The sequence below is a fragment of the Salegentibacter chungangensis genome (assembly GCF_042678405.1).
GTDB lineage: Bacteria > Bacteroidota > Bacteroidia > Flavobacteriales > Flavobacteriaceae > Salegentibacter_A > Salegentibacter_A chungangensis.
The window spans coordinates 1,205,174-2,127,919 of the sequence record NZ_JBHTLI010000001.1 but is presented as its reverse complement, the minus strand read 5'-3'; the positions used below and the strand labels follow the sequence as shown (position 1 = coordinate 2,127,919).

Below are 922,746 nucleotides of genomic sequence, written 5' to 3'. Positions count from 1 at the left end.
AGGAGGTCCTTAAGCACGAAGAGGCTCACGTAAGACAGAGACACTCATTAGACATATTAATAATAGAAGGGCTACAGGTGATTTTTTGGTTTAACCCGCTTTATATCTTGTATAAAAGCGCAATGCAGATGAACCACGAATTCCTGGCAGATAAGGCTGTTGTGGAAAGCAGTGGACATACGTTAGATTACAGCAAATTATTATTCAATTATTCCGCAGGTCGGCATCAGGGCCTGACGAGTTCATTTAATCATTCATTAATCAAAAAACGAATACTTATGATTTCAAAACCATTTTCAAAAAAGAGACTGGCAACAAGACTGAGCCTGTTATTGCCGGTATTGGCGGTTTGCATTTTGCTTTTCAATAACGGAATTACCGCAAAACCCCTGGACAATACTCCTGTGACCGCTGGAATTCACGTAGATCAGCAGGAGCCAAAGGAGTTGACAATAAAGATTGCCGGAGAGCAAATTTGGGTGAACCAAGAAAAGGTTGCTCTTGAAGATTTCAGCAGGGCAATAAACCGGGCAACAAAAGGTATGACCGAAGAAGAACTAAGGGAGTTGAAACTGAACTTTAATGTTCAGCTGAAAGAAGGGGAAGAAGGTCGCAGTTTTCTTCAAAAATTTAACCGGGAATTCCTTGAAACCAGACTTTCGAAGGTACTGGGACAGGATCTTTTTCCACCGGCACCACCAGCTCCACCAATACCAGAAGAAGCCAATGTTCCTGCACCCCCGGCACCGCCTGCACCGGCTCCGAAAGTAAAGGATGTTCCCAGAGCATCAGAAGTGAAGGTTACAAGAAGGATCGAGGTCATTAAGGAATCCGAGGAGAACGGAGCAAAGGAAATGACCGTCGTTAAAATGGGTGAAAATGAAGATGGAGCTTCATTTAAGTCCATCGGGGATGCAAACTTTTACTTTAACGGAGAAAAAGTAAGCAGGCAGGAGGCTGAACGCCTTATGAAAGGTAAGAAGGATATCCGCATAGAGGTGAAGAAAATCGATGACAAAAAAGCGGAAGTGCAAATTCACTCTGACGATTAGTGAACCAAATACAATTACAAAAATCTACCGGAGCGCGTCAGCTTCGGTTTTTTTATGTTTTGGATAGGGGTATGTAATTGCCGAAAGAAGGCTTAATATAGTTCAAAAACACTATAAATTCAGGTTAAATACTGCAATAAACTTCTAAAAAGACTTTAAGTTTTATTTTTAAAAACATACTTTTGTAACGCAAAATTTCAATTAAAATCTATGAGCGTTTTAGTCAATAAAGATTCGAAAATAATCGTGCAGGGTTTTACCGGTAGTGAAGGTACTTTCCATGCAGAGCAAATGATAGAATACGGTACTAATGTTGTGGGTGGAGTTACTCCGGGAAAAGGAGGTTCAAAACACCTAGACAGGCCGGTATTCAACACAGTTTCTGATGCTGTGGAACAGACCGGAGCCGATGTTACTATAATTTTTGTGCCGCCGGCTTTTGCTGCCGATGCAATTATGGAAGCTGCCGATGCCGGAATTAAAGTTATTATTACTATTACTGAAGGTATTCCTGTTGCCGATATGGTAAAGGCTTCAGATTATATAAAAGACAGAGACTGCAGGCTTATCGGGCCAAACTGTCCTGGTGTGATCACTCCCGGAGAGGCTAAAGTTGGTATTATGCCTGGCTTCGTTTTCAAAAAGGGAAAAGTAGGAATCGTTTCTAAGTCTGGAACCCTTACTTATGAAGCGGCCGACCAGGTGGTGAAGCAGGGGCTTGGTATTACTACCGCTATAGGGATTGGTGGTGACCCGATTATTGGAACCACTACCAAAGACGCTGTAGAGCTTTTAATGAACGACGATGAAACCGAATGTATCGTGATGATCGGTGAAATTGGAGGACAACTTGAGGCTGATGCAGCGAAATGGATCAAGGAGAACGGAAACAAGAAACCGGTGGTAGGATTTATTGCTGGTGAAACTGCTCCCGCCGGAAGAACAATGGGCCACGCAGGTGCTATTGTAGGTGGAAGTGAGGATACCGCTCAGGCTAAAAAAGCGATTTTAAAAGAAAATGGAATCACTGTTGTTGATTCTCCTGCAGAAATTGGAAAAACTGTTGCTGAAGTGCTTAAAGCTTTAGTATAAAGAAAATATATTCTTATTAGATCCTTCTGCGATTGTTCTCTTCAGAACAATTTCAGGAGGATTTTTTATTTAGTGCCTTTCAGGGGTTTTGTTATATTTGAATCTGTATAAAAACTAAGTCAATCGAAATATGAAATTATTAGAAGGAAAAAATGCGATTATAACTGGTGGTAGCCGTGGTATCGGGAAGGGTATTGCAAAAGTATTTGCCGAGCAGGGAGCTAATGTAGCTTTCACTTATAATTCTTCAGCTGAAGCTGCTCAGGAGCTGGAAAAGGAATTAAGCGCTCTTGGGGTTAAAGCCAAAGGATATAAGTCTAATGCTGCCGATTTTGAGGAAGCCCAGGAGCTTATAAAAAATGTAGCTGAAGATTTTGGCGCTATCGATATCCTGATAAATAATGCCGGTATCACCAAAGACAACCTTCTGATGAGAATGAGCGAGGAAGATTTCGATAAGGTGATAGAAGTTAACCTGAAATCGATCTTTAATATGACCAAAGCCGTGCAACGTACAATGCTTAAGCAACGTCACGGCAGTATCATTAATATGAGCTCTGTAGTGGGCGTTAAGGGTAACGCCGGTCAGGCTAATTATGCGGCTTCTAAGGCCGGGATAATAGGTTTCTCCAAGTCTATGGCTCTAGAACTGGGATCAAGAAATATCAGGACCAACGTGATCGCTCCTGGTTTTATCGAAACCGAAATGACTGAAAAACTTGACGAAAAAACGGTTGAAGGATGGAGAAATGCCATTCCGCTTAAAAGAGGGGGGAAACCGGAAGATATTGCAAATGCCTGTGTTTTCCTGGGTAGTGATCTTAGCGATTATATTACCGGGCAGGTGATACACGTAGACGGCGGAATGCATACATAATTTCAGACTTCGGAATCTGTTCGAAAAAGTCATAGAAATTTTTCTAACTTTATAGAACTGGTTCTAATCATTTTTGATGTCTGCAATAACAATTTTATATATAGCCCTGGCAGCAATCTTTGCGCTGGGGTTTTCTTTTTTTCAATACCTGTTTAAAATTAAAGGTAAAGGAAGGGATGGCTTTATTCTTTTCTTTCTCCGGTCAGCATCGGTTTTCATCCTTCTTTTGTTGCTCATCAATCCAAAGATAACATCCAGAAGTTTTGAGGTTGAAAAGCCTAATCTTGTGCTTGCAGTAGATAATTCAGCTTCTGTTGCTCACCTCGGGCAGGCTGACAGCCTTTTGAAATATGCTGAAAGGTTAAGGAGTTCGGAGGAGCTCCAGGAGCGATTTAATATCACGAGCATTAATTTTGGGCAGAAGGTTTCTGCCGAAACCAACCCGGAATTCAATGAACCTCAAACCGATATAAATTCTGCACTGGAAAATATAGGGGAGCTTTTTAAGCGGAAGAGTACAGCAGTAATTCTTATGACAGACGGGAATCAGAGCCTGGGCAGGGATTATTCTTACTTTCAAAAGGAACAGAATCAGAGAATATTACCCTTGGTGATCGGGGACACTACCCGGTATGCCGATCTGTACCTCTCAAACCTTAACGTGAACCGTTATGCTTTTCTGAATAATCGCTTTCCTGTAGAAGCTATCGTTAATTATACGGGAGATGAGCCGGTAACTACAAAATTTCAGGTTAAAGCCGGAGAAAGCGTCCTGTACTCGAGAAACCTTGAATTAAGCAAAGAGAATAATTCAGTACTTATAGAAACCACCTTGCCGGCCACAGGATTAGGAGTGCGGACATACCAGGCAGTTTTGACACCCGGAAATTCTGAAAAGAACCTTATTAATAATGCTGAAAAGTTTGCCGTAGAGGTCATAGATGAGCGTACAAATATACTGCTCTTAAGTTCCATAACTCATCCGGATCTGGGTGCTATAAAACAAGCTGTAGAAAGCAATAAGCAGCGTAATCTTGAAATTCGTTATTTAGACAATAAAAAAATTGAACTGAAAGATTATCAATTGGTTGTGATGTATCAACCGAACTTAAACTTTAAGTCTGTTTTAGAACAACTTGAGTCAGATGGGGGCAATGTTTTGCTGGTCACAGGTACACAAACCAACTGGAACTTCGTGAATAACAACTTTGGTATCATTCAGAAAAATTATTCTTCTCAGCCTCAGGAGATCTTTGCTGTAATGAATCCTAATTTCGGGCAATTTCAGTTTGAAGATATTGGCTTTTCCGGTTTTCCGCCACTTGTAGATAAATTTGGGAACTTAAGTGTTAACTCGAATTCTCTTAACAGTTTACTATATCAAAAAATTGAGGGGATGGAAACTCGGCAACCTTTAATTGCTATTGCGGAGAACGGAAACAGGAAAACGGGCTTTTTGTTCGGTGAGAATATCTGGAGGTGGAGGGCTGCTTCCTATTTGGAAACAAAGTCTTTTGAAGAATTTGATGATTTCTTCGGAAAAATTATTCAAAATCTGTCTTCTCAAAAAAAGAGGGAAAGATTAAGCCTGGATTATAAATCCTTCTATTATGGCAATGAAGAAGTAGAACTTACCGCGCAGTATTTCGATGAGAATTATAATTTTGATCCCGGTGCTTCCCTGAGCATCCGTTTTAAAGCTAAGGAATCAGAAGAATATACCGAAGCTCCATTCCTTTTAAGAGAAAACTATTATGAGCTGAAGCCGGGTAACCTTCCCGAAGGGGGTTATGAGTTCACTGTGAGTGTGGAAGGGTCTAATATAAAGCGTTCCGGAACTTTCAGCATCATAGATTTTGACGTAGAGCAACAATTTAATTCGGCAAATCTTCAAAAATTAAAGTTGTTGGCTAACAACAATGAGGAACAGGTATATTACCCGGATAAATTAAATGGTTTGATAACTGAGCTGGTAAATGATGAACACTTTACTCCGGTGCAGAAAAGCCGCGAAAAAAGTGTACCTTTGATCGACTGGTATTATCTGCTATTCCTGCTTGCAGCATTCCTTGCTGCCGAGTGGTTCTTCAGAAAATACAAAGGTTTAATTTAAACTCTAATTATATAATGGATAAATTACCAAAGATTGGACTACCAATACTTATTGTAGTCGTTATTTTAATAATTTTTATTGCTAAATCCACGGTGACTATAAACTCCGGTGAGGCCGGGGTCTTATACAAGACATTTGGCGGAGGGGTTGTTACAGATGAACCTCCTTTAAGTGAAGGTTTTCACCTGGTAGCTCCCTGGAACAGGGTGTTTGTTTACGAGGTCAGACAGCAGTCTATAGACGAAGAAATGAGGGTGCTATCCTCTAACGGTCTGGAGATTAAACTGGATGCTTCGGTATGGTTTCAGCCCTCTTACGAGGACCTTGGAAAACTTCATAAGGAAAAAGGAGATGAGTACATTCGGCGTTTGTTGCAACCGGCAGTAAGGTCGGCGGCAAGAGCCGTAGTTGGCCGATACAATCCGGAACAACTGTACGCCAGTAAAAGAGAAGCGATTCAGAATGAAATTTTTGAAGAAACCCAGATCTTGCTTGAAGAACAATATGTTCAGGTAAACGAGGTACTGGTAAGAGATGTTTCTCTTCCTTCCACAATTAAAGATGCTATCGAAAGGAAACTCAGGCAGGAACAGGAATCCCTGGAATATGAGTTCCGTTTGACCAAAGCCGAACAGGAAGCCGAGCGTCAGCGCATCGATGCTGAAGGTAAGGCGAGAGCTAACAGGATCCTTAGCGAATCTTTGACCGATAAAGTGTTAAAGGAAAAAGGTATCCAGGCAACTGTGGAACTTGCTAAATCGCCCAATGCTAAAACCGTTATAATTGGCTCCGGAGATGCAGGTATGCCAATTATTCTGGGCAATAATTAATTTGACAAATCTTAAATTATTCTAAACCCGTTTTTCAGTTTAAATAATATACTTAGATTTGCCTTTACAAATGAGAACAATTCAATTACATCATCACCATCATATTACTTCCACGCTCAGGCGAGGTAAATGAGGTATGCAGTAATTTTATCATAACTTATTTAAACCCGTTTGAGCTATTCAAACGGGTTTTTTGTTTTTAAGCACCAGGTAAAAAAGAATTTTTTCGGCTAACTTTAAGAAGGTCGACCAAAAAAATAAAAAGATGAAAAAAGAAAAACTGAGGATCGCTATTCAGAAATCGGGGAGATTGAACGAAGATTCTCTGAAGATCCTAAAAGATGCAGGGATTTCTATAGACAATGGTAAGGAACAGCTGAAGGCTACGGCAAGAAATTTTCCGCTGGAGGTGATGTACCTGAGAAATGGGGATATTCCGCAGTATTTAAGAGACGGAGTGGTAGATGTTGCCATTATTGGCGAAAATGTACTTATAGAAAAAGGAAAGGATATCATACAGGGTCAAAAACTGGGTTTCTCTAAATGTCGGGTATCCCTGGCGGTACCAAAATCGGTAAAATATAACGGGATCCGGGACCTTGATGGGAAAAAAATTGCGACATCTTACCCGAATACCGTAAATGAGTTTCTGGAGAAAAAAGGGATCTCTGCTGAACTTCACATCATTAACGGTTCGGTGGAAATAGCTCCTAATATCGGTCTTGCTGACGGTATCTGTGATATAGTGTCCAGCGGCAGCACCCTATTTAAGAACAACCTGAAAGAAGTGGAAGTGATGCTGAAGAGCGAGGCTATTTTGGCGATTTCCCCTAAGATAACCGGGGAACGCCAGGCTATCCTTGACAAATTGCAGTTCAGGATAAAATCGGTCCTGAATGCCCGCACTTCAAAATATATTTTGCTGAATTCTCCCAATGACAAGCTTGAAAAGATCATTGCATTGTTGCCGGGGATGCGAAGCCCAACCGTACTGCCTCTTGCCGAAGAAGGCTGGAGTTCAGTACATACGGTCATCAATGAAGAGCGCTTCTGGGAAGTTATAGATGAGCTCAAGGAAAATGGAGCCGAAGGCATACTGGTAGCTCCTATTGAAAAAATGGTAATTTAAGAATCAGTTCGAGAAAAAAGTTTTAAGATGAAAAAGATATTTAACCCGACAGCATCTGAATGGCCCGAGATTCTGAAAAGACCCACTCAAACAATAGAGGACATTGAAGAGACCGTAACCCAGATCTTTTCTGAAGTAAAGCAGAAAGGGGATGCTGCAGTCGCAAAATATACCGAGTTATTTGATGGGGTGAAACCCATAAATGCCCGGGTAAGTATGGGAGAAGTGGACAACGCGGCCCTGGAAGTAAGCGCTGATCTGAAAAAGGCCATCAAACTGGCCAAGACCAATATCGAAAAGTTTCACGCGGCCCAGAGAACTGCCCGGGTTGAAGTCACAACCTCGAAGGGAGTGAAGTGCTGGCAGGAGAAAAGGCCTATCCAGAAGATAGGATTGTATATTCCCGGAGGAAGTGCTCCTTTATTTTCAACTATCCTTATGCTGGCGGCACCTGCGGCTTTAGCCGGATGTAAGGAGATCGTGCTGTGTACGCCACCGGACAAGGAAGGGAACGTTCATCCCGCAATTTTATATACCGCCCAGCTGTGCGGGATCACAAGTATTTTTAAGATTGGGGGGATCCAGGCCATAGCTGCGATGACCTTCGGGACCGAAAGCGTTCCTAAAGTCTATAAGATCTTCGGCCCCGGGAACCAGTTCGTAACCGTAGCCAAACAACTTGCCACAAGGTTTAGTGTAGCTATAGATATGCCTGCCGGGCCTTCAGAGTTGCTTGTGGTTGCCGATGATTCTGCCAATGCATCTTTTGTCGCTTCTGATCTTCTAAGCCAGGCCGAGCACGGGGCAGACAGTCAGGTGATCCTGGTTTCCGCTTCCAGGGGATTGATGGATGAAGTGGAGAAGGAAATAGAAATTCAGCTTGAAGAGCTTCCGAGAAAGGAAATTGCGAAAAAAGCCATCGCTAATTCAAAGCTTATATACCTCGAAGATCAGGAGGCTGCCCTGGAACTGATAAACGAGTATGCGCCGGAACACTTTATAATTGCCGCGGAAAACGAACAATTTTATTCAGAAGGGATTTACAATGCCGGTTCGGTGTTCATAGGGAATTATACCCCAGAGAGTGCCGGAGATTATGCATCGGGAACCAATCACACTTTGCCTACCAATGCATACGCCAGGCAGTATAGTGGTGTGAACCTGGATAGTTTTATGACGGCTATCACTTTTCAGAAAATAAGCGAAGAGGGGATCAGAGAAATTGGGCCTTCTATAGAGCTTATGGCTGAAGCCGAAGGGCTGCAGGCTCATAAGAATGCCGTTAGCCTTAGGCTTGAAAAACTGAAGCGGAATAAATAAGGGAAAAGAAAAGCTCAAAAATGAATAATTTCGATATAAATAAACTGGTTCGTGAGAACATTGCAGGCCTGAAGCCTTATTCATCGGCAAGGGATGAGTACCAGTCCAATGGTTCTGAAATGGTCTTTCTGGATGCCAATGAAAATCCGTTTCAGACCGATGTGAACCGTTATCCAGATCCGCAACAGCGCACTCTAAAGGCCGAGTTGGCTAATTTAAAGGCTGTGAAGCCTGAAAAACTGCTTCTGGGGAATGGTAGTGATGAAGTACTGGATCTGCTCTTCAGAGCTTTTTGTGAGCCTAAAAAAGATAACATCATTACGCTGCCCCCAACCTACGGGATGTACAAGGTGCTGGCTAACATTAACGATATTGAAAATCGAGAAGTTCTGCTGAATCAGGATTTTGAACCTGATGTTGACGAAATTCTAAGTACAGCAGATAAAAAAACCAAGCTTATCTTTTTGTGCTCTCCCAACAATCCTACGGGAAATTCTTTCGATGCAGACAGGGTGAGGAAGCTGCTTCAGGACTTTAAGGGAATCGTTGTGATTGATGAAGCCTATATTGACTTTTCAGAGAAGGAAAGCTGGCTGAAAAAGATGGAGGAGTATCCAAACCTGGTGGTGACCCAAACCTTATCAAAGGCTTATGGAATGGCCGGGATCAGGTTGGGAGCCTGCTATGCTTCTGAAGAGATCATCAGAATTCTGAACCGGATTAAACCGCCTTATAACGTAAACGAACTAACTCAGCTCAGGGCTCTTAAAAGGGTTCTCGATAAGGATAATGTAAATTTAGAAGTGTCTGATATACTGAATGAAAGAGATTCGTTGTTTAAAGTTTTACTTGAGGTTAAGTTTGTTAAGAAAGTTTATCCGTCAGATGCCAATTTCATCCTTGTAAAGGTTGATGACGCCAACAGGAGATATGAGGAATTATTGAAAGAAGGGATCGTGATCAGGAACAGGACCACTCAGCCGCTTTGTGAGAACACCCTCCGGTTCACCGTAGGAACCCCTGAAGAAAATAAAAGATTAATAGCTTCGCTAAAAAGCATTGAATAGTATGAAAAAAGTATTGTTTATAGACCGTGACGGGACCCTTATTCACGAGCCAGAAGATTACCAGGTAGACAGTCTTGATAAACTGGAATTTTATCCGGAAGCACTCTTTTACCTTAAAAAGATCGCTGAAGAACTGGATTATGAATTCGTGATGGTAACCAATCAGGATGGTTTAGGGACAAAGGCCTATCTCGAGGAAAGCTTCTGGCCTGTTCAGAATTTTATCCTGCGAACTTTCAAAAATGAGGGGGTGGAATTCTCTGATATATTGATGGACCGGAGTTTCCCGGAGGAGAATAGTCCAAACAGGAAACCAAATACCGGACTGCTTGAAGGCAGGTTCCTGAATAATGAGGAGTATGATCTGAAAAATTCCTTTATGATAGGGGACAGGCTTACAGATATTGAATTCGCATACAATTTTGGGGGGAAAGGGATCTTTATAGATACCCACGAGGCTTTAGGAGAAGACGAGATTGAGAATCATAAGAATAAGGTAGAGGAGGCCATTGCATTGAAGACTGACAGCTGGAAGAGGATCTATGAATTCCTGAAGCTCGAGGACCGAACCGCCGAAATTAGCCGTAAAACCAACGAGACCGATATTCATATAGAACTTAACCTCGATGGCACGGGAAGATCAGATATCTCCACGGGTATCAAATTTTTCGACCATATGCTGGACCAGATCGCAAGGCACGGGCAAATGGATCTTGTGGTGCAGGTGAAGGGAGATCTGGAGGTAGATGAACACCACACCATAGAAGATACCGCTATTGCACTTGGAGAGGTGTTCAGTAAAGCTCTAGGGAACAAACTGGGTATCGAGCGTTACGGGTTCTGTCTTCCAATGGATGATTCCCTGGCACAGGTAGCCATCGATTTTGGCGGAAGGAACTGGCTGGTGTGGGAAGCAAGCTTTACCCGGGAAATGGTTGGAAAGATGCCTACAGAGATGTTCTCTCATTTCTTTAAATCTTTTACTGACGGTGCCAGGGCCAATCTGAATATTAAAGCTGAAGGTACTAACGAGCACCATAAGATCGAGGCGATCTTTAAAGCCTTTGCAAAAGCTATCAAGATGGCCGTAAAAAGAGATGCAGAAAAGATGATCCTGCCATCCACAAAAGGAGTGCTGTAGAACAATAAAAGGTTTAGAATGAAAATAGTGATCATTGATTACGGAGCCGGTAATATACAGAGTATAAAATTCGCTATAAAAAGGCTGGGTTATGAGGCTGTTTTAAGCAGTGACCCTGAAGAAATTAGAGCCGCAGATAAGGTGATCTTTCCGGGAGTGGGAGAAGCCAGCAGTGCAATGAAAATGTTGAGGGCTACCTCGCTGGATAGAATTATTCCTGAACTAAAACAACCTGTACTGGGAATATGCCTCGGGATGCAATTGATGTGTGAGCATTCCGAAGAAGGTGATACTACCGGGTTGGGAATTTTTGATGCCCGGGTGGTCAGGTTCGATAATTCGGTCAAGGTACCTCAGATTGGCTGGAACCAGATCTATGATCTGGAATCGGAATTATTCGAAGGCATTCGGGAAAAGGAGTATATATACCTGGTGCACAGCTATTATGTGAAAGAATGTGAAGAGACCATAGCTTCTACTGAGTACGGAGTGGAATATACTTCAGCCATTAAGAAAAATAATTTCTACGGGGTTCAGTTTCACCCCGAGAAAAGCAGTGACGCCGGTGAACGAATATTGGAAAACTTTCTGAAATTATAGAAGCTAAAGAAAAAAGATAAATGAGAATAATACCAGCCATAGATATCATAGAAGGAAAGTGCGTAAGACTTTCAAAGGGCGATTATAATACCAAAAAGATCTATAATGAAAATCCGCTGGAAGTCGCCAGGAGATTTCAGGATCACGGAATAGAACACCTTCATTTGGTTGATCTTGACGGTGCTAAATCCAGGCATATAGTTAATCACGGAATCCTGGAGGAGATCGCGTCAAAGACCGATCTTAAGGTGGATTTTGGTGGCGGGTTGAAATCTGATAAGGATCTCGAGATCGCTTTCGAATGTGGGGCGAGCCAGATCACCGGCGGCAGCATTGCTGTTAAGGATCCCGAAAGGTTTACCTCCTGGATACAGAAATTTGGAGCGGAAAAGATCATCCTTGGTGCCGATGCCAATAATGAAAAGATCGCGGTTAGCGGCTGGCAGGAAGAATCGGAAAAGGAGTTAATTCCTTTCATTAAAGAATACCGGGAAAAAGGCATTGATTATGTGATCTGTACCGATATCTCCAAGGACGGGATGCTTCAGGGACCTGCTTTCGATCTATATAAAAGGATCCTTGAGGAAACAGAAGGCTCTGTGAAGCTAATTGCTTCCGGCGGGATCTCCGAATTCGGGGAATTACCTAAGCTTTCCGAGCTGGGATGCGAAGGAACTATTATCGGGAAAGCCATTTACGAAGGCAGAATTCAGCTCAAAGAGCTGGAGGCTTTTATTCTGAATAACTAAACGAATAAGAATGTTAACAAAACGAATCATACCCTGCCTGGATATTAAGAACGGAAGGACGGTAAAAGGAGTGAATTTTGTAGACCTTCGGGATGCCGGAGACCCGGTAGAACTTGCAGCCAAGTATGCCAGATCCGGTGCTGATGAGCTGGTATTCCTCGATATTTCGGCCACCGAAGAAAGAAGAAAGACCCTGGCCGATCTTGTATTGAGGGTGGCTGAAAAGGTAAATATTCCCTTTACCGTTGGAGGGGGGATCTCTTCTATAGAGGATGTAGACATACTTTTGCAGAACGGTGCAGATAAGGTTTCGGTAAATTCTTCTGCAGTAAAGAATCCGCAACTGATCAATGAGCTTACCCAAAAGTTTGGGAGTCAGTGCATTACAGTGGCCATAGATGCCAAACAGGTAAATGGAAAATGGCTGGTGCATCTTGTGGGTGGTAAGATCCCAACAAAACTCGATCTTTTCGAATGGGCTAAGGAAGTGGAAGAAAGAGGCGCCGGTGAAATTCTTTTTACCTCGATGAATAATGACGGAACCAAAGACGGCTTCGCAAATCTTGCCCTGGCAAAACTTTCGGAAGAGCTGAATATCCCGATAATCGCATCGGGAGGGGCGGGGAATGTTCAGCATTTTGTAGATGCATTTACCGAAGGAAAAGCTGATGCCGCTCTTGCAGCCAGTATTTTTCACTTTAAGGAGATAGAGATCCCGGATCTGAAAGTGGAATTGAAAAAACAGGGAATCCCGGTAAGACTTTAGGCTAAAAAACAAAAAGAAGACATGAATATAGATTTTAATAAAAATAACGACGGACTGGTGCCTGCCATTATTCAGGATGCTGATACTAAAAATGTGCTGATGCTGGGCTATATGAATGAAGAGGCATTCTTAAAGACCAACGAAACGAAAAAGGTTACTTTTTATAGTAGAAGTAAAAAAAGGCTCTGGACTAAAGGTGAGGAAAGCGGTAATTTCCTTCACCTTGTAAATATTAAGAACGATTGTGATAATGATAGCCTGCTGGTAAGTGTAAGGCCACAGGGGCCTGTGTGTCATAAGGGAACCGATACTTGCTGGGCAGAAGATAATGAGCCCAGTTTTGGTTTTCTATCTAACCTGGAAGGAATTATTGCCAAGCGTAAAAGAATGAGCGAGGTGGAGCCCGAATTGCGTGAGGACAAAAAAAGCTACGTGGTGTCCCTGTTCGATGAGGGTATTAATAAAATCGCGCAGAAAGTAGGCGAGGAGGCCGTGGAAACCGTGATCGAGGCCAAGGACGATAATGAAGAACTCTTCCTGAACGAAAGCGCCGATCTCTTATTCCATTACCTGATACTGTTGAAGGCTAAAGGCTATGCGCTTAAGGATGTGGTAAAGGTCCTGGAAGGAAGACATTAAGTTATTCTTCCCAGGACCCAAGTTTTCCTGCTTCGTAATCTATATATGCCTGGTTGATCTCCTCCATAGAATTCATAACAAAAGGACCCCGGGCAACCACGGGTTCTTTGAATGGCTTCGCGTGGCCGAAGATTAAAGTGCTGTCTTCCACGGCTTCTATTTCCAGGTTTTCATCATCATTATCGAATTCTATAAGGTGCCTGTACATTGCCTGTTCCCCATTTACCTTAAGTTCCCCAGATACCACATAGAAGAAAATATTCTCCTCGCCGGAAACCTGAAGTTTCAGGTGGGAACCTTTTTTAAAACGGATGGTCGTGAGATGAATATCAGTAAGGGTATCAAATGCGCCCTTGGTTCCTTTAAATTCTCCCGAAATTACCTGCGCCGTGATATTTCCGGAATCAAGTGTTACCACAGGAATATCCTTTTCCTGCAGACCCTTGTAGCGGGGCTCGGTCATCTTGAACTTTGCAGGCAGGTTGATCCACAGCTGGAGTATTTCAAGGTCTCCACCATCGTTTTTGAACTCTTCTGAAGATACCTCAGCGTGAATGAGTCCGCTTCCGGCAGTCATCCACTGAACACCGCCACGATCTATAACGCTTTTATGTCCTCCTGAATCTTTATGAGCGATATCTCCCTCCAGAATAAAGGTAACGGTTTCCATCCCGCGGTGAGGATGCGGCCCAAAGGGCAGTCCATTATTATTTGGCGGGTACTTCTGTGGCCCGTGATGGTTAAGGAATATAAACGGGTCTATCATCTGCAGGCTTGCAGTGGGCATAGGGGAGTAGGTGATGAGGTCGGCTATGGGGCGATAATCAGCCTGGTGGATTTTCTTTATGGTTCTCATCGCTTTTTGATTATTTTTTATCCTTAATATTTCTGACGTATATCAGTTTAAATTTGGAGTTTTGGTTGGTTCTGGATTCGATCTCAAATTTCCCGATGGAATCGATCATTGGGGTTAATTTTTCAAAACCGTAGTTCCTGGAATCGAAATTAGGCTGCTTCTTCTGAAGTAAGCTCCCCACATCCCCAAGAAATGCCCAGCCGTCTTCATCGGCGACATCAGAAATGGTATGCGCAATAAGCCTGACAACTTTCGGGGTAATTCTGTCCACACTGCTTTTTTTAGGGCTTTTTCCTTTTTTGGAAGCAGCTTCAGTATCCTTATCGTTGTCTTTAAGAATTTCAATATATATAAACCTATCGCAGGCTACTATAAACGGGTCAGGAGTCTTCTTTTCCCCAAGACCAATAACCTTCATTCCGGCTTCCCGGAGTCTTGTGGCCAGTCTTGTGAAATCGCTGTCACTGGACACAATACAGAATCCATCTACCTTGTTTGAATACAGAATATCCATAGCATCGATGATCATAGCCGAGTCGGTAGCGTTCTTCCCCTGGGTGTAACCGTATTGTTGAATAGGATTAATAGCGTTTTCAAGCAGGACATTTTTCCATTTAGCCAGATGTGGCTTGGTCCAGTCTCCATAGATCCTCTTAATGGTAGGGTTCCCATGTTTAGCGATCTCTTCCATCATTTCTTTGATGTAGGCTGAAGGTATATTGTCTCCGTCTATTAATACTGCAAGATTTGTATCCATAAATTGTATTTGGTTGTATGCTATAAAGATAGTTTTTTAAATGCAAAAGGCGGCATCGTGCCGCCTTAAAGGAATATTTCTGATAGGATTAAATTAATAATTGTAACGCAGCAGGGCGTTCATCTTAGAACTTTTTTCCGGCATAAATGCGGAATCCAGCAAGTATACGTTTCCGCCCTGTTGTATGACTTTAGCTGCTGCCCAGTTCATAAGTGAAGTATTGGCTTCATTTTGATGGTCGTCAACATTCACGGCCATTTTATCTTCGTCATAAGACCCCCAGATCTCTTCCCGGTTCTCGAGGAACAGGGTATCTACTTTTCCTTCGTGAATAGCAGGCAGGATCTCGCTCACTGCAGCCGCAGTTTTATTAGTCTGATTAAATTCATTGAATTTGTTGATCTTTGAGCGTTCTTCCTGCTTAAGTATGGGTTCCAGTTGTTCGAGTGCTTTTTGATGCAGTCCAAACATATCAGAATCAGAAGGATTTCCTGAAACCGACTTATCTACAAGATGCTTGTAGGTATTAGCCTGTTTATAAATTGGAAACAGGTAATCCTGACAGGCAACTACAAGGGGAACATTCTCCGCATGAAGAATACTATGCAGGCCTTTATCTATAGCTCTGAAAAACTGGCTTATCTCTTCCTTATGATCCCTTTCACTGCCACCGTGACCGTGAAACTGAGCCTTACCCTGTCCTACCTGCTGGGTTCTGAACTGCAGGTTCTTTTCTTTATAATCGTATCCTACACTGTCCTCCAGCCTGGAAGGAGTAAGGTCTTCTACATAAACTTCCCCAATACTGTACTTAGTGGCTTCATAAAGGGCTACATCGTCCAGCTGTACCGTAAGTAAATAAAACCTCGCATCTTCGGCAAATACCGGAATTAGAGGTTTTATATAGAATTCACGGGAAATATAATGATGGGTTTCAAATTTTACCGGTACGGTATATTTTTCAAAAAAGCTTTCAGAAGTATATACTGCAAGTCCGTCTGACTGGTGTCTCCAGAATTCTTTATCATTTACAAGTTCCAGAACAGGTTTGCCAAGTTTTTCGATCTTTTCAGCAGCTACTCCTTTATTTTCCAGCTCTTGTTTCACCTCTTTCCATTTAGACTTTAGGTGTGTACTGTTCTTTCCTTCTAACACTTCCTTTCCCGCTCTTTCAGTGGGAATAAAGATAGAGACACATAGCTCATTTCTAGCTTGTGATAATTCTTTAAATTCTTCCTGACTTATCAATGCCATAATATTAGTTTTTTGGATTTACATTCGAGATTTTCGGGAGGTGAATCTCGAATTTGAGATTGGTTAATACTGTAGATAAGATAAGCCGATTTGCTCTGAAATCAAAGGGATTTACTCAAGTGTAGTGCTAAATCTTTCTTAATAATTTTAAAGAAGAATAGGGGTGTCAAAGCTCATCGTTTGGCTCGACGTGAATGTGCACATCCACGATCTCCGGGAAATGGTTCAGCAGCTCATCTTTTACCCGGTGGGCGATATCGTGCCCTTTTTTAACACTTAATTCAGGATCTACGCCAATATGAAGATCTACGTGGTAGCTCATCCCCATCTTGCGTACATAGCATTTTTCAGTGTCAGTAACCCCATCAACACCTTCACTGATCTTTCTGATCTCTTTGATCATTTCGTCATACATATGCTCATCCATTACTTCCCCAAGGGCAGGTCTTAGAATAAGATAGGCATTATAAATAATAAAACCGGAAGCCAGTAAAGCAGCCCAGTCGTCGGCTGTTTCATAGCCTTTCCCCATAAAAAGCGCAATAGAGATCCCTATGAATGCCATAAGGGAAGTGATGGCATCGCTGCGGTGGTGCCAGGCGTCTGCCTTTAAGGAAGAACTCTTGGTCTCGTCACTTTTATTAGAGATCTTTCGGTAAAATATCTCTTTGGTAATTATGATCACGGCCAGGACGATAAGCGTATACGGTTTCGGAACCTTGTGAGGGGTCTGTATGTTTTGAATACTTTCATAGGCAATTACCGTAGCTGAGACTACCAGGAACCCCACCACCAGAAAGGTGATTAGGGCTTCGGCCTTTCCGTGGCCATAAGGATGATTCTTATCCGGCGGTTTTGAGGAGTATTTTAATCCGAATAAGACCAGTAAGGAGGCAAAAACATCGGTAGTAGATTCTATAGCGTCAGCAATCAGGGCATAGGAGTTGCCAAAAAATCCCGTAAGGCCCTTTATTATGGCAAGCAGGGCATTACCAAAAATGCTGAAATATGAGGCTTTGATGGCTTCCCGGTTATTCTGATTCATTCGGATTACAGGATTTAGAGCTTGTAAAGTTAATGGGAAAAACCAAGAATCCCAGAAAAACTGAAGCTCTGATTGGTTAAAAGCAGAACCTGCTAATAATCAAAGCAATTCTTTAAGCATTTATGGTATATACAGTAAGTTGGTGTCGCTCCGGGCTTTTACATCAGGTTTAATTCACCAATATTATATTTTTAAAAATTATTCATTACAGATCATTACCACCAGACCACGAATAAACGTTCATATTCTTCATCACCTTTTTTCATCCATACCAGTGGAGCTTTTTTATACTCAAAAAGATCTTTGATCTGTTCTTTTATCTCTTTATAGGAAAACCATTCCCTACCTGAATCCGGGTTTACAGGCCAGTCCTTTTTAACAGGAGTGAAATACTCAAAATCTCCATAATTCTCTTCGCTGAAATCTGAAAACGAGATCCAGTACCCGGCGATACACTGGTTGTTTATGAGCGGGAACTCCAGGCCTGCCAGGTGTTTTGGCACAAATAGATTTGCCTTGAAACATACTTCCTGGCGGATATCAGAGGTATCCAGGTCCATCGCTTTGAGGGCTTCTTTGGTTTCAGGCTTGTAAAGTAAAGGCAGCTGCTTTTGCTTTAACTTCTCGGTTTTCTGAAGCAGGCTGTCCCTTCGGTTAGGGCCTATCCAACGGGCAAGCTCCTCAGGAAAAGTAGGATCATAAACATAGAATTTATAAACAAGCTCTATATGTGAAACTCTTTCCTCTTTTTTATCCCTTACGAGGAAATCGATCTCTCCCAGGGTAATCTTTTCACGACTAATTTGCAGGTTCGCGGTAATGATTTCAAGATCTTCCTGTTGTTGCAGCCCGACCTCAAAAAAACGCTCCACGCGTTTCCCCAGAACACTTCCGGAAATCTTTTCTGAATTAATAGCTGAATAAAACGCCTCCCGGAAGTCTAATACAGGTAAATTGAATTGGCGCAGGCCAAAAAGCCGATCTTCTTTCCAGAGGGAAGGGGTTTTCCAGAAACCCTCAAAACGCTGATGATCTTGGAACATATTCAGATTGTTTTTTATTGATCCTGCTTACTGAGCAGAAATGAGAAAGGGCTCAACACAGGAATATGCATAAATATAACATTAATGATACCCAGAACAGGAATTGCCAGGATCATTCCCATAATTCCCCAGACCATATTTCCCAGGATAACCGCCAGGATTATAAAGAAAGGATGTATATCTACTTTATCTCCCACCACGTAAGGCTCAAGGATATAGCTTTCTATAAACTGAACAAGGCTAAAGGTGATCACTATTCCGATAAGAATGTTAGTATCTCCCTGGGTAAGATAACCTATGCTCATTGCCATTAGAAGCCCAACCAGGTTACCAATAAAGGGGATAAGGCTTAGAAATGCCGAAATAAGGCTGATGATAATGAAGTTTTTGACTCCGGATATTCCCAGGCCTATGCTGTAAAGAACGGCAAGAAAAAGAATAAGGACCAGCCGGCCTTGCAAATAACCCTGGGCCACTTTAGCGGTTTTGGTAATGATATTTTCAACCTTCGAATGGTGATCGTCTGGAAAAAGCCTGAGTATGAATTCCCGGAACATTCTCCGGTAATTAAGCAGGAAGAAGATATATATGAAGGTGAGCAGGTAATTGCTAAAGAAGCTCATTACCTGGTTAATAAGGCTAAGGGCCTGTTTGCCGGTATTGGTCTTTTTGGCTGTTTTATCTGCCAGTTTTTTTCCGCTTTCATAAGACTCCACTTTCTGGCGGGTTAGAGGAGTGTTTTCCGCAATATATTTTTCAGCTTTTTCGATCTTTGGCTTCATTGTGTTCTGGATCTTTTCCCAGTCATCAACAAAACTTTTGACCTGGAAGCCCACTAATCCTGCAAAAACAAGGGAAAGTAAGAACACCAGAAAAGTGCTTAACAGAGAGGCGATGATCCTTTTCATCTTCCATTGTTCCATTTTAGAACAAACAGGTATCATTAAAAGGGCAAGAATCACGGCCATTACAAGAGGAGCAAGGAAAGCCTTTGCTTCAACAAGGCCCATAAATAAAAAGTAAACTCCAATAATTATTGCTGTTACAGGAAAGAGCAGTCTTTTAATTTGATTCATAAATTCGGGATTAGAAAGTTAAGGTATAAAAACTTTGGAAAGGTCCCGAAATTTAGACTATTCTTTAATTTCCTCTTAACAAATAAAGAAGAATGGCTTAAAAATATTTGTGCTTGGGATCTGGTCCCCATTTATTGCTTCCCGCAACACCTTCGGTTAAGGTTAAAATCAGGAACCAAAAACCACCAATTATGGGAATGAGGTTGATAAGACACATCCATCCGCTGTTATCTGTGTCGTGCAATCTTCTTGAGGCAACTGCCAGGCTCGGAATAATGCTGGCTATTGTGTAAACCAGGAACAAGGTTCCAAAGAACCCAGTATAATGAGCTATTATCATATCGAAGGCTATGGCAAGAAGTGTGAAAATGAAATTATAAAAGATAAACATCCAGTATTCCATCCTCCTGGCTCTTCCATTAAAGACTGAATAATTGTTCAATACGTGTAAATACCATTTCATATTGAAAGATGATTTAAAAACTTAACCGGACCCCGGGTTTAGTATTTCCGTGGTCCGGTTAGTAATTTATTGTGCCACTATATTTCCCTGCTCTTCCTTCTCAGCTTTCTTTTCGAACTGAATTCGCAGAGCATCGTAGTTGTCGGCTCTTACGCCAACCAACCCATAAATAGTTTCACCGGGCTTTATTACTTTTCCTGTTATGTCATATTGCATAAGCTCCTTTTTGAAGTTTTTGTTGGCCATAGACGCCCCTAGCAAATTACCGCCTGCAAGTCCGGGTCCAACTATAAGTCCGGCAGGGAAACTATTGGAGGTCACCGTAGAGTTTGTTGTACTTGTAGAAGTCACCTGCATTGGGGTTAGCAATAAGTACAACAGATAATAGACAGGCTGTTGTTTTAACTTGCTAAAAACTTTCTTTGTTTCCATTTGTACAATTTTACTTCCGTTCTCATAGGCTATATTCATATCGCTTCCGAAACGAAGGTCTTCTTTTCCGTTATTGGTGATCTTCACAGCTATGAGTCTTATATCTTTCTTATCTTCCTTTTTGGCATATTTTTTTTCCAATAGATCGTATTTGTACTCCATTGTCACGCCATTTTCAAGATGGTTTGAATTATAGCTCAAAGATTCGGGTTTTATCTTTTGATAGCTGGAAGCGCAACTGCTTAAAAGGATTCCACTTAAAATGGCTAGTGTAAATTTGAATTTTCTCATTTAGATGTTGTTAGGTGTTAAATTAAAATTAGGCCTTCAGTCTTTCCTATTATACGGTGTTGTATCTCTTTTTAAATTTTTCAGACTTAATATTGATGTATACCCCGTAACCGAGTGTTCCAATAATGGCTAGCTTCATAATGAATCCCGAGGCCAGGGTCTCAGGGTCTATAAGAGCATTCAGCAAATAGACCAAAAGGAGTAAAATCAAGGGGATTATGGTGAATACCACCGGGCTTTTTGGGATCAGAAATCCGAAGATCAAAAAGGCAAGTCCGAGAATAAAATTAAGGATGATGTCTATCACCATAAATTGGGGATCGCTCACATTAATAAGAATGAAAAGCATATTTAAACCGGCTAAAACAAAAAGAATATTCCGGCTTCTCTTTATCGCGGTTTCTGAAGTATCAATAATAGATTTTCTGGAAATGAACTTTCCTATATGAAGGGATCGCTCTTCTTCGGTTCCTTTAAAAGGATACTCGCAATTTCCGCAGGTGTCTCTCGTTTCAATTTGTGTGGCCTTACAAGCCGGGCAGATGTTGTTTTCCATAATTCCGGTTTTTAAAATTCTTTTTCTTCTGTCTGGATCTCTACAGCTATTCCGCCGGTATAATCGGCCACGAGATTGTATATCAGGCATCCTATACTCACCATTATAAAACTGATAAGAGCGTAAATAAAGGGAGCGATAAAGAAGAATATACCGCCGGCAAAAGGGAAAAATGGCAGGTCGTGACCACCAAACCCGCCTGCTACCAGGGAAATGATCCCGATGGGAATCATAAAGATTGCCATTACCAAGAAGTAGATAAGAGAAACTGTTTTCGCGGTTTGGATCACGCCGAAGCGTTTTATTTTTTTCATAATTTTAGTTTTAGCTTGGTTACTTTCTTCTTCCGAAGATTCTTAGGAGAAACAGGAATAGGTTGATAAAGTCCAGGTAAAGGCTTAAAGCTCCCAGAACGGCACTTTTCTGTTCCTGTTCTTCAGCTTCAAAACCGGCTTCCCCAATTCTTTTGATCTTTTGCGTGTCGTAGGCTACCAACCCAACAAAGATCAATACCCCTACATAAGTGACTATCCAGTAAAGCATTTCACTTTTTAGAAAGAAGTTGACTATGGAGGCTATGATCAGGCCTATAAGTGCCATAAAAGCCAGGTTTCCAAGCCGGGTAAGGTCGGTTTTGGTGGTGTAGCCATAAATGCTCATAATGGTAAATGTCCCCGCGCATATAAAGAAGGTGGTGGCTATGGATCCTGCCGTATACGCAAGAAAGATCACTGACAGCGTAAGGCCGTTCAGGGCCGAATACAGGAGGAATAGGAGAATAGCCGTTTGCGAGCTTAGTTTGTTAATGGCTCCGCTTATATATCCTACCAAAAGCACCTCGGCGATAAGCAATCCAAAAAATAGGATTTGGTTGCTGACAATGGCATATGCCATTTCCGGGGTGGAGGCAACGGTCCAGGCTACCAGCCCCGTAATGAGCAGGGCCAAAGCCATCCAGTTGTACACTTTGTTAATAAATCCGGCAACATCAGCCTTTATGCTTTCTGAAATTAGAGGTTTTGATTCCATATTGAACGAATTGGGTTAGTCTTATTTTATTTCCCTTTGAATTCTATATCCAACTCCGAAACCTTGTTCTTTCCGTAGTAAAGCTCCAGTACAGGCTCTTTCGCTGAAATTATTACTGAGTATTCCATATCTGCCGTAAATCGGTTTAGCTCGGTAGGGCTATAATAGATCAGGCTTAATTCTGCCTTGTCAGATAATGGTTTTCCTGCAAAATGACCGTGAACCACTTTGGTGAAGTTTACAGGAATCTGGATATTGGTGTATCCTTCAAAATTATAATCCTCAAAACTATCATAGACCTCAGGATCATAATCAGGCAGCCCGTATACAGGTTTCCCGTTTTTGTTAAGGATCTCAGTCTTTAAATAGGATTTCGCAACACCCGTTCTGAAGACCATCAAATTTTTATAGTCATGATAAGAGATCATCCTGTACCGGACCTTGTTGACGGTATCCAGCACCGAAAAGGCGTTGACATCAAAAGGCTGATCGTTCAGGGGATCCACCTTGCAGCGAACAAAGATCTTTGTCAATTGATCACTTTTAAGCTTTGTGGTGCTTCTTAGATTAAAGGTGTCAGACATATCCTTTGCCTTTTTCAGCTTTATACTCAGGCTGTCATTTAGCATCACCTGTGCACTTACAGGCGATGAAGCCAGGAGTATTGAAATCAGTAAGCCTAAGGCCCAACCGGAAATAAGTTTAGATTTTGGTGTGATAATGGTCTCGAACATTTTCTTTGAATTTATTTTGAAACAGCCCGGAGAAAGCTTAGTTCTGAGTTTCTTGATTTTCGGTATTCAAGCCTTGCAGCCAGTCACCAAAAGCCTCGGTTTTTTCTGAGTTTTCATTCAACCATTCCGGAGATTTATCGTTAACCGAAAGACTGATGTAATAGCAGTAAGTTTCCAAATGTTCAGACTTGGCCAGGTCGTGGAAGAAAGGAATATAGAAGTCCCAGTAAAGGCCTGAATTTTCATTATCATCTTTTAATTCTCCTAAGATCTTGAAGACACTTTCGGTATTACTGATAAATAATTCCATTTCAGATTTGCCTTCTTTCTTTTCAATCATGTTGGTTGCTCCAAGCATAGAAAGCATCATGTTGGCCGGCCCGAATTCACCTGAAGACTGCTCCGGATCCAATGAAATATTGATCTGGTTCTCTTTTTCTTCATCCTGGCTGACATTTGCCCCGTACTTGTTTAAAAGCATATTGAATGCGGTAACCGAGCGGTCAGTATTGGGTTCGAGAAACAGAAAGTAGTGAAGGTTCAGTACGCTTTCAGCATTGCGGTTAAGAAGACTCATTATTTCCCCAAGAAGAAAATGGCTGCTGGAATGGTCCGGGTTACTGGCAATTCCCCTTTTCAGGATCGGAATCGCTTTTTCGTACTCTTCCTGTTCGTAGTAGGTGTAGGCAAGATTATATAAAAGAAGGAAATGATCCCCGAATTTTTCTATGCCTTCCTGAAATAAAGAAATGGCTTCATCAGGTTTTCCCAAATAGTCCAGAGAAGAAGCTTTGGTGATATAGGCGGGAAGCAAATGATCCCCGTTCTGTTCAAATACAAGATCGGAATGCTTAATTGCATTTTCATAGTCCTGGTTGTACATATAGGTCATTGCCAGTTCGGTGTGCACAAGGCTGGAATTCGGTTCAATCTCCAGGGCCTTCTTGTAGGTTTCGATCGCTGATTGATAATCTCCCGTGTCGTGAAATTCAATTCCCTTGTTAACAATGCTATCTACTGTTGTTTGGCCAAAAGCCACGGAAATGGCCAGAATGAAGGCCAGGTTTAAAAACTGCTGTTTCATCAGAATAAAGGGGCTTAGACTTCTAAAGACCCGTAGGGAGGAATTCGAGAAGACTGATGTCTAATTTTAATAAGGTAGGGAGATGCTAAAATATAAACTTATTATGATTTAATTAAGAAAAACCAATTAACTTTTTAACATAAAGCTGTTGAAAAGGTCAGTTTATTGCGGATTTTTAATTCTTTTTTAAGAAAATCTAATGCCTGAAATAACTTAGGTTGTTCACAGTCAATTCTTAACTTTGCCCTTAAACTGAAACTCTTGCAGCGCAAACGCTATTTCTACCTGATTAAGATTCAATACCTGGGCTACCGTTTACACGGGTGGCAGAAACAACCGGATGTAAAAACCGTTGAAGGGCTTATCACTAAAACCTTTCGTTGGGTGATGCCCGATGCCAAGATCAAGATCCTGGGGACCAGCCGTACCGATGCAATGGTATCTGCTCAGGAATCTGCCTTCGAACTTTTTAAGGATCACGAACCTCTGGAAGATCCGGAGGAATTCCTTAAAACCTTCAACCTTAATCTGCCCCAGGACATCAGGGCAACCTCTATTCAGGAAGTGGACGCCGCGTTCAATATTATTCAGCATCCAAAGGTTAAGGAGTATGCCTATCTTTTTTCTTATGGAGAAAAGAACCATCCTTTTTGCGCGCCGATGATGGCTAATTTTATGTTCGATCTGGATATCGAAAAAATGAAGGAAGCCGCCAAACTCTTTGAAGGCAGCCACAATTTCATTAATTACTGCGTACGGGTATCTGATAAAAGTAAATTCGAAAGGGAGATCGCAAAATCTGAGATCATTGAAAATACTGAGATAACGGCCAGTTTTTTCCCGGAGAAAAGCTATGTCTTTCACGTACACGGCGAAGGCTTCTTAAGGCACCAGGTAAGACTGATGATGGGAGCGCTTATTCAGGTAGGAAAAGGCGAGTTAAGCCTTAAGGATATCGAAAAAAGCCTGAATCCCGAAAACCGGGAATACCAGATGGATTATATAGTGCCTGCCTCAGGCCTGATCCTTAACAAACTGGGACTTCAGGATTTATAAATTTTAAGCTTCTTTTTTCTCCAGGATCTTAAGAGCAAGTTTTATGGTCTGATAATCTATTGCTTCCTCAAAATGTAGATAATAAGTTTTTAATGATCCCGGTTCATTTAGTTCGGCTTTGGCGTTTTTTACCGCTTGCAGATCTGAGTCTGGCACGAACTTACTGAGATCTATATCTTCCCCGTCATCGTAGAGTTTTACCAGGTGAGAGAAAATTGTGGTGGGTGCGAGTTTGCGTTTTACAGATATTTCTTCCACACTTAGCCCTTCCTTGTACAGCTCACCCGTAACTTTATAGGTCTTTCCTTTTTTAGCCCCTTTCTTTTCCCTTTTCTCCTTACTGAATGCAATGATCTCCTTGATAAAGCGATAGCCGTAATCCTGCATTTTTTGCCGGCCCACCCCGTTTACCTGCATAAATTCCTCATCGCTCATTGGCCGTTCTTTTTCCATTTCTTTAAGCGTGGCGTCATTAAAGATGAGATAAGCCGGAATATCTTCTTCCCGGGCGATCTTCAGCCTTAACTGACGAAGTTTTTCGAACAGGGAGCTGTTGGTCCTGGCGGCTTTCTTTTCAGCCTGTTCCTGGATAGCCTTACGGTCAGGGACATTGGCAAGCTGTACCTTTTCACCTTCAAAAAGTACATTTTTTGCAAGGGGAGTAAGCTGAAGATGGTTCTTTTTATGAAAAGCTATTTCCACATAGCCAAGATTGATAAGCTGAATGATATACTGCTGCCAGTTATGCCACGAAATATCACTACCCACAGCATAGGTTTTCAGGTTCTGATAGTTCCTGCTCAGGACGGCTTCGTTATGAGAACCGCGCAGCACATCGATCACCGTGGTGATAGGTTCAGCGCCTTTTAACCTGTAAATGCAGGAAAGGGCTTTTTGAGCGATGGTGGTTCCGTTGAAGAACTTAGGCGGATTTTTACAGATATCACAGTTCCCGCAGTCTTCCTGTTTTAATTCCCCGAAATAGTTCAAAAGGATCTTTCTCCGGCAGGATAAAGCTTCAGAGTATTGCTTCATCCGGTCAAGTTTTGCCAGCTGCACCTCTTCATTGGCGGCATTTGAAGCAAATTTCTGCAGCTGAACCACATCGGCATAACTGTGAAACAACAGGGTGTCAGAAGGTAGCCCGTCTCTTCCCGCACGCCCTATTTCCTGGTAATACCCCTCCATATTCTTGGGCATATTATAATGGATCACCCAGCGGATATTCGATTTATCGATTCCCATCCCAAAGGCAATGGTAGCGCAAATAATATGGCTATGGTCGTTTATAAAATCGTCCTGAATCCTGATACGTTCATCGTGGCTTAACCCGGCGTGATAGGCCTCAGCTTTAAAGGATTTAGCCTTCAGTTTTGCCGCGAGTTCTTCGGTGGTCTTTCGGCTTAGGCAATAAATGATGCCGCTTTCATTTTTTCGCTGGCCAACGAAATTCGCGATCTGCTCGAACCTTTTGATGCCCGGCCGTACTTCCAGGCTAAGGTTCTTTCGGTCAAAAGAAGCGATGTGTTTCTCCGCTTTTGGAATATTGAGCTGTTTCAGAATATCGGTCCTGGTCGCTTTATCTGCCGTAGCCGTTAAGGCGATCATTGGAGTGGAAGGGAAGCGGTTCTTCAAATAGCCTAGCTGGGTATAGGCCGGACGAAAATCGTGACCCCAGTTGGAAATGCAGTGCGCTTCATCTATCGCAATAAGGCTCACCAGGCCATCGCTAAGAAACCTGTCGATAACCTGCAGGCTTTCAGGAGCTACATATAGAAGTTTAAGTTCGTTCTTTTCGATCTTCTGAAATATGGCTTCCTGATCTGCTACTGCCTGGCTGCTGTTAAGGTATGCCGCCGGGACACCGTTAGCGGTAAGGCCGTCTACCTGGTCTTTCATTAAAGCGATAAGCGGAGAGATCACCAGGGTGACCTGTGGAAGAAGGATAGCCGGAAGCTGATAGCAGATAGATTTACCTCCACCGGTAGGCATAATTACGAGATTGTCTCTGCCTTCAAAAACAGAATTTATGATCTTCTGCTGAAGAGGTCTGAACTTATCGTAACCAAAATATTCCTTAAGGGTGCTTAAAACTTTCGCTTCTTCCATAGCGGCAAAAATAGGGTTTAGAATAGAGAATCTGAAGCCCGCGGAAGTATTAGAAAAAGAAACCCGGCAAATCTCCCGCAGTTAACTTTATAAGCCGCATTTGAGTTACGTTTAACGATAATTATTACTTTTATAAAAATTTCACTCTATGGCGAAACGCAAAAGGTATTCCCGAAAAAGGGCAAAATCTGCCAAAGCCCTCAATCAGGCTCCGGGAACCGTGACTTATGTAGGCCACAAGGAAGCCAGCGAAACCAAGCTGGAGGTAATAGATTATAATGCGGAGAATTATGAGCATTATACCTCAAAAAGCCCTGAAGATGCCTTTAGATTTGAAGAGGAAAATAATATCACCTGGGTCAATATTGACGGACTTTCCAATACTTCGGAAATCGAGAAACTGGGGCAATATTATGAATTGCATCCGCTTATCCTGGAAGACATTGTAAATACCAACCAGCGACCTAAAATTGATGAATACCAGGACTATCTTTTTATAGTAGCCAAAATGCTTTACCATAAAAATAACGGGGAGCTGGAGAATGAACATATAAGCCTGGTCCTTGGAAAAGATTATGTGCTCACCTTCCAGGAATCTGATGGCGATGTGTTTAACGGGGTCAGGGAACGTATCGCGAGGGGTAAAGGGAGGATAAGGACCAATGGTGCAGATTACCTGATGTATGCCTTACTGGATGCCATAATAGATAATTATTTTCTTGTGATCGATGAGATAAGCGATAAGATAGAGCTCCTGGAAGAACAGCTTTTTACCTCGCAGCCAGATGATGATATCACCTTTGAGATCCAGGAACTTAAGCGTACGATATTAAGGATAAGAAGAGCGGTATTCCCATTAAGGGAAGTGGTGAACCGTTTGGATAAGATGGAGCATCCGCTGGTACAGGAAAGGACCAACAGTTATATTCGTGACCTTTACGATCATATAATTCAGATCTCTGAAAATATTGATGTCTATAGGGAAATGATCTGGGGGCTTATGGATATGTATATGACCACCATCAGCAATAAGATGAATGAGGTGATGAAAGTACTTACGATTATGGCTTCCATTTTTATTCCGTTAACTTTTATTGCGGGAATCTACGGGATGAATTTTGAGTACATTCCTGAATTGCAATGGAGATACAGTTACTTTGTGCTTTGGGGTGTTATGATCATCATATTCCTTCTAATGTTATACTATTTTAAACGAAAGAAGTGGCTCTAAATTTATTTCAACAAAAACCTTTAAATGAAATTTCCTAAACTCAGCATTTCAATAATTGGCGCCCTTGTTCTAAGCAGCATTGTTTCCTGTGGCCAGAAAACAAAAAGATCAGAATCAGGAAAAGAAATTGGGACAAAGGCGGTCTATATTGGCACCTATACTAAGAAAGAAGGCCACGTAGACGGAAAGGCAGAAGGAATTTACCTGATGCAGCAAAATTCTGAAACCGGGGCCCTTAAAATTCTGCGAACGGTGGCGGAAGTTGTTAATCCCTCATTTGTAAAAGTCTCACCTGATAATAAGAACCTGTATGCAGTGAGTGAATTAGGTCCGGGAGATGCTGAAAGCGGATTTATTTATTCATTTAGCATTGCCGAAGATAATTCGCTTAAGGAACTCAGTAAACTTCCCACAGGTGCCTTTGCGCCCTGCCATATAGGAATAGATAAAACCGGAAAATATATTTTTGTTTCCAATTATGTTGGGGGAGTGGTAATGATGTATGAAAGAAAGGATGATGGCAGCCTCAAAACACTGCAAAAGATAAGCCTTGAAGGAGATAATTCACACGCACATTCGGTAAGTGTTTCCTCCAATAACAAGCAGGCTTATGTCGCAGACCTTGGGAGTGATAAGATCTGGATCTTTGATCTGGATGAAAAAAAAAATAAACTGGTGCCACACAAGCAGAAATTCGTTGAACTGGAAGAAGGAGCCGGGCCAAGGCACTTCAGCTTTGGTAAGAATAATGAGTATGCCTATTCCATAAATGAGCTGAATAATTCGGTTACGGTTTATAAGATCAGGGAAAATGGAGGGCTTGAAATTATCCAGAACATCTCTTCTTTACCCGCAGATTTTTCCGGAGAAAGCGCAGCGGCCGACATTCATTTACATCCCTCAGGGAAATATCTTTATGTTTCTAACAGGGGGCATAACAGTATAGCTTCTTTTTCGGTTGAAAAGAATTCAGGTAAATTAAGGGCTCTGGAGTATAATTCAACAAAAGGAAAAGCACCAAGAAACTTTGCAATTTCACCTGACGGGAATTATTTATATGCCGCAAACCAGGATTCCGGAAATATTACGACTTATAAAATCGATAATTCCAATGGTACATTAAGGGTACTAGATGAACCTGTAAAAGTCAAAACACCGGTGTGTATAGAATTTGAATAAAAAAAGGGAGCAATTGCTCCCTTTTTTATTTATGATCCTGCTTCTACTTCTTTAATGACGAAAAAACCATCATTGCCCTGTGACTGATACAGGGGCATAAATATTCTGGCATTCCATCTGCTTCGAAGCTCTTCGCCATTCTGCATCGCCAGCAGCTCTCCTTTTTTGATCTCCTGGAAATTCTGGAACCCGGGCTCCATTTTAAATTCACCATTGTCCTTAAGTCCGTGACGGTACTCTATCTCAAAAGTGCGTTGTGTTGGCGCGTTCTTTTCAGAAAACCGGGTCACACATTCAGGATAGGTAGAGAGCTGTTCAATATCCAGGCCTAAACCTTCCTTTAGGGCAAGCCAGATCACTCCTTCGTGGTTTTCTACCGAGCTTTCGCTCTCGTGTTGCCCTGCTTCAAATACAAAACCTGTCATCCCGATGCGGCTAAGGTAATGATCGCAATCTCCGGTAATTATATCACTGAATCCCCGAACAATATAAGTAGGGAAGCGGTGTGCCCATTTATCATTATCATTCACCTCCTGAACCGAAACGTAAGGCAGACTGTCTGAAGAAGTAGTGTGGCAATCTATAAAATACCGCTTCGTGAAGTCTTCTTCGGAATATTCTTTAAGCACCTCAATTATTTCCCACATCTCCTTTTGCTCGTGGGTTTCGGATTTCTTTTGCTTTATGTTCTCTTCGGTCCAGGTTCGGTTAAGGTCTTCATCTATATAGCGAACATTCCTATTCAGGGCTTCCTTATTTCCGGAAACTCCCAGGATAGTACCATTTATTTCAGGTTTGGTTCTCTCAAGTTCAGAAAACACCCTTTCAAGAGCTTTGAGACCGCTTGGCTCATTTCCGTGGATTCCCGCGGTAACAAAGAGTAATGGGCCCTTATTTCCACTGGTATATTTACCAATGATTCTCGGTATCTGTTTATCTGTCTGATTGCTCATAACTAAAAATTTTAGTCCATTGTTGCAAGAACACGATTGGACAACTGCCCGCCGTATTCATTCTTATATTCAACTTTTCTTTCGATTGCCTTTATTACCGTGGAGGTAAAATCAGGCAGACCTATATCTTTAAAATGTTCCATCCCGCCCGGACTTAAAACATTTATTTCGATAAGCTTATCTTTCACGATATCCAGACCAACAAAGAAAAGGCCGTCACGGATCAACTTAGGGGCTGTGAGATCTACGATACGTTGCATTTCCGGAGTTAATTCACTGCTGTCTGCAGTGGCTCCCAATGCAAAATTACTTCTGAATTCGCCCTCACCACTAACTCTTCGGATAATGGCTTGTTTGCCGTCTTTTTCCATAATACGTCCGTTCATTAGCAGAACTCTCACATCACCATCTTTCACGGCAGGCAAAAATTCCTGTGCGATCACATAACCCTTAGAGCTAATGGTCTCAATGATCTGGTTCACATTCTTTTCGTGTTCGTCGATAAGGAATACATCCTGACCTCCAGATCCTTCAAGCGGTTTCAAAACCATTTTCTTATCCATCTTTTCCCAGAACTCAAGGATGTCTTCCTTACTTCTGGTAATTATGGAGTCGGGTTTAATAGATTGCGGCAACTCCTCAAAATAAAGCTTATCGATAAATGCGTGCGACAGGGCATAGGCATCATTCAATACGAGTACTCCCTGTTGCTGCATCATTCGGCCAAAGGCAACTCCGGCTTGTTCTGCCCACTGCCTGCCCGAAGCTTCTTCGGTTGGGTTATTTCTGATAAACAGAACATCCAGACTGGTGGCTTCTATTTTCTTTTTTCTTGCTTTGCTTCCCTGTAATGCTTCAAGGAATTTTTTAGGAGATTTGGTTTTTGTCGATTTTGGAACCCGTGTACTGTTAATGCTAATAGGAGCATCGTGATGAAAATTAAAATCTCCAACGCTCATTACAAAAACTTCGTGACCCCGCGCGTGTGCGGTGGTCATTAAGGCTACTGAGGTTCCGGCCTTTTCTATGGCTATATCATTTAATACAAAACATATTTTCATTGGCGTATCATTTTTGAAAGGGGTAAGCCTTCCCTGATTAGGTTTAATTTATTGGTTACGTTTTCGGTTAATAAATAGCTGGGCCTTAAAGCCCCTGTTTTTAATACTTTTCTATCGGTAAGTTCCCGGATGATCCCTGTGTGCTGTAATGCAAATTTCCCGGCAAGGAGCGGTTCATATTCGCCACCTTCCATAAGATATTCCCTAAGCTGAACAAGACCTTTTAAATAGATAATGTCCTTAAGAAATCCGCCGCCCTGCATAATTCTGGAGGTGATATTGAAAGCACGTTCAGGAGAAAAACCGTATTCAATGCTCAACAACCTGAATATTTGCTGAAAATCGCCACCTTCCATAAGAGCGTGACCGGCGATGACCCTTCCTGCAAGGGTTCTTAACCTGTTCGCAGTAAGTCCGCCTACAAGGTATTCAGACATTACGGCAAGGCCTTCCTGGAGAGGGTCATAATCTGCAAGTCCAACTTTTAACTGGGTAAGCGGTTGCTGACTTCCATTATAGTAGGTGAGCACGTGTGTTCCTACTTCGTGTTGAATAAGCGCTTCAGCTTCGGTCTTATTCATTTTATAGTCTTCAGGAATAAAAAGCTCTCCATTGGAGACCATCATTATATTCACATCCTTTCGGATATGAACCTTGCATTTAAAATTTTCATCCTGTTCCCTGAAATAATCGAACTCCCGCCGTGCCATGCTACTAAAGGCCTTGGAATCTATAAGTTCAGCAGGATTGCTCTCATCTTCCTCCGGAATTTCGCTTAATATATTATCGGCTGCCTCACATAAAGGTTTTTCCACCCCTTTATAAAGCCGCATACTGTTGTAAAAGAAGTTACGCGACCCGCGTTCACTTAGCATGGTGATCTGCTGATCCAGTTCCTCTCGCTTTTCCCTGAATAAATGAGACATTGCAGGATCATCTATTTCTTCGATCTTGAGATTGAAAAGTCGGCGTTTGAGCACATCGGGGTCAATGGGTAACAGACGGTAGTGATAATCCAGTAATTTCTGGTATTTACTTTCCAGGAAAGTGGTTTTCATCTCGTAGATATTGGCCGGGGAGACCAGCCATAGAAAGGAATAAGAACTTTCTATATCTGATAGTTCCTTATCGATCTCGAACACCTTATCCTTTAGGTATTTTCTGCCCAGAGCATGATAACTGGCAACACCGGCAGAGGTCTGTACCCTTATAAAATCGTATAATGATTTATGGATCACACGAATTAGATAATCTCTGAAGCTTCTGAAAAACACTGGATAGAGTTGTCCGGTATCGTCACGGAATATTGGCGGTATTTCCAAACCAACAACCACGGCACCCGATTGTTTCGCTTGTTCAACTTCCATTAAAGCTTTTTCCCCTTCTTTTTGACGGTTTGGGGTGTCTTTGATGTCTGCTTTTAGATAAAGCCCGGAAAAAATCTGGTTTATGTTGTTCAGCTCTTCTTTGAGTATGTTAAAGGTGGTAGGGAGCTTAGATGCCGGCCCCTTAATCCAGAAGGTATCGCTGTTCTCATCTCCGGCATATAACTCCAACAACATGTAGGACTTATATTCGGTAGACAGATGGTCAGCCAGGGCAAAGACAAGTTTTTTATAGCCCTCAAAATCCTTATCTCCAATTACAAGATAGGAGGCTTCACTTATTACCAGCCTTGCGGTGCCGCGATCATTATCCCTGCGGCGGTACAGAACAAGGTAAGGCAGGTTCTTTTCTATATGTAACATCCCTCCGCCGGGCAGACTGCTGCTTACCTCTTTATTTTCTTCAAGGTTTGTTAAGATTTGCTTAATCGATTTTTCAGATAATTCCGATAACTCCAGCATTCTTCTTGAACTTCTGTTTGTCTTTGTTATAAAATTTTAAGGGATCAGTACTGAGAACCAGTGAATTTGAGGTTCTTTATAGCAACTGATATAACTTAAAGTTAGAAAGAAAAGGGAGGCAGAGGGAAGATTCGGACTACTTTGACTTTTATTTAAGAAAGCCGGTCCAACAATTAATAATGTTTTAGGTAATGTGGTGTAAGTCCCGAAGCAATTTTAAGATTATAAAAAATGCCGGGGAAACCTGGAATGAAAACAAAAAAGCCTTCCATATTGGAAGGCTTTCTGTGATCGCGCCAGGATTCGAACCTGGGACCGCCTGCTTAGAAGGCAGGTGCTCTATCCAGCTGAGCTACGCGACCGTTTTTGCGGTTGCAAATATAAACCACTTTTGAAATAAAACAAGGCTTTTTTATGGAAAAAATAAATCAATTTTATTTTTCTGTAATTCCGTGCTGTTTCCGATACCCGGTGAATTTTAGGGGTGAAAATTCATACTTAAACCTAAAATACTAGATTTCCAGACTAATACCGATTAAAAGTCATCACTTCTTTGCTTTTTTCCAAGGGCTTAAATGAGTATCTTTACGTCGGGAAAAAAACTACCTAATCAATATTATTTTTTAAAATGCTCGATTACCCTTTAAAATTCAAACCCATATTAAAAGAAAAAATATGGGGAGGAAATAAATTATCTGAAATCTTACATAAGAACTCTGACCAGGATAACCTGGGAGAGAGCTGGGAGATCTCGGGAGTTCCCGGGAATATTTCAGAAGTTGTGAACGGAAGCCTTAAAGGCAAGAACCTCAATGAACTTATAGAACTCTATAAGGATAAGTTGTTGGGAGAAAAGGTATATCAGGAATTCGGAGCCAATTTCCCGCTGCTCATAAAATTCATAGACGCTAAAACAGCACTGTCTGTACAGCTGCATCCGGATGATGAACTGGCCAAACAGCGACATAATTCTTTCGGGAAGACGGAAATGTGGTATGTTATGCAGGCCGATGAGGATGCAAATATCAATATCGGATTTAAGAAAAGCCTTACCGAGAAGGAATATATAGATCGTCTTGAAGCCGGAGAATTAGTAGATATTCTGAATTTTGAATCTGTAGACAAAGGAGACAGTTTCTTTATAAATACCGGGAAAGTACACGCGATAGGAGCAGGGGTCTTACTCGCTGAAATTCAGCAAACTTCAGATATTACTTACAGGATCTACGACTGGGATCGAAAAGATGCCGATGGTAATTCCAGAGAATTACATACCGCCTTGGCTATAGATGCCATAGATTTTGAAAAGAAGGACGATTATAAGCTGGAATATGAGAAAAGGAAGAACACAGCTTCCAATATTGCAAGCTGCAAGTATTTTACGACCAATTATCTTCCGGTAAGCGGAAGAGTTACCAGAGATTACAGCGATATAGATTCTTTTGTGATCTATATGAGTGTTTCAGGGAATGCAGAGATAAGAATGAACGGGATTACAGAGACTTTAGAACACGGGCATAGTATGCTGATTCCTGCTAAGAATAAGAAAGTCCAGATAAAAAGCGAGAATTGTGAATTGCTTGAGGTTTATATTGAATAACCTTTAATTCAATCAAAAAATAAAGAAGCCCGGATCAATTCCGGGCTTCTTTATTTTTATTCAGGACTTAAGAATGCCTTCAATTTTATCAAGTTCTTCTTGACGAAAATCCAGATTTTGGATAGCTCCAATATTATCTTTTAACTGTGCAGGCCTGCTGACGCCAACTAAAACGGAACTTACTCTCTTATCTTTTAATAACCAGGCGATAGCCATTTGGGCCAGGCTTTGCCCTCTTGACTTGGCAATTTCATTTAAATGCTGAACCTGCCGGACCACTTTCTCTGTGATCTGTGATTTGTCAAGATAACTTCCTTCGGTAGCAGCCCTGGAATCCTCAGGTATTCCGTTTAGGTATTTAGAGCTTAGAATTCCCTGTTCCAAAGGTGAAAAAACAATACTGCCCAAGCCTACTTTTTGAAGGGTGTCCAGTAAGCCGTCTTCAACCCAGCGGTCCATCATATTATAGCGGGGCTGATGTAGAAGAAATGGCGTACCCTGATTTCTAAGGATCTCTGCCGCTTTAGCGGTATCTTCAGCTGAATATTGGGAGATGCCCACATAAAGCGCTTTTCCCTGCCTTACGATCTGGTCCAGCGCTCCCATAGTTTCTTCAAGGGGTGTTTCAGGGTCGGGACGATGATGATAGAAAATATCTACATAGTCAAGCCCCATTCTTTTTAACGACTGGTCAAGGCTGGCAATTAGATATTTTCTTGAACCAAAATTGCCGTAAGGGCCGGGCCACATATCCCAGCCGGCCTTAGTAGAAATGATAAGCTCATCCCTGTATCTTGCAAAATCTTCTTTAAATATTTTACCGAAGTTCTTTTCTGCAGAACCGTATGGAGGTCCGTAATTATTGGCTAGGTCAAAATGTGTTATGCCGTTATCAAATGCCGTTCTTAATATCCCACGTGCATTGGCATAGTCATCATTATCACCGAAGTTATGCCATAATCCGAGCGAGATTAAAGGTAATTTGATGCCGCTTCTGCCGCAGCGCCGATATTCCATTTTTTCATAACGTTCTGTATTGGCCGTATATGCCTTCATAATAATAGTTTTGAGGTTTGATTCAGCAAGCTACTAAAATTTAAAGCTATAAGTAAGTTTTTAAACCTGAGTGCTCCCCAATACTTCCGAACATCCTCAAAAAACAGATATGTATCAAGGCCTATGTTTAGCGTAAAAACATCCCGTTTCCGGTTTGTTATAAACTGAAAGTGAGTTTTAGATCCTGGCTTTTTGAGATAATTTAGGCTCTGTACTAAGTGTGCTAAGAGCAACCTCCACCATATTAGTGAAGCCGGTTTCTCTTTCTTCAGCAGGAAGATGATCTCCTGTTACAAGCGAATCTGAAACAGTAAGTATACTAAGGGCATTTACATTATATTTTGCTGCAATTGTATATAGTCCCGCTGTTTCCATTTCTACACATAAGACCCCGAATTCAGCCCATTTTTTATAAGCCTGAGGGTCATCTTCGTAAAACTCATCAGAGGAAAGCACATTCCCTGCTTTTATTGGGATATTGTTTTCCCTGGCATAGTTGGAAGCTTTCATAAACAGCTCGAAATTGGCAGTAGGAGCATAGTTTGCCTGAAAGAACCTGGAGTTGTTAATTCCCGAAGTAGAAGAGGCTGCCATTGCAAGGACCACATCACGAAGTTCCACTTCCGGCCTGTAGGAACCGGCCGAACCGACCCTGATCAGGTTTTTTACGCCGTAATCGTTTATAAGTTCGTGAATATAGATGAGGGCCGAGGGGATTCCCATCCCTGTTCCCTGAACCGAAACTTTCTGCCCTTTATATGTACCGGTATACCCATACATACCGCGGACCTTGTTATAACATTCTGCATTTTCAAGGAAACTTTCTGCAATCCATTTAGCCCTTAAAGGATCTCCCGGGAGCAATACGGTTTCTGCAATCTGGCCTTTTTCGGCTTCTATATGTACACTCATTTATTCTAGTTTGATGTTACGATCTTAATCCCTGAAGAGGTTCCGAGCCTGTTAGCACCTAATTCAATATAACGCTCTGCTGTTTTACGGTCTTTTATTCCGCCTGAAGCTTTGATGCTCATTTTATCTTCTACCGTATTCTTCATTAGGCTAATGTCTGAATAGGTCGCTCCGGCCGTTCCAAAACCTGTGGATGTTTTCACAAAGTCGGCCCCTGCATTCAGGGAGGCTTTTGAAGCAACAACCTTTTCATCGTCCGTAAGATAACAGGTTTCAATTATTACCTTAAGTACTGCATCTCCTATCGCTTTTTTGATCTGTGAAATTTCCCTTTCCACTTCCTTATAAAGTCCGGCCTTGAGCTTACCGATATTTATCACCATATCGATCTCATCTGCGCCGTCTTCAATACATTGCCTGGCTTCTGCAACTTTTGCCGGTGTACTCATAGCACCAAGTGGAAAGCCAATAACTGAAGCGATTTTTACTTCGGAATCTTTAAGTTCGTCTTTAGCTAATTTTACATAACAACTGTTTACACAAACGGCAAAAAAATTATGCTCTTTGGCTTCAGAGCATAATTTCTTGATTTCTTTAGGGGTGGTAGTTGCTTTTAAAAGAGTATGATCTATATATTTATTTAACTCCATAATTTTTGATTAAATAGGCTTGAACAAAAGTACATAATCCTCGCGTTACCAATTATGACCTTCATCAGCATAAGGGCATTTCCTGAATAAAAATGCATAAGCTGGGATTTAATCATTTTTCATAGGATGGTCTTCATACCAATCCTTGAATTTTTTATCTGTTTTATATTTGTCTGTAAGTATTTTATAAACGGTGAAAACCAAAAGCCCCTGGCCTATACAGGTAAGATAGAATATAATTGGGAATGCCAGGTTTAAAGCAGACATAATGGTGACTGCAACCAAAACAGCCGTTGTAATCCAGAGTAATATGAAAGCAATATTCTTCATTTTTCCAGTTTCTTTAAAATAAGGAATTATTCTATATCCCTATCTTAAAGCTTAGCTAAAACCTGTAAGGTTAATTTCAGAAAAACTTCAGGATTGTAAATTACTTCCCGATGTTGAGAGCTGCTGGCGGGACTAATAACTGGGTTATTTCATAGCTTCCGGTTATTCAATAATGGTTACCTGGGGCCTGCTTTGAACGCCTGCCTCATCCATTACCTTTTTTAGTTCAGGGTCATCCAGCATTTTTTGAATTTTGCCAGGGTCACCAATCCTCCAGATCATGTACACATTATTGGGATCTTCTTTTTGCTGTCCTACAAATATTTCCTGAATACCCGCGCTTTCACGCCTTTTTACATCCTTTTCATAAAAAGGTTTCCAGTTCTTATAATCCTTTACTTTGTGTGATAATATTGCTACTGCCATAATACCGGGTTTAATATTATTAATATCTGACTAAAGGGGGGATAATTATACAGGCTTTAAAGACCTGAAATGAAGTTCAATTAATAAATGTAGAGAATTAATTCTGAAAAAATACAAAGGAGTGAGCCTATAAAGCTGGGGGAAATTAGGTGTTTTCACCATTAATACATTCCATCCTGATGAAGGTTTTCTTCAAGGTATTTAGCTATGGATAAGAGGTTGCAAAGTTCAGCACGACTGAAGTCTTCAGCTTCCCCGAACTTTGTATAGAGCTTTTGGAACCTGCGGCTTAGTTCCAGTGTTTTTAGTGAGACCTGAAAGATCTGCCCGCTGGCATAAAGATTATCAAGTTTTAATTTTAGCTCGTGTATATGCTTCTGCTCAGCACGACTAACTAAAGCTTCAGAATGGTGAACCATCAAAAATAGATTTTTGATGTAGGTGGTTTAGGAAGATCGGGTGGTTAAAAATAAACTTTAAAATGATATAAGCTTCTGAATATCAGAAAAGTTCTGTGAAATGCGGTGAAAAATCGTTAATCTGCTTTAATGGGTTGGAAGCCAGCCCGGTTTTGTACTGTTACATAGCTTAAGATTCTTCAAAATCGATATTGTTTCTTTTGAGGAAGAGGCTTCTAACCACCAGAAAAAAGTAAAGGATCAGGAAAGCACTTCCTATAAAGAAGAAGTAAAAGTAAAGACCATCAGATCCAAACAAACCTAACATGGAAAAAATAGTGAACAAATAGGATATTATAAAAACGAAAAGAACGATATTCCGGTAGGTCCGCATAAGCTTCAATTTTGTTCAATGGTTAGCTTTCATCGATGAACTGCAATAAACGGGCCTTTTCAAAAATAAAGGCTTCAAAGAGCCTTTTAAACGGGAAGTTGTGGAAAGTGGTTACATCTAATCCTTTGTTGAGGATTAAATTCTACATAAAAGGATCTGTTCAACAATTTTTAATATTTTAACAAATCAAGTCAATTTACTTTTGATAAATTATTTATATTTAACTGGTAATCAGTACACTTATCCCTATATACTGAAGCTGGTCACACCTATCCCTAACAAAATATACCCCCGGATTTAGAGCTGATTTATCAGTAGTTAAAATTGTGTTTTCACTCATCATAAATGCGGAAGACTATGGAATCTCAATCCAGAAGAGAAGATTATATACGCGCCGTAATTTTTATTATTAGCGTTCTTTTAATCACTTATATTGCGATCTACCAATAAGGGGCTAAAGGAATCAGCATTGGTTAGTTATGAAATTTTAAAGAGTTTGTGCTCTTTAAAAGCATCGCTGATTATTAAAAACAAAAAAGCCTCGAACTTTTGTTCAAGGCTTTATTTGCGTCGGGGTGGCAGGATTCGAACCTGCGGCCTCCTGCTCCCAAAGCAGGCGCGATAACCGGGCTACGCTACACCCCGAAAAAATGGTTTCACTTAAAAGTGATTCAGCGGAGAGACCGGGATTCGAACCCGGGCATCCAAGAAGGATGACAGCTTAGCAGGCTGCTGCATTACCACTCTGCCACCTCTCCGTTTGTAATGAACTTCGCAATCATTTTTGCGGTTGCAAATGTAACTTTTACTTATAAACTCTGCAAGCCTTTTATTTGTTTTTTCTGCTATTCCAGGTCATTAAAATCCCGTGAATCCTTTAAAAGCTTTGCCTTCAGAAAATTATCTTTAAAGAAAATATTTCCTTTTTTTTAGGCTGGCCTGCTTATTTGATGAGATTGGCTACATTTCCTATGATCCGTTGGTGCTTTTTCACAAAAGGATTGGTTTCATTCCACACGTATCCCGCAAGTACAGAACAAATTTGCCTTTCGATCTCCGGATTCGGATCAGAATAAAAAAAGATGCGTTGCAAATTACCATTATACCACTCCCTGACATATGAAGAGAACACAGCTATCCCTCTTTTTAGGTAATCTGTATATTCCGTTTCCCAGTTTACTGTTTCTTCATTTAACTCTCTTAATGCAAGCTTTGCAGCCAATAATCCCGATTCTGTGGCGAAGGCCACACCTGAGGAAAATATGGGGTCAAGAAACTCTGCACTATTCCCTGTGATGGCGTATCCGTTTCCATATAATCTGGTGACAGCTTTGGCAATGTTCTTAAGTCTTACAGGTTGAAAAAGAAAATCATAATCATTGAAACGTTTCTCGTAATACCTGGTTTGTCCTAACATTTGATAAAACGTTTCGGTAGTATTCGTACCATACTTATCGAACCATTCATTTGGTCCTACAAAACCAAGACTGGAATTGCCGTTTGAAAATGGAATATACCAGAACCAGGTTCGGGTGTCTAAAACCTCAAAACTTATAAGTTCACCTTCCTTTCCTTCCGGCCGCATGGTTTCTGAAATATGAGTGAAGATCGAAGAATGTGCTGAAATTCCAGGTTTGGCTTCAAGCCCCAGCTGTTTGGCAAGTACCCTTCCATTCCCACTGGAATCAATTATAAACCCGGCTTGAATCTCCTGAATCTTCCCCTTCTTATCCTTTATCCTTGAAACAGACTTGTTCCCTTGGAATTCAACACTGGTAACCTCGGTTTCAAAGAGTATTTCTACCCCTTTTCGCTGATTTTCTTTCGCAAGAATATTGTCGAATTCAGCTCTTGGCACCTGCCAGGTCCAGTCCCATCCGTTTCCATACTTATTGCTGAAATCAAATTCTCTTACTCTCCCGTTCTTGATGAATCTTGCCCCATATTTCTTCTGAAACCCGGCATTTTTAAGCGGATTCAGCAGACCTGCCTCCTCAAAATTATCCATACATCTCGGGATGAGACTTTCGCCAATGCTAAACCTCGGAAAGCTGCTTTTTTCAACGACAAGAATGCTAATTCCTTGTTTATTAAGATATCCCGCAGAGACCATTCCCGACGGACCGGCCCCGATTATCAAAATATCAACACTTCTTTTCTTCATAAGCACTGGAAAATCTTAGTCTTTATCCTGGGGTTCAGTTTTAATTAGCGGGTAAATATAGTACATTTGGCAGGAGTTAACCTGGGTACTACCTCACTAAGAGTTCTAAACTTATTATGCTCCAACTTAAAAAAAGCCTGAACCTGGAAGACTTTTTCAGGGTATTGTTCGAAAATAGCCAAATTGAGCTTAATGAAGAAATCCTTTTGGAAATGGAAGAGAGCTTCAGCTTTCTGAAAGAATTTTCTCAAAACAAGATCATTTATGGAGTGAACACCGGCTTTGGGCCAATGGCCCAGTATAAGATAAAAGATAAAGACCGGATTCAGCTTCAATATAACCTGATAAGAAGTCACGCTTCCGGCAGCGGCAAACCAATGGAACCGCTGTATGTAAAAGCATTGATGCTTGCAAGACTCAATACACTTTCCTTGGGGAAATCCGGCGTTCACACTTCCCTGGTGAAAGTGATGAAGCAACTGCTCAATAAGGAGATCACACCGCTTATTTTTGATCACGGTGGGGTTGGTGCTTCAGGAGACCTGGTACAATTAGCGCATTTAGCCCTGGTGTTAATAGGGGAAGGGGAGGTTTTTTATAAGAATGAAAGGAGAAGGACCGCGGAAGTTTTCAGCGAGGAAAAAATAGAGCCTATCAAAATTGAATTACGGGAAGGCCTTGCTCTTATGAACGGAACTTCAGCAATGACGGGGATCGGGATCGTTAATGTGATCTACGCACAGAGACTTTTGGACTGGTCGGTATTCTGCTCTTCAGCCATTAATGAGATAGTTCAGGCTTATGACGATCATCTTTCGGTTGAACTGAATGCGTCCAAATTGCACAGAGGTCAGCAAAAGGTCGCGAAGAGAATGCGCGAGCATCTGAATGACAGTAAACTTACCCGAGACCGTAATGAGCATCTTTATACCGAAAATGCCGATAAGAACACCTATTTCAAAGAGAAAGTGCAGGAGTATTACAGCCTGCGTTGTGTACCTCAGATCCTGGGCCCTGTACAGGATACTATAGAAAATACGGCCAGGATCCTGATCGAGGAGGTGAATTCAGCAAATGATAATCCTATTATAGACACCAAAACCAAACACGTTTATCACGGAGGGAATTTTCACGGAGATTATGTGGCTCTCGAAATGGATAAACTCAAACTGGTTATTACCAAACTTTCAATGCTTGCAGAACGCCAGCTTAATTACCTGCTTAACTCTAAGCTTAATGATATTCTGCCTCCTTTCGTAAATTTGGGCAAATTAGGTCTGAATTTCGGGATGCAGGGGTCACAGTTTACTGCTGTCTCAACTACAGCGGAAAACCAGGGACTTTCCGGTTCTATGTATATTCACAGCATTCCCAACAATAACGATAATCAGGACATTGTGAATATGGGGACTAATGCTGCGAATATGACCAAAACCGTTATAGATAATTCCTTTGAAGTGCTTTCGGTGGAACTGATAACGATTATCCAGGCCCTTCGATACCTGGATATTAATGAAAGTCTTTCTTCAGAAACCCGGTCTAAACTGGAGCTGTTCAATAAGATAATCCCTGAATTTTCTGAAGATATTGCGATGTATCCTCATATTGAATCTGTAAAACAGTTTTTGAAGAAGAACGACGCCTATAAAAACTAGATTATGAAGTATGCTTTAGTTACGGGGGCTTCCCGCGGAATAGGAAGGGCAATTGCGCTTAAGCTGGCAAATGAGCTTAATTATAATATCCTGCTGAATTATAATTCCAATACAAGTGCTGCGGAAGAGACCCTGGCCTTGATCAAGGAGTCCGGACTTAATTGTGAGTTACTTCAGTTTGATGTTGGAGATACTGAAAAAAGCAAAAATATTCTTGAAAGCTGGACGGCAGAACATCCTGATGCGGCAATAGAAGTTATTGTGAACAATGCAGGCATCACCAGAGACGGGTTGTTTATGTGGATGAAACCTGAGGAATGGAATTCGGTGATCAACACTAGTCTTAATGGGTTTTACAATGTTACCCAGCCATTATTGAAGGATATGCTAAGCAAAAGATATGGCAGGATCATCAATATTGTTTCCCTTTCAGGATTAAAAGGGAATCCCGGGCAGGTGAATTATTCGGCGGCCAAGGGAGCCGTTATTTCCGCAACCAAGGCGCTTGCCCAGGAGATAGGGAAGAGAAAGGTCACGGTGAATGCCGTCGCTCCCGGATTTATAAGCTCTGATATGACTGCAGAATTTGATGAAAAGGAACTTAAAAAACTAATTCCCCTCAACAGGTTTGGGGAAGCTGAGGAAGTGGCAGAACTAGTAACTTTCCTGGCTTCAAAAAAGGCAGCGTATATTACCGGAGAAGTGATTAATATCAATGGCGGATTATACTCTTAAAATGGCGAACTGGAAAGGACAATCCCGAGGTACTGTGCTGGGGTTCCGGATCTATGTTTATATCATAAAAAAGTTCGGGCTCTACCCGGCATATTTTGTCCTGGTTTTTGTTGCAGCCTATTTCTTATTATTTGCCTTCACTTCAACAAAGAGTACCTATTACCTGTTTAGAAAGCGACTTGGATATTCAAGGCTTAATGCCGCCTGGAATGTGTACAGGAGTTATTTCACCTTCGGAAGGATCCAGCTGGACCGGGTTGCGATCACTTCGGGAATGAAAGATAAGTACACTTTTGAGTTTGACGGGATGGAATATATAGATGCACTGTTGGAAAAGAAGAGAGGAGGGATCCTGCTTACTGCACATATCGGGAATTTTAATCTTGCCAGGCATTTCTTTGAGGAAAAGCACAGTGATGCCGTGGTGAACCTTGTGATCACCGATTTTGAACACGAACAGATCAAGTCTTATCTGGACTCGGTTACGGGAAAAGCAAAAGTGAGGACCATTGTTATGAAAAAGGACCTTTCCCATATTTTCGAAATGAACAGGGCTCTTCAGAATAATGAATTACTGGTTTTCGCGGCCGACAGGTATCTTAAGGGAGTAAAGACCTATTCTGAAATATTTCTTGGGGAAAAGGTGAAATTCCCGCAGGGACCTTTTAAACTGGCTGCCCGAAATGAGATCCCGGTGCTCTTCGTGCATCTTATGCGGGAAAAGAATTTTCATTATCATTTTTATGCCCGGCCTTTTGAGGCAGAGAATATATCTGCAAAAGAATTATTAAAAGCGTATCTTGAAAATCTTGAGAAAATGCTGAGAAAATACCCGAGACAGTGGTATAATTATTATGATTACTGGAACGATTTCAGCTAAAACCAGCCTATGGCAGAAAACCTATTAAAAGAACCCATTCTTGATCCCGAAGAGATCATAAAATTGATCCCTCAGAAACCTCCATTTGTGATGGTAGACAGCCTTTACGAATATACAGACTTAACAGGGTTAACGGGATTTACCATTCCAGAAGATCATATGATGGTTGATAATGGAGTGTTTAGTGAGCCCGGGCTCATTGAGCATATGGCACAAAGTATGTCCCTTCACCGGGGGTACCAGGGGCGGATATCAGGACTTGATAAGCCTAAAACCGGTTTTATAGGAGCTATAAAGTCGGTAGAGATCATCGCACTGCCCAAGGCAGGTACCAAGCTAAGGACCTATGTGGAGATCCTTCACGAAATTATGAAAGTAACTTTGGTTTCGGCCAGAACTGAAAATGAGAAAGGCGAGACCCTTGCAACTTCAGAAATGAAAACCGTTACTGTAGATTAGTTATGCCTAAAGAACTCCAAAGCCGGATAAAACTCAGGGTTAGGTTTCACGAATGCGATCCCTTGCAAATTGTCTGGCACGGTAATTATTTGAAATATTTTGAGGAAGGCCGGGAAGATTTCGCCAGAAAACACGGAATCTCTTACCTGGATGTAAAAGAAAAAGGATATGCTACGCCGGTTGTAAAATCTCAGTGTGAACATAAACTCCCTTTAATGTACGGAGATGAATTTGTGGTTGAAACCAACTTCATTAATTCTGCCGCTGCAAAGATCATCTTTAGCTATAGGATCTTCAGTGAAGAAAAACTGATCTGTACGGGAGAGACTGTACAGGTTTTTACAGATGAAAAGGGCGAATTAGTGCTGAATAATCCTCCGTTTTTTATAGATTGGAAAAAGAAAATGGATTTGCTTTAAATGAAGAACGTCTATCTGCTTCGGGATGCCATAATTTCACCTATAGGTTTCAATACAAGGGAAAATTTACTTTCCCTGCGTCAGGGAATTTCAGGTTTAAAACTACATAAAGAACCGCAGCAAACCCCTTCGGAATACACCGCAGGGATCATAGAAGATAAGCTTCTGAATGAAAATTTCAGGGAGATAGGAGATCCTGATTCCTATACAAAGCTGGAAAAAATGATGATCCTGGCCGTAGCCGGAATACTTTCGGAGAAAGAAGCTCTTGATTTAGACCAAACAGGGCTTATAATTTCGAGTACCAAAGGGAATATCGATCTCTTGGGTTATGAATCAGGATTTGATAAAAAACGGGTTCTTTTAAGTGAGCTAGGGAAACAAATCAAGGAATTTTTCGGTTTTAAATTGGAGCCGGTAATAGTATCTAATGCCTGTATCTCCGGAGGCTTGGCTCTGTCAGTTGCTAAAAGGCTTATGAATGCCGGTAAATTTCAAAACGCCGTTGTTGTGGCCGGTGACCTGGTTTCAGAATTTGTCCTCTCCGGTTTTAATTCGTTTCAGGCCCTGAGTGAAGGAGCCTGCAAGCCTTTTTCGAAAGACCGAAACGGTATCAGTCTTGGGGAAGCTGCAGCGGGAGTATTGCTCAGTGAAAAAGCAGCGGAAAATAAAGCTAATGTAGCCCTGGTTGCAGAGGCATCTGCCAATGATGCGAATCATATTTCGGGACCTTCAAGAACCGGGGAAGGCTTGTTTAAAAGTATTCAGAATGCATTCAGGTATTCTGGTGTAAAACCCGGACAAATAGATTACCTGTCTGCCCACGGCACGGCTACTCCCTATAATGACGAAATGGAGGCTGTGGCCTTTAATCGTTGTGGATTGGAGAAGACTCCTGTTAACAGTCTTAAAGGATATTACGGGCATACACTTGGTGCATCAGCGCTTATAGAAAGTATTGTCTGTAAACATTCGCTATTGAATGGAGAATTATACCAGTCGTTGAATTTCACAGCATCTGGTGTTTCTAAACCTTTGAATATTATTCAGAATTACAGAAATCAGAACCTGGAATATGCTTTAAAAACTGCATCGGGTTTTGGAGGTAGCAATCTCGCCCTAATCCTTAAAAAAGAGAATAATGGCTAAGGAATTCTTTATATCAGACTGGGTACATATAAGATCAAACCGGATCTTGCGGAATAATGAGGCTGTTCTGGAATCTCCTGAGGAAACGGGAGTAGACGGGTTTTTGAAACAGGCCTATAAAGACTTGCAGATCGGGTTTCCGAAATTCCATAAAATGGACAGGTTATGTAAACTGGGTATTTTGGGCTCTGAAGTTCTGATAGGGAAAGATACACTCTCTCCTGATACGGCAATGGTTCTCTCAAACAAAGCTTCCAGCCTGGATACCGATGTGAATTACAGAAAGTCTATGGAAAGTTTTCCTTCTCCTTCACTTTTTGTTTATACCCTGCCAAATATTGTTTTAGGGGAGATCAGCATCAGGTATAAGCTGCAGAGCGAAAACGTATTTTTTATTTCTGAAAAGTTCGATGCTTCATTAATACAGTTGTATGGCATTTCTTTATTGGAGAACACCAAAACTCCTGAAGTTCTTTGTGGCTGGATAGACTTGCACAATGAGGAATATGATGTATTTTTGTGTCGAATTTCAGAAAAGGGACAACACCATTTTTCTGAAAGGAATCTAAGGAAACTTTACCTACTCGAGAATGACTGACTTACATACCGAATTAAAAAAAAGCATTATTGAACAACTTAACCTGGAAGAAATGCAGGTAAGTGATATTAAAGACGATGAGCCTTTGTTTGGGGACGGCCTTGGGCTTGATTCTATAGATGCCCTCGAGCTCATTGTTCTGCTTGAAAAAGATTACGGAATTAAGCTTACTGACCCAAAACAGGGAAAAGAAATTTTTGTTTCTATAAATCGTATGGCCGAATTTATCGAGAAAAACCGAACGAAATAGGTATGAATAAAGGGGTTGCCGTGACCGGAATGGGGGTTATTTCCTGCATTGGGAATAATGTGGAAGAAAATTATCGTTCCCTTGTTTCCGGAAGACCTGGAATCGGTAAGCCCGAAATACTTAAAAGCATTCATACCCATTTGCCGGTTGGAGAGGTAAAACTCTCCAATGCCGAACTCGCACAATTCTTAGGGCTTAAGGAAGGTCATAGTTTTACACGAGCAGCCTTGTTGGGAGCAATTGCTGCAGGAGAGGCCATTAATAATTCGGGAATCAAAAAACTGGATGGCACAGGAATTATTTCCGGAACCAGCGTAGGCGGTATGGATATGACCGAACACTATTTCAAGGAATTTCCAGAGAGTGAAAAACATTATCGATTTATACAGGCGCAGCACCCGGGTTTCACAACCGGGCAGATAGCAAATTACTTTAAACTGAAAGGTTTTGTAACCACTATTAGTACCGCCTGTTCTTCAGCAGCTAATGCCATCATGCTGGGGGCAAGAATGATAAAAGCCGGCCAGTTGAAGAGGGTAGTGGTTGGCGGTACCGACTGCCTTTCAAAATTTACGCTTAATGGCTTTAATTCTCTTATGATCCTCTCTGAAGCTACCTGCAAACCTTTTGATAAAGATCGCAACGGACTTAATCTGGGGGAAGGTGCGGCTTATCTTGTTCTTGAAGCCGAAGAGCTTATTGAGGGGAAACGCGTCTTGGGTCGGGTTTCCGGATATGCGAACACTAATGATGCATTTCATCAAACCGCCTCTTCCGAAACCGGGGAAGGCGCTTTTCTGGCGATGAAGCAAGCATTAAATAAAGCAGGACTGGTTCCTGGAGAAATCGATTATATTAATTCCCACGGAACAGCTACAGTTAATAATGATCTGTCTGAAAGCCGGGCTTTAGAGAGAATGTTTTCCGGTGACAATTTACCGGATTTTAGTTCGACCAAGGCCTATACCGGGCATTGCCTGGCAGCAGCAGGAGGGCTGGAGGCAGTATTTAGCCTTCTTGGTATGGAAAAGGAACAGGTTTTTCCGAATCTCAATTTTAAAAAACCCATTCCCGAAACCGGATTTGTTCCGGTAACCGAACTTAAACAAAAGAAACTCAATCACATTCTTTCCAATTCTTTTGGTTTTGGAGGAAATTGTTCTTCTTTAATTTTCAGTAAAAATGAAGAATAAGATCTACATACACGGGATGGGGAATATTTCAGCTCAACCTGAAAATGCTGCTTTTTCAGGGACAGTTATGGAATACCGGGAGAATATTATTCCGGCCATAGATGTGGATTATAAACAGTTCATAAAACCTTCAATGTTAAGGCGAATGTCTAAAGCGGTTAAGATGTCACTTGCTGCGGGCCAACTTGCACTGGAGGATGCAGGTCTTGAAAGGCCCGAGATGATTATTACAGGAACTGGTGAAGGCTGTAAGCAGGATACAGAAATTTTTCTGGAACGTCTTCTGGATCAAAATGAAGAGCTTTTAACCCCAACTTCTTTTATACACTCTACGCACAATACAATTGGCGGACAGATCGCCCTGGCATTAAAATGCACCGGTTACAATATGACCTACACACAAAGTTCCTGTTCCATAGAGTCTGCTTTTTTAGACGCTAAACTTCAGTTCCTGGAAGATGATGGAACCGGAAGTATTCTGATCGGGGGAGTGGAGGAAATAGCTGAAAAGACCAGTCGTTTTGGGTTGCTGGATGGGCAGATTAAAAAGGAGAGAACAAGTAATTTAGATCTGCTTAATGCAGGCTCTGAAGGAAGTATAGTTTCGGAAGGGGCACAATTCTTTGCAGTTTCAGGAAAGAAACAGCATAGTACTTATGCAGTGATAAATGATATTCAGATCCATAATTCTCTCGCAGCTGAAGAAACAGAGAGCCGCATAGCTTCATTTTTGAAGGAAAACAATCTTGCTGCCTGTGATCTAGATGCGGTAATGCTGGGCAGGAACGGGGATGCTAAATTCGATCATTACTATAAAGACCTGCAGGAAGGGATGTTTAAGGACAAAGTCCAGCTCGCATTCAAACATCTGAGCGGGGAATACAATACCGCTTCAGGCTATGCAATAAACCTTGTCTGTAAAATGCTAAAATCACAAACCATTCCTGAGGTATTAAAGCTGAATGAAGCAGAGACAGATACACTGAAGCATATTTTGATATATAATCAGTATCTTGGAAAAAACCACGTATTAATTCTTTTAAGTGCCGTTTAGACCATACATCCACGACCTTGTAGGCATAGTGCTGCTCGTCACCGGACTTCTTCTGGTCTATCTTGGAGCAATTCCTCTATGGGTGGTTATTTCGGTCATTTTGTTTTACAGTCTTTTTTTGCTCTTCGTTTCCACCAATGTACGTTTCAATTACTTTGTAAGATCCTTTAACCACAGAAAAGGGATTTCCGAAAGAAAAATAGCCCTTAGTTTTGATGACGGGCCGGTTGAGAACACTCTTAAGGTCCTTGAGATCCTTGATAAATATGAGGTTAAAGCCGGTTTTTTTTGTATTGGCAGCAACATTGAAAAACATCCTGAAATCTTCAGGGAGATCATAAGACGCGGTCACGTTGTTGGGAATCATACCTATTCACATACCAGGATGTTGGGCTTTTTAAGCAGTAAAGCGGTTACAGCCGATATCTTAAAATGCAACGAGGTGGCAGAACGCACAGCTTCGGTTAAAATGAAACTCTTCAGGCCACCTTTCGGGATAGTGAATCCGAAAATAAAAAGAGCACTGGAAGCAACCGGTCACCATTCCATTGGATGGAATATAAGGTCTTTTGATGCAATTTTTAATTCTAAAGATTTAATTTTGAATAGAATTACCCGGAAAATCAATCCTGGAGATGTTATACTTTTACACGATAATATGCTGCATACGCCGGAGATATTGGAACAGTTGTTGCTCTTTTTGCAGAAGAACCGGTATAAGGCGGTAAGGCCCGATAATTTATTTGAAATAGATGCGTATTCTTAAATTTCTTATTTTCTTTATTTCGCTGAATGTGTTTTCTCAACACACGCCGCTCAATGAAGTGGCAGTGAAGGAGTTTAAAGTAAAAACAGCGGAAAAAGCTGCTGCGCTTAAGAGCCTTTCTGGAGACTTTATTCAGTCAAAACATATGGCGATGATAGAGGAAAAAGCCGAGAGTAAGGGTAAATTCTATTACCGGTCGCCTGATATTTTGAAATGGGAGTATGTTACCCCATACGATTACCGTGTCCTTTTTAAGAACGACAAACTTTATCTTAATGATGAGGGTCATAAGAGTGTTACCGACGCCAAATCCAATAAATTAATTGAAAAACTGGCCAAACTTATCTCGGGTAGTGTTAATGGCAAATTACTTGAGGACAACGAAAATTTCAGTACCGAATATTATCGGCATAACGACCAGTTTTTGGTTAAAATGATTCCCAGGGACGAAAACCTCTCTCATATATTCAGGGAGCTTCTGATGGTCTTTGATGAAGATCTTATGGTGAGATCAGTAAAACTGAAGGATGAATCAGGAGATTTCACCAAGATCGAGTTCAAAAACCTCAAGGTAAATCAGCCAATCCCCGATTCGGTATTTCAAAACTAAATTCCTCAGCCTGATATTAAGAGTGGTTAAAAAAGGCTTAGAACCGATAATTCTGTCTATTTTAGTACTGTCAAATCAAAGCCAGGTTAATGTTACTTAAAGATTTTTATTCAGTTCAGGATTCCAAAAAAGAGGGAGATACGTACATTACCAGAATAAAGATCGATAAACATCACAAAGTCTATAAAGGTCATTTTCCCGGCAGACCTGTAACTCCCGGAGTGATCCTGATGCATTTGTTCAGGGAAGAACTGGAAAGGCACACAGCTTCCGTACTTAAATTAGAAAGGGCCACGAACGTAAAATTTATGGCTGTGGTAGACCCAAATCAGGACGAATACCTAACTCTTGAGTCTGAGATAGAGGAATTTGACGGTTTTGTAAAGCTTAAAGGGACAGCTAAGCAAAAGGACAAAACATCCTTAAAGATCAACGCTTTATATCGAAAAGCAGAATAAGCTTTATTTGGCTGTTTTCTTTCTATTGTGATCTGTTTTTAAATCCTATTTTTGCATTCTAAAGAACCTCTGTTTTGAGCAATTCACCTATTTATCAATCTCGTTTCGACAGGCTTAAGTGCTGTATCCTGGTGCCTACCTATAATAATGCAGGTAGTCTGGCCAGTGTTTTGCAGGACCTGTTGTTTTATACAAGCAACCTGATTGTTGTTAACGATGGGTCTACGGATGATACGCTTGATATATTAAAATCATTTCCTCAGCTTTTGGTTCATCATCTGGAGAAGAACAGCGGGAAAGGAGTTGCGCTTAACACTGGTTTCAAAATAGCAGAAAAGGAAGGCTATGATTATGCGATAAGCATAGACTCTGACGGGCAACATTATCCCGATGATCTTGATGTTTTTCTCAGCGAACTCGAAGGCAAAGCCCCGGAAGATAAGGAATTACTGCTTGTTGGAGACCGCAATATGGGACGTGACGGAATTCCGGGAAAAAGCAGTACCGGGAATAAATTCTCAAATTTTTGGTTCCTTGTTGTTACCGGCACCCAATTACACGACACTCAAAGTGGCTACAGGCTTTATCCGCTAAAAGTGGTTAACAGTATCCCTTTATATACCCGAAAATTCGAATATGAAATAGAGATCATAGTTAAGGCAGCCTGGCGACAGGTGAAGGTAAAGAATATTCCTATTAAGGTATTTTATGAAGAAGAGAACAGGGTCACCCATTTCAGGCCATTCTGGGATATTACGCGAATCGTGGTCCTGTATATGTGGTTCGTGCTTGTTAGCTTCCTCTACATCCATCCGCGTGATAAATACAGAGATTTTAAAAAGAAAGGCTTTGCCAGGTTCTGGAAAGAGAATATCATTAAAAGCCAGGAAACCCCACATAAAAAAGCTGCGGCCATAGCACTGGGTGTTTTTGTAGGGATCTCGCCATTTTGGGGTTTGCATACGCTGCTTGTTTTTAGCCTTGCGGCATTGTTCAGGCTTAATAAAGTGGTGGCATTCCTTTTTTCCAACATCAGTATTCCGCCTTTAATTCCTGTGATCATATATGCGAGCTACCAGGCAGGCTCTTTAATTTCGGGAAACGGATTTGACTGGGAGTTACAATTGCAGGATTTCCAGAGCACTTCGGGGGTGTTCACAGGCCTTTGGCAATATATTCTTGGCAGTTTTGCTCTTGCCGGTATTCTTTCCTTTTCTATATGGATTGTGTTTTATTTCTTATTTTCGGTATCTAACCAAAAGCAGGTGATCAAACCTTAGATGTACAGAATTTTCCTAAACCTTTATAAGTTCTTTAAAAAGCACCAGATCCTTGGGTTCTCAATTCTGTTGCTAATTATTGCGCTAACCGGTTTTTCCGCTTCTCAGATCAAACTTGAAGAAGATATCACCAAGCTTATTCCTTCCGGCGAGCGACAGAATGTGATGAAAAGAATTCTTGAGGAAACCGATTTTTCCGACAAGATTATCGTTAGCATCTCGTCAAAATCTGATGACGTCCACCCCGAAAGGCTGAGCTCCTATGCCAGAAAGTTTTTGGATTCTGTAGAGCAACAGCTCCCTGATTATGTACAAGAGGTTGAAGGCCGGGTAGGTGACGAAAGCATAATGGAGGTTTATAATTTTGTTTATGATAACCTGCCATTATTCTTAAATAATGAGGATTACGAGGAGATTTCCCGACGGATCCAGGATGAGGAAATAGAAAAAAGACTTAAAGATGATTATAAAAGTCTGATTTCCCTGCAGGGAATGCTTACCAAAGACTTTATCTACAAGGATCCGCTCTCCATAAACTCACTGGGTCTTGAAAAACTTCAGGAGTTGCAGGTAGGGGACAATTTTGAGCTTTACGATGACTTTGTGATGACCAAAGACCGGAAGCATTTACTGCTTTTTATAAGTCCTGTGTACCCTGCTTCCGAAACTGACAGGAATGAAGATTTTGTAAGATCGCTTAAAAGGATACAGGAGCATTTAAATGAATCTTATAAAAATGTTGAGGGTGACTTTTTTGGCGGAGTGTTATATTCTTTGGCGAATGCAAACCGGATAAAGGATGACATCAGGGTTACCATTGGCATAGCGGTAACTATTCTGTTACTCCTGCTTATCTTCTTCTACCGAAAAATCTATGTCCCGCTCATCCTCTTCATTCCAAGTATAATTGGAGGCTTAACTGCAGTGACAGTTCTTTATTTTTTAAAAGACAGTATTTCTGCTATTTCAGTAGGAATTGGTGCTGTTCTCTTAGGGATAAGCCTGGATTATGCGTTGCACATTCTCACGCATTACCGTAATAATCGCAATATAGAGCAATTATACAAAGAAGTAAGTCTGCCCGTTTTAATGAGTAGTTTTACTACGGCTACTGCATTCTTGTGTCTTTTGTTCGTGAAAAGTGAAGCTTTAAAAGACCTTGGGATTTTTGCAGCGGTAAGTGTTGTAGTGGCTTCAGTTTTTGCACTTGTTCTTATTCCTTTGCTGTATAATGTTTCTGAAGATAAGAAGCTGAAACCTACGTTTCTGGACCGTTTCGCTTCAATACGTTTCTATAAGTTAAGGCCGCTGGTAGTTGCGGTGTTGGCGCTGTTTATAGCCGGGGTCTTCTTCTTTACAAGGGTTGAATTTAACAGTGACATTTCTCAGCTAAATTTTGAACCCAGCCATCTTTCAAAGACCGAGAAAAAGATCAAAGAGATCACGGGAAACAAGGGGAAGGCCGTTTACCTTGTGGCCTATGGGAATACCATAGATGCGGCCCTGCAGCATAACAACTACCTTTATACGAGGTTGAGAGAATTAAAAGAAGCAGATAGTATTAATAGCTTTAGCAGTATTGGTGGGGTGGTGCTTTCTACCAATACTCAAAATTACAAGATTGAGCAATGGGATGATTTCTGGACTTCTGAAAAGAAAGAAGTTCTAAAACAAAAATTGATAGAGAAGTCTGGAGATTATGGTTTCAGGCCGGAAAGCTTCAATTATTTCTACCGGCTGCTTAATAAGGATTTTGATAATATTTTTCTCGAAGATTATCGAAATACGACCAATCTCTACCTGAATGATTTTATTTCTACAAGCCCCGATTTCGCGACGGTAACCACCACGGTAAACCTTCCCGAGGAAAGCTCGGGAGCCTTTGTCGAAGCTTTTAGGGAAAGAGCTGGGATCGTGGCCATTGACCGGAAACAGCTTAACCAGAGTTTTCTGGGTAATCTGAAGGAAGATTTTAACAGGCTTATCGGTTTCTCCATAATAGCGGTTTTTCTCATCCTGCTCATTTTTTACCGGAATATTGAAATTAGCGTTCTCACCCTGCTGCCCATAGGGATAACCTGGGTGATAGCCCTTGGTATAATGGCCATATTCAACATACAGTTCAATATCCTGAATATCATCATATCTACTTTCATATTTGGACTGGGGCTGGATTATAGTATTTTTATAACCAATGCGGCACTAAAGAAATATGAGACGGGTAGAAATGTATTGCCAACTTACCAGACCTCCATTTTAATTTCGGTTATTACAACGCTGCTGGGAATTGGAGCATTGGTTTTTGCGAAACATCCGGCACTAAGGTCGGTTTCGGTGGTGTCGGTTATTGGAGTCTTGTCTGCACTTCTTGTCGCCTTCGTGCTGCAAACAAGAATTTTTAATTTCCTATTCATTAAAAGAGCAGAGCAGGGGCACAGGCCATTCAATATTAAAAAGCCAGATACCTTACTTCGAAAAAAGACCGAACCTTCTGGTGACAGGCTATACCATAAGAGTATAGTTCTGGACAACTATCGCTATAAAAGCGTTTATGAAGAGGTTAGGAAAGACTTTGCAGGCCAGAAAGAACGTTTTCTGAAAGTCTCAAATTTTATAGATAAAAATGATAAGGTACTTCAGACTTCTGCCGGCTACGGACTTCTGCCAGTATACTTGAGCTATAAACATCCTGAAGTGCCCATTACCGCTTTTGAAGCCAATATGGAAAAGCTCCTTATTGCGAAGCAGTGTTTCCGAAGCAGACATCAGCACCTGAAATTCACTGATGAATTTTCTTTGATACCCTCAGACATCAGCGTATTTATAATTCCCGAAGTTCCGGGACCTGAGATTGAGAAAAGTCTGAAAGAAATCATTTCAAAACAAGCCGAAAAAGTGATCATTCTTAATCCGGATATTCCTCACAGATGGCTGCTGGACCTTAATTTTGAGATTAGTTACCGCCAGAACAGAATATTGGTGTTTACCAGGATGAGTTAAATGAAAAGACCTTTTAATTATATAATTCTGATCTTTATTCTGTTGTTCACTTCCTGCGGAATAAAGAGGTCTATGCAGCAAAGGCCCGATATTTCCGGGATAGAAGAAATTGACACTGCAAGGACTAAAATAGGTCAAGATCATTATATTCTTGGAGCAAACAGTCTTCACAAGAATAAGTACGGGGTCTGGGAATTATATGTTGAAGGAAATGCCTTGGAAAGGGGGGTAGCCACCGGAAGTCTTACCCGGGACCTGATCCATAAACAGGAAAATGCCTTTATGGGAAAAATAGAGGAGCTGGTCCCATCTGACTCTTACCGTAATTTCCTTAAAAAAACGGTGTCCTGGTTTAATAGAAAACTCTATCTGCATGTGCCGGAGGAATATAAGCAGGAGATCTACGGCGTTTCCCGGTTTGGCCTTGAGAAATACGATGATTTTGCTCCGGCATATATCAGGATGCTGTATTTTCACGGGGCGCACGATATTGGCCACGCTCTCCAGGACCTGATGCTGGTTGGCTGTACCTCTTTCGCAGCCTGGAACGAACAAACAGAGGACGGACAATTATTGCTGGGTAGGAATTTTGACTTTTACGCTGGTGATAAATTCGCTGAAGATAAGATTGCTGAATTCGTAAATCCTGAAAAAGGTCATAAGTTTATGATGTACACCTGGGGCGGAATGATTGGCACCGTAAGCGGAATGAATGCTAAGGGATTAACCGTAACCATTAACGCAGGGAAATCTAAGATGCCACTTATCGCTAAAACCCCTATCAGTCTTGTGGCCCGGGAAATTTTGCAGTATGCGGGGAATACCGAAGAAGCCATAGCAATAGCCAGGAAAAGAGAGGTATTCGTCTCTGAAGCGATAATGGTAGGGAGCGCAGTTGAGAGAAAAGCAATTCTTATTGAGGTTTCACCTCATAATTTTGGAGTGTATGAGGTTGAAAATTCCAATCGGATGGTATGCAGTAACCATTTTCAGAGTGAAGCTTATTCCGGAGATAAAAGAAATCAGAGAACTATAAAAGAGAGTCATACCGCATACCGTTTTAAGAGAATGCAGCAGCTTCTGGATAATAAGGGACAACTGAATCCTGAGAAAGCTGCGGAAATTCTCAGGAACCGGAAGGGAATTGACGAAAGGCTGATAGGTTATGGAAACGAGAAGGCTATCAATCAATTGCTCGCACATCACGGAATAATCTTTAAACCAGAGGAGAAGAAGGTTTGGGTTTCGGCGAATCCGTATCAGTTAGGAGCTTTTGTTGCCTACGACCTGGATACTGTTTTTAAAGGTTTTGAAGGAGGTCAAGGTCAAAATCCGGTTTTTGATCGGGAGGAAGTAATTCCTGCAGACGATTTTATCTATTCTGACAAATTCAGGGATTATGAGGAATTTCGTAAACTGAGTCAGGAGATTAATACCAATTTGAATAAGGAAGAACCGGTTTCAGAAGAAAAAATCGAGCGTTTAAAAAAACTGAATCCGTATTACTGGAAGGCATATATGATGGCCGGCCGGTATTATTACAATAAGGAAGAATATAAAAAAGCGGTGATCAACTTTAAACAGGCCCGAAAAAGGGAAGTGACTACCTTACCCGATGAACAGTACCTGGATAAAATGATCAGGAAGAGCTACCGCAAAATGCATTAATATGACCGATCTCTATAATTCTGAACCTGAAATAATTAAGAAAAGGCAATGGGAGCTTCTGAAAGAGCAGCTTCATTATGCCGCTGTGCATTCTCCTTTCTATTCCGAATTGCTTTCCGGGAAGAATATCGATCCTGAAAAGGTAAACAGTATTGAAGATTTCAGGAAGATACCAATAACTTCAAAGGAAGACCTGCAAACCCGCAATCAGGAATTCTTTGCAATACCTAAAGAAGAGGTTATAGATTATGTTACCACCTCAGGAACCTTGGGGAAACCGGTCAGTTTTGCTTTAAATGAAGCGGATCTGGAACGTTTGGCTGAAAATGAATACCAGTCATTTAAAACCGTAGGCGTGCAGCCTTCAGATACGGTTCAGATCACCACCACCTTAGACAGACGGTTTATGGCGGGAATGGCCTATTTCCTGGGCTTGCGAAAACTGGGAGCGGGAATTGTCCGTACCGGAAGCGGCCTTCCGCAACTGCAATGGGAATCAATCAAAAGGTTTAAGCCGCAATATATTATTGCCGTGCCTTCCTTTCTTTTGAAAATGATAGCCTACGCCAAAGCGAATGGTATAGATTATAAAAATTCTTCGGTAAAAGCAGCGATCTGTATAGGTGAGCCCTTAAGAAATTTTGATTTTGGCTTAAATGCCCTGGGTAAAAGGATCAATGAACTTTGGGATATAGAGCTATTCTCTACTTATGCCTCTACGGAAATGGCAACGGCGTTTACTGAATGTAGTTTTCATAAAGGCAATCACAGTTTACCGGACCTGATCTTTACAGAGATCCTCGATGAAAGTGGTAATCAGGTAAATCCCGGAGAAACAGGGGAATTAGTAGTAACACCACTACAGACAAAGACAATGCCCCTTTTAAGGTTTGCAACAGGGGATATGCTTACCTATTACCCCGGGAACTGCGCCTGCGGAAGAAACAGCCTCAGGCTAAGTTCGGTTTTAGGTCGAAAAAAACAAATGATCAAACTAAAGGGGACCTCTCTTTACCCTCAGCAGATTATTGAAGCCCTGAATTCCTTTCCTGAGGTGGAAAACTTTGTAATAGAATCACGATTAAACGATTTTGGCACCGACGAGATCACGGTTAAGATTCCTAAAGAACATTCTTCTGAATGTGTAGAGCGTCTGAAAACCCACTTTAAATCGGAATTACAGGTAACCCCTTTTATTGTACAGGTAAGTAAGGAAGTTATAAATGAATTGAAATTCCCAAAAGAAAGCAGGAAACCACAGGTCTTCAGAGATTACCGAAAAGATGCTGTTTAATCCTCTTTAATCTTTTTACAAATCAGCACTATCTTTTCGTTTTTTAGACTGGTAGTAAAGAAAACATACAGCTCACCACCATCCTTAATTCTAAACTTCTTTTTTAGATTTTCTACAGATTCGGGGAAATTCCGTGTGCTTATATTCGCCTTTAAACCTTTAAAGTACTTCTTTAATTCTTTAGGGTTAAAATTCTTTAATTCAGTTATTTTAAATCTTCTTCCAGGAAATTTTTTTAAATCATCAGAAGTGTAAAGATGTGAATGTTGGTGCAATTTGAAGGTGCCCGTTTTAACAGCGAGTTCCTCGAACAACCCGCTTTTCATAATGGCCGGATTAGGCTCATATATATATTTTCCCGGACGGCTGTATTGTGCTTTTTCATTAGATCCTGCACCGGAACCTTCAAAAAATTGAATTTCATTTTTCCTGAAATTTATCGTTTTTAAGGCCGCGGCTTCGGTGTGAGCCTTTTCCAGCAGCCAAAGTAATTCCTTTACCTCATTATTAACCGAAACAATGTGTATTTCCTTTACATTTTTCAGTTCAGCAGTTCCTGCTTTCAGGTCGAGCAGAGGAGAGGTCTTTATCAGGATTTTGTCAGCCTTTTCAAATATTAAATCCATATTACCTGCCACATCGGGAGTGCAGTCAGCAAGCCTGAAAACCTTTCCCCCGTGATTATCACGTCTGGCAGGATCCAGGTAGATCCAGTTAAAAACCCCCTCAGTATTCTTAAGGAATTCCAGTCCGTTTCCTTTGATCACCTCTATATTATTTGCTTTTAACTGCTTAAAGTTATGTTCAGCAAGCTCTGCAAGCTCTTTGTTTAATTCACAATAGAATATCTGATCCATCTTTTTGGAAAAGAAATAGGAATCTATGCCAAAGCCGCCCGTAAGATCGGCCATTTTGGTCCCGCTTACCAGTGAGGCCTTATATTCAGCGGTGACTTCAGAGGATGTTTGCTCCAGATTAAGTTTTGGAGGGTAAATGATATTCCCGGTCTTGAACCAGGTGGGAAGTTTCTTTTCAGCTGTATTCAGCCCGGAGATCTGCTCTGCCAGTTCCTGAGGGCTAACATCAGGATAAGGGCTGCCGGATAGTACAAGCCTGGTAATCTCTGTCTTTCGATTGCTCCGGATAAATTCCTGAACATCGGGATGTAAAAGTGCCTTATTCAAAACAGAAGATTTAAAGGTCCCTGGTAAGTCGCTTTACGATCTTATATTCGCTTAAAGATTCCTTGGCGATCACTTTTAAAGCGGTATAAAAAGGAACAGCCACAACCATTCCTGTGATCCCGAAAAGCAGTCCTGCAATAAGGATGATAAGGAAGATCTCCAGTGGATGCGACCTAACACTGGCTCCAAATATCATCGGTTGAGAGATAAGGTTATCTATCACCTGGCAAATTCCGTATCCCAGCATCACATAAGCCAGTTTTGGTAAAATGATGGTTTGGAAATCGGCTCCAAGGTTACTCGAGATTACAAATAATGCCATCAGGATACCCGCAAACACGGGGCCTAAATAGGGGACCAGATTCAGCGTTGCGCAAATAAAGGCAATAGCTATAGGGTTATTGATCTCAAATACGCTCAGCAAAATGGTGTATAAAATGAACAATACCGTCACCTGCATCGTTAAGCCTACGAAATAGCGGGAAAGCAAAATTTTGATCTTGTTGAAGACCCTCTGGAACTTTTTTTCTTCCCCGTGATTAGCAAAAACAAGGATACTGTTAAGCATTAATTTGCTGTCTTTAAGCAGGAAGAAAGAAATAAACAGGATGGAGAAGACCGCAACAAGCGTAGCTCCAAGTATACCGAAGACATTATTCAGAAACTTTGGAATAATGCTCACATCAAAATTCCGGACAAATTCGCTTCGTTTTAATCCTTCAATGATGTTGATCTCTTCAACGCCCAGATAGGCATTTATCTGGTTATTAAGTTCGTTAAGGTCACTTTTGAAGGCTTCAATATCTATCTGCCCCAGATATTTGCTCTGTTCTATTATTATTGGAACAAAAACAAAAATGATCCCTATAAAAATGGCCAGTACCAGCAGCAGCACAATGATAACCGCGAGCTGATTGGGAATTTTGAGCTTATGTTTCAGGAAGATCACCACTGGCCTCCCAATAAGAGAGATGACTCCCGCAATAGCGATATAAACTAAAACTGACTGGATCTCGTATAGAAAGTAAAGCAGGAGAATGATCCCCAGCACGATTCCTATCGCTCTTAAAAGTCCGTAAGCTATGGATTTCGAATTCACAGGGTAAATATATTATTTCTTATTGAAAGCTAATATGCTTTTTGATATTTCGTATAACGCTATGCCTGTTGCCTGTGCTACATTCATACTGCTGTTGTTTCCGTACATGTTGATATGCAGGGTTTTATGACTGTTTTCTAGGATATCTTCTTCAATACCGAAAGATTCATTCCCAATGACAAGCGCCAGCTTTGAACCGGGTTCATATTCAAAATCTTCCACAGGAATGCTATTCTTGGTAATTTCGAGAGAATAGATCAAATAGCCTGAATCCTTAAAAGATTTAACGGCGTCAAGACTATCTTCGTGGTATTCAAATTCCACATATTCGTGCGTATTTCTTGCCGTTCTTTTTAGCCTGTTGCTTTTCAGGTTTGGCTCATAGCCGCAGAAGACGATCTTCTCTATGTTGAAGGCATCGGCAAGCCTGAAAAGACTCCCAAGGTTAGCTTCCCCGGTGACATTATCTACAATAAGTGTTATGGGTAATTTCCGGGTTTCGAACTTTGACTCGTGGTGTGAGAGCTGTTTCTTCAATTTTCAAAAGCGTATTTAAGGATGTTCGCGCCCATTTTAAGAGCTTTAAGTCTTGTTTCTTCGGGATCGTTATGCACTTCCTGGTTTTCCCAGCCATCGCCAAGGTCACTTTCATAAGTGAAAAGACAGACCAGCCTGTCCTTCACAAAGATCCCAAAGGCCTGTGGGCGCTTGGCATCGTGTTCGTGAATCTTTGGAATTCCGTTAGGGAAATTATAAGCAGTACTGAAAATAGGATGATCTGCCGGCAATTCTTCCAGTTCCTTTTCAGGGAATAGCTTTTTGAGCTCCTTGCGCAGGTATTTTTCCATCCCGTAGTTATCGTCTATATGAAGAAAACCTCCGCTCATAAGATAGTTTCTTAGGTTTTCAACTTCCTGATCACTGAAATAGACGTTCCCGTGTCCCGTCATATGCACGAACGGGTACTGAAAAATATCGGTGCTTCCGGGGCTTACGGTTTCCGGTTTAGGATTTATGGCCGTTTGAATATTAGCATTTGAAAAAGCGATAAGATTAGGCAGGGATGTAGGATTTGCATACCAGTCTCCACCACCCTGATATTTAAGGAGCGCTATTTCCTGAGCAAAAAGACTATGGCTGAAGAGAAAAAATCCCGTCAGAACACACAATCTTAAATATTTGAACAGCTTTCCTTTCATCTAATCAATCTTCGTTCGTAAGGGCCACGGTAGTGCAGGCTACAATTGCAGCGGTTTCAGTCCTTAACCTGCTGTTGCCAAGACTTACCGGTTTCCAGTTATTTTTCAATGCTTTTTCGATCTCTTCAGAAGAAAAATCCCCTTCCGGGCCTATAAGAATAGTGGTTTTACTGCCCGGTTTAATTTCGTTTTTCAGGGACTTCCTTTCCTTGTCTTCTTCGCAATGAGCTATAAATTTAACCGAATCTTTTTCCTGTTGAATGAATTCTGAAAAATTCACAGGTTCATTCAGCTTTGGAAAACTGAAGTGCAGGGATTGTTTCATCGCACTCTGCAAGACCCTTTCAAAGCGATTCAGCTTCACCACTTTGCGCTCGCTGTGATCACAAATTACCGGAGTGATCTCCTGAACGCCGATCTCTGTTGCCTTTTCTAAAAACCATTCAAAACGGTCATTCATCTTTGTAGGCGCAACTGCCATATGTAAATGATAAGGAGGAGCTTTTTCCTTTTCTGCTTCCAGGACTTTGGCGACACATTGTTTGATATCGGCCTGAATTATTTCTGCCTTAAAAAGCACTCCTTTTCCGTTGGTCACATTAAGAATATCACCTTCCTTTTTCCGCAGCACCTTCACGATATGTTTGCTTTCATCCCGGGGGAACAGAATCTGGGTATCCGTTTCTGAAATTTCGGGATTATAAAATAACTGCATAATCTTAAATTTTATATCGTGCCTTTGCCGTAGTTGAAAAATCTGAAAATTCTCCTTTCAGGAATTTATAGTGTCCCACTATAGCAATCATCGCCGCATTATCTGTGGTATATTCAAATTTAGGAATAAAACATTTCCAGCCGTGTTTTTTCTCGGCTTCTTTTAAAGCATTCCTGATCCCCGAATTAGCCGACACACCGCCGCCAATGGCGATTTGTTTGATACCGGTCTCTTTGACGGCTTTTTTCAGTTTATCGGTAAGAATACCTATAATCGTATATTGGATGGAAGCGCAGATATCTTCCAGGTTCTCCTTGATGAAGTCGGGGTTATTCCTGGTTTCTCGTTGAATAAAATACAGTACTGCCGTTTTGAATCCGCTGAAACTAAAGTTCAAACCTTCTACCTTAGGTTTCGGGAATTTAAATGCCTTAGGATTCCCTTTTTGAGCATATTTATCTATCAACGGTCCGCCGGGATAGGGAAGGCCGAGGATCTTTGCGCTTTTATCGAAGGCTTCTCCCACGGCATCATCTATGGTTTCTCCAATCACCTCCATTGCAAAATAGTCAGAAACCTTCACGATCTGGGTATGACCGCCACTAATGGTGAGTCCGATAAAGGGAAATTCAGGCTGATCAAAACCATCTTCCTTAATAAAATGTGCTAAAATGTGGGCCTGCATATGGTTAACCTCAATAAGAGGAATATCCAGCCCCATCGCCAGGGACTTAGCGAAAGAGGTGCCAACGAGCAATGAACCCATTAATCCGGGGCCTCTTGTAAAAGCAATTGCAGATATGTCTTTTTTAACGATATTTGCTTTGGCTATTGCCTGATGGATCACCGGAACGATATTTTGCTGATGGGCCCTGGATGCAAGTTCAGGAACAACACCACCGTATTGTTTATGAACCTCCTGGGTGGCGACAATATTCGATAATATTTTGCCATTATGAAGTACCGCTGCGGCGGTGTCGTCGCAGGAAGATTCAATCCCTAAAATGTAAATATTTTGTGTTGACATTAAGAGTTATTGGGCATAGAATTTGTTAATATTGTGTTACAAAGTTAAAACTTAAAAGCGTATCAAAAAATTCTGGAAAATATTAACTAGAACAGTGGTTGCGCTGGTTTTACTTTTTATCTTGATCCTGATAATCTTCTCTATTCCTGCCGTACAAACATCGGTTGCAAGAAAGTTAACAGACTCCCTTAACCAAAAGAATAACATCAACCTTTCTATTGACAAGGTGAAGATTGGATATTTTGGCAAAGTTAAATTAAATAATGTCTATCTGGAAGATCATCACGGGGATACTTTAATTCACGCCGGTGAACTGAGGTCTTCGCTGTTAAGCCTATCGAGGTTAATGAATAATTCCCCTAATCTTGGGAAAACCGTCATCTGGGACCTTACCTTCAATATGACAAAATACAGGGGAGAGGAGAAGGATAACTTCAGCCTTTTCCTGGATAAGCTAAGAAAGGAGCCATCCGGAGACAGTACCGCCTTTACCCTTAATGTGAGTACGGTAGAGATCCTGAACAGCCATTATAACTATATAGACGAGGAGCTTGAAAACCCTGATGTGGTAGTGCTGGACAGCCTTAACCTTTTGGCTGAAGATCTGAAAATAGCCGGAGGTGAGATTAGTACTGAAATTCAGAAATTAAGCGGATATGAAAAGAGAGGCATTCCCATTGAGAACTTAAGCACCAGGTTTACCTATACCCCCACAAATATGGCACTTAAGGAATTTGTGCTGCAAACCGGGCCGGGAAGTGTGCTTAATGCCGATATTGATTTTACTTACACCCTTGAAGAATTTTCCGATTTTGAGAATAAGGTTAAAATTGATGCTGTTTTCGATCAGTCCACACTTTCGAGCAGTGACCTGAAAGGTTTTTATAATGGCTTCGGAAGGGGAGAATTACTGCATTTCAGTACCGATTTTAGTGGTTACCTCAATGATTTCGATCTAAAAAGCTTTGAACTGGAAGGACTGGACCGGACTTCTGTTTATGGAGAATTCAATGTAAAAGGTGCCTTTTCTGACCAGGGCAAAGATTTTAACCTTATCGGGGATTTTAATGAATTTACGATCAATTATTATGATCTCGTAAATTTTCTTCCGGGGCCGTTAGCGGGAAAACTTCCGAAAGACCTGAGTAAATTTGGAAGTGTACGGATGCAGGGGAACGGGATAGTGACCACCAACTCGGTAGATGCCGATGTGGATATCTCTTCCCAACTGGGTACAGCCAAGGCCGAGATGGTGTTAAAGAATCTTGATAATTCGACAAGATCTACCTATAAAGGGAATCTTATAGTGCACGATTTCAACATTGGACGTCTTGTAGAGAACGAGGCCCTCGGGAAGATCAATTTCGACCTTAATATAGACGGTAGCGGCCTGGACCAGGAAAATTTGGATACCGAGCTAAAAGGCCAGGTTTCACAACTTACCTACAATAACTATACTTATAAGGATATTCGGGTGATCGGGAACCTCAGGAACCCTGTTTTTAATGGGAATATGATCTCTAACGATCCGAATCTCCAGATGGAGTTCAATGGCCTTGCAGACCTGTCTGAAGATATAAATGTTTATGATTTTGAAGCATCGGTACAGTATGCTGATCTAAATGCCTTAAATTTCATTTCCAGGGATAGCATCTCTATTTTCAAGGGAGATGTGATAATGAATATGAAAGGGACTACGGTAGATAATGCTTTTGGAAGGATTATGCTATTAAATACTTCCTACCGCAACCAGAACGACCTTTATTATTTCGACGATTTTAGTATCACTTCAAGCTTTGAAGGCAATGAGCGAACCATTACCGTAAATTCACCCGATGTGATAAGCGGGGAGGTTACCGGAGAATTTAAATTGGCTGAAGTACGCCCCTTGTTCGAAAACTCATTGGGAAGCATTTATACGAACTATAAGCCTTCCACGATCACAAAAAACCAGTATATGGAATTTAACTTCGAGATCTATAATAAGATCGTAGAAGTTTTCTTTCCTAAGATCACCCTGGCGCCAAACACCCTCATAAAAGGAAGGGTAGAGTCTGACGAGTCTGAATTTAAGCTCAGTTTTAAATCACCGCAAATCGACGCTTTCGACAATATGTTTAAAGACGTTAATTTGCAGGTAGACAACACAAACCCCATCTATAACACATTCTTCGAATCTGACAGTGTTGCCACCGATCTGTATAGTTTTTCAGAATTCAGCTTCATCAATGTAACCCAGCGGGATACCCTATTTATTCGTTCAGAATTCCAGGGTGGCAAAGAGAATAATGATGTCTTTAACCTGAACCTGTTTCACACCATTAACAAAGAAAACAAATCTGTGGTGGGAATTCAGAAGTCCGATATCAAATTCAAGGGAAATGAATGGTTCCTGAACAAAGAAGCCAATAAAAGCAACAAGATCATTTTCGATAAGAACTTCAGTGAGATCGTGATCGATTCTTTGGTGATGAGTCATAAGAATGAAGAAATCAGGTTAAGTGGTTCTATGCGGGATACCACATACAAGAATTTTAAAATGGAGTTTGATAATGTGGATATCGGGAAAGTTACACCGGACATTGACAGCCTTGATCTTGCAGGAACCCTCAACGGGAAACTGAACTTACTTCAGGAGAATGGGGCATATTATCCTGCCACCTCTATGAGTATAGATTCCCTTACCATAAACCAGAACTTATTAGGAAAACTCAGGCTTGATGTTGAAGGAAATGAAAATCTTACTAATTATTCTGTAGATGCCACACTTAGGAAAGAAGGTTTTGAGTCCTTGAATGCAGTTGGAAATATAGATGTATCCGGAAATGAACCCACGATAGACCTTGATGTTAAGCTGGACGAACTAAGCCTTGCTGCATTCAGTCCTTTAGGGGGTGATGTGCTTACCGATATGAGAGGTTATGCTACGGGAAGGGCCAAGGTGATGGGTAATTATAAAAACCCTGATTTTTCCGGGCAGTTAGTCCTTGACGACGCGGGCTTAAATATCCCTTATCTTAATGTGGATCTGGACTTTATGGATCAGGCCGTGGTGAACCTTACCAAGCAGAAATTCGTTTTTGATAATATTGGCATCATTGATACCAAGTATAAGACTAAGGGAGTCCTTGACGGGAGCATTTCGCATAGGAATTTCTCTGAATGGATGCTTGATCTGGCTATAACTACCGACAGGATGCTTGTCTTGGATACCGAAGCCGATGAGGATGCCCTGTATTACGGAACTGCCTTTATAAGCGGGGATGCAAGCATTAAAGGTCCTACAGACGAGCTGGTGATAGATGTGAATGCCACCACAGAAAAAGGAACGGTTTTCAAGATCCCGTTAAACGATTCTGAATCTGTTGGTGATAATTCATTTATTCACTTTTTATCGCCTGAAGAAAAGGCCGCAAGAATGGCCGGAAAGGAAATTGAACTCCCGGATGTGAAAGGATTGGAAATGATCTTTGACCTGGATGTCACCAATGATGCTGAAGTTGAAGTAGTGGTAGACCAGACCAGCGGGAGTACCCTAAGGGGGCGCGGTGCCGGGAACTTATTGCTGGAGATAAATACCAATGGTAAATTCAATATGTGGGGTGACTTCGTGGTTTACGAAGGAGTCTACAACTTTAAATATGCCGGTCTGGTTCAGAAAGTTTTTAAGGTGGAATCCGGAGGTAGTATCAACTGGGACGGGAATCCTATGCAGGCCCAGCTTGATGTAAGCGCGATCTATGAACTTAATGCCAATCCTGCTGTTTTACTGGAAAATCCTTCTATAAACCGAAAGATCCCGGTAGAGGTGATCATCAACCTTCAGGGCCAGGTGGCGCAACCGGATATTACTTTCGATATTGAATTTCCTAATGCAAGTTCCGTGGTCCGTTCCGAATTGGAATACCGAATGGATGACCGGGCAAGTAAGGAACTTCAGGCTTTGTTCCTGGTAACACAAGGAGCTTTTTACAGCGAATTCGGACTTAGGCAGAATGCCATTACCGGTACTCTTGCCGAAAGAGCCTCCAGTATCGTGAACGATATCTTTGCTGATGATGACGGAAAGTTCCAGGTTGGGGTAAATTATGTTCAGGGAGACAGAACCCCAGATCAGCAAACCGTGGACCGTTTCGGGCTTACGCTTTCTACCCAGATAAGTGACCGTGTACTTATAAACGGCCAGGTTGGGGTGCCTATTGGCGGAGTGACTGAATCTATCATAATTGGGGATTTGGAGATCGATTTTCTGCTGAATGAGGACGGTACGCTACGCGCAAAGGTGTTTAACCGCGAGAACAATATTCAGTTTATTGGAGAGGAGATCGGCTTTACCCAGGGGATAGGACTTACCTATTCGGTAGACTTTGACACCTTTAAGGAACTGATCAGGAAAATAATGAATACCGAAATCGTAAAAACGGCGGCGGAAGAGGAACAGGAAAAATCTGCCAAGTCACTGGCTCCCGAATATATAAGCTTTCCGGAAGATGTTAAGGTGAAACAATAACCCAAATCACCGTCCTGCAGGTTTGTTATATTTTTTATAAACTTATCAATTAATCAGCCTGCTTCTATCAATAATTTAAAGAGACTTTGTAGCTTTATATAGCTAAATAACTTATATGGAAAATAATCGTATTAAGAAGATTGGCGTAATGACTTCGGGAGGAGATTCTCCCGGGATGAATGCTGCCATAAGAGCAGTGGTTCGTGCCTGCGCCTATTATCATATAAAATGTGTGGGCTTCGCCCGTGGATTTCAGGGAATGATAGACGGTGAATATGAAGAATTGAATGCGAGAAGCGTGAGAAACATCATTAACCTTGGGGGAACATTTCTTAAATCTGCCAGGTCTAAGGATTTCCTTACCAAAGAAGGGCGTGCCAAAGCAGCTGAAAATCTCAAGGAGGCTGAGGTAGATGGAATGATATTAATTGGAGGAGACGGTACCTTTCGTGGCGGAAAAGTATTTAGCAAAGAACACGGCATTCCTGTTATTGGCGTACCGGGAACTATCGATAATGATATCTTTGGAACAAATTTCACCATTGGTTATGACACCGCTTTGAATACGGTTGTTGAGGCTATCGATAAGATAAGGGATACCGCCAGTTCACATAACAGACTGTTCTTCGTTGAAGTTATGGGGCGGGATGCAGGCTTCATTGCTTTGAATAGCGGGATTGGGGCTGGTGCTGAAGAGATCCTGATCCCTGAAGAGAATCTTGGCCTTGAAAGATTGCTTGATTCTCTGGAACGCAGTCGTCGTTCCGGAAAAACCTCCAGTATCGTTGTTGTTTCAGAAGGCGATAAAATCGGGAAGAACGTTTTTGAACTTGCCGAATATGTTAAGGAAAACCTTCCAAGGTATGATGCTAAAGTGACTGTGTTAGGACATATCCAAAGAGGAGGTAGCCCAAGCTGTTTTGACAGGGTCCTGGCCAGCAGACTTTCCATAAAGGCAGTGGAGCTGTTATTGGATGGGAAGCGAGACCAAATGGTTGGAATGCTGAACAATGAAATTGAATCCTGCGACCTGGATAAAGCTTTAAAAAGTAAGCCGGTAATGAATAAGGACCTGCTAAGAATCTCAGATATATTATCTACCTGATCTATGAAAACAATTGCAATAATTGCCCATAACGGAAAGAAGGCCGAAATGGTTCAGTTTCTCAATGAACACAGGCAAACCCTGCAGTCTAAAGAAATAAACCTCATTGCAACGGGTACCACCGGGGCCAAGACCGAAGCTGCCGGTTTTGAGGTTGAAAAATTACTTTCAGGACCTATTGGCGGTGATGCTCAAATTGCAGCCCGGGTAGCCGAAGGGCTTATAGATATGGTGGTCTTCTTCAGGGATCCTTTAGATAAACACCCCCACGAACCCGATATTTTTATGCTGATGAGATTGTGTGATGTACACAATGTTGCGTTGGCAACAAACCCGGCGACGGCAAAGCTTCTTATCCAGGGAATTTAACAGCGATAGCGCTTATCTCAACATTTACGAATTTAGGTAAATTGGCTACTTCTACGGTTTCTCTTGCCGGTGCAGTATCGGCATCAAAATAACTACTGTAAACCTCATTGATCTTAGCGAAGTTGTTCATATCACTGATGAAAATGGAGGTTTTGATCACATTCTCAAAATCCATTTCGGCTTCATTCAAGATAGCTTTGAGGTTCTCCATCACCCTTTTGGTTTCCTGAGCAAGTTCGTTAGTCTCAAGCTCTCCCGTTTCCGGATTTATAGCGATCTGTCCTGATATGTATAAGGTGTTACCGGTCAATATAGCCTGGTTATACGGCCCTATAGGTGCCGGTGCATTCTTTGTTGTGATGATCTTTTTCATAATCTTGGAATTTATTAAAGGTTTCTGTCCGGTTCTCTTCGTTTATCATATTTAATATCACTAAGAACAGAAGACTTAATCCCGATAAAGAAATACCAGGAACGCCTCTGGCTAAACGGAACCCAGTTAAAGCTCATTCGCCACGAATCAAGGTCTCGTTGAAACCGGAGCTGAGTGTAAGTAAAGCCCTTTTCCTTGATGTCAAACCCGGAAGAAGCTCCAACGACCCATTTAGGGGAAAGCTCCACATCTCCTGAGAACATAAGGGAGTGCGAGGTGATCTCATTCTGCCTAGCAGTATTATTGTAGGTCATTGTATAAGACAGCCTGATATCCCACGGAATTTTATAGTTATACCATTCGTTGTCTTCTTTCTTTTCATCGTCACCAAATTTATCCTCATCTTCGTAAAAAGTTCCATCAAGGTCGGTACCCTTCCCAAAGAGGTCATCACGACGCCCACCATTCCTGTAACTCTCATTCTCTATATTATCTTCAGTCTCTTCTCCGTCCTTTTCAAAATCCTTACTCGAAAAGGAATAGCCAAAGCTCACATTCGCGTTGGTAAACCTGAAAAGACTACCGCCATTATTAATGTTAAGCTTATCTATCCTTCGGTTATTGTTGTCCAGGGCATAGATGTCGAGGTTACCCGCGAGGTTAATATCCAGTTTGTTGTCGATGATCGGGATGCTTCCGCGAAGAGCGATAGGAGAGAGGCGAAGTGAATCTCTGGACAGGCTGTAGGAAGTGCTCATACTAAAATTATTCAGCAACTTGATCTTTTTAGGCTCGGTAGCCGTACTGTCTTTTGAGCGCACCTTTGCTTCCAGGGTATTACTGATGTTAAGCCCAATAGAACTTGAAAACAACCTGCCGGGTGCTCCATACAGCGTTCCGTCAAAACGGGAATAATCTACCAGGGCGATATCGTCAGGGTTTGCAGGATCAGGCCTCTCGTAACTATCAAAATACTGATCAAAGCCGGGATTTAAATTATAACTTATGGAAGGTCTCATCACGTGCCTTATAGCCTGTATCTTTTTATCCTTCCCGAAGCTCTTCATCCCGTAAACGGTGGTTCCTATGCTTGAACTGAAACCATAAGTACGGTAAGAATCGAATTCATTTATAGTGTCGGTCACTACCTCATTTGTTCTTTCATCAAAAGACTTTTCAAAGGTCTTTAGCACCCAGGTTTCATTGTAATTGGCGCTTGTGCTGACGCTAAGGTATTTGAATAACTTGAAATTGGTGGAAACCGGAATGGTATGTTGCGCCCCCACATCTGCAGTCTTGAACATTCCCGGTTTGAAAAACAGAGAGTCTGTAGTATTGATCCTGTTCTCGGCCCTGAAATTATACTGAAGGTTGATATTTTCTATGATCCCCTTTTTGGCCCCCACTTTGGGAGCGAAAGGATAGATTCGCGACATACTTGCCTGAATAGTTGGCAGGCTCATATTTATGCTTTGCGTCCTGGTGTTCTGGGAATGCCTTGCAGCGATACTAAGGTTCACCTGCGGGTCTCCTTCAAAGGTCTTGGAATAGGAAACCGAAGAGCTTAAAGTATTGTTCAGGAAGTTAGCGGTGTTGGTTTGATTGACCGATTCCTGATAATAAGTACTACTCCCAAGGTTTACCGAAGCTGAAAATCTGGAACTCGGATTTGCCTTGGAATCCTGGCTGTGAGACCACCTGATATTATAAACCGACCTTTCTGAATAATCCGGAAAGCCACGCTCACTGGTGAGCAGCTTTTCATATCGCAAACTAAGGTTCCCTCTGAATTTATAGCGTTTCGCATAATTCGATTCCATTCTTAGAGCATAGCTCCCGTTGGTATAATAGTCACCCAGCACAAGGAGGTCCGCATAATCGCTGATGGCAAAGTAATACCCCCCGTTCTGAAGGTTGTAGCCGTAGCGGCTGTCTCCAAAAGAGGGAATAATAAAACCCGAGGTCTCTTCTTCGGTTAAAGGGAAATACCCGAAGGGCAGGCCAAGTGGCGTAGGCACATCGGCAATGTACATATTCACCAGTCCTGAAACGATCTTTTTATCCGGAACAAATTTTATTCGTCTTGCATAGAAGTAATATTCAGGGTCTTCTACATCTTTTGAGGTGGTGAACTTCACATTCTTCATAAAATACACCGAATCGTTCTCTCTTTTAGTGACCTCTCCTTTCACGTTGAACTGGGCTTCCTGGGTTCTTGAATTATAGACCAGGGCTCTTTCCGTATCAAAATTAAACCGTATGGAATCGGGTTCTACCGTTCTTTGAGCCTGTGTAAATACAGGTCTTTGAGAATAAGCTCCTGTAGAATCCGGAATTCCGTATGCATAGACTTCATTTTTATTATTATCAATAATAATATGCCCTGCCTGAATGATCATATCCTGGTAGGTGATTTCGGCCTCATTATAGAGATACATTTTATTCTCTTTAGCACTAAGGCGCATATAATCTTTGGCCTTATACTTGACCACATCGGTAATTAGCTGGTTGCCCTGAGGCTTGATGCTGTCCTGGAGGATACTGTCCTGCATCTTAATGGTCTTTGCCAGGGGGAGAGAATCGCCAACATAGACCAGACTGTCACGTTCAGCCTGAACCTCGATACCGGAATCATTATTAATTTCCTGAGCTGTTAGAAACACTGGGCTCAGGAGTATAAAAATGCAGCAAAAAAGTATATTGGGTATATTTGTTTGCAATGCTTTAAGTGCTATTTTTGTACAGAATGGCTTGCTTTTTGCGATTTCAAAAATACATATATTTTTCCGGTTGTTATTTGTGAACCCGGGAAAAATAGTACTTAAAATAAACAGCCCAATCTAGCGTTACGTATTTATGAGAACGAACTTACTTAATCTTTTCGTATTAATTACAATTGTAATCGGCTTTAGCCAAAATGCTTACCCCTGTACAGAACCTCCCAGAGACAGGTTTGTAGTTGTTCTTGATGCCGGCCACGGCGGAAAAGATACCGGTAACATCGGGAACGGATATCGTGAAAAGGATATCGCTTTAAGTATTGTTCTTAAGGTGGGAGCCGAACTGGAAAAACAAGAAGGTGTAGAGGTAGTGTACACCAGGGATTCTGATGTGTTTATTCCGCTTGAAAAAAGAGGGGAGATCGCCAACAATGCCAATGCCGACCTTTTTGTTTCCGTTCATTGCAACGCCCACAGTTCACAGGCCTACGGGACAGAGACTTTTGTGCTTGGTCTTCACAGGAATGAAACCAATTTTGAAGTTGCAAAGCGGGAGAACTCCGTGATCTATCTTGAGGAAAATTATGAGGTTACCTATAGCGATTTCGACATAAATTCGCCTGAATCGTTTATTGGTCTTACCATCATGCAGGAATCCTACCTTGACCAGAGTATTATCCTGGCCGACCTTGTCCAAAAAAAGTTTACCAATAACCTGAAAAGAAAGAACAGGGGGGTGAAACAGGCAGGGTTCATTGTGCTTCACCAAACATATATGCCCAGCGTACTTATTGAGACCGGTTTCCTTACCAACGACCATGAAGGGGCTTTTCTGAACAGTACCAACGGAAGGTCGAAGATAGCAGGCGCTATTACCAGTGCAATTATGGATTACAGTGAATCTATTAACCTTAATACTCTCAGCAACATCTCTGAACATCATCCGGAAGGCAATGCCGGAATTGAACAGAGAAAAGACCCGGTTTATGACGGGGTGACCTTTAAAGTTCAGCTGGCTGCAGGCTCTTCTAAATTGGATACAAAACCTTATAATTTTAAAGGTCTGGAAAACGTAATGAGGGAGAAAGAAGGTAAATTATTTAAATATTACCTTGGAGATACTTCAAACTATATGAAGATTCAGGAGCTACACCAGCGGGCTCAAAAACAGGGATATCCGTCAAGCTATATCGTTGCCTTTAAGGATGGAAGGAAGATTACAGTTAATGAGGCGTTAAAATCTAAGCTTAAATAGGGGCACTTTTCTATTTTTATTTCTAAATTTGTGCATATCCTAAAAAAATAGCTTTTGAAATTTACTAAAGAGGTTAAGACCGCCCTGCTAGCTATAGTTGCTATCCTAATGCTTATTTTCGGTTATAGTTTCCTCAAGGGGAAGAATCTCCTGGAGAACAGCAGGACTTTTTATGCCGTTTATGATGATGTAGAAGGCTTATCACCCTCTTCAGCCGTAACCATTAACGGGCTTAAAGTTGGGCAGGTTACCAATATAGATTTCCTTAACCGGGAAGGTAAACTTCTTGTAACCTTTACCGTAGAGAACGAATTTCCTTTTTCAAAGAACAGTATAGCTGAAGTTTACGGAGGAGGGCTTATTGGCGGGAAATCTCTTGCGGTTATACCTACCTACGATGAAGCAAGTGTGGCTAAATCCGGAGATACGCTGAAGAGTCGAACCGATACCGGGATAATGGAACTGGTGAATGAAAGACTGACCCCTCTTCAGGAAAAACTTGAGAACACCGTGGTTAGTGCCGATTCTCTGCTTAGCTCACTTAATAGGGTGCTTGATGACAGTACCCGTCATAATATTCAAAATACATTTGAAGATCTTAGTGTGACCGTAAGTTCTTTTAAAGGAACCGCAATAGCCCTTGAAGATATCGTTGAGGGCAATCAGCAAAAACTGGACAGAACCTTCACCAATCTCGATGAAATGTCCACTAATTTTAACCAATTTAGCGACACGCTATCCCAGGTGAATCTTAAACAGATGACAACCAATCTTGAGAATGTGATCGCCGATTTTGAACAGGTTTCCAATAAGCTTTCCAGCGGAGAGGGCACGGCAGGAAAACTGCTTAATGACGATAAGGTGTATAATAACCTTGACAGAGCTACAAAACAGCTGGAACAACTTCTGCAAGACATCAAACTGAATCCAAGAAGATATGTTCGTTTCTCTTTATTTGGGAAGAAACCAGCGCCTTATGAACCACCAAAGGATTCTTTAAAATAACCAACTATGCAAATTCTTGCTCAAATTTTATTCTTAGTCGCCCTGGTGGCGGGAATAGCCTTTTTTGTACGTAATGTTCGCAGACTGATCCGTAATATCAAACTCGGAAAAAAGATTGACAGAACAGATCATCCCAAAGAACGTTTCAATAAAATGGCAAGAATTGCGCTTGGCCAGAGCAAAATGGTACGCAAACCCGTGGCAGGTTTTCTTCACGTTATTGTTTACGTAGGTTTTGTGATTATCAATATTGAAGTTCTGGAGATCATTATAGATGGTCTATTTGGCACTCACCGTATCCTGTCTTTTATGGGAGGTTTTTATGATGCACTCATCGCATCTTTTGAAGTATTGGCCTTTCTGGTACTTGTGGGGGTTATTGTTTTCTGGACAAGAAGAAACATTAATAAGATTAAGCGATTCTGGAGTCGTGAAATGAAGGGCTGGCCTAAGAACGACGCTAATTATATACTTTACTTTGAAATGGTCCTTATGGCCCTTTTCCTTACAATGAACGCTGCAGACTATCAGCTTCAGTTGAATGGTGCTGCGCATTATGCACAGGAAGCCGGTATTACAGGTTCTTTTCCTATAAGCCAATTCTTACTGCCGTTAATTGACGGGTTTAGTAACGCTACACTTGTAATTATTGAAAGAGCTGCGTGGTGGCTTCATATTTTAGGGATCCTGTTTTTCCTGAATTACCTGTACTATTCGAAACACCTGCACATTCTGCTGGCATTTCCGAATGTTTACTATTCAAAACTTCAGCCTAAAGGAGAACTTGATAACCTTGAGGCAGTTACTAACGAAGTAAAGTTGATGATGGATCCCGATGCCGATCCGTTTGCGGCTCCCGCTGAAGATGAAGGCGACGAACCGGAAAAATTTGGAGCTTCAGATGTAATGGACCTTAACCAGGTTCAGCTTCTTAATTCCTATACCTGTACCGAGTGCGGCCGCTGTACGGCTGAATGCCCGGCCAACCAGACAGGGAAGAAACTTTCTCCTCGTAAGATAATGATGGATACGCGGGACCGTTTAGAGGAAGTAGGGGAGAACATCAATAAAAACGGCAAATTTGAGGATGACGGTAAGATGCTTCTTGACGATTATATCCAGAGAGAAGAACTTTGGGCCTGTACCACCTGTAACGCCTGCGTGGAGGCCTGCCCTGTGGGAATAGACCCATTATCTATTATTGTTGATATGAGAAGGTATCTGGTAATGGAGCAGAGTGCAGCTCCAAACGAACTGGCCATTGCGATGACCAATATTGAAAACAACGGTGCTCCGTGGCCTTACAACCAGATGGATCGCCTTAACTGGGCAAAAGAGAATTAAAAAACATTTAAGTCTGCCCAAGAGCAGACCTGATAATAAGATTTTTAAACAAAAGTATTATGGCAGAAGCAATCAAGGTTCCAACAATGGCAGAATATATGGCCGAAGGCAAAAAACCTGAAGTTCTATTTTGGGTTGGCTGTGCCGGTAGTTTTGATGATCGCGCCAAAAAGATCACGAAAGCCTTTGTAAAATTATTACACAAAGCCGGTGTGGATTTCGCCGTTTTAGGAACTGAAGAGAGTTGTACCGGAGATCCTGCCAAGAGAGCCGGTAATGAATTCCTTTTTCAGATGCAGGCAGCAACCAATATTGAGGTGCTTAACGGCTACGAAATTGAAAAAGTGGTTACGGCCTGCCCTCATTGCTTTAATACCCTTAAAAATGAATATCCTGCTTTGGGCGGTAATTATGATGTGATGCATCATACCCAGTTCCTGAAATCTCTCCTGAATGAGGGCAAGCTTAAAGTTGAGGGTGGAAAATTCAAAGGGAAAAGAATTACTTTTCACGATCCTTGCTACCTTGGCCGTGCAAACAATGAGTATGAAGCTCCCCGGGACCTGCTTCGCAAACTTGAAGTGGAACTTGTAGAGATGAAGAAATGCAAGCGGGACGGACTTTGTTGTGGTGCCGGAGGAGGACAAATGTTCAAGGAGCCGGAAGCGGGTAATAAAGATGTTAATATCGAACGAACCGAACAGGCTCTGGAAGTAAAACCGGAGGTTATTGCCGCAGGTTGTCCTTTCTGCAATACAATGATGACAGATGGGGTTAAAGGCAAGGATAAGGAGGACGACATTGCTGTTATGGATGTCGCTGAACTTATTGCAAATGCTGAAGATCTTTAACAGCCTCAATTAAAAGTTAAAGCCATTACTATTTTTGAAGCTAAGCCTTAAATAAATTAGCTTTGTAGCAGTTTAATTTAAGCACCTTATGTACGTAGAATTCGATACTTTACCCGATAGTTCAAGGATATGGATCTATCAGGCCAACCGTTCTTTTACCGATGAAGAACTGGTGGAAATAAAAGCCAAATTAGAGCAATTCATAGAACAGTGGACCGCTCACGGTGGCTCCCTGAAAGCTTCCTATGAGATCAGGTATAAACGCTTTATCATCCTTGCCTTAGACCAGGACTTGAATGCAGCTACAGGTTGCTCAATAGATGCTTCCGTTCAGTTTATTCAGAACCTGGAAAAGGAATATGGGGTTGATCTTCTCGATAAGATGAACGTATCTTATAAGCAAGGAGAGTTCGTGGCGTATAAAAGCCTTGCCGATTTCAAGAAGATGGCAAAGAACAAAGCCGTTTCCCCAAAGACCATAGTGTTCAACAACCTGGTAAATAATAAGGGTGAATACCTTGAAGCCTGGGAAGTACCTGCAGCAGAAAGCTGGCATAATCGCTTTATGAATTAATGAAATTAAGAGCAGCCCCTACATCACTCTTTCTTCTTCTAGCCTTTTTTACACTGAACTTATCTGCCCAGGTGGGCCCGCTTACCACACCTGACTTTTCAGCTCAGCAAAAATGGGTGGATAGCCTGTATTCTGAAATGACGCCTAAAGAAAGGATTGGTCAGCTTCTTATGCTAAGCGTAGAATCCGGTGGCCCCGAAAGGTATATTGACAGTGTAAGAAAGAATATCAGGGAAAACCATATTGGCGGAGTCATCTTTTCCAGAGGGACTCCAAAGAAACAAGCCATTCTTACCAATGAATTTCAGGAAATAACTGAAGTGCCCCTGCTTATAGGGATGGACGCAGAATGGGGGCTGGCTATGAGGCTCGATTCAACATTTGCTCTTCCCTGGAATATGAGCCTGGGAGCTATTCAGGATGAATATTTGATTGAAAAGGCTGGCGCAGCAATTTCAAGACACGCTAAAAGGCTGGGGGTGCATATTAATTTTGCACCTGTAGTAGACATCAACACCAATCCCGAGAATCCTATTATCGGGAACAGGTCTTTCGGGGAAACCAAGCAAAATGTAACAAATAAATCGATCGCGTTTTTAAAGGGAATGCAAAGAGAAGGGATCATTGCCGTTGCCAAACATTTTCCCGGGCACGGTGATACTGACAGTGATTCTCATAAAACCCTTCCTTCAGTTTCCTTTTCAGGATCAAGGATAAAGAATATTGAACTTTACCCTTACCGGGAACTAATTGCGCGTGATATATCAGGGGTTATGGCTGCCCATCTTAATGTGCCTGCATTTACAAAAGAAAAAGACCTGCCGTCCTCATTATCGAAACCGGTAATCACAGATTTATTGAAAAAAGACCTTGGTTTTAAAGGTCTTGTTTTTACAGATGCCCTAAATATGAAAGGAGCCTCCAATCATCTGAACAGTGGAGATCTGGAGGTGGAAGCTTTTCTTGCTGGTAATGATGTTCTTTTAATGCCTGAGGATGTACCCGCTGCAGTGGAAAAATTAAATGAGGCCTACCAGGAGAACCTGATTACTGAAGAGAGACTGGAGGCTTCCGTAAAAAAGATCCTTGCTGCGAAATACAAGGCTGGCCTGTATAACCTAAAACCTGTAGATACTTCATTTCTCTATAAAGAACTGAACACGGTTAAGGACAGTGTTCTGTTTGAAGAATTAACCGAAAATGCGATCACCCTTGTTAAGAACAATTCCGGACTTCTTCCCATAAAGGACCTGGATGAACAAAAGATCGCCTATGTTAATTTTGGTGATGCCGAAGGGAGCCCGTTTTTGAATCAGTTAAGGAAGTATGCTAAGGTAGACTGGGTAAGATCTTCGAATTTAGACAGTCTTCTTAACAAGCTTGAAGATTACACCAAAGTGATTATTGGCTTTCATAAACCGGACAGGAGCCCTTGGTCCTCGTACAAATTCTCTGAGAATGAACTCACCTGGATACAGGCCATTGCCAGAAGTAATGAGACTATACTTAGTGTATTCACAAGACCATACGCGTTACTGGATTTAAAGACGACTTCACAATTTGAAGGGATTTTACTGGGATACCAGAACAATCGGGTTGCGCAACAAAAGACAGCCCAGGTAATCTTTGGAGGGATAGAAGCAAAAGGAAAGCTGTCAGTTAGTCTTGGTAACCAGTTTCCTGCCGGTACGGGTTATTTTACCCCTGCTACAAGATTAGCATACGGTTCTCCTGAAAGTGTCGGGCTTAACTCCTATAAACTTAGAAAGATTGATACCATTCTCAGGGAAGCTATAGACGGAAAGATGGCGCCTGGAGTCCAGATGCTGGTCGCAAGGAAAGGAAAGGTCGTTTTTCAGCGGAATGTGGGTTATCACACCTACGAAGAGAAAACCCCGGTTACCGATACTTCGGTTTACGACCTTGCTTCAGTTACAAAGATTCTGGCAACTTTACCGCTTGTGATGCAACAAGTGGAAGAGGGAGTAATAGATTTTGACACCAACCTGGGAGAATTAATTCCCTCTCTAAAAAACTCCAACAAAGAGCATATCAGGCTTCAGGATATGTTAATGCACTATGCCCGCTTTAAGAGCTGGATCCCTTTTTATGTGCCAACTATAGATCCGGTTACAAAAAAGCCATCTCGCCTGTATTATAAGGATTCAGCTACTTCAGAATTTAGCACTAAGGTGGCTGACGAGATGTATATCAGGAACGATATGCAGGATACCATTGTAAGTATTATACGAGATAGTGAGCTTGAAGAACAACTGGAATACAGGTACAGTGATCTTCCTTTTTATCTTTTAAAATATTATCTTGAAAACTATTATGATTCTACCTTGCATAAGCTAACGCAGGAGGAATTTTATAAACCTCTGGGGTCATACCATACCGGATATTTGCCCATAGAACGCTTTTCTCCGGAACAGATAGTGCCAACCGAGATCGATAAATTATGGAGGCGACAAAAAGTGCAGGGTTATGTTCACGACCAGGGAGCTGCAATGCAAGGAGGAATTGGAGGTCACGCAGGTTTGTTCAGTAATGCCAATGATGTGGCTAAAATTATGCAGATGTACCTAAATGGAGGAAGTTATGGGGGCGATGAATTCTTTAAACCTGAAACTATATCTAAGTTCAATACCTGTTACTACTGCGAAGAAGATGTAAGGAGAGGTGTGGGTTTCGACAAACCACAACTCGAAAAGGTTGGCCCTACCTGTGGTTGCGTGTCTATGGCCAGTTTTGGACATAGTGGATTTACAGGGACACTGGTGTGGGCAGATCCTGTTGAAGAAATAGTTTACGTATTTTTGTCTAACCGTACTTTCCCGGATTCCACTAACAGGAAACTTATAAGGGAAGATATTAGGTCGAGAATACAGGAAGTTATATATGAATCTATAGATTTTTAATCTGATGAAAATAGCCATAGTATGTTACCCCACATTTGGAGGTAGCGGGGTTGTTGCTACAGAACTTGGGTTAGCCCTTTCTAAGCGTGGCCACGAAATTCACTTCATTACGTACAAGCAACCCGTAAGATTGGACCAGCTATCCAGCAGTGTGCATTTTCACGAAGTTCACGTTCCGGAATATCCGCTTTTTCATTACCAGCCTTACGAGCTTGCGTTAAGTAGTAAGCTGGTAAATATGGTGAAACTGCACGGGATAGAGGTACTGCACGTGCATTATGCTATTCCGCACGCTTATGCTGGCTATATGGCAAAGAAAATGCTGGAAGAAGAAGGTATTTATCTTCCAATGGTGACCACCCTTCACGGAACCGATATCACCCTGGTGGGCCGCCACCCTTTCTACAAGCCTGCGGTAAACTTTAGCATAAACAACAGTGATTTTGTTACTTCGGTTTCTAAAAGTCTGAAAGATGATACCCTGGATTTCTTTAATATCACAAAAGAAATAGAGGTGATCCCGAACTTTATAGACATCAGTAAATACGACAGGAAATCTTTTACCGATTGTCAGCGGGAAATGATGGCTTCAAAAGATGAAAAGATCATCACTCATATCAGTAATTTCAGGAGAGTTAAGCGTATAGATGATGTGATCAGGATTTTCTTTGAAATTCAGAAGAAGATCAAGGCAAGACTAATGATGGTAGGAGAGGGACCGGAAAAGGAAAGAGCAGAAGATATGGTTGAAGAGCTCGGGATTGAAGACAAAGTATTATTCCTTGGGGAAAGTCACGAAATAGATAAGATCCTGAGTTTTTCAGATCTTTTCCTTCTGCCTTCGGAAAGGGAGAGTTTTGGGCTTTCAGCGCTGGAAGCTATGGTGAATGGAGTGCCTGTTATTTCCACGAATTCCGGCGGACTTCCAGAAGTGAATATTCAGGGAGTTTCAGGGTACATGAGTGATGTAGGAAATGTTGAAGAAATGGCGGCCAACGGGATTTCTATCCTGGAAAACGAAGCAACTCTTCAAACATTTAAGCATAATGCCTACGAGGCAGCACAGCGATTTGATATTAAAGAGATTGTTCCAAAGTACGAGGCTCTTTACGAAAAAGCCTTAAAGCTGGCATAAAAAAAGGGCGGAAATTTTTCCACCCTTTTTCTTTCCTTCTAATTTCTTTAGAACTGGTATCTAAGACCCAAAGCAACGTCCGGAGCAAAATCATTAAGCACCGAATCATCATTATAGAAACCAATTTCTGGTCTCAGGTCCAGAGATAACATCAGCGGGATATCAAAGTTGTATTCGATACCAATATCTCCTGCAACAAAAAGGAAGGTGCTGTCATCCCATCTATCTTTCCATTCAGGATGCACGTCAACACTCCCAATACCACCACCAACACCGGCGTACCAGTTGAATCCGCCATCGATATTCCATACCCATTGATAAAGGCCGGTAAGTTTGAAAGCATCAAAATTATTGTCATTTCTCCATCCAAGGTCCAGCTCAAGCCTGTTGTTGTCACCACCAAGCGCTCGCTGGTAGGAAACTTCAGCTCCAATCCCGTCACCACCACCAAGTCTAAGACCAATGGCATTATCGGCTATCGTTTGGGCTTGCATATTGCTGAAAAATGTAGCTCCTGTAAGGAAGGCAGCTAATAAAAATAACTTTTTCATTTTAGATTCATTTTTAGATTTAGTGTAACAAATTTAGGCGTAAAGTCTATAAGGAAACGCTGTGTCACGCCAATCTATTGTTAATTTTGTTTAAAAATCTGTTAAGCGTATTTGCTGAAATTCCTTAAATTTAGCGGTTCATTATGGAGGAAAAACTTAACCAGCTTAGTCAGGAGATTGAAGGTCAGTTGTTTTACGATAATCTTTGGCGATCTATCTACGCCACCGATGCTTCGGTATACCGGGAATTGCCTTTAGGCGTATGCTACCCAAAGACCAATGAGGATATTAAACGCCTTATTAAATTCGCTACAGATAATAATACTTCACTTATTCCCAGGACAGCCGGGACTTCCCTTGCAGGCCAGTGTGTGGGAGAGGGAATCGTAGTAGATGTTTCCAGGCATTTCACTGACATCATTGATATCGATAAGGAAAAGAAAACCGTAAGGCTGCAACCCGGGGTGATAAGGGACGACCTTAACCGGGTTCTGGAACCTTATGGGCTCTTTTTCGGGCCAAATACATCAACTTCTAACCGATGTATGATAGGAGGAATGGTAGGTAATAATTCGAGCGGAACCACCTCTATTAAATACGGAACCACACGGGATAAACTTATTTCCCTGAAAACTATTCTTAGCGACGGGAGTGAAGCAGAATTCGGAGAGCTTGCAGCGGAAGAGTTTCAGGAAAAACTTAAGCTGGATGGCCTGGAAGGTGATATATATCGAAAACTGAATGAAAAACTTTCTACTGAAGAGAATAAGAAGGAGATCATAAAGAAGTTTCCACCCAGAAGCCTTCACCGCAGAAATACCGGTTATGCTATAGATGAACTGATCTATTCGGAAATTTTTTCAGAAGAAACTTCTGAAAAGCTCAATATCTGCAAACTATTATCCGGAAGTGAAGGGACTTTAGCCTTTACTACTGAGATTGTTCTTCAGCTTGACGACCTGCAACCACCAAAATCGGCAATGGTGGCTGCCCATTTCTCAAGCATAGAGCATTGTATGCAGGCAGTGGTCCCGGTGATGAAACATTCGCTATTCACCTGCGAAATGATGGATAAGACCATTCTTGATTGTACCAAGCAAAGCCTTAAATACAAGGATAATCGATTCTTTATTGAAGGTGACCCCAAGGCTATTTTAATGCTGGAATTAAGGTCTGATGATCAGGAAGACCTGCAGGTGCAAACCAAAAACTTACTTAAAAGCCTTGATGCATCCGACTTATGTTATGCCAGTCCTGTACTGATGGGGGAGCAGATAGAAATGGCTATGGAACTGAGAAAAGCGGGACTCGGCCTTCTTGGGAATATCATTGGCGATAAAAAGGCCGTAGCCTGTATCGAAGATACCGCGGTCGCCTTGCCTTACCTGGCAGACTATATTTCAGAATTTGCCGGGATTATGAAGAATTATGGTCAGGATGCGGTCTATTATGCCCACGCCGGGGCAGGAGAGATCCATTTAAGGCCTATTTTAAATTTAAAGAAGTCTGAAGAAGTAAAGCTCTTTAGAAGTATTACTGAAGATGTAGCCCATTTGGTTAAAAAATATAATGGTTCTATGAGCGGGGAACACGGTGACGGCCGGGTAAGAGCCGAATTCATAGAACTTATGATCGGGAGCCATAACTACAAGATCCTTAAGGATATTAAGCTGGCTTTTGATCCAAAGAATATTTTTAATCCAGGAAAGATCATAGATGCGGCGCCAATGGATACTTCCCTGAGGTATACGCCAGACAGGAGTGAGCCGGAGGTAAAAACCCTGATGGATTTTTCGGATTCCCAGGGTATTTTAAGGCTTGCTGAAAAATGTAACGGTAGCGGGGACTGCAGAAAATCGGCCGAAGCGGGTGGGACGATGTGCCCCAGCTACAGGGCTACTAAAAATGAAAAGGATACCACACGCGCAAGGGCTAATGCTTTAAGGGAATTCCTTACCAATTCAGAAAAACCGAACAGGTTTGATAATGAAGAACTCAAGGAAGTATTTGACCTTTGTATCAGCTGCAAAGGCTGTAAGAGCGAATGCCCTTCTAATGTAGATGTCGCTGCCTTAAAAGCCGAATTTCAATACCAGTACCAAAAGGCCAACGGAGTAACCAGGAGAAGCAAAGCCTTTGCCAATAATACCAAAATGAACAGTATAGCTTCAAAGGCTCCCGGCCTGGCAAACTTCTTCTTTAAGAATTCCGTTACCTCTTCAATTGCTAAGAAAACACTTGGAGTAGCTTCAGAAAGAAGCCTGCCGCAACTGTCTAAACAAACCCTGGAAGCGTATCATAGAAAGAACAGCAGCCGCCTGATGGTTTCCAATCCTATTAAAACCGTCTATTTCTTTAATGATGAATTCACCAACTACCTTGATGCCGAAATAGGAATTGATGCCTTAGAGCTTTTAAGCCAACTTGGCTACCAGGTTGAGTTTGTAAAACATGAAGAAAGTGGCAGAAGCTATATTTCCAAAGGTTTTTTAGATGAAGCTAAAGTTCTTGCCAATAAGAATATTGAAATTTTTAAGGATCTGATCTCCGAAGATACACCTTTAATTGGTCTGGAGCCTTCAGCAATTCTAAGCTTTAGGGATGAATATTTACGCCTTGCTGATAAACCTTCAGAAGCTGAAGAATTAAGCAAGAATTGCTTTATCATAGAGGAATTCCTCAAAAAGGAGATCGCTTTAGGTAATATCCGGGCCTCTTCCTTTTCCACGGAAAAAAGAACTATCAAGGTTCACGGGCACTGCCACCAAAAAGCACTATCCAATACCTCACACACCTTTGAGATCCTAAATCTTCCGGAGAACTTCAAGGTGACCATAATCCCTTCTGGTTGTTGTGGAATGGCAGGTTCCTTTGGGTACGAAAAGGAACATTACGAAGTAAGTATGGCTATTGGAGAACAGAGCCTTTTCCCGGCCGTGAGGAAGGCTCCTGAGGATACCATTATTTCAGCAAACGGAACAAGCTGCAGGCATCAGATATATGACGGGACAAGTAAAATAGCTAAACACCCGGTTAGTATCCTAAGGGAAGCACTTACTTAAAGTTTTGTGAAACCTTTGATGAATTAATACATTTTTTTCTAAAAAAATTATATTAGCCCTCTAATCAAGGTTATTCAATGAACACAGACGATGAGTTTCCCAAGGAATCTATAGATGAAAAAGATTTACGTATACTTGAACTTGAAAGGCAATTAGCCGCTGCTGAAAATAAATTACAGGATTCAGGGAAAAGAATTGAAAAAGACTTTAATATTTGCAATTCTCCGAATGAAGAGCGGCTTAACGAGGAAACACACCGATTACGAGAACTTATATATTCTTCCCCATCACTTATCACATTATTAAAAGGAGAAGATTTTGTTGTGGAGATCGCAAACCAGGCGGTCCTGGACTTTTGGGGTAAAGATAAAAGTATAATTGGAAGGCCTTTGGCAGAAGCCCATCCGGAAGCCAGGGAGCAAGGCTTTGTAGATCTTCTTCAGAAAGTCTACAAAACAGGCAAAGCAGAGCATAGGTACGAAATTCCTGCATATTCCATTAAGGAAGGAAAAAAGGACTTCGTAAATTTCAATTTTGTATATCAGCCTCAGTATAATAAAAGCGGGGAGATAGAAGGGGTGGCAGTAATAGCCAATGAAGTAAGCCCCCAGGCTGAATTTCATAAGAAAATTCAGGAAAGTGAAAAGCGCTATCGCCAGATCTCCGATTTCCTTCCGCATAAAATAACCGTAGGAAAAGCTGAAAGCACCCCTTTTTACTATAATAAAGCCTGGATGGATTTCTCAGGATTAGACCAGGATAAACTAATAGAAAAAAGCTGGATGTCCTTGATTCATCCTGAAGATAAGGAGAAGGTTTTTGCCGCTGTAAATAAAACCAAACAAACCGGAGAGAATTTCGAAAAGGAATTACGCCTACTCGATAAGAACGGAAAATACAAATGGCACCTTTGCAGGGCCAAAGCCGTAAAAGATACTTCAGGCAATATTACTCTTTGGGTAAGCTCAAGTACCGAAATTCAGGAAATAAAAGAGGAAGAATACAGGAAAGAAGCCTTCTTAAAACTTGTTAGTCACGAATTAAAGACTCCGGTGACCTCAATTAAAGGTTATGTGCAGTTGTTGCAGTCTATGATGGAACAACCGGAGACCAAGGATAAAAGTACGCTTCCGCTGAAAACCTATTTCAACAGAATGGAAGACCAGATAGACCGGCTTATAAGGCTGATCTCTGAAATGCTGGATCTTTCCCGCATAGAACAGAATGAACTGGAACTTCAAAAAGAGAAGTTCAGTTTGAATGAACTGGTGGAAAACGTTAAGGAGGATATAGGGTATACCTATAAAGAAGTTAATATCGATATAGACCACAATTTTATATGTGATATAAATGCCGATAAGGACAGGGTTGGACAGGTTTTAATAAACTTTATCACGAATGCGATCAAATATTCTTCAAGTGGTAAGAAAGTAGATATCTTTATCAATGAGAAGTCTTCAGACCTTGTTTCGGTTAGTGTAAAAGATAACGGAATAGGTATTCCGGAGAAAGACCTAAAGAAGATCTTCAGAAGATTTTACAGAGTAGAAGGAAAAAATAAAAACACCTATGCAGGTTTTGGAATTGGGCTGTATCTTTCCAGCCAGATCATTAAGCGGCATAACGGTGAAATAAGTGTGGACAGTAAAGAGGGAGAAGGATCTGAATTCACCTTTACACTACCTTTAAATTAAAAATAAATGGCACGAATCTTAATAGTGGATGATGATGTTTCAATAGGAACTATGTTGAAGGATATCCTTGAATTCAAGGATCACGAAGTGGTCTATTGCCAGAATCCTCTGGAGACAAAAGCGAGGATCCTCGAGCATAATATAGAATTGATACTTTTAGATAAACTGATCTCCGGGGTTGATGGCACTGATGTTTGTATAGAACTTAAAAAAGACGAACAGGTAAAGGATGTCCCGGTAGTAATGATGTCTGCACTTCATAATATTGAAGCTATCTGCAAGGAGGCCGGTGCCGTAGATTTTATATCAAAACCTTTTGATATGGATGCGCTGCTCACTAAAACCGATAAGGTACTTAAAGAACGTAATATTTAAGAGTCCGGGGTCTTGGTTACTTAAAGATCACATTTTAATTATACATTTAATTTAAAGATAGCTCAGGAAGTTTTTGAAATATTCCTAAGAATTTCCGAAAATCCCTTCGGAATATTAGCCCGATATTATTTGAGATTACATTTTCAAATATTGCCTTAAAAAATTACATTTGTTCAAAATCATTGAAATGGCAGGCAATTCCTTCGGAAAACTTTTTAAACTCACTACTTTCGGCGAATCGCACGGAAAAGCAATAGGAGGGATCATAGATGGGTGTCCTGCGGGGCTTGATGTAGATCTGGATAAGATCCAAAATGAACTTAACAGGCGAAAGCCCGGACAATCTGCCATTGTCACTCAAAGAAAAGAACCGGATACTGTAGAATTCCTTTCCGGAGTATTTGAGGGAAGAACCACCGGCACTCCCATTGGTTTCATTATTCAGAATGCCAATCAGAAATCTAAAGATTATTCGCATATAAAGGATACTTACCGTCCTTCTCACGCCGATTACACCTATGATGAAAAATACGGTGTTCGTGATTACAGGGGAGGAGGAAGGTCTTCGGCCCGCGAAACGGCTTGCAGGGTAGTTGCCGGAGCACTTGCCAAGCAATTGCTAAAGAACATTGAGTTCAATGCCTTTACCGCATCTGTTGGTGAGATCGCACTTGACAAACCGAACGAGGAACTCGATTTCAGCCTGATCGAATCTAATGCTGTTCGATGCCCTGATAAAGCGACTGCTGAAGAAATGGAAGCTTACATTAAGGAGATCCGGTCACAGGGAGACACAGTAGGAGGAACCGTGAGATGTGTGATAAGAAATGTTCCCAAAGGTCTCGGAGAACCTGTTTTTGATAAATTGCATGCCGAATTGGGAAAAGCCATGCTCTCTATAAACGCCGTTAAGGGTTTTGAATACGGAAGCGGATTTGAAGGAACCAGGATGAAAGGAAGCGTGCATAACGACCTTTTTAATGAAGACGGCACAACAAAGACCAACTTAAGCGGCGGTATTCAGGGCGGTATATCAAACGGAATGGATATCTACTTCAATGTAGCCTTTAAGCCTGTTGCCACAATTATGCAGAAACAACAGACCATAAACTCTAAAGGCGAAACTGTTGAAATGCGGGGGAAAGGTCGTCACGACCCGTGTGTTGTCCCGAGAGCAGTGCCCATTGTAGAAGCTATGGCCGCACTGGTAATTGCCGATTTTATGCTTCAGAATAAAACCTCAAAAATATAAACCAGAACAAAGAACCGATATGAAAAAACTTGCACTGCATTGGCAGATCTTATTAGGAATGGTTGCCGGAGTTGTATTTGCTCTAATCCTTACTAATTTTAGCTGGGGACCAGATTTTGTTAGCGACTGGGTGAAACCTTTCGGAAATATCTTTATAAATGCCCTTAAACTTATTGCAGTGCCTCTTATTTTAGCTTCTTTGATCAAAGGAATATCAGATCTTAAGGATATTTCCAAATTGTCCAAGATGGGAGTGCGTACCATCGCAACCTATATTATTACAACGGTAATTGCAGTCTCAATAGGCCTGGGTATTGTTAACCTGGTACAACCCGGAGGCAGTATTTCCCAGGAAACCCGTGAAGACCTTATAGCAAGCTATGAAGGAGATGCAACCGGGGTAAAGGCCAATGCCGATAAACAAAGGGAAGCCGGACCTTTACAGGCCCTGGAAGACCTGGTGCCAAGCAATATTTTTTCAGCTGCCAGCGACAACGGGAATATGTTGCAGGTTATCTTCTTCGCTATTTTCTTCGGAATAGGTTTGATCCTGATCCCTGAAAAGACGGCTAAGCCTGTAAAGGACTTTTTTGATGGCTTCAATGAAGTGATCCTCAAACTTATCGATATGATTATGCTGGCTGCGCCCTATGGTGTATTTGCTCTGCTTGCCGCTCTGGTGGTAGAGTCCCCAAGTGCCGATCTATTCGCTGCCCTGGCTATGTATGCGCTAACAGTTCTCGCAGGGCTGGCATTAATGATAGGGGTTTATATTTTACTGGTTTGGATCTTTACCAAGAACAAGCCTTCATTTTTCATAAACGGGATAGCACCGGCTCAATTGCTTGCATTTTCAACAAGCTCCAGTGCTGCCACACTTCCTGTTACTATGGAAAGGGTAGAGGAGCATATGGGGGTTCACAAAGAGGTTACCAGTTTTGTGCTTCCAATTGGAGCAACTATCAATATGGATGGAACCAGCCTTTATCAGGCGGTTGCTGCGGTGTTTATTGCTCAGGCTTTTGGGATCGACCTTAGTCTTGGAGCGCAAATGGGAATTATTGCTACAGCAACCCTTGCGTCTATAGGTTCTGCAGCTGTACCGGGAGCCGGAATGGTTATGCTGGTAATCGTACTTGCGCAGGCTGGAATTCCTGAAGCAGGTCTTGCATTGATCTTTGCCGTAGACCGCCCGCTGGATATGTGCCGTACTACCGTAAATGTTACGGGTGATGCCGCTGTATCCTTAATGGTCGCTAAATCTGTAGATATGATGGGGCCTCCAAACGTAAAAGAATGGGATGATGATTACCATCCGGAATCGGAAACTGTTTCTGAAACAGAAAATGTTTAATCCAGGAACTTCGCCTGAAGTTCAGGGGTAGGGATCATACAACTTTCTTTTTTACCAAACCATTTATAGCGGTTGTTCGCAATAAGGTCATAAACAAGATCCCTGAAACCTTCCGGCAAGATCAATAAGTTCTTTAATAAAGAATACCCGCCCGACAGATTTCTTGAGATTTCGAGGGCGGCTGTAGATTTTTTATAATAAGCTACACCAGGTTCGATCAGGATAATAGAATCCATTATTTCCGGGTTTATTCCTCTTTCTGCGACCAGTTTCTGACCGATCTCACTTTGAAGCGAAGCAAACCTGAAAACATCCTCTTTATCATGTTTTATAATAAAGTTGACAGCCCCGTTGCATAAATTGCAAACACCGTCGAATAATACGATCTTTTTATTATCAGGAATCTCATTCATACCTATTTTTTGTCTTTTTTCATCGCCTGGACAAGTTCAAGCTGATCTAAAGATACTGAAGTTGTGAACATTCCGTAGTTTACGATAGCTTTTCCTTTTTCGATATTATCCAGCGTCCCTACAGATTTACTGTCCTGAAGCCTTACGCGATCCCCTATATTTAGTTTTGCCTTTGGTTTGGCAGCTTCGCGTTTTTCAGCTTCCTGCTCCTTTTTCTTTTCTTCCTTTTTCTTCTTTCGGATCACTTCCACCTTTTTCTCAACTTCTTTCTGTAGCTTCTGTTCTTTGGCTTTTTCAGCTTTCCGTTGTTTCGCAGACTGCTTCTTACGCTTGGAGTTTTCGATCTCAACCAGTTTAAGAAACTCCCCTATAAGTTCTTTTTTCTTCTTATTCTGAAAATATTTCTCACTGATATCATTGATCTTTTGCCCAATATAGATAAGCCTTTGATTGGAGTCGTACATTTCCTGATAGCTTTCCAGTTTTTGCTGGATCCTGGAATTGGTCTCTTCCAGCTTATCTTTTTGTTTGGCAGCTTTTATCTCTTTGTCCTTTAGGGAATCTGTTGTTTTCTGAAGTTTAGAACGCTCCTTCTGTAATTTAGCGATACTTCTGTCAAACCTGATCTTACCGCGCTCTACCTTCTTCTTAGAACGGTTTATAAGACTGTATGGAATTCCGTTCTTCTGAGCAACTTCAAAGGTAAAGGAACTACCGGCTTCCCCAACCCGAAGTTTAAACAAGGGTTCCAGGCTTTGGGAATCAAAAAGCATATTCGCATTGCTCATCTCAGGCAGCTCATTCGCCAGTTTCTTGAGGTTAGCGTAATGTGTGGTGAGTATGCCGAAAGATTCCTTTTCATAAAATACTTCCAGGAAGGTCTCTGCAAGAGCCCCACCCAGTTCAGGATCACTACCGGTACCGAATTCATCTATAAGGAAAAGAGTGCGGTCATCACATTTCCTGAGGAAATAATTCATATTCTTCAGTCTGTAGCTATACGTACTGAGATGATTTTCTATGGACTGATTATCCCCGATATCGGTGAGCACTTTATCGAAAAAGCACATCCTGCTGTATTCGTGTACGGGGATAAGAATCCCGCTCTGAAGCATTATTTGCAACAAGCCTACGGTTTTAAGCGTGATGCTTTTACCTCCGGCATTAGGCCCGGAGATCACAATAATGCGGTTATCGTGACTTAATTCGATGCTTTGGGGATAGGTTTTCTTTCCCTGCTTCTGGTTGGTAAGAAATAAAAGTGGGTGATAAGCCTCTTTTAGCTGAATCTCTTTTTCACTGGTGATTTTGGGTAGTAAACCATTTATCTTTTCGGCGTATTTCGACTTTGCCGCGATCACGTCTATATCGCTTAACAGCTCCTGGTAATCGGCAAGCAATTCCCTGTAAGGTCTTATAAACGAAGTGAGCTCTTTCAGGATACGCTTTATTTCTTCTTTTTCTTCATATTCAAGGTTATTCAGCTCGCGGGTGTATTGAAAGGTAGATTCCGGCTGAATATAAACGATACTTCCGGTTTTTGAATTCCCCAGGATACCGCCTTTCACCTTACGCCTGTGCATAGCTTTAACAGCCAGTACGCGCACATTTTCCACGACACTTTCGCGAATCTCATCAAGATAACCGTAATTATGGTAGCTGGTGAGGGCAGTATTGAAACTTGAATTGATCTTACCCTTTACAAGGTTAATAGACCTTCTAAGGCTTTGCAGAAGGGGAGAGGCATCATCTTTTAATTCCCCGAACCTGTCTATCACCTCGCCGATCTTCTCTGTTATCTCGGTAGTATATTCTACCCTGGAACAGGTCTCGTGTAAAGTGGGATATATTTCCCTGAATTTCTCGAAATATTTGATCTGTGTATTTACGGTTTCTGATAAAAGAGCGATCCTTCTGAAACCCGAAACCTCAAGAATAGTGTCTTCAATATTCAGCATTTTAAGTTCATTCTGAATATTGTCGAAACCGTGATTGGGAATAGGCTGTTCCTGCGTTTTGGAACTCAAATACTCATTGGTCTGGTGAAGCCCGAAAAAGGTCTTTTTATAAGAAGGATAAGGTTTTATTTTTAGGGCCTTTTCCTTTCCGATACCCGTAACGCACAGCTCGCTTATTTGTTCGCGCACAACAGGGAATTCAAGGTCGACAAGGCTTTTATCTGCAATTTTAATCATAGTAATTTTTGCCTACTTTTGAGGTGCTGCAAATTTACTTAATATAATGAAGGTAGAAATACACCCAAGCTGGAAAAAAGAACTGAAGCTTGAATTCGGTAAGGAATACTTTAAAGACCTGGTGGACTTTGTAAAGAATGAATATAGTTATCACACCTGTTTTCCGAAGGGAGACGATATATTTGCAGCTTTTGAATACAGTTCCTTTGAGGACACCAAGGTCGTGATCTTAGGCCAGGACCCTTACCACGGACCGGGCCAGGCACACGGACTCTGCTTTTCTGTAAATGATGGTATTGCTGTCCCGCCATCGCTCGTTAATATTTTCAGGGAAATAAGAGAAGACATTGGGAAACCTGTTCCTAATTCCGGAAATCTTGAACGCTGGGCGAAACAGGGAGTTCTTTTGCTGAATGCAACGTTAACGGTAAGAGCGCATCAGGCAGGTTCTCATCAGAAGAAAGGCTGGGAGCATTTTACCGACAGGGTCATAGAGATCATTTCCGAAAAAAAGGAAAATGTTGTCTTCTTGCTTTGGGGCGGTTATGCCAAAAAAAAGGCCAAAAAGATAGACAGCTCAAAGCATCTGATCTTGACCAGTGGCCATCCTTCTCCATTAAGCGCAAACAGGGGATATTGGTTCGGTAATAAGCATTTCAGCAAAACCAATGAATATCTTAGTAAGCACGGAAAAGAGCCTATAAACTGGTAAAAGAATATTCTACAGCTTGTGAATTAACTTTGAAGAATCTACTTTTTTATGAATTAAGTTCAGTTCCTTTAATTTCTCCTGTACTTTATCAAGCTCCTGGGTGCTTATTTGCTCCTGACTCCAGTTGGTTATCTCCAGCCAATTCTTAATATCTTCAAGCTTTTGCTCATACCTGTCGGCAAGTTTCTCTGCTATCTGGGGAATCTCCTTGAAGTTTTTAGTCTTATTATTAAGCACTTCCAGCATTTTCTTCACCCTGGACGGATTATATTTAAGGACTTCTTCCCGTACCGCTATTACAAAACAAGGCCAGGGGGTAGGGCAATCGGCTACCAGGCGAAAGGTATGATTATCTACTAAAGGTTTGGTAGTGAAATGCTCCCACATAAAGTACTGGGCTTTATCCTGCTTGAGTGCAGCTACAGCTCCATACATATCCTTTACGATTTCGAACTTGAGCTTATCGCGGTCCCAACCCTGATTTTGGGCGTTTACATAGGCCATTAACTGAGAGCCTGAACCTTCCCGGCTGATCGCAGCCTTGGTCCCTTCAAGCTCTTCTATAGATTTATAAGGGGAATCTGCTGCAACGTGAATACCCCATATAAGTGGTGATCCTATATAAACCTGCACAATTTTAGATTTGTTCCCGGCAATAATATCCTTGGTGATGCCTTCGGTCAGAATTACAGCAGCGTCTATTTCATTCTCCCTAAGGGACCTGGTCATCGCTCCGGTGCCATCTGGAAAATCTTTCCAGATTACATTCACATCAGCATCATTGAAGTCGTTTTCCTCAATACACATATGCCAGGGAAGATTAAAATGTTCCGGTACTCCGCCAACTCTTATCGTTTTCATACAGAATGTTTTTCTTTTAGATATTCGTAGATCTCATATTGAGACCTGATCCGCTTTTCAGATGATTTGCGCTCAACATATTTATTGCTTTCAGAAGCATCCTGGATGCGTGCTTTTACATTGTCGTTAAGCTGTATATTCAGGATCTCCTTGAATTCTTTAGCAATATCCTTGTCGTAAATAGGGGAGATCACTTCTATTCTTCTGTCCAGATTCCTGCTCATCCAGTCGGCACTTCCGTAAAATATCTTCTCGTCTCCGCCATTCTCAAATATATAGATCCGGCCGTGTTCCAGAAACCTGTCCACAACACTGGTCACATAAATATTTTCGCTTAGACCTGGAACTCCCGGAATAAGACTCGTAAATCCCCGAATAAGCATCCTGATTTCAACCCCAGCCTGGCTTGCAGAATAAAGAAGCTCTATCATCTCCGGGTCTTCAAGACTATTCATCTTGGCCGTTATTTTAGCTTTCTTTCCGGCTCTGGCATTCTCAATCTCATTATATATGAATTTATTGAATTTTTGCCGGGTCGAAAAAGGCGAGATTAAGAGGTTCTTTTCCCTGGGAATTATCAGTTCGCCTTCAAGCACCTTAAACAAGCGCCTCATTTCTTTAGTAATATCCTTATTCGCGGTAAAAATGGCGTGATCACAATAGATTTTAGAGGTTTCACTGTTAAAGTTACCTGTGCCGATATAGGCGTAGTTCACATAATCATCATTCTCCTTTCGGGTAACAAGCATAATTTTGGAGTGCACTTTAACCTTGGGATAACTATAGATCACATTTGCACCCCTTTTTTCAAATTTACGCCCCCAGATAATGTTGTTTTCTTCATCGAACCTGGCTTTGGCCTCAACAAAAACTGTCACCTCTTTTCCTTTATCAAGGGCCTTTAATAAGGACGTGGTGAGTCTTGACTCATCAGCAACTCTATAGAGAGAGATTTTTATCTCGGTCACCTGGTCGTCATTTGCGGCCTGTTCAATAAAATTCTCTACATAACCGAAAGACATATAGGGAAAATGAACAGACTGATCTTTCTCTGCTATGGTTGCGAAATAATCCTTAGAGTTTTCAAGGATTCGGTGTTTTACGGGGGGCAGCTCTTCAAAATGTAGCTTCGGATTGTTTGTTGGGTCGGGGAAGGCAAAGAAATCTTTAAAATTATGATACTTCCCGCCGGGCATCATATCTATTTTTCCAAGGTTCAGGAGTTTCCTCACCCTTTTCTGAACCTCTTTTGGCATATGTGCATCATACAATAACCTGGTTGGCTGCCCATCGGTTCTTTGTTTTAAGGAATCATAGATCTTTTCAGCCAGCACTCCATTATAAACATCATCGATATAAAGTTCAGCATCTCTGGATAGTTTGACCTCAAAAATGCCCTTAATACTGTTCTGGGGAAATAAATGGTGCAATTCACTTCTTACGATCTCATCCAGGTATGTGATGGAATTTGGCTCTCCGTCACCTTCAAGCATTACAAACCTGCCGCAGTTTTCAACCGGAATATTCACCACTCCAATATGATTCTCATCTGCAAAAGTGACGAGCAGGTAGAGCACAGAATTCTCCAGGAAAAGTTCATTTTCTTTCCTTAGATCTAGAAAAGAAGCATTAAGGTTTTGTTGTACATTTTCTTTAAAATATTTTGTAACAAATTCCTGCTGAGACTTATTAAAATGATCTGAATCTATTATAAGAATATCATTTTCGGCAAGTTCCGGCACGATCTGGTCGTGGTAGATTTGACCGAATTTATCCTGCTGAAGTTTTACCTCTTCAATAATCTGCTTGGTTAGACGATTTGGACGAAGCGCAAGTTTTTTCCTGATGCTTTTCTCCACCCGTTTCATCTGCCTGAGTTGGGAAACCCTGACCCTGAAATACTCATCTAAATTCGAGGAAAATATAGCAAGGAATTTTATCCGCTCATAAAGCGGATTATTCTCCCTGTCTTCTGCTTCTTGTAAAACCCTTTCGTTGAAACTTAACCAGTTAAGGTCGCGGTGCCTTAAGTGTTGTTCGGTAGGTTGCTGCATTGGTTATGCTCGTTTCCTCAAAAATACAAATAAGCCCAAGTTATGCTTTTAATATTCTGTTAAATAAAGCCCTATTCAGCAAGGCGATCCAGACAAAACTGGATCAGCTTTTCTACGGACTTCCCCGGTGCTGAAGCGAATTTTCCTGAAGGCCTGTTGGCCAGAATTATGTTCATCGAAAGCGCTTTATGCCCCAGTAATTTACTCAAAGCATAAATGGCCGAAGTTTCCATTTCGAGATTGGTGATCTTCTTTCCTTCAAATTCAAAGGAACCGAGCTTATCATTCATTTTTTCATCCTGAAGCTGTAGCCTAAGGGCGCGACCCTGAGGTCCGTAAAAACCTATATTGGTAGCTGTGGTTCCCTTAAAGACTTCCGGCTTATGGAATTTTGAAGCAAGATCTTCATCACAACTCACCACATAAGGATAAGATTTCTTGTTATACCAGTTCATATGTTCCGCAAGCGCATCGGCATACCGCGTATTATCAATATCCTTGCTGTCATAAAAATGGAGCACCCCGTCAAAACCAACCGAGTTCTCACTCATAAGAATGGAATCTACAGGAATCTCTTCCTGAATGGAACCTGAAGTCCCGATTCTTATAATTTCGAGGCTGGTAAGTTTATCTTTTATCTGTCTGGTCTCGAAATCTATATTGGCCAGCGCATCCAGTTCATTAAGTACAATATCAATATTATCGGGACCAATTCCCGTAGAAATGACCGTAATCCTCTTTCCCTTGTAAGTACCGGTATGGGTATGAAACTCCCTTTTCTGGATCTTGAATTCAACTTCGTCAAAATAACGGGTAATTTTATCTACTCTTCCGGGATCACCTACGGTAATTACTGTTTCAGCTAAATGTTCGGGTTTCAGGTTAAGGTGGTACACACTGCCATCGGCATTAAGCACCAGTTCTGAAGATTCTAAACTCATCTTATAATTTTAATAATCTGTGGGATTCTGAATCATACAGGAAGGCGTACATCGCGGCTCCTCCAAAGTAATCATCATTCTTTAATTCTCTGTAAAAATTTTTGGTGCCGGCAAGAGCCTGTTCACCTTTTTCGGTTAGTCTTACCACGTCTCCTTTCTGTACATAGAAAGCATTCATTTTTTCGAGCAAACGCTGCATTTGGGTATCACTGTAACCATAATACCCTTGGTATTGAAGGGCATAACCTAATAGCTGATTTTGAGAAGCGATCTTATGCTTTTCGATAAGTTTGAGAACGTTGCGCTCCAGACTGTTTATACCGGTAACACTATTTGGGAACCTTTCTATATGAGCCCTGATGGAACTGGACAGGTATTCAAAATTAGAAGTTTTTTTTATTTGTTGTTTCAGCTGCATAGGATTATTACTGCAGTAGAGCTCCCAGATAAGATTAGCCATCTCAATATCATCAGTATTAAGGCTTATCTTATTTTCAAAATGATTTAAAAGCTGTTTTTGGGAAAGACGGGAAAGAGGCTGCAGTTCCTCCTCATCCTGTAATTTCTTACTGCACACCAGGTACATTGGCACAGCATATTTATTTTCAGTAATAAAACTGATAGCCGCGAGCATATTGATGTGGCAAAAAAGGTCGAATTCAAACCACAGGATTATATGGTCATAATTCCCGGCTTTTTTAAGTTTGCTTAATTCTGAAACGAATTTCTCCTCATAATTTTCAGAAGAAATACCATATGTGCATTTCAGGAATTTTTTTCTTGTCTTTATAAACTCCCGACTTCCAACTTCCTGAAGACAGGGGCCTTCACATAAAAGTTCCCGCCAAACAATAACTTGCCCAGAAAGATCAAGATCTTTCATTTTTCCGGCAAGATCGTCACCGTTTACAATATGTAATGCCTTGTTCTCCATAAATTGAAAAAATAAAAAACGTGCCGGGAGATTAACCTCCGACACGTTTTACCTTATAGCCGTCTTTTTGAAGAAGCTTCATTATTTTCTCGCGGTCATCGCCCTGTATGATGATCTCGCCATCCTTAACAGAACCACCGACCCCGCATTTTTTCTTCAGCTTTTTACCAAGGCTTATCAGGTCTTCTTCAGGCCCGTGATACCCTTTAATAATAGTCACGGTTTTTCCACCCCGACCTTTATTGCTGAAATGTGCTTCAAGTTCCTGATCTTCGGGAGCAAGGGTTTCACTGTCTTCACCCTCAACATATTCGCTTTCATCGAATTCATCGTTGGTAGAAAACACAAAACCTCCAAGATCCTCTAGTCCAAGTTTCTTCTTAGCCATTATTTTACTTTTTTGCCAGTCCTATTTCTACAAGGCGCTGGTGAAGAAATTCGCCCGCCGTAATATCTTCATATTGTTTCGGGTGCTCTTCATCTATACATTCTTCAAGACAATTAAGCGGCATTTCACTTCTTGGGTGCATAAAGAAAGGGATAGAATATCTTGGCTTACCCCATTCTTCCTTAGGCGGGTTAATAACCCTGTGAATGGTTGAACGCAGCTTGTTATTGGTATGCCTTTCCAGCATATCTCCAACATTTATCACAAGCTCATCTTCCTGAGGAATGGCATCTATCCATTCTCCGTCTTTTCTAAGCACCTGTAAACCTCCCGTAGAAGCTCCCATAAGAAGGGTGATCAGGTTAATATCTCCGTGTGCACCTGCTCTTACCGCACCTTTAGGTTCTTCAGTAATTGGGGGGTAGTGGATAGGCCTGAGAATACTGTTCCCGTTGCTGGCCCAGTGATCGAAGTAATTTTCATCAAGGCCAATGTACAGTGCAAGAGCTCTTAATACATAAATTCCGGTTTTTTCAAGCATCCTGTAGGCTTCCATACCTACGTGATTAAAGTCCTTAAGTTCTTCTACCTGTACATTTTCCGGATACTCTTCGGTAAGGTTCGCATCTTCGGCAGGTTCCTGGCCAAAATGCCAGAATTCCTTAAGGTCTCCTTCCTTTTTTCCTTTTGCGTGTTCTTTCCCGAAAGAGATGTACCCGCGCTGCCCGGCAAGTCCTTCTATCTCATATTTTTTCTTAACCTCTAAAGGAAGGTCGAAAAATGTTTTCACTTCTTTGTATAATTCCTCTACCAGCTCATCGCTTAAGAAATGGTTTTTTAGGGCAACAAACCCTATTTCTTCATAGGCCTTTCCTATTTCGTCAACAAATTTCTGCTTGCGTTTTGGGTCTTCCGATAGGAAATCGGCCAAATTAACGCTGGGTATGTTATTCATAGCCATTAGTGATGGATTTAATTTTAGATCAACACGCAAAGGTAAATAAATTTACGCTTTTCACCGAGCGTTTATATTTTTCTTAGCATATAGAATTTTAACTACATTTGGTAAACAAAGCTTAAATCATGAAGACCCAAACCTCCCCAAACACCTCAATTAACTATTCCCGAAGCGGACTAAATGACGACACCCTTCTGGATCTTTACCGATCTATGTTGAAACCCAGACTCATAGAGGAGAAAATGCTCATTCTTTTAAGGCAGGGCAAGATCTCAAAATGGTTTAGCGGGGTAGGCCAGGAGGCTATATCGGTTGGGGTTACCAAAGCGCTGGAGAATGATGAATATATTCTCCCTATGCACAGAAACCTTGGGGTATTTACGAGCAGAGAGGTGCCCCTTCACCGGTTATTTGGACAGTGGCAGGGTAAGGCTTCAGGTTTTACCAAAGGCAGAGACCGTAGCTTTCACTTTGGGACACAAGAATATAAAATTGTGGGGATGATTTCACACCTGGGCCCCCAACTGGGCGTTGCCGATGGGATTGCGCTGGCTCATAAGCTCAGAAATGAAAAGAAACTTACGGCGGTTTTTAGCGGAGAAGGCGGGACCAGCGAAGGAGATTTTCACGAGGCACTCAATGTGGCTTCGGTTTGGGACCTTCCGGTACTATTCTGTATAGAGAATAATGGTTACGGACTTTCCACACCAACATCGGAGCAGTACAGATGCAAAGATCTTGCTGAAAGAGGCCGGGGTTACGGAATGGACGCCCATATTATAGATGGAAATAATATCCTCGAGGTCTTTACAAAGGTTTCGGAAATTGCCGAAAGCATAAGAAAGAATCCGAGGCCCGTACTTCTTGAATTCAAAACCTTCAGGATGCGTGGTCACGAAGAGGCAAGTGGTACAAAATATGTTCCAGACGACTTAATGGAGACCTGGGCAGAAAAAGATCCAATTTCGAATTTCAGAAGCTTCCTTGAAAATGAAGGAATTCTTAAAGAGGAAACGGATGATAATTTCACCAATGAAATAAAAGCCGAGATAGATGAAAACTTAAAGCTGGCCTTTGCTGAAGCAGAGATCACTTCAGACTCAACAAACGAATCAAGTGATTTATTCAAACCGTTTGTTTATCAGGAAATTGTATCCGAAGAAGAATCTACAAATATTCGGTTTATCGATGCTATTTCCCAGGGACTCAGAGAGTCTATGAGGAAACACGACAACCTCATTCTAATGGGGCAGGATATTGCAGATTATGGAGGTGTTTTCAAGATCACCGAAGGATTTACAGATGAGTTTGGCACTGAACGCGTAAGGAATACTCCCATTTGCGAATCGGCCATTGTCGGTGCCGGGATGGGGCTTTCCATTAACGGAATGAAGGCGATGGTTGAGATGCAATTCGGAGATTTTGTAAGTTCCGGATTCAACCCAATTGTCAACTATCTTGCAAAAGTAAATTACCGCTGGAACCAGAATGCCGATGTCGTGATAAGAATGCCCTGTGGTGCCGGGGTGGGAGCAGGGCCATTTCACAGCCAGACCAACGAGGCCTGGTTTACGAAAGTTCCCGGATTAAAAGTGGTCTACCCGGCGTTCCCTTTTGATGCAAAGGGACTTTTAAATACTGCTTTTAATGATCCTAATCCTGTGCTTTTCTTCGAACATAAAGCACTATACCGGAGTATAAGGCAGGATGTGCCTAAGGATTACTATACCCTGCCTTTTGGAGAAGCGTCATTGCTTAAAGAAGGAAACGAAGTTAGTATTATCACCTATGGGGCAGGAGTGCACTGGGCACTGGAAGCTTTGGAAGAATTTGAAAAACCCGATTTTGACTTGATTGACCTTCGAAGTTTACAACCTTTGGATAAGGAAACGATCATCAATTCGGTTAAAAAGACAGGTAAGGCCATTATTCTAACGGAAGACACTCTATTTGGAAGTCTTGCGTCAGAGATATCGGCGCTTATCTCAGAGGAATGCTTTGAGTTTCTGGATGCCCCGGTATTCAGGGTAGGAAGTATGGATACCCCTGTTCCCTTCGCGGCCGCACTGGAAAAACAATTCCTTCCGAAACAACGATTAAGGGACAAACTTAGAGAATTAATAGAATATTAATAAGAAGGGGATTTTATCTTAATATAATTAAGAATCCTTAACAGGATCACTGTTAAAGTATTAATAATCTTTTGTTTGAGCTTTAAAGCTACTGTAATTTAGTTTTAACTAATCACTAAAACTAATATTATGATACGATTAATCGTTATTTTCCTGATTATTGCCCTTGTTGCTGCCATCTTCGGATTTGGTGGCCTTGCTGAAGGATTTGCAGATATAGCAAAGATCATATTCTACATCTTTCTCGTATTGTTGGTAATTTCACTTATCAGTAGATTATTCAGAAGATAATTTTAAATATTCAAAAATAAATCCAATGTGGTACAATGGTTGTTTCCAGGAGTTACATTGGATTTTCCATTTAAAATAAAACCCAATTATGAAGAAAATTTTGATGTTGAGCGCCCTTGTAATTCTAGCAGTTGCTTGTGGCCCCAGTAAAGTAGCAAAAGAAGCGCGAAAAACATTTGACGGAAGCTGGACGTTAACCAGCGTAACCTATCCCCAAAATACGGGACAGTTTAACGTGACTTTATTCAATGATGCAACAGCTTCCTGCTTCGAGAACAGTACCTGGAACTTTATTTCCAATAATAATCGCGGTACCTATCAGGTACAGGGGATGGATTGTTCCAGTGGCAACAGCTACTTCATCTGGTCCATAGATGAAGAGAATACACCCGAAGGCATGTATGATTTTCTGCTAAAACCAACAAATGAAGATTATAAATCCACCACGGGTAACCAGGGATTCAGATTAAATCTAAAAAGCCTTACCGATAACAATATGGTGTGGGAACAAACAGTAAGCCTGGAAGGCGAACCTTTTGTGATAAGAATGAATTTTTCTAAACTTTAAAATTAACAGCTATGAAGACTATAATGAACAGAACCTTTGCCGTATTGATCGCAGCCGGAATGCTATTTGGGTGTGACGCGGTGAAAAATGCCAACAATAAACAAAAAGGTGCCGTAATAGGATCTACCGGTGGTGCCGTGATTGGTGGTGTTATTGGAAACAATACCGGTGACGGAAATACCGCCCTTGGAGCAATTATAGGGGGAGTTGTAGGAGGTGCCGCTGGTGCATATATCGGCGACCGAATGGACAAACAAGCCCAAAAGATTGAGGAAGAAATCCCGGGAGCTGAAGTGGAGCGAGTAGGCGAGGGGATTAACGTTACCTTTGATGAAAGCAGTGGTGTATACTTTGACACAGAAAAGTATAACATTAATGCAAAATCCCAGGAAACCCTGAATAAACTGGCTGATATCTTCAAGGAATACCCAAATTCAAACATTCTTGTTGAAGGCCATACCGACAGCACAGGAAGCGAGAGCTATAACCTGACCCTTTCTAAGAACAGGGCTCAGGCCGTGACTAACTACTTACTAGGTCAGGGACTTAGTGGAGGAAGGTTTGATACCAAATGGTATGGAGAAGCCCAGCCGAAGTATGATAATAGTACGGCAGAAGGTCGTGCTAAGAACAGAAGAGTTGAGCTTGCTATCGTTGCCAACGAGGAGCTTAAAGAAGAAGCTAAGAAAGCAACAGAAGAAAATTAAGCATAAGATTCATTTAAATTTTTAAAAAGTCCCGGCAGTCTTGCCGGGACTTTTTTATGTCTTTAATATGAGGATTCACTGATATAGAAAATGGTTATTGACCTATATTTTTGTAAATTAGGAAGGTACATCTTCGAGAACTGAACAGTCCTGTAGGTAGAATTATTAACCAACCCGGCTTTCTTTTCCCTTAAACCAATCTGTATGGAACAAGAATTTAAAGACTTAAATTACTGGGCACTTATACTTGGCGGAAGCAGTGGCCTGGGGTATGCTTCAGCCAGAAAGCTGGCCAAACACGGGATGAATATTATTGTGATCCACCAGGACAGGCGGAATGAAATTCCAGAAATAGAAGAATCATTTAATGAAATCAGACAGGCTGGCGTACGTCTGGAAAGTTTCAATACCGATGCCGTTCAGAAAGAAAACAGGGGAGAGTTGATCAGGGATATCACCCAAATTTTAGGTACCCGAGGAAAAATAAGAACTATGGTCCACAGTATTTCCAAAGCGAGTCTTAAACCTATAATAGGTGAGGAGCCTACATTGAAAAACGAGGACTTTCAATCTACTATAGACGCTATGGCATTGAGTCTTTATGACTGGACCCAGGCTGTTTTTAAGGCTGAACTGTTTTCAAAAGATGCACGGATACTATCGTTCACCAGTGAAGGAAATAAGAAGGCCTGGGCAAATTATGCCGCGGTCTCAGCTGCAAAGGTGGCAATGGAAGCGATTACCCGTAGCCTGGCTTTAGAACTGGCTCCTTACGGAATCAGAGCGAATTGTATCCAGGCCGGAGTAACTGTTACAAGGTCCTTTCAGCTTATTCCTGAAAATGAAACCCTTAGAGTTCATGCACTTAAACGCAATCCTTTTAAGAGACTCACTGTTCCAAAGGATGTGGCAAATGTGGTCTATCTCTTAAGTAAAGACGAGGCAGGCTGGATCACCGGAAGCATTATTCCCGTGAACGGAGGAGAACATTTGAAATAACCTCCAATCCCCCTTTTTTTAATCACACAGTTTAAAAAAATACAAAATCAGGACTGCGTTAATGATCTGCTAAAAGGCAGTTAAACAGAACCAAATGACTTTGTTCGAGATTTGGTGAATTTGTATCTTGGAATTACTAATTTAAAACCTAGAATAATTATGAAGACCGTTGATAAGATGGAAGTGCTCCACAGCCAAAGTGCTGAATTCATTGAGCAGGGAGAGACCGGGAAATTTCTAAAGTTAATTCCCGATACCTTTATTATAAAAGGAAAGGAAAAAGACGGAGTCTTTAATCAGGGCTATGCCATAAGACACATCAACAGAAGAGATATCCTGTTACTGGATGTCGTGGAAGAATCTACAAAAGATGCTGTAAAAAGACTGGTGAAAGATGGTTATAACATAAAAGGCATTCTTGTAACTTGTGATGATGTAATGAAAGACGCATATGGTGATCTTAAAACCTTATCGGAAGACGCCGGTGGGGCTCCAATCTATGCCCACCCGAGAAATAACTTTAGGGACAGGGCGAAAACCAAGGATATTACCGCCAAAGACCCGGTTCTGAAGGAATTCGGACTTAAGGTAATAGATCTTCCGGGGAACGGAGGGGAATCTGTACTCGTTTACTCTGAATTAAACGATGGAATGCTGTTCACCGGAGAAGATGCTGTTGGATCTCCTTATGACTCAGACCTTAATACCTTTGACCGACCAGAAATGAAAAGACAAAATGACGATTTTGGACTTGCTGAAAGCTGGAGCGCTTTTAAAGAAGAATTCGCTTACCTTTTTCCAAGAAAGGGAAAACCGGGATTCAATATTGAAGAGGGGCATCAGGTAGATATCATAAACCGACTTAGCAAGAGTTAAAAATAACAGGCTGTTGCCAATAAAAAGAAGGGCTGCTTCAGGAATAGTTTTCACATCTTCTCCAATTTGATCCCTCAATCAAATTCCCGTTGATGCCGAAGCTTATTTTTCAAGCGGCTCTCTTTAATTTACTTAGAGGTTATTTCCTTTTCAGCCTCTTTTTCTGCTTCTTCTTCGGCAATTTCATCTTTTTCCTGCACAAGAGGATGGTCAGTAACTCCAAGACCAACTATCAGGATTATATTCGCAATGGTTCCATAAAGCATAGTTACAACTGCCACAAAACCACCACCCAGAACTGAAGCCATTCCCAGACTTATATAGTAAATAATACTATACCAGCTGTTCGGGACGCTTTCAGATTCGGTAATTGGCAGGTTCAGCATTAAAAAAGTAATGATCGCAGCTATGATAAGAATAGTGTCAAACTTGGCTATTTTCAACACATCACGGTAATGCTCCTTATTAAGTGTAGAACTTGCTGCCCGGCTTAAACTGATAAGGGTAAGCATCAGCGCAAGAATAGTTGAGGAACCAAGTATAACGGTGTTACATAACATATTAATACCAGACAGGGAAGAGCCCAGTAGTTCTTTTGCCTGATAACCAGAGAGCTCGCCAAGGATAAAGGTTCCCGTACCCATTACCAGGGTAGAAACTACTCCTCCAACGATTGCACGTTTTACTATTACGTTCATTACAAAATTATTAGTAAGGATTCGGTTAAGTGGTTTAATTTAAAGCTTTAGAAAGGGTTTTAGGTATAAGATATTGTTAAACGCACCTAATAATCCTACGAAATGTGATAATTTAAAGCTTAAAAATAACCAACTATGTCCAAATTAAATGTCACTCAGAAATTAATTAAATCACACTTAATAAAAGGGGAGATGAAACCCGGTACTGAAATAGGCCTTAAGATAGACCAAGCCTTACTACAGGATGCCACCGGTACCCTTGTACAGCTGGAACTGGAAGCGATGGGGCTTACTAAAGCCCAAACCGAAGTTGCTGTGCAGTATGTAGACCATAACCTCTTACAGACAGATTATAAAAATGCCGATGACCACTTATTTCTCTTATCGGCCGCACAAAGATTCGGATTATGGTACAGCCGGCCCGGTAATGGTGTAAGTCACCCGGTACATATGGAACGATTTGGTAAGCCAGGTAAAACCCTTGTGGGTTCTGATAGTCACTCCTGTGCGGCAGGATCTTTAGGAATGCTTGCCATTGGTACAGGAGGGTTGGATGTAGCTGCCGCCATAGCAGGGCAGCCCTATTTCGTTAAAATGCCACAGGTAATGGGAGTAAAGCTTACCGGGAAATTGCCAGACTGGGTGAGTGCCAAAGATGTGATTCTGGAGATGCTACGTCGTCACGATGTTAAAGGCGGGGTTGGCAAAATAATAGAATATTATGGTGATGGGTTAAAGCACCTTAGTGCTATGGACCGCCACGTTATTGCAAATATGGGAGCCGAACTTGGGGCGACCACCACTGTATTCCCCAGTGATAAAGAAACCAAAAGATTCCTGAAATCGCAAAAAAGGGAGGATGACTGGCAGGAGATTCTTGCAGACGAAGGTTGTGAGTATGATCTTCATGATGAGATCGTTCTTGACGAACTTGTACCTCTTATTGCACTGCCTACAAGCCCGGGTAATGTTGTACCTGTAAGAGAAGTGGAAGGAAAGAAAATCAGCCAGGTAGTTATAGGCTCTTCTGCAAACCCCGGCCTGAGGGATTTTTGGGTTGCAGGAGCGATTGTAAAAGATAAAGCCGTAAACAACGATGTTTCTTTTGATGTTAACCCAACCTCAAGACAGATCATTCAGAATATGATAGATAATCGTGCATTTGCCAACCTTATTAAGGCAGGAGCCAGGTTCCATCAATCCGGATGTATGGGATGTATTGGTATGGGACAGGCACCGGCTTCGGGAACAATAAGTTTAAGGACTATGCCTAGAAACTTCCCCGACAGGTCCGGAACAAAAGACGACCAGGTACATCTGTGTAGTCCGGAAACGGCTGCAGCTTCGGCTTTAACCGGAAAGATCACAGACCCCAGGGATATGGAAAAGATCTACGATATGAAGTATCCCAAATTCAAATATCCGGAACTCCATATTATTAAGGAAGATATGCTGGTTGGTCCCCCTGAAGATGGATCGGATGTTAAGCTGGAAAAAGGACCTAATATTAAATCCTTACCATATATAGAGCCGCTACAGGAAAAATACAGTATCCCTGTTTTACTAAAAATGGGAGATAACATTTCTACTGATGAGATCCTGAAAGCCGGAGCAGAAGTACTGCCGTTTAGGAGTAACCTGCCGGAGATCAGTAAATTTGCTTACACCGTGATCGATGAGTCATTTTATGACAGGGCAATGAAGGCTAAAACGGAACATGGCGGTCATGTGGTAGTAGCTAAAGATAACTACGCACAGGGATCAAGCCGTGAGCATGCAGCTATTGCTCCAAAATATCTGGGACAAATGGCTGTTATCGCTAATTCTTACGCAAGAATTGCCTGGCAGAACCTTGTTAATTTTGGGATCGTACCTTTGGAATTCATCGACATTAAAGACTATGACAAGATAGAGCAGGGCGATATTGTAACCATCAAGAACCTGAGAGAAGACATTGAAGCCCGAAATAATATTAAAGTCATCGTTAGAAAAGAGAATGGTGAAAAACACACCTTTGAAACCCGTCATAGTATGAGTGACAGACAGATAAATATACTGTTGAAGGGTGGTATAATCAACGAATTCAAAGAGAGAATTGAGCAAGAGGAGTTAGGTGATTAGGTGATAACTATAACTAATCAGAATATTTTATTAGAAAATAAAAAGCCTTTACAAATTGTAAAGGCTTTTTTGCATTAAACAGAACTAGAATTAGTGCGTGCTCATTTTAGCTTTACGCTTTTCCAGTTGTTTTTCAAGATCTTTTACACTTCTGGCAACGGCTGCTTCAAAAGAATCCTCACTGGATTCAGCAAATACCTCCGGGCCGGGAACACTTAACCTAATGTTGCACATAAAGGCATTGGTATCACGGGCATCTTCCTTTTTAAAGTGTACATCTGCTTTTATTACAAAATCATACTTATTCTCCAGTTTCTCCAGTTTTTTTCGGGTAAAAGCTTCCAAAGCTTCACTTTTTTCTAACTTCACAAATTCAAATATTACGTCCATAAAATTCTATTTTTGATTGTTACCAAGAAAAATATTTCAGCACACTAAGCCAAGCTAATTATAGCTTTGTTGTGAAATATTTATGATTGTTTTTAGAAGAATCCGGCAGGGAAGGGGTCCCCTGTCTTTCACGGTAAATTCGCTCCTATAAAAAGGGCGGGGTTTAAACTAAAACATCAACCTGCAGCTTTACTGGTGTTGTTCAATATTTTGAAGATTCTGTATAAATACCTGGGTGATTTTGGGATGTTTATGGTTAATCTCTATCCTTAAGCTTTCCATAGTTTTTTCAGCCTGGTCCAGAGAAAGCTCATTTGCCAGATCTACATCTATTACCATAAGAATACTATCCGGTCCAAAATGCATAGTTTGTGGTACTGCCCAGTCAGACACATTAATATTCTTCTTTAAAATATTTTCTACTGAAGCAATGACCTCGGGACGTGCGCTTTCGCCAAGCAGGAGGCCTTTACTTTCCCGTGCGAGAAAGGTAGCCACCGAGATAAGAAGTATGCCAATTAGCACAGATGCGGCACCGTCCAGATAAGGATTCTGAAGTTGCTGAGACAGGAATACCCCAAGTAAGGCAATGGCAAGTCCTATTACAGCAGCGGTGTCTTCAATAATCACCGCAAAGGTGGCAGCATCTTTACTTTTAACGATATTGGTGATAATATTGCCCGATTTTTCCCGGGCCTTATTAAAGGTTTTCAATGCCAGGTAGAGCGCTATTCCTTCAAAGACCAAGGCTGCAGATAACACCACATAATTCCAGGTTGGGTCTTCAATAACATGAGGGTCCTGCAATGCATGAACCCCTTCATAAATAGCAAACCCACCACCGAGTGCAAATATAAGAATGCTCACAACAAAACTCCAGAAATACACTTCCTTACCATAACCGAAAGGATGCAGGTCATCAGGCTCCTGTTTAGAACGTTTTATACCTAATAAAAGAAGTAGCCCATTTCCTGTATCTACCAGAGAGTGAATCCCTTCCGCTAGCATTGCGGAACTTCCGGTAAAAAAAGAAGCGGTAAATTTACTTATCGCTATTAATGTATTTGCGCCAATTGCACCGTAAATAGCAATTTTAGAACTTCCAGCCATAAATTATATTTTATATCGAAAAGTACAATAATTAGGTATAACAGCCCCAAAACTATACAGGATTTAGAATTATTTTAATACTCCAGACTCATAAAATGTCGTAGATTAAGCTAAAAGATACTTCAGTTTAACTAAAATCTACGAGATGAGAAGTCTTTCGTTAACAATAATACTTGCCGGTATATTAATAATTACATCTTGCGGTACCGTTAAAACCACCGGGGAATCTGATATAACAAGTTATAGTGAATTAGAGGAAGTTATTGAACATAACCGCTATGAAATTGAAAACCAATGGGCTTCGCCACTGGGAGGAGACAGGGTAGATCTTTTCAGCAACCCCAATTATCTACGGTTCAGGAAAGACAGCGTGGATATTTTCCTGCCTTATTTTGGAGTAAGGCACACCGTGAGCAACTATGGCGATGAGGGCGGAATTAAATATGAAGGTAAAGCAAGAAATTTTCAAATTGACAGATATGAGGATAAGAATAAAATGGTCCTGGAGTTTGAAATTGAAAAAGGAACCGAAAACCTGGATTTCCAAATAACAGTTTTTTCTAATGGCAATACTGTAACTTCGGTAACCAGTTCACAACGAAGCGCGATATCTTACCAGGGTAAACTGAAAGAGCTGACCGCTGATGAGGAAAATAAACAGCAGAAGGGGAAGCATTAATAATTTAAAACGCGCATTCAAAAGCACCGGTCTAGGTAGCTTAGAAATATTCTATTTTACATAATATAAATTATAGTTCAAAAGACATTGTTTCTACTAAGATCTAAACTCTCGATATATTCCGACAAATATCCAAGGAAATATAAATTACGCTATTCTCACGGATTAGAGCTTAAACAGGGAATCAATATTTGATCAATGATGTCCTGTTTCTGAGTGATTAATCTTTTATTAGTTACCGACCATTTCTTTTTGAATATTATTAGGAACCGGCTGGTAATCTGAGAATTTTGCCTTAAAAGTTGCACGACCTTTGGTTAAGGATCTCAGATCTGTCGAAAAACCAAACAATTCTTTTTCGGGGACTATACATTTTAAGATCTGGAAATTTTCTTTGGAATCAATTCCCTGGATGATTGCTCTTCTGGCTTGCAGGTCTGTCATAACATTTCCAACCATTTCTTCAGGTACCTTTACGGTTAATTCCATTGCAGGTTCCAGTAGTTTTGGGTTTGCGTTAAGAAAAGCTTCTTTGAAAGCGTGAGCTCCGGCGATCTTAAATGAAATATCATTAGAGTCTACCGAATGCATTTTTCCGTCATAGACCATAACTCTTACATCCCTTATATAAGAACCGGTCAAAGGACCGTTTTCCATAACTTCCAGGATACCTTTCATAACAGACGGAAGATATCGTGCATCTATAGCACCGCCAACAATGCAATTATAAAACACCAGTTTGCCACCCCAAGCGAGGTCTATTTCATCTTTCCCCCTGATATTATACCCCTGAGGCTCTTCTATTCCTTCAAACCAAGGCTCTATTTTCATATGCACCTGGGCAAACTGGCCTGAGCCTCCGGATTGTTTTTTATGCCTGTAATTGGCTGTAGAAGAACGTTGAATAGTTTCCCTGAAAGAAATCCTGGGTTGTTCAAAATTTGCCTCCACATCATATATGTTCCTCAATGTCCAGTCAATAATAGCCAAATGTAATTCCCCCTGACAGGCCAGTATCATTTGCCTGGCTTCATTAGAGAAAGAGACCACGACAGTTGGATCCTGGCTATGAATCTTTTTGAGAGCTTCATTAAGCTTCTCTTCATCTTTAGTATTTACGGCACTTACCGCTTTCCTCATCCTGGGTTCCGGATAGTTTATGGGTTTTATGCTTATATCGCTACCGGGGCTACATAAGCTGTCATTTGTCTCTGTATGTTTGAGTTTCAAAGTGGAGCCAATATCCCCAAAACTTAGTTTAGAGACCGGTTTTCTGTCATTCCCGTCCATTATAAATAACTGGTTCAGAACTTCAGTTTCTCCGGTTCTGGTATTCTCGAGCTTATCATTTAGTTTTACTTCTCCGCTTTTAACCTTAAAGAAGGTGATCTGCCCTAAGTTTGGCTGATGCACGGTTTTGAACACGAACAAGGCAGTAGGTGCATCTGTTTTCTGAGGAATTTCCTTTCCGTTAAGACTTTGCTCCGGAACCAGGTCTGCAGCTGCCGGAGCTACATTATCTATAAAGCCCATCAGCCGGCCGCTACCCATATCATTTAAAGCCGATACACAAAAGACCGGGAACAGGTCGTGATTTAGCATTCCGGCTTTTATGCCTTTACGCATTTCGTCTTCATTAAGGCTGCCTTTTTCAAAAAACAATTCCATTAATTCTTCATCATTTTCTGCCGCTTTTTCTACCAGTTCATTATGTAGCTGAATTGCTAATTCCTTTTGATCTTCGGGGATCTCCAATTTCTGTGGCTTCCATCCTTCTGCTGAAAATTTATACATTTTCATCTTCAGCACATCTATAATACACTGAGCACCATCCATAATTAACGGATACTGGATCTTGACGGCATTATTCCCCACAAGGCCCTTAATACTTTTAAAGCTTTCCTCAAAATTAGCTGCCGGATGATCTATTTGATTGATCACGAAAAGTCCAGGCTTATGGAACTTATCTATATAGCTCCAAATGATCTCTGTTCCCACTTCAACTCCGTGTTGGGCATTGAGGACCGTAACAATAGTATCTGCAACCCGAATAGAAGAAATGATTTCACCGATAAAGTCATCCAGCCCGGGAGTGTCTATGATATTGATCTTATAGTTACGCCATTCAGTGTGTAATGGGGTTGCAAAAACCGAATTCCCTTTTTCATGTTCAATTTGGTGGTAATCTGAGACCGTATTTTTATTCTCGACAGATCCGCGTCTGTTTATAAGTCCCGCTTCATAAACCATAGTTTCGGCAAGAGTAGTCTTTCCACTATTATGCGCCCCCACAAAGACTACATTCTTAATGTGCTTGTCATCATAAATTTTCATCGGTTCGGATATTGATTAGAATTGTATATTTTAAACCAAGGCAAAATCAGATTTCAATTCGAAGGATCTGAATATAGAAATCACTATCCTTAGGCCTATTAAAGATAGCAATTATGCCTCTAAATGGCTATTGATTATAATCCTGCAGAGAGAAAATTGAGGTTTTTTTCGGGGTTTTATGACGATGGTCATCTCCTGCATTTTAGAGATATAAAAAACGCAGCACTTTTAGCTGCGTTTTCATTTTTTAATCTCAAGTTTTCGAATTATTCGTTTAATTGATATTCAGAACCACCTTTTTGGTCTCAACACCATCGCTTAAGAAGACCTTATACTTTCTGTTTCTTAGTTCAGAATCAGAATAGGTTGAAGAATATTTATTTTTAATCATCGACCAGCCTTCATTATCCTTATAGATTTGTTTCCAGATCTCAATAGGGACTTTTACATCTTTGTAATATTCGTGAGACTTTAAGATCTTTCCTTTTCCGTCATAATAAACAGTACTGTTTCCGTTCTCGGTCTTAAAGTACACCTCGTACCTGTCATTTTCAGGATCATAAAATGAAGCATCGTTAATATCGTAGGAAGCAATAAGCCTCTGAACACCAATCAAGTTAAGTGGTGTTTTGTCATCCTGTATGGCATGTAAATAGTCTGAATTTAAGGTTGAAACCTTTACATCTTCAAGCATCACACGCTCTACATCCAGTCTTTGCGCATAGCCCAGACTGCTAAGGCCTAATAATAAAATACCTAATACTAGAGTTTTCATAATCATTGGATTTTTGGTTAATATTCCGTTCTATTTCACCAATGCCATACAATAAGTCGCCTTACTATACCAGCATCCTGAGCATAAAATTATATCAAAGAAAGAATGCGGGATACCAATTTTGTTCTCAATAATAGCACAAATCATTCAACAAAATGCTTTCAATAAAAAACACGGTCAGCTGTTTGCAGCTTAACCGTGTTTACCTTAATCCTGCTCAGATATTTTCTTAGTCTGCGATGATCATTTTTTCAACAGAATTCCCATTTGCTGTTTCGATTTTACAGATATAAATATTTCCTGCCAGGCTTTCCCGTTTGAATAAAACCTGGTAGATCTCTCCTGCCCTTACCTTTCCGGTAAATGGTGTAGCCACTACTCTACCCATAAAATCGTAAATCCTAAGTACCGCTTCGGTATTGTCTTCAACACTGAATTGTATCCGGGTATAGTCCCCCATAGGGTTAGGAGCAATTTTCAGGGAACTGTATAATTCTGAAAAGCTCTCTTCTTTGGTTGTGAGACTTAAATCAGTTTCACTGGATAAATCCTTGTTTACCAATTCCAAGGGCATTTCACCTACATAAAAAGGACGCATCATCTCGTAGTCTTCGTGAGAAAGAATATGGCAATGCCAGACATAGAATCCTTCTTTATCAAATTTTGCCTTCACCCTGGCCACTTCCCCCGGGTAGACAATAAAGGTATCCTTCCATCCTGCATTTTCAGGAGAAGGAGGCTTAGGCTGACCTAACAACTGAATAGAATTCTCATCTTTTGGTACATATTGCTTTACATTGAATTTCTGGGTATTTATAACCTGAAAATGGACAAGGTGAAGATGAATAGGATGGGCATCTGCAGTTGTATTATAGATCTCCCACTCTTCAACCGCGTTAAGCATAGGGTTTTCCGTTATTTCATCCATATATTCCAGAGGTCCATCTTGTGCAGTTCCCAACATCGGTTTTAAACGTCCATATTCATCTGTGCCTTCAAATAAAACCAGTTTCCTTGTCTCTGTGCTTTCCCCCAGATCATTAATCGGCGAAGGTCTTAAGTTCAGGGGGATCACGCTCGTGTCTGGACCAGCAAGAGCTTTAGTTACTTTAAAAGCCATAATTTGTCCGGTTGTATTAGCTTTTGGAGTATCTCCAAAAGGATATGGAGATCTTGCCGTATTCTTCATTATCAGGGTTTGTCCTGAAACTTGAGGGTCTGAAAAATCTACAATAACATCAAGCCTTTCCCCTGGGCCTATGGTCAGTCTGTTTTGCCTGACAGGGCTGTTAAGCAAACCGCCATCTGATCCAATCTGATAAAAGTTAATGCCCGGCAAAAAGAGTTCGTAAAACCGGGAATCCGAACCATTTAATAATCTCAACCTGTATTTTCTTGGTTCTACTTCAAGATAAGGCCAGGCTTTTCCGTTTACCAGTATAATATTCCCGAACATTTCGGGTAAAACAGTGACATCTGATGGTAATGGCTTTTCCAGTGGGTCTTCAAGTTCATCAATTCCGGAAGGATAAAACAGGTCTCCATTTTCTAAAAACAACCTGTCCTGTATAACCAAAGGAACCTCATACTCACCTGAAGGCAGGTTGAGACTGCTTTCCCAGGCATCTCTCAACAAATAAAATCCTGCAAGCCCTGCATATACATTTAGCCGGGTAACTCCTAATGCGTGATCGTGATACCATAAAGTGGTAGCCTCCTGGTCGTTGGCATATTCATAATTTTCTTTTACAAAATGTTCCCCTTTCTCTTCAAAATAGGGAGTATACCAGGCTTGCGGATGTCCATCACTGGCAACTTCGGTATGCCCTCCGTGCAAATGGGTTACAACTGGTATACCTTTATCTGGGTCTGCCCTATGTAATGTTGGGTCTATAGAGAACAAATGTATTAAAGGAAATCCATCTTTATCGGTCAAATTATTCTCCCACCTTACAGTGATTGGAACATCTTTATAAGCTTCTATGGTAGGTCCGGGATAAGATCCATTATAGCCCCAAACAGTGGTCATTAAAGCTTTTCCTGATTCATCAAACAGTCCAAGATGCTGTTCAAACTGGGTAATGGGAACCTCGTAGTAAGTCTCACCTGAAGTGGGCTGTAATACCTCAGGTATCGGCAATTCATTTACAAATTTAGTTTGTGATAGCGGGTCAAGTAAATTATGTTCCTCGTAAGTTTCATATTCCTGTGCGAACAGGCTTGTCATTGATGGGGAGATTAAAATAAGGAACAGGCTAAAAGAGAATAGTTTTCGTATCATAATTAGAGTTTTAGCAGTTAGACTTAGTGAAAGGAGCAAGTCTAAATTATAATACAACCCCTTGATAAATAATGATATAAATCAATTTATGTTAATTAATTAAGCAAGGACTCCGGTATTAACCAGCAAGCATGCATCATTTTAATTTTCGAGCTAATCAATAAAAAAAGGAACAAGATTTGACCTTGTTCCTTTCTTAAAAATTTGTGTTTAATTTGCATCAGGATTTGTCCAGCTCTTTAAACATTTCTTCAGCTGAAGTGGTGATGTTTTTATAAGCATTCAATACCCATCTGGTAAAGAGAAACAGGAAAATACCCATTACCGGAATATACCAATACCAGGCCGTCGGTTCTAAAAACAGGTCCTTCCCTTTAATTAGTTTAGATGCAACAGGCAGACTGATGAGCATAAAGCCAAAAGCTGCCACTACCGCAAAGCGCTGTATCGTAAAAAAGTGCTGTTTTGCCTTCAGGAATCTAAGTAAACTCTCTTTATAGGTGTTATTTATGAAATCCACGTTCTTCATTTTATAGATGCTTCTTAAAGAAGCTGCGGGAAGCCCGATAAGAAGGATTAAGGACAGTGCTCCGCATAACCTTAGATACCAGGTATCAAATTCATTAAAATTAAAAAGGATGAGGATACCGGCCAAAAAACAAATTCCTGCTCCTATACTCTCAGGGATAGAGATCCCCCCCAGTTTTCTTTGAATTCTTTGCTGTGTCATTTCTTCTATAAGTTTATTGGTTAAAATTTTTTGTTGTTCCAGTTCTTCAGACATCTCACTCCAGAGACCTTTCATTTCTTCAATTTCCATAATTCAGGCTTTTACTTGTTGTCTTAGTTTTTCTTTAATTCTGTTTAAGCGTGTACCCACATTGGTTTTCGAAAAACCAGTGATCCCGGCGATCTCTTCGTAGTTCTTTCCTTCCAGGTATAACAGAATTATGGCTTTTTCAATATCATTTAGTCTTTTTATATGTTCATAGAGCAATTTCAGCTTTTCATCTGAAGCTTTCTCAGATGTTTCCAATCTGTTCAGAAGTTCGCTGTTAATTGGCACCTGCTGTCCCCTCTTCTTCCTTTTATCAAGATAAGTAACCGAAGTATTCAAAGCTACCCTGTAGATCCAGGTGGATAATTTTGAATTCCCTTTGAACGTATCAAAAGATTTCCAGAGCTGGTAAACAATCTCCTGGTAAAGGTCTTTTCTGTCTTCAAGGTTATCGGTGTACATAAAGGTGACCTTGTAAATGATCCCTTCATTCTCTTTAATGGCTTCAGTAAATTCTTGGTTGGCCGGCATCAATTATTAAATATGTTACAACTTATTAGTGCAGGAAGTTCCTAAAAAATCACATATCAGCTTAATTTTTTTACTATCATTTCTATAGCAGCTTTAGTATTACCATATAAAACAAAAAAAGCCACTCTTGGCAGAGTGGCTTTTTAAATTCGGAATAAGTGATTCTTAGTCGATCACTTCAACGTTTACAGCGTTCATTCCTTTTTGTCCTGGCTTAACCTCGAACTGTACTTTGTCGTCTTCACGAATTTCATCGATAAGACCTGACTGGTGTACGAAGATATCTTCGTTTCCATCTGCTGGTTTAATAAAACCAAATCCTTTTGAGCTGTTAAAAAACTTAACTGTTCCTTCTTGCATTACTTTAATTATTAAATATTAATATTATTTGTTACTATTATTTTTTAGTGATTGTATAGTGATCAATCAGTATTGTTTCAGTTTACTGCCACCTCTTTTTTCCCCAGCCAGCGAAGCATTCTTACGTGATCTGCTATTGCTGAACGGAAACTCTTTTTACTATGGTATGGTAAACCGTATTCTTTTGCTGTCTTTGCAACAATATGTGCTATTTTTCTATAATGTATATGGCAAACATTAGGTAACAAATGATGTTCTACCTGGTAATTAAGGCCTCCAATGATCCAAGTAAGAAACCTGTTCCTCGGTGCAAAATTACTCGTGGTTGCCAGCTGATGTGTTGCCCAGTCCCCTTCAATTAATCCGTCCTTATCCGGTGTAGGATAATCGGTTCCCGGCATCACGTGAGCTACCTGAAATACAAGGCTGATTAAAACGCCTGTAATAAAAAGCATACTTAAAAAAGCCAGGATCACGATCCAGGGCGCTAAAGGCACCACTATAATAGGGATGATCAAAGCGTAGGTATAATACAACAACTTCCATCCTGCCAGTTTGGCCAGTTCCTTTTTATATTCGTTTTTCTTTTCCAGAAACCCCATTTTACGGTATCTGATGATCCCGATCCAATCCTTGGCAGTAACCCAGGAAATGGTAGATAATCCGTAAAAGAACCAGACATACAAATGCTGAAATCTGTGTAATTTATTTCTCTTTGCGTGGGGCGAAAACCTTAAAAAGAAAGGAGTGTTTATATCGTCATCGGCTTCTTCTACATTGGTATAGGTGTGATGCAGCACATTATGCTGTATTTTCCAAACCGTTGCATTAGCGCCTATAAGATTAAGGGTATAACTCATTACGCGATTCACTTTCCGGCTTTTTGAATATGAGCCGTGAATGGCATCGTGCATTACTCCCATTCCAATTCCAGCCATTCCAAGACCGCTTAGGATATACAATCCAAAAAGCAACCATACACTGGAAACGATCCCGGTGTTAATGATTATTAGTGGAATACAAAAGAGACTCAACATTACAACCGTCTTAGCGAACATACTTCTGTTTGCATATTTACTAAGATCGTTATTCTTAAAATATGCATTAACTCTGCTTCTAAGGGTTTTTGAAAAATCTGAACCTCTTCTTTTGGAAAATTTGGGATTGTTGATACTACTACTATTTAAGTTCTAAAGCTTTTAGCAGTTCCTGTAGGATTAAAAGGATGGAATTATCTTCTTCTTATTAAATCTTTACCGGTGTTAAATGGTATAGGGCACTGTCTTATTGGAATTTTCATTAAATCCGGAACTAATCTTTTCCGGTATTTTATTCCTAAAATTACTTGTAAAAATGTTTATCGCACTATTGCTATAAAAAATACTGAAGAGAACAAACTAAATGTAAATCTTGGGAGATCAACTAAAGTGAAGAAAACTAAACTATTTAATATGGCGCAAATATAGAGCTATTTAACTCCCTAACCTATTTATCAGACAAAAGATTCATATATTTTATTTAATATCAATCAATTATCCGCTGAAAGTCTTTAGGGATAGCGCTTTAGCTTACTTATTTTTTTATTCTTTATTTACTTAAACAGGTAACACTATTCACTTTTAAAGCAATTTTCTCCTGTGCCAGGGAAATTAATTCTCTGGAAAAGGCAGTTTTTATGTGTATATTAGATGTTTAATCTAAATAACCGTACCGATGTTCAAAAAAGTAATAGTCCTATTAATGTTTGGTCTCTTTCTTGCCGGCTGTAAAAATGAACCTGAACAGGAATCAGAAAATAAAAAAGATACTGCCGCTGTAAGGGAAAACTTTGATGCTCTACTTCAGGATTTCTATGATAAAGGCCTTGCGTTAGATCCTATCAGTGCTACTGTTTCTGGCGATAACCGCTTTAATGATCGTTTCCCAAACAAACTTTCTAAATCTTATAATGATACCCTGAAGAATTACTATAAGACCTATATGGAAAGATTGAAAGAATTTCAGGATGAAGATCTTACTGAAACCCAGCAAATGAGTAAGGACGTTCTTAACTGGGAGTTAGAAATGCATCTTGAGACATTAAATTTCAAAAATCACGAATACTTTCCCATAGACCAGATGTGGTCTGTTAATCTTTTTATGGGACAGCTTGCAAGTGGTATGGGCGCACAGCCTTTTAAAACGGTTGAAGATTATGAGAATTGGCTCAAAAGAGTCGAAGGTTATGTAAAATGGCTGAATACTGCTGAAGAGAAAATGAGGGAAGGTATGGAAGAAGGATATGTCTTGCCAAAATCCCTTATCAATAAAGTGATTCCTCAACTAAAGGCAATGACAGAGCCGGATCTTGAAGAACACCTTTTCTACAAACCGGTAAAGAACTTCCCCTCTAACTTTTCTGAAGAGGACAAAAATCGTTTAAAAGAGCAGTATACCAAAATGATTAAAGAAAAGGTGATCCCGGCATATCAGAATCTTTATAACTTTATGAAGAACGAATATCTGGAAGCGGGAAGAACTACCAGCGGAATTGCTGATATTCCTGATGGAGAGGAATATTATAAGCACCAGATAAAAAAGTATACTACTACAGATCTTACTGCCGAAGAGATCCATCAATTAGGCCTCGATGAAGTTGCGCGTATTTCGGCACAAATGGAAAAAGTAAAGGAACAGGTTGGTTTTAAAGGAAGTCTGAAAGAATTCTTTGAATACGTTAGGAATAATAAGGACCTGATGCCTTATAAACAACCTGATCAGGTTATTGCGCATTTCAATGAGATCTATGACCGGATGAAACCCCAGCTAAATAAACTTTTCGATAAAAAACCTAAAACCGAATTTGAGGTAAGAAGAACTGAAGCCTTCAGGGAAAATTCGGCAAGTGCAGAATATAACCCGGGATCTATAGACGGGACAAGGCCGGGAATATTTTACGTTCCTATTCCAGATGCCACCGCTTACAATATTTATTCAGACGAATCCCTGTTTTTACACGAAGCCATTCCTGGACATCATTATCAGATCTCTCTTACCCAGGAAAACGAGCAGCTCCCTATGTTCAGAAAAACTCTGTGGTACAGTGGTTATGGGGAAGGCTGGGCCCTTTATTCGGAATCTTTAGGGAAAGAATTGGGACTATACACTGACCCATACCAGTATTTTGGGATGCTTGGCGCCGAAATGCATCGTGCCGTTCGTCTTGTAGTGGATACAGGACTTCATTCCAAAGGATGGACACGGGAGGAAGCTATTCAGTATTCCATTGAAAATGAAGCTGAACCAAAGGCTAGCATAGTTTCTGAAATTGAAAGGTATATGGCTAATCCCGGTCAGGCCTTATCTTATAAGATAGGGCAGCTTAAAATTCTTGAACTAAGAGAGAAAGCTAAAAAAGAACTCGGAGATAAGTTCGATATCGCTCAATATCATAATGAAGTCCTGGAAACCGGGTGCATTCCGCTTGAACTGCTGGAAAACAAGATAAACGCCTGGATCGAAAAGCAAAAACAAAGCTGATCTCTTAATTTGATCCAACAAAAAAGCCATCTGGATCCAGATGGCTTTCTTATATTTCGAAATTTCGAAACTAGATCTTCTTTACATTTACGGCGTTAAGCCCTTTCATACCTTGCTCAAGTTCAAAAGACACCTTATCATTTTCCTCGACTTCATCAATAAGTCCGCTCACGTGAACAAAATATTTCTCTCCGGTTTGTTTTCCTAATATAAATCCGAATCCTTTTGAATGATCAAAGTAAGATACTTTTCCTTCAGTATCGGTAATTACTTCTTCCTCTTCCCTGTCTTCTTTCTTAGGCACACCTATCTCAATACTTTCTGCGTCCACTTCAACTTTTTGAGAAGGATCTGGCGGCGTATCGGTAAGGTTTCCATATTCATCTACATAAGCAATCATATCGTCAAAAGAAGCCCCCTTATTGGAGTTCTCTTTACGTTCCTGCTTTTTAAGCTCCTTTTCCTTACGCTTTTTAGCTTTCTTCTTTTCTTTTTCCTTTTTATTTTGTGTTTGTCCGGATCTTGCCATTTTTAGATTTTAATAGGCCACTTTTTTACGGCATTTACTGAGAGACACCGTAGGAGTACTTGGGAATTAATTTTGTGAAAATTGATCTGCCTAATAATCTATCTAGTGAATTCAGGTTAAGCCGACCTTGGTCGCCTGTAATTTCTACAAAGATAAGATATAGATATCAAAATGCCTGATAAAAAAACAAAAGCCTTCAAAAAAGATTTGAAGGCTACATTCAACTAATCACCACTTGGGTTAAAAATGAATGAATTTTGTTAGCGATCTCTGTTTATAACTATCCTGGAGCCATTTTTGTTACTACTAACCATATTTTTAACCGATTTGTACAGCAATTCCGAATCACTGTCTGAACTCACCACAAGGCTATTGAAATCTATATTTGAAAAATCGGCGACTGCACCGTTACTGATGGACAGAACGAAATTATCGGTTTTAGAGAATTCATTATCCATTGTGATCCTGCCTCCTTCACTTAAGGAAACAACTTTAAGTTCAGGCACATATACTTTAACTACCAGGTCTTTAAAACTGATCCCGGCTTCCTTAGAGCTTATAGTTAGATTATCACTGTTAATTACAACCCCTGAATTGGTAACCTTTTTAGACCATTCCTGGCCACCAACTTCCACTTTGATCTTTTCGGCAAGTTCGGTATTACCGGAATATTCGATCTTATAAACATCAGATTTCACAATCTGAATATTTGCATCTACCTCACTTTTTAATGCTTTAAATGCTTCCAAAGAAACTTGTTGTTGTGCAAAAGCAGCTCCGCTGATGAACAGAATCGTAAGAAGAAATAGTTTTTTCATCGTTTTTTGATTTTTGATTGTTCACTTTAAAGACCGATGAAAATTTTAAATGTTACATAAAAAAACCACCGCTTTTAACGGTGGTCACTCTAACATAAATAAAAGTGCTTCGGGTAAATTAATCCATTTAATCATCTTTAGTTGCAAAAGCGTCCAGGGGCTCTTCGAATGCAATATATAAGACACAGGGTCCGTCATTCAGGCATTTGGCCGAGTGTTTCTTTTTAGCCGGACCATATGCAAAAGAGCCTTTCTTAAGTGTTCGCGTTTGTTCACCCTCATAAGTCACTTCCATTGTTCCTGATACCAGGAGCATTCGTTCCGCAGAAGTATGCCAATGTTCCGGGATATCTGAATTAGCCGGAACCTTAAATAGAATATCTGCATTTTGCTTTGCCGGGTCGCCGTGAAGTATGGCAATATTACAGCCTTCCGGCATAAATTCCGGGCAGCCACCCCATTGTAGGTCGGCATCATCTGTATTTACAACTACAGATGATTTATCGCCGGCGTTTTGCGCGTTCATACAAACGAAACTGAATAGAATGGTAATAGCAGCCAGGAAAATCCTTGCATTGTTTAATTTTAATTTAAGGTTCATAATGCTAATTTTAAGGTTGGATATTTTGATTCAATCTGAAGAAATTAGTAGGGTCAAATTTTCTTTTTACTTCCACCAATCTATCGTAGTTATCTTTATAGCTCGCTTTCACCCTATCCTGTCCTTCATCCATCATAAAGTTTGAATAAGCTCCTCCAGCTGAAAACGGATGGAGCCCAGACCAGTAATCCTTACACCAGTCGGTTATCTTTTGTGCATTCGTAGGATTAGGGTCTACCCCTACTATCACCCCGGCATATTTGGCATCCCGATAAGCCCAGGCAGTATCTTTATTCTTTCTTTCTGCTGCTTTTCCGCTTAAAGGATATAAATGCATTTGGGAAAGCGGTGTGGGAATCTCTGAACCGAATTTAAGATGCTCTTTCCTGATTTCAGGACCCAGTTCGTGGAAAAAATCGGCTCGCCAGTACCATTGAAGTCCGGGCGGCATCATTCCGTCAAAAAGTGTCTGAATAGAAGGATAAGGCATTTCGCCTACGTGTTCGAATTCTGGCTTAAGGTCTCTTACAGGTTGAAAAAGCTCATCAAATTCATCAGGATCTCCTGTATAGCACCATATAATGCCGCAAAACTTCCTGTTATGTAGTTCTTCAGGGAAAGGAGGTCCCGGTATCTGCAGGGTAGCAATAAAGCCGTTTAAGTCATTCGGAGCATTATGAATAAAGCGGTCATACCATTCCATCACTTTTTCGGTTTCTTCTATTGGCCACAAGGTAGGTCCGCCGATCACTGTCTTAAGATCGTGAGCTTTAAACTTAAAGGAAGTAACGATCCCGAAGTTTCCTCCCCCTCCTCTGATGGCCCAGAATAAGTCAGGATTCTCATCTTTATTAGCTTTCACAAAGCTTCCGTCAGCAAGTACCATATCTGCTTCCAGGAGATTATCTATGGTTAATCCGAATTTTCTGGTAAGATGACCAACTCCGCCACCAAGGGTAAGACCACCAACCCCCGTGGTAGAAATAATTCCAGCAGGGACCGCAAGCCCAAAAGCGTGGGTAGCGTGATCTACTTCTCCCCAGGTATTACCACCACCTACACGAACTGTTTTCTCATCAGAATTTACATGAATAAACTTTATGCCGGAAAGGTCTATTACCATTCCCTCATCGCAAATCCCAAGTCCTCCCCCGTTATGTCCGCCACCCCTAACGGCTACTTTAAGGTTATTCTCTCTTCCGAAGTTAACTGAATAGATCACATCTGCGGCATCCACACATTTAACTATAAGACCAGGTTTACGGTCAATCATCGCGTTATAAATCTTTCTTGCATTATGATAATTTGCGTGATTAGGAAGAATAACTTCCCCCCTGATTTTGGTCGCCAATTCATCTACAAGATTGGTTTGTAGATCTTTTACTAAATTTTCCATTATGTATCCGGATTTTTGAAATACCAAAAGCAATTGAACATTTGGTACAATCATCATTAAAAGTAAAATGAAAAGGGGGGAAACCTCTGCTGGATTTAAGCCGTAACAGAGTTAGAGAGCATTACCAATTTAAACAAAGATAAGCTTACAGAATATGGGGAATAATACGTACTTAGGTTATTTTTTAACCGGCACCATAAATACAGGGATCTCTGTTTTTTCAAGAACTTTGGAGGCTACCGTTCCCATCAGCAATTTCTCCAGAACCGAATGGCTGTGAGTCCCCATTACAAGGAGGTCGGCTTTCCATTTTTTAGAATAATTAAGGATCTCCCTGGCTGTCTCTCCATCTGCCAGATGAGTGCTTACAGACGGATTGTTAAGATGATCTGCCGCAGTTTTTAAAAAGTCTTCTGCCACCTTACGCATTTCTGCTGCCATACTTAGATCTGTAGTTATCTCATTATAACCTTCATAGCCCATAAAGGTAGGATATTGAATTCCGTAAAAACTTATATCACTAACTACGTGAATAAGACAAACCTGTGACCCCATTGTTTGGGCAAGTTTATATCCTGCTTTTACTACCTGTTCAGAAACAGGGTTATAATCCACTGCTATAAGTACTTTTTTCATCTCTCTTAAAGCTTTACTTCTATTAAAGTTACAAAAACTATGGAGATCTAACCTTCCCGAAAAGAGACTTAAGGCACTGTTATTTTTTTCTTTAGAACCCGTTAAATCGTTTAGAGGTTTCTTGGCTGATGGGTATTTTGTCTCAAACAACCAATCCATGTCAAAGAACCAACTTAAAAAATCCCTCGGATTCTGGGATGTCTTATTGTTTGGAATAGGCGGTATTGTGGGTGCCGGAATTTATGCAATAATTGGAAAGGCAGCCGCCATAAGCGGAAATATGTTATGGCTCAGTTTTGTGATCGCGGCCACCGTGGCGCTATTAACAGGACTAACGTATGCTGAATTTGTAAGCCGGTTTCCGGATGCAGGAGGGAGTTTCGAATATCTTAAACAAGGCTTAGGAAAGAAGACCGCCCTAATCATGTCTATATTTATGACCTTTACGGGTGTGGTAGCAGCGGCGGCAATTGCCATAAGTTTCGCAGACTACCTGGGGCGCTTACTGGAAATTTCCAGCTGGATAGCAATTATTGTCATCATAGGGCTTATGGCTTTCTTCAATATAATAGGCTCCAAATACAGCTCCTATTACAATAGTTTCGCTACTATTGTTACCCTTCTGGGGCTTGCTGTGGTTGTAGGGGGTCAGTGTCCCGGAATTAGGGAATGTAGACCTTCTTGAGTCCAACAACCGTGGTTGGGCCGGGATATTTGCCGGCGGTGCCTTAATCTTTTTCAGTTACGTTGGTTTTGAAGATCTTGTAAAAATGGCTGAGGAAACAAAAAACGCTAAAAAGAATATGCCAAAGGCCGTACTTTTAAGCGGTCTGGCCGTACTGATTATTTATGTTCTCATAGCGGTTTGTGTGGTAAGCGTAATGGAATGGAAGGAACTAGCCAATTCCAACGGGCCTTTGGCAGCCGTTATTGAAAGTAAGCTCGGTTCTATAGGGGCTACTTCCCTTGTAGTAATTGCGCTTTTTGCGACCAGTAAAACAATTCTTAGCAATATTCTGGGAACTTCAAGGCTTTTATATGACGTAGCCAGGGACAGCAAGATAAAATGGCTGGAGAAATTCACTACCATCTCCGGGATAGGACATGCTCCTAATTATGCAATTATAGCCATATCTATAGTCTCGGTTGGCTTCGGACTAATAGGGAATCTGAAAGTAGTGGCCAGTATCAGTAATATTTTCATTTTCATCGTTTTTGGAATGGTGAATGTGGCGTTGCTGAAATTTCGCTATAAAAACAAGACAGATGAATCGGAAAAACCGGTCTTCCGGATCCCTTTAAATGTTCGAAATATTCCTGTTCCCACAGTTCTGGCCCTGGTTACCATTTTAATAATGTTTGGTTTTAATATCTATAACCTGGTTCAGGGTAACGTTTAGAAAAAACTGATTATTATCATTTTAATCCAGCGCAGTTTCTTATTATATTTATACATATATACCTATAAATATCAATGAGTTATGAAGACAACAAGAGAAGCCGCTAAGGAAGATAGCCACAAAACCCTGGTGCATAATTTACAGGAATTACTGGAAAAAAATTATGATGCCGAAAAAGGTTACAAAAAAGCACTTGAACACGTTAAAAACTCTCAATTAAAAACCTTTTTGAAAGATCAGGCGGTTCAAAGAAATCATTTTGCAACCGAATTAGATAAGTATATTCACGAATTGAATGAACATCCAAAAGAACATACCAGCCCTTTATCTAATTTGCACAGATTCTGGATAGATTTTAAGTCCACAATTAGCAAACAAAGTGATAAAGATATACTTGAAGAATGTATACGAGGAGAAAAAGCGAGTTTAAAGGAATATGAAGAAAAACTGAAAAAATATACTTTCCCACCGCATATAAAAGATGTATTAAAAGCTCATATAGCCGAGATTAAGGATACTATTTCGAGTGTAAAAACAATGGAAGACCTATAAACTAAGCTTTTAAAAAAACCTGATTTACTTCAGGTTTTTATTTGTTTTCTTCCCAGGACCTTTCTTTCCTGATAACGATACTTGCTTTGGCTCCCGTAAGCAGGTTCCACCTATTAACCGTGACGGGTTGTCCTTTCTCATCAAAGACCTTTAACTCTGCCGTATTAGGACCTGATTCGCCCTGGTTAAGAGCTTCAAACTCAATATTATTATAGCCGTCTTCCAGATTGACCAGAATAGGAGTATAACCGGCCCCAAGACTTACACTGTGTAAAATAACCTCTCCGTTCAGCAATACCCGCACTTTATCTCCATCAACGTATTCGTGGTCGCGGCAATAAACTTCTACAAATTTCCCGGCTGTTTTGAAATCTCCCAGGTACTGATCATTTTTATATATTGCTTTAGCTTCGCTATCCTTTTTCCATTTTCTTTCTATAAGACTCCCGGCTGTCAGGAGATCGTCATTAGTCTCACGAAAATCTAGTTTTTCAGGTTCCTTTCTTAAGAAATCATTCTCTTCCTCTTCTTCTTTTTCAGGTTTTCTCACCTCTATTTCCGGCAAACCTTCTTCTGCTTCTTTTTCTTCAGGTTCGGCTTTAAGAAGGTCTCCGGTATCTGTAGTTCTAGGGATCTCTATTTGGGCATAGGCTCCGGAAGACAACAGAAAAAAAGCAAAAACAAGTAAGCGTAATTTCATTTCTGATAATTTAAACAGATGGTTGTGCATATTTCAATCAAAAATATGGCCAAAATAGAAAGAAGCTTTTATTTCTCTAAATTTTTATCGAACCTTTCCTTATAGTCCTGTTCGTGTTTTTCATAAGTCTTCCAGAAAGCCGGTGCCTTCTTTCCCCAGAGCTTACTTTCCAGAATATCTAAGTGTGTATGCCAGCCTGCAGCAACCCCTATCAGGGTCTCAGGCTCTTCTCCCAGGCCTTTATGGGTTAAGATCAGAAGTGCATTATCTTCTTTGGGAAGCAATTCAAAACTTACTTCAGAATCTCCGGCCCAGGTATAGCTGAGTTGCTTTGGTGGCTCTACCAGTAAAACCCGGGCCTCCATTGTATCACCATCTTCATACTGGCTGAATTTCTCCGGAACCGGATCTTCCTCATCAGATAGTAAGTTATGCTGAAAATGTAGAGTAAGCTTTCCTCCTGCCCTTTCTTCCAGTTTGCCAGATGCAAGCCATTGTCCGCGTTTTCCAGATTTGGTTAAATATTCCCATAAGTCTTCGGTATTGCCGGGAAGCAAAACTTTAAACTGTAGGGTGCCCGGTGCTATCAGTTTTCCGTGTTTTCCCATAATCATCTATATTTTTATCTCGATAACGTAAGAAACGAGCTCCTCTATCCTCGGTTCTTTCAAGGCACTTAATTTATAAATGTCACAAAAAGCGTATCTTCTTAACTTCATTCCCTTTTTGCCTACCTCGATATAACCGTCTACTACAGCTGTCCTTTCCTGGACAAGAATATTGCTGATGTCCAACTGCATATTTTCCGGAACATCCATTTCGTCAAGTACTTTCCTGAAATTTTTCTTTCCTTTAATTCTGCAATCTCCAACCACGTTCCAGACTATGTTATCGGTCACATGTTCAGTGATAAAATCAGAGTTCCCTTTAGCGAAAGCCTCATTTATTTCCCTCAAAAATTTTTCTGTAGTGCCCATCCCATCTAAGTTTTTGGTTAGTCAATAAAACCGGGGGAGTACTGCTTCTCAGTTATATAAACTTACATTATTTTTTTGAGATAGTCAGTCCTAAATATGGCCTTAATATGTTTGGATTACAGGAGATACATGGGTTATCTTTATTTTTTGAAAAATCAAGCTTTTTAAAAGAACAACTATTTCAGAGACAAAGACTTATGCATATACATCACTTACAGGAAAAGAATAGCATTGCCAACCGCTTTATAGCTCAGTTAAGGGATACCTCCATTCAACAAGACCGAATGCGTTTTAGACGTAATATTGAGCGAATTGGAGAAGTGCTTTCCTTTGAGCTTAGCAAGGAGCTAAACTACCATTCTAAATCTGTAACTACTCCCTTAGGAACGGCTCAAATAAATTTACCGCAGGAAGATATAGTTATTTGTTCAATTCTTAGAGCGGGGCTTCCTTTACATAACGGCATCCTCAACTATTTTGATGAAGCTGAAAATTCCTTTATTTCAGCATACAGACATCATCCGGATAATGATGAAAAATTCGAGATACTGGTAGAGTACCTGGCCTCCCCTTCCCTTGAGGGTAAAACGCTTATCCTGGCAGACCCTATGCTTGCCACGGGAAGATCTTTTGTAAATGTATTGAAGGCCCTGGAATCTATGGGGAGGCCTGAACAAATACATATGGTTTCGGTTATAGGTGCTAAAGAAGGAGTAGAATATGTTTCTGAAAATTTCCCTGAAAACACTCACCTCTGGATCGCCACTATAGACGAAAAACTTAATGAAAGAGGTTATATAGTTCCGGGGCTAGGTGATGCCGGAGACCTGTGTTTCGGGACTAAAAAACAGCACTAGAAAGGATAGCCTATAGCGAAATTAAGCACGGGTTTTTTATAACCGAATTTCCAACGTTCCCCTTCGGCCAAGGAAGGATCGTGAATAGGAGCCGCAAGATCGAACCTTATTACAAAGCTTTGAATATCTATCCGAAGCCCGATGCCGGTTCCTATTCCCAGTTCGTTTATAAAATCTGAACTAAACCGGTCTCCTTCAATATCTTTATTGTCTTTGGTATTCCAAACATTACCGGCATCTATAAAAGCGGCACCCTTCAAATAGGAGTATATAGGAAAACGGTACTCCAGATTTGCTTCCAGTCTTAGATTCCCTGATTGGTCAAAATAGGCACCTGCTTCAGATTCGGGATCATAAGTTCCCGGGCCAAGAGACCTCGTATTAAATGCCCTTATACTGTAGGGCCCGCCGGCATAATATTGTTTTGTAAAGGGCATCACCTCAGAATTCCCATAAGGCAAACCATATCCGGCAAATAACCTTGCTGCGATTAACTGTTCCCTGCCTGTTTTCATATGATAACTGAAATCTGCATCAGCCTTGACATATTGAGCATATTCAAGTCCCAGGAAAGTTTGAGGTTCCTGATCGGAATGCCCGCTTATAAGATCGATAGTATTTCCGGCAATATCCAGAGTGGAATTCAAGAAAAAAGTATGCTTTCTGCTCAGATCACGATGCCCGTAATACGTGAAAGAATAAGTTAGCCCCGCGATGAATTGCTGATCGAAACTGCTCTTTAAATAAGGGTTTTCACTGAGAATAGTGTCGAATTCGTCTGATGTTTTCATCAGGTTCACATAATTAACCGAAATTGGATTTAACTCGTGGGTCACAAACCTGTTGGCGTTCCAGAAGTAACCAAAGTTAGTACCCAGTGAAGCCAATGTAAAAAGTTTGCTTCGGCTTAAATAATTTCCCTCCAGGCCAATCCTGGTCTTTGGGATATCATATTTAAACCAGTTATTCTCAATAGGAACCGGGAAAAGTAATCTCGGGAAAATAAGTTCGGTCTCGAGCCCAAGCTGAAGACTGTTTAACCCGGATTGTTCTGTACCTCCAACCTGTACTTCATAACCCACTTTTCCTGTGATGTTAAGCGTCTCTCCCCCGTGAAAAAGATTTCGGTTAGAAAATGTTAAGGCAAGACTTGGTCCTGCAAAATCGTTAGATTTAGTAACCGCCTGCAATTCGGCCCTTACAGCCCTTTTCTTTAAGGGAGAAAGAAATATATTGGCCTCAAGAATTCCAAGGCTATCGGTCGCAAGCGTATCTATTTCGTCATATCTTATATTGACGAATTTATAAGCCCCAATTGATGCAATACGCCTGCTGGTATTCCTGGAATCGACCGGGTTATAAAACTCCTCTTCATCAATCAAAAGGTATGGCGCAAGTCTCTTTGGTTTAAAAAATACTTCATCCTGGATGAAGTTCTTATTATCGAACCTGGTAGTATCCTTAGGCTGTGAATCATTATTCACTACGTAATTAGGATGAACATTCACCTTACTGATCTTATATGGAATTTGTGCCCTGGAAGGCACATCCTTCTTTAACCTTAGAAAAAGATCGAACTTCTTTTTTTTATATTGGTTGGTATCGGCCTCAAAGATCAGGAAATCGGGGTTAAAATTATAATACCCCCTCTTTTTTAGTTCATTATCAAGACGCTCACGTTCCATTTTAAGACTGGGAAGATCAAATCTCATCCCTTTTTCAATAGGAGTGTCTTTTATCAGGTCTTTTAATTCCTGGTAAACTATAAGTGAATCTGAATCAAGCTGATAAGTTTCCAGTCTGTATGGCTCAGGCAGTTTTGACTTATAATTTACCGAGGCCGTTTTGTTCTTTTCTTTTTCGGTAACAGAGGAACCTACCCGGCTATAGAAAAAACCACGATTCTCGAGCCTGTTAAGAATGAGATCCTCGGTTCGCGGGATGTCTACATCTGAGAGGTACACCGGCTCCTCTCCTATTTTCTTGTTTAAAAACCTATTTATAAAACCAGGTTTCTCGCGCTGCGCCTTATAATGAAAGTATAAACCCGGTCGCATTCCCAAAAATTTAGAGTTTGGTTTGGGTTGCAGCACATTAGTTATCTCCGTACGCACTTCTTCCAATTCCTTAAGACTGGAATCGGCCCGGATCTCGAGATCTGCACCGGTATATAATAATTCCCCTTCAGGAATGAATTTTTTCACACTGCAGGAGTGTATAAGAAACACTCCAAATAAGATAAGGCCTGCCTTTTTGATATTTGCTATTATAAACCTCATTCCTGTTCCCGCTTTTTTTGCCTTTCAGCATTCATCTTCTCTTCCTGCTTTTTCCTTTCTTCTTCAACCATACTTTTCCAAAGTTCCCTGAATTCATTAAACTCCCTGGTAAAGATAAGTGCGATCCCGCTAACGATCACCTGGCCGTCAATTACGTTTTCAAATTCATTTCTTCGAAAACCTTTAAGGCGGAAACGACCATTTTCAGTAAGCAGATATTCAATGCTTACATTCCCTATTATAGGACTGGCTTCTCCGGTATTCCTGTCGGTACCCTGAACATCTACTTCACTACCTACACTTACGATAAGCCGATCGTTTAAGAGTTTTTTCCGGGCTGTAATATCAAGTTGTGTCCTTTGCTGTGGCGATTCTCCCTGGTAGTCGGTATAACTGTCCACCCCAAAGTTCAGCTGCACTCCCGTATCTCCCAGAAGTTTATCTGAAAACATATTCAACTGGTCAGAAAGTGCCTGGTTGATATTGTTCCTGGCTATAGCGGCCGTACCACCCTGGCTACCGTCACTTCCGGGTGAAGGATAAAATCTGTTCAGGACCAGCAAGGAGAAAACCTGCTTATTAAGTTCCTGTTCCTGGTTGTTTAATTGCCTTATCCTTCCATATACCTGGCCTCCTGCACTGCCCTGTTCATCTTCGGGCATATCCAGACCAAAAGAAATTTCAGGTTCCATCAATTCTCCCTCTACATTCAAATACACCAGAAATGGCAATTCCCTTCTGAAGCGATCTGCCACAGAAGCATCGGCGCCGGAAGTCTGAGCAGCCATAAGCGAAGAAGCTGAAGTTTCCACCTTATAAATGGCTCTTACATCAAGGCTTGCGTCAAAAGGATCGCCACTCCAGGTCACGGTACTTCCTTTCGCAATTTCGAACTTCCTTTTCACCAGGTTATACAAGCTCATTTCATAGTGCCCCCCGCTCATCTCATAACGTCCGGTAAGAGAGGTCCTGCCATTTGGATATAAGTTAAAATTAAGATCTCCTTCTCCCTGAACCTGGAAATTATCTCCGGTTTCTTCGTCTATTACTATCCTGAAAATGGCTTCATCTTCCAGAGATAATAGGGCCTCTATATTATACCCGGTAAAAGTCTCCACTTCCTCCTCAGTCTTTGTCAGGATCGCATCAGGATTCTCACGATTAACAAACATCACGATTCCTTCCCTTTGCTGCATAGCAAGTTCAGCTTCGGGAATCACGTAAGTAAGATTCGTATTTGGACCTACATCCAGTTTCATATTGAGGTTAGGCAGGTCCAGATCTCCGGTTAATTTGGCATCAAGATCAAAAGTAGCTGTGCCGTAAAACAGGTCGTTATCCTCTTTTGTGGAATTCAGTGCCTTGAAATCTTCAGCCTTGAAACTAAGGTCGAATTTAGGGTTGAGGTAAGTTTCGGTGAAAATATCACCGTCTACGGTAAAATAATTATTGTTCTCATCCTCTATTCTGAATTTGTCGAAATAGATCCCCGCATTATCCAGCTTCAGGTGCTCATCAGGTAAAATGAATGCCGCATTAAGCATAGCCACATTGAATTTAGCCTGTTTAAAATGAAGTTCTCCATTATATTTCGGCTCAAGCGTAGTGCCGCCAACTTTTATAAGACCGGAGAAACTGCCTGAAGTATTTTTAATGGCTCCGGCCGAAAATCCTTCCAAAGCTTCCATTTCCACCTTCTTAAGGTCGAGTACCAGGTCAAGTTTAGCCGCTGTGGAATCTGCCTGGTAATTTCCGACTAAATCAAGTTCTGCAAGACCTCCCACAGTCTCAAGCTGAAAATCATACATTCCGGCACCTTTTGTTTCTCCCTTTAAATTAAGGATTCCCAGGTCTACACTAAAAAGACTGAATTGATCGACCCTCAGGTCTGCCAGGATCCCGGTTTCGGTAAAAGGTTTCTGAACCACCATTTCTCCGTTTACCCTGCCAGTAGCCAGTTTCCTTTCAGGATTGAGATAAGAAAAAAGACTCGCCAATCCGAAATTCTGCAAATTCAAAGCAATATGGTCTTCTGTAACACCCGGTTTGTCATTCGTTATTTCCAGAACCTGATCATTCCGGCTTAACCTGAAATTATGGAATTCCAGTTTATTATCAGTCAACCGGATTTCATTATTTTCATTTACTGTCCATTCGTTCTTATTTAACCTCAGGCTGTCTGGTCTTAAATGAAACCGGACGAGACCCTCATCCCTTGTAATTTGCCATCTGGCGCTGATAAGGTTATCACCCTGGTAGCCGGCTAGAAAATCAAGGTTCATCTGTTCATCAACAACCTCTCCCTTTATTTTGGTTTCGTGCAAGGCAAGAGGACCAAGGTCTACAGAATTGAAACCAAGGTTGAACTTTAAATTATCCTTTCCTGAGTTAAGATTGAATTTCAGGCTATCGATCTCACCGCCATAATATGTAAGATGTGGTAACTCAACCTGTGCGTCCAGCTGCCGCTCTTTTTCCTTAAAATCGACTTTAAGATTAAGGGTGTCGAAATCTTCCAGGTTAAGTAAAAAGACTTCAGAAAGGATAGGCGACGGGTTAATATTAGCCCTAAGTTTTAAATTGACCGGGACACCTATCGTATCTGTCTTTACTTCCGTAAGATAAGATCTGAAATGGCGATTGAGTGCCTTACTGAAATCTACCGGGCTGGCATTACTTTCAAGATCAAGATAGATCAGCCTGTTGTTGACCTTTAAGGAAGTGGTATCCGGCCTCACAAAAGCTGTAAGATCAAGGTCTCCCAGTAAATAGGACTGCTTATCATAAACCGCGATCCCATCTATAATATTGGAACTCACCTCATATGCTGTTGAATTACCTTTAAAGCTGGCATTAACTTCAGCACCAATCCGGATGTCTCTTTTAGAGATGCCCATTTCCATAAGATTGGCACCTTTAAGATCAATTTTCAGGTCTACGGCCGGGCTCACTGAATCTAATTGCACATAGGCATCTAATACCGCATTAAGACTGGAATCTTTATATTTTGAATTTACTACTCCTTTCCCGTCCTCAATTTCCCCCGATATAATCCAGTCCTTTATGCTGTAATTATTATAGGAAAAAGAAGTTATCCTGCTTTCGAAAGAAGCATCGAGCTTATTGATAGTTTCGCCATTTCCTGAAGCTTTAAGCTCTAGATTTAACTTCCCGAGCTTTTCATTATTAAGCAGCTTTCCAAGATTCGCTTCTTTTAAATTAAGATCGGTATTAAATGTCAAACCGTCTTCAGAGGAAAAACTACCGGTTATTTTTGCATTTCCTTCAGAAGTATTAAGCGAAGAGACGGTTTCAATGTTCGAAGGGCTTCCACTAATATTCCCGGAAAACTTCAGCTCTGCAGGTATACTAATACCCAGTTTTTTTTCTTCAATAAAACTAAGGAGTTCTTTTCGGCGGGTATGCAGTTCAAAACGCGGAACACTGAAATAAAGCTTCTCCGGCTTTGTTACGTTCTTTATATTTCCGCTGGCAGCAAGAGAAGTGGAATTCCCCCAATTCATATTTAATTTTTCAAACCCTATATCAGACAGTTTCCCTTTAGCCTTAAAGTTTCCGAAGACCTTATGTTCACTTAAAGCCCGGACGTATTCATTGTTCTTTAAGGCAGGCTGAAACCTGAAGATATCAGCTATATCAAATGCAAGGTCTGAAATATTGATATCGATACGGGTATCGCCGGGGGATTCTGTAATATTTTGAATTCCCTGATAGCCCAGTTCTAAATCACCGGCGAGCCTGTTTTGATTAACAACTGCTTTAAGATCGGTAAGCCTGAAAAACTCATCTGTGGTTTCAATATTGAACTCTATGTTTTCAGAAGTTATTCCTGACGCTTCCTGGAAGGAGATCGAGTTTATCCTACCTCCCACAGCCTTATTCATCAGGTACAGTCCTTTAGCCTTAAAATTGAGGTCCTTTAATACAATGGCTCCGGGATCAAAACTTCCTTTTACCGGCCTTTTATTATTTTCAAAATAACTTATTCGGTTTTGGTGAAGGTCGATCTCCTTTATATTGACCTTCCACTCCGGCCATTGAAATTGATCTGAATTTGCTTCAGCTTTATCGGCAACCACACTGGTCCTTTTATTATTACGTAACTGTATTTCCGAATTTTTAAGAGTAAAAGATCCAAGATTTATAACCTGCTCCTGAAGATCTATTAAGGACACCTCACTTGAAAAATCATTAATTTCAGTTAAGGCCTTTAAGCTATCGGGCTCAGATTTATAATTGACCTTAACCTGGTCGACCTGCAGGGAGTTTATACTAAGAATCGGCATAGGCAATTGTTCCTCGGGATCAGATTCCGGAAAAGGCCCTGTTTGGGTGAATTTTATACTAGTGTTTGAAATATGGGCATCATCGGCAGAAAATCTCATCTTCTCAAGATCGGTTTCCTTCAATTCCAGCTTTAATTCCCCTATTATAAACTGACTATCTATAGCTCCAGGCTTATCTTTATATGTAACATCGATATTCTTAAGACTTATATCACCAATCCTGATTTTTGTAGAGGAAGAACCAGGATTTTCCCGGGTTGTAGTGGAATCAGAGGACAAGGCTTCAGTAAGAAAACTATAATTGAAGCCCGAAACACTGTCATTCCTTATAATATTTGCTTTTAGCCCTTCCCACTTTAACTCCTCTACCGCAATGGCATTTCCTTTAATTATTGGCCACAAGGGTATATTAGCCTCCATATATTTTGAATACACCAGGGTATCACCTTTTTCATCTTCCAGATAAAGCCCGTTCAGTTCAATATTTCCCGAAAAGGTCACGAATAGCTTCTCCAGTTCAATTTTGGTATTGGTCTTTTCCCGAAGAGAGGATACGAACTTGTCTTTAATGATATTTTGCCCCCAGGGACTTCTAATAAAGAGTATCAACAGCAGCAATAAAATAATGATCCCTGCCAGAGTTCTGGCAAGGACCTTTAGAATTTTAAACAATCTCTTTTTGTACTGCTTCAAAGCTGGTTATTATCTTAGCTGAGTTAGTGAAATTTATAAATACGGAATTTAGGGAAACAAAACGCTCCTTACGTTTAATAAACTTCTGTTAAAATTAAACCTTTCCGTGGTAACCAAAAGGAAAATGTCCCGGCAAATTTGTGGAAATATGATACAGAAACCACCAGTTTTCCACAGTATTCCTACGCTGATCACCTCCTCTTATTTTATTTCCCGAAAAGGATTTGTTTCATTTTTCAGCAAAACAATCTTTGCGCTTAGGTTGCTGTGATTGTGCAACTTGCCCCAATATTCATAGGGATTTAAATTAACAGAGTTCATTACAGAAAGACCTTCTGAACTTGAAATGGCATCATTATAGTACAACTCCTATTGCCCAGCCAAGCAAAAACAACTAATCCTGGGTGGTAACTAAAAAAATTTAAAAATGAGAAAAACAATAGCAATTACTGTATTATCGGCAGCAATGCTAAGTTCATGTGTATCTAAGAAAAAATACGTTGAACTGGAAGGCGAATTAAATGAAACCAGAAGTAACCTTCAAAAAACCCAAGTTGAAAAAGAGGAGATTGAAGAGAAGTATGCTCGTATAGAAGAGCGTGTTGCCGAATACAATGAAAAGATCAATTCACTTAAAGAAGTGAACAACGAAAAGCTGGAGCTTAACGATGTTACGGCAATGTCTAATAACACCAAAGAGAAAATGAGAGCCACCATCGCCAAGATGGACCCTAAAGATCTTGAAGGAGCGGAAACTCTTGAGGACTCTATAGATCTGGCTGTTTCTTACAACCTGAAGAACTCTATTTCTGAAGGTGAAAACGACGAAGATATTGATATTAACGTCGACAAAACAGTTGTAATGATCAATGTTTCTGATAAGCTTCTTTTTGGAAGTGGTAGCTACAGAGTATCTAAAAATGCACAGCCATTGCTTAAGAAGCTGGCAGAAGTAATAAACTCTGAACCTGCTATGGAAGTAATGATTGAAGGTCATACAGACGACCGTACTTTGGTAGAGAGCTCTTACATCCAGGATAACTGGGATCTAAGTGTAAGAAGAGCAACTGCTATTGTTCGTCAGCTACAGGACAAATATGATGTAGACGGATCTAAGCTGATCGCTGCAGGAAGAAGCAGCTACCAGCCTCTAGTTGACAATTCATCTAAAGAAAATATGGCTAAAAACAGAAGAACCCGTATCGTAATTATTCCTAATCTGGATAAATTCTTTGCGATGCTCGATTCTGAAGGATAGTCAGAACCATTCTTAAAGTAAAAAGGGCTGCCAAATGGCGGCCCTTTTTTATTGAACAGGTCTGGCAGTGTCTACTTCTTCTTGGATAGTAAAAAGTAATGATCCAGAGAATATTTGCCGGCTCCGGTAAATAACAGCAGGATAAAACCGGAGCAAAAAAGAAGCGGTAATTCCTGTTTCGCAAAACCATCGGGAACGTGAACTACAAGCGCCGCAACGGCCATTGTCATAATTAAAGGGATAACGGCCAATCGGGTACCAAGACCAAGCATAACCAACACCGAACATAAAAATTCGGCGAGCACAGCAAAGGTGAAAGTGGTTACTTCTCCAACCCCCAAAGGATCGGCAAAACGAATAGGATCGCTCCCAAACATCTTTATAAGTTTTGGGATGCCGTGGGTAAGCATTAAGCCAGAAATTGCTATCCGGAAAAACAACAGCCCGAAATCTACAGAGGCTAAATTCAGGTTCGTTGAATATGTATTTCTCATAAAAATTGATTTTTAGTTGTTGAAATATAGGTTTTTTACACAAAACTCAAATCTTGTCATGTTAAATATTATTAATAATTAAACTATCCTTCAATCCATTTAAAATCGTATCTTATTGGTAATGTGTTTATTACAAATATTCGATGTTTAATCAGTTAATCTCAAGATCAAACAAAAGTGCATTTCATCGATTTTTATGGTCTTTTGTCGATTAGGCAGGATATATTCATTAGTTTTACTCTATGCAATAAAAGTGCTAAGTGAAAAAGGTTTTTTACATACTCATTACTGTTTGTTTTCTGCTTTCCGGAGAAGTATACTCTCAGGCAACGGCAACATTTACTGCTTCGGCTACCATTATCCAACCAATTGGCATTACCACAACTTCCAATATGAATTTCGCCAATATCGATGCCCGTTCCGGAGGAGCGGTTATATTAACGCCTGAAAATACCAGAATTAGCTCTGGCGGGGTTGAACTGGCCGAAGGAGCAAATGTTTCTGCAGCAGAATTTGAGGTTACCGGGGAAGCCGGATATTCTTTCTCTGTAAGCCTTCCGAAAACACATTATGAACTCACCAATGGTTCTGAGACTATGATCCTTAAGGATTTTACCAGCAGCATAACCGAAGGAGGCCAGATCGCTGAAGGCTCAAAAACCATCAGGGTTGGAGCGACCCTCGATATTAATCCCAATCAAACTCCGGGCTATTACACTTCAAAAGGAAGTATGGAGGTTAGTGTAAACTACAACTAGCCAGGCTTCATTCCTATCTTCTCCCTTTCCTCTTCCTCTTTTTACTTCAAACAAATCTTATTTAATGTTAATCTAACAGGAGGTTTGTGCACTTTAACGAATATCTGACGACATCATCGAATAAATTTTGTTCCCATAGGAGGTTTCGCACATATTTGCGCTGAATCTATCAACCCAGAAACCTACAAAAAAATGAAAAAAATTGCCTTTATCTTTATGGCCCTGATCTCAGGAAGTGCGTTTGCACAAAGTGCAACTGCAAATGCAAATGCCGATATCGTTAGCCCTATTTCTATCTCCAAAACCGGAGATCTTAATTTTGGAAAAGTCTCTAATAATGCTGCAGGAACTGTAGTAATTGCTAATGATGGTTCAGCCTCAGGTCTAACTCAAATCGGATCTACTACGCCAACCGCAGCAAGCTTTGAAGTTACAGCTGCAAGCGGATTTGCCTACACCGTAACAACTCCAACTTCTGTTACTTTGTCTAATGGTACTGATAATATCACTGTAGATACTTTTACAGATGATGCAGGTGCTAATCCTTCAGGAACAGGTTCGGCACAAACCGTAAATGTTGGAGCAACTTTAAATGTGGCTTCAGGTCAGGCAACAGGAAATTATACAGGAACATTTGATGTTTCAGTAGCCTACGAATAAAAACATTCTGTCTAAATCATATAAAAACGCCGCCCGTGTGGCGGCGTTTTTTCTTTAAACATTAACCTAATATTACCCTACAATAAAACACGAAATCAGAAATGAAGATTTATCTTTTGATAATTTGTTTCTTTTACGGCCTTCAAGGCTTTTGCCAGGCATCGGCTTCAGCAAGTGTTAATACCAGGGTAAGCGTTATAGACCCCATTAAGATCAATAAGACCCTCGATCTCAATTTCGGAAATGTTATAAGCAGTTACAACCCGGGAAGCCTTATTCTAACTCCCGATGGAACCCGTACCGCAAACGGCGTGCAGATCTCCAGCTCAATGCCCGGAGACGTTAGCCCTGCCGAAGCAATTGTGGTTCACGGTAATAACAGCTACTCCATAAACCTCCCGGACTCCTTTATATTATACAATCAGGACAATCCGAATCAGATATTGATCATAAATCAGTTTGTTGTGGAGCCTACTGCGGGAACTACTGCAGGAACTGATATCCTTAAGATCGGGGCTACCTTAAACCTTGAAGCAAATCAGCTTTCAGGATTTTACACCAATACAGGCGGATTCAACGTCACGGTCTCCTATAATTGATTAAACAGGGATTTGAATTGTTATCCATGTGGTTTTAGTACCTTTGAAGCCAGATAAGTATGAAGTATAAATTATAAGTGCCCCCTTACATGCGAACAAAACTACCTACTACCCCCCTACTAATTTTATCATTTCTAATTTCAGGCCTTGCCGGCTTTGCCCAGGGTGACCTGATGATTATGCCTAAGCGCATCGTTTTTGACGGTTCGCAACGAACGCAGGAAGTGAATCTGGCCAATACGGGAGCCGATACGGCTACCTATGCAATTTCTTTCATTCAGTATAAAATGACCGAAAGCGGGAATTTTGAACAAATAGAAGAACCAGAAGAAGGTCAGCGTTTTGCCACCGATTTTTTAAGGTATTTCCCAAGAAGAGTCAGCCTGGCCCCTAACGAAGCACAGACCGTAAGAATTCAGCTTACCAGAACCGGAAACCTGGAACAAGGTGAATACCGCTCCCATATGTACTTCAGAGCCGTTGAAGAAGAAAAGGCTCTTGGTGCAGAAGAACAAAATGAAGCTGACGGGATCTCCATTAAGATCAATACAGTTTTTGGGATCAGTATCCCGGTTATCATAAGAGAAGGAAAATCAACAACTGAGTTGAGTATAAGTGATGTGGAGTTAAACATTGAAGATCAGCCTATCCTTTCTTTAACGCTGAATCGCAGTGGAAATATGTCGGTTTACGGAGATCTGAAGGTAGAACATATCCTTAACGGGAAAACCACAGAAGTAGGCCTTGTTAAAGGAATATCGGTCTACACCCCTAATACCAGGAGAAACTTTTCTTTTGCGCTGCAAAAGGCTGAAGGAGTCGACCTGAGTACAGGAAAACTAAAGATCACCTATACTTCTGATAAAGACGAAAAACTGGCTGTTACAGACCTCAAACTGGAATAAAATAAATGCCCCGAATCACCCCCCGAAATTCGATGTTATTTTCTGCCTTTTTGGTGGTGATCCTTTTATTTTCAATAGATTCCTATAGTCAGAGTATAGACAACCCGGTAATCAACACCGTCCAGCAATGTGCCGGAACTCAGATGAACATCACCTTTACGGTTACAAATGGAAGTGGTTCAAATGGAGGCGGACCATCCGGTAATGGTGCCGGCGGAACAGGTTCTGCTCCCGGGAGCTCCAATAAATATTTCCTTACCACCACTGAATATATCATCACTTTAATCGATAATAACAATGCTTATTCCACTGAATTATTGAGATATACTCCCGGGGAAGCTCCTGAAGCCTCCGGTGGGGCATCTAAAACCTTCTCAACTTCTGTCAGTCTGCCCAATGATTTGGTTTATAGCAGCACCTACCGGATTTCCGTAACTTCTGTTAATCCTGAGCCCCAGGGCCAAAATTTTGGCACCTCCCTAGAGTTTGAGATCCTTCCCATTATTAAATCGAATACAATTGATGCAGCCCAATTTGGCTGTAACCCATACGTGGCCCAAACATTAAACGGCTCCATACCAACAGGCGGAGACGGCACTTACACTTATAAATGGGAAAGCAGCACCACCGGCCCTTCTACGGGATTCTCTCCCGCTTCCGGCATAACTAATAGTAAGAATTATGACCCAGGGACTCTTTCTCAAACCACCTGGTATAGAAGGATAACAACTTCAGGATCCTGTATAGATTTATCCAATAGCGTGGAAATTAATATTACCAATGATAATGTCTGGATCGGTACGAACGGAACCAACTGGAATGATCCGTCTAACTGGAACTGTAATGCAGTTCCAATTTCAGTAACCAATGTGATCATTCCTTCAGGACTGGTAAATTACCCTGTTCTGAACGCCGGAAATCCAGGGATCGCTAATAATATCAATATAGAAAGTGGTGCTAAGCTTAGTGTTACAGATAATACCCTTGAGCTAAAAGGCTACATTTCCAACAGTGGAAGTTTTGATACCCGCCAAGGAACCATAGCATTCTCAGGAACAACATCTCAAACTATCCCGGCAGGCAGCTTTTTGAATAATAAAATTGAAAACCTGATCTCAAATAATCCGGCAGGGATTGACCTGCAGGGGGAATTGGGCATTTCAGGTTACCTGCTGCCACAAACGGGCATATTTAACACCAATGGCAACCTGACTCTTCTGTCCGATGCAAATCAAACCGCTTTGATAGAGGCTTCGGAAACGGGGAGCGTAAACGGAGAAGTTACGATGCAGCGCTATCTGGACTCCGCATTTGGTTATAAATACTTCAGTTCTCCGTTCACTTCCTTAAACGTAAGTGATTTTGGAAGTTATATAGACTTATCGAATACTTTCCCACAGGTTTACCGTTATGAAGAAAATCGCGAAAAAGATATTAATGGGACCGGTAAAGATGCTTCAGGCTGGCTTCCTCACACAGGGGGGTTAAATATCGGCGAAGGCTATGCTTTTAATTTCGGCGCAAGTTCCTCACCGGTAACCGTGGAATTAACAGGTACCGTAAATGACGGTAGCTACAGTATAGATCTTAGTAATCACGATGGCATTTATACTAAAGGATTCAATCTTGTAGGAAACCCATATCCCTCGCCTATTGACTGGGATGCATCAGGCTGGACCAAGGATAATATAGACGGAGGTATCTATTTTTTTAATGCAAGTACAGATGACCCTTATGGCGGAACTTACACTTCTTATGTGAACGGGGTTCAAAGTGCAGACGGGAAATCATCGAATATTATTCCTTCTATGCAGGGATTCTTCGTGCATGTTAGAGATCCTTCCCCAGGCACGGTTACCACAGGCACTTTGGGAATGACCAATAATGTGAGGGTTATGAATTACAGTCAGCCATTTCTCAGAACCTTTCAAAATGCTCCCGAATCGAAACCTTTAATTCGTTTAAGGGCCGGTTTTGAAGAGCAGGCATCAACGGATGCTGCAGTGGTTTACTTTTCAACTTCAGCTCGCTCAGAATTTGAGCAAGATAAGGATGCTCTGAAATTGATGAATACCGATGTGAACGTTCCAAGTCTTTTCAGTCTGACCTCAGAAAGCAAGCAGGTGTCGATAAACGGGATATCCACTAAGGGAATTTCAGATATAAACCGGATTCCCCTTGGCATTAAGACCGAACGAAGCGGCTGGATAAATATTGAGCTTAGCGAACTTGAGAATATCTCCTCAGGACTTAATATTTATCTGATAGACAACAAAGAAAGGACTGCACATAACCTAAAGAATAACGGATCCTACAATTTCAGGATGGATACCGGAGCCGATGTTTCCAGATTTGAGCTCGTTCTTTCAAAACAGCCTATAACTGACCCGGCTATAGCATTCAATGATGCTTTTAGCGTAGACAACCGTTTTGGCCAGGTAAAGGTCTATTTAAATCTTGAAAATGGGGAAAAGGGCCTTTTAAGAGCAAACAATGTTTCCGGCCAGGTGCTTGATGCCAGAGAGGTTTCGGGCAAACAAAGCATAGAAATCCGGGGAATTCGCAGTTCAGGGATCTATATTATTAGTCTTCAGACAGGAAAGAGAAAGTATTCCAAAAAAATCATAATCAAGAAGTAGATGAAAGGAACAAGCCTATTACCATTATTTGAAAGACATTTTTCGGAAAAGGTGATCTTCTTGCTTTTCCTGATGTTTGGTTTATCCCTGAGCGCTCAAAACAATCCTGAAAATCCGCCACGCCCTTTACGCGTTGAAGTAAGAACGGCCAGAAATTTAAACTTCGGAACATTTACAATTGGCAATAATGGAGGCACTATTTATGTTTCTCCGGTAGCTAATCCTACACGCATCGTGACCGGTGATATCATAGAGCTAAACAGGGAACCGGTTACTTCAGCCATTTTTGATGTTTATGCCAACCCAGGCACCGTTATAAACATAGTTCCTGCATCCAGTGTTTTCACTCTCACAGGAAGTAATGGCCAAACCCTCGAGCTAAGGATTACAGATATGGATTATAGTGAAAACCCTACTTTTATTGCAAAAGGCCCTCACACAATTCCTCAGGAAGTATATATAGGAGGAACACTGAGTGTGAGCAATATCACAACCAATCCGGCAGGGCAATATGCCGGAAACATAACAATTAATTTTATCCAGGAATAAAAGCTATAATGCCACAGATTACCCCCACTTTTTTCTACCTGGCTTATTTATTTCAAAGGAAAATCACCAAATCAGGCTGCTTCTTAATTTTAAGCTTCCTTATTCCCACATTTGGTATAAATGCCCAGGAATATCAGGGATATGATGAATTTCCGGTAGTACTGAATGTTCCAAAATTAGGAACTATAGAATTTCCTGTGGCCATTAAAGGACAGGAGGCATATCTCTCGGTCTCCGACCTTTTTGATTTCCTCAAGATCAAAACCGAAACCGATAATACTTCAGGGATTATCAGTGGTTTCTATGTCAATCCCGAGAACACATACCAGATAGATCCTACAGCAGGAAAAATAATTTATAGAGGGGAAACTTACCCGCTTCCTAAAGAAGACTTCATTAAGACCCCCACGAGCTTCTATCTTAAATCAGATTACTTCGGAAGAATTTTCGGACTTAATACCGATTTCAACTTCAGAAATCTGAGCGTAACGGTAGAGACCGAAGAGGAACTCCCGGTGATCAAACAACAGCGCCTGGACAGAATGCGAAAAAATCTGGATCAGGTTAAGGGAGTTGTAAAGCCCGATACAATAATAGAAAGAAAGTATCCATTTTTAAAAGGAGGAATGCTGGACTGGGGCGTGATTACCACCCAGCAAACAAATGGCCCCGAAGATAACCGGTTAAGTTTAGGCCTTGGGACAATGATTGCAGGTGGTGAAGCCAACGCTCTGCTTAATTATTCTACGAGGGTCCCTTTCACTTCCAGAAATCAGTTCTATCAATGGAAGTACGTTAATAATGACAGTAAAGTCTTTAAGCAGGTAACTGCCGGGAAAATATTCACCAATGCCACTTCTTCCCTCTTTGCCCCTGTGGTGGGAGTCCAGTTAAGCAATACTCCGGTTAGGAACAGAAGGTCTTTCGGAACTTATACTCTGACTGATTTTACTGAACCAAGATGGACTGTGGAGCTTTATGTAAATAATGTACTTATAGATTTTACGCAGGCCGATGCCTCGGGATTTTATTCGTTCGAGGTACCGCTCATGTACGGAAACACCTCGGTAAACCTAAAATTTTATGGCCCCTGGGGAGAAGAAAGGACTGAAGACCGTATGATCAATATTCCTTACAATTTTGTCCCCAAAACTGAACTGGAATATACCTTAAGCGCGGGGATGGTTGAAAATGAAGAGAACGACAGGTTTTCGAGATTCAATCTTAACTATGGGCTTACAAACGGGCTTACTATAGGTGGTGGTGTAGAGTATTTATCTGAAACTGAAAGCGGAGAGTTTATGCCATTTATAAACTCCTCCCTTCGTTTAGCTTCAAGCCTCCTGTTTTCAGGAGAATATATGTATAATGTAAAGGCTGAAGCGCTACTTAGTTATCGCTCACCATCAAATTTACAACTGGATCTTAATTACATCAAATACGATGAAGATCAGACGGCAATCAATTACAACTATCTTGAAGAGCGTAAAATTTCCTTATCTGCACCAATCAGAAGCAAGCATTTTAATGCCTTTTCAAGATTTAGTGTAAACCAGATCATACTCCCTACCACCGAATTTACTACCGCTCAGTTGCTTTTATCTGGCGTGGTTCTTGGAGTAAGCACAAATCTTACTACCTACGCACTATATAACGACAGGGTTGCCAAACCTACCGTTTATACAAGCCTGTCACAAACTTACAGACTGCCAAAGCAATTCCTTTTTTCACCCCAGATTCAGTATGATTTTCGCACGAATAATTTCACAAATCTGGTACTGGAAGTGGAAAGACCGATCTTTGAGAACGGTTTCGTGAATATCGGTTATGAGAATAACTTTATACGTAACGCACATATTTTTGAATTCGGGTTACGATATAATGTGAACTTCGCCCAAACCTCTATGACCTCACGGTTAGGGAACAGAAATTCATCTTTTGTCCAGTCGGCCAGGGGAAGCTTCTTGTTTGATGACAATACCGGCTATATAACGGCAACCAACAGAACCAGCGTCGGTAAAGGTGGAATTACGATCATTCCGTTCCTTGATCTTAACATCAATGGAAAGATGGATCCTATGGAAAAAGGAGTGCCTGGAATGGAGCTTAAAAACACCCTTGGAAGACTCACCTATAATGAGGACGAAACAGTTATCAGAATTACAGATATTCAGCCTTATATAGAAACTGTCCTGGAGATAGACCCTGTAAGTCTGGATAATATCGCGTGGAAGGTGAGAAACCCAAAAATTGCGGTGGAAACGGTTCCTAACCAGTTTAAGGCAATATATGTCCCGATTGAAGCGATGGGAGAAGTTTCGGGAATGATCTTCTTTAAAGAAGACGGGACAACCAAAGGCTTAGGGCGTGTTATCTTAAACATTTTCGATGAAAACGGAAATGAAGTTGCAAGCATCTTAAGTGAAAGTGATGGCTATTTCAATTATCTGGGACTTCCACCGGGTAATTATACAGCGCAAATAGATTCGGGGCAACTTGAAAATCTCGGTTATGAGGCCAGTCCTTCAGAGCTTGAATTCAAGATAGAAATTGATGAATATGGGGATATTGTCGATACCCTGGAATTTGTTCTTGAAGAAAAGAAGCATTAATATTCGATCTTTTTGATCTTAAATTTTCTAAGCTCCTTCCCAATTTGAAATTCGGCGGTCTCCCCTTCCTTTTTTCCGGTAAAAGCCCTTGCAAGCGGTGCAACGAAAGCGATCTTGTTCTTTTTCACATCGGCTTCATCTACCCCCACTATCTGAATAAAATTTTCAGCCTTTTTCCCTGGGCCTAAAACCTCATAGGTGATCTTGGCACCAAAACGCACTTCTTCCTGGTTTTGGTCCTTTGGATCGAGTGCCCTTGCTGAAGCGATCCTTTCCGCCAGCAACTGCATCTTTCCGTCAATTACAGCCTGCACCCTTCTCTTTTCAGTCTCATTCTCAATTTCAAGGTCAGCACGCGCTTTTTCCAGCTCCTCCTTCTCAGCGAGCAGTTCTTTCATCCCGTTAGGAGTTACATAATTAGTGACACCTTCAGGCAATGCAGCCCTGGGCGGTATAATTGGCGCTTCTTCCTGATCTTCTTCCTTTACAAATCCTCTGCTCATCTTTCATTACTTTGGAAAGCTTAAGGTAATTAATTTCGCTGAAGTTTGGAATCTGCAAAACATACAATCCGGATGGATTCCCTTATTTTTGCTGAAATTTCCTGTATGAAACGTCTTCTTGTTATAGGTTATGTATGGCCCGAGCCCGGATCATCTGCTGCCGGAAGCCGGATGATGTTCCTGCTCAATTCCTTTAAAAACAGGGATTATAAGATCTGTTTTGCTACCACAGCCTCAAGAACAGCCTATATGGCCGATCTTGAAAGCCTGGGAATAACCACCAAATCCATCCGGCTCAACGATTCGAGTTTCGATAGGTTTCTTTCTGATTTTAAGCCAGATGTTGTTTTATTTGACAGGTTTATGATGGAAGAACAGTTCGGGTGGAGAGTAGACGATTTTGCTCCCAAGGCTATAAAAGTGCTTGATACCGAAGATCTGCATTTTCTAAGAAAAGCCCGGGAAGAGGCGTGGAAAAAGAAACTTCCGGAAACCAGCCTTATTCTCGATTCTGATCTTACAAAACGGGAAATAGCTTCTATTTACAGGTGTGATCTAAGCCTGATTATTTCAGACTTCGAAATGGACCTCTTAAAGAATCAATTTAATATTCCGTTTAGCATCCTTTTCTATTTTCCGTTTTTAGTTCCTGAAATTAAGGAAACTGAAGATTTACCGAAATTTAAAGAGCGAGGTCACTTCCTGACTATTGGAAATTTTAAACACGAGCCTAACCGCAATTCGGTTCTATATTTAAAAGAAATGATCTGGCCACTTATCAGAAAGGAATTACCGAAAGCAGAGCTGCATATTTACGGAGCTTATGAATCTGCCAAAATTAAAGCCCTGCATCATCCTGCGAGCGGATTCCAAATTAAAGGAAGAGCAGCCGACTCCCGGGAAGTGATGAAGAATGCCAGGATCTGTATTGCGCCATTAAGGTTCGGAGCGGGAATCAAAGGGAAGTTTATAGAAGCCATGCAATGTGGGACCCCAAGTGTCACAACCCCGGTAGGAACCGAAGGTATTGCCTCATCCCGGGAATGGCCGGGAATGGTAAAAACAGAACCTGAAGCTATTGCCAAAGCTGCAGTTGATCTTTATTTAAACGAGAAAAACTGGCAAATGGCGCATAAAAAAGGAGTTGAAATCATCAATGAGCGATTCACCGACAAGGGAATTTCTGGTAACTTCTTCGAAATCCTGGAGTCGGTTAAAGCAAAACTGCAAAGTCACCGAAGAGAGAATTTCACGGGTGCTATGCTTAAGCACCATCAGCACCGCAGCACTTATTTTATGGCCAAATTCATCGAGGAAAAGAATCGCGATAAATAAAATAAAACCGCCGGTTAAAATTGGTCCACCGGCGGTTTTCACTACACAAAAAGGAACAGTATTCAAACCAACCATTCCATCTAAGGAAAAAATAAACTTATACTGCTAGTGCCTTTAAATTAAAAAGCCGTGCGTTTAACTGCCTGAGGGTTTCTATCTTATTATCAGTTGCCACCAACAGTGAAATATTATTACTACTACCGCCGTAGGAGATCATCCTTACCGGGATCTCATTTAAAAGTTCAAACAGCCTGTATGTGCTTTTATCTTCAATTACAGATTCCCCAACAATACAAATAATGCTATGCTCCTTCTCTACCGTAATTTCACCGTAAGCATTAAGCTCCTCAAGTATCAGGTCCAGGTTACGGTTATCATCTATAGTTAACGAAATTGCAATCTCAGAAGTGGTGATCATATCTATCGCAGTTTCATACGTATCAAAGACTTCAAAGATCTTCTTAAGGAATCCGTGAGCCATCAGCATCCGGTTAGAACGAATTTTGATCGCGGTGATCCCGTCTTTAGCAGAAATAGCCTTAAGCCCCCTGTTCTTTAAATCTGAAGAGATGCGTGTTCCAAGGCCTTCAGGAGTAAATGTATTTTTCAGAAAGATAGGAATGTTTTTATCTATAACCGGAGATACGGTTTGCGGATGCAGGATCTTAGCCCCAAAATAGGCCAGTTCGGCTGCCTCTTCAAAAGTAAGGTCAGAGATAGGATGTGTTCCTTCAACATAACGCGGATCATTATTATGAAAACCGTCTATATCTGTCCAGATTTGTATCTCTTCAGCGTTTACAGCCGCCCCTAAAATGGTAGAAGTATAATCGCTTCCACCTCTTTTAAGCGTTCCAATATTGTTATTTCCATCAATTCTTACGAATCCCTGGGTAATATAAATATCGGCTTCGGAAAAATCCTGAATGCTTTTATAAAGCAAAGTACCCACAAGCTCTGTATCCGGATTCTCAAGATTGGATATATGCATAAACTCCTTAGCATCCAGAAGAACGTTCTCCTTTCCTGAAGCCGTCAGAAAATTCGAGAACAGGAAACTTAACATAGTTTCGCCATAAGTAACAATTTCTGAATAAATGCGCTCTGAATATTGGCTCCTGGTAGTGTCCTGCAAATATCCAAGTAACTGGTCCAGGTGCTCCTTTACCGAAGCATTTAGTGAGTGATCAGGAATCAATTCATCTGCCGCAGCGAAATGCCTGTTCCTGAGATCCCCTATTATAGAATCGATCTCAGGATAAGAAGATGTTTTAACAAGCTCGGTGATCTTTACCAGCTCATTGGTAACCCCGGACATTGCAGAGACTACAATCAGTTTCCTGCCTTTCTGCCCCGCAATGATTTTGCTAACATTTCTAATACTTTCCACCGAACCTACAGAGGTTCCGCCAAACTTTAAAACCTTCATCACATTTTATTTAGAGCTGCATAATTAGTTTTAAAGCCTTCTGCAGCAAAAAAAATAATTCATTTTATATACATTTGCACAAAGTGTATAATAATAAACAATGAAAACGATAACTACCTGTGTTCACGATATCTTAAGGCATCAACCATTCCTTGATGATGCTATGGCGCGAGACATCATCAATTACAGCGGCCTGGCGGCAGATATTCAGCCTTTGGTGGAAAAGGAAATGAGAAAGCCAGTTAAGCAAGGCTCTATTATTATGGCTTTAAGGCGGTACGCCCCTAAGCGTACAAAGATCAATATGAAGAATCTCAGAGAGTTAGGTGATATTGTAGTACGATCGGGAATTACGGAGTACACTTTTCTGAATTCCAACAGCATCATTGCCAACAAGGCAAGATTGCTGGAATCTGTAAAAGACCAAAACGGAATCTACCTGAACTATTCAAGCAACTTTCAGGAAACAAATATCCTGGTTTCGTCTACTCTTACCGACCTGGTGGAAGAATGCTTCAGGAGCGAAGTGCGGGTATCGGTTAAAGACGAATTGTCTTCCATAACGATAACCTTACCAAAAAACAGTTCGCAATCTGTAGGTTTGTATTTCTATCTATTCAAATTATTGGCCTATGAAGGAATACCAGTCTTTGAGATGACCTCTACTTCCAACTATTTTACCATTTTTCTTGAGAAAGAATATGTGAACCAGGCTTTTCTCTTGTTCAATGAGATCAAAAAGTAATTTACCAATAATTGAAAAACACCCCTGTTACGGCAATTATTGTGGCTAAAATAATAAGTATCACTAATACATAAAATGTCCCAAATCCGTTTTTTCTGCTCTTCTGAATAATATATTCCTCAGTAGATTCGCAGTTATTATCTCTATTCTGCATTTTGGTTAGTTTTAAGCTTCCTTTTAATTCCAGCGTCAAAACCAATTGTCCTTCTTTATTTAATTGCTATTCCCTTTTTTAGGAAAACCGAACTCTTCTTTAGAAATATGTCCTAAAAATCACTAAAAAACAGTAACCGGGAACCAATTTTACAAGTCTCAACTGTATTTTGAGCAGCTTATAAAATTAGCCAATACTTTATAAAATTATATACCTCAAAAGCGGTATTTATCCGTAAAAAACTGAAAGGCAAAATATTACTACTGATAATCTTTCATTAGGTTACTCCATTTCAGTGTTTTCAGGGTACTAATCAATACTGGATCAATAATTTCAGTATAAACGGATTTTTTAGGAAAGCTGTAGGAATAATAATCCTTTTTCAGAGATTTTTGAAGAATCTCGACCTCGTCTTCCAGCTCCCTCCTTTCGATCTCATATTTAAGAATAGGTTCGTCATACACAAAAAGTGAAGTTTTCTTATCTAACAAGCTCTGGATACCACCGCGAACATCTGTCACCATTGCACCTTCAATATTATATAGCTCTAGAAGTTCTGCAGCACTGGAGCTGGTTACAGTAGAAACCTCAAAACGTCCAAGATCTTCTACTGAATTGATCTCATCGTTCATACTCTTAACAGTCAGAGATGAAGCGATCCCGGCGGTTAAGCTGGAAATCATAATAATAGCCAGGAACATCCAGATAAGACCTACGAGGCGGCCACCAAAAGTTCGCGGGGATTTATCGCCGTAACCTACGGTGGTCATTGTCACAGCACTCCACCAGAACCCCTGTAAAATTCCACGGGCATCCTCCCCAAATTCTTCCTTATTGCTTTTTCTTTCAAAGACCCACACCAAAAAGCCAAAAATAAAGATCACCCCTATTAGCACCAGAACAGCAGAAATAAAGTCCCAACTCCACAATTTTTTTATATAACTCCAGGTCTTAGATTCCTTTCTTTTAGCTACACCCGTATGGGAAATAAAATAAGGCTGGGAAAATTCAAGATACTTCATCCGTTGGTCGGTTACGGTTATCGGATTAATGCTGAAGTCAACTTCTGAATCCTTCACCGCCTTTAAAAGTGCGGCAAGATTCGGATACGTCTTGAAAGTATAATCCAATTCAAGCTTTTCATTGACCAGATTCCAGGAGTCTATACTAAGTCCGGAAAATTTTCCATTGCCTTCCTTCACTACAAAAGGAGGTGTTTCCGTCAACCCAATCACCACCTTGTTACCCCCAGGAATACTGTCCTGATCCTGTGCTGAAAGATTATTAAACCCAAATAAAAGTATGAATAATAGGAATAAGTTGAAATAGGTCTTCATTGGTGTGTTTTCAATAATGAAGGCTAAGTATAAGAAAAAAATAAGATTTAAAGTAAAGCTTTAAGCCCCCTGTTTAATTTTTAGCCAGGCTATCAGGCTCTTTTTCGAAATAAACACAGAGTTTCTTCCGTCCAAAATTCCGGGCTTTCTGGATATCTTCTCCCATATAAATGTCAATCTTATTCTTCCAGCGATAATGCATTTTGTCTTTCACCAAAAACACCCCATCAAAACCCTGGATTTTAACCGGAGTATTATAATCAAGGCCCTTTTCAAGAAGATCTCTGGAAACGGCAATTACCTTGTCACCTGGTTTCAGGGTATCTCCCCAGGCAGTAATATTGGCACCTCCTGCCCCGGTTTGATACGGCACTGAATTATATGCAGAAACCGACACTTCTAATGTATCCCATACCTTATCTGAAGCTTTTAATTTCTTATTACCAAAGTCACAGCTGGTAAAACCAAAGGCAATATATATCAATGAGATAAGTAAAAAAGAGTGAATAATCTTCATATATAACATAAAGTGCCAAATTAAGACAGGCCGCTTGTTTAAACGGCCAATCTTAATTTAAATTGTGATATGTTTTATAAGCTATAGCCTTCGCGGTAATCCCGTTTAATATAACGGTTCGCTTCATCAAGATTAGTGACTCTCATATTTTCTGCATCCCAGATCATCTTAATGTCACGCCCCGGATATTCATAAGAGACCTTCCCGCCAATTTTCTTTTTCTTCTTCCTGATATCTATACCTCTAATGGCAAGATTGGCGATTAAAAGGGTTTCGGTTAGCGGCCCTGCGATCTCGAAGGGCGAGCTGAGTTCTTTATTACCATACCCGGCAATAGCGCCTTCCACCCATTGGCCATAGTGCCCTTCATCGCCACCCGGCACTCTTTCAAACTGCTGCTCCACATTTACCTGTTCTGTCCTGGAAGTAGGCAACAACCTTGGATTTGCTCCATAGGTACCACACATCATTTTTCCTTTGGTTCCTACAAACAGCACTCCATTTCCACCATCACCAAAAGTTTCATTTGGCCCAAGCTCTTCAGGACGCATTGGTTTTATTCCACCATCCATCCAGTGAAGTGTGAGGTCTCCATCGGTCTTTTTGGTTTCAGGGAAGGTCATTATCACGTGGCTTGATGGAGGGCAGCTTTCAGGGAAGTAGCCTCTTTCAAATTCATCTACGTATACACTCCCCACACTGCATTGAACATCTTTAGGATATTTTAGGTCAAGTACGCGATATGGGGCTTCCACAAGGTGGCATCCCATATCTCCAAGGGCGCCGGTACCATAATCCCACCAGCCGCGCCAGTTGAAGGGTACCAGCCCGTCAACATATTCTTTATAGGGAGCCGTTCCCAGCCAAAGATCCCAGTCTAGCTCGGCAGGAACTTTTGCTGAAGCCTTGGGCCACGGAATTCCCTGTGGCCAAACCGGACGGTCTGTCCAGCAATAAACCGTATGAACTTTCCCCAGCAGTCCGGCATTGTACCATTCCATCATCTTTCGCACCCCATCCCCTGAAGCGCCCTGGTTCCCCATCTGGGTAACGATCTTGTATTTTTTGGCAGCTTCTGTAAGTTTCCGGGCTTCATAAATATCATGGGTAAGCGGTTTCTGAACATATACCGGTTTTCCAAGTTCCATTGCAGCCATAGTCTGTACCGCGTGATTGTGATCTGGAGTGGAAACTGAAACAGCATCTATATTTTTAGCCTCCTTATCGAAAAGTTCTCTCCAGTCCTTATAGTATTTGGCTTTTGGAAAACGCGCGATACTTTTTGCAGCACGCCTATCGTCAACGTCACACAAGAATCCTATTTCGGCTTTCCCGGTTTTGGCAAAACTTTGGATATCACTCTGCCCCTTACCTCCTACTCCTATTCCGGCAACCACCAGCCTGTCACTTGGTGCGATATATCCAGGGCCACCTAGAACGTGTCTGGGAACGATCATCATCCCTGTGGTGGCAATAGCAGTACTTTTGATAAAATTTCTTCTTGAGGTTGAGCTAATGGCGTTAGGTTTTTTCATAAGGAAAAAATTAGTAGGAGTTTTGGTTAAGAATTAAAGATATTCAGTTAATCTGAAATTTCCAACTTTAAGCCATCCCACTCTTATTTAATCACTTAAAGCCTAAGGTAATTTTAAAGTATGTTAAGCTTAAGTAAACTAAGACTTTTAATCTCCTCAGGGTTTGTGAGTCAGTTATATAAGTGTACCTTTGCAATCTTAAATGGCTGAATATTAAATAATAGCCTATTTTTTAATTGTAAATAAAAGTTATGAGTCAAGTAAAACAAAACGACACGGTAAAGGTACATTACACAGGAAAATTAGCTGACGGACAGGTATTTGACAGCTCTGTTGAGCGCGGTGAGCCTATAGAATTTACTATGGGACAAGGACAGTTGATCCCTGGTTTTGAAAATGGCCTTATCGATATGGAAGTGAACGAAAAAAAGACCATCAACATACCAAAAGAAGAAGCTTACGGTGAGCCTCGCGAAGAGCTGATCCAGGAGGTTGAAAAATCTCAACTACCGGAAGATCTTAAGCCGGAAGTAGGAATGGGACTTGTATCTAAAAGCCCTGACGGAAGAGAAATGAACCTGGTAGTAAAAGAAGTAAAAGACGAAACTATCGTGGTAGATGCAAATCACCCGCTAGCAGGAAAAGACCTTGTTTTTGATCTTGAAGTTGTAGAGATCAAATAAGTCAGTTTCTTATATAATTTAAAAAGCCCGAAGTTCCCTTCGGGCTTTTTTTATGGACCTGCTCCAATCCGGTCTAAAACGGTTAAGGTTTTTATAATTATTTTCTCTTGTATCTTCTGATGGTTATATTAGAGCAAACGACAAAAAAATCAGAATTATGAAAAGAAAAGCTACCGCTGTCTGGAAAGGCACGATAAAAGAAGGAAAAGGAAATCTTAGCACCCAAAGCGGGGTTCTTGACAATACTCCCTACAACTTTAAAATGCGTTTTGAAGACGAAAAGGGAACCAATCCTGAAGAACTCATTGGAGCAGCACATTCGGGATGCTTCACTATGCAGCTTTCGGCAAATTTAACCGAAGCCGGTTTCGATCCTGAAAAACTGGAAACCAAAGCCGAGATCACCTTTAAAGATGGTACTGTTTCCCAGTCCCACCTGATCTTGAAAGCAAAAGTTTCCGGGATCGAGAAAAGTAAATTCGATGAACTGGTAGAGGACGCCAAGAAGAATTGCCCAATTTCGAGACTTCTGGATACCGAGATCACCCTGACTTCTGAACTGGTGAGCTAACCGGAAAATCTATAATAAATTATTTAAGGCCGTTTTTACGGCCTTTTTTATTGCCCTATTCATTTTATTCCTGGTCACGAACTCCTGATTCACCTCCAGCTCAATGCCCGTATAGTGATCCGGGAACATTCTTCGCAGATAGGTTGTAAATCCATCGGCCTTTCCTAGGTATGGGTAATTGAACCTGATTCTCAGATCAGGTAAATTTTGCTGTAATCGTCTTTTGAATTCTTTCCCGGTTTCTTTTTCATTTTTACGAGAGGGATCATAAAGGATCCCGATATCAGCATTCCGGAGCATTTCGTTAAAGAATGGTGTAAAGCTATGAACAGACAGGTGCAGGACCTGCTCTCCATTTCTAATGAATTCGGAAATTGACTGTTCTACTGAATTTCTATAGGGAAAATAAAAGTTCTTAAGGATCTTTTCCTTCTCCTGCCTTGGTAGATGTTTGGTAAACTCTGAAAACAGGAACGGGTGCTTCAGAGACCTGTTTACTTCTACCAGTAATCTTCCCGTCTTTTGGTACTCACTGTGATCTGAAAGAGGTACGAGTTCCCTGAACAGGTCAAAGGCTCCCGGATCATAGCCCCGGTGCGATTCTAAAACGGAACCGGAATCCATAAAAAGATACCTGTATTCCTTAGGAATGGTATTGAAAGCATGCTCGCAGGTCAGGACCAGTTTCAAGGCTTAAAGAATTTATTCTGTTCAAGACAGTCGGCAAGGTCAAGATAGACTTCTTTAATCCTGCCTTCAGAAGGCTCATCTCCCAAAACTTTCAGAATGCGTGTAGCAAGGCTGCCGTTATTTAAGAGAAATTCGATACTCTCCCTGTGCCGTACAGAAATGTTGGATTTCACCCTTTCATACAGTTTAAACCAGATATCCTTTACAAGAGTTTTCCCTTGGAGATCGAAAACATCCAGAAAGGCCAAATTCTCAATTTGGGCATTTTCAGCATCCTTTACCACAGCATTAAAAATATCAAAAAGATCCTCTTCGTGCCATTGCTTCTGATCTTCAAAAGAGATCAGTTCTTCGCTAACCAGTAATTTCAGGCTTTCGATAATAAGTATAGCTATAGCCAGATCGGCTTTAGGAGCTTCCTGAAGGTCGATCACCCTGATCTCTATGGCATTCCTGTCGAACCTCGCAATAGCTCCCCTGGAGTTAAGGAAATGCTTATCCAGGATATTATCGGTATCATACTTCCGGATCTGCTTTTTAATGGGTTCAAAAATCACTTCAGCATATTCCTTCTTGGTAAAGACCTGCTCGGGGATCACCTTCCCGGTCATTTCAGGGATCTCTTTCTGGTTGGTCTTATAAACTTCCATTCGGGCATCTTTGAAACCCGTCTTCTTCCCTTCAAATAACGGAGAGGAAGCGGCAAGGCCAGGAATAATTGGCAGTAACAGACGAACGGCGGCGTGCAGTTTCCCGAATTCCTCATCTCCCGAAAAAGGCAGGTTGATATGCATACTCTGAACATTGCTCCAGCCGTGCCCGCTACAATCGAATATCCTGTTATACAAGGTATAGATCTCACTATGTTCGTGCTCCCAAAGCTTTGTTTCTGTTTGAGGATGCATTAAAGGATGTGCTGCTGAAGGTAACAAGCGGGAGTCGAACTCCCTCAATAGCTGATTCATTTCGCTGACATTTTCCGCAAACAGGGCATCCAGGTCCTCGATAGCCGAAGTTGGTCCGTTGGTCTTTATTTCAACGACATGAGCAACAAGTTCATTGCTCCATTCTATTTTTCCGTTGCTAACATCAGAGGTGAGAGCACCGTGCTTTTTGGTCAGAAGTTTATCCACAATGGGGTTAACTTTAAAGGTATTGCTGTCAATAAGCATATACTCCAGTTCTATCCCATAAACCTCAAATAAATGATAACTCATAATTATTTCTTTTCAAGCCGGTTTTTTAACGCCGTTAGGATCTCAAGATACACCTGATCTCCGTAATATGCATCTTCCACTCCAAAATCGATGTTCGGGTTGTCGTTTATCTCGATCACCAATGGTTTGCCATTTACCTCTTTTACATCTATCCCGTACAGGCCTTTTCCCATCAGTTTAGCCGATTTCAAGGCTACTTCAAGGATCTTTTCGGGAACATCTTCTATGGGCAAGCAATCTGCATTTCCGTCCATATCGGCTTTCTTTCCTGCATTCCAGTTATAGATCTGCCAATGTCCTTTAGCCATATAATAGCGGCAAGCGTAGAAAGGCTTGTCATCCAGGATCCCAATTCTCCAGTCATATTCTGAAGGGGAAAATTCCTGGGCGATCACCAGTTCCGATTTCTTAAGCATTGCATCCACCAGTTCATAGTACTCTGCTTCATCCTTGGCCTTTTTCACGCCAAAGGAAAATGTGGAATCCGGAGATTTTAGCACCACCGGAAAGCCGATGAGCCCGGGAACCTCCTTTTTATTCCCTTTATGAACAATAAGCGTTTTCGGGGTCGGGATATTCGCGTTCTGAAGAGCTTCAGCCATAAACACCTTATTACAGCATTTCAGAATGGCATCGGGGTAATCCACTATCGCGATATCTTCCTGCTGTGCCTTACGCGAGAACGCATAAGCTTCGTTATTCACTTCGGTGCTCTGGCGAATAAATAGGGCATCAAAAGCCGATAATCTTGAAAGGTCCTTCGGGGAGATCACTTCCACATAAAAATTCATCTTTTCGGCCAGTTCTGTGAATTTCTTAATGGCCTTTGCATTGCTGGGTGGCGCCGGATCATTGGGCTGAACAAGTATGGCAAGATCATATTCGGCAGAATTCGGCCTGGGAGTATCATATCTCTTTTTGGCAAAATACTGTGACGCAAATTCGTGCATGCTTTCCTTATGATCTTCAGGAATTTCAGCCTCAGAGATCGCTTTGATGCTCTTTATATTCCATTTATTAGTATAGTTGAATTTCACCCTTAGAAAAGGAATCTGAAAATGCCTGTGAAACATCGCGCTGAGTTCCCGGTACTTCTGTGCAACATTCTGCCCGAAATAAATACTCAGAGTAAATTCCTGAGACCTGATATTTTTCAGGCTTTTCTGGATAAGGTCATCAAACTCTTCGGAAACGATCTTCACCAGTTTCGGCTCCCGCAGGTCCACGATATTCTTAACAGTGGGAATGGCTAGGTGCCCGCGTGCTTCAGCCAGCAGTGAAACGTAGTAACCTTTAGACTGATAGGAGTAATCCTTACAAAGGTTAAAGATCCTGGCTTTCTTAAGCTGGGAGAATTCCGGATGAGTGAGATAAGACTGCGCTGAAATGATCTCTACATTTTCCAGGCTCATCTTCCAGTTTTCCGGATGGTTAACAACAATATATTTGTTCATTAATATTCTAAAAAATTTATCAAATTTAGTGGAAAAACAAATCCGTTTTAAAAAAATAAATGGCGACTAAAAATTAATCCTTAAATTCCACATTCAATTAAAAAACCTACTAATGAAACGATTAAACCTGATCCCGGCGGCGATCTTATTTATTAGCGCCACGGGGCTTGCCCAGACCGAAAACGATTCTCAACTTTTTGAAAAGGCAAAACAGATTCACGAAAAGGTAATCACCATAGACACCCATAATGATATTAATATAAACAATTTTACTGAAGAAAAGAATTACACGATGGACCTGGATACCCAGGTTAATCTTCCAAAAATGGACGAAGGCGGTCTTGATGTTTCCTGGCTGATCGTCTATACAGGGCAGGATGAACTTACCGATGAAGGTTATAAAGCGGCTTATAAGAACGCGATGCAGAAATTTGAAGCTATTCACAGGCTCACTGAAGAGATCGCTCCTGAAAGAATAAGTCTTGCCACCACCTCTGAGGAGGTAAGAAAGCTTGTAAAAGAAGGTAAAAAGGTGGCGATGATTGGTGTTGAGAATGGATACCCCATTGGGAAAGACATAGAAAATGTTGAGAAATTCTATAATCTGGGAGCACGCTATATGTCTTTATCGCACCAGGGCCACAGCCAATTAAGCGATTCAAATACAGGTGAAGAACACGATGAATGGCTGCATCACGGCCTTAGCGATCTTGGGAAGGAAGTGATAAGGGAAATGAACAGGCTCGGAATGATGATAGATGTTTCGCATCCTTCAAAAGAAGCGATCAAGGAAATGTTCGAGTTGTCTAAAGCCCCGCTAATAGCTTCCCACTCCTCTGCCCGGGGCTTGTGCGATCATAGCCGTAATCTGGATGATGAACTGTTAATGCTCTTTAAGGAACATGGGGGTGTGGTGCAAACGGTAGCATTCAGCGGATATGTAAATACCAAAAAGGATAAAGCATTTGATGATGCTCGTAAGGTCGTTTATGAAAAAACCGCTGAAGAGATGAATATAACCATTTTGCCGGAAGATTCGGTAAAGACACTGAACGAGGAAACGAAAAATAAATATTATTCAGATCTCGATAAAATAGTAACTACCGCTAAACCTGAAATTGAAAAACTTAAAAAAGAGCTCGATCCGGTAAATGTTTCAGATTTTGTAGACCATATAGATTATATGGTAGATCTTATCGGGATAGACCACGTTGGGATAAGCTCAGACTTTGATGGCGGCGGAGGAATCTACGGTTGGGAAGATGCATCAGAAACGCTGAATATCACCATAGAGCTGGTTAAACGAGGCTATACCGAAAAGGAGATCGCCAAGCTATGGGGTGAAAATCTTTTAAGAGTACTGGATGAAGTTCAGGCGGTTGCAGATGAAATTCAGAAATCATAAAAGAAAATCCTTATTATTAAAAAAGCAGGTCTTTCGCCTGCTTTTTTAATTTATTCTAATTGTAGTTCCATCACATTACCGGGGTCCCCGTGGCCTTCATTGGAAATAAACAACCTTCCGTCACTGGTAAAACCAATCCCTTCAGGCTGAGCTATTTTAACAGGGTCAAAAAGGTAAAGATCTCTGGGCTTTCCGTTTTTATCAAGGATAAGAAGTTTTGGCCTGGGACCATCAACAATATAATATTCTCCGGTAGAGGGATGAATACTGATCTCTGACGGACTCATTTTTCGGGTGAGCTGATTCGCCTTCAACCCGGAAAAGACAGAGTCCCTAAGATCGATTTTTATTACCGGTTCGGTTGAAAGTTTATTCAGGCCGAGATCATAAGCATATATATTTTTGAAATTCTCATCATCTTTCTCGGAATCCTTTAGAGTAATAAGAAGACGGTTATTCTTGGTGTCCAGGCTTAAGCCCTCTGTATTTTGCCTTGCTGTTAGCACAGTTTGAATTTCCCTGACCTTACGGGAAGAACTGGCGTAATCCTTCACTTCATATATGGTCCCGTTACTCTTAAGAACATAAGCATCATTCCCGTTTACAGCAAGGCCTTCATAATCCCCATTTCCGCCAAACTCATATTCTTCTTCAATTTCTTCCTTATTCAGGTTATAAATAAAGATAATCCCCTCTTCATCCTGAATACAGGCAAGCCTGTCATCACTGAGCATCACGAAACCGGATATTTCTTCCAGTTCAATTGGAAGGTCCCATTTCTTCAGGATTTTATAGCGCTCCACTTCGGGACCCGTGGTATAGATCATTGAACTTTCGAAAGTGGCGAAAATTATTCCCGCCAGAACACATACTCCCACAACTATTGCAATAGCAACCTTATTCATAACAACCGATCGTAAAGTTAATTTTGATAATCAGGAAAATACTTGTCCTATTTCTCTTTCTAAGGAAGCGGGATTATTACTTACTACCAAATGTTTTATAGAAAATTAACTTTTATGCGAACCATACCAGGATGCTCTGCCTTAGAATGCTATCAAAACAAGGCTTAATCACTGTATTTCAACCGTTTAAAAGTTAAAGATATGTTAATTTAGTACCTTTTTATGCATAGTACTGTAACATACCTAAACTTCAGGCGTCTTTATAATAGAAACCAAAAATTTTAATACGATGAAAACCTTAAGAAACTCAGAATCAGGAATTGTGCAACGCAGATCTTTTATGAATTCACAACCAGGAAACAGCAGAAGCAGCTGGTTAAACAGAAACAGTTTTGTGCTTTAAGAACAAAAAAAACCTTTTAATAAACACCAAAAATTTTAGACAATGAAAACGCTAAGAAATTCAGAATCAGGAATCGTACAACGCAGATCTTTTATGGGTGCAACACCTTCAAACAGCAGAAGTAGCTGGTTAAGCAGAGGAAGATCCACTCTATAAGCCTATAGTTCAACATATAAATTTTTCAGTTATGAGACCATTAGAAACAATAATCCAGAATTTTGGAGCAGCAAAAGAAGGAGGTTTAACCCATAGGAAAGCCTTCTTAAATACCAAGAAGACAGACAGCAGGAGCAGTTGGTATAACCACCGACAATATGCCTGAGAGAACATTCAAATAATTCATTAATCAATAAAACACAACATTATGAAAACCCTTGAAAGCATCATTCAGAACTTCGGAAATACAAAGGAAGGTTTAACCCACAAAAGAAGTTTCCTTCATCAAAACAACTCTTCCTCTCACGGAAACTGGTACAACCGAAGAAGACACGCAGTATAATCAAAAAGCGAATCGTATGTTCACGTCCCCCTAAGCAGCCGGCACTTTGAAAAAGTAGCCGGCTAATTTTTTTATAATTTCTTTCTCTTCTCTTAAAATTCCTTAAAATACACTTAATGCAGAGTCAGGTAAATACAAGTATTTGTTTATTTGTAACACCTAACTTGTGTTATGCTTTCAAAAATCAAAAAGTCGCCTGTCTTCAAAAAGGCCGTAATCATACTTTTAAGTTTAATAGCCTTAGGGTTGTTATTCTTTGCCAGTATATATTTTGGCGCCTGGGGAAAATTACCAACCTCCGTTGAACTTAAAGAGCTGGAACAAAACAAGGCCACACAGGTCCTTGCAAAGGATGGAGAACTTATAGGAAAATTCTATATCTACGACAGGCAGCCAATAAACTACGATCAGTTTCCGGAACACCTTATTGAAGCCTTAATAGCTACCGAAGACGCCCGTTTTTATGAACACGACGGAATAGATAACCGGAGCCTGCTCAGGGTGTTTTTTAAGACCATCCTCCTGCAGGACGAATCTTCAGGTGGCGGGAGCACAATTACCCTTCAGCTTGCCAAAAACCTATACGGCCGTAAAGATTATGGGGCCTTCGGGATCGTAATCAATAAGGTACAGGAAGCCATTATAGCCAAACGCCTGGAAGAGATCTATTCCAAAAAGGAGATCATCACGCTTTATTTTAATACCGTTCCTTTTAGCGACAACACCTTCGGGATAGAAAGTGCTTCAATGAAGTTCTTCAACAAACACACCAAAGACCTAAGCCTTGAAGAGGCCGCTGTACTTGTGGGTATGCTGAAAGCTTCACACTATTACAATCCCCGCATCTTTCCTGAAAGAAGCAGGTTGCGTCGCGATGTGGTGCTCGTCCAGATGGGTAAATATGATTACCTGACTGAAGCTCAAGTGGAAGATGCCAAGAATACCGACCTAATTCTCGATTATAAAAGTTACAGCCACAATAAGGGTCTTGCACCCTACTTCAGGGAACAGGTAAGAAAGGATGTGAGCAAGATCCTGGATACTCTTAAAAATAAAGACGGAAAAAAATACAACATCTACCGGGACGGGCTAATTGTTCAGACCACCCTGGATTATGAAATGCAAAAACTGGCCGAGGAGGCTATGTATGAGCATATGTCTGAATTACAGCAGCAACACGAGAAGTCCTATGGGAAGTACGCCCCTTGGATCAGGAATAAAAAGATCGTGGAAGACGCGGTAAAGAAGACTTCAGCCTATCAAAACCTTCAAAAGGAAGGACTGAGTGAGGCGGAGATAATGAAGGAGCTGAAGAAGACCAGGCCTGTTGAGCTCTTTGACTACGAAGGCACCGAAACCCGGAATGTAAGCGTAATAGACAGTGTAACCCATTACCTGAAATTCCTGAATTCGGGAATGCTTTCGGTAGAACCATCAACCGGAAAGGTAAGAGCCTGGGTAGGCGGAATAGATTTCCGGTATTTCCAGTATGATCACGTTTCCCAAAGTAAAAGACAGGTTGGGTCTACTTTTAAGCCGATAGTCTACACCACTGCCCTGGAACAAGGCATAGAGCCCTGCACTTATTTCTCGGGAAGGGAAGTTACCTATGATGAAGGCTGGACGCCCAGCAATGCCTCTTCGGAAGAAACCGATCCTGATATGAATTATAATATGGAAACGGCCCTCAGCAATTCTATGAACACCATTGCGGTAAAAGTCCTGATGAGGGCAGGAATCAATAACGTAATCCGGCAGGCCCAGGAAATGGGAATCAATTCGGAGCTTCCTGCAGTACCATCCATAGCCCTAGGAACCGCTTCAATAAAACTGGAGGAACTGGCAGAGGCTTACACCAGTTTCGTTAACCAAAGCAGGCCGAGCAAAACATTTTACATCACCAGGATCAAAGATGGAAACGGGAATTTACTGGCAGAATTCGAGCCGCAGGTGAAGTCTGAAAGAGCCTTTTCAGAAACCAACAGGCAGATAATGATAGAAATGCTGAAGTCTACGGTTAATAAAGGAACCGCCGCGAGACTTAGAAGCAGATATGGCCTGCGCAATGATATGGCGGGAAAAACAGGAACCACCCAGGATAATAAGGATGGCTGGTTTGTGGGGATCACCCCAAAGCTGGTTACCGTAACCTGGGTAGGCTCTGACGATCACAGGATTGGTTTCAGGAATACTGCCATTGGCCAGGGTGCAAATTCGGCCTTACCAATCTTTGCCAGGCTGATGCAAAAAATGAATCAGGATGGCAGGTTCAATGAGATCACAGGAGCCAGGTTCCGTTCCCCTTCCACTGAAGTGCGGGAATTAATGGATTGTGAAGCGCAAAAACGCGACGGATTCTTTAAACGCCTTTTTGGAGGTTCTGAAGATAACAGGAAACCCGAAAAGAAAGAAAAGAAAAAGAAGAAAGGCTTCTTCCAGAGACTATTCGGTAAAAAAGACAAAAAGGAGCAAAACTAACGTCTTGCTCCTTCTCTGTACTTTAAAAAGAATTGTTTTTTTAGAATTCTTTATTTATCTGCATTCTTAACTTTCTGGAATAGTCTTCCTCCAGCCAGTCACGGTAGTTCTTTGTACTCTTACTGATACAGTATGAGTATTGTTTGATTCTTGAAGCGATATCGTCCTTGAGCTCTTTGGCAAGGATACGCGCATCAAAAACATCTTCACTGTTCTCCACACACATTTTTACATGTTGCTCCATAGACCACTCTAAAACAGCCTTAGAACGCAGGCCTTTTTTGATCACTTCGTCATAGGCTTCTTCCACATCGAATTCAACATTCTCAGTGTTGCTGAATTGTTCGCGTATCTCGGGAGGCATTACATACTTAAATTCTCTTTCTATCTCTTCATCGCTCAGAAGATTTTCAAAATAGAAATCAGGCGACCTGAAGATCTGTTTCCAGTCTACCGGAGCGCTCCAATGACCAAACCTTGCCAGGTTATTACCAAGATCGATCACCGTGAATTCAGATTTTCCCGGAAGCACCCGCGAACCACGACCTATCATCTGGAAATAAAGGGTTAAAGACTTGGTTGCCCTGTTGAGAATAATGGTATCTACCGTAGGTTCATCGAATCCGGTGGTAAGTATACTCACCGATGTCACGATGGCATCCGGGGTATTCTTAAACCATTTAAGAATATCCTTTCGTTCCTGCTTGCTGGTGGTATTATCCAGATGTCTTACCGGCAGCCCGGCATTTCTAAAGGTCTCATAGACTTCAATAGAAGTATTAATACCGTTATTGAAGATAAGCGTCTTCTTACCTTTAGAACGTTCATAATAAGCATTCAACAGCTTCTCCTGCATCGAAATATTGGAGTAAAGCTCCTCAGAAGATTTCACCGTATAATCCCCGTTCATACCAACTTTCAGGGTGGTTAACCCAACATTATAGCTATAGATGTTTGCCCTTGCCAGGAAACCTTTTTCAATAAGAGAGCCTATGGAGTCCCCCACGATCAGTTCGCGGTAATTATCCTTCATAGGCAATTTGATGTTCGAACTTAAAGGCGTGGCCGTAACCCCAAGAATAAAGCACTTCTCAAAAAACTTAAAAAGCTTCCTGAAAGAATTGTAATGCGCCTCATCTATTATCACCATCCCGATATCCTCAAGATCGAGTTTATCGTCGTGAAGACGATTATTAAGTGTCTCCACCATTGCCACAAAACACATATACTGGTCCTGGTCCGGCAATTCCTTAACCTTACTGTTTATAATCTTGTTACGAACACCGAAATCGGTAAGCATTTTTGAGGTTTGCTTACAAAGTTCGATCCGGTGGGTAAGGATAAGCACCTTTTTCTGGGTACGCTGAATATACTCCCTCACCATTTGGGAAAAGATAACCGTCTTCCCGCCACCTGTAGGCAGCTGATACAAAAGGTTATAGTGCTCGGGGTTCTCCTCGATCACCTTAAATATTTTCTCTATATCTTTTTCCTGGTATCCATAAAGTTGTTTGTCTACTTTCTTTTCTTCTATTCCGAATGTTTCTACCCCCATAGTGTCTTTTAAATCTGCAATTTTGCAAAAATAGCTGATTTCTTAGGTTTGGCGAAATTATTCCGGGAGAAAAGTGAATTTAGAAGCAAATTGATTAAATTTATATTCGCTATAGAAACTAACCAATCTGTAAATAGCACTTAGTTCCTTTATCCATCCCCCCATTTTTATGGCAACCCAATATAACAGGTTTAAAATGATGAATGAAAGGAAACTTAGTAAATACCTGAAAGCATTGCAGGAAAATGAATTGTTCTGTAACCTTTCAACCGAAAAACTTGAAAATTTTTTAGCTGAACTTGAAGAAGAAGTATGGCCAAAATATACCTGCAGTATAAGCAAGAATAAGGCTTTATATAAATTCCATATTATAATTTCAGGAAGGTTGAAGATCTACCAGACAGATCCCGGCACCGGCCGAGAATTCACCCTGTATCTTTTGACAAAAAATGATGCCTTTGACATTCTTTGTCTTTTGGATGAAGTAGAACATCATACCTATTATGAAACCTTGGATGATGTAAAAGTATTATCTATTCCTATCGAAAAGATGCGCCAATGGATAAGGCAGAATCCTGAAATAAACAAACCGCTGTTAAAATATATGGGGAAGCAAATGAGGTCCTTAGAAGAATACGCCTCTAACATCACCCTTATTGATATCTCCACCAGGCTGGCAAAACTCATCCTGAACAACATCAATAACAAATCTCAGAAACTGGAAATGATCAATGATCTTTCCAATGAAGAGCTTGCAAACCTCATTGGTTCTACCCGGGCCGTAGTGAACAGGCATTTACAGGACTTTAAAAGCGACGGAATCATAAGTGTGGGGCGCAAAAAAGTGGAAATCAAAAATCTGCAGCTGTTATTGGATAAAATAGAAAAAAGAGCAGGACAATAAACTAAAGAATACAAAGCTTAAACAAGCGTTAAAGTCTGGAATTCAAGGTTTGTGCTACTTAAGTAGTATTAAATGGATATAATGAGAAGTACCTTTATTGCTTAATCATTTAAATCCATTTGTTATGAAAAAAATCATCCTAATTGTGCTTTTTTTGAGCTTTGTAATTAGCTCGGCACAGGCTCAAAAAGTTGTTCGTTTAGAAGAACTAAAAATGACTTATTCTCCGGAATCTTTAATTTTAGATCCTAATACCAACTCATTAAGTATTGTGGTTTCTGAAAATTATGCCGGCGAATTTGCTGAAAATCCTTTGGTTTTCGTCAGAGAGAATTTTGACATTTACCAGTTCATTGAAGCTAATGCAGATTCAGACTTTATTAGCTATGAGGTAAATTTCAGAACCGGAAAAGGATTTCTGGATGCTGAATATGATAAAGAAGGGAATCTTCTTTCCAGCTATTCCGATTTCAAAAATATAGCCCTACCCTATCAGATGATCGTAGATATAGCGAAGTCTAATCCTGGCTGGCAGATCGTTAAGAACAGGCACGTAGCCATTTCCAATGAATGGGATATCACCAAAGAATATTATAAGGTGAAACTGGCTGACGGAAATAAAAGAAAAAATGTTAAGATCGATCTGGGCCCCAGAAAGTTTAATGAAGGTTTAGCATCTAATTAGTATTTGGCAAACCAAACCTAAAGGGGAGGACTAATCTGAATTACTTCAGATTAGCCCTTTTTTTATTGAAATAAGTCTGATGAAAGGTACCGGTCTCCACGATCACAAACTATACTAACCACAACTCCTTTCTCAAGCTCGTTACACAGCCTTACAGCTGCAGCTGCAGCACCTCCACTACTCATTCCGGCAAAGATACCTTCTTCTCTTGCCAGTCTCTGGCTCATCTTTTTAGCATCTTCTTCACTTACTTCAAGCACGCGATCTACCTTTTCAGGTTTAAATATCTTAGGCAAGTAGGCCTCAGGCCATTTTCTTATCCCCGGTATCCTTGAATTATCTGTTGGCTGAACCCCAACGATCCTGATATCCCGGCTTTTTTCTTTAAGATAGGTGGAAGTGCCCATAATTGTTCCGGTCGTTCCCATTGAGGACACAAAATGTGTGATCTTTTTATGGGTATCATTCCAAATCTCCGGCCCCGTTGTTTTATAATGAGCTTTCCAGTTATCATCATTAGAGAACTGATTGATCATATACATTCCCTCCTTCTTCATCTTGGCTTCAGCATAATCTCTGGATCCTTCAATCCCACCATCGGCATCGGTCAGTGTTACTTTTGCACCGTAAGCCCGCATTGTCTGTACCCTCTCTATGGTAGAGTTTTCGGGCATTACAAGCTCTATATCCAGCTTGAACATCCCGGCGATCATTGCCAGGGCAATCCCGGTATTACCGCTTGTAGCTTCTATAATCTTAGTCTTACTACTGATATCACCTCTTTCCAGAGCGCTTTTTATCATATTATAAGCCGGACGGTCCTTTACGCTTCCTCCAGGATTCTGCCCTTCCAGCTTAAAATATAGCTCAACATTTGGGTTATCAACAAGACTCCGGGCTTTTACAAGCGGAGTGTTTCCAATTAAGCCTAAAATAGATTCGTCTTTATTATTCATTATTATTCTTTTTGATATTGATCTGAGGTTTATGAGAAACCATAGAATTTGCAGGAACCGAAGCGGTTAGCCATACGTTCCCCCCTATCACACTGTTCTCTCCGATTATGGTCTCTCCCCCGAGAATAGTCGCGTTGGCATAAATAGTCACATTCTTTTCTATAGTAGGATGCCTCTTCACACTTCTAAGATTCCGATCTACATAAAGTGCTCCTAGAGTAACACCTTGATAAAGCTTCACATTATCCTTAATAAGTGCTGTTTCCCCTATAACCACTCCCGTTGCGTGATCAATAAAAAATGGAGTGCCGATGGTTGCGCCAGGGTTTATATCTGTTCCCGTAAGACGGTGGGCATATTCTGTCATTAACCGGGGAACAAGCGGAAGTCCGAATTTATAAAGCTCGTGACTAAGCCTGTAAATTGCAATGGCGAAAAATCCAGGATAAGAAAGATAAACTTCTTCTACTGAATTCGCCGCAGGATCATTCTCTGCAATTGCGTTGGCATCGCAATTAAGTTTTTTAAGAATAGCCGGCAAATGCTCCAGATATTTGCCCCAAAGTTCACGGCAGGGTGCATCTGGTTTCCAGCACACCAGATCGGCCAGTTTTTCAAAGTCTGTACCCAGTTCCTTTATATTAGATTCGACTTCAGTATCTTCATCAAATAAGGTACAGAAAAGTTTGTTTGTAAAAGCCTCAGTATCCCTCTTGATCTTCAATTTCAGGTTTGGAAGATTCTTTTGTGCTTTAATCTCTTTTATGATCTTATTCTCATCCATATTACAAGGCTGTAACTTTTATTCAATATCAAAAATAAACATTCTCAAAGCAAATAAGACGGGTATAATCATAAAAGCTTTCAATGCCCATATCGGGAGAATTTTCACCTGAAAATTTAACTAAAATCGCAGTTAAAATTTTCATAAGAACAGGACATACGCGTATCATTTAGCTGTAAATTAGCATATTAACCAAAATCATAAAGAGATGGCACAAGAACGTCAATCACCAAGACAAAGTGATCCCAAAAAACAGCAACCTAAAAAACAGGCTGCTCCAAAAAAGGCACCGGCTAAACAGGCAAAACCTAAGAAATAAAGCTTAGGAATTTTCAGTTCAGCATTATTCAGGCCACCTCTAAAGGGTGGCTTTAATATTTTTACAGAATACATTGATAGCCGAATAAAAAATTTTTTGAACTTCTATCTACGCCGGCCGGTAAGAGATTTTATCTTTGGAAATCAGAATCTGAATTTCGGGATATTGAAAAATTACTACTACTTCTTAAAGGGGAATTTTAAAAAGGTAAGTTTTGGCTGGTTGCTTACTTTTTTATCCAGTTTTGGCCAGACCTTCCTTATTTCTCTCTATGTCCCTGAAATCATTAAGGCCTTTGAGATTAGCGAAGGTAATTTTGGTGCCATTTATGCTGCCTGTACCGTTGCTGCATCAATCATAATGCTTACCGTAGGTCATACCGTAGACCATAAGCCTGTAAAGACGGTAACGGCATTCACCATAATCAGCCTCGCCTTTTCCAGTATTTTACTTGGTATTGCAGAACATATTGCATTTTTATTTATAGCCCTCATAGGGCTAAGACTGGCCGGGCAGGGTTTCCTGAGCCATATAAGTATGAGCATTATCTCCAGGTATTTTGATAAGAACCGGGGAAAAGCCTTAAGCATTTCTTCCCTGGGTTATTCTATGGGTGAAGCAATTTTTCCGATTATCGTTACTTCAATTATTGCTTTTTTTAACTGGCGTATGGCGAGTATCGTGAGCGGAATAGCCCTGTTGCTTTATTTAATAAGATTAAAATTCACCAATCTCTTAGATTTTGACAAACAACTATCTCCTGAAGGCAAACCATCAACCTGGTCCTTACTCAAGGATTATAAAACTGTGATTTTTGACAGGCGCTTCGGAATTATGATGCCTGCCAGTTTTGCATTAGGCTTTACCAATACAGCGATCTTTTTCTACCAATATGTATTTGTGGAAGACAAAGGCTGGTCTCCGCAATTATATGCAACCTTCTTTACAGTTTATGCCATCACCCGTTTCTTTTTCTCCCTTTTTGGAGGAATGTGGGTCGACAGGTTTTCGGCAAAGAAGATCTTCAGATATTATATAATCCCTATCAATATAGGTTTATTACCCTTTGCCTTTATGGACAGCATTACAGGAGCTCTCATCTACCTTATTTTAGCCGGAATTACTACGGGAATGTCAGGCACGGTAAAGACCTCACTGATCGCTGAAATTTACGGGACCAAAAAAATGGGAGCCATAAGAAGTGTCTTTACAATGTTTATGGTGATCAGTACGGCTTTAGGCCCTCTTCTAATCGGGATGCTGATAGATATGAATGTAAGCTTTACTTCTATTATGCTGATAATCTTTGGGGGGATGTTATTGGTAAGCCTGAATTGTCAAAGGATAGGTTCTGTAGATAAAAAGACAATAGAGTAAATCTTTTACGAACATACCCTGAAGCTCTTAATTACAGCTGTTTAGGAAAACATTAGCTGAATTTTAACGCCTATTAGGCTAATCACCTCTAAACTTCCTGATATTTTTAAACTACGAATTATCTGAAGGATCAATTTTATGGCCAACAGCAAATCATCAGGCTCACTAGGCTGGGCTTCGGTCTGGGCCCTGGCTGCAGGTGGTATGGTTGGAGGGGGGATATACACTGCCTTGGGTGTTGTAGTCTCAGTGGCGGGCCAATGGACCTGGCTCAGTTTCTTAATAAGCGGATTAATAGCGGCATCCAGCGCATACTGCTATGTTAGTCTTGCAAATAAGTTCGGAGAAAGCGGAGGTGCTTTCACCTACCTGAGAGAGATCAATAAAAATGGAACTGCAGGAAGTCTGTCCTGGCTACTTTTGCTGGGATATGTACTCACAATGGCCGTTTATGCCTTTGCTTTCGGGCATTATCTTTCCTTTTCCTTTAACGGCGGCCCCTGGGTGACCCGAATTCTTGCTTTAGGAATTATGGCCACATTGATTGGATTAAATCTTGCCGGAGTAAAAAAAACCAAAAAAGTAGAGATTGCCATAGTCAGCTTGAACCTGCTGGCTTTAATAGGCCTGGCAGTATTTGGATTTATGCAATGGGATAGCCTGAAATTAATTTCAGGCCTGGAACCGCGTCCTGTCTGGAGTGCTCCAATTGGTGCCGCCAGCATTTTTATGGCTTACGAAGGCTTTCAGCTGCTTACTTATGAATATAAAGAGATCAGGAAACCAAAGAAAATACTGAAGCCTACCATTATGCTTGCGCTTTTGTTTGTGATCCTTATCTATATTGCTGTTGCTATTGGCGCGGTAATGCTTGCAGGAGCATTAAGCATAATTTCACAAAAGCAGGTGTCTTTATCGGTTGCAGCACAAAATGCCCTTGGTACTCCGGGGCTCATCATAATGACCGTGGCAGCAGTATTCGCTACCGCTGCAGCCATCAACTCTACTTTATTTTCCAGCGCAAATTTATCGAAAAGGGTTGCGGAAGATAAAGAGCTTCCCGGGCTGTTTAGAAAAACCAGGAATGATGTTCCCTACGCAGCCGTAATATTACTAGGTATTCTATCGGCAGTATTAGCCATTATAGGAAAACTATCTTCTTTAGTTGAAGCTGCCAGTTTAATATTTCTGATAACCTTTAGCACCGTTAATATCATTGCGCTTAGATATCTTGATGACTCAAAAAAATGGATTTCATATGTCGGAATCGTTCTTGCTGCGATTATAATTATTATTCTGCTGATAAGACTGGCGACGGTAGCCCCTATTCAATTAGGCATCCTGGCCTTCCTGTCTCTATTCATAATTATTGGCCGTCCTGCAATGGTAAGCAGCTTTTCTTCCAAGAATAAATCTAAACCCGATGAATAAAAACTTAATTATCATCTTACTTATATCCTCTCTTTTTATAAGTTGCTCAGGGAAGACCGGCAAATATGAAAAGAGCAGGATCAGATTTTTTAATGCGACAGAAAGGGAGATCGAATTTAAACTGAGTTCAAATTCAGCCGAAACCATAAATTTCAACACAGCGGCTTTTTCAGATTCCAGCTACCGCCCCCTTCAACCTTCCGTTTATGATCTGGAAATTTGGTCCGGATCTAAGATACTTCTAAAAAGGAAACTTGCACTGGCAAAAGATGAGAAATACACCTTGGTTTTCTACGGAAGGCCACGATTATCAGACACGATGAATCAGGCCAGGTTCTCTTACAAAATGCACAGAGTCTTTGAAGGAGAAGAAAACAATTCAAAGAATGGCTATCTTCCGGGATATAAAGTGTTCTCAGACCAGGTACACCTCAAAAAATCTTATTCAAGAGTAAGGGTGTTAAATGCGGCCAGCGGATTTAGCCCTATAAGTATAAAGTTAGATGAAAATGGAAATAAGAAGAAACTGGTTTCCGGTTTAGCCTATCCAAAACCTATGCAGGGAAAAACCATAAAAGGCGGAAACAGACCCGTGGAACTTTACTTAAGCTCTGCTCCTAACCCGGTTCTCTATAAAAATTACGATTTCAGATCTGGCAGGGTTTATACCATAGTAGTATTCCATAAAGATCAGAAACTGGACTTTAAGATTCTTTCGACTAAAGGAACCTGACCACAGCATTTATTTTCCCGAAAAGCTCTTACTGCATCTGCTCTCCCAGCCTGTCAAAACCGGAAGCATTAAACCAGTGCTGTTCTTCGGCATTTTCAATTATCTTGATCAGCCGTGCCCTGAATTCCGGCAATAAAGAATGCCCTGCGATAAAATTAAAGGCTTCCTCAAAAGACTTATACATACTTTTACAAAAGGCATCAGATATTCTCTCTTTTTCCACACTGTAGCTTTGAGCCACCTCAATATTATAAAGCATAATATCTGCCAGAAGAATAGGATCAAAACCTAATTTCCTGTAGTGTTTGATAATCTTCTGGGCCACAGATCTCCTGGTCTTCGGTTTTCTTTTCCCGGTTGGAAAGTACTCCTTTGCGATCTTTAATTTTGCCTCTTTAACCAGCTTATCCTCTTTAGGATTAAATACGAAATTATAGAACACCCTTACTTCATCAAAACGCTCGTACAAATCTATAATCTGCTCTTCCAGCTGTTCCTTTTCAAGGGAATCAAGATATTTTTTAAGTGCTCTCTTACTCATTTACAAGCTTGTTTATTTAATTAACGGAATTTTACCTGACTGATGATCCTCTCCAGGTCTTCAGAAATATCAAGCAGCCATTGCAACTGACTCTTTACCAGTTGAGCTTCCTGTAGCCGAAGTTCAGTGTCATTATCGATTAAATTTTCCCCGTTTTTTAGTGCAGCCTGTCTTTTAAGAACCAGTTTTTTATATGTTTTCTCCAGGGCCTTAGATGCCTTTATAGTTTTATCCATCCCGGCCTCATCAGGGATGGTTTCATCCCCAAGTATCTTTTCGGCATTTTCAAGATGCTCCGTGATCCGTTCTGTAAAAGCTTCAAAATTTTCGGAAGCCTTGGTGGTTTTATGGTTCCTTATGTAAGTACCAAGAGAGGCCAGTGCAGACAGAAAGGTCTGATTTAGACCAACTAACTCATATAGCTCAGAGGCTTCCTTTTGCCTGGATTTAGGCTCAAGTTTCATACGCTGAAAGGAACCGCTAAGGTTTCCCATTTCCAGAAATGCTTTTTTCCTGGCAAGTTTATAACTGGTTGGCAGCTCTCCCTTTTGGTGATAAAACTGGTCGATTTCCTTTAAGTATTTCCGGTTTGCCGCAATACTGCTTTTTATAACCTCCTTTATTCCCTGGGCTTCCCAGGCCGGCCATAAAAGAATATTTCCCAAACCTGCAAGCCCGGCGCCTACAAGCGTGTCTATAACCCGAAATTTAATGACTTCCAGCACATCTGGCTGTAGCAACGCATAAATAAAAACGATACTCAGGGTGATGAAAATCGCGGCGGTCCTGTAATTACGCTGAATAAGGGAAAAAGCAAGAGTGAGCGAACCCAAACCTAAAATAGCGTAAAGAACGGGGTTTCGGGTAATATAAACTATTCCTATAGCGATCCCTCCTCCAATGAGTGTTCCTATAATCCGTTGCTTGATCCTTTGCTTGGTCAGACCGTAATTGGGGCGCATAATAACCACAATTGTCAACAGGATCCAGTATGCATTTTGAAATGAAAAGATGCTTCCTATGGCAAAACCTATTAAAACAACCAAAGCCAGCCTGAGAGCGTGCCGGAATACGGGAGAGTTGAAATGGAAGTTATCGGAAAGAATATTAAGATCATAATCCTGTGGAGTGATAAACCGGGAAGCTTCCTTCGTTGAAACGAACATTTTTTTATTGGTCTCTATATTAGTGAGTAACCGGTAGATCCCATTGATTTTTTGAATTTGTTTTTCCTGATAGTCCAGTAAATTCTTTAAAAAGAGAATGATCTCCTGATCTTCATTTTTTGAGCTTTCGATCAGTTTGTCAAGACTATTTTGAGCCCTGGAGAGGAATCGGTCGAGCTCTAAGGCAGAAAGTTTAGACTTCTTATCAATGGCAAGCCCCATTTTTTCAAGCTCCTGCCCCATATAAAACGTAAGGTCACTAAAAACCTTAATCTCTTCAGACTTCAGCTTTAGAAATTCATCCATTTTACTGTAATCAACAGGATTAGCCATTGCAAGCTCAAGCATATCTATAAGCTCGATTAATACCAACAGCCGTTTTCTTAAGTAGTTGGAATTTGCAGAATTCTTACCGGGGCTTATTAGTACCGCCCTCAGGCTTTCGTGCTGCGCATTTAGTTCGGTCTGCAACTGGAAAAGCTGCTTTTGCAACTCATCCCTATCTACAACCCTATATAATATCTTAGATCTTATCTTAAGATATTTTCCCGTAAGCTCCATACACTGAGCCAAAAGCTGTTCCGCCTGATGAGAGGGGTAAATGAAATACCAAACCAGGCTAAGTCCCAGGTACCAGGCTCCCCCCAGCATAATAAGCAAACCTTTCTGCCAGATCTCTATAGTAGAAGAAAGTCCGGCAAAACTAAGCACTATAGCCAGTAAACCTGAAAATGTCACCAGGGAAGCTCTGAAGCCAAACACAGAAAGATAGGATATTCCGAAAACAAGGATCCCGATAACGGGGATCAGGAACCAGAGGCTGAAAGCTGCATAACCGGCAAGGATCATTGACACACCCCCAAGTGCAGCGGCAAAGAGCACCCCATATATCTTATGTTTTAGGCTTCCGCTAACATCACTGGGTGAACTGAGAAGACATCCCATTGCAATCGCGGTTCCTACTTCAAAATTCCCAAGTTCAGAAAATATCCAGACAGGAATAGCAATAGCAGTAGTGAGCACCAGTGCCTTTGAAAAATCGGTGCTCCTTAGATACCGAAAAAACTCTTCCTTATATTTCCTGATATAATATTGCATTAAGCGATTGCTGCCTAAGCAAAAATACTTTCTAATTTATACATGGGTGAACTTTCTTCAAAAAGATTAGTTGATGCCGTATTGAATCAAGGACAAGCTAAGCTTTTATTTCCAGATAGAATTAGCACGCATCATTACCCATCGGGTATTATCATCAAGCTTTCTAAGCACCGATAAGTTTAATATCTCAAAATTGATCTCCCCGTCCGGGATTTCGAAATTAGGCTGGAAACTTAAAATCACCATATCACCCTCCACGATATAATCTCCTCTCCAAATAATATCAGAAAGGACGATCTCTACTTCATTGTTTGAAAAAAAATCTACCTGTTGATGGCAGTTTACAAAGAAATCGGGGTCGGGTTGAGCCTTAAGACAGTCCTCTTCGGTTTCAAAATAGCGGTGAACAAAGGTCTTGTCCCTGAATGCATTTTCATCAGGGCCGCTGCTTACACGGGAACAGGAGCTTAAACTAAAGACCAAAGCAAATAGCATCAATAACACCCCCCTCATCTCGTTTTGATTATCAGTTAAACCCATATTAAGTTACTGAATAATCAGGTGCCAATCTAAATTTTAATACTACTATAACAGGGAGGTAAGTTCAAGGCATTTATCGTTAAGACCTAAAATAAACAGTTAACAACAATCATTCACCGGAGGAAGGCTCGATTTAAAAAAGCTGTCAAAAAGCTGCTTGGCTTTATTCCATTTTTCTGGCTCAATGCAATAACACACTCTTGTACCTTCAATTTCTCCTTTTATGAGTCCGGCGTTCTTTAGTTCCTTTAAATGCTGAGAAATGGTAGGCTGGGCAAGCCCGATCTCGGCAACAAGTTCCCCGCATATACAGCTCTCGCTCTTAATTATGTGCTCCAGGATGGCAATACGGGCGGGATGCCCCAGCACCTTAGCTATACCCGCGATCTCATTCTGAGAAGCATTGAATATTTCAGATTTTGTCAGCCCCATTTTGTGTTGAATTTATTATCGCAATATTACAATAAATAATCCCAAAAATAAAGCCGGCACACTACCGGCTTTAAAAAGTGCTTTTATTTTTTTGGTGGTTGAGAAGGTCTTACTTCTATCTTACTTGGTAGAGTCCTAGGATTCATTTTAAGCAGATCTGTTACCAGTTCTCCAATATCCTCACTCTGGATCTTCCAGGCATCCTCTTTATTTGGTGTATGATCATTGAAGTAGGTCGCAACTGATCCTGGCATAATGGTACTTACCTTTATACCTTTATCCCTAAGATCCAGCATTACCGCCTGACTGAATCCGGTTAATCCAAATTTACTGGCATTATAAGCCGCTCCCCCGGCGAAAAAATTGGTGCCCGCAAGACTGGAAATGGTAATAATGTATCCTTTGGATTTTTTCAGGGCATCTACCGTAGATTTAATGCTATAAAACACACCGGTTAAGTTAGTATCTATGGTGTCCTGCCATTGTTGTGGGCTTAGTTCCTCGATAGAACCAAAATGGCCAATCCCTGCATTTGCAACAAGCACATCTATTTGCCCCCACTTATCGGTAACCTCCTGCACAGCTTTCTGCTGACTTTCAAGATTCCGGACATCAGCTTCCAGCCCCAGGGCCTCTCCCTTATTGCTTAACCTTGCAGCAGCCTCTTCAGCATTGGTTTTAGACCTGCTGGTAACAGCCACTTTCATATTCAAATCCAAAAGCGCTTCGGCCACGCCATAACCTATACCTTTACTACCTCCGGTAATAAGAGCTACTTTTCCTTCTAAATTATTCATATCATCAATTTTTTAGAGAATAAAGCTACTAAACCTAACTAAGTACCTGAAATTTCAACAACTAAGATATTGTTAATTCCTGCAGTACATTCTTTGAGAATTTATGTGTTAAATTGTTTCAGAAAACGTTGAAAGGAGTAACTTTGCAAACAGTGAAATTCAGGGTTGCTAAAAATCCCTGAAATAGTTTAACCTGATTAATTTATTAACCTTGGAAAATATAAAAGCACAAAAGTTACTTAATAAAATTCAGCGTGACCTGATGCGCAACGGAATTATCACGAACACCCTTACTGAAGACCTTAAAGATCTTAGGGTTCTTGTGGTAGAAGAAGGTAATCCGCTTCTTGCCAAGGTAATCAGGTTAACTTTTGAGCATATAGAATCTTACAATGACTTCAATATTGCGATTCCCGATGAGGAGCCCATTGAAGATGAGGAGGAAGGTGAGATCGCTGTAGAGAATGAAGATATCAGAGGGCAGGAAAGCCTTGATTATTTGCTATCCCTAATGGCAGACCCAAAGAACAAGGTTAACGAAATTGAACTTAGAGATTATGTAGCTGCTTTTAATACTTACGCTGCAGAAAACTAACCGCTACTTATAGGGCTTCCTTCAACAATATTAAAAGTATACATTAGGCTTTTCTGAGAATCCATATTTCGGAAAGGATCAAAATTGACTTCGTTAATGAAAAAGAAGAATGCGAAATCTAAAAAAAGGAAATCGCGTATTCGCTTGATGCACCAGTATTACAGCTACACAGGGTTTTACAATTTTGTATGGCGTAGTGTGAAGAAAGCGATAATACCTATTATTCTTTTTGTTGCGGCACTTTTTGCTTTAGACAGGTATGTTCTAGACGTGGAAGGAATGCTGGTTACAGTAACCGAAACCTACTCCCCGTTAGGAATTATTACCGTTTTTCTTATTTCTGAATCCTTACTTGGTCTTATCCCCCCGGAGTTATTTATCGCCTGGTCCGGAAAGTCTTCTACCCCTATTTTATTCTTAACTTTTCTTGCCGCTGCATCTTATGTGGGTGGTATCATTTCTTATTATATCGGCAGGGCCATTACCAAGATCGAGGTGGTACACCAGCAAATGGAGGTGAAAATGGCACAACACATTAAGAATACCCGAAAATGGGGCGGTTTCCTTATTGTAGTGGGAGCACTCCTCCCAATACCCTTTGCAATGACCAGTATTGCAGCCGGGATCATTAAATTTCCTTTCCAGAGCTACTTAATGTTCGGCCTGCTTAGATTCCTGAGGTTTTACCTCTACGCCCTGGTTATCTTCGAGATGGTGTAACCACCTACTTTTCTTTAAGAAAGATTAAAAAGAATTAAACTTTTGCCAATTTGACTTAGGGTCTCTTTCATTTCAATTAATTTAGTTTCAACCAACTAATAAATTGATCTTATGAATACCAAGTTAAAGAAAGTGGCCCGTACGGGATACGTGGCCAAAGGTATTGTTTATGGAATCACCGGAGTTCTTACTTTTCTGGCAGCTTTTAATATGGGCGGACAAAAGGCCGGAAAGTTACAGGTTATGGATTTCCTTGAGAAGCAGCCCTTTGGGAATGTCCTTCTTGTGCTTATAGCTATTGGCCTGTTATGCTATGTTGTATGGAGGTTTATCCAGTCTTTCCAGGATCCCGAACATATTGGCGAAGACACCAAGGGAAAGATAAAAAGAGTAGCTTTCTTCATTAGTGGATTAATATACCTGGGAATTGCAGGTTATGCCGTTATGCAACTTCTTAATACCGGATCATCTTCCGGGGGAAGCGGAGGCCCCATGTCTTCAATCTTAACCGGATCAGCCGGGGTTTATATATTTGCTATAATCGGAATTTCACTGGCCGGAACCGCAATTTACCAGATAAGAAGAGCTCTTACAGGCAAATACCTGAAAAATTTCGATTATAAATCTATCTCTGAAGAAAAAAGAAGGAAGACCATCAAGAATACGGGATACCTTGGGCATATAGCCAGAGGCATTATTTTCGGGATTCTTTCTTTCTTCTTTATACGTGCCGCAATACATTCAGATACCAACGATATTAAAAGTACGGCCGATGCTTTTTCATTCCTTCAGGATTCCTCTTACGGGTCCTGGTTAATGGGAATAGTAGCTGCCGGGCTTGTATGCTACGCTATTTACGTATTTATGGTTGCCCGTTACCGAAAGTTTCAAGGGTAACCACAGAAAAAGATCCAACTAATTTTAAACGACTAAAACCAAATAGATATGTCTTTATTAACCATTATTTTAAATATCCTTTTACCACCTTTAGCTGTGTTTATGAAACACGGCTTAGGGGTAACGTTCTTAATAAGTTTACTGCTTACAGCATTAGGCTGGATACCCGGAGTAATCCACGCATTCCTTGTGAACGGAACCCGGTAAACCATAAAAAAGGAGCCTGATGAGGCTCCTTTTTTAATAGCTGTATTTTACGGTATTACACTCTAATTGTCAGATTCTTCCCTGCGCTGAACTTCTTTTTGCCATTTCCAGGCACTCTCCAAGGCCTCATCTAAGCCTAGTTGTGCTTTCCATTTAAGATCTTCGTTTGCCTTTGTAGTATCTGCGTAGGCTGCAGTGATATCTCCTTCTCTCCTGTCAGCGATCCTGTAAGGTAATTTTTGTCCTGTTACCTTTTCGAAAGTCTTGATCACTTCCATCACCGAATTACCCTTTCCGGTACCAAGGTTAAAGATTTCGAAATTAGCTTTTTCCTGACCATTCAGTAACCTTTCCAAAGCAACCACATGAGCCCTGGCAAGGTCCATAACATGAATATAATCCCTTATACAGGTACCATCAGGAGTTGGGTAGTCATCCCCAAAAACCGATAACTCTTCTCGTTTTCCAATAGCGGTTTGGGTAATAAATGGAATCAGATTCTGCGGTGTACCTATTGGCAGCTCCCCGATATCTGCACTGGGGTGTGCTCCTATCGGGTTAAAATACCTCAGTGCAATGGCTTTAAAATCACCCAGCGCTTTACAAGTATCGGCAAGGATCTCTTCCCCTATTTGCTTAGTATTGCCGTAAGGAGACTCTGCTTTCTTAACCGGTGCGTTCTCGCTTATTGGCAATTCATCTGCCTGGCCGTAAACGGTACAGGAAGAACTAAAAATAAAATTAGCACTCCCTTTCTGCTTTAACTCCTGCAGCAAATACACCAGGCTCGAAATATTATTTTCATAGTATAGCAGTGGATTCTCAACACTTTCTCCTACGGCCTTTGAAGCAGCAAAATGAATTACCCCTTCAATGTCGGGATGCTTCTCAAAAAGTTCTTTAACGTGTTGTTTTTCCCTTAAATCCCTATTTTCAAAAACAGGATCCTTTTGAGTGATCTTGGCGATTCCACCTAATACGTCTACAGACGAATTAGAAAGGTTGTCAACAATCACCACATTAAAACCTTTTTCCTGAAGGGCTACCGCTGTATGGGAACCTATGAAACCAAGCCCCCCGGTAACCAATATTTTTGAACTCATTAAAATGTTTATTTTAGACGCAAAATAAGAAAATTCGACTCGTAGAAAGTTAAAGAAACAATAATAATATTCCAGGGTATCCTTTAATGATCCTGCTCCTGGATTTAATGAAACTAATTAGTTTAAAATATTCTATATCACTTATCTTTGCCGCTTAAATGATCGGTTATGTCTATCAACAAAAAAATAAAGGTATTCAAATGGATAAGCATTCTTGAAGGCTTGTCATTTTTAATATTGCTTTTTCTGGCAATGCCACTTAAGTATTTCTTCGATTCTCCGGAAATGGTACGCCAGGTTGGAATGGCTCACGGGATCCTTTTTATAGCCTATGTGCTCGGGGCATTTTTGCTTTATAATGCAATGAATTGGAAATGGAAGGAAATGTTAATAATTTTAGCCTGTTCTTTGGTGCCGTTCGGGCCATTTTATGTTGAAAAACGATACCTGTAGTCTATGGATATTACTGAGGCAATTAAAGACCTTTTCTGCCTGCTTGAAGAAATGCTTCTTTCAAACGGTGTAAATCCAGAAGTTGCCCAATATTTGAACCTTCTGGTAAACATTCTGGTTCTCATATCCGTGATCATAGGTTTAAATTACCTGGTGAAAACCTTTGTTATAGAAGCATTCCGAAGTTTCACCAATAAGACCAAAACAACTTTCGATGATTTTCTGGTTAAGACAAATTTCCCAAAGTATATAGGCCAGGTCCTGCCCTTATTGATACTGTATTATACAGTGCCTATTATCCTGAATGATTTCCCTCTGGCTTTTAAGGTCTTCGACTTTATCTTCGAAATTTATGTTATCCTGCTGGTGGTATGGATCGTGAGAAGTTTTTTAAGAACTTCCAAGAACTACCTTCGCACACTGGAATCTTATAAAGATAAGCCTGTAGAAAGTTATATACAGGTTGTGATGATCGTAGTCTGGTTATTCGCCTTCCTGTTTATTCTAGCTGAAATTACCGGAGAAGAAGTATTGAATTTTATTATCTCTCTTGGTGCGGCTTCGGCGGTGCTGCTATTAATATTCAGGGATACCATTCTTGGTTTTGTAGCTTCTATACAAGTCTCTGTTAACGATATCGTAAGGATTGGAGACTGGATCACCTTTAGTAAATATGGTGCCGACGGAACGGTGACCGAGATCAATCTTGCAACGGTAAGAGTTCAGAACTGGGATAACACTTATACAACTATCCCCACCTATAGCCTTATTTCAGATTCATTCCATAACTGGCGGGGAATGCAGGAGTCTTCCGGAAGAAGGATAAAAAGAGCTGTTCATATTAAACAGAATTCGGTAAAGTTTATTTCCAGGGAAGAGCTTGATGAGCTTAAAAAAATAAGCCTCATAGCGCCTTATCTTGAGAACAGGCAGGAGGATATCGACAAATACAATACTGAAAATAATATTGATAAGTCAATTCTTATCAATGGTCGAAATCAAACCAATCTTGGGGTTTTCCGAAAATACATAGACACCTATCTGCACGAGCATTCTGCCATTCACAAAGAGATGTATATCATTGTCAGGCATCTGGCACCCACAGCCCAGGGTATTCCGCTTGAGGTCCTTTGTTTCAGCAGAGATAAACGTTGGGAAAATTTCGAGTACATTACAGCCGACATTTTCGACCATATTATTGCTGCCGTTCCCTACTTCAAATTGCAGCTGTTCGAATCGCCTTCCGGAGATGACATTTTGCAAATTTCTTCACAAATAAAAGGGGAGAAATAATTTAAAGTTTACCTTTAGCTTTTATCAACCTAATTAAGCCCGGGTGTTTATGAAGTTAAAAAGATTTTTACAGGGGTTCGGAATTATTGCGGTACTCCTCACCCTTGTTCCTCTGATCGCTGCCGATTACTGGTGGATAAGGATGTTTGATTACCCTCATATTCAGCTCACTTTATTAACACTTACGGCTATTTCAGCGTATTTCATAAGATTCGACATTAAACGTTATGAAGATTATGCGTTTATGATCGTTCTGCTGGCTTGTTTCACTTTTCAGTTCTTAAAGATCGCGCCCTACACCCCAATTACGCCTTATGAGATCAACAAGACCAAAAAACAGGCAGATATAAAAATCTTAACGGCAAATGTGCTTCAAAAGAATAAAGAAAAGGATTCCCTGATAAATGAAGTAAAAAAGCATAAACCCGATGTGATCGTTTTCACCGAGACCGATGCCGCCTGGCAGAATGCAATCTCAAAAGGCTTTAAGGAATATCCTTACCGGAGTGAAGCCCCCTTAGACAACACCTACGGAATGCTTGTATATTCAAAACTCCCACTGATAGATCCGGAGGTGAAATATATTGTAGATGACAGTATTCCTTCGGTCCACGCCAAGATAGAATTGAAAAATGGTGAAAAGATCCAGCTGTTTGCCATTCATCCTACGCCTCCAATGCCGCAGCATAATCCGTCTTCTACAGACAGGGATGCGGAAATGATGAAGATCGCTAAATTAACCAGGGAATCTGAATTACCTGTAATTGTGATCGGAGACTTTAATGATGTTGCCTGGTCCTCTACAACCTCCCTGTTTAAAAATGTGGGTGGCCTGTTAGATATCAGGGTTGGTCGTGGTTTCTATAACACTTTTAACGCCAAAAGTTTCCTTATGCGCTGGTCTCTGGACCATATCTTCCTTACTGAAGAGTTCAGGTTAAAAGAAATAGGAACCGGAGGGGAAACAGGATCAGATCACTTTCCTTATTATGCCTCACTGAGTCTTGAACCTGAAAAGGCCGAAGAACAAAAACCTGATTCTCCTTCGCCCGAGCAACTTAAAGATGCCAACGAACAGATAAAGGAAGAGGAAAAAGAAAACAAGGAAAAGCAACAAGAAAAGCGGGAAGAACAACAAAGTTAGCTTTTGTCATTCAGCCTGTCTTTTACGAACTCGACCTTGGTCTTCCCGTGAGGTTTGGGTTTCCCATTCTCATCCAGGGTAACCATAATGATCTTCTCTATACTGATAATGGAAGAACGCGTCATTTTATTCCTTACTTCACATCGCAACTGGATAGATGTGGTCCCGAATTTCAGGACCTCTATTCCAATCTCAATAATATCGCCCTTTTTGGCCGAATTCTGAAAGTTGATCTCACTCATATACTTGGTAACCGTTTTAGGGTTCTCAAGCTGAATGATACTATAAAGAGCACATTCCTCATCTATCCATTCCAAAACGCGCCCCCCGAAAAGGGTTCCGTTAGGGTTAAGGTCCTGCGGTTTTATCCATTTCCTGGTGTGAAATCTCATCTTTTTATTTTAAAATTAGCCATTATAAACCACCTGGTAAAGTTTGCCCGTAAGTTTTGAAAAATTCGAAATTCAGGCCTTTTTAATCTTTAAATTAAAAATAAGAGGCCTTCAAAATTCACAAAATCACAGGTAGCTCTGGGCAGCTTTAATAATTTCTTCATGGTCAAACGCCAGATCCGGAAGATTGTCTATATCAAACCATTTTGCCTCTTTGGCATCATCGCTGGGTTTTAGCTCTTCCTCACAAAAGATTCGGCTTAAGAATGCTACAGATATAGTTCTTCCTCTGGGATCCCTTCCGGGCTTTCCAAAGGCTCTCACCTGCTCCATCACATCTACCTTTACTCCGGTCTCTTCTTTCAGTTCTCTTTTTGCAGCATCTTCCAGATCTTCATCATCTTCTATAAAACCTCCGGGTAAAGCCCAGTGGTCCTGAAAAGGATCATTTTTTCTTTTTATAAGCAATACTTTAAAATCTTTCTCAACATTACAAAGCACTACACTATCTACGGTAACTGCTACTTCCTGCTGTTTCATTACTTTAGGGTTTTTGGAATTTTAATATTTGTTTTAAACTTTTTATTGAACTTCTCTATGAAATAGGCCGACAATAATGGCGAAGCTTCTTCAACATTTTGATGGACAAAAAAATACAATTTCTTCAGGCCAAGTTCCTGCCATTCTTCAAACCTTTCCAGCCAGTCATCCAGCCTGGTATAATCACTTGGATGATTAGCTCCGTTATACCGGATAAAAGCTGTAGAATTAGTCAGCCTCATATGCAGCATATCCCTTCTGCCAGCAGTATCCGTAATGATACTGGATACATTATTGGCAAGCAGAATATCATTAAGCTCCTCCACAACTTTTTCATCATTGAACCAATCCGGGTGCCTGAACTCTGCGGCCAGGGGAATTTCATTGGGCCAATGTTTAAAGAAAGGATCCAGCCTGTCTATAAACTTAGGCATAAAATTCTCCGGCATCTGCAGAAAAACGCTTCCCATTTTATCTTTAAGCGGAAGGATATTCGTCACAAAATCATCTACCAGCCTCTCTGCATCGTTAAGCCGCTTCATATGGCTTATAAGTCGTGGCACCTTTGGGCAAAACTGAAAATTTCCTTCGGCCTTAGAACCCCAGACCTTAAATTGCTCTTCAGGGAACATTCGGTAAAAGGAGGCATTTAGCTCGATAGAATTGAACTGACTTGCATAATAACTGAGCTCATCCTTTGTTCCTCTCGGGTAAAAATTCTTAAGGTCTTTTCTGTTCCATTTAGCACACCCAATTCTGACATCCTCAAGTCCTTTTGCCTTACTTTTTCCGAGAACTTCCCTGGTCTGTTTGTGAGTTGGAGGCAAAGTGAAGTCCACCTGCTCCGGGTGATCAACTTTTCCGAATTTCATAAATAGCTAAGGTTTAACCGACTTAAAATTTATTGAAATATACCGTTTTACAGTTAACGAACTCCCTGATTCCGTGCTCTGAAAGTTCTCGACCATAACCACTTATCTTAGTTCCTCCAAAAGGAAGTCTCGGATCACTTTTTACTAACTCGTTCACGAAAACTGCTCCATCTTCAAATTCAGGAACAAGATTTGCTGCAAACTCGGGATCTTCGGTAAAGATAGATACCCCAAGACCAAAACTTGAAGTGTTCACGAGTTCTACGGCCTCTTTATCTGTTTTAAAAGTAGTGACAGAAATGGCAGGGCCAAAAGTCTCTTCCTCAAATACGGGCATACCTTTTTTGACGCCGGTAATAATAGTTGGTTCAAAATAAGCCTTATCTCGATTACCCCCCAGGATTACCTCTGCCCCCTGCTCTACCGATCTATTCACCTGATCTTCCAGGTCTTCAGCAAGATCTTCCCTGGCAAGTACTCCTATAAAGGTTTCCTCATCTGCAGGATCTCCGCTTTTGAGCTCCCTTACCTGTTTCACGAACTCCTCCATAAACTCATCGGCTATGTTTTCGTGCAATAGCAGGCGTTTTCCGGCAATACAACTTTGCCCTGTATTCTGAAACCTTGCCATAACACAGGTTTTCACACTCTCCTTAATATTTGCATCCTTAAAGATTACCAGAGCATTGCTTCCTCCCAGCTCCAGGACAGATTTCTTTATTTCTTCCCCGGCTACAGAGGCCACCGCACCTCCCGCGGGCTTACTCCCTGTAAGTGTAACAGCCTTCACACGTTTATCTCTTATGACCTCTTCTACCTTTTTACTGCCTATTACAAGGTTTTGAAAGCAGCCTTCAGGAAATCCTGCCCGCTCAAAAACTTTCTGAATATTATTAGCCGAGATCATCACATTGCTGGCGTGCTTCAGAACCCCAATATTACCGGCCATAAGCGCCGGAGCAGCAAACCTGAATACCTGCCAGAAGGGATAGTTCCAGGGCATTACCGCAAGAACAACTCCCAAAGGTTCATAGCTCACATAACTTTTTGCTGCATCGGTCTTTATATTTTCATCGGCCAGGTGTTTCTCTGCATTCTCTGCATAATATTCACAAACCCACGCACATTTTTTAACTTCTGCTATAGCCTGGCTAATGGGTTTTCCCATCTCTGCACTAATATCCTTAGCGTATTCTTCCTTATTTTTTTTCAGCTCTTTTGCCGCGTTCAACATAAGTTTAGCACGCTCTTTGAAGCTTGTTTTTTTCCAGGAAGAAAAACGTGAATTTGCTTTTTCCAAAGCTTCATCAATTTCGGTCTTGGTTAACTCTTTAAATTTTTTAAGCTCTTTTCCTGAATATGGATTTTTAGAAATTATCATTATTAGTGGTTAATTACATTCCTTTTAAATATATAAATAAGTACAGGATTGCCGGGACCGATTAAGACGACTTTAACGTCCCGCCCAATGTTTATAAGTAGTTTACAACTCTAATTGCCAGGCAGGTAAACTCCCTGAGTAATTCATTAAATTTAAGAAACCTTACTCGTTATGAATCCACGTGATCTTCAATTACTAGAAATGAGGCCCGAGATTCCTTCAGCTAAAATCTCGGAGAACATGAGTTTTGATGAGAAATTTCAGAACCAAAGCCTCCGCCCCGTTGTAAAGCTTCAGAACGATCTTCTTATTGAAGTTTTCAAAAATTATGTTGCAAAACATAAGAACGCCTTTTATGAATTAAGCCTGGAGAAACGCTTCAGTTACATTGAAAATGCCATCCAAAAGGATATCAAATTCAGAAATAGCCTGAAAGGAATGATCATTGGCCAGTTTACTATTGAAGAGTATGCACAGTACATCCGGAATTCCTCGGCCCTCAACAAGCGAATGATGAATTTGGTAAAGGAGCGCTTACAGGATAATATACAGCTTTTACAACGCGATATGGCGTATTAAGAGCCCGATAATTATCGTTACGGCAAAACTCATAAGTGTACCAATCAGGACGTACTCCGTTTGCTTACGCGCACCGGTATCAGACTTATCACTAAAGCGCAAAATAGATTTGGCAGCTATAAGGAAACCTATTGCCGAAAAGTTTCCGGTAAGGATAAAGGTGAGTACCAGAACACGCTCAAAGATCCCTATATAACGTCCTGCCGCCTCAAGACTTCCTTCAACATTAGTGCTGTCAAGTTCATAATGCCATCTCTTGGTAGCTTTACCAATAAGAAATCCCACCGGGAAAATCACTAACAGGTATGCGATAGAAATCGCAAGAATTACGGGAGATTTGAATATACTTTCAACAACCGGTAATACCTCACCAAAACCTTTAATAATATAGAGCCAGGCGATAAAGATTACAATTAAATGAAGAGCCTGGTCCAGAAGGAAAATCTTCAGGTTGTCTTTCTTACCCAGTATCTTCCAAAGATCTATAAAGTAATGGCTTATGGAGATCACTAAAGCAACCGGCCAGAACCGGAAGTCCCAGAGAATCAACAAGGTTAAAAGCCCTGCAAGCAAAGAATGGATATAAAGGTATACAGAAGCCGCTTTACTAGCTCTTTTATGATTAACCCATTTTGCGGGCTGTAAAACAAAGTCAGTTAAAATGTGGGCAAGGAGAAGTTGTAATAAGATCAAGCTGCTATTTTCCATTATCAAATTTCTCTGAAATTACTTTTTCATAACGTTCCAGCAAAACTTTTATGGCATCCCATCCTGCCGCTTTCTTACGCTGGTTTACGGCCGACTGGCTTATCTTTAGCAGAGCGGCAATTTCTGTTTCTTTTTTATCTTGTAATAAATAGTAGATTACTTCGGCCGAAGCCGTGCTCCATCTTTCTGTCGTAAGATCAAGAAAAGAAAGGCTTACATTAAATTCCTGGTTTATGTTTTCTTCCGGAGTTTTTAAACGTAATTTCCTGGATTCATATTTCATTTCGTCCAGGGTAAGCCCGGAAAACCTAAAGGCCTGGCCGTTGGATTCTGAAATATTCTTGCGTTCCACTTCAATACTTCCGACCCCTATAGCAATCCGAAGATCTGCTGAGACTGCAGCCGCCCTGCTGGAAGGGCTTTTTTCGTCAGATTCCAGCATATTCACAGCGGTCTTGAGCCTTAGCGCCAGCAAAAGAGCCTCAGAAGGCCTATACACTACGCCCTGCAAACTATCCCCTCTGTAGATCCTGAAATCATTAGGAGCCTGTTCTCCGGCAATCATTTTGAACTCCTGCTTAAGCCTGTTTATGACCAGGTTGAGCATTTCCTCTCCATAATTGGAAGAATCAATTAGATCGGCTGTTATTACGGCTTTCATAATTTCAAATTTAACAAATATAAGTTAAAAACCTAATTTTTAATATATATAAGTATAATAGCTTATATTATATCAAAATAAGTCTAGAGCCTTCATTATAGTAAAGCTAAAAAAGCAGATATTAAATTTTTCCTAAATATTCTTTCAGCTAACATTGCTTACTTAATTTTAGATTAATCAACTAAAAAAGATATCAATGATAAATAATAAGAAAGAACTATTCATCAAATGTGAGGATGCTGTTAATGATAAAATTGACAAGTATGAGAAGGAGCTGGATATGATCCGGGAGTCGATGGAAGCTAATGATGTAAAGACCGATTATGACGAAGACAACAAAGGCCAGTTGCTCAACGATTTTGAAAAATATGCCGCTCGATTAAACGAAGCCAGGGAAATGAAAGAAAAACTGGAAAGTATAGACCGCGAACACTATAGCGAAACTGTAGATTTTGGAAGTGTTGTTGAAACTCAGGATCACTATTACTATGTTTCGGTGCCTGTAGGAGAAGTTGAGCTGGAAGATGGAAGCACCGTATTTACTATTTCTACCGAAGCTCCAATCTATGAGCACTTAAAGGGTAAAAAAGCCGGAGACAGCTTTAGCTTCAACAACAATGAGTTCAAGATTGTAAATGTTCATTAATTATTCCGGATACTCAATACGCAAATGATAGATGTTCTTAAGCTTTCGTTTAAGGATCTTCTTGATAAGCTGAATCTCCTTAAAGGTGATATTCGCGTTTAAGAACTGACCTTCATCCATTTGTTTATTGATAATCTTCTCCACAAAATTATCGATCAGTGCGGAAGTAGGCTCTTTAAGGCTCTTACTCGCCGCCTCTACACTATCACACATCATCAGGATCGCGGTTTCCTTGCTGAAAGGAATGGGACCCGGATAACGAAAATCATCTGAAGGGGCATTCTCATTGGTCTCCTTCTCTTTTTTATAGAAATAATAAACCGTTGTGGTTCCGTGGTGTGTTCTAATGAAATCTATTACCCTGTCGGGAATATTATTCTTCTTGGCGATCTCAATACCCTTAATCACATGATCTATGATGATCTGGGCACTTTCCCGTGGAGAAAGTTCATCGTGAGAGTTCACTGAAGTGGTCTGATTCTCGGTAAAGTAAGTAGGGTTATGCATCTTCCCTATATCGTGAAACAAAGCCCCCACCCTAACCAGCATTGCATTAGCCTTAATCTCGTTGGCTGCGGCTTCCGCCAGATTAGCAACATTAAGAGAGTGGTGAAAGGTCCCCGGGGCCTTTTCTGCAAGTTCCTTTAAAAGTTTTGAATTGGTATCCGAAAGCTCCAATAGCGACATATCTGACACCATTCCGAAAATCTTTTCATAAATATAGATAAGTGGCTGTACAAATAAGGTAGCCAGTCCACCCAGTAAAAAAGTAATAAACACTTCAGCCTTAACATCGGCTATACTTCCTTCCTGGATAATGGTAAATGCAAAATAGGAAATGATATAAACCAAAGTAATCTGCCCCACAGAAATAAAGAGATTAGCTCTTTTATACAATTCCGAAACGGTAAGTATGGTCACTATCCCGGCAATGATCTGAAGGAACATATACTCATAACTGTTAGGCACAATGAAGCCCAGCAACAAAACGGTAATGACGTGTGCAAACAGGCCAAGTCGTGCATCAAAAAACGCCTTAAGACTTAAGGGCAAGATACAGAGAGGCACAACGTACACATAATTAATGTTGAAATTCACAACAATGGTAGTGAGCATCACCATAAATATGATATTGAAGAATATAAAGGTAACCTTCACATTATTCTCAAAAATGGCCGGGCGATATTTCCTGATGAATAAAAGCAGCATCAAAAGCGCCATACATACCAAAGCACTATACCCCAGCAGGATCCAGTTGTAGTTGGATTTACTCCACATTTGGGACTCATATTCGGTCTTCAGAGACCTCAATACATTATATTTATCTCCTTCAACCACTTCCCCTTTGGAAATCACCCTGCTCCCCTGCTCTATACTGCCACGGGTATATGAAATACTGTTTAACTTACTTTCGAGTTCTTTTTGGGTAAGCTCATTATCAAATACTACGTTAGGTTCCAGAGAGTCATAGAACACCTCGAGAAGCTCGGTCCTGAAAGGCATCAGCCCGGAACCTTCGATCCTGGAGTTCAAAAAGCTCCTTATTTCTCCCTGCTTGAGCAGGTTTTTATAGGAAATCTGATAAGCCTCATTTCCTTTACGCAAATAGATAAGCTGGTCGGGCTCCAGCCGGTTATTCTCCTGGAGCAATCCATTCTTGTAAATTTCGTCTATGGTCTGGTTTATAAAGCCGGTGATCTGCGGTTTGAACTGTGAAAGAATAGTATCCGAAAATGTGATGTCGATCTCCTGAAGCGCATCTTCCTTGACCCTTTCCACAACTTCGGCATTAAACTTATAATAAGGGATATGGTTATTCTTGATCGCCTGTTTTTCGGCATTTATCTCTGCATCGGTTTTAAGAATGGCAAAATCGAAAGGCGCATAAAGATTTTCATATTGCCAGGGTTTACCCTTCGGGATCTCGTATTTAAATTTTCCGCCTTTAGGAAGCAGATAAACGATTAATACCGAAGTAAGTATGAATAAAAAAACCTTATAAAAAAGAGCCTGATTTTTATACAGGTTATTTACAAATTTGGCCATAGAAAATTAACTATAAATCAAATGTACTAAATTTTATCCGTCAGCTGTGTTGTCTTGCCAAGTTCCTTATAAAATCACTAAATTCGCAACACAGGAAAAACTAAAACATAAATTATGAATAATGAAGTTGTAATAGTAAGTGCTGCCAGAACCCCAATTGGGAGTTTTTTAGGCGGACTTTCAAGCGTTCCGGCTCCTAAATTGGGATCTATCGCGATAAAAGGAGCCCTGGAAAAAATAAACCTGAAGCCGGAAATGGTGGAAGAAGTACTAATGGGAAATGTTGTTCAGGCCGGTGTGGGCCAGGCTCCTGCAAGACAGGCTGCACTTGGTGCCGGAATTCCTGATACCGTTCCCTGTACCACTGTAAATAAAGTTTGCGCAAGTGGAATGAAAGCGGTGATGCAGGCCGCACAATCAATTATGTTAGGTGACACTTCTATTGTGGTTGCCGGTGGAATGGAAAATATGAGTATGATCCCTCATTATGTGCATATGAGAAAAGGTCAGAAATTTGGTCCTGCGAAACTGGAAGACGGAATGCAGAAGGACGGACTTGTAGATGCCTACGATCATAATGCAATGGGGGTATGTGCCGACCTTTGCGCTACAGAACATAAATTCTCCAGAGAAGACCAGGATGAATTTGCGATAAAGTCTTATGAGCGTTCAGCAAAGGCTTGGGCCGATGGGAAATTCGACAACGAAGTAGTTCCTGTTGAAGTACCACAGCGCAAAGGAGATCCTCTTGTGATCAAGGAAGACGAAGAGTTCAAGAACATAAAAATGGAAAAGATCAAGTCTTTACGTCCTGCTTTCAGTAAAGACGGAACTGTAACGGCTGCAAATGCTTCAACCATTAACGATGGTGCCGGTGCAATGGTATTGATGAGTCGCAAAAAGGCTGAAGAATTAGGCCTTGAGGTTCTTGCCACTATCAAAAGTTTTGCTGATGCGGCACAGGAGCCAAAGTGGTTTACAACCGCTCCTGCTAAAGCATTACCAAAAGCTCTTGAAAAAGCAGGCATCACTAAAGATGATGTGGATTTCTTTGAATTTAATGAAGCTTTCGCTGTGGTTGGTCTTGCCAATATGAAACTTCTCGGGTTAACCGACGAGAATACCAATGTAAACGGAGGTGCAGTTTCCTTAGGACACCCGCTTGGATGCAGTGGAGTTCGCATCCTCATAACACTATTGAGCGTACTGGAGCAAAACAATGCTAAAATTGGAGCAGCCGCTATATGTAATGGTGGTGGTGGTGCCTCAGCAATGGTAATTGAAAGAAATTCATAATATATTCTAGATAATCATTATTGAATGCAATACGGAATTTGCCTCTTAAGCATTGTGCCGCTTCGCTCCCAAGCTTCTGATGAAAGCGAAATGGTTTCACAGATTTTGTATGGAGAACACTTTAAAATTTTAGAAGAACGGGCAAAATGGAGCAGGATTCGTGTTGCATTCGATTCTTATGAGGCCTGGATCAGTAATAAGCAGTTTCAAAAAATTGAAGAAGCCCAATTCAAGCGGTTAAACGAACAAAAACCGCAGTTATCTTCAGACTTGATTGAATACGTAACTGATGAAAACGGGCATTTAATGCCAATTCCCATTGGTTCAGTTCTTAATGCCACAAATCATTTCAAGCACATATTTGAAGGAATAAAGGTAAGCGGAAAGAAACCAAAACCTGAATTGATAAATTCAGCACTACTCTATCTTAACAGCCCATACAGCTGGGGAGGAAAATCCCCGTTCGGGATAGACTGCAGCGGCTTTACGCAAATGGTTTATAAGCTGAACGGCTATAAATTAAAAAGGGACGCCGCTGAGCAGGCAAAGCAAGGAGAAGCATTAAGCTTTATTGAAGAAAGCGAGGCTGGTGACCTGGCCTTCTTTGATGACAAGGAAGGGGTTATCGATCACGTGGGGATTATTATGAATGATAATTATATTATTCACGTAGACGGAAAGGTTAGAATTGACAGGATTGACCATTCCGGGATATTTAATGCCGATCTCAGAAAACACACCCATCAGCTAAGGGTGATCAAAAAGATTATCTAAATTCAACATATCTATTAGATATGAAGCATAAAAAAACCGCTGAAGAAATTCAGCGGTTTTTTTATTTCAGTATTCAACAGGATCTACTGCTCAAGCATAGCCTTCATTTCTTTGGCTTTCTCTGGCATATCAAGTTGACTATAAATATTCATTGCTGTTTGAATAGCATTTATGTTTTGAGGATCTTTCTCAATCACCTTTTCAAGGTAAGGAATTGCTTCTTTATAAATCTCCTTACGCTCTTCCATAAGTTCTTTATAACGCTTATCGTCTTCCTTACTCATTCCAAGACCATTCATCTCGTCAATGATATCTCTTTCTTTAGCAAGGATAGCAACAACGATATTCATTCTTGCCTCGTTCATATCAGGATCAAGCTCTAAAGCTTTTTTGTAATACTCAATTGCCTTTTCTGTTTTACCAAGTTCAGCACTGCTTACTCCAAGGTTGTAATAAAGAGACGGATCGTCTGGAGCTTCTTCTACAAGATCTTCCATAAGTTCTCTATATTTCTCTTTATCTCCCATCTGGTAATACATATTGGCTTCTGCCTGAAGAAGGCCTACATCACCCGGGTTTTCTGCTTTGGCAGACTCCATAGCTGCAATAGCTTTATCGTTTTTCTCCTGGCTTATGTAGATAAGAGCGATATTCTTCGCGATCTCACCTTTTTTAGAAGGAAGCTTTTTATCCTGAGGATCTTTATACTGTCCGCTTTTTACCATAAGGTCTCTTTGATCCTTTGGCATTACTTCTTCCTGCCCGGTCTCTACATTTACTGCAGTGTACTCCATACCAGACCCGTCATAATCCAGGTCTCTAAGCATTTCGTAATAACCTAGAGCAGCATCATAGTTTTGAGCATTAAGTGAGTTGGCAGCGGCGTAATAAAGATAAACGGTATCCTGTTTATTCAACTCGTAGCTGGCATATAGCTTATCTGCCGCTTTTTCATAATTCTCAGTGTTCTGATCTTCCACAGCACTCTGAACAAGGCTGTTCCTTACCTTCATAAGTCCTTCTTCAGCCTCTTCGCTACCCATATCGGCAGCCTTTTGAAATGCTTCAGCAGCGGTTTTAGCATCTTCTACAGATACATTTTTACCGGCTCCTAAATATGCCTGTCCTTTATATAGGTAAAATCTTTCAGTCCATTTATCATTAGCCTCAGAAAGCTTTGGTTCAGCTTTATCAATAAAGGCTTTAGCTTCTGCGTAATTACCGTCCTCTACGGCGTCTTCCGCATCTTTGATCTCATCTTTTTGAGCAAAAGCTGTCATAGTTAGTACTGACAGCGCTACACTTAGAATATTGGTTTTCATGTGTTTTGGTTTATTATTTAATTATTCTTCACTATTATCTGCAATAGTTGTGCCATCGGTGGCATTTCCTGTCGCATCAGGGGTTTCAGCATCCTCCATAGCTTCTACATCATCTTCATCATGCATTACTTTTGCAACAGCGGCAATTGCATCTTTGCCTTTCAGGTTTATAAGTCTAACTCCCTGAGTTGCACGACCCATAACCCGCAGGCTTTCAACCTCCATTCTAATGGCAATACCCGACTTGTTTATGATCATCAGGTCATCATTGTCTGATACATTCTTTATTGCGACAAGATGTCCTGTCTTTTCACTGATAGAAATCGTTTTAACTCCTTTACCACCACGGTTCGTTACACGATAGTCCTCAAGACTGGATCTTTTTCCGTAACCTTTTTCAGAAACTACCAATATGTCAGATTCCTGGTCACTTACGGACACCATTCCTACAACTTCATCATCATCGTCAGCCAGAGTGATACCTCTAACTCCCGAAGCATTTCTACCCATAGGTCTTGTCTTGCCTTCTTCGAACCTAATGGCTTTTCCGCTCTTTACGGCAAGCATCACTTCACTGTTCCCATCGGTTAATTTGGCTTCAAGCAGCTCATCACCTTCTTTAATGGTAATAGCATTAATCCCGTTAGTTCTTGGTCTTGAATATTGCTCCAGAGAAGTCTTTTTCACCTGACCTTTCTTCGTGGCCATAATTACAAAGTGATTGTTGACGTATTCCTCATCTTTGAGGTCCTGGGTACAGATAAATGCCTTCACTCTGTCATCGGGATCTATATTGATAAGGTTTTGAATAGCTCTACCTTTAGAAGCTTTACTTCCTTCAGGAATTTCAAAAACCCTCATCCAGAAACATTTCCCTTTTTGAGTAAAGAAGATCATATACTGGTGGTTGGTTCCGGTGAAAAGATACTCAAGAAAATCTTCGTTTCTTGTGGTAGATCCTTTCTGTCCAACTCCTCCCCTGTTCTGAGTCTTGTATTCGTTAAGGGAAGTCCTTTTAATATATCCGGCGTGAGAAATGGTGATAACCACCCGCTCATCAGGGATCATATCTTCTATGCTAAGGTCACCTCCTGAATATTCGATCACAGATCTTCGTTCGTCACCGAATTTCTCCTTAACCTCAATTAATTCATTCTTTATCACCTCCATTCTTCGCTCTTTACGGGCAAGAATATCCTTAAGGTCTTCAATGGTTTTTAAGATCTCTTCATATTCAGCTCTTAACTTATCCTGCTCCAGGCCGGTAAGTTGTCTAAGTCGCATTTCAACGATAGCGCGCGCCTGAACTTCGGTAAGTTCAAAACGCTCCATCAGCTTCTCCCTTGCTTCTTCAGCATTTCCGGAAGCTCTTATGAGCGCTATTACTTCATCAATATTATCTGAAGCAATGATCAATCCTTCCAATATATGCGCCCTGTCTTCAGCCTTCTTAAGTTCGTATTCGGTACGACGAACCACCACTACGTGACGATGCTCAACAAAGTGATAAATGATATCCTTAAGATTGAGCAATTCCGGTCTTCCGTTAACAAGTGCAATATTATTCACACTAAAAGAAGACTGAAGAGCGGTGTGCTTAAACAAAGTGTTTAATACAATATTAGGGATAGCATCTCTTTTAAGCTGATACACGATCCTCATTCCGTTACGGTCAGATTCATCTCTAATCAGGCTAATCCCTTCAATTTTCTTGTCATTAATAAGGTCGGCCGTCTTTTTGATCATATCGGCCTTATTTACCTGATAAGGGATCTCTGTAACCACAATGCTCTCACGCCCATTAACCTCCTCAAGCTGGGTCTTGGCCCGCATTACGATACGACCTTTCCCGGTTTTAAAGGCTTCACGAACTCCGTCGTAACCATAAATGATTCCTCCGGTTGGAAAGTCAGGAGCTTTAATGTGCTCTATAAGCTCATCTATTTCGATATCGTGATTATCAATATACGCTATAGTCCCGTCTATAACTTCCGAAAGGTTATGCGGCGCCATATTGGTAGCCATACCTACTGCAATACCACTTGCCCCATTCACTAATAAATTAGGAATACGGGTTGGCAATACTACAGGTTCATTAAGAGAGTCATCAAAGTTAAGCTGAGTATCTACAGTTTCTTTATCAATATCTGCAAGCATATCCTCGCTTATCTTACGCATACGAGCCTCCGTATAACGCATTGCTGCAGGACTGTCGCCGTCTACTGAACCAAAGTTACCCTGCCCATCAACAAGCATATATCTCATACTCCATTCCTGGGCCATTCTAACCATGGTGTCATATACTGAAGAATCCCCGTGAGGGTGATACTTACCAAGCACCTCACCCACAATTCTGGCAGACTTCTTATACGCCCTGTTAGAAAGTACTCCAAGTTCATACATTCCAAACAGAACCCTACGGTGTACTGGCTTTAACCCGTCACGAACATCGGGTAATGCACGTGACACAATGACCGACATTGAATAATCAATGTAGGCCGATTTCATTTCGTCTTCAATGTTGATAGGAATTAACTTTTCTCCTTCAGCCATATTAAGTAGTTTATTTTAGTTCAAAAATCTAACGTGCCAATTTACATATTTTATCGGTGTTTCACGCCGCTTTAGTGCCAACTTTTAACAAATTTTATTAACAAATTTTTAGTGGAATTTGGTTAATAAGTTCACTACTTTCCACTTTGATAATTAAAAGTAATTTTGTCAATTAGCTTACGACTCAATAACAGGTACAGTTTTTGAACCATTTGAGTAAAATAAAATTAGAGAGAAAGGAAAATAAAATGGATGATAATTTTTCACCAAGAGTAAAAGATGTTATTGCTTACAGCAAGGAGGAAGCATTGAGATTGGGCCACGACTTTATTGGCACCGAACATCTTATGCTTGGTCTTTTGCGAGATGGAGATGGGAAAGCTATAGATATTTTAAATGCATTAGATATAGATTTAGGTCACTTAAGAAGAAAAGTAGAGATCTTGAGCCCGGCCAATCCTGATACTGCAATGGTTTCTAACGAAAAGAGAAATCTGCACCTTACCCGCCAGGCAGAAAGAGCCTTAAAGACCACTTTCCTGGAAGCTAAACTATTCCAGAGTTCGAACATTAATACCGCACACTTACTATTGTGCATACTTAGAAATGAGAACGATCCTACCACTAAGCTTTTAAATAAGCTCAAGATAGATTATGACGGAGTTAAGGATCAGTTTAAATATATGATTGCTAACGACGATAATGATTATCAGGGACCGACTGCAGAATCTTTCTCAGATGAAGACAGTGCGGCAGACGACCCTACCCGTGATAATCCGTTTAGCGGCAGTGCCGGCCCGGGGAAAACCTCCAAGAAATCAAAGACTCCGGTCTTGGATAATTTCGGAAGGGACCTTACAGCCTTAGCAGAACTGGATAAGCTGGACCCTGTTGTGGGTCGTGAAAAGGAAATCGAAAGGGTTTCACAAATTCTAAGCCGTCGTAAAAAAAACAACCCGCTCCTAATAGGAGAACCGGGGGTTGGTAAATCTGCAATTGCTGAAGGTCTTGCCTTAAGGATCGTAAAACGTAAAGTATCCCGAATTTTATTCGATAAACGGGTGGTTACTTTAGACCTTGCCAGCCTGGTTGCCGGAACAAAATACCGCGGACAGTTCGAAGAGCGTATGAAAGCCGTGATGAATGAGCTCGAAAAGAACGACGACATCATTCTATTTATAGACGAGATACATACTATTGTAGGCGCCGGCGGTGCCACAGGAAGTCTTGACGCAAGTAATATGTTCAAACCTGCACTTGCAAGAGGTGAGATTCAATGTATTGGAGCTACTACTCTGGATGAGTACAGACAGTATATCGAAAAAGATGGTGCCCTGGAAAGAAGATTCCAGAAGGTGATCGTTGAACCTACAACAGTAGAAGAAACCATCGAGATCCTTAATAATATCAAGGACAAATACGAAGACCACCATAACGTGATCTATACTCCTGAGGCTATCGAGGCCTGTGTAAAACTTACCAACAGGTATATGACAGACAGGTTCCTTCCGGATAAAGCCATCGATGCTTTAGATGAAGCGGGCTCCAGGGTTCATATCACTAATATAGATGTCCCTAAAAAGATTATTGAGCTTGAAGCCAAACTTGAAGAAGTAAGAGAAAATAAAAATTCTGTTGTTAAAAAACAGAAATATGAAGAGGCTGCCAAGTTAAGGGATGATGAGAAGAATCTTGAAAAAGAACTTAGCATAGCTCAACAAAAATGGGAAGAAGAATCCAAGAAACACAAGGAAACAGTTTCTGAAGACAGCGTTGCCGACGTGGTCTCTATGATGACAGGTGTCCCTGTAAACCGTATAGCCCAAACCGAAAGTAACAAACTGGTTGAACTACCTAAGAAAATAAAAGGTAAGGTTATCGGGCAGGATAATGCAGTAGGCAAAGTGGTGAAAGCCATTCAAAGAAACCGTGCCGGGCTTAAAGACCCTAATAAACCTATAGGATCCTTTATTTTCCTTGGTCAAACCGGGGTTGGTAAAACCCAGCTGGCAAAGGTACTTGCTAGAGAATTATTTGATAATGATGACGCCTTGATCAGGATAGATATGAGTGAATATATGGAAAAGTTCGCTGTATCTAGATTGATTGGAGCACCTCCGGGATATGTCGGTTACGAAGAAGGTGGGCAACTTACTGAGAAGGTAAGAAGAAAGCCTTACGCCGTGATACTCCTGGATGAAGTTGAAAAAGCTCATCCAGATGTGTTTAACATGCTGCTACAGGTGCTTGATGATGGTTATTTAACAGATAGTCTTGGTCGTAAGATCGACTTCAGGAACACCATAATCATCATGACCTCCAATATCGGGGCCAGAAAACTTAAGGATTTTGGCCAGGGTGTAGGATTTGGTACTGCCTCTCAAAGATCACAGGCCGATGATAATGCAAGGAGTGTTATTGAAAATGCCCTTAAAAAAGCATTTGCACCGGAGTTCCTTAACCGTATTGACGATGTGGTGATCTTCAACTCTCTTGAGCGCGATGATATCCACAAGATCATCGATATTGAGCTTGCAAAACTATTCGAAAGAATTGGCGCTCTTGGTTATGACCTTTCCCTTAGCGATAAGGCTAAAGACTTTATTGCCGATAAAGGTTTTGACAAGCAATACGGAGCAAGACCCTTGAACAGGGCAATTCAGAAATACATTGAAGATGCCCTTGCCGAAGAAATCATCAACTCTAAAGTTGCTGAAGGAGACAAGATCTTTATGGATCTGGATGAAAAGAAAAATGAGCTGACCATAAAGGTGGAAAAAGCTTCAAAAAAAGAAGCTGAATCCGAATGATAAAAATTGAATTCAATAAAAAAAGCTGCCTGATTACGGCAGCTTTTTTTATTTATAACTTTCTGGAAACTCATTAATTATTCAAATACATTCTCTTCCATACCATATGAATCAAGAAATTCTTTTGCTTTTTTAATTAACGGTGCCATCGTCACATCTTCTGCAAGCACCGGCACATCTTCCCGGAAATTACCAAGAAAAGCCTGAAGCATTCCTGAAGATTTTGCAGGCTCTCTAAAATGTATGGCCTGGGAAGCATTGAACAATTCTATAGCCAGAACTGAGTTGACATTCTCTATAATTCGCAAGGTTTTGGTTGCACTATTAGCCCCCATACTTACATGATCTTCCTGCCCATTGGAAGAAACAATGGAATCTACAGATGCAGGAACCGCCAGTTGTTTATTCTGACTAACAATACTGGCCGCGGTATATTGAGGAATCATAAACCCACTATTCAGACCTGGATTTTCTACAAGAAAATTTGGTAACCCACGAAGACCTGATACCAACTGATATGTTCTTCGCTCAGAAATATTCGCCAATTCCGCCATCGCTATCCCAAGGTAATCTAAAGCCAAAGCTAATGGCTGTCCGTGAAAATTTCCTCCGGAAATAATCTTGTCAGCATCAATAAAGATATTCGGATTATCTGTAACCGAATTTATTTCAGTCTTTACGGTTTTTCTTACAAAAGCCAGGGTATCCTTTGTTGCTCCGTGAACCTGGGGCACACACCTAAAAGAATAAGGATCCTGAACATTATCTTTCTCCTGCTCTGCTATCTCACTTCCATCAAGGAATTTCCTGATCCGCTCGGCGGTTTTGATCTGCCCGCGGTGAGGTCTTACCAAATGCACAAGCTCATCGAAGGGGGACATATTGCAATCGAATGCATCCATAGACACAGCACTCACCATATCGGCCATATAAGAAAGTTTATAAGCCTTGATTAACGAATAAACCGCGTGGGCGCTCATAAATTGAGTCCCGTTAAGCAGTGCCAGACCTTCTTTAGACTGAAGCTTGATTGGATCCCAGCCTTTATTTTTCAGGATCTCCGCACCCGATACAACTCCTCCTTCAAAATAAACCTCTCCCTCCCCGATTAGCGGAAGTGCCAGATGCGCTAAAGGCGCCAGGTCTCCTGAAGCTCCAAGAGATCCCTGCTCATAAACCACCGGCAGTATATCTTCATTATAGAAATCGATAAGGCGTTTTACGGTTTGAAGGGCGATTCCTGAATTCCCGTAACTCAAAGACTGAATTTTAAGCAGCAGCATCAGCTTTATCACAGGCTTACTAACCCTTTCTCCCGTCCCGCAGGCGTGAGACTTCACAAGGTTCTCCTGCAACTCGGTAAGTTTCTCTGGAGTAATCTTTACATTACAAAGAGCGCCAAAACCGGTATTGATGCCATAAACAGGCTTACTGCTTTCGGTTATCTTTTTGTTTAAGTACTCTCTTGATTTTTCAATATTCAGTTTGGCCTCATCACTAAGGGCAAGCTTTCTATTTTGAACTAATATTTCCTGGATGTTTTCCAGGTCTAAAATTGCTGAACTTATATAATGAGTTTGATTTTGCATAAGGCTTGAAGAGGATTTATTTTTCGCGCTCAAAAATCCAATTTCCCCCTAAGTATTCCAAATAATATTGACTGTTTTTATGAATAACCCGACTAAAACTATAATTTCTTTTTAAGTCAATAATATTGAACAATTCTTAAAATGAATAGTTTAACACCCCTAAATCAGGGTTTTGAAGGCTCTCCCCATATAGTTGGCAATATCTCCGGAAATCATCCCTTCCGCACCTATATCAGCAGACGCAAGATCGCCCGCTTTTCCGTGAAGATACACCCCAAATCTGGCTGCATTTTCAGGAGAGTATCCCTGACTTAACAAGGCAGTAATAACACCCGAAAGCACATCCCCACTCCCGGCAGTAGCCATCCCGGAATTCCCTGAAATGTTAATGAAGACCTTTTCTCCTGAAAACACAAATGTATAGGCTCCTTTTAGAACGATTATCAGATTGTATTTTTTCACAAAGCTTTTCACTTTATTCACCTTGTCGAAATCATCTTTCCATTCCCCGATAAGCCTTTGCAATTCTTTGGGATGCGGCGTAAGAACAGAATTTTTGGGAACTGACTCCAGTAACTCTTTATTTTCAGACAGAATATTCAACCCGTCGGCATCCACCAGCATCGGTTTTTTTGTTCTTTCAAGCAACCGCCCGAAAGCCTCTTTAGTTACCAAATCTTTCCCCGTTCCCATCCCGAAACAAATGACATCGGGTTCAAGATCGAATTCGATTTCCGACAATTTCTCCTCACCTTCATCAGTGAGTACCATCACCTCAGGTATAGCGGTTTGTGCCGGAATATAACCACATTTCGGAATATAAAGCGTGCATAACCCGGCCCCGCTCTTTAAAGCTGTTTTAGCCGTAAGTATAACACTCCCTATTTTGCCATAACTACCTCCAACGATCAACGTATGTCCAAAATTTCCTTTATGGGTATTCTTTTTTCTCGGCTTGTAAATAGCAGCTGCTTCCAGTCTTCCAGTAATTTCATAGCTGGAGTCCAGGCTTTCAAGGTATTGTTTATCCAGGCCGATATCTATGACCTTAAATTCATTTACGTAGTCCATAGTTTGTGGAAGAAAAAACACCAATTTCGGACCCTGAAATGTAAGGCACAGGTCTGCTTTAATTACCGCATCATTCTCTGAAGGGACCTGATCTGAAAATAATCCCGAAGGCATATCTATCGCTATGGTAAAGGCGCCCGAGTGGTTAATATGATGAACGAGTTTAGCAGGCCAGCCTTTTATCCCGCGATTAAGCCCAATCCCGAAAATGGCATCAATCACAATATCTTCTGCAGAAATCTTTGGAAAATCCTCTTCAGCCTTTAAAACAATAGGTTTAAGCCCCATCTTTTCGAGCTTCTGGTTATTAGCCAAAAAATCATTAGACCTTTTATCGCTGTAATTCACCGCATATACTTGAGCTTTGTGACCGCTATTTTTTAGCAAGCGAGCGATCACCAGCCCATCTCCTCCATTATTACCAATTCCGCAGAAGAGTTTTACCGTCTTGTTTTCGTCCAGAATATTTTCTATTTCATTAAAAGCACGGGTTGCCGCACGTTCCATCAATTCTTCAGAAGTGATCCCCTGATTATCAATGCTAATCTTATCAGCTTTCTGTAATTGCGAAGCGGAAAATATCTTCATTATCTTTCAATTTCAAGTCTTCTCACAAAGATAAAACATATCTTTAGGCCCTGGTTATTTTTGAGGTTTTCTTCACAAAAAGCCTGAATTAATATTGTTTTCTAGCCGAATTCAATAAATTTGCCCAAATTTTAGAAAAAATGAAAGACATTGCCCTGTTAGACAAACATAAATCCCTTAATGCTAAAATAGTACCCTTTGCCGGTTTTCAAATGCCGGTATCTTATGAAGGAGTTAATATCGAGCACCAGACTGTACGCGAGAAACTAGGTGTTTTTGATGTATCCCATATGGGAGAATTTCTTATTTCAGGAGAGCACGCTTTAGAGCTTATACAAAAGATCAGCTCTAATGATGCTTCAAAACTTACAGATGGCAAAGCCCAATACACCTGTATGCCAAATCACGATGGCGGAATTGTAGATGATCTTATTATTTACAGAATGAACGCCGAGAAATATATGCTGGTGGTGAACGCTTCAAATATTGAAAAGGACTGGAACTGGATCGCGCAGCACAACACAATGGATGCCACAATGCGGGATATGTCTGATGAAATGTCTTTACTGGCCATACAGGGGCCTAAGGCGGCCGAAGCTATGCAGACGCTTACAGATGTTGACCTTAAGAATATGAAGTTCTACACTTTTGAGGTCGCTGAATTTGCCGGTGTGGATAAGGTAATCATTTCTGCAACCGGATATACCGGAAGTGGCGGTTTCGAGATCTATTTCAGAAATGAAGATGCAGAGCAGATATGGGACAAAGTAATGGAAGCAGGGGAAGAATTTGGGATCAAGCCTATTGGACTTGCAGCGCGTGATACCCTGAGACTGGAAATGGGGTTTTGTCTTTACGGAAACGATATAGACGAAACCACATCTCCTATTGAAGCAAAGCTTGGCTGGATTACCAAATTCACAAAAGATTTCATTAATTCTGAAGCCTTAAAGAAAGAGAAGGAAGAAGGCCCAAAAAGGAAACTTGTAGCCTTCGAACTTGATGAAAGAGGAATCCCAAGACAGGGATATGAAATTGTTGACGAAAATGGCAAGGTTATTGGCCATGTTACATCGGGCACTATGTCACCATCGTTAGAAAAAGGAATAGGTTTAGGTTATGTTTCTGCAGAGCATGCAGGCTTCGGAAATAAAATATTTATCCAAATACGTAAAAAAGCTGTTCCTGCCACACAGGTGAAATTGCCCTTTTATAAAGGATAATTCATTTGGAAAAGATATTGATTTTAGGAGCTAGCGGCTTTATAGGGAACGCCCTTTATAAAGAGCTATGCTCCTATTTTGATACGCACGGCACCTACCACACCGGAAACCGGGCTTTTGAGCAAAATCACCAGTTTCACCATTATGATCTGGATACTGAAAATATAGATATCCTCCTCTATAACCTAAAGCCCACTGTTATTATTTCTGCCGTTCGCGGAAACTTCAATGCCCAGCTGGCAGCTCATTATTCTATTATAAGTTACATTCTGCACCACGACAGTAAGCTGATATTCATTTCTTCGGCCAATGTATTCGATGCTTTCACTAACTTCCCCTCCTACGAATATGACAAAACCCTGTCGCAAAGTATTTATGGGCGTTTTAAGATAAAAGTTGAAAATGCACTATTAAGACTTCCGAACCACAAGTATAATATTATAAGATTACCAATGGTCTTTGGCAGTGGCTCCCCAAGAATAAAAGAATTAAGACAACTTATAGACCTGGACCAGGCAGTAGAAGTGTTTCCAAATGTCGTTATAAATGTTACCGACATCGAAAAAGTGACTCAACAGATACATTACATCATTAACAGAAAAAAAGAAGGGGTTTTTCATTTAGGAAGTAGAGACCTTGTCCATCAAAAAGACTTTATCGAAGATATCTGTAAAGAACTTGAAATTGAAGCTCCTTTATTCAAGAATGTCTATGACTCCAACAACGACCGGTTCCTGGCGGTTCTGCCCAAAGACAACCTGCTGCCTAAAAACTTACAAATCTCTGTACAGGAAGTAGTAAAGGCTTCAGTGAAGGTATAGGTGTTAATCTTCTCATAAATCTATCTTCTCTTATCTTAGAAGATATTTGTTGCTTAACTTTAAGGTGAAACCTAAAAATCAATTAAAATGGAAAAGTTAAGCGATGATGAAATATACCAAAAACTGGAAGAGCTTAAAGGCTGGAAATATGCCTCTAATGCGATTCACACCTCCTTTCAGTTCGATAATTTTAAAGACGCCTTTACGGTAATGACGCGCATAGCTTTTGAAGCAGAAGCCCACCAACATCACCCGAACTGGGGCAATGTTTACAATGAGTTGGAGATAAGCCTTTCTACTCACGATGCCGGAGGGGTTACCGAAAAGGACTTTAAACTCGCCAATGCGATTGAAGGCATTGTTGAGGCAAAAAACTGATAGCCCGGGTAAATTGAAAAATTTAAGCTTCTGATTGTAAATTCAATTAGAAGCTTTTTTCATATTTTTGCCCGAATTTGCATTAAAACTTACAATGGGAAGAGCATTTGAATTTAGAAAAGCGCGTAAAATGAAACGCTGGTCAGCAATGGCCAAAGCCTTTACCCGCATTGGAAAAGATATTGTAATGGCCGTTAAAGAAGGCGGACCTGATCCTGACACGAACGCTAAACTCAGGGCAGTAATTCAGAACGCGAAAAGCGTTAATATGCCTAAGGATAATATTGAAAGGGCTATTAAACGTGCCAGCGACAAAAGTCAGGGTGATTACAAGATCGTGCTTTTTGAAGGTTACGCTCCCCACGGGATTGCAATACTCGTGGAAACCGCGACCGATAATAACAACAGGACCGTAGCGAATGTTCGCTCTCATTTTAATAAATGTGATGGCAACCTAGGAACCTCAGGTTCGGTGGAATTTATGTTCGACCATACCTGTAATTTCCGCATAAATGCCGAAGGCCTGGATGCTGAAGAACTGGAACTGGAATTCATAGATTACGGTGCCGAAGAGGTTTTTGAAGATGAAGACGGGATCCACATCTATGCTCCTTTTCAAAACTTCGGAGCTATCCAGAAAGAACTTGAGAACAGGAATATCGAGATCATTTCTTCAGGTTTTGAAAGAATCCCTCAGGTCACAAAACAGCTAAATGCCGAGCAGGCTGCAGATGTTGAGAAGCTTTTGGAGAAACTGGAAGAAGATGATGACGTCCAGAATGTATATCATACAATGCAAGAAGCTTCAGAAGAATAGTTTTTAAACTAACTCTTGGATATAAAAAAGCTGCCAACCGGCAGCTTTTCTTTTTTTTGAGATCATTAATATCCTTTCTTAGATATTATTCTCCGGCCTGTCTAGCCACAAACTCACTTAAAGAAACGTAGACATCTCCTGTATCCGCATCCTCATAAATATTGTAGGTTGTAGGGTAATTAGAAGTTTCCTGAAAATACATTGGCTGAGAATAAGCTCCACTAAAGTCCGGGTTAGACTGTAAAACCTCGAGTGTGATCATAGGTTCAATAAAAATAAACTCCCCGTTATAAGTTCCTAGAACCATAATCTCGGTAAATGGCAAATATGAAGGCAAGTCAAGAGGTAACCAGTGTTTTCCCATTTGAGGATACACTGCATCCTCTCCCGGCGGTGCACCATAATCTCCGGGCATATAGCCTTCCGGCGGAAAAAGATTAAAAGCGGCATCGGTACTTGCTGAATACTCGGGTATAGCTAAACGTTCTTCATTGGTTATCATATAGAAGTGAATATCAAAATGTTTCACTAAAAATACGGGTAAATGCCCCGCTGACTGCCAGTTTACCCCCACGTGCTCAAAAGGCGTTAATTCTTTGGCCTTATGATGCAGCGGCAAAACCACGGGTGTATGAGATTCAGGCAGTATCTCCAGGTTATTGAATACCTCACTGGTCATAACCAGCCCTATCTCTACAGGAAAGTCTTCAGAATCCAGACTTATCCACGACCGGATTTTCCCTTCGCCCAGCTGGACCTGCGGACCTTTAAAAACACGTAGTTTTTCATCGTTCTTTCCGGAATACTTAAGATTCAGAGTCTCTACAGACAAGTCTTTAGCGCTTGGATCTTCTGAAAATTGGTCAATTTCATCTGTTTTTGAACAGGATGAAAACAAAGTGCCAAGAAAAATAACCGAGGTATTCAGGTAAAGCATTGATTTTTTCATAATACTTTTATTAGGTTGTTAAACCGGATAAAAGTACCTCGAAGAAAGGACTCTTTTTATAGGTATATTCAAGTATAAAAATTTACGTTTTTTGAATAAAATTCTTTGAAAGGCAGCCTTGCCGCTAATGAAATCAAAATTCTATGTGCATTTTCGAGAATAAAGCCTGTACATAAAAAAGCTGCCAATGGCAGCTTTTTTACTTACTTATACTAAAAGGCATTTTTTAATGCTCTTCCCTGTCGTGTTTGGTAGGCTCTCCCTTTCGGCGTTTACGTTCTTCCCGCAACAGAGAAAGCTCTCTACCCGTCTGCCCCTTTACTGAGGTATTTTCCTGAGCCCTTCTTAAAAGATAAGGCACCACATCCCTAACGGGTCCGAAAGGAAGCAGTTTAGCAGCATTATAACCCTTCTTTGCCAGGTTATAGCTAATATGGTCACTCATCCCGTATAACTGACTGAACCAGATACGCTGATCGTCCTGAGCCAGGTTCTTATCTTCCATAATCTGAAGCGCCAGGTAATTACTAACCTCGTTGTGAGAACCTATAAATACCGAAATATCATCCAGGTTGGCAAGGCAGTAAGACATCACACTGTTAAACTGTACGTCCGTCGCCTCCTTATTTTCACAAATAGGAGTCACATAACCAAGTTTTTTAGCTCTGGCGTTTTCCTTTTCCATATAGGCGCCACGCACGATCTTAGCTCCAACCTTGAAGCCTTCCTTTTTCGCTTTTTCGTGAAGATCCTTAACATACTGAAGTCTGTCCCAACGGTAACATTGGAATGTGTTGAAAATATAAACCCCTTCCTTATTATATTTTTTCATCATCTCTTCCATAAGATCGTCAGCTGCACCCTGCATCCAGCTTTCCTCGGCATCGGCATAAAGACGCACCTTGTGTTTTAGAGCTGTCTCACAAAGTTCTTCCACACGTGCCTTTACACGCTCCCACTCTTCTTTTTCATCATCACTCAGACTGATCTTTTCTGTAAGCTTTTCCCATATTTCAAATCTCCCTATTCCGGTAGGTTTAAAAACGGCGAATGGAAGTTCATTACTTTTTGCAGCAAATTCAATGAGACTCTTCTTTTTCTTAAGAGCAGCATCAAATTCCTCTTCGGTTTTCTTCCCCTCTACCGAGTAGTCAAGAATACTGTGAAGATTTTCGGCATACATCTCTTTCGTGACTGGCTTGCAATCTTCTTCGGTAATTCCGCCGCAAAATTGTTCAAAAATGGTTTTTTTAATTAATCCTTCAACAGGTAAGTGAAGTTTCAGGGAAAGTTTGGTCAGGAAGATACCTGCTGTTACCAAACGCTGTTTGCTCATCATACTAAAGAGGAACATTGCCCTGTCCAATTCAACATTAGATTTAAGCTTAAATGCTGTCTTGGTGTCGTTGAAAATTTTTCTTCTGATCATTGGGGTAATAATTATTGCTTAACAAAGATAACTATTGAAGTTTGATTTTATTCATAATTTCTCCTTATTTTGGGGTCTTTTTAAGAATTTGAAAAACGGCAAAAGCTATGAGTATAACGGCAATCGAGGCCCCTGTATTTTATAATGAAACAGCCTTTAACCGGCTGAATGAATACCTTAAAAAATCTAATCCCTCAAAGATATTTATCCTTGTAGACACCCATACCCATATTCACTGCCTTTCTTCATTTATGGCCTTGCTCCAGAACGAAGCAGAAACCGAGGTTATAGAAATGGAGGCTGGGGAAGAATTCAAGAACCTGGAGACCTGTATGGGAGTCTGGAGCACTCTTTCTGACCTGGATGCCGACCGGAAAAGCCTGATGATAAATCTTGGAGGCGGTGTGGTAACCGATCTTGGAGGATTTGTGGCTTCTACATTTAAGCGAGGGATAAGCTATATAAATGTACCTACCAGCCTGCTTTCTATGGTAGATGCTTCTGTAGGAGGAAAAACCGGTGTAGACCTGGGTTCCCTGAAAAACCAGATTGGAGTGATCAACCAGCCCGAAATGGTACTCATTAACACTTCTTTCCTGATTAGCCTCCCGGGGAATGAAATGAGAAGCGGCTTGGCTGAAATTATGAAACACGGACTCATAAAAAGCAAAGATTACTGGAAAAAGGTAACTTCCTTAGACCAGCTTGGGCTTGAGGACCTGGACGACATCATAGCCGAATCGGTCAGGATAAAAAAAGATATCGTCAGTCAGGATCCCACAGAAAAAGGCCTGAGAAAAACACTTAATTACGGCCACACCCTGGGCCACGCCATAGAGTCTTACTTTCTTAGCCACAAAGACAAGAAGACCCTGCTTCACGGGGAAGCCATTGCTATTGGAATGATCCTGGCCACTTATATTTCCAAAGAACTTAAGGGTTTTCCTGAAAATACACTTAATGAGATAAATTCCTCTATTAAAGATATCTTCGGTAAAGTAGACTTTGAGAGTCCGGATATTGAAAAAATCATCGAGCTGATGAAGTTCGATAAGAAAAATGAACGCGGAAACATCAACTTTGTGCTCCTGGAAGATATCGGTAAACCTGTTATAGACTGTATCGTTCCCAACGAGCTCATAAAAAATGCGTTCGATTTCTATTCAAAACCTTGATTTTTACATAATTAAAAATTACTTTCAATTTATCTTAAGGAAGCCAGCGGTTTTATATTTTTCTTTATAATTGCATAAATCATTCTAAGTATGAAAAGGATAATAGTAGACTACAAAAAACTAACCCCGGAAATTCTTGGCCTTTTGGTAGACAGGTATCCCGATGGTTATGACGATGGCCAGATCATTTCATTTAAAAATGCCAAAAATGAAACTATAGATGCTGTAGAGGTAAAAACAGATGATACCATTTACCTGGTTAAAGTAAGTACCCGCCTGGAAAACACTATGGCTAATTTTGATGAAGATGATTATGACGATTCAGACTACAATGAACCAATCGTAGAGATTCCGGAAAAAGATACTGAAGAGGACGAAGACAAATAATAATCCAGATTTAAACAAAAAAAGGAACGTTTAAAACGTTCCTTTTTTTTGTTTATTCGGTCCTGAACCTTATGCGTGTTGAAGATCGTGCTTCCCTTCCTTGATCTCTTCGATCATCTTGGCATTAAATGCAGGAAGGTCTCCAGGATTTCTACTGGTCACAAAAGCCTCGTCTACAACAACTTCCTTATCTACCCATAAAGCCCCTGCATTTTCCAGGTCCTTTTTTATAGAATTGAAAGAAGTCATCGTTCTGCCTTTCACCACTTCCGCATTAATCAAGGTCCACGCGGCGTGACAAATAGCGCCTACGGGTTTGCTTTGCTTAAAGAAATCTCTTACAAACACAAGCGCTTCATCGCTTCTTCTTAACTTATCAGGATTTATAACACCACCAGGAAGAACCAGTGCGTTATAATCTTTGGCGCTTACCTCGCTCAGGCTATAGTCCACATCATATTCTTTAGACCAGTGGTCGCCATCCCAGGCTTTGATCTTCCCTTTCTCAAGACTAACAATATCCACCTTAAAGCCTTCTTTCTCCATAGCTTCTTTTGGCGATTTCAGTTCGCTTTCTTCGAATCCGTTTGTAGCTAAAATTGCTATTCTCTTTTCCATAATTTTTGCTTTTTTTGGTTTATCCCAAATATAAAAATCAGGCTCCTGAAAGGCTATTAAGGCATTTATAAAAATAAGGGCTTAAGAGTTAAAGCTTTATTAAGTCTTTAATTGCGGAGGTTATTACTGCTCTTCTTCTTTCTTTTTCTCCTCCCAGCCTAAATTGGATTTAAGCTTATCTATTATTTTCTTCTCTTCCTTAAGCTGAAGCTTTTTTTCATTCAATTTCTCTAATTCCTGATAAATGGCCGGCTCGCCGTGTTCATTAGGAACCACTTTTTCATTCTTATATAAAGCGTATTGCTTGGTAAATTCTGCCCCGAAAAACAGAATAAGACAGGTATAGTACACCCACAAAAGAATAAGCACCACAGAAGAAGCTCCGCCATAAACCGAAGCCAGCTCGCTTTGCCCAAGATAAAAGCCGATCAAGAACTCTCCAATCAGGAACAGAACGGTAGTGAGCGCTGCTCCAAAAATGGTGATTCTCCACCTGATCTTAATATCCGGTAACAACTTAAAAATAGCTATAAACAGTGTGGTAAATACCAGGAAGGAAATAGTGAAGTTTGCGGTATCGACCATAAAAGCCGTGATATTGGGCGCATAACTTTGAATCCGGTCACTAACCACACTCAAAGCGGCTGAAATGACCAGGGAAACCAAAAGTAATAGGCCAATAACGAGCACCATACCTAAGGAGATCACCCTATCCAGTAAGAGATGTTTAAAATCAGTCTTTTTTTCAGCAACATTCCAGATATTATTCATAGCCAGCTTCAACTGAAAAAAGACTCCCGTGGCACCGAACAATAATATTCCGGCTCCCAGGATGATCGTCAGGGTAGATTTTTCAGAAAGGGCTACATTGGTGATCATTCCTTCTATAGCCTCAGCGGTCTGAACCCCTATGAGATCACCTATCTCATCGGTGATCCTGCCCTGCACTGCCTCTCTTCCAAAAAAATAACCGGCAATGCTGATAACAATGATTAAAAGACCGGGAAGTGAAAAAAGAGAATAATAGGCAATGGTACCACTACGACCATAAGGTTCATTTTTAGCCCAGCTAAAATATGTTTTTGTCAGAAGCTTCCAGAAAGTCTTTAAAGACTCCATCATCTCAAATACCTTTCCTTAAGAATCTTCAGGTGATGTTTAGTATGCCCGGTAATTATGAATCCTATAGCCGCGGGACTTGCCGGTGCAGCATTCATCGAGCCAATTCGAAGCAACATCTCTTCGCTGAAACTTTTAAAAAGAAGTATGGTAGATTCTCTTACCACTAAAAACTCTGTTTCAAGGTCTTTTAAGCTTCTGTGCTCCGCTTCTGATGCCGGGACATAGGCATCGTGATCAAAGCCCGGCAGAGAGGTCTTATCCTTCCTTGCAATGCTAAGTGCACGATACTGAAAGATACGCTCAACATCTATAAGATGCTGAAGCAATTCCGCTATGCTCCATTTTTCAGGAGCATAGCGGAAAGCCAGCTTATCTTCAGAAAGTTTCTTAAACAACTCCCGGAGCTCTTTCCTATTCTCCTCCAGAAGCTCTGTCAATGATTTGTCTTTGGGAATAAGGTCAATATATCCCTGGTAAAAAACATTGTAATGTGAAGAATCTATCTGATTTAATGTCATTATGCAGAGTTTCTACTTGCGTTAATATTACCGTAAAGAGATCTGGTTACCATTTTCTCATAGACTTCCAGTTTATCCTTCAGGCTATCTCCGCCTTTCTCCAGCTCCTGAACTTTACGTAACGCATGTTGCTGTATAGTCAAGAGTGGTAATACAATACGCTCTCTGGCCTGAATAGAAGCTTTACCTGCAGGCTGATTCTCCATCAGTTCCTGATAACCGGTAACTTTAAGGAGCATCCTGTTGGTGCGCTCGTATTCATCATAAATTATTTGCCAGAATTCACCGAACTCTTCGTCTTCTTTCATATACGCAGTAAGATCGAAGAAAGATTTGGTTAAACTCATCATACTGTTCTCCAGAAGTGTCTTGAAAAAGACCGAATTGTTATACAGATGCTTTACCTTATCAAAATTCCCTTCTTTCTCAAACTTTTCAAGTGCAGTACCCACGCCATAGAAACCGGGAACGTTTTGCTTCAACTGACTCCAGCTTCCTACAAACGGGATTGCCCTAAGATCGGTCAGGTTCAGTTTAGCCGACTTATTTCTGGAGGTGGGACGGCTACCTATATTAGTTTTAGAGTAGTATCTCAACGTACTCATTTTTTCAAGATACGGAATGAACTTAGGGTGTTGCTTAAAGCTCATGTAAGTATTGTAGCTGGATTCAGCAAGCTCGTTCATTGTTGCCCTGTCTTCTTCGCTAAGGATATTCTTACCTTCACTAAAGATCTCATTAGAAACACCGGAACTCAGCAACTGTTCAAGGTTGTATGCGCAGGAGTCTCTTGTCCCGAAATTGGAACTAATGGTCTGCCCCTGTACGGTAAGCTGAATTTCTTCGTTTTCGATTCCCGGGCCTAAAGACGCATAGAACTGGTGAGTTTTACCACCACCACGCGCAGGAGGTCCTCCTCGTCCATCAAAGAAGACGACTTTAATGTCATACTTCCTTGACACTTCGGTCAACATTTCTTTAGCCTTATAAATACTCCAGTTGGCCATCAAATAACCGCCATCTTTAGTACCATCACTAAATCCGAGCATTATGGTTTGCTTATTTCCTCTTCTCTTAAGATGTTCGCTATATACAGGATTAGTATACAGGACCTCCATCACTTTATGTGCTGCCTGGAGATCGGGCACGGTTTCAAACAACGGGATCACATCTACACTCGGCTTTTCCCAGCCACTCATTCTCATAAAGGCAAAAGGCTCAAGCACTCCCTGAACGCTGCCACAATTACTTATAATGTAGCGATTGGCACCGTTCTCTCCGTTTCTTTTCTGGATTTCCTGCATTGCATAAATTGAAGAAATCGTGGCTTTGCCCATTCCTTCATCAAGCTCTTCAGGGTCAAGTTTTGCACTCACTCCCGTAAGAACATCAATTTGCTCATCATCTGACAATTCCCTGTAATTCTTCGGAAGAAGATCAAGGTCTTTTTCAGAGCTGAATTTAACGAGTTCATCAACTACTTCCTCGTGCTTTCCGGAATCCTGTCTTATATCCAGTGTTCCGAAATGATATCCAAAGATGCTTACTTTATTGATAAGGTCATCTACTTCATCAAGAAAAAGAGAATTATGCCTGGTCTTAACTATACCTTTGATCTTATGAAGCTTATCCTTAAAGCCCTTAAGTGATAGTTTAATCTCTCCGGTAGCGGAAACTGCACTTTCATACAGTGCAATCTCAAGTTCACCCATAATCTGATCTACCTCGTCAAAGGTCAGTCTTCTTTTAAGCTTTCTTATATCGCGGTAATAGTTTAACAGGATAGATCTTCTTAACCGCTGTGCTACTTTCAACGTGATCTCGGTAGTAACGAAAGGGTTTCCGTCACGGTCACCCCCGGGCCAAAAACCAAGATTAATCACCTCGTTATTAATCTCTTCCCCATCAAAAATATTATGCTGAATATAATTAAAGATGGTGCTTACGCTCTGGTAGAACACATTCTCGAAATACCAGATGAGACTAACTGCTTCATCGTAAGGTGTAGGCTTCTCCTTTTTAAAGAATGGAGTTTTCCCAAGCTGCGCTAAGAGCTTCTTAATTGCAGTAAGATCGTTCTTTTGAACCGCCTGATCCAGATCTGTAATGATCCCCAGTACCGCTCCCGGGTAGAATTGCGTCGGGTGGGCAGTAAGGGTCGGCCTCACCTTAAATCGCTGGAGGTATTCCCGCAGTTCCGGATTCTTGTTCTTGGCCTCGGCCTCCTCCTTTACATTCCTCAGGGTTCCCCGCCCGTCCATATTATTCACAATAGGAAAAGAGGCATCTTCGATAGCATCAAATAAAACCACCTGCCGTTCTATATACTGTATGAACCTAAAAAGAAGGTTAATTCGCTCCTCTTCTGAAGGGTTTTCCTGATACTTACTGAAGAATGTCTCGATTATTTCAGACGGGTTCTGGTTTTTCTTAAATCCGGCTTCACAAATTTCCTGAAATAAAGGCAACAACGCTCCTGTTTTCCTAACATCGTCAAAAGGTAGGGTCAAGAAGATGCTGTTATAAACCTGGTATTTTGCAAGCACACTGTCATTAAATCTCTCTAGTTTTGGTTCTCTGTGCATAGTTAATGTTGGTTTATTTTAAAGTTATAAAAAAACCCTTTAAACAAAAGAGCTTAAAGGGTTTTTAGTAAAAGTTTAGGATAACTACATCTCTTTAAAAATAGAATGCATAAGACGTTTTTTGTCGTTGATGCTCTCCTCTAAAGAGATCATCGTTTCGGTTCTGTAAACGCCTTCGATATCGTCTAATTGAAATATTATTTCTTTGGCGTGCTGAGTGTTACGAGCTCTCACCTTACAGAATACATTAAACTTGCCTGTGGTTACGTGAGCAACGGTAACGAAGGGAATTTCATTTATGCGCTCCAGCACAAATTTGGTCTGTGAAGTATTTTTAAGAAACACTCCCACATAAGCAATAAATGCATAACCCAGTTTTTTATAATCCAGGGTTAATGAAGACCCGGTGATTATCCCTGCTTCCTCCATCTTCTTAACTCGCACGTGTACCGTGCCGGCAGAAATTAGCAATTTCTTAGCTATATCGGTGAACGGGGTTCTCGTGTTCTCGATAAGCATATCAAGTATCTGATGATCTGTTTCGTCTAATTTAAACTTGGCCATTTTTCAAACTTCTTTATTTATATGAAGTTCAAAATTAATACAAAATCATTGAATTATTGATAGATATTTTGAGAATTATTCACTTTTAACCCCCAAAATCGTATCATTTAAGACTATTTTATTAACTACAACGTTTTCGGTAAGTCTTTTTTCATCCGGCAAACTTATTTTCTTTTTACCACAAACTATTTCCCGATGACCAAATTTTTCAATTTTCAACTCTATCTTTTCCACTATCGGAACAAAATCCACCTTATCTTCTTTCAAAACCTCCTTAAACTGAAGAGCGACATCAAACACACCATTTTCAAGTGCTGCCTCCCGAAGGATCACATCATTGAAAAGCTTTCCATTTTCGGGGATGCTGAAATAAGACTCCCCATTCTCCTTCTTGTAGGAACCCGCTGAAACAGCATTTAAAGCGGAAAAAAGCGCCATAAAAACATATTTCCTGGTAATTTCCCTCTCATAATCCTCCGGATAGTGCCCTGCCTCAAATAGTATGGTAGGCACGCCCTGGGACTGAAACGTATCTCCCGTGCAGTTAATATTAAAAGCATCGTCGTACCTCCCGATCATACCATCCAGAACGCCCTGGAGATCTTTATTAATCACAGACACCACCTGCATACTTTTAAGCCTGTCTGCCGTCACAGTCCTTTCCCTATCTCGTGAGGGGGTTAAAAAGGATAGTGTAGCAGGCTTAGGAGTATTACCAACGTTAAAAATAGTTCGCTGATCATGAAGATTAAGGCAAAAGTCAGGTTTGAACTCGTCAAATTCCGCTCTCAGGACCCTGGTCTCAGGCTCTTTCATCTCTGCCGCATCCCTGTTAAGGTCAACCTGGTTAGCATTTACACGTGTATATCCCTCTGCCCCGTCCGGATTAAGCATAGGAATAATATGTATAGAACATTGACGAAGAATCTCATCTACGAATTCCTCCTTTCCCTTTAAGCGAATAAAAGCGTTCAGCACATCAAAAACGGCCTTAGTGGTCGTAGACTCATTTCCGTGCATCTGAGACCAGGCAAGCAGCTTTATTTTCCCCGAACCGATCTTTATTAGATGTATAGGTTTACCTAAAACAGATTCCCCAATCCGGGACACCTCCGTATGTTTTTTTAAATCTTCAAGTAATGGCTCAAGATGTTTATAAGAAATGTATCTGCCCAAAAGGCGGTCATCTTTCAGGCTTTCATATTGGTCAAATAACGACATCAGTTTTGCTGAGTGATTTTCCATGTTCACAAAAGTAAACATTACAAATTTCACATTTGTAAACAATCTAAAACTACTCATCTGTGTACATTTGTAAACCCCTTGTATACTGCTGTAACATAGAAGCTTGGAAAATATCCTAAGATTTATTTTTAATGTTTTATACTATTGTTTTTCAATTAATTATATATATCTATCTGAAGTTTATGTTTATGACACTAAAGTGTAGTTTACAAATGTAATTTTGATTATACATTGGGTTTGTTTACATTTGTAACAGGTTAAAACCAATACCTGAGTTCACAATGGTAAACACTGAAAAATTCGCCAAAAGGCTGCATAAAATCCTTGATTTTTATGATCTCTCGGCTGCTTCATTCGCTGATAAAATTGAAGTTGGCCGCTCCTCCATTTCTCATATTCTCTCCGGAAGAAATAAGCCAAGTCTGGATTTTGTGATGAAAGTTGTGAAGACTTTTCCTGAAGTGGAACTTTACTGGTTATTGAATGGAAAAGGAAATTTTCCGGAGGAGAGTAAAAATCAGGAACCGGTTCCTTCTCCAAGACCCGCTCAGGAAATCCCTGCCCAAAGAAACTTTCAATCTCCCCCTCCGCAACTTCCCCAGGAGAAAAAAGAAACTACATCGGCGCCTTTTCCTCAAACACAAAGCCTGGGGAAAAATATCAGGAAGATTGTTATTTTTTATGAGGATGGAACATTTGACGCTTTCGAGAATTGAAATTTAAATTGAAAAGGCTTTATTTTGTGCTATGCGAAAAATTCCTTTTCTAATAGCAAGTGTGCTTCTATTAAGCGGCTGTTTTCAACCGGAAAGAAAATGTAAGGATTTCAGGACCGGCACCTTTGAGTTTAAGACTTACCTGAACGGCGAGTTAGTCTCTTCAAAGTTCATCAGGAACGATTCCATAGAAATAGATATTTTCCAGGACGAAACCGATACTTCTTCGGTAAGATGGATCAATGACTGTGAGTATATTTTAAAGAATCTTAATCCTAAGAATATGCAGGAAGAAAAACCGCTGCATATTAAGATCCTTACCACAGATAAGAATGGCTATACTTTTGAATATGGTGTGGTTGGCCAGGACCGCAAGGAGCGCGGATCTGTAACCAAGGTGGAATAATTTCTAATTAAGCCCGGATTTTTCCCTTAGCAATTTATTCTGCTCCTCCATCAGCTCGTTGAGATTGGAAAGTAATTCGATATCCTTGGGAGTAACTTCGGTCTTGTTCTTGGGATCTTCAGCTTTCTTACGGAAACGGTTCATTAGCCGCACTACAATAAAGATCGTAAAGCCTATGATGAGAAAATCCAGCAAGGCTTCTATCAAAGCGCCATAGCCAATAGCGATCTCTTCTATCGCAGGACGCTGTCCTTCTACGGCAGCAATGCCTTCACGAAGTACTATCTTCTTGTCGGCAAACTGAATTCCGTTAGTAAGAAGACTTAAGGGTGGCAGGATCACCTGCTTCACCAGGACATCTACCACTTTATTAAAGGCGGTACCAATTATAATACCCACGGCCATATCGACCATATTCCCTTTAATTGCAAACTCCTTGAATTCCTTAATTAATCCCATTACTCGTCAAATAAAGATCCCTGACTTTCGGAACTGGATTTACCCTTCTTCTCTGTATTCTCGGAATCTTCTACACTTTCTTCATCTACAACTTCAATATCTTCAGCAGGAACTTCCTTTTCTTCTTCATAAGGCAAGGGGTCCAGCAAATTGATTTGTTTAACCTTTTCGGTGGTCAGCTGATTTCCGAGGGCTTTTATTCCTTTAACCGAAATAAACTCTTCAAGGTTGACTTCTTCATTTGGCCGTTGCTCTTTCCCTCTTTGTTTATTGAAGACCACTTCAGCAACAGGCAGATAATCGGTTGAAACCACTTCCAGGTAAGAATTTTCACTTTCGCTGATGAACTTTTCTTCCTTATCAGGATTTTCTATAAGGAAGCGCTTCACGTAATAACGTTCTTTTTCAGCTTCCCAGTAAATAGCCGAAATTGGCTTTTTTGGAGACCATTTTTCTAGAACTATCATCTCATCGTCAAATCTTGTGGTAAGCTCCGGAACTATGGTTTTAGCAATTCCGTCCTGGGTAATGATCAGCAGTCTGTCTTCACCTCTGAATTCCCCTAGCAGCTCTCCCCTGCCATCAACATTAAGTCTCTTCACGGTATCATCAAACCAGATACGGCGTGGCTTCAATGTGGAAACTCCTTCTTCCTTCAACTCAATTCGCTTAACCGAATATTTGGTAACGATATTTCCTTTTACATTTCTTCCTTTTATAAGGATATCGGCAAAATCTACATCGAACTTCACCTTCCTTATACTTCCCACCTGTCTCAGGAACACGCTTACTACTTCAGCCTCTCCATTAGGATTTGAGGTGAAATACAAGACTTTAGAATCTTTTTTGCCCTGAGTGAGGTCATATTCCCTGTCCCGCGTAACCGAAGTCACCGCGAATCGCTTCACATAAGTATTCCCGGCTTTCCCGTCGCGATAGATCATATTATAAATGGTACGCTTATCCTTTTTCTTGAAAATGGCAACGTGAATAATATCTTTCCCAATAAAGGTTTTGGTATCCACCTTGGTGACCATCATTTTACCATCTGCAGTGAAACAGATTACATCGTCTATGTCACTACAATCAGTAACATATTCGTCCTTTTTAAGGGAGGTCCCGATAAAACCTTCTTTACGGTTCACATAAAGTTTGGTATTTCTTATCACCACCTTGGTCGCCTCAATATCATCAAATAAGCGAAGTTCGGTCCTACGGTCCTTATCTGCCCCGTAATCCTTCTTCAGTTTCTTAAAATAATCTACGGCATAATCTACCAGGTGATCCAGATGATGCTTCACCTTGGCGATATCTCCTTCCAGGGCTTCGATCTTTTGTTGAGCCTTATCGATATCGAATTTTGAGATTCTCTTAATGCGGATCTCGGTAAGCCTGATGATGTCCTCTTCAGTCACATCGCGTTTCAGATGTGTGATGTGTGGCTTAAGACCTTCATCTATGGCCTTGATCACTCCTTCCCAGGTTTCTTCTTCCTCTATCTCACGATAGATACGGTTTTCGATAAATATTCTTTCGAGCGAAGAAAAATGCCATTGCTCTTCCAGTTCTTCAAGGGTGATCTCCAGTTCCCTCTTCAGTAAATGAAGCGTATGGTCTGTAGATCTCCTCAATATCTCAGAAACCCCAAGAAACACCGGTTTATTATCTATAATCACACATCCCAGGGGAGAAACCGAATTTTCACAATAGGTAAAAGCATAAAGCGCATCTATGGTCCTGTCGGGCGAAATATTATTCGGAAGATGGATCAGGATCTCAACTTCAGCCGCAGTATTATCTTCGATTTTCTTGATCTTGATCTTTCCCTTGTCATTCGCCTTCAGAATAGAGTCAATAAGACTGGAAGTAGTTGTTCCGAAAGGAATTTCAGTGATTGCCAGTATATTTTTGTCATACTGACTGATCTTAGCCCTTATTCGTACTCTTCCGCCCCTCTTTCCATCATTATAATTGGAAACATCGGCGATTCCGGCGGTAGGAAAATCGGGGTATAAGGTAAATTTCTTTCCCTTAAGGTGCTTTATGGAAGCATCTATAAGTTCATTAAAGTTATGCGGAAGTAACCTTGTACTCAAACCAACTGCAATCCCTTCAGCCCCCTGTGCCAGCAGTAGAGGGAATTTCACAGGCAGGTTTACCGGTTCTTTTTTACGGCCATCGTAAGAAAGCTGCCATTCGGTAAGCTTGGGATTATAAAGAACCTCCAGGGCGAATTTTGACAGCCTGGCCTCAATATAACGCGGGGCCGCAGCACGGTCACCGGTCAAAACATTTCCCCAGTTCCCCTGGGTATCAATAAGTATATCTTTCTGGCCTATCTGCACCATAGCATCTCCTATACTGGCGTCTCCGTGAGGGTGATATTGCATCGTATGTCCCACGATATTAGCCACTTTGTTATAGCGACCATCATCCAGATCTTTCATAGAATGCATAATACGGCGCTGCACGGGCTTGAAACCATCTTCAATTGCCGGCACCGCACGTTCCAATATCACATAAGAAGCATAATCGAGAAACCAGTCTTTATACATCCCGGTTACCCGGATCAACTCTTCCTTGGGCTTTTCAAATTGTTCTTCCTGAGCTCCTTCTTGGTTTTCTTCCATTAGGCAGTTTGGTTATTCTTGGCTACTACATTATTAAGCGAGGCTATAAGGCCTCTCTTTTTCTTTCTGCTTAAAAAAGTAGTGTTAAACGTATACTTTTTATATCCTCGTCTTCTTCTGGAACTTATGTAAATAGTTAAGGACGAATAAATTCCGTAGTTGGTGAACCGGAATTTCGCCAGCTTCCGTTTCGGAAACTCGGCTTTCTTCACCCTGTATTCCATAAATTTTGAAAAGAAGACTCCGTTGTTCTTAAAATTGAGGGTTTCACCGTCACTGTCAAAATCAAAAGACTGACCGATCTTATGTACATAAACCCCGAGTAATAACACCATAATATTAGGCAGGTAATGGCTGAACCCCATTTCCTGTTCCGTATCAGAATTCATTAGCTCGATATTCACAAAGACATTGGTGATAAAGACCGCCACCAGTACGATGTAAATTGAAGGGATTATTTTTATTTCAGATCTGTTGGTAAACCTCATACTCCAAGTTCTTCTACTAAATCGAGTTCAACTTTGAGGTTATCTATAATGAATTCCTGCCTGTCCGGAGTATTCTTGCCCATATAGAAATTGAGCATTTCTTCTATAGATTTATCCTTGTCAAGCATTACCGGGTCAAGGCGAATATCCTCCCCAATAAAATGCTGGAATTCATCAGGTGAAATCTCACCTAAACCTTTAAATCGGGTGATTTCCACCTTGCCTTTTAATTTATTTACCGCCTGCTTTCTTTCCATCTCACTGTAGCAGTAGATAGTCTCCTTTTTATTACGGACTCTGAAAAGCGGAGTTTGTAAAATATAAAGATGGTTTTCCTTGATCAGCTCCGGAAAGAACTGGAGAAAAAAGGTGATAAGCAATAATCTGATGTGCATTCCGTCCACATCGGCATCGGTTGCGATCACAATATTGTTATAACGCAGGTCTTCCATAGACTCTTCAATATTAAGAGCCGCCTGCAACAGGTTGAATTCCTCGTTTTCATAAACAATTTTTTTGCTGAGCCCATAGCTATTCAAAGGTTTCCCCTTTAAACTGAAAACCGCCTGTGTGTTCACATCCCTGGACTTGGTGATCGAACCACTTGCAGAATCACCCTCGGTGATAAACAGGGTGGTTTCCAGGTAACGCTCTTTTTTACTGTCTCCCAAATGAATACGACAATCCCTGAGCTTTTTATTGTGAAGGCTGGCCTTTTTAGCTCTTTCTTTGGCAAGTTTCCTGATCCCTGAAAGATCTTTTCTTTCTCTTTCTGCCTGAAGAATTTTGCGGTGTAACTGTTCGGCAGTTTCAGGATTCTTATGCAGGTAATTGTCAAGGTTGGTCTTTACAAAATCGTTGATGTAAGTTCTCACCGTTGGCAGATCGCCACCCATATCTGTGGAACCAAGTTTGGTCTTGGTCTGGCTTTCAAATACAGGTTCCATTACCTTAATACTAATAGCTGCCACGATAGACTTACGAATATCTGTAGCCTCGTAATTCTTGCCGTAGAATTCCCTTATGGTCTTCACCACAGATTCCCTGAAAGCCGCCAGGTGCGTACCTCCCTGCGAAGTGTTCTGCCCGTTCACAAAAGAATGGTATTCTTCACTATACTGAGACCGGCTATGGGTTAAGGCTACTTCAATATCGTTTCCGCGCATATGAATGATCTGGTATAAGCGATCATCTTCATGTATGCTGTCTCCCAACAGGTCTTTTAAACCGTTTTCAGAATAAAATTTTTCCCCGTTATAAATTATGGTAAGTCCCGGATTCAGATACACATAATTCTTGAGCATTTTCTCGATATACTCATTACGGTATTTGAAGTTTTTGAAGATAACCTCATCCGGAATAAAAGTCACCTTGGTCCCGCGACGTCTTGACGTCTCGTCAAGCTCTTCTTCATTTACCAGGTTTCCCTGCTCAAACTCCGCAGAGCGGGATTTCCCGTCTCTTGTAGACTCTACCCTGAAATAAGACGACAGGGCATTAACCGCTTTGGTACCAACTCCATTAAGTCCAACCGATTTCTTAAACGCCCGGGTATCATACTTACCTCCGGTATTCATTTTTGATACTACGTCCACCACTTTCCCCAAAGGAATTCCACGTCCGTAGTCCCGAACGATCACCCGTTGGTTCTGAACTGAAATTTCGATGGTCTTTCCAGACCCCATTACGAATTCGTCAATGGAGTTGTCTAAGACCTCTTTAAGGAGAATGTAAATTCCGTCATCGTGGCTGGAACCATCACCAAGCTTCCCGATGTACATCCCGGGCCGCATCCTGATATGTTCTTTCCAGTCTAATGACCGGATATTATCTTCGGTATACTTCGTATCCTGGCTCATAAGTAGTAAATGGAGTTTGTCGCTAATATAATATATACCGTGCAAAGTCAAAACCCCGCACGCACAAAGTAATTAACAAAGATTTAGGAACAAATGTTAAAAGAATTGATTTTCATCAAATTTCGATGCAAAAATAAGCTATTACCGGAAATGAAAATTTATGAATTCAGCTTAATTCACCTTAAAAACTATCGGCAGGGAATACATTGTCCCCACGGTTTTACCCCGCTGTTTCCCGGGAAGCATATTCGGTAAGGCATCAGTAACTCTCCTTGCTTCTTCTTCCAGCTTTGGATGCGGAGCCCTTACCCTTATATCGGTGATCTCTCCGTTCTCATCAATTTTAAACTGAACAATAACGCGGTTCACCCCGCTAAGCCCCAGCTGTTTCGCTATGCCAGTATCGAAATTTTTATTTACGAAACCGCTAATCTTTTCTGAAGTACACTTTTTTACAGCCTCTCCCGGTTCAAGACCTTCGCAACCCGGAAATGCCGGCGGTTTTTCTATTACGGCATAAGGCACAAGCACTGATTCATAGCGATTCCCGGCCTCTTCAGACTGTGCTAACACCAGACCTGAATTAAGCAGACAAAAAATAAAGGCTAAACTGCAGGAAAAAATAAAAAAATGCTGTCTCTTTTCTTTTGGGGATGGACTTTCTACATACATCACATTACATTTTTAAGTTAGTTGTAATGTAAAATTAGCCAATCAGGCAGGTCATCGCCATACCCGAAACCCCTAATAAAACGGGTTTATACGTTAAACCTGAAGTGCATCACGTCTCCGTCTTTTACGATATATTCCTTTCCTTCAACGCGCATTTTCCCGGCTTCCTTAACTTTGGCTTCACTGCCGTAGCCTACAAAATCATCGTAAGCGATCACCTCGGCCCTGATGAATCCTTTTTCAAAGTCGGTGTGGATCACTCCCGCTGCCTGGGGAGCTGTAGAACCTACAGGGATAGTCCAGGCTCTCACCTCTTTCTCTCCCGCTGTAAAATAAGTTTGAAGATCAAGAAGGTTGTATGCTCCGCGAATAAGTTTTGCAGATCCCGGTTCATCAAGGCCTATATCCTGAAGGAACATCTGGCGCTCTTCGAAATCGTCAAGTTCTGTAATATCGGCTTCGGTCCCTACGGCAAGCACTAAAACCTCAGCATTCTCATCCTTTACGGCTTCCTTAACCCTTTCTACGTGCTCATTCCCGGTAGCCGCAGCATCTTCATTTACATTGCAAACATACATCACCGGCTTATCGGTAATGAACTGAAGCGGCTTAATGAATTCCTTTCTTTCGTCTTCGGTAAGATCTATAGCGCGGACAGATTTTCCGGCTTCCAGACCTTCCTTCACTTTAAGTAAAGCAGCCTCCTCTTTCTGAGCTTCCTTGTTTCCCGTTTTTGCAGCACGCTTTACCTTATCAAGTTTTTTTTCTGTAGTCTCGAGATCTTTCAGCTGAAGCTCCATGTCTATAGTTTCCTTATCCCTTAGCGGATCTATAGACCCGTCTACGTGCACAATATTATCATTCTCAAAACAACGCAAAACGTGAAGAATGGCATCGGTCTCCCTTATGTTTCCAAGAAACTGGTTCCCAAGACCTTCTCCTTTACTGGCACCTTTAACCAGCCCTGCAATATCCACTATCTCTACTGTGGCCGGGATCACACGCTCCGGATTCACCAATTCTTCCAGTTTTTGAAGTCTGGGATCTGGTACGTTCACAACGCCAATGTTAGGCTCAATTGTACAAAAAGGAAAGTTTGCACTCTGTGCCTTGGCGTTAGACAAACAGTTGAATAAGGTCGATTTCCCAACATTAGGTAATCCTACAATTCCGGCTTTCATATAATATAATTTATTGCAGTGTTTTTGCGGCTGCAAATATAGTTATTAGTTATGAAAACCAAGCCTGAGATCAAGGAATTAAGTAATGCCGAAATAAAGCCTTTTTAAGGGTGATGATCCCTGGACAAAATCTTTCGGTTTCTTCTAAAATAATTCAGCGCTCTTACCAAAGTAAGAACGCTGAACATTCTGGTTGGTCCTTTCTTTTTATTTACTTCCCATTTCCTGTGTAGGCTGAAACTTAGGATGCCCCGCCTGCCAGTAAAAGAAGGAGAAGGTATTGGCGAAATTCTCAAGCCTTTTTGTCTTGGTATCGCCTATCCCGTGTCCGCTTCCAAAATCGGTCAATAATAGAATTGGTTCGTCTGAAGCATTTGCTGCCTGTAACCTGGCCGCAAACTTCGCCGGTTCCCAGGCGCTCACGCGCGGATCGTTCATTCCACCCGTTACAAGGGTTGCAGGATATTTTGTTCCGTCTTCAATATGAAGGTAGGAATCCATCTCCAGCAATCCCTTAAATTCTTCTGGGTCTTTTACTGTCCCGAATTCAGGAGCATTCACTGGTCCGTTTGGTGTTTCTTCCATTCTTACGGTATTCATAGCTCCCACCTGAGGGCTCGCTGCTCCAAAAAGATCTGGTCTTTCGGTGATCGCTCGTCCTACAAAAATTCCACCCGCACTGCCTCCAAAAATGGATAATTTCTCAGAAGAAGTATAACCTTCATCTATCAGGTATTCCGCGGCTGCGATGGCATCTTTCCAGGTATTGGGCTTGTTGAGCTTTTGCCCGGCCCTGTGCCAGTCGTCACCTAATTCGCCGCCTCCTCGAACGTGAGGTACAACAAAAATTCCGTCATATAAGGTGTATGCCAATAACAACGGACTAAAGAACGGACCAATAGTTGCACCATAAGAACCGTAACCATACATCATTACCGGGTTGGAACCGTCCATTTTGATCCCTTTTTTGTGTAATATCGATACAGGCACTTTCACCCCGTCGTGAGAAGTCACCATTACTTCTTTAGCCACCAGATCATCTAATTCCGGGTATTCAGCAGGGGTTGATAAAGGCTGAAATTTAAAGTTATCAGTTGAAGGATCATACATATATCTTTTAGCTGGCGAGGTCCATCCAGAAATGGTAACCCAGACATCACCGAATTTACTTCCCTTAGTGGCTAATGACGCACTACCGGCAGTAAACGGAAGCTCTAACTGCTTTGCATTTTGCTGTCCTTTCGGCTGAAAATATACCTTAGCTTCCACCCCGTTAGATTTCACTACATAAAAAATTCCGTCCCTGGAAATTTCAAAATCATTGATCGGTCCTTCCTCAGGAGAATCAACCAATAATTCAGCATTTTCAAATGCCGGCTTATCAAGCCCGGCCATCATTATTTTGAAATTAGGCGCATTTTTAAAGGTTTTGTAATAAATATGATTTGAAGATAAACTGAAGTCTTCCACTTTATCATCGGCAGAAGTCAGTTGTTTCCAGGAAATATTATTCATATCTCCGGGTTCAGCCATATAAAGTTTAAGGGCTTTATTCACGGTCACCACGAGCCCCAGTAATTTATCGGCATCTTTATCGTAGAAAACCAAAGGAATTTCTTCAGGCTTTATATTAAGATCGGAGTTATTGGCAGATGAAAAAACAACTTTATCCTTAGCCTGCTCATCTCCCAATTTATGTATATAACTTTTTAAGTTCAGCTGCCTGTTCTTATCAGTTAAGTCTGCAGAATTCAGTTTGGTATATACCAGGCTATTATCATCCTTAAGCCAGGACACATAGTCTACAAGGTCGAGCTGATCCTGAAGCCTTTCCCCCTGCCTGTTCAGGATTATCATTTCCCCGTTTTCAGACCCATCCGGCGCAAGAATTATCGCTATTTTCTCTCCTTCGTTATCAGGAAAAAGTCCTAGTATTGAATAAGACCCGTCAGAATCTGATTTATAATTATCGGGCTCGAACAATAGTTTTTCCTCTCCTTCATAGCCTTTACTGTAGTAAAGTTTTCCTTTTTCATCTTCCGGCTTCTGAAGCAAATAATAATAATCATCATTATCGCTCATTTTCAAATTATAGATCCTTGCAGCGGTTCTGCCGTCCAGCTCCCTCATCTTCGCAAGCATTTCCTCTTTCCCGGGTATCTTATTGAGTACGGCTTCAGCATAATTGGTATTCTCCTTCATCCAGTTAATAACCTTAGGATCTTTAAGATCTTCCATATATCGATACGGATCCTCGACCTTAACCCCGTGATATTCATCGGTTACAATTTTTTGAGGTGGCGCATCGGGTTTTGCGATCTTTTGCGCATACAGACCTGTGGACACTAAAAAGGCAATAAAAAAGGCTAACTTTTTCATAATCGAACAGAATTAAATTGGTTATAAAAATTTAAAGCAGCATTGAGTTCAAAGGGATTCGCCTATGCGAAATTTGGGAAGTGGGGAATCGTAAATGGTTTTTTAAAACCTGTATTAATATAATAATCAGGCATTTATAAACAGTTAAGATTTTCCTAAATAATATTCTAAAGCCTTTGGGATAAGGTAACGGTAACCGGCAGGAAAGCTTTGTGAAACCCGGATTCCTTTCTTTTATACTCTTAAAGCATAAATCCTGATCTTCGTCAGTTTTACCTTAATTTAACCTCTGGCTGAATTTCTGTACCTTTAAATAGCCTTAATTTTGCACGCAGAATATTACAACTATGAACAAAGGAATTTATATCGCCACTCTGGAGCCCCACAGTGGTAAATCTATGGTCTCCCTCGGTTTAATGCGGACCCTGCTGGGAAAGACCGTAAAAGTAGGCTACTTCAGGCCAATTATAGATGATGTCCCAAAAGATGAAAGGGACAATCATATAGATACGATAATCAGTTATTTTGATCTCAACCTTCCTTACAAAGATGCTTATGCCTTCACCAGAAGTGAGATCATTCAAAAACGAAATGAAGGTAAATCGGGTGAGATCATTGATACCATCATTCGCAAATACAAAAAACTCGAAGAAGAATATGACTTTGTTCTGGTAGAAGGAAGTGACTTTTCAGGCGAAGGCAGTGTCTTCGAATTCGATGTGAATGTGCTCATCGCCAAGAACCTTGGGATCCCGGTGATTATTATAGCCAGTGGGGAGCATAAAACTTGGGAAGAACATCTCGGGAACCTTCAAATGGCTTATAACGCTTTTGTAGACAGGGATGTGGATGTAATGGCTATGGTTAGCAATAAGATGCAGGAAGAAAACCTGGGTCAGGCCGAGCAAAACATAAGGAAGTTCATCCCGGGCAAAATAGACGTTTTTGCCATTCCTTTAATAGAGACCCTTTCCAATCCAACCATTAAGGAGGTCGTATCTGCTCTTGAAGGCAGGATCCTTTTCGGGCAGGAGTTTTTAAATAACCAGACGGGGAATTTCGGCGTTGGTGCTATGCAATTGCGCAATTATCTTCCAACCCTTAGAAATGAAACCCTGGTGATCACTCCCGGAGACCGGGCCGATATTATTTTAGGTGCGCTGCAGGCAAATATCTCCAGCAATTATCCTCGTATCTCCGGAATTATTCTAACCGGAGGTCTTACTCCCGAAGAGCCTATCATAAAACTTATAGAAGGACTGTCTCAAATTGTTCCTATTATATCGGTGAAAGAAGGAACCTTTCAGGTAACCAATAAAGTAGGTGCCATCAAATCTAATATTTATGCTGATAGTATTCAGAAGATACAGACTACCATCAGTACTTTTGAACGTTATGTGAGTTTTGATCCGTTAGTGGAAAAACTTATCAATTTTGAACCGCACGGCATCACACCGCGTATGTTCCAGTACAGCCTGGTGAAAAAAGCTCAGGAAAGCAAGAAACACATTGTACTTCCAGAAGGTACAGACGAAAGGATCCTTACCGCAGCAGCCAGGCTTATTGCTATGGACCTGGTGAATATCACCCTGCTTGGGGACGAAGAAATAATCAAGAAGAAAGTGATGAATCTTGGGCTTAATCTTGACTTCGACAGGGTGAATATCATCAATCCTACCAAATCTGAACATTTTGAGGATTATGTAAAAACCTTTTACGAATTAAGAAAGCATAAAGGCGCAAATATGGACATTGCCAGAGACTGGATGACCGATGTTTCCTATTTCGGAACGATGATGGTCTATAAAGGACACGCGGATGGAATGGTTTCCGGGGCGGCTCATACCACCCAACATACCATTAGGCCGGCATTACAGTTTATCAAGACCAAACCCGGAGTTTCAGTGGTATCCTCGGTTTTCTTCATGTGTCTTGAAGACAGGGTTTCTGTTTTCGGCGATTGTGCCATCAACCCTAACCCAACTGCCGAAGAGCTTGCAGAGATCACCATTTCTTCCGCAGAAAGCTGTGTCGCCTTCGGAATTGAACCAAAGATCGCGATGCTTTCCTACTCTTCAGGAACTTCCGGAAAAGGAGAAGATGTGGACCGCGTAAGACAGGCCACCGAGATCGTGAAAACAAAACGTCCGGACCTTAAGATCGAGGGGCCAATTCAGTACGACGCGGCGGTAGATATCACCATTGGAAAGAGTAAACTTCCCGATTCTGAGGTGGCGGGACAGGCAAACCTGCTTATTTTCCCCGATCTTAACACCGGGAACAACACCTATAAAGCCGTCCAAAGGGAAACCGGGGCCTTAGCCATAGGACCAATGCTCCAGGGCCTTAACAAACCGGTTAATGACCTTAGCCGCGGATGCACGGTAGACGATGTCTATAACACGGTAATACTAACAGCCATACAGGCGCAAGGAATTTAATTTACAGCAATGAAGAATATATTAGTTATAAACTCAGGGAGTTCTTCCCTTAAGTTCCAATTGATAAAAATGCCGGCCGAGGAAGTACTGGCCTCAGGAATGGTAGAAAGAATAGGGCTTCTGGAAGCGAAACTGCATTATAAGACAGGAGAGCATGCGGTCTCAAAAACTATAGATGCACCAAATCACGAAGTAGCCTTAAAAGAAATCACCAAACTATTGATGGATACTGAAAAAGGGGTGATTGAAGAAGCTTCAGACATTTCTGCGATAGGCCACCGGGTGGTTCACGGCGGAGATACCTTTTCCGATACCATAATTATAGATGATAAGGTAAAATCTGAAATTAAACGTTTGTTTTCCCTGGCCCCCCTGCATAATCCGCCAAACCTGAACGGGATCGAGGTTGCCGAAAGCATTTTCCCCGGTGCGGTCCAGATCGCGGTATTCGACACTGCCTTTCACAGAAGCATTCCTTCAAAAGCCAGTCAGTTTGCCATTCCCGTGAAACTCTCTCAGGATGAAAAAATTCAGTTATACGGCTTTCACGGGACCAGCCATAAATACGTGACCGAAAAAGCAATAAAATATCTTGAAAAGGAAAATTCCAAGCTCATAAGTATCCATTTAGGTAACGGTTGCAGCATCACCGCGGTGGAAAATGGAAAGAGCATAGACCATTCCCTGGGTTTTGGTCCTGTTAACGGACTTATTATGGGTACCCGAAGCGGAGACATAGACCAGTCGGTGATCTTTTATATGATCGAGCACCTGGGCTACACGGCGCAGGAAGTCAGCGATATTCTTCATAATAAAAGTGGAATGCTGGGGCTTACAGGCTATAGCGACCTGAGAGAGATAGAAGATCAGGCGGCTAACGGAAACCGGCAATGTAAGCTCGCGCTGGAAATGAATGCCTATCGGATCAAAAAATATATTGGGGGCTATGCTGCCGCTATGAACGGGCTGGATGCCATTATTTTCACCGCCGGAATTGGGGAGAACAGCAGTGTGATCAGGGAGTTGGTATGCAGGGAAATGGAATTTTTCCGCATAAAACTGGATGCAGAAAAGAACAGCATCCGTTCAAAGGAAATAAGAGAAATAAACCTGCAAGACTCAGAAGTTAAGGTGCTGGTGATCCCTACCAATGAGGAACTGGAGATCGCTAAGCAGAGTTTTGAGCTAATTTCTTAAAAAAAGACCGGCAGGAGTTTATCTAAAAACCGTCAAGCTGAATTTATTTCAGCTCCTCAGAGATCCTGAAACAAGTTCAGAATGACGAAATTAATAAACCTCTGCCGGTTTTTCTGTATTTCTATAGCAGAAAGAACTTCTACTCCACTATATACATCTCGTTAGAAGCCTTGATATATTCCTGAGGATTAAAAGTAGACTCAAAACTATTCCTTACCATGTCCAGTTTTAGTTCGAGCTGAACCATTTCATCTTTCAGGTACTTATCATTCTTATACTTTTCTATAAGTTTCTCATACTTGTTAAGGTTCTCAAGTATTCTGAAAGTAATACTTCCAAAACGAATCTTCAGATTCTGTACCGCCAACATCTGATCGTGATAGGCCTGTTTCCAGTTTTCAGGATTCTTATTTCTTTCTTCAACGATCTTATTTTCGGCTATCTTAGAAATATCCAGTATATACTGCGTACGTTTCTTAGCATCGGTTTCGTTGGTGAACTTCTCCTCGAATTCTTTCACATCTACCCCCAGAATATCCTGTAAATTTTCCTTCAGGGCCTTATTCTGAAGCTCCTTAAGTTCCTCCAGGCTTTTATTGATCGCCACCCACTCTGTTTCTATCAGATCCTTATCGTGAGTGAACTGAGCTACAGTGGTAGTGAGTTTGAGCATTTCCATACTCTCCTTTTTCAGCTCCCTGTCCCTGCGATTCAGCGAATTAATAAACATACTTATTCCGTCAAAAAGACTTCCTGCAAACATCCCTGTAAACGGGGTCCCCTTGGTAAGATCTCCGGTTACATTAAGAATATGGTCTAAAGCCGCCAGCTTCGCATCGTCTTCCTTCTCTTCCTTCATATAATCTTTAAAGGTTCCGAACCACTCCTGGTAACCTTCGTGGTGCATCGGGTTACTCACCCTGTCCAGAGTCGAATAGAACTCCCGGGAAGTATTAAAAAGATTAAGCGGCTTGATCTCACGCTCCATAGATGCGAGGTTCAGCACCGCCGAACTATAATTATATTTATAAACACTTATGGTGTTCTTATCTATTTCCTCCTGACGCTCTTCGAGATATTTCACGCGTTCCAGGAGTTTCTCTACCTTCTCTGAAGCCGAATTTGAATTCTTAATACTCTCATCCAGATTACTGATCTTTGAGTCAATTTCTCTGATCCTGTAATCCAGGCTTTGACTCAATAATGTTCGCTCTCTGTTCAACTCCCGTAACACCTGTTCGGTTACCGACTGGCTGTTTTCAAGCTCCTGTGCCTGTACCGGCAAAACCAGCAGACTGGTAAACAAAAAGAAAACTAATTGTATTTTTTTCATATTCAATTTTTTAAAATCTGATCTTCACACTTAATAACGTCCTGCCGTGGAGCATATTTTATGCCATAATCCTTTAATTTGTAGCCGGGTACAGCTTTATAAAGACAAAGGCTAGGTTTCCACGGGAAAATAAAAAATGCCGAATTTAATAATAAATTCGAAATGCTGATAGCTGTTGCCAAATTCCCCAGTCTTAAAATCCTGAGCACGTAAAAGTAATCTGAGGATGTCTTATTTTCTTCCCAGGCGAAATAATATCGGGAAGCTGATCTCGCCGTAATCCCCATAGGCTTTATAAAGTTCTTCTGAAATCAGGTCCACGGGGTTATGATTCTTTGAATTTTCATAATGTTTTACGGCACTCCAGGTCCTCAGGTAACCAATTAAATGTTCAAAACTCCAGCTCACTTTACTTTCAAATTGCGGAGTACCTATTTCATCGAAGGGAAAAGGAATGCTCTGATATTTCTCATCAAGATACTTTCTTTCGGGGTCCCAGAAGGGCCCGATGATCTCCTTGTAAAATTTAAGGATTACCTCATCGGTCTCTGGATTGGAATTAAATAAAGAATAACCTAAAACAGCAATAAGTCCGCCGGGTTTGAGCAGCCTCTTTACTTCGCCATAGAATTCATCAAAATTGAACCAGTGTATCGCCTGCCCTACAGTGACAAGATCGAAACTCTCATCGGGGAATTTGGTTTTCTCAGCGCTTTGCCTACTATAATAAATATTCGGTTTTGCAACAGCATTTTCCAATTGCCGCCTGCTGATATCGGTAGCCTCTACCCTTTCCATAAATTCCGAGACTGCTTCCGCAACCTGGCCATTTCCCGTTCCGCAGTCCCAGGCCTTTTCTTTATTTCTTAAGTGATTTTCAATAAACCGAAACACTTCAGCGGGATATCCTGGGCGGAATTTTGCATAATCTTCAGATTTAGTTGAAAAATTATCCTTCATAGCGATGCTGTTTCAGCAGGCAAAAGATACCGAAAATGATTGAATTTAATTCCCGCCACAAAAACCGGATTATTGAAGCATCTTCTGTACCAGCCAATTAAACCTTCAAAAATGACCCTTATCATATTTTATGGATAGTAAGCCTTTTAAATTTAGAACATATTAAACCAACTGCGTAAGATGAAAAAGTCTACACTGGATCTTTACCTGATATTACCCGTAAAGAATTTTATCGAAAAACAGACTTCGGTTGGTCTTAGCCTTATCTCTGCAACCATTCTCGCACTTATTATTGCAAATTCTCCTCTAAAAGAACTTTACCACAGCTTTTGGGAACAGGAAATTTACCTGGGTGTTGAAGATTATGAGATCAGCAAAAGCCTCCTCCATTGGATCAACGATGGTTTAATGTCTATGTTCTTTTTCCTGGTCGGTCTGGAACTGAAAAAAGAAGTGCTACATGGCGAACTTTCCAGTGTCAGGAAGGCCATTCTGCCTGTTGCCGCCGCTCTTGGAGGAATGATCTTCCCTGCCCTCATTTTTTGGGCCTTCAATAGTGGCAGTGATGCCATCTCGGGTTGGGGCATCCCAATGGCTACCGATATCGCTTTCGCCCTTGGTATTCTTTACCTTTTAGGAGACCGCGTCCCACTTTCCCTCAAGGTGTTTCTCACAGCCATCGCCATTGCAGATGACCTGGGAGCCGTGCTGGTGATCGCGGTCTTCTATACTTCCGAGATCTCCTTAGACAGTCTGGGGATCGGAGCCTTTTTTCTCTTTGTCCTTATCACCGCTAATTATATTGGTATCAGGAATACCCTTTTCTATGCGATAATGGGAATTGGAGGACTGTGGCTGGCCATATTGCTTTCAGGGGTTCACGCCACTATAGCCGCAGTTCTTGCAGCATTTGCGATCCCAACCAGAAAACGCATCAATACGTCTTTATTCCTTCGGAAGGCAAAACTACTTTCCTATCATATAAAGAGCCAGGTTAAGAAACCTCCGGCCGAAGAAACCCGGAAAGAAGAAGATATCTCGAATACCATTAGCAAATTTTCTTCGCTTACTGAAGATGCCACGGCACCCCTGCAAAGGCTGGAACACAGCCTGTATCCGTTTGTAAGCTTTGTTGTGCTCCCATTATTTGCTTTCGCCAATGCCGGTATCAGTTTTAATACCGACTCTCTGGCATTTCTGCACAGCCCGGTAACCCTGGGAGTTGGGCTGGGGCTCATATTCGGGAAAATATTCGGGGTGATCCTCTTTACCCGCCTTATGGTCTGGACAGGGATCTCAAGCCTGCCCAGAAGGCTTAAATGGAAACATATTCACGGAGCCGGACTTTTAGCTGCCATAGGCTTCACCATGTCTCTCTTTATCACCGATCTTGCTTTTGAAGAAGAAACCTACCTGATACAGGCCAAGATCGGAATCTTTTCAGCTTCCCTTTTGGCCGGCTTGCTAGGCTATTTCTACCTTAAAACACTCAAAAAATAAATGTCTATCAGAAATAAGCTATGAACTAAACCTAATTATAACGCATAGGTTCATAACCTGAATCTGCCAATACCTGACCTGAGTCATATTTTTTCAGTCTCTTATTCCGAATCTTTGGGGCTTAAAATTCAAAGGGGGAAAATGGCTAAATGTTATCACTGTGGTGACCCGTGCAAAAACGGGACAATTACTTTTGATGAAAAATCGTTCTGCTGCAACGGCTGCAAGACGGTTTATGAGATACTGGACGCCAGTGACCTGCAGTACTATTATGACCTTGAAACGTCTCCCGGCATTTCACCGGACAGCACAGAAGGGAAATACGACTTTCTGGACAATAAGGCCATTGAAGAGAAATTACTGGAATTCAGTGATAACAACATCAATATAGTTTCTTTTTTTATCCCTTCAATTCACTGCAGTTCCTGTATCTGGGTCCTGGAAAACCTAAATAAATTACACCCCGCGGTTCAGTCCTCCCAGGTTAATTTCCCGAAGAAGACTATACGCATTAGTTATTCATCAGATAAGCTAAGCCTGAAAGAGCTGGTATATCTACTTTGCAGAATTGGTTACGAGCCCTACATTTCCCTTGACGACTTCGGACCTAAGAAAAGCAAGGTAGACAGAAGTCTTATTTATAAACTGGGAGTGGCAGGTTTTGCATTTGGAAATGTCATGTTCCTTTCCTTTCCCGAATATTTCGAGGTAGATGAATTCTGGCTGGATCAGTTCAAACATGTTTTCAGATGGATGATGTTCTTTTTCTCGTTGCCGGTAGTCTTCTATTCCGGCAGTGATTATTTCATCTCGGCCTATAAAGGCCTAAGGGCAAAATTGCTGAATATTGATGTACCTATTGCCCTTGGGATAAGCGTCCTGTTCATCAGAAGTACCACAGAGATCCTTTTCAACCTTGGCACAGGCTTTTTCGACAGCCTTACCGGCCTGGTATTCTTCTTACTACTGGGTAAATTCTTTCAGCAAAAGACCTATTCATTTTTGTCTTTCGAAAGGGATTACAAATCTTATTTTCCTATAGCAGTAACCCGGCTAAAAAAGGATTCAGAAGAAGAGAAGAGCATTGAAGAACAGGTGCAGGTCTATGAAGTCCAGGCAGGAGATCGTATTCTGATAAGGAATGGCGAACTTATTCCAATTGATGCCGTGCTTATAAGCGGCAATGCTCTTATTGATTACAGCTTCGTGACCGGAGAAGCTGAAGCCGTAAGTAAAGCATCGGGAGAACGGCTTTATGCCGGAGGAAGGCAGCAAGGCGGGCCAATCGAAATAGAAGCCTATAAATCTATAGACCAAAGCTATCTTACGCAGCTTTGGAGTGACGACGTTTTCAGCAAAGAAAAACGCAGCACCTTTCAAACGCTTATCAACCAGATAAGTAAACGGTTTACATTGGGCGTGCTAAGCATTGCTTTTTCAGCCACCCTGTTCTGGCTTATTACCGATCCCGAAAAAGCCCTGAACGTATTTACGGCGGTCCTGATCATCGCCTGCCCCTGTGCCATAGCTTTAGCCTCTCCTTTCACCCTTGGCAACCTGTTACGAATTTTCGGGCGACATAAGCTTTATTTGAAAGAAGCCGGAGTTATTGAGCAGATGGCAAAAATAGACTGCATAGTGTTCGATAAGACCGGTACAATAACAACAGGAAGTAAAACTTCAGTCTCTTACCTGGGTGAAGCTCTTGATAAAGAGGAAGAACAACTCCTAACCAGTAGTCTTAGAGCCTCAAACCACCCGTTAAGTCGCGCTCTTTATGAAATACTGGACAAGAACAACATCAGCACCCTCGATGATTTTGCCGAAACTACCGGAAAAGGGATAGAAGCTAAAGCCAGAGATAAAAGCATAAAGATAGGTTCAGCAGGATTCGTGGAGGGTAAAAACACTTCAATGGCTGAAATTTCGGAAGTCAACAAAACAAGCGTGCACATAAGCAGTAACAATACTTACAAAGGTTGTTACATCTTCAGGAATGAGTACAGAAAAGGGCTGGAAGAGCTCTTCAAAAACCTGAAGGAGAACAGAGAGCTTTACATCCTTTCCGGTGATAATGACGGGGAACGAGAAAGACTAAGCCAGTTGCTGCCAAAAGGCACCGGACTTTTATTCGATCAAAAGCCGGATGACAAGCTGCAGTTCATAAAAAGGCTTCAGAAAGAAGGAAAAACAGTGATGATGGTTGGCGACGGACTTAATGATGCAGGGGCTTTAGCTCAAAGTGACGTCGGCATTTCGGTTTCCGAGAACATAAACGTGTTCTCCCCTGCCTGTGACGGGATTCTTGATGCTTCAAGGTTCCGTGATCTGGACAGCTTTTTTAAAATAAGCCATAAAGGAATGAGCGTCATAAAGTGGAGCTTTTTACTATCGCTCTGTTATAATGTTATAGGCCTTGGTTTTGCCGTTTCAGGCAACCTGATGCCGGTTATAGCTGCAATACTTATGCCTGTAAGTTCTATAAGCATAGTAGTGTTTACAAGCATTAGCACACATTTCATAGGTAAGAGATTAAACAAATAAACATCAAAAGCTGACTCTGGTCATTTTTTAAAGAAAGCCTGGCCAATAAGTTTGCCAGTATATTAAACAAGCATCAAAAATGGACATTATTTACCTGTTATTAGCCTTAAGCGTACTGGTTGCACTGGTATTCTTTTTCGCCTTTATCTTCTCGGTAAAAAAAGGCCAATATGACGATGTATACACACCCTCGGTAAGGATGCTTTTTGACGATGAAATTGTAAAACCTAAACCCAATAAAAAAGAATCCACCACTAAAGAGAAATCAAATTAATTATGGAAGTAGAACAGTTTTATTACGATAATAAGATCGTAAAGAAGTTTACCATTGCGACCTTGTTCTGGGGTATTATCGGAATGTCGGTTGGTCTATTGCTGGCTTTTATGTTTTTATTCCCGGGGCTGACCGAGGGCATATCCTGGCTTAGTTTCGGAAGATTAAGGCCATTGCATACCAACGCAGTAATTTTTGCATTTGTAGGAAATGCGATCTTTGCAGGAGTTTACTACTCTACCCAGCGCTTGCTCAAAGCCAGAATGTTCAGTGACTTTTTAAGTAATCTTAACTTCTGGGGCTGGCAGGCTATTATAGTTGGGGCTGCAATCACTTTACCCTTAGGTTTTACCACTTCTAAAGAATATGCGGAACTGGAATGGCCTTTTGATATTGCCATTGCGGTTATATGGGTGGCCTTTGGGATCAACCTGATAGGAACGATACTTAAAAGGAGACAACGTCACTTATATGTTGCGATCTGGTTCTATCTGGCAACCTTCGTGACCGTAGCTGTACTCCATATCGTAAATAACCTGGAACTTCCGGTTAGTGCACTTAAGAGTTACTCTATTTTTGCAGGAGTACAGGACGCGTTGGTACAGTGGTGGTATGGCCATAATGCCGTAGCATTCTTCCTTACCACACCATTTCTTGGTCTTATGTACTATTTTGTGCCTAAGGCTGCGAACAGGCCGGTATATTCCTATCGTCTCTCTATAGTTCACTTCTGGTCCCTGATCTTCATATATATCTGGGCAGGACCTCACCATCTGCTGTATTCGGCTTTGCCGGATTGGGCACAAAACCTTGGAGTTGCCTTTTCGGTAATGCTGCTTTTCCCTTCCTGGGGAGGAATGATCAACGGACTTTTGACCCTTCGTGGCGCCTGGGATAAGGTGCGAACAGACCCGGTTCTTAAGTTTATGGTGGTTGCTATTACGGGTTACGGAATGGCCACTTTTGAAGGCCCTATGCTTTCCCTTAAGAACGTGAATGCCATAGCTCATTTTAGTGACTGGATCATTGCTCACGTTCACGTAGGAGCGCTTGCCTGGAACGGATTCCTGACCTTCGGAATGGTGTACTGGCTGGTCCCGCGACTTTTCAAAACAAAACTGTATTCTGTTAAACTTGCCAATGCGCATTTCTGGATAGGAACCCTGGGTATTATTATGTATGCTTTGCCTATGTATGTTGCCGGATTCGTACAGGCTTCTATGTGGAAACAGTTCAATCCTGACGGAAGCCTTGTTTACGGTAACTTCCTGGAAACCGTTAGCGAGATCATCCCAATGTACTGGATGAGAGCAATTGGTGGAAGTTTATACATCTTCGGAACATTTATCCTTCTTTATAACATTGTGAAGACCGTGCGCCAGGGATCTCAGGTTGAGGATGAACTTGCCGAGTCTGCACCTCTTCAAAGGGTGACCACGAAACGTATTTCAGGTGAAGCTTACCACACCTGGCTGGAAAGAAGACCGGTTAAATTAACCATTTACGCAACAATTGCTATCCTTATTGGAGGAGCAGTACAAATTATCCCTTCCCTGATGGTAGACGAATATGTTCCTGTGATCTCAAGCGTGAAACCTTATACTCCTCTTGAACTCGAAGGGCGTGATATTTATATAAGAGAAGGCTGTGTTTCCTGTCACTCTCAAATGATTCGCCCTTTCCGAAGTGAAGTGGAACGTTACGGGGAGTATTCAAAATCGGGAGAATACGTTTACGATCACCCTTTCCTTTGGGGAAGTAAACGTACAGGGCCCGACCTGCTAAGGGTTGGAGGTAAATATTCCGACAACTGGCACCTCAACCATATGTACGATCCTCAAAGCACTTCATCAGGCTCTATTATGCCATCTTACAAATGGCTGGTTACCGATGAGCTTGACAAGTCGGATACCGAAGCTAAAATGGAAGCTATGGTTCAGCTTGGTGTTCCTTATACCCAGGAAGAGATTGACCGAGCCCAGGAATGGATGCTCGAACAGGGAACCCAGATCGAAAAGAACCTTTACGCAGATCCCGATTTTGCCGAGACTTACGAAGCCGACAAGAAATATGCGGCCGAAAATGATATGGATTTCGTTGAAATGCGAAACCGTGAGATCGTTGCCCTTATCGCCTACCTGCAAAGGCTGGGAACAGATATCAAGGCAAAAGACAATAACGAAATAACCGAAAACAATTAATCATGTTGAAATTTATTAAAGGTAATCTTGAAAGTATAGATGGGGTACAGGTCTACCCCATCATTTCCCTGCTAATTTTCTTCATCTTTTTCGTGCTGCTGTTCTGGTGGGTGCTCACCGCTCGCAAAACCTATATAAATGAAGTAAGCAATCTTCCGTTAGACGCTAATCAAAACGAAGAATAATTATGAAAAATACATTCTCATATTTAAGAATTATAGGTTTTTTGGCTCTTGCTGCCATTCTTATGGAAATTACGGTAGAAACAGGAGATCAATCTGCCGTCCTGGACTATCCCCTAAGCTGGCTGATTTTAGCAATAGTCCTGGTAATTGCCATAGCAATAGAAGTTTCGGTTTCGAGCCTCAGGAATCTTCTTTATCGCGGACTCACTCCTGAAGCAAGAGCTCAGTTTGATGCGGAAGAAGCTGAAAGGAAAGCCAGTCAGTTTGGATGGCTTAAGAAGCTATATGCCTCCTTACTGAATAAAAAACCTATAGAAAAAGAAGACGAGATCATTCTTGATCATAATTACGACGGCATCAAGGAACTGGATAACGACCTCCCTTCCTGGTGGCTTTACGGATTCTACATCAGTATAGTCTTCGCCGGCATCTATATGGCCAGATACCACATTTTTGACGGGGAATCTCAGAAGGAAGAATTTCAGACCGAAATGGCTCAAGCTAAAGCTGCCGTGGAAGAATACAAGAAAAACGCCCCAGATCTGATCGATGCCAGTTCAGTTGAACTGATCACAGATGCCGGAGAACTGGAAAAAGGAAAAACGATTTTCAACAACAACTGTGCGGCCTGTCACCGTGCGGACGGAGGTGGCGGGATTGGCCCTAACCTTACCGACGAGCACTGGATCCTGGGTGGCGGTATTAGTAATATCTTCAGCACTATTTCTGAAGGCGGACGTGACGGAAAAGGAATGGTTGCCTGGAAATCCAGTTTGAGCCCTTCAGAAATTGCCCAGGTCTCAAGTTACGTGATAAGCCTCCAGGGCACAAATCCTGAAGATGCCAAGGAAGCCCAGGGAGATATCATCTGGACAAAAGAAAAAACTTCAGGAGCCTCTTCTGAAGAAGCTTCGTTGGAGTAATATAAAAATGCCCGGGAGTTTCAGAGTTCAAAAAACTCCCGGTTCAAAACAAAAAGTTGTGGGAAGCACCGATAAAGAAAAATTTAGAGACAGTATTTCTACGGTAGATGACGAAGGAAAAAGAGCCTGGATCTATCCGAAAAAACCATCGGGTAAATTTTACGAATATCGCAAGTATGTAAGCTATTTTTTGCTGGCTATCCTTTTTGCATTTCCGTTCATAAAAATTAACGGAAATCAGCTGATGATGTTCAACATACTGGAAAGGCGTTTCAATATCTTCGGTTTCCCCTTCTGGCCCCAGGACTTCCACCTCTTTGTTTTGATGATGATCATAGGGGTGGTCTTTATCATATTGTTTACCGTAGCCTTTGGAAGGATCTTTTGCGGATGGATCTGCCCTCAGACCATTTTTATGGAGATGGTATTCCGAAGAATAGAATACTGGATAGAAGGCGATCGCGGAAAACAAATTAAGCTTTCCAAACAGGCCTGGAATGCCGAAAAGATAAGAAAGAAAAGCCTGAAATGGAGCATTTTTTTCATCATCTCCTTTCTTATTGCCAATGTCTTCCTGGCATATTTTATAGGGAGCGACAGGTTGGTGAAATATATCACAGATGGCCCGGCAGATCACGCCAGCACCTTTGGATCCCTTCTTATTTTTACTGGGGTATTCTATTTTGTTTTTGCCTGGTTCAGGGAACAGGTGTGTGTAATCGCCTGCCCTTATGGTCGCTTACAGGGCGTGCTGCTGGATACAAAATCTATTGTGGTTGGCTACGATCATAAAAGGGGTGAAAAAGAAAAAGGAAGGGCCAAATTCAGGAAAAATGAAGACAGGGCAGCAACAGGCAAAGGAGATTGTATAGATTGTTTCCAATGCGTGCAGGTATGCCCAACAGGAATCGATATCAGGAACGGGACCCAGTTGGAATGTGTGAACTGTACTGCTTGTATTGATGCCTGCGATAGTATGATGGAGGCCGTGAACCTGCCTAAAGGCCTTATCCGCTATACCAGTGAAGAGAATATAGAAAAGAAGACGAAGTTTAAATTTACCCCGCGCATCAAAGGATATATAGCGGTGTTGGGTATTCTTATCTCGGTATTTACGGGAATGCTCTTCCTGAGAAGCGAAGTTGAAGCAAGAATATTAAGGCTTCCGGGGCAACTCTATGAACATAAAGAGAACAATATTATCAGTAATGTTTACACCTATAAACTGGTAAATAAAACCACACATAATATAGAAAATGTTCATTTTAAACTAATGTCCCACAACGGAAATATCCATCTCGTACAGCAAGGAGCTATTCTTGTTCCGGGGCAGGAACTTACTGAAGGTACGCTCTTTATAGAAATAAACGGCAGTGCCCTCAAGGATGAAAAAGATAAAGTTGAAATAGGCGTTTACAGTGGAGATAATCTGATAGAGACTACCTCTACCACCTTCCTGGGGCCGCGCAGCTATAATTAAAATACAGAATTATGAAAATTAACTGGGGAACAGGACTGGTGATCGGGATGGTGGCTTTTATAAGTTTTATTTTATATCTGGTCATCAACATGCTTACCGATTCCAGATTTGATCACGATCTGGTGACCGAAGACTATTATAAGAAAGAACTCCTTTATCAGCAGGAAATTGATGCCGAGGAAAATGCCTTCAGTTTAGCGGAGAATGTTAGCGACGCCAGAAGTGAGAACGGATGGATAATTACTTTTCCTGAAAATTTGGATCCGGACAAGATAGACGGAAAGGTAAGCCTTTACAGACCATCAGATAAAAGGTTCGATTTTGAGGTACCGGTACAACTTTCAGATTACAGAATGGAGATCCCGAAAGAAAAATTCATTCCGGGTAGATGGAATATCAGTGTGAGCTGGAAGTATGAAGGGAAAGATTACTTGTATAAAAAGGAAATAGTCTTTTAATGTTGCTCTCTGCATTCATATTCGGTCTTCTGGGAAGCTTTCACTGCGTGGGGATGTGTGGGCCAATAGCCTTTGTGCTCCCGGTAGACCGGCATAGTAATTCAAAGAAATTCGTTCAGATATTCATATATCATTTTGGGCGAATTCTTGCTTATGCCATCATCGGCCTGCTTTTCGGACTTCTGGGAAAAGGGCTTTATCTTTTCGGAATGCAGCAGCAGCTATCTGTAGCAGTTGGAATATTAATGATCCTGGCCATTCTGTTGCCACAACGAAGCTTCAATAAGTATAATTTTTCCAAACCTGTTTACAGGATAATATCGAAAGTAAAGAACAGACTTGGAAAGGAACTTAAAAAGAAAACTCCCGATACTTTCTTGAGTGTGGGCTTTCTGAACGGATTCCTCCCCTGCGGCCTGGTATATATGGCCGTATTTGGAGCTTTGGCCAGTGGAAATGCATTTCAGGGAAGCCTGTATATGGTGCTATTTGGAGCAGGGACTATTCCCTTAATGACCACGGCCATTTATCTGGGAAATTTTGTGAGCGGAAAAGTGAGAATAAAGATCAGGAAAAGCATTCCTTATTTCGTAGTGCTTATAGGTTTGTTATTCATACTAAGAGGAATGGGGATCGGGATTCCCTATATTTCTCCAAAGCCCGTTCAACAGGAAATAAGTGCCAATTACAGTTGCCATAAATAATCAAATGAATCTCTAACCATAAAACCACAGGTATGATCTCAAATGCAATCGCTCTCGTAAACTGGGAAATGGGAGCTACAATAATAGGAGTTTTCGGACTGGTTTGTCTGGTCCTTATTATCGTAGTGACAAAAGCCATTTTTAATAATAAAAAATAGTCCCACCCGAAATTAAAAAGGCTTGCCGAATCCTTAATCAGCACTGGACGGAAGATTAAGAAGACCGGCAGGCCTTTTTAAGTATTTTAAATGTTCTTATACGGTCATCGAAAATAACCTGGTTTCAGGCTTTTTTCTTTGCAACAAGAGGTCAAATGCCATACACACGTTTCTAACAAAAGGCCTTCCCAACTCACCAATACTAAGCCCTTCTGCATCTAACTTGAGGATTCCGTCTTTTTCCATTTCTTTCAGACTAATCAGCACTTCAGGAAGTTCAGGGAATTTGAGATCATCTCCCTTCCACGAAGTTTCAAGTTTACACATAAGATTAAGAATATGACGTCTTATAATAAGATCTTCCTCATTTAAAATATGACCCCTGTACACCGGCAGAATTCCTTCAGCAACAAGAGCCTCGTATTCCTGAACACCTTTTACATTTTGTGCAAACCCATACCAGCTGTCACCTATGGCCGAAACACCTAAACCTACCATCACCTGTGTGGTGGAAGACGTATAGCCCATAAAATTTCGATGCAGTTGTTTCTTTTCAACAGATTTGTAAAGAGAATCGGTTTTCAATGCGAAATGGTCCATTCCGATCTCCACATAACCCGCATCTTCCAGCATTTTCTTCCCGGTTTCGTACATCCTTCTTTTTTCTTCAGCTGAAGGAAGATCAGCTTCCTTAAAACCACGCTGGCCATTGCCCTTTATCCAGGGCACGTGCGCATAACTGTAAAAAGCAATCCTGTCCGGCATCAGCTCTTTGGTCTTTTCAATAGTATGAACAATATGCTCTGCTTTCTGAAAAGGAAGCCCAAAAATGATATCATGCCCCACTGAAGTATATCCGGCTTTACGCGCTGCCCCGGTAGCACTTTTAACCTTTTCAAAAGGCTGAATGCGGTGAATGGCCTTTTGAACGGTTTCATTATAATCCTGCACCCCGTAACTTACTCGTCTGAAACCGTATTTCGCCAGAACTTCCAGATGTTCCGGAAGTGTATTATTGGGATGACCTTCAAAGCTGAACTCAAAATCTTCAGCTTTATCGGCTTTCCCGAAGAGCCCGTCAAGCAAAAACTGTAAGCTTTTAACAGAAAAAAAGGTTGGGGTTCCCCCTCCAAAATGCAACTCCTTGATCCTGGGCCGCTCTTTAAAAAGCTTCAGATAGATATCCCATTCCTTTAAAAGGCTTGCCACATACGGCACCTCAACTCCGTGATTCTTGGTGATCCGCTTATTGCAACCGCAAAAGGTGCAAAGACTCTCGCAAAAAGGCAGATGTATATATAAGCTGATGCCCTCCTTAGCATTGCTTTCCTTAAAGCTGCGTGTAAGGCTTTCTTTCCAGGCAACTGCAGTAAAACTCTCATCATCCCAATAAGGTACCGTGGGGTAGCTGGTATATCTTGGCCCGGGCACATTATATTTCCCTATCAATACTGAATTCATAATCAAAATTTTGAGACCAAAAGTAACGGGAGGACTTCAGACTATATATGATAAGAATCAGCTTAGGGAATATTGAAATAAAAAGGCCCGCTGCAAGTGCGGGCCCTTCTAAAAAAACTCAGTAAATAAATCTAACTAATCTATATATAGCTTCTTCGAGAAAATCTCCTCTCCTACCATAAAGCTTACGGTATATTCTCCGGCAGGAACTTCAGAAAAGTCAAGGGTTCTTTTAAAAACCTGTCTCCTGTCTGAACTTACACCTACCACCTCACCATAGGCGTCGGTCACTTCCATAGAGGTTTTTACATTCCTGTTATTATGAAGGAATACTTTTACAAGATCTCCCTCAACTTTAAAAACAGGCTTGAAAACAATATCAGTTTTGTCGCTCACCGTTATCCCGTAAGCGCTTTTTTTCACTTCAGTCCTAAGGACTCCTTCTTTTTTATCCAGTTTCAGGTAGTAAGTACCTTCGGGTAAAAGTTCAAAATCAAACTGCTTACTGAACCTGTCATTAGAAAGCACTTCCTTATAAAGGATATTCCCTTTAAGGTCCTGCAGGCTCACTACGGCTCCCGTAAGGTTGCTATCCAGTTCCACAACAAGGTGCTGTTCTTCACTCACTTTCACATCCCAGTCTTTGGCTGCGTATATATTAAAACTTGTAACCAGTAATAATACAAGGATCAGTGTTCTGCTTACTTTTTTCATAATCTTCAATTTTAAAGGTTAATAACTCCAATTCTCTGAGAATCACACAAGCAAAAGTAAGCCTGAAGTTCTTAGAACGACAGTACTGTATGAACACATTTATGTGCTTTTTTCACATCGGTTATTATTATCACACAACAACGATGTTTATATTGCACATATTTAAGCAAATATCCCACCATCAGGCAGCCATATTTTAAATTACATTTTTATTATCAAAAATGAATTTTTATGAATAATTCAATAAAACCAACCTTCGAAAGTATAGAACCGGCTTTTGGCAGTTCGTTTACCTGTAAATTCTATGACAGGAATAACCAGAACAAAAGCAACAATTTCTGGCATTACCATCCGGAGATCGAGCTGGTGTACGTGAACGGAGGATCTGGAAAACGACAAATAGGAAGTCACGTTTCTTATTACAGAAATGGCGACCTCATCTTAATAGGCTCTAACCTTCCGCATTGCGGCTTTACCGATACCCTTACCAATTATGAACAGGAATCGGTGATCCAGCTTAAACCCGAGTTTTTGGGAGACCGGTTTTTTGATATCCCAGAAATGAAAAACATAAGGGCTCTGCTTGAAAGAGCGAAAATGGGGATTGTCTTTCATAAAGAAAGTAAAAAGAACATCGGGAAGAGGATCGAAAAACTTGAAAGAGAAGACAGTTACGGCCGATTGATAGGATTACTGGAAATCCTGAAGATGCTGGCCGATTCAAATAATTATACCGTCCTTAACGCCCAGGGCTTCATCCTGGAAACCGAATTACAGGACAATAACAGGATAAATGTGATCTTCAATTTCGTAAAAGAAGAATTTAAAAGACCGGTGCCTCTGGAAGAGATCGCCGAAAAGGTTAGTATGACGGTTCCCGCCTTCTGTCGCTATTTTAAAAAGATCACGGGAAAAACTTTTGTTCAGTTTTTAAATGAATATAGACTGGTACATGCGGCTAAGCTGTTACATGAGAAACAGATAAGTATAACCGATGTATGTTTTGAAAGCGGTTTCAATAATTTCAGTCACTTTAACAAACAATTCAAGAGGTTCACGGGAAAATCGCCTTCCACTTACAGGAACGAATTGAAGGCTGTAGTCACCTAATTCTCTTCACAGCGGCCATAAAGGATATTCTGTTCCTTTAATTCTGCTGTTCTGTCCACGGGAATTTCCTGCGGGCTAACACGCCAGGTCCAGTGCTCGCCCTTTCCGGAAGGGACATTCATAATACCGCTCTCTCCAAGACCAATGATATCCTGAAGCGGTACTATAGCCAGCCAGGCAACCGATTTCAGGGCGAGATCCACCATCACTTTATTAACGTTCTTCTTATTAACTTTTAACGAAGTATAATCTTTTAAGTGCTGTTTTTCCTTGTCTGAAGTATGCCTGTACCATCCCTTGCAGGTATTATTATCGTGAGTGCCGGTATACACTACATCTCCTGCAGTATGGTTAAAAGGAAGGTACGGGTTCTCCAGTTTATGCCCCCCGAAAGCAAACTGAAGGACTTTCATTCTCGGGAATTTGAATCTCTCCAGGAGAGTATAAACATCTTCATCCAGCGAACCCAGGTCCTCAGCAATAAATGGCATTTCGGGAAACTCTTTCTTCAGGTTCCTGAAAAAATCGGTGCCTGGGGCTTTTACCCATCTTCCGTGAATCGCTGTCTTCTCCCCGGCATTCACCTCCCAGAATGCCGAAAAAGCCCTGAAATGATCCAGCCGTACCAGGTCAAAAAGAAAGAGATTCTGTTTTAACCTGGCTTTCCACCAACTGTAATCATCTGCTCTCAGGTTTTTCCAGTGGTAAATGGGCGTGCCCCACAACTGTCCTGTATCGCTAAAAATATCGGGGGGAACACCTGATATCTTTTCGGGCTCGCTGTTTTCTGAAAGCTTAAAATACTGCGGATTGGCCCAGCAATCGGCGCTATGGTGATTTACATAGAACGGGATATCCCCGAGCATTTTTACTCCCCTGGAATGAGCATATTCCAGCAGATCTTCCCATTGTTTAAAAAACAGGTACTGAATGAATTTCTCCTTTTCTACAAGTTCCCTTTTTTCAGTTTCCAGCTTCTCTAAATCTTTTTTCTTGCGATCCCGAAATTCTTCCGGCCACGCGGGCCAGTTATCGGAATATTGCTTTCTCAACACCTCGAACAGGGCATAATCATTCAGCCATTCCCGGTGCTTCTCACAAAAAAAGATGAATTCTTTCTTTTGTTCCTGTTTTTGAAGATAAGCACTATAGGCCGCATCCAGTAAATGTTCCTTGTAACGAACTACCGGTTTAAATTTTACTTTTTTATCCTTTATTCCTTTCGGAAGTTTTGCGGTTTTCAGGTCTGCAAGCCCTTCCTTCTCTAAAAGTTCAGGGCTTATCATTAAGGCATTCCCGGCAAACGCAGAATAGGTGCTATAAGGCGAATGGCTGTAAGCTTCCCCGGTGGGATTCAACGGCAAGAGCTGCCACCAGGAATAGCCCGAATCACTTAAAAAGTCCACAAACTTATATGCCTCAGGTCCCAAATCACCGATCCCGAATTTTGAGTGAAGGGAAGTTATATGCAATAATATGCCGCTGCTTCTTTTCGTTTTCATCCTTCAGTCTTTAAAACAACAATGGGGAATTCTTTCAAAAGCTCAGTAACATTTATCCTCTCCCCGAATTCATATATTACTCCGCTCAGGATGTTTTTCCATTTTTTCGGAAATTTCTCTGTTAGTAAAATATAGGTCTCTTCAGGAACAGGAATAAACCCCTTATCATCAAAAACCTTAGTTACTTCCAGGGCCAGAACAACCAGGACCCTTCTTTTTTTATATTTTCTGAAATATGCTATAAATCCATCTGATATCCTTCCCTCTAATTCGACAGGAATATAGTCTCCTTCAAAAAAAAGTTTTGGATCTGCTTTTCTCAACTCTAAAAGTTTATTCAACACATATAATTTGATCTTGCCATTTTGATAATTCCCCTTTAATCCTGATAAAGACAGAGATTTGTTTAGTTTAATTTCAGTCAGGTATTTTTTCCTCAATTCATAATCAACAGCCCTTCGGTTGTCAGGATCTACATAATTAAACTCCCATAATTCGGTGCCCTGGTATACATCCGGAAGCCCGGGAGCCGTAGATTTCAGCACGACCTGCCCCAGGGATTTTAAACATCCATAATAACTGACCTTTTCCATAAACGGATCAAAGGAAGTCCTGAATTCCCTGTTTTCCCAGATGGCTTCAACAAACTCCAGAACCGTCGTTTCATAGGATTCGTCAGGACTGGCCCAGCTGGAATTCACTTTGGTTTCTCTTAAGGCTTTCTGCATATAAGCCTTTGTACGCTCAATAAAGTCCGTTTCTTCCCCAAATGCTTTTACTGCTAAAAGACTTTGATAAAGAAAGTATTCCTCATTAGCATCAGGAATATTTCTTTTTTTCAGAAATCCGTTCAGCTGCTGCCATTCTTTAACTTTTCTGAAAAATTCATCAGGAATTTCACTTAGAACATTCAGGCGCATCCTGGAATCCTCACCCTTCTTGGTATCGTGAGTTGCTGAAGCATTCATCGCCAAAGGAAACCTGTCTAAACGCTGAAACATTTTTTGGTGAAATTCTGTGGTGCTAATACCGAAGCCTTCCGGAGAATCTCCAACCTCATTATGAGAAATAAGCCTGTTATAGATATAGAAGCTGGTATCCTCCACGCCTTTTGCCGCCAATGGCCCGGTAAACTGCTGGCACCTTTGCAGGAAGTAAAGTGATTTATCTTCATCAGCATCAGATTCCCCCAATAAAACAGCCTTAAGCTGCGTAAAAATATCAGTATCTTCAGAAGTATATTTTAATGCTTGGCTAACAGCTTCCTCTATTACCTGTTTTTCATTCTCTTTCAGAGGGAATTGTTGCGGATATATCCTGTAAACCGGAAAACCTGCGAGTATTTCTCCAAGTGCCTTTTTTACTGAATATCCTTCAAAATCATTCTTTTCGAGAAGCTTTCCTGAATCCAGAAGATCGTATAGATTTTGCAACTCTCCATTCATCCGGCTTTCCAGTACAAGCTGCTTCTTTTGAAACACAATTTGCTCATAACCTGATAGTTCCGGCACCAGAGCCTTATAAAATTCTGTAAACTTAGTTTCATTCTTTTTAGCGGTAAGCAACTGATTTACCTGTGCCAGAAACTCGTAACCCGTGCTTCCCTCCACAGGCCACTCTGCCGGAAGCTCCTCGTATTTTTCAAGAATCTTCTCAACAACCAGGTAGGCGTCTTTCCCAAAGTTTTTCCTCAGCCTTTGCAGGTATTCCAGTGGATCGAACAAACCGTCTATATGATCTATCCTTAACCCATTTATCAGTTCTTCCTCTACCAGTTTCTTTATAAAACCGTGGTAATCCTTAAATACCTTTTTGTCCTCCATCCTAAGGCAAATAAGATGGTTTATGGTAAAGAACCTGCGATAATTAATCTCATTTTCGGTGGTTCTCCAATATACAGGGACAAACTTTTGAAGCTGAAGAATTTCCCTTATAGAGTTGTGGGAACTGTTGATCTGAACAAACTTCTTACTTATCTTATGCTTCATTACGGGGTTTTTATCCAGCTCCTCCCATAAACCTGCTTTTAACCTTTGTAACTCCTCAGCAGTTCCTGAAAAAGAGCGGAACTTCTTTTTCCATTCTTTTTCCTCCAGTTCTTCAAAGATCCTTGAATAGGTTTGCAGATTTACCGGGTAGGAATTTTCAAAATATCTAAAGACAAAAGCATTTTCCCCGAAATCTAATTTAATTTGCCCCTTCTTGATCACTTCTTCTTTCAGCTCCCCAAGAAAAGGAGCCATTATTTTGTCTAATTCCTTATAATTCCAGTCAATATCAAAATGCTGATAATAATGAGACTTTACACCAAGCTCTAGAATATCCCGAATCCAGGGATTCGCCGGATCAAAAGCCATATGATTAGGGACTATATCCTGGATCCAGCTCATTTTTTTCTTATCAAGCAATTTTCTAATCTCCCTGAACTCCTCCAGCGTACCTATCTCAGGATTGATCTTAAGCGGGTCTGTATTATCATAGCCGTGAGTGCTTCCTCTTCTGGCTTCAAAAAAAGGGGAGGCATAGATAGTGGAAATCCCGAGTTGCTCCAGATAATCCAGAATTTCCTTCAGTTCCTGAAACCCAAAACCTGAAAATAACTGAAGTCTGTATGTGGCTATCGGCACTTTCACTTCACGACAAGATTTAAGTGATTCGCCAGTTCTTTAAACCCGGAAACCCAGGCCAGAGATTCGGGATTGCCATCTTCGCTGTTGCGGTTAAAAACCGAAAAATGATCAGATTTAATTTGAAATGCGATATTCTGAGCTTCCCATTTATCGGGTTTGATGGAACTTTTACTTATAACTTTAAGCAAATGATTAATCTCAGCGAGAATGGTGAGATTCTCAGGGTGCTGCTTCAGGTCATTTAACAGGGAAGTAAGTTTTTCATTGGTAAGATAATTAAGGGTTACCACGTCAAGTTCAAGTTCCACAAGTTCAGAAGAGTTAAGAATCTTAGTGAATCTTTGGAGGTTAAATGGCTTGTCCTTTAAAATATGGGTGAGTTTCGTGTTCACTGCCATTTCTATGGGCAGTTTAAGGCGGTTAGGGACTTGCAGGTTGATCTCCCTGAAGGTCTGTAACAACGGGTAAGCATTATCATACAACTGTTGCACCGCAGCTTCTGCACTTTTAAGCGTATTCTCGGTCACCTGCTCCATAATTCGCCTTTTCTCATCCCGGAAAAGGTGCCAGAAGGAGTAATTGTGGTTTCCAAAAAAGGCGTCCATCATATTGAAGATCTCATAGATATTTCCCTTTTTGAACAGTTCAGCCGCTTTTTGATGCATCTCTTCCAAAGCCTCAGACCCAAGAAATTTCCTGACTCCCCCAAAAAGATGATGGTCTCCCATATGCAGCACGGCATAGGAAATATCAACGGTTTCCCAGGTAATGTCAGATTTGAACTCTGTCCTGCCTATTACAAGCTTTTGCTTTCCTGCTTCATAATAATAATTCGCCTTAACCGAAGCCTTGAAGTTATAAAGGTTGATCTCTTCCGGAAACTCTTCAAAAAGTGAGGAAACAGCATAGTGTGCTCCAACCCTTATCATATCAATTCGCATTGGCCTCACATAACGATTATAGGCGGTAAGTGCAGTTCCGAATTCCGGAATATTACTGGGTATTTTTTCCAGGAGTTTTACGAAATCTGCCTCATAAACTTTTCCGTTTATTTCATCGGCCAGCTGAATAGCCCTGGTGGCGTAGAAGATATCCTGCATAGATTCAATTCCCGTCACTTCATCAAAGAACCAGCCGCAACTGGTATACATAAGCATACAATGGTATTGCATCTCCAGTAGTTTCAGGACCTTCACCTTATCTTCTTCAGAAAGTTCCTGCTCAAAATTTTCCTTAAGGAATTCAGCTACATTAGTTTCATTTCTATCAAGGATTATCATTATATATTTATCCCTTAGTTCCCAGGCCCGGGAAGAGAAGGCCTCCATTTCCTTCTCATACAGGATTATAAGTTCCTTCCTTATCCAGTCGAAAGTTTCCCTGAGGGGTGCCCTCCATTTCTGGTTCCAGTTTGGCCTTCCCCCGGTACTGCAGCCACAATCTTCCTTCCAGCGGCCGACGCCGTGTGAACAACTCCAGGAGGTATCTTCAAGAATCTGGGCTTCATATTCAGGAGGGAATTTTTCAAGGAATTCTCCATAAACAGTGAGCTTAATATCCTTATCGTTTTCAATTTTATTTAAGCAATAGGAAAGCGCCATTTCTCCAAGGTAGTGGTGGTGACCATAGCTCTCCCCGTCAGTAGCGATATGAACCAGCTGAGTTTCCTGTGAAGAGGTGAACTGCCCGGTAAGCCGTTTCGCAAAATCTTCACCATTATCCAGCAAGCCTTCAAATGCAACTCCCTGTGAGGCCGGACCATCGTAAAAAAACAGGTCAATATATCTGCCTGAAGGAAGGTTACAGCGGTAGGCTTTTCTGGGATTAACTTTTGCATTAGAGGCATCTTTCCATTCCGTATCTCCTATTTTCCTTACCTGTTTTGCCTGATAAGGAGACAGGATGGTGAATTTAATTTCGTACTTGGCAAGGACCTCCAGAACTTCGGTATTGACCGCGGTTTCACCAAGCCACATCCCCTCCGGATATCGTTTAAAACGGGATTCAAAATCCTCTATTCCCCAAATAACCTGGGTTTCCATATCCCGTCGGTTGGCAAGTGGCATAATCAGGTGATTATATGCTTGGGCAAGTGCCGAGCCGTGACCGGAGAATCGTTTCTGACTTTCCTGGTCTGCCCTCAGGATACCCTCATAGGTTTCCGGCGCTTCATTTTCCATCCAGGCAAGGAGAGTTGGTCCTATATTAAAGCTCATCCAGGCATAGTTATTCATAATGGCACTGATCTTAGATTCCGGGTCCAGGATCCTGGAAGAGGTATTACGTACATAGCATTCGGCATTTATCCTGTGGTTCCAGTCGTGGAAAGGATAAGCAGAATCCTGGATCTCAACTTTGTTCAGCCAGGGGTTCTCGCGGGGAGGTTGATAAAAATGGCCGTGTATACAGATATATTTATTATTCATAAGGAACAATTTTAGCAGCTGACAGTTTACGGGTAAAGCCCGGTCCTGCAGCCGGATGATTAAGTCCTGATAGCTCAGGTTTTGTATACCAAAATTGAAGTAGGTGGAAGTTCGAAGTGACTTTCAGCTTTAAAGGCATCAGGAAAAGACAGTGGTCCTTTCCATTTCTTCTCGGCTGAAGCAATGATCTTTTTCCAGGAAGCTGAGTTCCCGGTTGCTGGTATTTTTATAGTTTGGGGAGTACGTTCAAAATTAATGGCCACATATAACTTTTTATCCGGACCATTGGTAGTTAAGTTAAGCAATTTTCGGTCTTCACTGGCCTCTATATTAAAATTTCTGGCATTTAATTCTTTAAAAGCTGCTTCCTTTCTTAGTTTGATGAGATACATATAATACTCAAAAATACAGGCCTTAAACGGGTCTTCTTTAAAATTCCAGTTAAGCCTTGAACGTAAAAAAGTTTCTTCAGCCTGCGGGTCTGGAAAATCCCCTTCCTGTTTCAGAAAATATTTGAATTCTCTTTTCCGGCCTTCCTGGACAGCCCGGATCAACTCTTTATCCCCGTGGCTCACGAAGTACAGGAAAGGATTGGATTCAGCAAATTCCTCGCCCATAAAAAGCATAGGCACATAAGGCGAAACAAGCAGGATTCCTGCAGCGAGTTTTTGTGCTTCAAAAGAAACAAGATCAGAAAGTCTTTCTCCCAGCATCCGGTTCCCTACCTGATCGTGATTTTGCACACAAACCACGAATTTTTCAGGTGCCAGGCCTTCAGGATCAATGCCTACGGTGCGTTTACGGTGTTCTGAATAAATACCGTCATAAACAAAGGCCTGTTTCAAGGCCTTATTAAAACACCAAAGCTTACCAAAATCGGAATAATACCCGTCCTTTTCAGAGGTTAGAAGAGTATGAACGGAATGATGGAAATCGTCTGTCCACTGTCCCTCCAAAGCGTAGCCACCATTGGAATAATTATCGATAGTTCTGCGGTCATTACGGTCACTTTCGGCTATAAGAAAGTATTTTTTACCGGTATCCCGTTCCAGTTCCTTAACCGAATAGCTCAGCTGCCTTAAGAAATGAATAGCACTGCTGTCTATAATCTCGTGTACGGCATCAAGGCGCAACCCGTCAAAATGGAATTCCCCGAGCCACATTTTGGCATTCTGAATAAAGAAATTGCAAACCTCATCAGAATATTCATCGTCAAAATTCATCGCTTGCCCCCAGGGAGTCTCGTATTTTGAGGTGAAATAAGGACCAAAAAGGGAAAGATAATTTCCTTCAGGGCCCATATGGTTATAGACCACATCCAGAATGACCGCGATTCCCTTTTTATGGGCTTCATTTATCAATTCTTTCAGCTGTCCCCTCCCTCCGTAACTTTCCTGGACAGCGAATGGATACACCCCATCATAACCCCAATTCCGGTTACCGGGAAATCTGGCGATAGGCATAATCTCAATACAGTTTATCCCAAGCTCCTTCAGGTGATCCAATTTCTTCTGTATTCCGCTAAAGTTCCCTTCTGTAGAGAAGGTACCGGTATGCAATTCATAAATTATGAGCTGCTCCTGTTTTGGCGGAATCCAGGATTCGTCATCCCAGGAGAATTCTTCAGAAACCACTTCAGACCACGAATGCACTCCGTGAGGTTGCGACCTGGAAGCAGGATCGGGATAGCTTTCCCCGTCAACTTCAATTTTATATAAAGTCCCGGGTTCAATGTTTTTCAGAGTAACTTCCCAATAACCGGCCTTATCCATTTCCGGTGTTATGGGCTTTTCAGAATTCTTAAGAAGGATCCGGATCTTTTCAGCAAAAGGAGCCCAAACCGTAAAGCTACAGCCATCATTAATAAAATGTGGGCCCAAAATCCTTTCCATATCCCTTCTGCTTCAAAGTTTAGATAACCAACCAAATCTATGAATGATAAGTTTTAAGTTTCAATGTTTAATATATTTTTAACTTACAATTAGCACGCAATCATCTAATTTTAAGTGATTTAAACGCCCCCTCTATCACCCTTTTCGCCTTATTATCTCAAGCCTTAAGGCTCGACAACCCTTTAAAATACTAATAACTTGGAAGGTCTTAAAAGAATAGTCATAGAACACGTATACCCTCAAATTGATTGCGGGAAGCATCCGGTAAAACGAATAGTGAACGAACCGATGAAGCTTAGCGCGGATATTTTCGGGGACGGTCACGATAAACTGGAAGCTGTCCTGCTCTACAGAAAACAAAAGAAAAAAGGGGGCAGGGATAAAAAATGGAATGAAATTCCAATGAATTTTGAAGAAAATGATCATTGGACGGCCAGTCTTATTCCTGAAGAAACAGGATATTATGAGTATACCCTGGAGGCTTGGGTAGATCATTACGCAACCTGGCTTTCTGACCTTGAGAAAAAGATGGAAGCCGGACAGGATATAAAACTCCAATTGCTGATAGGAGCCGAACTAATGGAAAAAGCAAAAGAAAGGGCCACTGTTGGCCAGAAAAAGAAACTGGAAAAGTGGATGACATTGCTTAAAGACCCAAAAAGCGAAGGCCGTGCCATCGAGCAGGTTTTTAGCAAAGAAACTGCCGAGATGATGTATAACACCCGGGACAAAAAGATTGCTACCTGGTATGAGAAGGTCCTGATATTAAAGGTGGAAAGAAAAAGAGCGCTCTTTAGTGCCTGGTATGAGTTTTTCCCCAGATCGTCTTCAGAACACAAAGGTAAACACGGAACATTTAAAGACAGTGAAAAGATCTTACCCGAAATTGCCAGGATGGGCTTTAACGTGATCTATCTTCCGCCAATTCATCCCATAGGGCTAAGTCATCGCAAGGGAATAAATAATGCCACGGAAGCCAACCCCGGAGATCCCGGCTCTCCCTGGGCGATCGGTTCTAAAGAAGGAGGGCATAAGGCCATTCATCCGGAACTGGGCAGTCTTGAGGATTTTAAAAGTTTCGTTGAAAAAGCTCACGATCTGGATATGGAAATAGCCCTGGACTTTGCGATACAGTGCTCTCCAGACCATCCCTACGTTAAGGCACACCCGCAATGGTTTAAATGGAGGCCAGACGGGACCGTACAGTATGCAGAGAACCCGCCAAAGAAATATCAGGATGTATTACCGGTAAATTTTGAAACCGAAGACTGGAAAAATCTCTGGGAAGAACTCAAGAGCATTGTAGAATACTGGATAGACAAGGGAATAAAGATCTTTCGGGTAGATAACCCTCACACCAAGTCTTTCGTTTTCTGGAATTGGCTGATCCGGGAGATCAATGAAAAACACGACGGAATCATCTTCCTGGCCGAAGCCTTTACGCGCCCAAGGGTGATGGAAAAACTGGCTAAACTCGGGTTTACCCAGTCCTATACCTATTTCACCTGGAGAAACACCAAAGAAGATTTTATTGAATATCTTACCGAACTTTCAAAATCTGAGCTTCGGGAATATTTCAGGCCGAATTTCTGGCCAAACACCCCCGATATTCTTCCGGTTTCCCTGGAAGACCAGCCGGAATCAGCATTTCTTATCAGGATAGTCCTGGCATCCACGCTTTCTTCAAATTTCGGCATTTATGGGCCGCTTTTCGAATTTAATCTGAATGAAGCCTATCCCGGAAAAGAAGAGTATACCCGTTCTGAAAAATATGAGATCAAGAACTGGGACTGGCACAAGTCTACCAAGACCAAAGAACTCATTACCAGGCTCAACTTGCTTCGCCTTGAAAATCACGCACTCCAGACCACCTGGAATATCGAGTTTTCGGAAACCGACAATAAAATGATCCTTTGTTATTCAAAGATCGACGAAGATTCCGGTAATAAACTGCTGATCGTGGTGAGCCTGGATCCAGATCACAGCCAGTCGGGCTGGGTGAAAATGCCGGTAGACCTGTTCAAGATAAAAAACCCAAATTCCTACAACGTACACGACCTGCTAAATGGTTCAAATTATATGTGGCAAAATGAATGGAATTACGTGGAGTTGCATCCGCAAAGCATTCCTGCCCATATTTTCAGAATTGAAACCTAAACTTAAAAAGCAGATATATGAGTTTCTCCGGAAATATTGATGATCAGATCCACTGGTACAAGGATGCCATTATCTATGAATTACATATAAAAGCATTCTTTGACAGCAATGGGGATGGAATTGGGGATTTTAACGGCCTCCTGCAAAAGCTCGAGTACCTGGAAGACCTCGGGGTAACAGCCATCTGGCTATTGCCTTTCTACCCTTCCCCACTCAAAGATGACGGGTATGATATTTCCGATTACTACAAGATCAATCCCAGTTACGGCGATGTGAAGGTCTTTAAGAAATTTATTAAAGAAGCACATTCCAGGGGATTGAAAGTGATCACAGAGCTTGTAATCAACCATACATCAGATCAGCATCCCTGGTTCCAAAGAGCGAGAAAGGCAGCTCCCGATTCCCCGGAAAGGGATTATTACGTATGGAGCGATGATCCTAAAAAATATAAAGATGCCCGTATCATTTTTACCGATACCGAGCCCTCCAACTGGACCTGGGACCCGGTGGCGAAAGCCTATTTCTGGCACCGGTTCTTTTCGCATCAGCCCGACCTTAATTTCGAGAGCGAACTGGTACAACAGGAGGTCTTTAAGATCCTTGACTTCTGGTGTGAGATGGGTGTTGACGGCTTCCGGCTGGATGCGGTTCCTTACTTATACGAAAGTGATAATACCAATTGTGAAAACCTGCCGGAAACACACGAGTTTCTGAAAAAATTAAGGGCCCACGTAGATAAACATTTTGAGAATAAACTTTTGCTGGCCGAAGCCAATATGTGGCCAGAAGACTCTGCAGCTTATTTTGGCGATGGAGATGAATGTCATATGAACTACCACTTCCCAATTATGCCACGAATGTTTATGGCCATAAAGATGGAAGACCGCTACCCGATAATCGATATTATAGATCAGACCCCGGAAATACCCGATACCTGCCAGTGGGCCATTTTCCTGAGAAATCACGATGAGCTAACCCTGGAAATGGTAACCGATGAGGAACGCGATTATATGTATCGGGTGTACACCAAAGACCCGCAGGCCAAGATCAATGTCGGGATAAGGCACAGGCTGGCACCTCTGCTTGAAAATAACAGGAACAAGATCGAGCTGATGAATATCCTTTTATTTTCTCTCCCCGGAACTCCGGTGATCTATTATGGTGATGAAATTGGAATGGGAGATAACTTCTACCTGGGAGATCGCGATGGGGTAAGAACGCCTATGCAATGGTCTGCCGATCGCAATGCAGGTTTTTCCAATGCCAATCCGCATAAATTGTACTTACCGGTCATTATAGACCCGGAATATAAATATGAGTCTATTAACGTCGAGGCACAGCAAATGAACTCCTCTTCCCTCTTGTGGTGGATGAAGCGCATTATAGGAATGCGGAAAAAGTTCAAGGCTTTCGGAAGAGGAAAGATCAGATTCCTGTCCCCTTCAAATGCAAAAGTGATCGCTTTTATCCGAAGTTATGAGGAGGAAGAAATTCTGATAATCGGCAACCTTTCCAGGTTTCCCCAGTCAGCGGAGCTGGAACTGGAAGATTATGAAGGCTACACTCCGGTAGAAGTTTTCAGCCATAATAAATTCCCAAAGGTGACCGAAGCTCCTTATTTATTTATGATGGCTCCTTATGGCTACTACTGGTTCCTGCTGGAAAAAGAAAAAGAAGCTTACCAGGGGCAGGAACATCCCCCCGTAGTACATCTCCATCAATGGTCAGATCTCCTGGAGAACAAGACCAAAAGCCTGTTGGAGAACAAGGTGCTTCCCGGTTACCTGCAAACCTGTCGTTGGTTTGGAGGCAAATCCCGCGTTGTCCAGAACTTTTCGATCATTAATCATATCAAAATTCCTGTTCCCGATCTGCATTCCTGTCTGATCACCCTTGAAGTAAACTACAACGAAGGCCTTCCGGAAATTTACCAGCTTCCGCTTGCCTATGCTTCGCAAGAAAATGAAGCCTTATATAAGGAAATTCCGCAGAAAGGAATTATAGCCAATGTAAAACTTAACGGAGACGAAGGGGTCTTATTTGACGCTGTATATGCCGAAGCATTCAGAAATCTGCTCCTGAAATTTATCAGGAAAAACAGGAAACTTCCGGGAGAACGCGGAAATATTATTTTCTACCACAGTAAAGGCGGAAAGTTCTCTTCAGATATTGTGCATTCCAAAATCCTGAATGCCGAACAAAGCAATACTTCGCTGATCTTCGAGAACAAATATTTTCTAAAGCTGTATCGTAAACTGGATAATACTATAAATCCAGATCTCGAAATTACCAGGTATCTTTCAGAAAAAACAGATTATAAGAACGCTCCTAAGTTTGTGGGCGCCATAGAATATAACCCTGACCCAAAAAATATTGTGGTGCTGGGAATGATGCAGGACCTGATCCCTAACCAGGGAGATGCCTGGGACTACACAAAGGATTCCCTGAACCAGTTTTTTGAAAATGTCCTGACCAGGCCCAAAGAGATGAAGATAAAATCTCCTAAAGCAGATCTCACCACCCCCATAAAATATCAGGATATGCCAGATTTTATGAAGGACCTGATGGGTATTTTCCCGGAAAGGGTATCACTTTTAGGACAGCGAACTGCAGAAATGCATAAAGCTCTTGCAGCACATCCTGAAGAAAAAGATTTTGAGCACGAGCCATTTTCGCTTCATTATCAGCGTTCCTTATTCTCGTCTCTCCAATCTCTTACAAGAGGATCTTTTCAAAGCCTGCAAAAGAATATTGCAAACCTGCCTGAGGCAATTCAGGAAGAAGCCAGAGAAGTTCTGGAGATGAAGGCAGATATCCTTGATTGCTTCAAACGGGTATTTGACCATAAGATCCCGATTATGAAGATAAGAACGCACGGTGATTATCACCTTGGCCAGGTATTATGGACGGGGAAAGATTTTGTGATCATAGATTTTGAGGGGGAACCGGCCCGTTCCTTTAGTGAAAGGAGATTAAAGAGATCAGCCTTACGGGATGTGGCGGGAATGTTAAGGTCTTTTCACTATGCTGCCTACAGCAGTATGACCACCTCAGAATTCGATCAGCAGAAGAAAGAAAGTAATCTTGAAGATTGGGCAGAATCCTGGTTCTACTACGTTTCCAGGCTTTATTTATTCGGGTATCATAAACACACCAGGAACTGTGACTTTATTCCCGATAATCCGGATGATTTCAAGATCCTGATGGAAACCTTCTTACTTGAAAAAGCGATCTACGAACTGAGTTACGAACTAAACAACCGCCCCGATTGGGTTCTCATTCCGCTTAGGGGTATAAAATCTATAATGGGGAGGTACCGAAATGACTAAAAAAAAGGAAAATAAAAAAACAGAAGCTACCGGAAAAAAAACAAAGACTGAGAATATGCAGTTCCCGAAAGACCCCGGACAAATCAAGGGTTTTGTAAAAAGATCTGAATCTGGGACAGGTCCTGAAAAAAGGAAAAGCGCTCCTTTAAAAACTGCACCAAAGAAAGCGGGAACAGAGGCCTGGATCTCAGAATATGATATTCACCTTTTTAAGGAAGGTAAGCATTATCATTTATACAAAAAGCTGGGTTCCCATCTCAGGACCAAAAACCGAAAAAAAGGAGTGCAGTTTGCCGTATGGGCACCAAATGCCAGTAAGGTCTCCGTAATTGGAAGCTTCAACAACTGGGATAAGACGGCCAACCCAATGACACATCGTTACGACGAATCGGGAATTTGGGAGTGTTTTATTCCGGAAGCGGAAAAAGGCAGTGTTTATAAATATTTGATCAGCTCACGTGATGGATATACAGCCGAAAAAGGTGATCCTTTTGCATTTATGTGGGAAGAACCACCCAAGACAGCATCGATGGTCTGGGACCTTGAGACAAAATGGAAGGATAAGAAATGGCTTAACAAACGAAATAAACAAAAGGGAAAACCTCAGCCGGTTTCGGTTTACGAGCTGCACATCGGGAGCTGGAAAAGAGTTCCCGAAGAAGGGAATCGCTCTCTGACCTATTTGGAGCTTGCCGAGCAATTACCCGAATATATTAAAGAAATGGGGTTTACCCACGTGGAATTTATGCCGGTTATGGAACATCCTTTTTACGGTTCCTGGGGTTACCAGATCACGGGTTATTTCGCGCCATCCAGCAGATATGGTACGCCACAGGACTTTATAAAACTGATAGAGGCCTTACACGAAAATGAAATTGGAGTTATTTTAGACTGGGTTCCCTCCCACTTCCCTTCAGACCTGCACGGACTGCATTACTACGACGGCACTTATCTCTACGAACACGCCGACCCTAAAAAGGGATTCCATCCCGACTGGAAAAGCTATATATTCAACTATGGCCGAAATGAGGTACGTTCTTTTCTGATAAGCAATGCGGTTTTCTGGCTGGATAAATATCATATAGACGGCCTGCGGGTAGATGCCGTGGCTTCTATGCTCTACCTGGACTATTCCCGGGAAGACGGGGAATGGATCCCGAATGAATATGGCGGCAGGGAAAACCTTGAGGCTATAAGTTTCTTAAAGGAATTCAATGAAGTTGCTTACGGGGAATTCCCTGATATTATAACCATTGCGGAAGAGTCTACTGCCTGGCCAATGGTTTCGCGGCCAACCTATCTTGGAGGGCTTGGCTTCGGGATGAAGTGGATGATGGGCTGGATGCACGATACCCTGGAATACTTCAAAAAAGACCCGGTTCACCGCAGGCACCATCAAAATGATATCACCTTCAGCACCACCTATGCTTTTACCGAAAACTTTATGCTTCCTTTATCTCACGACGAGGTAGTCTACGGAAAACAGGCACTGATCAACAAAATGCCCGGAGACGAATGGAATAAATTTGCCAATCTTAGAAGTCTTTATGCCTATATGTATGCCCACCCCGGCACAAAACTGCTCTTTATGGGTGGGGAATTCGGGCAAACTTCCGAATGGGATCACGATTCCAGCCTGGAATGGCACCTATGCCGGTATCCGCTTCATCAACAGATACAGGAAACTTTAAAGACGCTAAATCATATCTATAAGTCCGAACCGGCACTTTATGAGGTCAGTTTTGAACATACGGGTTTTGAATGGATAGATATACACGATGCCGAAAACAGTGTGATCTGTTTTATAAGAAAAGGAAAAAAAGCCGAAGAGAGCCTGGTGGTGATCTGTAATCTCACTCCCGTGCCGAGAGAAAATTACCGGATAGGTATTCCACAAAACAGAGCATGGAAAGAGCTCTTTAATTCCGACCTTGATAAATTTGGCGGAAGTAATACCAGAAACAACAAGTCTTTAATTCCTGAAGATATCCCGGCCCACGGCCAGGAGCAGTCTATAAGCCTTACTTTACCCCCAATGGCGGTGTTGTACCTGAAGTTGGAATAAAGAAACTAAAACAGCTTATTCCTTAGTTTGCATTTGAGGCTTTTCTCCGAGAATTGCCTTAATTTCATCTTTATACAGGATCTCCTTTTCCATCAGTGAGGCTGCAAGGGCATCAAGTTGGTGGCGATGAGAATTAAGAATCATCTTAGTCTTCTCATAAGCCTTATCGATAATAGCCTGCACTTCAATATCTATTTTTTCTGCGGTCTTTTCGCTATAAGGCTTTTGAAGTGCTCCTTCCCGTTTTCCGGTGGAATCATAAAAGCTAATATTGCGCAGTTCATCACTTAACCCATAGTTTACCACCATAGTGTAAGCCTGTTTGGTCACTTTTTCCAGGTCGTCTATAGCATTGGAAGACACCTCCTCAAAAACGATCTCTTCTGAAGCCCGTCCGCCTAAAGCAGAACAAATTGCATCCAGGAATTCAGATTTGGTAATGATCTGGTGTTCTTCCGGCAGGTACCAGGCTGCTCCCAGACTTCTGCCTCGTGGGATTATAGATACCTTAAGCACAGGCTGAGCGTGTTCCAGATACCAGCTTGCGGTAACGTGGCCGGCTTCGTGATAGGCTATCCTTTTCTTCTCGGCAGGAGTTATGATCTTGCTTCGTTTTTCCAAACCTCCGATCACGCGGTCTATGGCATCCATAAAATCCTGCCGGTGAATTGCCTCCTTTTCTCTTTGAGCCGCAATAAGGGCAGCTTCGTTACAGATATTAGCGATGTCGGCCCCTGAAAATCCTGGTGTTTGGGCAGCCAGTAATTCTTCATTCACATCCGGACCAAGTTTTAAAGGCTTCATATGCACCTTAAAAATCGCTTTCCTTTCGGTTAGGTTGGGCAATTCCAGCTGGATATGACGATCGAACCTGCCTGGCCTTAACAAAGCCGGATCGAGAATATCGCCCCTGTTTGTAGCTGCAAGAATGATCACCCTGGTATTGGTATCAAAACCGTCAAGTTCTGCCAATAACTGGTTTAGGGTACTCTCTCTTTCATCATTAGATTGAAAAATGGTGGAGCTGCCTCTTGCCCGGCCAATCGTATCTATCTCATCTATAAAAATTATACTGGGAGCCCTTAATTTGGCCTTGCTGAAAAGGTCTCTTACCCGTGCCGCACCTACGCCCACAAACATTTCAATAAATTCGGAACCCGACAAGGAAAAGAAAGGGACTCCTGCCTCCCCGGCCACTGCCTTAGCCAAAAGGGTTTTTCCCGTTCCCGGGGGACCTAATAGCAGGATTCCCTTAGGTATCTTAGCCCCGAGGCGTTCAAATTTTTCAGGATCTTTCAGAAATTTGACCAGTTCATAGATCTCTTCCTTAGCTTCTTCAAGACCGGCAACATCCTTAAATGTAACCCGGGTTTCGGTTCCCTGTTCCAGTATCCTGGCCTTAGACTGCCCGAATTTAAAGAAGGAAGAATCGGCTCCCTGCATTCTGGCTGAAATTCCCCGCAGCATATAAACCCAGAACAGAATAAGCAGCCCAATAGGTAACAGCCAGGGCAAGATGGTACTTCCCCAGTTTTGTCTCCTGCTATAAGTGACCACAATTTCATTTGCCTCAGGATATTCTTCTCCGGTTCTTTTAAGCTGATCATAGAAAACCTCAACAGCACCTATATTGAAAAAATATGAGGGACCCCGCGCCTGCTCTCTTTCCAAAATACTTTGGGTCTCCTGATCGGCGGCTTTCTTTTCTTCAGTTTTGAGGTATACCTCAACCCACTCATTATTTACCACATCCAGACGATCGACTTTATTCTGTGCTAAAAGTTCCTTTTCAAAGTGATTCCAGCTAATCTGCGGAAGAGAGCTGCTGCTTTGGAAAAACCACATCCAGATAAAAAAGAAAATCATCACAATATAGATCCACCAGAACGTAGATTGTGGCTTTCTGGCCGGGGTTTGTGTTTGTTTTTGCTCTTGTGAATCCATAGCCCCATTTTAAAGAAAAGACGAGATACCCGTACTGAAAGTCCTTTAAGTTCCGATTTTATGCCGAAAGCGGAAATGATAAAAGTCATTCGGAAAGTACCTAAAACAGGAAGATACTTTTCTTAAACCCGAAGTACCTTGGCTCCTCTTATCTTCTGGGTTTTCATCTCCAGAAGCGCCTTATTGGCTTCCTCTAGTTTATATTCCTGAAATTCGGGTTTAATTCGGGCTTCGGCTGCCAGTTTTAAAAAACCCTTTACGTCTTTTGCAGTAACATTGGCCACACTTTTAATCTCTTTTTCCAACCACAGGTCCCGCTGATAGGAAAGCTTTTCCAGATAACCCTTGTCGCTTTCCTCTTTTCTTATGGCGTTAATTACAAGCCTCCCTCCTTTTTCAAGGTTGGAAAGAGCTTCGACCACCGGCTTCCAGGCCGGAGTGGTATCGATTATGGCATCAAGTTTCTCCGGAGACCTGTCGGTGGTGTCACCGGCCCAGGTGGCACCCAGTTCCAGAGCGAACTCCCTGTCAGATTCACTCCTGGCAAAAACGTAGGTTTTCACTTTTGGAAACTGATATCTTAGCATTTTTAAAACCAAATGTGCCGATCCTCCGAAACCGGTAAACCCAAGCCTCTGCCCATCCTTAATTCCGGCCAGACGCACTGACCTGTAACCAATAGCCCCGGCGCATAACATTGGCGCAGCTTCGGCATCACTGAAGAATTCTGGGATCTTATAAACATACTTCTCCTCTGCCACCATAAATTCGGCATAACCTCCATTAGCATCGCGTCCGGTAGCCCTGAAATAATCACATAGGTTCTCATTCCCGGCTTTGCAATATTTGCATATTCCACAGGCAGAAAAGATCCAGGCAACTCCTACCCTGTCACCGGTTTTGAAATTTGAAGCTCCGGGACCATTCCTTTCCACTCTGCCCACTACCTGATGCCCGGGAACTACGGGGAATTTAGGAGGAGCGGTCCTGCCCTCTATCTCATCCAGTTCTGTATGGCAAACCCCGCAAACTGAAACTTTTATCAATACCTGCCCGGGGCCGGGTTCAGGAATTTCAATATTACTGAGTTCCAGCGGCGACCTGTTTTCCTCAAAAGATGAGCTGCGGTGTAATAGCATTGCCTTCATAAACACTTATTTGATCAATTAACCGTTTAATTCCACTATACCATTTCCTGACACTTCAGTCCCTAACTCTGAAGAAAGCTTCTGCATTCGTTTCAGAGTCCAGTCATAATCTTCAGCCCGGGCTTTATTTACCTGCATATTCCTTATCCTTACGGGGATGAGCTTCAGCTTTTTCAACCCGGAGCGGTCTGCTTCAATAATGAAGAAAAAACTCCGGTCATTTCTCAACACGGGGTCCACCACATAATCATCAACAAAGTCACCCGTATCATACATTATAAGGCCCTTATTATAGATCTCTATCCCCTGAAAAATATGCGCGCTGTGGCCGTGAATAATATCTGCCCCAAAGTCTATGATCTTATGAGCGAAGTCCTGAAACTGCCGGGTAGGTTTTACTCTCATGTTCGGGCCCCAGTGGTATGAAACAATAAGAATATCAACCTCCTTCCTTAGGGCAGAAATATCTTTTTTAATCCTTTCAGTATCCCCAACTTCCAGGTAGTTGGTACCCGGGTTGGCACTTGCAATCCAGCCAGGCTCATTATCGGTATAGCCCAACAGGCCAAGTTTTAAATCTTTAACATCAAGAATCAATGGTTCTGTTGCTTCCTTTTTATTCTTCCCGGCCCCAACGTACCTTATTCCGGCCTTATCCAAAACTTCAATTGTTTCTAAAAGGCCTTTTTCAGAAAAATCGAGGATATGATTATTGGCAATTGTGACGGCACCGATCTTTGCGGCGATCAGGGTCTGCACCTTATCGGGCTCTGCTTTAAAATTGAATACTTTGGGAACTCTTTCTTTACTTTCGGTAAGCGTGGTCTCGAGATTAAGAATATTGAGGTCTGTTTTTTTCAGAAAGTCCAAGAGGTCTCCCCAGGGATAGAAATAATTGGTTTCAGAGATCTTAGCATTAACACCTCTCCCCAGCATAGTATCGCCTCCAAAACCTATTGTAATTCCCGTATCCATAATTCAAAACATTAAATTACAGAATTTCAATGCATTACGCACTTTACAGACAATTAAAATTTAGCCAAAACGGAAAATCAGGACATAAAAAAACCGCTGCGCAAAGCAGCGGTTCCAATATATTTAAACGGTAATTAGTCCTCGTGGTGCATAAAGTTTTGTTTCCCGAGTAATTCCTCTTCGGTCTCCACGTGATCTTCATCCGGCACACAGCAGTCTACAGGACACACTGCGGCACACTGAGGTTCCTCGTGGAATCCTTTGCACTCGGTACATTTATCGGGCACTATATAATAGATCTCATCACTAATAGGCTCCTGGGCTTCATTAGCATCTACTTCTTTTCCATTGGGAAGCACTACATTCCCTTCAAGGTCTGTCCCGTCGGCATAACGCCAGTCATCAGCCCCCTCATAAATTGCAGTATTGGGGCATTCCGGTTCACAAGCCCCGCAGTTTATACACTCATCTGTTATTACAATTGCCATAGCTCTTTTTATTTGTAAATTTAAACTGAAAATTAAAACTAATCCACCGCTTTCTTAGGAGTTTGAAAGCGTAAGTTTTATTTTCGCAGATACAAATTTAACGCCAATCGCATTCATAACCAAATATGCAAATGACAATCGAAGACCGCAAATCTCACTTTCTTACACTTGGTAAATTTCTTGGACAATTTGAACTGAAGGACTCGGTGCTGGATGAAAAACTTCCGCACAACGAGAAGTTTTTTACTGAAATGGATCATAAGATAGATTCAGCGGTGCATCATAACGGATGGTTCAACAGGGAAAATGTGGTTTTTTCACTTCAGGAATGGAGCAAAGCCCTGACCCGTGAAAACCTGGACGAGTGGCTTAGCAAATACGAATTCAAAGAAAAGGAACCTAAAACCGTGGCCGTTATAATGGCGGGAAATATCCCGCTTGTAGGTTTCCACGACTTCTTATCTGTTCTAATATCAGGCCACCGGGTGCAGGTTAAACAGTCTTCAAACGATAAACAGTTATTACCCGTAATTGCCGCCTATTTAATGGCCCTGGAACCGGAATTCGAAAAATACATCTCGTTTACCGATGAACAGCTGGATGATTTTGATGCAGTGATCGCAACCGGCAGCAACAATACCGCCAGGTATTTTGAATATTACTTCGGAAATAAACCGAATATCATCAGGAAAAACAGGAATTCTGTAGCCGTACTTACCGGTGAAGAATCCAAAGAACAGCTGGAAGCCTTAGCCGAAGATATCTTCAGGTATTACGGACTTGGCTGCAGGAATGTCTCTAAGCTTTATGTGCCTGAAGGCTACGATTTTGATTCGTTCTTTAAGGCGATGTACGGCTGGAACCCGATCATCAACCAGGCAAAATATGCCAATAACTACGATTATAACAAGGCCGTATACCTGATGAGCGAATTTAAGCTCCTGGAAAACGGGTTTCTTATCCTTAAAGAAGATGGCAGCTTTGGCTCCCCCATCGCCACCCTGTTCTACGAGACTTACAAGGATAAGGATGAGCTGAAAGGCAAACTTGAAGCGCACAAAGATAAATTGCAATGCGTGGTATCCCATAACTTTAAGGAAGATGAAGTGCGCTTTGGAGATACCCAGCATCCAAGGCTTTGGGATTACGCAGATAATGTGGATACTATGGAATTTTTGTTAAATTTATAGTTGCTATAATTATCATTTTAATAACAGGCTGTCCTTCCTGTTTTTAGCATCTTTGTATAAGAAACAACCAATTTTATGAAAAAACACAACTATAGTGCAGGCCCTTGTATATTACCGCAGGAGGTATTTCAGGAGGCCTCACAGGCTATACTGAATTTCAATGACTCCGGATTATCTATCCTGGAAATATCCCACCGCAGCGCCGATTTCGTCTCGGTAATGGAAGAAGCGAGAGAACTGGCCCTTGAACTATTAGGGCTTCAGAACAAGGGCTACAAGGCTCTTTTCCTCCAGGGAGGTGCAAGCATGCAGTTCCTGATGGTCGCTTACAATCTACTGGAGAAAAAAGCGGCATATCTCAATACCGGAACCTGGTCTACCAAGGCCATCAAGGAAGCGAAATTGTTTGGGGAGCTGGATGAAGTAGCTTCCTCTAAAGACAAGAATTTCAACTATATCCCGAAGGGTTACAAAATCCCTTCAGATGCCGATTATTTTCATTGCACCAGTAACAACACAATTTTCGGTACACAGATAAAGGATTTTCCTGAAACGGATATTCCGCTGGTATGTGATATGAGCAGCGATATCTTCTCCAGGGAAATGGATTTCTCAAAATTCGACCTTATTTATGCCGGTGCCCAGAAAAATATGGGGCCTGCGGGAACCACCCTGGTAGTGGTAAAAGAAGATATCCTCGGAAAAGTTAGCCGACAGATCCCGTCAATGATGGATTATAAGGTTCATATTGGTAAAGACAGTATGTTCAATACCCCGGCAGTTTATGCGGTGTATGTTTCTATGCTTACTCTAAGATGGATCAAGGCCAAGGGCGGAATTAAAGCAATGGAGGAGCGAAATGCTGCCAAAGCCAAGCTGTTATACGATGAAATAGACAGGAATTCTATGTTTGAAGGTTATGCCGCTGTTGAAGACCGCTCTCCTATGAACGCGACCTTCAACCTTAAGTCTGACACCCATAAAGAGACTTTTGACAAAATGTGGAAAGAAGCCAATATCAACGGGCTTAACGGGCATAGAAGTGTTGGAGGATACCGCGCTTCTATGTACAATGCACTTCCGCTGGAAAGCGTTCAGGTGCTTGTAGACACAATGAAAGAATTCGAAAAGAAGTCAGGAAAATAAATTTCTGCCTTCCGGAATAGAAAAACACAAAACATATATGAAAGTTTTAGCAAACGATGGTATCTCACAAAGTGGTATCGAAAGCCTGGAAAAAGCAGGATTTGAAGTGATCACTACCAGAGTTGCCCAGGAACAACTGAAGGATTATATCAATAAGAATCATATTGAAGTACTGCTGGTAAGAAGTCCCACTAAAGTAAAGAAAGAACTCATTGATGCCTGCCCAAACCTAAAAGTGATCGGTCGTGGCGGAGTTGGTATGGACAATATAGATGTAGATTATGCCAGAAGCAAAGGCATAAAGGTGATCAACACTCCCGCAGCTTCTTCGAGTTCGGTTGCCGAGCTGGTATTCTCACATCTTTTTGGTGGTGTACGTTACCTGCACGATGCCAACAGAAATATGCCCCTGGAGGGCGAGTCCAGGTTCAAAGACCTTAAGAAGTCTTATGCCAAAGGAATGGAGTTAAGGGGAAAAACCCTTGGTATTATCGGTTTTGGGCGCATTGGTCGTGAAGTGGCCAAGATCGCTTTAGGGGTCGGGATGAAGGTGATTGCCAGTGACAGTAAAGTGGGCGAAGCCAGCATCGATCTTGAGTTCTATAATCACCAGAGCATAAAGATTCCTATTAAGACCGAACCTGTAAGTGAACTTATCAAGCATTCCGATTTTATAAGTCTGCACGTGCCTGCACAGGATAAGCCCGTAATTGGCAAGAAAGAGATAGCTCAAATGAAGGATGGCGTTGGGATCATCAACACTGCCCGTGGCGGAGTTATCGATGAAGAAGCGCTCCTGGAAGCCCTGGAAAGCGGAAAGGTAGCTTTTGCCGGCCTGGATACTTTTGAAGACGAGCCAAAACCCGCTATAAAATTACTGATGAACGAGAAAGTCTCCTTAAGCCCGCATATTGGTGCTTCCACCAATGAAGCCCAGGACAGGATAGGAACTGAACTCGCCGAGCAGATCATCGATATTCTAAAATAAAACCAGGAAGATTAATCTGAAACTCATAAAAATACCCCGATTGCCTTGCCTTCGGGGTATTTTTATAATAAATCTTTAACGCTTGCTTCGGTTAAAAAGTTGTAATTTAAATTTAAGCGGTAAAAGCAAAGTTCACGACTTGCTTCAGGGAAGCTTTAATAAGGTTTCACAGGAAGTTTCCGCAAATGAATATTAAAAAATAAACGACCCCGTTATGAAAAATCTGATATATGTAGCTTTATTAGGGCTTTTAATCTATAGCTGCGGAACTATGCGAGACAGAGACCTGAGGTCTGACGAGATCGCGAATGCCGAGAATGACACGGTGCGTATTGCCAATGATAGTCTGGAGTATGAGATCATTATCATTGAGCCCGGTTTTGACCTTTTCATCAATACCATTGCAAAACCTGAGGGATACTATTCTCAGGAATATCTTGAGAATAAAAATCGATTCCTGGTAAGTGATTACAACAACCGGGTACACCAGCCACAAATTTATAACCCAAATCTTTATGTGCAGGAGATCAACTATGATCCCAGTATAGACTATGGCTATGAGGTGAATTATCTGCTTTATAATTACTTTGTTTACCTGAGCCGGCAGTACAATCAGCGATTTTCTGTCCCGACAAGGATCTAGCAGAAATATTTTATTCTCATAAGCTTTTAATATATTTGCCCCTATGAATAAGTTGAAAGAACGCTGGGGCATAAATTCTAATTGGCAAATTTTAGTGATATTTCTGGTATTCGCCATTACCGGATCTACCGCAACTAAACTTGCTGCTCCAGTATGCAGTTTTATAGGACTTGATCCTGAAAGCACTCACTGGAGCATTTACTGGTTTGCCCGTATAGTTCTTATTTTCCCTTTATATCAGATCCTTTTGGTAAGTTTTGGATGGATCTTTGGCCAGTTCAAGTTTTTCTGGGCCTTCGAAAAGAAAATGTTAGGCAGGCTGGGACTTCACAAAATTCTAAAGCACTAAATGAAAAAGGCTCAGGAAATATTCTTAGTTCTTACAGCGATACTACTGCTCTTACCTTCTGCGGTCAGTTTCTCGCATCTTTTTCTTGGCCACAGTCATAACCTCTGCGACAAGTATGCAGAGCAACATTACCACAAAAAGTCCCTGGATTGCGAGCTTCATAAATTCCAGAAGAATCCGGCATTAGAAATTCAGCTTTCAGCAGTTGAAATTCCAGTCTTTAACGAGCCTAAGCTGGAAATCTACAATCATTATCAATTTTTAAGTGATTACCAAAGGCTGCCCTTTGAACTAAGAGGACCGCCTGCATCTGTATAATTCCAATCTATAATCTATTATACAGAATCTTTAATTACCTATTATGAAATTGATATATACCTGTATGCTGCTGTTAGCGGCATACAGCTCAGCATATTCCCAGAATTCTTTTTCGGGAATTGTAAAAGACCTGGATACAGGCGAACCTATTTTTAGTGCTACGGTTTATTTCCCTCAACTTGAAAAAGGAACAGTAACAGAAATGGATGGTTCCTTCAGTTTATCAAATCTTCCGGAAGGAAAATACAAACTCGTTATCTCAACAGTTGGCTATGCCAGCTTTTCTGAAGAAATCCGGGTTCCTTCAGAAACAAGAAGTTTCAGTCTGAAACCGGCAGCGGTGGAAATGGAGGAAGTGATCATTTCCACTCCCTTTCACCAGCTGCAAAGCGATAATGTGATGAAGGTGGAACGTGAAAATATGAAGGAGCTCAATAAAAAAGGAGCCTTAAACTTATCGGATGGTATTACCCAGATTGCAGGTGTAGAAAGCGTGACTACCGGTGTAGGCATAGGGAAACCGGTAATCAGGGGACTCAGTTCAAACCGTGTACTGGTTTACACCCAGGGAATACGGCTTGAAAATCAGCAATATGGAGATGAACATGGCCTTGGTATAAGTGCCAAAGGGATAGGTAGCATAGAAGTGATAAAAGGCCCCGCTTCCCTACTCTACGGAAGTGATGCCATTGGCGGAGTGCTTTACCTGAACCCTGAAAGTTATGCTTATGCCGGAAAAACAGAAGCTGAAGCCGGCGCTGACTATTTTAGCAACACCAGAGGGTACCAGGCTAGTGCTATGGCTAAGACCTCCGGAAAAAAGCTCAAGTTTTTAACCCGCGGAAGCTATGCTGCGCACAGCGATTATAAGACCGGCAACGACATTAGAGTGACCAATACCCGCTTCAGCGAAAAGGACCTTAAAGCCGGTATTGGGTTTCAGGAATCGAAATATAAAGGTAACCTGAGATATAATTATAACCAAAGCGAGATAGGGATCCCGGAAGAAATCGGCATTCAAAGTACCGATAAGGATGTACTACTTCCCTATCAAAAAATAGACAATCATATTCTGAGCCTTGACAATAGCATCTATTTAAAGAATTCCAGCCTGAATCTTAAACTGGGTTATCAATTCAATAACCGAAAGGAGTTTGAAGAAGAACACGAAGGGGAAGAACATTCAGAAGAAGAACATACCGGGGAAGGACCAGCTCTTGAAATGCACCTTGAAACCTTGAATTATAACCTGCAGTACAACCTCCCGAAAACAGGGAATTTTGAGACGATTCTTGGCTTGCAGGGAATGGAGCAGAACAATAGTAATTTTGGTGAAGAGATACTGATTCCCGATGCCCGGACCAGCGATATAGGTGTTTTTGCAACCACCCACTATCATCTTGAAAATTGGGATCTTCAGGGTGGTTTGAGGTATGATCACAGGAATATTGACAGTGAAGAGTTCGGTGAGGATAATCAAGAACATTTTATACCAGCCGTTAACAGAGACTTCAACAGCCTTAATGGAGCTCTTGGGGTAAAATATCAGTTTGACCGTAAATTAATAACCAGGCTTAACCTGGCAACAGGATTCAGAGCACCAAACCTTTCTGAACTCACTTCCAACGGAGTGCATCACGGAGCAAATCGTTATGAAACCGGAAATACCAACCTGAAAAATGAACAGAACTTCCAGGTCGATCTTTCCGTGGAATGGAGAAACAAACATTTTGAAGCTTCCGTCAATGCTTTTCACAACCAGGTAAACGATTATATTTTCCTGGATCCTACCGGGGAAACAATAGAAAACTCTGAAGTCTTTGAATACACCCAACAGGATGCCAGACTTTATGGTGGTGAGGCCGGGGTACATATTCACCCGCACCCTTTAGACTGGCTGCACCTGGAAAGCAGTTTTGAAATGGTTACAGGAAAGCTGCAAAACGATGAATATTTGCCACTAATTCCGGCAAGCTCACTGACCAATACTTTGAGGGTGGAACTGGAAAATAAAAATGAAAAAATTACTGAAAAGTATGGCTTCCTAAGACTGAAGAATGTCTTTGCCAAAGAGAATATAAGCAGGTTTGAGACCACTACTCCGGCTTATGCTTTACTTTCTGTAGGATTCGGAAGTACTGTTAACCTCTCTTCTTCAAAGATCGACTTCAGTATTAGCGGTACCAACCTGCTGGACAAAGCTTATATCTCCCATCTCTCCAGGTTAAAAAGCGATAACATAGCCAATATAGGCCGAAACATTAAATTTTCCGTTAGCTGGAACCTATAAAAGAAAAAGCTGTCCGGGATCTTACGGACAGCTTTTCATTCAACTAATTAAAATTAAGATCTTTAGTAACTTTCAACCTCAATCACTCTGGCTTTAGGAGCAGGCTCCTTCTTCCATACAAAAGTGTACAGGTACATAAGGGTGAAGGTTGGAATAATATCGGTACCCGGCAGGATCTCTTCAAGGAACACCAGTACAGAAGCTACCTTTCCTTTTTTCCCGGGATACATTTCACTCATTTTTTTCGAGGCATAAGGCGCCCATAATATGTCCAGAAAAGGCCCGACAACGGGAATAGCTACTGTAGCCATACCTACTGCATCATAGACCAGGCTTTTTATGAATAACTTATTTTTTAAAATCTTCATTGGTTGTTTTTCCTTAAAAGATACAAATAAGGTGCCAGACTTCTATTTAAGGTCTGAACTGATGAGTTTCAGAAATTCATTACGGGTTTCATTCTTCTCAAACTGGCCGCGGAACCCTGAAGTTGTAGTTGAACTATTCTGCTTTTGAACTCCCCTCATCATCATACACATATGCTGAGCTTCAATTACCACAGCCACCCCCTGAGGTTTCAGGGTGTTATTGATACATTCTACAATATCATTGGTAAGGCGTTCCTGCACCTGTAACCTCCTGGCAAAAACATCTACTACCCGTGGCAACTTGCTTAAACCAACAATATGGCCATTCGGGATATAAGCAATATGGGCCTTCCCGAAAAAAGGGAGCATATGATGCTCACATAAGGAATAGACCTCTATGTCCTTAACCACCACCATTTCACTGTAGCTCTCCTTGAACATCGCCTTTTTAAGGATCTTATTGGCGTCCATTTTATACCCCTGCGTAAGGAACTGCATAGCCTTTGCTGCCCGCTCCGGAGTTTTTAACACCCCCTCCCGTTCCGGGTCTTCTCCCAGTTCCCGGATGATCTCTCGAAAATCATTTTTAAGGCTGTCGGTGGTCTTGAGATTGTATTCTTCAAAAAATTGATAATGCATTTTATTTCTTCTTGAGTTTATCTGAAAAACTTGTGGTTAACTTTTTGATCTTCGGATCTATGATATACTGACAATAGGGCTGCTGCCGGTGTCTGTTATAAAAATCCTGATGTTCTTCCTCGGCTTTATAAAAATCTGAAGCCGGTTTTATTTCCGTTACTATTTTGTCTTCAAAGACCTTTTTTTCCTCCAGCATCGCTATCACTCTTTCGGTCACTTCCTTCTGCTCCTGAGAATGATAGAATACAGCGCTCCTGTATTGTGTGCCCACATCATTCTGCTGGCGGTTAAGCGTTGTAGGGTTATGTGTCCCGAAAAAGATAAGTAAAAGATCTTCATAACTTACCACTTTCGGATCGAATTTTAACTGAATCGCTTCAGCGTGACCGGTACGCCCGGTTATGATCTCCCGGTAAGGAGGATTTTTTATAAAGCCGCCGGTGAACCCTGAGATCACTTCTTCTACGCCCTCTATCCTTTGAAAAACCGCTTCGGTACACCAAAAACAACCTCCGGCAAAAGTCGCAGTTTCTCTTCTCAGTTCTTCTCCCATCCTTCTCTGTTTATTTTGTTTATCAAATTTAATTATTTTTTAAACAAAACTATGTTTGTTCATTAGTTTTGTTTCAGATTTCAGCAAGTCTTAATAATCTTATGTAACATTGCAGCTATCCGTCTGTCTTTTTAGCAAATCTATTATTAATGTATTTCCAAAAATTAATTTTTGCACTATTTCTTTTAATCTTTTACAATTTTCAGGCCCAAAACAGAGCATTTGAGAATACTCCAAAAAAGTTCTATACCGCCACCAGGATCCAGGAAGCTCCAAAAATAGATGGCATCCTGGAAGATAATGTCTGGAAAAATAAACCTGTGGCTTCCAATTTCGTTATGGTTGAGCCCGGAGACGGCACGCAAATCCCGGAAACTCACAAAACAAATATAAAACTTCTATACACCGATGAAGCCATATATATTGCTGCATACCTTCACGAAAACGAGCCGGAAAAGATTGTTAAACGATTCACCCAAAGGGACAATATAGAGGTTAATGATTTCTTCCTGATAGATATTAATACCTATAATGACGGAGAGAACCAAACCAGGTTCATCGTTACCTCTGCCGGGGCCATAGCCGATGGAAAAAGCATAGGGAACAGCGAAGACTATAGTTACAATGTGGTTTGGGATGCGGCAGTATCACAGGACGAAAAGGGCTGGTATGCTGAGATCAAGATCCCATATGCCGCACTCAGGTTTCCGGATAAGGAGGAGCAACTTTGGGGTATTCAGTTCGCCAGGCAGATCACACACCTTAACGAAACCTATTCCTGGAACTATATAGATAAGTCGGTTGGCAAGATTAGTCAGCACGCAGGTCTGCTAAAAGGATTGAAGAATATCGACCCTCCTGTTCGTCTTAGTCTGTACCCCTATGCATCGGTGAGCACCGATTATTTTAAGAAAACTAGTGAAACACGTTTCAGTGCCGGGATGGACCTGAAATACGGAATTAATGATGCATTTACGCTGGACGCCACCCTTATCCCCGATTTTGGTCAGGCTGCTTTTGATGAAGTAGAACTTAATCTTGGACCGTTTGAACAGACCTTCGGCGAGAACCGGGCATTTTTTACAGAAGGCACCGAATTATTTACCAAGGGTGATCTTTTTTATTCACGCCGGGTGGGAAGTACACCTACCGGTTTCAATGAAGCCCAGAAAGATGTTCTTGAGAATGAAGAGATCATCGAAAATCCGCAGAAAACCGATCTTCTAAATGCACTTAAGATCTCGGGCCGTACCGAAAACAGCCTGGGGATAGGGTTCTTTAACGCGATCACCCGGGAGACCCACGCCAAATACAGGGACACGATTACCGGCGAGATCCGCGAAAAAGTTACCGAACCGCTGTCTAACTATAATATTCTTGTGCTGGATCAGCAATTCAATAAGAACTCCTCCATCAGTCTCATCAATACCAATGTCACCAGAGAAGACAACTTCAGGGACGGGAATGTGACCGGATTCTTATTCGATCTTTACAACAAGAGCAACTCGTTCAATATTTCGGGGCAGGCAAAAATGAGCAACGTAAATAAAAAGCCTGAAAGCCTGACCGGGTTTGCCTCTACTCTGTCTTTTAACCGTACCAAAGGGAATTTCAGGTATGGGGTGACTCACGATTTTGCGAATGAGACTTATGACATTAATGATCTTGGCGTGAATTTTACCAATAACTACAGTAATTTCTTCTGGATGACCTCCTACCAGATCTTTGAGCCTACCGGCGGCTTCAATACCTTTAACCTTCAGGTATACGGAAATCATCAAAGAAGATATAAACCAGATGTTCCCGTTAGAACAGGGGTCGGGACCAGTCTTTTTGCCATCACCTCCAATCGTTTTGCTTTCGGAGGCTTCACAGATATCAACTCCAGGTATAAAGATTTCTTTGAGCCAAGAAAGGACGGCCGGTTCGTGGAATACAATTCAGATATCCTCGGGGAAGTCTGGGTTTCTTCAGATTACAGGGAAAAATTCGCCTATGATGTTCGGGTAGGCTATAAGAGCCTTTTTGGAACCAATGAAGAACGGGTAAAATTAAAGCTGAAGCCAAGATTCAGGTTCAATAATAAGTTCAATATGATCTATTCCTTTAATTACACCAATCATATAAACCGAAACAGTTTTGTTTCCATAGAGGATGAAGATATCATTTTTGGCAACCGGGATATGGAGAGCATTGAAAATTCATTACAGGCTTACTATAACTTTAATACAAAACAGGCCCTAAGCTTAAGTTTCAGAAATTTCTGGTCTACGGCGAGTTTTAGCGATAACGGGTTTAAAAGTTTAAACGAAGATGGCAGCCTTATTTCTACCACCTATGACAACAGTGGTGATAATGATCCTAATGTGAACTTTAATATCTGGAACCTTGACCTTAGTTACCGCTGGCAATTTGCCCCTGGAAGCGAAGCCATCCTGCTTTACAGAAATTCCATTTTCAATCAGGATACGCTAAGCGCTCTTTCCTACAGCGAGAGCCTTGACTATTTATTTGCCCGGCCGGCCAGGCACAATCTGAGCCTGCGCATAGTCTATTATATAGATTATAACAATGTGATGAACATATTCAAAACCTAACTTGGGGATTGTGCCGATTTTAGCTACTTTTCAGCATTCGTAGAAAGAACCGGAATGATAATAGCCAAGAATATTCATAAATACTATGGTGATCTTCACGTTTTGAAGGGAGTAGGTTTACACATTAAGAAAAGCGAAATTGTCTCAATAGTTGGGGCATCGGGAGCCGGGAAGACCACCCTGCTTCAGATCCTGGGAACGCTGGACAGACCGGAAAAGAACAAGGAATCTGAGCTGAAGATAGGTAGCACCAACATCTATGGGCTGTCCTCTAAGGAGCTCTCGAGATTCAGGAACAAGCACATTGGTTTTATATTTCAGTTTCACCAGTTACTACCTGAGTTCACTGCCCTGGAAAATATCTGCATCCCGGCTTTCATCCATAAAACCCCTAAGGCTGAAGCCGAAAAAAGAGCTCACGAATTATTAGGTTTTTTGGGACTGGAACACAGGGCCAACCATAAACCCGGCGAGCTTAGTGGCGGGGAGCAGCAGCGTATTGCAGTGGCAAGGTCTCTCATTAACAATCCTTCGGTGATTTTTGCTGATGAACCTTCGGGAAACCTGGACAGTGAATCGGCTGAAAACCTGCATCGTCTTTTCTTTAATTTAAGAGACGAATTTCAGCAGACCTTCGTTATTGTAACCCATAACGAAGAACTCGCTGATATGGCCGACAGAAAACTGACTATGGTTGACGGAGAAATTGTTTAATACGCAAGGCACAAGAATTTGAAAAAAAGCGAACTAAAATCTTTTTTAGACTTTAAAGCTAAACAATATAATGCTCCGGAATTCATAGATTCTGACCCCGTGCAGATACCTCATCTCTTTAGCCAAAAAGAGGATATTGAGATCTCGGGATTTCTTACGGCGACCATAGCCTGGGGAAACAGAAAAAGTATTCTTAAAAACTCTAACCGGCTGATGGAGATGATGGGCAACAGCCCTTATGATTTTGTGATGAATCATAAGAAAGAGGACCTCGATAACCTGGAAGGATTTGTTCACAGGACTTTTAATGATACAGACCTGAAGTATTTCATTAGATCCCTTCAGAATATTTACCGCAACCACGGGGATATTGAGTCAATTTTTAAGGAATATGCTTTACCAGACTCGCTTCAGCCTGCAATTCACGAATTCAAAAAAATATTCTTCGAACTTCCCCACCCTTCAAGAACCCGCAAACATGTTAGTGATCCGTTAAAAAACTCTGCTGCCAAGCGAATCAATATGTACCTAAGATGGATGGTTAGAAAAGACAATTCAGGAGTGGATTTTGGTATTTGGGAAAGTATAGATCCCTCACAGCTCTCCTGCCCTTTGGATGTGCATTCCGGAAATGTGGCACGAAAGCTTAAACTCCTGAAACGCAAGGCTAACGATGCCAAAGCCCTCGCCGAACTGGACCACTCGCTGAGAAAACTTGACAGGACAGATCCGGTAAAATATGACTTTGCTCTTTTCGGGTTAGGAGTTTTTGAAAAATATTAGCAAATACCACTGAATTTTCAATTTTTTTGTTAACTTAGAGTTAAATCTTCAACAGTTAACCACCTCTAAATTAACAAAACCTTCAGAATGCTACAGCCGGCGGTCCCTTTATATGAAAGAAAAAGGCTTAGGTCTCTTAAAAAGACCTATCTACTGAACACGCCTGCTGAATCCAAATTTGACAGCATTACCAAACTGGCGTCTTACATTTGCAAGACACCTATAGCTCTTATCACACTTGTTGATGACACCAAGCAATGGTTTAAATCTAAGATTGGCACTGAAATTTGTGACACAGACCGCAACATCTCATTTTGTGGCCACGCCATCCTGGAACCTAAAGATTTAATGGAAGTACAGGACACGCGATTAGACCCGCGTTTCAAAAATAATCCACTAACCAGGTCTCAAAAAGATCCTATCTTATTCTATGCCGGGGTGCCTCTGCTGGACAGTGACGGGATGCCCCTGGGAACATTATGCGTTCTGGACACCAAGGTGAACAAGCTTGATAAAGGTCAAAAGGAAGCATTAAAAGACCTTGGAAAACAGGTGGAATCATTGTTTGAACTTCACCGTAAGAATCATCATCTTGAAAAGGCAGAAAAAGAGCTGCACATTCACAATACCCTGCTTAAGAATTTTGCTGCAATGGTCTCTCATGACATCAAAATGCCATTGGCAAATATGGTCATAACCACCGATGTGTTACGCAAAAAATATGCTGCTTTATTAGGAAAAGAAGGAGTTGACTACCTGAAGAACCTTAAGCGCTCAAGCCTAAACCTTAGCAATTATGTGAACGGTATCTTGAGCCACTATGAAAGTGATACCATTTCGGCATCCCTAAAGCAGAAATTCAATCTTAACCATTTACTTGAGGAGATCATAGACCTGTTGAATATTACTGAAGATTGCGAGATAAACCTCCCGGAACAGGATGAAATAATCAAAACAAACAGGGCGGTAATAGAGCAGATATTCCTTAACCTCCTTGGGAATAGTCTGAAATACAACAATAAAGATAAGATCATTATTGATATTGGGTTTAGAAAGACCCGTGATTACTACTATTTCAGCATTAAGGATAACGGGATGGGAATTCCTCTCGAGAAACACAGAGATATCTTTAAACTCTTCACCACCCTCCACACCGCAGACAGGCAGGGGAACAAAGGAAACGGGATTGGTCTTTCTACAGTAAAAAAGCTGGTTAAAAGGCTTAAAGGTAAGATAAGGCTCAACTCAGAAATTGATAAGGGCACCGAATTCCTGTTTTCCATAAAACGCAATTTATCAGAGTAATAGGAGTGAATTAATTAAAATTCTCAAATAATTTTAATTACATTTAGCTTAGAACTACTAGCGCAGCAATGCAAATAAACAAAAAGACGTATCCATATAATGAAAAACTCCGGCAGGCTGCTCTAGCCGAATACGCTATTTTTAAATCGGGGCCAGATAAGGATTATGATGAGCTTACCTACCTGGCCGCGAAATCCGGAGATTTTCCCGTTGCTCATATTAGCGTTGTCACCAGAAAGAAAGTCTGGTACAAATCTGAATACGGCACAGCCATTAAGGAAATTGAAAGGGAGAACTCCTTTTCCAACCTGGCTGTAAAAGCCGGGGAAGAAATCTTCATCCTAGACAGCAATACTCACCCTGAAATTTTTAAAAAGCTGAAACCGCACTACCCTCTAGAGATAAATTTCTATATCGGGATCCCGCTTTTTAATCCACAGAGGCACGCCATTGCCGTTCTATCTGTTTTCGACAGCAAACCAAGAGATCTAGGTGAAACCGAAATAAGGACTCTGAAAGCACTGGCAAACCAGACAATGAACCTTTTGGAGTTCAGAAAACAAAAAAATAAACTGCAGCACGTGCAGCGAAAGCTGAAGCAGAAATACAGAGATCTTGAGAAGTTTGCCAGTCTTGTTTCTCACGACATAAAATCTCCCTTGGCGAACATCATCTCTTTAACCGAACTGCTAAAAGAAGAAAACAAAGGGAAGTTCGATAAGGAAACCGAAGAGTATTTAAAATTCCTTATAGAATCTTCTTATTCCCTGCGGAATTATGTTGATGGAATCTTAAGCTTCTACAGAAGCGACCATATCTTTGAAAAAGATTATGAGAATGTGGACCTTGGGAGGATGTTAAACAATATTGCGAACCTCTATCAGGTGTCTGATGATGTAACGATTAATTACCCGCAATCCGGGACCCTGCATAATGTAAATAAGGCTGCATTAACCCAGGTTTTTATGAACCTGGTAAGCAATGCCCTTAAATACAACAATAGTAAAGAAAGAATGGTCGATATCTGTTTTAAAGAGACAGATCAATATTACCATTTTCACGTACGCGATAACGGCAGCGGAATCCCCAAGGCTAAATCTAAAAAGATCTTTGAACTGTTCACTACCCTGGACACCACAGATCGCGATGGAAATCCCGGCAGCGGAATAGGTCTGGCCACGGTTAAGAAACATATCGAAAATATGCAGGGAGACATAGAGGTTGAATCTGAGCCCGGCCAGGGCAGTACTTTTAAATTCAAAATTAAGCGGCTTTAATACGCTTGTTTTTCTATATTTGATAAACACTTGAAAAAGGCATGCAATTTTTACACCCCGAACTTCTTTATGCCCTCTTTCTTCTTTTAATCCCCATACTTGTTCACCTGTTTAGGTTAAGAAAATTTCAGAAGGAATACTTCACGAACGTAAAATTCCTGAAAAAGATCTCAAGTGAGACAAGAAAAAGTTCTCAGCTTAAAAAATGGCTAATCCTGATTTCGAGGCTATTAATGCTAACGGCCATAATCATTGCTTTTGCCCAGCCTTACCTACCGGCCCAAGGCTCGAATGCAGCGGTTACCCGGAAGCTGATTTACCTGGATAACTCCCAAAGCATGCAATTAAGAGGGCCTAAAGGGGAACTCCTCGCCTCTTCGGTACAAAGCCTGCTGGAGAATATTCCTGAAAACGATAAGCTTAGCCTTATCACAAACGACAAGGAATACTTTAACCTAAGCACATCAGAACTGAGAAAGGAACTCTCTGAATTAGACTACTCCCCTGGTAGTCTGAATTTCGAAGAAATTAAACTGAAAGCAGGCAATTATTTTAAAAATAAAAACTCAGCCAAAAATGAGCTGATCCTCATTTCCGATTTTCAGCAGAACATAAATGTGCCGACACAACAAGATTCCTCTGCCATCAATATCAGTTTTATTCCGCTGAAGCCTGTAAAACCCGAAAACATAAGTATCGATTCAGCCTTTGTTCAAAATAAGAATACAGAAGGAATAGAGATCAAGCTTCTTCTTAAAAGCAATACAGAAATTGAGGATCCGGTTTCAGTATCTTTATATAATAACGAAGATTTACTGACTAAGAACACCGCTGATTTTAACGAAGAAAATGAGGCAGAAACCATTTTTAACTTGAAAAGAGAGGCACTTTCAAATGCCTATTTTGAGATTGAAGATAACGGGCTTATCTATGATAACCTGCTATACTTTAGCCTTAATCAAAACCCCCAAATTCAGGTAAGTGTTATTTCTGATAGTTCGGCAGATTTTCTGCAGCGAATTTTCACTGAACCGGAATTCAGCTTTCATAATTTTAGCCTGCAGCAACTGGATTACAAGGTCCTCAGTTCTTCCAATCTCATCGTGCTTAATGAAATTCCCGAAATAAATTCCGCTCTTAGCCAGAACCTGAAACAGTTCTACAAAAACGGAACTGTAATCTGCCTTATTCCGGCACAAAAGGCACAGCCTAATTCTTATAATCTTTTCCTTAAAGAATTGAACGCCCCCGTTTACGGTGAGGAAACAGAGAGAGAACAGTTAATAACCGGGATCTCCTTTGAGCACCCTTTATTCAACTCTGTTTTCGAAAAACAGATCAGTAATTTCGATTATCCAAAAGTTCAGTCATTTTACCGCGTCTCCCGAAACCAGAATGCAGCTCTTAGCCTGCAGGACGGTTCTCCTTTTCTGCTACAGCGGGATCAGCTTTTTATGTTCGCTGCAGCTCTGAATAGTGAGAATTCAAACTTCAAGCAATCTCCTCTTATCGTTCCCAGTTTCTACAATATGGGACTTGCTGCTTTAAAAAGTCCAAAATTATATTATCAAATTAATGATCGGGACCAAATAGATATCCCGGTCAGTATTGGGCAAGATGAGGTTTTAAGCCTGAAATCTGAAGAAAGCTCTGTAATTCCACAACAGCAATTGTTTCCGGATAAGGTACAGATCTTCACTAATGCCATAGAAACTCCCGGAAACTATAGAGTTATGTACGGAAAGAGTGATCTGGGGAAGCTTAGTTTTAATGAAAAAAGAACAGAAAGCAAGCTGGTGTACACTCATCCTGAAAGCCTGAAAAACATCCGTAATTTTGAATCTATCGATAAATATTTCGAAAATGCAAAAGCATCGGGTCAAACCAAGCCGCTTTGGAAATGGTTTGTTATTTTTGCATTGTTCTTTATGAGCCTTGAAATGCTACTATTAAAATTTTTTAAATGAAGCTACTAATTAAATCAGCCAAAATACTTGACCAGCAGTCAGCTTTTCACAAGCAAACCAAAGATATTCTTATCGAAGATGGGATCATTAAAAGGATCTCTTCAGAAATAAAAGAAAAAGCAGACAGGGAAATCAGAGAGGGAAACCTGCACGTTTCGAGAGGCTGGTTTGACAGCAGTGTAAGTTTTGGAGAGCCGGGGTATGAAGAACGGGAAACCATTGCAAACGGACTTGACACCGCCGCCAAGAGCGGATTTACTTCGGTGGTGCTGAATGCCAGCACCAATCCTGTTATAGACACCAACTCGGCCGTGATCTCCATAAAATCAAAGGCGCTGGATCACGCGGTTAACCTGTTACCCACCGGGGCTCTTACCGTTAAAAGCGAAGGAATTGACCTTGCCGAATTATATGATATGGCCCAGGGCGGAGCCGTAAGCTTCGGGGATTACAAACAGCCGGTAGACAACCCGAACCTTTTGAAACTGGCACTGCAGTATACCCAGAATTTTGGCGGGCTCGTACAATCTTTTCCGCAGGAGAACAAAATAGCAGGAAAAGGCCAGGTGAACGAGCACCACAGCAGCACTTCTTTAGGGCTTAAAGGAATTCCTAATCTGGCTGAAGAGCTTCAGGTGGCACGAGATCTGTTCCTTCTTGAATACACCGGAGGAAAATTACATATTCCAACAATTTCAACCGCCAAAACGGTAGAACTCATAAGGAAGGCTAAGGAACAAGGGCTGGATGTAAGTTGCAGCGTCGCAATCCACAACCTTATCTTTACAGATGATGTTTTAAAGGAATTCGATGCCAATACCAAGGTACAACCACCCTTAAGAACCAAAGAAGACCTTGAAGCTTTAATAGAAGGGCTAAAAGATGGCAGCATAGATATGGTTACCAGTGATCATAATCCCATCGATATTGAGCATAAAAAGGTAGAATTTGAAAATGCTATGTACGGAACGATTGGGCTGGAAACTGCTTTTGGCGCTCTTGGAACCATTTTTTCTGCTGAAGACTGTGCAGAGATCCTAAGTCGGGGGAAAAACCGTTTTGGGCTTAAAGCTTCCACTATCGAAGAAGGAGAACCTGCCGACCTAAGCCTTTTCTCACCAGAAGTGGATTATAAGTTTACTAAAGACCATATTCATTCAACTTCAGAGAACAGTATTTTCCTGGGAAGCAAACTTAAAGGCCGGGCTATTGGAATTATTACTAAAAAAGGCTTTGCCGGTCTTTAGAAAAAACAATATTAATATCTTTGTATATCTGTAATTACAGATTAAACTTCATCAAATGAAAAGCGTTGCAGAAGAGGGAAAAACAGCAGCTATAGTTGCGTATCTCACAGTTATAGGCACCATAATTGCCTACTTTATGAATAATGATACCAAGAACCCGTTTGCCAGCTTCCATATAAGACAGGCTTTCGGGATTCATATTACCTTTTATCTTTTAGGGGTACTTGTAGGAATGTTCGACAGCTGGCTGATCTCTTCCGCGTTTTACGTTTGCATCTTTATTCTCTGGATCTACGGATTTGTAAGTGCGGTCCAGGGGGAACAAAAAGAAGTGCCTCTTGTTGGCGCACAATTTCAAAAATGGTTTAGCACAATAAATTAATGAATACCACCAGTTTATCCCTATATCATAAAGTAAGAGAACCTAAAGTAAAGCTTGATAAGGCGCCTTTACTGATTATGTTTCACGGCTACGGAAGCGATGAGAACGATCTTTTCTCCTTCGCCGGAGAACTACCTGACGAACTTTTCGTGATTTCGGTAAAAGCTCCTTATCCTATGCAGCCTTTCGGAAATGCCTGGTATGCCATACACTGGGATAATACCGACGGAAAATTCAGTGATGATGATCAGGCTATAGAATCAAGAGACAAAATCGCCGATTTTATAGATGAAGCTATAGAAAACTACCCTGTAGACCCTGCAAATGTTACGCTTTTCGGCTTTAGCCAGGGCACCATTCTTAGTTATGCCGTTGCCCTCTCCTACCCTGAGAAGGTTAAAAACGTAGTTGCACTAAGCGGTTATGTAAATAAAGGCATTCTGAAAGAAAATTACGAGAAGAATGATTTCTCACACCTTTCTTTCTACTGCTCACACGGCTCTGCAGACCAGGTGATCCCAGTAGAATGGGCAAGACAAACCAAACCTTTCCTGGACAGCCTGAATATTGAAAATACCTATTCAGAATTTCCTGTAGGCCACGGGGTGGCCCCACAAAATTTCTTTGAGTTAAAGGACTGGCTTGTCAAGCACCTTTAATCTTTCTGATATAAAAAGGATTTTTCAGGAGTAAAGCTTATTTCGCCTTGATCGTCTACCGAGTAGCTAAGAAGAATTTCTCCCCAATAGGTCCCGTCAGTAAAGTCGGCAATAATCCATTTATGGTTTAGCAGCTTGATCTTATTAATACGCATAGGCCCTTCCATTCCTTCAAAGGGAACCAGGTCATTATCTTCATTAGCACGATTGCGGCTTATAATCTCATCTCTCACTTTATTTTTGATCGCCAAAGGGTCCAGCCCCCGGTTTTCAAAATAAGTAAGCGCATCTTCATTAGATTCCAGAGAAAAATACGTTTGATCCTGGGTCTCAGACCTAAGCTCTTCTATTTCGGCCTCCTGTGATTCGCTTCTGTTTTCAAGTTGTTCTATGGTAGCGTCCCTGGCATCAAGTATTCGTTTATCATTAACATAAATAAAGATCACGAACAGAACGGAAAAGATGAGCAGGTAAACCAGTATTTTATTTCGCATAAGTTTAAAGAGTGATTTTCAGGTTATCATAGGCCAGAAATACATTTTCCGGCAGCCTGGCCTCCACTTCGTCGTGAAAACCAAGCAAATGGCTTATATGGGTTAAATAGGCCCTTTTAGGCTTTACTTCTTCAATAAATTCCAAGGCTTCTTCCAGGTTGAAGTGAGAGTGATGAGGTTCAATTCTAAGCGCATTCACCACAAGAACCTCCAGCCCCTCCAGTTTTTCCACTTCTTCCTCTTCTATACTTTTAAGATCTGTCAGGTAGGCAAAATCCTTCATCCTGAACCCGAAAACCTGCAGGCGGTTATGCTTAAAATCTACTGGAAGGATCTTATGCTCCCTGAAGCTGAACTCCTTGTTTTCAATTTGATTCTCAATAACCCCCGGAGCACCGGGATATTTATTCTCAGATGTAAAGATATAATCAAAACGCTTTCTAAGCGATTCAAGCACTCTTTGATGTGCAAAAACCGGTATATCTCCCTGACGGAAGAAAAAAGGCCTGATATCGTCTAATCCGGCAGTATGGTCATTATGTTCGTGAGTGAACAGGATAGCATCCAGGTGCTTTACATTATTGGCAAGCATCTGTGCTCTGAAGTCGGGACCGCAGTCAATTAGAATGTTGCAGCCGTCCCACTCTACCAGAACCGAGACCCGTAATCTTTTATCTTTAGGGTTTTCACTTAAACATACGGGATGTTCGCTTCCTATAACCGGAATTCCTTGAGATGTTCCTGTGCCTAAAAATGTTACTTTCAAAGGGAATTTATTTTGACACAAAAATATATATATTTTTTTGTATACCTCGCCGTTTTAGTACCTTTGATTAAAACAAAAAGGAAATTCATTTAAAAGAAAAATTATGCCAATTACCATAATGGGCGACAAGGAATTTGAAAACGTTCCTTCTATAAAAAGTAAAGCACTTCGCATTAATTTAAATGAAAATATTTATGGTACTTTCTCTGAAATTGGTGCAGGACAGGAGACTGTAAGGAATTTCTTTAGAGCCGGTGGTGCTTCGGGGACTATTGCGAAAGCGATGAGCGCCTACGATAAAGACTTTAGTGATGCTATTTACGGGGTTGAAGATGACAGAAGATATGTGACCGAAGCCCGTTTAAAAAAGATGCTGAGCCACGAGATCAACCTTATTGAAGAGAGAATTTCTCGCGAAAAACATCCAAACAAACTTTTCTTCAGCTACGCCAACACCGTAGCGACCATAGATTTTGCAAAGAAATATAAAGGTCACGGATGGGTAGGGATCAAATATCAGGTAAGACCTGAAGAAGAATACAACGAAATTATTCTTCACGTACGCTTTCATGAGAATGATGCACGTCACCAGCAAAACACTTTAGGGATCCTTGGGGTAAACCTTATATATGGAGCTTACTACAAGTATGATAATCCAAAAAAATTACTGCGTTACCTCTACGATCATATAGACAAAGACCAGATAGAGATCGATACCATCAACTTTTCAGGGCCAAGATTCGAGAAGGTTGATAACCGTTTAATGAGTTTACAGCTGGTTAAAAACGGAATGACCGAGGCCGTAATGTTCGGACCTGACGGAAACAATGTACTACCGGCCAAGATCCTTTATAAAAAGAACATCCTTGCCTTACGTGGTAGCTTTAGACCGGTTACCAAGGTAAATATGGATATGTATGAACGTTCCAAAGAACTTTTCTTCAAAGAAAGCAAAGTAGATAAGGACAATACCGAGGTGATCTTCGAGATTACCCTTTCCAACCTGCGTGCTGAAGGAGAGATCGATGAACGTGACTTTATGGACCGCGCCGAACTTCTTTGTTCCCTGGGCCAGACAGTGATGATCTCCAACTTCCAGGAATATTACAGGGTTGTGGAGTACTTCTCAAGATATTCAAAACAAAGAATGGGGCTTACAATGGGTGTTAACAACCTGATAGATGTATTCGATGAAAAATACTATCGTCACCTGAGTGGCGGGATCCTTGAAGCTTTTGGAAAGTTATTCTTTAAAGACTTAAAGGTTTACCTGTATCCTTTAAAAGATCCGGAAACAGGAGAAGTTACTACAAGCGAGAACCTGAAGGTGCACCCTCGTATGAAAGAACTTTATAAGTTCTTCAAGTACAATGGCCGTGTGGAAGACATCACCGAATTCAATCCAAATATTCTGGATGTTTACTCCCGCGAAATTCTGCAGATGATCCAGGAAGGAAAAGAAGGCTGGGAGGATATGCTTCCTGAGAAGACCACCCAAATGATTAAAGAACACAATCTGTTTAACTACAAAGAGAATAAGAAAAAGGCCCAAACTGAAGCCTGATCATAAATCATTATAAAAAGAAAAAAGCTGTCAGATCTGACAGCTTTTTTTATATCTAGAAATGAAAAAACCTTCTTAATCGACTCTTTCAATTTTTGCTCCAATTGCTCTTAAGCGCTCATCGATATTCTCATATCCCCTGTCTATCTGCTCAATATTATGAATCGTAGAGGTTCCTTTGGCAGAAAGCGCTGCGATAAGCAGGGAGATCCCGGCACGAATATCTGGCGAAGACATCGTGGTAGCCTTCAGCTGAGATTTAAAATCGTGACCAATCACAGTAGCTCTGTGCGGATCACATAGAATGATCTTGGCTCCCATATCTATAAGCTTATCCACAAAGAACAGCCTGCTTTCGAACATTTTCTGATGAATCAAAACACTGCCTCTGGCCTGTGTGGCAATTACAAGAACGATGCTCAGTAGATCCGGAGTGAATCCCGGCCAGGGCGCATCGCTGATATTCATTATAGAGCCATCAATAAAGCTCTGCACTTCATAACCATCGGTATGTGCGGGAATAAAAATATCATCCCCCCTTTGTTCCAGGTGGATCCCAAGTTTTCTGAAAGTAGTCGGAATAAGCCCAAGCATACCCCAGTTCACATTCTTAATGGTGATCTCACTTTGCGTCATCGCCGCAAGGCCAATCCATGAACCAATCTCGATCATATCAGGAAGAATGCGGTGTTCACAATCGCCAAGTTCCTTAACCCCTTCGATCTCAAGGAGGTTGGAACCTACACCTTTGATGTTTGCCCCCATCGAATTCAGCATTTTACAAAGCTGCTGTAAATAAGGTTCACAGGCGGCATTATAAATCGTGGTCTTGCCTTCGGCAAGGACGGCCGCCATCACGATATTGGCTGTGCCGGTAACCGAGGCCTCCTCAAGCAGCATAAAGTCTCCCTTAAGCCCATTAGGAGCCTCTACTCCGTAGAAGCGCTCCTCTTTATTATAGCGAAATTCCGCTCCTAACTTTATAAACCCTTCAAAGTGAGTGTCAAGGCGTCGGCGTCCTATTTTATCGCCTCCCGGCTTAGGAATAAATCCTTTTCCGAAACGCGCAAGCAAAGGGCCTACGATCATAATCGACCCTCTTAAGCCGCTTCCGTCTTTCTTGAACTGGTCACTGCTTAGGTAGTCCAGGTCCAGATCATCGCTTTGAAAAGTGTAACTCCCCTTCCCTGTCTTTTCTACTTTTACCCCTAAATTTCTTAAAAGGTTAATAAGCTTATTCACATCAAGAATATCGGGGATATTGGAAATGCTTACTTTATCTGAGGTTAATAATACGGCACACAGAATTTGCAAGGCTTCATTTTTGGCACCTTGTGGCTGTATTTCTCCACTTAAGCGATGCCCGCCTTCAATCTGAAAAGTTCCCATGTAATAAGATTTTTAGTGGCGTTTACGGCCTTTACGACCAGATTTCTTTGAACTGCCCTTCGTGAATTTTTTCTTGCCCCGTAAAAGGTTTGACGTCTCGGTCAAATCTTCATCGGCATTTTTCAGGTTAATTTCTCCGTCGCTAAGCTCTCTTAAATGCTCAAAGATCACAGCATCTTCAACGGCATCCCTGTTCCAGTTCAGGAAAGATTTCTTCATATGGTTAGCAATGGTATACACCAAAGCCTCTTTTAAAGGACCTTCGTCATAAGTTCTGGCCTCATCTATCATCCGCTTGATGTTATTTCCGTAGAATCGATACTTCGGGAAGTTTTGAGGATAATCTAAAGGATCCGGTCTTTCTGCCAGCATTTCTCTGGAGGGCTTCGGAAAAGGAGAATCGACATCCAGTTTAAAATCGCTAATGATGAACAACTGATCCCAAAGCTTATGTTGGAAATCCGGAACGTCTCTTAAGTGAGGGTTCATATTTCCCATAACCGCAATAATAGACTGGGCTACTTTGTTTCTTTCTTTATCGTCTTCAATAGTAACGGCATGTTCGACCATTTTCTGCAAATGCCTTCCATACTCGGGAATAATCAAATCACTCCTCTCGGAGTTGTATTCTAATGGGTGTGTCAAAATAGAATTTTATAGGGTGATACTTAACTGTAGAAGTTTAATCGTTTGCAAAATAAGAAATATTATCCAAGATTAGTAAAAATTGAAGTCTTTTCTAATCTCCCGGCATTACTATAATGAAATAACCCCCTTAACTTCTGCCGCCACTTCCTTATATTTAAAAATCACAGCATCGGGATTCCTCATTCTAACATTTACAGAAACACTTGTATAATTACCGTTTTTAGACTGCTTGGTCTTTATTACTGCCCCGGTATTATCAAAGATGCTCTCTATCTTTTTGATCTTCTCATCACTGGTAGGCACAATAAATTTATACAGGTATTCTGACGGCCACATACTTGTATCCTGTAGCTGCGCTTTTAATTTAATATAAAACTCCTTAGACTTACTTGCGTCGCTCATAACTTTCTTCTTCATTTATAATTGCAAAGATACATGGAATGAATGCATTTTTATAATCAAATTCAAATGACGAAATTTGCAGCGTGAGTAAGAAAAAAATTGTTATTACCGGTGGTCCCGGAACAGGAAAGTCTTCTATAATCCATAACCTGGAAGCTCAAGGAAATGAATGCCTGCACGAAATCTCCAGACAGGTAACCCTCGAGGCCCAAAAGGAAGGGATTGCACAGTTATTCCTTGAAAAACCCCTGCTCTTTAGTGAAAAGTTACTTGAGGGGCGTATCAGGCAGCATTACGAAGCCGAAGAAAAAACTATAGAACCTATTTTTATAGATCGCGGAATTCCGGATGTGATCGCTTATATGGATTATTTTGAAACCCGGTATACTTCAAAGTTTACCGAAGCCTGTGAAAGGCATAGCTATCACCAGGTCTTCATCCTTCCTCCGTGGAAAGAGATCTATAAAAGCGATAACGAACGTTACGAAACTTTTGAAGAAGCCCTGGCGATTTCCAAATTCCTGAATGAGACCTATAAAAGGTTCGGGTACCAACCTGTAGAAGTCCCAAAAGGCCCTGTGGAAGAAAGAGCTAACTTTATATTAAATAATCTCGATGACTAAATTTGCAGGAAGCCTTACACATACTAAAGAAATACTGGGGTTATGATGAGTTCAGGCCATTACAGTGGCCCATCATTTCAGATCTTTTAGAGAAAAAAGATATTATAGCCCTGCTGCCTACCGGTGGCGGAAAATCTGTTTGCTTCCAGGTTCCTGCCTTACTGCAACCGGGCATCTGTATTGTTGTCTCCCCGCTTATTGCCCTTATGGAAGATCAGGTCTCCTCCCTTCATAAAAACGGCATAAAAGCTATGGCCGTTACAGGAGGTATATCTTATGACGACCTGGATAAAAAACTGGATAACTGCATTTACGGAAATTATAAATTCCTTTACCTCTCCCCGGAAAGGCTTCAGCAGGAACTGGTACAGGAGCGTATCAAACAAATGGATGTAAACCTTATCGCCGTAGATGAAGCCCACTGCATCTCTCAATGGGGACACGACTTCAGGCCTGCATACCGGAATATCAATAAGCTCAAAGAGCTGTTACCGGAAACTCCCCTGGCTGCCCTTACCGCAACCGCCACCCCTGAAGTGGTTAAAGACATCAAAAAGGAACTTGAACTGGAAGGCTCTGTTCTTCACAAGAAGTCCTTTGCACGCCCTAATATTGCTTATAATGTCTTAAAGGCTGAAGACAAATTCTATCGGTTAAGCCGACTTCTAAAAAGCAAATCTGAAACAGCGATCATCTATGTAAGAAGCAGGAAAGCAACTATAGATATAAGTGAACATCTTAATAAAGAAGGTTACAGGGCCCTGGCATTTCACGGCGGGCTCAAAAATGAAGAAAAGTCAAAGAGACTTAATATGTGGCTTGCGAACGAGTCCTATATTATGGTAGCGACCACCGCTTTTGGGATGGGCATAGATAAACCCGATGTGCGGCAGGTGATCCACCTTAACCTACCGGAAAGCCTGGAAAGCTATTTTCAGGAAGCAGGCCGTGCAGGGAGGGATGGAAAACCGGCAGCGGCAAGTATCATTACCAGCACCAGTGATATTCCGGTCTTAAAGAACCAGTTCTTAGCAAGTCTACCCGACGTCAAAGACATTAAACAGGTCTATAGAAAGCTAAATTCTTATTTTCAGATCGCTTTTGGTGAAGGAGAACAAACAACAGAGAATTTTAATTTCTCAGATTTCTGTGAACAGTATTCCTTTAATGCCCTTAAGACATACAACTGCCTCCAGGTATTGGACCGCTGCAGTATTCTTAAACTTTCGCAACAATTTCATAAGAAAACAGAGGTGCAGTTTATTATTTCTTCGGCTCAGCTGGACCATTATTTAAGCAGCCATTCGGCGTACGACGATCTTGTAAAGGCAATGCTGAGGACTTACGGCGGAATCTTAGAAAACAAGACTTCCATCAACCTAAATGCTCTCTGCAAAAAAGCGGGCATTACTGAAGACAAGGCCATAGACATCCTGAAACGTCTTGAAGCAGATGAGATCATAGAGTTCAATTATGCCGCACAGGATACAAGTATCACCTTCCTTGTTCCCAGGGAAGATGAAGCGACAATTAACCCTGTGGCCAGTTACATCAGGCTTCAGTATGACACCAAAACAAGCAAGATTGAAGCAGTGCTAAGTTTTATCGAAAATGAGAAAGAATGTAAAAGTCAGCAATTGCTGAAATATTTCGGAGAAACAGAAACTTCTCCCTGCGGGATCTGTTCGGTTTGTAATAAAGAAAACACCGAAATTAGCAGAAGTGTGATGAACAATATTTATAAAGAGATTGTACTTCTTCTGAAAAAAAGAGAATTAAACTCAAGAGCGCTCACAGAACAAATTGATCTTTACAGAGAGGAGCATATATTAAAGGTATTACAGCTGCTTGTTGAAAGAAAGATCATATTAAGGACACCAACCAACAACTATAAATTACCAGAAAAATGAGAGAATTAAGGATTGTATTTATGGGCACACCCGATTTTGCGGTATTTAGCCTGAAAAAGATTGTGGAAGCCGGATACAATGTGGTTGGCGTGATCACCGCACCCGACAAGCCTGCCGGGAGAGGCCGAAAGCTTCAGCAAAGCGCGGTAAAGAAGTATGCACTGGAAGAGGGCCTGAAGTTAATGCAGCCCAGCAATCTTAAATCTGAGGAATTTCTTGAGGAACTAAAAAGCCTGAACCCGAATTTACAGGTAGTAGTGGCATTCAGAATGCTGCCAAAATCGGTTTGGTCTCTTCCCGAATACGGGACCTTCAATCTACACGCATCCCTCCTGCCCCAGTATCGCGGTGCAGCCCCTATAAACTGGGCACTTATAAACGGGGAAAAGACCACAGGGGTTTCTACTTTCTTGCTGGATGAGAAAATAGATACCGGGGCTATGCTGCTTCAGAAAGAAGTAGAAATCGAGCCGCAAGAAAATGCAGGCCAACTTCACGACAAACTTATGCATACCGGTGCCGGTCTTATTCTGGACACCCTGAAATTAATTGAAAGCGGAAAATCAGAGGCCGTTAAGCAGGAAGAAAGCAAAGAGCTTAGACCGGCCCCAAAACTCAATAAGGACAACACCCGTATAGACTGGCATAAGAGCACAGATAATATCTATAACCTTATAAGAGGCCTCAACCCCTATCCTGCTGCCTGGAGCCTTCTTATAAATGCCTCGAAAGAATTAAAGGTTAAGATCTTTGATATAGAAAAGCAAAAGTCAGAGCACCACTATCCAATAGGTTCTATTACGGTGCAGGACAAAAAACTGAAAGTGGCAACTTCAGACGGATTTATTATCATCAGTTCGATTCAGCTTCCAGGGAAGCGAAAAATGGAAGTAAAAGACCTGTTAAATGGTTTTACCTTTACTCCGGACGCAAAATTCCTGTAAACCCTTATAGACACTGAAACGAGAAAAAATCAATAATTTAAAGCCATACTTATTAACAAAAACCCTAAGTTATTAACAATAATCGGCATTTCCCTTGGTATTACTTGCACGGGCGAGAAATCCATATAAATTTGTAGAGCAATTTAACAGAATGTTTAACCAACAATTTATTTTAAAATTCAAATTATGAACAAAACAGATTTAATCGATGCAATGGCTGAAAACGCCGGGATTTCAAAAGCAGCTGCTAAAAAAGCTCTAGAGTCTTTCTTAGGAAACGTTGAAAAATCTCTTAAAAAGGGAGACCGAGTTTCTCTTGTAGGATTTGGTTCTTGGTCAGTATCTAAAAGAGCTGCTCGTGAAGGAAGAAACCCACAAACCGGAAAAACCATAAAAATTGCTGCTAAAAATGTAGTGAAATTTAAAGCCGGAGCAGATTTACAAAAAGCTGTGAACTAATAATTTGTATTAGTAAAAGATTATGAAGCCTTCCCCCGGGAAGGCTTCTTTTATTCATAAAATTGGCATAATTTTTTGAATTTAAATAAATAATTATTTAGCTTAGTTAAAAACATTGCTGATATGATCGCTTTAAAACCAACCAAAGGTCATCTCTTGGTAGCAGAGCCCTCCATTATCGGAGATGTGGCTTTTAATCGCTCTGTGGTGCTTCTGGCAGATCATTCAGAAAAAGGATCGGTTGGCTTTATCCTGAACAAAGTACTGGACTTCACCCTTACCGACCTTATCCCTGATCTTGAGGCCGATTTCAGAATTTATAATGGCGGTCCCGTAGAACAGGATAATCTTTACTTTATCCACAAGGTGCCTGAGCTTATTCCCGATAGTATAGAGATCGCCAACGGCATCTACTGGGGCGGAAATTTTGAAGCCGTACAGGAACTGATTACCAAAAATCTTATAGACGAAAAACAGATAAGGTTCTTCCTTGGCTATTCGGGCTGGGATGCAGACCAGCTGAATGAGGAGTTAAACTCCCATTCCTGGATCGTCACCACAAATGAGGATAATGACATTATTGAAAGACCTTACAGTTCTTTCTGGAAGGATAAAATGATGCAACTGGGCGGAGAGTATGTTTTATGGTCAAATGCTCCGGAAAATCCTGCCTACAACTAGCCACCCAAACGGGCTTTCACATTCAATTTAGACAGAAGATCTTTCGCCACTTTGGAGGCGAATTCCTTTTTACGGTATTTGCTTACCGGCTGAATACCGGTAATTACATTCGTAATAAAAAGCTCGTCAGCTTTTTGCAGCTCGAAAGGAGAAATAGAAGCTTCTTCAAGACTATAATCATCAATTTTCTCAACGATCCCTAAAAGCTGCTTCCTGGTGATACCGTTCAAAGCACCGTCACTTACCGGCGGAGTTTTGATCACACTGCCTTTTACCAGGAATATATTTCCGTTAAGGGCCTCTACCACGCTTTTCTTTTCGTTTAGAATAAGGCAGTTATTGTATCCGTTTTCAGAAGCGAAAATACTTCCAAGAACATTCACTGCACGATTGTTGGACTTAATACTGGACAAAAGCCCGCTGTTTATATAATGATCTTTAAAAAGTTCAATTTCATAGAAATCGTCGCTTAAAGTATAAAAAGCATCATCCAGCTCCTTTACACTCGCCACGTAACCAATATCCCGGGTTTCCGGAGTGTAATACCCACCTTCTTTACGGAATACGGAAAATTTGACTCTGGCAGGAGAGGTTTCCAGCTCATTGGCCTTTACCAGGGTTATGATCTCTTCTTCAAGAAACTCAGGAGAGAAATTAGCCGGAATCTCCATCCGCATAATACGCATAGAGGCCATTAGCCTGAAATAATGGTCTTCCCAGAACATTATCTTTCCGTTTATCACCCGTATAGTTTCAAAAACCGAATCGCCGTAGGCAAATCCCCTGTTCGAAACCGAAAGGCTGGCCTGACTGTCTTCTAATAAGTTTCCGTTTAAATTGATCATAAAAAAACCCCGTTTATTAACGGGGTCAAAGGTAATGTTTCTCTATAGAATATTAAACTGAACCAAGCACCTGTTTTAGGTCTGATATCATATTTTCCCAAAGCATTTTCCCTTCTTCCACTTCATCTTCATCTTCCGCGAAATCTGTGATCATAATAGACACGTCTTTGGTAATATCATCTACCTGAATCCTGATTTCAAAAAAGTAAGGGGTGTCTTCTTCTGAAAGCCATTTAAATTTTACACGCTCATCGCTTTTCTTGCTAACAAGCTTGGCCTGCTCCTCACTTCCTTCCCAGATAAAGGTGAAAAGTTCACCACGGGAATTCACGTTATCAGCATACCATTCGCTTAAACCTGAGGGTGTTGAAATATATTGATATAATAATGAAGGAGAAGCATGAATGGGAAACTCCATTTCGTACTTGATCTTTTCTTCCATTTGTAGATTTATTAGTTTCGGGCAATATAGATATTAATTGGAAAGATAAAAAGAAAACAAAATAAATATTTTAGAAAATATTGTTTGCGTCAAATCAAATTGTTTTTATATTTGCACCCGCATTTGCAAGCACCGTCAATAGCGCGCAAAGGCAGGCCAAACGCAAGTTTTGAGCCATTTTAGAATGATAAGGCGAGGTAGCTCAGTTGGTTAGAGCGTCGGATTCATAACCCGGAGGTCCCGAGTTCAAATCTCGGTCTCGCTACAAGAAAAAATCCCTTCAAAAATTGAAGGGATTTTTTAATTTACTACAAAAATTGAAGCTTAGCTTCCCTCGAACCCGCAACTGGTCCTGGAGATATTTTCTGCAACTTGAAATTTCCTGCCGCACTTCGTCAACAGCAATATATCTGAACGCTCTTACGATATAAATAAGAAAATTAAGGTAATCCTGAAGAAGTTATCATCGCCCACTCAAGATATTCTGGATACAACAGCAGAAAGCTGCATTAAAGATGGTTAAAACACCCGGCCTGATATCAAAGAGACAGAATATTGAGAAAGGGATAATGAAGACCAGACTTACAACTTACCCGGGTTTAAAAGGTATAGTTCAGGATCACATCAACGTGGAACAAATCTGTCTTATTCAGGAAGAGATTCGGGTTATCAGGAACATCGCCATTTGAGAATTTGGTCACAAACAGTAGTTCCGGTTTTAAGTTTTTAAGTTTTTCAAAATGAAAAAACAGATCAAGGTTAATATGCGTGTAATCAGGCACCGCATATTTATTCAGTTTCGCATTTGCAACAGAAGGCTTCCATTGATGTCCTACACTAAGAATAGTTTGAATTTTTGAAGCGGGGTTATTTAACTGAAACACATCCTCGTAATACATTACCAAAGCGTGATTATCTGCAGTCCCCTCACTTCTTTCCCGCTTTTGAAAACTGAATAGAAACTCCCTTCCCCATTCCCTGGGAAAAATGAACTGGCCGTGAGGAAGGATCCTGTCATAAGCCAGGGAAACAGAAGCCTGATCTTCCGGCCATTTATATTTTAGTTTCATCCCCAATACATCTGAAGAATTTGCCCTGAAATAACTTAAAGAATCTATTTCATTCCCCCCCTCACCTATTTTATTTTGGTGCAGCCATTCCATTTGCAGTTCAAGCCTGGAGGAAACATCAAATTTTGGGTTGAAGTAAACAGAGTTTGAAACATTATCTATATAATAGTCCCAGATCTCAAAATTAAGCCGATCTGTCACTTCTAACTTTACATTAGAGACCACTAGAAAATCTGATTCCGTATTACCCTTATATTGAGACTGACTACCGGACCAATCCCGGCCAACACCATAAGTACCTATACTTTCCCCAATAGGATAAAATTCTCCGGTAGACCTGGGAGCTACCTCATTAAAAATCCCGAATTGAAAATTATTCCTGTTAGAGGGCTTGTACTGATATAAGAATCCCTGGAATAGACTTGGTATCATTCTTCCGTCTTCAGGATTCACCAAGGGAGATTTGATCTTCATTCTCCCCAGGCGAAATTCGTGTTTCTCGAGCCCGTAATTCATATAGAGTTCTCCAAGCAAGAACACAAACTTATTATCAAGGTTCAACCGGTCAAAAAGCCCTTCCTCATACCTGCTCAGTTTTCCCGTCTCGGTATCTGGTATTGTCAAATCCTGAATCCAGGTATTGGTGGAGTTATAACCTGCAAGCCCGAATTCCAGGTTATCATTGAACCTGTACTGATATTTTATTTTACCACCTACGGCCAACGCCCTAAAGTCTTTCAGGGAACCTTTATTAAAGGTATTCATATAATAAGTGCGCAGCTGGCCGGATAGCTTACCGCGCTTACTCTTTTCGGTAGTTTCCTGAGCAAGCGAAGCAAAAGGAGCTAACAATATAAAGAGGACTGTAGGTATAAAGGATCTGATCATTTACTTTTAGTTATTCCGTATTCTTGTTTGTAAAATTTCATAATAGGTTGAAATGGCCCATATTTATGTTGTTCAGGGGAAAACTTATCTGCCCAGGGTCCATACGGAGTTGAAACTGGTTTTAATTTTAAATCTGGATAATCTTTTTCTAAATTTCTCTTTTGTGGCCTGGAGAAGCTATTGATATAGCCCGCTAAATGGTAGGCCTCTTCGTCAGTTAGTTTGGGATTATCCCAGGTCGCCTGACCAAAGGGCATATTCCCTTTAATGAATTGAGCGGCAGTAATAACGCGGTGCATCCCTGCTCCATTATTATAACTATCTTCTCCCCAAAGTGGCGGATATTGATAAGCTTTAGTGCTGTCTGCAAGCTTTTGTCCCTGTCCATTTTCACCATGACATACCGCACATTCCTTAGCAAACAAGGCCTTACCTTTTTCAAGGATTACTGCAACTTCAGGGATCTCAATTTTTGGAAATCCTTTAAATTCTTTTTCACGTTCTTCTGGCATTCCTTCTCCCAGCCATTCCATATAAGACACAATAGATCTCATTTCTTTAGATTCTACCGGAAGCTTTTCACCATTCATACTTCTTTGCATACAACCATTCACTCTGTCTTCTATGGTCCCTTCGCTATTGGACCTTCCCCGAAATTGAGGGAAGCGTTGCACCACTCCTATCCAGGAAGCTGAACCCGCCTGAGTACCGGCATTTAAATGGCAGTTCGCGCAGGCCAGATTGTTCCCGGCATAACGCATACCCGGATTTTCAGCCAAAGGACCTATATGCTTAGAAGTCTCTGCAATTAACTGGTACCCGTATTTTACATCACGCGGCATAAAACCGGAATTCAGCTCGGCCTCGACATCTTTCGGTTTCCAGTTCTCAGCTGAAATTTTATCGCTTTGGAAAAAGTCAGGATTGGAGTTATATAAAAACAAGCCTGCAAAGAGGAAAATTAAAAGGGCGGCGAATGCCGAAAAGAAATAATAAATAGCCCTAACAAAAGCTCTAAAATTATTCATCAGAAGAAAAAATTATAGTGTCTTAGCGAAAAGATGAAGATTAAATTTGAAAAAAAACAAACCTAAAAGAATTGGTGGTCTTTCATTGTAACTTAAGTTACATACCAGAGGATGCGCATCACATATATTTAGCTTTTTAAAAAAATCAACAAATAAAAATGAAGTTTATTAAATTTACGTTGCCAATTTATGCAGTTTTGGCATTAAGCCTATCTGGTTGCAATTTCTCAAAAAACAGTAGTTCGGATCAAAAAAGTGCGGAGGATGAATCCGTAACTATATCTGTACTACATACAAATGACATTCACGGATCTTACATGCCTTTCACCACAACTTTGGATAATTCCACGGCTCAAACCGGGGATGAAACAGACGTTCTGGTAAGATTTGACAGAGAGGGTATAATTGGAGGAATGCCTCGAATGGCCCAGGCTGTAAAATCGATCAGGAGTCAAAAGGGTGAAGAAAGCGTTATATTACTCGACGGCGGCGATACCTTCAGTGATGATCAGTTAAGCAACTTAACAAAAGGAGAAACTGTGATCAGGCTAATGAACCAGCTGAAATATGATATGATGGTACTGGGGAATCACGATTTCGATTATGGACTGGAAAGAACCCGGCAGCTTAACGAGATGGCAAATTTCCCAATGCGTGCGGCAAACATTATAGATGAAAGTACCGGAGAACCTATATTCAATGAAGCTTATACCATTTTAGAAAGAAAAGGTTTAAAAATCGCGATCCTGCCAGTTGGGTACAGGAACACTCCTTTAACGGGAAATCCTAAAAATATAGAAGGCCTAAGATTTGAAAAGGGAGTTGAAATCATTCAAAAGTATCTTCCGGAGCTTAAATCCAAATCTGATGTGATAATTGTACTATCTCATGAAGGTATGGCGGTAGATAAAACTATTGCTGAAAAAGTAGAAGGTATAGACCTGATTATTGGAGCGCATAGTCACGATGTGATAACTCCCCCGGTAAAAATAAATGGAACCTTTGTGGTGCAAGCCCTTTCTGATGGTGCTGTCCTGGGAGAAACAGAATTGATCATCAAAGACAAGGATCTTTCCGGCATCAACACCAATTACCACTTTCTCTGGAATGAAGACTTTGATAAAGATGCCGAAGCAGAAAAGTTAGTTCAGGAGCTTCGTAAACCACATTTATCAAAACTTGAAGAGCAAATTACGACAACGGATACCATAATCGGAAGACAGTACAAATCTGAGAGCCCGTTTGACAAAATGGTAACAACTCTAATGATGGAAAACTTTAATGCGGATGCCTCATTTCTTCCAGGTGTTGGATATGGTATTTCTCTAAAAGGAGATATCACAAGTGAAGATATCTACAAATTATTACCCCATCCGGCTAAAATCGTAACCCTTAAAATGACAGGGGAACAAATAAAGACAACACTGGAGCAGACTGCCACCAACTTAAAACCCAAAAACAAAACAAATATTGTTGGAGGACTTATCCAGTCGTCTGGAATAAATTATAAAATAGATATTACAAAGCCATTAGGACAAAGGGTCACAGATATTATGATAAACGGTCGGGAACTGGAAATGACGCATAATTATAAGGTTGCCACACATTCCGGGATGCTGAACGGCATTCATAACTACGAAGAATTTGGTAAAGGAATGGATATTGAAAAAACCGATATTGTCCTTACCGAGTTTGTAATCCAAAATCTTCGGGACATAAAAAAGCTTCCTTTTCCAAAAAAGATGGGAGAAGTAAAGCTTACCAAATAGATGAAACAGTAAATCTGTGAAAAAATCCCTTCAATTTTTGGAGGGATTTTTTAATTTCAGGGAAAGTATTTCCGTACCTCTTCCGTAAAATCTAAACACCCTATTCCACTGAAAAAATTCCGGAGTGTCCTACTCCTCAATTACTGAAAGAATATTCCCCGAAGGATCCTTAAACCAGGCCACAGAAGGTCTGCCTTCTGCCCTGCTGATCCCCTTCTCATCGGTTTTAATATTCCCGTCGTAATGTTCAAATTTCACTCCCTTTTTCTCTAAGGCCTCTACAGCCTCATAGATATTCTCTACCGGAAAATTAAGTACTGTAAAGCTTGCCGGGGTATGATCTGGTTTAGGATAAATAATAAGCCTGCCGCCGGGCCCCGAAGCTATTTCAAGAAGCCCCATTTTATTCTTAGTTAGTTTCAATCCTAAAACTTCTGTATAAAAATCTTCTGCTTTCTGAAGATCGTTTACAGCAAAACTTGTAAATATCTTGTCTTTAATTATCATAACTACCTGATTTTTATGGTTTATAGAAAGTTACGATAGTACCTGAAGTTTGGAAATAAAAAAATCCCCTCAGTTTTTGAAGGGATCTCCCATTATTAATTTTAAACAATCATTTCTGATCTTCGGCGGCATTCATATTCACATACGAAGAAACACCCCTTATAAAATCATTGGCCATATTATTGACCTGTTTTCGCGCTTCCGCAGTGACCTTCCTCGGATTTCCTTCCAGGTCGAAAAATGACCATTGTGTCTCACTACCATTAAGGGCAAAAGTTGGGGCATCAGGGCTGCTTACCTCCATCAGCTTAACATCGTACCTTATATGCTGGTCCTTAAAAGTAAATGAAACATCAAAAAGAACATCCCATTTATAGACTTCATCATCATTCTCCAGAACAATTCCCTGCGGAACAAACACCCTGTATTGAAGATACTGATTGGTATGGTGTTTCTTCATCGCTTCCTTTGAATTGGCTATAGCTTGTTCAGCCCAGCGCTTTACGGCCATAAACAATTCTGAGTCGGTCTTTCCGGGATACTCCCTGACCACATAATTTTCAAAACCTTCAGGAGATAACTGAAATTTTTCAGCTTCCATTTTTTCCTGGGCCAAAAGTTGAAATGGCACCAATAGTATACAAAGTAGAAATCCTAATTTTTTCATAACATAGATTTTTTGGTATAAGTTTAATATAACAAAATTTACTAACTCCTGTAACACCGGTATATGCGGCGATAATGCGCATATTTTTTTTAAAAAGAAAGTTATAAAGGGCTTAATAGCTCCTCTTAAAATATCCTAAAAGAAAGACTAAATACTTTTGTTTCCTCTCCAGTTTTTATCTTTATAAGATAAAGCTCAATGAACCAAATATGAAAAAGAAACAACTCGGCAGAACAGACCTCCATACTCCTCCGATAATTTTTGGAGGAAATGTATTCGGATGGACACTAAATGAACAGGAGTCCTTTGAAATGCTCGATGAACTGGCAGACCGTGGATTCGATATGATAGACACCGCAGATGTCTATTCCAGATGGGCTGAAGGCAACAAGGGGGGTGAGTCTGAAAGGATAATTGGAAAATGGATGAAAGACCGCGGAGCCAGGGAAAAAGTATGCCTGGCCACCAAAGTGGGTTCCAGTATGCAACAGGGCGGCCCTAAAGATATTTCTAAAGCTCATATCATAAAAGCGGCTGAAGATTCTTTAAAACGTCTCCAGACAGATTATATAGACCTCTACTTCACTCACTGGGATGATAATAAGACTCCCGTAGAAGAAACCCTTGAAGCCTATCAGCTGCTCATAGATCAGGGGAAAGTGAGATACATTGGAGCTTCCAATCTGTCTCCTGAAAGACTCCGGGAATCCCTGGATGCCTCCAGAGAAAAGGGGCTGCCTAAATATGAGGTTTTTCAACCGGAATACAGCCTTATGGAACGCAATAAATTTGAAGGAGAAATAAGGGATATTTGCAAAAAAAATCATTTAGGGGTTACCAGCTACTTTTCCCTTGCCAGCGGTTTTCTAACCGGTAAGTACAAAAGCAAAAGCGATATTGAAGGAAAGCCAAGAGAAATGTTCCTTAAGAATTATTTTGATGAGCGCGGAGAAAAGGTTCTGCAGGCCTTAAGCGGGATCGCAGATAATTATAACATTTCAGAAGCTGCGGTGGCCTTAAGATGGATAATGAATCGACCCGGCATTACCGCACCTATTGCGAGTGCGACCAGGATCAAACATCTGCGGTCCTTCCACCAGGCGATCGACATCAACCTTACCGAAGAGGATATGCAAAAGCTCAATGAAGCCAGTGAATAATCCCCTTCCCGGAAAATAAAAAAGGTCGCAATTTAGCGACCTTTTTTATCATTTACATTAATACTAAATTCTTAGTTACCTAATAGCTGAAGTTAGTTCTTCCAGAGAAAGTTTCTGCTGCTCCCCACTCTTCATATTCTTAAGGGTGTATTTAGCTTCATCCATTTCAGCCTCACCGGCAAGAACTACAAAAGGGATCTCCCTCCTGTTGGCATATTTCATCTGCTTGTTCATCTTAGCCGAATCGGGATATAGCTCAGCAACAACTTCAGAATCTCTTAATTGTCTCACCGCCTTCATTGCATAAAGCGCTTCCTTTTCCCCAAAATTGATAAAAAGTACCTTGGTGTTCTCCGTTACCGTATCGGGAAACAAACCGAGTTCTTCCAGAACCAGGTAGATGCGGTCCAGTCCAAAGGAGATCCCTACCCCGCTCATATCCTTAAGCCCAAAGATACCGGTAAGGTCATCATAACGACCGCCACCGCCAATAGAACCCATTTTTACATTCTCGGGAGCTGAAACCTCTAAGATAGCCCCGGTATAATAGTTAAGTCCGCGGGCAAGAGTTACATCAAGGTCCAGTTTGGCTGTTTTAAGGGGCATTTCGGCAATGGCATTTTGGATGAACTCCAACTCTTCTATTCCGGCCTTTCCAGTCTCAGAAGTTTCGAGTATGGACTTTATTCCTTCAATTTTCTCAGAAAAACTCCCGCTTAAACCAAAAATAGGCTGAATCTTCTCTATAGCCGATTCAGAAATTCCTTTTTCCTGCATTTCCTTTTTCACGCCATCCTCACCTATTTTATCGAGTTTGTCAAGTGCAACCGTAAAGTCTATCAGCTTATCTTTCTCGCCAATAACTTCGGCAAATCCGGAAAGCACCTTCCGGTTGTTTATTTTTATGGTAACCCCTTCCAGCTTCAGGGTATTGAAAACAGCATCGTATAACTGAACAAATTCAACTTCCTGCCATAAAGAATCACTTCCAACCACATCTGCATCACATTGGTAAAATTCCCTGAACCTTCCCTTCTGAGGCCTGTCGGCTCTCCATACAGGCTGGATCTGGTAGCGTTTAAAAGGAAAATCGATCTCGTTCTGGTGCTGCACCACATAACGGGCAAAAGGCACAGTCAGGTCATACCTGAGCGCCTTCTCGCTAATAGAAGAAGTAAGTTTCAGGCTATCTTTCTCTTCATAAGCCTTGGCATCTGCTTTTCTTAGAAAGTCCCCGGAATTCAGGATCTTAAAGATCAGTCGGTCGCCTTCATCTCCATACTTCCCCATTAGGGTATCAGAATTCTCAAAGCTTGGAGTCTCAATAGGCTGAAACCCGAATTTTTTAAATTCACTTTTAATGGTATCGAATATATAGTTCCTTTTTGCCACCTCTGCCGGTGAAAAATCTCTGGTTCCTTTTGGTATGGATGGTTTTTGTGCCATAGGATGCTTATGCCTGTCTGGGTTAGATTTCTTATTAAAATGCCTCGCGGAAAAGCCGCAAAACAGACTGCAAATATCTTAATTTTTAAGCGAACCCAAACAAATTTCAATTTTTAAGTAACATTCGGGAAGGTTTATAGTCTAACTTATGAGCCCGAATAACTTTTTATATGTTTACACTGTTTAAAGAAAACATACGTATCGCTTTTAATTCGATTAAAAGTCAGCTTCTCCGAACCATACTAACCGTTCTTATCATTGCCATAGGCATTACCGCTCTTGTAGGGATACTAAGTGCGGTTACGGCTCTGGAGAATACCATAAGCAGTGATTTTGCATCAATGGGCGCCAATACCTTCAACCTGCAACGCTATGAATTCAACACCCAGAGAAGAGGCGGCGGAGAGCGGGAAAAGATAAATCCTGTAATAAGTTACCGCGAGGTAAAGGAATTCGAAAAGAACTACACTTATCCCTTCACCCAAACAGCTATTTCCTTTACCGGGACGAGCCGGGCAGAAGTGAAATACGAAAGCGAAAAAACAGATCCTGAAGTTTCGGTGCTGGGAGTGAACGAAAATTTCCTGACCAATTCCGGGCTGGATCTTGAGAATGGGAGGGAATTCAATATTTTTGATATCAGGAACAACAATAATGTCGCCATCCTGGGATCAGATTTCGCCAAACAGGAAGGCCTTTTTAAGGGAGCAAATCCTGTGGGAAAAACCATAAGCATACGGGGTGCAAAGTTCCAGGTGATAGGCGTTCTGGAAAGCAAAGGCTCTACTTTTGGAAACAACCAGGATTTGCGAGTTCTAATCCCCATTCAGGTGGCAAGGTCCCTGTTTACACAGCCACAAATAAACTACAACCTTAGCGTAAGGGTGGAAAACAAGGAATATCTTGAAGCAGCGCAGGATGAAGCGATAATCACCTTTAGAAATATCAGGAAATTGAATCCTGTCGAGGAAAACAATTTTGGAATAGAACGTAGTGATGACCTTATTAACCGAATTTTTCAGATCACCAGCTACCTGAATATTGCTGCCTGGATAATTTCCATCATCACCATTTTCGGCTCCTCTATCGCATTAATGAACATTATGCTGGTAAGTGTAACCGAAAGGACGAGGGAAATTGGGGTAAGAAAGGCGCTTGGAGCCAAACGCGGCACCATCGCCACCCAGTTCTTTATGGAAACCGTGATCATTGGCCAGATTGGAGGAATATTGGGGATAATATTGGGGATCCTTATCGGGATAGGGGTATCTTCAGCTGCAGATTTTGATTTTACCACGCCTTGGAAAGCTATGCTATGGGCAACGGGTATCACCATTCTGGTAGCCATTCTTGCCGGTAGTTATCCCGCCGCGAAAGCCGCAAAACAGGATCCTATAGAATCGCTGAGATACGAGTAATCCTATTCCTTCACTACATTTTGAAAGTAGGAATATAGCTCTCCTTTGGTAATATTTGCACCCTGCTGAATAAGTGCAAAAATATCCTTATTACGATCGTCGCTAATAGCTTTCGTGGAGGTGTAAATATTCACATCGTCATCCATCAGGTTTTTCTGAAGCCAGTGATAACCTCCTTTTGTGGTAATATCCACCTCTTCCTTTTCGATCCTTACCGCTATCAAATTTATGGTAGCCGCAGTGATCTGGAATAAGAACATTTGCCTTGGAGAAAAATGTTCCAGGTACTCCACTTTATTGAGCACACCTTCCCAGATAAGATCGCTGAATATATCCAGCTCCTGTTCAGCAACATCAGGTTTATTAACCTTTATGTCTTCCCATTCTTCAGCAGTAATCTTCTGGGTAGCCAGGAAATTGATAAATTCCTGGTGCATTTCATTAAACTGTTCTTTTGTTAATCGGGCGTACTTCATAGCAAATTAAATTACAAGAGATCTTACGACTATCTTCTAAGGATTTTCAAATACAAGGTCTTTTCAAAAAACCTCAATAAATAGAAAAGCCCACTCAGGAAGAGCAGGCTTTATCTTTTCAATAAAATAAATTAAGCTTCAGATACTACATCAAAAGTATAGGTAGTAACTACTTCACGGTGAAAACGCAAAGTTGCTTCATACTGTCCTAAACGCTTGATGTTTCCACCTGCGATGCTGATATATTTCTTCTCGATCTCCACACCTTCTTTAGAAAGTGCTTCAGCCAGGTCTGCATTGGTGATAGAACCGAACAATTTGTCTCCAGCTCCTGCCTTGGCAGTGATCTTGACATCTACATTGTTAAGTTTCTCAGCCTGCTTCTTAGCCTCGTCGATATGTTTTTGTTCTTTATAGGCACGTTGTTTCAGGGTTTCAGCCAATACTTTCTTAGCTGAAGGAGTAGCCAGTTCAGCGAATCCCTGAGGAATTAAAAAGTTTCTGCCGTAACCGTTTTTCACGTTTACCACATCATCTTTAAAGCCTAAATTATCTACGTCTTGTTTTAGTATCAATTCCATAATTGCCTCTTTTTATTTTAATAAATCACCAACGTATGGCATTAATGCCAAATGACGGGCACGTTTCACGGCAACAGCCACTTTTCTCTGATATTTCAAAGAAGTACCTGTTAAACGACGAGGCAATAATTTCCCCTGCTCGTTTACAAAGCTCATTAAGAAATCAGGATCTTTATAATCGATATACTTGATACCTGATCTTTTGAACCTACAGTATTTCTTAGCCTTGGTGGTTTCTATATTAAGAGGAGTAAGATATCTGATCTCCCCGTCTTTTTTTCCTTTCGCTTGTTGTTCAATAGATGTAGCCATACTTATGCTTTTTCTTGTTTTCTATTCCTTCTTTTTTCAGCCCAAGCGACAGCATGCTTATCTAACTTCACGGTTAAATAACGCATCATACGCTCATCTCTTCTGAATGCCAATTCCAAAGGCTCGATAGCCTCACCTGGAGCCTGAAATTCAAATAAGTGATAAAATCCACTCTTCTTGTGCTGGATCGCATAAGCAAGTTTTCTTAGCCCCCAGTCTTCTTTGGAGATCATCTTGGCACCTTTAGAAACAAGAAATTCTTCGTATTTCTTAACTGTTTCCTTTATCTGCTCATCAGATAAAACGGGATTCAAGATGAAAACAGTTTCATAATGATTCATAAAAAATTTTATTTAAATTAAATTGGCTGCAAAAATAGAACTATTATTTCTATTTTCAAAGCCTCATCCCTTCTGTTTTTATTGCGACAAACTTCATTTTTTATCGATGAAATTCAAGTTTATCTTGTATTTATTAAATTTAATCTTTAATATTGTTATTACCTAACCTTATTTACCGTGGAAGAAGTTTTACTCAAGTGTACCGTGGTTGACGATTCAAGCCTGCAGCGCCTTTCGCTGGTAAAGCTTATTAAAGATCACCCAAACCTGAAGCTTGTGGCGGAATATAATAACGCCATCGAGACTAAAAACGGGCTTTTAGATACGGAAACTGATCTTATCTTTCTGGATATTGAAATGCCAATCCTTTCCGGATTCGAACTTTTGGATGACCTTCCCAACAAACCACAGATCATTTTTGTTACGGGCAAGACCAAGTATGCCTTTAAAGCTTTCGATTATGATGCGGTAGATTATATTCACAAACCGGTTACCAAAGAGCGGTTCAATAATGCGGTAACCAAGGCCATTAATTTATACAGACTAAAACACCAGGCTGCTCCTGCCGAAGATGAAGACTTTATTTTTGTAAAGAGCAACCTTAAGAACAGGAAAGTATTTCTTAATAAATTAAAGTACATTCAGGCTCTTGGGGATTACGTGAAATTCGTAACCGAAAAAGATAATTTCGTGGTACTGGCTACAATGAAGTCCTTTGAAGAGCAACTCCCTAGTGACAAATTCTTGCGTATACATAAATCTTATATAGTAAACCTTGATAAAATTGAGCGCTACAATTCCAAGAACATTGAAATCGACAAACAGAAGCTGCCCTTAAGCAGGCATAAGAAAAGTAACCTGGTTGAAGCCCTTAGCGCTAACCAGTAAGATTTAAATCTGACCAACTATAACTATTAAAAAAGGCCGCTAAATGATTTAGCGGCCTTTTTTTACATAGGATCTACATTAACCACTACCCTTACGCTCCTGAACGCAGGAACAGCATTAAAGCTCGTGAGCACCTTATTTACCACTTCTTTTGTTTTCCCTAAAGATTGTTTCTGTGGAATCTTAAGCAGAATATTTTTGTAATATTCATTTCTGATACGCGCAACCGGTGGAAATTCGGGCCCCAGAACATTTTCCCTGAATACATTGGTCAGAGCTTTGGCCAGCCAGGCTGCAGACTCATTCGTTTTACTATAATCCCTGGATTTAATACTGAATTTTATAAGCCGGTAAAAAGGAGGATATTTATAATTGTAACGCTCCTCGATCTGGTCTTTATACATCCCCTTATAATCGTTGGTAGAAACCTGTTGCACAATCTGGTGGTGTGGATTATAACTCTGGATAAGCACTTTCCCCCTCTTTTTTGTTCTTCCGGCTCTTCCGGCTACCTGAAGCATCAGCTGAAAACTCCTTTCGTGGGCTCTAAAATCGGGAAAATTCAGCAGGTTGTCCGCATTCATAATTCCTACCAGTTTCACATTCCGGAAATCAAGCCCTTTACTTAACATTTGTGTCCCTACCAAAATATCTAACTCGTGCTGCTCAAAAGCGGTAATGATCTTTTCATAGGCATATTTACCCCGGGTGGTATCCTGATCCATCCGGCCAATCTTATAATCCGGGAACAAGGCTTTTAATTCAGTTTCAATTTGCTCGGTTCCGAAACCTTTAGTGGAGATGTCGGTACTGTCACAAGCCATACACTTTTGCTGCATCGCGATATGGTACCCGCAATAATGACATCTTAACTGCCTGCTGAAACTGTGATAGGTTAAACTCACATCGCAGTTTGGGCATTGCGGGGAATGTCCGCAGGTATTACACTCCAGGATTGGTGAAAATCCGCGCCTGTTCTGAAAAAGAATCACCTGCTCTTCCTCTTTCAGTGCTGCAGTGATCTCCTGAAGTAAGCTGTCTGAAAAATGCCCGGTCATCTTTTTCTTCTTGTGCTTGGTCTTTATGTCGACGATCTCTATCTCCGGCTCCAGCACATTTCCATAACGGCGATCAAGCTCCACCAGCCCGTATTTATGGTGTTTGGCATTAAAATACGATTCCAGCGAAGGTGTGGCAGAACCAAGCAGGATCTTAGCCTTAAAGAAATTAGCCAGCACCACGGCAGTATCCCTTGCATTATAACGGGGTGCAGGATCAAATTGCTTAAAAGTGGTTTCGTGCTCCTCGTCGGTAATGATAAGTCCCAGATCTGCAAACGGCAGAAAAACTGCAGATCTTGCGCCAAGGACGATTCTCGCCTTTGGATTATTCTGAAGCACGTGGTTGTAGACCTCCACCCTTTCATTTACTGAATACTTGCTGTGAAACACCAGCACCTGATCTCCAAAGTAATTACGAAGCCTTTGAATTAACTGTGTGGTAAGAGCTATTTCCGGAAGCAGATACAATACCTGCTTTCCTTTCGCGATCACTCGCTCAATAAGTTTTATATAAACTTCAGTCTTTCCCGAGGAGGTGATCCCGTGCAGAAGACATACATTTTGTTCCTTAAGGTTTTCCCTGATCTGCTGAAATACCGATTCCTGCAGCTCACTCAGCCTGATCTCCCCTCTTGCCGTTTCTTCCTTGAAAGAAACCCTGTCCACCTCCAGATAATATTCCTCAAGTATGTTTTTATCGATCAGGCTTTTTATCGTTGCTGAAGAAGCCCCGCTTTTTGAAGTAAGGGTCTTCACTTTCAAAGGCTTTTTGCTTTGTGCCTGCAGGTTAAAATAAGTGAGAATGACCTCCCTTTGTTTTGGAGCCCTTCCCAAATCATCCAACAACTGATGCATTGCCTTTTCGGCTGAGAACTCCTCCCGAAGTTTCACAAACCGAACTTTTTTAGGCGTGTACTGTTCATAGATCTCCCTGTCTAAAACTACGGCTTTTTTTGCAACCAGACGGTTCAGTACAGGTAATACCGATTTTTTGTCCAACACCTGCATTACCTCCTGAATCTTCAAAGAAGATTGTCTCTGTAATGCTTCGGTTACAAGATATTCTTCATCATTTAATTCGATTTCTTCCTGGTCAAATCCCGGTGCAAGCTGCACAATATTTTCACTCTCCAAAAGGAATGCCCCGGGAAGAGCGGCCTTTAACACTTCTCCTTCGGCACACATATAGTAAGAGGCAATCCACCTCCACAACTCCAGTTGCGTTTTTGTGACCACCGGACTCTCATCAAGGATCTGGCTAATTGGCTTGGCCTCATAGACCTGTGGAGCATTTTTATGCTTCCCGGCCACGACCGCCGTATATATTTTAGATTTCCCAAAGGGAACCGCAACCCGCATTCCCAACCTGATCACTTCCGACTCTTCAGGAGTAACCTCATAGGTAAAGCGTTTATCTAAGGGCAATGGAAGAATTACATCTATAAAGTGTGGCATTGGTTAGTATTGGTAAGCTTCGGGGTTTATAAATCGATTCTAAATGTAAAAATAAAAACCATTCTTTAGGAAGAATGGTTTTTTAATTAAAATATGATTTGAATGTTTATTTTGCCCTGTCCCAGGTCTTGGTTTTATAGAAGAAGGCTATATAACCTCTTACTTTCAGTTTATCCGGGTTATCTTCATCTACCCATATTTTCCCTTTATATTCTTTTCCTGTTTTAGGGTCGGTAAGCACTCCGTTCACATACTCATCCCCATCCTTCTCAAAGCCCCTGATGAGATTCATCCCTTCTATGGGTTTATCTTTAAGCTCTCCGGTACACTGATCGCATATACGGTCCCTGTCTTCCTCCTTCATAATTCTAACTACTTTGCCGTAAACTTCATCTCCTTTTTTGTAGATATGGATAATGGAGTTCACTTTCCCTTCATCATTGGTCACCTCCCACTTGCCGAACACATCCTGAGACTGTGCCGACATTGAAGACAGCGCAATAAAAAAGATCCAAAACAGGTTATTTTTAACATTCATAATGTAGGGTTTAATCGAGACAGCAGCATTTTAGCTATTGAGCATCGCCTCCTTCAGGTCGTCATCTGCGGGTTTATCTGATAACCAGATCCCAAACAGGGCTTTTTTAAACTCCATTCCATTAATGGTCCCCTGCTCTTTTCCGTTCTTATAAACCACAACACCTTTAGCTGGTAAATATACTATATCAAAAACGTCATCCTTGTTAATTTGTTCTTCAAAGAAGCTTATAAATTTCTTAATTTCAGTAGAAATGGCCGCTGTATTACCGTTGGTAGAATTCTCAAAACCTTCATTCACGGCATCCATCATTTTCTTACTTGTAATTAACTTAGATACGATATGCAGTTTAATTGCCATTGGTTTATTGGCACCCATAATAGCATCAGCATCTGAAGATTTGGAGTCAAGATAAAGTCCACCGGCATACATATCCATCCAGAACTTTTCACGTACTCCGGCCCCGTTAAGGCTAAGTGTGGTCTCCCCGAAGTTTACAGAGTTTGGTAATTGAACACCGGCAACTTCAGTAGTTTGCGCGGAAGCAAATCCGAAGCTGATCACAGCTAATAATAAAAAGACAGTTTTCTTCATTGTAAGTAGTTTTGGTTAAGATTAAAATTATTTAAAGTTCTTTTTCAGTTTTATAAGAGAAGCGTTCAGTTCAAAACCTAAGAGCAATATATTTGAGTTAAGCCAGATATAAACCATCAGGATCAACAGCGCTCCTATGGAACCATAAAGTTCATTATAAGATGAAAAGTTCACAATATACAATTCAAATAAATAAGTTGTAAGCATTATCAACAGGGTCGTAAACAATGCCCCTATCGAAAAAAACCTGGCTTGTCTCGCCTCCTTGGTTCCAAAATAATAAAGCGTAGCCACAGCAATATAGATCAACAGTACAAAAGCCGAATATTTAATAAGTCCTGCCCCAAAACTATCTTTCTTCAACAGCCCTAAGGTATCCAGATCTTCCAGAGCATAGGTTAAATAAACCGCAAGTATCACTGTAACAATCAATAAGAATGCCATAATTAAAGAAACCCCCACTGCAATAATATATTGCCTTATAATTGAACGGTTCGCATTGGTATGATAGGAGAATTCAAAACCGGTAAAAATAGCGTTTACGCCATTGGTCATTAAAAAAATGGAAAGGATAAAAGCGACTGACAGAAGCCCTCCCCTGGGAGTATTGGCGATATCCAGAAATATGTCATTAAAAAATTCAGAAGTATTTGGCGGCAGCAGCGAATCCATAAAAATCAGGAACTGCAGCTGAAAATCATCTATGAACCCGATATAGGGAATTAAGTTAAGCATAAACAGCAAAAACGGGAACAAGGCCATAAAGAAACTAAAGGCAATTGCGCTTGCCCTGGTTGAAAAGGTGCCTTTTATAATCCCGTTAGAATAGATCTCCCATAGATCGTAAAGCGAAAGCCCTTCCATACCCGGCAAGATCAAGCCCTTGGTCTTCTTTTCAAACCAATTGGAAAATTGTTCGATCTTAGTGTAAAGCGCTTTTCTGGGAGCCATATAATTAGACAGCTTTAAGGCTAAGGTCCATATTATACACCGAATGTGTCAGGGCGCCACTTGAGATAAAATCGACCCCGCATTCGGCATATTTTCTGGCTGTATCCAGGGTGATCCCACCGCTTGATTCAGACTGGCATTTCCCACCGATCAATTCCACAGCCTTCCTGGTATCTTCATAATTAAAGTTATCGATCAAGATACGATAAATTCCATCGGACTCAAGAATTTCAGCCACTTCTTCCAGGTCTCGTGCCTCTACAATAATCTTCAGGTCCAGACCTTTCTCGATTAGATAGTTCCTGGTCTTTTCTATAGCCTTTGTGATACCTCCGGCGAAGTCGATATGATTATCCTTCAGCATGATCATATCATAAAGTCCAAATCTATGATTTTCCCCGCCTCCTATCTTTACAGCCCACTTTTCCAGAGCCCTTATCCCGGGAGTGGTTTTTCGGGTGTCAAGGATCCTGGTCTTGGTTCCTTCCAGCTTTTTTGCGAAAGTATTCGTCTTGGTCGCTATGGCACTCATACGCTGCATTGCATTAAGCACCAGGCGCTCTGCCTTTAATATAGATTGCGAAGAGCCCTGAACATACAGCACAATATCACCTTTCTTTACCTGTGACCCGTCTTTTACCAGCACTTCTATGGAAAGCTTAGGATCTACTTTTTCAAAAACCCTTAAAGCAAATTCAACCCCGGCAATTATACCATCATCTTTTACCAGCAGTTTCGCTTTTCCGGTAGCCGATTCAGGAATGCAGGCCAACGAACTGTGATCGCCATCTCCAACATCTTCTCTTAAGGCATTATCAATTATTAGTTCAATTTCTTTTTCAAATTGTGCTTTCGGGATCATTTTCAATACTTATTTTTGTAAATGTAGCAAAGTCTGCGATAAATTCACCTGATGAACATAAAATTACTCTGCATAGGAAAAACCGATAAACAGGAGCTTCAGGACCTAACCGAGGTCTATGTAAAACGGCTTCAGTTCTATACCAAATTCGAAATGGAAATCATCCCCGACCTCAAAAAGGTCAAGAACCTGGATGAAAATCAGCAAAAAACCAAAGAAGGAGAGCTCATTCTCTCGAAGGTCCAGAATTCAGATTTCGTGGTGCTTCTTGATGAGAACGGAAAACAACTGAGCTCGGTGGCTTTTTCTGAATATCTTCAGAAACGTATGAATACCGGCCTTAAGCAACTGGTTTTCGTCATTGGCGGACCTTATGGTTTTTCAGATGAAGTATACAAAAGAGCAGATTCTAAGCTATCTTTATCAAAGATGACCTTTTCCCATCAGATGGTAAGATTGTTTATCACGGAACAGATATACAGAGGATTCACCATCCTTAAAAATGAACCCTATCACCACCAATAATAACTAAATGGAACTAGTATTTGCCACTCATAATAAGAACAAGTTAATAGAGATAAAAGCCCTTTTACCGAGCCACATCAAACTGCTTTCACTGGATGATATTGGTTGTACAGAAGAAATTCCGGAAACCGCCGATACCATAGACGGGAACGCGATCCTAAAAGCTGAGTATGTAAGGCATCGTTATGGTTACGATTGTTTTGCAGACGATACAGGCCTTGAAGTTGAAGCTCTTGCCGGAGCTCCCGGAGTTTACTCGGCCAGATATGCCGGGGATGATAAAGATCCAAAAGAAAATGTAAAGAAGCTTTTAAAGCAAATGAAAGGCAAAGAAAACCGGAACGCGAGGTTCAAAACCGTGATCGCCTTAAACCTTAAGGATAATGAAAACCTGTTTACGGGCATCTGCAAAGGGCGTATCACTACTGAAGAAAGAGGAGAAAACGGATTTGGGTATGATCCTGTTTTTCAGCCGAAAGGCCACCAAAGGACCTTTGCCGAAATGGATCTCAGCGAAAAATCTGAACTAAGCCACAGAGGGAAAGCTTTCAGAGCACTTATTTCATACCTTTCTAAGTAAACCGAACAACTCCTTTGAAGCGCTTCTTACAGACCTGATGCCACCCTGGATTAACTTTCTGATTAAAAGATATTTACGAAAAGTACCGAATAAATTCGTGTTCTTAAATAAAAGCCTATCTTTGCCGCTTGAAAATTCCTCAGGGTGAGGATGTGTTGCTGGAAGTTTAGTTAAGTATGTCGGTTCGCTTCTTATGTAACACTTACATATCATAATCGAATACTTATTACTTTAGAATGAACGCATTCCAAAAACTTGGACTTGACGCAGAAATGCTACAAGCCATTAATGACCTTGGCTTCGAAACTCCAAGCGAAGTACAGGAAAAATCAATCCCAATTTTATTAGAACAGGAAACAGATCTTGTTGCATTAGCCCAAACAGGAACAGGTAAAACTGCAGCTTTTGGTTTCCCAATGCTTCAGAAGATAGATTTCAACAACAGGACCACACAAGGCCTTATTCTGTCTCCTACCCGCGAACTATGTTTGCAGATCACCAATGAAATAAAACAATACGGTAAATACTGTAAAGGACTTAATGCTGTTGCCATTTATGGTGGAGCAAGTATTACTGAACAGGCCAGAGACGTAAAGAGAGGAGCACAGATTCTAGTGGCGACTCCGGGACGTATGAAGGATATGATTAGCCGTGGGTTGGTTGATATCTCGAAGATAGAATATGCCGTGCTGGATGAGGCCGATGAAATGCTGAATATGGGCTTCTTCGAAGACATATCAGCTATTTTATCACATACCCCAAAAGAGAAATCCACCTGGTTATTTTCAGCTACGATGCCAAAAGAGGTGGCGACCATCGCAAAGAAGTTTATGCGTACCCCAGTGGAAATCACAGTGGGATCAAAGAATATGGGAGCCAGTAATGTTTCTCACGAATATTATCTTGTGAATACCAGAGAGCGTTATGCGGCCCTGAAAAGGCTTGCCGATGCTAATCCTGATATATTCTCAGTGATCTTTTGCCGTACCAAAAGAGATACGCAAAAAGTAGCTGAAAAGCTTATTGAAGACGGGTACAGTGCTGCAGCATTACACGGAGACCTTAGCCAGAACCAGCGAGACCTGGTAATGAAGAGTTTCCGCACAAAACAAATCCAGATGCTTGTCGCTACAGATGTTGCTGCAAGAGGGATTGATGTAGACGATATCACCCACGTAATCAACTACCAGTTACCTGATGAGATAGAAACCTATACGCACCGAAGCGGTAGAACCGGGAGAGCCGGAAAAAGCGGAGTTTCTATGGTTATCGTATCAAAAAGTGAGCTGCGAAAGATAAAGACCATTGAACGTATTATTCAGCAATCTTTTGAAAGAAAAGATATACCCGATGGGATGGAGATCTGCAGGGTCCAGCTATTTCACCTTGCCAACGATATTAAGAACACCAAGATCAACCACGAGATCGACCCATACCTTCCGAGTATCAATGAAGTTCTGGAAGGATTCACAAAAGAAGAGCTTATTAAAAAAGTCTTCTCTGTTGAGTTTACCAGGTTCTTCAATTACTACAAGAACGCCCCGGATCTCAACTCGAAATCTGCAACAATACCGGACACCCATTCAGACTCTACAAGATATTTCATCAATGTAGGTGCCAAGGACGGATTCGACTGGATGAGCCTTAAGGATTTCCTTAAAGCAACCCTAAGCCTTGATCGTGACGGGGTTTATAAAGTAGATGTAAAAGGAAGTTTCGCCTTCTTTAATACCGATGCTTCAGAAACCAAAAAAGTACTTGAGATCTTCCAGGACTTCAAATACCAGGGAAGACATATAGATGTAGAAGTGACCAAGGATTCCGGAGGAGGAAAACGCGGCGGTAAAAAAGGTGGCTTCGGTAAAAAGAAAAAATCAGGATTTGGTTCCAAGGACAACAAATCTGGCGGTGGAAAAAGACGCTCCAAAGACTTTACTCCCTCAAAAAAAGGAGGAAAAGGTGGCGGCCGCTCAAATAATATCGAAAATTCTTTAAAAAGAAGACGTTCCAAAAAATAAACTGCCGGGATTGGCTTAAATATTAAAATCTGGCATTGTTTTTTATAAGTATTTTATATTTTAGGCGCGAATTGTTATGAAGAAACTTCTCCTATTTATAATACTTACAACTATTGGTTATATGGGCTATGCCCAGGATAAAATATCGGGAACGGTAATGAACGCCTCGAACGATAATCCCCTGGAAAATGTGCATATAGTCAACTTAAATCAGGTAAAGGGTGCTGTTAGTGACGCCAAAGGTAACTTCGAGTTGCAGGCAAAGGTTAACGACACCCTTTATTTTTCTTACCTGGGCTTCAGGTCCATTAGAGTCAGGGTAACGAACGACTGGCTCAAATACGGCAACGTAAAAGTAAAAATGACCGAATTAGGCATTGCTCTTGAAGAAGTTGTGGTAAAACCTATCACCTTAACCGGTTACCTGGAAATAGATGCCAAGAACATTCCCATCTATGAGAACCACAGGTACAGTATTTCCGGCCTTAACACAAGCTATGAAGGAGGTGAGAATGCACCGGGTGCGGTTTCCAGGGTCTTAGGCTCATTATTTAACCCGGCCGATGTACTGCATAATATCTTTGGTAAGAAACCCAAACAGATGCGGAAACTCAGGCAGATGAAAGAGGATGACGAAATAAGGGAACTTTTAAGAAATAAATTTGATCGTCAGACTTTAATGGCATTGCTACAGATCAATAAAGTGGAGATTGATGAGATCCTTCGCCGTTGTAATTATTCAAAAGACTTTATGAACTCTGCCAACGATCTCCAGATCCTGGACGCAATAAGCGGTTGTTACGAAGAATATAAGGTGTTGCAACGAAATTAAGCCATTGTCCTTTTTTCCAATAAAACTTTAAGATTCTTAAGTCCCTGATCAAAATCCTGCCCCAGCAGTTTCTCAGGACTGTAGAAAAGGCTGATAACACTTAAGGGAAATCCGAGCAGGCCTCTCACTCCCCAGATCATTTTGGTCTTTTCGGGCTCGATCTCTTTAACCCCAATATAGGTGAGTGCGGTAATTTTTATTGGCTTCACAAAAAGCAGCTTGGTTTCCATAACCTTTCCCTGCTTGATCTTCACTATTCTTTGAATACCTTCTCCGGCCTTATTATTTCCCTTCCAGTAAAAAGAAGCTCCCAGTTTCCCATCTTCCCCCTTATATTTCAGGATGGCTTCAGGATCGCGTTGAAACCAGGGCACCCATTTTGACTGAATCTTCAACTGTCTTACAACGCCATACACCTCATCCTTAGACCTGTTGATCACTACAGTTCTGCTCACATCATAATTCTTTTTTGCATACGCGTGCAAAAAAGCGAAGAATGTTATAATTGCAATTACAATGTAAAAAAACAGAGTCATTCCGGTAGTTTTAGGGACTTTAAAAATAGTAAATTAATCAAGACCCCTGAAGCGATGAATAAGTTCTTCGGAGTTTTTTATGGTTTTCTTAGCCCATTTCAGTTTTAACTGAAGTTTTTCTTCTTCTGAAAACTGCCAATTCAAATCACTTTTTCGAAGTCGGGAAGTAAGATGCTGGAGAATAATTGCCGCCGAGACCGAAATATTCAGGCTTTCGGTAAAACCTACCATAGGAATCTTCAGTTTAACATCGGCCTGCTTCATAATCTCTTCTGAAAGACCTTCCTTTTCAGTTCCAAAGAAAAATACCGAAGGCGAAGAAATATCGAATTCTTCAAGGCTACAGGAAGACTCGTGGGGGCTGGTGGCTACAATCTGATAACCGGCTTCCCTAAGTTTCCTAACGCATTCTTCCGAGGTGTTATACCGGTTCACATCAACCCATTTCTGCGCACCCATCGCTATCTCCCTATCGATCCTCTTTGGCTTTCGCTCCTCTATCACGTGCACATTCTGAAGCCCAAAAACATCACAGCTCCTTATTACAGCACTGGTATTATGAAGCTGAAAAACATCCTGCGTGGCCACCGTAAAATGGTCGGTGCGCTGGTCAGCAATTTTTTCAAACAAGCCCTGTCTTCTTGGAGTTAAGAAACCATATAAAAAATTGAGTAATGCCTGATCTTGCATAGGTCAAAAATAAAAAAACCCGGCTTGTTGCCGGGCTTTTTCCTTAAAATATAATCGCAATTATGAATTGGAACCAATATCTCCCTGGGCTACAAGAACATCCAACTGTTCCGCACTCAGGTGAACATTAATATAACCATCATATTCGATAAGACTCTCAAAGTCTATACTTTCACCGTCATCTCCATTGAATTTGGTAACATTGGTTTTGCTCATTCCGCTTGCCCCAACTATAGAGTTAAGCGTAATAGCGATATCTCCCGGAGCTTCTGCCACAGATCCCATATGAATATGTGCAGGGTGCATTCCGTCTGCAGGAGTACCTGTAAGCATAATAGTTACAAGCGTCTCGCCGTTCACTCTTTCACTGAACATTGCAGTTCCCATAATTCCGGCTACATCTTTCGTGCTAAGATCATAAGACTCAGAATTACCTGTAAGCTCATTCTGACCGATATCTCCCTGGGCTACAAGAGTCCCTAAGGCATCGGCGCTTAAGTGAACATTGATATATCCGTCATAATCCAGAACATCTTCATACATAAAAGCCGACCCGTCATCTAGCGCAGCCACATTGGTCCTGCTCATCCCGGTAGTTCCGTTAACCGAATTAAAGGTAAAGGCTATATCTCCACCTTCAGCAGCGGTGTTCGTATGAATGTGTGCAGGGTGCATTCCACCGTCAGGAGTATTCTCCAACATTAGAGTGGCAAGGGCCTCTCCGTTCACCCTTTCCTGAAACATTGCCATCCCGCTGATCCCTTCAGCATCACGTTCTTCCAGCATATAGGTTTTTGATTCACCCGTAAGCATATTTTCACCAATATCCCCTTGTGCAACCAGAGTTCCGAGATCATCGGCACTTAAATGAACATTGATATATCCGTCAAAATTTATAATATCTTCATAGGACACCGATGTCCCGTCATCTAAAGTAGAAAAGGTGGTACTGCTCATTCCCGTAGAACCATCAATAGATTCCAGCGTAAGAGCTATATCCCCGCCTTCTGCCGCGGTGTTGTAATGAATGTGAGCCGGATGCATTCCATCGGAGGTTCCGTCCAATTTTATCTCGATGGTCGTACTATTGTCCTCATTTTCCATTACGGTAGCTGTACCCGAAATGGAAGCGTCTGAAACCGAACTAAGGTTATAGACCATTGTCTCTCCCATAAAATCGGGACCTTCGTTTCCCCCCATATCATCATCGTCTTTGTCACAACTAATGAATGAAAATGGAATTGCCAGTAAGATTGTGGCAAGTAAAATCTTTTTCATAATAATAAGTTTTAAATTAGTAATTGAATTTTGATTCATCTGCTAATATCTACGGGCCAGGCAGCAGCTCGGATTGTTAAGATGTCTTATAATTTTCATAATATTTTGTTAAATGAAAACCATAGTTGTACTTACCGGAGCCGGCATAAGCGCAGAAAGCGGTATAAAGACCTTTAGAGACGCCGATGGTTTATGGGAGGGACACGATGTTATGCAGGTTGCCTCACCCCAGGGATGGGAGCGAGACCCTGAACTGGTCCTGGATTTCTATAATAAGCGCAGGAGACAACTTTTAGAAGTGGAGCCTAACCCCGCTCATTATGCCCTAGCTGAACTCGAAGAATTTTATGAGGTGCAGATCATTACCCAGAATATCGATGACCTGCACGAAAGAGCCGGCAGTACAAGTGTCACCCATCTGCACGGAGAACTCCTGAAAGCCCGCAGCACCTTTGATGAAAAGCTGGTGATGGACTGGAGAAAAGATATCAATATCGGAGATTTCTGTGAATTCAACTATCAGTTAAGACCTCACGTAGTTTGGTTCGGAGAATCAGTTCCATTGTTTGAAAAGGCAATGAGGATCGCTTCCCGGGCAGATATTCTAATTGTAGTGGGCACTTCTATGCAGGTGTATCCCGCGGCCAGCCTTGTAGACTTTTCACCGGCCGGAACACCTGTTTACTTTATAGATCCAAAACCAAACATTGTAGAAAACCGGGAGCTTACAGTTATTCAAGAAAATGCCTCTGAAGGTGTTCCTAAGCTGACAGAAAAATTAAAATCTGAACCGTAGGCTGACCTAATTAAAGTTTTTCTAATGAACATCTCCCTTTATTCAGATTACTAAATAAAAAAAGCCAAATGCTCGAAATTCAGAAATAATAAAATAAATCCATTCGCGAAAACAGAAGCCATAATGCCGGAGACAAAAAGTTTATAAAGAAAACAGAAGAGCGGTTTTTCAGAATGTTTTGAAGCAGTATATTTACTCCTTTAATTTTTTATTGTAAAAACATCATAAAATGACTCCGCTAACTGCAATTTCTCCCATAGACGGGCGCTACCATTCTAAAACCAAAAACCTGGCCTTATATTTTAGTGAAGAGGCCCTTATTAAATACCGGGTTAAAGTTGAAGTAGAATATTTTATAGCGCTGTGTGAATTACCCTTGCCCCAGCTGAAAGAGGTAGACCGGGCCATATTCCCGAAATTAAGGGACCTCTATGAGAATTTCACCAATATAGATGCGAAAGCGATAAAGAAAATTGAAAAAACCACCAATCACGATGTTAAGGCGGTAGAATATTTCCTGAAAGAAGAATTTGAAAAATTGGGACTGGAAAAATCTAAAGAGTTTATTCATTTTGGACTTACCTCCCAGGATATCAATAATACGGCAGTTCCTTTAAGTTTAAAAGACGCTGTAATAAACGATTATTTACCAGCCCTTGAAGAGATTCAGGAAAAACTGAGCGGACTTTCCCAGGATTGGAAAGACATACCGTTACTGGCAAGAACTCACGGGCAGCCGGCTTCTCCAACAAGATTAGGCAAGGAAATTTCCGTATTCACCACCAGAATAAAAGAGCAACTGGAATTATTAAAACAAATTCCTCACGCCGCTAAATTCGGTGGCGCTACAGGTAATTTTAATGCTCACAAAGTGGCCTACCCGGACATCGACTGGAAGGACTTCGGGACCAGGTTTGTGGAAGAGCAGCTTGGCCTGCACCACTCCTTTCCCACTACCCAGATCGAGCATTACGACCATATGGCTGCGCTTTTTGATGCCTTGAAACGCATCAATACCATTCTTATTGATCTGGACCGCGACATCTGGACCTATGTGTCTATGGACTACTTCAAACAGAAGATCAAAAAGGGAGAAGTAGGATCTTCGGCAATGCCTCATAAAGTGAACCCTATAGATTTTGAGAATAGTGAAGGGAACCTTGGGATCGCAAATGCGATTTTTGAACACCTTTCTTCAAAACTTCCCATCAGTCGTTTGCAACGTGATCTTACAGACAGTACGGTTTTAAGGAATATCGGAGTGCCTTTGGGCCATAGTATGATCGGATTCAAATCGACTTTAAAAGGTTTGAACAAATTATTACTGAATGAAGAGAAGCTTAACGCCGACCTTGAAGCCAACTGGGCTGTGGTTGCAGAAGCCATCCAGACCATATTAAGAAGAGAAGGATATAAGAACCCTTATGAAGCCTTAAAAGGCCTCACCAGGACCAATGAAAGGATCAACAAGGAAAGTATTGCCAGTTTTATCGAAACCCTTGAGGTTTCTAAAGAGATAAAGGAAGAACTGAAGGCTATCACCCCTCAAAACTATACCGGGGTCTGAGTCCTGATACATCATTAAAAAAGCCCCGGAAATCCGGGGCTTTTCTTTTTCATAGCATTTTGACTTATTTGCCTTCCTCTTCAGTTTCAATTTCAATCTCTTTCTTTTCTGGATCTTCAGAGGCCTTATCATCATTTACCTTAGAATTTATCATTCCGGCAATACCTTTAATTCCCTTCACGTTAAGATCTCCTTCTTCAAGAGAGCGAATCAGTTTCATAATCTTTGCAGGGTCCATATCCTCACCAAGAACACGGGCAACCCCCACTCCACGAGTATCATCATATCCGAAAACAATAAGCTCGTCTATCGCATCTTCCTTCCCGGTAAAATAAACCTCAGCTTTTTTCCCGTTGGAGCCATACTTCATTAGCAATTGATATTTGTCGTTTTTCAATATGTTCTGAAGTTCTGCCTTTTCAGCTTCAAGTGCTTCCTTTCCTTGTTCTAAAGGAAAAGCTAACACATTCACTTTTTTAACCGATTCCAGGGTTGCACGATGCTCTTCATCTAAAGAGTCGGCATTCGCAAACATACTTGTAGGCATATCTATAGCGATGAACTTACTGTCTTCCTGGTTACTCACATAATACTCCTGAAGACTTGGGTCGTTATTGCAGGCGGCAAAGCTAACTGCAGCGATTGCAAGGATTAAGATTTTAAAGCTTTTCATAATTTAGGATTTATTTTCGATATTTTTTAATTCTTCAGCTCCCGGAACTTTCAAATCAGAAGTAAGTCTTGACAATTGAGACAGATCTATCTGGCCGGTTATACTTAGGATAATAGAGATAGGTTCTCCGTCTTTATTCCCTTCCATAAACATAAACAGTTCGCTCACGTAATTATCATTTTTACCGGGACGTGAATAAAACTTGATATTCTTCCCGTCTTCAGTAACCCTCATTAGCTGCTCCAGAGAACCTCCCTGCAGGTAGCTTTTTACATCGTTAGCCATTTGATTTCTCACCTTAGTGTCTTTGGATGTAAAAACTCTTATCTGGTCCAGGTTTTCAATTAACTTGATATACTGTTTAGCCTCAGGATCGGTGTCACTCAGGTCTACTTTGGCCAGCATCTTGAACATTTTACTGGTCACGATCATCGCATCAACGTCTTTCATATTTTCATATTTCTCGAAAGACTGTGCCGTTGTCATAAAAGGCATTAAGGCGGCGATTACTGCAATTATTAACTTTTTCATGATGTTTGAATTTATTTCTCTTTTATAATCTTATTTGTTGTTTTGCCAAATTCTTTAAGGTATACCAGGTCTTCGGTTCCTTCATTCATATATTCCGAAACCAGCCTCAGGGTCTCCTTTGTTTTCTGATAGGCCATTTCTTCATCGGTAATGGTTCCCAGATCTTCCTGAGACTTTCTCATATCATTATCCTGATATAAGAACAAACCTAATGCCAGTATCACCGTAGCGGCTACTCCACTCCACCAGTAATTCACTTTTCGTCTTTCAGATTTCAGCTCAGGAATATCCGAAAAATGCTGTTGCTTTTGCTGATGGGCATATCCAAATATCGCTCTGTAAACCTGCAGGCGTGGCGGCACCTCCCTGGTTTTAAAGTACTCCCGCAAGGCCTTCTCTTCTGAAAGAGAGGTCTCCGCAGCCTCATACTTTTCTATTAGTTTTTCAATTTCTCGCAATTCCATAATTGTGCTTTTTAGTTAAGCTTTCTCTTATTTTTTTTCTGGCTCTGGATAAGGCCACCCTTATCGCGGTGTGGTTCATATCCATAATTTTGGCGATTTCCTCAAATTCATATTGCTCCACATCTCTTAACTGAAAGATCATCTGCTGTTGTTCCGGTAATTCCTTTAAAATTTTATCTACCCAACTAAGCTCATCCTTTACTTCCAGGGCTCTCTGAGCCGAAATGGAACCACTGTCATAATTTTGATGAACAATTTTAAGGTGACTGTTATGCTTCAGTTTTAACTGATCCAGACAGTAATTTTTGGTCACGGTCATCGCAAATGCCTCAACATTGGCATAATGCTTGAGCTTATCCTTACGATCCCACAATTTCAGGATCACTTCCTGCGTGGCATCTTCCGCCGCCTCTTTAGAGGTAAGCAGTCGCAACGCCAGGCGATACATCTTATCCTTCACAGGATCAATGATTTTAAGGAAGGCTTGTTGTTTCATTTTTGGTTTGGTTGGTTTCATATAACCCTCGTACTCTTACGACGACTATCAAACCTATTTGTTACAATAAAAATTTTTATTTGCTGAAATTGTATTTACTTTTAGAACCTTGAAAAGAAAAATTAACCTATGAAAATGTACAAATTACTAATTCTTTTAATACTCGCCGCAGGGCTTGCAACATCGTGCTCCAAGGATATGGACGATGTGAGAGAGCCTGTAGGAGAGAACCCGGATAATAAAAACCCGGAAGAGGCTAAATTTGTAGTTGAAAACTTCATCTATGAAGCGATGGATATATATTATTTATATGAATCTGAGGTCCCTGAATTAGCCGAAGAAGGTTACTTTGACAGCCAGGCCGACCTGAACCAATTCCTGGGAGGCTTTAACTCTCCGGAGGATCTATATTATAATGGTCTTGTTGCTGATGAATATGATGAATTCAGCTTTATGACCGATGACTATGTATGGCTGGAAAATTATTTCCAGGGTACTACAGGTACTACAGGAATGGAATATGGATGGTACTACTATCCCAATGATAACTCTAAGGTCCTTGGTATTGTGCGTTATGTTATTCCGGGGTCCCCGGCAGATGAAGAAGGGGTTGAAAGAGGGATGATCTTCACAAAGGTAGATGGAGTGCAAATAACTTCGGGTAATCTTGGAACCATACTTGGTGAGCAGTCCTTTAGCCTGAGTCTGGCCACTTTAGACGAAAACGATAATATTAATGAAACCGGGGAAACAGTAGACCTGTTCAAGGAAGAACTTACCGAAAACCCTATTCACATATCAAAGACATTTGATCTTGGAGGCGGGAAAGTAGGCTACCTGATGTACAATGGATTTACCGGACCATTTGACGACGAATTAAATGATGTATTCGGCGAGTTTAAAGCAAACGGAGTAACAGACCTGATCCTTGACCTGAGATATAACGGCGGGGGTGATGTAAGAACCGCGACCGATCTTGCCAGTATGATCACCGGGCAATATGATGGTAAGCTTTTTGCCAAAGAGCAATGGAACAGATATCTCCAGCCATATTTAGAGGAAAATTATCCCCAGTATATCTATAATAACTTTCATACTAACCTGAGAAAAGACAGCTCTTATGGTCTTAATGGTGAAGTGATCAATAGTCTGGAGTTAGAAAATATCTACATAATTGCGACAAGGTCATCAGCTTCTGCCAGTGAGCTTATAATAAATGGTTTGGACCCTTATATTAATGTGGTTCATATTGGGGAAAAAACCAGAGGAAAATTTCAGGCGTCCGTAACACTTTATGATTCTGAAGATTTCAACAGGAAAGATGCAAACCCTAATCACAAATATGCCATCCAACCACTTGTTCTAAAGTCGGTAAATGCTGAAGGTAAATCAGACTATTTTGGAGGACTAGCTCCCGAAATTTCAATAAGCGAAAGCATTAGGAACTTTGGAGAGCTTGGAGATCCTTCTGAGCGATTGCTTTCGAAAGCTCTCGATGCCGTGCAGGGTATCCGAAAAGTGGAGCCGATGGAAGACGAGCTTCATTTAAAACTTCTTGGAGAATCCGGAATGAATGAACCAAGTTACCAGCGAATGTACATTGATAAGCTCCCTCCTGTTAAGAGAAATCAATAACAGGATTCAAATAAATATAAAAACCCCGCTGTTCTGCGGGTTTTTTATTGTTAAAACTGATCTATTCGCTGAAGAAAATTCCGTTGGGATTAATCCCTGTTTTAAAGGAATTAAGCAGGTTCCCGGTGGTGGCATCATAAATATAAAGATCGCCGTCTCCCGTAAAATCTGCATTTGCTGAAGCCGCGAAGATCAGGCCGTCCGCGACCTCAAAACCATAGAGAACAGCTGCTTCCTCCAGGCTCATAAAGGGAGTTTCAGGTAAGGAAGTATCATTCTGGTCAAAACTATATACCTGGGTTCCCAGAGTGTAATAAACAAAAACATCATTCAGTTCTAAATTGGAAGGATGGGCAGTTGCTTCAGCAAATTGAAATTTCTCAGCTATCTCCCCGTTTCCAAGATCCATTCTCAGGATACTTCCCGCAGTTTCCTCCCCGGAATATGCCGGCTTTCCGCTGCAGGCGATCCACAACGAATTCCCGCTAACTTCAAGGGAATTAGGAATCTCCCCTACTTCAACCTGCTTCTCCACTTCATCTGAAGCCGAATTGATCACAGACAATTTATTGCTTATAGAAAACCCTCCCGGGTGTGCCACATAAAGCTTTCCGTTAGCCGAAACGATCTGGTCAGGTCCTTCCGAAACACTTATATTCTTTATGATCTCCAAGTTTTCCGGGTTGATAACGGCAATAAAATCATCATCGGGATTGGTCCCGTCACCCCAATTGGTCACATAAGCCTTTCCGTTGGCAAAGCTTATAAACCGCGGATTCAGCAGGCCGCTGTCAATAGTCCCGATCCTCTCAAAGCTGTTTCGGTCCACCACTTCAATTTTATTCGAAACATTCAGCACTATAAAAGCATAGTCTTCATAGAAACCGATGTCCTGTCCTGTATCTCCTAAGAGTTCCACTTGATTCTCTTCGGTAAAAATATGATGGGTTATGCCGGTCATATCCTCATTTAGAAAGGAAATGCTGCTGTTTCCGGAACCGAAATTCCCTTCATTCAGCACAAAGGCTCCTGAAGCGTAATCTCCTTCCACTTCCGGTTGTGGAATCTCTTCTGAGCTTTCCTTTTCACAGGAAGTGAATGCAAATACAGTGGTCAGGCCGAGGAACAATAATTTTTTGATGTTCATTAATTAGAATTTAAAGGTTAGTGATGAGTTTATTGAGCGTCCGGGCATTGGCCGGGACGGTAAGCTTTGATATTTCTTATCAAACAGGTTGCGCAGTTCCAGCCCTAACTTCAGTTTCTTCTTCACGCCAAAGGCATAAGCCACTCCCAGGTTGGAAATGCTATAACCATCAAGCTTGTAAGCATTGTCGGTAGAGGTATATATAGGGCCGTTATAGAGGAATTGAAAAAATGTGGAAAAATGTTTCAGAGCATACCCCAGCGATGCTGTTGCTTTATGCTTCGGGGTATAGATAAGCTCTTTCCCGAGCTTATCATCCCTAGTCCTGGTATATGCATAGGTAGAATTCAGGCTGAAATGATGTTGCCCGAAATCCTTATCCAGATTTCCGCGAAGCTCGAGCCCGTAGTTGGTAACGCTTTCGGTATTCTGCGGCCGCCAAAGCCCGGAGTTATTGGGCACCCAGCGCAGCAGATCGTCGATCTTCATCAGGTAAACAATAGCGCCAAATTCTGCATTATCAAAATGAAATTTCTGTCCCAGCTCTCCCTGCCAGGAAGTCTCAGGCCTGAGATCGGGATTTCCGCTACCTGCCCAGAACAAATCATTATAAGCAGGGATCCTGTAATTCTTCGAAATACTGAACTTTATGTTATAGAATGAAGTAAGGTCGTAGCCGCCACTTAAAGCAAACAATAAAGGGGATTCATAGCGGTCGCTTAGTTCCTTCCTCAGGCTGGCTTCATAGGAAAATCGATCAAGATCCTGACTGTAAAGAAAGGCCAAAGCCCCTGTATTTCTTTCTCTTTTATCAAAATTACTTCCCTTACCCAGGGTATTGCGGTAATCCAGAATAACGTTAAGCTGAATTCCATTGCCGGCATTATAGTTCAGGTCGTATCTGGAAATGAAGGTTTTAGCATCGCCGAATTCAAAGTTTTCACTATCCCGGTTTTCATAGTATTTATAATGCTCATCGAGATAAGCTAGTTTCAGATCTGAAGTGAATTTGTTGAAAAAACCTTTCCATTCCAGGAGATTTCGGTTATTCACGTCCTGGTATTTACTGTTGGAAGGAGCAGTCAGGGTTCCAGAAAAAGCCCGCTCCCCTTCATAATACATAGTGTGAAACTTCAGAACATTATTTTTATCCAGCCAGTACGCGCTCCCGCCACGGAAGCCCAGGTTGTGAAAATCACCATTTTCATTATACTTTTCGGTCCCGGGATATTTATAGTCATTATCTGAAGTGACCCCGGAAAGACCGGCATAAACGGAAAATTTTTCCGAAGAAAAGCCGGAAGAAAGATCTCCCGAAAGCGTATTGAAACTTCCGTAATTCAGCCTTAATTTATTCCGAAGGCCCTTGCCAAACTCAAAACGGTTGTTCAGGTGAATGCTCCCGCCTATAGCCCCGCTGCCGTAGATCACGCTTCCTCCTCCTGCCCTTACTGCCACATTATCGTAGCCCGAGGTGTTGATCGTATTAAAATCGGTCTGCCCGTTAAACTGAGAGTTGATATTGATCCCGTTCCATACCACCGCTGTCTGGGAAGCCGTAGTCCCTCTGAAAGACGGGGAAGCCACCATCCCATACCCATTCTCCCTGATATATACCGGGGAATTGAATTTAAGCACAGAAGTTAAGAAAGGTTCATTTTCGGTGAGCAAGGAATCTGATAAAACGCTTACCTCCTGTCCCCTGGTGTTCTGGTATAATTTTACATCACTAAGCACCACCTCCTCCAATCGCGTAATACTATCGTTTTGAGAAAAAACAGGCGTTGAGCAGAGCAAGCCGATAAAAAAAATGTAGAATCTTATATTTTTCATGCCTCTTGACCTTTATCCCGAAAGTCCTGGGTTTTAACAGTTACTTTTGGCAGGTCTCCTGGCTCGCGTCTTGCTATTCACCTTCCCATCTTAAAAAAGACAGTGGTTTGAAGAGGTATAACAAGCATTCCGGGTTGCGGAACTAAGCTTACAGTTGCGGGAACAGCTCAGGCTTTACCGAAGTCCAAAAACTTCTCCTGATTCCCTTTTAATCGGCGCGAAAATATTCGCATCCGAACCAAAATTCATTGCGAAAATAAACATTTCAGTTTGTTGAAGCCATAAATTTTCAAATAATCTTACTTTTGAATCATAAAATCTAAGTTTTTGAAAAAAATCATCTTTCTTTTTTCCCTCTTCTGCTTTCTATCCTGTAAAGACCGGGAAAAAAAGCCTGTGGCTTCACCGGACAAAGGTGAATCTGTGAAGATCGAATATGCAAAAGGCTTTAGCATTGAAAATTTTGAGGATTATTCAATACTAAAAGTGAACAGCCCCTGGCCCGAAGCAAAAGAGGCTTTCACCTACCTTTTAGTGCGGAAAAATGTGAAGCTTCCTGCAGGACTGGAGTATGATGAAAAAATTGAAGTCCCGGTAAAAGAACTGGTGGTTACTTCCACCACCCATATTCCTGCCCTTGAAGCTTTGAATGAAGAAAAAGCACTGACAGGCTTCCCTGGACTGGATTATATTTCTTCAGAAAAAACGAGGAAACTGATTAATTCAGGTGAGGTAAAAGAGCTTGGAAAAAACGAGAATATCAACACTGAAGTGCTTATAGACCTTCAGCCCGATGTGGTGGTAGGTTTTGCCATAGACGGGAACAACAAGAGTTTTCAAACTATTAAAAAAACAGGAATTCCGGTAGTCTATAACGGTGACTGGACCGAGGAAACTCCTTTAGGCAAAGCCGAATGGATCAAATTCTTCGGAGCTTTTTTCAATAAAAATGAAGAAGCAAAAGAGATCTTTAACGAAATAAAGTCCTCTTATCAGGAATCTAAAGAACTTGCTAAAACAGCGAAGGAAACCCCTAAAGTCTTAAGCGGGTCTATGTTCAGAGATCAATGGTATATGCCCTATGGAAATTCCTGGCAGGCCCAGTTCATCAAGGATGCCAACGCAGCTTATGTGTATGCTGACACGAAAGGAAACGGCAGTATGTCTCTTTCTTTCGAGAGCGTACTCGCAAAAGCCCAGGCCGTCGACTTCTGGGTAAGTGCCGGGCAATTCACCTCATACTCCCAGCTTTTAAGCGAATCGGAACATTACAGCCAGTTTAAGGCGGTACAGAATAAAAATGTTTATAGCGTGAGTCTGACCAAAGGAGAAACGGGCGGGATCCTCTATTTCGAATTAGGACCGCAGCGCCCTGACCTTGTTCTTAAAGACTTAATTTCTATATTTCATCCGCAATTACTGCCAGATTACGAATCAACTTTCTTTAAAGCCCTGCAGGAATAATGCCCGCAATTAGAAAATATACAGGAATCCTTATCCTCCTATTTATGGCGGTGATCCTGCTTACCTTTATAAATATCGGCCTGGGCTCTGTGGATATCCCAATAAAAGACATTATAGGCTCGGTATTTAATCTTGAGGTTAGCAAAGAGACTTTTCGCTATATCGTGGTCGAATACCGGCTCCCTAAGGCTATTACCGCGATCATAACAGGCTCCGGGCTTGCTGTAAGCGGACTTTTAATGCAAACCCTTTTTCGAAATCCGCTGGCGGGACCTTACGTTTTGGGACTAAGTAGCGGTGCAAGCCTTGGAGTGGCCATCGTCCTGATGGGAGCTACACTTATTGGCGGGAGCTTTGCTGCTCTGCTGCTTTCAAAGTGGAGCATTGTGATCGCTTCAAGTTTGGGAAGCTTACTGGTGTTAATGGCCGTTATGCTGGCCTCCACCAGGTTACGCGATACTATGGCCATTCTAATTATCGGGCTGATGTTCGCCAGTCTTACGGCTGCCGTGGTAAGTGTCCTGGCATACTTTAGTCCGGCTTCAGAGCTTCAGCAGTACGTTTTCTGGTCCTTTGGAAGTCTTGGAGACCTGTCCTGGGAAGAAGTGTCTATACTGGCCGTAATCTGGCTTACAGGGATCCTGTTGGCTATATCCTGTATCAAAAACCTGAACACCCTTCTCTTGGGAGAGCAATATGCTAAAAGCCTTGGGGTAAGTATTCAGAGGAACAGATTGCTGATCATTATCGCCACCAGTTTGCTGGCAGGAAGCATCACTGCCTTTGCAGGGCCTATCGCCTTTGTAGGGCTGGCGGTTCCGCATTTAATCAGGCAGGTGATCCCCATCAACAATCACAGCATTCTGATGCCGGCAGTAATCCTTGGGGGAGCCGCCCTAATGCTTGTTTGCGACATCGCCGCACAAATGCCCGGAAATGAATTCACCCTACCTATAAATGCAATAACTTCGCTTATTGGAGCGCCGGTAGTGATCTGGCTTCTGGTAAGAAAACGTAAATTTCTATTCTGATCTTGAATAAACCCGACTCAAATAGCATCCTGAAAACTGAAGATCTCGACATTGGTTACCACAGCAAAAAAGCTGAAAAGCTTATTGCCGGCAATATTGAGATCGAGGTCAATGAAGGAGAACTGGTAGCCGTGATCGGGATCAATGGTGTGGGCAAGTCTACCCTGCTAAGAACTTTAAGCGGGGTTCAGGAGCCCCTGAGAGGTAAGGTGTTGATAAGGAATACCGAAATCAGGAAGATAGAACCTTTGGAAAAAGCTTCGTTGATAAGCCTTGTCCTAACCGGCCAGCCAATTTCAAAGAATTTAAGTGTTTTTGAGCTTGTCGCTCTAGGCCGGCAGCCATACACTAACTGGATAGGCACCTTAAGCAAGAATGACCTTCGGAAGATCAAAAAATCCCTTGAGATAGTGGATATCGATAACCTCAAGGATAAAAAGTGTTATGAGCTAAGTGACGGACAAATGCAAAAGGTTCTTATTGCAAGGGCGATCGCACAGGACACTCCCCTTGTAATTCTCGATGAACCCACCACTCACCTTGACCTTTACCACAAAGCTTACGTGCTGAAGTTGCTCAAGAAATTAACCAGAAAGACAAAAAAGGCTATTCTTTTTGCATCCCACGAGATAAATCTTGCGATTCAGCTTTGCGACAGGATCATCCTGATGCAGGAAGATAAGGTGCTCACCGGGACCCCAAAAGAACTCCTGGATTCCGGAGCCTTTTCAAGCGTCTTCCCCGAAGGCCTTATAAGGTTCGATAAAGATTCAGCTTCCTTTAAGATCAACCCCGGTAAATAATCCTAGGCTAATTTTAGAACAATTCATTCAAATAAGTATCTTTGGAAAAAGAGCCTTTCCTAAATGACCGACTACCTAAGCTTTCTGATAATTTTCGTTGTAGCCCTCCTGCTTGGCTTCTTCTTTGGAAAACTGATTTCCGGGCTTAAAAACAAGAACAGCACCAGTATCCTTCAGGAGAAAAACAGCCAATTATCTCTTCAAATAGAAGAACTTAAAAATCAGATAAACAGCAATTTAGAAAATTATAAAAATGAATTATCTGAAGTAAAGCTTTCAATGCAAAAGCAGGCCGAAAAGCTTGAAAATGAACGGGAAGAGATCCGCCGGGAAAAGGATTTTCTAAGTACCGAACTCACCAGGAAAAATTCGGAATTTGAAAATCTTCAGCAGCGAAATGAAGAACAAAAAGCCGAGGTGGAAAAACTGCAGGAGAAATTTCAGAAGGAGTTCGAAAACCTCGCCAACAAGATCCTAGACCAGAAATCGGAGAAATTCACCTCGCTTAATAAAGAGAATATTCAGAATATCCTGAATCCGCTCCAGGAGAAAATTCAGCATTTTGAAAAAAGGATCGAAGAAGGGAATAAAGAAAGCATAGACAGGCACGCGAGCCTCAGGCAGCAGATACTTGGGCTGAAAGACCTGAACGAGCAGATGAGCAAGGAAGCCAACAACCTCACCAAAGCTTTGAAGGGTGACACCAAAACCCAGGGGAACTGGGGTGAAATGGTTTTGGAACGGGTGCTCGAACGCAGCGGACTCCAAAAGGACAGCGAATATTTTGTTCAGCAGAACTTTAGCACCACTGAAGGTAAGCGAGTAATGCCCGATGTGATCATCCATCTGCCGGGCGACAAGAAAATGATCGTGGACTCTAAGGTTTCCCTGAATGCCTACGAACGTTACATCAACGAGACCGAAGAAGACGAAAAGAACACGCATTTAAAAAATCACCTGATCTCCGTAAGAAACCGGGTGAGCGAACTAAGCGCGAAGAACTATCACAGCCTTTACCAGATGGAGAGCCCTGATTTTGTGTTGCTTTTCATCCCTATTGAAGCGGCATTTGCATTGGCTTCCAATGAATATCCCAATCTTTATTCAGAAGCTTTTGACAAGAATATCATTATAGTAACCCCTACCACCCTGCTTGCGGTTCTAAAGACCATAGACAGTATGTGGCAGAACGAAAAGCAAAAGCAGAATGCCATAGAGATAGCCACCCAGGCCGGTGCTTTATATGATTCCTTTACCAATCTTACAGACGAATTGCTAAAGGTTGGAAGGCAACTGGGAACGGTTCAGAACACCTATGAAGGGGCGATGAAAAAACTTACAGGTAAAGGCAACCTGATACGCCGGGTTGAAAAACTTAAGAAACTTGGCGCTAAGGCCAGTAAACAAATCGACCAAAAGCTGATCTCCCGGACTGAAGCCCTGGAAGAAAACCTGACCGAGGATGCAGCAACATCAGAAAAAAACGAATAAAATGAAGAAAACACTATTTACCATACTGGGAGTGATATTCCTGCTTTTTTTGGCCTGGTTCGCTTTCGTTTATTTCGTGCCTTATAGTGAAGGAACCCGAAGCGGAGAACTCATTAAATTCAGCCGAAAGGGCGTGATCTCCAAGACCTGGGAAGGTGAAATAAGCCAGGGAATTAGCGGCGCACAAATCTTTCAGTTCTCGGTACTCGATAAAGACCAAAAAGTCATTCAAGACCTTAAGGACAATGAGGGGAACTATGTGAAACTTACCTACAAAGAGCGTTATGCCACATTTTTCTTCTGGGGAGATACAAAGTATTTCATTACCCATGTAGAAGAAGCCGTTTCACCACATTTTAGAAACAGATAGAAAATGACCAAATTCAAAAAAATAGAAGACTCAAGGGTAGTGATCTCTGAACTGATGCTTCCCTCCCATTCGAATTTCAACGGGAAGATACATGGAGGGTACATCCTTTCTTTGCTTGACCAGATCGCTTTTGCCTGTGCCTCCAAACATTCCGGCACTTACTGTGTTACTGCCAGCGTAGACACCGTAGACTTCCTGAAACCCATCGAGATCGGCGAGCTTGTCACAATGAAGGCCTCGGTGAACTATACCGGGAACAGTTCTATGGTGATCGGGATTCGTGTTGAGGCTGAGAATATACAGACCGGCCAAAAGAAACATTGCAACTCTTCCTATTTCACAATGGTTGCGAAAGACAAAGAAGGGAAATCAATGCAGATTCCCGGCCTTATACTGGAAACAGAAGATGATATCAGGCGTTTTGCCAAAAGCATCAAGCGTAACAAAATGAAGTTCAAGAATAAGAAAGAATTCAATGATACCGATTTCGCTTCGGAAGAATACCTGCACATACTCGAAGAACATAAAGTTAAAATAGAACGTACGGATTGAAGTTTAACGGATTCATAAGCGCCCTTTTCCTGGCCATAGTGGTCGCCTATTTTTTACCTCAGGGGACAGAAATTCTCCCCTTGAAAACCATTACGGACATAGGAATTGGCCTTATTTTCTTTTTCTACGGGCTTAAACTCTCCCCTCACGAGTTCCGGGAGGGACTTATGAACTATAAAGTCCACATCCTTGTACAGGCCAGCACATTTGTGCTTTTTCCAATACTGACATTACTTTGCCTTCCCTTCTTTGAAAAAGGCGTAGAATCCCAACTCTGGATCGCGCTATTCTTCCTGGGAACCCTGCCTTCAACGGTTTCCTCATCTATAGTAATGGTTTCACTGGCCAGGGGAAATCTACCTACAGCCATCTTCAACGCAAGTCTCTCAGGGCTTCTGGGGATTGTAATGACGCCTTTATGGCTTAGCTTTTTCCTGAAGAGCACGACCGATTTTCAGTTCCTGGATGTTATTCTCAAATTATGCTGGCAGATCGTTTTTCCTTTGATAATCGGACTGTTACTGCAAAAGATATGGGGGCATTTCGCGAGAAAACACAGCAAAAAACTGGGGCTTTTGGATAAAACCACCATCACACTTATTGTTTACTCCAGTTTCAGCAATTCTTTTACCTCAGGTGTTTTTACCAGTGTAGATCCATTAGACCTGGCGAAACTGGTGATCATAGTCGTAATCCTCTTCTTTTTAGTATACTTCGGGATAGGCGCTTTCTGTAACCTGATGGGCTATAATATTAAAGATAAGATCACTTCCCAGTTCTGCGGAACCAAGAAATCTCTTGTACACGGCTCGGTAATGGTAAAAGTAATTTTTGGTAACAGTGCCAACACAGGTCTGTTACTACTGCCTGTAATGCTGTTCCATTCGCTTCAGTTACTGATCATTGCCTTTTTCGCTGAAAAATATGGTCACCGGGAAGATAATTAAAGGTAAAGAGCGATCTTGGCGATATTGATCGTAAACAACACCCAGCCAATGATAAGCAGTAATCCCCCAACCGGGGTAACAGGTCCCATAAACCGAAACTTTTTTCCTGAAGACGCTCCCAGATTCAGCGCATAGATGCTGAAAGAGAAAAGAAAGGTTCCAATTATAAAAAAGAGCGCCGTCAACTGCTGTGAGAGCACCAGGAACGGAAAACTGATTCCGCAAATGATAAGCATAATGGCGTGATACATCTGGTATTTCACCCCGGTCTCAAAACTTTTAAGCTGATCTGCAGTAAAGCGCTTTTTAAGTGCGTGAGCACCAAAAGCACCAAAAATAACAGCAAGAGTACCATAGATACCGCCAATAATCAAGACTAATTCTTTCATAGTTTTAGGTATTAAAAAAGCCCATTAGGAAACAATTTAACACTTATTTCCCAATGAGCTTAAAAAATTTTGAAAACCACCTACTTACTCAGGTACATTTTTCGTCTTGAATAAAGGTCATAAAATTCATCATCCTTCAGACTGTCAATGAACAAAATACTTTCTCCAGTACTTTTCATCTCAGGCCCCAGCTGCTTATTCACCTTATGGAACTTATCAAAGGAGAATACCGGCTGTTTGATGGCGTATCCATCTAGTTTAGGTTCAAATTTAAAATCTGAAAGCTTCTTTTCTCCCAACATTACCTTGGTAGCATAATTCACATAAGGCTCTCCGTATGCTTTCGCTATAAACGGGACCGTACGGGATGCTCTCGGATTTGCCTCAATGATGTATACTTTATCATCCTTGATGGCAAACTGAATGTTAATAAGCCCTACGGTGTTAAGAGCGAGAGCGATCTTACGAGTGTGATCCTTAATTTGCTCCATTACAAGATCACCAAGATTGAAAGGAGGAAGCAAAGCATTGGAGTCTCCGGAATGAATCCCACAAGGCTCAATATGCTCCATAATTCCTATGATATAAACATCTTCTCCATCGCATATCGCATCTGCCTCGGCTTCAATAGCACCGTCCAGATAGTGATCCAGAAGAAGTTTGTTATTCGGTATTTTTCTAAGAAGATCTACAACGTGTTCTTCCAGCTCGTGTTTATTGATCACGATCTTCATTCCCTGACCTCCTAATACGTACGAAGGCCTTACCAATATTGGAAAATCAAGCTCATCTGCAAGTGTAAGAGCCTCATCGGCAGTTTCGGCCGTACCAAAATCAGGGTAAGGTATATTGTTATCCTGAAGTAATTTAGAGAAACTTCCCCGATCTTCGGCAAGATCAAGAGCCTCATAACTGGTTCCCATAATCTTAATGCCATAACGACTAAGCTTCTCCGCCAATTTAAGAGCGGTTTGTCCACCCAGCTGCACGATAACACCTTCCGGTTTTTCGTGACGAATAATATCGTAAATGTGTTCCCAGAATACCGGCTCGAAATAAAGTTTATCGGCAACATCGAAGTCGGTAGACACGGTTTCAGGGTTACAGTTGATCATTACGGTCTCATAATCACATTCGGCCGCAGCAAGTACTCCGTGCACACAACTGTAATCAAATTCTATCCCCTGGCCTATTCTGTTCGGTCCTGACCCCAGTACTACGATCTTTCTTCTATCACTTACCTTACTTTCATTGGCCACATATTTATTTCCGTCTGCGGTTTCAATATCAGCTTCAAAAGTAGAATAGTAATAAGGAGTTTCAGCCTTGAATTCGGCCGCGCAGGTATCCACAAGTTTATAAACCCGGTTTACACCCAGTTCCTCACGTTTATTATAGACCTCACTTTCCCAGCAATTCAACATATAACCAATCTGCCTGTCGGCAAAGCCTTTCTGCTTAGCTTCCAGCAGCAGGTCTTTAGGCAGGGTGTTTATATCATAAGTGGAGATCTCTGCCTCCAGGGCATAAAGTTCTTCATATTGCTTAAGAAACCACATATCGATCTTGGTGATCTCGTGAATGCGGCTAAGCGGAATCCCCATTTGAATAGCATCATAGATCACAAAAACGCGATCCCAGCTAGGGTAGGTTAATTTCTCAATAATTTCATCATACTTGGTATAGCCTTTACCGTCGGCACCAAGCCCGTTTCTCTTGATCTCAAGCGACTGGGTGGCTTTATGAAGGGCTTCCTGAAAAGATCTCCCGATTCCCATCACTTCTCCTACAGATTTCATCGTAAGTCCAAGAGTGCGGTCAGATCCTTCAAATTTATCGAAGTTCCAACGTGGTATTTTCACGATCACATAATCCAGAGAAGGCTCAAATAAAGCCGAAGTGGATTTGGTGATCTGGTTATCTAATTCGTCAAGATTGTACCCGATAGCAAGTTTAGTAGCCACTTTGGCGATCGGGTAACCGGTTGCTTTAGAGGCCAGTGCCGAAGAACGGGATACACGAGGGTTGATCTCGATAGCGTATACCTCTTCTTTTTCATCCGGGCTTACCGCAAACTGCACGTTACATCCACCGGCAAAGTCACCTATGCTGCGCATCATCTTAATTGCCTGGTCCCTCATCTTCTGGAAAGCCGTGTCACTAAGGGTCATTGCCGGAGCCACGGTAATGGAGTCTCCCGTATGGATCCCCATTGGATCCATATTCTCGATAGTACAGATAATTACAACATTATCGTTCTTATCGCGAAGCAGTTCCAGCTCATATTCTTTCCATCCGAGCAAAGCTTTATCTATAAGCACCTCGTGAATTGGCGATGCTTCCAGCCCATAGGTAAGCATTTCGTCAAAATCTTCGGGATTGTGCACAAAAGATGCACCTCCTCCTCCAAGAGTAAAAGATGCTCTAATCACTAACGGAAAACCGAATTCCTGCGCTACTTCTTTTCCCTGCAGATAAGACGTTACGGTTTTTGCAGGAGCTACAGGAACTCCAATCTTACCCATTAATTGTTTGAATTTTTCACGGTCTTCACAGATATTGATCGCGTCAATATCCACACCTATCAGTTTTACATTAAAATCTTCCCAGATCCCTTTCTCCTCTGCTTCTATACAAAGGTTCAATGCGGTCTGACCTCCCATAGTAGGCAGTACGGCATCTATATTAGGGTGTTTTTTAAGGATCTCTATAATAGATTTCGTGGTAAGAGGCTTAAGATAAACGTGATCGGCCATCGAGGGGTCGGTCATAATCGTTGCCGGGTTAGAGTTGATAAGGATCGTCTCTATCCCGTCTTCTCTTAAGGATCTTAATGATTGGGTTCCGGAGTAGTCAAATTCACAAGCCTGACCTATAACTATAGGTCCAGAGCCTATGATAAGGATACTTTTAAGGTTGTTGTTCTTGGGCATTTTTTCGTATTGTGTTGTTGATAAAAATAAGGAAGCAATTGGATATAAAAAAAGGCGTTACTAAAAAAAGTAACACCTTTATTATTTTAAAACCAATTCCTCATTAGTGTTTATGTCTGTTCTCAGAAGATACCGATAATTTCTTTCTGCCTTTAGCCCTTCTTCTTGCAAGGACTTTTCTGCCGTTAGCACTTGCCATACGCTCCCTGAAGCCGTGCTTATTCTTTCTTTTTCTCTTGGATGGTTGAAACGTTCTTTTCATTTTAAATATCTTTAATCTTCTGTGAAATCGTTTTTATAGCTCTCTGTAAAACTGCGTGCAAATATACAAAGCTTTTTAACTCCTACAAATACTAAATTAAAATAATTTTTAATTGTTTTTATTACCTTTGCCGCCTGCAAAACAAAAGTACCATGTTCAATAAAAATATCAAATTAGTTTTAGCCGCCCTTATCATCGCCTTAGCGATCTGGCAATTTGTAGAAGGTAATATAGGAAACGGGATTATGTACATCCTTCTCTCCCTTATTTTCATCTTCCTTTACTTTAAAAATGAAATGATATTAATGGCCTTCTTGAGGCTGAGAAAACAGGATTTTGACGGCGCCAAAAAATGGCTGGACAAGATCAGGAACCCGGAGACCGCCCTTACCCAGAAACAACAAGGGTATTACTGGTACCTTCACGGGCTTATGGTTTCACAAACCAATATCACGCAGGCCGAAAAATTCTTTAAAAGAGCTATCAAATTAGGGCTTTCTATGGACCAGGACCTTGCAATGGCCAAACTTAACCTTGCCGGGATCGCAATGACCAAACGCCGTAAAAGAGAAGCCACTAACCTGCTGGCTGAAGCCAAGAAGCTTGATAAACACGGGATGCTGAACGACCAGATAAGAATGATGAAGCAGCAGATGAAAAAGATCTAATTTTTTGCAAAATTTGGTTAATTTCTGTGAAGTTAAGAGTTCAAAAACTTTTAACTAATATATAGGTCGTTGAACGATTAATTTTCGAACTAAGGATCCTGAAAACTACCTTCGCGTTTTGAATGCCCCAATCAAAATGCAGTGAGGAAAATAGTACTCCTTTTTATACTTTTTAGCCCTACACTTTTTGCCCAGCAAAAAGAGGACGAACGACTGTATTTTTCTGAAGCTCTCTATAAGCATCTTCCCAAATACGAACAAAAAGCAAAGCAGGCATACCGATACAGAGACTACGAAAGAGCTGAAGAACTTTTCGACTCTTTGGTGAATTTTTCCCTTAGCGGCAGCTATATGAATAACTTCAAATTCAGATCTCTTAAGAAGAAGGAAGTTTCCTTATACGATTTTGAAAAGCCGGTATATCTTATCACTTATGCGTCCTGGTGTATCCCCGGGAAAGGTGAGATCCCGGCCCTGAACAAAATGGCTGAAAAATATCATGATAAGATCGATTTTATCGTCCTGTATTGGGATGACCCTAAGATCGTAAGGAAAAAGGCTAAGGAATTTAGCGACCACATTAACGTGGTTTATGTAGATGAAAGTAAAAACAGCGGAGGATTCGTTGTGAAGCAATTAAAACATTCCTTAGGACTTCCTACCTGCTTCCTTTTAGATAAAGAGAAAAGAATAGAAGACATTAGAAGAAATCCTTCCTCGACTTACGCATCATCTAAAGAAGAATCTTTCAACAGGAATTTCAGAGCCATAGAAGAAGGAATAAGCACTCACCTGATCCCTGACAATGACCGAATGGATCTCGCAGAGAACTCCATTGCCGAATAAATCTTACAGTAAAGGCCCCAGCAATCTACACAGGCTTTCCTTTACTTTTTCTGACATCGATCGCTTTACCCATTCCTCCAGCAGCAATTCTTCGCTTTCCTCAATATCTGCCTTATAGTTCTCACAAAGTTCAGTGGCTACATTTTCATCAAAAACAAAAGCATTAATTTCAAAATTGATCTCGAAGCTGCGATTGTCCAGGTTACAGGTTCCCACGGAAGAAAGCACATCATCCACAATTAGCGTTTTTGCGTGCACCATTCCCTTACAGTAATGATAAACCTTGATCCCGGATTCCAGCAGCATTTGGATAAAGGAATTTGTGGCATATTTAGCGATCACTGAGTCCCCCTTCTGCGGAATAATGATCCGCACATCCACTCCCTGCCTGCTGGCCGTGCAAAGGGCGGTTAAGATCTGATTATTCGGAATAAAATAAGGAGTAGTGATATAAATATATTTTTCGGCGGTGTTTATGGCTGTAAATATAGCCTCCATAATATTTCTCCAGTCGGTATCAGGTCCGCTGGAGGCGATCTGAACAGCAGTGGTCTCATTAAGATTTACCTCAGGAAAATACTCGTCTTTCAGCTCTACCTCCCTGCCACTCACAAAATTAAAATTCAGAAGAAATTGCGCCTGCAAAGATTTTACTGCGTGGCCTCTTATCCTTAAATGCGTATCGCGCCAGTAGAATTTATTCTTTGGATCCTCCTCATAGTTAATAGAATCATCGGTCACATTAACCCCACCCACATAACCTATGCAGCCGTCTATCACGCAGATCTTTCTGTGATTTCTATAATTAAGCTTAGGGGTAAAAGCCGAAAACCAAACCGGCATAAACGGATAGACCTCAATACCGGATGCCTTCATCCGCTTCAGCACATTATTGCTGATAGAACTTCCCACATAATCATAGCTTACCTTAACGGAAACACCCTGTTCTGATTTTTTGCACAAATGCAGGATCAAGCGTTTTCCTATCTGGTCACTATTGAAGGTATAGTATTCAACATGAATATGCTTTTCGGCTTTTTCAATATCCTCGAACAGGAGCTTGAATTTTTTTTCCCCATTGATAAGGATCTTTACGCTGTTCCTTAAAGTGAGTGGTTTAGCCTGGTTATTCTGAAGCAGTCGTACGAGCTTTATCTTTTTCTTGATAGGCCCGTAGGTCATTCTTTCAAGCTCCTCTTCCCCCAGCAGCAGCTTATCTTCCCATTCTTTGATCATTCTGTGGTCATAGACCCTTTTCCGGTTAAAGATCTTGTCTTTCCGGTAGTCCTGAGCAAAGAGATAATAGATAATTATTCCTATAAAAGGGAGGACAATGAGAGCAAAGATCAGGGAAATGGACTTCACCGGCTCGCGGTTCTGCATCACTTCAAATCCGGCAGTAGCAAAGGCTATCAGGTAATTTGCACCAAATAAGATCCACCAGATATGATCCCTGAGAAACTCCATTTATTTTCCCATATTGTAATAACCTTCTTTTGGAATATCTATAAAGTAAGTCTTTCTGGAAGCATTATTTAAATGCGCCTCCCTTAGCCAGGGATTGTGAATCTTCAGGATCTTGTAATTGATGCCAAAATCTTTGGCGAAGTCGGCAAAATCTGAAACAGCAGTATCTACTTTCACCTCGTATGTAGGGATATGATGATACAGATCATCCTGGTCAAAATTGAAGCCGTATTTTTCAGGATGATTCATAATCTCTTTAAGAGCAAGTATTCTGAACATATATCTTCCGGTCTCCTCGCCAAGCAGAAGGTCGTAATAATCATTGACTTTCTGACGTTCCAGCTGTCGTGCAATCCCGGCATTTCCTGCATTGTACGCCGCAGCAGCAAGGGTCCAGGTTCCAAACTTTTCCTTAGCTTTTTTAAGGTAGTTAGCAGCAACCCGTGTAGATTTCTCTATATGATAACGCTCATCTACATTATCATTAATCTCAAGTTTATAATCTTTCCCGGTTCCTTCCATTATCTGCCAGAAACCGATAGCTCTTGCCGGTGAAACCGCCTGGGTAAGACCGCTCTCGATCACCGCAAGGTATTTAAAATCTTCAGGCACCCCTTCCTCTTTCAGAATAGGCTCAATTACAGGAAAATATTTATTAGCACGCTTCATTAGAAGTAAAGCGTTAGACTGCCAGTAAGTATTCACCAGTAACTCCCTGTCTATACGTTCGTGTATATCCGGCTCATCCAAAGGTACTTCCTCTCCTGCAAAGTCCATTTCTTCAGGCACCGGTAAGGCATAGATATTATAATCCTTCACCACATTCTTTTTCTCCTTCTTATCATAGGTCCTGTTTTCGGCATTTTCTGAACCTCCGTCCTGTACTGCATTTATACTTACTGCGCACACCACAAGAAATCCAACAATCATCAAAGCATTCTTTATCATCTTCATAGCATTAAGTTTATTCAATTTGAGTTTTTTTCCTTTTTTTAATCTTTCCTTCCAGAATAATTTCAGGGAGATGTTCATTAAACCACCTGAAACGGTTTATCACCATAACGTGGGTACCTCCTTTTACACGAATGCAATCCCCTATATACCTAAACGGGAAAATCTCGTCTTTATCGCCGTGAATATGAATTATATTTTCCGGCGGTTTATCACAATCCCATAAGACCATATTTTTTATAGCCCAATCGAGATAAACCTTATTCTTTACCGAAAGGTATTTCTTATATAGTTTCGCCCTTTTCTTGGCAAAATCTCCAAAAGCTATCTTTTCAAAGTAATCTACGTAACCGGCAAGTCCTGTTGGGATCATCCTGAAAAACCCCGTAATTGCCGCAAATCGCATTCTCCTTGGAAGTTCATCCCGACACTTTACGCTGGAAATAATAATAAGCCTTTTTAATTTAAGATATTTACTCATTTCCTGAACAACAACCCCGCCAAAGGAAACGCCTATCAACACCGGATTCTCATGTTTAATATGCTTGTTCATTCTTAGAGCATAATCGGTAAGGCTCTCGTCAGGATCCGGAATTATCCATTTTAAATAATGCACCCTAAATTTATCTTCCGGCAGTTTTATATGCTCAAAAATTGCCGGATTAGCAGCCATTCCCGGCATAAAATAAACGTGTATAGGAGATTGATCACCAGTCATTTTAACAAGTATATAACATAAACCCCGTGTCTAAAGCCGTAAATTTACTAATCAAAATTACTGCTATTTTATTGGCTTTCACAATAAGAAAGATTAAAAATAATGGATAAAATCCTTCACCCTGCAAAATCCCGAGGTACTGCTAACTTCGGATGGTTAAACGCCAATTATTCTTTCAGTTTTGCAAATTATTTTAATCCGGACCGGCTTCAGTTTGGCCTGCTACGAGTGCTCAACGACGATTTTGTAGCCGGAGGAACAGGATTCGGAACTCACCCCCATAAGGATATGGAGATCATCACCATTCCCCTTAAAGGCGCCATAAAACACAAGGATTCTATGAATAACTCGGGTACCATCAAGGCCGGAGACGTACAGGTAATGAGCGCGGGGAAAGGGGTTCAACACAGTGAAATGAACGCCAACAGCGACCAGGAACTCAACCTTTTGCAATTATGGATCTTTCCGGACAGGCAAAATGTGGAACCCAGATATGATCAGAAAAACTTTGAAGATAAATTAAAACCTAACAGTTTCACGAATATTGTTGCCCCAGAAAGCGATGATCCCAAGGAAGCTCTCTGGATCCATCAGCAAGCCTATTTGCATTTAGGAGAGTTCGAAGAAGGAAAAAACGCGGCCTATACAATCAGAAAACCGGGACACGGGGTGTATGTATTTATGATTGAAGGTGAAGCAAAAATAGGTGAAGATATTCTAAAGAAACGCGATGCCATAGGTATCTGGAACACCGAAACAATAAATTTCGACCTCATTCAGCCTTCAAAAATCCTGGTCATCGAAGTGCCAATGAACTAAAAACTTAAATATGATGAGTGATGCAGCAGTAAAGATTACGGATAATGAATTTCTAAGGCAGTTCGAAACTACCATAAACGGTGAGTTGGCTACCATAGAATATTCACAACAGGAAAGAAAGATTTTCCTCACCAAGCTCCTTATGCCGGGTTCGGCAGATAACAAGAAAGATACTGAAGCTTTTATAAAAGCCGTGCTCGAGGAAATTAAAGAGAGAAATACCCGGGTAATGCCTACAAGCCCTGATATTGTTAAGTATATGAGGAAACACAAAAACAGGTACAAAGACCTGCTTCCGGTAGGAATAAATATTTAAACAGCTAGCGGCTTATTAACAAACTCAAACCTCACAAGGCCGTCTTCATCTATTTTCTCAAGTTTAATATCCTGAAGGGTATTCACCAAAGAAGGATCCCAGGGAGCTTTAACCTTCACGTAATTCTCGGTAAACCCGTGAATATAGCCAGACTTATTTTCTCCTTCGAAAAGAACCGTACAGGTATTACCCAACTGGCTTTCGTAAAAAGCTCGCCTTTTCTTGGCAGAAAGCCCTCGAAGCATTTTACTTCTTTTCTTACGCACTTTCAGAGGCACAACCCCATCCATTTGTGCTGCCGGAGTATTATCCCTTTCTGAAAAAGTGAATACGTGTAAATAAGAAATATCAAGTTCGTTCAGGAAATTATAGGTTTCAAGGAAATGCTCATCGGTCTCACCCGGGAAACCAACAATTACATCTACCCCAATACAGGCATCGGGCATCACCCTTTTAATTTGCTCAACCCTGTCAACATAGAGCTCGCGCAGATAACGGCGTCGCATCAGCTTAAGGATCTCATTGCTTCCGCTTTGCAGCGGAATATGAAAGTGCGGCACAAAAGTTCTGCTGGCAGCCACAAAATCTATTGTCTCATTCTTCAGTAGATTCGGTTCTATAGAAGATATTCTTAAGCGTTCGATCCCGTTAACTTCGTCCAGGGCTTTTACAAGATCAAGAAAGGTATGCTCATGTTTCTTGTTCCCGAACTCTCCTTTGCCATAATCCCCTATATTAACCCCGGTAAGAACAATCTCTTTTATGCCTTTAGCTGAAATTTCAGCGGCATTGTTCAGGACATTCTCCAGCTTATCGCTCCTGGAAATCCCGCGAGCCAGAGGTATGGTACAATAAGTACATTTATAGTCACAACCATCCTGCACCTTCAGGAAAGCGCGGGTACGGTCTCCAAAGGAATAAGAACCCACATAAAAGTCGGCGTCTTCTATTTCACAGGAATGAATTTCACCAAAATCGTTCTTGGTAAGATCATTAAGATAATCGGTGATCTTGAACTTCTCTGTCGCTCCCAGAACAAGGTCCACCCCGTCTACTGCAGCAAGCTCTTCCGGCTTCAGCTGAGCATAACAACCAATAGCGATCACAAAAGCATCTTCATTAACCTTTTGAGCCTGCTTTACGATTGTTTTAAAGCGCTTATCGGCATTCTCGGTAACCGAGCAGGTATTAATCACATAAATGTCTGCTTCCTCGGTAAAATCTACCCTATCAAAGCCCTCGCTCTTAAAGGAACGGGCGATAGTTGAAGTTTCCGAGAAGTTAAGCTTACAACCTAAAGTATAAAAAGCGACTTTTTTATTATTCATAAACCTGCCAGTTTCATTGATTTTACCGAATCTCTCCGGCCTTATTTTGGGGCTGCAAATATACCAACTTAAATCGTTTTCCTGAAATGATATAAATGAAATTATACAGCCTGGACCTTTGAAAATGAGAAGTCTGTAAAATTCAGTAGTTTTATAAGACCTAAATCTACTGCAATGAGTTTCGGAAGTACCAGAGGTGCCATTGTAAGCCTCAAAAACAACCGGCGTGAGAAAAAATCGAAATTTTCAAAATTCCGAAATTCTACCGGGTCCATCAGTGAAGGCATAAAATCTGAGAAAAGGATTTCAGAAGCAGAGCTGCTAATTTTAAAAACAAAGCTTAATCGCGAACATCAAAAAAGGCAGCTTAAGATCATAACGATCACCACTGCCTTTCTTATAGTATTAGGTGTTTTATTTTACAAGTTTATGTTTTAGCTAGTCTCTTCTCCACTTTTTAGTGTCCTCGAAAACCTGCTCAAGGATGAATTTATCTTCATCAGTAAACTCCTCTCCTCTTCGTTTCATCACTACTTCAGCCACTTCAAAGGCTTTTTGGGTTTTATAGGTGCTCATTCCCGAGCTACCTCCCCAGCTGAAACTGGGCACAAAATTCCGTGGAAATCCGGCTCCGAAAATATTCGCACTCACTCCTACTACGGTACCGGTATTGAACATCGTGTTTATTCCGCATTTACTATGATCTCCCATCATTAACCCGCAAAACTGCAGGCCGGTTTTAGCAAAGCCTTCGGTCTCATAATTCCAGATTCGCACCTCGGCATAATTATTCTTAAGATTGGAGTTATTGGAATCCGCTCCCAGGTTACACCATTCCCCAAGCACCGAGTTCCCGAGATAGCCATCGTGACCTTTATTGGAATTCGCAAACAGCACCGAATTATTGATCTCTCCTCCCCCACGACAATAAGGCCCAAGGGTGGTAGGACCGTATATCTTGGCTCCCATTTTCACCAAAGCACCTTCACATACCGCAAAAGCCCCTCGTATTAAACACCCCTCAAGAACCTTGGCATTTTTGCCGATATAGATTGGCCCGGCAGAAGCATTCAGGGAACAAAATTCCACTTCAGCGCCTTCTTCAATAAATATATTTTCAGGGTTTACAATATAATTGGATTCCGGAATGAGCTGAGATTCCCGACCTTCTGTAAGTAATTTGAAATCGGCTTCAATAGCCTCCCCATTTCTGGAGAAAATATCCCAGGTGTTTTCGATCTGGATCACCTTACCTTCCAGCTCTATATGACGAAAATTATCAAAATCTACTTCTTCATCTTCCCTAACAAAGAAAGCTACAACTTCTTCTTCAAAGAATATGGCTTCCTCAGGTTTCAGAGCTTTTATTTGCTCAAGAAATTCGGGAGATGGCAAGAACGAAGCATTGATCATCACATTTTCTTCCAATTCCACCAACGGCCATTTTCCTGAAAGATAATCTTCAGTGACCGTAGATGTGGTGCTTTCCAAAAGCTTCTCCCATTTTTCACGTATCGTTAAAATACCGACACGAAGATCGGCCACAGGCCTGGTGAAAGTAAAAGGCAAGAGATGGTTCCTGGCCGAACCATCAAATAATATATAATTCATCCGCACTAAATTTAGTGCCTAAAGTTAAGAGTAAAAAAATAACTTAAAAGCGCGAAACTCTAAATTGAAGTTAAATTTACTGCTCTTCAGACTTCAGGCAAACAAAAAAAGCCGTCTTAAACAGACGGCTTGTAAATTTATTTCTAATTCAGAAGAATTACTTCTTCTTGAATTTTGCGTATTTGTTCTTAAACTTATCAATACGACCAGCGCTGTCTACCAGTTTAGTCTGACCAGTGTAGTACGGATGTGATGTTCTGGAAATTTCCAGTTTCACCAAAGGATACTCAGTACCGTCTACTTCTATGGTTTCTTTAGTATTGGCGGTAGACTTTGTTAGGAAGATATCGTCATTAGACATATCTTTAAATGCTACCAATCTATAATTTTCCGGATGGATTCCCTGCTTCATCGCTTTGTACTTTTAATTTTTTCGAGGTGCAAATTTAATTAATTTCCATTTAAATACAAGGTCTAAGTTTAAAAAATATTAAAAATGTAGCCTTGTGTAACGTTTTGCTATATTTGCTTACTAACTGACAAAACTAACCAATCTCTTTTAAAATGGAAAATTCCCCCTCAGTTAAATCAGTAGCATATCCTTATGGATTAATGCTGGCAATCTATTCAATCCTTGTCCTGGTCCTTATCTATTTAATGAATATTGATCAGGAAAACTGGGTTATAGGAACCGTTAATTCTCTTGTCACCATAGTGTTGTATATATTGGCACTGCGTACTTTCAAAAAGAAAAACGGCGGCTTTATGAAGCTAAAAGAGGCCTTGAAAGTAGGCCTTGCCATAGCTGCAATAAGCGGTATTATCTCTGCTGTTTATGCTTATATCCATTATAGTTTTGTTTACCCCGAATTTCTGGATATGATGTATGAAAAATCATACTTAGACATTACCGAAAGAAATATGCCCCAGGCACAAACAGATCAGGCTCTTGAGCTTTCAAAAATGACCCTAAGCCCCTTGTTTTTTGCAACAACAACCCTTATCCTTAACCTATTCTTTGGATTTTTAATTTCCCTGATTGTAGGATTAATAATGAAAAGGGAGAACCCGGCTTATCAATAGCCTAAATAAATTACAGAATGCAAATATCCGTAGTCATCCCCTTGCTCAATGAAGAGCAGTCTCTGGTAGAATTATACAATTGGATCGCGAAAGTCTTGCGGTCCAATTCCTTTTCTTATGAGATCATTTTCATCGACGATGGCAGCACAGACAATTCCTGGAAAACCATAGAATCTCTTGCTGTAAATGACAATGCCGTAAAAGGGATCAAATTCAACCGAAACTACGGAAAATCACAGGCACTGCACGCAGGTTTCCTGAAAGCAAAAGGAGATGTGATCATCACTATGGATGCCGATCTACAGGACAATCCGGAAGAGATCCCGGAGCTTTACCACCTTATAAAAGACAAAGAATACGATCTGGTCTCAGGCTGGAAAAAGAAACGTTATGATGATGTGCTTACCAAAAACCTTCCTTCCAAACTTTTTAACGCAGCAGCAAGAAAAACTTCAGGGGTAAAACTCCACGACTTCAATTGCGGCCTGAAAGCCTATAAAAAAGAAGTAATAAAAAACATTGACGTATACGGGGAAATGCACCGGTACATCCCCGTTTTGGCCAAAAATGCCGGCTTCTCCAGGATCACAGAAAAGGAGGTTCAGCACCAGGCCAGAAAATATGGAAAGACGAAATTTGGTGTGGAAAGATTCATCAACGGCTTCCTGGACTTGATAAGCATCTGGTTCCTTTCAAAATTCGGGCGCAGACCTATGCATCTTTTTGGAGCCTTAGGAGTTCTTATGTTCATCTTCGGGTTCTTTACCGCCGGTTGGGTAGGCTTTTCAAAACTTTATAAAATGTACCATAATGAGCCCAATATCCTGGTAGCCTTAAACCCGTGGTTTTATATTGCCCTAACAGTAATGATCATAGGTTCACAGCTCTTTTTGGCAGGTTTCCTGGGGGAACTCATCCTTCGGTCAAAAAGGGATCAGGAACGCTATCTTATCAACAAAACCACCGATAATTTTTAAGCGCTTTCCGCTTATAATCCTTATTTTTGCGAAGCAAACCTATTAATTATGTCACAGCACAAACCTGAAATTCTGGCTAAGGCCGAAGCCTGGCTTACCGATATTTTTGACGCCGATACCAAGAAAGAGATACAGCATTTAATAGACAACGATCCTAAGGAGCTCGAAGAAAGCTTCTATAAAAATGCAGCCTTTGGAACCGGTGGAATGCGCGGAGTGATGGGAGTTGGCACAAATCGAATAAACCGATATACCCTGGGGCGCAACACTCAGGGGCTTTCAGATTACCTGAAAAAAGAATTTCCGGGAGAGCAGTTAAAAGTGGCTATTGCCTATGACTGCAGAAATAACAGTAAAGAACTTGCACAAACCGTAGCCGATGTATTTTCCGCCAACGGAATAAAGGTCTACTTGTTTTCAGAATTAAGACCTACACCGGAATTATCCTTCGCAGTAAAACATCTGGATTGCCACTGCGGTATTGTGCTTACGGCAAGTCATAATCCGCCGGAATATAATGGTTATAAGGTTTACTGGAAAGACGGCGGACAACTGGTCCCTCCTCACGATGCTAATCTTATCGAGATCATTAACAATCTTGATTACGAGAAAATTAACTTCAGCTCGAACGAGGAACTTATCACTAAAGTAGATACCGATATCGATAAGGTTTTTGCCGAAGCCTCTGTTAGGAACGGAAGCTTTGATACCAAAGATGAAGCCAGAAAAAATCTGAAGGTCATTTTCACCTCTCTGCACGGCACCTCTATCACGATGGTTCCTGAGGTTCTTGAAAAAGCCGGGTTTGAACAGATTCATATCGTAGAAGAGCAAAGAGACCCGGACGGGAATTTCCCAACGGTAAAATCTCCAAACCCTGAAGAGCCAGAAGCTCTTGAAATGGCCCTAAAACTGGCTGAAAAAAAAGATGCCGATATTGTGATAGGCACCGACCCTGATTGTGACCGCCTGGGCGTTGCCGTCAGGGACCTTAACGGGAGGATGATTCTCCTTAACGGCAACCAGACCATGTTGATGATGACGTGGTTCCTCCTGGAGCAATGGAAGAAACAGAACAAACTGGACGGGAACGAATTTGTAGCCTCTACAATCGTTTCGACTCCTATGATGAAGAACATTGTAGAAGCCTATGGAGTAGAGTATTTTGAAGTGCTTACCGGATTTAAATGGATCGCAAAACTAATAAAAGATAAGCCTGAACTTGACTTTATTGGCGGCGGAGAAGAAAGCTTTGGCTTTATGGTTGGAGATTTTGTGCGCGACAAAGATGCTGTAACCTCTACCCTGCTTGCCTGCGAGATTGCAGCTCAAATGAAAGACGAGGGAAGTTCCTTTTATGAGCAATTGCTGAAGCTCTATAAAGATTACGGACTCTACAAAGAAGAGCTGATTTCCTTGGTTAAGAAAGGAATTGAGGGAGAGGCTGAGATAAAGCAAATGCTTATTGACCTCAGGGAAAAGCCCTGGAAAGAGATAGACGGCGAAAAGGTTGTTCTGGTTGAAGATTACCAGAGTTCTGTTTCCAAAAACCTTCAGGATCATACCGAAGAAGCTATAAATATCCCGAAGTCTAATGTGCTGATCTATTATACCGAAAATGGCACAAAGATCGCTGCAAGACCAAGCGGTACAGAGCCTAAAATAAAATTTTACATTAGCGTAAATTCTTCTTTGGATAAAGTGGAAAACTTTGAAAAAGAGAATCAAAAGCTTACAGAAAAAATTGCCCGTATAACGGCAGAACTTGAATTGGGCTAATCGCTCGTTATTTATGACCTATTTCAGAAAAATACTCCAGTTCGCAATTCCCTACAAGAAATACGCGATCTTAAACATTATTTGTAATATTTTCTACGCTGCTTTCAGCACGCTGTCTTTTATAGCACTGATTCCGGTAATTAACGTATTATTCGACAAAAGCAAGAGGGTGAACACAAAACCCGTTTGGGAAGGTTTGGCCGGGCTTAAAGACTATGCCGTAGATTATTTCAACTTCTATGTGAGTCAACGGGTGGCTGAAGACGAAGTTTCAGCTCTTATCTTTATTTGCGGGATCGTGGTGGTTCTTTTCTTTCTGAAAAACCTGTTCGGATACCTCGCAGCGTTTTTCATTACTTTTTTAAGGAACGGGGTGCTCAAGGATGTACGTGATGCGATGTACCGAAAGATACTGGAGCTGCCGGTGTCTTATTTCTCTGAAAAAAGGAAAGGAGATACAATTTCGAGGATCACTGCCGATGTGAATGAAGTCCAGACTTCGTTCCTATCGATCCTGGAACTTATAGTAAGAGAGCCACTTACCATCATTTTCACCATTATCGCGATGCTGATGATGAGTGCAAAACTGACCATTTTCGTGTTCGTATTTTTGCCCGTATCCGGTTTTGTGATCTCCCTTATCGGAAAAAAACTGAAAAAACAATCGAACCAAGCACAGGAGGAGAATGGATATTTTCTGTCCCTGGTTGAAGAAACCCTTTCCAGTCTTAAGATCGTGAAAGGATTTAATGCCGAAAACAAGTTTCAGAAGAGGTTTGAGAAATCTACCAGCCGTTTAAATCATATTCTGAATCAGCTCATAAACAGACAAAACCTAGCCTCTCCTACCAGCGAATTCCTTGGAATCTTTGTAATTGTGATCATTCTTTGGTTTGGCGGGAATATGGTGCTTGTGGAAGGCAGCCTGGATGCAGCCACCTTCATTGCTTTTCTTGGGCTGGCCTATAACATTCTTACACCGGCCAAACAAATCTCAAAAGCATCTTACAGTGTTAAGAAAGGAAATGCAGCAGCCGAAAGGATCCTGCACGTCCTGGAGACCCCTTCAAATCTAATTGATGCTCCAAACGCGATAGATAAGAAGAAGTTTGAAGAAGCCATTGAAGTAGAGAATATCAGTTTTAAATATGAAAAAGAAAAGGTACTTAAGAATTTCAGCATAAAAGTCCCAAAAGGAAAAACAGTTGCACTTGTGGGACAGTCCGGAAGCGGAAAATCCACAATTGCCAACCTGATCACCCGTTTTTACGATGTAAATGAAGGCAACATTAAAATTGACGGTACCGATATTCGCCAGATCTCGAAGTATTCTCTTCGTAACCTGATGGGATTGGTAACCCAGGATTCTATACTTTTTAACGACACTATTAGAAATAATGTGAGCCTCGGAAAGGACAAGGCTACAGACGAAGAAATAATTGAAGCCCTGAAGATCGCCAACGCCTGGGAGTTTGTTAAAGAACTACCTCTTGGTCTGGACACCAATATTGGAGATAGCGGGAATAAACTTAGCGGAGGCCAGAAACAACGTCTTTCTATAGCCAGAGCCGTGCTTAAGAATCCTCCAATTATGATCCTGGACGAAGCGACTTCAGCCCTGGATACCGAAAGCGAAAAGCTGGTACAAAAAGCCTTGGAGAACATGATGAAGAACAGAACTTCTGTTGTGATCGCTCACAGACTATCTACCATTCAGAGCGCCGATAATATTGTGGTGATGCAAAGAGGGGAAATCGTAGAACAAGGCCGCCACGAAGAACTGCTTTCCAAAGGCGGTACCTACCAGAAACTCGTAGAAATGCAGTCTTTCGACTAAATTTAAAAACATCTGAAAACAAAAAAACGGATGATGTTAATCATCCGTTTTAGCGAAAATTATTTCCATCTTGGGGCTAATGGAAATAAACGATTTAAATCATTTTTAGTTTGGGGCAAAAAAAGATTAAATCAAATTATCTTTGATAAAGATACTACAAAATTAAACTTCTCCAAACAAAAAATACCTTTTGACTAAAAAAAAGGTCGTTCATCGGAGCTTAGCCCTCATTCCTACAAGGATTTCTTACAACACTTAAACCTGTAAAATATTCTTCAGCTTTAAACTTTTCTATACCTTTAGCCTCTTACAAACCTAAGAGCTGTATTCAAATCATATTAAGAAGCCGTTGCGGGAATCCGAAAATCTACTCATACAACGCTTAAAAGAGCCGGCCTCCACCCAGGATGCGTTCAGGGAACTTATGTCCCTGTACAAGGAGAGGCTTTACTGGCACATCAGGAATATGGTGAAAGATCACGAAGATTCACACGATGTGCTTCAGAATACTTTTTTCAAGATCTTTAAAAATATTGATCAATTCAAAGGTGATAGTAAACTGTACTCCTGGATGTACCGAATTGCTACGAATGAAGCGATTACTTTTTTAAACAAAAAGGCCAAACGCAACCAGATCACCTCCGAAGAGTTGCAGAATCAGCTTATAGACAATCTGCAAAGCGATGTATTTTTTGAAGGTGACGAGATTCAGCTAAAATTACAGAAAGCTATCGCCAGGCTTCCCTTCAAACAACAGCAGGTGTTTAATATGAAGTATTTTGAGGATCTGAAATATCGCGAAATGTCTGAGATCCTGGAGACCAGTGAAGGAGCCCTGAAGGCGTCCTACCATATTGCGGTAAAGAAAATTCAGGAATATCTAAAAAAGAATTAAACCTTTTAATAATTGTTCAGTCAAAGAACCAAATGAAAAAGAATCATTCAGCATATCATAAAAATCCGGGATTTAAAACCCCTGATAATTATTTTGAGGAGTTTGAAGAAGATTTTCTCGAAATGGTTAATATTGCTGATAGTGCCGGGCTTAATGAGGCTGAAAAATTAAAGTCTCCCGGTTATAGGGTTCCTGAGGATTATTTTGAAAACTTAGACTTCGTTTTTTCAGCTGAGCAAAGGGAAAACGATCCAAAGGTTATTTCTATTTCCACCAAAGAAATCCTCTACTATGTAGCGGGAATAGCTGCGATTTTAATCGCTGTCTTTGGTACGGTAAACCTGGAGGAGGAGCCTGAAAACTCCTGGAACAATGTAGAGGTTTCTGCCCTTGAGAATTATATTGATGAGGCCTATGACGATGGTTATATTGAATTAAGCACTTCAGAAGTTTCTTCTGCGGTTTTTGGGGAAGGCTATACAATAGACCCTACCAATTTCAATGAGCTCGATTCTGATGCTGCACTGGATTATATAGATGAAAATGTTGAAGACCCTGTTTATATTTTAGAATAAAATTGCTATGAAAAAGATTCTTATCTGCCTGCTTATGTTCACACCCCTGCTACAGGCGCAGGCCCAGTCTCGTGAGGAAGACCGGGAAAGGATCAAAGCCCTGAAGACCGCATTTATTACCCAGGAACTTAATCTAAGTAATAAAGTAGCACAAGAGTTCTGGCCTATTTACAACGAATATGAAACCAAACGCAGGGAATTACACCAAAGAGAGCACATAGAGCTAAAAAATATAGAGTGTATTTCTGAAAGCGAAGCTGAAAATATGCTTCAGGAGTATCTCAAAATTGAAAAAGAAGAGTACAGTATTAAAAAGCAGCTTTTCTCTGAACTAAAGGAAATTATTTCGGCTCAGGATATCATTAAACTCCACAAGCTGGAAGATGAGTTCCACAAAAAGCTTATCAAAGAATACCGAGCCCGAAAGGCAGATGAAAAGTAAAAGGAATAAAACTCATTGCGAGTTTTATGTTTAGTTTTTTTGGTTAGTTAGAATGAAAAAATCCGGTTGAAGATAACCGGATTTTTTATTTAAAATGCAACAAGGCTATTCTCCCCTTCCCTGCTGCATAGGCTGTGGAATCATCTATGAATCTTAATGTATAAAAACCTTCTTCAGAAAGTTTATTCCAGGTACTTCCGGAATCCTTGGAATACGATATTCCACTGAAACCTGAAGCAACAAGTTCTGCTGCATTAGAGCCCGGAACATACCTAACCGAGCTTTTATAGCCCGGGTCTTTGTCCTTACCAACAAGCTGCCAGGTCTTCCCCCCGTCTTTGGTCACAGCTTTATTTGCCCTATTTTCCTTTGGCTTTGTATAATCTCCGCCAATTATAAAGCCATTATTTTCATCATAAAAAGCAATACTGTAACCGCCGGTGGTAGCTTCTCCCTGAACCAGCGGAGTTTCGAATACCTCCCAGGTCTTTCCTTTGTCGGGAGAATAGAAAACTCTTGACCTTTTTCCTCCGGAAAGGATCCAGGTATTATCCCCTTTTACAGCTATGTTCGAGTTACTTGCTGCGAATGCTGCTTCCCCTTCTTCGGCTTCAGGCAGTACATCACAGCTAAGTTTTTTCCAGGTTTTTCCCGCATCACGGGTAATGATCACAGATAAACAGTTTTGGGTAGGATCGCCCATCGCTATCCCTTCGGAATCGTTCCAGAAAGCCATAGAGTCATAAAATGCCTTCTCATCATCTTCCTCATAAACAAGCTCCATCTTTCCATTCTCCCCTGTTTTGTATAGAAGTGCCGGGCTTGCCACGCTTAGCATAAAGAAGTCATTGGGAGTACTTGCCACAGCCCTAAATTCAGGTACAAGGGTATCATATTTCTGAACATTGGTTTTCCAGGTATTTGCCTGGCGGTTATAAAGTCCGTAAACCCCTTTATTTCCTGCAAAGGCCAGGTTGTTCCCAATCACTTCGATCGCTCTGATGCTCAGGGTATCGGCTTCCAGGATCGGTTCTACTTCCACCGAACTAAAATATCCAGGCTTTTGAACCTGAGCCTTCCCTTCTTTATTATCTGATTTACAGGCGAAAACCAGTAGTATTGCGAGATAAAATATACGTTTCATAGATAGAATTTGTACCCAAAGATAAATTTTTTCCGCAGTAAAAAAGCTTACCTTTGCAGTCTTAAAATTTATTTATGCGTTTACATCGAAATTTGGTTTTTGCTACTATAGATGCTCTTTCCGAAATTTTCAACGAAGGAAAATATGCCGATAAGGTAATCGAAAAAACCCTGAAAAGGGATAAACGCTGGGGTTCCCGTGACCGCAGTTTTATTGCTGAAACCACTTACGATATTGTAAGGTGGAAAAGGTTATACGCCGAAATTGCCGAAGTAAAAGAACCATTTTCACGCCAGAACCTGTTTCGTCTTTTTGCAGTATGGGCCACTTTAAGAGGTATAAAATTACCCGATTGGAAACAACTGGAGGAAACTCCAACCCGTAGAATCAAAGGGAAGTTTGACAGCCTGAGCAAGATCAGAAAATACCGTGAGTCTATTCCGGATTGGCTGGATGAGACCGGAGTAAAAGAACTTGGGGAAAAGAAATGGGAAAAGGAGATCCACGCCCTTAACGAACAGGCCCCGGTGATCATAAGGACAAATACCTTAAAAACCACTAAAGAGGCACTGCAGAAGCAACTTGCGGACGAAGAAATATTTACCCGTCCCATAAAGAACCATCCTGAGGCATTAGTCCTGGAAGAACGTGCCAATGTCTTCAAAACCCAAGCCTTTAAAGATGGGTTCTTTGAGGTACAGGATGCTTCTTCACAACTGGTTGCCCATTTTCTCGACGTACAACCAGGAATGCGGGTTGTAGACACCTGCGCCGGTGCCGGTGGCAAAACGCTTCACCTGGCCGCCCTTATGGAAAACAAAGGCCAGATCGTTGCACTGGATATCTACGGAAATAAACTGAAAGAATTAAAACGCCGTGCACGTCGTGCCGGCGCTCATAATATTGATCCGCGTGCCATAGATAACAATAAGGTCATTAAAAAGCTTAAAGGCAGTGCCGATCGTGTTCTTATCGATGCCCCTTGTAGCGGACTTGGAGTGCTTAGCCGGAATCCTGATGCAAAGTGGAAACTGCAGCCTGAGTTTATCGAAACTCTGAAGCAAACCCAATCTGAAATTTTAGAACAATACTCTAAAATACTGAAACCGGGAGGAAAAATGGTTTACGCCACCTGCTCGGTCTTACCTTCAGAAAATCAGGACCAGGTGGAAAAATTCCTGAATTCGGAAGCCGGGAAAGATTTCAAAAAGGTAAAAGATGAAAAGATACTTTCTTCTGAAACCGGTTATGACGGATTCTATATGGCATTGCTGGAAAAAAGCAATTAATATAAAGGACTATAAAAAATCAAGAAAAGCGACAGGAAGTTCCTGCCGCTTTTTTGTTTAAAGCCATCCCTTATTTTATGTTTCTATTCTCTGAATAATCTTAAAAATATTCTAAATTTGCGGCTGTACACAACAACACAAAACAACCCGTAATGATCCTTTTCTTCGGAACCCAATCTGCCAAGGTTTATGCTGTAGAAACACACCACGACCTTTCGGCTCAGAATATCAGCAAACTGAACTGGCTTTTCGGAAATACTCAACAACTAAATAAATCTGCGCTGGCAGATTTTTTTGTTGGTCCCCGTGCCGCTATGATCACTCCCTGGAGTACAAATGCCGTTGAGATCACCCAGAATATGGGCATTCCCGGTATTATTCGTATCGAGGAATTTATGAAAGTAGATGAACATTTCCACGATTTCGACCCTATGCTTTCTCAAAAGTATGAAGCTCTGGACCAGGATATTTTTGATATTCACATCAACCCTGAAGCTATTAAGGAGATTGAAGATATTGAAGCCTACAACCAGCAGGAAGGTTTGGCCTTAAATCCTGAAGAAGTTGAATATCTGGAAAATCTTGCCAAAAAATTAGGCCGAAAACTGACCGATTCAGAGGTCTTCGGATTCTCGCAGGTAAATTCTGAGCACTGTCGCCATAAGATCTTCAACGGAACTTTTGTTATTGACGGTGAGGAAAAACCGGCTTCCCTGTTCAAGATGATCAGGAAGACTTCCGAAGAAAATCCTAACGATATCGTTTCGGCTTATAAAGATAATGTGGCCTTTGTAAAAGGACCACGAGTAGAGCAATTTGCTCCAAAAGCTGCCGATATCCCTGATTTTTACAGGACCGTAGATTTTGATTCGGTCATTTCCCTAAAAGCCGAAACCCACAATTTCCCTACCACCGTTGAGCCCTTTAACGGGGCTGCAACAGGGAGCGGCGGGGAGATAAGAGACCGTCTTGCCGGCGGAAAAGGTTCTTTACCTCTTGCCGGGACAGCAGTTTATATGACCTCTTACTCAAGACTTGAAAAAGAAGGCCGTGACTGGGAGAGCGGAATGCAAGAAAGAGACTGGCTTTACCAGACCCCTATGGATATCCTGATTAAAGCTTCTAACGGAGCATCAGATTTCGGGAACAAGTTCGGGCAGCCACTTATTTCTGGCTCCGTCCTGACCTTTGAACATTCTGAACACGAACGTTCTTTAGGCTACGACAAGGTGATTATGCTTGCCGGAGGTGTTGGCTACGGAAAGGCCGATCAGGCTAAAAAAGACATTCCTAAGAAAGGAGATAAAATAGTAGTCCTTGGTGGTGACAACTACCGCATCGGGATGGGCGGTGCCGCGGTTTCTTCGGCAGATACCGGAGAATTCAGCAGCGGGATCGAACTCAATGCCATCCAGCGTTCCAACCCCGAAATGCAGAAACGTGCAGCCAATGCCGTTCGCGGAATGGTGGAAAGCGAAGAAAACCCAATCGTATCCATTCACGATCACGGCGCCGGAGGACACCTTAACTGCTTAAGCGAACTTGTAGAGGAAACCGGCGGAAAGATCGACCTTGATGCACTTCCTGTTGGAGACCCTACCCTTTCAGCAAAAGAAGTGATAGGGAACGAATCCCAAGAACGTATGGGGCTTGTAATTGGCGACAGTAAACTGGAGATCCTGAAAAGAGTTGCCGACAGGGAGAGATCCCCGATGTATGAGGTTGGAGACGTTACCGGAGATCATAAATTCACCTTTGAAGGCAAGAAATCGGGGCAAAAGCCAATGGACCTTGACCTTACCGATATGTTCGGAAGTTCGCCGAAAACGGTGATGAAGGACAATACGGTAAAAAGAGAATATGCCGATCTTCAATATTCATCAGAAAAAATACACGATTACTTAAATCAGTTGCTTCAGCTGGAAGCCGTTGCTTGTAAAGACTGGCTCACGAACAAGGTAGACCGTTGTGTTTCCGGCCGCGTGGCCAAGCAGCAAACCGCAGGTCCGCTACAGCTACCGCTTAACAACTGCGGGGTGATGGCTCTTGATTATAAAGGAAAAGAAGGAGTTGCCACTTCTATTGGCCACTCCCCTGTTTCGGCACTTGTAGATCCTGTTGCAGGATCTAAGAATTCCATTGCAGAATCTCTCTCTAATATTGTATGGGCTCCCCTTGAAAAAGGACTGAAATCCGTTTCACTTTCGGCTAATTGGATGTGGCCTTGTAATAACGAAGGCGAAGATGCCCGTTTATACCAGGCCGTGGAAGGAGTTTCAAATTTTGCCATCGCACTAGGGATCAATGTTCCTACCGGTAAGGATTCGCTTTCTATGAAGCAGCGCTACAAGGATGGCGAAGTGATCTCCCCGGGAACGGTGATCATCTCGGCCGCCGGACATTGTGACGATATCACGAAGGTTGTGGAGCCAGTGTTACAAAAAGACGGTGGAGATATTTACTATATCAACCTATCACAGGACGAATTTAAACTCGGCGGATCTTCTTTTGCCCAGATCCTGAACAAGGTGGGAAGTGAAGTTCCTACTATCAAAGACGATGAGAAATTCGCAGAATCCTTTAACGCGATTCAGGAGCTTATCAAAAAAGACCTGATCCTTGCCGGACACGATGTGGCTTCAGGTGGACTTATAACTTCCCTGCTGGAAATGTGTTTTGCAGATACCGATCTTGGAGCCGATCTTGATCTTTCCGCACTAAAAGAAAAGGATGCTGTAAAACTTCTTTTCAACGAGAACTGTGGAATCATCTTCCAGGCTAAAAATGCTTCAGTTGAAGAACTGCTTTCTGAAAAAGGGATCGAATTCTTCAAAATTGGTAAAGCCATTGAAGGTGACAGCCTGAACATTAAGAATAATGACGACAAGTTCAGTTTTAATATTGCTGAATTAAGAGACACTTGGTATAAGACCTCGTTCCTGCTTGACGAAAGACAAAGCGGAATTGACAAGGCTACCGAGCGTTTCCATAACTATAAGGAACAATCGCTGGAGTTCAGGTTCCCTGAAAACTTTACCGGGAAACTGCCAAAATTGGACGAAAATAAACCAAGAATAAAAGCCGCGATCCTTCGTGAAAAAGGATCGAATTCTGAACGTGAAATGGCGAGGGCGATGTACCTGGCCGGTTTCGACGTAAAGGATGTGCATATGACCGACCTGATAAGCGGGCGCGAAACTCTTGAGGATATCAGTTTTATTGGCACCGTTGGAGGGTTCTCAAATTCTGATGTTCTGGGTAGCGCCAAAGGATGGGCCGGAGCTTTCCTTTATAATGAGAAAGCTAAAACCGCGCTCGATAATTTCTTTAAAAGAGAAGATACCTTATCCCTGGGGGTTTGTAACGGGTGCCAGTTATTTATAGAGCTCGGATTAATAAATCCTGAGCACGAGCAAAAACCGAAAATGCTCCACAATGAATCGCATAAATTTGAATGTAATTTCACATCAATTGAGATCCAGCCTAATAATTCTGTAATGTTATCCAGCCTTGCTGGAAGCAAACTTGGAATCTGGGCAGCACACGGGGAAGGTAAATTCAGCTTTCCTTATGAAGAAGAGCGCTATAATATAGTTGGGAAATATGGTTACGAAGGTTACCCTGCCAACCCTAATGGCTCGCATTATAATACCGCAATGATGACCGATGCCAGCGGCCGTCACCTGGTAACTATGCCTCACCTGGAGCGATCTACCTTCCAGTGGAACTGGGCTTATTATCCTAAAGGAAGAAAAGATGAAGTAACTCCCTGGCTTGAAGCCTTTGTAAATGCAAGAAAGTGGCTGGAGAAAACCCGAAACCAATAAATCCGGATTTTGTTTAAATCTTATTTTTTCAGGAAATTTTTAAGGGATATGAAAATATCCCTTCTTTTTTTTAACATCAATTTGATATAGCCCGCAATTTTGCTATTTTGCGAAGCATATCATAATTCATCTACTTACATGAACGAACCAACACGTCTTTTTGATTTTCCATACTATCAACTTGAAAGATTTCCTCTCGAAAAAGCTCTGGTAACAAAATATAAAGGGAAATGGGAAGCTTTATCTACCCAGCAATATATTGACAAGGCCAATGCCATTAGTCGCGGACTTTTAAGACTTGGTGTACAAACCGATGAAAAGATCGCCGTGATCTCTTCCAGCAACCGTACAGAGTGGAACGTTATGGATATAGGAATCCTGCAGTTAGGTGCAAGAAATGTTCCTATCTATCCTACTATTTCGGTAGAGGATTATGAATATGTTTTAAATCATAGTGAAGCCACCTATTGTTTCGTATCAGACGAGGAAGTACTCGGAAAGCTTAATGAAATTAAACAGAATACAAAGCTTAAGGAGGTTTACAGTTTCGACCAAATTGAAGGCTGTAAGCACTGGTCTGAGATCCTTAAGCTGGGAGAAGATAAAAGCAATCAGGATGAAGTGGAAAAGCTGAAAAAAGCAGTTTCACCACAGGACCTTGCGACACTTATCTACACTTCAGGAACCACAGGAAAACCTAAAGGAGTTATGCTAACTCATGAAAACATTGTAAGCAATGTACTGGGTAGTGCTCCCCGCGTCCCTTTTGAAAGAGGTACCTACGTATCCCTGAGTTTTCTTCCGGTGTGTCATATTTTTGAACGAATGATCCTTTATCTATATCAGTATTATTCGGTTTCCATTCATTTTGCGGAATCCATAGATAAGATCAGTGACAACCTGAAGGAGGTCAAACCACACGTAATTACGGCAGTTCCAAGACTGCTTGAAAAGGTATACGATAAGATCATAGCAAAAGGATCCACACTTGGCGGGATCAAACAGAAATTATTCTACTGGGCCGTGGAACTTGGGCTTGATTATGAACCATACGGGGCCAACGGCTGGTGGTACGAAACAAGACTTAAACTTGCCCGAAAGCTCATTTTCTCAAAATGGAAAGAAGGTCTTGGCGGCAATATAGAATTGATAGTTTCAGGAAGTGCTGCCCTGCAACCAAGACTGGCCAGAGTATTTGCTGCAGCAAACATCCCGGTAATGGAAGGTTACGGTCTTACCGAAACTTCTCCTGTGATCGCGGTGAACGATCAGCGTGACCGTGGCTTTAAGATAGGAACCGTTGGGCGCGTTATAGATAATGTACAGGTTAAGATCGCTGAAGACGGCGAGATCCTTACCAAAGGACCCAATCTTATGAAAGGGTATTATAAGGAACCGGATAAGACCAAAGAAGCTATAAACGGAGACGGATTTTTCCATACCGGGGATATTGGCGAGATAGATAAGGACGGCTTCCTTAAAATCACCGACCGTAAGAAAGAAATGTTCAAGACCTCGGGTGGTAAGTATGTTGCCCCACAGCTTATTGAAAATACGATGAAACAAAGCAGGTTCATTGAGCAGATTATGGTAATTGGAGATGGAGAAAAAATGCCTGCTGCCTTGATTCAGCCTAATTTCGAATTTATTCAGGAATGGGCTCATCGCAAGAAGATTGACCTGGGCAGTGAGAAACCAGAAGATATTGTTTCTAATAAACAGGTAATTGCACGTATTCAGGAAGAAATAGATTTCTACAACCAGAAATTCGGGCGATGGGAACAGATAAAGGCCTTTGAACTTACTCCAGACGTGTGGAGCATAGAAGGCGGACACCTTACTCCTACTATGAAACTGAAGCGACGCAATATTAAAGACAACTACATAGACCTTTATAATAAGATCTATCAACATAATTAATATCTAATCAGATTATTAAGTTATTGTTAAACTCTCCGGAAACGGGGAGTTTTTTTATGCTTTTCGGTTATTTTTAGATGCTTTGATGTGATTATTTAAATTTCTTCTGAATTTATTATGCACGCATAATATTTTTTCCTAAATTTGAGACTCACTCAAACAGAAGATGAAAGATAAGACCATAGATTATGTATTGCGGGCCACCTGGATGGCGGTTTCTAAGATGTATAATGAAGAGGCCGGAAAAGCCGGAAGCACTATGGCTACAGGTTTTGCCCTTTTAAGCATAGACCCTGAAAAGGGTACTCCTTCAACTTCACTGGGACCAAAAATGGGAATGGAAGCCACCAGCCTCTCCCGTATACTAAAAACTATGGAAGAGAAAGGTTTAATAGTAAGAAAGAAAAATCCCAACGACGGGAGAAGCGTTCTTTTGCATCTTACCGATTTTGGGAAAGAAATGAGGGAGTATTCCAAAAAAGTTGTGCTTCGCTTTGATGAGGCCGTAAAGGAATCGGTTTCAGAAGAAGATCTTCACACCTTTATTGAAGTGGCCAATACCATTATGGCCCTGATCGCCGACAAGAAAATTTATAAAGAAGAAATAAAAATTAAATAACCGAATAACCTCACTCCTGTTGGCCGTGAGGTTTTTAAAATAAAAAACACCAAATGAAACGAAGAATCAACAAGGTTGCAGTAATCGGTTCCGGAATTATGGGAAGCGGGATTGCCTGTCACTTCGCCAATATTGGCGTAGAGGTACTTCTGCTGGACATCGTTCCGCGGGAACTGAATGACAAGGAAAAGAAAAAAGGATTGACTCTGGAGGATAAGGAAGTCAGAAACCGCCTGGTGAACGACTCACTTCAGTCGTCTTTAAAATCTAAGCCCTCTCCTATTTACCATAAAGATTTTGCTAAAAGGATCTCTACCGGTAACCTTGAAGATGATATCTCAAAGGTTTCTGAAGCAGACTGGATCATTGAAGTGGTGGTTGAAAGACTGGACATCAAGAAGAAGGTTTTCGATGATCTTGAAAAGCACAGAAAAGAAGGTACTCTTATTACCTCAAATACTTCGGGAATTCCTATCAGCCAGATGAGCGAAGGCCGAAGTGAAGATTTCCGCAAACACTTCTGCGGAACCCACTTTTTTAACCCGCCACGTTACCTGAGATTATTCGAGATCATTCCGGGACCTGACACTTCTGAAGAAGTACTGGACTTTTTCCACTATTATGGAGAGAAATTTCTTGGAAAAAAACCGGTTATCGCAAAAGACACCCCTGCTTTTATAGGAAACAGGATAGGTATCTTTAGTATTATGAGCCTTTTCCATATGGTTAAGGAGATGGGAATGACCATTGAAGAAGTCGATAAACTTACCGGACCGGTAATTGGAAGACAGAAATCGGCTACTTTCAGGACCGTTGATGTTGTTGGACTGGACACGCTTGTTCACGTTGCCAACGGACTACATAAGGGAGTTCCGGACGATGAAGCTCACGATCTTTTTGCCCTGCCGGATTTCATCGATACGATGATGGAAAATGAATGGTTCGGTAGTAAAAGCGGACAAGGATTCTATAAAAAGATCAAGAAAGATGATGGTTCCAGCGAGATCAAATCCCTGGACCTCGATACAATGGAATACCGCGATCGTAAAAGCGCTTCCTTCGCCACCCTTGAGCAGACAAAATCTATAGATAATGTAGAGGATCGCTTCAAGGTTCTTATAAACGGAAAAGACAAGGCCGGGGAATTCTACAGAAAGAACTTCGCCGCGCTTTTCGCATATGTTTCCAACAGGATTCCGGAGATCACAGACGAGCTATACAAGATAGACGATGCGATGAAGGCCGGTTTCGGATGGGAACACGGGCCATTCCAGATATGGGATGCCATAGGCGTTAAAGAAGGAATTGAAATGATGAAGGCTGAAGGGAAAGAGCCTGCAGCCTGGGTAAATGAAATGCTGGAAAGCGGAAGCGATAGTTTCTATACGGTTAAAGAAGGTAATACCTATTATTACAGCATTCCGGATAAAAAACAGGTAAAAGTGCCAGGACAGGATGCATTTATCATCCTGGATAATATTCGTGAATCTAAAGAGGTTTTCAAGAACAGCGGTGTTGTTGTTGAAGATCTTGGAGACGGGATCCTGAACGTGGAGTTCCGCAGTAAGATGAACTCTATTGGAGGAGATGTACTGGACGGGATCAATAAGGCGATTGATATTGCTGAAAAAGACTACAACGGTCTTGTGGTTGCCAACAACGGGAAGAACTTCTCTGTTGGGGCCAATATCGGGATGATCTTTATGATGGCCGTGGAGCAGGAATATGAAGAGCTGAATATGGCTATTAAATACTTCCAGGATACAATGATGCGTATGCGCTACTCCTCTATCCCAACCGTTGCCGCGCCACACGCGATGACCCTTGGAGGTGGTTGTGAGCTTTCACTGCACGCCGACAGGGTTGTGGCAGCTGCCGAAACTTATATGGGACTGGTTGAATTTGGAGTTGGAGTGATCCCCGGTGGTGGTGGTTCTAAGGAAATGACCGTTAGAGCTGCTGATACTTTTCAGAAAGATGATGTAGAGTTAAACCGACTAAGAGAACACTTCCTGACCATTGGTATGGCAAAAGTATCTACTTCAGCCTATGAAGCTTACGATACCAACATCCTTCAGAAAGGAAAAGATATCGTTGTGGTGAACCAGGACCGTCAGCTTGCCATTGCCAAGAAACAGGCAATGCTGATGGCTGAGAACGGATACACCAAGCCAATTCCGCGAACTGATATCAAGGTGCTTGGAAAACAGGCTTTAGGTGCATTCCTTGTAGGAACCGACCAGATGAATGCCGGAAAATACATAAGTGACCACGATAAGAAGATCGCCAATAAACTGGCCTATGTAATGGCCGGAGGTGATCTGTCTGAAGCCTCTTATGTAAGTGAGCAATACCTTCTGGATCTTGAAAGAGAAGCCTTCCTTTCTCTTACCGGGGAAAGAAAAACCCTTGAGAGACTGCAGCATATGCTGAAAAAAGGGAAACCACTACGTAACTAAAATAATTTTTGGGGTGAGTTATTCTCACAGCTAAATTCAAAATTCTAAGAAAATGAAAACAGCATATATAGTAAAAGCATACAGGACTGCCGTAGGGAAAGCTCCCCGCGGAGTGTTCAGATTCAAACGGCCGGATGAGCTTGCCGCAGAGACCATTCAGCATATGATGGGCAAACTGCCGGAATTTGATAAAAAGAGAATAGACGATGTAATTGTTGGAAACGCAATGCCTGAGGCCGAACAGGGACTTAACGTTGGACGCTTCATCTCCCTGATGGGACTTGAAATTAAAGATGTTCCGGGAATGACGGTGAACCGCTACTGTGCTTCAGGACTTGAAACCATTGCAATGGCATCAGCCAAGATCCAGAGCGGGATGGCCGATTGCATTATTGCCGGTGGTACCGAAAGCATGAGCTATATCCCTATGGGTGGTTACAAGCCTGTTCCAGATTACAAACTGGCTAAAGAAGGCCACGAAGATTATTACTGGGGAATGGGGCTCACTGCAGAAGCAGTAGCTCAAAAGTATAAAGTATCTAGAGAAGATCAGGATGAGTTTGCATTCAATTCTCACCAGAAAGCCCTGAAGGCACAGGAAGAGAACCGTTTCCAGGACCAGATCGTACCTATCAAGGTAGAGCAGACCTATGTTGATGCAGATGGCAAGAAACAAACCAAATCTTATACCGTAGATAAAGACGAAGGCCCAAGAAAGGATACTTCCAAAGAAGTACTTGGAAAACTGAGACCTGTCTTTGCCGAAGGCGGAAGCGTTACTGCCGGGAACTCCTCGCAAATGAGTGACGGGGCTGCCTTTGTAATGGTGATGAGCGAAGAAATGGTGAAAGAGCTAAATGTTGAGCCTATTGCAAGACTGGTAAGCTACGCTCCTGTTGGAGTTGAACCACGAATTATGGGAATAGGACCGGTAGAGGCAATCCCAAAAGCCCTTAAACAGGCCGGATTAAAGCAGGACCAGATGGAACTTATTGAGCTGAATGAAGCCTTCGCCTCTCAGTCACTTGCGGTTATGCGAGAACTTGGTCTGGATCAGGACAAAGTGAATGTGAACGGAGGAGCTATCTCTATGGGACACCCGCTTGGATGTACCGGAGCGAAATTATCGGTTCAGATCTTTGACGAAATGCGCAAGCGTAACCTGAAAGATAAATACGCGATGGTAACCATGTGCGTTGGAACCGGACAGGGAGCAGCTGGAGTTTATGAAGTGTTCTAAATTTTAAATGTTGAATTTTATATGGGGGCTCGGTGAAAAAGGAGAATATTATTGCTGATAAAACATTCAGGTTTTCACTGGAAATAATATCTCTTTTTAAAGAACTGAAATCTGAAAATGAATTTATCATTTCCAAACAGTTGTTAAGATCCGGGACAAGTATTGGAGCAAATGTAGAAGAAGCAATTGCAGCGCAGTCCAGGAAGGATTTTATAAATAAAATGTCAATTGCATCTAAAGAAGCCAGGGAAACAAAATACTGGTTAAGATTATTGAGCCACTCTGAGTTAACTGAAATAAATGTTGACTCTCATTTAAACGAGATAGAACATATTATAAACATTATAACTAAAATTATAATAACCACTAAAACTAAAATAACCTGAATTTTAACTGCTTTTAATTCAGCATTTATAATTCGAAATTCAAAATAAAAAATGAGTACAGATACAAAAGAAAAAGATATGCTTCGTGGCGGCCAGTTTTTGGTGAAACAAACCAGCTGTGACGATGTTTTTACTCCTGAAGACCTTAATGAGGAGCAGAAGATGATGAAAGATTCGGTAAAGGAGTTCGTTGACCGCGAGATTTGGCCGAAGAAAGAAGAATTTGAGAAGAAGAACTACGCTCTTACCGAAGAGATAATGAACAAGGCAGCAGAACTTGGGTTCCTTGGCGTTGGTGTACCGGAAGAGTATGACGGGCTTGGAATGGGCTTCGTTTCCACAATGCTGGTATGTGATTATATTTCGGGAGCAACCGGCTCTATAGCCACCGCTTTTGGAGCACATACGGGAATCGGGACACTTCCAATTCTACTATACGGTAGTGAAGAACAAAAGAAAAAGTATGTTCCTAAACTTGCCACCGGGGAATGGTTTGGTGCATACTGCCTTACCGAACCGGGAGCAGGTAGTGATGCCAACTCAGGAAAGACCAAAGCAGTACTTTCTGAAGACGGTAAGCATTACAATATAAGCGGACAAAAAATGTGGATCTCGAATGCAGGCTTCGCTTCTGTATTCATCGTTTTCGCAAGAATTGAAGACGATAAGAATATCACAGGATTTATCGTAGAATACGATAAGGACAATCCAAACGGAATCACCTTTGGTGAGGAAGAGAAAAAGCTGGGTATCCACTCCTCTTCTACCCGCCAGGTATTCTTCAATGATACCAAAGTGCCGGTAGAAAATATGCTTTCTGAACGTGGTAATGGATTTAAGATCGCAATGAATGCTCTTAATGTTGGCCGTATCAAGCTTGCCGCTGCGACCATCGACGCCCAGCGAAGGGTGACCGATGTAGCCGTGAAATATGCCAATGACAGGGTGCAATTCGACACTCCTATCGCGAAATTTGGTGCCATCAAGTCTAAGCTTGCCGAGATGGCTACTTCGGCTTACGTTGGAGAAGCTGCCAATTATCGTGCGGCTAAGAACATTGAAGATCGTATCAGCCTTCGTCAGGAAGGCGGAAACTCTCACGCTGAAGCAGAATTAAAGAGTTTCGAGGAATATGCCATAGAATGTTCTATTCTGAAGGTAGCTTGTTCTGAAGATGTTCAGAACTGTACCGATGAAGGGATACAGATCTTTGGAGGAATGGGCTTCTCTGCCGATACTCCAATGGAATCGGCCTGGCGTGATGCCCGTATCTCAAGGATCTATGAAGGTACTAACGAGATCAACCGTATGCTGGCGGTAGGGATGCTGGTTAAAAAGGCGATGAAAGGACACGTGGACCTTTTAGGGCCAGCCACCAAGGTAGCGGATGAGCTTACCGGAATCCCTTCTATGGAAAAACCGGATTACTCTGAATTATTTGCAGAAGAAAAGGAAATGATTCAGAAGCTTAAAAAAGTATTCCTGATGGTTGCGGGATCTGCGGTTCAAAAATTCGGACCTCAGCTCGAAGAGCACCAGCAATTGCTTCTTGCAGCTGCTGATATCCTGATCGAGATCTATATGGCAGAATCAGGAATCCTGAGAGCCGAGAAGAATGCGAAAAGATTCGGGGAAGATATCCAGAAAGAGCAGATCGCAATGGCGAAATTATACCTGTATCACGCAGTAGACACCATCAACCAGAAGGCGAAAGAAGGAATCGTTTCTTTTGCTGAAGGAGACGAGCAACGAATGATGCTAATGGGACTTAAACGTTTCACCAAGTATCAGAATATGCCAAATATCGTTGAGCTTAGAAACAAGATTGCTGAAAAGCTTACTTCCGAGAACAAGTACTGTTTCTAATATTTTTAATTTTGATTAATAAAAGGCCGGTTCTTTAATTGAACCGGCCTTTTTTTGTTCCCTTTAAATTTTAACATAACCCTAATAAATAAAAGGAAATATTGAATTAATTTTTTAAAATGAAATTCTCCCTTCACTTCATCATCATAATGTTTTTGGCATTCTTCGCTCAGAATGCGCCAGTGTTTGCACAGGAAAAGACCGACGAAAAAGATAGCCTTAAAGATGAATTACCGTCTGAAAACAAACTTGCTCCTGAACATAACCAATACATCGATAACAGTCTTCAGGAATACAACAAAGCCTATTATAAACTTGACAGACTAAATAACCCTAATGGCTTAGCTCCTGAAAGAATCAATCTTCAGACTCCCCAAGCTACACTGGAACATTTTATAGTAAGTTCCAGGAATAAAGATTTTAAAGATGCAGCATATGCATTGAACCTTAACCTGATGCCAAGTAACCTTTCGAGCAAAGAAGTTGAGGATCTGGCAAATAAATTATTCTTTGTACTGGATAAAAGGATCAACATAGACTGGGACGGACTGCCAGACCGCCCGGATGGCCAGATAGACATCAGGACATCAACAAACCAAGCTGTGGCAGGTGTTCCAAGAAGAAGTATAATATTTGGAGAGACTAAATTAAATAACCGGAATATTGTTTTCAGGTTGCAACGTGTTCAATACAAAGACTACGGAGCTTTCTGGTTAATTTCTGCAAACACCGTAGAAAATATAGAAGAACTTTATGAAGTTTACGGTCCCACCTTACTGGACCGGACAATGCCACAATGGTCTCGTGGTAAAATAGGAACGGTTCCTCTATGGAAACCGATCTTAACTATTATTCTAATAATCATCTCTTTTTTACTGGGGAGATTAGTGATCTTCATCCTCAAAAAGATTGCCCGCACTTATAATAAAAGATGGGTTATCGGGCTTAGCGAAAGACTGGGCATTCCCGCCGGCCTGGCAGTAGCCGTATTCTTTTTTTATATAAGCCTGAATAACCTTATATCTTATTCCGGAGCCTTCTCCAGCACCATTTATGCCTTTCTTCTCGCCATAGTAATAGCCTCAGGGACCTGGTTCTTTATGCGAATAATAGATTTCCTGATGAAGTATGTGGCAGAGAATAAAATTGCGAATGCCTTTTCGGAAAACAACGATGAAGCAAAACAGTTATTCACCTATATCTCGGTTGCAAGACGAATTATCACTTTTACAGTAGTAATAATTGGTACAGCCATAATACTTTCACAATTCAAGTCTCTTGAAAAACTCGGGATCTCAATGCTGGCCTCTGCAGGTCTGGCCACCATAGTTCTGGGTATTGCCGCCCAGAATACACTGGGGAATATCATTGCGGGGATTCAGATTGCCCTTACAAAACCTGTGAGAATAGGCGATACGATAATTATAAACGATCGCTGGGGCTATGTTGAAGACATCAGGTTTACCTATATGGTCGTGAGAACCTGGGACCTGAGAAGGCTGATAGTTCCCCTTCAAACCGTAATCTCCGATTCTTTTGAAAACCTTTCCATAACAAGTCAGAATCAGATAAGGGAAATCAGCCTGTATGTAGATTACCGGGTAGATGTAGACAAGCTTCGGAAAAAATATGAGGAACTTTTAGAAGCTTCTGAAGAATGGGATGGTAATAACCCCCCTCTTTTCCAGGTAACCGATATGACCGAAAAATCTCTAAAAATTCGAGCTATATGTAGTGCTAAAGATCCTAATGAGGCCTGGAATCTGCATTGTAAATTAAGGGAAAAGCTTGTGGCTTATATCAACGAACTTGAGGATGGCATTTATTTCTCAAGAACGAGGATAGATGTAAGATCTGATGATGGTATAAAGGAAAGCCCGAAATAATTCTCTTATTTGAGCTGAAAAATCTGCCCGCTTTACGGCGTTTTTCACCTCAACCCTAAAATTCACCGCATCGTTATTGAAAATTGAGCTTTTAGCAACTCATTAATTTTCAATAGTTTTAAGTAATAAAACCAAACATCCCGGTTCTTATGAAATCTTTAAATACCGAAGTTCTCGCCTATTTAATTTCAGGAATTGCAATTCTGGCGTTCACTTTTAGTGTTGTTTTCTTTATCCTGAAAAAGTTGGGTAAAGACCCGGGGAATGTGCTTCCTGTAAATTTTGCTAAAAGAGTAAGGGTACCCCTTCTTATCTTTATCGCTTCACTGTTAATGCAAATAGCAGTAATAGGCAATATCTTCAGATACGACACCACTTCAAAGATCGTAGGGCACCTAAGTATAATTGGGCTTATCCTTAGTATTACCTGGTTCCTGATCAGGATCCTTAAAGTTTTTAAAGCCCGAATGTTGAGAAGGTATGATGTCTCTACAAAAGACAATCTACGGGCAAGAAAGGTATATACCCAGTTTATGGTGCTGGAGAATATCATCATTTTTATCCTGGTCATTCTGGCTTTAGGAATAGCATTAATGAGCTTTGAAAGTATTCGGCCCATTGGCGTTAGCCTGCTAACTTCTGCCGGGATCGCAGGGATCATCATTGGTTTGGCAGCACAAAAAGCCATAGGAACCCTGCTTGCCGGGATCCAGATAGCCATTACGCAGCCAATAAGGCTTGACGATGTGGTGATTGTTGAAGGGGAATGGGGCCGTATTGAAGAAATCACCCTAACTTACGTGATCGTAAAAGTCTGGGACCAGCGAAGGCTTGTTGTACCCACAACCTATTTTATTGAAAACCCATTTCAGAACTGGACCAGGACATCTTCAGATATTCTGGGCACGGTCTATATCTATACCGATTATGAGGTTTCCTTTCAAAAATTAAGGGAAGAACTTACCAGGTTACTGGAGAGCACTCCCCTATGGGATAAACGGGTAAACGTTTTACAGGTTACCGATGCCACCGATAAATCTATCGAGATTAGAGCACTTGTTAGCGCCAAAGATTCCCCAACAGCCTGGGACCTTCGGGTCTTTATCAGGGAGAAACTCTTAGACTTTTTAAAGGAGAATTATCCCGAGAGCCTGCCAAGAACACGCATTAGTATTGAAAATGACAACTCTCCTAAAAATACCTGATCGCACTTTCTTCTGAAGCCATTCCCTTACTGAAATTAGCGGCAGTTTCTATTAATGCCAGGTGCGAATATGCCTGTGGGAAATTCCCCAGTAATCGCTTGGTCTTAAAGTCTATATCTTCGCTAAACAAGCCTAAGTGATTGCTATAAGAAAGCAGCCTGTCGAACATTTTCTTCGCCTTTTCCCGCTCCCCTATTTTAAAGAGGCTGTCAATAAGCCAGAACGTACAGATGGTAAAAGAAGATGAAGGTTCCCCAAAATCATCCTTGTTCTTATAGCGATACATCAACCCGTCTACGCAAAGTTCTCTTTCAGTAGCCTGGACTGTACTTATAAACCTTGGATCTTCAGCTTCAATAAACCCGTAATTCTCCATTAGCAAGGTAGAAGCATCCAGGTCCTTTGAGCCATAGGATTGGGTGTATGCCTGCATCTCTTCATTCCAGCCATTCTTATAGATATCATTGTAGATCTCGGCTCTAAGGGCTTTCCAGTGGGTGTCATTAATTCCGCGTCGCAGGATCTCCCCTATCTTGATAGCCCTGTCTATGGCCACCCAGCAGAGCAATTTGGAGAAAACAAAATGCCTGTCTTCGGTGCGCAGCTCCCAGATCCCTTTATCGGGTTCGTGCCAGTTCTCTTGAACTATCTTAACGATCCCCCGGGTAATAGTCCAAAGTTCCTCACTGTTCTCCAGGGAAGTCTCAAACTGTAGGAATTGCTGATAGATGACCTCCATCAAAATTCCGTAAATATCGTTCTGTTTCTGTATATATGCCGCATTCCCGGTCCTCACAGGATAGGAGTTCTTATACCCATCCAGGTGATCAAGAATATGCTCTGTAAGCTCCTTCTCTCCGTTTATCCCGTACATAATCTGGATCTTCTCATCCTTGTTCGGGATAATATCAATGATAAACTGCAAATAATCCTTCGCCGATTTGGTATGTCCCAGGCCTGCCATTACCTTGATCACCATAGAGGCATCTCTCACCCAGCAAAAACGATAATCCCAGTTCCTCTCTTCGCCTATGGTTTCTGGAAGCGAGGTGGTGGCGGCAGCAAGCACGGCGCCGGATTTTTCAAAGCTAAGCACCTTAAGTACCAGTGCGCTACGCATAATTTGTTCACTGTAATGCGTATAGCGGGTGGTCTTTTCACTCCAGTTCATCCAATAGGTCTTGGTACGCTGAAATTTCAGGTAAGACCGGTCAAGGCTTTGAGGGATAAGTTTTTCGTGATATCCCATCAATAAATACTGATTTCCGGTGAGCGCTATCTCTTTCTGCTCCATTATATCCTGCATTTCAAATGAAGAATAAAGGAAGAGGGAGTCATATTTTCCTTCTTTAGTAAAACTCTTTATGTAATTTCCCTTGTTCTCATTATAGGTCTTTTCACGGCCAAACTCGAGCTTTGGGTCATATTTTACGCGAAGCTTAGGTTCTCCCTTAATATGCCGAAGAAACCTGGCAAGATCTGGCGGGGCATAAAAAGACCCGTCATCGCGCTGATATCTCGGCATAAAATCTATAAGCTGAAATGCATCCTTTCCATTATCGAAAACCGTGCTTACAATATTGGTCTCCCAAAGATACTCCTGGGTGATCTCATAATCGTCACTAACAAGGATCTCAAAACTTCCGCCTTTCTTTTCATCAAGGATCTTTGCAAATACCGCAGAAGAATCAAAATTAGGCAGGCAACACCATTCAATAGCCCCATATTTCGATACAAGTGCCGCTGTTTTACAGTTTCCAATTATCCCGTAATCTAAATTGTCCATATTATCTTAAAGTTCTTTTAAAAGGATGGTGTTGTGAAATCATTTTCGGAAATTTAATAAAAAACAAACTCGCGGCAACAGCATTTAGAATTAATTATGAGTAAAACCATTATAATATCCAACCGATTACCTCTTCAGATTTCACTAGAAAATGACGATTTAAAAGTAAGCCCCAGCGTAGGTGGCCTGGCTACCGGACTAAAATCCTTTCACCGCGACGGAGACAGTATCTGGATTGGATGGACCGGTCTTACCGAAGAGGAAATACCAGAGCACCTGAAAGAAGATGTAAAGGAAAAGGCGAAAGAAGAAGCCTGTATTTCGGTGAATCTTAACCAGGAAGAATTAGACGGTTTCTATTATGGTTTTAGCAATCGTACCATCTGGCCCTTGTTCCATTACTTTATGGAATTTACCGAAGCCGATAAAGAGCACTGGGAAACCTATAAACGGGTGAACCAGAAATATGCCGATATCATTCTTGAGCATTATGAAGATGGAGACCATATTTGGGTTCACGATTACCAGCTGCTGTTGGTGCCCAATATGATAAGGGAACAGCAACCCGATGCCATTATCGGGTTCTTCAACCATATTCCGTTCCCTTCCTATGAAGTTTTCAGAACGCTGCCCTGGAGGGAAGAAGTTCTGAAGGGAATGCTCGGTGCCGACCTTATCGGTTTTCATACCTACGATTATGAAAGACACTTCCTGAGTTCTGTGAGCCGTATTCTTAGACACCAGGTAGATTTTAATGAAGTGGCCCTTCCGGACAGGATCGTGAAAGTAGATTCTTTCCCTATGGGTATAGATTATAATAAATTTGAAAGCGCGGCTCTTAATCATTTCGAGAATACCGCCGAAGAGCAATCTGAACTACAAAGAAGGCTCGACCATCACCTGGAAGCTACGCCAGATGCCAAGCTTATTTTAAGTATAGACCGGCTGGATTATACCAAGGGGATCGCGAACCGCCTTAGAGCCTTCGAATATTTTCTGGACAACTCCCCCCGGTACATCGAGAAAATTCGTTTGGTAATGCTGGCCGTTCCCTCGCGTTCCAATGTGCCTCAATACCAGAGACTAAAAAGAGAGATCGACGAACTTGTAGGCCGTATCAACGGAAAGTTCTCGACGGTTAGCTGGACGCCTATCTGGTACTTCTACAGGTCTATGCCTTTTGAAAATCTTATAGACCTTTATACTTCCTGCGATATCGCCCTGCTAACCCCTATCAGGGACGGGATGAATCTCGTGGCCAAAGAATATGTGGCCACCAGGACCAATCATACCGGAGTGCTTATTTTGAGTGAAATGGCCGGAGCTGCCCAGGAGATGAATGAAGCACTGATTATAAACCCTAATAATTTTGACCAGATAGCCGGAGCCATAGAACAAGCGATCAATATGCCCGAAGAAGAACAGATGCAACGAATGAAAATGCTTCAGAAAAGACTGAAGCGTTACAGCGTAGAGAAATGGGCACAGGACTTTATGAAGACGCTAAGGAATACGAAGGCGAACAGAGATTCCTTTAAATCCATCCGCATTAACAGCGAAGTGAGCGAAACGCTGATGGAAGAGTATAGTAAAGCAAACAGGCGAGTACTCTTCCTCGATTACGACGGCACCCTGGTCAATTTTACTGATAAGCCTGAACATGCAAGTCCCGATGAGGAATTAAAGGAAATGATAAAGACTCTGCATAACCAGGAAGGAACAGACGTGGTTCTTATAAGCGGAAGGGATAAAGACACCCTTGGAGACTGGTGGAAAGAGACAAAGGTAGAACTCATTTCTGAACACGGGGTATGGATGCGCAAATCTGATAAGGACTGGCATCTTGCCGAGAATGTAAGAAGTGACTGGATGGGAGCCGTGAGACCGGTGATCGAGAATTTCGTAGACCGCACCCCGGGAACTTTTATAGAAGAAAAGAATTATTCCCTGGCCTGGCATTTCAGAAAAGCCGACCCTGAATTAGGAGAAATAAGAGCCAATGAGCTTTCTAATGTACTGAAGGAACTTATCTCCAACCACGGCTTAAGTGTACTGGAAGGAAACAAGGTCCTGGAGATCAAGAGCAGCGGTGTGAATAAAGGAAAGGCCTCAAATAAAAAACTGGTAGATACTCAATATGATTTTATTTTCGCCATTGGAGACGACTGGACCGATGAATATATGTTCAGGGAACTACCCGAAGAAGCCTATACCGTAAAAGTTGGGATCAAGAAAACCAGTGCCAGGTTTTACGTGGAAGACACCAAAAGAGTAAGGGAAATTCTGCAGAAATTTATCGAAAACGGATAAGTGTTAAAATCCTTGACATTTCAAGATAAAGTTTAATTCAACCTTAACTACGCATCTATGGCCACAGGCTTAATTCTGAGTACTTTTATACTATAAAAATTTACGAACCAAATTACTAAAACTAGAAGTATGAAATCAGGAAAATTGTTGTTAGGATTACTATCAGGAGCAGCTGCAGGAGCAGCAGTAGGATTACTATTTGCCCCTAAAAAAGGAGCAGATACACGTAGGGCGATTTCACAAACAGGAGATGACTATCTACAGGGTGCTAAAGGTAGGTTCAATGAATTTTCAGATTCCCTAAATCACAAAGTTGAAGCACTAAAATCTAAGACCAAAGCAAACCTTGCTAGTTCAAAATCTAAGGAAAAAGCTCACGAAGCTAAAGCTGAAATTCACAATATGAAAGCCAGCTAATCCATAAAATTGACCATTATTAAAAGTATTAAGCCTTGCTATTTGCAGGGCTTTTTTTATGCCTGATATTGAAATTGTTCTTTCCGTAAAACTTTCAGTAAATTAGGGAGCTCAATTAAACCCCTCAATAATGAACAATACCTATTTCCCATTATTTTTATTTTTCAGCATAATCTTTATTTCCCAACCAGCGGTTTCTCAGGATACAGATCAGAGACTGTACGAAATTATAGACAGGGTCTCGGCGGACAGCATTGAACACGACATTAGAAAACTTGCCGGCTTCGGAACCAGGAACACCTTCAGCGATACTGTTTCAGACATCCGCGGAATTGGTGCTGCCAGAAGATGGATAAAATCTGAATTTGAGGAGATCTCAAAAAACTGCGAATCCTGCCTGGACGTATTTTACCAGAAACAATTTGTAACTACCGAAGAAAGCGAGAGAGTTCCTAAGGACGCCTGGGTAGTTAACGTAGTCGCTGTCCAGAAAGGAACAAAATATCCAGACCGCTATATCATTATGAGCGGAGATATAGATTCCCGTGCCAGTAACACAATGGATTTCACCACTGATGCTCCGGGTGCAAACGATAATGCCAGCGGAATGGCCGGTACGATGGAAGCTGCAAGAGTGCTTTCCAATTACGAATTTGAAAGCAGCATTGTGTATGTGGGGCTTTCAGGAGAAGAACAGGGCCTTTTCGGAGGTCAGGGCCTGGCGAAATATGCTAAGGAAAACAACTGGAATATTATAGGCATTCTGAATAACGATATGATCGGGAATATTGAAGGAGTAGACGGGGTAATAGACAATCGCACATTCAGGATCTTTTCTGAACCCGTGCCTCCTACCGAAACCGAGGAGGAAAGACGTATGCGAAGATATTATGGTGGCGAAGTAGACGGTATTTCACGTCAGCTTGCAAGATATATACATAAGACCACTGAAACCTATATGCCTGAAATGAACCCGATGATGATCTATCGCCTGGACAGGTTTGGGCGCGGAGGTCATCACAGACCCTTCAATGACCTGGGATTTGCCGGAGTAAGAATTATGGAAGCCCACGAAAATTATAACAGGCAACACCAGGATATTAGAACCGAAAATGGCATTAAGTACGGAGATGTTGTAGAAGGCGTGAATTTTGATTACGCCAAAAAACTTACGGCTGTAAACGCCATCAATCTGGCCAGCCTTGCCTGGGCTCCCCCTGCTCCTAAGAATGTTGAGATTGGCGGAGTTGTAGAGCCTTCTGCGAAATTACGCTGGGAGAAAGTTGAGGGCGATATTGCCGGGTATAAGATCTACTGGCGGGAAACAACAGCACCGCAGTGGCAGTATTCAAGGTTCGTAGGAGATGTAAATGAATTCACCCTGGAAGGGATCGTGATAGATAATTACTTTTTCGGGGTTTCGGCTGTTGGAAGGAACGGCCACGAAAGCGTGGTGGTTTTCCCTTCCGGCGTTTTCAGATAGCATTGGAAAAACAAATACTTATAAAAAAAGCCGGAATTAATTCCGGCTTTTTTTAGTCTATCAGGGAAAGCTGTACTCTTTTTTGTTCCAGATCTACACTGAGAACCATAACCTCAACTTCCTGGTTCAGTTTCACAATGCTGTTGACATCACTCACGAACTGATTGGCAAGTTTGGAAATATGCACCAGCCCCCTTTCCTTAATTCCTATATCCACAAAACATCCAAAATTCGTGATATTGTTCACTATTCCGGGTAACCTCATCCCGGGCTTCAGGTCTTCAATAGCTTTTACCGAAGGATCAAATTCAAACTGTTTTAAGGCTTTTCTTGGGTCAGCGCCGGGTTTTTTGAGCTCTTTTACGATGTCCTTAAGACTGATAAGCCCTGTTTGGTCGTCTGTATATTTCTCCAACTCAAGGCTATCGAGGACTGTATCATTTGCGATGAGATCACTGACTTTCAGCCCCTGGTCTTTCGCGATCTTTTTCACCACCGGATAACTTTCAGGATGTACGGCAGAATCGTCCAGTGGGTTTTTTCCATCCTTAATTCTCAGGAAACCGGCCGACTGTTCAAAAGCCTTGGCTCCCAGGCGGGGAACTTTTAGCAATTCCTGCCTGTCCGGAAAATTCCTTTGTTCATTTCGGTATTCCACGATATTCTGTGCCAGCGCAGGCCCGATTCCCGAAACATAAGACAATAGTTCTTTCCCGGCCGTATTAAGGTTCACTCCAATCCGGTTCACGCAACTGGCCACAACCATATCCAGTTTTGCCTTTAGTTTAGTCTGGTCTACCTCGTGCTGGTACTGCCCTACTCCTATGGCTTTCGGGTCTATCTTTACCAGTTCTGAAAGCGGATCGCTTAATCGTCTTCCGATGGAAACAGCCCCACGAACAGTAATATCATATTCGGGAAATTCTTCCCGTGCCACTTTGGAAGCTGAATATACTGAAGCTCCGGCTTCGTTAACAATAAAGACAGCCAGGTCACGATCGAACCTTATATTCTTTATAAAACTTTCGGTTTCACGGGAAGCAGTTCCGTTCCCTATGGCAATCGCCTCAATATCGTAAGCATTTACCAGCGACTTTACTTTTTTCGAAGCCATTGCCACTTCTTTTTGAGGTGGGTGCGGGTAAATAGTCTCGTTGTACAGTAGCTTACCCCTTTCATCCAGACACACCAGCTTACAACCGGACTTAAAGCCGGGATCCAGGGCCAGGATGCGTTTCTCTCCAAGAGGAGCAGCCATTAGTAACTGCTCCAGATTAGCTGCAAACACCCCTATGGCATCATCATCGGCCTTTTCCTTCGCCTCATTCAGGATCTCCGTATCAAAGGACGGCTTTATAAGCCGTTTAAAGGAATCTTCTATGGCAGCGGTGATCACCGGAGCCATAGAACTATGTGGCTGCTTTAAAACTATACCTGAGATGATATCAAAAGCCTTCTGCTTTTCTACTTCCAGTTTAATGCGTAGAAAACCTTCCTTTTCCGCCCTGTGAATGGCCAGGAAACGATGCGAAGCGATCCTTTTTACCGGTTCACTCCAGTCAAAGTACTGTTTATATTTTACGGCTTCCGGCTTTTCTGCTTCGGTTTTAACTTTCTTAGCATTAATAACTGCTGTACTCCTGAACAGCCGGCGTATCTTATTACGCACGGCTCCGTTCTCACTTATCCATTCAGCTATAATATGCTGTGCCCCTTCCAGGGCTGCCTCTGCAGAACTAATCTCTCCTTTTACAAATCGATGGGCGGCCTGTTGGATATTCCCGGAATTCTGGGCCATTATGATCTTGGCCAAAGGTTCCAGTCCTGCCTGACGGGCAGCCTCGGCTTTTGTCTTTCTCTTTTTTTTGAAAGGCAGATAAAGGTCTTCAAGCTGAATTAAGCTTGGTGCAGCCTCAATCTTTGCCTGAAGATCCTCAGTTAGTGCTTCCTGTTCTTTAATAGCCTTCAGGATGCTCTCTTTCCTTTTTTCAAGATCGTTGTAAAGCTTTAGCAGGCCTGAGATCTTTTCGATCTCCGTTTCATCCATATTACCGGTGTGTTCTTTTCGATAACGGGCAATAAAAGGGATGCTCGCATCATCTTTCAGAAGGTCTAGGGTATTTTTAAGGTGTTTTTCCGATGCCCTTATCTGGGGCTTTATAAATTCAAGTAATTGCAATGCTTAATTTTTTGAAATACAAATATACCTTCCGCATAACAGAATACGGAAGCGATAAATTAAAATTCTGATGAACCAGGCTTAAATAATATCTATGGTTTTGGAATGCAGAATGGCTTTTTCGCTATGATTAAAATAACAGGTGGAGACCTCCAGGCTTTCAATGTTCTTAAGCACTTTCTTGATCTTTTTCTTCTTTCCTTTATTGGTTTGCCTGATGTAAACCGCACGCACACTTTTTGGAAAGATCTTGCATATTCTCTCATAGATATATGGATCCTTTTGAGAATCATCACCAATCAGGACATATTTAATATTTGGATAAAATGAAATAATATCCTTGATCTTTTCGAACTTATGGTCGTGGCTTCCTCTTCCCGTAAACAGAAAATCAGAAATCCCGGTCTTGATCTTTTTCAGTTTGATCACTGCCTTCGGAAGGTCGTGAAGCTGTGCAAATTCATTGATAAAATCATATAGGTTCCATTCGCTGCTGGAGACATAAAAAAAGGAATTAAAAGCCTCATCCTTTTCCTGGCCATAGGTGCTCAAAGCCCTGTAATGGGGTACCACATCATCAAAGACCTTGCGTTTATTGATGTTCTTGAGCAACATCACATAAAGCTTTTTAAAGAAATTATCGCTGTGAGAGATCAGGAAAGTATCATCTATATCTGAAATTATCCCGTACCGGCTTTCAAAAGGTTTCAGGACCTCTCCTTTTTCAATAATCCCATAATCCTTCAGCTTGCAAACAATTTCATACTCGTGCCAGCCGCTGGGGAGACTTTCCTTGTAAGGAATACTGAATCGGAAATAGCCGTCATTAAGGGTCTTGGTATGCACTTCCATACCTTTAAAGTTAAGGCTCACCCTAACATTAGGCAGCGGTGAGATCCTAAACATATTTATAATGGAAAAAGCGTGCTTTATTCCCCTACGATCTATGCGGTACTTATCTGGTGCCCAGGATTTAAAAACGTGGCCATAAACTACAAGCTCCTGATCGTTCAAATACCCACGGTATAATTTTAAATCAAGTTTCAAATTATTTTAATTTTCTTCTAAGAATTTATTCGTTCCAAAATAAGTAATTTTGGACATACACTAAAGTTATGGAGAAAATTAAAGGCTTTTTATTGATCGTGAATCCTATTTCGGGAGGAATGAATAAAAAACATTTAATTAATGAGATTGAAGAAGAATTAGACGATGAAAAACATCCTCTTGAGATCTATTACACACAAGGGGTGAACGATAAGGAAAATATTCAAAATCTTATTGAAGATATCAACCCGGGCCGCGTGCTGGTAGCAGGAGGTGACGGAACCATTAAGATCGCTGCCGAAGCCGTTGGGGATCGCGACATTCCCCTGGGAATTATTCCTGCCGGTTCTGCCAACGGGCTTGCAGTTAACCTGGGGCTTCCTAAAAACATACGGGAACAGATACATACCGCTTTAGGCGAGCATTTTATGGAGACAGACATCCTCGATATTAACGGAGAGTCCTGTTTGCATATGAGCGACCTGGGGATCAATGCCGAACTGATCCAGAATTACGAGCACTCTCCTATTAGGGGGAAAGTTGGGTATATGCTGCAGTCTATTCCTACCCTCATAAAAAGCAAATATCCTTTCGAATTTAAAATAGAGACCCAGGAAGGAGTAATCAAAAGAGAAGGGATTTTACTGGCCTTTGCCAACGCCAGCAAATATGGTACGGGCTCTATGGTTAACCCTGAAGGCAAAATGAATGACGGAATCTTCGAGGTGCTTGTCTTTAAACATTTCGATTTCTTCCAGATCCTGAACACACTAAGAGATGATGCCAAACTCGATTCAGATTTTATTGAGATCATCCCAACCAAATGGGCTAAAGTGAGCTGTGAGACCCCGGTAGCATTTCAGATAGATGGAGAATATATGGGAGAATCAAAGAATATTGATGTCAAAATTCTTCCTAAAAAAATAAAGATCGCCGTTCCGGAAAAATAATCTACTTTTCAACCGGTAAAAAGATTTCGGCCCTCCACTCCCTGGAGTTATTATCGATCTTGGGATTATCATAAAAGATTTCCATAGGAAGACCTTCGGTTTTGTAGCCATACTGATCGGCCAGGTACAAAGCATCAAACCAGGCAATATGCGAAAGACGGTAATTTCCGTTAAAAATAAGCTTTAGAGAGCGTTGAGAAGGATACCGTTTAAGTTCCAGGTCCCCCGTTTCCTTAAGGCCTGTTATATCAGCTACAGGGAAACAGAAATCAAAGTCTATCACATCCATTTCCCTGTCCCATTTTGTGATCTTTAAGAACGGAAAGCCTTTAAGCTTAAGATCGTTCGCCAGAAAATAATTTTCTAAACGCGAAATGGTCCCCATCATTTCTCCTGCTTTTTGGGTAAGAGGAATACCCTTGGAAATACTGCAAATACACTCCATCTCGGGAGAATCTTCTAATTCATTCTCCGGGGTAATCCTGTAGGCCGATTGATGTTCATTAAGCTCTTTCTTAAATGCCAGAACATGCTGCTTAATACTATCCAAAAAAGGGCTGTTCTGGAAGGGGTTTACAATATCCCATCGGTTGGCCAGCTGATCCTTTTTTGAAACCAAGTTAAGGGTAAGCGCCGTAATGGTATCATTCACCTTTTCGAGCTCCCATTTAAATTCTATAAATTCAGAACTATCAACCTTAAGCCGCTGCGTCAGGGATTCAAAGGGTTCTTTATCAACGAGCCTGATCTTTTCAGAAGAGCCTGGATTACTAAAGTGCTCCCAGCCTGAAAGTTCATAGAATACCGCACCGGGGCCATATCTGGCGGTCGTCTGGAACTGGTAATCATATTTCTTAATAAACAGATACCAGGTAAGCGCTGATGCTGCAATGACCAGAATAAAAAGAAGGAATTTCCTCATAGGTTATTTGGACGCCAGGTCATCAGAAGATTCGGTCAACTGTAGGTTATTTACTACAAAATGACCTAAGTCCTGACCTTGCTTTAATCCTACCTCAATTGCTGCGCGATAATGAATCCCTCCATAAAGCCTGCTGTTGGCTGCCTCTCTGGAAGCTTCCTTGAACGAATTGAAGTTCCTTACCGGAAGCCCGTAAGCTACTTCGGTATCATCCTTAAAGCTGAAATTATCACCAAAAATGTCGGTAAGGGCTATTGCCGCAGCTCCTGAAACTACCGAATGTCCACTGGTATATTCAGGGAACGGCGGAGTTTGTAATACCGGAGACCAGTTCTCATCTATATATTTATTGATAAGTGTTTCGGGACGTACCAAATTACTGCGGTATTTCTCATCCCAGCAGCTTATAAAACCGTCGGCAATGGCTATGGAAGTTTTAGTATAGGCATATACGGTCTTATCAAAATCTGCATTATCCTTTCTACAGGCAATCTTGGTGATCCCTATCCAGTGCCCGCCCGGAGTTATCTTTTTGGTAGCAAACATCAAATGCCCCTTTTGTGTGGAAACATAAGGGTTACAATCCCAGAATTTAGCGATCTCCAGCTTTTCACTCTTATCCCCTAATTGATTTATCTCACGTTTTACCTCGTAAACTTCCATCAGCTCTTCGTAGAACTTCGAACCCGGTTCCATTGAGAATTCGGGTGGCGGTATAGGTTTAAACTGATTTGCTTTATTAATTACGAACGGCCTGATCTTGCTCCAGTGTGGTTCAATTCCGTCCATATAGGAAGGCGGAGTAGGTTGCCATCTGCTCTCATCATCGGTATAAAGCGAAAACTTAGGCATAGTCCTGGTTTCGGCATAATTATCCTTACTCATCCAGTTCTTAATATGTGCTGCTACTTCAAGACCGTAATCCCTGGACTTCTTAAAGCTTTCAGGGTTTTGCTTTTCCCAGTTCTTAAAAATACTATCCCTGAATTTTCCAAAACGCTCTTCTGAAAAGATCAGCTTTTGACCAATTTCATAGAAAGCCACAACAGAAGCTACCCTTGTATTAAGCCCTGTAGTGTCTTTTGGTTTAGGCACAGGCTTCAATTCCTTAAGCTGGCCAGACAAGGTCTTATATTCAGGATTCCCGGCTCTCATTGCCTCATAAGCCGCAATATTGGAATAGGCATAAATCCTGCTTGCCACAGGAGGAGAAAAGATATCGTGCACCTGAATCTCAGTAAGCTTATCTACGGCCTTATGATAATCTTCAGCCGAAACTTCAATCGGTTTATCGCTTTCACATCCTAAAAGAATGATGAGCATCAAGCTTAAACCAAACATTTTATTCAAAAATCTCATCTCGTAATTTTATTTTATATATAGACGGTTTCTTATCATTTAAAAAGACGATCAGGTATTTATTCCCCGCAATCTCAATAAATTTTATCTCATTCACTGCCTTTCCGGTTAGATCCATTCCATAATCTGAAGAAACTTTTATTTCTTTTTCAGAGAAGATCAATGCTCCCGGAAAAGCTCCAAAAGCCCCGTGATATGGAGTGACTCCAAAGTAGTTGCCACCTAAGACGGCAGTTCCTCCTGAATTATTAATTCCATCTGCCACTAATATAGTATTTATAGGAGCAAATTGTAAATTTTTGTTAAAAGGAATAAAGTTAAAATTCCCGTTCTCGTTCTTAAGATAACCCGATTCCAGGGTGGTTACCTCCATTCTTACTGTGTTTTCAAGCATTTCATTTCCAAAGATTCCTTCCACGTCTTTACCTGCAAATTCCTCATACTTTGGAAACTTCTTCTTTAGGAAATTCATTTGCGAAACCAGTTCATCAAGCCCGGCAAAAGTGTAATATTTCCCGTTGTTTTTCTTAGCCAGGATGGTCTCTGTAGAGCCATTTTGGTCAACATCTCCGTAGTACATTCGCAACGGTGATTTTGGCGATGCCTGAAATTTTGAGTTTGTTCCCCAATTGCCCAACAAATAATCCCTGTCTCCGTCATCATCTATATCAAAAGCTTCTATGTTCTGCCATAAACCTGATAGCTTTTGGATATTTTCTGAAGTGATTTCGTTAAGTATTCCTCTATTGTTTTTAAAGATCTTTGGGGACATCCACTCCCCAACCAGGATAAGTTCGGGGAATCCGTCTTTGTCCATATCATCCCAGGTCACATCGGTGATCATCCCGGGTTTCTTTAATTCGGGATTGGTTGAAATTTCGAATTTTCCGCCGGTATTCTCCAGCAGAAAGGACTCCGGAATTTTACCAAAATTGCCTGCAATGGCATAACCCCCAATAAAAACATCCAGGTCCCCATCCTTATCAAAATCGGCAGGTTTAATTACTCCTGCACTGCTGTAATACTCAGGAAGCTGATTTTTTTTCCATTTCCCACCATCATTAACCCATAAAGCATCTTTCAACACCCCAGATTCACCGTTGTATTCTCCGCCGCCGGTCACGTAAAAAATATCATTCAGTCCGTCTCCGTTAAAATCGGCAATACTAACATCGGTTATCTCCAGGCTTCTGGTCTCTTCCAAAAACTTAAGTTTCGCTTTTCTAAACCCGCTTCCGGTCTGAAAGAAAACTTCAGATTCACTTCCTCTGGAGTTCCCTATGAAAATATCATCGAGACCATCATTATTAATATCCCCCACGGCTGCTGAAGGCATTTTATCTGAGATCCTGTAAGGAATGAGCTTCTGACGGTCAAAATCATTATAGGCATTCTCCCTGTGTTTATAATCAAACCCGGGGATACTGTCTACTTTGGTGAATAGATCACCCCCTTTATTTTTCAAGATTTCTGAAGAATTTTTCTTTGCATCTCCCGAAGGGGACAAAACAAGACTTTGATTGGTCCTGATATCGTACATTTTTTCAGATCGTTGATCAGGCCAGATGATCAATAGCGAATCTACCTTTGAAGTTTTTCCGTAACCAAAATGGATTATAGCCTCACTGGAAGATTGAAATCCTTTGCTTGTAAAAAGCTGTTGGTACTGCAGGGTCCCGTTATGGTAGGAATAAACCTTGGTCCCCAGGGCATCAGGATTAGATCCCTGCTGCTTGAACCTGATTTTAAGATAGTTGGAACCGGGAGAAGCCGAATTTTTATAAATAGCGGCATAAGAATTAAGGTTGTTGGTCACCAGATCCAGATCTCCATCATTATCCAGGTCTCCATAAGCACTGCCATTGGAAGAAGAATTCTCTGCCTTCACCCATTCTCTTGAAGTATCAGTGAACTGAAGGTCCTGTGCGCCTTTAAAAAAATAATTAGGCACCTCTCCCTCAGGCATAATCTTCAGAGCTTCCCTGTCAATAAACTCAGAATTCGGGTTATTTTGAATGATCTGATTATTGGAAATGTATTTGATATAATCTAGATCATTAGGTCTTTTGGCAATTCCGTTAGAAATGAAAAGGTCTTTTTCACCATCCATATCATAATCGCCAAACAGCGCAGACCAGCTCCAGTCGGTAGCTGCGATCCCGCTTAATAAAGCGATCTCCTGAAAGTTTTCTCCGGCATTGTTCAGTTGTAACATATTCCGGCTAAACTGCCTGTGATAGCCGTATTTCATCCTCAGTTCAAGGATCTTAATATCTTCATCCCCCACCGAACTTTTAAGGGCTTTTTCATCTTCCGGGAGCATATCCAGACTTAGCAGGTCAGGATAACCATCGTGGTTGATATCAGCCACATCACTCCCCATAGAAAAGCGACTCACCTGAACCATTTTTTGGTGCAGGGTCTCCCTGAAAGTCCCGTCACCATTATTCATATACAGATAATCATCTTCGTGAAAATCGTTGCTTATGTAGATGTCGGTAAAACCGTCATTATTGAAATCGGCCGTGGCAAGGCCAAGCCCATAGGCGTTCGGGCCTCCAAAGATCCCAGCCTGCTCGCTGACGTCTGTAAATTTCCCGTCGGCAAATTCAAAAAGCTTATCTCCGCTTTTCTCATTGCGTCTTTCCCTGATATCTGCCGGACCGAAGGCGTCTTCGGTATGCACAGCGTGATTCAGTACATAAAGATCCAGGTCTCCGTCATTATCATAATCGAAAAAAGCAGCCGAAGTGCCGTAATTTTCAAGGTCAACCCCATATTCAGAAGCTCTGTCCGTAAAGGTTCCGTCGCCGTTATTAATAAAGAGCTCGTTTTTGCCTTTAAGCCCCTGCACTCCGCTTACCGCCAGCATATAAATGTCCAAAAAGCCATCGGCATTCACATCAGCCATTGTCACCCCGTTACTCCAATCCGCTTTGCCCGCAATACCGGCCTTATCTGAAATATCTTCAAATTTAAGGCCTCCCTTGTTCAGATATAAGCGATTGGATTCCTGGTTAGCTGTAAAAAAAATATCCGGTAAGTCATCGTTATTAATATCGCCAATAGCAACACCTCCCCCATTATAGAAATAGAGATAATCAAGGATATTCATCGAGTCGGTCTCGGTGAGCCTGTTCTGAAAATCCACACCGGTCTTTTCAGGCTTTAGTCGCTCAAACAAATAGGAAGTATGCTCCTCATCTTCCTTTTCCGGCTTCTCTTCAGCACAGGAATTGAAAAGGAGAAGTAAGACAACAGTATAAACGCCCGAAAATCTATTCATTGCGCTTAAATAATTTTGGTTTAGCATCGGTAATTCCTGCAAGCAGGTATTCTCTGCCCTGGCTGTCTTTTAACCATTTTAAGGCTTTTACCTCACCTTCCAGCATCAAGCCTGTTTCAGCTGAATTAGCCACTTTAAATCCTTCTTTCCCGTTAAGAAGAATGGTGCCGAAATTAGCGTCCATTCGGCCGAACTGGGGTTTCAGAGAGTAGTTGTTCCCGGCAATAACAAGATCAGCCTCCCCGTCCTTATTAAAGTCGCCAGAATTGATGCTGCAAATACAGGAAAACTGGGCTGCACCCGGTAAAGCTTTCAGGTCAAAACCTGCATTCCCGTCATTATAGGCTACTATACTTTCAAAATTAGTGATCTCATTTACTTCAGCTTTGTCCAGTACATCAGGACTAAAAAGCTCCTGTATGCTCTTATCGGCATATTCGCTGAATTTCAGGTTTTGCTTCTTAATAGATACGATCTGCCCTGCCAGCTCCCTTTTCGTATGTAAAGGTATGTCCCTGCCATCCACAGATTTGGTGAACACTTGTTCTATAGTTCCATTCAGGTCGAAATCGGCCACGAACATTTTAGCCGGAGCCTCTTTTGAGGCCTGAAAACTGGCATTACGGCCCCGGTTCCCAAATACAAGGTCTGTTTTGCCGTCATTGTTCAGGTCCTTGGCGAAAACGGCATTATACATTCCCGGATATTCTGAAAGTTGATTTTGCTGTAGCCTGAACTTATCACCTTCATTTATAAAGACCTTAGGGCTCATCCATTCCCCTACTAAAGTCAGATCTGGCTTATTGTCCCCGTTCAGATCGGTAAAAACAGCATCGGTCACCATCCCGATATTCCGCATTTCAGGAGCGGCTTCCTTAGTGATATTTTTAAAATGTCCTTTTCCGTTGTTTTCAAGCAAAAGGCTTGAAACCTTAAGACCATAAATTCCGGGAACAGTATACGCGCCCATAAACATATCTATATCCCCGTCATTATCGAAATCTGAAGTTTCAATATTTGAGATATTATTAGGAGAAAAGGCTATCACCTCATAATCGCTGAAATTCATATTCCCCTGATTCATATATACCCGGAGGCCTGTTCTTGCATTTTTAAAGTTCCCCCCGGAAGTGACCAGAAGATCGAGATCGCCATCCCCGTCTATATCTGCAAACTCGGCATCGGTATCTTCAAATTCTTCCCCACCGTTAAATTTAATATTGGTAAGTTTTCCCGGTGTTTTCTGAAGATAGATACGGCCGGAACTTCCAAAGGCCGCTCCCACATAAACATCGTCATTCCCATCTGCATCCAGATCGGCAACGGCAATCGCCGGACCTTCCCGGGACTGCATCTTAGGGATCAGGCCTTCGTAATCGAAATCTACGTGCTGGTCTTCTTCATTTTCCTGAAAATCTACAGCTACTTCTTCAAACCAGGCAAGCTTATCTTTCTCTCCAAGCCTGGCAGGAGTTGAGGCCTCTTCCTGTCTTAATTCCAGCACCTCATTGATTTCGGGGTCGTGTAAAACAGTCATCCTTTTATTGGGATAGACCACTCTTAAAGAATCTATCTTCTTTTTATCACCCAGTCCAATTGTCATTTCATAATCTACTGAAGACTGAAAACCACGGGTAGGGATCAGTTCCTGTCGAATAATCTCGTCCCCAAGGTATATATCCACGATACTTCCAATAGCCTTGGTGTTCCCTGACTCCCCCTCAAGACTTAATTTAATATAGTTCCTTCCTAGCTTTTCGGTATTGTTTCGGTAAACGAAGGCAGGCATATTAAAGTTATTGACCAACAGGTCCAGATCTCCATCATTATCAAGGTCGGCATAAGCCGAACCATTGGAAAAACCAGGATGTCCAAGTCCCCATTCTTCGGTAACCTTCTTAAACGCAAGATCTTTCCCATTCTTGAGGGCATAATTAGGAATAGGCGTGGAAGGCATTTTATTGATCACATTATCGATCTCTTCCTTTTTACCCGTGATACTCATGTTCTGGATGATATCATTGGCGAAGAAATCCATAAAATCGTTATTGGTAAGATCGTGGTAGATCCCGTTACTCACAAAAATATCACGGTAACCGTCATTATCCATATCAAACAACAGAGCTCCCCAACTCCAGTCGGTTTTAGCCACACCGCTATAATGGGCAATTTCAGAAAAGGTCCCGTCGCCGTTATTCAGCTGCAGGGTATTCTGCATATACTGATTATAGAAATCGCGACTTTTCTTAAGCTGATGCAGATCGTAGCGCTCATAATCTCCGGTTTCCTTAAGGCGTTTATCTTCTTCAGGAAGCATATCGGTTACAAAGATCTCCGGACGCCCGTCATTATTAATATCGGCCATATCTGCTCCCATAGAAGACAGGCTCAGGTGCTGCATATATTTCTTGATCTCTTCCTTAAAGGTCCCGTCTCCCTGGTTGATATACAAATAGTCCCTTTCGTAAAAGTCATTGGAAACATAGATATCAGGCATATAATCATTATTAATATCCCCTATGGTTACCCCAAGCCCAAAACCTATCAGGCTACCATAAATACCCGCTTCCTCACTAACATCGGTAAATTTTCCATTGTCATTGCGCATTAGTTTGTCCCCGCCACCTTTAAGGGCATCAGGGATATCCCAGTCTTCACTTCTCACTTCGCGCTTGTTTACGTAACCAAGACTGCTTACCGGAATAAAGCTATTATTCAAGAGATAGGCGTCAAGGTCTCCGTCTCCGTCATAATCAAAAAATGCGGCGTGTGTTCCAAAACCGCTGTCATCAAGATTATATTCTTCGGCCTTCTCGGTAAAGGTGAGATCTCCGTTATTGATAAAAAGTTCATTCTTTTTGTCATCTCCCTCAAGGTTTCCTGCATTACACACGTAAATATCAAGAAGGCCATCGGCATTGATATCGACCATAGTGACCCCGGTAGACCAGGATCTGCTGCCTTCAACTCCGGATTTTGATGTGATATCCTCAAATTTGAAATTTCCTTTATTCAGGTAAAGTTTATTTTTTCCCCGATTGGCAGTAAAATAAACTTCGGGCAAGCCATCATTATTAAGGTCTCCAACTCCTACGCCTCCTCCGTTATAAAAATTCCGATAATTGAAAATATTGAAATCTTTCTCATTTTCAACCTGGTTAATGAAACCGATGCCTGTGGAATCGGAGTTCATTTCGGTGAAAAGAGTATCTTTCTTTTCCTTAATTACCGGCTCCTCTTTATCGCCGGTACAGGAAATTCCCAATAAGACGATGAGAAGTATTATTAGTCTTTTAATCATTTGTTATGGGGTGTTTTACAAACTGTACATTTCCATTATTAATTCCGAAGACAAGATAAGTTTCTCCCCGGACGCTAATTTCATCTATGGCCTTAACGGCTCCTTTTATATAAAGTTCCTTTTCGTTATAGTTCTCAAAATTTCCGTTTCCCGTATTTCTAAGTATTAGCCCGTAACCGGCATCCTGCCTTCCCAACTGGGTATTAATATGATAGTTATTCCCGGCAAGGATCAAATCCTTTAATCCGTCTGAATCAATATCTGTAGCCAGTATGGAGTGAACCGGAGAAAACTGGACTTCAGCGGGCAGGCTCTTCTTTTCGAAATTAAAATTTCCCTTGTTTTCGAAATAAGAGGTTTCAAGACTCATCACTTTCTTCACTTCTGCCTGTTTAATTTTCTCCTCCGAAAAATAATCATCAAAATCTGCCTTTGCGAATTCGGTATAAGATAGAAATGACTTATTAAGCATAGGCAGTTGTTTCGCCAATTCATCTTTTGTGGCTAGCGGGGTTTCCCTTCCCTGGTAAAAATAAGTAAGCACAGGATCGGTCTTTCCATTCTCATCAAAATCCTCCAGGTACAACTGAAGCGGCTCTTGTTTTGAAGCTTTCAGCCTGCTGTTAAGGCCCCAGTTTCCCGCAATGAGGTCCAGGTCTCCATCATTATCAAAATCGGCGATTTCGATGGCATTCCACCAGCCTTCAGTATCTTTAAGCTCTTTTTTCTGAAAACTTCCTTTCCCGTCATTTATCAAAAATGTAACAGGCATATAGTGGCCGGCAAGAATAATATCAGGAAGCTCATCATTGTTAAGATCAGCTATTTTCGCATCGTAGATCATCCCAGCCTCCCTGAGAACCGGTTTTAATTTCTCGTCTTGTTCGAAGTTGCCAGTGGTATCATTCATTAAAATTACAGCCACTTGAGACCTGCCATAACTTCCAAAACCAGAATTGCTGCCTATAAAAATATCAGGATAGCCGTCATTATTAAAGTCTGCGGTCTTACATACCGAAGCATTTATATTCAATTCCGGTAAGCCCGAGCTCTTTTCCAGCTTTCCATTCCGGTTAAGGAACAGATCGGGCCCATTATTATTCCGGTTTCCAGGATCGCTGCCACCGTAAACCACTAAGAGGTCCGGATATCCGTCGGAATCTGCATCAAAAAACACCTGATCTACGGGTTCTTTATTGCCGGAATCCAGGCCGGCCTGCTTTGAAAGCTTCATTTTCCCGGAATTATTCTGCAACCATAACTTTCCGGGTTCAAATTTATCCCCCGAAATATATAGGTCTTCCAGACCATCCCGGTTAAAATCCAGAACAGATAAGGATGGTCCAAGATTGGATTGCGAGTAAGGAATAAGCGGTTCATACAGAAAGTCCTTGAAGGAGTATTCCTTATGCCTTTGAGAAACACCTAATTTCTGAGTGGCAGGTTCCGGAGAGTCATTCTTCCAATCGATCTTTTTCCCGGCATTCTTATACTGAACCGTAATACGCTGATTAGAAGAAAGCCTTTTTAAAGTCTCCATCCTGCCATCCGGCCAGATAATCTGAACAGAATCTACTACTTCCGATTTTCCCAGTCCAAAATGAAGTTCGGGTGGTACAGCCGAAAGAAAACCCCGGGTAGGATAATTTTCCATTGTTTGTACTTCCTGGGCCTGATAAACCTTTACCCGGCCTCCTATTCCAAAAGGATTCTTTTCAGTTCCTTCAAAGGAAATGTTTAGAAAATTCAAACTATCCTGCTGCCTGCTTAAATTCTCATAAACAAAAGCATTTTGATTTACATTATTGGTCACAAGATCCAGGTCGCCGTCATTATCAAGATCTGCATATAAAGCCCCGTTACTGAAAGAGGCCTGCCCCTGAACCCATTCCTCATTCTTCTTCTCAAACTGAAGTCCGCCTTTATTCTTAAAAAAATAATTAAATGTTTTCTTTTCTGGAATCTCTTCAATGATTTTCAGGTCCTGGTCCGTCATTCCCTTACTTAGCCGTTGCTGGATCTTCTCGTTGGCAATAAAGCTTATATAGTCCATATCGTTGGTTGCCCCCAGGATTCCGTTAGAGACAAAAAGATCCTTCAGTCCGTCATTATCAAGATCGGCGAATAATGGGGCCCAGCTCCACTCGGTTGCCGCCACTCCCGAGATCTGACCAATTTCGCTAAAATGCGCATTCCCCCGATTCAGCTGAAGGGCATTCTGCATATATTGTGGAGCATAGCCCTTGTTCAGGTAGTTATGATAGATCTGGTAGGCATAATCGGTTCCCGAAGCCTTATAAGTGGTCAGGTCTTCAGGCAGCATATCGAGGCTGATAATATCCTGATTTCCGTCGTTATTAAAATCTGAAATATCCACTCCCATTGTGTAATGGGAGGTGTGACCAATTCCGCTATCTTCAGCAGAAACCAGGTCCCTGAAAGTCCCGTCCTGTTGGTTTATGTAGAAGTAATCATTTTCAAAGAAATCGTTCCCCACGTAAATATCCGGATACCCGTCATTATTCATATCACCTACGGCCAGTCCCAAACCGTAACCAATCTTACTGCTATAGATCCCGGACGATTGAGATACGTTGGTGAATTTCCCGTTATCATTCCTGTAAAGCCGATCGCCGTAAATGCTGTCGGTCTCCTTTCTCAAACTGCCAACCCCGTAATTGGAATTGGGGTGCACTGAATGGTTCATTAGGAACATATCAAGGTCGCCATCCAGGTCATAATCAAAAAATACCGACTGGGTAGATAGACCTTTAAAATCAAGATTGTACTGTTTTGATTCCTCTTTAAATTTTGGCAAACCTTTTTCAGAAACTCCCTGGTTCACATAAAGCCTGTTATGCCCCTGCAAACTTTTGTAATTCCCAACCTCACAAACATAGATATCCAGCAGGCCATCATTATTGATATCGACAACGGTCACGCCTGTGGACCATCCGGAACTCCCGGAAAAACCAGCTTCTGAAGAGACGTCTTCAAATTTAAGCCTGCCTTTATTCAGGAAAAGCTGATCTTCAGCCTGGTTAGAGGCAAAGTAAAGATCGGTAAGACCATCATTATTGAAATCGGCAGCGGCAACTCCTGCTCCGTTATAGAAATACAGATAGTTCAGGATACTGAGATCTTTTGAAGAAGTGATCCCGTTTTTAAAAGCGATTCCGGACGCTTCAGGTTTCAGAATCTGAAATCTGTAAGAGCCGTCGGATTCCCCCTTCTTACCTTCTTTTTTCTTATCAGAACAGGAAGCAAGAAGCAGCAAAATTAGTAGGGTTTTGAACGCTTTTTTAAGCACGCTTAAGGGTTTGAGAACTTAAATATAAACAAAAGCCCCTCCAATTGGATTGGAAAGGCTTTATAATATGCTAATTCATAAAAATTAATATCCCGGATTCTGAATTAAGTTAGGATTAGTTGATAAGGCTTCCGGCGGAATCGGAAATAACAGATATTGTTCAGAAGACTCCGGCTTTTCATAATGGGCGTCTAAATACGTAGAAAATCGTATCTGGTCATTTCTTCTCCAGCCTTCCCAGTAAAACTCACGGGCTCTTTCATCAAGAATTTCCGGAAGATCTACTGTAGCCAGATCCGAAGTTCCACGGGCTTGTCTGATTTCACTTACCAAAGATTCCGGAGTATCCCCCATAGTAGCGGCACCTCCCCTAAGAATAGCCTCGGCTTTCATAAGAAACACATCGGCATATCTGAAGTGAACATAATCGTTACCCGGAGATCCTAAATTTGTGAAATCCGGCGGATATTTGATCACCCTAATTCCATTAACCTCATTAGAAGCGGTAAGGGAGAAATCTTTTGTAAATGCCAAAGGGTTTCCGTTCCTGTCTTCAAGCGGTGTCCCATCGGCAGCATATTGCTGTCCCAATAGGAACCCGGCGTTCATCCCGGTATTTCCTTCAAAATATGAGGGCGTATAACTTCTCCTCATATCATCGTCCTCATAAAGATCATAGATCTCTGCAAGGGTCACAAAACCATTCCATCCGTCAGGCTGGTTGTTATAGTGAAGAGTCATATGCCATCTGGATTGTGTGTTAGCAGGGTTATTTCCGCGTTCATTTAAACTCACGAAAATATTCTCGGAACTGTCATCACTGTTGGTTGGTGAAAAGTTATCAAAATACATAGTTTCCAGGGTATATTCGCCAGATGCAAGTATTGCATCACAATGCTCGATAACCTTGTTCATATCGGCAGGACTAAAATCGAAAGGTCCTTCAGATGCTGCATTGGTACTTTCTTCGGTAGCCATATACACTGCACGGTTCAAATAAGCCTTAGCCAACAGGAAATGTGCTGCATTCTGAGAAGCCACGCTCGGGTCTCCGGTTGTTGGAAGGTCATTGATCACTGCTTCCAGTTCATCGATCACAAAGTTGATTCCTTCAGCCCTGTTCAGATAAATTGAAGGCGGCTGAGTAAGATCTTCTCCAGGCTCTCTACCCAGCACCAGACCAAAATTATCTGTAAGGTGGAAGGCAAAGAAAGCCCTGATGAACCTTGCTTCTGCCTCCTGCTGCGGAGTTGGATTGAATTCTAAAACCTGGGTTGCTCTAAACACCCCGCTTAACAAGCCGTTGTAGGAGTTCTTAATAAAGTTGTTGGAACTGGTCCAGCTGTGGGTATGCAAATTACGCCATACTCCACCATCATCCCAGTCGGCACCACGGGTAGGCCCCGCCAACTCATCAGATGTATGTTCCTGCAAGGCAAAAATATTATCCTGAGTGTCGAAGACCCTCATCGCCTGATACGCTGCATCAAGTAAAGACTCTGTATCTGCTGTAGCTCTGGCAACATCACTGTCTACCGTATCGTTCAGTTCTTCTTCGAGATTGGTACAACCTACGCTAAAAACGAGGAGAGCTAATATTAATATTATTCTTTTCATACTAATCATTTATTAAAAATTTGCATTAATCCCTACGGTGAAGCTTCTGCTTCTTGGGTAGGCAGTATAATCTATTCCGAAAGACGGCACCCCGTCTACCTCTTTATTCGTATCTACTTCAGGATCGAAACCGTCATATGGAGTGATCACGAATAAATTCTGTCCTGCAACATATAGCCTTAAAGACTTCAGCCAGGTCATAGTATCTTCTTCAGGAACAAAAGTGTACCCAACGGAAGCACTATTCAGTCTTAAATAATCTCCGCTTTGAAGATTTTTGGTAGAAAGGAAAGGACCTCCGTTCTCTGCATCGGCTTCTGAATTAACCTCTTCATAAGTTGCATTGTCGCCATTGGCTACAGCAGCTTTATAAAATAATGCCGCAGCGGTGTTATCGAAAACCTTCTGTCCATATGCCCCGTTCAGGTTAGCACTAAAGTCGAAGTTCTTGTAACGACCGTTAAGGGCTATACCCAAAGTAATATCCGGGTTAGGATTTCCTACAAATGTTCTGTCTGAAGTTCCTCCTGGCCCGTCGAAGTTAGGATTTACGGTTCCATCTCCGTTCACATCTCTGTATATCGGCGCACCGCTTTCATCATATCCCTCAAAAACAGGAAGATAAAAAGTATAAAGCGGCTGATTATCGTACAACAACTGAGCGTTCTGACCGGTTAAACTCCTACCGTTAATCTCCCCGGTAGGGATACCGATCGGGAACTGATTACTAACATTATTGATCTCATTATTAAGGAAGGCCATATTGTAAGACACGTTAAATCCGTAATCCTGAGTATTAATGATATCGGCATTGAAGGAAACTTCAACCCCTTCGTTCACGATCTCAATATCGTCGAAATTCGTATAGAAATCTACGTCTGGCGCCGGTTGAATTGCAGGAAGCCTGAACAACAGGTCGTTCGTTTTCCTGTTAAAGTAATCAATCGAACCGGTAAGACGATCCATAAAGAATCCAAAATCGAAACCAACTCCATACTGTTCTGTAGACTCCCACTGTAAATTAGGGTTTGCTACGTTCACCTGCTGTATTGCAGAACCGTCATCGGTTGGACCAAACTGGGTTTGTGCTGAACCTGCTGGGAATTCCTGGTTACCGGTTATACCCCAACTGGCTCTTAACTTAAGCTCGGATACCACATCTGGCAAGAAACCTTCTTCCACAATTCTCCAGGCAGCACCTACAGAAGGGAAGTAACCATACCTGTTATTGGCACCAAACTTACTGGAACCATCGGCCCTTAAAGTAGCGGTAAGCAGATATTTTTTCAAGTAGTTAAAGTTAACCCTTCCAAAATAAGATTGCAGTTCTGAAGAAGGGTTAAAGTATGCCGTAACCTCAGAAGCCTGGAAAGTAGAGGCGTAACCTATATCCTTGATGTATTTATCCTGATCTCCGATACTGAAATCACGTCCTATCAGTCTGTTCCCTTTTGCCTCAAAAGACTGGTAAGAGTAACCTAATACAGCATCAAGCTCAAGATCTTCGGTTAAATTGGAATTGTAGGATAACGTATGCTCAAATAATTTACTGAAGTTATAAGTGTCTTCATAAGAAGCTACTCCTCTGTCCAAGGTGTTATTGGTATTGAACAAAGATGAAACCGCAGCCCTACGTGTTGACTCACTTCGGTCCAGACCTACATTGAATTTATAATCCAGCTCGTCTGTAATATGTACCGTAGCCGAAAGATTGGCTAATATTCTTGAGGTTTCCGTTTTATCTTCATAGTATTCAAGGAAAGCCAAAGGGTTTCTCTGGTTATCACTTGGCTGATTATAAGTACCATCATCCTTGTAGAAAGGTCTTGTAGGATTCCATCTTAAAGTTGAGAAAAGAAGGTCTCCTTCGGCACCTACGTTATCAGAAATTGCTTCTCCGTCGTCTTTAATATAAGAATAGATCACATTAGACTTAAAAGTCACCACATCTTTAAAAGCCCTTTGCGTTAAATTGATATTCCCTGTATATTTTTCCTGGCCGGTTCCTTTTACGATACCTTCCTGGTCAAGAAAACCAAGTGACATTCTAAAGTTTCCGGTTTCTCCACCAGACCCATAAGAAAAGTCATGTTGCTGAGTAAAAGCGGTACGCAGGATCTCTCCCATTGGATCAAGTCTTGCACCAAGATCCGGATCAGGATTCCCAACATCTGCTGCTATCCCGGGATAGTCTTCAGCCGAGATCAGATCATATTCATTGGCTATGGTTCCAAACTGGAAAGAAGAGTTAAAGCTAATTTGCGGCTTCCCGGTTCTTCCTCCTTTAGTGGTAATAAGAATAACCCCGTTGGCACCACGTGAACCATAGATGGCCGTGGCCGAAGCATCCTTAAGTATATCTATACTCTGAATATCGCTGGAGTTTATGAAACTAAGCGGGTTTCTGGAACTTTGTCGGCCAAAACCTACATCAGAGCCGGCACTCACACCTCCACCGCTAAGTGGCACTCCGTCTACAACAATTAAAGGATCATTCCCTGCTCTAATGGAGGAAGTACCTCTAACCCTTATGTTTGCAGCAGCACCCGGTTCCCCACTGGATCCGGTAATTTGCACCCCTGCTACCCTACCTTGCAATAGCTGGTCGGGAGAAGTATTGACCCCTTTATTAAAATCTTCGGCCTTTACTGAAGAAACCGCTCCGGTTGCATCTTTAACGGTTGTTTGCCCATAACCTATAAGCACCACTTCTTCAAGTTCTGATGCATCAGGGCTCATCGCCACATCTATAGTTTCCCGGCTATCTACCGGAATTTCCTGTGTTACATAACCTATAAAGCTAAAAACCAGGGTTGCATCATTAGGAACATCATTCAAAGTGTAATTCCCGTCGAAATCTGTCGTTGTTCCATTGGTGGTCCCCTTTACCGAGACATTAGCTCCGGGGAGCGGGCCCTGATCATCCGTAACTGTTCCGGATACTGTTTGTGCCTGGGCCATACTGAAGAACAGAAAGCTAACAGCGCACAAAAAAGTTCTGAAAATAGTTTTTTTCATAAAGTTGAATTTTAGTTGGTGATATCCTACAAAAGCTTATCAAATAGCCTTGAAGACTCATAAATATATACAAATATTTGTTAATTAATCAAAAAATGAGCAATTAGAAGCTACGAAAACGTTTTCGTGTTGAGAACTTATCTTCTTTTAGCAATTGTTTAAAATGATTAAAAATAATTCAGGAATTTCAATAATCACATCAATAATTTCCAGACTTCATAGTTCAAAAAGTTAAGCCGGCTTTTTGTGAAGGTAAAATCAAGCACAAAAAAACCGGTAATTTTAAGAAAAACTTAATTACCGGTTTGTGAAATAATGTTCTGATTATAATGACATTGTTTTCCCATTCCCCAATTCAGAGGTTGGGCCGCAGGGAATATATTCTCCGGGAACCGGGTCATACCATAGCACATTTTCTCCTATTTGCTCGCTGGTCTTCCATCCCCATATCCCCATCCCTCTAACATTCTCTAGATAGGAAAAAGCTCCGGCATCTGCATCCATCAACACCTTCGGATCTCTGTCCTGAGGGTCCTGGGTTTCGGTAAGGCGTTTTTTATATACCTCTATTTCTTTATCATTTGCTTTTAAATACTTTCTAACGATCTGCTCATAATTTTCAGCTGTGCCCTCCCCGGCTTCCTTATCGAACTCCTCCTGGAAGGCCCTTGAAAATGCATCTGCTGTTTCAAGAAATTCATTTTGCTTTTCTTTAGAAGCTACTTTATCCATATAGGAGTCTATGAATTTGGCAAGATTGAGATCTTTAGCTCCGGGAGTATCCGTTTTGGGTATGATCACTTCCAGGATCTGCTGAAGTGCAAACCCGTTGGCAGCACTCAAAAAGGTCGGTTGCCAGTTATAGGAAGGCTCATTTTTACAGCTTTGCAATAATCCAAGCGTGGTAGGGCCCACTACAAGAGCTCCGGTCCCTAATCCAATATTCCTTAATGCCTGTCTTCTGTTCATAATTCCGGATTTATGCGTTAGATTTTTTAAAATTTCTGGCCGCGTGATCCACCGCCCTGGCCGTCATCGCCATATAAGTTAAAGACGGGTTCTGGCAGGCCGCAGAGGTCATAAAAGAGCCATCGGTAACATATACATTAGGAACGGCATGTACCTGGTTGTTCCCGTTCAGGACAGAAGTCTTGGGATCACGCCCCATTCTGGCGGTTCCCATTTCGTGGATTCCAAGTCCCGGGGCACCTATATCATCATATCCCTGAACATCCTTGAAACCGGCTTTCTCGAGCATATCTACTGCCTGTTCCACCATATCCTTACGCATCTCCAGCTCATTTTCCTTAAATTCAGCATCAAAGGTTACGGTTGGGAGATCCCATTCGTCTAATTTGTTATAATCCAGGGTCATTTTATTTTCGTGGTAAGGCAGAGTCTCTCCGAAGCCCATCAGCCCCATCGTCCAGCCTCCCGGCTCGCTAATGGCTTTTTTAAGGTCTTCCCCATAACCGGCCTCGGCAATACTTTGCGACCAATCGCCGCGACTTGCTCCACCCTGGTAGCCATAACCACGTTTAAAGCTCAGGTTTTCGTTATCCGAAAGATTTCTGAAACGAGGCAGGTAAATCCCGTTCGGCTTCCTTCCTTTATAATAAGAGTCTTTAAAGCCATCGTATTTTCCTGAAGCGCCGGCTTTAAAATGATGATCCATAATATTATGTCCAAGTTCGCCGCTATCGTTACCCATTCCGTTAGGAAAGCGATCTGATTTTGACTGCATAAGGATACTCGTGGAAGCGATAGCCGAAGCACAGAGGAAGATCACATTAGCCTTATATTCAATTGTCTCCTTGGTGTTCGCATCTATCACCTTTACCCCTGTAGCTTTTTTGGTATCGGGATCGTAGATTACCTGGCTCACTACGGAGTTAGGACGAAGCGTCATATTCCCGGTTCGTTCTGCCGCCGGTAAAGTTGAAGAATTACTGCTAAAGTAACCTCCAAAGGGACAACCTCTAATACACCTGTTCCTGAACTGGCAATTGGTCCTTCCTTCAAATTTTTTATCTCCGGTAATATGCGCCACTCTTCCGGCGGTAAGAACACGGTCTTTGAAGTTTTCGGCCATATTCTTTTTAAGATGGTCTTCAACACAGTTGAGCTCCATCATCGGAAGAAACTTCCCGTCGGGAAGCTGGCTAAGCCCGAGGTTCTCCCCGCTTACGCCTATAAAGGTCTCAACATAATCATACCAGGGAGCAATATCCTTGTACCTGATGGGCCAGTCCACGCCTATCCCCTCTTTCTTGTTTGCTTCAAAATCCAGATCGCTTAACCGGTAGCTGTGACGTCCCCACATGATAGACCTTCCGCCTACGTGATACCCACGCATCCAGTCAAATCTTTTGGTTTCATTATAAGGGTGTTTTATATCGTCAACAAACCAGTGTTTACTGGCTTCATTTACCGTATACCCGGTTCTGTCCTGTTTAAACTGCCTTTTCTTTTCTTCTCTGGTAACCTGACCTTTAAATTTATAATCCCAGGGGTCATCGTTCATAGTAGGATAATCTTCGATGTGCTTTACCATTCTCCCCCGTTCTAAAACAAGGGTCTTGAAGCCTTTTTCACAAAGTTCTTTTGCAGCCCATCCTCCGCTGATTCCAGTACCTACGACGATAGCATCAAAACTTTCATTTTCGTAATAATTACTCACAATTTGTTTGGTGTTTGATAAATTTATAGATCGAACTCCACCAAATATATAAATTTATGCTTATAATTTTAAAGGTTTAAAAAAAAGTATACTTTTAAGTTTCCTAAAAATACTGAGCATTCAGAAGTATTGCTCCTAAAATAAAATCCAGATGAACTTCCTTTCCAAAACCTCTTTTCAAGTCTTATTAATTTGCCTTGGTCTTGGTATCCTCTCCTGCAAAAATCAGCAAAAAGAAGCTGAACCGAAAAAAGCGGCAGCTGAAGAGCAGGTACGAAAAGATCCATTTTTCAAATTGTCTCTTGCCGAATGGTCACTGCACCGGCAGATCTTCGATAAAAAACTGGATCCTATGCATTTTGCTAAAAAAGCCAATGAAATGGGCTTTGAAGGTTTAGAGTATGTTAGTGCCTTTTATCAGGATCACTATAAAAATGCGGAAAACCAGGAAGAAGCATTTCAAAAAATGTTGGATACCCTTAAAGCTGAAAGCGACAAATACAATATCAGAAATGTACTGATTATGGTGGACGAAGAAGGCGACCTGGCCGTTTCTGATGAAACTGAAAGAAATAAGGCAGTAGAAAATCATAAAAAATGGATAGATGCCGCTGAATATCTGGGCGCACATTCTATAAGGGTTAACCTTTTTGGTAGTCCCGAAGCCGAAGAATGGAAAAAGAACGCTGCCGATGCCCTAAAGAAACTGGCAGAATATGCACAGCCTAAAGGAGTGAATGTGCTGGTTGAGAATCACGGCTACCTTTCCTCAAATGCCAAATTGCTTACCGAGGTGATGGAAATGGTAAACATGCCCAACGTCGGGACTCTTCCTGATTTTGGGAATTTCTGCCTTAAACGTGAAGGCGGAGAACGCTGGGAAGCTCAATGCGTTGAGGAATATCCGCGTTATAAAGGTGTTAGGGAGATGATGCCTTACGCCAAAGCCGTAAGTGCAAAATCTTATGATTTTAATAAAGAAGGGGAAGAAACTACCATAGATTATGGCCGGATCCTGGAGATCGTTAAGGAGGCAGGATATGGTGGTTTTATAGGAGTTGAGTATGAAGGAGACAGCCTTTCCGAAGAAAAAGGAATTATGGCCACCAAAGAGTTATTGATTAAAGAAGGCAGCAAATTGAATTAAAATAAACAGAACTAACCAACTATGAGAAACTTAGTACGCTTCCAACTGTCCGTAATGATGTTCCTTGAATTCTTCATCTGGGGCGGATGGTTTGTCACCCTGGGCACTTTCCTGGGCCAAAATCTTGATGCAAGTTCAACCCAAATAGCCTCGGCTTTTTCCACCCAATCCTGGGGAGCTATTATCGCTCCGTTTATAATTGGCCTGATTGCTGACCGGTATTTTAATGCAGAGAAGATCCTGGCGGTTCTTCATATTGTAGGGGCTTTTCTAATGTACCAGATGGCTTATGCCGAAAATTTTACGGCCTTTTATCCCTATGTGCTGGGCTATATGATCGCCTATATGCCTACCCTGGCCCTTGTAAATTCGGTTTCTTTCAACCAGATGAAAGATCCTGCAAAAGAATTCTCTTTTATAAGAGTTTTCGGTACCATAGGCTGGATCGTTTCCGGGCTTGCCATAAGCCTTATTTTTGGCTGGGACTCGGCCGAGGCCATCCAGCAGGGAATGCTGGAAAACACCTTTTTAATGACTGCGGCTGCTTCAGCTTTACTGGGAATTTGGAGTTTCTTTTTACCGGGCACTCCCCCGAAGGCGAAAACAGGAGAAAAGCCTTCACTTTCAGAGATCCTGGGGCTGGATGCCCTGAGCCTTCTAAAAAGCAAGAACTTTCTTATCTTCTTTCTCTCTTCGGTACTCATCAGTATCCCGCTGGCTTTCTATTACCAGAACCTTAGTCCGTTCCTTACTGAAATTGGGGTGGAAAATTCCACCGCTAAAGCGGCTATAGGGCAAGGTTCCGAAGTATTGTTTATGCTGCTTATTCCGGTATTTCTGAAAAGATTCGGGATCAAGCTTACCCTGCTGGTGGGAATGATAGCCTGGGGGGTGAGATACCTGCTTTTCGCTTATGGAAATGCCGATGAGCTGGCTTTTATGCTCATTTTAGGGATCGCGCTTCACGGAGTTTGCTACGATTTCTTCTTCGTTTCAGGCCAGATCTATACCGATTCCAAAGCCGGAGAAAAATTTAAAAGTGCCGCCCAGGGACTCATTACCCTGGCCACCTACGGGGTAGGTATGCTGGTAGGATTCTATGTTGCCGGTATCATTACCGATGCCAACCTTGTTGAAGGCGGACTCCACAACTGGGCAGATATCTGGACTTTCCCAGCCATTTTCGCCCTGATCATTATGGTGCTTTTTGCTATATTCTTCAGAAATGAGAAAATTGAAAAGAAAGACATAGAAATATAAAACATCAAAAGAAAAGATATTATGAGCAGGAAAATTAAACTCGGAATACTTGGAGGCGGCGGCGATTCCCTGATAGGGATACTGCACAGGGTTGCATCTTCCATGTACGACCGTTATGAATTGGTAGGAGGTGTTTTTAACATCGATCTTGACGAGAGTATAAAATTTGCAGAAGAAATAGGTATTGGTACCTCGAGGATCTACAAAGACCTGGACAGCCTTATAGAAGCAGAAAATGCTTTGCCTGAGCACGAAAGGATACAGGTGGTATCGGTACTCACCCCTAACTTCCTGCACTTTCCTATGGCTAAAAAATTGCTGGAGAACAAGTTTCACGTGATCTGTGAAAAGCCAATGACCACTACTTATGAAGAGGCGAAAGAGCTAAGGGAGATTCAGGCGAAGAGCAATAAGGTCTTTGCGGTCACTTATACCTATACCGGTTACCCTATGGTAAGGCAAATGAAGGAGATGATCGCTTCGGGGGCTATCGGAAAAATTCAAAAGATCGATGTTCAGTATTATCAGGGCTGGATAAACCCGATAATCCACGATAAGGAAAAACGTTCCAATACCTGGAGGCTTGATCCGGAAAAATCCGGGATCAGTTGCTGTGTAGGCGATATCGGGACGCACGCCTTCGATATGATAGAGTACGTTAGCGGCCTTCATGTAAAAGAGATCCTTGCCGACCTTAACTATCTTTATAAAGATAACCTGATGGATATTGACGGGACCATACTTTTAAGATTTTCAGAATATGTAAAAGGAGTGCTTCGTTCCAGCCAGATCGCTACCGGAGAAGAGAACAATTTCACCGTAAGTATTTACGGAGACAACGCCGCATTAAAATGGGAGCAGGAAAACCCGAATTATCTTTATATGCTTGAAGACGGAAAGCCTATGCAGGTGCTCAAGCCCGGGCACGAATATAATTCGGCCTTTTCCTTAGCCGGCACCAAGTTGCCACCGGGACATCCCGAAGGTATCTTCGATTCGATGGGTAATATCTACAAAGGCGTGGCCAGGGCCATCAATAATGAGGAGTATCATCCGGGAGAATTCCCTGGGATCTCAGACGGCCTCCGGGGAATGAATTTTATTGAAAAAGCCGTGGACTCCCACAAAAACGGGAATACCTGGGTGAAAATCGACGAAAATTAAAAGCATTTATTATGAAGACTATAAAAGGACCTGCGGTATATCTCGCACAATTTATGGACAATAAAGCTCCTTTCAATTCACTTGAGGGGCTTTGTAAATGGGCCGCCGATCTTGGTTATAAAGGAATACAGATCCCAACCTGGGAGAGTGCTCTGATAGACCTGGAAAGGGCTGCCGACAGCAAGACCTATTGTGATGAGCTAAGAGGAAAAGTAGAATCTTACGGCCTGGTGGTAACAGAACTTTGCACGCATTTGCAGGGGCAGTTGGTAGCCGTACACCCGGCTTACGATACTATGTTCGATAATTTTGCACCAGATGAACTCAAGGGTAAACCAAAGGAAAGAACCGATTGGGCCGTAAAGCAAATGAAGATGGCCGCAAAGGCAAGCCGTCATTTTGGGCTTGACGTCCACGGGACCTTCAGTGGTTCTTTGCTCTGGCATACTCACCATCCCTGGCCGCAACGTCCCGAAGGCCTTGTGGAAATGGGATTTCAGGAACTGGCAAAACGCTGGATGCCTATACTTAACGAGTTCGATGAACAGGGAGTGGATGTTTGTTATGAAGTGCATCCCGGAGAAGACCTGCACGACGGAGTTACTTTCGAGCGGTTTTTAAGTGCCACCAATAATCATAACCGGGTAAATCTTTTATACGATCCCAGCCATTTTGTGCTGCAGCAGCTGGATTATCTTACGTACATAGATCATTATCATGAATATATTAAAATGTTCCACGTTAAGGATGCTGAATTTAACCCTACCGGAAAGAAAGGAACTTTTGGAGGCTATGAAGACTGGGGAGATCGTGCCGGACGTTACAGGCATCCCGGCGACGGGCAGGTAGACTTTAAGACCATTTTCTCCAAACTAACCCAATACGGGTGCGATGTCTGGGCGGTAATGGAATGGGAATGCTGCATAAAATCTCCTGAACAGGGAGCACGTGAAGGAGCACCATTTATTCAAAGCCATATTATCCAGGCTACCGAAAAGAAATTCGATGATTTTGCCGGAAGCGAGATCGATAAGGATAAACTCAAAAAAATATTAGGAATCAACTAAACCAACACAATGAAAAAACTAAGTATTTTAATTTTATCCGGTGTTCTTTTCACTACAAGCTGCAAGGACAATACCGATAAAAAAGAAGAAACCCAGGAAACTAAAGGCGAAGAACAGGTAATGAAAGCTGAAGAACAGCAACAGGAATGGAAAATGCTCTTCAACGGGAAGAATCTTGACCACTGGAAGGCTTATAATTCTGATTCCATATCAGAGCAATGGCAGGTAAAAGACGGAGCTATTGTATTCTCCCCGGCACAAGGCGAGCGTGAAGGCACCGAAAACCTTATCTCGAAAGAAGAATTTTCCAGCTTTGAACTTTCCCTGGAATGGAAAATTTCAGAAGGCGGGAACAGCGGAATTATGTGGGGGGTTCAGGAAGAGGACAAATTTGACGAACCTTACCTCACCGGTCCTGAAATCCAGGTTCTGGATAACGAGAAACATCCGGATGCCAAGAACGGTCCTATCCGCCAGGCAGGTGCCCTGTACGATATGGTAGCCCCAAAAGAAGATGTCACCAAACCGGCCGGAGAATGGAACAAGGAGGTGATCAAAATAGATTACGAAGCCAACAAGGGAACAGTTACCCTTAATGGCACCAAATTGATAGAATTCCCGCTTCACGGTGAAGAATGGGAGAAATTGGTGGCGAACTCGAAGTTTAAAGACTGGGAAGCCTTCGGAAAGAGCAAAAAGGGACATATTGCACTTCAGGATCACGGCGATAAAGTCTGGTACCGAAACATAAAAATAAAGGAACTCGATTAATTTTGAGAAACATTTAAGAGAAGCCGTACAAGTAATCTTGTGCGGCTTTTTTAATTTGGAGCAAATCAATTTTCAGTAATGAGGCATATTTAACCAGATTATGAAAAAGACCAAAGTAGAGTTCAGCAACCCCGAAGGCGAATCCCTCTCAGGGATCATAGAATTACCAACCAATCAAAAGCCGCATAATTTTGTGCTTTTCGCACATTGTTTTACCTGTAACAAGAATTTCTTTGCTCCCACTGCTATAAGCAGGGCTATGGCTTCTGCCGGCTTTGGTGTGCTTAGATTTGATTTCACAGGGCTTGGGGAAAGTGAAGGAGAGTTTGCAGATTCCAATTTTTCAGGAAATATAGAAGACCTGGTGGCAGCTGCAGATTTCCTTGAAAAAGAATATAAGGCGCCTTCCGTATTAATCGGGCATTCCCTTGGTGGTGCCGCTGTACTTTTTGCCGCTGAAAAGATAAAATCGGTAAAAGCGGTAGCCACACTTGCTGCGCCATCAGCTATAGATCACGTCACTAAACTGCTAAAATCTGAAATAAAGAGTATTCAGGAGAAAGGCTCGGCCGAAGTTAATATTGGCGGCAGGCCTTTCAGGATTAAAGAGCAGTTTATAGAAGACATAAAGAGCCACAAACTGGCAGATTATATGGCCAATTTCAACAAGGCACTTTTAATTATGCATTCTCCCCAGGATATGATTGTGAACATAAAGAACGCTGAAGAGCTTTATGTAGCTGCAGAACATCCTAAAAGCTTTATTTCCCTTGAAGGGGCAGATCACCTTTTACAGGACAAGAAAGATGCTGCCTATGCCGGAAAGGTGATTTCGGCCTGGGCCTCCAGATATCTCGATCTGCCAAAGGAAAAGGAGTTAAAAACAGATCACGAGGTTGTGGCTAACTTAGGAAATGAGGGTTATACCACGCAGATAAAAGCCGGAATCCATAATCTTACTGCAGACGAACCTGAGAGCGCCGGAGGAAATGATTATGGCCCTACTCCATACGAATTCCTGTCTTCCGGCCTTGCCGCCTGTACGTCTATGACCATTCAGATGTATGTGAAAAGAAAAGAATGGGACCTTGAGAATGTGGAGACCCACGTCACGTATGAAAAGAAACACGCCGATGACTGTGAGAACTGTGAAGAGGAATCTTCTAAGATAGACACCTTTAATCGTCAAATTAAACTGGAAGGGAATCTGGATGAGAAACAAATAAAAAGAATATTAAACATAGCCAATAAGTGTCCCGTACACCGAACCCTTAGTAGCAAGATAACCATCAACACCTCGCTTCTGGAAGACTAACGGCGAGGTTCTTTGTTAAGCTATCCTTAAAACTTTGGTCACAGTTTTCATTCCGTTTAATTTAGTACTATCAAATTTGAAAACCAATCATAAATTATGAAACGCATTAGTTTATCATTATTTCTCTGTGCATCTCTTGTATTTGTAGGATGTAAGAATGAGAAAAAAGAAAAAGAAGAAAAATCTGTTGAAGAAACAGAGATGAATGCCGATATGCAGGAGCAGGAAGAGCAGGAAATGGCCAAAACAGCCCAGGCTACTCTTCAAGCCAAGAACGACAGCAAGCTTAGCGGTACCGTAACCTTTACCGAAGAAGACGGTGAAGTATCTATGGAAGCTAAGATCTCGGGACTTCCTGAAGGAAAGCACGCCATCCACATTCACGAAAAAGGAGACTGTTCTTCTGCTGACGGAAAATCAGCCGGCGGACACTGGAACCCAACCGGTGAAGATCACGGAAAATGGGGTGCTGAGGAAGGATATCATAAAGGTGATATCGGGAACTTCGAAACCGACGCTGAAGGCAATGCAACCGTGAGTATGTCTACAGACGAATGGTGTATAGGTTGTGATGATGAGAATAAGAACATTGTAGGGAAATCTATCATTGTACACGATGGTGTAGATGACTTTACTTCTCAGCCATCTGGTGCAGCCGGTACCCGTGTAGGTTGCGGAGTGATCGAGAAGCAATAAGCACTTCTTTTACAGAATAATATGAAAGCGGCCCTGAAAAGGCCGCTTTTTTTATGGCCGATTAATTCCTACATTTACTCACACCAATCTAATATTATGCAACAAGACGGTTTGATCCTTGAATTGCAACAGGGAAACGAAAAAGCCTTTGAAAGAATCTACCAGCTTTACTCAGAGAGCACTTACGGTATTATCTTCAGTATCGTGAAAGATGAAGGTATTGCCGAAGAGGTTCTTCAGGATGTTTTTATGAAAATATGGAATAATGCTTCTTCCTATAGCCCAGATAAGGGAAGGTTTTTTACCTGGATCCTGAATATTGCAAGAAATGCTTCTATAGACAAGATCCGGTCCAAAAGCTATAAAAACAAGAAACAAAACCTTAAAGCCGATAATTTCGTAGATATACTGGAACATAAATCGAACTTTTCAGCAACAATTGACGCTATTGGTATCAAGAAGTATATAAACATTCTGGAGCCGGTGTGTAAAAAACTGATCGACTTCCTCTTCTTTAAAGGTTTTACACAAAAGGAAACCGCTGAAGAACTGGGAATGCCATTAGGCACGGTAAAGACAAGAAACAGAGTTTGTATTCAAAAATTAAGAGAGATCGTTGCATAAAATGGACATAGAAAAATACATATCGTCAGGCATACTTGAACTCTACGTATACGGAGCTCTTAGCGAAGAAGAAAGTCGTGAGGTTACTCGTGTGCTGAAAGAATATCCTGAGGTTCGCAAAGAAGTTGAAGAAATAGAAGCGGCGCTTACAAAACTTGCCATATCTACTGCTCCCTACAATCCGGAGCACCTGCTTGCCACTCTAAAAGAAAAATTAAGGAATTCGAATAACAACACTACTGTCACCCATCCCGCCGCGAGTAAAGAAAGAACGCCCTGGTTCTCCTACATTGGCTGGGCGGCAAGTATACTTCTGCTTGTTGGTTTGTTCTTCCTGTTCAATGAGAACAATGAACTGAGGACTTCCCTAAGGGAACAAAAAGTGAAGAACGCAAGAATGGAGCAGCAAATTGCAGATGCCCGCGAAGATGCTGAAAAGACCAAAGAACTGCTTGCAGTATTAAGGGATAAAGAGGTGAACAGGATCCCGCTTAAAGGGCAGAATGTTGCGCCAGAAGCTTATGCGCAGGTATATTGGAACGAAAAGGAGCAAAAGGCCTATATAGATGCTCAAGGGCTGCCTGAACCGCCTCGCGGTAAGGTTTACCAGGTCTGGTCGCTTACTATGCAACCGCTTACTCCAACCAGTATCGGACTTCTTGAAGATTTCGAGAAGGATGAGAATAAGGTCTTCAGTCTGGAAAATGCCAACAAATCGGAAGCATTTGGGATAACCCTGGAGCCGGAAGGCGGAAGCGAAAGCCCGACTATGGATCAGCTATATGTTCTTGGAACCGTAGCTTCGTTATAAAATGGCTAATTCAAACAAATTTAAGCCTGCCCTTTCCGGCAGGCTTTTTTTATTCTCAAAATCTTCTTTAAAAGCGGAAAGGTTTGCCCGAATGGACAAACCTTTCCCTAACCAACCAATAAATCAAAATCCAAATCACTCGATTTGACCAATACAGATCTAATCTGTGATCTCAGGATCTGACTCCTGTATGTTTATATACGAAAGATTTTACAGGAAGGATTTAAAAATCTGATTTTTAACATTTTCAGGAAGGCCAGGGATTAAAATATTTTACGCGTTACCGACTGAGAATATGGGCAATTCGTAAAAATGCTCAGGCTTTAACGGGGGTCCTGAATTTGTATAAAAAACTATATTCTAAAATATGCCGTCACGGGGAAAAACAGGAAATAAAAATTTATGAACCGTGATTTTTTAGAATTGTTTTAAACTATGACTGTGCCTGAAGTTTAAGCTCATTTTAACATTATAAATCCTATCTTGAGGTTTCAACCAATAACCTAAAATATGAACATTTTTGAAGCTTTAAGACAGGAACATGAGATACAGCGTGATTTAGTAGCCAAATTGGTAGAAACCCATGGAGACACGCAGGAGAGAAAGAAGATCTTTGAACAGTTAAAGCACGAACTTAAGATTCACGCAGATGCCGAAGAAAGGCATTTTTATATTCCACTTATCGAGAAAGACCTTACCCAGGAAAAAGCCCGCCATAGCGTTGCAGAACACCACGAAATGGATGAACTGATAGAACAGCTTGAAGACACAGAGATGGATGCCTCTAACTGGCTAAAGATCGCAAAGGATCTAGAACATAAGGTGATCCATCATCTGGATGAAGAAGAACACGAAGTCTTTCAGATGGCAGGGAAGGCACTTACCGATAAACAAAAAGTGTCTCTGGCAGAAGATTACAACAAAGAGATCAAGCAAACCCGCTAATAAAAAAAGCCTGTCAGAACTGACAGGCTTTTTTTATACTTTCTCTTTATCTATTTCCATTTCTTCCTTATAACCTTTAAAAGGCCTGATGATAAGCCTCGCCGCTTTATCAAAATTAATGTAATTATACAACCAGTTAAAGAAGGTCACCAGCCTGTTCCTGAAACCTATTAGGAACCACAGGTGGACGAACATCCAAACAAACCAGGCAAAGAATCCTGCAAATTTCAGTTTGCCGATCTCCACCACTGCCCTGTTTCGCCCAACGGTTGCCATAGTTCCCTTATCAAGGTATTTAAAGGGCTCGAGTTTTTCTCCCCTGATAAGTTTCTTGATGTTCCTGGCAAGATGTTTCCCCTGCTGTATGGCCGGTTGTGCCACCATAGGATGTCCTTTTGGAAAATCTTCGGTTTGCATTAAAGCAATATCCCCAATGGCAAATACATTTTCGTAACCGTTCACCTGGTTAAAAGCATTCACCTCATAACGGTTCGCCTTTTCCACCATTGCAGATGCATTGAGCCCTTCTACCGGCGCTCCGGTAACTCCGGCACTCCAAATAAAGGTTTCGGTCTTAATGGCAAGATCGGTATTGGTCTTTACAAGGTGGCCGTCATAATGCTCCACCATAGTATTAAGGTGAATCTTCACCCCCAGTTCTTCCAGAAATTTATGAGCTTTTTTAGAAGACTCCTCACTCATTGGTGGAAGTACCCTGTCTAACCCCTCCAGTAAATGAATATGCATTTCATTTGGATTAAGGTCGGGATAATCTTTAGGCACGATATGGTTTCGAAGTTCTGCTATAGCTCCGCTAAGTTCTACTCCTGTAGGCCCGGCGCCCACCAGTACAAAGTTCAGCAGGGCCTTTCTTTTTTCGGGATCCTCGGTGATCGTTGCCTGTTCCAGGTTTTCGAGAATAAGGCTCCTTATGTTCAAAGCCTGCGGAACGGTCTTCATCCACATCCCATTATCCTCAATACTGTTATTTCCGAAGAAATTGGTCTTCGAGCCTGTAGCGATCACCAGATAATCATACACCAGGTCTCCAATATTGCTATGAATTATATTTTTTTCAGCTGAAATAGATTTTACTTCCGCCAGGCGGAAAAAACATTTTTTGCTGTCCCGCGTAACCTTCCGCAAAGGATAGGCAATAGAATCAGGTTCCAGCCCCGAAGTCGATACCTGGTACAAAAGCGGTTGAAAGGTATGGTAGTTATGACGGTCAAGGATCACCATTTGTACATCTTCTTTAAGGAGCTTTTTTGCCAGCGACATCCCGGCAAAACCTCCTCCAATAATAACCACTCTTGGTAAATCGGTCCTCGGTATATTCATAGGTTGATTGATTTTACTCAAATTTAATATTTATGCCGGGCTATGTGAAGAAATAAAGACCTATTAACTATTATTTATACTTTTTTGTAACATTGCATCCATTAGCCCTACATATAAGAGCTAACCATCTATTGTGAACAAGGAATTAGAACATCAGTTTGTAACTAACCTGGAGAAACATCAGAATATTGCGCATAAGATCTGCCGGATTTATACCAATGATCAGCACTCGCATAACGATCTGTTTCAGGAGATCACTATCCAGTTATGGAAAGCCTATCCTAAATTCAGAGGTGATGCCAAATTCAGTACCTGGATGTACAGAGTTGCTCTAAATACCGCGATCACACTTTATCGTAAGAAAAAAAGATCTATAAAGACCCAGGACTACGATAGCGTTTCCTTTAAAATGAAAGCGCCGGAATATGATGATGAGACAGAACAACATCTCAAGCTGATGTATGATGCCATAAAGCAACTGAACGATATTGATAAAGCCCTGGTTTTTCTATACCTGGAAGATAAGAACTACAAAGATATTTCCGAAACCCTGGGAATATCTGAAGTAAATGCAAGAGTGAAAATGAACAGGGTGAAAACAAAACTAAAAAGTATTTTAAATCCGTAGGAGAATATGGATGAACTCGATCTATTAAAAAAAGACTGGAAAAAGCAGGAAGCCAGCCTCCCTCACCTTTCCTATGAACAGATCTATAAAATGATCTGGAAAAGATCTTCCTCTATTGTGAAGTGGATCTTTGTGATTAGCATTCTGGAATTTTTATTCTGGACAGTCTTAAACGTCTTGCTGGCCGATAATGAATACTGGGAAGAGATGGAGCGACTGCATCTTAAGGCCTTCACCATTTGGGTATACATTATAAACTATGTGGTGACCTTCTATTTTATTTTCAGGTTCTACAAGAACTACAGGAAGATCTCTTCTACAGATGATGCTTCAACTCTTATGAAGAACATCCTTAAAACCCGCAAAACAGTAAAGTATTATATTGGTTATATCCTGATCTCCACCGGGATCATCACTCTGGTATACAGCTACTATATGCTTTATTATCACGTAATAAACACCCAGGTGAATGAGGCTTCCAAATATGTTTTTGATGCCGGGCAATGGGTAAAATTCATTGGCGGATTTATCCTCTTATTATCGGTATTTCTGGGGCTGATATGGTTCTTCTACCGTATCCTGTACGGGATCCTGCTAAAAAGATTGTACCGCAACTATAAGGAGCTTAAAAAGCTGGAATTAAAATAACACCTACGGAAATAAAAAAGGCTGAAGTTTGTACTTCAGCCTTTTTTTATCTTAATAATCGAACCTTCGTTTCTTATTGAGCTCTTCCATCTCGTTAATCTCTTCATTTGGTATTACCTTTAAAAATGAAGGATGCTGCTCGATGGCGTATTCTATTTTGCTTACAATTTCTTCAACACTCTCGTTATCGTAATCAATGTCTAAGGGTTCTTTAATATGAAAACTCTGAAGGATCCCTCTTTTCTTTATACGAAGCCCTTTCTTATCGAATGACCTTCTGAAACCGTCAATGACTATGGGGATCACTACAGGTTTATACTGCTTTATAATATGGGCAGTTCCTTTCCTGATAGGTTTAAAGGGTTTGGTAGTTCCCTGCGGAAAGGTGATCACCCAGCCATCCTTAAGGGCCTTCCCGATATTCTCGGTGTCTTCGGGGTTAACATTTCGGCTTACCTCCTGCCCTTTCTGTCTCCAGGTCCTTTCAACGCTAACAGCACCTGCATAGGCCATAATCCTAGCCAAGAGTCCTGCTTTCATCGTTTCCTTTGCCGCCACGTAGTAGATATTCAGTTTTGGCTGCCATATATAACCAATGTTTTTTATAGAATCTACTCTCCCGCTAAGGCTGGCATTAAAAACGTGGAACATTGCCGTTACATCGGCAAAATAGGTCTGATGATTAGAAACAAAAAGCACATTGGTGTCAGGCAGGTCCTTTATGATCTCTGAACCTTCTATCTGCAGCTCATTGAACCCCCTATATCTCCTGTGGGTTAAGAGCCCAAAAATCCTGATAAGCCATTTCTTTAAGAATAAAATATGCCCGAATGGATTTCTTTTAAATAAGCCCATTTTTAAGTTTTAGATAAAATCGTTTAGTCGGGTTTCCGGGTTAACCCCCTTTATCCCAAAATTGTGTTAACGGCGGCAAATATAGTAAAAGCTTTTATTTAAAGTATTTTACCCAACATTTCCCTGATCTCATTTAACATCATCCCGGTTGCACCCCAAACAATATGCCCCTCCAGAAGAAATGCGGGAACTTCGATATTCTTGGCATAAGTGGTACTCAGCTTTTGCTGTACCAGGCTTTTCTGGTCCATAAACTGATCCAGGTCTACCTCAATGATCTTCTCCACTTCACTCTCCTGAGGCACCATTATAGGGGTATTTTCCAAAAGTCCCATATAAGGTTGCACCCAAAAATTGCTTGGCGGAATATATAACCTGGTGAGTTTTTTAATCACTTTTATTTCATTGCGAGGCACACCTATTTCCTCTTCGGTCTCTCTTAGAGCAGTATATTTCAGGTTCTTGTCGAAGTCTTCCACCCTGCCACCAGGAAATCCTATCTGGTTAGAATGGACCCCCTGATAGGATTTTCTGAGGATCAGGACCAAATTGGTCTTGAATTCCTTCCCGGGATAGAAAACCGCCATCACACCGGCCTTATTAGGCTTCTTGCTATCAATATCCATATCTTCCAGCTCTCTTATCCTTATCAAGGGCGCTAATTTTTGATGCGCCTGCTCGCCGGGTAGAGCCAGATTTTTTATATTTGGGATTCTATTTTTAAATTCTTGAAAATCCATGTTACGACAGCTATCTCCTGTTTTCTTACTACTACTTCTGGTATGTGCAAGTTGTGAAGATACGCAATCTTCTAAAAAAAATAATACACAAACAGTAACAGATACGACCAAAAGTGTAAAAAAAGAAAAATCTGAAGCCGAAGTAAAACCAAAAAAGACCGAGAAAAAGGAAAAAGAAAAAAGCGTGGATACTATTTTCCCCATTGCCCAGGAAGAACTAATCCCTTTTCTTAAAGCTTACGGCAGGAAAAACCCAGAGAATAAAGTCAGGATCAAGACCAGCTTCGGAAATATTGAGGTAGAGCTTTACAGGGACACCCCTCTTCACCGCGCCAATTTCATAATGCTGGTGAAGGAGAACTATTTCAATGATACCTATTTTCACAGGGTGGCACCGGGATTTGTTATCCAGGGAGGGAATTCAGACAATCAGTCTACGGCAAGCTCCAGGGGAGACATTGGATCATACCTTATCCCCAGTGAGTTTGATGCCGGGCACCGCCATACCTATGGTGCCTTTTCCGCAGCCAAATACAGTGAACAAAACGTTAGTAAGGCCTCCTCTCCTTTCGAGTTCTTTATTGTAATGGACAAAGGGGGCACTCCGCATCTTAACAACGATCATACGGTTTTTGGACGCGTGACCAGCGGAATGGAGGTAGCAGAAAAGATTTCTCAGGTAAAGACCGGTCAGTCTGAATGGCCTATCAACAATGTGCATATGGAAGTTGAAATCATAGACTAATTAACGCTGGGTGTAATAATTGTAATCGCTTATCACCTGCCTGAGAAAGTCTACCGGCCTTTCTTCAACATTCACTTCAAGTAATTCTGAAACCTTCTGTGAAAGGGAAATGATGACCTGATGATTTCCATTTCTCCTGGCCTGCTGAAAAAGGTTTTTGATATTCTGAACATCCTTATCCTTTAGCATCGTTACCTGCGGGTATTTTGGATCGTAATTTTCGGGAATATCAACATTAAGAGTATTCACAAGGCCTATACGGTGTTTTTCAGAGATCACCGTTGTTCCGGCGGCAATATCTCCCAACCGCTGCCCCTTGCCGTTAAGCAAAATGGTCACCACCGCAATTCCCCCACTGGAAAGACTAATATCTATAATCCTCAGCAACCATCGCACCAGGTAATTGGAAAAAGCAGGGCGCGAACCGTCCTTTTTCACAACCCTTATCTGCAGTGCCGCCTTTCCCGGGGTCTGACCGCTCCAGAAGCTTTCCCAAATAAGATAATATAAAAATGAAGGCAGTCCCAGAACCAGGTAATACACCCACATTCCTCCCCCATCGAGCCCCATTCCCCCCATAGTAAGGCCCGCAAGAACAAGGTAAAGGCCAATTATAAAACTATCTATGATAAAGGCCAGGATTCTGTCGCCCACACCCGCTACATTTTGACTAATACTTATATTTTGAGCGGTTTCTATTTGAAAATTATCCATTTAATATGTTTCTTTGAATCTCTAAGCCAGTAACTATGCGTGAGGCCGCTTTTGTTAAGCAAAATAAGGATAAATGGTTAAAATTTGAAAGCCTCCTTCAAAATAATAAAACCCTTGCTCCTAAGGACCTCTCTGCGCTTTATATTGAAGTTAGCGACCACTTAAGTTATGCCCGTACCTTCTACCCTGAAAGCAATACGGTAATCTACCTTAACGGTCTGGCTTCCCAGGCTCATCAAAAAATTTACAGGAACAAAAAGGAACCGGGCAACCGTTTTATCTCCTTTTACCTGAAGGAATTCCCTCTTTTATTCTATTCGTTCAGGAAGCAACTAATGCTTAGTTTTATTATTTTCAGCCTGTTCGTAGGGGTGGGCGTTTTTTCCGCAGCCACAGACGGGGCTTTTGTAAGGTCCATACTTGGTGACAGCTATGTGAATATGACCCTGGAAAATATAGCTAATAACGATCCTATGGCCGTCTACAAAGAAATGGCCTCCAGCGATATGTTCCTGGGCATCACGATAAACAATATAAGAGTTGGACTTTTTGCTTTCACCCTGGGAATCCTTGGCGGTATAGGCACCGCCTTTATCCTCATGCAAAATGCGGTAATGCTGGGTTCTTTTCAGTATTTTTTCTACGACAAAGGGGTGTTCTGGGAGTCAGTGAGGACCATCTGGATACACGGAACCATCGAGATCTCTGTGATTATCGTGGCCGGATGCGCGGGGCTTGTGCTTGGAAAAAGTATTTTATTTCCTCAAACCTATTCCCGTCTAAAGTCTTTTACTATGGGGGTTAAGAACGGATTGAAAATAGTGGTCAGCACCATCCCCTTTTTCATCATAGCCGGATTTCTGGAAGGCTTCGTGACCAGGCTAACCGAGATGCCCGTTTGGCTGTCGGTGCTTATTATCCTGTCGTCCCTTTGTTTGGTGCTTTATTATTATGTTATCTACCCTGCAATCTTACACAAATCTCATTTAAAATCTGCTAATGGCCCAGGAATTCATTCAGTTTAAACGTCAGCGCGAACTTGGCGAAATACTCAGCGCTACCTTTAAATTCTTAAGGGAGAACTATCGTATATTTTTCAAACTTCTGTTCAGGATCGCGGCGCCGGTATTCATACTGCTTTTCGCAGCCCTTACCTATTACAATTATTCCACCCAGGAAATGCCTCTTCAGAATACAATTTTCAACCAGAGGGGAGATTTCATCATATCTTTCGGTGTGCTTATCCTGGCTCTTTTGGTCTATTATGCAATGCTTCACGGCATTGTTTATAACCTAATTAAGTCTTACATAAAAAATAAAGGTCATATAGATGAAGTGGAAGTAGCGGCAGGGGCAAAAGCCGATTTCGGAAAACTGATAGGGTTTGGAGCAATTTCCTGGCTTATGATATTCGCCGGGACTATTCTCTTTGTGATCCCGGGAATTTATCTCAGCGTCCCCTTGAGTATCACCGCTGCTATTCTTGTTTTCAGGAACAAAGGCATTTCTGAAGGAATTAGTGAAAGCTTTAACCTGATAAAAGATAACTGGTGGATGAGTTTCATCACCATCCTCTGCATTTGGCTTATTGTTTACGTAATAAGTTTTGTCTTCCAGCTACCTTTTGTGATCTATATGATGGTAAAGGCATTTACTGTGGTACAACAGGGATCGGCGGCGTCTGGTGATTCTTTTGACTGGGTTTACCTGGCCCTGAGCATTCTTGGCTCCCTTGTTCAGTATATTTTGTACTCCATCATCCCGATATGCCTTGCTTTTCTTTATTTTCATCTGAATGAGAAAAAGAATTTTACGGGTACATATGAAACCATAGAGAATTTAGGGAAACACGACTAATGCGAATTATACTACTGATCATCTTCCTGATTTTACTTCCTGATTCGGCTGTAGCCGGCTCAGACCAGGACAGTATTTTGGCTTCCCGTGCCAGGTATGATACCATCAGTAAGCTCTCCCCTGTCTCCTTTGAAAAATCAAAATTTGAAGAATACAGGAAGTTAAAAGATTTTGAATATCTGAACGAGATCGAACAGGATTCCTCGTGGACCCGCTTCAAAAGGTGGTTCAACCAAAAAATGGAAGACTTCTTTCACTGGCTTTTTGGCGATTATGAAGCTAATGCGTTCCTGATGTTCATCTTTAGTATGCTTCCCTATATCTTCCTGGCAATTCTTCTGGGTTTTATAATCTGGCTGTTTATCAGGCTGAATCCGGGAAGAAGCTTTCTTGAAGAACCCGAAGCTTCTGAGGTTTATATGACTGAAGAAGAAGAGCTCATCCAGTCAAGGGATCTCCCGATGCTTATTCAGGATGCCATTGAAAAAGGTCAATACCGGCTGGCCGTTCGCTATTATTACCTGAAGGTGCTCCAGTCTCTGGACGAACAAAAACTGATTGAGTACCGATTCCAAAAGACCAATGCCGACTACACTTCAGAGATAGGCCAGGAAAATATAAAAGACCAGTTCAAACGGATCACCCGGATCTATGATTTTATCTGGTATGGCGATTTCACTCCCTCTGAAGAGGAGTTCAGAATGGCTGAAAAAGGTTTCAGTAAAATGAATACGCTAATAAACAGGCCGGTATTATGAAGAAGACCTACAAAATAATGTTCAGCGTCTTTCTGATCTTCACCCTGTTGCTCACCTACCTGGAAGCCACAGAACCTGAACCTGTGAACTGGGCCCCAAGCTATACCTCTACCGATAAAATCCCGCTTGGAGCCTATGTCTTTTTTGAAAGCTGGAATGAGACGGGAAGCACAAAGATCGAGCAGGTAAAGATCCCTCCTTACGAATTCCTTACCGGAGCGGAGGAGCCCGAGGGCACCTACTTTTTCCTGAATAACAGCCTGTCTTTCGATAAAGATGAATTCAAACGGCTGTTAAGCTGGATCGAAAAAGGAAATACCGCCTTTATCGCTGCCGACTACTTTGGAGGAAATCTTCTGGACAGCCTTAACATAGAGACTTCGAACTATCTGGATAAAGAGGATTTCAGCTCGCGGCCACAGCTTAATCTCGTGCATCCTGAGTTGAAGCGTGATTCTACCTATAACTTCAAGGAAGATATGCCGGCAAGGTATTTCAGCAACCTGGACAGCCTGGAATATGATCTCCTGGGAACCATAGATTTCAAAGATAATAAGGAAGAAAAGGTCAATTTTATTAGAACGAGATTTGGGAATGGCTATTTATATTTACACACTACCCCGCAGGCATTCAGCAATTATTTTCTGCTCCGGGATAATAACTGGGAGTATTCCCAGAAGGTTCTGGCTTATCTGGACAAAGACCGTAAGCTTTACTGGGACACCTACTACAAATCTGGAAAGACCTACTTCAGCTCCCCGCTTTATGTACTCCTTAACCACAGAGAACTGAAGTGGGCCTATTATATTTTTATCCTGGGCTCGGTATTGTTCATTCTTTTTGAAGGAAAACGAAAGCAACGGGCGATCCCTGTTATTGAACCCTTAAAGAACCAAACTTATGATTACACCGAAACTATTGCAGGCCTTTACCTAGAACAGGGTCGGTATAAAGAGCTCGCGGTAAAAAAAATTGACCTATTTTTAGACTATATCAGGACCAGGTACCGGGTACAAACAGGGGAATTCAAAGAAGAATTTTACCTGCAACTGGCCCAGGCCTCCGGCAACAGCCCGGAGCATACAAAAGAACTCTTTGAAAGAATTCTTAATTTTAAACAGGCAACCAGTATTAGCAGGGAAGAATTTCACGAGCTTTCCCGCGATTTGAACAAATACAAAAAAGCAAGTAATGGATAATCAGGAAGTAGAACCTAAAGAAGAACTTAATTTCAATAACCGGATTCCGCTGGAAGAACTAAGTAATGCGGTGAAGCAGTTAAAGGAACAACTGGCTAAGGTGATCGTTGGCCAGGATGAATTTGTAGAGCTGCTTATCGTCGGGTTGTTATCCAACGGCCACGTCCTTATTGAAGGTGTTCCGGGAATTGCGAAGACCCTTACGGCAAAATTATTTGCCAAAAGTCTGGAAACCAATTTTAGCCGTATCCAGTTCACTCCAGACCTTATGCCCAGCGATGTGCTTGGAACTTCGGTTTTGAATATGAAGAGTTCGGAATTCGAATTTAAGCCGGGTCCCGTGTTCTCCAATATTATCCTTATTGACGAAATAAATCGTTCTCCTGCAAAAACCCAGGCCGCTCTTTTTGAGGTAATGGAAGAAAGACAGGTGACCATAGATGGGAAGGTTCATAAAATGGAAGATCCGTTTATGGTGCTGGCCACTCAAAACCCTATAGAACAGGAAGGAACTTACGCTTTACCTGAGGCCCAGCTGGATCGTTTTCTTTTCAAGATCGAAGTCGACTACCCGAGTCTTGATGATGAAGTGAAGATCCTGCAAACTCATCATCAGCGTAAAGGTGCCCAACCCGATGCTAATATTGAAGCAGTGCTTTCTCCTAAAAATTTGGCCGAACTTAAAAAGCAGATCCACGAGATTATAGTAGAAGAAAAATTGCTGAATTACATCGCGCAGTTAGTGACCAAAACCAGGAACCATCCTCACCTTTACCTTGGAGCTTCCCCAAGAGCTTCCCTGGCGATAATGAATACGTCAAAAGCTTTTGCCGCAATTAACGGAAGGGATTTTGTGACCCCTGAAGATATCCAGAAGTCACTGTACCCGGTGCTGGTGCACCGTATAATCCTCTCCCCCGACAGGGAAATGGAAGGAATGACGGCACGCAATGTTATTGAAATGATCACGCAATCCATAGAAATCCCGAGATAAGAGTGTTTCAGTTTCTCAGATCACTTTACCTGCATCAAAGGCTTTTTACCGCTTTATTTGGTATCGCGGTAGTCTTCCTGTTTTCTTACTGGTTCAGTTTTCTGTATCCTTTTGCCTGGATCCTGTTGCTTTTATTAGGTCTTTTTCTGCTTGCAGATATCGTGAGTCTGTTCCGGAAAGATTTGATCCTCGCAGAGCGCATCCTGCCGGAAAAATTTTCCAATTCAGACCAAAACCCTGTCCAGGTTGAACTTCAGAATATTTCGGGACATAAACTGAAGCTGGAAGTCATAGACGAACTCCCCGTTCAGTTTCAGAAAAGGGATTTCCTAAAGCAGTTTGAAATTTCAGCCAATGCCTCCCATAGTTTTGAATATCTGGTATGTCCGGTAAGCCGCGGGGAATATATTTTCGGGAATTTAAATGTATTTTCTTCCACCCGAATAAGCCTGGCCAAACGAAGAGATACTTTTAACAGCGAACAGATGGTGAAGGTCTACCCTTCCTTTATTCAAATGAAGAAACTGGACTTTCTTGCCATAGATAAAAGGATCTCCCAACCCGGACTTAAGAAAATAAGGCGGATTGGGCATACAATGGAGTTTGAACAAATAAAGGAATATGTAATTGGGGATGACGTACGGACCATTAACTGGAAAGCTACCGCAAAACAGGCCAATTTAATGATGAACCAGTTTCAGGACGAAAGAGCCCAGCCCGTATATTCGGTGATCGATACCGGGCGCGTTATGAAAATGCCATTCAATGGCCTAAGCCTGCTTGATTATGCCATTAACAGCTCCCTTGCCTTTACCAATGTGGCCCTAAAGAAAAAAGATAAGGCCGGGCTTATTAACTTTTCAAATAAGATCGGAACCTTCGTAAAGGCTAGCTCCAAATTCAGTCAGCTCAACAGGATCCTGGAAGGGCTTTATAATACTGACACCCGTTACCAGGACTCTGACTTCAGCCTTTTATATGCAAGCCTGAAAAAGCAACTTAACCAAAGAAGCCTTCTGCTATTATATACCAATTTCGAGCATATTTCGGCATTAAAAAGGCAACTTCCCTACCTCAAGGCCTTGGCTAAAAAGCATGTACTGGTAGTCATCTTTTTCGAAAATACCGAATTGGAAAAGCTTATTAAAGCAAACCCTGAAAGCATAACCGAAAGTGCACACCAAACCATAGCCGAGCAGTTTGCCCAGGATAAGGAGTTAATGGCCAAAGAACTACAAAGGCACGGGATCCAAAGCTTGCTCACCCCTCCTGAAGACCTGAGCATTAATACCATCAATAAATACCTTGAGATCAAGGCCAGGGGCATTCTCTGAAAACGGGAGGCGGCCGGTACCCTCCGAACAAGCCTATGCCCTGTAGCCTCAAACTGGGATACCTGAAAGTCGATCTTGAAGAAGGAAACAAAAAGATCGGGATTTGCTTCTAATACCTGTCCAGTTACAAATAGATAAAACAAAAAAAATCTTAAGCTATAATAGAAAAAACCAATACATTTGTAGCTACAGAATCACACACTTATGACGATTACCCAACTGCACTATGTATTGGCGGTAGCCGAACATAAAAACTTCACAAAGGCTGCCCAAAAAGTATTTGTTACCCAGCCTACGCTGAGTATGCAAATCCAGAAACTGGAAGAGGAACTGGACGTACAGATCTTTGATAGAAGCAAGAAACCCATTCAGCTTACCGAAACAGGTCAGAAGATTGTTCAGCAGGCAAGGAATATTGTAAATGAAAGTGACAGGATCCAGGATATTGTAGACCAGCAAAAAGGTTTTGTAGGAGGTATTTTCAGGCTGGGAGTTATCCCAACCGTGATGCCCACCCTGCTGCCGATGTTTATAAGCAACTTTATCAAAAAATACCCTAAGGTAAAGCTGAAAATAGAAGAACTCCATACCGAAGCGATCATTGAGAAGTTAAAAGAAGGACATCTTGATGCCGCCATAGCCGCTACTCCTTTAGAACTTGAAGGGATCAAAGAAAACGTACTCTACTATGAACCTTTTGTAGGTTACATCCCTTCCAACCACCGCCTGCATAAACAGGACAAAATAGAAGTAAATGACCTCGATATTGACGATATCTTGTTACTGGAAGACGGGCATTGCTTTAAGGACGGAATAATTAACCTTTGCAAGGCTTCCAGGGATTATGATGATGACCATTTTCAGCTGGAAAGCGGAAGTTTTGAGACCCTCATAAAACTGTCGAATGAAGGATTGGGAATGACCCTCCTGCCTTACCTGCATACGCTCGACCTGAAGGAAGAGGAAAAAAAGAACCTGAAAATGTTCAAAGACCCTGTGCCGGCACGGGAAGTAAGCCTTATCTATAACCGAAGTGAACTTAAGATGCAGATCATTGAGGCCCTTAGAAGCACCATTGCAGGTGTCGTGAAAGGAGCCATCACCTTCCAGAACGTAAAGATCATCAGCCCTCTTAACAAAAACAAGAAAGAATTACAGCATTAGTGATTTCCTCCTAAAAATAAAAGAGCGGCCTTTTCAGACCGCTTTCTATTTAAGAATTTAAGTAAATTAAACATTGATTGAGTTCCGGATTTTGCTTCGTTAGCGCAATGATCCAAATCCTTAATTCCTCCACTTCGTGAGGCAGTAATCGTTGAATCGCTTTTTTGACTTCCTTGCAGAACAAAGCAGCATCAAAACTGACCTTATCCAGTACAGTTTTGGTGTATTCAAACATCGCTCTCGCCATAATTTGATACTGGTTTAGTTAATTGTTAGGTTAATTGTAAACGTAGAATTGTTCTATAAGCAGTGAAATTTTGACCTACTAAATATAGTAAAAAATATCCAATTGAAAGACTCAAATTTCATAAAACCGGTGTTTAAAAACGGTTATCCCCGCTTACAATATCTCCTAATCCCCCCAGAATACTGCCTTCTCCTTTATCTTTACCGCCTCCCCTGGGTGCCGCCTGCCATACCCTGCTTGCAAGCCTGCTGAAAGGCAATGACTGGACATAGACCACTCCGGGCCCTGTTAAGGTGGCAAAGAACAATCCCTCCCCACCAAAAAGGGTGTTTTTTATACCACCCACGAATTCTATATCATAATCTATATCCTTGGTAAAACCAATAATGCAGCCGGTGTCAACTTTTAGTTTTTCTCCCGGGGCCAGTTCCTTGCGCGCCATAGTGCCGCCTGCGTGAACAAAGGCCATCCCGTCTCCTTCCACCTTTTGCATAATAAAACCTTCCCCGCCAAAGAACCCGCGGCCAAGTTTACGGCTGAATTCAATGCCGATGGAAACTCCTTTTGCAGCACACAAAAAGGCATCTTTCTGGCAGATGAACTTACCATCAAACCTGGTAAGATCTATAGGGATGATCTTTCCCGGATATGGCGAAGCAAAGCTGATCTTTTTCTTTCCGGACTGGTCATTAGAGAAAATGGTCATAAACAGGCTCTCTCCCGTTAGCAATCTTTTTCCGGCTCCAAGAACTTTCCCGAGGAAACCTTCATTCTGTTTTGAACCGTCCCCGAAAATGGTATCCATCGTAATGCCATTATCCATCATCATAAAATTCCCTGCTTCAGCGATCACGGCTTCCTGTGGGTCCAGCTCCAGCTCTACGAACTGCATCTCTTCCCCGAAGATCTGATAATCTATTTCGTGTGCATTCATAATTTAAGTATGTAATTACAAGTATTAAGCTTCAAGTCTGGCTGAAAGCAATAGAGCACCTAAAGCTTAAAGCCTGCCTATTTTCTTTTTGTCTTCGCCTTTATGGTCCATTCAAATTCAAAGGTAGAGACCTCTTCCCCGGTCTCATTAAGACCGGTGGATTTCATCCAGAAGGTCTGCCCTTCTCCGGTCTCGAGGGTCTTTTCTATTGCCTCAGCTATCTTATGCCCATCATAACAATAGAATTTAATTTTTCCCGTGGCCTTCTTGGTAAAGGCTGCCTTATTTTGAGCAACAAGCATAGAGATCTTTTCTTCGCTCTGTTGGATTCGGGACATTACCAATGCGCCGGTACTAAGTTCAGCCGCCATAGCCTGCACGGCAAAATATAAGGAATTGAAAGGGTTCTGGTTAATCCACTTATGTTTTACACTGGTCACACAGGTAGCCTCATCTATCTTTTTTACCCTGACCCCACATAACCAGGCACTGGGTAATTTCATCATTAAAAAGGCATTAAGTTTTCGCGGGTTAAGCTCCATAGTATCTAAGTTTCTCCTTAAAAGTATTCATTTTTAATAAAACAGAACGGAATTATTTTTCATAATAAAATGTTAAATTTTAGTACTATGTTTTGCAAAATACCTGCTTTTGTATATATATTTGTATAAGAAAATAATAGGTAATGAACTCAGACACTTTACATCAGGATAAAACCATAGCTACTTTAATACACTTATCGGTGTTCACAAAGTACTTTATACCCTTCGGGAATTTCATCATTCCGATGGTATTATGGTTAACAAGAAAGGAGAAGGATTTTGTAGATCAGCACGGAAGAAATGCCATCAACTTCCAGATAAGCCTGTTCCTTTATATTATTCTTCTGGTATGTTTGGGAATTGCAGGGATCATTTTCCTTGGAGCCAAACTAAGCCTGGAGCGTCCTTTTATAATTTCGGAAGAACAGGTTCACCTTGAGAATTTTTCGCAGGCTATGCCTTTTTTAATACTGGTAAGCACTTTCGGGGTTCTCATTCTCGGGCTTTTCATCCTGGAAGTATATGCGGTAATAAGTGCAAGCCTAAAAGCAAGCGAAGGTAAATTATATAAATACCCATTAACCATCAATTTCATCAGTCCGGCAGCGACCGGAAATCATCAATCAAATCATCAATCAGAAAATGAACAGTTTAACAACACACAAAACCAAACGCTATGAAGATTGAAAACACCAAAGCACAGATGCGTAAGGGTGTCCTGGAATACTGCATACTATCGGTCTTAAAAGACGAAGATGCGTATGTAGCGGAGATTCTGGACACGCTAAAAGATGCCAAGTTACTGGTGGTTGAGGGTACCATCTATCCTCTGCTCACCCGGCTTAAGAACGCCGGTCTCCTATCCTATCGTTGGGAAGAGTCCAGTAGTGGCCCGCCAAGGAAATACTACGGACTTACCGAAACCGGAAAGTTATTTCTAAAAGAACTTACCAGTACCTGGGAGGAACTGCAAACCGCTGTAACCATTGTAACCACTCAAAAAAAGAAAAATCATGAATAAGACAGTTAATATAAACCTTGCCGGTATTTTCTTTCATATCGATGAAGATGCATATGCCAAACTGCAACATTATCTGGATACCATTAAACGCGCGTTCACCGATTCTCAGGGACGTGATGAGATCATCTCAGATATTGAAGCCCGTATTGCTGAATTATTCAGTGAAAAGATCAAGGATACCCGTCAGGTTATAAGCATTAAAGAAGTAGAAGAAGTCATCGCCATAATGGGGCAACCCGAAGATTATATGGTAGATGAAGAGATCTTTGAAGACGAACCGGTGCATACCAAGAGCACTTCTAAAACCACAGGAAAACAACTATTCAGAGATACTGAAAACGCTTATGTAGGCGGGGTATCCTCAGGATTAGGTCACTACTTAGGGATCGAAGCCATTTGGGTACGCATCTTATGGATACTGTTAACCATTGGGTCCAGTGGAGCCTTTGTTCTCATCTATCTTGCGCTTTGGATCTTTGTACCCGAAGCTAAAACCACCGCCGATAAACTTGCGATGCGGGGGGAGGAAGTGACCATAAGCAATATCGAAAAAAAGATCCGTGAGGGTTTCGATAATGTAACAGGAAAGATGAAAGATGTAGATTATGAGAAGTATGGCAACCAGGCCAGGAAAGGTGCCGGCTCGGCAGCTACCGCTCTGGGAGACATCATCAGGTTCATAATCAATGTCTTTGTGAAATTCGTGGGAGTACTTTTGCTGCTGGTGGCAGGATCTACTTTAATAGGATTATTCATCGGCCTGTTCTCAATGGGAACCTTCGGAATAATTGAAGCTCCCTGGAGCGATTATATTGAAATGGCCAATAGCGGTGCTCCGCTGTGGGTGATCTCTATCCTGGCATTCTTTGCCGTTGGAATTCCGTTCTTCTTCCTCTTCATCTTAGGACTGAAGATCCTGGTTAGAAAACTGAAGTCTATAGGAACCACAGCGAAAATGGTATTGCTTGGAGTATGGTTGCTTTCGGTAATCGGTTTAAGTATCATTGGGATCCAGCAGGCCACCAACAGGGCATTTGACGGCGAAGCGGTGATCACAGAGAGCCTGCCGGTAAGCCCCCAGGACACACTCTACCTGGAAATGCGTAATAACCCGCTATATTCCAGCAGCGTTTACCATACCAACGATTTCAAGATCAAATATGATGAAAATGACAATAAGGTCCTTTACGGAAACGATATTGACCTGATCGTGAAGTCTACTAAAGATTCTGTGGCAAAGATCGTGGTCTCAAAAACGGCCGAAGGAAAGGATTATAAAGAAGCGCGGGAAAGAGCCGAGAATATCAATTTCGGGATGGCAATGGAAGGGAACAGATTATTCCTGGACGGGTATTATACCTCTCCTGCCTCATTTAAATACAGAGATCAGGAAGTGGAAGTCACCCTCTATTTACCGGAGGGATCCACGCTGTTTACCGACAGGAATACCTCCAGCTTTCACAGGTATTTGGGATACCACGGAAATATCTTTAGAGACGGCCAGGAAGAAAAGTTCCTGAAGATCATAGAAGACGGCACCTCCTGCCCCGATTGTCCTGTAGAGGAAGATGAGGACGAATGGGAAACTGAAGAAGAATTCAACGCCAGATTTGAATCTGACGGGGAAGAGTACAACATCAGGATAAACGAAGAAGGAGTGAAGGTAAATAACAAGGATGTAAAAGTTATAAAATTTGACAGGAACGGAGTGGAGATAAGCGATGAGTTATGAATACTTTAATCAACCTGATACTAGGATTACTGATGTCGGCTATGGCAGACCATCCGGCAGAAGTAAAAAGTGAAACTCCCCCCGAAACGAACAAGACTTCGGTAGAGGTTCAAAAAGAACCCGCTGAAAAGACAGACACCTATGAGTGCTAACCAACCAAACAGCACAAGCCTCCTTCGGGAGGCTTTTTTATATCTTTGCTTCAATAAACCTCTGATTATGAAAAAAATCCTGCTGTTCTTATTCATCTGTATGGCCTCCTTAAACCTTCGTGGCCAGGAAAAAATAAAAGGCAACCGAAATGTGACTTCTGAAAAGATCAATCTCGAGCATTTCTCCTCTATTAGAGTAGATGGCGACTTTGAGGTGGTGATCTCCAGGGATGGAAGATCAAGGCTGGAAGTAATAGCCGATGACAACCTGCATAAGTACATTGAAAAAGAGGTAGTTGATGAAACCCTGCATATTGGCACAAGCCGGGAAATCAGGAAAAGCAAGGCCCTCAGGCTTTTTATAAGCTATGAAGACCGTCTTGAAAAGATACTGGTCTCTGGCGGGACCAAACTTGAATCTTCTGAAGATCTGGCACTGGAGGATTTCAGGCTGGAGACCAAAGGCGATTCCAGGGTCTATCTTACCCTTAAGGCCAACAGCTTTACTCTGATAAACGGAGATAAGGCAAAAGCAGAACTGAACATTACCGCCGGTGAAGTTTATTTTCAGCTGAACCAGTCCAGCGATGTGGAGGCATTGGTAAAAGCACCTGAATTCAAGACCGACATTTATGAAAAAGCTTCCGCAAAGATCGAAGGCGATATTGAAGAATTTGAATTAAGAGCCGATCATTCCACTAAGTTTGACGGGGAAAACCTTATTTGCAAAAATATCAAACTCTTGGCCGAAGGCCGTTCAGATATCAAAATAAATGCAATTGAGACCCTTGAAATTACGGCCAAAGGCAGGAGCAAGACGGCCATTTATAACACTCCGGAAATCGACCTGAAGGAGTTTACAGATGAGGCTACCTTGGAAAAGAAAGAGCCGGACTCCGGCCTGTTCTAAAACAAAAAAGTCCCGGTTTCCGGGACTTTTTCAATTTATGTTTTAAGCTTTTAAGCCGTGATCTCTTCCTCTTTACTCTCCACACTTGCGAGGTAACGCTCGGCGTCAAGAGCGGCCATACAACCGGTACCTGCAGCGGTAACCGCCTGGCGATATTCTTTATCCTGTACATCTCCAGAAGCGAAAACTCCGGGGATGTTCGTCTTCGTAGATTTTCCCTTAGTGATCAGGTAACCGGTATCATCCATCTCCAGCTGATCCTTGAAGATATCGGTATTTGGTTTGTGTCCGATAGCGATGAATAATCCCGTAATTTTAATTTCTTCTTTCTCTCCTGTCTGGTTATTCACCATTCTTAGGCCTTCCACCACCTGGTCTCCAATAACCTCATCTACTTCTGTATTGTATCTTAGGTCAATGTTTTTAGTGTTATCTACCCGGTGCTGCATCGCTTTAGAGGCACGCATTTCGTCACGCCTTACCAGCATAGTCACCTTATTACAGATATTGGCAAGATAAGTAGCTTCTTCGGCAGCGGTGTCTCCACCCCCAACTATAGCTACGTCCTGGCCTTTATAGAAAAATCCGTCACAAACGGCACAGGCAGAAACTCCACCTCCTCTCAGGCGCTGCTCACTAGGCAGTCCTAAATACTTTGCCGTAGCCCCTGTAGAGATAATCACCGATTCCGCTTCTACCCAGGTAGAATTATCGACACAAGCTTTATGGATACCCCCGGGTTCTTTGGAGAATTCCACTTCGGTCACCATTCCCATCCTTACTTCGGTCCCAAAACGCTCGGCCTGTTTCTGCAGGTCCATCATCATCTTTGGCCCGTCTACTCCGTCAGGATAACCGGGAAAGTTATCTACCTCGGTAGTGGTGGTCAACTGACCTCCTGGTTCCATCCCCGTATACATTACAGGTTTTAAATCGGCGCGGGAAGCGTAGATCGCTGCAGTATATCCTGCAGGCCCCGAACCTATGATAAGACATTTAATTCTTTCTGTTTTATCGCTCATATCGGTAATTTAATTTTCTATGTAAAAGTAGGAACTTTCACTAAAAACTTACAGGTTTTGTTATTAAGATTTGTTATTTGTTAATAACCGACAGGTATAGCTTTTCCCCCGAAACCGAAGAAAATTCAGCCCGAATAAAAAAACTTCGGCTAATAAATATACCTTTGTTTTTAATGGAGCTAAGTTTATTCAACATTCTTGATGTCCTGGGAACCATTGCCTTTGCCATTTCTGGAGCACTGGCAGCAATGGAAAGAAGGCTGGATATCTTCGGGGTTTTTATCATTGCCTTTGTTACAGCCATTGGAGGAGGAACGCTAAGGGACACCCTTATTGGATATACTCCGGTCACCTGGATGGAAAACACGATCTATGTATACCTGATAGGATTTGTGACCATACTGGCCATCATCTTCAGAGACAAGATCAACTACCTTAAGAAATCCCTTTTCCTTTTCGATACCATCGGGCTCGGGATCTTTACCATAACCGGGGTGGAAATAGGAATTCAAAACAACCTTGCACCCATCATCACTATTGCTCTCGGGGCAATGACGGCAACCTTTGGCGGGGTGATCAGGGATATTTTATGTAATGAGATCCCGGTGATCTTCCGAAAGGAGATCTATGCCACAGCCTGTCTTCTGGGCGCCCTGGCATTTGTGGTTTTACACGATCTTGGAGTGGAACGGGACATAATCTACCTGGTTACCTCGATTATCGTGATCGGTATCAGGCTGGTGGTGGTAAAGTATCATCTTGTACTCCCGTATTTTTATATCCCTTCTGAAAATGAAGAAAAAGCCGATTAATGCGGCAATTTCTTCCGAAGCAATCCGTAAAGAAAAGTGCCCAGCATCGCACCAACAAATACTACAAGAATCGGCAAATAACCAGCTCCGGCCAGGGTATAAATTGGCCCCGGACAGGCACCTGCAAGGGCCCAGCCTAACCCGAAGATTATTCCGCCATATATATACCGGCTAACCCCTTTCTCTTTATCTGCAATATAAATGGGATCTCCCGAAAATGTCTTCAGCTTCTTTCTTTTTATGATCTGAATCCCTATCACACCAAGCACCAAAGCTGAACCTATGATCCCGTACATATGGAAAGCTTCGAAACGAAACATCTCATAGATCCTGAACCAGGAAGCCGCTTCCGACTTAATCATTACTATTCCGAAAAATATACCTATAAATAAATATGCTAATACTCTCATTATGATAACTCTTTAAAAGATAAATGGAAATAAGATGTGGACCATAAACAATCCTCCTATAAAGAAACCTATCACCGCGATAAGCGATGGCATTTGGAGGTTACTTAATCCCGAAATAGCGTGCCCTGAAGTACAACCTCCGGCATACCTGGCTCCAAAACCTATCAACAATCCGCCGGAAAGCAGGATGATAAGGGATTTTATATCGGTAAGCGCTTCAGTTGCGAAAAGTTTTTCAGGCATATACTCCTGGCCTGCGCTTGCAAAGCCAAGCTCCTTAAGTTTAGCAACGGTGTCAGGATTTATGTCAGCTATCATTTCACCTCCCAGCAAATTCGCGCCTATAAAACCTCCAATCACGGCACCAATTACAACCACAAGGTTCCAGCCATAATCTCTCCATTTTATATCGAAGAAATCAGACTTTTTATCCGCTCCGCAAAGCGTACACATAGTTCTTAGATTAGAAGACATCCCGAATTTCTTCCCGATAAATATCAGTAAGAACATTATTAATGCTATAAGCGGCCCGGAGACATACCAGGGCCAGGGTTCAAAAATCCATTCCATAAACAATTAGTTTTTTAAAGGCCCAAAACTATAAAATATGATGGGCCTTGTAAGCAATTTTGTCGTAATAAAGTCAAAAAATAACATTTAGCTCTCGGCTGAAAGATATGCTTTAAGGTTCCTAACCACTTTTTCAGAAAGCCGTTGATGGGTCTCGGCAGACCAGCCCGCACTTTTAGGATTTGCTATTAGCCTTGAGGAATTTTTTGTTTCTTCAGTGAGGGATGCTCCCCCATCTCCATCAAAAATGGCATAATTCCCATCTTTTTCTAACCATTTTTTAAAAGCGTCCTCCCGGAATGGCAGTCCTAAAGAAGTATTCACAAGGATCTTTCCCTCTCCAAATTGAGCAAATTCCGGCGACTTCAGAATTTCAGTATTCTTGGGAAGGTGTAGTGAAATAATCTCAGATTCCTGTAAAAGCTCGTCTAATCCCAGGTATTTCAGGCCTTTTTCTTCCCATTCCGGCTTCCGGCTGCGGCTGAAGTAATGCAGGTCAGCACCAAAAGGAAGAAGACATTCTGCAAGCATCTGCCCGGTGGTCCCAAGCCCAATGATCCCGATCTTTCTCCCGGTAAGTTCCACAGGCATCTCTTTCCACTGCTGTTCCCCGAACCCGTGAAGCAGTCTCACCAGTTCCGAAATTATGAACTCGATCACTCCGGGATCCCCGTAATCCCGGATTCCGGTAACCGCTATCCCCTGCTCCCTTGCAAAATTCACCGCCACATTCGCCGACTCGTCATCGTAAAGGCTGCAAGCCATCCCTATATACTTCAAATTCGGGCATTGCCTGATGATCTCTTCTCCCAGCTCTGTCCTCCAGGAAACCAATACCGCTTCGGCATCTCCTATCCTGTTGAGGACCTCTTCCTCAGATCCCGGGTAATCTTTATGGTTGTCAACCCCTTGCTCGCTGTATTGCTGCAGTTCCTCAACAGCCCAATCCTTAAGTTTGGTATTATCAACACAAACGATCTTGTTAATTTTCATAAGTTTAATTTACAGAAAAACCGGCCTAAACCGGTTTTTCAATTTTATAATGAGTTCAGAATTCGTCGATTTTCACCAGGAATTCTCAACAGATTTTAATTTCCCTAAAGCGGAATATTCCCGTGTTTTCTCTCAGGTCTTAACACTTTCTTGTTCTCCAGCATACTGAAGCCTTTCAGCAGTTTTCTCCTGGTATCCCGGGGCATAATCACCTCATCGATGAATCCGCGCTGGGCAGCCTCGAAAGGAGTCGCAAACTTTTCAGCATATTCAGCTTCCTTTTCGGCCAGTTTCTTTTCAGAATCTTTGGCTTCACTGATCTCTTTTCTGAATATGATCTCACTGGCACCCTTAGCTCCCATCACCGCAATTTCAGCCGAAGGCCAGGCATAGTTAAGATCTGCGCCAATATGCTTGGAGTTCATCACATCGTAAGCTCCCCCGTAAGCTTTCCTTGTGATCACCGTAACTTTTGGGACTGTCGCCTCACTAAGCGCGTACAGCAGTTTGGCACCGTGAAGAATAATCCCGTTCCACTCCTGGTCGGTTCCCGGAAGGAATCCCGGCACATCTACCAGTACCAGCAACGGAATATTAAAGCAATCACAGAACCTGGTGAATCTCGCGGCCTTTTTAGAGGAGTCCACATCAAGAACTCCTGCAAGGCTCATTGGCTGGTTAGCAACGACCCCAACGCTCCTTCCGCCAAGTCGTGCAAAACCAACAATAATATTGTCGGCATAATCCTTATGTACCTCAAAGAAGGAATCTTCGTCTATAATGCCTTTTATTACCTCGTGCATATCATAAGGCTTATGGGAACTGTCAGGCACAATAGAGTCAAGGCTTTCACGAACCTCGTCTCCCATCTCGTAAGGAAGCTTTTCAGGAGCTTTCTTATTGTTCTGAGGCATATAACTGATGAGCTTCTTCACATCCTCAAGGCAGGCAATATCATTATAGGAAGTTACGTGAGTAACCCCCGATTTTGTGGCGTGGGTACTGGCTCCTCCCAGCTCTTCAGAAGTCACCTCCTCGTTGGTAACGGTTTTTACCACATTGGGGCCGGTAACGAACATATAACTGGTATCCTGTACCATTAGCGTAAAATCGGTCATTGCAGGTGAGTAAACGGCACCCCCGGCACAAGGGCCCATAATAGCTGAAATTTGGGGGATCACCCCGGAAGCCTTTACGTTCCTGTGAAAGATATCGGCGTAACCGCCAAGAGACTTCACACCTTCCTGGATCCTGGCTCCCCCAGAATCATTCAACCCGATCATTGGTGCGCCGGTCTTGACCGCAAGGTCCATCACCTTACATATCTTCTCGGCATGGGTTTCGGAAAGCGAACCTCCAAAAACCGTAAAATCCTGGGCGAACACATATACCACACGGCCGTTGATGGTCCCGTAACCGGTAACCACCCCGTCTCCATAATATTTCTGCTTTTCCATCCCGAAATCTGTGGTACGGTGGGTAACAAGAATGCCTATCTCTTCGAAGGATCCTTCATCCATCAAATAATCTATACGCTCACGGGCGGTAAGCTTTTTCTTTTCGTGTTGCTTGGCAATACGTTTTTCACCACCCCCAAGATGGGCCTGCTTTATTCTTTCGTTTAACTGATCTATATTTTTCTGGCTCATTTTTCTTCTGAATTCTGAGTATGTATTAGTTTTATTCCAAGTCCGCTCTTATTTTCCGTTGGGCAGCCTTAACAGTTTTTGGTCCTTCAGGTATTGCTTCAGCGCGATCACTGCTGCCAGTTCCCGTTCTTCCTGAATGTCTTCCTCCAGCTTTTCAGCCGAGTAATATTTCTTAACGAAATGCGTATCGAAATTCCCGCTTCTGAAGGCCTCATGTTCAAAAACGAATTTTCCGAACGGAAGCGTGGTCATCACGCCCTCGACCTCATAATCGTTGATAGCCTTGATCATCATTGATATGGCCTCTTCCCGGCTCTTCCCGTAAGTGATAAGTTTGGCCAGCATCGGGTCGTAATAGATAGGTACATCCATCCCCTGTTCAAAGCCATTATCGAGACGAATCCCCTCCCCGGAAGGGGTTGCATAACGCACCAGGTTCCCGGTGCTCGGCATAAAGTCTTCCATAGGGTCTTCGGCATACACCCTGAGTTCTACCGCGTGACCATTAATCTTAAGGTCATCCTGCCCGAATTCCAGTTCTTCTCCCCTGGCAACTTTTATCTGCTGCTCCACAAGATCTATCCCGGTAATATATTCGGTTACCGGATGCTCTACCTGCAACCGGGTATTCATCTCCAGAAAATAGAATTTGCGGTTTTCATCAAAAAGGAACTCCACGGTCCCGGCACCTACATAATCACAGGCTTTGGCCACCTTGATCGCGGCTTCTCCCATTTCCTTTCTCAGTTTATCATCGAGCACCACAGATGGAGCTTCTTCCACCACCTTCTGGTGACGCCTCTGGATGCTGCATTCTCTTTCAAAAAGATGAAGCACATTCCCGTGTGTATCGGCAAGCACCTGGATCTCAATATGCCTTGGAGAGGCCACATATTTCTCAATAAATACCGAACCGTCGCCAAAAGCAGACTCGGCCTCGCTAATGGCGCGCTTCATCTGGTCTTCCAGGTCCTTTTCCTTTTCAACGATCCTCATTCCCTTTCCGCCGCCGCCGGCAGAAGCTTTTATAAGAATTGGGAATCCTATATCTCTTGCTATTTTTTTCGCCTTTTCGGTATCGGTGATGGCCTCATCGATCCCGGGAACCATCGGGATATCATATTTCTTGACCGCATCCTTGGCGGCAAGTTTACTTCCCATAATTTCGATAGCCTTGGAGCCCGGACCTATCCAGGTAATGCCGTTCTTTTCAACAGCCTCGGCAAATTGGGCATTCTCACTTAAAAATCCGTAGCCGGGATGTATCCCGTCCACGCCGAGTTCTTTAGCTTTTTCAATGATGCGGTCTCCCACCAGGTAAGATTGATTGGAAGGTGCTTCCCCAATGCAAACGGCCTCATCGGCAAATTTTACGTGAGGGGCATTCCTGTCGGCCGTAGAGAAAACCGCTACGGTCTTAATTCCCATCTTTCTTGCGGTCTTCATTACCCTTAAGGCGATCTCTCCGCGATTGGCAACTAATATTTTCTTCATTTATGCCATTTTTATTGTTTCCCCTGCTGGTTTCAAAGCTGAATTCTTTTCCGTCTGAAATTGCAGGGACAGGTTTTCAGATTATTTTTATTCCATTTCTATCAGCAACTGGCTCTTCTCTACCGTCTGTCCTTTTTTCACTTCCACCAGTTTCACCTTCCCATCGTGAGGAGCGGTAAGGGTGTTTTCCATCTTCATCGCTTCCAGCACGAGCAGGTAGTCTCCTTCTTTCACCTCATCGCCTTCTTTCACGTTCACATCCAGTATGAGCCCCGGCATTGGCGCCTTAATCTCATTAACCAGTTGTGAAGATCCCAGAGACAGTCCCATCTCTTCGATTAAAAGGTCGAGCTCGTTAGAAATATCAACCTCATAATTGTTAGAATTGATCTTTACCGTGTATTTGCGTTTCAGGAAATCTGATTTTAGGATCTCAGCTTTAAAGGATCTGTTGTCCTTTAAAACGTGATAATTTGAAGAGGAGGTCTCCAGTGCATCCAGAGCCTCTATTTGTTCACGGGAGAACTGGAAGTCCTTAGAACCGTTCACCTGAACCTTGTACTTATTTTCCATATTTAGTGGTTTGAGAAAGTAATTTTCAACTTGCCTTGTAAATATAGAAAAATAATAAAGCTTCTTTTGAAGATTCCGCAAAGGAATTAGGTATTTTAACTGCTCCTTAAGAATTTTTCAACGGCAATAAAAAACCCCGAAAGCCTGAACTTTCGGGGTCTTTATACAGTTTATTTTACTGCTGTTATTTGAAGTCTTTTATAGCTTCACTAAGGTCATACACCTTGGCATCCTTAAATTTATTCTCCAGGATACTGCTTCCCGCTGAAGAACGGTAACCTCCGGCACAATGCACCACAATAGGTTTGTCTGATGGCACCTCTCCGGCCTTATCTCTTAATTCATCAAGGGGAATGGTAATAGCGCTGTCAAAGATCTTTCCTTCTTCCACCTCACTATCATTTCTGATATCCACAATAGTGTATTTATCCTTATTGCTCTTGAAATCTTCAAGATCCAGATCGTCTGAAGTTCCTGAAACCTTATCAGATAAAGTGATCACGGCTTTGATCTGTTTTTCGTAACCTATCTTGGCACTACGCTCAAGGATCTCATCGATATCCTCCACGCTGTTCACCACAAGGTAGAACGGCTCTTTTGGCTCGATAATAGCCCCCAGCCAGGTCTCATACTTATCTTTTTCAGATCTCGCCATAATATTGATACTGTTGGCAAGATGACCTTTTTTGTATGCATCCCCGTCACGAACATCTACTACGGTGGTTCCTGCTTCCACTTCTTCAACAAGAAGTTTTACCGGGGTGTTATATTTCGATTTCTGGGCATTATCGGCTCCGTCTTTATTGATATCTACATTGAACCCGAAATAAGAAGGAATAAATGGCTGCCCCTGCAGGATCTCTTCCACAAACTCCTCTTCGGTCTGTTCTTTAAAAGCCCAGTTTCCCTGTCTCTCATTACCAAGCGTGCTTGAGGAAGCATCGCTCATACCTTTTCCGCAAAGCGAACCTGCACCGTGCGCAGGATATACAAGCGCATTATCCGGAAGATCATTGTACTTGGTCTGCATCGTCTTGTACATATCTTTTGCAAGTTCCAGTCTCTTCGCTTTCATATTCCCTGCCTTCTCTCTCAGGTCAGGACGTCCAACATTCCCGATAAATAAGGTATCTCCGGTAAAGAGTGCTGTCTCGTCTCCGTCTTCAGCCACAACAGTAATACTGTCCGGGGAGTGACCCGGCGTATTCAGGGCTTTAAAAGTGACATATCCCATTTTCAGGGAATCTCCTTCGTCAAAAGACTGATGCGGATACTCAGCTCCAACAAGTTTACTTACATAAATAGTGGCTCCCGTCTCCTCGTGAATCTGCATATGGCTACTCACAAAATCGGCGTGCGGGTGAGTTTCAAAAACCGCTACTATTTTCGCATTTTGTTCTTCTGCATATTTGTAATACTGCATCGGGTTACGGCTTGGGTCAACCAGTGCCATCTCCCCTTTACTTACAATCGCATAAGAATAATGTGCTAAAGGATCGTCTTTAAATTGCTTTATAGTCATTGATATCTTTTTTTATAAATAAAATTCTACTTCTGTTCTCTATTTTTCTTTACTTCTGAAGGGAAACAGGACCTGATTCCCAAAGTCTTCAGGAAAATTCTCATCTCCTTCAAAACCAAGTTCAATATTCTTTCCACTCTTGGGCACATAAGCCGTCCCGAACAGGTAATCCCAAAGGCTCAGGCTAAGGCCGAAATTCATTCCGTAGCGATGAGCTTCCGGAAGTTCCTTTGAATGATGCCAGATATGCATTCTGGGGTTGTTAAAAACATAACCCAAAACCCCGTAGCTCCAGCCTACATTGGCGTGGTTTAGATGTCCAACCAGAACGCTGAACATGTGAACCACAAAGAATTCCTGAATCCCAAAACCTATCATCGCCAACGGAATATATTGCACGCTCTTATAAATAATAGTTTCCATAAAATGGAACCTGAACTGAGCGGCAAACCCCATCTCCTTTACACTGTGATGAATTTTATGAAATTCCCACAACCAGGGACGCCTGTGCAGCTGCCGGTGAACGTTCCACTGAATAAAATCGGCGATCACGAACATGATGAGCAACTGGGTCCAGGCCGGCAAATCCTGTATCTTAAAGGCTACGATATTCTCTATTCCAAAGAGCCCTAAAAAGTCATTGAACAATTCTACCCCTAAATTCGACAAGGCGTTATAGCCTATAAGCGAAAAGAGGAAGAAGTTAAAAAATATATAGAAAGTATCCAGCCAAAAACCCTTTCTGAATATCTTCTGGTCTTTTCTCCAGGGCGCAAGGATCTCCAGGAACCAGACCATAAAAGACAACCCGAGCAACCAGTAAAAATAATTGGTCCAGGAAGGGTTGGCGATCTCCTGCAGCAGGTAATTAAAATAACCCGTGAAGGATTCCTGAATTATCTTTAAATACTTCTCCAATACATTTTTAACTTATCGAGCACAAAAATAGGTATTTCCCTTACTTAAGGCAGTAACTTTTGTTACAGATTCGGGTTTCTATGATACCGCTCATATTTGCTGTATAAAATTAAGACTTCCATTGTATTTTCAAAGCCTTAACAAGCCTAAAACCTTATAGTGTTAGAGTGCGTTAAAGTCTATGCCTTTAAAAGCTCTTCTTTTTATTTTTAAAGAAGAACAAAAAAATTGCATTATGAGTAAATTGAAATTGGAACACAAATTCGGCCTTGGCGGGGTAGCCATTGGCAATGGATTTAAAGACCTGAGCGATGTCCAGGCTGAAAAGACATTGGAAGCCGCCTGGGACGCAGGCCTCAGATATTATGACACTTCCCCCTGGTATGGGCTTGGATTAAGTGAAAGGAGGTTTGGCCATTTTCTTCATAACAAGAACCGGGATGAATATGTGCTATCCTCAAAAGTCGGCCGCTTACTCACAGCCACTCAGGGTGAATTGCCGGAAACCATCTGGATCAATCCTTCTCCTTTCAATTATACATACGATTATTCGGCAGAAGCTGCCAGAAGATCTGTTGAAGACAGTTTACAACGGCTTGGCGTCGAGCGGCTGGATTACGTATTTATTCACGATCTGTCTCCGGACCATAACGATGAATATGAAGACGGGGTAACCTGGGAAGACCATTTTGAAGTGGCCAGGAAAGGAGCGATGCCGGAACTGGCCAGAATGAAAAAAGAAGGCCTGATAAAAGGCTGGGGGCTTGGCGTGAACACCATAGAACCCATCCTGAAAACACTTGAAGTTGCTGAACCCGATGTTTTCCTCTCAGCTATACAATATTCCCTGGTAGAACATAAGGAATCCCTTGACCGACTATTTCCTGCCATAGAAAAAAGCGATGCCGCCCTTATAGTGGCCGCTCCCTTTAATGCAGGATTGCTATCTGGGCAGGGACGTTATAATTACAGCGGTACGATGCCTGAGGATATAGATGGGCGGTACAAAGCCATCGTAAAACTGGCCGACAAATATGAGGTAGACCTTGCCGCGGCTTCTATACAGTTCTCTTACGCTCCCGGGGTGGTAGATACGGTGCTGGCCGGAGCAAGCAGACCTGAACAGGTAAGAGAGAATTCCAGGGCTTTTGAAGTGAAGATTCCTTCAGAATTCTGGGCAGAATTAAAAGAAAAGGGCCTCATAGATGAGCGTGCAGAAACTCCGTAAGGAACATGCAATAGCCTATTTACAGCCTCCTGAACGAGGGAGGCTTTTTTAATGTAACAAAAGTTACAAAAGGAACCGTCTTCTTATTTTATATTTGGCCCAATGCAGATTAAGCTCTATCTACCAATATTTTTCCTGCTTATTTTCTCAGGGAAAATTCTGGTGTTAGATTCCGCCCTACAGTTTCTAGCTCCGGAAAGCCCTGAGTATTCTATACAAAAACCACTTTGTGAAAAAAGATGGTCAAAGAGGTCCCCCCAAACCTCTTCTTTACAACAGGAAAAAACTGCTACAAACCTGCTTATAATCCAAAATATTTGCCATCAGAATTTCTGGTTTGAAAAAACGCCTGAAACAGAGATTATTTTTATACCCAATTACAGGGAGTACCAATATTACTCTCCCTCCGTATTAGAGATCTACATCCCAAATATTTACCCGCCTCCAAAGCTGTTACAGACCGTATAAGACTCTGAAACATTCGGGAATATTCCCGGTCAATAAAAACAGCTTTACAAAATGAAATCAACAATTTTAGTAAGGTCCCGTTCTGTGCAGGTATTGCGCATTATGTTAAGCGGAATCTTCCTGGTAGCGAGTTTTAACCACCTGGTTAACCTTGAGAAAACGGTGAACCGCATACACCAGGCAAACTTTAAGGGAATCGCCCTGTTCTTCGGGGACCCTACTTTACTTGTGATCCTCTCGGGCATCGTGATGCTCCTGGCAGGATTCACTTTTCTGATAGGTTTTAAGACCCGCTGGTCAGCAATGGTGCTGGCCGCAGTGCTTATCCCTATCACCCTCACCATACAGGTGGGACAGATCACCACTCTTGGCCCGTTATTCAAGAACATCGCCATTCTGGGTGGCCTGTCATTTTTTATACTAAACGATTTTTCAAATTTTAAAAAAAGTATCATATGAAAACGATCATCTTAAGCAGTTTTGCAATAATCCTTAGCCTTTTCAGCACACAAGCACAGGCCCAGGAAAAACACGAAACAGAAAAACGCAACTATATAGTTCTTACCCGAAAGATTCCACAATTAAAACCCATTATCCTTACGGCCAAGAGCCTTGCAGAAGAAGATGGCCATCATTTTGGGGATTTTCAGGTAGTGGTTTGCGGAAAGACCGTAAGCGGACTTCAGGATAAGGAGAAAATGGCTCCTTACCTGGAAATGGCCGAAGAGGCAGGAGTGCATATAAAGGCCTGCGGATTCTCTCTTAAGAAATTCGAGACAGATCCCGACAAACTCCCTAAGGAGATAGAAGTGGTTAAGAACGGCTTGCTTCATAACTTCAGGCTTCAGAAGAAGGGGTACCTGAGCATTGAACTATAATAGAGTTTGCCCCAACCCAGGGCCCTGTCAGTTTTAAAAACTGACGGGGCCTTTTTTATTATCCTTATTGATTTTCAAAACCAACAAAAACCGATAACTTTGAAAAAAACACATTCACTATGAAATTCAAGCTTTTTGCCCTGTTTGCGATCCTTCTTAGCGCAGCTTCCCTCGCCCAGAATCCGGCGATAGATGTTCAGAAATACGAGTTCAGCCTGGAACTTACCGATGAGAACGATGTGATCTCAGGAATGGCCGGGATAGATTATGAGCTGAAACAGGACACTGACAGCCTTGTCTTCGACCTGGTTAGCCAGAATGAAGATGGCAAAGGAATGAAAGTAGACAGCATTCTGAGCAATGGAAAAAAGCTGCAGTTTGAACAAACAAAGGAAAAATTGAAGATAGTCACTCCCGATTCTTCAGAGGTGACCATCTTTTATCACGGGATCCCGCAGGACGGGCTTATAATAAGCCGGAACAAATACGGAGACCGCACCTTTTTCGGGGATAACTGGCCTAACCGCGCACATCACTGGCTGCCGGTGATCGACCACCCCTCAGACAAGGCTTATGTAGACTTTACGGTGACCGCACCTTCCCACTACCAGGTTGTGGCCAACGGAAGCCTGCTGGAGACCACCAATCTTGACGATAAGGTACTTTACCGCTATAGCAGCAGTGTACCGCTTCCCACAAAAGTAATGGTGATTGGCGTTGCCGAATTCGCAGTGGAACACCTTGAAGAAATAAACGACATCCCGGTTTCCAGCTGGGTCTACCCCGAGAATAAAAAAGAAGGCTTTTACGATTATGCACAGGCGAAGGAAGTGCTTCAGTTCTTTATGGAGAAGGTTGGGCCTTATCCTTACACTAAGCTTGCCAATGTGCAGTCTACCACCAGGTATGGAGGGATGGAAAATGCCAGCAACATCTTCTATTTCGAGAATTCGGTTACAGGAGAACGAACTTCAGAATTCCTTATCGCCCACGAGATCGCGCACCAGTGGTTTGGCGATTCTGCTTCTGAAAGTGACTGGTCTCATTTATGGTTAAGTGAAGGCTTTGCCACCTACCTTACCGATCTCTATGCAGAGCATACCTATGGAAAGGAGAAACTGAAGGAGAAGCTGAAGGAGGAGAAAGCCAAAGTAATAAGCTTCAGCAAAAAAGAAAAGACCCCGGTCATTGACACCACCCGGACTGATTACACCGAACTGCTGAACCCGAATTCCTACCAGAAAGGCGCCTGGTTCCTGCATATGCTTAGACGCAAAGTTGGGGACGAGAACTTTTGGGAAGCCATAAGGAAATACTACAATGACTATAAATTAAGCAATGCGACCACGGACGATCTTCTGGAAGTTTTTGAAGAAGTAAGCGAAGAAGAGCTGGGCAGTTTTTTTGACCAGTGGTTAAGACAGTACGGCCACCCGGTACTTTCCACAAGCTGGGAACACAAGAGTGGAAAAATAAATTTCGAAGTAAAACAGGCTCAAAAGAACAATTTCAGCTTTCCTTTGGAAATAAAGATCAGCTATGCCGATGGTTCTTCAGAAATGAAAACTTTGGAGATCACCAAAAAGCAGGAAAAATTCGAATTAGAATCGGCTAAAAAGTCGGTGAAAATAGAGCTTGACCCTGAAAGCAACCTGTTATACGAAGAAAAATAAGCTGCTGATTCTATTCGTAAAATTCACTGATCTCTCCGAGGCCCTTTCTTCCCATTTTGGGAACATAGGCCTCCTTTGAGGGATATCCCACAGGCAGGAGCAAAAAGGCCCGTTCATTCTTAGGCCTTTCCAGGACTTCGGTCAAAAAGTTCATCGGGCTTGGCGTATGGGTAAGGGTAACCAGCCCGGCATTATGAATGGCCGCGATCAGCATCCCGCAGGCAATGCCTACAGACTCATTCACATAGTAATTATTCTGCTTTTCGCCGTCCGGCCCCAGGTCGTAGGCTTTCTTACAAACCACGATCAGCCAGGGTGCGGTCTCAAGAAAAGCTTTGTTTTCATCAGTCCCGAAGATCTTCAGGTCTTCTTTCCAGCGCTCGCTCATCCGGTTCTCGTAATTCTCCTTCTCCTCTTTTTCCGCCGCCTCCCTGATCTTCGCCTTAAGTTCTGCCGAAGAGACCGCACAAAAGGTCCAGGGTTGCTTATGAGCTCCCGAAGGTGCCGTGCCGGCCGTCCTGATTATATTTTCTATCACCTCCTTAGCCACCGGCTTATCTGAAAACTCCCTTACCGATCGGCGTTTATCCATAAACCGGTAGAATTCCCGGCTGCGGTCCAGCATTTCGGCTGCCTCATAAGATTCAGCCCCGTAAGCTATGTGAGTAAACCCGTTTATAAGGATCTCCTTTTTCATTTTAAGTTTAGTTGAATTCGGCACAATCTTCCGAAGGGGTGTAGACACCAGCCGCCTGCTGATAAACAAGAGTGGCACCAAGATGCCCAACATAGGCCAGGTAACCCGAACCAACGGCAAGAGCAAGTACTATAACAAATTTCATTAGTTTCTTTCCGAAGAAGGAGATGTTGAAAAACCGGAGAATTTCGGCTAAGAGCGTTCCGGTAAATATCCAGGCGGTAAGAATAGCAAGATTTTCGTGATCCTTAAGAACGGTCGGGTCACATAATTCCCGGGAAACGATCCCGTCTGCCAGGTCACCCGTATACACCGCGATCCAGATCCCTGTCACCCCCAGGAGCAAGAGTATGCTCCCTCCGTTTATCCAGGTACTTGTACGAAATCTTAAAGCGATAAGCTTAAACAGAAAAGCGGTGAGCAATAATGCTATCGGAAAATGAACGGACAGAGGATGAAACACCTCTGTCCGCCAAAATTCTGGGATCTGGTCCATAATTATTCCAGGATTTTAACCGAAATAGGATCCAGACGTTTTCCTTTTTTCTCTACCTCAACCTCCACTTTCTGTCCTTCCTGAAGTGCAGAAAACTCTACATTATTACCGTCACGGGTAAGTTCGGTCTTCTCGGTAAAGTAAAGCTCCAGCGTCTTATTATCGGCCGTCTCTACATAGATCTCGGTCTTTTCCGCTTCCACTTCTTTCACCGTCCCTTCATAGGTTCCGGACTCTACCACGTCTGTACTCTCGCCACAGGCAAAGAACAACATAATGGCACTAAATGCTAAGGTCTTAAAAATCTTGTTTTTCATAGGATTGGTTTTTACTGTTTTAAACTCTCTTATGGCCTGTTACCGGCCAATTCCAGCTCCAAATTACTCAAAAGACGGCTTACATCAAAGGGAAAGCAAAAGAATTGCGCTCGCCACTGCCAATTATTCCTCCTTTCTGAAACTGCAGAAGGTGAAATTCTGGATCTTCTCTGAAGGGGTCTTATGGTCTACATTAATGCATTTCAGCATTTTAAAACCTTCCCTGAACAGCCCACTCATTTCTTCCTTTGAATACTGATGAATGAAAAGCCCGCTGCATTTTTCTGGGCCTTTCTCAGAAAAGGTCCCCAGCACCACATAACCTCCGGGCTTCACACCTTTTTTCAGGTTTTCCAGGTAGCTTTCAATTTTAGGTTCCTCGGTCAGGAAATGAAAAGCCGCCCGGTCGTGCCATACATCGTATTGCTCCTCAGGTTGAAATTCCGCAGCATCTGAAACGATCCAGGTCACTTTTCCGGCTTTCTCACCAAGGCGTTGCTTAGCCCGTTCAATGGCCTTTGCGGAAATATCGAGCACCGTAATATTGGTATAGCCTCTTTCCAGCAGATGATCTACCAGGAAGCTGTCGCCTCCACCCACATCTATGATCTTCGCATCTTTCTGAAGCCTGAAACCTTCAATAAAATCGAGGGAGGTTTCAGGGATTGGCTGATACCAGCTTACTTCGGTAAGTTTCTTTTTATCGTACACTTCTTCCCAGTGTTGCTTTCTGTCTTCCATTTCTTAAATTCTATTTTTTGAATATCTGGTTATCACGGTCAAAGACCTTGATCATTTTAAACGACCTCATCAGGTGGAACAATCCCGGTAAAATGATGGCTCCCCCAATTATAAGCGAAATCCCCAGCACCTGTATCACCGAATCGGGGGCCGTCTCGGCCAGCAGGCTCACCTCTTTTCCTGAGGTGATAATCACATACGGGAAATGCGCATAAAGTGCGGCAAAGATCACCAGCATCACCTGGGCTCCCGCCAGATACCTGCTCGCTACCTTATTCTCTTTCTTTATCGCCTTCCAGAGCGGAAAGAGTAAAACTGCCGAAATAAGGATCGACAATACCGATGTCGGATTGAAGATGAAGTCTTTTATGAATTCCACTTCGTTAACATACCCGTAAGCAATAAGCACAAAGCCTATAAACACGAGCAGAACGGTATAGATCTTCGATTTTCGGCTGTACATCTTCCTTACTTCCCCGTCACTTTCCCCAATGAGCAGCGTTGAAGCCATAAAGGCGCAAAGCGCGGCATAGAAAAGACCTACCAGAAGCCCGAAAATATTCAGCCAGGGTGCCATAAAGATCTGGTAAAAGGAATAATTTGAATAATCTTCGGTCATTACAATCTCCCCTCCTATAAGGGCTGCAAAGGACATCCCCAGGAAAACCGGGGTAATAAAGCTGGAGATCCTGAACATCCAGTTATACCAGTTCTGGGACTGGTCTACCACGGCATCATAATGCCTGAAGATAAAGGCCACCCCCCGCATCGTGATCCCTAGAAGCACCAGGGTTAACGGAACATGCAGGTAAATAATGATGATGTTGAAATACACCGGAAAAGCGATCCAGAGGATCACGATAAGGATGATAAGCCAGATATGGTTGGCTTCCCAAATGGGTCCCATCACCCGGTAAATGGTATCCCTGTTGATCTTCTTATTTTCCCTGGAAGAGAAAAGTTCAACGATGCCTGCACCAAAATCGGCGCCTCCCAGTAACACATACAGGAAGAAAGAGAATAGCGTAAAGAAAAGAACTACGTATATCATAACTAATCGTTGTCTGCATTAAGGGCTCTTATCTGGCGGCTCATCAGCCAGGTCACGGTAACGGCCAGGACAAAGTAAACCAAAACGTACATATAAAAGCTGAACTTCATTCCCGGCATTGGGGTCACCGCATCTTCGGTCCTCATAATTCCGTGGATGATCCAGGGTTGTCTACCCACTTCGGTCACCACCCAGCCGGCTTCTATGGCGATAAAGCCAAGAGGGGCCAGCAGCATAAAGAACCACCAGTACCATTTTGAATTGGTCCATTTTTTCTTTTTCAGGCTGAAGAAGAAGAGGAGCCCGGCAAGCATCAGCAGGGTTCCTATCCCCACCATAACCTGGAAGGCATAGTGTACTATGGCCACCGGCGGCAGTTCATCTTCAGGGAAATCGTTAAGCCCTTTCACCTCCGCATCAAAATCGCCAAAAGCCAGAAAAGAAAGGGCCTTTGGAACTTCAATCTTATAGTTCACCTCCTTCTTCTCTTCATCTACGATCCCGCCAATGAACAATGGCGCACCTTTTTCGGTCTCGTAATGCGCCTCCATCGCCGCCAGTTTCACCGGCTGCCGCTCGGCCACATCCTTAGCCGAAAGGTCCCCGCTTATTGGCTGCAGGATCGCGGCTATAGCCCCGAACCACAAGGCCATCTTAAAGGCCTTTTTATGAAGCTCGGGATTCTTTCCCCTGAGGATCTGAAAGGCGTGGATCCCTGCCACCCCGAAGCTGGTGGCCACAAAGGCCGCCAGGGTCATATGCAGAGCTTCGGTGAACCAGGCAGGATTAAGAAATGCTTTCACAGGATCTATATTGGTGAATTCCCCGTTTATGTAATCGAAACCCGACGGCGCGTTCATCCAGCCATTGGCCGAAACCACGAGGATGCCCGAGAGCACCCCGGCAACACCAATAATGATCCCGGTAAACCAATGGAATTTCTCCGGCAGTTTATCCCAGCCGTATAAATAGAAGCCCAGTGCTATCGCCTCCACAAAGAAGGCTGCGCCTTCCAGCGAGAACGGCATCCCGATAATGGGCCCCGCGTGCTTCATAAATTCAGGCCACAGGAGTCCAAGCTCAAAGGAGAGCGCGGTACCCGAGACGGCCCCGGTCACAAAGAAGATGGCCACTCCTTTTTGCCAGGCCTTGGTAAGTTTTAAGTAAACAGGATTTCGGGTATTCAGCCATTTTTTGTGAGAAACCACCATAAAGAAAGGCATTACCATCCCGATACAGGCGAAAATAATATGAAATCCGAGGGTGAAAGCCATCTGCAGACGGGCAAAGTCCAGATTTTCCATTCAGTATTCTATTTTGGGCTACCGCCTGAGAATCAGACGACAGATTACAGCTAATTTTTCCGTTTAAAATTAAGCAAAATAAGACGGACCCCGAGCGGCGTAAATGTTATAATTTCTGTAAAGAAATGGGCCTTTTACAGGGTAAGTTCCTTGTAGATAATATAGATCCCCATTACCAGCACGAACCATCCGAAAGCCTTCTTCAGCTTATGCCCGTTCACGAACTTACTCAAATAGACGCCTAAGAATATCCCGATAACCGAGAGGGCGGTAAAAGCGAGCAAGAACAGCCAGTCAACTTTAAGGTGGCCAAGGTCCCCTAGGAATCCCAGCAGCGAGTTGATCGCAATAATCAGCAGCGAAGTTCCCACGGCCTTTTTCATAGGCAGTCCTGCAAGTATCACAAGAATAGGGATAATAATGAAGCCTCCTCCGGCACCCACCAGCCCGGTAATAAGCCCCGTGAGCAGCCCCAGGGGTATGAGCAGCGCTAAATTCGTTTCTTTTTTCTCTTCCTGGGAAGGTTTGGAAGCCAGTAATTTCTCTTTATCGACGATCATAGAGAACGAAGCTGCCAGCATCAGGATAGCGAAAAAGAGCATAATCCCGATATCCCTGGTAAGGGTGAACCCGTTAAAACTAATGATCTCTTCGGGGATTGCCGGCACGATGAACCTCCTGGTACTGTATACAGAAAGCACGGCAGGGATTGCGAAAGCCAGGGCGGTCTTAAAGCCGACCAGGCCTTTCTGCAGGTTCTTTCCGGCTCCCACCAGGGAAGCCGAACCTACCACGAATAAAGAGTAAGCTGTTGCCGTTACAGGATTTAAGGCCAGCAGGTAGACCATTACAGGTACGGTAAGGATGGAGCCTCCGCCGCCGATCAGGCCTAATACCAACCCGATCATTAATGCGCCTGCATATCCTAGTATTTCCAGTAACTCCATTTAGTGCTTTTTAATTCGCTGCAAAAGTACCGGGTTCATAGAGCTTTTACAGTAACATGAGTTACACTAAAGATCAATGACCTTAATGCTGTTGCGTTGCAGTTCGATCTTCTTATCGATCTCCAGTTTTTTCAGCAGGCGCGAGATCACCACCCTGGAGGTATGAAGGTCGTAAGCGATCTGCTGGTGCGTGATCTGGAGGTTAGGGCTCTGGTTGATCTTCGCCTTATCCTGCAGGTAGCGCATAAGGCGCTCATCCATATTTAAAAAGGCGATGGTATCTATGGTATCCAGCATCTCGGTTAACCGCGTATGATAGCTTTCAAAGACAAAATTCCTCCAGCTTTTATAACGCGAGGTCCACTCTTCCATTTTCTCGATCGGGATCATAATAAGCTTGGTATCGCGTTCGGCTACGGCGCGGATCTCACTTTTGGTCATCCCCAGGCAGCAGGAAAGCGTCATTGCGCAGGTGTCGCCACGTTCCAGGAAATAAAGCAAGAGCTCGTCCCCATCTTTGTCTTCACGCATAATCTTAATGGCCCCTTCCAGCAGGAGCGGCATATTCTTGACGTAATCGCCTATCTCGATGATCTTCTCCCCTTCCTTCACGGTTTTCAGGGTACCGTATTTCGAGATCTCTTCTATGAGTTCATCCTCAAAAACAAAATGGTAAGCTTCTTTAAGTTCCTCTAACATGCGGTGAATTTTTACGGAAAGTAAAATTAAGATTTAAATTGAAATAAGAAACCCTGAAGCAAAGGATTTGTGAAAGGGCGGCTCAGGGCGCTCCAAAGAAAAAGGCTTCAGCCGGTCTTACAAAGCAACCGGCCAAAGCCTTAAGCTATTATTTTTTAAGGACTTTAGTACAGCACCCTGAACTTGATGGTGCCTTCTATGCCCTTCAGCTCCTTGATCACATCGGCATTATATTCCTTGTCGATATCGGTGATCACGTAACCCACGGTCTCGTTGGTCTTAAGGTACTGGCCTACGATATTGATGTCGTGAGCGGCGAGTATCCTGTTGATATGGGCGATGATCCCCGGTTTGTTATGGTGAATATGGATAAGCCTGTGCGCGTTCTCGAGCGTTGGCAGTTGCAGGTTCGGGAAGTTCACCGAGTTGGTGGTGCTCCCCGTATTGATGTATTCTATGATCTTACCCGGCACGAAGTTCCCGATATTCTCCTGGGCTTCCTCGGTGCTTCCGCCAATATGCGGCGTAAGGATAAGGTTAGGCAGGCCTCTAAGCGGCGACTGGAATTCCTCGTTGTTGGTCTTCGGCTCTTTCGGGAACACGTCTACCCCTGCCCCTCTTATGTGGCCGGATTCCATATGTTTCTTCAGCGCGTCTACGTCCACCACCTGCCCGCGGGCAAGGTTCAGGAAAATAGCGCCTTCTTTCATCTGGCTGAATTCCCTGTTGCCTATCAGGTTCCTGTTCTGTTCGCGGCCGTCTACGTGCAGGGTCACGATATCCACTTTCTCGAGCAACTCCTGAAGGCTGTTGCACTTGGTGGCGTTCCCCAAAGCGAGTTTCTCCACCAGGTCGTAATAATACACGTCGAAACCGATGGCTTCAGCCACTACCGAAAGCTGGGCCCCTATGTTCCCGTAGCCCACGATCCCGAGCTTCTTACCACGCACCTCGTTGCTGCCTTTTGCCGATTTGTTCCATTTTCCCTGGTGCATTTCAGAGATACGGTCGGGCAGGTTACGCGTTAAAAGGATGATCTCGCCTATGGCCAGCTCCACCACAGAACGGGTGTTGCTGAAAGGCGCGTTAAAGACCGCCACCCCTCTTTTTAAGCAGGCTTCCAGGTCTATCTGGTTGGTCCCTATACAGAAGGCGCCCACGGCAATAAGCCTGTTGGCATTCTGCAGCACCTTCTCGGTGAGTTGTGTTTTGGAACGTATCCCGAGCACGGAAACGTCCTTTATCTTTTCGGCGAGCTCCTCTTCGTCCAGTGCGCCGGAAACGGTGGTCACGTTGTAGCCCTCATTTTTCATAATGGCCACGGCATCTTCGTGCACGTTCTCCAGCAAGAGCACCTTGATCCTGTTCTTGGGATAGGAAATGGCTTTGTTCATTTTATGAAGGTAAAGGAATTCGTCCAGGCTTGGCGTGATATGGTCGGCTTTTTCAAGGATGTTGTCGCGCTTCACGTTCTCGGTAAAGGCGTAGAACTTATTGGCCAGGCCGGCCGCCTTGATCTCATAATCGGTATAGCCGTCGCCTATCACATACACATCGCCTTTAAGCTCCAGGCGCTTCAGCTGCTCCACCTTCCCGTTGTTGGAAGAAAGCACGTTGTCGTGGTCAAAGCCCACGATATGGCCATTCTCGTCAAAGACAAAGGTATTGGCAAAGACGTTTTCCTCCTTAAGCCCGTATTCCTTCACGATGGGCACGATGAACTCCTTAAAGCCGTTGGAGATGATGTAGATGCGGTCGCGGTTCTCGGTGAAGAAGGTCTCGTTCCTTACAAAGGATACCGAAACGCGGTCTTTCAGGTTCTCGATAAGCGGCTCGAGGTGTACCTCCTGCGCCTCCAGCAGCTCCAGTCTTTTCTGAAGCGACTCGCGGAAAGCCAGGTCGCCCCCCATCCCGCGGTCGGTAAGATCGCGCAGTTCCTGCAGTTTCTCGTCCCTTTTCTCGTGGCCCGCAAGAGAGATCTCGCCCAGCACGTCCAGGGCTTCCACCTGCGTAAAGGTGCTGTCGAAATCTATCACAAAATGTCTGTTATCTCCCATAATTCTTTTAGCTGAAGTTATGCCAAAGCTAAGTCTTTTTGAAGCATTAAAAAACAGCTTTAGGCCACAAAAAAACGCCGATTGGGATATTCTTAAAATATGGGCTTAAAAATTTAAAAAGCTGAATTTTAAGGCTGGTTTTAAACGATTTTATTAGATGAAATCACAGCCGGAAAGAAATTTTATGTGCCGGGCAGGCCGGAATTTTGCGCCTACCCCAAAAAGGGGATTTTTCCCCTTATTAAGAATTGTGAAGGGAAAAGGCTACAATCTCTTAACATAATTTTATAACTTTAGGAGCGCTAAAAATTACGGCTTGTTGTCTCGCAGATTTTAGGCAAGAGCTTAAGGCTTTTGAGCATATAACAAGTTGACTTTAATTTATTGTGAATAAATAGTTTATATTTTTTTTAGCCTTAAACGTTAATCATTAGTAGTTTTACAATAAATCCGAAAAAAATGGAAAAAATTCCAACTGCAAAGATTATTGAGTTTAGAAGAAAGAAGACTGATAGCTCAAAGTTGACTCTTGTCAATAATTTAAAAAAACCACGAGAAAAAAAAGAAAATTCTGATGGTGGAAATTATTGGACTACTTCGATTAGCTCGATTAGCCAATATTACAAAGAGGATGGGCAAGATATTATTTTAGATAAAATAGATGATCTATTAGGTCGACACGATCTGGCAAATGCCAAAATATCCAAAATTATGTATCAAAGAAATATCGAAATACTCCATAATTTTGAAGATTTTGATTTTGATTCTTTTAGACCAAGTTCGAAGATTACATACATATCTAAACCAGTTGATAAATCAGTTATCAATATTTCAGGAGTACCTATTCAAGTTAGGCCACAACACGTTTACACTTATGAAGAAAATAATATTAAAAAAATTGGTGCAATATGGTTTATCGCTAAAAAAGATGGTTTCGAGACAGCAGAAATTGGAATATTTACAGAAGCCTTATTTGAATATTTAGAAATAAATCATTCAAAAGAATATGAAATTGATCCAAATTATTGTATTGCTTTAGATGTTACCAATTTAATTGATGTTAGACAGGATCAAATATTTGAAGGTAGTGTACCATCATTGCTCAATTCCAGTGTAGAAGCAATAAAAAAATTACTTTAGTAAATAAACTACAGCCAACAAAGGTTAACCCAAATTCGCGGTAACCGACAAAATTTGACTAATTTTAGAAACTAACCTGATCCAAAACCCGCGGACAAATCCTAACGGATTAACCCGCTCCACTTGTGTTAACCGAGACAGTTGTAGCCAATTTTAAAAATATAAATGTCTTTACCAAAAAAGCACTACTTAGAAACCAAAAAACTTCTAAAAAAAATTCCAAAGTCAAAAATTTCTAAATGGCTTTTGGAAGAAGGGTATTATCCAGAACCATATGTTGTTCCCCCATCATTCGAAATACAAAAATTTGAATTAAATAATAATCCCTTTTATGAGGTAGATAATTCAGGTGCTCAACCAAAATTTGATCCTGATAGAAATGATCTTGTAAATGTATCATTTCCAAAAACTCAACTAACGAATAGAACCTTTGGGATCATTGCCCCAAAAATATATCACGATTTAGTTTGGTATATAATGAATGAATGGGATTTAGTAATTAAAACCCTATTTCGTTCTACGAATAAAATTTACTCTTATAGTTTTCCTATACCTGTATCCAAAAAGAATGAAGGCGATTTAGGTCATTTACGTGCAGGAAGAATGATCTATGAATTCTTAGAAATGGCAGAAAATGATTTAGTTGCTGAAGCTTATAATTATAAGTACATTCTCAAAACAGATATTAAAAACTTCTATCCTTCGATTTATACTCATAGTATAGCTTGGGCTATTCACACTAAAAAACTTATTAGAACAAAAGGAAATAGAACTAATTACAATAAGTTCTTAGGCCTCAAGTTAGATAGGTTAGTTCAAAATTCTAATGATGGTTGTACTAATGGAATTGCAATAGGTCCTGCGATATCGGATATAATTGCAGAACTTGTATTAAGTGCAGTAGATAACGATACATCTAAAATAATTGATTCAAAGAAAATTGACTTTTTAGGAGTAAGATTTAAAGATGACTATAGATTTCTATGCCATTCAAAGGAAGATGCAAATGTCATCATCAAGACTTTACAAAAACAAATGGCACAGTATAACCTTACTTTGAATGAAAGTAAATCGAATATTGAAGAATTACCAGAAGGGTTATTTCGAGAATGGACTGCAGATTTTCAACCTTTTTCCATTCGCTATCGAAATAAGATTAATTACAAGAAATTTGAAAGTTCGCTAAGAGGCACATTGAAGGTCGATAAAAAACATGAAGGTACTGGAGTCGTTGATAGATTTTTAAGTGAACTCACAACAAACAAAAATGTTTTAAAATTCGATTTCAAAGAAAAAGATTTAGAAAAGGCTATTAGCTTATTACTCTTATTGAAAGAAAGAAGAAATAAATCATTTCCTCAAATCTTAGGAGTTATTGAAAAAATCATTCGGAATAATAAAGGCAAGCCAAAGATTTTAAGTAAGATTAATTCCATTATCAAAAATACTATCAACGAAAAATTGAAAAATATTGAAGAGAATGAATATGATCTAATTTGGCTAATCTATTTTGTGAAATCATTGAATCTATTTCCAATCAAATTTCCCAAAAAAATAAAATCACCACTCATTAAAAGCTTAAAAGCAAATAGAACTGAGTTTTTTAAACCAATTCCACCTGACATAAAATTATTTGTTACCATTAAAAAACCTGGAAAAAACAAGGAATTATTAGATCACTTAGCACTATTTAAGAATAACATTTAAAACTGGCTACTACATCGGTTCATCCCCAACAGGCGACACCGTTAGAAAAAAATAATTAACCTGACCCACAAACCGGGTCTAAACGCTAATAGTACTCCCCTGCTTCACAGCTTATATTAGCCGGGACCGTTAAAAAACAACCAAGCCAAACATGAGAAAATTTTTAAAAGGATTTATAGTCCTGCTTACATTAACTCTAATAAGCTGTTCTAAAGATGACAGTTCAGCCAACATCAAGAACGGATTTTTAGTCGGGAACACTTTTTTTGAAACAGATCAGATCCTGGCAGAAAAATGTTGTACAGTTGGTTCCGGTTTGCAGAAATACTCCATTGATATTTTTACTCTGGACGAAAACAATGCTAATGGGAATGGGTATAATCAATTTGATCATTTAGCCAGCTTCTATTTATATACCGGTGACGAGGAGAACTTACAATTGGTTTCCGGGACCTATACCACTAATAACTCAGCTTATAATTCATTCGTTATCGATGGGCACGATTATATAGAATTCAGGGATAATGCATTAGCTTCTGGTTCACGGGAATTAGCATCTTCTCCAGGCTGGTATAATGACAATACTTTTCAATCCGGAAGTGTTACTATAAATTCAATAACCTCAGAACTGAACGAATATGACGAGTATATAGTCACCCATATAGATCTTGATTACAAGTTCAGGATTGACAATATAAATGTTGTAGGTAATTATAGCGGACCTGTTGAATTGTCTGATCCTACAGATTCCCCATACTAAAAATTTATTAGCTACACCCAGAGTAAATAGCCGAAACCGTTAGAAAGAAAATTATTAACTTGACCCACAAACCAGATCTAAAGCGACAAGGTTGCAGCCCCAAGCTTGCAACTTATAACAGTCGGGATCTTTACGCCCCGTTCAAGCAATAAATTAATAAAGAATGACCAGATTAATTAAAACCACTGAATTAATTATCTTTTTATTCATCAGTTTATGTTCTTTTTCCCAGGAAGATACCGGATGGAAAACAATATTAAATGAAGAGTTCAATAACAATTATAATGGATGGCACACTGAATCGAGTGAATTAAGGTATGCCCAGATATCCAACGGTCAGCTTATCGACAGATTTTCCAATGAAGGCTATGTTCAGGCAAACAGGATTCCAATTGATTTAAACTATTCGAAAGATTACAAAATCTCTTTCTCATTCGCTAACCTAAATGGGGATGCAAGTAAAAAATATCGCGTTTACCATAAAAGAAATAACGGGAAACTTAAAGAAGGCTGGGAAAACAATCCTGTATGGGGCTTTGTATGGGGATTTAAAGATTGGAATAATTATAATACTATCCTGTTTTATAACAGTCGGGAGTATAACACTTATGCCTCAGGAAATTATATATATTCCACTTCGGTAAAAATTTTATATAAATCCGGTGGTGAAACCACCACTCTAAAAGATTGGACAAAATACCAGTACGTTGGTTCAAATGATTTTAGTATTACCATTGAAAAGTACGGCGGTAATTCTGTAAGGATTTACACCGGAGATAATATACTATATGCTTATACAGGTGGTGTATTCCAATGGTATGGTGATAAAATAGGACCTTATATTGGTGCTGGCGCGAAGGTAGCTTTGGATTATGTATTCGTCACTGAAAAGGGTGAACATCCGAACACTTCCTGGAATGAATATTCTTTAAAATCTCACTGGGACGGGAATGGAGCGAATCTAATAGAGGGTATTTATGAGAATTCCGCCAGATCTGAAAACTCGCCAAAGTACAAATTGGGATTAATAAAGGAAGACAATGACTACAGACTGGTTTATTTAGGTGGTGCTGAAAATCCCGGATGGAAAATTGGAGATATAAAAGCTTACTTAACTAAAACTGCTACACCCAACCTTTATAAGGTAAAGTATTTTATGGGTGATAAAACAATTAATGAAGATCTGTATATTAGTTTTGAAAATGGCCTGATGAAAATAATTTGGCCGGACAGACAAGAAAATTTATACATAAAATTATATCCCACCTCAAGTGATAATATTAACTCGATAGGGAGTGAGAAATCTTCGGGAACAGGTTTCGCTTTATCTTCAAATGGATATATAGTTACTAATCATCACGTGACAAATGGAGCTTCGAGTATTAAAGTACGAGGTGTTAAAGGAAATTTCTCGAAAACCTATAAGGCTAAGGTGATTATTGAAGACAAAAATAATGACCTATCGATTATTAAGATTGATGACCCCAGTTTTACAAACCTTGGAATTTTACCTTACACCATAAATAGTGATATAGCCGATGCAGGAAAATCTGTTTATGCTCTTGGATATCCACTAAGGGCGACAATGGGTGATGAAGTAAAACTAACCGATGGAATAATCAGTTCTAAATCGGGATTTCAAGGGGATATAACTTCTTACCAAATAACTGTACCAATTCAACCGGGAAATAGTGGTGGCCCTTTATTCGATTCCAATGGGAGTATTGTTGGGATTATTAATGCTAAACATATTGGAGCGGAAAACGCATCTTACGCAATAAAAACAAGCTATTTAATGAACCTGATTCAGGTAATGAACACAACTCCTAATCTGCCAAAGACGAACACTATTTCAGGCAAAAGTCTATCAGAACAGGTTAAGTATTTGAAAGAATTTATTTATATAATTGAAATAAACTAAAAAAATTGGCATTACAGTGGCTATCACAAATAGTTAGCCGCCTAAGCAAGAAAACAATTAACTAAACCAACAACCCAGGTCTAAGCTCATATAATCTCCCTGCTTCACAGCTTATATTAGCCGGGACCGTTATAACAATTAAAAGCCTGATTACATGAAAAAAATAATCCTTTTTACGTTCCTTCTTATTTCGGCCTTTCAAACAATTAAGGCCCAGGAAAAAGATGAATTCGAATTACTGACCTCCGGGAAGTGGCATCTTGAATATGTGGAAATGGCAGGACAAAAAATGGAACTGCCCGCCGAGATGCAAAAAAATAACTGGGTCATATTTCATCCGGACGGAAAACAGGAAGGTATGGAAGAAGGCCATAAGTATACAGGGAAGTGGGAATATGACAGATCTGAAAAGATCATTCGTACAGACGATCTGGATGGCAGGACCGATCAAAAACTTATCTCGGTAAGCGAAAATAAATTGATTGTTTCGGTAAAGGAACAAGGCGCTGAAATGATAATGGGAATGAGAAAATAGTCCCGCGAAAATGCTGCATCCATACTCCGCAGTTTATATTAGCCGGGAGCGTTAAAAAATTTCAACCAGAGAGCATTCAAAAAGAAAACATAAGATCAAGGTTTTAAAAACATACCCGGTTCTGAGTTTTATAGGTATCACTCTTCTTCTCACTTATGGAGTTGGAATTCCTTTTAATATGTGGATTTCTCAAAATGTGAAATTACCTCAACCACTTGATATTTATGTAGCTCGGTTGGTAACAATACTGTCACCCGGAATCAGTGCCCTGATTTTAATGAGGGCCAATAAAGAAAAGATCGAATTAAAAAGATTCCTTCCTAAAAGAGACCTGAAATATATTTATTTGCTTATACCTCTGCTAAGCTTAGGGATCTCTGTTATCTCAATGATCCTCGCCGGTATTTCAACTGATTTAATACTTGGAGTGCTTCAAAACAATTGGGAACAACTTATTATTCATCTTTTCTTACAAATCCTGATAATCGGGATGGGAGAAGAAACGGGATGGAGAGGCTGGTTATTACCAAATGTGAATAAAAGATATTCTCTGTTAAAAACTATGTTTTTTGTTTTAATGATCTGGACTTTATGGCACTTTCCGATCCTGTTTGAAAGCAGTGAAATTCTGATCCCCTGGTTACTTGTAATCACGGGAGCAACAATAATACTGACCTGGGTCTGGAAAAAATTTGGAAATAATATTTTACTTTTTGCAGTAATACACGGGTCGATAAACTATCCCCAGTTCTTTTGGGACAACCAGGGGAATAAAATTGAAGCTCAGCTCTTAATAAAGAGCTGGGAGGTTTCAGGTTATTTTTACTTTACTATTGGAATTGTTCTTCTTATTTCAATGCATAAAATTCTTCAAACTAAGTACAAACCCCATAGCCCGGGGAACAAGAGTTCGTCGCAAACAGGCAGCAGCCTTATAAAAAATTAAGTATCTTATCCTGCAAATCGGACCTGATTTGGTCCAGGAAGCCCCGGCCCACGTCTTTACGGCCTGTTTAAAGCCAGGTAAGATCGTGTTCAACCGGCGCCTTTTAAACTGATGATATGAAAAAACTTTTATTGCTCCTTATTACGATCTTCCTGCTCTCTGCATGTGCTGACCGGGAAAAACAGGAAAAGAACGGGAAACGGGAGCCGGCCCAGACCGCTGATAAGACCTGGTGGAAAGAAGGCATTCTATACCAGATCTACCCGCAAAGCTTTAAGGATTCGGACGGAGACGGGTTTGGAGATTTTAAGGGAGTGATCCAGAAACTGGATTATATAGACAGCCTGGGGATCACGATGGTATGGATGAATCCCTTTTTCGATTCTCCGCTTGTAGACAATGGCTATGATGTTTCAGATTATCGGGCAATCCATCCCCGTTACGGCAGTATGGAAGATTTTCAGAAGATGCTGGATGGCTTCCACGAAAGGGATATAAAATTCGTGCTGGATGTGGTGGTAAACCATAGCAGCGACCAGCATAAATGGTTCCGGGAGTCGCGTAGTTCCAGGGACAATCCCTACCGCGACTATTACCACTGGTGGCCTGCCGAAAAGGGGGAGCCGCCATACAGGTACAGCCTTTTTGATCCTGAAGGGGCCTGGGAATATGATGAAAAAACCAACGCCTATTACCTGCACACCTTTGCCGAGGAACAACCCGACCTGAACTGGGAAAACCCGAAGGTAAGACAGGAGGTATATGATATTATGAAGTTCTGGGCAGAAAAGGGAGTTGACGGCTTCAGGATGGATGCCTTTCAGTTTGCCAGTAAGGATACCACCTGGCCCGAATTTCCGAAGGGACACGAAAAGGATTTTATCAAGTGGTACGGAATGCGCCCGCAACTGCACGAATATTTAAAAGAAATGAACCGGGAGGTCATTGAAAAATACGATGTTTTTGCCGTGGCAGAGGGTGCCGGAAGTACTTTTAAGGACGCCCATAACCTGGTTGATGCAAACCGCAAGGAACTGCAAATGGCCTATCATTTTGAAAGCGTGGATATGTCCAGGACTCCTGAAGGCTATGAACTCTCGGAATTCAAAGAAGTGTTCAGCCGCTGGGACAGTGCTTTTGCCGAGAAAGGCTGGATAGCCATTTTCCTTTCCAACCACGACAATGCCCGCCTGGTGAACAGGTTCGGGAACCCGGACCCGGAATTCAGAAGGGTCTCAACACAAATGCTCAACAGCTTCATATTAAGTATGCGTGGTACGCCGTACACCTATTATGGAGACGAGATAGGAATGACCAATATCGATATGCCGGATATTGAGGAGTATGTGGATGTAGACGCCATCGGAAAATATAGATCGGCAGTAAAATCAGGAGAGGACCTGGATGAATTTATGCGCGTTCTCAATTACAGCTCCAGGGAAAACGCCCGTACCCCAATGCAATGGAATGACAGCCCCAACGCAGGCTTCACTAAGGGAACGCCCTGGAAAAAAGTAAATGAAAATTACCGGGAGATCAATGTCGCGGCTCAAGATGAAGACCCGAACAGCGTCCTTAATCACTTCAGGAAAATGACGCGGGTAAGAAAGGAAAACCCGGCCCTGGTGTATGGAGCATACCAACTGATCCAGAAGGAACATGCCGAGATCTATGCATTTACCAGGACCTATAAAGGGAAGAAATTGTTGGTGTTATTGAATTTCACCGACCACGAGTCAGGCATCGAGCTTGAGAATTTGAAATTTACTGGCAAGCAGCTGATCAATAACTACAGTACGTTCGACAAGCCGGAAGATGGCATTCGGCTAAAACCTTACCAGGCTGTAATAATAGAAACCGAATAAGGAAATTCCCCTGTAAAAATGGCGTGAATCCATTCCCGAATCTTCGGGACTGGATCCCTGTTCTGCGAACTTCTGTTATGCGAGAGCGTTAACCACAGTTGAAAAGTCACTTTTTAGGAAATTAATTCAACAGCTCATCTAACATAAGCCTGGTCTTATCGAAAGAAGGGCGTGGTGCTTCAGGATCCACGATCTTCCCTTCAGGGTTTATAAGGATAAAGCGCGGAATGGAATTCACCCCGAAGGCATCCATAAAAGCGCTGTCAAAAGACTTATCCGCAAAAAGCTGGATCCCGCCAAGTTGCTTATCGGCTATCATTTGCTTCCAGGTGTCCTTAACGTCTTCCTTATCTACCGAAATGCTGACAAATACGATATTCTTATCGTGATAACGCTTCTCCAGCTCCCTGAGATACGGGATCTGCTTTATACAAGGCGCACACCAGGTGGCCCAAACATCAATGTAAACATATTTCCCTTTCAGATCTTCAAGGCTCACGCTGCCTCCCTTAAAGCTTTCATAATCGAATTCCGGGGATACATCCCCCTTGGCAAGTCCGCTGGCATTTAACACTTCCTGATATCTTTTTTCGGCTGCTTCAATAAAAGGCCGGTGAGTGGTGACCCTTTTAATAAGGTCCAGGTAATCTTTTGCCCGTTTCTCCTTGCTGGAGATCTTTGAATAAAAACCGTTTATCAAACTTATGGCCACCTCCTGAGATTTCACCTTATGCAAAACCTTCAACATAGCATCTACGTCGGGGGCCGCCTCAATACGCTTGCTCCAAACCGAATTCACCAGGTAACGGTAATAGGGCTGCTTCCTGTAATCGTCCTTATTATCTAGATCTACTGCTTTTACAGGCCCGTAAAAACCTGCTGAAGGAGTTACCTCTCCCCCTATATAAAACCTATAACTGGACTTATAATTTTGGATGCTAAGCAGCCTCTCGTATTCCAGGGATTTTAATTCTTCAGCCTTAAAGAAATTCTCGACCTTATAAGTGGATAACAGGTCTGACTGTAAGTTCTTGACCTTTGCTATATTCTCATAATAGGCAGACTCATCGACCTTATAGAAGGCTTCCAGGTCCTTAGTGAGTTCGGCAGCCGTATCTTCTTTTTCAACAAGATAATTATTCCTGATAGAGCCCTGCCCGCTAAAAACCAGGCTGCTTTTAAAGTGGTTGGCATCAAACTTTACACTGAGATCATCCTTGGGATAGAGATAAATGAATGTTGAATTGCGCCCATATTTAAGGAAGTAATAGCCATCCTCTATCCTGACAGACATACTAAAACTGCCGTCAGCATTCAGCTCTGTCGAGACCAGTTCCTGATTATTCAAATGAGTGATCGCTATGGTCTTAACAGAGTGGTTAAGGACTTTTCCGGAGAGTTCTATTTTCCCTGACCTGGCAAAAACTGAAAAACTCAAAAGCAGGCTAAAAAACAAAGTGATTATTTTAGACATAAGGCTGAATTTAGAAAGTAAGAAAGTATTTAAAATTAATAACGGTTAGACTTGCAATATAACAACTTAAGATCACATTTTAAAGCCTGCCTAAAGATCCTGAAACAAACACGGCGGACAAGCTTTCCGGAGGAAACATTTCCCCATATCAATGAACCGGGTCTTACTATGAATCAGGGATCGCAGCCGGGAATCAGCGTATACTATTCTTCAGAGTTTTATCAAAAAGAAGGTTTTTCACTATAAAAAATAGGTGTATTTAACATTTTTTTATAGATTTATCCCAATCAGTAAAAAATCTATAATCTTTTCTTTCCCGGCTATTATTCTTCCCTACAACTGCCGTAAGAGAAAGCAACCTAACATTATAAAAATTTAAACCTCAATGAGAACCTGTTCCCTGATTGCCCTGTTCCTATTCCTAAACTTTAATCCAAACTGTTTTTCCCAATCTATACCCGATACCTTATTTATGAATAATGAAAAGGTGATCTGTGATGTAAAGGAGATCACGGCCGATGCGGTAAAATTCTCTTACCCCGGGGAAGACCTGCTCAACACCGTTTATAAGAACAGGGTAAAAGAGATCATTTTTGATAACGGGAGGGTCCAGACCTTTTCAGCAGGAACCTCTTTAAAAAAGGTAAATAATGTAGACGAGTTTGAAAAGGTGACCGTTACGGCCGTTGAAGGTGAAATAAAAGGACTTTACAAACTGGGAGTTGTCAGCTCCAAAGCCAAGGGAACCACTACCCTCTCTAACCAGGAAAGGGTAAAAGAAAGAGCCTACCGTAAGCTTAAGACCGAAGCCGCGATGATGGGGGCCAATATAATTTACATCACCAACCAGAGAACCGAAGGGAACAAAGCCGGGTATTTTCAAAGTTCTTCAGCCGAGGCCAGTCTCTCGGGCGTGGCATACACCAACAACCTGCCAGATTACGAAGAATTTAAATCTATCCTGGATTCCGGAAAAGAATTCACTACCAGTATCCGTCACAAGATGTGGTCCAGCGCCAGCGAGGTAAAAACAACTAAAAGCGCAAAGGATTTTAAAATCCTTGAGGTGATCAACGATAATGGCATCATTACACTTAAGGCAGAACTGGAAGGTGAAAGCAGGCAAAATAGCTTCAGGCTGGCACATCTTGATAAGGACGGTTTCAGCTTCTATTATGAAGATAAAAGTACTTCGTATAATTATGAGGTCAAGTTTTAAAGAATTATGGCGTGCCTGTATCAGCATTAAAATTAATCAAAAACCGGGTCTATGGTGTTAGCGGTATCCCTGCTACACAGTTTATATTAACCGAGATCGTTAGATATGAATAACAGCCTATTTATTTCAGCTTTAAATGATCCCGGTAAGACCTATCCTAATACAAATCAAAAAACCAAATTTCACTAAACTTATAAAGATGGATTTGAATAAAAAGCTCTTATTAACACTAATCTTCAGCCTTTCGCTAGTAGTTCTTAGTTGCAGTAAACAGGAAAATGACGACGGGCAGCAAGTTATAGAAAAAGAGAAGGAAGTAATTGAAACCGCTAAATTTTCCACCTCAACAGCAAGTGAGATAAAGGCGAATTCCGTTATTATTGAAAGTGAAATTTCAGAAAACGGAGGTGCCGAAGTTACTGAAAGGGGTGTTTGTTGGAGTACAGAAACAAGCCCCACAATTTCTAATGATAAAACTGAAGATGGTACCGGAACAGGCAGTTTTACAAGTAAATTGGAAAACCTCAATTCAAACACCACTTACTACGCACGTGCCTATGCGAAAAATAGTGCCGGGGTGAGCTATGGCAATGAAATTCAATTTAAAACTCTGGAAGAAACCAGTTCAAGCTATGGGATCATTTTAAGAACAACCGATGGCGGAGAGACCTGGAGCAGCATTCGGGTTAACAATATACTCAATTTACACTCTGTTTACTTTTTAAACGAGACTACCGGCTATGCAGTAGGTGACCTTGGAAAAATAATAAAAACGACCGACGGAGGAGAGAGCTGGTCACTGCAGAATACCGGGAGCTACATTCTTTTTGATGTCTTTTTTGCAAATGAGAATACGGGCTACGCCGTAGGAAATCACCACACTATATTAAAAACAGAAGATGGTGGAGCAACCTGGGTACGCCAGGAGTCGGGAACTTACAAAGCCCTGAACTCCGTATATTTTACAGATGAAAATACAGGTGTCATTGTTGGTGAAAGCGGGGTTATTCTAACAACTCAAAATGGAGGTAAGGAATGGAATTTACAGAAGGATCCGTATAAAAAGAACTTATATTCTGTTAAATTCACCTCTAGAACCAAAGGATATGCAGCCTGTCTCGACAAGATTTACCTCACTAGCGACGGAGGTGCTACGTGGGAGTCTATTTTCTATCACCCTTCTATTTTTTATGATCTATTCGCATTTTCCGACGGTCCCATATATGCTGTACAAGCAGAAGCGGTTGGAGGACCAGGGTCTATTTATAAGACTGCAAATTCCGGTTCAGAGTGGGAAGAAATAGCTCCAAATCTTAGCTATAGATTAAAAACGGTCTTCTTCATTAATGAAAATACAGGTTATGTTGCAGGATTTGACGGAGATATCTTTAAAACCACAGATGGAGGCAACAACTGGACTAAACAAGAATCAGGTACCCAATATGCTATTGAATCTATACGCTTTATAAATGAAAGCACCGGAATCGCCGTGGGACATATGAAGTAATTACAAATTAAAGTCAGATGCGGACATCAGAATCGACCCTAATTCCCCCATACAACTATGAGGTTAAATGAAGAGTTAGCTAAAAGTACAGAACAAGAATACGCATCGGGTTTTAGTAAGCAGAAAAGAAATCTATAACATTTTGAAACAGTAAATAAATTATTTCCGGGAATTACAATTAAAAAATCCTTTGATACTAAAAGATATAAGTAAAATTTGAACAACTATTTTGAAGAATTGGAGTAAAAAATATCTCCCCCTACTTCGTGACTTATATTAGCCGGGACCGTTACACAACCTTTAATCACTAATCTATTATGAAAAAAGCACTACTCCTTTTAATCTTACTTATCCCTTTTTTATCCTGCAGTCCTGAGGAGGAAACTACCGGGGGAAATAACCAGCCTAAAAACGGGTTCAACTTTGAAGGGGAATTTTACCCCACCGATTTCGCTTACTTCCGGGATGATAATACCGTAGATGATGAGCCCCAGGAAATTGCCATAGTATTAGGGAATATAGACTTTTTGAAGGACAGCCAGGATTCCGGCGTAAATTTCATCTACCTGGAGGTATTCCAGGCCACCCTGGAAACAGGAACTCTTTCTTCTTTAAACGAATATGGGATCTATTACAATACCGCTTTCAGGGATAGTAAGATAGATGAAGAAACCGGAGAAATGGTGCTGAATGATGACCTGAACGGAGGAAAGGCCAGATCTATCGCTGTGAACATTATAGAGTTCACAGCCTCCAGACTCCATATGGAATTTTCATTTACCCGCGAGGACGGAAAAACGGTAACCGGAACTTATAACGGCACCTACACAGATATGAGTAACTATTAACCACAAGCTTTAAAACCAACATTATGATCAGAAGTTTAAGCTTCCTGTTTTTGATCTTAGCATCAATCCCGGGAATTGCCCAACAGCCTGAATCGGATTATTTAGTAACCAAAGAGAACGACACCATCTTTTGTAAGGTCGTAGGCTTAAAAGGAAAGAAGGTCGAGTTCATTGAAAACGGACAGAGGAAGAGCAAGAAAAAGAATATTTTCAAGTTTTCTGATGTGCACATCTCCGACCTTTCGGTAATCAAAAATCCGCTGGACCTGGAAATAGAGCAACCCGAAAAAGGATATGCCCACGTTTATCTTTACAGGCCCTATGTATATACCGGTTCTGCCTTAGCCTGCAGGGTGGAGTATAACGGGAAAAGGTTTATAAATATTAAGACCAACACCTATTACCTGCATAAGGTAAAAGCCGGGGAAGTTCATAACTACAACTGGAAAGGCTCTAAGAATGATAAACTGGAAATACATGCGGAAGACGGAGAGATCTATTTCATAAGGGGTTCTTTTGCCGCAAGTTTTGAGAACTGGAATACAACTTCAGCAATGCCAACAGTTAGCAACGGAATGAGCATTTTTCTTGACAATCCGAACACGGCAAGATACGCGCTCCTTACTATGAAGAAAGAAAGCCCGAAGTATTAAAAACTAAAATCTGTTTAAATGGATAAAGTCTGGATAATAGCCACAGTTATTTTTTTAGTTATGCTTTTTCTTTTTTGGAAGCTCACCAGCGGTCATTTCAAAGAAGAACTTGGTGAGAAGTCCTGGAATCACTGGAGAACCAGGCTTTATTACTGGCAGGGTACCATATACGCCAGTACCGGGATCACCTTTATGATCCTGTTCCTGCTGAGATGGGCAAATATCCTGAGTTTTTGAGAGCAGAATTTTTAACGGCAAAAGAGCCCCTTTTGCCATTAGTTATATTAGCCAAAACCGTTAGCATTAAATATCCCAATAAAGTTTTCGCTTTCAACAAATTAAATATAAATTTGATAACACTTTACTAACCAATAAAATTCATAATTTATGAAATTAAGACTACTTCTTTTAGCTATAACGCTTTGCCTATTTTCAAGTTGCTCATCAACTAAAACAATAAAATTTACGAATAAAGAACCGGATGTCTACACCACTAATAATTTGAAGGAATTTTTAGATAGGAATAAAAGACCTAAAGTTGTTTTAAGAGTACCTGATGCATCTATAAATACAACCGCACAAGAAAATGTTGATTATTTGTATAATTCAATTGAAAATCAATTACTGTCAAGTGGATTTGTTGTAAGAGACAGACAACTGTTTAATCAGATTATTGGAAATGATAATAACAATATTGATTATGAAAAAATAAAAGAAAAGTCTGATACAGATTTAATTATAGAACTTACCAAGTTAGACCCAAGTATTGTATATAAAACAAATACATACTATGATAAGAAGGATAGAGAAAAAACTGAAACTGAAGGCACTTATGAAAGATATGGAGCTTCTGTAGAGTTTAAAGTAGTCTCTATAGCCAACAATGAATATGCAGGCATGTATAAATTTAATTATACACCTTGCACTGATGGGTGTGTTATATCAAAATCATTTAAGGATATAAGAAAAGAACTAAAAAAACTAAGAAAGAAAGAAGAAGAGCCATACGAAGGAGTAGAAAAGGATGTTTTGGAAGAGTTTATTAAAGATGCTACAAGAAAATTAGTAGCAGAAATGAGGTCATAATCATTCTCAAAAACCATCTAAAAAGTCATTCGGAAGAATGGCTTTTTAGATTAAAGCATTCCAAAGGCTATGGAAAACAATAACGGCTAACTTAAATAGCAGTAAGTTTCTCCCAGAAAGAAAAAAATAAATAACTTAATTCAATAAGTCTTTACTACTAAATGACCTTCCAGCCTTTATTAGCTATAACCGTTATTATAGGTTAAAATGAAAAAAGAAAACCTGATCTTAGAGCCAAGCTTTAACCTGCAGCAGCAGATCATCATCCTGGGAATTTCCCTTATTCCCCTGATGTTTATCATCGCACTTATCGAGGCGAAACTGAACTGGAAGGGTTACCTGACCTTTACCTTCGTGCTCCTGCTCTTTTCTTATTTATTTGCTCTGGCCTTTTCCAAAAAAGGGATGATCAAAAAAGGCAATAAATTATATAAGGCAAAATTCTTCCGGGGCCATACTCTTTTCAGGCAGAAGGTAGACCTGAGCGACCGGCCGGTGGTTTCCATTTTAAAGTTTAAAAAGAGCCAGAAACTGGCATTCTTTTCGGCTGCAAGACCGGACCTGAGCGAATCTTTCAATTCCTTTGAGATCTTCGTCTTAAATGAGAACCATTTCAAAAGAGATTCGGTGATGTACTTTGAAGAGGAAGACAGTGCCAAAAAAGCCGTGGAATTCCTGACCACCGATTTCCCGCTGAGACACGAGGTCTTCAGTCCGAATCTTGCCCGGTAAGGATGAAAACCAAAAAGTTCAGATAGATCAGCAAACGACCTTTCAAAGAAAATAATTAACTTTAAACACAAGCTCCTTTCCTGCCTGATAACTAAAAAGATCACAAGGACTTATAATTAAACTGAGCACTCTAAACCGTATTATGAAGAAAGTGCTATTCCAAGGTCAATTTATATCCTCTTAGTCCCATAATTTATTTTGAACGCAACCAAACCGCAAATTCTGCATCTCAGTATAAAGGATCCTTTATGAGAAAAGCAGTACTATTTCTTTTCAGTCTTGGAATTTTAACTTCCTGCAGCGGCGATGCAGAAAGTCCCGAAGTTAATGAATCCAACTACCTGATCTTTGGACATTTCTATGGCCAGTGTGAGGGAGAGACCTGCGTGGAAACCTTTAAACTGACCGATGAAAAATTATATGAGGATATCATTGACGATCATTCCGGTCAAAACCTTGAGTTCGTGGAATTGGAGAACAGCAGCTTCGAGGAGGTGAAAAACCTGGCAGACTTCTTCCCCGTACAGCTTCTGAACGAGAACGAGCCTGTTATAGGCTGCCCGGACTGTGCAGACGGTGGCGGGTTATTTATTCAGTATTCCATAGACGGAAACCTGAAAAGCTGGAGGATCGACCAGGACAAAGAGAATGTTCCCGGCTACCTGCACGAGTTTATGGATAAGGTGAATGAAAAGATAACCCTGATCAATAATTAATTTCAACAGAAATCCCGGAGCACGGCTCAAGGCCGGAACCTTTCTTCGGAAACTTATGTTTTACGCTGCCGTTATATAAAATAAAGTTATACTCCTATGAAATATATAAGCTGCTACGGGTTCTTACTGGCCTGCCTTTCAGTACTTGTTTTCAACTCCTGTTCTTATACAGATGATGATGTTGCAACTGATGCTATGGCCTATGCCGAGTATATTATCGATAACCAATCGGGTGCCACACTCATTTATTTTGGAGCTTCGGAAATAGAAATTATGCCATCGGAATCAAAAACCATCAACAGCGAAGTTCTTTTGGGGATAAGCACACCCGCTTCCCCTTCGATCGGTTTGGAATCGCTTATCTTATTTCGGGATGATAACGGCAGCCTGGTGACGGCCTTCGAAATGGATCCCGTAACCGATGACCCGTGGACAGAAGAAAATATTTCGGATAACGAATCGAAGTTCACCCTGAGCATCACAGCCGAGATGATCGAATAAAAAGCGGGTTCCGGGAAAAGCTGAAATTGTTGTATTGCTGAGTTTTATCTTCATCTAAGCTTGCCCTATAATTGGCAAAACGAAGTTTGTACAGTGAAATTTGGGTAACCGGTAAAACGGCCATTAACAACATTTATTCACAACTGTGGCGAGCCCATAAGGTGGAATAGAGAACCCAGTAAAAATCGAGCCGCTTTGCCTGCATAGCTTTATAACATATTCGGTTCTTTAACATTTCTTTAGGTAAGTCATAGGTTTTTTGTAATTTATCGGTTATGGATGTAAAAACAGGCAGCCTTTTCATTGCTCTTTTAATTATTCTTTCCAGCTGTTCTATGGGGAACAAAAACTCCGGGGATAAGGATACAGCAGATCAAAAAGACCGGGCTAATGCACCTTATAAAACCTTTAGAGACCTGGAAGCCATTAAAGAAGATGGAGTTCTGCACGCGATAACCATCTATAATTCCACAAGCTATTTTTTGTATAGAGGAATGCCGATGGGCTTTGAATATGAACTCTTATCCCGCCTGGCAAAGGACTTAGACTTAGAGCTGAAGATTACAGTCGCGGCTGATATCGACGACCTGTTTGATATGCTGAACAATGGTAAAGGTGATTTAATTGCCTATGGCTTAACCATCACAGAGTCCAGAAAAGATTTAGTTAGTTTTACAAAAAGTCACTATGTAACCCACCAGGCCTTGGTTCAGCGAATGCCCGCGAACTGGCGATCACTACCCGGCTATAAGATCGACAAGCAGTTAATTTCAAATACTCTGGAGCTAATAAACGATACTGTTTGGGTCAGAGAGAACTCTTCCTATACCCAAAGGCTTAAAAACCTGCAGGAGGAGATTGGTGCTGAAATTCCCATAGAACATATTGAAGGGAATATTACCACAGACGAAATAATCAGGATGGTTGTGGATGGTGAAATTGACAGGACGATTGCTGATTATAATATTGCTGCCGTCAACAAAACCTTCTACCCCATACTGGATATCGATACCAGAATTTCGTTTTCACAACGCATAGCCTGGGCTGTCAGGCAGAATTCTCCTGAATTGCTTAAGGCCATAAACAATTGGATAAGCAGGGAGAAAAAATCTGACGATTACTATGTGATCTACAATAAGTACTTCAAAAACAAGAAGTCTTACAGGCGCAGGATCCAGAGTGACTTTTACAGTAAAAACAGCAATAAGATCAGTAAATACGATGATATCATTAAAAAATATGCATCTGAAATAGGATGGGACTGGCGTTTTCTCTGTTCTCAGGTGTACCAGGAATCAAGGTTTGACCCTAAATCGAAATCCTGGGCGGGTGCAAGAGGACTTATACAATTGATGCCGGCCACGGCAAAGGAAGTTGGTGTGAGCAACAGCTTCAACCCGGAACAAAATATACGCGGTGGGGTAAAGTATTTAGACAGAATAAGGGACAGGTTTAAAACTGTGGAAGATTCAATCCAAAGAGTAAAGTTCACTTTAGCGGCCTTCAACTGTGGTCCGGGTCATGTATTTGATGCTATGCGCCTGGCAGAAAAAAATGGCAAAGACCCGAATATCTGGGATGGGAATGTGGAAGAATATTTACTGAAATTGACGGAAAAGGAATACTACCTGGATGAAGTGGTTAGACACGGATTTGTGAGGGCAACTGAACCTTACAACTATGTAAGGGATATATTTCTACGCTACGAGCACTATAAGAAGTTTATTGAACCCACACCCGCAATTTAAACGGATTTTTGTGGTTACATGGTCTTTAGCTTTAAAAAGTGCTACAGATGGAATCCCTGAAGTTAAGCCTTCATTTCATAACTACCCCAACCCCTATTTTCTCTAATAAATACGGATTATGATCAATGATAAGGATATCATTGGCCTGGCCGAGTTTTTCGAGAATGGCATACAACAGGTCAATATCGGCATAATGCAGCCCGGTGCTGGGTTCGTCTAAAATATAAAGGGCATCGGCAGCCTGGTCCTGCAGCCAGTTCAATAACAATAACCGCTGTTTCTCTCCGGAAGAAAGGGATTGCACGGGCTGTTCCAGGTTAAGATGAGCCAAGCCGATCTCCTCGAGCTGATCCAGGAACCGGAGGCTGTGAGCAGGCATCCCGGGCTGTTCTAACCATTCTTTTAATTCCAGGATATTAAGGGCGAGAACCTCAGCGATATTTTTCGATTCCACCTTATACGTCAATATATCGGCCTGGTAACGCTGTCCCTTACAGACCTCGCATTTTTCAATGGCATTGGCCACGACATCCAGGCTGGTTTCAAGGTAACCCTTGCCCTTACAGTTCGGGCACTGGCTTGTTTTTGTTTTATAGGAAAAATCCCGGGCTTTAAGGCCCGATTGGTTTGCAAAGATCTTACTTATCTCTTTCAGCAGGTCCAGATAAGACACCAACAAGGTATTCGCATGCGATCTCAGCTTCTTAGACTCAAAATAATGCGCTCCTGCATACTTCTTTGGAAAGACTATGCTTTCACAATTTACCGGCCTGCCCGTCTCTATGCTTGGGATCAGGATATCCTTCACCAGGGTGGTCTTCCCGATTCCTGATTTCCCGCTTATGGCAGTAATTCCGCCAACAGGTACTTCCAGAGCTTCTCTTACCAGGCTGTGCCTGGACAGGTTCCTTATGCCGATATGCTCACTGCCTCCTTTCAGCTCTATCGCTTTGGATGGGGTTTTCAAATAAGGATGACAATCGGGCTGCTTCAGAAAATCCTGGGGACTCCCCTGGTAGGTGATATATCCTCCCAGCTTCCCCGCCTGGGGGCCGAGCTGTACCAGCTTGTCGGCCGCCAGAATGATCTCCTTGTTATGCTCGATCACAATAACCGTATTACCCTTTTCAATCAGTTCTTTCAGAATACTGATCAGGTCCGGAATATTATTATTGGATAATCCGGCTGAAGGTTCATCTAAAAGATAGGTGATCCCTTTCAGCGGACTGTTCAACTGTTTGATAAGCGCTACCCGTTGATTCTCCCCGCCGGAAAGAGTAGCAGATTTCCGGTTGAGTTGCAGGTGATCAATATGCAACTGACTGGCTCTTTTAATGGTATTGATCAAATGAGGCTGGATCCTGGAAATGAGCTTTTCATCCACTTCCTCCAGCTTATCATTAGCAGAAAGCCACTCTTCCAGAACATTAAAATCCATAGCTTTTATTTCGTGGATGGATTTTTTTCCGATCTGAAAGGCCAGTCGTTCCGGCTTTAAACCACTTCCCTCACAATGGCTGCATTCCGCAGGTGAGAATAGCGCCTTCAGCTTTTCAATGTTCTTATTTTTCCGCGTTTTATAATATTCCTCCTTTAAATAATGAAAAAGCCCTTTCCACTGCATCTTTACTTCCTGGGTGCCTTCCCTGGTTTTGGTTTTGAATTTCCAGTTGGCTTTCCATACAGTTTCGCCTGCCCCATAAAAAAGGATGTCCTTTTGCGGGTCGGTCAACTCATTGAAAGGCGTTTCAAGGCTGAAGCCATTTGCCGCACCCAATTCCTTAACAATAGCCATATACTGGCTGCCCGGGTGACCATAATAAGCCAGCGCTTTATTGTGCTCAAAGAGTCCGCCGGCTATGCTTTTTTCCTGATCAGCCACGATCTTTCCCAGATCTGGCAGCAATTCCCGGCCTATCCCATCGCAGACGGCACATTTCCCCAGTTCGTGATTGTTGGAAAAATGACTGGCCGATAACTCCTCCCCTTGGTACTGCGCCTTTCGGGAAAAGGCAAAGCGTAAGATCTTCTCTATTCCCGTTTGTTTGGCGATATCCGAACGCTCGGTAAAGCTTTTTTCTTTTCGGGTTACGCAAATCGTGGGGCTAAGTCCTTCAATATGCTCCACTTCAAACTGAAAATTAACCCCCACCCTGGACTGCTGGTAAGATGAAAACTGCCTGGTCATCTCCTGTAATCCGAAGCCGTGCAACGTGTCTATGACCAAAGAAGATTTTCCCGAACCCGAAATTCCGGTAACTACAGATAATTGATGCTTGGGAAGGTCTATGTCCAGGTCTTTAAGATGATGCGTCCGGGCACCTTTAATAGAAATTTTATCCCTGTTCTGCTCTAATGGTTTCCCGGGATCCAGGGCCTGAGATTTCAGTGCATTATCCACGAGCCTGTCACTAGAGGATTTAAAAAGGGGATGATTCTCAAAGCAAACAATGCCTGCTGTTTGTTTTTTGAGCTGGTGTAAGGCTTTTAGCAGCTGTCTCACATTTTGCTGATGCAGGCCAATACTCGGTTCCTCCAGGAGTAAAAGGGTCTTTTTCGATTGTTTAGCGAAATGTTTAGTGAGTTTGATACGTTGCGCTTCTCCCCCGGATAAAGTGTTGGAAGGCTGGCCAAGTTTTATATATCCCAGCCCCAATTGCAGCATCAGGGAAAGGATCCTGGTGAGCTGCTTTTCATCACTAAAAAAATCACAGGCCTCCTCTATGCTTAAGTTATAGATATCGGCAATATTTTTCTCATTCCAATGCACCTGTAGCACCTCAGGCTTAAAGCGCTTACCGTTGCAGCTCGGACAAACCTGGTTAATGGTACCCATCACATTCATAGAAAGGGTGATGACCCCCGCCCCTTCACAGGTTTCACATCTTCCACTTTTATTATTAAAAGAAAAGGCTCCTTTTGACAGTTTCAGGGATTTCGCTTCAGAAGATTTAGCCAGGAGATCACGAATCCTATTTGCCAAGCCGGTATAAGTGGCAGGATTACTCCTGGGCGTTTTACCAATGGGCTGATCTGATACACTAAGCATTTTCAGGTCTTCCTTTTCCACATACAGGGAAAGGGACTCCAGCATTTGTGGAGTTTTTCTGCCCACCGTGATCAATTCCCCCGGTTTAGGCTGAAATGATCCGGCTGAATCTATTTTAACAGCTGCCTCCGGCCCGGAAGATGCTTTTCGTAATTCATCCAGGGTGGGACTGGATAGGTCTTCGGCATTTAAAAAGTCCCGGACAGGTCCGTTGAAGATAACTTCTCCTCCAAAAGTTCCGGCGGCCGGACCTAATTCGACTATCCAATCTGCAGACCGGATGAAATTCAGGTCGTGCTCTACCACCATCACTGTATTTCCACGGCTTATCAGGCGATCGAGGATATTGCGTAAATAGTTTTGGTAATCTTCAGGTAAACCGATGGAAGGCTCATCAAAAACATACAGAATTCCCTGCAGGCTGCTGTTCACCTGTTTGATCAATTTGATGCGCTGCCCATCACCGGAAGAAATATCGGTACTTGCCGTACTTAACCGATAATCTTCCATCCCAAGCCGGATCAGATCATTCAATTGCAAGCCGATCTTATCGACCAGTACTTTTTCCCCGGCGTTAAGGTCACAGCTCCCGAGCCTGTTATATAATTCATTTAAGGGAAGTTCCATCCATTCCTGGAAGTTCAGCCCCTTCCACTTAAATTTCAGGTGTGCAGCTTTGATACGTGCGCCCTTACAATCCGGGCAAATCCTGGAACTCACAAACCTCAGAATGTTCTTATTACGATCCCGCTTTAGAATATCGTTCATAATGGGGAGCATACCTTTATAAAATCCCTCTTCTCGTGGTTTTGCCTTTAGGCCTTCCCATCTTAGGCGGGATTCTATACTATGCTTCCCATAAAACACCTTAATGCGCTCACTTCCGTTTAAGACCACATTCTTTTGTTCTTCGGTGAGATCTTTCCAGGGGATGTCTACGCTAAAGCCGTGTGCCTTGCATACTTTATTCATTTCCTCCATCGTGATCTGCGAGTAAACGATGTAGCCACCGGGCAAAGTTGTGGTAATGGCACCTTCCCTTAAGGTTTTATTCTCATCTCCCACCAGCTTATCAAGGTCTATGTATTCCGCCTCGCCAATTCCGTGACAACGCTCACAAGCCCCTTTTGGATGATTGAAGGAAAAGAGCGATTTGCTCATCGTCTCGGTGCCGGCATAGCGGGCAAATAATATTCTGAAAATAGCAGCAAGCTCCGAAAGGGTTCCGAAAGTGGCATTAATAGACTGAAAACGTTTAGACTGTTCCACCCTTATCACTGGCGGGAGCCCGATTATATCATCCACTTCGGCTGTGGGTATGGATTGGGCGTTTTGCTGGTTATAGGCCGGGAGGCTTTCCAAGAAGTAACGGTATCCTTCATTGGCAATTATATCCATAGCCAGAGATGATTTCCCGGAGCCGGATAAACCCGTCACCACGATCAACTGATTTTCAGGAATATCTACATCTATGTTTTTAAGATTGTTCTGGTGAGCATTGATGATGCGCATAAAGGGCTATGGTTTCTCTTTTAAAAAAATAAAGATAGAAAGATTATTACGGCTGAGAACAGGTTTTTTAAGAAAGCAAACATAAGTTCTAAGGAGATGTAAAATCCGAAATGAACAAGGGTATCAACTGCTAAAACACCTCCTGATATTTGTAAAACGAGCCAGATAGCAGCCACTGCTCCAAAAAAATCACTATCTTCAATAGGTTTTCCAATAATCCTGAAAACATTTAAATGAAACGGGGCTCAACATAGTCTCATTCCTTTTAAAACAAGCCTTTACAAAAATGCCTAATGAAAAAAGAAAAAAACATAGCCCTGGAGTTCGACGAGTTTTCGAAGAATTACACCAGCGATATGATTGGTTGTGTGCCTCATTACACAAAACTGGTTTCAAGCTTTACAGAATATCTGCCGGAGAATTTTAACCCGAAAAGCATTCTTGAACTTGGCTGTGGTAACGGAAATATCACAGCCCAGCTAATTTCCCATTTTCCAAATGCGACTTTCACTCTTGTGGATGCATCTGCCGAAATGCTTGAGCTATGTCGCAAACAATTTAAGGATCACCACGTGGTGTTTTCCAACAGCTATTTTCAGGACTTTCCGTTTAAAGAAGAGACTTATGATCTGATCGTTGCCGGTTTTAGTCTGCATCATCTTACCAATAAAGAGAAGCAAACTGTTTTTAAGCAAATTAATTCCGCTTTAAAAGAAGGCGGGATATTTTCGTATAGTGATCTGATGATAAGCAAAACCAATCCAGATCATCCAAAATTACTGAAACAATGGGGTGATTTTGTAAATGCTCATTTTCCCGATGGTGAAAAGTGGGCCTGGGTAATGGAACACTATGCAGCATACGATAAACCGGCAGATTATACCCTGCAGCTGGAATGGCTTAAAAAAGCCGGGTTCTCCTCTATTCACCTTCCCTTCCAAAAAGGTTTCTGGGTTTATCTCCAGGCAGAAAAATAAACTAAGGATATCAGCCGCAAACGATTTTTCGAAGGGAAAAATTTCCTTTCTTTTTAATATCCATTATTCCATATCTTGTGCTTTCAAATTAAAGGACTAAGTTTCTCTTTTTTTGAATTGCTGAATTTCTTAGCGGAAAGCTAAAAGCAAATTTCTAAGACTATGACCATTATCGTCCCGGCCAAAACTCAAACCGATTTTAAAATAATCGAACACCTCGCAAACCGTATCTGGACTGAGCATTATACTCCAATAATCGGAAAAGACCAGGTAAGCTATATGCTTCAGAAATTTCAGTCGGCCGCGGCCATTGAAGATCAGGTTCAAAACGGAATGGTCTATTATCTCCTGATCTATGAGGATAAAGAGGTAGGGTATTTTTCTTTCAGCAGGCAGGAAGGGGCGCTTTTTTTAAGCAAGATCTATGTTCTAAATTCCCTTAGAGGAAGAGGAATAGGCAGTGCTACAATTTCCTTTTTAGAAAAGCAGGCAAAAAAGCTTGACTTACATAAGATAAAACTGACCGTAAACAGGTTTAATTCGAGTTCTATTAAAGCCTATGAAAAAATGGGCTTTAAGAACGTTGGAACCACTGTACAGGATATTGGCGGTGGTTTTGTTATGGATGATTTTATTTTGGAAAAGCCTGTGAAATGATTATTAAGGGGAACTTTATATTTTTAACAACAAGAAACATTTTCGGAGACACGATAGCCTATTGGTATTTACTTAGCCAATGAGCCCCCTTAGTTTAACATTTAATCCCCTGCTTACGGCAGGCAACTTAAAGAAATAAAATGGAAACCAATTTCTTTGAAGAAGAAGATTTCAAAAACAAAGACTATACTTCAGCCCCGTTAACAAGAGGAGATTACGAAGTTTGTTCCTTCTTTAATTGTAATTTCTCAAGATCTGCCCTTTCGGAAATAAGGTTTATAGAATGTGATTTTAAAGATTGTGACCTAAGCAATGTCCACCTGGCTAAAACGTCCTTTCAGGATTGCAGTTTTGATAATTGTAAAATGATAGGCCTCAACTTTAGTGATTGTGAAAGCTTTGGCTTGTCGATAAAGGTTAAGGATTCTGTTTTAGATCATTCAGTTTTTTATAAGGTTAAAATGCCGAATTTAAAGATCCTGAATTCAAAGCTTCATAACACCGATTTTAGCCTTGGTACATATACAAATTCCGACTTTCGAAACTCCGACCTGTTGAACGCCGTTTTCCAGGATAGCAATCTCGAGGGTTCAGATTTCCGGAATTCTAAAAATTTCTCCATAAACCCGGAACACAATAATATTAAGAGGTGCAAATTCTCACTTTCAGAAATCAATGGGCTGTTACATAAATATGATCTGGTAATTGAGTGATACCCAGAGTCCTGCGGGACATTAAAAGTGGCTACTTTTCAAAAAAATATTTAACTTAAGCAGGAATTCGGAACATCACAGGCAGCGAAGTCAGCCTGGGTGTGCCGGGACTATTTTCAGGAATAAGCTTAAGTAACCTAATAAAAATGAAGTCCAGAAGCCTCTCGGTAATTGCAGGAAGCAGCTATCTCATCATATTTTTTTTGGCCATTTTCGCCAATTTTTTTGTGCTGGAATCGATTCTCGAAAATCCGCTTAAAACCGTCCAGGAAGATCAGCTGCTGGTTAGATTCGGCATCCTTGCCTTTATCTTAACTGTTGTTTTTGATGTTGTGGTCGCCTGGGCCCTTTTTGAACTATATAAAGAACACCCCTTGTCCCGCCTGAGCACCTTTTTCAGAATTATGCACGCGGCCATAATGGGTGTTGGCGTAGCCGCTCTTCCCTTGCTTTTTAGCTTAAACACTCCCCTGGAGATCCTTCAGCAGGTAGAAAATTTTAATACTATATGGCTTACCGGACTCTTCTTTTTTGGAATTCATCTTATCCTGCTCGCAAAAATCTTAGGTAAGCCTAAATGGATTGCAATTTTTCTCATTATTGCCGGCATAATGTATATGGCCGACACCGCGGCACATTTCCTGGTCGCAAATTATGAAGCATATGCACCCCTGTTCCTTGCCCTGGTTGCCGTTCCGAGTATTATTGGAGAAATGTCCTTAACGGTCTGGCTTCTGACAAAAGGCGGCAGGAACAACACCAATTTCACAAACTGATGATAAGGTTTTTTAAAAAAATAAGGCAGGGATTGCTCTTTGAAGGTAAATTCGGCAAATATCTGCTTTATGCCACAGGAGAGATCATCCTGGTCGTTATTGGTATCCTGATCGCCCTTGCTATCAATAATGCCAATCAGAAGCGCAGCATCAGGGAAAAGGAACAAACCTATTTAAAGGGATTAAAGGAAGAGTTTCAAACAAGTAAACTGAAACTGGCTGAACTGGTCAAGGTAAATCAGGCGAATTACAGAGGGGCCAGGCAAATAATCCTCTATATGTCTAATGATGATGAACCTCCAACAGAGGAAGTCTTTTCCCAGTTGATGTATAATACCTTTTCTTTCGATATTTCCTATAATCCTAATAATTCACTTTTAAATGAAATGATAAGTTCCGGAAGTTTAAAAGACATCTCCAATACCGAATTAAGAAATCGTTTAACCAACTGGATCGCAACTATGGAAGATATTTCAAAGCAGGAATACGAGCTGGGGCTTCAAAGAGAAAAGGTCCTGGACATGTTCAGGACAAATGAACAAAGTTTGCGAACCATCTTTGATCTGACAGGCACAAACCGGATGATTGAGCTGCCCAAAGCCGGAAAAAAGAACAGGCTTAGTAATTTAAGCCTGCTTAATTCCACGGAATTTGAGAATAATATCCTGATGTTTATCCTTACCAGCTATGCAACCGAAAAAACGCATTATGAACCTTTAATGGGGCAACTGGATTCCATTCTTGCAATGTTAAACACTGAAATACAGAGGTGAGCAACCGGAATATTTTAAATCGGGGCCAGGCCTGTTTGAATAAGGTTTGCGGCCTGCCATAATTGGCAGCAGGCAGCAACCCGGAATATTTAAGAATGTTATTATTTACTCGTTTTCCTCGTTTTCTAACCTGTAAATAATCTTCTTCATTTGAGCAATTTCCCGTTTCTGCGCCTCAATGATCTCCTTGGCCAGTTTCTGGGCTTCAGGATCCTTGATATCGGCTCTTTTACTCGTCATAATAGCGATGGAGTGATGCGGGATCATAGCTTTCATATACAACACATCCCCAATTGGTTTCTGGGCTCTTACCAGGTAAACAGCACTGGTAAATAGTAAAAGACTGCCAAGGTATATTGCCAGGTTCTTCTTCTTATTACGATACATCCCCAGCATAAGGGAAAGCATAATCACGGCCATTGCCGAAATACCAAGGCAGGTCATATAAAACCTAGTCAGGCTAAAATAGACATGGTCAAACTCATAGGTATTAAGGTACATCGTAATGTACATGGCAATAAACGACAGTAAAAGCATTAAAAAGAACTTGCCGTAGTTTCCTCCTTTATGATCTTTCATTATATATTGGTTTAGGTGGTTAGATTTATTTTTTAGTGATCTTCTTTTCAACTTTCCCACAATCAGGCATTTTATCCCCGAAATAAGGATTTACATCTCTTTCTACATCTGAAAACCAGTAAGCCCCCTTTCCGTCAAAGGCCATAGGGCAGTATTTTTTGTAGATGGTTCCTCCTGCGAGAACATCTTCGAACATACTCCCGGTCTTCTCTGTAAATTCTGCAAAGATCTCCCTCTGCTCTTCTAATTCTGAAGTATTTGAAAGTTTTTCAGCTAAAGATTTCAGCTCCTTTCTTTCCCCTTCAAAACTGGCTGCCATACTTTTGGCCGTTGCAGAGGCCTTTTTGGTATCCTTATTGGCAAGGGCCATTTTGATCTGTAAATAGTTATGGAAAATTTTACCGGTCATCCCATCCTTGAAATCCTGATCTGCAACGTCCGGGACTTTCTTTTTTTCCTTTTTCAACTCTTTAGGGGTATCTATTTTAACCGATTGCTTTTCCTGTCCGAAATTACAAGAAGCCGCAATAGCCCCTGTTAGTAAAGCTATAAATATTCTTTTCATAATTAATTAAATAAAAAGTGAGTGGATAAAAGTACAAGCCATATCTTCAATTTGTATTAAAATAATTTTAAAGTTTAAATTGAAAAGTGTAGAAAGCACAGGGAATATGATAGTTTTTTATCCTGAACATCCCCGAAACCGAAGTCCTGTATTGCCGGTTCAAAAGATTCATTAAGAATTTATTTCAAGCCTAATAGTTAGGTTATGGAATCCGGCAGGACCTTAACTTTCCAGTGGGGCCACCTCCGCTGCCTTAAAGCAGTGTAACATAATTTCCTTTTCTTTGTCTTTACAGAAAAACCACTTATGCCCAGTTCAGGATTGATCCTTCTAATCTTACTAAGCGCGAGCGCGAAGCTTTACTCCCAAATTCCGGATAAACTAAAACACAGTACCTGGGAACAGGAAGGTTATGATCGGGTTTTAGACATAAAGGATTCCACCTATGCCTATTACAACAAAAATGAATTCAGCTGCAGCAGCCTGGTGCAGGGAAATTTTAACGGGCGGTTCAGAATCATTGATGCTGATAGTTCTCATTTGGTTTTAAATCCCGGAGGTATTGTGAATTATCATTTTAGAAAGATTCCGGGCCTTCCGGATACTTGCCTGAAAGAAACCGTACAAAATGAAAAGTCGTTAGTGCTTAATTTTCAATCTTTCTGGCATACTTTCAATCGCAATTATGCTTTTTTTGAAAAAAGAGATCTCGATTGGAAAAAGCTATACAGAGATTACCTCCCAATTGTTGAAGGCTTAGAAACGGAAGCTGAGTTCGCCCTGATTTTAAAAGAGATCGCAGATAAGTTTGATGACGGGCATATAAGACTGGATATTCCAGCCCCTGTGCCAAAGACGCCGAAGACCCCAAAAAAGAGCCATAACAGGCTCTCTAAAGACCAGGTTCTTTCAGGCATTTATACAAATTATCTGGATAGCCTAGGTTCATATAATAACGGGGTGATACGTTGGGGAAGCTTAAAGAACACCGATATCGGCTATATTGCAATTACCGATATGAACGATCTTGCCAATTATGTGCCTGACCGATTCCAGCATTCAAAAAAGTTTGACAGTATTTACAACCGGGGTCAAGACCCGGTACAGCCCCTTGAGTATTTTCAGGATGAAATAGCCGGGGTGCAGCATATAATGCCCAGGATTCTCCGGGACCTCGGGCATTCAGATTCGATTATTGTCGACCTGAGGTTCAACGGAGGCGGGTATGAAACAGTTGCTTTAGAGTTATTGAGCTACTTTGTTTCAGAGGAAAAAGAGATCCTTTCCATAAAGGCGAAAATCGAAACGGCTTCACACCTGCCCAGAAATATTTCTTAAAGCCAAAGTCTTCGGAAGATAAAAAGATCTATTTGCTAATAAGCCCGTTTACAGCAAGTGCAGCGGAAATATTTGCCCTGGGCACGCTTCAATACTCCAATTTTGAACGAATAGGCTCCAGGAGTGCCGGTATATTTTCAGAAATATTATGGAAAAAGCTTCCTAACGGTTGGGAGTACAGTCTGTCTAATGAAGTCTACCGGGATCCCGACGGGCAAAGTTATGAAGGAAAGGGTATTCCCATAGACCGGGATTTAAACTACCCCGAAGAAAGATCAGCATTTTTCAGAGGCTTTTACGAAGAAGAGCGGTTTACTGATCAAGCCTTAGAAATTATAATAACAAGACATTCAAGGCATTAAGAATACTTCGTATAATCATTGGCAGCATTTCAAAGAAAATAATTAACTTCCCCGGCGAATAAGGTCTACGCCATAAGTTCAGATAGAACTGAACTCCCCTACTCCGGCTGCTTGTTTTTAGACAGGACCGTTATATACGATTATTAAGTAAATAAGGATTGCGAGAATAATTCAGCGGCAAGCCGAATCCTGTATTCTAAGAAGAGGTCGGGCTCATAGAATATGATGGGTCCAGGTTCTCTGAAATTAGAAGAATAGCATCCATATACAACTGATTCAGAGCTCAAAAAGCCCCGGAATGACCAAAAAAATAACAACCTACCTCTTTTTACTTTCAAGTATCAGCCTAATTGCAAAAACGGAGATCCGCGGCAGGATCATAGAAAAAGACACCCAGGAGCCTTTAGAGTTTGCAGAGATCATCCTGCAGGAGAAAAAATCCTCAGAACTTATTGGGGTTATGACAGACGAAAACGGCAGATTCAGTATTTCTGCACAACCCGGTAATTACTCCTTAAAGGTCTCCTATGTTGGTCAGATATTATATAGCCAGGATCTGAGTGTTACTGAAACACCCCTTATGCTTGGAAACATCGTCATTGAAAATTCCAATGAACTGGACGAGATCATTGTTGTCGCCAGAAAAAAACTCATCGAGCGGAAGGTGGATCGGCTGGTCTTTAATGTAGGGAATTCATCTAAAGCTTCCCAGGGAGATGCCTTGGCAGTATTGGGAGTGACCCCGGGGGTTCGCGTTCAGAATGATGAAATTTCTATGATCGGGAAAGGGAATATGCAGGTGATGGTAAACAACAGGATCGTCAAGTTATCAGGACTGGATTTGGTAAATTACCTGAGAGCTATCCCTTCAGAAAATATTCAGCGCGTTGAAGTGATCACCACTCCGCCGGCAAAGTACGAGGCTTCCGGTAATAGCGGCCTGCTGAACATCATCCTGAAAAAAGCAAGAAAAGATGCCTGGAGTGCGCAGGTAAAATCTACATATCAGCAACAGCGCTATCCAACCGGTATAATCACCGGTACATTTAACTATCATAAAGATAAATTAAGCCTGGGCACCAGGATATTCTATCTGAATAAGTTAGCCTATCTGGAAAATGAGCTAACCACTTTTTTCCCGGACGGGCGCTGGCAAACCTCCTCTCCAATCAAAATTGATATCTCTGGGCTGGCTGCAAGCCTGGACCTTGGATACCAGATCTCAAAAAACTGGGAAATGGGCGGGCAATACTATTATAACGGCAGCCGGGTGGAAATGAAAGATAAGTCCACTACCAGGGTTTTTGTCTATGACCATAATGAAGTATCAAGATCGCTCCAGACAGAGGGAGTCCTTCCCCAGTTCCCTAAAGTACACACCATTAATTACTATAATAAAATTTCGCTGGACAGCCTGGGAAGGGAGCTCACTTTGAACCTGGATTACTTCACTTATAAGAATTCTGACGAAAAAAACTATGAGGGCGTTGCCATTAATCAGGACCCGTATTCCAAACAGTTTTACCGTTCAAGGAATATTAACGACCAGAAGGTTGAAAACCTGTCGGCAAAGCTGGATATGGAATATCCCCTGGACTGGATAGATCTTGACTTTGGAGGGAAACTTTCCCATTCCACTTCCATAAACGATATCTCCTTCTTTAACAGCGGCCTTGTTGATGAACCTGTAACCGAGATTCCCGTCACAAGGAACGATTTTGAATATCAGGAAGAACTTCAATCCCTATATTTTTCAGCGAACAAAAAGATAAGTGATCAATGGACCGCGCAGTTTGGGATACGAATGGAAAACACCCTGGCTGATGCCCAATCACAGAGCCTGGACCTGGCTGATGAAAATGCTTACACCAACTTTTTCCCTACATTTTATTTGTCATACGATGCCACTGAAAACTCAAACTTTTCCCTGAACTATAGCAAAAGGATTGAACGGCCTACCTATTATGACCTGAATCCGAATATCTATTTTGTTGATCCGTTTCAATCTGTAGAAGGGAATCCGTATCTGGAACCGGCATTTATTGATAATATCGAACTGACCAACACCTATGAAAATTTCGTCACCAAGCTGTATTATACCTATGAAGACAACCTGTTTTCACAGGTACCATTACCCAACAGCACATCAAATGTGATCCGTACAACGGTCAGAAATTTCATAAATACCAGCCGCATCGGAATTTCCGAGAATTACACCTTCGATAAGATTGACTGGTGGAGCAGCAATAACAGCCTTGATATCAATTATTCTGAATCTGAATTTAACCTGGACCGGGAACAGGAAGACCAGACCGGGTTTAACGCTACCATTTCCACAAGTAATGATTTCAGCCTCAATCCTGATAAAACCTTTCTGGCAGGCTTAAACTATTGGTACGAATTTCCCGGCACAGATGGGATATTTGAAACCAGGGCCAGAAGTGCATTATCACTTTCGCTGCAAGCCCTGATGCTGGATAAAAACCTGAATATCACCTTAAGGGGGAATGATGTTTTTAAAACGGCTGTCGCCAGGCGTTCCACTAATGTAAATGGTGTGCTTCAGAAAATAGGCAACTACTATGCTACCAGGTCGCTTGTGCTTTCAGTTAGCTATAAATTTGGCAATAAGAATATTCAGGCAAAAGAGAACAAAACCGGGAATGAAGATGAAAAGAACAGGATATAAACTAATTAAACATCATGATGAAGTCATTCAAGTCAGGTTGAATGACTGAAATATTAAAAAATAATTAATTTCACGGCTAAATTAAAGTTTACCGCAACAGTTCGCCCCCTACTTCTGGAACTTGCATTAGCCGAATGCTAACAAGTAAACCCTCTAAACAAACCCATTATTTATTTTACAGATGAAAAAACAATTACTGATCCTTTTGCTCACAATTTTAAGCATTAACACTTACTCCCAGATTTCTTTCGAAAAGGGATATTTTATCAACAATTCAAATCAAAGAACGGAATGCCAAATTAAAAATGAAGACTGGAGAAACAACCCTACTGAGTTTGAGTACAGGCTTTCAGAAAACAGCAAACCTGAAAAAGCAAGAATTAATTCGGTTAAAGAATTTGGTATATACAATACTTCAAAATATTTTAAACACAGGCTAAGCATTGACAGGTCCAGTGACAAAATAAACGAAATGAGCTATGAGAAAAAACCCCTATTTGAAGAAGATGAGCTTTTCTTAAAAGTATTGGTTGAAGGTAAGGCAAATCTCTATGAATATGTGGAAGGTCCTTTAACAAGGTATTTTTATAACAAAAACAATTCTGATATTGAGCAATTAATCCATAAGAGTTATAAAAATGCTGATGGCGATGTTGCTAAAAATATGAGGTTCCGGCAACAATTATGGAATAACCTGAAATGCCCTCAATTCAAACTGAGTAAAATTGAAGATGTTGATTATAGTCAAACCGATCTGGTTAGATTCTTCACCGAATACAGTAATTGCAATAAGGCTAAGGTTACCACTTTCGAACAAAAAAAAGAAAGGGACTTCTTTAATTTAAGCCTTAGACCTCGTATGAACAGCTCATCTTTAGCACTGCAAAAATCAACATCAGGTTACACCTGGAATATTGACTTTGGGAATAAAACCGGGATTGCCTTTGGAGTGGAAGCAGAATTTATTTTGCCTTTCAATAAAAATAAATGGAGCCTCCTTATTGAGCCTACTTATCAAAATTTTAAATCAGAAAAAACGATAGAGGCTGAAAATGTTTCCGGAGGAAAGCTGAAAACCGAAGTGAATTATAGCTCTATTGAAATTCCACTAAGTCTAAGGCATTATTTCTATTTAAATAATAATTCAAAAATTTTTGCTGATATTTCCTATATCTTCGATTCAAGTTCCTCATCTCAAGTAAAACTTACCAGAGCTGATGACTCTGATCTTAGCACATTTGAACCCTTAGAAATTAAGTCAGGAAAAAGTGTAGCATTTGGAATTGGATATAAATTAAATGATAAATACAGCCTGGAACTCAGGTATCTGACAAGTAGAGATATTTTAACCAATTATTCTCACTGGGATTCAGATTATAAGACCTTATCGGTGATTTTTGGATATTCTATATTTTAAAGATCTCCCGTAAATAGTTCTAAACTTAATTAATGACCTATGGCAATCATTTTAAAGTCAGTAATTACCTGCCCAAAATGCGGACACAAAAAGGAGGAAGAAATGCCGGCAAATGCCTGTGAGTTCTTCTATACCTGTGAAAACTGTAAGCAGATCCTAAAGCCAAAGCCCGGTGACTGCTGCGTTTATTGCTCATACGGAACGGTCCCCTGCCCCCCAATTCAAAAAAATGCCGGTTGCTGCTGAAACAATTTTACGGGCCCGGAAAGTGATTACTTTCAAAGAAAATTATTAAATTCATTCCGGAACCGGATGTAAACCTGAAGACCTTCCCTACCTCCGTCAATTGGTACCCGGCACCGTTAATATTGATAGCAGACTTAAAAATTTTAATTATGAAAAACACAAGACTTATCATCATTCTGCTGGTGGCGGCAATTCTATTACTAATCCCCTTAGTAGCTATGCAGTTTACGGGAGAAGTGAACTGGACATTATCTGATTTTGCAGTAGGCGGGGTGCTTCTTTTCGGCACAGGACTCCTTATGGAATTCATTCTCCGGAAGAACAAGAAAACAAAACAGCGTATCTTATTATGTGCGGCCCTTATAGCGGTCTTTCTTCTTGTTTGGGCAGAACTCGCCGTTGGCGTCCTGGGAACTCCGTTTGCCGGAAGCTAATAGCGCTGCAACAAAGAACATATCGCATTCCACGCCTTGTATATTATCGAACCGATCAATCCTATTGATACGGCAAATATCCCTATGGGAAAAAATAAAAGAGATCCCGGTACATATGCAGAAAACTTAAAATCCTGCTGCCTAAAAAGAAGAACCAAAAGCCTCACTTTCATTTAATGATTATGAAAAGCTCAATTTTAATCACTTAGGTTTACAAAAATTAAATATCTTTAGGCTTCATATATCAAAAACCCCTTCAAAAACCACAAGTCTGCTCCTCCCTACCCTGCAGTTTGTGTTAGCCGGGACCGTGAACCTTATATTTCTAAATACAAACCAACACCCAATCTTTACTTCAATGAAAAGACTTTCAATCCTGTTTTTTGTGCTGCTTGGCCTTAACGCCTATGCACAGGAAGATTACGTGCTTCAGTTAAACGACAGTACTTACAGTATCTCTTTAGATAAGGAATACAGTTTTCCCGTAGACGGAAAAAGCATCAGTTTCAAGATCGTTTCCAAAGACACCCTTAGCTATGAAGATGATTTTTTCAGCTTCAACTATCCGAACGATTTTAAGGTCTCCAAGATGAAGATCGACGAGGGAATGGAACAAGTGATGCTGATGACGGCTGAAGGCTCGGGTATACTTATACAGAAGTACTCTACCATCAATCCAACAATGATGAATGAAATGCTTCTGAATGAAGTGACCAAGGAAAGCCTGAACTACGGCTTTAAAATGACCCGGGAAGATTATACCAGAAAGCTGAAATCAGGCCAGGAACTCGAGGTTTCCAAGGCTATCCTGAGGTATAAGGATGAAGTAAACACCTATGAGATCGCCTCTATTGGCAGGAAAGACGAGGGTATCCTGGTGATGACAATGACAATGGATGAAACCATAAATGAACAGGGCACCAGGATCATCGATATGATGTGGAACAGCCTTGAATACAAATAAAATAACCGATCAATTTCTCAACCCTCTAATTTCACGAAATGAAGAAAATCCTGTTAAGCCTTGCCATTATTCTAAGCATAACCTCTGTTGCGCAGGCTCAGAGTCAAAACACATATGATGCTGCCCTGAAAGAAATGTTTGAACTCAATGGTTCGGAAGAAGCCTACAAAACCGTGATAAGGGAAATGGTAAAAATGCAAAAAGAACAATACAGCAATATTTCAGAGGAGATCTGGGATGATGTAGAAAAAGAATTCCTGAAAACCTCCCTTGACGATCTGGTACAGATGCTCTCTCCGGTTTACAAGAAGTATATGAGCCAGAGTGACCTAGAAGAGATCACCGCTTTTTACAGGACCCCGGCGGGAGAGAAACTTGCCAAAAACACCCCGATGATCCTGCAGGAATCGATGCAGGTAGGCCGCGAATGGGGAAGACAGCTGGGCGAGGATTTCGAAAAGAACCTGAGAGAAAAAGGTTTATTAAATTAAAACAGCCTTCTGTAATTTTCAATAACACCTAATGAATAAGCTTATTTTCTTTTCCCTGTTCCTCCTTTTTTGTGCCAAAGTCACTGCGCAAGACAAGATTACTATTCAAAGTGGAAAATCATACCCTGAAAATCAGCAGGGCATCAGTGAATTCTACTTCGTACATCAGACTTTTGCCGATGCGTTTTATATGACCGATCTGTACAAACAACTCTCTGATGACCAAATGTTCAATATCCTTAATAAAGTTTATCACAGTGTTACGGCAAACAACAAGGTATTAGCAATAATAGAACAAGATAAAGGTCCGGCTGCCAGGCTGGGTTTCCAGATTTTTAAAAATACTGAAATTGGAGATATTCTTGTTCTGGGCACTAATTTCAATTCGAAAAAAAGAATCTTTGAAAAGGAGGTAGATCCAAACCAATCTATCTACAGATGGTATGCTATTAAAAAAAATAAACTTGTATATCGTAAAGATCTCTACTCTAAAGAAGCCGAGGAGAAAGCCCGGAATGAAAATGCATATTCATTAATAGATATGTATCTGTTTGATGATAATTTCGAGAATGACAAACAGGTAAAACACTTAATAGATGAGCTTTTATCCAACACTAATGATGAAGTTGATAAACTTTACGCCTATTGTTGATAAACTTTACGCCTATTTATATTTAGGAGAATACTGGCTCTTTAATGCAGACCTGAAAAAAGCCGAAGAATCAGTTGAAGATTTAGAGGATTTTTTCGAGCAAAGTCAGGGCATCCCAAAGAGATACTCTTTAATGGTCAATATGGCCAAGACAGAATTAGAAATGATGAAGCGCTTTAATTCCAATATGTAATACTTAAAAGAATAAAAAATTATGGGAATATTATCATCTATACTCGGTAATGCCGGGGTTGTAGACAAAGAGAAACTTACTGCCGAATATGCCCAACTTCTTGTTGAAGGCGAAGACATCGAAATAGGCTTTAAACTGGTCAGGGATACTTTCATCTTTACCAACAAGCGACTGATCCTCATCGATAAGCAGGGGCTTACCGGCAGAAAGACCGAATATTTTTCGGTGACCTACCGCAGCATTACCCGTTTTAGTGTGGAAACCGCCGGCACTTTCGACCTGGACGCAGAGCTGAAAATATGGATCTCGGGAGAAGCCCAGCCAAGTATTCAGAAAAGATTCAACAAATCGGTAAACGTCTACGACGTGCAGAAGTTACTGGCGCAATATGTATTGCAATAAACCACAATCGGGAGCTGCAACCATTCCTAACATCGATAAGCCGGTATCCTGATTAAAAAACTAAATATCCAAACGACTTTAAGGAGGCAGTTCTTCCCTACTCAATGCCTGTCACAGTCCACTTCAACCAAATACTGTTCAAAATGAAAAACGACTTACAAAAGATTAATCTTAATATCCTGATAGCAGGTTTTCTTCTTTTTCTTATGAGCTTCTCTGCTCTTTATGCACAATCTAAGGCAGAAAAGATCGAGAAGCTGATGCAAACCTATCACAAATATGGCCAGTTTAACGGCTCTGTGCTGGTTGCTGAGAACGGGAAAGTGATCTATAAAGACGGGCTGGGAATGGCTAATATGGAATGGGATATTCCTAACACGGCCAATACCAAACATCGCCTGGGGTCTATCACTAAGCAATTTACCGCAAGCCTTATCATGCTGCTCGCAGAAGAAGGCAAGCTGGACCAGCAGAAACCGGTGAGCACTTATTTACCGGATTACCCGAAACCAATGGGCGATGAAATTACCATACATCATTTGCTTACCCATACTTCGGGAATTCCTAATTACACTTCTTTCCCGGGTTTTTTCGAGGAAAAAAGCAGGGATCCCTATAAACCCGAAGAATTTGTAGAGACTTTTGCCGATTCCAGTCTTCAGTTTACTCCCGGCGAGAAATTCGCCTATTCCAATTCGGGTTATTTTCTCCTGGGATACATCATCGAAAAGGTGACGGGAAAGCCTTATGAAGAGGTGCTTCAGGAAAAGATCCTCACCCCCCTGGGAATGAAGGATACAGGTTATGATCACCAGGAAACCATCCTGAAGAACAGGGCTTCCGGTTATGAAAAAACCGGCAACGGATACCGGAATGCTCCCTACCTGGATATGAGCATCCCTTATGCTGCAGGATCGCTCTACTCCACTGCCGAAGATCTTTACAAATGGGACCAGGCGCTTTATACCGGGGAGATACTTTCAGAAGCATCAAAGAAAAAGATGTTCACGCCGCAGGTTCCGAACGGAAGCGGTGGTTACGGCTATGGCTGGGGGATGAACTATTCCAAACTTGAAAATTCAAAAGACAGCATTCTCACCATTGGTCACGGTGGCGGAATTAATGGTTTTAACACCAATATCATAAGGGTGCCGGAAGACAGGAACCTTCTTGTATTGCTCAACAATACCGGCGGGGCCAACCTGAGCGATATAGGTGAGAATATTAAGCACATCCTTTATAACGAATCCTACGAACAACCGAAAAAGTCGGTTGCAAAAGAGCTCCTGTCCACCATTGCGGAACAGGGCTTAGAAGCAGCCCTTGCCCGATTCAAGGAATTAAAAAGTGACGATCAATATGCCCTTAGAGAAAATGAAATTAACATTGCCGGCTATCAGTTGCTTAGAACTGGAATGACCAAAGAAGCCATCGCAGTATTCAAGCTCAATGTCGAGGAATTCCCCGAATCAGGAAATGTTTATGACAGTCTGGGAGAAGCCTATATGGAAGACGGAAATATTGAAATGGCAATAAAGAATTATGAAAAATCTGTAGAGATCGATCCCGGCAACAACAACGGGGCGCAGATCCTGAAAGACCTGAAAGCAAAACGAAAATCAAAATAATATTAAGTTATGAATAAACTACTACCGCTGATATACATCCTCGTAAATCTTTTCTTTACGAATGTCCACTCTCAAAAGCTATATAAAGCCGTTGAAAACGGAGATACTCAAAAAGTAAAGAAGTTAATTGAAAAGGGAGCTGATGTTAATGAATATTATAAAAACGGATTATTCCCTTTATGGAGGGCAGCTGCCGACAATAATACTGAAATAGCCCTGATATTACTGGAAAACGGAGCCGATGTCAACCAGGTGAATAAAGTTGAACCGGCAATCGCTTCACCTATAATGTTTCCGAGCCAGGAAGGCTATTTTGAAATGATCAAGCTTTTAGTGGAGCACGGAGCCGATGTTAACTTTAATGGTTTTCACGACTTTACTCCTATCAGGCTGGCTTCTATGCACGGTTATACCGATATTGTAAAGTTTTATGCCGCCAACGGGGCAGAGATAGATTACAAGGCCCAGGACGGAGCAACGCCGTTAGAACACGCTGCCGCTAAAGGACACCTTGAAGTGGTTAAATTCCTTATTGGTGAAGGCGCTAATGTGAACAATATAGATAAAGATGGTGATTTTCCATTGGGAGAGGCCGCAAAACGGGGCTATATGGAGGTAATTGCTGTTTTGATTGAGAACGGTGCCGATCTTGGTTTAAAGAACAATGACAATAAAGACGCTGTTGAACTGGCAAAGGAACGCGGACAAAGAAAAGCAGCAAGCTTCATTGAACAGCATCTTTAAAATTAAAAAGCACTTTATATCGCTATGGAAAAGATCATCATTTTTATAATTCTCAGTTTATTTTCATTCTTCGGAATAGCTCAACAACCGGACCCGGAAGGGACAGACCATTATATTCAGGTTTTTATAAATACAGACGGAGAAATATGGCTGGAGCGCGACCTGGTCAAAATAGATGAGATAAAAAAGCAGGTAGACAAAATTATCCGCCAGATCCCTTTCCGTCCTGACCGAAAACTAATTTTCAGAATATTTGCTGATGAGAACCTATCGTTAGGATTTATTCAGAATGTAGAAAATGAAATGCTAAAGGCTTATTCTGATAATGTGATGAGAGAACGTTACCTTCTGGATAGCCGGCAAATGAATCTCGATGGCCCCGGCTGGCTTCAGAATATTAATTTTAAAGAACTTAAAGCAATTCATTCAGACGGAAGCTAAACTCCTGATTTTAAGCTAACTTTGTGTAAAACCGGAAGTAATGAAAACCAGGACCAAACTTCAGCAGCTGTTCCCTGTCCTTATTTTCTTTTTGCTGTTCAGCTGCGACGAAGAAAAAAGAGAAGCAAGGGCAGTAACAGACAACGCCATTATCCTTGTAGAATATCAAAGTCTGCCGGATAAAGCTGATAAGGCAATGAGTGAGATCACAAAGCTTGTGGAAAAGGCCAGGCAGGAACCACATTTTGTAAAAATCACGATTCACCGTAACCCTAAGGATCCAACCAAGATTTTTCTTTATGAAGAATGGGATAATGAGGCCTATTTCAGAACAACCCATATGGAAACCTCACACATTAAGGAATTTATAGAGAGTTCACAAAATTTCCTCTCGGGTCCTCCAAAGATCTCTTACTGGAGAGTTAAAAAAAGGCTCAGGGCTGAAGAGAAGATGGAATAGCTCAAGGCATCCTGAAATCTTAGGACTTCGTGTTAATTTTGTGTTTCTTTGCAGCCGATTACAAAGCTTTTTCCCAAAACTTACAGGCTTTTACGGAACCTAATAATATGAACATAGAAGAACAGCATATTGCCCCTCCAAGACTCTATTCCAAACGTGTGATTTACACCTTCTCTGTCCTCTTCTCTACCATATTCGGGACAGTGATCCTAATGTCTAACCTGAAAGAAACCGGTAACTTAAAGGCCCGAAATACGGTATTGTTTTTCGGAATTTCCTATACCCTAATTACCCTCCTACTGCCACAATTCATCACAATGACCACCAGTCTAACCATTGTAGCCAATGTACTTGGAGCCGGGATACTTAACGAATATTTCTGGAATAAATACCTGGGGAATGAGATCGAATTCGAAAAGAAAAGCTGGAAAAAACCGGCGATGATCTCCCTTGCCATCACTATCCCCTTTGTACTGGCTTTGGTGTTGGCATAGGGTCGATATGGATTACCGACCCTTATTTATACTTAAAAAATTTCTATAAATCCACTTACAGTTACGCACAACTTACGATAACATTATGGTTATGTTGAGCCTGAGATGTTGAAGTAACCGTGATCTGGTTATTGCTCTTAAGGGTATTGAATTGAGCTGCAGATATGGTCACCTGATGAATATGTTGATCTGTAGAGGCTTCCGAAAGATCATAGGTCTTCTCCACCGCAGCATCAACATCTTCTTTAGAAACGGTAAGCGTATGGCCGTGATTGGAACTTATAGATGCATTTGTTCCATTCTCAAGGCAATTTCCCGATGGTGTTGGATTCGGATTTGGATTTGGACCGTTTGATCCTCCCCCGTCATCAGATCCCGAACATCCAATTAAGCTTACTGCAGGAATTCCTATTAAAATCCCTACAGAAGTCTTCCTGATAAACGATTTCCTGTCCATAATTAGAATATTTAGTGAAACACTTCTTTACTTTATTAATTCGTTCTTTTGGGAAAAAACTGAGCAATGCCTGAAAATTCTTTAACTTTAAGCCTGTTATTTCCCAATAACCATACACAACACAAGTTAAAGTACAGTAGATAATTGGAGGTTCTTTTAAAGTCCGAAATCAGCAAGATGTATTCTATACATTTGATATTCAGAAAAAAGTAACCTTGTGAAGGTACGATTTTTTGTTATGATATTAAACAAAAAGGATTAAATAGATAATGAAGGATATAAAAATCAAAAGACTTTACGATCACAAATCGGCCGACGGAAGCTACCGTATCCTGGTAGATCGTCTCTGGCCAAGAGGGGTTAAAAAAACAGATCTCGAATTTGATGAATGGAATAAAGACCTTGCTCCTTCAACCGAACTCCGCAAACGCTTCAATCACAAACCGGAACTCTTCGAAGGATTCACTAAGGAATACAAGACGGAACTGGAGGCTAAAACCGAAGAGCTTAACAGGATAAGGGAAATAGCAGCCACTAAAGATGTCAGCCTCCTCTACGGATCACGGGATCCGGAAAACAATCACGCCGCAGTATTAAAACAAGTCCTTACCAAAAAATGAAACATCAGCCTATTAAAAGACATGAAGCTCTAAAACCGCTTAGCAGGGAACATCACCAGGGCTTGTTGCTTTGTATGAAAATTCGAAGGGGCATAGAAGCCGGGATAGAACCGGAACGAATTAAAAAATATACCAACTGGTTTTGGATAAACCACCTGGTGCCCCATTTTAGAGAGGAAGAGGCATATATTTTCCCGATCCTCGAAAAGGAAGATGAACTTTTTATTCGTGTTATGGCTGAACATAAAAACCTGAAAGCCCTTTTTGAAGAAAAAAGCCCTGTGGATCAGAACCACCTTTCGCAATTAGCAGACGAGCTTGAAAAACATATCCGTTTCGAAGAACGCATCCTTTTCAATAAAATTCAGGAAAAAGCGAACAAAGAAGAACTGGAGAAAATTGAAAGCCTGCTTAATGCCAATGTTAACGACTGCGGCACCTGGGATGATGAGTTCTGGTTGTGATTAAAAAAAATACCTCGCCGAAAAAACATTTTTCGGCTCTTTGTCCAAAATCAAATAATCCCCCGGCCTTCCCGGAATAAAAAATTCTGAATTAAAATAAATTTTCAGTAATTTAACAAGTGTTTAGATTCCCCAATCTTCCATCGGCTGAAGCTTAATTCTGATCTTGATCATTTCTAACCAATAATAATAAGAATTATGAATACCGTAAATGTATATCTCACCTTTAATGGTGACTGTATGGAAGCCTTCGATTTTTACAAATCGGCGCTTGGAGGAGAATTTTCTAATGTAAGCCGTTTCTCTGAAATGCCCCGGCAGGAAGGTATGCCCGAAATTTCTGAAGAAGAGAAGAACAGGATTATGCATATTGCCCTGCCCATAAGCAAAGAGACCGTACTTATGGGAAGCGATACCGGAGGGGAATGGGCAAAGCACTTCAAAAAAGGTAACAACTTTTCAGTATCTGTTCACACTGATAAAAAAGAGGAATCCGATCGAATTTTTAATGAACTCTCTAAAGATGGTGAAGTGATGATGCCGATGGAAAATACCTTCTGGGGCTCTTATTTTGGGATGTTCACCGACAAGTTTGGGATAAACTGGATGGTAAGTTTTGACCAGGCACACTAAGAATTAACCAATTTTACATTCATTATGGAAACACAAGTACTTAGCTCAAAAGTACCGGTTTGGTTCTGGATTTTAAGCAGCATTCTGCTTCTCTGGAACATTGCCGGGGTGATCTCTTTTTTTGAACATATGGGGATCTCAGAAGAAACACTTCAGGCAATGCCCGAAGGCGAACGGGTTTTTTATGACACCTATCCTGTATGGGCCCTAATTGCTTTTGCACTCGCGGTATTTGGAGGCACCCTGGGTTGTGTAGGCTTGCTTTTAAGGCAAAAATGGGCAAAAGCACTTTTTATAATTTCTCTTATTGGAGTGCTGGTTCAGATGATACACACCTTATTAATCTCCGGTGCAACCGAAACTTATGGCCCGGGGGGAATGATAATGTCCGGAATGATCATCGCGATAGCCATTTTCCTGGTCTGGTTTGCCGGTTACGGAACTCAAAAAGGCTGGCTTAAATAAAGAAGATCAACAATGAAAACACATTTCGACCTTAGTGATCGGGAATTTGAACTTCTTTTTAAAAACGGCAGGCTTGACCCTGCCATTTTTAATCACGAAGCGCACCTGAGGCTCGCCTGGATCCATATAAATAAATATGGATGCAAAACCGCTGCAGATAACATAAACAGGCAGTTACTGATTTATGTAACAAGACTTGGGGCTAGAGATAAATACAACAAAACCCTTACCACCGCTTCCGTGAAAGCTGTGAACCATTTTATGAAAAAGTCCGAAGCCGATAATTTCAGGGGTTTCATTTCAGACTTCCCCAGATTGACAACAGATTTCAGGGAGCTTCTGAGGTCTCATTATAAAACTGACATCTTTAATTCTGAAAAGGCGAAGAAAATATACCTCGAACCGGAGCTTTTGCCTTTTGAATAAGACTCCCTTCCCAAAACCTGGTATTACCAAAACCGAACCAATTCAATTCTTATGAGAATTAGTGAATCTAAAATTCTCTCTAACCTCCAAAAGAAGGAACTTTTCGGGCTTTGGAACAATGAGTATCCAGAGACCCTGAACTTTACGGGTATAGAAGAATTTGAGGATTATCTCCGGGGACTTAAGGATCATTACCATATCTTACTTACCCATCCCCACAAAGGAATCGTGGGCTGGTATTTCGATTTTATCAGGGAAGATAAAAGATGGTTTCTACTTATTCTTGATAGTAACTTCCAGACCCAGGGTTTAGGCAGTAAACTTCTGGATCTTGCCAAAACAAAAAGGCAGGAACTTCACGGCTGGGTGATCCCGGAAAGTAATTTAAAAAAAAGCGACGGCAGGCCGTATGGCTCCCCTATAAGATTTTACAAGAAACAGGGGTTTGATCTCCGGAATAATGAAAGGTTGGAAAAACAAGGTTTCTCTGCCGTAAAAATTGTCTGGCAAAGCTCACCCGGTTTCAGGAACAAGGTTAGATAGTCCACTCTTTATGGTGTTATCTATATCTTCAACCGAATACAATAACCTGGGCCATCTGTGAAGCAGGTCGGTCTCAAAGACCACAGGCATTTCCCTGTCATCCTTTATATAAGTAAGCAGCCTCACGTGAAATTGCCTCGCTTCATCAACATAGTACATCCCGGCAAGGGCAAACAGCTCATTGTCCGGCATACTATGCGTATTACCGTCTATTTCGATGCTATCCACCAAAATCATACACAGCTTTTCCTGATAGTTTAAAAGAACATACCTCAGGTTATTGGGACGTTCAAGAATGGTACCGTCATATGTTTTACCCCAGCTGGCCGAATAGATCCGGTTGGAGTTTTCCCGCGGAACAATATATATATTACCCTTATCTATTCCGTCGAAAGACTTGAAGGGGAAATAGCCTTTATCATTGAAGAATTTGACATCCCTAAAATAATCCTCGATCTCTTCTTTACTCTTTTCTAAGGACAGTTTAACTTTCATAACCGCTTTTTATTAAAGATACAATACTGTTTGCGAATAATTGACCGTAATTCCAATTAATCTGGCCCTAAAACGCAACCTTTCACCAAGTTTGTAATCTTACTACATATACTAAGCAGCATCTAACCCCTTGATTATGAAAAAATTTACTCTTTTCCTGTTCTTAACCTCCCTCTTGAATTCCTGTTCATCCGAATCTGATTGTTGTGCCATTGTAGACACCCTTACCTGGATAAAATATGTAGATGAGGCAGGAAGCAATTTTCTGGCGAAAGAAGGGATAACCGAAGCCGATATTGAAGTCTACCATAAAATAAACGGAGCCTGGGAAGAATATTACGAAGGCAACCTGGATTCTCCCAAGGGCATAGCCCTAACCGAGAGAGAAGGTGAGATATATCTCAGGTTATATCCAAACACCAACACCTCAGAGGCTTCCTATTCAGAAACCAAACTGGTTTTTAAAAATTTTGAAGGAGCTGACCTGATAAAAACGAAGATAGACAGGTCCGGTAATACGACGAGGGTTACCGAGGTTTATTATAACGGAGAATTAAAGTGGCAATCTCAGGAAGATGAAAGGATCTTTGAGGTAATTAAATAGCCCGAAAGCATCCCGAAATACCGGAATCCTGAATTCCTTTAGCAATTAGTATATTTATGTAAAACTATGCGGTCTTTTTTAATAAGACGGCATCAAAAACAACTAACTATGAGGAATTTAGTATTATTAAGTATCTTCCTGATCTCAATTTCAGGCTACGCCCAAAAGGAAGTTCTTTCTCCGGAAATTCAGATAAAAACAGCGGTACTTGCCGCCCCGTCTGATAAACGTGCCGGGGCAATGGTCTATGGCTATGATAGCAGCGGCAATCTAAAGGTGCTCCGCGAAGGGAGCAATAACCTGGTCTGCATTGCCGATAATCCAGAAGAGGATGGCATTAAGGTAGCCTGCTATTCTAAAAAGCTGGAACCTTTTATGGCACGCGGAAGAGCGCTTATTGCCGAGGGAAAATCTGAAATGGAAAAGCGCGACATCCGTGCGAAGGAGGCAAAATCGGGAAAACTGAAAATGCCCGATGCCCCCAGTACGCTGTATATCTATTCAGGTACTGAAGAAAATTACGATAATAACACTGGCGAGCTGAAAGACGGTAAATTCAGGTATGTGGTCTATATTCCTTATGCCACCGCCGAATCTACAGGGCTGCCGCTAAAACCGGAAGCTCCGGGAATGCCCTGGCTTATGGATCCCGGAACTCACAGGGCCCATATTATGATAAGTCCGGTTAGTAATAATTAAGTCAATAAATACAAAAATTTGATATTCAACATCTTATCTTTATAGGAACTTCAGGAAAATTGACCGAAACCCTATTGACCTGAAAAAATAAATCATATTAAAATTATCAATTATGAAAAAACTAGCCTTACCCCTGGTGATGCTCTTACTTTTAAGTTTTAGCACATCCAGTCTGAAATTAACCGATGAAGAGCGGGAAAAAGCCATCAATGAATTGACCGAATCCCGGGAGGAACTTCTAAGCACACTTGATGGGGTGAGCGATGAGCAACTGAACTTTAAACCCGATGAGTCCACCTGGAGTCTTGCTGAGATTACAGAACATCTGGCAATAGCCGAAAATGCTATTTCGGGAATGGTTCAACAAAGCCTTCAGGCCCCCGTAGATGAAGCTTCTCCAAAAGAGGCCAGCGTTACCGATGAACAGATCCTACAGATCATAAGGGATCGCTCTAAAAAAGTAAAAACCCAGGAACCACTGGAGCCAAAAGACAAGTTTGGATCTTTTGAAGAAAGTCTTGAGGCCTTTAAGCAAAAGAGACAGGAAAATATTGATTATGTAAAAACTACGGACGATGACCTAAGGGAGCACTTTACCAAATTACCATTCGGAAGTGTGGATGCCTATCAATTAATTTTGTTTATGTCCGGGCATACCCAGCGTCATATCGCTCAGATGGAAGAAGTTATGGACAATGAAAACTTCCCTGAAGATTAATCAGGTTTATTTCAAATAGAAAAGGCTCCTTAGAACAGGAGCCTTTTTTATTATTCTCAGCGGACTTTTCTGTCGAGCCTTGCCAGGTAAACCCATTTCATATCTCTTGTTTCCAGACCTTTTTCCATATTATTAAGATCGGCTTCGGTAAGACCGGAATCAAAACTCATGGAGTTTATATACTGTTCCATTCCTTTGAACATATTTGCGGTAATATGGGAAGCATACACCTCACTGCCTATTGGGAACAATACCTTCAGCAACTGCCAGTCTCCTTTTGCTCCTTCGTCTACCATCTTTTGATGCAAGGGTTTGAAAATATCGGCTTCGGCCTTTTCATAGGCTTCATTATTACCATCGGTAGCTTTCATCAGGTCTAAAGTGGTAATGGTCCCAAGGTCCATTTCAAACTCATCTTCTGTTTTATCCTGAACCATCAGAAAAAGGCGTACGGCAAGATCGCGGCTCTCTGCAGAGCTATTCATTCTATTCCCTATTTCCTCTTCGCTGAGATCTGGATAAGCCTTTTTGGCACTTTCCATTATTCCGTTTCCGGCCTGCATCATCTTAAGCGGATCATTAAAAACGGTTACGGTAAGATATTGATACCCCTGATTTTCACCTCCCGGCAACAGTGACCAGAGGTCCCAGCCCAGGATGCTTCCGTCGGCAACCCGCTGTTTATGGATCTTTTCCCAAAAGGCTTCGGTTTCGTAATAATCTGCTTCCTGACTGTTGTCTACCTTCATAAACTCAAAGATGAGGAAGGTTCTTTCCTGGGCCATACCGCCAATGCAAAACAGCAGTATCGCAACTAAACTTAATAGTCGTTTCATAATTTTCTGGTGTTGGTTAATAAACTATTCTTTTAAAGATAGCTAATAAATTTCAATACATTGATAACCAATGCCCTACACCGAAACGAGTGTTCTATTTAAAAACAACTAAAAACAAAAAAAGCTGAACCTAAGTTCAGCTTTAAAGTCGGGATGACAGGATTTGAACCTGCGACCCCACGCCCCCCAGGCGTATACGCTACCAGACTGCGCCACATCCCGAATATGCTGTGCAAATTAAGGAGCTTATTTCTAATATTCAAAAGGAATAATTCATTTTTTAAAGCTTCTTCCCCTTAAAAGAAAAATTACTGAAAGTAAAAACGGCTGTAAATTAATTTACAGCCGTTTAAATAAGTCCTGACATGCGTCAATTAATCATCTGTCTCCTCCTCATCATCATCGTCATCCCCATTATGATCTTCTGCTTTCACGAAATTACCTTCTGAATCGAATTTAAGTTCTGTTCCATTATTCAGTGTTACTTCAAAACCTTCATCCTCTTTCTCTGCTTCTATTATCTTATTATCGGGGTAATTCGCAGAAATATAATCTTTAACTGATTGTGGGAGGTCTTCTACCGCAATGTCTTCATCATCTTCATCCTCGTTCTCATTTTCGTCTTCGGCCTGGCCTAAGAAATTACCTTCTGCATCAAAAATAAGTTTTACATCACTATCAAGCTCCACCTTGATATGCCCGTTATTCTCTATTTCAGCTTCTTCCACGGTCTCTCCCTCAAAGTAGGTGTTCAGAAAATCCTTGATTTTCTGCGGAAGTTCCGATGCATCCAAATGATCATCTCCAAAATTATCTTCACCGTCATCATCTACTCCTAAAAAGTTTCCTTCAGCATCAAATATGAGCTCAAGCCCGTTTGACAGTTCCACCTCATAATTATTATTGTCTTCAATTTCAGCTTCCCTAATTACCTGGTCAGGGTAATTGGTCGTGATATAATCCAGTATAGGCTGTGGCAGTGCCGAAGTATTGACGTGGGAATCAGAACTAAAAGCTGTGGCATTAAGATTCACCTCAGGGGAGGAGTTTCCGGCATCATCATCATTAGAGCAGGCGCTTATGGCAATAAAACCAATCCCGGCCAAACTCAAAATCATCAGTTTCTTCATAACAAATACTTATTAGTTAATTTAGGTTTCTTTTGAAACGCTTATTCCGGTCTTCAATTGCCGTCCTCTGAAATTTTATCAAAAATTTATGACTTCTTCTAAAGAGAAAAAAGAACACCCATTTTGTGTACAGGCCGTTTGAACCGACTGCCTTTTTTTCTTCAATTCTAAAGTCGGGGTAAGAATTAACCTATAGTACCCCTTCACAAAACTCTACCAATTCTCCCCCAATTTTAAGCAAATAAAGGTCTTTCCTGAGCTTTCCGGTAACAAAGGTTACTGACCGGTCTCTGTTCTGAAGCTATTTTTGCACCAGAAAATTTAATAAAAGATGAAGAAAACAAAACTCTCTGCAATTCTGTTTCTGTTATTTATCGGGCTGCAGGTAAAGGCACAACAAGTGCAACCTGTTAGCAAGGACACGGTGTTACAAAGCGTGATGGAAAATAACAGGAAATTAAAGATCTCGGAGCAGGAATTCCTGCAGGCCCGGGCAGATTACAGGCAGACCAATGCGGTCTTTCTCCCTAATATAAGCGTTTCCCATACGGGAATGACCACCAATAATCCGCTTATGGCCTTCGGTTCTAAGTTAAACCAGGAAAGGATCACTCAGAGTGATTTTAATCCGGCGCTGCTTAACGATCCCGATCGTATCAACAATTTTGCCACAAAAATCGAGGTAGAGCAACCTTTGGTGAATCTTGACGGTATCTTTAAAAGAAAAGCTGCCGACTCTAAAATGGAAGCTACCCGTCTGAAAGGAGAACGTACAGGGGACTATATGAAGCTGGAGGTTGAAAAAGCCTATATGGAGCTTCAGCTGGCCTATAAAGCGGTAAATGTTTTGGAGAAGGCCCGTGAAGCCGCACTTTCCAATCAGAAAATGGCCAGTGACAGGTATAAGCAGGGCTATCTTCAAAAAGCCGATATCCTTTCAGTGGAAGTTAGGGTGTCTGAAATAAATAACCGACTGCACTACGCAAAAAGCAACCTTGAAAACGCTTCAGATTACCTGGAGTTCTTAATGGGGCAGTCACAGGAAGGGCTCCTGAAACCTACAGATTCCCTGCAGATAAACTCTCTAATGGAGTCTGAAAATACCGGAATTTCGGAAGAACGGTCAGATATCAGGGCTATGGAACTGGCTGCTGAAGCAAGAAAAGAAATGTATAAGGCCGATAAAATGAGTTTTTTGCCAAGATTGAATGCCTTTGGCAGCTATGAGCTTTATGACGACGAAATATTTCAGGGTGATGCAAGCGGCTACCTCGCAGGAGTTTCCCTGAGCTGGGATCTTTTTCAGGGCTCAAAACGCTTTGGAAAAACACAAAAAAGCAAGGCTGAATATGAGCAGGCAAAGCTGGAATATGAGCAATATGTATCAAAGAGCACTATGGAGCTTAACAAAGCGAGAAGAGCTCTTAAAGATGCCGAAAACAAGCTTAACCTGGGCAGGCTTGCTATGGAACAGTCTGAAGAATCCCTAAGGATAAGGACCAACCGTTTTGAAGAAGGACTGGAAAAAACTTCAGACTTACTCTCAGCAGAAGCAAAATACCTGGAAAAGGAACTTGAATACTATCAAACGATTTACGAATACAATTATGCCAAGGCATATTTAGAATTTTTAACCAAAAAATAAGCGATGAAACTGAAATTATATACTCTTTTAATTGCCGGAGCGGCAAGTCTATTTATCAGCTGTGGGGACGACAAGAAGCCTTCACAGGAAAAGAAACCGGCCCTGGCGGTAAAGGTGAATTCACCTGCTTCAGAAAAGGGATCCACCCTAAGCCTTAACGGGAAAATAGAAGCTGTGAACAATGCGAAATTAAGTACCCGGATGATGGGTTATGTAGATCGCATCAATGTGCAGATAGGAGATAAAGTAAAGAAAGGTGAGTTACTTGTATCTATTAATAACTCAGACCTGCAGGCAAAAATTGCCCAGGTAAACGCCAAGATCACCGAAGCACAGGCGGCTTATAATAATGCCGAAAAAGATTATAACAGGTTTAAGAACCTGTTTGAAGAGAACAGTGCTTCCCAAAAGGAACTGGACGATATAACTGCAAACTATGAAATGGCAAAAGCCAGGCTTGAAGCGGCCCGACAGATGAAGAATGAGATCCAGGCACAATTTGCCTATGTGAACATTCGGGCTCCTTTTAGCGGAGTGATCACCAACAAATTTGCGGAAGAAGGCGATATGGCCAATCCGGGAATGCCATTGGTTGCAATGGAAGCACCCGGCGCTTTTGAAGTAAGAGCCACCGTTCCGGAATCTGAGGTTTCTTCAATTAAAGAAGGGACTGAAGTAGATGTTAATGTGAAAACACTGGATAAAACCCTTAAAGGGGTTATTTCAGAGGTAAGTGCTTCAGCCAAGAATACCGGAAGCCAGTATCCCGTAAAGATAAGTCTTGAAGAAACAGGAGATGAGATCAGGTCGGGAATGTATGTGAGTGTGGAGATTCCGGTGGAGCAAAAAACAGCAAGTGCAAGAGTACTTATTCCTTCCTCAGCTGTCGTACACCGTGGTGACCTTACAGGCATATACACCATAAGTTCACAAAACACGGCTCTTCTAAGATGGATAAGATTAGGAAAAACCTATGGAGACCAGGTAGAAGTACTTTCCGGACTTAAGGCTGATGAGGAGTACATTGTAGATGCTGAAGGAAAACTATACAACGGTGCTCCGGTGAGCAAACAATAAGCTGACTCAAAAAATTATAAGAATTTAAAAGCTATACAATGAAAGAAGGATTAGCAGGTAAAATAGCCAAAGGCTTTATCAACTCGAAACTTACGGTACTGCTTATGATCGTCTTTATGGTGGTTGGGGTTTACAGTTCTTTTCTTATTCCAAGAGAAGAAGAACCTCAGATAGACGTGCCTATGGCCGATATCTTTGTAGGATATCCAGGCGCCTCTCCTACCGAGGTCGAGTCCCGGGTGGTCAAGCCATTGGAAAAGATAATATCTAATGTAAAGGGAGTGGAATATGTCTATTCTACTTCTATGAAAGAACAGGGAATGATCATCGTTCAGTTCTATGTAGGAGAAGACATTGAGCGTTCCTACGTGAAACTCTACAACGAATTGATGAAGAGTATGGACAAGCTGCCGCGAAATGTGACGCAGCCTATGGTCAAAACCCGGGCTATAGACGATGTTCCGGTGCTTGGACTCACCCTGTGGAGTGAGAATTATAATGATTATCAGTTAAAACAGATAGCTGAAGAGCTGGACCACGAGATAGAAAAAGTGGAAGATGTTTCGATCACTAAAGTTAAAGGTGGGAGAAACCGTCAGTTACGCGTGGTGCTGGATAAGGCCAAAATGGCATCCAGTGGTGTTGATTTTCTTGGGATAGCCGAAAAGATCAAAGCCAATAATCAGCAGATGTCATCGGGGAAATTCGATAATCAGGACACCGAATTCCTGGTGACTACCGGAAGCTTTCTGGAGTCAAAAGAAGATGTAAAGAACCTTATTATTGGAGTTCAGGATAATCAGCCGGTATACCTTAAACAGGTAGCCACAGTTGTTGACGGGCCCGAACTTCCAAAAGAATATGTAAGCTTCGGCTACGGCCAGGCTAATGAAAAGGCAGGTGAATATAATTCAGAATATCCTGCGGTAACACTATCGGTAGCCAAAAGAAAAGGTGCCGATGCGATGCAGATTGCTGATGTGATCATCGAAAAGGTAGATCACTTAAAGCAGAACCTTATTCCTGATGATGTTCACGTAGAAGTGACAAGGAACTACGGGGAAACCGCTTCCCATAAGGTATCCGAATTACTGATGCACCTTATCGGGGCCATTATTGCGGTAACCATCGTGGTAATGCTGGCAATGGGCTGGCGAGGCGGACTTGTGGTCTTCCTTTCGGTACCTATTACTTTTGCTCTGACGTTGTTGAGCTACTATATGCTCGATTATACGCTGAACAGAATTACCCTTTTTGCCCTGGTATTCGTGACCGGTATCGTGGTGGACGATTCCATTATTATTGCCGAGAATATGCACAGGCACTTCAAATTGCGGCGTTTACCATTTAAACAGGCTGCATTGTATGCCATTAATGAGGTTGGAAACCCGACCATTCTGGCAACCTTTACAGTGATCGCTTCGGTACTGCCAATGGCATTTGTAAGCGGACTGATGGGACCATATATGAGTCCGATGCCGATTGGAGCATCTATTGCGATGATCCTGTCCTTGTTCGTGGCCCTTACCATCACACCATACCTTGGATACCTTTTCCTTAGAGAAAAGGGCAAGAAAGCTGAAAAGGAGGATTCGGAAGAATTAAAGGAGAACGACAACAGCATAGACAATACCTTTATTTACAGGTTATATTCGAAGTTTGAGAAACCCCTGATCGAGAACCCTAAAAAACGATGGATCTTCCTGGGGACAACTATCCTGTTGCTTCTGGCTTCGGTTTCGATGTTCTTTACCAATACCGTAGCAGTAAAGATGCTGCCTTTTGATAATAAGAACGAATTCCAGGTAATTATAGATATGCCTGAAGGCACTACCCTGGAAAGGACCGCAGTGGTCACTAAAGAGATCGGGCAATACCTGTCTCAAAGGCCTGAAGTGGTGAATTACCAGACCTATGTGGGAGCTTCGGCACCTATTACCTTTAACGGACTGGTAAGGCATTATGACCTGCGAGGCTCCAGCAATACGGCCGATATCCAGGTAAACCTGACAAATAAAAGCGACAGAAGTGCGCAGAGTCACGATATCGTGAAATTAATGCGTCCCGATGTTCAGAAAATAGCTGCTAAATATAATGCCAATGTAAAACTCGTGGAAGTTCCACCGGGACCCCCGGTACTTTCTACCATTGTGGCAGAAGTTTACGGACCTGATTACGAAAAGCAGATAGAAGTGGCTTCTGAAGTACAGGATATTCTGAACAATACCGAAGATGTGGTAGATGTGGACTGGATGGTGGAAGCCGATCAGCCTGAATACAAGTTCGAGATCGATAAGGAAAAGGCGATGCTTTATGGAATTGCTCCAAAACAGATAGTCTACACCCTTAATACCGCTCTTGGAGAAAATGCCGTAACCCAGCTTTATGATGAAGATGCTGCCGAGCCTGTGGGAATAGTACTGGCACTGGACGAAAATGAAAAGTCTTCAGTAAACGACATTTCCCAGATCCAGATCCAGTCACAAAACGGACAGATGATCTCTGTTGGGGATCTTGTGAAGGTGAAGGAAGATGTGCGGGAAAAGAACATTTACCGCAAGAACCAGAAACGAGTGGTTTACGTACTGGCCGATATGGCCGGGGAACTTGAGAGTCCGGTTTATGCCATCCTGGGAATGGAAGAGAAGCTCAAGGATATTAAGCTTCCTGAAGGTTATACTATGAATGAGCTGTATATGGAGCAACCTCAGTATGAGGATGACTTTACGGTAAAATGGGATGGAGAATGGCAGATCACCCTGGAGGTTTTCAGAGACCTGGGAATCGCATTCCTTGGTGTGATCATCATCATCTATATCCTGATCGTTGGCTGGTTCCAGAACTTTAAAGCGCCAATCGTGATGATGGTGGCCATTCCGCTTTCCCTTGTGGGTATCGTGCTAGGTCACTGGATAATGGGAGCTTTCTTTACTGCGACTTCCTTTATCGGAATGATTGCCCTGGCGGGTATTATGGTCCGGAACTCGGTGCTCCTCATCGATTTCGTGAACCTGAGGCTGGAAGAAGGAATTCCGCTGAAGCAGGCCGTGATCGAAGCCGGAGCTGTAAGGACCACGCCTATCCTGCTAACCGCAGGTACGGTGGTGATCGGAGCTTTTGTGATCCTCTTTGACCCTATTTTCCAGGGTCTGGCGATCTCGCTTATGGGAGGAACTATTGCTTCTACAGTACTTACACTACTGGTAGTACCACTGGTATATTATATGATCGAAAAGAAAAACCATAAATAAAACCAAAACTACCGGATCTCTGCTTCAGGGATTCGGTAGCTTAAATCCAGTAAAATGATGAAATTATTAATTGTTACCTCGCTTTCCGAATTTCAGAAGGATATCCTGAAACTCTTCAGGGAATCGCATATTGAGGCCTTCAGTACTTCAGAAATAGACGGGTATAAGAATTCACTTGTCGCTACCCAGAGCTGGTTCCCCGGCGAAAAGTCAGGCAACGAATCGGTGATGCTTTTCAGTTTTACCGAAGATGTCAAAATAGACAGCTTCTTTAAGCTTGTAAAAGAATATAACCAACAGCTCGAAACCGATAATCCGGTAAGGGCAATTGTATTACCCATAGAAAGACATATCTAATTAAAAAATCATACAAATGAGAGACAGAATAGTACGCGGCGTGGCAGGAACATTTATTTTAATAAGTCTGCTGCTTGCCATATATGTGAATATTAACTGGCTTTGGTTCACCGCCTTTGTGGGAGCCAATTTGCTTCAGTCTTCCCTCACCAAATGGTGTTTGATGGAAGATATTCTGAAGAAATTCGGAATAAAAAACTAATATAATATAGTTACCGTATTTAAAAAGCGATTCAGAAGAATCGCTTTTTTTATTTCCATATCCCTCGAAAAATGACCGAGGTCATAAAATAGGGAAATCATAGCCTTTAATTTTGTGGAGGCTCAATTAACCCTCTATTTAAAAGACCTGAAAGGCAATATGAACGATAAAAACTTCCCTGCTATTCATTTTGATCGTGTTTCTTCAGAAAACCGATCTCTTCAAAATGAAGTAAAAAAATTAAAGGAAACAAAAAACGCAGTAATCCTGGCCCATTATTATCAGGTGCCGGAGATAAAGCAGGTAGCAGATTTTGTGGGAGATAGTCTCGAACTGGCAAAAAAAGCGGCCCAAAGCGATGCCGATATTATTGTATTTGCCGGGGTCCATTTTATGGCTGAAACAGCAAAGATCCTCAATCCATCTAAAAAAGTACTCCTCCCCGATCTTAAAGCAGGATGTTCACTGGCCGAAAGCTGTGAACCCGCAGCATTTAAAAAGTTCGTGGAGGATCATCCCGGGCATATAGTGGTGACCTATATAAACTGTTCCGCAGAGATAAAAGCTATGAGCGATATAGTATGTACCTCTTCTAATGCAGAAAAGATAATCAGATCGATCCCGGAAGATATCCCCATCATCTTTGCTCCCGACCGAAACCTGGGAAAATACCTGGTAGAAAAGACAGGAAGAGATATGCTTTTATGGGACGGTGCCTGCCTGGTACACGAAGCTTTCTCTATAGATAAGCTACTGGCCCTGCACAAAAAATATCCTTCGGCAAAAATTATCGCCCACCCTGAGTCAGAAAGTCATATTCTAAAAATAGCAAGCTATATAGGCTCTACCTCAGGGATGCTAGACCACGTGACCAAAAGCGATCACAAGACCTTTATTGTGGCAACCGAAGCAGGTATACTTTATGAAATGCAAACTCATTTGCCGCATAAAACACTTATCCCGGCTCCTGCAAAAGAGAATAACAGCTGTGCCTGCAGTGAATGCGCTTATATGAAGATGAACAGCCTCGAAAAACTTTATTCCTGTCTTAATGAGGAAACTCCTGAAATTCGCCTAAAAGAAACACTGATTAAAAAAGCAAGAGGTCCCATAGACCGTATGCTTGCACTATCTAAATAAAATGAAGAAAAAAACTGATGTTCTGATTATAGGATCAGGAATTGCCGGACTTTCATTCGCTTTAAAGATAGCAGAAAAACGTGCTGATCTCCATATAGATATTCTTACAAAAAGTAATAACGAAGCAGGGAGTACCTTCAGGGCACAAGGCGGTATTGCCGTGGTTTCCGATAAGGTGAATGACAGTTTTCAAAAGCATTACCAGGACACCCTGAAAGCCGGAAAAGGTTTATGTAATCCTAAAATAGTTGAAATGGTGGTTTCCCAGGCTCCGGACCGACTACAAGAACTTATAAAATGGGGCGGAAAATTTGATACCTCTGCAGATGGGAGCCTGAATCTTGGCCTTGAAGGCGGTCATTCCCAAAAAAGAATAGTTCACCGGCAGGATTTTACCGGTCGGGAACTGGAACAAACGCTCCTGACGAAAATAGCAGAGTATCCCAACATCAGGATAGAATCCCATCATTTTGTAACAGATCTTTTGCTCAAAGATAATCTCCACGGGCCGGTATGTATAGGTGCTGAAGTCCTTGAACTTAAAACCGGTGAAAAAATAAAGATCAGGTCTAAAGTTACTATGCTGGCCACCGGGGGAAGCGGAAAAATATTTCGAAATACCACCAATCCTTCTGTGGCCACTGCCGATGGTGTGGCAATGGCCTACAGGGCCGGAGCGCGGGTTATAAATATGAATTACATTCAATTTCACCCTACAGCTTTTTATCAGAATGGTCCTAACAGGCTTTTTCTAATTTCGGAAGCTGTAAGAGGCTTTGGTGCTTACCTGGTAAACCGGCAGGGAAAAAGATTCTTATTTGAATATGACAGTCGTGGCGAACTGGCAACCCGGGATATCATTTCAGCAGCTATTCTTTCTGAACTAAAAGAGTCGGGAGAAGATTGTGTATTTTTGGATTGCAGGCATCTGGATCATAAAAAGTTTTCCCAAGAGTTCCCTACCATTGTATCCTATTGCAACCTACAAGGCATAAATCTGCAAACGGGACTTATCCCGGTAACCCCGGCAGCACATTACCAATGCGGAGGTATCAAAACGGACAAATTTGCAAGGACCTCAATTCCCAACCTCTTCGCCTCAGGAGAATGTGCCTGTACGGGACTTCACGGCTCCAACCGTCTTGCTTCTAACTCACTGCTGGAAGCACTTGTATTCTCTCACCAGGCATCAGAATATCTCACTCCCCGTATAGACCGGATAACCTCTATTCCCGAAGCCCAGAATAATACTGATCACAAAATAAAGCTTCCTGAGGATAGCCTTCTTCTACGGTCCTTTAAGCATCAACTAGTGAATCTAATGAGTTATGAGATGGTCTATCAGTCAGGCATCGCTGAAAAAGAAAAAGCCTGGCAACAGCTTCAGGATATAAGAAGTCAGCTGCACAGAATTTCGAAATCTACCGATTGCTCCTCGAATTTTTATGAGGTGAGAAATATGGTATTTGCAGCGATATTGGTTATTGAACACTCCCTGATTGAAAAATCCCGGAAAAAGTTGAAACCCCAGTTACTACAAGGGATAAAATTATAATCAATACAAAATTCTTAAACCGGCATCCATACTTCAGATCTCCTGAAGTATAGATGCCTTTGATCAATTCCAAAGTCCTTGGATATTTTAGAAAACAGCAGTCTTTTCTGAATATCTCCGGAATTACTGAAATATCGAATAAAAAAATACACTATTATTGCATTTTAAACTTAAAACCTTCCAATTTCACAAATGGCTGTAGTAAAGCGTAAAACTGCAAAAAAGATAAGACAGACCCACCGTTACCTGGGAATTTTTATAGGTATTCAATTCCTAATGTGGACCATAAGCGGACTTTACTTCAGCTGGACAGATATTGATGAGATTCACGGGGATCATTTGCGAAAAACCGAAATTAAGAGTCCGGTCTTTCAGGACCTTAAAAGCCCGGACCAACTTAGGCCAGGCCTTGAAATAGAATCCCTTCAGTTAAAGGAGATTGCCGGAAAACCTTATTACTGGGTAAACTCCAACCTGCTTATCAATGCAAAAACCGGTGCCGTAAAAGAAGAGATTTCTAAGGATGATGCCCTTAAAATTGCTGGGCGCATCATGAGAGAAGATCTTAATGTTAAAGGCATAGAGAAAATAAACAATACCGGTAAACACCACGAATACAGAAGTGGGCCCCTGCCGGCCTATGTAATCTCCTATGACAATTCTCAGAACATAAAGGCTTACGTTGCGGCTAAAAACGGGGAATTCCAAACTCTGAGACACCGTGACTGGCGCTGGTTCGATTTTCTTTGGATGACCCATACTATGGATTACGAGGGGCGTGATGACTTCAATAATCTTCTGTTAAGAGCCTTCTCCTTATTGGGGCTTATTACAGTCTTTAGCGGGTTCCTGCTATGGTTCATCTCCTCTCCAAGAATCATTAAATTACATAAACGCCTGAAGAAATAGGAATTCTAATAATAGACTTCCCATTTCCCTATATGCTCAACGCGCTTAAAGTTTTTAAGCAGGTATTGCAGGGAATCGGGCAAAACCGTCTTTTTCCTCTTGACCATCACATTATTCCTTTCGGACATTATGTGGTCGAATCTTTTAGCATCGCCGGGATGGTTAAGGTTGATGAAATTTTCCCTAAAAGCATCATTTTGCTCAAATCTCACCTCCCTTTTGGTATTGAAATTATCATCGTGAACGGTTAGTATTTCTTTGTTCAGATAAAAAGATAACGAAGGCAAAAGGTAATCGTAAACGATCACACGGTTTCTTGAGCTCTCCGGTTTTTCTTTCTGAATGAATGCTGCAACACCCTTGACAGAATTAATAGGTAACGGGTTTTGCGCCGCAAAAAGGTGATACGTAAAAATAAGACCCACGCTGAAGATAAAGCCAAGAGAAAGCAACTTCATCCTGTGATTTTCTCTTAAGAACTTCAGGCTAAGGAATACGGTAATTCCCAGAAACACCAGCACCAATACAGAAAAAACGAGCTTAATATCAAATTCAGGCGTAAGCATAAGATAGATAAGTCCAGCCGCCAGAATCAGGACAAGTGCAAGGTATATTCCCGAAAAGATCTTCAGCATTTTAGGTGGAAGTGCATAAAACATACTACCTCCCAGGATGGCAATGAACGGAAATATAGGAAGTATATACAGGATAAGCTTCGAGGAAAAAAGAGAGAATATCAGGAATAATATCCCGATACATAGCAAAAGTGCAAGTTCAGCAGACCTAGGACGAAAAAAGTTCCTCCTTTTCTTGATGCCACCGGCGATGATAAATGGCAACCACGGTACTCCAACCAAAGGAGCCAATAGAAGATAATACCAGAAAGGCTCTACCCTCTTGAATTTTTCGGCATCTACGCTGCGTTTTATGATCTGGTCCTGAATGAAATAATCCCACAATTCCGGATGGCTGGCGATAACGGCGACAAACCAGGAAGCCGAAATTCCCAGACACAACAGCATCCCCAGAAAATGATGCCTGTTAAATTGGAACTTTTCTTTACGGATTAACTTCCAGCAGATAATAAAAACTAAAGTTGGCAGCAGGATCACAGGCCCCTTGGTAAGAAAGGCGACCCCCAGCAATGCATAAAAGCCATGGTGATACCATAAGGATTTGCCTTCCTTTTTCTTCAGCCAGAAATATACGGCCCACAGGATAAAAGTGGTTAAAAAGGCATCGGTGGTCAGGTTATGTGTAGCGATAAGGCTTATGGGAAATGAAAAATAGATAAGCATCCCGGCAAAGGCCCTTTTAGAGTCTCTGAAAACGGATTCCCCTATTTTATAAATAAAGAATAGTTGTAAAACGAGCGCAATGGCGAGAAAAAATCGTGCCCCGTATTCGTTAAGCCCAAAAATCTTGTAGCCTAAAGCCGCCAAATAATAGGTTACCGGTGGTTTATGAAAATGCTGGATCCCTAACAGCTGCGGATTAAGATAGTCTCCAGTCACTATCATTTCGCGGCCAATCTCGGCGTAACGTGCTTCACTGCTTTCGGTAAGACCCCAACTGCCAAGACCGAGGTTCATAACAATAAAAATAAGAAGCAGGCTCAGGAAAAGTTTTAATTTCATAGGTTAAATCGAATAGTCAATAGTCCGGTTTTCTCCCCATTTCACTTTTCCACTAAACCACACATTTTAGAAAACCAGCTTTAATTCTCCTTTAAAGGACCTGAAATTACAAAATAAACTGCAATCGCCCAGTTCAAAAATTTTATGCTTATTTCCGGCTTCTTTATTTATTCGTTTAAATTTGGTGAAACTTAAAGCCCCGTTATGAGATTTTACCCCCTGCTATTTCTTTTGGCATTTCAGCTAAACCCTTTATCAGCACAGGTAATTGAAGAGACCAATACCGATGAAATCTATGAGGAAGCAGTAGATCTTTATCGAAATGGGGAATTTAATAAAGCCATTAATTATACTCAAAAAGGCCTCGAGCTGGCACCGGGATACCACGATATCAGGGTTCTGCAGATTAGGAATTACTGGGCTTTAAAAAATTATGATCGGGCGGAGAAAGAGTTATTATACCTGATGGAGAATGCGCCGGAATATCCCGGGGTTTTGAAGCTTGTTTACAGGCAAATCTCGTATGAAAAGGGAGATGAAACAATGGAGTTCTTACATTCCGCTTCCAGGGTTTATCCCCGTGACGCTCATTTACAGGCATTAAAGTCGGACTTATTGTTTAAATCCGGAAAGAAGGAACAGGCAAGAGCACTTGCCTTAAAAACTCTGGAGATGAAGCAGGTTTCTTCCGAAGATAAATATTTACTTCAAACGATCTTAAAACGAACCATTAAGGATGAAATTGGTGTTATTTACCAGTACCTTTATTTTAGCGATGAGTACAGCAGGAATGACCCCTGGCACAGCATAAGCGCAGAATATAAGCATAGTTTTAACCGCACAGTGGTATTGGGAAGGGTGAACTACACCGACAGGTCTTATGACAGCGGGAGCCTCTATGAGCTTGAGGCATATCCGGTTTTTAACGACCGGCTTTATGCCTATCTGAATGCCGGAGTTTCAGACGGGAGCATCTTTCCCGATTTCAGAGGAAGCGCTTCTGTTTATTACAATTTTGCCAAAGCCCTGGAAGCCGAAGCCGGAGGACGGCTACTGCATTTTTCTGACAAGGATTTCTTTACCGGGATACTCGGTCTTAGCTTATACACCGGGAACTTCTACCTTAACCTTAGGTCTTTCCTGGGGCCTGAACGTAAAGATGAACTGGTGCAGAACTACCAGTTTAATGTTCGTTATTATTTAAGCACTGCAGATAATTACCTCTTCACAAGGCTGGGTAGCGGAATTTCACCTGACGAACGTACTATTTTCACCCAGGTACAGAACAGGCCCGACCTTAATGTATATTACATCAATGCTGGGATCAATCATACACTAGGGGTGCATCACGTGATACAGCTAACCGGCGGTTATCTCTTTGAGGACATCAATTCAGACCTGAAAGGAAATCAGTTTATTGCCAATATTGCTTATCATTTTCGGTTCTAGTTATCGGAAACATTAAAACCTTTACGCGTCATATCACCCCAACCCGATTTTATTCCGAAGAGCATTTTCCAGTATCCTTTTATTTGTCCGTACACTAAAACCGGATGAAAAAGGAAAGGCTCAAGGTATGCTGCGAGCAAAAGTTCCACTATCTGTTTGGGCTGGGTATAATCATTAAATCTCTTCACATACATAAAGATAGCTGCGGTAGAGAAGATACAACCAAGCAGGTACACAAAAGTAAATAACAGGATGGCGGTAGACCAATTGATCAATCCCAGGATCGTGAAAACAATAATAGCTACAAGGCCGGCAAATTCCACAATAGGTGCTCCAAATTCGAATATCAGCCAGTAAGGGAAATAAATAAAGCCCATATACCGGTATTTAGGATTCAGAAAAACCTTTCTGTGGGAGCTAAGTGTTTCCCATAACCCGCGGGCCCAGCGATCCCGCTGCTTGATAAATATACCATAATCTGAAGGGGCTTCGGTCCAGCACAGCGTTTCCGGCAGGTACACCACTTTATACGGAAGTTTCTGTTCTTCCATATGCATTCTAAGCCTTATACAAAGCTCCAGGTCCTCTCCTACCGTCTTCGCATCAAATCCCCCAACCTCGATCATTCGTTTCCTGGGATACATCCCAAATGCGCCTGACACGAGCAAAAGCCCGTTTACTTCGCTCCAGGCCATTCTTCCCAAGAGAAAAGCCCGCATATATTCCACGACCTGAATGGTAGGCACCAGTTTTTTAGGCAGCCTCAATTCTTTCAGGATCCCGTCCCGGATCAATGAATCGTTTGCAATCCCTATTCCACCTCCACAGGCAACAATTTCCTTGTCATTCTCCTCCAGGTACGGGCGTACCATTTTTAGTAAAGCATCCTGTTCTATGATACAATCGGCATCGGTACACACCACCAGTTCGGTACTTGAAAAATTCACCCCGGCATTAATGGCATCTGCCCTCCCGCCATTGTTCTTGTCAAGAACGGTAAGGTGAGCATATTTTTTATTCCGGCTTTTATAAATATAGTTTACCGATGCCGTAGGAATGGGCTGCGTAATAAAAGTGGCATCTCCCGGCTCCAGTTCAAATTCCCTGATAAGTTTTTCCAGCATATCATCTTTACTCCCGTCATTTACAACGATCAGATCATAATAAGGATACTGGATAGACAACAAGGACTTTACATTCTCAATAATGGTAAGGCCTTCATTATATGCAGGTGCAATAAGGGTCACCGAAGGAATATCTGTAGCACTCACAATATCACTCACCTGCAGAAAATCAGACCTTTTTTTATTGCGGTCGGCAGCGCGTTTTGCAAGAAAGATTCCGGTAAAATAGAAACTTATCAATAAGAGCCCGTAGACAAAAAAACCGAAGTTTAATGCCCAGAACACAAAATCGACCAAAATACCTGGATCCCAATCATTCAGCATATTCAAGAGTTTTTGAATATTGCTCATAATAGAACTCCTGCACAGTCTCTTTGTAACCATTCTCCCATAAGATCTGGGCAGTTTTAAGTTTTATAACATCGTTGGAATCGTGCAGCAGTTTCTTATAGAAAATGAGGTCGATCTCTGAATTGGCCGAAATATAATTAAGTAATTGTCGCTTTTGTGAGGTATTCGGAATCTTTGGAAGAATGTTTTTTATCACCTCAACTTCCGGGTTATTAAGCCTGAAGTTCTGAATACAATAAATCGCAGCCTCCCTAACTTCGTGGTTTTCAGAATCAAGATGCTTCAGGACATAACCTATTTCACTCATAAGCTCATACTTCCTGATAATCCTAATGATCAGTTGGCGGGCAAAATCTTTTTCGGCGCCATAAGACTTACGTAAATAAAAGAGGTTGGGTTCTTTGTAATGGTCGTAAAGCTTTTCAACGATCTTTATCTGTTGCCACAAGGTAACATTTCTCTTCAGGTAAGGAAGAAATCTTAAACTTTCCCAACCCAGAAATACCACCATAGCTATTTGTGCCTCCCTTCTCACGTAGATATTCGGGTGGTTTCGCAGCGGAAAAATTTCCGGCAAGTGTTGGCCCTGATTCATTTCATAAATTTCCCTTATCCCGCTAGCCTTCGCATACCAGCTCTTTTTCTGTAACTTAGTTATAGAAGCTCTGAATGGCGGAATTTGTTTATATAACACCTGGAGCTTGCGGTGATTCTTTCCAAGGATATTTCTCTGCGTCCTAATAAGTAAAAATATAAGGAACTGGACATTGCTTTTTTTACCGGGTTTTATACCGGCAGCCCTGAGTTTACGCTGAATTTCAATAAGATTTATAGGCTTGTTTGGTTCCGGGTAAAGATATCTGCTAACTATATTGGCAAACGTCATTTCAATTTCCTGCAGCTGTTTTCCCCTTTTTCTCCGGTAATAAAGGCTATAGGCAATGCTTCCCCATAGAACAAAAAGTACGGTGAGCGATATCTTTATCACAATTAGGAGTAATTCTTCACTCATAGGCCTCCATCATTGTTTCTATATGCTCAAGATCAAACGGAATCGGAAAGAAGCCGCTCACGCCCTCCATCGCCATAATTTCATCCTGGATGTTCTTCTGTCCCATATTGGTCACAATAACCAGGTTCTTATGAAGGATAATCTCCTGTACCTGCGCCACAAACTCTAAAGGGGCTATGCCTTCGAACAAAATGTCGCAAATAATAAAGTCGAAAGAAGCGGTCTGATCTTCAATATCGAGTTCGTCGAGTGAAGTAATGGCCCTACAGGAATAGCCTCTTGAAAGAATAAGCCTTTCTAGAATTTTAAGCATTATAATATCCTCCTGGATAAGTAAGGCGCTCTTAGTTTCCAAGTAGTTCAGGGTTTAGGGCATCGAAATATAAAAAATATAAACATCTATCGCCCAAATTATTAAGATAAATATGATAATTAAAAAAGCCTGTTCACACCGGTAAACAGGCTTAATTCAGAAAATCGAGATTAAAAAAGAAGCCAAAAAACTAACTAAAGAGTTGTTCTTTTCGCATAAAGGAATTCAAATCGTCAGCCAGTTGGTAGCACTTGCTGACTTTTGGATGATCGCTGCAGTATTTTTTATTGAGATCAAGGGCTTTACAATTAAACCCGGAAAGATCAACTGTTTCAAAATTCTTGTTTACAGCCCGGCATTTCTTATACAAACTATCAACGGTTTTATATCCTGACGGATCGATATCATTCTTCAACAGATAAGCTTTTAAAAAGTTCTCTATTGCAAACTGTGCGTTCTTACACACCAGAAAAGAAACTACATCTTCCTGGGGCCTTTCCAGCTCTTCCTTAGCTTTATCAAGCTTTTTAAGAGCTTCATCTAAAATTCTAATGGCCTTGTTTTCCATAAATCTATATTTAAGAGTTTAAACAATACGCTTTTAGCCAAGTATTCCCTACCAAATTTTTACTTTACGTCTAAAAACGTATTGTTTTTTATTTTTCATCTCCTCTCTTCTACATATCTCTAAATAGTTCCAGTCTTTCCCACTTGGTTTCCACCTCTTCCTGAGCCTGTTTCAACAGAGCCGCTCCGGTTTCTGCACTTTCTTTGGCTACCCTGGTAAAGCGGGTTTCGTTATACATAAACTCCTTAAGAGGAATCTGTGGGGGCTTGGAATCCAGTTTGAATTTCTTGCCTTTAGGTTTTAAAGGATCGAATCTGAACAGTGGCCAGTAACCGGATTCCACTGCTTTCTCTTGCTGGCTGGCTCCGAATTTAAGATCGTAACCGTGTTCACCGCAGTGTGAATAAGCTATAATGATAGAAGGTCCGGGATAAGCTGTGGCTTCTTCAATAGCCTTAAGGGTTTGCAGGTCTTTAGCTCCTATTGCAACCTGTGCCACGTAAACGTTCTGATAAGAAACCGCCTGTAACGCGAGACTTTTCTTAGAAGTTCGTTTTCCTGATACCGCAAATTTAGCACTTGCTCCCAGAGGGGTGGCTTTTGACATTTGCCCTCCGGTATTGGAGTAAACTTCGGTATCCAATACCAGGATATTGATATCCTCTCCCGATGCCAGAACGTGATCTACCCCACCGTAACCTATATCGTAAGCCCAACCGTCACCACCAAGTATCCAAACCGCTTTTTTACGCAGATACTCTGATAGCTCGTTTAGTTTTATGGCTTTTTCATCCTTTATTCCTGAAAGGATCTGCTTAAGCTCCGCTATCTGTCTATGCTTTTCCTTCTTCTGAATTTCATTTTCTTCGGGGTTATTAAGAATAGCATCCACCAGCTCTTTTCCCACATAGCTTTCCAATGATTTCAGCAGGTCTACGGCGATCTCCTGTTTCTTGGTAAGGGCCAGCCTCATCCCGAGGCCAAACTCTGCGTTATCTTCAAACAGGGAGTTTGCCCAGGCAGGACCGTGGCCCATTTCATTTTTCTTATATGGCGTTGTTGGCAGGTTACCTCCGTAAATGGAAGAACATCCTGTAGCATTGGCAATAAGGATACTGTCCCCGTAAAGCTGGGTCAGCATCTTGATATATGGTGTTTCACCACAACCGGAACAGGCTCCCGAGAACTCAAATAAAGGTTCAAGGAATTGAGACCCCTTCACATTGGTAATCTGAAGTTCGGTCCGGTCATAGTAAGGCAGTTTGGTAAAATAATTCCAATTCTGATTTTCTTCTGTGGCCACATCGAGTTTGTTCCTCATATTTATGGCCTTGAAATTCTCTGTCTCTTTGCTTTCAGCAGGACAAACAGCAACACACAGGTCGCATCCGGTACAGTCTTCGGGTGAGACCTGGAGCACATAAGATTCGGTACTGCTGGTAAATGGTCTTCCTTTTGCCGGAACTGCCTTAAGAGAACCGGGAGCATCTGCCAGGTCTTCATTAGGCACAACCTTAGCCCTGATGGCGGCGTGCGGACAAATGGCCACACACTTGTTACACTGGGTACAAAGGTCTTCTCCTTCCCACACAGGAATAAAATCGGCTATACCTCGTTTTTCGTATTGCGTGGTACTGGTAGGGAAGGTACCATCCACAGGGAATGCGCTTACGGGTAACTCATCGCCTTCGCCAGCCAGGATCTTACCTAATACCTCTTTTACGAACGGATCTGCATCTCCTGTCATCATAGGTTTAAAGTCCCTGGTGCTGGTAATTTTTTTAGGGTAATCAACTTTTTGAAGGTATTCAAGAGATTTATCTACCGCGTTAAAGTTCATTTTCACGATCTTATCACCCTTATGCGAATAAGATTTTACGATCGCATCCTTGATCTTCTGGATGGCTTCGTCTTTTGGAAGTACCCCCGAAATTGCAAAGAAACAGGTTTGCAGGACGGTATTGGTCCTTTTGCCCAGTTTCGCGTCGTGTGCCACTTTAGTGGCGTCTACCACATAAAACCGGAGTTCTTTTTCCACGATCTCTTCCTGCATTTTCTGAGGCAGCTCTTCCCATATCTCTTCTTTAGAGAATGGAGAGTTTAACAGGAAAGTTCCGCCGCGTTTGATCTTTTTAAGGATATCATACTTATGGATAAAATTGAACTGATGACAGGCAATGAAATCGGCAGTATTTATAAGGTAACTTGAATAAATGGGCTCCGGGCCAAAGCGCAGGTGTGAGACCGTTTGAGCGCCGGCCTTTTTAGAGTCATAAACAAAATACCCCTGTACGTAATTATCTGTGGTTTCTCCAATGATCTTGATCGAATTCTTGTTGGCACCCACGGTTCCGTCAGATCCCAATCCATAGAACATACAATTGAAGGTGGATTTTTTGGTCTTGAACACCGGGTTGTAAAGCAGGCTCTTAAAGCTTACATCATCATTGATACCTATAGTAAAATGGTTTTTAGGTTTCTCCTTTAAAAGCTCATCAAAGATCCCCTTAACCATAGCCGGATTAAATTCTTTGGAAGAAAGCCCGTAACGCCCACCAATTATTTGTGGCTTAGGCCTGTCGCTTTCACTGAAGGCGGTCACCACATCAAGATATAAAGGTTCCCCGGTACTTCCCGGTTCCTTGGTACGGTCCAGCACCGCAATTTGCCTAACGCTTTCGGGAATTTCATTGATAAAATGGCTGATAGAGAATGGTCTGAAAAGGCGTACCATAAGCACTCCCACTTTCTCGTCAGAATTAAGCAGCGTATCCACTGTTTCCCTTACGGCTCCTTCTCCGGAACCCATTATAATGATCACTCTTTCAGCCTGAGGGTGTCCTATATATTCGAACAACTTATACTTGCGACCGGTATGCTGATAAAATTCGTCCATTACCGACTGAACAATAGCAGGCACTTTTTCATAATGAAGGTTGGCAGCTTCGCGGGCCTGGAAGAAAACATCAGGATTCTGAGAAGTTCCTCGTATTACCGGATTATCGGGATCAAGACTTCGTTTCTTATGAGCCATAATCTTATCTTCAGGCATCATAGCCTTTATCACCTCATCTGGTATCGCATCGATCTTCGAGATCTCGTGGGAGGTTCTGAAGCCATCAAAAATGTTCAGAAAAGGCACACGGGAGCGCAGGGTGGCTACCTGCGAGATCAGGGCGAAGTCCATCGCTTCCTGAACAGATCCTCCAAATAACATGGAAAAACCCGTCTGTCTTGCAGCCATCACATCAGAATGGTCGCCAAAGATAGACAGGGCGTGGGTGGCAATGGTCCTTGCCGCTACGTGAATAACTGTCGGCAGTAATTCCCCGGCTATCTTATACATATTCGGGATCATAAGCAGTAAGCCCTGGGATGCCGTAAATGTGGTGGTTAGAGCACCGGCCTGTAAGGAACCGTGCACGGCACCCGCCGCACCTCCTTCGCTTTGCATTTCCACAATCCTGGGAACATTATTCCAGATATTCTTTTCGCCTTTCGAGCTAAATACGTCTACATGCTCTCCCATTGGAGAAGCCGGAGTAATAGGATAAATAGCACAGACTTCGTTTGTTTTGTGAGCCACTCTTGCAACAGCTTCATTAGCATCGCAAATGAGCTTGGGGAATTTTTCAGCCATTTTGAATCTATTTTATTTTACGTGAGTTTATTCACCATGTAACCAGGCTTTTTTCTCCAGCAATTCTTCTTCAGATTCCCGGTGATTTTCATCAGGCACACAGCAGTCTACAGGACAAACCGAAGCACACTGAGGTTCATCGTGGAATCCCTTGCACTCGGTACACTTGTCGCTCACTATAAAATAGAATTCGTCTGACAGTGGTTCATTTTCGGCATCGGCATCTACTTCTTCCCCCCTTGGGGTGGTCACGCTTCCGCTTAAAGCTGTTTCATCGGAATAAGACCATTCCTGATCGGGTTCATAGATGGCATTGTTTGGACATTCAGAGATACACGCATCACAGTTGATGCACTCGTCGGTGATAATAAGAGACATATCTAAATTGTTTAGTTGAACTTTCAAATAAAATTAGTCAGCAGTACTCGGGATTAATATGACCGTCGTCATATTTCAGTCTTCCTAAAAAATTAATTTCAGGATCTGAACATCAGGCTTATATGACTATGATCATATTTAATACCTAAGAGTAAAATTAAATTTGGTTCAGATACTACAACTATGGGTTGAACCCCACGAGTTCCAAAAAGTCCACTCTTATGATTACACAAGATAAAAACACCCAAGCTGAAGCCCTGGAAGCAGTTGTAATTCGTTTTGTTGGAGACTCCGGAGACGGAATGCAACTAACGGGTACTCAATTTTCAGATACCTCGGCAATGTTTGGGAACGATGTTGCCACTTTCCCCAATTATCCTTCCGAGATCAGGGCTCCCCAGGGAAGCCTTTATGGGGTTTCCGGATTCCAGGTCCATATAGGAAGCGTAGAGGTAAGCACTCCCGGAGACAATGTAGACCTCCTGGTGGCAATGAACCCAGCCGGATTAAAGACCAACCTTTACGCAGTAAAACCGGGCCATACTATTATAGTAGACACCGATTCCTTTACCAAGAAGAACCTGGAAAAGGCTCAATATGAATCTAACCCGCTGGAAGACGGCAGCCTTGAGAATTACAGGGTCGTCCAGGTACAAATGACCTCTCTTACAAAAGAGGCTTTAAAAGAAGTAGAGGGACTGGACAATAAAAGTATTACCCGAAGCAAGAATATGTTTGCTCTGGGGATGGTCTACTGGTTATATAACCGCTCTCCGGAGCATACCATAGAATTCTTCAATAAAAAATTCAAGACCAAACCTCATCTTATAGAAGCCAATACCAAGGTACTGAATGCCGGATACTTCTATGCGGAGACCATAGAACTTATCCCTAATTCCTACAGTATTTCTCCGGCAAAAATGGCCGGCGGTAAATACCGTATAATAATGGGAAATACAGCAACCGCCTGGGGCTTTCTTGCCGCGGCAGAAAAATCGGGGCTGGAACTTTTCTTAGGTTCCTACCCTATCACTCCCGCTACAGATATCCTGCACGAACTGGTAAAGCACAAGCATTTTGGGGTAAAAGCCTTCCAGGCTGAAGACGAGATCGCCGGAATTACTTCGGCAATAGGAGCCTCCTTTGCGGGAGACCTGGCCATAACCACCACTTCAGGACCGGGATTAGCCCTTAAAGGCGAGGCCCTTGGTCTTGCAATGATGGTGGAATTACCTCTTGTAGTAGTGAATGTGCAGCGCGGCGGACCTTCTACAGGATTACCTACCAAAACCGAACAATCTGACCTCTTACAGGCACTTTACGGAAGGAACGGAGAAAGCCCGGTGATCGTGATCGCTGCAAGCACCCCCGCTAACTGCTTCAATTATGCCTACCAGGCCGCTAAACTGGCCCTGGAACATATGACCCCGGTGATACTGCTGACCGATGGATATATCGCAAATGGCTCGGCTCCCTGGAGAATACAGAGCATCAAGGAGATGCCGGAAATTAAAAACCACAGGATGAAAGAAGCCAGGGAAGACTGGCATCCGTATGACAGAGATCCGGAAAGTCTTGCCCGTAACTGGGCAATTCCAGGCACCCCCGGATTGGAACACAGAGTTGGCGGACTTGAAAAAGACCGGGTGACCGGTAATGTTTCCTACGTACCTGAAAACCACGAAATAATGACCTTTACCCGTGCCGAAAAAGTAAAACGGGTAGAGAATTACATTCCCGCAATTATGCCCGAGTTTACCGATACCGGAGATCTTCTTGTGATAGGCTGGGGAGGCACATACGGGGCACTACACACCGCGGTAAAACAACTCTTTGAAGAAGGCCACAGGAATATCGGTTTCGCTCACTTCAACTACATCAATCCTCTTCCCAAAAACACCGAAGAGATGCTGAGAAGGTTTAAAAAGATCGTGGTATGTGAACTCAACAACGGACAGTTCGTAAATGTGTTACGAATGAATTTCAACGGAATAGAATTCCAGCAATTCAACAAAATACAAGGACTTCCTTTTTCAAATTCGGAACTGGTAGAAAAATTTAAAAAACTGGTAAAATAATTATGGAAACAACTGCAACTAAATATACGTACAAAGATTTCGCCAACGACCAGGAGGTGCGATGGTGCCCGGGTTGTGATGACTATGTTATTTTACGATCTGTACAAAAAGCGCTGCCTGAAATGGGAGTGAAGAAGGAAGATGTGGTCTTTATCTCAGGAATTGGCTGTTCTTCCCGCTTCCCGTACTATATGGGAACTTACGGAATGCACGGAATACACGGCCGGGCTCCGGCTATAGCTTCCGGTGTTAAACTCGCTAATCCGGAGCTTAGCGTTTGGGTGATCACCGGTGATGGTGACAGTATGGCCATTGGCGGGAATCACTTTATTCACGTTTTGCGCAGAAATATAGACCTCAACATCATTCTGTTCAACAATGAGATCTACGGTCTTACCAAAGGTCAGTTTAGCCCTACTTCCCTGGTTGGTCAAAAGACCAAATCTTCTCCTTACGGAAACACCCAGCCCCCATTCTCTCCCGGAGAACTGGCCATTGGAGCTCACGGAAGGTTTTTCGCGAGAATATCGGGGAATACCCCTAAGGAAATGACAGATACTTTTATTGAAGCTGAAAAATTCAAAGGTACGTCACTTGTGGAAGTGCTTCAGAACTGCGTGATCTTTAACGATGGCTGTTATTTAAAATACACCGATAAAAATGTTCGTGAAGACCAGCAGCTTTATGTTGAGCACGGTAAACCTATGATCTTCGGAAAAGACCGGAACAAAGGACTGATTCTGAATGGTCTAAAACTAGAGGTAGCCACCATTGGAGAGAACGGGATTACAGAAGAAGATATCCTGGTTCACGATGCCAAAGAAAAAGACCCGACCCTGCACCAGATGCTCGTTAGATTGGAGTACCCTCTGGTAACAGGGATCATAAGAAGTGTTGACGATATCACCCTTGAAGAAAGGGAAAATACACTTACCGAACAGATCAAGGCAAAGTCTGATTTTAAATGTACAGACGACCTTTTCTTTTCCGGTGAAACTTATGAAGTGAAATAGCAGGAATACTGACTTTGATCAGTTCCTGCCTGCCGAAATACTGTTAATTTTATTAACAAATAAAGCCTGAAAAAAATGGGTTCAGAAGCGATAATAGTATTCTTTCTTGCCGGGATAGTTTTAGTAGCCGGCGCGAACTTTCTATCAAAATTAATCTCACCAAAATCTGATAATCCTCAAAAGCGTGAACCCTACGAAAGTGGTATGACCACCATTGGTCCTACCTGGGTACAGTTTAAAGTGGGATATTATCTGTTTGCCATCCTCTTTCTGATCTTCGATGTAGAGGTGGCGTTTTTGGTGCCCTGGGCCGTGGTATTCGGAAAAATTGGAACCGTAGCCCTTTTGGAAATACTCATCTTCCTGGCCATTCTAGGGCTGGGACTGGCTTACGCCTGGAAAAAAGGAGCATTAAAATGGGAGTAAACAACAACAATCAGATTCCTGAAGATTTCCCCGGTAAAGTGTTGCCGGCAGGAAACGGCGCAAATATCGTGGTGACTTCCCTGGACAAGATCATTAACTGGGGGCGTGCCAATTCTCTTTGGTCTCTCTATTTCGGCACGAGTTGTTGTGCCATAGAAATGATGCAGACCGGAGCCGCCCGTCACGATTATTCACGTTTCGGCTTTGAGGTGGCGAGGCCTTCCCCACGGCAGGCCGACCTGATCATAATCGCTGGAACCATCACCAACAAAATGGCACCCGTATTACGCAGGCTTTACGACCAGATGGCCGAACCTAAATACGTGATCGCAATGGGAGCCTGTGCGATCTCCGGCGGTCCCTTCTTCTACAACTCTTATTCGGTTGTAAAGGGAGCAGATCACGTGATCCCGGTAGATGTTTACGTCCCGGGCTGCCCCCCGCGACCCGAAGCACTGCTGGAAGGGATGCTAATGCTTCAGAAAAAAATAAAATCTGAGAACAGGCTTCAGAAAAAGAATCCTGTGGAAGGTTTTGATGAAGGACTTTAATACCGGATGTGATGACCAATCAAGAACTACAAGACCTGATTACCGGCTGGTTTACAAACCCGGAAGCCGTTCAACTGGAATTCAGTGAAGAAGGATCACAATTTCTGAACCTCAGCATTCACCCAGATTATCTCCACGAAACTATGTATTACCTAAAGCTGAACAGGGATACCGGTTTTGATTACCTCTATTGCCTTACCGGCGTGGACTGGGGAAAAGAACTGGAAGTGATCTACCACCTCGAATCTACAGACCACAGGCATAGCCTGGTGGTGAGAGCCAAAACAATTGATCGAGAAGATCCCGAGATCGAATCGGTACAGGATATCTGGCCAACGGCCAATTTCCACGAACGTGAGGTATATGATTTCTTCGGAATAAGGTTCAGAAATCATCCGAATATGAAAAGACTTTTCCTTACGGAAGACTGGGAAGGGTTCCCGCTCCGCAAGGATTATGTAGACGAAGTAAATATGGTTGTTAAATAGAAGGATATGAGCACCACAACAATAAATAACAACTTTAAGTCTGAAGAATACTTCATCAATATGGGGCCTCAGCATCCGGCAACCCACGGGGTGCTCAGACTTTTACTGACCATAGACGGAGAGATCATTAAGAAAGTAGAACCTGACCTGGGATACATTCACCGCTCTATCGAAAAGATGTGCGAAAAGGACAGTTATCAGCAAATAGTTCACCTTACAGACAGGATGGACTATCTCTCCTCCCATATTAACAATGAAGCAGTTTGCCTTGCTGTGGAGAATGCGCTTCAGCTGGAAATCCCGGACCGTGTAAAAGTGATAAGGACCATCCTTGATGAACTTACCCGGATATCATCTCACTGTCTTTGGTGGGGAGTAATGGGAATGGATGTGGGAGCCCTTACCACTTACTTCTATGGATTCAGGGATAGAGAAATGATCAACGATATTTTTGAGGAGACCTGCGGAGCCCGGCTCACAATGAATTACAATATTCCCGGAGGCCTGATGCAGGACATACATCCCAATTTTGTAAAAAGAGTAAAAGAGTTTATCGCCCACTTTAAAACAAAATTACCCGAATACGACCGCCTTTTAACAGGAAATGTAATCTTCCAGAAGAGAACCATAGGTGTTGGAGTGTTAACAAAAGAGGATGCTATTTCCTATGGAGCATCCGGTCCTGTTGGGCGGGCGTCGGGTTATTCCTGCGATGTAAGAAAACACCATCCTTACAGTGCGCTGGACAGGGTGAACTTCAACGAAGTTCTTGCTATGGAAGGTGATTCATTTGCCCGTTACCAGGTAAGGATCCAGGAAATGTGGGAGTCCATTTCCATCATAGAACAATTGATAGATAATATTCCTGAAGGTGATTTTAAAGTTCCCACCAATGCGGTGATCAAACTTCCCAAAGGCGAATATTACCAAAAAGTAGAAACTGCAAGAGGAGAACTTGGAGTGTTTATTATAAGTACCGGAACCAAGAACCCCTACAGGCTGAAGTTCCGCTCCCCGGGATTATCGAATTTGTCCCTGCTCAATCATATTGCCGTAGGTGGCAAGATTGGAGACCTGGTAGCCACTATGGCAACCATAGACATTGTTGTACCTGATATTGACCGCTAAATTATGTGTTATGAATACAGTCCTCAACATAAACAATCTTTTTCTAAGCCTGATCCCTGCTGAGATCACCGGGGTCACTAAAATGGTTATGATCGCTCTTATCTACCTTGGCATCTTTGCCGTACTCGGCCTTTACCTGGTATTACTGGAAAGAAAAGTAGCCGCCTGGTTCCAGTTACGAATGGGACCTAACCGGGTAGGTTACCGCGGATTGCTGCAAACAATGGCTGATGCTCTTAAGCTTCTTTCCAAGGAGCTTACAGGTACGGTAAAAGCCGATAAGTTTCTCTACAACCTTGCTCCATATTTTGTGATCGTGACTTCGCTGATGGCTTTAGGAATATTCCCGTTCACCAAAAACCTTCAGGCCTACGACCTCAATATCGGCCTCTTCTTTCTAATTGCCATCTCTTCCATTGGCGTAATAGGGGTCCTTCTTGGAGGCTGGAGCAGTAATAACAAGTTTTCCCTGATTGGCGCAATGCGAAGCGGGGTACAAACAATAAGCTATGAACTCTCAGTAGGACTATCACTGTTAACGATGGTCCTGCTTACAGGAACCCTTCAGCTTTCAGAGATCGTTGAAGTCCAAAAAGACGGATGGCTGATTGCCCAGGGGCATATCCCGGCAATAATTGCTTTTATGGTTTATATGATAGCCGGTACCGCTGAAACCAATCGCGCCCCCTTCGATATGGTTGAAGCAGAATCTGAATTAGGTGCCGGCTTCCACACTGAATATTCGGGGATGAAATTCGCATATTTCTTCCTTGCCGAGTTCATTAATATGTTCATCATCGCAGCAATAGGAACCACCGTATTCTTTGGCGGCTGGCTTTCCCCTTTCGGAATAACCGAATCTCTTCCGTGGCTGGGTGTCTTCTGGTTCCTGCTTAAAACCTTTTTACTGGTATTCCTGATGATGTGGTTTCGATGGACCTTCCCCAGGCTAAGAGTAGATCAGCTCCTAACCCTGGAATGGAAATACCTGCTCCCCATAAACCTGGTGAACATAGTGATTATGGCAGTGATCGTTTGGCTAAACCTTAGTATTCAATTTTAGAAATTATGAGTTATCTCTCTGATATATATAACGGAATCAAGACCCTGCTCACAGGAATGAGCGTTACCGGGAAATATTTCCTGAATTCCCAAAAAGGTGCCATAACCCAGCAATATCCTGAGAATCGCGAGAGTCTTAAAATGTTCGAACGCTTTCGCGGAGAGGTGGTAATGCCTCACGATGAGAACAATGAGCATAGTTGTACCGGTTGCCAGAAATGTGAACTGGCCTGCCCAAACGGAAGTATAGAGATTATCTGGGACAGGGTGATAGATGATGATACCGGAAAGAAGAAAAAGATCATAGACCAGCATATCTACCATTTTGGAATGTGTACCCAGTGCGGGCTGTGCGTGGATGCCTGCCCCAGTGATGCCATAAAGTGGGCCCAGAATTTCGAAAATTCAGTCTATGACAGGACAAAACTTACCAGAGTTTTAAACAAACCAGGTTCTAAGGTTAGAGCCGGTGTAGAAGAATAAGCATATGGAAAGAATAATATTTTATCTCCTTGCAGCAATAATGATCGTTTTTGCAATTGCTTCGGTAAGCAGTCGCAAAATGCTGAGATCGGTGATCTATCTGCTATTCGTTTTAATAGGAATTGCGGGAGTTTATTTTCTGGCAGACTATAATTTCCTTGCAGCCATTCAGCTAACGGTTTACGCAGGAGGGATCGTCGTTTTGATGATATTCTCGGTACTTCTTGTTCACCATATAGAAATGGAACTGGAAACTGCCCGTCCCTTAAGAAAACTAATGAGTGCTCTTCTTTGCCTGGCAGGACTGGCTATATTCCTTACTACCATCTATTCTTATGATTTTAATACTTCTGCAGTTGCAACCACAACAACCACAGCCCAGATTGGTGAAAAACTGCTGAGCTATGGTCCCGGAGGATTTATCCTGCCTTTTGAAGTAATAAGTGTATTACTTCTGGCGGCAATGATCGGGGCTATAGTGGTAGCCCGGGGAAAAGACAAACCCTGGAGCAAGCCTGAAGTCAAAAAACCAAAGCTCAATGAAGAAATAAAAATTTCTGAACCAACCAGAGAGGAGATCCTTGAAGAAGAGATCCCTCTGTAATAGAATTAAAATGATTTAAAACTATGTCTTAGGACTACTAATAATTAAAAATATGATTCCAGGAATAAGCTTACACGAAATTCTGGCCGTAACATCGGTCCTTTTCTTCATTGGGGTATATGGTTTTATAACCCGAAAGAACCTCATTTCTGTCCTGATCTCGGTAGAACTTATCCTTAACTCTACCGTGGTTAATTTCGTGGTGATCAATAAGTACCTGTATCCCGATATCCTGGAAGGGATGATATTCGCGATTTTCATAATTGCAGTTGCTGCGGCTGAAACAGCCCTGGCAGTTGCCATTATAATCAACCTGTACCGAAAAACAAGCTCTGTAGACATAAAGGAAACCGAAACGATGAAGTATTAAATCTGAGAAACTATGAGCCTAAATTATATCTTCTTGATCCCTGTAGTTCCGCTGATCGTTTTTCTGGTTCTCGGGATCTTCAGCCAAAAAATAAAAGCCGGAATATCAGGTTATATCGGGGTTCTGGGTATCGCTGTTTCCACCCTCCTGTCCTATTTTGCGGCTTGGAAGTACTTTATGGTTGAGGGAAAACTGAACGGGATCTACCAGACCTTTACCGAAAAGACCGTCTGGATTCATTTCACCGAAAACCTGCATATAGATATGGGGATTCTTATAGATCCCATCTCAGTTATGATGCTGGTTGTTGTATCCACCGTTTCTTTAATGGTAAACATCTACAGCAGGGGTTATATGAAAGGGGATGATGGCTATACAAGATTCTTCGCCTATCTGTCTTTGTTTACCTTCTCTATGTATGGACTGGTACTTGCCACCAACCTGTTCCAGATCTATATCTTCTGGGAACTGGTAGGAGTGTCGTCTTTTCTGTTGATAGGTTACTATTACACCAAAACCTCAGCTATTGCAGCGGCCAAGAAAGCCTTCATCGTTACCAGGTTTGCCGATTTCGGATTTCTGATAGGTATATTCATCGTTGGATATTATACCAATACCTTCGATTTTCAGGCTTTAAATGATCCAGAAGGCAGTATTCTGGCCAGCTGGGCTTCCACTTCCTTTATGGGATTATCGGTACTGGCCTGGGCTCTGATCCTCATATTTATGGGTGGCGCCGGAAAATCGGCTATGTTCCCGCTTCATATCTGGCTTCCCGATGCAATGGAAGGACCAACCCCTGTTTCGGCACTTATACACGCCGCTACGATGGTAGTTGCCGGGGTATATCTGGTAGCCCGTTTATTCCCGATGTTCTACATTGTCGAGGACGGATTTGTCCTGGATATCGTGGCCTATGTCGGGGCTTTTTCTGCCCTGTTCGCAGCGATCATTGCGATCACTCAAACAGATATTAAAAGAGTACTGGCGTTCTCTACAATGTCTCAATTGGGTTATATGATGATGGCCCTGGGATTATCCGGCTACAGCGGGCACGAAGGAGTTGGCTTTATGGCTTCTATGTTCCACCTCTTCACCCACGCAATGTTCAAAGCCCTCTTATTCCTTGGTGCAGGTTCTGTGATCCACGCTGTGCATAGTAATCTTTTAAAAGATATGGGCGGATTAAGGAAATATATGCCTGTTACCAATATCACTTTCTTAATTGCTGCTTTAGCCATAGCAGGCGTTCCGCCTTTGGCAGGTTTCTGGAGTAAGGACGAGATCCTTGTGGCAGCTTATGAGAACAACCAGTTCCTTTACTTTATTGGAGTTTTTGTAGCCGGACTTACCGCCTTCTATATCTTCAGGATTTACTTCGGAATTTTTTGGGGAAAAGATACCAGCTACAAACATCCTCCTCACGAATCGCCGGCTTCTATGAGCATTCCTCTAATCATTCTTGCATTTTTAAGCGTGGTTGCCGGGTTAGTTCCATTCAGTGAATTCATTTCAGCCGATAAAGCAGGTTTTGAAACCCATATAGATCTTCTTCTTGCAGTTATAGCTACAGGAGCGGGTGCTATAGGTATACTGATGGCCTGGATGTTCTATAAGAAAGAAAATGACCTGGCATCAAGATTTGCCAATGCATTTGGGGTATTTTACAAATGGACCAGCAGAAAATTTTATTTCGATGAGATCTACCTGTTTATGGCCAGAACCATATTCTTCAAAAACGTAGCTGCTCCCATTGCCCGGTTCGATAAGAAATTTGTAGACGGGACTATGGAAGGAATTGGCAACAAAACAGTGGTCATCTCGGAAAAGATAAAAGGCATACAATCCGGAAAACTTCAGGACTATGCCTTCGGCCTCATTGCGGGCTTTGTAGTGATCGCTTTCGTGTTTATTTATTTATGGACTAACTAATTGAGTATTATGGATATCTTATCACTTTTCGTTATAGTTCCTGTACTGGTGATCCTGGCTTTGGTCTTTTCAAAAGGCCTGAAACAAGCCCGGATGATAGCTATGTGCGGTGGAATCATCCAGCTGGGAATGGCCCTGAACCTCATTTTCGCCTATATAAAGGAAAGAGAGGTGAATAAGGAAATTATGTTATTTACCCGTGACCTGCCCTGGTTTGAACAACTTAACATCCATTACAGCATAGGTGTGGACGGGATTTCGGTGGCCCTTATCACCCTGACTTCCATAGTTGTCCTTGCCGGGGTTTTTATCTCCTGGAAAATAGCAAATCTTCCCAGGGAGTTCTTCGTTTCCCTTATCGTACTTTCAACTGGGGTATATGGTTTCTTTATCTCCCTGGACCTGTTTACGATGTTCGTTTTTTATGAAATAGCGGTGATCCCAATGTACCTGCTTATTGGCATATGGGGTTCAGGTCCTAAGGAATACTCGGCAATGAAACTTACCCTGATGCTGATGGGTGCCTCTGCCGTACTTCTTGTTGGTATCCTGGGAATCTATTTCAATTCAAATGCCGATGGCGGAGCCTTAACTTTCAACATCCTGGAGATCGCAAAGGTGAACATTCCTTTTGAAGCCCAGAAACTGTTCTTCCCAATGACATTTATAGGATTTGCAGTATTGGGGGCCCTGTTCCCTTTCCACACCTGGTCGCCCGATGGACACGCCTCTGCTCCTACCGCCGTGTCTATGCTGCACGCCGGTGTATTGATGAAACTTGGTGGTTACGGTATCTTCAGGGTTGCAATGTATTTGCTCCCCGAAGGAGCCCTGGAATGGTCCTGGTTCTTTATAATTCTCTCAGCTATCGGGGTGATCTACGGAGCCTTTGCTGCCTTAAGACAAACCGACCTGAAATATATAAACGCCTATGCTTCGGTTAGCCACCTGGGGATGGTAAGTTTTGCGCTTTTGATGCTGAACAAAACTGCCTGGAACGGGGCAATTTTACAATCCCTCTCACACGGATTTATGACTGCTCTCTTCTTCGCCCTTATTGGGATGATCTATGGCAGAACACATACCAGGGATATCACCAAGCTGGGAGGACTGCTTAAAGTTATTCCGTTTATCTCGGTGATCTATGTGATCGCCGGCCTGGCGCTTCTTGGGCTCCCCGGCTTCAGTGGATTTGTAGCCGAAATGAACATCTTTATGGGAGCCTTTCTTCACGATGATATGTTCTATCGGGTAGTTACCATTGTTTCGATTTCAGCGATCGTGGTCACAGCGGTCTATGTATTAAGAGTGGTGGGAATAATGCTAATGGGGCCGGTAAAGAATGAAGCATATCTCAACCTGCCCAAAGCCACCTGGTATGAAAAAACGGGAGTTCTGTTACTGCTTATTCCCATAATCGGGATAGGGGTAGCTCCACTCTGGTTGAGCAATATGATCCTGGAAAGCCTTGAACCGTTTATTCAGGGAGTATTATAATATTAAACTTGTACTGAAATGGATTTAAATAGTTTTTTCCTGATGCGCCACGAAATGATCCTGCTGGGAATCATACTCCTCCTGATAGTTGCAGAAATCATCGTTGCTGACAATAAAAAGAGCAGCATTGTAAACCTGGCCTTGTTCCTGTTCGGTATTCATACCCTTGCAGGTTTCTTTCCCCTGCCGGAAAACAGCCTCTTTGGCGGAATGTTTAGAAGCAATAACCTTATCCACTTCTTCAAGAGCGTGCTTAATTTAGGTGTTTTCATTCTGTTGCTTCAGGCGGCCGACTGGATAAAAGAAAAGGTGGTCAGGAATGGCCGAAGTACAGAATTCTTTATTCTTCTGTTTGCTTCTTTGCTGGGTATGTATTTTATGATCTCGGCCGGTGACTTCCTGATGTTCTATATTGGGCTCGAACTTTCTACCTTACCCGTTGCTGCACTGGCTGCTTTTGAAATTATGCAAAGAAAATCGAGTGAAGCGGGAATTAAACTTATACTTTCTGCCGCGCTTGCCTCGGGGGTTTCACTTTTTGGGATATCTATGCTATATGCGACCACCGGGTCAATATATTTTGATCAGATCATTCTGGGTTTAACCGAAACGAATTTGAGTATCCTGGGCTTCGTCCTCTTCTTTACCGGACTGGCATTCAAGATCTCACTGGTTCCTTTCCATTTCTGGACCGCAGATGTTTATGAGGGAGCTCCAATAAGCATCGCCTCCTACCTCTCTGTAATTTCCAAGGGGGCTGCGGTATTCATTTTAATGATCTTATTGTTCAGCGTTCTAAAGCCTCTTATGCATATCTGGGAGAACCTGATCTATGGAATAGCGCTGGCGACCATGTTCACCGGAAACCTGTTTGCGCTGCGCCAGCAAAATATGAAACGTTTCCTGGCTTTCTCTTCGATTGCGCAGGCTGGTTTTATCCTGTTAGGCCTGATCACGGGCACTCAGTTGGGAACTACAACAGTGGTTTATTTCGTGTTGATCTACATCTTTTCCAACCTTGCCGCATTTGGAGTGGTACAGGCTATTTCATTAAAAACCGGAAAAGAGAATATGAGCGATTATGAAGGTCTTTACCGAACCAATCCAAAATTAAGCCTGGTGATGATGCTAGCCCTATTCTCTCTTGCTGGTATTCCTCCCGTGGCCGGATTCTTCGGAAAATTCTTCCTTTTTACCGCTGCGGCCAGTAAAGGCTATTATCTGCTGGTATTCCTTGCGGTAGTGAATGTGACCATCTCCCTGTATTATTACCTGCTGGTGATCAGGGCGATATTCTTAAGAAAAGGAACAGACCCTATTCCCTTCTTTAAGAACAAACTTTATATGAGACTGGGCCTGATCATAACTGTCTTGGGAATATTGATATTAGGACTTTACAGTCCGCTTTACGACTATATTTATCAACTAAGCGCTGCTTTTAAATAAGGAATTATGGCAATAGAAGGAAGACACAGCTTTGGAAGCATTGGAGACACAAGAGTCACTTTTGTAGAAAAGAAAATAGATGAAACCCGTAAAGATTTCCTGAAAGATCTGCTTGAGCATAACGGTTTTGAAGTGATCATAGAAGAAGAAAAGCGTAAAAGCGAGGAAGATCCTCAGCTTTATACCGTTGCCGTTACTGATATGGTTTTTAATCCTGTGATCTGGATCTATGAACGAAAATTAAGGACTTTTGACGGGCATAAAGTAACCGCTGATTACTGGAATCAGAAAAGTGAAGATACCCCTCCACAATATTGGCAAAAAATTTAGGTTTTCTCTTAGGACGGATCCTGTTCATTCAGGTGATTAAGCCTTGCTGGTTTTACTGCGCAGGGCTTTTTTATGCTTTCCGATCAATTAACATCTCCGCCAGTTCCAGGCAGGAGGCGGCAAGAAGATCGGCTTTTCCTGCAAGGGGATATTCGCTTTTTCCTACACGTTTTATAAAAGCGGTCTGCATCCCGTTTCTTTTTGCTCCGGTAATATCCCAGCCGTGGGCAGCCACCATCATCGCTTTTTCTCTACTTATGCCTGTTTTCTGCAACACATAATTATAAGGCCCGGGATGGGGTTTATATTTTCCTGCTTCTTCAACACTTAGGGTCTCTTCAAAATGCATATCAATTTCAGCAAATTTCAGCTGTGCTTCGGCAACATCGGGCTTTCCGTTGGTGAGTGCGATCATCCTGAAACCTGAATCTTTCAACATCTTTAAAGCTGCAGGAACTTCAGGATGAGGCGGTAGCTCCTTAACGAGCGAAAGCACCGACTTCAGTTCGGACTCAGAAACCTCAGCTCCGAATTTTTCGGCGGTCATTTCCAAGGTGGCCAAGGCGATACTGGAGAAATCGTTATAATTTTCGGTTATGCTCTCTACCAGGGAATATTGCAGCAGTGTGGGAAACCAGACTTCAAAAGCAAGCTCATTACCAAATGCCCTGTTGACGGCATCTTTCAACGGCGACATATCCAAAAGGGTCTCGTTAACATCAAAGATCAGCAACTCAGGTTTAGGCTTCATAGGCAATTATATTATTTCTTAAAGTAAACAATTATTGAACTTAACGGGTTTTAAACTTCAGTTAAAGCTTTCAAATAAAACATTTAAACTGATCATTATCAACACCCTGAGTTAAAGTAATCACAAAGTCGATCTTTGGAATCTGAATTTGGATTTATTTAGTGCGGTTTTTCTAAAATTAAATTAAGATGAAAAAGATCGCACTTGCCGTATTAATTTTTTTCTCAATGCTGAGTGTTCAGGCACAAAATTTTGAATACAAGACCGTCACGGTAGTTGAGTCCATAATCCCCAGCGGGGTCGGGCGTTCCAGGATGATAAGTACGGATGAAAACAGAGATTTCAAGGAATTCACCTCCACACGTACCGAAGAAGAGAACGAAAGGAACAAATCTGAACGTGCTGAGATCAGGGTTAAGAACTTTGAAGAAACCAAACTGCTCAATTTCTTTAATATGGGCGGAATTCGTTTTCAGAACATCGCGGCTAACGATGCCGTGGTTACTTCCAAGATCAATTCTTTAGCCGCCGAGGGCTGGGAACTGGTTTTTGTAAATAGCGGCGTAGAGAGCTATGCCAGCGAGGAAGACCCGAACGGGATCTTCATAACACGTTATATTTTTAAACGGGTACTTAACTAAACAATCCTAAATAGAATAAAACGCTCCAAAGGATTCCCGGAGCGTTTTTTTATTCCGGGGGTTTAAGATCTTTAGAGTTTTCGCGGCAGGGAAAATATAAATCTGCTAATGCTATTACCGCTATCTTGAAATTTCTGATTAACTTTTAGGTTTTTAACAGAAATAAAAGAGCATAACAACACGATCTTAACCTCAGCAAAATGAATAAAATCTTCGCCTGGTCCATCAGCGCCGCCTTAGCAGGTTTTTTATTCGGATTTGACACAGTAGTCATTTCCGGAGCCGACAAACAATTACAGGAATTATGGGGCACCTCAGACGCCTTTCACGGTTCGGTCGTGATGGCAATGGCGCTTTGGGGTACCGTGGTAGGAGCGATCTTCGGCGGAATACCCGTAAATAAGATCGGAAGAAAGAACAGTCTACTTGTTATAGGTCTTTTATATTTTATTTCGGCCCTGGGGTCAGCCCTGGCCAATGATCCCATAAGCTTTGCCATCTTCAGGTTTATTGGTGGCCTGGGCGTAGGGGCATCCACCATCGCGGCACCGGCTTATGTGTCTGAAATTGCCCCGGCAAAGGACCGCGGACGCCTGGTTTCTCTTTATCAGTTCAATATCGTTTTAGGTATCCTTATCGCTTTTTTATCAAATTACCTGTTAAGAAATACCGGGGAGCAGCCCTGGAGATGGATGGTGGGAGTTGAAGCCGTGCCGGCATTCATTTATACGATTTTCGTCCTGCTTATCCCTAGAAGTCCGCGCTGGTTGACATCAAAAGGAAGGTTTGCCGAAGCCGAAAAAGTTTTACAGACCATAGAACCCGGAGTGGACATCCGGGAGAAAATAGCTGAGATGAAAAAGCAGGTGGAAACCAAGATCACCGGTGAAAATATCTTGATGAAGAAATACCGGTTCCCGCTTATACTGGCATTTCTTGTTGCATTTTTTAACCAGTTATCGGGAATTAATGCCTTTCTGTATTATGCTCCCAGAATATTTGAATCGGCAGGTCTCGGTGAAAGTACGGCATTGCTCAGCAGTATAGGGATTGGAGTTGTAAACCTCCTGTTTACACTACTAGGTGTATTCTTAATAGACCGATTGGGAAGAAAACAGCTTATGTTCATAGGTTCCATCGGTTATATCATTTCCCTTTCTCTGGTAGCTGCAGCTTTCTTCCTGAACTGGGGAGGGCTTTGGGTTCCTATATTCCTATTCCTCTTTATAGCCGCACACGCGATTGGGCAGGGAGCGGTGATCTGGGTGTTTATTTCAGAAATATTCCCTAACCACCTCAGGGCATCAGGGCAGGCTTTCGGCTCCTCCACCCACTGGGTCCTGGCAGCCATTGTTCCTTCCACCATCCCGTTCCTGTTCTCCACCATCGGGCCGGGATATGTATTCGCCTTTTTCGCCTTTATGATGGTACTTCAGCTGCTGTTTGTGATCTTTATGATGCCCGAAACCAAAGGGAAATCGCTGGAAGAATTAGGAGAGGAGCTGTCCCTGCACGAAGAAATATCCTTTAAAAACCCTTAAGTTGAACATATGAAAAAATTATTCCTAATCTCAATAATCAGCGGATTTACGCTGCTTTCCTGTAAAAACAAAGAAGAAGAACCTCAACAAAAGGATGTTGCTGAAACCAAAATTCAGCAAGATGAAGACTTTCGACCCAATTATCATTTCACCCCCGAAGTAAACTGGATGAACGATCCTAACGGAATGTTCTATATGAATGGGACTTACCACCTTTTCTTCCAGTATTATCCCGACGGAAACAAGTGGGGCCCAATGCACTGGGGGCACGCCACGAGCAAGGATATGGTGGTATGGGAAGAGCAACCCATAGCCCTGAAACCCGATGAAAAGGGATATATCTTTTCCGGCAGTGCGGTGGTGGATAAGAATAATTCTTCAGGCTTTGGGGATGGCAAAACCCCACCTGTAATAGCGATGTTCACCTATCACGATCCTGAAGGAGAAAAGGCCGGCAGGAAAGATTATCAAAGTCAGGCGATTGCCTACAGCCTCGATGAAGGTAAAACCTGGACAAAATATAAAGAGAACCCGGTAATTAAGAACCCGGGCTTAAAAGACTTCCGGGATCCCAAGATTACCTGGGACGAAGCCCATAAACAGTGGCTAATGGTGCTTTCTGCCGATGACCGGACCATTTTCTACACCTCTCAAAACCTGAAGGACTGGCAAAAAGCCTCTGAATTCGGAATGGGACTTGGCGCTCATAACGGCGTATGGGAATGCCCCGATTTCTTTCCGATGAAAGTTGAAGGAAGCAATGAAACCAAATGGGTCCTTATCCAGAGCCTGAATCCAGGCGGTTATAACGGAGGTTCCGGCACCCAGTATTTTGTTGGAGATTTTGATGGTAAGAAGTTCAGTGTGATAAAAGAAATGAAAGACCTGCCGGGAGATCATTCGTACTGGATAGACTACGGGAAAGATAATTATGCCGGGGTTACCTGGTCAAATATTCCGGAAAGTGATGGCAGAAAACTTTTTATGGGCTGGATGTCTAACTGGCTCTATGCCCAGGAAGTGCCTACCGAAACCTGGAGAAGCGCAATGACCATTGCCAGAGAATTAAAACTGAAAAAAGATGAAAAAGCAGGTTATCGTATATTCTCATCTCCGGTAAAAGAGCTTGACAAGTATTTTGGGGAAGCCACCGGAACAAAGAACACTCAGGCTAAAGCAGGGCAAAACATCATTGAGAACAAAGACCTTGATCTTGCAAAAGCAAGAATAGGTTTTTCTATAGATAGCCTGCAGGACAGGACCTATGAGTTTAGCCTGAACAACCCTGAAGGAGACACCTTGAGGTTTGGGTATGACCATACACAGAAACAGTTCTACGTAAACCGAAAGAAATCCGGCATCACTGATTTTGGAGAAAATTTTGCTTCGCCTGTTTCAACAGCTCCCCGAACTTCAGAAGCCGATAATCTTCCGGTAGAGATCTTTCTGGACAAGACTTCGATCGAAATCTTTTATGATAACGGAGAAACGGTGATGACCGAAATATTTTTCCCTACCCGTCCTTATAAAAGTTTTACTGCCGGAAAAGGAGAAGATTTTAGTATAAAGAACCTTAAGACCAGTAAATTTGATATTCCTGAAAACCAGAAATAAAAACTCATAATTTTAATGTCTGAAGAATTAAAAGCCGTCTGTTTTGGCGAGATCCTCTGGGACGTATTTCCCGACAAGGAAAGAATTGGCGGGGCTCCGCTTAATGTGGCCTCAAGACTAAGCAGTCTTGGGATCAACACCGAAATGATCAGTAAAGTGGGAACCGACAAAAAGGGAGAGGAACTTTTCTCCTATCTCCGGGCCAATAAAATAGAAACGAAAAACATCCAAAAAGACCAGCAACTGCCTACCGGAATGGTCAATGTAAATCTTTCCAAAAGTGGGTCGGCTACCTATGACATCGTTTACCCTTCGGCCTGGGACAGGATCGAAGCCTCAGAAGAGATTTTTAAAGCGGTTAAAGCTGCCGATGCTTTTATCTTCGGAAGTCTCGTGTGCCGGGATGAAGTGAGCAGGAACACCCTTTTTGAACTTCTGCCAAAAGCAAAATACAAAATCCTCGATTTCAATTTACGTCCCCCGCACTACAGTAAAGAACTTTTAATGCAGCTTATTCAAAACACCGATTTCATCAAATTCAATGATGACGAATTATTCGAGATCGCTGAAATGCTTGGCTCTCCCTATAATTCGCTGGAGCAAAACCTTCTGTTTATCGCTGAAAACTCCCCGGCCAGAACCATTTGTGTGACCAAGGGCAGACATGGGGCTGTTCTCTTAAGAAACAATAAGCTGTACTATAACAGCGGTTTCAAAATTGAGGTCAGGGATACTGTTGGTGCCGGCGACTCCTTTCTTGCCAGCCTTATTTCAAAACTTCTGAAAAAGGAAGAGCCTCAAAAAGCCCTGGATTATGCGTGTGCTGTTGGTGCTTTGGTTGCTTCCAGGCAAGGTGCGAACCCGGTTCTGGAAACTGAAACCGTGAAAAACTTTATGTTTCCCAATTAAAAATTGAAAAATTTATGCAAGCTTAATTATTTACAAAATTTCTCTAACCCGATAAATAAATTTACCTTCAAAATCTTATCTATAGAAACCTACTATGAATTACCCTATTTTATCCTTTTACAAGACGCTTTTTAAGAGAGCTTTCATTCTTCTTTTCATAATAACTTCTTCCTGCAAAACCCAGGAGCAACCCCGGGAAGCTGAAAAAGAAAGGGGCCTGATCGCTCAAAAAGCGATGGTGGTTTCGGCTCGTGAAGAAGCCTCTCAAATAGGCCTGTCCATTCTCAAAAAAGGAGGCAATGCCTTCGATGCTATGGTGGCGACTGAAATGTCTCTTGCAGTATCCTACCCCTTTGCCGGAAATCTTGGTGGTGGCGGATTTATGGTCTACCGCAAGTCTGACGGCGAATCGGGAAGCCTGGATTACAGAGAGAAAGCACCACTGAAGGCCAGTAAGGATATGTACCTTGATGAAGAGGGCAATGTGATTCCTGACAAAAGTACTTTCGGAGCTATGGCCGTAGGCGTTCCGGGAACGGTAGCCGGAATTTTCGCGGTTCACGAAAAATTCGGGAGCCTGCCTATGAAGGAGATCCTGCAACCGGTTATAGCCCTGGCAAATCGGGGAGTTGTGGTTACCAAAAAACAGGCCGAAACCTTAGCAAAATACCGGGAAAAGATCATAAAGGCCAATAATAAGGATATCCTTTTCGCCAAGGAGTTTAAAGCAGGAGATACCATAAAAAATATTGCACTTGCCCGCACCCTTCAGCGCATTGCCGAAAACGGAAGAAAAGAATTCTATCAGGGTGAAACCGGGAAAATGCTTGTTGATTACCTAAGTGAAAAAGGCGGAATAATAAGTATGGAAGACCTGGCCCAATATAAAACCTTCTGGAGAGATCCCATAAAGGTTGAATATAAAGACCTGGATATCATCTCTATGCCCCCACCTTCAAGTGGTGGAATCGTGTTAGGCCAGATCCTGAAAATGGCAGAACCTTACCCCCTGAAAGACTACGGTCATAACTCGTTGAAGACCATACAGGTTTTAACCGAAGCTGAACGTCGTGCCTATGCCGACAGAAGTTTCTATCTCGGGGATCCTGACTATGTGAACATTCCTACAGATACGCTGCTCAGTGACTCCTATTTGAACGGCCGTATGGATTCTTTCAGCTTCGATAAGGCAACACCTTCCTCTTCTCTTGAACACGGCGAAATTGCGGGGTATGAAAGCAATGAAACTACCCACTATTCTATTGTAGACCAGTTTGGCAACGCTATTGCAGCCACAACAACCCTAAATGGAGCCTACGGATCGAAACTCTATGTAGACGAACTCGGGTTTTTCCTTAATAATGAAATGAACGACTTCAGTATAAAACCAGGTTTCCCCAATATGTTTGGCCTTATTGGTGCCGAAGCGAATTCTATTGAACCCGGAAAGAAAATGCTGAGTTCTATGACGCCAACAATTGTTGAAAAGGGCGATAAACTCTATATGACCCTGGGTTCCCCGGGAGGATCGACCATTATCACCTCGGTATTACAAACAATCCTGAATGTATCTGAATTTGATATGACGATGCAGGAAGCGGTTAATGCTCCAAGATTTCACCATCAATGGCTGCCGGATGAGATCCTGTTTGAGCCAAAAGCTTTTGACGCTGAATTGCTGCAGGAATTAAAGGATAAACGGTATAATATTAATGAATCGAATTCAAGAATTATAGGAAAGGTAGATGCCATCCTGCGCCTGCCTGATGGAAAACTGGAAGGTGGTGCAGACCGAAGGGGTGATGACAGTGCAGCAGGCTTTTAATTATTTAAACCGATAGCTAAAAAAACAGGCCTGAAGTAAACTTCAGGCCTGTTTTTTTAGGGTTTTATGGCAATTAATGGTGATGGCCACCTCCCTGGCCCTTGTTCATTTCTGCCATCAAATAGTAAGCATTATTAAAGGCGAACTCTGTGTCTGAAGGCACCTCTTTAAGGAACCTAACCGCTGTCCATTCCTCCTGGCTGGCTCCAGCTATAATTTCTATCGGCTTAAAGCTCCAGTCCTCCCCTTCTTTTTCTGCTGAAAAGACAAATAGCTTGTCTGCTTTTTTAGCAATGGCCGATTGGGGAAAAGCCTTCACCTGGCTATCTTCCAGGGCAATTCTTCCTCTCACATACATCCCGGGCACAAGATTCCCCTCCCTGTTCTCAATTTCGGCGTGTACGTGAAGCGCTTTTGGATCCCTCTCAAAATTCTTGCTAATCGAAAGGATCCTGGCCGTCATTTCTTTACCTGGTTCTGAAGAAATATTAAAATAGACCATTTGGCCTTCCTCCACTTTTGGCACATCCTTCTCAAAAACCATCAGATCTATATGTACATCTTCTGTGTTGATGATCTCGAACATATTCGCCTGAGACTGGACAAACTGACCGGTTTTGATATTGACCGCCTGTATTGCACCATCTATGGGACTTATTACCGGAATTTGCTGCTGAATATTACCTTTTTCAATGTTTTCAGCATTTAAATTCAGCTGCCTCAGCTGAGCCTTCATTCCCTTTAAATGACCTCTGGCACTTTGCAGTTCAGATTCTGCTTTCTGGAAACTTTCTCCAGAGCCCACGCCTTCTTCGTAAAGTTTTTTCTGTCGGGCATAATCTTTCTCAAGGAAATTAAGGCGATTGGCAGTATTGATATAATCTGTCTGTACCTTAATAATATCGGGGTGGCTGATATAGGCCAATACGGCTCCTCTTTTCACTACATCCCCCTCTATCACCCTGATAGAACTTACATTACCTCCTATTACGGGGGTAACCGTGGCCTCACTTTGTGGCGGCACTTCCAGATGCCCGTTGGCTTCCACAAAGCCACTCATCATTCTCGTAGAAAGTGTATCTACCTTCATCCCCAGGGCTTCAAACTGCTGGGCGCTAAGCATCACTTCGGTAGGAGTGCTTTCAGAAGTCTTTTTTTCAGCCGGTTTATCACCGGATTCTTTCTTGCTTTCTCCGCAGGCCGCGATAAAAAAGAAAAAACTTATCATTAATAGCTTTATAACTCTCATAATCTTATTCTCTGTTTAAGTAAAATTCAATTTCTGCCAGGGCAAACTGATAATTCTTGTAGGCCTCTATGGCTTTGATTTCTGATTGAACCGAATGATCCAGGTTTTGGATCATTTCTGCGTAATCTATGGCTCCTTCATTAAATGCGAGCAAAGTACCGCGCCGGTGTTCCTTTAATAGTGGAAGCACCTCATCCCGGTAAAACTCCCAGGAAGATTTCCATTTTTTATATTGTTGGAGAGTGCTTTGGTATACCGAAGAAAACTGTTGTTCCCGGAAGCGCAATTCTTCTTCAGCCATTTGCCCCTCGATCCTGGCCACTTTCGCATCGGCATATTCCTTTCCTGAAAGTATGGGGATCGAGATCCCTGCCTGGTAATTATAAAACCCGTCGGCACCGTTTACCTCCTGTACGCCATACTGAAGATTGAATTTTGGTAAAAAGTCTGCTTTTTCAGCTTTTAACCTGGCTTCGGCTACATCAAGCTTCTTTTTGGAAATCTCTAATACAGGATGCTCCTGTACAGGAGCTAAAGAAAATTCGGCTTCAGAGATCAATGGAGTCTCCGTTTGCTCAGGAACATCAAATTCCTCTTCTCCCAACCATAAATTGAGTTGCTGAAGGGCTATCTTATAGTCATTGACAACCTGGCCTTTTTCTATCGAAATTTCCCGGATCCGGTTTTTAGCGGCCAACATTTGGAGTCTGGAGATCGCTTCGGTTTCAAACCTCAGGGAAACTGCTTTGTCAAGACGCTTATATAGAGAGTCCAGTTGGCGGTAAAGCAGCAACTTTCTTTTAGCCGCATAGGCTTTCCCCCAGGCCTTCTTTACCTCTCTGCTAACTTCCAGTTCAGACATCTCATAAGACACCGAAGCCAGTGCAACTTGCTTCCTATGTAGGTTGCTTTTTGACGGAATCCCGAGCAGATCTATTTCCTGTTGCTGGAAACCGATCCTGGTATAGATTCCGCCTGTATCCCCAATTTCTTCTCCACTGGTAAAAACCCCGGTTTTCCCAAAGTCCCAGACTTCCTGTCTCCTGGCTCTTTCCCTCTCAAGCTTAAGCTTCTCTTTCTTTAATAAAGGATAATTCTCAAGAGCCAGGGCAACAGCCCGGTCCTTGCTTATTGTTTGAGCCGGCTTGCTGACTTCCTGGGCCTTAAGACTGTTTAAAGAACCTAAGCCTATCAGGAAGACAAGACTGGCAAGTACCTGTTTATTCATTTTGAACTTTGATCTTTTATTCTCTGCCCATCGGTATAGAATTGGCAGGATGAACAGGGTTAATAAAGTTGAAGTAATAAGCCCGCCGATTACAACCGTAGCCAATGGACGTTGCACTTCGGCTCCGGCCGAATTGGAGATCGCCATAGGCAGGAATCCCAGCACATCGGTAAGGGCGGTTAACAGAATTGGCCTTATCCTTCTTTTGGTCCCCAGGCCTATCCTTTTATCTATGTCGCTCACTCCTTCTGCTTTCAGTTCATTAAAACTACTGATAAGGACCAGCCCGTTAAGCACTGCTACACCAAACAGGACTATGAACCCTACTCCGGCAGAAATACTGAAAGGCATTCCGCGTAACCAAAGGGAGTAAACTCCGCCGATGGCGGCTAGAGGAATGGCCATATAGATCATCGTGGTTTGCTTGAAGGATTTTAAGGCAAAATAGATAAGGATAAAAATGAGCAGCAGGGCTATAGGAACTACAATCTGCAGCCGTTTTCTTGCCCTTTCAAAATTTTCAAATGCTCCGCCATACCGTATGTAATAGCCCGGTGGCAGGCTAAGTTCTGCATCCAGTTTTTGCTGAATATCCTCAACCACCGATTTTACATCCCGGTTTCTGATATTCACCCCTACATAAGTACGCCTATTGGTATTATCCCGGCTAATTTGCATAGGCCCCGACTGATAGCTGATGTTGGCTACCTCCTTTAGCGGCACCTGGTCCCCCGAAGGTATACTTATATAAAGATTCTGAACATTTTCTATCCCGGTACGATCTTCGGGCTGGAGGCGAACTACAAGATCAAATCTTTTCTCCCCTTCAAAGATCACCCCGGCTTTACCACCTGCAAAGGCCGATTGTATCTGAGAGTTAAGTTCTTCGATCTGTAATCCGTATTGCGCGATCTTATTCCGGTTATAATCTACGGTAATCTGTGGTAGTCCGGCTGTGGCCTCCACTTTCATATCGGCCACCCCTTCAATATTCCGGATAAGACCTCCCATTTCCTGCGCTTTTGCAGCAAGCAGTTCCAGGTCTTCGCCATATAGTTTCACTGCAATATCTTCCCGTACTCCTGTTAGCAACTCATTGAAACGCATCTCCACAGGCTGGGTAAACTCATAGCTCACCCCGGGAATTATGCTAATGGTCTCTTTAATCCTGGCAATTAATTCATCCTTGGTTTCTGCTGAAGTCCATTCCGATCTATCTTTTAAAATAATGAAACTGTCTCCAATATCCATAGGCATAGGATCTGTCGGGACATCAGAAACACCGAATCTTGTCACCACCTGTTCGATTTCCGGGAATTCCGCAAGCAACATTTTTTCGATTCTTGTAGAAGTCTGAATACCTTCATCAAGCGAACTTCCGGGCTCCAGGATCACGTGGAAAGCAATATCGCCCTCATCAAGCTGGGGTATGAATTCACCTCCCATCCTGGTAAAAAGAAAAACCGCTACGGTAAAAAGGCCAATTGCCAGCCCTAAAATCATCTTGCCTTTGCTCAGGGATCTTTTCAGAAGAGGATCATACTTTCTCTGAAGCCATCCAATGAACTTATCTCCCCAGGAAGTCTTGATCTTTTGGCTTTCCTTCAAAAACAAAGATGATATCATCGGAACATAGGTGAGACAAAGGATCATCGCCCCCAGCATCGCAAAAATAAATGTCAGTGCCATTGGCTTGAACATCTTCCCTTCAACCCCTTCCAGGGCTAATAGCGGAAGAAAAACGATCAGGATGATCAGCTGACCAAAAAACGCTGAATTCATCATCTTCTTTGAAGAGGAAGCCGCAATCTGGTCCTTTTCGCGCTGATCCAGTTTTCGCCTGCCAGACATTTTCCGGTGCAGGATAAAGACCGTACTTTCTACGATGATCACTGCCCCGTCTACGATTATCCCGAAGTCGATGGCACCAAGGCTCATCAGGTTTGCCCAGACATCAAAAATGTTCATCATAATAAAGGCAAACAGCAGGGATAAAGGAATGGTAGATGCCACGATAAGGCCGCCGCGCCAGTTCCCAAGCAACATCACCAGTACAAAAATCACGATTAGTCCGCCTTCCAGCAGATTTCCTTTTACGGTAGAAGTTGTATTCGCAATAAGTTCACTCCTGTCTAAAAATGGCCTTATGCTTACTCCTTCGGGCAGTGATTTCTGGATCTGATCAATGCGATCCTTAACTTTTTCTATAACGTTATTGGAATTTGCTCCTTTCAGCATCATCACCATTCCGCCTACGGTTTCACCTTCGCCATTTTTGGTAAGGGCACCATATCTTACCGCGTTCCCTATCCTTACTTCAGCAACATCTCCAATGGTGATAGGGATTCCATTAGAATTGCTGACCACAATTTTTTCCAGGTCTTCCACGCTTCGCGCCAGGCCTTCGCCCCGAATAAAATTTGCCTGATGGTTCTTCTGGATATACGCGCCTCCGGTATTCTGGTTGTTCATCTCCAGGGCTGAAAATACATCGGAAATGCTTAAGCCTATAGCCCTTAACTCATTGGGGTCTACTGCTACTTCATATTGTTTGATCTTGCCTCCAACTCCGTTCACTTCAACCACTCCCGGCACCATTGCCATTTGCCTGCGCACTATCCAGTCCTGAATGGTCCTTAATTGAGTAGGTGTATATTCATCTTTATAGGCTTCCTCAACTTCCAGAGTGTATTGGTAGATTTCGCCGAGCCCTGTAGAGATTGGCCCCATAGAGGGCTGTCCGAAACCTTCAGGGATTTCCTCTTTTACCTCGTTGAGCTTTTCGGCTACCAGTTGGCGGGGAAGATATGTCCCCATATCATCTTCAAACACAATGGTCACAACAGAAAGACCAAAGCGCGAAATGGAACGTATCTCTTTTACTCCTGGAAGATTCCCCATAGAGATCTCAACGGGATATGTAACAAACTGTTCAATATCTTCGGTCCCAAGGTTAGGTGCCTGGGTGATCACCTGCACCTGGTTATTGGTGATATCGGGTTGCGCATCCACCGGCACTTCTGTCATACTCCAGATCCCGACTCCTATGAGGACCACCGTGAGCAGGCCAACGATAAATTTATTATTGATTGAAAAATCAATGATTTTATTAATCATAAAGAAATGTTTAATTCAGTGTAAATAGAATTTAATCCCAACGATTAGTGGCGCCAGGACATACTTGTGTTATAAACTGAATTAAACCCGGGGAGGCTGAAAGAAAGATCTTGGAATACCTTCCCCAAGCTCATCGCTTTTTTCGGGAAGTGCTTTGGATATTTCCAGACCTATTAATTCCTGCTGGGTATTCTCCAAATTGGTATAATGCACATGACAACAGTGACACTGGCAAAAGGGACTACAATCATCTGTGTGGGAAGTATTATGGCCAGAAGTATCTACTTTATGAAATTCGGCAGTATCAGTTTCAATATTTATTGAGTCTTCACAAGGCATAAAAGTTAGCCCAAGAAAATAAATGGATAATATGGCTGCCAAAAATTTCACTATGCAAATATAGTTTAGAGTTCTTGCAACTCCATTGCAATTGTTGAGGAATTACCTCAAAAAAGTCTTTTTTCTTATACAATTATTTCCATTCTGGTTATAACTCAGGGAGAAATTATCCCATTAATAAGGCACTTCGCTACTACTTCAGTAGTATTTGTGCAACCGCTTTTTTCCAGGATATTCCTTCTGTGGGTTTTAATGGTATGCGGAGAAAGGTTTAATTCTTCCGCGATCTGTTCCGCGTTTAAGCCTCTCGATAATCTCATTACTATTTCTTTTTCCCGCGTTGTAAGAAGCTCTGAAAAATCATTACCATCCTCTTCATTGGTTTTAGGATCAAATTCACCACTGGAAATATCAACATTAAGGTAGGACTCCCCACCATTCATATGAATAAAGGAAACGGTATTGGTGCTCGTCACTTTAAGGTGGGAAACATCTGTCTGAATACAAAAAACATGTTCCGGTGTACCATTTTCTAAAACGCTTAAAGGAAAGGCCTGATATAACATCGTTCTTATCTGTCCGCCCGGATCTTTCATACGATAAGAGAACATATTTTTATAGCTAAGCACCTCTTCCTTATCAAGAAAATTGGTGTAGAAATCACTGATAACCCTGCTTTTGTAATTGATGATCTCAAGTTCTTCCGGGATTACAGATTTCAGCAGGTCTTTGATATCAATATCCGTTATATCCTTATTCACAAACCTCTTCACCGATTCTGAAATATATTCCAGTTCAAAATTGTGAAGATTCACGATATAGAAATAGGAGTTACCCAGAGCGAAAATGGATGCGAATTTTTTAAAATCTTCAGAGATTTCAAAAGGCCGATACTCTTTTACCTGACGGGAATACATCTCCTGCCAGTAATCTGATATTTTTTTGAGATCCTTTTGCATCAAATCCGGAATTTAGGGTGGTAAATATAGGAATTATAAAAAGCCCGAAGAACATGTAATGCCGTTTTCAATTCTTGGCGCGGAAAAACAGGAAATAAAAAAAGCCCCCAGGAAAATCCTGAAGGCATTTATGTCAAACATTTCCTGCATACTCGAAACCGGACCTATATTAATGTTTTATGCCCCAACATAACATTCCAGAAGTTAGGCCCCACCCCCACTTCCTTATAAATCCAAACCAATTACAAGAAATCATTTGGTTGACGATGCTAAGATAGAAACCTGAAAGCAGTCATAAAATACATTTAAAAAGGTAATTTAAAGCATTCCTGGTAGTATTTCGAGCTTCCGGGAAGGTATGAGCGCCAATCTTGGATATTGGCACCACAAAAAAAGCCTCACACTTTCGTGTAAGGCTTGTATTCTGTCGGGGTGGCAGGATTCGAACCTGCGGCCTCCTGCTCCCAAAGCAGGCGCGATAACCGGGCTACGCTACACCCCGAATAGTTATCTTTAACGCGTTAGCGGGTGCAAATATAGCAAAAGTCTTCAGTCTGCAATAGCAGAAGCACATATTTTTTATATCTTAGTTCGTTCTAATTATTTGGCCTTGAAAAAGCCCTGAACCTATTAAATTCATTACCAGTATGAAACGTATTTTACTTGGAGTTAGTGTAGCAATTTTTCTTTCAGCCTGTGGCGAAAATGGCAAAGAGAAAACCGAAGAACAGGCCGCAGTTGTAAAAGACAGTACCCAGGTTAGTCAAACCACTCCGGTGACCATTCCTGAATCTGAACTTACCAAAGCCGAATACAAACACGAAGTTGTTGTTTCGGGACTTCAGATTCCTTGGGGATTTACATTTTTACCCGACGGAAGTATGCTCATTACCGAAAAAAGCGGAGAGCTGATTCACTTTATAAACGGACAAAAACAGCAGGTTTCCGGGGCACCGTCAGTGTATAACCACGGGCAGGGCGGATTCCTTGATGTAGTACTTCATCCGGACTACGAAAATAATGGTTGGATCTATTTTACTTATGCTTCTACCGAAGGTGAAGGCGAAGGCGGAAACACCAGTCTTATAAGAGCCAAACTAAATAATAATCAGCTTACCGATAAAGAAGTGCTTTATAAAGCTACTCCTAATACCACCAAAGGACAACATTTCGGATCCCGTATAGTTTTCGATAAACAGGGTTATTTATATTTCAGTGCCGGAGACAGAGGTGCGCGCGATGTAAATCCGCAGGATATCACGCGTGATAACGGGAAGGTTTATCGCCTGAATGACGATGGAAGCATCCCCTCGGACAATCCGTTTGTTGGAAAAGAGAATGCCGTGGAAGCGATCTACTCCTACGGGCATCGTAATCCTCAAGGAATGTTATTAAACCCTGAAACCGGCGAGGTTTGGGTACACGAACACGGTCCTAAAGGCGGGGATGAAATAAATGTGGTTAAAAAAGGAGCTAACTATGGCTGGCCCGTTGTAACTTACGGAGAGAATTACAGCGGAACTCCTATTACAGATGAAACTTCGAGACCGGAATTCGAGTCTCCTATCTATTACTGGCTGCCTTCTATAGCCCCGAGCGGATTCGCCTATGTTACTTCAGATAAGTATCCTGAACTGAAAGGTGACCTACTGGTTGGTTCACTAAAATTCACCTATCTGGAGCATCTTACACTGGATGGGAAGACGGTAACTGCAAGGGAAAAATTACTGACAGGTATCGGAAGACTGAGAGATGTCAGACAAGGCCCGGATGGCTTTATATACGCAGCGGTTGAAGGAACCGGAATCGTAAAACTACTTCCAAAGCGATAATTAAAACTATGAAAAAACTCCTAAGCCTGGTACTGCTGGTAATCATTATCGGCTGTAAATCTGATAAGAAAGAAAGAAAAGCTGAAGAAAAACCAGCCCCCGTAACCCAACAAGAGGTTCAGTCTCCTCAGGAAAAAAGCATAGCTGAAGGAAAAAAGATATATTCCAAGCTTTGCGCGGCCTGTCATTTACCCGGCGGGAAAGGTATTCCCGGCACCTATCCTCCCCTTGCAGGATCTGACTGGTTAACCGAAAAAAGAAAAGAAAGCATAAGAGCCGTAAAGTACGGACTGGAAGGAGATATTGTTGTGAATGGCAAGAAGTATAATAACCTGATGACACCTATGGGCCTCGATGACCAACAGGTTGCCGATGTAATGAACTATGTGATGAGTTCCTGGGGCAACGAACTTACCGATATGGTCACCCCGCAGGAGGTAGCGAATATAAAAGAGAAAGAATAATTTATTTTTTGGGGCAAATGGTTAAATTTGCCCCAAATTTTTTTCTATGCTTATTATTGGAATTGCCGGGGGCACGGGAAGCGGTAAAACCACCGTGGTGAACCAGATTATTGACGAACTGAAGAATGAAGAAGTAGACGTGATCTCACAGGATTCCTACTATCAGGACACCAGTCACCTTAGTTTTGAAGACCGGAAAAAGATCAATTTTGACCATCCTAAATCCATAGATTTTGACCTGCTGGTTTCCCATTTAAAGGAACTTAAAGCAGGGAACAACATCCAGCAGCCGGTATATTCCTTTAAAGAACACAACCGTACAGCCGAGACTTTAGAGATCGAACCAAGAAAAGTGGTTATCGTTGAAGGCATCCTTATCCTAACCCATCCCGAGATAAGAGAAATGTTCGATATTAAGATCTATGTTCACGCCGATAGTGATGAAAGGCTGATAAGAAGACTGAAAAGGGATATCGCTGAACGCGGCCGGGACCTGGACGAGGTGCTGTGGCGCTATCAGACCACCCTGAAGCCTATGCATCAGCAGTTTATTGAACCCACCAAAGAATTTGCCGATATCATCATCCCTACCAACCGCTACAATACCGTGGCTGTTGATATTGTTCAGACCATTATCAAAGATCGCTTAAGCTAATTTTGTATCTTTAGCCGGTATGAAATTAAAAGAGCTGCGTAAAAAAGCCTGGTTTAGATTTTTCAGCAATAAGTATGTCTTATTGAGCCTGATATTTGCCGGCTGGATGATCTTTCTGGACAGCAATTCCTGGTTCATACACCACGAACTGAACGAGGAGATCAACGAGCTTCAGGACAATAAAAAGTATTACCAGAAAGAAATTTCTAAGGATAAGGCTATCATTAAGCAGCTTAAGGATTCGGTGGAGCTTGAAAAATTCGCCCGCCAAAAATATTATATGAAACGGCCCGAAGAGGATATCTATATTATAGAATACGACAGCATTGATTAAACCTCTTCCGGGACTCAACTTTCATTAAAACCAACTAAGAATGAAGGAGTCATTATTTCAGGAATTTGAAGAAGTTTCTGCAAAACAATGGAAGCAAAAGATACAGTTCGATCTGAAGGGTGCCGATTATAACGAAAAACTGGTCTATAGGTCACTCGACGGTATAGACGTGAAGCCCTTTTATAATGCAGAAGATATTGAGGAACCGGTAAAAACGCCTTCCCCGAAGAACTGGAGCATCTGCGAGAAAATATATGTAGCCTCTGTTGAAAAGAGCAATGAAAAGGCAAAACGCGTCCTTGAAAAAGGAGCCGAAAGTCTTTGGTTCATCATTCCTTCAGAAGATGTTTCCCCCGAAACCCTGTTTGCAGGCCTGGATCTTGAAAACACTGCAATTTACCTGCGATTGGAATTTTTATCTGCAGATTATTTCAAACGTTTGCGCACTTACCTGGAAGGGGAAAACACGAAATTCTATCTGCATACCGATATTATCGGAAACCTGGCACGAACGGGAAACTGGTTCCATAATTTGGAAAAAGACCACGAGCTTCTGGAAGAGATCGTTCAGAATTCCGGCAGATTTCAGTCGGTTATTAGTGTAGATGCCCGTCTATACCAGAATGCGGGAGCTAATATTCCGCAGCAACTGGCTTATTCATTGGCGCACGTGAACGAATACCTGAATCATTTCGACAGTTTTAAGAATACCGACTGGAAAAATGATTTTCTTCCGCAGTTCCTGATCGCCTCGGGTCCTAATTATTTCTTTGAGATCGCCAAGATCAGGGCGCTTCGCTGGTTGTATTCAACTTTAGCTAAAGAGTACCAGCTGCCGGAAACCTGTCATATCCTTGCACAGCCAACAAAGCGAAACAAAACGCTTTACGATTACAACGTGAACTTACTGCGCACCACTACCGAGAGTATGAGCGCAATCCTTGGCGGTGCCGACGCTATTTACAATATTCCTTATGATTCTTTCTATCATAAGAATAACGAATTTGGTGACAGGATAGCCCGCAACCAGTTACTGGTAATGAAGAATGAAGCCTATCTCGATAAGGTTGCCAATGCCGCTGAAGGCGCTTATTATATTGAAAGCCTTACCAAACAGTTCGCTGAAATGGCTCTGGACATCTTCAAGGAGATCGAAAAAGGCGGAGGTTTTATGAAACAACTGAAAGCCGGCGTGATCCAGCATAAGATCAAGGAGAGTGCAACCAGGGAACAGGAGCTTTTCGACAAAGGAGAACTTGTACTTATAGGCACCAACAAATTTGAGAATCCGCAGGATAAGATGGAAAATGAGATAGAGCTCTATCCGTTCCTCAAAAAAGATCCCAGAAAAACTTTAATTGAACCTGTCCTCGAAAGACGTTTAAGCGAAAACCTCGAACAGGAAAGACTTAAACAGGAAAAGGCCGGTTAAACTTAAAGCGAAAAAAATGCAAAGAAAAGATCTTCAACATATAAAACTTTCCGAACCTGAACTTGGCTCCCGCTATAAGGAGGGCGAAGGAAAACTGTTCGAAACTCCCGAAGAAATAGACCTGAAACCTTCCTATTTCAGGGAGGACATAAAAGACCTGAAACACCTCAATTTCGCAGCCGGGATCCCGCCATACCTTCGCGGACCTTACAGCACGATGTATGTGAGCCGTCCCTGGACCATAAGGCAATACGCCGGATTTTCCACTGCGGAAGAAAGCAATGCTTTTTACCGAAGGAACCTGGCGGCAGGCCAGAAAGGACTTTCGGTAGCTTTTGACCTTCCCACCCACAGGGGTTATGACAGTGATCACGAAAGAGTGGTTGGTGATGTCGGGAAAGCCGGGGTGGCCATAGATTCGGTTGAGGATATGAAGATCCTCTTCGACCAGATCCCACTGGATAAAATGTCGGTTTCTATGACGATGAACGGAGCCGTTCTTCCCATAATGGCCTTTTATATAGTAGCCGCGGAAGAACAGGGCGTTTCACCTGAAAAACTTTCAGGAACCATTCAGAATGACATCCTGAAGGAGTTTATGGTACGTAACACCTACATCTACCCTCCTACTCCGTCGATGAAGATCATTTCAGACATATTCGAATACACTTCCCAGAATATGCCGAAATTCAACAGCATCAGTATTTCGGGATATCATATGCAGGAAGCAGGCGCCACCTGCGATATCGAGCTGGCGTATACCCTTGCCGACGGCCTGGAATACATTCGGGAAGGCTTAAAAGCCGGAATGGATATCGACAGTTTCGCACCAAGACTATCCTTCTTCTGGGCCATTGGAATGAACCATTTTATGGAGGTCGCCAAGATGAGGGCCGCGAGAATGCTCTGGGCTAAACTGGTGAAACAGTTCAACCCACAAAACCCGAAATCGCTAAGCTTAAGAACCCACTCGCAAACCAGCGGCTGGAGCCTTACCGAGCAGGATCCCTTCAACAACGTGGCCAGAACCTGTATTGAAGCTGCCGCGGCAGCCTTCGGCGGAACACAGAGCCTACACACCAATGCGCTAGACGAGGCCATTGCCCTGCCAACAGACTTTTCTGCAAGGATCGCCAGGAACACCCAGTTACACCTGCAGCAGGAAACAAAGATCACCAAAACGGTAGATCCCTGGGCCGGTAGTTATTACGTGGAAAAACTCACCGACGAGATCGCCGAAAAAGCCTGGAAGCTCATTGAAGAAGTTGAAGATCTAGGCGGGATGACCAAGGCCATTGAGGAAGGCATCCCGAAAATACGCATAGAGGAAGCCGCCGCCAAAAAGCAGGCAAGAATAGACAGCGAGACCGATATCATTGTAGGAACCAACAAATACCGGCTTGAGAAGGAAGACGAGCTCGTAACGCTTGAAGTAGACAACCAGACCGTTAGAAGACAGCAGGTAGAGAGGCTGAAGAAAATAAGGGCAGAAAGAAATACCGAAAAGGTTGAAAAAGCCCTGGCCGCGCTAACCGAAGCTGCAGAAAAGGAAAAAGGCAACCTTCTTGCCCTGGCTGTAGATGCTGCCAGGGAAAGAGCTTCTTTAGGGGAGATCAGCGATGCTCTTGAAAAGGTCTATGGCAGGTATAAAGCAAAAGTTCAATCCTTTAGCGGAGTATATTCCAAAGAAATGAAAGACAATTCCTCATTTAATAAAGCAAGAGAACTGGCCGATAAGTTCGCCGAACAGGACGGGCGGAGGCCAAGAATAATGATCGCCAAAATGGGTCAGGACGGGCACGACCGTGGTGCCAAGGTGGTGGCTACCGGCTATGCCGACCTTGGTTTCGATGTGGATATAGGTCCGCTCTTCCAGACCCCACAGGAAGCAGCAAAACAGGCCGTTGAGAATGATGTGCATATCCTTGGTGTCTCTTCCTTAGCTGCAGGTCACAAAACCCTTGTACCGCAGGTGATAGAAGAGCTGAAAAAACTTGGGCGTGAAGATATTATGGTGATCGTTGGCGGGGTGATCCCATCCCAGGACTATCAATACTTATTCGATGCCGGAGCCGTTGCCGTCTTTGGTCCCGGAACCAAGATCAGCGATGCCGCCATTCAGCTTCTGGAGATACTGATTGAAGAATAAAAGTTCCAGGCTGTAATAGATAAATTTTTCAGCTGGAAAGAATTAAACTGAAACAACCAATAAAGCTTTTTAAGAAGCTTTCAACTTAAAATATTGAAAATGGATTTTACAAAGAAAATGCTTCGTGACGATGCCCTGGAAGGTAAGAATATAGTGGTAACTGGAGGCGGAAGCGGCCTGGGGAAGGCAATGACCAAATATTTCCTTGAAATAGGAGCCAATGTTGCCATTACCTCAAGAAATATCGAGAAACTTCAGAATACCGCCAAGGAGCTTGAAGAAGCCACAGGCGGAAAATGTTTTGCAGTGCAGTGCGATGTAAGGCATTATGACCAGGTTGAAAAAATGCGGGACGAGGTGATCTCAGAATTCGGAAGCATAGATATACTTCTTAACAATGCGGCCGGGAACTTCATCTCTCCTACCGAAAGGCTAAGCGCCAATGCCTTTGACACCATCATCGATATAGTGCTTAAGGGAAGTAAGAACTGTACGCTCGCCTTCGGGAAACACTGGATCGACAAGAAAGAAACCGATAAGACCATCCTTAATATCGTGACCACTTACGCCTGGACGGGATCGGCCTATGTGGTACCCAGTGCAACCGCCAAAGCCGGGGTACTGGCAATGACCAGATCACTTGCCGTGGAATGGGCTAAATACGGGATCCGTTCCAATGCCATCGCTCCCGGACCATTCCCGACCAAAGGAGCCTGGGACCGCCTGCTACCGGGCGATCTGAAAGAAAAATTCGACCTTTCAAAAAAGGTGCCGCTTAAGCGTGTGGGAGAGCACCAGGAACTGGCAAACCTTGCGGCCTATCTGGTTTCAGATTTTTCAGCTTATATTAACGGAGAAGTGATCACCATAGACGGTGGCGAATGGCTGAAAGGAGCCGGCCAATTCAATCTGCTTGAGGCAATTCCGGAAGAAATGTGGGATCAGCTGGAGGCTATGATCAAAGCTCAGAAAGGAAAATAACAACCGCAATTTTTTAAGATACAATTCTGAATAAACTGTTAACAAATAGATTTTCTAAACCTGTAATAAATTGTATTTTTACCTTTCAAAAATCACAGACATTTAATGGGTAAAATCATTGCTATTGCCAATCAAAAGGGAGGTGTTGGAAAAACAACTACTTCTGTAAACCTTGCAGCTTCACTGGGTGTACTTGAAAAAAAGGTGCTTTTGATTGATGCCGACCCTCAGGCCAATGCCACTTCAGGCCTTGGGATTGATGTTGAAGAAGTAGAACTGGGAACATATCAATTACTGGAACATTCGGTTAAACCCGAAGAGGCTATAATGGAAACCAGCTCCCCTAACCTGGACATAATCCCGGCGCATATAGATCTGGTTGCGATAGAGATTGAACTTGTAGATCAGGAATCGCGGGAGCATATGCTTCAGAAAGCAGTGCTTCCTTTAAAAGATAAATATGATTATATCCTGATTGACTGTGCCCCTTCTCTCGGGCTGCTGACCCTGAACGCCCTTACGGCTTCAGATTCAGTGATCATCCCAATCCAGTGTGAATATTTCGCGCTTGAAGGTTTGGGTAAACTTCTGAACACGATAAAAAGCGTACAGAAGATCCACAACCAGAAACTCGATATCGAAGGCTTGCTGCTTACGATGTACGACTCCAGGTTGAGGCTTTCCAACCAGGTGGTGGAAGAGGTTCAGAAGCATTTTGATGAAATGGTCTTCGATACAATCATCCAGCGAAATGTACGTTTAAGTGAAGCCCCGAGTTATGGTGAAAGCATCATCAATTACGATGCTTCCAGTAAAGGAGCCAGCAATTATTTGAGTCTGGCACATGAAATTATAAAGAAAAATTCTTAGAAGATGGCGAAGGCTACCAAAAAACAAGCTTTAGGACGCGGACTTTCAGCATTGCTGAAGGATCCGCAGAATGATATACAATCTGCGGAAGATAAGAATGCCGATAAACTGGTAGGTCACATTGTTGAGCTGGACCTTGAGGCTATTGAAGTGAATCCTTTCCAGCCAAGGACGAGTTTCAATGAAGATTCGCTTAAAGAATTAGCTTCATCCATAAAAGAATTAGGAGTGATCCAGCCTATTACCGTAAGGAAGCTGGACTTCAATAAATATCAACTGGTATCCGGAGAGCGCCGTTTTCGCGCATCAAAACTGGTAGGCCTGGAAACCATTCCCGCTTACATCAGGATCGCCAACGACCAGGAATCTCTGGAAATGGCATTGGTGGAAAACATCCAGCGCCAGGACCTGGACCCTATAGAGATCTCACTTTCCTACCAACGGCTTATAGACGAGATCAGCCTTACCCAGGAACAACTGAGTGACAGGGTCGGGAAAAATCGTTCCACAATCGCAAACTACCTAAGACTGCTTAAGCTGGACCCGATCATTCAAACAGGAATGCGGGACGGCTTCCTGAGTATGGGCCACGGGCGTGCACTTATTAACGTAGATGACCAGGGACAGCAACTTGAGATCTACGAGAAGATACTTCAGAAATCCCTTTCAGTTCGTGAAACCGAGCAACTGGTAAGGGAGCTTCAGAATGGGGAGAAAGATTCAAAACCCGTGAAGAAAAAACAGGCAGTTCCTAAGACATATAAAAAAGGGGTCAAGGAATTTTCAGAATACCTTGGAGCTAAAGTAGATGTAAAAGTTTCCAAAAAAGGAAGCGGAAAGCTTACTATCCCCTTTTCTTCAGAAGAAGATTTCAACAGGATCAAAAAACTAATTCAAGGTGAAGATTAAATCTTTTTTCTTTACAGGCTTGTTCCTGTTCATTTCTGTTGCTTGTTTCGGTCAGGAAGATTCTCTCACGACGGCTACAGAAGTATCCCGGGACAGCATTGCAAAAGAAAGAGATTACAAACCATATAATCCACTGGCCCCGGCAAAAGCCGCATTCTATTCGGCCATCTTACCCGGGCTTGGCCAGGCCTATAACGGGAGGTACTGGAAAATCCCTATTGCCTACGCCGGTCTTGGAGTGGGTATTTATTTCTACATTAACAATGACAAGGAATACGACCGTTACCGCGATGCTTACAAGGCAAGATTGGCCGGAAAACCGGATGAATTCCAGGGCAGGATTACCGATGACGGATTGATAAGGGCACAGGAATTCTATCAAAGAAACAAAGAGATCTCTTTGCTGGTAACCGCGGGAATTTATATTCTGAACATCGTTGATGCTAACGTAGATGCACATTTACAGCAGTTTAACGTAAATGAAAACCTGTCCTTAAAACCCAGAATGGATTACGACAGGTTAGCCGGAAAGACGAGATACGGACTTTCTTTAAATTATAGTTTTTAGACAGTTTGGGGCAATCGGTACTAATACCGAGTTTAAATTTTAGAACAACGCATTAAAAGACTGAAGATGAAAATTGCACTTTTAGGTTATGGAAGAATGGGGCGAGCGATTGAAGAGATTGCAACTGAGAGAGGCCACAAGATCGTATTAAAAATATCTGAAGACATAGATACTTACGACCTGGATAAATCTGAAATTGATGTTGCCATAGATTTTAGCGTACCCAAGGCGGCATTTAAGAATATCACCACCTGTTTCAAGCACAATATCCCGGTGGTAAGCGGAACCACAGGCTGGCTGAACGATTACGAAAAAGCGGTAAACCTCTGCAAAGAACAGGGGAATTGCGGGTTTATCTATGCCTCCAATTTCAGCATTGGAGTAAACGTATTTTTTGAACTGAATGAAAAACTTGCCTCAATGATGAAATCCCTGGATGAATATTCGGTAGAGATTGAGGAGATACATCACACAAAAAAGCTGGATGCGCCAAGCGGAACCGCAATTACACTCGCCCAGCAAATTATTGCCAAAAACCCGAGATTAAAAGACTGGCAGCTAGACCACCCCGAAAAAAACGAGATCCCTATCTATGCCAAACGTATAGATGATGTACACGGGACACATACGGTTTCTTATAAATCGTCTATAGACGATATTGAGATAATGCACACCGCACATTCCAGAAAGGGATTTGCCAAGGGAGCTGTGATCGCAGCCGAATGGCTTAAGGATAAAAAGGGTGTTTTTACAATGAAAGATGCCCTTTCAGGTATTTTAAATTCATCTGAAGAGTAACAAAACAAAGCTTTCTAATACTCATACAGTACAAAGCATAAAATTATGACATTTACACAATGGTTTCTGTTCTTTTTTCTGGTTCAGTTAATTCACTTTTTAGGAACCTGGAGATTATACATTAAAGCCGGTAGAAAAGCCTGGGAAGCGGCCATCCCTGTTTACAATGCAGTACTCCTTATGAAGATCATCAACCGCCCCTGGTGGTGGGTGATTCTGCTTTTTATACCCATTGTAAACCTGGTAATGTTTCCGGTTATCTGGGTGGAAACCATAAGGAGCTTCGGAAGAAATTCTTCTACAGATACTTTCCTGGTTCTTGTAACTCTTGGCTTCTATACTTATTACATCAATTACGCGACAGATGTTAAGTATATTGAAGACCGGTCCTTAAAACCGAGAACCTCAACCGGAGAGTGGGTGAATTCTATACTTTTTGCGGTGATTGCGGCTACAATTGTCCACACCTACTTTATGCAGCCTTTTACCATTCCTACTTCCTCCCTGGAAAAAACACTTTTGGTAGGAGATTATCTTTTTGTAAGCAAATTCCATTACGGTGCCAGGCTGCCTGAGACGGCTGTAGCCTTTCCAATGGTTCACGATACCATTCCGTTTTTTGGGGTAAAATCCTATCTCAACAAGCCGCAGATCCCTTATATGAGATTACCGGGCTTTGAGGAGGTAGAGCGCAATGATATTGTGGTTTTCAACTGGCCCGTAGATACAGTGAATGCTTTCCACCAATATGGAGACGGGAAGTATTACTTTAAACCCATAGACAAAAAATCGAATTATGTAAAGCGTGCGGTTGGAATGCCAGGTGATTCTCTCCAGATCATTAATGGAAAAATTCACGTTAACAATGAGCCTCTTGTACTCCCCGGCAGAGCGAAACCTCAGTTTTCTTACCGAGGAAAGACAAAAGGCCAGGGGTTTAATCCAAGGTTTTTAGTTGAACGCTACGGAATCACCGACGGGTTTGGCTACAGGCAGGAAGACAACACCTTTTTTATTCCGGCTTTAAGCGAGGAAAACCTGAAGAAGCTGAAAAGCCATCCTAATGTGGCATCCATAGAAAGGGTTATAGACACCTCGACAAGAACCAGTAAATCCATTTTTCCCAACACCGGAAAAATGCCTTGGAATAACGATAATTTTGGCCCTGTTCATATTCCGAAGGAAGGAGAAACAGTAAAACTTACTCCTGAAAGTATGCCGTTTTACCGCAGGATCATTGAGACCTATGAAGGCAGTGAGATGGGAGTGGAAAACGAACTGAGCCTTAGTGGCACGCAGGTACTTCTGAATGGACTGCCTGTTGAGTCCTATACGTTCAAACAGAATTACTACTGGATGATGGGAGATAACCGTCATAACAGTGAAGACAGCCGCTATTGGGGTTACGTACCGGAAAACCATATTGTAGGAAAGCCAGTGTTCATCTGGATGAGCCTGGACCCAAATGCCAGCGGATTTGATAAGATAAGATGGGAAAGAATGTTCACTACTGTTAAAGGTGATGCCCAGCCTGTATCTTACCTGCCTTATTTCCTCATTCTTTTGGTGATTATTTTCGCCTTTAATTATTTCAGAAAACGCCGAAAAAACGCTTAACCAGCTATGGAGAAGATCCTGATGCATCCGGCTTATTTCGGGCCGGTTTCTCAATTTGTAGCCCTTTCAAAAGCCGAAGAAGTAGTCTTTGAAAATGAAGACAACTACCAAAAGCAAACCTACAGGAACCGGATGTACATCTACGATTCCAACGGGAAGTTATTGCTGAATATTCCCATCAAGCACAGGGCAGCCTTAGGATTAGGTAAAAAAGAACACCAGAAATATAAGGAGGTGCAGATCGAAAATGAATTCGACTGGCAAACGCAACATTGGAGAGCCTTAAAAGCCTCTTACCAGACTTCTCCTTTTTTCGAGTTCTATGAAGATGAACTCCATCCAATCTACCATAAGTCATACCGGTTTTTAATGGATTTTAACTATGCCTGCTATGATTTTATAAAAGATGCCCTGCAGCTTGAAAAAGAGGAAAGCAGAACATCTGAATTTATCCTGAAGCCTGAAGGTATCACAGATCTCCGGAAGCTGGTAAATGCCAAGGCAGATCATTATCAAAATTCGGAATATACCCAGGTATTCCAACCCAAGCACGGGTTTATCTCTAACCTGAGTATTCTGGACCTGCTGTTTAACCAGGGGCCTGCAACTTTAGATTATTTGGAAAGCCAGGAATTTCCGGGATTATAAGCCAAGTTTGGCCATTATCGGGTAATGATCGGAGTAATCTACCTTAAAGCGTTTATAGGAATTCACATCGATCTTCTTGTCTATCAGAAGAAAATCTATTCGTAAAGGAAAGTAATTAAGGTTAAAGGTTTGCCCGAAGCCGGTGCCGGCTTCAAGAAAGGCATCGTTAAACTGATCTCCTTCGGTAACCTGATCAAAAATATAGGAGAAGGCTGTATTATTAAAATCCCCAATTACAAGTGTCCGGTAAGGGCTTGCATTTACTTCTTCCATCATCATTTTTGCCTGTTCCTGCTGCATCCCGAAGCCCTGGCCAATACGCCCCAGCAATTTCTTCGAGTCTTCCTTTTGCAGTTCGTCTATCTGAGGCTTTATGTTCAATGACTGGAAATGAACATTAAAAACCCTGATCGTATCTTTCTCCCTTACAATATCGGCATAAATAGCATTGTTATTTCCATCGTGCGGGAAATTCACAGAATACTTTTCAACGATCGGAAACTTTGAGAATATAGCCGAGCCGAATTCCGAACCTTCATCCTTCAGCTTGATATAACTGTAGGGATAATACTCGGCAAGCTGGGTGGCACTTACATAATATTCCTGCACACACAGCACATCGGGCTGCTTTTCCTTAATAAGAGCGGTGATCTTAGACGGAATAGCCTTGTCATCACTCCACTCATAGGCATTGAACATCCTCACATTATAGCTCATTACAGACAATTCATCAGCAGCCCCAAGGCTTTCCCGTGCATCGGAGAACTTATAAAGCGAAGTTACATAGTTAAACCCCAGAAGCAAAACCAGAACAGAAAGCAAGACCTGTCTTTTAAGCTTAATTAGCCAGTAAAGCCCGAACACTGCATTCAGGATGATAAGCACCGGCACACCAAGGCTGAGTACAGAGAGCAACGGAAATGTTTTTGGAGGTACAAATGGCAGTAAATATGAAAGCAGCAATGCGACGGCTGCCAGAGAATTGAGAATAAAAACAAATTTATCGAATAAATTCAGCTTCTTCATCTAATCATCTTTTCCGGCCTGAAAGAGAAAATCCTTTTCGGCTTTGCTCAGACTATCATAACCGCTTTTGCTTATTTTATCAAGAATGGCATCTACCCTTTTCTGCTTTTCATCCTTGTCCATTTTCACAGAAGAACTGCCAGAAGATTTTGTTTTACCGGTCTTCCTGTAAACGGTCTTCATTTTCGCCTTTTTTTCAGTGGGTTTAAAAAGAGCTACAAAACCATCCATCAGGTCCCCGAACCAGGCGCCTATATCGTTCCCTTTTTGAAGCTGGGTCGTGTAGGCATATCCAAGAATGGCACCTCCCAGGTGAGCCAGGTGGCCTCCGGGATTGCTAATTGGGATCTGGATCACATCCAGGGCAACAAAAAATGCGGCGATCCACCAGAACTTAAGGCTCCCTATCAGGGCCAGCCGTACCCTCATATGAGGGATCTGGGTGGCGATACCAACAAGAACCGCCATAACCCCTGCTGAAGCCCCAAGAAGATAGGATCTCCCCGTTCCCTGGAATGCCGGAAACAGGTTATAGCTAAGCATATAGACCAAAGCCCCTACTATAGCACCAAGAAAATAGTAATTGAGCAGGCGTTTAGCTGAAAAATAAGTCAGGAAATAATTCCCCGAAAAATACAGGATCAGCATATTAGAAAGAATATGCCAGATTCCGCTGTGGAGAAAAGAATAGGTTATTATGGACCAGGGTTTGAAAATAAATTCTCCGGGTTCTTTAGGAAAAACGAACCATTGTAAAAGAAAATCGGAAGGCAGCTGAAACAAAAAGGCGATAGTTCTTATGAGAAAGAACAATAGAAATACCAACACATTGATCCCAATGAGCTTCTCCACCACTGTCGCGGTTTGAAACTTATACCTTATTTTATCTGATGCCTTCATTTAATTCCATCGGTTAAACTGGTTTCGCTTCCAGTACCACATCATTATAAATCCAAACAGAGCTCCTCCCACGTGTGCAAAATGGGCAATACCTCCTCCAAATATAGAATATCCGGTCACTCCCGAGAACAGATCCAGAAGAATAAGTCCCGGAATGAAATATTTAGCTTTTACGGGTACAGGTACGAATAGTAAAAATAGCTCAACATTCGGGAACATCATCCCAAAAGCGACAAGAATTCCATAAATAGCTCCTGAAGCCCCAACTGCAGGGGTATTAAAGCTCATATACAGATCCTGCAAGGTATCCCTTGAAACCGAATTAAGAATAGCTGTATTGTACTGGCCTGTTTGCAGGAGTTCCTGGATCCCGTTCATACTCATCCCGGCATTCAGCAGCTCATTTATCCCCGATTCATAGGTGTAAAAATTTACCAGGCTGTGCAACACGGCGGCTCCTAGTCCTGCTGAAAAATAGAAGAAAAGAAATCGCTTTTGCCCCAGCATTTGCTCTATAGGGCTACCAAAAGCCCACAGTGCATACATGTTGAACAGGATATGCATAAAGCCGCCGTGCATAAACATATGCGTCACGACCTGCCAGGCCTGAAAATTTTCGTTCTCAAAGAACCAAAGGGAAAAAAGCTGATAGGCGTAATCGCCTAAAAACTGGCTGCCTACAAAAAAGATGATATTAATAACCAAAAGGACCTTTACGGTCTCGGTAATTCTTCCCATTTACATAAATTTTTTGTCGAGTTCGTCTACCGTAAGCGTCACGAAAACCGATCTGTTGGACGGACTCAAGCTTGGTTCTTTACAAGCAAACAATCGGTTAACGATATGTTGCTGTTCTGTATTGTTCAAAAGTGTACCCGATTTCACCGCCATTCCGTTTGCAAGCGATTTTGCCAGCAGGTCGGTCTGCGAGAAACCATTATCGGGAATATTGTGCTCCATATCTGAAAGCAGGCGCTCAAGAAGCATTCCCACTTCACTTTCAGAAATAAGTGTCGGAATTCCCGTAATTTCAACCGAGTCTTCCTCCAGTTCAGAAAAAACAAAGCCGGTTTGTTCCAGAGATTCTTTGATCTCCTTAATCATTTCCACCTCGTGCTTATTGAACTGAAGCTTTAAAGGAAAAAGCAACTGCTGGCTCACGGCCGCGGTCACGGTGATGTTCTTTAACAACTCCTCGTAAAGAATGCGGGTATGCGCGCGATGCTGGTCTATTACCAGGATCCCGCTCTTCAGGGTACTAACTATATATTTTTTATGAAGCTGGAAGGTCGATTTTTCGGATTCCTCCTCTTTATTCTGAAAAAGACTGCCGGTTACCTCTTCGCTCTCGAATTCTATTTGTTTCAGATCCCCCTGATCCTCAGGCTCATTATCCATCCCGGAATACAGGCTTTCCCAGGCCGCCGATTCCTTTTTGTAACTAGAGGTCGCAGAGGCACCAGATCTGTATGAGTTGGTTTCACTTTGAAAAGGGTTAAAATTCTGGTCCACCTCAATTTTCGGGGTTTCCACCTCCTTATTCTTATACTCATAAGGGGTGTCCAGATTACTGTCCCTTTCAAAATCAAGCACAGGAGCAACGTTAAACTGCCCCAGGCTATGCTTAATGGCACTGCGCAACATTGCATAAAGCGCGTGCTCATCGTCAAACTTAATCTCTGTTTTAGTAGGATGTATATTGATATCTATACTCTTGGGATCAACCTGCAGGAACAGAAAATAACTCGGATAGGTCTTTTCCTTTAGCAGACCTTCAAAAGCCGCATTTACGGCGTGATTAAGATAAGGGCTCTTTATATAACGATCGTTCACAAAGAAGAACTGCTCTCCTCTGCTTTTCTTGGCAAATTCAGGCTTTCCAACAAAGCCCGATATCTTCAGGATATCGGTATCTTCCTCTACAGGAACCAGTTTCTCGTTGGTCTTGCCGCCGAAAATATTGGTAATTCGCTGCCTGTGATTGGTTTTTGGAAGCTGAAAAAGCTCACTCCCGTTATGAAATAAAGAAAAACTGATTTGCGGATGCGCAAGGGCTACCCGCTGAAACTCATCAATGATATGCCGGGTTTCCACATTATCAGACTTCAAAAAATTCCGGCGGGCCGGAATATTGTAAAAAAGGTTCTTTACAGAGATCGAGGTGCCTTTTGGAGCAACACAGGCATCCTGGGAGATGATCTCACTGCCTTCTATTTTTATACTCGTGCCCACCTCCTCATCTTCAGGGCGGGTCTTGAGCTCTACATGGGCGATCGCCGCGATGGAAGCCAGTGCCTCTCCCCTGAAGCCTTTCGTCTTTAAACTGAAAAGATCTTCGGCGGCCTTTATCTTGGAGGTAGCGTGCCGCTCAAAGCTCATCCGGGCATCGGTAAGGCTCATCCCCACCCCATCATCTACGACCTGAACAAGCGTTTTCCCGGCGTCTTTAATGACCACCTGGATCTGTTCAGCCTTCGCATCGATGGCATTTTCAAGAAGTTCCTTTATAACCGAAGCAGGACGCTGTACCACCTCTCCGGCAGCAATCTGGTTAGCTACGTGATCTGGTAAAAGTTGAATTACATCACTCATTTAACGAGGATTCGTGAAGATAGACAAATCAAAATCGATAATCCATAAGAAAATAAGCAGCAGGATGATGATGATAAAGAGCACCCGCTTGTTGATCTCGCGGTTTCCGCGGGTACGGCTGTCTTTTCTTGCCGTGGCCCATTGCGAACCGAAATCTATGGAGTTTGTCGCATCTTTATATTTATGGAATTTGGAATCAAATTCGTAAGGATTACCCGTGTCTTTTCCCTTATAATAACGCGGGGTGTAATTATAGCGGGTATTCCTTTTGGCTTTAAAAAAATTGATTCTCAAAATATGCTGCTTTATATGGAACGTCAAATTTACTCAAAAAGCTTCTAAAAACCGAAGCAAGTGAGCGTTAAATACTAACCGCAAGAATAATGCCGCAGCAATAAAATGGCAGCTCAATACAGTTTAAAAAAGTCTCAGACAGGAATGCCGCTTAAAAGCCGGCGTTCTGGCGAAGTTGTGCCATTTTGATGGCAGCGATGGCAGCTTCGGTTCCTTTATTCCCGTGTTTACCTCCGCTTCGGTCTATGGCCTGCTGCATATTATTATCGGTAAGCACACAAAAGATCACAGGCGTGTCATACTGGATGTTCAGGTCTTTGATCCCCTGGGTCACCCCTTCGCAAACAAAATCGAAGTGTTTGGTTTCTCCCTTGATCACACTTCCTATAACGATGACCGCGTCAAGCATATCGTAGCTCTCCAGCATCTTTTTTGCTCCGTAAACAAGCTCAAAGCTGCCCGGAACATTCCACCGTAAAATTCTGGATTCTTCCACCCCGTTATCCACAAGGGCTTCGTGTGCTCCTTTGTAAAGACCTTCGGTGATCTTGTCGTTCCATTCAGCAACAACAATCCCAAACCGGAACTTCTCCGCGTTTGGGATTGCTGACTTATCGTAATCCGACAGATTGTTACCTTCGGTTGCCATTTATTGATTCATTGCCTGAGCCTGACCAAGGTACACAGGTACCTGCTCGGCCTCGGGAGCATCAGGATATTCATTTTCAATTTTAAGTAAGTATTCTTCAGCATCATCAGCCTCCCCTAATTCGATAGCGGTAATAGCCGCTTTCAAAAGGAATTTTGGAGCTGTGAAAGAGTTTGAACGCATTTCAGCAGCCTTCACATAATAATCTAATGCTTCTTCCGGTTGCTCAAGCTGCATAAAAGCATCACCTATACCTCCTGTTGCAAGTGCAGCAAGAATTTCGTCGTCGCTTTCAAAATCTTCAAGGTAATCTATTGCTTCCTGGTACTTTCCGGTATTAAGGAATGCGAAACCGGCATTGTATTTTGCAAGGTTCCCGGCATCGGTACTGCCGTAGTTCTCAGCGATATCAACAAAACCGTATTTTCCTTCACCCCCGTTAAGAGCTAAAGTATATAACGAATCGCTTTGCGTTCCTGTAGATCTAAGCGCTGCATCAAAATAGTTTTGTGCCTGAGCCATCTCGTTGGCTGCCTCAGCTTCATTAGGCTCCTGGATGAAACGTTCATATCCAAGATATCCTAATACCACTACTACCGCAACCCCTACAATGATGTAGATCAAATTCTGGTTCTCTGCAACCCAGGTTTCGGTTCTCCCCGCACCTTCATCAAGAGTGTTAAAAACTTCAGCTGTTGTTGATTCTTCCTCAGCTACTTTATGCTGTTCTTCTTTATTGGATGGTTTATATCCTCTTTTCTTGTACGTTGCCATAAAAACTGTTTAATGCGTCGCAAAAATATAATATTTATTCAAAATTAAAAGATAATTTATTTGTATTTTTTCAATATTTTCGGGTCATTCGCAATGCTTTCTGAGAAAACCTCAAACCTACGAAAAACAGCTGCAAGACAGCCATTTATGTTTTTAAAACAGCTTTCATTACTTCATTACAAGAATCTTGATTCGGCTACTTTCGAGTTCGATTCAAAAATCAACTGTCTCGTAGGCCACAACGGGGTGGGCAAAACCAACGTATTAGACAGCATCTATCACCTGGCTTTCGGAAAAAGCTATTTTAACCCAATTACCAGCCAGAACATTAACCACGAGTCTGATTTTTTTGTAGTTGAAGGAACCTTCGAAAAGAAAAAAAAGGAAGAACACATCATTGTCAGTGCCAAACGAGGCCAGAAGAAAGTGATCAAAAGGAACAACAAGCCTTATGAAAAGTTCAGTGAACATATTGGTTTTATTCCAACAGTGATCATCTCCCCGGCAGACCGCGACCTCATCATTGAAGGCAGTGAGACCAGGAGAAAATTCATAGACGGAGTGATCTCCCAAAGCGACAATGTTTACCTCAACAACCTTATCCAGTACGGCAAGATCGTGGCGCAAAGGAATTCCCTGCTGAAGTATTTTGCCGCCAATAACAGTTTTGACCGGGATACGCTTGAAGTTTACAATATGCAGCTGAGTGAACTCGGCCAGAGTCTGTTCGAAAAACGAAAGGCTTTTTTAGCTGAATTCATCCCGATCTTCAATAAGCGCTATGGTGATATCACCAACAACAGGGAGCCGGTCAATATCACTTATAAAAGCCAGCTTTTTGAAAAGCCACTTGCCGAACTACTTGAAGAAAACCTGCAAAAAGACATGGCCCTTCAATATACCAGCGTTGGAACTCATAAAGACGACCTCAGCTTCGAGATAGAAGGCCATCCCATAAAGAAATTCGGATCCCAGGGCCAACAAAAATCTTTTTTGGTAGCCTTAAAACTGGCTCAATTCGATTTTATTAAGGAAATTAGTAAAGTAAACCCCATCCTGTTGCTGGATGATATATTCGACAAGCTTGACGAGCAGAGGGTGGCACATATAGTAGCCCTGGTGGCCACGAATGAACTGGGGCAGATCTTTATAAGCGACACCCATGCCGACAGGACCGAAAAGGTAGTTAAAGAAAGTAACCAATCTTATAAAATATTCAAACTGTGATCAAAAAGAGCCTTATTCTGTTCTCCCTTATACTGCTTACTTCTTGCAGCCAAAGGGATCCGGAGAAACAGCTAAACTTTATCTCGGGATACTGGGAAATCGAAAGCGTTGAAGTTTCCGAAGACTCCGTAAAAGAGTATAAGGTAAATCCTGTAGTAGACTATATCGAAATAAAAGACAGCAAGGGTTTTAGAAAAAAAGTAAAACCAAGACTGGATGGCACCTACACCACTTCGGAAAGCACTGAAGAAATTGAAGCCAGGATCGAAGACGACAGCCTGAGGCTTTACTACACCACTCCCTACGACAGCTGGAAAGAAACGGTAATTTCAGCAGGAAAAGACGAGATGAGCATTATTAACCGGGACGGGATGATCTACCGTTATAAAAAATTCAGTCCTATAACAATCGCGAAAGATGAAAAGAAGGAATAATGAAGAGTTAAGTTTAAGTGAAGTGATCAAGGAGTTTGTAGACCACAACAAACTTCAGAAAGGTCTTGACAAGGTAAACGTTCGCGATGTCTGGAACAGCCAGATGGGACCCGCAATAGAAAAATACACCACGGCCATAAAACTTCAGGGCTCGGTGTTGTATGTACAGTTAAGCTCTTCGGTACTAAGGGAAGAACTGAGCTACGGGAAAGAAAAGATCGTAAAAATGCTGAACGAAGAACTGGGGCGGGAACTTATCACCAAACTGGTACTTCGCTAAAAGCCATAAAAAAAGCCACGCGTCGCGTGGCTTTTTCGTTTTCTATGGAAAAAAATGCTTAGAACATTTCTCTTCCGGCGAAATGAAAAGCACCTTCAATTTCTGCATTCTCGTCGCTGTCACTTCCGTGAACGGCGTTCTCTCCTACAGAAGTAGCATATTTCTTTCTGATGGTTCCTTCAGCAGCATCTTCAGGATTAGTAGCTCCAATAAGGGTTCTGAAGTCTTCAACAGCATTGTCTTTTTCAAGAATAGCCGCTACTATAGGACCTCTTGTCATAAACTCAACCAATTCTCCAAAGAACGGACGCTCCTTGTGGATAGCGTAAAAGTTCTCGGCATCAGCCTTGGTCATTTGAGTCATTTTCATCGCCACAATTCTGAATCCTGAAGCGGTAATCTGGTCTAAAATTGCACCGGTGTTCCCTGCTTCTACAGCATCGGGCTTAATCATGGTGAAAGTTCTATTTCCTGCCATTTCGTGTTTTTTAAATTTTGTGCAAAAATAAATAAATCCGTTCCAAAAGCAAGTCCTGTAGAACTTTATGTTTTATTTATGGATATATCTGCCGGTATTCCTGAAGCAAGCGGTTCTTTTTTCCTCTCATTTCCATCAGCACCAGACCTTTGTCAAAATCGAATTTAAGAAGACCAAAGCTGATCTTATTAACCACTTTCCCTACTCTGTACTGGTTAGGCTCTCCGCTGAATTCCTCGTATACATGGGTAAGACCGCTGGAGGTGAAATCGATCAAAGGATACCCGAGCCCATCCACTTCGGTTTTTGAAAATTCTGAAATATGCCTGTCTCCGCTTAGCAGGATCACATTTTTTGCTCCGGAATACCTGATAATGCTTTTTAGTTTTTCCACCTCATCCGGAAAATTACCCCAGGTCTCGAAGCCGTGTTCTTTTGAAAGCACCTGGATACTGCTCATAATCACATTAAAATCGGCTTCACTGTTCACAAGCTCCTGCTCCAGCCATTGCCATTGCTCGGCGCCAAGCATATCGCCTTCCGAAGGCTCATACCTCTTATCTGGATCGTCACTTTTCTTTAATGGCGTTCTGAAGTAACGGGTATCTAAACTGATGATCTTTAAGCTGCCCTCTTCGGTTTTGAAGGTCTGGGCCTCATAAACACCTCTTCTGTCCCTTCTTTCAGAATCTTCCGGTACATTAAAAAAATCGAGAAACAGCTGCTGACTTTCATCCCTATACTCCCACGCAGCACCGCCATCGTTCTTCCCGTAATCGTGATCGTCCCAGGTGCCCATAACTTCAACCGAAGCGAGCATTTTTTGATAATTTTTGTTTTTCTTCTGCTCTTTATACCCGGCCTCAATTTCCTTCATATTCCTCGAATCAGCATAGATATTGTCGCCACCCCACACAAATACATCGGGCTCGTTTTTCAAAATTGGCCTCCAAAGCGGCTGTTTCTCATCCTGCTTGTTACAACTCCCGAAAGCGATGGTGAAATCGGGATCCTGAAGTTCTGCATTAGCAGTTTCCTGCTGGCTTCCGCAGGAAGCAAGAAGAAAAAAGAAGATGGAAAGCCTCAATAATATTTTCATTTTTCGTTGATTTGTTGTCAGGCAAAAATAGAGATTCCTTTATTTTCGAAGTATTAATATATTGTATCTTTACCCTTATCTATGATTGAACAGAATATTTTAGAGATCACCGCTGAGCTTTCGCGGGCAGAAAATATAGTAATTGTCCCTCATAAAGGCCCCGATGGTGATGCAATGGGTTCAAGCCTTGGTCTCTGGCACTTTCTTAAAGATAAAGGTCATCACGTTAAAGTGATAGCTCCTAATGATTATCCTGAATTCCTGAAATGGATGCCCGGGGATGAAGAAGTGATCATCTACGAAAAGGAGGTCGAAAAATCCGACAAACTTATCACTGAGGCCGATATCATTTTCACCCTGGATTTTAACGATCTTTCCAGGTCGGGACAAATGCAGGAATCGCTTAAGGCTTCAGAAAGTGTGTTCATTATGATAGACCACCACCAGGAACCCGCCGATTATGCCGACTACACCTACAGCGATGCCACAATGAGCTCTACCAGCCAGATGGTGTATCATTTTATAGATAAGCTCAGGGCTTCAAAGAATATCACTCCGGAGATCGCCACCTGCCTTTATGCAGGAATTATGACCGATACGGGATCTTTCAGGTTCAGTTCTACCACCAGCCTTACACATCGCGTGGCAGCAGAACTCATTGATAAAGGAGCGAAAAACTCGGAGATCCACAACAATATCTTCGATACCAATACTGAATCGAGACTCCAGCTGATGGGCGTTGCTCTTCAGAATTTAAAGGTGAACCAAATTTACAACACAGCTTATATCACCCTCTCCCAGGAAGAACTGGATGCCCATAATTTCAAAAAAGGAGATACCGAAGGTTTTGTAAATTACGGACTTTCCCTGAAGGGCGTGATTTTTGCCGCTATCTTTATTGAACATAAGGCCGAAGGGATCATTAAGATCTCTTTCCGTTCTAAAGGAGACTTCTCGGTAAACAAATTTGCGAGAGAGAACTTTAACGGTGGTGGCCACATTAACGCTGCCGGGGGACGTAGCGAAGTTTCGCTTAATGACACCGTGGTAAAATTCAATAAGCTTTTACCGGAATATAAAGACGAGTTAACAAAATGAGATTTTTAACAGCCATATTTATCCTAAGCCTGGTCGTTTCCTGCAAATCGCCGGAAGCACGCTACCCGGTGAGCCAGAGTTCAGGGTCTTATATAAATGAATCTGTCGCGCGGAACAAAAAGCTACTGGCCCAGGAAGAAGCCCAGATCGAAGAGATCATAAAGCAGGACTCCGCGAATACCTACCTCTCTTCCAACAGTGGCTTCTACTACTATTACAATAAAAGATCTGAAGATTCAACCAATACCGAAAGACCCGAATTCGGAGATATAGTTGTTTTCGATTACCAGATCTCCACCCTGGACGGGCGTACTATTTACGCCGAAGGAGAAAAGCCCACAAAGGAATATGCCGTAGATAAGGAGAAACTTTTCAGCGGACTTCGCGACGGCATTAAATTAATGAAAGAAGGGGAAACCGTTACATTCCTATTCCCTTCCTACAAAGCATATGGCTATTACGGTGACAAAAACAAGATAGGCACCAATGTGCCGATTACCACCAAGGTAACCTTACATTCTATAGAAAAAGAACCTAATTCAGAATCCAATAATTAACATATGAGAAAATTCAACATCTTAGTATTATTTGCGGTTGCGTTATCGCTATTGTCGTGTAACGAAGAGTACCCGGAACTTGAAGACGGCATGTATGCCGAATTCGAAACCACAATGGGAACTTTTGTAACCGAGCTTTATTACGACCAGACACCTATTACCGTTGCCAGTTTCGTATCGCTTGCCGAAGGGACCAATACTATGGTAGACAGTACCTACAAGAACAAAGAATATTACGACGGACTGATCTTTCACCGTGTGATTGATGGTTTCGTGATCCAGGGAGGAGACCCGAGCGGAACAGGTTCCGGCGGACCGGGTTACCGTTTCCCCGATGAGACCACAGACAGCCTTCGTCACGATTCCACAGGTATCCTTTCTATGGCCAATGCAGGCCCGGGAACCAACGGAAGCCAGTTTTTTATCACTCTTGCCCCTACCCCAAACCTAAACGGAAGACACACCGTTTTTGGTAAGGTTGTAAAAGGTCTTGACGTGGTTGAAGCCATTGGAAAAGTAGATACTGACCAGATGGACCGCCCGCGCGAAGAAGTAGTGATGAAGGAAGTTGAGATCATCCGCAAAGGAAAAAAAGCAAAGGGCTTTGATGCACCAAATGTTTTTAAAGATAAACTTCAGCAGATCCAGGATGAAAAAGAAGCCACAAAAAAGCGCATAACAGAAGCTAAGATGAAAAATGCCGATCGTTTTGAAGAGCTTAAAGAGAAGGCTGAAAGCCTCGACAGCGGTCTCGGTATCTATTTTGAAAAAGAAGGAGAAGGAGCTACCCCTAAAAATGGGGATATGGTGAACGTAAGTTATGCCGGATATTTTGCCGACGGAACGCTTTTCGACACCAGCAGGGAAGAACTTGCAAGAGAAATGGGCGTTTTTAACCAGACAAGAAAAGACCAGAACGGCTATGGCCCGATGACCACTAAATTTGGACCTGACGCCCCAATGATCCCTGGTTTTAAAGAAGGGATTCAGCAAATGCAGGTAGGTGATAAGGCTGTACTTTTTATCCCCAGCCATTTAGGTTATGGAGAAAGAGGTGCCGGCGGAGTGATCCCGCCAAACACCGACCTTATTTTTGAAGTTGAAATGACAGGAATTCAAGAATAGTTCCTGACTTTCCAGAATAAAAAAAGCCCCGGAAAATCCGGGGCTTTTTTGTTTGAATTGACTCCTGATTAATTCTCAGGAATATTCTTTAGGAGTTCTATTACAAAATCCCAGTACTTCTTAGCTGAAGATATACTCGCACGCTCGTCGGGAGAGTGTGCACCCCGAATGGTTGGCCCAAAAGAGATCATATCCATTTCCGGATAATGGTTCCCAATGATACCACATTCAAGACCTGCATGACAGGCTGCAACATCGGCCGGTTCGTTGTTCATTTTCTTATAAAGGTCATCCACCACCCTAAGAATAGCAGAATCCATATTTGGTGCCCAGCCCGGGTACTCGCCAGAAAGCTGCACCTTAAAACCTGCCAGTTCAAATGTGGCCTGCAAACTATGCGCAAGGTCTTTTTTGGAAGATTCAACAGAAGATCTGGTAAGACATTTGATCTCCATTTTCCCGTTCTCAATATGCACCTTAGCGATGTTGTTTGAGGCTTCAACCAGTCCTTCAATATCAGGACTCATTCTGTACACTCCGTTATGAGCTGCTGAAAGAGCTTTAATCAGATCCTGCTGAGCTTCTACCTTCATTACTTTGTTAGGCACCTCATCTTCAGTAATATCTATATCCAGCGTAGGCTCAAGACTTGCGAATTCTTCCTTGATCTCTCGTATCCAAACAAGAGTTTCAGTAAGGAAGGTTTCGGTGTTCTCACGTCCAACCACTACTTTGGCTTCACTCTCACGAGGAATTGCGTTACGAAGTCCGCCCCCGTTCAGGCTCGAGACTCTCAACCCGAAATCACGGTGGGCGTCATAAAGCACACGGGCAATAAGCTTATTCGCATTTCCGAGTCCTTTGATGATATCCATTCCGGAGTGACCACCTTTAAGGCCCCTTACTTTTATGGTATACCCTACAGAGTTTTCCGGCACGTGCTCTTCCTCATAATCTCTTACCGCGGTAAGATCTACTCCCCCGGCACAACCAATACCTATTTCATCGTCCTCCTCAGTATCAAGGTTAAGAAGAATATCCCCTTTCAGGATTTCAGGGTCCAGGCCTTTGGCTCCGGTCATCCCGGTTTCTTCATCTATGGTAAAAAGAGCCTCCAGCTCAGGATGCTCGATCTCATCACTTTCAAGAATAGCCATAATCGTTGCCACACCAAGACCGTTATCGGCCCCCAGGGTGGTTCCTTTGGCTCTCACCCAGTCCCCATCTATATACATTTCGATTCCCTGGTTATCGAAATCGAAGTCGGTATCGTTATTTTTCTGGTGAACCATATCCAGATGCGACTGCATCACGATGGCTTTTCGGTTTTCCATACCCGGAGTAGCCGGTTTTCTGATCACTACATTCCCCGCATCATCAACCAATGTTTCAAGGTTTAACCGGTTCCCGAAGTTCTTCATGAATTCAATAACCCGCTCTTCTTTTTTGGAAGCTCGCGGCACCGCGTTTAGGTCGGCAAAATTGTTCCATAATGCTTTGGGCTCCAGCGCCCTTATTTCTTCATTCATTGTCTTATAATTTGGTATATTCACAAAGGTATTGGTAATTGCTTAAGTTGTAAAATTTGAAGCGCCCTAAATAATTGTATTTTTGAATCGTGAAAAAGAAAGCCAGCCTAATCTTAGCCCTTCTGCTACCGGTTCAGATCATCCTAATCAGGATAATTTCCGGCTTTCCGCTGTTCATCGAGGAGGCTTACAGTAAAGGCCTTTACCCTATCCTTTCCCGGGTAATGCGTATTTCTCTCGGGATCTTACCTTTTTCCTTAGGAGACCTGCTCTACACTTTCCTGATTATAATGCTTATCAGGTGGGTGCTCCTTAGAAGCCGGTCGAAATTCAAAAATCCTATTCGTTGGGGTATTAATGCCCTTGCGGTCTTATCGGTGCTATATGCCTGTTTTCATTTATTTTGGGGCTTCAATTATTACCGGCTTCCGCTGCACCAGGCCCTGGAGATTGAAAATGAATACACTACCGAAGAGCTGGTACTGCTCACCGAAAGACTGATAAAAAAATCGAATGAGCTTCACCTCGAGCTCACCGGGAATGATTCTGTAAAAGTTGATATCCCTTATGATAAGAACGAGCTGTTTGTAAAAACCCTTGAAGGTTATGACAATATAAAAAAAGATTACCCCGAACTCACTTACAAGGGCACCAGCCTAAAACGCTCGCTTTACAGTCTTCCGCTCACTTATATGGGATTTAACGGCTATCTTAACCCGCTTACCAACGAGGCGCAAGTAAATACCATAATCGTTCCCTATAAGATTCCTACGACGGCAAGCCACGAAATTGGCCATCAGCTGGGATTCGCTAAGGAAAATGAAGCCAATTTCATCGCCTGTCTTACCACGATGAACCATCCCGACAGGTATTTCAGATACTCCGGCTTCACCTTTTCACTTCGCTATTGCCTTGCCGAACTTTACCGCAGAGATCCCGAACAAACAAAGATATTAACAGAAACCATCAATCCGGGGATCCTGAAAAACTACCAGGAGGTAAACGATTTCTGGCTTAAGCACCAAAACCCCTTAGAACCTCTGTTTCAGGCTTTTTACAACAGATTCCTGATAGTAAACAATCAGGCCGATGGTATGAAAAGCTATAGCTATGTGGTAGCTTTATTGGTCAACTATTTTAGGGATGTTGAAAACGACTTCTAAAATACTCCCCCTATTTCTTTAAAAATTCCTTAAATTTCTGCCTTTTTACAACCAAATCTGGAAATACTTAAACCACTTTACATTTATGAAATTAAAATTTCTACTATGTTTAATATTACTGGGAAGCATAAGTCTGCAGGCTCAGGAATATTTTCCTAAAAACGACGGGGTTAAATCCCGGAACACCAATTACACTGTCTTTAAAAATGCGAAAATACACGTAGATCCTTCTACCGTTATCGATAAGGGTATGTTCGCGGTAAGGGAGGGCAAGATCACTGCCGTTGGAAAGAATATCGAAATTCCTGCTAACAGCGTTGTCGTAGACCTTAAAGGAAAGGAAGTATATCCTTCTTTTATTGATCTTTTCTCTGACTTCGGAATTGAAAAACCAAAGAAGGCCGAAAGAGGCAACGGACAGCCTCAATATGATGCAAGCCGTGAAGGTTACTACTGGAACGATCATATTCGCCCTGACACCGATGCGGTGTCAAAATTCAGTTACGACTCCGAAAAAGCCACAAAACTGCATAAAGCCGGGTTTGGGGTGGTCAACACGCACGTTCCTGACGGGATTATTCGTGGTACCGGAATGCTGGTAGCCCTTAATCCTGAGGGCACCAAAGGAGACCGTATCCTGAAAGACCGTTCTGCGCAATACCTTTCTTTTGATAAAAGCGTACAATCCAATCAGGCCTACCCTACTTCTATAATGGGGGTTACCGCCTTATTGCGCCAGACATACCTGGATGCCGACTGGTACGCCAAAGGAAACTCTGAGAATAAGGATTTGGCCCTACAGGCACTTAACAATAACAAAAATCTTGTACAGATCTTCGCAACCGATAATCTGCTGAACGAATTCAGGGCCGATAAGGTCGGGGATGAATTCGGAATACAATATGTGATCCTGGGCAGCGGAAATGAATTTGAAAGATTAAAGGAGATCAAGGAAACCGGTGCAACTTATATTGTCCCGTTAAATTTCCCGGACGCATATGATGTTGAAGATCCTTATTTTTCAGAATATGTGAGCCTTGAAGAAATGAAAAGATGGAACCAGGCCCCTGCAAACCTTAAAATGCTTGCAGAAAAAGAGGTGCCATTCACTCTTACCACCCACGAGCTGGATGCTGAAAAAGATTTCAAAACGAATCTTTTAAAGGCTATAGAGTACGGTCTTAATAAAGAAGACGCTCTTGCTGCACTTACCACTACTCCGGCTAAAGTAATTGGTCAGGAAGGCCAGCTTGGAGTCATCAAGGAAGGTGCCTGGGCGAATTTCATCATTACCTCGGGAGATTTTTTCGATAAGGAAACCACGCTTTATGAAAACTGGGTTCAGGGTAAAAGGGCCATTTTAGAAAGTATGAACACCACCGATATCACCGGGAAATATGAATTGACTCTTAACGAGAAGACTTACGATCTTAAGATCACGGGCGAACCTTCAAAGCCTAAAGCTGAAGTTACCATGAATGACACCAAGATCGGTTCAAAGCTTAGCTTCGAAGATAACTGGGTAAACCTTCTTCTGTCTTCGCCTGATACTACAAAAACCGAATTCATCAGGTTAACTGCAAAGGTCCCATCGGCTTCAGAAGAGTTCAGCGGAAAGGCTATCCTTCCAAACGGGAAAAGAGTGAATTTCACCGCTTCTAAAAAAGACAGCGAAATCGCTTCTGAAAATGATAAAGAGAAGAAAAACAAAACCCACGAGGTAGCGCCGGTAAGTTTCCCTAATAAGGCTTATGGTTTCAGCGAAATGCCGGAAGAGCAAAACATCCTTTTCAGGAATGCTACCGTATGGACCAATGAAGATGCAGGAATCCTGGAAAACACCGATGTACTGGTAAAGAACGGACTTATAGCCAAAGTCGGGAAAGATCTTAATGCCGGAAATGCAAAAGTGATCGATGCAACCGGAAAGCACCTTACCTCGGGAATAATCGATGAGCATTCGCATATCGCTGCTTCTTCCATCAACGAAGCCGGTCATAATTCTTCGGCCGAAGTGACTATGGAAGATGTGATAGACCCAACAGATATCAATATCTACAGGAACCTTGCCGGTGGAGTGACCACCATACAACTGCTGCACGGTTCTGCTAATCCTATCGGAGGGCGCTCTGCCATTATGAAACTCAAATGGGGTGAGGATGCCGAGGATATGATCTTTGAAGAGGCTCCGAAATTCATCAAATTCGCCCTTGGTGAGAATGTGAAGCAATCCAACTGGGGGAGCGAATCCAGATTCCCGCAAACCAGAATGGGTGTGGAACAAGTGTTCACCGACTATTTCAGCCGCGCAAAGGCGTATGAACAAAAAAAGAAGAACAAAGAAGACTACCGCAAAGACATTGAGCTTGAAACTCTTGTAGAAATAATGAATGGTGAACGCTTTGTGACCAGCCACTCCTATATTCAGAGTGAGATCAATATGCTGATGAAAGTTGCAGAATCTTTTGGTTTTAACATCAATACCTTCACCCATATTCTGGAAGGCTATAAGGTAGCCGATAAGATGAAGGAGCACGGAGTTGGCGCATCCACTTTTTCAGACTGGTGGGCATACAAATATGAGGTGAACGATGCAATTCCTTACAATGCAGCAATTATGCACAGCCAGGGGATTACAACTGCCATTAACAGTGACGATCCTGAAATGAGTCGTAGATTGAACCAGGAAGCTGCGAAAAGCGTAAAATACGGAGGCGTTTCTGAAGAAGAGGCCTGGAAGTTCGTTACCCTTAATCCTGCAAAACTGCTTCATATAGATGATAAGGTAGGAAGCGTAAAAGAAGGCAAACAGGCAGACCTTGTATTGTGGAACGAGCACCCTCTTTCCATTTATGCCAAACCTCTAAAAACTATGGTAGAAGGCGTTGTATACTTCGATCTTGAAAAGGACAAGGCTATGCGTGAAGAAATTAAAGAACAACGCAGCGAGCTTATTACCCAGATGCTTAAGGCTAAGAATGAAGGGGTGAAAACTCAGCCGGTAACCAAGAAGGAAGAGACGCATATTCACTGCAATACAATGCACGAAATCCACTAAAAAAATTAAGAAATGAGATTTAGAAAAATAACATTCATACTTGCATTCTTATCTGTAGCAGGAATATTGAATGCGCAACAGACACCCGCTCCCGCACAGGATGAAGTGATAAGCATAATTGGTGCTACCGCTCATACCGGGACCGGAGAAGTAATTGAAAACAGCCTGATCATATTTGAGAACGGAAAGATCACAAAAGTAGCCAAAGCCTCTGAGGCAGAGGCTGAAGGCCGTGTGATAAATGCCGAAGGTAAAGATGTTTATCCCGGGTTTATAGCGCCCAATGCCACCCTAGGACTTGTAGAGATAGATGCTGTACGAGCCACCGATGATGAGGACGAAATTGGAAGTATGCTCCCTCACGTAAGAAGCCTTATTGCCTATAATGCCGAAAGTAAAGTAGTAGAGTCTATGAGGCCTAATGGTGTACTGATAGGCCAGGTAGTCCCAAGAGGCGGGAGGATCTCAGGAACCAGCTCTATCGTGCAGTTTGATGCGTGGAACTGGGAAGATGCCGTAGTGAAGGAAGATGATGGTCTCCACATTAACTGGCCGGCAAGCTTTAAGCGTGGCCGCTGGTGGTTAGGCGAAGAACGGGGGATGAAGCCAAACAAGGAATACCAGAAACAGGTTATGGAACTAAATGACTTTTTTGCTTCAGCCAAAGCCTATCTTAGCGGAAAAAGAAATGTTAAACATCTTCCCTATCTGGCTATGGAAAAGGTGTTTACTGGAGACAAGAAGGTCTATATTCACGTTAACGGAGAAAAGGAAATGCTGGACGCCATTCAATTCAAGAAGGATAATGAGCTGAAGGAGATGGTTTTTGTTGGGGCATACCAGGCAATGGATTTAGCCGATAAGCTCAAAGAGAACAATATTGCGGTACTGGTAGAACGCCCTCACAATCTTCCTAATCAGGATTACCAGGAATACGACTCTCCTTATAAACTGGCAACAGAACTTTATAACAAGGGAGTGCTTGTAGCCATACAAAGCGCCGGAAGAATGGAAAGAATGAATACCAGGAACCTGCCTTTTTATGCAGGGACCGCAGTTGCTTTTGGATTGGATAAGGAGGAAGCACTTCAGCTGATCACCTCCAACTCCGCCAAAATTCTGGGAATAGATGATATAGCGGGAAGCCTTGAAGAAGGTAAGGATGCAACCCTGTTTATAAGTGAAGGCGATGCGCTGGATATGCGTACCAACATCCTTAGCCACGCCTTTATTCAGGGGCGTGAAATTAGCCTTGAAACTCACCAGACCGAACTCTGGAAACGTTATATGAATAAATACAAAAGGCAGAATGCCCAAAATAAAGAAGCTGAGGCCGATGAGGCTGAACACGCTGAAAGCAAATAATCTTTTGCTACATACAACCTGACCAACCTAAAGGCCTCCGGAATTTTTCGGGGGCTTTTTATTTGCAGGACCATATATCTGCTTATTTTTACACCTATGTACAGGCAAATCACAAGTCCACAGAATACGGCGGTAAAGCGACTGCTGCAGCTTCAGGAGAAATCGAGAAACCGAAGAAAAGAAGGGGTATTTCCGGTTGAAGGCATCAGGGAAATAGGCCTGGCCCTTAAAGGCGGTTTTGAGCTTTCTGAAATCTATTTTTGTGAAGAGCTTTTTTCTTCAGAAGACCTGGAAAAACTTATTGAAGAGCTGAAAAATTCTCCCCAGATCACTTCCCTGTCCTCTGAAGTTTATCAGAAACTTGCATATCGCGGAAGCACTGAAGGGATCATTGGAGTATTTAAAAACCGTGAGAGGGCTCTTGATGATCTGAAATTCGATAAAAAGAATCCCCTATTACTGGTGACGGAAGCTCCCGAAAAACCCGGGAATATCGGCGCGATCCTTCGAACTGCCGACGCGGCTGCCGTGGACGCCGTGCTAATCGCCAACCCGAAGACCGATCTTTTTAATCCGAATATTATACGTTCAAGTGTGGGTTGTGTTTTCACCAATAAAATAGCAACCGCCACTACCTCTGAAATAATCAGCTTCCTTAAACGACAGAACATACAGATCTACGCCGCGGCATTACAGGCCTCAGAAGCATACCATAAAATTGATTTTTCCGGTGCTTCTGCAATAGTTGTAGGCACCGAAGCCACCGGACTAAGTAACGAATGGCTCGAAAATTCAACCCACAACATCATAATTCCAATGAGCGGGGAGATAGATTCTATGAATGTATCGGTTGCTGCGGGAATACTTATTTTTGAAGCCAAAAGGCAAAGAGATTTTAAAAATTAAAAGAACAATTCATTGAGCCCAGAAATTTTATTCTACATCATAATCGGCATCCTGGTCCTGGATTTTATCATCGACAAGATCCTTGATGCGCTTAACGCGAAACATTTTGATGACCCTGTCCCTGAGGAACTCAGCGATGTTTATGATAAAGAAGAATATGAGAAATCCCAGCGCTATAAAAAAGAACGCTATAAATTCGGATTGATCACTTCTACATTTTCAATATTGCTGACCCTTGGTTTCATCTTTTTTGACGGCTTTGCCTTTGTAGACCAGATCGCCCGAAGCATTAGCGATAATGCTATTCTAACAGCCTTAATATTCTTCGGAATAATAATGCTGGGAAGCGATATCCTGATGACCCCTTTTTCTTATTACAGCACCTTTGTAATCGAGGAAAAATACGGTTTCAATAAAACGACCAAATCCACCTTTTTCCTGGACAAGCTAAAGGGGCTGGGAATGATGGCTATTCTTGGAGGAGGAATACTGGCCCTTATCGTATGGTTCTACCAGTTTGCAGGAGCTAACTTCTGGTGGTATGCGTGGATCCTTATTGCCGCTTTTTCAGTTTTCCTGAATATGTTCTATGCCAAACTGATCGTGCCTTTGTTCAACAAACAAAGTCCGCTGGAAGATGGCTCACTAAGGACCAAGATCGAAACTTACGCCAAAAGTGTAGGCTTTAAACTCGACAACATCTTCATAATAGACGGCTCTAAGCGAAGTACAAAGGCGAACGCCTATTTTTCCGGCTTCGGAAAAGAAAAAAGGATCACGCTTTTTGATACCTTGGTAAACGATCTGGAAGAGGAAGAGATCGTTGCTGTGCTTGCGCACGAAGTTGGACATTATAAGAAGAACCACATCATTGTAAACCTGTTGACTTCAGTGTTGACCACGGGCTTCACTTTATGGCTGCTGTCATTATTTGTGGGCAGCCCGGTACTTTCTGAAGCCCTGGGAGTAGGCCAGCCGAGTTTTCATATTGGCCTTATTGCCTTCGGAATTCTTTACAGTCCAATTTCAGAGATCACCGGATTGATTATGAATTACCTCTCTCGAAAATTTGAATACCAGGCCGATAATTTCGCTAAGAACACCTATAATGCCGACGACCTGATCTCGAGCCTAAAAAAACTATCCCGTAACAGCTTAAGCAATCTAACCCCGCATAAAGCCTATGTATTTATGCATTACTCGCACCCTACGCTCCTGCAAAGATTCAGGAACTTAAAGGGAAGCCTGTAGTTGTTTCTTTACAATCTTAATCGTATTTTTAAAACATGACAGAGGCAGCAATTGAAAAGGAAAATAAAAATATCGCAAGGCAGTATAAGGAACTCCTTCGCATTAGTTATCAAACCCTTACCGACGAAGACAAAAAACTCATCCGTTCGGCTTTTGATACAGCCGTAGACGCGCACAAAGACCAGAGAAGAAAATCTGGAGAGGCCTATATTTTCCACCCTATTGCCGTGGCCAAGATCGTGGCTTCAGAGATAGGACTGGATGCAACCTCTATTGCCGCAGCCCTGCTACACGATGTGGTGGAAGACACCAAATATACCTTAAAGGATATTGAAGAAAAGTTCGGAAAAACGGTAGCAAAGATCGTTGACGGGCTTACCAAGATCTCTCACCTTAAAAAAGATAAGGATGCTTCCCTGCAGGCAGAGAACTTCAGGAAAATGCTGCTCACCCTGAACGACGATATCAGGGTAATTATCATTAAGATCGCAGACAGGCTGCATAATATGCAGACTATGGAAGTGATGCGCCGCGACAAACAGGAAAAGATCGCTTCAGAAACACTTTATATCTATGCCCCACTTGCACACAGGATCGGGCTGTATAATGTAAAGACCGAACTGGAAGACCTTGGATTAAAATATACTGAACCTGAAGTCTATAACGACATCCTGACAAAGATCAAGGAAAGTAAGGAAGAACAGGATGCATACATTCGTGAATTTTCGAAGGTCATAGAAGACTCTCTTCAAAAGGAAGAATTCAAATACGAAATTAAAGGAAGGCCAAAGTCGATCTATTCCATTCATCGAAAGATGAAAAACCAGAACGTAGGCTTTGATGAGGTCTACGACAAATTTGCCATTAGAATCATCTATAAAAGTGATGAGGCAAATGAGAAGTTCCTGGCCTGGAAGATCTATTCTATAGTGACCGATCACTTCCGCCCTAACCCAACCAGGTTAAGGGACTGGATCTCCTCTCCGAAATCTACGGGTTATGAAGCCCTGCACATCACGGTTATGGGGCCAAAAGGTCGCTGGGTAGAGGTCCAGATAAGGAGTGAACGAATGAACGAGATCGCCGAAAAAGGTTATGCCGCCCATTACAAGTATAAGCACGGTAATAACATGGAAGAACAGGGTATTGAGGAATGGCTTAATCGCCTTCAGGAAGCCCTGGAAAACCCGGAAGTAAATGCGGTAGATTTCGTAGAGCAATTCAAACTGAACCTATACGCCAAGGAGATTTTTGTGTTTACCCCGCAGGGAGACCTGAAATCATTACCAAAGGGTTCTACTCCCCTGGATTTTGCCTACAGCATTCACACCGAAGTGGGGTCACATACCCGCGGTGCCAGGGTCAACAATAAACTGGTTCCGTTAAGTCACGAACTTAAAAGCGGCGATCAGGTGGAGATCATCACTTCAGAAAATGCCAAACCCAATATTAACTGGCTGGATTATGCCAATACTGCAAGAGCCAGAGCCAAAATAAAATCTTCATTAAAAGAAGAGAAAAAGGAGATCGCAGAAGAAGGAAAAGCTATTCTGGCCAGAAAACTGAAAGCCCAGAAAATTCCTTTCAACGAGAAAACGGTTAATGAACTGGTAGTATATTTCAGCCTTAAGACCAGTCTTGATCTTTTCTACCGTGTAGGTATCGGTAAAATAGATAACCCGAAACTCAAGGAATTTGCCAACTCCAGGAGCAATGCCCTGGTAAGCTATATCAAGAGGAAGATCAAAAAGCCGACCGTGGCTGAAGACCTCAACAAAGATGAGATCACTTCAAAATATGATCAGCTTGTCTTTGGTAGGGACGAAGATGAGACCCTGGAATACAAGCTTGCCAGTTGTTGTAACCCGATCCCCGGGGATCCGGTTTTCGGATTTGTGACGGTAAATGAAGGAATTAAAGTACATAAGAAAGACTGTCCTAATGCGATACAACTTCAGAGCAATTATGCCTACCGTATTATCCAGGCGAAATGGATAGACTCCTCTCAACAGGATTTCAAAGCTGTTATCAAGCTTACCGGGATCGATAATCTTGGATTGGTAAGTGAGATCACCAAAGAGATTTCCAGCAATCTTAACGTGAACATGAGAAAGATAAATTTTGAGAGTATCGATGGTGTTTTCAGCGGAAGAATTACTCTTGTTGTCAAGAACAACAACATCTTAACCAAGATTATAGACCGCCTCAAAAAAATTAACGGCATAGATAAGGTTACCCGTGAATAATCACATAACTTTACCGCGATAAAATATTATGAGTAAAAAAGTTGTAAATAAAAACGATCAGGCTGTTGTAAAAAATGTTTTCACGAAATTCCTGGAAGAGAAAGGACATCGCAAAACCCCCGAGCGTTTTGCTATCCTTCAGGAAATTTACAACAATGATGACCATTTCGATATAGAGTCGCTCTATATCAATATGAAGAATAAAAAATACCGTGTAAGTCGGGCCACGCTTTATAACACCATAGAACTGCTTTTAGAGTGCGGGCTGGTTAGAAAACACCAGTTTGGACAAAACCAGGCACAGTATGAAAAATCTTATTTCGACCGGCAGCACGACCATATTATCCTGACAGATACCGGCGAGGTGATCGAGTTTTGTGACCCCAGGATACAATCTATCAAGAAAACTATTGAAGAGGTATTCGATATCGAAATAACCAAACATTCTTTATACTTTTACGGCAACAAAAAAACAACCAATTAACCTATATTTTAAATGGCGGTAGACTTACTACTAGGACTCCAGTGGGGTGACGAAGGAAAAGGAAAAATCGTTGATGTTTTAACTTCCAAATATGATATTATTGCCCGTTTTCAGGGAGGTCCTAATGCCGGGCACACCCTGGAATTCGACGGACAAAAACATGTGCTTCACACCATCCCTTCAGGGATCTTTCACGACAAAAGTGTAAACATTGTAGGAAACGGAGTGGTTATAGATCCGGTGATCTTTAAGAAAGAACTGGATAACCTGGAAAAGCACAATATCGACTATAAGTCTAAATTGCTTATTTCACGCAAGGCTCACCTTATTCTTCCAACGCACCGTCTTCTGGATGCTGCTTCCGAAGCCTCTAAAGGAAAGGCCAAAATTGGATCCACTCTTAAGGGGATTGGCCCAACCTATATGGACAAGACCGGGCGTAACGGGATACGAGTTGGAGACCTGGAGCTTGACGACTGGAAAGAGAAATACCGAAACCTTGCCAACAAGCATCAGAAAATGATCAGCTTCTACAATGTAGACGTGCAATATGATCTTGCTGAACTTGAAAAAGAATTCTTTGAGGCTGTTAAAACCTTAAAATCGCTCACCTTTATAGACAGCGAAGAATATTTTCATACCGCTCAGGCGGAAGGGAAAACCGTACTTGCAGAAGGAGCCCAGGGATCCTTACTTGATATAGACTTCGGGACCTATCCTTTTGTAACTTCATCTAATACCACCGCTGCAGGTGCCTGTACAGGACTTGGGGTAGCTCCAAACCAGATAGGAGAAGCCTACGGGATCTTTAAAGCCTATACCACCCGGGTAGGAAGCGGCCCTTTCCCTACCGAACTTTTTGATGAGGATGGCGAAACTATGGGCCGGGTTGGAAATGAATTTGGTGCAACCACCGGAAGACCTAGACGCTGCGGATGGCTGGACCTTGTGGCCTTAAAATATGCGGTTAAAATTAACGGGATCACCCAGCTGATAATGATGAAAGGTGATGTACTTAGCGGATTTAAAACCCTTAAGGTTTGTACAGCATATAAATACAGGGGAGAAGAAATTAAGCACCTTCCTTTCAATATAGAAGCTGAAAACGTAACTCCTGTATACACAGAAATGAAGGGCTGGGATGCTGACCTTACAGGAATGACCAAGGCCGAAGAGCTTCCCAAGGAATTCAATGATTATGTGGAATACCTTGAAAAAGAACTTGAGACTCCAATTTCGGTAGTATCTGTTGGTCCTGACAGAAAACAGACCATTAACAGGTAAGTATTTCCAAACATAAGAATTTATAAAAAAAGGCTGGTCTAAAAAGACCGGCCTTTTTATCTAACAAAAACCAGTATCAATAATTATGATACTATAAACAGACTCGCAATATCCTGTGCGGTTTGTGTGTTAACGGGTTCATCAAAAGCCTGGGAAACAGATTCGGCGCTAAATCCTGTAGCATCCACAAGATTTACTCCACCCTGGGTCAAATTTTCCTCTCCGTTATAAACTGCCTGTGTAGCTTCGGGCATTCCCGGACCTCTGTTATTCAGCGTGATCCAGCCCAGTGCATTTTCATTCAGGTTTTCATCCATCACATCGGCCCTTAGTCTTCTGATCTCTGAAGCGTGTCTTGCTTCTACAGAGTGAATCTGAAGTGCTGGCGTCATAAACTGGGTTCCCATAAGATTGGTAGCCTGCCCTTTATAAGCTCTCACCCCGGTATCTTCGAAGGCCTGAGCCAAAGCAAGCAATTGGGCATAAGCGGCATCGTTATTCGGGTTGAAAGGATCAAAAGCTCCTCCCGCCGTAAAATCGAACTGCGGAGATTCTACCGCATTATCCCCAAGACCGGCTTTAAGGAAGTCTACGTGAGCAGACTCGTGCTTCGAAATTTGCATATAAACCGATTCTGCTCTTCCTCCCGAAGGAAGCACCCCTGAATCTAATGCTTTACCATAAAATTCAGCCTCCAGGTACTCCAGCGTAAGTGCAAGCTGAAGCGAGGCAATGGCATCATTACCACTGCTTTGGGCAAAAGCATTGCCTGAGGAGGTTGCCAGGCCAAATGGCACCGCTTCAGCAGCAGCTTTCTTACCAAGAGACCCAAAAGTTCTAAACATATCTTTTCGGGATGATTTCTTCGCCAGTAAATCTTCTGACGTGAACTCATCTAAAAATTTTATAATACTCATAATAATTTTGTTTTAGTGGTTAATTACCCGGTAGGCAGATTGTTAGCGGTAAATTCGGTTTTAATAAACCCGGTACCCCCTACTTCGGTTAAAATGGTCTGTGGATCTTTTGCAAGATCCAGCCCGTTGGCATCTATCACATCGTCTCCTGCAAAAGCCGTATCGCTCTCAAGATAGATAGACCTGATCGCAGACGCGTGCCTGGCCTCCACCGAAACAATTTTCCCTGCTATCACCAGGTAATCGGGATTCTGGATAAGCTTTCCGGCGCCATTATAGGCTGCTACTCCGGTATCTTCAAGAACTCTCGCAGTTCCCAGTACCGAGTCTCTGTCTCCAAAGTCCACTCCACTGAAATCGAATTCCAGCTCCGGTAAAGTTTTATCTGCTCCGGCAGCCCCGGTAATGGCCGCTTTAAAGAACTCTCTGTGAATCACTTCGTGGTCATAAAGGTCTTCAAGCACAAGTTTTTCTTCTGCGCTGGCCCCGGCCCAGTAAGAACCATCCAACACCCGGGTATAGAAGGCCGCCTCCAGTTGCTCTAAGGCATAGGCGTAATTGAGTATCCCAACATCTCCGCTACCAAGGTCAAACACTTCACCTACCGGCTCAGGATTCATCATATCGTCATCATCGCTGCAGGAATAAAGCAGCAAACTGGAGCCTGCAACAGCAAGCCCTCCCATTTTAATGAATTTCCTTCGGGAGTTTCCATTTTTCTGGTGTTCAGCTCCGGGAGCCTTCACTTTCATCAGTGGTTTTTTCATAATTAAATTTTTAGGTTACGATTAAATCTACGTAGCCAAAGAGGCTTTGGTTTTTCATATAGCGTTAATGTTTTATTAATGCGGATGCTGAAACCTTAAATTCTATTAATTTTTTGAAGGAATTGTGAAGGCTTTATACTTCCTTAGTTTTTGTTTAAGCGGTAAATTTTAACCTAACCTGAAGCATATCAGTGGAAAATGAATAAAGCATCTTTTTTTAGGCGGAAGTCTTTTTCGGCTGATTTTCGCTATTTTTGGAAAAAATTCTTCAGCTTGAAAAATCTTTTCCCGTTTATCTTATTGATCCTGATACTTTCAGCACCTTTAAGTGCCCAGGAAGTAAAAAAGATCGATTATACCAGTGACCGGACCCTTCGTGACGAAGAGCGCTATCCGGGAGCCATTATCCTAAGTAAGGTGGACAACCAGGTTCACTTTATACACCAGGGAATTGAGGTTTGGTGTGACCAGGCAATACACTACGATCAGGAGAATTTCTTTAAAGCCTACGGAAATGTAAGAATGCAACAGGGCGATACGGTGAGAATGTCCAGCGACTATGCTGAATATAACGGGACCACCCAGTTTGCCTTCGCCAGTGGCGATGTATTGATGCAGCGACCACAGACCACCCTGCAAACCGACAGTTTGTTCTTTGACCGGATTAAACAACAGGCCTACTACAGGAGCGGAGGGACCGTAAGGGATACCGCAAGTGTGCTTACCAGTGACATTGGACGCTACTATATGGAACAGGATAAATACTCTTTTGTTTCTAATGTGGTGGTCAACAATCCGGAGTACGTGATAAATTCAGAGCAACTCGACTTTTATTCAGAAACCGGGCACGCTTATCTTTACGGCCCATCTACCATAGAAGGTGAGACCAGTACGGTTTACTGTGAACGCGGCTTTTATGATACCCGGGGCGATACCGGATATTTCGTAAAGAATTCAAGAATAGATTACGATAACCGTACCGTTGAAGGGGACAGCCTTTACTTTAACCGAAACAAAAGCTTCGCTTCAGCCACCAATAATATTAAGGTTACAGATACCATAAACCAAAGTCTTGTAACAGGCCATTACGCTGAAGTTTTCAGGGACAAGGATTCGGTATTTATCACTAAAAAAGCGGTAGCGGCGAGCCTTCAGGAGAAAGATTCGGTTTTTATACACAGCGACACCCTAATGATCACCGGGAAAGCCGATGAACGGATCATCAGGGGGTTTTATGATGTTCGTCTTTATAAGGGCAATATGAGCGGTAAAAGCGATTCGGTTCACGTGAACGAAAAGACCGGCCTCACCAAGCTCATCAATCTCAACAAAGGCCCTGTGACTTCAATCGATAAACGCCGAAGCCCTGTATTATGGTCAGGGAACAGCCAGATGACCGGAGATACCATCCACCTTTTAAGCAATCCCGAAACCGAACAACTGGACAGCATCAGGGTTTTCAATAATGCCTTCCTGATCCAAAAAGACAGCATAGAAGGCTATAACCAGGTTAAAGGAATGTACCTGACGGGGCTTTTTAAAGATAATGAGATCTACCAGGTAGATATTAATAAGAACACCGAAACGCTGTATTATAGCCGCACTGAAGATGATGAGCTGATAGGGATCAACAAAACATTATCCAGTTCTATAAAGATCCTTATGGATGACCGGGAGATCACAGATATTTATTATTACACCAATGTTGATGGCACGCTTACTCCCGAAGAAGACTTTCCTCCCAATGCCCGGGAGCTCACCGGCTTCAACTGGCGAGGGGATGAACGCATCCTTTCCAAAGAGGGCCTTTTTAAAGGGGAACCGGCACCGGAACTCACAAAAATAGAAGGCATCCCCTTACCGGAAGAGGAAGAAGAGTTCTTCGATGAACGCGAAGAAGATGATCTTTTGCTGAATGAAAAGTCCCGTTTAAAGCCGGAAGACCTTCAGAATAAAAAATCAGATTCGGTAAAGGCTGAAATTCAGAAAAGACTGCCTGAAGAAATAGAGAAAAAGAAGGACAGTCTTCAAAAGGAAAGGAATTAAGTTGAAAGAGGATTTTTTAAAATATCAGGCACAAACCACGCCACACCCCCTGGGACTGGAAGTGTCTCACGCCCGCGGGTCGTATATTTACACCACAGATGGCAAGCAACACCTTGACTTTGTGGCAGGTGTATCGGCTTGCAGCCTTGGTCACTGCCATCCTGCTGTAGTAAAAGCCGTACAAACACAGGCAGAAAAATATATGCACGTGATGGTTTACGGCGAATATGCACAACAACCGGCCGTAGAACTTACCAAGCTTCTGGCCAGCCATTTCCCTGCTCCCCTAGAAAAGACTTACCTCACCAACTCCGGTACCGAAGCCATAGAAGGTGCTATGAAACTCGCAAGAAGGTATACCGGAAGGAGTGAGATCATCGCCGCCAGAAATGCCTATCACGGGAACACCATGGGATCTTTAAGCCTTATGAACTATGAAGAAAGGCAGAAGCCCTTCAGGCCGCTTCTTGGAGATATCTCCTTTATCGATTTCAATAAGATTGATGACCTTGATAAAATAACCGAGAAGACAGCCGGAGTAGTTCTGGAAACCATACAGGGTGGGGCCGGATTCATACTTCCTGAAAACGATTACCTGAAAAAGGTAAAAGCAAGATGTGAAGAGGTCGGGGCTTTGTTAATTCTTGATGAGATCCAGCCCGGATTCGGCCGTACGGGAAAACTCTTCGGATTTGAGAACTTCGGGATGGCGCCTGACATTGTGGCTATGGGAAAAGGAATGGGCGGAGGAATGCCCATCGGAGCATTTTCTGCTTCAACCCAAATAATGAACAGCCTGAGCGATAACCCAAAAATGGGTCATATCACCACCTTTGGCGGGAATTCCGTGATCGCAGCTGCAGCACTGGCCACCCTGAAAGAAGTGACTACCACCGGCCTTATGACAGAGACGCTTCAGAAGGAAAAACTATTCAGGGAAGAACTTCAGCATCCGCTAATAAAGGAAATACGGGGAAAGGGTCTTATGCTGGCCCTCATCCTGAATTCAGAAAATACAGCCAACGAACTGATCCTTAGATGTAAGGAAAAAAACCTCATTCTCTTCTGGCTGCTCTTCGAAAAAAAGGCTGTTCGCATTACCCCACCCCTAACTATTTCAGATGGAGAGATTAAGGAAGGTTGTGGCATTATTATTGACGTATTGAACCAAATAAATAATTAGTACTAAAAGCTGTTAATTAATTTGTTAACAACAATATAGGATATAGCCCTAATCGCTTTGTATCATTATTAACTTTAGTACTGTAGAAATCCCGTAATACTTTGGTGTATGCAATTAAGCCATAATGACGAAAACAATTTCTCGCTTACCCGCTTCGAATCTATGCTGAAAACAAATGACGTTCTCTTCTTTGATTCAAACGAATTCGAGAATATTATTCACTACTACCTTGAGAACGGCAAAATTGCACTGGCAAAAAAGGCCGTTAAACTGGGGCTCACCCAGCATCCCACTTCCACCAATCTCAAACTTTTCAAGGTCGAGATCCTGGTATTTGAGGATAAGCTGGAACTGGCCGACAACTTGCTGAACGAGTTGCAGGACCTGGAATCTTCCAATGAAGAGATCTATATCCAGAAAGCCCAGATTTTCTCTAAACGTGACAACCATAAAATGGCCATCCAGGTACTGGAAATGGCAATTGAAGTATCTCCGGAACCTGCAGAGATCTACTCTCTAATCGGGATGGAATATCTTTTCCTTGAGGATTTTGAAAATGCCAAGTACAGTTTTATGAAATGCCTCGAGACCGATGAAGAAGATTATTCGGCCTTATATAATGTTATGTATTGCTTCGATTTTCTTGACCAGAAGGAAGAAGCCATAGAATACCTTAATATGTACCTGGACAAGAATCCATATTGCGAGGTAGCCTGGCACCAGGTTGGGAAGCAGTATTTTGATCTTAAAGAGTACGAAAGAGCACTTGCAGCATTCGATTTCGCCATTATAAGCGACGACAGGTTCATAGGTGCCTATATGGAAAAAGGGAAGGTTCTTGAAAAACTCGGCCGTTACAACGAAGCCATAGAGAACTATAAGATCACCCTTGAACTTGAAGACCCTACCTCTTTTGCATATCTAAGGATCGGGAAGTGTTTTGAAAAGTTAGGCCTTCATGATCTTGCACTTACTCATTACAAGAAGACCGTACATGAAGATCCTTTACTGGACAAGGGATGGATCGCTATTACTGACTTCTATATCAAGAAACGCAACTTTCAAAAGGCGCTGTACTATATCAACAAGGCCATTCATATAGACGAAGAGAATGTGTTGTACTGGAAGCGATATGCAAAGATTAACAACCGTCTTAAATTTTACGAAGAGGCTGAACAAGGCTATAAGAAAAGTCTTGATCTTGGAAATTATGAACTGGAAACCTGGATAAAGCGTTGCGACATCCTTATAGGACTGGGGGAATATGAAACAGCGGTTAAAAACCTGCTGCAGGCTATAGAATTTTATCCTGATACAGCTGAAATAGAATACCGTCTAACAGGACTTTATTTTTCTCTTAATGACGGAGATAAAGCATACCATCACCTGCGTAACGCACTGGAAATTGACCCTGAATATTACATCATAATCGAGGAGCTATTTCCTGATATTTTTAACCGAAAAAGCGTGCTGGAAATTATAAATTCCTTTATAAGCACCTCTTAGTTATTTTGCTAACTTTGGCGGAAACTTAATTTTCTGCCATGCAGCGAAACTTTTACGATTACCTTAAAGTTACCCTAAAAGGAATGGCGATGGGAGCAGCAGATGTTGTTCCCGGGGTCTCGGGAGGGACCATAGCCTTCATTTCCGGAATTTACGAGGAACTTATCACCACCATAAGCAGTGTAGATTTTGAACTGCTAAAAATATGGAAGAATAACGGCTTTATGGCAATGTGGCGCAAAATGAACGGCGCCTTCATCCTCGCTCTGCTTTCAGGAATTCTTATCAGTATCTTTACGGTAATGCGGCTTACCAATTACCTGCTGGAAGAACATCCTATCCTTATCTGGTCTTTTTTCTTTGGCCTTGTACTGGCTAGTATCTGGTTTGTCGGAAAACAGATCCCTAAATGGAATTTTAAAGTAGTTGCGGCATTGCTCATTGGAGCTGCCGTGGCCTTTTATATCGTATCCCTTCCCCCTCTGGGAAGTAACTCCAGTAACCTTTTTATGTTCTTTGCAGGTGCCATTGCCGTTTGCGCTATGATATTACCCGGAATCTCGGGAGCATTCATCCTTGTCCTGCTTGGCGCCTACAAACATGTAACCCAGGCCGCCCATAATTTTGATGTTAAAACACTTGCCATTGTTGGCGTAGGAGCCGTCTTTGGCCTGCTTACCTTTTCAAAGGTCCTTAAGTGGCTTTTTAATCATTACAGTACAATCACCCTGGCTGTTTTAACAGGCTTCATCGCAGGTTCCCTAAATAAAATATGGCCCTGGAAAAAAGTCCTGGAAACCCAGACTTACGGAGATAAAGAAATAGTGATTAAAGAAGCCTCGGTCCTGCCATGGAATTTTCAGGACGACCCCCAAATGATCTCGGCTATTGCCTTAATGCTGGGAGGATTCCTTCTCATACTTGCCTTAGAATATCTGGCTACTCAAAACCCTATTGGTCCGGATGCAGAAAACTAGAACGCTTACAGATAAAGTCCTGCTGTTACTAAAAGGTTTAGCAATGGGTGCGGCCAATAAGGTCCCCGGTGTTTCCGGAGGCGTGGTAGCTTTCGTGGCCGGATTTTATGAAGAGTTCATTTATTCTCTGCAAAAAATCAATCTTAAGGCTTTTAAACTACTTATTAACGGAAGGTTCAGAAGCCTTTACCAATATGTGAACGGCCGTTTTATGGGGCTGCTCATCCTGGGTATGGTTATTAGTTATTTCAGCGTTTCCAAGATCCTGGATTACCTCTTGCTCCATTATGAGGTCTATGTTTGGGCGGCATTCTTCGGAATGATCGTGGGTTCTATCTACTACATCAGCAAAGATTTTGATGAATGGAGCCGAAGGAGTATCATTTTTGTCACATTGGGTGTTATTTGTGGTATCGCCATCAGTTTCCTGGAACCCGCCAAACAAAATGATAACCTGTTTTTTGTGTTTTTCTGTGGAATGATAAGTGTTTCCGGGATGACGCTTCCAGGCCTTTCAGGTTCCTTTGTGCTTATTTTGCTGGGAAATTATGTGCTCCTCTTGGTAGACTCTGTAAATGCCTTGTACGACACAATGGCCGATTTGTTAATATTCGATTTCTCCTTTATTCATAATGATGAAAGAATACGGCTATTACAGGTTCTCATTGTGTTCTCTGCAGGATCTCTGGCCGGGTTAGTCTCCCTTTCACACTTGTTGGGCTACGTATTAAAGCATTACAGAAAAGACACATTTGCTTACATTATAGGCTTCATTACCGGTTCCCTAGGTGTAGTGTGGCCCTGGAAAGAAAAGATCTTCAAGACAGATGAAGCCGGAGGTATCCTCTACGACAGAATGGGTAATGCAATTATAGACAATTATGACCGGTATATGCCCGATTTTGATGCTGCTCAAACCTGGCTGGGGATCTTCTTTATAATTACAGGAATATTCATTGTGCTTGGCCTGGCCTGGTACGAAAAAAGATCTTCAAGATTATGAAAATTTACGGACTCATAGGCCAAAATATAGATTACTCCTTTTCGCGTGCTTACTTCAGTGAGAAATTCGAAAAGCACCATATAACTGCTGTTTACCGGAATTTTGACCTATCCAAAATTGAGCAGATTGAAGAGGTCTTTAAGAATACCCCCGATCTTTCAGGCCTTAACGTTACCATTCCTTACAAGGAGGCCGTGATCCCATACCTGAACAGGCTTGATACCGAGGCCGAAGAAATAGGTGCGGTAAACACTATTAAAATAGAGAAGGACGGCAGCCTTACCGGATACAATACAGATCATTACGGCTTTTATGAGGCAATTAAAGCTTATCTTCAGCCCCAGCACAAAAAAGCATTAATTCTGGGTACGGGCGGGGCTTCGAAAGCAGTAGCCTATGCGCTAACCAATCTTGGAATAACCTACAGATTCGTTTCCCGAAAAGACGGACATCATAAGTTCTCCTACGAGCAGTTAAACGCCGATATCCTGAAGGAATACACGGTAATCATAAACTGTACGCCACTGGGAACTCACCCTGATACCGAACGCTATCCGGACCTTCCCATAGGCTATATTTCTGAGGCTCATCTTATTTTCGACCTTATCTATAATCCGCTGGAAACAACTTTAATGAAAAAGGCCCGGGAACGAGGTGCCACCTGCCTTAACGGTCTTAATATGTTAAAGCTTCAGGCCGAAAAAGCCTGGGAAATATGGAATAGTTAAAGTTTTAAACTGAGCCTTCCCAAATCCTTACAAATAGACGCAAAGTCTTGCCCAATTTTAGTGGAGTTGTTATCTTTCAGCCTAATTAAAGATTTACACGAACCTTAACATTGAAAGATATGTCTCAGCAAGAAAATGAAAAACCCAAAAAAAAACTTTCCAACGACGAAGTGAAAAAGCCTGAAAACATTCAGGAAGCAGAAGAAAAGGTGCAGGATGAAAGTCTGGATAAGGACGCAGGATCTACTGAAAAATCATTTTCTGAGAATGTTAAGGAAGAAAAAACCAAGGTGAAAACTTCAGAGAAAAAAAAGAATTCAAAAGAAAACGAGCTGGAAAACGCAATGGTAGATGAGGCAGCTTCAGGAGCTGCTCCAAAGACCGAGGAAAGGCTTTCAGCGGAAGATGAAGACGAGGATAATAAGGAACAGGCTAAAACTACAAAAACCTCTCAGAAGGATGCAGATGAACCTGTGAAGAAAGATAAAACCGGAGTAAAGGCTTCAGCAGAAGAAAAGCAACCGAAAAAAAACGAGCTTGAAGATGCGATGGTAGATGAGTCAGCTTCAGGAAGCACTACCAAAGCTAAAGAAAGGCTTTCGGCAGATGATGACGAGGATGATGAAGAGCACGTAGCTTCAGAAGATAAACCTTCAAAAGGCCACCAGGAAGATGTAGACGAGGCAGTTGCAGAAGACAGCGAAGACGAATCGGCCAGCGAACGTCACAACATTCCCAAGAAAGATTACCACTCAATGAGCAAGGAAGCTCTTGCCGATGAGCTGGAAAGCCTGCTAAAAAAGGAAAAGGTGCAGGCCATAAGAGAGCATGTTGCCGAAATCAGAACCGAATTCAACGCAAAGTTCGATGAAGAGGTGGAAGAGAAGAAAGAGGAGTTTCTTGCTGATGGCGGAAACATTATTGATTTCCACTATTCCACACCCCTGAAAAAGCATTTTAACTCGTTGTACTTCGACTATAAAGAAAGAAGGAACAACTATTACAAAAAGCTGAAACAAGATCTTAACGCCAACCTAAACAAGCGTCTTGAGATCATAGAAGAGCTAAAAGGGCTGCTTGGTGTGGAGGAGAACATCAACACCACTTACAGGCATTTTAAGGAATTGCAGGATCGCTGGCGTATGGCGGGACCAATTCCCAGAGACAAATACAATGATGTCTGGAACACCTATCATCATCACGTAGAGAATTTCTATGATTTTCTTCATCTCAATCGTGAATTCAGAGATCTTGATTTTAAGCACAATCTTGAACAGAAGCTGAAAGTAATAGACCGGGCCGAAGAATTAGCCCAGGAATCGGATATAAATCGTGCGTTTCGTGAATTACAGATGCTTCACAAAATGTGGAAGGAAGAACTGGGTCCTGTAGCAAAGGAATTCAGGGAAGATATCTGGGACCGTTTTAGTACGGCTACCAAGCAGATACACGATAAGAGGCAGGAATACTTCAATCAGCTTGAAGAACACTACGAGAAAAACTGGGAAGTAAAGCAGGAAATCATCCAGAAAATAAAAGAGATCGCCGATCAGGACTTCAACAGTCACGGAAAGTGGCAGCAGAAGATCAAGGAAATCGAAGCCCTTCGTGAAGCCTTCTTTAAGGCCGGAAAAGTACCGAGAAGCAAGAACGAAGAAACCTGGAGCGAGTTCAAGCAAAACGTAAGAAGGTTCAACCGCAAGAAGAATGCTTTCTATAAGAACCTGAAGAAGCAACAGTATGACAATCTTGAAAAGAAAAAAGAGCTTATCCAGATCGCCGAGGATAATAAGGATAGCGATGACTTTAAGACCGTAACTCCTTTAATGAAAAAGATCCAGGCAGACTGGAAGCAGATAGGTCACGTACCCAGAAAAGACAGTGATAAGGTCTGGAAGCAGTTCAAGGCCGCCTGCAATCATTATTTTGACAGGCTTCACGCGACCAGAAATGAGGAGAACAAAGAAGAACTTGAGGCTTACGGCAAGAAGAAAGAGCTCCTGGACGAGGTGAAAGCCGTTGAACTAAAAGGCAACAAAAAAGAAGATCTCGCGAAGATCAAGGAATATATCGAGGCCTGGAAAAATATTGGAAGAGTACCCCAGAACAAGCGCTTTATAGAAGGGAAATTTAATAAAGCCCTGGATCAACTTTTCAATAAAATTGATGTTGACCGCACCAAGGCCGAGATGATGAAATATGAAAACAAGATCGAAGCCCTTAACAATGCAGAAGATGACAAGCGTATTCACAACGAGCATTATTTCTTGACCAAGAAAATAGAAGAAACCAAGGCAGAGATCAGGCAGCTGGAAAACAACCTGCAGTTCTTTTCGAATGTTGAAGAAGATAATCCGCTGGTAAAAGAAGTATTGAAGAATATAGAAGATCATAAAGCCCAGCTGGAAGTTTGGAAAGAGAAACTTCGCAAGGTAAATTCCCTGTACTAAAAATATGCTTTGCAGCTTATGCACCGAACAAACTCATTCCTTTTTTAATGGAGGAGGCAAAGAGTTCGTTCAATGCGTGAATTGTAAAGCTATTTTGCTTCTACCCGAATACTTCATTAGTCCTGCAAAGGAGAAACAACGTTATGAGGAACACAATAATGATGTGACCGATAAGAGGTATCAGGATTTTGTGAGCCCCATCACTTCAGCGGTAATCAATGAGTTCCCGGAAACAGCAATGGGCCTTGATTACGGATGCGGAACAGGCCCTGTGGCAGCTTCCGAACTCGGCAAGAAAAACTACCAGATCATTCTATACGATCCTTATTTCAGGAATGACAGAGAAGCCCTGACCAAGCTTTACGACTTTATTATCTGTTGCGAAGTGATGGAACATTTTCAGGAACCGGCGAAAGAATTCAGAAAATTATTTGGCCTGCTTAAACCGGGTGGAAAGCTTTATTGCAAGACCGCCCTGTATTCTCCGGAAATAGACTTTGAGAAATGGTACTACAAGAACGATCCTACACATGTATTTCTATACACCAAAAAGAGTCTTGAAATCATCAGGGAACTATTCAGATTTTCAGATGTGGAGATAGGCCCTGACCTTATTGTTTTCAGAAAATAAGCTTTCTTAAAGGCTTTTGGCTTCATTCCAGAAAACATCCATTTCGGCAAGGCTCATATCCTTAAGCGCTTTTTTATTCTCTTTGGCCTTAGATTCCAGATATTGGAAACGCTGAATGAATTTCTTATTGGTGCGCTCTAAAGCGTTCTCAGGATTCACATCAAGAAAACGGGCATAATTGATCATTGAGAACAGAACATCGCCAAACTCGGCTTCTATTTTATCCTTATTCTCATCATTCACCTCGTGCTGAAGTTCTTCAAGTTCTTCCTGCAGTTTTTCAAATACCTGCTGTGGCTCTTCCCAATCAAAGCCTACCCCGGCCACCTTATCCTGGATACGGCTGGCTTTTACCATTGCCGGCAGGGATCTTGGCACTCCCTCGAGTACACTTTTCTTTCCTTCCTTAAGTTTAAGGTTCTCCCAGTTCTTCTTTACCTCTTCTTCATCTGCTACCTCAACATCCCCATAAATATGCGGATGCCGGTCGATCAGTTTATCACAGATCCCGTTGGCAACATCGGCTATATCAAAATCTCCGGTCTCACTGCCTATTTTGGAATAAAAAACAAGATGCAATAAAAGGTCTCCAAGCTCCTTTTTTACTTCATCAAGATCATTATCTAGGATGGCATCTCCCAGTTCATAGGTCTCTTCTATGGTAAGGTGCCGCAAAGACTCCATCGTCTGTTTCCTGTCCCAGGGACACTGCTCCCTCAATTCGTCCATTATAGTTAAGAGCCGGTCGAAAGCCTTTAACTGTTCTTTTCTTGAATTCATAGCCTGATTTGTGGTTTTGGTAAAAATACGAGATTAATAAGAAACCGCACAGTGTTTGAAGAAACTGAAGTAGGTATAATAAAAAAGCTCCTTAGTTTCCTAAAGAGCCTCTAAAGGGTGGAAGACCGGTTTCGAACCGGCGACCTCCGGAACCACAATCCGGCGCTCTAACCAGCTGAGCTACAACCACCATTTTAATTGCGGTTGCAAATGTAAGTTATTTCCGCAATTTCGCAAAGACTTTTTTTCAATTAAATGAGGTCGAAAATGGAATCGACTGCAACATAGCGCTCTACGGTAAAACCTTCTCCGTGCTCGGTATTAATAAGCCTTCCGAGGTCCTGGGCACGATAAGTTATACTGTCTAAAAAGTTACTGCTGGAGATAGGAGTTTTTGGCTCCTCACTGTTCTCATCATAAAACTGTGTCTTATAGGCCTTCACCGAGTCCAGTTTTTTACCCAGGTAGCCGGTAATGTCCACTACAAAGTCTGGTTGCAGATTTTTCCATTGAATATAGTGATAGACGTGTTTGGGCCTCCAGGACTCCTGGGCCTCACCATCCATAATCGTTTCGATCTTTCGCAGTCCGCTTAAGAAACAGGCGTCACTCACTAATTTCGCCCCTTTCCCGTGGTCTATATGACGATCGTCCACCGCGTTACAGAACACCACTTCCGGCCTGTATTTTCTCAGAATTTTGATGATCTCCAGCTGATGGGCTGTATTGTTCTCAAAAAATCCGTCGCTGAACTCAAGATTGTGCCGCACCTTTACTCCAAGTTTCCTGGCCGCATCTGCCGCCTCCTTATCCCGGGTTAACGCAGTGCCTCTTGTACCCAGTTCCCCTCTTGTAAGGTCAAGAATTCCGACTTTCCTGCCCCGGTCTATTTCTTTGGCAAGAGTACCTGAACAACTTAATTCAACATCATCGGGATGTGCTCCCACAGCAAGTATATCTAACTTCATAATTTTTTATATAACTCCACCCCCTGCTCTGCAGCAGAAAAGCATTCTTTTTTATTTTTTAATTTTTTCAAGTGCCTGTTCAATATCGGCAATAAGATCTTCCTTTTCTTCAATACCCACCGAAAAGCGCAGTAACCCGTCCTTAATCCCGAGTTTCTCCCTTTTTTCAGCACTCATTAGTCCGTGAGAGGTTTTGGCCGGAGAAAGTATGGTAGACTCCACCCCTGCCAGGCTCATAGAAGGCTTAATGAGTTTCAGCGCCTTCCGGAAGTGGACTGCATCCAGATCCTGTTTAAGCTCAAAAGAAAGCATACCCCCAAAAGCTTTCATTTGCGAAGAAGCCAGCGAATGCTCCGGGTGCGATTTTAATCCAGGGTAATACACCCGGTCTACGTCGGGATGCTTTTCCAGAAATTCGGCCAGCGCCAGGGCATTTTCGCTCTGGGCCTTTACTCTTATCCCCATCGTCTTTATGCTTCGCTCCAGCAGCCATACCGTATAATCACTCAGGCTGCCTCCAAAGTTCTTGGCCAGATGAAAGACCTTATCTATATAATCTTCTGAAGAGATCACCGTGCCGGCTAGAATATCGCTGTGACCTCCCATATATTTAGTGGCTGAATGGATCACGAGGTCAATCCCGAAATCGATCGGGTTCTGATTTACCGGTGAGGCAAAGGTATTATCGATCATACTAACAAGACCGTGCTTTTCAGCAATTCCAGCAATGGCTTTAAGATCGGTAATGGTAAGCAAAGGGTTGGAAGGTGTTTCAATATAAATCACCTTAGTATTTTTCTTAATTTCAGCTTCGAAGGAAGCCGGTTTCGAGTCTTTGGTAAAACTATACCCGATCCCGAACTTATCGAATTCTTCGGTCACAAGGTTAATCGTTCCACCGTAAAGCGTATTCTGAAGCACCACGTGATCTCCATTTTGAAGAAAAGCCAAAAGCGAATTGCTAACGGCAGCCATTCCGCTTCCAAAAATAAGGGCTGCCTCTCCGTGTTCCAGCGCCGCCATTTTCTGGGCCAGCGCCACCTGGTTGGGAGTATTGAAATACCTCGGATACCTTTTTACCTCTACTTCTTCAAAAGCATAAGAGGTAGCCATATACAATGGGGAAACAGCTCCTTTAAATTGTTCATCTTCGAGTTCCCCGGCGTGCGTGCAAATAGTATTGATCCCTTGTGCCTTTTTCGTCATATCCAGCTTTTATTTAAAAATGAAAATCTGCCCTAAATTAAGAAAAGCTCATTTGTTTAGGCTTATTTAGTCCTTATAATTTCTCAAGCGAGCCTTCCGTCATACCTAAATTGTGAACATTTATAATATAATTAGTATTTCCCCAACAAGCTTTAGTTCTTGTTTAAGAGAGGAACCGAAAATGAAAGCTTAATTTTAAATCTGATGTTCCGAAAGAATTTCAGAACAACTACAGGTAAAAACCTGTAGTGAAACTTAATTGAAATTTAAATAAAAAATTGATGACTGAAGTAAAAGCATATGCAGCCAAAGCCAGTGATGCCAATCTGGAACCCCATAAAATAGAAAGACGTGATATCACTGCCGACGATGTGAAGATAGAGATAGAATACTGTGGAGTTTGCCACAGTGATATTCACCAGGTTAGAAATGACTGGAAAAATTCGAAATACCCTGTAGTACCCGGCCACGAAATTATTGGCCGTGTAACTGCGGTTGGTGACAATGTAAAAGGTTTTAATGAAGGTGACCTTGTAGGTGTTGGCTGTATGGTAGATTCCTGCCAGGAATGCGACTCCTGTAAAGAGGACCTTGAACAATATTGTGAGAATGGCGCCACAATGACCTATAACAGTCCCGATAAACACCTTGGAGGACATACTTTTGGCGGCTATTCAGAACAGATAGTTGTGGACAAGGAATTTGTGTTGAAAGTTCCTGAAAACATAGACACAAAAGCCGTCGCTCCTCTTCTATGTGCGGGTATTACAACCTGGTCGCCGCTAAGACACTGGAATGTAAAGAAAGGTGATAAAGTTGGGGTGATCGGGCTTGGAGGCCTTGGTCATATGGGAGTAAAGTTTGCTCACGCCCTTGGTGCCAAGGTGGTAATGATAAGCCGTTCTCCTTCTAAAGCCGAAGATGCCAAAAGGCTTGGTGCCGACGAAGTTCTGATCTCTACAGATGAAGACGAGATGGAAAAGCACCAGGGAAGTTTTGATTTTCTTCTAAACACCATTCCGGTTGGTCACGATGTGAATCCTTATGTAGGTCTTTTAAAAAGGGACGCAACTATGGTCCTTGTTGGTGCCATTGAACCTGTAGACCCGGTACACGGAGGAGCCCTCATTCTCGGAAGAAAGAGAATTGCAGGATCTGTTATCGGCGGAATTAAGGAGACACAGGAAATGCTTGATTTCTGCGGAGAGAACAATATTGTTTCGGATGTGGAAATGATAGATATGCAGAACATCAATGATGCCTATAAAAGAGTGGTCGATTCTGATGTAAAATACCGTTTTGTAATCAATATGAAATCCCTGAAAGAGAACTAGTCTTCTTAGAATAATCCTTCAAATAAAAAACCTGTTCGCTTCCGGACGGGTTTTTTACTTACCAAATCTGAAATTACAGCCTTTTCCTTTTGAAAGAAAGCGATTTCAAAGGGACTTTTTTATCTTTACATTATCGATAAAAAAACTAACCGAAAATTCAGAAATGAGATCACTTTTCACCAACATAAAAGAACTATTACAAGTAAGAGAACCGGGAATTAAAAAAGTATCCGGAAAGGAAATGAAGCAGCTTCCCTCCATCAGGAATGCCTGGCTGCTTATTGAAGATGATAAGATCGCCGATTTTGGAAAGATGGACGCAGTTCCGGAGATCGCGGCTGATGAGACCATAGATGCCAGCGGAAAAATAATCCTGCCGGCCTGGTGTGATTCTCACACTCATATCGTATACGCAGGAAACCGGGAACTGGAGTTTGCAGACAGGATTAACGGAATGAGTTACGAAGAGATAGCCAACCGCGGAGGTGGAATCCTTAACAGCGCAAAAACACTACAGGAAACCTCTGAAGAGGAGGTCTACAAGCAATCGGCTAAACGCCTGGAAGAAGTGATGAGCCTGGGCACGGGAGCCGTCGAGATCAAATCAGGCTATGGCCTTACCGAAGAAGCTGAGCTAAAGATGCTTCGGGTAATCAGAAAACTTCGGGAGAATTATGACATCAGTATCAAACCCACTTTCCTGGGAGCGCACGCCATTCCGAAGGAATACAAAGAAAAACCTCAGGAATACATGGATCTTGTGATCAATGAGATCCTTCCGAAGGTTGCTGAAGAAAAGCTGGCAGATTACATTGATATTTTTTGTGAAAAAGGATACTTCAGTATTGAAGATACTCACCGACTCCTTTCCGCAGCCGCTGAGTATGGGATGAAACCGAAGATCCACGTGAACCAGTTCAATGCTTTTGGCGGGATACAAGCGGGGGTTGAACATAACGCGCTTAGTGTAGACCACCTGGAAGTATTGAATCCTGAAGATATAGAAAGTCTTAAGGGAACCGAGACGATGCCTGTAGCACTACCTTCCTGTTCCCTGTTTTTGAGTATCCCGTATACTCCCGCCCGGGACCTGATAGATGCAGGACTTCCACTGGCTCTTGCCACCGATTTCAACCCGGGAAGTACTCCAAGCGGAAATATGAACCTGGTGGTTTCCCTGGCCTGTATCAAAATGAAGATGAACCCGGAGGAAGCCATTAATGCTGCCACCATAAACGGCGCCTACGCTATGGAGCTTAGCGAAACCCACGGCAGTATCACCAAAGGCAAACAAGCCAACCTGATTTTAACTAAAGAGATCCCATCCTACACTTTCCTACCCTATGCTTTTGGAACCAATTCAATAGAATCGGTATTCATCAACGGAAAAAAACTGGATTAAGATGGAAAGTATAAAAATTTACAATGCCAAAACGATCAAAGATCATATGGCCACCCGGGAGGGCGAAACCAAATTTGGTGAAAAGATCTGCTTTATTGAAGATCTTGAAGAACTCGAAAAACATCCTGCAGAATATGTGATCTTCGGGATACCCGAAGACATAGGGATCAGGGCCAATCACGGAAAACCCGGGGCTGCAAGAACCTGGCAGCATTTACTTGCTTCCCTGCTCAATATTCAGGTAAATGAATATACTAATGCTGAAAATCTTATCCTTTTAGGAGAAATAGACTGCAGAGACCTGATGGACAAGGCGGCCTACCTGGGGGAAGAAGATCCGCATTATTACGCCAAGCTGGGTGACCTAGTCAAAAAACTGGACCTTGCCGTTACCAACCTGGTTGAAGAGATAGTTGGTGCGGGCAAAATCCCAATCATCATTGGAGGCGGGCATAATAACGCTTTCGGGAATATAAAGGGCAGTTCCAGGGCCATAGAAAGACCAATAAACATTCTGAATATTGATGCGCATACAGACCTTAGAAGTATAGCACATCGTCACAGCGGTAATGGGTTCAGTTGTGCCCGTCACGAAGGCTCCCTTGGGAAGTATGCAATGTTTGGGATTCATCAGAACTATACGCCCCAGTATATTTTTGATGAAATAAAAGCATCAGAGATTACCCGGTATCAGCTTTTTGATGACCTTATGCTTCTGGATGAAGAAAAAAGGTTTTCGAGTTTTAATGAGATGCTTAGTTTCGTAAACAGGTCGGAATTCGGACTGGAGATAGACTGCGATTCGATCGCGGGATTTCCGAGCAGTGCCCAAACTCCCAGCGGGTTTAGCCTTAATGAGGTCAGGAATTATGTTATGCGGGCCAAAACCACCAATTGCAGGTACCTTCATTTATGTGAAGCCGTAGCCCCCGCAGGCGAGGAAGGCCAGACCGGAAAAGCGCTTACATACCTTATCACCGACTTTATGAGTAATACTACGGTTTTGTAGAGGTCCCTTCTGAAGATTTATGTTGTTGCCAGGGGAATTTACCTTCTATCTCAAGTTCTATAGAGAAGCTCAGAAAGGTCCTGATAAGCACTATTACTCCAAGCGCCAAAACCCTGTCCATTGTTGGCTCAGTGACCACAGTGGCTATGATATCTCCCGCAACAAGAATTTCAAGACCAAGTAAGATACCTTTTCCCAGGTCCTGCCGAAGTTTTCGGTAGGACCTGGAACTGTCTTTAGGTCCGGAAAATAAAAACTTCCAAAACGCCAAAACAGTACCGGTCACAATGGTGATCACTCCCGCCGCTTCAATAAGCTGAGCGATATAATTTATGTAGAGTTCCAGGTTTTCCATAATAAGATCATTTATTTTTCTTCTCCCGCAAGTTTTCTATATACCCCGTTACTCCAGCCAAAACCATCCTGAGTGGGGTACTCCCCACCCCCGCTTTCTTTGGAAAGGTCTTCAACATTATATTTCTCCATCATTTTAAAGGTATTCTTATATACCCTTTCATTAAGATGAAGCCATCGTTGCCTGATTTCATTGGCAAGGGAATCCTGGCCATAATTACGCAAGCCCTTTATGCCGATCCATTGCAGGGGTGCCCACCCGTTGGGAGCATCCCACTGCTGCCCGGTATGATTTGGTGTAGTCACCAGACCTCCGGGTTTAAGAAATACCTCCCTTATTTTTTTGGTCACCTGCTCGGCCTGTTGCTCTGAGGCGATTTCAAAAAACAAGGGATATGTTCCTGCCATAGAAAGCACTCCCGTAGATTGCCCTTCTTTAAAATTATAATCCATAAAATATCCTTCCTTTTCGCTCCAGAAATACTTTTCTATAGCTAAGGCTCTTTGCTCTGCCCTTTTTAGAAATTTATCAGCGCCGTCTTTGTTCCCTTTTATATCATAAGCTTTCGCGATGACAGATTCGAGATTGTATAATAGCGAATTAAGATCTACCGGAAGAATAGCCGTGGTATGTATCGTAGAAAGTTTAAATTCACCGTTTGCATCTGCCGTTAACCAGCGACTTGAAAAATCCCATCCCGACTCTGCCCCGGCTCGCAGATTTCTGTATACTTCCTCCTTTGTAAGCTCAGGATTTTTCGCCACCGCTTCCCTTGCCGTCTCCACATCTTCCCTGAAACTTTCGGGCCTTGGCGTATTCTTATCATCCCAGTACCTGTTCAGGATCTCCCCGTCCGGCAATCTCACCACCCGTCTATGGGCATTATTCTCTGCTGATAGCTTACCGGTGCCTGACATCCAAAAGTCATATTCTTTTTCAAGATATTCCAGATAATCTGCATAGACCTGTTCTCCTTTGGCCTCGGCCAGAACACCTACCATCATTGCATAAAACGGAGGCTGTGAACGCCCGAGATAGTAAGTCCTGTTTCCATTCGGAATAAACCCGTATTCCTCTAAAAGATGTGAAAAATTGTCTACCATATTCTGAATGGTTTCCACTTCTCCATCTTCCAGAAGCCCGAGCATTGTAAAGTAACTATCCCAATAATAGATCTCCCTGAATCTACCTCCGGGAACTATATAAGGCTCCGGAAGCGGAATAAGAGTTCCAGTCCTTTCTTCATCGGCCGGGCGCTTCAACACCTCCCATAATTTCTTAATGTGTGTGTTTATAGAAGATGAATCGGTTTTATAAGCCGGACCGGAACCGGGAATCCTGAAATTATCTTCAACAAAATAGTATAAAGCGGAATCTGATTCCGGCTCAAAATCTTTAAACTTTTCTTTAATCAGGTCAACCTCGGTTAAAGGAACCGCATCTACAAAAGTCTTACTATCAGGAAAAACGGCTTCGGTCTGTACTTCATAGAAAAGATCTCCGTAAAGCTCTTCAGGCGGAAGTATTCTTACTTCCTGATCTTCGGTAGTGGTGACCGAGGAACAGCTGCTTATAATAAAAAGATAAAGAATGACCTGTAACCTGAGTAAGTAATTATTCATAGTATGGAGTTTAAGAATCGGCATTTGAGCTGAATTCTCAGTTAAATTATAAAATATTCATCAGAATAAGGCTATTTCATAAATTAGCGGTTCAATTCACACACATCACAATGGAGATAATTTCGTTTGACCCCAGATATGCAGAAGATTTTAAGAACCTGAACCTGGCCTGGCTCGAAAAATTTTTCTGGGTAGAAGAGCACGATAAGGAGGTTCTGGGTAACCCAAAAAAATACATCATCGATACCGGAGGTAATATATTTTTTGCCAGAGATGGTGATAAAATCATTGGTTGCGTGGCCCTTATGAAAATGGAAGACGGGATTTTTGAACTCACTAAAATGGCTGTGACTCCCGAATACCAGGGAAAGAAGATCGGGCAAAAGTTAATGGAGCATTGTGTGGCTTATGCTAAAAAGCAGGGTTGGGAAAAACTGATCATCTATTCTAACCGGAAACTGAAAAATGCGGTCTACATCTATGAAAAATACGGTTTCAGGGAAATCCCTATAGAAAAAAACAATCCCTACGCCCGTGGTGATATCAAGATGGAGCTCGTACTTTCTTAAATCTTTATTAAACCTCCCGTCTGTAGCTTGAAGCTTATGTAACTTTAAATCAAAATAAGCAATTATGAAACAGACACTTACCTTTTTAGCAGCCTTTTTTATTTTTACCGGCTGCAAGAATGAAGAGAAAAAAGAATCGGATAAAGCACCTCAGGAAATTGCGGAAATGACCGAGAAGGATAGCTCTCAGCAAACCGACTCATCTTCCGTGGAAATTGATCCTATCTCTCACGCTACCGCAGTGGTGAAATGGGATGAATCTGTATTTTATATAGACCCTACCGGGGGAGCTGAAGCCTTTGCCGATAAACCCAAACCAGATTTTGTCCTGATCACCGATATTCACGGAGATCATATGGATGCCAACACCCTGAATGCTCTAAAACTAGGAGACACCAAGGTCATTGTTCCAAAAGCGGTAAAGGAAAAGCTTCCTAAAGAACTGCAAAAGAACCTGGTGGTGATGAATAACGGAGAAACAAAGAATCATCTCGGCTTTGAAATTGAGGCCCTCCCTATGTACAACCTGCCTGAAAGCCAGGACGCCTACCATACTAAAGGGCGCGGTAATGGTTATGTGATCTCCAAGGGCGGAACAAAGGTCTATTTCGCAGGAGACACCGAAGACATCCCTGAAATGCGCAACCTTAAGAATATAGATATGGCATTTATCCCGATGAATTTACCTTATACAATGCCGGTAGAACAGGCTGCCGAGGGGGTACTGGCTTTTGCTCCCGCGAAGGTATACCCTTACCACTACAGAGGAAAAGACGGGTTACATGATGTTGAGAAATTCAAAAAACTGGTGAACGAAGGAAATAAAAATATAGAAGTAGTTCTTTTAGACTGGTATCCTGATATGGACTAAGATCATTCCTTAAGGAACATAAATAAACCCGGAACTTTCCGGGTTTTATTTTTTTCGATTTTTGATTGAGATGAATGAATGATGATTTTCAGGGTTCTAATCTTAAGGAAACTTTATATTCATCCAGGTCATTATCAGAAACACTTTGCAGCTTTTTATAGTTAAGTTTATTGATAATGGTATACTTCAAATGATCATCTTCAGTGTCCAAGGCCAGGACTACCAGTTCATTTTCAGAATTGATCGTAAAGATCATATCTACTGAAGTCTCTTCGCTAAGAGCAAAATCCAGGCCCTTCAGTAATTCCATTACTTCATTCCTTAATATTTCAGGATCTCTTACTTCGGTTGCTGCCGTGGCCGTGAACATCCCTCCCAGACATATGGCCATCATTAAATAGGTCAACTTTAATCTTCTCATAATACACTGATTTTAAAAGGTTATATACCTAATAGACAGACTTTTATAGAAGATGTTACCAGATTCAGGAGTTTTTTAGACTTATTTAACGATATAACAACTTGTATATCAAATGTTTAAACAAAAAACCCGGCTTTTGCCGGGCTGAAGCTTTTACGCTTTTTGATTGATCAAGTGATGATGATTTAGGCTTGTATTCGAACCGGTAATTTATATTCCTTAATATTCTGATCTAACTGAGACTTGAGTTTCTTGTAATTAAGTCTCTGCTTTACAAAGGCTTTTACGGTTTCATTGTCCGAATCTACCGTTAACACAACCATTTCGTTGTCTTTGTTCAGGGTAAAGACCACGTTGGCCAGGTAAACGCCTTCCACTTCAAAGTTAGGTTCTTCAAGCATTTTCTGTAATTCAGCTTTTACTGAAGTTTCGTTATCTACAGCATCGGGCTGAGCGAATGCTGAAATTGCACTGCCAATGCTTAAGGCAAGTACGAGAATTAAAAGATTCAATTTTTTCATATCAATAAAAATTTAAAGGTTATATACTTAAAAGACTGCCGGGATCATAAAAAGTTACAGGATCTGAGCTCCTTTAAGTTTTTTTTAACTAATTAACCACCAGCTTTTTATACCCTAATAAAAAACCCGGTGATGAGCCGGATTAAAATTCCTACGTCTTTTGATCGATCCTAAAGCTGAATGCTGATGGGAAGTTTATACTCTTTAATGGAAGGGTCTAACAGCGTTCTCATTTTCTTCCCTTCAAGTCTTTTCTTTATAACATGATTCACATAGGGATCATCTGAACCTACCGAAATAATTTCTATTTCATTGGAAGTGTTCAGGCTGAACTTCACCTGAAATTTGAGTTCTTCTTTTAGCTTTAGCGGAAGACTCTGCAAATGCTGGTAAACTTCAGCGGTAAATGTTTTTGACGGACCCGGATCGGCCTTACATACGCTCACGGAAAATATAGCCAGTAGCAGCGCAAACAACTGTAACTTTCTCATAGTACAATGATTGTTAGGTTTATATAACAAAAAGACGAAGCTGGCCGAAAGAGTGTTACAGTTGTCCCTCAAAAAAAGGAAATAAAAAAAGCCACGCTTTTGGGCGTGGCTTCTTAATTATATATTTTGAAAGGCTTACTTAAGCACTTCCTGTACTTTATCTGCAGCTTCTTTAAACTCTACGGCACTGTATACGTCAAATCCGCTGTTATCGATAAGTTCTTTTGCAACATCGGCGTTGGTACCCTGAAGTCTAACGATGATCGGTACATTAATGGAGTCTCCCATATTCTTATAAGCATCTACAATCCCCTGGGCTACACGGTCACAACGTACAATACCTCCAAAGATATTTACAAGAATAGCTTCAACCTTCTCATCCTTTAAGATAAGACGAAATGCCTCCTCTACCCTTTTGGCATCTGCAGTACCTCCAACATCAAGGAAGTTCGCCGGTTCACCACCAGCCTGCTTAATTAGGTCCATAGTTGCCATTGCAAGCCCGGCACCATTTACCATACACCCAACATTTCCGTCAAGGTCTACATAGTTCAGACCAACTTCTTTAGCTTCTACTTCTGTTGGGTTTTCTTCACGAATATCACGCATCTCTGCATAATCTTTATGACGGAAAAGAGCATTATCATCAAGCGTCACCTTGGCATCTACAGCAAGGATCTTATCGTCACTTGTCTTAAGTACCGGGTTGATCTCGAACAAAGAAGAATCAGACTTTTCGAAAGCCTTGTAAAGAGACATTACGAACTTGGTCATCTCTTTAAAAGCGGTTCCGCTAAGACCAAGGTTAAAAGCTACGCGACGCGCCTGGAAAGGAAGCAATCCAACTGAAGGATCTACTTCTTCCTGAAATATCAGGTGCGGAGTTTCTTCAGCCACGGTTTCGATATCCATACCACCTTCGGTAGAATACATGATCATATTACGGCCGGTATTACGGTTAAGCAATACAGACATATAATATTCTTCCGGCTCGCTGTCTCCCGGGTAGTAAACATCTTCAGCTACCAATACCTGGTGTACTTTCTTACCTTCGGCAGTGGTTTGAGGAGTTACCAGGTTCATCCCGATAATATTTCCTGCAATCTCTTCTACCTCTTTAAGGTTTTTGGCAAGTTTAACACCGCCACCTTTACCACGGCCTCCGGCGTGTACCTGTGCTTTAATCACATGCCATCCGGTTCCGGTTTGTTCGGTTAGTTCTTTGGCAGCGTCTACTGCTTCTTTGGAGTTATGGGCAACAATACCGCGCTGAATGCGCACGCCATAGCTGCTTAAAATCTCTTTTCCTTGATATTCGTGTATGTTCATAATCAGGTATTTCTTCAGTATTAATTATGCTTCGCAAAAGTAACAAATGTAAAAGTATTGTACCAATCTTTTTTCATCTATCCTTTGGCTTCGAAATTAAGCAGAAATAAAAGCCTTTCCCGTTATCATTATGCTAAAATAATTGCTGATTTAAACCCTAAAATGGGATCCGGCTCAGAATTCCTCTTCCCTGGAATTAACAAATTAAAGGAATTGGTTATTTTTGATACCTGCACTTGCGGGAGTTTTAATTTCTCCGGTATTTTGCCAACCTTAAATTTAGGACCACAATGAACAATCAAGACCTGCTGGCTGTAGCCAAAGAATACGGAAGCCCTGTTTACGTATATGATGCTGAAAAGATCGAATTTCAGTATAATCGCCTCACCAAAGCTTTTAGCAAGGTGAATGACCTTCGAATTCATTATGCGGTAAAGGCTTTATCTAATATATCTATTCTGAAATTCCTGAATTCCCTGGGCTGTGGTCTTGATACGGTTTCCATCCAGGAAGTCAAGCTCGGGCTTGAAGCCGGTGTAGATCCTGCCAGAATTATCTATACCCCAAACGGAGTTTCCCTCGAAGAGATCGAGCAAGTGACCAAACTTGGAGTGCAGATCAATATCGACAATCTCTCCATTCTTGAACAATTTGGAAGCAGGCATCCTGATGTTCCTGTGTGTATTCGTATAAACCCGCATATTATGGCCGGCGGAAATTCGAAGATCTCGGTAGGTCACGTCGATTCAAAATTCGGAATCTCTATTCACCAGATGCCACATTTATTAAGAATTGTGGAAAACACCGGAATGAACATTAACGGGATACATATGCATACCGGTAGTGATATTCTGGATATTGAAGTCTTTCTTCGGGCTTCGGAAATTTTGTTTGAAGCGGCCAAAAACTTCCCCGACCTGGAATTCCTTGATTTTGGAAGCGGATTTAAGGTTCCTTATCGTCCCGGAGATATCGAAACCGATATTGAGGAACTGGGAGAGAAATTAACCGAAAGATTCCGGAACTTCTGCAGGGATTACGGGCGGGAACTCACCCTTGCCTTTGAACCCGGAAAATACCTGGTAAGCGAAGCCGGAAAATTCCTGGCCAGGGTGAATGTGATCAAACAAACCACCTCTACGGTATTCGCGGGAATAGATTCAGGTTTTAACCATCTTATACGCCCCATGTTCTATGGCTCGCACCACGAGATCCATAATATTTCGAACCCTGACGGAAAGCAACGCTTTTATTCGGTAGTAGGATACATTTGCGAAACCGACACCTTTGCCAGCAACAGGCGAATTTCTGAGATCACCGAAGGCGATATTCTTGCCTTTAGCAATGCCGGGGCTTACGCATTTTCTATGGCCAGCAACTTTAATTCCCGCTATCGCCCGGCTGAAGTACTTTGGTACAATGGTCAAGCCCACCTGATAAGAGAAAGGGAAACTTTTGATGACCTGCTTAGACATCAGAAGATCATTGATCTTGAGCCTCAAAAACAGGATTAAGAATTTCTGCGTTCCCCTCTCTCTTCCGGGGTGTATTCAATTTTAATAAAACACTAACCCTTTCTGTTAGCTCAATTCGGTATCTTAATATGAAAAATCCGAAATGAGTTATAAACTGGAGAAAAAGGAGCCGCTATCCGATAATATAAAACGCATAGTTTCAGAAGAACTGGATGCAGCTATTGATTCTTTGAATAATCAAAACATCCACGAAGCCGTTCACGAGATCAGGAAGCGACTGAAGGAGATTCGCGCTCTGGCAAGGCTGTTTCGGGACGAGATGGGGGAAGATAATTTCAAGACCATCAACGCCTTTTTTCGAGATTTGGGACAGGAACTTTCACCTATACGGGATCTCACGGCACATATGGAGACCATAGAAGCCCTGAATTTACGTTATGGAGATCACGTTTATGTAAATTTCTTTAAAAGCCTGACCCATAGCCTTGAGACCGAAAGAAACCAATTGGAAAAAAAGCTGATGCAAGAAAAGTTCTTTTCAGAAAATATAATGCAGAAGCTGGAATATGGGAGAAAGGAATTGGCTAGCTGGCCGGTAAACACCAATGATATAAGTGTAATTCTGCCAGGAATAGAAAGGGTGTACAAAAGAGGAAAGTGTGCATTGACCGCTGCCTATAGAGATCCTCGCAAGGAAACATTCCACGAATGGCGAAAACGGGTAAAATACCTGTGGTATCAGATCCTTTTACTTCAGGACCTTTGGCCGGGCCTGTTTACAACTCTTGAAGTCGAGGTGCACGAACTTGCCGACTTCCTGGGCGATGATCACGATCTTATGGTATTAAACGATAAATTACTTTCACCCGAATTCGGCGTGAAAGATGACAAACAAAAGGAGATGCTTCACGCACTAATCAGTGAGTACAGTGAACACTTAAGGAAAAGTGCGAAGCTGAAAGGCGAACTCATATATGCCGAAAAACCTAAGAATTTCACCAAACGCATCGGGAAATATGCCGAAGTGAGCTGGAACTGATCCTAACCACATAAAAACTGAATTATGAAAACACTATTCATCTTCTTCATTTTCCTTACAGGTTTGTGCCAGGCACAAGAAAGTCCTGCTTTAACCGGTGAAATTATCGACCTGACGTATTCATTTTCTGAGGAAAGTGTGTACTGGGTAACCGCGAAAGAATTCGAACTTGAAGAAGTAGCCAAAGGTAAAACCGAAAAGGGCTATTACTATTCTGCCAATAATTTTTCTACGGCCGAGCACGGAGGCACCCATATTGACGCCCCGATCCATTTCGCCGAGAACGCACAATCTGTAGAGGAGATCCCGCTTGAGAAGCTTGTGGGCGCTGCGGTTAAAATAGATGTTTCCGACAAAGCTCTAAATAACCCTGATTACCTGATAAGCATCGAAGACCTTAAAACCTGGGAAAAAGAACAAGGACAGATTCCGCTGAATAGCATAGTTTTACTGCAAACCGGATTCGGGAAATATTATCCCGATAAACAGAAATACCTGGGAACTACCAATCGCGGGCCGGAAGCCGTGAAAGAGCTGCACTTCCCCGGACTTGCTCCTGAAGCCGCCAGGTGGCTGGTGGAAGAAAGGAAGATCAGTTCGGTGGGTATAGACACTCCCAGTATAGATTATGGACAGTCCCAGGAATTTGGAGCCCACGTTGCCCTGATGACGAATAATGTACCGGCCTTTGAAAATGTTGCGAACCTGGATCAGCTTCCGGCAACCGGTTTCCAGGTGATCGCTCTGCCTATGAAGATAAAAGGAGGAAGCGGAGGCCCCTTAAGAATTATCGCCATAAAGTAAGCTTATGACCAGTTCAACATTCGGAAAATCTACCTCCCACCTGTATTTTATAGCCTTATTACCTCCTGCCAAAATTCGTAAGGAAATTGAGGCTTTCAAGAAAGAACTGAAGGAAAGTTACAGGATCAAACACGCGCTAAAACTACCGGCGCATATTACCCTGCAAATTCCGTTCAGGATGCAGGAAAAGAAGGAACCAGTATTGATAAGGAATCTTTTAAAATTCGCTAAAGATAAAAGGTCATTCCAGGTCAGTTTATCAGGCTTCGGGAAGTTTTCACAAAACGTGATCTTTGTAAAAGTAAGCGAACATCGGCCTGTGATTGATTTGTTCGAAGACCTTCAAAGTAATCTTGCTCAAATACTGGATCTGAAAAATCACGAAAAAGCTGCCAGGATTCACCCCCATATCACCATCGCTTCCAGAGATTTGAAAACAGAAGTGTTCCCTGAAATCTGGGCGGTCTTCAAAGACCGCAACTACCAGAGTTCATTTAGGGCTGACAGCATACACTTATTCAGGCATAATGGCAAAACCTGGGATATTTTAAGAAAAATCGATTTACACTAAACTGGATTATAGTACCGGACTTCGAACCAACTCAAGCATAAACACTCCTTAAAATTTTAGAATAATATTAAGTTTCTGGTGACTATTAACATTTATCTTAGTGCTGTAAAACAGACCTTAGAATCGCCAATTTTGGAGGTTCACAAGGTTTTTTCCTGTTAACCGAAAATCAAAAACCTGAACTTTAAATATGAAAAAGTTATTCGGCTTTATCATTATACTTCTGCTTGTGCTAATAGCGCTTATCTATTGGTCTGTTTCGGGCTCTGACAGTGATTTAAAGACGGCAGAGATCATTAACTATGAAGAGGTGGAATCGATCGATTTCAAAAAACACGATTCCATCCTGATAGCTGCAAGTACACTTTTTGAGGGCGGTGCCATTAAAAAGCTCATGCAGGGCGAAACATATCGAAAAGCCTGGTCCACTCCTGTTAAATTTCCTGTAGTTTACTTGGATACACTCTATGGCGGAATGGAGATTGTTGAGGAAGGCGGCGGAAGGCAAACGCATTCCCTCGAAATTAAAAGCCCGGACGGAACTGTTTATTCCCTGCGCAGTATCAATAAGGACCCTAAGAAACTTATCCCTGAGATTGCTGAAAAACTTGGTCTGGAAAATGTTATCGTGGACGGTCTTTCAGCTCAACATCCCTATGGAGCCGTTCTGGCGGCTGAAATGGCAGATATTGCCGGTGTACTTCACACTCACCCAAAACCCGTCTTCTTGCCTAAACAAGAACGTCTTGGCAAGTTCAATAAGAAATTCGGAAACCGGATCTTTTTGCTGGAATATGAAACTAAGGGTGATGTGAACTGGACCCCATATAATGCCGATAAAATTCTGGATACCGATGGTCTCCAGGAACTGAAAATGAAAAAAGGAGACAAAGTAAGCATTGATCACAAAGCACTGGTAAGAGCCCGGCTTTTTGATCTGCTAATTGGAGACTGGGACCGTCACGCCAAGCAGTGGGGATGGGTAATGCAAAAAGAAAATGGAGGTTTTAAAGCAGTTCCTCTGGCCGGCGACAGGGATAATGCATTCTTTAAGCCCGGAGGTGTGATTCCCGAGATCGTTACCAATAAAAATATCAAACCACTGATTCGTCCTTTTGAAAAAGATATAGATTTTATGCCTGGCTTGGTTTATCCTTTTGATATTTACTTTCTAAGATCGGTTCCTGAAACGGTTTTTGTTGAGCAGGCCAAAATCCTTCAGACTAAACTAACGGATAAAAAACTGGAGGAATCCTTTAAGGTCTGGCCAGCTTCTATCTCCAAACTGGATAAAAATGATATTCTTACCAAGGTGAAAAACAGGCGGGAACACCTGGTCGAGTATGCCAGGGAATTCCATAAAATAATCAACGAACGTGATTTGCTTTCCAAACCACTTAAAGGCTCTGAAGACCTGAAGTTAAATGAAAAGCTACTGAAGTGTTTTGACTGTGAATAATAAAGACTACTCTTAACAAAAGCCGGGATAATGGGTTTATTAAATCATTTCTATCTCTACCGGCACGGGATTGCGTAGCATATCCAATACAGGCGAGGTCTTTTGCACATAATCACATAATTCCTTCAATTGCTCTTTTGGAGCGTCTGACTTTACTTTATACTTCACGATAATTTTTTCATATCCGGGGCGCTTGCTTTCTGAAAGTCCCAGGAATGCGTGAAGATCCAGGTCACCTTTCATCTGGAAATTGAGGGATTCCACATTGATACCTTTTGCGGCTGCATTGTAAATAAACCCAACTGTGAGACAGGAAGCCAAAGCATGTAACAAGGCTTCAACTGCATTCGCTCCGTTGTTTTCTCCAAGCAGAACAGGTGGTTCATCCCCTTCAATTTCAAATGCCCGAGAACGTGAAGAGTCCTCTGTTTTTGCGCCATAAAAATCCTTGATCTTTGTTTTACAGTGTCCTCCTCCCAGCCATTCAGTTTCTGCTCTGAATTGAAACTTTGCAATCTCAGGATCTTCCTTTACAAGATCTATGGTTTGCATTAACTGGTCTACATTTACACCGTTGCGCTTATGAATTACGTTTTCCATTTTTAAAGGTTTTTAAATAATACTATTAGTTTATCCCGGCTCCGGAAAATATTCCAACCTGTTAAACTAACTAATATCAAGCCTGGTGAAAACTACTCTGGTAGCATAAGAATTTAAAAGATTGGTTTGAAGGATAAGAAAATATTCTTTTTAACTGGCAAGATCATAAAGATCTAAATATTAGCATTTTATTTAAAGTGATCAATTCAAAAAATCTGTATCTTTAAAAGAACAACAGTAGGCCTCAGCTGTAATTTCAGCCATATTTTTAACCTGAATAATTAACTTCTAAAACAAAAAATATGAAAAGGCTATTTATCATTCTTACAAGCGTAGTATTTCTCTTTTCATCTTGCAACGACTCAAGCAAATCAAAAGATACAGAACAAGAACCTTCGGCAGAACCTGTTAATTCCAAGTATGAAATCGCTTCCGAAGCCTATTCCGAACTGAACGAACAGGCCTTGATGCATATGGCTAACCTCGATTTTGATGCCTGGGGAGAAATGCTGGATGACAATGTGGAATACTTCTTTCCTGATGGCGATGCCGATACCAGGACCGTACTAAAAGGAAAAAACAAAGTCCTGAGGTGGTGGCAAGATTGGAAAGCCAATTCCGGAATCGAGAAAATGAGTTTTGAGAACACGGTACATGTACCCGTGATTTCCAAAGAGGAATTAAAATACAGCGGATTAACCGGGGTCATCGTCATCTCATATTTCTCCAATGAAATGGTTTACGATGGAAGAGCCACCAGCGTCCGGATGAATTTTGCGAGCCATTACACACAAGACTCTTTAATTGATAAGATCTATACTTATTACGATCGTACCCCAATAATCAATACAGTAAAAATAGACTTGTTATCAAGAAAGGGTGACAGCTCGGACAAAAAGAAATAACTCTACAGTATTTATTTTATAAAACAATTACTAAAATCCCGCATATACGCCAATACCACTTATTTTACACTTTATTCAAACAAAACCTGTTTTAAATGATTTTTATTCATTTATACAACAACGCCCAGGAATTAAAATATAATCACTAAAATCGATTAAAAATCGCTATTCACTGAACTTAACACGCTAATTAAGTCCATTTTTTAACATTTTATACTTTTTTTTCAAATACTTTAATGCTATGTAACCATTATTAATAATTGTACAGTTTTAAGTTTTTTTTAATATTTGAGTAAATCCCTACAAAAACTTAAAACATGAAAACAACATTAAATGCGTTAAAGGTTATCATCTTATTTTTATTTATTCCTGTTACCGCGTGGGCCCAAACCCCGGTTTCAGGGAAGATTATGAGCGATAAGAACGAGCCGGTTCCCTTCGCTACTATTCAGGAAAAAGGTACCACAAACGGCACCACTACAGATGAAAATGGAAATTTTGAATTTGAAGTATCAGAACTTCCCACAGTATTAGTCGCTTCTTATATTGGATATGAGAAGAAAGAACAGAAAATCACCTCCTCAGAAAACATAACGATCACAATAGTCGAAAAAAGCTTTGGGCTGGACGAGATCGTTGTTACCGGTAACCGAACCAAGCCCAGGACCATCCTGGATTCTCCGGTAGCCATCGATAATTTTGGAGTGAAGGAATTAACCGGGAGTGGAAAACCAACCATAGACCGAATGTTAACCTTCAAGGTGCCATCTTTTAATGCCCAAAACCAGGCTATTTCTGATGCAACCGCCCACTATGACCCTGCAGATCTTAGAGGCTTAGGCCCTAGTAGAACCCTGGTACTGGTAAACGGAAAAAGAAAGAATCAGAGTGCACAGGTGTACTTGAACCGTACTCCCGGAAAAGGAGAGGTTGGAGTCGACCTTAAGAGTATTCCTACAGCTGCGATAGAAAATGTAGAGGTATTAAGAGACGGGGCTTCTGCCCAGTACGGATCTGATGCAATTGCAGGGGTGATCAATATGGTGCTAAAGGAAGATGTGGAGTATTCTACGGTTACCTCAAGAGCCGGGATCACTTCAGAAGGTGACGGATTCAACTTCGCTTCAGACCTGAACACGGCCTTTAATATTGGGGACGGCGGTTATGTAAATCTTACCTTAGGCTACTATAAGCAAAACCTTACCAACAGGGCCGGTACGCCAGGAGTGGCCGACCTGCCGGAAGATGCCCGTCCCAACGAAATTCAGTGGGCACAGGACAATCCAGACCTGGGAATGAAAGTTGGACAACCGGATATGGAAAAGAAGGATATTTTTGTAAATCTTGCACATCCTGTAGGAGAGAATGCAGAATTCTACACCTTCCATGGTTTTACAACAAGAACAGGACGTAGTTTTGCCTACTACAGAGCTCCTTACTGGAGAAGAGGAGTTGCAGATGCAGGATTTTTAACAAGACCAGAAGATTTTAAAGGTTATCAGCCAACGTTCGAAACCGACATCGATGACCATATTAATGTTATTGGGTTAGAGTACAATCTTGGCGAGAACTGGATGGCCGACCTTAGCGGTACTTATGGAGCTAACTCGGTATTTTATACCGTAAACAATTCGGTGAACAGAGATTACCTTGCCGATAACGGCACCTCTCCTACTACCTTCCACCCTGGTGGTTACAGACTTCAGAATGTGATCGGAAACCTTGATGTTAATGGTCTCTTGACCGAAGACATTAACGTGGCGATGGGATTAGAGTATAAGAAAGAATATTTCTATGCCTATGAAGGTGACAAGCGTTCTTACTACAAAGGAGGATCCGATTCTTTTGCCGGTGTAAAACCAGCCGAAGCAGGAAAGTGGGACAGAAATAACTTTGCCGCTTATGCCCAGTTAGATTACGACATTACCGACGCCTTACTTTTAGGGGTTGCAGGTAGATATGAAGATTTCTCAGATTTTGGAGATAACTTTTCCTGGAAAGTGAACGGTAGATTCAAGTTAGGTGAAAACGGAGCCATCAGAGGTTCTTACAGCACCGGATTTAGAGCACCTACCCTTCACCAGAGACATCTTACCAACAGCCAGTACATTATTGTAGCCGGTTCATCTGAGCCGTTATTGCAGGGAACACTTGCAAATGACAGCCCGGCGGTACAGGCTCTTGGAGTACCAAGCCTTTTTGCTGAAACTTCACAGAACTTCTCGGCAGGTGTAACTTATAAGTTTTCGAAAAACTTCTACGGATCGGTAGATTTCTATCAGATAAATGTAGATGACAGGGTGCTATTCTCTTCCCAAATTGGATCGGATGGAAACCCTGACAGTACGAACCCTGTTGAACAGATACTCCAGGATAACAATGTTGTGGCAGTTCAGTTCTTCATTAACGCAGGAGATACGAAAACCAGAGGTGCAGATATCGTATTGAACTACAACAGTTTTGCCGGGTTTAAGGCAAGTCTTGCAGCCAACTTCAACGAAACTGAAATTGATGCGATCACCACACCGGGACCACTAGCCGATAACGGTTATAATATCTTTGCCCGTGAGGAAAGAGGTCTTATCACCAATTCAAGACCAAAGTCTAAAATTATCCTTGGATTATCTCAGGAATTAGGAAACTGGGACCTTGAACTGAATAATACACGTTTTGGTACGGTTACCGTTACTGCTCCGGAGTCCGGAGGAACAGACCAGGAACTTGATGCCAAGATCGTAACAGATTTTAGCCTGGCGTATAACTTTACAGACAGGTTCAGTATAAACGGAGTGATCAACAACATCTTTGATGTTTATCCTGAGATCACAGATCCTTCCACCAATACTGCCGGTGCCGGTGGAAGATTCCCTTATTCTTCAGAGGTACAGCAGATGGGTCAATTAGGAACTAACTTCAGCATTGGTCTGAACTACGAATTCTAATTACAGTCAGATTTTATATTAAGATGAACAGCCGGGAATTCCCGGCTGTTCTTTTTTACAGGTTTCATTGCATCTAAAAGGCTGCTGCCATTTTATAACAATAACATCTGAAGTTTTATTGAAATAATTTTTAGATTTATAACTTATTAATTTCACTCTATGACCCTCAGAAACCTTCTGTTCTTTGCTTTTTTCTTATCGGTCTCTTTAGCAACCGCCCAGTCTTCGGCCTCTAAAAACATTACGATCTTTGAGCTGCCTGCCCCTCAACTGGATACCTTGAAAAAGATCAGACTTTATTTGCCCGGATCTTATAAAACTTCAGAAAAGAAATACCCGGTGATCTATATGCACGATGCCCAGAATCTTTTCGATAATGAAACTTCTTATGCAGGCGAATGGGCGGTAGATGAATTCCTGGATTCCTTGGCAAAAAAAGAAGTTATAGTAGTAGGGATCGATCACGGCGGAGACAAAAGAATCGGCGAACTCACTCCTTTTAAAAATGAAAAATACGGTGGAGGAAATGCAGAGGCCTATCTGAAGTTTCTCACCCAAATCCTGAAGCCTTACATAGACTCTAAATACCGGACCTTACCCGGCTATAAGCACACCGGAATATTCGGATCTTCGTTGGGCGGCCTGGTCTCATTCTATGCAGGCCTGAGATATCCGGATACTTTCAGTAAAATTGGGGTGTACTCCCCTTCTTTCTGGTTCAGCGATAATATCTATTCCTATGCAGAAGAAACTCCCCTCAACCCCCAGACTAAATTCTACTTTCTCGCCGGTACAGAGGAAGGCGAAGAAGTGATCCCCGATATTGAAAAGATGATCGGAATCCTCCAAAAGAAAGGCTTAAAAGAAGAGAATTATCAGCTGAAAATCGTTGAAGACGGTAAACACAATGAAAAACTATGGAGAGATAGTTTTCCCGAAACTTTCGAGTGGCTGGAAGACTACGAAAGTCTCTGATTAAAACTATAAACAATGAAACAACTATTTTTACTCCTCACACTTCTTACAAGCACTCTTTCAGGTCTTGCCCAGGTTTCCCAGGACTCTGAACTATATCTGAAAATGCAGGAACTTGACAGCCTTTTGTTTGAAGCAGGCTTCAACAATTGTAAAATTGAGGCTTTCGAACCATATATAAGTGAAGACCTGGAATTTTACCACGATCAGAGCGGGTTGAGCACTTCAAAAGAGGTGTTTTTAAAAACTGTCCGACAAAATATCTGCTCCAATCCCGCAAAAAAGCCCATCCGTAAACTTAATGAGGAAAGTCTGGAAGTTTTTCCGCTTTACGAGAATGGGAAACTTTATGGTGCAATCCAAAAAGGAGAACATAATTTCTACATTAAGGAGCCCCAGAAGGAAGCTTACTTTACAAGTGCTGCAAAATTCACCCACGTCTGGCTGCTTGAAGATGAAGAATGGACCCTGAAAAGGGTACTGAGTTACGACCACAAAACTCCGGAACAATAAGATCCTCTGCCACTATGAAAAAAGTAAACCTAAAAGAAAAGCTCAGCAAATTTTCAGATCACTGGAACCCCAGGATCGTTGGGGAGTTAAACGGGCAACAGGTAAAGCTCGCGAAATTAAAGGGAGAATTTGTCTGGCATAAACACGATGAGGAAGATGAACTGTTCTATGTACTCAAAGGACGTCTAAGGATGATGTACAGAGACAGGGAAGAAACTATAGAAGAAGGCGAATTCATTATTGTTCCCCGTGGGGTGGAGCATAAACCTGTAGCCGAAAAGGAGGTCTCGGTTATGCTTTTTGAACCGGCATCAACTCTTAATACAGGAAACACTCAAAATGAGCGTACCCGAGAAGACCTGGACAGAATCTAATTTGAAGCGACCTACAAAAATACTAGCTCTGATTGTGTTCGCACAATTTTGCTGCACCTCTTTATGGTTTGCAGGAAACGGAGTGATGGCAGATCTGATCCTGAATTTCAATCTTAACGACGGAGCCCTGGGACATCTCACCTCAGCCGTGCAATTCGGTTTTATAAGCGGAACCCTGAGCTTCGCATTTTTCACTCTTTCTGACCGGTTCTCTCCCTCAAAGGTCTTCTTCTACTGCGCTCTGGCGGGAGCAACTTTTAACCTGGGAGCCACTTTGCAGAACAACAGTCTCGAAAGCTTACTTCTATACAGGTTCCTGACCGGATTCTCTCTTGCCGGTATTTATCCTGTAGGAATGAAAATCGCTTCAGATTACTTCAAAAAAGGCCTTGGCAGGTCACTGGGATTCCTTGTAGGAGCTCTTGTGATTGGAACAGCATTTCCACACCTGCTGAAAGACCTTACCGGAGCAGGCGGCCTGCATTGGCGAATGGTATTGATCTTTACATCAATCATTGCCGGTTTAGGCGGGATACTTATCCTCCTTTTTGTTCCCGACGGTCCTCACCGGCGCAAATTGAAAAAACTGGATCTTACAATATTCTTTAAAGTATTCAGAAATACCAAATTCAGAGCTGCTGCCTTCGGATACTTTGGTCATATGTGGGAGTTATATGCCTTCTGGGCCTTTGTCCCGGTAATCCTCGCATCTTATAAAGAAATACATCCTGAAGCCGGATTTAGTATTCCTTTGATCTCCTTTTTGATCATAGGCCTTGGCGGAATCGCCTGTATGGCCGGAGGTTTCATTTCCGAAAAGAAAGGTACCAAAAGAACGGCTGCTTCAGCCCTTTTCCTCTCCGGGCTGTGTTGCTTCCTTTCTCCGCTAGTTTTCCTGATGGATTCTGAAGTTTCACTCATCGCTTTCCTCATTTTCTGGGGACTTGTGGTGGTCGCCGATTCTCCTTTATTCTCTACCCTGGTTGCCCAGAATGCGCCGGTTGAAGTTAAAGGAACTGCGCTGACCATTGTAAACTCCATAGGTTTCGCCATCACAATTGTCAGCATTCAGTTCCTCAATTTCATTAATGATTATTTCAACACCCTTTACCTTTATACCATTTTGGGAATTGGACCAGTCCTGGGATTGATGGCTCTATACAGAAAAAAGCATTCTTAGTACACCAGGACGCAACCATATTTGATTCCTGTATCTTTATAATACAAATTGAATCTTAAACTCTTATGAAAAAACTTTTTACCTGTTTTCTGTTCGTTTTCCTTATTGCTTCTTGCTCTGTTCAAACCACTCCCATTGACGACCAGGGAGATAAAGATCTCACAGGAAAATGGAAACTCATTCGCAGTTCCGGTGGTATTGCAGGAACCACAACCGAATACGGAGCCGGAGATGATGTGATCATCATTGAATTTACCAGCAACAAGTTCCTGAAAAGCAGGAATGGGGAAAAGATTCAGGAAGGCAGCTATAAAATAGAACAGGGGAACTCAATAAGAACTACCGAAGAAGTTCCCCTTATCATCTACAATTCAGAGCTAAAGCAATCTTTTGAATTTAGCGATGGAAGGCTTATTCTTTTTGATGAATGCTACGATTGCTTCCAGAATGAATATGTGAAATTGTAGAAACCGCCGAAAAAAAGGGTTTAGTGCAACCTGCGCCTTTATTAGAAGTCACACCGGCAGTTCTGAAAGTAAAAAAGATTATCTTAGATGTGGAAAGTCTATAATATATGCTCTACATCCTTCACCAACCTAAGGATCTTGAGGAATTAGAAAAAAACATCATTCCTCTGCTGGAAGAGAAAGAAAACCAATTGGTTTCTTTTCCCCCTGAAGCTGGTTTTCAACCAGGTCCTGAAGATATCGCCTTAATTTACTTAAATGACCAGGACCTAAAAGAGTTTCTTCCTTTTGCTATTAAGGAAAACTGGAAATACGCAATTTTACCACATCCTGGGGCTGCAATGGCTATCAAAGGTTTTGGTCTTAGCGACAAGGCTGAAGCGGTCATATCTCAGTTAAAAACGGAAAAACCTGTAAGTCTCGATCTGCTTAAGTGTAACGGCAGGCCCGTTTTCCAGTCTGTGAACATTGGGAACGTTTTTATACTAACCGAAGACCAGTCCGGGAAGAACTTTTTTGCCGAGGCCTTCTTTTTTATTAAAAACATCCGGAGAATCTCAAACCTTTCACATCTAAGTTTTATACTGAGTGCAGACGGCGAGAAGCTCATCAAGACGTCAGCATTGGGAATTATAGTGGTAGAGCATCCTTCGGGATCGGTTATTTCCAACCGACTTGTTCCCGAAAGCGCTATAAACGACGGAATGTTTAACGTGGTCCTTCTTTCCCCTGAAAATTTACTGGTGCTGTTTTGGTTCCTCTTCAAAAGCCTGCTGCCGGGATCAAAGCCCCTGAAAAGCTTTCCGAAGTTCATAGGTCACATCAAAACTTCCAATCTTATCATTGAGAATGAAGGAAATATGGAATTTACCGTAGACGGGGAAAAATTCACGGCTGAAAAGATCGAGTTAGAAGTGCAGAAGGAAGCCGTTTGTCTGCAACAGGAAAGCAAAAATATTGCGGAAGAAACAAAAAGCGATGGCAAGAAAAGCCTGAAAACAGAAACTTTACCAACCGGTGAAAAAAGGGAAGAGCTTACACAACGAAAGTTGCCCTGGTTACCCAGGGCAACCACCGAAGAATTTCAGGAGCTTTTCACCGTGCTTAGAGAAAATGCCAAATTAAGTACGGCTTTCCTGGTAATGATGATCCTTTCCACGCTCATCGCAACATTCGGCTTATACGGGGATTCCTCTCCCGTGATCATTGGGGCAATGATCCTGGCTCCAATTATTTCTCCTATTGTATCCTTTTCGATGGGTATGGTACGTTACGATGTCAATATGCTCAAAACCGGGGTCGCAACCATTCTTATCGGCACCGTGGTATCTCTTGCATTTTCGGCTGGTGTGAGTGTTATTATCCCTTTGAGGATCCTTACTTCAGAGATCGATGCCCGGCTCTCTCCCACCCTTCTCGATATGGGAATTGCCGTGGCTTCGGGAATTGCAGCGGCCTATGCACACGCCAAAGAAGGAATTGCCAAGAGCCTGGCCGGAGTTGCCATAGCCGTAGCGCTGGTTCCTCCACTCGCAGTTGCCGGAATTGGTATAGGCTGGTGGGACTGGCAAATATTTTCCGGGGCCATTCTGTTATATTTCACGAACCTTGCCGGCATAATTATGTTTGCCGGGATCACCTTCCTTTTACTGGGCTTTGCACCCTTTAAAAGAGCCCGAATGGGGCTGGTGTATACTTTTCTTATCATCCTGCTCGTTATGGTCCCCCTTTCCCTGTCTTTTAATCGGATAATGCAGGAGGCACAAATCACAAAAGAACTGGAAGGCACCAGTGTAAATGAATCGGTATTGAAAGACGTTAAAGTGAGATTTGGCACACCTATGGTGGTTTCGTTGAAGCTTGTAAGTAGTGAAACCATAGAAGCTTCGGAAATGCAGAACATTAAAAAACAGATTGAAGAACGAATAGGGCGCCCCGTAATCCTTGAGGTGGTCTCAGCCGTAGAATTTTAGAATTATGAAAATTGAAGCGAATACTCCAGAAGAATATATAGACAAACTTCCTGAAGACCGTAAAAAGGCGGTCTTGCAATTGCGAAAGGAAATACTGAATCATCTCCCCGAAGGATTCGAAGAAACTATGAGTTATGGAATGCTGGGATATGTGGTGCCACATTCGGTATATCCGCCGGGCTACCACGTGAACCCTGATCTTCCTTTACCATTTATCAATCTTGCTTCCCAGAAAAATTATATCGCGATTTACCATTCAGGCTTATATGCCGATGAAAAGCTGCTGAAATGGTTTAAAGAGGAATATACCAAACATTGCAAAACCAAACTGAATATGGGAAAAAGCTGTATCCGCTTCAAAAACGCAGAACATATTCCCTATAGACTTATTGGAGAACTGGCCGGGAAAATGTCTCCTGAAGAATGGATAGAAATTTATGAGAACAGGCTCAGGAAAAGCTGATCTTCTTCTTTATTTTGAAACGAATTCCTGAAAAACTATAGCTGGATTAAAGCCATTTACTTTCGAAACAGTAAGGCCCGAAGGATACTCCCCGGGCCTTATTTATCAATATAAACCTGATCTTCATTTTTAAGACCTGGTCTTTTCCTCATTCACACCGAACTGTTTTATTATTGCAAAATGAGGCTTCCCTTCAGAACAAAAACCTTTCTCACCTGGTCCCTCGAAGGTTCCCTTTTTCCAATAATTGCAGGTAGTAAAAGCCAGAGCCAAAATGGCGCAAAACGCCGGTTTGGATAAATTCACAGGTTTAAATTTATTGCTTAGTTCGTATTTAAAACTATTGCTCTTCTTTTACCTCGAAGACCTTATAAGCAGGGGCATTGGCAGGCATCTCTGCTACCATTGCATACTTTCCGGGTTCAAGGTCTATGTGAAAATAATAAGTAGCTCCCTCAGGGCCTTCCTGGGTTCCTCCTAAGAATTGAGTAGGGACGGGAGAATTCCCCATATGTCCGGAGATAAGGCCTTTTGGCTGGCTCCAGTCCATCCAGGTAGCCACCTCCTCCAGATTGGTCCCCTCTTCTACTTTTACAATATGAACGTCTTTTCCCGTCATCCCCTCACGCTCTTCATCAAAATGAACCGCAACAAGGTTTTTTCCGGCTTTAAACTCACCACCTATATTAAATCCTTCATTGGTTGTATAAACATCCAGGGTTGGATCTGCAGGCTCTGGATTTCCGCTGTCTTGTTCGGTAACATACAGATCTTCGAACATTCCCATCATACTATGGAAAGTCCCGTCTTCGGCTTTCACATAACATTCAATTCCGTAGTTTCCGGGTTCCAGGTAAGTAGTAAAACGGGTTTCGGCACCGGGCATTATTAGTCCGGAACCGCCTCTGAACACCACCTCGGAGAACCAGGCCGGCAAGTCCCCTAATTTCGCATAACCTTCTTCGGTTTTCCCTTCTGTTAATAGGTCCATTGCTCCCTGGAAAACCGGTCCTACTTCTCTTTCCACATCTTCTGTGGTGCGATCACCGGGAAAATCTTCAAGGATCATAAAATGTACAGCAGGGCTTGCGTTCACAAATCTGAAGGTGGTCCAGCCCATTGGGATGGTGTCCTGTTCCAGCTGAAACAGATGCTGCTCGGTTGAGGAGTTATAAACTGCGGTTACTTTAATTGCCTCTGCATTCTGAGCCACAGCCTGGGCAAAAGTTTCTGAAAGGCCAATAATGAACACGGCCAGAAATAAAAGTCTAATCTTTACTTGATTTCTCATAATTATTGATGGTTGATTAATAAATAAACTGGCAGCCTACCTTAAAAAAAGCAGCCTGTATTTTATAGTTATATGCTAAATTTCGTTTTGTAGGGAGGTAGAAATATTCAGCTTAATCTCTAAAAAATCTGGTTCCGGCAGTTTAGGGAATTTCCGAAACAACTTAAGCTAACATAGTCGGGGCTATATGTTAAAGATAAAAATAAGAAGCTAAACAGCAAACAATAAACATACTTAAACCGCTACTTACCAGTACTTAACAGGCAAAATCCAGGGTTTTTAATGGTATAAGAATGTTTTACCAGAAATTCCCGATATGCACGGCAAAGTCTTTAACAAAACCGGGCAAATGCCGTTAATTCTTTCTAAAAAACCGAGATTAAAACCAAAATAATATTGCCGGGAATTCAAAAATGATAGCTTTGGGCGCTTTAAAATCAAAACAACACAAAACAAAATCAAGAATTATGATTAAGTCAAAAAAGATTATCAACTTCCTATTTTTCTTTGCTCTTTTAGGTACTGTACCTGCAGTAGCCCAAACCCAGCCAATGCAACCTCAGCAGCAGCAAAAAATTGAGGTGAACGATGCGGAGCTTCAAAAATTTGCAAAAGCCTACCAGCAAATGAGAATGGTAAACCAGGAAGCGCAAAAGAAGATGATGGCGCTTGTGAAGGAAGAAGGCTTCGAAATCAAAAGATTCAATGAAATCCACAAGGCTTCTTTAGATCCTAATAAAGAGATCGAAATGACCGAAGAAGAAAAAGAGATGCACGCCGATGTGGTTGAAGATCTTGGAGATATGCAGAAGGAATTCCAGGAAAAAATGGAAGAAGTGATCGAAGAACAAGGCTTAAGCCTTAAGCGATATGAGCAACTGGCAATGGCATTGCGTTCAGATCGTGAACTTCAGCAACGCCTTCAGAACCTGATGCAAGGTTAAGCGAAAGAAGAAACCATAATAAAAAAGCGGGTTTTAAAACCCGCTTTTTTTTGTTTCAGGACTTTACAATTTATTCAGACACACCTAAATCTTCAAATTCATAAAGCTCTGAAGGAGTGTTCATAGAGGTATTGAACATATCTCTGTGCATCCTCCACTTCCCGTCTACTTTTTTCCAGACCACCATATATTTTCCCATATCCAGAATCTCCCCTTTTTCATCCCGTAACACATACCTTCCGGCTTCAGAAAGGATCTTCTCTGTTCCTTCAATATCGAGGGTCTGAAATTCGGCAGACCGAACCCCTTTATGAAAGTTATCCTTAAAAAATGCATCTATCTGTGCCTTTCCCTTCATTGGAGGTGCGGTAGGAATCAAAAAGATTGCATCTTCGGTATAATTTTCTGTAGCCAGCTCTGAATCCTGGGCTGCTATCGCTTTTTCTAATCTGGAATTAGCGCTGGTAATCTCCCACCAGGTTTCAGAAAATTCAGTAGCGGCACTATCGGCCGCAGGTGGCCAGACCAACATATCAGCTTGCGCCAGTGCATCAGGATCTTCCAGGAAAGATGTTACCAGGGGAAAGAACTCATCAGGTTTTTCATAGTAAGGGAAGTGTCCTGAATTTTCTATAACTACCATTCGGGAATTTTTAAATGCTTCATTCCATTGCTTAACGCCTCCAATGGGCAAAGGATCATCCTTCCCGTAAATTATAAGCACCGGCAAATCCAATTCCTTCAGCTTTGAGCGCAAATCGTACTCTTTACCCAAAGAGCCAATCACATATTTTCGATAAGGACTGTTCAACACTTTTTGCGGGGAATTGCATATTCCTCCCCAGGCCTGTTTTACATATTCCGGGTTGGAAGTATATGCTCTTCCGAAAATGCTGAAAAAGTCCCAGCAGTTCTTATAAGGATTTTCCGAATCTGCCCAGGTCTCAGCTACCCTGTTCATTTTCTTTAGACGTAGACTGTCAATCCTGCCCGTTGGCTGAAAATCTTCAAAAAAGGGCTTATATGCAGGAGGCGGCCCGGGTTCTACCAGTAGAAGAGATCTGGTCTTGTGAGGATACTCTATCGCATAACTTGCCGCCAAGAATCCACCCCAGGAATGCCCCATCAGGTTTAGCCGGCCTATATCAAAATATTGTCTTACTGCCTCAAGGTCTTCCACATAGTCCTGCAATCTCAGCCTGGTAGTGTCCTTTACTAAAGTAGACTTCCCGGCTGTTCTCTGGTCGTAAAAAATAAGCGTCTTAGATAAGGCAAGGGGGCGAAGATCGGCATCCAGGTAATTAAGGTGTAAGCCGGGACCACCGTGAAGCACTACAAGAGTATCCTTGCCGTTGCCTACACTGCGATAATGCAGTTTCACCGAATCTGCCAGAGAAATAAAGCCCTCCTTTACGGGCATTTCAAGGTAGTCTTCAGTTTCCTGTCCTTTCGCTAAAACTGAGAATAATAATAGAACAGTTACAGAAAATGTTTTAATGGCTTGTGAAAATCCGGAACCAGATCGGTAGACCGGATAAGAGAATCTGATCTTCATAAAGTGTAATAATTGGTTAGTATGGTGTTGTTTCATCTGAGCGACAAAAACCACCGACCTGTAGGGCAGAAAAACCTTATAGTTTTAAAAGTCAGAACTTTAAAGTTATAAATTATTTGACAATTGCCAAATAGCGTTCCGAATTCCGGATATGGAACGGTATTTTCATTACCAGTAGAAAATACCGTAATTTTCTCCATTTTTTAGGAGTATTTTAAAATCGATATTTATGAGAGTATTTATTTTATACTAACTTGCATAAGAGCTATTGAAGAATGAACAGATTGATGAAAATAACGACCTATATCGTGATGATGTTGCTATTTATACCGGTCTGCTATGCCCAGAATTCGCCTATGAAACAAAAAGACAGTCTTGAGCTAACCAACAAGATAGTACCTGATGAAATTTGGCGTGAAGCCTATATAGCTCTTTCCCATTACCCCGAACTTAAGAACACGCCTATAGAGTTCAAATTCAAGAATAATATTAAAAAGTCTTTTATGCAGGCCCAGCCCAAGGTTTCGGGTTTACTGAAGAACAAGAAAAAAAGGGGCTATTTCATTATGATAAGTGAAGAGATCCAGATCGAGGATGAGGTCTTTGATGTGGCCGATGTCCCTTCTGAAGTTCTCATTGGATGGATTGGCCACGAACTGGGCCATATTATGGATTACCGTGAACGCAGCGCAACCAATATGATCTGGTTTGGGGTAAAATACCTTACTTCTAAAAATTATATTCAGGAAGCAGAGCGTGCCGCCGATACTTATGCGGTAAACCACGGTCTTGGAAGTTATATAATCGCTACCAAAGACTTTATTCTGAACCACGCACACCTATCCGACTCCTATAAATCCAGGATAAAGCGTTTATATCTTTCTCAGGAAGAAATAATGGCCCTGGTAGATAAGCTGGATGCTGAAGAAGGAAAGTGATCCCGGCTCTTTGGTTAAAGCTGAAGATCACTTTAAGTTTTCGATAATTTTAATGCTGAATTTAGCTGAAGTTCCTAAGAATGCTCTTTCACAAAAGCTTCCCATTTGGCGAACTTTTCTTCATCCATCACTTTTTCCATTTTTACCTGTCCGCCTTTCTTTTTATTGACTGCACTCCACTCAGGAAAAAGATCGGGTGAGACCTTGGTCACCTTCACCCCTTTTAGGGCTTTGGAACGGGCAACACCATAATTTTTATTTGCCGCCTTTAAGGATTCATCCAGAGCATTAGCGAGCTCTTCTTCAGAGGTTGAAGCTTCTGTCCCCAGGTACCAATGGTGATGGAATTCTCCGTCAATCCTTACTGCAGCAAGGGTGAATTCCGGAATTTTAATATCGAATTTCTCTTCGAGTTCCTTTACGGCATCATTCATCTTGTTAACCGAAAGCTGTGATCCCACAACATTCAAAAAGAACTTGGTCCTTCCGGTGATCCTTATTTCCTTACGTTCAACGTTAGTGAATTTTATGGTATCTCCAATCAGGTAACGCCAGGCTCCCGAGACTGTGCTTATAAGCAGAACATAATCCTCTTCTTCCTTTACATCAGAAAGAGGTACCACAGGTGCATCTTCAACTATAGACCCATCCTGATTAATGTATTCAGGCTTAAAGGGCACAAATTCAAAATACACTCCGTTATCAAGGATAAGTTTCATTGAAGTAGTATCGGGTCTTTCCTGAAGGGCAAGAAAACCTTCCGAAGCAAGATAGGTATCAATAACCGTTAACGGATGGTCCAGCAGAGCGTTAAAACTCTTTTCGTAAGGCTCAAACGCCACTCCTCCCGAAGCATATACCTGCAGATTCGGCCATATTTCGTGAATATTGTCCACATTATGGTATTCTATAATCTTCTTGATCATCAGCTCAGACCAGGACGGGATTCCGCTAATAGCTCCAATATCCCAGTTTTTGGCATTTTCTGCTATCCGCTGTACCCTGTCATCCCACTCCTCTATTTTGGCTATCTCTTCGCCGGGTTTATAATATCCCCTGAACCAAAACGGAATATTACTGGCGCTAATCCCGCTGATCTCTCCCTCCTTATGGTCCCCTTCTTTCTGGAGATCGGTAGAACTCCCGAGCATCATAATCTCTTTCTCGAAAAAATCCGGAGGAAGGTCAAAATTGCTGAGTGCGCTCACCTGCTTGATGCCGGCCTTTCTGATAGCTTCCACCATCTCATCGGTCACCGGAATTCGCTTACTCGACTTCCCGGTAGTTCCTGAGCTCAAGGCGAAATAAGGCGGGCGTCCCGGCCAGGTGATATTCTCTTCCCCTTCGTGCAGGCGATACCACCATTCCTTATGAAGTTTATTATAATCAAAATAAGGCAGTTTTTCGGCAAAGGCCTTCTGCACATCATCTGCTGCCAGAATACCTTCAAAATCGTAATGCTTCCCGAATTCGGTATCCTTCGCCTTTTTGAGCAATTTTTTAAGGACCTCCTCCTGGGATTTCTGAGCTTCGGGTTCAGGAACTATACTGTCACGAAGGTCTATAAGACTTTTTATTATTGAACCAACTATGGCCATATTTCAATATTTATTTTAGATTTTGAAGATACTTAAATCGTTAAAGCCTGAAATTCATTCCGGCGAAATTATCATTATTTTAACCTTAATCAACCTGAAATCCTGTTCAGGATATCGAATTTCCACACTAACAAATCTTAAGAAAAGTCTAATTTCAGGCAGGTAAAATGATTTATTAGCTAAAATTGTTATATTAAGTGGTAATTTGTTCCCAAATTGCCCCATACCACTAACTAATCTACTTTAATATGAATACAGAAACTACCTCAGTCAGCAGATATCCGTTGATTTCCTATGACGACGCATCTCCTGAAGTACGGGAAATTTATGACGACACCAAGAAAACCTTGCAATTACCTTTTGTTCTTAACTGGTTTAAATGCCAGGGGAGCAATCCTATTCTGTTAAAAGGAAACTGGGCGAAGCTAAAGCATACCTTAATGCTGGGCGAAGTACCAAATGTTTTAAAGCAACTAATTATCTATAACGTTTCAAAGGAAAGAGGTTGTAATTACTGCTCGCACGCCCACGGAATTTTTGCCGACAGTATGAGCGCGATGATCTCTGAAGACCAAAACTTCAAGGCCACCGAGCAAATAAACTCTCCAAGTATGCCGGTAAGTTATCGAACCGCGGTACAGGTGGTCACAAAAGCCGCTTTGCATCACAGCGATATTAGTGAGGACGACTTTGAGGAATTGGAAAAGGCGGGTTTCTCCAAGGCTGAAGTGCAGGAACTAATGGCACAGGCAGACCTGGTGAATATGCTCAATACCATAGCCGATGTTTCGGGGATCAAAATAGACAACGAACTTCTGGAAACAGCAGAATAGCCCAAAACTCAGCTTTTTCTTAATTTCCCTACTATGGCATATAATGAACAGGATCCATCCAGGCTTTACAGGATAGCCTATGAAGCCTATTCCAAATTCGCCACCAACATAAGCCGTTGCAGCAGTCTGGAGGAAGTGGGTATTGTTTCAAAACGTCACCTTAAATACCTGCTGAATTTCCACATCATTAGGGTAGCAATGGAACAGGATGAGCGTTTTTTATTCTTTTCCCTGAAAAAAAATGAATCCTGGTATGATTTTAAAAATAAAACCGAACTCTTTCCTTTCGAAAAAGAACTTTACGAAAGAGACATCCCGATAAAAACTTCAGACATTCCCCCGGCTTTTATAGAAGGGACAATGGAGCAAAAAGACCTGAAGAATCCGGTACTCTGGGCCTGGTCCTTAAAGAAAAATAACAGGAAAGTAATTGTTTCCCTCCTGTCTGATGACCAAAAACCATTTGCTTCCGGAGATATTGACATCCTGAAGCTTACCGCTGATGCCTTTGAAGCTAAATTCCAGGAATTATTCTTAAAAAAACAGCTGGACCGGAAAAACAGGTCCCTTTCAAAGGCACTTGATACCATCCAGTTGCAAAATGAAAAGATCCAGAAGATCGTAGATAACCAGAAACAGATCATAGAAGAACGCACCCAGGAAATACTCAGTCAGAATGAAAAATTGCTACGTATCTCGGCCCTAAACTCCCATAATGTGAGAGAACCTCTCTCAAGGATCCAGGGAATCATCCAGTTATTTGATGTCCTGGATGATAAAACCTGCCGGGAAGAACTGATCCCCAAATTAAAGATTTCAGCTGATGAGATGGATAAGGTATTACAGGAAGTAATATTAATGGCGTCCAAAGAACTAGCCGAACTAAAAGCGAAAAAATTATGACATCTATTATCCTTATAGATGACCAGCCTATTACTAATTTTATTACCAAAAAGTTACTGCAACTTGAAGGTATAGAAGAGAATGTAAAGGATTTCACCAATCCGGTTGAGGCCCTGCAATCTCTGGAAAATGAGAGTGAAGCCCTTCTTTTCCTGGACCTTAATATGCCGGAAATGACAGGCTGGGAATTCCTTGATAAAATGAAGGAAAATAACCTGAGGTTTGACACGATTATCCTAACCTCCAGTACCAGTGAACTGGACAGGCAAAAGGCAGAAGATTATGATTGTGTAAAGGAGTATGTGACCAAACCCCTGAATAAAGCAAAACTTTCAAAACTATCGGTTTTCATAAAAGACTATTGAGGCATTTCTGCTTAGCTTTGTGATATTAAAGAACAATCTTGAAATGTCTATCCAACCAAGCCAAAAGGCGCTTATAGAACTGGCACATGCCAAAATGTACTTCGGGAAATATAAAGACTATTATCTTTCAGACATCCCGGAATACTATATGGTCTGGTATCGCCAAAAAGGATTTCCCGAAGGGAAACTCGGCCAGCAAATGCAACAGGTTTACGAACTAAAAGTGAACGGGATGGAACGATTATTAACAGACATAAGGAGAAGGTACCCGCTTGCACGCTAACTTCAGCCCTTACCCACAGCTTTCCCCAGCCTAAAATATTAGGTTTAAAATGGGCTGCTTTTTCTATTCTTATTTGTAATTTAGCGCCCTGAATAAACACAACGCAACAAATACTTTTAAAATGGCCGAAACCAAGTATATTTTTGTCACTGGCGGCGTTTCTTCTTCTTTAGGAAAAGGAATTATAGCAGCCTCTCTGGCAAAATTACTGCAAGCCCGTGGTTTTACTACCACTATTCAGAAACTGGACCCCTACATAAATGTTGATCCCGGTACCCTTAACCCTTATGAACACGGCGAATGCTATGTGACCGAAGACGGGGCTGAGACCGACCTGGATCTGGGCCATTATGAGCGATTCTTAAACGTAAACACCTCTCAGGCCAATAACGTTACTACCGGCCGTATTTACCAGAGCGTGATCGAAAAAGAGCGCCGCGGAGAATTTTTAGGAAAAACCGTGCAGGTGGTTCCTCATATTACAAACGAAATTAAAGAACGTATCCAGATCCTCGGAAAGAATGGCGATTATGACATCGTAATTACCGAGATTGGAGGTACAGTGGGGGATATTGAGTCCCTTCCATATATTGAAGCGGTAAGGCAACTGAAGTGGGAACTGGGAGACGATAACGCCCTGGTGATCCACCTTACGCTTGTCCCTTATCTCTCTGCTGCAGGCGAATTAAAGACCAAGCCTACACAGCACAGTGTAAAAACATTAATGGAAAGCGGTATCAAAGCCGATATCCTGGTTTGCCGTACAGAACACGAACTCTCTGATGATATCAGGCGTAAACTGGCTATTTTCTGTAACGTAAGACAGGAAGCGGTAATTCAGTCTATAGATGCCCCAACCATTTATGATGTGCCCGGGATGATGCTTAAGGAAGGACTGGATACGGTAACCCTGAAAAAACTGGCATTACCAGATGATACCACGCCTAACCTAGACCGCTGGAACCAGTTCCTTGAAAGACATAAGAATCCTAAAGCTGAGGTAACCATTGGTCTTATTGGGAAGTATGTGGAACTTCAGGATTCCTACAAATCTATACTTGAAGCCTTTATACATGCGGGAGCCGAGAATGAAGTAAGAGTGAATGTAGAAAGCATACATTCTGAATTCATAAACGAGAACACCATAAAACATAAGATCTCTCACCTGGACGGGGTACTTGTTGCTCCAGGATTCGGGGAACGAGGGATTGAAGGTAAGATAGATGCCGTACAATTTGCAAGAGAAAATGACCTGCCGTTCTTAGGAATTTGCCTGGGAATGCAAATGGCGGTTATTGAGTTCGCAAGAAATGTACTCCAGTTGAAAGGTGCCAGTTCTACCGAAATGGATCCGGAGACCAAACACCCGGTAATAGACATTATGGAAGAGCAGAAAAACATCACCCATATGGGCGGCACTATGAGATTAGGTGCCTGGGACTGCCATCTTGCCGATAAAACGATAATTCACGATGTGTACGGCAAAAGCGATATTAAAGAAAGACATCGCCACCGTTACGAATACAATAATAAATACAAAGAACAACTTGAAAAAGCAGGTATGCTTAGTTCAGGAATAAACCCCGAAACAGGCCTCGTAGAAGTGGTTGAGTTAAAAGACCATCCTTGGTTCGTAGGGGTACAATACCATCCTGAATATAAGAGTACCGTGGCAAGTCCGCATCCTCTTTTCGTCGCTTTTGTAAAAGCTTCTCACGAGTACTCTAAGAAAAAGAAAGATGCCAAGATGGCACAAAATCAATAAATGGCCATTTTTTTGACCAAAAGCAAGTTATAGTAAACAAAGCATGGAAGAAAAGAAATTTGACGTTCAATCCTTAATCGGATTTGTACTTATTGGGGTAATTTTAATCTGGATGTTGTATAACAACGCCCCTACCGAAGAGCAACAGGCAGACCCGGCACAAACCGAACAGGTTGAAAAATCGGGTAATACCGCACAAGACCCTGATAATGCAGAGACTGCCGAGCCTGCAGCCCTGGATTCCACGGCCCTGGCTGAAGCCAAGGGACGTTTAGGTGCCTTTGGATATTCTGCCAGCCTTCCTTCAGCAAAAAATGAGACCACTACTATAGAAAATGATCTGCTGGAACTTAAGGTGGATAATAAAGGTGGTTATATCTCTGAAGCCAGACTTAAGAATTACAAGACCTTCGATTCTATTCCGGTATATCTTATTAAGGACGGCAATGCTTCCTTCAATATTAATTTTACTACTACAGACGGAAGAACACTGGATACCGAGAACCTGTATTTTGAGCCGGAAGTAACCAAAAATGGAGAGAACACCATTCTTTCTATGAAACTGAAGGTTTCAGAGAACAAATTTCTTGAATACCGCTATGTACTGAAACCGGGTGAATATATGCTGGATTTCAGCATCAGATCACAAGGACTTAACGGGGTGCTTAACAGTTCTCAGGACATCAATATGGACTGGGCACTTAAAGGTTACCGCCACGCGAAAAGCATGTCTTATGAGAATCGTTACACCAAGCTTATCTATGAGTATGGTGAAGGTGACGATGATGAGCTGGGACAGGGTGACCTTGATGAAGAGACCGATGAGAACATTTCTTATGTAGCCTTTAAACAGCACTTCTTCTCTTCTATACTGCTTACCGACACTCCTTTTAAAGTAGGTCGATTCAAGTCTGAGAACCTGGTTCAGGATGAAGAGATAGACACCGTATATACAAAGGCCTTTGCTGCCAATATGCCATTAGAACTTAACGGTGGAGAGCTTAACTATAATATGAACTGGTACTACGGTCCTTCGGATTATAAGATCCTGAACGACTATGACCGTAACCTGGACGAGGTTATCCCTCTTGGGTGGGGAATCTTTGGATGGATCAATAAATATGTGTTTATCCCATTCTTCGCCTTCCTTAGCAGTTTCCTGCCTAGTTACGGAATCGCCATAATTGTGATGACCATTGTGGTTAGGATCGTACTTTCACCGGTTACCTATAAGTCTTACCTGTCTCAGGCCAAGATGAAGGTACTCCGTCCTGAGATCAACGAGCTGAACGAGAAGTACAAGGACAATGCGATGAAAAAGCAGCAGGAGACAATGAAGCTTTACAGCAAGGCAGGTGCCAGCCCAATGAGCGGATGTTTACCGGCCCTGATGCAGCTTCCTATTTTCTATGCGCTCTTCCAGTTCTTCCCAAGTGCTTTTCAGCTAAGGCATAAAAGCTTCCTTTGGGCAGATGACCTTTCTAGTTACGATGTCATCGCGCAACTGCCATTCCATATACCGTTTTATGGAGAGCACGTGAGCTTATTCCCTATCCTCGCCTCTATTGCCATCTTCATCTATATGATGATGACTACTGGCCAGAGTATGCAGGCCAGCCAGCAGCCGGGAATGCCGAATATGAAGTTCATTATGTACCTTTCTCCGTTATTAATGTTGTTCTTCTTTAACAACTATGCGAGTGGGCTTTCTTTATACTACTTCACCTCTAACCTGATTACCATCGGAATTATGCTGGTAATCAAACACGTGATCATAGATGAAGATAAGATTCACGCTAAGATCCAGGAGAATAAAAAGAAACCTAAAAAACAGAACAGGTTTACCAGGAAAATGCAGGAGATGATGGAGCAGGCTGAAGAACAGCAGAAAAAAGGAAAGAAGTAACAAATAAAAAAGCCCGGAAATTCCGGGCTTTTTTAATCCATTTAAATGAGCTTCCATCCTAAAACCTATAGTTCGGGAAGGAGTACGGTATCCAAGACATGAATCACCCCGTTGTTAGCCTGTACATTGGCCGCAACCACCGTTGATGTTCTTTCGTTGACATCGGTTATCGTTACATTATCTCCAACATTTACGGTGAAGTCTCCACCTTCAAAAGTAGTAACCATCATCCCGTCTGTAAGATCGGAAGACCTGAAGTTGCCACCGGTAACCACGTGATAGCTCAATGTAGAAGCCAGCACATCTGTAGGGATATCGGCAAGGCTCTCAAATTCCATCTCGGTCAGGAAACTTGCAAAGGCATCATTTGTAGGGGCAAAAACAGTAAATGGTGCAGGGTCTTCGGTCATTTGCAATGTTTCAACAAAATTGAAACTCTCTTCCCTGGTTAATGCCTGTACTAGGATACTAAAGTTAGGATCGGCGGTAGCAAAAGTTGTCACATCCGGTAAACCTATCACAGCATCTACAGCGTGAATCACTCCGTTATCAACTTCAATATTCGCATTGGTCACTTCAGACACACCGTTTATCATAACGCCGTCTTCCGTATTAATGTACATACTCAGGTTAGATTCGGAAGCACTTCCCACTGCAAGACTTTCAATATAACCCGTAGAAAGGTCTGAAGACATAAGTGCTCCTTCCTGTACGTGATATAGCAGAATCTCTCTCAACACCTCTACCGGAACCTCATCCAGACTTGCGAATCCATTGGCAGATAAAAACGTATTAAAGGCAGCATTGTTCGGGGCAAACACAGTAAAGTTAGCGTCACCATCCAGACTGGCAGTGAGATCTGCAGCATCCAGAGCAGCGGCCAGGGAAGAATAATTCTCATTATCGGCAACAAAGTCGGCAATAGAATTTCCCGGTTCAATAATATCCCCCGCTTCATCGTCGTTACTACAGGAGAACAAACTCGTGACCAGCACGGTCACCACAGCAATTTTTGTTAGTTTTGAAATAAAATTCATCTTTTTGAGTTTTTGTTACACAGTAAATGTAGACTAACATCTTTTATAAATTTGTTTAATGTTTGTTAATAATGTTTAAACACAAGTTAAATTACTTATTCTTAGTACTTTGCCTCCCGCTTTTTGCCCAGGAAGGCATCAATAAGTATGATGAAGAAGGCAAACGTCACGGCTTATGGCGCAAAAACTTTGAAGGCAGTGATCAGCTTAGGTTTGAAGGCCATTTCAACCACGGCGAAGAAGCCGGAGACTTCAAATTTTACAAAAAGGGTTTTGAAAAGCATCCTTCAGCCATAATAAGCTTTAACAAAGATTCAGATAGCGTTATGGTCACTTACTACACCCAGGAAGGTAAACCTATTAGTGAAGGAAAAATGCTGGATAAGAAAAGGGAAGGAAAATGGGTTTATTATCACAAAGATTCGGACAGTATAATGATGACCGAGAACTACGTTCACGGCAAGCTGGAAGGCAAGCAATGTACTTATTTCACCAATGGCAAGCTCACTGAAAAAACCGAGTACAAGAATAATAAAAAACACGGCGAGAGCTTTATTTATGCCGATAATGGCCAGGTGATCCAGCATTTGCATTATGCGAACGGAGAATTACACGGGCCGGCCACTTACTACAATGCTTCCGGCGAGAAATTAATTGAAGGTCAGTACACTAGGGACCAGAAGAAGGGAGAGTGGAAATACTATAAAGAAGAGGAGCTTCAGGAAAAAAAAGATTACTAATCTAATTTTAATATTTTATATTTAACCTACTAAAATCCAATGTTATGAAAAAAATCTTTCTATTATTTGTTTCACTAGCCGTTTTATCTTCCTGCAGTAGTGACGATGACACTGGCGGTGATGACCCGATACTTGGAGTCTGGTTCCTGGCTGAAGCCAATAATGCCCAGGGATTGGAAGTTGATGAATGTAATGATGACTCCTATATAGACTTTAAAGCCGACGGAACAGCTGAAACCGAATTCTTTTCTGATGAATCCGGAGACTGCATAGGTGAAAAAAATACAAGCGAATGGAGTGCCAGTGGAGATTCCAGATATACCTTTAATGTACCCGGTGTCGGTAACTTATCAGGCCGTGTGGAATTTTCAGGAAACGGAAGCTTTACCTTTTACCCGGACCTTGGTGCCACCCAGGGAACCAACCTGGTATTCGAAAAAAGATAGATCACACAATAGATATACCTTATAAGGTGGCTTTCGCCACCTTTTTTTATTTCGTAATTTTGCACTTTCAAATACGACTGTAAAAAAGAAAAAATCCGGCCTTCTGTGCAATTGCAGAAGGAGAGCAAGAAAGAAGCATATGAAAAAAGTGGTTGTTGGTTTATCGGGAGGAGTAGATTCCAGTGTTTCAGCATATTTGCTGCAACAACAGGGTTATGAGGTTATAGGCCTGTTTATGAAGAACTGGCACGACGATTCGGTGACCATCAGTGACGAATGTCCCTGGCTGGATGACAGTAACGATGCGATGTTGGTAGCCGAAAAACTCGGCATCCCTTTTCAGACCGTAGATCTAAGCGAAGAGTATAAGGAGCGCATTGTAGACTATATGTTCGATGAGTATGAGCGTGGCAGAACGCCCAATCCCGATGTGCTTTGTAACCGCGAGATCAAGTTCGATGTTTTTATGAAGATCGCGCTTTCCTTAGGGGCTGATTACGTGGCGACCGGGCACTACTGTCGTAAAGGTGAATTTGAAAAAGATGGAGAGACCTTTTACAGTCTCCTTGCCGGAAAGGACAACAACAAAGACCAGTCTTATTTTCTTTGCCAATTGACCCAGGAACAACTTTCTAAAACCCTGTTCCCAATTGGAGAACTTCAGAAATCTGAAGTCAGGAAAATCGCGGCGGAACAAAACCTGGTTACTGCAGAGAAAAAAGACTCACAGGGACTGTGCTTTATCGGGAAAGTACGGCTTCCGGATTTCCTTCAGCAGAAATTACAGCCAAAAGAAGGGGTGATCATTGAAGTTGAAGCAGACAGGGAAGTATATACCGGGGAGCAACCGGAATTTGACTCCAAGATTGAAGAGTTAAAACACCTCTCTAAAAAATACAGCTATACTTCCAATGACGGAAAAGTTGTTGGAAAACACCAGGGCGCACATTATTTCACCAAGGGGCAGCGAAAAGGTCTTGCCGTTGGCGGAACCCCGGAACCTCTGTTCGTGATAGATACCGATGTGGAAGAGAACGTGATCTATACGGGGCAGGGAAAAAATCATCCGGGAATATACCGAAGAGGATTATTCGTAAACCAGGACGAGGTGCATTGGGTAAGAAAGGACCTTGCCATTGCTCCCGGAGAAGAAATAAAGCTAAAAGCACGAATAAGATACAGGCAGCCGCTTCAGGAGGCTACACTTCACCAGACCGAGAACGGGCTGTATGTGATCTTCGATGAGCCTCAGGCTTCCATCACCGAAGGGCAATTTGTTGCGTGGTATGAGGGAGAAGAATTGCTTGGTTCCGGTGTTATTTCTTAAATTCGAAGAAATTTAAGGCAAATGGCAAAAAACAGGATCACAGAACTTTTCAATGTAAAATATCCGCTTATACAGGCGGGAATGATCTGGGCCAGCGGCTGGAAGCTTGCCAGCGCGGTGAGCAACGCCGGCGGCCTGGGAATTATCGGTTCAGGCTCTATGTACCCTGAAGTCCTGAGCGAGCATATCCGGAAATGTAAAAAAGCCACCGATAAGCCATTTGCTGTGAATGTGCCTATGCTCTACCCCGAGATCGACAAGATTATGGAGATCATCATAAAAGAAGGGGTTGAGATCGTTTTTACTTCCGCCGGAAACCCGAAAATATGGACAAAACATTTACAGGAACACGGGATTAAAGTAGTACACGTGGTGAGCAGCGTGAAATTCGCCCTGAAATCGGAAGAAGCAGGAGTAGATGCCGTTGTTGCTGAAGGTTTTGAAGCCGGGGGGCACAACGGACGGGATGAGACCACTACCTTCACCCTGATCCCAATGGTAAAGGAAAAACTTTCCATTCCGCTTATAGCAGCAGGGGGTATCGCCACGGGCCGCGGAATGCTTGCCGCTATGGTACTGGGCGCCGACGCGGTGCAGGTAGGAAGCCGTTTTGTAGCCACTCCGGAAGCCTCTTCCCATAAGAATTTCAAGGAAATGGTCGTTAAGGCGCAAGAAGGTGATACGGTGCTTACTCTCAAGGAACTTGCCCCTGTTCGCCTGCTGAAGAATAAGTTCTATGAAGAAATTCAGGACCTGTATTCCAAAGGACCAACCAAAGAAGACCTGATAAAATTACTGGGCCGTGCGAGAGCTAAGAAGGGAATGTTCGAGGGTGACCTGGATGAAGGGGAGCTTGAAATTGGGCAGATCTCCGGCCTTATTCACGAGATAAAACCCGCTGCCGAAATCGTAAACGAAATGATCTCGGAATTTGAAAAAGCAAAAGCCCAGGTGGCCGAACTTTAATTTTTATACTGTTCTAATTTCTTTAGTTCTTCAGCAATAAAGTTTCGCCAACGCGACTCCACATCTTTATACATGCCATTATGGGTTTCCACATCGAAGGCCTTTTGCATTTCCTGACGTTCCTTTTCAATAGTGTTGTATAGCCGAAGAAGATCACGGCGGATATTTCGTCCTATTTCATACTCATCCATCGCTTTGCGAAGCTTCCTGGCGTGTAATTCAGAAATATCGAAATGAAGTTGTTCGTGAGCGAGCAAGTAAACTTTATCCTCCGGATTTCGAACCCAGGAAAGATTTGGATAGAAATTACTTGTCACCGAATATCTAAGAATAGGTTCCCCATTCTTATGTCCATAATACCAATCATAAGCGATCCCTGTTGAACTATTGGCCTGAAACTTATAAGCCCTGTCTTTAGGAGCTTCACCCTTAAAATCTTCCCAGGTCAACGGCCTGTTTTCATCCCAACTCATCTTCTCCTGTTTTTCCTGGGCAAGCCCCGGAAGCACAAAGAGTAAAGCTATGATCAGAAATCTGAATCTCATTTATAAGTAAAGCTGATTATTTTTTCCAGATCGGGATGAAGACTTTGCAATACAGGACAGGTCTTCGCGGTATGTTCAAGTATTTTTGTGTCCTTTTCTGAATAGCTTGCAGGGAAAGTGATATTGACTTCTATCTTAGATATTCTCCTTGGGTCTGATGCCATAGTCTTGGTAACCTCAGAAGCATTGGTAAGGTCCACCCCTTCCATCTGCTGAGCTTTAATCCCCATTACCGTAAGCATACAGGTAGCCAAAGCAGTGGCCACGGTATCGGTGGGTGAAAATGCTTCACCCTTCCCGTGATTATCTACAGGAGCGTCTGTGATCATTTTAGACCCGCTTTGCAAATGCTCGGCTTCGGTCCTTAAATTACCTTTATAAACTACTTTTGAAGTCATTTACCACGCTTAAAGTTAGGTCGGGATTAATGCGCATTATATAAACCGCATCATTATGAAAACCTCCGCCACTGCTTGGCAGATAGTGAAATTTATTTTCATTATATTCGGTATACCCCCTATATTTCACAAAAGACTCATACAGGTCTTCAGCAGTAGCAAGCCTCAGTAAAATATCCAGGGTAAGATCATAGCCTCTAACAGCATATTGATTAGGAACCGCTCCATATTTTTCAGCATACCTATCGATAAATTCTGCAGAAAATTCAGGATCATATTCTTTATCTACCGACGGGTAATGAAAATTAAGTTTTGCCAGGTGCTCGTTAGGAACATTATCGTTGTCGTAAGAATTATTCTTATTGGTAGTGAACAGCCTGATTTCATTTTCTCTTGCAAGCCTGTTCAGGGCCGAAATTGCACTGGTTAGCGTTCCTACTCCATCAGATTCAAGGATCACCCAGTTCTTTTTGGTCTTCGAAAGCGTCTTTGCAATGCTTTCTTCAGAAACAAAACCTTCACTTGGAGTAACAAACCTTGCTGAAGGGAAAAGGCCGCTAAGGGTACTTTTTATCTTATAAGCCTGCGGATCTGCAATTACAATGAGGTTCTTTCCTTCCACATTATTGCTCAAATAGTTCAGCATTGCCTCAGCCAGGATGTCATCGGTAGGCCTGGATTGGAAAAGGTTGCTCATTGGCCTCATAGCCCTGTTGGAAAGCGGACTTATAACCGGAACTTCCTGACGGTTTAATTGGGCAGCAGCAGCTTCGGTTGTATTTTTTAACAATGGACCAATAACCGCATCGGTATTGCTGAAGTTATTTCTGTTAATAATGTTATTTACCTCGTAGGTACTTTGTTTCGTATCAAAAACCCTGAGATTGGTAGATATTCCCATCTCCTTGGCTCTTTCCACGGCCATCAATACCCCGCTGTAGAAATCAAGAGAGATCCTCAAAACTCTTTCATTAAGTATCGCATCCTTATAAGTTGCAAGAGAATCGGCCTCCACCTTATCAAGATGGTACGGCAGCATAAGAGCGATCTCCTTTGTTTTGAAATTAGTAAGATTATTCCTCAGGTTAATTTTTTCCTCAACCACCTCAGTTTCGCTATCGGCTTCCTTGCTGTCATCACTCTTAAACTTCTCGGTTTCGGTCTCTCCCAGGTTTCCAACACCAACCCCTTTATTAGGCACCTTAAGTACCATTCCCGATTTCAGTCCGTTTTTTAATGCAGGATTCAGGGCCATTAAAGAATCCTTATCCACTTCAAATTTTCGGGTAAGGCCAAAAATGGTTTCTTTAGGTTTAACTTCGTAGAATTCAAAATCGTTGGTAGCAAGGATCACCTGGTCATCAAGAACATCTGTACCCACCTTAAGCATTACTCCCGGCTTCAGCACCTCCACTTTAGGATTAAGTTCTTCAAGCTCCTTTACCGTAAGACCGTACTTACGGGCAATCCCGTATTTGGTCTCTTTGGGCAGAACTATATGCTCTCTTGTACTTTTATCCTGAACATTTGACTTCTTACTATTCGAAGTCCTTTCGACTACCGAAGGAGTCTTTGCAAAAACAGGGATTCTTACCACCTCGCCTGTCTGGAGTTCTTCGGCATAAAGATGCTTGTTATACCTTTTTATATCGTCTATATCAACATTATACTGTTTTGAAAGACTATACAGCGTTTCCTTTCTCTCCACTTTATGGGTCCTGAAATTCACATCTGCATTTTGCTTTTTGACTTCAGACACCGGAATAACGAGCTTCGCAGCTACTTCTATCCCTTCTTTGGCATCGGGATTATACTTATAAATAGCCTCTTCACTAATATTGTATGATTTGGCTATGCTATAAACCGTTTCTCCCTTCTGGACGGTGTGGTACTTATATTCTTGTCCAACAGCCGAAATACTGTATATCTGAAAGAAAAAGCATAATATAAATAGGTATTTCATTTCAATTGGTTTTGTTCAGGTTTAAAATTTAACGGCTTATTCCCATTCTATAGTAGCCGGTGGTTTGGAGCTAATATCATATACTACTCTATTAACGCCTTTTACCCGATTTATTATAGTATTCGAGGTTTTTTGCAGAAATTCATACGGCAAATTCACCCAGTCGGCGGTCATCCCGTCGGTAGATTCTACGGCTCTTAAGGCCACCACCTGCTCATAAGTTCTCTCATCTCCCATCACACCTACAGACTGTACCGGCAACAGGATCGCTCCTGCCTGCCAAACCTTATCATACAACATCCAGTCCCTTAGGCCCTGGATAAAGATATGGTCTACTTCCTGAAGTATACGCACTTTTTCAGCCGTGATATCTCCAAGTATCCTGATAGCAAGACCGGGTCCCGGGAACGGGTGTCTTCCCAATAATTCAGGATCTATTCCCATTTCTTTCCCTACTCTTCGCACTTCATCTTTGAAAAGCATACGCAGGGGCTCCACAACTTTCAGCTTCATAAAATCCGGCAGCCCGCCCACGTTATGGTGAGACTTGATCGTCGCCGAAGGCCCGCCGTTAACAGAAACCGATTCTATCACATCCGGATAAATGGTTCCCTGGGCAAGGTAGGTCACGTCTGTAATCTCGTGAGCCTCATCGTCGAACACCTCAATAAAAGTGTTTCCGATGGCTTTACGCTTTTCTTCGGGATCGCTGATCCCCGAAAGGGCGTTCAAGAAGCGTGCCGAAGCATCTACTCCCTTTACATTAAGTCCCATATGCTTATACTGGTCAAGAACGCTTTCAAATTCGTTCTTTCTCAGCAATCCGTTATTCACAAAAATACAGTACAGGTTTTTTCCGATAGCTTTATGCAGAAGCACGGCCGCCACGGTAGAATCTACTCCCCCGCTCAATCCAAGGACCACCTTATCGTTACCGATCTTTTCTTTAAGCTCTGAAACCGTAAGATCTACAAAGGCTCCAGGTGTCCAGGACTGCTCTACCCCGGCGATCTTCACAAGGAAGTTTTCCAGCAGCTGTTTCCCATCGGTAGAGTGATATACTTCAGGGTGAAACTGGATAGCAAAAGTCTGCTCTCCGTCAATTCGGTATGCCGCATTCAGCACATCACCGGTACTGGCAAGTCTTACGCTATTATCCGGAAGTTCCTTAATGGTATCACTATGGCTCATCCATACCTGAGAATTTTCCAGGATATTTTCAAAAAGAGGCTCTGCATCTTTGATCACCGTAAGATTGGCACGACCATATTCTCGTGTTTCAGAAGGCTCTACCTTCCCACCGTGGAAATGTGCCAGGTACTGCGCTCCGTAGCAAACGGCCAGCAAAGGAAGTTTTCCTCTAATTTCAGACAGATCTGGGTGCGGTGCGTCTTCTCCTCTTACAGAGAAAGGACTTCCTGAAAGGATCACTGCTTTAAACCCGGAAAGGTCGGTTGGAATTTTATTGTAGGGGTGAATTTCGCAGTAAATATTGAGTTCTCTAACTCGTCTTGCAATTAATTGAGTGTACTGCGAACCGAAATCTAAAATGAGTACGTTATTTTGCATAGGCAAAAGTAAGAATTTGAGATAAAAATAAAATAAGCAAACCTATTATTTTCTATCTTTAATTTGAAATCCTTATTCACGGAAAATGAAATTTATAAGCGCCATTATTTTTTCCCTGGCCATCATCTTTGCGGCCTATTTTCTGGGCACCTCCTATGTGAACCGTGCCAATCCCGATGGGGTTATTTCGGTAACCGGTTCGGGCAGCGAAAATTTCACCTCAGACCTTATTGTCTGGGAAGGCCGTTTCAGCCGGGTGAGCCCAGACCTGGAACAGGCTTATAAAGAACTGGACCGGGATAAGGAAACGGTAAGAAAATACCTTACCGATAAAGGCATAAAACCGGAGAATTTCGTCTTCAATTCGGTACAGACCAATGAACAACGGGAAAACCAATACCAGAACGGGAATTATGTAGGCAGCATATTTAAAGCCTATGAACTTGTTCAAAGCATAAAGATTGAATCCACAGATGTAGAGCTGATAGAGCAGGTTTCAAGAGAGATCACCGAATTACTGAATAAAGGGGTACAGTTCAACTCTACTCCTCCCAGGTATTACTATACCAAGCTGGCCGACCTGAAGATCGAAATGATCTCCAAGGCTACCGAAGATGCAAGACTTAGAGCTGAAAAGATAGCCGAAAACAGCGGCGGCAGTCTTGGTGACCTGAAAAGCGCCAATATGGGCGTTTTCCAGATCACCGGTCAGAATAGCGGCGAAGATTATAGCTGGAGCGGGGTATACAACACCGCCGATAAAAGAAAAACCGCATCTATTACGATGCGGCTTGAATATGAAATTGATTAGGGTTTCTATTTATGTTGTGAAGGAGCTACCGAAGAACTCACCACGTCTCTGATGATCTTCCATTCGTCCCCGCTTTTTTTCCATAAAGTGGAGTAATACCCGTGATCTACTTTTTGACCATCGGGACTATGTATCTCATAGCTTCCATATTCGGTAGCATAATCTCCGCCTACAAAGACATCTTCAACATCTATCATCAGCTTCATTCCCTGCTCTGCCATAGGCCTGTGAGCTTCAATAATTGCCATTCGGCCTTCTAAAGGCGCATTCCCGGAAAGATGAAGCATTGCATCTTCAGCAAAATACATCCCAAAACCTTCAGCATCCCCATTCGCCATTGCTGTTGTCATCGTTTTGCCGTTTTCCTTTATAATCTCTTCAACCGAAGAGTTCTGGGCATACATTCCTGCCCCTAAAAATGTAAAGAACATTAATACACTTAAAAATCTTTTCATAATGATTGGTTTATAGTTAATTGATTTAAAGTGAATATAATAAACAAAATTTAAGTCTCTGATATTAAGAAGATTATATACCAAAAACTTCGATAAACGACAGCAACCTAAAATATACACATAAAAAAAGCCCCGCAGGCAAAACCGGCGAGGCTTAAATATCGGTTTGATTTTACCTACTGGAGGGTATCAAGGATCATATCGATATCCTTCTCTGTGGTATCAGGATTTATAAAGCAGAACCTGATAACGGTTTCCTTTTTCCAGGTGGTTGGCGTAACCAGGGCAAAACCTTCATTATGGTTCTTATAGGTCCAGTCACGATATCGCTCAGGCGACCAGCCTTTTCTTCGGAAAAGCACCACTGAAAGACTTGCCGGTCTTACCAGTTCCAGGTCTTTTCTTTCTTCCACCTTCTTGGCTGCGATCTGGGCGAGTTCGATACCGCGTTCAATAGCCTGCTTATATTTATTGGTTCCGTGCATCGCCAGAGAAAACCAAAGCGGTAATCCGCGAAGTCGCCTGGTAAGCTGGATCTGATAATCGGCAGGGTTAAAACCCTGTGCTCCTTCGTCCTTAAAGATCTCAAGATAGGCACCTTTTTGGGAATGTGCATTTCGGGCGTTTTCCATATTCTTATAGATAACAGCACCACAATCATAAGGTGAGAACAGCCATTTATGAGGATCTATGGTTATACTGTCTGCTCTTTCCACCCCATTGAACAGGTGCCTTACCGAATTTGCCGCCAGGGCTCCTCCTCCGTAGGCACAGTCTACGTGAAACCATACATTTTCCTTTTCACAAACATCGGCTATGGTATCCAGTTCATCTATAATTCCGGCGTTGGTGGTTCCTCCGGTAGCAACCACTGCGAAAAGCCGTTTTCTGTCCTTTTCCTCCAGCTCATGTATGGCATTCTGAAGTTCGCGACCGGTAAGGTTTTCCTCCTGGCAGTCTATCATTATCACATCGGCATCGATCACTTTCGCCATTGCCTGGATGGAACTGTGGGCTCCGTGTGAAGTAAGCAATAAAGCCTTTACTCCAACATTGTCTGAATTCCGGTTTCGCCATTCTTCCCTTGCAGCTACCATTGCCGAAAGGTTTGCGGCCGTCCCGCCACTGGTAAATACTCCAAAAGCTCCTTCGGGTAATTTTGTTAGTGAAACCAGCCATTTCATAGCCTGGTTCTCACAAAAGATCCCGCCGGCACCTTCCATCCAGTAAGCTCCGTGAATACTGGAAGCCGAGGTCACAAGGTCGAACATTATGGCGGCCCTGGTAGGTGCGGCCGGCACAAAGGCCAGGTGACGCGGATGATCAATGGGCACTGTTGCCTTAACCAATACATCCCGGAAAAGCTGAAAGGCGGTTTCTCCCCCAATTCCTTCAGGGGTTATGGTTTCCCCAACAATTCTTTTCAGATCTTCTTCCCGCTTAGGGGAACCAAGCTCAGGGGTCACATTAGAGATACGGTCTATGGTGTACTTCATAACGTCCAGCGTCATCTCCACCAGGTCCATATCTATGGTGTGCATTCTGTTTTTATCCTTTTCCAAAAGTCAAAATTTTAAAGTTCGCTTCTAAAGGGTTTAGGTTTTCTATAAGTTCAGGGATCAGTTGATCTCCGTATTCCGCATAAATTTCTGAAAAATTTGTCCGCCTTTCCTGAAGTCCGTGATTAGGGAACAACTCATTCTGAAGCTCTGCGATTCTTGAAACTTCATCTTCCAGCTTTCTCTTTTGCGCCTTAAGCAGCCTGTGCTCCAGTTTCTCAAGCCCTTTCAATTGCTTAACCTCCTGGGCTTTCACCGCCCCCAAAAAAGATTTATCGGTTTGCTCCGCCAGCTTATACATCTCCTGAAATTGCTCCACCAGATGTTGTTTCTGCGGACTGAAGTCTATGTCGATATTCGATATTTTCCGAACCTTCCTGTTAATGAGCTCGTGCTGCTTCAGGAACAGTTCTTTAAGCTTTATATTTAGTCTCTTTCTTTTCCCGTCGATCTTCTCCGACTGGATCAAGGCTGAGTTCCTTAAAAGCAGTATTGGAAAAGGTACATTTTCAGCTTCAAAATAATCTTTAAGTTCCAACCAGTAGGCCAGCTCCCCTCCTCCACCTATATAACAGAGGTTAGGCAAGACCACTTCCTGGTATAACGGACGCATCATTACATTTGGACTGAAACGTTCAGGATGATCTTCCAGCTCCTTCAGGATTTCATCTTTTGTAAACCTTATTTCGGTATCGTTAACGAAATATTCGCCATCCTTTTCTATAATTCGTTCACGCAGACCATTATTCAGATAAAACAAATTGATCTCTCTCGGGTTCACCTGTACATTATATCCCAGATCATTCAAAGCATTCGCCTTTTCCAGGGTGTTTTTGTGCGAGATCTGTTCCGTAAGCTCATTCTTTGCAAAGGGAATAAACTCTTTCTTAAGTTCTTTGTTCTGAGCATCCAGAATTACAAGCCCGTATTCCTTAAAAAGCTCGTTAGCCAGGTAGCGGGTGGCATCGGTAAGGTTTTCGTGTTTCAGGTAGGCATTTTCAAAAAGCTCCTTTAAACGATCGGCATCTTTCCCGCCCCCAATTTCAGCTGAAAAAAGCTTAAACACCTCATCAAGACCATCGGTAGAAAGGTTCCCAACCGCATCTTTCCCTGCATTATCATTCGCCTTATTCCATTTGAATTTCTTGCCGTTAAGGTTAAAGAAATTGATCTCCTCAAAATCGTGATCCTCAGTGGCCATCCAGTATACGGGCACAAAATTATAGTCCGGATATTCCTTTTTCAAGATAAAAGTCAGATTGATCGTGGAAACGATCTTGTAAAGAAAATATAGCGGACCGGTGAACAGGTTAAGTTGATGGCCCGTTACTACCGTAAAAGTATTATTTTCTGCCAGGGCTTCAATATTCCCTGAAACCTCCCCGGTGATCTCCAGGTCCTTATACTGCTCCCTTAAAACTTTCACCAGCACCTCCCTGTGTTCCTTAGAAAATGCAGCTTTCTTTTCCCCGATCTGAGCTTTAAAATTGGAGAGTTCCGGGAAACGATGATAGAAGGCTTTCAGCTCATCTTTCTGAGCCAGGTAATCCAGAATAAGATTTGAAAAATAATTGGTTTCGGAATACGAAATACAATCGGTTGGCATAGGATATTTTTGAAAACGTAAAGATACCGAAGTTAAATTTTTTATCAGCTAAATTTTAGTTAATTCGGTGGTGAGTACTATCTTTACTAAGCTATTCGAAAATCAAACTTCATAAATGAACCAAAAACTACTCTTTTTCGTCCTTAGTATTTTAACATTTCATACGGGCCTGGCCCAGGAAATTAAGTCTCCGCCTGAATTTTTAGGCTATGAACCGGGTGAGCAATTCACCCGCCACGCCAATGTTGTTAATTACTTTGAACACGTAGCAGAAAACTCCAGTCTTGTAAACTATCATACCTACGGAAAGACCAATGAAGGCAGGCCACTCACCTATGCGGTGGTCTCTTCGGAAGCCAATCTAAAAAATCTTGAAAGCATAAGGAGGAACCATCTATCCTCAACCGGAATTGCAAAAGAAAACAATGGTACTTCAGATAAAGCCGTTGTCTGGCTTAGTTATAACGTGCACGGAAATGAAGCTTCCAGTACCGAAGCTGCGATGAAAACCCTGTATCATCTGATCACCGAAAAACAGGAGTGGCTGGAAAATACCGTGGTCATCATAGACCCCTGTGTGAATCCTGACGGAAGGGACCGATACGTGAACTGGTACAACCAGGTAAAGACCGAACCTTACAGTGTTGGTCAGGCAGCTGCCGAGCATCACGAACCCTGGCCCGGAGGCCGTCCCAATCATTACCTGTTCGATCTTAACCGTGACTGGGCCTGGGCCACTCAGGTGGAAACCCGTGAGCGCTTAAAGGTCTACAACCAATGGATGCCGCATATTCACGTAGATTTTCACGAGCAGGGCATCAATGAACCCTATTATTTTGCTCCTGCGGCAGAACCTTTCCACGAGATCATCACTCCTTTCCAGAAAGAGTTTCAAACCAGGATCGGGAAAAATCACGCTAAATATTTTGACAAGGAAGGCTGGCTTTATTTCACAAAGGAACGCTTTGACCTTCTTTACCCGAGTTACGGGGACACCTACCCCACCTATATGGGAGCTATCGGGATGACCTATGAACAGGCCGGTCACGGACGTTCAGGTCTGGGTATAAAAACAGACGAAGGCCATGTTCTAACTCTAAAAGACCGGGTGGAGCATCATTTCACCACCGGGATCTCGACGGTTGAAGTTGCCTCTGAAAATTCGGAAGAACTCATCGAAGGATTCAGCAGTTATTTCGGAAAAAAAGATTTTGATTATAAAAGCTATGCTTTATCCGGCAATGAAGATAAACTGAATGCAGTAAAGGAACTGCTCAACAAACACGAGATAAAATACAGCCAGGCGAAACCCGGAAAAATAAGAGGTTATAATTACAGGGATGCGGGACCCGGAGCCTTTGAAGTAAATAACGGCAGTCTCGTGGTAAGTACAGACCAGCCAAAGGGCCGAATGGTAAAAGTGCTATTTGAACCGGAGACCAAACTAACCGATTCCCTTACTTATGACATCACTGCCTGGAGTGTGCCCTATGCCTACGGCCTCGATGCAGTAGCCAGCGAATCTGCCATACCGGGAATACCCGCATCAAATACACCAGAAGTTAAAAACACACCTAATCCCACGGGAGCAGGTTATATTGCTAAATGGAACTCTATGCAGGATGCCCGTTTTCTGGCAGACCTTTTGAAGAATGATATTAAGGTGAGGTATACCGAAATTGCTTTTGAAAGCAACGGTGAAACATTCGAACCCGGAAGCCTTATCATCACTAAAAGTGACAACAAAAGCACTGAAAATTTCGACCAAAAAGTGACAAATCTTGCCGATAAACACCAAAGAGAATTGCTGGCTGCAGAATCTGGATTTGCGGGTAGCGGGCCTGATTTCGGTTCCCCCGAGATCAAGCTCATCAATCCGCCAAAAACAGGCCTTTTAAAAGGGGAAGGCGTTTCTTCCCTTAATTTCGGAGAAACCTGGCACTTTTTCGAGCAACAACTCAACTATCCTGTGACCCCAATTAGCACCGATTATTTTAAGGACATCAGCCTGCATCAGTTCGACATTCTGGTGATGCCTTCGGGAAGCTACTCCTCTCTTTTTGATGAAGAATTAAAAGCAAAGCTCAAAGACTGGATCTCGAGTGGAGGAAAACTGATCGCTATTGGAGAAGCAGTTGAAAAATTCGCCGGGAAAGAAGGGTTCAGCCTGAAGAAGAATAAAGCGGAGACCTCCAAAGATTCCACCGCAACGAATAATCTTGTTCCTTACGCAAAAAGGGAACGCGAAAGCATTAAAGATCTTATTACCGGGAGTATCATTAAAACACAGGTGGATAATACTCACCCGATGGCCTTTGGCTACGAAGACACTTATTTTAGCCTGAAACTCAGCAATGACTCGTATTCTTTTCTCGACAAGGGTTACAATGTAGCTTACATCAAAACTCCGGAAGTAGTATCAGGTTTTGCGGGCAGTGATGCTGTTAAAAAACTGAAGAATTCCCTGGTTTTCGGGGAAGAAAGAATTGGAGAAGGCAGCCTTATCTATTTTGTAGATAATCCGTTATTCAGGTCATTCTGGGAAAATGGAAAGCTCTTCTTTGTGAATTCGGTTTTCCTTGTTAACAATAATAGTTATAGTCCTTACACTTCAAGCAATTAAGATGAAAGCAATAAAATTCTTTTTAATCCTGCTGTTGGTATCGCAAGGTTCTGCAATACAGGCACAGGAACAAAACACCGATTTCAATGTAGATTTTGAAAGCTTCACCCTGGAAAACGGGCTTAATGTTATTTTTCATACAGACAGGTCTGATCCGGTTGTGGCAGTGGCATTAACCGCTCACGTAGGCTCATCGCGCGAAAAAGAGGGCCGCACAGGATTTGCCCATTTATTTGAACACCTGCTTTTTCTGGAATCTGAAAACCTTGGAAAAGGAGGACTTGACGAAATGAGCGCCCGCATAGGCGGTTCCGGAGCTAACGGATCTACCAGCCGCGATCGCACCAATTACTTCCAGACGGTACCCAAGGATGCCCTGGAGAAAATGATATGGGCGGAGGCCGACAAGCTGGGATTTTTTATCAACACGGTTACGGAGCCTGTGCTGGCAAAGGAAAAACAGGTGGTGAAGAATGAGAAACGTCAAAGCTACGATAATCAGCCATACGGGCACACGATGTATGTGATAGATAAGAATCTGTATCCTGAAGACCACCCTTATCACTGGCAGGTGATCGGTTCCCTTGAAGACCTGCAGAATGCTACGCTCCAGGACGTAAAGGATTTTTACAACAAATGGTATGTTCCAAACAATGTTACGCTCACCATAGCCGGAGATTTCGACAAGGAACAGGCCAGGGAATGGGTGCATAAATATTTTGACGAGATCCCTTCAGGAGAAGAGATCAAAAGACAGGAGAAGCAGCTGGTGAAACTGGATGAATCAAAGAAGCTTTATTACGAAGATAACTTCGCGAAGCTTCCCGAGCTTACAATGGCCTGGCCAAGCGTCTATTTTTATCACCAGGATTATTATGCGCTTGAAGTGCTTGCCAAGTACCTTTCTGAAGGCAAAAACGCGCCCCTGTACCAGAAACTGGTCAAGGAAAAACAATTGACCGACCGGGTACAGATGTACAACTACGCTTCAGAACTTGCCGGAGAACTTCTGTTACAGGTAAGAGCCTATGACGGCACAGACCTGGATAAGGTAAAAGCGGCCATAGAGGAAACTTTTTCAGAATTTGAAAAAACGGGGATCCCGGAAAAAGATTTAAAAAGGATAAAAGCAGGACAGGAAAGTGCCTTTTACAACAGTATTTCAAGTGTGCTTGGTAAAGGCTTCCAGTTAGCCCAATACCAGATCTTTGCTAACGATCCCAACTACATCAATAAAGATGTGAATAAGATACTGGAAGTAACCAGCAGGGATGTGATGCAGGCTTATAATAAATACATAAAAGGAGGAAACTATGTAATGACCAGTTTTGTTCCGAAAGGACAGACCGAACTGGCTGTTGAGAATTCCAAACCCGCTGAAGTTACCGAGGAAAAGATCGTTGAAGATTCTGAAAAGGAATTCGACTTCAAGGATTCTCAGTACGAAAAAACGCCCTCGAGTTTTGACCGAAGTACAGAACCTCCATACAGCAGCTTGCCGGAGCCGGTGATCCCTGAGATCTGGGGAACCAATCTGCCATCTGGCCTGAAAGTTTACGGAATTACGAATAATGAGGTGCCTTTGGTGAAATTCAGTTTCGAGATCAAAGGTGGATTAATGCTCGAAAAGCCGGAAAATGCAGGGGTATCTAATTTATTGGCCAACCTGATGACCAGGGGAACGGCCACAAAAACTCCAAAGGAACTCGAAGAAGCCATTGAGCTTTTAGGCGCTGAAATAGAGGTGGAAGCCGGAGATGAAAAGATAAGTATCAACGGCAGCACTCTCGCCAAGAATTATGACAAAACCCTTGAACTTGTAAAGGAAATACTCCTGGAACCACGCTGGGATGAAGAGGAGTTCAAACTTGTGAAACAACAGGTACTAAGCAAATTAAGGCAACAGGAAGCTGATCCTAACAGCATTGCGAACAACCAATTCAGGAAACTGATATATGGAGAAAATAACATCCTTTCCTATAACAATCTTGGTACGAAAAGCAGCGTGCAAAATTTAAAGTTGCAGGACCTTAAGGATTATTACAATGAACATCTTTCACCTCTTTCCACTAAGTTTTTGGTGGTAGGGGCTATTGAAAAGGATAAAGCCACGGCAGCCCTTAAAGACCTTTCGGCCAGCTGGCCTCCAAAAATGGTGAAATTCCCCGATCTGCCCGAGCCTAAGAACCCGCAAAAAGCAAGGCTCTATTTCTATGATCTTCCCGGCGCCAAACAGTCGGTTTTCAGGTTCGGAAATCTGGCGCTGGCAGCAACCGATGAAGATTTCTATCCTGCAGAAGTTATGAATTACCGTCTTGGCGGCGGCGGATTTGCTTCGCAACTCCTTCAGCAGCTACGGGAAGAAAAAGGTTACACATACGGAGTTAGGTCGAAATTCTCCGGGGGAAATGAAACCGGGCCTTTCCTGATCTCTACGGCAGTAAGAAGCAATGTGACCTATGATGCCGCAAAACTTATCAGAGATATACTTCAGGATTATTCTGAAAATTACGATCAAGAAGACCTGGATGTGACCCAGAGCTATATGATAAAAAGCAACACCAGGAAATTTGAGACCTTAAAAGCCAAACTCGATATGCTTAGTGACATCAGCAATTATAACCTTGACCGAGATTTTGTCAAACAAAGAGAAGAGCTGGTGAGAAATCTGACGGTTATGGATATCCAGGAGCTGGCTGATAAATATATTTCTCCTGACAAAATGATCTATGTGATCGTGGGAGATGCTGAAACGCAACTGGAGAAACTTGAAGAACTGGAGCTGGGAGAACCCATACTTCTAAACAAGGAACAGGAATAGACTTGGTAATCTTTAGCCGGGAGATCCCGGCCCATGTAAGTTTCGACCTATTAGTAAATTTTTATCATTTTCTTAGTTCTTTTTATCAAAGCAACTCTCGCTTTAAACATATAAATTACTTATTTTAAGACGGTTAACCACTAACTAACTTAAAGATGGCATTTTATAATCCGGCAGAAGAGGTAGATCCCAAATGTTTCCACCCTTTAGAAAACACTTCAGATCTCGACCCCTTGCTGGAAAGGATTGGAGATGCACATTATGTCTTTCTTGGGGAAGCAAGCCACGGCACGCACGAATACTACACCTGGAGGGCCCGGATATCCAAAAGGCTGATCGAAGAGAAAGGCTTTTCGTTTATCGCCGTAGAAGGCGACTGGCCCGATTGTTATAAGATCAACGAATGGGTAAAAGGTTACATCAACCAGGACCGTAAGATAGAAGATATTCTGAAGGAATTTGATCGCTGGCCAACCTGGATGTGGGCCAATTGGGAAATTGCTGCTCTCGCCACCTGGCTTAGAGATCATAATCATAATCATAATTTACCGAAACAAAAGAGAGTTGGATTCTACGGGCTTGATATTTACAGCCTTTGGGAGTCTATAGAGATCATTATAAACTACCTGGAAAAGGAGGATCCTAAAACGGCAAAAATTGCCAAAGAAGCACTCGCCTGTCTTGAACCTTACAAGGAGAGGCAATTCACCTCTGTTTTCAGCTCTGCCCGGCCTGGCTGTGAAAAGGAAGTGGTCAAATTGCTTAGGACGGTCAGGGAAAAAGCTTCGCAATATGATTCTCACGAGGAGGCCGGCCTTAATGCAGAACTCAATACCCTGGTAATGGCCAATGCCGAAAAATACTATAAAGCCACTTCAGGCTTCGGGGACGATTCCTGGAACATCAGAGACAGGCATATGATGGAAAGCCTGAACACCCTTATGAAACATCACGGCCCGGAGGCGAAGGTGATCGTATGGGGGCATAACACCCATATTGGAGATGCCCGGGCTACGGATATGGCTTTAGGCGACCTCATAAACATTGGACAGCTGGCCAGGGAACAACACTCACGTGATGAAGTAGTGCTTGTGGGCTTCGGCTCTTATAAGGGCTCGGTGATTGCCGGAAGAAGTTGGGGTGCACCTATGCAGGAGATGGAACTGCCGGAAGCCATAGCAGGAAGCCTGGAATATAACCTGCACCAGGTAGAACCGGCTGACAAACTTTTAATTTTTGAAGAAGAAGATCTTTTTGAAGCCTTTGAGGAGAAAATGGGGCACAGAGCTGTTGGTGTAGTGTATGACCCGGCCTACGAACGGGGCAATTACGTGCCCTCCCGGGTATCAGAAAGGTATGATGCCTTTGTTTTTATAGACGAAACCAGAGGGCTGCATCCGTTAAAAATTAAGCCTAACTGGGATCTTTTACCCGAAACCTATCCCTTTGGGATCTAATAATACTAACCGAAAAAACTCTAATATTATGAAAGACCAGACCAATATTTCAGAAATACTGGGTGATGATGCAGAATATTACCTTAATTATGAATGCAAGAAGATTCCTAAAAACAGGATAAAAAATGCAGCTGAAGGTACCGTAGAAAGTTTTATTGACAGCAACCGCAATCCGCAGGTGCTAAGAAGCCTGGCCCAGCTTTATAACCACGGGAACCTTGGCGGCACGGGCTACATTAACATCCTTCCCATAGACCAGGGGATTGAACATTCCGCGGCCTTTTCCTTTTATAAGAACCAGGATTACTTTGACCCTGAAAATATCGTGAAATTAGCCCTTGCGGCCGGTAGTAACGGGGTGGCCTCCACCTTTGGGGTGCTTGCAAGGCATTCAAGGAAATACGCCTATAAAGTGCCTTTTATCGTAAAGCTGAATCATAACGAACTCCTTACCTATCCCAACAAATATGACCAGATCCTGTTCGGATCGGTTCGGGAAGCCTGGAATCTCGGAGCCATTGCCGTGGGGGCCACCATTTATTTCGGCTCTAAAGAAAGTAACAGGCAGTTACAGGAAATTGCGGCTGCCTTTGAAGAAGCCCATCAGCTGGGGATGGCCACGATCTTATGGTGCTATACCAGGAACAGCGAATTCAAAACCGAAAAAGAAGATTTCCACAGTGCGGCCGACCTTACGGGACAGGCCAACCACCTTGGGGTGACCATCCAGGCAGATATCATTAAGCAGAAATTACCGGAAACCAATTTCGGCTTCAGGGAGATAGGCTTCGGAAAGTATAACGATGAAATGTATGAAAGCCTTACAACAGATCATCCTATCGATCTTTGCCGGTTACAGGTAGCCAATTGCTATATGGGTAAAATAGGCCTGATCAATTCCGGAGGAGGCTCCAAAGGAGAATCCGATTATAAGGAAGCAGTAAGAACAGCCGTTATAAACAAACGCGCAGGAGGCTGCGGGCTTATTATGGGCAGAAAAGCTTTCCAGCGACCATTAAAAGAAGGTGTGAAGATCCTTGAAAGCGTGCAAAGTGTTTATCTCGACAAGAGCATCACTTTAGCCTAAACGGAGCGGACTTTAATTTCCTTTCTTTTCGGTTTTTCAGCAGTTACGTTAAGTGGCTCGGCAAACAGGTCAAAATCGGCGGCATCGGTAACCTTTACCTCGTAATATTCTCCTGTTTTCAGGTATACTGAAGTAGCATCTATCATCACTTCATTGTCCACATCGGGAGAATCGAATTCGGTACGGCCAATAAAGTAGTTCCCTTCTTTGCGGTCTATGACCACTCTAAAGGTCTGCCCGATCTTTTCCTGGTTCAGCTCCCAGGAGATCTGGGACTGGATTTCCATAATCTCGTTGGCACGATCCTGCTTCACTTCCTGAGGCACATCGTCCTCGAGATTATAAGCGTGAGTATTCTCTTCGTGAGAATAGGTAAAGCATCCCAGACGTTCAAAACGCATTTCCTTCACCCACTCTTTGAGTTCCTGAAAATGCTCTTCGGTCTCCCCGGGATAGCCTACAATAAGCGTCGTCCTGATGGCCATTTCCGGGACCCTGTTTCTGAATTCCTTCAGGAGCTTGGTCGTCTTTTCGTGGGTGGTCCCGCGACGCATAGATTTTAATAGATCGTCTGAAATATGCTGAAGCGGAATATCAAGGTAGTTACAGATCTTAGGCTCTCGCTTCATCACATCAAGCACATCCATAGGAAATCCTGTAGGGAATGCGTAGTGCAGACGAATCCACTCTATTCCTTCAACCTGCACAAGATTCTCAAGTAATTCGGCAAGGTTGCGTTTTTTATAAAGATCAAGCCCGTAATAAGTAAGGTCCTGCGCAATAAGTATCAGTTCTTTTACCCCGTTGGCAGCAAGATTCTTTGCTTCCTGCACCAGGTTTTCTATGGGGGTGGATTTATGACCTCCACGCATTAAAGGAATAGCACAAAACGAGCAAGGCCTGTCACAACCTTCAGCGATCTTAAGAAAAGCATAGTTCTTTGGAGTGGTAGTAAGTCTTTCCCCAAGAAGTTCGTGTTTATAATCGGCTTCAAGAGCCTTAAGCAATCCTGGTAATTCTGTAGTTCCAAAATACTGGTCTACATTAGGGATCTCCTTTTGCAGGTCCGGTTTATACCGCTCGCTCAAACATCCCGTCACAAAAACCTTGTCCACTTCGCCCTGCTCCTTTCTTTCAACGAATTCAAGAATGGTGTTCACCGATTGTTCCTTCGCATTATCAATAAAACCACAGGTATTGATCACCACTATGTTTCCGTCCTCTTCGTGAACAACATCCTTTTTATTGGCCTTCAGCTGCCCCATCAGCACCTCACTGTCATACACGTTCTTGCTACACCCAAGGGTTACCACATTAATCTTATTCTTCTTTCTCGACTTCGTTCTCATAGTATGCAATCTTAATTTTCGCCTTTTCTGCTACAGAAGAAAAATCATTTCCGGATTAGGCGGGTGCAAAGATACAATCTAAAATTAGAATTACAGGAGCTTAGACCATAAGCTTTTAAGACCGGCATAAATCTAAAATACAGATTTTGTATCTTGAAATGCTGAAATTTAACATCAATGAAAAACCTACTCCTCTGCCTGACTGCAGGCTTACTATTATTTTCTTCCCTAAACGCCCAACAGCGAGCCCGCGATCTGGATATCAAAATCGGTGTTATTCCTACAGGCAAAAAGAACGCGATCACAGACGTTGCAGGAGTTAAAGTGGGGCATACCACTTTGGTGAAAGGTGATTCGGTGCGAACCGGGGTGACCGCCATACTTCCCCACGGCGGAAATATCTTTCAGCAGAAAGTTCCGGCTGCCGTGTATGTTGGAAATGGGTTTGGAAAACTTGCCGGAACCACACAGGTAGAAGAACTCGGAAATATTGAAACTCCCATTATCCTCACCAATACTCTTGATGTGGCCACCGGGATGAATGCCGTTATTCAGTATAGCCTGGGGCTTGAAGGAAATGAAGAGGTACACTCGGTGAATGCCGTGGTTGGTGAAACCAATGATGGTTACCTTAATGATATCAGGGGGCAGCACGTTCAAATACCGGATGTGATCTCTGCCATTGAAAAGGCTGCTGAAGATAATACCGAAGAAGGAAACATTGGTGCCGGCACCGGTACCGTGGCTTTCGGTTTTAAAGGCGGAATAGGCACCTCCTCCCGAAAACTCCCGGAAAGCCTTGGCGGATACACTATTGGAGTGATGGTACAAAGCAATTTTGGAGGAAACCTGCAAATAGACGGAGCACCCATAGGAGAGGAACTCGGGCGGTATCCCTTTAACGATAAACTAATGCAAAGCGCCGATGGCTCCTGTATGATCGTTGTGGCTACCAATGCACCGCTGGACAGCAGGAACCTGAAGAGACTCGCAAAACGTGCTTTTATGGGGCTCGCTAAAACCGGAGGCATAGCCTCCAACGGCAGCGGGGATTACGTGATCGCCTTTTCCACCGCGGAAGAGAACCGGATCCCCTATGAGATCAAATCTGAAATATTAGAAACTAAAAATGTTCCTAACAGGCTAATGTCACCCATTTTTATGGCTGCTATAGAAGCTACCGAAGAAGCCATCCTGAATTCCCTGTTTATGGCCGAAACCTCTACAGGCTTTCAGGGGCACACAATAAAGGCTATCCCAATGGAAAAAGTCCTTCCTGTTTTAAGGAAATACCAAGTGATCCCTGAATAAGTCTACAAATTCCTTGTTTTTGCTACAAAAGCTTCCTGGAGCTTTCGGGTTACCGGGCCAATCTCAGGCTGAGCATAGATGGTTTTTCCTTCGGAAATCATCTCGCTGACCGCCATAACCTGGGTGGTAGTCCCGGTAAGAAATACTTCATCAACACTTTCCAGTTCTGAAACAGGAAATGCCTGTTCCTTAACAGGAATATTCAATTCCCTGCAAAGCTCTATAACCACCTTTCGGGTAATCCCGGAAAGGATCTGAGGACCTTCGGGATGAGTATAAGCTATGCCATTCCTGATAAAAAAGATAGTGGAATGGGAACCTTCGGTAAAATAACCGTCGCGGGTCAGAAGATTTTCATCCAGGCCTAAACGATGTGATTCTGAGTTGGATTTGATATTGGCCAAAAGCGAGGTCGATTTAATATCACATCGATGCCAGCGAAGATCTTCAGAAACCAGAACCCGCCATTGCTTATGTTGAAATCCCTCCAGCTTAACCGGAAACGCATACATCAGAAAGGTGGGTTTTACATCCTCCGGAAAATAATGAGTTCTTGGAGCCACTCCCCGACTAACCTGCATATATACGGCAGCATCTTTTTGGGACAAACCGGCACGGGAAACCGCTTCAAGCTTCAAAGCCTTCAGCGAAGAAGTATCAAAATCTATCATTATTTCATTAAGGCAATACTCCAATCGTGCCAGATGGTCCTCGAGCCGAAAAGGCTTTCCTTCATAAAACGGGGTCACCTCATAAAGCCCGTCTCCAAGCATAAACCCGCGATCGAAAACAGATATTTTGGCCTGATCGTAAGGCATCCATTCGCCGTTGAAATAAACTTCAGACGGATATGATCTTGTGCTATTCTTTTGAGCCATCTTCCTTAATTGAAATATTGATGCAGGGCTACCATCCAGTCCTTTTCAAAATACCGCACCAGACTTATTACGATCACTCCCGCAATTACATAAGCCCAGTGATATTTATCAGTTTTCATCATATAGCCGCCAATTAAAGCAAATAGCAGGTATGGCAACATAAGGATAAGATTAGGTTCCGGCCAGGCTCCTTTAAAAACAGCTATGAGCTTCATTATGACATAGAAAATACTATAGAAAAAAATGATCTTGGAGATCAAAACAAGATTCCTGTGAGACATATTAATCGGTATATTTTTCTGGTGGTTTACGATATTTGGTGGACATTTCAAAAATGTAAGCCCACTGCAATAATTCGGTTTCCATAAAAGGCCTTGCGATAAATGTAATACCCTTAGGAGCATTATTTTCGCTAAAGCCCATCGGAACGGTTATCGCCGGGTACTTGGCTACAGCTGCAAAACCCGCGTGTTTGTTATTAACAGATAAAATGGCATCCAGATTGTATTTCTTCATTGGCACATCAAAGAACTTTCTTCCGTTTGTTTTAAGGGTGTCCTTGATAGCCGCAAATTCTTCTGCAGTTGCAGTATCCTGCACAATCCCCTCAAAAAGAGCCTGCCCGTATGGAGCCCTGTTTTCCTTATCCTGATAATTATAGAGCAACACATCTTTTACCGAATTTACAGGAACATCTCCGGCATAATTCTTAAAATAGGCCGGCAGATCCTTTTTCATATCCAGGTTCAGCAACCTGAGAAAATTAGGAAGCTGAATTTCTTCAGCCTGAAATTCTATGATTTCGGCCCCGGCTTTCCTTAGGTCGGATACAGCCCGGGAGTATACGGAATCTTTCATCAATCCCTTAATCGCTCCAAAACGTTTTCCCTTGAGAGAAGTTCCTTTAAGCTTCTTCAGCTTTTTCTGATAATCCGTTATGGCCTTGGGATTAGCTTTCGTTGAATTATCTAAAGAATCTCTTCCGCTCATCGCGGAAAGAAGGATGGCATTATCTATCACCGATCTCGTGATGGGTCCCGGAGTATCCAGTGTGCCCGAAATCGGGATAATACCTCCCCGGCTTAGTACTCCTATTGTGGGTTTCAGCCCCACCACCGAATTCTGGCTTGCAGGAGACAATATAGACCCCGATGTCTCGGAACCTACAGCAACCGGCGCAAGATTGGCCGCAACTGCAACTGCACTGCCTGAACTCGAGCCTCCCGTATCCAGTATCTTCCTGCCATACGGATTTAAGGTTTGTCCGCCCATAGCCGAATATCCACTAGGACAATCGCCACAAAAGAAATAAGCCCATTCACTTAAGTTGGCTTTTCCCAGGATAAGCGCTCCATTCTCTTTAAGTCTTTTGGTGATATATGCGTCTGAAGTCTGATTGTTTTTCAAAACTTCTGCCCCTGCGGTAGTAGGAACAGATTCTGTATTGATATTGTCTTTGAGCAGGACCGGAATACCATAGATAGAATTCCTTGAAACGGATTTCTTCCTGAGTTGGTCCTTTTTTCTTGCTTCAGCAAGAATTTCAGGATTAACCGAAATAACCGAATTGAGAGAAAGCTTATTCTCCCTGTCAAATTTCCTGATGCGATACAGGTAATATAGTGCCAGTTCCTCGTAAGTGAACTTCGAGTTTTTTACGGCTTTCTGTATCTCGGGAATATCTTTTTCGAAGATATAAGGCGCAACTTCAGAATATCGGCTTTTACCGAAGTTATCCAGCTCCCTGTCAAAGGGAGCCCATAAAGAATCTACATTGATAAACCTGGAATCGAGTACTTTGTACTCCTTTTCCTTAATGCTGTCCTTCTCCTTTTCTGTTTTATTCTGGGCATTGAGAATTCCTGCTGTGAGGAAAAGAAAAAAGAGAAACCTGTGCATAGGGATGTATTTTCCCCTAATCTACTACTTAAAGAAAGAATCTACAAACTCGTATTTGTTGAAAACCTGCAGATCTTCAACCCCTTCTCCCACTCCAATGTATTTAACCGGAATTTTGAACTGATCACTGATCCCAATCACCACACCTCCTTTTGCAGTTCCGTCGAGTTTGGTCACAGCCAGGGAGGTCACCTCTGTGGCTGCAGTAAACTGTTTGGCCTGTTCAAAGGCGTTCTGTCCGGTAGAACCGTCAAGTACCAACAGCACTTCGTGAGGTGCATCTGGCACGACCTTCTGCATCACGCGCTTTACCTTAGAAAGCTCGTTCATCAGGTTTACCTTGTTATGAAGTCTCCCTGCCGTATCGATCAAAACCACATCGGCGTTATTCTTTACTGCACTTTGTACAGCATCATATGCCACGGAAGCGGGATCACTTCCCATTTTTTGTTTAATGATAGGCACATCGGTCCTGTCTGCCCAGATCTGAAGCTGATCTATAGCTGCTGCCCTGAAGGTATCGGCAGCACCAAGCATTACATTCTTTCCGGCTTTTTTGAACTGGTGAGCAAGCTTACCAATTGTAGTGGTCTTCCCTACACCATTCACCCCAACCACCATAATCACATGAGGTTTATTATTGGGCACATAGAAGTCTGTTTCTTCGCCGGTATTGGTTTCCGCCATTAGAGCGGCGATTTCTTCCCGAAGGATCTCATTAAGCTCTGCTGTACCAAGATATTTATCGCGTGCAACGCGCTCTTCTATCCTGTTTATGATCTTGATGGTGGTAGCAACACCTACATCACTACTTACAAGCACATCTTCCAAATCGTCTAAAACCTCATCATCTACTTTAGACTTTCCGGCAACAGCCTTACTCATTTTGGAAAGGAAGGTGGTCTTAGACTTTTCAAGGCCTTTATCCAGGGTTTCCTTCTTCTCTTTGGAAAATATTTTTTTAAATAAACTCATTTTTTGGCAGGTTTAAAATCTAAAAAATTCCGGGGATGATGTTCCCGAAATGCGAATGTAAATATAAACAAAAAGAAAAAGCCGTCCCGATAAGATCCGGACGGCTTTACATATATTCTTAATAACGAATATCTTCGATTACTTTTTCTTCAAATAGTCGTTCACGTCTTCCGGAGCCATAATTGCTTCAACAAAAGTATAGGCACCAGATTTTTCAGATTTAACCATTTTTATCGCTTTGGTCAATCTTTTGGACCCTGTCTGTATAGATGCTACTGATTTCTTTGCCATGACTCAATTATTTTATCTCTTTATGAACCGTCATTTTCTTAAGGATCGGGTTAAATTTCTTTAACTCCAATCTGTCCGGTGTATTCTTTTTATTCTTAGTAGTAATGTATCTTGAAGTTCCCGGTTTTCCGGTTCCTTTATGTTCTGTACACTCTAGTATAACCTGTACCCTGTTACCTTTCTTTGCCATAGTGTTTTGTTTTAATGCTTAGGATTATTTTTTCAAGAATCCTTTTTCCCTTGCTTCTTTGATTACAGCAGAGATGCCTTTTTTATTAATATCTTTAAGTGCTGAAGTGGAAACTTTTAAAGTGATCCATTTATCTTCTTCAGGAATGAAAAAGCGCTTTTTCACCAAATTGGCATTAAATTTACGCTTGGTCTTATTCATTGCGTGAGAAACATTGTTCCCGACCATCGCTCTTTTTCCCGTAAGTTCACAAACTCTTGACATTGCTCTATTCTTTATCTCGTTATTTCAAAACAGGCTGCAAATTAACGATTTTTTTACCTAATTACCAACATCAATTTTAAAAATATTTTCAGTGTTTCGAAATATTTTCAGGAAAGCTAGAGTTGGAATTAAAATCGTTGTATTTAAAGGGCTAGCCTGTGCAAAAGTAATCATAATCCTGCAATCCGAAAACCGGAAAGCAAATAAAATTCCTCTACAGTCTTTATGTTCAATTTAAAGGAAACAACCAGAAGAAGCTTTTAGCAGAAGAACAGAGCTTAAAATTTATGAAAACCAGGCAAATACAACCGGGAAATTTATCCGGCCTTTTCTGAATTTTTAAATACTTCTTCCAGGAGAAGTTCCATACTTTTATTCACGGCTTTTCCAATCACCTTTTCCCTATGATTCCCCAATACAAATTTTTTGGAATAGACCCCGGCTGGTGTGGCAATACCAATAAATACCGTTCCTATCTCTTCCTCACTATCTCCCTTAGTAGGGCCTGCATTTCCGGTGGTAGAGATCGCAAAATCAGTCTTAAAAATGCGTTTAACATTCCGAGCCATAGCTTCGGCCACCTGGCTGCTCACAACACTGTGCTTTTGTATTAATTTTTCAGGGATCTCAAGAACATCCTGCTTCACACTGGTAGCGTAACTAACCACAGTTCCTTTGTAATAATTGGATGCCCCCGGAGGACTGGCAAGTAAACTCCCGATTCGTCCTCCGGTAAAACTTTCGGCAGTAGCCAAGCTTCTTCCTTCAGAAGCCAGCAAATGTCCTATTTGAACTTCGATAGAGTTCTCATCTTCATAGCCCACAATTATTTCTCCTATTATGGAGTGAAGGCTCGTCACAAGTTTATTTATGGTATCCTCGAGCTGTTCGAGGTTTGTCCCCCTGCCGGTAAGCCTTAACCTTACTTTGCCAAGATTAGGCAAATAGGCAAGCTTTATATAATCAGGAAGGTTTTCTTCCCAGAACTCCAGTTTTTCTGCCAGAGAACTTTCACCCATTCCATAAGTAATAACGGTCTTATGTACGATAAAAGGTCTTTTGAAGCTTTCCTGAAGTTTTGGCAACACCTGCTCCTCCATTAAAGCCTTCATCTCAAAAGGAACTCCCGGTAAAGAAACGTAAACTTTACCTTCCTTTTCAAACCACATTCCCGCCGCGGTTCCGTACCTGTTAAAAAGCACATCTGCACTAGCAGGTAAAAATGCCTGCTGGCGGTTAAGCTCTGAAAAAGGAGTGTCTATATATTTTTCGAAAAGTAATTTTATATGAGACAGCACCTCTTCGTTTAGCACCAGTTCATCATCGAAATACTCGCAAAGACAGTCTTTGGTAAGGTCATCTTTGGTAGGCCCCAATCCACCCGTAATTATAACCACATCGGCTCTTTGATGGGCCGCCTCCAATGTTGAAAGAATATGATTTCTTTCATCTTCCACAGCGGTTATCTGATGTACCGCAATTCCTATTTTATCCAGCTCTTTGGCTATAAAAGACGAATTAGTGTCTACAATCTGACCGATCAGGATCTCGTCTCCAACGGTTATTATCTCGGCTGTCATTCTATCTCAAAATCACGTTTAAGGGCTATACTTGCAACATTCACTTTTTTAGTAATGGTTGCAGCGGCACCCGGCACTTCTTTCCCATTCTTATTAGCCTTGGACCAGGTTTCTATCACCTTTATCTCATCCATAAGTTCTAAACCAAACAACTGAAGATTCGGTTTCATTTTGTGGGCGTACTGATAGGCAAGCGTGGAATTTCCGTTCGAGATCGCTTCATTCATCGCCTCAACATCAGGCGGGATCTCTTCCAGAAAGGTCTGGACAACCACTTTCATAAAATCGTCATCGCCTCCTGCCATTTCTTTTACTTCCTCTAAATTGTAGCTGCTCATGTTATTTTATTTGGATAGAAAAAATTTGTTGTTCCTCAATAAAGCCGGTCAACCTGTCATTTGCTGCTACTTTCCCTACTCCCGCGGGAGTACCGGTAAAAATAATATCCCCAATTTTAAGGGTAAAGAAAGAAGAAATATAAGCAATTAATTCATCAATCTTCCATAACATAAAAGAGGTATTGCCTTTTTGCACGATCTCATCATTTTTCTGAAGGCTGAAATTCAAATCATTCAGGTCTTCTATAGATTTTTTATCGATCCATTTTCTACCCACTACGGCAGCGCCATCAAAGGCTTTTGCCTTCTCCCAGGGCAGACCTTTTTCCTTCAGTTTCTGCTGAAGGTCTCTGGCGGTAAAATCTACTCCCAAGCCAATCTCATCGTAATATTTATGAGCAAATTTCTCCTGAATATGCTTTCCCACCTTCTTGATCTTCACCAAAACCTCAACTTCGTGATGCACCTCTTCAGAAAAATCGGGAATAAAAAAGGGCTGTTTTTTTAATAAAACAGAAGTATCCGGTTTCATAAAGATTACCGGATCTTCAGGTTTTTCGTTCTTTAATTCTGAAATATGCTCTGTGTAATTTCGCCCTATACAGATGATCTTCATAAGTTCTTTAAGCCTTGAAAAAATTATTTCAGTTTAGTATTCAACTTTCTGAGTTTAATAGCGGTAAGCACTTTCTTGGTATATAACGGAAAGTCGGCATTCTGGATCCAGCCGAAGTAGCCCGGCTCCTCTTCGAGCACTTTTTCCACCAACTTGCCCTTGTACTTTCCAAAACCAAAAACTTCATTTCCCTTTTTATCAAAAACGATGAATCCGGCGAAATCGGCAAAGCGTTTCCTGGCGCTGTACTGTGCCAGCCACTTCATATCATTCTCCAGATCATTGTACTTATCCAGTTGTGATTTCAGCACTTCGTAAGTAGCATTAGTATCGGCTTCGGCGCTATGGGCGCCATCAAGGTCTTTCTCGCAATAAAATTTATAGGCTGCAGAAAGTGTTCTTTGTTCCTTTTTATGAAAAATGGTCTGTACATCTACAGCCACTACATTCTTCATATCAAAATCGATATCGGCGCGAAGAAGCTCCTCCACCAATAACGGAATATCGAACCTGTTCGAATTATAGCCTGCAAGGTCACAGCCTTTAATCATCTCATAAACCTTCTGGGATAAGTCTTTAAAGGTAGGCTCATTCGCCACTTTTTCGTTCGAAATTCCGTGAATTGCGATCACTTCAGCCGGAATGTCTCTCTCAGGATTCACCAGCCAGGTCTTGCTTTCCTTATTTCCGTTAGGGAATATTTTCAGAATAGATATTTCGACGATGCGGTCTTTCGCCAGGTTGGTCCCTGTTGCTTCCAGATCGAAAAAACATATAGGTTTAGTGAGGTTTAACTCCATAATTCACTTGGTTTTGGGCCTGTAAAGATACTATATTTTACGGCTTTGAGCATAAAAACAACGAAGCTTTAGACATTAGCAAAAAAGCCCGAAAATAAAAAAGCCGCAAACCCGATCCCGGATTTGCGGCTACTTTTAAATCTATACAATTATATTTCTCTATCCTTATCGAAGCCTTCAAGATACTGCGCAACACGCTGAACAAATTGTCCTCCAAGCGCTCCGTTCACCACACGATGATCGTAGCTGTGAGAAAGGAACATCTTATACCTGATACCTATAAAGTCTCCATCTGGGGTTTCAATTACCGCCGGCACTTTTCTTATGGCACCAAGAGCAAGAATACCTACCTGCGGCTGGTTGATAATAGGAGTTCCCATTATACTTCCAAAGGTACCCACGTTGGTCACGGTATAAGTACCTCCCTGAATATCATCGGGCTTAAGCTTGTTCTGTCTGGCACGGCTGGCAAGATCATTCACGGCCTTAGCCATTCCTACAATATTCAGCCTGTCAGCATTTCTGATCACGGGAACGATTAGGTTCCCGTCAGGAAGGGCTGCAGCCATTCCCAGGTTGATGTCTTTCTTCTTGATCACCTTGGTCGCATCTTCGTTTACCGAAATGTTGATCATTGGGAAATCACGAATTGCCTTGGCCACGGCTTCCATAAAGATCGGGGTAAAAGTAAGTTTCTCCCCTTCTCTTTTCTGGAATTCATCTTTATGTTTCTTTCTCCAGTTCCAGATATTGGTCACATCTACTTCAATAAAAGACTGTACGTGAGCTGAAGTCTGAACGCTATCTACCATGTGGTGAGCGATCATTTTGCCCATTCGGCTCATCTCTATGATCTCATCTTCACCAGATCTTACCGGCTCTTCTTTTTTGGCAACTGTTTTTTCAAGTTTACCTGTATCTATAGATTTTCCTTTTGGCTCAGTTCTGGTTTCCTGCTTAGGCTGCCCGTTCCTGTTCTCCACATAAGCCAGGATATCATTCTTAGTTACACGGCCGTCTTTTCCCGTACCGTCTATTTTCTCAAGCTCATCAAGACCTATACCCTCTTCTTTAGCAATGTTCTTCACAAGTGGAGAATAAAAGCGGGAAGCATCAGAATAATCCTGACCTGAGGCAGTTTCTTTAGCCGTTTCTACACTGGCTTCAACTTCCTCAGCAAATTCTTCCTCTTCAAGGGAATCATCTTCTATTGCCAGGTCATCAGATTCAACTTCCGAATCTGTTTCGATAATAGCGATGGTTTGACCTACCTGCACTACATCATCGGCTTCAAAAAGTTTTTCGACCAGTTTCCCGTCTACTTCACTTGGTACTTCACTATCTACCTTATCGGTTGCAATTTCCAATACAGGTTCATCAGCTTCAATAGTATCACCAACCTCTTTTAACCAACTTGTAATGGTCGCTTCAGCAACACTTTCGCCCATCTTGGGCAACTTAAGTTCAAACTTTGCCATATCTATAATCGAGAGCTATTTTTTGTTATTCTGTTTGCGAATTTAATGAAAATTCAGCTTAATCAATATTAAAAAATCAATAAAATTGAATTATAATGGATTTCTTATGGTTCAAAAACCAGGTTCGGATTCGCGTAAAAATACAATTTCGGAAGCTGAAAAGAAAGAGAAAGCAGCCTTTTTCAAAAAAGAGGTTTAATTAAGAGGCTCTATTCTGTCAGCTTTTCAGGGAGTTTTCAAATGGGATACGATTAGTGATACTTCGCCCCAGTGTAACCTCATCGGCATATTCCAGCTCATCTCCAACCGAAATTCCACGGGCGATCGTCGAAGTCCTGACCCCTGTTCCTTCAAGTTGCTTAAAAATATAAAAATTGGTGGTGTCCCCCTCCAGAGTACTGCTAAGGGCAAAAATGATCTCGTCTATCTTCCCTGCCTTCACCTTCTCTATTAAGGGCTGAATGGTAAGCTGTGAAGGCCCTACTCCGTCCATAGGGCTTATCTTTCCGCCTAGCACGTGGTACATTCCGCGATACTGACCCGTGTTTTCTATGGCCATCACATCACGAATATCCTCAACCACACAAACAATTTCTGAAGAACGGGAAGCATTAGCACAAATATCGCATAGCTCCGTATCACTTATATTAAAGCAATTTCTGCACAGCTTGATCTCGGTGCGCAATTTGGTAAGCGCACCGGCCAATTGCTCGGTCTGGCTTTCGGGCTGTTTTAAAAGATGTAAAACTAGCCTCAGAGCCGTCCGCTTTCCAATTCCCGGCAATTGAGACATTTCGTCAACCGCCTGTTCCAGAAGTTTCGAAGAAAAATCCATACTGCGAATTTATGGATTTTTGACGGATGATTTCAGCCCCAGATAAACGAAGTTTAAGCTTAATTTGTAAATTCGCCCCCAATAACCCAAATTTATGCAACCTTACCAGATCCTGTTACTCATAGCCGGTTATTTCGGCGTATTAATCTTAATATCCTATTTAACAAGCAGAGGCGGCAGCAACGCCGAATTTTTTCAGGCCAACAGGCAGTCCCCCTGGTACCTGGTCGCGTTTGGAATGATAGGTGCTTCCCTGAGCGGGATCACCTTTATCTCCATCCCGGGAACCGTAGAATTCAGCGGGTTCAGTTATTTCCAGGTCGTACTGGGTTATACGGTAGGTTACGCGGTGATAAGCCTGGTTTTAATGCCGTTATACTATCGCCTCAATCTCACCTCTATCTATACTTATCTGGATACACGCTTCGGAAATTTCTCCTACAAAACCGGAGCTTCATTTTTCCTTCTATCCCGAATAGTCGGCTCAAGCTTCAGGTTATTCCTTGTTGCCAATGTGTTACAGCTTATAGTTTTTGATGCGATGGGAGTGCCCTTCTGGGTGACGGTCTCCATCACTATTCTTCTCATCTGGCTTTACACCTTTAGAAGCGGGATTAACACCATTGTCTGGACAGATACGCTGCAAACACTATTTATGTTGCTGGCATTAGGAATAACGATAGTCTTTATTTCCCAGGACCTGGGGATCTCGGGAGGAAACTTCTTCAATTATCTCGGAGACAGTGAACTCTCAAAAATGTTCTATTTTGAAGACTGGAAAAGCAGAGATTTCTTCTTTAAACAATTCATTTCGGGCGCATTCATAGCCATCGTGATGACGGGACTGGACCAGGATATGATGCAAAAGAACCTAACCTGCCGTAACCTCAAGGATGCCCAAAAGAACATTTTCTGGTTTACCATTGTACTTACTATAGTGAACTTTGCATTTCTTGCTCTTGGATTACTGCTAACCGATTATGCAGAAATCAATGGGATCACCGAACAAAGGGACGACCTTTTTCCGGCCATTGCCACTAATGGGGAGCTTGGCTTCAGCGTGGCAATCCTGTTTATCCTTGGCTTGATAGCTGCGGCATATTCCAGTGCCGACAGTGCCCTTACCTCGCTTACCACCTCTTTCAGTATCGATATTATGGAGATCGAAAAGAATCACAGCGAAGAAAATCAGGTGAAGATCCGTAAAATGATACATATTGGAATTTCACTTTTGCTTATCGCTGTAATGATGATCTTTAAATACGCGATAGCCGATAAAAGTGTAATCAACAAGCTTTTTGAATTTGCGGGCTATACTTACGGGCCATTATTAGGACTTTACACCTATGGGCTCTTTACCAATTGGCAGGTGAAAGACAAACTGGTTCCGGTAATCGCGCTATTATCACCTGTTTTGTCCTATATAATCAGTATAAACAGTCTCGCCTGGTTCGGGTTTGAATTTGGTTTCTTCATCCTTATCCTAAACGGATTACTGACCTTTTCAGGCTTAATATTGATTCGTAGAAAGCATAATTAATGTACAACCAACTACAATTTCAATATCATTCTCTTTAAGAAGTTTGTAGAGTTCCGGGTTCTCGGTCCCGGGATTAAAGATCACACGTTGGGGCGCAAGGGAGATGATATAATCATAATACTCCTTTTGACGGGGTGGCCCGAGATACAGGGTTACCGTATCAATATCCTTAAATTGTTCCTTTTGGGTGCTTATTGGAATCCCCGCTACCTTTCCTTCCCTTAAACCAATGGCTTCCACTGGCTGATCATACTTAACGAGCTTTTGGATAGCCAGGTTAGAATACCTTGCAGGCTTTAAGGACGCCCCTAGAACCAAAGTTTTTTTCTTCATTCTCACAAAGTTAAAGTTTAAGCTTCACTGTAACAACTTAATCTTTCCCGAGTCTTTAAAAACAAAGGGCCGGCCCTGGCAGGGTCATCAGTTTATTTGATGGTTAGTGTTACTGATGATCTTGCGATGCCCACACTCCCACGGGAATGTGGGCATTTTTATTTTATTCAGGATTCGGAAGTTAAAGGCTTATTGAACAATCTGAATGAAATTTCAGGATTTTTCGGGTTTTTATGTAACATTCTTCCTTTGGAGCCGTCTTTATAGTAGAGGGGTTATTGAGATTTAGCCTAAGGTCGGAACCATCTACTATGTATTACAAGGTAATTAAGATGGTTAATTCGTTCCTTAGCAGCATAAACTCCTCGCATTTTAGATAGAAGCAGTCATAAAATTGTGAAAGCCCGCATTTCTGTATTATGCATTGCAAGCTATCATCTTTAACATACTAATCATCAAAATCAATCAAAAAATGAAACAGTTATTTTTAATCTTCATCTTTTTATCAAGCGCCATAAGTATGGCAAACACAGAACCTGTAGGGAAAATTTCGGGGGTGGTCATAGACAAAGACCTTCAGGAGCCTGTGCCCTATGCCACCATCATCATCAATGACCTGGACGGTAATCTCGTTTCAGGGAACACCAGTCAGGAAGACGGCACCTTTATCATTGAAAAGATTCCGGCAGGGGAATATATCTTTAAAGTTCAGTTCATAGGATATAAGACCTTTTCAAAAAAGATCAGTATCAACCGAAGGAGCTCAAAAGTAGAGATAGGAACCGTTGCCCTGGAACCCGACATCTCTATGCTGGACGATGTTACCGTAGTCGCCGAACGATCGACCATAGAGCAACGCGTTGACCGAAAGGTGATAAATGTAGGGAAAGACCTGACCACTTCGGGAGCTACAGCTTCAGATATTATGGGCAATATGCCTACATTAAATGTAGATCAGGACGGAAATATCTCGATGCGCGGCAACAGCAATGTAAGAATTCTGGTAGACGGAAAACCCACCAATATTCCCGCAGCTCAATTGCTTAAACAAATCCCGAGCAGCTCCATTAAAAGTGTAGAACTCATCACCAACCCTTCAGCTAAATACAATCCTGAAGGAATGAGCGGGATCATCAACATTATCCTGCATAAGAATTCCAACTTAGGTTTTAACGGTAATCTTGACGGGGGTGTGACTTTTGGAAAAAAGACCAGGACAAACACTTCGCTGAATATGAATTACAGGACCGGGAAATTCAACTTTTACACCAACCTGGGAATAAACACAGGGAAAAGGCCTCAAACCGGACTGATCTATACCGCTGAAAATAATTCTTATGAAGACATTTTCTATGAAAGCGAAAATACTTCAGGCCTTTACAAACTTGGAGTGGATTTTTACCTTAACGATAAGAACACCTTCTCTTTTTATACGAACCAGAACAAGAGTGACGGGACTCCTGAAGGATGGGTAGAACTCAGCTATCTTGACAATCCTGACAATAACATCAAACAATTCTTCTTTATAGACAACGACAGGCTAACAAGCACTTACAACTTTGACTATAAAAGGGATTTTGAAAAAGAAGGCCACAATATTGAACTTGAGGTAGATTATAGTGTGAGTGACGATAAAGAAAACACAAATTTTGAGTTTACAGGGCCGGGAGCTACCTACCCGGACTATAAAGACGTAGTTCGGGATGACATCAAAAACACCACAATCAACCTGGATTATATAAATCCGCTAAGCGAAAAGACCAAGCTCGAATTAGGAGCTGAAGCCAGGGTTCGTGACAGCGAGAACAGGTTCCAGACCAGCAATGTGAATACAACTAACTCTGTTTACAATTACGATAACAGCATCTATTCGGCCTATGCCACATTTGGACAGAACTTTGAAATATGGTCTTACAAACTTGGTGCCCGTCTGGAGCAATATGATGTTGAAGCTATTTTGAACAGCGAAAAGGTTTATGAGGATGATTATCTTACACTTTACCCATCGGCCTTTTTTTCTTACAATCTTGCAGAAAAAAAGACCTTACAGCTAAGCTATAGCCGCAGGGTAGATCGTCCAAGCCTGAACCAGGTAAACCCGGTAAGGGAATTCAGCACTCCAAGGATCACGGGCCAGGGTAATCCTGAACTTGATCCCCAGTTCACTAATTCTGTGGAGCTGAATTACACTCAGAGCTTTGAAAAGGGAAATATTACGGCCGGCACCTTTTACAGGGCCATCAACAACGAGATCAACCAGACCATCCTGGAAGACCCGAACGATCCTTCAAGATTGTTACTTACTTTTATGAACGGAGACGATAATTCTTCTTACGGAGTTGAAGTTTCCGGTAGCTACAAACCCTTTAAATGGTGGAGCATTAATTCGAGTGCCGAATTCTACAGCCAGAGTTCCCGCGGAGTTATAGGTGATATTGAAAGGGAAGTTGAAACCAATGTTTTCAGTGCACGGATGAGCAATAGCTTTAAGGCCACCGAAGACCTGACCTTCCAGTTATTCGGCTTTTACCGAAGCCCGTTCCAGGATATCCAGTTTAAGGGCAAAGAAATGTATTTTGTAAATGCCGGGGCACGTTATAACTTCCTGGATAACAAAGCTACCTTAAGCCTTAATGTAAACGACATATTCGATACGCAAAGATTTGCTTTCGAGTCGGAACTCCCATTACATCAGACCGGATCTTTTAAACCAGACAGCCAGACTGTTTTTCTTGGATTCTCCTACAGGTTTGGCGGAGGAAAGAACAGCGCCTTAAAACGCAAAAATCGTGACGACCGAGAAAAAAGCGGTGGAGGAATATTTTAATATCTGTTGGTTAGTTGAAAAGAAAATCCCGCCGATCGGCGGGATTTTCTTATTCGATATTACTGTTTTAATTAAGCTTCTACCCTGTACATTTTTTCACGTTGTTCCTTAATGGACTTATCGTTCATATACTCATCGAAGCTCAGATACCTGTCTATAGCCCCTTTAGGGGTAAGTTCGATAACCCTGTTTGCAACGGTTTGAGCAAACTCGTGATCGTGTGTGGTAAACATCACCGTCCCTTTAAAATTCTTCAGTGAATTATTGAAAGCCGTAATAGATTCCAGGTCAAGGTGGTTCGTTGGCTCATCAAGCATAAGTACATTCGCTCTTATCATCATCATTCGGCTTAGCATACAGCGCACTTTTTCACCTCCGGAAAGCACACGGCAGGTCTTCAGGGCCTCTTCCCCGCTAAAAAGCATTTTTCCGAGGAACCCACGTATATAAACCTCTTCTCTCTCTTCTTCGGTTTTAGCCCATTGACGAAGCCAGTCTACTAGCGTAAGGTCATTATCAAAATATTCTGAATTATCTGCCGGAAGATAAGATTGGGAAGTGGTAACCCCCCATTGATATTTTCCGTTTACTGGTTCCTGTTTTCCATTAATGATCTCATAGAATGCAGTGGTCGCTCTGGAATCTTTTGAGAAAACCACAACCTTGTCGCCCTTTGCCAGGTTGATATCCACTCCTTTAAAAAGAGTTTCCCCTTCAATGGAAGCTTCAAGCCCTTCAACATTAAGGATCTGATCTCCCGCTTCTCTTTCCCTTTCGAAAATGATGGCAGGATATCTACGGCTGGATGGCTTTATCTCGTCGATGTTCAGTTTATCGATCATCTTCTTTCTGGAAGTGGCCTGCTTAGATTTCGCTACGTTAGCACTAAAACGCTGAATGAATTCCTGAAGTTCTTTTTTCTTTTCTTCGGCTTTTTTATTCTGCTGGGCTCTCTGTCTTGCCGCAAGCTGGGAAGACTCATACCAGAAGGTATAGTTCCCGCTGAAGTGATTGATCTTTCCAAAGTCAATATCAGAAATATGTGTACAAACCGCATCCAGGAAGTGACGGTCGTGAGATACCACAATTACCGTGTTATCATAATTTGCAAGGAAATTCTCCAACCAGCTGATGGTCTCATAATCCAGGTCGTTGGTAGGCTCATCCATAATCAACACATCCGGATTCCCGAATAAAGCCTGGGCCAATAACACCCTTACTTTTTGCTTACCATCAAGATCCTTCATCAGCGAGTAATGATACTCCTCCTTGATCCCAAGATTGGAAAGAAGCGAAGCGGCATTACTGTCAGCATTCCAGCCATCCATTTCTTCAAACGTGGTTTGCAGCTCCCCTATTCTCTCAGCATTTTCATCAGAATAATCGGCGTAGAGCGCATCCATTTCGGTCTTTACTTCGAATAGTGGCTTGTTTCCCCTGATAACAGTTTCCAGTACCGGGTAATCATCATACAAGTTATGATTCTGCTCAAGGACCGACATTCTTTTCCCCGGTTCAAGATGAACGTGACCTGAAGTAGGCTCCGATTTTCCCGAAAGGATCTTTAAAAATGTGGATTTTCCGGCACCATTGGCACCTATAATTCCATAGCAGTTTCCCTGGGTAAAGGTCGTGTTAACCTCATCGAACAAAACACGTTTTCCAAACTGTACAGAAAGGTTTGATACTGAAAGCATAAGCAGATATAAATTAATTTTTTGCAAAAGTAGCCAAATAGAACCATTTACTGAAAGATTAACGTTTTAAAGTTTGCTTTTAACTTGTGATTAACATCGGTAGTTTTAACCACCGCATATATTTGTTAGTCCTATTGAAATACTAATTTTTCAACAGATCGTTGTTCCAAAAATCTAAATGCGTCATTACCTACTATTTATAGTACCAGTTTTTTTATTGGTTTATGGCTGTAACCAAACTTCAAATTCCGCTGATAAAAGCGTGTATATTGGAGGACAGATCGTTAATCCAAATACTGATTATTTTATCATCTCCAAAGATGATGCAGCCATCGACACCCTTTATCTGGACCAAAATGGCCAATTCGGAAAAAAGATCAACAATATAGAAGAAGGGATCTACAGCTTTAAGCATTCCCCCGAAAATCAGGTAATGTATGTCGAGCCCGGCGACAGCCTGTTGGTATGGCTTAACACCCTGGCCTTTGACGAATCCATAAACTTTAGCGGGAAAGGCTCTCAGAAAAGCAGTTTTTTACTGGATTTATTTTTGCTTAATGAGAAGAACAACGAGCTTATTTTGTCTTATTACAAGATAAAGCCTGAAAAATTTGCAAGCATAACCGATTCTATAAGGCAAAGCCGTATTGAAAAGCTTGAAAGCCTGAAAAAGGAAAACGACTTTTCGAATGATTTTCTCGAGACCGCAGAGGCCAGTATCAATTATGAGTATTATGATCTGCGAGAGCGCTATACTTTCCTGATCAAAAAATATTACAAGGAATTCGCGGCGAAAATCCCTGAAGGTTTCCACGATTACAGGGAAAACCTGGATTTTAACAACGAAAAACTCCAGAGCTATTATGTCTATTTAAATTTTATAGACGATTATCTTAGAACAAAATCTCTCGAATATTGCGAAAACAACAACATAAGAAGTGGCAAATGCTACGACCTTAATGATTTCGATAATATTAAACGCCGGATTCTGCTGATCGACTCTCTTTCCCAGACTCCCGGGATCAAGAACGAGTTCCTTAACAAACTTGCTTCAAAGAGCATTACCTTAGCAAATACCGATAAGCGCATAGATTCAATACTGAACCTGACAAGCGAAATTAATTATCCTGATTTGCAGAACCTAAAAGAGCTTGCCCAGATACAGAAAGCTTACCTGGCCGGAAAATCTGTTGCAGAGCTGGACCTGCTCACCACAGAAGGCAAAATTATTGAATACAAAAAGCTTTTAAACAAACCGGTGATCACTTATACCTGGTCTATCTACTCACCTACTCACCATAACTGGCAGCATAATATCATTAAGGATCTCAGAAAGAAATATCCCGAAATAAATTTCGTAGGTCTAAATATAGATCAAGGCGAAACAGAGGACTGGAAGAAGGTAGTAGAAAAAAAGAACTACAATAAAAACTTCGAATTTCAGATCATTAACCGGGATATGGACAAGTCTACTCTTAGGAAATATCTCTCCAAGATGCTCTTTATTAACAAGAAAGGGGTCATTGTTCGCGGTGATGCACAGTTAAATCCGGTTACTTTTGAAAATGAAATCCTCGAATTTTTAAACAAATAAAAAAAAGCCGCTCAAAAGCGGCTTTTTGTTCTTTATATTCTTCAGCAGGATTTACTGATTTCCTTTTTTGTGATCGGCAAGAAATTTTTCAAGACCAATATCGGTTAAAGGATGTTTCAATAATCCTTCAATTGAAGATAAAGGTCCGGTCATTACATCAGCACCGATCTTAGCACATTCCAGCACGTGCATAGTATGTCTTACTGAAGCCGCAAGAATTTCGGTTTCGAAACCGTAGTTGTCATAGATAAGTCTGATCTCGGCGATCAGGTTAAGACCATCTGTAGAGATATCATCAAGTCTTCCGATGAACGGAGAAACGTAGGTTGCACCGGCTTTAGCGGCAAGCAAAGCCTGACCTGCAGAGAATACCAGGGTACAGTTGGTTTTAATCCCTTTATCACTGAAGTATTTCAGAGCTTTAACCCCTTCCTTGATCATTGGTACTTTTACGATGATCTGTTCGTGAAGTTCAGCAAGCTCTTCTCCTTCTCTTACGATACCTTCAAAATCGGTTGCAATAACCTCTGCGCTCACGTCTCCGTCTACAAGATCACAGATCTTCTTATAGTGCTTAAAAATATTGTCTTTTCCTGTAATTCCTTCCTTTGCCATTAGCGAAGGATTGGTAGTTACACCATCAAGGACCCCAAGATCCTGAGCTTCTTTGATCTGATCAAGATTCGCGGTGTCAATAAAAAATTTCATAGTTGTGTGTTGTTTAAGTATTTCGAATTCTTTCTAAACTGCGGGTAAAATTACAATTTATAATGTTTTAGCAACATTTTCTCATAAACTTTATCAGGCAGGATTCGCTTTAAGGCTATAGAAGCTTTCTGAAGCAACTCCCCTACCTTATAATGCGCATTCGGTTTTGGAGTGGTCATTACTTTGTATACAGCCTTGGCCATTAGCTGAGGATCCTTCCCGGCATCCACGTGCTCGTTCATCAGCTTAAGCGTATTCCCGTAAGGTTCTTTATAAGGTGAATCTTCCAACACCGGCGCGTGGTAACGACCCGCCGCAATATTGGTGGCAAAATCGCCCGGGGCCACATTGGTCATCTGAATATTGAAATCCTTAAGCTCCATTCGGAAAGCTTCTGTAGTAAGTTCCAGCGCACCTTTGGTAGCCGAATAAATTCCGCGGTAAGGCAGCCCCATATAACCCGCAATGGAGGTGATATTGATGATCATCCCACCCCCGTTCCTGCGCATAGAGGGCAGCACTTCCTTAATAAGATTTATTGGACCAAAGTAATTGGTCTCAAAAGCGTTCTTGATCTCCTCATCGGGCGTCTCTTCAATAGGCCCGGTGATCCCAACCCCGGCATTGTTGATAAGAAAGTCTATTTTTCCTGTCTTGTCCAGTACTTCCTGAACAGCCGAAGCTATGGTTTCCTTTTTGGTCACATCGAGCGCCACAAGCGGGAATGAAATTCCGGTGTTCTTTGAAGGATTACGGCTGGTCCCAAAGACCATATAATCTTTCTGAATAAGGTATTCTGCGATAGATTTTCCGATGCCTGAAGAAGCTCCGGTGATAAGCACTACTTGTTGGGAAGAAGTATCTGTTTTCATAGAGCACAAAGATGCACAAATTTTGGAAACATTCAGATACAAAAAATGGCAAGCGACCCACATCACACCGCTACGACCGCCTACCCTTGCTGCGTTCCCGCCCTGGGGGATTCAGCAGGAGCTGGTTGTGTGGGACTTGCCGGTGCAAATATACAACCTTTAGTACTTCCTGCAAGCATTTTTTAATCTGAATTGGTTAATTTAGCCAAAGAATTTAGCGCTTAAAATGATGAATAAATTTAACTTCCTGTTACTCTTTAGCTTAACTTTTTTGTTTTTTTCCTGCGGAAGCAACTCCGGTAAAAAAACTTCCGATTTTTCCCTTAAAACAGCATCCGGTAAAACCGAATTTCAGCTCGGGGAAAGCGTCAGGGCTTCCTTAGAGAACAAAAAAGAACGTGAAATTGATTCGGTACAGTTCTATTTTGAGAATAAAAGGATAAGTTCCGCCAGGAATTCGGTTGCTATAAAACTTAAGGAACATAAACTCGGGAATCAGCAATTAAAAGCAGTGGTTTTTTACGAAGGTGAAACCGATACTGTTTCACAGAACCTTAAAATTTACAATGATTCCGCTCCGGTCACTTATACCTATAATATTGTAAACACTTACCCTCACGATATGAATGCCTATACCCAGGGGCTGGAATTCTATAACGACAGCCTTTATGAAAGCACGGGGCAATACGGGAGCAGCACCCTAAGAATGGTGGATCTTGAAAGCGGTGAAGTCCTTCAGGAAACCAAACTGCCCGATAATTATTTCGGGGAAGGCCTTACCATCTGGAAAGACAAGATTTATCAGCTAAGCTGGCGCCAGGGTGAAGGTTTTATTTACAACCGAAAAACCCTGAAGAAGACAGGGACCTTCAGCTATAACAACAGCAAGGAAGGCTGGGGGCTTACCCACGATGGGGAAAAACTTTACAAAAGCGACGGAACTGAAAAGATATGGATCCTCGATCCGGAAACTTTAGCCGAAAAGGACTTCATTCAAACCGTGACCAATCGCACCATTTCCACCCGGCTGAATGAACTGGAATGGGTAGACGGGAAAATATATGCCAACACCTATCAAAAAGACGGGGTGGCAATCATCAATCCTGAAAACGGGGCCATAGAAGGTCTTATCGATTTCAGGGGCTTACGTGAAAAAGTCACCCAGCACGACAAGCTTGATGTGCTGAACGGGATCGCATATAACCCAAACACTAAAAGGCTTTATGTAACCGGTAAGAACTGGGACAAGATCTTTGAGGTTGAAATCGTAGAAAAATAATGGCTGTTAATCCCGAAATATTCGAACAACACTTAAAGGTCAAGAAAGAACATCTTGATGAACAAGAGCACGTGAACAATGTACAATATGTGCAATGGGTTCAGGACGTTGCTAAAGCCCACTGGGAAGCCAGGGCAAATAAGGAACAAAAGGAAAAATATTTCTGGATGGTCGTTAAACACGAGATCAGCTATAAACAACAAGCCTTCCTTGATGATGAACTATTGCTTCAAACCTATGTGGGAGAAACCAGCCACGTAAAGTCTGAGCGGCACGTAATCATCAAAAATGCCGAAACCAAGAAAGTACTGGTTGAGGCTAAGACCACCTGGTGCCTTATGGACAGCGAGTCGAAAAGGCCCGCCAAGATCAGCGAGAAACTTAAGAAAGTTTTTAAGCAGTAAGATTTACCGGAAGGGACAGATTTATCTGGTCCCAAAAACCGGAGTTTATAAAACAAAAAAAGCTGCCTGATCAGGCAGCTTTTTTATATTTCTGTGCTTTTGAACTTATGCGAAAAGCGGTCGTTTTTGCATCATTGCAAACACCTCTTCTTTTACCGCGGCAAGCTCCTCCTTATTTTCAATATCTGTGATCACACGGTCCATAAGGTCCACGATCTTAGGCATATCATCTTCCTTAAGCCCTCGGGTGGTTACCGCAGCTGTTCCTATACGGACTCCTGAAGTCACGAACGGAGACTTATCATCGAATGGCACCATATTCTTGTTCACGGTAATTTCAGCTTCTCCAAGAGCTTCTTCAGCCTGTTTTCCACTTACTCCCTTATTCCGAAGGTCGATAAGCATCATATGGTTATCGGTTCCGCCGGAGATCACCTGGTAGCCTTTTTCAACAAAAGCCTCTGCAAGTTTTGCGGCGTTCTTCTTCACCTGTACCATATAATGAAGGAACTCATCGGTCAGTGCTTCTCCAAAAGCAACGGCTTTAGCAGCGATAATATGCTCTAACGGACCTCCCTGGTTTCCGGGGAAGATAGCACTGTTAAGTATAGTGGACATCTTTTTCAGATTTCCATTCTTCAGCTTTTGTCCGAATGGGTTTTCAAAATCTTTACCCATAAGGATAATTCCTCCACGAGGCCCGCGAAGAGTCTTATGCGTGGTAGAAGTAACTATATGGCAATGTGGCAACGGATCACTTAGCAAACCTTTGGCAATAAGACCTGCAGGGTGAGCGATATCTGCAAACAGGATAGCCCCTACACTATCGGCGATCTCACGAAATCTCTTATAATCGATCTCTCTTGAGTAAGCCGAAGCTCCGGCGATGATCATCTTAGGTTTTTCCTTCTTTGCGATCTCTTCCACCTGGTCGTAATCTATAAGCCCGGTTTCCTTGTCTACCCCGTAAAATAAAGGCTGGAACAATTTCCCTGAAAAGTTCACCGGAGAACCGTGGGTAAGGTGCCCACCGTGAGAAAGATCAAATCCAAGGAATTTATCTCCCGGATTCATACAGGCGTGGTATACGGCTGTATTAGCCTGGGATCCGGAGTGTGGCTGCACGTTGGCATACTCAGCTCCAAAAAGTTCCTTTACCCTGTCTATGGCAAGTTGCTCTACTTTATCTACTACTTCACAACCGCCGTAATACCTTTTTCCCGGGTAACCTTCGGCATATTTATTAGTCAAAACCGAACCGGCTGCTTCCAGCACCTGTTCGCTTACAAAATTTTCACTGGCAATCAGCTCTAAACCATTTAATTGACGCTCTTTTTCTTCTGCTATTAAATCGAAAAGTTCTGTGTCTCGTTGCATTTCAATTGTTTACGTTAAATATTCCTCAAAAGTAATAAATACATTCGGTTAATTACAGGAAAATAATATATTTGAGTCAATTAGATTTTAACAAAAAACCAAAAAATTATATGTCTATAACCGCGAACGATCCTAATAGAAAAACCTGGCTCGATATACCCGAAAAGACTGATTTCCCTATTCAAAACATTCCTTTTGGAGTATTCCTCACAAGAGACGATGTTATCACTATAGGGACCAGGATCGGGGATTACGCGATAGATCTGGGAGCCCTGCACCAATTGGGGTATTTTGAAGGTATTCCGCTTACCGACGATATCTTTTTGCAGGACACGCTTAACGACTTTATCTCTGACGGGAAAAAGACCTGGAGATTAGTCAGAAACCGCATTGCAGAAATTTTTGATGCTGAAAATCCTAAACTTAAGGATAACCAGGACCATAGAAATACCGTGCTGTTCACCTTAGATGAGATCGAGATGCAAATGCCTGTTCAGGTAGGAGACTATACCGATTTCTATTCAAGTAAAGAACACGCAACCAATATCGGAACAATGTTCCGTGATCCCGATAATGCACTTTTGCCTAACTGGCTTCACATTCCTGTTGGGTACCACGGAAGAAGTTCTTCCATAATTCCAAGCGGAATCCCGGTACACAGACCCCAGGGACAAACCCTTCCTCCGGATTCAGAAACTCCTGTTTTTGGTCCTTCAAAAAGGGTGGATTTCGAACTTGAGATGGCATTCATCACCACCGATGCGAATCCGTTGGGAGAACCGATTCCCGTGAATGAAGCTGAAGACTACATCTTCGGGATGGTGATCTTTAACGACTGGAGCGCAAGAGATATTCAGAAATGGGAATATGTGCCGCTGGGGCCATTCCTTGCGAAGAACTTCGCTTCTTCCATTTCACCGTGGATCGTGACCCTTGATGCTCTGGAACCTTTCAGAACAGAAAGCCCGAAACCGGAAAAAAAGCTTTTACCTTACCTTCAATATGAAGGGAAGAAAAGTTTCGACATTAACCTTGAAGTATTCCTGCAGCCTGAAGGCGGGGAAGAAAACAAGATCGCGAAGTCTAATTTCAAGTACCTTTACTGGAATATGAGCCAACAGCTGGCCCACCATACGGTGAACGGCTGCCCGGTGAATTCAGGAGATATGATGGCTTCCGGAACAATTTCAGGGCCAACCCCTGACTCTTATGGTTCTATGCTGGAGCTTTCCTGGAGTGGTAAAAAACCTGTTAAACTGAAAGACGGAAATGAGCGCAAGTTCATTGAAGACAACGATACCGTGATTATGCGCGGATATTGCGAGACTTCAGACAGAAGAATTGGTTTTGGTGAAGTAAAGTCTAAATTGCTTCCCGTATATCAGCCAAAGAAAAAATAAAAAGACCTTAATAAAGGTTTTAAACTAAAAAGCCGGCTCAAGTAGCCGGCTTTTTTATTTCTCTTTTTGTTGTTTTTGATCCCTGAACTCTTTCTGCTCTCTTTTGGAAGTTTCGTTGTTCTCCGACTTTTCTTCTGAAGAAGACTTACCGCTTCCCTCCTGCTGATTAAGATCTTCAAACTCTTTGTCCTTAGTTTCGGAAGCTCGCTCTTTAATAAGCTTCTGATTCTTTTCGAGTTCCTCTATATTCGGCTCCTTCTTGTTCATAATTCGTTAATTTTATCTTCAAATTACGAATCAGGAAAAACACCTCCAAGGCTCTTAATAAGCTTTAACGCCCAAAACCGAAATTTTAAAAGTATTTTCTAATTTAAAAATTCCTTCAGTTTATCGGCATCGATTCCCTGGTGTGAAGAATGGTGAACCACATTCTCATCTTTAAGAACTATAAGCTGTGGACTCTCGTGTCTTACGGAAAAACGTTCGGCGATCTCATTAGATACCTCCCGATAACTTAAAAGGTCAAGGAAATACAGCTTAATATCGGCATCTTCACTCAGGTCGTAAGAATTTTCAAACTGCCTCAACACCATTTTGCTGATCCCACACCTTGTAGAATGCTTCAAAATAGCAACAGGCTTGTCTTTGGATTCGGCTTTCAATTCCTCAAGCTGCGCTGTAGAATTCAGGTCATTCCACGGCACCTGCGACTTTTTTTCATTAGTATTATCACTTTCACTTTTAAACAATTTATCGAGTATTCCCATAGAAGTTTTTCTTTGGTGTAAAATTAATTCTTTAAATTTAATTAGCCTTATAGTCGATCTTTTTTACAAATACTTAACTAAAATGACGAATTGTCGGTTATTTCCCAGGATTAACCGCCATAATGTCTCGATTCTTAATCGGTATATGAATTGCTATACTCAAAACAAAAAGAAAACAGACTATGAATTTCAACAACTTTACTATAAAATCCCAGGAGGCCATTCAGCAGGCGCAGCAGCTAGCCCAGGAATTAGGCCACCAGCAGATTGAAAATGAGCACATCTTTAAAGCCATTACGATGGTCGACGAAAATGTGACCCCTTTTCTTCTGAAGAAGCTGAACATCAACGTTAAACTTTTTAATGACATCCTGGAGAACACGCTTCAGAGTTTTCCAAAAGTAAGCGGTGGTGAAATTATGCTTTCCAGAGAAGCCGGTAAAACCGTAAATGAAGCTTCTACCATTGCCAAGAAGATGAATGACGAATATGTATCGGTAGAGCATCTTACCCTGGCCATTTTTAAATCCTCAAGTAAGGTTGCTCAGATCCTGAAAGACCAGGGAGCGACCGAAAAAGGCCTGAAAGCAGCCATAGAAGAACTAAGGAAAGGAGACCGCGTGACTTCTCAGAGTGCTGAAGAAACCTATAATGCATTGAATAAATACGCCAGGAACCTCAACCAGCTGGCCAAAGACGGAAAGCTGGACCCTGTGATTGGCCGTGATGAAGAAATACGAAGGATCCTGCAGATCCTGTCCCGAAGAACCAAGAACAACCCTATGTTGGTTGGGGAACCGGGTACCGGAAAAACAGCCATTGCCGAAGGGCTTGCCCACAGGATCGTGGACGGAGATATCCCTGAAAACCTTCAGGACAAACAGATCTTTTCCCTGGATATGGGAGCGCTTATTGCAGGAGCTAAATACAAAGGTGAATTTGAAGAGCGATTAAAAGCGGTGATCAAGGAAGTGACTTCCAGTGACGGGAATATCGTTATGTTCATCGATGAGATCCATACTCTTGTAGGGGCCGGTGGAGGTCAGGGAGCTATGGATGCAGCTAACATCCTGAAACCAGCCCTTGCCAGAGGTGAGCTTAGAGCCATTGGGGCTACCACCCTGGACGAATACCAGAAATATTTTGAGAAAGACAAAGCCCTGGAACGCCGGTTCCAGAAAGTTACCGTGGATGAGCCTGACACCGAAAGTGCCATTTCCATCCTGCGTGGGATCAAGGAAAAATACGAAACCCACCATAAGGTAAGGATCAAAGATGAAGCGATAATTGCTGCTGTAGAACTGTCTCAGCGCTATATTACCAACCGGTTCCTTCCCGATAAGGCTATTGACCTTATGGACGAGGCCGCTTCAAAATTGAGGATGGAGATCAATTCCAAGCCTGAAGAGCTGGATGTGCTGGACAGAAAGATTATGCAGCTGGAGATCGAAATCGAGGCTATAAAAAGGGAAAAAGACGAGAATAAGCTCAAAGCCCTGCGCGCAGATCTTGCCAATTTAAAAGAAGAACGCAATGAGCTGAATGCACGCTGGAAGAATGAGAAAGAGGTAGTAGACAATATCCAGAATACTAAATCTGAAATTGAAAATTATAAACTTGAAGCCGAACGTGCCGAGCGGGAAGGAGATTACGGTAAGGTAGCCGAGATCCGCTATGGTAAAGTGAAAGAGGCACAGGAAAGGCTAGAAAAGCTTCAGGCTGAAGTCGCTAAGAAACAGGAAGGAAAATCCCTGATCCAGGAAGAGGTCACAAATGAGGATATTGCCGAGGTTGTGGCCAAATGGACCGGAATACCTGTTACCAAAATGCTGCAGAGCGACCGCGAGAAACTGCTTAAGCTTGAAGAGCAGCTTCATAAGAGAGTGGTTGGCCAGGACGAAGCTATTATTGCGGTTAGCGATGCCGTAAGGAGAAGCCGCGCCGGCCTTCAGGACCAGAAAAGGCCGATTGGTTCTTTCTTATTCCTGGGAACAACCGGGGTAGGTAAAACGGAGCTTGCCAAGGCCCTCGCAGAATATCTGTTTGATGATGAATCGGCGATGACCAGGATAGATATGAGCGAATACCAGGAAAGGCACGCTGTAAGCAGGCTTGTTGGTGCGCCTCCGGGGTATGTGGGTTATGACGAAGGAGGACAACTTACCGAAGCGGTTAGGAGAAAACCTTACTCTGTGGTCCTGCTCGACGAGATCGAGAAAGCTCACCCCGATACTTTCAACATCCTGTTGCAGGTTCTTGATGAAGGTAGGCTTACCGATAACAAAGGAAGACTGGCCGACTTTAAGAATACCATAATTATTATGACCTCTAATATGGGTAGCCATATTATCCAGGAAAAATTCGATAATTACACCGACCTGGACAGCGCGATGGAGGAAGCCAAGACCGAAGTCCTGGGATTGCTTAAAAAGAATGTAAGACCTGAATTCATCAACAGGATAGACGACATTGTGATGTTCAGTCCGTTAACACAGAAGGATATTCGTCAGATCGTCGAACTTCAACTAAAAGGTGTGAAGAAGATGCTGGCAAAACAGAATATCGTGCTGGATGCCACAGACGAAGCCGTTACCTATCTTGCAGGCAGAGGATTCGATCCTCAGTTTGGTGCACGTCCGGTGAAACGGGTGGTACAACGGGAAGTACTCAATAAATTATCTAAAGAGATCCTTTCAGGAAGGATACATACAGAAAGTATTATTCTTTTAGATGAATTTGATGATACTCTTGTATTCAGAAACCAGGAAGAACTGGCTGAGAACGAGTAATCTTTAAAATAAGATCAAAAAAAAGGGCTGTGAAAACAGCCCTTTTTTCTTGCTAAAAATTCAGCAAATTACCAATTATCAATCTCACGCTTGAGTTCTTCTTTTGTTTTTCCGGTCTTTTCCTGTAACCTTCCTAACATTTCTTCGAACTTTCCTTCAGTATAAGTGGTATCATCGTCGGTAACTTCACCGTATTTCTGCTTAAAGTCACCTCTCATCTGTTTCCACTTACCTTCTAACTGATCTTCATTCATAATATATTGGTTTAGGTGTTAATTGTGAAGTAAAATTAGCCAATCAAAACAGCCCAGACTCTCAAAAGTTTCCCATAATTATCTTAAGTATTTGTTATTTTTACCTCGGAAAATTCCTCTATGAAAAGAATATACTACCTACTCCCCTTGTTTTCAATAGTATTAAGCTGCGCCACTACCCGAAACCTGGATACAAAGAATATTGAATTACATTTCCTGGATGAATATGTAATTGATGCCCATATGGAATTTGAAGGTACCCCTGTAGGCGGGCTTTCGGGAATCGACTATAGTAACGGAAACTACTTTATGGTCAGCGACCAGGCTTCTAACCCAAGACTCTACAAGGCAAAAATCAAACTCGTAAACCGATCCATAGATACCGTAATTATTGAAGACCTTATAGAAATTGACCGAAGCTCAGGTTTTTTAAAGAATGCCACCCTGGACCTTGAGTCTGTAAGGTTCGATTCTTCAAAAGATGAATTGATCCTCTCCAGTGAAGGTGCCATTCAGGATGGGAAAGACCCTTCTGTGTTCAGAATTTCGGAAAATGCAGAATTCAGATCCAGTTATGAAATTCCGAATTATTTTACAGCTAAAGGTGATCAAAAACCAAGGAACAATGGAGTCTTTGAAGGCCTTAGCAGATCTTCAGACCATACAGGAATTTGGGTCGCTGCGGAACTTCCGCTTGAAAAAGACGGGCCCAAGCCTAAACTATTTCCCACAAGTTCGCTGACCAGAATAACCTATTTTAATGATGAATCGAAAGAGGCCAGCCGCCAGTTCGCTTATAAACTGGATGGCATATCGAAACTGCCCATCAATTATTTCGCGGTAAACGGGATCACAGAGATCCTGGAGTATCAAAATGACAGATTCCTGGTAATAGAGCGTGCCTATTCAGCCGGGTATGGGTCACACGGAAATACGGTAAAGGTTTTTGAGGTAGATGCTTCAAAAGCCACCAATACGCTAAACCTTAAGAACCTTCAGGACCAAAAGGTGAAGCCGGCGGCAAAACGCCTTATTTTCGATTTTAAATCCATTGAAAATCATCTCACCGACGGGATCATAGATAATATAGAAGGGATGTGTTTCGGGCCTGTTTTACCGAACGGGAAACAATCCTTCATCTTTATTTCAGACAACAACTTTAACAGCTATAGCAAACAACTTAACCAAATCTTTTTATTCGAGATCGATATTAAAAACTAAACCAATGAAGAAAATACTACTTCTATTACTTCCTCTTTTCCTGGCCTGCAACAATTCACAAAAGGAGGAGCCGGAAAATTTAGAAACTGAACAAAATGAAAGTACAGACCAGGTAACCACCTATTATTTTATTAGACACGCTGAAAAGGATCGCAGCAATCCGGAAGAAAAAGATCCTGTACTCACCAAAGCCGGAGAAAAAAGAGCCAGGAATTGGGCGGAAGTATTTAAGGATGTCGATCTTGATATGATCTATAGTTCAGATTTCAAAAGGACAAAAGCTACCGCAAAACCGACTGCCAAGGCCAAGGGTCTTAAATTGAAAATTTATGACACCAGTAATTTAAACGACCAGGATTTCCAGGAGCAAACGGCAGGAAAGACAGTCCTGGTTGTTGGGCATAGCAATACCACCCCTCAGTTCGTGAACCTCATATTAGGGGAAGAAAAATATGAGAATATTGCCGATGATGAGAACGGCGCGCTCTTCATAGTCAAGGAGCTTTCCGATGGAAAGAAAACCTCACAGGTTCTTTACATAAATTAATAAGAACTGTATAGCTGTAACAAAAAACCGAATCCCATATTCCATAAGATTCGGTTTTTTATTTTTTATATCCTGAACACAGGAAAACTACTTGCTGATATTCACCTTAATATCCTTGTTCTCGATTGTGGAAAGCAATTCCAATTCTCCCTCTTCATATAAGGAATCAAGCTTCTTCAAAGGAGTCCCTAATTCTGCATATTTATAATTCTTATAATCCACGAACCTCAGCCCTTCAATTTTTCTTTCGTTATAGGCCTTCCTGAAGCGGATTCCCCCGCCATTCACCTCATAATTATAAGCCAGGTAATCTACCGTATAATGTTTGGTGTCTATCCAGTACAAATACTCATCTTCGTGATCTGTACCGCCACCTTCCGCATTAAAGGTTACCTTAACTTCATAATATTCCTTCCCGGCAATACTGTCTTTACCAATAAGCTTTTTATTAGCCGCCGGAGCATTAAGGCCGTAAGGAAGCTGAACAAAATAATGAACGGAATTCACCCCGTTACTTATAGGAGTAACCAAAGAATCGGCAACCTGAACGGTGGAATCGTTCACCTTTCGCTGAAGCCCTTCATTCGATAAAATATCGTGAATCATTTTTCCGGTAGAATCCTGCTGTATCCGTTCCAGGCGGTACTTCCCTCCTTCGCGAAAGCTTTTATAATTCCGATCCCTGAAAACAAAGTCGATCTCGGCATATTCATAGTTCTGTCCTCCCGCAGTATCGATAGCCCTTTCAACTATCTTCTCTGCCGTAAGTTCTTCTTTTTTGTTTTCCTGGTCACAGGAGATGAAAAGGAGAACTATAATAATTAGGTTAAGATATTTCATAGTTTATAAAATTGGGTGCAAATATAGTTAATTAAAGGAATTTGAGATTTTCTTTAATCCTTTACTTGCCTGCATAATATCAGACGAAAATGACGGGCCTTCATTACTTAATTTTAAACTTGCTTTATCATTATTTCTAAATAAAGCTTAGTATTTTTGTGATGACCGAAACCCCGGTTAACATTCAGGCCAATTGAAAATGTCCGGCTACCTGAATTTCGGGGGAGATATAAAAATCAGATATTTTGAAGAAACCCAACACGATCAACATAAAGAACCGTAAAGCCAAATTCGAATATGAATTTCTGGATAAATATGTTGCGGGGATCAAACTTGCGGGTACCGAAATAAAGGCCATAAGGGAAGGAAAAGCCTCTATTGCCGAAAGTTTCTGCGAGTTTCAGGATCACGAACTCTATGTGATCAATATGCACGTGGAAGAGTACTCTCACGCTACCCACTTTAACCATAACCCTAAGAGTGAACGTAAACTTCTTCTTCAAAAAAGGGAGCTACGTAAGCTGGAAAAGCAGGTGAAGAACACGGGACTGACGATTATTCCCCTAAGATTGTTCATCAATGACCGCGGACTTGCCAAGTTGCAGATCACCCTTGCAAAAGGTAAAAAACTGCACGATAAACGGGAGACCATCAAGGACAGGGAGAGCAAACGCCGCCTTGATCGCATAAAAAAGGAATATAAATAAGGAAGAATTGATCCATAAAAAAAGGCTGAAAGTTCAATTTTCAGCCTTTTTTTATTCTTCAGAAGGGTTTCTTATTCCTCTTCGCTTTTATTTTCCTCAGCTTCTTCTTTCTTAAAGTCGGTGAATCCGTTCTTGATAAGAAGGTTGTACCACTGGATGATCTTCTTGATATCGCTGGCATAGACCCTGTCTACATCATATTCCGGAAGGATTTCAGAAAAATAATCCTCAAGTTGAGCCTTGGAAGATTTATGACTTATGGCTTCCCCCCCGTCTTCTTTTTCCTTGATACTCTCAAGCACTTCCCCAAGCGGAATTTCTTCGGAGTAGGTATAAACGGCAATCTCGCTCAAGATACTCACATTATGACGCATAGTAACCGCCATTTTCTTTCCGTCAACAATAGATTTTGCAATAAAACCGCCTCTTGTTTGAGCAGCCATTTCATACAAACCCGGTTTCCCCGAGATCGCTAATATTTTTTCTAAACTCATAGTATTTTTTGAATTAGGCACGCAAATATCACAGTCCTGCGCTAATTATCAAAGAGATTATCTTGCTTTTTTCATTTCGGGAAAACGCATTTTATAGTCGATCTTAATCTTCCCTTTTGAAATGTTTTTCAGCTTACCTTTGATGAGTCTTTTCTTAAGACTTGAAAGCTTATCGGTGAACAGGATCCCTTCAATATGGTCATATTCGTGCTGGATCACCCTTGCTGCAAGGCCGGTATAAACTTCCCGGTGTTCCTTAAAATCTTCATCCTGGTATTCTATGGTGATCTGAGGCTTTCTGAAGACATCTTCCCTGATCTCGGGAATACTTAAACAACCTTCATTAAAGGCCCATTCTTCGCCTTCTTCCTCTACGATCCTGGCATTGATGAAGGTCTTCTTTAATTTTTTAAGCTCTTCTCTTTCCTTTTCATCAATATTCTCATCATCTGCAAAAGGAGAGGCATCAACCAGGAATAATCTTATTGGCCGACCAATTTGCGGAGCGGCAAGACCCACCCCATAAGCGTTATACATGGTCTCCCACATATTCTCAATCAATTCATCCAGTTTCGGGTAATCTTTGCTTATCTCCTTGCACTTCTTCCTCAAGACCGGATCTCCGTAGGCTACAATCGGTAATATCATTTTCTTATAACTTCTTTAATTCGCAATTTTAATTATACAGATAAGACTGCAGGATAAGGGTCGCACTTATCTCATCTACAAGTGCCTTATTTCGGCGTTTCTTTTTCTTAAGTCCGCCTTCTATCATTGACTGCACCGCCATTTTGGAGGTGAATCGTTCATCTACCCTTTTCACAGGCATAGCCGGGAATTTTTCAGCAAATTTCTTCAAAAATTCCTGAATAAACACTTCACTTTGAGAAGGGGTATCGTCCTTCTGAAGTGGTTCTCCCACAATTACAAGCTCCACCTTTTCCTTACTAAAATAATCTTCCAGAAAGGAAATAAGCTCGGGAGTACTCACGGTAGTAAGCCCCGAAGCAATGATCTGAAGCTCATCGGTAACCGCTATCCCGGTACGTTTTGTCCCATAGTCTATTGCAAGAATCCTGCCCATTGCAAAAATTTACGCAAAGGTAAGGTTTATATTCCTATGCCACCAAAATTTGGGTATAAGCTGTTATATTTGCCTAAAACAGTTAAGATGGATCAATTAGAAGCGAAAATAAATGCAGCCTGGGAAAACAGGGACTTACTAAAAGAAAAAGAAACTACAGATGCTATTCGGGAAGTGATAGAGAAACTGGATCTGGGAGAGTTAAGAACTGCCGAGCCTACTGCCGACGGATGGCAGGTTAACGAATGGGTAAAGAAAGCGGTCGTGCTCTACTTCCCAATTCAAAAGATGCAGACCCTGGAAGCCGGGATCTTTGAATATCACGACAAGATGCCGCTTAAAACAGGATATAAAGAAAAAGGAATCAGGGTGGTCCCTAATGCTGTTGCAAGACACGGAGCCTATATTTCCAGTGGCGTGATAATGATGCCGAGCTATGTGAATATCGGGGCTTATGTGGACGAAGGAACAATGGTGGACACCTGGGCAACAGTGGGAAGCTGTGCTCAAATCGGCAAGAACGTGCACCTGAGTGGCGGTGTCGGGATCGGCGGTGTACTGGAGCCTCTTCAGGCGGCGCCGGTGATCATTGAGGACAATGCTTTTATCGGATCCAGATGTATAGTGGTTGAAGGGATTCGCGTGGAGAAAGAGGCAGTGCTGGGCGCCAATGTGGTGCTTACCGGTTCTACCAAGATCATAGACGTGACCGGAGATGAGCCTAAGGAATTTAAAGGTTATGTTCCTGCCAGGTCTGTGGTGATCCCGGGCAGCTATACCAAGAAATTTCCTGCCGGAGAATACCAGGTGCCCTGTGCCCTCATCATTGGGAAGCGTAAAGAAAGCACCAATAAAAAGACCTCTCTTAATGATGCTTTAAGGGAATATGATGTAGCCGTCTAAACGGAAAGACATAAAATGAAAATACTGGTAATTCAGCAAAAAATGATTGGGGATGTACTCACATCCTCAATCTTATTTGAAGCTCTTCGGGATAAATATCCTGAAGCGGAATTGCACTTTATGATCTATCCGCATACCGCACCGGTAGTCGAGAACAATCCTTTTATCAATCATATTATCTATTATCCCGATAAGGAACTAAAAAATCCTTTCAGGTTCATTTCTTTTTTGAAAAAGATCAGGAAGCAACAATATGATGTGGTTATAGATGTGTACTCCAAAATAGGAAGCGGATTGATCAGTTTTTTCTCAGGGGCCAAAGTGCGTACGGGATACAAAAAATGGTATACCCGCTGGTGTTACTCCAAAAGCTTCAGGTATGCAGAAACCCCTGAAACGGAAGCCGGGCTTGCAGTGGAGAACCGCCTTTTACTATTGAGCGCGCTCTCTTCAGACTTCCCCTTGGAGATCAAACCGAAAATCTACCTTACCGAAGCAGAGATAGGTAAGGCCCGTGAGCAACTTCACAAGGAGGGAATAGACTTTAAAAAGCCGCTTTTTATGATCGGGGTTTTAGGCAGTTCGCTTAAAAAGACCTACCCCCTGGCCTATATGGCAAAGATCCTTGATCACCTGGCAGAAACAACCGAGGCTCAGTTTCTTTTCAATTATATCCCAAAACAAAAGAAGGAAGTTTTAAAGCTCTATGAGCTTTGTAAAGAAAAAACCCGAAAAAAGATCTTTATTGAACTCTTCGGAAGCAGTCTAAGGGAATTCATTGCACTTACTTCTCTAAGCGATGCCCTTATAGGAAATGAAGGTGGAGCGGTTAATATGGCAAAGGCCGTAAACACCCCTACCTTCTCAATTTTCGCTCCACAGATAGAAAAAAATGCCTGGTCATTATATGAAGATGAGCATAATGTTGCTGTACATCTGAAGGATTTCCTTCCCGCTGCATTTGAAGAAGACAGCCCTGTTAAGGACCGGATAGATGAACTATATGAAGATTTCGGTTATAAGTTTATCCTCCCTAAACTCGATGAGTTCATCAACAACCTGAAGTTGAATAAAAATAAAAAACATTAAGCCTGTTTTTCACTCTTTTTAATACCGTGTTCGGTGTAGTTTAGTTTTTCTTTTTTGGTCTTTTTTCTCACCTCTTTATTGAAGTCTATGGCCTCCTGGTTCACATAACCCCTCGCGTGGTCCAGGTGTATACAGATCGCGGAATACCTGATCTGCCTGGATTTGATCCCATAATTAAAAAGTCGCTCCCCCAGTTCCCGGTCTTCCCCGCCGTATTTCATTCGCTCATCAAAACCGTTCACGGCAAGAATATCCTCTTTCCATCCGCTGGAATTATGCCCGTTCCAGCTGGCATTGGTTGGGGTAAGCTTATTCAGGACCTTTCCTTCCCGTTTTCCTGCAGTAAGTTTCTTGTTCTTGACCGAAGATTTGAGCCCGAATTTCTTCAGCCATTGCTTATCAAAACAACGCTGAGCCTTTATATCCTCCACACTTATCTCTTCTGAAATATCCATCGGTAATTTGAAATATCCCCCGGAAAGGAAATAACCTTTTTCCCGAAGCTTATAATGCACTTGAAGAAAGTCTTCCCTTGGAATACAGTCGCCATCGGTCATTAAGATATACTCTGCTTTACAGGCAAGAATCGCCTTATTCAGGATCTTTGTTTTTTGGAAACCGTCATCTTCGTGCCAGACGTGTGTTAAAGGAATTTCGGACCTTTCCCGGAATTCCTTCAGAAAGGCTTCGGTTTCCGGGCCGGAACCGTCATCGGCAATCACGATCTCAAAATCCCTGAACGTCTGACACTCATAACCGGCAAGGGTTTTCTTTAGCCATTCTACAGCATTATAGGTACTTATAATTACGGAGATCTGGGGATTTTTCATTTCCAAAATTTCAATTTTTCCTTGAGACGTTGTTTTTTTCTGAATTTCTCCTGAAAAAGATTGGTGAAATACCACATCTTTTCAAAGACTTCAGAAGAAGACCTGTCTGTGAGTTTAGCATATTCATCTGCCATTATCTCCACCATTTCCTTTTTCGGAGTAAGCCGGGCAAAATTGTTCATCCGTTCCGTGAAGTTCAGCGGCTTGAAATTCATCCTGTTCAGGTCTACCAGGAAGAATTCATAATTTCCATTATTCAGCCTAATAAGCGTATTCCCCGGGGAATGATCAAGGAATTCGATATTGTTCTCGTGCAGTTTATAGGTGAATCGGGTAAAAGACCTTAAGATCTCCTCGTGATCCGGGTAATCAGGGTCTTTTACCAGTTCCCGGTAGGTTAGGTCGGCCTGCAGATGTTCGCTGATGTAATAACTCTTTCCAAACGTAAAAGCTGAACTCTGTTCCATAAAAGCCACCGGCTCCGGAGTGCCTATATCTTTAGAGAGAAGATGCTGAGCATAATAGAAGGAACGCTCGGCCTTAGATTTCCTGAAGAAACGATAGGCGATCTTGTTGACCGCATTAGGCACCTTAAAAGATTTAATATTGAGCTTCTTATCCCCAAGATCGAACAGCCTGATCTCATTTCGGTTCTGATCCCCGAATAGTTCTCCCTGCCTGAAATTCTTTACAAAACCTAAGATCTTTTGTTGAGAGGGTTCAAATGCTTCAGAAAATACTGCTTTCATAGGGCAAAAGTACAACAATGCTAAAACCGGCAATTTAAGTAAGCTAAAAAAATTAACTTTACCGCCTGGTTACAACTTCCTTTTCACAATAAAATGGAACATTGACAATGAAAAATAATCCGAATCCACGGAATAAAAAAAAGATTGCTTTTCTTTTTCTGGATGAAATACACCACCTTTTTCATTTTATCTCAATTGCAATAGAGCTTTCTAAAACAAACAGGGTCCACATTCTAACCTATAAGGGTGTTGATGATCTTTTATATAAGTCTTTGGGTGATCTAAAAGGTGATAAACTCGTTGTTGAAGAGTTACCGACTTTTCCATTTAGATCTTTTACTGATAAGCTAAAAAACAGAAAACTACCAAGAAAAGGCTTTTGGTTAAAACGAAACCTGAACTACCTTCTGAATGAATTTAACGCGGTGGTATTTACTGATTATTTTCACCGTTATCTCCTTGAAGCCCGAAAAAACAACTCTCCTAAACTTCTCAAATTTTCACACGGAACGCCTGGAAGGGCTTACGCGTTTAATGAAAATCTTCAGGATTTCGATTTCCAGTTATTGATAGGAAACTATCAATACAAGCAGTATAAGAAGCTCGGAATTTTAGGAAAAAATTACGCAATAACTGGATACTCAAAATTTGATGCAGTAAAACACTGTCCAAAAAGGCAAATTTTTAAAAATAAAAGAACAACTGTATTATACAACCCTCACTTTGATCCCGATTTTTCATCCTGGCAGGATGAAGGTTTAAATATCTTGGAATTCTTTTATAAACAAGACACCTATAACCTGATCTTCGCTCCTCACCTCCATCTTTTTCAAAAGAAAAAAGGCGGTGAAAGCAAGAAAGTAATTTCTGAAAAATATTTTAGTTCGGATAATATTCATATAGACTTAGGAAGTGTTGCAAGTGTAAACATGACCCACGTGCACAATGCCGATATCTATATGGGGGATGTTTCCAGTCAGATTTACGAATTCATCACTACACCCCGTCCCTGTTTATTTCTGAATACAAAAAACTTCAACTACAAAAAAGATATATCTTTTCGTTTCTGGCAGTGCGGGCCGGTAATAGAGAACAGTAATAATCTAAAGGAAAATCTTGAGCTGGCGCAAAGGTCCTTTCCTGACTATAAAAATATTCAACAGGAAATAACAGCGCAGAATTATTATACCGAAGAAGGTTCCACTCCCTCCGAAAGAGGAGCAAAAGCTATTAACAAATACCTTAAAAAAGCCGGATCCTGATTATAGGTATTTATTTATCCCGTTTTCGCAACTGGTCAGATTATGTTTTATAGCCTCTTCCTGAATCTGAAAATTGATATTATGCTTATGTCTTGATGCTTCCTTGTGCCAGATATGATAAATAATAGCATTATATCTTAGTCTTCTTCCCTTCACTCCCTTGTTGAGCAAACGCACTACCAACTCTGAATCTTCCTTTCCCCAGCCGGTCATATCCTCGTTATAACCATTCACCTTAAGAATATCATCTTTCCAGAAAGAAAGATTACAACCCCGGACTTTTTTAGACAATTCGTCCTTTTCCTTATAAAGTCCCCCCAATGCAGGAGAGTGAATATTTCTGGTTCTCTTTTTTATTCCCCTTGAGAAAAAATGAAAATTGATCCTTTCTTCGGCAAAAAGTTTTGGAAGAAAATGTTTCTGAATATTTACACGACTTCCGAAAAGAAAGTTCCCGTTCTGAGAAAAGTTAAGGTGATTTTCAACGAATTTTTCGTGCATAATACAATCTCCGTCGAGCTGAATAATATAGTCTGACTCAATCTTTGAAATAGCCTTATTAAGGATCACAGTCCTTCTGAAACCATCATCTTCGTGCCAGATATGCCTAACGGTCATAGGCGCCTTTTCATTAAATTCCCTAATCACCTCAGCTGTATCGTCGGCAGAACCATCATCGGCTATCACAACCTCATCAGGCAGGATGCTTTGATTCAGAAGACTTTTTAAAACCAATCGTAAAGCCTCTGGCCAGCAATAGGTAGAAATAAGTAATGCAACTTTCACACTCTTCATAAAATTAGGTCTATAGCTGCTGCAAAAAAACAAATTTTAGGCCAAAAAATTAAGATTAAATTTATAGAATAAACTGACCCACTTAGAAATAGATGGCTCAGATAAAAAATATAAATTAAATTTGAAATTCAAACCAGTCAGGATAAATGAACATATTACACCTCTCTGCTATGAAAACCTGGGGCGGCGGTGAGAATCATATCGAAAATCTCTGCACTGAACTTCAGGCTGAAGCTGATCTTTTTCAAAACCTCATTTTTTGTGTTGAAGGAGGCAAGTTTCACCAAAAACTGAAAGGCTCCGGGCTTGATTTCACTTCTGCTCCGCTTGCGATCAAGATAGATCCCCGCTTTATATATCAGCTGATAAGGACTTCAAAAAGAGAGAATATCGACCTGATCCATATTCACGATACCACGGCACTCACCCTTGCGGTAATGGCCGACAGACTGGTAAAACTTCCGCCGTTTATTTTCAGTAAAAAGACATCTTTCCCAATTAAGGATCGAAAACGAACCCTTTACAAATACAATTACCCGAAAATTAAACGCATCTTATGCGTTTCGGAAGAGACTAAAAAGATCACCTCTAAGAATATTTATAAGAAGGACAAGCTGAAAGTCATCTACCACGGCACCAACCTCAGCACTAAATCAGATAAAACTCCGTTTGACCTGAAACCCAAGCTTGGTCTCAGCAAGAATGATACTGTAATCGGGAATATTGCAAACCACATTAGAAGCAAGGATCTGGGCACCCTCATCGAAGCCGCTAACCGGCTTATAAATATAGAAGGCAAAAAAGACTTCCATTTTGTGCAGATCGGAGACCTTTCCGAAAGGACCGGAGCCTTTAAAGAACTCGTAAAAAAGCATAACCTGGAGGCTAATTTTCATTTCCTGGGTTTTCTCCCAAAGGCCTCTAATTTTATTCCCCAGTTCGACCTTCTGGCAGTAAGCTCACAAAGCGAAGGTTTACCGGGAGTGATCTATGAAGCCTTCTACCATAAGGTTCCGGTGGTAAGCACCAATGTTGGTGGTATTCCGGAGATCATCACTCATAATGAGAACGGGCTGCTTTCTCCTCCGCACGATACCGGTGCTCTCGCGAAAAATATCTTATCTTTGGCCCAAAATAAGGAGTTGCAGAATAAGTTCACTGAACGTTCTCACACCAGAGTCATTGAAAATTTCAGCACTAAAACTATGGCTGAAAAAACATTACAAGAATATGAAGAAGTCCTCGGCAAAATCGGGAAAAGAAGATTACAGAACAGAGATCCAGAATTGCATCGCAACCCTTAAAAGAGGGGGGCTTATCCTCTATCCTACCGATACGGTTTGGGGTATAGGCTGTGATTCTACCAATGCTGAAGCGGTGGAAAGGGTCTTTGCCTTAAAACAGCGGAGTGAATCAAAATCACTTATCTGCCTGGTAAACGACTTCAAAATGCTGAATGAATATGTAGAGGATGTTCCTGAAGTGGCTTATGACATTCTTAAATATGCAGCAAAACCAACTACTATTGTATACGACGATCCCATAAGGGTTGCCGAAAATCTAATTGCCGAAGACAATACCCTGGCGATAAGGGTTACTAAAGATGCCTTCTGTAAGGAACTTACAAAAAGATTCAGAAGACCAATCGTTTCCACATCGGCCAACATCAGCGGCCAACCCACCCCAAATTCATTTTCGCAAATAAGCCCTGAAATTTTAAAAGGTGTAGACTATGTAGTAAATTTGCACCAGTCAAAAAAATCATCTCAACCATCGGCGATCATTAAGCTTAGTAATGATGGAAAGGTGAAAGTGATACGCAAATAACAAATGCCCGAAATACGAAATTACAGCAGCGCCTTAAGTCACCGAATCTTTAAGGTCATCTCCCTGGCTGCCGAAGAATTGAAGCTTGAAAGTTATGTTATTGGCGGTTTTGTTCGCGACCATATTCTTGATCGCGGAGAACCCAAAGATATAGATATCGTTGCCGTTGGAAGTGGGATAGAGCTCGCTCAAAAGGTGTCTTCCCTGCTGCCGCACAAACCCAAGGTTCAGGTCTTTAAAACCTATGGCACCGCGATGCTGCGTGCCTTCGATATGGAGATCGAATTTGTGGGTGCCCGCAAGGAAAGTTACAATGAAGACAGCCGCAAGCCCGTGGTTGAAGACGGGACCCTGGAAGACGACCAGAACAGAAGAGACTTTACCATTAACGCCCTTGCCTTGAGCCTTAATGATAAGAACTTCGGGGATATGCTGGATCCTTTCAACGGATTCGAAGACCTGAAAAGCAAGATCATCCGGACACCCCTGGATCCCGATATCACCTATTCTGATGATCCGTTAAGAATGTTAAGGGCGATAAGGTTTGCAACCCAGCTCAACTTCAAAATCGAAAAAGAATCGCTGGAGGCCATTACCCGAAACAAAAAACGCATTAAGATCATCTCAAAGGAGCGCATTACCGATGAGCTCCATAAGATCATTCTTGCAGATAAGCCTTCTTTAGGTTTCACCCTGTTACATAAGACGGGACTGCTAAAGATCATTCTTCCGGAGCTAACGGCCCTGGAAGGCATAGATGAAATAGAAGGTCAGCGTCACAAGGACAACTTCTGGCATACCCTGGAGGTTGTAGATAATATTTCAGAAAACACCGATGACCTGTGGCTACGATGGGCTGCATTACTACACGATATCGGGAAGGCACCGACAAAGAAATTCCATAAAAAGATAGGCTGGACCTTTCACGGACACGAATTCGTGGGTTCAAAGATGGTCTTTAAACTATTCAAACGCCTTAGAATGCCCCTGAATGACAAGATGAAATTCGTTCAGAAAATGGTACTGATGAGTTCAAGGCCCATTGCCATTGCAGATGATAACGTCACAGATTCAGCCGTGCGCCGCCTTATTTTTGACGCAGGAGATCATATTGAAGACCTGATGACCCTGTGCGAGGCCGATATTACCACAAAAAACCCAAAGCGTTTCAAAAAATACCACAACAACTTTAAGGTAGTTCGCGAGAAGATGAAGGAAGTGGAAGAACGCGACCACGTTCGCAACTTTCAGCCTCCGGTTACCGGCGAGGAAATTATGGAAACCTTCAATATCAAACCTTCAAAAGAGATAGGGATGATCAAGGAGGCCATAAAAGAAGCGATCCTGGAAGGAGAGATTCCGAATGAGCACGAGGCTGCCCGTGAGTTTATGCTTGAGAAAGGGAAAGCTCTGGGACTTAAACCTGTAGAAAACTGAGAAACCGAAGACCTATATCTTAATAACATCTAGATGAAAGACAACAAAAAGGTAGTATACTGGCTGCTCACCGGCTGTTTCCTTATTTTCATTATGGTAATTGTAGGAGGAATTACCAGGCTTACCCACTCCGGGTTATCCATCTCAGATTATAAACTTATTAGCGGGACCATCCCCCCTCTTAACGAACAGGAATGGGTGGAAGCTTTTGAACTCTACAAGCAGTATCCCGAATACCAGAAATTGCATTACCACTTCAACCTTGAGGATTTCAAGGACATCTATTTCTGGGAGTGGATCCACAGGGTGATCGGGCGACTTATAGGAGTGGTTTTTCTGATCCCTTTCCTGTATTTCCTTTTCACCAGACAACTCACAAAGCCTACTATTAAAAAGGCATTGATCCTGCTCTTTTTGGGAGCTTTCCAGGGCTTCCTGGGCTGGTATATGGTTAAAAGCGGACTCGTGGATATACCGGCAGTGAGCCATTACCGTCTCGCAATGCACCTTACCACGGCCTTCATCACCTTCGCCTATACTTTTTGGGTGGCGCTGGACCTCATATTTCCCGAAAAGAAAAAGGTGAACACCAAATTCAGGAATCTTATAAGATGGGGAATGCTCGTCTTAATATTGCAGATCGTCTGGGGAGCTTTCGTGGCAGGACTCGATGCCGGCTGGATCCACAACAGCTGGCCGCTTATGACTGAAGGAAAACTCATACACGAAACAGTATATATCGAACAGAGTCCTCTCTGGAAGAATTTCGTGGAAGGAAAGAGCGGCGTTCAGTTTGTACACCGATACCTGGCGTACATAGTAGTTGCCGTCATTCTTGCGATCTGGTACAGATCGAGAAAGCTTCAGCTTAGCAGGCTTCAGAAGAACGGCATAAACAGCCTGTTGATACTGGTTTTTGCTCAGTTTATACTGGGAGTATTCACCCTTATCCTGGCGGTCCCTACCTGGCTTGGTGTAACCCATCAGGTTGGTGCATTCTTCCTGCTTACGGCTATGACATTTACGCTACACAGATTTAGCAGATAACTTAAATTTCCAATCTAAAACTGTATCTTTGCAATCCAATTTTTTCAATTATGGTATACAGATTTAGAGTAATTCTTGATGCAGAGGAAGACGTGTTTAGGGATATAGAAATGCTTCAGGAAAGCACCCTGGAAGACCTTCATAACACCATTGTGCAATCCTTTGGTTTTGACGGGACTGAAATGGCTTCATTCTATATAAGCAATGACGACTGGAACCAGGGCGAAGAAATTCACCAGTTTGATATGAGCGGAAAAGAACAAGGGATCAGACTAATGAATGAAACCAGCCTTGACAGTGTGCTTTCAGAATCTCAAACCAAACTGATTTATGTCTACGATTTTCTTAAAATGTGGACTTTCTTTGTAGAGCTGGCTCAAATAGGGGAAATTGAAGAAGGCCGTGATTACCCGAATCTTATGTATGTTCACGGGCAGATCCCTGAGAACGCCCCGGACAAGGAGTTCACTGCTGAAGGAGAAGAGGAAGATTTCAACGAATTTGACGACGACATAGATATAGACGATTACGATAATCTTTCTTTCGACGAAAACTGGAATTAATCTTTCCGGTATTTTTCCGATTATTTATTAACAAAGGTAAAATCCTGTTGCGCGGTTTTGTATTTTCAGCAGCGTAAACAGTTAAAATAAAATTGTCTGATGATCAATTTATTTAATGCTCAAATTGAGTCTTTATCTATCCACAGGGTAGGTAACAAAAGTCGTAACGAAAACATCTTTCTTTCGGCGGCACCTTATCAGTTAAACGACGAGATCACTCCTCTAATCAAAGAGTATTTCTTAAAACCTTTCCGTGAGAAAGAAGAGAACTATTATCACTTTGCTCACGACACCGATCTTGAATTCAATGAGCTTTATAACCTGGCCAATGCCATCTTCGACAATCCTGATGCCATACACGAGTATTCAAAAAAGATAACCACCCTTCTTTTTGAACAATCTTCCCATCCGCATATCAAAAGCGGGGAGGTTTATGTGGTTTATTTTGAAAATATGCAGCTGGATAATATAAAAATGCCGGCTATCGGGATCTTCAAATCTGAATTAAAACACGACTTCCTTCAGTTTGAAGAGAAAGGAAGCATTCTGGAAATGATCGTGCAGCAGGGGATCAACCTCAACAAGCTTGACAAAGGAGCGCTTATTTTCAATAAAGGAAGAGATGAAGGCTACAAGATCCTTTCTGTAGACTCCAATAAATATGACACCAAATACTGGCTGGAAAATTTCTTGGGGGTAGATGTTATGACCGATGATAATTATTACACCAAAAGTTACCTGAAGTTCTGTAAGAATTTCGCCAAAGATGTGGTGCTTCCTGCCGAAGATAAAAAGGAAGAGGTGATGTTTATGAACCGGAGTATGGATTACTTCGCTAAAAACGACGATTTCGAGGAAAGTAACTTCCTGAACTCGGTAATAGACAATCCTGAATTAATCCCTGAATTTCAGCATTACAAAACCGAAAAGGCACCAAAATATAAGATTGAGGACCTGACTAATTTCCCTATTGCCAACAAAGCGGTGACCGATGCCAGAAAAAAGATTAAGAATATTATTAATCTGGATACGAATATCCAGATAAAGATGGACTTCGTGAATGCTGAATCTGCCGATAAATTTGTAGAAAAAGGCTGGGACGAAGAAAAGCAGATGTATTACTATCTGGTCTATTTTAATAAAGAAGATAAAAGTTAAAAAGATCCCGCTCTGGAGCGGGATCTTTATTTCTGCCTAATCCAGCATTCGCCTCATATTCACATTCTCATAATTTCTTTGCACGAACTGAAGCGCCGTTCGCAGGATCTGGCCCATTGTACGGGCGCGCTTAAATTTCATATCTGTAGTATACTTATAAAGATCTTTTCTCAGGGATCTCACATTCTGGGCTGAAGAAACGTGATCGTTGATCATACACCGGATCAGTTCTTTATAGCGGCTTCGGGTATTGATCATCCTCTTGGCCAGCAGCGAGCGTTCTTCTTTCCGGTATTGTTCTATGGAAGATTGTTCCAGTTTATCGGAGACCAGTTTCACCATCTTAAAGTTTTCCTTAAAGAACTGCGGCCTGTAAACTTTCAGGTTCCCTTCATAGCATTGCTGATCGAAATCTATAGCTCTGATCTGATATTCCACGTGGTCAAAATCGTGGGTTGGGATCACCACATAATTATAAGATCTCATATCTCCCAGTAACCGAACCGTGCAACGTTCGTTGAACTTCACGAACTGTTTTGCGATCTGGGTTTGCGCCCGGTTATCACATTCCGGCAGGTGATCCTCAATAAATACATCCCCGGGAATACCGGCAATATGCTCTTCGATAAGCGTGTCTTTATAGACCAGAAAGTTGATACGGTGGGGAGACAGCAAGTGTTCGAATTCAAGACCATACAGTCTCGAAGCATCAGCTTTCTTCACATAGAAATAAGTGAAACTGTCATTCAGGATATTCCTTACCCGAATCCTGAAAGGCTTCGAGTTCCCGAAGGTACAGTAATCTATGGCATCAATATTCAGGAATTCCAGGGAATCATCACTACCATCGGAGTGAAGAATGGTATACACCTGCTTCAGACTGTTATCGATCTCGGTTCTCTCGTGATCGGGATAATAACACCTTACCCAAAAGGTATCCTCCTCGTGCTGGTCGTATACCACGATCGAGCCTGAAAATCTTAGTAAGTCATCATAAAACACAGGGATCTTGGTATTCCTGTTATATTTAGCCAGATATCGGTTAAACCGCTCATTAATCGGAAATGAGGGCTTCTTCCGGGACATCAACTTTTCTTCCATCTTCACTTCGGGTTTTTTCAAAAATAAGGTTTCTCCAACGAAACCTGTAACAAAAGCTTAACTTAGTCGTCACATGATAAAACAATTCTTCAATTTTGGAAACAATTCTTACGCTTAATAATCTCACAAAAAAATACGGCGGTCTTACCGCCGTCGACGATTTATCCTTCAGCATAGAAAAAGGCAATGTGTATGGCATCCTGGGACCTAACGGAAGCGGAAAGTCCACTACCCTTGGTATGGTCCTTAATGTGGTCAACAAAACGAGTGGTGATTTCTACTGGTTTGACGGGTCTGATTCCACTCACGAAGCCCTGAAGAAGGTAGGTGCCATTATCGAGCATCCGAACTTTTACCCGTATATGACGGCGGCACAAAACCTGGCTCTTGTTTGTAAGATAAAAGGAGTTTCCACAAATAAGATCGAAGAAAAATTAGAGCTTGTAGGGCTGCTGGACCGAAAAGACAGTAAGTTCAAGACCTTTTCACTTGGGATGAAGCAGCGCCTGGCGATCGCATCGGCCCTGCTGAACGACCCGGAGATCCTGATCCTTGATGAACCTACCAATGGACTCGATCCGCAGGGAATTCATCAGATAAGAGAGATCATCAGGAAGATCGCGACAATGGGGACTACTATTTTACTGGCTTCCCACCTGCTGGACGAAGTGGAGAAGGTTTGCTCCCACGTAGTGATCATCAGGAAAGGAAAAAAATTATACAGCGGCCCGGTTGATGGGATCAATGCCAGCCACGGATTCTTCGAATTGAAAGCCAAAGATCAGGAATTGCTCATCACGCTTTTAAAGGATCATCCGGCGATAAACAAGGTAGTGGCAAACGGGGAAATGGTTACAGCATTCCTTGCAAAACCTATGGATGCGGAAAACATTAACGCCTATCTTTTTGAAAAAGGACTCTCTCTTTCCTTTTTGGTGAAGAGGAAAGAAAGCCTGGAAGAACAATTCTTACAACTTACAAACCAAACAACTACCGCCTAATGTTACGACTTTTAGACATAGAATATCAAAAATTAAGATACAGCCGTTCGGCAAGGATCCTAATCCTTACCTATTTCATCTTGATCACCTTTATTGCCCTTATCGCTTCTATTGAATTCAATATCGGAAGCATTCAGTTCAGGGTGGCCGATCAGGGAATATTCAACTTCCCTTTTATCTGGCATTTTAATTCCTACATAGCTGCAACACTCAAACTATTCCTCGCCATCGTCATTGTCTCGATGATGTCTAATGAGTACAGTAACCGGACCCTGAAGCAAAACCTTATTGACGGTTTAAGCAAAAAAGAATTCGTTTTATCCAAGTTTTTGACCGTACTGGTATTTTCACTGGTTTCAACATTGTTCCTTTTTATCGTATCTATGATCCTTGGTTACTCATTTTCTGATTATACCGAATTTTCCATTGTATTTTCAGACCTCGAATACCTGATCGGATACTTTGTAAAACTCACCGGTTTCTTCGCCTTCTGTATGTTCCTGGGAATCCTTGTAAAGCGTTCTGCATTTGCGCTGGGCTTCCTTTTTATCTGGTGGATCCTGGAAAGTATCGTTTACGGAGTGATGAAGTGGAAGTTATTTAAGGGTACCGAAATTGCCGATTCCATCGCCCGTTTCTTCCCTCTTGAATCTATGTCTAACCTCGTAAAAGAACCCTTCAGCAGATTAAATGCATTTCAGACCGCCGCCAGCCAGTTAGGTTCAGAGTTTGAAAAGGATTACGGCATCCACTGGTACCAGCTAGCCATCGTTATTTTATGGACCCTTATTTTTGTGTATTTCTCCTATAAACTTCTGGAAAAAAGAGACCTTTAATACTTATCAAAGCAATGATGGTGTTGCGTATGGATGATTTTTCATCAAAGATTGATAAAGGCCCGATAATTGCGTAATTTCGTTAGGCTAAGAAAAGGAATCTCATGAAGTTCGATATAAAATCAGATTACAAACCTACCGGCGATCAACCACAGGCGATCAACCAGCTGGTAGAGGGAATCAATAAAAATGACCCATTTCAGACCCTGCTTGGGGTTACCGGATCTGGTAAGACGTTTAGTGTGGCCAATGTGATCCAGGAAGTCCAGAAACCAACCCTGGTCCTGGCGCATAACAAGACCCTGGCAGCCCAGCTGTATTCAGAGTTCAAACAGTTCTTCCCGGACAATGCGGTAGAATACTTTGTGAGTTACTATGATTATTACCAGCCGGAAGCTTTCATTCCCACCTCGGGCACTTATATCGAAAAGGACCTTTCCATTAATGAAGAGATCGAAAAACTTCGATTAAGCACCACCTCTTCCCTTTTAAGCGGAAGAAGAGACGTACTTGTGGTCGCTTCGGTTTCCTGTTTATATGGTATCGGTAACCCGGTAGAGTTCAGGAAGAATGTGGTTTCTATCGAGCGGGATATGCAGATCTCCAGAACCAAGCTTTTACACAGGCTTGTTCAAAGCCTTTATTCAAGAACCGAAGCGGAATTCTCCCACGGGAACTTCAGAATTAAAGGTGATACGGTGGATATATACCCAAGCTATGCCGATAATGCTTTCAGGATCCATTTTTTCGGAGATGAAATTGAAGAGATCGAAGCTTTTGACCCGGGCACAAATGATGTGATCGAAAAATATGACAGGCTGAATATTTATCCTGCAAATATGTTCGTGACCTCGCCCGATGTGTTGCAGAACGCCATCCACGAGATACAGGATGACCTGGTAAAACAGGTGGATTATTTCAGGGATATAGGGAAACACCTGGAAGCCAAAAGACTTGATGAAAGGACTAATTTCGACCTAGAGATGATCCGTGAGCTTGGTTATTGTTCGGGAATCGAGAATTACTCGAGATATCTTGACGGAAGAAAACCCGGCACTCGCCCTTTCTGCCTGCTTGACTATTTCCCGGATGATTACCTGATGGTGGTGGACGAAAGCCACGTAACCATTCCGCAGGTGCACGCGATGTACGGGGGTGACCGCTCCAGGAAAGAGACTCTTGTGGAATACGGTTTCCGACTTCCGGCAGCTATGGATAACCGTCCCTTGAAATTCGAGGAATTTGAGGCGCTTCAGAACCAGGTTATCTATGTAAGTGCGACTCCTGCCGATTATGAACTTCAGAAAAGTGAAGGAGTTTATGTGGAACAGGTGATCAGGCCTACAGGGCTGCTTGACCCGGTTATCGAGGTACGGCCAAGCCAGAACCAGATAGATGATCTTATTGAAGAGATCCAGACCCGGGTGGAAAAAGATGAACGTACCCTGGTGACCACGCTTACCAAGAGGATGGCTGAAGAACTGACAAAATACCTCACCCGAATTGAAATCCGTTGCCGCTATATCCACTCCGATGTGGATACACTTGAACGGGTGGAAATTATGAGAGATCTTAGAAAAGGATTATTTGATGTACTGATTGGAGTGAACCTGCTCCGGGAAGGGCTCGATTTGCCCGAAGTTTCCCTGGTTGCGGTAATCGATGCCGATAAGGAAGGCTTCCTGAGGAGTAACCGATCCCTGACTCAGACTATTGGCCGGGCTGCGAGACACGTGGACGGGAAAGCCATTTTGTATGCCGACAAGATCACGAACAGTATGCAAAAAACAATAGACGAAACCGAATATCGCAGACAGAAGCAGATCGCATACAACAAGGAAAACAACATCACTCCTACTCCACTTGTAAAATCTATTGACAGTGCCCTTATAAAGGAAAAACTGGTGGACGTGTATGAACACGAAAAAAGGCCGGACCTTAAAGCAGCTGAAGAAGAAAGTGCATACCTAAGCAAACCTGAGTTAGAAAAAAGGATCAGGGAGAAAAGAAAAGAGATGGAAACCGCTGCCAAAGAGCTTGATTTTATGGAAGCTGCCCGGTTAAGAGATGAAATTAAAATGCTCCAGGAAAAAGTAAATGAATTGGCATAAATTTAACAACCAAAATACGCCTAATCAACTGAACCATAACGTTTTATTTATATATTTAGCATCCTAAAACTCTTCAGTATTAACTAAGTGACTGTACTAAAAACAGTTACTTATGAGATCATTCTTTACTTTTATTGCCCTTTTTTCGGTATTGATTTTAAATGCACAGGTAGGTATAGGCACTACCACACCAAAGGCCAGCCTGGATATTCAGGTTGCCGATAAGACAAATCCTACAAACATTGACGGGATACTCATTCCCAGAGTTGAAAAGTTTCCGTCCTCAAACCCAGGAGCCGACCAACACGGAATGTTGATCTTTCTTTCGGATCAGTTTCTCGGAAACCCAACAGGATTTTACTATTGGGATGCTAAAGACTCCAAATGGAAATCGATAATTTCGGATGCCGGCGCGAGTAACTTTTTTAAAGACGGTACTTTGGTGAGTCCGAATAATATAGATGATCCTATCTTCAGAAAAGGGAATGTTGGAATAGGCATAGAAAACACAACCGCCAAACTCCAGGTAGCCGTGGAATCGAGTAAAGATATTGCCATTAAAAAAGGCCTTGAAATCGACAACAAAAATCCCGCTACCGACAACCTTACCACTTACGGCATCATTAGCACTAACCGGAGTACAACCAATGGAAATAAATACGGGATCAAGAATAATGTAAGCGGAGACGGGATCGGGATCCATTATGGGATATTCAATGAAAGCTTTCAAAATACCGGCACCAATGATATTTACGGGATCTTTAACCGTGTAGGCAGAACCTATGGGGCCAAGAGCAATAATTATGGGATCTATAGCGAAATAGGGAGCGTTACCGGGCAAGGCAATATTTACGGAATTTACAGTATCGCCTTCGGGGATAACAATTCCAATATTTTCGCGGCTTATTTTGCCGGACGTGTGGGCATCGGAAATTCTGCTTTGGATGATTATGTTTTGCCGGCGACGAGAGGTAAGGAAGGACAGGTACTGGTTACCGCTGATACGGGAGTGGTCACCTGGAGACATCCCGGCACTCAAAACTACTCTTCCACTACAAGTTCTACAGGAATATTTACAATAACAGATGATATCCATACCTTAAGGATCAACAACCAGGTATCAGGCCTGGCGATCCCAGAGGCTTCTAAAAATAAAGGCAGGATCATCATTCTTATCGGGTGGCCTGGCATTTCTTTTAAGAGCTTCAGCTTTACGGGAGGGGATGATATTTATGATATTGTAAACGATGTATCAATTACCGGAATTAGTGGCAAACAGCGAATGATGATACAAAGTGCCGGAAACCGATGGATATTGATAGGGAATTAAAAAGGAAACATTAAAATAGTATTCGAAAGCAAGCCACTACATTTAGGTCTCAAAGAATGGCCGATCTGGTATTTGGCAGCATATCAACCTTTCACAGGTTGATCATTAATGATCAATTACTACCTGGTCAAAAGCAAATCACCTATTTTTCTAAACGAATTCTTACATCCACAGCAGTAAGGTCACTTTCTGTAGCCATAAGAGGATTGATGTCTAATTCTGCAATTTCCGGAACTAAACTCAATAGGTTTGAAATGCTTAAAATAGCTTCGGAAAATAATTTGATGTTTATGCCGCTTTGACCTCTAACACCTTTTAAGATGGGATATGCCTTTAAATCATTAATCATTTTCAAAGCATCTTCATCTGAAAGAGGGATCATCGCAGCACTGATATCTTTCAATACCTCAACAAAAATGCCTCCCAGACCACATAAAATGACATGAGGATAATTAGTTTCCTTTTTTGCTCCAATAAAAAGTTCCGTTCCATTTATCATAGGCTGAATTATCACAGAAACTGCTCCTTCTATCTGCATCAACTTATGGAAGCTGTCATATAATTCCTCTTCAGTTGAAACATTCAGAATGACCCCACCTACATCAGATTTATGCAAGGGCCCTTCAACTTTAAGAACTACAGGATATGATAGAGACTTAGAAACATTATTTAACTCTGCTTCATTATTAACATTATAAGGAGTTGCAAACTTCACTCCTGCATATTCAAGCAAGGTAACGGCTGGTTCTGTGGACATATACCCATTGGGGAGTGCATCTATTAATTTCCTGATCTTTTTGGATAATTTAGAGTCGGGGTCCTTAGCCTTGTTACTGACCGGGGTATGATTATAAACCTTAGCTAAGGCATTCCCGAATAAGACTTCATCATTAAATGCAATGTTGCCCTTCTTTATAAATTCCCGGATCTGTTTTTTTACATTGACCACTGATGGTAAAATGGCATAAATTGGTTTTTTTGAGGTCCGGATCTTTTCATCCAGCACTTCATATACGTCATCCACACTTCTTAAGCCCGGACTGCCGAATATAACAGCCATTGCATCTATTTCGGGACAACTATTCTCACAGAATTCAATGATATTTACCAATTGCTGAGCAGTGCCTGTTGCCAAAAAATCAATAGGATTCGATACTGAAGAACCATCGAACAGTTGCTCTAATAAGGCTTCGCTATCTTTTCCTTCCAAATGGGGGATTTTTAGTCCATTCTTTGACAATACATCGGTCAGCATTACAGCAGGTCCCCCGGCGTGGGTGATGATGGCTATATTCTTTCCTTTGGATTCCTTTTGCAAAAGAATCCCGGCAACGCTAATAAGTTCGTTTCTGCCGTAGCAGCGTATTATTCCCGCTTTTTGAAATAGAGTATCTACAAAAACATCAGAATTGGCTATAGCTCCCGTATGTGACGAAGCCGCCCTGTTTCCTGCTTCTGAACTTCCGGCTTTAATAGCCGCAATTTTGCAGCCCTTCTGTATCAACGAAGCTGTATGCTTTAAAAACTTAAGCGGGTTTTTAATGCTTTCAATATAAAGCAGTTTTACTTTTGAACTTATTCCCTTTTCAAAAGAGTGGTCTAAATATTCCAAAATCTCCTCCACTCCTATTTGGGCACTGTTTCCAACGGTATAAATGCTCGAAAATGTGAGTCCCATGCTTTGTGCCGCTTCGATTATAAAAACTGCTGTTGCCCCTGAACCCGATACAAAATCTACTCCTTTTTCATCCAGTTTAGGGATTGGAGTTGTAAAAACTCCCGTATAATGCTTATTTATTAACCCGATATTATTCGGACCCAATAAACTTCCGCCTGCTTCCTCGATCAACTCAACTATTTCATTTTCCAGCTTTTCACCGTTTTCATCCTTTTCACTGAATCCCGCTGAGAAAATTATAAATCCTTTGGTGTTCTTTTGTTGCGTGAGAACCTTAACGGTTTCCAAAACAAATTTTGCTGAGATCGCGATTATAGCCAAATCTACCTCGGGAATATCATTGATGTCTTTATAAGATATGATCCCCTGGACTTTTTCCTGCTTAGGGTTCACCGCGAATAACTCGCCTTTGAATTGATGATCGATTAGGTTTTTCAAAACCCTGCCACCAGGACTATGAATATTATCAGATCCCCCAACAACCACAATGTTTTTTGGATGAATTAATTTTGAATGAAGCATAAAAGCAAGGAATTTACTAAGTGTAAAGGAAGTCATTCGAAATATGATTTTAACTGACATTCATCAGAATATGTTTGATTTCCTTTTTGTTATTTTGATAAGACTCCTAAATTTTTCAGGCTATGTATGCATTTTCGAACGCGGTCAATTCCATGCATTCAGAAGACATCAAACAATTAATGAAACAGGCTTCCGGAAAAAACCTGATTTCATTTGCCGGAGGAATGCCAAACAATGATTTGTTTCCGGTAAAACAAATTGATGAGGTCTACAATTCTTTACCTGAAGACATAAAAAAATTATGCTTTCAATATGGTCCAACCTCCGGATATCCTCCTCTGGTCAAATCACTTGAAAATTATTTAAAAGAGAAGGGATTGGCAGTTGGTGCAAATAAAATTTTGATCACCACCGGTTCGCTTCAGGCCATCGCTATAATTACCCAGGAATTTGTCAATGAAGGAGATATCATATTAACCGAAAATCCGAGTTTCGTAGGAGCCTTATCGGTGTTTGAAACTGCCGGAGCAGAGATACACAGTATTCCCATTGATAAGGATGGGATCGATATTAAAGCCTTAAAAAGTAAAATTGAAACCTTAGACCGAAAGCCTAAATTTTTATATGTAACGCCTAATTATCATAATCCGGCCGGTATCATTTATACACCTGAAAGGAAAAAAGAACTTTTAGAAGTTTTATCTGGTACGGGAATAATATTACTGGAGGATGATGCTTATAGTGATCTATATTTTAATGAAGATGAAAAACACCTGACCAAATCTATGAAATCATTTGGTGTTAAGGATGTGGAGATTATTTATACCGGATCATTCTCAAAAATACTGGGTCCCGGTTTCAGATTAGGTTTTATGCTGTCTTCTGAAGAAATTTTCGAAAAAGCAGAAACAGTCAAACAAGCAATGGATGCCTGTACTTCTAATTTCATGCAGATACTGGGAAATGAATTTTTAGCACAAGATAAACTGAAACCTTATTTAGAGTATTTAAGAGCTGAATATTTAGAGCGCAAAAATATGCTCCAAAAGCACCTGGAAGCATATATGCCAAAAGTAATTACCTGGAACGAGCCCAAAGGAGGCTTTTATATCTGGCTTAAATTACCGCCTCAAATTAAGTCAACAGACATCTTCAAAGAAACGGTTGCAAAAGGGGTTGTTTTTGTGACGGGCAGAACCTTTGACCCAGTGAGTAAAAAAGATGACAGGTTACGGCTTTCTTTTTCAAATATGCCCAAGGAGCAAATTGAGACAGGGGTTATCATTTTATCTGAAACTATCAAAAGAGTACTCGAAAATTCAAAAATCACACTCTCATAGTCTTGTTGGATAAAAAAGAATTTGGATTCTTTTATTCCTGAATCTGTTTATTTGCAACTACATCAGTAATTCCTTCAGCTACATTTTTTCCTTCATAAAAAGCTTCCAGGTTTAGTTTTATAACTCTTTCACTTTTATGCTGAAACAATTTCCTGATAGCTTCTATCAGGCTGTTTTCAGATAAAGGAATTATGGCAGACGCTGCTCCCAGTAATACCATATTGGCAATTTTTGAATTACCAATAGTTTTTGCAATCTCTGTTGCATTTACAATTACATGATTCGGATGTTTTTTTATTTGATCAAACAGATCATTTCTTTCAGGGTAATTGGCGGTATTGACAAAAGATTCTGAATCTGTAACCAGCCAGCCATCTTTTTTCAAAAAAGGAGTATACCTTAATAATTCCATCGGTTCAACCGATAAAATCAAATCAGCCTGTCCTTCCGGAATGAGATCAGAAAATATTTCCTTATCAGATATTCTTACGTGAGATTGTACGGCACCGCCGCGTTGGCTCATCCCGTGAACTTCTGATTGTTTAATGAACAAATCTTCACTTAAAGCAGCGGTATCCAAACCTGCGGCAATAGTTAGAATCCCCTGACCACCAACACCTGATAATATAATATCTGTTTTCATCTGTTTATATTTTTTGCTTTTAATAGATCTGAGTCTCTAGTTTAATGCCGCAATCTTCGCCTTGATTTCTTTCTTTTGATCTCTGGATAATCTTACACAAGGTCTTTCAGAAATAATGACTGAAACACCTTTGTATTTTAGTTCATTTCGCAACAATTCCACATTTTCTTCGTGATTCTTTTTTAGAGGAACCATAGTTTTAAGATGATCCGGATGAACGCCGATTCCTAAGCAAATCTTATGTAATCTTCCCACTGCCGTGGATTCCTGAGCTCCTGTCATCGCAACAGCAGAGTTGTCTGAAATAATAACCGTGATAGGGGAATTTTCATACACGGCATCCAAAAGCCCCGTCATACCGGAATGCGTAAAAGTAGAATCGCCGATAACCGCTATGGCATTTTCCAGCCCCGCATCTGCAGCTCCTTTTGCCATTGTTATGGAGGCTCCCATATCTATTAAGGTATTGATGCTGTTCAAAGGTGGTAAGGCTCCCAGTGCATAACAACCAATATCTCCAAACACGTTTTTGTTTCCTATTTCAGGTATTAACTCATTTATAGTATTAAAAAGGTCTATGTGGCCACAACCTTCACAAAGCTGTGGCGGTCTGGGAGTAACTAATGAAGGAACAGGCTCAACATTACCTTGGAAAAGGCCTAAAGATTTACCAACAATGTTAGGGTTCAGTTCTCCGGTTCGTGGTAGATCACCAGATAACTTTCCCTTTATCTTATCGTTTTCATCAAAATAATTATGTAACAACTCCTCTACTACCGGGTAGCCTTCCTCTATCACCAAAATTTCATCACAGTGTTTATATAAAGTTTTTATCTTTTCCTTGGGCAAGGGATACTGGGATACCTTTAAAACAGAATATGAAGATTCATCTGCTCCTATATTTTCCATTACATAATTATAAGCTAACCCACAGGCTATTATTCCCAGGCTTCTGTCATCACTTAACTTTAATGTATTTAAATAAGAATTTTCAGAATGTTCGATTAGAATATCCTTTTTATTAACCAGCAGATCAAACTGTTTTTTTGCATTCATAGGAAGCAAAGCAAATCGTGATGTATCCGAAGGTAAATTCATATCGTTCTGGTTACGCCTTTCTCTTATTTCTATACCTGCCCGGGAGTGCGACAAACGGGTGACCAATCTTAATAAAACAGGTAATTTTAATTCTTCGGAAAGATCAAAAGCGTAAGACATGATATCATAGGCTTCCTGCTGACCTGAGGGTTCCAAGATTGGGATCATCGCAAATTTTCCATAAAAACGTGAATCCTGTTCATTCTGCGATGAGTGCATTGAAGGATCATCTGCAACAACAACCACGAGTCCACCATTAATTCCGGAAACAGCCATATTCATAAAAACATCTGAAGCCACATTTAGTCCTACGTGCTTCATCACCACCATAGCCCTCTTACCAACATAGGACATTCCTAAAGCAGCTTCCATCGCTGTTTTTTCATTAACAGACCACGTGGTATGTATCTTTAATTCCTGTGCAGATTTTGATTTCTGAATATATTCGGTTATTTCAGTTGAAGGTGTGCCGGGATAGGCATACACCCCAGACAATCCCGCGTCAATAGCGCCCTGAGCAAGTGCTTCATTGCCTAATAATAAACTTTTCATCTGGTCAATGTTTGTTGGTCGGCTGGAACACCCTGTCAATAACGGGGCATTTCAAAAAACACATTTAGTTGTACAGACTAATTTAAAAGGATCAGGTTTTATAGAGTATGATTTTAGTCATACCCTGAGGTATTAAAACTAATTTATCCGAATTTTTATAAGTGATTCTCCCGCAATCCGATTGATTTTAGGAGATGGTGATCCAAAGTGCAGGATACCGATGGATATTGATAGGAAATAAAAAAGCGCCGGGAACCCGGCGCTTTTAACTAACCTACTAAATCAAACTCAATTATGAAATTTCAATCATTCGTTTTGCCTGAACTTTAGCTTCTTCACGCTTAGGCAGGGTGATCTCAAGAACTCCGTTGTTATAAGCCGCAGAGATCTTCTCACTGTCTACCGAATCAGGCAGGCTGAATGCACGTTTAAAGTTGCTGTAACTAAATTCCTTTCTTGTAAATCTTCCGTTCTTCTCGGTAGTTTCATTTTCTCTTTTTTCTTCAGAAGATATGGTCAGTACATCATTATCAAGTTCGATGTCAAAATCTTCCTTGGTCTTACCGGGAGCGGCTACAGCCACCATAAAATTATCGTCGCTTTCCTGAATGTTCACAGCAGGAATGCTGGTCCCAATGCTGTTCACATTTGTTGTTCCTCCTAACCAGTCAGTTCTGAACATATCGTCGAAAACTGAAGGCAGCCAATTGGCCTCATTTCTTTTAATTAAACTCATAGCTTTATATTTTTAAGTTTATTATTATTGATTTCATTTTTCGTATAGCAATTTAAGTTCCATTCAAATATGACTGACTTTTTGACTTATCTAACGAATTAAAAACTGCCTTTTTGACATTTTTTATTTATGATATATTTAAAACCCTTCAGAGCTACTTTCTGTTAACTTTATCAAATAAAGACTTCCTAATGAAATACCTCCTAAACCGCATTCTCTCATTCCTCAAGACACTCCAAAGCAAAATTGCATTCTACCCGTCTCTGTTTGCCATCTTAGGATTCCTGTTAGCTTTTACCATGATGTATTTGGAAAAAAGAGGTGTTTCTAAGTACCTGATGGATTCCTTCCCCTCATTGGTGGTTAACAACGGGGACACTGCTCTAACCATTTTAAGCGCCTGCATCACCGGACTTATCTCTATGATGGTTTTTAGTTTTTCTATGGTGATGGTACTGCTGAACCAGGCCTCAACGAATTATTCCCCAAGGCTTCTACCGGGGCTTATTTCAGACAAAAGACATCAGATCATTCTTGGTACATATTTAGCGACAATCTTATACTGCATCTTTATTGCAGTTTCCATTCAGCCTTCGGGGGAGAAATACCAGGTTCCGGGATTCGCCGTACTTATAGGAATTATTTTTACGGTGATCTGCATATGGGCCTTCATCTATTTTATCCATAATATTTCTCAAAGTATCCAGATCAACAACATCCTTGACGGAATCTATCACACCGCTAAAAAAAGACTGAATAAACTTATAGAAAGCGAAAAAACGGAAGCGGAATTTCCTTCAACCGATAACTGGATCGTTTATAACACCAAAAAAAGCGGTTATTTTCAGAATGTATCCCTAAACTACCTGGTAGACATTTGCGAACAACACGATACCCAGCTCGAGATCATTCCCGTAAAGGGGATTTTCGTTTTGGAAGACACACCGGTATTCAGATGCAGGAAAGAACTTGAAGAAAGCACTGTAGACCAAATCCTTAGCAATTTCATATTTTCCAGGGGAGAACTTGTGGAAGATAACTATGTTCTGGCCTTCAAACAGATCACAGAAATCATTGTGAAAGCCATGTCCCCGGGAATTAACGACCCCGGAACCGCCCTTAACGGAATAGATTACCTCACAGAACTTTTCGGGTTAAGAATGCAGAAAAATGACGAATCTTATATCATTCGTGATAATAGTGCTTATTTAAAGCTGAGTGCCGTTAGCTTTGATGAGTTACTATATAATGTAATGGCTTCCATTCGCACCTATTGCAAGCACGACATTATCCTGGTTCAGAAATTAGGAGAAATGTTAATCTACCTTAATAATAAACCGGCACAGTCAGACTCCTATCACAATTCAGTAATCGAAGCCGCTGAAACACTTTTTAATGATGCGGGCCGTGAATTAATAAATAAAACAGACCGCAAGGTTCTTGAAGCCTACGGAGAAAAATTTAACCTGAAATTACAGATTTCCTGAAAATGAAAAAGCTTACTTTTGCAGTATGGGATTAACAAACAATGATATATTCAAAAAACTAAGGGTTGCACATAAACTTCGTGATGACGACATAGTAAAGATATGCGCCCTTGTAGATTTTAAAGTAACCAAGAGTGAACTGGGAGCGATCTTCAGAAAGGAAGATCATCCTAAATATGTGGAATGTGGAGACCAGTTTCTAAGGAACTTCCTTAACGGACTTATAATTCACCTCCGCGGACCAATGCCTCCAAAAAAAGAAAAACAAGAAAAAACCCCTCAGTAACTGAGGGGTTTTTAATTTATTATCTAACAAGTTTCTTGTACTTGATACGCTTCGGCATCACATCTCCGCCAAGGCGTTTCTTCTTGTTCTCTTCATAATCTGAGAAGCTTCCTTCGAAGAAATACACCTGAGAATCTCCTTCAAATGCAAGGATATGGGTACACACCCTGTCCAGGAACCAACGGTCGTGAGAGATCACCACCGCACAACCCGCAAAGTTCTCAAGCCCTTCTTCAAGTGCCCTCAGGGTGTTCACATCAAGGTCGTTGGTAGGCTCATCCAGCAACAGGACATTCCCTTCTTCTTTAAGTGTCATCGCCAGGTGTAAACGGTTACGTTCCCCTCCGGATAACATACTCACTTTTTTGTTCTGTTCACTTCCGCTAAAGTTGAATCGGCTTAGATAAGCTCTTGAATTCACCTGACGGCCACCCATCATAATTAATTCCTGCTCATCACTGAAGTTCTGCCAGATGGTCTTTTCAGGATCTATATTAGAGTGGCTCTGATCTACATAAGCGATCTTAGCGGTTTCCCCAACTTCAAAGCTTCCTTTGTCCGGCTCCTCTTCGCCCATAATCATCTTGAAAATGGTGGTCTTTCCCGCACCGTTAGGCCCGATAATACCAACAATTCCTGCCTGTGGTAATTTAAAGTTCAGGTCTTCATAAAGCAATTTATCTCCGAAAGCTTTGCTTACCCCATTCGCTTCGATCACGTTTGTACCCAGTCTTGGGCCATTAGGGATATAGATCTCCAGCTGCTCATCCATTTTCTTCTGATCCTGGTTCAGCAGTTTATCATAATTGTTCAAACGGGCCTTTTGTTTGGTCTGACGTCCCTTAGGGTTCATCTTTGCCCATTCCAGCTCCCGCTCAAGTGTTTTCTGACGTTTACTCGCCTGCTTTTGTTCCTGTGCAAGACGCTTGGATTTCTGATCAAGCCAAGAAGAATAGTTTCCTTTCCACGGAATACCTTCCCCTCTATCCAGTTCCAGAATCCAACCGGCAACGTTATCAAGGAAGTAACGGTCGTGAGTTACGGCGATAACGGTTCCTTTATATTGCGCCAGGTGGTGCTCCAGCCAGTGTACCGACTCGGCATCAAGGTGGTTGGTAGGCTCATCCAGAAGTAAAATATCAGGTTCCTGCAGTAACAATCTGCATAGCGCAACCCTTCTTCTTTCCCCTCCCGAAAGTACCGAAATCTTCTTATCGGCTTCAGGGGTTCTAAGGGCATCCATCGCAATCTCCAGCTTGGTATCCAGTTCCCAGGCATTAGAAGCATCAATTTCATCCTGAAGCTTCGCCTGCTTATCCATCAGTTTTTGCATTTTATCGGCATCCTCATAAACTTCAGGAAGACCGAACATATCATTTATCTTATTGTATTCATCAAGAATAGCAACCGTTTCAGCAACTCCTTCTTTCACAACTTCCAGCACGGTCTTGTCTTCATCCAGCTTAGGCTCCTGCTCCAGGAAACCCACCGAATAACCGGGGGAAAAAACCACATCTCCCTGATAATTTTTGTCCTCACCCGCAATTATTCGAAGCAAAGTAGATTTACCAGAACCGTTAAGACCAAGGATCCCGATCTTTGCGCCGTAGAAAAAACTCAGGTAAATATTTTTTAAAACAGGTGTATTTGCTCTGGGAAAGGTTTTTGTTAATCCCGACATCGAAAAAATCACCTTTTTATCATCTGCCATATTACTTATATTTTAATGTCTGTATAATAAATTAAAGACCAGTCTGCAGGTCCCTTAAATTTCTCTGCAAATATCTTAAAATAAACCGAGATTCCTGCATTAAAGATCTACTTGCGAAGTCCGAGCAAACGCTGAATGATCAATAATTGCCCGCTATGGTATGCTGTATGTTCCACCACCAGCATCACTTCCCTGAAAAGACTTTGATGTTCGGCATTTTTAACCGGTTCCAGCAGACCGTTATTAAGGTCAAGAAGAAACTCCTCCAATTCCAGACGATCATCAAAATATTCCTTTTTCAGCCTTTCCCAGTCCTCTTCATTCTTTGGTTGCTGCTCCTTTGGCCAGTAATCATCGGGCCAGGTGGAAGTTGTATAAGACCCGGCGATAGAAAATTCAAGAATATCCTTCTGAGCAAATACAATATGATAGAAAACCTCATAAAAGGAATACGGAAGACCGTCCGGTCTTATCCCAAGCTTTTCAAAAGGCATATCCTCCAGAAAGTCATCTATCGGATTAAAGGCCTCTCCTCCTTTTAAGTGTTTTACCAATTGTTCCCGTAACTTTTTCTCTTTTTCCATAAACAAGCTTTAAACCCGGCCTTTAAGGGCATTAAACACCCAGGAGATCGCAAAGAACCCGATCCCCGTCACCGAAAATCCAATGGCATAATCTAGGTATTTTAAGACTCCCAACAAAACCAGGGCAGCCCCTATAAGGAACATAATAAATGAGGCCCAGCCAAAAATGGTATTCTTATTCAATTTCATTTTCAAAAAGTTTTCTAAAAGCAGGCTATTTTAATATCTCAAGCAAACTGCTTATGATTTCGATTTTGTATTTTAGCCTAAAATGCTCCTAAGATTAGGATTCCTGTATAAATTAAGCAGAAATTTGCATTTTTATTAGATTTTTTTAGCTGAAATCATAACTACCGACAAAAACATAAATATGAATATGCATTTCAACAAGAATGAAGACCACAATAAACTACTGGTTTCCAGTCTTAATCATAAACTCAAAAAAATAAAACTCGGCGGAGGTGAAAAACGTATCGAAAAACATCATTCAAAAGGCAAGATGACCGCCCGCGAAAGAATCGACTTTCTACTGGACGATTCGAAGAAGGCTATAGAAATAGGCGCATTTGCCGGAGACGGAATGTATGAGGAACACGGCGGCTGCCCAAGCGGCGGTGTGGTGGTTAAGATTGGTCACGTTAAAGGCCAGCAATGTATTGTGGTTGCCAACGATGCTACCGTTAAAGCCGGGGCCTGGTTCCCAATTACCGGAAAGAAGAACCTAAGAGCCCAGGAAATTGCCATTGAAAACCGACTTCCTATCATTTACCTTGTAGATAGCGCCGGGGTATACCTGCCTATGCAGGATGAGATCTTCCCCGATAAAGAACACTTCGGAAGGATCTTCAGAAACAATGCCGTGATGAGCAGTATGGGAATTACCCAGATCGCTGCCGTAATGGGAAGCTGTGTTGCAGGAGGAGCTTACCTCCCGATTATGAGTGACGAAGCTCTGATCGTTGAAAAGACCGGAAGTATTTTTCTTGCCGGGAGCTATCTGGTAAAGGCAGCTATCGGTGAAAGCGTGGATAACGAAACCCTTGGCGGTGCCACTACTCACACGGAGATCAGCGGGGTGACCGATTATAAGGCGAAAGACGATAAAGACGCCCTTGAAACCATCCAGAATATTATGGATAAGATCGGGGATTTTGATAAGGCCGGTTTTAACCGAAAAAAGGCAGTAAAACCTAAAGAAGATGAGAAGGAGATCTTCGGGATACTGCCAAAGAAACGAAGTGACCAGTATGACATGATGGAGATCATTAAAAGACTGGTTGACGACTCGGAATTTGAAGAATACAAGGCCGGATTCGGACAAACGGTGATTACCGGTTACGCACGTATCGACGGCTGGGCTGTTGGAATCGTTGCCAATCAGCGTAAGATCGTGAAGACCAAAAAAGGTGAAATGCAGTTTGGCGGGGTGATCTATTCCGACTCTGCCGATAAAGCCACCAGGTTTATCGCTAATTGTAACCAGAAAAAGATCCCGTTGGTATTCCTTCAGGATGTTACCGGATTTATGGTGGGAAGCAAAAGCGAACACGGAGGAATTATTAAAGATGGTGCGAAAATGGTAAATGCTGTAAGTAATTCGGTGGTGCCTAAATTCACAGTGATCATAGGGAACTCATACGGGGCCGGAAATTATGCGATGTGCGGAAAAGCATACGACCCGAGGCTTATAGTTTCCTGGCCAAGTGCCGAGCTTGCCGTGATGGGTGGTACCCAGGCAGCAAAAGTACTGGCTCAAATAGAAACTGCTGCCCTTGAGAAAAAAGGAGAAAAAGTAGATGCCGAAAAGGAAAAAGAGGTGTTCGAAAAGATCAAATCCAGATACGATGAACAAACCTCACCTTATTACGCCGCGGCGAGATTATGGACAGATGCTATTATAAGCCCGCTTGATACCAGGAAATGGATCTCTGCGGGAATAGAAGCTGCCGATCACGCCCCTATTACAAAAGATTTTAACCTTGGAGTAATCCAGACTTAATTTACAATTTCAATTATATGAAAAGATCATTTTTTACGCTAGGCCTGTTATTGTTTGCCTTTTCAATGCAAGCACAGGTACTAAGCGATAAAGAAGGAAAATATACAGAGGCCGACACTTTACGTGGCTCTCTTAGACCCGAACGAAGTTATGACGCAAGAAAGTACCACCTTACTCTAAAGGTAGAACCGGAGAAAAAATACATTTCCGGCTCTAATGTGATCACTTTCAGGACTTCGGAAGAATTGCCTGTAATGCAGGTAGACCTTTATGAAAATATGAAGGTTGATTCCATTACACACGGTAGCGACAAGCTTAATTATGAAAGAAAGCATAATGCCGTTTTTATTGAATTTGAAGAGGCTATAGCTGCAAACACTACAGATTCCATCAGTTTCTTTTACTCAGGCCATCCAAGGGTTGCCGAAAATGCGCCCTGGGACGGAGGCTTTGTATGGAGTCAGGATGAAGACGGTAACCCCTGGATAGGTGTTGCAGTTCAGGGTGCAGGAGCAAGCCTTTGGTACCCAAATAAGGATCACCAAAGCGATGAGCCCGAAGAAGCTGAACTGCACATTTCGGTTCCAAACGGGCTTATGAATGTTTCCAACGGACGCTTCGAAGGCAAAAGAGATATGGGAGACGGATTCACCCAGTGGAGATGGAAAGTGGTAAACCCGATCAACAATTACAACATAATGATCAATATCGGGAATTATGCGCACTTTTCAGATAAATATAAAGACCTGGATCTGGACTACTATGTACTTCCGTACAACCTGGAAAAAGCCAAAAAGCAATTCAAGGAAGTAAAACCTATGATGGAGTGTTTTTACGAAAAATTCGGAGAATATCCATTCGTTGAAGATGGCTTTAAACTGGTAGAGACTCCATACCTGGGAATGGAGCACCAGAGTGCGGTAGCCTACGGAAATAAATATATGAAGGGTTACCTGGGGAAAGATCTTTCAGGCACCGGGATCGGCCTTAAATGGGACTACATCATTATACACGAGTCAGGGCACGAATGGTATGGGAACAGTGTTACCGCAAACGACATTGCTGATATGTGGATACAAGAGGGATTCACCTCCTATACCGAAGCCGTTTATACAGAATGTCGCTGGGGGAAGGAGAAAGCTCTGGAATACCTCAAAGGCCTTAGGAAGGGAATCGATAACGAGAACCCTATTATAGGAGATTATGGCGTAAACGCTGAAGGTTCAGGAGATATGTATCCTAAAGGCGCCAACTTATTGAATAACATCAGAAGTATCTATGATGATGACGAGCTTTGGTGGAAAACACTTAAAGACTACACCCTGACCTATAAGCATCAGACCATAGACACAGAAGATACCGAAGCCTTCTTTAATAAAGCAACAGAAACGGACCTCAGCCCGATGTTCGATCAGTACCTGAGACACTCTGCTCTGCCGGTACTTCAGCTAAAAGAAGAAGATGATAATGTGCTTTACAGGTGGAAAGCTGATGTTGAGAATTTCAAAATGCCCGTTGATGTATTTGTTGACGGTAAAGAGATCAGGTTAAATGCAACGGATAAGTGGCAGAAACTTGAACAAACAGATGATCTTGAGGACATCAGGGTTAATGAAAAGGAATTCTATATTGCCACCGATTTCCAGGAATAGGCAATAGATATAGATCCAAACAAAAAAGGCCTGCTGAATTCAGCAGGCCTTTTTCTTTCTAATTATCTTAAAGTCAGGCAACAATAAAAGTATTTTCTTCTACATCAACTTCAATATATAACTAATATTCAGTAACTTAACATAAAAACCATATATTATGTTAAGCATTAAATCTCTCAATAAGTGGGCAAATGCGCACACTTATTACTGGTTAGATCTTTTAAGGGTGGCTTTAGGAGTATTTTTCTTTATCAAGGGAATCAATTTTGCTTCTCAAACCGAAACCTTGCTGGAACTTATCAAACCTTTACAGAATTTTGGGGGAACCATGTTAATGGTTCATTATGTTACTCCTGCACATCTTGTAGGAGGACTGCTCATCGCATTTGGCTTATTAACCCGTTGGGCATTGGTAGCGCAGCTCCCTATACTTTTAGGGGCAATCATCATTAATTTTGTAGGTGTTATGAGTACGGGCCGATTGGTTGAAGCTCTTGTGATCTTTCTTATCACGGTATTCTTCATTTTCTATGGATCCGGAAAACACTCGGCTGATTATATGATGAAAATGAAAAGTTAACCGGCTGGTCTTACAGGTTCAGAAATTAAATTGAAGCAGGTATGGAGTCAGACTTTGCTCTTTACCGTATTATCCCTATGGATCTTTCCGCTTGATGTTTCTTCGAATTTTTCGATCAGGTAGATCTTTTTAGGAACCTCATATTTTTCCAGGCTTTTAAGTCCTGAAATATCTCTTTTCAATTGCTCAAGGATCTCTTCAGAAAAATCGCTTTCTACAAAAAGTACCAGCTTATCTCCCAAAGCGTCATCCGGCATAGCGGTTACAAAGAAGCGTTTATCGATGACCTTGCTGAGCTTCTGTTCAATTTCTTCGGGATAAAGCTTAACCCCTCCGGAATTGATCACATTATCATACCTGCCCTTCCACCTGAATTTTTTATAGGTAAGGATCTCGACCACATCGTTGGTCACGATCTCTTTATCAGCCAGCTTGGGCGCTTTAATTACCAGGCAACCTCTCTCATCCTGTGATATATTGATATTGGGTAAAACCTTAAAAGGTCTTGGTTTCTTTTTCTTCTGAACCGGATTCAGCCTTTTGGCCGCAATATGAGTAACCGTCTCAGTCATTCCGTAGGTCTCATAGACTTTGGTGTCACAATCGGCAACCATTTTTTGGATCCTTTTGGAAACGGCTCCTCCCCCCACGATCAGTTTTTTAATCAGGTGCAATCTGCCTATTGAGTTATCCAGCTGAAAAGGCGTCATTGCACAAAAATCATAACGCTTGAACACACGATCCAAAGGGTTAGAAGATGGCGGCACACAATCCAGTTGCCACCCCAGCATCATCGCTCTTACCAGCATCATTTTACCAGCAATATATCCTGCAGGCAAACATAAAAGTGCAGTGGTCTTGGCTGGTAATTCGAAAAACCGGGAAGTAGCCAGAGCAGAATTGATCATATGCTCTTTCTTCAGCTTTATTTTCTTTGGAGTTCCGGTAGAGCCCGAGGTCTTTACCTCAACATAACTTGAAGGCTTCAGCCAGTCCAGGATAAAACTCCCAATTTGCTCTTCATAAGGTTCCCCTTCTTTGATAAAACTATAGGCAACCTGGCGTAATTCAGCATTGGTGAAATAATGCTTATTAAGCCTGAAATCTGGGTGAGTTTCCGGTACCTTAAATTTATCTGCCATAAAGTCTAGCCAAAGGTTAACTAATAGTTTCTTCTTAAAGTTAACAAAATGCTACGAAACTCTTAAGCTTCTTCAGAAAGATTTAAGGTTTCCGCTTTTTCCACTTTTCCAAAAAGCTTTTGATTCCAGTTGGTCCATCCATACCTTTTCCCAAGAATATACAGGAAGATAGGGTAGACTATAAAGACCGGAATAATAACGTCCCATCCAGCAGAGGGATCTGAAACATCCTTGAAAATAGAGTTGGTTTTAAATGCAGTCCAGTCAGCAGTAACAAGAAGCGCCGCAACCAGGTTATTGGCGGTATGAAAACCAAGGGCCAGCTCAAGGCCGTCATCCATTAAGGTTATTATCCCCAGCATAAACCCTGTTCCTATATAATGGATCATCACAATATTCCCCAGTTTACCTACTTCAGGATTAAAAAAGTGCAAACCTCCAAAAACAATCGAAGTTATAAAAAGCGGTAACCACCTGTTCTTCGCCAGCACCCCAATTCCCTGCATTAGATAAGCCCTGAAAAAATACTCCTCAAAAGCAGTTTGCAACGGCATCATCAGCACAGCCACTCCCACAAGTATCAAAAAAGGTTCAAGCTGGAAGTTTACCAGGTAATCGCCGGGGTTTGTAAAGTAATCCAGCAGGGTAATAACTATTGTAAAGACGGCTATCAGGATAAATGCAAACCAGAATCGGCTCCAGTCTATCCTTTTCCGACTAGTGGTTAGTGAAAGAACACTCTGCTTGTGAATTACCTTAACGTGAACCAGGAGAAAAACAAGGCCTACGGCAAAGGTAAGAAGCATTAGGAACAGGGTAAGATTTGAATCAAGAATGCTCAACATCTCGTTCTCATCCATCATCATCACATCGCCCCCTTTTTCAAGCATAGCCATTACTACCAGCGGTATCTGGCCAAGCGTGATTCCTATAAAAACGATAAAGATACCCAGGAGGTATCTCCAAAAATCATAACGGTATTTAAAGGCCTGTTGTATAAACATTAATTAGAATTTAAAATCCCAGGAAATTGCAGGGTTATAGTTAATATTTCCATTTTCGACAAAAAGCGGACTCTTTATATTGTTGGTATAGAGACTCCCGGTGCCCAGGCCCTGAGGCATAGGACTGGCTTTGGTATACGTCCATTGTGAAATTGCATTCAGGCCAATATTGCTTTCCAGCGCACTAGTGATCCACCAGCCTGTATCCTGCAGTTCAGCAATTTTCATCCACTCTTCGGTCCCTTTAAACCCACCTATCAGGCTTGGTTTAAAGATCACGTACTGCGGGTTGATTATTTGTATGAGCCTCTGTTTTTTCGTTTCCTCAAATACCCCAATCAATTCTTCATCTAAGGCAATTGGCAAAGGGGTTTCTTCACAAAGTGCAGCCATTTCTTCCAACTGCCCTTGTTTTATGGGCTGCTCGATACTATGAATTTCATATTCGCTAAGTCGCTTTAATTTCTCCAGCGCATTGCCGGGACTAAAAGCCCCATTGGCATCCACTCTTAACTCCATTTCTTCGGAGGAAAATTCGCTGCGAATATATTTTAACAGCTCCAGTTCGGTTTCAAAATCTATAGCCCCAATTTTCATTTTGATACAGTCAAAACCAGCTTCAATCTTTTCCCGAATCTGTGATTTCATAAAAGCTTTCTCCCCCATCCAGATAAGGCCATTAATAGGGATCGAAGCCTTCCCTTTTGTGAAGTCTGAAGGAAAAAGTTCAAAAGGCCTCTTAGCTTCCAGGGATCTGAAGGCCATTTCAACCCCAAACTGGATGCTCGGAAACTCCTTCAGTTCATCCCAAAGCATTTCCTGCCCAAGATTGATGTTATTACAAACCCATTTCAGCTTCTCTTCATAATCGGGACGGTCATCTATGCTTAAGCCTCTTAGTAATCCGCATTCGCCGTACCCGGCTCTTTCCCCATCGCTTATTTTTAAAAACCAGGTCTCTTTAGTAGTAAGAACGCCCCGGGAAGTTCCGCTGGGGCGTTTAAAATTTAATATATATTGTTGATATTCTGCCTGCATTAACAGTCAAGTATTGGTTTAAAGTTCAATGCTTTCTCCTATTTCGAGGAGCATCAGATCTTTTCCTTTTTCGTAAAACTTCTTTTTCGCTTCTTCGTGGTCGATCTCTATATACCCGAAGGTATCATAATGACAGCCCAGTACTTTATCACATTCAATAAAATCGCTGGCTATAATGGCATCATCAACTCCCATCGTGAAGTTGTCCCCAATTGGTAATACTGCAAGGTCAAGCTTGGTTTGCATCGGGATAAGTTTCATATCCATCGTCAAAGCGGTGTCTCCGGCAATATAAATATTTTTATGTTCTCCCTCAATCACAAATCCTCCGGGCTGCCCTCCGTACTTTCCGTCCGGGAATGAGCTGGTATGGATCGCATTCACATACTTCAGCTTTCCAAATTCAAAATCCCAGCTTCCCCCGTGATTCATAGGATGCACTTCAAATCCTTTATCCTGGTAGTGATTAGCTATCTCAAAATTACTAACAATTACGGCTCCTGTGTTTTTCGCGATGGCTTCAGCATCCAGGGTATGATCCTGATGTGCGTGCGTCAACAGAATGAAATCGGCCTTAAGTTCTTTGATATCGATCTTATCTTTTGCAAGGTCGTTCCCTGTTATAAACGGATCTACCAAAATGTGAGTATCTCCAACTTTAATTCCCAGGGTATTTTGTCCGTAAAAAGTGATTTTCATAACTAAAATTTTATGGTTCGCCTATAAAAATAAACAAACCTTGTATTTTACAAGGATAGCCCAATATATAATTTTGTTAAACCGCTCACAGCAATTGTCCAAAGCCAAAAAGCACTGCAATAGCAAAGGTGGAAAGCGCCAGTATTTTCAGTTCCGGATCCAGTAATCCAGGGCTTTCATTAGTGTCTACGCGTTTGAGATGAAAGATAAGCGGAATTAAACCAAACAGGTACAGAAAATCATCCAGCGCCTCAAGATTAATCACCGTGTAAAACACCAGGCAGGCAATTGCCCCAATAATCAGGAAATAATGATAATTCTTTGCTCCTTTCTGGCCCATCTTTACCACGAGGGTTTCCTTACCTGCTTTCTCATCTGAAGCCCTGTCCCGCATATTATTAAGGTTCAGCACTCCCGCACTCAGTAATCCGAAAGCGCAAGCCGGAAGCAAAACACTCCATTTCATAGAATGGGCATATAAAAAATAGGTTCCGTAAACCGCAACTATACCAAAAAAGAGAAAAACAAACACATCTCCAAAGCCTTTATACCCGTAAGCTGAAGTCCCAACGGTATATTTTATGGCGGCAACAATAGCTGCAACTCCCAGCAGGAAAAAGATGAGGGCATACCCCATATTTTCTTTTCCGAATGCTGCATAAATAAGGAGAACGGCTAAGAACAAAGTGACAATTGCAGTAAGGACAATCCCCTGTTTCATCTCTTTTTGGGTGATCAGCCCGCTTTGAAGAGCCCTGGCCGGACCTATCCGGTCTTCATTATCTGTTCCTTTAACCCCGTCACCATAATCGTTGGCAAAATTTGAAAGAATCTGAAGCCCCAGAGTGGTACCAAGTGCAAGACTGAAGATGCTAATACTGAAAAAGCCTTGCTGAAAAGCAATGGTGGTCCCCACTATTATACCGGAAATCGAAAGCGGAAGCGTTCTTAAACGGGCAGCTCCGATCCAGGAATTTAACTTTTTCATCCCTTAGTGCATTATTTTTACCAAAAGTTCTTTTAAAAGATCTCCGTGAGAAACATTAACAGCGCCAACTCCCTTACTTTTAACATCGGTTTCCTGAATAAGGCTTATGGCCCGGCTTACTTTTTTCATTGGGTAATTCTTTGCTCCCAGTGCATAATCGCTCACAAAATAAGGGTTTACCTTAAGTTGTTTGGCAACGTTTCCTTTAGATCTGTCAGACATGCCGTGATATTGTAACAATTGAGAAAAGTAAGAAAACAATAATGAAATGGTCACCATAAGCGGATTGTCCTTTGGGTTCTGCGCAAAGTAATTAATGATTCGGTGAGCCTTCACCGTATCTCTCATCCCTATAGCCTTACGCAGTTCAAAATTATTGAAATCCTTGCTTATTCCTATATTCTCTTCAATAAGCTCGGGAGTGATCTGGGTGCCTTCGGGCGAGATAAGCTGTAATTTTTGGAGCTCATTATCGATCTTTCCAAGGTCTGTTCCCAAAAACTCCACAAGCATTTGCGAGGCTTTTGGCGAAATTGAATAGCCCCTGGATTTCAGGGTTCTCTGAATCCAATCGGCTACCTGGTTTTCATATAAACGCTTCCCTTCAAAGATTAGCCCCGACTTTGCGGCTGCCTTATAAAGCTTTTTACGCTTATCTATTTTCTTGTATTTATAACAGATCACGAGCGTGGTAGTAACCTGAGGATTCTCTATATAATCAGTTAGCTTTTCAATGGTCCGGGACAGATCCTGCGCCTCTTTTACAATGATTACCTGGCGTTCGGCCATCATCGGGTATCGTTTGGCATTACTCACAATCTCATCAACACTGGTATCACGGCCATACATCACGATCTGATTGAAGCCTTTTTCCTCTTCGGCGAGCACATTATCTCCTATAAATTCGGCTATCTTGTCAACATAGTAGGTCTCCTCCCCCATCAAAAAATACACAGGTTCTATCTTTCCGTTCTGTATGTCGTTAACTATTTGCCTGGCTTCTTCCATTCGTTTGTTTTAGTCCTGATCTGCTTTTTTTTGCGGGTTGGCTGAGGGTTATTTTATCTTTAGTATTTTTGGCCTATGCTAGATCTGAATTTCCCGCGGTATGATTTCCGCTTCAAAAATAATCAAAATAAAATAGCTGTTTTCGATGAGATCCGGAAAAAATTTGTGGTCTTAACCCCGGAAGAATGGGTGCGCCAACATTGCGCCCGTTTTTTAATGGTGGAGAAGAATTTCCCAAAGAGCCACATCAATGTTGAAAAGCAGATAAAACTTGGGAAGCTCACCAAGAGATATGATATCGTGGTCTTTAATCCTAACGGAAAGATCCATCTTATTGTAGAGTGTAAAGCCCCGCATATCAAGATCACTCAGGAAACTTTCGACCAGATCGCGAGATACAATTTAAGCCTTGACGCCACCTACCTGATGGTTACAAATGGCCTGGAACATTATTTTTGTAAGCTGGATTATGAAGCTGAAGAATACAAGTTCTTAAGGGATCTCCCCGTATACCAGCCCAAACAACAAAACAAGAATTCTGAAATTTGAAAACAGCAGTAGTCATCCTCAACTGGAACGGAAAGGGACTTCTTGAAAAGTTCCTGCCATCGGTGATCAGCTATTCACCCGAGGCTAATATTTATGTAGCCGACAACGCCTCAACCGATGATTCGGTGAGGTTTGTGGAACAAAACTTTCCCCAGGTCAGCATTATAAGGAACAAAGTTAACGGTGGTTATGCAAAAGGTTATAACGATGCTCTTTTAAACCTGAGGGAAGATATTTTCATTCTGCTTAACAGCGATGTGGAGGTTTCCAAAAACTGGCTACTGCCAATTTTGAAGGTTTTTGACAATGAGCCTGAAACAGCTGTTGTTCAGCCTAAAATACTGGATTATTACAACAGGAAGAAGTTCGAGTATGCCGGAGCTGCAGGCGGTTTTATCGATAAATATGCCTATCCCTTCTGTCGCGGAAGGATATTTGAAAACCTGGAGGAAGATCACGGGCAATATAATGAAGACTCCTATATATTCTGGGCCAGTGGGGCCTGCCTTGCCATTCGGAAAAGTGCCTTTTACAAGGCCGGAGCCTTAGACGAAAGTTTTTTCGCTCATCAGGAAGAGATAGATCTTTGCTGGCGACTTCAGAACCTGGGTTATAAGGTCAAATACGCCGGAGCCTCCAGGGTCTTCCACGTAGGGGGAGCCACTTTAGATACAATGAACCCACGAAAGACTTTCTTCAACTTCCGTAATAGTTTATTTCTCATCTTAAAAAATGTTCCTTCACCACAGCTTTACAGCATTCTGCTCATAAGAATGCTTCTGGACGGGCTTGCGGGAATCAGGTTTTTAACCCAAGGAAAGTTCAGCCATTTCTTTGCAATTATGAGGGCGCATTTTAGTTTTTACAGGCATTTTAGTGAGATGTTCCGAAAAAGAAAAAGCACTCCCAAAAAACTCAGGTACTACAAATTAGAGTCTATAGTCTGGTCCTATTTTATCAGAAAGAAAACCAAATTCACTTCTTTATAGAAATCTTATATAAAGTAATGTTAATACGGCTTTTTAGCTTTATTTTTTTTTGATACTTTTGGAACATCTAACATTAATAATATAATACGAGTTATGAAAAAAATCATGCTTTTGTCAGCGACAGCTGCACTGTTGCTTTCTTCCTGTGTTTCGCAGAAAAAATATGCAGAACTGGAAGCCAAGCAACAAAAAACTCAGGACGAACTAAATACCGCTACAGTTAAGCTAAATGCTTGTTTAGAAGATAAGCAGAACCTTAACCAGCAAATTACAAGGTTGAACAACACCAATGCAGCCCTACTAAACAACGTTGGTGACTTGGCTACTTTATCTAAGAAAGAAGCTGAAAACCTTGAGCGTTCTCTTGAGAGCATCAAAGAAAAAGATTTGGCCATCCAGAAAATGCGTGATGCCATCAATAAAAAAGACTCTGTTACTTTAGCACTTGTTACCAGCCTGAAAGGAGCTCTAGGTAACATCAACGATGAAGACATCGAGATCAACGTTGAAAAAGGTGTTGTTTACGTATCTATTTCTGACAAACTATTATTCGATAGTGGTCGTTACAACGTATCAGACAGAGCAAAAGAAGTACTTGGTAAAGTTGCTACCGTTGTGAAGAACAAGCCGGACATCGACTTTATGGTTGAAGGTCACACTGATGACAAAGCGATCAGCACAAACTGTATTGAAGACAACTGGGATCTTAGTGTAAAGAGAGCTACTTCAGTAGTACGTATCCTACAGGATGAATTTGGTGTAGCGCCAAAACGTATGACTGCTGCTGGTAGAAGTTACTATATACCTGTTGCCGACAACGAAACTGCAGAGGGAAGAGCTAAGAACAGAAGAACCCGTATCGTAGTACTTCCAAAACTTGACCAATTCTACGGAATGATCGAGGAAGGAATGAAAGAAGCTTCTAAAGCTGCAAACAACTAATATTTATCTTTCTTAAGATAGAAAAACCCCGCAAAAGCGGGGTTTTTTATTTCATAGCCTTCTCTATTTTTCTTCTAGCCTACATAATCTCCACACTTCCCTTTCCTTCTCTTATCACCTCGGGTTCCGGAGTGGTTAGATCTATTACCGTTGAAGGTATATTATCACCATAACCACCATCTATCACGATATCGACAAGATTATCCCACTTTTCTCTTATTAGTTCAGGGTCTGTGGTGTATTCAAGCACCTCATCCTCATCTCTTATAGAAGTCGAAACTATAGGGTTGCCAAGAGCCTTAACTATCGCTTTACAAATATTATTATCGGGCACCCTTATTCCTACGGTCTTCTTTTTCTTAAATACCGTAGGCAGGTTATTATTTCCGGGAAGGACAAAGGTATAAGGTCCGGGCAGGGTACGCTTCAGGATCTTAAAAGTTGGCGAATCGATCTGCTTCACATAATCAGATAAATTACTCAAATCTTCACAGATAAAGGAAAAATTTGCTTTTTCCAGCTTGACTCCCTTTATCTGGGCAATCTTTTCAAGAGCGTTGTTATTGGTGATATCGCACCCCAATCCGTAAACGGTATCGGTAGGATAAATAACAAGCCCACCGTTACGGAGGGTTTCTACAACTTTATTAATATGTTTCTGACTTGGGTTTTCCTCATAAATTCTTAATAGTTCAGCCATAATTTTGATTTTTTAATACACCTTAGAAGTTACGAAAATTAGGAGATTATTTAACCTCGTAAAAGATTTTAAGAGCAGGCCCTGCTTCTCTCCCGAATATCCGAGGATTAAATCCAGCTTCCTTGTCAATATCAGGGCTTTATTTAATTCCTCTTTTCTGGTCGTTTCATTCCTTACCGGGCTTCCACCCCCTGATATCTCTTTTGAAAATAAAAAGAAAGCCGCTAAAAGCGGCTTTAAATAACAGAAGTTTAACTGAAATCCTATCTATGACAAAACTTTAAGTTTTGCGAAACGCAACAGCAGTTTTTTAATGCCGCCGTTCTCAAAATCTATCTCGGCTTTTTTATCCTGCCCAACTCCGTCTATCTTAAGAACCTTACCTTTTCCGAATCTCATATGCTCAACTTCATTCCCCGCTTCAAGCTGAATATTATTAGTGGCTTTTGCAGGTTCACTCGAAGCCGGCTTCATTTTGCGCAATTTTCGCAATTGCTGTTCGGTTGGTTTATGGGATGGCGGCGGGGTTCCGTTCTTAGGTTTTGTTTGTCTCAGTTTGCTTTTATCTACATCATCCCCAAAAATATCTGTATCTATCAGGGGCTTGTATTTATAATCATCCTGAGGAATCATATAATCCTTGAACTGGTCATCGATCTCTTCTATAAAACGGCTTGGCTCGGCATCTACCAGTTTCCCCCAACGATACCTGGACTGGGTATAGGTTAAATATGCCTGCTTTTCAGCCCTGGTAAGGGCCACGTAAAAGAGACGTCGCTCTTCTTCCAGTTCACTACGGGTATTCATACTCATTGCTGAAGGGAAGAGATCTTCTTCCATCCCCACAATATACACATAAGGAAATTCCAGCCCCTTGGCAAGATGAATGGTCATTAGCGCCACCTTGTTATCGTCTGAGGTGTCCTTATCCATATCTGTGGCAAGAGCTACATCTTCAAGGAACTCCGAAAGGGATCCACTGGCATCGGCCAGCTCTTTCTGTCCTTCCACAAAATCCTTCACCCCGTTCAGCAATTCTTCAATATTCTCTATTCTGGCAATTCCTTCAGGAGTCCCGTCTTTTTTTAATTCCTGAAGCAAGCCTGTCTTCTTCGCAACAGTATCGGCTACAGTATAGGCATCGGCATTTTCACTAAGGATCGTAAAATGCTTGATCATATTCACAAAATTATCAAGCTTGGTACGTGTGCTTTTGTTGATCTTTAAATCCAGGTGATCCAGGTTTTCGATCACTTCAAACATTGACTTTCCGTATTGATTAGCCGCTATGCCCAGCCTGTCCATTGTGGTCTGCCCAATTCCCCGGGTAGGGTAATTGATCACCCGCTTCAATGCCTCCTCATCCTTGGGATTAATAAGTAATCTCAAGTATGAAAGAACATCCTTAATCTCTTTACGCTGATAAAACGAAAGCCCTCCATAGATCCGGTAAGGGATGTCCTTCTTCCTAAGCGCATCCTCCATTGCCCTGCTCTGGGCATTGGTACGGTATAATATGGCAAAATCGTCATTATTCAACTGATTCTGCATCTTTGTCTCAAAAATGGAACTGGCTACAAATCTTCCCTCTTCCCCATCGGTGAGCAAGCGATTCACCACGATCTTTGGACCGTCATCGTTAGCCGTCCAAACCACCTTCTCCAGCTTGGTCTGGTTCTTATCGATAACCGAGTTCGCTGCATTCACAATGTTCTTGGTAGAACGGTAATTCTGCTCCAGGCGGTACATCTGAACATTATCATAATCCTTCTGGAAATTCAGAATATTGTTAATATTCGCTCCGCGGAAGGCATAGATACTCTGGGCATCATCTCCTACCACGCAAATATTCTGAAACTTATCAGATAATGCTTTTACAATAAGATACTGAGAGTGATTGGTATCCTGGTACTCATCTACAAGAATATAGCGAAACCTGTTCTGATACTTATGAAGCACATCTGGAAAACGATTCAGCAGTTCGTTCGTTTTTAAAAGCAGGTCATCAAAATCCATTGCTCCCGCCTTAAAACAACGGTCTACATATGCCTTATAGATCTCCCCCATCCTGGGCTTTTTGGCCATCGCATCTGCCTCCTTCAACTCAGGGTTCTGGAAATAAGCCTTAACGGTGATCAGACTGTTTTTGTACGAAGAAATTCGGCTGTAAACCTGTTTGTATTTATATACATCCTTATCCAGCTGCATATCTTTTATGATCGCCCTTATCACACTCTGTGAATCCTGGGTATCATAAATAGTGAAATTGGAGGGATACCCCAGTTTATCGGCTTCAAACCTCAGCATTTTTGCGAAAATGGAGTGAAAAGTTCCCATCCAAAGGTTCTTTGCCTCGCTGCTCCCCACGATCTGGGAAATACGATGCTTCATCTCCCTCGCCGCCTTATTGGTAAAGGTAAGTGCAAGAATATTAAACGGATCTACTCCCTGGTTCATCAGGTAAGCGATCCTGTAGGTAAGCACCCTGGTTTTTCCGGATCCTGCTCCGGCAATTACGATCATCGCCCCGTCTTTCTGTAATACGGGAGCACGCTGTGCGTCATTCAATTCGGCTAAATAAGCTTCCAATTTCCTCCTTTTTTTAGTGCGGTGAATTTAACCAAAATGGCCCAATTAGGAAACCGTGAAAGGGATTAGTTTTGAAAAAAGCCACCCGCAATGTTTAAGATTTTAATATCTTTAAAAGATATTTTTCATCAAAGCCCAATATAACCCAAATATGAAATTAACCGCATTTCTGTTCAGCCTGTTCTTTTCACATATCTTAATTTCCCAGGAGCTTCAAAAAGGAGAAGTAATAGAAGATTACGGCTCTTTCTACAAAGTTGAAAATCCCGGATTCAAGACAGACACCACTACTACTCTTAAGGTGGTTTTTGATGTAGCCAGGAGTTTTGAAGACCCGGCAAAACCCAACAGGCTTTTTGAAGTGGCAGCACGATTTCTGAACCTGCATGTTGATGCCGGATTTCCTCCTGAAAACCTGGAAGTAGCACTGGTAATTCACGGCGGTGCCATAAACGATGTCACCAAAGACAAAGCTTATATCGAAAGGCACCCGGATACCGATCTGGAAGCAAACCCGAATACAGATCTTTTAAATAAGCTTGCCGAAAATGGCGTAAAGATAATCCTCTGTGGCCAATCGGCTAAGCATAATAACATCTCAAGAACCAATGCCCATAAGGAGGCTGAAATTGCACTTTCAGCAATGACCGCCCTGGTGCAGCTTCAGAATAACGAATACCGACTTATAAATTTTTAAAAACCTGTTTATGAAAAATATTTTAAGCTTAAGCTTGCTTCTAGCAGGACTAAGTATTTCAGCTCAGACCAATAATATCCCCGATTCGCAATTTGAAAATATAGAGGACCAGGTTATTGAATGGAGAAGAGATATTCACCAAAACCCGGAACTTTCTAATCGGGAATTCAAAACGGCTGAAAAAATCGCCAAACACCTGAACAGTCTTGGGATAGAAACTCAAACCGGAGTTGCAAAAACAGGGGTTGTAGGTGTTTTAAAAGGAGATAACCCTGGTAAAACTGTCGCTCTGCGTGCAGATATAGACGCGCTTCCGGTAACCGAAAGAAATGACCTTGAATTCAAATCGGAGGTTACTGCGGAATTCCTGGGATCTAAAACCGGCGTTATGCACGCCTGCGGACATGATACGCATACCGCCATTTTAATGGGGGTGGCTGAAATACTTTCAGAAAATAAAGATAAGATCAACGGAACCGTGAAATTCATATTTCAACCGGCAGAAGAAGGTTCGCCGCCGGGAGAAGAAGGCGGAGCATCGCTAATGATCAAGGAGGGGGTTCTTAAAAAGCCTGATGTGGATGCAATCTTTGGGCTTCATATTAATTCAGAGATCCCCGTGGGAACCATCAAATACAAACCTGAGGGAACAATGGCCGCGGTAGAGCGGTTTGTGATCAATGTGAAAGGCAAGCAAACTCACGGTTCGGCCCCCTGGAGCGGCACCGATCCTGTAATGATCTCGGCCAAGATCATAGACGGACTGCAAACCATTATCAGCCGTGAAGCTAAGCTTGTAGATGCGGCAGCGGTAATCACTGTAGGAAAAATCTCAGGAGGCGTTCGCTTTAATATTATCCCGGAATCTGTTGAAATGATTGGGACGGTAAGAACGCTTGACCCTGATATGAAAGAGCTTATCTTGAGAAGAATGAGAGAAATGGTTCCGAAACTCGCAGAAGCCTACGGTGCCGAAGCCAGTATCGAGATCCAGAACAATACGGCGATCACCTATAACGACCCGGACCTAACGGCTAAAATGCTGCCCACCCTTCAAAAAGTTGCAGGAGAAGAAAATGTGCAATTACGAAAAGCCACCACAGGAGGAGAAGATTTTTCATTCTTTCAGGAAGAAGTGCCCGGTTTTTATTTCTTCCTTGGCGGAAGACCCTTAGACTCTACCGCACCTGCTCCGCACCACACTCCCGATTTCTATATTGACGAAAGCGGACTTTTACTGGGGGTTAAGACAATGACCCAGTTAGCTTTAGACTATCTGGATAACCATTAAAGACTGGTTATATTTACAAAAAACCGAAAGTTACTTTTTCAACAAATAAAGAAAAAGTAACTTTCGGTCCATAATAAGGGGCTCGCTTGAAGCCCGGGATAAGTTAACACTAATCAAGTCTGAAAACAGATGAATCAAATAGACATTAGCCTGATATTATTCAATATTCTGCCCGCTCTGGTTGTAGGAGCTGTGGCTTATTACTTTTTCCATACCAATGCCAAAACCGAAGAGAGGCACAGGCGTTTTAAAATTATCAGGGAAAATCAACGAACCGCACTACCGATCAAACTTCAGGCCTATGAAAGAATGGCCCTGTTCCTGGAGCGAATTTCTCCCGGCAAGATCCTTTTTCGGGTTAAACCGACTTCCGAAGATAATAAGGCATACGAAAGCCTGTTGATAAGAACTATTGAGCAGGAATTTGAACATAATTTAGCCCAACAGATCTATCTGAGCCTGGAGTGCTGGGATTATATCAAAACTGCTAAAAATGCCACTATCGCTCTAATCAGAAAAGCAAATCAACAGGAAGAAGTGACCGACGCCGATAAACTAAGAGAAGTGATACTGACCAACCTTATGGAGAAGCAGGCTCCTACCGAAGCTGCACTTGCCTATATCAAAAAAGAGGTAAGAGAACTGATCTAGAACAGTCCAAGAAAACTCTTCTTGGACTGGGCGAGTCTTTGCTGATGTTTTTCCCGGGCGTGATCGTGGCCTTGTTGCCACCACTCGGTCATCAGCTTTTTGTTGAACACAAGAGAGTTTTCAGTTAATTTCGTTGGCGTGTAATATGTGTTAAGCTTAACTTTTTTGTTAAGCGCTGCTAACTTCCCCTCAACGATATCGTGATATTCTACCTGATCCAGCAAAAATCCAAAAAGATTAATCATTAGCGAAAACGGATTTTTACCGAGCACTTTGTTATACTCCATATTTTCGGCCTCCAGGATGATGGCATCTACCTCTGTAGCCCCACGTTTTATAGCCTCCCGGATCGGTACAACACAGCCAAGGCCGCCATCGGCATATTCAAAGCCGTCTTTTGTTGCAAGGCTCATAAAGGGGATGTAGTTACAGCTAATCCAGATCCAGTCACAGAAATCTTCATAAGAAAAATCGTGAATAGACTTATACTCCACCCTGTTCTTGGACAGGTTCGAAACCGTAACCACTACATCTTTCACCATAGACTGTAACTCCTCGAAATTCTCTTCAGAAAAATTACGTTTTATATGCTTTCGCAGGTGCTGGCTTTCCCCAAAAGTCCTTTTTTTTCTGATGAATTGCCAGAACATATTAAAGTAGTTAATGGTAACATATTCCCGACCTTCCTTTTTCTTAACGACAAAAGGGTTCACGCTAAAGATCTTACGCTGATTCACATTTGTATAAATGTCGTAAACTTTACTGATGTTTCCGTTAGCCAGGTGAGGGATAAGAAGGCTTCCGGTAGAAGTCCCCAGGTAAAGATCATATTTTTTCTTTTCCTCTTCTATTAGATATTGGGCAACGCCCCCGGCAAAAGCGCCTTTGCTGCCCCCTCCTGAAATTACCAATGCTCGCATTAGGGCTCAATTTGGTTAAGTTCTTCATTCTTATGGCGGGCATAACTGAATCCGCTCTCCCACCATCTCGTCATCTTCTCTTCATCAAAAATAAGTGAATTCGTGGTTAATACCGTAGGAGTATAATAAAAATTTATGATCACATCTTTGTTATTTGCCATAAATTTCCCGATCTGAATATTCTGCCTTTCAATCCTGTCCAGCATAAAACCAAAGAGATTTGTTATGAGTGCAAAAACATTTTTAGAAGGTAAACGGTTAAAATGTGTCACCTCGGTTTTTAATATAATAGCGTCTATCTCTGTTGCCCCTCTTTTTATTGCTTCTTCAATGGGGATCATAGAACCATAGCCACCATCAGCATATTCGCAGCCATCTTTTCTAACAAGGCTCATAAAGGGCGTATAATTACAGGAAATCCAGATCCACTCACAAAACTCTTCATAATCGAAGTCTTTTATCGACTTAAATTCGGTCTCATTCATAGAGATATTGGAAACCGTAACCACGATATCCTTCTTCATCCCCTTCAGCCTGTAGAATTCTTCACGGGTAAGGGTTTCCAAAATAAGTTTATGAAGATTCTTGCTTTCCCCGAAGGTTTTCTTCCCTCTTAAAAAATTGCGCAGCACCTTAAAGTGATTAATGCTTATCTGGTCATAACCGTGTTTTCTCCTTACCAGGAAGGGCCGGTTACTAAAAATACTATCCTGATTAACCGAAGTATAGACTTTTTTTACTTTTTCAGGTTTCTTGAGAGCAAGATGGGAGATCAGCAGGCTTCCCGTAGAGGTTCCCAGATACAGGTCATAATCACGACCGAGTTCCTCAATTAAATACTGAGCCACCCCCCCGGCAAAGGCGCCTTTACTTCCACCTCCAGATATAATGAGGGCTCGCATTAATTGCTCAGTTTTTGGTTTAGATAGTTTTGCTGACTCTCAGGCAAAGCCTTACTTAAAGCTACATATTTTTCCTGATATTCCTGCGATTTAAGCAACTCTTCGAGCAATTCACGGCTGAAGTTCCTGAATTTTCGATTAAAATGCTGAGTACCCTCCAATAGGTCCAGCAGATTTTGCTCACTAAACGCATCTAACTGATAAAGGTATCCGAAGGCATTTTCCCTCATTTCCACCGGAAACCTGGTTGCGGTGTATCCTGAAAGTTCCTTGTAGACCTGTTGCTTTTTATTAGACTGGTATGACGGTGTAGCCAGGTTTAATGCCAGCCAAAGCATCCTGACATTCTTGTTGTAAAAACCCTCAATTCCCTTAGTCTTTTCAAGGTACCTCCCCTGGTCTTCGGGAAACTGCATCCAAAGGCTGAAAAGAGCAGCTTCTTTGGTCAGGTAAGACTCATCCTCCAGCAAAGATTCATATTCACTCTTTAGCGACAACGGGATCTGGTCCATACTCATTGCAATCACCTGGCGAACAAATATATTGTTAGAATCGAAGGCTTTCTTGTAAAGCCCTATGGTTTCGGGAGAATCTTCCCCTGCCAGCTGGATCACCACTTCCTGGCCTATATAATCGTTTACCGGAAAATCGAGAGCTTCCGAAAGCTTTTCAGATTTTTGAGAAAAAGGAACTTCCCTTAAAGCCGCAATTTCAAGAAGGCTTTTAATGAATTCTGAATTCTTCAAGGAATTCAGCGCTGCGTTTGCCTTAAAAGCAGATTGTTCCAGCCAGTTCTTCCTAAAACCAGACAAATCCTGTCCTGAAGTTTTTTCAACCTCAGCCAGGAAATCTTCCGTAACCACATTGCTGAATTTATATTTCTCAAGGTAGCTCTTCACAGCAGCCCTAAAAGCCTCATCCCCTACCTTCTCCCGGAGCATATGCAAAGCCCAGGCTCCTTTCTGATAGAAGGTGAGGGAACTTGCATTCGGGTTCAGCAATGCCTCTCCCTTTCCATCATCGCTCAATTCTTTAAGCTGCTCGGCAGTTTCATAAAGCTTCCAGTAATAATAATCATCGCCGAAAATTTCACGCTCGGCCAGCAAAGCGTAATAGGTCGCAAACCCCTCGTGAAGCCAGTGGTGCTTGCTTTCGGTTTCTGTGACCAGGTTCCCGAACCACTGGTGGGCCAGCTCGTGGGCATTCACATTCACATAATTGCGATCTTTGAATCCAATGGAATCGGTCATTAATGAATTAGCGAAGATAGTGGTGCCTGTGTTTTCCATCCCTGCATACAGAAAATCCTGCACTGGAATTTGCTTGTAGTTCTGCCAGGGGTAATCTACCCCAATCTCCTTTTCAATAAAACTGAATATCCTATCTGAATAGCGATAGGTTGGCTCTGCTTTAGCCGAATCCTGCGGAAGGTAATAAAGCTGCACAGGAACTCCTGAATCACCTACAAATTTATCGCTCATAAAATCGCCCGTCGCCACCGCGACAAGGTAACTGCTCATAGGCTTTTGCATATCAAATTCCCATCTGGTGATCGAGTCATTGAGCTGAAGTTTCTCCTGAAGTACCCCGTTAGCAACGAGCTGATAACCCTTTTTAAAATCGAAGCTCAGGTCGAATTCAAGCTTCTCCTTCATATCATCAAAACTCGGCAGCCAGTAAGAAGTATATTTCCCCTGCCCTTGCGTCCATACCTGCCGGTTCGCTTCGATGTTTTCAGGGAGGTCCCAGTTTACAAAATACATTGTTTGAGAAGGGCTTACTTCATATTTTAAGCTCAGGTTGTTATTTTCCGAAATTTTAAAATCTGACCTTAGCCAAAGCCTGCTTCCTGTATTGGTATATTCCACCGGCTTTCCATTCAGCTCAAGTTCTTCGAATTTCATATTCCTGGCATCTATATAAATGGAATCTGCCTCCTGCAGCACATCAAAAACATAGCTTACCTTCCCTTCTACTTTCATCTTTTCAGGCAAGATTCTTAATTGAGCTGCAGCCTTCTTAAAATCGACCTTCTCTATTTGTGAAATTTCGGTTCCGTTTTGGGAGTAGGCGGAAAAAACGAAAAGCAGGTATAAGGCGGGCAAAAAATATTTCATTGGTTTTCTTTGATATTGCAGCAAATTACAAAAAGCTTTGCTTTTCCGGCTCCATTGTCAATGTCAAATTTTTGTTCCGGGTGTTGAGATTAAGGCCCATTTTAATATCTTCGCCCTTATGGATGCGAACATTCTGCAAACCCCCATAGACTATCTTAAAGGTGTTGGCCCTAACCGTGCAGACCTGTTGCGGAAAGAGATTGGCATTCATACCTACCAGGACCTCATCAACTTTTTCCCGAACCGGTATATCGATAAAACTCGCTTTTACAAGATCAGCCAATTACAGCGGAATTCGGCCGAAGTGCAGGTGGTGGGAAAAATAACCCATATAAAAACAGTTGAGCAAAAAAGGGGAAAACGTCTGGTGGCCGATTTCGTGGATGAAACCGGGAAAATGGAGCTGGTATGGTTCAGGGGACATAAATGGATAAGGGAAAACCTGAAGCTTAACACTCCTTATGTGATCTTCGGAAAAACGAACTGGTACAGCGGCGTCTTCAGTATGCCGCATCCTGAAATGGAACCGGTTGAGGAATACAAAAAACAGCTACGCACCGCGATGCAACCCGTGTACCCTTCTACCGAAAAGCTGGCGAAGAGCGGTATCTCCAACAGGGTGATCAATAAACTGATGCAGCAGCTGTTCATTGAGACCAAGGCTCGTTTTTATGATACCCTTACCGATGAACTCAGGGAAGAGCTCAAACTCATCCCCCGGGCCGAAGCGATGTTCAACGTTCATTTCCCTAAAAGCCAGGAACTGCTTACCAAGGCGCAATTCCGGCTGAAATTCGAGGAGTTATTCTATATACAGCTGCAACTGCTCAGGAAAAATATGCTGCAGAAGCAGAAGATCAAGGGATTCGTATTTGAGGAGATAGGGAGCAATTTTGAGGAATTCTATAATAATCACCTGCCATTCGAGCTCACAGATGCACAGAAAAGGGTGATCAAGGAAATAAGGAGCGACCTGGGAAGCGGGGCACAAATGAACCGCCTCCTCCAGGGAGATGTGGGTTCAGGAAAAACGATAGTCGCCCTAATGGCTATGCTTATTGCCCTGGGCAATGATTTCCAGGCCTGTTTGATGGCTCCCACAGAAATCCTCGCCGTACAACATTTTAACGGTCTTACAGAGCTTTGTGAAAACCTGCCGGTGAATATCAGGCTGCTTACCGGTTCTTCAAAAAAGGCGGAAAGAAAGGAAATTCACGAAGGCCTGGAGAACGGGGAGATCAATATCATTATTGGTACCCACGCTTTGCTGGAAGACAAGGTCCGGTTCAGGAATCTCGGGCTTGCGATTATAGACGAGCAGCACCGGTTTGGGGTTGCCCAACGCTCCAAATTATGGAGAAAGAACACTGTTCCGCCGCATATCCTGGTGATGACCGCCACGCCAATTCCGCGTACCCTGGCGATGAGCCTCTACGGAGACCTGGATATTTCGGTGATCGATGAACTCCCGCCCGGAAGAAAACCTATCAAAACCGTGCATCGCTTTGACAGTAACCGTCTTAAGGTCTTCAGGTTCCTGAAAGATGAGATCGGGAAAGGAAGACAGGTCTACGTGGTATATCCGCTAATTCAGGAATCTGAAAAAATGGATTACAAGGATCTTATGGACGGTTATGAAAGTATCGCCAGAGAATTTCCGGATTATCAGATCTCGATAGTGCACGGGCAGATGAAGGCGGAAGACAAAGATTATGAGATGGACAGGTTTGCCAGGGGGGAAACGCAAATTATGGTAGCCACAACCGTTATAGAAGTGGGAGTTAATGTCCCTAATGCCAGCGTGATGATCATTGAGAGTGCAGAGCGCTTTGGTCTGTCTCAGTTACACCAGCTTCGCGGTCGCGTGGGTCGTGGAGCCGAACAAAGTTACTGTATCCTGATGACCGGCCATAAATTATCTAACGACAGTAAGACGAGGCTGGAAACAATGACTGGCACCAACGACGGATTTGAGATCGCCGAAGTGGACCTGAAACTCCGCGGCCCCGGCGACCTTATGGGAACCCAGCAGAGCGGTGTTCTTAACCTGAAGATCGCCGACATTGTTAAGGACAATGCGATCCTAAAAACCGCACGGTACTATGCCAAGAAAGTACTTACAGAAGATCCTAACCTGGAATCTGAAAAAAACCTTCGTCTAAGACACACCTACTCCCAGCTTGCCAAGCATAAAAATATCTGGAATTATATCAGCTAACTTACTGATATCGAGTTTTTAAGGTTTACATCGATTTTACAGTATTCGCAATACGGGTTATCCCCCAAATTGCGTAATTTCATCCTAACAACCTTAAATTCTTATTATTATGAAAAAATTATTATGCTTAATAATTCTTGGGGCGGGAATTACAGGCTGTTCAGTTGATCCTCTCGAAAACTCCCAGGAATCGATTGAAAGTTATGACGCCAAAACCAATGTTCAGAACGACAAGCCAGACTTTTTGCCTCCCAGTATTAGTTGCGGAGATGCCACAACCCAGACCAGTTTAGAGCTGGTGATCACCCCCGGGGAAACCGGAGCAATGGGTGGATTCGACCTGCACTGGATGACTAAGGATAGTTATGACACCTATGGCTGGAATGAGGAGTATGCATGCGGAGTCGGCCTTGCATCCAACAACAATAACAACTACGGGCTTGAAGCCGGAGATGAATTACCTCTATTCCTTGAAGAGCATTTTGAAGATTCTGGTATGGATTGCACTATGCCATTGGAATGTGGCCAGGAATTTGTTTTTAAGATACGTGCAAAGAATTCCGGAGGTGACTTCAAAAAGAGCGACTGGTCTGAAGTCTTCTTCTGCTCTACAGCTGCTTGCGAAATCTGCACCTATGGCTTTGGCTACTGGAAAAACCACGAAGAAATGTGGCCGGTTGAAGAGTTAAGCCTGGGAGGCACTACCTGGGATAAGGAATATTTACTTGCATTAATGAATACGCAGCCTGATAAAGGTGATGCCATTACTACCCTTACCCATCATTTAATAACCGCAAAACTGAATGTTGCCAACGGTGCCGGCAACTCTGAAATCGAAGAAATTATTGAAGTAGCAGATATGATGGTGTCAGATCCCGAAAGCTATACCAAAGCTGAGATCAATAATGTAAAAGATCAATTAGAAGCTTTTAATGAGGGCTCGGTATGTGATGAAGAAAACTAAAACCTCAATCTATTAAAATCAATAAAAGGGTCGGTTTCGACCCTTTTTTATTTGATCCTGACCTGCTTTTTTCTAAGGGATTTCCCCCAATTTTATGTACTCCTATTGGCCTGGACTTTATCAGCTGTTCTGAAATCAGGAGACCAGAAAAATTCAACGAAGCTTTATCCCATCTATGTTTGTGCCGCAAAATAGCTGACTAACTTCTAAGTATTTTTAAAAATAACTACTACAAAAACACTATAAACCTCTGGGTCACAACAAATAAAATTGCAATTAAGTATGTAAATTTAAAAGCATTAACCAACTAAAGATCGAATATTATGTACACTAACTTAAAGATTAAAGGAGTAATAAGCTTTATGCTTATTTTTTTTGTAGGCATTGCTTTTGCTCAGGATCAGGATGATAAGCTTATTGACGACCTGTTCAAGGAATACAAAGCCAACGGGGTCGAAAAAGCCCTTATAATGTATGAAAAAAGTGAGGCCAAGGGCGATGCCTATACAAGTCTTTCAGAACCCTTAAACATTTTGGGGTATCGCCTTATGAGCGATGAAAAGGATCTTGATGCCGCAGAAAAGGTTTTTCTAGCCCAGATAGATGAGTATCCCGAAGAAGCCAATCCGCACGATTCCTATGCCGATCTTCTTTCAGAAAAGGGAGACAAAGAAAAGGCTATCAAACACTATAAAAAAGCAGCACAATTGGCTGAAAAGATTCAGGATGCTGATGACCGAAGAAATATGATGAGAGCTTCAAAAGGGAAAATGGCAAAACTTGAGAACAAGCATAACAAATTCAAATTCCTGGCCGGAGACTGGGATGTTAATTTCACCCGTTTTGAAGATGGTAATGAAGCTGGCGGCTGGAGTGGCTATGACAAGGCTAACTTGAACGAAGACAAAACTATGCTTACCATAAAACATTATAACCAGCAAAAGGAACTTGTTGCCAAACGAATTATGATCTACGATGCCATTGATGATAATTATGATGTAGCCTATATCAACCCTAACCAGTTAAGCGGGATCCGTATCTCTACTATGGAGCTGGAAGATAAAGGAGATGGTAATTTTGTTCTAACCGAAACTTATGAAGACAGTGATGGGAAAATGAAGAAGGCAAAACATCAGATCGAAAGGAAAGACGGAGCGATGTCCTGGATTATTATGGAAAGCAAAGATTCGGGAGACTGGGAAAAAGTTGCATTACTGGATATGAAGAAATCCAGCGAATAAATTCCCTGAAAAAAACCAATTAAAAAAGATTTTCAGTACATATTAAATCCTACCATTAGAATGGTTGATTCTGGAGCAAAATGAAGAAAAGGTCCGGAGGATAATGCCGGAACTATGGATTGTAATGCTTCAAAAATGAAAAGGAAGACTTTAGGGTCTTCCTTTTTTATGTTTAACCTGGAATTTCCCTTAAAATTAAAATCTCAGATTATGCCAAAACTTTTGGTAATGTTATCTTTGCAGCTTGTAAAAATATTTCGATGAAAATTTCATATAACTGGCTAACGCAATTCATAAAACTTCCGGAAGATCCTGAAAAGACAGGAGAATTATTGACCGACCTCGGTCTTGAAGTGGAAGGGATTCAAAGTTTTCAGAGTATAAAGGGAGGCCTTGAAGGCATAGTGGTAGGGCACGTATTAAGCTGTGAGGCTCACCCCAATGCCGATAAGCTTCAGCTTACCACGGTAGACCTGGGGAATGGCGAGCAGGTACAGATCGTTTGCGGCGCCCCAAACATAGGGGCTGGACAAAAGGTTCCTGTGGCCACCATAGGCACTACCCTTTACGATGAGAATGGAGAAGAATGGAAGATCAAAAAAGGAAAAATTCGCGGGGAAGCCAGCTATGGAATGATTTGTTCTGAAAAAGAACTGGGTCTTGGAAGCAGCCACGAGGGAATTATGGTGATGAAAGATGACCTTATTCCCGGTACTCCGGTAGCCGAAATTTTTGAGATCGAGAATGATCACGTATTCGAGATCGGGTTAACTCCCAACAGGGCTGATGCAATGAGCCACTGGGGTGTTGCCAGAGATCTTAAAGCCGGATATCAGCAAAAAGGCTCTAACCTGGAACTAATCACTCCCTCGGTAAGTAGTTTTCATGTTGACAACCGAAGCCTTAAGATCCCAATTCAGGTTGAAGACTCTAACCTTGCCCCAAGATATTGCGGAGTTACTCTTTCTGAAGTAAAAGTTACAGACTCTCCAAAATGGCTTCAAAACAGGTTAAAAGCTATAGGTATCACTCCTAAGAACAATATTGTTGATGCCACCAATTATGTGATGCACGAGCTGGGACAACCGCTACATGCTTTTGATGCAGCTAAGATTACAGGAAACGAAATTCACGTAAAAACACTTAAATCGGGCACAAAATTCGTCACTCTGGATGAAGTGGAAAGAGAGTTGCACGAAGAGGACCTGATGATCTGTGATACCGAAAAACCACTTTGTATAGCGGGTGTATTTGGAGGTCTTGGCAGCGGGGTAACCAGGGAAACCACTAAAGTATTTCTTGAAAGCGCCTACTTTAACCCGGTAAGCGTTAGGAAAACCGCCAAAAGACACGGATTGAACACCGATGCTTCTTTCAGGTTTGAAAGAGGGATCGACCCGAATATCACTGAATATGCCTTAAAAAGAGCGGCATTACTTATCACCGAGATCGCCGGGGGAGAAATCACCAGCGATATTGATGACCTGTATTTCAAAAAGATCGAAGATTTCCAGGTTTTCCTGACCTTCGATAAGGTAAATAAGCTCATTGGCGAAAACCTTCAGGAAGAAACCATCAAGTCTATACTTGCTTCTTTAGAGATAAGAGTAAACAATGTAACCGAAACAGGAATGGGACTTACCATCCCCTCTTACAGAGTAGATGTGCAGCGCGAGTCTGATGTTATTGAGGAGATTTTGAGGGTATACGGTTATAACAATATCAAATTCAGCGAAAAACTGAATGCTTCTGTAGCCAATTCTTCAAAATTCGAAGATTATAAACTTCAGAACCTAATTGCCAATCAGTTGGTGGGTCAGGGCTTCTATGAAACTATGGCCAATTCGCTTACCACTCCGGCATATAACAAACTCAGCGAGCAGCTGAAGGAGGAATACAATGTTGAGATGCTTAATCCGTTAAGTCAGGATCTGTCAGTTATGAGACAGTCTTTGCTATTTTCAGGCCTGGAAACGGTAAGCTATAATATTAACCGAAAAAAGAATGATCTTAAACTTTTCGAATTCGGAAAAACATACCACAACTATGTAAGCGGAAGATCGGAGAACAAACACCTTTCTATGTTTGTAACGGGCAACCGAAATAAGGAAGGCTGGAACTCTACTCCCGCTACCGGTAACTTCTTTTACCTAAAAGGAGTTATCAACACTATATTCCAACGTTTAGGAATCAGCAACCTTAAAACTTCAGGGTTCAAGTCTGATGTATTCTCGGAAGGCCTAATTATGAGTTCTGCCAAGTCTAAACTTGTAGAGTTCGGCGTGGTAAAGAAATCAGTGCTGAAACATTTTGATATCGAACAGGAAGTGATCTTTGCCGATTTTAACTGGGATGCTGTGATCGAGGTCTCGAAGACACAGCAAAACAAATTCACTCCTATCCCAAAATATCCGGCAGTAAGAAGAGATTTTGCATTGTTAATCGATGAAGCGGTCACTTATTCTGAAATCGAGAAAATAGCACTTCAAACAGAAAAGAAACTGCTTAAGGAAGTGAACCTATTTGATGTGTACCAGGGAAAGAATCTACCGGAAGGTAAAAAGAGTTATGCCGTAAGTTTTAAATTCCAGGATGAAAACAAAACCCTTACCGATAAACAGGTAGACAAAATGATGGGTAAATTGCAACATCGTTTCGAGAAGGAACTGAATGCAGAACTACGATAAAAATTCTGATCATATAAATAAAAAAATCCGTGCCCGGGGCACGGATTTTTTTTATGCTGAAATGAGTAAATATCAGGGGAATTTCTTAAAAATTTCATCTACATAGTTTCTCACTTCTTTTTCTATTCTTCGGGTCTCAATCTCTTCAGAACTAGTCCCTCTCCAAATGATCTTATTATTTTCTCTGTTTATAAAGTCGATTACAAGAGAGCTTTCCCGATAAGGAGCCTGAGCTATATTGTCACCACTCAGTCTTTGGATGGTAAAGTAGTTCTCGTAGACATAAGGCTTATAATATGGCCCAATATAATGACCCGGCCTGTAATACGAATAGTCGGTATAAACCGGGTTAGCATTAATGTCGGCTTTTGCATCGAACATGGTATGCACATAAATTAGCACATCGGGTTGCAGGGTGTCCAGGTAGTAACCCTCATCTCGCATATTAGAATTTATGGTCTCGACCATAACCTCGTGAATTCTGTCGTTATCATAATCCCGACTCATAATGGTATCCTTATTAGGCAGGAAGGCATAAGAATCGGATTTCTTAAGCATTTTCGCCGAATTTTTTGAATCACTCTTTCCAGGGCCGCAAGCAGTCATCACTAATCCGGTAATAAATACCAATAGTGGAAATTTCAGTTTTTTCATAAATAAATTCTTTTTCAGATGCAATTTTTCATCAAAATAAGGTTTGCAGGCCCCAATCAAAAATGAAACCAGGCCTTTTAAAAATTTTTAACAATGCAAAAACGACCGTTCCCCGGTCGTCTTATAACTACTCCCAATAATCTGGCATTATCTTCAGACAGGGTAAAATTCCGGAATAAATTCTTTGAGAAATATATTTTGCCCTCCGCCACGTTGAGAAAATACACTATGGTATTTAAAACATTAGATCTAACGAGCGCAATTTCTGATTTGCTTACAATACCGGTTTATTTTATTATCCGGAAAGTTAATAGGGTAGACTTCGCTAGGTTCCCAAAAACATTCAGGTTGTGATAAAATTAACCTTTGTCAAACAGCCGGATTAGTGTTAAACCCCTCCTGACAACTTACAACCAATTGTATTTTTAAAGTTAAATACCTAATTTAGTGGGGATTGCTAAAGAAAGAGAAAATGAAGTGGAATCTTGCCCGTACCAATGTCGAAAAGCAACTACTCAAAACCCGGAATAAAAGGATAAGCCAGGAAAATCTGCTTGACCAAATCAATGATATCTTCAGGGAGCAGGAGATAAGTGATGTAGCTATAATCGAAAATCTTACCGAAGGAGATGCCGTAGAAAGTAATAATTTTAATTTTGACCTTCTCGAATCTGAAAGAATATTTCATTTATCAGATATTGAAAAGATCTGTATAGATTACAGGCTTAGATTCCTGGATAGTAAATATTTTAAAGGAGAAATTCCCTATGACGCACTTATCAGAATAAAAGAAATTGAAAAAAACCATAATATCAGTCTGAAAGGTTTCAAGATTATTGCTCCTTCCAAACTATTTAAACTTGAAAATGCCGACGATCCCTTACTGATGGCCCCTATGGGAAATGATTATTTTTACCTTGTGCATAAATGGGGAGGAGACCTGCATCCCCTAAGAAAAACACTCATGTGGCCCTTTAAGACACTCGAAAACTTCGCGATTCTTCTTCTTGCCACCAGTTTCTTGCTGGCTTTAATGGTTCCTGAAGGAATGTTCTCCTACCGGCAAACCACGGCCGAATTTTTTATGATCTTCTTTTTTATCTTCAAATGGATAGCAGGGCTGGCAATTTTCTTCGGATTCAAAAAAGGAAAAAACTTCAGTTCTGCCATATGGCGAAGCAAATATTATAATGCCTAGAAAGTTAATTTCAGTATAAAATATCCCCAATACCGCTTGCTAATTTGTAATTTAGGCTAACTAAACAATCAAATTATGAGTACAGAAGAAAGTTATGAACGTGTTTATACAGGTTCTGAAACAAATGTACAGTACCTGCAGGAGTTATTTGACAAAGCCGGGATTTCATCAAGGGTAAGAAATGATTTTGACTCGGGCTTGAGAGCCGGATTCGGAGGCGGTTTACCGGGACAGGTACAATTATTTGTTATAAAAAGTCATTATGACGAAGCTCTGAAAATCGCAAAATCCACCTTCCCGAAAGATTACAAAGATGAATAACAACCCCACCGGAAAAAGAAACATCTGGAATCTTGTATTAGGAATTGCCTTTTTGCTGTACGGGAGTTACAGAATCTATGATTACACAGTCACTATAGAAAAGGACACCTTCAGGCTTATTTTAGCCATAGGTTTTGTCTTGTTTGGGATTTACGACCTCTATAAATATTACAAAGGCTCCCGATAAATAAAATAAAAAAAGCCGTGATCACGGCTTTTTTTATTTAAATGAATTTGATGCTTACCAGCTTATTATTGCACTGGCCCAGGTAAATCCACTACCAAAGGCTGCCAGCACCACTACATCTTCCTCTTTGATCTTACCCTTTTCCCAGGCTTCGGTTAAAGCAATTGGGATAGAGGCTGCAGTTGTATTTCCATATTTCTGGATATTATTGAATACCTGCTCATCGCTTAGCTTAAATTTCTGCTGAATGAACTGAGAGATCCTAAGATTCGCCTGGTGCGGTATCAACATATCTATATCTTTCACTTCAAGCCCGTTAGCCTGAAGGCCTTCGTTGATCACTTCAGAAAAACGAACTACGGCATTCTTGAAAACGAACTGCCCGTTCATATGCGGGTAATAAGGAATATCATCTCCCTGAGGATTTTCAGCAATGATCTCCGGCACCCAATGGTTGGTACTTGGCCCCTTAAGGGAAAGTTCCAAAGCGTGTTTCCCTTCTGAATGAAGATGGGTAGACAGTATTCCCTGCCCGTTATGATCACTTCTGCTAAGCACGGCTGCTCCTGCACCATCTCCAAAAATCACCGAAACCGAACGGCCACGGGTGGTCATATCAAGACCTCCACTATGGTTTTCACTTCCAATAACAAGAACGTTCTTATACATCCCTGTTTTTATGTATTGGTCTGCAACCGAAAGTGCATAGACAAATCCACTACACTGGTTTCTTACATCAAGAGCCGGGCAAGTATTTATATCAAGCATTTCCTGTACCTGAACTCCACATCCAGGGAAATAATAATCAGGGCTCAACGTAGCAAAAACAATTAGTTCGATATCATCTTTGGAAATTCCTGCCCTTTCAATTGCGATCTTGGCGGCTTTTACCCCCATAGTGGCAGTGGTATTACCATCACCTTTCTTTATATGCCTTCTTTCTTTGATTCCGGTACGTTCCTGGATCCATTCATCATTGGTATCCATAATTTTAGCCAGGTCATCATTAGTCACTACATTCTCAGGCACATAACTTCCTAATCCGGCAATTTTAGACTGATACATATGTTATTTTTTATGATATTATAATTTATCTCCTTTAAAATTAAGCATTTAATAAAATGTGCAGGCGCAAGATAATAAAGATTAACATCTACTTAAGACCACACAGGAGTATTTTTTATATGGTCATAAAAAAAGAAGAGCGCATTTTCCAAATCGAAAATTGCGCTCTTCCACAACCTAACCAATAAATCAACCAATAATTATTCTATATACCTTGTGTATGAGTTAATTTTAATTTTTGCACCAAGGGCATTCAGAAGACTATATAAGCCCATAAATGTTCTGCTTATATAGAGAAAATGTTTACTCCCCCTGTTTCCGTTCATTCTTCGAAGCTCTTTATCCATACTGTATCTTTCACTTAGTCCGGCAATGGAGTTCAAAAGTTCATCATCGGCAAAATTGAATGTCTCAGCCTGTAAGGGAATTGTAAAAAGACTAAGCATATTATAATACATCTCAGAAAAATATTTCGTTTCCTTTTCTGAATCATCTGGTCTCAGTATCTCTAATTCCGTCAGTTTTTCTCTGAAAAATTCAGTGTTTTCAAAGTTCTCTTTTTTGGTCAGTTCAAAATACGGGGTATAGAATTCTTCAGGCAATCGCTTAACACAGCCAAAATCTATGGCAATAAGGTTTGTGTCCTTGTCTACAAGGAAATTACCGGGATGCGGATCGGCATGTACGGCCTTCAATCCGTGGATCTGGAACATATAGAAATCCCAGAGCGCCTGCCCTATCTTGTCAGCCTTTTCCTGATCGGTATTTAGCTTTGCAAACTCGCTCAGGTGACGGCCTTCCATCCAGTCCATCGTAATAATCCGTTCACTGGAAAGTTCTTCATAATATTTCGGGAATCTGAGATTGCCGATTGCTGAACAGGCTTCAGAGATTTCCCGGCTTTGCTGTAATTCAAGCTTATAGTCAGTTTCCTCCAAAAGTTTGGACTCCACCTCTTTGAAATATTTTTCAGAATCTTGACCCTGCATATTGAACATACTCAAGGCGATAGGCTTGACCATCGCAAGATCTGAGCTGATACTGTCTGCAACCCCCGGATATTGGATTTTCACAGCAAGTTTTTTCCCATCTTTAGTTGCCTGGTGAACCTGGCCAATACTGGCAGCATTCACAGACTGGGTTGCAAACGTATCATACAGTTCCTCAGGGTAAGCCCCGTGGTATTTCTTAAAGGTCTTTCTAACCAGTGGTGCAGATAATGGCGGAACGCTAAATTGCGCCAGGCTGAATTTTTCTACATAAGCCGTAGGAAGCAGATTCTTTTCCATAGAAAGCATTTGAGCCACTTTTAAAGCACTCCCCTTCAGGCTTTTTAAAGAATTGTATATGTCTTCGGCGTTACTCTCATCGAGTTCGTCCCTTGTAAGTTTAGAATCCAGGGCTTTCTTACCATAATATTTAAGGTAATTCCCCCCTATCTTTACCCCGGTCTTAACCAGTTTGGAGGTGCGCCCTATCTTTCCTGTTGGTATTTTATCTATCGTCTTCATTTATCCCTTTCCGCATTATACCATCTTTTCCTTCCACAGGAATTTTCCAAAATCGACAATTCTCTCCAGGGGAGTATTATCGAAAACATCAAAAGCAGTGTTCACTGATTTCTCTATTGCAACATCGGTACTCTCAAATTGCGCTGAATTATCATCCATCCAGAATTTCAGCAGAAATAAAAACTGCACCCACACTGCTTCTGAAAAAAACATTTCAGACTGCTGCAACAATTTAAACGGCTTATCTTTATTTCCTTCTTTTATCAGATCCCTGGAATAGGACTTCACTCTCTTCCGAAGAAGTTTTAACTGACTTAGATTCTTCAGCGGCATTTCGTGCTGTTTTAAAGCGAAAAGTACGTAGCTTCTGTTGGCCGTAAGATTTTCAAAGAAAGTGAAGTAAAAGGTGAGCATCTTTTCACGACTCGAGAAAGATTCATACTCCTTACTTTTATGAAGTACGGCTACAGTATGCTCGAAGAACCTTTCCCATATACCCTTCTGAAGGCCTTCAAAGCTTCCATAAAACTTATAGAAATCTTCTTCTTTAATTTTATTTTCCTTACAAAACTTATAAACCGTACCAGGCTCCTTTCCGTTTTCGAGCACATAATCCATATACAGCCCTATAAGTTTATCACGGGTTAAGGATTCTTTCTTAGTTGTATTTCTCTTAGCAGTTGCCATAATTTAAATTCTTATTTCAAAAATACTCTTGTTTAACTTTTAATTCAAAATATTAAACAGAAAGTTTTGTTAAATATGAAGAAGGGATTTTGATTTTCAAAAACTTAGACGAGAACCAGTCTGTCAAATTACAAGTTATGTCAGTTTGTCAGCGCACCTAACTTGGTACTTTTTTTGACTAATGAGAGGTGAAATTGATTAATAAAAAATAAAAATATATGGCAACCGGAAACATTAATGTATCTGTTGAGAACATTTTTCCGCTGATAAAGAAATTCTTATACAGCGACCACGAAATTTTTCTTAGAGAGCTTATCTCTAACGCTACCGACGCTACGCTAAAGCTGAAGCATCTTGCTGATATTGGCGAGACCAGTGTAGAATATGGAGATCCCGTTATTGAGGTAAAGATCGATAAGGAAAACAAAAAACTTCACGTGATCGACCAGGGAGTGGGGATGACCAAAGAAGAAGTTGAGAAATACATTAACGAGGTAGCTTTTTCAGGAGCCGAAGAGTTCCTTGAAAAGTATAAAGACTCCGCGAAAGACAGTGGTATAATTGGCCATTTTGGTCTTGGTTTCTATTCTGCCTTTATGGTGGCCAACAAAGTAGAGATCATCACCAAATCTTACAAAGATGCTCCCGCGGCACACTGGGTATGTGAAGGTACTACCGAATTCACCCTGGAGGATGCAGATAAGAAAGAACGCGGAACAGAGATCATCCTTCATATCAATGATGATGACAAGGAATTCCTTGAAGAGAACCGTATCCAGGAGCTATTGGTAAAGTATAACAAGTTTATGCCCATCCCGATCAAATTCGGAACAAAGGAAGAGACTTTACCATTACCTGAAGATGCACCTGAGGATGCAAAACCGGATACCAAAACGGTAGACAATATCATCAACAATCCTGAACCGGCCTGGACCAAACAGCCTACCGAGCTTCAGGATGAAGATTACAACAGCTTTTACCGTGAGCTTTACCCGATGCAGTTCGAGGAGCCCTTATTTCATATTCACCTTAACGTAGATTATCCTTTCAATCTTACCGGGATTCTTTATTTCCCTAAGATGACGCAGGATATGAACATCCAGAGAGATAAAATTCAGCTATACCAGAACCAGGTTTTCGTAACCGATAACGTAGAAGGGATCGTTCCAGAATTCCTTACGATGTTGCGCGGGGTGATCGATTCTCCTGATATTCCGCTGAACGTTTCCCGGTCTTACCTTCAGGCAGACGGAAATGTGAAGAAGATCTCAAGCTATATCACCAGAAAAGTTGCAGATAAACTGAAGAGTCTTTTCAATAACAACCGTGAAGATTTCGAAAAGAAATGGAATGACATTAAGATCGTTATTGAATACGGGATGCTATCTGAAGATAAGTTCTTTGAAAAAGCTCAGAAATTTGCCCTTTATCCAACTGTAGACGGAGATTACTATACTTTTGATGAACTTGAAGAGAAAATTAAAGACAACCAGACCGATAAGGATGGTAACCTTGTGGTGCTTTACGCATCTAACGAAAATGAGCAGCACAGCTATATTGAGGCTGCCAAAGCAAAAGGATACCAGGTATTGCTTCTTGATTCTCCAATAGTTTCTCACCTGCTGCAGAAGATGGAAAGTGAAAAAGAGAAGATCTCTTTCGTAAGAGTAGATGCCGACCACGCAGACAATCTTATTAAGAAAGATGATGAAAAGATCTCTAAGCTTTCTGAAGAAGAGAAAGAGAAACTTAAGGAAGACTTTGAAAAGGTAGTCCCAAAAGAAAAGTATACGGTACAGCTGGAGGCAATGGACAGCGACGCCGCGCCTATGCTTATCACGCAGCCTGAATTTATGAGAAGAATGAAGGAGATGCAGCAAACCGGTGGCGGCGGTATGTTCGGTATGGGCAATATGCCGGAAATGTACAACCTGGTGGTCAACACCAACCACCCGTTAATTTCAGAGATCCTGAACACCAAAACAGCAAAGAAACAGGAGCGTTTGATCAAGCAATCGCTTGACCTTGCGAGGCTTTCTCAGAACCTACTGAAAGGGGAAGAGTTAACCGCTTTCATCAAACGTAGTTTCGATATGGTGAAATAAGTTAATTCCAATTGATTGAAGAAACCGCTTTACCTCAGGGGAAAGCGGTTTTTTTATTTGATGCCCTAAAAACTTTTGTATATTCCCTCATAAAATTGCAAAAATGAAAAACCTCCTCTCCTTATTGATCATTCTCAGCTTTTTGGCCTGTAAAGAAAGTACGGAAAAAAAAGGAGCTGAAGGTCCTGAACAACCTGAAGAGAAAAATATTCCTGCCGAGCCCGGGAATGGGATTGGTGACGGGGCGGTCTCACCGGCTGTCGCCTTTGCAACAAGCATCGAGCAGGCGCATAATAAGAAAGAATTCAGAACAAGAGAAGCTGTTGCTTTTGATATCAGTCTGAGATTTGGCGGTAAGGAAAGATTGAACGGAAGAATATCTATGCTTACCAACTCGGGTAAAGTAAGACTTGAAAAAGCTGATGGCACTTCCCTCATCTATGACGGTTCTAATGTTTATATGAGTCCCAAGGCGGCTGATGAAAAAGGAGCTCGTTTCGATATGTTCACCTGGCAGTATTTTTTCGCAATGCCATTTAAACTGACAGATCCCGGCACTAATTGGGAGCTTATGGGAAAAACCAGGTTTAAAGACAGCCTTAGAGAAACCGCAAAACTAACTTTTGGAGAAAATATAGGGGACGCCCCGGATGATTGGTATGTGGTTTATAAAGATGAAAAGACCGGCAGGTTGAAGGCCGCCGCTTATATAGTGACCTTCAACAAAGATCAGTCTGAAGCCGAAAAGAATCCTCACGCCATAGTCTATAAAGACTATAAAACCATAAACCAGGTGCCATTTGCCACCCTCTGGAGTTTTCATAACTGGTCTGAAGAAAACGGAATAGAAGACGAGATTGGATCGGCCAGGATCTCAAATATCCAGTTTTTTGATCCTTCTGTTTCATTTTTTGAGAAACCGGAAGATGCTAAGATCATCGAAAAATAAATTTATCTTAACCTGAAATTATGCAGTATCCCTGGCACCTATATCTAATGGCATTTATGTATGTACTTGCCGGAATTTTTCATTTTATCCGGCCAAAAATGTATATGCGAATAATGCCCCGGTATTTACCCGCACACAAAACGCTGGTCTACCTCAGCGGACTTGCAGAGATCGCACTTGGAGCAGGTCTTTGCTTTCCTGAAACCAAGAACTGGTCTATCTACGCGATCATTTTAATGTTGTTCTTATTCCTGCTTGTTCATTTCTATATGCTCAGCTCTCCGAAGGCCGGTGCCGGTTTACCAAAATGGGTCCTGATCCTGCGCATTCCGCTTCAGTTTTTATTAATCTGGTGGGCGCTATTTTATTTGCCTTTATAATATGCAGGAAGAAAAGATCATATTACCTGATTCCGATCTAATTTATTACCGGGATTTTTTAGTGGAAAAAGAAGCACAGCAATTTTTAAAGATCTTCATTGAAGAATTTCCCTGGCGACAGGATAAAATCAAATTATTCGGCAAAGAACATTTACAGCCACGGTTAACCGCTTTATTTGCCGATAACGCGAAACCTTACACCTATTCGGGAATTACAATGCAACCGGACGAATTTCCGGAACCACTGCTTAAAATTAAACATAGAGCTGAAGAGGTGTGCGGTACAAAATTCACCACCTGTCTTGCTAACCTTTACCGCGACGGGCAGGACAGCATGGGCTGGCACGCCGATGATGAAAAGGAACTCGGAAAAAATCCTGTGATCGCATCCGTAAGCCTGGGTGCCGAGCGAATGTTCCATTTAAAACACAAGCAAGAAAAAAGCCTGAAGCATAAGCTCAGGCTTGAAAATGGTAGTTTATTTTTAATGCAGGGGCTTACCCAGCATTTCTGGAAACATCAGATTCCAAAAACAAAAAAGGTGACAGCCCCCCGGATAAATCTCACTTTCAGAAAGATCAAATAACTATCCGAAGATCTCGTTAAGCACTTTTGCAAGTCTTATCCCTCCTTTTTGAAGCTGCTCCAAAACCATCGGCATCCTTTCATACATATATTCATAGCCCAGCTTCTCTCCTATTTCAACCGAACCATATAAATCATTTGCAAGGCCCCTGGATTCGTATACCCAATCCAACAACCCTCCTTTTCTAATGGAGTCTAATTTAGTTTTAGAAAGTTCCTTTGTATTTTCGGCCAGTTCAGTATAGCTCATATCGTAAGAATCGATCATATCACTATCCCAAACCCTGTGAAGGTTAGTTCCGTCGCCAAACCAGCGAACCTGTATATCATTTCCGCCGCGATCTGAACCTCTCCCAACGTGAAAAGGTTGATGAAGATCTCCCATAAAATGAACGAGCATCTTTAGGTAAAACACCTTGTCTTCTCGGGAAGCCTCTTTATCTGTCAGGACCTCTTTACACTTTCTGATAGCCTGAACAAGATCTCCTTTAGGATTAGCCTTCTTTTCATCATATTCGTCCGCTTCCGGGTCTATATTCACGTAATGCCAGGGCCCGAATTGTCTAAAATCGGGATCACTCTTAATATCATCGGCATAATTGGAAACGAAAGCAAGGCTGCGCCCATCAAGTAGATTTTCTATCGCACGTTCAGCTTTCCTGGTAAGGTGGCCCTCTGCAATCTCAGCGGTTGCCCGGTGACCGGTCTTTCCCCAGTCTTCATTATTTGAAAAGCCGGGATTACAGGTTAGAACGAACAAAGCAAGGGCAATAAATATTCTCATATCTTCTGATTTTTGCACAAATATAAACATAGCTATGTAAAATTCCTGTTATTTCTGCAGCAGCTTAAATTTTAATTCAATATATTTATAATATCATTTTAATATCAACCAATACTTTTAGATATGACATCCGAAAAAAACTTACCCCCTTCAAACGGCTATGTAATGCTGTTTTTGTTCCTCGTGCTGTTCTTAGTTAGCATCGCAGGATTTATTATGATGAAGAACCCGTGGTTCATCCTTCTGTTTCTGGCCTCGATCTTCATCCTGCCGGGACTCATTCTTGTAAACCCGAACGAATCCAGGGTTCTCCTGCTTTTTGGAGATTATAAAGGGACGGTGAAAAAGAACGGGCTATTTTGGGTAAACCCTTTTTATACCAAAAAGAAGATCTCCTTAAGGGCTCGTAATTTCGACAGTGAAAGACTGAAGGTAAACGACAAACTGGGGAATCCGATAATGATAAGCACCATCCTGGTATGGAGAGTACTGGACACATACAAGGCTTCTTTTGATGTGAACGATTTCGAGAATTTTGTAGTTGTACAGACGGATGCTGCGGTACGAAAGCTTGCAAGTATGTATCCTTATGATAACTTTGCCGATGAAGGCCTGGAAGAAGAAACCACCCTTCGTTCCAGTATGGCAGAGGTAAGCGATGCCCTGGAAAAGGAATTGGAAGAAAGACTGGATATAGCCGGGATAGAAGTACTTGAAGCGCGAATTGGGTACCTTGCTTATGCCAACGAGATTGCCAGTGCGATGTTAAAAAGGCAACAGGCAACAGCTATCGTGGCGGCAAGACATAAAATTGTTGAAGGGGCGGTAAGTATGGTAGAAATGGCCCTGCACGAGCTAAGTGAAAAAGAACTTGTAGATCTTGATGCCGAACGCCGTGCAGCTATGGTAAGTAATTTGATGGTTGTTTTATGTAGCGATAAAGATGCCACCCCGGTCGTGAATACCGGCACACTCAATCATTAAGCTTGTACAATCTAACTGAAGAAATATGAAACGTTTATTTCTACTCCTAATTGGAACACTGGGCATTTCAACTGCATTTGCCCAGGGAGAAGCTTATAGAGAAGAGGAACTTAGCATAAACCCCTATATAGACGGAAGCCTTACCAATCCGGTTTCGGGTGATGCCGAATCACTGGTAATCCTTATTCAGGGTTCAGGTCCTACCGACCGAAATGGGAATCAGCCGATGAAAAAGAGTGATTTCTCGAAGAAGATCTCCCGCCAACTGGCCGAAAATGGCATCGCTTCCTTCAGGTATGACAAACGCATCTTTAAAATGGATGCCCTCAGGATTAATGAAGAAGACCTGAGGTTCGAAGATTTTATAGAAGATGCAGTAAATGTTCTAGAGTACTTCAGAAAAGAGGACCGGTACAAGAGGATTATTATAGCCGGGCACAGTCAGGGTTCCCTGGTAGGCATCCTTTCTGCAAGGGAAAGAGCCGATGCTTTCATTTCGCTAGCCGGTGCCGGCCAGACCCTCGATAAAATGATCGTGGAGCAAGTTGGCAAGCAGGCACCCGACCTTAAGGAAAGTATGCAGGAAAGCTTCAATAAATTAAAAGAGCGGGGAAAGGTTGAAGATTACAATCCTATGCTTCAATCGGTATTTCGCCCTGAGACGCAGCCTTTCCTGGCATCCTGGATCAAATATGACCCGGTTGAGGAGATCTCTAAACTGAATATCCCCGTCCTGATCATCAACGGGAGCAGAGACCTGCAGATCGAACCAAAAGAAGCTGAGATGCTGAATGCCGCCCTTCCGGAATCTAAACTTGTGATCATAGAAAATATGAATCACGTTTTCCGGGAAATAAAAGATGAAGATGCACTATATAACTTCAAATCGTACAGCGAACCCAACAGGCCTTTACATCCTGAACTATTACCTGTAATGATTGAGTTTATAAACGGACTGAACCAATAAGATGAGTAACAAGAAAGCATTTGCCCTTAGAGTTGATGAAGAGATGCTGAAAGCCATTGAGAAATGGGCTGCTGATGAATTCAGAAGCACCAATGGGCAGATTGAATGGATGCTGAACAAATCCTTAAAAGAAGCCAAAAGACACCCGAAAAATAAAAAGAACTAATACATGCCCTACCAGATCATTTTTTCAGATATAGACGGAACCCTTCTGAATCACCAAAGGGAATTATCTGAACACACGAAAAACACCATCAAAGAGCTTAATCATTTACCATTTGTGCTGATCTCGGCGAGGATGCCCGCAGCAATGAGGCATCTTCAGAAAGATCTTGATATAGAGCATCAGCCAATTATTTGCTATAATGGTGGGCTTATACTTGTTGATAATGAACCGGTAAGCTCCACCGAGATCCCTGTAGATCTTATGCATCGTCTTTCAGAGTTCAACTCCGGAATAGATTGCCATTTAAGTCTTTATCATAATGACGAATGGTATGTGCCACAAAAAGACAGATGGGCAGACCGGGAAGAAAACAATACCAAGGTAACTCCAGAGGTAATGTCTAATGCTGATGTTATCAAAAAATGGAGGAACGAAGGCAAAGGCGCCCACAAGATTATGGCGATGGGGAGCGAAGAACAAATAGATCAAATCAGAGATTTTCTTACCAAAGAATTTCCGAATGAACTTCATCTGTATCGTTCCAAACCCACTTATCTTGAGATTGCCCACAAAAGAATCTCAAAATTCACCGCAATTAGCCACTTGCTGGAAAATCATTTTAACTTAAAACCGGAGGAAAGTGTTGCCTTTGGAGATAACTACAATGATGTTGAAATGATAAAAGGCGTTGGAATGGGAGTTGCTGTGGCAAATGCGAGGAAGGAAGTCCTGGAAGTTGCCAATTTAGTGACCGGCCACGGCAAGGAAGATGGGGTTGCAGCAGGCCTTAAAAAACTGTTTAAAACATCTGAAGACTAATAGTCTTATTCTTTAAGAAGAGTTTAAGAAAAATTGTATTTTGCCGATCGCAAATACAATTTTTCTATGGAAAAGACACCGCTTTTCACCAATGACGCAATTGTCTTTGGTCTTTTAATGATAGCCCTCGGCTTTGTATTCTATACATCCTCAAAGAAGGAAGGTTTTTGGAAAAAATTCTACTCAGTAGTTCCTGCACTTTTAATGTGCTATTTACTCCCCGCCATCTTCAATTCGGCGGGATTAATAGATGATTCCACATCACAACTCTATTATGTAGCCAGCAGGTTTATGCTGCCCGCTGCCCTGGTTTTGATGACCTTAAGTATAGATCTCAAAGCTATTTTCAACCTTGGTCCCAAAGCACTGATAATGTTCTTCGCCGGTACGGTGGGAATCATTATTGGCGGACCGATAGCTATCCTTATAGTTTCGGCAATTTCTCCTGAAACGGTTGGCGGGGTTGGCCCTGATGCCATTTGGCGAGGCCTGTCTACCATTGCGGGCAGCTGGATTGGCGGTGGTGCCAACCAGGCAGCTATGCTGGAGATCTATGAATACAACCCCGATCTTTACGGCGGGATGGTACTGGTAGATATTGTGGTGGCCAACCTTCTTATGGCCGGTCTTTTAATGGGAATCGGAAAAAGCGAACAACTGGACAAATGGCTGAAAGCCGATAATTCGGCAATAACCCAACTTAAGGACAGGGTATCAGATTATGCCGCAAGCGTAACAAGAAACCCACAATTGTCCGATTATATGATAATGCTGGCCCTTGCCTTTGGTGCAGTAGGAATTGCCCACTGGGGAGCCGACGGAATTTCCAGCTTTTTATCGAACAATTTCGAAGTCTTTAACGACAGCAAAAGTGCGCTTTCCTCCTTTTCTTCCAGTTTTTTCTGGATGATCACCATTGCAACGGCAATAGGAATATTTCTGAGTTTCACTCCTATGAAGAAGTATGAAGGTGCCGGAGCCAGTAAGCTGGGAAGTATTTTCATCTATATCCTTGTGGCAACTATAGGTATGAAAATGGACCTGGGAATGGTATTCGATAATCCGGGACTAATAGGGATCGGGCTGATCTGGATGATCATTCACGTGATATTCCTTTTTGCTACTGCCAAGATCATTAAAGCCCCTTACTTTTTCCTTGCGGTAGGAAGCCAGGCAAATGTTGGAGGAGCCGCTTCAGCCCCGGTGGTAGCAGCAGCATTCCACCCTTCGTTAGCAACTGTTGGCGTACTACTTGCAGTATTTGGTTATGTGGTTGGGACCTATGGCGCGATCCTTACCACGATATTAATGCAAATAGCAGCGGGGAGTTAGTATAAAACCGAAAAATATAAGATATTTGCGCTCCTAAAATCCAGAATAAAAAATGAAAAAAATCAGCCTTCTTTTATTAGTGATCATCAGCCTCGCGGCTTGTTCAGAAAAAGAAAGTAACCTTACTGTAAACGGAAATATTAAAGGACTAAAAAAAGGAACCGTGTACCTTCAGAAAATTGAGGACACCTTGGTCGTGAATGTAGATTCAGTTAAAGTAGATGGAAATTCACAGTTCACGATGCAGGCCTATATTGAAAGTCCGCAAATTATGTATCTGTACCTTCAGAAGGTTGACAACTCAGAATATGACGACAGGCTTAATTTTTTCGCTGAGAAAGGAGAGGTAAATATTACCACCAATCTTAAGAACTTTGAAAGTGAGGCTAAGATCACGGCGGCAAAGAACCAGGAAAGACTGGAAGAATACCGCAAGATGATGGACCGCTTCAATGACAGCAACTTGGAACTTATAAAAGAAAATTTCAAAGCCCAGAAGGCCGAAGACGAAGACAAATTAATGGAGATCAACAAGCGTTATGACAACCTGTTGAAGAGAAAATATCTTTATACGGTGAATTTCGCCATCAACAATAAGGATCTTGAGATCGCTCCATATCTTGCGCTATCTGAGATCTTTGATGCTAACATCAAGTATCTGGACACCATTTACACCTCACTGGATAAGGGTGTCAAGAAATCGAAATACGGGAAGCAACTTAAAGATTTTCTCAAGGAACGTCGCGAGCAGGAAAAGAAATTATCGGCTCAAATGGAGGATGAGGAGCAGCAATAAAAATTCTTTCTAAAACATATAAAATTATAAGCCTCAAAATTGAGGCTTTTTTTATGGCCTTTACAGAAACAGAACTATCTTTAAAATAAAAAAGCCCCTCGATTGAGGAGCTTTTTTGAGCCGATGGAGGGACTCGAACCCACGACCTGCTGATTACAAATCAGCTGCTCTAGCCAGCTGAGCTACATCGGCACTCTGAATTTATCTTATAAGGCGTTTACTTTCTTAACCAGCTTTTCAGCTTTGGCCTGAAGGTCTTTCTCTATTGCCTTAAAATGTTGCTTTTTGTTCTCAACATCTTTTTGATTGATCTTGATGATCAATTCGTCAAAATCTGCAATAGCTTCATCAACTATCGCTTCAGACTTTGCTGTATCTTCTTTGGGATTGGCCATTTGGTGCAGGTATACTGCGTCAATAATATCGCCCAACACATAATTCACATCCCTTTTTAACAATCTTTTACTTGCCATAACTTATAAATTTCGGCTGCGAATTTAATCTATTTTTTGATATGAAAGACCAGAAACTTGATTTTTTATTCTTCCCTTAATTCTTTGAGATTTCCCGCAGAGCCTCAAGTGCCTCGGGAATATGCCTGGTCGCATTCATACTATTAAACCTAAACCTTAGAATTCCATTTTCATCAAAGACAAAGGTCTCTCTTCCGGGCACCAGCCCGAGGAAGGATGATTTCACTCCAAATGCTTTCCTGGCCTCTTTTTCCGTGTCTGAAAGAAATATAAATGGAAGCTTATATTTCTCGCTGAATTTAGAATGGGAAGCTTCAGAATCTGAACTAATGGCGATGACCTCAGCCCCCAGATCCTTGAAATCTTCATACCGGTCTCTGAAACTACAGGCTTCTTTAGTGCAGCCCGGGGTGAAATCCTTAGGATAAAAATAGACCACAAATGCCTGCTCTCCCTTTAAATCTTTAAAACTGAACAGCTCTCCGTTCTTATCCTTAAGTTCCAGCTCAGGAACCTCATCTCCAATATTCAATGACATATTACTCTCCTTTATAGCTTACAAAATTGCGCGGGGTTTCATATAGTGTTACTTCAAGAGCGAGAGATTCCTTTAGTTTTTTACGCAATTTATTCCAGATAACCACCGATATGTTTTCGGCTGTAGGATTCAATTCTTTAAATTCTTCCACCTCAACATTCAGGTTCTTATGATCAAAAGGAACCTCCACCTCTTCATAAATAAGATCCTTTAACTGCTTAAGATCCATCACAAATCCAGTTTCCTGATCGATCTCTCCTGTAACCGATACCACCAGCTCATAATTATGCCCGTGATAATTCGGGTTGCTGCATTTACCAAAAACAGCCTCATTTTTGGCATCGCTCCAATCCTTCCGGAAAAGCCGGTGGGCAGCATTAAAGTGAGCCTTCCTGTGTACGGTCAATCTCATTGCTCTATAGTTGAATAATATTTGTCGAATATAATCTTAAACCATTCTGTATAAACCGAAGGATTATCTTTCATATCCTGTTTGATGTCCTCTAAAGACATCCATTTCCAGGCAGCCACTTCTTCCGGATTCGGGTCCGGATCTGCTTCATAATCCCCTACAAGAATATGGTCATATTCGTGTTCGGTAAGTCCGTTATCAAAAGGAGCTTTATAGATAAATGAAATGGTATCCTTAAGATCTGTGGTAAAGCCCATTTCTTCCATTAACCTTCTCTTTCCGGCAGCAACATTGCTTTCTCCTTCCCTCTGGTGACTGCAGCAGGTATTGGTCCACAGCCCGGGAGAGTGGTATTTTGAAAGAGCACGTTGCTGGATCATCAACTCTCCCTTTTTATTAAAAACAAACACCGAAAAAGCACGGTGAAGCAAGGCCTTTTCGTGAGCTTCGATCTTCTCCATCAATCCGATCTGCTCATCCTTTTCATTAACTAATATTACTTTTTCCTTTCCCATTTCTTTTTTTGAAGCTCAAATGTACAAAATAGGCCCAAGCTTTCACAACAGCTTACTCAGCTGATAATCTTGCGTTTTCCCCGAGCTCTGCATAAAGCCTGCAATCTATGGAAAGAATGAATTCTGACCTTCTGTTCAGTTCGTGTTTCCTTTCACTGCAAGGCTTCCCGTTACTACAATCATTAAGGAGTTCGGTCTCCCCGTATCCTCTTCCTGACAGCCTTTCGGCATCTATTCCCTGGGCCGTAAAATAAGCGATCGTCGCTTTTACCCTTTCCCGGGACAGTTCAAGATTATAGGCATCGGCCGCCCGACTGTCGGTATGAGACCTGATGTCCAGTAATAAAGCGGGATGCTCTTTCATAAACTGAACAATAGCCTCCAGGCCTTCCTTATCGTTTTCTCTTATCTGGGCTTTATCAAGATCAAAATGAATAGGATCCAGGTTCAGGACCCTGGTGAGATCATCTCCCACTCTGGCAGCAACAATGGTCTTGTCTTTTCCGTAGGCCTGAAATTTTATAAGATTTTCCTTTCTTTTTATTTCGGTCGTATAAAAGCTCCAGTTAAAGAAAGCCCGCATCGCGGCGATATATTCGGGGCCGGAACCATAGATGCTATGCCCTCCCTCATACATCACCATTCCATTCCTGGGGTTGCCAAAGGCGTGACCATATACGATCATCGCTGCCTCCCCTTTCGATTTTGAAGGAATATCAGGTGCATCGGGATCTATAACAAGCCTTTTTGTCTCCTCCCGCCATAAATTTATTGCCTTCGGAAAATACACCCTTTCAGACCCATTTAAATGGGCTTTATCTGTACTACCCAGGTATTGCGCCACCGGATCATGAGGAAAAAGATGAGTGTAAGGGGGCGTGGCATTCCTGTGGTCATAATACGGAACAAGTCCCGCACTTGGAGCCCCGGCAAAACCGGCGGAAAGAAAATTAAGCTGAATGAGTTTTCCGGAACCCTTGTTCTCATCAGCATCCCTGCCCTTAATATTCTCCAACGTGCTTACTGCCCTGCAACCGGCCCAGATTGCTCCTTTATAATCCCTATTCCAGAAATAAAGATTTTTATGAGTTTCAAATTTAGGATCGGCGTGTGGCATCACGAAAATATCGTCACATACCCCAAGCTCAGAAGGATCTTTCCAACCTTCTGAGCTTGAACCCCCATAAGCCGATGAGGGTATTTCAGCAGCCTGGAAAAAAGGCAACGCTATGCTCCCGTTCTCCTTATCCAAGGTCCATTTGGGCGCAACAGAAAGGGATGTAAAAACAGGCAAATTCATAGAAGACTTTGAGTAGCTTCCTGCCACTCCCTTTTTCTCCCATTCTCTAATTCTTTGTGCTACTTCATCTGAAATATAAGATACCGGAATAACAAAAGAACCGGACCTGTATGCCGTATCATCGTGAGCAAAGTCCGTTTCATCCTTCTTCTTGCCGGGCCTGATCACCCATTCTACCTCAACCTGGTAGTTATTCAGAAGATCGTAAAGCAATCCGTATGGTTTAAGGGCATTGGAATGGGTTTGAGGACTCAGCCCCATATTGATGAGATAGGAGCCTTCAGGAATGACTTTCATTTGGGATTGCGCCATTAGCATTGATGAAAACAGTATCGTTATCAACACTAATAAACCCGGCAGGTATTTTCTGAAAATCCCCATTATTGTTTGGATTGAGCCACTACCTACAAAGATAGAGAAATGTTTATTCACAATCTCCGACCAAAGACACAAATCACCGTTAGACCTGTAGAAATTCACCCGGAAAATCTGGCTGAAATTCCTTAAAATAATAGTATTTTTGCGCCTCAAATATCCAGTAATGAAGAGCTTTCAAAAAGAAATAAACAGACGTAGAACCTTTGGTATTATCTCTCACCCTGATGCCGGTAAAACAACACTTACCGAGAAACTACTCCTTTTTGGAGGGGCCATCCAGGAAGCCGGCGCCGTGAAATCCAATAAGATCAAAAAAGGTGCTACGAGTGACTTTATGGAGATCGAACGACAAAGAGGGATCTCGGTTGCCACCTCTGTTTTAGCCTTTAATTACAAGGATAATAAGATCAATATCCTGGATACTCCGGGACACAAGGATTTTGCAGAAGATACCTTCAGAACTCTTACCGCCGTAGACAGCGTGATCGTGGTTATCGATGTCGCGAAAGGTGTGGAGGAGCAGACCGAAAAACTCGTGGAGGTTTGCAGAATGCGCAACATCCCGATGATCGTTTTTATCAATAAACTTGACCGTGAAGGTAAGGATGCATTCGAGCTTCTTGATGAGATTGAACAAAAACTGAACCTCACCGTTACGCCATTAAGCTACCCGATAGGAATGGGATATGACTTTAAAGGGATCTATAATATCTGGGAAAAGAACGTCAACCTTTTTACCGGAGATCCACGTAAAGATATTGAAGATACCATAGAGGTTTCTGACCTTAACACTGAAGAGCTTGATGAACTTATAGGCAGTGAAGCCGCCGACAATCTGAGGGAGGAGCTTGAACTTGCCCAGGGAGTGTATCCTGAATTTAATAAGGCAGCTTATTTAAAAGGAGACCTGCAGCCTGTATTTTTCGGATCGGCTTTAAATAACTTTGGGGTTAGGGAATTACTGGACTGTTTCATCAATATTGCTCCCGCACCGCGTCCCAAAGAAAGTGACACCAGGGAAGTAAAGCCGGAAGAAGATAAATTCACAGGATTCGTATTTAAGATCCACGCCAATATGGACCCTAAACACAGGGACCGTTTGGCCTTCGTGAAAATTGTTTCGGGTAAATTCGAAAGGAATAAGGCCTATTTACACGTTAGAAATAATAAGAACCTGAAATTCTCCAGCCCGAATGCCTTCTTTGCAGAAAGGAAAGAGATTGTGGATGTTTCCTATCCCGGGGACATCGTAGGCCTGCACGACACCGGGAACTTTAAGATAGGTGACACCCTTACCGAAGGCGAGTCCCTTAATTACCGTGGAATCCCAAGCTTCTCGCCGGAACATTTCCGCTACATCAACAATGCTGATCCTATGAAATCCAAACAACTGGATAAAGGAATCGACCAATTGATGGACGAAGGTGTTGCGCAGCTTTTCAAACTTGAAATGAACAACCGGAAGGTTATAGGAACCGTAGGGGCACTTCAGTTCGAGGTGATCCAGTACCGACTCGAGCACGAATACGGGGCCAAGTGTACCTATGAAAACCTGAATGTTTATAAAGCCACCTGGGTGGAACCGGAAGATGAGAAAAGCGAAGAATTTAAGGACTTCAAAAGGGTTAAGGCAAAATTCCTTGCGAAGGATAAAAGAGGGCAACTTGTATTCCTTGCCGACTCACAGTTCTCTTTACAGATGACACAGCAAAAATATCCGTCAATTAAATTCCACTTTACTTCAGAATTTTAATCCTTTTTTGAATTAAAACTCCTTTTCCCAGCAAGGATCTCAAAGAATAATTTGAAATCTGAGATGAGGCTCCATAGCGGATACTTGAAGGTTGCAGGTTTGTTCTTTTCAAATAAAGCGTGGCCAATCCAGGCAAACCCATAACCTACAAGAGGCACAAAGATCCATTTCCAGCCCCAGCCGTAAAATATGGCCTGGAATACCAAAACAAAGACCAGGAAAGTACCGATAAAGTGGAGAATACGACTGGTGGTATTCTGATGTTCCGACAAATAGAATTGGTAAAATTCAGAGTAAGATCTAATTCTTTCAGCCATAACCAGGATGTTTACTCTAAAGTAAACATTTTTATTCATTAGTTATGGTTTGGATAACCGGGACCGAAAAAACTCATAACCCGTTGATTTAAAACCCATAAGAAACCCCAAAATATAAAGACCAGAAGCAGCAGCCTTAAATAGAAGTTAATTTCATATATTTTCAGCATAAACCCGTCTTTTATGAACCAGTTAAATGAGATCATTTCTCAGTTTGCCTCTGCCGTTTGGGGACTCCCTCTAGTTATTTTGCTCATTGGCGGCGGCTTATACCTTTTAGTTTTATCACGATTTCTTCCTTTTCGTCACTTAGGTCATTCCATAGACCTCTTGCGCGGAAAATATAACAACCCTAACGATCCGGGTGAGATCAATCATTTTCAGGCCTTATCCACTGCCCTCTCCTCTACCGTAGGAATGGGGAACATTGCCGGTGTTGCCGTGGCTATTGCCTTAGGTGGTCCTGGTGCAGTGTTTTGGCTTTGGATAAGCGCCATTGTAGGAATGGCCACGAAATTCTTCACCAACAGCCTTGCTGTAATGTACAGAGGAAAAGACACCCAGGGAAATATTCAGGGCGGGGTAATGTATTTCATCACCGAAGGACTCGGAAAAAAATGGAAAGTCCTTGCTGTATTTTTCAGCGTGGCTGGATTAATAGGTGCCCTTCCGGTATTCAATGTGAATCAGCTTACCCAGGCTATCAATTTCATCCTTTTAGAACCGAATAATGTTCCGCAGGGTTTTACCACCAATTTCATTATCGGGCTTATCCTGACCATTATTACCTCTATCGTAATCCTTGGAGGGCTTTACAGAATTAGCCGTACGGTTTCTAAGCTGGTTCCCGCGATGGTCGCTCTTTATTTTTTCTCGGTGCTTATTATTCTTGTTGTGAACATTCAGGAATTACCAAACTATCTTGGAATGATCTTTACAGATGCCTTTGCCGCCAACAACTACCAGGGCGAACCGCTCTTTGGAGGCCTTGTTGGCGGACTTATCATTCTTGGGATACGCAGGGGTGCTTTCTCTAACGAAGCAGGTATAGGAACGGCGACAATGGCTCACGGGGCAAGTAAAACCTCTGAACCTATAAGAGAAGGACTTGTTGCAATGCTCGGTCCGGCTATAGACACACTTGTTGTATGTACTTTGACTGCCCTGAGCATTCTCGTAACCGGGGTATGGCAAACCAGTGATGCCAACGGAGTAAGCCTTACGGCAGCAGCCTTCAGTGACTCTATTCCTTATGTTGGAGATTACCTGCTTCTGCTTTGTATTGCAGCTTTCAGTATCTCTTCGCTTTTTTCATTTTCGTACTACGGAACCAAATGCCTTTCTTTTTTAATTGGTGCTGAAAGAAAGCACTGGTACAACTATTTTTATATCATCAGCATAATGCTGGGGGCAACTACCTCGCTGAGTATGATGATCAATCTCATTGACGGATTTTTTGCATTAATGGCTATCCCCACTATGATCGCAACCCTTATCCTTGCGCCAAAAGTTATGGAACGAGCTAAGGTCTATTTCAAAAAATACAAGGATAAACCGGTCACCTCACAACCGGAACCAGAAACTATTCGGGAACGTTCAGAATAATTAAAAACCTCACAGGATTGATTGTGGGGTTTTATTCTTCAGCTACTGCATATACTTCAAGTTTCTTGCCTGTGACCTTTTCAAAAAGGTCAGCTTTTCTCAGGCATCCCCAGATCTCGAGTTCTGGATCACCATAGGTTGTAATTAATAATTTCACGAGATCTTTTTCATTTTGGATCTCTAATTTCTGCACATTCTGATAATGACTTCTGTCCAGACCATCAGCCACCCGCAGAATCCCTGATAACTTCTTGACCTTTTTTCTGGACGACTTATAAAGTCTTTTATACAATTTATGTTTCTTCTTCTTGGGAGTTGACTTCCTATGGTACCTCGCAACATTGGCCATAATATCAATTTCATCCTCCTTAAACCCAAGGAGTTCCGAATGCCGAATAAGATATAATGCGTGTTTGTGATGCTTCCTGTAAGAGATATAATAGCCTATATCGTGCATTAAGGTCGCGTATTCCAGTAAGTCCCGGTCTGAATCTTCAAGCCGAAGTTCATCCTGGAAAACATCGAATATCTGCAATGCAAAATCCGCCACATGCTTGGAGTGCGCTTCAGGCCAGTTGGTTTTTCTAAGCAGCTCATAGACACTCCTTTTTCTGGGATCTTCAAAATGAGCCAAAAGATCAAGATTCAGCTTCTCCTTCTGCTCCTTGATATATTTAAGGATCATCCCTTCACGAAGCGCAGACTCAGAAATGCGCAGGCTTTCAATATTGAACTCCTCTATGAGATATTTTAAAAGAACAACGCCAGGGTTGATAATATCGATCCTCTTTTCCTCGAGCTGCTTTATTTTCTTTCGTTTCTTTCTCTTAAGACCAATGAAATCCTCATAAAATTCGAGAAAATCATCCGCTGAAAACTCCAGTTCATTAAGGGTCATATTAGCCGTAAGTGATTTCCGGCTGGCGATCATAGCTCCGATATTCTCCATAGTTCCGGAGGAACCAATAATAGTCTTCACCTTATGTTTCTGAACCACTTGCGCAACTTCGGCAAGCTGCTTACTGAAATGCTTCCTGAGACTTGTAATATCATCTTCAGAAATAGGGTCTGAAGAAACAAATTGGGCCGCCATCCTGGCCACCCCTAGTTTTAAACTGGTAAAATAAATAAGCTCTTCATTATTGCCTACAATAAATTCCACGCTCCCGCCTCCAACATCTATCATCAGCACCATTTCATCTGAAAGCACCACCCCGTGGCGGACGGCAAAGCCTATCATTTCAGCCTCCATTTTCCCGGAGATCGCCCGCACTTTAACCCCCGTATACTCCTTCACTTCCTGAATAAAATCTCCTCCGTTCTCTGCCTCTCTTATGGCACTGGTGGCAAATGCAAGAATAGTTTCCACATTCTGACTGTCGCATAGGAATTTAATCCTTTTCAGGGCTTCCAGCCCCCGGTCCATCGCATCGCGACTAAGCCGGTTTTCCATACCCTTTTCTGCCAGGATCACCATCTCTTTAAGCTTATCTATGGTTCTAAAACTTCCATCGGGATATATATCCACCAAAACGGCGTGGAAGGAATTGGTGCCAAGATCTATTGCAGCTATGCGTTTCGCGGGTCCTGAATTTACTTCCTGAGACGAGGATGTCATATAAGAGGTTTTATTTGAATTAAACCTAAGTTACTCAATTTTAATCTAAGTCCCGAAATTACGCCAGTTGTTTAGTAGAACCTGTGAACAAAAAAAGAGTCCTGAAATTCGTGAATTTCGGGACTCTTTTTTCTCTTAAAGGTATATGGGGTTAAGCCTGACCAGTAGGACCAAAATTCAACGGGATAGGAGATTTTTCATAATCCCTGATCTCGCCGTGGGCCTTCTCAAACCGGTCTATATTATCTCCAAGGGCTTTCAGCAGTCTTTTGGCGTGTTGCGGAGTCAAGATAATTCGGGATTTCACCTTGCTTTTGGGTTTTCCCGGCATAATATTCACAAAATCCACAACAAATTCTGAAACCGAATGGTTGATGATGGCAAGATTGGAATAGGTCCCTTCTGCCACGCTTTCGTCAAGTTCTATATTGATCTGTCCTTTCTTAGGCTGCTTTTTTTCTTCGCTCATAATAATTTCATTTAATAAAATAAAAGTACAAAAAATCCCGGTGTTAAACCGGGATCTGTGTTTGTATAAAAAAGCAGGGCCGCAAATTGCGGCCCTGATCTATTAGGATTAGTTAAAATTAACTTCCTGTTTCTTCTCAAGCATTTCGTCGAATTCTTCTTTAGAACCAACAATAATGCTGTCGTATTCACGCATTCCCGTACCTGCAGGTATTTTATGACCTACAATTACGTTCTCCTTAAGACCTTCAAGTCTGTCGATCTTACCGCTTACCGCAGCCTCATTCAGTACCTTGGTTGTTTCCTGGAAGGAAGCAGCCGAGATGAATGATTTAGTTTGAAGCGATGCTCTCGTAATACCCTGAAGTACCGGAGTAGCTGTTGCCGCGGTCACGTCTCTTGCAGTTGCAAGATTCTTGTCTTCTCTTCTAAGAATAGAGTTCTCGTCTCTAAGTTCTCTTGGAGTGATGATCTGGCCTGGCTTAAGATTTTCAGAATCTCCTGCATCTTCGATCACCTTCATTCCGAAGATCTTATCGTTCTCCTCGATGAAATCTGATTTATGAACAAGCTGATTCTCTAAGAAAATAGTATCACCCGGATCAACAATACGTACTTTACGCATCATCTGACGCACCACAACTTCAAAGTGCTTATCGTTAATCTTCACACCCTGTAGCCTATATACTTCCTGAACTTCATTTACAAGGTACTGTTGTACAGCATTTGGTCCTTTAATGTTCAGAATATCTTCAGGAGTGGTAGATCCATCAGAAAGCGGCATACCTGCACGAACATAATCGTTTTCCTGAACAAGGATCTGGTTAGATAACTTCACTAAGTATTTCTTAACCTCTCCAAGTTTAGACTCAACGATGATCTCACGGTTACCACGCTTGATCTTACCGAAGGAAACAACACCGTCTATCTCACTTACTACAGCAGGGTTAGAAGGGTTACGTGCTTCGAACAATTCGGTTACCCTTGGAAGACCACCGGTAATATCCCCTGCTTTAGAAGATTTACGTGGAATCTTAACAAGGATCTTACCTACCTTGATCTTTTCTTCGTTGTCTACCATAAGGTGAGCTCCTACAGGCAGGTTATAAGAACGTATCACCTCATCCTTCTTACCTAAGATATGAAGGGTTGGGATAAGTTTCTTGTTTCTGGATTCAGAAATTACTTTTTCCTGGAATCCTGTCTGCTCATCTATTTCAACCTGGTAAGTTACACCCTGTTCTACATTTTCGTACTTGATCTTACCGGCGAATTCAGAAATGATCACCCCGTTATATGGATCCCATTGACAGATCACATCGCCTTTGCTTACAGTAGCTCCGTCTTTGATAAAGATCTCTGAACCGTAAGGAATGTTATTGTTACTCAATACCACACCGGTCTTCTTATCTTTGATCTTAAGCTCGGCAGTACGCGAGATCACAATATCAGATGTTCCTCCGTCAGGTGCTTCACCTTTTACTACTTTAAGGTCTTCAATTTCGGCGATACCGTCGAATTTAGCCTCAAGTTTATTTTCTTCTGAAATGTTCCCGGCAATACCACCCACGTGGAAGGTACGAAGGGTAAGCTGTGTACCAGGCTCACCAATAGACTGAGCTGCTACAACACCCACGGCTTCACCTCTCTGTACCAGTTTATTGGTCGCAAGGTTTCTACCGTAACAATTCACACAAATTCCTTTCTTAGCCTCACAAGTTAGCGGAGAACGTACTTCAACGCTTTCTATAGGAGCCTCGTTTATCTTCTCTACGATCTCTTCAGTGATCTCATCACCGGCGGCTACCAATAATTCATCGGTAGACGGGTTTTTCACATCATTCAAAGAAATACGTCCTAAAATACGCTCTCCCAGAGATTCAACGATTTCTTCGTTCTTCTTAAGTGGTCTAACTTCCACACCTCTAAGCGTTCCACAATCCTCTTCATTTACAATAACATCCTGTGAAACATCTACCAGACGACGGGTTAAATAACCAGCATCGGCTGTTTTAAGTGCGGTATCGGCCAGACCTTTACGAGCACCGTGAGTAGAGATAAAGTATTCAAGAATTGAAAGACCCTCCTTAAAGTTAGAAAGAATCGGGTTTTCAATAATCTCACCTCCACCGGAGTTCGATTTCTTAGGCTTGGCCATAAGACCACGCATACCGGTAAGCTGACGAATCTGTTCTTTAGAACCACGCGCTCCGGAGTCAAGCATCATATATACAGAGTTGAATCCTTGCTTGTCTTCACGAATTCGCTTCATAGCCAATTCGGTAAGACCGGCGTTGGTCGAGGTCCAGATATCAATTACCTGGTTATAACGTTCGTTATTGGTAATAAGACCCATATTATAGTTACCAATAATACCTTCAACCTGCTCGTTGGCCTCGTCGATCATTGACTGCTTTTCTTCAGGGATAATAATATCTCCTAAGCTGAATGAAAGACCACCGCGGAATGCGAACCCATATCCAAGAGATTTGATCTTGTCAAGGAATTCTGAAGTTTCAGGTACGCTGGTAATTTTAAGGATCTTACCAATGATCTCACGAAGCGTTTTCTTGGTAAGCACGTCGTTGATATAACCGGCCTTTTCAGGAACAGTTTCATTGAACAGTACTCTACCAACAGTAGTTTCGATGATCTGGTAAACCAGTTCTCCTTTGTCGTTATAATCCTTAGCACGTATCTTGATGATCGCATTAAGGTCTACTCTCTTCTGGTTGTAAGCAATCACAACTTCTTCTGCCGAATAGAAAGTAAGGCCTTCACCAGTCACTTTTTCTTCATCGGTAGATTTCTTAGGCTTGGTCATATAGTAAAGACCAAGAACCATATCCTGAGATGGTACCGTAATTGGAGAACCATTGGCAGGGTTAAGAATGTTGTGAGATGCCAGCATCAACAGCTGAGCTTCAAGAATAGCCTCCGGTCCTAACGGAAGGTGAACCGCCATCTGGTCACCGTCGAAGTCGGCGTTGAATGCCGTACACGCTAACGGGTGCAATTGGATAGCTTTACCCTCGATAAGTTTAGGCTGGAATGCCTGGATACCAAGACGGTGAAGCGTAGGAGCACGGTTAAGCAATACTGGGTGTCCTTTAAGAACGTTCTCCAGGATATCCCATACTACAGGCTCTTTCTTGTCTATTATTTTCTTGGCTGATTTTACGGTCTTTACAATACCTCTTTCGATCAGTTTTCTGATCACGAAAGGCTTGTAAAGTTCAGCAGCCATATTCTTTGGAAGACCACATTCAAACATCTTCAGCTCAGGTCCCACAACAATTACAGAACGTGCAGAATAATCAACACGCTTACCAAGTAAGTTCTGACGGAAACGCCCCTGCTTACCTTTAAGTGAGTCTGAAAGCGATTTTAACGGACGGTTAGAGTCTGTTTTTACCGCTGAAGATTTTCTTGTGTTATCGAATAGTGAATCTACCGATTCCTGAAGCATACGTTTCTCGTTACGTAAAATCACTTCAGGAGCTTTTATTTCCATAAGTCTTTTCAGACGGTTATTACGGATAATAACCCTTCTGTAAAGATCGTTCAGGTCTGATGTTGCGAAACGACCACCATCAAGAGGCACCAATGGGCGTAATTCCGGCGGAATTACAGGTACTACTTTCATAATCATCCATTCCGGAAGATTTTCACGGTTCTTGTTCGCGTCACGAAGTGCTTCAACAACCTGAAGACGTTTAAGGGCTTCAGTTTTACGTTGCTTTGAAGTTTCGTTGTTTGCCTTGTGTCTTAACTCATAAGAAAGTTCGTTAAGATCTATTCTCTTAAGAATTTCAATAAGGCATTCAGCCCCCATCTTAGCGATGAACTTGTTTGGGTCGCTGTCTTCTAAATATTGATTTTCCTGAGGAAGTTCATCTATAATATTAAGATATTCTTCTTCAGTAAGGAAGTCCATTTTCTTCAATGGCTCACCTTCTTCATTCTTGGCATTACCCGGTTGGATTACTACGTAACGTTCGTAGTAAATAATCATATCCAGTTTCTTGGAAGGAAGACCAAGCAAGTACCCTATTTTGTTTGGTAAAGAACGGAAATACCAGATATGTGCTACAGGAACTACCAAGTTGATGTGCCCAACACGGTCTCTACGTACCTTCTTCTCTGTTACCTCTACCCCACAACGGTCACACACGATCCCCTTGTAGCGTATTCTCTTATATTTTCCACAGGCACATTCGTAATCCTTTACAGGACCAAAAATACGCTCACAGAACAACCCGTCACGCTCTGGTTTGTGCGTACGATAATTGATAGTTTCCGGTTTTAGAACTTCACCACGAGATTCCGCGAGGATGGACTCAGGAGAAGCCAAACCGATAGAGATTTTATCAAATCTCTGTACTGTATTCTTATCATTATTTCTAGCCATAATAAATGCTGCTATCTAATTATTGTGAAAACCCTGTTTTAAACGGGGTGCCGAAACACCCCGGTAATAAAAACAGTATATTATTCTTCTAATTTAATATCCAGGCCAAGACCTTTCAGTTCGTGCATAAGTACGTTGAAAGATTCTGGTAATCCCGGTTCCGGCATAGGCTCACCCTTAACGATTGCCTCGTAGGTCTTCGCCCTTCCTATCACGTCATCAGATTTTACGGTTAAGATCTCACGCAGGGTGCTTGATGCTCCATAAGCCTCAAGTGCCCATACCTCCATCTCACCAAAACGCTGACCACCAAACTGTGCCTTACCACCAAGCGGCTGCTGGGTAATAAGTGAGTATGGTCCAATAGAACGAGCGTGCATTTTGTCCTCGATCATATGTCCTAGTTTCAGCATATAGATAATACCTACTGTAGCACGTTGGTCAAAACGTTCACCTGTTCCACCATCATAAAGATAAGTGTGACCATATCTCGGGATTCCGGCACTATCGGTAAGTTCGTTGATCTCATCGATTGTAGCACCGTCAAAGATAGGAGTAGCATATTTCTTACCATGCTTCTCTCCGGCCCATCCAAGTACAGTTTCGTAAATCTGACCGATGTTCATACGTGATGGTACCCCAAGTGGGTTCAACACGATATCTACCGGTGTTCCGTCTTCAAGGAACGGCATATCTTCCTGGCGAACGATTCTTGCAACAATACCTTTGTTACCGTGACGTCCCGCCATCTTATCACCTACTTTCAGCTTACGTTTCTTAGCGATGTAAACCTTAGCAAGCTTAAGGATACCTGACGGAAGCTCATCTCCAACAGAGATGGTGAACTTCTCTCTTCTCAGGTTCCCCTGAAGATCGTTTTCCTTGATCTTGTAATTATGCAGAAGATCTGCCACCAAAGCGTTCAGGTGATCATCGGTAGTCCAGGTACCCTGAGTAAGGTGGGTATAATCGTCTACCGAATTCAACATCTTAAGAGTGTATTTCTTACCTTTTGGCAATACCTCTTCTCCTAAATCATTCTGTACACCCTGAGCTGTCTTACCACCGATAATGGCGAAAAGCTTTTCAACCAGTTCAGACTTAAGAACAGCGAATTTGGCTTCGTACTTCTTCTCTAATGCAGCAACATCTTCTTTATCCTGTGCTCTCTTACGCTTGTCCTTGATGGCACGTGCGAACAACTTCTTGTTGATCACCACCCCGCTCAAGGAAGGAGAAGCTTTTAAAGAGGCATCTTTAACATCTCCGGCTTTATCACCAAAGATGGCTCTAAGTAATTTCTCTTCAGGAGTAGGATCACTTTCTCCTTTAGGAGTAATTTTACCAATCAGGATATCACCAGGTTTAACCTCGGCTCCAACCCTTATCATTCCGTGCTCATCAAGGTCTTTAGTAGCCTCTTCAGAAACGTTAGGAATATCATTGGTCAATTCTTCATTACCCAGTTTTGTATCTCTAACTTCAAGTGAATATTCATCAATGTGGATAGAGGTAAAAATATCATCTCTTACCACTTTCTCTGATATCACGATCGCATCCTCAAAGTTGTAACCTTTCCAAGGCATAAATGCAACCTTCATATTTCTACCAAGAGCAAGCTCTCCGTTTTCAGTAGCATATCCCTGACATAAAACCTGGCCTTTGGTAACCCTGTCTCCTACCCTAACAATTGGTTTAAGGTTGATAGAGGTTCCCTGGTTGGTTTTACGGAATTTAATAAGGCTATAAGTCTTAGAATCGCCGTCGAAACTTACCATTCTTTCTTCCTCTGTACGGTCGTACTTAATGGTAATTTGCTGAGCGTCTACATATTCTACTTCTCCCTCTCCTTCTGCATTGATCAATACTCTGGAGTCAGTAGCCACCTGTCTTTCAAGACCGGTACCCACAATTGGAGAATCTGCTCTTAACAATGGTACTGCCTGGCGCATCATGTTAGATCCCATCAGGGCACGGTTCGCATCATCGTGTTCTAGGAACGGAATAAGCGAAGCCGAGATCGAAGAGATCTGGTTTGGCGCAACATCGGTATAATGAACCTCTTTAGGATCCACAACCGGGAAGTCACCTTCCATACGGGCAATTACCCTTTCAGAGTCTATAGTTCCGTCATCTTTGGTAGGAATGTTCGCCTGGGCGATCATCTTACCTTCTTCCTCTTCAGCACTAAGGTAAATTGGCTCTTCCGAAATGTTGATTTTCCCATTGTCTACTTTACGGTATGGAGTTTCAATGAAGCCCATTCCGTTAACTTTAGAGTAAACAGAAAGAGAAGAGATCAGACCAATGTTCGGACCTTCAGGTGTTTCTATAGGACACAGCCTTCCGTAGTGAGTATAGTGAACGTCACGAACCTCGAAACCTGCTCTCTCTCTTGAAAGACCACCTGGCCCAAGGGCTGAAAGACGACGCTTGTGCGTGATCTCTGCAAGCGGGTTGGTCTGGTCCATAAACTGAGACAGCTGGTTAGTACCAAAGAACGAGTTGATTACAGAAGATAAGGTCTTCGCGTTAATCAAGTCAATTGGGGTAAACACCTCATTGTCACGAACGTTCATACGCTCACGGATGGTTCTTGCCATACGGGCAAGTCCAACACCAAATTGCTGAGACAGCTGCTCACCTACGGTTCTAACACGACGGTTAGAAAGGTGGTCAATATCATCAATCTCAGCTTTAGAGTTAATAAGCTCTATTAAGTATTTAACAATGGTAATGATGTCTTCTTTGGTAAGCACCTGCTTATCCATAGCCACATCAAGACCAAGTTTCTTGTTCATTCTGTAACGACCAACTTCGCCTAAGCTGTAACGCTGGTCTGAGAAGAACAGTTTATCAATAATTCCACGTGCCGTCTCTTCATCTGGCGGTTCAGCATTACGCAACTGACGATAGATGTGCTCTACAGCCTCTTTCTCAGAGTTTGTAGGGTCCTTTTGAAGAGTGTTGTGGATTATAGCATAATCTCCGGTAGAATTATCCTCTTTGTGAAGAAGGATAGTTTTAGAACCGGTTTCAAGTATTTCCTCTATGTGCTCTTTTTCAAGCTCGGTATCACGATCAAGAACAATCTCGTTTCTTTCAATAGAAACCACTTCTCCTGTATCCTCATCTACGAAATCTTCATACCAGGTGTTCAATACACGAGCGGCCAGTTTACGGCCCAATACTTTTTTAAGTCCTGTTTTAGAAACTTTAACCTCTTCTGCAAGGTCAAAAATTTCAAGAATGTCTTTATCGCGTTCAAAACCTATGGCACGGAAAAGTGTAGTAACAGGTAATTTTTTCTTTCTATCGATATAAGCGTACATCACGCTGTTGATATCGGTAGCAAATTCTATCCAGGATCCTTTAAAAGGAATCACACGGGCAGAATAAAGTTTGGTTCCATTTGCATGGAAAGATTGTCCAAAGAAAACTCCGGGCGAACGGTGTAACTGAGAAACTACTACACGCTCGGCACCGTTGATGCAAAAAGTCCCACTAGGAGTCATATAAGGGATAGTTCCCAAATAAACGTCCTGTACGATGGTTTCAAAATCTTCGTGTTCTGGGTCGGTACAATAAAGCTTTAATCTAGCTTTAAGCGGTACACTGTAGGTTAACCCACGCTCTATACATTCCTGGATGGAATATCTTGGCGGGTCAACAAAATAATCTAAAAATTCTAGTACGAATTGATTACGGGTATCCGTAATAGGGAAATTTTCCAGGAAGGTATTATAAAGCCCTTCATTCCCCCGCTCTTCTGATTTGGTTTCTAATTGAAAGAAATCCTGAAACGACTTAATTTGGATATCCAAAAAGTCCGGGTAGTCAGGTCTGTTCTTCACAGAAGAGAAACTCAATCTTTCAGTTTGCTTTGCTAACATCAATGGACGGAATTATAATTTATATAAAATAACGGGTGCGATATAAAGTTGTGGCTCTATATACGCAAAAGGGTTTAGACCTTCAGGAGCGTATCCTGAGGTCTAAACCTAAATAATATTGCTTGTGTCAAGCTTATTTAAGCTCAACCTCAGCTCCTGCTTCTTCTAATTGAGCTTTTAATGCTTCAGCTTCGTCTTTAGCAACTCCTTCTTTTACTGGTTTTGGAGCACCATCTACTAATTCCTTAGCGTCTTTAAGACCAAGTCCTGTTAGTTCTTTAACTAGTTTTACTACGGCTAGTTTAGATCCACCTGGAGCTTTAAGAATTACGTCGAATTCTGTTTGCTCTTCAGCTTCTTCACCACCACCGGCAGCAGCACCACCAGCTACAGCTACAGCAGCAGCTGCAGGCTCAATTCCATATTCTTCTTTTAAAATATCAGCTAACTCGTTTACTTCTTTTACGGTTAAGTTAACCAATTGTTCTGCGAAATCTTTTAAATCTGCCATTTTCTATCGTTTTAAAATGTGTGTTTTAATTTATAATTGTTAAAAAGTGCGTACTATCTTAGCCTTCCTTTTCAGAAAGGGTTTTAAGAATTCCTGAAAGTTTACCGCCACCTGACTTAAGTGCTGAAACAACATTCTTAGCAGGAGATTGTAGTAATCCAACGATGTCACCAATAACTTCTTCTTTAGACTTGATATTAACCAGAGTCTCAAGATAGTCGTCTCCCACATAGATAGCTTCATCTACAAAAGCACCTTTAAGGATTGGTTTCTCATTTTTCTTTCTGAATTCTTTGATCACTTTGGCCGGAGCGTTTCCGGTTTCAGAGATCATTATCGAGGTATTGCCTTTCAAAACTTCAGGAAGCTCACCAAAATCTTTTTCGGCTGCATCCATAGCTTTAGCCAGCAATGTATTTTTAACTACCGATAACTTGATGTCTGCTTTGAAACAAGCTCTTCTCAAATTAGAAGTTGTTCCGGCATCCAAACCAGAGATATCTGCTAAATAAATTGTTGAAGTATCAGCTAACTGGGCAGTTAAATCTTTTATTACTTGTGATTTTTCTTCTCTTGTCATAATACTAAATTATTGCTCAGTAAACCTTTTAGTGTCAATTGCTACACTCGGGCTCATGGTGCTAGAGATATGAATACTCTTTATATAAACACCTTTGGCAGCCTGAGGCTTCAACTTTACCAGCGTAGTTAATAATTCCTTTGCATTACCTGCAAGTTTTTCAGCGTCGAATGATGCTTTCCCGATACCTGCGTGTACGATCCCTGTTTTATCAACTTTAAAGTCAATTTTACCGGCCTTAACATCAGAAACCGCTTTAGCGATATCCATAGTTACCGTCCCGGTCTTAGGGTTAGGCATTAAACCTCTTGGTCCTAAAACACGACCTAAAGGCCCTAATTTACCCATTACACTAGGCATAGTGATAATTACATCAACATCTGTCCATCCACCTTTGATTTTCTCAAGGTATTCGTCAAGTCCAACGTAATCTGCACCGGCTTCTTTTGCTTCCTCCTCTTTATCAGGAGTCACCAAAGCCAACACCTTAACATCTTTACCAGTACCGTGAGGAAGAGTTACTACACCTCTCACCATCTGGTTAGCTTTCCTAGGATCTACATTCAAACGAACCGCTAAATCCACAGAAGCATCAAAGTTCTCGTTGGAAACTTCTTTTATTAAAGCTGAAGCTTCTGCAACCGAATACGTCTTACCGCTTTCGATTTTAGACTGAGCCTCTTTTTGCTTTTTAGTTAATTTTGCCATTTCTAATTTCTTTTTGGATTAAAACGGTGCATCACCTTTTACAGTTATTCCCATTGAACGTGCTGTTCCGGCAACCATTTTCATTGCAGATTCTACAGTAAATGCATTTAAATCCTGCATCTTGTCTTCTGCAATTGCTCTAACCTGATCCCAAGAAACACTTGCTATTTTCTTTCTGTTAGGTTCTCCTGAACCTTTCTTAGTTTTAGATGCTTCCAATAATTGCACCGCTGCTGGAGGGGTTTTAATCACAAAGTCGAAAGACTTATCTGAATAAACCGTAATATTAACAGGCAATACTTTACCTTGTTTATCTTGAGTTCTACCATTGAATTGCTTACAGAATTCCATGATATTCACTCCGGCAGCACCTAAAGCAGGTCCAACTGGTGGTGATGGGTTAGCAGCACCCCCGCGAACTTGTAGTTTTACAATTTTACTTACTTCTTTTGCCATTTTTTCAATTTTTAGGTGATAGTTTATTATAGTGGAAGCTTTAAAAAACTATCTAAAAAATATGTAACAGTAATTTTTTATACTTTCTCTACTTGCATATAACTCAATTCCAATGGTGTCTTTCTTCCGAAAATCTTAACCATTACCTCAAGCTTACGCTTTTCTTCGTTTATCTTTTCAACGGTTCCGTTAAATCCGTTAAAAGGTCCATCAATCACTTTAATGGTCTCCCCAATAGTGAACGGGATCGCAACATTGTCGGCTTTAACAGATAATTCATCTACCTTACCTAGCATTCTGTTCACCTCAGATTTTCTAAGCGGCACAGGATCTCCTCCTTTTGTTTCGCCTAGAAATCCGATCACTCCGTTGATACCTTTTATAATATGAGGAATTTCCCCTCCAAGGTTTGCCTGAATCATCACATAACCTGGAAAGTAAACACGCTCTTTATTGACCTTTTTACCTTTTCTAATCTGGATTACCTTCTCGGTAGGTACTAAAACCTGCGCAACGTAATCCTCAAGGCCAAGGTGTGAGATCTCTCTCTCTATATATTCCTTAACTTTATTTTCCTGACCACTAACGGCACGAACAACATACCACTTTTTATCCTTAACCTCTGCCATCCTTACTTAATTTAAGATTTAATCCATTCGAAGTACTGCTCAATAGCCGAGCTGAACAATGTATCTACACCCCAAATTGCCAGTGAAAAAATTATAGAAAACACAGCCACTAGCACTGTAAGTCTTTGCGCCTCGGGCCAACTTGTCCAGGTAACGTGGTTTTTTAACTCGTTATAAGATTCTGATATGTAATTAACAATTCCTGCCATTTTTCCAAAAAGTATTTGCACGGGTTGAGAGGCTCGAACTCCCGACACCTGGTTTTGGAGACCAGTGCTCTACCAACTGAGCTAAACCCGTAAATATAAGTGAAGGCATCCCGCCCTAAGCGGGATACCTTTTTATATTAAGACTTAAATTAGTCTAAGATTTCAGTAACCTGTCCAGCACCTACAGTTCTACCACCTTCACGAATAGCGAAACGTAGTCCAACATTCATTGCAATTGGCTGAATAAGCTCTACAGTAATTGTAAGGTTATCACCTGGCATTACCATTTCTACTCCGTCAGGAAGGTTAATTGTTCCTGTTACGTCAGTTGTACGTACGTAGAACTGAGGACGGTAGTTGTTATGGAATGGAGTGTGACGCCCACCTTCTTCTTTCTTAAGGATATAAACCTCTGCTTTAAATTTAGCGTGAGGAGTTACAGATCCAGGCTTAGTGATTACCATACCTCTTGAGATCTGAGTCTTTTCAATACCTCTTAGAAGGATACCTACGTTATCTCCAGCTTCACCTCTATCAAGGATCTTACGGAACATCTCAACTCCCGTAATAGTAGAAGTAAGTTTTCCAGCTCCCATACCGATGATCTCTACAGGATCTCCAGTGTTAGCAACACCAGTTTCGATACGACCGGTTGCAACAGTACCACGACCGGTAATAGAGAATACATCTTCGATAGGCATCAAGAAATCCTTATCAACATCACGCTGTGGAAGTTCAATCCAGCTATCTACTGCCTCCATAAGGTCAAGTACAGACTTAGCCCACTTCTCATCACCTTCAAGAGCTCCAAGTGCAGAACCTGAAATTACAGGACCATTATCACCATCATACTCATAGAAAGAAAGAAGATCTCTAACTTCCATCTCAACTAGCTCAAGAAGCTCCTCATCATCAACAAGGTCAACTTTGTTCAGGAACACAACAATTCTTGGGATACCAACCTGGCGTCCAAGAAGGATGTGCTCACGAGTTTGTGGCATAGGACCGTCAGTAGCAGCCACAACAAGGATAGCACCGTCCATTTGAGCAGCACCAGTTACCATGTTCTTTACATAATCGGCGTGACCAGGACAGTCAACGTGAGCATAGTGACGTTTTTCAGTCTGATACTCTACGTGAGAAGAGTTAATTGTAATACCTCTGTCTTTTTCCTCAGGAGCGTTATCAATTTGATCGAAAGCTCTAGCTTCAGAATATCCAGCATCAGCCATCACTTTTGTAATCGCTGCTGTTAAAGTCGTTTTTCCGTGATCTACGTGTCCAATCGTACCAATATTAAGGTGCGGTTTGGAACGATCATAAGTTTCCTTTGCCATAATTAATACTTATTTAATCTTAGTTATATATTAGTGTTCAATTTTATACAAAATCTAGAGCCAACGACGAGATTTGAACTCGTGACCTCTTCCTTACCAAGGAAACGCTCTACCCCTGAGCTACGTCGGCTGTTCAGCACCGAGAAATCGAATTCTCAACACCACGCTGTCACAAACAGCAATAACCATAAACCTATGGAGGTTTACGGATTATTTTCTAAAGCCCATTTAAGCGAGCACCAGCACCTGAAAGAATATTTTCTAACATCCCGGAAATCCAATCAGGAAAACCGAAACAAAGAAAACAGCTATCAACCAAGGCTGTTTTTATTAGAGCGGGAGACCGGGTTCGAACCGGCGACATTCAGCTTGGAAGGCTGACGCTCTACCAACTGAGCTACTCCCGCAATTAAACAGAACAACTATTCTGCTTATTTAAAAATTTGTGTGGGGAGAGCAGGATTCGAACCTGCGAAGGTAAAAACCAACAGATTTACAGTCTGTCCTCGTTGGCCGCTTGAGTATCTCCCCAATTTTAATCTTTCCACTATTTCATAGAACCATAGCTGCTTTCACAACTAAGCTTTATGATGGCTTTTTGAAGGCTGCAAATTAACTGAAATTTTCAGCACCATCCAAAGCATTTTTCTAAAATTTTTAAGAACTTTTTTTAGTGAGTTTAAAACCAGCTTTTTACCAATAAAAAAACTTCAAAACTTCACTTTCTTCAAAATTTCAAGAGCCGATGGAGGGACTCGAACCCACGACCTGCTGATTACAAATCAGCTGCTCTAGCCAGCTGAGCTACATCGGCCTTTTACGCTGCTTTTTCAACATAAAAAAGTCCGCTATTTCTAACGGACTGCAAATGTATATAAATTATTTCTTTCTCAAAATAAATCTGAGAAAAAATTAATTAAACATGCGCACTTAATTTTTCTTTGCGCTTCACCAGCTGTCGCTGCAATGCGCTAACACATTCATCTACACATTCTTCGAACTTTTTACAGGTTTTTTTCACCATCAGGTCGCCGCCCGGAATACTTAATAAAACTTCTGTAATTTTATTTTCTTTCCCACTTGTGTTTTGCACTTTTAAGAAAACATCAGCATACACAATTTTACCATAATAGGTTTCCAACTTATCTAATCTTTTTTGAATAAAGTCAATCAGTTTCTGATCGGCGTTGAAGTTTACAGACTGCACATTTACTTTCATCTCCTAAATAATTTAAATTAAACAATCAGCTGAGTTAGCTTTTTTTACTTCGGGGGTGGGCTAACCTGTGGGCTTTGCTTAGTTCAGCAATACTGTTGTGCGTGTAGACCTGGGTTGCAGCAAGACTTGAATGCCCCAGCAGTTCTTTTACAGCATTTAGGTTAGCGCCCTCGTTCAATAAATGTGTTGCAAATGAATGCCTCAGGATATGAGGACTCTTTTTTATTTTGCCAGACACCCTACTAAAGTAATTATTAATAATTCTATAAACAAGGCTTTCATATAATTTAACTCCTTTAACAGAAATCAGGAGAAATTCGCAATCTGAAGCCCCGCTTACAGACTCGCGTTTCGAAAGATAATCCTCCAAAGTCTTTACCACTGAAGGCAGCAAAGGAATATACCGCTCCTTTTGGCGCTTCCCTAAAACCTTCAAATTACCGGAAGCAACATCAAGATCCTGCAGCTTGATATTAATAAGTTCTTCACGACGTATTCCGGTAGAATAAAAAAGTTCAATGATAAGTTTATCCCGCAAACCCTCATAACTGGATACATCTATGCTTTCCAGGACATCCGCAACCTCAATCTCCGAAAAAGGAACCTGCACCTTCCTGGATGTCTTTAGCGGCTTGTGCCTGGTTAAAGGAGAGATCTCAATCTGGCCGGTTTTCTGCAGGAACCGGTAAAAAGCCTTTAAGGAAGAGATCTTACGGTTTATACTCCTGTTGGAAATCCCGTTTTCTGACAGCAGGACGATCCAGCTTCTAACCTGAGGGTAATTAACCTCTTCTACTTCACTTCCCTCATAATTCTGATCTATAAACTCTGAAAAGGACCGGAGGTCATCGCGGTAAGCCTTAAGGGTGTTTACCGAATATTTTTTCTCCAGCTGAAGATATTCAAGGAATTTAGAATAAGGCATAAAAAAAACTGTTGACAAACAAAGTTATTAAACTTTAGCTTACCAACAGTTATATATTTAATCCAGGAAGCAGGGCTTCCTTAAATTTTCCAATTGAAAACCTCTTTCGAGGTGAGCTCAGGATTTAGATCTCTTCCTGATCTCTTAGGTGCTGAATGTATTCAGCTTTTTGGATTTGAGCCCTACGTTCTACTGACGGCTTCGTGAAATGCTGACGATCGCGCAATTGACGCATAGTTCCGGTTTTATCAAACTTTCTCTTGAAACGCTTCAGCGCTCTATCAATATTCTCTCCGTCTTTTACTGGTATTATTAACATAGTGTCACCTCCTTTCTTTAAAAATTAGGCTGCAAATATAATGCAATTAAGCAAACCCACAACCCTTATCCTGTTTTTTTATTCCTGTCCTAAAATTATTTTGCAGCAGGCTTATACTCCTTCTTATCGATTACCATTTTGGCGATAATTTCCCGTAGGATTTCCGAAGTTCCCCCACCAATTGGCCCGAGGCGACTGTCACGGAATAACCTGGCCATAGGATAGTCCTCCATATAACCATAGCCTCCCAGCAACTGCAGACACTCATAGATCACTTTATCTGCCATCTTCGTAGAAAGAAGCTTAGACATACTCGCTTCTTTTACCACATAAGTGCCCTCACCCAATCTTTTAGCAACCGAGTAATTGAACTCCTTACACATTTCCACCTCACTGGCCATATCGGCCACCGAATGTCTTAAAGCCTGAAATTTATCTATGGTCCTTCCGAAAGCTTCCCGTTCAGACATATATCCAATGGCATAGTCAAGGGCATATTCTGCTCTTGCGTGCGCATTGATTCCCATTATTAAACGTTCCATTGCAAAATGCTGCATAATATAAGAGAAACCTTTATCTCTTTCCCCCATCAGGTTTTCGGCTGGCACTTCAACATTATCAAAAGCAATTTCAGCCGTGTCTGAAGCACGCCACCCCAGCTTATCCAGTTTAGAGGAAGAAATTCCCGGAGTATCCCTGTCTACTATAAAAATACTCATTCCCTTATTCCCTTTCTCAGGAGCTGTTTTTGCAGCTACCACTAAATAATCTGAATACACCCCGTTGGTAATAAAGGTTTTGGAACCATTAATGATGAATTTATCATCTTTCTCAACGGCCGTTGTTTTCATTCCGGCCACATCAGAACCTCCAAACGGCTCGGTAATACAAAGGCAGCCAATTTTCTCACCGTCTATACTTGGGGCGAGATATTTTTCTTTGATCTCGTGACTTCCCTCGGTCTTCACGTGCGTCATTGCCAGGTAAGCGTGGGCCCACATAGCCGCAGCAAACCCGCCGGAATCGATCTTTTGAAGTTCTTCCAGGAAGATCACCGTATAAAAGATGTCCAGGTTCATCCCTCCGTATTCCTCCGGCTGATTAAGCCCAAAATACCCCATTTCACCGAATTTTTTCCAGATGAAACGCTCGATAGTTCCGGATTTTTCCCATTTGTCTATATGAGGCACCACTTCTTTCTTCAGAAAATCTCTAAAGCTTTTTCTAAAAAGTTCGTGTTCCTCCGTAAAGTACATCGTATTCATTCTATCTTCTCAATTTAAAAATTACCACCGGTCAAATTCCCGGCCATCCTTAACTTATGCTAAAATAAATCCATTTTTAAAATTTCGGGAGAGAATATACCTCGAATTAAAGATATTCTGTTTTTTTCCGAAAAATTAATCTACGGTCAAATATAATTTAATTCTATCGATTTTATCGGAAGGAAAGTCTTTGATTTTTGACAATTCCTCAAAAGATTGGATTCTTCCGCGTAGAGATCTGTAGTCTATAATTTCACGGGCAAGTTCATAATTAAAATAAGGGATTTCAGCAAGCGCCAAAACACTGATACTGTTAATGCCGGCTTTATGCCACTCTAAATTTTCCTCTATCCGGAACCTTTGTTCAATCTTTCCCCTAAGTTCAGCATTTAGTCCCCACACATCCTTTAACTGTATCATATCCCTAAAACCGCCAATCTTATTTCGGTAATTAAGAATACGCTGCGAAAGCACCTCCCCCACCCCGTCTATCTCAATGAGCGCCTCCTCTGAAGCTGTATTTAAATCGCTTAATTCTCTAACCTCCCTCTTTTTTGAAACCGAAGGAAAAGTTTTTACTGAAGGATTCGTTTTATTAACCCACTCCGGAAATTTAAAATAGGGAGAAATCCGCAGGAGAAGAGAATCAGAAATTCCTGTTACCTTTTGAAAGTCTTCTGCAGAATTCACCCATTTATCCTGTGCCCGGTATTCGTGAAGCCTGTCGATCTCCTCTATACTCATCCCCAGGGAATAACCCTTAAAATCGGTAATGAAGTTGGGGTTAAACGGATAAATCTTCAGACTATCTTCCGAAGCCTGCATTTGCTTTATGGAGTCCAGCTTTTTTTGCAAACGTTCAGTCTCTTCCCGGTCATAAAAATGAGCATCCTTATTCCCCGAAAAGTCTGCAAAAAAGTAAATCAATTGCAGGATGATTATAATTACTACCAAAAGAAAAATCCCATTTTGTTGACTCTTACTGAAAACAAAATGGGATTTAAAAGACTTCATCTTTTTATATCATTAAGAGGCTTTGGCCTTTTCCGGTTTTTGGAAAAGCTCGCCTGCTTTCATCTTACGGAAGTATTCGCGCAGATCTTCTCTAACCTCACCAGACATTATGTAAAGACCAATAATGTTAGGGAAAGACATCGCAAGGATCATCATATCAGAGAAATTAAGTACCGCTCCTAAACTAACAGAAGCACCAATCACTACGAATATAAGGAAGAATACCTTATATAGTAATTCGGTTTTCTTACTCTTTCCGAAAAGGTAAGTCCAGGATCTCATTCCGTAGTATGACCAGGAGATCATCGTAGAGAATGCAAATAAGAATACTGCAAGTGCAAGTACATAAGGGAACCAGGAAATAACACTGGCAAAGGCATCAGAAGTCAACTGAGCTCCTCCAATCCCTTCTACCTCGTGCATTCCGGTAAAGATCAATACCAGTGCAGTTAAAGTACACACCACAACCGTATCGATAAACGGTTCAAGAAGCGCAACAAATCCTTCAGAAGGCGGATTATTGGTTTTGGCTGCCGAGTGGGCAATTGCCGCAGAACCAACCCCGGCCTCATTCGAGAACGCTGCTCTTTGGAAACCTACAATTAGAACACCTATCACCCCTCCTTTAAGCGCAGAAGGACTAAATGCTCCGTCCCAGATAGCTGTTAAAGCAGGCCCTAGGTTATCTATGTTAATGATGATCACAGTTAAGGCTCCAAGTACGTAAACCGCAGCCATAAAAGGCACCACCTTACTGGTTACTTTGGCAATGCTGCTAATTCCACCTATAATTACCACTCCTACAAGAATGGCAAGAATAAGCCCAAACCAGAACCCGTTACCTTCAAGCAATGGAAACTGACCTGACAAGATCTCAAAAGACTGGTTGGCCTGGAACATATTACCTCCTCCAAAAGAAGCACCAATACCAAGTATTGCGAAGAAAGCAGCAAGAAATTTACCAAGACTTCTCATATTTCTTTTCTCAAGACCATAACGAAGGTAGTTCATTGGTCCACCGAAGATACGTCCTTCAGAATTGATAAATCTGTATTTTACACCAAGGGTACACTCCACAAATTTGGAAGACATCCCGATAAGTCCGGCAACGATCATCCAGAGAGTAGCTCCCGCACCACCAAGGGATACCGCAACGGCTACCCCGGCAATGTTGCCAAGTCCCACTGTTGCAGAAACGGCAGTAGACAAAGCCTGAAAATGCGTAATACTTCCAGGTGCATCAGGATCATCATACTTACCTTTTGCAAGATCAAGAGAATGTTTGAATCCTCTAATATTAATGAAGCCCATTCTAACCGTAAAGAAAGCGGCTCCAAAGATTAACCAAACCACGATAAAAGGAATATCATTTGTTTGAGGGTCACCATTTGGGTGCGTAAGCACTACCGGGTCATCATATTCAATTTGGGCAAAATAATGCGCCCCTGACTCAATAAGGTCCTGAGTATTCTGATAGTCGAAAATGGTCTCACCTTCTTCAACAAGATGATCTATTTTTCCGTTAGCATCAGAATAAGCTTCAATCTCTCCTTCTTTTTCAGAAGAAATTATCGCGATAAGGTCCCCTTTATTCACGTGCTCTCCGTTACTAACTTTCCACTCCTTAAGAGTGTATACATCTTCTACCTCGGCAGTCCATCCCGGGGTACCGACATTCTTCACATCAGCATAAACCACAGGGTCGTAAATACCCATAGCAGCAAAAGGATCCCAGAAAAGAATGGCTCCCATTTTATCTACAATTGGCTGAAAGGTCCCGTTAAAATGTTCGGTGATCGCTTCAGCTTCAACAGTTTTTTCTATTGTAGCAGAATTCCCGTTGCTGTCTGTAATTACAACCGAGTAGGGAAGCCCCTCTACCAGACCTTCAGCCCTATTGGAAGTTAAAGGTGTCTCCTGGCTGGACCATTTGTAGGTGTAGGGAGGTGTACCTCCTGTTACATTTAATTCAATAAAACCATCGTTAATAATTCGCGAAGGATTTCCTGTTTTCGTTTCTACTTGCAACTCCTGTGCGTACAGGGTTACCATTGAAAACGCAAAAAACAATGAAAGTAGGTACTTTCTCATATAGAATAGCTGTTGTTTAGATTATAATAGATTTTTCAGCGAAGCAAGATGCTAAAAAAATAGGCTTTTTCAAATTATATGGAGTTAAATTGCAAAGGAATTGTTAAAATAAAGTGAAGGTTTTCATCTCAAAAAGATAAAAACAGCATTAGAGATCGAACACAGAGCTTCGTTTGGTATAAACAAGATCTTTCAGCTTTAACCAAAATGCCAGGGTAAGATAAACCACAAAGCCAATCCCCATCGTGAAGAAAGAAGCATAGATAAAAAACAACCTCACACTTCTGGCTCTCATCCCAATTTTATCGGCAAGACGAGAGGACACATAAAAACCGTGCCTTTCAAAGAAATACCTGATGTTGTAAATAAAACTCCTCATTGGCACAAATATAAAATATTTATGCGCTCCCCTGCAGGAATTTATGGCCAAGACTGCAATACAGACATCTGTTCTTATCGCAATAAGTGCTTTTAAGCTGAAGCAAGGCCTGTGTATTCAGGGCGTTTCGCGCAAGTCCGGGTCTTAGAACCTCAAATTTCTCCATAACCGAATTTTTCTCTCCTGAAATTTGTGCGATCAGCTCCAGTAACTCCTCTTCCAGGAAATCACCTTTATATTTCCCGTAGGCAAACCGCAACGGAATAATGCAGTTAATAAGCAGCAGGTCTATAAAATCCTTCGAGAGCTTCTTTTTCCTGACTTTATGCGGACGACCGAAATTATAATGAGTTTTCCAGTAATCGGTAACTTCAACATCAAATACATCCCGAATCTCTGCAATTACCCCGGAATGCATCAAGAGTTGAAACATACCTGAATTTCCTGAATACAATCCTGCAAGCTGGGCCAATCTCAAATTGGGAAAATTATCCGGCCGGAGTCTAAAGTATTTGGGCTTTATCACGTAATCATTTTGCAGGGAAAACTTATGCTTTAGATAAGCATACCGCTTTTTCAGCTCATTAAAATACAGATCCTCATTTTCCGAGTCCAGCAGGCCGGACTGCCCCAGGAATAAAGCCTCAACATCTTCAGCTTTATTCCGGCATTTCAAGAGGGTTTTAAAATTAATGCTGTTGGCCATACTTAGAAATGCATCTCCATTCACCTTTAACCCGAATGCCTTGGCCAGGAGTCTGAACAAAACAGCTTCCCAGTCATTTTCACTTTCTTTCAGCATTTCTTCAATAAGAAGGGAGCGCTCTTCAAGCCTTTCGATATACATCCTTTCCAGCCAGTTATGCACATCAAAATCACTAAACTCCCCAAAGTGGTGCTCACAGTTGATCCAGGTGAAATTACCTGTAAATAGCTGCTGAAAGTTTTTAAGTAAGCTAGGGTCTACCAGCTTCTTTAAGACAAGGCTTGGTACCGGGGTATTATCTTTTCTGAAAATCTCCACATCGTCTTCCCACACGACATGCAGGATCACATTATCATAATTCTCATCAGTCTCGTGGCCGTGAAAATACCAATCTGAAGCCTTCAGATGAATTTCTACATTTCCGGCCCACAACTGATCTCCTATCCTAAGCCTGGCGTTAAAAAAATCGGGACCGGAATCCAGGTTGTGACGGCCTGGATCGATAAATAGAATAGGGTCGCCGGCTGTGGTCTCAGCCCGGATAAAATCGAATTTCTTCAGCTTCCAGATGTGGTGTAAAAATTCCTCCCTCATTGAATAAATTTAGGGAATAAAGCCATACACCAAACACCTGCCTAATTAATTTTCAGGTAGTTTTTGGGCGACCTCATCAACCACAAGATCAACCCAGTATCTGTACATAAGTCCGCTTGGATGCAAGCCGTCCTCGGCAACTAGCCCGGAATTGGTTTCCGCTTCCCGGGAAATTGGAGTGATATTATAAAAATCGACCTCAAAATCTTCAGCTACCTCTCTGAACACAGCATTAAAGGCATTAATTTCCTCTCGGATCTTCTCCTCATTTGGTTTTCCAAAAGGAGTAACTCCGTAATCAGGTATACTAAGAGCAAAAACTCCTTCCTTTCCCCGCTTGGAATGATTTATAGCCTTATTGAAAATAGTCCTTAACTCCTCTTCGTACTGATCTATACTTTTACCCTGGTATTGGTTATTTACTCCAATCAAAATGGAGACAAGGTCAAAATCACGCTGTACATCCAATTCAGAATTTATCCCGTCCAGCAGGTTTCCGGTAGTCCATCCTGTCTTTGCTATGATCTTTGGAGGAGCTACTTTTATCCCCCTTTCATTAAGACGGTTTGAAAGCTGAACAGGCCAGCGCTGGTCTACACTTACACTCTCCCCTATGGTGTAGGAGTCTCCCAAAGCAAGATAACTGAATTTATTTTCGGAAGGTTCCGGTGCATTTGAAATCTTAGAAGTTGAGCTGCAGCCGGCCATAACCAGCAGAAATAACACAATCAGGGCTTTATAGTTGGTCATAAATCAAAATTTAAATTACCAGCCGGAACCGGTAATTTTCAGCCTAATATAGAAAAACCTTCCCGGTCTCCGGAAAGGTTTTATCTAAAAGTATTACTAAAACCTGTTTAGGCTTTTTTGTACTTCGGGTTTATAAAGAGTTCTCCATTGTGAAGTTTATGCCAGTACTCCCTCAGGTCTTCCCTTATTTCAGAAGACATAATGTACAGGCCAATAATATTAGGGAAAGACATCGCCAGGATCATCATATCTGAAAAACTCAACACTGCTCCAAGGCTGGTAGATGCTCCTACAACTACGAAAATCAGGAACAGTACTTTGTAAATAAGTTCAGACTTCTTGCTTTTCCCAAATAAATATGTCCAGGATCTCATTCCATAATAAGACCAGGAAACCATAGTTGAAAAAGCAAATAGGAACACCGCTAATGCAAGTACTGCAGGGAACCAGGAGATCACACTACCAAAGGCATCTGAAGTAAGCTCAACCCCTCCTAGGCTATCTACCTCGTGCATCCCTGTAAAAATAAGCACCAGGGCAGTCATTGTACAAACCACCATCGTATCTATAAAAGGTTCCACAAGAGAGGTGAATCCGTCAGCTATGGGATTATTGGTTTTGGAAGCACTGTGGGCAATTGCCGCTGAACCCACCCCGGCCTCACTGGAGAAGGCTGCCCTTTGCAGACCAATAATCAGTACCCCGATCAATCCGCCTTTCATCGCGCTTGCAGAAAAGGCTCCGTTAAAAATCGCAGAAAAAGCACCACCAATATTTTCGAAGTTCACGGCAATCACGGTCAAACAACCAAGAATGTAAACAATAGCCATAAACGGCACCACTTTACTGGTAACCCTGGCAATACTGTTTATCCCTCCAATAATTACTATTCCCACGAGGATAGAGAATCCAATTCCGAACCAGAAACCGTGCCCCTGCAGGAGTGGAATTTGTTCCGCAACGATCTTAAACGCCTGGTTGGACTGCAACATATTCCCACCTCCAAAAGAAGCCCCAACACCCAGTATTGCAAAGAATACTGCCAGAAACTTCCCAAGAGACCTCAGATTCCTTTTTTCAAGCCCATAGCGAAGATAATTCATCGGCCCTCCGAAAATACGGCCTTCGTTATTGATAAAACGATATTTCACACCCAGGGTACATTCAACAAATTTCAGGGACATTCCGAAGAAACCTGCTGTAAACATCCAGAAGGTGGCTCCTGCTCCACCAAGAGAGATCGCCACGGCCACCCCGGCAATATTACCAAGACCTACGGTTGCAGAAACTGCAGTTGCCATAGCCTGAAAGTGAGTAATTGTACCTGGTGCGTCGGGATCATCATACTTACCTTTGGCAAGTTCAATAGAATGCTTAAAACCTCTGATATTGATAAAGCCTAAGCGGAAGGTGAAGAATATACTCCCCAGGATCAACCAGATCACAATAAACGGAATCGTATTTTTTCTGATCTCCCCATTCGGGTGTAACAATGGCTGCGGATCATCATACCGTATTTGCGCAAGCATATGCGCATTTTGCTCTATTACATCGCTGGTAGCATTAGGATTGAAGATCACCCCGCCTTCATCTACCAGGTGAGTAAGCGTTCCGTTTACATCAGAGAACACTTCAATTTCTTCACCGGTATCGGTTTCCACAATGGCAATCTTATCGCCTTCCTTAACCGAATTGTTTTCCTCCACCAGCCAGCGCTTAAGACTGTAGGTTTTATTTGTTGTAGCATCCCAGTTTGGGATAGGGATTTCCTTCTGATCGGTATACACTACCGGATCGTAGATCCCAATAGTCGCAAACGGGTCCCAAAACAGGATGTTCCCCAGGAAATCTACTGCCGGTTGCACCCGGCTATTAAAAATCTCGGTAATTGATTCTGCAGGAATGGTGAACTCTTTTACAACCTTTTCTCCGCTGGCATCACTTACTTCAACAGAGTATTGCATCCCTTCTATGATCCCAGTTGCCTTTTGGGCATCCAGGCTTGTGTTCTTTTCACTCCATTTGTATTTATAAGGTGCCTGCCCTCCTGAGACCACAATCCGTGCAGTCCCATCGTTAATCTCCCTTGAAGGGTTTTGTAAATCCATTTTCACATTCAGATTCCCGCTTTCGGAATCTGCACTTTCCTGAGCGGAAAGCCCAACAGTAATCATTAAAAGAAAACTGGCTAACCAGTATACGTTTTTCATAATTATTTTGAATTTAGTATAGTAATTATATAAAAAAATCCTGCTTAAAGCAGGATTTTTTTCTTATTCCAAGAAACCTTGTTCCTTCATCCAGTCATCATTATAGATCTTACCTACATATCTGCTTCCGTGATCGTGGAACAAGACCACCACCACATCGTCTTTGGTAAAATGTTCTTTTAACTGAAGTAAACCTTTTGCTGCAGCACCTGCACTGTTCCCTAAGAAAAAGCCCTCTTCCCTTGCCAGACGGCGGGTATAAATGGCTGCATCCTTATCGGTCACCTTGGTGAAACCGTCAATAACACTAAAGTCCACATTCTTTGGAATTATATCTTCCCCTATCCCTTCGGTCACATAAGGATAGATCTCATTCTTATCAAATTCACCGGTTTCGTGGTATTTCTTAAAAACGGAACCATAGGTATCTATTCCCCAAACTTTTATATTCGGGTTCTTTTCTTTTAAGTATTTACCTACACCAGAGATGGTCCCGCCGGTTCCTACCCCCACTACAAAGTGAGTAACCTTTCCATCTGTCTGCTCCCAGATCTCAGGTCCAGTACTCTCATAATGAGCCTGCGTATTCGCCAGATTATCATACTGGTTCACATACCAGGAATTCGGCGTTTCCTCAGCAAGCCTTTTAGAAGTAGAATAGTAAGACCTTGGGTCTTCCGGAGCAACATCGGTAGGGCAAACCACCACTTCACTTCCCACGGCTCTAAGGATATCCATCTTTTCCTTGCTTTGCTTATCTGAAAGCACACAAATCATTTTATAGCCCTTTACGATAGCTGCAAGGGCAAGGCCCATTCCGGTATTCCCCGAGGTCCCTTCAATAATGGTCCCTCCAGGTTTTAACTTCCCTTCAGCTTCCGCTGCTTCTATCATTTTTACCGCCATCCGGTCCTTAACCGAATTCCCCGGGTTAAAGGTTTCATATTTAGCCAGTACAAGGGCATCTATTTCCTTGGTGATCTTATTCATCTTAACCAAAGGCGTATTCCCGATTGTACCGAGTATGTTTTCTGCGTATTCCATTTTATTTTTTTGAGAGTGCAAAGGTAGAAAAAGAGAACAAAATCAATAATTTGAACCCATTTTAACTTGACCCTCTTATTAAATAGTCGTTCTTATTCGAATTTAATTGCTTTTACGGGCGATATTCTGGATATGATAACAGAAGGTATCAGCAACATAAGCATACAGAGTATCAGGGTTCCGAAATTCACTGCGAGTATATAGTCCCAACTGATGTACACCGGCACCTCGGTTACATAATAAGTCCTTGGGTCCAGCGGAAAGAGCTTAAAGTACTTCTGGACAAGCAGAATGCCCAGGCCAATTAGATTCCCCCAAAACAAACCAAGAAGAATCAAATAACCGGCATTGTATAAAAATATCTTCCTGATGCTCCAGTCTGTACTGCCTAAAGCCTTAAAGATCCCTATCATTTGAGTGCGTTCAAGAATAAGCACCAATAGCGCCGTGATCATATTGATCCCGGCCACCAAAATCATTATCCCAATAATGAGTGCTATATTAAAATCGAAGAGGGAAAGCCATTCGAAAATGGAGTAATATTTCTGTTTTATGGTCTGGGTATCCAGGAAAGAGCCTGTATTCTCATAAACCTCCTGCCCTTTGGAATCCAGCTCATCAAAATCATCTACAAAAACCTCGAAGCTTCCCACCTCATCCTTTTCCCATTTATTGAGACGCTGAATATGCCGAATATCGGCCAGCATATAGAGCTCATCAAATTCCCTGAAACCGGAATCATAAATACCAGTGATCACAAATGCCCGAAGCAAAGGGCGGTCATTGTTCTCCCTTAGAAAATAAGTAGGCACCTTATCTCCAACTTCCAGCTGAAGCCGGTTTGCCAGGTATTCTGAGATCAGGACCTCATCATTAAGTTTATTATTAAAATCGGGCAAGCGACCTCTTACCAGAAAGTCCTTGAAATATCCCCAATTATAATCTGTACCGAGGCCTTTAACGATCACCCCTTCAAAATCTGAAGCGGTCCTGATAATCCCAACCTTGGTCGCAACGGCCTGCACGTGTTCTATCCCTTCAACCTTGGTGAATTCAGGGTAAAAATCCTGATCTTTTGTTACCGGTCTCAGAGAAACCTGGGAGCTGTTATTATCGTAACTGGAAATGCTGATATGCCCATTAAAAGCGGCAATCTTGTCGCGTATTTTTTGTTGCAGACCAAGACCGGTGGCAAAAGACACCAACATCATTACCACCCCTATAGCAATAGCCGCTATGGCTATTTTTATAATCGGGGCAGATATACTACTTTTATGCTTTTTAGCGCTAATCAGCCTTTTTACAACAAAAAATTCTAAATTCAAACCTGAAAATGATTAAAAACTTCTTCAAAAGTACATTTTTATTCGCTTTTATAGGGCTTATTTCCTGTGGAAACACGAACCAGGAAAAACAGCATTCCCAAAACCACCAAACACAACCCGAAGCTGTTTCGGCACAGGCTAAGAATAACATTATTCTGGCTGCAAACCGCACCGAAAAATACCTTCCTATGCTGGAAGGAAAAAAGGTGGCACTTGTTGGGAATCAAAGTTCTCTTATTGAAAAGTCACCTGACCAATATACTCACGTTGTAGATTCACTACTTTCCCGTGACGCGAATCTGGTGAAGGTCTTTGCACCCGAACACGGATTCAGGGGAAAAGCCGATGCAGGTGAACACGTGGAAGACGGAAAAGACCCAAAGACCGGGCTCCCAATCATATCCCTTTACGGAAGCAACAAAAAACCTTCAGCGGCGCAGCTTGAAGGAATTGACGTTCTGATATTCGATCTTCAGGATGTAGGAGCGCGTTTTTACACCTACATTTCTTCACTTCATTATGTAATGGAAGCCTGTGCTGAAAATGATGTAGAACTTATTGTTTTTGACCGCCCAAACCCAAACGGACATTATGTTGACGGCCCTATCCTTGATCCGGAACATCAGAGTTTTGTTGGAATGCATCCAATTCCTGTAGTACACGGATTGACAATGGGGGAATACGCCAGAATGATCAATGGTGAAAAATGGCTAAAAGACGGGATTCAGTGTGATCTTAGCGTTATAGAAATGGAAAATTACGACCATTCCAAACCATACGAGCTCCCGGTAAAACCATCCCCAAATCTCCCTAATGCAAAATCGATCAATCTTTACCCCAGCCTTTGCTTTTTTGAAGGCACCAATGTAAATGCCGGAAGAGGAACCGATAAGCAATTCCAGGTTTTCGGTTCACCATTTCTGAATAAGGATGTATTCAATTATACGTATACGCCTCAATCTAAAGACGGAGCAAAAAACCCTAAACACCTTGGTAAAACCTGCTACGGAACAGATCTTAGCGAACATGGCAGAATGGACAGCTTAAACCTGGAGTGGCTGATTAAAGCATACAACAACACTGAAGATAAAGCAGAGTTTTTTAATGGCTTCTTTACAAAACTTGCCGGCGGACCTCAGCTTCAACAGCAAATTGAAAAAGGAATGAGTCCGGAAGAAATACGGACGACCTGGAAAGACGGTCTCGAGGAATTTAACGAGATGCGAAAGCAATATCTCCTTTATAACTAAAATAAAAAAGGCTCTTTACAGAGCCTTTTTTATTTATTCAGTCTTCGCTTCATCTCTTCCACAATATTATAGGCTGCAGGACAGATGGCTGTATTCTTCAAGGTAAGATTGGATATTTTGTGAAAGTCCTTTCTGTCTGTATGCGGATATTCCCGACAAGCTTTCGGTCTAACATCATAGATAAGGCAATAATTATCAGCATCCAGAAAAGCGCAAGGCACCTCCTGCAACACATAATCCTTTTCTTCATCTACTTTAAGATATTGGTCTATGAACTGCTGCGGTTTCAGCTTTAAATGCTTACTAATTCGCTCTATATCCTTATTGGTGAAAAGGGGGCCGGTAGTTTTGCAGCAATTGGCGCAGTCCAGGCAATTGGTTCTTTCAAACTCTTCTTCGTGCATCTCCTGCATTTGCCTGTCCAGATCTTTAGGCGGTTTTTTCTTAAGCTTCGAAAAAAACTTTTTGTTTTCCTTATGCTTATCTTTGGCCCGATCGGGGAGATTATCTAAAATTTCCTGCATCTTGCAAAGATATGAATAAGCAGCACAAGGATAAAGACATTTTCGGAAAGGCCATTTCTGCCTACTATCATAAAAAAGACCCTACAGACATTATTGTTCACTCGCCAGACTTCGAAGACGATGTCATTCCCGTCCCATACCTGTTCAGGGGTTATAAGGAAATGCCCGCCCTGGAAAGACTGGCTTTAAAAAACACCAGGGGAAAGGTGCTGGACGTTGGCTGTGGGGCCGGAAGCCATTCGCTTTACCTGCAGAATGAAAAAAAACTGGAGGTTACATCCATAGATACTTCTAATGGAGCTATTGAGGTTTGCAAACTTCGCGGCCTCAAGAATGCCCAAAAAATCGATTTCTTCGATCTCAAAAACGAGAAATTCGACACTATTCTCTTACTTATGAATGGCAGCGGCATTATCGGGAAACTACGGAACCTTGATAAATTCTTTGAACACTGCAGGCAGATTCTTAAAAAGGATGGCCAGATCCTGATGGATTCTTCAGATCTGAGCTTTCTATTCGATCAGGATGAGGATGGTGGCATCTGGGTTGATGCAGCATCTTATTACGGAGAGTTAAGCTTCAGCATTAGTTATAAAGGAGAACGTTCAGATTATTTTGACTGGTTGTATATAGACTACGACTCGCTGGAACTGGCAGCATCCAAGCACGGTTTTAAGTGTGAGCTGCTTAGAAAAGGGGAACATTATGATTATTTGGCCAGGCTTCAGCCAAAAACCACTTAATTTTATATTTTTACAGGAACTTTTTCAAATCTCTATGATAAAATTCAACAAACTATTCCTTCTTCTTTCCCTGATTCTCTTCACAGTTTCCTGTACAAAAGATGAATCTTCAAGTGAAGGCGGCGGAATAAACAAATCTGCCAATTATAAAAGTCTGGGAGCTTCGGCAAACGACCTTTTAAGTGATGAGAATTTCACTTCCATAAATATCGAAGTTGTTTATGTAAATGGTTTTGCCCCGTCTCCGGAAGCTCTTGAAGGATTAAAAAGTTTCCTTCAGCAACGGGCTTATAAACCCGATGGGATAAATATTAGCCAGCGAGCGGTTTCCTCATCCAACAAAGCACCCTTCGACATCAATGAAATTGCCGATATTGAAAGAGATATCCGAACAACTTTTAATGCAGGCGATGAGATCTCGGTGTATATATATTATGCTGATGGAAGTAATGAGGAAGATGATGAAATAGTTGTTTTAGGTTCTGCTTACTTCAATACTTCTATCGTAATGTATGGGAAAACCATCAATGAAACTGCCGCACAGAAAGATATTCAGAAAAGTGTTATTGAGACCGCCGTGCTGAGACACGAATTCGGGCACCTTTTTGGTTTGGTGAACTTGGGAACCCCGGCACAGTCAGATCACATAGACCCTTTTGTTGACAGCAATGGAAATGTTCAGGAAGGCGGGCATTGTACCGTTAAAGACTGCCTGATGCAAGACCAGCTTGAATTTGGGGATGGAGTGGTAGATTTTATTGATAACGGCAACATCCCTGTTCTTGACGACCAGTGTATTACTGATCTTCAGGCGAACGGTGGTAAATAAGTTAAGCATATAAAAAGGGCTGTTTTATCGATAAAACAGCCCTTTTTATTTTTTCTTTAGTCAAAGGTTAATTAGCCACTTCACTAATGAATTTTATTCGGTAAAGGCGAAGTTCTTCATCGTCATATTCTCCGTCAAACTCTTCCATAGCTTCATCGATCTTATCGGTTTCAGCTTCCAGGAAATACTCGTGGATCTCTTCCTGCTGGTCTTCATCAAGAATATCTTCCAGCCAGTAATCAATATTAAGTTTGGTACCGCTATATACAATAGCCTCCATCTCCTTGATAAATTCCGGCATCTCCATTCCCTTGGCCGCCGCAATATCATCTAAGGGTAGTTTACGGTCCACACTTTGGATAATATAGAGCTTCAAGGCGCTATTAGCACCCGTAGATTTAACTACAAGGTCGTCTGGCCTCACAATATCATTATCTTCTACATACTTTTCTATTAAAGCAATGAACTCTTTCCCGTACTTTTTTGCCTTCCCTTCTCCTACCCCATAAATATTGCTCATTTCATCCATCGTGATAGGATATTTAAGAGCCATATCTTCAATCGAAGGGTCCTGGAATACCACGAAAGGAGGAACCTCACGTTTTTGAGCTACTTTTTTACGCAACTCTTTCAGCATTTTCACCAGTGTTTTGTCCACTCCCCCGCCAGAGGATTGTGATGCCGCCGGCACAGCCTCGGTAGTACTGTCAAAAATATGATCTTCGGTCATCATAAAAGAGACCGGATTCTTTAGGAACTCTTCTCCCTTGGGAGTAAGTTTTAAGACACCATAAGTTTCGATATCCTTTTTTAGGTATCCGGCCACCAGGACCTGTCTTATTAGTGCCATCCAGTATTTCCCGTCTTTATCTTTCCCTTTCCCGAACAAAGGATGTTCATCGGTTTTATGTGATAAAATCACCGCATTAGATTTACCAATAAGGGTCTTTACAATTTCCTTAGATTTATAAAGTTGTTTTGTTTCTTTAACGGCTTTCAATACCAGTTCAGCATCTTCCTTTGCTTCGTGCTGTTTTTTGGGATTTTGAACATTATCATCCATAGAAGCCCCTTCCCCAGTCTTTTCATCAAATTTCTCCCCGAAATAATGAAGAATAAACTTTCGGCGAGAGATGGAAGTTTCGGCATAAGCCACTACTTCCTGTAGGAGGGCGTGCCCTATCTCCTGTTCAGCCACGGGCTTGCCGCTCATAAACTTCTCGAGCTTTTCAATGTCTTTATAGGAATAAAAGGCAAGGCAATGGCCTTCCCCGCCATCTCTGCCCGCTCTTCCGGTTTCCTGATAATAACTCTCTATACTCTTAGGAATATCATGATGTATCACAAAACGAACATCAGGTTTATCGATCCCCATTCCGAAGGCAATAGTGGCAACCACAACATCTATCTCCTCCATAAGGAACTGGTCCTGATGCTTGGATCTGGTCTTAGCATCAAGCCCGGCGTGATAAGGCACCGCGTTGATCCCGTTCACCTGAAGGGTTTGCGCCAGCTCTTCCACCTTCTTTCGGCTTAGACAATAGATTATCCCGGATTTCCCCTGGTTCTGCTTCACAAACCGAATGATATCGGCATCAACATTTTTGGTCTTAGGCCTTACTTCATAGTAAAGATTCGGCCTGTTAAAACTTGCTTTGAATGTTTTCGCGTCGGGAATGCCAAGATTCTTCAGGATATCCTCCTGAACCTTGGGAGTCGCTGTTGCCGTTAGTGCGATAATAGGAATATCGTCACCAATCCTTTTTATGATCGACCTCAGGTTACGGTACTCCGGTCTGAAATCGTGTCCCCACTCACTAATACAATGAGCTTCATCTATGGCCAGAAAAGAAATGGTTTGCTTCTTTAAAAACTCCACATGATCTTCCTTGGTCAGGGATTCCGGCGCCACGTAAAGAAGTTTGGTAACTCCGTTGGCAATGTCTTCCTTAACCTGACGCACTTCGGTCTTATTCAGAGAAGAGTTAAGTACATGGGCCACGCCATGTTCTGAAGAAATCCCTCTAATGGCATCTACCTGGTTTTTCATTAAAGCGATAAGGGGCGATACCACAATTGCTGTTCCATCGGCTATTAAAGCTGGGAGTTGGTAACATAGGGATTTCCCTCCTCCTGTAGGCATTACCACAAACGTATTATGCTTATTCACAATACTGGTAATCACCTCTTCCTGAAGCCCTTTAAACTGACTAAATCCAAAGTACTTCTTAAGCTGTTGGTGTAAATCAATTTCCGTCAAACTCATTCAATTGTGTTACAATTTTACATACATTTGCATAACTAAAGATACGTTTTTCTTTAGTTCTTACAATTCATAATTTTATCAAATTTGAAACTTCACGAAAAAATTCTTAACGCTGCAAAAGAAACAATTTCTACCGAAGCCAAAGCGATTGCAAATTTAGAAAATCTTCTTGATAATGAGTTTGTTGAAGCCATAGAAAGCATCTACAAATCTAAAGGGCGGGTAATCGTTACCGGAATTGGAAAAAGTGCAGTAATAGCAACCAAAATTGTTGCTACACTGAACTCTACCGGAACTCCGGCTATTTTTATGCACGCAGCCGATGCTATTCACGGCGACCTTGGAATTATTCAGCAAGATGATATCGTGATCTGTATTTCAAAAAGCGGGAACAGTCCTGAGATCAAAGTGCTTGTCCCGTTCATAAAAAACTTCAGGAATACCCTTATCGCCATAACGGCCAATAAAGAGTCTTTCCTGGGAAAAGAAGCCGATTTTGTGCTGAATTCCTATGTTGAAAAAGAAGCCTGTCCAAATAACCTGGCTCCAACCACCAGCACTACAGCCCAAATGGTTATTGGAGATGCCGTGGCAGTTTGCCTCTTGGAACTGAAAGGATTTTCAAGTAAAGATTTTGCCAAGTACCACCCGGGAGGATCTTTAGGGAAGAAATTATATTTGAGAGTAAGCGATATCACTTCTCAAAACCAAAAACCCAGAGTAAGTCCAGACACGGGAATTACAGATGCCATTATCGAGATTTCTGAAAAAATGCTGGGGGTTGCAGCGGTAATTGAAGATGATAAGATCATAGGGATCATTACCGATGGAGATATAAGAAGAATGCTTAAGAACAACTCTGACTTTAAAGACCTTAAAGCTAAAGATATTATGAGCAAGATCCCGAAGACCATAGATGAAGATGCTCTGGCTGTTGATGCTTTGGAAATGCTTGAAGAGCATAAGATCTCACAGTTATTATCGGTTGATGAAAATAATAAATATGCCGGGGTTGTTCATATTCATAATTTAATTCGAGAAGGGATTTTATGACAAAAAAGATAGCTCCGCCACCACAACCTCAGGAAGACGAGATGTCTTTTCTGGATCATCTGGAAGAACTTAGATGGCACTTGATAAGGGCCACCCTTTCTGTGGTGATTGCCGCATCTGTTGCCTTTCTGGCTAAAGGCTTCATTTTTGATGTTCTGCTTTTTGGTCCCAGTCGTGGTAACTTCTTCTCGTATGATGTCCTGTGCCGGTTATCTACTATGGTTGGGATAGATGGCGGATTTTGCTTTGATGAAATGCCTTTTAGCATCCAGAGTAGAACAATGGGCGGCCAGTTTTCAGCACATATCTGGACCTCTATCACTGCAGGTTTTATCATTGCGTTTCCTTACGTGATTTATGAATTCTGGAAGTTCGTGGCCCCGGCAATGCGGGATACGGAACGCAGGTACGCCAAAGGATTTATTTTTGTAACCTCCCTTTTATTTTTCCTGGGAGTATTATTCGGATATTATGTGGTAACCCCCTTATCCATCAATTTCCTTGGAAAATACCAGGTAAGCGAATCGGTTATCAATCAGTTTGATATTGGAAGTTATATAAGCCTCGTAAGAGCTTCGGTGATAGCAACCGGGCTCATCTTTGAGCTCCCAATAGTTATTTACTTCCTTACGAAAGTAGGGGTTGTGACACCCGATTTCCTCAAAAAATACAGGAAATTCGCACTGGTAATCGTCCTGATTATCTCTGCTATTATTACACCTCCTGATATTGTAAGTCAGATAATAGTCGCCGTTCCTGTTTTGATACTATATGAAGTGAGCATCTATATCTCAAAATTTATTTATAAAAGAGAAATTAAAACAAAAAAATAAGCTATGATCAATAAAGTTGACGAATTCAATTCCTACCGTCAGCAGATGAATGACAAGATCCTTGGAGAGAACAACAAGGTTTTAAAAAGGATCTTTAATCTGGACACCAATGCATTCACTGAAGGCGCTTTAGACAAAAAAACCAAGGAACTACTGGGCCTTGTAGCCTCAGTTGTCCTGCGTTGTGACGACTGTGTTAAATATCACCTGGAATCCAGCTATAAGCAGGGCGTAAACAGAGACGAGGTAATGGAAACCTTAAGTATAGGAACGCTTATTGGAGGAACCATAGTGATCCCGCACCTTAGGAGAGCTTACGAATACTGGGAAGCCCTTGAGGAAGCCAAAGGAGAGTAAAATTCCGTTACGGTATAATTAATGCTATCTTTATTCAAAATTAAGGAATGAAATTACGCGCCGAAAATTTAGTTAAATCATATAAAGGAAGAGAAGTTGTAAAAGGAATTTCCCTTGAGGTCAATCAGGGTGAAATTGTAGGTCTTTTAGGTCCGAACGGCGCCGGGAAGACCACTTCCTTCTATATGATCGTTGGACTCATCAAGCCAAATAAAGGTAATATCATTCTGGATAAAGTGAATATCACCAAGTACCCGATGTATAAAAGAGCGCAAAACGGGATAGGTTATCTCGCTCAGGAAGCTTCGGTTTTCAGGAAGCTGAGCATTGAAGACAATATTATGAGCGTGCTGGAGCTGACCAAGCTCTCCAAAAAGGAACGACATTTAAAAATGGAGTCCCTGATCGAGGAATTTGGATTAGGGCATATCCGTAAAAACAGAGGTGACCTTCTTAGTGGTGGGGAACGCCGAAGAACAGAGATCGCGAGAGCCCTGGCTACAGATCCCAATTTCATTCTTCTGGATGAACCATTCGCCGGGGTAGACCCGGTAGCCGTTGAAGATATTCAGAGAATCGTGGCCCAGCTGAAAAACAAAAATATCGGGATCCTTATCACCGACCACAACGTGCAGGAAACCCTGGCTATTACAGACAGAACTTACCTGATGTTTGAAGGTAGCATTCTAAAACACGGAATTCCGGAGGAACTTGCCGAAGATGAAATGGTAAGAAAAGTTTACCTGGGACAGAATTTCGAATTAAGGAAGAAGAAGTTATTCCAGTAACCTAAACTTTCGTCCCTCCTGTTAGTAAGGAAAGGATCACATAGCTTATAATGATCACCGGCACTGCTATAAACTGAAGCAGCAGGATCATCACTACACAAAAGATCAAAAAGAAATACCTGAGCTTATTGTTCTTAAAAGACCAGTCCGAAAACTTCAGAGCAAACAAGCCAATTTCGGCATTTAAAATATAACAGCTGAAAAGGGTAAGGGCAATCAAAAACCATTCGTTCAGAATTAGAGAAGAAACCAACTCCCCTGGCTGGAAGGTCAGAATTAAAGGAAGGCTTAAGATCAATAATGCATTTGCCGGTGTTGGCAGCCCAATAAAAGAATCGGTTTGTCTTTCGTCCACATTAAACTTTGCCAGCCTGTAAGCCGAAGCAAGACTTATTAAAAGCCCAAAAAGCGCAAAATTGTTCAGGTTCCAGCCTAAGACTTCAGTGGCCATATCCCAGTCTGTATTCACTTCCTTCAGGTTCTGCGGAATGGCATTCTTCAACATCTGGAACATTACAATGCCTGGCACCACTCCACTGGTAACCACATCGGCAAGAGAATCCAGTTGCAGGCCAACCTCGCTTTTCACATCAAGAGCCCTTGCTGCAAGCCCATCAAAAAAGTCGAAAAATATCCCGGCCGCCACAAAAACAGCTGCCATTACAAGATTGCCCTGTACCGCGAAGATCACGGCAATGCAACCGCTAAAAAGATTTAAGAGCGTTATAAAATTCGGAATATGCTTTTTGATAGTCATTGGCTAGTTTTTCGTAAATGTAATAAAATAGGATTTCATCAGTGATACTACTATAATAGCATTAAGAAATATTTGCGCATTTTTAAGAATTGCAGGAATTTATAAGATTGATAAACCAGTTACATTTCAGTTTCCTATTTTTGAAGAGAATATCCTACTATGAAGAACCTTATATATGCTTTATTAAGCGGAATTTTACTGGCCCTGGCCTGGCCTACCTATGGCTTTCCTTTATTGTTATTTTTTGCCTTCGTCCCGCTTCTTCTTGCTGAATTCAACATACGCAATTCAAAACTCCGGCTCATCAAATGGCGGATTTTCGGCCTATCTTACCTGAGTTTTTTTATATGGAACCTTGTCACTACTTACTGGATCTACTATTCCACGGCCTTTGGAGGTGCATTTGCCATCCTGGTAAATTCATTGTTGATGGCAACGGTATTTCTCCTTTATCACGTAGTAGCTAAAAGAACCAATTTCACTGCCGCTTCCGCATTTTTCATAAGCATCTGGATCGTCTTTGAAAAACTACACCTGGATTGGGAATTTAGCTGGCCCTGGCTTAATCTTGGAAATGCCTTTTCAGAATATTACCAATGGGTGCAGTGGTATGAATATACAGGAACTTTTGGCGGAACCTTGTGGGTTCTTCTGGTGAATATTGCCATTTTTAAAGCCGTAATATTATATAAAGAGTTTAAAGATAAATCAATCATTTACCGGGGTGTTTTTAAATCTACGCTTATTATAGCACTGCCCATAGCAATTTCATATCTCCTGCTTTATAACTTTAAAACACCTGAAAAAAGCCTGGAAGCCGTAATCATACAGCCTAATATTGATCCTTACACCGAGAAATATAACACCAACGATACCCGTGTAGGGGAATTGCTTCTGAAGCTTGCAAGTGAAAAAGTTACCGATAGTACCGATATTCTTGTGGCACCGGAAACAGTCTTTGCTGACGGGACCGTACTGCCCAACTTTGACAGATCTGAAGCTTCTTTCTTCGGAAGGCAACTTATCTACAGGTATCCGGAACTTAACTTTTTGAGCGGAATCTCCTTTTACGAAAGATTCAGCGATCCCGAAAAAGTCAGTTCACAATCCAATCAGATAGGACCAATGGACTGGTATGACGACTATAATTCAGCGTTTTTGATGAATGGTTCAGACTCTACCCAGCTTTACCATAAATCAAAACTTGTGGTTGGGGTCGAAAACTTCCCATATCAGGATATTTTGCGCCCCATTTTAGGGGATATTATGATCGACCTGGGAGGGACGGTAGCTATGAAAACCACCCAGAAAAATCGTTCTGCTCTTGATCTAAACACTAACAGCTCCACCGCACCAATCATATGCTATGAATCGGTATATGGAGAGTACGTGACGGGATATGTGGATAATGGTGCAGAATTCCTAAGCATTATTACCAACGATGCCTGGTGGGGAAACACACAGGGACATAAGCAACACCTAAGCTATGCAAGGCTTCGTGCTATAGAAACCCGAAGATCGGTGGTTAGAAGTGCCAATACAGGCATTTCAGCCTTTATAGCTCCCACCGGAAAGATCTATAAGCGTCTGGGTTACGAGAAACAGGGTAGTATCAAGGCCAGGGTTGCCTTAAATTCTGAGAAGACATTTTATACTAAGTATGGGGATTATATTGCCAGGGTTTCAAGATTCCTGGCTTTCTTCCTGTTCCTTTTCGCCATCGTGAAATTTAAAAGAGGAAGAGGTATCTAGATTACTGACCTCTGAAAAAGACTATGGTACTCAATGTTTTTAGAAGAACATTCATATCGAGAAAAAGCCCCCGGTGTTTAATGTAATAAAGATCATACTGTAGTTTCTCGAGACTATCTGTATGGCTGGTCCCGTAATTGGCCATTACCTGCGCCCAGCCCGTTAATCCGGGTTTTATAATATGCCTGATGTCATAGAAAGGGATCTTTTCTGATAATTCCTTTACAAAAACGGGGCGTTCCGGTCTAGGGCCGATAAGGCTCATATCGCCTTTTAATACGTTATAGAACTGAGGAATTTCATCTATCCGGGTTCGTCTTAAGAACATTCCGAAGCGGGTAATCCTGGCATCATTTTTTTCAGCATAGCGTGGCCCATTGGATTCGGCATTCTTATCCATAGTCCTGAACTTATAAATATTGAAAATCTTTCCGTTCTTCCCTACGCGTTCCTGCCTGTAAAACAATTCTCCCCTGTTGGCAGCCAGGTTACCTATCAGTACAAAAGGCAAAATAAGCAACCCGAAAATTATCCCCAGAATGGACACCAGAATATCAAGAACCCTAAAGGAAAGCACATAAAATTTGTTCTGGTTACTTCGGCTAAATGGGAAATATTTATAAAAATCCTTATCTACGTGTTGTACCGGCACTCTTCGGGTCACCTCTTCATAAACCTGGATATAATCTCTGATAGGGAAACCCGATTTCAAAAGTTCACTTAAATGATTATACAGCGGAAGCATCAAGCCTTTCTGATAAGCACTCGTGACAACGATCTCACTTATATGATGATCCTCTATGGCATCTTCCAGTTCATCTACATTTAGCTGAATAAGGTCCTTTTGTTTAATGGATGTTTTAACCTTATCATCAGTATTTATATATCCAACAACCACATAATTGGGATCAGATTTCTGAAGGGAAGTTGCGATCAGGTTAATATCGAATGAGTCTCCAACCACCAGCACTCTTTTATAAAAACGCGGGGAAGATATCAGCGCAATATAAGTATACCTCCACAAAAGAAGCGGAGAGATAATCGCAAAGAAAAAGAAGATAATCTGAAGTCGGTTATCAGGCAGACTCGGAGTAAAATAAGGAGTCAGCATAAAGAAGAGGACCGTAAGCGAACTTGCTAACAGGGCATTCTTAAGAACCAGGTCAAACTTACTGGCTATCTGCAGATCGTACAGTTCAAAAACCGTGGTAAAAAGATTGAGATAAAGCAATAAAGCCAAAGACCAGTTCCAGTAATCTGATGTGATTTGGAAATAATCGAACTGAAATATGATCCCTACCAGCCCCAGTGTTACAATCACCGAGATACTGTCAAACAAGCGAAGCAAGACTTTGCGCTCAGAAATTTCAAAGTGAAATAGGGGCTGTTTAGACATTAGGCAGAGTTAGCAGATAATGGGCTAAAGATAAAATTTTTAGCTTAGTAATTGCAACCAATCGGCTTTGACCTTGGCCCAATCGAAGTTTTTTGCCTTCTCCCTTGCCTTTGCACTAATTGTAGCTGTCTTTGAAGGATTTTTAACCAAAAGATCAATAGAACCTGCAAAATCTTCAATATCACCCGGATCAACAAGAAGGCCATTCTCTCCGGAGCTAATAAGATGCGGGATCCCACCCACATTACTTGACACCACAGGGAAGCCAAGAGCCATTGCTTCTATCACACTCAATGGCATATTATCAATCCCGCTAGTATTTAAAAAGATATCATAATCCCGGGAAAGTTCGATCCACTGCCTTTTATCGAGTTTCCCTGTAAATTTCACCGGAAGATCTCGGGATAAAGCATATTTCTCACATTCAGACAGGCTTCCATCCTTGTCAGGTCCTACCATACAGAGTTCCGCATCAGGATAACTCCTCAATATTTTTTCAAGAATTTTTATCGCTGTAAGCGGATTATAGATGCTGTCAAAAGCTCTTACCCATAGCAGTTTCGGCTGTACAGAATTTCGCTGCTCAAAGTCATAATCCTCCACGGGAATTGCATTAGGAATACAGGTAATATTTTTTATCCCGTAATCTTCAAAAATATGATACAGGTACGGGGAAGGAATTACATTGATCTTGGCGTTACTAAATAAGGCTTTACACTCCTTTGGATTAGAATTTAATCTCTTCTGAAGATTACCGCCGTGCAGCACCGGAATATATTGCAGCTTAAGCAGCCTGCAAAGTTTTCCGGCATATACGGCATACCAGAAATTCTGTGTACTGTAAGTGTCTATTAGAACCAGGCTTTCGGCTGAAGCATTTTTAAGAATGTTAAAAAGCATATGCGATAGCCTCAGGGGTTTATTTTTAAAACCCGAGGCACTCTCAACCTCAAAGCCTTCTGCCTTGAGCATTCCTACGAAAGTATCGGTAAAAGTTGGTGCTCCTCCGCGACTTTCAAGTTTATTTCCAATATAAACCAAGCGTCTCATGATTCCAGCAATCTGTTCCAGTCTTCCCTAACCAGCTGCCAGGCAAATTTTTCAACTTTTTTACGGGCGTTATGGCAAATTTCAGCGGTTTCTTCAGGATGCTCCAATAACCTGATAATAGCTTCGGTCATCTTCCCGGCATCATTTTCCGGAACAAGGATACCATCTTTATTATTTTCAATTAAAACCGGCATTCCCCCGACATTGGTGGAAACAACCGCAAGTCCCAGACTCATAGCTTCTATTACGCTTATAGGCGTATTATCTATAGTAGTGGTATTGATGAAGAAATCGTAGTCTTCAGATAGCTCTGCCCATTCTTTTTTCTTAAGCTTCCCGGTAAATTTCACATCCAGAGAATGCTTCTTAGCAAAGGTCTTGCAGGCTTTCATACTCCCGTCCTTATCGGGACCTACCATACAAAGACTTGCGTTTGGGTATTCTTTGGTAAGCTTCTGCAGAACTTTTAGTGCGAGCATAGGGTTATACCTCTTTTGAAATCTTCTCACCCACAACAGTCTGGGAGAAAATTTCTTGCGTTCTTTAAAGGGATAATTGTCTATCTCAATAGAATTTGGAATCAGTTTAATATTGTCAAACCCTGCTCCTTTAAATATCTCATATAAAAAAAGGGAAGGAGCTACATTCATTTTAGCCTTACCGAATAAACTTTTACTGAACTTCCCCGAAGCTTCAAGCCTCTCCGGAAGATTACCGCCGTGAAGTATAGGAATGTATTCCAGATTATAAAACTGGCAGGTTTTCGCCACCAAATAGGCATAATAGAAATTCATCGCCCCATAAGTATCTATAAGGACCACATCTGTCGACTTATGAAAACGAACTATCAGGCCCAGCATTTCCATTAACCTCAGCCCCTTATTATTTCTGGTAGAAGCAGTTTTAACCCTATACCCCTCTCTCTTCAGCACCTTGCTGAAAAAAGAAATATAAGTAGCGGTAAAGCTGTTAATTTGTAAGTCGTTTCCTATGTACAGGATTCTTTTTGTCATCTACAATATATAATAAGGCCAATCCATAAACAAAAGCAGGCAGGGCTATCCGCATCGCGGAATGGTTAATCGTCAAAAACCAAAATGCTAAGAACGCCAAAAAATAATAATTGTTCTTAAACTTGACCCAAAAAACAATTGGGACAAATATAAGAATTAGAACGGCAGTTAATCCTAACAATCCATGTTCTGAAAGTAATCGGCTAATTTCATTATGGGAAGCCGTTGCCGTGCCCGTGAGGTCACTTCTCATTCCTTTCCCTTTTCCTACGCCTATGCCAATTATTGGATTATGATAAAAACCTTGTAATTCAGTTATGATCAAATCAGTACGACCTGTAGTTATATCGTCTTCAAGTTTACCGGCTGCATCTCGGTTTGTATAGCGGTTAAAAATAAGGCCTTCAGAATTAATTATTGAATAAACCCATGTCCCAGTCAATACTGCGGCAAATAATATAAATTTAAAAATAAGGTTCGCTTGTTCCCTTCGGTTTTGCTTATAATAATAAAATAACGCAAAGGCAATGATACAGAAGATAGCAGTAATAACTCCTCCTCTGGAAAAAGTAATAAGTGCTCTATACGTAAGCAAGCCAAATAAAATTAAATCCAACAAGTTTATAACCTTATCTTTAATCAGAATAAGTCTTGTAAAAAGTATAAAAGCACCAAGTCCCATTACAGTAGAAATCTGATTTGGACCATAACCTCCGGAAGTAGCAAAATTTGAGTTTGTACCATACATAAGGGCTTCTCCCAAACTTGGAGTATAAAAAAACAAATATGCCATATTCGCGATAAGCGGTAGCAAAAGCATTAATAAAACATAACTAAATTGTGTTTTGGTGATTTTCTTATAATAGCAATAAAGAGCCGAAATTCCAAGACATACAGGACCACTAAGATTGAAAGCTATAGCTTTTCTAAACACCACATCATAATCTAAAGTAAAAGAAGCTATTACAACCCCCGGAAAGAGAATTAAAAGGTAGATCCAGTATGTTACAGTTTTTGAAGAAGTTCCTTTATATAACATTCCAATCAAAAGAAAAATAATGACACTATATTTACCGGTCTCATAAAAGACCATAGAGCCTGTCATCCGATAAAAAACCTCCGCTCCTGCGATATAACCCGCAGCCATAAGGGCTTCATTATTTTTATTTTGATTTACAATGACAAAGAATAACCAAAAAATTAAAGTTCCGAAAAGCAAAAGTTCACCAGCCGGTCGATAAGCATAAACCAGAAATCCCAGTAAAACATGTGCTAGGACGACTTGGAAATAGTTTATGTAGCTTAGATTATTAATTTTATGGGGATTTAGTATGTTTAAAATTATAGTTTTTCACAGAAATCTAGGTAAGATGATATAAAATTTTCTACCCCATAAAACTCCTCAACTTTTTCCCTCATTTTTTCTGCTTCATTTTTTCTTTCGAAATCATTTCTATATAATTTCAAAACTGCAGCTCTAATAGCCTCGGGATTTTCAGGTGGCACTAAAAGCTCATTACTACTTATTATTTTTCTGCATTCGCCTGTATCGGTGCACACCACTGGCAAACCGACAGCGGCATACTCCAATAAAACCAACGGCAACCCTTCCGATTTTGACGAAAGTACTGCAATATTCGCTTGCTTTATAAATTGAGTTACTGGATTTTGACTGCCATAATAAAAGATTCTGGAACTATATATAGATTTAGAAATCTTTTCTAATATTTCAGCAGAATAATCTGTTTTTGGATCTTCACCTACCATATATAAGTATATGTCCTCATGTTCTGAAGCGATTAATTCAAAGGCATTTAGAAGATTCTTATGATCTTTTTGAGGTCTTAAATTTGCTATGCAAAGAATATTGAAGCCCTTGCTTGATAATACTGAATTATCCTCTGGTTGCTCATCGAAGGCTGGCAGCACAACAAAATTATTTAACTGAATTACTTTTGAAACTTTTAGTGTGCTTATCGCCCATTTTTTCAGTTTCTGGTTTACAGCAATAACACCATCGAACTTGTAGCTGAAAAACTTCAACAATCTTTCATTCCTATTTTCAAGTATATCACTATTTCCATAGTGGTCATGCCAGATAAGTTTCACTGAAGGAATGGCAAATTTCAAAAGTACGCCAAAAAACCAGGAAGTACCATGAGCCTGAATTATATTTATTTTGTTTTGAAGTATAAAATGCCTGAGTCTTAGAAAGGCATTGACATCCAGTTTGCTTTTCTTGTTTAAGAAAAGATATCCGATTTGGCGATGAATTTCTTTTTTAAGTAAGCCTTCCTTCCTGGTGCAACAAAGAAAAGATGCTTCAACTCTTGAATTCAATTCATTAGCCAGATTTACCGCCATTCTTTCTGCTCCCCCCGGTCTCAAAGAGTCTATAAGCTGAAGTATTCTCATATTAGAGCTGTTCTTCTGAGATTAAGAGTTTTTCTATTTCGGCTTCAAATTTTTCCAAAGTATACTGTTGCGACCATCTCATTGCTTCGGTCGACATCTCTTTTAAAACTTCCAGTTTTCCCATCAAAGATCTAATCTGATCAAATCCTCTTTTTATCAGTATAGATTCCCTATCGTCTTCATTTTCGGAATCAGAACCTGAACCTAACAACACTCCCCGTTTGCCATAATCCAACATCCACGGAACACAGCTCACCGAAGTACTAACTGGAATGCACCCAAAGAACATGGCTTCCGCCATAGCTTTTGGCCAGCCTTCACTCTTTGAGGCCAGGATCAGGAAATGTGCTTTTTTATATTCCTGTTTTAATTCTTCCAGGGGAACACTCCCGTTAAGTCGAATAAAACCGCAAAGTTGATTCTTTTGAATATAATTCTCTAAAGTTTTCTTCAATTCGCCTTCTCCAAATAAATCCAACTCCATATCCACTCCCGAAGACCTCAATTTCTCAACCAGCTTTATAGCAAGCATAGGTCTTTTCCCTTTCACAAGCGCACCCGCAAAAATCATTTTTAAAGGCTCCCTAAAATCCTTTACAATCGTCTCTTTTTCGCTTTCTCTAAATGATGCAGTGAAGAAGGGAACAATATTTTTTGATTGCTCCGGCCAGTCTCCATAAACTAACACCTTCATATTTTTACTAAGAAAGGAATTTCTTATGATCGCCTTCTGAAGTTTATAGCTAAATGGCTGATGTGATTGTGGATCCCAATTCCCCGCATACTTAACTGTTTTCGATTTCGAAGGAAAAAAGATCTGGATCATACAGCCCAACAATGAAATATTCCCAGGACAACGCAGATGTATATGGTCCGTTTCCCTCATTTCCTCTTTTAGCTTTAAAAGAATTCCAGGCAGGCTCAACAAACTTATTATGGATTTCCTGACTCCTTTAAACTGTAAAAAAGAAAGTGAAGTGAAACCAACATCCTGCCGTTTGAATTCTTTCGTTGGAAATGAAAATGGATATGTGCCTGGTGATACTATCTTTATATTCTGAACCTGACTAAACCATATATCCATCTCCCTCACATATGGAGGATATGCGGCTTTGACATCATCCTTAACAAATAAAGGAGCCCCTGATATTACCAAAAACCTCATCAGATATAAGAATTTGATACATTTTCAGAAATTACTTCAGCAGGAACTCCCATAACGGTTTTATTATCAAGCACCGATCTTGTAACCAACGAGTTGGCAGCAATAACAACATTATCTCCTATTGTGATCTTCCCTGCAATAACAGCATTTACGCCTATATATACATTCTCTCCAATGACTGGTACTCCTCTCTTACTTCCTTTTCCACTAACTCCTATAGTAACCCCTTGAGAGATATTGCAATTCCTTCCGATAATTGCCATTGAATTAACTATCACACCCCCAAAATGACCTATATAACAGGATTCACCAATAGATGCCGAGTATGGTAAAGAGATACCGGTAATAATTTCCATTAATTTTTGAAAAAACAAACCGATAAATAGAAGTGGCCTTTTTAAGACTGCAGGTATTTTTTTCCTATAAATAGAATTATTAACCCTATAAACGAACAGGGCCCACAAACCCTGCTGAGTAAGTAGAAGACTCATACTGGATTTTTTACCGTACTTCTTGTATTTCTTTAAATCGGCATTAAACTTTCTCAGCATATATTCCTCTTAATTCCTAAAATAATTATAAAGATCAATAAAGTTAAATTTCAAGGTCCTTTTATACTGAAATGACCTTTTCCCTTTAAAATTCCTGTCTCCATCGTAAACGACATAGTAACTGTCCTTATCAGGCTGAATATCCAAATGATGCATACCTCTGTTAAACCAGTTTATCCCTGTTTGCGGACTAAGATACATATGTCTTTTCGGTATCAGTTCCAGATTGCCTTGATTATTTTTCAATGCATATAGCGAAATTCCGGTACCATAGCCTAACCTCCTATTTTGAAGTGGTAGATACCAAGAGTCGTTCACTTTAAAAAAACGACCGCCCGGCCTGCTTTCGTTACCCCATCTAGGACTATAATTTGGATGTTCCTTCCAACTACCCTTCAGAGAATCGGCTGTAAAGAAAAATTGCTCTAAATTGTCATTTACCCCAACTATAAGGTTTAAATCTTTACTAAGTAATATAGAAGGATCCTTGATTGCAATATTATGCAATAAGGTATCTTCTATTTCCCATTCAAAAGGAAATTCTTTGGCCTTATACAATAAAACATTTCCCGCTCCTTTGGTTTCGGGAACCATATAATACTCATTTTTATAATTAAATACCTGAGGATATGAAAGATGAAAGCTCTCATCCAGAACAACTCCCTGGTAGTTATATTCTGAACCATCATGAGATGTAAATAATGCTATATCAGCACTACCATTTCCCTTTAATTCGGTAAACAAATAATACCCCGTGCTATCAGCTACAAAAAAAGGGTCAGCTATATAATGTATTTCTTCAACGAGTAGACTATCCACTTCCTTATAAGTAATTATACTATTTGGATTTATTGAAAATGATGGAAGTATTTTGTTCGTTTTTCCATAACCCACTGACCAATTACCTACCGCCGGAGTTATGAATGGATATCTATAATTAAAAATAAAAAGCACAATCAAACCAAAAAACAATAAAGCTGTCAACCATTTTAAAATCTTCCTCATTTTATTTAATTACTTTAATTGTGGGCCTGCATAAGTTATAATTTCCCCATCTTCAAAGAACACAGTTTTATGAGGATAATTGATTTCTTTAAAAAATTTTTCAACTGATTTATAAGTTAATTCTCCTTCTACAAGATGATAAGTAGCGATACTCAAATTAGGTTTCAAATTGCATAAAGTTTGTCTAGCTCCCTTCAAAATATTTAATTCTGCTCCTTCAACATCCATTTTAATAAAATCTACTTTAATATCATTTTCCTCAATGAAATCATCGAGTGTTATAACCTCTATATTTTTTTCCAATGAATTTTCAGGTTTGTAAAAAGAAGATGAAGCTACACTTCCCGCTTCATAGAATTTAACTTCTCCACTTCTAGACCATAAACCCTTTTCGATAACCTGAATATTTGTATTAAAATTATTAAGTTTTAAGTTTTTCCTCAGTTCATACAAATTTTTATTATCGGGCTCAAAAGAAAACACATACCCTGAGTAAGCCTTTTTCGCATATACCAGACTAAGTATCCCGTGATGGGCTCCGGCATCAATAACAGTATCATTACTCCTTATCCGGTAAAATTTCTCATAACGTTCAATTTCCTTAGTAATTAAATATAACGGAGTACAGGTGTAAAGAGACCAAGATTGTGTCTTAGTTTTATAAAAGTTATTTTTAAGGCTAAATTTATAATCAGGTTGTTTTGAATTATAGTAATATGTTTTGAATCGTTCTTTAATAAATTTAGGTAGGATTCTTAACACTGCTTTCATTATCGTGATTTTTTGATTAATAAACCCCACCAGCCCGCAACTCGTCCAAGACTCTCCGTTAATGCCTCTTTTTTTCGTGAAGTTGTCAAAACATTACTAAATCGAATTAAAGTTAACAAAAAAGCAGTTGCGTGCCATTTCAACGTCGAATTAAAACTTGGGTCTGAATATTTTACTCTCCATACATACCAGCCATTCTTAATTACCATTTTACCGTACTTATATCTATTTGGCCTTCCTGAATTGTCGTGCTCGTGATAAAGCTTTGCGGCTGTATTAACGTAAAGTTGTCCTAATTTGGAAGCTCGTAAGCAAAAATCCATATCCTCGTAAAGACCGTAACCTTTAAAATAAGTTGAGAAATTGATTTTTTTAAAAAGCTCTTTACGATACGAAGCCACTCCTCCCATAAAACTCTCTACTGTATATGTATTCCCCGAAGGAGGTAGAAAACTAATGGAATAGCCATTCGAAAAGTCTGGCATATAACCTGGGGGAACGTTGGGATGCAACCTCATTTTTTTCCTTAGAAAGTGTCTGCTTCCTAAATCACGAACAAATCCATCAAATTCAAACTGATTTGATTTAGTTTCCTTACTCTTTAAATGCCATTCTGTATCTTCAATAATATAGCCCCCCACTCCAATAGCCTTTGGGTTTTTATGATATGTTGCAATTAAATTCTTAAAGTAAGAAGGGGTTAATATTATATCATCGTCAAGAAAACAAATTATATCGATGTAATTCCCTATTTTAGAAATACCATAATTTCTTTGTTTTGTTAATCCTCTGTTTTTAGCATCAACTCTATAATATTTTAAATTGGAAAAGTTTTCAGCTTTCAGAATAGTTTCTGTTTCATCATCAGGTGAACCATCAATAATCAGAATTTCATCAGGATATAAAATCTGTTCTTTAACCGAGTTCAATAGCTTCATCAAAGCTCTCGGTCTTTTAAAAGTACATATGATTAAACTGAACTTCATCGCTTTTACTAATTAAAACGCTCTCCTAACTTTCTAAGATTTTCCGCATAAAACATGGATTTCTTAAATTGATAAATCCTATAAGGTAATTTAAAAAGTCGAAGTGGAAACAACTTTGAATTTCTCGTAAGGTAGAGGAACATATAGCGGTATTTATACTCCTTAACCTGAGATTTATTAAAATGTTTAAGAATTCCATACACTATTGTTGGGCTCGGCACTGGTCTAATTTTACCTACTGGTTTTTCGAGTTCCCAAGGTTGAGTTTTCCGTTTTCTTCCGGTAAGAGCTGCCTGCACTCCCCAATATCTATACCCTCCTGAAGGAGGTTTCAAATGAAGGTTTACTGAATAAGGATTAAACATTAAGATTACTCCGTGTTGAATAAGTCTAAATCCAAAGTCGGCATCCTCCCCATATCCTCCATCAAAATTAATATCATTGCCTATTATTTCATTTACTTTACTCCTTTTTACACAAGAATTTGCATTGTTAAATGTTTGAGCAGCACCGGCGCTATAACGATTCTTACCTTTTCTGTCCAAAATTTTACTAAGATCATTAAGATCTTGTTTGTAATTGGATGCCTGTATATCCAAACCTGTACAGGCTTCAACTCTATAAGTTTGAAGAAATCTTATGTGATTTTCCACAAAATCAGGAAGAATTCGCGTATCATCATCAGCAAAAATAATATAATCCCCTTGACACAAATCAATGGCCTCATTTCTTGCTTTACAACTGCCTGAAGACTCCTGCCATTTCACTATTAGTTCAAAAGGAAATTCAATTTGCTCATATAGAGATTCTTTTCTTTTATCTACTGGAGTGGCATCAACCACAATCACTCTTCTTGGCAAGTAAGACTGACTCTTATAATCCTCTAATAATTGCAGGGTATATTCTTGGCGGGACATGGTCGGGATGATCACATCTACCATAGGTTTTCCATCCAAAGGCTCTAATTCTCTTGCCGGCATTGGTTTTATTATATTTCCCTTATATGGCCGCTTTTTTGCCCATTTCAAGAGAGCATATTCATCAAATGATCCTGAAAGTGTTTCTCTGAAACACATATACCAGCTATGTCTTTCCTTAAAATTCTTCAGATAAAATATATAACGATCCTCAGCAGGTATTACAGGCTTATTATTCTGAGGTGGGAAAAGTCCATCAACAAAAAGCGGAACGGCTCCTCCAAATCTCAACATTCTATATCCTAAATCCAAAGCCCTGGTTATATCAGAATTATAATCTGAACTAAAACCTCCAAAATGCTCCCAAACCTTCTCCCTCACCACAAAGCAATGTGGATTAATTCTCCAATTAACTGAAGTTTTCAAATTAGGTAAGTCATTCAAGTACCACCAAAATACGGCAGTCTGATATACCAATTCCGGGAACACGCCTTCATAGCCCTGCTGTAGTGAACTATGCCAGAGATCACCAGGACCCCCTGCTAATTCATCCAGTAATTTAATTTCAGGATCTCCACTATACAATAAGATATCCCCGTTTGGGGTGCGATATTCCTTTAAATTATTCATTTAATCTCTTAGCTGACTTTTATAAAACCTGATATTCTTTTCCGCTACAATTTGCATTGCAAAATTCTGCTCTACCTTTTTCCTTGCAGCCTTTCCCATTAGCTCTCGCTTCTCAGGATTATTAAGAAGGCAAATTACTTTCTCTGAAAATTGAATATGGTCATTAGGATTTACAGTAAAGCCTGTTACCCCGTTTTCCATTATTTCCTTTGCCCAACCTATATTAGAAGTCACTAATGCTTTTTCCATAGACATGGCTTCAAGCCAGGTCATAGGCAGAGCTTCAGCAAAACTAGGCAATACTACAATATCTGCCTGTTGGATATGGTTTTTAATTTCTGAATACTCCACTTGCTTTAAATAACGAAATTGCTGCATAGCTTCAGGACTAAGTAAGCCTTTAAACAATTCTAAGGTCGAAATATTTTCAAAAATATCCGTAGTATCTTTTCCTATAACGGTTAATTGTGATTTTGGGTTCTCAGTCACCACCCGATTAAAAGCTTTTGCAAGTTCCAGCACCCCTTTTTTTCGAATTATTGTTCCGAAATATAATATTTCATTAGTATTTTGCTTTTCGATACCCGGTTGAAAATTCTCTACTGAGATTCCATTATGTACAATGTCGATTTCTTTCCTAAGGTGAAAAATATCCTGGGTTAATTTTGCCGTATAAGAACTCACTGAAACTAATGCATCTGCTCTTTTCAGCGCTACTTTTTCCAGCAAAAAATTCTTCCATTTCTGTTTCCTTCCTTCCAATTCACAGAAATAAGCATCGCTTCCGTGAAGTCGAAGCACTAAAGGGGCCTCTAGCCGCATAAATGCAGTAATTCCGGTCCATTCTGCGGCTTCAATAATATCGACTCCTTTATTCCGGACTAAATCATTTAAAACTCTTTGCAAATATTTCCTATAGAAATACCAGCCGCCAATCTTATAAGTTTGTTGCCTGATGAGATAGAAATCTATCCCTCTCTCCTGAAAGATCTTATCTTCCTTTTGCCCATAAACAACTACACTTACCTTCTGTCCCTTTTCCACCAATGCCGTGGCCATATTAAGAATGCTAGTCCCTAACCCGCCTGAAGAAGTACATTCAGCGTGAGGATATTCAGGAGTCAGATAAGCTATATGCATTAAAAAAATTATTTATTATCGATCTCTGTTAAAAGTTCAATATGATTATTGACCATACGCTCCAAATTAAACTCCTTTTCAACAAGTTTATCTACTGGTTCGGTTATATAAATCTCATTTAGCAGTATCCCTTTAATAAGTTCGGTAAGTTGCGCCACATTGCCGGTTTCAAAGATAAAACCATTTTCGTTATTCCTGATGATCTCAAGGTTTCCACCTACAGGCGTTGTGACAACAGGCACATTGGCCGCCAGACTTTCCAGAATAGAGAGACTGAAACATTCCATATAAGTGGGCTGCAATAAATAGGAATACCTACTGAACAAGTCCGGTAAATCTGGAGAACTTCCTTTGAAGCTTATGATTTTCTCAAGTCCCCTATTCCGTACTTCCTGCTTCAATTCTGTTTCCATTGGCCCCTCGCCATAAATATCGATCTGAAGCATATTCTTTAAATTTCCAGGAAGAAAATCTACCGCACATATGAGGTCCTGGATTCCTTTAGAAGGCCTCAAATGAGAAGCTACTATGAATTTACCAAAATTAGGATCAGTTCTTTTTTCATACCGCTCCACCTCTATCCCATTATAAATAACCCGGGTTATGTTTGCAAGCCTATTCCCGTAATCCTTCAGGATCTGAGCTTTAGTGTAACTGGAAACTCCAACAAACCGGTCTATATAACTAGCGCAAACTGCACCTTTAAGCTTATTTTTCACTCTTTTCCTGAACGGAAAACCATTTACAGGCCTGGGGTTATGATCTACGGCAATTATATAAGGCTTTTGATCCTTTTTTATTTTTTTGAAAAATGAGGTACATAATTCCACAAAATGAGTGAACAGCACATCATATTGTAAATTATTCTTTAACGAAAACTCCCTGAAGTAATTTTCCACTGCTATATTTTTACTAAAATGCACAGTAAGCTCTTCGTAAAGTTCAAATTTCTCTCCGCCTGCGAAGAACCAATCGATACTATATCCCCGCTTTCTACAGGCCTGGTCATAAGCCACAAAAAATCTGTCCATCCCACCTATTCTTCGGGGATTTAATTTATAATTACAGACCACAGCAATTTTTTTGTTACTATTCAAGATGGGCTAATACTTCGGAGATTCTGGAACTGGTCCCTTTCAGGTCTTTACTTATTTGAAGGGCTAAAAGTTCCTTTCTTTTCTTTGAATCTGCTTTTGGATTCTCAAGATAAGAATTTATCTCTGCTATTAATTCATTTTTATCCCTGGCAATCCTAACGGAACCGCTATCCACCACATTTTTATAATGCGCATAGTTCAGGAACCGCTGGTCGTTGTAAAGCCCGTTATCAGCGTTCCCAAAGACAGGATTGATAACAGGCTTATCGAAAATCATAAAATCAAGACTCATTGTAGAACACATATTGATACCGAGGTCCGAAAATTCCAATATCATCCTGAGGTCCTTAAGGTCTTCTGCTGAAGGCACCCTTTGAGACCACATTTCAGAATGTTTATTTCGGCTCTGCGTCCAGGCAGGATAATTCCATTTTATAAATGGAAATTTTTCCCTGAGATATTTAAAGCGTTCCGGTTCTTCGGCAGGAGAGGTTCTGACAAGAAAGTTGACATCTTCCTGAATTCCTTTATTTATTATCGCTTCAGCAATGGTCTCGATGTACAATGGATCGTTGACACTTGTAGAGAAATCTCCACAGCTAAAACATATTGTTTTCAGATTCCGATCAAGGCCAAAACAATCATAGAATTCTTCAATCTCACTCTCGTATTCCTTCATCACATAAGGTTCGAATTGAGGAGTTCCGACAATTTTTATCTGCTCTTCACAAATTCCACTATAGAACTGTAGCAATTCAGACCTCATCAGGTCGCTCCATACCAGATAATGGTCAAAGTTTCCAGCCATCCTGCCTTTTGACGCAAGGTTATCCCAACTGAATATAAAGCTACAGGTTTCAATTCCTTCTATTTCTGCTGCGTAGATCAATGGGGCTATATAGGGTGGCCTCTGGTGAGTGAAGAATAAAAGGTCAGGACTGTGCTTTTTGAGCAATTTTCGATAAAAATCAGTCACTGAATTCTTTGATAAACTAGATTGCTGAAGCTTATAGAATCTTTCAATTGCTTTTTCAGAATTAAATCGACGGGTGATCCGGTAAGCCAATCTTGTGAGTTTACCCCTTCTTGAATTTGCATTAGTATAGTTAGCTTTAAGATTATCATAAAAGCCAAAATTATTCGCTTCATTTTTCCTGAGATGAGCCACTTCTTTCAGCTTCCTGAAAAACCAGGTAGCCCCCTTCTCTTGATAATTCGGCAATTCAATAATTTCAAAATTCGGCAAATCAAGCTTGTCAAATACTTCCTTGGGCAAGGCAGAAAATATTATTATTTTACTGAACTTAGAATTCGAAGCCCTAACAAAATTGCTAAGGATAAAATTTCTAAACCCTACTCCGTCTGTAATAACAAGTCCAAGTTTCTTCATTAATTTCAACACCTAATTTCTCAACAACCTTTTTTATTCCTTCTATCTGTTTTTCTAACCCACCGCTTATTGGAAAATTAAAATACCTTACTAGTTTTACTCACATTAATATTATAGAGTTAATATAAATTATTTTCAAAATAATTATAAAAAAGTGAATATTTGCTCCTTGGGTACAGACAGAGAATTGTTTTAACCAATTTTACAGAAACCGAACAAAACTAATTGAAACAAGACTTTAATTGAGTTTTATAACTAGATAATTCAAATTATCCCATTCAATAAACTAATCACATCTGTATATCTTTTAACCAAGCTTTTAATGTAATTATTTCTTTTTCGCAAACTACCCTCTCTTTCAGGAGCGCTCTATAAGCTTGATACAAGTTAGCTTCAATACTATTTGAAATAGATACAGACCTAGAAACCAACTCAATTATTTTTTCACAATTTTCATACATTGGAATCTCTGAAATGAAATCAGTCATATAATCATGCTCATTTCTTTTTTGAATAACGGTGGCATTAGTAAAACCAAGTTCATAGCCGTACAACCACATAATAGGCTGTGCAACCAACCCCCGTAAAATATCTGTAAATCTAAAAGTTACATAGGTCGGCAAATATAACAATGGAAACAGTTCTTTACGAATAATAGTATTTTGGGTATTAAAAGGACTGATTGTTCCCCTACCTAAAACAACTGGTGTACGTTGATTAAAATAGCATTTTGAATCATTCGTTAAACGATAAATTGCATCTACATCTGGATCCTCGTCTGCCAAACCTTGCCATATTCCTATATTACAACTCTTAGTATATAAATCTTTACCCAGATCGAATTGGGTATTTATAAACTTTAGCGGCAGACCACGCGGCCAGACCTTTTTTTTTGTGAAAAGCTGGTAAATATTAATAAAGCCTTTGTTTCCTGGAAGACATTCAAATTCTTGTGAAAACTCAGGATAACTCCAATTATCTTTGGGAATATTATCATCGTCCGTATCCACAATATAATCTGCACCACTTCTCATAGCTACTAAATATCCCAACATTTTCCTGCAATAATGATTGTATGGCAAAACTCTTGACAATTCTGATTTATCGTCTTTTTGTTTTTCCACTGAAATGAAATCCACATTATTATAGTGCCAGTTTACCGGAGTTTTCTTATCTCCCACAACAACAAGTTCATAATCTTTCATTTTTGAAAATGCAATTACAGCTTCAGTAGGCTCAAAAATTGATGTTATTACAATGAACTTTTTATTTAATTTTTCTGCCATTTAGATAATTTGATAGGATGCAAATAAAGGTAATTATCAGGAAAATCAGTCAACAGTTTAGGTAATGAATATTCATATTTCTCTAGTTCTTGATAATCCTTCTTTGTCCAAAGCGCCCTTCCTCGAAGTTTCAAATCATTTTCTGTACAAATCTGATTTGCAGATAAAACCAAAGAAGTAGGTAATGCAATTTCCACAAATAGTTGAGTAGCAGCAAATACTCCACAATAGTGACAGAAAGATTTTATTGCTCCAGAATTTACAACTAAAATATCTGAATAACTACCCACTAAGGGGTAAGGAAGGGAATAGGTTGTTCTAGATAATTTATCTTTAAGACTTTTATAAAGCAAAGCACTGTTTTTCTTTACATTTCCATAAGACAAAGGTTTAACCCAACTTTTTATTGGCCTCGAAGTTTCCCAGATTTGATCATAACGGAGTGGTTTAATCTCCAAGTTAAACAATTCAAATTTCTGAAGCGCTTCATCATAATCAGGCAACTGATGTTCTGCTTCAACGCCATTTATTTGAATCCGCCAATTATACGCATCTTTTACCTTAGACCACCATTTTTCCTGCTCATGCAAAGTGATAAACCCAGGAATAAAACAGGAATTAGAATCTAAATTAAGATGTGAAGAGTAATTATTTTCATTTATAATGGGATTTAATATTAAATCATCAGCCACAAAAAAATAATGCGAGAATTCCTCTTTAAAAAAGCTTTTAAAACCTTGGGAAATATAACCTTGAAAATAATGAGAACATTCATAAACTGGAATTACATTTTGTTTATCTCCATTATAAAATGGGACCAAGTGAAAGATATTACTAAACCTATCTTTGTAAATTTTCTCCAAAACATCAATGTTTTTATTGTATTGATGATTATAGATGATGATTAATGCTACTTTATTCATTTGGGCTTTTTATTTCTTGCAACAAAATTTATTTAACTAAATTCAAAAACTGACCTCAAAAATTTTATTTTCTCTTTTTTTGAACTTAATAGCTCTTTTCATTATAAAGTACTCAGGCTTATCCACTGCCAAATATGAAAACTACTTTGCCTTTCCCCTTCCTTATACTTTTCCCACTCCCTATAGACTTCATCCAAGTCAAACCAACCGGCGTAACGACCTTCAGTAAGCCTGTTCAGTTGTTCCTCTACCCAGGAGCTAAGATCATCACCAAGCCATTCCCGTTGTGGGGTTTGAAGTGGCCGTTTTGGAGCATAGGAAATATCTGAAGGCACCAGTTCTTTAACCAGTTCCCGTAAAAGATACTTATGAACATTACCTTTAATCTTAAAATGTTCCGGTTGAGCAAAAGCGAATTCTACCAAACGATAATCTAGAAAGGGTTCCCTGAGTTCGGTACTGTGGGCCATAGAAATACGATCGTTAAACCTTAATGCTCTTGGAATCTTGGTATAAAACAGGTCTCTGTACTGAAGATTCTGAAGTTGATTATCAAAAGGTTCAGGATACTCAGACTTTTCTGCATATTGCATTAAGTCATCACTAAGGCAATGCTTCTTAAACGTAGAGGTATAACCTTTCTGTCCCTGAATGGTAGCTGTAGGATTCCCCGCATAATAATCATATCCGGCCCATTGCTCATCCATTCCCTGCCCGTCTAAAAGCACCAGAATATTATCCTTCCTGGCCTGCTGAAATATCTTTGAATAAGCTATTGTGGGAAAGCCTCCAAAAGGCTCATCCTGAAAAGAACTGATCTTTTCAGAAAGCTCTTCAATCTCCTCGACTTCCAGCCGTACTTTTGACAAAGGGTTTTGAGTTTCATTGATCATTTTCTGAACCCAGGGCAGCTCATCATAGCGTTCATCCCCGGTATAAAAAGTATAGGCCCTGATCTTTTCTTTTTTCTCATATTGATTTACCAGAGCAAGTAGAAGAGAACTGTCAACTCCGCCGCTAATATTGAAGCCTACCTCAACATCTGCCCTGAATCTTAAGGAGATGCTATCCTTTAGAAGCTTAAGATATTCAGATTTGGTCTTTTCAAAATCATCAGACACCTGAATTTTATTAACATTTTCAACAAAATCATACCATCGTTCGATTTTCATGTTTCCGTCCATAAAAGTCAGAAAATGACCTGCAGGTAACTGAAAAATATCCTTATAAAATGTTTCATCAGGGAGTCCATAGGAACCGTATGCAAAATAATTGGCCCAAACCTTTAATGAAGGCTCATTATTTCCAAGAACTGCGGTTATACTTTTGATCTCACTGGCAAAGTAAAATTCTTCAGGAGTTTCTGAATAATAAAATGGTTTAACCCCGAATCTGTCACGGGCCGCAAACAATGACTTTTCTTCAGCATCCCATATAGCAAAAGAAAACATCCCGTTTAGTTTTTCAAGACATTTTTTTCCATAAACGATAAAGGACGCCAGTAAGACCTCTGTATCTGAATTTGTTCTAAAGGTATATTTTGATCCTATTTCAGCTTTTAACTCCTTGTAATTATATATCTCCCCATTAAAAACAAGATGATACCTACCGGAATTATCCAAAAATGGCTGATTGGCAGCGGTGCTAAGATCTACAATGGAAAGCCTGTTATGTCCAAGACAAGCGTAACCTTTATCAGCATAATTACCTGTATTATCGGGACCACGGTGTTTCTGTAGCTCAAGCATTTTATTCAATGCAACATTTCTGTCATAAGGCGATATAATCCCCGCGATTCCGCACATTAAGATTTAGCTTTTAAAATTTTCTCAGCTTTCTCCCAATCGGCTTCAGTATCAAGATTCACATAATCTGAACCGGAATTTTCAACATACCCGATAGTATCTCCATACAGAGAGTTTTGCTTAAGTATCACTTCTGTTTTAGTAAGATAAACTGCCCCGTCCCGATGGAAAGTTTTAGGCAGTTCCTGCCTGCGGGAAATAATTTTCTTCTCCCCAGTGGCGATCTGCAATCTGCCGTTGGTTTCTTCGAATGTCCAGTGTGGATTGAATTCGTGGGGGACTTCCCGAACGCTTACCAGGGAATCATAACTTCCCGATTCAAATTTCCTGATAGCATCATCTATTAAACCTTTGCTTCGGAAAGGGGTTGTAGGCTGGAGCAGACAGACCGCATCAAAATATTCATTGGATGCTGCAAAAAATGCCAGGGTGTGCTTTACAACCTCAATAGACGGAGTATCATCTCTGGAAAAATCAGCGGGTCTTATAAAAGGAGCTTCCACCCCTAGCTGTTTCCCTGTTCTAATAATTTCTTCAGAATCGGAACTCAAAATAGATTTTGTAAGCAGTTTAGAGTCTGCAACTGAATCTACAGTGTAGCCTAAAAGTGGTTTCCCTCCAAGCTTTTTGATATTCTTTCCAGGGATTCCCTTGCTTCCACCTCTTGCCGGTATTATTCCAAGAATCCTCATTAATAACTTATTGTTTTGCTAAAGCTGAGTTCTGATGTCGCTAAGATCTCGGCAATTTTATTTCCGGCATCGCCATCTCCATATATTTGGGAACCAGGATGTTTATCTGAATGAAAAGAATCCTTAACCGCTTCAAATATTTTATCTCTTTGATGGGGCACATCCTTTACATTATTACCTCTCAGTCTTCGGTTCTGTCTTATCCCAATATTAACAACAGGTACTCCCAGGTAAGAACATTCCCTTATCCCGGCACTGGAATTCCCAACGAGAACCTTCGAATGCTTCAGCAATCTCAAAAAATCCAGGGGATCCATATTCTTGAAAAAATGAATGTTTTTTGGCTTCACCATTTCCCTGAAAGTTCTGATCCCGTTTGAGGTTCCATCTGAACCGGCATCTACATTTGGCCAAAACCAGAAGACAGGATAATCCAGTTTATTCACTGCCTCAAGAGTTTCAAGTATATGCTCTCTGGCTTGCCTATATTCGGTAGTTACAGGATGCTGCATAACCACGGCATAACCATTTTTCCAGTCAAGATTTTCCCCAACCCCGCCATACTTTTCAATTGGATCAAAATTGAGATGCTCTTCAGTACAGATCTCTTTGACCAGATCTATGGATGGACAGCCGGTATTAATAACCTTTTCAGGGTCTTCACCCAATTTGATCACCCTGTCCCTGGCTTCTTCGCTTGAAACGAGATGAAGATCGGCCAGTTTCGTGTTAGCATGTCTTACCTTCTCATCTATACTTCCAGTCACCTCTCCCCCCTGAATATGAACAAGTGGAATGTTTTGATAAGCCGCGGCAATGGAAGTGGCGATGGTCTCAAACCTGTCGGCAATGGTAACCACAGCATCCGGTTTGAGGTTATAGAATACATTAGTTAGCTCCATAACGCCAATTCCCGTGGTTTTTGCCATCGTTGTTGGGTTCTCACCCTCCAATACCATAAACACCTTTGCAGCCGCCTTAAAACCATCCCTTTCAATAAAGTCGGCAGCATTCCCATACCGGTCCAACAAGGCGGAACCGGCTATTACCAGCTGAAGTTCCAAAGAAGGATGTTCTTTAATTGCCGTAAGGGCCGATTTTATGCGACTATAAGAAGGTCGGGCGGTTACTACTACACAGATTTTACGTTTCGGCATTATAGTGGACTTATGGTAATTTTAAAATTATAAAAAATGATGGGATTTCAGGTCTATTCCCTTTTTAAATACGCATTCCCTTAATGAACCACAGCCTCAATGGAAATGCTCATTGGTTAAAAAACCCCATTTCTTGAGGTCAGTTTTGAGTTCCTGCCCAATTACCTCCCTGAAGTTTGCGGCATCTATCCCCTTTCTTTTAGGCTTTTTAGCCTCCAGGTCTTCAAACTTAATGATATATCCTTTCTTCAGATCTTTATTTACGGCAAGAGATTTTTCAAATATTGATTTCAATTCCCCGAAGGCGCTATTATCAGATTTATCTACAGGGTGTTTTAATGCATTTGAAATATTATTAACGGAATTAACCAATTTTTCAACTTCACCAATTTCCAGGGAAGAAGATGCATCAGGCCCAAAACTTTTTCTGCTAAAGACGGCATGAAATTCAAGGATTTCAGCACCGAGTGCTGCTGCGGCTATACAGGTCTCTATCTTAGCAGAATGGTCAGAGTATCCTACCTTGACCTGGTATCGCTCTTTTAGCTCCTGAATCACATTCAGGCCATACTTTTCAGGATGGGTTGGGTAAGCAGTTGTACATTGTAAAACACTGTAAGAGACCTTCTTTTCCTTAAGAAATTCAATCATCGCATCCAGTTCAGCGTATGAACTCATTCCGGAAGATAAAATGACCGGTTTTCCTGTTTGAGCAATTTTTTCCAGAAGCAGAAAATTAGAAACTTCGCCAGAACCAATCTTGTATCGTTTAACTCCAAGATCTTCAAGAAGGTCTACAGCTTTGTTGCTAAAGGGCGATGCCAGAAACTCTACTCCTTTTTCATCACAGCTTTCTTTTAAGATCTTCCACTCTTCGGGAGTAAACTCCATTCTTTTCCAGTAATCGAATCTCGTCTTATCCTGCTCTGAGAACTTAACCCTGAAAGGTTCATAGATACTGCTCTCCGCCTCGGCGATATGCACCTGAAATTTTACGGCATCTACTCCGGTTTGAGCAAGGGCTTCAATATAACTTAAAGCCATTCCTAGACTCCCTTCATGGGCCTGACCTATTTCAGCTATTATGAACATACAAGCTAAGTTTTTAAAATAATATTAATAGCTCCGGCCAGTAATTCTTCCTCAGAAAAAACTTGAAAATCCGGATGAATATTTATCTTCTTAAATTTTTTATAGGCATCACTATCGGCATTGGGAACATAAAAATCTAAATGAACCACCTCTAAACCGGCATTTTCAAATATCTCCAAATATTGGGGTAATCTTAGACGATTATGATAATCAAATCTAGTATAATTTTTCTCCCACTCCGATTCACTAAATTTTAAAAAGTCCTGAAGGGATAATGAGCTATCGTCATACGCACGGTGATCGCTGGGGGAAATAAAATGAATAATATGTGTTCCTGCCGGAAATTCAGCTTTAAATTTACAATGCATTCTTTTTAGATCAGCAGGGCTTACATGCTCCAACACAAATCTTGAAAAAATAAGCTGAACTTCCGGCAATCTTATATCATTAATATTTGTTCTGGGATAATAATCTAATTCTTGAGGTAGGGCATACTCAGATTTTTCTGAAGGGAGCAAATCATATTTATATTCCTGTCTTAAAAATTTATTTAATACTTTAATTTTACCTTCCTTAAAATGTTCTTGCAGGTCATAGGTAAATACTTTATCCACCTGCCCTTCGAAAATTAAAAGGTAAGGTAAGATTGGTAACCACCCCGATCCAATTTCAATTACTCTTTTCCCTTTCAGGCTCACCTGCACCTTATTTAAAAGTTCGCTTAACTCGGCATAAGTATTTCTTCCCGAATTTAATTTAAATCCCATATCTCTTTTAGAAATAATTCCCTGAAGAGAATGATATAAATAATCCCCCAAACTAATAGGTAAATGGGACAATACTTTAAACAATAAAAATTTCAGCCTATGATACAATTTCTTTGAAAGAATTTAAATATTTAGATCTAAGACTAGAATACATTTACCCTAAAATTAAGATGAGTTATACATGCCAAACTATTCCAGTTTTTTAAATACAAAGCCTTGGGTAGGACCCAGTGTCTGTTTATTACCAATTTTACCTAACAATTCTTCGGTAAGGAACCTGAATCCCGATTTCAAAAACCTATCGCTAAATCCCACTTCCGGTAATTTAGATTCACCCATTATAGAAAATTCCACTAATTTAAACCCCTCTTTTTCCAGATAAAAATTCAGCACATGAGGCAGAGGAATATATACATGATGTTCACTTAAGTGCTTTGGCTGGAAAGCATATAGTTGATTTTTAAAAAAGAAATCAAACTTACTTTTCTTATAAAAAGGATTAGGCGAACTAATTATTAAATATCCACCCAGGGAAATATGAGCAGTAATATTTCTTAAAGCAAGTTCGGGATTGGCTAAGTGTTCAATAACTTCAAGGCAAATCACAAGACCGGCAGATTTTATACCTTCCGGAGCGGGATCATTTAAGTCCCAAATCCTGGTTTCAGGCATTTTCCTCACCATATCGAACGGCTGCCATTCTAACCCCCTATTTTGTATGATTGGCTTCATCCAGCCAAACCCCGCTCCGATATCAGAAACTGTTTTATTAGGTAACTCCTGAAAAATCTCATCGATTTTCCTTTCCGTCCACTTTCCTCTATTTAAGTTTTTATAGTATTTTACATCTGCTCCATTTTTCATCAGGTCTGCAATATAATTATATTATGAAAATTAAGAGCTTTACAGCCCAAGAGCATTTTTACTTCTTGCTTCTTGTCCGATACCCCTTTAATTCCGGCCGCTTCCAAAATCCATCAATAGTTTGGCATATAGAGCTACTTTAAATAATAAGCACAATTCTAAGATAATTTAATTTTAATTTTCCTAGCACTTTTTAAAAGCTTCATTTTAAAATAAAAAAGAGAGTCTTTGAAAATAACTGGGTTTTTAAAGTTTGATTTAGTATCAATACTATCAAGAATCCTATTAATTCTTAAAGTATGCTTTTCATTTTTCCCGTAAGAGCGAGCAAACCAGGTATGAATTAACAATGGAGTCCCATCTGGGTGAAAAACCTCATTACTAATTTTTTCATCTTCTTTTGTAAAGGTCCTCGAATTGAGGAATAAAAAATGTTCCCCCTTCCTCCTTAACCAAAAATAAAAACAATAATAAGGTTCATAGAGGCTTACTTTATCAAATTCAAATTGCAAATGCTTTAAGCTGTCTGAGAATTCATTTATCTGTATATACTGATTTTCCGAAATTTTCTTTGCATTAAAGAAATCAGATATTTTTTTAAAATTAAGAATTGAAAAAAAAGTATTTATAGCATATGGATTTTTATTCCGATGCTTAATCACACCTCCGTCACGAACCCCACAAACGCTATAATTATTTGCCTTCATAAACTCAATTAAACTAAAAACCGACTCAGAGTTTTCAAATACAACGTCCTCGTCAGCCATAATTAACCAATCGATCCCTTTGTCTTCCAGTTTTTTGAACATATAAAAAATACTATCCAATCCATGCATGCCATTTCTACCATCAATCACATAGGTCCGAATATTCTCCGGGAATAAATTTGAAGTTCTATTATATAGCTCAAAATTGGCTACAGTGGTGATTATAGCTGTTCTATTTAGTAAAGCTTCCAAAACTACTTAGGCTTTTGGTTATTAATCATGAAGTTTGAAGGTTCATTATTTGAGCCTTTATTTATTACAATTAAATTATGGTAAAAATGTATTGAAGTAATATTCAAATCAAAATAATCAGGTTTATAACCGGGTTTGTCAAACTCCTGATAATTTAAACCATCCACAAGGGACTTAAAATAACCTACTATAGAATTTTTATCATTGAGGTTTTCACTCGTACCCCCTTTGTCGGGCCAATAAGAAGTTTGAACGTCTTCAATAAAATAAATTCCTTTTTCATTTAAACGCGGAAACATGAAGTTGAAAGTTTTAATAACATGAGAATTTATATGACTTCCATCATCAACAATTATATCAATTGTTCCTGTTTCATTGCAAACCCTTTTCATAAACTCAAAGTCTACCTGGCTACCTTTAAATATCTTTATTCCTGACTCTTCAAGTGGATATTTATCATAAATATCAATCGCATAGATCATTGATTTTCTAAAGTAAGCTTTCCACATTCTTAAAGAATGCCCGCCAGCTTCAGGGTCTTCATACCCACCAACTCCAATCTCAAGTATATTTAGTTTTTTATTTCGGAACTTATTTAAATGCAATTGATAATGAGGTGTGTAATAATGAATTCCATATTTGTCAGTTTTAAAAATTTTTGCCAATTTATTAAGGTCATTTCTGTAAAAGTAAGCTTCTGCTTTTTCAATTAACCTTATAATTTTAGTCTTTGAACGTCTTGAGATATATCTTCTTGCAACAACTCTTAAATTCATTATTAATAATTTTTAGTTGAAGATTGAGCAGATTGTGGTTTCCAATAAATCTTAGTATCAGACAGTTTTTTCCATTTTTGATATTCGCAATATGTTAAGCCGTTCCGATTACTTTTCAGCTTACCTGCATTTTCTATAATACTGCCCAAAGCAATAAAAAGGTTTGTTATTATTCTTACTTCGCCCGATTCAAATGCTTTAACGAACTGGGTTTTTACTGAATATAAAAATAATCTAAACCCTTTACATTTAGGATAGAATATTATGTAGTTATACCAATCTGCGCGCAAAGCTTTTCTTGCTCTTAGATAGTAATCTTTATCTTTTTTTCTTGCTTTGTTATCTACTCGGTGTTGCACCAAAACAGATGGTAAATAATATACTTCCCAATCCTTTTTAAGAAGCTGAAAAGACGCATAATTTTCTTCTCCATAGAACTCGTACCACGCAGGATAATCCGGTATTTCTCTCCATGCTTCTGTTCTCCACGCATTACCACAGCCCACAAAACTTTTCACCAATTCAGGCTTTTCGTCTGCAATTAAAACCTGGGGGCTATGCTCTCCCCAAAATATTCTAAAAGCAACAACCCCACATCTTGGATTAAGTTCAAAGTAATCCTTGATTTTCTTGAGAGGTTCGTTAGTCAAAAAATTCGCATCGTCATCCAGAGAAATCACATAAGGAGTAGTAACCTTATTCATCAACAGGTTTCTGCTAAATATAAGTCCTTTCTTCACCGGGTTTCTATAAAGCTCAACATCTTGACAATTTAATTTCAGCCATTCCCAAGTTCCATCAGAGGATCCGTCATCGCAAATAAGAAGCTTTATTCCTTGAGTTAAAGTCTTAGATAACGAATCTAAGGTAAACTTTAGGTTTCCAAGCCGATTATGAGTGGTAATAATGAGAGAAAATTCTTTCATCTTATAGCAACTTCTGCAATTCTTCTTTCATATAATGAGGTGACATATATCTTAAAAGATCACTCCTTTCCAAAGTTTGGCGGGAAGAACTTTTCCAACTCTCATATAATTCCTGAATTAGATTAGCAATTTTCTCTATGTCATCTATTTCACTCCAATATTGATAATCATCTCCCAACAATCTCCTAACTTCACTTTTAGAAGGGCCCAAAAGCAAGATAGGTTTATTCGCTTCTATGCAATTGGGAAATTTACCCGGCAAGAATGGACTCAAAGCTGACTTTGATTCCAAGATGATATTCACAGCGGCCTCTTGCTGTAGTTTCAAAACTATATCCTGCTGCAAATAATCGCTGATAATTAAGTTAGGGACTTTCTTTTCGCATTTTTTCAATTCGCTAGTATGATATGAGGAATTACCTATCAGTAACAAGCTCGCATTCTTTTTCGCATCAGGGTTTTTATCCTGGAAGCGTTTAAACCCCTCTATCAAGTGAAAAGGAGGTCTTTGCTTCATCAAATTACCGGCATGCAACAAATTAAATTTACCACTATCGAAAAAAGAAGGCATACTAACCTTTTTTGCCGTTCCCCCAGATATTTGATGGGGAATAATACAGCTTTTTTCGTCTATCCAAGGGAAAAAATTCTGCATCCATTCTTTTAACAAAAGGCTGGGAAAGACCGCTACCGTACAACTTCTTAAGACCTGCTTAAAAAATTCAATTTTCCTTATATAACCAGGTTCAGACCATTTATAGGGCTCAGGATAATAGTGGTGTGGGTATGGATCATGGATATATGCCAACCATTTATCGTGCAGCTCGGGTACATTTAATAAGGCATGATGTGGACGGTAGCTGGCACCTTTACTTAAAGTAAATATCAGATCAGCATCAAAATCATCAACCTCTTTAATACCAGCTACAATACTGCGACTATCGTTAAGAAGAGTAAAGGAGAAACCAAATAAGTTCTCCAGTGGTTGATGCAGGTCTATTTTCAAGTTACGCCTCAGCTTTCTTTCTATTCTACTCAATAGAAAAAGAAGGCTTCTCCTATTCTCTTTAATCTGCATGCATTTTACTTCTGGAAGATGTATCTCTCTGTGGGAGTAATGCAAGACTAAAACGTTATAGCCTATCTTATGAAGATTTTGAATTAGAGCCACATTGGCTTTAGAGCCACTGCTATCCTCTACATTAATAGATTCTGCCACAACCAGAACTTTTATTTCTTCCGGTGACCTCATAATGATTTTAGTAAAATATCAATTATTCTTTCTGATGCCCGGCCATCTCCATATGGATTACTTACTCCTGAATAATCAGGTTTATTTTTTAATAATTCAAGACCTTTCTCGATTATTCGTTCCTTCATTGTTCCGGTGAGAAAAGAAAAACCTGCTTCCACCCCCTCCATTCGCTCTGATACCGAGCGTGTGACTATCACCGGCTTATTGAGACTTGGCGCTTCTTCCTGGATCCCCCCGGAATCAGAAATGATAATATCACATTTCTTCATTAGCCAGATCAAAACAGGATAGGTAACCGGATGAACCAAATGAATATCTGATTGTCCAGCTAATATTTCTTTCACCGGCCCCTGTACTTTGGGATTTAAATGCACCGGAAAAACAACCTGAGCCCCAGACCTTTCTACAAGTTCCAACAGGGCTTCACAAACCTCCCGAATTCCCTGGCCAAAACTTTCGCGCCTATGCCCGGTTACAAGTATTATCTTTTTATCTGCTCGTATTAGATCTTCTAATCTTTTAATTTCTGTGTTGGCAAACCCGTTATTTAACTTAGTAACCGCATATCCCAACGCATCCACTATGGTATTCCCGGATAAATAAATATCTTCCTTCTGAATATTTTCCTGCTGTAAATTAACGCTTGACTGAGGCGTTGGGGTAAAATGAAAATCAGTGATACGGCTAATAAGCTGCCGGTTTCCTTCTTCCGGAAAAGGATGCTTTTTATCAAAGGTTCTCAAGCCTGCTTCAATATGGCCTACCTTAATTTGTCTGTTAAACGCGGCAAAGGATCCTATAAAAGCTGAAGTAGTATCCCCCTGTACCAGTATCATATCAGGTTTTTCCTTCTCTATTACGGCATCTACTTCTTTTAGAACATATGAACTGAGCACATTCAGTTGCTGTCCTGGTTGCATCGCGTTAAAGTCATAATCAGGAGTTATCTCAAAAAAATCTAAAACCTGATCTAACATTTCCCTATGTTGTGCGGTAACACAAACTTTGAAGGGCATCCCTCTTCTTTTCATCTCATGAATAAGGGGTGCCATTTTTATAGCTTCCGGACGGGTTCCAAAACAGATTAAAAACTTCAATTTGATAGCCTTAAAATTTAATTAGTTTTTTCATAGTTTTAAAAAAAGCTGAGCGCAAGGAATATGGTGTATTTAATTTTGGCAGAGAATTACAGACACAAGGTATATTCCTCAAAATTTCACCAGAACCCTGATATTCTCTTATGAATTCGTCCATCTTATTTCCCATATGATAAGCATAGGTCTTAGGTGTAGATAAACGATAAGTTCCAGCCTTATCTGCAAGCTTATCTAAAAAAGATTGTTCATAACCGATATCAAATTTTTTTTCAGGGAAACCTGAGTTTTGATTAAAAAGACCTCTTTTATAAGTTGCCACAAAATGACCTGCGCCAATTATTGCCTTTGTATCACCTTTTAAATAATACTGCTTCTCTTTCCAATTATACTTGTTTTTATCTCTTTTGAGAAGCGCAGGATTTCCCATACCTCTTATAAAAAATTCGCAATCCCTATCGGAAACAACTTTATCGTAGCCAATATTTCTCTTCCAGAAATTATCAAAAAACACCGATGATGTGTAATAAAGCCCCAGGTTTTGTGATGGTACCGGCGATACGACCCCCGCTTTTGGGTGTTCTTTAAAAACTTGAAAAACTGCATTTTCCCAACCTTTAAAGAACAAAACATCGGCATCGGCGATAGTTACAAAAGGCTCATAGCAGGCTCTTGCCTCACTCACTGCAGCATATACCTTCCCCCGGTTTTCTGAATAAGTTACGAGTTTATCGACAACTCCCCTCTCACAGTAAGAATTAATAAGTTCTTTGACCACTCCGGAAGAATGGTTGTCTATTATGCTAACAGCAGTAATTTCGGGATTGACAGTTCTTTCTATCGAATTCAGGGTTTTGCGGAAAATTTCAAGGCTTTCAGAAAAATAGGTGTCGTCCGTTTCCGGGATATAAACAGGTATAATAATCCTGTGGAAATAGGATTTATTTAAACCGGATTTATATTTTTCTGGATTTACACCTTCCCTCATTTTCTAAACCTCAATTTAGCCCTTTGCAGGATACTCTTTTTTTTAGGGGTCACCATTTCATCAAGTTTCGCCTCCCAATTTTCATCCAAATAGTCTTCCAGATTAAAATCAAAATTATTATCCAAGAGGGGTTTACCTTCCTGAACATTGGATTGCTGATAAATATGAAAACAGGGATACTCGGTATTCAGGTAAGCCTGGAATCCCAGAACTGCTGCTCTAATACAGAAATGTTTATCCTCTCCCAGGAATTCAATATTTGAGATCTTTTCAAATGAGACACCGGCTTCAAGAATGTTTCTTGACAACAATGTACAAGCACCTGTAAAATCTACCTCATATGTACCAGGAGTTTTAAACCTCATCAAATCTTCTTTTGAAAATCCCAAATGCTTGGCATACCACGCATTTGGAGTATAAGTAAGGTTACCTTTGAAATGGGTCCAAAATACCGATGCACAAAAATCCAGCTGTTTCGAGACCAGGTTTTTTAAGCAATCAGGATTAATTATCAAATCGGCATCGCTTAAGAACAGATAATCAAAATCGTGTTGTAAAAAATATTGAATAGCCTTATTTTTGATAAGTGTAATTCTCTGGTATAATTGGGGAACCCACCGCTCATTACCCTTATAATTTGAAGCTTTTTCCAAATCAAATTGGTGCAAAAGTGCATTCTTATTATTTTCTACAAATTGCTCTAATATAGTTGAGCTTTCTTCATCTACATTATCATCGAAAAATGAGTAGGTCAATGAAAAGTTTTCCTTATTTATTCCTATCAAACTTCTTAGATGTAACTCAAGAACGTCTGCAGGTTTTCTGACAGGTGTAAAATGCAGGATTTTAGGCATCGACCATTTTTTTAGTCATTCTATTATAGAAGAGGAATGCTAAGAGTTTCATATATCTCAAATCTAACAAATTCAATCGGTTTTTTATATACTCCATTAAGTCTGATATTGACCTGTAGTCAGAATTATTTACCGCCTGTTTAGCCAAAGATTTTAGAATAAAATATGGTGCATTTTCTTGTGTAAGCACCTCTCTAAAAAAGGTTCTTTCAAACAATACCATAGACTCTTTCTTTCGGCTGGTTTCACCGTACAGGTTACTTGTAATTGCTCTATCATGTTTCCTATACCAAAACAACACTTTATCAACCGGCCTGTAATTAATCGTTTCATTTAAGAAGATTCTAAGATAAAATTCCCTTTCTTCCGCATACTCCAGATGTTCACAGAAACGATAATTCTTTAAAACTTCTGCTTTCCAGAGAGGCCCCGGGGAGTTAAGGTCAACCCTATTTAGATAAAAATCCCTTAAAAGCTCATCTGAACAAATATTACAGCTCCCGTCTGACGCCTTATCCAGATCAAACTGAATTGTAGACTTTTTATGGAATTTCCTGTAACAACAGATCGTAAGATCCAGATCTTCATTCTCCATAAAGGGCCGAATTTGCATTTCCAGTTTTTGCGGATGCATAATGTCATCATCATCAAAAAACTGGATGTATTCGGCATTTTTATGAAATGCTATATCAAGGCCATAATTCCTACTTCCCGATAACCCCTTCCTGTATTTATCAGACTTCAAATAATAGGAGAAACGCTGATCTATCTTTATATACTTTTCAATAAGCTGCTTTGTTTCATCTTCAGAAAGATCATCCACTATGATACATTCCCAGTTCTTATAGGTCTGGTTAATTATAGAGTTAAGTGTATCTTCTATGAGATACGCCCTGTTGAACGTGCTAAGCAATATGAAAATCTTCGGAAACTTCAAGCAAGAATTGTTTTAAAAGAACTAATATCTGAATAATCCCAATATAAGCTTTCTGAATATTTTATGGAGATATATCCCTGTTTTAAACTTTAAGTAAGCTTTCCTGTCCAGCTTTTTCAATTTCTGCCCGACCAGCCGGAGGTTTTTGGAATCATATTGGTATAGAAGAAAAAGTCGAAAGAAGTAAACCAGACTAATGGAAGTATGAAGATGATGCTGGTTTAAAAAACTAAAAATTTTCAGCTTGGCTGCCAAAAGATCTGCTTTTCTAACGGTTTCAGCCGAATCGCTTTCTGTTACAGCCCCCGAATGCTTCCTCCGGTAAAAAAGAACTCTGTTAAGACTATCATATTTCGGAGTTTTTTGCATAAACATACATACAAACAAGGCCCATTCTTCAGCATAGTCCAGATCTTCGTCAAATTTGAATGCAGAGGCATAATTGAAGCGAAAAAGCGGATTTTGAGCTACAAATTGAACTTCTCCCAGCAAAAAAGCTTCTCCCAGGTCCAATTTAGCAGGATAGTTAAAAGTAGATCTTAAATCCCAAAGCACATCTTCGCGTTTATTAAAACTTCTCACTCCACACAAACAAAAGGCGAGTTCAGGATCCTCCTGAAGCTTGTTTGCCTGAAGTTCCAGTTTTTCAGGATGCATTATATCATCGTCATCAAAGAATTGGATAAAATCAGCCTTCTTCCTACGCACCAGGTCCAGACCAAAATTTCTACTCCCCGAAAGCCCTTTCTTATATTCATTTGATTTCAGATGGTAAGAAAACCGGGAGTCTTTCGCAGCAAACTTATCTACTACTTCCCGGGTATTATCTTCTGAATGATCATCTATAACTTTACATTCCCAGCCTGTATAGGTCTGCTTCCGGATAGACTCCAGTGTTTCTTCTAATAACCGGGCCCGGTTACAGGTAGCCAAAAGAATATATGTTCTAGGAATATCGCTCAATTTACCAAGGACTTACAGATTAGTTTTATAGTTTCTTTTTTATTGAATTTTTGATGCATTAATATATTCCTTTCCTGTCGCAGAATTCTTAAGACATTCAGAAAAGTATTTGCTTCAGGATGTTGTTTAAGGACCATTCTTAGTTGTCTATAAAGCTCATTCTGCAGTTCTGAATAATTCAGCTCTTTACCACAATATTTTTTGAAATCTTTAGTAATAGCCGCCTTATTATTTAAAAAGAGCCGGAGCGCTGACTTATCATTTTTGAAGAGTTTTAAAAGGAACTCCACACTTAGGCTTTCCCAAGCTAGCTTTTCCTTAAGGTTTAGAAACATTTTACTCAATGCCTGATCGTGCTCTCTGTTCCATTCCCGTTCATTATAAATCTTTGCAGTTAGACTTTCAGGCTGAATCCGATAAGAGTACAAGTTATATTCTATTTTACTATACTTAAAATTCATCCCCGCTCTCAGCCAAAAATCATAATCTTCCACAAGAAAAAGATTCTCATCATAGCCGGAAAGCTCCTCAAAGACTTTTTTCCTGTATAAAAAAGAGGCTCCAATCTGATTTCCGAACAACAAGTACTCAGGTGGCCCGGGATGATGTTCCCTCTTGATGTTTCCATCTGCAAATATCATATCATAATTTGAATAAGAGATATCTGCCTTATTTGCGACAATATTCTGAAAATGCTTTTCCAAAAAGTCTGGCTTCAAAACATTATCATGGCTTGTCCAGGTAATAAAATTCCCATTTGCCCAAGCATGTCCTGAATTTAAACTCCCCGGCAATTTAAGGTTCTCCTTGTTGGAAAAAATCTTAAGCCTGTTATCCTTAGCGGCAAAGGCTCTGCTTATCTCAAGGCTTTTATCCTCTGAAGCATCATCAACAATAATGAGCTCCAGATTTTTATACGTCTGGTTCAAACAGCTCTCTATTGCCTGAGCTAAAAACTCCTGCCCGTTAAAAACAGGGAGAATTATAGATATCAATTCCTCTTGCTTAGACATCGGCAAAGCGGCTTAACTTGAAAAGGTGATTTTTTAATTTGTGGTCCCGACCGGTAAACTTATAAATATATAGTAAAAACAGGAAATAGGCTTCCCATTTGAGATAGGAAAGCGATTTATTCAATACCTTCTCTAATTCTCTTAATTCCGAAATGCTATTCTTAAGAGCATGGTTCCTATATAAAGTTCTCAGAGTATTAAGATAAATTCTGAAAGCCGCATCCACGGTCTCTTTGGCATAATTATTCTCTATCAAAAAACTTAGAATCTTTCTTCTGACCCTTAATTCTGACTTCAGGCTTGCAAGATTGGCTTTATGAAATTGTGTGGTTAGAGAATCTTTATGCCTTCTCACCTTTACATTTACCCCCTTTAACTGTTTCCAGTTCAGGTTAAGGGAAGAAAAAATGCGAAAATGAAAGTCCAGCTCCTGGGCACGGCTCAGGCTTTCATCAAATTTAGTGTTTTTTACAATAGCTCTTTTCCATATTGCTGCCCAATTACCAAAATTGACCTTGCCTGAAAAATAGTCCTGCTCTAATTGATCTATTTTGTTCCTTTGCCGGTGGAACACCACATTATCTTCATTATTAAAGATGTCATAATCACTTACCACCAGATCGGTATCCGGGTACTTCTCAAAAAGCTGTATCCCTTTTGAGACAAATCCGGGAAGCATCAGGTCATCACTATCAAACCAGATGATCCTGTTTCCTTTACTTAATTCGAAACCATAATTTCTGCAGGAATTGGCTCCCTTGAGCCTGTCTTCAGGTAAGCTGAAATATCTTATCCGCGTATCTCTTGAACAGTAAAAACTTAATAATTCTTCAGTATAATCAGTAGACCGGTCGTCTATCACAATACATTCCCAGTTCGTATAAGTTTGACCTTGGATAGAATCCAGGGTCTCCCCGATCAAATGGTCGCGGTTGTATGTTGGAATTATTATGGAAACTAAGTCTTGCAAATCAGGTTAGTCAGTTAGCGCGGTATTATAAATATTCTCCAGCTGTGTACCAAGAATTTTTGAATCGTAATTCTCGATTACAAATTTACGCCCTTTCTTCCCCATTTCTATCCTGAGGGCTTCATTATTAATTAATTCCTCAACTTTATCAGCAAATGTTTCCAGGTCATTTTTCTTAACAACGAAGCCTGTTTCTCCATTAAGCATCCCATATTTCATTCCACCGGCATCTGAAACAATTACAGGTAGCTCCATTGCCTGCGCTTCCTGAATTACAAGCCCTTGGTTTTCAGCTCTTCCATTTGAGTCCGTAATGCCAGGAAAAAGAAAAACATCAGCTTTATTCATAAAGTTAATAATATCTGCCTGCTTTAAAGCTCCGGTCAACAATACCCTTTCTTGAAAACCATATTTATTGATCAGTTCAAGAACCTTGTTCTTTTCCGGTCCTTCTCCAATTATTACTAATTCTGAGTTTGTGTAGCCTCTGTCATTGAGAATATTAAGAATCTCTACTGTCAACTGAGCAGCTTTAAACTTCACCAAACGACCGACGAACAAAAGAAGAAATTTATTCTTAGATCTCCTTATAGAAGCTGGTTTAAACCTGGAGGTATCCAGATCTACCGGAAGCACCCTGGCCGGCTTATTAAAACCAAGTTTGTCAAGTAAAGAAAAAGTATAAGGGGTATTACAAGTGATAACATCTGAAAAAGCAAAAAGGTCTCTATAAACGCTTTTATATTGCTCTAATTTAGCGGGATGGATATCATAACCATGAAAGGTGGTTATAAGCTTCGCGCTTTTCAAATAGCCATAAGCTTTCATTTCTGCAACATAAGCTCCACTCTGACCAAAATGAGCGTGAATTATATCGAATTCACCCTGCTCAAGCATCCACTGATAACGGGTAAAGTAACTCAGGTTAAATGCTTTTTTTCCAAAATTCTTATAACTGAAGATCTTGAAAAGTCTTTTGAAGTCAACATCTTTTCGCCTATCAATAAGGAATTGAAAAAAATTCAGGTAACGCTGAGGTTTTCCTGAAGTAGGCAGGTGATGAAAAATGCTGCTTTCCATAAGCCGGAACTCCTTCACGAGCTCCTGAACGTTCTCAGTTTCATTTTTTTGAAAAGCAAAGATCATTACCTGGTGGCCTCTTTCTTTCAGTTCCACGATCTGATTAACAATAAAGGTTTCAGAAATAGTGGGAAAAGCAGGAACGAGAAAAGCTATCCTTAGTTGTTTCATCTCACCGGGGAATATGAGATTATTTTTTTCCTGATCTTTCTCAAGATAAGTGGTGCACACAAGGACTGCACCTCCTTTATATCCAGATTTTTAAGCCCATAAAGATACAGTTGCATAAAATCTTTCATTCTAGACTGATAATAGGTGATTTCAGTAAACATTCGCCATTTTTTCAGTTGATACGCTTTCATATCTGCGCTATCAAGATAGGGAGATATAAGTTCCTTATAATTCTGAAAAAGATCCTTTATACATTCAAGGTACTGTATCACGTGAGCGCTGTTAACCTCATCAAAAGCCCGGGATACCGATCCTTTCTTATGCACATTCCATTGGGTTGTTACCTCATCTATCTGGTAAAAGGGAAAATCAGCGGCTACTCTCAAGAACAGGTGAGTATCTTCCCAAACCTTATAATCTCTCGGGAACTTGTGTTGTTCCAAAATACTTGAATGTATACATACCGACGTGGGCAATAAAAACTTCTCCCATATAAAAGTAAGAGGGTGATCATATTTTGAAGGATCATAAACAGGACGTGCATTTAATACTCCGTCTTTTTTGACATTCATCCCGGTTGTGAAAAGTCCAGCCGGAAATCTTTCTTTTTCTATATTTTCATAAAGGACCTGAAGATGGTTTTTATAATAAAGATCGTCACTGTCCAGAAAACAAATGTACTTCCCCAAGGCTTTGGAAATCCCAAAGTTCCTGGCTATACTCCTTTCTTCATTCTCTTTGTAAAAGTATCTGATCCTTCTGTCCTTAAAAGCTTTGACTACTTCTTCAGTATTATCGGTAGACCCGTCATCTACCACCAGGCATTCCCAGTCTTCAAATTCCTGTAACAATACAGAATTCAGGGTATTTCCCAAAAAAGATGCCCGATTATAAGAAGGGATTATTATGGAAAAAAAAGGTCTCATAAAATTAAGTATTCCCGGGATGTAGTAAATCTAGTTAAAATTAAGCTACTTAGTGCTGAGAAAATTCTTAAAGCGTCCAAACAAATCATGTACGCGGCTTACCTTATTGACAAGTATCTTTTTCTTAAGATCATTCAATTCGCTTTCCTTTGACTTATACTTGCGTTGTAGTTCATTATATTCTGTCAATAAATTAAGGAAGTTTTTGTCAAAATTTCGCTGTAAATACTCATCTCTTTCCTCCCATCTTAAATGTTTATTACTGCTAACCCCATTTTCATCATAACATACCACAACTAAGTCCAAATGCTGAAAGCTAACTTCAGATCTGCGGAAAGCATCATTAATAAATATCCAATCTGCTATTATTCGATAATCACAATTATACCGGGCTCCATTTTGAAAGAGTCTTTGTCGAAAAAAAATGGCCTGGTGATTAATGGTATGAGTAAGGGATTCAACAAAACCTGTAACCTCAGGCATTTTCTTTATTTGTTTAGCTCCTTTCACCTCAATAAGCACATCACCGTAAACAATATCCTTTTTAGGTTCTGCTTCTATGAATTTTGACAGGACATCTTTACTTACATAGTAATCTCCCGAATTTAGAAAACTAAGATATTTCCCCGAAGCCTGATCAATACCTTTGTTCATGGCATCATATATTCCCTCATCTGGTTCACTAACCCAGTAATCAATTTTACGCTGAAACTTTTCAATATACTCCTTACTTCCATCGGTGGACGCCCCATCAATGACAATGAACTCAAACTCCTGGAAGGTCTGATCGAAAACACTTTGAAGTGTCTTCCTTAACCCTTCAAGATTATTGTAGTTCACCGTAATTATTGATATCCGTAAATTTTGAGACATTTAATTCAGGAATTTATCAGCATACGTAAGAGAAATACCTTCTTCCAGCCCTGTAGAGTATTTCCACCCCAGGCTATTTATCAATGAAACATCAAGTAATTTTCGGGGTGTCCCATCAGGTTTTTTGGTATTCCATTCTATTTCTCCCTTAAAACCGGTGATCCGTTTAATGAGTTGAGCGAGCTCTTTTATGGAAATATCCTTCCCCGTTCCGATATTAACGCTCACATTACCATGATAGGTCTGCATAAGGTGAAAACAGGCTTCTGCAAGATCGTCTACATATAAGAATTCCCTCCTGGGGCTTCCACTCCCCCACACTTCGACACTGTCTTTATTATTGACCTTTGCCTCGTGAAATTTACGCAATAATGCAGGAAGCACGTGAGAATTTTTAAGATCATAATTATCGTTAGGCCCATACAGGTTGGTGGGCATTACAGAAATAAAATTACAGCCGTACTGTAAATTATAGTTCTCGCACATTTTTAAGCCGGCTATTTTTGCGATGGCATAAGGCTCATTGGTTGGCTCCAGGGCTCCGGTAAGCAAATACTCTTCCTTAATAGGCTGAGGAGCCATTTTTGGATAGATACAGGAGGAAGCCAGGAATAAGAGCTTCTTTACCCCGTGAACATAACTCTGGTGGATAATATTACTCTGTATCATCAGGTTCTCATACAGAAATTGACCCCTGTAAGTGTTATTGGCCTCTATCCCTCCAACTTTAGCTGCTGCCAGAAAAACATACTCAGGCTTTTCGGTTTCAAAAAACCCGGCCACCGCTTTCTGATCTTTAAGATCAAGTTCCCCGGAAGCCCTGAATACCAGGTTTGAAAAACCATTGGCCTTCAGGTTCCTTACAATGGCAGAGCCAACCATCCCGGTATGTCCGGCTATATAAATCTTTGAAGCCTTCTCCATAGTCTTAAAAATTATTCGTGGTAATTCAGGGTATCGTGCCCGCCATCCCTGAGGTATTTCTCCTTCTGGAAAAGCCTGATATCAGCATCCATCATCTCCCTCACCAGTTCTTCCAGGTTATATTTTGGAGTCCAGTCCAGTTTCTCCCGGCATTTTGAGGCATCCCCTATAAGCAGGTCTACCTCGGTAGGCCTGTGGTAATCCGGGTCTATCCTTACCACCTGCATTCCCTCAGGGAGTTGAAATTCAGGATCTGAACAGGCAGTGACTATTCCAACTTCTTTAACTCCTTCACCCTTAAATTCAAGGCTGATCCCTACTTCTGCGAATGCCAGTTTTACAAAATCACGCACCGATGTGGTCACGCCTGTGGCAATCACGTAATCATCGGGCTTTTCCTGCTGCAGCATCAGCCACATAGCTTCCACATAGTCCTTAGCGTGCCCCCAGTCGCGCCTGGCATCCAGATTCCCAAGGTGAAGGGTTTCCTGCATCCCTAAAGCGATCCTTGCTGCCGCGCGGGTAATCTTGCGGGTAACAAAGGTCTCACCCCTCAAGGGAGATTCGTGGTTAAAGAGGATGCCGTTGCAGGCAAACATATTATAGGCTTCCCTGTAATTTACGGTGATCCAGTAGCCATAGAGTTTAGCTACTCCATAAGGACTTCTGGGATAAAAAGGCGTGTTCTCGGTCTGAGGCACCTGCTGTACCAAACCATATAGTTCTGAGGTAGATGCCTGATAGATCTTTGTTTTATGTGTCAGTCCCAGTAAACGCACAGCCTCAAGGATCCTAAGGGTTCCGAGGCCGTCTACATTTCCGGTATATTCCGGGGTTTCGAAACTTACCTTTACGTGGGACATCGCCCCCAAGTTATAGATCTCATCGGGCTGCACCTCCTGGATAATTCGGGTAAGGTTCATAGAATCGCTGAGATCCCCAAAATGTAATTTAAACCGGATATCTTCCTCGTGGGGGTCCTGGTATAAGTGATCTACCCTCTCGGTATTGAACATAGAAGACCGGCGTTTGATCCCGTGAACCTCATAGCCCTTAGATAGTAATAGTTCAGCTAAATAGGCCCCGTCCTGACCGGTGATGCCCGTGATGAGTGCTTTTTTCATAAATAATTAAATTAATACAGCCTCCAGCCCCCCAAAATTAAAGCTTTTTACAAACTATATTTTATAAGTAATTGTGGTTAGCCTATTTCTCCAATATACTCTTATAAAGTTTAATATATCTGTCAGCCTGTTTTTTCGCATTGTAGTTCTCAACTGCTTTAGCCCTGATACTTTCTTTAGAAAACTTATCAGGGTTATTAAGGAAGTAAGATATGGCTTCAGCTAATCCGGAAACGCTAATATCTTTTGCTAACAACCCATTTTCTTTGTCCTTGATCATTTCAACAATACCTCCAACCGGAAAGCCGATAACAGGAGTGCCACACATTAAGGACTCAATTACCGTATTTGGTAAATTATCTATTAGAGAAGGAATTACAAAAGCATCTGCAGCATTATATGCCGCACTCATTAACCTCTCATCTCTAATGAATCCCAGATTCAAAATACCTGAACCGCTCTTTAATTCAGTAACCGTATTACCAATCGCACACAAAATCACATCTTTCCTGTCAGATATATGTTCGAAAGCTTTTTTCAGATAAATAAAGCCTTTGCGATGGTTATCTATGGAGTCAGCAACAAACAATATTACTTTTTTATTTTCCGGAATGTTTAATAATTGACGGGGAAAAAATTTATCCAGAGGTTTGTAAATATCCTTATCCAAACCATTTGGAATATGATGCACCGGGTAAGAATTGAAAAGCTCACTTTTTTTTGCCTCCTCTGCCAACCATCTGGATGGAGCAACTATGTTTAAGTCATTGAATTGACTTATTGCTTTTTTCTTTAGTTCAAGGTTGAATTCGGACTTTATTTTTTCCTCTTTAGAGACCTGCCTAAAACTTGGTTTCCCATTCTGGTCTATCCCCAGGAATTCTTCTATATAATGCTCTCCTCCGGTAAAAGGATTCATATCGTGCAAGGTCCATACTACCGGTTTTGTGTTGTTTTCGAAGAAAGATTTAAAATCCAAGAAATTAGCTACCCAATGAAGGTTAATTATATCTGCTTCTTTGTATAAAGTTGATTCGGTAATATCAAAATCTGAAGATGGAAAACTAAACAGTTCTAGTTCTGAAGACCGTACAGAGAGAAATTTTTGTTCCTCACTAAGCCCAACTGGAGACTTGTAAAGCTTTAGTTCTTTTGCTAAACGCAAAGCTTTATTTTGAAGCTTCTCTGTTAAACTTAAGCTTTTAAGTTTTGATTCGAACAAATAGGACTTTGGCCAATTATTCTCTTTGCCTCTCAACAAAACTTTTGAATCTACATCCTGTGATCTTAGAACTAAGTGTAGACGCTTACAAGCATTTGCCGCACCTCCTTTGTCTAATGTGTTTACATGAAGTATTTTCACTTTTAGTTTTCTTTAAATCCGTATATATTCAACTGCATATCCATGTTATTATAGACATTCAATTTAACAAATGGAGACTTACTGGAAATACCCGGTGAGTTAATGTGGAGTCTAAACCCTGTTTTGATCAAGATACTTAAAATTTCGTCTATGTTCTGCGGTTTATCTTTAAAGGAATGGTATTCAATAAAAATGCGCTTAACTTTGTTTAAATTAGGCTGTATATCTTTTAAAACTGCGGTTTCTGCACCTTCTATATCCAACTTTAAAAGATCTACTTCCTGATTTAAAAACCTATTTAGAGAAACAGTCCCTATTTTGGCAGAAGCCTTATTAGTATTATCGATCGCTGATAATAGTCCGCCATCGGCTCCTTCAGACCAAAAATCCAATTCTTTTTCTTTATCCCATAAAGCTTTATTGCGCATTTCTAGTTCCTGATAATTGAACTTCTCCAGATTCCCTTTAAGTATTTCAAAAATTTCGGGATCGGGTTCAAAGGCAATTATCCTAGAGTCAGGATATAAATTTTTAAAATAGATCGTAGAAAGTCCAATATTCGCTCCTCCATCAATGATATATGGCTTTTTCTTTCCTGTATAAAACTTATAGATTTCTTGTACAAAAATCTCCCTGTACATAAAATTAAAAGATGCCAGATCTGGAATATCAATTTCCACACCAAGAAGTTCCTTTCTAGTTCTTGTATAACGGGGAAATTGAGATAAGTGCTCTTGATCCTTACTATCGCGGTTTAATTTACGGCGGGCGAATTGAATAAATTCCGGCGGAATTGTTCGTTTTAAAAAACCCTTGAACCCTTTTCCCTTATTTTTTTGGGAATGATAAGTACCTTGCTTAGTATTTTCCACAATATCGCTATCTAAAACAAGCCTTTCCCAGTTTACTTCTATTTTCTTATTTAGTTTTGGATTTGTTTTATGATGAAAAGGCATTGAAAAACCAGAATGAACACCTGTACCATCAAAACCCATATTTAGAAGTAATGAAGTATTTGGAAATAAAAAGACTCCTTTTTCCAGGTACATAGAAACATAAAAACGTATTGCCCAAGAATCTATTTTACCCTTTACCTCATCCTGAAACATATTGTAAAAGGAAATATTGCCAAAATCAAGCTCTGCACTAATCCCCTTTGAATTTAGTTTTCTATTTAATTCATCAGCATCAAAATTAATCCTATCCCATCTGTCAGACCAGGTAGCATACCCCCAGGAACTCATGATGGGTAAAAAGAAAGTAGGTTCCTGAATAGTACTTACAGAATGAAATTTATATGCGGAAATCCCAAAAACTTCCTTTTGTTCCTCATATACGTCTAAACCTTCATTTAGAAATTCTAAAAAATGTTTACCTATTACCAGGTCATCTTCAAGGACAATTACTTTTCCATGCTTTGAAATAATTTCTGAAACACCAGATATTACAGATTGAGCTAAGCCCAAATTCTCTTCTCTCTCAATAATTTCGACTTCTCCACACCAGTTTTCCTCCTGTATGAGCTGTCTGACTTCCTTAATTCTGGAAATTTCGTCATAGTCGGCATTTAGTTTAGGCCCATCACTAAAAATGTAAAGTTTGCTCTCTCTGGCCAGGCTATTGGACTTTAAAGATTCAAGTACCTGCCTGGTATGCCAGGGCCGGTTATAGACAAATAATATGACAGGAGCTAATTCGCTTTTCATTTAGTTGAGAGATCAAAAAATGATATTAAAATTAAAAATTTTGAATTTTCTTATTTCTTTTTGAGCTTATAACCAAAATACTTTTCAAGCCTATATATTCGGCCGTATAATATTCAATATCTTTCTTCCTCAATTCTAGCATTATTAAGTCAGCCGTTTCCTTTTCACCCTGCCGGTCATAGTCATCTATCAATAAAATAAAATCATCTTCAGGCCGAAAATCTTCTGCGAGTTTATATGCATCAAACCGTGAGAAGTTTTTACTTCCATGCGGTCCATCAATTAGATAGAAATCAAATTTTTGTTCAATAATTTTAGACAATGAGGTGTATACATTAACCTTCTTTCCTTTAACTTCTTCAACACCTATAGGGGATAGTAAAACCTTACTATTATCAGAAAGTTTAAAGTTTTCGAGAAAATTAATCTTCCAATCCTCATCTTGTTCAATTATAAGGTGGGTTGAATTTTTTAAATAATTCTCAATAAAGACTGATATAAATTTGCTCGATTCTCCTAAGCCAAGTTCCAAGATCCTTTTTGGCTTCAAATCATTTAAAATTCTAAAAAGAATATAGAAAAGGGTATAATTCCCAGCCCACCTACCAATATTCAATGGAAGCTCTTCTAAAGCCACTTTACCTTTAATAGAATCGTGAAAGATATTAGCCCAGATTATCTCTTGGTTTTGCAAGATAATTTCTCTGTTCTGCCGGAGAATTTCGCTATTTTGCCGGCTGATTCTATTATATTGATCTTGGTTCAATTTTAGAAATCCTTTAATTTTTTTTAGCATTTTTCAATAACTATTATTCAATTTTGAAAACTTCTAAAAGTATGTTTGATTAGAAAGTTCCCCTGTGTTTCATTCACTACTTTACCTGTATCAAAATAATCACCAAATTCCACTTCAAATTCACCGGCATTAATTACCCAATCGGCAACATCATTATCAATACTTGCAAACAAAGTAAAATAATACTGCCCACCTTGTAAAGGTAAATCAGGTATTACAATACTGATCTTCCTGGCCTCTTTAGGTTGAAATTCAATATTTGCATTAGTCAGGGTGTTATCCAATAAAGTAATTCTTCTTGATTGGTTATCATCAATCCCCACTGAAACTCTTACATCTTTTACCATCATTCCTGAAGTATTCAAAACTTCAACAAGCATTTTACAATTTCGGCCAGATTGTAATGAAGCTACCTTATTTCCCTGATCATTCTCAAACCAATACCTTAAAAATTTAAGCCGTCCATTGCCTTTCCTATCTTTCCTCTTCTCAAGTTCTTCAGAAACTGCTGTATTTCTAAATTTTTCAAGATAATAATCTATAACGTCATTAGTGAGACCAATTCTTTCGTTAAATCCATTATTCATTAACATTACGCGGTCACATAAATTCTGAATACTCGCCATATTATGACTTACAAACAGCACCGTTCTTCCCTCTCCTGTAGATAGATCCTGCATCTTTCCGATGGCCTTTTTTTGAAATTCAGCATCCCCCACGGCCAGCACTTCATCTACCACCAGGATCTCGGGTTCCAGGTGGGCTGCTACAGCAAACCCAAGTCTCACCGTCATCCCGCTGCTGTATCGTTTTACCGGTGTGTCTATATATTTTTCACAACCAGAGAAAGCGATGATCTCATCGAGTTTTCTCCTAATTTCCGGTTTTGTCATTCCCAACACGGCACCATTCATAAAGATATTCTCACGACCGGTAAGCTCCCCGTGAAACCCGGTACCTACTTCCAGAAGAGATGCGATGCGCCCCCGCGTTTTTATACTGCCCGTGGTTGGCGATGTAACCCGCGAAAGAATCTTTAAAAGTGTTGATTTCCCAGCACCGTTCTTACCTATGATCCCGAGCACTTCGCCCTGCCTTACTTCAAAATTGATGTCTCTAAGAGCCCATACATAATCCTCTTCTGCATAGGAACTCCTGTTATTCTCAGCCCCTACCTTTAAAAAAGGATCTTCCTTTCCTCTTATGCCATACCACCATCGTTTGAGGTCATCCCCAAGCGTTCCAACTCCCACAGTACCTAATCGATACTGCTTCGAGATATTTTCGGCTTTTAAAATAACGCTCATAAGTTTTTTTATGAATTATAGGATTTATGTAAAATTAATAAAACAGGTAAGAAAATTTATATCCAGGCATATTCCCTTTCCAGGTTCACAATACCGCTATACCGTATCGATAAAATTCTTTTCTGTACGATTAAAGATCACCATTCCTGCTAAAAACAGGATGAGAGAAATTGATAGCGTATAAAAGAAGCCAGACCAGGTAAATATTCCGGTATCAAGGACCATATACCTAAAACCTTCAATGATTTGGGTTAATGGATTATACTTAACTAACCAGGCCCATTCCGGCAATTTATGGGAAACTTCACTCAAAGGATAGGGCACAGCAGAAATATACATCAATAAAGATGTGGCAAAGCCTATCAGCACAGAAAGATCACGGTATTTAGTAGTTAAGGCCGAAGCTATCATCCCCAATCCAAGACCCATAAGTGCCATCATAAGGATGTAAACCGGCAATAAGAAAAGGTAGCTGTTAGGTTCAATTGACACACCCTCCCATACCACATACAAATAGACCAAAGTAAGGATACCTGCCTGGATCCCGAATTTAAAAAGATTAGTGATCACATTGGATAAAGGCATAATTATCCTTGGAAAATAAACCTTTCCAAAAATTCCAGCATTCGCGGTGAAGGTACTTGAAGTACCACCAAAACACTGATTGAAATAATTCCATGCCGTTATCCCGGTAAGATTAAACAAAAATGGAGGAACCTTCCCTGTTGGAATATTCGCAATATTATTGAAAACTAAGGTAAAAGTTATTGCCGTGAACAGTGGTTGAATAAAATACCACAATGGTCCTAATATGGTTTGTTTATAAGTAGTAACAATATTCCTCTTAACAAAAAGGATCAGCAGATCCCTATACCTGTATATCTCCCCGAAATTAAGGTCAATCAATTTTCTCTTTGGGGTGATCTCATAAAGCCATTCACTTTTCCCGTTTTTCATCTTCAACATTTATTCAAAGTTCCGCATAAACTTTTGCCACCACTTCTTCAGGCGTGATCTCTGAGAAGTTGTACCGTAATAGCCTTTACCATAACGATTGTTCCCGTAAGCATATCCGTAGCCGTAGCCATAGCCATAGCCGTAGCCATAGCCGTATTTAGCACGGTGAACGAAGTGGTTTAGCACAAAACTGATATTCTTGACCTCTCCTTTAGCATATTTTTCATTAACAGCATCCAGCATTCCCCTTTTCGTATAATCCTGTCTGATCAGGTAAAGGGTGGCATCAGCATATTTCACCAGGTTAAAAGCATCGGCAACCATCCCTATAGGAGGGGTATCCAGAATTATATAGTCATACTTTTCTTTTAGCTCCTCCATCAGCCTATCCATCTGATTGGTAAGAAGCAATTCTGAAGGGTTTGGAGGAACAGGCCCCGCAGTTATTACATCCAGGTAAGGGATTTTACTGGTTTGTATAATCTCTTCCGGAGTTGCCTGGTCTATAAGGTAATTCACGACTCCCAGATCATTGTTAAGTTCAAAATCATCAAAGATCTTTGGCTTCCTAAGGTCAACTCCAACCAGGATTGTTCGTTTTTCACTCATTGCAAAGACCGTAGCAAGGTTCATTGCACAGAAGGTCTTTCCTTCTCCGGAAACCGAGGAAGTGATCAGTACGGTCTTTGAGCCGGTGACTCCATGCTTTTTATACATGAATTGCAAACTGGAACGGATACCTCTAAAACTCTCAGCTATTGACGACTTCGGACTATTAAAAACAGCAAGGTTACTATCCAGTTTACTTTTACCTATTAACCCTAAAATAGGGATTGGAGAAAGCCTGGTTACTTCCTGAGCATTAACCACATTAGTGTTTAAGAAAACCAGTAAAAAAACGAAAACAAGGGGGATAACACCTCCTACCAAAGCCGCCATTACATAGTTAAGCTGAGTATTAGGACCAATCTTACCCCCACCGGTATCCTTGGCTTTATCAATGATCATTACATCACTTACATTAGCCGCTTTAATTAAGCCTGCCTCACTCCTTTTTTCCAGAAAAAGGTTATAGGTTTTCTCACTTAGATTGTATTTTCGCTGTATCTTAAGAAGATCCTGTTCCTCCTTAGGCAATTTCTTAATTTCTGCTTCAGCCGAAGCAATTTTGGAATTCACGTCTCTCAGTTCCTCTTTTAGCAAACTTGTGGAAGAACTGATGTTTTCCAATAGAATAGATTTCACTGAATTTATCTGTCGGTCTATATCAGAAAAAACAGGAGAATCTTCTTTTAGCGAATACTGATAATTACTCCTCTCTTCCGCTAAACTGATTATCTTCCCGACTCCGCTTACAATACTTCCTTCATCTATCCCGGCAACTGATGGTGCAGGAACGTTGGAATAATCATTCCTAGTTTCCAGATAGCTTTTAAGGGTTTCATAGTAGGCCAACTGCCTTCTTATCCTTTCTTTTCTAAGGTCCAAATCGGTCAGTTTTCCGGAAATTTCACTGTTCTCGGCAGAGATGTCTATTATGGAGTTTTCATTTCGAAATTCATTCAATTCATCTTCCACGAGTTTCAATTCCCGGGATTTAACCGCCAAACTGCTATCAATAAACCTGATTGTTTTCGTGGCGAATAAATTCTTTCGCTCCAGCATATTCTCGCTAAGTACCCGTACCGTCCCGTTGAGATAGTCGACTATTCTTGATTTGTTAGTCCCTGACTGGTTAAGATTTAGCACAGAGGATCCTTTTGACTGAGGATAGACATTTACATTCCTGTACCTTCCTACCGCACTATCAAATTCAGAAAAGCTCACATAAAAAGGTTTCCCTAATTGCAGATCTTCATCTGTTCTAACCAAAACCCCTTTAAAAAAAGCCAAACTTACATACTCCCCTACTTTGAAATCGCGATCAATCCTTCCTCCATTTATATTTAATTCCTCTATCTCTTTATCTGCACTACCATAGTTCTGAAGTCTTAAAGTTGATGGCAAATCAGCCTTAAGATTATAAGTAACCGAATCCTTAAAAGAAATCACCATATTTACATTGACAGCCTGAAATTTATTTGAATCAGCAACCACTTCAAAAGGAGTCGTCCCATATGCATCCACCCGTTGGTATTCGCCGTCCTTTAAATAATTAATATAAAACTGAAGTCTTTCTACCACTTCCTCATTATGTGACCTGGACTGCAATATCGTCATCGCAGTATTTACCTTATCTGAAGTTCCTCCCCAATTAAAGGTAAGACTGGTGTTGGAAGTGAAAAAAGGATTCTGATCGTCTTTAATCGAGATGGAATTCCCAAGCTGATACACCGGAAGCTTCCTTACATTGTTATAATAAGCCACCGCAAGACTAATCCCTACCGATAGAACAATGAGTTTCCAGTAGCTAATAATCTTCAGGATAAACCCCTTAAAATCGAAGGTGGACCCTACATCTGATATGTGATCATCTTCATGCGCCATTATCTTGTAGCTAATAATATTAATGAAGCCAGCACCCCTCCAATACTTACTATTGTTTGGAATACATCCAGGCCTGAAGTCCCCAAACCAATCGCTTTTTGCGGTAATGGATTTACTAAGATCACATCGTTTGGTTGAATATAATAATAAGGACTTTTAGTTGCTTCTATGCTTGTCAGGTCTATGGAGTGTATCTCTTCTCCGTGTGGATACTGCCGTATGATCTTAACGTCTTTCATATCTCCATATTCATTGATCCCTCCTGCATTGGCAACAGCTTCTATTATTGTCACTTCTTCTTTATAGATCACCTGGCTTCCGGTTCCAATTTCCCCTAATGTGGTATAGCGTATCCCTGCTAATTTAACGGTTACAAATATATTTGCCTGTTCTTTAAAATATTTCTCGAGCAACTCCTTTTCAATTTCTTCACGCACCTCTTCAACGGTAAACCCCAAAACATTTACATTACCAAGACTCGGGAACCTGATATTTCCGTGATCGTCTACTGTAAACCCGTCAAAATATACACTCTCCTCGGTAGTTGCCCCCAGAGCACTTTCATCTACAGGATTAAACATCCCTACAAGCTCCTGGTCTAAGGCCTTGACCCTTATACTCAAAAGGTCTCCCGTTTGTATGCGATAAGGCTTTTTTATCCGGTTTATAGAAATAATACTGTCTATCTGTTCAGAGTTATCCTGAAGATAGGTCGAGTTCTTTGTAGATACACAGGAAGATAGGGCCAGCACTGTCACTACCAGGAAGAAAATACTTTTATAAGCCATAAAAGGATTTACATAGTTTTAACAAATATAGTTTTTGTAGACTAATAATAAAATTAACTCGCAAAATTCCTTTTATTTTGCAGCAAAATCGATTTTTAGTGAATTACCTATCAGTAGAAAATACAGCCAAATCTTACGGCGAAAGAGTCTTATTCAGCAATATCTCCTTCGGGGTCAACGAAGGACAAAAAGTGGGCTTTGTCGCCAAAAATGGAACGGGAAAAACCTCGCTTTTAAACATAATTGCCGGTTTTGATACGCCCGATGATGGTAAAGTAGTATACCGAAACAACATCATTACCGCATTTTTACCCCAGGAGCCTGACCTTAACCCGAACCTTACCGTAGAGGAAACCATATTTTCTTCAGAAAATGAAACGCTAAAGATCATTAACCGCTATGAAAAGGCCCTAAAGAACCCGGACGACACCGAGGCTTACCAGAAAGCCTTCGAAGAGATGGAGGCTGCACAGGCCTGGGATTTTGAAACGCAATACAAGCAAATCCTTTTTAAACTAAAACTTGATGACCTTTCCAAAGAAGTAAAGCATCTTTCCGGAGGACAGAAAAAAAGACTGGCCCTTGCAAGTATGCTGCTTAAAAAACCGGATTTCATCATAATGGATGAGCCCACTAACCACCTTGACCTGGATATGATCGAGTGGCTTGAGGCGTACTTCAGGAAAGAGAATTTCACCATTTTTATGGTTACTCACGACAGGTACTTCCTGGAACGTGTCTGCAATGAGATTGTAGAACTGGAAGACGGACAGTTATATACCTACAAGGGAAATTACTCTTATTATCTGGACAAAAAAGAGGCTCGCCACGCGCAGGAAGAAACCAACACCGAAAAAGCAAAACAACTTTATAAAAAGGAACTGGACTGGATGCGCAGACAGCCAAAAGCCAGGACCACAAAATCCAAATCGCGTATAGACGATTTTCACGAGATCAAGGACCGCGCGAGTAAACGCCGTAAAGATCACAAGGTTCAACTGGAGATCAGTATGGAACGCCTTGGCAGCAAAGTGGTCGAACTTCATAACATCGGGAAAAGTTATGGAGACAAGCTTTTACTGGATGGCTTCGATTATAACTTTAACCGCGGGGAACGGGTTGGCATCATCGGAAAGAACGGAACGGGAAAATCCACTTTTCTCAATATTCTAACCGGAGCCATCAAGCCGGATTCGGGAAAAGTAGTTATAGGGGAAACCATAAAGTTCGGGTATTACACCCAGCGAGGGATCGAGGTGAAACCCGGCCAGAAAGTGATAGATGTGATCAGGGAGTTCGGGGACTACATCCCTCTGAAAAAAGGCCGCCAGATCTCTGCCCAGCAGCTGCTGGAACGCTTCCTTTTTGACAGGAAAAAGCAATATGACTTTGTGGAAAAGCTGAGCGGGGGCGAGAAGAAAAGATTATATCTGTGCACGGTCCTGATTCAGAATCCCAATTTTCTTATCCTCGATGAGCCTACCAACGATCTGGACATCGTAACCCTGAACGTGCTTGAGAGCTTTCTCCTGGATTTCCCCGGATGTCTCGTGGTTGTTTCCCACGACAGGTATTTTATGGATAAGATCGTAGATCACCTCTTTGTTTTTAAAGGGGAGGCTGAAGTTGAAGATTTCCCCGGAAACTATACCGATTACAGGGCTTATGAGGAAAGTGCCGCTCCTGAAACAAAATCGGTTAAAACGGAAGACAAAGCTTCCAAGAACGACTGGAAGAAGACCAGCTCCGGCAATAAATTAACCTATAACGAGCAAAAAGAGTACAACAAGCTCGAAAAAGAGATCGCAAAGCTGGAAAAGAAAAAAGAAGAAGTTCAGCAAAAATTCCTGAAAGAACTAAGCGGGGAAGAAATAGATAAAACTTCTCTTGAACTGAAAGCGGTGACCGATGAAATTGAAAGGAAAACCGAGAGGTGGTTCGAGCTTATGGAAAAAATGGAAAGTTAGCAACCCAATTGTATCAGTTAAAAGCATATATAAAATTTCTTCTGAATTCCCAGAACCAGCACGGGCTACATTCGCCATTTGTATATGACCTGGTGACCCAGTGTTTTTATGATAAGAAGCAGTACCCCGAATACGAACTTTTAAATGAATTCAGACAGGGGCTGTTAAACAACAGGGAGACAATCCAGGTAACAGATTTTGGCGCCGGGAGCAAGGTCTTTAAAACTTCGGAAAGGCCTGTTTGTGGGATCGCTAAAAATGTAGGCGTTTCTCCAACCAGAGCTAAATTTCTCTTCAGACTTACAAATTACCTGAAATGTAAAACTGCCCTGGAGGTGGGCACCTCTCTTGGGCTGGGTGCTTCGGCTATTGCAGCCAATAAACAAACCCGGTTACTAAGCATTGAAGGCTGCCCCGAAACCGCCAATATTGCCAGGAAGCAATTTGAAAAGTTCGGCCTCGAAAATATTCAGCTTAAAATTGGTGAATTCAGCGAGGTGCTGGACAAGGACCTAACTGCCGATCATAAATTCGATCTTGTTTATTTTGATGGAAATCATCAGAAAGAACCAACTCTTAAGTATTTTCAGCAGCTGCTACCCTATGCCCATAACGATTCAGTATTTATTTTTGACGATATCCACTGGTCTCCCGGAATGGAAGCAGCCTGGGAAGAGATTAAAGCTCATCCGGATGTAAAGGTGAGCATCGATACTTTTTACCAGGGACTCATATTTTTCAGAAAAGAACAGGCTAAACAACATTTCAGGATCAGGTTGTAACAAATTCTCTTAACTTACGTCCTATGGAGTGTCACCAAATTTGATTTTTAATGAGTAAGGTTATCGAGATCAGGGATATCACAAGAGACTTCCCTCTTGGGCAGGAAATCGTAAAAGTTTTAAAAGGAATAAATCTCGATATAGATCGCGGGGAATATGTTGCTTTTATGGGGCCTTCAGGCTCAGGAAAATCCACCCTGATGAACCTGCTGGGTTGCCTGGACACTCCTACTTCAGGAAGTTATGTTCTTAACGGAAAAGATGTGAGCCAGATGAGTGATGACGAACTTGCCGAAATTCGAAATAAGGAGATCGGCTTCGTATTCCAGACCTTTAACCTTTTACCAAGAACCACTGCTTTAGACAATGTTGCCCTGCCTATGGTCTATGCAGGTTATTCCAAAGCTGACCGAATCGAAAGAGCTAAAGAGGTGCTGAATAATGTTGGACTTGGTGACAGAATGGATCACCGGCCTAACCAGCTTTCAGGAGGGCAGAGGCAAAGAGTAGCCGTTGGAAGAGCCCTGGTAAATAAACCTTCCATTATCCTTGCCGATGAGCCTACAGGAAACCTGGACTCCAAGACTTCAGTAGAGATTATGAACCTTTTTGACGAAATTCATTCCGCCGGAAATACCGTGATCCTGGTGACCCACGAAGAGGAAATTGCAGAACATGCTCATCGCATTATTCGGCTGAAAGACGGAATGGTAGAAAGCGATACCCGAAAAGAAAAGGTGAATTCCTAACTTAAGAATAACAGCATCGAATCACTTTTATAATCTGCTGATTTTCATATTCTCAAGCAGTTTTCTTATCTTGTGAAAAATTAATTTTATTACAGATAATGATCGATTTTGACCAGGAAACCTGGATATATTTTGCTCTTATTGCAGCTTTTCTCATCTACTTTCTATGGAGTTCACGCAGGGCAAAAAGAAACCGTAAAGCCCGAAAGAACCGTAACTTCAGAAGGCGTTATCTCGAAAGAAGAAAAAAGGAACTTTCTGAAACCGAAGAGCTCGAGAACAGTATTCACTAATTGTTTCTCTCATTAGTCTCCTGGAAAATTCCTACGAAATTCTTTTTCCGCATCCTTACGGCTTCAGGTTAATTCATACTTCATTTTGTACCTTTGGGAGAAACTAGAAGAATGAAGATCTACACCAAAACCGGAGACAAAGGCACTACAGCCCTTTTTGGCGGCACACGGGTCCCCAAACACCATATACGCATAGAAACCTACGGCACTGTGGACGAACTCAACTCCCATATCGGGCTTGTTCGCGATCAGAACGTCGGCAAGGAAAACAAAAAAACACTAATGAGGGTCCAGGACAGGCTATTTACCATTGGCTCCATCCTCGCCACCGACCCGGAAAAAGCCACTTTAAAAAGCGGAAAAGAAAGACTGAATATTCCAAAAGTAACCTCAGAGGATATCGAGTTACTTGAGAAAGAAATAGACCGAATGAATGAAAGCCTGCCCGAAATGACGCATTTCATCTTACCCGGAGGCCACCAAAGCGTGTCATTCTGTCACATAGCCCGCTGTGTATGCCGGCGCGCCGAACGTAATGCCACGGCCCTCTTCGAAATTGAAGCTTTTGATGAACAGGTTTTACAATACCTGAATAGACTATCTGACTACCTTTTTGTGCTGGCACGAAAGTTGTCTCATGAGTTACAGGCAGAAGAGATTAAATGGACCCCTCAAAAATCCTGAGATCCCTGCTTCCTCTAAATGAGATTCTTTCGAAGAAAACAGGTATTTAGAATAAGTTCTTAAGAATATTGACAAAAAAATAGACTTTTTTCTTGGCTATTACGCCAAAAAATTTATTTTTGCAAAAATCATAAACCCGATTAACCAATGTATTGGACTTTAGAATTAGCATCCTATTTAAGCGATGCCCCCTGGCCTGCCACCAAAGACGAGTTAATTGATTACGCGATCAGGACAGGAGCTCCTCTCGAGGTTGTAGAAAACCTTCAGGCCATCGAAGACGAGGGCGACTCCTATGATTCTATTGAAGAGATCTGGCCGGATTATCCAACCGACGAAGATTATCTCTGGAACGAGGATGAATATTAACGACAACACGTAAAAAAATACTAAAAAAGTCTCAAATTTGAGGCTTTTTTTTTGCGTACATTTGAACCTTATTAAACAAAAAAACTATTATGAGTTTTTTAGATTCTGTATTAAAAGTATTTGTAGGCGACAAATCTCAAAAGGATGTCAAAGCAATACAACCCATAGTTGATAAAATTAAAGCTTTAGAAGCGGAGTTCGAAGCTCTTTCCCTTGACGAACTGCGTGCTAAGACGGCCGACTTTAAAAGCCGTATCTCAGATGCCGTGAAAGAGATCAACTCTCAAATAGATTCTCTTGAGAAAGAGGCTGATGAAACTGAGGAAATTACCCGAAAAGAAGACATCTACGCCGAGATAGACGCTTTGAAGGATGAGGCCTACGAAAGATCTGAAAAGGTTCTTAACGACATTTTACCAGAGGCTTTCGCCACTGTAAAGGAAACTGCGAAACGCTTTGTCAATAACACCCAGTTAAAAGTTGCTGCTTCTGAATTTGATCGGATGATCTCTGCCGAAAAAGATTACGTAAACCTTGAAGGTGACCACGCGATATGGAACAACTCCTGGGATGCCGCCGGAAAACCGGTAACCTGGGATATGGTTCATTATGATGTTCAGCTTATTGGCGGGGTGGCAATGCACCAGGGAAAAATAGCCGAGATGCAAACAGGGGAAGGTAAAACCCTTGTAGCTACGCTTCCGGTATACCTGAATGCCCTAACCGGGAAAGGAGTTCACCTGGTGACGGTTAACGACTACCTTGCAAAACGTGACAGTGCCTGGATGGCACCAATTTTTGAATTTCACGGACTTAGCGTAGACTGTATAGATTACCACCGCCCGAATTCGGCGGCAAGAAGAAAGGCTTATAATGCCGATATTACCTACGGAACCAACAATGAATTCGGTTTTGATTACCTGAGAGATAATATGTCTCACGCCCCGGACGATCTTGTACAGCGTCCGCATCACTATGCCATTGTGGATGAGGTCGATTCGGTTTTAATTGATGATGCGCGTACCCCGCTTATCATTTCTGGACCAATCCCAAAAGGAGATATTCACGAATTCGATCAGTTGAAGTCTCCGGTAGCAAATATTGTTGAAGTTCAGCGGAAGCACCTTACACAGGTACTTGCCGAGGCGAAAAAACTGATCGCCGACGGGGAAACCAAAGAAGGAGCGATGAAGCTTTTAAGGGTTTACCGCGGTTTACCAAAGAATAAAGCACTTATCAAATACCTGAGTGAGGAAGGAATTAAGCAATTACTGCAAAAGACCGAAAATTATTACATGCAGGATAACAACCGGGAAATGCCGAAGGTTGATGCCGAATTATACTTCACCATAGACGAAAAGAATAACCAGATAGACCTTACCGACAGAGGGATCGAGTTCCTTTCAGGAAAAGAAGAGCCCGATTTCTTCGTAATGCCTGAGATCGGGATGGAGATCGCCAAGATCGAAAAAGAAGGCCTGTCAAAAGAAGAAGAAGCAGAGAAAAAAGAAGAGCTTTTCCGTGATTACAGCGTAAAGAGTGAACGTATTCACACCTTGCGCCAGCTGCTTAAAGCTTACACCCTGTTCGAGAAAGATACCGAATATGTGGTGATGGACAACAAGGTAAAGATCGTGGATGAGCAGACCGGACGTATAATGGACGGACGTCGTTACAGTGATGGCTTGCACCAGGCGATCGAGGCTAAAGAAAATGTAAAGATCGAGGATGCCACCCAGACCTTTGCTACGGTAACCCTTCAGAATTATTTCAGGATGTACCGCAAACTTTCGGGTATGACCGGTACGGCGGTAACCGAAGCAGGAGAATTCTGGGAGATCTATGAACTTGATGTGGTTGAGATCCCAACCAATAAGCCCATCGCCAGAAATGATAAGGAAGATCTGGTTTACAAGACCAAACGTGAAAAATATAACGCGGTAATAGACCACGTAACCGATCTTTCGCAGGCAGGGAGACCTGTACTTATCGGTACAACTTCGGTAGAAATTTCAGAGTTACTGAGCAGGATGCTCAAGCTTAGAAATGTACCGCACAATGTATTGAATGCGAAACTGCATAAAAAAGAGGCCGATATTGTCGCCGAAGCTGGTAAATCTGGTATTGTGACCATCGCCACCAATATGGCAGGTCGTGGTACCGATATTAAACTGAGCAATGAAGTGAAGGAAGCAGGCGGTCTGGCCATTGTTGGTACAGAGCGTCACGACTCCAGACGTGTAGACAGGCAGTTAAGAGGTCGTGCAGGACGTCAGGGAGATCCGGGTAGTTCCCAGTTCTATGTTTCGCTGGAAGACAACCTGATGCGTTTGTTCGGTTCTGAAAGGATCGCGAAATTAATGGATAAAATGGGCTTGGAAGAAGGCGAAGTTATTCAGCATTCTATGATCTCTAAGTCTATAGAACGTGCCCAGAAGAAAGTTGAGGAAAACAATTTTGGTATACGTAAGAGACTTCTGGAATATGATGATGTAATGAACGCCCAGAGAGAGGTGATCTACAAACGCCGTTACCACGCATTATTCGGAGATCGCCTTAAAGTGGATATCGCTAATATGATCTTCGATACTGCTGAGGCCATTACAGAAAGCAATAAAGTAACTACCGATTATAAGAATTTTGAATTCGAACTTATCCGGTATTTCTCAATGAGCTCTCCGGTTTCGGAAGAAGATTTCGAGAAAATGGGAGTTCAGAAGATTTCGGGAATCGTATATAAGGCTGCCTATAAGCATTATCAGGAGAAGATGGAGCACAGCGCTCACAAAGCATTCCCTGTAATCAAACAGGTTTACGAAGACGAGAATAACAAGTTTGAGCGCATCTCGGTTCCGTTTACAGACGGTACGAAAACGCTCCAGGTAGTTACAAATCTTGAGAAGGCCTATGAGACAGAAGGAGAGCAACTGGTAAAAGATTTCGAGAAGAACATTACGCTTGCCATTATAGATGATTCCTGGAAGACTCACCTGAGAAAAATGGATGAGTTGAAGCAAAGTGTTCAGCTGGCCGTTCACGAGCAGAAAGATCCTTTACTTATCTATAAGTTTGAAGCTTTTGAACTTTTCAAGGCGATGATAGACCAGGTAAACCGGGATGTGATTTCTTTCCTTTTCAAAGGAGAAATTCCGGAAGGCAACAGCAGAGACATCCAGGAAGCCAGACAAAGACGTCGTGAAAAGATGGAGACCTCTAAAGAGGAGATCCCTAATATTGATGAGAGAGCCGCACAAAACCGTGCTGCCGGACAATCTCAGCAGCAAAGGCCGCAAAAAACCGAAACCATCACCAGGGAACAGCCCAAGATTGGCCGTAACGACATAGTGACCATCAAGAATGTGATGAGTGGTGAGAATAAGACCATGAAGTATAAACAGGCCATTCCCCTTTTACAAAAAGGAGACTGGGTACTGGTTGAAAACAAATAAGAACTGTTTACAGAATCATCAAAATGCCGGAGTTAAAAACTCCGGCATTTTTATTTACCGGCTTTCTGAATCATTTTTATAATTTTACCAGCTCACCAATCAAGCAGGAAAATGAAAAAGTTCATCATAGAAATTAAATGGGGATTCATCTTTATTATCACAAATCTCCTTTGGGCCTATTTTGAAAAGACTATGGGCTGGCACAATGAGCTTATTCATAAGCATCCGCTATACACCAATTTCTTTGCCTTCATCGCCATTGGGATCTACCTTCTGGCTTTAGCCGAAAAGCGTAAAAAGATCTTTAACGGAATAATGTCGTGGCAGCAGGGCTTTGTTTCAGGAATCGTGTTAACGGTTGTGATCACCATACTTTCCCCCTTATCCCAATACCTGATTAATGAAGTGATCTCTCCGGAATACTTCAATAATATTATTGCTTACAGTACAGAAAAGGGGAAAATGAGCCGGGAAAATGCCGAAGCTTTTTTCAATTTAAAATCTTATATCCTGCAAGGAATCTTTATGGCTCTTGCCCTGGGCGTAGTCACTTCTGCTTTTGCAGCCTATATCCTGAAGAGAAAGAAGAATTAAGCTAGCCTTCAACTCTTCTGATCTTTAGCAGCAGATTAGGATCAGGACAATTTCGAAGATAGAAGTCCAGTTCATTCACCGAGGTCACCCCGGGAAAATCTCCAGCCTGTTCCTGCAGGTCTTCAATTACCTGAAAATGCAGGTGTGGGGCATAGTCGCCGTTTTCTTCAGCTGTACCCAGGGCTCCTATTTTCTGGCCACTCTTAACCTCGTCTCCATATTTTAAGTTCTCCAGGGATTTTCGGCTTAAGTGCCCGTATAGGGTATAAAAAGTATGTTCGTGATATTCGTGCTCAAGAATGATGGTGGGCCCGTAATCCCCAAAAGAGGCATTGTCCTTAAAGCTATGGATCTTACCATCCAGAGCAGCAAGTACAGCAGTTCCGGCATCTGCCCAGAAGTCCATCCCAATATGCACATTGCGTTCAAGATCCTTTTCCCCGGGCTCACTGAAAAGGCCGCTGCGCTGGTATAACTTTCTTATTTCCTTATATCCCCCATAGGCCACCTTTTTACCCGATCTTCTCAAATATTCATTGATAAAACCACCAAAAGAACTGGCAGAGGTGATATCTACCAAAGACAAAGCCGAATTTTCAGCTGAAAGATCTATGGCTATATAGTCTTCTTCGCTAAATTCAGCATCTATCACCGCGGTGAAACGCGGAGTTAATTCGGTTATAAATCGGGGAAAATCCTTCGACATCTTCTGCAAATTTTCCCAAAAAATAAACCTTCTATTTTAATTTACCAACACTTCACTGAAACTTGCATTAATTGAAACGTTTCCATTTCCTCCTTTAGATTTGTTAAACCCGTTTAAAGTCTCGTTGTCATAAGATTTCGAAGATTTAAGACTCAGGGATTTCGGGTATTTTATCTTACTCTGGGTTCCGTTATAACTAAAGTTAAAGGCCGCATTTGGAAGCGAAAGTATAAGGTCGCTATTCTCCAGATTTACATCCAGGTTATCAAATCCCGGGCTCAGCTGCTGTACTTCAAGTTTTCCAAAGTTCCCTGATAAAAATCCTGTTTCTACCAGTTCTTTGATCACCACGTCACTCGAAGTGGAATTAAGCTTGATGCTGATCACCCTGTCAAGGTTACAGGTTTTCACATAAGCGGCATCCAAAACCCCATAATCCCAGTGCTTAACCCTAACCGGGGAATAAGAAGCTTTCACAACTGTCTTCTTCCCGCCAACCCTGTCAGCTGTAAGGCTGCTGTGAGAAAGGCTCGCATCAAGGTTACTTGCCTTACCGGTGAATTTCACTCCGCCGTGTCTGACATTCAGTTTATAGCTAGTGTTTGAAGGCACTTTCACTTTAATGGTCTTCTTAGCTGAAGCTCCTCCTTTTTCATTTATGATGATAACATTGTTTTTTTCATCTCCGTATTCCGCCTCCATCTGCTTTTCAAAGCTTTCAGCCCACTTCTCCATACTCTTGCCAAAATCTTCTCCCCATTTTTCCATATCGGCTTCGAACTTGGCTTCCCAGCCAGCCATCTGGCTCTCCATATTCTTCTCCCATTTCTCACTGTCCTCTTCAAACTTTTCAGCCCATTTCTCCATAGCCTTTTCAAAGTCCTTTCCGAATTTCTTATCTATGTTTTTCTCATATCTTTCCAGGTACTTATCCCCTTCTTCCTGATATGCTTCATAATCGAACTTTAATTCCTTCATATTCTCGTGGAATTCCGGCGGAAGCGGGTTCTGAGCAATATTCTCCAATAAAGGCCCAAGGTTTTCCATAAGCGGATTGATGATTTCCGGCAATTTTGAAAGCGGCCCCTCTAATGAAGAAAGATCCATATTTGCATTCCAGGTCATCCCTCCGCCTGAAGTTATGCTCACCCGGTTAGGATTTCCGGTTGTTTCCAGTTTCCAGTTATCCAGAAGGGCTTTCACCTCTTCTTTGTCCTTTGAACCGCTGTTCAGGTAGGCCTCTATAGCCACTTCATTGCGATCCCAATTCTCAATAATAACGTTGGTGTGCTTGGCATCTATGCTCAGCGTCACCTCATTATTAGTCTTATAGGTTTTAGACAGCTTCTTGGTTTGTGCGAAAACACCGGCGGTGCAACACAAAAGCAGTACTAAAATGTAATTAAGCCTGTAGGTTTTCATAGTTTTCGTTTTTTGACTGATTTATTTCTTTTAGTTTGTTTTTTAATTTGAATAGCAGCTCAAGCCTCAATTGTAAATTTGCCACCATCGCCTCTACGGTCTGTTCATTTGCTCCGGCTTCGTTAAACTCGGCATTCAGCCGCTGGTATTCTTTATCCAGCTCGGCCAGTTGCTTCATAAAAGCATCTATAAGCGCCTTATTCTCATCGTTCACATCCAGTTTGGCAAGCTCAATATTCAGACTTCCCAGGTAGTAATCCTCGATCTTTTTAAACTGAGGAGATACTTCACTAAGCTGAAACTGATTTTCTTTAACCGGTTGTTCTGTTTCCTGCTCCTGTTGTTCTACCGGTGCAGGACTATCGGCCACGGGATTCGCTTTAAAAGGATCCTGCGGACTCAAAAAGTAGAAGCCTACTCCCAGGGCCACCACAATTACGGCAGCTATTTTCAGGAACATAAAATTGTGCTTCGCAGCTTTCTTCTCTTTCGGGAAAGCCTTATCCAGCCTGGCAGCAAAACGCTCTTCGTGCCCTTCCTTTAGTTTTTCGGAAGTCCAGGCCTTTTCGTCCTTGAACATATCTCTAATATCCTGTGCCATTTTTTTGTGCTTTTAGTTCTTCTTGTAGTTTTTTCTTTCCGCGGTGCACCAGTGTCCTGGAAGCTACCTGCGTAATGTTCAATATTTCTGAAATTTCTTCGTGGTCATATCCTTCCACCAGGAACAGCATTAGCGGATATTCATATTTCTCCGGCAACTGCCCTATGGCCTTTTTTACCTGCTCGATCCCGATGCCGTCATCAATCTGCCAGTTCTCGTCTTCTTCCACTGTTCCCAGTACCTGCTCATTAAGCGCAACCAGCTCCAGTTTCTTCGCCTTCAGCTTGTCTATGCATCTGTTGATCACTATTCTTTTTAACCAGGCACCAAAGGTCACTTCTCCGGTGAACTGGTGGATCTTCTCAAAGGCTTTTATGAATGCTTCCTGCATTGCATCTTCAGCTTCAAACGAGTCTTTCATAAACCTCAGCGCCACATAATACATACCTTCACAGTACTTATTATAAAGCTTGAACTGAGCTCTTCGACTGTTCTGCTTACAAGCCTCTATTAATTGATGTTGTATCAAAACGTATAATTGATTGGTTGGTGTTCACTTTAAAGACGAGCATAAATTACCGATGTTGCAAAATCAGCTTAAATGTTCAGAAAATTTTGAGATTTTTTCTTCTGAATATTATTAACTTGAATTCCGATTATCCTGAAAGCCATAGGTATTTCAGCTTTTGCCCGGTTTAAATTTAACAATAAAAACTATGAACAGGATTTTGAAGCGCAGTCTTAAAGTGATCGCACTTGTAATCGTTATAGTTGCCGGAACTTTATTTGTATTAAAGAAGGCCACAAAATCTTATAGCCCTGAGAAGACAATCACCTATTCTGATAAAGGGCTGGAGCTGGAGGTTTTTTACAACCGGCCTTATAAAAAAGACCGGGAGATCTTTGGCGAACTTGTACCTTACAATAAAGTATGGAGAACGGGGGCTAATGAAGCCTCGACCTTCAAGACCAATAAGGATATTTTAATTGACGGCTCGCTTCTAAAATCCGGGAAATACAGTTTATGGACCATTCCCGGAAAAGAATCCTGGAAGGTGATCTTTAATTCGAAGATGTATCCCTGGGGAATAAATATAGATGAAGAAGCCTATAGAAATGAGAAGTTCGATGAACTGGTAATAGAGACCGCTGTGCATAAGACCGAAACGATCGTAGAACAATTCACGGTCTCTTTTAATAAGAAAAATGAGCTTTTATTTATGAATCTTTCCTGGGACCGGACATTAATAGAAATTCCCATAAAAAGAAAAGAAGCAGGCTCAGCTGCTTCTTCTTTATCTCGGTCGGAATAAAAATCCGGACACTAATCCTGATCTAATAACAGGTTAAGAGTGACATCAAGATTATCTCTGGTAGCTCTGGAATATGGACACAACTCATAAGCTTCATTTACCAGTCGTTCTCCAGACTCCACATCGGCAGTAGGAATATAAGCATCCAGTACTACCGCCAGTTGCAGCTCGTCTTCTTCATTCTTACCAATCTTTACGATAGCCGTTACGCTGAAATCTCCCAGGTCGAAACCGTGTTCTTTGGCAACCTCTTCCAGGGCCTGCCCAAAGGAAGCGGAATAAGCCGCTCCGAACAATTGCTCAGGATTAGTGTTTTTATCTCCTTTACCTCCCAGATCCTTAGGAGTGCTTAAATTTATATCCAGAACGCCATCGTCGCTGGTAGAATGGCCATCTCTGGCCCCTTTTGTCGTAACTTTGGCTTTGTACAATGTTTTCATCATTATAATAGTTTTAGTTAACTTTAATGTATACGTCAATATACCAAGCAATTGAACGTGCCACAAAAATTGATTTCATAAATTTGTCATAAATATTCCCGAATCCTTGAACAAACCTTCGAAAAAATCAGCGCTCAGCGAGTCCGGCAGCAAGCCGGGATCAGCAAACATCAACCCCAATTCTGCCAAAAAGATCAAGTCTTTCAGGAGACAAAAGTTCACTGAAAAAGAATTGCTTGATCAGTTGCTGAAAGGAGATAAAACAGCTCTTGGCCGCGGCATCACCCTTATAGAAAGCAACCAGCAAAAACATCAGGAGCGGGCCCAAAAACTTGTTGAAGGAGCCTTGCCCCACGCACAAAAATCCATTCGAATAGGAATTACCGGAGTGCCCGGGGTTGGAAAAAGCACTTTTATTGAAGCATTCGGGAGCCACCTTATTGAACAGGGAAAAAGAGTTGCTGTTTTAGCGGTAGATCCAACCAGTAGTGTATCTAAAGGGAGTATCCTGGGTGACAAGACCCGGATGGAAAACCTGGTTAAGGAAGAAAATGCCTTTATAAGGCCCTCGCCTTCCGGTGATTCTCTGGGAGGAGTGGCAAAAAAGACCCGGGAAAGCATCATTTTATGTGAAGCCGCGGGTTTTGATGTATTACTCATTGAAACCGTTGGTGTGGGCCAGAGCGAAACAACGGTTCACAGTATGACCGATTTTTTCCTGCTCCTGAAACTTGCAGGTGCGGGAGATGAGCTCCAGGGAATTAAAAGAGGGATCATAGAAATGGCCGATGCCATTGTGATCAATAAAGCCGATACCGGAAATGAAAAGGCTGCCAGAGAGGCAAAACTTGATTTCAAACGGGCCCTTCACCTCTATCCGCCCAAGGAAAGCGAATGGACCCCAAAGGTATTGCTTTGCAGCGCTTTGTATAATTCCGGAATTTCGGAAATTTGGGAGCTTATTCAAGAATACCAGGAATTGGTCAAGAAAAATAATTATTTCCAACACAACCGCCACGAACAAAATAAATTCTGGCTGCTGCAAACCATTAATGAATATTTGAAGAATAGGTTTTATCAAAACCCTCTTATCAAAAAAGAGCTGAATGACCAGTTAAAGGCTATCGAAAATAATGAGACCACAGCTTTTGCCGCCGCCAAATACCTTATTAAGAAATATGATTCTTTATAAAAAGTTGGCTTTATACCAGTCAATTTGATGTTGCAGGCCTTCCCTGAGACTTGTACAAGGATCATAGCCGAGCAGTTTCCTGGCCTTATCTATATTTGCACTGGTACGCCACTGGTCTCCCGGGCGTTTAGGCGTCACTTCAAGCTTTATTTCTTTCCCTAGCAGCTCCTGAACTATATCAATTCCTTCTTTAGTAGTATGCTCCTCTTCGGTGCCAAGGTTTATAATTTCAGCGTTCAGCAGGTCGTACTTTTGTACAGCTTTATATATTCCGTCTACAATATCACCCACATAGGTAAAACTTCTTAAGTGCTTTTCACTTCCATCAAATAAAGGAAATACCGTGTTCCTGAAGCCGCAGCCTATAAGTTTAGTGTAAAGCTTTTCAGGCCTTTCCCTTGGCCCGTATACCGAATAAAGCCTAAGTGAAGAAGCCTTCAACATCCCTGTACGCGCTTCGGCCAATACCAGTTGCTCTGCCGCAAGTTTGGTCACCCCATAATTTGAAGCAGGCTTTGGGGCTTCGGTCTCCGGAAAAGTAGCTTCCAGACCATAAATAGAGGAGGTCCCAATATTAAAGAAATGCTTCAGCTTCTTATTACGATGTGCAAACTCTAGCAGTTTCTGTGTCGCTATAACATTATTAGTGAGATATTGTTCGAAAGTGCTGGAAGAAGAAATCCCGGGCTGAGCTGCAAAATGGATAATAAAGTGAAAGTCGGAAGCCAAATTTGAGTAAGTTTCAGGATTGCGAAGATCGGCGTCAAGGATAACAACCCCCTTTTCCTTCAGAGCCAAGGCATTCTTTTTTTTCAGGCTTACATCGTAATAATCGGAAAAATTATCTACTCCCGTCACTTTATAACCTTCTTCCTGAAGACGTTCAGAAGTATGAGAGCCAATAAAACCGGCAGCCCCGGTGATCAATACTTTCATTAAATTCAGATTTTTCTGGATAAAAACAGTAGTTCCTTCAATTTGCACTGCAAATTACAATCATTCTGTAAAATAATCCCTTTAGAGGCTTTATTGATTTTGAGCCTTCAATTTATAATTATTAATACATTTGCATTCAACAGCAATTTTATGGATTACGAATTTACCATAATTGTTCCGCTTTACAACGAAGAAGAAAACCTGATACGGGTGGAGCAGGAACTAAAAAAATATCAGGAAAAAGCCCTAAAAAAAACCTGCATTCTCCTCGTCAATGACGGCTCTACCGATAATAGCCTGGCTATGGTGGAAGAGATAGCGCAAAGAAATGATTCTTTTAAATATATCTCTTTTACAGAAAACCGCGGACTTAGTGCGGCCATTAAGGCGGGTTTTGATTATGCCGATACCCCATTGATTGGTTATATAGATTCTGACCTGCAAACAGATCCTGAAGACTTCAACCTCCTTATGGAACATATTGGGGATTATGACCTGGTAACAGGTGTGAGGACAGACCGCAAGGACTCCTTCACCAAGAATATGTCTTCCTGGGTGGCCAATGTGATAAGACGAAGCTTTACCCACGACGGGATGGACGATACCGGTTGCCCGTTAAAGGTGATCAAAGCCGATTACGCCAAACGCATCCCTATGTTTAAAGGACTGCACCGCTTTCTTCCGGCAATGATTATGCTTCAAAACGGAAAGGTTAAGCAGGTGCCGGTCAGACATTATCCGCGAATCGCAGGAAAAGCCAAGTATCATCTCTGGAACCGGCTTGCAGGTCCTTTTATAGATTGTTTCGCCTACCTGTGGATGAAAAAGAATTATATAAACTATAAAGTCGGGAAGAAAGGATGACCGGATGGCAGATCTACGCAATTGGCTTTACCGCCCAGATCCTGTTCTCTGCCAGGCTGCTGCTCCAGTGGCTGCTATCTGAAAAGCAAAAGAAGGTGATCACACCTTCCATTTTCTGGAAACTGAGCCTTTTTGCCTCTTTTCTGCTGTTTGTTTACGGTTATCTTCGCGATGACTTTGCGATAATGTTCGGCCAGGCGATCACCTATTTTATTTATATCAGAAATCTCCAGTTACAGGGGGAGTGGAAAAAAGCGCCTGCAGTGCTAAGGATCTTTCTTTACCTCTTCCCGGTGCTTATCACCGTGTATTCCTACAACAACGACACTTACGATATCCGCAACCTGTTCTTTAATGAAGCGATTCCTTTCTGGCTGCTTGCACTTGGTACGGCTGCACAGATCATTTTCAACCTGAGGTTCTTTTACCAGTGGATCTATTCTGAAAGAATGAAACAATCCTTGCTGCCTTTAGGCTTTTGGATCTTAAGTCTATTCGGTGCGATCCTTATCGTTACTTATGCCGTTATTAGGCAAGACCCCGTATTATTTGCAGGACACATCCTGGGCAGTGTGATCTATGCCCGAAACATCATTTTAAGCCGAAGAAGTTATGCCCGATCTTAATACAAACAAACTAAGCTATCTATCCATATTGTTGTTGGTCACATTCCTGGTCTTTTTCGTGAACCTGGATGCGATCTATGTAAATATTATGGAGGCCCGTAATTTTATCACGGCCCGGGAAATGCTGAACCACAACAACTGGCTATTGACCACCCTGAACGACCTCCCAAGATATCAAAAACCACCGCTGCCCACCTGGCTTACGGCAATAAGCGGAAGTATTCTTGGGATGGACAGCCTTGTAGCATTAAGGCTTCCCGCTGCATTAAGCACCCTGCTCCTGATCTATTTCTTCTTCCGGTTCATTCCTAAATTAAAGCTTGGAAAAAAACAGGCATTTATAAGTTCTTTAGTGCTGGCTACTTCATTCTATATTGTCTTTTCAGGGCGTAACGGGCAATGGGATATTTTCACCCACGCTTTTATGATGGTTTGTATTTATTACCTGTGGAACTTTTTTTGCAAAAATTCCGAGCTTTACCAAAATGCCGTGCTTGCCGGAGTTTTCCTTGGCTTTTCCTTTATGAGCAAAGGCCCGGTCTCTTTATATGCTTTATTCCTTCCGTTTTTAATAAGCTTTGGAATAGTTTATAAGTTCAGGACCTTCCGTTCTAAATGGAAGCCTTTTCTTGTATTCCTGGTAGTGTCACTTGGTATTGGCCTTTGGTGGTTTATCTATGTGAGGCTGGCCGATCCGCTCGCGTTTCAAAAAATAGCAGAAAAAGAGGCAACCAACTGGACCAGTTATAACATTCGTCCTTTCTGGTATTACTGGAGCTTTTTTACCCAAAGCGGGATCTGGACAATTCCTTCTTTTGTAGCACTTCTTTATCCTTACCTAAAGGATAGGGTTTCCAACAAGAAAGCCTATACCTTCAGCTTCCTCTGGACCATTTTGGCAGTCGTTCTGTTATCTGTAATCCCTGAAAAGAAATCCAGGTACCTGCTTCCCGTGCTTATTCCTATGGCGATGAATACAGGCTTTTATATCGAATACCTCTTCAGAAGATTTTCATCTCTCCCGAAAAAGGAAAAATGGGTGGTCTATTTTAATCACGGGCTCATCGCCCTGATCGGGATCGTATTTCCCATAGGCGGCTATTTTTTCCTGGACCTTGAAGGATTCTGGTTCTGGTTTGTATTAACCTCACTTGTACTCTTCAGTATTGGGGTGGCAAAATTATATTTCTTACGGAAACAGGATTACCCAAAGGTTTTCTACCTTACGATATCCTTTATCGCTGCCATTATTGTCTGTGGATTCCCCCTGGTCGGTTCTTTGATTGATAACCCTAAATTCAACAATATTGCTAAGCTGCGGGAACTGGAACAAAAAGAAAATATCCAGGTTTATGAATATGAATCCTTCGGTCCCGAACTCATCTGGGAATACGGGAAACCCATTCCGCTTTTAAAAGAAGGGGACAGCGTTAGAATTCCGGCTGAGGGACGGTTCGGTTTGCTTACCGTTCCTAATGACAGCACTGCACTGAATGATTTTTCTGATGACTTCAGAATAAAGAGAACAGCCAGATATGACCTTAATTACGTAAATCCTGAAAAGTCAGGGTATAAAGAAAGACTTATCCGCAATTTCTATATCCTGGAAAGAAAGGACTAGATCAAATTGAATTTCTTGAGCAGGAAGATCTCCAGTTTATAGAATAGCGTTCCGAGAATGGAACCAATCAAAATTCCGGTTACAATATCTCCCGGATAATGAACCCCGAGATAGATACGGCTGTAAGCCACGATCAAGGCCCAGCCCAGCAGGAACCAGATTAATTTAGGATAATGTCTCCTGAAAAGCAAGCCTAGAAACAGGGCAACTCCCGCTGAGTTGGAGGCGTGTGCAGAGAAGTAGCCGTATCTTCCGCAGTAATCGGCAACCATACGGGCGAACTCCATTACACCTTCCTGCCCACAGGGCCTTGGCCTCTGGAAACCGTGCTTGAATACATTCGCCAGCTGGTCTGTAGCAGTTATAAGAAGGGTGACCACCACCATAGTCACCAGGAGGGCTTTCCAGCCGAACTTTCTGAAAATAAGATATAGCAGAACGGCATAAAGTGGAATGGCGGTCCATTTATCGCTAATGGCCAACCACATCCAGTCCCACTGCTCACTCCCCAGATTATTCAGAAAAAGGAAAAGTTCCCTGTCCAGTTCAACCAGTTGTTCCATAAGCCAGATTATTCTTCGTATCTCGCTACTTCGCGATCGTAAAATTCTGTAGCCTGGGCGATAAGACCTTCAGCCTCATTAGCCAGTTCTTCCTCGTCACTCTTGTCGAAATCTTCAAGCCACTCCACCTCGTCATTCTCCAGGTTGATTATAAAACGGGGAAATTCGGTGTGTACCACAAAAATAGCATCGGGATAATCTGTATTATCGCCAAGCAGAAATTTAGGGAACTCCATAGATCTTAATTTTTTTGTTTATTTATTTTCCTGGTTTAAAACCAGCTTTTTGCTCAGGTAATTAAACCTTAAATATAACATTAATGCCGAAGCTGTTAAACCGGCAAGTAATCCAAGCCAGATCCCCATACTTCCAAGCATATCGGCTTTTCCGTAGAAATAAGAAACCGGGAATCCTATGATCCAGTATGCAATAAAGCAGATTAGCGTCGGGATCTTCACATCCTGAAGGCCTCTAAGGGCTCCCAATATTACCACCTGTAAACCGTCACTCAGCTGAAATAAAGCAGCTACAATAAGCAGCTGGGCAGCCAACAGGATCACTTCAGTATTGTCAATATAGAAACCGGGCAGCAGGTCCTTAAGTAATATAAACCCGACGGCAAACACCGCTTCGATAAGAAAGACCAGTAAAAATGTTGAAAAGGCGATACGCCTGAGATCCTTAAAATGTTTTAGTCCTTTTTGATTACCAACCCTTATGGTTGCCGTCACCCCAAGACCCACCGCGATCATAAAGGTCATCGAAGCCAAATTAAGCGCTATCTGATTTGCCGCCTGCGGATTGGTTCCCAGCGTTCCGGCAAGAAAAACAGTAGCCGTAAAAATGGCCACTTCAAATAACATTTGCAGAGCAGTTGGAAAACCCAAAGACAAAAGACGCTTAAAAACACCTGAATTTAGATGTTCCTTCTTACTCCACACGAAATAAGCGGCAAACTTATCCTTCCTTCTGAGGATCTCCCACACGAACCATAGCATAAAGAACCTTGAAATGAGTGTTCCTATTGCCGCTCCCTGCAGTTCCAGCCTTGGAAAGATCCAGATCCCGTAAATAAGCAGGTAGTTAAAGACCACATTCACCACATTAGACAGGATAGTGGCATACATTGCATAACGGGTTTGTGAGAGTCCGTCGGCAAACTGTTTGAAGGCCTGAAAGATCATTAAGGGTATCATCGAAAATGCCACGATCTCAAGATAAGGAATTGCCAGTTCGACCACCTCGGGCGGCTGGTCCATATAATACAGGACAGGTTTAGCTACAAGCAAAGCCAGGAACAGAAATATTCCGTTAAGAGCACAAAGGATAATACCGTGGTGAAAATAGCTTCTTCCCGTCTCTAAATCTCCCGAACCATCGGCTTCAGCAATTAGAGGGGTTATGGCAAATGAAAAGCCTATCCCCAGGGAAAGTGCGATAAAGACCAGGCTGTTTCCCAAAGAGACCGCTGCCAGAGGAGCCGCCCCAAGCCTTCCTATCATCAGGTTATCCACAAGACCAACCAGAACATGACCCAGCTGCCCCAGCATTACCGGGTAGGCAATGTTCAGGTTCTTACTAAATTCTTTTGTGTAAGCGGATAACTGCACAGTTCAAAATTTAATCGGCAAAGATAGTATGTTTTATTGGTGTTGAAATTTAATCTTGGGAAATTATTAAGCGGAAAAATAAAAAGGCTTCCCTTAAGGGAAGCCTTTTTGCTGAAGTTATCCAAACTTCTAATATTTATCTTCAGGAGTGGTATCAATTTGCCTTACCCCGTACTTATCTACAAGATAAATAAGGGAAGTCATTGTTGCCGCTCCCAGTTCCAGTTCTCTTTTATTCACGTGCTCGAAAGTATCGTTTGCTGCGTGGTGATGATCAAAGTAGCGTTGAGAGTCCGGACGTAAACCTGCCAGTACAATATCACCTTCTTTTTCTTTAAGCGGTCTTACATCTGCTCCACTTCCACCAAGTTCAAAATAATGAATAAGGTATGGTTCAAAAAGCGGCTTCCAGCTTTCAATTTGTGCAAACTGCGCTTTATCTGCATCAAATGCAAAACCACGGGGGGTAAATCCTCCTGCATCGCTCTCTAAAGCAAAAATATGCTTCTCTCCTTTTTCCTTCGCCACCTCGGCATACTTATTCCCTCCGCGAAGACCGTTCTCCTCGTTCATAAACAATACCACGCGAATGGTTCTCTTCGGCTTATAATTGATCTCCTTCATAAGGCGTAAAACCTCCATAGACTGAACCACTCCGGCGCCATCATCGTGAGAGCCGTCACCAAGGTCCCAGGAATCCAGGTGTCCGCCAACTACCATAATCTCCTCGGGATGTTCAGAACCAGTGATCTCTCCAATCACATTATAAGACTGAACATCTTCGTGCTGCTCACAATTAAGTTTGAAATAAACCTCCGCATCCTTATCCAGTTTCAAAAGGCCGCTTAAGTATTCCGCATCGTTGGTGCTTACAGCTGCTGCAGGGATCCTGTTCTCAACCGGAGTATCCCCATAACTCATAGAACCGGTATGCGGCAGGTCGTCCTGCCTAAGATTCATAGATCTTACGATCACGCCAACAGCTCCGTATTTTGCGGCTTCTTTAGCTCCTGAATACCGCTGGTCCACACAGCCACCATAAGCTTCAAAAGTATGAATGAGATCGGGACGCATTGGGCGGTTATAGAAAACGATTTTGCCTTCTATCTGTTCCTTGCCGTAAAGTTTAAGGTCTTCTATGCCCTGTACTTCGATCACTTCCGCCTTAGTTCCTCCATCAGGAGTAGCTATAGATCCGCCAAGAGCACATATATTGATATTCCTGGTGGTACCGGGTTCAGTTTCCACATAAGCAAACTCCCTGGCGCCACGGGTCCATTTGGGCACCATTACCGGCTGAAGCCATACCTTGTCCAAACCAAGTTTCTCAAGTTCAGCCTTGGTATATTCTACCGCCTGCTGGGCATTTAAAGACCCGGAAAGCCTGCCACCTATCTCATTAGACAGATGGTCCAGCCAGTCATAACTCTTCCCTTGCATAAGGGACATATCATATATTTTCCTTAGGTTTAATGAATCCTCCTGAACAGAGGTCACCTGTGAATTAGAAAACTGAACACTCAATAAAGCAATAACGGCTATAAATAATCTTCCCATCGAAAACTGTTTTTTTTGCTAATTAAAAACAATTTTGGCTAAATAAGTACCGGTTTACTTATCTTTTTCCAGGATCTGCCTGTATTCTTCAAGGTTCTTTCTGATCTCGGGGCTAAGTTCGGGCTCCCGGACATCTTTATAATCGTTGAGGTTTTCCCAAAGAATTCTGGCCACTAGATATCTCGCAGTCGGCTTATGGTTAGCAGGTATTACGTACCAGGGCGCCTTCTCTTTGGACGTATTGTTAATGGCTTCCTGGTAGCTGAACATATAGTTCTCCCAGAGTTCCCTTTCTTTCAGGTCTCCCGGGGAAAATTTCCAGTTCTTATTAGGTTTCTCCAGCCTGCGCAATAATCGTTGGCGTTGTTCCTCTTTAGACATATGAAGGAAAAATTTAAATATAATGGTCCCGTTATCGGCCACCGTACTTTCAAACTCCCTTATCTGGTCAAATCGCTTTTCCCAGAATTTTTCATTCACATCATTTAACTCAGAAATATCCGGCAAATTTTCATTGAGGATATATTCCGGGTGCACCCTGGTAACCAGCACATTTTCATAATGACTCCGGTTAAAGATCCCGAACTTTCCGCGTTGGGGTAAGGCTATATAATGTCTCCACAGGTAATTGTGACTCAACTCCAGCTTACTTGGCACTTTAAAGCTGTGAACAACCACACCCCTGGAATTAAACCCCTTAAACACCTCCCTTATCAAACTATCCTTTCCCGAAGTATCCATTCCCTGAAAACAGAGAAGCACAGCATATTTCCCGTGGGCATATAAGGCATCCTGCCAGTCTGCGAGTTTTTTTCGGATCCCGTCAAGCTCGTCCTCAATCTTATATTCCGGAGCCTCAAGATCCAGATCTGTTGACATGCTTTTAAGGTCAATCTCTTCGGTAACCCTGAATTCAGAAGTCTTTATGTCTTTCATATTCGCCTGTTGATACTTAAAGATACGATCTTTAAAACACATATTTTTGTTATCTTCGCCGAAAAAGAAATCAGGCTTGGATACAGAATACAGACAGGAAATAATCGAGAAGGTAACCACTCTTTTAAAAGAGATTCCTTCCTCTATGGATGTGGTAAAAAAAGGGGGAAACCGTCACCAAAGGTTTAAAACCTTGGCGACACATATGGTAGATAAAGCCATAGAAAAAGATGCCCTTATTGTTTCTGAAAACGGAAAAGGAATCGCGATCCTGTTCAAGACCAACCGAAAAGACGGCAATTTCTGGAAAGAAATATGGACCCAGCTTGGACTTGTGATTAAGGTTACAGGTATTAGCAACGCCCTGGAGATCCTTAAAACTCAGAATTACATTAAGGAACAACGCCCGAAAGAGGGTGATTATCTGTATTGCTGGTTCTGGGGAATTTTAGCCGACTCGAGAGGTGCGGACACCCAGGTAGGGAAAGAGATGAAAGACGAATTCTACCGCCGCGCCAGGGAATATAAATTACCGCTTTATGCTGAGACCAGAATGCGAAAAAATGCTCTGGTATACCAGCGTTTCGGTTTTGAATTGTTCCACGAATGGAATCATCCAAGCGGAGATACCATGTATTTCCTTAGATACATCCCGGATACTATGAAAGAGTAATCTCTTTTACTTTTTATTTTCTAGAATTTACTGGCAAAGAGCTTCACATCATCTTCGGTTACTTCTTTCCCGCCAAGTATGATGAGTCTTTCCACCACATTTCGAAGTTCCCTGATATTCCCCCGCCAGTCATAATCTTTAAGGACATTTAACGCCCCTTCAGTAAACTCTTTTTTATTGGTACCGTGTTCCTGGCTTATCTTATCACTAAAGTAATCTACCAGCAACGGGATATCCTCTTTTCTTTCATTAAGCGGCGGAACCTCTATAAGGATCACTGCAAGACGATGATAAAGATCTTCCCTGAATTTCTTATCTTCTATTTCCTTGCGCAGGTCTTTATTGGTGGCAGCGATCACGCGTACATCAATCTTGATATCCTTATCACTTCCTACCCTGGAGATTTTATTTTCCTGAAGTGCCCGCAGCACCTTTGCCTGAGCCGAAAGGCTCATATCCCCTATCTCATCAAGAAAAATGGTCCCTCCGTTAGCCGCTTCAAACTTCCCAGCCCTGTCTTTATTGGCTGAAGTAAAAGCTCCTTTTACGTGTCCAAAAAGCTCACTTTCTATTAGTTCTGAAGGGATAGCAGCACAATTCACCTCTATCATAGGCCCTTTAGACCTTTCACTCTTCTGATGCAGCCAGTGGGCCACAAGCTCTTTTCCGGTCCCGTTAGGTCCCGTGATCAAAACCCTGGCATCTGTGGGCGCAACTTTCTCAATTAGTTCTTTAATCCGCTTTATAGCATCAGATTCCCCGATCATCTGGTAATTCTTACTTACCTTCTTTTTGAGACGGGTGTTCTCCTGAACCAGTTCCTTTCTGTCCAAAGCATTCCGAACGGTATTTAAAAGGCGATTAAGGTCAGGCGGTTTCGAAATATAATCGAAAGCTCCTAACTTCATCGTATTTACCGCGGTATCAAGGTCGCCGTGACCGGAGATCATCACTATAGGTATTTCAGGTTTGATCTTTTTTAAAGCCTCAAGTACTTCTACCCCGTCCATTTTCGGCATTTTAATGTCGCACAGCACGAGGTCAAAATCTTCCTGCTTGATCTTTTCAATTCCTTCAAGTCCGTCTTCAGCTTCCTCTACCGAATAATTATCACTCTCTTCGGTCAGGATCTTTACAAGAACCCTTCTAATTGCTGCTTCGTCTTCTATTAATAAAATTCTGGCCATTATAAAATACTGAATTTTAGTCCGCCCCGGGTATAAAAGGAGTTGTCCTTATTAATGGTATAAAGATCATCCAGATTGTCGTCTCTAAGGCGTATATCGTTAATTAAAGTGTAGCCGGCGTAGGCATAGAACGAAAGATGTTCGGTAAAATTATACTCATATCCCAGCCCCGTCAATAAAACGGTCATTGAGATACTTTCTGCAAATTCTGTATTGGCAGGATTCCTTGGAGCCACATCAAATTTTTCCTGAATATTGGCAAAGAACCCGTCTAAGGTCACAAAAGCCTGCATCGAATGCTTGTTATTAAAATAATGCTTCATGTTTACCTTGGGAATCCCGACCGTATAAGACCATTTCGGGTCGAAACGTCTGTAGTAATTCAAAATCGGTAAGGGAAAAGGGAAACCCGTGGTGGTGGAATATTTAAGACCAAAGATAAGTCTCCAGGGAATCTCAGCTTCTTCATCCCTGTTCACAAAGTATATCCCACCGGTATAGATAAGATCGTCCTTTTTCAATTCTCCACTGGAAAAGTTGGATGCTACCTTCACCCCTCCATCTGCACCAAAGCGCCAGTTCTTACTGAACTTAAAGGTATATGCCAATGTGGCCGTAAAAGATTGAAACCTGTCCAGATCGAAAGTGTCGAAGTTTTCAGGATCTTCATATTTAAAGTTAACATTGCGGTATTCCAGACCCGGTACAAGATAGGCTCCTTTATCGTTCAATTCTATTGGGAAGTTCACAAAGGTGCGAAACCTTCTGAAGGAATTATCTGAACCGCGCTGCGGGAAATATGTATATTCTACTCTGGCAAGATCTGTAGGTTGCGCCAGAGAAGGCAGGGATACAAGCAATACTAAAATCGCGAATAAAAACTTATGTGTTTTCTTCATTATCCGGTTGTTTTTCGGTTGCGCGTTGATTGGGGTAATACATATGTACGTCTCGCTGAGGAAACGGAATAGTAATGTCGTTCAATCTGAATTTCTTATCTATTCTAAATCTCAATTCACTCTTTACCTTAGGATCCACGAAACTATCGGCCGTATAAAAATGAAGCCCGAACAGGAGTGCAGAATCCCCAAAATCTTCAAATAAGATAAATGGTTCCGGATTCTTTAATATTCCCTTCTGCTCCTTAGCACAATCCAGTAAGATCCTCTTCACCTTTTCGGTATCGCTTCCATAAGCCACTCCAACCTTTACGGCTTCCCGTGTAGTCTTATGGTTTTGTGTATAATTATAGACCGTATCACTAATAAACTTGTGATTTGGAATGATCATCACCTTATCGTCCCTGGTAAGCGCCCTGGTGGTCCTGAGCTTTATTTCGAAAACCCGGCCAACACGGCCGTCTATTTCTATAATATCGCCAACCAGAAGCGACTTATCAAGAATAATAAAAATACCTCCTATTACATCCTGAAAAAGCTCCTGTAAAGCTAAACCAATACCTACAAATAGTGCAGCCGAAGCTGTTAAAAGTATTGTAATATCTATACCTGCCGAGCTTAGGGTGATCAGAATAACAATCACATAAACTATGTATCTTATGAACTTGAAGACGCTTATGAACTTCATCTTATCATCTTCAAGAAGCTTGCTGGTAATAAAAGATCTCAGCACCCGCAAAACGATTCCCGTAAGCACAAAGGCCACGACCATTAACAGGATAAGTCCAACGGTAATAACAATAGGATGATCTCCACCCACATTATAGGTAAGCAGTTCAAAATTCCAGAAATCCTTTAAGGCTCCCCAGATATCCTGTTCAATTACTTCCTTTATATTTTCGGTAGCCCCCTGTTCCTGCATCTAATTAATATTTAAGCCATTTATAGATCTCTTTGTAGCTTGCCTTTTTTCCATACATCAGTATTCCCACCCTGTAAATCTTCGCTGCAAGCCAGACCACGCCAAGATTAGTGATCACCAATAAAGCTACAGAAATCGCTATTTCCCACCAAGGTACTCCAAAAGGTATACGCATTAACATCACTATGGGGGAAGTTAAAGGGATCATTGAAAAAATAGTTGAAACGCTGCCGTGAGGGTTTTCTATAACGGCAAAGAAGCCTACATAAATGCCCAGCATTAACGGCAAAATAACCGGAAACATAAACTGCTGGGTATCTGTTTCACTGTCTACGGCCGCACCAATGGCAGCATAAATAGCACTGTACAGAAAATAACCTCCTATAAAATAAATCAAAAAGAAGAAAAGAAGGTTAAATATGGGCAATCTTGCCACATCAAGGATTAGCTGTGCGATTTCAGGCTGTGGTAAGTCCTGAATACTTTGAGCCGCTGGAGTATTCATCTCGGATGGATCTATTCCGAAAAACATTGAAACTCCCCATAGCAGGATCGTTCCAAAAAACACCCAGATACTAAACTGCGTAATCCCTGCAAGAGAGGTTCCCAAAACCTTCCCCATCATAAGCTGAATTGGTTTAACCGAAGAAACAATGATCTCAATAATACGATTGGTCTTTTCTTCAATAACACTCCGCATCACCATATTCCCGTAAATAATTATGAACATCATTAAGAGGTATCCGGAGGCGCCTCCAAAGAACATCTTGATGTAACCAGACATTTTAGAGGTTCGCTCTCCTGAAAAATTCTGTATTCGCACGGTAACATCAGCCTTTGCGGCTTCGAACTCCGAAATATCTACTCCGCGGGATATCAGTTCATTCTGCGTCAGCCTGTCAGCAATAATTTTTTCTATGTTCTGAACCGTTCCCAGGCCCGGAGACTCTTCGCCGTAAAATTCTACTGCCCCGGCGAGTTCAGATTCATTTCTTGTCTGGGGTATATAAATAAGTCCGTAATATTCCTGCTCCACTACCGTTTTTCTGGCTTCCTCAAGACTTCGGTTCGAGAAATCCAGGTATTGAAGCTGTTCAGAATCTTTAAACTCGCTGGTAAAAAGACCGGTCTCATCATAGATCCCGATAATTCGCTGCTCGCTGCTGTTGATCATACTCAAATAAGCAATAAGCATAATCATCCCCACAAGAATAAGCGGACTCAAAAAAGTCATAATTATAAAGGTCTTGTTCCTGATTCGTGCCAGGTACTCCCTTTGAATAATGAGTCTGAGATTACGCATTCTGTGTTACGGTTTTTATAAAGATATCGTTCACGGAAGGAATCACCTCCACAAAATGATTGATTTTAGCCTTTGTTAAAAGATACTGCAGAAGATCGTTAGGATTTTCGTGCTCCTGTAATTTTATGCTGACCTTAAGATCATCGTTTATACTTTTAAAGCTTGCCGGACCAATTTCAAACTTGTCTCTAAGCTCTGCAAGCAGTACCTCATCGCTTGCAGCTTCCAGGCCAACTTCATAGGTATTGGACTTGTATTCGCGTTTGATCTCAGAAACTTTTCCGTCCAGGATCTTATTCGATTTATGAAGGAGGGCCATATAATCGCATAACTCCTCAACACTTTCCATTCGATGGGTTGAAAAAAGAATGGTTGCTCCTTCTTCCTTTAACTTAAGGATCTCATTTTTTATAATACCGGCATTTACAGGATCAAATCCGCTGAAAGGTTCATCAAAAATAAGCAGTTTTGGATTATGTAAGACTGTGATGACGAACTGTACCTTTTGCGCCATCCCTTTGGAAAGTTCCTGGATCTTCTTGTCCCACCAGTCCATAATATCCAGCTTCTCAAACCAGTATTGCAAACGCTCTTTAGCTTCGCCCTTGCTCAGTCCTTTTAACCTGGCCAGGTAGAGAGCCTGTTCACCAACCTTCATAGACTTATACAAACCTCTTTCTTCCGGTAAATATCCTATATGGGCAATATCATCGGGTTGTAAGGGCTGGCCGTCAAGATAAATCACCCCTTCATCGGGCATTGTGATTTGATTGATAATTCTTAACAAGGTAGTTTTACCGGCCCCGTTTGGTCCCAGTAAGCCAAAGATACTGCCACGCGGAACCTCGATCGAAACATTATTTAGCGCAGTAAAATTCCCAAATCGCTTGTAGATATTTTCTGCCACCAAAAGATTCTCCATAAATGCTTTTTCCAGAATCGTAAATATATTGAAATAGGCTGAGAGTCCTTTTGGATTAAGAAGATTTTATAATTTTAAGAAAGGCCCTAAAAAACAAAACCCACCCTTATTGACATAAGGATGGGAAAAAAATTGCTATGAAAAAGAAAAATTATCACTAAAAGACTTAGTGATAGTCAAATATATAAATTTTTTCTTAAAACGGGAGTTTTAAGAAAACATATCTTTAACTTTTTCAAAGAATGATTTGTCGCTTTTCTCAGGGTTTGGCTGGAAATTCTCGTCATCTGCCATCCTTTCAAAAAACTCTTTTTGTTCACGGGAAAGCGTCTTAGGGGTCCACACATTAACGTGAACCAGCAGATCTCCTTTTCCATATCCATTCAGGCTGGAAATACCTTTTCCGCGAAGTCGAAGAATTTTTCCAGACTGGACTCCTTCTTCTACCTTTATACGCACTTTTCCTGAAACGGTATCTATTTCTTTTGAAGTTCCCAGGGCAGCTTCAGAATAACTGATATATAGGTCATAATGCAGGTTATTACCTTCTCTTTGAAGACTTGGGTGCTCTTTTTCTTCAATAGCCACCAAAAGGTCTCCCGGGAATCCGTCTCCCGGTGCCTCGTTACCTTTTCCGGCAATCTTCAGCTGCATTCCGTCTTCAACCCCTGCTGGAATTTTAATTGAAACGGTCTCTTCACTCATAAGAAGCCCCTGTGCGTCTGCTCCTTCGGGTTTCTTATCTATTATTTTTCCAGACCCACTACAGGTGGTACAAGGTGAAGCGGTTTGCATTCTACCTAATATGGTGTTGGTCACTCGTGTTACCTGCCCGGCACCGCCACAGGTACCACAGGTTTTATATGTGGTTCCCGGAGCCTGAACTTTTCTCTTAACCTTGATCTTTTTCTCGACTCCGTTGGCAATCTCTTCGAGAGTAAGTGAAACCCTTATTCTCAGGTTGCTTCCCTTAGCACGACGCTGGCCACCGCCAAATCCGCCGAAACCGGAGAAGCCGCCGCCAAAACCGCCGCCGCCGAAGATATCACCAAACTGGCTGAATATGTCGTCCATATTCATACCTCCGCCGCCACCGAAGCCACCGCCTTCAAATGCCTGGTGACCAAACCTGTCGTAACGGGCTTTCTTATCTTCATTACCTAATACTTCATATGCTTCTGCAGCCTTCTTGAACATATCTTCGGCCTTGGCATCTCCCGGATTCTTATCGGGATGATACTTAATGGCCATCTTTCGATATGCTTTCTTGATCTCGGCTGCTGAAGCGCCCTTACTTAATCCTAATATTTCGTAATAATCCTCTTTCATGGTTTATTTTTGCGGGTTCTAAAAGCGGTTTTATTTTCCGGTAACTACTTTTGGGTAACGAATTATTCTTTCGCCCAATTTGTAGCCCTGCTCTACTACATCAACTATCTTGCCTTTTAATTTATCTGAAGGTGCTGGAATTTGTGTAATAGCTTCGTGAATATCGGCATCAAAGGTGTCGCCTTCCTTCACTTCTACCGGCTCAAGGCCTTTGCTTTTAAGAGTTTCCTTGAATTTGTTGTGTATAAGTTCTACCCCCTGTAACAGATTCTTATCCTCGGTCTTCCTGATCTCATTCAGGGCCCGGTCAAAATCGTCAAGTACAGGCAGTAAAGCTGTCATTACTTCCTGGTTGGCAGTCTTAAAAAGCTCCAGTCGCTCCTTGGAAGTACGTTTTTTATAGTTTTCAAATTCGGCAAAAAGTCGAAGAAACTTATCTTTTTCCTTCTGAACTTCTTCTTTCAACAGTTCTTCTTCAGAAAGCGTTTCACCGTCTTCCTGCTTTCCCTTTTCGGCATTGTTATCTTCAACTTCTTCAATTGCCTGATCTATGGTATCTTCAACCTGGTCTTTTACCATTTCTTCTTTCTCAGATATATCTTTCTTTTTTTTAGTCATCTTTTCCGCATTTAATTATGTGCACAAGGAGTCAAAAGTATTGCCAATCATTTCAAAATGTCAAAATGTCACAAGATTTTTTTAATATTTATTTATGAGTTTTTGCAAAGGCCTTACCTTAATTTTGCCCGTCAACAAAAAAACTAAATATTAGAGATATGAAAAACATCTTTTTAAAGACATTCGTAATTGCTGCTTTCAGCCTTGGGTTCACAAGCTGCAAAAATAACTCAAATAATGATGCTGGAGTTGAAGAAGCCAAAGCAACAGCCGATGCTACTGCTCAGGCTGCCGAATACAGCGTGGACACTGCAAGTTCTGTAATAGACTGGACAGGTGCCAAGCCTACAGGCGAACATACCGGTACTATCAAGATCGCTGAAGGAACCTTTAAGGCTTCCGACAGTGTAATTGAAAGCGGAAACTTTGTAATTGACATGAAAAGCATCAACGTAACTGATCTTGAAGGTGATGACAAAAAAGACCTTGAAGCTCACCTGAAAGGAACTGTTGAAGGGAAAGAAGGAGATTTCTTTAATGTAAATAAATATCCTGAAGCTACTTTCGTAATCACAGGTCTTACCGAAGAAGAAGGTCAGGCGATTATGGAAGGGAACCTTACCATTAAGGAGGAGACCAAGAACATTTCATTTCCTGTGACCATTGAGAGAAACGAAAATGAAATAAACATCACCAGCCAACCTTTCTCTATAGACAGGACCAACTGGAAAGTGAATTATGGCTCTAAATCTGTATTCGATGGTTTAGGAGATAAATTCATTAATGATGAAATCGAATTAACGATAGACATCAACGCTTCTAAAGCATAAGTTCATTCAATGGATTAAAAAAAAGCCGCCTCATCGGGCGGCTTTTTTAATTATATAAGATCACCCAGAGCCTTACAGACATTGGTATATTTAAACCGGTAGCCGCTGGTTTCTATTTTTTCGCTGCTCACCAGCTGGCTGGCAAGAACGATTCGGGACATTTCACCCAGCATCGCTTTCAGGACCACAGAGGGTACTTTTGGAATCCACAGGGGTTTCCCCATTTCCCTGGCCAGTTTTTGAACCAGTTCTTTATTGGTAACGGGATTTGGAGCCACGGCATTGTAGACCCCGGTAAGATTATATTCCAGAGCGTGCATAAAGATCCCGGCAACATCCTCTATATGAATCCAGGACTGCCATTGTTTACCACTACCTAAAGGAGCTCCAACACTAAAATTCATAGGATCTTTAAGCTTCTGAAGCATTCCACCTTCTTCGGCAAGAACAAGCCCAATCCTGATCTTTGCCACATCTAAGCCGAGATCCTCAAAATTATTGATACTTTCTTCCCACTTCACCACGACTTCTCCCAGAAAAGAGTCGTCTACTCCTTTATGTTCTTCGGTGTATAATTTCTGAAGGGAACTCGGGTATACTCCAATGGCACTGGCCGAAATGATCTGTTTCACATCATTCTCGAATTTATCCAGGGTTTTGTACAGTAAATGGGCAGTTTCGGTGCGGCTTTTTACGATCTTTTCTTTATAACTGGGAGTCCAGCGCTCTGCGATATTGGCTCCAACCAGGTTTATGATCGTATCCACACCCTCTATTGCAGCTTCATCTATTACGCCTTGCATAGGATCCCAGTAAAAACCCTTGTAGTCTTCCCTATTCTCGAGTTTATTTTTACTGGTGGTAAGATAATGGACCTCTATCCCTTTTTCGATACAGCTTTCAACTATATGGGATCCAATCAAACCCGTTGCACCAGTTATTAAAACACGCATTTTTTTATTTACAATATACATACTGAGCGGGCAGCCTGCTAAATTTTATTAGAGGTTTAACAGCAAATCTTAGTGGTTTTTTAATGCTCTTAACATTTCGCGCTTACCAGGAGGCCCGGGCAAACGCTCTACCTGAAAACCAACCGCCTGCATAGCCCGCCGTACACTTCCTTTAGCTGAATAGGTAACTAATACCGAGCCTGGTTTCATTGCCCTGAACATTATCCCGAAGATCTCTTCAGTCCATAGCTGGGGCTGAACCCTGGCTCCAAAGGCATCAAAATACACCAGATCAAATTGAGCAACATCATCGATCTCCTGAAATTTCTTCTGCCGCTTACTCAAACTGAAATTCTCTGAGATTTTAAAGCTCTTTTCCCATTCGGTTTCGTGAAGTCTCATAAACAAATCCTTCCGCTCTGAAGCCTTAAGCGCCTGAGGATAATTCAGATTTTCTATTTCTGAAGTTTCTACCGGGTAGGCTTCAATCCCGCAATAAGACACATCAAGCCCCAGTTTTTCAGCCTCCAAAGCAGTAATAAACGCATTAAGTCCCGTGCCGAAACCAATTTCCAGAACAGACAATTCTTTTTTTTGGTAGTTCTCCACAAACCAGTGAAGCCCGGTTTTGATAAAAACGTGAATGGCTTCCTGTACCGCGCCGTGTTTGGAGTGATATTGTTCATCCCAGTCCGGGAGGTGTATGGTTACAGAACCATCGGCGGTCTTTATTATTTTTCTTTCCAATTTTTTCCGGCTTTATAAAATGTCTAATCTCCTTCAGTTCCTTCTCTCAGAAAACCTACTTTTCGCATTAAAATAATGCTTCTCCTAAGGATTTCAGTATATTAGGAGATCACTGACACAAACCCCAAATTTACCAAAACTTTAGATTTTGATTCTGCTTTAAATTGGGTAAATTTGTTCAACTAAACTTTATACAATGAAAAACCACACTTCCACCCTTGATATAGTAAAAGCTTCCAAATCTAAAATTGAAGACACTGACTTTGAAAACCTGACTTTCGGAAAAGTTTTTACTGATCATATGATGGAGTGTGATTATGTTGACGGTGCCTGGCAAACGCCAAAGATAAAGCCTTATGGCCCTCTGCAGCTGGATCCTTCCGCCAAGGTCTTCCATTACGGACAGGCCGTTTTTGAAGGAATGAAAGCCTTTAAAGATAAGGATGACCATATCTGGCTATTCAGACCGGACGAGAACTTCAGACGAATCAACAGGTCCAGCGAAAGGCTTGCGATCCCGGCCTTCCCGGAGGAATATTTCTTTTCAGCCTTAGAAGAGTTATTGAAAATTGACAAGGACTGGATTAAAAAAGGCTTCGGAAACTCTCTTTATATCAGGCCTTTCGTAATAGCTACCGAAGAAGGCGTATCTGCCGCTCCGGCCAAGAAATATAAGTTTATGATCATCTGCTCTCCTGCACAGGCCTATTACAGCGGTGAGGTGAGAGTTCAGTTTTCAGAAAAATACAGCCGTGCTGCCGATGGTGGTGTTGGATTTGCTAAAGCTGCCGGGAACTATGCCGCACAGTTCTACCCGACAAATCTCGCTAAAGATGCCGGTTTCCAGCAGGTGATCTGGACAGATGCCAATACACATGAGTATCTTGAGGAAGCAGGAACAATGAACATTTTCTTCCGTGTGGGAGACAAACTCATTACGGCACCTACAAGCGACAGAATCCTTGACGGAGTGACACGAAAAAGTGTCATTACCCTTGCTGAGGAATTCAATATCCCTTTAGAGGTAAGACGTGTTAAGGTGAAAGAGATCATAGATGCCGCTAAATCCGGCGAGTTAAAAGAGATCTTCGGAACCGGAACTGCTACGGTTATCAACCCTATCAGAGGTTTTGGATATGCCGGTGAGAAATACGAGCTGCCAAAACTGGAAGATTCTTATGCCAAGGTCTTTAAAGATAAGCTGATGAAAATTCAGTATAACGAAACCGAAGACAAGTACGGCTGGAGATACGCCGTAAAATAAGCTGATTTTATTTAGGAGGAAATAAGACCGGCAACCGGTAAGATTGGTCATTTTCTGGTTTCCCTGAAGGGTTCGCTCTTTCAAAAACCAGATACCCCCTCTCATCATCGGGTGCACTATCAAATGTCATCCTGCTGTTAAATGGGACAAAATCACTGGTCATCCAGTTGCCTTCTGCTTCAATGGAGCTTTCCGCAAGGATCTTGTTATCCTTATCGACAAGTTTTAAAGGAGCAGTGCCCTCAAAAAACCAGAACCCCTTTGCTTTTCCCGAAATTTTAAGCGGAGATTTCACCTCGATATTGGGAAGAGGCCTATCCACCTTAATAATATTGGACACCTTCCTGCCCTCCTTTACTTTCGAGAACTTAAAATCCTCAAGGATCTTTTTCAGGGATTTATAGCTATTCTCATTTATTTCTCCTGTAAACTTAATGATGTCACTCCCCATTGGATCACAACCCTCCATTGGTTTTTTTTCACCTGTGCCACTATCTTCACACTCAGCCTTAAAAGCATCGGCCTTAAAATGAACAAAAACACTTCCATACTCATTCCAGCTCTTGGGAGGATGACTAAATTTTAATTTGAATGCCCAGGGCTCTCCATTTTCCAACAAATAGACCCGGGACTCTTCAGGATCAATATCTTCCTTAAGCTCAAGAGATCCGGACCATTCCAAAAATGAAGAGCTTTTCCCGGAAGGACCATCTACCCCATAGCCCTTTGGCAGAATTGCAATATATCCAATACCGGCTTCCTCATGTATGGCAAAGGGCGGCTTCTCAGAAACAGATCTTTCATAAATATTGATCACCGGAACATCGCCGGGTAAATCTGACCCGGTAGTTATATAATTCTGCGGGTACTTTAACGAGAAGTGCCATTGAGAATTTGAATAGGAATTCAAATTTTGTAAGGAGGTTCCCTTTTTTCCTAATTCAGGCTTTGAAGATTCTTCTTTGTTGTCTTTAGCCTCTTTACAGGAAAATAAAAGGATCAGTAATGAAAGTAACGAAAGCTTGAGTTTCATTTTGATCAATTTTCAGTTCAGTTATTAAACTTAATACAAGAACAAGGATGAAAAAGAAACAAAACGCCAGTTAAAATTCAAAAACTATGGTTTGATAATAAAATTGCGGTTAAACCAGGTCCTGCTTTCCGGAAGTTCTTTTGAAATCCGGCTTTCTGGTATTTCGGCTTCTGAGCCTTAGCTCGGCCGTAATAAACTCATTATGTCTTATATTACTGATGACCGTTTTTACAAACCTCACCGTTAAATATATAAGAAGGAAAAGTACTGGCAAATAAACACTCATTTCGAGATAAGACATCATTTTTTGTTTTCAGGTTGGACCTAAATTTGGCATTAATAAATGAAACCAACTACTGAAATAAGAAAAAATTAGATTTAATTTAATAAAGTTTTAATTACTGTTGAACATACAGCCTTTATCCTAAGGCTCCCAAAAAAGATAAGTTAATATCTCTTAAGCCTCCAGGATGTTCCGGATATCCGGCTTGAAATAATTTGGCCCCTTGAGCACCTTCCCGTCTTCACGGTAAACAGGCTTGCCATCAGCTCCAAGTTTGCTCATATTGCTGGACTGGATTTCCTCAAATACTTCTTCAATTTTATGCTGCATTCCGTGTTCAAGAATGGTTCCACACAATATATATAACATATCCCCAAGGGCATCGGCAACCTCGGTAAGATCATTATTCATTGCTGCTTCAAGGTATTCCTCATTTTCTTCCTTCATCAGGTTATACCTTAGCCTGTTCTTGTTCTCCCCAAGATCGGCTGCGGGAGATTCTTTAATACCAAGACCAAATGCCGAATGAAATTCCCGAACCGCTGCTATTCTTTTTTTCATATTTTCTATACTAATTAGGTTAACTTTGTCTAAAAATAATCAAAATGTTCTCTACCGGTCAACTAATATTTGCCGCTCTTTTTTTCGTCGCTTTTGTGACGATCATTGTTTTTAGTTACAGAAAAGATACCCGCCTTCACAAAAAGTATTATAAAGGAAGTGTGTATGTACTTGTAGGCTTTATTGCATTCATCCTTTTGCTTTTTCTAATCAAGACGCTTTTAGATTACTAGTAATCCCTCTGAAAATACCTATATTAGTGGTCTAATCAACCAATCAGCCTATGAAAATCTTAAAATACCTACTGTTTTTAATCCTTATAATCATCATCGCCGGCTCTATTTATGTGGCAACCAAGGACGGTGAGTTTCAGGTGGAGCAAACGAAGGTGATAGAAGCCCCCCGAGAAATGGTTTATAATGAGGTGAATAATTATAAGAACTGGGAGAATTGGGAGCCGTGGTCACAGGAGTCTGAAGATATGGTGGTTAATTACTTTGAAAAGACCAAAGGTGAAGGGGCAGGATATATGTGGAAGAGTGAAGATATGGGAGATGGCCAGATAAGGACTACCGAGGCGACCCCTTTCAGTAAAATAAACCAGATAATAAGTTTCGACACTCCTTTTGGAGAAACTTCCAGCCAGGTGTACTGGGAATTTGAAGAAGCCGAAAACGGAACAAAAGTAACCTGGGGAATGAAGGGAGAGCAGAGCTTTACCGAAAAACTTATCTTCAGCTTTCAGGATCAGAGCATTTCCGAAATGATGCTTCCCATGTTCGACAAAGGATTGGAAAATATGGAAACCGTTATTCTGAATAAAATGAAGGAATATAATATTAGTGTTGACGGTATAATACAGCACGGTGGCGGATATTATATGTACACGACCACGGCAAGTAAAATGAGCCAGGTTGATGAACGGATGCAAAAAATGATCGCAGATGTTTCTTCCTATATGGAACAGAACAATATTGAAAAGACCGGAAATCCGTTTGTGCTTTACAACGAATGGAATGATGAAAAAGGCACAGCAATCTTTTCAGCAGGGATATTCACCTCCAGTGAGGTAATCACCCCAGCAGAAAGTATGATCTTAAACGATTATCTGCCAAACCAAAAAGTGGTAAAAACTACTCTAAAGGGAGATTATAAGAATTTAAAGGAGGCTTGGGATAAAACTTATGCCTATATCCTGGAAAATGGCCTGGAGGTTAATTCTGAAGCTAATCCGTTTGAAGTATATCTTACCTCTCCGGAACATATTTCGAATCCGGCAAAATGGGTTACCCATATCTATGTTCCGGTAAAATAAAGAAGTAATTCTCTGAAGATATGATCAAGAATGCTTTATTGGTATTTATTGGCGGCGGCTTCGGCAGCGTGCTTCGATTCCTAATTAGCAAAGCCCTGAACAAACAGGCCTTTCCCATACCTTACGGAACTTTAACTGTAAATATTTTAGGAAGCCTAATCCTCGGATTTATTCTGGGGATGGCCCTTAAAAACGACAGCCTGAACAATGCTTCCAATTTTCTTTTAAGCGTAGGCTTTTGTGGTGGCTTCACCACCTTCTCCACTTTTGCATTTGAAAATCAGGCCCTGTTCAGATCTGGCGATTATGTTCATTTTGCCATTTATGCTTTCGGAAGTTTAATTTTAGGCCTCTTGGCCGTTACTTTAGGTGTGTTTTTAACCAAATTCACCTAAGCCTGAAATTCCCATTGAATATTATTCAATTATAAGCACTTTTAAAAATCAACCCCTAAAAAATAGGGGTTGATTTTTATTTATATGTATTTAACATTAAACCACCCCTTTGAATTTAGGGGTGGTTTTTATTTTTTTATATATTTACTCACGTTAAATGAACAATTTATGAAGAAAATTGAAGCCGTTATCAGGAAATCAAAATTTGACGAGGTTAAGAAGGCTCTTCACAAAACAGAAGTGAACTTTTTTAGTTACTGGGATGTTACGGGAGTAGGAAATGAAAAACAAGGCCACGTCTACCGGGGTGTTTCTTATAGCACCAGCGATATACAACGCCGAATGATCTCTGTGGTAGTTTCAGACAACTTTCTGGAAAAAGCAGTTAATGTAATCCTGGAATCTGCCTATACAGGCTCTGTTGGCGATGGGAAAATATTTGTCTCAGACATCCAGGAGGCCTACAGGATAAGAACTAAAGAAAAAGGAACTGACTCCCTAACCTGATAATCTCACAAAAAACTTATACGATGGAAATTCTCACCGTAAATAATATTTGGATGATGATTTGTACCGCTCTGGTATTTTTCATGCATCTGGGTTTTTCCCTGCTGGAAGTAGGCCTGACCCGTCAAAAAAACGCTATTAACATCCTGTTCAAAAACATATTTATTATTTGTACGGGATTAATGATATACGCCATAATAGGCTTTAATCTAATGTACCCGGCTTCCTTTATAGCCGGGGTGATCCCCGACTATTTTACCGGACTTTTTGGGTTAAACCCACCAATAACTAACGGAAGCCTGGACCTTACTTACAATGAAGGATATACCTTCTGGACCGATTTCCTTTTCCAGGGAATGTTCGCTGCCACGGCGGCTACCATTGTTTCCGGGGCAGTCGCCGAAAGGATCAAACTAGGAAGTTTTATGATCTTCTCTGTTATTTACCTTGCAATCGTATACCCTTTAGTGGGTTCTTGGAAGTGGGGAGGCGGTTTCCTTGACACGATGGGCTTTTATGATTTTGCCGGTTCTACCCTGGTTCACTCAGTGGGCGGATGGGCAGCTTTAATTGCCGTATACCTGCTGGGTGCCAGACTCGGGAAATTCGGAAAAGACGGAACCTCCCACGCTATCCCGGGACACAATATACCGCTTGCTACCGCCGGGGTATTAATTCTTTGGCTTGGATGGTTCGGATTTAACGGAGGTTCAGTCCTGTCGGCCGACCCTGCCTTAACTTCAATTACCCTGGTAACCACCTGCCTTGCAGCTGCAGCCGGAGGACTTTCAGCATTCCTTTTCTCTACCTTCAGGTATAAGAATTACGACCTCACAATGTTCCTGAACGGGATCTTGGGTGGACTGGTAGGGATTACCGCCGGGGCCGATCAGATGTCTCCTATGGACGCTGTTATTATTGGCCTTGTGGCCGGGGTATTGATCGTCCTTGCAGTTTCTTTAGTAGATAAGTTTCGCCTTGACGACCCTGTTGGAGCCATCGCTGTTCATCTTGTTTGCGGAATCTGGGGTACCCTGGCTGTTGGTCTCTTCGGAAACCTGGCAGGATGGGAACAGTTCCTTTCTCAATTAGCAGGAGTAACTATAATAGGTGTGTTTTGCAGTTTATCGGCCTTCGTTATTCTTTATGCAATTAAGGCCAGCCTGGGCTTAAGAATGGAGTCAAGAGAAGAAACTGAAGGGCTGGACATACACGAACACGGGATGGATGCCTATGCAGAGTTCGGAATCCCGGAGGAACACTAAGACCAAAGAGATAATTTTTCAACCAATTGATCAGTGCTTATCAAAGGCCTTCACGCCGGCCTCTATTGCGGTATCCAGATCATTCTCCTTGGGTGGGATCGGACAGGAATACCTGCCACTATAAGCACAATAAGGATTATAAGCCTTATTAAAATCCAGAATTACGAAATCACCCTCCGGTATCCTTAAGTCCAAATACCGTCCGCCGGAGTAGGTGGTTTCACCATTGGTATTATCTGTAAACGGCAGGAATAAATAATCGAAATATTCAGGATCTGTCAAAAAGCTCTGATTCTGATACACATTAAGCTTGTATTCCTCACCCTTTATGCTGAAGTAAACTTCTCCGTATTTTACATAAACCGGGGTTCTGTCTGTAGTGGTTGGCATTTTAAAAGGCGACTCTGCAGGTGTTCTTACAAATTCGGCTTTAACAATATAACTGCTGTCTACCTCAAAGAAATCAAGTCCTTTAAAATCTTTTCTATCTTCTTCGGTAAGCGGGGATTCTTCCGGGTCTCTAAATTCTTCATTAAGATGGTTTTGAAAATCCCGGGCACTTTGAGGCTTTTCAGACTCCTGGGCCATTAACAAAGACAGGTTCAATAAAAGTAAAAATGTGAGCAAAGATCTCATTTGGGACTAATTTTTATATTTTAATTTCTCTTCAAAATCTGAAACAGATGCTAAAGATATTTAAATTAAATTTAGCCCTTATTTTAAAAGAATGCTTCAGGAAGTTTACCGGTCTTATATTGGATCATTTTCAGGCTTAAGAAAGGAGGTATGGTTACTGGCGTTGATCACACTCATCAACAGGGCCGGAACTATGGTAATCCCCTTTCTTTCCCTGTACCTCACCAAAGACAAAGGTTTTAGTCTTGAAGAAGTTGGCTGGATACTTAGCATTTTCGGGTTGGGATCTGTTGCAGGCTCGTGGCTTGGAGGCAAGTTTACAGACAGTATAGGGCACTATAAGACAATGGCCGGAAGTTTACTGATATCTTCCATACTATTCATTTTACTCCAATTCCCAACCAGTTTTCTCGGATTCAGTATTGGTATTTTCCTGGTTATGCTTGCTGCCGATGCCTTTAGGCCCGCAGTGTTCGTAGCCATTAGCGCTTACAGCAAACCCGAGAACCGCACGCGCTCGGTTAGCCTTATCAGGCTGGCCATAAATCTTGGATTTTCAGCAGGACCCGCCATTGGAGGCCTTATTATCGCAAAAGCCGGATATGGTGCTCTCTTCTGGGTAGACGGGATCACCTGTTTTATAGCCGGTTTACTCTTGCTACAGCTCTTACACCCGAAAAAAGCCCGGCAAAATCCGCCCATCCTTAACCTCGAGCCCACCGCTACAGCAAAAGACAAGGTTTATATGACATTCCTGGTTGCTCTTATGCTTTTCGGTTTCATATTCATCCAGTATTTCTCTACGATGCCCCTCTTCTATTCCGAAGGCTTTAAGCTTTTGGAATCGGAAATAGGCATCCTGCTTGGGCTTAACGGATTTATGATCTTTCTGTTTGAGATGCCGCTAATCAAGTTTCTGGAAAGCAGAAAGTTCTCAGACCTGCAATATGTAATTGCGGGCTCTGTGCTTACAGGAGTTAGTTTTTTGGTCATCAATTTAAGCCAGTGGACAGGCATTCTGGTAGTTGGAATGTTATTGGTGACCCTGGGAGAAATGATCGCATTTCCATTTTCAAATAGTTTCGCACTAAAAAGATCGGATAAAGGAAAGCAAGGAGCTTATATGGCTCTTTACAGCATAGCCTTTTCCTTAAGCCATATTTTTGGGCACAACACAGGAATGCAGCTTATAGATAATTTCGGGTTCCGATTTACCTGGATGACTATGGCTATTCTTTCCGTAATAGTGTGTGCGCTGCTAATTTGGACAATAAGGCTTCTAAAAAGAGAAACCGAAATCTAATTCAACGCCTCTTCGTAGTACTTGGACTTCCCCAGATATTTAAAGATAAGCTCATTGTATTCTTTACTGAATTTCAGGTCAAGGATCCCGGGAATTTCATACAAAGACTCCATATCCTCATAGCCGGTTTTCAGAAGATCTTCAAGATATAACAATGCGGTTTCATAGTCGCCGTCATTTCCGGAAAGCCTGATGATATTTAAATATGCCTCAGGATCTTCTTTATTAATAACCGTTCGCAAAATACTAACCAGGATTTTGGTGTCAATACTCGCTTTGTTTTCGTGGATAGTATTATAATGATATTGAGAAAGGCTATCTAAAAACCCTTCCAGCCTGTGAGCCATTTCCTGTTGGGCAGGATTACCTTTTTCCTGAAGTTTTTTTAATTGGTCCATCTGATATGCCCACCAGCCAACATTCTCAAAATTTTGAGTTACCAGATCACTTCCCATACTGGAGTAATACAAATCTTTCCGGTAATTCTCCTCTTCCCTGGCTTGCCTGTAATCCCGCTTTTGCTGCCGATAGAGACTGGTACGCCGAAGATTTTTTCTCATTTCCCTGGTCTCATCTTCAAAAGTCTCATATTTTTCTTCTATCTGTTCCAGCTTCTCATAAGCTTTAAGATATCTCTGTTTTCTTCTAAGACTTTCAGCAAATTCCAGTTCGTTCTCATATAGTGCTTTAACATAGGCCGGATCATTTTTTCTTAGCCCTTCTGAAACAGCCCTAAAACTAAGGCCGGATACCGCTGCGTTCATAAAGCCCGCAGACGGCCATTCTTCAGAATTTCCTTCAAAATAATTGAATTCCACCGGGTAGTCTTCCTCTTCATAGATCTTTGTTATTTCAAGAAGTTCAAATTGATCGCTATCCTGATATCCTGAAGCGATACTAAACATATACGGTCTGCTCTTTTCAACAAACTCCGGATTCACCCACGCGGCCCCAATAGCAAGAACTCCTCGTGTTTTTTTATAGACCAGTGGTATTGCGGAGGCAACAATTCCTCCTTCTTCCAGTCCCATCGCGTAAACCTGGTCCAAGTCCACCGGTAGAGCATTAAAAACAGTATTCATCATCCTGGAAGCCTTAGCCAGGTTAGCCTGTAAAGAATCTTCCTTCAAATTTTCATTGGTTGCCACAATTATATAAGACTGATCTTCCGCAACATCTTTCAAAAGCCGGGCCGCTGATTTACCCCTTCCTTCCGGATCGAAAACAAAAATCACGGGCCAATTACTATCCTCCCTGAACTGATGAGGAAGATATATAGCAAAGCTTTCCGACAGGCTGTCGCTTACAGGAATGGAGTCTACAACGCTTCCTTTAGAAAGCCTCATTTCCTGGGCAAACCCAACGAAAAAACAAAATGAAAATAAAATCGAAAATATCCTGGCCCTTTTACTCATAATTTGTCAAGTTATAAAGTAAATATAAGCAATGTTCACAAACTTTAAATTGCAAAAAAAAGAGCTTTTATCTCTCGATAAAAGCTCATCTGGTAGGTTAAGCATATATACTTTAATCTTTTTTTACACGCTGGAGTTTCATTTCAGGTTTAGGAAAGAATAATTTGGCTAATAAGGATACCACCAATAAATCGGCAAATATTAAAAACATTACCCTCACAAATTCAATTCCGTAAAAACTAAGGCCGGTAAATCCTACAAGACCGGTCACAACTGCTAAACTCAAAAACAATACACTGTAATTTCTCATAATCAATCCTAGTTTTTATTCAAAGATAGGTTCAGATTAGACGTATCCTTATTAAGAAAATTACAATTGATGCTACTTTAACTAAAATAAAAAGCAGCTGTTAATAATGCTAAAAATAAAGTGTTGTTTTAACAAAATAAAAGGAATCTACAATTAGCGCTTTTTAAGAATTCATAACATTAATCAGGAAGACTTCTTTTTAACCGGAGCATGCTCTATGACATTTGAGAGGATAATATGCGTTTTGGTTTCCCCGTAAGTAATAAGTTTATCTATAAACACCTCAAGGTGAGACTGGTCATACAGCACCACCTCCATAATTATATTTTCATTCCCTGTAATCCTGTAGCAGTTGATCACTTCTTTAAAGTCTTTCACCTTTTCTAAAAATGGTTTAAGCCTTCCCATAAATGCCCTAAGGGTAATGATAGCTTTTAACTGATGCCCCGTCTTTTGATAAGAAACTTCGGTCTTGTAGCCCCGAATTATCCCTGCATCCTCCATTTTCTTCACCCTTTCTGCCACAGCAGGGGAGGTAAGTCCCACTTCCCGGCCGATATCCGCAAAAGACCTGCGGGCATTTTGCTGAAGCTTTTCAAGAATTGCCCAATTAAGTTCGTCTACCATATTTTTAAAGAAAATGAACAGCTTATCTTTAATTTTAAAGGTAAAAAATAATTTTCACCTTGAAACAAAAAGTCCGGCTATAATTTTTCTGAGTAATTTTATAAGAAATCTTATAACAATGGCAAACCCGTTTCCATCTAACGCATACCATCTTCCGGCTTACCGGAAAGCACTTGAGATCTTCCGGATCTCACGCGCTGTTGCATCTTATTTCGGGGATGATAAACACGTAGTTGAGATGGAACTATCAGCCAGCCATTCCCATCGTTATGCCGGAAATCTAGTTTCCGAATCGCTTCAGCTTGCACCGGGAATTGCCTCAATATTAAGCACCGGAAATTCAGAAGTAAAACTAAGGAAGATCAGAAGAATCAGGAAAGCAGCCAAAAGTCTTCGGCTTTACTGCAAAAAACTGGAATTCTGTGGAGTTAAGGAAGTGGAGTTCGTCAACCTCTTAAGAAAAGAGATCCGTCAGTTTGAATACCTCACTTCCGAATGGGTGAAGCAGATTCAGAAACTACCTTAAAGGGCTAATCCCAAAAAGCCAGTTTAATTCCCTGTATCAGCATATTTGTACCGATTATGGCGATAATAAGTCCCATTATCTTTTCAATTACCACAATCTTGTTCTTCCCGATGAATTTCACGAGATAATCGCTGGAGATAAATGCCAGGTGATTCATAAGCATAATAAGGCCAGCCATAGAAACTATAATGGCCATTTCCAAATACCCGGCATTGGTGGTGTAATTCATCGCCGTCACTATGGTACCGGGTCCCGCAAGGATCGGGATCGCTAATGGAGAAATGGAAATCCCCTCGTTAAAGTTGATCTCTGTCTGATTATCGATACTGGACTCCTGCGCCCTTATCATCTCAAAACCTACAAAGAAGATCAGTATCCCCCCGGTGATCTTAAAGGCAGGGATAGTTATTCCGAATAGGCTGAAAATATACTTCCCCAGGATTATGAAACCGGTAACTATTACAAAGGCAGTAAAAGTGGCCTTCTTGGAGATGAATTTCTTTCTTGGTCTGTTGGCCTGCCTGGTAAGACTAATGAAGATAGGCAGGTTTCCGAACGGATTATTAATCGCGAAAAAACCGGTAAACACCGCTATAGCGAAGAGCCATAGATTTTCCATAGAATTTGATCTTTAAGCGATTAGACAATCTCCTTTTTAATTCGTTTGAATTTGCAAATCTAAACTGATTTTTAATTTCCACCAACAAAGAATTCTGTTTTTAAACACTTTAGCAGTCATTTTAAAGGTCCATAAAAAATCCCAACCGGAATTTTACCGGTCGGGATTTCTTTATTTAAGAACTTTATGTCGCTTCGCACATCGGAATAGGCCCTTCGACGAACTCAGGGCAATCTCTTGAGCAAGGCGATTTCCTGCTTACATATTTCTTCTGTACTGACCTCCAACCTCGAACATAGCAGTTGTGATCTGACCAAGAGAGCATACTTTGGTGGCTTCCATAAGCACCTCGAAGAGGTTCTCATTCTTCACGGCAACATCCTTGATCTTTTCAAGGGCAGCCTCGGCTTTGCTTTCCTTGGCTTTATGCAGCGTGGTTAGGGTCTTGATCTGGTGTTGCTTCTCTTCTTCGGTAGCTCTGATCACCTCTCCAGGGGTTACGGTTGGAGATCCGCTTGAACTCAGGAAGGTATTCACACCAATGATCGGGTAATCTCCGTTATGCTTCAGGGTCTCATAATACAGGCTTTCTTCCTGTATCTTTCCGCGCTGATACATCGTTTCCATCGCACCAAGCACTCCGCCTCTTTCCGTCAGTCTGTCGAATTCGGTAAGCACCGCTTCTTCCACAAGGTCGGTCAGTTCCTCGATAATGAAAGATCCCTGTATAGGATTCTCATTCTTGGCCAGACCAAGCTCTTTATTG

At 41.7% G+C, this 922,746-nt stretch carries 855 protein-coding genes, 13 tRNA genes, 1 other RNA gene, 2 pseudogenes and 1 riboswitch (2 of these 872 only partly in view); of the genes and pseudogenes, 449 read left to right on the top strand and 422 right to left on the bottom strand.

Going from position 1 to position 922,746, the window contains the following annotated elements:
• The 13 genes and pseudogenes from ACFQ3Q_RS09700 to hisIE form a co-directional block, all read left to right on the top strand.
• Nucleotides 1–1,052, top strand: partial view of a M56 family metallopeptidase gene (locus ACFQ3Q_RS09700; RefSeq protein ID WP_380745216.1) — the 3' portion only. Its footprint begins 484 nt before the window's first position; the window shows 1,052 of its 1,536 coding nt (coding positions 485–1,536); its start codon lies off the left edge, out of view; it ends in the stop codon at nt 1,050–1,052.
• Nucleotides 1,053–1,262: 210 nt separating this feature from the next.
• A complete protein-coding gene (gene sucD / locus ACFQ3Q_RS09695) occupies nt 1,263–2,144 on the top strand; it encodes a succinate--CoA ligase subunit alpha (protein ID WP_380745214.1) in 882 nt (293 codons plus the stop codon).
• Between the two features lie 130 nt (nt 2,145–2,274).
• Complete coding sequence (gene fabG, locus ACFQ3Q_RS09690) at nt 2,275–3,021, top strand: 3-oxoacyl-[acyl-carrier-protein] reductase (protein WP_380745213.1); 747 nt, start codon at nt 2,275–2,277, stop codon at nt 3,019–3,021.
• 76 nt (nt 3,022–3,097) lie between these two features.
• Nucleotides 3,098–5,134 (top strand): vWA domain-containing protein, encoded by a 2,037-nt coding sequence (locus ACFQ3Q_RS09685; RefSeq protein ID WP_380745211.1) that lies wholly within the window; start codon nt 3,098–3,100, stop codon nt 5,132–5,134.
• Nucleotides 5,135–5,148: 14 nt separating this feature from the next.
• Entirely contained in the window at nt 5,149–5,964 is an 816-nt protein-coding gene (locus ACFQ3Q_RS09680) for a prohibitin family protein (RefSeq protein WP_380745210.1), read from the top strand.
• A 265-nt stretch (nt 5,965–6,229) separates the two neighbouring features.
• Nucleotides 6,230–7,093 carry an ATP phosphoribosyltransferase gene (hisG, locus tag ACFQ3Q_RS09675; RefSeq protein ID WP_380745208.1) on the top strand — a complete coding sequence of 288 codons (864 nt, stop codon included), beginning with the start codon at nt 6,230–6,232 and terminating at the stop codon, nt 7,091–7,093.
• 27 nt (nt 7,094–7,120) lie between these two features.
• A complete protein-coding gene (hisD, locus tag ACFQ3Q_RS09670; protein ID WP_380745206.1) occupies nt 7,121–8,413 on the top strand; it encodes a histidinol dehydrogenase in 1,293 nt (430 codons plus the stop codon).
• A gap of 20 nt (nt 8,414–8,433) precedes the next feature.
• On the top strand, nt 8,434–9,480 hold the full coding sequence (hisC, locus tag ACFQ3Q_RS09665; protein WP_380745205.1) for a histidinol-phosphate transaminase: 1,047 nt from the start codon (nt 8,434–8,436) through the stop codon (nt 9,478–9,480).
• A gap of 1 nt (nt 9,481) precedes the next feature.
• On the top strand, nt 9,482–10,621 hold the full coding sequence (hisB, locus tag ACFQ3Q_RS09660; RefSeq protein WP_380745204.1) for a bifunctional histidinol-phosphatase/imidazoleglycerol-phosphate dehydratase HisB: 1,140 nt from the start codon (nt 9,482–9,484) through the stop codon (nt 10,619–10,621).
• A gap of 18 nt (nt 10,622–10,639) precedes the next feature.
• Nucleotides 10,640–11,221, top strand: coding sequence for an imidazole glycerol phosphate synthase subunit HisH (gene hisH / locus ACFQ3Q_RS09655; protein WP_380745202.1), 582 nt, complete (start codon nt 10,640–10,642; stop codon nt 11,219–11,221).
• Between the two features lie 20 nt (nt 11,222–11,241).
• A complete protein-coding gene (hisA, locus tag ACFQ3Q_RS09650; protein WP_380745200.1) occupies nt 11,242–11,970 on the top strand; it encodes a 1-(5-phosphoribosyl)-5-[(5-phosphoribosylamino)methylideneamino]imidazole-4-carboxamide isomerase in 729 nt (242 codons plus the stop codon).
• 10 nt (nt 11,971–11,980) lie between these two features.
• A complete protein-coding gene (gene hisF, locus ACFQ3Q_RS09645; protein ID WP_380745198.1) occupies nt 11,981–12,736 on the top strand; it encodes an imidazole glycerol phosphate synthase subunit HisF in 756 nt (251 codons plus the stop codon).
• An 18-nt stretch (nt 12,737–12,754) separates the two neighbouring features.
• Nucleotides 12,755–13,375 (top strand): annotated as a pseudogene (hisIE, locus tag ACFQ3Q_RS09640) (bifunctional phosphoribosyl-AMP cyclohydrolase/phosphoribosyl-ATP diphosphatase HisIE); the annotation flags it as partial.
• Nucleotide 13,376: 1 nt separating this feature from the next.
• Here hisIE and ACFQ3Q_RS09635 read toward each other — a convergent pair.
• The 13 genes from ACFQ3Q_RS09635 to ACFQ3Q_RS09575 form a co-directional block, all read right to left on the bottom strand.
• On the bottom strand, nt 13,377–14,231 hold the full coding sequence (locus ACFQ3Q_RS09635; RefSeq protein WP_380745197.1) for a pirin family protein: 855 nt from the start codon (nt 14,229–14,231) through the stop codon (nt 13,377–13,379).
• A 10-nt stretch (nt 14,232–14,241) separates the two neighbouring features.
• The gene (locus ACFQ3Q_RS09630) at nt 14,242–14,988 is read right to left on the bottom strand and encodes an NYN domain-containing protein (RefSeq protein WP_380745195.1); all 747 of its coding nucleotides are present in this window, start codon (nt 14,986–14,988) and stop codon (nt 14,242–14,244) included.
• 93 nt (nt 14,989–15,081) lie between these two features.
• Nucleotides 15,082–16,242: a baeRF7 domain-containing protein gene (locus ACFQ3Q_RS09625; RefSeq protein ID WP_380745193.1), complete on the bottom strand. Its 1,161-nt coding sequence runs from the start codon at nt 16,240–16,242 to the stop codon at nt 15,082–15,084.
• Between the two features lie 166 nt (nt 16,243–16,408).
• On the bottom strand, nt 16,409–17,287 hold the full coding sequence (locus tag ACFQ3Q_RS09620; protein ID WP_380745192.1) for a cation diffusion facilitator family transporter: 879 nt from the start codon (nt 17,285–17,287) through the stop codon (nt 16,409–16,411).
• Nucleotides 17,288–17,502: 215 nt separating this feature from the next.
• The gene (locus ACFQ3Q_RS09615; RefSeq protein WP_380745190.1) at nt 17,503–18,330 is read right to left on the bottom strand and encodes a DUF1853 family protein; all 828 of its coding nucleotides are present in this window, start codon (nt 18,328–18,330) and stop codon (nt 17,503–17,505) included.
• A gap of 14 nt (nt 18,331–18,344) precedes the next feature.
• The gene (locus ACFQ3Q_RS09610; RefSeq protein ID WP_380745188.1) at nt 18,345–19,406 is read right to left on the bottom strand and encodes an AI-2E family transporter; all 1,062 of its coding nucleotides are present in this window, start codon (nt 19,404–19,406) and stop codon (nt 18,345–18,347) included.
• 97 nt (nt 19,407–19,503) lie between these two features.
• The gene (locus tag ACFQ3Q_RS09605; RefSeq protein ID WP_380745186.1) at nt 19,504–19,869 is read right to left on the bottom strand and encodes a DUF805 domain-containing protein; all 366 of its coding nucleotides are present in this window, start codon (nt 19,867–19,869) and stop codon (nt 19,504–19,506) included.
• Nucleotides 19,870–19,935: 66 nt separating this feature from the next.
• The gene (locus ACFQ3Q_RS09600; RefSeq protein ID WP_380745184.1) at nt 19,936–20,592 is read right to left on the bottom strand and encodes a hypothetical protein; all 657 of its coding nucleotides are present in this window, start codon (nt 20,590–20,592) and stop codon (nt 19,936–19,938) included.
• A 49-nt stretch (nt 20,593–20,641) separates the two neighbouring features.
• Complete coding sequence (locus tag ACFQ3Q_RS09595; RefSeq protein WP_380745183.1) at nt 20,642–21,148, bottom strand: hypothetical protein; 507 nt, start codon at nt 21,146–21,148, stop codon at nt 20,642–20,644.
• Nucleotides 21,149–21,159: 11 nt separating this feature from the next.
• Nucleotides 21,160–21,462 (bottom strand): hypothetical protein, encoded by a 303-nt coding sequence (locus ACFQ3Q_RS09590; RefSeq protein ID WP_380745181.1) that lies wholly within the window; start codon nt 21,460–21,462, stop codon nt 21,160–21,162.
• A gap of 19 nt (nt 21,463–21,481) precedes the next feature.
• Nucleotides 21,482–22,177 (bottom strand): Bax inhibitor-1/YccA family protein, encoded by a 696-nt coding sequence (locus tag ACFQ3Q_RS09585; protein ID WP_380745179.1) that lies wholly within the window; start codon nt 22,175–22,177, stop codon nt 21,482–21,484.
• Nucleotides 22,178–22,203: 26 nt separating this feature from the next.
• Nucleotides 22,204–22,911 carry a hypothetical protein gene (locus ACFQ3Q_RS09580; protein ID WP_380745177.1) on the bottom strand — a complete coding sequence of 236 codons (708 nt, stop codon included), beginning with the start codon at nt 22,909–22,911 and terminating at the stop codon, nt 22,204–22,206.
• A gap of 37 nt (nt 22,912–22,948) precedes the next feature.
• Nucleotides 22,949–23,995 carry a tetratricopeptide repeat protein gene (locus ACFQ3Q_RS09575; protein ID WP_380745175.1) on the bottom strand — a complete coding sequence of 349 codons (1,047 nt, stop codon included), beginning with the start codon at nt 23,993–23,995 and terminating at the stop codon, nt 22,949–22,951.
• Nucleotides 23,996–24,256: 261 nt separating this feature from the next.
• Between ACFQ3Q_RS09575 and truA the strand changes: the two genes are divergently transcribed.
• A complete protein-coding gene (truA, locus tag ACFQ3Q_RS09570; protein ID WP_380745173.1) occupies nt 24,257–25,051 on the top strand; it encodes a tRNA pseudouridine(38-40) synthase TruA in 795 nt (264 codons plus the stop codon).
• 3 nt (nt 25,052–25,054) lie between these two features.
• Here the strand turns inward: truA and recQ (ACFQ3Q_RS09565) are convergent, their stop codons facing one another.
• A complete protein-coding gene (recQ, locus tag ACFQ3Q_RS09565) occupies nt 25,055–27,160 on the bottom strand; it encodes a DNA helicase RecQ (protein ID WP_380745172.1) in 2,106 nt (701 codons plus the stop codon).
• A 148-nt stretch (nt 27,161–27,308) separates the two neighbouring features.
• Here recQ (ACFQ3Q_RS09565) and corA point away from each other — a divergent pair, with 148 nt between their 5' ends.
• Both corA and ACFQ3Q_RS09555 read left to right on the top strand, forming a co-directional pair.
• On the top strand, nt 27,309–28,391 hold the full coding sequence (gene corA / locus ACFQ3Q_RS09560; protein ID WP_380745171.1) for a magnesium/cobalt transporter CorA: 1,083 nt from the start codon (nt 27,309–27,311) through the stop codon (nt 28,389–28,391).
• A 24-nt stretch (nt 28,392–28,415) separates the two neighbouring features.
• Nucleotides 28,416–29,570: a lactonase family protein gene (locus tag ACFQ3Q_RS09555; protein WP_380745169.1), complete on the top strand. Its 1,155-nt coding sequence runs from the start codon at nt 28,416–28,418 to the stop codon at nt 29,568–29,570.
• 29 nt (nt 29,571–29,599) lie between these two features.
• Here the strand turns inward: ACFQ3Q_RS09555 and ACFQ3Q_RS09550 are convergent, their stop codons facing one another.
• From ACFQ3Q_RS09550 to ACFQ3Q_RS09535, 4 genes are all read right to left on the bottom strand, one after another.
• Nucleotides 29,600–30,523, bottom strand: a complete 924-nt coding sequence (locus ACFQ3Q_RS09550) for a succinylglutamate desuccinylase/aspartoacylase domain-containing protein (protein WP_380745167.1) — start codon at nt 30,521–30,523, stop codon at nt 29,600–29,602.
• Between the two features lie 11 nt (nt 30,524–30,534).
• Nucleotides 30,535–31,584, bottom strand: coding sequence for a glutathione synthetase (locus ACFQ3Q_RS09545; RefSeq protein WP_380745166.1), 1,050 nt, complete (start codon nt 31,582–31,584; stop codon nt 30,535–30,537).
• The gene (locus ACFQ3Q_RS09540) at nt 31,581–33,431 is read right to left on the bottom strand and encodes a flavohemoglobin expression-modulating QEGLA motif protein (protein ID WP_380745164.1); all 1,851 of its coding nucleotides are present in this window, start codon (nt 33,429–33,431) and stop codon (nt 31,581–31,583) included. The genes ACFQ3Q_RS09545 and ACFQ3Q_RS09540 overlap by 4 nt, the downstream gene beginning before the upstream one ends.
• Before the next feature lie 288 nt (nt 33,432–33,719).
• A tRNA-Arg gene (locus tag ACFQ3Q_RS09535) sits at nt 33,720–33,793 on the bottom strand.
• Nucleotides 33,794–34,059: 266 nt separating this feature from the next.
• Here ACFQ3Q_RS09535 and ACFQ3Q_RS09530 point away from each other — a divergent pair.
• Entirely contained in the window at nt 34,060–35,031 is a 972-nt protein-coding gene (locus ACFQ3Q_RS09530; protein ID WP_380745162.1) for a type I phosphomannose isomerase catalytic subunit, read from the top strand.
• 60 nt (nt 35,032–35,091) lie between these two features.
• On the opposite strand, the gene mgrA is transcribed toward ACFQ3Q_RS09530, so the two are convergent.
• From mgrA to ACFQ3Q_RS09485, 9 genes are all read right to left on the bottom strand, one after another.
• Nucleotides 35,092–36,087, bottom strand: a complete 996-nt coding sequence (mgrA, locus tag ACFQ3Q_RS09525; protein ID WP_380745161.1) for an L-glyceraldehyde 3-phosphate reductase — start codon at nt 36,085–36,087, stop codon at nt 35,092–35,094.
• Between the two features lie 177 nt (nt 36,088–36,264).
• Nucleotides 36,265–36,999, bottom strand: a complete 735-nt coding sequence (deoD, locus tag ACFQ3Q_RS09520; RefSeq protein WP_380745159.1) for a purine-nucleoside phosphorylase — start codon at nt 36,997–36,999, stop codon at nt 36,265–36,267.
• A gap of 5 nt (nt 37,000–37,004) precedes the next feature.
• On the bottom strand, nt 37,005–37,649 hold the full coding sequence (deoC, locus tag ACFQ3Q_RS09515; protein ID WP_380745157.1) for a deoxyribose-phosphate aldolase: 645 nt from the start codon (nt 37,647–37,649) through the stop codon (nt 37,005–37,007).
• Nucleotides 37,650–37,757: 108 nt separating this feature from the next.
• On the bottom strand, nt 37,758–37,979 hold the full coding sequence (locus ACFQ3Q_RS09510; RefSeq protein WP_380745155.1) for a hypothetical protein: 222 nt from the start codon (nt 37,977–37,979) through the stop codon (nt 37,758–37,760).
• Between the two features lie 162 nt (nt 37,980–38,141).
• Entirely contained in the window at nt 38,142–38,405 is a 264-nt protein-coding gene (locus ACFQ3Q_RS09505) for a hypothetical protein (RefSeq protein ID WP_380745154.1), read from the bottom strand.
• A 161-nt stretch (nt 38,406–38,566) separates the two neighbouring features.
• Complete coding sequence (locus ACFQ3Q_RS09500; RefSeq protein ID WP_380745152.1) at nt 38,567–38,824, bottom strand: hypothetical protein; 258 nt, start codon at nt 38,822–38,824, stop codon at nt 38,567–38,569.
• 943 nt (nt 38,825–39,767) lie between these two features.
• Nucleotides 39,768–39,842 (bottom strand) — tRNA-Pro (locus ACFQ3Q_RS09495).
• A 30-nt stretch (nt 39,843–39,872) separates the two neighbouring features.
• Nucleotides 39,873–39,955: transfer RNA gene (locus tag ACFQ3Q_RS09490), tRNA-Ser, on the bottom strand.
• Between the two features lie 185 nt (nt 39,956–40,140).
• The gene (locus ACFQ3Q_RS09485; RefSeq protein ID WP_380745151.1) at nt 40,141–41,361 is read right to left on the bottom strand and encodes an NAD(P)/FAD-dependent oxidoreductase; all 1,221 of its coding nucleotides are present in this window, start codon (nt 41,359–41,361) and stop codon (nt 40,141–40,143) included.
• Nucleotides 41,362–41,477: 116 nt separating this feature from the next.
• On the opposite strand from ACFQ3Q_RS09485, the gene ACFQ3Q_RS09480 reads away from it, so the two are divergent.
• The 17 genes from ACFQ3Q_RS09480 (at nt 41,478) to ACFQ3Q_RS09400 (ending at nt 58,829) form a co-directional block, all read left to right on the top strand.
• Nucleotides 41,478–43,016: an HAL/PAL/TAL family ammonia-lyase gene (locus ACFQ3Q_RS09480; protein ID WP_380745149.1), complete on the top strand. Its 1,539-nt coding sequence runs from the start codon at nt 41,478–41,480 to the stop codon at nt 43,014–43,016.
• Between the two features lie 3 nt (nt 43,017–43,019).
• Complete coding sequence (gene fabG / locus ACFQ3Q_RS09475; protein ID WP_380745148.1) at nt 43,020–43,751, top strand: 3-oxoacyl-ACP reductase FabG; 732 nt, start codon at nt 43,020–43,022, stop codon at nt 43,749–43,751.
• 1 nt (nt 43,752) lies between these two features.
• Nucleotides 43,753–44,631: an LpxL/LpxP family acyltransferase gene (locus tag ACFQ3Q_RS09470; protein WP_380745146.1), complete on the top strand. Its 879-nt coding sequence runs from the start codon at nt 43,753–43,755 to the stop codon at nt 44,629–44,631.
• Nucleotides 44,632–44,640: 9 nt separating this feature from the next.
• Nucleotides 44,641–45,090: a hypothetical protein gene (locus ACFQ3Q_RS09465; protein ID WP_380745145.1), complete on the top strand. Its 450-nt coding sequence runs from the start codon at nt 44,641–44,643 to the stop codon at nt 45,088–45,090.
• A gap of 2 nt (nt 45,091–45,092) precedes the next feature.
• Nucleotides 45,093–45,509 (top strand): acyl-CoA thioesterase, encoded by a 417-nt coding sequence (locus ACFQ3Q_RS09460; protein WP_380745143.1) that lies wholly within the window; start codon nt 45,093–45,095, stop codon nt 45,507–45,509.
• Nucleotides 45,510–46,658, top strand: a complete 1,149-nt coding sequence (locus ACFQ3Q_RS09455) for a beta-ketoacyl synthase N-terminal-like domain-containing protein (protein WP_380745141.1) — start codon at nt 45,510–45,512, stop codon at nt 46,656–46,658.
• Nucleotides 46,651–47,256, top strand: coding sequence for a hypothetical protein (locus ACFQ3Q_RS09450; RefSeq protein WP_380745139.1), 606 nt, complete (start codon nt 46,651–46,653; stop codon nt 47,254–47,256). The genes ACFQ3Q_RS09455 and ACFQ3Q_RS09450 overlap by 8 nt, the downstream gene beginning before the upstream one ends.
• Nucleotides 47,249–47,506 (top strand): phosphopantetheine-binding protein, encoded by a 258-nt coding sequence (locus ACFQ3Q_RS09445; protein ID WP_380745137.1) that lies wholly within the window; start codon nt 47,249–47,251, stop codon nt 47,504–47,506. The genes ACFQ3Q_RS09450 and ACFQ3Q_RS09445 overlap by 8 nt, the downstream gene beginning before the upstream one ends.
• 2 nt (nt 47,507–47,508) lie before the next feature.
• A complete protein-coding gene (locus ACFQ3Q_RS09440) occupies nt 47,509–48,699 on the top strand; it encodes a beta-ketoacyl-[acyl-carrier-protein] synthase family protein (RefSeq protein WP_380745136.1) in 1,191 nt (396 codons plus the stop codon).
• Nucleotides 48,689–49,753 carry a beta-ketoacyl synthase N-terminal-like domain-containing protein gene (locus ACFQ3Q_RS09435; RefSeq protein WP_380745134.1) on the top strand — a complete coding sequence of 355 codons (1,065 nt, stop codon included), beginning with the start codon at nt 48,689–48,691 and terminating at the stop codon, nt 49,751–49,753. Before ACFQ3Q_RS09440 ends, ACFQ3Q_RS09435 begins: the two co-directional genes overlap by 11 nt.
• Nucleotides 49,743–50,519: a polysaccharide deacetylase family protein gene (locus ACFQ3Q_RS09430; protein WP_380745132.1), complete on the top strand. Its 777-nt coding sequence runs from the start codon at nt 49,743–49,745 to the stop codon at nt 50,517–50,519. The genes ACFQ3Q_RS09435 and ACFQ3Q_RS09430 overlap by 11 nt, the downstream gene beginning before the upstream one ends.
• Nucleotides 50,506–51,129 (top strand): LolA family protein, encoded by a 624-nt coding sequence (locus tag ACFQ3Q_RS09425; RefSeq protein WP_380745130.1) that lies wholly within the window; start codon nt 50,506–50,508, stop codon nt 51,127–51,129. The genes ACFQ3Q_RS09430 and ACFQ3Q_RS09425 overlap by 14 nt, the downstream gene beginning before the upstream one ends.
• An 89-nt stretch (nt 51,130–51,218) precedes the next feature.
• Nucleotides 51,219–51,587 carry a hydroxymyristoyl-ACP dehydratase gene (locus tag ACFQ3Q_RS09420; RefSeq protein ID WP_380745129.1) on the top strand — a complete coding sequence of 123 codons (369 nt, stop codon included), beginning with the start codon at nt 51,219–51,221 and terminating at the stop codon, nt 51,585–51,587.
• A 74-nt stretch (nt 51,588–51,661) separates the two neighbouring features.
• Nucleotides 51,662–52,867 (top strand): DUF2062 domain-containing protein, encoded by a 1,206-nt coding sequence (locus tag ACFQ3Q_RS09415; protein WP_380745127.1) that lies wholly within the window; start codon nt 51,662–51,664, stop codon nt 52,865–52,867.
• On the top strand, nt 52,868–55,867 hold the full coding sequence (locus ACFQ3Q_RS09410; protein WP_380745125.1) for an MMPL family transporter: 3,000 nt from the start codon (nt 52,868–52,870) through the stop codon (nt 55,865–55,867).
• A complete protein-coding gene (locus tag ACFQ3Q_RS09405) occupies nt 55,868–57,535 on the top strand; it encodes a C45 family autoproteolytic acyltransferase/hydolase (protein ID WP_380745124.1) in 1,668 nt (555 codons plus the stop codon).
• A 1-nt stretch (nt 57,536) separates the two neighbouring features.
• Nucleotides 57,537–58,829: a phenylacetate--CoA ligase family protein gene (locus ACFQ3Q_RS09400; RefSeq protein ID WP_380745122.1), complete on the top strand. Its 1,293-nt coding sequence runs from the start codon at nt 57,537–57,539 to the stop codon at nt 58,827–58,829.
• Here ACFQ3Q_RS09400 and ACFQ3Q_RS09395 read toward each other — a convergent pair.
• Genes ACFQ3Q_RS09395 through tsaD form a run of 6 tightly spaced genes read right to left on the bottom strand, consistent with a single transcriptional unit; the run spans nt 58,826 to nt 64,053 of the window.
• The gene (locus ACFQ3Q_RS09395) at nt 58,826–60,013 is read right to left on the bottom strand and encodes a class I SAM-dependent methyltransferase (RefSeq protein WP_380745120.1); all 1,188 of its coding nucleotides are present in this window, start codon (nt 60,011–60,013) and stop codon (nt 58,826–58,828) included. The two genes, ACFQ3Q_RS09400 and ACFQ3Q_RS09395, sit on opposite strands and share 4 nt — an antisense overlap.
• A 10-nt stretch (nt 60,014–60,023) precedes the next feature.
• The gene (locus tag ACFQ3Q_RS09390) at nt 60,024–61,112 is read right to left on the bottom strand and encodes an AI-2E family transporter (protein ID WP_380745118.1); all 1,089 of its coding nucleotides are present in this window, start codon (nt 61,110–61,112) and stop codon (nt 60,024–60,026) included.
• Nucleotides 61,113–61,124: 12 nt separating this feature from the next.
• Complete coding sequence (locus ACFQ3Q_RS09385) at nt 61,125–61,649, bottom strand: TrmH family RNA methyltransferase (protein ID WP_380745117.1); 525 nt, start codon at nt 61,647–61,649, stop codon at nt 61,125–61,127.
• Nucleotides 61,646–62,311, bottom strand: a complete 666-nt coding sequence (locus ACFQ3Q_RS09380) for a DUF4159 domain-containing protein (protein WP_380745115.1) — start codon at nt 62,309–62,311, stop codon at nt 61,646–61,648. The genes ACFQ3Q_RS09385 and ACFQ3Q_RS09380 overlap by 4 nt, the downstream gene beginning before the upstream one ends.
• A 4-nt stretch (nt 62,312–62,315) precedes the next feature.
• Nucleotides 62,316–63,026: a 16S rRNA (uracil(1498)-N(3))-methyltransferase gene (locus ACFQ3Q_RS09375; RefSeq protein ID WP_380745114.1), complete on the bottom strand. Its 711-nt coding sequence runs from the start codon at nt 63,024–63,026 to the stop codon at nt 62,316–62,318.
• 4 nt (nt 63,027–63,030) lie between these two features.
• Complete coding sequence (tsaD, locus tag ACFQ3Q_RS09370; protein ID WP_380745112.1) at nt 63,031–64,053, bottom strand: tRNA (adenosine(37)-N6)-threonylcarbamoyltransferase complex transferase subunit TsaD; 1,023 nt, start codon at nt 64,051–64,053, stop codon at nt 63,031–63,033.
• Nucleotides 64,054–64,174: 121 nt separating this feature from the next.
• On the opposite strand from tsaD, the gene ACFQ3Q_RS09365 reads away from it, so the two are divergent.
• The 3 genes from ACFQ3Q_RS09365 (at nt 64,175) to ACFQ3Q_RS09355 (ending at nt 70,037) form a co-directional block, all read left to right on the top strand.
• Nucleotides 64,175–68,563, top strand: a complete 4,389-nt coding sequence (locus tag ACFQ3Q_RS09365) for a translocation/assembly module TamB domain-containing protein (protein ID WP_380745111.1) — start codon at nt 64,175–64,177, stop codon at nt 68,561–68,563.
• Between the two features lie 115 nt (nt 68,564–68,678).
• Complete coding sequence (gene pfkA, locus ACFQ3Q_RS09360) at nt 68,679–69,668, top strand: 6-phosphofructokinase (RefSeq protein WP_380745109.1); 990 nt, start codon at nt 68,679–68,681, stop codon at nt 69,666–69,668.
• Nucleotides 69,669–69,671: 3 nt separating this feature from the next.
• Entirely contained in the window at nt 69,672–70,037 is a 366-nt protein-coding gene (locus tag ACFQ3Q_RS09355) for a methylglyoxal synthase (protein WP_380745107.1), read from the top strand.
• On the opposite strand, the gene ACFQ3Q_RS09350 is transcribed toward ACFQ3Q_RS09355, so the two are convergent.
• Nucleotides 70,021–70,410, bottom strand: coding sequence for a RidA family protein (locus ACFQ3Q_RS09350; protein ID WP_380745105.1), 390 nt, complete (start codon nt 70,408–70,410; stop codon nt 70,021–70,023). The genes ACFQ3Q_RS09355 and ACFQ3Q_RS09350 overlap by 17 nt on opposite strands.
• Before the next feature lie 14 nt (nt 70,411–70,424).
• Nucleotides 70,425–73,073 (bottom strand): putative LPS assembly protein LptD, encoded by a 2,649-nt coding sequence (locus ACFQ3Q_RS09345; RefSeq protein WP_380745104.1) that lies wholly within the window; start codon nt 73,071–73,073, stop codon nt 70,425–70,427.
• Between the two features lie 193 nt (nt 73,074–73,266).
• Between ACFQ3Q_RS09345 and ACFQ3Q_RS09340 the strand changes: the two genes are divergently transcribed.
• The 7 genes from ACFQ3Q_RS09340 (at nt 73,267) to bshA (ending at nt 82,215) form a co-directional block, all read left to right on the top strand.
• Nucleotides 73,267–74,385: an N-acetylmuramoyl-L-alanine amidase family protein gene (locus ACFQ3Q_RS09340; protein ID WP_380745102.1), complete on the top strand. Its 1,119-nt coding sequence runs from the start codon at nt 73,267–73,269 to the stop codon at nt 74,383–74,385.
• A 54-nt stretch (nt 74,386–74,439) separates the two neighbouring features.
• Entirely contained in the window at nt 74,440–75,390 is a 951-nt protein-coding gene (locus ACFQ3Q_RS09335) for an MlaD family protein (protein WP_380745100.1), read from the top strand.
• Nucleotides 75,391–75,396: 6 nt separating this feature from the next.
• Nucleotides 75,397–76,734: a 4Fe-4S dicluster domain-containing protein gene (locus ACFQ3Q_RS09330; protein ID WP_380745099.1), complete on the top strand. Its 1,338-nt coding sequence runs from the start codon at nt 75,397–75,399 to the stop codon at nt 76,732–76,734.
• A gap of 59 nt (nt 76,735–76,793) precedes the next feature.
• Nucleotides 76,794–77,585, top strand: a complete 792-nt coding sequence (locus ACFQ3Q_RS09325; protein WP_380745098.1) for a (Fe-S)-binding protein — start codon at nt 76,794–76,796, stop codon at nt 77,583–77,585.
• Nucleotides 77,586–77,673: 88 nt separating this feature from the next.
• The gene (locus ACFQ3Q_RS09320) at nt 77,674–78,159 is read left to right on the top strand and encodes an ABC transporter ATPase (RefSeq protein ID WP_380745096.1); all 486 of its coding nucleotides are present in this window, start codon (nt 77,674–77,676) and stop codon (nt 78,157–78,159) included.
• Nucleotides 78,159–81,080 (top strand): glycoside hydrolase family 3 N-terminal domain-containing protein, encoded by a 2,922-nt coding sequence (locus ACFQ3Q_RS09315; RefSeq protein ID WP_380745094.1) that lies wholly within the window; start codon nt 78,159–78,161, stop codon nt 81,078–81,080. The genes ACFQ3Q_RS09320 and ACFQ3Q_RS09315 overlap by 1 nt, the downstream gene beginning before the upstream one ends.
• Nucleotides 81,081–81,084: 4 nt before the next feature.
• Entirely contained in the window at nt 81,085–82,215 is a 1,131-nt protein-coding gene (gene bshA / locus ACFQ3Q_RS09310; protein WP_380745092.1) for an N-acetyl-alpha-D-glucosaminyl L-malate synthase BshA, read from the top strand.
• Nucleotides 82,216–82,262: 47 nt separating this feature from the next.
• Here the strand turns inward: bshA and ACFQ3Q_RS09305 are convergent, their stop codons facing one another.
• Nucleotides 82,263–82,766, bottom strand: coding sequence for a hypothetical protein (locus tag ACFQ3Q_RS09305; protein ID WP_380745090.1), 504 nt, complete (start codon nt 82,764–82,766; stop codon nt 82,263–82,265).
• A 143-nt stretch (nt 82,767–82,909) separates the two neighbouring features.
• Between ACFQ3Q_RS09305 and ACFQ3Q_RS09300 the strand changes: the two genes are divergently transcribed.
• The 5 genes from ACFQ3Q_RS09300 (at nt 82,910) to ACFQ3Q_RS09280 (ending at nt 90,503) form a co-directional block, all read left to right on the top strand.
• Complete coding sequence (locus ACFQ3Q_RS09300; protein WP_380745088.1) at nt 82,910–85,828, top strand: FAD-binding and (Fe-S)-binding domain-containing protein; 2,919 nt, start codon at nt 82,910–82,912, stop codon at nt 85,826–85,828.
• 77 nt (nt 85,829–85,905) lie between these two features.
• Complete coding sequence (locus ACFQ3Q_RS09295; protein ID WP_380745087.1) at nt 85,906–87,522, top strand: ATP-binding protein; 1,617 nt, start codon at nt 85,906–85,908, stop codon at nt 87,520–87,522.
• Nucleotides 87,523–87,528: 6 nt separating this feature from the next.
• Nucleotides 87,529–87,897: a response regulator gene (locus ACFQ3Q_RS09290; RefSeq protein ID WP_380745085.1), complete on the top strand. Its 369-nt coding sequence runs from the start codon at nt 87,529–87,531 to the stop codon at nt 87,895–87,897.
• 187 nt (nt 87,898–88,084) lie between these two features.
• A complete protein-coding gene (gene aroC, locus ACFQ3Q_RS09285; RefSeq protein ID WP_380745083.1) occupies nt 88,085–89,149 on the top strand; it encodes a chorismate synthase in 1,065 nt (354 codons plus the stop codon).
• Between the two features lie 19 nt (nt 89,150–89,168).
• Nucleotides 89,169–90,503 carry a dicarboxylate/amino acid:cation symporter gene (locus ACFQ3Q_RS09280; protein ID WP_380745081.1) on the top strand — a complete coding sequence of 445 codons (1,335 nt, stop codon included), beginning with the start codon at nt 89,169–89,171 and terminating at the stop codon, nt 90,501–90,503.
• Here the strand turns inward: ACFQ3Q_RS09280 and ACFQ3Q_RS09275 are convergent.
• Both ACFQ3Q_RS09275 and ACFQ3Q_RS09270 read right to left on the bottom strand, forming a co-directional pair.
• A complete protein-coding gene (locus ACFQ3Q_RS09275) occupies nt 90,500–90,916 on the bottom strand; it encodes a thiol-disulfide oxidoreductase DCC family protein (protein WP_380745080.1) in 417 nt (138 codons plus the stop codon). The two genes, ACFQ3Q_RS09280 and ACFQ3Q_RS09275, sit on opposite strands and share 4 nt — an antisense overlap.
• A gap of 2 nt (nt 90,917–90,918) precedes the next feature.
• The gene (locus tag ACFQ3Q_RS09270) at nt 90,919–93,111 is read right to left on the bottom strand and encodes an endonuclease MutS2 (RefSeq protein WP_380745078.1); all 2,193 of its coding nucleotides are present in this window, start codon (nt 93,109–93,111) and stop codon (nt 90,919–90,921) included.
• A 46-nt stretch (nt 93,112–93,157) separates the two neighbouring features.
• On the opposite strand from ACFQ3Q_RS09270, the gene ACFQ3Q_RS09265 reads away from it, so the two are divergent.
• Nucleotides 93,158–93,823, top strand: coding sequence for a uracil-DNA glycosylase (locus ACFQ3Q_RS09265; protein ID WP_380745076.1), 666 nt, complete (start codon nt 93,158–93,160; stop codon nt 93,821–93,823).
• A gap of 9 nt (nt 93,824–93,832) precedes the next feature.
• Here ACFQ3Q_RS09265 and ACFQ3Q_RS09260 read toward each other — a convergent pair whose 3' ends face one another.
• From ACFQ3Q_RS09260 to ACFQ3Q_RS09235, 6 genes are all read right to left on the bottom strand, one after another.
• Nucleotides 93,833–94,684, bottom strand: coding sequence for a substrate-binding domain-containing protein (locus ACFQ3Q_RS09260; protein ID WP_380745074.1), 852 nt, complete (start codon nt 94,682–94,684; stop codon nt 93,833–93,835).
• A complete protein-coding gene (gene ppk1 / locus ACFQ3Q_RS09255; protein ID WP_380745072.1) occupies nt 94,681–96,738 on the bottom strand; it encodes a polyphosphate kinase 1 in 2,058 nt (685 codons plus the stop codon). Before ppk1 ends, ACFQ3Q_RS09260 begins: the two co-directional genes overlap by 4 nt.
• Nucleotides 96,739–96,809: 71 nt before the next feature.
• On the bottom strand, nt 96,810–97,679 hold the full coding sequence (locus ACFQ3Q_RS09250) for a nucleoside phosphorylase (protein ID WP_380745071.1): 870 nt from the start codon (nt 97,677–97,679) through the stop codon (nt 96,810–96,812).
• Nucleotide 97,680: 1 nt separating this feature from the next.
• Entirely contained in the window at nt 97,681–98,613 is a 933-nt protein-coding gene (locus ACFQ3Q_RS09245) for a DUF1835 domain-containing protein (protein ID WP_380745069.1), read from the bottom strand.
• A gap of 31 nt (nt 98,614–98,644) precedes the next feature.
• On the bottom strand, nt 98,645–99,001 hold the full coding sequence (locus ACFQ3Q_RS09240) for a translation initiation factor (RefSeq protein WP_380745067.1): 357 nt from the start codon (nt 98,999–99,001) through the stop codon (nt 98,645–98,647).
• A 4-nt stretch (nt 99,002–99,005) separates the two neighbouring features.
• On the bottom strand, nt 99,006–99,956 hold the full coding sequence (locus ACFQ3Q_RS09235) for an isopenicillin N synthase family dioxygenase (RefSeq protein WP_380745065.1): 951 nt from the start codon (nt 99,954–99,956) through the stop codon (nt 99,006–99,008).
• A gap of 128 nt (nt 99,957–100,084) precedes the next feature.
• Here ACFQ3Q_RS09235 and ACFQ3Q_RS09230 point away from each other — a divergent pair, with 128 nt between their 5' ends.
• The 6 genes from ACFQ3Q_RS09230 to ACFQ3Q_RS09205 all read left to right on the top strand — a co-directional run bounded on the left by ACFQ3Q_RS09230 (nt 100,085) and on the right by ACFQ3Q_RS09205 (nt 105,532).
• Entirely contained in the window at nt 100,085–102,091 is a 2,007-nt protein-coding gene (locus ACFQ3Q_RS09230) for an alpha-ketoacid dehydrogenase subunit alpha/beta (RefSeq protein ID WP_380745064.1), read from the top strand.
• Nucleotides 102,092–102,220: 129 nt separating this feature from the next.
• On the top strand, nt 102,221–102,382 hold the full coding sequence (locus ACFQ3Q_RS09225) for a DUF1328 domain-containing protein (RefSeq protein ID WP_380745062.1): 162 nt from the start codon (nt 102,221–102,223) through the stop codon (nt 102,380–102,382).
• An 88-nt stretch (nt 102,383–102,470) separates the two neighbouring features.
• Nucleotides 102,471–102,950: a lipocalin gene (locus ACFQ3Q_RS09220; RefSeq protein ID WP_380745060.1), complete on the top strand. Its 480-nt coding sequence runs from the start codon at nt 102,471–102,473 to the stop codon at nt 102,948–102,950.
• An 11-nt stretch (nt 102,951–102,961) separates the two neighbouring features.
• Complete coding sequence (locus ACFQ3Q_RS09215; RefSeq protein ID WP_380745058.1) at nt 102,962–103,657, top strand: OmpA family protein; 696 nt, start codon at nt 102,962–102,964, stop codon at nt 103,655–103,657.
• A gap of 204 nt (nt 103,658–103,861) precedes the next feature.
• Nucleotides 103,862–104,656, top strand: a complete 795-nt coding sequence (locus ACFQ3Q_RS09210) for an SDR family oxidoreductase (RefSeq protein ID WP_380745056.1) — start codon at nt 103,862–103,864, stop codon at nt 104,654–104,656.
• A gap of 159 nt (nt 104,657–104,815) precedes the next feature.
• A complete protein-coding gene (locus tag ACFQ3Q_RS09205; RefSeq protein ID WP_380745054.1) occupies nt 104,816–105,532 on the top strand; it encodes an MBL fold metallo-hydrolase in 717 nt (238 codons plus the stop codon).
• Nucleotides 105,533–105,660: 128 nt separating this feature from the next.
• Here the strand turns inward: ACFQ3Q_RS09205 and ACFQ3Q_RS09200 are convergent, their stop codons facing one another.
• On the bottom strand, nt 105,661–106,230 hold the full coding sequence (locus tag ACFQ3Q_RS09200; protein ID WP_380745052.1) for a hypothetical protein: 570 nt from the start codon (nt 106,228–106,230) through the stop codon (nt 105,661–105,663).
• A 135-nt stretch (nt 106,231–106,365) separates the two neighbouring features.
• Here ACFQ3Q_RS09200 and ACFQ3Q_RS09195 point away from each other — a divergent pair, with 135 nt between their 5' ends.
• The gene (locus ACFQ3Q_RS09195; protein ID WP_380745050.1) at nt 106,366–108,351 is read left to right on the top strand and encodes an aconitate hydratase; all 1,986 of its coding nucleotides are present in this window, start codon (nt 106,366–106,368) and stop codon (nt 108,349–108,351) included.
• 90 nt (nt 108,352–108,441) lie between these two features.
• Here ACFQ3Q_RS09195 and hpf (ACFQ3Q_RS09190) read toward each other — a convergent pair whose 3' ends face one another.
• Together hpf (ACFQ3Q_RS09190) and ACFQ3Q_RS09185 are read right to left on the bottom strand one after the other, a co-directional pair.
• A complete protein-coding gene (gene hpf / locus ACFQ3Q_RS09190; protein WP_380745048.1) occupies nt 108,442–108,741 on the bottom strand; it encodes a ribosome hibernation-promoting factor, HPF/YfiA family in 300 nt (99 codons plus the stop codon).
• Between the two features lie 189 nt (nt 108,742–108,930).
• Nucleotides 108,931–109,851, bottom strand: a complete 921-nt coding sequence (locus ACFQ3Q_RS09185; protein WP_380745046.1) for a cation diffusion facilitator family transporter — start codon at nt 109,849–109,851, stop codon at nt 108,931–108,933.
• 145 nt (nt 109,852–109,996) lie between these two features.
• Between ACFQ3Q_RS09185 and ACFQ3Q_RS09180 the strand changes: the two genes are divergently transcribed.
• Nucleotides 109,997–110,530 carry a DUF4251 domain-containing protein gene (locus ACFQ3Q_RS09180; protein ID WP_380745044.1) on the top strand — a complete coding sequence of 178 codons (534 nt, stop codon included), beginning with the start codon at nt 109,997–109,999 and terminating at the stop codon, nt 110,528–110,530.
• 231 nt (nt 110,531–110,761) lie between these two features.
• Here the strand turns inward: ACFQ3Q_RS09180 and ACFQ3Q_RS09175 are convergent, their stop codons facing one another.
• From ACFQ3Q_RS09175 to ACFQ3Q_RS09145, 7 genes are all read right to left on the bottom strand, one after another.
• Nucleotides 110,762–112,864 carry an elongation factor G gene (locus tag ACFQ3Q_RS09175; RefSeq protein WP_380745042.1) on the bottom strand — a complete coding sequence of 701 codons (2,103 nt, stop codon included), beginning with the start codon at nt 112,862–112,864 and terminating at the stop codon, nt 110,762–110,764.
• 274 nt (nt 112,865–113,138) lie between these two features.
• Nucleotides 113,139–113,639, bottom strand: a complete 501-nt coding sequence (locus ACFQ3Q_RS09170) for a hypothetical protein (RefSeq protein ID WP_380745041.1) — start codon at nt 113,637–113,639, stop codon at nt 113,139–113,141.
• A gap of 229 nt (nt 113,640–113,868) precedes the next feature.
• Nucleotides 113,869–115,920, bottom strand: coding sequence for a multicopper oxidase family protein (locus tag ACFQ3Q_RS09165; RefSeq protein WP_380745039.1), 2,052 nt, complete (start codon nt 115,918–115,920; stop codon nt 113,869–113,871).
• A 220-nt stretch (nt 115,921–116,140) separates the two neighbouring features.
• A complete protein-coding gene (locus tag ACFQ3Q_RS09160) occupies nt 116,141–116,740 on the bottom strand; it encodes a hypothetical protein (protein ID WP_380745038.1) in 600 nt (199 codons plus the stop codon).
• A gap of 3 nt (nt 116,741–116,743) precedes the next feature.
• Nucleotides 116,744–117,229: an RNA polymerase sigma factor gene (locus tag ACFQ3Q_RS09155; protein ID WP_380745036.1), complete on the bottom strand. Its 486-nt coding sequence runs from the start codon at nt 117,227–117,229 to the stop codon at nt 116,744–116,746.
• A 165-nt stretch (nt 117,230–117,394) separates the two neighbouring features.
• Nucleotides 117,395–117,589: a cold-shock protein gene (locus ACFQ3Q_RS09150; protein WP_380745034.1), complete on the bottom strand. Its 195-nt coding sequence runs from the start codon at nt 117,587–117,589 to the stop codon at nt 117,395–117,397.
• 77 nt (nt 117,590–117,666) lie between these two features.
• Complete coding sequence (locus tag ACFQ3Q_RS09145; protein ID WP_380745032.1) at nt 117,667–118,647, bottom strand: fatty acid desaturase family protein; 981 nt, start codon at nt 118,645–118,647, stop codon at nt 117,667–117,669.
• 655 nt (nt 118,648–119,302) lie between these two features.
• Between ACFQ3Q_RS09145 and ACFQ3Q_RS09140 the strand changes: the two genes are divergently transcribed.
• Nucleotides 119,303–121,108, top strand: coding sequence for a DUF885 domain-containing protein (locus ACFQ3Q_RS09140; RefSeq protein ID WP_380745030.1), 1,806 nt, complete (start codon nt 119,303–119,305; stop codon nt 121,106–121,108).
• A 70-nt stretch (nt 121,109–121,178) separates the two neighbouring features.
• Here the strand turns inward: ACFQ3Q_RS09140 and ACFQ3Q_RS09135 are convergent, their stop codons facing one another.
• From ACFQ3Q_RS09135 to ACFQ3Q_RS09115, 5 genes are all read right to left on the bottom strand, one after another.
• Nucleotides 121,179–121,637, bottom strand: coding sequence for a cold-shock protein (locus ACFQ3Q_RS09135; RefSeq protein WP_380745029.1), 459 nt, complete (start codon nt 121,635–121,637; stop codon nt 121,179–121,181).
• A gap of 260 nt (nt 121,638–121,897) precedes the next feature.
• Nucleotides 121,898–122,455 carry a GIN domain-containing protein gene (locus tag ACFQ3Q_RS09130; RefSeq protein ID WP_380745027.1) on the bottom strand — a complete coding sequence of 186 codons (558 nt, stop codon included), beginning with the start codon at nt 122,453–122,455 and terminating at the stop codon, nt 121,898–121,900.
• A gap of 127 nt (nt 122,456–122,582) precedes the next feature.
• On the bottom strand, nt 122,583–123,056 hold the full coding sequence (locus ACFQ3Q_RS09125; protein WP_380745025.1) for a cupin domain-containing protein: 474 nt from the start codon (nt 123,054–123,056) through the stop codon (nt 122,583–122,585).
• A 10-nt stretch (nt 123,057–123,066) separates the two neighbouring features.
• The gene (locus ACFQ3Q_RS09120; RefSeq protein WP_380745023.1) at nt 123,067–124,452 is read right to left on the bottom strand and encodes an FAD-binding oxidoreductase; all 1,386 of its coding nucleotides are present in this window, start codon (nt 124,450–124,452) and stop codon (nt 123,067–123,069) included.
• 177 nt (nt 124,453–124,629) lie between these two features.
• Nucleotides 124,630–125,088: a universal stress protein gene (locus ACFQ3Q_RS09115; protein WP_380745022.1), complete on the bottom strand. Its 459-nt coding sequence runs from the start codon at nt 125,086–125,088 to the stop codon at nt 124,630–124,632.
• A 157-nt stretch (nt 125,089–125,245) separates the two neighbouring features.
• Between ACFQ3Q_RS09115 and ACFQ3Q_RS09110 the strand changes: the two genes are divergently transcribed.
• From ACFQ3Q_RS09110 to ACFQ3Q_RS09100, 3 genes and pseudogenes are all read left to right on the top strand, one after another.
• Nucleotides 125,246–125,773, top strand: a complete 528-nt coding sequence (locus tag ACFQ3Q_RS09110; RefSeq protein ID WP_380745020.1) for an APC family permease — start codon at nt 125,246–125,248, stop codon at nt 125,771–125,773.
• A 13-nt stretch (nt 125,774–125,786) separates the two neighbouring features.
• A pseudogene (locus ACFQ3Q_RS09105) lies at nt 125,787–126,488 on the top strand (APC family permease); the annotation flags it as partial.
• An 81-nt stretch (nt 126,489–126,569) separates the two neighbouring features.
• Complete coding sequence (locus tag ACFQ3Q_RS09100) at nt 126,570–127,040, top strand: ferritin-like domain-containing protein (protein ID WP_380745019.1); 471 nt, start codon at nt 126,570–126,572, stop codon at nt 127,038–127,040.
• Between the two features lie 37 nt (nt 127,041–127,077).
• Here the strand turns inward: ACFQ3Q_RS09100 and ACFQ3Q_RS09095 are convergent, their stop codons facing one another.
• From ACFQ3Q_RS09095 to ACFQ3Q_RS09085, 3 genes are all read right to left on the bottom strand, one after another.
• Nucleotides 127,078–127,740, bottom strand: coding sequence for a hypothetical protein (locus ACFQ3Q_RS09095; protein ID WP_380745017.1), 663 nt, complete (start codon nt 127,738–127,740; stop codon nt 127,078–127,080).
• Nucleotides 127,741–127,808: 68 nt separating this feature from the next.
• A complete protein-coding gene (locus tag ACFQ3Q_RS09090; RefSeq protein WP_380745015.1) occupies nt 127,809–128,348 on the bottom strand; it encodes an SRPBCC family protein in 540 nt (179 codons plus the stop codon).
• Between the two features lie 6 nt (nt 128,349–128,354).
• Entirely contained in the window at nt 128,355–128,717 is a 363-nt protein-coding gene (locus tag ACFQ3Q_RS09085) for a nuclear transport factor 2 family protein (RefSeq protein WP_380745013.1), read from the bottom strand.
• Nucleotides 128,718–128,914: 197 nt separating this feature from the next.
• On the opposite strand from ACFQ3Q_RS09085, the gene upp reads away from it, so the two are divergent.
• Nucleotides 128,915–129,574, top strand: a complete 660-nt coding sequence (gene upp / locus ACFQ3Q_RS09080) for a uracil phosphoribosyltransferase (RefSeq protein ID WP_380745012.1) — start codon at nt 128,915–128,917, stop codon at nt 129,572–129,574.
• Here upp and tamL read toward each other — a convergent pair.
• Nucleotides 129,571–131,853: a translocation and assembly module lipoprotein TamL gene (gene tamL, locus ACFQ3Q_RS09075; protein WP_380745010.1), complete on the bottom strand. Its 2,283-nt coding sequence runs from the start codon at nt 131,851–131,853 to the stop codon at nt 129,571–129,573. The genes upp and tamL overlap by 4 nt on opposite strands.
• Nucleotides 131,850–136,853: a translocation/assembly module TamB domain-containing protein gene (locus ACFQ3Q_RS09070; protein ID WP_380745008.1), complete on the bottom strand. Its 5,004-nt coding sequence runs from the start codon at nt 136,851–136,853 to the stop codon at nt 131,850–131,852. The genes tamL and ACFQ3Q_RS09070 overlap by 4 nt, the downstream gene beginning before the upstream one ends.
• Nucleotides 136,854–137,280: 427 nt before the next feature.
• Here ACFQ3Q_RS09070 and ACFQ3Q_RS09065 point away from each other — a divergent pair, with 427 nt between their 5' ends.
• On the top strand, nt 137,281–138,111 hold the full coding sequence (locus tag ACFQ3Q_RS09065) for an OmpA family protein (protein WP_380745006.1): 831 nt from the start codon (nt 137,281–137,283) through the stop codon (nt 138,109–138,111).
• Nucleotides 138,112–138,182: 71 nt separating this feature from the next.
• Here the strand turns inward: ACFQ3Q_RS09065 and ACFQ3Q_RS09060 are convergent, their stop codons facing one another.
• Nucleotides 138,183–138,605, bottom strand: a complete 423-nt coding sequence (locus ACFQ3Q_RS09060; RefSeq protein WP_380745004.1) for a DoxX family protein — start codon at nt 138,603–138,605, stop codon at nt 138,183–138,185.
• Nucleotides 138,606–138,865: 260 nt separating this feature from the next.
• Here ACFQ3Q_RS09060 and ACFQ3Q_RS09055 point away from each other — a divergent pair, with 260 nt between their 5' ends.
• The 7 genes from ACFQ3Q_RS09055 (at nt 138,866) to ACFQ3Q_RS09025 (ending at nt 147,327) form a co-directional block, all read left to right on the top strand.
• Nucleotides 138,866–139,363, top strand: a complete 498-nt coding sequence (locus ACFQ3Q_RS09055; protein ID WP_380745003.1) for a DUF4402 domain-containing protein — start codon at nt 138,866–138,868, stop codon at nt 139,361–139,363.
• A 192-nt stretch (nt 139,364–139,555) separates the two neighbouring features.
• The gene (locus tag ACFQ3Q_RS09050; RefSeq protein ID WP_380745002.1) at nt 139,556–140,023 is read left to right on the top strand and encodes a DUF4402 domain-containing protein; all 468 of its coding nucleotides are present in this window, start codon (nt 139,556–139,558) and stop codon (nt 140,021–140,023) included.
• A gap of 101 nt (nt 140,024–140,124) precedes the next feature.
• The gene (locus ACFQ3Q_RS09045; protein ID WP_380745000.1) at nt 140,125–140,622 is read left to right on the top strand and encodes a DUF4402 domain-containing protein; all 498 of its coding nucleotides are present in this window, start codon (nt 140,125–140,127) and stop codon (nt 140,620–140,622) included.
• An 89-nt stretch (nt 140,623–140,711) separates the two neighbouring features.
• The gene (locus ACFQ3Q_RS09040) at nt 140,712–141,527 is read left to right on the top strand and encodes a fimbrial biogenesis chaperone (RefSeq protein ID WP_380744999.1); all 816 of its coding nucleotides are present in this window, start codon (nt 140,712–140,714) and stop codon (nt 141,525–141,527) included.
• Nucleotides 141,528–141,532: 5 nt separating this feature from the next.
• Entirely contained in the window at nt 141,533–144,166 is a 2,634-nt protein-coding gene (locus tag ACFQ3Q_RS09035; protein WP_380744997.1) for a T9SS type A sorting domain-containing protein, read from the top strand.
• Nucleotides 144,167–144,715, top strand: a complete 549-nt coding sequence (locus ACFQ3Q_RS09030; RefSeq protein ID WP_380744996.1) for a DUF4402 domain-containing protein — start codon at nt 144,167–144,169, stop codon at nt 144,713–144,715. It abuts the gene before it with no gap.
• Nucleotides 144,716–144,723: 8 nt separating this feature from the next.
• Nucleotides 144,724–147,327, top strand: coding sequence for a hypothetical protein (locus ACFQ3Q_RS09025; RefSeq protein ID WP_380744995.1), 2,604 nt, complete (start codon nt 144,724–144,726; stop codon nt 147,325–147,327).
• Here the strand turns inward: ACFQ3Q_RS09025 and ACFQ3Q_RS09020 are convergent.
• Complete coding sequence (locus tag ACFQ3Q_RS09020; protein WP_380744993.1) at nt 147,324–147,830, bottom strand: GreA/GreB family elongation factor; 507 nt, start codon at nt 147,828–147,830, stop codon at nt 147,324–147,326. The genes ACFQ3Q_RS09025 and ACFQ3Q_RS09020 overlap by 4 nt on opposite strands.
• A 72-nt stretch (nt 147,831–147,902) precedes the next feature.
• On the opposite strand from ACFQ3Q_RS09020, the gene ACFQ3Q_RS09015 reads away from it, so the two are divergent.
• On the top strand, nt 147,903–149,165 hold the full coding sequence (locus ACFQ3Q_RS09015) for a glycosyltransferase (protein WP_380744992.1): 1,263 nt from the start codon (nt 147,903–147,905) through the stop codon (nt 149,163–149,165).
• Nucleotides 149,166–149,262: 97 nt separating this feature from the next.
• On the opposite strand, the gene ACFQ3Q_RS09010 is transcribed toward ACFQ3Q_RS09015, so the two are convergent.
• The gene (locus ACFQ3Q_RS09010) at nt 149,263–150,594 is read right to left on the bottom strand and encodes an aspartate kinase (protein ID WP_380744990.1); all 1,332 of its coding nucleotides are present in this window, start codon (nt 150,592–150,594) and stop codon (nt 149,263–149,265) included.
• A gap of 100 nt (nt 150,595–150,694) precedes the next feature.
• Between ACFQ3Q_RS09010 and ACFQ3Q_RS09005 the strand changes: the two genes are divergently transcribed.
• Nucleotides 150,695–151,339, top strand: a complete 645-nt coding sequence (locus ACFQ3Q_RS09005) for a hypothetical protein (RefSeq protein ID WP_380744988.1) — start codon at nt 150,695–150,697, stop codon at nt 151,337–151,339.
• A 414-nt stretch (nt 151,340–151,753) separates the two neighbouring features.
• Here the strand turns inward: ACFQ3Q_RS09005 and ACFQ3Q_RS09000 are convergent, their stop codons facing one another.
• The 3 genes from ACFQ3Q_RS09000 to ACFQ3Q_RS08990 all read right to left on the bottom strand — a co-directional run bounded on the left by ACFQ3Q_RS09000 (nt 151,754) and on the right by ACFQ3Q_RS08990 (nt 154,882).
• Nucleotides 151,754–152,830 carry a transporter substrate-binding domain-containing protein gene (locus ACFQ3Q_RS09000; protein ID WP_380744987.1) on the bottom strand — a complete coding sequence of 359 codons (1,077 nt, stop codon included), beginning with the start codon at nt 152,828–152,830 and terminating at the stop codon, nt 151,754–151,756.
• A gap of 73 nt (nt 152,831–152,903) precedes the next feature.
• Nucleotides 152,904–153,347, bottom strand: a complete 444-nt coding sequence (locus tag ACFQ3Q_RS08995; protein ID WP_380744985.1) for a 3D domain-containing protein — start codon at nt 153,345–153,347, stop codon at nt 152,904–152,906.
• A 74-nt stretch (nt 153,348–153,421) separates the two neighbouring features.
• Nucleotides 153,422–154,882, bottom strand: a complete 1,461-nt coding sequence (locus ACFQ3Q_RS08990) for a Gfo/Idh/MocA family protein (RefSeq protein WP_380744983.1) — start codon at nt 154,880–154,882, stop codon at nt 153,422–153,424.
• A 251-nt stretch (nt 154,883–155,133) separates the two neighbouring features.
• On the opposite strand from ACFQ3Q_RS08990, the gene ACFQ3Q_RS08985 reads away from it, so the two are divergent.
• The gene (locus tag ACFQ3Q_RS08985) at nt 155,134–155,565 is read left to right on the top strand and encodes an FKBP-type peptidyl-prolyl cis-trans isomerase (RefSeq protein ID WP_380744981.1); all 432 of its coding nucleotides are present in this window, start codon (nt 155,134–155,136) and stop codon (nt 155,563–155,565) included.
• A gap of 157 nt (nt 155,566–155,722) precedes the next feature.
• Entirely contained in the window at nt 155,723–156,136 is a 414-nt protein-coding gene (locus tag ACFQ3Q_RS08980; protein WP_380744979.1) for an OsmC family protein, read from the top strand.
• 9 nt (nt 156,137–156,145) lie between these two features.
• Here the strand turns inward: ACFQ3Q_RS08980 and ACFQ3Q_RS08975 are convergent, their stop codons facing one another.
• Genes ACFQ3Q_RS08975 through ACFQ3Q_RS08965 form a run of 3 tightly spaced genes read right to left on the bottom strand, consistent with a single transcriptional unit; the run spans nt 156,146 to nt 159,497 of the window.
• Nucleotides 156,146–156,826: an N-formylglutamate amidohydrolase gene (locus ACFQ3Q_RS08975; RefSeq protein ID WP_380744978.1), complete on the bottom strand. Its 681-nt coding sequence runs from the start codon at nt 156,824–156,826 to the stop codon at nt 156,146–156,148.
• Nucleotides 156,823–158,043, bottom strand: coding sequence for a carboxylate-amine ligase (locus tag ACFQ3Q_RS08970; RefSeq protein ID WP_380744976.1), 1,221 nt, complete (start codon nt 158,041–158,043; stop codon nt 156,823–156,825). Before ACFQ3Q_RS08970 ends, ACFQ3Q_RS08975 begins: the two co-directional genes overlap by 4 nt.
• A gap of 2 nt (nt 158,044–158,045) precedes the next feature.
• The gene (locus tag ACFQ3Q_RS08965) at nt 158,046–159,497 is read right to left on the bottom strand and encodes a RimK family protein (RefSeq protein ID WP_380744974.1); all 1,452 of its coding nucleotides are present in this window, start codon (nt 159,495–159,497) and stop codon (nt 158,046–158,048) included.
• Nucleotides 159,498–159,609: 112 nt separating this feature from the next.
• On the opposite strand from ACFQ3Q_RS08965, the gene ACFQ3Q_RS08960 reads away from it, so the two are divergent.
• On the top strand, nt 159,610–160,902 hold the full coding sequence (locus ACFQ3Q_RS08960) for a dipeptidase (protein ID WP_380744972.1): 1,293 nt from the start codon (nt 159,610–159,612) through the stop codon (nt 160,900–160,902).
• Nucleotides 160,903–160,952: 50 nt separating this feature from the next.
• Here the strand turns inward: ACFQ3Q_RS08960 and ACFQ3Q_RS08955 are convergent, their stop codons facing one another.
• Entirely contained in the window at nt 160,953–161,807 is an 855-nt protein-coding gene (locus ACFQ3Q_RS08955) for a hypothetical protein (protein WP_380744971.1), read from the bottom strand.
• A gap of 590 nt (nt 161,808–162,397) precedes the next feature.
• Between ACFQ3Q_RS08955 and ACFQ3Q_RS08950 the strand changes: the two genes are divergently transcribed.
• The 3 genes from ACFQ3Q_RS08950 to ACFQ3Q_RS08940 all read left to right on the top strand — a co-directional run bounded on the left by ACFQ3Q_RS08950 (nt 162,398) and on the right by ACFQ3Q_RS08940 (nt 165,187).
• Nucleotides 162,398–162,532: a hypothetical protein gene (locus ACFQ3Q_RS08950; protein ID WP_380744969.1), complete on the top strand. Its 135-nt coding sequence runs from the start codon at nt 162,398–162,400 to the stop codon at nt 162,530–162,532.
• Between the two features lie 42 nt (nt 162,533–162,574).
• The gene (locus ACFQ3Q_RS08945) at nt 162,575–162,709 is read left to right on the top strand and encodes a hypothetical protein (protein WP_380744967.1); all 135 of its coding nucleotides are present in this window, start codon (nt 162,575–162,577) and stop codon (nt 162,707–162,709) included.
• 171 nt (nt 162,710–162,880) lie between these two features.
• On the top strand, nt 162,881–165,187 hold the full coding sequence (locus ACFQ3Q_RS08940; RefSeq protein WP_380744966.1) for a transglycosylase domain-containing protein: 2,307 nt from the start codon (nt 162,881–162,883) through the stop codon (nt 165,185–165,187).
• A gap of 40 nt (nt 165,188–165,227) precedes the next feature.
• Here ACFQ3Q_RS08940 and ACFQ3Q_RS08935 read toward each other — a convergent pair whose 3' ends face one another.
• Nucleotides 165,228–166,742 (bottom strand): DEAD/DEAH box helicase, encoded by a 1,515-nt coding sequence (locus tag ACFQ3Q_RS08935; RefSeq protein ID WP_380744964.1) that lies wholly within the window; start codon nt 166,740–166,742, stop codon nt 165,228–165,230.
• Nucleotides 166,743–166,911: 169 nt separating this feature from the next.
• Between ACFQ3Q_RS08935 and ACFQ3Q_RS08930 the strand changes: the two genes are divergently transcribed.
• Nucleotides 166,912–167,646 carry a Crp/Fnr family transcriptional regulator gene (locus ACFQ3Q_RS08930; protein ID WP_380744962.1) on the top strand — a complete coding sequence of 245 codons (735 nt, stop codon included), beginning with the start codon at nt 166,912–166,914 and terminating at the stop codon, nt 167,644–167,646.
• A 124-nt stretch (nt 167,647–167,770) separates the two neighbouring features.
• Nucleotides 167,771–168,331 carry a hypothetical protein gene (locus ACFQ3Q_RS08925; protein ID WP_380744960.1) on the top strand — a complete coding sequence of 187 codons (561 nt, stop codon included), beginning with the start codon at nt 167,771–167,773 and terminating at the stop codon, nt 168,329–168,331.
• Nucleotides 168,332–168,393: 62 nt separating this feature from the next.
• Here the strand turns inward: ACFQ3Q_RS08925 and cysM are convergent, their stop codons facing one another.
• Both cysM and epsC read right to left on the bottom strand, forming a co-directional pair.
• Nucleotides 168,394–169,287, bottom strand: a complete 894-nt coding sequence (gene cysM, locus ACFQ3Q_RS08920) for a cysteine synthase CysM (protein ID WP_380744959.1) — start codon at nt 169,285–169,287, stop codon at nt 168,394–168,396.
• Nucleotides 169,280–170,071, bottom strand: a complete 792-nt coding sequence (gene epsC, locus ACFQ3Q_RS08915; protein WP_380744958.1) for a serine O-acetyltransferase EpsC — start codon at nt 170,069–170,071, stop codon at nt 169,280–169,282. The genes cysM and epsC overlap by 8 nt, the downstream gene beginning before the upstream one ends.
• A gap of 484 nt (nt 170,072–170,555) precedes the next feature.
• Here epsC and ACFQ3Q_RS08910 point away from each other — a divergent pair, with 484 nt between their 5' ends.
• The 3 genes from ACFQ3Q_RS08910 to ACFQ3Q_RS08900 all read left to right on the top strand — a co-directional run bounded on the left by ACFQ3Q_RS08910 (nt 170,556) and on the right by ACFQ3Q_RS08900 (nt 173,931).
• A complete protein-coding gene (locus tag ACFQ3Q_RS08910) occupies nt 170,556–171,767 on the top strand; it encodes an MFS transporter (RefSeq protein WP_380744956.1) in 1,212 nt (403 codons plus the stop codon).
• 138 nt (nt 171,768–171,905) lie between these two features.
• A complete protein-coding gene (locus tag ACFQ3Q_RS08905; RefSeq protein WP_380744955.1) occupies nt 171,906–173,198 on the top strand; it encodes an APC family permease in 1,293 nt (430 codons plus the stop codon).
• Nucleotides 173,191–173,931, top strand: a complete 741-nt coding sequence (locus ACFQ3Q_RS08900) for a hypothetical protein (RefSeq protein ID WP_380744953.1) — start codon at nt 173,191–173,193, stop codon at nt 173,929–173,931. The genes ACFQ3Q_RS08905 and ACFQ3Q_RS08900 overlap by 8 nt, the downstream gene beginning before the upstream one ends.
• A 28-nt stretch (nt 173,932–173,959) precedes the next feature.
• On the opposite strand, the gene ACFQ3Q_RS08895 is transcribed toward ACFQ3Q_RS08900, so the two are convergent.
• The 5 genes from ACFQ3Q_RS08895 to ACFQ3Q_RS08875 form a co-directional block, all read right to left on the bottom strand.
• Nucleotides 173,960–174,472 (bottom strand): DUF6155 family protein, encoded by a 513-nt coding sequence (locus ACFQ3Q_RS08895; protein WP_380744951.1) that lies wholly within the window; start codon nt 174,470–174,472, stop codon nt 173,960–173,962.
• Between the two features lie 20 nt (nt 174,473–174,492).
• Nucleotides 174,493–176,736, bottom strand: coding sequence for an FUSC family membrane protein (locus ACFQ3Q_RS08890; protein WP_380744950.1), 2,244 nt, complete (start codon nt 176,734–176,736; stop codon nt 174,493–174,495).
• A gap of 105 nt (nt 176,737–176,841) precedes the next feature.
• On the bottom strand, nt 176,842–177,276 hold the full coding sequence (locus ACFQ3Q_RS08885) for a hypothetical protein (protein ID WP_380744948.1): 435 nt from the start codon (nt 177,274–177,276) through the stop codon (nt 176,842–176,844).
• Nucleotides 177,277–177,375: 99 nt separating this feature from the next.
• On the bottom strand, nt 177,376–177,708 hold the full coding sequence (locus ACFQ3Q_RS08880; RefSeq protein WP_380744946.1) for an ArsR/SmtB family transcription factor: 333 nt from the start codon (nt 177,706–177,708) through the stop codon (nt 177,376–177,378).
• A gap of 83 nt (nt 177,709–177,791) precedes the next feature.
• The gene (locus ACFQ3Q_RS08875) at nt 177,792–178,505 is read right to left on the bottom strand and encodes an SDR family oxidoreductase (RefSeq protein ID WP_380744944.1); all 714 of its coding nucleotides are present in this window, start codon (nt 178,503–178,505) and stop codon (nt 177,792–177,794) included.
• Nucleotides 178,506–178,716: 211 nt separating this feature from the next.
• Between ACFQ3Q_RS08875 and ACFQ3Q_RS08870 the strand changes: the two genes are divergently transcribed.
• From ACFQ3Q_RS08870 to ACFQ3Q_RS08855, 4 genes are all read left to right on the top strand, one after another.
• On the top strand, nt 178,717–179,100 hold the full coding sequence (locus ACFQ3Q_RS08870; RefSeq protein ID WP_380744942.1) for a hypothetical protein: 384 nt from the start codon (nt 178,717–178,719) through the stop codon (nt 179,098–179,100).
• A 96-nt stretch (nt 179,101–179,196) separates the two neighbouring features.
• Nucleotides 179,197–179,820: a YqaA family protein gene (locus ACFQ3Q_RS08865; RefSeq protein ID WP_380744941.1), complete on the top strand. Its 624-nt coding sequence runs from the start codon at nt 179,197–179,199 to the stop codon at nt 179,818–179,820.
• Nucleotides 179,821–179,931: 111 nt separating this feature from the next.
• Entirely contained in the window at nt 179,932–180,717 is a 786-nt protein-coding gene (locus ACFQ3Q_RS08860; protein ID WP_380744939.1) for a DUF1206 domain-containing protein, read from the top strand.
• A gap of 48 nt (nt 180,718–180,765) precedes the next feature.
• Nucleotides 180,766–180,924 carry a YqaE/Pmp3 family membrane protein gene (locus ACFQ3Q_RS08855; RefSeq protein WP_072552264.1) on the top strand — a complete coding sequence of 53 codons (159 nt, stop codon included), beginning with the start codon at nt 180,766–180,768 and terminating at the stop codon, nt 180,922–180,924.
• A gap of 62 nt (nt 180,925–180,986) precedes the next feature.
• Here ACFQ3Q_RS08855 and galE read toward each other — a convergent pair whose 3' ends face one another.
• Complete coding sequence (gene galE, locus ACFQ3Q_RS08850; RefSeq protein WP_380744937.1) at nt 180,987–182,027, bottom strand: UDP-glucose 4-epimerase GalE; 1,041 nt, start codon at nt 182,025–182,027, stop codon at nt 180,987–180,989.
• A gap of 168 nt (nt 182,028–182,195) precedes the next feature.
• On the opposite strand from galE, the gene ACFQ3Q_RS08845 reads away from it, so the two are divergent.
• The 3 genes from ACFQ3Q_RS08845 to ACFQ3Q_RS08835 are packed head-to-tail and all read left to right on the top strand — an operon-like array spanning nt 182,196 to nt 184,917.
• The gene (locus ACFQ3Q_RS08845) at nt 182,196–182,480 is read left to right on the top strand and encodes a DUF3817 domain-containing protein (RefSeq protein WP_380744936.1); all 285 of its coding nucleotides are present in this window, start codon (nt 182,196–182,198) and stop codon (nt 182,478–182,480) included.
• Between the two features lie 3 nt (nt 182,481–182,483).
• A complete protein-coding gene (locus ACFQ3Q_RS08840; protein WP_380744934.1) occupies nt 182,484–183,773 on the top strand; it encodes a mechanosensitive ion channel family protein in 1,290 nt (429 codons plus the stop codon).
• Nucleotides 183,774–183,822: 49 nt separating this feature from the next.
• Nucleotides 183,823–184,917 carry an endonuclease/exonuclease/phosphatase family protein gene (locus ACFQ3Q_RS08835; RefSeq protein ID WP_380744932.1) on the top strand — a complete coding sequence of 365 codons (1,095 nt, stop codon included), beginning with the start codon at nt 183,823–183,825 and terminating at the stop codon, nt 184,915–184,917.
• On the opposite strand, the gene ACFQ3Q_RS08830 is transcribed toward ACFQ3Q_RS08835, so the two are convergent.
• The 4 genes from ACFQ3Q_RS08830 to ACFQ3Q_RS08815 form a co-directional block, all read right to left on the bottom strand.
• Nucleotides 184,914–185,309, bottom strand: coding sequence for an acyl-CoA thioesterase (locus ACFQ3Q_RS08830; protein WP_380744930.1), 396 nt, complete (start codon nt 185,307–185,309; stop codon nt 184,914–184,916). The two genes, ACFQ3Q_RS08835 and ACFQ3Q_RS08830, sit on opposite strands and share 4 nt — an antisense overlap.
• A 126-nt stretch (nt 185,310–185,435) precedes the next feature.
• Nucleotides 185,436–185,849: an NUDIX domain-containing protein gene (locus ACFQ3Q_RS08825; protein WP_380744928.1), complete on the bottom strand. Its 414-nt coding sequence runs from the start codon at nt 185,847–185,849 to the stop codon at nt 185,436–185,438.
• The gene (locus tag ACFQ3Q_RS08820) at nt 185,849–186,721 is read right to left on the bottom strand and encodes a DUF72 domain-containing protein (protein WP_380744926.1); all 873 of its coding nucleotides are present in this window, start codon (nt 186,719–186,721) and stop codon (nt 185,849–185,851) included. Before ACFQ3Q_RS08820 ends, ACFQ3Q_RS08825 begins: the two co-directional genes overlap by 1 nt.
• 22 nt (nt 186,722–186,743) lie before the next feature.
• Nucleotides 186,744–188,102, bottom strand: a complete 1,359-nt coding sequence (locus ACFQ3Q_RS08815) for an NAD-dependent succinate-semialdehyde dehydrogenase (protein WP_380744925.1) — start codon at nt 188,100–188,102, stop codon at nt 186,744–186,746.
• Between the two features lie 171 nt (nt 188,103–188,273).
• Here ACFQ3Q_RS08815 and ACFQ3Q_RS08810 point away from each other — a divergent pair, with 171 nt between their 5' ends.
• Nucleotides 188,274–188,681, top strand: a complete 408-nt coding sequence (locus ACFQ3Q_RS08810) for a glyoxalase (protein WP_380744923.1) — start codon at nt 188,274–188,276, stop codon at nt 188,679–188,681.
• Here the strand turns inward: ACFQ3Q_RS08810 and ACFQ3Q_RS08805 are convergent.
• Together ACFQ3Q_RS08805 and ACFQ3Q_RS08800 are read right to left on the bottom strand one after the other, a co-directional pair.
• Nucleotides 188,658–189,389 (bottom strand): DUF3307 domain-containing protein, encoded by a 732-nt coding sequence (locus tag ACFQ3Q_RS08805; protein WP_380744922.1) that lies wholly within the window; start codon nt 189,387–189,389, stop codon nt 188,658–188,660. The genes ACFQ3Q_RS08810 and ACFQ3Q_RS08805 overlap by 24 nt on opposite strands.
• Nucleotides 189,379–190,050 carry a hypothetical protein gene (locus tag ACFQ3Q_RS08800; protein ID WP_380744920.1) on the bottom strand — a complete coding sequence of 224 codons (672 nt, stop codon included), beginning with the start codon at nt 190,048–190,050 and terminating at the stop codon, nt 189,379–189,381. Before ACFQ3Q_RS08800 ends, ACFQ3Q_RS08805 begins: the two co-directional genes overlap by 11 nt.
• 196 nt (nt 190,051–190,246) lie before the next feature.
• Between ACFQ3Q_RS08800 and ACFQ3Q_RS08795 the strand changes: the two genes are divergently transcribed.
• Entirely contained in the window at nt 190,247–190,696 is a 450-nt protein-coding gene (locus ACFQ3Q_RS08795; RefSeq protein ID WP_380744918.1) for a transcription elongation factor, read from the top strand.
• On the opposite strand, the gene ACFQ3Q_RS08790 is transcribed toward ACFQ3Q_RS08795, so the two are convergent.
• Nucleotides 190,697–192,742 carry an HD family phosphohydrolase gene (locus ACFQ3Q_RS08790; RefSeq protein ID WP_380744916.1) on the bottom strand — a complete coding sequence of 682 codons (2,046 nt, stop codon included), beginning with the start codon at nt 192,740–192,742 and terminating at the stop codon, nt 190,697–190,699. It abuts the gene before it with no gap.
• A gap of 114 nt (nt 192,743–192,856) precedes the next feature.
• Between ACFQ3Q_RS08790 and ACFQ3Q_RS08785 the strand changes: the two genes are divergently transcribed.
• The gene (locus ACFQ3Q_RS08785) at nt 192,857–194,038 is read left to right on the top strand and encodes an acetyl-CoA C-acyltransferase (protein ID WP_380744915.1); all 1,182 of its coding nucleotides are present in this window, start codon (nt 192,857–192,859) and stop codon (nt 194,036–194,038) included.
• A gap of 24 nt (nt 194,039–194,062) precedes the next feature.
• The gene (locus ACFQ3Q_RS08780) at nt 194,063–194,812 is read left to right on the top strand and encodes a C40 family peptidase (RefSeq protein WP_380744913.1); all 750 of its coding nucleotides are present in this window, start codon (nt 194,063–194,065) and stop codon (nt 194,810–194,812) included.
• 83 nt (nt 194,813–194,895) lie between these two features.
• Here the strand turns inward: ACFQ3Q_RS08780 and ACFQ3Q_RS08775 are convergent, their stop codons facing one another.
• Both ACFQ3Q_RS08775 and gyrA read right to left on the bottom strand, forming a co-directional pair.
• Nucleotides 194,896–196,134 (bottom strand): tetratricopeptide repeat protein, encoded by a 1,239-nt coding sequence (locus ACFQ3Q_RS08775; protein ID WP_380744911.1) that lies wholly within the window; start codon nt 196,132–196,134, stop codon nt 194,896–194,898.
• Nucleotides 196,135–196,155: 21 nt separating this feature from the next.
• Nucleotides 196,156–198,687 carry a DNA gyrase subunit A gene (gene gyrA, locus ACFQ3Q_RS08770; protein WP_380744909.1) on the bottom strand — a complete coding sequence of 844 codons (2,532 nt, stop codon included), beginning with the start codon at nt 198,685–198,687 and terminating at the stop codon, nt 196,156–196,158.
• 248 nt (nt 198,688–198,935) lie between these two features.
• On the opposite strand from gyrA, the gene ACFQ3Q_RS08765 reads away from it, so the two are divergent.
• Nucleotides 198,936–201,497, top strand: a complete 2,562-nt coding sequence (locus tag ACFQ3Q_RS08765; RefSeq protein WP_380744908.1) for an ATP-dependent Clp protease ATP-binding subunit — start codon at nt 198,936–198,938, stop codon at nt 201,495–201,497.
• A 77-nt stretch (nt 201,498–201,574) separates the two neighbouring features.
• On the opposite strand, the gene hutH is transcribed toward ACFQ3Q_RS08765, so the two are convergent.
• The gene (hutH, locus tag ACFQ3Q_RS08760; protein ID WP_380744906.1) at nt 201,575–203,086 is read right to left on the bottom strand and encodes a histidine ammonia-lyase; all 1,512 of its coding nucleotides are present in this window, start codon (nt 203,084–203,086) and stop codon (nt 201,575–201,577) included.
• Between the two features lie 159 nt (nt 203,087–203,245).
• A complete protein-coding gene (locus ACFQ3Q_RS08755; protein ID WP_380744904.1) occupies nt 203,246–204,745 on the bottom strand; it encodes an NAD(P)H-hydrate dehydratase in 1,500 nt (499 codons plus the stop codon).
• Between the two features lie 140 nt (nt 204,746–204,885).
• On the opposite strand from ACFQ3Q_RS08755, the gene gcvT reads away from it, so the two are divergent.
• The 4 genes from gcvT (at nt 204,886) to ACFQ3Q_RS08735 (ending at nt 207,984) form a co-directional block, all read left to right on the top strand.
• On the top strand, nt 204,886–205,968 hold the full coding sequence (gcvT, locus tag ACFQ3Q_RS08750) for a glycine cleavage system aminomethyltransferase GcvT (RefSeq protein WP_380744902.1): 1,083 nt from the start codon (nt 204,886–204,888) through the stop codon (nt 205,966–205,968).
• A 5-nt stretch (nt 205,969–205,973) separates the two neighbouring features.
• Nucleotides 205,974–206,789, top strand: a complete 816-nt coding sequence (locus ACFQ3Q_RS08745; protein WP_380744900.1) for a sugar nucleotide-binding protein — start codon at nt 205,974–205,976, stop codon at nt 206,787–206,789.
• Between the two features lie 87 nt (nt 206,790–206,876).
• Complete coding sequence (locus tag ACFQ3Q_RS08740) at nt 206,877–207,167, top strand: 4a-hydroxytetrahydrobiopterin dehydratase (RefSeq protein ID WP_380744899.1); 291 nt, start codon at nt 206,877–206,879, stop codon at nt 207,165–207,167.
• A gap of 94 nt (nt 207,168–207,261) precedes the next feature.
• Nucleotides 207,262–207,984, top strand: a complete 723-nt coding sequence (locus ACFQ3Q_RS08735) for a YebC/PmpR family DNA-binding transcriptional regulator (RefSeq protein WP_380744897.1) — start codon at nt 207,262–207,264, stop codon at nt 207,982–207,984.
• Between the two features lie 85 nt (nt 207,985–208,069).
• Here the strand turns inward: ACFQ3Q_RS08735 and ACFQ3Q_RS08730 are convergent, their stop codons facing one another.
• Together ACFQ3Q_RS08730 and ACFQ3Q_RS08725 are read right to left on the bottom strand one after the other, a co-directional pair.
• A complete protein-coding gene (locus tag ACFQ3Q_RS08730) occupies nt 208,070–208,933 on the bottom strand; it encodes a hypothetical protein (RefSeq protein ID WP_380744896.1) in 864 nt (287 codons plus the stop codon).
• A 226-nt stretch (nt 208,934–209,159) separates the two neighbouring features.
• A complete protein-coding gene (locus tag ACFQ3Q_RS08725; RefSeq protein WP_380744894.1) occupies nt 209,160–210,362 on the bottom strand; it encodes a proline dehydrogenase family protein in 1,203 nt (400 codons plus the stop codon).
• Nucleotides 210,363–210,469: 107 nt separating this feature from the next.
• Between ACFQ3Q_RS08725 and aroB the strand changes: the two genes are divergently transcribed.
• Nucleotides 210,470–211,537, top strand: a complete 1,068-nt coding sequence (gene aroB / locus ACFQ3Q_RS08720; protein WP_380744892.1) for a 3-dehydroquinate synthase — start codon at nt 210,470–210,472, stop codon at nt 211,535–211,537.
• Nucleotides 211,538–211,627: 90 nt separating this feature from the next.
• Nucleotides 211,628–211,924, top strand: a complete 297-nt coding sequence (locus tag ACFQ3Q_RS08715; RefSeq protein WP_380744891.1) for a hypothetical protein — start codon at nt 211,628–211,630, stop codon at nt 211,922–211,924.
• A 69-nt stretch (nt 211,925–211,993) separates the two neighbouring features.
• Here ACFQ3Q_RS08715 and ACFQ3Q_RS08710 read toward each other — a convergent pair whose 3' ends face one another.
• From ACFQ3Q_RS08710 to ACFQ3Q_RS08685, 6 genes are all read right to left on the bottom strand, one after another.
• Nucleotides 211,994–212,542 carry a type 1 glutamine amidotransferase domain-containing protein gene (locus ACFQ3Q_RS08710; protein ID WP_380744889.1) on the bottom strand — a complete coding sequence of 183 codons (549 nt, stop codon included), beginning with the start codon at nt 212,540–212,542 and terminating at the stop codon, nt 211,994–211,996.
• 123 nt (nt 212,543–212,665) lie between these two features.
• Nucleotides 212,666–213,664, bottom strand: a complete 999-nt coding sequence (locus tag ACFQ3Q_RS08705; protein WP_380744887.1) for a YihY/virulence factor BrkB family protein — start codon at nt 213,662–213,664, stop codon at nt 212,666–212,668.
• Entirely contained in the window at nt 213,661–214,182 is a 522-nt protein-coding gene (locus tag ACFQ3Q_RS08700) for a DinB family protein (protein WP_380744886.1), read from the bottom strand. The genes ACFQ3Q_RS08705 and ACFQ3Q_RS08700 overlap by 4 nt, the downstream gene beginning before the upstream one ends.
• The gene (locus tag ACFQ3Q_RS08695) at nt 214,182–216,767 is read right to left on the bottom strand and encodes a phosphoenolpyruvate carboxylase (RefSeq protein WP_380744884.1); all 2,586 of its coding nucleotides are present in this window, start codon (nt 216,765–216,767) and stop codon (nt 214,182–214,184) included. The genes ACFQ3Q_RS08700 and ACFQ3Q_RS08695 overlap by 1 nt, the downstream gene beginning before the upstream one ends.
• An 84-nt stretch (nt 216,768–216,851) precedes the next feature.
• Complete coding sequence (locus ACFQ3Q_RS08690) at nt 216,852–217,331, bottom strand: Lrp/AsnC family transcriptional regulator (RefSeq protein WP_380744882.1); 480 nt, start codon at nt 217,329–217,331, stop codon at nt 216,852–216,854.
• A 75-nt stretch (nt 217,332–217,406) separates the two neighbouring features.
• Nucleotides 217,407–218,552, bottom strand: a complete 1,146-nt coding sequence (locus ACFQ3Q_RS08685; protein WP_380744880.1) for a M14 family zinc carboxypeptidase — start codon at nt 218,550–218,552, stop codon at nt 217,407–217,409.
• A gap of 305 nt (nt 218,553–218,857) precedes the next feature.
• Here ACFQ3Q_RS08685 and ACFQ3Q_RS08680 point away from each other — a divergent pair, with 305 nt between their 5' ends.
• Entirely contained in the window at nt 218,858–219,292 is a 435-nt protein-coding gene (locus ACFQ3Q_RS08680; protein ID WP_380744879.1) for a helix-turn-helix domain-containing protein, read from the top strand.
• A gap of 31 nt (nt 219,293–219,323) precedes the next feature.
• The gene (locus ACFQ3Q_RS08675; protein ID WP_380744877.1) at nt 219,324–219,698 is read left to right on the top strand and encodes a DNA topoisomerase IV; all 375 of its coding nucleotides are present in this window, start codon (nt 219,324–219,326) and stop codon (nt 219,696–219,698) included.
• A 3-nt stretch (nt 219,699–219,701) separates the two neighbouring features.
• Here ACFQ3Q_RS08675 and mscL read toward each other — a convergent pair whose 3' ends face one another.
• The 7 genes from mscL to ACFQ3Q_RS08640 all read right to left on the bottom strand — a co-directional run bounded on the left by mscL (nt 219,702) and on the right by ACFQ3Q_RS08640 (nt 229,366).
• On the bottom strand, nt 219,702–220,157 hold the full coding sequence (gene mscL, locus ACFQ3Q_RS08670) for a large-conductance mechanosensitive channel protein MscL (RefSeq protein ID WP_380744875.1): 456 nt from the start codon (nt 220,155–220,157) through the stop codon (nt 219,702–219,704).
• Complete coding sequence (locus ACFQ3Q_RS08665; RefSeq protein ID WP_380744873.1) at nt 220,157–222,787, bottom strand: DNA gyrase/topoisomerase IV subunit A; 2,631 nt, start codon at nt 222,785–222,787, stop codon at nt 220,157–220,159. The genes mscL and ACFQ3Q_RS08665 overlap by 1 nt, the downstream gene beginning before the upstream one ends.
• Complete coding sequence (locus tag ACFQ3Q_RS08660; RefSeq protein WP_380744871.1) at nt 222,787–223,275, bottom strand: hypothetical protein; 489 nt, start codon at nt 223,273–223,275, stop codon at nt 222,787–222,789. Before ACFQ3Q_RS08660 ends, ACFQ3Q_RS08665 begins: the two co-directional genes overlap by 1 nt.
• Entirely contained in the window at nt 223,272–225,134 is a 1,863-nt protein-coding gene (locus ACFQ3Q_RS08655) for a DNA topoisomerase IV subunit B (protein WP_380744870.1), read from the bottom strand. Before ACFQ3Q_RS08655 ends, ACFQ3Q_RS08660 begins: the two co-directional genes overlap by 4 nt.
• A 171-nt stretch (nt 225,135–225,305) precedes the next feature.
• Nucleotides 225,306–225,707: an energy transducer TonB gene (locus ACFQ3Q_RS08650; RefSeq protein ID WP_380744868.1), complete on the bottom strand. Its 402-nt coding sequence runs from the start codon at nt 225,705–225,707 to the stop codon at nt 225,306–225,308.
• Between the two features lie 185 nt (nt 225,708–225,892).
• Nucleotides 225,893–226,987, bottom strand: a complete 1,095-nt coding sequence (gene ychF, locus ACFQ3Q_RS08645) for a redox-regulated ATPase YchF (RefSeq protein WP_380744866.1) — start codon at nt 226,985–226,987, stop codon at nt 225,893–225,895.
• 207 nt (nt 226,988–227,194) lie between these two features.
• Nucleotides 227,195–229,366: a prolyl oligopeptidase family serine peptidase gene (locus ACFQ3Q_RS08640; protein ID WP_380744864.1), complete on the bottom strand. Its 2,172-nt coding sequence runs from the start codon at nt 229,364–229,366 to the stop codon at nt 227,195–227,197.
• A gap of 347 nt (nt 229,367–229,713) precedes the next feature.
• Between ACFQ3Q_RS08640 and pta the strand changes: the two genes are divergently transcribed.
• Together pta and ACFQ3Q_RS08630 are read left to right on the top strand one after the other, a co-directional pair.
• Nucleotides 229,714–231,807 (top strand): phosphate acetyltransferase, encoded by a 2,094-nt coding sequence (pta, locus tag ACFQ3Q_RS08635; RefSeq protein WP_380744862.1) that lies wholly within the window; start codon nt 229,714–229,716, stop codon nt 231,805–231,807.
• 9 nt (nt 231,808–231,816) lie between these two features.
• Entirely contained in the window at nt 231,817–233,004 is a 1,188-nt protein-coding gene (locus ACFQ3Q_RS08630; RefSeq protein WP_380744861.1) for an acetate/propionate family kinase, read from the top strand.
• A gap of 139 nt (nt 233,005–233,143) precedes the next feature.
• Here the strand turns inward: ACFQ3Q_RS08630 and ACFQ3Q_RS08625 are convergent, their stop codons facing one another.
• Nucleotides 233,144–234,337 carry a hypothetical protein gene (locus ACFQ3Q_RS08625; protein ID WP_380744859.1) on the bottom strand — a complete coding sequence of 398 codons (1,194 nt, stop codon included), beginning with the start codon at nt 234,335–234,337 and terminating at the stop codon, nt 233,144–233,146.
• A 231-nt stretch (nt 234,338–234,568) separates the two neighbouring features.
• A complete protein-coding gene (locus tag ACFQ3Q_RS08620; protein WP_380744857.1) occupies nt 234,569–235,297 on the bottom strand; it encodes a class I SAM-dependent methyltransferase in 729 nt (242 codons plus the stop codon).
• 180 nt (nt 235,298–235,477) lie between these two features.
• Between ACFQ3Q_RS08620 and nhaA the strand changes: the two genes are divergently transcribed.
• The 10 genes from nhaA to ACFQ3Q_RS08570 all read left to right on the top strand — a co-directional run bounded on the left by nhaA (nt 235,478) and on the right by ACFQ3Q_RS08570 (nt 245,724).
• On the top strand, nt 235,478–236,797 hold the full coding sequence (nhaA, locus tag ACFQ3Q_RS08615; protein ID WP_380744856.1) for a Na+/H+ antiporter NhaA: 1,320 nt from the start codon (nt 235,478–235,480) through the stop codon (nt 236,795–236,797).
• A 141-nt stretch (nt 236,798–236,938) separates the two neighbouring features.
• Nucleotides 236,939–239,341 (top strand): heavy metal translocating P-type ATPase, encoded by a 2,403-nt coding sequence (locus tag ACFQ3Q_RS08610; RefSeq protein ID WP_380744854.1) that lies wholly within the window; start codon nt 236,939–236,941, stop codon nt 239,339–239,341.
• 79 nt (nt 239,342–239,420) lie between these two features.
• A complete protein-coding gene (ccoS, locus tag ACFQ3Q_RS08605; RefSeq protein WP_380744852.1) occupies nt 239,421–239,615 on the top strand; it encodes a cbb3-type cytochrome oxidase assembly protein CcoS in 195 nt (64 codons plus the stop codon).
• A 2-nt stretch (nt 239,616–239,617) separates the two neighbouring features.
• Nucleotides 239,618–241,816 (top strand): cytochrome-c oxidase, cbb3-type subunit I, encoded by a 2,199-nt coding sequence (gene ccoN / locus ACFQ3Q_RS08600; protein ID WP_380744850.1) that lies wholly within the window; start codon nt 239,618–239,620, stop codon nt 241,814–241,816.
• A 2-nt stretch (nt 241,817–241,818) separates the two neighbouring features.
• On the top strand, nt 241,819–242,001 hold the full coding sequence (locus ACFQ3Q_RS08595) for a CcoQ/FixQ family Cbb3-type cytochrome c oxidase assembly chaperone (RefSeq protein ID WP_380744848.1): 183 nt from the start codon (nt 241,819–241,821) through the stop codon (nt 241,999–242,001).
• Nucleotides 242,002–242,003: 2 nt separating this feature from the next.
• Nucleotides 242,004–242,924, top strand: a complete 921-nt coding sequence (locus ACFQ3Q_RS08590; protein ID WP_380744846.1) for a cbb3-type cytochrome c oxidase N-terminal domain-containing protein — start codon at nt 242,004–242,006, stop codon at nt 242,922–242,924.
• Nucleotides 242,842–244,404, top strand: a complete 1,563-nt coding sequence (gene ccoG / locus ACFQ3Q_RS08585) for a cytochrome c oxidase accessory protein CcoG (protein ID WP_380744844.1) — start codon at nt 242,842–242,844, stop codon at nt 244,402–244,404. The genes ACFQ3Q_RS08590 and ccoG overlap by 83 nt, the downstream gene beginning before the upstream one ends.
• An 11-nt stretch (nt 244,405–244,415) precedes the next feature.
• A complete protein-coding gene (locus tag ACFQ3Q_RS08580; RefSeq protein WP_380744842.1) occupies nt 244,416–244,862 on the top strand; it encodes a FixH family protein in 447 nt (148 codons plus the stop codon).
• The gene (locus ACFQ3Q_RS08575; RefSeq protein ID WP_380744841.1) at nt 244,862–245,566 is read left to right on the top strand and encodes a sulfite exporter TauE/SafE family protein; all 705 of its coding nucleotides are present in this window, start codon (nt 244,862–244,864) and stop codon (nt 245,564–245,566) included. Before ACFQ3Q_RS08580 ends, ACFQ3Q_RS08575 begins: the two co-directional genes overlap by 1 nt.
• Before the next feature lie 32 nt (nt 245,567–245,598).
• Nucleotides 245,599–245,724, top strand: coding sequence for a hypothetical protein (locus ACFQ3Q_RS08570; protein WP_380744839.1), 126 nt, complete (start codon nt 245,599–245,601; stop codon nt 245,722–245,724).
• A 96-nt stretch (nt 245,725–245,820) separates the two neighbouring features.
• Here ACFQ3Q_RS08570 and hemN read toward each other — a convergent pair whose 3' ends face one another.
• Both hemN and ACFQ3Q_RS08560 read right to left on the bottom strand, forming a co-directional pair.
• Nucleotides 245,821–247,185: an oxygen-independent coproporphyrinogen III oxidase gene (hemN, locus tag ACFQ3Q_RS08565; RefSeq protein WP_380744837.1), complete on the bottom strand. Its 1,365-nt coding sequence runs from the start codon at nt 247,183–247,185 to the stop codon at nt 245,821–245,823.
• A 135-nt stretch (nt 247,186–247,320) separates the two neighbouring features.
• Nucleotides 247,321–247,899, bottom strand: coding sequence for a hypothetical protein (locus tag ACFQ3Q_RS08560; protein ID WP_380744835.1), 579 nt, complete (start codon nt 247,897–247,899; stop codon nt 247,321–247,323).
• A gap of 231 nt (nt 247,900–248,130) precedes the next feature.
• On the opposite strand from ACFQ3Q_RS08560, the gene ACFQ3Q_RS08555 reads away from it, so the two are divergent.
• Nucleotides 248,131–249,009, top strand: a complete 879-nt coding sequence (locus tag ACFQ3Q_RS08555) for an AraC family transcriptional regulator (protein ID WP_380744833.1) — start codon at nt 248,131–248,133, stop codon at nt 249,007–249,009.
• On the opposite strand, the gene malQ is transcribed toward ACFQ3Q_RS08555, so the two are convergent.
• From malQ to treZ, 4 genes are all read right to left on the bottom strand, one after another.
• The gene (malQ, locus tag ACFQ3Q_RS08550; RefSeq protein ID WP_380744831.1) at nt 249,006–250,511 is read right to left on the bottom strand and encodes a 4-alpha-glucanotransferase; all 1,506 of its coding nucleotides are present in this window, start codon (nt 250,509–250,511) and stop codon (nt 249,006–249,008) included. The two genes, ACFQ3Q_RS08555 and malQ, sit on opposite strands and share 4 nt — an antisense overlap.
• Nucleotides 250,508–253,144, bottom strand: a complete 2,637-nt coding sequence (treY, locus tag ACFQ3Q_RS08545; protein WP_380744829.1) for a malto-oligosyltrehalose synthase — start codon at nt 253,142–253,144, stop codon at nt 250,508–250,510. Before treY ends, malQ begins: the two co-directional genes overlap by 4 nt.
• Nucleotides 253,141–255,567 carry a DUF3536 domain-containing protein gene (locus ACFQ3Q_RS08540; RefSeq protein WP_380744827.1) on the bottom strand — a complete coding sequence of 809 codons (2,427 nt, stop codon included), beginning with the start codon at nt 255,565–255,567 and terminating at the stop codon, nt 253,141–253,143. The genes treY and ACFQ3Q_RS08540 overlap by 4 nt, the downstream gene beginning before the upstream one ends.
• A gap of 74 nt (nt 255,568–255,641) precedes the next feature.
• Nucleotides 255,642–257,459, bottom strand: coding sequence for a malto-oligosyltrehalose trehalohydrolase (gene treZ, locus ACFQ3Q_RS08535; RefSeq protein ID WP_380744825.1), 1,818 nt, complete (start codon nt 257,457–257,459; stop codon nt 255,642–255,644).
• A gap of 198 nt (nt 257,460–257,657) precedes the next feature.
• Here treZ and ACFQ3Q_RS08530 point away from each other — a divergent pair, with 198 nt between their 5' ends.
• Genes ACFQ3Q_RS08530 through glgB form a run of 3 tightly spaced genes read left to right on the top strand, consistent with a single transcriptional unit; the run spans nt 257,658 to nt 265,010 of the window.
• Nucleotides 257,658–259,616, top strand: a complete 1,959-nt coding sequence (locus ACFQ3Q_RS08530) for an alpha-1,4-glucan--maltose-1-phosphate maltosyltransferase (protein ID WP_380744824.1) — start codon at nt 257,658–257,660, stop codon at nt 259,614–259,616.
• Between the two features lie 17 nt (nt 259,617–259,633).
• Nucleotides 259,634–262,945 carry a maltose alpha-D-glucosyltransferase gene (gene treS / locus ACFQ3Q_RS08525; RefSeq protein ID WP_380744822.1) on the top strand — a complete coding sequence of 1,104 codons (3,312 nt, stop codon included), beginning with the start codon at nt 259,634–259,636 and terminating at the stop codon, nt 262,943–262,945.
• Complete coding sequence (gene glgB / locus ACFQ3Q_RS08520; protein WP_380744820.1) at nt 262,938–265,010, top strand: 1,4-alpha-glucan branching protein GlgB; 2,073 nt, start codon at nt 262,938–262,940, stop codon at nt 265,008–265,010. Before treS ends, glgB begins: the two co-directional genes overlap by 8 nt.
• Nucleotides 265,011–265,025: 15 nt before the next feature.
• On the opposite strand, the gene ftsH is transcribed toward glgB, so the two are convergent.
• The 4 genes from ftsH to ACFQ3Q_RS08500 all read right to left on the bottom strand — a co-directional run bounded on the left by ftsH (nt 265,026) and on the right by ACFQ3Q_RS08500 (nt 269,565).
• A complete protein-coding gene (gene ftsH, locus ACFQ3Q_RS08515) occupies nt 265,026–266,954 on the bottom strand; it encodes an ATP-dependent zinc metalloprotease FtsH (RefSeq protein WP_380744818.1) in 1,929 nt (642 codons plus the stop codon).
• A gap of 122 nt (nt 266,955–267,076) precedes the next feature.
• Nucleotides 267,077–268,102: a zinc-dependent alcohol dehydrogenase family protein gene (locus tag ACFQ3Q_RS08510; protein ID WP_380744816.1), complete on the bottom strand. Its 1,026-nt coding sequence runs from the start codon at nt 268,100–268,102 to the stop codon at nt 267,077–267,079.
• An 18-nt stretch (nt 268,103–268,120) separates the two neighbouring features.
• Nucleotides 268,121–269,077: a CapA family protein gene (locus ACFQ3Q_RS08505; RefSeq protein ID WP_380744814.1), complete on the bottom strand. Its 957-nt coding sequence runs from the start codon at nt 269,075–269,077 to the stop codon at nt 268,121–268,123.
• A gap of 134 nt (nt 269,078–269,211) precedes the next feature.
• Nucleotides 269,212–269,565, bottom strand: coding sequence for a 4Fe-4S dicluster domain-containing protein (locus ACFQ3Q_RS08500; protein WP_380744812.1), 354 nt, complete (start codon nt 269,563–269,565; stop codon nt 269,212–269,214).
• Between the two features lie 131 nt (nt 269,566–269,696).
• Between ACFQ3Q_RS08500 and ACFQ3Q_RS08495 the strand changes: the two genes are divergently transcribed.
• From ACFQ3Q_RS08495 to ACFQ3Q_RS08465, 7 genes are all read left to right on the top strand, one after another.
• A complete protein-coding gene (locus ACFQ3Q_RS08495) occupies nt 269,697–270,755 on the top strand; it encodes an acyl-CoA reductase (protein WP_380745609.1) in 1,059 nt (352 codons plus the stop codon).
• A gap of 75 nt (nt 270,756–270,830) precedes the next feature.
• Nucleotides 270,831–271,901, top strand: coding sequence for a 3-phosphoserine/phosphohydroxythreonine transaminase (gene serC, locus ACFQ3Q_RS08490; protein ID WP_380744810.1), 1,071 nt, complete (start codon nt 270,831–270,833; stop codon nt 271,899–271,901).
• 37 nt (nt 271,902–271,938) lie between these two features.
• On the top strand, nt 271,939–272,889 hold the full coding sequence (locus ACFQ3Q_RS08485; protein ID WP_380744808.1) for a D-2-hydroxyacid dehydrogenase: 951 nt from the start codon (nt 271,939–271,941) through the stop codon (nt 272,887–272,889).
• 214 nt (nt 272,890–273,103) lie between these two features.
• Nucleotides 273,104–273,532: a DUF6146 family protein gene (locus ACFQ3Q_RS08480; protein ID WP_380744806.1), complete on the top strand. Its 429-nt coding sequence runs from the start codon at nt 273,104–273,106 to the stop codon at nt 273,530–273,532.
• A 43-nt stretch (nt 273,533–273,575) separates the two neighbouring features.
• The gene (locus tag ACFQ3Q_RS08475; RefSeq protein WP_380744805.1) at nt 273,576–273,881 is read left to right on the top strand and encodes a DUF6787 family protein; all 306 of its coding nucleotides are present in this window, start codon (nt 273,576–273,578) and stop codon (nt 273,879–273,881) included.
• Entirely contained in the window at nt 273,882–274,199 is a 318-nt protein-coding gene (locus tag ACFQ3Q_RS08470) for a hypothetical protein (RefSeq protein ID WP_380744804.1), read from the top strand.
• A gap of 43 nt (nt 274,200–274,242) precedes the next feature.
• On the top strand, nt 274,243–276,489 hold the full coding sequence (locus ACFQ3Q_RS08465; RefSeq protein ID WP_380744802.1) for a TonB-dependent receptor: 2,247 nt from the start codon (nt 274,243–274,245) through the stop codon (nt 276,487–276,489).
• Nucleotides 276,490–276,551: 62 nt separating this feature from the next.
• On the opposite strand, the gene ACFQ3Q_RS08460 is transcribed toward ACFQ3Q_RS08465, so the two are convergent.
• The 3 genes from ACFQ3Q_RS08460 to msrA are packed head-to-tail and all read right to left on the bottom strand — an operon-like array spanning nt 276,552 to nt 278,049.
• Nucleotides 276,552–276,857 (bottom strand): hypothetical protein, encoded by a 306-nt coding sequence (locus ACFQ3Q_RS08460; protein WP_380744800.1) that lies wholly within the window; start codon nt 276,855–276,857, stop codon nt 276,552–276,554.
• Between the two features lie 42 nt (nt 276,858–276,899).
• Nucleotides 276,900–277,496, bottom strand: a complete 597-nt coding sequence (folE, locus tag ACFQ3Q_RS08455; protein ID WP_380744798.1) for a GTP cyclohydrolase I FolE — start codon at nt 277,494–277,496, stop codon at nt 276,900–276,902.
• 1 nt (nt 277,497) lies between these two features.
• Nucleotides 277,498–278,049 carry a peptide-methionine (S)-S-oxide reductase MsrA gene (msrA, locus tag ACFQ3Q_RS08450; protein ID WP_380744796.1) on the bottom strand — a complete coding sequence of 184 codons (552 nt, stop codon included), beginning with the start codon at nt 278,047–278,049 and terminating at the stop codon, nt 277,498–277,500.
• A gap of 149 nt (nt 278,050–278,198) precedes the next feature.
• Between msrA and ACFQ3Q_RS08445 the strand changes: the two genes are divergently transcribed.
• The 9 genes from ACFQ3Q_RS08445 (at nt 278,199) to ACFQ3Q_RS08405 (ending at nt 288,980) form a co-directional block, all read left to right on the top strand.
• Nucleotides 278,199–280,646, top strand: a complete 2,448-nt coding sequence (locus ACFQ3Q_RS08445) for a DUF5916 domain-containing protein (RefSeq protein WP_380744794.1) — start codon at nt 278,199–278,201, stop codon at nt 280,644–280,646.
• A gap of 54 nt (nt 280,647–280,700) precedes the next feature.
• Nucleotides 280,701–281,360 carry an ABC transporter ATP-binding protein gene (locus ACFQ3Q_RS08440; RefSeq protein ID WP_380744792.1) on the top strand — a complete coding sequence of 220 codons (660 nt, stop codon included), beginning with the start codon at nt 280,701–280,703 and terminating at the stop codon, nt 281,358–281,360.
• A gap of 18 nt (nt 281,361–281,378) precedes the next feature.
• Nucleotides 281,379–282,143 carry a TIGR02757 family protein gene (locus ACFQ3Q_RS08435; protein WP_380744790.1) on the top strand — a complete coding sequence of 255 codons (765 nt, stop codon included), beginning with the start codon at nt 281,379–281,381 and terminating at the stop codon, nt 282,141–282,143.
• Between the two features lie 87 nt (nt 282,144–282,230).
• The gene (locus ACFQ3Q_RS08430; RefSeq protein WP_380744788.1) at nt 282,231–283,448 is read left to right on the top strand and encodes a sensor histidine kinase; all 1,218 of its coding nucleotides are present in this window, start codon (nt 282,231–282,233) and stop codon (nt 283,446–283,448) included.
• A gap of 68 nt (nt 283,449–283,516) precedes the next feature.
• On the top strand, nt 283,517–284,725 hold the full coding sequence (locus ACFQ3Q_RS08425) for a sensor histidine kinase (protein ID WP_380744787.1): 1,209 nt from the start codon (nt 283,517–283,519) through the stop codon (nt 284,723–284,725).
• Between the two features lie 41 nt (nt 284,726–284,766).
• Nucleotides 284,767–286,692, top strand: coding sequence for a BatA domain-containing protein (locus ACFQ3Q_RS08420; protein WP_380744785.1), 1,926 nt, complete (start codon nt 284,767–284,769; stop codon nt 286,690–286,692).
• The gene (locus tag ACFQ3Q_RS08415) at nt 286,689–287,939 is read left to right on the top strand and encodes a dihydroorotase (protein ID WP_380744783.1); all 1,251 of its coding nucleotides are present in this window, start codon (nt 286,689–286,691) and stop codon (nt 287,937–287,939) included. Before ACFQ3Q_RS08420 ends, ACFQ3Q_RS08415 begins: the two co-directional genes overlap by 4 nt.
• A 55-nt stretch (nt 287,940–287,994) precedes the next feature.
• Nucleotides 287,995–288,321 (top strand): DUF4870 domain-containing protein, encoded by a 327-nt coding sequence (locus ACFQ3Q_RS08410; RefSeq protein WP_380744781.1) that lies wholly within the window; start codon nt 287,995–287,997, stop codon nt 288,319–288,321.
• Nucleotides 288,321–288,980, top strand: coding sequence for an alpha/beta hydrolase (locus ACFQ3Q_RS08405; protein ID WP_380744779.1), 660 nt, complete (start codon nt 288,321–288,323; stop codon nt 288,978–288,980). The genes ACFQ3Q_RS08410 and ACFQ3Q_RS08405 overlap by 1 nt, the downstream gene beginning before the upstream one ends.
• Here ACFQ3Q_RS08405 and ACFQ3Q_RS08400 read toward each other — a convergent pair.
• Both ACFQ3Q_RS08400 and ACFQ3Q_RS08395 read right to left on the bottom strand, forming a co-directional pair.
• The gene (locus ACFQ3Q_RS08400) at nt 288,977–289,474 is read right to left on the bottom strand and encodes a hypothetical protein (protein ID WP_380744777.1); all 498 of its coding nucleotides are present in this window, start codon (nt 289,472–289,474) and stop codon (nt 288,977–288,979) included. The genes ACFQ3Q_RS08405 and ACFQ3Q_RS08400 overlap by 4 nt on opposite strands.
• Nucleotides 289,475–289,478: 4 nt before the next feature.
• The gene (locus ACFQ3Q_RS08395; protein ID WP_380744776.1) at nt 289,479–290,240 is read right to left on the bottom strand and encodes an MBL fold metallo-hydrolase; all 762 of its coding nucleotides are present in this window, start codon (nt 290,238–290,240) and stop codon (nt 289,479–289,481) included.
• A 103-nt stretch (nt 290,241–290,343) separates the two neighbouring features.
• Between ACFQ3Q_RS08395 and ACFQ3Q_RS08390 the strand changes: the two genes are divergently transcribed.
• A complete protein-coding gene (locus ACFQ3Q_RS08390) occupies nt 290,344–291,804 on the top strand; it encodes a TonB-dependent receptor (RefSeq protein ID WP_380744774.1) in 1,461 nt (486 codons plus the stop codon).
• 75 nt (nt 291,805–291,879) lie between these two features.
• On the opposite strand, the gene murA is transcribed toward ACFQ3Q_RS08390, so the two are convergent.
• The 3 genes from murA to ACFQ3Q_RS08375 all read right to left on the bottom strand — a co-directional run bounded on the left by murA (nt 291,880) and on the right by ACFQ3Q_RS08375 (nt 294,258).
• Nucleotides 291,880–293,193, bottom strand: a complete 1,314-nt coding sequence (murA, locus tag ACFQ3Q_RS08385; protein ID WP_380744772.1) for a UDP-N-acetylglucosamine 1-carboxyvinyltransferase — start codon at nt 293,191–293,193, stop codon at nt 291,880–291,882.
• 12 nt (nt 293,194–293,205) lie between these two features.
• The gene (locus ACFQ3Q_RS08380) at nt 293,206–293,838 is read right to left on the bottom strand and encodes a DUF4290 domain-containing protein (protein ID WP_380744771.1); all 633 of its coding nucleotides are present in this window, start codon (nt 293,836–293,838) and stop codon (nt 293,206–293,208) included.
• Nucleotides 293,839–293,949: 111 nt separating this feature from the next.
• Complete coding sequence (locus tag ACFQ3Q_RS08375) at nt 293,950–294,258, bottom strand: DUF493 family protein (protein ID WP_380744769.1); 309 nt, start codon at nt 294,256–294,258, stop codon at nt 293,950–293,952.
• A 68-nt stretch (nt 294,259–294,326) separates the two neighbouring features.
• On the opposite strand from ACFQ3Q_RS08375, the gene ACFQ3Q_RS08370 reads away from it, so the two are divergent.
• From ACFQ3Q_RS08370 to ACFQ3Q_RS08350, 5 genes are all read left to right on the top strand, one after another.
• Nucleotides 294,327–294,866: an AAA family ATPase gene (locus ACFQ3Q_RS08370; RefSeq protein ID WP_380744767.1), complete on the top strand. Its 540-nt coding sequence runs from the start codon at nt 294,327–294,329 to the stop codon at nt 294,864–294,866.
• Between the two features lie 2 nt (nt 294,867–294,868).
• Complete coding sequence (locus ACFQ3Q_RS08365; protein WP_380744765.1) at nt 294,869–296,776, top strand: RecQ family ATP-dependent DNA helicase; 1,908 nt, start codon at nt 294,869–294,871, stop codon at nt 296,774–296,776.
• Entirely contained in the window at nt 296,773–297,720 is a 948-nt protein-coding gene (fmt, locus tag ACFQ3Q_RS08360; protein ID WP_380744763.1) for a methionyl-tRNA formyltransferase, read from the top strand. The genes ACFQ3Q_RS08365 and fmt overlap by 4 nt, the downstream gene beginning before the upstream one ends.
• Nucleotides 297,721–297,906: 186 nt before the next feature.
• On the top strand, nt 297,907–298,179 hold the full coding sequence (locus tag ACFQ3Q_RS08355) for an HU family DNA-binding protein (RefSeq protein WP_380744762.1): 273 nt from the start codon (nt 297,907–297,909) through the stop codon (nt 298,177–298,179).
• Nucleotides 298,180–298,302: 123 nt separating this feature from the next.
• On the top strand, nt 298,303–298,860 hold the full coding sequence (locus tag ACFQ3Q_RS08350) for a YqgE/AlgH family protein (protein WP_380744760.1): 558 nt from the start codon (nt 298,303–298,305) through the stop codon (nt 298,858–298,860).
• Here the strand turns inward: ACFQ3Q_RS08350 and ACFQ3Q_RS08345 are convergent.
• Nucleotides 298,857–299,705, bottom strand: coding sequence for an aminotransferase class IV (locus ACFQ3Q_RS08345; protein WP_380744759.1), 849 nt, complete (start codon nt 299,703–299,705; stop codon nt 298,857–298,859). The two genes, ACFQ3Q_RS08350 and ACFQ3Q_RS08345, sit on opposite strands and share 4 nt — an antisense overlap.
• 52 nt (nt 299,706–299,757) lie before the next feature.
• A complete protein-coding gene (locus tag ACFQ3Q_RS08340) occupies nt 299,758–300,147 on the bottom strand; it encodes an START-like domain-containing protein (protein WP_380744757.1) in 390 nt (129 codons plus the stop codon).
• A 191-nt stretch (nt 300,148–300,338) separates the two neighbouring features.
• Between ACFQ3Q_RS08340 and ACFQ3Q_RS08335 the strand changes: the two genes are divergently transcribed.
• Nucleotides 300,339–300,412, top strand: a tRNA-Met gene (locus ACFQ3Q_RS08335).
• A 334-nt stretch (nt 300,413–300,746) separates the two neighbouring features.
• On the opposite strand, the gene ACFQ3Q_RS08330 is transcribed toward ACFQ3Q_RS08335, so the two are convergent.
• Both ACFQ3Q_RS08330 and ACFQ3Q_RS08325 read right to left on the bottom strand, forming a co-directional pair.
• Nucleotides 300,747–302,105, bottom strand: coding sequence for an OprD family outer membrane porin (locus ACFQ3Q_RS08330; RefSeq protein WP_380744755.1), 1,359 nt, complete (start codon nt 302,103–302,105; stop codon nt 300,747–300,749).
• Entirely contained in the window at nt 302,102–303,133 is a 1,032-nt protein-coding gene (locus ACFQ3Q_RS08325; RefSeq protein WP_380744753.1) for a c-type cytochrome, read from the bottom strand. The genes ACFQ3Q_RS08330 and ACFQ3Q_RS08325 overlap by 4 nt, the downstream gene beginning before the upstream one ends.
• A gap of 158 nt (nt 303,134–303,291) precedes the next feature.
• Here ACFQ3Q_RS08325 and ACFQ3Q_RS08320 point away from each other — a divergent pair, with 158 nt between their 5' ends.
• Nucleotides 303,292–304,902, top strand: a complete 1,611-nt coding sequence (locus ACFQ3Q_RS08320; protein WP_380744751.1) for a bifunctional metallophosphatase/5'-nucleotidase — start codon at nt 303,292–303,294, stop codon at nt 304,900–304,902.
• A 129-nt stretch (nt 304,903–305,031) separates the two neighbouring features.
• Here the strand turns inward: ACFQ3Q_RS08320 and ACFQ3Q_RS08315 are convergent, their stop codons facing one another.
• Nucleotides 305,032–305,409 (bottom strand): VOC family protein, encoded by a 378-nt coding sequence (locus ACFQ3Q_RS08315; RefSeq protein ID WP_380744750.1) that lies wholly within the window; start codon nt 305,407–305,409, stop codon nt 305,032–305,034.
• 109 nt (nt 305,410–305,518) lie between these two features.
• The gene (locus tag ACFQ3Q_RS08310; RefSeq protein ID WP_380744748.1) at nt 305,519–306,076 is read right to left on the bottom strand and encodes a hypothetical protein; all 558 of its coding nucleotides are present in this window, start codon (nt 306,074–306,076) and stop codon (nt 305,519–305,521) included.
• Between the two features lie 209 nt (nt 306,077–306,285).
• Between ACFQ3Q_RS08310 and ACFQ3Q_RS08305 the strand changes: the two genes are divergently transcribed.
• Nucleotides 306,286–307,236 (top strand): aldo/keto reductase, encoded by a 951-nt coding sequence (locus ACFQ3Q_RS08305; protein WP_380744747.1) that lies wholly within the window; start codon nt 306,286–306,288, stop codon nt 307,234–307,236.
• A gap of 75 nt (nt 307,237–307,311) precedes the next feature.
• On the opposite strand, the gene hisS is transcribed toward ACFQ3Q_RS08305, so the two are convergent.
• Nucleotides 307,312–308,682 (bottom strand): histidine--tRNA ligase, encoded by a 1,371-nt coding sequence (gene hisS, locus ACFQ3Q_RS08300; RefSeq protein WP_380744745.1) that lies wholly within the window; start codon nt 308,680–308,682, stop codon nt 307,312–307,314.
• Nucleotides 308,683–308,852: 170 nt separating this feature from the next.
• On the opposite strand from hisS, the gene ACFQ3Q_RS08295 reads away from it, so the two are divergent.
• Nucleotides 308,853–310,100 carry an ABC transporter permease gene (locus ACFQ3Q_RS08295; RefSeq protein WP_380744743.1) on the top strand — a complete coding sequence of 416 codons (1,248 nt, stop codon included), beginning with the start codon at nt 308,853–308,855 and terminating at the stop codon, nt 310,098–310,100.
• 2 nt (nt 310,101–310,102) lie between these two features.
• Here ACFQ3Q_RS08295 and ACFQ3Q_RS08290 read toward each other — a convergent pair whose 3' ends face one another.
• From ACFQ3Q_RS08290 to rpsF, 4 genes are all read right to left on the bottom strand, one after another.
• On the bottom strand, nt 310,103–310,576 hold the full coding sequence (locus ACFQ3Q_RS08290) for a DUF6495 family protein (protein WP_380744741.1): 474 nt from the start codon (nt 310,574–310,576) through the stop codon (nt 310,103–310,105).
• A gap of 131 nt (nt 310,577–310,707) precedes the next feature.
• Nucleotides 310,708–311,157, bottom strand: coding sequence for a 50S ribosomal protein L9 (rplI, locus tag ACFQ3Q_RS08285; RefSeq protein ID WP_380744739.1), 450 nt, complete (start codon nt 311,155–311,157; stop codon nt 310,708–310,710).
• A gap of 12 nt (nt 311,158–311,169) precedes the next feature.
• A complete protein-coding gene (rpsR, locus tag ACFQ3Q_RS08280; RefSeq protein WP_311536364.1) occupies nt 311,170–311,469 on the bottom strand; it encodes a 30S ribosomal protein S18 in 300 nt (99 codons plus the stop codon).
• A gap of 2 nt (nt 311,470–311,471) precedes the next feature.
• Nucleotides 311,472–311,810: a 30S ribosomal protein S6 gene (rpsF, locus tag ACFQ3Q_RS08275; RefSeq protein ID WP_380744737.1), complete on the bottom strand. Its 339-nt coding sequence runs from the start codon at nt 311,808–311,810 to the stop codon at nt 311,472–311,474.
• Nucleotides 311,811–311,987: 177 nt separating this feature from the next.
• On the opposite strand from rpsF, the gene ACFQ3Q_RS08270 reads away from it, so the two are divergent.
• Nucleotides 311,988–312,698 (top strand): LytR/AlgR family response regulator transcription factor, encoded by a 711-nt coding sequence (locus tag ACFQ3Q_RS08270; RefSeq protein WP_380744735.1) that lies wholly within the window; start codon nt 311,988–311,990, stop codon nt 312,696–312,698.
• 62 nt (nt 312,699–312,760) lie between these two features.
• Here ACFQ3Q_RS08270 and priA read toward each other — a convergent pair whose 3' ends face one another.
• The 5 genes from priA to nadC form a co-directional block, all read right to left on the bottom strand.
• Complete coding sequence (priA, locus tag ACFQ3Q_RS08265; protein WP_380744734.1) at nt 312,761–315,214, bottom strand: replication restart helicase PriA; 2,454 nt, start codon at nt 315,212–315,214, stop codon at nt 312,761–312,763.
• Nucleotides 315,215–315,320: 106 nt separating this feature from the next.
• On the bottom strand, nt 315,321–315,752 hold the full coding sequence (locus ACFQ3Q_RS08260; protein WP_380744732.1) for a DUF2147 domain-containing protein: 432 nt from the start codon (nt 315,750–315,752) through the stop codon (nt 315,321–315,323).
• Nucleotides 315,753–315,782: 30 nt separating this feature from the next.
• Nucleotides 315,783–316,346, bottom strand: a complete 564-nt coding sequence (locus ACFQ3Q_RS08255; protein WP_380744730.1) for a chalcone isomerase family protein — start codon at nt 316,344–316,346, stop codon at nt 315,783–315,785.
• A gap of 27 nt (nt 316,347–316,373) precedes the next feature.
• Nucleotides 316,374–317,297 (bottom strand): YihY/virulence factor BrkB family protein, encoded by a 924-nt coding sequence (locus ACFQ3Q_RS08250; RefSeq protein WP_380744728.1) that lies wholly within the window; start codon nt 317,295–317,297, stop codon nt 316,374–316,376.
• 4 nt (nt 317,298–317,301) lie between these two features.
• Nucleotides 317,302–318,159, bottom strand: coding sequence for a carboxylating nicotinate-nucleotide diphosphorylase (gene nadC, locus ACFQ3Q_RS08245; RefSeq protein ID WP_380744726.1), 858 nt, complete (start codon nt 318,157–318,159; stop codon nt 317,302–317,304).
• A 51-nt stretch (nt 318,160–318,210) separates the two neighbouring features.
• Here nadC and rlmH point away from each other — a divergent pair, with 51 nt between their 5' ends.
• The 4 genes from rlmH (at nt 318,211) to ACFQ3Q_RS08225 (ending at nt 322,114) form a co-directional block, all read left to right on the top strand.
• Nucleotides 318,211–318,684, top strand: a complete 474-nt coding sequence (gene rlmH, locus ACFQ3Q_RS08240; protein WP_380744724.1) for a 23S rRNA (pseudouridine(1915)-N(3))-methyltransferase RlmH — start codon at nt 318,211–318,213, stop codon at nt 318,682–318,684.
• A 7-nt stretch (nt 318,685–318,691) separates the two neighbouring features.
• Nucleotides 318,692–319,264 carry a non-canonical purine NTP diphosphatase gene (locus ACFQ3Q_RS08235; RefSeq protein ID WP_380744723.1) on the top strand — a complete coding sequence of 191 codons (573 nt, stop codon included), beginning with the start codon at nt 318,692–318,694 and terminating at the stop codon, nt 319,262–319,264.
• A gap of 236 nt (nt 319,265–319,500) precedes the next feature.
• Complete coding sequence (locus ACFQ3Q_RS08230; RefSeq protein ID WP_380744721.1) at nt 319,501–321,282, top strand: DEAD/DEAH box helicase; 1,782 nt, start codon at nt 319,501–319,503, stop codon at nt 321,280–321,282.
• 76 nt (nt 321,283–321,358) lie between these two features.
• Nucleotides 321,359–322,114: a carboxypeptidase-like regulatory domain-containing protein gene (locus ACFQ3Q_RS08225; protein WP_380744720.1), complete on the top strand. Its 756-nt coding sequence runs from the start codon at nt 321,359–321,361 to the stop codon at nt 322,112–322,114.
• Here the strand turns inward: ACFQ3Q_RS08225 and ACFQ3Q_RS08220 are convergent.
• The 3 genes from ACFQ3Q_RS08220 to ACFQ3Q_RS08210 form a co-directional block, all read right to left on the bottom strand.
• Nucleotides 322,111–322,569 carry an SRPBCC family protein gene (locus tag ACFQ3Q_RS08220; RefSeq protein WP_380744718.1) on the bottom strand — a complete coding sequence of 153 codons (459 nt, stop codon included), beginning with the start codon at nt 322,567–322,569 and terminating at the stop codon, nt 322,111–322,113. The two genes, ACFQ3Q_RS08225 and ACFQ3Q_RS08220, sit on opposite strands and share 4 nt — an antisense overlap.
• 114 nt (nt 322,570–322,683) lie before the next feature.
• Entirely contained in the window at nt 322,684–323,340 is a 657-nt protein-coding gene (locus ACFQ3Q_RS08215) for a TrmH family RNA methyltransferase (RefSeq protein WP_380744716.1), read from the bottom strand.
• A 60-nt stretch (nt 323,341–323,400) separates the two neighbouring features.
• The gene (locus ACFQ3Q_RS08210; RefSeq protein ID WP_380744714.1) at nt 323,401–324,618 is read right to left on the bottom strand and encodes a hypothetical protein; all 1,218 of its coding nucleotides are present in this window, start codon (nt 324,616–324,618) and stop codon (nt 323,401–323,403) included.
• Between the two features lie 112 nt (nt 324,619–324,730).
• Here ACFQ3Q_RS08210 and ACFQ3Q_RS08205 point away from each other — a divergent pair, with 112 nt between their 5' ends.
• On the top strand, nt 324,731–325,414 hold the full coding sequence (locus tag ACFQ3Q_RS08205) for an SIR2 family NAD-dependent protein deacylase (protein WP_380744712.1): 684 nt from the start codon (nt 324,731–324,733) through the stop codon (nt 325,412–325,414).
• 229 nt (nt 325,415–325,643) lie between these two features.
• Nucleotides 325,644–326,981, top strand: coding sequence for an adenylosuccinate lyase (purB, locus tag ACFQ3Q_RS08200; RefSeq protein ID WP_380744710.1), 1,338 nt, complete (start codon nt 325,644–325,646; stop codon nt 326,979–326,981).
• 64 nt (nt 326,982–327,045) lie between these two features.
• Here purB and ACFQ3Q_RS08195 read toward each other — a convergent pair whose 3' ends face one another.
• From ACFQ3Q_RS08195 to ACFQ3Q_RS08180, 4 genes are read right to left on the bottom strand one after another with little or no spacing between them, the layout of a single operon-like run.
• Nucleotides 327,046–327,654 (bottom strand): DUF4252 domain-containing protein, encoded by a 609-nt coding sequence (locus ACFQ3Q_RS08195; protein ID WP_380744708.1) that lies wholly within the window; start codon nt 327,652–327,654, stop codon nt 327,046–327,048.
• Between the two features lie 3 nt (nt 327,655–327,657).
• Nucleotides 327,658–328,185: a DUF4252 domain-containing protein gene (locus ACFQ3Q_RS08190; RefSeq protein WP_380744706.1), complete on the bottom strand. Its 528-nt coding sequence runs from the start codon at nt 328,183–328,185 to the stop codon at nt 327,658–327,660.
• Between the two features lie 11 nt (nt 328,186–328,196).
• Nucleotides 328,197–328,649 (bottom strand): hypothetical protein, encoded by a 453-nt coding sequence (locus tag ACFQ3Q_RS08185; protein WP_380744704.1) that lies wholly within the window; start codon nt 328,647–328,649, stop codon nt 328,197–328,199.
• Nucleotides 328,630–329,145 (bottom strand): RNA polymerase sigma factor, encoded by a 516-nt coding sequence (locus tag ACFQ3Q_RS08180; protein ID WP_380744702.1) that lies wholly within the window; start codon nt 329,143–329,145, stop codon nt 328,630–328,632. Before ACFQ3Q_RS08180 ends, ACFQ3Q_RS08185 begins: the two co-directional genes overlap by 20 nt.
• Before the next feature lie 135 nt (nt 329,146–329,280).
• On the opposite strand from ACFQ3Q_RS08180, the gene ACFQ3Q_RS08175 reads away from it, so the two are divergent.
• Nucleotides 329,281–330,780: a S41 family peptidase gene (locus ACFQ3Q_RS08175; protein WP_380744700.1), complete on the top strand. Its 1,500-nt coding sequence runs from the start codon at nt 329,281–329,283 to the stop codon at nt 330,778–330,780.
• A gap of 61 nt (nt 330,781–330,841) precedes the next feature.
• Here ACFQ3Q_RS08175 and ACFQ3Q_RS08170 read toward each other — a convergent pair whose 3' ends face one another.
• Entirely contained in the window at nt 330,842–331,927 is a 1,086-nt protein-coding gene (locus ACFQ3Q_RS08170) for a YncE family protein (protein ID WP_380744698.1), read from the bottom strand.
• A gap of 3 nt (nt 331,928–331,930) precedes the next feature.
• The gene (locus tag ACFQ3Q_RS08165; RefSeq protein WP_380744696.1) at nt 331,931–333,760 is read right to left on the bottom strand and encodes a TonB-dependent receptor plug domain-containing protein; all 1,830 of its coding nucleotides are present in this window, start codon (nt 333,758–333,760) and stop codon (nt 331,931–331,933) included.
• A gap of 31 nt (nt 333,761–333,791) precedes the next feature.
• Nucleotides 333,792–334,018, bottom strand: a riboswitch (cobalamin riboswitch).
• 69 nt (nt 334,019–334,087) lie between these two features.
• Between ACFQ3Q_RS08165 and ACFQ3Q_RS08160 the strand changes: the two genes are divergently transcribed.
• The 7 genes from ACFQ3Q_RS08160 (at nt 334,088) to ACFQ3Q_RS08130 (ending at nt 340,418) form a co-directional block, all read left to right on the top strand.
• Nucleotides 334,088–335,224, top strand: a complete 1,137-nt coding sequence (locus ACFQ3Q_RS08160; RefSeq protein WP_380744694.1) for an ABC transporter substrate-binding protein — start codon at nt 334,088–334,090, stop codon at nt 335,222–335,224.
• A complete protein-coding gene (locus tag ACFQ3Q_RS08155) occupies nt 335,224–336,255 on the top strand; it encodes an iron chelate uptake ABC transporter family permease subunit (RefSeq protein ID WP_380744692.1) in 1,032 nt (343 codons plus the stop codon). The genes ACFQ3Q_RS08160 and ACFQ3Q_RS08155 overlap by 1 nt, the downstream gene beginning before the upstream one ends.
• Nucleotides 336,256–336,257: 2 nt before the next feature.
• Complete coding sequence (locus tag ACFQ3Q_RS08150; protein ID WP_380744690.1) at nt 336,258–337,058, top strand: ABC transporter ATP-binding protein; 801 nt, start codon at nt 336,258–336,260, stop codon at nt 337,056–337,058.
• A 63-nt stretch (nt 337,059–337,121) separates the two neighbouring features.
• Nucleotides 337,122–338,549 (top strand): DNA recombination protein RmuC, encoded by a 1,428-nt coding sequence (gene rmuC / locus ACFQ3Q_RS08145; protein ID WP_380744688.1) that lies wholly within the window; start codon nt 337,122–337,124, stop codon nt 338,547–338,549.
• Nucleotide 338,550: 1 nt separating this feature from the next.
• Nucleotides 338,551–338,919, top strand: a complete 369-nt coding sequence (locus ACFQ3Q_RS08140) for a 6-phosphogluconate dehydrogenase (RefSeq protein WP_380744685.1) — start codon at nt 338,551–338,553, stop codon at nt 338,917–338,919.
• Nucleotides 338,920–338,922: 3 nt separating this feature from the next.
• The gene (locus ACFQ3Q_RS08135; protein WP_380744683.1) at nt 338,923–339,471 is read left to right on the top strand and encodes an acyl-CoA thioesterase; all 549 of its coding nucleotides are present in this window, start codon (nt 338,923–338,925) and stop codon (nt 339,469–339,471) included.
• Nucleotides 339,468–340,418, top strand: a complete 951-nt coding sequence (locus ACFQ3Q_RS08130; protein WP_380744682.1) for a bile acid:sodium symporter family protein — start codon at nt 339,468–339,470, stop codon at nt 340,416–340,418. The genes ACFQ3Q_RS08135 and ACFQ3Q_RS08130 overlap by 4 nt, the downstream gene beginning before the upstream one ends.
• Here the strand turns inward: ACFQ3Q_RS08130 and ACFQ3Q_RS08125 are convergent.
• From ACFQ3Q_RS08125 to rpmH, 3 genes are all read right to left on the bottom strand, one after another.
• Complete coding sequence (locus ACFQ3Q_RS08125; RefSeq protein WP_380744680.1) at nt 340,415–340,807, bottom strand: DUF423 domain-containing protein; 393 nt, start codon at nt 340,805–340,807, stop codon at nt 340,415–340,417. The genes ACFQ3Q_RS08130 and ACFQ3Q_RS08125 overlap by 4 nt on opposite strands.
• 80 nt (nt 340,808–340,887) lie before the next feature.
• Nucleotides 340,888–343,740, bottom strand: a complete 2,853-nt coding sequence (gene carB / locus ACFQ3Q_RS08120) for a carbamoyl-phosphate synthase large subunit (protein WP_380744678.1) — start codon at nt 343,738–343,740, stop codon at nt 340,888–340,890.
• Nucleotides 343,741–343,843: 103 nt separating this feature from the next.
• The gene (rpmH, locus tag ACFQ3Q_RS08115) at nt 343,844–344,002 is read right to left on the bottom strand and encodes a 50S ribosomal protein L34 (RefSeq protein WP_011708966.1); all 159 of its coding nucleotides are present in this window, start codon (nt 344,000–344,002) and stop codon (nt 343,844–343,846) included.
• Between the two features lie 152 nt (nt 344,003–344,154).
• On the opposite strand from rpmH, the gene ACFQ3Q_RS08110 reads away from it, so the two are divergent.
• Entirely contained in the window at nt 344,155–344,670 is a 516-nt protein-coding gene (locus ACFQ3Q_RS08110) for a tetratricopeptide repeat protein (RefSeq protein WP_380744676.1), read from the top strand.
• Between the two features lie 141 nt (nt 344,671–344,811).
• Nucleotides 344,812–345,516, top strand: coding sequence for a TlpA family protein disulfide reductase (locus ACFQ3Q_RS08105; protein WP_380744674.1), 705 nt, complete (start codon nt 344,812–344,814; stop codon nt 345,514–345,516).
• 3 nt (nt 345,517–345,519) lie between these two features.
• Here the strand turns inward: ACFQ3Q_RS08105 and cls are convergent, their stop codons facing one another.
• The 3 genes from cls to ACFQ3Q_RS08090 are packed head-to-tail and all read right to left on the bottom strand — an operon-like array spanning nt 345,520 to nt 348,652.
• Entirely contained in the window at nt 345,520–346,983 is a 1,464-nt protein-coding gene (gene cls, locus ACFQ3Q_RS08100; protein WP_380744672.1) for a cardiolipin synthase, read from the bottom strand.
• Nucleotides 346,984–347,937: a lytic transglycosylase domain-containing protein gene (locus ACFQ3Q_RS08095; protein ID WP_380744669.1), complete on the bottom strand. Its 954-nt coding sequence runs from the start codon at nt 347,935–347,937 to the stop codon at nt 346,984–346,986.
• Between the two features lie 10 nt (nt 347,938–347,947).
• A complete protein-coding gene (locus ACFQ3Q_RS08090) occupies nt 347,948–348,652 on the bottom strand; it encodes an alpha/beta fold hydrolase (protein WP_380744668.1) in 705 nt (234 codons plus the stop codon).
• Between the two features lie 102 nt (nt 348,653–348,754).
• On the opposite strand from ACFQ3Q_RS08090, the gene ACFQ3Q_RS08085 reads away from it, so the two are divergent.
• A complete protein-coding gene (locus ACFQ3Q_RS08085; RefSeq protein WP_380744665.1) occupies nt 348,755–349,471 on the top strand; it encodes a pirin family protein in 717 nt (238 codons plus the stop codon).
• 13 nt (nt 349,472–349,484) lie between these two features.
• Nucleotides 349,485–349,787: an N-acetyltransferase gene (locus tag ACFQ3Q_RS08080; RefSeq protein WP_380744663.1), complete on the top strand. Its 303-nt coding sequence runs from the start codon at nt 349,485–349,487 to the stop codon at nt 349,785–349,787.
• Here the strand turns inward: ACFQ3Q_RS08080 and mtaB are convergent.
• On the bottom strand, nt 349,784–351,115 hold the full coding sequence (mtaB, locus tag ACFQ3Q_RS08075; protein WP_380744661.1) for a tRNA (N(6)-L-threonylcarbamoyladenosine(37)-C(2))-methylthiotransferase MtaB: 1,332 nt from the start codon (nt 351,113–351,115) through the stop codon (nt 349,784–349,786). The two genes, ACFQ3Q_RS08080 and mtaB, sit on opposite strands and share 4 nt — an antisense overlap.
• 174 nt (nt 351,116–351,289) lie before the next feature.
• On the opposite strand from mtaB, the gene ACFQ3Q_RS08070 reads away from it, so the two are divergent.
• A complete protein-coding gene (locus tag ACFQ3Q_RS08070) occupies nt 351,290–351,553 on the top strand; it encodes a hypothetical protein (protein WP_380744660.1) in 264 nt (87 codons plus the stop codon).
• Here ACFQ3Q_RS08070 and ACFQ3Q_RS08065 read toward each other — a convergent pair whose 3' ends face one another.
• A complete protein-coding gene (locus tag ACFQ3Q_RS08065) occupies nt 351,554–352,726 on the bottom strand; it encodes a GlmU family protein (protein WP_380744658.1) in 1,173 nt (390 codons plus the stop codon).
• 157 nt (nt 352,727–352,883) lie between these two features.
• Nucleotides 352,884–353,138, bottom strand: a complete 255-nt coding sequence (locus ACFQ3Q_RS08060) for a type B 50S ribosomal protein L31 (RefSeq protein ID WP_380744656.1) — start codon at nt 353,136–353,138, stop codon at nt 352,884–352,886.
• A 152-nt stretch (nt 353,139–353,290) separates the two neighbouring features.
• On the opposite strand from ACFQ3Q_RS08060, the gene ACFQ3Q_RS08055 reads away from it, so the two are divergent.
• The 7 genes from ACFQ3Q_RS08055 to ACFQ3Q_RS08025 all read left to right on the top strand — a co-directional run bounded on the left by ACFQ3Q_RS08055 (nt 353,291) and on the right by ACFQ3Q_RS08025 (nt 360,314).
• Nucleotides 353,291–353,809, top strand: a complete 519-nt coding sequence (locus tag ACFQ3Q_RS08055; protein ID WP_380744654.1) for a DUF4199 domain-containing protein — start codon at nt 353,291–353,293, stop codon at nt 353,807–353,809.
• Between the two features lie 17 nt (nt 353,810–353,826).
• Nucleotides 353,827–354,786: a glycosyltransferase family 2 protein gene (locus ACFQ3Q_RS08050; RefSeq protein ID WP_380744653.1), complete on the top strand. Its 960-nt coding sequence runs from the start codon at nt 353,827–353,829 to the stop codon at nt 354,784–354,786.
• Between the two features lie 48 nt (nt 354,787–354,834).
• Nucleotides 354,835–356,565 (top strand): phospho-sugar mutase, encoded by a 1,731-nt coding sequence (locus ACFQ3Q_RS08045; RefSeq protein ID WP_380744652.1) that lies wholly within the window; start codon nt 354,835–354,837, stop codon nt 356,563–356,565.
• A 13-nt stretch (nt 356,566–356,578) separates the two neighbouring features.
• Nucleotides 356,579–358,402 (top strand): ABC transporter ATP-binding protein, encoded by a 1,824-nt coding sequence (locus tag ACFQ3Q_RS08040; RefSeq protein ID WP_380744650.1) that lies wholly within the window; start codon nt 356,579–356,581, stop codon nt 358,400–358,402.
• Nucleotides 358,403–358,751: 349 nt separating this feature from the next.
• The gene (locus tag ACFQ3Q_RS08035) at nt 358,752–359,297 is read left to right on the top strand and encodes an RNA polymerase sigma factor (protein WP_380744648.1); all 546 of its coding nucleotides are present in this window, start codon (nt 358,752–358,754) and stop codon (nt 359,295–359,297) included.
• Nucleotides 359,298–359,329: 32 nt separating this feature from the next.
• On the top strand, nt 359,330–359,872 hold the full coding sequence (locus ACFQ3Q_RS08030; protein WP_380744646.1) for a hypothetical protein: 543 nt from the start codon (nt 359,330–359,332) through the stop codon (nt 359,870–359,872).
• Between the two features lie 7 nt (nt 359,873–359,879).
• Nucleotides 359,880–360,314: a hypothetical protein gene (locus ACFQ3Q_RS08025; protein WP_380744644.1), complete on the top strand. Its 435-nt coding sequence runs from the start codon at nt 359,880–359,882 to the stop codon at nt 360,312–360,314.
• An 85-nt stretch (nt 360,315–360,399) separates the two neighbouring features.
• On the opposite strand, the gene ACFQ3Q_RS08020 is transcribed toward ACFQ3Q_RS08025, so the two are convergent.
• On the bottom strand, nt 360,400–361,458 hold the full coding sequence (locus ACFQ3Q_RS08020; protein WP_380744642.1) for a WD40/YVTN/BNR-like repeat-containing protein: 1,059 nt from the start codon (nt 361,456–361,458) through the stop codon (nt 360,400–360,402).
• A 74-nt stretch (nt 361,459–361,532) separates the two neighbouring features.
• On the opposite strand from ACFQ3Q_RS08020, the gene ACFQ3Q_RS08015 reads away from it, so the two are divergent.
• From ACFQ3Q_RS08015 to ACFQ3Q_RS07970, 10 genes are all read left to right on the top strand, one after another.
• Entirely contained in the window at nt 361,533–362,747 is a 1,215-nt protein-coding gene (locus ACFQ3Q_RS08015; RefSeq protein ID WP_380744641.1) for an RsmB/NOP family class I SAM-dependent RNA methyltransferase, read from the top strand.
• 152 nt (nt 362,748–362,899) lie between these two features.
• Nucleotides 362,900–366,574, top strand: coding sequence for a phosphoribosylformylglycinamidine synthase (gene purL, locus ACFQ3Q_RS08010; RefSeq protein WP_380744639.1), 3,675 nt, complete (start codon nt 362,900–362,902; stop codon nt 366,572–366,574).
• A 138-nt stretch (nt 366,575–366,712) separates the two neighbouring features.
• Entirely contained in the window at nt 366,713–368,494 is a 1,782-nt protein-coding gene (locus tag ACFQ3Q_RS08005) for an AMP-dependent synthetase/ligase (RefSeq protein ID WP_380744637.1), read from the top strand.
• A 166-nt stretch (nt 368,495–368,660) separates the two neighbouring features.
• Nucleotides 368,661–369,113 (top strand): MarR family winged helix-turn-helix transcriptional regulator, encoded by a 453-nt coding sequence (locus tag ACFQ3Q_RS08000; protein WP_380744635.1) that lies wholly within the window; start codon nt 368,661–368,663, stop codon nt 369,111–369,113.
• 53 nt (nt 369,114–369,166) lie between these two features.
• Entirely contained in the window at nt 369,167–371,572 is a 2,406-nt protein-coding gene (locus tag ACFQ3Q_RS07995) for a 3-hydroxyacyl-CoA dehydrogenase/enoyl-CoA hydratase family protein (RefSeq protein ID WP_380744633.1), read from the top strand.
• Nucleotides 371,573–371,624: 52 nt separating this feature from the next.
• Nucleotides 371,625–372,812 (top strand): acetyl-CoA C-acyltransferase, encoded by a 1,188-nt coding sequence (locus ACFQ3Q_RS07990; protein ID WP_380744631.1) that lies wholly within the window; start codon nt 371,625–371,627, stop codon nt 372,810–372,812.
• 32 nt (nt 372,813–372,844) lie between these two features.
• Nucleotides 372,845–373,198, top strand: a complete 354-nt coding sequence (locus ACFQ3Q_RS07985; protein WP_380744630.1) for a four helix bundle protein — start codon at nt 372,845–372,847, stop codon at nt 373,196–373,198.
• Nucleotides 373,199–373,249: 51 nt separating this feature from the next.
• Nucleotides 373,250–375,064: an acyl-CoA dehydrogenase family protein gene (locus ACFQ3Q_RS07980; protein ID WP_380744628.1), complete on the top strand. Its 1,815-nt coding sequence runs from the start codon at nt 373,250–373,252 to the stop codon at nt 375,062–375,064.
• Nucleotides 375,065–375,183: 119 nt separating this feature from the next.
• Entirely contained in the window at nt 375,184–376,950 is a 1,767-nt protein-coding gene (locus ACFQ3Q_RS07975; RefSeq protein ID WP_380744627.1) for a mechanosensitive ion channel family protein, read from the top strand.
• 149 nt (nt 376,951–377,099) lie between these two features.
• Nucleotides 377,100–378,155, top strand: a complete 1,056-nt coding sequence (locus tag ACFQ3Q_RS07970; protein ID WP_380744625.1) for a mechanosensitive ion channel family protein — start codon at nt 377,100–377,102, stop codon at nt 378,153–378,155.
• Here ACFQ3Q_RS07970 and ACFQ3Q_RS07965 read toward each other — a convergent pair.
• Nucleotides 378,142–379,941, bottom strand: coding sequence for a glycoside hydrolase family 15 protein (locus ACFQ3Q_RS07965; RefSeq protein WP_380744623.1), 1,800 nt, complete (start codon nt 379,939–379,941; stop codon nt 378,142–378,144). The two genes, ACFQ3Q_RS07970 and ACFQ3Q_RS07965, sit on opposite strands and share 14 nt — an antisense overlap.
• Nucleotides 379,942–380,037: 96 nt before the next feature.
• Here ACFQ3Q_RS07965 and ACFQ3Q_RS07960 point away from each other — a divergent pair, with 96 nt between their 5' ends.
• The 3 genes from ACFQ3Q_RS07960 (at nt 380,038) to ACFQ3Q_RS07950 (ending at nt 384,151) form a co-directional block, all read left to right on the top strand.
• Nucleotides 380,038–382,251, top strand: coding sequence for a bifunctional alpha,alpha-trehalose-phosphate synthase (UDP-forming)/trehalose-phosphatase (locus ACFQ3Q_RS07960; RefSeq protein WP_380744621.1), 2,214 nt, complete (start codon nt 380,038–380,040; stop codon nt 382,249–382,251).
• Nucleotides 382,252–382,380: 129 nt separating this feature from the next.
• A complete protein-coding gene (locus ACFQ3Q_RS07955; RefSeq protein ID WP_380744619.1) occupies nt 382,381–382,668 on the top strand; it encodes a YtxH domain-containing protein in 288 nt (95 codons plus the stop codon).
• 130 nt (nt 382,669–382,798) lie between these two features.
• On the top strand, nt 382,799–384,151 hold the full coding sequence (locus tag ACFQ3Q_RS07950; protein WP_380744618.1) for a M28 family metallopeptidase: 1,353 nt from the start codon (nt 382,799–382,801) through the stop codon (nt 384,149–384,151).
• Nucleotides 384,152–384,203: 52 nt separating this feature from the next.
• On the opposite strand, the gene ACFQ3Q_RS07945 is transcribed toward ACFQ3Q_RS07950, so the two are convergent.
• Complete coding sequence (locus tag ACFQ3Q_RS07945) at nt 384,204–386,330, bottom strand: Tex family protein (RefSeq protein ID WP_380744616.1); 2,127 nt, start codon at nt 386,328–386,330, stop codon at nt 384,204–384,206.
• Nucleotides 386,331–386,411: 81 nt separating this feature from the next.
• Nucleotides 386,412–387,377: an App1 family protein gene (locus ACFQ3Q_RS07940; RefSeq protein WP_380744614.1), complete on the bottom strand. Its 966-nt coding sequence runs from the start codon at nt 387,375–387,377 to the stop codon at nt 386,412–386,414.
• A gap of 68 nt (nt 387,378–387,445) precedes the next feature.
• On the opposite strand from ACFQ3Q_RS07940, the gene ACFQ3Q_RS07935 reads away from it, so the two are divergent.
• Complete coding sequence (locus tag ACFQ3Q_RS07935; protein WP_380744613.1) at nt 387,446–388,327, top strand: diacylglycerol/lipid kinase family protein; 882 nt, start codon at nt 387,446–387,448, stop codon at nt 388,325–388,327.
• A gap of 1 nt (nt 388,328) precedes the next feature.
• On the opposite strand, the gene ACFQ3Q_RS07930 is transcribed toward ACFQ3Q_RS07935, so the two are convergent.
• The 9 genes from ACFQ3Q_RS07930 to ACFQ3Q_RS07890 form a co-directional block, all read right to left on the bottom strand.
• The gene (locus ACFQ3Q_RS07930; RefSeq protein WP_380744611.1) at nt 388,329–389,249 is read right to left on the bottom strand and encodes a GyrI-like domain-containing protein; all 921 of its coding nucleotides are present in this window, start codon (nt 389,247–389,249) and stop codon (nt 388,329–388,331) included.
• Nucleotides 389,250–389,252: 3 nt separating this feature from the next.
• Entirely contained in the window at nt 389,253–390,608 is a 1,356-nt protein-coding gene (locus ACFQ3Q_RS07925) for a vanadium-dependent haloperoxidase (RefSeq protein WP_380744609.1), read from the bottom strand.
• Entirely contained in the window at nt 390,592–393,894 is a 3,303-nt protein-coding gene (locus ACFQ3Q_RS07920) for a VCBS repeat-containing protein (protein ID WP_380744607.1), read from the bottom strand. The genes ACFQ3Q_RS07925 and ACFQ3Q_RS07920 overlap by 17 nt, the downstream gene beginning before the upstream one ends.
• Nucleotides 393,887–397,195, bottom strand: coding sequence for an FG-GAP-like repeat-containing protein (locus ACFQ3Q_RS07915; protein WP_380744605.1), 3,309 nt, complete (start codon nt 397,193–397,195; stop codon nt 393,887–393,889). The genes ACFQ3Q_RS07920 and ACFQ3Q_RS07915 overlap by 8 nt, the downstream gene beginning before the upstream one ends.
• Entirely contained in the window at nt 397,188–400,472 is a 3,285-nt protein-coding gene (locus ACFQ3Q_RS07910; RefSeq protein WP_380744603.1) for a VCBS repeat-containing protein, read from the bottom strand. Before ACFQ3Q_RS07910 ends, ACFQ3Q_RS07915 begins: the two co-directional genes overlap by 8 nt.
• A 117-nt stretch (nt 400,473–400,589) precedes the next feature.
• Nucleotides 400,590–402,122, bottom strand: a complete 1,533-nt coding sequence (locus ACFQ3Q_RS07905) for a RagB/SusD family nutrient uptake outer membrane protein (protein WP_380744601.1) — start codon at nt 402,120–402,122, stop codon at nt 400,590–400,592.
• Between the two features lie 12 nt (nt 402,123–402,134).
• Nucleotides 402,135–405,140 (bottom strand): SusC/RagA family TonB-linked outer membrane protein, encoded by a 3,006-nt coding sequence (locus tag ACFQ3Q_RS07900; RefSeq protein ID WP_380744598.1) that lies wholly within the window; start codon nt 405,138–405,140, stop codon nt 402,135–402,137.
• Nucleotides 405,141–405,464: 324 nt separating this feature from the next.
• The gene (locus ACFQ3Q_RS07895; protein ID WP_380744597.1) at nt 405,465–406,109 is read right to left on the bottom strand and encodes a gluconate 2-dehydrogenase subunit 3 family protein; all 645 of its coding nucleotides are present in this window, start codon (nt 406,107–406,109) and stop codon (nt 405,465–405,467) included.
• A gap of 10 nt (nt 406,110–406,119) precedes the next feature.
• Nucleotides 406,120–407,820: a GMC oxidoreductase gene (locus tag ACFQ3Q_RS07890; RefSeq protein WP_380744595.1), complete on the bottom strand. Its 1,701-nt coding sequence runs from the start codon at nt 407,818–407,820 to the stop codon at nt 406,120–406,122.
• A 151-nt stretch (nt 407,821–407,971) separates the two neighbouring features.
• On the opposite strand from ACFQ3Q_RS07890, the gene ACFQ3Q_RS07885 reads away from it, so the two are divergent.
• The 10 genes from ACFQ3Q_RS07885 to ACFQ3Q_RS07840 all read left to right on the top strand — a co-directional run bounded on the left by ACFQ3Q_RS07885 (nt 407,972) and on the right by ACFQ3Q_RS07840 (nt 417,620).
• Nucleotides 407,972–408,967, top strand: a complete 996-nt coding sequence (locus ACFQ3Q_RS07885) for a sugar phosphate isomerase/epimerase family protein (RefSeq protein ID WP_380744593.1) — start codon at nt 407,972–407,974, stop codon at nt 408,965–408,967.
• 21 nt (nt 408,968–408,988) lie between these two features.
• Nucleotides 408,989–410,227: a nucleoside permease gene (locus ACFQ3Q_RS07880; RefSeq protein ID WP_380744591.1), complete on the top strand. Its 1,239-nt coding sequence runs from the start codon at nt 408,989–408,991 to the stop codon at nt 410,225–410,227.
• A 21-nt stretch (nt 410,228–410,248) separates the two neighbouring features.
• The gene (locus tag ACFQ3Q_RS07875; protein ID WP_380744590.1) at nt 410,249–411,391 is read left to right on the top strand and encodes a Gfo/Idh/MocA family protein; all 1,143 of its coding nucleotides are present in this window, start codon (nt 410,249–410,251) and stop codon (nt 411,389–411,391) included.
• An 11-nt stretch (nt 411,392–411,402) separates the two neighbouring features.
• A complete protein-coding gene (locus tag ACFQ3Q_RS07870) occupies nt 411,403–412,458 on the top strand; it encodes a sugar phosphate isomerase/epimerase family protein (RefSeq protein ID WP_380744588.1) in 1,056 nt (351 codons plus the stop codon).
• Between the two features lie 9 nt (nt 412,459–412,467).
• Nucleotides 412,468–413,229: a 3-keto-disaccharide hydrolase gene (locus tag ACFQ3Q_RS07865; protein WP_380744586.1), complete on the top strand. Its 762-nt coding sequence runs from the start codon at nt 412,468–412,470 to the stop codon at nt 413,227–413,229.
• Between the two features lie 100 nt (nt 413,230–413,329).
• The gene (locus ACFQ3Q_RS07860; RefSeq protein WP_380744585.1) at nt 413,330–414,544 is read left to right on the top strand and encodes a bifunctional alpha/beta hydrolase/OsmC family protein; all 1,215 of its coding nucleotides are present in this window, start codon (nt 413,330–413,332) and stop codon (nt 414,542–414,544) included.
• Nucleotides 414,545–414,640: 96 nt separating this feature from the next.
• Nucleotides 414,641–415,240: a superoxide dismutase family protein gene (locus ACFQ3Q_RS07855; RefSeq protein WP_380744583.1), complete on the top strand. Its 600-nt coding sequence runs from the start codon at nt 414,641–414,643 to the stop codon at nt 415,238–415,240.
• A gap of 96 nt (nt 415,241–415,336) precedes the next feature.
• Entirely contained in the window at nt 415,337–415,864 is a 528-nt protein-coding gene (locus ACFQ3Q_RS07850; RefSeq protein ID WP_380744581.1) for an RNA polymerase sigma factor, read from the top strand.
• A gap of 1 nt (nt 415,865) precedes the next feature.
• Entirely contained in the window at nt 415,866–416,675 is an 810-nt protein-coding gene (locus tag ACFQ3Q_RS07845) for an anti-sigma factor (RefSeq protein WP_380744580.1), read from the top strand.
• A gap of 510 nt (nt 416,676–417,185) precedes the next feature.
• The gene (locus ACFQ3Q_RS07840; RefSeq protein ID WP_380744578.1) at nt 417,186–417,620 is read left to right on the top strand and encodes a hemerythrin domain-containing protein; all 435 of its coding nucleotides are present in this window, start codon (nt 417,186–417,188) and stop codon (nt 417,618–417,620) included.
• A gap of 33 nt (nt 417,621–417,653) precedes the next feature.
• Here ACFQ3Q_RS07840 and ACFQ3Q_RS07835 read toward each other — a convergent pair whose 3' ends face one another.
• On the bottom strand, nt 417,654–418,961 hold the full coding sequence (locus ACFQ3Q_RS07835) for an NAD(P)/FAD-dependent oxidoreductase (RefSeq protein ID WP_380744576.1): 1,308 nt from the start codon (nt 418,959–418,961) through the stop codon (nt 417,654–417,656).
• A 133-nt stretch (nt 418,962–419,094) separates the two neighbouring features.
• Here ACFQ3Q_RS07835 and ACFQ3Q_RS07830 point away from each other — a divergent pair, with 133 nt between their 5' ends.
• Together ACFQ3Q_RS07830 and ACFQ3Q_RS07825 are read left to right on the top strand one after the other, a co-directional pair.
• Nucleotides 419,095–419,589 (top strand): RNA polymerase sigma factor, encoded by a 495-nt coding sequence (locus ACFQ3Q_RS07830; RefSeq protein ID WP_380744574.1) that lies wholly within the window; start codon nt 419,095–419,097, stop codon nt 419,587–419,589.
• A gap of 6 nt (nt 419,590–419,595) precedes the next feature.
• Nucleotides 419,596–420,237, top strand: a complete 642-nt coding sequence (locus ACFQ3Q_RS07825) for a hypothetical protein (protein WP_380744572.1) — start codon at nt 419,596–419,598, stop codon at nt 420,235–420,237.
• A 51-nt stretch (nt 420,238–420,288) separates the two neighbouring features.
• Here ACFQ3Q_RS07825 and ACFQ3Q_RS07820 read toward each other — a convergent pair whose 3' ends face one another.
• Both ACFQ3Q_RS07820 and ACFQ3Q_RS07815 read right to left on the bottom strand, forming a co-directional pair.
• Entirely contained in the window at nt 420,289–421,092 is an 804-nt protein-coding gene (locus ACFQ3Q_RS07820; protein ID WP_380744570.1) for a lysophospholipid acyltransferase family protein, read from the bottom strand.
• Nucleotides 421,093–421,190: 98 nt separating this feature from the next.
• Nucleotides 421,191–421,832: an NUDIX hydrolase gene (locus ACFQ3Q_RS07815; protein ID WP_380744568.1), complete on the bottom strand. Its 642-nt coding sequence runs from the start codon at nt 421,830–421,832 to the stop codon at nt 421,191–421,193.
• Here ACFQ3Q_RS07815 and ACFQ3Q_RS07810 point away from each other — a divergent pair.
• Entirely contained in the window at nt 421,831–422,577 is a 747-nt protein-coding gene (locus ACFQ3Q_RS07810; protein ID WP_380744566.1) for a peptidylprolyl isomerase, read from the top strand. The two genes, ACFQ3Q_RS07815 and ACFQ3Q_RS07810, sit on opposite strands and share 2 nt — an antisense overlap.
• Here ACFQ3Q_RS07810 and ACFQ3Q_RS07805 read toward each other — a convergent pair whose 3' ends face one another.
• Nucleotides 422,578–423,291, bottom strand: coding sequence for an RDD family protein (locus ACFQ3Q_RS07805; RefSeq protein ID WP_380744564.1), 714 nt, complete (start codon nt 423,289–423,291; stop codon nt 422,578–422,580).
• 35 nt (nt 423,292–423,326) lie between these two features.
• Here ACFQ3Q_RS07805 and ACFQ3Q_RS07800 point away from each other — a divergent pair, with 35 nt between their 5' ends.
• The 7 genes from ACFQ3Q_RS07800 to ACFQ3Q_RS07770 all read left to right on the top strand — a co-directional run bounded on the left by ACFQ3Q_RS07800 (nt 423,327) and on the right by ACFQ3Q_RS07770 (nt 430,597).
• Nucleotides 423,327–424,316, top strand: coding sequence for a stage II sporulation protein M (locus ACFQ3Q_RS07800; protein ID WP_380744561.1), 990 nt, complete (start codon nt 423,327–423,329; stop codon nt 424,314–424,316).
• A complete protein-coding gene (locus ACFQ3Q_RS07795) occupies nt 424,291–425,148 on the top strand; it encodes a hypothetical protein (RefSeq protein ID WP_380744559.1) in 858 nt (285 codons plus the stop codon). Before ACFQ3Q_RS07800 ends, ACFQ3Q_RS07795 begins: the two co-directional genes overlap by 26 nt.
• Nucleotides 425,148–425,906 carry a DUF4129 domain-containing protein gene (locus ACFQ3Q_RS07790; RefSeq protein WP_380744556.1) on the top strand — a complete coding sequence of 253 codons (759 nt, stop codon included), beginning with the start codon at nt 425,148–425,150 and terminating at the stop codon, nt 425,904–425,906. The genes ACFQ3Q_RS07795 and ACFQ3Q_RS07790 overlap by 1 nt, the downstream gene beginning before the upstream one ends.
• On the top strand, nt 425,903–427,105 hold the full coding sequence (locus tag ACFQ3Q_RS07785; RefSeq protein WP_380744554.1) for a DUF4350 domain-containing protein: 1,203 nt from the start codon (nt 425,903–425,905) through the stop codon (nt 427,103–427,105). Before ACFQ3Q_RS07790 ends, ACFQ3Q_RS07785 begins: the two co-directional genes overlap by 4 nt.
• On the top strand, nt 427,098–428,099 hold the full coding sequence (locus tag ACFQ3Q_RS07780; RefSeq protein ID WP_380744552.1) for an AAA family ATPase: 1,002 nt from the start codon (nt 427,098–427,100) through the stop codon (nt 428,097–428,099). The genes ACFQ3Q_RS07785 and ACFQ3Q_RS07780 overlap by 8 nt, the downstream gene beginning before the upstream one ends.
• 2 nt (nt 428,100–428,101) lie before the next feature.
• Nucleotides 428,102–429,433 carry a DUF58 domain-containing protein gene (locus tag ACFQ3Q_RS07775; protein WP_380744549.1) on the top strand — a complete coding sequence of 444 codons (1,332 nt, stop codon included), beginning with the start codon at nt 428,102–428,104 and terminating at the stop codon, nt 429,431–429,433.
• A 204-nt stretch (nt 429,434–429,637) separates the two neighbouring features.
• The gene (locus ACFQ3Q_RS07770; RefSeq protein WP_380744546.1) at nt 429,638–430,597 is read left to right on the top strand and encodes a LysR substrate-binding domain-containing protein; all 960 of its coding nucleotides are present in this window, start codon (nt 429,638–429,640) and stop codon (nt 430,595–430,597) included.
• Between the two features lie 49 nt (nt 430,598–430,646).
• Here ACFQ3Q_RS07770 and ACFQ3Q_RS07765 read toward each other — a convergent pair whose 3' ends face one another.
• The 3 genes from ACFQ3Q_RS07765 to ACFQ3Q_RS07755 all read right to left on the bottom strand — a co-directional run bounded on the left by ACFQ3Q_RS07765 (nt 430,647) and on the right by ACFQ3Q_RS07755 (nt 432,320).
• Nucleotides 430,647–430,844: a hypothetical protein gene (locus ACFQ3Q_RS07765; protein WP_380744544.1), complete on the bottom strand. Its 198-nt coding sequence runs from the start codon at nt 430,842–430,844 to the stop codon at nt 430,647–430,649.
• Nucleotides 430,845–430,977: 133 nt separating this feature from the next.
• The gene (locus ACFQ3Q_RS07760; RefSeq protein ID WP_380744543.1) at nt 430,978–431,778 is read right to left on the bottom strand and encodes a TIGR00266 family protein; all 801 of its coding nucleotides are present in this window, start codon (nt 431,776–431,778) and stop codon (nt 430,978–430,980) included.
• Between the two features lie 77 nt (nt 431,779–431,855).
• Entirely contained in the window at nt 431,856–432,320 is a 465-nt protein-coding gene (locus ACFQ3Q_RS07755) for a DUF4442 domain-containing protein (RefSeq protein WP_380744541.1), read from the bottom strand.
• A 143-nt stretch (nt 432,321–432,463) separates the two neighbouring features.
• Between ACFQ3Q_RS07755 and ACFQ3Q_RS07750 the strand changes: the two genes are divergently transcribed.
• The 5 genes from ACFQ3Q_RS07750 to ACFQ3Q_RS07730 all read left to right on the top strand — a co-directional run bounded on the left by ACFQ3Q_RS07750 (nt 432,464) and on the right by ACFQ3Q_RS07730 (nt 436,135).
• Nucleotides 432,464–433,000, top strand: coding sequence for a DUF4870 domain-containing protein (locus tag ACFQ3Q_RS07750; RefSeq protein ID WP_380744539.1), 537 nt, complete (start codon nt 432,464–432,466; stop codon nt 432,998–433,000).
• Entirely contained in the window at nt 432,997–433,341 is a 345-nt protein-coding gene (locus ACFQ3Q_RS07745) for a PadR family transcriptional regulator (protein WP_380744537.1), read from the top strand. The genes ACFQ3Q_RS07750 and ACFQ3Q_RS07745 overlap by 4 nt, the downstream gene beginning before the upstream one ends.
• Complete coding sequence (locus ACFQ3Q_RS07740; protein ID WP_380744536.1) at nt 433,334–435,073, top strand: PspC domain-containing protein; 1,740 nt, start codon at nt 433,334–433,336, stop codon at nt 435,071–435,073. The genes ACFQ3Q_RS07745 and ACFQ3Q_RS07740 overlap by 8 nt, the downstream gene beginning before the upstream one ends.
• Nucleotides 435,070–435,225, top strand: coding sequence for a hypothetical protein (locus tag ACFQ3Q_RS07735; RefSeq protein WP_380744534.1), 156 nt, complete (start codon nt 435,070–435,072; stop codon nt 435,223–435,225). The genes ACFQ3Q_RS07740 and ACFQ3Q_RS07735 overlap by 4 nt, the downstream gene beginning before the upstream one ends.
• A 67-nt stretch (nt 435,226–435,292) precedes the next feature.
• Nucleotides 435,293–436,135 carry a GIN domain-containing protein gene (locus tag ACFQ3Q_RS07730; protein ID WP_380744532.1) on the top strand — a complete coding sequence of 281 codons (843 nt, stop codon included), beginning with the start codon at nt 435,293–435,295 and terminating at the stop codon, nt 436,133–436,135.
• A 50-nt stretch (nt 436,136–436,185) separates the two neighbouring features.
• Here ACFQ3Q_RS07730 and trxB read toward each other — a convergent pair whose 3' ends face one another.
• The gene (gene trxB, locus ACFQ3Q_RS07725; protein WP_380744531.1) at nt 436,186–437,157 is read right to left on the bottom strand and encodes a thioredoxin-disulfide reductase; all 972 of its coding nucleotides are present in this window, start codon (nt 437,155–437,157) and stop codon (nt 436,186–436,188) included.
• Nucleotides 437,158–437,330: 173 nt separating this feature from the next.
• On the opposite strand from trxB, the gene ACFQ3Q_RS07720 reads away from it, so the two are divergent.
• A complete protein-coding gene (locus tag ACFQ3Q_RS07720; protein WP_380744529.1) occupies nt 437,331–437,969 on the top strand; it encodes a trimeric intracellular cation channel family protein in 639 nt (212 codons plus the stop codon).
• On the opposite strand, the gene ACFQ3Q_RS07715 is transcribed toward ACFQ3Q_RS07720, so the two are convergent.
• From ACFQ3Q_RS07715 to ACFQ3Q_RS07680, 8 genes are all read right to left on the bottom strand, one after another.
• Nucleotides 437,966–438,379 carry a DUF6691 family protein gene (locus tag ACFQ3Q_RS07715; RefSeq protein ID WP_380744528.1) on the bottom strand — a complete coding sequence of 138 codons (414 nt, stop codon included), beginning with the start codon at nt 438,377–438,379 and terminating at the stop codon, nt 437,966–437,968. The genes ACFQ3Q_RS07720 and ACFQ3Q_RS07715 overlap by 4 nt on opposite strands.
• 12 nt (nt 438,380–438,391) lie before the next feature.
• Entirely contained in the window at nt 438,392–438,949 is a 558-nt protein-coding gene (locus tag ACFQ3Q_RS07710) for a YeeE/YedE family protein (protein WP_380744526.1), read from the bottom strand.
• 87 nt (nt 438,950–439,036) lie between these two features.
• On the bottom strand, nt 439,037–439,942 hold the full coding sequence (locus tag ACFQ3Q_RS07705; protein ID WP_380744523.1) for an NAD(P)-dependent oxidoreductase: 906 nt from the start codon (nt 439,940–439,942) through the stop codon (nt 439,037–439,039).
• Between the two features lie 104 nt (nt 439,943–440,046).
• Nucleotides 440,047–441,591 (bottom strand): acyl-CoA carboxylase subunit beta, encoded by a 1,545-nt coding sequence (locus ACFQ3Q_RS07700; protein WP_380744521.1) that lies wholly within the window; start codon nt 441,589–441,591, stop codon nt 440,047–440,049.
• A 48-nt stretch (nt 441,592–441,639) separates the two neighbouring features.
• A complete protein-coding gene (accC, locus tag ACFQ3Q_RS07695) occupies nt 441,640–443,085 on the bottom strand; it encodes an acetyl-CoA carboxylase biotin carboxylase subunit (RefSeq protein ID WP_380744519.1) in 1,446 nt (481 codons plus the stop codon).
• Nucleotides 443,086–443,172: 87 nt separating this feature from the next.
• Entirely contained in the window at nt 443,173–443,658 is a 486-nt protein-coding gene (locus tag ACFQ3Q_RS07690; RefSeq protein WP_380744517.1) for an acetyl-CoA carboxylase biotin carboxyl carrier protein subunit, read from the bottom strand.
• A 184-nt stretch (nt 443,659–443,842) separates the two neighbouring features.
• On the bottom strand, nt 443,843–445,180 hold the full coding sequence (locus ACFQ3Q_RS07685) for an MBL fold metallo-hydrolase (protein ID WP_380744515.1): 1,338 nt from the start codon (nt 445,178–445,180) through the stop codon (nt 443,843–443,845).
• Between the two features lie 39 nt (nt 445,181–445,219).
• Entirely contained in the window at nt 445,220–446,098 is an 879-nt protein-coding gene (locus tag ACFQ3Q_RS07680) for a sterol desaturase family protein (protein WP_380744513.1), read from the bottom strand.
• 235 nt (nt 446,099–446,333) lie between these two features.
• Here ACFQ3Q_RS07680 and ACFQ3Q_RS07675 point away from each other — a divergent pair, with 235 nt between their 5' ends.
• The 4 genes from ACFQ3Q_RS07675 to ACFQ3Q_RS07660 all read left to right on the top strand — a co-directional run bounded on the left by ACFQ3Q_RS07675 (nt 446,334) and on the right by ACFQ3Q_RS07660 (nt 450,345).
• Nucleotides 446,334–447,326 (top strand): aldo/keto reductase, encoded by a 993-nt coding sequence (locus tag ACFQ3Q_RS07675; RefSeq protein WP_380744511.1) that lies wholly within the window; start codon nt 446,334–446,336, stop codon nt 447,324–447,326.
• Between the two features lie 519 nt (nt 447,327–447,845).
• On the top strand, nt 447,846–448,253 hold the full coding sequence (locus tag ACFQ3Q_RS07670) for a DoxX family protein (protein ID WP_380744509.1): 408 nt from the start codon (nt 447,846–447,848) through the stop codon (nt 448,251–448,253).
• Complete coding sequence (locus ACFQ3Q_RS07665; RefSeq protein WP_380744507.1) at nt 448,250–448,672, top strand: DsrE family protein; 423 nt, start codon at nt 448,250–448,252, stop codon at nt 448,670–448,672. Before ACFQ3Q_RS07670 ends, ACFQ3Q_RS07665 begins: the two co-directional genes overlap by 4 nt.
• A 119-nt stretch (nt 448,673–448,791) precedes the next feature.
• Nucleotides 448,792–450,345 (top strand): M1 family metallopeptidase, encoded by a 1,554-nt coding sequence (locus ACFQ3Q_RS07660; protein ID WP_380744505.1) that lies wholly within the window; start codon nt 448,792–448,794, stop codon nt 450,343–450,345.
• A gap of 10 nt (nt 450,346–450,355) precedes the next feature.
• Here the strand turns inward: ACFQ3Q_RS07660 and ACFQ3Q_RS07655 are convergent, their stop codons facing one another.
• The 9 genes from ACFQ3Q_RS07655 to serA form a co-directional block, all read right to left on the bottom strand.
• A complete protein-coding gene (locus ACFQ3Q_RS07655) occupies nt 450,356–451,042 on the bottom strand; it encodes a nitroreductase family protein (protein ID WP_380744503.1) in 687 nt (228 codons plus the stop codon).
• A gap of 7 nt (nt 451,043–451,049) precedes the next feature.
• Nucleotides 451,050–451,538: a DUF2231 domain-containing protein gene (locus ACFQ3Q_RS07650; protein ID WP_380744502.1), complete on the bottom strand. Its 489-nt coding sequence runs from the start codon at nt 451,536–451,538 to the stop codon at nt 451,050–451,052.
• Between the two features lie 2 nt (nt 451,539–451,540).
• A complete protein-coding gene (locus ACFQ3Q_RS07645; protein ID WP_380744500.1) occupies nt 451,541–451,855 on the bottom strand; it encodes a hypothetical protein in 315 nt (104 codons plus the stop codon).
• Nucleotides 451,856–451,978: 123 nt separating this feature from the next.
• Nucleotides 451,979–452,596, bottom strand: coding sequence for a class I SAM-dependent methyltransferase (locus tag ACFQ3Q_RS07640; RefSeq protein ID WP_380744498.1), 618 nt, complete (start codon nt 452,594–452,596; stop codon nt 451,979–451,981).
• Nucleotides 452,597–452,606: 10 nt separating this feature from the next.
• The gene (locus tag ACFQ3Q_RS07635) at nt 452,607–453,647 is read right to left on the bottom strand and encodes a cytochrome d ubiquinol oxidase subunit II (RefSeq protein WP_380744496.1); all 1,041 of its coding nucleotides are present in this window, start codon (nt 453,645–453,647) and stop codon (nt 452,607–452,609) included.
• 2 nt (nt 453,648–453,649) lie between these two features.
• On the bottom strand, nt 453,650–454,951 hold the full coding sequence (locus ACFQ3Q_RS07630; RefSeq protein WP_380744494.1) for a cytochrome ubiquinol oxidase subunit I: 1,302 nt from the start codon (nt 454,949–454,951) through the stop codon (nt 453,650–453,652).
• Between the two features lie 134 nt (nt 454,952–455,085).
• The gene (locus ACFQ3Q_RS07625; protein WP_380744493.1) at nt 455,086–455,898 is read right to left on the bottom strand and encodes a sulfite exporter TauE/SafE family protein; all 813 of its coding nucleotides are present in this window, start codon (nt 455,896–455,898) and stop codon (nt 455,086–455,088) included.
• A 66-nt stretch (nt 455,899–455,964) separates the two neighbouring features.
• A complete protein-coding gene (locus ACFQ3Q_RS07620; RefSeq protein WP_380744491.1) occupies nt 455,965–456,597 on the bottom strand; it encodes a Crp/Fnr family transcriptional regulator in 633 nt (210 codons plus the stop codon).
• A 164-nt stretch (nt 456,598–456,761) separates the two neighbouring features.
• Nucleotides 456,762–458,654 carry a phosphoglycerate dehydrogenase gene (serA, locus tag ACFQ3Q_RS07615; RefSeq protein WP_380744490.1) on the bottom strand — a complete coding sequence of 631 codons (1,893 nt, stop codon included), beginning with the start codon at nt 458,652–458,654 and terminating at the stop codon, nt 456,762–456,764.
• Nucleotides 458,655–459,113: 459 nt separating this feature from the next.
• On the opposite strand from serA, the gene ACFQ3Q_RS07610 reads away from it, so the two are divergent.
• The 7 genes from ACFQ3Q_RS07610 (at nt 459,114) to ACFQ3Q_RS07580 (ending at nt 467,528) form a co-directional block, all read left to right on the top strand.
• Nucleotides 459,114–459,794: a hypothetical protein gene (locus ACFQ3Q_RS07610; RefSeq protein ID WP_380744488.1), complete on the top strand. Its 681-nt coding sequence runs from the start codon at nt 459,114–459,116 to the stop codon at nt 459,792–459,794.
• A gap of 165 nt (nt 459,795–459,959) precedes the next feature.
• On the top strand, nt 459,960–461,501 hold the full coding sequence (locus ACFQ3Q_RS07605; RefSeq protein WP_380744486.1) for an RNA-directed DNA polymerase: 1,542 nt from the start codon (nt 459,960–459,962) through the stop codon (nt 461,499–461,501).
• 151 nt (nt 461,502–461,652) lie between these two features.
• Entirely contained in the window at nt 461,653–462,261 is a 609-nt protein-coding gene (locus tag ACFQ3Q_RS07600; RefSeq protein WP_380744484.1) for a hypothetical protein, read from the top strand.
• Nucleotides 462,262–462,424: 163 nt separating this feature from the next.
• Entirely contained in the window at nt 462,425–464,182 is a 1,758-nt protein-coding gene (locus tag ACFQ3Q_RS07595; protein WP_380744482.1) for a S1C family serine protease, read from the top strand.
• Nucleotides 464,183–464,336: 154 nt separating this feature from the next.
• Nucleotides 464,337–464,717 carry a hypothetical protein gene (locus ACFQ3Q_RS07590; protein WP_380744480.1) on the top strand — a complete coding sequence of 127 codons (381 nt, stop codon included), beginning with the start codon at nt 464,337–464,339 and terminating at the stop codon, nt 464,715–464,717.
• 277 nt (nt 464,718–464,994) lie between these two features.
• Nucleotides 464,995–465,663, top strand: a complete 669-nt coding sequence (locus ACFQ3Q_RS07585) for a CPBP family intramembrane glutamic endopeptidase (protein ID WP_380744478.1) — start codon at nt 464,995–464,997, stop codon at nt 465,661–465,663.
• A 116-nt stretch (nt 465,664–465,779) separates the two neighbouring features.
• Nucleotides 465,780–467,528 carry a glycoside hydrolase family 13 protein gene (locus ACFQ3Q_RS07580; RefSeq protein ID WP_380744476.1) on the top strand — a complete coding sequence of 583 codons (1,749 nt, stop codon included), beginning with the start codon at nt 465,780–465,782 and terminating at the stop codon, nt 467,526–467,528.
• A 121-nt stretch (nt 467,529–467,649) separates the two neighbouring features.
• Here ACFQ3Q_RS07580 and ACFQ3Q_RS07575 read toward each other — a convergent pair whose 3' ends face one another.
• Nucleotides 467,650–469,002, bottom strand: coding sequence for a TlpA family protein disulfide reductase (locus tag ACFQ3Q_RS07575; protein ID WP_380744474.1), 1,353 nt, complete (start codon nt 469,000–469,002; stop codon nt 467,650–467,652).
• 472 nt (nt 469,003–469,474) lie between these two features.
• On the opposite strand from ACFQ3Q_RS07575, the gene ACFQ3Q_RS07570 reads away from it, so the two are divergent.
• The 10 genes from ACFQ3Q_RS07570 (at nt 469,475) to ACFQ3Q_RS07525 (ending at nt 478,012) form a co-directional block, all read left to right on the top strand.
• Nucleotides 469,475–470,221, top strand: a complete 747-nt coding sequence (locus tag ACFQ3Q_RS07570; protein WP_380744472.1) for a hypothetical protein — start codon at nt 469,475–469,477, stop codon at nt 470,219–470,221.
• Between the two features lie 199 nt (nt 470,222–470,420).
• Complete coding sequence (locus ACFQ3Q_RS07565; protein ID WP_380744471.1) at nt 470,421–471,728, top strand: YCF48-related protein; 1,308 nt, start codon at nt 470,421–470,423, stop codon at nt 471,726–471,728.
• A 317-nt stretch (nt 471,729–472,045) separates the two neighbouring features.
• Nucleotides 472,046–472,576 (top strand): hypothetical protein, encoded by a 531-nt coding sequence (locus ACFQ3Q_RS07560; protein WP_380744470.1) that lies wholly within the window; start codon nt 472,046–472,048, stop codon nt 472,574–472,576.
• Nucleotides 472,577–472,599: 23 nt separating this feature from the next.
• Nucleotides 472,600–473,229: a DUF2846 domain-containing protein gene (locus tag ACFQ3Q_RS07555; protein WP_380744468.1), complete on the top strand. Its 630-nt coding sequence runs from the start codon at nt 472,600–472,602 to the stop codon at nt 473,227–473,229.
• Between the two features lie 60 nt (nt 473,230–473,289).
• On the top strand, nt 473,290–473,466 hold the full coding sequence (locus ACFQ3Q_RS07550; RefSeq protein WP_380744467.1) for a hypothetical protein: 177 nt from the start codon (nt 473,290–473,292) through the stop codon (nt 473,464–473,466).
• Between the two features lie 150 nt (nt 473,467–473,616).
• Nucleotides 473,617–474,315, top strand: coding sequence for a hypothetical protein (locus ACFQ3Q_RS07545; RefSeq protein WP_380744464.1), 699 nt, complete (start codon nt 473,617–473,619; stop codon nt 474,313–474,315).
• Nucleotides 474,316–474,522: 207 nt separating this feature from the next.
• Nucleotides 474,523–475,047 carry a hypothetical protein gene (locus ACFQ3Q_RS07540; protein WP_380744462.1) on the top strand — a complete coding sequence of 175 codons (525 nt, stop codon included), beginning with the start codon at nt 474,523–474,525 and terminating at the stop codon, nt 475,045–475,047.
• A gap of 248 nt (nt 475,048–475,295) precedes the next feature.
• Entirely contained in the window at nt 475,296–475,763 is a 468-nt protein-coding gene (locus ACFQ3Q_RS07535) for a hypothetical protein (RefSeq protein ID WP_380744460.1), read from the top strand.
• A gap of 96 nt (nt 475,764–475,859) precedes the next feature.
• Nucleotides 475,860–476,264, top strand: a complete 405-nt coding sequence (locus ACFQ3Q_RS07530; RefSeq protein ID WP_380744458.1) for a hypothetical protein — start codon at nt 475,860–475,862, stop codon at nt 476,262–476,264.
• Between the two features lie 275 nt (nt 476,265–476,539).
• Nucleotides 476,540–478,012 carry an MltF family protein gene (locus tag ACFQ3Q_RS07525; protein ID WP_380744456.1) on the top strand — a complete coding sequence of 491 codons (1,473 nt, stop codon included), beginning with the start codon at nt 476,540–476,542 and terminating at the stop codon, nt 478,010–478,012.
• 70 nt (nt 478,013–478,082) lie between these two features.
• Here the strand turns inward: ACFQ3Q_RS07525 and ACFQ3Q_RS07520 are convergent, their stop codons facing one another.
• Nucleotides 478,083–482,573 (bottom strand): ATP-binding cassette domain-containing protein, encoded by a 4,491-nt coding sequence (locus ACFQ3Q_RS07520; RefSeq protein ID WP_380744455.1) that lies wholly within the window; start codon nt 482,571–482,573, stop codon nt 478,083–478,085.
• A gap of 293 nt (nt 482,574–482,866) precedes the next feature.
• Here ACFQ3Q_RS07520 and ACFQ3Q_RS07515 point away from each other — a divergent pair, with 293 nt between their 5' ends.
• From ACFQ3Q_RS07515 to ACFQ3Q_RS07495, 5 genes are all read left to right on the top strand, one after another.
• Nucleotides 482,867–483,550: a class I SAM-dependent methyltransferase gene (locus ACFQ3Q_RS07515; RefSeq protein WP_380744453.1), complete on the top strand. Its 684-nt coding sequence runs from the start codon at nt 482,867–482,869 to the stop codon at nt 483,548–483,550.
• 162 nt (nt 483,551–483,712) lie between these two features.
• The gene (locus ACFQ3Q_RS07510) at nt 483,713–484,207 is read left to right on the top strand and encodes a GNAT family N-acetyltransferase (RefSeq protein WP_380744451.1); all 495 of its coding nucleotides are present in this window, start codon (nt 483,713–483,715) and stop codon (nt 484,205–484,207) included.
• Nucleotides 484,208–484,347: 140 nt separating this feature from the next.
• On the top strand, nt 484,348–484,920 hold the full coding sequence (locus tag ACFQ3Q_RS07505) for a pentapeptide repeat-containing protein (RefSeq protein ID WP_380744449.1): 573 nt from the start codon (nt 484,348–484,350) through the stop codon (nt 484,918–484,920).
• Nucleotides 484,921–485,066: 146 nt separating this feature from the next.
• Nucleotides 485,067–485,696, top strand: a complete 630-nt coding sequence (locus ACFQ3Q_RS07500) for a DUF4386 domain-containing protein (protein ID WP_380744448.1) — start codon at nt 485,067–485,069, stop codon at nt 485,694–485,696.
• Nucleotides 485,696–486,469, top strand: coding sequence for a DUF6090 family protein (locus ACFQ3Q_RS07495; protein ID WP_380744446.1), 774 nt, complete (start codon nt 485,696–485,698; stop codon nt 486,467–486,469). Before ACFQ3Q_RS07500 ends, ACFQ3Q_RS07495 begins: the two co-directional genes overlap by 1 nt.
• Before the next feature lie 105 nt (nt 486,470–486,574).
• On the opposite strand, the gene ACFQ3Q_RS07490 is transcribed toward ACFQ3Q_RS07495, so the two are convergent.
• Nucleotides 486,575–487,048: a DUF305 domain-containing protein gene (locus ACFQ3Q_RS07490; RefSeq protein WP_380744444.1), complete on the bottom strand. Its 474-nt coding sequence runs from the start codon at nt 487,046–487,048 to the stop codon at nt 486,575–486,577.
• Nucleotides 487,049–487,073: 25 nt separating this feature from the next.
• Entirely contained in the window at nt 487,074–487,613 is a 540-nt protein-coding gene (locus ACFQ3Q_RS07485) for a DUF3347 domain-containing protein (RefSeq protein ID WP_380744442.1), read from the bottom strand.
• Between the two features lie 306 nt (nt 487,614–487,919).
• Between ACFQ3Q_RS07485 and ACFQ3Q_RS07480 the strand changes: the two genes are divergently transcribed.
• The 16 genes from ACFQ3Q_RS07480 (at nt 487,920) to ACFQ3Q_RS07405 (ending at nt 500,568) form a co-directional block, all read left to right on the top strand.
• Entirely contained in the window at nt 487,920–488,951 is a 1,032-nt protein-coding gene (locus ACFQ3Q_RS07480) for a S41 family peptidase (protein ID WP_380744440.1), read from the top strand.
• A 32-nt stretch (nt 488,952–488,983) separates the two neighbouring features.
• A complete protein-coding gene (locus ACFQ3Q_RS07475; protein ID WP_380744438.1) occupies nt 488,984–489,313 on the top strand; it encodes a S41 family peptidase in 330 nt (109 codons plus the stop codon).
• Nucleotides 489,314–489,611: 298 nt separating this feature from the next.
• Nucleotides 489,612–492,002, top strand: a complete 2,391-nt coding sequence (locus ACFQ3Q_RS07470) for a TonB-dependent receptor domain-containing protein (protein WP_380744436.1) — start codon at nt 489,612–489,614, stop codon at nt 492,000–492,002.
• A gap of 181 nt (nt 492,003–492,183) precedes the next feature.
• Nucleotides 492,184–493,419: a tRNA modification GTPase gene (locus ACFQ3Q_RS07465; protein ID WP_380744434.1), complete on the top strand. Its 1,236-nt coding sequence runs from the start codon at nt 492,184–492,186 to the stop codon at nt 493,417–493,419.
• A gap of 39 nt (nt 493,420–493,458) precedes the next feature.
• Nucleotides 493,459–493,665 carry a GDCCVxC domain-containing (seleno)protein gene (locus tag ACFQ3Q_RS07460; RefSeq protein ID WP_380744432.1) on the top strand — a complete coding sequence of 69 codons (207 nt, stop codon included), beginning with the start codon at nt 493,459–493,461 and terminating at the stop codon, nt 493,663–493,665.
• Between the two features lie 149 nt (nt 493,666–493,814).
• On the top strand, nt 493,815–494,099 hold the full coding sequence (locus tag ACFQ3Q_RS07455) for a hypothetical protein (RefSeq protein WP_380744430.1): 285 nt from the start codon (nt 493,815–493,817) through the stop codon (nt 494,097–494,099).
• 358 nt (nt 494,100–494,457) lie between these two features.
• Nucleotides 494,458–495,063, top strand: coding sequence for a hypothetical protein (locus ACFQ3Q_RS07450; protein ID WP_380744429.1), 606 nt, complete (start codon nt 494,458–494,460; stop codon nt 495,061–495,063).
• Between the two features lie 38 nt (nt 495,064–495,101).
• A complete protein-coding gene (locus ACFQ3Q_RS07445) occupies nt 495,102–495,554 on the top strand; it encodes a DUF2059 domain-containing protein (protein ID WP_380744427.1) in 453 nt (150 codons plus the stop codon).
• 31 nt (nt 495,555–495,585) lie between these two features.
• A complete protein-coding gene (locus tag ACFQ3Q_RS07440; RefSeq protein WP_380744425.1) occupies nt 495,586–496,206 on the top strand; it encodes a hypothetical protein in 621 nt (206 codons plus the stop codon).
• A complete protein-coding gene (locus ACFQ3Q_RS07435) occupies nt 496,172–496,399 on the top strand; it encodes a hypothetical protein (protein ID WP_380744423.1) in 228 nt (75 codons plus the stop codon). Before ACFQ3Q_RS07440 ends, ACFQ3Q_RS07435 begins: the two co-directional genes overlap by 35 nt.
• A 21-nt stretch (nt 496,400–496,420) precedes the next feature.
• Nucleotides 496,421–496,801 carry a PH domain-containing protein gene (locus ACFQ3Q_RS07430; RefSeq protein ID WP_380744421.1) on the top strand — a complete coding sequence of 127 codons (381 nt, stop codon included), beginning with the start codon at nt 496,421–496,423 and terminating at the stop codon, nt 496,799–496,801.
• 143 nt (nt 496,802–496,944) lie between these two features.
• Nucleotides 496,945–498,429: a serine hydrolase gene (locus ACFQ3Q_RS07425; RefSeq protein WP_380744419.1), complete on the top strand. Its 1,485-nt coding sequence runs from the start codon at nt 496,945–496,947 to the stop codon at nt 498,427–498,429.
• 9 nt (nt 498,430–498,438) lie between these two features.
• On the top strand, nt 498,439–499,173 hold the full coding sequence (locus ACFQ3Q_RS07420) for an ankyrin repeat domain-containing protein (RefSeq protein ID WP_380744418.1): 735 nt from the start codon (nt 498,439–498,441) through the stop codon (nt 499,171–499,173).
• Between the two features lie 24 nt (nt 499,174–499,197).
• Nucleotides 499,198–499,614: a hypothetical protein gene (locus ACFQ3Q_RS07415; RefSeq protein ID WP_380744416.1), complete on the top strand. Its 417-nt coding sequence runs from the start codon at nt 499,198–499,200 to the stop codon at nt 499,612–499,614.
• A gap of 40 nt (nt 499,615–499,654) precedes the next feature.
• The gene (locus ACFQ3Q_RS07410) at nt 499,655–500,074 is read left to right on the top strand and encodes a putative quinol monooxygenase (RefSeq protein WP_380744414.1); all 420 of its coding nucleotides are present in this window, start codon (nt 499,655–499,657) and stop codon (nt 500,072–500,074) included.
• A 107-nt stretch (nt 500,075–500,181) separates the two neighbouring features.
• A complete protein-coding gene (locus ACFQ3Q_RS07405) occupies nt 500,182–500,568 on the top strand; it encodes a hypothetical protein (RefSeq protein ID WP_380744413.1) in 387 nt (128 codons plus the stop codon).
• Between the two features lie 61 nt (nt 500,569–500,629).
• Here ACFQ3Q_RS07405 and ACFQ3Q_RS07400 read toward each other — a convergent pair whose 3' ends face one another.
• Nucleotides 500,630–501,025 (bottom strand): hypothetical protein, encoded by a 396-nt coding sequence (locus tag ACFQ3Q_RS07400; protein ID WP_380744411.1) that lies wholly within the window; start codon nt 501,023–501,025, stop codon nt 500,630–500,632.
• 269 nt (nt 501,026–501,294) lie between these two features.
• Between ACFQ3Q_RS07400 and ACFQ3Q_RS07395 the strand changes: the two genes are divergently transcribed.
• From ACFQ3Q_RS07395 to ACFQ3Q_RS07370, 6 genes are all read left to right on the top strand, one after another.
• Nucleotides 501,295–501,645, top strand: a complete 351-nt coding sequence (locus ACFQ3Q_RS07395; RefSeq protein ID WP_380744409.1) for a DUF488 domain-containing protein — start codon at nt 501,295–501,297, stop codon at nt 501,643–501,645.
• Nucleotides 501,642–502,109: a hemerythrin domain-containing protein gene (locus ACFQ3Q_RS07390; RefSeq protein ID WP_380744407.1), complete on the top strand. Its 468-nt coding sequence runs from the start codon at nt 501,642–501,644 to the stop codon at nt 502,107–502,109. The genes ACFQ3Q_RS07395 and ACFQ3Q_RS07390 overlap by 4 nt, the downstream gene beginning before the upstream one ends.
• Nucleotides 502,110–502,307: 198 nt before the next feature.
• Nucleotides 502,308–502,742: a VOC family protein gene (locus ACFQ3Q_RS07385; RefSeq protein WP_380744405.1), complete on the top strand. Its 435-nt coding sequence runs from the start codon at nt 502,308–502,310 to the stop codon at nt 502,740–502,742.
• A gap of 24 nt (nt 502,743–502,766) precedes the next feature.
• A complete protein-coding gene (locus ACFQ3Q_RS07380; protein WP_380744402.1) occupies nt 502,767–503,207 on the top strand; it encodes a hypothetical protein in 441 nt (146 codons plus the stop codon).
• A gap of 12 nt (nt 503,208–503,219) precedes the next feature.
• Nucleotides 503,220–503,633, top strand: coding sequence for a hypothetical protein (locus ACFQ3Q_RS07375; protein WP_380744400.1), 414 nt, complete (start codon nt 503,220–503,222; stop codon nt 503,631–503,633).
• 51 nt (nt 503,634–503,684) lie between these two features.
• Nucleotides 503,685–504,176, top strand: a complete 492-nt coding sequence (locus tag ACFQ3Q_RS07370) for a GNAT family N-acetyltransferase (RefSeq protein WP_380744398.1) — start codon at nt 503,685–503,687, stop codon at nt 504,174–504,176.
• Here the strand turns inward: ACFQ3Q_RS07370 and ACFQ3Q_RS07365 are convergent.
• Nucleotides 504,147–504,671 carry a hypothetical protein gene (locus ACFQ3Q_RS07365; RefSeq protein WP_380744396.1) on the bottom strand — a complete coding sequence of 175 codons (525 nt, stop codon included), beginning with the start codon at nt 504,669–504,671 and terminating at the stop codon, nt 504,147–504,149. The genes ACFQ3Q_RS07370 and ACFQ3Q_RS07365 overlap by 30 nt on opposite strands.
• A 136-nt stretch (nt 504,672–504,807) precedes the next feature.
• On the opposite strand from ACFQ3Q_RS07365, the gene ACFQ3Q_RS07360 reads away from it, so the two are divergent.
• The 3 genes from ACFQ3Q_RS07360 (at nt 504,808) to ACFQ3Q_RS07350 (ending at nt 506,692) form a co-directional block, all read left to right on the top strand.
• Nucleotides 504,808–505,275 carry a hypothetical protein gene (locus ACFQ3Q_RS07360; protein ID WP_380744395.1) on the top strand — a complete coding sequence of 156 codons (468 nt, stop codon included), beginning with the start codon at nt 504,808–504,810 and terminating at the stop codon, nt 505,273–505,275.
• A gap of 108 nt (nt 505,276–505,383) precedes the next feature.
• Entirely contained in the window at nt 505,384–505,974 is a 591-nt protein-coding gene (locus ACFQ3Q_RS07355; protein ID WP_380744393.1) for a hypothetical protein, read from the top strand.
• Between the two features lie 112 nt (nt 505,975–506,086).
• Entirely contained in the window at nt 506,087–506,692 is a 606-nt protein-coding gene (locus ACFQ3Q_RS07350) for a DinB family protein (protein WP_380744391.1), read from the top strand.
• A gap of 56 nt (nt 506,693–506,748) precedes the next feature.
• Here the strand turns inward: ACFQ3Q_RS07350 and ACFQ3Q_RS07345 are convergent, their stop codons facing one another.
• The 3 genes from ACFQ3Q_RS07345 to ACFQ3Q_RS07335 all read right to left on the bottom strand — a co-directional run bounded on the left by ACFQ3Q_RS07345 (nt 506,749) and on the right by ACFQ3Q_RS07335 (nt 508,658).
• Complete coding sequence (locus tag ACFQ3Q_RS07345) at nt 506,749–507,528, bottom strand: hypothetical protein (RefSeq protein WP_380744389.1); 780 nt, start codon at nt 507,526–507,528, stop codon at nt 506,749–506,751.
• Between the two features lie 148 nt (nt 507,529–507,676).
• Nucleotides 507,677–507,750: transfer RNA gene (locus ACFQ3Q_RS07340), tRNA-Pro, on the bottom strand.
• Nucleotides 507,751–507,902: 152 nt separating this feature from the next.
• Complete coding sequence (locus ACFQ3Q_RS07335) at nt 507,903–508,658, bottom strand: PepSY-like domain-containing protein (RefSeq protein ID WP_380744388.1); 756 nt, start codon at nt 508,656–508,658, stop codon at nt 507,903–507,905.
• Between the two features lie 331 nt (nt 508,659–508,989).
• On the opposite strand from ACFQ3Q_RS07335, the gene ACFQ3Q_RS07330 reads away from it, so the two are divergent.
• The 8 genes from ACFQ3Q_RS07330 (at nt 508,990) to ACFQ3Q_RS07295 (ending at nt 518,794) form a co-directional block, all read left to right on the top strand.
• Nucleotides 508,990–510,303, top strand: coding sequence for a TolC family protein (locus ACFQ3Q_RS07330; RefSeq protein ID WP_380744386.1), 1,314 nt, complete (start codon nt 508,990–508,992; stop codon nt 510,301–510,303).
• A 3-nt stretch (nt 510,304–510,306) separates the two neighbouring features.
• Nucleotides 510,307–511,380 (top strand): efflux RND transporter periplasmic adaptor subunit, encoded by a 1,074-nt coding sequence (locus ACFQ3Q_RS07325; RefSeq protein ID WP_380744384.1) that lies wholly within the window; start codon nt 510,307–510,309, stop codon nt 511,378–511,380.
• 38 nt (nt 511,381–511,418) lie between these two features.
• Nucleotides 511,419–514,631 (top strand): efflux RND transporter permease subunit, encoded by a 3,213-nt coding sequence (locus ACFQ3Q_RS07320; protein ID WP_380744382.1) that lies wholly within the window; start codon nt 511,419–511,421, stop codon nt 514,629–514,631.
• A 54-nt stretch (nt 514,632–514,685) separates the two neighbouring features.
• On the top strand, nt 514,686–514,988 hold the full coding sequence (locus ACFQ3Q_RS07315) for a hypothetical protein (protein ID WP_380744380.1): 303 nt from the start codon (nt 514,686–514,688) through the stop codon (nt 514,986–514,988).
• A 16-nt stretch (nt 514,989–515,004) separates the two neighbouring features.
• A complete protein-coding gene (locus tag ACFQ3Q_RS07310) occupies nt 515,005–515,190 on the top strand; it encodes a YgaP family membrane protein (protein WP_380744378.1) in 186 nt (61 codons plus the stop codon).
• Nucleotides 515,191–515,349: 159 nt separating this feature from the next.
• Nucleotides 515,350–516,330 (top strand): quinolinate synthase NadA, encoded by a 981-nt coding sequence (gene nadA / locus ACFQ3Q_RS07305; protein ID WP_380745607.1) that lies wholly within the window; start codon nt 515,350–515,352, stop codon nt 516,328–516,330.
• Between the two features lies 1 nt (nt 516,331).
• Entirely contained in the window at nt 516,332–517,885 is a 1,554-nt protein-coding gene (nadB, locus tag ACFQ3Q_RS07300; RefSeq protein WP_380744376.1) for an L-aspartate oxidase, read from the top strand.
• Nucleotides 517,886–518,077: 192 nt separating this feature from the next.
• Nucleotides 518,078–518,794, top strand: a complete 717-nt coding sequence (locus ACFQ3Q_RS07295; RefSeq protein ID WP_380744374.1) for a PepSY domain-containing protein — start codon at nt 518,078–518,080, stop codon at nt 518,792–518,794.
• Between the two features lie 5 nt (nt 518,795–518,799).
• Here the strand turns inward: ACFQ3Q_RS07295 and ACFQ3Q_RS07290 are convergent, their stop codons facing one another.
• Entirely contained in the window at nt 518,800–520,431 is a 1,632-nt protein-coding gene (locus ACFQ3Q_RS07290; RefSeq protein WP_380744372.1) for an ArnT family glycosyltransferase, read from the bottom strand.
• Nucleotides 520,432–520,635: 204 nt separating this feature from the next.
• On the opposite strand from ACFQ3Q_RS07290, the gene ACFQ3Q_RS07285 reads away from it, so the two are divergent.
• Nucleotides 520,636–521,880, top strand: coding sequence for a YaiO family outer membrane beta-barrel protein (locus ACFQ3Q_RS07285; RefSeq protein WP_380744370.1), 1,245 nt, complete (start codon nt 520,636–520,638; stop codon nt 521,878–521,880).
• Here the strand turns inward: ACFQ3Q_RS07285 and ACFQ3Q_RS07280 are convergent.
• From ACFQ3Q_RS07280 to ACFQ3Q_RS07255, 6 genes are all read right to left on the bottom strand, one after another.
• Complete coding sequence (locus ACFQ3Q_RS07280) at nt 521,877–523,328, bottom strand: glycosyltransferase family 2 protein (protein WP_380744368.1); 1,452 nt, start codon at nt 523,326–523,328, stop codon at nt 521,877–521,879. The two genes, ACFQ3Q_RS07285 and ACFQ3Q_RS07280, sit on opposite strands and share 4 nt — an antisense overlap.
• The gene (locus ACFQ3Q_RS07275) at nt 523,318–524,367 is read right to left on the bottom strand and encodes a hypothetical protein (protein WP_380744366.1); all 1,050 of its coding nucleotides are present in this window, start codon (nt 524,365–524,367) and stop codon (nt 523,318–523,320) included. The genes ACFQ3Q_RS07280 and ACFQ3Q_RS07275 overlap by 11 nt, the downstream gene beginning before the upstream one ends.
• Nucleotides 524,360–524,722 (bottom strand): response regulator, encoded by a 363-nt coding sequence (locus ACFQ3Q_RS07270; RefSeq protein WP_380744365.1) that lies wholly within the window; start codon nt 524,720–524,722, stop codon nt 524,360–524,362. The genes ACFQ3Q_RS07275 and ACFQ3Q_RS07270 overlap by 8 nt, the downstream gene beginning before the upstream one ends.
• A gap of 148 nt (nt 524,723–524,870) precedes the next feature.
• Complete coding sequence (locus ACFQ3Q_RS07265) at nt 524,871–525,248, bottom strand: HEPN domain-containing protein (RefSeq protein ID WP_380744363.1); 378 nt, start codon at nt 525,246–525,248, stop codon at nt 524,871–524,873.
• Nucleotides 525,249–525,357: 109 nt separating this feature from the next.
• Entirely contained in the window at nt 525,358–528,888 is a 3,531-nt protein-coding gene (gene nifJ, locus ACFQ3Q_RS07260) for a pyruvate:ferredoxin (flavodoxin) oxidoreductase (protein WP_380744361.1), read from the bottom strand.
• A 27-nt stretch (nt 528,889–528,915) separates the two neighbouring features.
• A complete protein-coding gene (locus tag ACFQ3Q_RS07255) occupies nt 528,916–529,266 on the bottom strand; it encodes a 4Fe-4S binding protein (RefSeq protein WP_380744359.1) in 351 nt (116 codons plus the stop codon).
• A gap of 221 nt (nt 529,267–529,487) precedes the next feature.
• On the opposite strand from ACFQ3Q_RS07255, the gene ACFQ3Q_RS07250 reads away from it, so the two are divergent.
• The 14 genes from ACFQ3Q_RS07250 (at nt 529,488) to ACFQ3Q_RS07185 (ending at nt 542,674) form a co-directional block, all read left to right on the top strand.
• On the top strand, nt 529,488–531,344 hold the full coding sequence (locus tag ACFQ3Q_RS07250; protein ID WP_380744358.1) for a 2-oxoacid:acceptor oxidoreductase subunit alpha: 1,857 nt from the start codon (nt 529,488–529,490) through the stop codon (nt 531,342–531,344).
• Nucleotides 531,345–531,346: 2 nt separating this feature from the next.
• Complete coding sequence (locus tag ACFQ3Q_RS07245) at nt 531,347–532,357, top strand: 2-oxoacid:ferredoxin oxidoreductase subunit beta (RefSeq protein WP_380744356.1); 1,011 nt, start codon at nt 531,347–531,349, stop codon at nt 532,355–532,357.
• Between the two features lie 75 nt (nt 532,358–532,432).
• Nucleotides 532,433–532,783, top strand: coding sequence for an NADH-quinone oxidoreductase subunit A (locus tag ACFQ3Q_RS07240; RefSeq protein WP_380744354.1), 351 nt, complete (start codon nt 532,433–532,435; stop codon nt 532,781–532,783).
• Nucleotides 532,774–533,334 carry an NADH-quinone oxidoreductase subunit B gene (locus ACFQ3Q_RS07235; RefSeq protein WP_380744352.1) on the top strand — a complete coding sequence of 187 codons (561 nt, stop codon included), beginning with the start codon at nt 532,774–532,776 and terminating at the stop codon, nt 533,332–533,334. Before ACFQ3Q_RS07240 ends, ACFQ3Q_RS07235 begins: the two co-directional genes overlap by 10 nt.
• Before the next feature lie 11 nt (nt 533,335–533,345).
• Nucleotides 533,346–533,822 (top strand): NADH-quinone oxidoreductase subunit C, encoded by a 477-nt coding sequence (locus ACFQ3Q_RS07230; protein WP_380744350.1) that lies wholly within the window; start codon nt 533,346–533,348, stop codon nt 533,820–533,822.
• A 6-nt stretch (nt 533,823–533,828) separates the two neighbouring features.
• The gene (locus ACFQ3Q_RS07225; protein ID WP_380744349.1) at nt 533,829–534,950 is read left to right on the top strand and encodes an NADH-quinone oxidoreductase subunit D; all 1,122 of its coding nucleotides are present in this window, start codon (nt 533,829–533,831) and stop codon (nt 534,948–534,950) included.
• Between the two features lie 10 nt (nt 534,951–534,960).
• Nucleotides 534,961–536,013 (top strand): NADH-quinone oxidoreductase subunit NuoH, encoded by a 1,053-nt coding sequence (gene nuoH, locus ACFQ3Q_RS07220; RefSeq protein WP_380744347.1) that lies wholly within the window; start codon nt 534,961–534,963, stop codon nt 536,011–536,013.
• Between the two features lie 5 nt (nt 536,014–536,018).
• Nucleotides 536,019–536,495: a 4Fe-4S dicluster domain-containing protein gene (locus ACFQ3Q_RS07215; protein WP_380744346.1), complete on the top strand. Its 477-nt coding sequence runs from the start codon at nt 536,019–536,021 to the stop codon at nt 536,493–536,495.
• Between the two features lie 4 nt (nt 536,496–536,499).
• On the top strand, nt 536,500–537,099 hold the full coding sequence (locus ACFQ3Q_RS07210; RefSeq protein ID WP_380744344.1) for an NADH-quinone oxidoreductase subunit J family protein: 600 nt from the start codon (nt 536,500–536,502) through the stop codon (nt 537,097–537,099).
• A gap of 52 nt (nt 537,100–537,151) precedes the next feature.
• A complete protein-coding gene (gene nuoK, locus ACFQ3Q_RS07205) occupies nt 537,152–537,469 on the top strand; it encodes an NADH-quinone oxidoreductase subunit NuoK (RefSeq protein WP_380744342.1) in 318 nt (105 codons plus the stop codon).
• 12 nt (nt 537,470–537,481) lie between these two features.
• Complete coding sequence (gene nuoL / locus ACFQ3Q_RS07200) at nt 537,482–539,401, top strand: NADH-quinone oxidoreductase subunit L (RefSeq protein WP_380744341.1); 1,920 nt, start codon at nt 537,482–537,484, stop codon at nt 539,399–539,401.
• 9 nt (nt 539,402–539,410) lie between these two features.
• The gene (locus ACFQ3Q_RS07195) at nt 539,411–540,898 is read left to right on the top strand and encodes a complex I subunit 4 family protein (protein WP_380744339.1); all 1,488 of its coding nucleotides are present in this window, start codon (nt 539,411–539,413) and stop codon (nt 540,896–540,898) included.
• An 18-nt stretch (nt 540,899–540,916) separates the two neighbouring features.
• A complete protein-coding gene (locus ACFQ3Q_RS07190; protein WP_380744337.1) occupies nt 540,917–542,344 on the top strand; it encodes an NADH-quinone oxidoreductase subunit N in 1,428 nt (475 codons plus the stop codon).
• Between the two features lie 6 nt (nt 542,345–542,350).
• Complete coding sequence (locus ACFQ3Q_RS07185; protein ID WP_380744335.1) at nt 542,351–542,674, top strand: hypothetical protein; 324 nt, start codon at nt 542,351–542,353, stop codon at nt 542,672–542,674.
• Nucleotides 542,675–542,744: 70 nt separating this feature from the next.
• Here the strand turns inward: ACFQ3Q_RS07185 and ACFQ3Q_RS07180 are convergent, their stop codons facing one another.
• Nucleotides 542,745–543,425 carry a haloacid dehalogenase type II gene (locus tag ACFQ3Q_RS07180; RefSeq protein WP_380744333.1) on the bottom strand — a complete coding sequence of 227 codons (681 nt, stop codon included), beginning with the start codon at nt 543,423–543,425 and terminating at the stop codon, nt 542,745–542,747.
• A gap of 188 nt (nt 543,426–543,613) precedes the next feature.
• Here ACFQ3Q_RS07180 and ACFQ3Q_RS07175 point away from each other — a divergent pair, with 188 nt between their 5' ends.
• From ACFQ3Q_RS07175 to ggt, 5 genes are all read left to right on the top strand, one after another.
• Nucleotides 543,614–544,066 (top strand): hypothetical protein, encoded by a 453-nt coding sequence (locus ACFQ3Q_RS07175; RefSeq protein ID WP_380744331.1) that lies wholly within the window; start codon nt 543,614–543,616, stop codon nt 544,064–544,066.
• A 200-nt stretch (nt 544,067–544,266) separates the two neighbouring features.
• A complete protein-coding gene (locus ACFQ3Q_RS07170) occupies nt 544,267–545,607 on the top strand; it encodes a sugar porter family MFS transporter (protein WP_380744329.1) in 1,341 nt (446 codons plus the stop codon).
• 9 nt (nt 545,608–545,616) lie between these two features.
• Nucleotides 545,617–547,221 (top strand): glycoside hydrolase family 32 protein, encoded by a 1,605-nt coding sequence (locus ACFQ3Q_RS07165; RefSeq protein WP_380744327.1) that lies wholly within the window; start codon nt 545,617–545,619, stop codon nt 547,219–547,221.
• 15 nt (nt 547,222–547,236) lie between these two features.
• Nucleotides 547,237–548,130 carry a carbohydrate kinase family protein gene (locus ACFQ3Q_RS07160; RefSeq protein WP_380744325.1) on the top strand — a complete coding sequence of 298 codons (894 nt, stop codon included), beginning with the start codon at nt 547,237–547,239 and terminating at the stop codon, nt 548,128–548,130.
• Nucleotides 548,131–548,224: 94 nt separating this feature from the next.
• The gene (gene ggt / locus ACFQ3Q_RS07155) at nt 548,225–549,955 is read left to right on the top strand and encodes a gamma-glutamyltransferase (RefSeq protein ID WP_380744323.1); all 1,731 of its coding nucleotides are present in this window, start codon (nt 548,225–548,227) and stop codon (nt 549,953–549,955) included.
• Nucleotides 549,956–550,028: 73 nt separating this feature from the next.
• On the opposite strand, the gene ACFQ3Q_RS07150 is transcribed toward ggt, so the two are convergent.
• The 5 genes from ACFQ3Q_RS07150 to ACFQ3Q_RS07130 all read right to left on the bottom strand — a co-directional run bounded on the left by ACFQ3Q_RS07150 (nt 550,029) and on the right by ACFQ3Q_RS07130 (nt 557,349).
• Nucleotides 550,029–551,204 carry an efflux RND transporter periplasmic adaptor subunit gene (locus ACFQ3Q_RS07150; protein WP_380744321.1) on the bottom strand — a complete coding sequence of 392 codons (1,176 nt, stop codon included), beginning with the start codon at nt 551,202–551,204 and terminating at the stop codon, nt 550,029–550,031.
• Between the two features lie 4 nt (nt 551,205–551,208).
• A complete protein-coding gene (locus ACFQ3Q_RS07145; protein ID WP_380744319.1) occupies nt 551,209–555,549 on the bottom strand; it encodes a CusA/CzcA family heavy metal efflux RND transporter in 4,341 nt (1,446 codons plus the stop codon).
• Between the two features lie 81 nt (nt 555,550–555,630).
• Nucleotides 555,631–555,888, bottom strand: coding sequence for a DUF6660 family protein (locus ACFQ3Q_RS07140; RefSeq protein WP_380745605.1), 258 nt, complete (start codon nt 555,886–555,888; stop codon nt 555,631–555,633).
• Nucleotides 555,889–556,043: 155 nt separating this feature from the next.
• Complete coding sequence (locus tag ACFQ3Q_RS07135; protein ID WP_380744318.1) at nt 556,044–556,847, bottom strand: response regulator transcription factor; 804 nt, start codon at nt 556,845–556,847, stop codon at nt 556,044–556,046.
• A gap of 427 nt (nt 556,848–557,274) precedes the next feature.
• Nucleotides 557,275–557,349 (bottom strand) — tRNA-Pro (locus ACFQ3Q_RS07130).
• 145 nt (nt 557,350–557,494) lie between these two features.
• Here ACFQ3Q_RS07130 and ACFQ3Q_RS07125 point away from each other — a divergent pair.
• The 13 genes from ACFQ3Q_RS07125 to ACFQ3Q_RS07065 all read left to right on the top strand — a co-directional run bounded on the left by ACFQ3Q_RS07125 (nt 557,495) and on the right by ACFQ3Q_RS07065 (nt 570,104).
• Nucleotides 557,495–558,679, top strand: a complete 1,185-nt coding sequence (locus tag ACFQ3Q_RS07125; RefSeq protein ID WP_380744316.1) for a PQQ-dependent sugar dehydrogenase — start codon at nt 557,495–557,497, stop codon at nt 558,677–558,679.
• Nucleotides 558,680–558,687: 8 nt separating this feature from the next.
• Complete coding sequence (locus ACFQ3Q_RS07120; protein WP_380744314.1) at nt 558,688–559,143, top strand: c-type cytochrome; 456 nt, start codon at nt 558,688–558,690, stop codon at nt 559,141–559,143.
• A gap of 46 nt (nt 559,144–559,189) precedes the next feature.
• Nucleotides 559,190–559,798, top strand: a complete 609-nt coding sequence (gene udk, locus ACFQ3Q_RS07115; protein WP_380744312.1) for a uridine kinase — start codon at nt 559,190–559,192, stop codon at nt 559,796–559,798.
• A gap of 19 nt (nt 559,799–559,817) precedes the next feature.
• Nucleotides 559,818–560,132, top strand: a complete 315-nt coding sequence (locus ACFQ3Q_RS07110) for an FtsB family cell division protein (protein WP_380744310.1) — start codon at nt 559,818–559,820, stop codon at nt 560,130–560,132.
• 40 nt (nt 560,133–560,172) lie between these two features.
• A complete protein-coding gene (locus ACFQ3Q_RS07105; protein ID WP_380744308.1) occupies nt 560,173–561,564 on the top strand; it encodes a methylmalonyl-CoA mutase subunit beta in 1,392 nt (463 codons plus the stop codon).
• A 16-nt stretch (nt 561,565–561,580) separates the two neighbouring features.
• Complete coding sequence (scpA, locus tag ACFQ3Q_RS07100) at nt 561,581–563,713, top strand: methylmalonyl-CoA mutase (RefSeq protein WP_380744306.1); 2,133 nt, start codon at nt 561,581–561,583, stop codon at nt 563,711–563,713.
• 99 nt (nt 563,714–563,812) lie between these two features.
• The gene (locus tag ACFQ3Q_RS07095) at nt 563,813–564,694 is read left to right on the top strand and encodes an SDR family oxidoreductase (protein ID WP_380744303.1); all 882 of its coding nucleotides are present in this window, start codon (nt 563,813–563,815) and stop codon (nt 564,692–564,694) included.
• A 105-nt stretch (nt 564,695–564,799) separates the two neighbouring features.
• Nucleotides 564,800–565,564: a ParA family protein gene (locus tag ACFQ3Q_RS07090; RefSeq protein WP_380744301.1), complete on the top strand. Its 765-nt coding sequence runs from the start codon at nt 564,800–564,802 to the stop codon at nt 565,562–565,564.
• 3 nt (nt 565,565–565,567) lie between these two features.
• Nucleotides 565,568–566,473 (top strand): ParB/RepB/Spo0J family partition protein, encoded by a 906-nt coding sequence (locus ACFQ3Q_RS07085; protein WP_380744299.1) that lies wholly within the window; start codon nt 565,568–565,570, stop codon nt 566,471–566,473.
• Nucleotides 566,463–567,041, top strand: coding sequence for a DUF5683 domain-containing protein (locus ACFQ3Q_RS07080; protein ID WP_380744298.1), 579 nt, complete (start codon nt 566,463–566,465; stop codon nt 567,039–567,041). Before ACFQ3Q_RS07085 ends, ACFQ3Q_RS07080 begins: the two co-directional genes overlap by 11 nt.
• A 66-nt stretch (nt 567,042–567,107) precedes the next feature.
• Complete coding sequence (gene dapB / locus ACFQ3Q_RS07075; protein WP_380744296.1) at nt 567,108–567,839, top strand: 4-hydroxy-tetrahydrodipicolinate reductase; 732 nt, start codon at nt 567,108–567,110, stop codon at nt 567,837–567,839.
• Between the two features lie 45 nt (nt 567,840–567,884).
• The gene (lepB, locus tag ACFQ3Q_RS07070; protein ID WP_380744294.1) at nt 567,885–569,456 is read left to right on the top strand and encodes a signal peptidase I; all 1,572 of its coding nucleotides are present in this window, start codon (nt 567,885–567,887) and stop codon (nt 569,454–569,456) included.
• A gap of 6 nt (nt 569,457–569,462) precedes the next feature.
• The gene (locus tag ACFQ3Q_RS07065; RefSeq protein WP_380744292.1) at nt 569,463–570,104 is read left to right on the top strand and encodes a WbqC family protein; all 642 of its coding nucleotides are present in this window, start codon (nt 569,463–569,465) and stop codon (nt 570,102–570,104) included.
• Here the strand turns inward: ACFQ3Q_RS07065 and ACFQ3Q_RS07060 are convergent.
• The 7 genes from ACFQ3Q_RS07060 to ACFQ3Q_RS07030 all read right to left on the bottom strand — a co-directional run bounded on the left by ACFQ3Q_RS07060 (nt 570,099) and on the right by ACFQ3Q_RS07030 (nt 576,339).
• Nucleotides 570,099–571,130 (bottom strand): endonuclease/exonuclease/phosphatase family protein, encoded by a 1,032-nt coding sequence (locus tag ACFQ3Q_RS07060; protein ID WP_380744290.1) that lies wholly within the window; start codon nt 571,128–571,130, stop codon nt 570,099–570,101. The two genes, ACFQ3Q_RS07065 and ACFQ3Q_RS07060, sit on opposite strands and share 6 nt — an antisense overlap.
• Entirely contained in the window at nt 571,131–572,030 is a 900-nt protein-coding gene (locus tag ACFQ3Q_RS07055) for a rhomboid family intramembrane serine protease (protein ID WP_380744288.1), read from the bottom strand.
• On the bottom strand, nt 572,031–572,768 hold the full coding sequence (locus ACFQ3Q_RS07050; protein ID WP_380744286.1) for a rhomboid family intramembrane serine protease: 738 nt from the start codon (nt 572,766–572,768) through the stop codon (nt 572,031–572,033).
• Nucleotides 572,769–574,622, bottom strand: coding sequence for a DNA mismatch repair endonuclease MutL (gene mutL / locus ACFQ3Q_RS07045; protein WP_380744284.1), 1,854 nt, complete (start codon nt 574,620–574,622; stop codon nt 572,769–572,771).
• Nucleotides 574,623–574,916: a hypothetical protein gene (locus ACFQ3Q_RS07040; RefSeq protein WP_380744282.1), complete on the bottom strand. Its 294-nt coding sequence runs from the start codon at nt 574,914–574,916 to the stop codon at nt 574,623–574,625.
• A gap of 151 nt (nt 574,917–575,067) precedes the next feature.
• The gene (gene ribH, locus ACFQ3Q_RS07035) at nt 575,068–575,565 is read right to left on the bottom strand and encodes a 6,7-dimethyl-8-ribityllumazine synthase (protein WP_380744281.1); all 498 of its coding nucleotides are present in this window, start codon (nt 575,563–575,565) and stop codon (nt 575,068–575,070) included.
• On the bottom strand, nt 575,566–576,339 hold the full coding sequence (locus ACFQ3Q_RS07030; protein WP_380744279.1) for a tetratricopeptide repeat protein: 774 nt from the start codon (nt 576,337–576,339) through the stop codon (nt 575,566–575,568).
• A gap of 147 nt (nt 576,340–576,486) precedes the next feature.
• Between ACFQ3Q_RS07030 and recF the strand changes: the two genes are divergently transcribed.
• The 3 genes from recF to ACFQ3Q_RS07015 are packed head-to-tail and all read left to right on the top strand — an operon-like array spanning nt 576,487 to nt 578,280.
• The gene (gene recF / locus ACFQ3Q_RS07025; RefSeq protein ID WP_380744277.1) at nt 576,487–577,566 is read left to right on the top strand and encodes a DNA replication/repair protein RecF; all 1,080 of its coding nucleotides are present in this window, start codon (nt 576,487–576,489) and stop codon (nt 577,564–577,566) included.
• Entirely contained in the window at nt 577,563–578,000 is a 438-nt protein-coding gene (locus ACFQ3Q_RS07020) for a lipocalin family protein (RefSeq protein ID WP_380744275.1), read from the top strand. Before recF ends, ACFQ3Q_RS07020 begins: the two co-directional genes overlap by 4 nt.
• Nucleotides 577,984–578,280 carry a DUF721 domain-containing protein gene (locus tag ACFQ3Q_RS07015; protein WP_380744274.1) on the top strand — a complete coding sequence of 99 codons (297 nt, stop codon included), beginning with the start codon at nt 577,984–577,986 and terminating at the stop codon, nt 578,278–578,280. The genes ACFQ3Q_RS07020 and ACFQ3Q_RS07015 overlap by 17 nt, the downstream gene beginning before the upstream one ends.
• A gap of 58 nt (nt 578,281–578,338) precedes the next feature.
• On the opposite strand, the gene ACFQ3Q_RS07010 is transcribed toward ACFQ3Q_RS07015, so the two are convergent.
• Nucleotides 578,339–578,758, bottom strand: a complete 420-nt coding sequence (locus ACFQ3Q_RS07010) for a nucleoside-diphosphate kinase (protein ID WP_380744272.1) — start codon at nt 578,756–578,758, stop codon at nt 578,339–578,341.
• 76 nt (nt 578,759–578,834) lie between these two features.
• A complete protein-coding gene (locus ACFQ3Q_RS07005) occupies nt 578,835–579,857 on the bottom strand; it encodes an alkaline phosphatase D family protein (protein WP_380744270.1) in 1,023 nt (340 codons plus the stop codon).
• An 81-nt stretch (nt 579,858–579,938) separates the two neighbouring features.
• Between ACFQ3Q_RS07005 and ACFQ3Q_RS07000 the strand changes: the two genes are divergently transcribed.
• The 3 genes from ACFQ3Q_RS07000 to ACFQ3Q_RS06990 are packed head-to-tail and all read left to right on the top strand — an operon-like array spanning nt 579,939 to nt 582,637.
• The gene (locus ACFQ3Q_RS07000) at nt 579,939–580,955 is read left to right on the top strand and encodes a DHH family phosphoesterase (RefSeq protein WP_380744268.1); all 1,017 of its coding nucleotides are present in this window, start codon (nt 579,939–579,941) and stop codon (nt 580,953–580,955) included.
• Nucleotides 580,952–581,512, top strand: a complete 561-nt coding sequence (gene gldI / locus ACFQ3Q_RS06995; protein ID WP_380744267.1) for a gliding motility-associated peptidyl-prolyl isomerase GldI — start codon at nt 580,952–580,954, stop codon at nt 581,510–581,512. Before ACFQ3Q_RS07000 ends, gldI begins: the two co-directional genes overlap by 4 nt.
• A 3-nt stretch (nt 581,513–581,515) precedes the next feature.
• Nucleotides 581,516–582,637 carry a peptidylprolyl isomerase gene (locus ACFQ3Q_RS06990; protein ID WP_380744265.1) on the top strand — a complete coding sequence of 374 codons (1,122 nt, stop codon included), beginning with the start codon at nt 581,516–581,518 and terminating at the stop codon, nt 582,635–582,637.
• 68 nt (nt 582,638–582,705) lie between these two features.
• Here the strand turns inward: ACFQ3Q_RS06990 and ACFQ3Q_RS06985 are convergent, their stop codons facing one another.
• Nucleotides 582,706–584,166 (bottom strand): aminoacyl-histidine dipeptidase, encoded by a 1,461-nt coding sequence (locus ACFQ3Q_RS06985; protein ID WP_380744263.1) that lies wholly within the window; start codon nt 584,164–584,166, stop codon nt 582,706–582,708.
• 89 nt (nt 584,167–584,255) lie between these two features.
• On the opposite strand from ACFQ3Q_RS06985, the gene ACFQ3Q_RS06980 reads away from it, so the two are divergent.
• The 8 genes from ACFQ3Q_RS06980 to ACFQ3Q_RS06945 all read left to right on the top strand — a co-directional run bounded on the left by ACFQ3Q_RS06980 (nt 584,256) and on the right by ACFQ3Q_RS06945 (nt 595,923).
• On the top strand, nt 584,256–585,329 hold the full coding sequence (locus tag ACFQ3Q_RS06980) for a DUF3810 domain-containing protein (protein WP_380744261.1): 1,074 nt from the start codon (nt 584,256–584,258) through the stop codon (nt 585,327–585,329).
• Nucleotides 585,330–585,414: 85 nt separating this feature from the next.
• On the top strand, nt 585,415–588,387 hold the full coding sequence (locus ACFQ3Q_RS06975; RefSeq protein WP_380744259.1) for an amidohydrolase family protein: 2,973 nt from the start codon (nt 585,415–585,417) through the stop codon (nt 588,385–588,387).
• A gap of 12 nt (nt 588,388–588,399) precedes the next feature.
• A complete protein-coding gene (locus ACFQ3Q_RS06970) occupies nt 588,400–589,752 on the top strand; it encodes an amidohydrolase family protein (protein ID WP_380744257.1) in 1,353 nt (450 codons plus the stop codon).
• Between the two features lie 96 nt (nt 589,753–589,848).
• On the top strand, nt 589,849–590,658 hold the full coding sequence (locus ACFQ3Q_RS06965) for a TrmH family RNA methyltransferase (protein ID WP_380744255.1): 810 nt from the start codon (nt 589,849–589,851) through the stop codon (nt 590,656–590,658).
• Between the two features lie 12 nt (nt 590,659–590,670).
• Nucleotides 590,671–591,909 (top strand): M48 family metallopeptidase, encoded by a 1,239-nt coding sequence (locus ACFQ3Q_RS06960; RefSeq protein ID WP_380744253.1) that lies wholly within the window; start codon nt 590,671–590,673, stop codon nt 591,907–591,909.
• A gap of 35 nt (nt 591,910–591,944) precedes the next feature.
• Complete coding sequence (locus ACFQ3Q_RS06955; protein ID WP_380744251.1) at nt 591,945–594,155, top strand: RelA/SpoT family protein; 2,211 nt, start codon at nt 591,945–591,947, stop codon at nt 594,153–594,155.
• Between the two features lie 28 nt (nt 594,156–594,183).
• Nucleotides 594,184–594,639, top strand: coding sequence for a Fur family transcriptional regulator (locus ACFQ3Q_RS06950; protein ID WP_380744249.1), 456 nt, complete (start codon nt 594,184–594,186; stop codon nt 594,637–594,639).
• Nucleotides 594,640–594,651: 12 nt separating this feature from the next.
• Complete coding sequence (locus ACFQ3Q_RS06945) at nt 594,652–595,923, top strand: adenylosuccinate synthase (protein ID WP_380744247.1); 1,272 nt, start codon at nt 594,652–594,654, stop codon at nt 595,921–595,923.
• An 83-nt stretch (nt 595,924–596,006) separates the two neighbouring features.
• Here the strand turns inward: ACFQ3Q_RS06945 and ACFQ3Q_RS06940 are convergent, their stop codons facing one another.
• Nucleotides 596,007–596,840: a ferritin-like domain-containing protein gene (locus ACFQ3Q_RS06940; protein ID WP_380744245.1), complete on the bottom strand. Its 834-nt coding sequence runs from the start codon at nt 596,838–596,840 to the stop codon at nt 596,007–596,009.
• A 23-nt stretch (nt 596,841–596,863) separates the two neighbouring features.
• Nucleotides 596,864–597,607 (bottom strand): ferritin-like domain-containing protein, encoded by a 744-nt coding sequence (locus ACFQ3Q_RS06935; protein ID WP_380744243.1) that lies wholly within the window; start codon nt 597,605–597,607, stop codon nt 596,864–596,866.
• Between the two features lie 198 nt (nt 597,608–597,805).
• Between ACFQ3Q_RS06935 and ACFQ3Q_RS06930 the strand changes: the two genes are divergently transcribed.
• From ACFQ3Q_RS06930 to ACFQ3Q_RS06895, 8 genes are all read left to right on the top strand, one after another.
• Entirely contained in the window at nt 597,806–599,653 is a 1,848-nt protein-coding gene (locus ACFQ3Q_RS06930; protein ID WP_380744241.1) for an OstA-like protein, read from the top strand.
• Between the two features lies 1 nt (nt 599,654).
• Complete coding sequence (locus tag ACFQ3Q_RS06925; protein WP_380744239.1) at nt 599,655–600,836, top strand: aspartate aminotransferase family protein; 1,182 nt, start codon at nt 599,655–599,657, stop codon at nt 600,834–600,836.
• 108 nt (nt 600,837–600,944) lie between these two features.
• The gene (locus tag ACFQ3Q_RS06920; protein WP_380744238.1) at nt 600,945–602,342 is read left to right on the top strand and encodes a tetratricopeptide repeat protein; all 1,398 of its coding nucleotides are present in this window, start codon (nt 600,945–600,947) and stop codon (nt 602,340–602,342) included.
• A 38-nt stretch (nt 602,343–602,380) separates the two neighbouring features.
• Nucleotides 602,381–603,319 carry a DUF368 domain-containing protein gene (locus ACFQ3Q_RS06915; protein WP_380744236.1) on the top strand — a complete coding sequence of 313 codons (939 nt, stop codon included), beginning with the start codon at nt 602,381–602,383 and terminating at the stop codon, nt 603,317–603,319.
• Nucleotides 603,306–604,322 carry a DUF368 domain-containing protein gene (locus ACFQ3Q_RS06910; RefSeq protein WP_380744235.1) on the top strand — a complete coding sequence of 339 codons (1,017 nt, stop codon included), beginning with the start codon at nt 603,306–603,308 and terminating at the stop codon, nt 604,320–604,322. The genes ACFQ3Q_RS06915 and ACFQ3Q_RS06910 overlap by 14 nt, the downstream gene beginning before the upstream one ends.
• Nucleotides 604,319–605,050 carry a shikimate dehydrogenase family protein gene (locus tag ACFQ3Q_RS06905; RefSeq protein ID WP_380744233.1) on the top strand — a complete coding sequence of 244 codons (732 nt, stop codon included), beginning with the start codon at nt 604,319–604,321 and terminating at the stop codon, nt 605,048–605,050. Before ACFQ3Q_RS06910 ends, ACFQ3Q_RS06905 begins: the two co-directional genes overlap by 4 nt.
• A 119-nt stretch (nt 605,051–605,169) precedes the next feature.
• Nucleotides 605,170–607,500, top strand: a complete 2,331-nt coding sequence (locus tag ACFQ3Q_RS06900; RefSeq protein ID WP_380744231.1) for a DUF349 domain-containing protein — start codon at nt 605,170–605,172, stop codon at nt 607,498–607,500.
• Nucleotides 607,501–607,594: 94 nt separating this feature from the next.
• Complete coding sequence (locus ACFQ3Q_RS06895; protein WP_380744229.1) at nt 607,595–608,131, top strand: class I SAM-dependent methyltransferase; 537 nt, start codon at nt 607,595–607,597, stop codon at nt 608,129–608,131.
• Between the two features lie 6 nt (nt 608,132–608,137).
• On the opposite strand, the gene mazG is transcribed toward ACFQ3Q_RS06895, so the two are convergent.
• From mazG to ACFQ3Q_RS06875, 4 genes are all read right to left on the bottom strand, one after another.
• Nucleotides 608,138–608,911: a nucleoside triphosphate pyrophosphohydrolase gene (mazG, locus tag ACFQ3Q_RS06890; RefSeq protein WP_380744227.1), complete on the bottom strand. Its 774-nt coding sequence runs from the start codon at nt 608,909–608,911 to the stop codon at nt 608,138–608,140.
• A 115-nt stretch (nt 608,912–609,026) separates the two neighbouring features.
• Nucleotides 609,027–609,102, bottom strand: a tRNA-His gene (locus ACFQ3Q_RS06885).
• 60 nt (nt 609,103–609,162) lie between these two features.
• Nucleotides 609,163–609,879: a bacillithiol biosynthesis deacetylase BshB1 gene (gene bshB1 / locus ACFQ3Q_RS06880; RefSeq protein ID WP_380744225.1), complete on the bottom strand. Its 717-nt coding sequence runs from the start codon at nt 609,877–609,879 to the stop codon at nt 609,163–609,165.
• 51 nt (nt 609,880–609,930) lie between these two features.
• Nucleotides 609,931–611,085 carry a trans-sulfuration enzyme family protein gene (locus tag ACFQ3Q_RS06875; RefSeq protein ID WP_380744223.1) on the bottom strand — a complete coding sequence of 385 codons (1,155 nt, stop codon included), beginning with the start codon at nt 611,083–611,085 and terminating at the stop codon, nt 609,931–609,933.
• A gap of 281 nt (nt 611,086–611,366) precedes the next feature.
• Here ACFQ3Q_RS06875 and ACFQ3Q_RS06870 point away from each other — a divergent pair, with 281 nt between their 5' ends.
• The 3 genes from ACFQ3Q_RS06870 to ACFQ3Q_RS06860 all read left to right on the top strand — a co-directional run bounded on the left by ACFQ3Q_RS06870 (nt 611,367) and on the right by ACFQ3Q_RS06860 (nt 614,830).
• Nucleotides 611,367–612,419: an NAD(P)-dependent alcohol dehydrogenase gene (locus ACFQ3Q_RS06870; protein ID WP_380744221.1), complete on the top strand. Its 1,053-nt coding sequence runs from the start codon at nt 611,367–611,369 to the stop codon at nt 612,417–612,419.
• Nucleotides 612,420–612,582: 163 nt separating this feature from the next.
• A complete protein-coding gene (gene hutI, locus ACFQ3Q_RS06865; RefSeq protein WP_380744219.1) occupies nt 612,583–613,821 on the top strand; it encodes an imidazolonepropionase in 1,239 nt (412 codons plus the stop codon).
• A gap of 1 nt (nt 613,822) precedes the next feature.
• Entirely contained in the window at nt 613,823–614,830 is a 1,008-nt protein-coding gene (locus ACFQ3Q_RS06860) for an arginase family protein (RefSeq protein WP_380744217.1), read from the top strand.
• Here the strand turns inward: ACFQ3Q_RS06860 and ACFQ3Q_RS06855 are convergent.
• Both ACFQ3Q_RS06855 and treF read right to left on the bottom strand, forming a co-directional pair.
• Nucleotides 614,817–615,185, bottom strand: coding sequence for a DUF1622 domain-containing protein (locus ACFQ3Q_RS06855; protein ID WP_380744215.1), 369 nt, complete (start codon nt 615,183–615,185; stop codon nt 614,817–614,819). The two genes, ACFQ3Q_RS06860 and ACFQ3Q_RS06855, sit on opposite strands and share 14 nt — an antisense overlap.
• An 11-nt stretch (nt 615,186–615,196) precedes the next feature.
• Entirely contained in the window at nt 615,197–616,807 is a 1,611-nt protein-coding gene (gene treF / locus ACFQ3Q_RS06850; protein WP_380744213.1) for an alpha,alpha-trehalase TreF, read from the bottom strand.
• 110 nt (nt 616,808–616,917) lie between these two features.
• Between treF and ACFQ3Q_RS06845 the strand changes: the two genes are divergently transcribed.
• Both ACFQ3Q_RS06845 and ACFQ3Q_RS06840 read left to right on the top strand, forming a co-directional pair.
• Nucleotides 616,918–617,376 carry a GNAT family N-acetyltransferase gene (locus ACFQ3Q_RS06845; protein WP_380744211.1) on the top strand — a complete coding sequence of 153 codons (459 nt, stop codon included), beginning with the start codon at nt 616,918–616,920 and terminating at the stop codon, nt 617,374–617,376.
• A gap of 64 nt (nt 617,377–617,440) precedes the next feature.
• Nucleotides 617,441–618,247, top strand: a complete 807-nt coding sequence (locus ACFQ3Q_RS06840; RefSeq protein ID WP_380744209.1) for an MBL fold metallo-hydrolase — start codon at nt 617,441–617,443, stop codon at nt 618,245–618,247.
• An 88-nt stretch (nt 618,248–618,335) separates the two neighbouring features.
• On the opposite strand, the gene ACFQ3Q_RS06835 is transcribed toward ACFQ3Q_RS06840, so the two are convergent.
• From ACFQ3Q_RS06835 to sucC, 4 genes are all read right to left on the bottom strand, one after another.
• Nucleotides 618,336–618,668, bottom strand: a complete 333-nt coding sequence (locus ACFQ3Q_RS06835; protein WP_380744207.1) for a hypothetical protein — start codon at nt 618,666–618,668, stop codon at nt 618,336–618,338.
• Between the two features lie 185 nt (nt 618,669–618,853).
• On the bottom strand, nt 618,854–619,189 hold the full coding sequence (locus ACFQ3Q_RS06830; protein WP_380744205.1) for a hypothetical protein: 336 nt from the start codon (nt 619,187–619,189) through the stop codon (nt 618,854–618,856).
• Between the two features lie 170 nt (nt 619,190–619,359).
• Complete coding sequence (locus ACFQ3Q_RS06825) at nt 619,360–619,680, bottom strand: hypothetical protein (RefSeq protein ID WP_380744203.1); 321 nt, start codon at nt 619,678–619,680, stop codon at nt 619,360–619,362.
• 135 nt (nt 619,681–619,815) lie between these two features.
• Nucleotides 619,816–621,009, bottom strand: a complete 1,194-nt coding sequence (sucC, locus tag ACFQ3Q_RS06820; RefSeq protein WP_380744202.1) for an ADP-forming succinate--CoA ligase subunit beta — start codon at nt 621,007–621,009, stop codon at nt 619,816–619,818.
• Nucleotides 621,010–621,299: 290 nt separating this feature from the next.
• Here sucC and lysA point away from each other — a divergent pair, with 290 nt between their 5' ends.
• From lysA to ACFQ3Q_RS06795, 5 genes are all read left to right on the top strand, one after another.
• Complete coding sequence (gene lysA, locus ACFQ3Q_RS06815) at nt 621,300–622,523, top strand: diaminopimelate decarboxylase (protein ID WP_380744200.1); 1,224 nt, start codon at nt 621,300–621,302, stop codon at nt 622,521–622,523.
• Nucleotides 622,524–622,626: 103 nt separating this feature from the next.
• Nucleotides 622,627–623,523, top strand: coding sequence for a CHAD domain-containing protein (locus ACFQ3Q_RS06810; RefSeq protein WP_380744198.1), 897 nt, complete (start codon nt 622,627–622,629; stop codon nt 623,521–623,523).
• A gap of 24 nt (nt 623,524–623,547) precedes the next feature.
• Nucleotides 623,548–624,327 carry a cyclase family protein gene (locus ACFQ3Q_RS06805; protein WP_380744197.1) on the top strand — a complete coding sequence of 260 codons (780 nt, stop codon included), beginning with the start codon at nt 623,548–623,550 and terminating at the stop codon, nt 624,325–624,327.
• A 4-nt stretch (nt 624,328–624,331) separates the two neighbouring features.
• Nucleotides 624,332–624,898, top strand: coding sequence for a 2'-5' RNA ligase family protein (locus tag ACFQ3Q_RS06800; RefSeq protein ID WP_380744195.1), 567 nt, complete (start codon nt 624,332–624,334; stop codon nt 624,896–624,898).
• Between the two features lie 190 nt (nt 624,899–625,088).
• Nucleotides 625,089–626,357 (top strand): hypothetical protein, encoded by a 1,269-nt coding sequence (locus tag ACFQ3Q_RS06795; protein WP_380744193.1) that lies wholly within the window; start codon nt 625,089–625,091, stop codon nt 626,355–626,357.
• A 39-nt stretch (nt 626,358–626,396) separates the two neighbouring features.
• On the opposite strand, the gene ACFQ3Q_RS06790 is transcribed toward ACFQ3Q_RS06795, so the two are convergent.
• Nucleotides 626,397–626,957 (bottom strand): OsmC family protein, encoded by a 561-nt coding sequence (locus ACFQ3Q_RS06790; protein WP_380744191.1) that lies wholly within the window; start codon nt 626,955–626,957, stop codon nt 626,397–626,399.
• A 302-nt stretch (nt 626,958–627,259) separates the two neighbouring features.
• Here ACFQ3Q_RS06790 and ACFQ3Q_RS06785 point away from each other — a divergent pair, with 302 nt between their 5' ends.
• The 9 genes from ACFQ3Q_RS06785 (at nt 627,260) to ACFQ3Q_RS06745 (ending at nt 636,749) form a co-directional block, all read left to right on the top strand.
• On the top strand, nt 627,260–627,862 hold the full coding sequence (locus ACFQ3Q_RS06785) for a nuclear transport factor 2 family protein (protein ID WP_380744188.1): 603 nt from the start codon (nt 627,260–627,262) through the stop codon (nt 627,860–627,862).
• Nucleotides 627,863–628,179: 317 nt separating this feature from the next.
• Entirely contained in the window at nt 628,180–630,804 is a 2,625-nt protein-coding gene (locus ACFQ3Q_RS06780; protein WP_380744186.1) for a TonB-dependent receptor, read from the top strand.
• A gap of 159 nt (nt 630,805–630,963) precedes the next feature.
• Nucleotides 630,964–631,779, top strand: a complete 816-nt coding sequence (locus tag ACFQ3Q_RS06775) for an alpha/beta hydrolase (protein WP_380744184.1) — start codon at nt 630,964–630,966, stop codon at nt 631,777–631,779.
• A gap of 15 nt (nt 631,780–631,794) precedes the next feature.
• Nucleotides 631,795–632,292, top strand: coding sequence for a nuclear transport factor 2 family protein (locus ACFQ3Q_RS06770; protein ID WP_380744183.1), 498 nt, complete (start codon nt 631,795–631,797; stop codon nt 632,290–632,292).
• Between the two features lie 14 nt (nt 632,293–632,306).
• The gene (locus ACFQ3Q_RS06765; protein ID WP_380744181.1) at nt 632,307–632,666 is read left to right on the top strand and encodes a cupin domain-containing protein; all 360 of its coding nucleotides are present in this window, start codon (nt 632,307–632,309) and stop codon (nt 632,664–632,666) included.
• 1 nt (nt 632,667) lies between these two features.
• Nucleotides 632,668–633,846 (top strand): MFS transporter, encoded by a 1,179-nt coding sequence (locus tag ACFQ3Q_RS06760; protein WP_380745604.1) that lies wholly within the window; start codon nt 632,668–632,670, stop codon nt 633,844–633,846.
• A gap of 65 nt (nt 633,847–633,911) precedes the next feature.
• Complete coding sequence (locus ACFQ3Q_RS06755) at nt 633,912–634,313, top strand: hypothetical protein (RefSeq protein WP_380744179.1); 402 nt, start codon at nt 633,912–633,914, stop codon at nt 634,311–634,313.
• Nucleotides 634,314–634,420: 107 nt separating this feature from the next.
• A complete protein-coding gene (locus ACFQ3Q_RS06750) occupies nt 634,421–636,286 on the top strand; it encodes a TIGR00341 family protein (protein ID WP_380744178.1) in 1,866 nt (621 codons plus the stop codon).
• A gap of 4 nt (nt 636,287–636,290) precedes the next feature.
• Complete coding sequence (locus ACFQ3Q_RS06745) at nt 636,291–636,749, top strand: DUF1801 domain-containing protein (protein WP_380744176.1); 459 nt, start codon at nt 636,291–636,293, stop codon at nt 636,747–636,749.
• Between the two features lie 340 nt (nt 636,750–637,089).
• Here ACFQ3Q_RS06745 and ACFQ3Q_RS06740 read toward each other — a convergent pair whose 3' ends face one another.
• Nucleotides 637,090–638,040: a hypothetical protein gene (locus tag ACFQ3Q_RS06740; protein WP_380744174.1), complete on the bottom strand. Its 951-nt coding sequence runs from the start codon at nt 638,038–638,040 to the stop codon at nt 637,090–637,092.
• A 467-nt stretch (nt 638,041–638,507) separates the two neighbouring features.
• On the opposite strand from ACFQ3Q_RS06740, the gene ACFQ3Q_RS06735 reads away from it, so the two are divergent.
• Nucleotides 638,508–638,984: a DUF4168 domain-containing protein gene (locus ACFQ3Q_RS06735; protein ID WP_380744172.1), complete on the top strand. Its 477-nt coding sequence runs from the start codon at nt 638,508–638,510 to the stop codon at nt 638,982–638,984.
• Nucleotides 638,985–639,054: 70 nt separating this feature from the next.
• On the opposite strand, the gene ACFQ3Q_RS06730 is transcribed toward ACFQ3Q_RS06735, so the two are convergent.
• Nucleotides 639,055–640,539, bottom strand: coding sequence for an alpha/beta fold hydrolase (locus ACFQ3Q_RS06730; RefSeq protein WP_380744171.1), 1,485 nt, complete (start codon nt 640,537–640,539; stop codon nt 639,055–639,057).
• Between the two features lie 356 nt (nt 640,540–640,895).
• Between ACFQ3Q_RS06730 and ACFQ3Q_RS06725 the strand changes: the two genes are divergently transcribed.
• Complete coding sequence (locus ACFQ3Q_RS06725) at nt 640,896–641,477, top strand: hypothetical protein (RefSeq protein WP_380745602.1); 582 nt, start codon at nt 640,896–640,898, stop codon at nt 641,475–641,477.
• A gap of 74 nt (nt 641,478–641,551) precedes the next feature.
• Here ACFQ3Q_RS06725 and ACFQ3Q_RS06720 read toward each other — a convergent pair whose 3' ends face one another.
• A complete protein-coding gene (locus ACFQ3Q_RS06720) occupies nt 641,552–643,075 on the bottom strand; it encodes a GH3 family domain-containing protein (RefSeq protein ID WP_380744169.1) in 1,524 nt (507 codons plus the stop codon).
• A 248-nt stretch (nt 643,076–643,323) separates the two neighbouring features.
• On the opposite strand from ACFQ3Q_RS06720, the gene ACFQ3Q_RS06715 reads away from it, so the two are divergent.
• The 6 genes from ACFQ3Q_RS06715 (at nt 643,324) to yidC (ending at nt 649,130) form a co-directional block, all read left to right on the top strand.
• Nucleotides 643,324–643,908, top strand: coding sequence for a carboxymuconolactone decarboxylase family protein (locus ACFQ3Q_RS06715; protein ID WP_380744168.1), 585 nt, complete (start codon nt 643,324–643,326; stop codon nt 643,906–643,908).
• 33 nt (nt 643,909–643,941) lie between these two features.
• Nucleotides 643,942–644,811, top strand: a complete 870-nt coding sequence (locus tag ACFQ3Q_RS06710; RefSeq protein ID WP_380744166.1) for a histidine kinase — start codon at nt 643,942–643,944, stop codon at nt 644,809–644,811.
• A complete protein-coding gene (locus ACFQ3Q_RS06705; RefSeq protein ID WP_380744164.1) occupies nt 644,808–645,176 on the top strand; it encodes a response regulator in 369 nt (122 codons plus the stop codon). Before ACFQ3Q_RS06710 ends, ACFQ3Q_RS06705 begins: the two co-directional genes overlap by 4 nt.
• A gap of 43 nt (nt 645,177–645,219) precedes the next feature.
• Entirely contained in the window at nt 645,220–645,459 is a 240-nt protein-coding gene (locus ACFQ3Q_RS06700) for a DUF3820 family protein (protein ID WP_380744162.1), read from the top strand.
• 121 nt (nt 645,460–645,580) lie between these two features.
• The gene (locus ACFQ3Q_RS06695; protein ID WP_380744160.1) at nt 645,581–647,224 is read left to right on the top strand and encodes a CTP synthase; all 1,644 of its coding nucleotides are present in this window, start codon (nt 645,581–645,583) and stop codon (nt 647,222–647,224) included.
• 43 nt (nt 647,225–647,267) lie between these two features.
• Nucleotides 647,268–649,130, top strand: coding sequence for a membrane protein insertase YidC (yidC, locus tag ACFQ3Q_RS06690; protein WP_380744158.1), 1,863 nt, complete (start codon nt 647,268–647,270; stop codon nt 649,128–649,130).
• A 65-nt stretch (nt 649,131–649,195) separates the two neighbouring features.
• On the opposite strand, the gene ACFQ3Q_RS06685 is transcribed toward yidC, so the two are convergent.
• The gene (locus tag ACFQ3Q_RS06685; RefSeq protein WP_380744156.1) at nt 649,196–650,167 is read right to left on the bottom strand and encodes a fasciclin domain-containing protein; all 972 of its coding nucleotides are present in this window, start codon (nt 650,165–650,167) and stop codon (nt 649,196–649,198) included.
• Between the two features lie 71 nt (nt 650,168–650,238).
• Here ACFQ3Q_RS06685 and ACFQ3Q_RS06680 point away from each other — a divergent pair, with 71 nt between their 5' ends.
• From ACFQ3Q_RS06680 to ACFQ3Q_RS06665, 4 genes are all read left to right on the top strand, one after another.
• On the top strand, nt 650,239–650,907 hold the full coding sequence (locus ACFQ3Q_RS06680; RefSeq protein ID WP_380744155.1) for a toxin-antitoxin system YwqK family antitoxin: 669 nt from the start codon (nt 650,239–650,241) through the stop codon (nt 650,905–650,907).
• A 44-nt stretch (nt 650,908–650,951) separates the two neighbouring features.
• A complete protein-coding gene (locus tag ACFQ3Q_RS06675) occupies nt 650,952–651,353 on the top strand; it encodes a lipocalin family protein (protein ID WP_380744153.1) in 402 nt (133 codons plus the stop codon).
• Nucleotides 651,354–651,456: 103 nt separating this feature from the next.
• A complete protein-coding gene (gene mnmA / locus ACFQ3Q_RS06670) occupies nt 651,457–652,680 on the top strand; it encodes a tRNA 2-thiouridine(34) synthase MnmA (protein WP_380745600.1) in 1,224 nt (407 codons plus the stop codon).
• Between the two features lie 21 nt (nt 652,681–652,701).
• Nucleotides 652,702–653,646, top strand: a complete 945-nt coding sequence (locus tag ACFQ3Q_RS06665) for an NAD(P)H-dependent flavin oxidoreductase (protein WP_380744151.1) — start codon at nt 652,702–652,704, stop codon at nt 653,644–653,646.
• On the opposite strand, the gene ACFQ3Q_RS06660 is transcribed toward ACFQ3Q_RS06665, so the two are convergent.
• The 4 genes from ACFQ3Q_RS06660 to guaA are packed head-to-tail and all read right to left on the bottom strand — an operon-like array spanning nt 653,643 to nt 658,121.
• Complete coding sequence (locus ACFQ3Q_RS06660; RefSeq protein ID WP_380744149.1) at nt 653,643–654,191, bottom strand: DUF922 domain-containing protein; 549 nt, start codon at nt 654,189–654,191, stop codon at nt 653,643–653,645. The two genes, ACFQ3Q_RS06665 and ACFQ3Q_RS06660, sit on opposite strands and share 4 nt — an antisense overlap.
• Nucleotides 654,188–654,589 (bottom strand): OsmC family protein, encoded by a 402-nt coding sequence (locus ACFQ3Q_RS06655; RefSeq protein WP_380744148.1) that lies wholly within the window; start codon nt 654,587–654,589, stop codon nt 654,188–654,190. Before ACFQ3Q_RS06655 ends, ACFQ3Q_RS06660 begins: the two co-directional genes overlap by 4 nt.
• Nucleotides 654,567–656,552, bottom strand: a complete 1,986-nt coding sequence (locus ACFQ3Q_RS06650) for an amino acid ABC transporter substrate-binding protein (RefSeq protein ID WP_380744146.1) — start codon at nt 656,550–656,552, stop codon at nt 654,567–654,569. The genes ACFQ3Q_RS06655 and ACFQ3Q_RS06650 overlap by 23 nt, the downstream gene beginning before the upstream one ends.
• A 36-nt stretch (nt 656,553–656,588) precedes the next feature.
• Nucleotides 656,589–658,121: a glutamine-hydrolyzing GMP synthase gene (gene guaA / locus ACFQ3Q_RS06645; RefSeq protein WP_380744144.1), complete on the bottom strand. Its 1,533-nt coding sequence runs from the start codon at nt 658,119–658,121 to the stop codon at nt 656,589–656,591.
• 85 nt (nt 658,122–658,206) lie between these two features.
• On the opposite strand from guaA, the gene ACFQ3Q_RS06640 reads away from it, so the two are divergent.
• Nucleotides 658,207–658,932 (top strand): SIMPL domain-containing protein, encoded by a 726-nt coding sequence (locus tag ACFQ3Q_RS06640; RefSeq protein WP_380744142.1) that lies wholly within the window; start codon nt 658,207–658,209, stop codon nt 658,930–658,932.
• 5 nt (nt 658,933–658,937) lie between these two features.
• Here ACFQ3Q_RS06640 and ACFQ3Q_RS06635 read toward each other — a convergent pair whose 3' ends face one another.
• From ACFQ3Q_RS06635 to bshC, 3 genes are all read right to left on the bottom strand, one after another.
• Nucleotides 658,938–659,387, bottom strand: coding sequence for a YybH family protein (locus tag ACFQ3Q_RS06635; RefSeq protein ID WP_380744140.1), 450 nt, complete (start codon nt 659,385–659,387; stop codon nt 658,938–658,940).
• Nucleotides 659,388–659,563: 176 nt separating this feature from the next.
• A complete protein-coding gene (locus tag ACFQ3Q_RS06630; protein ID WP_380745599.1) occupies nt 659,564–660,928 on the bottom strand; it encodes a pyridoxal phosphate-dependent decarboxylase family protein in 1,365 nt (454 codons plus the stop codon).
• Nucleotides 660,929–660,935: 7 nt separating this feature from the next.
• A complete protein-coding gene (gene bshC, locus ACFQ3Q_RS06625) occupies nt 660,936–662,552 on the bottom strand; it encodes a bacillithiol biosynthesis cysteine-adding enzyme BshC (protein ID WP_380744138.1) in 1,617 nt (538 codons plus the stop codon).
• Between the two features lie 115 nt (nt 662,553–662,667).
• On the opposite strand from bshC, the gene ACFQ3Q_RS06620 reads away from it, so the two are divergent.
• The 4 genes from ACFQ3Q_RS06620 (at nt 662,668) to ACFQ3Q_RS06605 (ending at nt 670,540) form a co-directional block, all read left to right on the top strand.
• Complete coding sequence (locus ACFQ3Q_RS06620; protein ID WP_380744136.1) at nt 662,668–665,175, top strand: M14 family metallopeptidase; 2,508 nt, start codon at nt 662,668–662,670, stop codon at nt 665,173–665,175.
• A 1-nt stretch (nt 665,176) separates the two neighbouring features.
• Nucleotides 665,177–667,996: a M16 family metallopeptidase gene (locus tag ACFQ3Q_RS06615; RefSeq protein WP_380744135.1), complete on the top strand. Its 2,820-nt coding sequence runs from the start codon at nt 665,177–665,179 to the stop codon at nt 667,994–667,996.
• Between the two features lie 155 nt (nt 667,997–668,151).
• Entirely contained in the window at nt 668,152–669,453 is a 1,302-nt protein-coding gene (locus ACFQ3Q_RS06610) for an erythromycin esterase family protein (RefSeq protein ID WP_380744133.1), read from the top strand.
• 28 nt (nt 669,454–669,481) lie between these two features.
• Nucleotides 669,482–670,540 carry a class I fructose-bisphosphate aldolase gene (locus ACFQ3Q_RS06605; protein WP_380744131.1) on the top strand — a complete coding sequence of 353 codons (1,059 nt, stop codon included), beginning with the start codon at nt 669,482–669,484 and terminating at the stop codon, nt 670,538–670,540.
• Here ACFQ3Q_RS06605 and rimO read toward each other — a convergent pair.
• Nucleotides 670,537–671,889, bottom strand: a complete 1,353-nt coding sequence (gene rimO / locus ACFQ3Q_RS06600; RefSeq protein WP_380744129.1) for a 30S ribosomal protein S12 methylthiotransferase RimO — start codon at nt 671,887–671,889, stop codon at nt 670,537–670,539. The genes ACFQ3Q_RS06605 and rimO overlap by 4 nt on opposite strands.
• Nucleotides 671,890–672,066: 177 nt before the next feature.
• Between rimO and ACFQ3Q_RS06595 the strand changes: the two genes are divergently transcribed.
• Entirely contained in the window at nt 672,067–673,200 is a 1,134-nt protein-coding gene (locus ACFQ3Q_RS06595) for a DmpA family aminopeptidase (protein WP_380744127.1), read from the top strand.
• Between the two features lie 2 nt (nt 673,201–673,202).
• On the opposite strand, the gene ACFQ3Q_RS06590 is transcribed toward ACFQ3Q_RS06595, so the two are convergent.
• The 13 genes from ACFQ3Q_RS06590 to recR form a co-directional block, all read right to left on the bottom strand.
• Nucleotides 673,203–674,078: an aminotransferase class IV gene (locus ACFQ3Q_RS06590; protein ID WP_380744125.1), complete on the bottom strand. Its 876-nt coding sequence runs from the start codon at nt 674,076–674,078 to the stop codon at nt 673,203–673,205.
• A 5-nt stretch (nt 674,079–674,083) separates the two neighbouring features.
• Nucleotides 674,084–674,359 carry a hypothetical protein gene (locus tag ACFQ3Q_RS06585; RefSeq protein ID WP_380744123.1) on the bottom strand — a complete coding sequence of 92 codons (276 nt, stop codon included), beginning with the start codon at nt 674,357–674,359 and terminating at the stop codon, nt 674,084–674,086.
• 1 nt (nt 674,360) lies between these two features.
• Entirely contained in the window at nt 674,361–675,977 is a 1,617-nt protein-coding gene (locus ACFQ3Q_RS06580; protein ID WP_380744121.1) for an amidase family protein, read from the bottom strand.
• 24 nt (nt 675,978–676,001) lie between these two features.
• Nucleotides 676,002–676,952 carry a signal recognition particle-docking protein FtsY gene (gene ftsY, locus ACFQ3Q_RS06575; protein ID WP_380744119.1) on the bottom strand — a complete coding sequence of 317 codons (951 nt, stop codon included), beginning with the start codon at nt 676,950–676,952 and terminating at the stop codon, nt 676,002–676,004.
• Between the two features lie 138 nt (nt 676,953–677,090).
• Nucleotides 677,091–677,243 (bottom strand): DUF4295 domain-containing protein, encoded by a 153-nt coding sequence (locus tag ACFQ3Q_RS06570; protein ID WP_380744117.1) that lies wholly within the window; start codon nt 677,241–677,243, stop codon nt 677,091–677,093.
• 7 nt (nt 677,244–677,250) lie between these two features.
• Nucleotides 677,251–677,433: a 50S ribosomal protein L33 gene (rpmG, locus tag ACFQ3Q_RS06565; RefSeq protein ID WP_380744115.1), complete on the bottom strand. Its 183-nt coding sequence runs from the start codon at nt 677,431–677,433 to the stop codon at nt 677,251–677,253.
• Nucleotides 677,434–677,457: 24 nt separating this feature from the next.
• Nucleotides 677,458–677,697 carry a 50S ribosomal protein L28 gene (rpmB, locus tag ACFQ3Q_RS06560; RefSeq protein ID WP_380744114.1) on the bottom strand — a complete coding sequence of 80 codons (240 nt, stop codon included), beginning with the start codon at nt 677,695–677,697 and terminating at the stop codon, nt 677,458–677,460.
• 317 nt (nt 677,698–678,014) lie between these two features.
• Nucleotides 678,015–679,277, bottom strand: coding sequence for a competence/damage-inducible protein A (locus tag ACFQ3Q_RS06555; RefSeq protein WP_380744112.1), 1,263 nt, complete (start codon nt 679,275–679,277; stop codon nt 678,015–678,017).
• A complete protein-coding gene (locus tag ACFQ3Q_RS06550; RefSeq protein ID WP_380744110.1) occupies nt 679,274–679,615 on the bottom strand; it encodes an Hpt domain-containing protein in 342 nt (113 codons plus the stop codon). The genes ACFQ3Q_RS06555 and ACFQ3Q_RS06550 overlap by 4 nt, the downstream gene beginning before the upstream one ends.
• A gap of 1 nt (nt 679,616) precedes the next feature.
• Complete coding sequence (locus ACFQ3Q_RS06545; protein ID WP_380744107.1) at nt 679,617–680,231, bottom strand: fumarylacetoacetate hydrolase family protein; 615 nt, start codon at nt 680,229–680,231, stop codon at nt 679,617–679,619.
• A 23-nt stretch (nt 680,232–680,254) separates the two neighbouring features.
• A complete protein-coding gene (locus tag ACFQ3Q_RS06540; protein ID WP_380744106.1) occupies nt 680,255–681,031 on the bottom strand; it encodes an exonuclease domain-containing protein in 777 nt (258 codons plus the stop codon).
• A gap of 149 nt (nt 681,032–681,180) precedes the next feature.
• The gene (locus tag ACFQ3Q_RS06535; RefSeq protein WP_380744104.1) at nt 681,181–682,509 is read right to left on the bottom strand and encodes a dihydrolipoamide acetyltransferase family protein; all 1,329 of its coding nucleotides are present in this window, start codon (nt 682,507–682,509) and stop codon (nt 681,181–681,183) included.
• 217 nt (nt 682,510–682,726) lie between these two features.
• Nucleotides 682,727–683,344 (bottom strand): recombination mediator RecR, encoded by a 618-nt coding sequence (recR, locus tag ACFQ3Q_RS06530; RefSeq protein WP_380744102.1) that lies wholly within the window; start codon nt 683,342–683,344, stop codon nt 682,727–682,729.
• A 94-nt stretch (nt 683,345–683,438) separates the two neighbouring features.
• Here recR and ACFQ3Q_RS06525 point away from each other — a divergent pair, with 94 nt between their 5' ends.
• Nucleotides 683,439–684,884: a sodium:solute symporter gene (locus tag ACFQ3Q_RS06525; protein ID WP_380744100.1), complete on the top strand. Its 1,446-nt coding sequence runs from the start codon at nt 683,439–683,441 to the stop codon at nt 684,882–684,884.
• Here ACFQ3Q_RS06525 and ACFQ3Q_RS06520 read toward each other — a convergent pair.
• The gene (locus ACFQ3Q_RS06520) at nt 684,855–685,217 is read right to left on the bottom strand and encodes a CoA-binding protein (RefSeq protein ID WP_380744098.1); all 363 of its coding nucleotides are present in this window, start codon (nt 685,215–685,217) and stop codon (nt 684,855–684,857) included. The two genes, ACFQ3Q_RS06525 and ACFQ3Q_RS06520, sit on opposite strands and share 30 nt — an antisense overlap.
• 472 nt (nt 685,218–685,689) lie before the next feature.
• On the opposite strand from ACFQ3Q_RS06520, the gene ACFQ3Q_RS06515 reads away from it, so the two are divergent.
• The gene (locus ACFQ3Q_RS06515) at nt 685,690–688,044 is read left to right on the top strand and encodes a TonB-dependent receptor domain-containing protein (RefSeq protein ID WP_380744096.1); all 2,355 of its coding nucleotides are present in this window, start codon (nt 685,690–685,692) and stop codon (nt 688,042–688,044) included.
• A gap of 71 nt (nt 688,045–688,115) precedes the next feature.
• Here ACFQ3Q_RS06515 and ACFQ3Q_RS06510 read toward each other — a convergent pair whose 3' ends face one another.
• Nucleotides 688,116–689,741 carry an ABC-F family ATP-binding cassette domain-containing protein gene (locus ACFQ3Q_RS06510; RefSeq protein WP_380744094.1) on the bottom strand — a complete coding sequence of 542 codons (1,626 nt, stop codon included), beginning with the start codon at nt 689,739–689,741 and terminating at the stop codon, nt 688,116–688,118.
• Nucleotides 689,742–689,919: 178 nt separating this feature from the next.
• Between ACFQ3Q_RS06510 and ACFQ3Q_RS06505 the strand changes: the two genes are divergently transcribed.
• The gene (locus ACFQ3Q_RS06505) at nt 689,920–691,335 is read left to right on the top strand and encodes a TlpA family protein disulfide reductase (protein ID WP_380744092.1); all 1,416 of its coding nucleotides are present in this window, start codon (nt 689,920–689,922) and stop codon (nt 691,333–691,335) included.
• A gap of 51 nt (nt 691,336–691,386) precedes the next feature.
• On the opposite strand, the gene fsa is transcribed toward ACFQ3Q_RS06505, so the two are convergent.
• The 3 genes from fsa to ffs form a co-directional block, all read right to left on the bottom strand.
• Nucleotides 691,387–692,043, bottom strand: a complete 657-nt coding sequence (gene fsa / locus ACFQ3Q_RS06500) for a fructose-6-phosphate aldolase (RefSeq protein WP_380744090.1) — start codon at nt 692,041–692,043, stop codon at nt 691,387–691,389.
• Between the two features lie 50 nt (nt 692,044–692,093).
• On the bottom strand, nt 692,094–692,915 hold the full coding sequence (locus tag ACFQ3Q_RS06495) for an SDR family oxidoreductase (protein WP_380744088.1): 822 nt from the start codon (nt 692,913–692,915) through the stop codon (nt 692,094–692,096).
• Nucleotides 692,916–692,958: 43 nt separating this feature from the next.
• Nucleotides 692,959–693,057: signal recognition particle sRNA small type (ffs, locus tag ACFQ3Q_RS06490), an RNA gene on the bottom strand.
• Nucleotides 693,058–693,141: 84 nt separating this feature from the next.
• Between ffs and ACFQ3Q_RS06485 the strand changes: the two genes are divergently transcribed.
• The gene (locus tag ACFQ3Q_RS06485) at nt 693,142–694,194 is read left to right on the top strand and encodes a glutaminyl-peptide cyclotransferase (protein ID WP_380744087.1); all 1,053 of its coding nucleotides are present in this window, start codon (nt 693,142–693,144) and stop codon (nt 694,192–694,194) included.
• A complete protein-coding gene (locus tag ACFQ3Q_RS06480; protein WP_380744085.1) occupies nt 694,194–694,598 on the top strand; it encodes an acyl-CoA thioesterase in 405 nt (134 codons plus the stop codon). Before ACFQ3Q_RS06485 ends, ACFQ3Q_RS06480 begins: the two co-directional genes overlap by 1 nt.
• Before the next feature lie 105 nt (nt 694,599–694,703).
• Here ACFQ3Q_RS06480 and ACFQ3Q_RS06475 read toward each other — a convergent pair whose 3' ends face one another.
• A complete protein-coding gene (locus ACFQ3Q_RS06475) occupies nt 694,704–695,975 on the bottom strand; it encodes a serine hydroxymethyltransferase (protein WP_380744083.1) in 1,272 nt (423 codons plus the stop codon).
• A gap of 110 nt (nt 695,976–696,085) precedes the next feature.
• Between ACFQ3Q_RS06475 and fahA the strand changes: the two genes are divergently transcribed.
• Nucleotides 696,086–697,375 carry a fumarylacetoacetase gene (gene fahA / locus ACFQ3Q_RS06470; RefSeq protein ID WP_380744081.1) on the top strand — a complete coding sequence of 430 codons (1,290 nt, stop codon included), beginning with the start codon at nt 696,086–696,088 and terminating at the stop codon, nt 697,373–697,375.
• A 54-nt stretch (nt 697,376–697,429) separates the two neighbouring features.
• Here fahA and ACFQ3Q_RS06465 read toward each other — a convergent pair whose 3' ends face one another.
• Together ACFQ3Q_RS06465 and ytxJ are read right to left on the bottom strand one after the other, a co-directional pair.
• Nucleotides 697,430–697,642 carry a hypothetical protein gene (locus tag ACFQ3Q_RS06465; RefSeq protein WP_380744079.1) on the bottom strand — a complete coding sequence of 71 codons (213 nt, stop codon included), beginning with the start codon at nt 697,640–697,642 and terminating at the stop codon, nt 697,430–697,432.
• A 98-nt stretch (nt 697,643–697,740) separates the two neighbouring features.
• Nucleotides 697,741–698,142, bottom strand: a complete 402-nt coding sequence (gene ytxJ, locus ACFQ3Q_RS06460; protein WP_380744077.1) for a bacillithiol system redox-active protein YtxJ — start codon at nt 698,140–698,142, stop codon at nt 697,741–697,743.
• A gap of 182 nt (nt 698,143–698,324) precedes the next feature.
• Between ytxJ and clpB the strand changes: the two genes are divergently transcribed.
• Nucleotides 698,325–700,931 carry an ATP-dependent chaperone ClpB gene (gene clpB, locus ACFQ3Q_RS06455; protein WP_380744075.1) on the top strand — a complete coding sequence of 869 codons (2,607 nt, stop codon included), beginning with the start codon at nt 698,325–698,327 and terminating at the stop codon, nt 700,929–700,931.
• Between the two features lie 68 nt (nt 700,932–700,999).
• Here the strand turns inward: clpB and ACFQ3Q_RS06450 are convergent, their stop codons facing one another.
• Nucleotides 701,000–701,185 (bottom strand): CsbD family protein, encoded by a 186-nt coding sequence (locus ACFQ3Q_RS06450; protein ID WP_380744073.1) that lies wholly within the window; start codon nt 701,183–701,185, stop codon nt 701,000–701,002.
• Between the two features lie 120 nt (nt 701,186–701,305).
• Between ACFQ3Q_RS06450 and ACFQ3Q_RS06445 the strand changes: the two genes are divergently transcribed.
• Both ACFQ3Q_RS06445 and ACFQ3Q_RS06440 read left to right on the top strand, forming a co-directional pair.
• The gene (locus tag ACFQ3Q_RS06445) at nt 701,306–702,406 is read left to right on the top strand and encodes an esterase-like activity of phytase family protein (protein WP_380744071.1); all 1,101 of its coding nucleotides are present in this window, start codon (nt 701,306–701,308) and stop codon (nt 702,404–702,406) included.
• Between the two features lie 4 nt (nt 702,407–702,410).
• On the top strand, nt 702,411–702,953 hold the full coding sequence (locus tag ACFQ3Q_RS06440) for a SixA phosphatase family protein (RefSeq protein ID WP_380744069.1): 543 nt from the start codon (nt 702,411–702,413) through the stop codon (nt 702,951–702,953).
• 87 nt (nt 702,954–703,040) lie between these two features.
• On the opposite strand, the gene ACFQ3Q_RS06435 is transcribed toward ACFQ3Q_RS06440, so the two are convergent.
• The gene (locus tag ACFQ3Q_RS06435) at nt 703,041–703,793 is read right to left on the bottom strand and encodes a DUF6503 family protein (RefSeq protein ID WP_380744067.1); all 753 of its coding nucleotides are present in this window, start codon (nt 703,791–703,793) and stop codon (nt 703,041–703,043) included.
• A 245-nt stretch (nt 703,794–704,038) separates the two neighbouring features.
• Here ACFQ3Q_RS06435 and smpB point away from each other — a divergent pair, with 245 nt between their 5' ends.
• Nucleotides 704,039–704,500: an SsrA-binding protein SmpB gene (smpB, locus tag ACFQ3Q_RS06430; RefSeq protein ID WP_380744065.1), complete on the top strand. Its 462-nt coding sequence runs from the start codon at nt 704,039–704,041 to the stop codon at nt 704,498–704,500.
• Nucleotides 704,501–704,571: 71 nt separating this feature from the next.
• On the opposite strand, the gene ACFQ3Q_RS06425 is transcribed toward smpB, so the two are convergent.
• From ACFQ3Q_RS06425 to ruvX, 3 genes are read right to left on the bottom strand one after another with little or no spacing between them, the layout of a single operon-like run.
• The gene (locus ACFQ3Q_RS06425; protein WP_380744063.1) at nt 704,572–704,994 is read right to left on the bottom strand and encodes a DUF5606 family protein; all 423 of its coding nucleotides are present in this window, start codon (nt 704,992–704,994) and stop codon (nt 704,572–704,574) included.
• A 57-nt stretch (nt 704,995–705,051) separates the two neighbouring features.
• A complete protein-coding gene (gene def / locus ACFQ3Q_RS06420) occupies nt 705,052–705,642 on the bottom strand; it encodes a peptide deformylase (RefSeq protein ID WP_380744062.1) in 591 nt (196 codons plus the stop codon).
• A 28-nt stretch (nt 705,643–705,670) separates the two neighbouring features.
• On the bottom strand, nt 705,671–706,078 hold the full coding sequence (ruvX, locus tag ACFQ3Q_RS06415; protein WP_380744060.1) for a Holliday junction resolvase RuvX: 408 nt from the start codon (nt 706,076–706,078) through the stop codon (nt 705,671–705,673).
• A gap of 87 nt (nt 706,079–706,165) precedes the next feature.
• Here ruvX and ACFQ3Q_RS06410 point away from each other — a divergent pair, with 87 nt between their 5' ends.
• On the top strand, nt 706,166–706,981 hold the full coding sequence (locus ACFQ3Q_RS06410; RefSeq protein WP_380744058.1) for a 2,3,4,5-tetrahydropyridine-2,6-dicarboxylate N-succinyltransferase: 816 nt from the start codon (nt 706,166–706,168) through the stop codon (nt 706,979–706,981).
• A 15-nt stretch (nt 706,982–706,996) separates the two neighbouring features.
• On the top strand, nt 706,997–708,070 hold the full coding sequence (locus tag ACFQ3Q_RS06405; protein WP_380744056.1) for a glycosyltransferase family 9 protein: 1,074 nt from the start codon (nt 706,997–706,999) through the stop codon (nt 708,068–708,070).
• On the opposite strand, the gene ACFQ3Q_RS06400 is transcribed toward ACFQ3Q_RS06405, so the two are convergent.
• Nucleotides 708,067–708,900, bottom strand: coding sequence for a glycosyltransferase family 2 protein (locus ACFQ3Q_RS06400; protein WP_380744054.1), 834 nt, complete (start codon nt 708,898–708,900; stop codon nt 708,067–708,069). The genes ACFQ3Q_RS06405 and ACFQ3Q_RS06400 overlap by 4 nt on opposite strands.
• A complete protein-coding gene (locus tag ACFQ3Q_RS06395; RefSeq protein ID WP_380744052.1) occupies nt 708,897–709,649 on the bottom strand; it encodes a lipopolysaccharide kinase InaA family protein in 753 nt (250 codons plus the stop codon). The genes ACFQ3Q_RS06400 and ACFQ3Q_RS06395 overlap by 4 nt, the downstream gene beginning before the upstream one ends.
• A 107-nt stretch (nt 709,650–709,756) precedes the next feature.
• On the opposite strand from ACFQ3Q_RS06395, the gene ACFQ3Q_RS06390 reads away from it, so the two are divergent.
• Complete coding sequence (locus ACFQ3Q_RS06390; RefSeq protein ID WP_380744050.1) at nt 709,757–710,911, top strand: hypothetical protein; 1,155 nt, start codon at nt 709,757–709,759, stop codon at nt 710,909–710,911.
• On the opposite strand, the gene ACFQ3Q_RS06385 is transcribed toward ACFQ3Q_RS06390, so the two are convergent.
• Nucleotides 710,912–711,706 (bottom strand): glycosyltransferase family 2 protein, encoded by a 795-nt coding sequence (locus ACFQ3Q_RS06385; RefSeq protein ID WP_380744048.1) that lies wholly within the window; start codon nt 711,704–711,706, stop codon nt 710,912–710,914. It lies immediately after the preceding gene.
• Nucleotides 711,707–711,852: 146 nt separating this feature from the next.
• Here ACFQ3Q_RS06385 and ACFQ3Q_RS06380 point away from each other — a divergent pair, with 146 nt between their 5' ends.
• The 6 genes from ACFQ3Q_RS06380 (at nt 711,853) to ACFQ3Q_RS06355 (ending at nt 717,738) form a co-directional block, all read left to right on the top strand.
• On the top strand, nt 711,853–713,010 hold the full coding sequence (locus ACFQ3Q_RS06380; protein WP_380744046.1) for a glycosyltransferase family 4 protein: 1,158 nt from the start codon (nt 711,853–711,855) through the stop codon (nt 713,008–713,010).
• Nucleotides 712,937–713,533 carry an L-threonylcarbamoyladenylate synthase gene (locus ACFQ3Q_RS06375; protein WP_380744043.1) on the top strand — a complete coding sequence of 199 codons (597 nt, stop codon included), beginning with the start codon at nt 712,937–712,939 and terminating at the stop codon, nt 713,531–713,533. The genes ACFQ3Q_RS06380 and ACFQ3Q_RS06375 overlap by 74 nt, the downstream gene beginning before the upstream one ends.
• A 3-nt stretch (nt 713,534–713,536) precedes the next feature.
• Entirely contained in the window at nt 713,537–714,970 is a 1,434-nt protein-coding gene (locus tag ACFQ3Q_RS06370; RefSeq protein ID WP_380744041.1) for a CCA tRNA nucleotidyltransferase, read from the top strand.
• Nucleotides 714,971–715,003: 33 nt separating this feature from the next.
• Nucleotides 715,004–716,017 (top strand): COX15/CtaA family protein, encoded by a 1,014-nt coding sequence (locus tag ACFQ3Q_RS06365; RefSeq protein ID WP_380744039.1) that lies wholly within the window; start codon nt 715,004–715,006, stop codon nt 716,015–716,017.
• A 50-nt stretch (nt 716,018–716,067) separates the two neighbouring features.
• Nucleotides 716,068–716,580, top strand: coding sequence for an IS1096 element passenger TnpR family protein (locus tag ACFQ3Q_RS06360; protein ID WP_380744037.1), 513 nt, complete (start codon nt 716,068–716,070; stop codon nt 716,578–716,580).
• 99 nt (nt 716,581–716,679) lie between these two features.
• Entirely contained in the window at nt 716,680–717,738 is a 1,059-nt protein-coding gene (locus tag ACFQ3Q_RS06355; protein ID WP_380744035.1) for a nucleoid-associated protein, read from the top strand.
• 36 nt (nt 717,739–717,774) lie between these two features.
• On the opposite strand, the gene ACFQ3Q_RS06350 is transcribed toward ACFQ3Q_RS06355, so the two are convergent.
• On the bottom strand, nt 717,775–718,839 hold the full coding sequence (locus ACFQ3Q_RS06350) for a hypothetical protein (RefSeq protein WP_380745597.1): 1,065 nt from the start codon (nt 718,837–718,839) through the stop codon (nt 717,775–717,777).
• Nucleotides 718,840–718,934: 95 nt separating this feature from the next.
• Between ACFQ3Q_RS06350 and ACFQ3Q_RS06345 the strand changes: the two genes are divergently transcribed.
• The 4 genes from ACFQ3Q_RS06345 (at nt 718,935) to ACFQ3Q_RS06330 (ending at nt 724,117) form a co-directional block, all read left to right on the top strand.
• Complete coding sequence (locus ACFQ3Q_RS06345; protein WP_380744033.1) at nt 718,935–719,840, top strand: ABC transporter ATP-binding protein; 906 nt, start codon at nt 718,935–718,937, stop codon at nt 719,838–719,840.
• The gene (locus ACFQ3Q_RS06340; RefSeq protein WP_380744031.1) at nt 719,840–720,676 is read left to right on the top strand and encodes an ABC transporter permease; all 837 of its coding nucleotides are present in this window, start codon (nt 719,840–719,842) and stop codon (nt 720,674–720,676) included. The genes ACFQ3Q_RS06345 and ACFQ3Q_RS06340 overlap by 1 nt, the downstream gene beginning before the upstream one ends.
• Before the next feature lie 104 nt (nt 720,677–720,780).
• Nucleotides 720,781–722,787, top strand: a complete 2,007-nt coding sequence (gene uvrB, locus ACFQ3Q_RS06335; RefSeq protein WP_380744029.1) for an excinuclease ABC subunit UvrB — start codon at nt 720,781–720,783, stop codon at nt 722,785–722,787.
• Nucleotides 722,788–722,899: 112 nt separating this feature from the next.
• On the top strand, nt 722,900–724,117 hold the full coding sequence (locus ACFQ3Q_RS06330; protein ID WP_380744028.1) for a hypothetical protein: 1,218 nt from the start codon (nt 722,900–722,902) through the stop codon (nt 724,115–724,117).
• A 142-nt stretch (nt 724,118–724,259) separates the two neighbouring features.
• Here ACFQ3Q_RS06330 and ACFQ3Q_RS06325 read toward each other — a convergent pair whose 3' ends face one another.
• The gene (locus tag ACFQ3Q_RS06325; protein ID WP_380744026.1) at nt 724,260–726,353 is read right to left on the bottom strand and encodes an acetate--CoA ligase family protein; all 2,094 of its coding nucleotides are present in this window, start codon (nt 726,351–726,353) and stop codon (nt 724,260–724,262) included.
• Nucleotides 726,354–726,439: 86 nt separating this feature from the next.
• On the opposite strand from ACFQ3Q_RS06325, the gene ACFQ3Q_RS06320 reads away from it, so the two are divergent.
• Nucleotides 726,440–727,657, top strand: coding sequence for an aminotransferase-like domain-containing protein (locus tag ACFQ3Q_RS06320; protein WP_380744024.1), 1,218 nt, complete (start codon nt 726,440–726,442; stop codon nt 727,655–727,657).
• Between the two features lie 31 nt (nt 727,658–727,688).
• On the opposite strand, the gene ACFQ3Q_RS06315 is transcribed toward ACFQ3Q_RS06320, so the two are convergent.
• From ACFQ3Q_RS06315 to ACFQ3Q_RS06305, 3 genes are all read right to left on the bottom strand, one after another.
• Nucleotides 727,689–728,300, bottom strand: coding sequence for an indolepyruvate oxidoreductase subunit beta (locus ACFQ3Q_RS06315; protein ID WP_380744022.1), 612 nt, complete (start codon nt 728,298–728,300; stop codon nt 727,689–727,691).
• Nucleotides 728,301–728,336: 36 nt separating this feature from the next.
• Nucleotides 728,337–729,950, bottom strand: a complete 1,614-nt coding sequence (locus ACFQ3Q_RS06310; RefSeq protein WP_380744020.1) for a thiamine pyrophosphate-dependent enzyme — start codon at nt 729,948–729,950, stop codon at nt 728,337–728,339.
• 292 nt (nt 729,951–730,242) lie between these two features.
• On the bottom strand, nt 730,243–730,686 hold the full coding sequence (locus ACFQ3Q_RS06305) for an Hsp20/alpha crystallin family protein (protein WP_380744018.1): 444 nt from the start codon (nt 730,684–730,686) through the stop codon (nt 730,243–730,245).
• 191 nt (nt 730,687–730,877) lie between these two features.
• Between ACFQ3Q_RS06305 and ACFQ3Q_RS06300 the strand changes: the two genes are divergently transcribed.
• Nucleotides 730,878–732,173, top strand: coding sequence for a DUF2254 domain-containing protein (locus ACFQ3Q_RS06300; protein WP_380744016.1), 1,296 nt, complete (start codon nt 730,878–730,880; stop codon nt 732,171–732,173).
• A gap of 25 nt (nt 732,174–732,198) precedes the next feature.
• Nucleotides 732,199–732,459 carry a DUF1456 family protein gene (locus ACFQ3Q_RS06295; RefSeq protein WP_380744014.1) on the top strand — a complete coding sequence of 87 codons (261 nt, stop codon included), beginning with the start codon at nt 732,199–732,201 and terminating at the stop codon, nt 732,457–732,459.
• 19 nt (nt 732,460–732,478) lie between these two features.
• Here the strand turns inward: ACFQ3Q_RS06295 and ettA are convergent, their stop codons facing one another.
• The 3 genes from ettA to ACFQ3Q_RS06280 all read right to left on the bottom strand — a co-directional run bounded on the left by ettA (nt 732,479) and on the right by ACFQ3Q_RS06280 (nt 734,943).
• Nucleotides 732,479–734,170 carry an energy-dependent translational throttle protein EttA gene (gene ettA, locus ACFQ3Q_RS06290; protein ID WP_380744012.1) on the bottom strand — a complete coding sequence of 564 codons (1,692 nt, stop codon included), beginning with the start codon at nt 734,168–734,170 and terminating at the stop codon, nt 732,479–732,481.
• Between the two features lie 107 nt (nt 734,171–734,277).
• Nucleotides 734,278–734,754: a DinB family protein gene (locus ACFQ3Q_RS06285; protein ID WP_380744010.1), complete on the bottom strand. Its 477-nt coding sequence runs from the start codon at nt 734,752–734,754 to the stop codon at nt 734,278–734,280.
• A 9-nt stretch (nt 734,755–734,763) separates the two neighbouring features.
• A complete protein-coding gene (locus ACFQ3Q_RS06280) occupies nt 734,764–734,943 on the bottom strand; it encodes a CAL67264 family membrane protein (protein WP_380744009.1) in 180 nt (59 codons plus the stop codon).
• A 181-nt stretch (nt 734,944–735,124) separates the two neighbouring features.
• Between ACFQ3Q_RS06280 and ACFQ3Q_RS06275 the strand changes: the two genes are divergently transcribed.
• The 3 genes from ACFQ3Q_RS06275 (at nt 735,125) to ACFQ3Q_RS06265 (ending at nt 738,985) form a co-directional block, all read left to right on the top strand.
• Nucleotides 735,125–736,753 carry an acyl-CoA carboxylase subunit beta gene (locus ACFQ3Q_RS06275; RefSeq protein WP_380744008.1) on the top strand — a complete coding sequence of 543 codons (1,629 nt, stop codon included), beginning with the start codon at nt 735,125–735,127 and terminating at the stop codon, nt 736,751–736,753.
• A gap of 17 nt (nt 736,754–736,770) precedes the next feature.
• On the top strand, nt 736,771–738,405 hold the full coding sequence (locus tag ACFQ3Q_RS06270) for a M1 family metallopeptidase (protein WP_380744007.1): 1,635 nt from the start codon (nt 736,771–736,773) through the stop codon (nt 738,403–738,405).
• A 157-nt stretch (nt 738,406–738,562) separates the two neighbouring features.
• On the top strand, nt 738,563–738,985 hold the full coding sequence (locus tag ACFQ3Q_RS06265; RefSeq protein WP_380744005.1) for a DoxX family protein: 423 nt from the start codon (nt 738,563–738,565) through the stop codon (nt 738,983–738,985).
• Between the two features lie 47 nt (nt 738,986–739,032).
• Here the strand turns inward: ACFQ3Q_RS06265 and ACFQ3Q_RS06260 are convergent, their stop codons facing one another.
• From ACFQ3Q_RS06260 to holA, 6 genes are all read right to left on the bottom strand, one after another.
• A complete protein-coding gene (locus ACFQ3Q_RS06260; protein WP_380744004.1) occupies nt 739,033–740,127 on the bottom strand; it encodes an AMP-binding protein in 1,095 nt (364 codons plus the stop codon).
• A gap of 62 nt (nt 740,128–740,189) precedes the next feature.
• Complete coding sequence (locus ACFQ3Q_RS06255) at nt 740,190–741,131, bottom strand: CPBP family intramembrane glutamic endopeptidase (RefSeq protein ID WP_380744002.1); 942 nt, start codon at nt 741,129–741,131, stop codon at nt 740,190–740,192.
• Between the two features lie 3 nt (nt 741,132–741,134).
• Entirely contained in the window at nt 741,135–742,169 is a 1,035-nt protein-coding gene (locus ACFQ3Q_RS06250) for an o-succinylbenzoate synthase (RefSeq protein ID WP_380744001.1), read from the bottom strand.
• A gap of 18 nt (nt 742,170–742,187) precedes the next feature.
• The gene (locus ACFQ3Q_RS06245) at nt 742,188–742,868 is read right to left on the bottom strand and encodes a metal-dependent hydrolase (RefSeq protein WP_380743999.1); all 681 of its coding nucleotides are present in this window, start codon (nt 742,866–742,868) and stop codon (nt 742,188–742,190) included.
• Between the two features lie 85 nt (nt 742,869–742,953).
• A complete protein-coding gene (gene menA / locus ACFQ3Q_RS06240) occupies nt 742,954–743,856 on the bottom strand; it encodes a 1,4-dihydroxy-2-naphthoate octaprenyltransferase (protein WP_380743997.1) in 903 nt (300 codons plus the stop codon).
• A gap of 3 nt (nt 743,857–743,859) precedes the next feature.
• Complete coding sequence (gene holA / locus ACFQ3Q_RS06235; RefSeq protein ID WP_380743995.1) at nt 743,860–744,864, bottom strand: DNA polymerase III subunit delta; 1,005 nt, start codon at nt 744,862–744,864, stop codon at nt 743,860–743,862.
• A gap of 75 nt (nt 744,865–744,939) precedes the next feature.
• Here holA and ACFQ3Q_RS06230 point away from each other — a divergent pair, with 75 nt between their 5' ends.
• From ACFQ3Q_RS06230 to ACFQ3Q_RS06220, 3 genes are all read left to right on the top strand, one after another.
• On the top strand, nt 744,940–745,413 hold the full coding sequence (locus ACFQ3Q_RS06230; protein WP_380743994.1) for a type I restriction enzyme HsdR N-terminal domain-containing protein: 474 nt from the start codon (nt 744,940–744,942) through the stop codon (nt 745,411–745,413).
• Nucleotides 745,410–746,402: a glycosyltransferase family 2 protein gene (locus tag ACFQ3Q_RS06225; RefSeq protein WP_380743992.1), complete on the top strand. Its 993-nt coding sequence runs from the start codon at nt 745,410–745,412 to the stop codon at nt 746,400–746,402. Before ACFQ3Q_RS06230 ends, ACFQ3Q_RS06225 begins: the two co-directional genes overlap by 4 nt.
• Before the next feature lie 93 nt (nt 746,403–746,495).
• Nucleotides 746,496–747,344, top strand: a complete 849-nt coding sequence (locus tag ACFQ3Q_RS06220) for an OmpA/MotB family protein (protein ID WP_380743990.1) — start codon at nt 746,496–746,498, stop codon at nt 747,342–747,344.
• Between the two features lie 79 nt (nt 747,345–747,423).
• On the opposite strand, the gene ACFQ3Q_RS06215 is transcribed toward ACFQ3Q_RS06220, so the two are convergent.
• Nucleotides 747,424–748,044, bottom strand: a complete 621-nt coding sequence (locus ACFQ3Q_RS06215) for an L-threonylcarbamoyladenylate synthase (protein ID WP_380743988.1) — start codon at nt 748,042–748,044, stop codon at nt 747,424–747,426.
• A 267-nt stretch (nt 748,045–748,311) separates the two neighbouring features.
• Nucleotides 748,312–750,633, bottom strand: coding sequence for an ATP-dependent helicase (locus ACFQ3Q_RS06210; RefSeq protein ID WP_380743986.1), 2,322 nt, complete (start codon nt 750,631–750,633; stop codon nt 748,312–748,314).
• Nucleotides 750,634–750,784: 151 nt separating this feature from the next.
• Between ACFQ3Q_RS06210 and ACFQ3Q_RS06205 the strand changes: the two genes are divergently transcribed.
• From ACFQ3Q_RS06205 to ACFQ3Q_RS06195, 3 genes are all read left to right on the top strand, one after another.
• A complete protein-coding gene (locus ACFQ3Q_RS06205) occupies nt 750,785–751,330 on the top strand; it encodes a DsrE family protein (RefSeq protein ID WP_380743984.1) in 546 nt (181 codons plus the stop codon).
• Between the two features lie 10 nt (nt 751,331–751,340).
• Entirely contained in the window at nt 751,341–752,621 is a 1,281-nt protein-coding gene (locus ACFQ3Q_RS06200; RefSeq protein WP_380743982.1) for an amidohydrolase, read from the top strand.
• Between the two features lie 129 nt (nt 752,622–752,750).
• On the top strand, nt 752,751–753,272 hold the full coding sequence (locus tag ACFQ3Q_RS06195; protein ID WP_380743980.1) for a DUF7935 family protein: 522 nt from the start codon (nt 752,751–752,753) through the stop codon (nt 753,270–753,272).
• Here the strand turns inward: ACFQ3Q_RS06195 and ACFQ3Q_RS06190 are convergent.
• Genes ACFQ3Q_RS06190 through ACFQ3Q_RS06180 form a run of 3 tightly spaced genes read right to left on the bottom strand, consistent with a single transcriptional unit; the run spans nt 753,269 to nt 757,211 of the window.
• Nucleotides 753,269–754,192 (bottom strand): patatin-like phospholipase family protein, encoded by a 924-nt coding sequence (locus ACFQ3Q_RS06190; protein ID WP_380743978.1) that lies wholly within the window; start codon nt 754,190–754,192, stop codon nt 753,269–753,271. The two genes, ACFQ3Q_RS06195 and ACFQ3Q_RS06190, sit on opposite strands and share 4 nt — an antisense overlap.
• A complete protein-coding gene (locus tag ACFQ3Q_RS06185; RefSeq protein ID WP_380743976.1) occupies nt 754,192–755,094 on the bottom strand; it encodes a patatin-like phospholipase family protein in 903 nt (300 codons plus the stop codon). Before ACFQ3Q_RS06185 ends, ACFQ3Q_RS06190 begins: the two co-directional genes overlap by 1 nt.
• Nucleotides 755,094–757,211: a M1 family metallopeptidase gene (locus ACFQ3Q_RS06180; protein WP_380743974.1), complete on the bottom strand. Its 2,118-nt coding sequence runs from the start codon at nt 757,209–757,211 to the stop codon at nt 755,094–755,096. Before ACFQ3Q_RS06180 ends, ACFQ3Q_RS06185 begins: the two co-directional genes overlap by 1 nt.
• Nucleotides 757,212–757,329: 118 nt before the next feature.
• Here ACFQ3Q_RS06180 and recG point away from each other — a divergent pair, with 118 nt between their 5' ends.
• From recG to pheT, 4 genes are all read left to right on the top strand, one after another.
• Nucleotides 757,330–759,429 carry an ATP-dependent DNA helicase RecG gene (gene recG, locus ACFQ3Q_RS06175; RefSeq protein WP_380743972.1) on the top strand — a complete coding sequence of 700 codons (2,100 nt, stop codon included), beginning with the start codon at nt 757,330–757,332 and terminating at the stop codon, nt 759,427–759,429.
• A 109-nt stretch (nt 759,430–759,538) separates the two neighbouring features.
• Nucleotides 759,539–760,393: a hypothetical protein gene (locus tag ACFQ3Q_RS06170; RefSeq protein WP_380743970.1), complete on the top strand. Its 855-nt coding sequence runs from the start codon at nt 759,539–759,541 to the stop codon at nt 760,391–760,393.
• Nucleotides 760,394–760,716: 323 nt separating this feature from the next.
• Nucleotides 760,717–761,634: a hypothetical protein gene (locus ACFQ3Q_RS06165; protein WP_380743968.1), complete on the top strand. Its 918-nt coding sequence runs from the start codon at nt 760,717–760,719 to the stop codon at nt 761,632–761,634.
• 260 nt (nt 761,635–761,894) lie between these two features.
• Nucleotides 761,895–764,321, top strand: a complete 2,427-nt coding sequence (pheT, locus tag ACFQ3Q_RS06160) for a phenylalanine--tRNA ligase subunit beta (RefSeq protein WP_380743967.1) — start codon at nt 761,895–761,897, stop codon at nt 764,319–764,321.
• A 72-nt stretch (nt 764,322–764,393) separates the two neighbouring features.
• Here pheT and ACFQ3Q_RS06155 read toward each other — a convergent pair whose 3' ends face one another.
• On the bottom strand, nt 764,394–764,879 hold the full coding sequence (locus ACFQ3Q_RS06155) for a DUF4136 domain-containing protein (RefSeq protein WP_380743966.1): 486 nt from the start codon (nt 764,877–764,879) through the stop codon (nt 764,394–764,396).
• A gap of 568 nt (nt 764,880–765,447) precedes the next feature.
• On the opposite strand from ACFQ3Q_RS06155, the gene ACFQ3Q_RS06150 reads away from it, so the two are divergent.
• The 3 genes from ACFQ3Q_RS06150 (at nt 765,448) to ACFQ3Q_RS06140 (ending at nt 766,681) form a co-directional block, all read left to right on the top strand.
• A complete protein-coding gene (locus ACFQ3Q_RS06150) occupies nt 765,448–766,173 on the top strand; it encodes a hypothetical protein (protein WP_380743964.1) in 726 nt (241 codons plus the stop codon).
• Between the two features lie 75 nt (nt 766,174–766,248).
• Nucleotides 766,249–766,494 carry a putative signal transducing protein gene (locus ACFQ3Q_RS06145; protein ID WP_380743962.1) on the top strand — a complete coding sequence of 82 codons (246 nt, stop codon included), beginning with the start codon at nt 766,249–766,251 and terminating at the stop codon, nt 766,492–766,494.
• On the top strand, nt 766,487–766,681 hold the full coding sequence (locus tag ACFQ3Q_RS06140; RefSeq protein WP_380743960.1) for a hypothetical protein: 195 nt from the start codon (nt 766,487–766,489) through the stop codon (nt 766,679–766,681). The genes ACFQ3Q_RS06145 and ACFQ3Q_RS06140 overlap by 8 nt, the downstream gene beginning before the upstream one ends.
• A 54-nt stretch (nt 766,682–766,735) precedes the next feature.
• Here the strand turns inward: ACFQ3Q_RS06140 and ACFQ3Q_RS06135 are convergent, their stop codons facing one another.
• The 3 genes from ACFQ3Q_RS06135 to ACFQ3Q_RS06125 form a co-directional block, all read right to left on the bottom strand.
• On the bottom strand, nt 766,736–767,746 hold the full coding sequence (locus ACFQ3Q_RS06135) for a 3-oxoacyl-ACP synthase III family protein (RefSeq protein WP_380743958.1): 1,011 nt from the start codon (nt 767,744–767,746) through the stop codon (nt 766,736–766,738).
• A 200-nt stretch (nt 767,747–767,946) separates the two neighbouring features.
• Nucleotides 767,947–769,257, bottom strand: coding sequence for an ABC1 kinase family protein (locus tag ACFQ3Q_RS06130; protein ID WP_380743956.1), 1,311 nt, complete (start codon nt 769,255–769,257; stop codon nt 767,947–767,949).
• A gap of 15 nt (nt 769,258–769,272) precedes the next feature.
• A complete protein-coding gene (locus tag ACFQ3Q_RS06125) occupies nt 769,273–769,944 on the bottom strand; it encodes a TetR family transcriptional regulator C-terminal domain-containing protein (RefSeq protein WP_380743955.1) in 672 nt (223 codons plus the stop codon).
• Between the two features lie 218 nt (nt 769,945–770,162).
• On the opposite strand from ACFQ3Q_RS06125, the gene htpG reads away from it, so the two are divergent.
• The 4 genes from htpG to ACFQ3Q_RS06105 all read left to right on the top strand — a co-directional run bounded on the left by htpG (nt 770,163) and on the right by ACFQ3Q_RS06105 (nt 773,964).
• Nucleotides 770,163–772,049, top strand: a complete 1,887-nt coding sequence (gene htpG / locus ACFQ3Q_RS06120) for a molecular chaperone HtpG (protein ID WP_380743953.1) — start codon at nt 770,163–770,165, stop codon at nt 772,047–772,049.
• Nucleotides 772,050–772,152: 103 nt separating this feature from the next.
• Nucleotides 772,153–772,998, top strand: a complete 846-nt coding sequence (locus ACFQ3Q_RS06115) for a DUF6503 family protein (RefSeq protein ID WP_380743951.1) — start codon at nt 772,153–772,155, stop codon at nt 772,996–772,998.
• A 20-nt stretch (nt 772,999–773,018) separates the two neighbouring features.
• Nucleotides 773,019–773,378, top strand: coding sequence for a DoxX family protein (locus ACFQ3Q_RS06110; RefSeq protein ID WP_380743949.1), 360 nt, complete (start codon nt 773,019–773,021; stop codon nt 773,376–773,378).
• A 1-nt stretch (nt 773,379) separates the two neighbouring features.
• A complete protein-coding gene (locus ACFQ3Q_RS06105) occupies nt 773,380–773,964 on the top strand; it encodes an alpha-ketoglutarate-dependent dioxygenase AlkB family protein (RefSeq protein WP_380743947.1) in 585 nt (194 codons plus the stop codon).
• On the opposite strand, the gene ACFQ3Q_RS06100 is transcribed toward ACFQ3Q_RS06105, so the two are convergent.
• Nucleotides 773,965–774,747 (bottom strand): S1/P1 nuclease, encoded by a 783-nt coding sequence (locus tag ACFQ3Q_RS06100; protein WP_380743945.1) that lies wholly within the window; start codon nt 774,745–774,747, stop codon nt 773,965–773,967. It lies immediately after the preceding gene.
• Between the two features lie 123 nt (nt 774,748–774,870).
• Between ACFQ3Q_RS06100 and ACFQ3Q_RS06095 the strand changes: the two genes are divergently transcribed.
• The 6 genes from ACFQ3Q_RS06095 to ACFQ3Q_RS06070 all read left to right on the top strand — a co-directional run bounded on the left by ACFQ3Q_RS06095 (nt 774,871) and on the right by ACFQ3Q_RS06070 (nt 779,811).
• Nucleotides 774,871–775,731, top strand: a complete 861-nt coding sequence (locus ACFQ3Q_RS06095) for an SPFH domain-containing protein (protein WP_380743944.1) — start codon at nt 774,871–774,873, stop codon at nt 775,729–775,731.
• A 25-nt stretch (nt 775,732–775,756) separates the two neighbouring features.
• Nucleotides 775,757–776,698, top strand: coding sequence for an alpha/beta hydrolase family protein (locus ACFQ3Q_RS06090; protein WP_380743942.1), 942 nt, complete (start codon nt 775,757–775,759; stop codon nt 776,696–776,698).
• A gap of 1 nt (nt 776,699) precedes the next feature.
• On the top strand, nt 776,700–776,864 hold the full coding sequence (locus ACFQ3Q_RS06085) for an Arc family DNA binding domain-containing protein (protein WP_380743940.1): 165 nt from the start codon (nt 776,700–776,702) through the stop codon (nt 776,862–776,864).
• A gap of 3 nt (nt 776,865–776,867) precedes the next feature.
• On the top strand, nt 776,868–777,683 hold the full coding sequence (locus ACFQ3Q_RS06080) for an HAD family hydrolase (protein WP_380743938.1): 816 nt from the start codon (nt 776,868–776,870) through the stop codon (nt 777,681–777,683).
• Between the two features lie 66 nt (nt 777,684–777,749).
• On the top strand, nt 777,750–779,015 hold the full coding sequence (locus tag ACFQ3Q_RS06075) for a DUF819 family protein (protein ID WP_380743936.1): 1,266 nt from the start codon (nt 777,750–777,752) through the stop codon (nt 779,013–779,015).
• Between the two features lie 52 nt (nt 779,016–779,067).
• The gene (locus tag ACFQ3Q_RS06070; RefSeq protein WP_380743934.1) at nt 779,068–779,811 is read left to right on the top strand and encodes a DUF4369 domain-containing protein; all 744 of its coding nucleotides are present in this window, start codon (nt 779,068–779,070) and stop codon (nt 779,809–779,811) included.
• A gap of 118 nt (nt 779,812–779,929) precedes the next feature.
• On the opposite strand, the gene ACFQ3Q_RS06065 is transcribed toward ACFQ3Q_RS06070, so the two are convergent.
• The 6 genes from ACFQ3Q_RS06065 to ACFQ3Q_RS06040 form a co-directional block, all read right to left on the bottom strand.
• Nucleotides 779,930–780,003, bottom strand: a tRNA-Thr gene (locus ACFQ3Q_RS06065).
• A 14-nt stretch (nt 780,004–780,017) separates the two neighbouring features.
• Nucleotides 780,018–780,284, bottom strand: a complete 267-nt coding sequence (locus ACFQ3Q_RS06060) for a hypothetical protein (protein WP_380743932.1) — start codon at nt 780,282–780,284, stop codon at nt 780,018–780,020.
• 76 nt (nt 780,285–780,360) lie between these two features.
• Entirely contained in the window at nt 780,361–780,822 is a 462-nt protein-coding gene (locus ACFQ3Q_RS06055) for a peroxiredoxin (protein ID WP_380743930.1), read from the bottom strand.
• 1 nt (nt 780,823) lies between these two features.
• Complete coding sequence (locus ACFQ3Q_RS06050; RefSeq protein WP_380743928.1) at nt 780,824–781,234, bottom strand: 6-pyruvoyl trahydropterin synthase family protein; 411 nt, start codon at nt 781,232–781,234, stop codon at nt 780,824–780,826.
• Nucleotides 781,231–781,749, bottom strand: a complete 519-nt coding sequence (idi, locus tag ACFQ3Q_RS06045; RefSeq protein ID WP_380743927.1) for an isopentenyl-diphosphate Delta-isomerase — start codon at nt 781,747–781,749, stop codon at nt 781,231–781,233. Before idi ends, ACFQ3Q_RS06050 begins: the two co-directional genes overlap by 4 nt.
• A 52-nt stretch (nt 781,750–781,801) precedes the next feature.
• Nucleotides 781,802–783,361 carry an OmpA family protein gene (locus tag ACFQ3Q_RS06040; RefSeq protein ID WP_380743925.1) on the bottom strand — a complete coding sequence of 520 codons (1,560 nt, stop codon included), beginning with the start codon at nt 783,359–783,361 and terminating at the stop codon, nt 781,802–781,804.
• Nucleotides 783,362–783,590: 229 nt separating this feature from the next.
• On the opposite strand from ACFQ3Q_RS06040, the gene ACFQ3Q_RS06035 reads away from it, so the two are divergent.
• Entirely contained in the window at nt 783,591–785,180 is a 1,590-nt protein-coding gene (locus tag ACFQ3Q_RS06035; RefSeq protein ID WP_380743923.1) for a peptide chain release factor 3, read from the top strand.
• Here ACFQ3Q_RS06035 and ACFQ3Q_RS06030 read toward each other — a convergent pair.
• Nucleotides 785,177–785,536, bottom strand: a complete 360-nt coding sequence (locus ACFQ3Q_RS06030) for an Mpo1-like protein (RefSeq protein ID WP_380743921.1) — start codon at nt 785,534–785,536, stop codon at nt 785,177–785,179. The genes ACFQ3Q_RS06035 and ACFQ3Q_RS06030 overlap by 4 nt on opposite strands.
• 144 nt (nt 785,537–785,680) lie before the next feature.
• On the opposite strand from ACFQ3Q_RS06030, the gene ACFQ3Q_RS06025 reads away from it, so the two are divergent.
• The gene (locus tag ACFQ3Q_RS06025; RefSeq protein ID WP_380743919.1) at nt 785,681–787,102 is read left to right on the top strand and encodes an alanine/glycine:cation symporter family protein; all 1,422 of its coding nucleotides are present in this window, start codon (nt 785,681–785,683) and stop codon (nt 787,100–787,102) included.
• 31 nt (nt 787,103–787,133) lie between these two features.
• On the opposite strand, the gene ACFQ3Q_RS06020 is transcribed toward ACFQ3Q_RS06025, so the two are convergent.
• From ACFQ3Q_RS06020 to ACFQ3Q_RS05885, 28 genes are all read right to left on the bottom strand, one after another.
• Nucleotides 787,134–788,720 carry a Ppx/GppA phosphatase family protein gene (locus ACFQ3Q_RS06020; protein ID WP_380743917.1) on the bottom strand — a complete coding sequence of 529 codons (1,587 nt, stop codon included), beginning with the start codon at nt 788,718–788,720 and terminating at the stop codon, nt 787,134–787,136.
• A 151-nt stretch (nt 788,721–788,871) separates the two neighbouring features.
• Nucleotides 788,872–789,189, bottom strand: coding sequence for a DUF3467 domain-containing protein (locus ACFQ3Q_RS06015; protein WP_380743915.1), 318 nt, complete (start codon nt 789,187–789,189; stop codon nt 788,872–788,874).
• A gap of 108 nt (nt 789,190–789,297) precedes the next feature.
• Nucleotides 789,298–793,599 carry a DNA-directed RNA polymerase subunit beta' gene (gene rpoC / locus ACFQ3Q_RS06010; RefSeq protein WP_380743913.1) on the bottom strand — a complete coding sequence of 1,434 codons (4,302 nt, stop codon included), beginning with the start codon at nt 793,597–793,599 and terminating at the stop codon, nt 789,298–789,300.
• A gap of 80 nt (nt 793,600–793,679) precedes the next feature.
• Entirely contained in the window at nt 793,680–797,492 is a 3,813-nt protein-coding gene (rpoB, locus tag ACFQ3Q_RS06005; RefSeq protein WP_380743911.1) for a DNA-directed RNA polymerase subunit beta, read from the bottom strand.
• A gap of 133 nt (nt 797,493–797,625) precedes the next feature.
• Complete coding sequence (gene rplL, locus ACFQ3Q_RS06000) at nt 797,626–798,003, bottom strand: 50S ribosomal protein L7/L12 (RefSeq protein WP_093113629.1); 378 nt, start codon at nt 798,001–798,003, stop codon at nt 797,626–797,628.
• 58 nt (nt 798,004–798,061) lie between these two features.
• Nucleotides 798,062–798,583, bottom strand: a complete 522-nt coding sequence (rplJ, locus tag ACFQ3Q_RS05995) for a 50S ribosomal protein L10 (protein ID WP_380743909.1) — start codon at nt 798,581–798,583, stop codon at nt 798,062–798,064.
• Between the two features lie 9 nt (nt 798,584–798,592).
• Nucleotides 798,593–799,291, bottom strand: a complete 699-nt coding sequence (rplA, locus tag ACFQ3Q_RS05990) for a 50S ribosomal protein L1 (RefSeq protein WP_380743907.1) — start codon at nt 799,289–799,291, stop codon at nt 798,593–798,595.
• Nucleotides 799,292–799,309: 18 nt separating this feature from the next.
• Nucleotides 799,310–799,747: a 50S ribosomal protein L11 gene (gene rplK / locus ACFQ3Q_RS05985; RefSeq protein ID WP_380743905.1), complete on the bottom strand. Its 438-nt coding sequence runs from the start codon at nt 799,745–799,747 to the stop codon at nt 799,310–799,312.
• A 77-nt stretch (nt 799,748–799,824) separates the two neighbouring features.
• On the bottom strand, nt 799,825–800,376 hold the full coding sequence (gene nusG, locus ACFQ3Q_RS05980) for a transcription termination/antitermination protein NusG (RefSeq protein WP_380743903.1): 552 nt from the start codon (nt 800,374–800,376) through the stop codon (nt 799,825–799,827).
• An 11-nt stretch (nt 800,377–800,387) separates the two neighbouring features.
• Entirely contained in the window at nt 800,388–800,585 is a 198-nt protein-coding gene (secE, locus tag ACFQ3Q_RS05975) for a preprotein translocase subunit SecE (protein WP_380743901.1), read from the bottom strand.
• Between the two features lie 18 nt (nt 800,586–800,603).
• Nucleotides 800,604–800,676 (bottom strand) — tRNA-Trp (locus ACFQ3Q_RS05970).
• Nucleotides 800,677–800,734: 58 nt separating this feature from the next.
• A complete protein-coding gene (tuf, locus tag ACFQ3Q_RS05965) occupies nt 800,735–801,922 on the bottom strand; it encodes an elongation factor Tu (protein ID WP_380743899.1) in 1,188 nt (395 codons plus the stop codon).
• A gap of 58 nt (nt 801,923–801,980) precedes the next feature.
• A tRNA-Thr gene (locus ACFQ3Q_RS05960) sits at nt 801,981–802,052 on the bottom strand.
• Between the two features lie 204 nt (nt 802,053–802,256).
• Nucleotides 802,257–802,329, bottom strand: a tRNA-Gly gene (locus tag ACFQ3Q_RS05955).
• A 41-nt stretch (nt 802,330–802,370) separates the two neighbouring features.
• Nucleotides 802,371–802,453: transfer RNA gene (locus tag ACFQ3Q_RS05950), tRNA-Tyr, on the bottom strand.
• 209 nt (nt 802,454–802,662) lie between these two features.
• Nucleotides 802,663–802,736: transfer RNA gene (locus ACFQ3Q_RS05945), tRNA-Thr, on the bottom strand.
• 102 nt (nt 802,737–802,838) lie between these two features.
• A complete protein-coding gene (hpf, locus tag ACFQ3Q_RS05940; protein WP_380743897.1) occupies nt 802,839–803,141 on the bottom strand; it encodes a ribosome hibernation-promoting factor, HPF/YfiA family in 303 nt (100 codons plus the stop codon).
• Between the two features lie 34 nt (nt 803,142–803,175).
• On the bottom strand, nt 803,176–804,066 hold the full coding sequence (locus tag ACFQ3Q_RS05935; protein ID WP_380743895.1) for a tyrosine-type recombinase/integrase: 891 nt from the start codon (nt 804,064–804,066) through the stop codon (nt 803,176–803,178).
• A gap of 124 nt (nt 804,067–804,190) precedes the next feature.
• Complete coding sequence (gene rpsU / locus ACFQ3Q_RS05930; RefSeq protein ID WP_380743893.1) at nt 804,191–804,385, bottom strand: 30S ribosomal protein S21; 195 nt, start codon at nt 804,383–804,385, stop codon at nt 804,191–804,193.
• Between the two features lie 95 nt (nt 804,386–804,480).
• Nucleotides 804,481–805,650, bottom strand: a complete 1,170-nt coding sequence (locus ACFQ3Q_RS05925; protein WP_380743891.1) for an acyl-CoA dehydrogenase family protein — start codon at nt 805,648–805,650, stop codon at nt 804,481–804,483.
• Nucleotides 805,651–805,785: 135 nt separating this feature from the next.
• The gene (locus ACFQ3Q_RS05920; protein ID WP_380743889.1) at nt 805,786–806,604 is read right to left on the bottom strand and encodes a ComEA family DNA-binding protein; all 819 of its coding nucleotides are present in this window, start codon (nt 806,602–806,604) and stop codon (nt 805,786–805,788) included.
• Between the two features lie 72 nt (nt 806,605–806,676).
• Nucleotides 806,677–808,755 carry an amino acid carrier protein gene (locus ACFQ3Q_RS05915; RefSeq protein WP_380743888.1) on the bottom strand — a complete coding sequence of 693 codons (2,079 nt, stop codon included), beginning with the start codon at nt 808,753–808,755 and terminating at the stop codon, nt 806,677–806,679.
• Nucleotides 808,756–808,903: 148 nt separating this feature from the next.
• A complete protein-coding gene (locus ACFQ3Q_RS05910) occupies nt 808,904–809,134 on the bottom strand; it encodes a PspC domain-containing protein (protein WP_380743886.1) in 231 nt (76 codons plus the stop codon).
• Between the two features lie 19 nt (nt 809,135–809,153).
• Entirely contained in the window at nt 809,154–810,434 is a 1,281-nt protein-coding gene (locus tag ACFQ3Q_RS05905; protein ID WP_380743884.1) for a DUF2851 family protein, read from the bottom strand.
• A gap of 45 nt (nt 810,435–810,479) precedes the next feature.
• Complete coding sequence (locus tag ACFQ3Q_RS05900; RefSeq protein WP_380743882.1) at nt 810,480–811,184, bottom strand: SGNH/GDSL hydrolase family protein; 705 nt, start codon at nt 811,182–811,184, stop codon at nt 810,480–810,482.
• Nucleotides 811,185–811,291: 107 nt separating this feature from the next.
• A complete protein-coding gene (locus tag ACFQ3Q_RS05895) occupies nt 811,292–813,394 on the bottom strand; it encodes an amino acid carrier protein (RefSeq protein ID WP_380743881.1) in 2,103 nt (700 codons plus the stop codon).
• 63 nt (nt 813,395–813,457) lie between these two features.
• Nucleotides 813,458–814,438 carry a PLP-dependent cysteine synthase family protein gene (locus tag ACFQ3Q_RS05890; protein WP_380743879.1) on the bottom strand — a complete coding sequence of 327 codons (981 nt, stop codon included), beginning with the start codon at nt 814,436–814,438 and terminating at the stop codon, nt 813,458–813,460.
• A 92-nt stretch (nt 814,439–814,530) separates the two neighbouring features.
• Nucleotides 814,531–815,763: an ABC transporter permease gene (locus ACFQ3Q_RS05885; RefSeq protein ID WP_380743877.1), complete on the bottom strand. Its 1,233-nt coding sequence runs from the start codon at nt 815,761–815,763 to the stop codon at nt 814,531–814,533.
• An 8-nt stretch (nt 815,764–815,771) separates the two neighbouring features.
• On the opposite strand from ACFQ3Q_RS05885, the gene ACFQ3Q_RS05880 reads away from it, so the two are divergent.
• Complete coding sequence (locus ACFQ3Q_RS05880; protein WP_380743875.1) at nt 815,772–817,013, top strand: exo-beta-N-acetylmuramidase NamZ family protein; 1,242 nt, start codon at nt 815,772–815,774, stop codon at nt 817,011–817,013.
• Nucleotides 817,014–817,042: 29 nt separating this feature from the next.
• Here ACFQ3Q_RS05880 and ACFQ3Q_RS05875 read toward each other — a convergent pair whose 3' ends face one another.
• Nucleotides 817,043–817,537, bottom strand: a complete 495-nt coding sequence (locus ACFQ3Q_RS05875; RefSeq protein WP_380743873.1) for a YkgJ family cysteine cluster protein — start codon at nt 817,535–817,537, stop codon at nt 817,043–817,045.
• Between the two features lie 11 nt (nt 817,538–817,548).
• Between ACFQ3Q_RS05875 and ACFQ3Q_RS05870 the strand changes: the two genes are divergently transcribed.
• Both ACFQ3Q_RS05870 and ACFQ3Q_RS05865 read left to right on the top strand, forming a co-directional pair.
• A complete protein-coding gene (locus tag ACFQ3Q_RS05870; protein ID WP_380743872.1) occupies nt 817,549–818,280 on the top strand; it encodes a class I SAM-dependent methyltransferase in 732 nt (243 codons plus the stop codon).
• Between the two features lie 34 nt (nt 818,281–818,314).
• Nucleotides 818,315–819,109, top strand: a complete 795-nt coding sequence (locus ACFQ3Q_RS05865; protein WP_380743870.1) for a hypothetical protein — start codon at nt 818,315–818,317, stop codon at nt 819,107–819,109.
• Nucleotides 819,110–819,176: 67 nt separating this feature from the next.
• Here the strand turns inward: ACFQ3Q_RS05865 and recQ (ACFQ3Q_RS05860) are convergent, their stop codons facing one another.
• On the bottom strand, nt 819,177–821,375 hold the full coding sequence (recQ, locus tag ACFQ3Q_RS05860) for a DNA helicase RecQ (protein WP_380743868.1): 2,199 nt from the start codon (nt 821,373–821,375) through the stop codon (nt 819,177–819,179).
• Between the two features lie 84 nt (nt 821,376–821,459).
• Between recQ (ACFQ3Q_RS05860) and ACFQ3Q_RS05855 the strand changes: the two genes are divergently transcribed.
• From ACFQ3Q_RS05855 to lptB, 4 genes are read left to right on the top strand one after another with little or no spacing between them, the layout of a single operon-like run.
• Nucleotides 821,460–822,428 carry a KpsF/GutQ family sugar-phosphate isomerase gene (locus ACFQ3Q_RS05855; protein ID WP_380743867.1) on the top strand — a complete coding sequence of 323 codons (969 nt, stop codon included), beginning with the start codon at nt 821,460–821,462 and terminating at the stop codon, nt 822,426–822,428.
• A complete protein-coding gene (tatC, locus tag ACFQ3Q_RS05850; RefSeq protein ID WP_380743865.1) occupies nt 822,425–823,261 on the top strand; it encodes a twin-arginine translocase subunit TatC in 837 nt (278 codons plus the stop codon). Before ACFQ3Q_RS05855 ends, tatC begins: the two co-directional genes overlap by 4 nt.
• A 3-nt stretch (nt 823,262–823,264) precedes the next feature.
• Complete coding sequence (locus tag ACFQ3Q_RS05845) at nt 823,265–823,618, top strand: carboxymuconolactone decarboxylase family protein (RefSeq protein ID WP_380743863.1); 354 nt, start codon at nt 823,265–823,267, stop codon at nt 823,616–823,618.
• A gap of 47 nt (nt 823,619–823,665) precedes the next feature.
• A complete protein-coding gene (gene lptB / locus ACFQ3Q_RS05840; RefSeq protein WP_380743861.1) occupies nt 823,666–824,406 on the top strand; it encodes an LPS export ABC transporter ATP-binding protein in 741 nt (246 codons plus the stop codon).
• 1 nt (nt 824,407) lies between these two features.
• Here the strand turns inward: lptB and ACFQ3Q_RS05835 are convergent, their stop codons facing one another.
• The gene (locus ACFQ3Q_RS05835; RefSeq protein ID WP_380743860.1) at nt 824,408–825,163 is read right to left on the bottom strand and encodes a CDP-alcohol phosphatidyltransferase family protein; all 756 of its coding nucleotides are present in this window, start codon (nt 825,161–825,163) and stop codon (nt 824,408–824,410) included.
• A gap of 159 nt (nt 825,164–825,322) precedes the next feature.
• Between ACFQ3Q_RS05835 and lnt the strand changes: the two genes are divergently transcribed.
• Complete coding sequence (gene lnt, locus ACFQ3Q_RS05830; protein ID WP_380743858.1) at nt 825,323–826,915, top strand: apolipoprotein N-acyltransferase; 1,593 nt, start codon at nt 825,323–825,325, stop codon at nt 826,913–826,915.
• Nucleotide 826,916: 1 nt separating this feature from the next.
• On the opposite strand, the gene ACFQ3Q_RS05825 is transcribed toward lnt, so the two are convergent.
• The 45 genes from ACFQ3Q_RS05825 to ACFQ3Q_RS05605 all read right to left on the bottom strand — a co-directional run bounded on the left by ACFQ3Q_RS05825 (nt 826,917) and on the right by ACFQ3Q_RS05605 (nt 876,264).
• Nucleotides 826,917–828,311, bottom strand: coding sequence for an exopolysaccharide biosynthesis polyprenyl glycosylphosphotransferase (locus ACFQ3Q_RS05825; RefSeq protein WP_380743856.1), 1,395 nt, complete (start codon nt 828,309–828,311; stop codon nt 826,917–826,919).
• Nucleotides 828,312–828,350: 39 nt separating this feature from the next.
• Nucleotides 828,351–829,361, bottom strand: coding sequence for a glycosyltransferase family 4 protein (locus ACFQ3Q_RS05820; RefSeq protein ID WP_380743854.1), 1,011 nt, complete (start codon nt 829,359–829,361; stop codon nt 828,351–828,353).
• A complete protein-coding gene (locus ACFQ3Q_RS05815) occupies nt 829,358–830,374 on the bottom strand; it encodes a glycosyltransferase family 4 protein (protein ID WP_380743852.1) in 1,017 nt (338 codons plus the stop codon). Before ACFQ3Q_RS05815 ends, ACFQ3Q_RS05820 begins: the two co-directional genes overlap by 4 nt.
• Complete coding sequence (locus ACFQ3Q_RS05810) at nt 830,331–831,521, bottom strand: O-antigen ligase family protein (RefSeq protein ID WP_380743850.1); 1,191 nt, start codon at nt 831,519–831,521, stop codon at nt 830,331–830,333. The genes ACFQ3Q_RS05815 and ACFQ3Q_RS05810 overlap by 44 nt, the downstream gene beginning before the upstream one ends.
• Nucleotides 831,522–831,715: 194 nt before the next feature.
• On the bottom strand, nt 831,716–832,789 hold the full coding sequence (locus ACFQ3Q_RS05805) for a glycosyltransferase (RefSeq protein ID WP_380743848.1): 1,074 nt from the start codon (nt 832,787–832,789) through the stop codon (nt 831,716–831,718).
• Nucleotide 832,790: 1 nt separating this feature from the next.
• Nucleotides 832,791–833,954: a glycosyltransferase gene (locus tag ACFQ3Q_RS05800; protein ID WP_380743847.1), complete on the bottom strand. Its 1,164-nt coding sequence runs from the start codon at nt 833,952–833,954 to the stop codon at nt 832,791–832,793.
• Nucleotides 833,954–834,505: a serine O-acetyltransferase gene (locus ACFQ3Q_RS05795; protein ID WP_380743845.1), complete on the bottom strand. Its 552-nt coding sequence runs from the start codon at nt 834,503–834,505 to the stop codon at nt 833,954–833,956. The genes ACFQ3Q_RS05800 and ACFQ3Q_RS05795 overlap by 1 nt, the downstream gene beginning before the upstream one ends.
• A 9-nt stretch (nt 834,506–834,514) precedes the next feature.
• Nucleotides 834,515–835,510, bottom strand: coding sequence for a glucosamine inositolphosphorylceramide transferase family protein (locus ACFQ3Q_RS05790; protein ID WP_380743843.1), 996 nt, complete (start codon nt 835,508–835,510; stop codon nt 834,515–834,517).
• 9 nt (nt 835,511–835,519) lie between these two features.
• Nucleotides 835,520–836,281: an FkbM family methyltransferase gene (locus ACFQ3Q_RS05785; protein ID WP_380743841.1), complete on the bottom strand. Its 762-nt coding sequence runs from the start codon at nt 836,279–836,281 to the stop codon at nt 835,520–835,522.
• Nucleotides 836,281–837,267, bottom strand: a complete 987-nt coding sequence (locus tag ACFQ3Q_RS05780) for a glycosyltransferase family 2 protein (RefSeq protein ID WP_380743839.1) — start codon at nt 837,265–837,267, stop codon at nt 836,281–836,283. Before ACFQ3Q_RS05780 ends, ACFQ3Q_RS05785 begins: the two co-directional genes overlap by 1 nt.
• A gap of 8 nt (nt 837,268–837,275) precedes the next feature.
• Entirely contained in the window at nt 837,276–838,814 is a 1,539-nt protein-coding gene (locus ACFQ3Q_RS05775; protein ID WP_380743837.1) for a glycosyltransferase family 2 protein, read from the bottom strand.
• Nucleotides 838,815–839,954, bottom strand: a complete 1,140-nt coding sequence (locus tag ACFQ3Q_RS05770; protein ID WP_380743835.1) for a glycosyltransferase family 4 protein — start codon at nt 839,952–839,954, stop codon at nt 838,815–838,817. It abuts the gene before it with no gap.
• A gap of 8 nt (nt 839,955–839,962) precedes the next feature.
• Nucleotides 839,963–840,985, bottom strand: a complete 1,023-nt coding sequence (locus ACFQ3Q_RS05765; RefSeq protein WP_380743833.1) for a glycosyltransferase family 4 protein — start codon at nt 840,983–840,985, stop codon at nt 839,963–839,965.
• Between the two features lie 58 nt (nt 840,986–841,043).
• Complete coding sequence (locus ACFQ3Q_RS05760; protein WP_380743832.1) at nt 841,044–842,441, bottom strand: CDP-glycerol glycerophosphotransferase family protein; 1,398 nt, start codon at nt 842,439–842,441, stop codon at nt 841,044–841,046.
• A gap of 290 nt (nt 842,442–842,731) precedes the next feature.
• Nucleotides 842,732–843,727 carry an STELLO glycosyltransferase family protein gene (locus ACFQ3Q_RS05755; protein ID WP_380743830.1) on the bottom strand — a complete coding sequence of 332 codons (996 nt, stop codon included), beginning with the start codon at nt 843,725–843,727 and terminating at the stop codon, nt 842,732–842,734.
• Complete coding sequence (locus ACFQ3Q_RS05750; protein ID WP_380743828.1) at nt 843,712–844,650, bottom strand: hypothetical protein; 939 nt, start codon at nt 844,648–844,650, stop codon at nt 843,712–843,714. Before ACFQ3Q_RS05750 ends, ACFQ3Q_RS05755 begins: the two co-directional genes overlap by 16 nt.
• A gap of 101 nt (nt 844,651–844,751) precedes the next feature.
• Nucleotides 844,752–846,455 carry an asparagine synthase (glutamine-hydrolyzing) gene (gene asnB / locus ACFQ3Q_RS05745; RefSeq protein ID WP_380743827.1) on the bottom strand — a complete coding sequence of 568 codons (1,704 nt, stop codon included), beginning with the start codon at nt 846,453–846,455 and terminating at the stop codon, nt 844,752–844,754.
• The gene (locus tag ACFQ3Q_RS05740; protein ID WP_380743825.1) at nt 846,455–847,147 is read right to left on the bottom strand and encodes an acylneuraminate cytidylyltransferase family protein; all 693 of its coding nucleotides are present in this window, start codon (nt 847,145–847,147) and stop codon (nt 846,455–846,457) included. Before ACFQ3Q_RS05740 ends, asnB begins: the two co-directional genes overlap by 1 nt.
• Nucleotides 847,147–848,304 (bottom strand): UDP-N-acetylglucosamine 2-epimerase, encoded by a 1,158-nt coding sequence (gene neuC, locus ACFQ3Q_RS05735; RefSeq protein ID WP_380743823.1) that lies wholly within the window; start codon nt 848,302–848,304, stop codon nt 847,147–847,149. The genes ACFQ3Q_RS05740 and neuC overlap by 1 nt, the downstream gene beginning before the upstream one ends.
• 96 nt (nt 848,305–848,400) lie before the next feature.
• Entirely contained in the window at nt 848,401–849,396 is a 996-nt protein-coding gene (locus ACFQ3Q_RS05730; protein ID WP_380743821.1) for an N-acetylneuraminate synthase family protein, read from the bottom strand.
• A gap of 5 nt (nt 849,397–849,401) precedes the next feature.
• A complete protein-coding gene (locus tag ACFQ3Q_RS05725) occupies nt 849,402–850,247 on the bottom strand; it encodes a hypothetical protein (RefSeq protein WP_380743820.1) in 846 nt (281 codons plus the stop codon).
• 105 nt (nt 850,248–850,352) lie between these two features.
• The gene (locus ACFQ3Q_RS05720) at nt 850,353–851,027 is read right to left on the bottom strand and encodes a class I SAM-dependent methyltransferase (RefSeq protein WP_380743818.1); all 675 of its coding nucleotides are present in this window, start codon (nt 851,025–851,027) and stop codon (nt 850,353–850,355) included.
• Nucleotides 851,028–851,185: 158 nt separating this feature from the next.
• Entirely contained in the window at nt 851,186–851,986 is an 801-nt protein-coding gene (locus ACFQ3Q_RS05715) for a hypothetical protein (protein ID WP_380743816.1), read from the bottom strand.
• Nucleotides 851,987–851,988: 2 nt separating this feature from the next.
• The gene (locus ACFQ3Q_RS05710) at nt 851,989–852,762 is read right to left on the bottom strand and encodes a class I SAM-dependent methyltransferase (protein WP_380743814.1); all 774 of its coding nucleotides are present in this window, start codon (nt 852,760–852,762) and stop codon (nt 851,989–851,991) included.
• A gap of 2 nt (nt 852,763–852,764) precedes the next feature.
• Nucleotides 852,765–853,688 (bottom strand): glycosyltransferase family 2 protein, encoded by a 924-nt coding sequence (locus ACFQ3Q_RS05705; protein ID WP_380743813.1) that lies wholly within the window; start codon nt 853,686–853,688, stop codon nt 852,765–852,767.
• Between the two features lies 1 nt (nt 853,689).
• A complete protein-coding gene (locus ACFQ3Q_RS05700; RefSeq protein WP_380743811.1) occupies nt 853,690–854,940 on the bottom strand; it encodes a UDP-glycosyltransferase in 1,251 nt (416 codons plus the stop codon).
• Entirely contained in the window at nt 854,937–856,040 is a 1,104-nt protein-coding gene (gene wecB / locus ACFQ3Q_RS05695) for a non-hydrolyzing UDP-N-acetylglucosamine 2-epimerase (protein WP_380743809.1), read from the bottom strand. Before wecB ends, ACFQ3Q_RS05700 begins: the two co-directional genes overlap by 4 nt.
• A 10-nt stretch (nt 856,041–856,050) precedes the next feature.
• Nucleotides 856,051–857,025 carry a glycosyltransferase family A protein gene (locus tag ACFQ3Q_RS05690; RefSeq protein ID WP_380743807.1) on the bottom strand — a complete coding sequence of 325 codons (975 nt, stop codon included), beginning with the start codon at nt 857,023–857,025 and terminating at the stop codon, nt 856,051–856,053.
• Nucleotides 857,022–857,879 (bottom strand): hypothetical protein, encoded by an 858-nt coding sequence (locus ACFQ3Q_RS05685; RefSeq protein ID WP_380743805.1) that lies wholly within the window; start codon nt 857,877–857,879, stop codon nt 857,022–857,024. The genes ACFQ3Q_RS05690 and ACFQ3Q_RS05685 overlap by 4 nt, the downstream gene beginning before the upstream one ends.
• A complete protein-coding gene (locus ACFQ3Q_RS05680) occupies nt 857,872–858,816 on the bottom strand; it encodes a glycosyltransferase family A protein (protein ID WP_380743802.1) in 945 nt (314 codons plus the stop codon). Before ACFQ3Q_RS05680 ends, ACFQ3Q_RS05685 begins: the two co-directional genes overlap by 8 nt.
• A 21-nt stretch (nt 858,817–858,837) precedes the next feature.
• The gene (locus ACFQ3Q_RS05675; RefSeq protein ID WP_380743800.1) at nt 858,838–859,779 is read right to left on the bottom strand and encodes a glycosyltransferase family 2 protein; all 942 of its coding nucleotides are present in this window, start codon (nt 859,777–859,779) and stop codon (nt 858,838–858,840) included.
• A complete protein-coding gene (locus ACFQ3Q_RS05670) occupies nt 859,776–860,792 on the bottom strand; it encodes a glycosyltransferase family 2 protein (protein WP_380743798.1) in 1,017 nt (338 codons plus the stop codon). The genes ACFQ3Q_RS05675 and ACFQ3Q_RS05670 overlap by 4 nt, the downstream gene beginning before the upstream one ends.
• Nucleotides 860,785–861,762: a glycosyltransferase family 2 protein gene (locus ACFQ3Q_RS05665; RefSeq protein ID WP_380743796.1), complete on the bottom strand. Its 978-nt coding sequence runs from the start codon at nt 861,760–861,762 to the stop codon at nt 860,785–860,787. Before ACFQ3Q_RS05665 ends, ACFQ3Q_RS05670 begins: the two co-directional genes overlap by 8 nt.
• Nucleotides 861,763–861,768: 6 nt before the next feature.
• Complete coding sequence (locus ACFQ3Q_RS05660) at nt 861,769–863,013, bottom strand: glycosyltransferase (protein ID WP_380743794.1); 1,245 nt, start codon at nt 863,011–863,013, stop codon at nt 861,769–861,771.
• Nucleotides 863,010–863,939, bottom strand: coding sequence for a glycosyltransferase family 2 protein (locus ACFQ3Q_RS05655; protein WP_380743792.1), 930 nt, complete (start codon nt 863,937–863,939; stop codon nt 863,010–863,012). The genes ACFQ3Q_RS05660 and ACFQ3Q_RS05655 overlap by 4 nt, the downstream gene beginning before the upstream one ends.
• A 45-nt stretch (nt 863,940–863,984) precedes the next feature.
• Nucleotides 863,985–864,812: a glycosyltransferase family 2 protein gene (locus tag ACFQ3Q_RS05650; protein WP_380743790.1), complete on the bottom strand. Its 828-nt coding sequence runs from the start codon at nt 864,810–864,812 to the stop codon at nt 863,985–863,987.
• Nucleotides 864,813–865,736, bottom strand: a complete 924-nt coding sequence (locus ACFQ3Q_RS05645) for a GDP-L-fucose synthase family protein (protein ID WP_380743788.1) — start codon at nt 865,734–865,736, stop codon at nt 864,813–864,815.
• 11 nt (nt 865,737–865,747) lie between these two features.
• On the bottom strand, nt 865,748–866,860 hold the full coding sequence (gmd, locus tag ACFQ3Q_RS05640; RefSeq protein WP_380743786.1) for a GDP-mannose 4,6-dehydratase: 1,113 nt from the start codon (nt 866,858–866,860) through the stop codon (nt 865,748–865,750).
• An 82-nt stretch (nt 866,861–866,942) separates the two neighbouring features.
• A complete protein-coding gene (locus ACFQ3Q_RS05635; protein WP_380743784.1) occupies nt 866,943–868,223 on the bottom strand; it encodes a glycosyltransferase in 1,281 nt (426 codons plus the stop codon).
• Between the two features lie 2 nt (nt 868,224–868,225).
• On the bottom strand, nt 868,226–869,929 hold the full coding sequence (locus ACFQ3Q_RS05630; protein ID WP_380743782.1) for an FkbM family methyltransferase: 1,704 nt from the start codon (nt 869,927–869,929) through the stop codon (nt 868,226–868,228).
• A gap of 31 nt (nt 869,930–869,960) precedes the next feature.
• Nucleotides 869,961–870,695 (bottom strand): hypothetical protein, encoded by a 735-nt coding sequence (locus tag ACFQ3Q_RS05625; RefSeq protein ID WP_380743780.1) that lies wholly within the window; start codon nt 870,693–870,695, stop codon nt 869,961–869,963.
• Between the two features lie 47 nt (nt 870,696–870,742).
• Nucleotides 870,743–872,032 carry an ABC transporter ATP-binding protein gene (locus tag ACFQ3Q_RS05620; RefSeq protein ID WP_380743778.1) on the bottom strand — a complete coding sequence of 430 codons (1,290 nt, stop codon included), beginning with the start codon at nt 872,030–872,032 and terminating at the stop codon, nt 870,743–870,745.
• A 96-nt stretch (nt 872,033–872,128) separates the two neighbouring features.
• Nucleotides 872,129–872,989, bottom strand: coding sequence for an ABC transporter permease (locus ACFQ3Q_RS05615; RefSeq protein WP_380743776.1), 861 nt, complete (start codon nt 872,987–872,989; stop codon nt 872,129–872,131).
• 9 nt (nt 872,990–872,998) lie between these two features.
• A complete protein-coding gene (locus ACFQ3Q_RS05610; protein ID WP_380743774.1) occupies nt 872,999–875,476 on the bottom strand; it encodes a polysaccharide biosynthesis tyrosine autokinase in 2,478 nt (825 codons plus the stop codon).
• Nucleotides 875,476–876,264, bottom strand: coding sequence for a polysaccharide biosynthesis/export family protein (locus ACFQ3Q_RS05605; RefSeq protein ID WP_380743772.1), 789 nt, complete (start codon nt 876,262–876,264; stop codon nt 875,476–875,478). The genes ACFQ3Q_RS05610 and ACFQ3Q_RS05605 overlap by 1 nt, the downstream gene beginning before the upstream one ends.
• A 98-nt stretch (nt 876,265–876,362) precedes the next feature.
• Here ACFQ3Q_RS05605 and ACFQ3Q_RS05600 point away from each other — a divergent pair, with 98 nt between their 5' ends.
• The 8 genes from ACFQ3Q_RS05600 (at nt 876,363) to ACFQ3Q_RS05565 (ending at nt 885,151) form a co-directional block, all read left to right on the top strand.
• Entirely contained in the window at nt 876,363–878,231 is a 1,869-nt protein-coding gene (locus ACFQ3Q_RS05600; protein WP_380743770.1) for an ABC-F family ATP-binding cassette domain-containing protein, read from the top strand.
• An 8-nt stretch (nt 878,232–878,239) separates the two neighbouring features.
• Nucleotides 878,240–879,013 carry an O-methyltransferase gene (locus ACFQ3Q_RS05595; RefSeq protein WP_380743768.1) on the top strand — a complete coding sequence of 258 codons (774 nt, stop codon included), beginning with the start codon at nt 878,240–878,242 and terminating at the stop codon, nt 879,011–879,013.
• 50 nt (nt 879,014–879,063) lie between these two features.
• Nucleotides 879,064–879,762 carry an ABC transporter ATP-binding protein gene (locus ACFQ3Q_RS05590; protein ID WP_380743766.1) on the top strand — a complete coding sequence of 233 codons (699 nt, stop codon included), beginning with the start codon at nt 879,064–879,066 and terminating at the stop codon, nt 879,760–879,762.
• 98 nt (nt 879,763–879,860) lie between these two features.
• On the top strand, nt 879,861–880,055 hold the full coding sequence (locus tag ACFQ3Q_RS05585; RefSeq protein WP_380743763.1) for a hypothetical protein: 195 nt from the start codon (nt 879,861–879,863) through the stop codon (nt 880,053–880,055).
• A gap of 111 nt (nt 880,056–880,166) precedes the next feature.
• Nucleotides 880,167–880,739 carry a cob(I)yrinic acid a,c-diamide adenosyltransferase gene (locus ACFQ3Q_RS05580; protein WP_380743760.1) on the top strand — a complete coding sequence of 191 codons (573 nt, stop codon included), beginning with the start codon at nt 880,167–880,169 and terminating at the stop codon, nt 880,737–880,739.
• Nucleotides 880,740–880,886: 147 nt separating this feature from the next.
• On the top strand, nt 880,887–881,108 hold the full coding sequence (locus ACFQ3Q_RS05575) for a DUF2795 domain-containing protein (protein ID WP_008272287.1): 222 nt from the start codon (nt 880,887–880,889) through the stop codon (nt 881,106–881,108).
• 89 nt (nt 881,109–881,197) lie between these two features.
• The gene (gene secA, locus ACFQ3Q_RS05570) at nt 881,198–884,557 is read left to right on the top strand and encodes a preprotein translocase subunit SecA (RefSeq protein WP_380743757.1); all 3,360 of its coding nucleotides are present in this window, start codon (nt 881,198–881,200) and stop codon (nt 884,555–884,557) included.
• Nucleotides 884,558–884,668: 111 nt separating this feature from the next.
• Nucleotides 884,669–885,151, top strand: a complete 483-nt coding sequence (locus ACFQ3Q_RS05565; protein ID WP_380743754.1) for a DUF4199 domain-containing protein — start codon at nt 884,669–884,671, stop codon at nt 885,149–885,151.
• A 1-nt stretch (nt 885,152) separates the two neighbouring features.
• Here the strand turns inward: ACFQ3Q_RS05565 and ACFQ3Q_RS05560 are convergent, their stop codons facing one another.
• From ACFQ3Q_RS05560 to ACFQ3Q_RS05545, 4 genes are read right to left on the bottom strand one after another with little or no spacing between them, the layout of a single operon-like run.
• Entirely contained in the window at nt 885,153–885,857 is a 705-nt protein-coding gene (locus ACFQ3Q_RS05560) for a peptidoglycan DD-metalloendopeptidase family protein (protein ID WP_380743752.1), read from the bottom strand.
• A 36-nt stretch (nt 885,858–885,893) separates the two neighbouring features.
• Nucleotides 885,894–887,279 carry a hypothetical protein gene (locus ACFQ3Q_RS05555; protein WP_380743750.1) on the bottom strand — a complete coding sequence of 462 codons (1,386 nt, stop codon included), beginning with the start codon at nt 887,277–887,279 and terminating at the stop codon, nt 885,894–885,896.
• Nucleotides 887,260–887,880: a hypothetical protein gene (locus ACFQ3Q_RS05550; RefSeq protein WP_380743748.1), complete on the bottom strand. Its 621-nt coding sequence runs from the start codon at nt 887,878–887,880 to the stop codon at nt 887,260–887,262. The genes ACFQ3Q_RS05555 and ACFQ3Q_RS05550 overlap by 20 nt, the downstream gene beginning before the upstream one ends.
• Entirely contained in the window at nt 887,864–888,409 is a 546-nt protein-coding gene (locus ACFQ3Q_RS05545) for an RNA polymerase sigma factor (RefSeq protein ID WP_380743746.1), read from the bottom strand. Before ACFQ3Q_RS05545 ends, ACFQ3Q_RS05550 begins: the two co-directional genes overlap by 17 nt.
• Nucleotides 888,410–888,596: 187 nt before the next feature.
• Between ACFQ3Q_RS05545 and ACFQ3Q_RS05540 the strand changes: the two genes are divergently transcribed.
• Nucleotides 888,597–889,193 carry a DUF2911 domain-containing protein gene (locus ACFQ3Q_RS05540; RefSeq protein WP_380743744.1) on the top strand — a complete coding sequence of 199 codons (597 nt, stop codon included), beginning with the start codon at nt 888,597–888,599 and terminating at the stop codon, nt 889,191–889,193.
• Between the two features lie 11 nt (nt 889,194–889,204).
• Here the strand turns inward: ACFQ3Q_RS05540 and ACFQ3Q_RS05535 are convergent, their stop codons facing one another.
• The gene (locus ACFQ3Q_RS05535) at nt 889,205–889,633 is read right to left on the bottom strand and encodes an Ohr family peroxiredoxin (RefSeq protein ID WP_380745595.1); all 429 of its coding nucleotides are present in this window, start codon (nt 889,631–889,633) and stop codon (nt 889,205–889,207) included.
• A 106-nt stretch (nt 889,634–889,739) separates the two neighbouring features.
• On the opposite strand from ACFQ3Q_RS05535, the gene meaB reads away from it, so the two are divergent.
• Nucleotides 889,740–890,825, top strand: coding sequence for a methylmalonyl Co-A mutase-associated GTPase MeaB (meaB, locus tag ACFQ3Q_RS05530; protein WP_380743742.1), 1,086 nt, complete (start codon nt 889,740–889,742; stop codon nt 890,823–890,825).
• On the opposite strand, the gene ACFQ3Q_RS05525 is transcribed toward meaB, so the two are convergent.
• Nucleotides 890,820–891,761, bottom strand: a complete 942-nt coding sequence (locus ACFQ3Q_RS05525) for an NAD-dependent epimerase/dehydratase family protein (RefSeq protein ID WP_380743740.1) — start codon at nt 891,759–891,761, stop codon at nt 890,820–890,822. The two genes, meaB and ACFQ3Q_RS05525, sit on opposite strands and share 6 nt — an antisense overlap.
• A 150-nt stretch (nt 891,762–891,911) precedes the next feature.
• On the opposite strand from ACFQ3Q_RS05525, the gene ACFQ3Q_RS05520 reads away from it, so the two are divergent.
• From ACFQ3Q_RS05520 to ACFQ3Q_RS05510, 3 genes are read left to right on the top strand one after another with little or no spacing between them, the layout of a single operon-like run.
• Nucleotides 891,912–892,625, top strand: coding sequence for a glycosyltransferase family 2 protein (locus tag ACFQ3Q_RS05520; protein ID WP_380743737.1), 714 nt, complete (start codon nt 891,912–891,914; stop codon nt 892,623–892,625).
• The gene (locus ACFQ3Q_RS05515) at nt 892,622–893,251 is read left to right on the top strand and encodes a lipid-A-disaccharide synthase N-terminal domain-containing protein (RefSeq protein WP_380743735.1); all 630 of its coding nucleotides are present in this window, start codon (nt 892,622–892,624) and stop codon (nt 893,249–893,251) included. Before ACFQ3Q_RS05520 ends, ACFQ3Q_RS05515 begins: the two co-directional genes overlap by 4 nt.
• The gene (locus ACFQ3Q_RS05510; RefSeq protein WP_380743733.1) at nt 893,238–894,872 is read left to right on the top strand and encodes an ArnT family glycosyltransferase; all 1,635 of its coding nucleotides are present in this window, start codon (nt 893,238–893,240) and stop codon (nt 894,870–894,872) included. The genes ACFQ3Q_RS05515 and ACFQ3Q_RS05510 overlap by 14 nt, the downstream gene beginning before the upstream one ends.
• On the opposite strand, the gene ACFQ3Q_RS05505 is transcribed toward ACFQ3Q_RS05510, so the two are convergent.
• From ACFQ3Q_RS05505 to ACFQ3Q_RS05485, 5 genes are all read right to left on the bottom strand, one after another.
• Nucleotides 894,869–895,435, bottom strand: coding sequence for a phosphatase PAP2 family protein (locus tag ACFQ3Q_RS05505; RefSeq protein WP_380743731.1), 567 nt, complete (start codon nt 895,433–895,435; stop codon nt 894,869–894,871). The two genes, ACFQ3Q_RS05510 and ACFQ3Q_RS05505, sit on opposite strands and share 4 nt — an antisense overlap.
• A gap of 8 nt (nt 895,436–895,443) precedes the next feature.
• Nucleotides 895,444–895,671, bottom strand: a complete 228-nt coding sequence (locus ACFQ3Q_RS05500; protein WP_380743728.1) for a hypothetical protein — start codon at nt 895,669–895,671, stop codon at nt 895,444–895,446.
• Between the two features lie 18 nt (nt 895,672–895,689).
• On the bottom strand, nt 895,690–897,045 hold the full coding sequence (locus tag ACFQ3Q_RS05495; RefSeq protein ID WP_380743726.1) for an MATE family efflux transporter: 1,356 nt from the start codon (nt 897,043–897,045) through the stop codon (nt 895,690–895,692).
• A gap of 129 nt (nt 897,046–897,174) precedes the next feature.
• The gene (locus ACFQ3Q_RS05490) at nt 897,175–898,602 is read right to left on the bottom strand and encodes a M20/M25/M40 family metallo-hydrolase (protein WP_380743723.1); all 1,428 of its coding nucleotides are present in this window, start codon (nt 898,600–898,602) and stop codon (nt 897,175–897,177) included.
• 54 nt (nt 898,603–898,656) lie between these two features.
• Nucleotides 898,657–899,538 (bottom strand): PPK2 family polyphosphate kinase, encoded by an 882-nt coding sequence (locus tag ACFQ3Q_RS05485; RefSeq protein ID WP_380745593.1) that lies wholly within the window; start codon nt 899,536–899,538, stop codon nt 898,657–898,659.
• A gap of 76 nt (nt 899,539–899,614) precedes the next feature.
• Here ACFQ3Q_RS05485 and ACFQ3Q_RS05480 point away from each other — a divergent pair, with 76 nt between their 5' ends.
• Nucleotides 899,615–900,211: a hypothetical protein gene (locus ACFQ3Q_RS05480; RefSeq protein ID WP_380743721.1), complete on the top strand. Its 597-nt coding sequence runs from the start codon at nt 899,615–899,617 to the stop codon at nt 900,209–900,211.
• A gap of 20 nt (nt 900,212–900,231) precedes the next feature.
• On the opposite strand, the gene ACFQ3Q_RS05475 is transcribed toward ACFQ3Q_RS05480, so the two are convergent.
• The 7 genes from ACFQ3Q_RS05475 to ACFQ3Q_RS05445 all read right to left on the bottom strand — a co-directional run bounded on the left by ACFQ3Q_RS05475 (nt 900,232) and on the right by ACFQ3Q_RS05445 (nt 907,391).
• Complete coding sequence (locus tag ACFQ3Q_RS05475; protein WP_380743719.1) at nt 900,232–901,398, bottom strand: sigma-54-dependent transcriptional regulator; 1,167 nt, start codon at nt 901,396–901,398, stop codon at nt 900,232–900,234.
• On the bottom strand, nt 901,398–902,297 hold the full coding sequence (locus ACFQ3Q_RS05470) for a DUF6268 family outer membrane beta-barrel protein (protein ID WP_380743716.1): 900 nt from the start codon (nt 902,295–902,297) through the stop codon (nt 901,398–901,400). The genes ACFQ3Q_RS05475 and ACFQ3Q_RS05470 overlap by 1 nt, the downstream gene beginning before the upstream one ends.
• The gene (locus tag ACFQ3Q_RS05465) at nt 902,281–903,219 is read right to left on the bottom strand and encodes a mechanosensitive ion channel family protein (RefSeq protein ID WP_380743714.1); all 939 of its coding nucleotides are present in this window, start codon (nt 903,217–903,219) and stop codon (nt 902,281–902,283) included. The genes ACFQ3Q_RS05470 and ACFQ3Q_RS05465 overlap by 17 nt, the downstream gene beginning before the upstream one ends.
• 4 nt (nt 903,220–903,223) lie before the next feature.
• Nucleotides 903,224–904,522, bottom strand: a complete 1,299-nt coding sequence (locus ACFQ3Q_RS05460) for an ABC transporter permease (RefSeq protein WP_380743712.1) — start codon at nt 904,520–904,522, stop codon at nt 903,224–903,226.
• Entirely contained in the window at nt 904,515–905,444 is a 930-nt protein-coding gene (locus ACFQ3Q_RS05455) for an ABC transporter ATP-binding protein (RefSeq protein ID WP_380743710.1), read from the bottom strand. The genes ACFQ3Q_RS05460 and ACFQ3Q_RS05455 overlap by 8 nt, the downstream gene beginning before the upstream one ends.
• Before the next feature lie 210 nt (nt 905,445–905,654).
• Complete coding sequence (gene dnaJ, locus ACFQ3Q_RS05450; RefSeq protein ID WP_380743708.1) at nt 905,655–906,773, bottom strand: molecular chaperone DnaJ; 1,119 nt, start codon at nt 906,771–906,773, stop codon at nt 905,655–905,657.
• A 30-nt stretch (nt 906,774–906,803) separates the two neighbouring features.
• Entirely contained in the window at nt 906,804–907,391 is a 588-nt protein-coding gene (locus ACFQ3Q_RS05445) for a nucleotide exchange factor GrpE (RefSeq protein WP_380743706.1), read from the bottom strand.
• 158 nt (nt 907,392–907,549) lie between these two features.
• Here ACFQ3Q_RS05445 and ACFQ3Q_RS05440 point away from each other — a divergent pair, with 158 nt between their 5' ends.
• Nucleotides 907,550–908,221 (top strand): YceI family protein, encoded by a 672-nt coding sequence (locus ACFQ3Q_RS05440; RefSeq protein ID WP_380743704.1) that lies wholly within the window; start codon nt 907,550–907,552, stop codon nt 908,219–908,221.
• Between the two features lie 50 nt (nt 908,222–908,271).
• On the opposite strand, the gene ACFQ3Q_RS05435 is transcribed toward ACFQ3Q_RS05440, so the two are convergent.
• Together ACFQ3Q_RS05435 and mnmD are read right to left on the bottom strand one after the other, a co-directional pair.
• A complete protein-coding gene (locus ACFQ3Q_RS05435; protein ID WP_380743702.1) occupies nt 908,272–909,174 on the bottom strand; it encodes a TIGR01777 family oxidoreductase in 903 nt (300 codons plus the stop codon).
• Nucleotides 909,175–909,243: 69 nt separating this feature from the next.
• The gene (gene mnmD, locus ACFQ3Q_RS05430) at nt 909,244–909,921 is read right to left on the bottom strand and encodes a tRNA (5-methylaminomethyl-2-thiouridine)(34)-methyltransferase MnmD (protein ID WP_380743701.1); all 678 of its coding nucleotides are present in this window, start codon (nt 909,919–909,921) and stop codon (nt 909,244–909,246) included.
• Nucleotides 909,922–910,117: 196 nt separating this feature from the next.
• Between mnmD and ACFQ3Q_RS05425 the strand changes: the two genes are divergently transcribed.
• The gene (locus tag ACFQ3Q_RS05425) at nt 910,118–911,185 is read left to right on the top strand and encodes a branched-chain amino acid aminotransferase (protein WP_380743699.1); all 1,068 of its coding nucleotides are present in this window, start codon (nt 910,118–910,120) and stop codon (nt 911,183–911,185) included.
• A 7-nt stretch (nt 911,186–911,192) separates the two neighbouring features.
• On the opposite strand, the gene ACFQ3Q_RS05420 is transcribed toward ACFQ3Q_RS05425, so the two are convergent.
• Together ACFQ3Q_RS05420 and ACFQ3Q_RS05415 are read right to left on the bottom strand one after the other, a co-directional pair.
• Nucleotides 911,193–912,218: a Gmad2 immunoglobulin-like domain-containing protein gene (locus tag ACFQ3Q_RS05420; protein ID WP_380743698.1), complete on the bottom strand. Its 1,026-nt coding sequence runs from the start codon at nt 912,216–912,218 to the stop codon at nt 911,193–911,195.
• A 457-nt stretch (nt 912,219–912,675) separates the two neighbouring features.
• Entirely contained in the window at nt 912,676–913,062 is a 387-nt protein-coding gene (locus tag ACFQ3Q_RS05415) for a pyrophosphohydrolase domain-containing protein (RefSeq protein ID WP_380743696.1), read from the bottom strand.
• A 44-nt stretch (nt 913,063–913,106) separates the two neighbouring features.
• Here ACFQ3Q_RS05415 and ACFQ3Q_RS05410 point away from each other — a divergent pair, with 44 nt between their 5' ends.
• The 5 genes from ACFQ3Q_RS05410 to ACFQ3Q_RS05390 all read left to right on the top strand — a co-directional run bounded on the left by ACFQ3Q_RS05410 (nt 913,107) and on the right by ACFQ3Q_RS05390 (nt 916,544).
• On the top strand, nt 913,107–913,295 hold the full coding sequence (locus ACFQ3Q_RS05410) for a hypothetical protein (RefSeq protein WP_380743694.1): 189 nt from the start codon (nt 913,107–913,109) through the stop codon (nt 913,293–913,295).
• A gap of 50 nt (nt 913,296–913,345) precedes the next feature.
• Nucleotides 913,346–914,377, top strand: coding sequence for an SRPBCC family protein (locus tag ACFQ3Q_RS05405; RefSeq protein WP_380743692.1), 1,032 nt, complete (start codon nt 913,346–913,348; stop codon nt 914,375–914,377).
• A gap of 20 nt (nt 914,378–914,397) precedes the next feature.
• Complete coding sequence (gene crcB / locus ACFQ3Q_RS05400; RefSeq protein WP_380743690.1) at nt 914,398–914,772, top strand: fluoride efflux transporter CrcB; 375 nt, start codon at nt 914,398–914,400, stop codon at nt 914,770–914,772.
• Nucleotides 914,773–914,940: 168 nt separating this feature from the next.
• Nucleotides 914,941–915,279, top strand: coding sequence for a P-II family nitrogen regulator (locus ACFQ3Q_RS05395; RefSeq protein WP_380743688.1), 339 nt, complete (start codon nt 914,941–914,943; stop codon nt 915,277–915,279).
• Nucleotides 915,280–915,302: 23 nt separating this feature from the next.
• Nucleotides 915,303–916,544 carry an ammonium transporter gene (locus ACFQ3Q_RS05390; RefSeq protein WP_380743687.1) on the top strand — a complete coding sequence of 414 codons (1,242 nt, stop codon included), beginning with the start codon at nt 915,303–915,305 and terminating at the stop codon, nt 916,542–916,544.
• Nucleotides 916,545–916,574: 30 nt separating this feature from the next.
• Here the strand turns inward: ACFQ3Q_RS05390 and ACFQ3Q_RS05385 are convergent, their stop codons facing one another.
• A complete protein-coding gene (locus tag ACFQ3Q_RS05385) occupies nt 916,575–917,180 on the bottom strand; it encodes a DUF1684 domain-containing protein (protein ID WP_380743685.1) in 606 nt (201 codons plus the stop codon).
• 91 nt (nt 917,181–917,271) lie between these two features.
• Here ACFQ3Q_RS05385 and ACFQ3Q_RS05380 point away from each other — a divergent pair, with 91 nt between their 5' ends.
• Nucleotides 917,272–918,483, top strand: a complete 1,212-nt coding sequence (locus ACFQ3Q_RS05380) for an MDR family MFS transporter (RefSeq protein WP_380743683.1) — start codon at nt 917,272–917,274, stop codon at nt 918,481–918,483.
• On the opposite strand, the gene ACFQ3Q_RS05375 is transcribed toward ACFQ3Q_RS05380, so the two are convergent.
• From ACFQ3Q_RS05375 to ACFQ3Q_RS05365, 3 genes are all read right to left on the bottom strand, one after another.
• On the bottom strand, nt 918,480–919,898 hold the full coding sequence (locus ACFQ3Q_RS05375; RefSeq protein ID WP_380743681.1) for a hypothetical protein: 1,419 nt from the start codon (nt 919,896–919,898) through the stop codon (nt 918,480–918,482). The two genes, ACFQ3Q_RS05380 and ACFQ3Q_RS05375, sit on opposite strands and share 4 nt — an antisense overlap.
• A 112-nt stretch (nt 919,899–920,010) precedes the next feature.
• The gene (locus ACFQ3Q_RS05370; protein WP_380743680.1) at nt 920,011–920,208 is read right to left on the bottom strand and encodes a DUF1328 domain-containing protein; all 198 of its coding nucleotides are present in this window, start codon (nt 920,206–920,208) and stop codon (nt 920,011–920,013) included.
• A 183-nt stretch (nt 920,209–920,391) separates the two neighbouring features.
• On the bottom strand, nt 920,392–920,835 hold the full coding sequence (locus ACFQ3Q_RS05365; protein WP_380743678.1) for an Lrp/AsnC family transcriptional regulator: 444 nt from the start codon (nt 920,833–920,835) through the stop codon (nt 920,392–920,394).
• Between the two features lie 118 nt (nt 920,836–920,953).
• Between ACFQ3Q_RS05365 and ACFQ3Q_RS05360 the strand changes: the two genes are divergently transcribed.
• Complete coding sequence (locus ACFQ3Q_RS05360; RefSeq protein WP_380743676.1) at nt 920,954–921,361, top strand: hypothetical protein; 408 nt, start codon at nt 920,954–920,956, stop codon at nt 921,359–921,361.
• A gap of 4 nt (nt 921,362–921,365) precedes the next feature.
• On the opposite strand, the gene ACFQ3Q_RS05355 is transcribed toward ACFQ3Q_RS05360, so the two are convergent.
• Nucleotides 921,366–921,980 carry a MarC family protein gene (locus tag ACFQ3Q_RS05355; RefSeq protein WP_380743674.1) on the bottom strand — a complete coding sequence of 205 codons (615 nt, stop codon included), beginning with the start codon at nt 921,978–921,980 and terminating at the stop codon, nt 921,366–921,368.
• A 258-nt stretch (nt 921,981–922,238) separates the two neighbouring features.
• On the bottom strand, nt 922,239–922,746 hold the final stretch of the coding sequence (locus ACFQ3Q_RS05350) for a methylmalonyl-CoA mutase family protein (RefSeq protein WP_380743672.1). Its footprint extends 2,945 nt past the window's final position; only the last 508 of its 3,453 coding nucleotides appear in the window; its start codon lies beyond the right edge, outside the window; it ends in the stop codon at nt 922,239–922,241.

What these genes read in the sequence shown, in the direction of transcription:
- ACFQ3Q_RS08195 (WP_380744708.1), bottom strand. Translation starts at nt 327,654, where the DNA reads ATGAAAAGCTTTAAAATCTTAATCCTTGCAATCGCTGCAGTTAGCTTT.
- ACFQ3Q_RS07015 (WP_380744274.1), top strand. Translation starts at nt 577,984, where the DNA reads ATGAAAAGAAGGAATAATGAAGAGTTAAGTTTAAGTGAAGTGATCAAG.
- ACFQ3Q_RS08015 (WP_380744641.1), top strand. Translation starts at nt 361,533, where the DNA reads ATGCGTTTACATCGAAATTTGGTTTTTGCTACTATAGATGCTCTTTCC.
- ACFQ3Q_RS07370 (WP_380744398.1), top strand. Translation starts at nt 503,685, where the DNA reads ATGAGAATTAGTGAATCTAAAATTCTCTCTAACCTCCAAAAGAAGGAA.
- ACFQ3Q_RS09685 (WP_380745211.1), top strand. Translation starts at nt 3,098, where the DNA reads ATGTCTGCAATAACAATTTTATATATAGCCCTGGCAGCAATCTTTGCG.
- ACFQ3Q_RS08390 (WP_380744774.1), top strand. Translation starts at nt 290,344, where the DNA reads ATGCCAATTACCATAATGGGCGACAAGGAATTTGAAAACGTTCCTTCT.
- ACFQ3Q_RS07815 (WP_380744568.1), bottom strand. Translation starts at nt 421,832, where the DNA reads ATGGATTTTCAAGAATTTAAAAATAGAATCCCAAATATAAAAAATCTG.
- ACFQ3Q_RS06380 (WP_380744046.1), top strand. Translation starts at nt 711,853, where the DNA reads ATGAACATATTACACCTCTCTGCTATGAAAACCTGGGGCGGCGGTGAG.
- ACFQ3Q_RS07600 (WP_380744484.1), top strand. Translation starts at nt 461,653, where the DNA reads ATGAGAAAATTTTTAAAAGGATTTATAGTCCTGCTTACATTAACTCTA.
- ACFQ3Q_RS08740 (WP_380744899.1), top strand. Translation starts at nt 206,877, where the DNA reads ATGGAAAAGTTAAGCGATGATGAAATATACCAAAAACTGGAAGAGCTT.
- ACFQ3Q_RS09485 (WP_380745151.1), bottom strand. Translation starts at nt 41,361, where the DNA reads ATGAAGAAAAGAAGTGTTGATATTTTGATAATCGGGGCCGGTCCGTCG.
- ACFQ3Q_RS07795 (WP_380744559.1), top strand. Translation starts at nt 424,291, where the DNA reads ATGGCCCAGGAATTCATTCAGTTTAAACGTCAGCGCGAACTTGGCGAA.
- ACFQ3Q_RS05895 (WP_380743881.1), bottom strand. Translation starts at nt 813,394, where the DNA reads ATGAAAAACGTATACTGGTTAGCCAGTTTTCTTTTAATGATTACTGTT.
- ACFQ3Q_RS07415 (WP_380744416.1), top strand. Translation starts at nt 499,198, where the DNA reads ATGGAAAAGATCATCATTTTTATAATTCTCAGTTTATTTTCATTCTTC.
- ACFQ3Q_RS07820 (WP_380744570.1), bottom strand. Translation starts at nt 421,092, where the DNA reads ATGGGCTTATTTAAAAGAAATCCATTCGGGCATATTTTATTCTTAAAG.
- ACFQ3Q_RS09380 (WP_380745115.1), bottom strand. Translation starts at nt 62,311, where the DNA reads ATGAAAGGAAAGCTGTTCAAATATTTAAGATTGTGTGTTCTGACGGGA.
- ACFQ3Q_RS08575 (WP_380744841.1), top strand. Translation starts at nt 244,862, where the DNA reads ATGTTGCTCTCTGCATTCATATTCGGTCTTCTGGGAAGCTTTCACTGC.
- ACFQ3Q_RS06295 (WP_380744014.1), top strand. Translation starts at nt 732,199, where the DNA reads ATGGGATTAACAAACAATGATATATTCAAAAAACTAAGGGTTGCACAT.
- ACFQ3Q_RS07580 (WP_380744476.1), top strand. Translation starts at nt 465,780, where the DNA reads ATGAAAAAACTTTTATTGCTCCTTATTACGATCTTCCTGCTCTCTGCA.
- mtaB (WP_380744661.1), bottom strand. Translation starts at nt 351,115, where the DNA reads ATGAATAATAAAAAAGTCGCTTTTTATACTTTAGGTTGTAAGCTTAAC.
- ACFQ3Q_RS08755 (WP_380744904.1), bottom strand. Translation starts at nt 204,745, where the DNA reads ATGAAGATATTTTCCGCTTCGCAATTACAGAAAGCTGATAAGATTAGC.
- ACFQ3Q_RS06965 (WP_380744255.1), top strand. Translation starts at nt 589,849, where the DNA reads ATGTACAGGCAAATCACAAGTCCACAGAATACGGCGGTAAAGCGACTG.
- ACFQ3Q_RS06595 (WP_380744127.1), top strand. Translation starts at nt 672,067, where the DNA reads ATGAAAAACCTACTCCTCTGCCTGACTGCAGGCTTACTATTATTTTCT.
- ACFQ3Q_RS06330 (WP_380744028.1), top strand. Translation starts at nt 722,900, where the DNA reads ATGAGATCATTCTTTACTTTTATTGCCCTTTTTTCGGTATTGATTTTA.
- ACFQ3Q_RS08025 (WP_380744644.1), top strand. Translation starts at nt 359,880, where the DNA reads ATGAAAAAGATTCTTATCTGCCTGCTTATGTTCACACCCCTGCTACAG.
- ACFQ3Q_RS06320 (WP_380744024.1), top strand. Translation starts at nt 726,440, where the DNA reads ATGTATGCATTTTCGAACGCGGTCAATTCCATGCATTCAGAAGACATC.
- ACFQ3Q_RS08445 (WP_380744794.1), top strand. Translation starts at nt 278,199, where the DNA reads ATGTATTTCCAAAAATTAATTTTTGCACTATTTCTTTTAATCTTTTAC.
- ACFQ3Q_RS09600 (WP_380745184.1), bottom strand. Translation starts at nt 20,592, where the DNA reads ATGAGAAAATTCAAATTTACACTAGCCATTTTAAGTGGAATCCTTTTA.
- ACFQ3Q_RS08165 (WP_380744696.1), bottom strand. Translation starts at nt 333,760, where the DNA reads ATGAAAAATATAAGATTCTACATTTTTTTTATCGGCTTGCTCTGCTCA.
- hemN (WP_380744837.1), bottom strand. Translation starts at nt 247,185, where the DNA reads ATGAATTCAGTATTGATAGGGAAATATAATGTGCCCGGGCCAAGATAT.
- ACFQ3Q_RS08620 (WP_380744857.1), bottom strand. Translation starts at nt 235,297, where the DNA reads ATGAAGGATAATTTTTCAACTAAATCTGAAGATTATGCAAAATTCCGC.
- ACFQ3Q_RS05585 (WP_380743763.1), top strand. Translation starts at nt 879,861, where the DNA reads ATGATCGATTTTGACCAGGAAACCTGGATATATTTTGCTCTTATTGCA.
- ACFQ3Q_RS05760 (WP_380743832.1), bottom strand. Translation starts at nt 842,441, where the DNA reads ATGAAGAAACTTGGACTTGTTATTACAGACGGAGTAGGGTTTAGAAAT.
- ACFQ3Q_RS07180 (WP_380744333.1), bottom strand. Translation starts at nt 543,425, where the DNA reads ATGAAGCCTAAACCTGAGTTGCTGATCTTTGATGTTAACGAGACCCTT.
- ACFQ3Q_RS08290 (WP_380744741.1), bottom strand. Translation starts at nt 310,576, where the DNA reads ATGAAGTACGCCCGATTAACAAAAGAACAGTTTAATGAAATGCACCAG.
- ACFQ3Q_RS09315 (WP_380745094.1), top strand. Translation starts at nt 78,159, where the DNA reads ATGAAATTAAGAGCAGCCCCTACATCACTCTTTCTTCTTCTAGCCTTT.
- holA (WP_380743995.1), bottom strand. Translation starts at nt 744,864, where the DNA reads ATGGAAGAAGCCAGGCAAATAGTTAACGACATACAGAACGGAAAGATA.
- ACFQ3Q_RS08320 (WP_380744751.1), top strand. Translation starts at nt 303,292, where the DNA reads ATGAAGTTTATTAAATTTACGTTGCCAATTTATGCAGTTTTGGCATTA.
- ACFQ3Q_RS06945 (WP_380744247.1), top strand. Translation starts at nt 594,652, where the DNA reads ATGGCGGTAGACTTACTACTAGGACTCCAGTGGGGTGACGAAGGAAAA.
- clpB (WP_380744075.1), top strand. Translation starts at nt 698,325, where the DNA reads ATGAATTTCAACAACTTTACTATAAAATCCCAGGAGGCCATTCAGCAG.
- ACFQ3Q_RS06030 (WP_380743921.1), bottom strand. Translation starts at nt 785,536, where the DNA reads ATGAATAAAAATGTTTACTTTAGAGTAAACATCCTGGTTATGGCTGAA.
- ACFQ3Q_RS08310 (WP_380744748.1), bottom strand. Translation starts at nt 306,076, where the DNA reads ATGAAAAAATTAGGATTTCTACTTTGTATACTATTGGTGCCATTTCAA.
- ACFQ3Q_RS06730 (WP_380744171.1), bottom strand. Translation starts at nt 640,539, where the DNA reads ATGAAGATCAGATTCTCTTATCCGGTCTACCGATCTGGTTCCGGATTT.
- ACFQ3Q_RS05750 (WP_380743828.1), bottom strand. Translation starts at nt 844,650, where the DNA reads ATGAATAAAGTAGCATTAATCATCATCTATAATCATCAATACAATAAA.
- rimO (WP_380744129.1), bottom strand. Translation starts at nt 671,889, where the DNA reads ATGAGAACGAAGTCGAGAAAGAAGAATAAGATTAATGTGGTAACCCTT.
- ACFQ3Q_RS07995 (WP_380744633.1), top strand. Translation starts at nt 369,167, where the DNA reads ATGAAACGAAGAATCAACAAGGTTGCAGTAATCGGTTCCGGAATTATG.
- ACFQ3Q_RS06785 (WP_380744188.1), top strand. Translation starts at nt 627,260, where the DNA reads ATGAAAAGGCTATTTATCATTCTTACAAGCGTAGTATTTCTCTTTTCA.
- ACFQ3Q_RS06705 (WP_380744164.1), top strand. Translation starts at nt 644,808, where the DNA reads ATGACATCTATTATCCTTATAGATGACCAGCCTATTACTAATTTTATT.
- bshC (WP_380744138.1), bottom strand. Translation starts at nt 662,552, where the DNA reads ATGCCAACCGATTGTATTTCGTATTCCGAAACCAATTATTTTTCAAAT.
- ACFQ3Q_RS05370 (WP_380743680.1), bottom strand. Translation starts at nt 920,208, where the DNA reads ATGAGAAATTACAGTGTATTGTTTTTGAGTTTAGCAGTTGTGACCGGT.
- recQ (WP_380745172.1), bottom strand. Translation starts at nt 27,160, where the DNA reads ATGGAAGAAGCGAAAGTTTTAAGCACCCTTAAGGAATATTTTGGTTAC.
- ACFQ3Q_RS06775 (WP_380744184.1), top strand. Translation starts at nt 630,964, where the DNA reads ATGACCCTCAGAAACCTTCTGTTCTTTGCTTTTTTCTTATCGGTCTCT.
- recQ (WP_380743868.1), bottom strand. Translation starts at nt 821,375, where the DNA reads ATGAGTTTGACGGAAATTGATTTACACCAACAGCTTAAGAAGTACTTT.
- lptB (WP_380743861.1), top strand. Translation starts at nt 823,666, where the DNA reads ATGAAATTACGCGCCGAAAATTTAGTTAAATCATATAAAGGAAGAGAA.
- ftsY (WP_380744119.1), bottom strand. Translation starts at nt 676,952, where the DNA reads ATGAGTTTATTTAAAAAAATATTTTCCAAAGAGAAGAAGGAAACCCTG.
- ACFQ3Q_RS06580 (WP_380744121.1), bottom strand. Translation starts at nt 675,977, where the DNA reads ATGCACAGGTTTCTCTTTTTTCTTTTCCTCACAGCAGGAATTCTCAAT.
- ACFQ3Q_RS05805 (WP_380743848.1), bottom strand. Translation starts at nt 832,789, where the DNA reads ATGAGAATACTTCAGCTTATAGACTCTTTGAGACCGGGGGGAGCAGAA.
- ACFQ3Q_RS09445 (WP_380745137.1), top strand. Translation starts at nt 47,249, where the DNA reads ATGACTGACTTACATACCGAATTAAAAAAAAGCATTATTGAACAACTT.
- ACFQ3Q_RS08590 (WP_380744846.1), top strand. Translation starts at nt 242,004, where the DNA reads ATGAAAAATACATTCTCATATTTAAGAATTATAGGTTTTTTGGCTCTT.
- ACFQ3Q_RS05765 (WP_380743833.1), bottom strand. Translation starts at nt 840,985, where the DNA reads ATGGACAGATTTTTTGTGGCTTATGACCAGGCCTGTAGAAAGCGGGGA.
- ACFQ3Q_RS07745 (WP_380744537.1), top strand. Translation starts at nt 432,997, where the DNA reads ATGAAGATTGAAAACACCAAAGCACAGATGCGTAAGGGTGTCCTGGAA.
- treS (WP_380744822.1), top strand. Translation starts at nt 259,634, where the DNA reads ATGAGTTTCTCCGGAAATATTGATGATCAGATCCACTGGTACAAGGAT.
- mscL (WP_380744875.1), bottom strand. Translation starts at nt 220,157, where the DNA reads ATGGGATTAATTAAGGAATTCAAGGAGTTTGCAATTAAAGGGAATATG.
- nuoK (WP_380744342.1), top strand. Translation starts at nt 537,152, where the DNA reads ATGATTCCAGGAATAAGCTTACACGAAATTCTGGCCGTAACATCGGTC.
- ACFQ3Q_RS06825 (WP_380744203.1), bottom strand. Translation starts at nt 619,680, where the DNA reads ATGAGAAAGTTACAGTTGTTTGCGCTGCTACTGGCTATATTTTCCGTG.
- ACFQ3Q_RS07500 (WP_380744448.1), top strand. Translation starts at nt 485,067, where the DNA reads ATGAAGTCCAGAAGCCTCTCGGTAATTGCAGGAAGCAGCTATCTCATC.
- ACFQ3Q_RS07520 (WP_380744455.1), bottom strand. Translation starts at nt 482,573, where the DNA reads ATGCGCATCATCAATGCTCACCAGAACAATCTTAAAAACATAGATGTA.
- ACFQ3Q_RS06640 (WP_380744142.1), top strand. Translation starts at nt 658,207, where the DNA reads ATGAAATTTATAAGCGCCATTATTTTTTCCCTGGCCATCATCTTTGCG.
- ACFQ3Q_RS07605 (WP_380744486.1), top strand. Translation starts at nt 459,960, where the DNA reads ATGTCTTTACCAAAAAAGCACTACTTAGAAACCAAAAAACTTCTAAAA.
- ACFQ3Q_RS07380 (WP_380744402.1), top strand. Translation starts at nt 502,767, where the DNA reads ATGGAAACACAAGTACTTAGCTCAAAAGTACCGGTTTGGTTCTGGATT.
- ACFQ3Q_RS07780 (WP_380744552.1), top strand. Translation starts at nt 427,098, where the DNA reads ATGGATAATCAGGAAGTAGAACCTAAAGAAGAACTTAATTTCAATAAC.
- ACFQ3Q_RS05880 (WP_380743875.1), top strand. Translation starts at nt 815,772, where the DNA reads ATGATTAAAAACTTCTTCAAAAGTACATTTTTATTCGCTTTTATAGGG.
- ggt (WP_380744323.1), top strand. Translation starts at nt 548,225, where the DNA reads ATGAATTACCCTATTTTATCCTTTTACAAGACGCTTTTTAAGAGAGCT.
- ACFQ3Q_RS07315 (WP_380744380.1), top strand. Translation starts at nt 514,686, where the DNA reads ATGATGAAATTATTAATTGTTACCTCGCTTTCCGAATTTCAGAAGGAT.
- treZ (WP_380744825.1), bottom strand. Translation starts at nt 257,459, where the DNA reads ATGGAAAGGATTTTGGGCCCACATTTTATTAATGATGGCTGTAGCTTT.
- ACFQ3Q_RS06090 (WP_380743942.1), top strand. Translation starts at nt 775,757, where the DNA reads ATGAAACGTTTATTTCTACTCCTAATTGGAACACTGGGCATTTCAACT.
- ACFQ3Q_RS08070 (WP_380744660.1), top strand. Translation starts at nt 351,290, where the DNA reads ATGAGTTTCGGAAGTACCAGAGGTGCCATTGTAAGCCTCAAAAACAAC.
- ACFQ3Q_RS07265 (WP_380744363.1), bottom strand. Translation starts at nt 525,248, where the DNA reads ATGGAAAACAAGGCCATTAGAATTTTAGATGAAGCTCTTAAAAAGCTT.
- ACFQ3Q_RS05925 (WP_380743891.1), bottom strand. Translation starts at nt 805,650, where the DNA reads ATGAATACGATGTACTTTACGGAGGAACACGAACTTTTTAGAAAAAGC.
- ACFQ3Q_RS09265 (WP_380745076.1), top strand. Translation starts at nt 93,158, where the DNA reads ATGAAGGTAGAAATACACCCAAGCTGGAAAAAAGAACTGAAGCTTGAA.
- ACFQ3Q_RS06915 (WP_380744236.1), top strand. Translation starts at nt 602,381, where the DNA reads ATGCAGCGAAACTTTTACGATTACCTTAAAGTTACCCTAAAAGGAATG.
- ACFQ3Q_RS07810 (WP_380744566.1), top strand. Translation starts at nt 421,831, where the DNA reads ATGTTACGACAGCTATCTCCTGTTTTCTTACTACTACTTCTGGTATGT.
- ACFQ3Q_RS08625 (WP_380744859.1), bottom strand. Translation starts at nt 234,337, where the DNA reads ATGAAAAAAATACAATTAGTTTTCTTTTTGTTTACCAGTCTGCTGGTT.
- ACFQ3Q_RS08890 (WP_380744950.1), bottom strand. Translation starts at nt 176,736, where the DNA reads ATGCAATATTATATCAGGAAATATAAGGAAGAGTTTTTTCGGTATCTA.
- ACFQ3Q_RS05560 (WP_380743752.1), bottom strand. Translation starts at nt 885,857, where the DNA reads ATGTCGAAGGATTTTCCCCGATTTATAACCGAATTAACTCCGCGTTTC.
- ACFQ3Q_RS05685 (WP_380743805.1), bottom strand. Translation starts at nt 857,879, where the DNA reads ATGCCTAAAATCCTGCATTTTACACCTGTCAGAAAACCTGCAGACGTT.
- ACFQ3Q_RS08500 (WP_380744812.1), bottom strand. Translation starts at nt 269,565, where the DNA reads ATGGCAATTGTAATAACAGATGAGTGTATAAACTGCGGGGCTTGTGAA.
- ACFQ3Q_RS08230 (WP_380744721.1), top strand. Translation starts at nt 319,501, where the DNA reads ATGAACGCATTCCAAAAACTTGGACTTGACGCAGAAATGCTACAAGCC.
- ACFQ3Q_RS07905 (WP_380744601.1), bottom strand. Translation starts at nt 402,122, where the DNA reads ATGAAAAGAATAATATTAATATTAGCTCTCCTCGTTTTTAGCGTAGGT.
- ACFQ3Q_RS07510 (WP_380744451.1), top strand. Translation starts at nt 483,713, where the DNA reads ATGACCATTATCGTCCCGGCCAAAACTCAAACCGATTTTAAAATAATC.
- ACFQ3Q_RS07895 (WP_380744597.1), bottom strand. Translation starts at nt 406,109, where the DNA reads ATGAACAGAAGACAGGCATTAAGGAATATTGGATTAGGGACCGGAGCT.
- neuC (WP_380743823.1), bottom strand. Translation starts at nt 848,304, where the DNA reads ATGCCGAAACGTAAAATCTGTGTAGTAGTAACCGCCCGACCTTCTTAT.
- ACFQ3Q_RS05580 (WP_380743760.1), top strand. Translation starts at nt 880,167, where the DNA reads ATGAAGATCTACACCAAAACCGGAGACAAAGGCACTACAGCCCTTTTT.
- ACFQ3Q_RS05670 (WP_380743798.1), bottom strand. Translation starts at nt 860,792, where the DNA reads ATGTCTAAGCAAGAGGAATTGATATCTATAATTCTCCCTGTTTTTAAC.
- ACFQ3Q_RS07325 (WP_380744384.1), top strand. Translation starts at nt 510,307, where the DNA reads ATGAAACTGAAATTATATACTCTTTTAATTGCCGGAGCGGCAAGTCTA.
- ACFQ3Q_RS08945 (WP_380744967.1), top strand. Translation starts at nt 162,575, where the DNA reads ATGAAAACCCTTGAAAGCATCATTCAGAACTTCGGAAATACAAAGGAA.
- ACFQ3Q_RS09135 (WP_380745029.1), bottom strand. Translation starts at nt 121,637, where the DNA reads ATGGCAAGATCCGGACAAACACAAAATAAAAAGGAAAAAGAAAAGAAG.
- ACFQ3Q_RS07350 (WP_380744391.1), top strand. Translation starts at nt 506,087, where the DNA reads ATGAAAAAACTAGCCTTACCCCTGGTGATGCTCTTACTTTTAAGTTTT.
- ACFQ3Q_RS07445 (WP_380744427.1), top strand. Translation starts at nt 495,102, where the DNA reads ATGAAGAAAATCCTGTTAAGCCTTGCCATTATTCTAAGCATAACCTCT.
- ACFQ3Q_RS06515 (WP_380744096.1), top strand. Translation starts at nt 685,690, where the DNA reads ATGAAACAGTTATTTTTAATCTTCATCTTTTTATCAAGCGCCATAAGT.
- hisB (WP_380745204.1), top strand. Translation starts at nt 9,482, where the DNA reads ATGAAAAAAGTATTGTTTATAGACCGTGACGGGACCCTTATTCACGAG.
- ACFQ3Q_RS05900 (WP_380743882.1), bottom strand. Translation starts at nt 811,184, where the DNA reads ATGACCAACTATAAAGCCCTGATTGTGTTATTTCTGCTGGTTATGGCC.
- aroC (WP_380745083.1), top strand. Translation starts at nt 88,085, where the DNA reads ATGGCAGGCAATTCCTTCGGAAAACTTTTTAAACTCACTACTTTCGGC.
- ACFQ3Q_RS09680 (WP_380745210.1), top strand. Translation starts at nt 5,149, where the DNA reads ATGGATAAATTACCAAAGATTGGACTACCAATACTTATTGTAGTCGTT.
- ACFQ3Q_RS08935 (WP_380744964.1), bottom strand. Translation starts at nt 166,742, where the DNA reads ATGGGGGTAGAAACATTCGGAATAGAAGAAAAGAAAGTAGACAAACAA.
- ACFQ3Q_RS07060 (WP_380744290.1), bottom strand. Translation starts at nt 571,130, where the DNA reads ATGAAGAAGCTGAATTTATTCGATAAATTTGTTTTTATTCTCAATTCT.
- ACFQ3Q_RS08655 (WP_380744870.1), bottom strand. Translation starts at nt 225,134, where the DNA reads ATGAGCCAGGATACGAAGTATACCGAAGATAATATCCGGTCATTAGAC.
- ACFQ3Q_RS05575 (WP_008272287.1), top strand. Translation starts at nt 880,887, where the DNA reads ATGTATTGGACTTTAGAATTAGCATCCTATTTAAGCGATGCCCCCTGG.
- ACFQ3Q_RS09545 (WP_380745166.1), bottom strand. Translation starts at nt 31,584, where the DNA reads ATGAAAATATGTTTTGTATTAAATGATATAGCCATAGAAAAGGCCGGA.
- ACFQ3Q_RS09580 (WP_380745177.1), bottom strand. Translation starts at nt 22,911, where the DNA reads ATGTTCGAGACCATTATCACACCAAAATCTAAACTTATTTCCGGTTGG.
- ACFQ3Q_RS07970 (WP_380744625.1), top strand. Translation starts at nt 377,100, where the DNA reads ATGAAATCTTTAAATACCGAAGTTCTCGCCTATTTAATTTCAGGAATT.
- ACFQ3Q_RS09350 (WP_380745105.1), bottom strand. Translation starts at nt 70,410, where the DNA reads ATGAAAAAGATCATCACAACAAAGAATGCACCGGCACCTATAGGGCCG.
- ACFQ3Q_RS07010 (WP_380744272.1), bottom strand. Translation starts at nt 578,758, where the DNA reads ATGGCAGGAAATAGAACTTTCACCATGATTAAGCCCGATGCTGTAGAA.
- ACFQ3Q_RS06250 (WP_380744001.1), bottom strand. Translation starts at nt 742,169, where the DNA reads ATGCAGGCAGAATATCAACAATATATATTAAATTTTAAACGCCCCAGC.
- ACFQ3Q_RS06055 (WP_380743930.1), bottom strand. Translation starts at nt 780,822, where the DNA reads ATGTCATTGAATATTGGAGATGAGGTTCCTGAGCTGGAACTTAAGGAT.
- galE (WP_380744937.1), bottom strand. Translation starts at nt 182,027, where the DNA reads ATGAGTTCAAAAATATTGGTTACCGGGGGGCTTGGTTTCATAGGTTCC.
- rpoB (WP_380743911.1), bottom strand. Translation starts at nt 797,492, where the DNA reads ATGTTAGCAAAGCAAACTGAAAGATTGAGTTTCTCTTCTGTGAAGAAC.
- ACFQ3Q_RS07230 (WP_380744350.1), top strand. Translation starts at nt 533,346, where the DNA reads ATGACCAATCAAGAACTACAAGACCTGATTACCGGCTGGTTTACAAAC.
- ACFQ3Q_RS06740 (WP_380744174.1), bottom strand. Translation starts at nt 638,040, where the DNA reads ATGAGAAATCAAGTAAAGATTAGACTTTTATTTCTGGCCGTGTTCATT.
- ACFQ3Q_RS09035 (WP_380744997.1), top strand. Translation starts at nt 141,533, where the DNA reads ATGCCCCGAATCACCCCCCGAAATTCGATGTTATTTTCTGCCTTTTTG.
- ACFQ3Q_RS06550 (WP_380744110.1), bottom strand. Translation starts at nt 679,615, where the DNA reads ATGAGCAGCTACAATTTAGAGGAAGTAAAAGAAATGGCAGGAGGCGAT.
- ACFQ3Q_RS05795 (WP_380743845.1), bottom strand. Translation starts at nt 834,505, where the DNA reads ATGCTGAGAAAGTTTAATGCCGATTTAAAGAAATACAAGAAGTACGGT.
- ACFQ3Q_RS08040 (WP_380744650.1), top strand. Translation starts at nt 356,579, where the DNA reads ATGACCTATTTCAGAAAAATACTCCAGTTCGCAATTCCCTACAAGAAA.
- ACFQ3Q_RS08155 (WP_380744692.1), top strand. Translation starts at nt 335,224, where the DNA reads ATGCCCGCAATTAGAAAATATACAGGAATCCTTATCCTCCTATTTATG.
- ACFQ3Q_RS09100 (WP_380745019.1), top strand. Translation starts at nt 126,570, where the DNA reads ATGAAGACAACAAGAGAAGCCGCTAAGGAAGATAGCCACAAAACCCTG.
- ACFQ3Q_RS05710 (WP_380743814.1), bottom strand. Translation starts at nt 852,762, where the DNA reads ATGAATTTAAGAGTTGTTGCAAGAAGATATATCTCAAGACGTTCAAAG.
- ACFQ3Q_RS06110 (WP_380743949.1), top strand. Translation starts at nt 773,019, where the DNA reads ATGCAGTATCCCTGGCACCTATATCTAATGGCATTTATGTATGTACTT.
- hpf (WP_380743897.1), bottom strand. Translation starts at nt 803,141, where the DNA reads ATGAAAGTAAATGTGCAGTCTGTAAACTTCAACGCCGATCAGAAACTG.
- ACFQ3Q_RS07635 (WP_380744496.1), bottom strand. Translation starts at nt 453,647, where the DNA reads ATGATATACGTAGTTCTTTTCTTTACGCTATTCTCTTTCTTCCTGTAT.
- ACFQ3Q_RS05915 (WP_380743888.1), bottom strand. Translation starts at nt 808,755, where the DNA reads ATGAGAAAGTACCTACTTTCATTGTTTTTTGCGTTTTCAATGGTAACC.
- ACFQ3Q_RS06385 (WP_380744048.1), bottom strand. Translation starts at nt 711,706, where the DNA reads ATGAAGAGTGTGAAAGTTGCATTACTTATTTCTACCTATTGCTGGCCA.
- rpsR (WP_311536364.1), bottom strand. Translation starts at nt 311,469, where the DNA reads ATGGCTACATCTATTGAACAACAAGCGAAAGGAAAAAAAGACGGGGAG.
- ACFQ3Q_RS08995 (WP_380744985.1), bottom strand. Translation starts at nt 153,347, where the DNA reads ATGAAGATTATTCACTCTTTTTTACTTATCTCATTGATATATATTGCC.
- ACFQ3Q_RS08765 (WP_380744908.1), top strand. Translation starts at nt 198,936, where the DNA reads ATGGATGATAATTTTTCACCAAGAGTAAAAGATGTTATTGCTTACAGC.
- aroB (WP_380744892.1), top strand. Translation starts at nt 210,470, where the DNA reads ATGAGTATAACGGCAATCGAGGCCCCTGTATTTTATAATGAAACAGCC.
- ACFQ3Q_RS08400 (WP_380744777.1), bottom strand. Translation starts at nt 289,474, where the DNA reads ATGCGAAATAAAATACTGGTTTACCTGCTCATCTTTTCCGTTCTGTTC.
- ACFQ3Q_RS09620 (WP_380745192.1), bottom strand. Translation starts at nt 17,287, where the DNA reads ATGAATCAGAATAACCGGGAAGCCATCAAAGCCTCATATTTCAGCATT.
- ACFQ3Q_RS05730 (WP_380743821.1), bottom strand. Translation starts at nt 849,396, where the DNA reads ATGTTCATAATAGCTGAAATAGGTCAGGCCCATGAAGGGAGTCTAGGA.
- ACFQ3Q_RS08840 (WP_380744934.1), top strand. Translation starts at nt 182,484, where the DNA reads ATGGATATTACTGAGGCAATTAAAGACCTTTTCTGCCTGCTTGAAGAA.
- ACFQ3Q_RS07715 (WP_380744528.1), bottom strand. Translation starts at nt 438,379, where the DNA reads ATGAGAGTATTAGCATATTTATTTATAGGTATATTTTTCGGAATAGTA.
- ACFQ3Q_RS08955 (WP_380744971.1), bottom strand. Translation starts at nt 161,807, where the DNA reads ATGAATAAGGTTGCTATTGCAATAGTTGTGGGAGTATGTGTTCTGGCG.
- ACFQ3Q_RS08805 (WP_380744922.1), bottom strand. Translation starts at nt 189,389, where the DNA reads ATGGAAAATAGCAGCTTGATCTTATTACAACTTCTCCTTGCCCACATT.
- rlmH (WP_380744724.1), top strand. Translation starts at nt 318,211, where the DNA reads ATGAACATAAAATTACTCTGCATAGGAAAAACCGATAAACAGGAGCTT.
- ACFQ3Q_RS08930 (WP_380744962.1), top strand. Translation starts at nt 166,912, where the DNA reads ATGGCAACCCAATATAACAGGTTTAAAATGATGAATGAAAGGAAACTT.
- ACFQ3Q_RS05720 (WP_380743818.1), bottom strand. Translation starts at nt 851,027, where the DNA reads ATGAAAAATGGAGCAGATGTAAAATACTATAAAAACTTAAATAGAGGA.
- ACFQ3Q_RS07755 (WP_380744541.1), bottom strand. Translation starts at nt 432,320, where the DNA reads ATGGAGCTTAACCCGCGAAAACTTAATGCCTTTTTAATGATGAAATTA.
- ACFQ3Q_RS09550 (WP_380745167.1), bottom strand. Translation starts at nt 30,523, where the DNA reads ATGAGCAATCAGACAGATAAACAGATACCGAGAATCATTGGTAAATAT.
- ACFQ3Q_RS09120 (WP_380745023.1), bottom strand. Translation starts at nt 124,452, where the DNA reads ATGGAAAATTTAGTAAAAGATCTACAAACCAATCTTGTAGATGAATTG.
- ACFQ3Q_RS06485 (WP_380744087.1), top strand. Translation starts at nt 693,142, where the DNA reads ATGATGAATAAATTTAACTTCCTGTTACTCTTTAGCTTAACTTTTTTG.
- fabG (WP_380745148.1), top strand. Translation starts at nt 43,020, where the DNA reads ATGAAGTATGCTTTAGTTACGGGGGCTTCCCGCGGAATAGGAAGGGCA.
- ACFQ3Q_RS07215 (WP_380744346.1), top strand. Translation starts at nt 536,019, where the DNA reads ATGAGTTATCTCTCTGATATATATAACGGAATCAAGACCCTGCTCACA.
- ACFQ3Q_RS08485 (WP_380744808.1), top strand. Translation starts at nt 271,939, where the DNA reads ATGAAAGTTTTAGCAAACGATGGTATCTCACAAAGTGGTATCGAAAGC.
- ACFQ3Q_RS08595 (WP_380744848.1), top strand. Translation starts at nt 241,819, where the DNA reads ATGTTGAAATTTATTAAAGGTAATCTTGAAAGTATAGATGGGGTACAG.
- ACFQ3Q_RS09460 (WP_380745143.1), top strand. Translation starts at nt 45,093, where the DNA reads ATGCCTAAAGAACTCCAAAGCCGGATAAAACTCAGGGTTAGGTTTCAC.
- ACFQ3Q_RS07185 (WP_380744335.1), top strand. Translation starts at nt 542,351, where the DNA reads ATGGCAATAGAAGGAAGACACAGCTTTGGAAGCATTGGAGACACAAGA.
- ACFQ3Q_RS06230 (WP_380743994.1), top strand. Translation starts at nt 744,940, where the DNA reads ATGCTAGATCTGAATTTCCCGCGGTATGATTTCCGCTTCAAAAATAAT.
- ACFQ3Q_RS09590 (WP_380745181.1), bottom strand. Translation starts at nt 21,462, where the DNA reads ATGAAAAAAATAAAACGCTTCGGCGTGATCCAAACCGCGAAAACAGTT.
- ACFQ3Q_RS09440 (WP_380745136.1), top strand. Translation starts at nt 47,509, where the DNA reads ATGAATAAAGGGGTTGCCGTGACCGGAATGGGGGTTATTTCCTGCATT.
- ACFQ3Q_RS07285 (WP_380744370.1), top strand. Translation starts at nt 520,636, where the DNA reads ATGAGATTTTACCCCCTGCTATTTCTTTTGGCATTTCAGCTAAACCCT.
- ACFQ3Q_RS07320 (WP_380744382.1), top strand. Translation starts at nt 511,419, where the DNA reads ATGAAAGAAGGATTAGCAGGTAAAATAGCCAAAGGCTTTATCAACTCG.
- ACFQ3Q_RS09510 (WP_380745155.1), bottom strand. Translation starts at nt 37,979, where the DNA reads ATGAAGAATATTGCTTTCATATTACTCTGGATTACAACGGCTGTTTTG.
- ACFQ3Q_RS06375 (WP_380744043.1), top strand. Translation starts at nt 712,937, where the DNA reads ATGAAGAAGTCCTCGGCAAAATCGGGAAAAGAAGATTACAGAACAGAG.
- ACFQ3Q_RS07770 (WP_380744546.1), top strand. Translation starts at nt 429,638, where the DNA reads ATGACGATTACCCAACTGCACTATGTATTGGCGGTAGCCGAACATAAA.
- ACFQ3Q_RS05780 (WP_380743839.1), bottom strand. Translation starts at nt 837,267, where the DNA reads ATGAAGTTCAGTTTAATCATATGTACTTTTAAAAGACCGAGAGCTTTG.
- ACFQ3Q_RS06710 (WP_380744166.1), top strand. Translation starts at nt 643,942, where the DNA reads ATGGCATATAATGAACAGGATCCATCCAGGCTTTACAGGATAGCCTAT.
- ACFQ3Q_RS07295 (WP_380744374.1), top strand. Translation starts at nt 518,078, where the DNA reads ATGGCTGTAGTAAAGCGTAAAACTGCAAAAAAGATAAGACAGACCCAC.
- ACFQ3Q_RS07920 (WP_380744607.1), bottom strand. Translation starts at nt 393,894, where the DNA reads ATGAATAGATTTTCGGGCGTTTATACTGTTGTCTTACTTCTCCTTTTC.
- ACFQ3Q_RS08925 (WP_380744960.1), top strand. Translation starts at nt 167,771, where the DNA reads ATGAAAAAAATCATCCTAATTGTGCTTTTTTTGAGCTTTGTAATTAGC.
- menA (WP_380743997.1), bottom strand. Translation starts at nt 743,856, where the DNA reads ATGAAAAAGTTAAATTCCTGGATCGGAGCTGCCCGTTTAAGAACGCTT.
- rpsF (WP_380744737.1), bottom strand. Translation starts at nt 311,810, where the DNA reads ATGAATCATTATGAAACTGTTTTCATCTTGAATCCCGTTTTATCTGAT.
- ACFQ3Q_RS07145 (WP_380744319.1), bottom strand. Translation starts at nt 555,549, where the DNA reads ATGATTAATAAAATCATTGATTTTTCAATCAATAATAAATTTATCGTT.
- ACFQ3Q_RS07000 (WP_380744268.1), top strand. Translation starts at nt 579,939, where the DNA reads ATGATTGAACAGAATATTTTAGAGATCACCGCTGAGCTTTCGCGGGCA.
- ACFQ3Q_RS09230 (WP_380745064.1), top strand. Translation starts at nt 100,085, where the DNA reads ATGAAGACCCAAACCTCCCCAAACACCTCAATTAACTATTCCCGAAGC.
- ACFQ3Q_RS09155 (WP_380745036.1), bottom strand. Translation starts at nt 117,229, where the DNA reads ATGCCGGCCAACCAAGAATTTACTGAAGCCATTAAAGAGAATGAAGGG.
- ACFQ3Q_RS09060 (WP_380745004.1), bottom strand. Translation starts at nt 138,605, where the DNA reads ATGAGAAATACATATTCAACGAACCTGAATTTAGCCTCTGTAGATTTC.
- dapB (WP_380744296.1), top strand. Translation starts at nt 567,108, where the DNA reads ATGAAAATTGCACTTTTAGGTTATGGAAGAATGGGGCGAGCGATTGAA.
- hisA (WP_380745200.1), top strand. Translation starts at nt 11,242, where the DNA reads ATGAGAATAATACCAGCCATAGATATCATAGAAGGAAAGTGCGTAAGA.
- ACFQ3Q_RS06365 (WP_380744039.1), top strand. Translation starts at nt 715,004, where the DNA reads ATGAAAGACAACAAAAAGGTAGTATACTGGCTGCTCACCGGCTGTTTC.
- ACFQ3Q_RS05470 (WP_380743716.1), bottom strand. Translation starts at nt 902,297, where the DNA reads ATGAAGAAAACACATAAGTTTTTATTCGCGATTTTAGTATTGCTTGTA.
- ACFQ3Q_RS06950 (WP_380744249.1), top strand. Translation starts at nt 594,184, where the DNA reads ATGAGTAAAAAAGTTGTAAATAAAAACGATCAGGCTGTTGTAAAAAAT.
- ACFQ3Q_RS08110 (WP_380744676.1), top strand. Translation starts at nt 344,155, where the DNA reads ATGTTCAATAAAAATATCAAATTAGTTTTAGCCGCCCTTATCATCGCC.
- ACFQ3Q_RS06270 (WP_380744007.1), top strand. Translation starts at nt 736,771, where the DNA reads ATGAAAAGATCATTTTTTACGCTAGGCCTGTTATTGTTTGCCTTTTCA.
- ACFQ3Q_RS08690 (WP_380744882.1), bottom strand. Translation starts at nt 217,331, where the DNA reads ATGGCCAAGTTTAAATTAGACGAAACAGATCATCAGATACTTGATATG.
- udk (WP_380744312.1), top strand. Translation starts at nt 559,190, where the DNA reads ATGCTTATTATTGGAATTGCCGGGGGCACGGGAAGCGGTAAAACCACC.
- ACFQ3Q_RS06355 (WP_380744035.1), top strand. Translation starts at nt 716,680, where the DNA reads ATGATCAATTTATTTAATGCTCAAATTGAGTCTTTATCTATCCACAGG.
- ACFQ3Q_RS06070 (WP_380743934.1), top strand. Translation starts at nt 779,068, where the DNA reads ATGAAAAAAATCAGCCTTCTTTTATTAGTGATCATCAGCCTCGCGGCT.
- ACFQ3Q_RS07930 (WP_380744611.1), bottom strand. Translation starts at nt 389,249, where the DNA reads ATGAGGAAATTCCTTCTTTTTATTCTGGTCATTGCAGCATCAGCGCTT.
- ACFQ3Q_RS07610 (WP_380744488.1), top strand. Translation starts at nt 459,114, where the DNA reads ATGGAAAAAATTCCAACTGCAAAGATTATTGAGTTTAGAAGAAAGAAG.
- ACFQ3Q_RS07240 (WP_380744354.1), top strand. Translation starts at nt 532,433, where the DNA reads ATGGGTTCAGAAGCGATAATAGTATTCTTTCTTGCCGGGATAGTTTTA.
- ACFQ3Q_RS08810 (WP_380744923.1), top strand. Translation starts at nt 188,274, where the DNA reads ATGAATCCACGTGATCTTCAATTACTAGAAATGAGGCCCGAGATTCCT.
- ACFQ3Q_RS09205 (WP_380745054.1), top strand. Translation starts at nt 104,816, where the DNA reads ATGAAGACCGTTGATAAGATGGAAGTGCTCCACAGCCAAAGTGCTGAA.
- ACFQ3Q_RS09635 (WP_380745197.1), bottom strand. Translation starts at nt 14,231, where the DNA reads ATGAGAACCATAAAGAAAATCCACCAGGCTGATTATCGCCCCATAGCC.
- hisG (WP_380745208.1), top strand. Translation starts at nt 6,230, where the DNA reads ATGAAAAAAGAAAAACTGAGGATCGCTATTCAGAAATCGGGGAGATTG.
- ACFQ3Q_RS07375 (WP_380744400.1), top strand. Translation starts at nt 503,220, where the DNA reads ATGAAAACACATTTCGACCTTAGTGATCGGGAATTTGAACTTCTTTTT.
- ACFQ3Q_RS06610 (WP_380744133.1), top strand. Translation starts at nt 668,152, where the DNA reads ATGGCATTTTATAATCCGGCAGAAGAGGTAGATCCCAAATGTTTCCAC.
- ACFQ3Q_RS09480 (WP_380745149.1), top strand. Translation starts at nt 41,478, where the DNA reads ATGCTCCAACTTAAAAAAAGCCTGAACCTGGAAGACTTTTTCAGGGTA.
- ACFQ3Q_RS05565 (WP_380743754.1), top strand. Translation starts at nt 884,669, where the DNA reads ATGAAAAAGTTCATCATAGAAATTAAATGGGGATTCATCTTTATTATC.
- ACFQ3Q_RS05705 (WP_380743813.1), bottom strand. Translation starts at nt 853,688, where the DNA reads ATGAAAGAATTTTCTCTCATTATTACCACTCATAATCGGCTTGGAAAC.
- ACFQ3Q_RS09595 (WP_380745183.1), bottom strand. Translation starts at nt 21,148, where the DNA reads ATGGAAAACAACATCTGCCCGGCTTGTAAGGCCACACAAATTGAAACG.
- gldI (WP_380744267.1), top strand. Translation starts at nt 580,952, where the DNA reads ATGAGATTTTTAACAGCCATATTTATCCTAAGCCTGGTCGTTTCCTGC.
- ACFQ3Q_RS07785 (WP_380744554.1), top strand. Translation starts at nt 425,903, where the DNA reads ATGAAGAAGACCTACAAAATAATGTTCAGCGTCTTTCTGATCTTCACC.
- ACFQ3Q_RS06685 (WP_380744156.1), bottom strand. Translation starts at nt 650,167, where the DNA reads ATGAATTTTATTTCAAAACTAACAAAAATTGCTGTGGTGACCGTGCTG.
- ACFQ3Q_RS06700 (WP_380744162.1), top strand. Translation starts at nt 645,220, where the DNA reads ATGTCTATCCAACCAAGCCAAAAGGCGCTTATAGAACTGGCACATGCC.
- ACFQ3Q_RS07585 (WP_380744478.1), top strand. Translation starts at nt 464,995, where the DNA reads ATGAGGGCCAATAAAGAAAAGATCGAATTAAAAAGATTCCTTCCTAAA.
- ACFQ3Q_RS06750 (WP_380744178.1), top strand. Translation starts at nt 634,421, where the DNA reads ATGCTCTACATCCTTCACCAACCTAAGGATCTTGAGGAATTAGAAAAA.
- ACFQ3Q_RS07740 (WP_380744536.1), top strand. Translation starts at nt 433,334, where the DNA reads ATGAATAAGACAGTTAATATAAACCTTGCCGGTATTTTCTTTCATATC.
- ACFQ3Q_RS08465 (WP_380744802.1), top strand. Translation starts at nt 274,243, where the DNA reads ATGAAATTGATATATACCTGTATGCTGCTGTTAGCGGCATACAGCTCA.
- hisH (WP_380745202.1), top strand. Translation starts at nt 10,640, where the DNA reads ATGAAAATAGTGATCATTGATTACGGAGCCGGTAATATACAGAGTATA.
- ACFQ3Q_RS06845 (WP_380744211.1), top strand. Translation starts at nt 616,918, where the DNA reads ATGGAGATAATTTCGTTTGACCCCAGATATGCAGAAGATTTTAAGAAC.
- ACFQ3Q_RS06435 (WP_380744067.1), bottom strand. Translation starts at nt 703,793, where the DNA reads ATGAAATATCTTAACCTAATTATTATAGTTCTCCTTTTCATCTCCTGT.
- ACFQ3Q_RS06800 (WP_380744195.1), top strand. Translation starts at nt 624,332, where the DNA reads ATGACCAGTTCAACATTCGGAAAATCTACCTCCCACCTGTATTTTATA.
- ACFQ3Q_RS06465 (WP_380744079.1), bottom strand. Translation starts at nt 697,642, where the DNA reads ATGAACAAGAAGGAGCCGAATATAGAGGAACTCGAAAAGAATCAGAAG.
- ACFQ3Q_RS08030 (WP_380744646.1), top strand. Translation starts at nt 359,330, where the DNA reads ATGAAAAAGAATCATTCAGCATATCATAAAAATCCGGGATTTAAAACC.
- ACFQ3Q_RS07570 (WP_380744472.1), top strand. Translation starts at nt 469,475, where the DNA reads ATGAATAATGAAAAGGTGATCTGTGATGTAAAGGAGATCACGGCCGAT.
- ACFQ3Q_RS07360 (WP_380744395.1), top strand. Translation starts at nt 504,808, where the DNA reads ATGAAAAAATTTACTCTTTTCCTGTTCTTAACCTCCCTCTTGAATTCC.
- ACFQ3Q_RS08295 (WP_380744743.1), top strand. Translation starts at nt 308,853, where the DNA reads ATGTTTACACTGTTTAAAGAAAACATACGTATCGCTTTTAATTCGATT.
- ACFQ3Q_RS07790 (WP_380744556.1), top strand. Translation starts at nt 425,148, where the DNA reads ATGCGAATTATACTACTGATCATCTTCCTGATTTTACTTCCTGATTCG.
- ACFQ3Q_RS05615 (WP_380743776.1), bottom strand. Translation starts at nt 872,989, where the DNA reads ATGAAAAACGGGAAAAGTGAATGGCTTTATGAGATCACCCCAAAGAGA.
- ACFQ3Q_RS06325 (WP_380744026.1), bottom strand. Translation starts at nt 726,353, where the DNA reads ATGACTTCCTTTACACTTAGTAAATTCCTTGCTTTTATGCTTCATTCA.
- ACFQ3Q_RS06185 (WP_380743976.1), bottom strand. Translation starts at nt 755,094, where the DNA reads ATGCGAGCCCTCATTATATCTGGAGGTGGAAGTAAAGGCGCCTTTGCC.
- ACFQ3Q_RS08430 (WP_380744788.1), top strand. Translation starts at nt 282,231, where the DNA reads ATGCTACAGCCGGCGGTCCCTTTATATGAAAGAAAAAGGCTTAGGTCT.
- nuoL (WP_380744341.1), top strand. Translation starts at nt 537,482, where the DNA reads ATGAGCCTAAATTATATCTTCTTGATCCCTGTAGTTCCGCTGATCGTT.
- ACFQ3Q_RS08985 (WP_380744981.1), top strand. Translation starts at nt 155,134, where the DNA reads ATGAGTCAAGTAAAACAAAACGACACGGTAAAGGTACATTACACAGGA.
- hisS (WP_380744745.1), bottom strand. Translation starts at nt 308,682, where the DNA reads ATGGCACAAAAACCATCCATACCAAAAGGAACCAGAGATTTTTCACCG.
- ACFQ3Q_RS06180 (WP_380743974.1), bottom strand. Translation starts at nt 757,211, where the DNA reads ATGAAATATTTTTTGCCCGCCTTATACCTGCTTTTCGTTTTTTCCGCC.
- ACFQ3Q_RS05365 (WP_380743678.1), bottom strand. Translation starts at nt 920,835, where the DNA reads ATGGTAGACGAACTTAATTGGGCAATTCTTGAAAAGCTTCAGCAAAAT.
- ACFQ3Q_RS08695 (WP_380744884.1), bottom strand. Translation starts at nt 216,767, where the DNA reads ATGCACAGAGAACCAAAACTAGAGAGATTTAATGACAGTGTGCTTGCA.
- ACFQ3Q_RS08980 (WP_380744979.1), top strand. Translation starts at nt 155,723, where the DNA reads ATGAAAAGAAAAGCTACCGCTGTCTGGAAAGGCACGATAAAAGAAGGA.
- ACFQ3Q_RS05420 (WP_380743698.1), bottom strand. Translation starts at nt 912,218, where the DNA reads ATGAAACTCAAGCTTTCGTTACTTTCATTACTGATCCTTTTATTTTCC.
- ACFQ3Q_RS05825 (WP_380743856.1), bottom strand. Translation starts at nt 828,311, where the DNA reads ATGTCTAAACAGCCCCTATTTCACTTTGAAATTTCTGAGCGCAAAGTC.
- ACFQ3Q_RS05435 (WP_380743702.1), bottom strand. Translation starts at nt 909,174, where the DNA reads ATGCGTGTTTTAATAACTGGTGCAACGGGTTTGATTGGATCCCATATA.
- ACFQ3Q_RS09235 (WP_380745065.1), bottom strand. Translation starts at nt 99,956, where the DNA reads ATGAATAACATACCCAGCGTTAATTTGGCCGATTTCCTATCGGAAGAC.
- purL (WP_380744639.1), top strand. Translation starts at nt 362,900, where the DNA reads ATGATCCTTTTCTTCGGAACCCAATCTGCCAAGGTTTATGCTGTAGAA.
- gmd (WP_380743786.1), bottom strand. Translation starts at nt 866,860, where the DNA reads ATGAAAAAAGCACTCATCACGGGCATCACCGGTCAGGACGGGGCCTAT.
- nhaA (WP_380744856.1), top strand. Translation starts at nt 235,478, where the DNA reads ATGAAAAAGTCTACACTGGATCTTTACCTGATATTACCCGTAAAGAAT.
- ACFQ3Q_RS07460 (WP_380744432.1), top strand. Translation starts at nt 493,459, where the DNA reads ATGGCAATCATTTTAAAGTCAGTAATTACCTGCCCAAAATGCGGACAC.
- ACFQ3Q_RS06425 (WP_380744063.1), bottom strand. Translation starts at nt 704,994, where the DNA reads ATGAGTTTAGAAAAAATATTAGCGATCTCGGGGAAACCGGGTTTGTAT.
- ACFQ3Q_RS05510 (WP_380743733.1), top strand. Translation starts at nt 893,238, where the DNA reads ATGCCCGATCTTAATACAAACAAACTAAGCTATCTATCCATATTGTTG.
- ACFQ3Q_RS09185 (WP_380745046.1), bottom strand. Translation starts at nt 109,851, where the DNA reads ATGGCTGGAAGTTCTAAAATTGCTATTTACGGTGCAATTGGCGCAAAT.
- ACFQ3Q_RS07085 (WP_380744299.1), top strand. Translation starts at nt 565,568, where the DNA reads ATGGCGAAGGCTACCAAAAAACAAGCTTTAGGACGCGGACTTTCAGCA.
- ACFQ3Q_RS05500 (WP_380743728.1), bottom strand. Translation starts at nt 895,671, where the DNA reads ATGGAGTTCCCTAAATTTCTGCTTGGCGATAATACAGATTATCCCGAT.
- ACFQ3Q_RS07760 (WP_380744543.1), bottom strand. Translation starts at nt 431,778, where the DNA reads ATGAATGCACACGAAATAGATTATCAGATCTTCGGGGAAGAGATGCAG.
- ACFQ3Q_RS09585 (WP_380745179.1), bottom strand. Translation starts at nt 22,177, where the DNA reads ATGGAATCAAAACCTCTAATTTCAGAAAGCATAAAGGCTGATGTTGCC.
- ACFQ3Q_RS09195 (WP_380745050.1), top strand. Translation starts at nt 106,366, where the DNA reads ATGTCCAAATTAAATGTCACTCAGAAATTAATTAAATCACACTTAATA.
- ACFQ3Q_RS07590 (WP_380744480.1), top strand. Translation starts at nt 464,337, where the DNA reads ATGAAAAAAATAATCCTTTTTACGTTCCTTCTTATTTCGGCCTTTCAA.
- ACFQ3Q_RS06720 (WP_380744169.1), bottom strand. Translation starts at nt 643,075, where the DNA reads ATGGCCATAGTTGGTTCAATAATAAAAAGTCTTATAGACCTTCGTGAC.
- ACFQ3Q_RS08125 (WP_380744680.1), bottom strand. Translation starts at nt 340,807, where the DNA reads ATGAAAGAATTAGTCTTGATTATTGGCGGTATCTATGGTACTCTTGCT.
- rpmG (WP_380744115.1), bottom strand. Translation starts at nt 677,433, where the DNA reads ATGGCAAAGAAAGGTAACAGGGTACAGGTTATACTAGAGTGTACAGAA.
- ACFQ3Q_RS09225 (WP_380745062.1), top strand. Translation starts at nt 102,221, where the DNA reads ATGATACGATTAATCGTTATTTTCCTGATTATTGCCCTTGTTGCTGCC.
- corA (WP_380745171.1), top strand. Translation starts at nt 27,309, where the DNA reads ATGGCGAAACGCAAAAGGTATTCCCGAAAAAGGGCAAAATCTGCCAAA.
- fsa (WP_380744090.1), bottom strand. Translation starts at nt 692,043, where the DNA reads ATGAAATTTTTTATTGACACCGCGAATCTTGATCAGATCAAAGAAGCT.
- ACFQ3Q_RS08710 (WP_380744889.1), bottom strand. Translation starts at nt 212,542, where the DNA reads ATGGAAAAGAGAATAGCAATTTTAGCTACAAACGGATTCGAAGAAAGC.
- ACFQ3Q_RS07800 (WP_380744561.1), top strand. Translation starts at nt 423,327, where the DNA reads ATGCGTGAGGCCGCTTTTGTTAAGCAAAATAAGGATAAATGGTTAAAA.
- msrA (WP_380744796.1), bottom strand. Translation starts at nt 278,049, where the DNA reads ATGGGAGAAGAACTGAGAAGAGAAACTGCGACTTTTGCCGGAGGTTGT.
- ACFQ3Q_RS06545 (WP_380744107.1), bottom strand. Translation starts at nt 680,231, where the DNA reads ATGAAGATCATCTGTATAGGGCGAAATTACACAGAGCATATTTCAGAA.
- ACFQ3Q_RS09625 (WP_380745193.1), bottom strand. Translation starts at nt 16,242, where the DNA reads ATGGCATTGATAAGTCAGGAAGAATTTAAAGAATTATCACAAGCTAGA.
- ACFQ3Q_RS09125 (WP_380745025.1), bottom strand. Translation starts at nt 123,056, where the DNA reads ATGAACCTTAAATTAAAATTAAACAATGCAAGGATTTTCCTGGCTGCT.
- ACFQ3Q_RS07345 (WP_380744389.1), bottom strand. Translation starts at nt 507,528, where the DNA reads ATGAAACGACTATTAAGTTTAGTTGCGATACTGCTGTTTTGCATTGGC.
- ACFQ3Q_RS07550 (WP_380744467.1), top strand. Translation starts at nt 473,290, where the DNA reads ATGCTTTTTCTTTTTTGGAAGCTCACCAGCGGTCATTTCAAAGAAGAA.
- pta (WP_380744862.1), top strand. Translation starts at nt 229,714, where the DNA reads ATGAACAAAGGAATTTATATCGCCACTCTGGAGCCCCACAGTGGTAAA.
- ACFQ3Q_RS08330 (WP_380744755.1), bottom strand. Translation starts at nt 302,105, where the DNA reads ATGATCAGATCCTTTATACCTACAGTCCTCTTTATATTGTTAGCTCCT.
- ACFQ3Q_RS07560 (WP_380744470.1), top strand. Translation starts at nt 472,046, where the DNA reads ATGAAAAAAGCACTACTCCTTTTAATCTTACTTATCCCTTTTTTATCC.
- ACFQ3Q_RS06060 (WP_380743932.1), bottom strand. Translation starts at nt 780,284, where the DNA reads ATGGCAAGTAAAAGATTGTTAAAAAGGGATGTGAATTATGTGTTGGGC.
- ACFQ3Q_RS06080 (WP_380743938.1), top strand. Translation starts at nt 776,868, where the DNA reads ATGCCCTACCAGATCATTTTTTCAGATATAGACGGAACCCTTCTGAAT.
- ACFQ3Q_RS06140 (WP_380743960.1), top strand. Translation starts at nt 766,487, where the DNA reads ATGAATAACAACCCCACCGGAAAAAGAAACATCTGGAATCTTGTATTA.
- ACFQ3Q_RS05870 (WP_380743872.1), top strand. Translation starts at nt 817,549, where the DNA reads ATGAATAAGCAGCACAAGGATAAAGACATTTTCGGAAAGGCCATTTCT.
- ACFQ3Q_RS07245 (WP_380744356.1), top strand. Translation starts at nt 531,347, where the DNA reads ATGGAAACAACTGCAACTAAATATACGTACAAAGATTTCGCCAACGAC.
- ACFQ3Q_RS06220 (WP_380743990.1), top strand. Translation starts at nt 746,496, where the DNA reads ATGAAAAAAATCATGCTTTTGTCAGCGACAGCTGCACTGTTGCTTTCT.
- ACFQ3Q_RS08055 (WP_380744654.1), top strand. Translation starts at nt 353,291, where the DNA reads ATGGAAAATTCCCCCTCAGTTAAATCAGTAGCATATCCTTATGGATTA.
- ACFQ3Q_RS05460 (WP_380743712.1), bottom strand. Translation starts at nt 904,522, where the DNA reads ATGCGTAATCTCAGACTCATTATTCAAAGGGAGTACCTGGCACGAATC.
- ACFQ3Q_RS08675 (WP_380744877.1), top strand. Translation starts at nt 219,324, where the DNA reads ATGCGAAAAATTCCTTTTCTAATAGCAAGTGTGCTTCTATTAAGCGGC.
- ACFQ3Q_RS08970 (WP_380744976.1), bottom strand. Translation starts at nt 158,043, where the DNA reads ATGAGTTATCATTTATTTGAGGTTTATGGGATAGAACTGGAGTATATG.
- ribH (WP_380744281.1), bottom strand. Translation starts at nt 575,565, where the DNA reads ATGGCAACCGAAGGTAACAATCTGTCGGATTACGATAAGTCAGCAATC.
- ACFQ3Q_RS07710 (WP_380744526.1), bottom strand. Translation starts at nt 438,949, where the DNA reads ATGGAATGGATTTTTGAACCCTGGCCCTGGTATGTCTCCGGGCCGCTT.
- ACFQ3Q_RS06985 (WP_380744263.1), bottom strand. Translation starts at nt 584,166, where the DNA reads ATGAATGAAGAAATAAGGGCGCTGGAGCCCAAAGCATTATGGAACAAT.
- ACFQ3Q_RS06015 (WP_380743915.1), bottom strand. Translation starts at nt 789,189, where the DNA reads ATGAGCGAAGAAAAAAAGCAGCCTAAGAAAGGACAGATCAATATAGAA.
- ACFQ3Q_RS06655 (WP_380744148.1), bottom strand. Translation starts at nt 654,589, where the DNA reads ATGACTTCAAAAGTAGTTTATAAAGGTAATTTAAGGACCGAAGCCGAG.
- ACFQ3Q_RS08730 (WP_380744896.1), bottom strand. Translation starts at nt 208,933, where the DNA reads ATGAAAAAATCAATGCTTTACCTGAATACCTCGGTTATTTTTCTTGGC.
- yidC (WP_380744158.1), top strand. Translation starts at nt 647,268, where the DNA reads ATGGAAGAAAAGAAATTTGACGTTCAATCCTTAATCGGATTTGTACTT.
- guaA (WP_380744144.1), bottom strand. Translation starts at nt 658,121, where the DNA reads ATGCAAAATAACGTACTCATTTTAGATTTCGGTTCGCAGTACACTCAA.
- ACFQ3Q_RS06115 (WP_380743951.1), top strand. Translation starts at nt 772,153, where the DNA reads ATGAAAAACCTCCTCTCCTTATTGATCATTCTCAGCTTTTTGGCCTGT.
- ACFQ3Q_RS06480 (WP_380744085.1), top strand. Translation starts at nt 694,194, where the DNA reads ATGGCTGTTAATCCCGAAATATTCGAACAACACTTAAAGGTCAAGAAA.
- ACFQ3Q_RS08355 (WP_380744762.1), top strand. Translation starts at nt 297,907, where the DNA reads ATGAACAAAACAGATTTAATCGATGCAATGGCTGAAAACGCCGGGATT.
- ACFQ3Q_RS05770 (WP_380743835.1), bottom strand. Translation starts at nt 839,954, where the DNA reads ATGCATATAGCTTATCTGACTCCTGAATATCCTCACGCTGAATGTACT.
- ACFQ3Q_RS07165 (WP_380744327.1), top strand. Translation starts at nt 545,617, where the DNA reads ATGAAAAAATTATTCCTAATCTCAATAATCAGCGGATTTACGCTGCTT.
- ACFQ3Q_RS08495 (WP_380745609.1), top strand. Translation starts at nt 269,697, where the DNA reads ATGACAATCGAAGACCGCAAATCTCACTTTCTTACACTTGGTAAATTT.
- ACFQ3Q_RS07575 (WP_380744474.1), bottom strand. Translation starts at nt 469,002, where the DNA reads ATGTCTAAAATAATCACTTTGTTTTTTAGCCTGCTTTTGAGTTTTTCA.
- ACFQ3Q_RS08470 (WP_380744804.1), top strand. Translation starts at nt 273,882, where the DNA reads ATGAAAAAGGCTCAGGAAATATTCTTAGTTCTTACAGCGATACTACTG.
- ACFQ3Q_RS07950 (WP_380744618.1), top strand. Translation starts at nt 382,799, where the DNA reads ATGAACAATACCTATTTCCCATTATTTTTATTTTTCAGCATAATCTTT.
- ACFQ3Q_RS07330 (WP_380744386.1), top strand. Translation starts at nt 508,990, where the DNA reads ATGAAGAAAACAAAACTCTCTGCAATTCTGTTTCTGTTATTTATCGGG.
- ACFQ3Q_RS08260 (WP_380744732.1), bottom strand. Translation starts at nt 315,752, where the DNA reads ATGAATGTTAAAAATAACCTGTTTTGGATCTTTTTTATTGCGCTGTCT.
- ccoN (WP_380744850.1), top strand. Translation starts at nt 239,618, where the DNA reads ATGGAAGTAGAACAGTTTTATTACGATAATAAGATCGTAAAGAAGTTT.
- ACFQ3Q_RS09140 (WP_380745030.1), top strand. Translation starts at nt 119,303, where the DNA reads ATGTTCAAAAAAGTAATAGTCCTATTAATGTTTGGTCTCTTTCTTGCC.
- ychF (WP_380744866.1), bottom strand. Translation starts at nt 226,987, where the DNA reads ATGAAAGCCGGAATTGTAGGATTACCTAATGTTGGGAAATCGACCTTA.
- rplL (WP_093113629.1), bottom strand. Translation starts at nt 798,003, where the DNA reads ATGGCAGATTTAAAAGATTTCGCAGAACAATTGGTTAACTTAACCGTA.
- mazG (WP_380744227.1), bottom strand. Translation starts at nt 608,911, where the DNA reads ATGAATTCAAGAAAAGAACAGTTAAAGGCTTTCGACCGGCTCTTAACT.
- ACFQ3Q_RS07685 (WP_380744515.1), bottom strand. Translation starts at nt 445,180, where the DNA reads ATGACTATAAAGCAATTTAAAGACGATCCTTTAGCACATTATTCTTAT.
- ACFQ3Q_RS09115 (WP_380745022.1), bottom strand. Translation starts at nt 125,088, where the DNA reads ATGAAAAAAGTACTTATAGCAGTGGATTATAACCCTGTTTCTGAACAG.
- ACFQ3Q_RS08835 (WP_380744932.1), top strand. Translation starts at nt 183,823, where the DNA reads ATGAAGTTAAAAAGATTTTTACAGGGGTTCGGAATTATTGCGGTACTC.
- ACFQ3Q_RS08825 (WP_380744928.1), bottom strand. Translation starts at nt 185,849, where the DNA reads ATGAAACAGCAGGAAGTAGCAGTTACCGTAGATAGTGTAGTGCTTTGT.
- ACFQ3Q_RS09470 (WP_380745146.1), top strand. Translation starts at nt 43,753, where the DNA reads ATGGCGAACTGGAAAGGACAATCCCGAGGTACTGTGCTGGGGTTCCGG.
- ACFQ3Q_RS08815 (WP_380744925.1), bottom strand. Translation starts at nt 188,102, where the DNA reads ATGATAATTTCTAAAAATCCATATTCAGGAAAAGAGCTTAAAAAATTT.
- ACFQ3Q_RS05375 (WP_380743681.1), bottom strand. Translation starts at nt 919,898, where the DNA reads ATGAGTAAAAGGGCCAGGATATTTTCGATTTTATTTTCATTTTGTTTT.
- hisD (WP_380745206.1), top strand. Translation starts at nt 7,121, where the DNA reads ATGAAAAAGATATTTAACCCGACAGCATCTGAATGGCCCGAGATTCTG.
- ACFQ3Q_RS05440 (WP_380743704.1), top strand. Translation starts at nt 907,550, where the DNA reads ATGAAAAACATCTTTTTAAAGACATTCGTAATTGCTGCTTTCAGCCTT.
- ACFQ3Q_RS07250 (WP_380744358.1), top strand. Translation starts at nt 529,488, where the DNA reads ATGATTACACAAGATAAAAACACCCAAGCTGAAGCCCTGGAAGCAGTT.
- ACFQ3Q_RS06130 (WP_380743956.1), bottom strand. Translation starts at nt 769,257, where the DNA reads ATGAAGACGATAGATAAAATACCAACAGGAAAGATAGGGCGCACCTCC.
- ACFQ3Q_RS06905 (WP_380744233.1), top strand. Translation starts at nt 604,319, where the DNA reads ATGAAAATTTACGGACTCATAGGCCAAAATATAGATTACTCCTTTTCG.
- ACFQ3Q_RS06505 (WP_380744092.1), top strand. Translation starts at nt 689,920, where the DNA reads ATGCGTCATTACCTACTATTTATAGTACCAGTTTTTTTATTGGTTTAT.
- ACFQ3Q_RS07855 (WP_380744583.1), top strand. Translation starts at nt 414,641, where the DNA reads ATGAAACGCATTAGTTTATCATTATTTCTCTGTGCATCTCTTGTATTT.
- ACFQ3Q_RS07355 (WP_380744393.1), top strand. Translation starts at nt 505,384, where the DNA reads ATGAGGAATTTAGTATTATTAAGTATCTTCCTGATCTCAATTTCAGGC.
- ACFQ3Q_RS07705 (WP_380744523.1), bottom strand. Translation starts at nt 439,942, where the DNA reads ATGAAAATTAACAAGATCGTTTGTGTTGATAATACCAAACTTAAGGAT.
- ACFQ3Q_RS09250 (WP_380745071.1), bottom strand. Translation starts at nt 97,679, where the DNA reads ATGAGTTTAGAATCTTCAGAACTGGTGCTTAATGCCGATGGCAGTGTG.
- nadB (WP_380744376.1), top strand. Translation starts at nt 516,332, where the DNA reads ATGAAGAAAAAAACTGATGTTCTGATTATAGGATCAGGAATTGCCGGA.
- ACFQ3Q_RS09295 (WP_380745087.1), top strand. Translation starts at nt 85,906, where the DNA reads ATGAACACAGACGATGAGTTTCCCAAGGAATCTATAGATGAAAAAGAT.
- ACFQ3Q_RS06540 (WP_380744106.1), bottom strand. Translation starts at nt 681,031, where the DNA reads ATGGAGTTAAACCTCACTAAACCTATATGTTTTTTCGATCTGGAAGCA.
- ACFQ3Q_RS09575 (WP_380745175.1), bottom strand. Translation starts at nt 23,995, where the DNA reads ATGAAACAGCAGTTTTTAAACCTGGCCTTCATTCTGGCCATTTCCGTG.
- ACFQ3Q_RS08250 (WP_380744728.1), bottom strand. Translation starts at nt 317,297, where the DNA reads ATGGCTCCCAGAAAAGCGCTTTACACTAAGATCGAACAATTTTCCAAT.
- ACFQ3Q_RS09280 (WP_380745081.1), top strand. Translation starts at nt 89,169, where the DNA reads ATGAAAAAACTTGCACTGCATTGGCAGATCTTATTAGGAATGGTTGCC.
- ACFQ3Q_RS05380 (WP_380743683.1), top strand. Translation starts at nt 917,272, where the DNA reads ATGCTTCAGGAAGTTTACCGGTCTTATATTGGATCATTTTCAGGCTTA.
- ACFQ3Q_RS05905 (WP_380743884.1), bottom strand. Translation starts at nt 810,434, where the DNA reads ATGAGGGAGGAATTTTTACACCACATCTGGAAGCTGAAGAAATTCGAT.
- ACFQ3Q_RS07900 (WP_380744598.1), bottom strand. Translation starts at nt 405,140, where the DNA reads ATGAAAAAAACTATTTTCAGAACTTTTTTGTGCGCTGTTAGCTTTCTG.
- deoD (WP_380745159.1), bottom strand. Translation starts at nt 36,999, where the DNA reads ATGAGTGTACATATAGAAGCCGAAAAAGGCCAGATTGCAGAAACCGTA.
- hpf (WP_380745048.1), bottom strand. Translation starts at nt 108,741, where the DNA reads ATGGACGTAATATTTGAATTTGTGAAGTTAGAAAAAAGTGAAGCTTTG.
- ACFQ3Q_RS05490 (WP_380743723.1), bottom strand. Translation starts at nt 898,602, where the DNA reads ATGGGAAGATTATTTATAGCCGTTATTGCTTTATTGAGTGTTCAGTTT.
- ACFQ3Q_RS06605 (WP_380744131.1), top strand. Translation starts at nt 669,482, where the DNA reads ATGAAAGACCAGACCAATATTTCAGAAATACTGGGTGATGATGCAGAA.
- ACFQ3Q_RS07850 (WP_380744581.1), top strand. Translation starts at nt 415,337, where the DNA reads ATGCAACAAGACGGTTTGATCCTTGAATTGCAACAGGGAAACGAAAAA.
- ACFQ3Q_RS05550 (WP_380743748.1), bottom strand. Translation starts at nt 887,880, where the DNA reads ATGGCACAGGATATTAGAGATATGTTCAAGGACGAAAAGGCCTGGACT.
- ACFQ3Q_RS05555 (WP_380743750.1), bottom strand. Translation starts at nt 887,279, where the DNA reads ATGAAAACCTACAGGCTTAATTACATTTTAGTACTGCTTTTGTGTTGC.
- ACFQ3Q_RS06310 (WP_380744020.1), bottom strand. Translation starts at nt 729,950, where the DNA reads ATGAAAAGTTTATTATTAGGCAATGAAGCACTTGCTCAGGGCGCTATT.
- ACFQ3Q_RS06510 (WP_380744094.1), bottom strand. Translation starts at nt 689,741, where the DNA reads ATGCTTTCAGTATCAAACCTTTCTGTACAGTTTGGAAAACGTGTTTTG.
- ACFQ3Q_RS05360 (WP_380743676.1), top strand. Translation starts at nt 920,954, where the DNA reads ATGGCAAACCCGTTTCCATCTAACGCATACCATCTTCCGGCTTACCGG.
- ACFQ3Q_RS08790 (WP_380744916.1), bottom strand. Translation starts at nt 192,742, where the DNA reads ATGGCCAAATTTGTAAATAACCTGTATAAAAATCAGGCTCTTTTTTAT.
- ACFQ3Q_RS08420 (WP_380744785.1), top strand. Translation starts at nt 284,767, where the DNA reads ATGCAATTTTTACACCCCGAACTTCTTTATGCCCTCTTTCTTCTTTTA.
- ACFQ3Q_RS08845 (WP_380744936.1), top strand. Translation starts at nt 182,196, where the DNA reads ATGTCTATCAACAAAAAAATAAAGGTATTCAAATGGATAAGCATTCTT.
- ACFQ3Q_RS07410 (WP_380744414.1), top strand. Translation starts at nt 499,655, where the DNA reads ATGAAAACCAGGACCAAACTTCAGCAGCTGTTCCCTGTCCTTATTTTC.
- ACFQ3Q_RS09210 (WP_380745056.1), top strand. Translation starts at nt 103,862, where the DNA reads ATGGAACAAGAATTTAAAGACTTAAATTACTGGGCACTTATACTTGGC.
- ACFQ3Q_RS07055 (WP_380744288.1), bottom strand. Translation starts at nt 572,030, where the DNA reads ATGAAGGCATCAGATAAAATAAGGTATAAGTTTCAAACCGCGACAGTG.
- ACFQ3Q_RS05645 (WP_380743788.1), bottom strand. Translation starts at nt 865,736, where the DNA reads ATGGAGAAGGCTTCAAAGATTTATATAGCCGGACATACCGGGATGGTT.
- ACFQ3Q_RS07465 (WP_380744434.1), top strand. Translation starts at nt 492,184, where the DNA reads ATGAAAAAACAATTACTGATCCTTTTGCTCACAATTTTAAGCATTAAC.
- ACFQ3Q_RS09010 (WP_380744990.1), bottom strand. Translation starts at nt 150,594, where the DNA reads ATGAAGGTTTTAAAGTTTGGCGGAACCTCTGTAGGTTCGGTGGAAAGT.
- ACFQ3Q_RS06095 (WP_380743944.1), top strand. Translation starts at nt 774,871, where the DNA reads ATGACATCCGAAAAAAACTTACCCCCTTCAAACGGCTATGTAATGCTG.
- ACFQ3Q_RS05690 (WP_380743807.1), bottom strand. Translation starts at nt 857,025, where the DNA reads ATGAGGGAAGGTGTAAATCCAGAAAAATATAAATCCGGTTTAAATAAA.
- ACFQ3Q_RS07660 (WP_380744505.1), top strand. Translation starts at nt 448,792, where the DNA reads ATGAAATTCAAGCTTTTTGCCCTGTTTGCGATCCTTCTTAGCGCAGCT.
- ACFQ3Q_RS08350 (WP_380744760.1), top strand. Translation starts at nt 298,303, where the DNA reads ATGATCGCTTTAAAACCAACCAAAGGTCATCTCTTGGTAGCAGAGCCC.
- ACFQ3Q_RS06405 (WP_380744056.1), top strand. Translation starts at nt 706,997, where the DNA reads ATGAAAATACTGGTAATTCAGCAAAAAATGATTGGGGATGTACTCACA.
- lnt (WP_380743858.1), top strand. Translation starts at nt 825,323, where the DNA reads ATGAAGAACCTTATATATGCTTTATTAAGCGGAATTTTACTGGCCCTG.
- ACFQ3Q_RS07225 (WP_380744349.1), top strand. Translation starts at nt 533,829, where the DNA reads ATGAGCACCACAACAATAAATAACAACTTTAAGTCTGAAGAATACTTC.
- ACFQ3Q_RS08410 (WP_380744781.1), top strand. Translation starts at nt 287,995, where the DNA reads ATGAAAAGCGTTGCAGAAGAGGGAAAAACAGCAGCTATAGTTGCGTAT.
- ACFQ3Q_RS07865 (WP_380744586.1), top strand. Translation starts at nt 412,468, where the DNA reads ATGAAAAAACTAAGTATTTTAATTTTATCCGGTGTTCTTTTCACTACA.
- ACFQ3Q_RS08900 (WP_380744953.1), top strand. Translation starts at nt 173,191, where the DNA reads ATGAATAAAAACTTAATTATCATCTTACTTATATCCTCTCTTTTTATA.
- ACFQ3Q_RS08505 (WP_380744814.1), bottom strand. Translation starts at nt 269,077, where the DNA reads ATGGATACGGGAATTACAATAGGTTTTGGAGGCGATACTATGCTGGGG.
- ACFQ3Q_RS05815 (WP_380743852.1), bottom strand. Translation starts at nt 830,374, where the DNA reads ATGACAAAAAGAATCCTGTACATAGGAAACGACTTACAAATTAACAGC.
- ACFQ3Q_RS08345 (WP_380744759.1), bottom strand. Translation starts at nt 299,705, where the DNA reads ATGATCAATTTAAACGGAAACTTATTAGAAGACAGTCAGGCCAGCCTT.
- ACFQ3Q_RS06935 (WP_380744243.1), bottom strand. Translation starts at nt 597,607, where the DNA reads ATGAAAAAACCACTGATGAAAGTGAAGGCTCCCGGAGCTGAACACCAG.
- epsC (WP_380744958.1), bottom strand. Translation starts at nt 170,071, where the DNA reads ATGGATGAGAATAAGATCATAAAAGAGATTAAAGCACAAAAGAATCTT.
- hutH (WP_380744906.1), bottom strand. Translation starts at nt 203,086, where the DNA reads ATGCAAAATCAAACTCATTATATAAGTTCAGCAATTTTAGACCTGGAA.
- ACFQ3Q_RS07135 (WP_380744318.1), bottom strand. Translation starts at nt 556,847, where the DNA reads ATGCAAAAGGATCTCAAAAAAATATCAGATTACTGGCAGGAGATGTAT.
- ACFQ3Q_RS07840 (WP_380744578.1), top strand. Translation starts at nt 417,186, where the DNA reads ATGAACATTTTTGAAGCTTTAAGACAGGAACATGAGATACAGCGTGAT.
- ppk1 (WP_380745072.1), bottom strand. Translation starts at nt 96,738, where the DNA reads ATGCAGCAACCTACCGAACAACACTTAAGGCACCGCGACCTTAACTGG.
- ACFQ3Q_RS07650 (WP_380744502.1), bottom strand. Translation starts at nt 451,538, where the DNA reads ATGGACCAGATCCCAGAATTTTGGCGGACAGAGGTGTTTCATCCTCTG.
- ACFQ3Q_RS06695 (WP_380744160.1), top strand. Translation starts at nt 645,581, where the DNA reads ATGGCCGAAACCAAGTATATTTTTGTCACTGGCGGCGTTTCTTCTTCT.
- ACFQ3Q_RS07400 (WP_380744411.1), bottom strand. Translation starts at nt 501,025, where the DNA reads ATGGACAGGAAATCGTTTATCAGGAAGACTTCTGTAGGGATTTTAATA.
- ACFQ3Q_RS09160 (WP_380745038.1), bottom strand. Translation starts at nt 116,740, where the DNA reads ATGGAAATTGAAGAAATGAAAGGTCTCTGGAGTGAGATGTCTGAAGAA.
- ACFQ3Q_RS07595 (WP_380744482.1), top strand. Translation starts at nt 462,425, where the DNA reads ATGACCAGATTAATTAAAACCACTGAATTAATTATCTTTTTATTCATC.
- ACFQ3Q_RS08510 (WP_380744816.1), bottom strand. Translation starts at nt 268,102, where the DNA reads ATGAAGGCAATGCTATTACACCGCAGCTCATCTTTTGAGGAAAACAGG.
- ACFQ3Q_RS08080 (WP_380744663.1), top strand. Translation starts at nt 349,485, where the DNA reads ATGAGTGATGCAGCAGTAAAGATTACGGATAATGAATTTCTAAGGCAG.
- carB (WP_380744678.1), bottom strand. Translation starts at nt 343,740, where the DNA reads ATGCCCAAGAACAACAACCTTAAAAGTATCCTTATCATAGGCTCTGGA.
- fabG (WP_380745213.1), top strand. Translation starts at nt 2,275, where the DNA reads ATGAAATTATTAGAAGGAAAAAATGCGATTATAACTGGTGGTAGCCGT.
- ACFQ3Q_RS09435 (WP_380745134.1), top strand. Translation starts at nt 48,689, where the DNA reads ATGAAGAATAAGATCTACATACACGGGATGGGGAATATTTCAGCTCAA.
- ACFQ3Q_RS06910 (WP_380744235.1), top strand. Translation starts at nt 603,306, where the DNA reads ATGCAGAAAACTAGAACGCTTACAGATAAAGTCCTGCTGTTACTAAAA.
- ACFQ3Q_RS08325 (WP_380744753.1), bottom strand. Translation starts at nt 303,133, where the DNA reads ATGAATAATTTTAGAGCTTTTGTTAGGGCTATTTATTATTTCTTTTCG.
- ACFQ3Q_RS06395 (WP_380744052.1), bottom strand. Translation starts at nt 709,649, where the DNA reads ATGAAAGCAGTATTTTCTGAAGCATTTGAACCCTCTCAACAAAAGATC.
- scpA (WP_380744306.1), top strand. Translation starts at nt 561,581, where the DNA reads ATGCAAAGAAAAGATCTTCAACATATAAAACTTTCCGAACCTGAACTT.
- rplI (WP_380744739.1), bottom strand. Translation starts at nt 311,157, where the DNA reads ATGGAATTGATACTAAAACAAGACGTAGATAATTTAGGCTTTAAAGAT.
- ACFQ3Q_RS06195 (WP_380743980.1), top strand. Translation starts at nt 752,751, where the DNA reads ATGAATCAAATAGACATTAGCCTGATATTATTCAATATTCTGCCCGCT.
- fahA (WP_380744081.1), top strand. Translation starts at nt 696,086, where the DNA reads ATGTCTATAACCGCGAACGATCCTAATAGAAAAACCTGGCTCGATATA.
- ACFQ3Q_RS06245 (WP_380743999.1), bottom strand. Translation starts at nt 742,868, where the DNA reads ATGAAAATCACTTTTTACGGACAAAATACCCTGGGAATTAAAGTTGGA.
- ACFQ3Q_RS05630 (WP_380743782.1), bottom strand. Translation starts at nt 869,929, where the DNA reads ATGAAAAGCGAATTAGCTCCTGTCATATTATTTGTCTATAACCGGCCC.
- ACFQ3Q_RS07385 (WP_380744405.1), top strand. Translation starts at nt 502,308, where the DNA reads ATGAATACCGTAAATGTATATCTCACCTTTAATGGTGACTGTATGGAA.
- ACFQ3Q_RS08555 (WP_380744833.1), top strand. Translation starts at nt 248,131, where the DNA reads ATGAATAATTCAATAAAACCAACCTTCGAAAGTATAGAACCGGCTTTT.
- ACFQ3Q_RS05810 (WP_380743850.1), bottom strand. Translation starts at nt 831,521, where the DNA reads ATGGCTGCGGGTTATATCGCAGGAGCGGAGGTTTTTTATCGGATGACA.
- ACFQ3Q_RS08610 (WP_380744854.1), top strand. Translation starts at nt 236,939, where the DNA reads ATGGCTAAATGTTATCACTGTGGTGACCCGTGCAAAAACGGGACAATT.
- ACFQ3Q_RS07275 (WP_380744366.1), bottom strand. Translation starts at nt 524,367, where the DNA reads ATGAGTGAAGAATTACTCCTAATTGTGATAAAGATATCGCTCACCGTA.
- ACFQ3Q_RS09325 (WP_380745098.1), top strand. Translation starts at nt 76,794, where the DNA reads ATGGCAGAAGCAATCAAGGTTCCAACAATGGCAGAATATATGGCCGAA.
- ACFQ3Q_RS06410 (WP_380744058.1), top strand. Translation starts at nt 706,166, where the DNA reads ATGGATCAATTAGAAGCGAAAATAAATGCAGCCTGGGAAAACAGGGAC.
- ACFQ3Q_RS06105 (WP_380743947.1), top strand. Translation starts at nt 773,380, where the DNA reads ATGCAGGAAGAAAAGATCATATTACCTGATTCCGATCTAATTTATTAC.
- ACFQ3Q_RS08855 (WP_072552264.1), top strand. Translation starts at nt 180,766, where the DNA reads ATGTCTTTATTAACCATTATTTTAAATATCCTTTTACCACCTTTAGCT.
- lysA (WP_380744200.1), top strand. Translation starts at nt 621,300, where the DNA reads ATGAACAATCAAGACCTGCTGGCTGTAGCCAAAGAATACGGAAGCCCT.
- rplK (WP_380743905.1), bottom strand. Translation starts at nt 799,747, where the DNA reads ATGGCAAAAGAAGTAAGTAAAATTGTAAAACTACAAGTTCGCGGGGGT.
- ACFQ3Q_RS08305 (WP_380744747.1), top strand. Translation starts at nt 306,286, where the DNA reads ATGAAAAAGAAACAACTCGGCAGAACAGACCTCCATACTCCTCCGATA.
- ACFQ3Q_RS07050 (WP_380744286.1), bottom strand. Translation starts at nt 572,768, where the DNA reads ATGGGAAGAATTACCGAGACCGTAAAGGTCCTTTTGGTTATTAATATC.
- ACFQ3Q_RS08140 (WP_380744685.1), top strand. Translation starts at nt 338,551, where the DNA reads ATGAAGAAAACACTATTTACCATACTGGGAGTGATATTCCTGCTTTTT.
- ACFQ3Q_RS09400 (WP_380745122.1), top strand. Translation starts at nt 57,537, where the DNA reads ATGACCGATCTCTATAATTCTGAACCTGAAATAATTAAGAAAAGGCAA.
- nusG (WP_380743903.1), bottom strand. Translation starts at nt 800,376, where the DNA reads ATGGCAGAGGTTAAGGATAAAAAGTGGTATGTTGTTCGTGCCGTTAGT.
- cls (WP_380744672.1), bottom strand. Translation starts at nt 346,983, where the DNA reads ATGGAGTTTCTCAGGGATCATATCTGGTGGATCTTATTTGGTGCAAAT.
- ACFQ3Q_RS07480 (WP_380744440.1), top strand. Translation starts at nt 487,920, where the DNA reads ATGCCCAGTTCAGGATTGATCCTTCTAATCTTACTAAGCGCGAGCGCG.
- ACFQ3Q_RS08660 (WP_380744871.1), bottom strand. Translation starts at nt 223,275, where the DNA reads ATGAGGTTTACCAACAGATCTGAAATAAAAATAATCCCTTCAATTTAC.
- ACFQ3Q_RS06520 (WP_380744098.1), bottom strand. Translation starts at nt 685,217, where the DNA reads ATGAAGAAAAAAACTTTGGTTCTAGGGGCGTCCTTAAAGCCTGCAAGG.
- ACFQ3Q_RS05775 (WP_380743837.1), bottom strand. Translation starts at nt 838,814, where the DNA reads ATGAATAATTTAAAGGAATATCGCACCCCAAACGGGGATATCTTATTG.
- mgrA (WP_380745161.1), bottom strand. Translation starts at nt 36,087, where the DNA reads ATGAAGGCATATACGGCCAATACAGAACGTTATGAAAAAATGGAATAT.
- ACFQ3Q_RS07255 (WP_380744359.1), bottom strand. Translation starts at nt 529,266, where the DNA reads ATGTCTCTTATTATCACCGACGAGTGCATCAACTGTGATGCGTGTATC.
- ACFQ3Q_RS09150 (WP_380745034.1), bottom strand. Translation starts at nt 117,589, where the DNA reads ATGCAAGAAGGAACAGTTAAGTTTTTTAACAGCTCAAAAGGATTTGGT.
- ACFQ3Q_RS09050 (WP_380745002.1), top strand. Translation starts at nt 139,556, where the DNA reads ATGAAAAAAATTGCCTTTATCTTTATGGCCCTGATCTCAGGAAGTGCG.
- ACFQ3Q_RS07620 (WP_380744491.1), bottom strand. Translation starts at nt 456,597, where the DNA reads ATGTTAGAGGAACTTAAAGAAGCTTACCATTTTGTTTTTGAGGATGAA.
- ACFQ3Q_RS06265 (WP_380744005.1), top strand. Translation starts at nt 738,563, where the DNA reads ATGTTAAGCATTAAATCTCTCAATAAGTGGGCAAATGCGCACACTTAT.
- ACFQ3Q_RS06450 (WP_380744073.1), bottom strand. Translation starts at nt 701,185, where the DNA reads ATGAATGAAGATCAGTTAGAAGGTAAGTGGAAACAGATGAGAGGTGAC.
- ACFQ3Q_RS07210 (WP_380744344.1), top strand. Translation starts at nt 536,500, where the DNA reads ATGGAAAGAATAATATTTTATCTCCTTGCAGCAATAATGATCGTTTTT.
- ACFQ3Q_RS07765 (WP_380744544.1), bottom strand. Translation starts at nt 430,844, where the DNA reads ATGGCGAGAGCGATGTTTGAATACACCAAAACTGTACTGGATAAGGTC.
- ACFQ3Q_RS07565 (WP_380744471.1), top strand. Translation starts at nt 470,421, where the DNA reads ATGGATTTGAATAAAAAGCTCTTATTAACACTAATCTTCAGCCTTTCG.
- ACFQ3Q_RS05785 (WP_380743841.1), bottom strand. Translation starts at nt 836,281, where the DNA reads ATGAAAGCAGTGTTAAGAATCCTACCTAAATTTATTAAAGAACGATTC.
- ACFQ3Q_RS08785 (WP_380744915.1), top strand. Translation starts at nt 192,857, where the DNA reads ATGAATAATGAAGTTGTAATAGTAAGTGCTGCCAGAACCCCAATTGGG.
- ACFQ3Q_RS06340 (WP_380744031.1), top strand. Translation starts at nt 719,840, where the DNA reads ATGTTACGACTTTTAGACATAGAATATCAAAAATTAAGATACAGCCGT.
- ACFQ3Q_RS08830 (WP_380744930.1), bottom strand. Translation starts at nt 185,309, where the DNA reads ATGAGATTTCACACCAGGAAATGGATAAAACCGCAGGACCTTAACCCT.
- ACFQ3Q_RS07655 (WP_380744503.1), bottom strand. Translation starts at nt 451,042, where the DNA reads ATGAAAAAGGAGATCCTTATAAACGGGTTTACTCACATAGCTTACGGG.
- ACFQ3Q_RS08190 (WP_380744706.1), bottom strand. Translation starts at nt 328,185, where the DNA reads ATGAAAAAGTTAATAATTGCAGTAATCGCCGCCTTAATGCCTTTTATG.
- ACFQ3Q_RS06970 (WP_380744257.1), top strand. Translation starts at nt 588,400, where the DNA reads ATGAGATTTAGAAAAATAACATTCATACTTGCATTCTTATCTGTAGCA.
- ACFQ3Q_RS06215 (WP_380743988.1), bottom strand. Translation starts at nt 748,044, where the DNA reads ATGGCTGAACTATTAAGAATTTATGAGGAAAACCCAAGTCAGAAACAT.
- hisC (WP_380745205.1), top strand. Translation starts at nt 8,434, where the DNA reads ATGAATAATTTCGATATAAATAAACTGGTTCGTGAGAACATTGCAGGC.
- ACFQ3Q_RS09425 (WP_380745130.1), top strand. Translation starts at nt 50,506, where the DNA reads ATGCGTATTCTTAAATTTCTTATTTTCTTTATTTCGCTGAATGTGTTT.
- ACFQ3Q_RS05425 (WP_380743699.1), top strand. Translation starts at nt 910,118, where the DNA reads ATGAAAAACCACACTTCCACCCTTGATATAGTAAAAGCTTCCAAATCT.
- ACFQ3Q_RS06840 (WP_380744209.1), top strand. Translation starts at nt 617,441, where the DNA reads ATGAAACAGACACTTACCTTTTTAGCAGCCTTTTTTATTTTTACCGGC.
- ACFQ3Q_RS06035 (WP_380743923.1), top strand. Translation starts at nt 783,591, where the DNA reads ATGAAGAGCTTTCAAAAAGAAATAAACAGACGTAGAACCTTTGGTATT.
- ACFQ3Q_RS08795 (WP_380744918.1), top strand. Translation starts at nt 190,247, where the DNA reads ATGATAAATAATAAGAAAGAACTATTCATCAAATGTGAGGATGCTGTT.
- ACFQ3Q_RS08940 (WP_380744966.1), top strand. Translation starts at nt 162,881, where the DNA reads ATGCTTTCAAAAATCAAAAAGTCGCCTGTCTTCAAAAAGGCCGTAATC.
- ACFQ3Q_RS08060 (WP_380744656.1), bottom strand. Translation starts at nt 353,138, where the DNA reads ATGAAGCAGGGAATCCATCCGGAAAATTATAGATTGGTAGCATTTAAA.
- ACFQ3Q_RS06660 (WP_380744149.1), bottom strand. Translation starts at nt 654,191, where the DNA reads ATGAGATTCAGATTTCTGATCATAGCTTTACTCTTTGTGCTTCCGGGG.
- ACFQ3Q_RS06635 (WP_380744140.1), bottom strand. Translation starts at nt 659,387, where the DNA reads ATGAAAAGATTTTTAAGTGTATTAATGTTCTTTACATTTTTAGGGGCA.
- ACFQ3Q_RS06715 (WP_380744168.1), top strand. Translation starts at nt 643,324, where the DNA reads ATGAATACAGAAACTACCTCAGTCAGCAGATATCCGTTGATTTCCTAT.
- ACFQ3Q_RS06790 (WP_380744191.1), bottom strand. Translation starts at nt 626,957, where the DNA reads ATGGAAAACGTAATTCATAAGCGCAACGGTGTAAATGTAGACCAGTTA.
- ACFQ3Q_RS08050 (WP_380744653.1), top strand. Translation starts at nt 353,827, where the DNA reads ATGCAAATATCCGTAGTCATCCCCTTGCTCAATGAAGAGCAGTCTCTG.
- ACFQ3Q_RS08235 (WP_380744723.1), top strand. Translation starts at nt 318,692, where the DNA reads ATGGAACTAGTATTTGCCACTCATAATAAGAACAAGTTAATAGAGATA.
- ACFQ3Q_RS06280 (WP_380744009.1), bottom strand. Translation starts at nt 734,943, where the DNA reads ATGAAATTGAATAAGAATACCATTTTTGGCTGGGCCTCATTTATTATG.
- ACFQ3Q_RS06190 (WP_380743978.1), bottom strand. Translation starts at nt 754,192, where the DNA reads ATGCGAGCATTGGTAATTTCAGGAGGGGGCAGCAAAGGCGCTTTTGCC.
- serC (WP_380744810.1), top strand. Translation starts at nt 270,831, where the DNA reads ATGAAAAAACACAACTATAGTGCAGGCCCTTGTATATTACCGCAGGAG.
- ACFQ3Q_RS05800 (WP_380743847.1), bottom strand. Translation starts at nt 833,954, where the DNA reads ATGAGGTTTTTGGTAATATCAGGGGCTCCTTTATTTGTTAAGGATGAT.
- ACFQ3Q_RS08800 (WP_380744920.1), bottom strand. Translation starts at nt 190,050, where the DNA reads ATGAAAGCCGTAATAACAGCCGATCTAATTGATTCTTCCAATTATGGA.
- ACFQ3Q_RS05505 (WP_380743731.1), bottom strand. Translation starts at nt 895,435, where the DNA reads ATGGAACAACTGGTTGAACTGGACAGGGAACTTTTCCTTTTTCTGAAT.
- ACFQ3Q_RS05455 (WP_380743710.1), bottom strand. Translation starts at nt 905,444, where the DNA reads ATGGAGAATCTTTTGGTGGCAGAAAATATCTACAAGCGATTTGGGAAT.
- bshB1 (WP_380744225.1), bottom strand. Translation starts at nt 609,879, where the DNA reads ATGAAGTTAGATATACTTGCTGTGGGAGCACATCCCGATGATGTTGAA.
- ACFQ3Q_RS09270 (WP_380745078.1), bottom strand. Translation starts at nt 93,111, where the DNA reads ATGATTAAAATTGCAGATAAAAGCCTTGTCGACCTTGAATTCCCTGTT.
- ACFQ3Q_RS08460 (WP_380744800.1), bottom strand. Translation starts at nt 276,857, where the DNA reads ATGAAGATTTTAAAAAATAAGTTATTCATAAAAAGCCTGGTCTATGAT.
- ACFQ3Q_RS06525 (WP_380744100.1), top strand. Translation starts at nt 683,439, where the DNA reads ATGCAACCTTACCAGATCCTGTTACTCATAGCCGGTTATTTCGGCGTA.
- gyrA (WP_380744909.1), bottom strand. Translation starts at nt 198,687, where the DNA reads ATGGCTGAAGGAGAAAAGTTAATTCCTATCAACATTGAAGACGAAATG.
- ACFQ3Q_RS06930 (WP_380744241.1), top strand. Translation starts at nt 597,806, where the DNA reads ATGAATAAAGCATCTTTTTTTAGGCGGAAGTCTTTTTCGGCTGATTTT.
- ACFQ3Q_RS09215 (WP_380745058.1), top strand. Translation starts at nt 102,962, where the DNA reads ATGAAGACTATAATGAACAGAACCTTTGCCGTATTGATCGCAGCCGGA.
- ACFQ3Q_RS08210 (WP_380744714.1), bottom strand. Translation starts at nt 324,618, where the DNA reads ATGAAAAAGATTTTACTTGCCACAATCTTACTGGCAATTCCATTTTCA.
- ACFQ3Q_RS05355 (WP_380743674.1), bottom strand. Translation starts at nt 921,980, where the DNA reads ATGGAAAATCTATGGCTCTTCGCTATAGCGGTGTTTACCGGTTTTTTC.
- ACFQ3Q_RS09085 (WP_380745013.1), bottom strand. Translation starts at nt 128,717, where the DNA reads ATGGGCACTACAGAAAAATTTTTGAGGGAAATAAATGAGGCTTTCGCT.
- ACFQ3Q_RS08780 (WP_380744913.1), top strand. Translation starts at nt 194,063, where the DNA reads ATGCAATACGGAATTTGCCTCTTAAGCATTGTGCCGCTTCGCTCCCAA.
- ACFQ3Q_RS08960 (WP_380744972.1), top strand. Translation starts at nt 159,610, where the DNA reads ATGAAACGATTAAACCTGATCCCGGCGGCGATCTTATTTATTAGCGCC.
- ACFQ3Q_RS08000 (WP_380744635.1), top strand. Translation starts at nt 368,661, where the DNA reads ATGAAAGATAAGACCATAGATTATGTATTGCGGGCCACCTGGATGGCG.
- ACFQ3Q_RS07870 (WP_380744588.1), top strand. Translation starts at nt 411,403, where the DNA reads ATGAAGACTATAAAAGGACCTGCGGTATATCTCGCACAATTTATGGAC.
- accC (WP_380744519.1), bottom strand. Translation starts at nt 443,085, where the DNA reads ATGAAGAAAATATTAGTTGCCAATCGCGGAGAGATCGCCTTAAGGGTA.
- ACFQ3Q_RS08205 (WP_380744712.1), top strand. Translation starts at nt 324,731, where the DNA reads ATGAAAACCATAGTTGTACTTACCGGAGCCGGCATAAGCGCAGAAAGC.
- ACFQ3Q_RS06955 (WP_380744251.1), top strand. Translation starts at nt 591,945, where the DNA reads ATGACAGAGGCAGCAATTGAAAAGGAAAATAAAAATATCGCAAGGCAG.
- ACFQ3Q_RS08775 (WP_380744911.1), bottom strand. Translation starts at nt 196,134, where the DNA reads ATGAAAACCAATATTCTAAGTGTAGCGCTGTCAGTACTAACTATGACA.
- ACFQ3Q_RS08375 (WP_380744769.1), bottom strand. Translation starts at nt 294,258, where the DNA reads ATGAAGAAGAAAGTTATGAGCGACGCAAGTAAGTCTAAGGAGTTTTAT.
- ACFQ3Q_RS07190 (WP_380744337.1), top strand. Translation starts at nt 540,917, where the DNA reads ATGGATTTAAATAGTTTTTTCCTGATGCGCCACGAAATGATCCTGCTG.
- ACFQ3Q_RS07545 (WP_380744464.1), top strand. Translation starts at nt 473,617, where the DNA reads ATGAAATTAAGACTACTTCTTTTAGCTATAACGCTTTGCCTATTTTCA.
- recF (WP_380744277.1), top strand. Translation starts at nt 576,487, where the DNA reads ATGTTTTTAAAACAGCTTTCATTACTTCATTACAAGAATCTTGATTCG.
- ACFQ3Q_RS06745 (WP_380744176.1), top strand. Translation starts at nt 636,291, where the DNA reads ATGAAAATTGAAGCGAATACTCCAGAAGAATATATAGACAAACTTCCT.
- def (WP_380744062.1), bottom strand. Translation starts at nt 705,642, where the DNA reads ATGATATTACCGATTGTAGCCTACGGAGATCCGGTCTTGAGGAAGAAG.
- ACFQ3Q_RS08065 (WP_380744658.1), bottom strand. Translation starts at nt 352,726, where the DNA reads ATGAATTATATATTATTTGATGGTTCGGCCAGGAACCATCTCTTGCCT.
- ACFQ3Q_RS09465 (WP_380745145.1), top strand. Translation starts at nt 44,641, where the DNA reads ATGGCAGAAAACCTATTAAAAGAACCCATTCTTGATCCCGAAGAGATC.
- ACFQ3Q_RS07150 (WP_380744321.1), bottom strand. Translation starts at nt 551,204, where the DNA reads ATGAGAGTTATAAAGCTATTAATGATAAGTTTTTTCTTTTTTATCGCG.
- ACFQ3Q_RS08735 (WP_380744897.1), top strand. Translation starts at nt 207,262, where the DNA reads ATGGGAAGAGCATTTGAATTTAGAAAAGCGCGTAAAATGAAACGCTGG.
- rplA (WP_380743907.1), bottom strand. Translation starts at nt 799,291, where the DNA reads ATGGCAAAATTAACTAAAAAGCAAAAAGAGGCTCAGTCTAAAATCGAA.
- ACFQ3Q_RS06735 (WP_380744172.1), top strand. Translation starts at nt 638,508, where the DNA reads ATGATTAAGTCAAAAAAGATTATCAACTTCCTATTTTTCTTTGCTCTT.
- ACFQ3Q_RS07935 (WP_380744613.1), top strand. Translation starts at nt 387,446, where the DNA reads ATGGAGAAAATTAAAGGCTTTTTATTGATCGTGAATCCTATTTCGGGA.
- ACFQ3Q_RS05650 (WP_380743790.1), bottom strand. Translation starts at nt 864,812, where the DNA reads ATGTCTCAAAATTTACGGATATCAATAATTACGGTGAACTACAATAAT.
- nadC (WP_380744726.1), bottom strand. Translation starts at nt 318,159, where the DNA reads ATGATCCCGAAAGCACAATTTGAAAAAGAAATTGAACTAATAATTGAT.
- ACFQ3Q_RS07095 (WP_380744303.1), top strand. Translation starts at nt 563,813, where the DNA reads ATGGATTTTACAAAGAAAATGCTTCGTGACGATGCCCTGGAAGGTAAG.
- ACFQ3Q_RS05395 (WP_380743688.1), top strand. Translation starts at nt 914,941, where the DNA reads ATGAAGAAAATTGAAGCCGTTATCAGGAAATCAAAATTTGACGAGGTT.
- sucC (WP_380744202.1), bottom strand. Translation starts at nt 621,009, where the DNA reads ATGAACATACACGAATATCAAGGAAAAGAGATTTTAAGCAGCTATGGC.
- ACFQ3Q_RS06025 (WP_380743919.1), top strand. Translation starts at nt 785,681, where the DNA reads ATGAACCAGTTAAATGAGATCATTTCTCAGTTTGCCTCTGCCGTTTGG.
- ACFQ3Q_RS06650 (WP_380744146.1), bottom strand. Translation starts at nt 656,552, where the DNA reads ATGAAATACCTATTTATATTATGCTTTTTCTTTCAGATATACAGTATT.
- ACFQ3Q_RS08630 (WP_380744861.1), top strand. Translation starts at nt 231,817, where the DNA reads ATGAAGAATATATTAGTTATAAACTCAGGGAGTTCTTCCCTTAAGTTC.
- rplJ (WP_380743909.1), bottom strand. Translation starts at nt 798,583, where the DNA reads ATGACAAGAGAAGAAAAATCACAAGTAATAAAAGATTTAACTGCCCAG.
- ACFQ3Q_RS09500 (WP_380745152.1), bottom strand. Translation starts at nt 38,824, where the DNA reads ATGGTTCACCATTCTGAAGCTTTAGTTAGTCGTGCTGAGCAGAAGCAT.
- ACFQ3Q_RS08640 (WP_380744864.1), bottom strand. Translation starts at nt 229,366, where the DNA reads ATGAAAAAGTTAGCCTTTTTTATTGCCTTTTTAGTGTCCACAGGTCTG.
- ACFQ3Q_RS08680 (WP_380744879.1), top strand. Translation starts at nt 218,858, where the DNA reads ATGGTAAACACTGAAAAATTCGCCAAAAGGCTGCATAAAATCCTTGAT.
- ACFQ3Q_RS05845 (WP_380743863.1), top strand. Translation starts at nt 823,265, where the DNA reads ATGATCAATAAAGTTGACGAATTCAATTCCTACCGTCAGCAGATGAAT.
- ACFQ3Q_RS08860 (WP_380744939.1), top strand. Translation starts at nt 179,932, where the DNA reads ATGAATACCAAGTTAAAGAAAGTGGCCCGTACGGGATACGTGGCCAAA.
- deoC (WP_380745157.1), bottom strand. Translation starts at nt 37,649, where the DNA reads ATGGAGTTAAATAAATATATAGATCATACTCTTTTAAAAGCAACTACC.
- ACFQ3Q_RS06495 (WP_380744088.1), bottom strand. Translation starts at nt 692,915, where the DNA reads ATGAAAACAGATACTTCTTCCCAACAAGTAGTGCTTATCACCGGAGCT.
- secA (WP_380743757.1), top strand. Translation starts at nt 881,198, where the DNA reads ATGAGTTTTTTAGATTCTGTATTAAAAGTATTTGTAGGCGACAAATCT.
- ACFQ3Q_RS05535 (WP_380745595.1), bottom strand. Translation starts at nt 889,633, where the DNA reads ATGAAAACATTGTACAAAGCCAAAGTTACGACAAAAGGGGCCAGAGAT.
- ACFQ3Q_RS07485 (WP_380744442.1), bottom strand. Translation starts at nt 487,613, where the DNA reads ATGAAAAGAATATTTATAGCTTTACTAACAGGGGCTATTGCGGCTTCT.
- ACFQ3Q_RS08255 (WP_380744730.1), bottom strand. Translation starts at nt 316,346, where the DNA reads ATGAAGAAAACTGTCTTTTTATTATTAGCTGTGATCAGCTTCGGATTT.
- ruvX (WP_380744060.1), bottom strand. Translation starts at nt 706,078, where the DNA reads ATGGGCAGGATTCTTGCAATAGACTATGGGACAAAACGTACCGGGATA.
- ACFQ3Q_RS07860 (WP_380744585.1), top strand. Translation starts at nt 413,330, where the DNA reads ATGAAAAAGACCAAAGTAGAGTTCAGCAACCCCGAAGGCGAATCCCTC.
- ACFQ3Q_RS07875 (WP_380744590.1), top strand. Translation starts at nt 410,249, where the DNA reads ATGAGCAGGAAAATTAAACTCGGAATACTTGGAGGCGGCGGCGATTCC.
- ACFQ3Q_RS07955 (WP_380744619.1), top strand. Translation starts at nt 382,381, where the DNA reads ATGAAATCAGGAAAATTGTTGTTAGGATTACTATCAGGAGCAGCTGCA.
- ACFQ3Q_RS05415 (WP_380743696.1), bottom strand. Translation starts at nt 913,062, where the DNA reads ATGAAAAAAAGAATAGCAGCGGTTCGGGAATTTCATTCGGCATTTGGT.
- ACFQ3Q_RS07290 (WP_380744372.1), bottom strand. Translation starts at nt 520,431, where the DNA reads ATGAAATTAAAACTTTTCCTGAGCCTGCTTCTTATTTTTATTGTTATG.
- ACFQ3Q_RS05590 (WP_380743766.1), top strand. Translation starts at nt 879,064, where the DNA reads ATGAGTAAGGTTATCGAGATCAGGGATATCACAAGAGACTTCCCTCTT.
- sucD (WP_380745214.1), top strand. Translation starts at nt 1,263, where the DNA reads ATGAGCGTTTTAGTCAATAAAGATTCGAAAATAATCGTGCAGGGTTTT.
- ACFQ3Q_RS08095 (WP_380744669.1), bottom strand. Translation starts at nt 347,937, where the DNA reads ATGAAGATGATAAAGAATGCTTTGATGATTGTTGGATTTCTTGTGGTG.
- ACFQ3Q_RS09260 (WP_380745074.1), bottom strand. Translation starts at nt 94,684, where the DNA reads ATGAAAACGATAAGAGTTGGCGGAGTACCGGAACATTTTAATCTTCCC.
- ACFQ3Q_RS09015 (WP_380744992.1), top strand. Translation starts at nt 147,903, where the DNA reads ATGGATTCCCTTATTTTTGCTGAAATTTCCTGTATGAAACGTCTTCTT.
- ACFQ3Q_RS08225 (WP_380744720.1), top strand. Translation starts at nt 321,359, where the DNA reads ATGAAGAAACTTCTCCTATTTATAATACTTACAACTATTGGTTATATG.
- ACFQ3Q_RS06440 (WP_380744069.1), top strand. Translation starts at nt 702,411, where the DNA reads ATGAAGAAAATACTACTTCTATTACTTCCTCTTTTCCTGGCCTGCAAC.
- ACFQ3Q_RS07845 (WP_380744580.1), top strand. Translation starts at nt 415,866, where the DNA reads ATGGACATAGAAAAATACATATCGTCAGGCATACTTGAACTCTACGTA.
- ACFQ3Q_RS09020 (WP_380744993.1), bottom strand. Translation starts at nt 147,830, where the DNA reads ATGAGCAGAGGATTTGTAAAGGAAGAAGATCAGGAAGAAGCGCCAATT.
- ACFQ3Q_RS06050 (WP_380743928.1), bottom strand. Translation starts at nt 781,234, where the DNA reads ATGAGATTGACCGTACACAGGAAGGCTCACTTTAATGCTGCCCACCGG.
- ACFQ3Q_RS06135 (WP_380743958.1), bottom strand. Translation starts at nt 767,746, where the DNA reads ATGTATCAGTCTAAAATTGCCGGATTAGGAAGTTATGTGCCTGAGAAT.
- ACFQ3Q_RS06205 (WP_380743984.1), top strand. Translation starts at nt 750,785, where the DNA reads ATGAAATTAACCGCATTTCTGTTCAGCCTGTTCTTTTCACATATCTTA.
- fmt (WP_380744763.1), top strand. Translation starts at nt 296,773, where the DNA reads ATGAGAGAATTAAGGATTGTATTTATGGGCACACCCGATTTTGCGGTA.
- ACFQ3Q_RS09355 (WP_380745107.1), top strand. Translation starts at nt 69,672, where the DNA reads ATGAAAACAATTGCAATAATTGCCCATAACGGAAAGAAGGCCGAAATG.
- ACFQ3Q_RS07735 (WP_380744534.1), top strand. Translation starts at nt 435,070, where the DNA reads ATGAATACTTTAATCAACCTGATACTAGGATTACTGATGTCGGCTATG.
- ACFQ3Q_RS08135 (WP_380744683.1), top strand. Translation starts at nt 338,923, where the DNA reads ATGACCAAATTCAAAAAAATAGAAGACTCAAGGGTAGTGATCTCTGAA.
- ACFQ3Q_RS07720 (WP_380744529.1), top strand. Translation starts at nt 437,331, where the DNA reads ATGGAGCTAAGTTTATTCAACATTCTTGATGTCCTGGGAACCATTGCC.
- purB (WP_380744710.1), top strand. Translation starts at nt 325,644, where the DNA reads ATGACTCCGCTAACTGCAATTTCTCCCATAGACGGGCGCTACCATTCT.
- ACFQ3Q_RS05890 (WP_380743879.1), bottom strand. Translation starts at nt 814,438, where the DNA reads ATGGAATACGCAGAAAACATACTCGGTACAATCGGGAATACGCCTTTG.
- ACFQ3Q_RS06780 (WP_380744186.1), top strand. Translation starts at nt 628,180, where the DNA reads ATGAAAACAACATTAAATGCGTTAAAGGTTATCATCTTATTTTTATTT.
- ACFQ3Q_RS05610 (WP_380743774.1), bottom strand. Translation starts at nt 875,476, where the DNA reads ATGGCGCATGAAGATGATCACATATCAGATGTAGGGTCCACCTTCGAT.
- ACFQ3Q_RS06165 (WP_380743968.1), top strand. Translation starts at nt 760,717, where the DNA reads ATGTACACTAACTTAAAGATTAAAGGAGTAATAAGCTTTATGCTTATT.
- ACFQ3Q_RS07880 (WP_380744591.1), top strand. Translation starts at nt 408,989, where the DNA reads ATGAGAAACTTAGTACGCTTCCAACTGTCCGTAATGATGTTCCTTGAA.
- malQ (WP_380744831.1), bottom strand. Translation starts at nt 250,511, where the DNA reads ATGAAAACGAAAAGAAGCAGCGGCATATTATTGCATATAACTTCCCTT.
- ACFQ3Q_RS06200 (WP_380743982.1), top strand. Translation starts at nt 751,341, where the DNA reads ATGAAAAATATTTTAAGCTTAAGCTTGCTTCTAGCAGGACTAAGTATT.
- ACFQ3Q_RS08820 (WP_380744926.1), bottom strand. Translation starts at nt 186,721, where the DNA reads ATGAAATTCGGAAAAGTTGATCACCCGGAGCAGGTGGACTTCACTTTG.
- ACFQ3Q_RS09615 (WP_380745190.1), bottom strand. Translation starts at nt 18,330, where the DNA reads ATGTTCCAAGATCATCAGCGTTTTGAGGGTTTCTGGAAAACCCCTTCC.
- ACFQ3Q_RS09305 (WP_380745090.1), bottom strand. Translation starts at nt 82,766, where the DNA reads ATGAAAAAGTTATTTTTATTAGCTGCCTTCCTTACAGGAGCTACATTT.
- ACFQ3Q_RS07420 (WP_380744418.1), top strand. Translation starts at nt 498,439, where the DNA reads ATGAATAAACTACTACCGCTGATATACATCCTCGTAAATCTTTTCTTT.
- rpsU (WP_380743893.1), bottom strand. Translation starts at nt 804,385, where the DNA reads ATGTTAATAATACCAGTAAAAGACGGAGAGAATATTGATAGAGCGCTG.
- ACFQ3Q_RS05755 (WP_380743830.1), bottom strand. Translation starts at nt 843,727, where the DNA reads ATGGCAGAAAAATTAAATAAAAAGTTCATTGTAATAACATCAATTTTT.
- ACFQ3Q_RS07885 (WP_380744593.1), top strand. Translation starts at nt 407,972, where the DNA reads ATGAACTTCCTTTCCAAAACCTCTTTTCAAGTCTTATTAATTTGCCTT.
- nifJ (WP_380744361.1), bottom strand. Translation starts at nt 528,888, where the DNA reads ATGGCTGAAAAATTCCCCAAGCTCATTTGCGATGCTAATGAAGCTGTT.
- ACFQ3Q_RS06870 (WP_380744221.1), top strand. Translation starts at nt 611,367, where the DNA reads ATGACTGAAGTAAAAGCATATGCAGCCAAAGCCAGTGATGCCAATCTG.
- ACFQ3Q_RS06755 (WP_380744179.1), top strand. Translation starts at nt 633,912, where the DNA reads ATGAAAAAACTTTTTACCTGTTTTCTGTTCGTTTTCCTTATTGCTTCT.
- ACFQ3Q_RS06535 (WP_380744104.1), bottom strand. Translation starts at nt 682,509, where the DNA reads ATGGCAAAGTTTGAACTTAAGTTGCCCAAGATGGGCGAAAGTGTTGCT.
- ACFQ3Q_RS05445 (WP_380743706.1), bottom strand. Translation starts at nt 907,391, where the DNA reads ATGACTAAAAAAAAGAAAGATATATCTGAGAAAGAAGAAATGGTAAAA.
- ACFQ3Q_RS05835 (WP_380743860.1), bottom strand. Translation starts at nt 825,163, where the DNA reads ATGACTATCAAAAAGCATATTCCGAATTTTATAACGCTCTTAAATCTT.
- ACFQ3Q_RS09145 (WP_380745032.1), bottom strand. Translation starts at nt 118,647, where the DNA reads ATGTTCGCTAAGACGGTTGTAATGTTGAGTCTCTTTTGTATTCCACTA.
- ACFQ3Q_RS07140 (WP_380745605.1), bottom strand. Translation starts at nt 555,888, where the DNA reads ATGCCTTGTGAAGACTCAATAAATATTGAAACTGATACTGCCGAATTT.
- priA (WP_380744734.1), bottom strand. Translation starts at nt 315,214, where the DNA reads ATGCCACACTTTATAGATGTAATTCTTCCATTGCCCTTAGATAAACGC.
- ACFQ3Q_RS09005 (WP_380744988.1), top strand. Translation starts at nt 150,695, where the DNA reads ATGAAAACGATAACTACCTGTGTTCACGATATCTTAAGGCATCAACCA.
- ACFQ3Q_RS07280 (WP_380744368.1), bottom strand. Translation starts at nt 523,328, where the DNA reads ATGCTGAATGATTGGGATCCAGGTATTTTGGTCGATTTTGTGTTCTGG.
- ACFQ3Q_RS07980 (WP_380744628.1), top strand. Translation starts at nt 373,250, where the DNA reads ATGAGTACAGATACAAAAGAAAAAGATATGCTTCGTGGCGGCCAGTTT.
- ACFQ3Q_RS07525 (WP_380744456.1), top strand. Translation starts at nt 476,540, where the DNA reads ATGGATGTAAAAACAGGCAGCCTTTTCATTGCTCTTTTAATTATTCTT.
- ACFQ3Q_RS05385 (WP_380743685.1), bottom strand. Translation starts at nt 917,180, where the DNA reads ATGAGATCTTTGCTCACATTTTTACTTTTATTGAACCTGTCTTTGTTA.
- ACFQ3Q_RS06145 (WP_380743962.1), top strand. Translation starts at nt 766,249, where the DNA reads ATGAGTACAGAAGAAAGTTATGAACGTGTTTATACAGGTTCTGAAACA.
- ACFQ3Q_RS07750 (WP_380744539.1), top strand. Translation starts at nt 432,464, where the DNA reads ATGAACTCAGACACTTTACATCAGGATAAAACCATAGCTACTTTAATA.
- cysM (WP_380744959.1), bottom strand. Translation starts at nt 169,287, where the DNA reads ATGAATAATAAAGACGAATCTATTTTAGGCTTAATTGGAAACACTCCG.
- trxB (WP_380744531.1), bottom strand. Translation starts at nt 437,157, where the DNA reads ATGAGCGATAAAACAGAAAGAATTAAATGTCTTATCATAGGTTCGGGG.
- ACFQ3Q_RS09065 (WP_380745006.1), top strand. Translation starts at nt 137,281, where the DNA reads ATGAGAAAAACAATAGCAATTACTGTATTATCGGCAGCAATGCTAAGT.
- ACFQ3Q_RS06620 (WP_380744136.1), top strand. Translation starts at nt 662,668, where the DNA reads ATGAACCAAAAACTACTCTTTTTCGTCCTTAGTATTTTAACATTTCAT.
- ACFQ3Q_RS06150 (WP_380743964.1), top strand. Translation starts at nt 765,448, where the DNA reads ATGAAGTGGAATCTTGCCCGTACCAATGTCGAAAAGCAACTACTCAAA.
- pfkA (WP_380745109.1), top strand. Translation starts at nt 68,679, where the DNA reads ATGGAAAATAATCGTATTAAGAAGATTGGCGTAATGACTTCGGGAGGA.
- ACFQ3Q_RS09375 (WP_380745114.1), bottom strand. Translation starts at nt 63,026, where the DNA reads ATGCAGTTATTTTATAATCCCGAAATTTCAGAAACGGATACCCAGATT.
- ACFQ3Q_RS09275 (WP_380745080.1), bottom strand. Translation starts at nt 90,916, where the DNA reads ATGAATGAGATTCCTGATAATAAAAAGATCGTATTATTCGACGGTGTT.
- ACFQ3Q_RS05790 (WP_380743843.1), bottom strand. Translation starts at nt 835,510, where the DNA reads ATGAGGAAGATTTTAAAATGGTTGACAGCTTTATTGTTTTTTGGTTTG.
- ACFQ3Q_RS08415 (WP_380744783.1), top strand. Translation starts at nt 286,689, where the DNA reads ATGAAGCTACTAATTAAATCAGCCAAAATACTTGACCAGCAGTCAGCT.
- ACFQ3Q_RS08950 (WP_380744969.1), top strand. Translation starts at nt 162,398, where the DNA reads ATGAGACCATTAGAAACAATAATCCAGAATTTTGGAGCAGCAAAAGAA.
- ACFQ3Q_RS07440 (WP_380744425.1), top strand. Translation starts at nt 495,586, where the DNA reads ATGAATAAGCTTATTTTCTTTTCCCTGTTCCTCCTTTTTTGTGCCAAA.
- ACFQ3Q_RS07835 (WP_380744576.1), bottom strand. Translation starts at nt 418,961, where the DNA reads ATGAATATACCGAGGACCGATTTACCAAGAGTGGTTATTATTGGAGGA.
- ACFQ3Q_RS05875 (WP_380743873.1), bottom strand. Translation starts at nt 817,537, where the DNA reads ATGCAGGAAATTTTAGATAATCTCCCCGATCGGGCCAAAGATAAGCAT.
- ACFQ3Q_RS07540 (WP_380744462.1), top strand. Translation starts at nt 474,523, where the DNA reads ATGAAAAAAGAAAACCTGATCTTAGAGCCAAGCTTTAACCTGCAGCAG.
- ACFQ3Q_RS07160 (WP_380744325.1), top strand. Translation starts at nt 547,237, where the DNA reads ATGTCTGAAGAATTAAAAGCCGTCTGTTTTGGCGAGATCCTCTGGGAC.
- murA (WP_380744772.1), bottom strand. Translation starts at nt 293,193, where the DNA reads ATGGGAACTTTTCAGATTGAAGGCGGGCATCGCTTAAGTGGAGAAATA.
- idi (WP_380743927.1), bottom strand. Translation starts at nt 781,749, where the DNA reads ATGGGAAAGGAAAAAGTAATATTAGTTAATGAAAAGGATGAGCAGATC.
- ettA (WP_380744012.1), bottom strand. Translation starts at nt 734,170, where the DNA reads ATGGCAGATGATAAAAAGGTGATTTTTTCGATGTCGGGATTAACAAAA.
- ACFQ3Q_RS06770 (WP_380744183.1), top strand. Translation starts at nt 631,795, where the DNA reads ATGAAACAACTATTTTTACTCCTCACACTTCTTACAAGCACTCTTTCA.
- ACFQ3Q_RS07365 (WP_380744396.1), bottom strand. Translation starts at nt 504,671, where the DNA reads ATGAAAGTTAAACTGTCCTTAGAAAAGAGTAAAGAAGAGATCGAGGAT.
- treF (WP_380744213.1), bottom strand. Translation starts at nt 616,807, where the DNA reads ATGAATAATTACTTACTCAGGTTACAGGTCATTCTTTATCTTTTTATT.
- ACFQ3Q_RS06810 (WP_380744198.1), top strand. Translation starts at nt 622,627, where the DNA reads ATGAGTTATAAACTGGAGAAAAAGGAGCCGCTATCCGATAATATAAAA.
- ACFQ3Q_RS08340 (WP_380744757.1), bottom strand. Translation starts at nt 300,147, where the DNA reads ATGGAAGAAAAGATCAAGTACGAAATGGAGTTTCCCATTCATGCTTCT.
- ACFQ3Q_RS06765 (WP_380744181.1), top strand. Translation starts at nt 632,307, where the DNA reads ATGAAAAAAGTAAACCTAAAAGAAAAGCTCAGCAAATTTTCAGATCAC.
- ACFQ3Q_RS08215 (WP_380744716.1), bottom strand. Translation starts at nt 323,340, where the DNA reads ATGCAAGATCAGGCATTACTCAATTTTTTATATGGTTTCTTAACTCCA.
- bshA (WP_380745092.1), top strand. Translation starts at nt 81,085, where the DNA reads ATGAAAATAGCCATAGTATGTTACCCCACATTTGGAGGTAGCGGGGTT.
- secE (WP_380743901.1), bottom strand. Translation starts at nt 800,585, where the DNA reads ATGGCAGGAATTGTTAATTACATATCAGAATCTTATAACGAGTTAAAA.
- ACFQ3Q_RS05820 (WP_380743854.1), bottom strand. Translation starts at nt 829,361, where the DNA reads ATGAGACGCTTGGTTTATATTGGAAATAAACTTGAAAGTCGCGGAGGA.
- ACFQ3Q_RS06630 (WP_380745599.1), bottom strand. Translation starts at nt 660,928, where the DNA reads ATGCACACCATAGATATGGACCTGGTGGAGATGACGCTGGACGTTATG.
- ACFQ3Q_RS09175 (WP_380745042.1), bottom strand. Translation starts at nt 112,864, where the DNA reads ATGAAAATTTATGATGACAAGCACATTAAGAATGTAGTCTTTGTGGGG.
- ACFQ3Q_RS08560 (WP_380744835.1), bottom strand. Translation starts at nt 247,899, where the DNA reads ATGAAAAAAGTAAGCAGAACACTGATCCTTGTATTATTACTGGTTACA.
- ACFQ3Q_RS07090 (WP_380744301.1), top strand. Translation starts at nt 564,800, where the DNA reads ATGGGTAAAATCATTGCTATTGCCAATCAAAAGGGAGGTGTTGGAAAA.
- ACFQ3Q_RS08895 (WP_380744951.1), bottom strand. Translation starts at nt 174,472, where the DNA reads ATGAGTAAGAGAGCACTTAAAAAATATCTTGATTCCCTTGAAAAGGAA.
- ACFQ3Q_RS05605 (WP_380743772.1), bottom strand. Translation starts at nt 876,264, where the DNA reads ATGGCTTATAAAAGTATTTTCTTCCTGGTAGTGACAGTGCTGGCCCTA.
- ACFQ3Q_RS08685 (WP_380744880.1), bottom strand. Translation starts at nt 218,552, where the DNA reads ATGTCGTTATTTGACCAATATGAAAGCCTGAAAGATGACCGCCTTTTG.
- ACFQ3Q_RS06665 (WP_380744151.1), top strand. Translation starts at nt 652,702, where the DNA reads ATGGCAAAAAACAGGATCACAGAACTTTTCAATGTAAAATATCCGCTT.
- ACFQ3Q_RS09300 (WP_380745088.1), top strand. Translation starts at nt 82,910, where the DNA reads ATGGAGGAAAAACTTAACCAGCTTAGTCAGGAGATTGAAGGTCAGTTG.
- ACFQ3Q_RS06125 (WP_380743955.1), bottom strand. Translation starts at nt 769,944, where the DNA reads ATGGCAACTGCTAAGAGAAATACAACTAAGAAAGAATCCTTAACCCGT.
- ACFQ3Q_RS07700 (WP_380744521.1), bottom strand. Translation starts at nt 441,591, where the DNA reads ATGAGCCAGAAAAATATAGATCAGTTAAACGAAAGAATAAAGCAGGCC.
- ACFQ3Q_RS07670 (WP_380744509.1), top strand. Translation starts at nt 447,846, where the DNA reads ATGAAATCAACAATTTTAGTAAGGTCCCGTTCTGTGCAGGTATTGCGC.
- ACFQ3Q_RS06075 (WP_380743936.1), top strand. Translation starts at nt 777,750, where the DNA reads ATGGAAAAGACACCGCTTTTCACCAATGACGCAATTGTCTTTGGTCTT.
- ACFQ3Q_RS08315 (WP_380744750.1), bottom strand. Translation starts at nt 305,409, where the DNA reads ATGATAATTAAAGACAAGATATTTACAAGTTTTGCTGTAAACGATCTT.
- ACFQ3Q_RS07395 (WP_380744409.1), top strand. Translation starts at nt 501,295, where the DNA reads ATGAAGGATATAAAAATCAAAAGACTTTACGATCACAAATCGGCCGAC.
- ACFQ3Q_RS06305 (WP_380744018.1), bottom strand. Translation starts at nt 730,686, where the DNA reads ATGAGTTTAATTAAAAGAAATGAGGCCAATTGGCTGCCTTCAGTTTTC.
- ytxJ (WP_380744077.1), bottom strand. Translation starts at nt 698,142, where the DNA reads ATGGGAATACTCGATAAATTGTTTAAAAGTGAAAGTGATAATACTAAT.
- ACFQ3Q_RS08440 (WP_380744792.1), top strand. Translation starts at nt 280,701, where the DNA reads ATGATAATAGCCAAGAATATTCATAAATACTATGGTGATCTTCACGTT.
- ACFQ3Q_RS06570 (WP_380744117.1), bottom strand. Translation starts at nt 677,243, where the DNA reads ATGGCAAAGAAATCAGTAGCATCTATACAGACAGGGTCCAAAAGATTG.
- ACFQ3Q_RS07665 (WP_380744507.1), top strand. Translation starts at nt 448,250, where the DNA reads ATGAAAACGATCATCTTAAGCAGTTTTGCAATAATCCTTAGCCTTTTC.
- upp (WP_380745012.1), top strand. Translation starts at nt 128,915, where the DNA reads ATGCATATACATCACTTACAGGAAAAGAATAGCATTGCCAACCGCTTT.
- ACFQ3Q_RS07690 (WP_380744517.1), bottom strand. Translation starts at nt 443,658, where the DNA reads ATGGAAAATAAGTACAAGGTTCAGGTGAACGGTTCTAAGGACTTCCAG.
- tsaD (WP_380745112.1), bottom strand. Translation starts at nt 64,053, where the DNA reads ATGTCAACACAAAATATTTACATTTTAGGGATTGAATCTTCCTGCGAC.
- ACFQ3Q_RS09420 (WP_380745129.1), top strand. Translation starts at nt 51,219, where the DNA reads ATGTTACTTAAAGATTTTTATTCAGTTCAGGATTCCAAAAAAGAGGGA.
- ACFQ3Q_RS06875 (WP_380744223.1), bottom strand. Translation starts at nt 611,085, where the DNA reads ATGACGAAAAAGGCACAAGGGATCAATACTATTTGCACGCACGCCGGG.
- ACFQ3Q_RS09045 (WP_380745000.1), top strand. Translation starts at nt 140,125, where the DNA reads ATGAAGATTTATCTTTTGATAATTTGTTTCTTTTACGGCCTTCAAGGC.
- ACFQ3Q_RS06370 (WP_380744041.1), top strand. Translation starts at nt 713,537, where the DNA reads ATGCCCGAAATACGAAATTACAGCAGCGCCTTAAGTCACCGAATCTTT.
- ACFQ3Q_RS06940 (WP_380744245.1), bottom strand. Translation starts at nt 596,840, where the DNA reads ATGAGTATTATAAAATTTTTAGATGAGTTCACGTCAGAAGATTTACTG.
- ACFQ3Q_RS07965 (WP_380744623.1), bottom strand. Translation starts at nt 379,941, where the DNA reads ATGGACAATTTAGATTACGGGATAATTGGAAACTGTAAAACAGCGGCA.
- ACFQ3Q_RS09095 (WP_380745017.1), bottom strand. Translation starts at nt 127,740, where the DNA reads ATGAAATTACGCTTACTTGTTTTTGCTTTTTTTCTGTTGTCTTCCGGA.
- ACFQ3Q_RS08905 (WP_380744955.1), top strand. Translation starts at nt 171,906, where the DNA reads ATGGCCAACAGCAAATCATCAGGCTCACTAGGCTGGGCTTCGGTCTGG.
- ACFQ3Q_RS06585 (WP_380744123.1), bottom strand. Translation starts at nt 674,359, where the DNA reads ATGTCTCACAGGAATCTTGTTTTGATCTCCAAGATCATTTTTTTCTAT.
- ACFQ3Q_RS06300 (WP_380744016.1), top strand. Translation starts at nt 730,878, where the DNA reads ATGAAATACCTCCTAAACCGCATTCTCTCATTCCTCAAGACACTCCAA.
- ACFQ3Q_RS05700 (WP_380743811.1), bottom strand. Translation starts at nt 854,940, where the DNA reads ATGAGGTCACCGGAAGAAATAAAAGTTCTGGTTGTGGCAGAATCTATT.
- ACFQ3Q_RS07450 (WP_380744429.1), top strand. Translation starts at nt 494,458, where the DNA reads ATGAAAAGACTTTCAATCCTGTTTTTTGTGCTGCTTGGCCTTAACGCC.
- pheT (WP_380743967.1), top strand. Translation starts at nt 761,895, where the DNA reads ATGAAAATTTCATATAACTGGCTAACGCAATTCATAAAACTTCCGGAA.
- ACFQ3Q_RS05390 (WP_380743687.1), top strand. Translation starts at nt 915,303, where the DNA reads ATGGAAATTCTCACCGTAAATAATATTTGGATGATGATTTGTACCGCT.
- ACFQ3Q_RS08725 (WP_380744894.1), bottom strand. Translation starts at nt 210,362, where the DNA reads ATGATCAGAAGAAAAATTTTCAACGACACCAAGACAGCATTTAAGCTT.
- ACFQ3Q_RS07495 (WP_380744446.1), top strand. Translation starts at nt 485,696, where the DNA reads ATGATAAGGTTTTTTAAAAAAATAAGGCAGGGATTGCTCTTTGAAGGT.
- ACFQ3Q_RS06155 (WP_380743966.1), bottom strand. Translation starts at nt 764,879, where the DNA reads ATGCTTAAGAAATCCGATTCTTATGCCTTCCTGCCTAATAAGGATACC.
- ACFQ3Q_RS07335 (WP_380744388.1), bottom strand. Translation starts at nt 508,658, where the DNA reads ATGAAGAAACTGATGATTTTGAGTTTGGCCGGGATTGGTTTTATTGCC.
- ACFQ3Q_RS06255 (WP_380744002.1), bottom strand. Translation starts at nt 741,131, where the DNA reads ATGTTTATACAACAGGCCTTTAAATACCGTTATGATTTTTGGAGATAC.
- ACFQ3Q_RS06835 (WP_380744207.1), bottom strand. Translation starts at nt 618,668, where the DNA reads ATGAGAAGATTAAAGTTGACCTATTTAATGATGGCCATATGTCTGGGA.
- ACFQ3Q_RS07625 (WP_380744493.1), bottom strand. Translation starts at nt 455,898, where the DNA reads ATGGAGTTACTGGAAATACTAGGATATGCAGGCGCATTAATGATCGGG.
- nadA (WP_380745607.1), top strand. Translation starts at nt 515,350, where the DNA reads ATGAACGATAAAAACTTCCCTGCTATTCATTTTGATCGTGTTTCTTCA.
- ACFQ3Q_RS08170 (WP_380744698.1), bottom strand. Translation starts at nt 331,927, where the DNA reads ATGAACATCAAAAAATTATTGTTCCTCGGCCTGACCACTGTATTTGCA.
- ACFQ3Q_RS05540 (WP_380743744.1), top strand. Translation starts at nt 888,597, where the DNA reads ATGAACAGGATTTTGAAGCGCAGTCTTAAAGTGATCGCACTTGTAATC.
- ACFQ3Q_RS09540 (WP_380745164.1), bottom strand. Translation starts at nt 33,431, where the DNA reads ATGCTGGAGTTATCGGAATTATCTGAAAAATCGATTAAGCAAATCTTA.
- ACFQ3Q_RS08405 (WP_380744779.1), top strand. Translation starts at nt 288,321, where the DNA reads ATGAATACCACCAGTTTATCCCTATATCATAAAGTAAGAGAACCTAAA.
- ACFQ3Q_RS05475 (WP_380743719.1), bottom strand. Translation starts at nt 901,398, where the DNA reads ATGGCCAGAATTTTATTAATAGAAGACGAAGCAGCAATTAGAAGGGTT.
- ACFQ3Q_RS09610 (WP_380745188.1), bottom strand. Translation starts at nt 19,406, where the DNA reads ATGAATCAAATTAAAAGACTGCTCTTTCCTGTAACAGCAATAATTATT.
- ACFQ3Q_RS06170 (WP_380743970.1), top strand. Translation starts at nt 759,539, where the DNA reads ATGAAAAAATTATTATGCTTAATAATTCTTGGGGCGGGAATTACAGGC.
- ACFQ3Q_RS06830 (WP_380744205.1), bottom strand. Translation starts at nt 619,189, where the DNA reads ATGAAAAAATTGAATCTTTTAATTCTCGTACTTGCCTTAAGCATTGGC.
- ACFQ3Q_RS09450 (WP_380745139.1), top strand. Translation starts at nt 46,651, where the DNA reads ATGGCTAAGGAATTCTTTATATCAGACTGGGTACATATAAGATCAAAC.
- ACFQ3Q_RS09555 (WP_380745169.1), top strand. Translation starts at nt 28,416, where the DNA reads ATGAAATTTCCTAAACTCAGCATTTCAATAATTGGCGCCCTTGTTCTA.
- ACFQ3Q_RS07515 (WP_380744453.1), top strand. Translation starts at nt 482,867, where the DNA reads ATGAAAAAAGAAAAAAACATAGCCCTGGAGTTCGACGAGTTTTCGAAG.
- rpmH (WP_011708966.1), bottom strand. Translation starts at nt 344,002, where the DNA reads ATGAAAAGAACGTTTCAACCATCCAAGAGAAAAAGAAAGAATAAGCAC.
- nuoH (WP_380744347.1), top strand. Translation starts at nt 534,961, where the DNA reads ATGAATACAGTCCTCAACATAAACAATCTTTTTCTAAGCCTGATCCCT.
- recG (WP_380743972.1), top strand. Translation starts at nt 757,330, where the DNA reads ATGGATGCGAACATTCTGCAAACCCCCATAGACTATCTTAAAGGTGTT.
- tatC (WP_380743865.1), top strand. Translation starts at nt 822,425, where the DNA reads ATGACAAAAAAGATAGCTCCGCCACCACAACCTCAGGAAGACGAGATG.
- serA (WP_380744490.1), bottom strand. Translation starts at nt 458,654, where the DNA reads ATGGGAGATAACAGACATTTTGTGATAGATTTCGACAGCACCTTTACG.
- ACFQ3Q_RS07975 (WP_380744627.1), top strand. Translation starts at nt 375,184, where the DNA reads ATGAAATTCTCCCTTCACTTCATCATCATAATGTTTTTGGCATTCTTC.
- ACFQ3Q_RS07925 (WP_380744609.1), bottom strand. Translation starts at nt 390,608, where the DNA reads ATGAGATTTTTGAATAAAATGTTTGGTTTAAGCTTGATGCTCATCATT.
- ACFQ3Q_RS08965 (WP_380744974.1), bottom strand. Translation starts at nt 159,497, where the DNA reads ATGAACAAATATATTGTTGTTAACCATCCGGAAAACTGGAAGATGAGC.
- ACFQ3Q_RS06855 (WP_380744215.1), bottom strand. Translation starts at nt 615,185, where the DNA reads ATGGAAAACCTGGAACTCTACATAAATTATATCGCTCAGCTTATTGAA.
- ACFQ3Q_RS09040 (WP_380744999.1), top strand. Translation starts at nt 140,712, where the DNA reads ATGCGAACAAAACTACCTACTACCCCCCTACTAATTTTATCATTTCTA.
- ACFQ3Q_RS07730 (WP_380744532.1), top strand. Translation starts at nt 435,293, where the DNA reads ATGAAAAAAATCCTGCTGTTCTTATTCATCTGTATGGCCTCCTTAAAC.
- ACFQ3Q_RS05740 (WP_380743825.1), bottom strand. Translation starts at nt 847,147, where the DNA reads ATGAGGATTCTTGGAATAATACCGGCAAGAGGTGGAAGCAAGGGAATC.
- ACFQ3Q_RS05485 (WP_380745593.1), bottom strand. Translation starts at nt 899,538, where the DNA reads ATGAAAGACATAAAGACTTCTGAATTCAGGGTTACCGAAGAGATTGAC.
- htpG (WP_380743953.1), top strand. Translation starts at nt 770,163, where the DNA reads ATGGCAACCGGAAACATTAATGTATCTGTTGAGAACATTTTTCCGCTG.
- ACFQ3Q_RS05655 (WP_380743792.1), bottom strand. Translation starts at nt 863,939, where the DNA reads ATGAGACCTTTTTTTTCCATAATAATCCCTTCTTATAATCGGGCATCT.
- gcvT (WP_380744902.1), top strand. Translation starts at nt 204,886, where the DNA reads ATGAAAGACATTGCCCTGTTAGACAAACATAAATCCCTTAATGCTAAA.
- ACFQ3Q_RS06990 (WP_380744265.1), top strand. Translation starts at nt 581,516, where the DNA reads ATGAGAAAATTCAACATCTTAGTATTATTTGCGGTTGCGTTATCGCTA.
- ACFQ3Q_RS05865 (WP_380743870.1), top strand. Translation starts at nt 818,315, where the DNA reads ATGATAAAATTCAACAAACTATTCCTTCTTCTTTCCCTGATTCTCTTC.
- ACFQ3Q_RS08865 (WP_380744941.1), top strand. Translation starts at nt 179,197, where the DNA reads ATGAAAAAGAAGAATGCGAAATCTAAAAAAAGGAAATCGCGTATTCGC.
- mutL (WP_380744284.1), bottom strand. Translation starts at nt 574,622, where the DNA reads ATGAGTGATGTAATTCAACTTTTACCAGATCACGTAGCTAACCAGATT.
- ACFQ3Q_RS07675 (WP_380744511.1), top strand. Translation starts at nt 446,334, where the DNA reads ATGAGTAAATTGAAATTGGAACACAAATTCGGCCTTGGCGGGGTAGCC.
- uvrB (WP_380744029.1), top strand. Translation starts at nt 720,781, where the DNA reads ATGAAGTTCGATATAAAATCAGATTACAAACCTACCGGCGATCAACCA.
- ACFQ3Q_RS09000 (WP_380744987.1), bottom strand. Translation starts at nt 152,830, where the DNA reads ATGAAGACCTATTTCAACTTATTCCTATTATTCATACTTTTATTTGGG.
- ACFQ3Q_RS06390 (WP_380744050.1), top strand. Translation starts at nt 709,757, where the DNA reads ATGAAAAATAATCCGAATCCACGGAATAAAAAAAAGATTGCTTTTCTT.
- ACFQ3Q_RS05525 (WP_380743740.1), bottom strand. Translation starts at nt 891,761, where the DNA reads ATGAAAGTATTGATCACCGGGGCTGCCGGTTTTATTGGCTCTCATACT.
- ACFQ3Q_RS06860 (WP_380744217.1), top strand. Translation starts at nt 613,823, where the DNA reads ATGGAAAGTATAAAAATTTACAATGCCAAAACGATCAAAGATCATATG.
- ACFQ3Q_RS09410 (WP_380745125.1), top strand. Translation starts at nt 52,868, where the DNA reads ATGTACAGAATTTTCCTAAACCTTTATAAGTTCTTTAAAAAGCACCAG.
- dnaJ (WP_380743708.1), bottom strand. Translation starts at nt 906,773, where the DNA reads ATGAAAGAGGATTATTACGAAATATTAGGATTAAGTAAGGGCGCTTCA.
- ccoG (WP_380744844.1), top strand. Translation starts at nt 242,842, where the DNA reads ATGCCAAGGAAGCCCAGGGAGATATCATCTGGACAAAAGAAAAAACTT.
- ACFQ3Q_RS09220 (WP_380745060.1), top strand. Translation starts at nt 102,471, where the DNA reads ATGAAGAAAATTTTGATGTTGAGCGCCCTTGTAATTCTAGCAGTTGCT.
- ACFQ3Q_RS06675 (WP_380744153.1), top strand. Translation starts at nt 650,952, where the DNA reads ATGAAAAAAATCTTTCTATTATTTGTTTCACTAGCCGTTTTATCTTCC.
- ACFQ3Q_RS08885 (WP_380744948.1), bottom strand. Translation starts at nt 177,276, where the DNA reads ATGGGTTTAACTGATAATCAAAACGAGATGAGGGGGGTGTTATTGATG.
- ACFQ3Q_RS08880 (WP_380744946.1), bottom strand. Translation starts at nt 177,708, where the DNA reads ATGGGGCTGACAAAATCTGAAATATTCAATGCTTCTCAGAATGAGATC.
- ACFQ3Q_RS08425 (WP_380744787.1), top strand. Translation starts at nt 283,517, where the DNA reads ATGCAAATAAACAAAAAGACGTATCCATATAATGAAAAACTCCGGCAG.
- hisF (WP_380745198.1), top strand. Translation starts at nt 11,981, where the DNA reads ATGTTAACAAAACGAATCATACCCTGCCTGGATATTAAGAACGGAAGG.
- ACFQ3Q_RS08180 (WP_380744702.1), bottom strand. Translation starts at nt 329,145, where the DNA reads ATGAAACAACAAGCCTTCCTTAAAATCATTGATCCTGTGAAGGATAAG.
- ACFQ3Q_RS09030 (WP_380744996.1), top strand. Translation starts at nt 144,167, where the DNA reads ATGAAAGGAACAAGCCTATTACCATTATTTGAAAGACATTTTTCGGAA.
- ACFQ3Q_RS07235 (WP_380744352.1), top strand. Translation starts at nt 532,774, where the DNA reads ATGGGAGTAAACAACAACAATCAGATTCCTGAAGATTTCCCCGGTAAA.
- ACFQ3Q_RS06400 (WP_380744054.1), bottom strand. Translation starts at nt 708,900, where the DNA reads ATGAAAAATCCCCAGATCTCCGTAATTATAAGTACCTATAATGCTGTA.
- ACFQ3Q_RS06100 (WP_380743945.1), bottom strand. Translation starts at nt 774,747, where the DNA reads ATGAGAATATTTATTGCCCTTGCTTTGTTCGTTCTAACCTGTAATCCC.
- ACFQ3Q_RS06555 (WP_380744112.1), bottom strand. Translation starts at nt 679,277, where the DNA reads ATGACAGCCGAGATAATAACCGTTGGAGACGAGATCCTGATCGGTCAG.
- ACFQ3Q_RS07030 (WP_380744279.1), bottom strand. Translation starts at nt 576,339, where the DNA reads ATGGCAACGTACAAGAAAAGAGGATATAAACCATCCAATAAAGAAGAA.
- ACFQ3Q_RS05410 (WP_380743694.1), top strand. Translation starts at nt 913,107, where the DNA reads ATGTTCTCTACCGGTCAACTAATATTTGCCGCTCTTTTTTTCGTCGCT.
- ACFQ3Q_RS06475 (WP_380744083.1), bottom strand. Translation starts at nt 695,975, where the DNA reads ATGCAACGAGACACAGAACTTTTCGATTTAATAGCAGAAGAAAAAGAG.
- ACFQ3Q_RS07505 (WP_380744449.1), top strand. Translation starts at nt 484,348, where the DNA reads ATGGAAACCAATTTCTTTGAAGAAGAAGATTTCAAAAACAAAGACTAT.
- ACFQ3Q_RS06975 (WP_380744259.1), top strand. Translation starts at nt 585,415, where the DNA reads ATGAAATTAAAATTTCTACTATGTTTAATATTACTGGGAAGCATAAGT.
- ACFQ3Q_RS08175 (WP_380744700.1), top strand. Translation starts at nt 329,281, where the DNA reads ATGTACAAATTACTAATTCTTTTAATACTCGCCGCAGGGCTTGCAACA.
- ACFQ3Q_RS06680 (WP_380744155.1), top strand. Translation starts at nt 650,239, where the DNA reads ATGTTTAAACACAAGTTAAATTACTTATTCTTAGTACTTTGCCTCCCG.
- ccoS (WP_380744852.1), top strand. Translation starts at nt 239,421, where the DNA reads ATGGACATTATTTACCTGTTATTAGCCTTAAGCGTACTGGTTGCACTG.
- ACFQ3Q_RS05660 (WP_380743794.1), bottom strand. Translation starts at nt 863,013, where the DNA reads ATGAAACAACTAAGGATAGCTTTTCTCGTTCCTGCTTTTCCCACTATT.
- ACFQ3Q_RS09200 (WP_380745052.1), bottom strand. Translation starts at nt 106,230, where the DNA reads ATGAACGTAATAGTAAAACGTGCAATCGTTGGAGGAGTAGTTTCTACC.
- ACFQ3Q_RS08990 (WP_380744983.1), bottom strand. Translation starts at nt 154,882, where the DNA reads ATGAAAAAACCTAACGCCATTAGCTCAACCTCAAGAAGAAATTTTATC.
- glgB (WP_380744820.1), top strand. Translation starts at nt 262,938, where the DNA reads ATGACTAAAAAAAAGGAAAATAAAAAAACAGAAGCTACCGGAAAAAAA.
- hutI (WP_380744219.1), top strand. Translation starts at nt 612,583, where the DNA reads ATGAGATCACTTTTCACCAACATAAAAGAACTATTACAAGTAAGAGAA.
- ACFQ3Q_RS08570 (WP_380744839.1), top strand. Translation starts at nt 245,599, where the DNA reads ATGATCTCAAATGCAATCGCTCTCGTAAACTGGGAAATGGGAGCTACA.
- folE (WP_380744798.1), bottom strand. Translation starts at nt 277,496, where the DNA reads ATGCATTATCAATTTTTTGAAGAATACAATCTCAAGACCACCGACAGC.
- ACFQ3Q_RS09330 (WP_380745099.1), top strand. Translation starts at nt 75,397, where the DNA reads ATGCAAATTCTTGCTCAAATTTTATTCTTAGTCGCCCTGGTGGCGGGA.
- ACFQ3Q_RS07455 (WP_380744430.1), top strand. Translation starts at nt 493,815, where the DNA reads ATGAAAAACACAAGACTTATCATCATTCTGCTGGTGGCGGCAATTCTA.
- ACFQ3Q_RS07120 (WP_380744314.1), top strand. Translation starts at nt 558,688, where the DNA reads ATGAAAAAACTCCTAAGCCTGGTACTGCTGGTAATCATTATCGGCTGT.
- ACFQ3Q_RS07990 (WP_380744631.1), top strand. Translation starts at nt 371,625, where the DNA reads ATGAAAACAGCATATATAGTAAAAGCATACAGGACTGCCGTAGGGAAA.
- ACFQ3Q_RS09025 (WP_380744995.1), top strand. Translation starts at nt 144,724, where the DNA reads ATGCCACAGATTACCCCCACTTTTTTCTACCTGGCTTATTTATTTCAA.
- ACFQ3Q_RS07110 (WP_380744310.1), top strand. Translation starts at nt 559,818, where the DNA reads ATGAAATTAAAAGAGCTGCGTAAAAAAGCCTGGTTTAGATTTTTCAGC.
- ftsH (WP_380744818.1), bottom strand. Translation starts at nt 266,954, where the DNA reads ATGGATTCACAAGAGCAAAAACAAACACAAACCCCGGCCAGAAAGCCA.
- rpmB (WP_380744114.1), bottom strand. Translation starts at nt 677,697, where the DNA reads ATGTCAAGAGTTTGTGAACTTACGGGAAAAAGAGCGATGGTCGGGAAC.
- ACFQ3Q_RS08580 (WP_380744842.1), top strand. Translation starts at nt 244,416, where the DNA reads ATGAAAATTAACTGGGGAACAGGACTGGTGATCGGGATGGTGGCTTTT.
- ACFQ3Q_RS06920 (WP_380744238.1), top strand. Translation starts at nt 600,945, where the DNA reads ATGCAATTAAGCCATAATGACGAAAACAATTTCTCGCTTACCCGCTTC.
- ACFQ3Q_RS07555 (WP_380744468.1), top strand. Translation starts at nt 472,600, where the DNA reads ATGATCAGAAGTTTAAGCTTCCTGTTTTTGATCTTAGCATCAATCCCG.
- ACFQ3Q_RS07645 (WP_380744500.1), bottom strand. Translation starts at nt 451,855, where the DNA reads ATGAAAAACAAGATTTTTAAGACCTTAGCATTTAGTGCCATTATGTTG.
- ACFQ3Q_RS06285 (WP_380744010.1), bottom strand. Translation starts at nt 734,754, where the DNA reads ATGGAAAAAGAGAAAAAGTTACGGGAACAATTGGTAAAACACTTAAAA.
- ACFQ3Q_RS07175 (WP_380744331.1), top strand. Translation starts at nt 543,614, where the DNA reads ATGAAAAAGATCGCACTTGCCGTATTAATTTTTTTCTCAATGCTGAGT.
- ACFQ3Q_RS05465 (WP_380743714.1), bottom strand. Translation starts at nt 903,219, where the DNA reads ATGCAGGAACAGGGGGCTACCGAAAATATAAAGGAAGTAATTGAACAG.
- ACFQ3Q_RS09455 (WP_380745141.1), top strand. Translation starts at nt 45,510, where the DNA reads ATGAAGAACGTCTATCTGCTTCGGGATGCCATAATTTCACCTATAGGT.
- ACFQ3Q_RS06360 (WP_380744037.1), top strand. Translation starts at nt 716,068, where the DNA reads ATGGTATACAGATTTAGAGTAATTCTTGATGCAGAGGAAGACGTGTTT.
- ACFQ3Q_RS08020 (WP_380744642.1), bottom strand. Translation starts at nt 361,458, where the DNA reads ATGAAACGTATATTTTATCTCGCAATACTACTGGTTTTCGCCTGTAAA.
- ACFQ3Q_RS07005 (WP_380744270.1), bottom strand. Translation starts at nt 579,857, where the DNA reads ATGAAAATATTATTGAGGCTTTCCATCTTCTTTTTTCTTCTTGCTTCC.
- ACFQ3Q_RS08045 (WP_380744652.1), top strand. Translation starts at nt 354,835, where the DNA reads ATGTCACAGCACAAACCTGAAATTCTGGCTAAGGCCGAAGCCTGGCTT.
- ACFQ3Q_RS08085 (WP_380744665.1), top strand. Translation starts at nt 348,755, where the DNA reads ATGGATAAAATCCTTCACCCTGCAAAATCCCGAGGTACTGCTAACTTC.
- ACFQ3Q_RS09405 (WP_380745124.1), top strand. Translation starts at nt 55,868, where the DNA reads ATGAAAAGACCTTTTAATTATATAATTCTGATCTTTATTCTGTTGTTC.
- ACFQ3Q_RS06445 (WP_380744071.1), top strand. Translation starts at nt 701,306, where the DNA reads ATGAAAAGAATATACTACCTACTCCCCTTGTTTTCAATAGTATTAAGC.
- ACFQ3Q_RS08475 (WP_380744805.1), top strand. Translation starts at nt 273,576, where the DNA reads ATGAATAAGTTGAAAGAACGCTGGGGCATAAATTCTAATTGGCAAATT.
- ACFQ3Q_RS05620 (WP_380743778.1), bottom strand. Translation starts at nt 872,032, where the DNA reads ATGAGCGTTATTTTAAAAGCCGAAAATATCTCGAAGCAGTATCGATTA.
- ACFQ3Q_RS06020 (WP_380743917.1), bottom strand. Translation starts at nt 788,720, where the DNA reads ATGACATCCTCGTCTCAGGAAGTAAATTCAGGACCCGCGAAACGCATA.
- ACFQ3Q_RS07630 (WP_380744494.1), bottom strand. Translation starts at nt 454,951, where the DNA reads ATGGAAAATCTGGACTTTGCCCGTCTGCAGATGGCTTTCACCCTCGGA.
- ACFQ3Q_RS08705 (WP_380744887.1), bottom strand. Translation starts at nt 213,664, where the DNA reads ATGATGGAGTCTTTAAAGACTTTCTGGAAGCTTCTGACAAAAACATAT.
- asnB (WP_380743827.1), bottom strand. Translation starts at nt 846,455, where the DNA reads ATGTGCGGAATCGCGGGGATTATATCGCCTTATGACAGAAATGTTGCA.
- ACFQ3Q_RS06725 (WP_380745602.1), top strand. Translation starts at nt 640,896, where the DNA reads ATGAAACAAAAAGACAGTCTTGAGCTAACCAACAAGATAGTACCTGAT.
- ACFQ3Q_RS09290 (WP_380745085.1), top strand. Translation starts at nt 87,529, where the DNA reads ATGGCACGAATCTTAATAGTGGATGATGATGTTTCAATAGGAACTATG.
- ACFQ3Q_RS09630 (WP_380745195.1), bottom strand. Translation starts at nt 14,988, where the DNA reads ATGGATACAAATCTTGCAGTATTAATAGACGGAGACAATATACCTTCA.
- ACFQ3Q_RS07425 (WP_380744419.1), top strand. Translation starts at nt 496,945, where the DNA reads ATGAAAAACGACTTACAAAAGATTAATCTTAATATCCTGATAGCAGGT.
- ACFQ3Q_RS07105 (WP_380744308.1), top strand. Translation starts at nt 560,173, where the DNA reads ATGAAGGAGTCATTATTTCAGGAATTTGAAGAAGTTTCTGCAAAACAA.
- ACFQ3Q_RS06900 (WP_380744231.1), top strand. Translation starts at nt 605,170, where the DNA reads ATGTCTCAGCAAGAAAATGAAAAACCCAAAAAAAAACTTTCCAACGAC.
- ACFQ3Q_RS05405 (WP_380743692.1), top strand. Translation starts at nt 913,346, where the DNA reads ATGAAAATCTTAAAATACCTACTGTTTTTAATCCTTATAATCATCATC.
- ACFQ3Q_RS09090 (WP_380745015.1), bottom strand. Translation starts at nt 128,348, where the DNA reads ATGGGAAAACACGGAAAACTGATAGCACCGGGCACCCTACAGTTTAAA.
- ACFQ3Q_RS08480 (WP_380744806.1), top strand. Translation starts at nt 273,104, where the DNA reads ATGAAAAATCTGATATATGTAGCTTTATTAGGGCTTTTAATCTATAGC.
- ACFQ3Q_RS09605 (WP_380745186.1), bottom strand. Translation starts at nt 19,869, where the DNA reads ATGAAATGGTATTTACACGTATTGAACAATTATTCAGTCTTTAATGGA.
- ACFQ3Q_RS05935 (WP_380743895.1), bottom strand. Translation starts at nt 804,066, where the DNA reads ATGCCTTATTCTAAATTCCTTGAATATCTTCAGCTGGAGAAAAAATAT.
- ACFQ3Q_RS06315 (WP_380744022.1), bottom strand. Translation starts at nt 728,300, where the DNA reads ATGAAAACAGATATTATATTATCAGGTGTTGGTGGTCAGGGGATTCTA.
- ACFQ3Q_RS05520 (WP_380743737.1), top strand. Translation starts at nt 891,912, where the DNA reads ATGGATTACGAATTTACCATAATTGTTCCGCTTTACAACGAAGAAGAA.
- ACFQ3Q_RS06805 (WP_380744197.1), top strand. Translation starts at nt 623,548, where the DNA reads ATGAAAACACTATTCATCTTCTTCATTTTCCTTACAGGTTTGTGCCAG.
- ACFQ3Q_RS09240 (WP_380745067.1), bottom strand. Translation starts at nt 99,001, where the DNA reads ATGGCTAAGAAGAAACTTGGACTAGAGGATCTTGGAGGTTTTGTGTTT.
- ACFQ3Q_RS06795 (WP_380744193.1), top strand. Translation starts at nt 625,089, where the DNA reads ATGAAAAAGTTATTCGGCTTTATCATTATACTTCTGCTTGTGCTAATA.
- ACFQ3Q_RS07960 (WP_380744621.1), top strand. Translation starts at nt 380,038, where the DNA reads ATGAGTAAAACCATTATAATATCCAACCGATTACCTCTTCAGATTTCA.
- lepB (WP_380744294.1), top strand. Translation starts at nt 567,885, where the DNA reads ATGACATTTACACAATGGTTTCTGTTCTTTTTTCTGGTTCAGTTAATT.
- ACFQ3Q_RS07125 (WP_380744316.1), top strand. Translation starts at nt 557,495, where the DNA reads ATGAAACGTATTTTACTTGGAGTTAGTGTAGCAATTTTTCTTTCAGCC.
- ACFQ3Q_RS06615 (WP_380744135.1), top strand. Translation starts at nt 665,177, where the DNA reads ATGAAAGCAATAAAATTCTTTTTAATCCTGCTGTTGGTATCGCAAGGT.
- rpoC (WP_380743913.1), bottom strand. Translation starts at nt 793,599, where the DNA reads ATGGCTAGAAATAATGATAAGAATACAGTACAGAGATTTGATAAAATC.
- tamL (WP_380745010.1), bottom strand. Translation starts at nt 131,853, where the DNA reads ATGAGGTTTATAATAGCAAATATCAAAAAGGCAGGCCTTATCTTATTT.
- ACFQ3Q_RS06275 (WP_380744008.1), top strand. Translation starts at nt 735,125, where the DNA reads ATGAATATGCATTTCAACAAGAATGAAGACCACAATAAACTACTGGTT.
- ACFQ3Q_RS09530 (WP_380745162.1), top strand. Translation starts at nt 34,060, where the DNA reads ATGCTCGATTACCCTTTAAAATTCAAACCCATATTAAAAGAAAAAATA.
- recR (WP_380744102.1), bottom strand. Translation starts at nt 683,344, where the DNA reads ATGGATTTTTCTTCGAAACTTCTGGAACAGGCGGTTGACGAAATGTCT.
- ACFQ3Q_RS09505 (WP_380745154.1), bottom strand. Translation starts at nt 38,405, where the DNA reads ATGGCAGTAGCAATATTATCACACAAAGTAAAGGATTATAAGAACTGG.
- ACFQ3Q_RS08665 (WP_380744873.1), bottom strand. Translation starts at nt 222,787, where the DNA reads ATGGAAGAAAACCAAGAAGGAGCTCAGGAAGAACAATTTGAAAAGCCC.
- ACFQ3Q_RS07640 (WP_380744498.1), bottom strand. Translation starts at nt 452,596, where the DNA reads ATGGAAGACAGAAAGCAACACTGGGAAGAAGTGTACGATAAAAAGAAA.
- ACFQ3Q_RS07490 (WP_380744444.1), bottom strand. Translation starts at nt 487,048, where the DNA reads ATGAAAGATCATAAAGGAGGAAACTACGGCAAGTTCTTTTTAATGCTT.
- ACFQ3Q_RS07535 (WP_380744460.1), top strand. Translation starts at nt 475,296, where the DNA reads ATGAGAAAAGCAGTACTATTTCTTTTCAGTCTTGGAATTTTAACTTCC.
- ACFQ3Q_RS08875 (WP_380744944.1), bottom strand. Translation starts at nt 178,505, where the DNA reads ATGAATAATTTAGAAGGAAAAGTAGCTCTTATTACCGGAGGTAGTAAA.
- ACFQ3Q_RS09180 (WP_380745044.1), top strand. Translation starts at nt 109,997, where the DNA reads ATGAGAAGTCTTTCGTTAACAATAATACTTGCCGGTATATTAATAATT.
- ACFQ3Q_RS07390 (WP_380744407.1), top strand. Translation starts at nt 501,642, where the DNA reads ATGAAACATCAGCCTATTAAAAGACATGAAGCTCTAAAACCGCTTAGC.
- ACFQ3Q_RS08715 (WP_380744891.1), top strand. Translation starts at nt 211,628, where the DNA reads ATGAAAAGGATAATAGTAGACTACAAAAAACTAACCCCGGAAATTCTT.
- ACFQ3Q_RS09245 (WP_380745069.1), bottom strand. Translation starts at nt 98,613, where the DNA reads ATGGAGAACAAGGCATTACATATTGTAAACGGTGACGATCTTGCCGGA.
- ACFQ3Q_RS08700 (WP_380744886.1), bottom strand. Translation starts at nt 214,182, where the DNA reads ATGACATTAAATCAGATAGATTCTTCACATTACAATGTTTTTTACCAG.
- ACFQ3Q_RS07405 (WP_380744413.1), top strand. Translation starts at nt 500,182, where the DNA reads ATGAACATAGAAGAACAGCATATTGCCCCTCCAAGACTCTATTCCAAA.
- ACFQ3Q_RS07170 (WP_380744329.1), top strand. Translation starts at nt 544,267, where the DNA reads ATGAATAAAATCTTCGCCTGGTCCATCAGCGCCGCCTTAGCAGGTTTT.
- ACFQ3Q_RS09130 (WP_380745027.1), bottom strand. Translation starts at nt 122,455, where the DNA reads ATGAAAAAACTATTTCTTCTTACGATTCTGTTCATCAGCGGAGCTGCT.
- ACFQ3Q_RS09320 (WP_380745096.1), top strand. Translation starts at nt 77,674, where the DNA reads ATGTACGTAGAATTCGATACTTTACCCGATAGTTCAAGGATATGGATC.
- ACFQ3Q_RS05910 (WP_380743886.1), bottom strand. Translation starts at nt 809,134, where the DNA reads ATGAGGAGTTTTATTTACAACATCAGGTATTTCTTTGAAAGGCACGGT.
- ACFQ3Q_RS07915 (WP_380744605.1), bottom strand. Translation starts at nt 397,195, where the DNA reads ATGATTAAAAGACTAATAATACTTCTCATCGTCTTATTGGGAATTTCC.
- ACFQ3Q_RS07530 (WP_380744458.1), top strand. Translation starts at nt 475,860, where the DNA reads ATGAAATATATAAGCTGCTACGGGTTCTTACTGGCCTGCCTTTCAGTA.
- ACFQ3Q_RS08005 (WP_380744637.1), top strand. Translation starts at nt 366,713, where the DNA reads ATGAACGAACCAACACGTCTTTTTGATTTTCCATACTATCAACTTGAA.
- ACFQ3Q_RS09165 (WP_380745039.1), bottom strand. Translation starts at nt 115,920, where the DNA reads ATGATACGAAAACTATTCTCTTTTAGCCTGTTCCTTATTTTAATCTCC.
- ACFQ3Q_RS07805 (WP_380744564.1), bottom strand. Translation starts at nt 423,291, where the DNA reads ATGGATAATTTTCAAATAGAAACCGCTCAAAATATAAGTATTAGTCAA.
- ACFQ3Q_RS07470 (WP_380744436.1), top strand. Translation starts at nt 489,612, where the DNA reads ATGACCAAAAAAATAACAACCTACCTCTTTTTACTTTCAAGTATCAGC.
- crcB (WP_380743690.1), top strand. Translation starts at nt 914,398, where the DNA reads ATGATCAAGAATGCTTTATTGGTATTTATTGGCGGCGGCTTCGGCAGC.
- ACFQ3Q_RS06040 (WP_380743925.1), bottom strand. Translation starts at nt 783,361, where the DNA reads ATGGCGCAATCCCAAATGAAAGTCATTCCTGAAGGCTCCTATCTCATC.
- ACFQ3Q_RS08090 (WP_380744668.1), bottom strand. Translation starts at nt 348,652, where the DNA reads ATGACTGGTGATCAATCTCCTATACACGTTTATTTTATGCCGGGAATG.
- ACFQ3Q_RS09110 (WP_380745020.1), top strand. Translation starts at nt 125,246, where the DNA reads ATGTCAAAGAACCAACTTAAAAAATCCCTCGGATTCTGGGATGTCTTA.
- ACFQ3Q_RS05515 (WP_380743735.1), top strand. Translation starts at nt 892,622, where the DNA reads ATGACCGGATGGCAGATCTACGCAATTGGCTTTACCGCCCAGATCCTG.
- ACFQ3Q_RS07065 (WP_380744292.1), top strand. Translation starts at nt 569,463, where the DNA reads ATGGAGAAGATCCTGATGCATCCGGCTTATTTCGGGCCGGTTTCTCAA.
- ACFQ3Q_RS07430 (WP_380744421.1), top strand. Translation starts at nt 496,421, where the DNA reads ATGGGAATATTATCATCTATACTCGGTAATGCCGGGGTTGTAGACAAA.
- ACFQ3Q_RS06260 (WP_380744004.1), bottom strand. Translation starts at nt 740,127, where the DNA reads ATGGCAGATAAATTTAAGGTACCGGAAACTCACCCAGATTTCAGGCTT.
- ACFQ3Q_RS09340 (WP_380745102.1), top strand. Translation starts at nt 73,267, where the DNA reads ATGAGAACGAACTTACTTAATCTTTTCGTATTAATTACAATTGTAATC.
- ACFQ3Q_RS09170 (WP_380745041.1), bottom strand. Translation starts at nt 113,639, where the DNA reads ATGAAAACTCTAGTATTAGGTATTTTATTATTAGGCCTTAGCAGTCTG.
- ACFQ3Q_RS07825 (WP_380744572.1), top strand. Translation starts at nt 419,596, where the DNA reads ATGGATGAACTCGATCTATTAAAAAAAGACTGGAAAAAGCAGGAAGCC.
- ACFQ3Q_RS07310 (WP_380744378.1), top strand. Translation starts at nt 515,005, where the DNA reads ATGAGAGACAGAATAGTACGCGGCGTGGCAGGAACATTTATTTTAATA.
- tuf (WP_380743899.1), bottom strand. Translation starts at nt 801,922, where the DNA reads ATGGCAAAGGAAACTTATGATCGTTCCAAACCGCACCTTAATATTGGT.
- ACFQ3Q_RS08540 (WP_380744827.1), bottom strand. Translation starts at nt 255,567, where the DNA reads ATGAATAATAAATATATCTGTATACACGGCCATTTTTATCAACCTCCC.
- ACFQ3Q_RS06085 (WP_380743940.1), top strand. Translation starts at nt 776,700, where the DNA reads ATGAGTAACAAGAAAGCATTTGCCCTTAGAGTTGATGAAGAGATGCTG.
- ACFQ3Q_RS07435 (WP_380744423.1), top strand. Translation starts at nt 496,172, where the DNA reads ATGATGAAGTTGATAAACTTTACGCCTATTGTTGATAAACTTTACGCC.
- ACFQ3Q_RS07195 (WP_380744339.1), top strand. Translation starts at nt 539,411, where the DNA reads ATGGATATCTTATCACTTTTCGTTATAGTTCCTGTACTGGTGATCCTG.
- ACFQ3Q_RS08185 (WP_380744704.1), bottom strand. Translation starts at nt 328,649, where the DNA reads ATGGAATTGCGAGAAATTGAAAAACTAATAGAAAAGTATGAGGCTGCG.
- ACFQ3Q_RS06350 (WP_380745597.1), bottom strand. Translation starts at nt 718,839, where the DNA reads ATGGAAGAAAAGTTGATGTCCCGGAAGAAGCCCTCATTTCCGATTAAT.
- rmuC (WP_380744688.1), top strand. Translation starts at nt 337,122, where the DNA reads ATGACCGACTACCTAAGCTTTCTGATAATTTTCGTTGTAGCCCTCCTG.
- ACFQ3Q_RS06590 (WP_380744125.1), bottom strand. Translation starts at nt 674,078, where the DNA reads ATGGCTCAAAAGAATAGCACAAGATCATATCCGTCTGAAGTTTATTTC.